This window comes from Pseudomonas sp. RC4D1 (assembly GCF_018390395.1).
In the GTDB taxonomy this organism is placed as follows: Bacteria; Pseudomonadota; Gammaproteobacteria; order Pseudomonadales; family Pseudomonadaceae; genus Aquipseudomonas; species Aquipseudomonas danubii.
The window spans coordinates 218,455-1,047,500 of record NZ_JAHBAW010000002.1; the positions used below are offsets into that span (position 1 = coordinate 218,455).

The 829,046-nt window shown below is 61.7% G+C and carries 670 protein-coding genes, 7 tRNA genes, 3 rRNA genes, 10 pseudogenes and 2 riboswitches (2 of these 692 only partly in view); of the genes and pseudogenes, 345 read left to right on the forward strand and 345 right to left on the reverse strand.

Annotation, left to right across the window (positions count from 1 at the left end; genetic code table 11):
* From KHO49_RS16900 to KHO49_RS16910, 3 genes are all read left to right on the forward strand, one after another.
* Window positions 1-186 carry the 3' portion of a DUF4880 domain-containing protein gene (locus tag KHO49_RS16900; protein ID WP_213665406.1) on the forward strand. Its footprint begins 795 nt before the window's first position, so 186 of the gene's 981 nt are visible here — the last part of the coding sequence; its start codon lies beyond the left edge, outside the window; the stop codon is at window positions 184-186.
* Window positions 187-291: 105 nt separating this feature from the next.
* A complete protein-coding gene (locus KHO49_RS16905; RefSeq protein ID WP_170004672.1) occupies window positions 292-2,709 on the forward strand; it encodes a TonB-dependent siderophore receptor in 2,418 nt (805 codons plus the stop codon).
* 173 nt (window positions 2,710-2,882) lie between these two features.
* A complete protein-coding gene (locus KHO49_RS16910; protein WP_213665407.1) occupies window positions 2,883-3,824 on the forward strand; it encodes an alpha/beta hydrolase in 942 nt (313 codons plus the stop codon).
* Between the two features lie 202 nt (window positions 3,825-4,026).
* Here the strand turns inward: KHO49_RS16910 and KHO49_RS16915 are convergent, their stop codons facing one another.
* Window positions 4,027-4,497, reverse strand: a complete 471-nt coding sequence (locus tag KHO49_RS16915; protein WP_213665408.1) for an Imm30 family immunity protein — start codon at window positions 4,495-4,497, stop codon at window positions 4,027-4,029.
* A 71-nt stretch (window positions 4,498-4,568) separates the two neighbouring features.
* Between KHO49_RS16915 and KHO49_RS16920 the strand changes: the two genes are divergently transcribed.
* On the forward strand, window positions 4,569-4,805 hold the full coding sequence (locus KHO49_RS16920; protein WP_372859291.1) for an alpha/beta hydrolase family protein: 237 nt from the start codon (window positions 4,569-4,571) through the stop codon (window positions 4,803-4,805).
* A 189-nt stretch (window positions 4,806-4,994) separates the two neighbouring features.
* On the opposite strand, the gene KHO49_RS16925 is transcribed toward KHO49_RS16920, so the two are convergent.
* From KHO49_RS16925 to KHO49_RS16965, 9 genes are read right to left on the reverse strand one after another with little or no spacing between them, the layout of a single operon-like run.
* A complete protein-coding gene (locus KHO49_RS16925) occupies window positions 4,995-6,428 on the reverse strand; it encodes an isochorismate synthase (protein ID WP_213665409.1) in 1,434 nt (477 codons plus the stop codon).
* Entirely contained in the window at window positions 6,421-6,744 is a 324-nt protein-coding gene (locus KHO49_RS16930; protein ID WP_102863566.1) for an isochorismate lyase, read from the reverse strand. Before KHO49_RS16930 ends, KHO49_RS16925 begins: the two co-directional genes overlap by 8 nt.
* Before the next feature lie 23 nt (window positions 6,745-6,767).
* Complete coding sequence (locus tag KHO49_RS16935; protein ID WP_102880212.1) at window positions 6,768-7,547, reverse strand: thioesterase II family protein; 780 nt, start codon at window positions 7,545-7,547, stop codon at window positions 6,768-6,770.
* A complete protein-coding gene (locus KHO49_RS16940) occupies window positions 7,544-8,659 on the reverse strand; it encodes a saccharopine dehydrogenase NADP-binding domain-containing protein (protein ID WP_249735666.1) in 1,116 nt (371 codons plus the stop codon). The genes KHO49_RS16935 and KHO49_RS16940 overlap by 4 nt, the downstream gene beginning before the upstream one ends.
* Window positions 8,656-14,076 (reverse strand): non-ribosomal peptide synthetase, encoded by a 5,421-nt coding sequence (locus tag KHO49_RS16945; RefSeq protein WP_213665410.1) that lies wholly within the window; start codon window positions 14,074-14,076, stop codon window positions 8,656-8,658. Before KHO49_RS16945 ends, KHO49_RS16940 begins: the two co-directional genes overlap by 4 nt.
* Window positions 14,073-17,555: a non-ribosomal peptide synthetase gene (locus KHO49_RS16950; RefSeq protein WP_213665411.1), complete on the reverse strand. Its 3,483-nt coding sequence runs from the start codon at window positions 17,553-17,555 to the stop codon at window positions 14,073-14,075. The genes KHO49_RS16945 and KHO49_RS16950 overlap by 4 nt, the downstream gene beginning before the upstream one ends.
* Window positions 17,548-19,311, reverse strand: coding sequence for an ABC transporter ATP-binding protein (locus KHO49_RS16955; RefSeq protein WP_213665412.1), 1,764 nt, complete (start codon window positions 19,309-19,311; stop codon window positions 17,548-17,550). Before KHO49_RS16955 ends, KHO49_RS16950 begins: the two co-directional genes overlap by 8 nt.
* Window positions 19,308-21,059, reverse strand: coding sequence for an ABC transporter ATP-binding protein (locus KHO49_RS16960; protein ID WP_249735667.1), 1,752 nt, complete (start codon window positions 21,057-21,059; stop codon window positions 19,308-19,310). The genes KHO49_RS16955 and KHO49_RS16960 overlap by 4 nt, the downstream gene beginning before the upstream one ends.
* Entirely contained in the window at window positions 21,046-22,713 is a 1,668-nt protein-coding gene (locus KHO49_RS16965; RefSeq protein WP_213665413.1) for a (2,3-dihydroxybenzoyl)adenylate synthase, read from the reverse strand. The genes KHO49_RS16960 and KHO49_RS16965 overlap by 14 nt, the downstream gene beginning before the upstream one ends.
* Before the next feature lie 375 nt (window positions 22,714-23,088).
* Here KHO49_RS16965 and KHO49_RS16970 point away from each other — a divergent pair, with 375 nt between their 5' ends.
* From KHO49_RS16970 to KHO49_RS17000, 7 genes are all read left to right on the forward strand, one after another.
* Window positions 23,089-23,991 (forward strand): helix-turn-helix domain-containing protein, encoded by a 903-nt coding sequence (locus KHO49_RS16970; protein WP_102863102.1) that lies wholly within the window; start codon window positions 23,089-23,091, stop codon window positions 23,989-23,991.
* Between the two features lie 143 nt (window positions 23,992-24,134).
* Window positions 24,135-26,366, forward strand: a complete 2,232-nt coding sequence (locus KHO49_RS16975) for a TonB-dependent siderophore receptor (protein WP_213665414.1) — start codon at window positions 24,135-24,137, stop codon at window positions 26,364-26,366.
* A 16-nt stretch (window positions 26,367-26,382) separates the two neighbouring features.
* The gene (locus tag KHO49_RS16980; protein ID WP_249735668.1) at window positions 26,383-27,255 is read left to right on the forward strand and encodes a PepSY domain-containing protein; all 873 of its coding nucleotides are present in this window, start codon (window positions 26,383-26,385) and stop codon (window positions 27,253-27,255) included.
* Window positions 27,242-28,375 (forward strand): ABC transporter substrate-binding protein, encoded by a 1,134-nt coding sequence (locus KHO49_RS16985; RefSeq protein ID WP_213665416.1) that lies wholly within the window; start codon window positions 27,242-27,244, stop codon window positions 28,373-28,375. Before KHO49_RS16980 ends, KHO49_RS16985 begins: the two co-directional genes overlap by 14 nt.
* Window positions 28,372-29,439, forward strand: coding sequence for a FecCD family ABC transporter permease (locus KHO49_RS16990; RefSeq protein ID WP_110652749.1), 1,068 nt, complete (start codon window positions 28,372-28,374; stop codon window positions 29,437-29,439). Before KHO49_RS16985 ends, KHO49_RS16990 begins: the two co-directional genes overlap by 4 nt.
* Window positions 29,436-30,266, forward strand: coding sequence for an ABC transporter ATP-binding protein (locus tag KHO49_RS16995; protein WP_258379482.1), 831 nt, complete (start codon window positions 29,436-29,438; stop codon window positions 30,264-30,266). Before KHO49_RS16990 ends, KHO49_RS16995 begins: the two co-directional genes overlap by 4 nt.
* Before the next feature lie 3 nt (window positions 30,267-30,269).
* Window positions 30,270-31,484: an MFS transporter gene (locus KHO49_RS17000; protein ID WP_213665417.1), complete on the forward strand. Its 1,215-nt coding sequence runs from the start codon at window positions 30,270-30,272 to the stop codon at window positions 31,482-31,484.
* 307 nt (window positions 31,485-31,791) lie between these two features.
* Here the strand turns inward: KHO49_RS17000 and KHO49_RS17005 are convergent, their stop codons facing one another.
* The 4 genes from KHO49_RS17005 to KHO49_RS17020 form a co-directional block, all read right to left on the reverse strand.
* Window positions 31,792-32,970: a sugar transporter gene (locus KHO49_RS17005; RefSeq protein WP_102863094.1), complete on the reverse strand. Its 1,179-nt coding sequence runs from the start codon at window positions 32,968-32,970 to the stop codon at window positions 31,792-31,794.
* A gap of 160 nt (window positions 32,971-33,130) precedes the next feature.
* A complete protein-coding gene (locus KHO49_RS17010) occupies window positions 33,131-33,727 on the reverse strand; it encodes a TetR/AcrR family transcriptional regulator (protein WP_102880200.1) in 597 nt (198 codons plus the stop codon).
* 142 nt (window positions 33,728-33,869) lie between these two features.
* Window positions 33,870-34,757 (reverse strand): alpha/beta fold hydrolase, encoded by an 888-nt coding sequence (locus KHO49_RS17015; protein WP_213665418.1) that lies wholly within the window; start codon window positions 34,755-34,757, stop codon window positions 33,870-33,872.
* 22 nt (window positions 34,758-34,779) lie between these two features.
* Window positions 34,780-35,835 carry a sugar phosphate isomerase/epimerase family protein gene (locus tag KHO49_RS17020; protein ID WP_213665419.1) on the reverse strand — a complete coding sequence of 352 codons (1,056 nt, stop codon included), beginning with the start codon at window positions 35,833-35,835 and terminating at the stop codon, window positions 34,780-34,782.
* 467 nt (window positions 35,836-36,302) lie between these two features.
* Between KHO49_RS17020 and KHO49_RS17025 the strand changes: the two genes are divergently transcribed.
* The 3 genes from KHO49_RS17025 to KHO49_RS17035 all read left to right on the forward strand — a co-directional run bounded on the left by KHO49_RS17025 (window position 36,303) and on the right by KHO49_RS17035 (window position 38,971).
* Window positions 36,303-37,286, forward strand: a complete 984-nt coding sequence (locus tag KHO49_RS17025; RefSeq protein ID WP_213665420.1) for a DUF1852 domain-containing protein — start codon at window positions 36,303-36,305, stop codon at window positions 37,284-37,286.
* A 27-nt stretch (window positions 37,287-37,313) separates the two neighbouring features.
* On the forward strand, window positions 37,314-38,348 hold the full coding sequence (locus KHO49_RS17030) for a methionine synthase (RefSeq protein ID WP_170004818.1): 1,035 nt from the start codon (window positions 37,314-37,316) through the stop codon (window positions 38,346-38,348).
* Window positions 38,349-38,461: 113 nt separating this feature from the next.
* Window positions 38,462-38,971 carry a flavin reductase family protein gene (locus KHO49_RS17035; RefSeq protein ID WP_110596527.1) on the forward strand — a complete coding sequence of 170 codons (510 nt, stop codon included), beginning with the start codon at window positions 38,462-38,464 and terminating at the stop codon, window positions 38,969-38,971.
* A 151-nt stretch (window positions 38,972-39,122) separates the two neighbouring features.
* Here KHO49_RS17035 and KHO49_RS17040 read toward each other — a convergent pair whose 3' ends face one another.
* Window positions 39,123-39,593, reverse strand: a complete 471-nt coding sequence (locus KHO49_RS17040) for an Lrp/AsnC family transcriptional regulator (protein ID WP_102863087.1) — start codon at window positions 39,591-39,593, stop codon at window positions 39,123-39,125.
* 124 nt (window positions 39,594-39,717) lie between these two features.
* Between KHO49_RS17040 and KHO49_RS17045 the strand changes: the two genes are divergently transcribed.
* From KHO49_RS17045 to KHO49_RS17075, 7 genes are all read left to right on the forward strand, one after another.
* Window positions 39,718-40,977, forward strand: coding sequence for a methionine gamma-lyase (locus KHO49_RS17045; protein ID WP_213665421.1), 1,260 nt, complete (start codon window positions 39,718-39,720; stop codon window positions 40,975-40,977).
* A 135-nt stretch (window positions 40,978-41,112) separates the two neighbouring features.
* Complete coding sequence (locus KHO49_RS17050; RefSeq protein ID WP_123394434.1) at window positions 41,113-42,246, forward strand: branched-chain amino acid ABC transporter substrate-binding protein; 1,134 nt, start codon at window positions 41,113-41,115, stop codon at window positions 42,244-42,246.
* Between the two features lie 601 nt (window positions 42,247-42,847).
* Window positions 42,848-43,393, forward strand: a complete 546-nt coding sequence (locus tag KHO49_RS17055; RefSeq protein WP_102880193.1) for a phage tail protein — start codon at window positions 42,848-42,850, stop codon at window positions 43,391-43,393.
* A gap of 35 nt (window positions 43,394-43,428) precedes the next feature.
* Window positions 43,429-44,004: a phage tail protein gene (locus KHO49_RS17060; protein WP_102880192.1), complete on the forward strand. Its 576-nt coding sequence runs from the start codon at window positions 43,429-43,431 to the stop codon at window positions 44,002-44,004.
* A 29-nt stretch (window positions 44,005-44,033) separates the two neighbouring features.
* Complete coding sequence (locus tag KHO49_RS17065) at window positions 44,034-44,585, forward strand: phage tail protein (RefSeq protein ID WP_102880191.1); 552 nt, start codon at window positions 44,034-44,036, stop codon at window positions 44,583-44,585.
* Window positions 44,582-45,118: a GNAT family N-acetyltransferase gene (locus KHO49_RS17070; protein WP_102880190.1), complete on the forward strand. Its 537-nt coding sequence runs from the start codon at window positions 44,582-44,584 to the stop codon at window positions 45,116-45,118. The genes KHO49_RS17065 and KHO49_RS17070 overlap by 4 nt, the downstream gene beginning before the upstream one ends.
* A 118-nt stretch (window positions 45,119-45,236) precedes the next feature.
* A complete protein-coding gene (locus tag KHO49_RS17075; protein ID WP_213665422.1) occupies window positions 45,237-49,415 on the forward strand; it encodes a putative Ig domain-containing protein in 4,179 nt (1,392 codons plus the stop codon).
* A gap of 155 nt (window positions 49,416-49,570) precedes the next feature.
* Here the strand turns inward: KHO49_RS17075 and KHO49_RS17080 are convergent, their stop codons facing one another.
* From KHO49_RS17080 to KHO49_RS17110, 7 genes are all read right to left on the reverse strand, one after another.
* Window positions 49,571-50,983, reverse strand: coding sequence for an aspartate aminotransferase family protein (locus tag KHO49_RS17080; protein WP_102863080.1), 1,413 nt, complete (start codon window positions 50,981-50,983; stop codon window positions 49,571-49,573).
* Between the two features lie 2 nt (window positions 50,984-50,985).
* Complete coding sequence (locus KHO49_RS17085) at window positions 50,986-52,434, reverse strand: APC family permease (protein ID WP_102880187.1); 1,449 nt, start codon at window positions 52,432-52,434, stop codon at window positions 50,986-50,988.
* A gap of 108 nt (window positions 52,435-52,542) precedes the next feature.
* Window positions 52,543-54,033, reverse strand: a complete 1,491-nt coding sequence (locus KHO49_RS17090; RefSeq protein ID WP_213665423.1) for an aldehyde dehydrogenase — start codon at window positions 54,031-54,033, stop codon at window positions 52,543-52,545.
* A gap of 221 nt (window positions 54,034-54,254) precedes the next feature.
* A complete protein-coding gene (argE, locus tag KHO49_RS17095) occupies window positions 54,255-55,418 on the reverse strand; it encodes an acetylornithine deacetylase (protein WP_102880185.1) in 1,164 nt (387 codons plus the stop codon).
* Window positions 55,411-56,088, reverse strand: a complete 678-nt coding sequence (locus KHO49_RS17100) for a DUF1028 domain-containing protein (protein ID WP_102863076.1) — start codon at window positions 56,086-56,088, stop codon at window positions 55,411-55,413. Before KHO49_RS17100 ends, argE begins: the two co-directional genes overlap by 8 nt.
* Before the next feature lie 70 nt (window positions 56,089-56,158).
* A complete protein-coding gene (locus tag KHO49_RS17105; protein WP_011061806.1) occupies window positions 56,159-56,569 on the reverse strand; it encodes a RidA family protein in 411 nt (136 codons plus the stop codon).
* Complete coding sequence (locus KHO49_RS17110) at window positions 56,569-57,894, reverse strand: flavin-containing monooxygenase (RefSeq protein WP_110596523.1); 1,326 nt, start codon at window positions 57,892-57,894, stop codon at window positions 56,569-56,571. The genes KHO49_RS17105 and KHO49_RS17110 overlap by 1 nt, the downstream gene beginning before the upstream one ends.
* A gap of 352 nt (window positions 57,895-58,246) precedes the next feature.
* Between KHO49_RS17110 and KHO49_RS17115 the strand changes: the two genes are divergently transcribed.
* The 4 genes from KHO49_RS17115 (at window position 58,247) to KHO49_RS17130 (ending at window position 64,368) form a co-directional block, all read left to right on the forward strand.
* The gene (locus KHO49_RS17115) at window positions 58,247-59,344 is read left to right on the forward strand and encodes a carboxynorspermidine decarboxylase (RefSeq protein WP_213665424.1); all 1,098 of its coding nucleotides are present in this window, start codon (window positions 58,247-58,249) and stop codon (window positions 59,342-59,344) included.
* 29 nt (window positions 59,345-59,373) lie between these two features.
* Window positions 59,374-60,618 (forward strand): saccharopine dehydrogenase family protein, encoded by a 1,245-nt coding sequence (locus KHO49_RS17120; protein ID WP_102863073.1) that lies wholly within the window; start codon window positions 59,374-59,376, stop codon window positions 60,616-60,618.
* 211 nt (window positions 60,619-60,829) lie between these two features.
* Window positions 60,830-62,569 carry a dipeptidase gene (locus KHO49_RS17125; protein WP_213665425.1) on the forward strand — a complete coding sequence of 580 codons (1,740 nt, stop codon included), beginning with the start codon at window positions 60,830-60,832 and terminating at the stop codon, window positions 62,567-62,569.
* A 176-nt stretch (window positions 62,570-62,745) separates the two neighbouring features.
* Window positions 62,746-64,368: an EAL domain-containing protein gene (locus tag KHO49_RS17130; protein ID WP_110653758.1), complete on the forward strand. Its 1,623-nt coding sequence runs from the start codon at window positions 62,746-62,748 to the stop codon at window positions 64,366-64,368.
* On the opposite strand, the gene KHO49_RS17135 is transcribed toward KHO49_RS17130, so the two are convergent.
* Genes KHO49_RS17135 through KHO49_RS17160 form a run of 6 tightly spaced genes read right to left on the reverse strand, consistent with a single transcriptional unit; the run spans window position 64,338 to window position 69,936 of the window.
* A complete protein-coding gene (locus KHO49_RS17135) occupies window positions 64,338-65,303 on the reverse strand; it encodes a fatty acid desaturase family protein (RefSeq protein ID WP_213665426.1) in 966 nt (321 codons plus the stop codon). The genes KHO49_RS17130 and KHO49_RS17135 overlap by 31 nt on opposite strands.
* The gene (locus KHO49_RS17140) at window positions 65,290-65,913 is read right to left on the reverse strand and encodes a phosphatase PAP2 family protein (protein ID WP_213665427.1); all 624 of its coding nucleotides are present in this window, start codon (window positions 65,911-65,913) and stop codon (window positions 65,290-65,292) included. The genes KHO49_RS17135 and KHO49_RS17140 overlap by 14 nt, the downstream gene beginning before the upstream one ends.
* 51 nt (window positions 65,914-65,964) lie before the next feature.
* Window positions 65,965-67,059 (reverse strand): glycosyltransferase family protein, encoded by a 1,095-nt coding sequence (locus KHO49_RS17145; RefSeq protein ID WP_213665428.1) that lies wholly within the window; start codon window positions 67,057-67,059, stop codon window positions 65,965-65,967.
* A complete protein-coding gene (locus KHO49_RS17150) occupies window positions 67,056-67,790 on the reverse strand; it encodes a hypothetical protein (protein ID WP_213665429.1) in 735 nt (244 codons plus the stop codon). The genes KHO49_RS17145 and KHO49_RS17150 overlap by 4 nt, the downstream gene beginning before the upstream one ends.
* A complete protein-coding gene (locus KHO49_RS17155) occupies window positions 67,787-68,809 on the reverse strand; it encodes a hypothetical protein (protein ID WP_213665430.1) in 1,023 nt (340 codons plus the stop codon). The genes KHO49_RS17150 and KHO49_RS17155 overlap by 4 nt, the downstream gene beginning before the upstream one ends.
* A 53-nt stretch (window positions 68,810-68,862) precedes the next feature.
* Window positions 68,863-69,936: a glycosyltransferase family 2 protein gene (locus KHO49_RS17160; RefSeq protein ID WP_249735669.1), complete on the reverse strand. Its 1,074-nt coding sequence runs from the start codon at window positions 69,934-69,936 to the stop codon at window positions 68,863-68,865.
* A 299-nt stretch (window positions 69,937-70,235) separates the two neighbouring features.
* Between KHO49_RS17160 and KHO49_RS17165 the strand changes: the two genes are divergently transcribed.
* Window positions 70,236-70,754: a DUF4265 domain-containing protein gene (locus tag KHO49_RS17165; RefSeq protein WP_170004652.1), complete on the forward strand. Its 519-nt coding sequence runs from the start codon at window positions 70,236-70,238 to the stop codon at window positions 70,752-70,754.
* Window positions 70,755-70,879: 125 nt separating this feature from the next.
* Here KHO49_RS17165 and KHO49_RS17170 read toward each other — a convergent pair whose 3' ends face one another.
* The 47 genes from KHO49_RS17170 to KHO49_RS17400 all read right to left on the reverse strand — a co-directional run bounded on the left by KHO49_RS17170 (window position 70,880) and on the right by KHO49_RS17400 (window position 128,834).
* Complete coding sequence (locus tag KHO49_RS17170) at window positions 70,880-71,140, reverse strand: PAAR domain-containing protein (RefSeq protein WP_102880175.1); 261 nt, start codon at window positions 71,138-71,140, stop codon at window positions 70,880-70,882.
* Window positions 71,141-71,158: 18 nt separating this feature from the next.
* Complete coding sequence (locus KHO49_RS17175) at window positions 71,159-72,754, reverse strand: type VI lipase adapter Tla3 domain-containing protein (protein ID WP_213665431.1); 1,596 nt, start codon at window positions 72,752-72,754, stop codon at window positions 71,159-71,161.
* The gene (locus KHO49_RS17180) at window positions 72,754-74,922 is read right to left on the reverse strand and encodes a T6SS effector phospholipase Tle3 domain-containing protein (RefSeq protein ID WP_102880172.1); all 2,169 of its coding nucleotides are present in this window, start codon (window positions 74,920-74,922) and stop codon (window positions 72,754-72,756) included. Before KHO49_RS17180 ends, KHO49_RS17175 begins: the two co-directional genes overlap by 1 nt.
* Window positions 74,919-75,419, reverse strand: coding sequence for a hypothetical protein (locus KHO49_RS17185; protein WP_213665432.1), 501 nt, complete (start codon window positions 75,417-75,419; stop codon window positions 74,919-74,921). Before KHO49_RS17185 ends, KHO49_RS17180 begins: the two co-directional genes overlap by 4 nt.
* A 171-nt stretch (window positions 75,420-75,590) precedes the next feature.
* Window positions 75,591-76,085, reverse strand: coding sequence for a hypothetical protein (locus tag KHO49_RS17190; RefSeq protein ID WP_110596511.1), 495 nt, complete (start codon window positions 76,083-76,085; stop codon window positions 75,591-75,593).
* Window positions 76,086-76,088: 3 nt separating this feature from the next.
* The gene (locus tag KHO49_RS31530; RefSeq protein ID WP_180988415.1) at window positions 76,089-76,244 is read right to left on the reverse strand and encodes a hypothetical protein; all 156 of its coding nucleotides are present in this window, start codon (window positions 76,242-76,244) and stop codon (window positions 76,089-76,091) included.
* 14 nt (window positions 76,245-76,258) lie between these two features.
* A complete protein-coding gene (locus tag KHO49_RS17200; RefSeq protein ID WP_213665433.1) occupies window positions 76,259-78,772 on the reverse strand; it encodes a type VI secretion system tip protein VgrG in 2,514 nt (837 codons plus the stop codon).
* Between the two features lie 76 nt (window positions 78,773-78,848).
* Entirely contained in the window at window positions 78,849-79,910 is a 1,062-nt protein-coding gene (locus KHO49_RS17205; RefSeq protein ID WP_213665434.1) for a serine/threonine-protein kinase, read from the reverse strand.
* Complete coding sequence (locus KHO49_RS17210; RefSeq protein ID WP_110653595.1) at window positions 79,907-80,635, reverse strand: PP2C family protein-serine/threonine phosphatase; 729 nt, start codon at window positions 80,633-80,635, stop codon at window positions 79,907-79,909. The genes KHO49_RS17205 and KHO49_RS17210 overlap by 4 nt, the downstream gene beginning before the upstream one ends.
* Window positions 80,635-84,162, reverse strand: coding sequence for a type VI secretion system membrane subunit TssM (tssM, locus tag KHO49_RS17215; RefSeq protein ID WP_213665435.1), 3,528 nt, complete (start codon window positions 84,160-84,162; stop codon window positions 80,635-80,637). The genes KHO49_RS17210 and tssM overlap by 1 nt, the downstream gene beginning before the upstream one ends.
* 14 nt (window positions 84,163-84,176) lie before the next feature.
* Entirely contained in the window at window positions 84,177-85,046 is an 870-nt protein-coding gene (gene icmH / locus KHO49_RS17220; RefSeq protein ID WP_102881486.1) for a type IVB secretion system protein IcmH/DotU, read from the reverse strand.
* Window positions 85,047-85,051: 5 nt separating this feature from the next.
* Window positions 85,052-86,383 carry a type VI secretion system baseplate subunit TssK gene (gene tssK, locus KHO49_RS17225; protein WP_102864956.1) on the reverse strand — a complete coding sequence of 444 codons (1,332 nt, stop codon included), beginning with the start codon at window positions 86,381-86,383 and terminating at the stop codon, window positions 85,052-85,054.
* Window positions 86,383-86,886 carry a type VI secretion system lipoprotein TssJ gene (tssJ, locus tag KHO49_RS17230; protein WP_102864955.1) on the reverse strand — a complete coding sequence of 168 codons (504 nt, stop codon included), beginning with the start codon at window positions 86,884-86,886 and terminating at the stop codon, window positions 86,383-86,385. The genes tssK and tssJ overlap by 1 nt, the downstream gene beginning before the upstream one ends.
* A 5-nt stretch (window positions 86,887-86,891) precedes the next feature.
* Window positions 86,892-88,088, reverse strand: a complete 1,197-nt coding sequence (gene tagH, locus KHO49_RS17235; protein ID WP_213665436.1) for a type VI secretion system-associated FHA domain protein TagH — start codon at window positions 88,086-88,088, stop codon at window positions 86,892-86,894.
* Window positions 88,089-88,105: 17 nt separating this feature from the next.
* Window positions 88,106-88,246, reverse strand: coding sequence for a type VI secretion protein (locus tag KHO49_RS17240; RefSeq protein ID WP_102864953.1), 141 nt, complete (start codon window positions 88,244-88,246; stop codon window positions 88,106-88,108).
* A gap of 92 nt (window positions 88,247-88,338) precedes the next feature.
* Window positions 88,339-89,856, reverse strand: coding sequence for a sigma 54-interacting transcriptional regulator (locus KHO49_RS17245; protein ID WP_213665437.1), 1,518 nt, complete (start codon window positions 89,854-89,856; stop codon window positions 88,339-88,341).
* Between the two features lie 10 nt (window positions 89,857-89,866).
* Complete coding sequence (gene tssH, locus KHO49_RS17250; RefSeq protein ID WP_213665438.1) at window positions 89,867-92,509, reverse strand: type VI secretion system ATPase TssH; 2,643 nt, start codon at window positions 92,507-92,509, stop codon at window positions 89,867-89,869.
* Between the two features lie 13 nt (window positions 92,510-92,522).
* Entirely contained in the window at window positions 92,523-93,530 is a 1,008-nt protein-coding gene (gene tssG / locus KHO49_RS17255; protein ID WP_110596733.1) for a type VI secretion system baseplate subunit TssG, read from the reverse strand.
* The gene (gene tssF / locus KHO49_RS17260; protein ID WP_110653589.1) at window positions 93,494-95,281 is read right to left on the reverse strand and encodes a type VI secretion system baseplate subunit TssF; all 1,788 of its coding nucleotides are present in this window, start codon (window positions 95,279-95,281) and stop codon (window positions 93,494-93,496) included. Before tssF (KHO49_RS17260) ends, tssG begins: the two co-directional genes overlap by 37 nt.
* Before the next feature lie 196 nt (window positions 95,282-95,477).
* A complete protein-coding gene (tssE, locus tag KHO49_RS17265; RefSeq protein WP_102881492.1) occupies window positions 95,478-95,885 on the reverse strand; it encodes a type VI secretion system baseplate subunit TssE in 408 nt (135 codons plus the stop codon).
* A 14-nt stretch (window positions 95,886-95,899) separates the two neighbouring features.
* Window positions 95,900-97,375 (reverse strand): type VI secretion system contractile sheath large subunit, encoded by a 1,476-nt coding sequence (gene tssC / locus KHO49_RS17270; RefSeq protein ID WP_213665439.1) that lies wholly within the window; start codon window positions 97,373-97,375, stop codon window positions 95,900-95,902.
* A gap of 26 nt (window positions 97,376-97,401) precedes the next feature.
* Entirely contained in the window at window positions 97,402-97,905 is a 504-nt protein-coding gene (gene tssB, locus KHO49_RS17275; RefSeq protein WP_102864948.1) for a type VI secretion system contractile sheath small subunit, read from the reverse strand.
* 32 nt (window positions 97,906-97,937) lie between these two features.
* Window positions 97,938-99,494 (reverse strand): type VI secretion system protein TssA, encoded by a 1,557-nt coding sequence (gene tssA / locus KHO49_RS17280; protein WP_213665440.1) that lies wholly within the window; start codon window positions 99,492-99,494, stop codon window positions 97,938-97,940.
* Between the two features lie 1,839 nt (window positions 99,495-101,333).
* A complete protein-coding gene (locus tag KHO49_RS17285; protein ID WP_213665441.1) occupies window positions 101,334-101,930 on the reverse strand; it encodes a nucleotidyltransferase family protein in 597 nt (198 codons plus the stop codon).
* Entirely contained in the window at window positions 101,927-102,922 is a 996-nt protein-coding gene (locus KHO49_RS17290) for an XdhC family protein (protein ID WP_102863919.1), read from the reverse strand. Before KHO49_RS17290 ends, KHO49_RS17285 begins: the two co-directional genes overlap by 4 nt.
* Window positions 102,922-105,237, reverse strand: coding sequence for a xanthine dehydrogenase family protein molybdopterin-binding subunit (locus KHO49_RS17295; RefSeq protein WP_213665442.1), 2,316 nt, complete (start codon window positions 105,235-105,237; stop codon window positions 102,922-102,924). Before KHO49_RS17295 ends, KHO49_RS17290 begins: the two co-directional genes overlap by 1 nt.
* Complete coding sequence (locus KHO49_RS17300) at window positions 105,234-105,704, reverse strand: (2Fe-2S)-binding protein (protein ID WP_213665443.1); 471 nt, start codon at window positions 105,702-105,704, stop codon at window positions 105,234-105,236. Before KHO49_RS17300 ends, KHO49_RS17295 begins: the two co-directional genes overlap by 4 nt.
* Before the next feature lie 224 nt (window positions 105,705-105,928).
* On the reverse strand, window positions 105,929-106,633 hold the full coding sequence (locus tag KHO49_RS17305) for a fimbrial biogenesis chaperone (RefSeq protein ID WP_213665444.1): 705 nt from the start codon (window positions 106,631-106,633) through the stop codon (window positions 105,929-105,931).
* Between the two features lie 17 nt (window positions 106,634-106,650).
* Complete coding sequence (locus KHO49_RS17310) at window positions 106,651-109,062, reverse strand: fimbria/pilus outer membrane usher protein (RefSeq protein ID WP_283777122.1); 2,412 nt, start codon at window positions 109,060-109,062, stop codon at window positions 106,651-106,653.
* A 158-nt stretch (window positions 109,063-109,220) separates the two neighbouring features.
* Entirely contained in the window at window positions 109,221-109,685 is a 465-nt protein-coding gene (locus tag KHO49_RS17315; RefSeq protein WP_213665446.1) for a hypothetical protein, read from the reverse strand.
* Between the two features lie 312 nt (window positions 109,686-109,997).
* The gene (locus KHO49_RS17320) at window positions 109,998-110,525 is read right to left on the reverse strand and encodes a hypothetical protein (protein ID WP_213665447.1); all 528 of its coding nucleotides are present in this window, start codon (window positions 110,523-110,525) and stop codon (window positions 109,998-110,000) included.
* A gap of 465 nt (window positions 110,526-110,990) precedes the next feature.
* A complete protein-coding gene (locus KHO49_RS17325) occupies window positions 110,991-111,761 on the reverse strand; it encodes a hypothetical protein (protein ID WP_213665448.1) in 771 nt (256 codons plus the stop codon).
* Window positions 111,762-112,725: 964 nt separating this feature from the next.
* Window positions 112,726-113,451 (reverse strand): SDR family oxidoreductase, encoded by a 726-nt coding sequence (locus KHO49_RS17330; RefSeq protein ID WP_213665449.1) that lies wholly within the window; start codon window positions 113,449-113,451, stop codon window positions 112,726-112,728.
* 65 nt (window positions 113,452-113,516) lie between these two features.
* Window positions 113,517-114,401 (reverse strand): NAD(P)-dependent oxidoreductase, encoded by an 885-nt coding sequence (locus KHO49_RS17335; RefSeq protein WP_213665450.1) that lies wholly within the window; start codon window positions 114,399-114,401, stop codon window positions 113,517-113,519.
* Between the two features lie 40 nt (window positions 114,402-114,441).
* Window positions 114,442-114,867 (reverse strand): EamA family transporter, encoded by a 426-nt coding sequence (locus KHO49_RS17340; protein WP_213665451.1) that lies wholly within the window; start codon window positions 114,865-114,867, stop codon window positions 114,442-114,444.
* Window positions 114,868-115,518: 651 nt separating this feature from the next.
* Window positions 115,519-116,376, reverse strand: a complete 858-nt coding sequence (locus tag KHO49_RS17345; RefSeq protein WP_213665452.1) for a winged helix-turn-helix domain-containing protein — start codon at window positions 116,374-116,376, stop codon at window positions 115,519-115,521.
* Window positions 116,377-116,418: 42 nt separating this feature from the next.
* Window positions 116,419-117,276 carry an EAL domain-containing protein gene (locus KHO49_RS17350; protein WP_349628967.1) on the reverse strand — a complete coding sequence of 286 codons (858 nt, stop codon included), beginning with the start codon at window positions 117,274-117,276 and terminating at the stop codon, window positions 116,419-116,421.
* Window positions 117,277-117,450: 174 nt separating this feature from the next.
* Window positions 117,451-118,506 (reverse strand): fimbrial protein, encoded by a 1,056-nt coding sequence (locus KHO49_RS17355; RefSeq protein ID WP_213665454.1) that lies wholly within the window; start codon window positions 118,504-118,506, stop codon window positions 117,451-117,453.
* A gap of 2 nt (window positions 118,507-118,508) precedes the next feature.
* A complete protein-coding gene (locus KHO49_RS17360; protein ID WP_213665455.1) occupies window positions 118,509-119,021 on the reverse strand; it encodes a fimbrial protein in 513 nt (170 codons plus the stop codon).
* On the reverse strand, window positions 119,021-121,648 hold the full coding sequence (locus KHO49_RS17365; protein ID WP_213665456.1) for a fimbria/pilus outer membrane usher protein: 2,628 nt from the start codon (window positions 121,646-121,648) through the stop codon (window positions 119,021-119,023). The genes KHO49_RS17360 and KHO49_RS17365 overlap by 1 nt, the downstream gene beginning before the upstream one ends.
* 128 nt (window positions 121,649-121,776) lie before the next feature.
* Window positions 121,777-122,469: a fimbria/pilus periplasmic chaperone gene (locus KHO49_RS17370; protein ID WP_213665457.1), complete on the reverse strand. Its 693-nt coding sequence runs from the start codon at window positions 122,467-122,469 to the stop codon at window positions 121,777-121,779.
* Window positions 122,470-122,513: 44 nt separating this feature from the next.
* Complete coding sequence (locus KHO49_RS17375; protein WP_213665458.1) at window positions 122,514-123,080, reverse strand: fimbrial protein; 567 nt, start codon at window positions 123,078-123,080, stop codon at window positions 122,514-122,516.
* An 81-nt stretch (window positions 123,081-123,161) separates the two neighbouring features.
* Window positions 123,162-123,725 (reverse strand): fimbrial protein, encoded by a 564-nt coding sequence (locus KHO49_RS17380; RefSeq protein WP_213665459.1) that lies wholly within the window; start codon window positions 123,723-123,725, stop codon window positions 123,162-123,164.
* 262 nt (window positions 123,726-123,987) lie between these two features.
* Complete coding sequence (locus KHO49_RS17385) at window positions 123,988-126,465, reverse strand: fimbria/pilus outer membrane usher protein (protein ID WP_213665460.1); 2,478 nt, start codon at window positions 126,463-126,465, stop codon at window positions 123,988-123,990.
* Between the two features lie 57 nt (window positions 126,466-126,522).
* Window positions 126,523-127,263 (reverse strand): fimbrial biogenesis chaperone, encoded by a 741-nt coding sequence (locus KHO49_RS17390; protein ID WP_213665461.1) that lies wholly within the window; start codon window positions 127,261-127,263, stop codon window positions 126,523-126,525.
* 75 nt (window positions 127,264-127,338) lie between these two features.
* Window positions 127,339-127,887 (reverse strand): fimbrial protein, encoded by a 549-nt coding sequence (locus KHO49_RS17395; protein ID WP_213665462.1) that lies wholly within the window; start codon window positions 127,885-127,887, stop codon window positions 127,339-127,341.
* 314 nt (window positions 127,888-128,201) lie between these two features.
* Complete coding sequence (locus KHO49_RS17400) at window positions 128,202-128,834, reverse strand: response regulator transcription factor (protein WP_213665463.1); 633 nt, start codon at window positions 128,832-128,834, stop codon at window positions 128,202-128,204.
* Window positions 128,835-129,066: 232 nt separating this feature from the next.
* Between KHO49_RS17400 and KHO49_RS31535 the strand changes: the two genes are divergently transcribed.
* Window positions 129,067-129,240 carry a carbon storage regulator gene (locus tag KHO49_RS31535; RefSeq protein ID WP_502937904.1) on the forward strand — a complete coding sequence of 58 codons (174 nt, stop codon included), beginning with the start codon at window positions 129,067-129,069 and terminating at the stop codon, window positions 129,238-129,240.
* Between the two features lie 765 nt (window positions 129,241-130,005).
* Here the strand turns inward: KHO49_RS31535 and KHO49_RS17410 are convergent.
* A complete protein-coding gene (locus KHO49_RS17410) occupies window positions 130,006-131,295 on the reverse strand; it encodes an OmpP1/FadL family transporter (RefSeq protein ID WP_213665464.1) in 1,290 nt (429 codons plus the stop codon).
* Between the two features lie 761 nt (window positions 131,296-132,056).
* Here KHO49_RS17410 and KHO49_RS17415 point away from each other — a divergent pair.
* The 38 genes and pseudogenes from KHO49_RS17415 (at window position 132,057) to KHO49_RS17595 (ending at window position 178,019) form a co-directional block, all read left to right on the forward strand.
* Complete coding sequence (locus KHO49_RS17415; RefSeq protein ID WP_213665465.1) at window positions 132,057-132,821, forward strand: hypothetical protein; 765 nt, start codon at window positions 132,057-132,059, stop codon at window positions 132,819-132,821.
* 729 nt (window positions 132,822-133,550) lie between these two features.
* On the forward strand, window positions 133,551-134,450 hold the full coding sequence (locus KHO49_RS17420) for a LysR family transcriptional regulator (RefSeq protein ID WP_213665466.1): 900 nt from the start codon (window positions 133,551-133,553) through the stop codon (window positions 134,448-134,450).
* A gap of 449 nt (window positions 134,451-134,899) precedes the next feature.
* A complete protein-coding gene (locus KHO49_RS17425) occupies window positions 134,900-135,112 on the forward strand; it encodes an AlpA family transcriptional regulator (protein WP_213665467.1) in 213 nt (70 codons plus the stop codon).
* A gap of 34 nt (window positions 135,113-135,146) precedes the next feature.
* A complete protein-coding gene (locus KHO49_RS17430; RefSeq protein ID WP_213665468.1) occupies window positions 135,147-136,010 on the forward strand; it encodes a ParA family protein in 864 nt (287 codons plus the stop codon).
* Entirely contained in the window at window positions 135,994-136,224 is a 231-nt protein-coding gene (locus tag KHO49_RS17435; protein WP_213665469.1) for a type II toxin-antitoxin system HicA family toxin, read from the forward strand. Before KHO49_RS17430 ends, KHO49_RS17435 begins: the two co-directional genes overlap by 17 nt.
* On the forward strand, window positions 136,217-137,932 hold the full coding sequence (locus KHO49_RS17440; protein WP_213665470.1) for a ParB family protein: 1,716 nt from the start codon (window positions 136,217-136,219) through the stop codon (window positions 137,930-137,932). The genes KHO49_RS17435 and KHO49_RS17440 overlap by 8 nt, the downstream gene beginning before the upstream one ends.
* A 1-nt stretch (window position 137,933) precedes the next feature.
* A complete protein-coding gene (locus tag KHO49_RS17445) occupies window positions 137,934-138,494 on the forward strand; it encodes a DUF2857 domain-containing protein (protein WP_213665471.1) in 561 nt (186 codons plus the stop codon).
* A gap of 2 nt (window positions 138,495-138,496) precedes the next feature.
* Window positions 138,497-139,684 (forward strand): STY4528 family pathogenicity island replication protein, encoded by a 1,188-nt coding sequence (locus tag KHO49_RS17450; RefSeq protein WP_213665472.1) that lies wholly within the window; start codon window positions 138,497-138,499, stop codon window positions 139,682-139,684.
* Window positions 139,685-140,480: 796 nt separating this feature from the next.
* Entirely contained in the window at window positions 140,481-140,909 is a 429-nt protein-coding gene (locus tag KHO49_RS17455; RefSeq protein ID WP_213665473.1) for a hypothetical protein, read from the forward strand.
* 336 nt (window positions 140,910-141,245) lie between these two features.
* Window positions 141,246-143,357, forward strand: coding sequence for a ZirU family protein (locus tag KHO49_RS17460; RefSeq protein ID WP_213665474.1), 2,112 nt, complete (start codon window positions 141,246-141,248; stop codon window positions 143,355-143,357).
* A 352-nt stretch (window positions 143,358-143,709) separates the two neighbouring features.
* Window positions 143,710-146,496 carry a hypothetical protein gene (locus KHO49_RS17465; RefSeq protein WP_213665475.1) on the forward strand — a complete coding sequence of 929 codons (2,787 nt, stop codon included), beginning with the start codon at window positions 143,710-143,712 and terminating at the stop codon, window positions 146,494-146,496.
* A 488-nt stretch (window positions 146,497-146,984) separates the two neighbouring features.
* Window positions 146,985-147,776, forward strand: a complete 792-nt coding sequence (locus tag KHO49_RS17470) for a PFL_4669 family integrating conjugative element protein (protein WP_213665476.1) — start codon at window positions 146,985-146,987, stop codon at window positions 147,774-147,776.
* On the forward strand, window positions 147,776-148,285 hold the full coding sequence (locus tag KHO49_RS17475; RefSeq protein ID WP_213665477.1) for a DUF3158 family protein: 510 nt from the start codon (window positions 147,776-147,778) through the stop codon (window positions 148,283-148,285). Before KHO49_RS17470 ends, KHO49_RS17475 begins: the two co-directional genes overlap by 1 nt.
* Window positions 148,285-148,680: a single-stranded DNA-binding protein gene (locus KHO49_RS17480; RefSeq protein ID WP_213665478.1), complete on the forward strand. Its 396-nt coding sequence runs from the start codon at window positions 148,285-148,287 to the stop codon at window positions 148,678-148,680. The genes KHO49_RS17475 and KHO49_RS17480 overlap by 1 nt, the downstream gene beginning before the upstream one ends.
* A gap of 611 nt (window positions 148,681-149,291) precedes the next feature.
* Window positions 149,292-150,782: pseudogene (locus tag KHO49_RS17485) on the forward strand (DNA cytosine methyltransferase).
* A 288-nt stretch (window positions 150,783-151,070) separates the two neighbouring features.
* Window positions 151,071-151,787 (forward strand): DUF5983 family protein, encoded by a 717-nt coding sequence (locus tag KHO49_RS17490; RefSeq protein ID WP_213665479.1) that lies wholly within the window; start codon window positions 151,071-151,073, stop codon window positions 151,785-151,787.
* Between the two features lie 307 nt (window positions 151,788-152,094).
* Entirely contained in the window at window positions 152,095-152,898 is an 804-nt protein-coding gene (locus KHO49_RS17495) for a GTPase (protein ID WP_213665480.1), read from the forward strand.
* An 84-nt stretch (window positions 152,899-152,982) separates the two neighbouring features.
* Complete coding sequence (locus KHO49_RS17500) at window positions 152,983-153,345, forward strand: DUF3085 domain-containing protein (protein ID WP_213665481.1); 363 nt, start codon at window positions 152,983-152,985, stop codon at window positions 153,343-153,345.
* Window positions 153,346-153,487: 142 nt separating this feature from the next.
* Window positions 153,488-154,330 (forward strand): phosphoadenosine phosphosulfate reductase domain-containing protein, encoded by an 843-nt coding sequence (locus KHO49_RS17505; protein ID WP_213665482.1) that lies wholly within the window; start codon window positions 153,488-153,490, stop codon window positions 154,328-154,330.
* A 325-nt stretch (window positions 154,331-154,655) separates the two neighbouring features.
* Window positions 154,656-155,516, forward strand: coding sequence for a DUF3577 domain-containing protein (locus KHO49_RS17510; protein ID WP_213665483.1), 861 nt, complete (start codon window positions 154,656-154,658; stop codon window positions 155,514-155,516).
* Between the two features lie 95 nt (window positions 155,517-155,611).
* Entirely contained in the window at window positions 155,612-155,878 is a 267-nt protein-coding gene (locus KHO49_RS17515) for a hypothetical protein (protein WP_213665484.1), read from the forward strand.
* A gap of 76 nt (window positions 155,879-155,954) precedes the next feature.
* Window positions 155,955-156,257, forward strand: coding sequence for a hypothetical protein (locus tag KHO49_RS17520; RefSeq protein ID WP_213665485.1), 303 nt, complete (start codon window positions 155,955-155,957; stop codon window positions 156,255-156,257).
* Window positions 156,258-157,717: 1,460 nt separating this feature from the next.
* Complete coding sequence (locus KHO49_RS17525) at window positions 157,718-159,703, forward strand: type VI secretion system Vgr family protein (protein ID WP_213665486.1); 1,986 nt, start codon at window positions 157,718-157,720, stop codon at window positions 159,701-159,703.
* Window positions 159,704-159,729: 26 nt separating this feature from the next.
* Window positions 159,730-160,179: a DcrB-related protein gene (locus KHO49_RS17530; RefSeq protein ID WP_213665487.1), complete on the forward strand. Its 450-nt coding sequence runs from the start codon at window positions 159,730-159,732 to the stop codon at window positions 160,177-160,179.
* A gap of 43 nt (window positions 160,180-160,222) precedes the next feature.
* Complete coding sequence (locus KHO49_RS17535) at window positions 160,223-164,452, forward strand: RHS repeat-associated core domain-containing protein (protein ID WP_213665488.1); 4,230 nt, start codon at window positions 160,223-160,225, stop codon at window positions 164,450-164,452.
* Between the two features lie 16 nt (window positions 164,453-164,468).
* Window positions 164,469-164,906 carry a hypothetical protein gene (locus KHO49_RS17540; RefSeq protein ID WP_213665489.1) on the forward strand — a complete coding sequence of 146 codons (438 nt, stop codon included), beginning with the start codon at window positions 164,469-164,471 and terminating at the stop codon, window positions 164,904-164,906.
* A 363-nt stretch (window positions 164,907-165,269) separates the two neighbouring features.
* Window positions 165,270-165,524, forward strand: coding sequence for an AHH domain-containing protein (locus tag KHO49_RS31540; RefSeq protein WP_213665490.1), 255 nt, complete (start codon window positions 165,270-165,272; stop codon window positions 165,522-165,524).
* A gap of 1,002 nt (window positions 165,525-166,526) precedes the next feature.
* Window positions 166,527-166,661 (forward strand): hypothetical protein, encoded by a 135-nt coding sequence (locus KHO49_RS31545; protein WP_502937905.1) that lies wholly within the window; start codon window positions 166,527-166,529, stop codon window positions 166,659-166,661.
* 88 nt (window positions 166,662-166,749) lie between these two features.
* Complete coding sequence (gene pilL2 / locus KHO49_RS17550; RefSeq protein ID WP_213665491.1) at window positions 166,750-167,328, forward strand: PFGI-1 class ICE element type IV pilus protein PilL2; 579 nt, start codon at window positions 166,750-166,752, stop codon at window positions 167,326-167,328.
* Window positions 167,325-167,975, forward strand: a complete 651-nt coding sequence (locus KHO49_RS17555; RefSeq protein ID WP_213665492.1) for a hypothetical protein — start codon at window positions 167,325-167,327, stop codon at window positions 167,973-167,975. The genes pilL2 and KHO49_RS17555 overlap by 4 nt, the downstream gene beginning before the upstream one ends.
* 9 nt (window positions 167,976-167,984) lie before the next feature.
* Window positions 167,985-168,725, forward strand: coding sequence for a TIGR03759 family integrating conjugative element protein (locus KHO49_RS17560; protein ID WP_213665493.1), 741 nt, complete (start codon window positions 167,985-167,987; stop codon window positions 168,723-168,725).
* Window positions 168,710-169,294: a transglycosylase SLT domain-containing protein gene (locus KHO49_RS17565; RefSeq protein ID WP_213665494.1), complete on the forward strand. Its 585-nt coding sequence runs from the start codon at window positions 168,710-168,712 to the stop codon at window positions 169,292-169,294. Before KHO49_RS17560 ends, KHO49_RS17565 begins: the two co-directional genes overlap by 16 nt.
* Window positions 169,291-169,848, forward strand: coding sequence for an integrating conjugative element protein (locus KHO49_RS17570; protein WP_213665495.1), 558 nt, complete (start codon window positions 169,291-169,293; stop codon window positions 169,846-169,848). The genes KHO49_RS17565 and KHO49_RS17570 overlap by 4 nt, the downstream gene beginning before the upstream one ends.
* A 9-nt stretch (window positions 169,849-169,857) precedes the next feature.
* On the forward strand, window positions 169,858-172,029 hold the full coding sequence (gene traD, locus KHO49_RS17575; protein WP_213665496.1) for a type IV conjugative transfer system coupling protein TraD: 2,172 nt from the start codon (window positions 169,858-169,860) through the stop codon (window positions 172,027-172,029).
* Entirely contained in the window at window positions 172,026-172,772 is a 747-nt protein-coding gene (locus KHO49_RS17580) for a TIGR03747 family integrating conjugative element membrane protein (RefSeq protein WP_213665497.1), read from the forward strand. The genes traD and KHO49_RS17580 overlap by 4 nt, the downstream gene beginning before the upstream one ends.
* A 141-nt stretch (window positions 172,773-172,913) precedes the next feature.
* Entirely contained in the window at window positions 172,914-173,117 is a 204-nt protein-coding gene (locus KHO49_RS17585; RefSeq protein ID WP_213665498.1) for a hypothetical protein, read from the forward strand.
* 170 nt (window positions 173,118-173,287) lie between these two features.
* Window positions 173,288-175,012 (forward strand): ShlB/FhaC/HecB family hemolysin secretion/activation protein, encoded by a 1,725-nt coding sequence (locus KHO49_RS17590; RefSeq protein WP_213665499.1) that lies wholly within the window; start codon window positions 173,288-173,290, stop codon window positions 175,010-175,012.
* A 34-nt stretch (window positions 175,013-175,046) separates the two neighbouring features.
* Complete coding sequence (locus tag KHO49_RS17595; RefSeq protein WP_213665500.1) at window positions 175,047-178,019, forward strand: two-partner secretion domain-containing protein; 2,973 nt, start codon at window positions 175,047-175,049, stop codon at window positions 178,017-178,019.
* 350 nt (window positions 178,020-178,369) lie between these two features.
* On the opposite strand, the gene KHO49_RS17600 is transcribed toward KHO49_RS17595, so the two are convergent.
* Window positions 178,370-178,741, reverse strand: coding sequence for a histone-like nucleoid-structuring protein, MvaT/MvaU family (locus tag KHO49_RS17600; protein WP_213665501.1), 372 nt, complete (start codon window positions 178,739-178,741; stop codon window positions 178,370-178,372).
* Between the two features lie 274 nt (window positions 178,742-179,015).
* Here KHO49_RS17600 and KHO49_RS17605 point away from each other — a divergent pair, with 274 nt between their 5' ends.
* From KHO49_RS17605 to KHO49_RS17685, 17 genes are all read left to right on the forward strand, one after another.
* The gene (locus KHO49_RS17605; RefSeq protein ID WP_213665502.1) at window positions 179,016-179,372 is read left to right on the forward strand and encodes an integrative conjugative element protein, RAQPRD family; all 357 of its coding nucleotides are present in this window, start codon (window positions 179,016-179,018) and stop codon (window positions 179,370-179,372) included.
* Window positions 179,369-179,602, forward strand: coding sequence for a TIGR03758 family integrating conjugative element protein (locus tag KHO49_RS17610; protein ID WP_213665503.1), 234 nt, complete (start codon window positions 179,369-179,371; stop codon window positions 179,600-179,602). The genes KHO49_RS17605 and KHO49_RS17610 overlap by 4 nt, the downstream gene beginning before the upstream one ends.
* Window positions 179,603-179,631: 29 nt before the next feature.
* The gene (locus KHO49_RS17615; RefSeq protein ID WP_213665975.1) at window positions 179,632-179,985 is read left to right on the forward strand and encodes a TIGR03745 family integrating conjugative element membrane protein; all 354 of its coding nucleotides are present in this window, start codon (window positions 179,632-179,634) and stop codon (window positions 179,983-179,985) included.
* Window positions 179,986-179,995: 10 nt separating this feature from the next.
* A complete protein-coding gene (locus KHO49_RS17620; protein WP_213665504.1) occupies window positions 179,996-180,394 on the forward strand; it encodes a TIGR03750 family conjugal transfer protein in 399 nt (132 codons plus the stop codon).
* The gene (locus KHO49_RS17625; RefSeq protein WP_213665505.1) at window positions 180,391-181,080 is read left to right on the forward strand and encodes a PFL_4703 family integrating conjugative element protein; all 690 of its coding nucleotides are present in this window, start codon (window positions 180,391-180,393) and stop codon (window positions 181,078-181,080) included. The genes KHO49_RS17620 and KHO49_RS17625 overlap by 4 nt, the downstream gene beginning before the upstream one ends.
* Complete coding sequence (locus KHO49_RS17630; protein WP_213665506.1) at window positions 181,077-181,964, forward strand: TIGR03749 family integrating conjugative element protein; 888 nt, start codon at window positions 181,077-181,079, stop codon at window positions 181,962-181,964. The genes KHO49_RS17625 and KHO49_RS17630 overlap by 4 nt, the downstream gene beginning before the upstream one ends.
* Complete coding sequence (locus KHO49_RS17635) at window positions 181,954-183,390, forward strand: TIGR03752 family integrating conjugative element protein (protein WP_213665507.1); 1,437 nt, start codon at window positions 181,954-181,956, stop codon at window positions 183,388-183,390. Before KHO49_RS17630 ends, KHO49_RS17635 begins: the two co-directional genes overlap by 11 nt.
* Complete coding sequence (locus KHO49_RS17640) at window positions 183,371-183,805, forward strand: TIGR03751 family conjugal transfer lipoprotein (protein WP_213665508.1); 435 nt, start codon at window positions 183,371-183,373, stop codon at window positions 183,803-183,805. The genes KHO49_RS17635 and KHO49_RS17640 overlap by 20 nt, the downstream gene beginning before the upstream one ends.
* Complete coding sequence (locus tag KHO49_RS17645) at window positions 183,805-186,654, forward strand: conjugative transfer ATPase (protein ID WP_213665509.1); 2,850 nt, start codon at window positions 183,805-183,807, stop codon at window positions 186,652-186,654. The genes KHO49_RS17640 and KHO49_RS17645 overlap by 1 nt, the downstream gene beginning before the upstream one ends.
* Window positions 186,655-186,866: 212 nt before the next feature.
* Entirely contained in the window at window positions 186,867-187,364 is a 498-nt protein-coding gene (gene radC, locus KHO49_RS17650) for a RadC family protein (RefSeq protein ID WP_213665510.1), read from the forward strand.
* A 110-nt stretch (window positions 187,365-187,474) separates the two neighbouring features.
* Window positions 187,475-188,044 (forward strand): hypothetical protein, encoded by a 570-nt coding sequence (locus tag KHO49_RS17655; RefSeq protein ID WP_213665511.1) that lies wholly within the window; start codon window positions 187,475-187,477, stop codon window positions 188,042-188,044.
* Window positions 188,045-188,148: 104 nt separating this feature from the next.
* Entirely contained in the window at window positions 188,149-188,535 is a 387-nt protein-coding gene (locus KHO49_RS17660) for a histidine phosphatase family protein (RefSeq protein ID WP_213665512.1), read from the forward strand.
* Window positions 188,536-188,776: 241 nt separating this feature from the next.
* Window positions 188,777-189,220 carry a TIGR03757 family integrating conjugative element protein gene (locus KHO49_RS17665; protein WP_213665513.1) on the forward strand — a complete coding sequence of 148 codons (444 nt, stop codon included), beginning with the start codon at window positions 188,777-188,779 and terminating at the stop codon, window positions 189,218-189,220.
* A complete protein-coding gene (locus tag KHO49_RS17670) occupies window positions 189,220-190,167 on the forward strand; it encodes a TIGR03756 family integrating conjugative element protein (protein ID WP_213665976.1) in 948 nt (315 codons plus the stop codon). The genes KHO49_RS17665 and KHO49_RS17670 overlap by 1 nt, the downstream gene beginning before the upstream one ends.
* Window positions 190,168-190,235: 68 nt before the next feature.
* Window positions 190,236-191,579: an integrating conjugative element protein gene (locus tag KHO49_RS17675; protein WP_249735671.1), complete on the forward strand. Its 1,344-nt coding sequence runs from the start codon at window positions 190,236-190,238 to the stop codon at window positions 191,577-191,579.
* A complete protein-coding gene (locus KHO49_RS17680) occupies window positions 191,576-191,914 on the forward strand; it encodes a hypothetical protein (RefSeq protein WP_213665515.1) in 339 nt (112 codons plus the stop codon). Before KHO49_RS17675 ends, KHO49_RS17680 begins: the two co-directional genes overlap by 4 nt.
* Before the next feature lie 13 nt (window positions 191,915-191,927).
* Window positions 191,928-193,445 (forward strand): conjugal transfer protein TraG N-terminal domain-containing protein, encoded by a 1,518-nt coding sequence (locus tag KHO49_RS17685; RefSeq protein WP_213665516.1) that lies wholly within the window; start codon window positions 191,928-191,930, stop codon window positions 193,443-193,445.
* A 17-nt stretch (window positions 193,446-193,462) separates the two neighbouring features.
* On the opposite strand, the gene KHO49_RS17690 is transcribed toward KHO49_RS17685, so the two are convergent.
* From KHO49_RS17690 to KHO49_RS17700, 3 genes are read right to left on the reverse strand one after another with little or no spacing between them, the layout of a single operon-like run.
* A complete protein-coding gene (locus KHO49_RS17690) occupies window positions 193,463-193,837 on the reverse strand; it encodes a DUF3742 family protein (RefSeq protein ID WP_213665517.1) in 375 nt (124 codons plus the stop codon).
* 24 nt (window positions 193,838-193,861) lie between these two features.
* Window positions 193,862-194,323: a type II toxin-antitoxin system YhaV family toxin gene (locus KHO49_RS17695; protein WP_213665518.1), complete on the reverse strand. Its 462-nt coding sequence runs from the start codon at window positions 194,321-194,323 to the stop codon at window positions 193,862-193,864.
* On the reverse strand, window positions 194,323-194,637 hold the full coding sequence (locus KHO49_RS17700; RefSeq protein ID WP_213665519.1) for a type II toxin-antitoxin system PrlF family antitoxin: 315 nt from the start codon (window positions 194,635-194,637) through the stop codon (window positions 194,323-194,325). Before KHO49_RS17700 ends, KHO49_RS17695 begins: the two co-directional genes overlap by 1 nt.
* A gap of 362 nt (window positions 194,638-194,999) precedes the next feature.
* Between KHO49_RS17700 and KHO49_RS17705 the strand changes: the two are divergent.
* Window positions 195,000-195,206 (forward strand): annotated as a pseudogene (locus KHO49_RS17705) (TetR/AcrR family transcriptional regulator); the annotation flags it as partial.
* A gap of 126 nt (window positions 195,207-195,332) precedes the next feature.
* Here KHO49_RS17705 and KHO49_RS17710 read toward each other — a convergent pair.
* From KHO49_RS17710 to KHO49_RS17770, 13 genes are all read right to left on the reverse strand, one after another.
* Window positions 195,333-196,268 (reverse strand): LysR family transcriptional regulator, encoded by a 936-nt coding sequence (locus KHO49_RS17710; protein WP_213665520.1) that lies wholly within the window; start codon window positions 196,266-196,268, stop codon window positions 195,333-195,335.
* 67 nt (window positions 196,269-196,335) lie between these two features.
* Entirely contained in the window at window positions 196,336-197,061 is a 726-nt protein-coding gene (locus KHO49_RS17715) for an SDR family NAD(P)-dependent oxidoreductase (RefSeq protein ID WP_213665521.1), read from the reverse strand.
* 14 nt (window positions 197,062-197,075) lie between these two features.
* Window positions 197,076-197,999, reverse strand: coding sequence for an NAD-dependent epimerase/dehydratase family protein (locus KHO49_RS17720; protein ID WP_213665522.1), 924 nt, complete (start codon window positions 197,997-197,999; stop codon window positions 197,076-197,078).
* 11 nt (window positions 198,000-198,010) lie between these two features.
* Window positions 198,011-198,841, reverse strand: coding sequence for a polysaccharide deacetylase family protein (locus KHO49_RS17725; protein ID WP_213665523.1), 831 nt, complete (start codon window positions 198,839-198,841; stop codon window positions 198,011-198,013).
* A complete protein-coding gene (locus KHO49_RS17730; protein WP_213665524.1) occupies window positions 198,838-200,262 on the reverse strand; it encodes an APC family permease in 1,425 nt (474 codons plus the stop codon). Before KHO49_RS17730 ends, KHO49_RS17725 begins: the two co-directional genes overlap by 4 nt.
* 17 nt (window positions 200,263-200,279) lie before the next feature.
* The gene (gene speB, locus KHO49_RS17735; RefSeq protein ID WP_213665525.1) at window positions 200,280-201,236 is read right to left on the reverse strand and encodes an agmatinase; all 957 of its coding nucleotides are present in this window, start codon (window positions 201,234-201,236) and stop codon (window positions 200,280-200,282) included.
* 307 nt (window positions 201,237-201,543) lie between these two features.
* Complete coding sequence (locus KHO49_RS17740) at window positions 201,544-202,956, reverse strand: purine-cytosine permease family protein (RefSeq protein ID WP_213665526.1); 1,413 nt, start codon at window positions 202,954-202,956, stop codon at window positions 201,544-201,546.
* A 593-nt stretch (window positions 202,957-203,549) separates the two neighbouring features.
* Complete coding sequence (locus KHO49_RS17745) at window positions 203,550-204,365, reverse strand: SIR2 family NAD-dependent protein deacylase (protein WP_349628968.1); 816 nt, start codon at window positions 204,363-204,365, stop codon at window positions 203,550-203,552.
* Between the two features lie 224 nt (window positions 204,366-204,589).
* A complete protein-coding gene (gene lhpI / locus KHO49_RS17750; RefSeq protein WP_213665527.1) occupies window positions 204,590-206,317 on the reverse strand; it encodes a cis-3-hydroxy-L-proline dehydratase in 1,728 nt (575 codons plus the stop codon).
* Between the two features lie 39 nt (window positions 206,318-206,356).
* Window positions 206,357-207,082 (reverse strand): amino acid ABC transporter ATP-binding protein, encoded by a 726-nt coding sequence (locus KHO49_RS17755; protein ID WP_213665528.1) that lies wholly within the window; start codon window positions 207,080-207,082, stop codon window positions 206,357-206,359.
* Window positions 207,075-207,734, reverse strand: a complete 660-nt coding sequence (locus KHO49_RS17760; RefSeq protein WP_213665529.1) for an amino acid ABC transporter permease — start codon at window positions 207,732-207,734, stop codon at window positions 207,075-207,077. Before KHO49_RS17760 ends, KHO49_RS17755 begins: the two co-directional genes overlap by 8 nt.
* Before the next feature lie 4 nt (window positions 207,735-207,738).
* Complete coding sequence (locus KHO49_RS17765) at window positions 207,739-208,401, reverse strand: amino acid ABC transporter permease (protein ID WP_213665978.1); 663 nt, start codon at window positions 208,399-208,401, stop codon at window positions 207,739-207,741.
* 64 nt (window positions 208,402-208,465) lie between these two features.
* Window positions 208,466-209,296, reverse strand: a complete 831-nt coding sequence (locus KHO49_RS17770; RefSeq protein ID WP_213665530.1) for an ABC transporter substrate-binding protein — start codon at window positions 209,294-209,296, stop codon at window positions 208,466-208,468.
* A gap of 61 nt (window positions 209,297-209,357) precedes the next feature.
* On the opposite strand from KHO49_RS17770, the gene KHO49_RS17775 reads away from it, so the two are divergent.
* Together KHO49_RS17775 and lhpI (KHO49_RS17780) are read left to right on the forward strand one after the other, a co-directional pair.
* Entirely contained in the window at window positions 209,358-210,341 is a 984-nt protein-coding gene (locus KHO49_RS17775) for a FadR/GntR family transcriptional regulator (RefSeq protein ID WP_349628969.1), read from the forward strand.
* A 259-nt stretch (window positions 210,342-210,600) separates the two neighbouring features.
* Window positions 210,601-211,539 carry a bifunctional Delta(1)-pyrroline-2-carboxylate/Delta(1)-piperideine-2-carboxylate reductase gene (gene lhpI / locus KHO49_RS17780; protein ID WP_213665531.1) on the forward strand — a complete coding sequence of 313 codons (939 nt, stop codon included), beginning with the start codon at window positions 210,601-210,603 and terminating at the stop codon, window positions 211,537-211,539.
* 88 nt (window positions 211,540-211,627) lie between these two features.
* Here the strand turns inward: lhpI (KHO49_RS17780) and KHO49_RS17785 are convergent, their stop codons facing one another.
* Together KHO49_RS17785 and KHO49_RS17790 are read right to left on the reverse strand one after the other, a co-directional pair.
* Complete coding sequence (locus KHO49_RS17785; RefSeq protein WP_213665532.1) at window positions 211,628-213,094, reverse strand: aldehyde dehydrogenase family protein; 1,467 nt, start codon at window positions 213,092-213,094, stop codon at window positions 211,628-211,630.
* A gap of 197 nt (window positions 213,095-213,291) precedes the next feature.
* Window positions 213,292-214,197 carry a LysR family transcriptional regulator gene (locus tag KHO49_RS17790; RefSeq protein WP_213665533.1) on the reverse strand — a complete coding sequence of 302 codons (906 nt, stop codon included), beginning with the start codon at window positions 214,195-214,197 and terminating at the stop codon, window positions 213,292-213,294.
* A 251-nt stretch (window positions 214,198-214,448) separates the two neighbouring features.
* On the opposite strand from KHO49_RS17790, the gene KHO49_RS17795 reads away from it, so the two are divergent.
* A complete protein-coding gene (locus tag KHO49_RS17795; protein ID WP_213665534.1) occupies window positions 214,449-215,570 on the forward strand; it encodes a branched-chain amino acid ABC transporter substrate-binding protein in 1,122 nt (373 codons plus the stop codon).
* A 197-nt stretch (window positions 215,571-215,767) separates the two neighbouring features.
* Here KHO49_RS17795 and KHO49_RS17800 read toward each other — a convergent pair.
* A pseudogene (locus tag KHO49_RS17800) lies at window positions 215,768-216,577 on the reverse strand (Ldh family oxidoreductase); the annotation flags it as partial.
* Window positions 216,578-216,670: 93 nt separating this feature from the next.
* A pseudogene (locus KHO49_RS17805) lies at window positions 216,671-216,877 on the reverse strand (hypothetical protein); the annotation flags it as partial.
* A gap of 392 nt (window positions 216,878-217,269) precedes the next feature.
* On the opposite strand from KHO49_RS17805, the pseudogene mobH reads away from it, so the two are divergent.
* A pseudogene (mobH, locus tag KHO49_RS17810) lies at window positions 217,270-219,133 on the forward strand (MobH family relaxase).
* A 313-nt stretch (window positions 219,134-219,446) separates the two neighbouring features.
* On the opposite strand, the gene KHO49_RS17815 reads toward mobH, so the two are convergent.
* The 5 genes and pseudogenes from KHO49_RS17815 to KHO49_RS17835 form a co-directional block, all read right to left on the reverse strand.
* On the reverse strand, window positions 219,447-222,419 hold the full coding sequence (locus KHO49_RS17815) for a two-partner secretion domain-containing protein (RefSeq protein WP_213665500.1): 2,973 nt from the start codon (window positions 222,417-222,419) through the stop codon (window positions 219,447-219,449).
* Between the two features lie 34 nt (window positions 222,420-222,453).
* On the reverse strand, window positions 222,454-224,178 hold the full coding sequence (locus KHO49_RS17820) for a ShlB/FhaC/HecB family hemolysin secretion/activation protein (protein ID WP_213665499.1): 1,725 nt from the start codon (window positions 224,176-224,178) through the stop codon (window positions 222,454-222,456).
* A 170-nt stretch (window positions 224,179-224,348) separates the two neighbouring features.
* Window positions 224,349-224,552 (reverse strand): hypothetical protein, encoded by a 204-nt coding sequence (locus tag KHO49_RS17825; protein WP_213665498.1) that lies wholly within the window; start codon window positions 224,550-224,552, stop codon window positions 224,349-224,351.
* Between the two features lie 345 nt (window positions 224,553-224,897).
* On the reverse strand, window positions 224,898-225,353 hold the full coding sequence (locus tag KHO49_RS17830; RefSeq protein ID WP_213665536.1) for a hypothetical protein: 456 nt from the start codon (window positions 225,351-225,353) through the stop codon (window positions 224,898-224,900).
* Between the two features lie 405 nt (window positions 225,354-225,758).
* A pseudogene (locus tag KHO49_RS17835) lies at window positions 225,759-226,664 on the reverse strand (ABC transporter substrate-binding protein); the annotation flags it as partial.
* Between the two features lie 356 nt (window positions 226,665-227,020).
* Between KHO49_RS17835 and KHO49_RS17840 the strand changes: the two are divergent.
* A complete protein-coding gene (locus tag KHO49_RS17840; RefSeq protein ID WP_213665537.1) occupies window positions 227,021-227,830 on the forward strand; it encodes a LysR family transcriptional regulator in 810 nt (269 codons plus the stop codon).
* Window positions 227,831-228,008: 178 nt separating this feature from the next.
* On the opposite strand, the gene KHO49_RS17845 is transcribed toward KHO49_RS17840, so the two are convergent.
* The 7 genes from KHO49_RS17845 to KHO49_RS17875 all read right to left on the reverse strand — a co-directional run bounded on the left by KHO49_RS17845 (window position 228,009) and on the right by KHO49_RS17875 (window position 234,936).
* Window positions 228,009-229,838 carry a tyrosine-type recombinase/integrase gene (locus KHO49_RS17845; RefSeq protein WP_213665538.1) on the reverse strand — a complete coding sequence of 610 codons (1,830 nt, stop codon included), beginning with the start codon at window positions 229,836-229,838 and terminating at the stop codon, window positions 228,009-228,011.
* 236 nt (window positions 229,839-230,074) lie between these two features.
* Window positions 230,075-230,150 (reverse strand) — tRNA-Gly (locus tag KHO49_RS17850).
* A 65-nt stretch (window positions 230,151-230,215) separates the two neighbouring features.
* Window positions 230,216-230,776, reverse strand: coding sequence for a CDP-diacylglycerol--glycerol-3-phosphate 3-phosphatidyltransferase (gene pgsA / locus KHO49_RS17855; protein ID WP_060839891.1), 561 nt, complete (start codon window positions 230,774-230,776; stop codon window positions 230,216-230,218).
* Window positions 230,777-230,808: 32 nt separating this feature from the next.
* Window positions 230,809-232,632: an excinuclease ABC subunit UvrC gene (gene uvrC / locus KHO49_RS17860; protein WP_102864946.1), complete on the reverse strand. Its 1,824-nt coding sequence runs from the start codon at window positions 232,630-232,632 to the stop codon at window positions 230,809-230,811.
* 1 nt (window position 232,633) lies between these two features.
* Window positions 232,634-233,275, reverse strand: a complete 642-nt coding sequence (gene gacA / locus KHO49_RS17865) for a response regulator transcription factor GacA (RefSeq protein WP_011061841.1) — start codon at window positions 233,273-233,275, stop codon at window positions 232,634-232,636.
* A 441-nt stretch (window positions 233,276-233,716) separates the two neighbouring features.
* Window positions 233,717-234,181 (reverse strand): GNAT family N-acetyltransferase, encoded by a 465-nt coding sequence (locus KHO49_RS17870; protein WP_213665539.1) that lies wholly within the window; start codon window positions 234,179-234,181, stop codon window positions 233,717-233,719.
* The gene (locus KHO49_RS17875) at window positions 234,181-234,936 is read right to left on the reverse strand and encodes a carbon-nitrogen hydrolase family protein (RefSeq protein ID WP_213665540.1); all 756 of its coding nucleotides are present in this window, start codon (window positions 234,934-234,936) and stop codon (window positions 234,181-234,183) included. The genes KHO49_RS17870 and KHO49_RS17875 overlap by 1 nt, the downstream gene beginning before the upstream one ends.
* 639 nt (window positions 234,937-235,575) lie before the next feature.
* Here KHO49_RS17875 and KHO49_RS17880 point away from each other — a divergent pair.
* The 12 genes from KHO49_RS17880 to KHO49_RS17935 all read left to right on the forward strand — a co-directional run bounded on the left by KHO49_RS17880 (window position 235,576) and on the right by KHO49_RS17935 (window position 252,214).
* A complete protein-coding gene (locus KHO49_RS17880) occupies window positions 235,576-236,667 on the forward strand; it encodes a 3-deoxy-7-phosphoheptulonate synthase (protein WP_213665541.1) in 1,092 nt (363 codons plus the stop codon).
* 212 nt (window positions 236,668-236,879) lie between these two features.
* Window positions 236,880-237,161, forward strand: coding sequence for a peptidylprolyl isomerase (locus tag KHO49_RS17885; RefSeq protein ID WP_007924449.1), 282 nt, complete (start codon window positions 236,880-236,882; stop codon window positions 237,159-237,161).
* Window positions 237,162-237,292: 131 nt separating this feature from the next.
* Window positions 237,293-239,155: an extracellular solute-binding protein gene (locus tag KHO49_RS17890; protein WP_213665542.1), complete on the forward strand. Its 1,863-nt coding sequence runs from the start codon at window positions 237,293-237,295 to the stop codon at window positions 239,153-239,155.
* On the forward strand, window positions 239,155-240,219 hold the full coding sequence (locus KHO49_RS17895; protein ID WP_102864941.1) for a microcin C ABC transporter permease YejB: 1,065 nt from the start codon (window positions 239,155-239,157) through the stop codon (window positions 240,217-240,219). The genes KHO49_RS17890 and KHO49_RS17895 overlap by 1 nt, the downstream gene beginning before the upstream one ends.
* Window positions 240,219-241,241 (forward strand): ABC transporter permease, encoded by a 1,023-nt coding sequence (locus tag KHO49_RS17900; protein WP_102881500.1) that lies wholly within the window; start codon window positions 240,219-240,221, stop codon window positions 241,239-241,241. Before KHO49_RS17895 ends, KHO49_RS17900 begins: the two co-directional genes overlap by 1 nt.
* A 14-nt stretch (window positions 241,242-241,255) precedes the next feature.
* Window positions 241,256-242,830, forward strand: coding sequence for an ABC transporter ATP-binding protein (locus tag KHO49_RS17905; RefSeq protein ID WP_110653575.1), 1,575 nt, complete (start codon window positions 241,256-241,258; stop codon window positions 242,828-242,830).
* A gap of 240 nt (window positions 242,831-243,070) precedes the next feature.
* Complete coding sequence (locus KHO49_RS17910) at window positions 243,071-244,489, forward strand: sigma-54 interaction domain-containing protein (protein WP_213665543.1); 1,419 nt, start codon at window positions 243,071-243,073, stop codon at window positions 244,487-244,489.
* Between the two features lie 320 nt (window positions 244,490-244,809).
* The gene (locus KHO49_RS17915; RefSeq protein ID WP_102881503.1) at window positions 244,810-246,201 is read left to right on the forward strand and encodes a GntP family permease; all 1,392 of its coding nucleotides are present in this window, start codon (window positions 244,810-244,812) and stop codon (window positions 246,199-246,201) included.
* 7 nt (window positions 246,202-246,208) lie between these two features.
* Window positions 246,209-246,982, forward strand: coding sequence for a 3-hydroxybutyrate dehydrogenase (gene hbdH, locus KHO49_RS17920; RefSeq protein ID WP_123394467.1), 774 nt, complete (start codon window positions 246,209-246,211; stop codon window positions 246,980-246,982).
* Window positions 246,983-247,048: 66 nt separating this feature from the next.
* The gene (locus KHO49_RS17925) at window positions 247,049-249,004 is read left to right on the forward strand and encodes an acetoacetate--CoA ligase (protein ID WP_213665544.1); all 1,956 of its coding nucleotides are present in this window, start codon (window positions 247,049-247,051) and stop codon (window positions 249,002-249,004) included.
* 342 nt (window positions 249,005-249,346) lie between these two features.
* Window positions 249,347-251,887, forward strand: coding sequence for a PAS domain-containing hybrid sensor histidine kinase/response regulator (locus KHO49_RS17930; RefSeq protein WP_110596722.1), 2,541 nt, complete (start codon window positions 249,347-249,349; stop codon window positions 251,885-251,887).
* Between the two features lie 51 nt (window positions 251,888-251,938).
* On the forward strand, window positions 251,939-252,214 hold the full coding sequence (locus tag KHO49_RS17935) for a peptidylprolyl isomerase (RefSeq protein WP_011061856.1): 276 nt from the start codon (window positions 251,939-251,941) through the stop codon (window positions 252,212-252,214).
* Window positions 252,215-252,299: 85 nt separating this feature from the next.
* On the opposite strand, the gene KHO49_RS17940 is transcribed toward KHO49_RS17935, so the two are convergent.
* The 4 genes from KHO49_RS17940 to KHO49_RS17955 all read right to left on the reverse strand — a co-directional run bounded on the left by KHO49_RS17940 (window position 252,300) and on the right by KHO49_RS17955 (window position 255,918).
* Window positions 252,300-253,217, reverse strand: coding sequence for a sugar kinase (locus tag KHO49_RS17940; protein ID WP_213665545.1), 918 nt, complete (start codon window positions 253,215-253,217; stop codon window positions 252,300-252,302).
* A gap of 117 nt (window positions 253,218-253,334) precedes the next feature.
* Window positions 253,335-254,552, reverse strand: a complete 1,218-nt coding sequence (locus KHO49_RS17945) for an amino acid deaminase (RefSeq protein WP_213665546.1) — start codon at window positions 254,550-254,552, stop codon at window positions 253,335-253,337.
* Window positions 254,553-254,599: 47 nt separating this feature from the next.
* Window positions 254,600-255,364, reverse strand: coding sequence for an IclR family transcriptional regulator (locus KHO49_RS17950; protein ID WP_213665547.1), 765 nt, complete (start codon window positions 255,362-255,364; stop codon window positions 254,600-254,602).
* Window positions 255,365-255,528: 164 nt separating this feature from the next.
* A complete protein-coding gene (locus tag KHO49_RS17955) occupies window positions 255,529-255,918 on the reverse strand; it encodes a RidA family protein (RefSeq protein WP_102881511.1) in 390 nt (129 codons plus the stop codon).
* Window positions 255,919-255,949: 31 nt separating this feature from the next.
* On the opposite strand from KHO49_RS17955, the gene KHO49_RS17960 reads away from it, so the two are divergent.
* The gene (locus KHO49_RS17960; RefSeq protein WP_213665548.1) at window positions 255,950-256,183 is read left to right on the forward strand and encodes a hypothetical protein; all 234 of its coding nucleotides are present in this window, start codon (window positions 255,950-255,952) and stop codon (window positions 256,181-256,183) included.
* An 814-nt stretch (window positions 256,184-256,997) separates the two neighbouring features.
* On the opposite strand, the gene KHO49_RS17965 is transcribed toward KHO49_RS17960, so the two are convergent.
* The 3 genes from KHO49_RS17965 to KHO49_RS17975 form a co-directional block, all read right to left on the reverse strand.
* Window positions 256,998-257,543, reverse strand: coding sequence for a hypothetical protein (locus KHO49_RS17965; protein WP_213665549.1), 546 nt, complete (start codon window positions 257,541-257,543; stop codon window positions 256,998-257,000).
* A gap of 46 nt (window positions 257,544-257,589) precedes the next feature.
* Window positions 257,590-257,769: a hypothetical protein gene (locus KHO49_RS17970; protein WP_134928841.1), complete on the reverse strand. Its 180-nt coding sequence runs from the start codon at window positions 257,767-257,769 to the stop codon at window positions 257,590-257,592.
* A 136-nt stretch (window positions 257,770-257,905) separates the two neighbouring features.
* Complete coding sequence (locus KHO49_RS17975) at window positions 257,906-259,339, reverse strand: RtcB family protein (RefSeq protein ID WP_102881514.1); 1,434 nt, start codon at window positions 259,337-259,339, stop codon at window positions 257,906-257,908.
* A 436-nt stretch (window positions 259,340-259,775) separates the two neighbouring features.
* On the opposite strand from KHO49_RS17975, the gene KHO49_RS17980 reads away from it, so the two are divergent.
* Entirely contained in the window at window positions 259,776-260,348 is a 573-nt protein-coding gene (locus KHO49_RS17980) for a type 1 glutamine amidotransferase family protein (RefSeq protein ID WP_110653748.1), read from the forward strand.
* A 118-nt stretch (window positions 260,349-260,466) separates the two neighbouring features.
* Here the strand turns inward: KHO49_RS17980 and KHO49_RS17985 are convergent, their stop codons facing one another.
* Window positions 260,467-260,934, reverse strand: coding sequence for a DUF6368 family protein (locus tag KHO49_RS17985; protein ID WP_213665550.1), 468 nt, complete (start codon window positions 260,932-260,934; stop codon window positions 260,467-260,469).
* Between the two features lie 293 nt (window positions 260,935-261,227).
* Between KHO49_RS17985 and wecB the strand changes: the two genes are divergently transcribed.
* A complete protein-coding gene (gene wecB / locus KHO49_RS17990) occupies window positions 261,228-262,379 on the forward strand; it encodes a non-hydrolyzing UDP-N-acetylglucosamine 2-epimerase (protein WP_213665551.1) in 1,152 nt (383 codons plus the stop codon).
* Between the two features lie 76 nt (window positions 262,380-262,455).
* Here the strand turns inward: wecB and KHO49_RS17995 are convergent, their stop codons facing one another.
* The 3 genes from KHO49_RS17995 to KHO49_RS18005 form a co-directional block, all read right to left on the reverse strand.
* Complete coding sequence (locus tag KHO49_RS17995; RefSeq protein ID WP_102864919.1) at window positions 262,456-264,018, reverse strand: TerC family protein; 1,563 nt, start codon at window positions 264,016-264,018, stop codon at window positions 262,456-262,458.
* A gap of 346 nt (window positions 264,019-264,364) precedes the next feature.
* Window positions 264,365-264,742, reverse strand: a complete 378-nt coding sequence (locus KHO49_RS18000) for a VOC family protein (RefSeq protein ID WP_102881519.1) — start codon at window positions 264,740-264,742, stop codon at window positions 264,365-264,367.
* A 76-nt stretch (window positions 264,743-264,818) separates the two neighbouring features.
* On the reverse strand, window positions 264,819-265,700 hold the full coding sequence (locus KHO49_RS18005; protein WP_170004105.1) for a LysR family transcriptional regulator: 882 nt from the start codon (window positions 265,698-265,700) through the stop codon (window positions 264,819-264,821).
* Window positions 265,701-265,804: 104 nt separating this feature from the next.
* Between KHO49_RS18005 and KHO49_RS18010 the strand changes: the two genes are divergently transcribed.
* From KHO49_RS18010 to KHO49_RS18045, 8 genes are all read left to right on the forward strand, one after another.
* Window positions 265,805-266,065: a hypothetical protein gene (locus KHO49_RS18010; RefSeq protein WP_213665552.1), complete on the forward strand. Its 261-nt coding sequence runs from the start codon at window positions 265,805-265,807 to the stop codon at window positions 266,063-266,065.
* Window positions 266,062-267,603: an MFS transporter gene (locus KHO49_RS18015; protein WP_170004101.1), complete on the forward strand. Its 1,542-nt coding sequence runs from the start codon at window positions 266,062-266,064 to the stop codon at window positions 267,601-267,603. Before KHO49_RS18010 ends, KHO49_RS18015 begins: the two co-directional genes overlap by 4 nt.
* Window positions 267,604-267,741: 138 nt before the next feature.
* On the forward strand, window positions 267,742-268,806 hold the full coding sequence (locus tag KHO49_RS18020) for an NAD(P)/FAD-dependent oxidoreductase (protein WP_300245726.1): 1,065 nt from the start codon (window positions 267,742-267,744) through the stop codon (window positions 268,804-268,806).
* Window positions 268,807-269,065: 259 nt separating this feature from the next.
* Window positions 269,066-271,261, forward strand: coding sequence for a type VI secretion system Vgr family protein (locus KHO49_RS18025; RefSeq protein WP_213665554.1), 2,196 nt, complete (start codon window positions 269,066-269,068; stop codon window positions 271,259-271,261).
* Window positions 271,261-272,370, forward strand: coding sequence for a DUF2169 family type VI secretion system accessory protein (locus KHO49_RS18030; protein ID WP_213665555.1), 1,110 nt, complete (start codon window positions 271,261-271,263; stop codon window positions 272,368-272,370). The genes KHO49_RS18025 and KHO49_RS18030 overlap by 1 nt, the downstream gene beginning before the upstream one ends.
* A 2-nt stretch (window positions 272,371-272,372) precedes the next feature.
* Window positions 272,373-277,292: an RHS repeat-associated core domain-containing protein gene (locus KHO49_RS18035; protein WP_213665556.1), complete on the forward strand. Its 4,920-nt coding sequence runs from the start codon at window positions 272,373-272,375 to the stop codon at window positions 277,290-277,292.
* Window positions 277,293-277,305: 13 nt separating this feature from the next.
* On the forward strand, window positions 277,306-277,797 hold the full coding sequence (locus KHO49_RS18040) for a hypothetical protein (protein ID WP_213665557.1): 492 nt from the start codon (window positions 277,306-277,308) through the stop codon (window positions 277,795-277,797).
* A 438-nt stretch (window positions 277,798-278,235) separates the two neighbouring features.
* Window positions 278,236-278,685: a PTS sugar transporter subunit IIA gene (locus tag KHO49_RS18045; protein WP_123394483.1), complete on the forward strand. Its 450-nt coding sequence runs from the start codon at window positions 278,236-278,238 to the stop codon at window positions 278,683-278,685.
* A gap of 119 nt (window positions 278,686-278,804) precedes the next feature.
* On the opposite strand, the gene KHO49_RS18050 is transcribed toward KHO49_RS18045, so the two are convergent.
* Window positions 278,805-280,424, reverse strand: a complete 1,620-nt coding sequence (locus KHO49_RS18050; protein ID WP_213665558.1) for a serine hydrolase domain-containing protein — start codon at window positions 280,422-280,424, stop codon at window positions 278,805-278,807.
* A 251-nt stretch (window positions 280,425-280,675) separates the two neighbouring features.
* Between KHO49_RS18050 and KHO49_RS18055 the strand changes: the two genes are divergently transcribed.
* Window positions 280,676-281,458: an ATP-grasp domain-containing protein gene (locus KHO49_RS18055; protein WP_213665559.1), complete on the forward strand. Its 783-nt coding sequence runs from the start codon at window positions 280,676-280,678 to the stop codon at window positions 281,456-281,458.
* Window positions 281,430-281,702 carry a hypothetical protein gene (locus tag KHO49_RS18060; RefSeq protein WP_249735673.1) on the forward strand — a complete coding sequence of 91 codons (273 nt, stop codon included), beginning with the start codon at window positions 281,430-281,432 and terminating at the stop codon, window positions 281,700-281,702. Before KHO49_RS18055 ends, KHO49_RS18060 begins: the two co-directional genes overlap by 29 nt.
* 57 nt (window positions 281,703-281,759) lie before the next feature.
* On the opposite strand, the gene KHO49_RS18065 is transcribed toward KHO49_RS18060, so the two are convergent.
* Window positions 281,760-282,248, reverse strand: coding sequence for an Lrp/AsnC family transcriptional regulator (locus tag KHO49_RS18065; protein ID WP_170004083.1), 489 nt, complete (start codon window positions 282,246-282,248; stop codon window positions 281,760-281,762).
* A 133-nt stretch (window positions 282,249-282,381) separates the two neighbouring features.
* On the opposite strand from KHO49_RS18065, the gene KHO49_RS18070 reads away from it, so the two are divergent.
* The 4 genes from KHO49_RS18070 to KHO49_RS18085 all read left to right on the forward strand — a co-directional run bounded on the left by KHO49_RS18070 (window position 282,382) and on the right by KHO49_RS18085 (window position 287,399).
* Window positions 282,382-283,410, forward strand: coding sequence for a histone deacetylase family protein (locus tag KHO49_RS18070; protein WP_213665560.1), 1,029 nt, complete (start codon window positions 282,382-282,384; stop codon window positions 283,408-283,410).
* A 57-nt stretch (window positions 283,411-283,467) separates the two neighbouring features.
* The gene (gene ocd, locus KHO49_RS18075) at window positions 283,468-284,529 is read left to right on the forward strand and encodes an ornithine cyclodeaminase (RefSeq protein ID WP_102881528.1); all 1,062 of its coding nucleotides are present in this window, start codon (window positions 283,468-283,470) and stop codon (window positions 284,527-284,529) included.
* 155 nt (window positions 284,530-284,684) lie between these two features.
* Window positions 284,685-286,100: an amino acid permease gene (locus KHO49_RS18080; RefSeq protein WP_213665561.1), complete on the forward strand. Its 1,416-nt coding sequence runs from the start codon at window positions 284,685-284,687 to the stop codon at window positions 286,098-286,100.
* 129 nt (window positions 286,101-286,229) lie between these two features.
* The gene (locus tag KHO49_RS18085) at window positions 286,230-287,399 is read left to right on the forward strand and encodes a hypothetical protein (protein ID WP_213665562.1); all 1,170 of its coding nucleotides are present in this window, start codon (window positions 286,230-286,232) and stop codon (window positions 287,397-287,399) included.
* Window positions 287,400-287,443: 44 nt separating this feature from the next.
* Here the strand turns inward: KHO49_RS18085 and KHO49_RS18090 are convergent, their stop codons facing one another.
* The 3 genes from KHO49_RS18090 to KHO49_RS18100 are packed head-to-tail and all read right to left on the reverse strand — an operon-like array spanning window position 287,444 to window position 291,550.
* Window positions 287,444-288,784 carry an MFS transporter gene (locus KHO49_RS18090; RefSeq protein ID WP_213665563.1) on the reverse strand — a complete coding sequence of 447 codons (1,341 nt, stop codon included), beginning with the start codon at window positions 288,782-288,784 and terminating at the stop codon, window positions 287,444-287,446.
* A 43-nt stretch (window positions 288,785-288,827) separates the two neighbouring features.
* Window positions 288,828-290,369, reverse strand: a complete 1,542-nt coding sequence (locus KHO49_RS18095; RefSeq protein WP_213665564.1) for a class I adenylate-forming enzyme family protein — start codon at window positions 290,367-290,369, stop codon at window positions 288,828-288,830.
* Between the two features lie 2 nt (window positions 290,370-290,371).
* Window positions 290,372-291,550, reverse strand: coding sequence for an acetyl-CoA acetyltransferase (locus tag KHO49_RS18100; protein ID WP_213665565.1), 1,179 nt, complete (start codon window positions 291,548-291,550; stop codon window positions 290,372-290,374).
* 145 nt (window positions 291,551-291,695) lie between these two features.
* On the opposite strand from KHO49_RS18100, the gene KHO49_RS18105 reads away from it, so the two are divergent.
* A complete protein-coding gene (locus tag KHO49_RS18105; protein WP_102881534.1) occupies window positions 291,696-292,268 on the forward strand; it encodes a LuxR C-terminal-related transcriptional regulator in 573 nt (190 codons plus the stop codon).
* 24 nt (window positions 292,269-292,292) lie between these two features.
* On the opposite strand, the gene KHO49_RS18110 is transcribed toward KHO49_RS18105, so the two are convergent.
* From KHO49_RS18110 to KHO49_RS18135, 6 genes are all read right to left on the reverse strand, one after another.
* Window positions 292,293-292,805 carry a hypothetical protein gene (locus tag KHO49_RS18110; RefSeq protein WP_213665566.1) on the reverse strand — a complete coding sequence of 171 codons (513 nt, stop codon included), beginning with the start codon at window positions 292,803-292,805 and terminating at the stop codon, window positions 292,293-292,295.
* A gap of 81 nt (window positions 292,806-292,886) precedes the next feature.
* Window positions 292,887-293,861 carry a cyclase family protein gene (locus KHO49_RS18115; protein ID WP_110653276.1) on the reverse strand — a complete coding sequence of 325 codons (975 nt, stop codon included), beginning with the start codon at window positions 293,859-293,861 and terminating at the stop codon, window positions 292,887-292,889.
* A gap of 494 nt (window positions 293,862-294,355) precedes the next feature.
* A complete protein-coding gene (locus KHO49_RS18120; protein ID WP_213665567.1) occupies window positions 294,356-295,114 on the reverse strand; it encodes an SDR family oxidoreductase in 759 nt (252 codons plus the stop codon).
* Between the two features lie 48 nt (window positions 295,115-295,162).
* Window positions 295,163-296,641: an aldehyde dehydrogenase family protein gene (locus KHO49_RS18125; RefSeq protein WP_249735674.1), complete on the reverse strand. Its 1,479-nt coding sequence runs from the start codon at window positions 296,639-296,641 to the stop codon at window positions 295,163-295,165.
* Window positions 296,617-297,729 carry a tartrate dehydrogenase gene (locus KHO49_RS18130; RefSeq protein ID WP_213665568.1) on the reverse strand — a complete coding sequence of 371 codons (1,113 nt, stop codon included), beginning with the start codon at window positions 297,727-297,729 and terminating at the stop codon, window positions 296,617-296,619. The genes KHO49_RS18125 and KHO49_RS18130 overlap by 25 nt, the downstream gene beginning before the upstream one ends.
* A gap of 161 nt (window positions 297,730-297,890) precedes the next feature.
* Complete coding sequence (locus KHO49_RS18135) at window positions 297,891-298,793, reverse strand: LysR family transcriptional regulator (protein ID WP_123394493.1); 903 nt, start codon at window positions 298,791-298,793, stop codon at window positions 297,891-297,893.
* 250 nt (window positions 298,794-299,043) lie between these two features.
* Between KHO49_RS18135 and KHO49_RS18140 the strand changes: the two genes are divergently transcribed.
* The 3 genes from KHO49_RS18140 to KHO49_RS18150 all read left to right on the forward strand — a co-directional run bounded on the left by KHO49_RS18140 (window position 299,044) and on the right by KHO49_RS18150 (window position 304,641).
* Window positions 299,044-300,801 carry a flavin monoamine oxidase family protein gene (locus tag KHO49_RS18140; protein WP_170003501.1) on the forward strand — a complete coding sequence of 586 codons (1,758 nt, stop codon included), beginning with the start codon at window positions 299,044-299,046 and terminating at the stop codon, window positions 300,799-300,801.
* Complete coding sequence (locus KHO49_RS18145) at window positions 300,788-302,530, forward strand: thiamine pyrophosphate-binding protein (RefSeq protein WP_213665569.1); 1,743 nt, start codon at window positions 300,788-300,790, stop codon at window positions 302,528-302,530. The genes KHO49_RS18140 and KHO49_RS18145 overlap by 14 nt, the downstream gene beginning before the upstream one ends.
* 86 nt (window positions 302,531-302,616) lie before the next feature.
* Window positions 302,617-304,641 carry a hypothetical protein gene (locus KHO49_RS18150; RefSeq protein ID WP_213665570.1) on the forward strand — a complete coding sequence of 675 codons (2,025 nt, stop codon included), beginning with the start codon at window positions 302,617-302,619 and terminating at the stop codon, window positions 304,639-304,641.
* A gap of 74 nt (window positions 304,642-304,715) precedes the next feature.
* On the opposite strand, the gene KHO49_RS18155 is transcribed toward KHO49_RS18150, so the two are convergent.
* The 7 genes from KHO49_RS18155 to cobW form a co-directional block, all read right to left on the reverse strand.
* Window positions 304,716-305,453, reverse strand: a complete 738-nt coding sequence (locus KHO49_RS18155) for a copper chaperone (RefSeq protein ID WP_213665571.1) — start codon at window positions 305,451-305,453, stop codon at window positions 304,716-304,718.
* A gap of 5 nt (window positions 305,454-305,458) precedes the next feature.
* The gene (locus KHO49_RS18160) at window positions 305,459-307,033 is read right to left on the reverse strand and encodes a tyrosinase family protein (protein WP_110596698.1); all 1,575 of its coding nucleotides are present in this window, start codon (window positions 307,031-307,033) and stop codon (window positions 305,459-305,461) included.
* 133 nt (window positions 307,034-307,166) lie between these two features.
* Entirely contained in the window at window positions 307,167-308,813 is a 1,647-nt protein-coding gene (locus KHO49_RS18165; RefSeq protein ID WP_213665572.1) for a phospholipase D-like domain-containing protein, read from the reverse strand.
* Window positions 308,814-309,044: 231 nt separating this feature from the next.
* On the reverse strand, window positions 309,045-309,644 hold the full coding sequence (locus KHO49_RS18170) for a vWA domain-containing protein (RefSeq protein ID WP_110596696.1): 600 nt from the start codon (window positions 309,642-309,644) through the stop codon (window positions 309,045-309,047).
* A gap of 53 nt (window positions 309,645-309,697) precedes the next feature.
* Window positions 309,698-310,705: a magnesium chelatase ATPase subunit I gene (locus KHO49_RS18175; RefSeq protein WP_213665573.1), complete on the reverse strand. Its 1,008-nt coding sequence runs from the start codon at window positions 310,703-310,705 to the stop codon at window positions 309,698-309,700.
* Window positions 310,706-310,859: 154 nt separating this feature from the next.
* On the reverse strand, window positions 310,860-314,633 hold the full coding sequence (cobN, locus tag KHO49_RS18180) for a cobaltochelatase subunit CobN (RefSeq protein ID WP_213665574.1): 3,774 nt from the start codon (window positions 314,631-314,633) through the stop codon (window positions 310,860-310,862).
* Window positions 314,634-314,636: 3 nt separating this feature from the next.
* Window positions 314,637-315,707 (reverse strand): cobalamin biosynthesis protein CobW, encoded by a 1,071-nt coding sequence (gene cobW, locus KHO49_RS18185; RefSeq protein WP_102881550.1) that lies wholly within the window; start codon window positions 315,705-315,707, stop codon window positions 314,637-314,639.
* Window positions 315,708-315,805: 98 nt separating this feature from the next.
* Window positions 315,806-316,017, reverse strand: a riboswitch (cobalamin riboswitch).
* Window positions 316,018-316,090: 73 nt separating this feature from the next.
* Window positions 316,091-316,317: riboswitch (cobalamin riboswitch) on the forward strand.
* Between the two features lie 97 nt (window positions 316,318-316,414).
* Between cobW and KHO49_RS18190 the strand changes: the two genes are divergently transcribed.
* The 4 genes from KHO49_RS18190 (at window position 316,415) to cobM (ending at window position 318,554) form a co-directional block, all read left to right on the forward strand.
* Window positions 316,415-316,603 carry a CbtB domain-containing protein gene (locus KHO49_RS18190; protein WP_060839964.1) on the forward strand — a complete coding sequence of 63 codons (189 nt, stop codon included), beginning with the start codon at window positions 316,415-316,417 and terminating at the stop codon, window positions 316,601-316,603.
* An 11-nt stretch (window positions 316,604-316,614) separates the two neighbouring features.
* Window positions 316,615-317,316, forward strand: coding sequence for a CbtA family protein (locus KHO49_RS18195; protein ID WP_102881551.1), 702 nt, complete (start codon window positions 316,615-316,617; stop codon window positions 317,314-317,316).
* A complete protein-coding gene (locus KHO49_RS18200) occupies window positions 317,313-317,726 on the forward strand; it encodes a cobalamin biosynthesis protein (protein WP_102881552.1) in 414 nt (137 codons plus the stop codon). The genes KHO49_RS18195 and KHO49_RS18200 overlap by 4 nt, the downstream gene beginning before the upstream one ends.
* An 81-nt stretch (window positions 317,727-317,807) precedes the next feature.
* The gene (gene cobM, locus KHO49_RS18205) at window positions 317,808-318,554 is read left to right on the forward strand and encodes a precorrin-4 C(11)-methyltransferase (protein WP_102864881.1); all 747 of its coding nucleotides are present in this window, start codon (window positions 317,808-317,810) and stop codon (window positions 318,552-318,554) included.
* Between the two features lie 296 nt (window positions 318,555-318,850).
* Here cobM and nfuA read toward each other — a convergent pair whose 3' ends face one another.
* Complete coding sequence (nfuA, locus tag KHO49_RS18210) at window positions 318,851-319,435, reverse strand: Fe-S biogenesis protein NfuA (RefSeq protein WP_102864880.1); 585 nt, start codon at window positions 319,433-319,435, stop codon at window positions 318,851-318,853.
* Window positions 319,436-319,578: 143 nt separating this feature from the next.
* Window positions 319,579-321,870 carry a fatty acid cis/trans isomerase gene (locus KHO49_RS18215; RefSeq protein ID WP_213665575.1) on the reverse strand — a complete coding sequence of 764 codons (2,292 nt, stop codon included), beginning with the start codon at window positions 321,868-321,870 and terminating at the stop codon, window positions 319,579-319,581.
* A gap of 153 nt (window positions 321,871-322,023) precedes the next feature.
* Here KHO49_RS18215 and metH point away from each other — a divergent pair, with 153 nt between their 5' ends.
* Window positions 322,024-325,734 (forward strand): methionine synthase, encoded by a 3,711-nt coding sequence (gene metH / locus KHO49_RS18220; protein WP_213665576.1) that lies wholly within the window; start codon window positions 322,024-322,026, stop codon window positions 325,732-325,734.
* 101 nt (window positions 325,735-325,835) lie between these two features.
* On the forward strand, window positions 325,836-326,057 hold the full coding sequence (locus KHO49_RS18225) for a DUF2970 domain-containing protein (protein WP_102864877.1): 222 nt from the start codon (window positions 325,836-325,838) through the stop codon (window positions 326,055-326,057).
* A gap of 7 nt (window positions 326,058-326,064) precedes the next feature.
* On the opposite strand, the gene KHO49_RS18230 is transcribed toward KHO49_RS18225, so the two are convergent.
* Complete coding sequence (locus KHO49_RS18230; protein WP_170003515.1) at window positions 326,065-327,150, reverse strand: ABC transporter substrate-binding protein; 1,086 nt, start codon at window positions 327,148-327,150, stop codon at window positions 326,065-326,067.
* A gap of 596 nt (window positions 327,151-327,746) precedes the next feature.
* On the opposite strand from KHO49_RS18230, the gene KHO49_RS18235 reads away from it, so the two are divergent.
* On the forward strand, window positions 327,747-329,405 hold the full coding sequence (locus KHO49_RS18235) for a nitrite/sulfite reductase (protein ID WP_213665577.1): 1,659 nt from the start codon (window positions 327,747-327,749) through the stop codon (window positions 329,403-329,405).
* Window positions 329,389-329,883, forward strand: a complete 495-nt coding sequence (locus tag KHO49_RS18240) for a DUF934 domain-containing protein (RefSeq protein WP_016966421.1) — start codon at window positions 329,389-329,391, stop codon at window positions 329,881-329,883. Before KHO49_RS18235 ends, KHO49_RS18240 begins: the two co-directional genes overlap by 17 nt.
* Window positions 329,884-329,986: 103 nt before the next feature.
* Here the strand turns inward: KHO49_RS18240 and sohB are convergent, their stop codons facing one another.
* Window positions 329,987-331,012: a protease SohB gene (gene sohB / locus KHO49_RS18245; RefSeq protein ID WP_102864875.1), complete on the reverse strand. Its 1,026-nt coding sequence runs from the start codon at window positions 331,010-331,012 to the stop codon at window positions 329,987-329,989.
* Window positions 331,013-331,215: 203 nt separating this feature from the next.
* Between sohB and KHO49_RS18250 the strand changes: the two genes are divergently transcribed.
* The 9 genes from KHO49_RS18250 to KHO49_RS18290 all read left to right on the forward strand — a co-directional run bounded on the left by KHO49_RS18250 (window position 331,216) and on the right by KHO49_RS18290 (window position 341,289).
* A complete protein-coding gene (locus tag KHO49_RS18250) occupies window positions 331,216-331,926 on the forward strand; it encodes a histidine phosphatase family protein (RefSeq protein ID WP_213665578.1) in 711 nt (236 codons plus the stop codon).
* A 50-nt stretch (window positions 331,927-331,976) separates the two neighbouring features.
* Complete coding sequence (locus tag KHO49_RS18255; protein ID WP_011061945.1) at window positions 331,977-332,291, forward strand: SCP2 sterol-binding domain-containing protein; 315 nt, start codon at window positions 331,977-331,979, stop codon at window positions 332,289-332,291.
* A 259-nt stretch (window positions 332,292-332,550) separates the two neighbouring features.
* Window positions 332,551-334,269, forward strand: a complete 1,719-nt coding sequence (locus KHO49_RS18260; protein WP_213665579.1) for a hydrogenase maturation protein — start codon at window positions 332,551-332,553, stop codon at window positions 334,267-334,269.
* Between the two features lie 105 nt (window positions 334,270-334,374).
* Window positions 334,375-335,265 carry an aminoglycoside phosphotransferase family protein gene (locus KHO49_RS18265; protein WP_110596686.1) on the forward strand — a complete coding sequence of 297 codons (891 nt, stop codon included), beginning with the start codon at window positions 334,375-334,377 and terminating at the stop codon, window positions 335,263-335,265.
* Window positions 335,266-335,400: 135 nt separating this feature from the next.
* A complete protein-coding gene (locus tag KHO49_RS18270) occupies window positions 335,401-336,162 on the forward strand; it encodes a hypothetical protein (RefSeq protein ID WP_110596685.1) in 762 nt (253 codons plus the stop codon).
* A gap of 388 nt (window positions 336,163-336,550) precedes the next feature.
* Complete coding sequence (locus KHO49_RS18275) at window positions 336,551-336,820, forward strand: hypothetical protein (protein WP_102881562.1); 270 nt, start codon at window positions 336,551-336,553, stop codon at window positions 336,818-336,820.
* Window positions 336,821-336,982: 162 nt separating this feature from the next.
* The gene (locus KHO49_RS18280) at window positions 336,983-338,377 is read left to right on the forward strand and encodes an amidase (RefSeq protein WP_213665580.1); all 1,395 of its coding nucleotides are present in this window, start codon (window positions 336,983-336,985) and stop codon (window positions 338,375-338,377) included.
* Between the two features lie 87 nt (window positions 338,378-338,464).
* Window positions 338,465-339,814, forward strand: coding sequence for a citrate-proton symporter (locus KHO49_RS18285; RefSeq protein ID WP_213665581.1), 1,350 nt, complete (start codon window positions 338,465-338,467; stop codon window positions 339,812-339,814).
* Between the two features lie 116 nt (window positions 339,815-339,930).
* A complete protein-coding gene (locus tag KHO49_RS18290) occupies window positions 339,931-341,289 on the forward strand; it encodes an OprD family outer membrane porin (RefSeq protein WP_110596683.1) in 1,359 nt (452 codons plus the stop codon).
* Window positions 341,290-341,559: 270 nt separating this feature from the next.
* On the opposite strand, the gene KHO49_RS18295 is transcribed toward KHO49_RS18290, so the two are convergent.
* Window positions 341,560-342,465: a LysR family transcriptional regulator gene (locus KHO49_RS18295; RefSeq protein WP_102881566.1), complete on the reverse strand. Its 906-nt coding sequence runs from the start codon at window positions 342,463-342,465 to the stop codon at window positions 341,560-341,562.
* A gap of 194 nt (window positions 342,466-342,659) precedes the next feature.
* Here KHO49_RS18295 and KHO49_RS18300 point away from each other — a divergent pair, with 194 nt between their 5' ends.
* Entirely contained in the window at window positions 342,660-343,133 is a 474-nt protein-coding gene (locus KHO49_RS18300; protein ID WP_102881567.1) for a hypothetical protein, read from the forward strand.
* A 379-nt stretch (window positions 343,134-343,512) separates the two neighbouring features.
* On the forward strand, window positions 343,513-344,139 hold the full coding sequence (locus KHO49_RS18305; RefSeq protein ID WP_102881568.1) for a response regulator transcription factor: 627 nt from the start codon (window positions 343,513-343,515) through the stop codon (window positions 344,137-344,139).
* A gap of 22 nt (window positions 344,140-344,161) precedes the next feature.
* Here KHO49_RS18305 and KHO49_RS18310 read toward each other — a convergent pair whose 3' ends face one another.
* From KHO49_RS18310 to KHO49_RS18330, 5 genes are all read right to left on the reverse strand, one after another.
* The gene (locus KHO49_RS18310; protein ID WP_123394509.1) at window positions 344,162-345,400 is read right to left on the reverse strand and encodes an EAL domain-containing protein; all 1,239 of its coding nucleotides are present in this window, start codon (window positions 345,398-345,400) and stop codon (window positions 344,162-344,164) included.
* A 151-nt stretch (window positions 345,401-345,551) separates the two neighbouring features.
* The gene (locus KHO49_RS18315; protein ID WP_213665582.1) at window positions 345,552-345,803 is read right to left on the reverse strand and encodes a fimbrial protein; all 252 of its coding nucleotides are present in this window, start codon (window positions 345,801-345,803) and stop codon (window positions 345,552-345,554) included.
* 443 nt (window positions 345,804-346,246) lie between these two features.
* Window positions 346,247-346,369: a hypothetical protein gene (locus KHO49_RS31295; RefSeq protein WP_273906224.1), complete on the reverse strand. Its 123-nt coding sequence runs from the start codon at window positions 346,367-346,369 to the stop codon at window positions 346,247-346,249.
* 93 nt (window positions 346,370-346,462) lie between these two features.
* The gene (locus KHO49_RS18325; RefSeq protein WP_213665583.1) at window positions 346,463-346,813 is read right to left on the reverse strand and encodes a DUF3969 family protein; all 351 of its coding nucleotides are present in this window, start codon (window positions 346,811-346,813) and stop codon (window positions 346,463-346,465) included.
* Window positions 346,814-346,827: 14 nt separating this feature from the next.
* Window positions 346,828-357,894, reverse strand: a complete 11,067-nt coding sequence (locus KHO49_RS18330; protein WP_249735682.1) for a two-partner secretion domain-containing protein — start codon at window positions 357,892-357,894, stop codon at window positions 346,828-346,830.
* A gap of 368 nt (window positions 357,895-358,262) precedes the next feature.
* Here KHO49_RS18330 and KHO49_RS18335 point away from each other — a divergent pair, with 368 nt between their 5' ends.
* From KHO49_RS18335 to KHO49_RS18375, 9 genes are all read left to right on the forward strand, one after another.
* Window positions 358,263-359,435 carry an SRPBCC family protein gene (locus KHO49_RS18335; protein ID WP_213665584.1) on the forward strand — a complete coding sequence of 391 codons (1,173 nt, stop codon included), beginning with the start codon at window positions 358,263-358,265 and terminating at the stop codon, window positions 359,433-359,435.
* A 25-nt stretch (window positions 359,436-359,460) separates the two neighbouring features.
* On the forward strand, window positions 359,461-360,564 hold the full coding sequence (locus KHO49_RS18340) for an SMP-30/gluconolactonase/LRE family protein (protein ID WP_213665585.1): 1,104 nt from the start codon (window positions 359,461-359,463) through the stop codon (window positions 360,562-360,564).
* A gap of 450 nt (window positions 360,565-361,014) precedes the next feature.
* Window positions 361,015-362,775 (forward strand): type VI secretion system baseplate subunit TssF, encoded by a 1,761-nt coding sequence (gene tssF, locus KHO49_RS18345; protein ID WP_349628970.1) that lies wholly within the window; start codon window positions 361,015-361,017, stop codon window positions 362,773-362,775.
* A gap of 15 nt (window positions 362,776-362,790) precedes the next feature.
* Window positions 362,791-365,763 (forward strand): type VI secretion system Vgr family protein, encoded by a 2,973-nt coding sequence (locus KHO49_RS18350; protein ID WP_213665587.1) that lies wholly within the window; start codon window positions 362,791-362,793, stop codon window positions 365,761-365,763.
* On the forward strand, window positions 365,760-366,203 hold the full coding sequence (locus KHO49_RS18355; protein ID WP_213665588.1) for a hypothetical protein: 444 nt from the start codon (window positions 365,760-365,762) through the stop codon (window positions 366,201-366,203). Before KHO49_RS18350 ends, KHO49_RS18355 begins: the two co-directional genes overlap by 4 nt.
* An 88-nt stretch (window positions 366,204-366,291) precedes the next feature.
* Window positions 366,292-371,013 (forward strand): RHS repeat-associated core domain-containing protein, encoded by a 4,722-nt coding sequence (locus KHO49_RS18360; protein ID WP_213665589.1) that lies wholly within the window; start codon window positions 366,292-366,294, stop codon window positions 371,011-371,013.
* Complete coding sequence (locus tag KHO49_RS18365; protein WP_213665590.1) at window positions 371,001-371,324, forward strand: hypothetical protein; 324 nt, start codon at window positions 371,001-371,003, stop codon at window positions 371,322-371,324. Before KHO49_RS18360 ends, KHO49_RS18365 begins: the two co-directional genes overlap by 13 nt.
* Window positions 371,325-372,122: 798 nt before the next feature.
* Window positions 372,123-372,401 carry a hypothetical protein gene (locus KHO49_RS18370; RefSeq protein WP_134928834.1) on the forward strand — a complete coding sequence of 93 codons (279 nt, stop codon included), beginning with the start codon at window positions 372,123-372,125 and terminating at the stop codon, window positions 372,399-372,401.
* 80 nt (window positions 372,402-372,481) lie between these two features.
* Window positions 372,482-372,745 carry a PAAR domain-containing protein gene (locus tag KHO49_RS18375; RefSeq protein WP_102881580.1) on the forward strand — a complete coding sequence of 88 codons (264 nt, stop codon included), beginning with the start codon at window positions 372,482-372,484 and terminating at the stop codon, window positions 372,743-372,745.
* 547 nt (window positions 372,746-373,292) lie between these two features.
* Here the strand turns inward: KHO49_RS18375 and KHO49_RS18380 are convergent.
* The 10 genes from KHO49_RS18380 to lexA all read right to left on the reverse strand — a co-directional run bounded on the left by KHO49_RS18380 (window position 373,293) and on the right by lexA (window position 386,520).
* Window positions 373,293-373,526 (reverse strand): DUF465 domain-containing protein, encoded by a 234-nt coding sequence (locus tag KHO49_RS18380; RefSeq protein ID WP_102864849.1) that lies wholly within the window; start codon window positions 373,524-373,526, stop codon window positions 373,293-373,295.
* 135 nt (window positions 373,527-373,661) lie between these two features.
* Window positions 373,662-376,328, reverse strand: a complete 2,667-nt coding sequence (locus KHO49_RS18385) for an ATP-binding cassette domain-containing protein (RefSeq protein WP_213665591.1) — start codon at window positions 376,326-376,328, stop codon at window positions 373,662-373,664.
* Between the two features lie 110 nt (window positions 376,329-376,438).
* Entirely contained in the window at window positions 376,439-378,157 is a 1,719-nt protein-coding gene (locus tag KHO49_RS18390) for an ATP-binding protein (protein ID WP_213665592.1), read from the reverse strand.
* 238 nt (window positions 378,158-378,395) lie between these two features.
* Window positions 378,396-379,055, reverse strand: a complete 660-nt coding sequence (locus KHO49_RS18395) for a DUF799 domain-containing protein (protein WP_102864846.1) — start codon at window positions 379,053-379,055, stop codon at window positions 378,396-378,398.
* On the reverse strand, window positions 379,052-379,423 hold the full coding sequence (locus KHO49_RS18400; protein WP_102881584.1) for a DUF4810 domain-containing protein: 372 nt from the start codon (window positions 379,421-379,423) through the stop codon (window positions 379,052-379,054). Before KHO49_RS18400 ends, KHO49_RS18395 begins: the two co-directional genes overlap by 4 nt.
* A 28-nt stretch (window positions 379,424-379,451) precedes the next feature.
* Window positions 379,452-380,111 carry a CsgG/HfaB family protein gene (locus KHO49_RS18405; protein WP_110596672.1) on the reverse strand — a complete coding sequence of 220 codons (660 nt, stop codon included), beginning with the start codon at window positions 380,109-380,111 and terminating at the stop codon, window positions 379,452-379,454.
* Between the two features lie 650 nt (window positions 380,112-380,761).
* Window positions 380,762-383,866, reverse strand: coding sequence for an error-prone DNA polymerase (locus tag KHO49_RS18410; protein WP_213665593.1), 3,105 nt, complete (start codon window positions 383,864-383,866; stop codon window positions 380,762-380,764).
* Window positions 383,863-385,278, reverse strand: coding sequence for a Y-family DNA polymerase (locus tag KHO49_RS18415; RefSeq protein ID WP_213665594.1), 1,416 nt, complete (start codon window positions 385,276-385,278; stop codon window positions 383,863-383,865). The genes KHO49_RS18410 and KHO49_RS18415 overlap by 4 nt, the downstream gene beginning before the upstream one ends.
* A gap of 7 nt (window positions 385,279-385,285) precedes the next feature.
* Window positions 385,286-385,903, reverse strand: coding sequence for a translesion DNA synthesis-associated protein ImuA (gene imuA, locus KHO49_RS18420; protein WP_110596669.1), 618 nt, complete (start codon window positions 385,901-385,903; stop codon window positions 385,286-385,288).
* Entirely contained in the window at window positions 385,903-386,520 is a 618-nt protein-coding gene (lexA, locus tag KHO49_RS18425) for a transcriptional repressor LexA (protein WP_102881589.1), read from the reverse strand. The genes imuA and lexA overlap by 1 nt, the downstream gene beginning before the upstream one ends.
* 166 nt (window positions 386,521-386,686) lie before the next feature.
* Here lexA and KHO49_RS18430 point away from each other — a divergent pair, with 166 nt between their 5' ends.
* Window positions 386,687-386,977, forward strand: coding sequence for a type II toxin-antitoxin system ParD family antitoxin (locus KHO49_RS18430; RefSeq protein ID WP_213665595.1), 291 nt, complete (start codon window positions 386,687-386,689; stop codon window positions 386,975-386,977).
* Window positions 386,978-386,993: 16 nt separating this feature from the next.
* Window positions 386,994-387,334, forward strand: a pseudogene (locus KHO49_RS18435) (type II toxin-antitoxin system RelE/ParE family toxin).
* 61 nt (window positions 387,335-387,395) lie between these two features.
* On the opposite strand, the gene KHO49_RS18440 reads toward KHO49_RS18435, so the two are convergent.
* The 3 genes from KHO49_RS18440 to KHO49_RS18450 all read right to left on the reverse strand — a co-directional run bounded on the left by KHO49_RS18440 (window position 387,396) and on the right by KHO49_RS18450 (window position 390,571).
* Window positions 387,396-388,364: a Gfo/Idh/MocA family protein gene (locus KHO49_RS18440; RefSeq protein ID WP_213665981.1), complete on the reverse strand. Its 969-nt coding sequence runs from the start codon at window positions 388,362-388,364 to the stop codon at window positions 387,396-387,398.
* 17 nt (window positions 388,365-388,381) lie between these two features.
* On the reverse strand, window positions 388,382-389,269 hold the full coding sequence (locus KHO49_RS18445; RefSeq protein WP_213665596.1) for a Dyp-type peroxidase: 888 nt from the start codon (window positions 389,267-389,269) through the stop codon (window positions 388,382-388,384).
* A 264-nt stretch (window positions 389,270-389,533) separates the two neighbouring features.
* Window positions 389,534-390,571: an AraC family transcriptional regulator gene (locus KHO49_RS18450; RefSeq protein ID WP_102881593.1), complete on the reverse strand. Its 1,038-nt coding sequence runs from the start codon at window positions 390,569-390,571 to the stop codon at window positions 389,534-389,536.
* 260 nt (window positions 390,572-390,831) lie between these two features.
* Here KHO49_RS18450 and KHO49_RS18455 point away from each other — a divergent pair, with 260 nt between their 5' ends.
* Window positions 390,832-391,782, forward strand: a complete 951-nt coding sequence (locus tag KHO49_RS18455; protein WP_213665597.1) for a SphA family protein — start codon at window positions 390,832-390,834, stop codon at window positions 391,780-391,782.
* A gap of 112 nt (window positions 391,783-391,894) precedes the next feature.
* Here KHO49_RS18455 and KHO49_RS18460 read toward each other — a convergent pair whose 3' ends face one another.
* The 8 genes from KHO49_RS18460 to KHO49_RS18495 all read right to left on the reverse strand — a co-directional run bounded on the left by KHO49_RS18460 (window position 391,895) and on the right by KHO49_RS18495 (window position 401,799).
* On the reverse strand, window positions 391,895-393,100 hold the full coding sequence (locus tag KHO49_RS18460) for a DSD1 family PLP-dependent enzyme (protein ID WP_213665982.1): 1,206 nt from the start codon (window positions 393,098-393,100) through the stop codon (window positions 391,895-391,897).
* A gap of 85 nt (window positions 393,101-393,185) precedes the next feature.
* Window positions 393,186-394,514 carry a D-arabinono-1,4-lactone oxidase gene (locus KHO49_RS18465; RefSeq protein WP_213665983.1) on the reverse strand — a complete coding sequence of 443 codons (1,329 nt, stop codon included), beginning with the start codon at window positions 394,512-394,514 and terminating at the stop codon, window positions 393,186-393,188.
* Between the two features lie 85 nt (window positions 394,515-394,599).
* The gene (locus tag KHO49_RS18470) at window positions 394,600-395,022 is read right to left on the reverse strand and encodes a c-type cytochrome (protein ID WP_249735683.1); all 423 of its coding nucleotides are present in this window, start codon (window positions 395,020-395,022) and stop codon (window positions 394,600-394,602) included.
* A 201-nt stretch (window positions 395,023-395,223) separates the two neighbouring features.
* Window positions 395,224-396,045: an energy transducer TonB gene (locus KHO49_RS18475; protein ID WP_102881596.1), complete on the reverse strand. Its 822-nt coding sequence runs from the start codon at window positions 396,043-396,045 to the stop codon at window positions 395,224-395,226.
* Complete coding sequence (gene tolR, locus KHO49_RS18480; RefSeq protein WP_102881597.1) at window positions 396,042-396,488, reverse strand: protein TolR; 447 nt, start codon at window positions 396,486-396,488, stop codon at window positions 396,042-396,044. Before tolR ends, KHO49_RS18475 begins: the two co-directional genes overlap by 4 nt.
* Before the next feature lie 16 nt (window positions 396,489-396,504).
* Window positions 396,505-397,215: a protein TolQ gene (tolQ, locus tag KHO49_RS18485; protein WP_102881598.1), complete on the reverse strand. Its 711-nt coding sequence runs from the start codon at window positions 397,213-397,215 to the stop codon at window positions 396,505-396,507.
* 81 nt (window positions 397,216-397,296) lie between these two features.
* Window positions 397,297-399,237, reverse strand: coding sequence for a phytase (locus KHO49_RS18490; RefSeq protein ID WP_110596663.1), 1,941 nt, complete (start codon window positions 399,235-399,237; stop codon window positions 397,297-397,299).
* Between the two features lie 39 nt (window positions 399,238-399,276).
* Complete coding sequence (locus tag KHO49_RS18495; RefSeq protein WP_110596662.1) at window positions 399,277-401,799, reverse strand: TonB-dependent receptor; 2,523 nt, start codon at window positions 401,797-401,799, stop codon at window positions 399,277-399,279.
* A 464-nt stretch (window positions 401,800-402,263) separates the two neighbouring features.
* On the opposite strand from KHO49_RS18495, the gene KHO49_RS18500 reads away from it, so the two are divergent.
* The 4 genes from KHO49_RS18500 (at window position 402,264) to KHO49_RS18515 (ending at window position 407,154) form a co-directional block, all read left to right on the forward strand.
* Window positions 402,264-403,178 carry a GGDEF domain-containing protein gene (locus tag KHO49_RS18500; RefSeq protein ID WP_110596661.1) on the forward strand — a complete coding sequence of 305 codons (915 nt, stop codon included), beginning with the start codon at window positions 402,264-402,266 and terminating at the stop codon, window positions 403,176-403,178.
* A gap of 9 nt (window positions 403,179-403,187) precedes the next feature.
* Window positions 403,188-404,225 carry an AraC family transcriptional regulator gene (locus KHO49_RS18505; protein WP_110596660.1) on the forward strand — a complete coding sequence of 346 codons (1,038 nt, stop codon included), beginning with the start codon at window positions 403,188-403,190 and terminating at the stop codon, window positions 404,223-404,225.
* Window positions 404,226-404,365: 140 nt separating this feature from the next.
* Window positions 404,366-405,991 (forward strand): NADP-dependent glyceraldehyde-3-phosphate dehydrogenase, encoded by a 1,626-nt coding sequence (locus tag KHO49_RS18510; protein ID WP_123394537.1) that lies wholly within the window; start codon window positions 404,366-404,368, stop codon window positions 405,989-405,991.
* A gap of 122 nt (window positions 405,992-406,113) precedes the next feature.
* Entirely contained in the window at window positions 406,114-407,154 is a 1,041-nt protein-coding gene (locus KHO49_RS18515; protein WP_180988475.1) for an FUSC family protein, read from the forward strand.
* Here KHO49_RS18515 and KHO49_RS18520 read toward each other — a convergent pair.
* A complete protein-coding gene (locus KHO49_RS18520) occupies window positions 407,151-408,356 on the reverse strand; it encodes a molybdopterin molybdotransferase MoeA (protein WP_213665598.1) in 1,206 nt (401 codons plus the stop codon). The genes KHO49_RS18515 and KHO49_RS18520 overlap by 4 nt on opposite strands.
* Window positions 408,353-408,892: a molybdenum cofactor biosynthesis protein B gene (gene moaB, locus KHO49_RS18525; protein WP_102881605.1), complete on the reverse strand. Its 540-nt coding sequence runs from the start codon at window positions 408,890-408,892 to the stop codon at window positions 408,353-408,355. The genes KHO49_RS18520 and moaB overlap by 4 nt, the downstream gene beginning before the upstream one ends.
* A gap of 226 nt (window positions 408,893-409,118) precedes the next feature.
* On the opposite strand from moaB, the gene mobA reads away from it, so the two are divergent.
* The 3 genes from mobA to fdhD all read left to right on the forward strand — a co-directional run bounded on the left by mobA (window position 409,119) and on the right by fdhD (window position 411,620).
* Window positions 409,119-409,736 carry a molybdenum cofactor guanylyltransferase MobA gene (mobA, locus tag KHO49_RS18530; RefSeq protein ID WP_213665984.1) on the forward strand — a complete coding sequence of 206 codons (618 nt, stop codon included), beginning with the start codon at window positions 409,119-409,121 and terminating at the stop codon, window positions 409,734-409,736.
* Between the two features lie 108 nt (window positions 409,737-409,844).
* Window positions 409,845-410,738, forward strand: coding sequence for a LysR family transcriptional regulator (locus KHO49_RS18535; protein WP_102864827.1), 894 nt, complete (start codon window positions 409,845-409,847; stop codon window positions 410,736-410,738).
* Between the two features lie 54 nt (window positions 410,739-410,792).
* Entirely contained in the window at window positions 410,793-411,620 is an 828-nt protein-coding gene (gene fdhD / locus KHO49_RS18540) for a formate dehydrogenase accessory sulfurtransferase FdhD (RefSeq protein WP_213665599.1), read from the forward strand.
* A gap of 88 nt (window positions 411,621-411,708) precedes the next feature.
* Here the strand turns inward: fdhD and moaE are convergent, their stop codons facing one another.
* From moaE to moaA, 5 genes are read right to left on the reverse strand one after another with little or no spacing between them, the layout of a single operon-like run.
* Entirely contained in the window at window positions 411,709-412,167 is a 459-nt protein-coding gene (gene moaE, locus KHO49_RS18545; protein ID WP_213665600.1) for a molybdopterin synthase catalytic subunit MoaE, read from the reverse strand.
* Window positions 412,168-412,170: 3 nt separating this feature from the next.
* Window positions 412,171-412,422 carry a MoaD/ThiS family protein gene (locus KHO49_RS18550; protein ID WP_102864824.1) on the reverse strand — a complete coding sequence of 84 codons (252 nt, stop codon included), beginning with the start codon at window positions 412,420-412,422 and terminating at the stop codon, window positions 412,171-412,173.
* Complete coding sequence (gene moaC / locus KHO49_RS18555; protein WP_213665601.1) at window positions 412,419-412,901, reverse strand: cyclic pyranopterin monophosphate synthase MoaC; 483 nt, start codon at window positions 412,899-412,901, stop codon at window positions 412,419-412,421. The genes KHO49_RS18550 and moaC overlap by 4 nt, the downstream gene beginning before the upstream one ends.
* A 26-nt stretch (window positions 412,902-412,927) precedes the next feature.
* Window positions 412,928-413,827: a bestrophin family protein gene (locus tag KHO49_RS18560; RefSeq protein ID WP_102881610.1), complete on the reverse strand. Its 900-nt coding sequence runs from the start codon at window positions 413,825-413,827 to the stop codon at window positions 412,928-412,930.
* A 45-nt stretch (window positions 413,828-413,872) separates the two neighbouring features.
* Window positions 413,873-414,871 carry a GTP 3',8-cyclase MoaA gene (gene moaA / locus KHO49_RS18565; RefSeq protein ID WP_102881611.1) on the reverse strand — a complete coding sequence of 333 codons (999 nt, stop codon included), beginning with the start codon at window positions 414,869-414,871 and terminating at the stop codon, window positions 413,873-413,875.
* Between the two features lie 457 nt (window positions 414,872-415,328).
* On the opposite strand from moaA, the gene KHO49_RS18570 reads away from it, so the two are divergent.
* The 5 genes from KHO49_RS18570 (at window position 415,329) to KHO49_RS18590 (ending at window position 420,515) form a co-directional block, all read left to right on the forward strand.
* On the forward strand, window positions 415,329-417,653 hold the full coding sequence (locus tag KHO49_RS18570; RefSeq protein ID WP_213665602.1) for an FdhF/YdeP family oxidoreductase: 2,325 nt from the start codon (window positions 415,329-415,331) through the stop codon (window positions 417,651-417,653).
* Between the two features lie 132 nt (window positions 417,654-417,785).
* Window positions 417,786-419,207, forward strand: coding sequence for a cytochrome ubiquinol oxidase subunit I (locus KHO49_RS18575; RefSeq protein WP_110596652.1), 1,422 nt, complete (start codon window positions 417,786-417,788; stop codon window positions 419,205-419,207).
* 16 nt (window positions 419,208-419,223) lie between these two features.
* On the forward strand, window positions 419,224-420,240 hold the full coding sequence (gene cydB, locus KHO49_RS18580) for a cytochrome d ubiquinol oxidase subunit II (RefSeq protein WP_102881614.1): 1,017 nt from the start codon (window positions 419,224-419,226) through the stop codon (window positions 420,238-420,240).
* Window positions 420,227-420,367 carry a hypothetical protein gene (locus tag KHO49_RS18585; protein WP_170003137.1) on the forward strand — a complete coding sequence of 47 codons (141 nt, stop codon included), beginning with the start codon at window positions 420,227-420,229 and terminating at the stop codon, window positions 420,365-420,367. The genes cydB and KHO49_RS18585 overlap by 14 nt, the downstream gene beginning before the upstream one ends.
* Window positions 420,360-420,515, forward strand: coding sequence for a DUF2474 domain-containing protein (locus tag KHO49_RS18590; protein WP_102881615.1), 156 nt, complete (start codon window positions 420,360-420,362; stop codon window positions 420,513-420,515). The genes KHO49_RS18585 and KHO49_RS18590 overlap by 8 nt, the downstream gene beginning before the upstream one ends.
* Window positions 420,516-420,571: 56 nt before the next feature.
* Here the strand turns inward: KHO49_RS18590 and KHO49_RS18595 are convergent, their stop codons facing one another.
* Both KHO49_RS18595 and KHO49_RS18600 read right to left on the reverse strand, forming a co-directional pair.
* Complete coding sequence (locus tag KHO49_RS18595) at window positions 420,572-421,546, reverse strand: Dyp-type peroxidase (RefSeq protein ID WP_110596651.1); 975 nt, start codon at window positions 421,544-421,546, stop codon at window positions 420,572-420,574.
* A 135-nt stretch (window positions 421,547-421,681) separates the two neighbouring features.
* On the reverse strand, window positions 421,682-422,575 hold the full coding sequence (locus KHO49_RS18600; protein ID WP_213665603.1) for a DMT family transporter: 894 nt from the start codon (window positions 422,573-422,575) through the stop codon (window positions 421,682-421,684).
* A gap of 132 nt (window positions 422,576-422,707) precedes the next feature.
* Here KHO49_RS18600 and KHO49_RS18605 point away from each other — a divergent pair, with 132 nt between their 5' ends.
* The 16 genes from KHO49_RS18605 (at window position 422,708) to KHO49_RS18680 (ending at window position 441,167) form a co-directional block, all read left to right on the forward strand.
* Window positions 422,708-423,145 (forward strand): Lrp/AsnC family transcriptional regulator, encoded by a 438-nt coding sequence (locus KHO49_RS18605; RefSeq protein ID WP_213665604.1) that lies wholly within the window; start codon window positions 422,708-422,710, stop codon window positions 423,143-423,145.
* 302 nt (window positions 423,146-423,447) lie between these two features.
* Window positions 423,448-424,089, forward strand: a complete 642-nt coding sequence (locus tag KHO49_RS18610; RefSeq protein WP_102881619.1) for a response regulator — start codon at window positions 423,448-423,450, stop codon at window positions 424,087-424,089.
* A 32-nt stretch (window positions 424,090-424,121) separates the two neighbouring features.
* Complete coding sequence (locus KHO49_RS18615) at window positions 424,122-427,757, forward strand: ATP-binding protein (RefSeq protein WP_170003129.1); 3,636 nt, start codon at window positions 424,122-424,124, stop codon at window positions 427,755-427,757.
* Between the two features lie 215 nt (window positions 427,758-427,972).
* Entirely contained in the window at window positions 427,973-429,529 is a 1,557-nt protein-coding gene (gbpA, locus tag KHO49_RS18620) for an N-acetylglucosamine-binding protein GbpA (protein ID WP_102881621.1), read from the forward strand.
* Window positions 429,530-429,846: 317 nt separating this feature from the next.
* The gene (gene gbpA / locus KHO49_RS18625; RefSeq protein ID WP_213665605.1) at window positions 429,847-431,400 is read left to right on the forward strand and encodes an N-acetylglucosamine-binding protein GbpA; all 1,554 of its coding nucleotides are present in this window, start codon (window positions 429,847-429,849) and stop codon (window positions 431,398-431,400) included.
* A 147-nt stretch (window positions 431,401-431,547) separates the two neighbouring features.
* Window positions 431,548-432,096, forward strand: coding sequence for a type II secretion system protein N (locus KHO49_RS18630; RefSeq protein ID WP_110652776.1), 549 nt, complete (start codon window positions 431,548-431,550; stop codon window positions 432,094-432,096).
* Window positions 432,093-434,012: a type II secretion system secretin GspD gene (gspD, locus tag KHO49_RS18635; RefSeq protein WP_170003125.1), complete on the forward strand. Its 1,920-nt coding sequence runs from the start codon at window positions 432,093-432,095 to the stop codon at window positions 434,010-434,012. The genes KHO49_RS18630 and gspD overlap by 4 nt, the downstream gene beginning before the upstream one ends.
* The gene (gene gspE / locus KHO49_RS18640; RefSeq protein WP_102881625.1) at window positions 434,009-435,502 is read left to right on the forward strand and encodes a type II secretion system ATPase GspE; all 1,494 of its coding nucleotides are present in this window, start codon (window positions 434,009-434,011) and stop codon (window positions 435,500-435,502) included. The genes gspD and gspE overlap by 4 nt, the downstream gene beginning before the upstream one ends.
* 2 nt (window positions 435,503-435,504) lie before the next feature.
* The gene (gene gspF, locus KHO49_RS18645; protein WP_213665606.1) at window positions 435,505-436,722 is read left to right on the forward strand and encodes a type II secretion system inner membrane protein GspF; all 1,218 of its coding nucleotides are present in this window, start codon (window positions 435,505-435,507) and stop codon (window positions 436,720-436,722) included.
* 16 nt (window positions 436,723-436,738) lie between these two features.
* Entirely contained in the window at window positions 436,739-437,173 is a 435-nt protein-coding gene (gene gspG, locus KHO49_RS18650) for a type II secretion system major pseudopilin GspG (RefSeq protein ID WP_102864804.1), read from the forward strand.
* 3 nt (window positions 437,174-437,176) lie between these two features.
* The gene (gene gspH / locus KHO49_RS18655; RefSeq protein ID WP_181433952.1) at window positions 437,177-437,671 is read left to right on the forward strand and encodes a type II secretion system minor pseudopilin GspH; all 495 of its coding nucleotides are present in this window, start codon (window positions 437,177-437,179) and stop codon (window positions 437,669-437,671) included.
* Window positions 437,655-438,041: a type II secretion system minor pseudopilin GspI gene (gene gspI / locus KHO49_RS18660; protein ID WP_249735684.1), complete on the forward strand. Its 387-nt coding sequence runs from the start codon at window positions 437,655-437,657 to the stop codon at window positions 438,039-438,041. The genes gspH and gspI overlap by 17 nt, the downstream gene beginning before the upstream one ends.
* Entirely contained in the window at window positions 438,038-438,637 is a 600-nt protein-coding gene (gene gspJ, locus KHO49_RS18665; RefSeq protein WP_102881628.1) for a type II secretion system minor pseudopilin GspJ, read from the forward strand. Before gspI ends, gspJ begins: the two co-directional genes overlap by 4 nt.
* Entirely contained in the window at window positions 438,630-439,517 is an 888-nt protein-coding gene (gspK, locus tag KHO49_RS18670; protein ID WP_213665607.1) for a type II secretion system minor pseudopilin GspK, read from the forward strand. The genes gspJ and gspK overlap by 8 nt, the downstream gene beginning before the upstream one ends.
* Before the next feature lie 6 nt (window positions 439,518-439,523).
* Entirely contained in the window at window positions 439,524-440,663 is a 1,140-nt protein-coding gene (gene gspL, locus KHO49_RS18675; protein ID WP_110652780.1) for a type II secretion system protein GspL, read from the forward strand.
* 3 nt (window positions 440,664-440,666) lie between these two features.
* Window positions 440,667-441,167: a type II secretion system protein M gene (locus KHO49_RS18680; RefSeq protein WP_242553876.1), complete on the forward strand. Its 501-nt coding sequence runs from the start codon at window positions 440,667-440,669 to the stop codon at window positions 441,165-441,167.
* 73 nt (window positions 441,168-441,240) lie between these two features.
* Here KHO49_RS18680 and KHO49_RS18685 read toward each other — a convergent pair whose 3' ends face one another.
* Window positions 441,241-441,912, reverse strand: a complete 672-nt coding sequence (locus tag KHO49_RS18685) for a Bax inhibitor-1/YccA family protein (RefSeq protein ID WP_011062013.1) — start codon at window positions 441,910-441,912, stop codon at window positions 441,241-441,243.
* Window positions 441,913-442,035: 123 nt separating this feature from the next.
* Between KHO49_RS18685 and KHO49_RS18690 the strand changes: the two genes are divergently transcribed.
* Window positions 442,036-442,123 (forward strand) — tRNA-Ser (locus KHO49_RS18690).
* Between the two features lie 205 nt (window positions 442,124-442,328).
* Here the strand turns inward: KHO49_RS18690 and KHO49_RS18695 are convergent.
* Entirely contained in the window at window positions 442,329-443,114 is a 786-nt protein-coding gene (locus KHO49_RS18695; protein WP_110596065.1) for a CHAD domain-containing protein, read from the reverse strand.
* Window positions 443,115-443,303: 189 nt separating this feature from the next.
* Window positions 443,304-443,753 carry a tautomerase family protein gene (locus KHO49_RS18700; protein WP_102881713.1) on the reverse strand — a complete coding sequence of 150 codons (450 nt, stop codon included), beginning with the start codon at window positions 443,751-443,753 and terminating at the stop codon, window positions 443,304-443,306.
* A 96-nt stretch (window positions 443,754-443,849) separates the two neighbouring features.
* On the opposite strand from KHO49_RS18700, the gene KHO49_RS18705 reads away from it, so the two are divergent.
* A complete protein-coding gene (locus KHO49_RS18705) occupies window positions 443,850-444,809 on the forward strand; it encodes a GlxA family transcriptional regulator (RefSeq protein ID WP_110596066.1) in 960 nt (319 codons plus the stop codon).
* 409 nt (window positions 444,810-445,218) lie between these two features.
* A complete protein-coding gene (locus KHO49_RS18710) occupies window positions 445,219-446,151 on the forward strand; it encodes a GGDEF domain-containing protein (protein ID WP_213665608.1) in 933 nt (310 codons plus the stop codon).
* A gap of 73 nt (window positions 446,152-446,224) precedes the next feature.
* Here KHO49_RS18710 and KHO49_RS18715 read toward each other — a convergent pair whose 3' ends face one another.
* Window positions 446,225-446,857, reverse strand: coding sequence for a hypothetical protein (locus tag KHO49_RS18715; protein ID WP_249735685.1), 633 nt, complete (start codon window positions 446,855-446,857; stop codon window positions 446,225-446,227).
* Window positions 446,858-447,245: 388 nt separating this feature from the next.
* Here KHO49_RS18715 and KHO49_RS18720 point away from each other — a divergent pair, with 388 nt between their 5' ends.
* A complete protein-coding gene (locus KHO49_RS18720; protein WP_102881716.1) occupies window positions 447,246-447,506 on the forward strand; it encodes a hypothetical protein in 261 nt (86 codons plus the stop codon).
* Between the two features lie 280 nt (window positions 447,507-447,786).
* Here KHO49_RS18720 and KHO49_RS18725 read toward each other — a convergent pair whose 3' ends face one another.
* Together KHO49_RS18725 and KHO49_RS18730 are read right to left on the reverse strand one after the other, a co-directional pair.
* On the reverse strand, window positions 447,787-448,623 hold the full coding sequence (locus KHO49_RS18725) for a bifunctional allantoicase/(S)-ureidoglycine aminohydrolase (RefSeq protein WP_102881717.1): 837 nt from the start codon (window positions 448,621-448,623) through the stop codon (window positions 447,787-447,789).
* A gap of 185 nt (window positions 448,624-448,808) precedes the next feature.
* Entirely contained in the window at window positions 448,809-449,693 is an 885-nt protein-coding gene (locus KHO49_RS18730) for a LysR family transcriptional regulator (RefSeq protein ID WP_110652785.1), read from the reverse strand.
* 129 nt (window positions 449,694-449,822) lie between these two features.
* Between KHO49_RS18730 and pseH the strand changes: the two genes are divergently transcribed.
* Window positions 449,823-450,371, forward strand: a complete 549-nt coding sequence (gene pseH / locus KHO49_RS18735; RefSeq protein ID WP_213665609.1) for a UDP-4-amino-4,6-dideoxy-N-acetyl-beta-L-altrosamine N-acetyltransferase — start codon at window positions 449,823-449,825, stop codon at window positions 450,369-450,371.
* Between the two features lie 69 nt (window positions 450,372-450,440).
* Here the strand turns inward: pseH and ykgO are convergent, their stop codons facing one another.
* Window positions 450,441-450,590, reverse strand: coding sequence for a type B 50S ribosomal protein L36 (ykgO, locus tag KHO49_RS18740; protein WP_011062095.1), 150 nt, complete (start codon window positions 450,588-450,590; stop codon window positions 450,441-450,443).
* Between the two features lie 186 nt (window positions 450,591-450,776).
* Between ykgO and KHO49_RS18745 the strand changes: the two genes are divergently transcribed.
* Window positions 450,777-450,992: a hypothetical protein gene (locus tag KHO49_RS18745; protein ID WP_060844058.1), complete on the forward strand. Its 216-nt coding sequence runs from the start codon at window positions 450,777-450,779 to the stop codon at window positions 450,990-450,992.
* 111 nt (window positions 450,993-451,103) lie between these two features.
* Here the strand turns inward: KHO49_RS18745 and KHO49_RS18750 are convergent, their stop codons facing one another.
* The 7 genes from KHO49_RS18750 to KHO49_RS18780 all read right to left on the reverse strand — a co-directional run bounded on the left by KHO49_RS18750 (window position 451,104) and on the right by KHO49_RS18780 (window position 459,713).
* Entirely contained in the window at window positions 451,104-452,510 is a 1,407-nt protein-coding gene (locus KHO49_RS18750) for an aldehyde dehydrogenase family protein (RefSeq protein WP_213665610.1), read from the reverse strand.
* Window positions 452,511-452,520: 10 nt separating this feature from the next.
* Window positions 452,521-453,564, reverse strand: coding sequence for a homoserine dehydrogenase (locus KHO49_RS18755; protein ID WP_213665611.1), 1,044 nt, complete (start codon window positions 453,562-453,564; stop codon window positions 452,521-452,523).
* Between the two features lie 500 nt (window positions 453,565-454,064).
* Window positions 454,065-454,502 carry an Lrp/AsnC family transcriptional regulator gene (locus KHO49_RS18760; RefSeq protein WP_102881724.1) on the reverse strand — a complete coding sequence of 146 codons (438 nt, stop codon included), beginning with the start codon at window positions 454,500-454,502 and terminating at the stop codon, window positions 454,065-454,067.
* Between the two features lie 22 nt (window positions 454,503-454,524).
* Window positions 454,525-455,901: a threonine synthase gene (thrC, locus tag KHO49_RS18765; RefSeq protein WP_213665612.1), complete on the reverse strand. Its 1,377-nt coding sequence runs from the start codon at window positions 455,899-455,901 to the stop codon at window positions 454,525-454,527.
* Window positions 455,902-455,917: 16 nt separating this feature from the next.
* Window positions 455,918-456,808 carry a LysR substrate-binding domain-containing protein gene (locus tag KHO49_RS18770; protein ID WP_102881726.1) on the reverse strand — a complete coding sequence of 297 codons (891 nt, stop codon included), beginning with the start codon at window positions 456,806-456,808 and terminating at the stop codon, window positions 455,918-455,920.
* A gap of 41 nt (window positions 456,809-456,849) precedes the next feature.
* Window positions 456,850-458,286: an amino acid permease gene (locus KHO49_RS18775; protein ID WP_102881727.1), complete on the reverse strand. Its 1,437-nt coding sequence runs from the start codon at window positions 458,284-458,286 to the stop codon at window positions 456,850-456,852.
* Window positions 458,287-458,438: 152 nt separating this feature from the next.
* A complete protein-coding gene (locus KHO49_RS18780; protein WP_102881728.1) occupies window positions 458,439-459,713 on the reverse strand; it encodes a cystathionine gamma-synthase family protein in 1,275 nt (424 codons plus the stop codon).
* Window positions 459,714-459,960: 247 nt separating this feature from the next.
* Here KHO49_RS18780 and KHO49_RS18785 point away from each other — a divergent pair, with 247 nt between their 5' ends.
* From KHO49_RS18785 to KHO49_RS18795, 3 genes are all read left to right on the forward strand, one after another.
* A complete protein-coding gene (locus KHO49_RS18785; RefSeq protein ID WP_213665613.1) occupies window positions 459,961-460,497 on the forward strand; it encodes a DinB family protein in 537 nt (178 codons plus the stop codon).
* Window positions 460,498-460,554: 57 nt separating this feature from the next.
* A complete protein-coding gene (locus KHO49_RS18790; RefSeq protein WP_110596082.1) occupies window positions 460,555-460,875 on the forward strand; it encodes a YceK/YidQ family lipoprotein in 321 nt (106 codons plus the stop codon).
* A gap of 63 nt (window positions 460,876-460,938) precedes the next feature.
* Entirely contained in the window at window positions 460,939-461,328 is a 390-nt protein-coding gene (locus KHO49_RS18795; protein ID WP_249735689.1) for a YceK/YidQ family lipoprotein, read from the forward strand.
* 42 nt (window positions 461,329-461,370) lie between these two features.
* On the opposite strand, the gene KHO49_RS18800 is transcribed toward KHO49_RS18795, so the two are convergent.
* Complete coding sequence (locus KHO49_RS18800) at window positions 461,371-462,144, reverse strand: EAL domain-containing protein (protein WP_102881731.1); 774 nt, start codon at window positions 462,142-462,144, stop codon at window positions 461,371-461,373.
* A 248-nt stretch (window positions 462,145-462,392) separates the two neighbouring features.
* Here KHO49_RS18800 and KHO49_RS18805 point away from each other — a divergent pair, with 248 nt between their 5' ends.
* Window positions 462,393-463,394 (forward strand): AraC family transcriptional regulator, encoded by a 1,002-nt coding sequence (locus tag KHO49_RS18805; RefSeq protein WP_102881732.1) that lies wholly within the window; start codon window positions 462,393-462,395, stop codon window positions 463,392-463,394.
* A gap of 57 nt (window positions 463,395-463,451) precedes the next feature.
* Here KHO49_RS18805 and KHO49_RS18810 read toward each other — a convergent pair whose 3' ends face one another.
* Window positions 463,452-463,970 (reverse strand): SgcJ/EcaC family oxidoreductase, encoded by a 519-nt coding sequence (locus KHO49_RS18810; RefSeq protein ID WP_102881733.1) that lies wholly within the window; start codon window positions 463,968-463,970, stop codon window positions 463,452-463,454.
* Between the two features lie 172 nt (window positions 463,971-464,142).
* Here KHO49_RS18810 and KHO49_RS18815 point away from each other — a divergent pair, with 172 nt between their 5' ends.
* From KHO49_RS18815 to KHO49_RS18830, 4 genes are read left to right on the forward strand one after another with little or no spacing between them, the layout of a single operon-like run.
* A complete protein-coding gene (locus KHO49_RS18815; RefSeq protein WP_123394560.1) occupies window positions 464,143-465,306 on the forward strand; it encodes a sensor histidine kinase in 1,164 nt (387 codons plus the stop codon).
* On the forward strand, window positions 465,303-465,971 hold the full coding sequence (locus KHO49_RS18820; RefSeq protein WP_102881735.1) for a response regulator: 669 nt from the start codon (window positions 465,303-465,305) through the stop codon (window positions 465,969-465,971). The genes KHO49_RS18815 and KHO49_RS18820 overlap by 4 nt, the downstream gene beginning before the upstream one ends.
* Complete coding sequence (locus KHO49_RS18825; RefSeq protein ID WP_110652792.1) at window positions 465,968-468,295, forward strand: ATP-binding protein; 2,328 nt, start codon at window positions 465,968-465,970, stop codon at window positions 468,293-468,295. The genes KHO49_RS18820 and KHO49_RS18825 overlap by 4 nt, the downstream gene beginning before the upstream one ends.
* On the forward strand, window positions 468,292-468,744 hold the full coding sequence (locus KHO49_RS18830; RefSeq protein WP_102881737.1) for a response regulator: 453 nt from the start codon (window positions 468,292-468,294) through the stop codon (window positions 468,742-468,744). Before KHO49_RS18825 ends, KHO49_RS18830 begins: the two co-directional genes overlap by 4 nt.
* Window positions 468,745-468,905: 161 nt before the next feature.
* On the opposite strand, the gene KHO49_RS18835 is transcribed toward KHO49_RS18830, so the two are convergent.
* Entirely contained in the window at window positions 468,906-469,703 is a 798-nt protein-coding gene (locus tag KHO49_RS18835) for an AraC family transcriptional regulator (RefSeq protein WP_213665614.1), read from the reverse strand.
* Window positions 469,704-469,788: 85 nt separating this feature from the next.
* Here KHO49_RS18835 and KHO49_RS18840 point away from each other — a divergent pair, with 85 nt between their 5' ends.
* The 6 genes from KHO49_RS18840 to KHO49_RS18860 all read left to right on the forward strand — a co-directional run bounded on the left by KHO49_RS18840 (window position 469,789) and on the right by KHO49_RS18860 (window position 474,340).
* Window positions 469,789-470,787, forward strand: coding sequence for a bile acid:sodium symporter family protein (locus KHO49_RS18840; RefSeq protein ID WP_110652794.1), 999 nt, complete (start codon window positions 469,789-469,791; stop codon window positions 470,785-470,787).
* A gap of 104 nt (window positions 470,788-470,891) precedes the next feature.
* On the forward strand, window positions 470,892-471,920 hold the full coding sequence (locus tag KHO49_RS18845; RefSeq protein ID WP_213665615.1) for a hypothetical protein: 1,029 nt from the start codon (window positions 470,892-470,894) through the stop codon (window positions 471,918-471,920).
* 164 nt (window positions 471,921-472,084) lie between these two features.
* Window positions 472,085-472,768, forward strand: a complete 684-nt coding sequence (locus KHO49_RS18850) for a hypothetical protein (RefSeq protein WP_213665616.1) — start codon at window positions 472,085-472,087, stop codon at window positions 472,766-472,768.
* A gap of 189 nt (window positions 472,769-472,957) precedes the next feature.
* Complete coding sequence (locus KHO49_RS31090; protein ID WP_249735690.1) at window positions 472,958-473,362, forward strand: hypothetical protein; 405 nt, start codon at window positions 472,958-472,960, stop codon at window positions 473,360-473,362.
* A gap of 15 nt (window positions 473,363-473,377) precedes the next feature.
* On the forward strand, window positions 473,378-473,584 hold the full coding sequence (locus tag KHO49_RS31095) for a CPBP family glutamic-type intramembrane protease (protein ID WP_349628981.1): 207 nt from the start codon (window positions 473,378-473,380) through the stop codon (window positions 473,582-473,584).
* 135 nt (window positions 473,585-473,719) lie between these two features.
* Entirely contained in the window at window positions 473,720-474,340 is a 621-nt protein-coding gene (locus tag KHO49_RS18860) for a LysE family translocator (protein WP_213665617.1), read from the forward strand.
* Between the two features lie 12 nt (window positions 474,341-474,352).
* On the opposite strand, the gene ptrR is transcribed toward KHO49_RS18860, so the two are convergent.
* A complete protein-coding gene (ptrR, locus tag KHO49_RS18865; protein WP_102881744.1) occupies window positions 474,353-475,231 on the reverse strand; it encodes a putrescine utilization regulator PtrR in 879 nt (292 codons plus the stop codon).
* Between the two features lie 100 nt (window positions 475,232-475,331).
* On the opposite strand from ptrR, the gene KHO49_RS18870 reads away from it, so the two are divergent.
* From KHO49_RS18870 to KHO49_RS18880, 3 genes are all read left to right on the forward strand, one after another.
* Window positions 475,332-476,723, forward strand: a complete 1,392-nt coding sequence (locus KHO49_RS18870) for an aldehyde dehydrogenase family protein (RefSeq protein ID WP_213665618.1) — start codon at window positions 475,332-475,334, stop codon at window positions 476,721-476,723.
* Between the two features lie 263 nt (window positions 476,724-476,986).
* Complete coding sequence (locus KHO49_RS18875) at window positions 476,987-477,235, forward strand: Arc family DNA-binding protein (protein WP_102881746.1); 249 nt, start codon at window positions 476,987-476,989, stop codon at window positions 477,233-477,235.
* Window positions 477,236-477,491: 256 nt separating this feature from the next.
* Entirely contained in the window at window positions 477,492-479,675 is a 2,184-nt protein-coding gene (locus tag KHO49_RS18880; RefSeq protein ID WP_213665619.1) for a TonB-dependent siderophore receptor, read from the forward strand.
* A gap of 295 nt (window positions 479,676-479,970) precedes the next feature.
* Here the strand turns inward: KHO49_RS18880 and KHO49_RS18885 are convergent, their stop codons facing one another.
* The 8 genes from KHO49_RS18885 to KHO49_RS18920 form a co-directional block, all read right to left on the reverse strand.
* A complete protein-coding gene (locus KHO49_RS18885; protein ID WP_110652801.1) occupies window positions 479,971-480,453 on the reverse strand; it encodes a DUF4265 domain-containing protein in 483 nt (160 codons plus the stop codon).
* Between the two features lie 70 nt (window positions 480,454-480,523).
* Window positions 480,524-481,210 carry a hypothetical protein gene (locus KHO49_RS18890; RefSeq protein ID WP_213665620.1) on the reverse strand — a complete coding sequence of 229 codons (687 nt, stop codon included), beginning with the start codon at window positions 481,208-481,210 and terminating at the stop codon, window positions 480,524-480,526.
* Window positions 481,210-482,178 (reverse strand): hypothetical protein, encoded by a 969-nt coding sequence (locus KHO49_RS18895; protein WP_213665621.1) that lies wholly within the window; start codon window positions 482,176-482,178, stop codon window positions 481,210-481,212. Before KHO49_RS18895 ends, KHO49_RS18890 begins: the two co-directional genes overlap by 1 nt.
* 91 nt (window positions 482,179-482,269) lie before the next feature.
* Complete coding sequence (locus KHO49_RS18900) at window positions 482,270-485,392, reverse strand: type I restriction endonuclease subunit R (protein WP_213665622.1); 3,123 nt, start codon at window positions 485,390-485,392, stop codon at window positions 482,270-482,272.
* An 89-nt stretch (window positions 485,393-485,481) separates the two neighbouring features.
* Window positions 485,482-486,495, reverse strand: a complete 1,014-nt coding sequence (locus KHO49_RS18905; RefSeq protein ID WP_213665623.1) for a Fic family protein — start codon at window positions 486,493-486,495, stop codon at window positions 485,482-485,484.
* A 37-nt stretch (window positions 486,496-486,532) separates the two neighbouring features.
* Window positions 486,533-487,474, reverse strand: coding sequence for a COG2958 family protein (locus tag KHO49_RS18910; protein ID WP_213665624.1), 942 nt, complete (start codon window positions 487,472-487,474; stop codon window positions 486,533-486,535).
* A 1-nt stretch (window position 487,475) separates the two neighbouring features.
* Entirely contained in the window at window positions 487,476-488,774 is a 1,299-nt protein-coding gene (locus KHO49_RS18915; RefSeq protein ID WP_213665625.1) for a restriction endonuclease subunit S, read from the reverse strand.
* Window positions 488,764-490,503 carry a class I SAM-dependent DNA methyltransferase gene (locus tag KHO49_RS18920; protein ID WP_213665626.1) on the reverse strand — a complete coding sequence of 580 codons (1,740 nt, stop codon included), beginning with the start codon at window positions 490,501-490,503 and terminating at the stop codon, window positions 488,764-488,766. The genes KHO49_RS18915 and KHO49_RS18920 overlap by 11 nt, the downstream gene beginning before the upstream one ends.
* Window positions 490,504-490,844: 341 nt before the next feature.
* Between KHO49_RS18920 and KHO49_RS18925 the strand changes: the two genes are divergently transcribed.
* On the forward strand, window positions 490,845-491,237 hold the full coding sequence (locus KHO49_RS18925; protein ID WP_213665627.1) for a DUF6124 family protein: 393 nt from the start codon (window positions 490,845-490,847) through the stop codon (window positions 491,235-491,237).
* A 77-nt stretch (window positions 491,238-491,314) separates the two neighbouring features.
* Here KHO49_RS18925 and KHO49_RS18930 read toward each other — a convergent pair whose 3' ends face one another.
* The 7 genes from KHO49_RS18930 to KHO49_RS18960 all read right to left on the reverse strand — a co-directional run bounded on the left by KHO49_RS18930 (window position 491,315) and on the right by KHO49_RS18960 (window position 497,076).
* Window positions 491,315-491,608, reverse strand: a complete 294-nt coding sequence (locus KHO49_RS18930; protein ID WP_213665628.1) for a type II toxin-antitoxin system RelE/ParE family toxin — start codon at window positions 491,606-491,608, stop codon at window positions 491,315-491,317.
* Window positions 491,596-491,868, reverse strand: a complete 273-nt coding sequence (locus KHO49_RS18935; RefSeq protein WP_213665629.1) for a CopG family ribbon-helix-helix protein — start codon at window positions 491,866-491,868, stop codon at window positions 491,596-491,598. Before KHO49_RS18935 ends, KHO49_RS18930 begins: the two co-directional genes overlap by 13 nt.
* Window positions 491,869-492,228: 360 nt before the next feature.
* A complete protein-coding gene (locus tag KHO49_RS18940) occupies window positions 492,229-494,262 on the reverse strand; it encodes an LTA synthase family protein (RefSeq protein ID WP_213665630.1) in 2,034 nt (677 codons plus the stop codon).
* Window positions 494,263-494,311: 49 nt separating this feature from the next.
* Window positions 494,312-494,923, reverse strand: coding sequence for a hypothetical protein (locus KHO49_RS18945; protein ID WP_213665631.1), 612 nt, complete (start codon window positions 494,921-494,923; stop codon window positions 494,312-494,314).
* Entirely contained in the window at window positions 494,923-496,218 is a 1,296-nt protein-coding gene (locus KHO49_RS18950) for a sialidase family protein (protein ID WP_110596104.1), read from the reverse strand. Before KHO49_RS18950 ends, KHO49_RS18945 begins: the two co-directional genes overlap by 1 nt.
* A 46-nt stretch (window positions 496,219-496,264) precedes the next feature.
* Window positions 496,265-496,810, reverse strand: coding sequence for a cytochrome b/b6 domain-containing protein (locus KHO49_RS18955; protein ID WP_213665632.1), 546 nt, complete (start codon window positions 496,808-496,810; stop codon window positions 496,265-496,267).
* Window positions 496,810-497,076, reverse strand: a complete 267-nt coding sequence (locus KHO49_RS18960; RefSeq protein WP_110596106.1) for a PepSY domain-containing protein — start codon at window positions 497,074-497,076, stop codon at window positions 496,810-496,812. Before KHO49_RS18960 ends, KHO49_RS18955 begins: the two co-directional genes overlap by 1 nt.
* Before the next feature lie 172 nt (window positions 497,077-497,248).
* On the opposite strand from KHO49_RS18960, the gene KHO49_RS18965 reads away from it, so the two are divergent.
* From KHO49_RS18965 to KHO49_RS18975, 3 genes are all read left to right on the forward strand, one after another.
* The gene (locus KHO49_RS18965) at window positions 497,249-497,911 is read left to right on the forward strand and encodes a response regulator (protein ID WP_019092959.1); all 663 of its coding nucleotides are present in this window, start codon (window positions 497,249-497,251) and stop codon (window positions 497,909-497,911) included.
* Window positions 497,908-499,290 carry an ATP-binding protein gene (locus KHO49_RS18970; RefSeq protein ID WP_102881759.1) on the forward strand — a complete coding sequence of 461 codons (1,383 nt, stop codon included), beginning with the start codon at window positions 497,908-497,910 and terminating at the stop codon, window positions 499,288-499,290. The genes KHO49_RS18965 and KHO49_RS18970 overlap by 4 nt, the downstream gene beginning before the upstream one ends.
* Window positions 499,291-499,475: 185 nt before the next feature.
* Window positions 499,476-500,021 (forward strand): hypothetical protein, encoded by a 546-nt coding sequence (locus KHO49_RS18975; RefSeq protein WP_213665633.1) that lies wholly within the window; start codon window positions 499,476-499,478, stop codon window positions 500,019-500,021.
* A 66-nt stretch (window positions 500,022-500,087) separates the two neighbouring features.
* Here the strand turns inward: KHO49_RS18975 and KHO49_RS18980 are convergent, their stop codons facing one another.
* The 10 genes from KHO49_RS18980 to KHO49_RS19025 all read right to left on the reverse strand — a co-directional run bounded on the left by KHO49_RS18980 (window position 500,088) and on the right by KHO49_RS19025 (window position 509,860).
* Window positions 500,088-501,023 carry a hypothetical protein gene (locus tag KHO49_RS18980; protein WP_213665634.1) on the reverse strand — a complete coding sequence of 312 codons (936 nt, stop codon included), beginning with the start codon at window positions 501,021-501,023 and terminating at the stop codon, window positions 500,088-500,090.
* Window positions 501,024-501,755: an alanyl-tRNA editing protein gene (locus tag KHO49_RS18985; protein ID WP_213665635.1), complete on the reverse strand. Its 732-nt coding sequence runs from the start codon at window positions 501,753-501,755 to the stop codon at window positions 501,024-501,026. It lies immediately after the preceding gene.
* 289 nt (window positions 501,756-502,044) lie between these two features.
* On the reverse strand, window positions 502,045-502,818 hold the full coding sequence (locus KHO49_RS18990; protein ID WP_102881761.1) for a 1,6-dihydroxycyclohexa-2,4-diene-1-carboxylate dehydrogenase: 774 nt from the start codon (window positions 502,816-502,818) through the stop codon (window positions 502,045-502,047).
* 254 nt (window positions 502,819-503,072) lie between these two features.
* Window positions 503,073-504,086: a benzoate 1,2-dioxygenase electron transfer component BenC gene (benC, locus tag KHO49_RS18995; RefSeq protein ID WP_213665636.1), complete on the reverse strand. Its 1,014-nt coding sequence runs from the start codon at window positions 504,084-504,086 to the stop codon at window positions 503,073-503,075.
* Window positions 504,087-504,096: 10 nt separating this feature from the next.
* A complete protein-coding gene (gene benB / locus KHO49_RS19000) occupies window positions 504,097-504,585 on the reverse strand; it encodes a benzoate 1,2-dioxygenase small subunit (RefSeq protein ID WP_213665637.1) in 489 nt (162 codons plus the stop codon).
* Entirely contained in the window at window positions 504,582-505,946 is a 1,365-nt protein-coding gene (benA, locus tag KHO49_RS19005; RefSeq protein WP_213665638.1) for a benzoate 1,2-dioxygenase large subunit, read from the reverse strand. The genes benB and benA overlap by 4 nt, the downstream gene beginning before the upstream one ends.
* Before the next feature lie 371 nt (window positions 505,947-506,317).
* The gene (locus KHO49_RS19010; RefSeq protein ID WP_213665639.1) at window positions 506,318-507,274 is read right to left on the reverse strand and encodes an AraC family transcriptional regulator; all 957 of its coding nucleotides are present in this window, start codon (window positions 507,272-507,274) and stop codon (window positions 506,318-506,320) included.
* Window positions 507,275-507,429: 155 nt separating this feature from the next.
* Window positions 507,430-508,359: a catechol 1,2-dioxygenase gene (gene catA / locus KHO49_RS19015; RefSeq protein WP_213665640.1), complete on the reverse strand. Its 930-nt coding sequence runs from the start codon at window positions 508,357-508,359 to the stop codon at window positions 507,430-507,432.
* 51 nt (window positions 508,360-508,410) lie between these two features.
* Window positions 508,411-508,701: a muconolactone Delta-isomerase gene (gene catC, locus KHO49_RS19020; protein ID WP_016966965.1), complete on the reverse strand. Its 291-nt coding sequence runs from the start codon at window positions 508,699-508,701 to the stop codon at window positions 508,411-508,413.
* A 10-nt stretch (window positions 508,702-508,711) separates the two neighbouring features.
* Window positions 508,712-509,860, reverse strand: a complete 1,149-nt coding sequence (locus KHO49_RS19025; protein ID WP_213665641.1) for a muconate cycloisomerase family protein — start codon at window positions 509,858-509,860, stop codon at window positions 508,712-508,714.
* Between the two features lie 125 nt (window positions 509,861-509,985).
* On the opposite strand from KHO49_RS19025, the gene KHO49_RS19030 reads away from it, so the two are divergent.
* The 4 genes from KHO49_RS19030 to KHO49_RS19045 all read left to right on the forward strand — a co-directional run bounded on the left by KHO49_RS19030 (window position 509,986) and on the right by KHO49_RS19045 (window position 512,616).
* Entirely contained in the window at window positions 509,986-510,894 is a 909-nt protein-coding gene (locus KHO49_RS19030) for a LysR family transcriptional regulator (protein WP_102881767.1), read from the forward strand.
* 102 nt (window positions 510,895-510,996) lie between these two features.
* Complete coding sequence (locus KHO49_RS19035) at window positions 510,997-511,497, forward strand: RDD family protein (RefSeq protein ID WP_102881768.1); 501 nt, start codon at window positions 510,997-510,999, stop codon at window positions 511,495-511,497.
* Window positions 511,498-511,533: 36 nt separating this feature from the next.
* Complete coding sequence (locus KHO49_RS19040; protein ID WP_110596116.1) at window positions 511,534-511,869, forward strand: DUF6388 family protein; 336 nt, start codon at window positions 511,534-511,536, stop codon at window positions 511,867-511,869.
* A 42-nt stretch (window positions 511,870-511,911) separates the two neighbouring features.
* A complete protein-coding gene (locus tag KHO49_RS19045; RefSeq protein ID WP_102881770.1) occupies window positions 511,912-512,616 on the forward strand; it encodes a YoaK family protein in 705 nt (234 codons plus the stop codon).
* Window positions 512,617-512,628: 12 nt separating this feature from the next.
* Here KHO49_RS19045 and KHO49_RS19050 read toward each other — a convergent pair whose 3' ends face one another.
* Entirely contained in the window at window positions 512,629-513,378 is a 750-nt protein-coding gene (locus tag KHO49_RS19050) for an SDR family oxidoreductase (protein WP_213665642.1), read from the reverse strand.
* A 186-nt stretch (window positions 513,379-513,564) separates the two neighbouring features.
* On the opposite strand from KHO49_RS19050, the gene tusD reads away from it, so the two are divergent.
* The 6 genes from tusD (at window position 513,565) to KHO49_RS19080 (ending at window position 517,037) form a co-directional block, all read left to right on the forward strand.
* A complete protein-coding gene (gene tusD, locus KHO49_RS19055) occupies window positions 513,565-513,957 on the forward strand; it encodes a sulfurtransferase complex subunit TusD (RefSeq protein ID WP_213665985.1) in 393 nt (130 codons plus the stop codon).
* A 1-nt stretch (window position 513,958) separates the two neighbouring features.
* Complete coding sequence (tusC, locus tag KHO49_RS19060) at window positions 513,959-514,321, forward strand: sulfurtransferase complex subunit TusC (protein ID WP_102864741.1); 363 nt, start codon at window positions 513,959-513,961, stop codon at window positions 514,319-514,321.
* Window positions 514,321-514,617, forward strand: coding sequence for a sulfurtransferase complex subunit TusB (gene tusB / locus KHO49_RS19065; RefSeq protein ID WP_115580489.1), 297 nt, complete (start codon window positions 514,321-514,323; stop codon window positions 514,615-514,617). The genes tusC and tusB overlap by 1 nt, the downstream gene beginning before the upstream one ends.
* Entirely contained in the window at window positions 514,614-514,949 is a 336-nt protein-coding gene (locus tag KHO49_RS19070; RefSeq protein WP_016966956.1) for a TusE/DsrC/DsvC family sulfur relay protein, read from the forward strand. Before tusB ends, KHO49_RS19070 begins: the two co-directional genes overlap by 4 nt.
* Window positions 514,946-515,947 carry a glycosyl transferase family protein gene (locus tag KHO49_RS19075; protein ID WP_213665643.1) on the forward strand — a complete coding sequence of 334 codons (1,002 nt, stop codon included), beginning with the start codon at window positions 514,946-514,948 and terminating at the stop codon, window positions 515,945-515,947. The genes KHO49_RS19070 and KHO49_RS19075 overlap by 4 nt, the downstream gene beginning before the upstream one ends.
* Window positions 515,948-516,035: 88 nt before the next feature.
* Window positions 516,036-517,037 (forward strand): glutathione S-transferase family protein, encoded by a 1,002-nt coding sequence (locus tag KHO49_RS19080; RefSeq protein WP_213665644.1) that lies wholly within the window; start codon window positions 516,036-516,038, stop codon window positions 517,035-517,037.
* A 67-nt stretch (window positions 517,038-517,104) separates the two neighbouring features.
* Here KHO49_RS19080 and cysG read toward each other — a convergent pair whose 3' ends face one another.
* From cysG to KHO49_RS19110, 6 genes are all read right to left on the reverse strand, one after another.
* Complete coding sequence (gene cysG, locus KHO49_RS19085; protein ID WP_213665645.1) at window positions 517,105-518,499, reverse strand: siroheme synthase CysG; 1,395 nt, start codon at window positions 518,497-518,499, stop codon at window positions 517,105-517,107.
* Window positions 518,500-519,780 (reverse strand): serine--tRNA ligase, encoded by a 1,281-nt coding sequence (gene serS / locus KHO49_RS19090; RefSeq protein ID WP_102881778.1) that lies wholly within the window; start codon window positions 519,778-519,780, stop codon window positions 518,500-518,502.
* Window positions 519,781-519,796: 16 nt separating this feature from the next.
* Window positions 519,797-520,171: a fluoride efflux transporter CrcB gene (crcB, locus tag KHO49_RS19095; RefSeq protein WP_041119048.1), complete on the reverse strand. Its 375-nt coding sequence runs from the start codon at window positions 520,169-520,171 to the stop codon at window positions 519,797-519,799.
* Window positions 520,168-521,493, reverse strand: coding sequence for a replication-associated recombination protein A (locus tag KHO49_RS19100; RefSeq protein WP_110596121.1), 1,326 nt, complete (start codon window positions 521,491-521,493; stop codon window positions 520,168-520,170). Before KHO49_RS19100 ends, crcB begins: the two co-directional genes overlap by 4 nt.
* Window positions 521,494-521,526: 33 nt before the next feature.
* Complete coding sequence (gene lolA / locus KHO49_RS19105; protein ID WP_102881780.1) at window positions 521,527-522,150, reverse strand: outer membrane lipoprotein periplasmic chaperone LolA; 624 nt, start codon at window positions 522,148-522,150, stop codon at window positions 521,527-521,529.
* Window positions 522,151-522,218: 68 nt separating this feature from the next.
* Window positions 522,219-524,627 (reverse strand): DNA translocase FtsK, encoded by a 2,409-nt coding sequence (locus tag KHO49_RS19110; RefSeq protein ID WP_102881781.1) that lies wholly within the window; start codon window positions 524,625-524,627, stop codon window positions 522,219-522,221.
* Window positions 524,628-524,922: 295 nt separating this feature from the next.
* Between KHO49_RS19110 and trxB the strand changes: the two genes are divergently transcribed.
* The 4 genes from trxB (at window position 524,923) to infA (ending at window position 527,711) form a co-directional block, all read left to right on the forward strand.
* Window positions 524,923-525,873 (forward strand): thioredoxin-disulfide reductase, encoded by a 951-nt coding sequence (gene trxB / locus KHO49_RS19115; RefSeq protein WP_102881782.1) that lies wholly within the window; start codon window positions 524,923-524,925, stop codon window positions 525,871-525,873.
* Between the two features lie 72 nt (window positions 525,874-525,945).
* Window positions 525,946-526,626: a leucyl/phenylalanyl-tRNA--protein transferase gene (gene aat, locus KHO49_RS19120; protein WP_110652830.1), complete on the forward strand. Its 681-nt coding sequence runs from the start codon at window positions 525,946-525,948 to the stop codon at window positions 526,624-526,626.
* Between the two features lie 58 nt (window positions 526,627-526,684).
* Window positions 526,685-527,392, forward strand: a complete 708-nt coding sequence (locus KHO49_RS19125; protein WP_102864730.1) for an arginyltransferase — start codon at window positions 526,685-526,687, stop codon at window positions 527,390-527,392.
* A 100-nt stretch (window positions 527,393-527,492) separates the two neighbouring features.
* Entirely contained in the window at window positions 527,493-527,711 is a 219-nt protein-coding gene (infA, locus tag KHO49_RS19130; RefSeq protein WP_002553999.1) for a translation initiation factor IF-1, read from the forward strand.
* 126 nt (window positions 527,712-527,837) lie between these two features.
* Here infA and clpA read toward each other — a convergent pair whose 3' ends face one another.
* A complete protein-coding gene (gene clpA, locus KHO49_RS19135; protein WP_102864729.1) occupies window positions 527,838-530,108 on the reverse strand; it encodes an ATP-dependent Clp protease ATP-binding subunit ClpA in 2,271 nt (756 codons plus the stop codon).
* Window positions 530,109-530,137: 29 nt separating this feature from the next.
* Window positions 530,138-530,500, reverse strand: a complete 363-nt coding sequence (clpS, locus tag KHO49_RS19140; protein WP_011062173.1) for an ATP-dependent Clp protease adapter ClpS — start codon at window positions 530,498-530,500, stop codon at window positions 530,138-530,140.
* Between the two features lie 224 nt (window positions 530,501-530,724).
* Between clpS and cspD the strand changes: the two genes are divergently transcribed.
* Entirely contained in the window at window positions 530,725-530,982 is a 258-nt protein-coding gene (gene cspD, locus KHO49_RS19145; protein WP_102864728.1) for a cold shock domain-containing protein CspD, read from the forward strand.
* Window positions 530,983-531,061: 79 nt separating this feature from the next.
* Here cspD and icd read toward each other — a convergent pair whose 3' ends face one another.
* A complete protein-coding gene (icd, locus tag KHO49_RS19150; protein WP_102864727.1) occupies window positions 531,062-532,318 on the reverse strand; it encodes an NADP-dependent isocitrate dehydrogenase in 1,257 nt (418 codons plus the stop codon).
* Between the two features lie 505 nt (window positions 532,319-532,823).
* Between icd and KHO49_RS19155 the strand changes: the two genes are divergently transcribed.
* From KHO49_RS19155 to KHO49_RS19270, 24 genes are all read left to right on the forward strand, one after another.
* Window positions 532,824-535,049 (forward strand): NADP-dependent isocitrate dehydrogenase, encoded by a 2,226-nt coding sequence (locus tag KHO49_RS19155; RefSeq protein ID WP_213665646.1) that lies wholly within the window; start codon window positions 532,824-532,826, stop codon window positions 535,047-535,049.
* Window positions 535,050-535,210: 161 nt separating this feature from the next.
* A complete protein-coding gene (locus KHO49_RS19160) occupies window positions 535,211-535,657 on the forward strand; it encodes an NUDIX hydrolase (RefSeq protein WP_213665647.1) in 447 nt (148 codons plus the stop codon).
* A 71-nt stretch (window positions 535,658-535,728) separates the two neighbouring features.
* Window positions 535,729-536,862 carry a tRNA 2-thiouridine(34) synthase MnmA gene (mnmA, locus tag KHO49_RS19165; RefSeq protein WP_102864724.1) on the forward strand — a complete coding sequence of 378 codons (1,134 nt, stop codon included), beginning with the start codon at window positions 535,729-535,731 and terminating at the stop codon, window positions 536,860-536,862.
* Complete coding sequence (gene hflD, locus KHO49_RS19170) at window positions 536,859-537,482, forward strand: high frequency lysogenization protein HflD (RefSeq protein ID WP_025126594.1); 624 nt, start codon at window positions 536,859-536,861, stop codon at window positions 537,480-537,482. Before mnmA ends, hflD begins: the two co-directional genes overlap by 4 nt.
* A 119-nt stretch (window positions 537,483-537,601) precedes the next feature.
* Window positions 537,602-538,972: an adenylosuccinate lyase gene (gene purB / locus KHO49_RS19175; RefSeq protein WP_102881787.1), complete on the forward strand. Its 1,371-nt coding sequence runs from the start codon at window positions 537,602-537,604 to the stop codon at window positions 538,970-538,972.
* Between the two features lie 83 nt (window positions 538,973-539,055).
* Window positions 539,056-540,222 (forward strand): ribosomal protein uL16 3-hydroxylase, encoded by a 1,167-nt coding sequence (locus KHO49_RS19180; RefSeq protein ID WP_102864722.1) that lies wholly within the window; start codon window positions 539,056-539,058, stop codon window positions 540,220-540,222.
* Window positions 540,215-540,637 carry a GNAT family N-acetyltransferase gene (locus KHO49_RS19185; protein WP_102864721.1) on the forward strand — a complete coding sequence of 141 codons (423 nt, stop codon included), beginning with the start codon at window positions 540,215-540,217 and terminating at the stop codon, window positions 540,635-540,637. Before KHO49_RS19180 ends, KHO49_RS19185 begins: the two co-directional genes overlap by 8 nt.
* 176 nt (window positions 540,638-540,813) lie before the next feature.
* Window positions 540,814-541,569: a secretin N-terminal domain-containing protein gene (locus tag KHO49_RS19190; protein ID WP_213665648.1), complete on the forward strand. Its 756-nt coding sequence runs from the start codon at window positions 540,814-540,816 to the stop codon at window positions 541,567-541,569.
* A 514-nt stretch (window positions 541,570-542,083) separates the two neighbouring features.
* Window positions 542,084-543,409: an isocitrate lyase gene (aceA, locus tag KHO49_RS19195; RefSeq protein ID WP_025126589.1), complete on the forward strand. Its 1,326-nt coding sequence runs from the start codon at window positions 542,084-542,086 to the stop codon at window positions 543,407-543,409.
* Window positions 543,410-544,012: 603 nt separating this feature from the next.
* On the forward strand, window positions 544,013-544,426 hold the full coding sequence (locus tag KHO49_RS19200) for an NADH-quinone oxidoreductase subunit A (protein WP_011062185.1): 414 nt from the start codon (window positions 544,013-544,015) through the stop codon (window positions 544,424-544,426).
* Window positions 544,427-544,436: 10 nt separating this feature from the next.
* Window positions 544,437-545,111, forward strand: a complete 675-nt coding sequence (locus KHO49_RS19205) for a NuoB/complex I 20 kDa subunit family protein (protein ID WP_011062186.1) — start codon at window positions 544,437-544,439, stop codon at window positions 545,109-545,111.
* Window positions 545,112-545,181: 70 nt separating this feature from the next.
* A complete protein-coding gene (gene nuoC, locus KHO49_RS19210) occupies window positions 545,182-546,963 on the forward strand; it encodes an NADH-quinone oxidoreductase subunit C/D (protein ID WP_102864719.1) in 1,782 nt (593 codons plus the stop codon).
* Between the two features lie 2 nt (window positions 546,964-546,965).
* On the forward strand, window positions 546,966-547,463 hold the full coding sequence (gene nuoE / locus KHO49_RS19215; RefSeq protein WP_011062188.1) for an NADH-quinone oxidoreductase subunit NuoE: 498 nt from the start codon (window positions 546,966-546,968) through the stop codon (window positions 547,461-547,463).
* A complete protein-coding gene (gene nuoF, locus KHO49_RS19220; protein ID WP_102864718.1) occupies window positions 547,460-548,815 on the forward strand; it encodes an NADH-quinone oxidoreductase subunit NuoF in 1,356 nt (451 codons plus the stop codon). Before nuoE ends, nuoF begins: the two co-directional genes overlap by 4 nt.
* Before the next feature lie 137 nt (window positions 548,816-548,952).
* Window positions 548,953-551,667, forward strand: a complete 2,715-nt coding sequence (nuoG, locus tag KHO49_RS19225) for an NADH-quinone oxidoreductase subunit NuoG (protein WP_213665649.1) — start codon at window positions 548,953-548,955, stop codon at window positions 551,665-551,667.
* The gene (nuoH, locus tag KHO49_RS19230; protein WP_102864716.1) at window positions 551,664-552,671 is read left to right on the forward strand and encodes an NADH-quinone oxidoreductase subunit NuoH; all 1,008 of its coding nucleotides are present in this window, start codon (window positions 551,664-551,666) and stop codon (window positions 552,669-552,671) included. Before nuoG ends, nuoH begins: the two co-directional genes overlap by 4 nt.
* An 11-nt stretch (window positions 552,672-552,682) precedes the next feature.
* Window positions 552,683-553,231: an NADH-quinone oxidoreductase subunit NuoI gene (gene nuoI / locus KHO49_RS19235; RefSeq protein WP_003223795.1), complete on the forward strand. Its 549-nt coding sequence runs from the start codon at window positions 552,683-552,685 to the stop codon at window positions 553,229-553,231.
* A 9-nt stretch (window positions 553,232-553,240) separates the two neighbouring features.
* On the forward strand, window positions 553,241-553,741 hold the full coding sequence (gene nuoJ / locus KHO49_RS19240; RefSeq protein ID WP_102864715.1) for an NADH-quinone oxidoreductase subunit J: 501 nt from the start codon (window positions 553,241-553,243) through the stop codon (window positions 553,739-553,741).
* Window positions 553,742-553,745: 4 nt separating this feature from the next.
* Window positions 553,746-554,069, forward strand: coding sequence for an NADH-quinone oxidoreductase subunit NuoK (nuoK, locus tag KHO49_RS19245; protein ID WP_016964784.1), 324 nt, complete (start codon window positions 553,746-553,748; stop codon window positions 554,067-554,069).
* Window positions 554,066-555,919 carry an NADH-quinone oxidoreductase subunit L gene (nuoL, locus tag KHO49_RS19250; protein ID WP_110652833.1) on the forward strand — a complete coding sequence of 618 codons (1,854 nt, stop codon included), beginning with the start codon at window positions 554,066-554,068 and terminating at the stop codon, window positions 555,917-555,919. The genes nuoK and nuoL overlap by 4 nt, the downstream gene beginning before the upstream one ends.
* 39 nt (window positions 555,920-555,958) lie before the next feature.
* The gene (gene nuoM, locus KHO49_RS19255) at window positions 555,959-557,491 is read left to right on the forward strand and encodes an NADH-quinone oxidoreductase subunit M (protein ID WP_011062195.1); all 1,533 of its coding nucleotides are present in this window, start codon (window positions 555,959-555,961) and stop codon (window positions 557,489-557,491) included.
* A 7-nt stretch (window positions 557,492-557,498) separates the two neighbouring features.
* Window positions 557,499-558,962 carry an NADH-quinone oxidoreductase subunit NuoN gene (gene nuoN / locus KHO49_RS19260; protein WP_015636299.1) on the forward strand — a complete coding sequence of 488 codons (1,464 nt, stop codon included), beginning with the start codon at window positions 557,499-557,501 and terminating at the stop codon, window positions 558,960-558,962.
* A 237-nt stretch (window positions 558,963-559,199) separates the two neighbouring features.
* Window positions 559,200-559,550, forward strand: coding sequence for a toxin (locus KHO49_RS19265; RefSeq protein ID WP_213665650.1), 351 nt, complete (start codon window positions 559,200-559,202; stop codon window positions 559,548-559,550).
* Window positions 559,537-559,854, forward strand: a complete 318-nt coding sequence (locus KHO49_RS19270) for a helix-turn-helix domain-containing protein (protein ID WP_102864712.1) — start codon at window positions 559,537-559,539, stop codon at window positions 559,852-559,854. Before KHO49_RS19265 ends, KHO49_RS19270 begins: the two co-directional genes overlap by 14 nt.
* A 68-nt stretch (window positions 559,855-559,922) precedes the next feature.
* Here KHO49_RS19270 and cysS read toward each other — a convergent pair whose 3' ends face one another.
* Together cysS and KHO49_RS19280 are read right to left on the reverse strand one after the other, a co-directional pair.
* Window positions 559,923-561,305 (reverse strand): cysteine--tRNA ligase, encoded by a 1,383-nt coding sequence (gene cysS / locus KHO49_RS19275; protein WP_102881792.1) that lies wholly within the window; start codon window positions 561,303-561,305, stop codon window positions 559,923-559,925.
* Between the two features lie 18 nt (window positions 561,306-561,323).
* The gene (locus KHO49_RS19280) at window positions 561,324-563,024 is read right to left on the reverse strand and encodes a glutamine--tRNA ligase/YqeY domain fusion protein (protein ID WP_213665651.1); all 1,701 of its coding nucleotides are present in this window, start codon (window positions 563,022-563,024) and stop codon (window positions 561,324-561,326) included.
* 270 nt (window positions 563,025-563,294) lie between these two features.
* Between KHO49_RS19280 and KHO49_RS19285 the strand changes: the two genes are divergently transcribed.
* Together KHO49_RS19285 and lpxH are read left to right on the forward strand one after the other, a co-directional pair.
* The gene (locus KHO49_RS19285) at window positions 563,295-563,798 is read left to right on the forward strand and encodes a peptidylprolyl isomerase (RefSeq protein ID WP_016965727.1); all 504 of its coding nucleotides are present in this window, start codon (window positions 563,295-563,297) and stop codon (window positions 563,796-563,798) included.
* Window positions 563,795-564,547 carry a UDP-2,3-diacylglucosamine diphosphatase gene (gene lpxH, locus KHO49_RS19290; protein ID WP_102864709.1) on the forward strand — a complete coding sequence of 251 codons (753 nt, stop codon included), beginning with the start codon at window positions 563,795-563,797 and terminating at the stop codon, window positions 564,545-564,547. Before KHO49_RS19285 ends, lpxH begins: the two co-directional genes overlap by 4 nt.
* Window positions 564,548-564,783: 236 nt before the next feature.
* Here lpxH and KHO49_RS19295 read toward each other — a convergent pair whose 3' ends face one another.
* From KHO49_RS19295 to KHO49_RS19325, 7 genes are all read right to left on the reverse strand, one after another.
* A complete protein-coding gene (locus KHO49_RS19295) occupies window positions 564,784-566,313 on the reverse strand; it encodes a DHA2 family efflux MFS transporter permease subunit (RefSeq protein ID WP_102864707.1) in 1,530 nt (509 codons plus the stop codon).
* Between the two features lie 68 nt (window positions 566,314-566,381).
* Window positions 566,382-567,581 carry an HlyD family secretion protein gene (locus tag KHO49_RS19300; protein WP_213665652.1) on the reverse strand — a complete coding sequence of 400 codons (1,200 nt, stop codon included), beginning with the start codon at window positions 567,579-567,581 and terminating at the stop codon, window positions 566,382-566,384.
* A gap of 15 nt (window positions 567,582-567,596) precedes the next feature.
* Window positions 567,597-569,066, reverse strand: coding sequence for an efflux transporter outer membrane subunit (locus tag KHO49_RS19305; protein ID WP_213665653.1), 1,470 nt, complete (start codon window positions 569,064-569,066; stop codon window positions 567,597-567,599).
* A complete protein-coding gene (locus KHO49_RS19310) occupies window positions 569,063-569,536 on the reverse strand; it encodes a MarR family winged helix-turn-helix transcriptional regulator (protein WP_102864704.1) in 474 nt (157 codons plus the stop codon). Before KHO49_RS19310 ends, KHO49_RS19305 begins: the two co-directional genes overlap by 4 nt.
* Before the next feature lie 206 nt (window positions 569,537-569,742).
* The gene (locus KHO49_RS19315) at window positions 569,743-573,420 is read right to left on the reverse strand and encodes a translocation/assembly module TamB domain-containing protein (RefSeq protein WP_213665654.1); all 3,678 of its coding nucleotides are present in this window, start codon (window positions 573,418-573,420) and stop codon (window positions 569,743-569,745) included.
* Window positions 573,417-575,144 (reverse strand): autotransporter assembly complex protein TamA, encoded by a 1,728-nt coding sequence (locus tag KHO49_RS19320; protein WP_213665655.1) that lies wholly within the window; start codon window positions 575,142-575,144, stop codon window positions 573,417-573,419. Before KHO49_RS19320 ends, KHO49_RS19315 begins: the two co-directional genes overlap by 4 nt.
* Window positions 575,145-575,209: 65 nt before the next feature.
* Complete coding sequence (locus tag KHO49_RS19325) at window positions 575,210-575,860, reverse strand: GNAT family N-acetyltransferase (RefSeq protein ID WP_213665656.1); 651 nt, start codon at window positions 575,858-575,860, stop codon at window positions 575,210-575,212.
* Window positions 575,861-576,035: 175 nt separating this feature from the next.
* On the opposite strand from KHO49_RS19325, the gene xthA reads away from it, so the two are divergent.
* Window positions 576,036-576,848, forward strand: a complete 813-nt coding sequence (gene xthA / locus KHO49_RS19330) for an exodeoxyribonuclease III (protein ID WP_213665657.1) — start codon at window positions 576,036-576,038, stop codon at window positions 576,846-576,848.
* A gap of 48 nt (window positions 576,849-576,896) precedes the next feature.
* On the opposite strand, the gene KHO49_RS19335 is transcribed toward xthA, so the two are convergent.
* Window positions 576,897-577,229 (reverse strand): DUF1508 domain-containing protein, encoded by a 333-nt coding sequence (locus KHO49_RS19335; protein WP_102881799.1) that lies wholly within the window; start codon window positions 577,227-577,229, stop codon window positions 576,897-576,899.
* Window positions 577,230-577,521: 292 nt separating this feature from the next.
* Here KHO49_RS19335 and KHO49_RS19340 point away from each other — a divergent pair, with 292 nt between their 5' ends.
* Entirely contained in the window at window positions 577,522-578,904 is a 1,383-nt protein-coding gene (locus KHO49_RS19340) for a substrate-binding domain-containing protein (RefSeq protein WP_213665658.1), read from the forward strand.
* A gap of 55 nt (window positions 578,905-578,959) precedes the next feature.
* Here KHO49_RS19340 and KHO49_RS19345 read toward each other — a convergent pair whose 3' ends face one another.
* Window positions 578,960-580,189, reverse strand: coding sequence for an acyl-CoA dehydrogenase (locus KHO49_RS19345; protein WP_102881801.1), 1,230 nt, complete (start codon window positions 580,187-580,189; stop codon window positions 578,960-578,962).
* Between the two features lie 180 nt (window positions 580,190-580,369).
* Between KHO49_RS19345 and KHO49_RS19350 the strand changes: the two genes are divergently transcribed.
* The 3 genes from KHO49_RS19350 to KHO49_RS19360 all read left to right on the forward strand — a co-directional run bounded on the left by KHO49_RS19350 (window position 580,370) and on the right by KHO49_RS19360 (window position 582,796).
* Entirely contained in the window at window positions 580,370-581,305 is a 936-nt protein-coding gene (locus tag KHO49_RS19350; protein WP_102864697.1) for a LysR family transcriptional regulator, read from the forward strand.
* A 124-nt stretch (window positions 581,306-581,429) separates the two neighbouring features.
* Window positions 581,430-581,834, forward strand: a complete 405-nt coding sequence (locus KHO49_RS19355) for a MerR family transcriptional regulator (RefSeq protein WP_110652839.1) — start codon at window positions 581,430-581,432, stop codon at window positions 581,832-581,834.
* A gap of 62 nt (window positions 581,835-581,896) precedes the next feature.
* Window positions 581,897-582,796: a hydroxymethylglutaryl-CoA lyase gene (locus tag KHO49_RS19360; RefSeq protein ID WP_110652840.1), complete on the forward strand. Its 900-nt coding sequence runs from the start codon at window positions 581,897-581,899 to the stop codon at window positions 582,794-582,796.
* Window positions 582,797-583,417: 621 nt separating this feature from the next.
* On the opposite strand, the gene KHO49_RS19365 is transcribed toward KHO49_RS19360, so the two are convergent.
* The gene (locus KHO49_RS19365) at window positions 583,418-585,121 is read right to left on the reverse strand and encodes an AMP-binding protein (protein ID WP_102881803.1); all 1,704 of its coding nucleotides are present in this window, start codon (window positions 585,119-585,121) and stop codon (window positions 583,418-583,420) included.
* A 228-nt stretch (window positions 585,122-585,349) separates the two neighbouring features.
* Between KHO49_RS19365 and KHO49_RS19370 the strand changes: the two genes are divergently transcribed.
* From KHO49_RS19370 to KHO49_RS19385, 4 genes are all read left to right on the forward strand, one after another.
* Window positions 585,350-586,513, forward strand: coding sequence for an isovaleryl-CoA dehydrogenase (locus KHO49_RS19370; RefSeq protein ID WP_102864693.1), 1,164 nt, complete (start codon window positions 585,350-585,352; stop codon window positions 586,511-586,513).
* A gap of 106 nt (window positions 586,514-586,619) precedes the next feature.
* Window positions 586,620-588,224 carry a carboxyl transferase domain-containing protein gene (locus KHO49_RS19375; protein ID WP_110596134.1) on the forward strand — a complete coding sequence of 535 codons (1,605 nt, stop codon included), beginning with the start codon at window positions 586,620-586,622 and terminating at the stop codon, window positions 588,222-588,224.
* A gap of 17 nt (window positions 588,225-588,241) precedes the next feature.
* Window positions 588,242-589,057 (forward strand): gamma-carboxygeranoyl-CoA hydratase, encoded by an 816-nt coding sequence (locus KHO49_RS19380; protein ID WP_123394617.1) that lies wholly within the window; start codon window positions 588,242-588,244, stop codon window positions 589,055-589,057.
* Complete coding sequence (locus KHO49_RS19385; protein ID WP_213665659.1) at window positions 589,057-591,003, forward strand: acetyl/propionyl/methylcrotonyl-CoA carboxylase subunit alpha; 1,947 nt, start codon at window positions 589,057-589,059, stop codon at window positions 591,001-591,003. The genes KHO49_RS19380 and KHO49_RS19385 overlap by 1 nt, the downstream gene beginning before the upstream one ends.
* Before the next feature lie 54 nt (window positions 591,004-591,057).
* On the opposite strand, the gene KHO49_RS19390 is transcribed toward KHO49_RS19385, so the two are convergent.
* The gene (locus KHO49_RS19390; RefSeq protein ID WP_102881807.1) at window positions 591,058-591,723 is read right to left on the reverse strand and encodes a LexA family protein; all 666 of its coding nucleotides are present in this window, start codon (window positions 591,721-591,723) and stop codon (window positions 591,058-591,060) included.
* Window positions 591,724-591,856: 133 nt separating this feature from the next.
* Here KHO49_RS19390 and KHO49_RS19395 point away from each other — a divergent pair, with 133 nt between their 5' ends.
* Both KHO49_RS19395 and KHO49_RS19400 read left to right on the forward strand, forming a co-directional pair.
* A complete protein-coding gene (locus KHO49_RS19395; protein ID WP_102864688.1) occupies window positions 591,857-592,204 on the forward strand; it encodes a DUF6124 family protein in 348 nt (115 codons plus the stop codon).
* A gap of 473 nt (window positions 592,205-592,677) precedes the next feature.
* Window positions 592,678-593,832 (forward strand): M14 family metallopeptidase, encoded by a 1,155-nt coding sequence (locus KHO49_RS19400; protein ID WP_110596137.1) that lies wholly within the window; start codon window positions 592,678-592,680, stop codon window positions 593,830-593,832.
* A gap of 36 nt (window positions 593,833-593,868) precedes the next feature.
* On the opposite strand, the gene KHO49_RS19405 is transcribed toward KHO49_RS19400, so the two are convergent.
* Window positions 593,869-594,324, reverse strand: a complete 456-nt coding sequence (locus KHO49_RS19405; RefSeq protein ID WP_213665660.1) for a winged helix-turn-helix transcriptional regulator — start codon at window positions 594,322-594,324, stop codon at window positions 593,869-593,871.
* Between the two features lie 103 nt (window positions 594,325-594,427).
* On the opposite strand from KHO49_RS19405, the gene KHO49_RS19410 reads away from it, so the two are divergent.
* On the forward strand, window positions 594,428-595,648 hold the full coding sequence (locus KHO49_RS19410; protein WP_213665661.1) for an MFS transporter: 1,221 nt from the start codon (window positions 594,428-594,430) through the stop codon (window positions 595,646-595,648).
* Between the two features lie 29 nt (window positions 595,649-595,677).
* Here the strand turns inward: KHO49_RS19410 and KHO49_RS19415 are convergent, their stop codons facing one another.
* Both KHO49_RS19415 and KHO49_RS19420 read right to left on the reverse strand, forming a co-directional pair.
* Window positions 595,678-596,217 (reverse strand): cytochrome b, encoded by a 540-nt coding sequence (locus tag KHO49_RS19415; protein ID WP_110652845.1) that lies wholly within the window; start codon window positions 596,215-596,217, stop codon window positions 595,678-595,680.
* Window positions 596,214-597,299 carry a catalase family peroxidase gene (locus KHO49_RS19420; RefSeq protein ID WP_213665662.1) on the reverse strand — a complete coding sequence of 362 codons (1,086 nt, stop codon included), beginning with the start codon at window positions 597,297-597,299 and terminating at the stop codon, window positions 596,214-596,216. The genes KHO49_RS19415 and KHO49_RS19420 overlap by 4 nt, the downstream gene beginning before the upstream one ends.
* A 167-nt stretch (window positions 597,300-597,466) precedes the next feature.
* Between KHO49_RS19420 and KHO49_RS19425 the strand changes: the two genes are divergently transcribed.
* A complete protein-coding gene (locus KHO49_RS19425) occupies window positions 597,467-597,973 on the forward strand; it encodes an RNA polymerase sigma factor (RefSeq protein ID WP_102864682.1) in 507 nt (168 codons plus the stop codon).
* Window positions 597,970-598,695 (forward strand): anti-sigma factor family protein, encoded by a 726-nt coding sequence (locus KHO49_RS19430; protein ID WP_110652847.1) that lies wholly within the window; start codon window positions 597,970-597,972, stop codon window positions 598,693-598,695. The genes KHO49_RS19425 and KHO49_RS19430 overlap by 4 nt, the downstream gene beginning before the upstream one ends.
* 4 nt (window positions 598,696-598,699) lie before the next feature.
* Here the strand turns inward: KHO49_RS19430 and KHO49_RS19435 are convergent, their stop codons facing one another.
* The 7 genes from KHO49_RS19435 to KHO49_RS19465 all read right to left on the reverse strand — a co-directional run bounded on the left by KHO49_RS19435 (window position 598,700) and on the right by KHO49_RS19465 (window position 605,242).
* Window positions 598,700-599,689 carry a Csu type fimbrial protein gene (locus KHO49_RS19435; RefSeq protein ID WP_213665663.1) on the reverse strand — a complete coding sequence of 330 codons (990 nt, stop codon included), beginning with the start codon at window positions 599,687-599,689 and terminating at the stop codon, window positions 598,700-598,702.
* 32 nt (window positions 599,690-599,721) lie between these two features.
* Window positions 599,722-602,079, reverse strand: coding sequence for a fimbria/pilus outer membrane usher protein (locus KHO49_RS19440; protein ID WP_110652849.1), 2,358 nt, complete (start codon window positions 602,077-602,079; stop codon window positions 599,722-599,724).
* Between the two features lie 118 nt (window positions 602,080-602,197).
* On the reverse strand, window positions 602,198-602,989 hold the full coding sequence (locus KHO49_RS19445; RefSeq protein WP_213665664.1) for a fimbrial biogenesis chaperone: 792 nt from the start codon (window positions 602,987-602,989) through the stop codon (window positions 602,198-602,200).
* A 46-nt stretch (window positions 602,990-603,035) separates the two neighbouring features.
* Window positions 603,036-603,536 carry a Csu type fimbrial protein gene (locus KHO49_RS19450; protein ID WP_102864677.1) on the reverse strand — a complete coding sequence of 167 codons (501 nt, stop codon included), beginning with the start codon at window positions 603,534-603,536 and terminating at the stop codon, window positions 603,036-603,038.
* A gap of 4 nt (window positions 603,537-603,540) precedes the next feature.
* Window positions 603,541-604,077 carry a Csu type fimbrial protein gene (locus KHO49_RS19455; protein WP_102864676.1) on the reverse strand — a complete coding sequence of 179 codons (537 nt, stop codon included), beginning with the start codon at window positions 604,075-604,077 and terminating at the stop codon, window positions 603,541-603,543.
* 20 nt (window positions 604,078-604,097) lie between these two features.
* Entirely contained in the window at window positions 604,098-604,637 is a 540-nt protein-coding gene (locus KHO49_RS19460; protein ID WP_213665665.1) for a Csu type fimbrial protein, read from the reverse strand.
* Window positions 604,638-604,741: 104 nt separating this feature from the next.
* Window positions 604,742-605,242, reverse strand: coding sequence for a Csu type fimbrial protein (locus KHO49_RS19465; RefSeq protein WP_213665666.1), 501 nt, complete (start codon window positions 605,240-605,242; stop codon window positions 604,742-604,744).
* 237 nt (window positions 605,243-605,479) lie between these two features.
* On the opposite strand from KHO49_RS19465, the gene zapE reads away from it, so the two are divergent.
* The 4 genes from zapE (at window position 605,480) to KHO49_RS19485 (ending at window position 608,997) form a co-directional block, all read left to right on the forward strand.
* A complete protein-coding gene (zapE, locus tag KHO49_RS19470; protein ID WP_213665667.1) occupies window positions 605,480-606,598 on the forward strand; it encodes a cell division protein ZapE in 1,119 nt (372 codons plus the stop codon).
* Window positions 606,591-607,223, forward strand: coding sequence for a hypothetical protein (locus KHO49_RS19475; protein ID WP_213665668.1), 633 nt, complete (start codon window positions 606,591-606,593; stop codon window positions 607,221-607,223). Before zapE ends, KHO49_RS19475 begins: the two co-directional genes overlap by 8 nt.
* Window positions 607,207-607,584 (forward strand): hypothetical protein, encoded by a 378-nt coding sequence (locus KHO49_RS19480; protein WP_249735691.1) that lies wholly within the window; start codon window positions 607,207-607,209, stop codon window positions 607,582-607,584. Before KHO49_RS19475 ends, KHO49_RS19480 begins: the two co-directional genes overlap by 17 nt.
* 99 nt (window positions 607,585-607,683) lie before the next feature.
* Entirely contained in the window at window positions 607,684-608,997 is a 1,314-nt protein-coding gene (locus KHO49_RS19485) for a leucine-rich repeat-containing protein kinase family protein (protein WP_213665669.1), read from the forward strand.
* A 68-nt stretch (window positions 608,998-609,065) separates the two neighbouring features.
* On the opposite strand, the gene KHO49_RS19490 is transcribed toward KHO49_RS19485, so the two are convergent.
* The 3 genes from KHO49_RS19490 to KHO49_RS19500 form a co-directional block, all read right to left on the reverse strand.
* Window positions 609,066-609,770 carry a YebC/PmpR family DNA-binding transcriptional regulator gene (locus KHO49_RS19490; protein ID WP_011062247.1) on the reverse strand — a complete coding sequence of 235 codons (705 nt, stop codon included), beginning with the start codon at window positions 609,768-609,770 and terminating at the stop codon, window positions 609,066-609,068.
* A 119-nt stretch (window positions 609,771-609,889) separates the two neighbouring features.
* Window positions 609,890-611,281, reverse strand: coding sequence for an FAD-dependent oxidoreductase (locus tag KHO49_RS19495; protein ID WP_102881822.1), 1,392 nt, complete (start codon window positions 611,279-611,281; stop codon window positions 609,890-609,892).
* A gap of 100 nt (window positions 611,282-611,381) precedes the next feature.
* The gene (locus KHO49_RS19500; protein WP_349628971.1) at window positions 611,382-612,806 is read right to left on the reverse strand and encodes an MFS transporter; all 1,425 of its coding nucleotides are present in this window, start codon (window positions 612,804-612,806) and stop codon (window positions 611,382-611,384) included.
* A 188-nt stretch (window positions 612,807-612,994) separates the two neighbouring features.
* Here KHO49_RS19500 and KHO49_RS19505 point away from each other — a divergent pair, with 188 nt between their 5' ends.
* On the forward strand, window positions 612,995-613,882 hold the full coding sequence (locus KHO49_RS19505) for a LysR substrate-binding domain-containing protein (RefSeq protein WP_102864667.1): 888 nt from the start codon (window positions 612,995-612,997) through the stop codon (window positions 613,880-613,882).
* 161 nt (window positions 613,883-614,043) lie between these two features.
* Here the strand turns inward: KHO49_RS19505 and KHO49_RS19510 are convergent, their stop codons facing one another.
* A complete protein-coding gene (locus KHO49_RS19510; RefSeq protein ID WP_213665670.1) occupies window positions 614,044-614,901 on the reverse strand; it encodes a LysR substrate-binding domain-containing protein in 858 nt (285 codons plus the stop codon).
* A gap of 110 nt (window positions 614,902-615,011) precedes the next feature.
* Between KHO49_RS19510 and KHO49_RS19515 the strand changes: the two genes are divergently transcribed.
* Together KHO49_RS19515 and phnX are read left to right on the forward strand one after the other, a co-directional pair.
* Window positions 615,012-616,121, forward strand: a complete 1,110-nt coding sequence (locus KHO49_RS19515; RefSeq protein ID WP_110596147.1) for a 2-aminoethylphosphonate--pyruvate transaminase — start codon at window positions 615,012-615,014, stop codon at window positions 616,119-616,121.
* Between the two features lie 102 nt (window positions 616,122-616,223).
* On the forward strand, window positions 616,224-617,051 hold the full coding sequence (gene phnX / locus KHO49_RS19520) for a phosphonoacetaldehyde hydrolase (protein ID WP_110652855.1): 828 nt from the start codon (window positions 616,224-616,226) through the stop codon (window positions 617,049-617,051).
* Between the two features lie 272 nt (window positions 617,052-617,323).
* Here phnX and KHO49_RS19530 read toward each other — a convergent pair whose 3' ends face one another.
* Together KHO49_RS19530 and KHO49_RS19535 are read right to left on the reverse strand one after the other, a co-directional pair.
* On the reverse strand, window positions 617,324-618,253 hold the full coding sequence (locus KHO49_RS19530; protein ID WP_213665987.1) for a 1-aminocyclopropane-1-carboxylate deaminase/D-cysteine desulfhydrase: 930 nt from the start codon (window positions 618,251-618,253) through the stop codon (window positions 617,324-617,326).
* Between the two features lie 75 nt (window positions 618,254-618,328).
* On the reverse strand, window positions 618,329-620,368 hold the full coding sequence (locus KHO49_RS19535; RefSeq protein ID WP_213665671.1) for an NADPH-dependent 2,4-dienoyl-CoA reductase: 2,040 nt from the start codon (window positions 620,366-620,368) through the stop codon (window positions 618,329-618,331).
* A 209-nt stretch (window positions 620,369-620,577) separates the two neighbouring features.
* On the opposite strand from KHO49_RS19535, the gene KHO49_RS19540 reads away from it, so the two are divergent.
* Together KHO49_RS19540 and KHO49_RS19545 are read left to right on the forward strand one after the other, a co-directional pair.
* Complete coding sequence (locus KHO49_RS19540; RefSeq protein WP_110596150.1) at window positions 620,578-621,708, forward strand: carbon-nitrogen hydrolase family protein; 1,131 nt, start codon at window positions 620,578-620,580, stop codon at window positions 621,706-621,708.
* A gap of 3 nt (window positions 621,709-621,711) precedes the next feature.
* Window positions 621,712-622,752 carry an AraC family transcriptional regulator gene (locus tag KHO49_RS19545; RefSeq protein WP_102864660.1) on the forward strand — a complete coding sequence of 347 codons (1,041 nt, stop codon included), beginning with the start codon at window positions 621,712-621,714 and terminating at the stop codon, window positions 622,750-622,752.
* Window positions 622,753-623,101: 349 nt separating this feature from the next.
* Here the strand turns inward: KHO49_RS19545 and KHO49_RS19550 are convergent, their stop codons facing one another.
* Together KHO49_RS19550 and KHO49_RS19555 are read right to left on the reverse strand one after the other, a co-directional pair.
* On the reverse strand, window positions 623,102-623,953 hold the full coding sequence (locus tag KHO49_RS19550; RefSeq protein ID WP_110596152.1) for a DUF2242 domain-containing protein: 852 nt from the start codon (window positions 623,951-623,953) through the stop codon (window positions 623,102-623,104).
* Window positions 623,954-624,045: 92 nt separating this feature from the next.
* The gene (locus KHO49_RS19555; RefSeq protein ID WP_102864657.1) at window positions 624,046-624,945 is read right to left on the reverse strand and encodes a LysR family transcriptional regulator; all 900 of its coding nucleotides are present in this window, start codon (window positions 624,943-624,945) and stop codon (window positions 624,046-624,048) included.
* A gap of 123 nt (window positions 624,946-625,068) precedes the next feature.
* Here KHO49_RS19555 and KHO49_RS19560 point away from each other — a divergent pair, with 123 nt between their 5' ends.
* Window positions 625,069-626,274 (forward strand): MFS transporter, encoded by a 1,206-nt coding sequence (locus KHO49_RS19560; RefSeq protein WP_213665672.1) that lies wholly within the window; start codon window positions 625,069-625,071, stop codon window positions 626,272-626,274.
* Window positions 626,275-626,332: 58 nt separating this feature from the next.
* Here KHO49_RS19560 and KHO49_RS19565 read toward each other — a convergent pair whose 3' ends face one another.
* Complete coding sequence (locus KHO49_RS19565) at window positions 626,333-627,211, reverse strand: sterol desaturase family protein (protein WP_213665673.1); 879 nt, start codon at window positions 627,209-627,211, stop codon at window positions 626,333-626,335.
* 66 nt (window positions 627,212-627,277) lie between these two features.
* On the opposite strand from KHO49_RS19565, the gene KHO49_RS19570 reads away from it, so the two are divergent.
* The gene (locus KHO49_RS19570; RefSeq protein WP_213665674.1) at window positions 627,278-628,243 is read left to right on the forward strand and encodes an AraC family transcriptional regulator ligand-binding domain-containing protein; all 966 of its coding nucleotides are present in this window, start codon (window positions 627,278-627,280) and stop codon (window positions 628,241-628,243) included.
* Between the two features lie 70 nt (window positions 628,244-628,313).
* Here the strand turns inward: KHO49_RS19570 and KHO49_RS19575 are convergent, their stop codons facing one another.
* From KHO49_RS19575 to KHO49_RS19615, 9 genes and pseudogenes are all read right to left on the reverse strand, one after another.
* Window positions 628,314-630,185, reverse strand: a complete 1,872-nt coding sequence (locus KHO49_RS19575; protein WP_102864653.1) for a SurA N-terminal domain-containing protein — start codon at window positions 630,183-630,185, stop codon at window positions 628,314-628,316.
* Between the two features lie 226 nt (window positions 630,186-630,411).
* A pseudogene (locus KHO49_RS19580) lies at window positions 630,412-630,693 on the reverse strand (HU family DNA-binding protein); the annotation flags it as partial.
* 139 nt (window positions 630,694-630,832) lie between these two features.
* A complete protein-coding gene (gene lon / locus KHO49_RS19585; protein ID WP_102864652.1) occupies window positions 630,833-633,229 on the reverse strand; it encodes an endopeptidase La in 2,397 nt (798 codons plus the stop codon).
* 162 nt (window positions 633,230-633,391) lie between these two features.
* The gene (gene clpX, locus KHO49_RS19590) at window positions 633,392-634,675 is read right to left on the reverse strand and encodes an ATP-dependent Clp protease ATP-binding subunit ClpX (RefSeq protein WP_102864651.1); all 1,284 of its coding nucleotides are present in this window, start codon (window positions 634,673-634,675) and stop codon (window positions 633,392-633,394) included.
* Between the two features lie 112 nt (window positions 634,676-634,787).
* On the reverse strand, window positions 634,788-635,423 hold the full coding sequence (clpP, locus tag KHO49_RS19595) for an ATP-dependent Clp endopeptidase proteolytic subunit ClpP (protein WP_011062274.1): 636 nt from the start codon (window positions 635,421-635,423) through the stop codon (window positions 634,788-634,790).
* A 92-nt stretch (window positions 635,424-635,515) separates the two neighbouring features.
* On the reverse strand, window positions 635,516-636,826 hold the full coding sequence (gene tig / locus KHO49_RS19600) for a trigger factor (protein WP_102864650.1): 1,311 nt from the start codon (window positions 636,824-636,826) through the stop codon (window positions 635,516-635,518).
* A gap of 412 nt (window positions 636,827-637,238) precedes the next feature.
* Window positions 637,239-637,323, reverse strand: a tRNA-Leu gene (locus tag KHO49_RS19605).
* 57 nt (window positions 637,324-637,380) lie between these two features.
* Window positions 637,381-637,456, reverse strand: a tRNA-His gene (locus KHO49_RS19610).
* Window positions 637,457-637,488: 32 nt separating this feature from the next.
* Window positions 637,489-637,565, reverse strand: a tRNA-Arg gene (locus KHO49_RS19615).
* 280 nt (window positions 637,566-637,845) lie between these two features.
* Between KHO49_RS19615 and folD the strand changes: the two genes are divergently transcribed.
* Complete coding sequence (folD, locus tag KHO49_RS19620; protein ID WP_102864649.1) at window positions 637,846-638,700, forward strand: bifunctional methylenetetrahydrofolate dehydrogenase/methenyltetrahydrofolate cyclohydrolase FolD; 855 nt, start codon at window positions 637,846-637,848, stop codon at window positions 638,698-638,700.
* Window positions 638,701-638,992: 292 nt separating this feature from the next.
* Window positions 638,993-639,931, forward strand: coding sequence for a D-alanyl-D-alanine endopeptidase (gene pbpG, locus KHO49_RS19625; RefSeq protein ID WP_102881833.1), 939 nt, complete (start codon window positions 638,993-638,995; stop codon window positions 639,929-639,931).
* A 50-nt stretch (window positions 639,932-639,981) separates the two neighbouring features.
* On the opposite strand, the gene KHO49_RS19630 is transcribed toward pbpG, so the two are convergent.
* A complete protein-coding gene (locus KHO49_RS19630) occupies window positions 639,982-640,656 on the reverse strand; it encodes a PA2778 family cysteine peptidase (protein ID WP_213665988.1) in 675 nt (224 codons plus the stop codon).
* Window positions 640,657-640,880: 224 nt separating this feature from the next.
* Between KHO49_RS19630 and KHO49_RS19635 the strand changes: the two genes are divergently transcribed.
* On the forward strand, window positions 640,881-641,051 hold the full coding sequence (locus KHO49_RS19635) for a hypothetical protein (RefSeq protein ID WP_162884075.1): 171 nt from the start codon (window positions 640,881-640,883) through the stop codon (window positions 641,049-641,051).
* Window positions 641,052-641,130: 79 nt separating this feature from the next.
* On the opposite strand, the gene KHO49_RS19640 is transcribed toward KHO49_RS19635, so the two are convergent.
* Both KHO49_RS19640 and KHO49_RS19645 read right to left on the reverse strand, forming a co-directional pair.
* Window positions 641,131-641,886 carry a TerC family protein gene (locus KHO49_RS19640; protein WP_102881835.1) on the reverse strand — a complete coding sequence of 252 codons (756 nt, stop codon included), beginning with the start codon at window positions 641,884-641,886 and terminating at the stop codon, window positions 641,131-641,133.
* A 30-nt stretch (window positions 641,887-641,916) separates the two neighbouring features.
* A complete protein-coding gene (locus tag KHO49_RS19645; RefSeq protein ID WP_102881836.1) occupies window positions 641,917-642,165 on the reverse strand; it encodes a hypothetical protein in 249 nt (82 codons plus the stop codon).
* Between the two features lie 134 nt (window positions 642,166-642,299).
* Here KHO49_RS19645 and nhaR point away from each other — a divergent pair, with 134 nt between their 5' ends.
* Window positions 642,300-643,205 carry a transcriptional activator NhaR gene (gene nhaR, locus KHO49_RS19650; protein ID WP_102881837.1) on the forward strand — a complete coding sequence of 302 codons (906 nt, stop codon included), beginning with the start codon at window positions 642,300-642,302 and terminating at the stop codon, window positions 643,203-643,205.
* Here nhaR and KHO49_RS19655 read toward each other — a convergent pair whose 3' ends face one another.
* Window positions 643,206-644,363 carry an MFS transporter gene (locus KHO49_RS19655; protein WP_110596159.1) on the reverse strand — a complete coding sequence of 386 codons (1,158 nt, stop codon included), beginning with the start codon at window positions 644,361-644,363 and terminating at the stop codon, window positions 643,206-643,208.
* A gap of 350 nt (window positions 644,364-644,713) precedes the next feature.
* On the opposite strand from KHO49_RS19655, the gene sstT reads away from it, so the two are divergent.
* Window positions 644,714-645,946: a serine/threonine transporter SstT gene (gene sstT / locus KHO49_RS19660; RefSeq protein ID WP_102881839.1), complete on the forward strand. Its 1,233-nt coding sequence runs from the start codon at window positions 644,714-644,716 to the stop codon at window positions 645,944-645,946.
* A 91-nt stretch (window positions 645,947-646,037) separates the two neighbouring features.
* Here sstT and KHO49_RS19665 read toward each other — a convergent pair whose 3' ends face one another.
* Window positions 646,038-646,547 carry a DUF1993 domain-containing protein gene (locus KHO49_RS19665; RefSeq protein ID WP_102864642.1) on the reverse strand — a complete coding sequence of 170 codons (510 nt, stop codon included), beginning with the start codon at window positions 646,545-646,547 and terminating at the stop codon, window positions 646,038-646,040.
* Between the two features lie 71 nt (window positions 646,548-646,618).
* Window positions 646,619-647,647: an AraC family transcriptional regulator gene (locus tag KHO49_RS19670; RefSeq protein WP_213665675.1), complete on the reverse strand. Its 1,029-nt coding sequence runs from the start codon at window positions 647,645-647,647 to the stop codon at window positions 646,619-646,621.
* A 177-nt stretch (window positions 647,648-647,824) separates the two neighbouring features.
* On the opposite strand from KHO49_RS19670, the gene KHO49_RS19675 reads away from it, so the two are divergent.
* Complete coding sequence (locus KHO49_RS19675; protein ID WP_213665676.1) at window positions 647,825-650,344, forward strand: flavin-containing monooxygenase; 2,520 nt, start codon at window positions 647,825-647,827, stop codon at window positions 650,342-650,344.
* A gap of 221 nt (window positions 650,345-650,565) precedes the next feature.
* Entirely contained in the window at window positions 650,566-651,216 is a 651-nt protein-coding gene (locus KHO49_RS19680; protein ID WP_213665677.1) for a YceH family protein, read from the forward strand.
* Between the two features lie 39 nt (window positions 651,217-651,255).
* Here the strand turns inward: KHO49_RS19680 and KHO49_RS19685 are convergent, their stop codons facing one another.
* On the reverse strand, window positions 651,256-652,074 hold the full coding sequence (locus KHO49_RS19685) for a shikimate 5-dehydrogenase (RefSeq protein WP_123394630.1): 819 nt from the start codon (window positions 652,072-652,074) through the stop codon (window positions 651,256-651,258).
* 255 nt (window positions 652,075-652,329) lie between these two features.
* On the opposite strand from KHO49_RS19685, the gene KHO49_RS19690 reads away from it, so the two are divergent.
* The 3 genes from KHO49_RS19690 to KHO49_RS19700 all read left to right on the forward strand — a co-directional run bounded on the left by KHO49_RS19690 (window position 652,330) and on the right by KHO49_RS19700 (window position 653,422).
* Window positions 652,330-652,689: a hypothetical protein gene (locus KHO49_RS19690; protein ID WP_102864638.1), complete on the forward strand. Its 360-nt coding sequence runs from the start codon at window positions 652,330-652,332 to the stop codon at window positions 652,687-652,689.
* A 247-nt stretch (window positions 652,690-652,936) separates the two neighbouring features.
* Complete coding sequence (locus KHO49_RS19695; RefSeq protein WP_102864963.1) at window positions 652,937-653,131, forward strand: hypothetical protein; 195 nt, start codon at window positions 652,937-652,939, stop codon at window positions 653,129-653,131.
* Window positions 653,132-653,239: 108 nt separating this feature from the next.
* Window positions 653,240-653,422, forward strand: a complete 183-nt coding sequence (locus KHO49_RS19700; protein WP_213665678.1) for a hypothetical protein — start codon at window positions 653,240-653,242, stop codon at window positions 653,420-653,422.
* On the opposite strand, the gene KHO49_RS19705 is transcribed toward KHO49_RS19700, so the two are convergent.
* Entirely contained in the window at window positions 653,419-654,480 is a 1,062-nt protein-coding gene (locus KHO49_RS19705; protein WP_102881844.1) for an AI-2E family transporter, read from the reverse strand. The genes KHO49_RS19700 and KHO49_RS19705 overlap by 4 nt on opposite strands.
* Before the next feature lie 158 nt (window positions 654,481-654,638).
* Here KHO49_RS19705 and trhP point away from each other — a divergent pair, with 158 nt between their 5' ends.
* Window positions 654,639-655,964: a prephenate-dependent tRNA uridine(34) hydroxylase TrhP gene (gene trhP, locus KHO49_RS19710; RefSeq protein ID WP_102881845.1), complete on the forward strand. Its 1,326-nt coding sequence runs from the start codon at window positions 654,639-654,641 to the stop codon at window positions 655,962-655,964.
* A 48-nt stretch (window positions 655,965-656,012) separates the two neighbouring features.
* Here the strand turns inward: trhP and ctpM are convergent, their stop codons facing one another.
* Both ctpM and KHO49_RS19720 read right to left on the reverse strand, forming a co-directional pair.
* A complete protein-coding gene (gene ctpM, locus KHO49_RS19715; RefSeq protein WP_213665679.1) occupies window positions 656,013-657,692 on the reverse strand; it encodes a methyl-accepting chemotaxis protein CtpM in 1,680 nt (559 codons plus the stop codon).
* Between the two features lie 192 nt (window positions 657,693-657,884).
* On the reverse strand, window positions 657,885-659,201 hold the full coding sequence (locus tag KHO49_RS19720; RefSeq protein WP_170003402.1) for a Na+/H+ antiporter family protein: 1,317 nt from the start codon (window positions 659,199-659,201) through the stop codon (window positions 657,885-657,887).
* 1,487 nt (window positions 659,202-660,688) lie between these two features.
* Here KHO49_RS19720 and KHO49_RS31550 point away from each other — a divergent pair.
* Together KHO49_RS31550 and KHO49_RS31555 are read left to right on the forward strand one after the other, a co-directional pair.
* Window positions 660,689-660,835, forward strand: a pseudogene (locus KHO49_RS31550) (HAMP domain-containing protein); the annotation flags it as partial.
* A 102-nt stretch (window positions 660,836-660,937) separates the two neighbouring features.
* Complete coding sequence (locus KHO49_RS31555; protein ID WP_372342512.1) at window positions 660,938-661,693, forward strand: methyl-accepting chemotaxis protein; 756 nt, start codon at window positions 660,938-660,940, stop codon at window positions 661,691-661,693.
* A gap of 326 nt (window positions 661,694-662,019) precedes the next feature.
* Here KHO49_RS31555 and KHO49_RS19730 read toward each other — a convergent pair whose 3' ends face one another.
* From KHO49_RS19730 to KHO49_RS19745, 4 genes are read right to left on the reverse strand one after another with little or no spacing between them, the layout of a single operon-like run.
* Window positions 662,020-663,333 (reverse strand): sensor histidine kinase, encoded by a 1,314-nt coding sequence (locus KHO49_RS19730; protein WP_110596166.1) that lies wholly within the window; start codon window positions 663,331-663,333, stop codon window positions 662,020-662,022.
* Window positions 663,330-663,998, reverse strand: coding sequence for a response regulator transcription factor (locus KHO49_RS19735; RefSeq protein WP_102864630.1), 669 nt, complete (start codon window positions 663,996-663,998; stop codon window positions 663,330-663,332). The genes KHO49_RS19730 and KHO49_RS19735 overlap by 4 nt, the downstream gene beginning before the upstream one ends.
* Window positions 663,998-664,312, reverse strand: coding sequence for a PepSY domain-containing protein (locus KHO49_RS19740; RefSeq protein WP_102864629.1), 315 nt, complete (start codon window positions 664,310-664,312; stop codon window positions 663,998-664,000). Before KHO49_RS19740 ends, KHO49_RS19735 begins: the two co-directional genes overlap by 1 nt.
* On the reverse strand, window positions 664,312-664,620 hold the full coding sequence (locus tag KHO49_RS19745) for a PepSY domain-containing protein (protein WP_213665681.1): 309 nt from the start codon (window positions 664,618-664,620) through the stop codon (window positions 664,312-664,314). The genes KHO49_RS19740 and KHO49_RS19745 overlap by 1 nt, the downstream gene beginning before the upstream one ends.
* 161 nt (window positions 664,621-664,781) lie before the next feature.
* Here KHO49_RS19745 and KHO49_RS19750 point away from each other — a divergent pair, with 161 nt between their 5' ends.
* The 13 genes from KHO49_RS19750 (at window position 664,782) to codA (ending at window position 677,811) form a co-directional block, all read left to right on the forward strand.
* On the forward strand, window positions 664,782-665,861 hold the full coding sequence (locus tag KHO49_RS19750; RefSeq protein ID WP_110596167.1) for a patatin-like phospholipase family protein: 1,080 nt from the start codon (window positions 664,782-664,784) through the stop codon (window positions 665,859-665,861).
* Window positions 665,862-665,991: 130 nt separating this feature from the next.
* Window positions 665,992-666,348 (forward strand): 6-carboxytetrahydropterin synthase QueD, encoded by a 357-nt coding sequence (queD, locus tag KHO49_RS19755; RefSeq protein ID WP_011062303.1) that lies wholly within the window; start codon window positions 665,992-665,994, stop codon window positions 666,346-666,348.
* Window positions 666,349-666,383: 35 nt separating this feature from the next.
* Window positions 666,384-666,890, forward strand: coding sequence for a nucleoside 2-deoxyribosyltransferase (locus tag KHO49_RS19760; RefSeq protein ID WP_213665682.1), 507 nt, complete (start codon window positions 666,384-666,386; stop codon window positions 666,888-666,890).
* Between the two features lie 141 nt (window positions 666,891-667,031).
* Window positions 667,032-667,892 carry a MurR/RpiR family transcriptional regulator gene (locus tag KHO49_RS19765; RefSeq protein ID WP_102864625.1) on the forward strand — a complete coding sequence of 287 codons (861 nt, stop codon included), beginning with the start codon at window positions 667,032-667,034 and terminating at the stop codon, window positions 667,890-667,892.
* A 32-nt stretch (window positions 667,893-667,924) separates the two neighbouring features.
* On the forward strand, window positions 667,925-668,482 hold the full coding sequence (gene ddpX / locus KHO49_RS19770) for a D-alanyl-D-alanine dipeptidase (protein ID WP_102881853.1): 558 nt from the start codon (window positions 667,925-667,927) through the stop codon (window positions 668,480-668,482).
* Between the two features lie 149 nt (window positions 668,483-668,631).
* Entirely contained in the window at window positions 668,632-670,209 is a 1,578-nt protein-coding gene (locus tag KHO49_RS19775) for an ABC transporter substrate-binding protein (RefSeq protein WP_102881854.1), read from the forward strand.
* 118 nt (window positions 670,210-670,327) lie between these two features.
* Complete coding sequence (locus KHO49_RS19780; RefSeq protein ID WP_102881855.1) at window positions 670,328-671,344, forward strand: ABC transporter permease; 1,017 nt, start codon at window positions 670,328-670,330, stop codon at window positions 671,342-671,344.
* A gap of 1 nt (window position 671,345) precedes the next feature.
* Window positions 671,346-672,245: a D,D-dipeptide ABC transporter permease gene (gene ddpC, locus KHO49_RS19785; RefSeq protein ID WP_102881856.1), complete on the forward strand. Its 900-nt coding sequence runs from the start codon at window positions 671,346-671,348 to the stop codon at window positions 672,243-672,245.
* The gene (locus KHO49_RS19790; protein ID WP_110651309.1) at window positions 672,242-673,237 is read left to right on the forward strand and encodes an ABC transporter ATP-binding protein; all 996 of its coding nucleotides are present in this window, start codon (window positions 672,242-672,244) and stop codon (window positions 673,235-673,237) included. Before ddpC ends, KHO49_RS19790 begins: the two co-directional genes overlap by 4 nt.
* Window positions 673,234-674,205, forward strand: a complete 972-nt coding sequence (locus tag KHO49_RS19795) for an oligopeptide/dipeptide ABC transporter ATP-binding protein (protein ID WP_123394640.1) — start codon at window positions 673,234-673,236, stop codon at window positions 674,203-674,205. The genes KHO49_RS19790 and KHO49_RS19795 overlap by 4 nt, the downstream gene beginning before the upstream one ends.
* Before the next feature lie 101 nt (window positions 674,206-674,306).
* Entirely contained in the window at window positions 674,307-674,930 is a 624-nt protein-coding gene (locus KHO49_RS19800) for an NUDIX hydrolase (protein WP_213665683.1), read from the forward strand.
* 181 nt (window positions 674,931-675,111) lie between these two features.
* Window positions 675,112-676,383, forward strand: a complete 1,272-nt coding sequence (gene codB / locus KHO49_RS19805) for a cytosine permease (RefSeq protein WP_102881860.1) — start codon at window positions 675,112-675,114, stop codon at window positions 676,381-676,383.
* Between the two features lie 171 nt (window positions 676,384-676,554).
* Window positions 676,555-677,811, forward strand: a complete 1,257-nt coding sequence (gene codA / locus KHO49_RS19810) for a cytosine deaminase (RefSeq protein WP_213665684.1) — start codon at window positions 676,555-676,557, stop codon at window positions 677,809-677,811.
* A gap of 12 nt (window positions 677,812-677,823) precedes the next feature.
* On the opposite strand, the gene KHO49_RS19815 is transcribed toward codA, so the two are convergent.
* From KHO49_RS19815 to KHO49_RS19825, 3 genes are all read right to left on the reverse strand, one after another.
* A complete protein-coding gene (locus KHO49_RS19815) occupies window positions 677,824-678,483 on the reverse strand; it encodes a hypothetical protein (protein ID WP_213665685.1) in 660 nt (219 codons plus the stop codon).
* A gap of 112 nt (window positions 678,484-678,595) precedes the next feature.
* The gene (locus KHO49_RS19820; protein ID WP_213665686.1) at window positions 678,596-679,591 is read right to left on the reverse strand and encodes a diaminopimelate epimerase; all 996 of its coding nucleotides are present in this window, start codon (window positions 679,589-679,591) and stop codon (window positions 678,596-678,598) included.
* A 121-nt stretch (window positions 679,592-679,712) separates the two neighbouring features.
* A complete protein-coding gene (locus tag KHO49_RS19825) occupies window positions 679,713-680,711 on the reverse strand; it encodes a cyclase family protein (RefSeq protein ID WP_102881864.1) in 999 nt (332 codons plus the stop codon).
* Window positions 680,712-680,809: 98 nt separating this feature from the next.
* Between KHO49_RS19825 and KHO49_RS19830 the strand changes: the two genes are divergently transcribed.
* On the forward strand, window positions 680,810-681,700 hold the full coding sequence (locus KHO49_RS19830; RefSeq protein WP_213665687.1) for a LysR family transcriptional regulator: 891 nt from the start codon (window positions 680,810-680,812) through the stop codon (window positions 681,698-681,700).
* A 3-nt stretch (window positions 681,701-681,703) separates the two neighbouring features.
* On the opposite strand, the gene KHO49_RS19835 is transcribed toward KHO49_RS19830, so the two are convergent.
* On the reverse strand, window positions 681,704-682,174 hold the full coding sequence (locus KHO49_RS19835; RefSeq protein ID WP_102864614.1) for an Lrp/AsnC family transcriptional regulator: 471 nt from the start codon (window positions 682,172-682,174) through the stop codon (window positions 681,704-681,706).
* 347 nt (window positions 682,175-682,521) lie between these two features.
* Here KHO49_RS19835 and KHO49_RS19840 point away from each other — a divergent pair, with 347 nt between their 5' ends.
* On the forward strand, window positions 682,522-683,673 hold the full coding sequence (locus KHO49_RS19840) for an MFS transporter (RefSeq protein WP_102881866.1): 1,152 nt from the start codon (window positions 682,522-682,524) through the stop codon (window positions 683,671-683,673).
* A 143-nt stretch (window positions 683,674-683,816) separates the two neighbouring features.
* Here the strand turns inward: KHO49_RS19840 and KHO49_RS19845 are convergent, their stop codons facing one another.
* Window positions 683,817-684,206 carry a hypothetical protein gene (locus tag KHO49_RS19845; RefSeq protein WP_170004525.1) on the reverse strand — a complete coding sequence of 130 codons (390 nt, stop codon included), beginning with the start codon at window positions 684,204-684,206 and terminating at the stop codon, window positions 683,817-683,819.
* Window positions 684,207-684,697: 491 nt separating this feature from the next.
* Here KHO49_RS19845 and KHO49_RS19850 point away from each other — a divergent pair, with 491 nt between their 5' ends.
* On the forward strand, window positions 684,698-685,141 hold the full coding sequence (locus tag KHO49_RS19850; protein WP_102881868.1) for a hypothetical protein: 444 nt from the start codon (window positions 684,698-684,700) through the stop codon (window positions 685,139-685,141).
* A 53-nt stretch (window positions 685,142-685,194) separates the two neighbouring features.
* Complete coding sequence (locus KHO49_RS19855) at window positions 685,195-685,641, forward strand: GNAT family acetyltransferase (RefSeq protein WP_213665688.1); 447 nt, start codon at window positions 685,195-685,197, stop codon at window positions 685,639-685,641.
* A gap of 17 nt (window positions 685,642-685,658) precedes the next feature.
* Here KHO49_RS19855 and KHO49_RS19860 read toward each other — a convergent pair whose 3' ends face one another.
* The 3 genes from KHO49_RS19860 to KHO49_RS19870 all read right to left on the reverse strand — a co-directional run bounded on the left by KHO49_RS19860 (window position 685,659) and on the right by KHO49_RS19870 (window position 688,154).
* A complete protein-coding gene (locus KHO49_RS19860) occupies window positions 685,659-686,075 on the reverse strand; it encodes a hypothetical protein (protein WP_213665689.1) in 417 nt (138 codons plus the stop codon).
* Window positions 686,076-686,311: 236 nt separating this feature from the next.
* Window positions 686,312-687,118, reverse strand: coding sequence for an AraC family transcriptional regulator (locus KHO49_RS19865; protein WP_102881871.1), 807 nt, complete (start codon window positions 687,116-687,118; stop codon window positions 686,312-686,314).
* A 148-nt stretch (window positions 687,119-687,266) separates the two neighbouring features.
* The gene (locus KHO49_RS19870; RefSeq protein ID WP_102864608.1) at window positions 687,267-688,154 is read right to left on the reverse strand and encodes a LysR family transcriptional regulator; all 888 of its coding nucleotides are present in this window, start codon (window positions 688,152-688,154) and stop codon (window positions 687,267-687,269) included.
* 224 nt (window positions 688,155-688,378) lie between these two features.
* Here KHO49_RS19870 and ampC point away from each other — a divergent pair, with 224 nt between their 5' ends.
* Entirely contained in the window at window positions 688,379-689,551 is a 1,173-nt protein-coding gene (ampC, locus tag KHO49_RS19875; RefSeq protein ID WP_110596181.1) for a class C beta-lactamase, read from the forward strand.
* 310 nt (window positions 689,552-689,861) lie between these two features.
* Window positions 689,862-690,584: a phosphatidylcholine synthase gene (gene pcsA / locus KHO49_RS19880; RefSeq protein WP_102864606.1), complete on the forward strand. Its 723-nt coding sequence runs from the start codon at window positions 689,862-689,864 to the stop codon at window positions 690,582-690,584.
* A 16-nt stretch (window positions 690,585-690,600) separates the two neighbouring features.
* Here pcsA and KHO49_RS19885 read toward each other — a convergent pair whose 3' ends face one another.
* Both KHO49_RS19885 and KHO49_RS19890 read right to left on the reverse strand, forming a co-directional pair.
* Window positions 690,601-693,048, reverse strand: coding sequence for a PAS domain-containing hybrid sensor histidine kinase/response regulator family protein (locus KHO49_RS19885; RefSeq protein WP_110651511.1), 2,448 nt, complete (start codon window positions 693,046-693,048; stop codon window positions 690,601-690,603).
* Window positions 693,049-693,169: 121 nt separating this feature from the next.
* Complete coding sequence (locus KHO49_RS19890) at window positions 693,170-693,952, reverse strand: sulfite exporter TauE/SafE family protein (protein WP_213665690.1); 783 nt, start codon at window positions 693,950-693,952, stop codon at window positions 693,170-693,172.
* 297 nt (window positions 693,953-694,249) lie between these two features.
* Here KHO49_RS19890 and KHO49_RS19895 point away from each other — a divergent pair, with 297 nt between their 5' ends.
* Complete coding sequence (locus KHO49_RS19895; RefSeq protein ID WP_213665691.1) at window positions 694,250-696,880, forward strand: patatin-like phospholipase domain-containing protein; 2,631 nt, start codon at window positions 694,250-694,252, stop codon at window positions 696,878-696,880.
* Window positions 696,881-696,907: 27 nt separating this feature from the next.
* Here KHO49_RS19895 and KHO49_RS19900 read toward each other — a convergent pair whose 3' ends face one another.
* From KHO49_RS19900 to KHO49_RS19915, 4 genes are all read right to left on the reverse strand, one after another.
* Window positions 696,908-697,438 (reverse strand): DUF3087 domain-containing protein, encoded by a 531-nt coding sequence (locus tag KHO49_RS19900; RefSeq protein ID WP_102881875.1) that lies wholly within the window; start codon window positions 697,436-697,438, stop codon window positions 696,908-696,910.
* A gap of 147 nt (window positions 697,439-697,585) precedes the next feature.
* Window positions 697,586-699,070 (reverse strand): PepSY domain-containing protein, encoded by a 1,485-nt coding sequence (locus KHO49_RS19905; RefSeq protein WP_213665692.1) that lies wholly within the window; start codon window positions 699,068-699,070, stop codon window positions 697,586-697,588.
* A 53-nt stretch (window positions 699,071-699,123) separates the two neighbouring features.
* A complete protein-coding gene (locus KHO49_RS19910) occupies window positions 699,124-701,292 on the reverse strand; it encodes a TonB-dependent receptor (RefSeq protein ID WP_213665693.1) in 2,169 nt (722 codons plus the stop codon).
* A gap of 114 nt (window positions 701,293-701,406) precedes the next feature.
* On the reverse strand, window positions 701,407-701,793 hold the full coding sequence (locus tag KHO49_RS19915) for a DUF2946 domain-containing protein (RefSeq protein WP_110596184.1): 387 nt from the start codon (window positions 701,791-701,793) through the stop codon (window positions 701,407-701,409).
* A 499-nt stretch (window positions 701,794-702,292) separates the two neighbouring features.
* Here KHO49_RS19915 and KHO49_RS19920 point away from each other — a divergent pair, with 499 nt between their 5' ends.
* The 5 genes from KHO49_RS19920 (at window position 702,293) to KHO49_RS19940 (ending at window position 709,518) form a co-directional block, all read left to right on the forward strand.
* Complete coding sequence (locus tag KHO49_RS19920) at window positions 702,293-702,811, forward strand: Hcp family type VI secretion system effector (protein WP_025129830.1); 519 nt, start codon at window positions 702,293-702,295, stop codon at window positions 702,809-702,811.
* Window positions 702,812-703,006: 195 nt separating this feature from the next.
* The gene (locus tag KHO49_RS19925; protein WP_213665694.1) at window positions 703,007-705,538 is read left to right on the forward strand and encodes a type VI secretion system Vgr family protein; all 2,532 of its coding nucleotides are present in this window, start codon (window positions 703,007-703,009) and stop codon (window positions 705,536-705,538) included.
* Entirely contained in the window at window positions 705,535-707,250 is a 1,716-nt protein-coding gene (locus KHO49_RS19930; RefSeq protein ID WP_213665695.1) for an esterase/lipase family protein, read from the forward strand. The genes KHO49_RS19925 and KHO49_RS19930 overlap by 4 nt, the downstream gene beginning before the upstream one ends.
* 92 nt (window positions 707,251-707,342) lie before the next feature.
* Window positions 707,343-708,395 (forward strand): T6SS immunity protein Tli4 family protein, encoded by a 1,053-nt coding sequence (locus KHO49_RS19935; RefSeq protein ID WP_502937892.1) that lies wholly within the window; start codon window positions 707,343-707,345, stop codon window positions 708,393-708,395.
* A 208-nt stretch (window positions 708,396-708,603) separates the two neighbouring features.
* The gene (locus KHO49_RS19940) at window positions 708,604-709,518 is read left to right on the forward strand and encodes a T6SS immunity protein Tli4 family protein (protein WP_213665697.1); all 915 of its coding nucleotides are present in this window, start codon (window positions 708,604-708,606) and stop codon (window positions 709,516-709,518) included.
* A 196-nt stretch (window positions 709,519-709,714) separates the two neighbouring features.
* On the opposite strand, the gene KHO49_RS19945 is transcribed toward KHO49_RS19940, so the two are convergent.
* A complete protein-coding gene (locus KHO49_RS19945; protein ID WP_102880165.1) occupies window positions 709,715-710,101 on the reverse strand; it encodes a DUF6124 family protein in 387 nt (128 codons plus the stop codon).
* 1,187 nt (window positions 710,102-711,288) lie between these two features.
* On the opposite strand from KHO49_RS19945, the gene KHO49_RS19950 reads away from it, so the two are divergent.
* Together KHO49_RS19950 and KHO49_RS19955 are read left to right on the forward strand one after the other, a co-directional pair.
* Window positions 711,289-719,979 (forward strand): glycoside hydrolase family 94 protein, encoded by an 8,691-nt coding sequence (locus KHO49_RS19950; RefSeq protein WP_213665698.1) that lies wholly within the window; start codon window positions 711,289-711,291, stop codon window positions 719,977-719,979.
* A 68-nt stretch (window positions 719,980-720,047) separates the two neighbouring features.
* Window positions 720,048-720,785, forward strand: a complete 738-nt coding sequence (locus KHO49_RS19955; protein ID WP_102880162.1) for a Crp/Fnr family transcriptional regulator — start codon at window positions 720,048-720,050, stop codon at window positions 720,783-720,785.
* A 32-nt stretch (window positions 720,786-720,817) separates the two neighbouring features.
* On the opposite strand, the gene KHO49_RS19960 is transcribed toward KHO49_RS19955, so the two are convergent.
* The 3 genes from KHO49_RS19960 to KHO49_RS19970 form a co-directional block, all read right to left on the reverse strand.
* The gene (locus tag KHO49_RS19960; RefSeq protein WP_102880161.1) at window positions 720,818-721,729 is read right to left on the reverse strand and encodes a universal stress protein; all 912 of its coding nucleotides are present in this window, start codon (window positions 721,727-721,729) and stop codon (window positions 720,818-720,820) included.
* A 90-nt stretch (window positions 721,730-721,819) separates the two neighbouring features.
* Window positions 721,820-722,893: an NAD(P)-dependent alcohol dehydrogenase gene (locus tag KHO49_RS19965; protein ID WP_102861803.1), complete on the reverse strand. Its 1,074-nt coding sequence runs from the start codon at window positions 722,891-722,893 to the stop codon at window positions 721,820-721,822.
* Between the two features lie 148 nt (window positions 722,894-723,041).
* Entirely contained in the window at window positions 723,042-724,172 is a 1,131-nt protein-coding gene (locus tag KHO49_RS19970) for an MFS transporter (protein ID WP_213665699.1), read from the reverse strand.
* Between the two features lie 100 nt (window positions 724,173-724,272).
* On the opposite strand from KHO49_RS19970, the gene KHO49_RS19975 reads away from it, so the two are divergent.
* Window positions 724,273-725,037 carry an AraC family transcriptional regulator gene (locus KHO49_RS19975; protein ID WP_213665700.1) on the forward strand — a complete coding sequence of 255 codons (765 nt, stop codon included), beginning with the start codon at window positions 724,273-724,275 and terminating at the stop codon, window positions 725,035-725,037.
* A 19-nt stretch (window positions 725,038-725,056) separates the two neighbouring features.
* Here KHO49_RS19975 and KHO49_RS19980 read toward each other — a convergent pair whose 3' ends face one another.
* The 3 genes from KHO49_RS19980 to KHO49_RS19990 all read right to left on the reverse strand — a co-directional run bounded on the left by KHO49_RS19980 (window position 725,057) and on the right by KHO49_RS19990 (window position 728,366).
* On the reverse strand, window positions 725,057-726,499 hold the full coding sequence (locus tag KHO49_RS19980) for a mechanosensitive ion channel family protein (RefSeq protein WP_102880159.1): 1,443 nt from the start codon (window positions 726,497-726,499) through the stop codon (window positions 725,057-725,059).
* Between the two features lie 219 nt (window positions 726,500-726,718).
* Window positions 726,719-727,345: an isochorismate family cysteine hydrolase YcaC gene (ycaC, locus tag KHO49_RS19985; RefSeq protein WP_060840265.1), complete on the reverse strand. Its 627-nt coding sequence runs from the start codon at window positions 727,343-727,345 to the stop codon at window positions 726,719-726,721.
* 145 nt (window positions 727,346-727,490) lie between these two features.
* Complete coding sequence (locus tag KHO49_RS19990; protein ID WP_102880158.1) at window positions 727,491-728,366, reverse strand: pirin family protein; 876 nt, start codon at window positions 728,364-728,366, stop codon at window positions 727,491-727,493.
* A gap of 97 nt (window positions 728,367-728,463) precedes the next feature.
* Between KHO49_RS19990 and KHO49_RS19995 the strand changes: the two genes are divergently transcribed.
* Window positions 728,464-729,372, forward strand: coding sequence for a LysR family transcriptional regulator (locus KHO49_RS19995; RefSeq protein WP_102880157.1), 909 nt, complete (start codon window positions 728,464-728,466; stop codon window positions 729,370-729,372).
* 92 nt (window positions 729,373-729,464) lie between these two features.
* On the opposite strand, the gene KHO49_RS20000 is transcribed toward KHO49_RS19995, so the two are convergent.
* The 4 genes from KHO49_RS20000 to KHO49_RS20015 all read right to left on the reverse strand — a co-directional run bounded on the left by KHO49_RS20000 (window position 729,465) and on the right by KHO49_RS20015 (window position 733,267).
* Window positions 729,465-729,917, reverse strand: coding sequence for an ANTAR domain-containing protein (locus KHO49_RS20000; protein WP_213665701.1), 453 nt, complete (start codon window positions 729,915-729,917; stop codon window positions 729,465-729,467).
* Between the two features lie 337 nt (window positions 729,918-730,254).
* On the reverse strand, window positions 730,255-730,971 hold the full coding sequence (locus KHO49_RS20005; protein WP_102880155.1) for an MgtC/SapB family protein: 717 nt from the start codon (window positions 730,969-730,971) through the stop codon (window positions 730,255-730,257).
* 278 nt (window positions 730,972-731,249) lie between these two features.
* Entirely contained in the window at window positions 731,250-732,587 is a 1,338-nt protein-coding gene (locus KHO49_RS20010; protein WP_102880154.1) for a lysine N(6)-hydroxylase/L-ornithine N(5)-oxygenase family protein, read from the reverse strand.
* Between the two features lie 197 nt (window positions 732,588-732,784).
* Entirely contained in the window at window positions 732,785-733,267 is a 483-nt protein-coding gene (locus tag KHO49_RS20015) for a sigma-70 family RNA polymerase sigma factor (RefSeq protein WP_102880153.1), read from the reverse strand.
* Between the two features lie 322 nt (window positions 733,268-733,589).
* Here KHO49_RS20015 and KHO49_RS20020 point away from each other — a divergent pair, with 322 nt between their 5' ends.
* The 5 genes from KHO49_RS20020 (at window position 733,590) to KHO49_RS20040 (ending at window position 739,018) form a co-directional block, all read left to right on the forward strand.
* Window positions 733,590-734,762 (forward strand): efflux RND transporter periplasmic adaptor subunit, encoded by a 1,173-nt coding sequence (locus KHO49_RS20020; protein WP_102880152.1) that lies wholly within the window; start codon window positions 733,590-733,592, stop codon window positions 734,760-734,762.
* On the forward strand, window positions 734,763-736,736 hold the full coding sequence (locus tag KHO49_RS20025; RefSeq protein WP_170004334.1) for a MacB family efflux pump subunit: 1,974 nt from the start codon (window positions 734,763-734,765) through the stop codon (window positions 736,734-736,736).
* A 7-nt stretch (window positions 736,737-736,743) separates the two neighbouring features.
* Complete coding sequence (locus KHO49_RS20030) at window positions 736,744-738,135, forward strand: efflux transporter outer membrane subunit (RefSeq protein WP_213665702.1); 1,392 nt, start codon at window positions 736,744-736,746, stop codon at window positions 738,133-738,135.
* A gap of 117 nt (window positions 738,136-738,252) precedes the next feature.
* Window positions 738,253-738,552, forward strand: a complete 300-nt coding sequence (locus KHO49_RS20035; protein WP_213665703.1) for a DUF3349 domain-containing protein — start codon at window positions 738,253-738,255, stop codon at window positions 738,550-738,552.
* A gap of 28 nt (window positions 738,553-738,580) precedes the next feature.
* A complete protein-coding gene (locus tag KHO49_RS20040; RefSeq protein WP_213665704.1) occupies window positions 738,581-739,018 on the forward strand; it encodes an SMI1/KNR4 family protein in 438 nt (145 codons plus the stop codon).
* A 52-nt stretch (window positions 739,019-739,070) separates the two neighbouring features.
* Here the strand turns inward: KHO49_RS20040 and pvdP are convergent, their stop codons facing one another.
* Complete coding sequence (gene pvdP / locus KHO49_RS20045; RefSeq protein WP_170004330.1) at window positions 739,071-740,699, reverse strand: pyoverdine maturation tyrosinase PvdP; 1,629 nt, start codon at window positions 740,697-740,699, stop codon at window positions 739,071-739,073.
* 173 nt (window positions 740,700-740,872) lie between these two features.
* On the opposite strand from pvdP, the gene pvdM reads away from it, so the two are divergent.
* From pvdM to KHO49_RS20075, 6 genes are all read left to right on the forward strand, one after another.
* Window positions 740,873-742,222 (forward strand): pyoverdine-tailoring dipeptidase-like protein PvdM, encoded by a 1,350-nt coding sequence (pvdM, locus tag KHO49_RS20050; RefSeq protein ID WP_213665705.1) that lies wholly within the window; start codon window positions 740,873-740,875, stop codon window positions 742,220-742,222.
* Window positions 742,223-742,254: 32 nt separating this feature from the next.
* On the forward strand, window positions 742,255-743,541 hold the full coding sequence (gene pvdN / locus KHO49_RS20055; RefSeq protein WP_213665706.1) for a pyoverdine-tailoring periplasmic protein PvdN: 1,287 nt from the start codon (window positions 742,255-742,257) through the stop codon (window positions 743,539-743,541).
* Between the two features lie 47 nt (window positions 743,542-743,588).
* Window positions 743,589-744,479, forward strand: coding sequence for a dihydropyoverdine dehydrogenase (gene pvdO, locus KHO49_RS20060; RefSeq protein ID WP_213665707.1), 891 nt, complete (start codon window positions 743,589-743,591; stop codon window positions 744,477-744,479).
* Window positions 744,480-744,511: 32 nt separating this feature from the next.
* Window positions 744,512-745,531 carry a GNAT family N-acetyltransferase gene (locus KHO49_RS20065; protein WP_102880143.1) on the forward strand — a complete coding sequence of 340 codons (1,020 nt, stop codon included), beginning with the start codon at window positions 744,512-744,514 and terminating at the stop codon, window positions 745,529-745,531.
* A gap of 329 nt (window positions 745,532-745,860) precedes the next feature.
* On the forward strand, window positions 745,861-747,516 hold the full coding sequence (locus KHO49_RS20070; RefSeq protein ID WP_213665708.1) for a cyclic peptide export ABC transporter: 1,656 nt from the start codon (window positions 745,861-745,863) through the stop codon (window positions 747,514-747,516).
* A gap of 113 nt (window positions 747,517-747,629) precedes the next feature.
* A complete protein-coding gene (locus KHO49_RS20075; protein ID WP_181433978.1) occupies window positions 747,630-750,107 on the forward strand; it encodes a TonB-dependent siderophore receptor in 2,478 nt (825 codons plus the stop codon).
* 676 nt (window positions 750,108-750,783) lie between these two features.
* On the opposite strand, the gene KHO49_RS20080 is transcribed toward KHO49_RS20075, so the two are convergent.
* From KHO49_RS20080 to KHO49_RS20095, 4 genes are all read right to left on the reverse strand, one after another.
* Entirely contained in the window at window positions 750,784-761,346 is a 10,563-nt protein-coding gene (locus KHO49_RS20080; RefSeq protein WP_213665709.1) for a non-ribosomal peptide synthetase, read from the reverse strand.
* Window positions 761,346-764,417, reverse strand: coding sequence for a non-ribosomal peptide synthetase (locus KHO49_RS20085; RefSeq protein ID WP_213665710.1), 3,072 nt, complete (start codon window positions 764,415-764,417; stop codon window positions 761,346-761,348). Before KHO49_RS20085 ends, KHO49_RS20080 begins: the two co-directional genes overlap by 1 nt.
* A gap of 10 nt (window positions 764,418-764,427) precedes the next feature.
* Window positions 764,428-765,486, reverse strand: coding sequence for a TauD/TfdA family dioxygenase (locus tag KHO49_RS20090; RefSeq protein WP_060840287.1), 1,059 nt, complete (start codon window positions 765,484-765,486; stop codon window positions 764,428-764,430).
* A gap of 68 nt (window positions 765,487-765,554) precedes the next feature.
* Window positions 765,555-774,857, reverse strand: coding sequence for a non-ribosomal peptide synthetase (locus KHO49_RS20095; protein ID WP_213665711.1), 9,303 nt, complete (start codon window positions 774,855-774,857; stop codon window positions 765,555-765,557).
* Window positions 774,858-775,031: 174 nt separating this feature from the next.
* Between KHO49_RS20095 and KHO49_RS20100 the strand changes: the two genes are divergently transcribed.
* On the forward strand, window positions 775,032-776,000 hold the full coding sequence (locus KHO49_RS20100; RefSeq protein WP_102880136.1) for a siderophore-interacting protein: 969 nt from the start codon (window positions 775,032-775,034) through the stop codon (window positions 775,998-776,000).
* Between the two features lie 179 nt (window positions 776,001-776,179).
* On the opposite strand, the gene KHO49_RS20105 is transcribed toward KHO49_RS20100, so the two are convergent.
* The 3 genes from KHO49_RS20105 to KHO49_RS20115 all read right to left on the reverse strand — a co-directional run bounded on the left by KHO49_RS20105 (window position 776,180) and on the right by KHO49_RS20115 (window position 780,092).
* Window positions 776,180-776,920 carry a thioesterase II family protein gene (locus tag KHO49_RS20105; RefSeq protein WP_102880135.1) on the reverse strand — a complete coding sequence of 247 codons (741 nt, stop codon included), beginning with the start codon at window positions 776,918-776,920 and terminating at the stop codon, window positions 776,180-776,182.
* Between the two features lie 155 nt (window positions 776,921-777,075).
* Window positions 777,076-778,692 carry a methyl-accepting chemotaxis protein gene (locus KHO49_RS20110; RefSeq protein WP_110653489.1) on the reverse strand — a complete coding sequence of 539 codons (1,617 nt, stop codon included), beginning with the start codon at window positions 778,690-778,692 and terminating at the stop codon, window positions 777,076-777,078.
* A gap of 200 nt (window positions 778,693-778,892) precedes the next feature.
* Window positions 778,893-780,092, reverse strand: a complete 1,200-nt coding sequence (locus KHO49_RS20115) for an MFS transporter (protein ID WP_123393821.1) — start codon at window positions 780,090-780,092, stop codon at window positions 778,893-778,895.
* A 135-nt stretch (window positions 780,093-780,227) separates the two neighbouring features.
* On the opposite strand from KHO49_RS20115, the gene KHO49_RS20120 reads away from it, so the two are divergent.
* The 8 genes from KHO49_RS20120 (at window position 780,228) to KHO49_RS20155 (ending at window position 787,565) form a co-directional block, all read left to right on the forward strand.
* Entirely contained in the window at window positions 780,228-780,824 is a 597-nt protein-coding gene (locus tag KHO49_RS20120; protein WP_123393822.1) for a TetR/AcrR family transcriptional regulator, read from the forward strand.
* Window positions 780,825-780,905: 81 nt separating this feature from the next.
* A complete protein-coding gene (locus KHO49_RS31100; RefSeq protein WP_249735695.1) occupies window positions 780,906-781,130 on the forward strand; it encodes a hypothetical protein in 225 nt (74 codons plus the stop codon).
* Window positions 781,112-781,573, forward strand: a complete 462-nt coding sequence (locus KHO49_RS20130; RefSeq protein ID WP_102861767.1) for a cysteine hydrolase family protein — start codon at window positions 781,112-781,114, stop codon at window positions 781,571-781,573. Before KHO49_RS31100 ends, KHO49_RS20130 begins: the two co-directional genes overlap by 19 nt.
* 115 nt (window positions 781,574-781,688) lie before the next feature.
* A complete protein-coding gene (locus tag KHO49_RS20135) occupies window positions 781,689-782,141 on the forward strand; it encodes a hypothetical protein (RefSeq protein WP_102880131.1) in 453 nt (150 codons plus the stop codon).
* A gap of 57 nt (window positions 782,142-782,198) precedes the next feature.
* A complete protein-coding gene (locus KHO49_RS20140; protein ID WP_213665712.1) occupies window positions 782,199-783,104 on the forward strand; it encodes an alpha/beta fold hydrolase in 906 nt (301 codons plus the stop codon).
* Between the two features lie 76 nt (window positions 783,105-783,180).
* On the forward strand, window positions 783,181-783,654 hold the full coding sequence (locus tag KHO49_RS20145; protein ID WP_213665713.1) for a hypothetical protein: 474 nt from the start codon (window positions 783,181-783,183) through the stop codon (window positions 783,652-783,654).
* A gap of 15 nt (window positions 783,655-783,669) precedes the next feature.
* Window positions 783,670-785,112 carry a TIGR01777 family oxidoreductase gene (locus KHO49_RS20150; protein ID WP_110597160.1) on the forward strand — a complete coding sequence of 481 codons (1,443 nt, stop codon included), beginning with the start codon at window positions 783,670-783,672 and terminating at the stop codon, window positions 785,110-785,112.
* 14 nt (window positions 785,113-785,126) lie between these two features.
* Window positions 785,127-787,565 (forward strand): alpha/beta hydrolase, encoded by a 2,439-nt coding sequence (locus KHO49_RS20155; protein ID WP_213665714.1) that lies wholly within the window; start codon window positions 785,127-785,129, stop codon window positions 787,563-787,565.
* 16 nt (window positions 787,566-787,581) lie between these two features.
* Here KHO49_RS20155 and KHO49_RS20160 read toward each other — a convergent pair whose 3' ends face one another.
* Window positions 787,582-788,565, reverse strand: a complete 984-nt coding sequence (locus KHO49_RS20160) for a GlxA family transcriptional regulator (protein ID WP_102880126.1) — start codon at window positions 788,563-788,565, stop codon at window positions 787,582-787,584.
* Window positions 788,566-788,657: 92 nt separating this feature from the next.
* On the opposite strand from KHO49_RS20160, the gene inhA reads away from it, so the two are divergent.
* On the forward strand, window positions 788,658-789,344 hold the full coding sequence (inhA, locus tag KHO49_RS20165) for an isonitrile hydratase (RefSeq protein ID WP_170003224.1): 687 nt from the start codon (window positions 788,658-788,660) through the stop codon (window positions 789,342-789,344).
* Window positions 789,345-789,365: 21 nt separating this feature from the next.
* Here inhA and KHO49_RS20170 read toward each other — a convergent pair whose 3' ends face one another.
* Together KHO49_RS20170 and KHO49_RS20175 are read right to left on the reverse strand one after the other, a co-directional pair.
* Window positions 789,366-789,710, reverse strand: a complete 345-nt coding sequence (locus KHO49_RS20170; protein ID WP_102861775.1) for an antibiotic biosynthesis monooxygenase family protein — start codon at window positions 789,708-789,710, stop codon at window positions 789,366-789,368.
* A gap of 25 nt (window positions 789,711-789,735) precedes the next feature.
* Window positions 789,736-790,368 (reverse strand): LysE family translocator, encoded by a 633-nt coding sequence (locus tag KHO49_RS20175; RefSeq protein ID WP_213665715.1) that lies wholly within the window; start codon window positions 790,366-790,368, stop codon window positions 789,736-789,738.
* An 87-nt stretch (window positions 790,369-790,455) separates the two neighbouring features.
* On the opposite strand from KHO49_RS20175, the gene KHO49_RS20180 reads away from it, so the two are divergent.
* Window positions 790,456-791,781 (forward strand): aminotransferase-like domain-containing protein, encoded by a 1,326-nt coding sequence (locus tag KHO49_RS20180; RefSeq protein WP_213665716.1) that lies wholly within the window; start codon window positions 790,456-790,458, stop codon window positions 791,779-791,781.
* Between the two features lie 369 nt (window positions 791,782-792,150).
* Here KHO49_RS20180 and KHO49_RS20185 read toward each other — a convergent pair whose 3' ends face one another.
* Window positions 792,151-792,954 (reverse strand): aminoglycoside phosphotransferase family protein, encoded by an 804-nt coding sequence (locus tag KHO49_RS20185; protein WP_102880121.1) that lies wholly within the window; start codon window positions 792,952-792,954, stop codon window positions 792,151-792,153.
* 79 nt (window positions 792,955-793,033) lie between these two features.
* Complete coding sequence (locus KHO49_RS20190) at window positions 793,034-793,492, reverse strand: SRPBCC family protein (protein WP_102880120.1); 459 nt, start codon at window positions 793,490-793,492, stop codon at window positions 793,034-793,036.
* 194 nt (window positions 793,493-793,686) lie between these two features.
* Here KHO49_RS20190 and KHO49_RS20195 point away from each other — a divergent pair.
* The 3 genes and pseudogenes from KHO49_RS20195 to KHO49_RS20200 form a co-directional block, all read left to right on the forward strand.
* A pseudogene (locus KHO49_RS20195) lies at window positions 793,687-794,589 on the forward strand (ADP-ribosylglycohydrolase family protein); the annotation flags it as partial.
* Window positions 794,572-795,009 (forward strand): GFA family protein, encoded by a 438-nt coding sequence (locus KHO49_RS31105; protein WP_262379693.1) that lies wholly within the window; start codon window positions 794,572-794,574, stop codon window positions 795,007-795,009. The pseudogene KHO49_RS20195 and the gene KHO49_RS31105, both read left to right, overlap by 18 nt.
* A 36-nt stretch (window positions 795,010-795,045) precedes the next feature.
* Window positions 795,046-795,444, forward strand: coding sequence for a lysozyme inhibitor LprI family protein (locus KHO49_RS20200; RefSeq protein WP_213665718.1), 399 nt, complete (start codon window positions 795,046-795,048; stop codon window positions 795,442-795,444).
* Between the two features lie 104 nt (window positions 795,445-795,548).
* Here the strand turns inward: KHO49_RS20200 and peaD are convergent, their stop codons facing one another.
* The 4 genes from peaD to peaA form a co-directional block, all read right to left on the reverse strand.
* Window positions 795,549-796,667, reverse strand: coding sequence for a quinohemoprotein amine dehydrogenase subunit beta (gene peaD, locus KHO49_RS20205; RefSeq protein ID WP_213665719.1), 1,119 nt, complete (start codon window positions 796,665-796,667; stop codon window positions 795,549-795,551).
* 23 nt (window positions 796,668-796,690) lie between these two features.
* On the reverse strand, window positions 796,691-797,014 hold the full coding sequence (gene qhpC / locus KHO49_RS20210) for a quinohemoprotein amine dehydrogenase subunit gamma (protein WP_102861784.1): 324 nt from the start codon (window positions 797,012-797,014) through the stop codon (window positions 796,691-796,693).
* A gap of 1 nt (window position 797,015) precedes the next feature.
* Window positions 797,016-798,449: a quinohemoprotein amine dehydrogenase maturation protein gene (gene peaB, locus KHO49_RS20215; RefSeq protein WP_213665721.1), complete on the reverse strand. Its 1,434-nt coding sequence runs from the start codon at window positions 798,447-798,449 to the stop codon at window positions 797,016-797,018.
* Between the two features lie 79 nt (window positions 798,450-798,528).
* The gene (gene peaA, locus KHO49_RS20220; RefSeq protein ID WP_213665722.1) at window positions 798,529-800,109 is read right to left on the reverse strand and encodes a quinohemoprotein amine dehydrogenase subunit alpha; all 1,581 of its coding nucleotides are present in this window, start codon (window positions 800,107-800,109) and stop codon (window positions 798,529-798,531) included.
* Window positions 800,110-800,489: 380 nt separating this feature from the next.
* Between peaA and KHO49_RS20225 the strand changes: the two genes are divergently transcribed.
* Window positions 800,490-802,145 carry a WG repeat-containing protein gene (locus KHO49_RS20225; RefSeq protein WP_213665723.1) on the forward strand — a complete coding sequence of 552 codons (1,656 nt, stop codon included), beginning with the start codon at window positions 800,490-800,492 and terminating at the stop codon, window positions 802,143-802,145.
* Window positions 802,146-802,238: 93 nt separating this feature from the next.
* Entirely contained in the window at window positions 802,239-802,904 is a 666-nt protein-coding gene (locus KHO49_RS20230) for an HAD family hydrolase (RefSeq protein WP_213665724.1), read from the forward strand.
* A 517-nt stretch (window positions 802,905-803,421) separates the two neighbouring features.
* On the opposite strand, the gene KHO49_RS20235 is transcribed toward KHO49_RS20230, so the two are convergent.
* A complete protein-coding gene (locus tag KHO49_RS20235) occupies window positions 803,422-805,137 on the reverse strand; it encodes a 2-isopropylmalate synthase (RefSeq protein WP_213665725.1) in 1,716 nt (571 codons plus the stop codon).
* Between the two features lie 338 nt (window positions 805,138-805,475).
* Between KHO49_RS20235 and KHO49_RS20240 the strand changes: the two genes are divergently transcribed.
* A complete protein-coding gene (locus KHO49_RS20240; protein WP_102861806.1) occupies window positions 805,476-806,243 on the forward strand; it encodes an AraC family transcriptional regulator in 768 nt (255 codons plus the stop codon).
* A gap of 4 nt (window positions 806,244-806,247) precedes the next feature.
* Here the strand turns inward: KHO49_RS20240 and KHO49_RS20245 are convergent, their stop codons facing one another.
* Genes KHO49_RS20245 through KHO49_RS20255 form a run of 3 tightly spaced genes read right to left on the reverse strand, consistent with a single transcriptional unit; the run spans window position 806,248 to window position 810,414 of the window.
* Window positions 806,248-807,837, reverse strand: a complete 1,590-nt coding sequence (locus tag KHO49_RS20245; protein ID WP_110597147.1) for a DHA2 family efflux MFS transporter permease subunit — start codon at window positions 807,835-807,837, stop codon at window positions 806,248-806,250.
* Entirely contained in the window at window positions 807,830-808,939 is a 1,110-nt protein-coding gene (locus KHO49_RS20250) for an HlyD family secretion protein (RefSeq protein ID WP_213665726.1), read from the reverse strand. Before KHO49_RS20250 ends, KHO49_RS20245 begins: the two co-directional genes overlap by 8 nt.
* Complete coding sequence (locus tag KHO49_RS20255; protein ID WP_213665727.1) at window positions 808,936-810,414, reverse strand: efflux transporter outer membrane subunit; 1,479 nt, start codon at window positions 810,412-810,414, stop codon at window positions 808,936-808,938. The genes KHO49_RS20250 and KHO49_RS20255 overlap by 4 nt, the downstream gene beginning before the upstream one ends.
* Before the next feature lie 320 nt (window positions 810,415-810,734).
* On the opposite strand from KHO49_RS20255, the gene KHO49_RS20260 reads away from it, so the two are divergent.
* Window positions 810,735-812,225, forward strand: coding sequence for an aldehyde dehydrogenase family protein (locus KHO49_RS20260; protein WP_102880108.1), 1,491 nt, complete (start codon window positions 810,735-810,737; stop codon window positions 812,223-812,225).
* Between the two features lie 152 nt (window positions 812,226-812,377).
* Here KHO49_RS20260 and qhpG read toward each other — a convergent pair whose 3' ends face one another.
* The 7 genes from qhpG to KHO49_RS20295 form a co-directional block, all read right to left on the reverse strand.
* Window positions 812,378-813,697: a flavin-dependent monooxygenase QhpG gene (qhpG, locus tag KHO49_RS20265; protein WP_213665728.1), complete on the reverse strand. Its 1,320-nt coding sequence runs from the start codon at window positions 813,695-813,697 to the stop codon at window positions 812,378-812,380.
* A complete protein-coding gene (gene qhpE / locus KHO49_RS20270; RefSeq protein WP_213665729.1) occupies window positions 813,682-814,365 on the reverse strand; it encodes a subtilisin-like serine protease QhpE in 684 nt (227 codons plus the stop codon). The genes qhpG and qhpE overlap by 16 nt, the downstream gene beginning before the upstream one ends.
* Window positions 814,355-816,073 (reverse strand): ABC transporter ATP-binding protein, encoded by a 1,719-nt coding sequence (locus KHO49_RS20275; RefSeq protein WP_110653474.1) that lies wholly within the window; start codon window positions 816,071-816,073, stop codon window positions 814,355-814,357. Before KHO49_RS20275 ends, qhpE begins: the two co-directional genes overlap by 11 nt.
* The gene (locus tag KHO49_RS20280) at window positions 816,073-817,977 is read right to left on the reverse strand and encodes a sigma-54-dependent Fis family transcriptional regulator (protein WP_213665730.1); all 1,905 of its coding nucleotides are present in this window, start codon (window positions 817,975-817,977) and stop codon (window positions 816,073-816,075) included. Before KHO49_RS20280 ends, KHO49_RS20275 begins: the two co-directional genes overlap by 1 nt.
* Before the next feature lie 315 nt (window positions 817,978-818,292).
* Window positions 818,293-819,318: a histone deacetylase family protein gene (locus tag KHO49_RS20285; RefSeq protein ID WP_213665731.1), complete on the reverse strand. Its 1,026-nt coding sequence runs from the start codon at window positions 819,316-819,318 to the stop codon at window positions 818,293-818,295.
* 10 nt (window positions 819,319-819,328) lie between these two features.
* The gene (locus KHO49_RS20290) at window positions 819,329-820,558 is read right to left on the reverse strand and encodes a Zn-dependent hydrolase (protein ID WP_213665732.1); all 1,230 of its coding nucleotides are present in this window, start codon (window positions 820,556-820,558) and stop codon (window positions 819,329-819,331) included.
* A gap of 19 nt (window positions 820,559-820,577) precedes the next feature.
* Window positions 820,578-821,891, reverse strand: a complete 1,314-nt coding sequence (locus KHO49_RS20295; protein ID WP_170003185.1) for an MFS transporter — start codon at window positions 821,889-821,891, stop codon at window positions 820,578-820,580.
* A 177-nt stretch (window positions 821,892-822,068) separates the two neighbouring features.
* Here KHO49_RS20295 and KHO49_RS20300 point away from each other — a divergent pair, with 177 nt between their 5' ends.
* Window positions 822,069-823,004 carry a LysR family transcriptional regulator gene (locus KHO49_RS20300; RefSeq protein WP_102880101.1) on the forward strand — a complete coding sequence of 312 codons (936 nt, stop codon included), beginning with the start codon at window positions 822,069-822,071 and terminating at the stop codon, window positions 823,002-823,004.
* A gap of 57 nt (window positions 823,005-823,061) precedes the next feature.
* Here KHO49_RS20300 and mrdA read toward each other — a convergent pair whose 3' ends face one another.
* The 6 genes from mrdA to KHO49_RS20330 form a co-directional block, all read right to left on the reverse strand.
* Entirely contained in the window at window positions 823,062-824,954 is a 1,893-nt protein-coding gene (gene mrdA / locus KHO49_RS20305) for a penicillin-binding protein 2 (RefSeq protein WP_213665733.1), read from the reverse strand.
* A gap of 260 nt (window positions 824,955-825,214) precedes the next feature.
* Window positions 825,215-825,330: ribosomal RNA gene (rrf, locus tag KHO49_RS20310) — 5S ribosomal RNA — on the reverse strand.
* 146 nt (window positions 825,331-825,476) lie between these two features.
* Window positions 825,477-828,368, reverse strand: a 23S ribosomal RNA gene (locus KHO49_RS20315).
* 221 nt (window positions 828,369-828,589) lie between these two features.
* Window positions 828,590-828,665 (reverse strand) — tRNA-Ala (locus KHO49_RS20320).
* Window positions 828,666-828,675: 10 nt separating this feature from the next.
* Window positions 828,676-828,752 (reverse strand) — tRNA-Ile (locus tag KHO49_RS20325).
* A 123-nt stretch (window positions 828,753-828,875) separates the two neighbouring features.
* Window positions 828,876-829,046, reverse strand: a 16S ribosomal RNA gene (locus KHO49_RS20330) (it continues 1,368 nt past the right edge of the window).
* The 16S, 23S and 5S rRNA genes sit together here with 2 tRNA genes alongside, the layout of an rRNA operon.

Below are 829,046 nucleotides of genomic sequence, written 5' to 3' on the forward strand. Positions count from 1 at the left end.
GTGATCGCCGAACTCGACCGCTATCGTCCGGGCCTGCTGCGCTGCGCCGCCGAGGTCGCCGGGCTGCGGGTGTCCGGTTCGTTCTCCCTCGACCAGCCGGACGCCAGCCTCGACTTGCTGGCCCGAACCCTGCCCATTCGCATTCAGCGGGTCATGGGCTATTGGGCCTCAGTGACGGCGGCCTGATTTTTTTCCAGGAAGGCGGCAGTTTTTCCAATCTCACGCATCAAGACCAGGGAAGAAGCTGGAAAACAGCTCAGCGCCAACCCTTCCCAACCCATGGACTTTCTTATGCACATCCGCCTCACGCCCCTTGCCGCGGCCCTGCGCCCGTTCCTCATCGGCCTGTCGATCGCCAGCACCAGCCTGCCGCTGCTGGCCGCCGAGGCCAACGCCGAAGTGGCTGACAGCCAGCGCCACGACTACGCAATCGCCCCAGGCAACCTGGATCAGGTACTGGGCGCCTTCGGCCAGCAATCCGGGGCCATGATCGCCGTCGATGCCAGCCTCAGCGCCGGCAAGCACAGCCCAGGCCTGAGCGGCCGCTTCGCCATCGGTGAAGGCCTGCAACGCCTGCTGGCGCCCCTGGGCCTGCAAGCGGTGGCCGAAGGGGCGGGCTATCGAGTGCTCAGGGCCGGCGGCGAACGCGTGGAACTCGGCACCACCACCGTCAGCACCAACCAGTTGGGAACCATCACCGAAGGCTCCGGCTCCTACACCCCCGGCACCATCGCCACCGCCACCCGGTTGGTGCTGACACCCCGGGAAACCCCGCAGTCGATCTCGGTGGTCACCCGCCAGGCCATGGACGATTTCGGCCTCAATTCCATCGACGACGTGATGCGCCATACCCCGGGCATCACCGTGGCCACCTACGACAGTGACCGCACCAGCTACTTCTCTCGCGGCTTTGCCATTCAGAACTTCCAGTACGACGGAATTCCGATCCTGCAGGACGCGCAGTACTCCTCGGGCCACACCCTCACCGACACGGTGATCTACGACCGCGTGGAAATACTCAAGGGCGCCACCGGCCTGCTCACCGGTGCCGGTGGCCCCGGCGGCACCATCAACATGGTGCGCAAGAAACCCACCGCCGAATTCGCCGGGCATATCGACCTGGGGGCCGGTTCCTGGGACAACTACCGCTCGCAGGTCGATGTCAGTGGCCCCCTGACCGACAGCGGCAATGTCCGCGGACGGATGGTCGCCGCCTATCAGGACAAGAAATCCTTCCTTGACCACTACCAGCGCCAGACCAGCGTCTACTACGGCATCCTGGAGTTCGACCTGTCACCGGACACCCTGCTGACCGTCGGCGCCGACTATCAGGACAACGACCCCAAGGGTTCCAGCTGGTCGGGCAGCAGCTCGCTGTACGACTCCAAGGGCAATGCCATCAGCACCTCGCGCTCCTACAACAACGGCGCGAGCTGGAGCCGCTGGTCGCAATACACCCGTACCGCGTTCACCACCCTTGAGCACAGCTTTGCCAACGGCTGGGTGGCCAAGGCCCAGTACAACCACCAGATCAATGGCTACAACGCCCCCTTGGGTTCGTTGATGTCGCCCAATGCCGAGACCGGCATCGCCTCGCTGCTGACCCGCAAGTACACCGGCGAGACCGTCAGCGACAGCGGCGACCTCTACGCCACGGGCCCCTTCGACCTGCTGGGGCGCGAGCATCAGCTGGTGGTCGGGGCCTCGATCTCCAACTCGCACTGGAAAGGCCGGGACTTCACCAGCGCCACCAATCACAACAATTTCTACGACTACTTCAACTGGGACGGGCACAGCCCCAAGCCCGATTGGGGCCGCATCACCAAAAAGAACGACGAGACCACTCGCCAGAGTGCCGGCTACATGACCGCGCGCTTTAGCCTCAACGATGATCTTTCGTTGCTGCTGGGCAGCCGGGTCAACAACTACGAGGTCAGCGGCACCAGCCGGACCAAGGACACCGGCAAGGTCATTCCCTACGCCGGGGTGGTCTACGACCTCGACCAGAACTTCTCCGTCTATGCCAGCTATACCGAGATCTATCTGCCCCAGGACGACTACCGCGACCGCAACGACAAGGTGCTCAAGCCCGACGAAGGCACCAACTACGAGGTGGGCCTCAAGGGCGAGTTCTTCGACGGTCGCCTGAACTCCAGCCTGGCCTACTTCGAGGTGCATGAAGAAAACCGGCCAGTGGATGACCTGGCCTATAACGCCAACCCCACCACCCCCGGGCTGGACTATGCCTCCAAGGGCATCAAGTCCAAGGCCAAGGGTTATGAAGCGGAAATCTCCGGAGAGCTCGCCCCCGGCTGGCAGCTGCAGGCCGGTTACACCCACAAGATCATTCGCGACCAGAGCGGGGCCAAGGTCTCCACCTGGGAACCGGAAGATCAGGTCAACCTCTACACCAGCTACAAACTGACCGGCAGCCTGGACAAGCTGACCCTGGGCAGCGGCGTCCGCTGGCAGGGCACCGGCTGGAAGATACTCAGCAACTACGGCAAGGGCACCGAGGAAAAATTCGCCCAGGACCCTTACTGGCTGGTGGATCTGATGGCCCGCTACCAGATCACCGAGAACGTCTCGGCCACCCTCAACGTCAACAACCTGTTCGACAAGAAGTACTTCACCAACATCGGCTTCTACAACTCGTCTTACTACGGCGACCCGCGGAATGTGATGCTCAGCACTCGCTGGAACTTCTAAAGCAGCCCCCTCGTCGTGGCCCGTCCCACCAGCGGCTGGCCACGACGTCTGTTACCCCTCCCCCCGTAGCATTTTCTAACCTTTGCCGCCGACCGCTGCGCTGAAAATGAGTGCCGTCATCCCGGCACATCTGTTAAAAACGCGCTGTCGTCCGTCCTGTGGTGAAGCCCTGCATGTCCCCATCCCTGTCCCAGCGCCTGCGCCGTCGCTGGTTTGCGCTGCTGTGCCTGGCCACACTGATCGTCGGCCTGCCGGTGAGCTGTGCGGTGCTCGAACACAAGGAGCGCCAACTGGTGTTTCGCATCGAGCCGGGCAACGCCGGCTGGTATCGCGGTCTGCCCAGCACAGTGCAGGAACTGCAACTCACACCGCAAAGCTTCAAGCCCGGGCAGAACATCCACGCCTGGTGGTGGCCGGCCAAACGCGCCGATGCCCCGGCGATCCTCTACCTGCACGGCGTGCGCTGGAACCTCACCGGCCAGTTGTTTCGCATCGAGCAACTGCACGCCCTGGGCTACTCGGTGCTGGCCATCGATTACCGGGGGTTCGGCCAGAGCCATGGCGACCTGCCCTCGGAAAACAGCGTGTATGAAGACGCGCGCGTCGCCTGGGAGCGGCTCAAGGTGCTGCAACCCGATGCCAGCAAACGCCTGATCTACGGCCACTCCCTGGGAGGAGCGGTGGCCATCGACCTGGCTGCCGAACTGGGGCGCAATGCCGCCGCCGAAAAGACCCCGATTGCCGCTCGCGGGCTGATCGTCGAATCCACCTTCACCACCCTGGCCGATGCCGCTGCCGCAGCGACCAAGACCTCGCTGCCGGTACGCTGGCTGCTGTCACAGAAGTTCGACTCCATCGACAAGATCGGCGAGATCGGCATGCCCTTGCTGGTGGTCCACGGCCTCAAAGACGACTACGTACCGCCACGCCTGAGCCAGCAACTGTTCAAGGCCGCCCTGGAGCCGAAGAAACTGCTGCTGGTGCCCGGCGGCACCCACAACAACAGCATGCGCCTGGCGGGCAAGGACTACGGCCAGGCCATCAACGCTCTGCTGCGTGCCAAGCCCAGCCACAAATTCGCCGGCCCGCCCCCCACCGCCGCCCCCACCAGCTGAAGCGGGCATGTGTAGGAGCTGGCTTGCCAGCGAAGAGGCCCGCCAGACTGCCACATTCCCTCACCATGAACCGCGCCAACTGGCCGCTGCGCGGTTCGCCGGCAAGCCGGCTCCTACAGATGTACACCTGCTCATCCGTAGGAGCTGGCTTGCCAGCGAATGGGCCCGCGGCACCTGCAAAAAACCTGTCCCTAGACGTCCCTCACGCAGTCGGCTGAGCCGCCACCATGACCACCACGGTCTTGGCCAGGAACGCCGGAGACTGCTGATTGATCGAATCGGCCAACTCCAGGGCCGCCGCCTTGACCGCAGGCGCCGCTTCGCGCAAGGCACGGACCATCTCCAGGCGCGCGGGCTCGCTGTTGAGCACCCGCGTGAAAAGCGTCTGCGCCCACCTCGGGCTGTGTTCCTGCAAGCCGGGCAGCGCCGCCAGCAACGCCGGCACATACACAGCATCATCGAAATGCTCGGCGGCGTGAATCAGCGAAAACATCACCTCGTCATATTCGGCCTCATCGTCGAGCAACGACAACAGCGGGCCAATGCTGGCCGGGTCGGCCAACTGGGCCACCTCGGCGATGCAGGCGTCGATGCGCCGCGCAAGGTTCTCGCCAGGGTCGTTGAAGGCGTTTTCGAGCTTTAGCAGGGTGTCGGTCAACGCGTCGAATTTCATGGGTACTCGCCAGGGAGCTCGAAGGGAGGGAGGCGCAACGATACGCCATCGACACCATCCGCGAAATCGGCATGCCACTGCGGGTGGTCCATGGCCTGAAGGACGACTACGTACCGCCGCGCCTGAGCCAGCAACTGTTCAAGGCCGCCCTGGAGCCGAAGAAGCTGTTGCTGGTGCCCGGCGGCACCCACAACAACAGCATGCGCCTGGCGGGCAAGGACTACGGCCAGGCGATCAATGCCCTGCTGCGGACCAGGCCGGCGTCCAGCATCGCCGGCCCGGCAGCGGTCAAGGTGCCCACTGGCTGAACCTGCAGACCAGGGCTCCAAGCGCTCGCCAGGCAAGGCCCTGCGTACCGAACGCGGCCCGGCCTTTTCGCAGTTTCGCAGGCTCAGCAGCGGCTACAGGAAACCCTCTGTGTAGCCGCTGCCGCAGGCTGCGCAAGGCACCGAAGGGGCCTCGGCGCCCTCAGGATCGCTGCGAGCCTGCGCCAGCGTCTACAAGGCGCTTTGTCCAGCGCTCACTGCCACGCTCGGCAAGGCCGCTGGCGGACACAACGCGTCGCCAATGGTGCGCAACTTCAGGCAGGTTTCCTGGTACTCACTCGCTGGGTCCGACTCGCCCACAATCCCGCAGCCGGCAAACAGGTGCGCCTGGTTGCCGCGAATCAAGGCCGAGCGCAGGGCCACGGCAAACTCGCCATCACCCTCGGCGTTGAGCCAGCCCACCGGGGCGGCGTACCAGCCACGGTCCAGTTGCTCATGCTCGCGGATGTACTCCAGGGCCTTGGCCCGGGGCAGGCCGCCCACCGCCGGGGTCGGGTGCAGGGCGTCGACCAGTTGCAGCAGGTCCACCTGGGGCCGCAAGCGCCCCAACACCGGGGTCAGCAGGTGCTGGACGTGGGCCAGGCGGTGCAGTTGCGGCTGCGCAGGAATCTCCAGCATGGCGCAATAGGGCTGCAGAGCTTCGCGCAGGGTCTGCACCACCAGGGCGTGCTCGTGGCGATCCTTGGCGCTGTCCATCAGGCCCTGGCCCAGTTCGGCGTCCTGTTGCTCGTGCTGACCGCGGGCGCAGGTGCCGGCCAGGGCCACGGTGCTCAAGGTGCCCCGGGCCACGCGCACCAGACGTTCGGGGGTGGCGCCGAGGAAGCAGCTGTCGCCGCGGCTGAAGGCAAACAGAAAGGCCTGGGGATAGGCCGCCCTGAGGTTGTCCAGCAAGGGGCCGCAGGGAATGCTGCGCGGGGCCCGCAGGCAGACTTCCCGGGCCAGCACCACTTTGCTCAGTTCACCGGCGTTGATCCGGCCGATGGCGCCGGCGACCGTGGCCTGCCACTGCTCGGCGCCCAGGGCGTCGTCGTCCTGCCGGGTGCCCACCGGCACCTGCAGTGACGGTGCATGGGCATAGCGGACCTGCAGCAGGTTCCATTCCGCCGCAAGGCCGGCAGCGCAATGGGCCACATCGGCGCCCGGCTCGATCCACAGGCTGAACAGCCAGTGCTGCTGTTCGCCTTCGCGCAACAACAGAATCCGTGGCAGCACCAGGGAGGTGGCGGCGAACGACTGCCACTGAGTACTGCGCGGCGCCTGGGGATCGAAGGCGAAGCCGCCGCACAGATAAGCCTTGCGCGGGCCGACCTGATGGGCCTGCTCCAGCAGTTGGCGCCAGGCCTGGGTACTGGCGGCAAAGCGCTCGGCGGCCGGCGGGCTGATTTCTTCGGTGCAGCCGAACCCGGCCAGGGCCAGAGCGCCCTGGTCGCTGGACCAGAACAGGCTCTGGCCGAACACCTGGCGGTTGGCGGCAAACAGCCGCAGTGGCTCCAGGCGCTCGGCGGCCAGGCTGAACACCACCAGTACCGCGCGACTCTTGCGCCGAGCCTGGGCCTCGCCTTCGCGCAGGGCCTGGGTCAGCCCGGACAGGCACGACTCATTCATTGCCGACTCCTTGCTCAAGCCCACGCTGAACGCGCCAGTGGCGCACTTGCTGGGCGATGTTCCAGTGGATGATCTGGGCAAACAGCGGCACCACGAACATCGGGTCCAGGCCTGCCTGCTCGGCCCATTGCTGACGCTGCGGGAGCATCGCCGCGACCCGCTCCGGCGCGGCGATGCTGTCCTGGGTCGGCTTGAATTGCGCGGCCGCCTTGACGTAGGCCAGGCGCTGGCCGAGGGCCTGGATGATCTGCTGGTCCAGGGTGTCGATCGCCCAGCGGATGTCTTCCAGGGCGCTGCATTGCTCGGGGGTTTTCATGTTGATGACTACCAAGGGAAAATTCACGGGGTCGAGGGCCAGCACTGCCACGGCTGCTCGCCGTGGCCGGCCAGCAGCCGGGTCAGGTGCCGCAGCACTTCGGCCTGCTGCTCGCGCAGATAGAAGTGAGCACCGGGGAAACTCTGGAAGTCGGTGACCTGGGCGCTGACCTCGGCCCAGGCATAGGCTTCGTCCGCATCGACTTCAGGGTCCTGCCCCCCCAGGCACACGCTCAGGGGCAGGTCCAGGGCGCGGCCGATGTCGCCGCGATAGGACTCGATCAGCCGATAGTCGTTACGCAGTGCCGGCAGGTACAGGTCCCGCAGCGTCGGGTCGTCCAACAGGGACGGCGCACCATCGGACAGGCGCCGTACATCCGCCAGCAACGCCTCGTCCGACCCCAGGTGCAGCTCGCTGTGGCGCTGGCGATGGGGCGCCGGGTGTGCCGACACAATCAGGCGCTGAGGGGCCGAGCCTTGCTGCTGCATGCGCCCCGCCACTTCATAGGCTAGGGCCGCGCCCATGCTGTGGCCGAACAGCACCAGGGGCCGGTCCACCAGGTCCGACAGGGCCCGGGTGATAGTGCCCGCCATCCACTCCAGGCTGCCGGGCCAGGTCTCGTTGAGGCGCTCTTCACGCCCCGGGTACTGCACGCTGATCAACTCGATATCGGCGGGCAACCCCGCCCGCCAGTCATTGAAAAAACTCGCGCTGCCCCCGGCATGGGGCAGGCACACCAGCCGGCAGCGCGGCGGTTGGGGCTGCGGGTAACGGCGCAGCCAGGCACTGGGAGCCTTTCTCACAGCACACCCTCCTCTAGCTCGGCCAGCGGAGTACCGGCGCCCAGGCCCAGGCTGACCCGGGTGTCCGGCAACCACTGACAGACCTGCTCCAGGCAGGCTTGGGCATCCAGCACCTGGGCCGCGTAATGCAGGCCGGGCGGCAACTGCCGCCAATGCAGCGCGCAAAACGCCGCGACGCTGCCGGTCAACCGCGAACCGTCGCCGGCCCGCAACCAGGCACAGGCCTGCTGCGGGCGGCCATCACGCAGGCCGTCGACCTCCACCGCCAGCAGTTGGTACGGCCGCCGTCCGGCGACATCCAGGGCACTGGCCTGGACCAGCGCGGCGATGTTCTGCGGCGTGTTGCGCGCCTCTGGCGCCGAGCCCTGGATACGCTGCAAAGTCGCCGCCAGTTGCCCGCCCTCGAACAGGTTGAAGCCCTGGCCGTGAGGCACTTGCAGGTCACTGAACAAGCGCTGCTGCTCGGTGCTCAGGTAGGGATAGGCCTGTACCCCGGCCACCGGCAGCCAGTCCCGTTGCAGAGGCTGCCGGGCGCTGCCCGTGCTGCGCACCACCTGTCCCTCGCGCCAGCCGCACTGGGCCTGGCCGAAGCCATTGCCCAGGCTCAGCAGGAAGTCCTCGGCGGCCGTGACGGACAGCCGTCCCAGGCCGCCGGCATAGCAGCGCATCTCATCGACTCGCTGGAAAGACTGCGCCAGCAACCGCGGAAACACCCCCGACAGCCCCGGCAGCATGCCCGCCGACAACAGCACCCGGCGCCCTGCGGGCACTTGACCGGCCAGACGCTCGTGCACCGGGTCGTCACCGCCCACATCCAGGTAATCGGCGCCCGCCGCCAGCGCGGCCCGGGCTACCCGATCGAGAATCCGGTAGCTGGGCCCGGCGCAATTGATCACCAGGGTGCAGCCGGCGCAAAAGCTGGCCAGGCTTTGCTCATCCCACAGGTCCAGGGCGCGCACGTCGGCGCACGCCCCCAACTGCTGGTTCAACTGCTCGGCCTGCTGCCGGTCGCGTCCGCCCAGGCGCAGGGCAACCCTGGGTGCCAGCAGTTGCGCCACCTGACGGCCGACGCTGCCATACGCGCCGACCAGACCAATGAGCGCCCCACTCATGCCGCCACCTCGGCGGCGTCGAAGGCCCGGGCCACGGCTTGCACCTGAGGCTGCTGCATGCAACTGAAGTGATCCCCAGGCACATCCACCACCCGCAGTTCGCCCAGGCACAGGGCCTGCCAGTAAGCGCTCATGTCGCGGTGCATGCCCGGCAGTACCTGGACCTCGCCGCTCTGGCGAATGAACAGCAAGTCGCCCTGATACGGCGTGGCCTCATGCAGGGCCACCGCCGCCAGACTGTGACGCAACACCTGCAATTGCTCGCGCAGCCAGTCCAGGTCACTCAACTGCGAACCGGCGTGGCGCATGGCTTCGGCAATCGCCTGCAGGCGCTGCTCGGGGGTCTTCTCTGCCAGGCGCCGCAGACAGGCCAGGGCCGAGGTGCATTGGCCATCGTCGCTCAAGGCCAACAGCGAACCCTGGGGCACCCGTCCTGGGGTCTGGGCCAGGACCCGGGCGATGCTGCGCTCCATGGCCTGCTCGTCCTCGGGATACCCCAGCACCAGCGGATCGGCCTGCATCACCCGGGCGAATACGTACTCGGCCAAGAGGTCGTCCTCGATCATGAACGGCACCCGGTAGCTGCTGATCACGCTCAGCTGCAGCACCTCGATGGAACGCGCCGCCAGGCATGCCGCCAGTTCGGTGGCCAGCAACCCGCCCAGGCAGTAGCCGACGATGCTCACCTGGCGCCGGCCTTCGGCCTGCAGGGTGTCGGCATAGCGCTCGGCCAACCGGCGAATCGCCGTGGCCGGCTCCAGCGCCAGATACCCCGGCACGTCGTTGAGCACCAGCCCTTCCAGGGGCGCGTCTTCCCCCAGGGCAGCGAACAGCGCGCGATACGGCGCCAGGGTACCGCTGCCATCGTGGACGAAGATCCGCGTCGGGCCCTGCACCTTGTCGCTGATGCGCACCAGCGGTGAATCGCCTTGCCCACCCTGCCCGCGCAGGTAGTCGGCCAGGGCCGCCACGGTGGGCTGGTTGATCAACTGCCGCAGCAAGTCGCTCCAGGGCAACTGCCGGGCCTGGGGCAAGGCTTCGCGCAGTCGACCCACCACTTGCGCCACCAGCAACGAGTCGCCGCCCAGCTCGAAGAAGCCCTGCTCGCGGCCCACCGCCGGCACCCGCAACAGGGTCTGCCAGACCTCGGCGATGCTGCGTTCCAGATCGTCCACCGGCGCCGCGCCGCTGTTGACCTGTTGCTCGGGCCCGGCCACGCCGATCCGGGCCAGGGCCTGGCGGTCGACCTTGCCGTTGGCGGTCAGGGGCATCTCATCGAGGATCTGCCAGTCCGCCGGGATCATGTAGTCCGGCAGACGCTGGGCCAGATGGGCACGCAGTGGCTCGGGCTCCAGGGTCTGGCGCTCGCTCTTGAAGCGGGTGATGAACAGGTGCTGACCGATCTGCGACATGGCGTCATCGGCCTTGGGCAGGCACAGCGGGGTTTCGCCCCCGGCCTCCAGCAGCAACTGCTGCCACTGCTCGCGCCGGATGAAGGTGGTGTCCAGTTCCGCACGGAAGTCCTCGAACGCGGTCAGGCCTTCCTTGAACTCCATGGAGGCCATGATCTGGTAAGTGTCGCGGGTGGCCTCGATGAAGATCAGCCAGCCGCCCGGGGCCAGCATCTCCCGTAGCCGCGCCAGCACCCGGCTGGCATGCCGCGAGTTGTGCAGCACGTTGGCGCAGAGAATCACGTCCAGGGAGTTGGCGGCCACGCCCTGGGCCCAGTAGTCCTGGTTGAGGTCGAACAGACCGTAGCTGACCCAGGGATAGGCGGCGAAATGTTCCCGGGCCTCGTTGAGGAAGAACTGCGACAGGTCGGTGAACTGGTAGTCCACCGGCAGGCCGTCCAGGGCCGGGATCAAATCGGCGCTGGTGCCGCCGACCCCGGCGCCGATTTCCAGCAGGCGCAGGCGCTGACCGGCAGGACGCTGGCGGATGATCTCCTGCACCGCGGCGCACACCGCCTGGTTCAGGTACTGGCTGATCAGGTTCTTGCGGTAGGCGCCCTCGGCGGTATCGGTGCGGCCCTCGGGGAACAGCAGGTGCAGCGGGTCCAGCTGATCGCTCATCAGCGCCGGCAGTTGCTCCTGGCTCTCGCGCAGATAACGCAGGACCTCGGCGCCCCAGCCTACGCAAGGCTCCAAGGCTTCGATGCGCTGCCACAGCTGAAGGTATTCCTCGCGCTGCACCCGCAGGTCCGAGTAGCCACCGGACTGCCGGTCATGCTGCACCAGCCCTTCTTGGGCCAGGGCCTGCAACCAGCGCCGGATCAAGCGCTGGTTGCGCGGCGCGACCTCGCTCAAGGCCCACACCTCTTCCAGGGAGTGACGCTGCCCCGCCTGCTGGAACAGCCCGGGACGCTGCAGGGCCAGGCCCATGGACAGCAGCGCGGCGCGCTCGACACAGGCCGACATCTCGCTGACCAGGGCATCGCTCAGGTCACCGCGCACGGCCTGGGCCGCGGCCTGGGTACGCGCCTCCAACTGCTCCGGCCAGGCCAGCGGCATGTCCCGCAAACTGGCCCGCAGGCAGGCCTGCAGCCGCCGTTCGAAGGCCCCTTCGCCAGCGGCCACCACCACCGCGGACTCCACATGGGGATGGCTGAGCAGTGCACTTTCCACCTCCGCCAGCTCGATGCGATGACCGCGCACCTTGACCTGGAAATCCTCGCGACCAAGGAACTCGATCAGGCCATCTTCCAGGTAGCGGCCCAGGTCGCCGGTGCGGTACAGGCGCTCGCCGCTGCGAGGGTGATCGACAAAGCGCTCGGCGGTTTTCTCGGCGTCCCCCAGGTAACCCAGGGCCAGGCCGCTACCGGCGATGTACAGCTCGCCGGCCACCCCTTGAGGACGGTCGCGGCCCTGCTCGTCGAGGACCATGAAGCGCTGGTTGGCCAGGGGCGCGCCGTAGGGAATGCTGCGCCACTGCGGATCGACCTGGGTGATCGGATAGTAGATCGACCAGATGGCCGCTTCCGTGGCCCCCCCGAGGCTGATCAGCCGCAACTGCGGCAACAGCTGGGCAGCCTCCGCCGGCAGGTTCAGGGGAATCCAGTCCCCCGACAGCAGCGCCAGGCGCAGGGTTCCGGGGGCCATGGACGGCACCGCCTGCAGGTAGTGGGTGAGCATCTGCAATTGCGCCGGCACCGAGTTCCACAGCGTGACCCCATGCTCCCGGGCACACGCCGCCCAGTGCGAAGGATCGGCGCGGCGTTGCGGGTCGGGCAGCACCAGGGCGCCGCCCACGGCCAGCAGGCCGAAGAGGTCATACACCGACAGGTCGAAGCCCAGGCTGGCCAGGGCCAGGACCCGATCCTCGGCGCCGATGGCAAAGCGCTGGTTGATGTCGACGATGGTATTGAGCGCCGCCTGATGGCTGATCATCACGCCCTTGGGCACCCCGGTGGAGCCGGAGGTATAGATCACGTAGGCCAGCTGCTGCGGATCGATGTCCAGCACCGGCAACGGAGCTTGCGCCGCCAGCGGGCCCTGATCGACCTGGATCACCTGGGTCACCCGCGCCGGCCAGCACAACTCATCGCTCAACCAGGACTGACTGAGCACCCGGCCAACCTCGGCGTTATCCAGGATCAACTGGCGCCGGGCCTCGGGCTGGTTGGTGTCCAGGGGCAGATAGGCCGCCCCGGCTCGCAGAATGCCCAGCACCGCGATCACCTGCTCCAGGCCCTTGTCCATGCACACCGCGACCCGCTCTCCCGGCTGGCAGCCGGCGTTCAGCAGGGCCTCGGCCACGGCTTCGGCGCGTCCGGCCAGCTCGCCGTAGCTCAGTTGCCCAGCACCCTGGATCAAGGCCACACGCTGGGGCGCAGCAGCTGCCTGACGCCAGAACGGCTCATGCAACCCGCCGGCGGGCAACGGCGCCGCTGTCTGGTTCACCAGCTCGCGTTGCAGGCGCTGGGCCGCCGGCAATTCCAGGCAATTGTCCAGGGTCCAGGCCGAGGGTTCCCGGGCCAGGCGCTTGAGCAGCCGTTCAAAGGTATCGAACAAGTCGTCGAGCAGCGCCTCGCTGAATACCCCTTCGCGAATGTCCCAGTTGATCGCCAGGCCGTTGTCCCGTTCGCTGACCTGGCAATCGATCAGCACCTGGGGCGTCTGGCTGATGCCGAACACCAGCTCGGCCCCTGGCATGAAGGCCCCGCCGCCGCTTTCGCCACCTGCGCCCAGGGTGCTGGTGAAGGCGTACGGCATCAGCGCCGCATCCTGGCCCTTGCGCCGCGCCAGCTCGCGCAGCACTTCGATGCCCGAGCACAGGCGATGGTCCATGTCCTGCCACAGCCGTTCCTGCAACTGCTGGCTGCGCTGGCCGAAACTGCCCCCTTGCAGGGTCTGCACTTCCAGCAGTTCCACCGAGCTGAAATCCCCCACCAAGCGGTCGACCTGAGGGTGCAGGGACAGGCGATTGAGCAGGGTCAGGCTCAGGCAGAAGTGTCCGCGCCGACTCCAGCGGCCCAGGGTTTCGGCATAGGCCGAGAGAATCGCCGCCGACACGCCGACCCCGGCGGCGGCCGCATTCAGGCGCAGGGCGTTGCAGTCCCGCGCTTCCAGGCTCATGGCCCGGCGCTGGAAGCGTGGCCCGGTGGGTGCCCCCAGCAACGGCAACTCCGGTGCCCCCGGCAGGCTGTCGACCCGCGCCCACCAGTAGTCACGGTCGCGCTGGTAGCGCGGTTGCTCGCGCAGGCGCCGCTCGCCCAGCACGTAGTCGCGGAAGCTGATCTGCGCCGGGGCCGGCAGGGCCTCACCGCGGTACAGCTGCTGCAACTCGGCCAGCAGCATGCGCACGCTCTGGTAGTCGCACACCAGCAGGTCCACCGACAGGTGCAGGCGCGAGGTGTCGCGGCCCTGGCTCACGCACAATTCGATCAAGGGCCATTGCTGAGGCGTGGCGCGGCGCAGTTCCATGCGCTCGCGCAGGGCCTGCAAGGCACTGCCGTCGTCCTGGCTCAGGTCGTGGTTCGCAATGGCGTAATGGGGCACCTGGGGCAGGATGCGCTGGTAGCCCTCCTCCAGCACCACGGCGCGGAGCATCTCGTGACGGGCGATCAGCTGGTTCCAGGCCTGTTCCAGACGCAGCGGGTCGAGGTCCTGCTGGGCGAACTCCAGATAACCGTGACAGGCCACGCCGCCAAAGCTGAAGGCCGTGGTGCGGCCCAGCAGATAGGCCGCCTGCACATCGGTCAGCGGGAAGGGTTCTTCCCGGGCCGGCAGGTCGGCCTCCAGGGTCGGCATCTGCGCCGCCTGCAGCTGTTGCAGCAGCGCGTCCTTGTGTTGCCGAAGTTGCTGCAGGCGTGCGTCGTCCATGACCCCGGCCGGGGCCCGATAACGCAGGCGGCCCTGTTCTTCCCAGAGCTCCACGCCCAGTTGTTGCAGATCCTGTTGCAGTTGCTGCAGCGTCATAACACGCCCTCCACCATTGCGTTCTGAGTGACGGGCCGCTGTTCCCGGCGCGAGGCGAGCAACTGCCCCTGCAGGGCCACGGTGGCCGCGTTGAAAAAGTCCTTGAGCGACAGTTCCAGCTGGAACTGCCGAGCGATGCGTTCGATCAAGCGGGCGGCCAGCAGGCTGTTGCCACCCAGGGCGAAAAAGCCCTGGTGCCGGCCCACCTGTGGCACCTCCAGCAACTCCTGCCAAAGGGCGGCCACGGCCTCTTCCCACTCCCCTTGAGGAGGCTCGGCGCTGTGCGGCGCGATGCCGCGTCGCTGCTCCTGCAGCAGCCACAGCAAGGCCGCACGATCGACCTTGCCGTTGCTGCTCAGCGGCAGCTCGGCCAGGGTCAGCCAGCTGTCCGGGAGCATGTGTTCGGGCAGCCATTGGCCCAGCCACTGCCGCAGGGCCTGGGTCGAGGGCAGCGGCTCATGGGCCACCAGCACCACCGCCAGTTGCGGCTCGCTGCCGGGCAGCACCAGGCTCAGGGCACGGCTGATGGCCGGGTGGCGCTCCAGGGCCAGGTCGATTTCCGCCAGTTCGATGCGAAAGCCGCGGACCTTGACCTGATGGTCCAGGCGTCCGAGGAACTCCAGGGTGCCGTCGGCCCAGTAACGTCCCTGGTCGCCGGTGCGGTACCAGCGCCCGCCGTCATGCTCGACAAAGCGCTGGGCACTCAGGCTGGGCAGGCCGCGATAGCCCGCGGCAACCCCGGCGCCGCCGATCCACAGCTCGCCGGGCACCCAGTCCGGGCAATCCCGGCCCTGGCTGTCCACCACCCGGAAGCACTGGTTGTCCAGGGGCCGGCCATAGGGGATCGAACGCCAGTGCCCGGGCACCGCGTCCACGTCCTGGCAGTTCGACCAGATCGCCGCCTCGGTGGCGCCGCCCAGGGCCACGAACTGCAGGTCACGCCCCGCCGCCTCTCGCAAACGGCGTGGCAGGTCGAGGCCGACCCAGTCCCCGGAAACCATGGCCAGGCGCAACGCCGCCAGGCCGCCAGCGTCCCTTACCTGCAAGGTCAGCATGTCCAGCAGCGCCGGCACCGAGTTCCACAGAGTGACCCGCTGTTCGCGGATCAGGCGCAGCCATTCCTGAGGCTCCTTGCGCAAAGCGTCGGCCGGCAGTACCAGGGCGCCACCGACACTCAAGAGGCCGAACAGGTCGTACACCGACAGGTCGAAATCCAGGGCCGAGACGCCCAGCATCCGATCCTCGGCGCTGACCCGATAACGCCGGTTGAGCGCCTCGATGGTGTTCATCGCCGCCTGGTGCGACAGCTCCACCCCCTTGGGTTCACCGGTGGTGCCAGAGGTGAAGATCACATACGCCAGAGCATCGGCCGCAAGCGGCAAAGGCTGCGCCAGGGCGGCTGCCGGGCGCGCCTGGGCCAGGGTCACCACCCGCAGTGCGGCCAGCCAGATGCCGCCGTCGCGGTGAGCCGTGTCGGTGAGTACCACACGCACCCCGGCACGCTGATAGATCATGTCGCGTCGGGCCGGCGGCTGCTCGATGCCCACCGGCACGTAGACCGCACCAGCGGCGAGAATCCCCAGCACCGCGATCACTTGTTCGCGGCCCTTGGGCAGGGTGATCGCCACCGCCTCGCCGGGTTGCACGCCCCACTCCACCAGGGCGCCCGCCAGTTGCAGGGCTTGCCGGGCCAGCTCGGCATAACTCAACTGGCCCTGGTCGCAGATCAGCGCCAGCCGCTCGGGATGGGCCTGGGCCTGTTGGAAGAAGCCCTGGTGCAACAGCTGGGCCGGGGTCGCGTGCCGGCAGTCGTTGACCGCGCTGCGCACCCGCTGCTGGTCGGCCGGCAGGGGCAACGGCGCCACCTGTTGCCAGTCATGCTCGCAAAGCCACAGCAGCAGATTGCGATAGGCCTCGAACATCTGCTCCAGCAGGCCCTCGGGGAACAGCCCCTGCACCGCGTCCCAGTTCAGCAGCAGGCCGTCGGCCATGGGGTAGCTCTGGTGATCCAGCCACACCTGGGGCGTCTGCGACAGCGCCCAGCCAGGCTCGCCCAGTTGCTGGCGGCAGGTGTCATCGACAAAGGCCGGGCCCAGGTTGCAGGCAAACACCACCGGCGCCCCCTGACCGCCACCCTGACGCAGGCGCGCACGCTCGCGCAGCACCTCGACCCCGGGCCAGGCGCTGTGGGCGATATCCCGGTGCAACTGAGCCTGCAGCGCCAGGGCCTGCTGGCAGAAATCCAGGGGCTGGCGCTGATCCACTTCCAGCAGCACCAGATTGGAGAAGTCCGCCAGCAGGTGGGGCACGCAAGGGTGCAATTCCTGACGGTTGAACAGCGGCACGTTGAGCAGGAAATGCTGACTGGCACTCCAGCGCCCCAGCACCTGGGCATAGGCGCAGGCCAGCACGCTGGCCAGGGTCAGGCCGTGCTGCCGGCCCTTGTGCTCCAGGGCCTGCAACTGGGCTGTATCCAGGCGCATGGCCAGACGCTGGAAGCGTGGCCTACCCAGTTGCTGCGGCTCCCGGGCCAGGGGCAATTGCGGGCCGTCGGGCAACTCCTCCAGGCGCGGCAGCCAGTAGTCCCGGGCCGCCGCCAGTTGCGGCGCCCGGGCCGCCTGCTCGGCTTTCAGGTAGTGGGCAAAGTCCCACTCCAGCACCGGCAGTTGCTGTTCGAGACCGGCATGGATCAGGGCCAGATCCCGCAGCAGGATGCCAATGCTCAGGACATCCGCCACCAGCAGGTCGATGTTCAGGTGCAGACGGCTACGGCCTTCGGGCAGCAGGCTCAGTTGCACATCGAAGACTTCCCCGCTGCTGACCTCCAGGCAGCGGTGCGACAGTTGCTCACGGATCTGCTCAAGGGCCTCGGCGACGCCCACACGGGGCGCCTGGCGCAGGTCGTGGACGGTCAGCCCGGGCCAGGGGCTGTGGGGCAGGATGCGCTGGCAGGTTTCATTGATGAAACAGGCCCGCAGCATCGGGTGGCGCTGGCACAGGCGGCGCACGGCCTGCTCCAAGCGCTGGGGTTCCAGGCCCTGGCCATCCAGTTCCTGATACAGGTGGCAACCCACGCCCCCCAGGGGCATGCCCGGATCGCGACCGAACCAGTAGGCCTGCTGCAACGGAGTCAGGGCAAAATCGCCGCTCTCCGGGGCGCTGGGAGGGGCGCTGGCCACAGCCTGCAGACGCGGCGCCGCAAGGCCGCGACGGGCCTCGATCAGCGCCCACCAGGCGTCCAGGGTCGGCTGCTGGATGAGTTCGGCAAAACTCAGGGTCACGCCCTCGGCGGCCAGCAACGCCGGCAGGCGCATGATGCTCACCGAATCGAGACCCTGCTCGATCAGCGAAACATCCGCCTCAAGCTCCTCGGGCGCGTAGTCGAGCAGCCGGGCTATGCCCGCGCAGAGGCCTTGGGGTGAATGACTCAGGCCGGCGTGCGCTGGATGAGCGCGTGCCAGTGCTGGGTTATCAGTCATGGTGGACGGTCCTATGGGGTACGGAAGGGGTAGGTCGCAAGCGCCAGCGATTGATCGCCTCGCGCTCGTGGAACAGTTCGCGATAACGGCCGGTAGCCGCCATCAGTTGGGCATGGGTGCCGCGCTGGCCCAGGCGGCCCTGGTCCAACAGGAGGATCTGCGCGGCGTGGGGGGCCAGGGTCGGCTTGTGGGTCACCAGCAGCACCGTGTGCTTGCGCGCCAGTTGCAGCAGGCTGCGGTTGACCCGCGCCTCGCTGATGGCGTCCAGGGCGGCGGTGGGTTCATCCAGCAGGATCAGCGTGGCGTCCTTGAGCATGACCCGGGCCAGGGCCAGGCACTGGCGTTCGCCACCGGAAAGGCTGACGCCGCCCTCGCCCACCCGGGTCTGCCAGCCCTGGGGCAGGCGCTGGGCCAGGCGATCAAGGCCGGTGGCGTGGGCCGCGCTCATCAGTTGCGCCTCACTGGCCTCGGGGCGGCCCAGGCGCAGGTTGTCCAGCAGGCTGGCGGCCAGCGGCGGACAGTCCTGGAACATCAGGGCAATGTCCTGGTCGCGCTGCCGGGCCGAGAGCTGGCGCAGGTCCACGCCCCCCAGGAGGATGGCGCCGCTGCTGACATCGCAAAAGCGCGCCAGCAAGCGCAACAGGCTCGACTTGCCGGAGCCCGAGGCCCCCACCAGCAGGTTCAGGGAGCCCGGTTCCAGCTCGAAGCTGATGTCCTGCAGCAGCGCTCGGCCCTGGCGCACCAGCCCCAGCTCCCGCACCTCGACCCGTTGCCCCTGCGGCGTCTGGGGCTCGCTCGGCTCCGGCAGGGGCGGCAGGTTCAGCAACTGGCACAGGCTGTCCACGCCGTGGCGGGTCTGGCGCAAAGTGGTGCCCAGGTTGACCAGGGCGCCCATGGGCTCCACCAGGCAAGTGGCGAGCACCGCCAGGGCCAGGTACTGCACGGCCCCCAGGCTGCCACCGAGGACCGCGTAGAGCCCGCACAGCAACACGGCGGTGTAGCCGGCCTGGAGCACCACCACCAGCCCCAGGGCCGCCGGAAAAGTGCGCCAATGGGCCCGGCGCTGGGCCTGACGCTGTTGCTGCAAAGCCTCGCCCAGCAGGCTGAAGCCTTCACCGTTGCGCCCGCTGGAGCGCAGCAGCGGCTGCTGCCGCAGGAACTCCAGGACCCGCGCCGCCGCTTCGCCGGCCGCCGCTTCGCTGAGGCGCTCGGCCTGCCCGCCCCAACGCACGCCCCAGTGATAGAACAACAGCAACAGGGGCACACTGGCCAAGGCAGCCAGGGCCATGGAGCGGTCGTAGAAAAACAGCGCCAGCAGCAACGCCAGGGGTGTGAGCAAGGCGTTGGCCATGGGCTGCAGCAGGTGCGCCGGGGCACTCATGATCTGCGCCACGGTGTGGGTCACCAGACGGTTGAGTTCGGCGCCGCGCCGCTCGACGAACCACTCCAGGGGCAGGCGCGCCAACTGCTGGCCGATGCGCAGGTTCAGCGACTGCGCGGCCGCAGCACCGGCCCTGTAGCCGGCCAGCTGGGCATGGCGGCGCAACCCCAGGCACAGCCCGGCGAACCCGGTAAAAGCCCCAGCCCAGATCCAGGGCGCCTTGCCCGACGCGGCGTCGAAGACCCCGGCAAACGCCATGGGCAGCAAGGCCAGCGCCAGGCCCTGGGCCAAGGCACTGGCCGCCATGGCCAGCAGCGCCCGGCGCAGCAGGCCGGCTTCCTTGGGCTGCAAGCTGCGTAACAGGGCAGCGATCATGACAGCGCCCTCGTCAACGGGGCCGCGCCAAACTGCTCCGCCGCCCACAGCCCGGCATACACCCCCTGCTGATCCAGCAGGGCCTGGTGCCGACCGCACTCGCGCAATTGCCCGCCCTGGAGCACGGCGATCTGGTCGGCGTCCTGAATGCTGCTCAAGCGATGGGCGATCACCAGCACCGTGCGCCCCGCCGCCAACCGCGACAGCGCCTGCTGGATCGCCGCTTCCGATTGCGGATCGCTGGCCGCGGTGGCCTCGTCGAGCACCAGGATCGGTGCCTGGCTGAGCATGGCCCGGGCAATGCCCAGGCGCTGGACCTCGCCGCCGGACAACTGCACGCCGCTCCCCAGCAGGGTGTGATAACCCTCGGGCAAGGCGCAGATGCGTTCGTGGATCTGCGCGGCCCGAGCCGCCTCTTCGACCTCTGCGAGGCTGGCCTCGGGGCGCCCCAGGCGCAGGTTATCGAGGACGCTGGCGCGCAGCAGACGCACCTCTTGAAAGACAAAGGCCACCTGGCGATACAGGGTCGCGCTGTCCATGTCCCGCAGGTCGACACCGCCGATGCGGATCGCCCCGGCGCTGACATCGGCAAAGCGCGCAAGCAGGGTGGCCAGGGTGGATTTGCCGGCCCCGGAATCCCCCACCAGGGCGGTCAGGGTGCCGGGCTGCAGGCACAGATCGATGCCCCGCAGCACCTGAGTGCCGTCGGGGTAGCTGAAGTTCACGGAATCGAAGGTCACCAGGGCGCCTTCGGGCTCTCGGGAGAACGCCGGCTGCGCCAGCACCGGCGTGCTCAGCACCGCGCTGATGCGCTGCGCCGCCGCCCGGCCCTGGACCAGGGAATCGGCGCCATGCCCCAGGGCCGCCACCGGCGCCGCCAGGGCCGGGCCCAGCAAGGCAAACGCCAGCAACTGCGCCGGCTGCAGCCCGCCGCCGGCAATCAGCGCCACCCCGCCCACCAGCACCAGGGCCAGCACCAGCAGAGGCGAAAGCAGCACTTCGACACTGGTCCCCAGGCCGGCCCAGCGCTCGACCCACTGGGAGAAGAAACGGCCGAAATCCTCTACGGCCTTGAAAAAGTCGTCCTGCACCCGCTCCACCCGGCCAAAGGATTTGACCATGGCAATGCTCTGCACAAAGTTCAGGGTCGCCGTCGACAGCGCGCCCATGGCCGCGCCCAAGCGCTGGCGCTCGGCGTGGTACGCCGGGGTACGCATCACCCGCAGGCGCCACAGCGCAACCAGCGGCGGCGCCAGCACCACCAGGGTCATGGGCAGGCTCACGGTCAGCAGGTAGATCAGGCTGGCCAAGGGCACCACCAGGGCCGCCACCAGATTGTTGGGCAGGTGCGCCACCAATTGATGCAGGGCGCCGACATCCTCCAGCAACACCCGCTCGGCGGTTTGTCGCTGCCCATCCAGCCAGGCCAGGGGCACCCGCGCCAGATGGGCAGCGATGCGCTGGCGCAGATGGCGCTGCAGGTCACTGTCGGCCAGATGGGTAATTTGCAACCCCGCCGCCAGCCCCAACAGACGCAGGAGCAAGGCCCCGCCCCCGGCCAGCAGCCAGAAGCCCGCGCGGTCCACGTCCAGCTCACCCGCCAGCAGCAACGGCGCCAGTTCGGCCACGGCGATCAGCGGCAGCAGGCCCACCAGCGCCGCCAGCACCTGCAGCAGCATCGCCGCCAGCAGACGCCCGCGCACCGGTTGCAACAGTTCAGTCAATCCTGGTTGTTCAGCCACGGGCATCAGTTCCCACCCGGGTTTGGGCCTCAGCACCGAAGTACAAGGCCTGAATGGCCTCACGCAGGTGCTTGCGGCTGACCTTGCCGACCCCGGTCTGGGGAAAGGCCGGGATGAACTCGAAGCGATCCGGCAACTTGAAGGCCGCCAGGCCCTGGGCCCGCAGATGGCGCAGCAGTTCCACAGCCCGGGGCGCCTGGCCACGGGCAATGACGAAGGCGCAGGTGCGCTCGCCGAGGAAGGCATCGGGCATCGCCACCAGGGCGATGTCGGCCACCGCCGGATGGCTCAGCAACAGGTTCTCCACTTCTTCGGCGGCGATCTTTTCGCCGCCGCGGTTGATCAGGTCCTTGTCCCGCCCTTCCACCATCAGGTAGCCGTCGGCGGTGAGCTGCACCCGGTCACCGGTGCGATAGAAGCCGTCGGCGGTGAAGGCCTGGGCGTTGTGCTCGGGATAGCGGTAATAGCCGCGGATGGTGTAGGGGCCACGGGTCAGCAACTGGCCCACCTGCCCCACCGGGACGGGCTGGTCCTGCTCGTCCACCACGCGGATTTCGTCCGCCGGCGACAGGGGCCGGCCCTGGGTGTGCAGCACCCGCTGGGGCGGGTCTTGCGGGTCGGTGTAGCAGATCAGCCCTTCGGCCATGCCGAACACTTGCTGCAGGCGGCAACCGAGCACCGGTTCGATACGCCGCGCGGCCTCGAAACTGAGCTTGGCCCCGCCCACCTGCAGCAGCTGCAACGACGAAAGACCCCGTCCGCGAGCCTGGGCCGCCTCCATCCAGACCAGGGCCAGGGGCGGCACCAGGGCGGTATGGGTCACGGCTTCGCGCTCGATCAGTTCGAAACAGACCTCCGGGCTTGGCGAGTGGCCGAGCACCACGCGCCCGCCGACCGACAAGGTGCCCATGAACCCAGGGCAGCACATGGGAAAGTTGTGGGCCATGGGCAGCACCGCCAGGTACACGCTGGCACTGGACAAACCGCAGCGCTCGACGCTGGCCCGCAGGTTGTAGAGGTATTCGTTGTGCCGACGCGGAATCAGCTTGGGAATCCCGGTGGAGCCACCGGACAACTGGAAGCAGGCCACGGCATCGGCACTCGGCACCGGGAAAGCCGGCGACGGGGCCGGGTCATACAGGCCATCAAGGGCGGTGAATTCCTCGGCCTCGCCGGCCACTATCACCCACTCCAGGTGCGGATGACCGGCCTTGAGATCCCGGGCCATGGCCCGGTAATCGAAGCCGGCGTCACAGTCGGTGCACAGATAGGCCCGGGCCTGGGCGAATTCGCAGAAACGACCGATCTCCAGATGCCGGTGCGCCGGCAAAGCGAAGATCGGCCGCACGCCGAGGCGGTACAGGGCAAAGCAGGTTTCGACGAAAGCGCTGCGATTGGGCAATTGCAGGACCACATTGTCCCCGGCCCGCAAGCCCAGGCGGTACAGGCCGGCGGCCAGTTGATCGACCCGCAGGTCCAACTGCCGATAGCTCAGGCGCTGTTCGCCATCGGTCAGCGCCTCGCGCTCGGCAAAAGCCTGGGCCGCCACCCGCAGCAGGTCGCCAAAGGTTTCCTCGCGCCAGTAACCGGCCTGGCGATAGCGCTGGGCAAATGCCTCGGGCCAAGAGGGGCAATCCTGCAGATCATCGAAAGTGGACATGCTGTCTCCTGAGTTTTTTGACGCAAAAAGCGGCCCCGGACCTGAGGTGCCAGGCCCTTGGAATGAACGGAAAAATGTCGTCAGCGCGGAAGGAAATGAAGGTCCACAGGCGCTCCTGCGGTGCTGTTGCGTGGGGTGTCGTCCATGAAGGGCTGCCGTGCTTGCAAATGAGAGTGATTATTAACCGGCAATTTCCAAGCCCCGGCAATCGGCAGGACATTCGTTTGCGCGGCTTTTTCTTTTGATTGCGCGGCGCGGCCCCGGCAGGCCCTGACAGGACGGGGCTGGAAAGCTAAAGGATAATCATTCTTAATTACAGAGGCGGATTTTCCTGATAGCTTATGGCCTCTTTTTCGGGTTCACAGGGAGTTCGCCATGCTCAGCCCCCACGCTGCGCCGCAGCCTGTCCAAAGGGATTTCACCCTGCAGTTTCCCAATCCGCAGCACGCCGGCACGGCGGCGGTGGTGCCGGAAATCACCTTGTCCACCGGGACTGTGCTGATGGACAGCCAGATGTGGATGCAAGAGCCGCTCTGGCAAGGTTTGAAAATCATCCTGGTGCTCAGCGGCCAGCTCAATTGCCGGGTCGAGGGCCAGCCGGAAGTGGAAATTCGCGGCCCGACCCTGTGCGCCGTGGCCAACCAGGGCGAGCACTGCGGCGACCACCTGTTCGCCCGTGGCGTACCGGTGCGCTACACCACGGTGCAGCTGGACTTCCCGTCGATCCGCAATGCCGGCCTGGAACCCGAGCGCCTGCTGGACCCGCGGGGCGGCGGGCCGATGCTGTTCTGCCAGCCGGCCAGCAAGCCACTGCTGGCCCTGGCCCAGCAAATCTTCACCTGCCCACTGCAAGGCCCGACCCGCTCCTTCTACCTGGGAGGCAAGGCCCTGGAGCTCACCGCCCTGGGGGTCGAGGGCATCCTCGCCCATGCCGAGTCCCGACCACTGCAGGACAGCCCCGGCAGCGCGGCGGACATCGAACGTATCCACGCCGCCCGGGACCTGCTGCTCAACTCATTGCAGGACTCGCCGTCGCTGTCGGAGCTGTCGCGTCAGGTAGGTCTGAATCCACGCAAGCTCACCGCCGGCTTTCGCCAGGTGTTCGGCACCAGCGTCTATGCCTACCTGCAGGAGCAGCGCCTGGGCGAGGCTTACCGTTTGCTGGCCAGCGGCGAGACCAATGTCTCCAGCGCGGCCTATCGGGTCGGCTACAGCCCGGCGCATTTCTCCACCGCCTTTCGCAAGCGCTTCGGGGTTTCGCCCAAGTCCCTGCGCTGAGTCCGGCGCGCTTGCCCTTGACCTTGCCCCGCCGTACCGCAAACGAAAGAAATGATCGCTCAAGCCAAAGTTTTAGGCCCTAACCCATGCTCACAAATGAGATACGTTTGCATTCTCATTTAATCCCCATCACGGAGTGAAGCATGGGCACCAGCGTTGCGCACCGAAACACCTCAGGTTGGCCAGTCGATTCTGCAGTTCCTCGCCCGCCCCTGCGCCGCAGTCCGCTGGCGTGCCTGATCCACGGCCTGGCCCTGGGCCTGTCGTTAACCCAGGCCGGTAGCGCGCTGGCCGCGGACGCCGAGCGCGAGCCGCAGCAGCCGCTGACCCTGGACACCAGCGTGATCAGCGCCACCCAGGTCGACTCCCCTACTGGCCAGCAAAGCGGCTACGTGGCCAAGCGCAGCCTCAGCGGGACCAAGACCGATGCCTCGTTGAGTGAGATTCCCCAGTCGATTTCCGTGATCACCCGCGACCAGATGGATGCCCAGCAGGTGCAGTCGGTGAACGAGGCGCTGCGCTACACCGCCGGGGTGCAGGCCAATACCACCGCCGCCAGCCAGCGCTTCGACACCATCTCGATCCGCGGTTTCGACGTCACCACCGGCATGCTCCGCGATGGCCTCAAGGGCAACACCGCCCAGGCCTGGCCCAAGGTCGAAGCCTATGGCCTGGAACGCATCGATGTGCTCAAGGGCCCGGCCTCGGTGCTGTTCGGCCAGAACTCGCCCGGAGGCGTGGTCAACCAGATCAGCAAGCGCCCGCTGGAGCAGCCCTTCCATGAAGTGCAGATCCAGGGCGGCAGTTTCGACCGGGCCCAGGGCCAGTTCGACTTCAGCGGCCCGCTGGACGATGAAGGGCAGTTTCTCTACCGCCTGGTGGGCCTGGAACGTGACAGCGGCACCCAGTTCGAGCACATCAAGGACGACAAGCAGTACTTCGCGCCCTCCTTCACCTGGAAGCCCAACGACGACACCCGCCTGACCCTGCTGGCCGACTACACCCAGGATGCGTTCGGCGCGCCCAGGGTGTCCCTGCCGGCCCAAGGCACCCTGCTCGGCAACCCCAATGGCAAGCTCAAGCACAACGTCTTCCTCGATGAACCGGGGCTGGACAACGACCGCACCCAGTACTCACTGGGCTACTTGCTGGAGCAGCGTCTGAACGATGTCTGGAGCCTCAATTCCAGCGCCCGCTACGGCCACGTCAACCTGCTGACCAACACCGCCAGCGGCATGTCCCTGGCCCCTGACCTGCGCACCTTGAACCGCGCCGCCTATCGCTTCCGCATCGTCGGCGACACCTACTCCCTGGACAACAACCTCCAGGCCCGCTGGAACCTGGGCAATACGCACATGGTGTCGCTTTTGGGGGTCGACTACCGGCGCACCCGCGAGGACTACTACCTGCGCGGCGGCGCTGCCTCGTCCATCGACATCTACAACCCGGTGCATGGCGGCGTGTTCAACCCCAACACGCCGTTCACCAACACCGTGCAGCGCGCCGATCAGGTCGGGGTCTACGCCCAGCAGCAGTTCACCTTCGACGAGCATTGGGTGCTCAGCGTCGGTGGCCGCCAGGACCGCTCCAGCGCCCGTACCGATAACCGCATGAACGACAGCGGCAGCAAGCAGAACGACGAGAAGTTCACCTACCGCACCGGCCTGGTGTACCTGGCGGACAACGGCCTGGCGCCGTACATCAGCTACTCCACGTCCTTCGACCCGGTACTGGGCACCAACTTCTACGGCACGCCGTACAAGCCCACCAGCGCCAAGCAATCGGAAGTGGGGGTCAAGTACCAGCCACCGGGGATCGACAGCTACATCACCCTGTCGCTGTTTGACCTGACCCAGGAAAACGTCAAGACCGCCGACCCGGCCCAACGCCTGAACACCCTGCAGACCGGCGAGGTGAACGTGCGCGGCATCGAGCTTGAAGGCAAGGCCAGCCTGGCCCGGGGCCTGGACCTGCTGGCGGCGCTGACCTACAACGACGCCGAGGTGAGCAAGAGCAACAACCCGCTGGAGAAAGGCCAGCGCCCCACCGACACCCCGGAAAAGATGGCCTCGCTGTGGGCCGACTACACCCTGCCCGAAGGCCCGCTCGGCGGCCTCGGCTTTGGCGCCGGCGTGCGCTACATCGGGTCTACCCAAGCCGATGCCGCCAACACCGTCAGCGTGCCCTCCTACACCCTGCTGGATGCGGCGGTGCACTACGACTTCGACAAGCTGATCCCGGCGGCCAAGGGCCTGCGCCTGGCGGTGAACGCCACCAACCTCACCGACAAGCGCTACTACGAAGGCTGCTCGCTGACCAATTGCAGCGCCGGTTATGACCGCAGCGTCATCGCCAGCCTGCGCTACCGCTGGTAAGCCGCCGATGCTGCCCATGCGTGAACTCTGGCTGCGGCTGCATCGCTGGCTGGCCCTGAGCCTGGGGCTGCTCCTGGCGCTACTGGGCCTGAGCGGCGCCTTGCTGGAGCTCAAGGGACCGATACTGCGCTGGGAGGTCGGTGCAACGATGCTGCAACTGGCCCCCGGCGAGCGCGGCACGCGGCTGGAACAGGACGCCTGGATCAGGGCCGCCTCCGACGCCTATCCGCAGTTGCACAAAGTCTTCGGCGCGGCCCCTCCGCGCCAGGGCTTTCTCGAATCGGACAACGTGATCGTCTTCGGTGCCCTCAAGGAGCGTCCCGGCACCGGCATCGCCATGATCGATCCCTACAACGGCGCGCCCCGGGGCTTCTTCGTCTTCGAGGACCTGTGGCTGGCCAAGCTGGTGGCTCTGCACCGCAGCCTGCTGTTGCCGCAGGCCTGGGGCTCGACCCTGGTGCTGGTGTGCGGCCTGGTGCTGCTGGGCTCCCTGGGCAGCGGCCTGTACCTGTGGTGGCCGGGCCGCCGCAGCTGGTGGAAAGCCGCCAGCCTGCGTCCCGGCAGCCAGGGCACCCGGCGCCTGCGCGAATGGCACAACCTCGCCGCCGCGTGGCTGAGCCTGCCCCTGCTGCTGATCGCCGCCAGCGGTGCCTGGCTCGCGCGCCCGGAGCTGTTTGGCTGGCTCACAGCCACGCCGATGGCGGTCAAGCCGCTGTTTTCCGCCGCCCACGGGCATTTGCTGCTGGGCACACCCGGCGCCTGGCTGGCTTTTCTCTGCGGTATTTCGTTACCCCTGCTGTACATCACCGGCCTGTTGTTGTGGTGGCGCAAGCGCGTCGCTCGCCGGGCCGTTCAATCGTTCAAGGAAACCTTACATGACACACCGTGATTTCTTGCGCCGCGCCCAGCGCGGGCTCTTGCTCGGCCTGCTGCCCCTGGGCCTGCTGTGGGCCGCCACGGCCAGCGCCGCGACCCTCACCGATCTGGCCGGACGCCAGGTCCAGGTGCCGGACAAGGTCGAACACATCCTCCTGGGGGAAGGCCGGATGATCTATTCCCTGTCGCTGCTCGAAGGCCGGAATCCCTTCGCCCGTCTCGCCGGTTGGCAAGGGGACTTTCGCGGCCTCGACGTGCAGGGCTACGAGGCCTACCACAAGGCTTTCCCCGAGGCGGACAAGGTGCCGCTGGTAGGAGGAACGTCCGCCGAAACCTTCAGCGTCGAAAAGGCCCTGGCGGTGCACCCGGACCTGGCGATCATGGCCCTGAGCGGCGGCCACGGGCCGAGCCCCGACAGCGAAGCGGTGAAGCAGCTGGAAGCGGCTGGGGTGGCGGTGATCTTCGTCGACTTCAGCGACCATCCCCTGAGCAACACCGTGCCCAGCATGCGCCTGCTGGGCCAAGCCCTGGGCCGTGAACAGCAGGCCGAGGCGTTCATCGCCTTCTACCAGCAGTCCCTGGCCCGGGTCAGCGACACCCTGGCCAAGGCAGGCAAGGTCCAGCAGCCGAAGATCTTCGTCGACATGCTCGCCGGCTTGCAGGATTGCTGCGGCTCCCCGGGCACCGGCAACTTCGGCGAAATGATCAAGCTGGCGGGCGGGCGCAACATCGCCGACGGGCGCATTCCCGGGCCCATTGGCGTGCTCAACGTGGAGTACATCCTCTCCAGCGATCCGGATCTGTACGTGGCCACCGGGGTGTTCGCTGCCGGCCAGGGCGGCGTGACCCTGGGTTATTCCGCCACCCTGCAACAGGCTCGGGACAGCCTGCGCCAGGCCGCCCAGCGCCCACCGCTGAACGAGTTGCGGGCGGTGCGCGAGGGCAATGTGCATGGCCTGTGGCACATTTTCTATGACTCGCCGGAGCACCTGATCGCGGTCCAGGCCCTGGCCAAGTGGCTGCACCCGGAGCTGTTCAAGGACCTGGACCCGGACCAGACCCGCCGCGAGCTGTACCAGCGCTTCATGCCGATTCCCGCCAGCGGCGTGTTCGCTACGAGCCTGCAACCATGACCCAGGCTGCCACCGACGTGCAGGAGCGCGTTGCCTCAGGGCATTACCAAAGACGCCATGGCCGCCGGGTGCTGCTGTTGTCCGCTCTGGCCCTGGCCTTGCTGCTGTCCCTGGCCCTGGACATCACCACCGGGCCTTCGGGCATGAGCCTCTCGCGCCTGCTGCAGGTGCTCTGGGACCCGGGCTCGATGCCCCGGGTCGAAGCGGTGATCGTGTGGAACGTGCGCCTGCCCTACGCCCTGATGGCGGTGCTGGTGGGGGCCGCCCTGGCCCTGGCCGGAGCGGAGATGCAGACCGTGCTCGACAACCCGCTGGCCAGCCCCTTCACCCTCGGCGTGTCCGCCGCCGCAGCCTTTGGCGCGGCCCTGGCCATTGTCCTGGGCCTGGGCCTTCCCGGGGTGCCGGCACAGTACCTGATCTCGGCCAATGCCTTCCTGTTTGCCCTGGCCTCGGTGGCCTTGCTCTACCTGCTGGCGCGCTGGCGTGGCTTCGGCGTGGAAAGCCTGGTGCTGTTCGGCATCGCCCTGGTGTTCGCCTTCAACGCCCTGGTGGCCCTGCTGCAGTTCGTCGCCACCCAGGACAGCCTGCAGCAACTGGTGTTCTGGACCCTGGGCAGCCTGGCCCGCGCCTCTTGGGAAAAACTTGCGGTACTGGCCCTGGCACTGCTGCTGTGCCTGCCGTTTTCCCTGCGCCAGAGCTGGGCCCTGACCGCCCTGACCCTGGGCGAGGAACGGGCCCGCAGCTTCGGTATCGACGTCGGCCGCCTGCGCCTGCTGGCGCTGCTGCGCATCAGCCTGCTGTCGGCCCTGGCGGTGTCCTTTGTCGGCACCATCGGTTTTATCGGCCTGATCGCCCCGCACATCGCCCGGCTGCTGGTGGGCGAGGACCATCGGCTGTTCCTGCCGGCCAGCGTGCTCAGCGGCGGGCTGATCCTGTCCATGGCCTCCATCGCCAGCAAGGCCCTGATCCCCGGGGTGCTGGTGCCGGTGGGCATCGTCACCGCCCTGGTGGGCATTCCGTTTTTCATGGCCATCGTCATGCGCAACCGTCGAGGTGTCCTGTGAGCCTTAACGCCCCCTCCACGCCCGGGCTGTGCACAGCCGGCCTGAACATGCATTACGGCAGCCACCAGGTACTGCGCGACGTGAGCCTGCCGCCCCTGGCCCCCGGCACCCTGACCGCGCTGATCGGCCCCAACGCGGCGGGCAAATCGACCCTGCTGCGGGGCATCGCCGGGCTGCAGAAAACCACCGGGCAGGTGCTGCTCGATGGCGTCGACCTCAACCGCCTGCCCCAGGTCGAGCGCGCGCAGCACATCGTCTACCTGCCCCAGAGCCTGCCGGAACGCACGCGCCTGTGCGCCTTCGAAGCGGTGCTCAGCGCGGCCATGGCCGGGCATCGCGGTGCCGGCTTCGCCCCCGGCCGACCCAGCGCCGCGGTGCTGCACGGGGTCGAACAGGTGCTCCGGGACCTGGACCTCACCGCCCTGGCCGACCGTCCCATCGATGCCCTCTCCGGCGGCCAGCGCCAGTTGGTGGGGCTGGCCCAGGCCCTGGTGCGCCAGCCTCGGGTACTGCTGCTGGACGAACCCACCAGCGCCCTGGACCTGTACCACCAGTGCCAGGTGGTGGAGGCCATTACCCGGGCCACCCGCGAACGCCAGTTGATCACCCTGGTGGTGGTCCACGACATCAACCTGGCCCTGGGTTTCAGCCAGCAGGTGGTGGTCCTGCACAACGGCCGTCTGGCCGCCGCCGGACCGGCCCTGGAGGTGATCAACCAACAGCTGCTGCGCGACGTCTATGGCGTCGACGGGCGGCTGGAACAGGTGCGCGGTCGACCGCTGGTGATGGTCGACGGCCGCCTGCCCTTTCACTCAGCCCTGGGATAAACCATGACCCACTCACAACAGTTGCCCCTCGACACCCTGGACACGCCCCAGGCCGCCCCGGCCTTCGACCTGCGTCCGCTGTTGGTGGCCAACCTGGCCTGCACCATGGCGATGATGGCCTTTGTCTCGCTGATCGGTCCCATCGCACGAATTCTCGGCCTGGCCACCTGGCAAGCAGGCATGGCTGTGACCGTCTCCGGGGTGATCTGGATGCTCCTGGCCCGGCCCTGGGGCCGGGCCAGTGACCGCCTGGGCCGACGGCAGATCCTGCTGCTGGGCACCGGCGGCTTCACCCTGGCCTTTCTCGCCCTGAGCCTCTTCATCGACCTGGCGATGCACGCCCTGCCCTCGGCCATCCTGGCCTTTGCCGGGCTGCTGTTGGGACGCGGCCTGATCGGGGTGTTCTACGCGGCGATCCCGGTGGGTGGCTACGCGCTGATCGCCGACAACATCGAGCCCGAGCACCGGGCCCGGGCCATGGCTTCCCTGGGGGCGGCCAACGCTTGCGGCCTGGTCCTGGGCCCGGCGATTGCCGCGCTGCTGGCACGCCACAGCCTGAGCCTGCCGTTCTATGTGCTGGCGCTGTTGCCGCTGCTGGGCTTCGCCTTCCTCAAGGCGCGGCTGCCACGCCAGGAACTGCACCTCAAGCAACCGCCCAAGTCGGTGAGCCTGACGGACCCGCGCCTGCGCCGGCCGCTGGTGGTGGCGTTCATCTCGATGCTGTGCGTGGCCATGGCGCAGATCACCGTCGGCTTCTTCGCCCTCGACCGCCTGGGCATGGGCCCAGCGGACGCGGCGCAGACCGCCGGTGTCGCCCTGACCCTGGTGGGGGTGGCGTTGATTGCCTCGCAACTGCTGGTGCGCAAGTTGGAGTGGCCGCCATTGCGGATGATCCGCGTCGGCGCCCTGGTGGCCGCAATGGGCTTTGCCGCGAGCATCCTCGCCGCTCACGCCTGGGTGCTGTGGCTGGGGTTCTTTGTCTCGGCCGCCGGCATGGGCTGGATCTTCCCCTCCTTTGCCGCCCTGGCCAGCAACGCGGTGGACGCTGCCGAGCAAGGCGCCACCGCCGGTTCAGTCGGTGCCGCCCAGGGCCTGGGGGTGGTGGTCGGGCCCTTGGCGGGCACCCTGATCTACGCGGTGGAGCCGCGCCTGCCCTACCTGCTGGCGGCGTTGCTGTTGTTGCTGGTGGCCTGCTGGCCCGAGGCCCGACGCCGCTGACCCTGGCGGGCGAACGGCTTGGGCGGCATTCCGACATAGCGCTCGCAAATATCTGCAAGACAAAACAGGTTCGGTGGTCGATCGCCAAGCAAGGCCCGCAGGGCCTTTTCGCAGCTTCGCCGGGGCTCAGCAGCGGCTACACATGACAAAGGCAGCGCGGTCCCTGTAGCCGCTGCCGAGCCTGTGGCGAGGCTGCGAAAAGGTCCGCAGGACCTTGCCTGGCAATCTCCCGCCGAACCTCTATCGGCCTCAAGATCGCCGCGTCTGCCAGGTCACAATGCCATCCGTTCGCAGCCTGCGGCAGCGGCTACACGTTGCTGCGGGCCATGCGCCGCAGGGCCAGGCTGTAGAGCAGCAAGGCCAGGCCCGCCAGAGCGCCGCCCGCCAGCCCGACATAGGCAAAACCCAACTGTCCGCCGACCCAGCTGCCGAGCAACGCACCACCACCGATGCCGATGTTGTAGATCCCGGAGAACATCGCCATCGCCACGTCGGTGGCGTCCGACGCCAGCACCAGCACCTTGGATTGCAGGGCCAGGCCGAAGCCCATGATCGCCATGCCCCAGACCACGCTCAGCGCCACCAGGGACCAGACATGGCCGTTGAGGGGCAGCAGCAGGCTCAGGCACAGCGCCAGCAGGGTCACCGCCGTCAGCAGGAAGCCCTGGGGACTGTGGCGGTGCAACCAGCTGAACAGCAGCGAGCCGATGATCCCGGCACCGCCAAACACCAGCAGGATCAGGGTCACCACATCGCCCCCCAGGCCCGCCGCTACCTTGATGAACGGCTCGATGTAGCTGTAGGCGGTGAACTGCGCGGTGACCACCAGGGCCGTCAGCCCGTAGATCGCCACCAGCGCCGGGCGTTTGAACAGCAGCGGCAGGCTGCGCAGGGAGCCGGAGTTCTGGCTGGGCAGCAGCGGCAAGGTGCGGATCAACCACAGCACCAGCAAGCCGGCCATGGCCGCGATCACGCCGAAGGTGGTACGCCAGCCCAGGGCCTCGCCCAGCAGGCGCCCCAGGGGAATGCCCAGGACCATGGCCAGGGAAGTGCCGGTGGCCAGCAGGCCCAGGGCCTGCACTTGCTTGCCCGGCGGCGCCAGGCGCACCGCCAGTGACGCGGTGATGGACCAGAACAGGGCATGGGCCAGGGCCACGCCGATGCGGCTGAGCATCAACAGGCCGAAGCTGTTGGCCAGGCTGGACAGCACATGGCTGACGATGAACAGCCCGAACAGCACCGTGAGCAACCGGCGCCGCTCGACGTTGCGGGTCAGCAGCATCACCGGCAGCGAGGTCAGGGACACGATCCAGGCGTAGATGGTCAGCATCAGCCCGACCCGCGCGGTAGGCAGGTCGAAGCTGGCGCCGATGGCGCTGAGCAGCCCCACCGGCACGAATTCCGTCGTGTTGAAGACAAAGGCCGCCAGCGCCAACGCGATGACCGGCTGCCAGTTACCTTGAGGTGTAGCCGCGGAGTTGCTCATGGGCGGGTCGTAATACTCTATCGATGATCGAACAGGTCCAGGACCCGATAAAAATGCACAACCCGGGCCAGGAACCATGACCGGGGGCTGCCCGCTTGCGCAGCTGGCGCGCGGTGTCGCTGCCTGTTTTTTTGCGCGACACAGGCTGGCAGGCGCCTGGTCAGTTGCCCTGCGCCGCCTCGAAGACCGTCATGGCCAGCGCCACCCCTTTGAGCAGGCGCGCCTGGGGGACCCCGTCCCGGGCCTGTACCGACAGCCCGTGCAGCACCGTAGAGTAATAATCCCCCAGGGAAGTTGCATCGGTGTGTGCCGGCAGTTCGCCGGACTGCACCGCCGCTTCCAGGCGCTGGATGATGCTCGCGGTACGGGCCCGGCGATGCTCGGCCAGCCACTCACGCACGCCGTCGTTGTCGCTGGAGCAGTTCACCGCCGAGGACACCACCATGCAGCCCTGGGGATGACCGGCCCGGGTGTAGAGCGCCACCGCCTCCTTGAGCATGCGCTCGATGGCGACATAGGCGCTGGCTTCGCCCAGGGCCTGGTCGGCAAAACCGCCCTCGTGGCTTTCATAGAGTTCGATGGCCTCGCGAAACAGCGCCTCCTTGGAACCGAAGGCGGCGTAGATCCGCGCCGAGGCGATCCCCAGGGCCGCCACCAGATCGGCCATGGAGGTGGTTTCAAATCCACGGGCCCAGAACAGCTCAAGCGCTTGGCGCAACGCCTGGTTGCGATCGAATTCGCGGGGTCTTCCAGCCATGGGGGTCGGGTATCTCGTCAGGACAAGGAAACTGACCGGCAGGGGCCGGTCAGTGGGTTGGCGCAAGGCGCCGCGACGAAATGATATTAGATTTGCACCAGCCCCGGCCATTTTCCATGGCCCGGGACCGCCTGCCCTTTCTTCAGTCGGCGCCCTCCTGAAGAAAGGGCAGCAGGTGAGCGAGGAACTCCTCCGGCGCCTCTTCCATGATGAAGTGCCCGCAGTCGGGCACGATGGCGCCGCGCAGATCCGTGGCGTGGCCCTGCAGGGTCAGCAAGGGCGCATCGTTGGTGGCGTGCTCGGCGCCAATGGCCAGCACCGGCATTGCCAGCGGCCGCTGCGCGCGCAACTGATTCTGGCGCACGGTCTCGGGAATCGCCCGGTAGTAGGCAAAACCCGCACGCAGGCCGCCCGGCGCCGCGTAGGCCTCGATATAGACCTCGGCGGCCACCGCCTCGCGGCGATGGGACCAGTGATCGAAGATGTAATTCAGGTAGGCCCGCTCGCGTCCGGCGATCAAGGCTTCCGGCAAATCCCGCAGCTGGTTGAACATGAAGTGCCAGAGAAAGATGTTCTGCTCTGGCACGACGAAGATCGGCGGCGCCGCCGCCAGCCCCGGGATCACTGCTTCGGTCAGCGCCAGACGCTCCACCGCCTGCGGATGATCGCTGGCCAGGGCGTAGGCGATCCACATGCCGACGTCGTGGCCAACCACGCTGTAGCGCTCGAAGCCCAACTGCCCCATCACCTGGTGCAGCACCCCGGCCACATGGCCGGTGTCGTAGCCCTGCTCCGGGCGGTCGGACTGGCCGCTGCCCAGCGGGTCCACGGCAATGGCCTGGAAGCCCCGGGCAGCCAGGGCCTGGATCACTTCGCGCCAGGCGTACCAGGTCTGCGGCCAGCCGGGAATCAGCAGCACCGGCCGGCCCGTGCCGGCGCTGACACAGTGGATGCGCTGGCCGTCGATGCGCACATAGCGATGGGTCAGGCCGCCAGTGTCGGCCTGGGTGTTGTCGGTGAATGCTGTCATGGGGGTTCTCTTGATGAAGGGTTCAGGCAATGCCGAGCATGCGGTTGATCTGTTGGCGGTCGATCCAGGCCCCGGCGAAGTCGTCGAAGATCCGCTCGGTGACCTGGATCATGTGGCGGTTGATGAACTCGACACCTTCCCGGGCGCCGTCCTCCTGATCCTTGAGGCAGCACTCCCACTCCAGGGTCGCCCAGCCCGGGTAGTCGTATTGCGCCAGCTTGGCAAAGATCCCCTTGAAGTCGACCTGGCCGTCGCCCAGGGAACGGAAGCGCCCGGCCCGCTCGACCCAGGAGCTGTAGCCGCCGTAGATGCCCTGGCGGCCGCTGGGATTGAACTCGGCATCCTTGACGTGAAACATGCGGATGCGCTCGTGGTAGATGTCCAGGTAACTCAGGTAGTCCAACTGCTGCAGCACGAAATGGCTGGGGTCGAAGAGGATGTTGCAGCGTGGGTGACGGTCGACCAATTCATAGAAGCGCTCGAAGCTGGTGCCATCGTGCAGGTCTTCGCTGGGATGGATCTCGTAGCACAGGTTGACCCCCTGCTCGTCGCACACATCGAGGATCGGCCGCCAGCGTCGCGCCAGCTCCTCGAAAGCGGCTTCGATCAAACCCTCTGGACGTTGCGGAAAGGGAAACAGATAAGGCCAGGCCAGGGACCCGGAAAAGGTGCCCATGTCACCGAGCCCCAGGCGGCGCGAGGCCTTGGCCGCCAGCTTCATCTGCTCTATGGCCCAGGCCGTTCTGGCTTGGGGATTGCCCCGCAGCGCCTGGGGCGCGAAGTTGTCGCACATTGCGTCGTAGGCCGGATGCACCGCCACCAGCTGGCCGAAGATATGGCTGGTCAGCTCACTGATCACCAGACCCTTTTGCGCCAACTGACCCTTGAGGTCATCGCAGTAATCCTGGCTGTCCGCCGCGGTGGCGACGTCGAACAGACGCGCATCCCAGGCAGGAATCTGCAGTGCCTTGAAACCCAGATCAGCAGCCCACTGGGCAATGCCCGACAGGCTGTTGAAGGGGGCGGTATCGGCACTGAACTGTGCCAGGTGCAGGCTGGGGCCCTTGAGGGTTTTCATCGAATTGCTCCCTATTCTTTGTTGGTCGACAAAGAATAGGGAGCCGCTGTTGCCACGTCAATCATCGGTGTGCGGAAAATGCTTTGGGGGCGGGCTGATCACCGGTAGCAGCTGGCTTGCCAGGGATGGCGCCGTTCTGCAAACGCGAACGCGCCGGGTACATGAACGGGAAGCGCATGGCGCTTCTCCACACACTCGCCAGCTCGCACACGTTCAGTTGTTGGTTTCGCCTATCAATGAGTCCTGCGGGCAATAGCCTTCTACAACTGAATGAACAGCACATCATGAATGTGACTAAAGACTCAGTGAAATCAATTCATTACCCCTCAATTAATAGCCCAGCATAAAATGCAGCTCAATGATCGATAGCTTAGAAACACCACTAAGCAAAAGAACCTAGCAATAACATTGGAAAGTACAGAGAACCGATAAATAAACTCAGGTTCCATCTCGGAAACCAGGACGCCATGAACAAAGAGCTTACATTTACCATCAAAAGCATTTGCTTCGACGAAAATTATCACCCCTCCGAAAACACCCGTATCACTACCAATTTCGCTAACTTGGCCCGTGGCAAAAGCCGCCAAGACAACTTGCGCAACACGTTGAAAATGATTGACAACCGCTTCAATGCCTTGGCGCATTGGGACAACCCCAAAGGCGATCGTTACGCTGTCGAACTTGAAATCGTTTCCGTTGAAATGGACATTGATACTGAAAACAGTGGCAACGCCATCCCTTTGATTGAAATACTGAAAACGAACATTTTCGACCGAAAGACCAATGAACGCCTGGAAGGCATTGTCGGAAACAACTTCTCCTCCTACGTACGAGATTATGACTTTAGCGTTCTGTTATTGAACCACAACAAGGACCAGCCAGAATTCAGCACTCCCGACAACTTTGGAGAGCTGCATGGAAAGCTGTTCAAGCACTTCATCCACTCAAGCGCCTACAAAGAAAACTTTAGCAAACCACCGGTTATTTGCCTCAGTGTTTCCAGCAGCCGAACCTATCATCGGACTGAGAACCAGCACCCTGTCTTGGGCTTTGAATACCAGCAGGATGAATATTCTTTAACCGATGAGTACTTCAAGAAGATGGGATTGAAGGTTCGCTACTTCATGCCTGCAAACAGCGTTGCGCCTTTGGCTTTCTATTTCGTCGGCGACTTGCTCAGTGACTACACCAATCTTGAGTTGATCAGCACCATCAGCACGATGGACACCTTCCAGAAGATTTACCGCCCTGAAATCTACAATGCCAATTCTGCGGCAGGAAAATCCTATCAACCAAGTCTGAAACACCAGGATTACTCACTGACTCGTATCGTCTATGACCGAGAGGAACGTAGCCGCCTGGCTATTGAGCAGGGGCAGTTTGTTGAGGAGAACTTCATCAAGCCGTACCAGGCCATCCTTGAGCAGTGGTCCGCCCATTGCGCTCTTTGACTCATTGAAATCACAAGGCCATTGATGATGAAAAAACTGTTACCCACCTCAACTGCCGGCAGCTTGCCTAAACCCTCCTGGCTTGCACAACCTGAAACACTGTGGTCGCCCTGGAAGTTGCAAGGCGAGGAATTGGTCGAGGGCAAACACGATGCTTTACGTTTGTCACTGCAGGAACAACAACAGGCCGGTATTGATATCGTCAGTGATGGCGAACAAACGCGCCAACACTTTGTCACTACCTTTATTGAACACCTCAGCGGCGTTGATTTTGCAAAACGTGAAACCGTTAGAATTCGTGATCGCTATGATGCGAGCGTGCCAACGGTGGTGGGTGCTGTTGCTCGGCAAAAACCGGTATTTGTTGAAGATGCCAAGTTTTTACGTCAGCAAACCAAACAACCCATAAAATGGGCGCTGCCAGGCCCCATGACCATGATCGACACGCTTTATGACAGCCATTATAAAAGTCGCGAAAAACTGGCTTGGGAATTCGCCAAGATCCTCAATCAGGAAGCCCGAGAGTTAGAGGCTGCCGGTGTGGACATCATCCAGTTTGATGAGCCCGCCTTTAACGTCTTCTTTGATGAGGTGAATGATTGGGGAGTGGCCACCCTGGAAAGGGCCATTGAAGGCCTCAAGTGTGAAACGGCGGTCCATATTTGCTATGGCTACGGCATCAAGGCCAACACAGATTGGAAAAAGACTCTGGGATCAGAGTGGCGACAATATGAAGAGGCTTTCCCCAAGCTGCAAAAATCCAGTATCGATATAGTCTCGCTGGAATGTCACAACTCTCATGTCCCAATGGATCTCATTGAACTCATCAGAGGCAAAAAAGTGATGGTCGGGGCCATTGACGTGGCCTCCAACACCATTGAAACACCAGAGGAAGTGGCCAATACCCTACGCAAAGCACTGCAGTTCGTAGAGGCCGACAAACTCTATCCATGCACCAACTGTGGCATGGCGCCATTAGCTCGTGGAGTGGCAAGAGGCAAGCTAAAGGCGTTAAGCGCTGGTGCAGACATTATCCGAAGAGAACTCTCGAACCCGTGCTGAGCTGAAGCCGGAAATGCTGTGCGGGAGGATTGAAGCAGTGGATTAAAAAGTTACCGGGCTGCTTCAGGCCCTCCTCGACACTTTCGAGCAGCACCCGATATTTAGGACCCTCCATGTCACTTCCCAGAACGGCTATCGAGCCATTGAGCTTTCGCGAAGCGCTCGGGCACTACGCATCCGGTATCACGGTGATTACCTCGCAGGTTGCTGGCGAGCCGATCGGCTTTACCTGCCAGTCGTTTTATAGCGTGTCGATGAGCCCGCCACTGGTGTCATTCAGCGTCATGTCCGGCTCGGCCAGCTATCCCAAGATTCGCCAGGCGGGTCGATTCGCGGTCAATATCCTGTCCGGTGAGCAGGTCAGGATCTCCAACCAGTTCGCTCGCAAAGGCACGGACAAGTGGCATGGCGTCCAATGGCAGGAATCGCCGCTGGGTAATCCGATCATTGCCGGCAGCCTGCATTGGCTGGATTGTGAAATTCACGCCGAACACGCCGCAGGTGATCACCTGATCGTGATTGGTGAAGTGAAAGCGTTGAACCTGCAACAAGCGGCGGCTGCGCAGCCATTGCTGTATTTCAAAGGGCAGTATTGCAACCTCGCAGCCCATGGCTCGGTTTGAAGCCTTGAGCTGCGCGGTGCTCTTTCGCTGAGGGCCTGTTGCAGGCCACTGGCTTGCTTGCGAATCAGACAGACGCGGTTGCCGCGGCCTCTTGGCGATAGTGCCGAACCACGACGCCGCCGATAGCCGCCAAACGGCCGCACCTCCCTCCTTACTCTTGTACCGGAATCTGCCGCAACGGCTTCACCGACTTGAAGGAAAAGCTCGAGTAGATTTCCTTTACCGCCGGCAGGGTCTGCAGCACCTCTCGGGCAAATTCGCCGAAGGACTCCAGGTCCTTGGCCAGCACTTCGAGAAGAAAGTCATAGCGCCCGGAGACGTTGTGGCAGGCGATGATTTCCGGGATTTCCAGCAGCCGCTGCTCGAAAGCCCGAGCCGTCTCCCGGGAATGGGATTCCATCATCACGCTGACAAAGGCAGTGACCCCATAGCCCAGCGCCTTGGGCGAGAGGATCGCCTGGTAGCCGGTGATCACCCCGCTCTCTTCCAGCAACTTGACCCGACGCCAGCACGGCGAGGTGGTGAGGGCCACGCTGTCCGCCAGTTCGGCATTGGTCAGCCGGGCATTGTCTTGCAGGGCAATCAGCAGGGCTTTGTCCGTACGATCCAGGCTCTGGGGCATGTTTTGCCTCTTTATCTTGTTTTTATGATGATTTATTCCAATCAAGTGCTTTTTTTGGAGCCAGATTAGAATTTATTGCGCCGGATTTGAGCATAGCATTAGGGAAAATCCGAGAGTGTTCACCATGAACAATAAAAACAGTGACCTTGGTTTTTCCACCCGAGCCATCCACCACGGCTATAACCCTCAGGAGCATCAGGGCGCGCTGATTCCGCCGATCTACCTGACCTCCACCTTTACCTTCGCCACCACCGAATATGGCGCTGGCTGCTTTGCCGGCGAAGAACCCGGCTACTTCTACACCCGCATCGGCAACCCGACCCTGGCGTTGCTGGAAGCGCGCATGGCGGCCCTGGAAAATGGCGAGGCCGCAGTGGCCTTCGGCTCCGGCATGGGCGCCATTGCCGCCACCTTGTGGACCCTGCTGCGCCCCACCGACGAAATCATCGTCTGCCGGACCTTGTATGGCTGCACCTTCGCGCTCCTGCACCACGGCCTGGCCGAGTTCGGGGTCAAGGTGCGCCATGTGGACATGAGCGATCTGGGCAACCTGCGGGCCGCCATCTGCCCGGCCACACGCATGATCTATTGCGAGTCCCCGGCCAATCCCAACATGCAACTGGTGGACATTGCCGCCGTGGCCGAAATCGCCCGCCAGCATCCGCGCATCACCTTTGCCGTGGACAACACCTATTGCACCCCTTACCTGCAGCGTCCACTGGAGCTGGGGGCCGATCTGGTGGTGCATTCGGCGACCAAATACCTCAACGGCCACGGTGACATCACTGCCGGTATCGTGGTCACCCGCCAGAGCCTGGCGGAGCGCATTCGCCTGCAGGGCCTGAAGGACCTCACCGGCGCCGTGCTTTCGCCGCAGGACGCCTTTCTCCTGATGCGCGGCCTCAAGACCCTGGCCCTGCGCATGGAGCGCCACTGTAGCAACGCCCAGATCATCGCCGAGTACCTGCAAGAGCATCCGCGGGTGCAGTGGGTCGCCTACCCCGGCCTGCCGTCCTTCGCGCAATACAGCCTGGCGCAACAGCAGATGAAATTGCCCGGCGGCATGCTCGCCTTTGAACTCAAGGGCGGCCTGGCCACCGGCAGCCGCTTCATGAACGCCCTGCAACTGTTCAGTCGCGCAGTGAGCCTGGGGGACGCCGAGTCCCTGGCCCAGCACCCGGCGAGCATGACCCATTCCACCTACACCCCGGAAGAACGGGCCGAACACGGCATTGCCGAAGGCCTGGTGCGCCTGTCGGTGGGCCTGGAAGACATCGCCGACCTGCTGGCCGATCTCGCCCAGGCCCTGGATGCCTGTGTCGAACCTGCGGCGCCGCTACCGGCCGTCGAGGCCGCGGCCAGGATCGGCAAGGCCCTTCCTTGAGCCGGGTCAACGCCGTTCCGGGCTGTCCGGTCTACAACCCCGAGTTGCCGATGCGCCGCTGCCTGCGGCGCATCATGCATCCAAGCAACACCCGCAACACCCTTTGAATCGTTACCCACAGGAGTGGAACAACATATGAGTCGTATCAATAACAAAGCCACCCAACTGCTCAGCGCCATGATCCTTGCCGGTCTCGCCTGCCATTCCCTGGCAGCCGACAGCATCCGGATCGGCATCGCCGGGGCCAAGACCGGCCCGGTGGCGCAATACGGTGACATGCAGTTCAGCGGCGCGCGCATGGCCATCGAGCAGATCAACGCCAAAGGTGGCGTCGACGGCAAGCAACTGGTGGCCGTGGAATACGACGATGCCTGCGACCCCAAGCAAGCGGTGGCCGTGGCCAACAAAGTGGTGAATGACGGCGTCAAGTTCGTGGTCGGGCACCTGTGCTCCAGCTCCACTCAGCCGGCGTCCGACATCTACGAAGATGAAGGCATCGTGATGATCACCCCGGCGGCCACCAGCCCGGAGCTGACGGCCCGGGGCTACAAGATGGTGTTCCGCACCATCGGCCTGGACAACGCACAGGGCCCGGCGGCGGCACGCTACATCGCCCAGCTGAAACCGACCAATGTGGCAGTGCTGCACGACAAGCAGCAGTACGGTGAAGGCATCGCCAGCTCGGTCAAGGACATCCTCGGCAAGGAAGGCATCAAGGTCGCGATGTTCGAAGGCATCAACGTCGGCGAGCGCGACTACTCATCGATCCTGGCCAAGCTCAAGCAGGCCAATGTCGATTTCGTGTACTTCGGCGGCTACCACCCGGAAATGGGCCTGCTGCTGCGCCAGGCCAAGGAAAAGGGCCTGACCGCGCGCTTCATGGGCCCTGAAGGCGTAGGCAACGACTCGATCTCGCAGATCGCCAAGGACGCTTCCGAAGGCATGCTGGTGACCCTGCCCAAGTCCTTCGACCAGGACCCGGCCAACAAGTCCCTGGTGGAAGCCTTCGAAGCCAAGAAGGAAAACCCCAGCGGCCCGTTCGTGCTGCCGTCCTACTCGGCCGTGGAAGTGATTGCCGGGGGCATCGCCGCGGCCAAGAGCGAAGACCCGGAGAAAGTCGCCGAGGCGATCCACAAAGGCACCTTCAAGACCCCCACCGGCGACCTGAGCTTCGACGAGAAAGGCGACCTCAAGGACTTCAAGTTCGTGGTCTATGAATGGCATTACGGCAAGCCCAAGAGCGTAGCGGCAGAAAGCGCCGGGCTGTAAGCCGGTAACGGCGCGCCGCTCCTCCCCGGGGAGCGGCGTCCCGCTGGCGTCAAAAAAAAACAATAACCTCAAACAAAACAGGGTCTTAGAGCAAAAAACTTTACTACTCCGCCCCCCCGCAAAAATAATACCCTACTTATCAACTTGGGAATAACCACCCCACAACAGCAACTAAGACCTGTTACCGCAACACTTCAAGCATGCTGTAAATCCGCCAAAACCCAGACTAGACAACCAATACTTTCGGCGTAGATCGTTAGCACGCTTAGTTACTTGACAATGAACTTACGATTCCGAAAATCCGAACTCAAAAGCCTGCACCCAGCCTGGACATCCCGCCCTCACCCCCGTCCCCGTTGGACATAACGCCCTGAACCGAGCGACAACCAGCAACACTGTGAAAGACTTCCCTCTTGAAATCTCTTAGCCGGAGCGTCAACTACCTGCTAATAGACGAGCCCTCCGTTAATTACCACCAAACAACTTGAAATAACATTTGCACACTAAATTCACTTTTGTTTATTGTGCGCCTACGCACTTGCTAGCCTATTAGTAAGAGACGGATTCCCGGCGTCAAAAACTTGTTCAAGGAGAAAAGAACGTGGATCCTTTTATCGGAGAAATTCGCTTGTTCCCCTGGGGCTGGGCACCTGAGGGTTGGCTCCCTTGCGAGGGCCAGGTTCTACCCATCAACACCCACGTGGCGCTGGCTTCCCTACTGGGCAGAACCTATGGCGGTGACGGCAGTACGACGTTCGGCCTGCCGGATCTGCGTGGCCGGGTCGCTCTGGGGCAGAACTACAGGGCCTCCACTGTCGATCCGATCATGGATGTGCACGCGCTGGGCACCAAAGGCGGTAGCGAAACCGTGACGATGCCGCAAAACTCGGTGGCAAAGCATAACCACGCCACGCACGTCTCCAACGATCCGGGCAACGATGACCCGGGCGGCAATATTCCCGCTGTCAGCTCGAACACCAAGGGGGTCCCGGCAAAACCGACCTATACCCCGGCAACCGGCACTCTGATCGCCCTCAACAGCGCGACCGTCACCCCAACGCCAGGCATGCCCATGCCGAATGTGCAGCCCTCCATCGTGGGCTATTTCTGCATCGCTACGACGGGCATCTACCCGCCGCGCCAGTAACGGCTGTCTACAGACCCTCAAGCAAGGAAACTGACATGTCTGAAGCTTTCGTCGGAGAAATCCGCATGTTCGCCGGCAACTATGCGCCAGAGAATTGGGCGTTCTGTGACGGTTCGCTGATGCCCATCAGCAACTTCCAGGTCCTCTACTCGTTACTGGGCACCCTGTACGGCGGCAACGGCAGCACCAACTTCGGTCTCCCGGACTACCGTGGCCGGCTCCCCGTGGGCCAAGGCGCCGGCACCGGACTGACCCCAAGGACACTAACGCAGAAGTTTGGCGTGGAAACCGTGACCATGAGGCCGGAAAACACTGCCCCCCACACCCATGGCTTTATGGTGAGCGCCCAAGATGCCACGTCGCCGATCCCATCCCCAGCCGCAACGGCCAATAGCATGACCTTTGGCAAATTCCCGGGCGCGGGGATCATCACCGGACTGTACAGCGCAGGAACCGGAACATCCGTCACCGTTGCGATGAACCCGCAGTTTCTCGACTCGGCACTGACCCCGAGCGGTGGCGCCACGACCCCCCACAGCAACCTGATGGGTTCGTTGGCGATCAACTACATCATTTGCCTGGTCGGCCTCTATCCGACCCGACAGCAGTGACCCCCTCACTCAATCTGGAATGACCGATCATGGACGCTTTTACCGGTGAAATCAGACTGTTCCCCTACAACTTCGTCCCGCAAAACTGGGCGTACTGCGATGGCTCGCTCATCACCGTCCAGCAGAATCCAGCCCTCTATTCGGTGATTGGCAACCTGTATGGCGGCACCCCCGGACAGAACTTCAATCTGCCCAATCTCAACGGGCGCGTGGCCATGGGGGCCGGGCCCGGCCCCGGGCTGACCGACAGGCCCGTTGGCACGGCCGTGGGAGCCGACCGGATAACCATGGTGGCCAGCAACTTCGCCCCGCATACCCATCAGGTGTTGGCCAAGGACGGCAGCGAATCGGCGGCCGCTCTGGATATTCCCAACAACACCGCCTACCTGGCACAACCGCGCAACGTCCGCCTGTACAACAACACCGCACCAACGGCGACAAACCAGACACTGGCGGCCACCACGGTGGGCGACACCGGTAGCGGCGCAACGTCGACGGCCTTGCGCAACACCATGCAACCCTTCCAGACACTGTCCTACTGCATCTGCCTGGATGGCGAGTACCCGATCAGAAGCTCATGACTCACATCACCGCTCTCCATTTGCCGGCAGGCAACGTGGCTGTACTGCGCAAGCAGAACAGCCATGACCTGGGATTTCTCCAGGCGCTGTACGCCTCACGCCGCTGGGCCGAAGTCAGTGCAGTGCCTGGCTGGAACGACGCCCAGCGCCGGGCTTTCCTGCACTCCCAGGCCGAGCTGCAACGCCAGCATTATGAAAAACACTTTCCCGCCGCGGACTTTCTGATCGTCGAACAGGCCGGCAGCCCGATCGGGCGCCTGTGTGTGCAGTACGCGGCCGACGATGTGCGCATTGTCGATATTGCCCTGCTACCGGACTGGCATGGCCGGGGCATCGGCACCCAGTTGCTGCGCACGGTACTGGCCAAGGCCGACGCCCAGCGTCAGAGCTGCAGCCTGAGCGTCGAACAGGGCAGCCGTGCCCGCCGGCTGTATGAGCGGCTGGGCTTCCGGGCCGGTGCCGACAGTGGCCTGTACACCCAAATGCAGCGTCCCGCGCGGATGGCCGCCCGGGAAGAGATCGACAGTCCCTGAGCATCAAGTAATACCTGCCCCCCAAGGGGCCGGCTGTAGCCGTGCTGTAACCGCTGGACCTTTATCAACACTTACGCTGGACACGACCCTCAAACCGGTCGCAAGGCAGGAAGCCCTCATGAGAACACCGCTGACCGCGCCAGGTAACTGGCTGACACGCCCGCTGATTTCACTGTTTCTGTTGCTGGTCATGCTGAGCATGAGCAGCCAGGCCATGGCGGTTGCCCCCGTGATCACCAACCCGGCCTCCGGCAGCACCTTGCCCACCATCGCGGTGGGTCAGAGCATGAGCATCACCATCAGCTCTGTCGGCGGCACCATGCCCCTGGACCGCTGGGTGGAGTGCGACGCCAACGATCCTGACTACGATGGTGTGACCCCCTGCCTGCCACCGGGCCTGATCCTCGATGCGTCCCCCGGCAGCGCGACCACGGTGTTGCACGGCACCCCGACCACCGCCGGTAACTACACCTTCAGCATCACCCTCAATGACGGCAACAACGATGGCGGGGTCGCCACCTACAACCTGCTGGTCACCAGCTCCGCGACTCCGACCCTGACCTCGGTCACCCCGAACACCGGCAGCACCGCAGGCGCCACCTCCGTCACCCTTACCGGCACCAATTTTACCGGCGCCACAGCGGTGAGCTTTGGCGGGACAGCCGCCACCGGTTACATCGTCAACAACGCCACCACCATCACCGCCACCACCCCGGCCCATGCTGCAGGGGCGGTCAACGTTGCAGTCACCACACCGGGGGGCAGCGCCACCCTGACCAATGGCTATACCTACGCCGTGCCGGCCCCTACCGTCGGCCCGGTCAGCGCCACGGTGGCGGCCAACAGCAGCGCCAACCCGATCACCCTGAGCCTCAGCGGCGGCGCGGCCACCAGCGTCGCCGTGGCCAGCGCGGCCAGCCATGGCACCGCCACCGCCAGCGGCACCAGCATCACCTACACCCCGACCGCCGGTTTCTCCGGTTCCGACAGTTTTACCTACACCGCCACCAACACCAGCGGCACTTCCAGCCCGGCCACGGTGACCATCACCGTCACCCCGCCGACCCTGGCGATAACGCCGACGACGCTGCCCGACGGCACCCAGGGCGCAGCCTACAGCCAGACCCTGAGCGCCACCGGCGGTACCGCGCCGTACACCTACGCGATCAGCGCCGGCAGCTTGCCGGCCGGCCTGAGCCTGAACACCAGCACAGGCGTGATCAGCGGCACGCCGAGCGCCAGTGGTACCAGCAACCTGACCGTCACCGCCACTGACGCCAACAGCGCCACCGGTTCCCGCGCCTACAGCCTGGTGATCAACGGCCTGGCGCCGGTTGCCAACGCCGTCAGCGCCACCGTCGCGGCCAACAGCAGCGCCAACCCGATCACTTTGAACATCACCGGCGGCGCTGCCACCAGCGTCGCCGTGGCCAGTGCAGCCAGCCATGGCACCGCCACCGCCAGCGGCACCAGCATCACCTACACCCCGACCGCCGGTTTCTCCGGTTCCGACAGTTTTACCTACACCGCCACCAACGCCAGCGGCACTTCCAGCCCGGCCACGGTGACCATCACCGTCAGCGCGCCGAGCATCGTCCTCAGCCCCGGCTCCCTGAGCAACGGCACCGTCGGCACGGCCTACAGCGCCAGCCTCAGTGCTTCCGGCGGCGCCGCGCCCTACAGCTACGCCATCACCGCCGGCACTCTGCCAACCGGCCTGAGCCTGAACACGAGCACCGGTGCAATCAGCGGTACGCCGAGCGCCAGCGGCACCTTCAACCTGACCATCACCGCCACTGACGCCAACAGCGCCACCGGCTCCCAGGCCTACTCCATCACCATCGGCGCCCAGGCACCGGTGGCAGGCGCCGTCAGCGCCACGGTGGCGGCCAACAGCAGCGCCAACCCGATCACTCTCAACCTCAGCGGTGGCGCTGCCACCAGTGTCGCCGTGGCCAGTGCAGCCAGCCATGGCACCGCCACCGCCAGCGGCACCAGCATCACCTACACCCCGACCGCCGGTTTCTCCGGTTCCGACAGTTTCACCTACACCGCCACCAACGCCAGCGGCACTTCCAGCCCGGCCACGGTGACCATCACCGTCAGCGCGCCGAGCATCGTCCTCAGCCCCGGCTCCCTGAGCAACGGCACTGTCGGCACGGCCTACAACGCCAGTCTCAGTGCTTCCGGCGGCGCCGCGCCCTACAGCTACGCCATCACCGCCGGCACTCTGCCAACCGGTCTGAGCCTGAACACCAGCACCGGTGCAATCAGCGGTACGCCGAGCGCCAGCGGCACCTTCAACCTGACCATCACCGCCACTGACGCCAACAGCGCCACCGGCTCCCAGGCCTATTCCATCACCATCGGCGCCCAGGCACCGGTGGCAGGCGCCGTCAGCGCCACGGTGGCGGCCAACAGCAGCGCCAACCCGATCACCCTCAACCTCAGCGGTGGCGCGGCCACCAGCGTGGCCGTCGCCAGTGCGGCCAGCCATGGCACCGCCAGCGCCAGCGGCACCAGCATCACCTACACCCCGACCGCCGGCTTCTCCGGCGCCGACAGCTTCACCTACACCGCCACCAACGCCAGTGGCACTTCCAGCCCGGCTACGGTGACCATCACCGTCAGCGCGCCGACCCTGGTGCTGACCCCAGCCTCCCTCGGCGCCGGTACCGCGGGCAGTGCCTACAGCGCGACTCTTAGCGTCTCCGGCGGCACGGCGCCCTACAGCTACAGCATCAGCAGCGGCAGCCTGCCGGCGGGCCTGAGCCTGAACACCGCCAGCGGCTTGATCAGCGGTACGCCCAGCACCAGCGGCACTGCCAACCTGACCATCACCGCCACCGATGCCAACGGCGCTACAGGCTCCCAGGCCTACTCGATCACCATCGCCGCGGTGGCAATCAGCGTGCCCGCCTCCAGCCAGGTCCTCGCTGCGGGCCAGTCGGCCACCGTCGACCTGACCCAAGGCGCCACCGGCGGTCCATTCACCCAGGCCGTCCTGGGCTCGGTCACCCCGGCCTCGGCCGGCCAGGCGAGGATGATGGGCCCGTTCTCGATGCGCTTCGTACCGTCGGCCGCTTTCGCCGGCACCGCGATCGTCAGCTTCAGCCTGCAAAACGGCAGCGGCTCCAGCGCCTCGAGCACCATCACCTTCACCATCCAGGAACGTTCGGACCCCACCAAGGACGCCGAAGTGATTGGCCTGCTCAACGCCCAGACCCGGGCCGCGGAACGCTTTGCCAGCACCCAGATGGACAACTTCAACCGGCGTCTGGAGCAACTGCACCAGATCAGTTGCGACCGCAATTCGTTCAACGCCAGCCTGCGCAAGGAAGGCCGCGAAGTGCCGCTGGGCGAGATCGCCAAGGCCGTCCAGGACCAACTGGGGGCCTCGGCCAACCAGACCGAGCAGGAAAAACGCGAAGCCGCTGCCGCCCTCAAAGACAATTGCCAACAGGATGCCCTGGCGTTCTGGAGCGACGGCTTCGTCAACGTCGGCTCGACCCACGCACGGGGCGCCCGGGACAACAGCTTTACCACCCTGGGCCTGAGCGCCGGGGTCGACTATCGCCTGTCGCCCACGGCCGTTGCCGGGATCGGCTTCGGCTACGGCAACGACCGCAGTGACATCGGCAAGAACCACACCCGCAGCGACGCGGACGCTATCGGCATCGCCACCTACCTGAGCCTGAACCTGGCCCCGCAGGTGTATGTCGACGGCCTGCTGGGCTACAACCGCATCAGCTTCGACTCACGCCGCTACATCACCGGCAGTGCCGATGACTATGCCCGTGGCTCGCGGGATGCCGACCAGCTGTTCGCCTCCCTGACCGCCAGCTACGAGTACCGCCAGGGTCCGCTGTCGCTGACCCCTTACAGCCGCCTGAATGCCAGCACCACCCGCCTGGACGCCTACCGTGAAAGTGGCGGCGGCATTTATGGCCTGTCCTACGACGAGCAGCGCCAGCAGAACTTCACCTCCTACCTCGGCGTGCGCTCGGGCTACGACCTGATGACCCCTATCGGTGTGGTCACGCCCAAGGTCGGCCTGGCCTGGGGCCACAACTTCAGTAACAGCAGTGACTACAAGATGCGCTACACCGACCAGGGCGACGAAGGCACCCTGTACCGGCTCAAACCCGATGCCCTGGACAGCGATTTCGCCAGCCTGGACATGGGGGTGGACTTCAACCTAGGACGCGCCTGGCAACTGGGCGTCTCGTACAAGACCGCCCTGGGCTCGGACGAACGCAACGACACCTTCCGCCTGGGTCTCAACGGTAAGTTCTGAACCCTGGCCACAGATTAGTGGCCCAGGGCTGAACCCCACAGATGGAAATGGCTCCCCTTGAGCCACGGCAACAAAACAACACCCCGCCAGAGTCCGACTCTGGCGGGGTGTTGTGTTTTAACAGCGCCGACAAGCGCTCGATCCAGCAGCAGTCCTCAGGCCGTCGGCAGTTGCCCGGCCTCGATTTCCTGGGTCGTGCGCTCCACCGCGCGCCGGGTCTTGTCGATCAACTCATCGATATCACCGCGGGTGGCCACCAAGGCCGGAGCCATGATCATGCGCCCGAAGGTCGAGCGAATGATCACGCCTTCTTCGAAGCCCAGGGTGCGACAGCGCCAGGCGATGTCGTTCTCGTTGGCAAAGCGTTTGCGCGTGGCCTTGTCCTCGGCGAACTGCAGGGCCGCCACCAGCCCGGTGCCCTGGATCTCGCCGATCAGCGGATGCTTGCCGAACACTTCGCGCAGGCATTGCTGCAGGTAGGGACCGGTGTCGTTCTTGACCTGGCTCACCACGCCTTCATCGCGCAGGGCCTTGAGGTTGGCGATGGCCACGGCGGCCGCCACCGGGTGCCCGGAATAGGTCAGGCCGTGGGCGAACACCCCGCCCTGCTCCACCAGCACCTGGGCGATGCGTTTGCTCAGCACCAGGCCGCCCATGGGGATGTAGCCCGAGGTCAGGCCCTTGGCGATGGACAGGGTATCGGGCTCGAAACCGAAGTGCTGGTGGGCGAACCACTCCCCGGTACGGCCGAAACCACCGATCACTTCGTCGGCACACAGCAGCACGTCGTACTGGCGACAGATGCGCTGGATCTCCGGCCAGTAGCTGTCCGGCGGGAAGATCATGCCGCCCGCGCCCTGGAACGGCTCGGCGATGAAACCAGCGACGTTCTCGGCCCCCAGTTCGAGGATCTTCTCCTCCAGCTGGCGGGCGCAGCGCAGACCGAATTCGGCGGGCGTCAGGTTGCCTTCGTGGGCGAACCAGTAAGGCTCGTCGATATGCGCCACGTCAGGGATCAAGCCACCCATGTCGTGCATGAACTTCATCCCGCCCAGGGCGGTGGCCGCCAGGGTCGAGCCGTGATAGCCGTTCCAGCGGCCGATCATCACCTTCTTCTGTGGCTGGCCGAGGATCTGCCAGTAGCGGCGCACGCTGCGGATCAGCACCTCGTTGGCCTCGGAACCGGAGTTGGTGTAGATGGCGTGGCTGTAGTGCCCCGGCAGCAGGCTGAACAGCAACTCCGACAGCTCCACCACCGCCGGGTGGGTGGTGTGGAAGAACATGTTGTAGTACGGCAGCTGTTCCAGCTGGGCGCTGGCGGCGGCCGCCAGGTCCTTGCGGCCGTAGCCCAGGTTGGTGCACCACAGGCCGGACATGCCGTCCAGGTAGCGCTTGCCGTCGTTGTCCCACAGGTGCAGGCCCTGGCCACGGACGATGACCCGCGGGCCTTCGGCGTTCAGCGCCTTCTGGTCGAGAAAGGCATGGATATGGTGCGCGGCGTCGGCAGCCTGGTAGTCCTGGGTACTGCGTTGCGGGGCGTTGTCTGGCTGAGGGTTGGAAGCGCTCATGGTCATTCTCCTGCACGGCAAGTGGGTTCAAGGGAAGAGGTTGCAGCGGGCCCCGGTTCGAGGGGCAACAGCGGCTCGGGAACAAACAGTGGCTTGCGCATCACCAGCTTGATCCAGAGCACGGCAATCACCGAGATCACCCCGAGCACCACCCCGGCGCTGCCGAAGATCCGCGCGGTCATCTGCGGCGACGGTGAGACGTGATAGATCGCAAACAGCATGCCGACGATGCCCAGCACCTGGGGCCAGGGGTAGAAGGGTGAGCGGAACGGCCGTGGCGCCTCGGGGTAGCGACGCCGCAGGGCGATCACGTCGATGTGCACGATGATGTAGGCCAAGAGCCAGGCCAGGGCCGCGGCCAACAGCAGCAGGCTGATGGAATCCGGGTCCTGGCCCAGCAGCAGGATCGGCAGGCCCGTGAGGGCGGCAATGAACAGCACCGCCACCCAGGGCGTACGGGTGCGCGGACTCAGGCGCTTGAACTGGGGAAAGGCCTGGCCGTTCTGCGCCATGCCGTAGAGCATGCGCGGCAGCGCCGCCAGGGACGAATTGACCGTGCTGCAGGTCGCGGTGATCACTGCGCCCACCAGGAACAGCTTGCCGGCCTCACCGAACACCGAGGTGGCGAAAAGAAAATGCGGCAGCGGGTTGCTCGCCAGTTGCTCCCGGGGAATGCACAGCAGTGCGCCGAGGCAATACAGAGTGATCACCAGGAAAATGATGCTCAGGCCAATGATCATCGAGCGCGGGATATTGCGTTCCGGGTTGCGGGTTTCCTCCACCAGCGGGCAGACGAACTCGGCACCGACAAAGCCCCAGATGGCCATCGCGGCCAACGCCAGCGCCCCCACTTCCATGGGGTTCCAGCCCTGATCCAGCGGCAGTTGCAGATCCGCCTGCGCGCTGCCGATGGCGCCCAGGCCCAGGGTCAGCAGAATCACCACCATCACCACCGCCAGGACCGTCTGCAGCTTGGCGAAGACGTCAATGCCCAGCAGATTGAGCAAGGTGAAGGTGCCCAGCACGCCATAGGCCACCAGCATCGGCGGCAGCGCGCCGGGGTAGACCTTGCCGATGATCAGGTCCAGGAGCAGCAGTTCGGCGGACAGGGCGAACATCGCCACCACCATGTAGCCGGAGAAGGTGGCGAGGATCGCCGGGAAGTGCCCGATGGCCACTTCGGTGTAGCTGCTCAAGCTGCCGGCCCGAGGCACCATCAGCGCCAGCTCGGAAAAGGACAGCGCGTAGGTCAGGGCCATCAGATAGGCCAGCAGCAGGGGCATGAAGAAGCCCAGCCCGGCCATCCCCGCCCCTTGCAGCATCAGCACCATCACCCCCTGGGACACCACCAGGCCGACGGCCACCGAGACCAGCGAACCCAGGCCCAGGACCCGGCGCAAACCGCCGCGTTGCAAGGGGCTTGCGGCCCCGATGGAGACACTTGCAGTCATGGCACACACTCCGCTTTTTATTGTTGTGGGCCTGCCGCCGAAGCGGCAGGTAAAGACGCGCTTTGACGGCGCGGCACTGGACCTGGCGAGCAGGTCGCAAGGCATGGCTCAGCGCAACTGGAACCAGGTGGTTTTCAGTTGGGTGTACTTGTCGAAAGCGTGCAGCGACAGGTCGCGACCAAAACCCGATTGCCGACCGCCGCCAAAGGGCACGGTGACGTCCAGGGCGTCCACGGTGTTCACCGACACCGTGCCGGCCCGCAGTTGCCGGGCCACCCGGTGGGCACGGTTGAGGTCATCGCTCCACAGCGACGCCGCCAGGCCATAGACGCTGTCGTTGGCCAACGCTACAGCCTGTTCCTCGTGGTCAAAGGCGGTCACCGCCAGCACTGGGCCAAACAGTTCTTCGCGGAACAGGGTCATCTGGCGATCCACACCAGTGAAAATGGTCGGTTCGATGTAGTTGTCGCTGCCATCGATGATCAGTTGCCGGCCGCCGCACGCCAGCTCGGCGCCCTGCTCCCGGGCGCCCTTGATATAGCCCATGACGCTGGCGGTCTGGCGGGCATCGACCATGGCCCCGGCACGGCTGGCCGGGTCCAGGGGATTGCCCGGCCGCCAGTCCCGAGCCTTGGCCTGCAGGCGCTCGACGAACTGGTCATGAATGCTGCGTTCGACCAGTAGCCGCGAATTGGCCGAACACACCTCGCCCTGGTTGAAGAAGATGCCAAAGGCGGCTTTTTCAGCGGCCAGGTCCAGGTCCTGGCAGTCGGCGAACACCAGGTTCGGGCTCTTGCCGCCACATTCCAACCAGACCTGCTTGAGGTTGGATTGGGCCGAGTACTGCATGAAATACTTGCCCACTTCGGTGGAGCCGGTGAACACCAGGCAATCCACATCCGGGTGCAGGCCCAGGGCGCGACCGGCCTCGACGCCCAGGCCCGGCACCACGTTGAGCACCCCTTCCGGCACCCCAGCCTCCAGGGCCAATTCGGCCAGGCGCAGGGCCGAGAACGGCGACTGCTCGGCGGGCTTGAGCACCACCGAGTTGCCCACCGCCAGGGCCGGTGCCAGCTTCCAGGCCGCCATGTCCAGGGGGAAGTTCCAGGGCACCACGGCGCCGATCACCCCCAAGGCTTCACGGCTGATGCTGGCGTGGCTGTTGCGGGCGCCGGGGGCCACCTGATCGTAGAGCTTGTCGACGCTTTCGGCGTACCAGGCGAAGACGTTGGCGGCGCCGGGCACGTCAATGTTCCAGGCATCCATCACCGGTTTGCCCATGTTCAGGGATTCCAGCAGGGCCAGTTCCTCGCGGTGGGCGAGCATCAGCTCGGCCAGACGCAGCAGCACCTTCTTGCGTTCCACCGGGGCCATGCGCGCCCAGGGCCCCTGGTCGAAGGCCCGGCGCGCGGCGGCCACCGCCAGGTCCACTTCGGCGGCGCCACAGGCGCTGACCCGGGCCAAGCGTTGATTGGTGGCGGGGTTGATGGCATCGAACGTGGAGCCGGACTGGGCGGACAACCGTTGGCCGCCGATCAGCGCCTGGTCAATGAATGTTTGCCGGGCAGCTCGCTGCTGCCAGTAACCGAGATCGAACACGCTGCACTCCCTCGTCGACCGTTGTAACGGCCTGGTTGTTAGGTAGGTAGGGAGGATGGTGCGTCACCGCGAGCGAGAGGAAAAATACTAAAAATATGCTCCGGCACCATGAAAAAGCTCTGTAGCCAAGGCCCTGGGCCGGGCCGCACAAACGCCAACGCCCAGGCCATCCGGGAGATGGCCTGGGGCGTGAAACGGAGCCCGTCAACCGCTGGGCAAGGTCAGGTCGGACGCTCCAGCCAATCCCCCAGGCGCCGCAGCATGGCGTCGCAGGCGTGCAACTGCTCAAGGCTGATGAACTCGTCCGGCTTGTGGCCCTGGTCCATGCTGCCCGGGCCACAGACCACCGTAGGGATACCGGCCTGATGAAACAGCCCGCCCTCGGTGCCGAACGCCACAGTGCCGAACGCCCGCGAACCACTGAGCAGCGCCAGCAGTTCGGCGGCCTCGCTGTCGGCGGCGGTGGCCAGCCCGGGGTAGGCGCTCAAGGGTTGCAGGGCGATCCCGGTGTCGGCCTGTACCGCCTGCATCTGCGGCAGCAATTGGTCTTGGGCATAACGCTGCAGTTCATCCACCACGGCCTGGGCATCGAACTCCGGCAGGGTGCGCACCTCGAAATCGAACTCGCAGTCCGCCGGCACGATGTTCAGTGCCCGGCCGCCCTTGATGGTGCCGGTCTGCACCGTGGAGAACGGCGGATCGAAGCGCGGGTCGTGGTGTTCGGGACGGGCCAGTTGGCCGCCGATCTCCCCCAGCTTGCCGATCAGCCGCGCCGCGTACTCGATGGCGTTGACCCCATACGGCGCATAGGCCGAATGACAGGCCGCGCCACGCACCTGGCAACGCATGGCCAGCTTGCCCTTGTGGCCCAGCACCGGGCGCAGTTCGGTGGGCTCGCCGATCAGGCACAGCAGCGGCTTGTGCGGGCGCTGCTGCAATCGTTCGAGCATCGGCCGCACGCCCAGGCAGCCCACCTCCTCGTCGTAGGAAAAGGCCAGGTGGATCGGTATGCGCAGCTCTCGCCGGACCAAGCCCGGCACCGCCGCCAGCACCGAGGCGATAAAGCCCTTCATGTCAGCGGTGCCACGGCCGTACAGGCGCCCTTCCCGCTCGCTCAAGACAAACGGCTCGACGCTCCAGGCCTGGCCATCCACCGGCACCACGTCGGTGTGCCCGGACAGCACCACACCGCTGCGATCGCTGGGGCCGATGCTGGCAAACAGATTGGCCTTGGTGCGCTGCGGGTTGTAGATCAGCTCGCTGTCCACCCCATGACTCATCAGGTAGTCGCGGATAAAACCGATCAGCTCCAGGTTGGAGTCGCGGCTGACTGTGGCAAACCCCACCAGCCGCGCCAGCAGCTCGCGGCTCGAATGCTCACTCATTGCCCGGCACTCCGTAGCTGGGCGCCGCCGTGGGGTCCAGGGCCCGGGTCAGGTAGTCCTGCATCTGCGGCCGATAGGCCTGCCAGAGACCGGCCAACTGACCGATGGGGTCTTCATCGGCCCAGTCCACCCGCAGGTCGACGATGGGCCAGGTCAGGTCGTCTACCACGCTCAGCGCCGCCGAGTGCACCGGCCCCGCTTCGCCCCCGGCAGCCATGGCCGCGTGCATGGCCGCCAGCAGGCGCTCGACGAGAATGCCCGGCGTCTGTTCGAACGCCTCGACCATGGCCTCGATCACTCCTGTGCCCGCCAGCAGGTTGCCGGCGGCCACACATTGTTCGCCGGCCAGCGCGTTGTGCAGACCGAGGGCTTGCTGGCCACTGAACAGCGCTGTGCGCCCCTGGCCGTCGATCACCGTCACCTGGCGGTACTGGCTCCAGCCGTTGCTGCCCAGGGCCTTGTCCAGGGCCGTGCCGGGATCGAGCTTGTGGTTCTCCAGCAGGTCGAGAATCTGCGGCCCCAGGGCCGGCAGGGTCACGTTCTGGGTGGCCACCGCCCCCACTCCCGCTCGCACCCAGGGGCAACGAGCGCCGACGGCGATGCTCGACGAACTGATGGCAATGCCCAACTGGCCGGTTTCGGCACAGCGGCCAACGATGGAAAAAGTCATGGCAACTCCTTGGCCCACTGGGCCTGCATGGACGCTCGACTCGGCGCCGCTGGAAACAACCGCACAGGGGTCACTCGGGAATGACCGCGATCACGTCGATTTCCATCAGCCACTGCGGCTGGCCGAGGGCCGAGACCACCAGGCCAGTGGAAATCGGGAATACGCCCTTGAGCCACTTGCCCACCTCCTGATAGACCGGCTCGCGGTAACGCGGGTCGGTGAGGTAGGTGGTGGTCTTGACGATATGGGACAGGTCGCTGCCGGCTTCTTCCAGCAGTTGCTTGACGTTTTTCATCGCCTGTTCGGCCTGGGCTCGCGGGTCGCCGAGGCCCACCAGCCGACCGTCGAAATCAGTGCCGACCTGACCGCGCACGTACACCGTGTTGCCGGCACGCACCGCCTGGCACAGGTCATTGTCCAGGGACTGGTTGGGATAGGTGTCCTTGGTGTTGAACATGCGAATACGGGTATGAGTAGGCATCAGTGGGCTCCCACGCTGTCGAGGTTGTGGATCGGTGTCTCTGGTTGCGCTGAAGTCTGCGTCGAGGACTGCCGGGCTTGGCTGTAGGCCAGGTATTTGCGCTGGGTCGCGATGTGATCGGCGACGTGCTTGGCATCGTGCCAGACGCCCCAGATAAAGGAGGAACCCCGACGCGACAGCCAGGGCAGGCCGAGGAAATAGACCCCGGGCTCGCGGGACACACCGCGCTGGTGCAGGGGCTTGCCCTGTTCGCTGAAGGTGTCCACCTGCAGCCAGGAAAAGTCCACGGCATAGCCGGTGGCCCAGATGATCGAGGTGATCCCCGCCTCCAGCAGGTCCAGCTCCAGGATCGGCTGCTTCACGCACTGCGGATCAGGGACACGCTGCCGAGCCTCGGGCTCCGGCGGCAGGTCGAGGCCGTTGCGGGCGATATAGGCATCGGCCGCGTCCAGCAGCGCCAGGTAGTTCTCGTCGCCTCGGGCCAGGTTGTCCACCAGGTCAGCCCGGAAGGTCACGCGTTCACCGTCGAAGGCCTGGGTCAGCCCCACCAGGGTGATGCCTTGATGGGCCAGGGCGCGGAAGTCGATGGTCTGGCCGCCGCGGGCACCACTGACAGCAATGGTCACGTGCTCCCGGCCCGGTTTGGCAATCTCCGCATCCCACTCCCCCAGCACCCCGAGCCACCAGCAGAAGTCCCGGCCACGGTAGGCCCGCGGCGGACGGTCATGGGCGCCCACCGACAGGTAGACCTGGCGCCCCGCTCGCTGCAGCTCATCGGCGATCTGCACGCCGGAGGAACCCGCCCCCACCACCAGCACCGCACCCGCCGGCAGTTGCTGCGGATTGCGGTAGGCGGCGGAATGGATCTGCTCAACCCGTGCATTCTTGGGCGCAATCGGCGGAATCACCGGGCGCTGGAAAGGTCCGGTGGCGGCCACCACGCGCTGGGCCTGGATCACCCCCTCGGAGGTCTCGACGGTGAAGCCGGGGCGTCCGACATTGCGCTGCACCTTGCGCACTTCCACACCGGTGCGGATCGGCGCATTGAACTGGCGGGCATAGGCCTCGAAGTAGTCCGCCACCTGATCCTTGGCCGGGAAGGCATCGGCAGGGGTATCGAATTCCAAGCCGGGAAAGCGGTCATGCCAGGCCGGCCCGTTGGCCACCAGCGAGTCCCAGCGTCCGGTGCGCCAGGCCTCGGCGATGCGGCTGCGCTCCAGCACCAGATGGGGCACCCCGAGCTTGCTCAGGTGTTCGCTCATGGCCACGCCGGCCTGGCCCGCGCCGACCACCAAGGTATCCACTTGTATTTGTTCTACGGTCATGTGTGTGTCCTTCTGCAAGACGAAGGGCGTCAGCGCAAGCGCTGGACACCTGGTTCAGAACCCGGGTGTGAGTCGGATGCAGCAGATGGTGCGACAGACGTCGGCGAAGGAAAATGACTAAAAATGTGCTCCCTGGATAAGAAAAAACGAGGCAGCACGAGGGCCTGCGGCCCAGGGTTGCACGAGGCCGGACTGTGATCGGGGACGTCCGGGCGTTAACCCGCGGCCATCAGACTGATCAGTTTGGCCGTTCAGATGATTACCCGGCGAAAATGCATTTCCGTGCTTTCGATCTGCAGGCACTGAGGGCACAATGCCTACCTTTTTGGCTGGCCCTGCCGGAGACCCTGAAATGATCAAGACGCCGTACTACCTCATCGACAAGCAGAAGCTTTTGAGCAACATGCAGAAGATCGCCTACGTGCGCGAGCAGTCCGGCGCCAAGGCCCTGCTGGCCCTCAAGTGCTTCGCCACCTGGTCGGTGTTCGACCTGATGCAGCAGTACATGGACGGCACCACCTCCTCGTCGCTGTACGAGCTCAAGCTCGGCCGGCAGAAGTTCGCAGGCGAAACCCATGCCTACAGCGTGGCCTGGGCCGACGACGAGATCGAGGACATGCTCGCCAACTGCGACAAGATCATCTTCAACTCCATCAGCCAGCTGCAGCGCTTTGCCGATGCCTCCAGCGGCAAGGTCCGCGGCCTGCGGGTCAACCCCCAGGTGAGCAGCTCGGACTACTTGCTGGCCGACCCGGCGCGCCCGTTCAGCCGCCTGGGCGAGTGGGACCCGGCGAAGATCGAAGGCGTGATCGAACAGATCTCCGGCTTCATGTTCCACAACAACTGCGAGAACGGCGACTTCGGCCTGTTCGACCAGATGTTGACCACCATCGAAGAGCGCTTCGGCCACCTGCTGCACAAGGTCGAATGGGTCAGCCTCGGCGGCGGCATTCACTTCACCGGCGAGGACTACGCCCTGGACGCCTTCTGCGCGCGCCTCAAGGCCTTCTCCCAGAAGTACGGCGTGCAGGTCTACCTGGAGCCGGGCGAAGCCGCCATCACCCAGAGCGCGTCCCTGGAAGTGACCGTGCTCGACACCCTGTACAACGGCAAGCACCTGGCAGTGGTGGACAGCTCCATCGAAGCCCACATGCTCGACCTGCTGATTTATCGCTTGAACGCCAAGCTGTCACCAAGCACGGGTGAACATACCTACATGGTGTGTGGCAAATCCTGCCTGGCCGGGGACATCTTCGGCGAATACCAATTTGATCGTCCGCTGGCCATCGGCGATCGACTGTCGTTCATCGACGCTGCGGGTTACACCATGGTCAAGAAAAACTGGTTCAACGGTCTGAAAATGCCGTCCATTGTCGTGAAACAACTCGATGGCAGCATCGACGTGGTGCGCGAGTTTGGTTTCGAAGACTACCTGTCCAGCCTTTCCTGAGCGGACAGACACGAGGAGAAGTAAATAAATTGAAGAAGAATGTTCTTATCATTGGTGCAGGAGGTGTCGCCAAGGTGGTGGCCCACAAGTGCGCGCAGCACAACGACGAACTCGGTCGTATTGCTATCGCGTCGCGCAACATCTCCAAATGCCAGGCCATCATCGACAGCGTCAAGGCCAAGGGCAGCCTCAAACAGCCCGCTGAAATAAAAGCCTTCGCCCTCAACGCGCTGGACATCGAAGCGACCAAGGCGCTGATCCGCGAGACTGAGTCGCAGATCGTCATCAACGTCGGCTCCGCGTTCCTCAACATGTCGGTGCTGCGTGCCTGCATCGATACCGGTGTGGCCTACCTGGACACCGCGATCCACGAAGAGCCGGGCAAGATCTGCGAGACCCCACCCTGGTACGGCAACTACGAGTGGAAGCACCTCGAGGAATGCCAGGAGAAGAAAGTCACCGCCATTCTCGGCGTGGGCTTCGATCCGGGCGTGGTCAACGCCTATGCCGCCCTGGCCAAGCAAGAACATTTCGACCGCATTGATTCCATCGACATTCTCGACGTCAATGCCGGTTCCCACGGCAAATACTTCGCCACCAATTTCGACCCGGAAATCAACTTCCGCGAATTCACCGGACAGGTGTGGAGCTGGCAGGACAGCCAGTGGACCAGCAACACCATGTTCGAAGTCAAGCGTACCGACGACCTGCCGGTGGTCGGCTCGCAGAACCTGTACCTGACCGGCCACGACGAAGTGCACTCGCTGTCGAAAAACCTCGACGTGCCCAACGTGCGCTTCTGGATGAGCTTCGGCGAGCACTACATCAACGTGTTTACCGTGCTGCGCAACCTCGGCCTGCTCTCCGAGCAACCGGTCAAGACCGCCGAAGGCCTGGAAGTGGTGCCGCTCAAAGTGGTCAAGGCCGTGCTGCCTGATCCGGCCTCCCTGGCCCCGGGCTACACCGGCAAGACCTGCATCGGTGACCTGGTCAAGGGCACCAAGGATGGCCAGCCGCGCGAAGTCTTCATCTACAACGTGGCTGACCACGAAGAAGCCTACGCCGAGACTGACAGCCAGGGCATTTCCTACACCGCCGGTGTACCGCCAGTGGCTGCCGCCCTGCTGGTCGCTCGTGGCGAGTGGGACGTGCAACGCATGGTCAACGTCGAGGAGCTGGCGGCCAAGCCGTTCCTCAAGGCGCTGGACGTGATGGGCCTGCCGACCCGTATCAAGGACGAGCATGGCGACCGTCCTTGGGACGCCGCCATCTGATCCTGCCCCACCCACAGCGGGCGCCGACCCCGGCGCCCGCTGTTCCTCGCCCTGCAACATCTTTCGTTTGTGCGCCGCTTTTGCATTTCTGTGCGACAGATCCCACATCCGGGACTCCCGTCGCCCTCCTTCGTAGTGTTAGCTTGGGAACGTTTCTGTCTGAAACATCAGACACTTCCCACTCATAACCTGCAAAGGAATGCCCTCAACAATGGATTTTTCTCTCAAGCACCTGGCCGCGGCCACCCTGATGCTCGCCAGCCTGTCCGCGTTTTCCAGCGCCGCCCAGGCCAATATCACCCCGCAACAGAGCGCGGCCATCCTCAAGTCCTTCAGTGACCACTCGGTCAGCGACTTCCGTCAGTTCCTCGGCAGCCTGGCCAAGAGCGAAGCGGGCAAGGACGCCAACCTGGGCCCGGCCATCAGCGCCTTTCTCGACAACAAGAGCCTGTCCGCCGAACAGCAGAACGAAATCCATCGCCTGCTGGGCCTCTACGCCCGGGTGAAGTACGGCAAGGCCGCCACCGAGACCCTGCGTGAACTGGTGGCCATTCCCACCTTCAACATCGACGGTGTGCCGCAGTACAAGAACCCCGAGTTTCTCAAGATCGCCGAGAAGATCCAGGGCCTGGCCAAGGCCTTCAACCTGAATTTTCGCAACATCGACAACCGGGTCTACGAGATCTCCCTGGACGGCACCGGCGACGAAGTGGTCGGCATCCACGCCCACGCCGACGTGGTGCCGGTGACCCCGGAAAACTGGGTCCTGGAAGACGGCACCCGCCTCGACCCGTTCAAGGTCACCCTGATCGGCGACCGCATGTACGGCCGCGGCACCGAGGACGACAAGAACGGCATCGTGGTCGCGCTCTACGCCATGAAGATCATCAAGGAAGAGAAGCTGCCCCTGGCGCGCAACTTCAAACTGCTGGTGGACACCACCGAGGAAACCAGCGGCGACGCCATCCCCTACTACTTCGAACGCAACCCGACGCCCAACTACAACCTGGCGCTGGATGGCGGCTACCCGGTGGTGATCGCCGAGAAAGGCTACGGCACGGTGATGGCGACCTTTGCCCGGCGTGCCGCCGAAGGCAAGGGCGCGGAAATGACCGGGCTGACCGGTGGCCTGGCCACCAACCAGATTCCTTCCACCTCGGTGGCCACCTTCAAGACCGACACACCCGCCGAACTGGTGGCCAGCCTGCAGCAAGCCGGTGCCGCCTATGCCAAGGCCAACGGCGGCAACTTCCAGGTCACCGCCAAGGTGGTGGGCAAGGAGGTGCAGTTGACCGTCACCGGCGTGTCCGCCCACTCCTCCGAACCCGAGTCCGGGGTCAACCCGGTGGCGCGGATGCTGGACTTCATCAACAGCCTCGACGGCAAGATCGCCCTCAAGCACAACGCGTTCACCGACGGTGCCCGCTACGCCGCCGACAACTGGGGCCTGGACTACCTGGGGAACAAGCTGGGCATCGGTTTCGCCGACGCCTTCATGGGCCCGCTGACCACCTCCCCGACCTTCGTCGGCGTGGATGACAAAGCCTTCAAGCTGGCGGTCAACCTGCGAGTGCCCAAGGGCAAGACCCCGGACGTGCTGAAGGCTGAAATCACCGACAAGCTGGCGGCCTGGAGCAAGAAGACCCAGGTGGCGGTGACGCTCGACACCTCCATCGCCGCACCGATGTACCGCAACCCCGAAGGCGAATGGGTCAAGGCCTTGCTGGCGGTGGCCAGCGAGAACCTGGGCATGGAACACCAGTTCGGCACCTCCGCCGGTGCCACCTCGGTGCATGAGCTGCCCAACGGCGTGCAATTCGGCCTGGCGCGGCCCGAAGTCAAGTACACCGGCCACACCGACAACGAGTTCAAGACCGTGGACCAGTTCCTCCTGGACTTGCAGATCGTCACCGAGATGGTCGGGCGTATCGGGCAACTGCCCAAGCTTTGACACACCTGTCGGACCCGCCGCAATGGCGGGTCCGATGACCTTGTTCCGATTGATTGCCCAGCGCCTTCTATACTCCCCTCCCATAAGCCATTCGGCATTTTCCTGTCCATTTTTCCGAACGTCATCAAGGCCCAGCCAAGCGTTTGCGAGGCCGTCAGTGGGTCACGGAGAGTTCAATGAACAAGCTGGGTGTCCTCCTGCTGGCCTGCACCGTCGGCCTACTGGCGCTGCTTGCGCCCCTGTCGCTGTCCCTCTACCTGGCCCAAAAACAGGGCCGTGAAGCGGTCATGTCCTCGTTGCACGAGGTGGCCAACGACGTTCTGGAGCGTGCCCGCCTGCAGCGCGCGCAGATCAATGCCGCCATCAGCCAGCTCAACCAGCAACCTCCTCAAGCCTTCTGTTCCAGCCAACAGCTCCAAGACATGCACAGACTGGTACTGGGCTATCGCTACATCGTGGGCATGGCCGGCATGGCCGGCTCGACGCTGCTGTGCAACACCCTGCAAGCCCAAACCGAACCCCTGGCGTTGGGCGCTTTTTCGGGCCCGGACCCCAGCGGCCTGCGCTTCTGGAACAAAGTACAACTGCCCGGTCTGCCGGATCAGGTGTTTGCCGTGGTGGCCCGGGACAACTACGCCGCCATCATTCACCCCGACTTTGCCCTGGACCTGCTGAATCAGCAGTCATCGGTGTCCAGCGCCTTCCTGCAAACCCGGCTGCGCAGCATCATCGGCCAGCGCGGCGTGGTGAAGGAGCAATGGGTACAGCGCTACAGCGGCGATGGCAAAGCGCTGGAATTCGAAGATGACGGCTACTTCGTCGTCATTGTGCCGGCGTCCAACAGCGAAACCGCGGCATTGGCCGCCCAATCCTCATCGGTGGTGGCCGAGCGGGTACGGCGCCTCGCGCTGATCATCGCGCCTTTGGGGCTGGTGCTGGGCCTGCTGTTGGCCGCTCTGGTCGCCTATCTGGCCCGGCGCCGCCTGTCCCTGAAGGGGGAGTTGCAAGCGGCCTTGGAACGCGACGAGTTTTTCATCGAGTACCAGCCCATCATCGACTTGCACAATGGCCGCTGCGTCGGTGCCGAGGCCCTGGCGCGCTGGCGCACCCAGGGCGGCAAGCTGATCAGCCCCAGTGTCTTCATTCCCATGGCCGAAGCCAACGGACTGATCCAGCGCATCACCGCCCGGGTCATGGAAATCGTGGTGCGCGATGCCGCGGAACTGCTGCGCGCCGATGAACGCCTGCACATCGCCATCAACCTTTCCAGCGAGGATCTGAAGACTCAGGACGCCGAACAGCGCTTGAAGAAACTCTCCGAAGAAGCCGGCATGGGACCGCGCAGCCTGATGGTGGAAATCACCGAGCGCGGCCTGATGGACCCCGACAAGTCCCGCGCCGTACTACTGGCAGTCAGGGCCAACGGTTTCCAGGTGGCCATCGACGACTTCGGCACCGGTCATTCCAGCCTGTCGTACCTGGCCACCTATGAGTTGGACTACCTGAAGATCGACAAGATGTTTGTCGACACCCTGGGCACCGACGCCCCCACCAGCCTGGTGACGATGCACATCATCGAACTGGCCCGCTCCCTGGGCCTGCAGATGATTGCCGAAGGCGTCGAAAATCCGCTCCAGCGCGACATTTTGCGCAAGCATGGCGTGCAGTATGCCCAAGGCTGGCTGTTCGGCCGCCCGATGAGCATTCAGCAACTGCGGGAGTTCATCGATCAGCATCCGGGGGATGGGACCGGGGACGTCGCAGAGAGTCAGGCCGCCGGCGGCTTCAACGCCGGGTAGCTGACATCCCGCAGTACCCCGATGTAGCCGCCATAGAGATTCGCCGCAGGCAGCAACTGCCGCGCTGCCAGTTGTTCATGCAGGCGGCGCAAATGGTAGAACGGCACGCGCACATAGAGGTGATGCTCGATGTGGTAGTGAATCCCATGGGGGCCGAAGAAGAAGGTCTGCCCGTTCGGACGCACGATGCTGCGGGCGTTCTGGCTCTGGTCAGCATGAGCGGGCAAGCCGGCGTGCTCCATCAGCGCCCGGACCCGGCCCATCAACGGCAGCAAAGTGATGGCCGGCAACAACCACAAACCCAGGTAGAGCCAGGGGTGCCCGAACGCACTCAGCAAGCCGAACAGCACGCCGTTGACCAGCAGCATTGAACAGATCTCCCAGGACACCTGCCCCGCAGACTTGTCGACCTTGGGCATGATGGCGCGGTAATCACCCCGGGCAAATTTGCAGGCACTGATGAAGTAGCCCACCCCGAACAGATCCGCCAGCAAGCGCCTGGCCAGCTTGCCCCTAGGCAGCGGGTAGTCCCCCATGCCAAACACCGCCATCACCGGGTCGTCATGCAGCATCGGCTGCCGGTGGTGCTTCAGATGGCCGGCGCGGTAGGTGGCCATGGAAAGAAACAGCGGGCCAGCCGCCAACAGCTGCCCCACGCCATCATTGAGTGCCTGCCGGCGCAGGAGCAGGCCGTGGGCACTCTCATGCATGATCACCGCCAGGGCCAACTGGCTGCGGGCAATGATCAGCGCCGCCAACAGGTAGGTGACCGGGTGCGGCCAGCGTGCGGCACAGACGAACGCGGCAGCGATCAGCAGCCAGTCGGCCAGCAGCGCCAGCATCCCGATCCAGGGCTTGAGGACAAACAGCTCGGCGGCCGGGACAAAGGCCTTGAGCGCCTGATTGTCGCCGGCGCGGGCATTAGGCTGGGACACGGGCATGGGTTCCTTGTCGTTGGGTGGCCAGGGCGCAGGCCAGGGCCAGCAGGAGGCCGCCTGCGACATCCAGCAACGTGTGTTGCTTGAGGGTCAGGGTCGACAGGCAGATCAACAGGCCGGTGATGCCGATCAGCCATTTGCCGGGGTGGGACCAGAGCGCACGGCAGGCCAGGCACGTTACCGCCACATGCAGGCTGGGACAGCCGTTGGACGCCAGGTCCAGTTGCCACATGCGGCTCAGGCGCTGATGCAAAAAGGCATTGTCGAGGTTGCCAAGATCGGGCCTGGGCAGGTGCTCGGGGAACAGCCAGAAACACAGGAGGGCAATGGCGAAAGCCATCCCCGTGGCGTTCTTGAACATCCTGAACGCTTCGGCACTGGCGTAGGTCGCCGCCAGCAGCACGAAGGGAAAGAACAGCACGTACAGCCACCAGGACTGGGCAATGAAAGGAATCCATTCATCCAGCGGCGTGACCCAGGTGTAGCGCGGCGTGATCAGTCGCTGCACGCCGATGAAAATGCTCAGGCCCAGCAACAGTCCCAGCAGCGCAACCAGCGTCTGTCGATAGCTGGCTCTCGGGGTCGGGCTGGGCAAGGGATTGCTCATGGCTGCTCGCTTAGTGGATGCAAGAGTGGATCACGGCCCACAGCGGCGTGTTCACAGGCTGAGCAGGCGGCTGACCCAGGCGTCGATCCGCCCCTGGGCCCGCGCCCGACCGGCAGCCGCTGTCGACTCGGCCCCCGCCGCTGCGGTCAATTGCTGCGCCGCTGCAGCCACCTGGCGGCGAAAATCCGCGGCATCGCCGCGCCAGGTCACCACCCGATGCAGCAGCTGTAGCTGGGCGGCACGCGCCGCATTGCTGGTCTGCTCGGGCTGATCGCTGAGCACCAGGATGATCGGCCGCTGATAGACCCGAGCGATGGACAGTGCCGCCATGCCCGGCGCTGACACTATCAGCCGGGCCTGGGCGGCGCGGCTGGCCCAGTGCGGGTCGACCCCGAGCCAGCCATGGCGTCCGGCATAGCCCTCGCCCACCCGATGCGTGTCCAGGCCGGCGTCCTCCAGGCCCGCACCCAAGGCATCGGCCAGGCTGGGCTCGCTGAAATGCGGATTGAGGTACACCGCAGCCCCGGGGGCCGCAGGTTCCGGCATCACCGCCGCCAGGGCCACCGGAGTCGGCAGGCGATACAGCAACGGCGCCTGGGCGTCGTCCACTTCATAGGCGAAATCATGCTCGATGCGGGCTCGCGCCGCGTTGATCTGGCGGTCGACAATCCAGCCGAACAACCGCCCGAACTGCCGCGGCCACATGCCCGCGAAATTGTTCAGCAGTGCCACCTTGAGGCTCGCGCCGTACACGTGCACGACCTTGCGTCGCCATCCCGGCAGCATGCCCATGTACAGCAGCGCCGGATGGAAGGAGTCGTTGATCACCAGATCCACACTGCGCAGCCTGCGCCCCAGACGCAGAATGTCCCGCAGCATCCGCCCGGGACGAAACAGGTAATGGGCGACATTGCGATTGGTGGCTTGGCGCAGCATGTTCTGCTCACTGTCGAACTGCACCGCATAGTGCCTGGACAGCAGCTCGGCCTCGATGCCGAAGCGTTGCAGAAAGTGCTGCCCCTGCTCCGAGGTCGTCAGCACCTCGACCTGGGCCCCCGCCTCACGCAGGGCATGCACCAGCAACTGCGCGCGCATCAGGTGGCCACGGGCATCGGCGGTCGCCAGATAAAGAATCCGTTTACTCATCGGGCCGCGCTGCCCACACCGCCCAGGACCCAACCGGCGATGTACATGGCCAGGGCACCGGTCACGCCGAAACTGGCATCCACTGCGCGAATGTCCTTGAGCAATAGGTCCAGGTGTACAGACTCATGGGGCGCGACGATGCGGCGCAAGGTGTTCTCGCACAAGCGCACGTGGGCCTTCTCGTCGGCCAGGACCCGCGACAGCAGCGGATACAGCTCATGCCCGGTGCCGATCACCGCACAGTGGCGGCTCAATACCCGCTGGGCCATCTGCTCGGCACAGAGCCCGGTGGCGTAGGCCGGCACCAGCAGGCCATGCTCGAAATGTGCCGCATAGCGATGGGCCAGGCGCTGCCAGCGGCGGATCTTGCGCCGGCTGAGCCAGTCCGGTTCCAGGCGCACCGAGCCGTCGTCGCCCAGGCCGCGCAAAGCGTCGGCAAACAGCGTCACATGGCGACGCTCATCGGCCAGGTGCTGTTGCACCTGGCGCTCGAGCCAGGGCGGCGACTGGGGGAGCAAGTCTTCCAGCAGCGTGCGCTCGGTGGCGTCTTCGCCGGCCAGGTACATGCGCAACAACAAGCGCTCCCCGCGGGGGCTACGGTGCAGACGCCGCAGCGCAGCGCGCTTGATGCGATCCACCAGGCCCGCCTGCACCGCCCCCAGGCCCTGGGCCTGAGGCATGCTCAGGCAGCTGAAGTCCGCCTCGGTGGCGACTGCTTCACCCCCACTCATTGCGCAGGCTGCGGGGCAGTGGCGGATACCGTGGCTACCTGCTGGCTGCGATGCCAGGCCAGGATCAGGCCGATAAAGCTGTCACGCATAAAGGCCGTTCCAGACGCCCCGGCATTGGCAAAGGGTTGTTCATGGCCGTTGTAACGCAGGTAGCCCTTGCCGTTGACCGCGCCCAATTCCAGAGTGTCGCGCTTGTTCAGGCCGCGTTGGCGCACCTCCTTGAGCAGAGGACTGTCCTCAAGGCCGAACACGAACAGTTGGCGCTGAACCACCCACAACGGAATCTGGCCGCTCAGGGCCTGCAGGTTAAGGTTCCAGGTGCCCGTTGCCAGCAACGCATCCAGTTCGCCAGTGCCCGATTGCGCCGCGGTGAAACTGGCACGCATCACTGACTTGGACAGCCGCCCGACACCCAGGCCGATGGTGATGTCGTTGGCCGCCGGGTTCTGGGCATCGCTGGGACGCACGACCACGAAGTAACTGGCCACTCGCGCGGCGATTGACGGCTGCGCCAGGACCTTGCGCGCCTGCTCGGCGGTGAACAGCACACGCTCGCCGGCGCCTTCGCGGACGCTGATCTGATAGGGGTCGAGGACGATGTCGCTGAACTTGCCGCGCACGGGCGAGTGCACATAGGTGTCGGACTTCCACTTCGTGCCCGAGCGCCGCAACAGCACCTGCAGGCTCAGCGGCACGCGCTGGCCATCGGCGGCGATGCCACTGCCGTGCAGCAGCACGTCGCCGATCACCGTCTTGCTGTCATGGTGGTCGTCAGCGCCAATCACGATGGCGTGGGTTTGCGGGTCGACGCTGGCCCGGGCATCTGCCACATCCAGGGCAATCCGGTTGCAGTCGCGGTCGGTGCTGCGGGTGACGGTCGCGCAGCCACTGTCCGAGGCGAAGTGAAACACCCCGCGACCACTGAACTCGGAAGGCGCGGCATTGGCCTGGCCGCTCAAAGCCAGCAATGCCAGGCAGGCCAGGGAGTAGCCGAATGAAGCGAGCGAAGGTGTTTTCATGGGGGAGTCCTGTGGGCACGCAGGCGGCGTGCGACGATACGGCGCGACGGGGATCAATCCAGGTTGCGGTGATACGACAAGGCTTCACTGTGAGCGGCGCTGCGGCGCCCGACACTGATGCCCATGCCACGCACCACAGCGCCGGCGGTGTCGAGCAACGACATGCCGATGACCACCAGCGTCGCCCCAAGACGTCGGAGCCCGCGCAAGGGCGGCAAGTCCTGATGGTTAAGGGCCCGCAGGCTGTAGCCGAGGCGCCCGAGCATCACGCACAGAGGGCCGATCGGACCACTGCGCCCAAGCCATTGCAGCCAGCCCGGCATATAGGCACGGACCAGATAGGGTGTCAGGCCGACGCTGTCACCGCCCCTGAGCCAGCGCAGCTTGAGCACTTCGCCCTGGCTGTCGGGCAGTCGATGCTCGGTATGGGCGCCTGGCGCATAGACCACCGCCACGCCCGCCGCTTGCAAGCGCAGGCCCATGACCTGGCAATGGGCGCGATAGATGCCATCGAGCGGCTCATAGCGATATTGCTCGAAGGTGTCACAGCGAAAGGCCACGTTGTTGGCGTAGAAATTACGCGTGGCGCCGCGGCGCAAGGGGCTGGGGAAGTACATGAAGTCGATGGCGGTCAGGGCACTGCCGGCGACGCTGGGCGCATAACTGGTACGCCCGGCAACCGCCAACGGCGCATCGTCCTCGGCGAAAGGCACGAGCAACTGCTCCAGCCAATGGCTACAGGGAATGCAATCGGCATCGGCAAAGACCACGTACTGGCAGCGCCCCTGGTCGACCGCGTCGAAACCGACATTCTTGGCATCGTAGTAACCGGTGAGGGTATCGATCTCGACAAAGTCCAGTTCCCGTCCGGCCAGTGCACACAGGGCCTGGCGCGCCACAGGATCAAGGCCATCGTGGGTGATGACCCACTGGGCAAAATTCTGGGGTGGCAGACTCTGCAGGGCAAGGCGTGCGATCAGCCGCTTGAGGCTGTTCAAGGCCTCCTGTGCATCCTTGCCGCCACGCAGGTTGTTGGTCTCCAACACCAGCGCGGTATGGGCTGCGATACCCACCAGGCGCTCGCGCCTATCGCTGCCGGGAGGCAGCTGCGACGTCCTGGTTGTCATTGCTTGGCTATCCATTTCACTGAATCTCTGAAAAAAGCGCGGCCACCCGGGGGCGCGACGGGCGCAATCACAGCATTATTCCCGAGATTATTCAAACGCCAAGTGCGCCCCGTGTGATGGCCAACGCAGTCGCTGGACCCCGCTGCGATTCGAGACCCCGGATTCTTCAGGAGCACCATTGAAGTGCCCCCACATAGCCGCTGGAATCTGTCCTGAGGGAGCGATTGGATAAGGTATTCTTCGGCACGAATCAGCTATCACTACTCTCGGACACGTTCGAGCGGGCGGAGCCCATGGGCATGAAACAGCATCACCCCGAAGTTTTTCACAAGATCACCATCCTCCTGAAACAGGACGATGACGGTTACCCACCCGTCGCTGCCGAATCCCTTTGGGGCATCAAACAAGGCGAAACGACCTACATCGTCGACAACACGCCCTATTACATTTATGGACTCAGCAAAGGCGACCTGATTGATACGCGGCAGGAAAACAACGAGCTGATCGCTACCGTCGTTATTCAACAAGGAGGCCACTCCACCCTCAGAGTCTTCGCTGAAAATGCACAGGACAAAGCCAACATCATCAAGACACTGCAACAGTTGGGTGCCCACTGTTCAGTGACTCATAGCCTGTCGCTCTTCTCGGTTGATATAGCGCCAGAGTGCCGCTTCGAACCTATAGACGCCTACCTTTGCTCGATCGCTGACGATGACCAGATTGCCTATGAAGACGCCTGCCTGCAGCATCACGGGATCGACTTCGCACGACAATCGCAATGCTCATCCCTGGCATCGTTACCACGCATGACCCATTGAGCGGTCAGCTCAGCAGAAGGCAAGCGCCACAGCACTCTATGGCCCGGCCTGAGAAGCCGTGACCGTGGCTCATCGATCAGCGCCAGCCCCCCTGCGCTCTTGAACACTTCGACGCCGTTACCCGGCTAACACGCAGCCCTTGCTTTGGGACCGCTCGCGATCAGGCTGGCGCCACACGCGGTCTTCATACCGTCAAGGGCCACTGCAATACCACCGACATCCAACAGGGCACTGCCTTCTGCAATAGGAAACACCCCTTTGCACAACGGGCACACAACCTTGTGCCCGACACCCGCCATGGGTTTACCGTTCAAGTCGGTCTGGCTGAATGCCTCAATGACAGAACCGCCATGACTGGTACTGTCCCCTAGTCGAATAATGTCCATGCCCACTCCTAAGCGACCTTAAAGGTCATCCATCCAATTGTCCTTGGGCCTCAGCTCGGCCAGAAACTCTTCCAGCGTGTAATCCTCTTCCACAACCGGCATCCGCGATGCGCCAGGAGCAGCCGGCGCAGGTTTTACCGAGGCGCCGTCATCACTGCTGGCGGTCTGCGGCATCAGGTTGATGCCAAATTTGTTGCCAACGGGCTTTTGTCCGGGTGTCGGCGAGGTGATGGTGATAAGGGTCGCTTGATCCTTGCGGCGCAGAGGCATGACCACGCTGGTGTCGGCATTCAGGTAACTGGCCATGGTCGCCAGCGCGATACCCACGAACGGCGAGGCGGCGCCGGTATCGCCCAAACGCTGGGTCAGGTCGTAGCCTTCGCGGGAATCGAGCAGGTCCAGGGAGCTGCGGGCAGCCGTCAACGCGGGCAGCAACTCGGCCAGTGGCGTGCTGTTCAGACCGCCGTCGTAGAATACCCGGGCCGGTGCTGGTGTAACGGCATCAGTGGCTTTGCTCCAGCCAGCGGCCAGTTGAGTGGTCAAGGCTTCGCGTTTGAGGCGCTCGCCGTTGTCCGGGCGCTGCAGGGAAACCGTGACCGGGCGATGAATCCGGGCCAGTACTGGCAAGGCGTCCCACTGTTCAAAAGCACGCTCGGTCCAAGGTTGCGGGATGAATTCCGAAGGTTGGAATTCGAAAGCAGGTTTACGCCAGCCCCAACCGGTGAATTCGGGGTCGATCTTGTTCTTGTTGACCTTGGTGAAGGGAGCGTAATAGCGCAGCCACTCGACACGTTCGGGGCGGCCGACGACTAGGGCGACCATGGCGTCGGTGAGTTTGTCAGGTTGGCGTGGGCCCGCGACAGCCCCGAGCGACTTTAAAGAAGTGTCCTTGCTTGATAGAGCACCAGCCATATTGATGCCTTCAACGCTATAAACCAGAACAGCAGGAAGATCAGGGTTGTGCTCGAAAAGTCGGAACAGGTTTTCTACCAATGCTTCAGGAGTGTCGTTGCAGACAATTCCATCCTGAACATTCCGGATGCGATGCCAATGTAAGCCCGAGTCTGTCCGGTAACTATTCACCATACTGGTGAGCATTACTTGGGTTCTTTCAGGCCTGAACCGCAGGTTCGGTGTTTGAGGACTCCAACCACGGACAACCGTAATGGTGGGAATTGGCCACTTTTCTAAAAAATTGCGTAATCCCAGTTCCAATGCATCGGCTTTGCGTTTTGTATAAGCCATATTTTTATCATCGGCAGTGACCGGGTATTTCTTCGGGTCCATGGGCAGGATACTGCCGACATGCAGAGCCTCCGGCTCTCTCGCATTCTGCTCTTGCAAAGTTCTCCAGATATCTCCCTGGCGAAAAACATCCAGACTCACGCCAATGCTGAGCACATCCAGGGTTTCAAGGCGAGGCGACATGGTTGGGGCGCGGTAACGAGTATTGGTGGGCATTGAAGCCGCCTCCTTAACAGGGATATTGGCAGTAACGGCCGTAGAAGGGCTGGCAAAACAGCGAACTGTTATCAATGAGATTTCGTCCGCTTCAGACTGATGACTGACCACCAGCACGCCGGCAATCAATAAACACTGGAATAGGCTGCGCATCAGGCTTTACCCCCAAAGCAGATGGGTTTGCCAAGTTTTTCTTCGCCCCATGTCTGGGCCCCTACTAAAGAGGGCATAGTGTCCCCGACCAAACCAGGTAGCGTCCCTGTAGTTCGATATTCAATCGTGGCATCGATTAATTTTCGGTTAGTGGCTTGCTCTTGTAGATAAAACGTTTCAACCGCTTCATCTGGTTGATCAGGAGCCTGATCATCTTGACCGGTTATGACCTCATCAGTCCTCTTCCAATCCAACCGCCAATCCGCCACCCGACACAAATACGCATAGAACGTCACATCATCCACGCTCTCCCCTGCTCCAATCGCCACGTCATAGGCCAGGACTCGTCGACTGTGCTCCGGGTTATTAGGAATCCCCGAATGAAACGACTGCGGCTCTTGATACGCCTCCCTTTGCAGGCGCAACCGAGCCTCGTAGGGAGTCTCTCCACGCGTCACCAGGACCTGCCCATCACCCATGGCCCGTACCGCAAACACGTGAGCGTGCTGGGACACCTCGTAGATCTCGTCGCGGGCCTTTTTAACGCTCGCGACATCACGGCCATGCTTGAAGGCAATGGCCTCCTCCATGGTCTCCTGACGGGCGTATTGCGTGTCCTTCGGGCGCCAGGCCGACTTGATACGCAGCGACTTGTCATTGCTCAGGCCAATAGCAGCATCGATGGGGTCCAGTGTGTCCATTATCTGGTACACGCCACTGTCCGAATCCTCACCAGGCGCAGTCATGACGCCATCAGTGGCGAAATCGGTTTCTGCCGGTATGGGCAATTGTGGAGCCGTCAACATCACCCGTGCCCCCGGTTTGAGATTGGCCCTTGCACTGCGGTCCAGCAGCCCTAAACCGGTGTCCTCCCAGGTCGCCTCCCCCTCAAGCAGCAGTGGGTAGATGTAGGGGGGAACCTGTTTGCCGACGGCTTCCTTTTCGTTGTTGCGCTTGCGCAAGGTAAAGATCCGCTGATGGAAACTCAGCGGCAGTTGCGTTCGCGCCGGCAGGCCATCCACGGTGTCGCCGACGCCCTGCCAACCGATACCCTGGACGTTGCCCAGGCCCACGGTCTGGTCCTGAGGAGTGAAGTAAAGGTAGCTGCAGCCACGGTTGTCACGTTCATTGAATGAGACGCGCTGACCATCGATTGTGGTGTGCGACGCAGTACCGCCGCTCCAGCCCGGCCCGCCAATGGCGCCATACCCCTGGCAGTTTCTCAGCGCGACGCTGGACAGCGCAGGAACCGGGTTCGGTCTCTGGGCAATGAACTGGAGAATGCCCTTGAGGGTGGCAATACGCGCCGGTGTGGTTTGTTGTTCGAGCCACTTCTGGGTCTTTTCAGTATTGGGCTGGAACAGGCTGTAAGGCGAGTTGAGCATGATGAAGCCATCAGCCGGTCGCTCGTCCTGATCCTTGAGAAAGGCATGGGCCAACAACCCGAGCAAGGTGCCCTGACTGTGGCCCACCACATTCACGGTGTCGTTCGGGTAGCGCTTGCGGATGATCCTGATCAGCATTGCCAGACGCATCGCCGCCAGCACCATGTAACGACGCCCCGCGGCGGCAAACAGCGGGTGAGTTCGCGTACCGCCGATCAAGTTGAGCGGTACGATGCCGAATGGATAACCGTTGAAGCCCTCGCCCCACATGTCCGGAAGGTTGGTGGTGGCATTGGCGAATTGTCCGCCTTCCTTGGTGCCCGCCTTGTCCAGGCGGTTTCTGTTGCGATCCATCCACTCGCCGTGGGGCGCATCCTTGATGATGTGCTTCTCTTCCTCGCGAAAGCCCCAGTAGAACGGAATGACCACGCTGCGGGCGTCGGTGCCATTGGCCGCGGCGGCGAATTTGCGCCGGTAGTACACCGCGTCGGGGTTGCGGGCCTTGCCCTCATCGTCCTCGGGCAGGCTGTAGCTGGCCGGACGCAGAAAGCCCGGATTGCTCACGCCATTGGGCAGGGTCGGCGCCATGTCCAGGCGCTCGTTGAGCCCCTCGCACAGGCCGCGCTCGATGCGCTCGTAGCAACCGGCCAGATCGTTGACGCCATGCACCACGATGGTCACGCAGGGCTTGGGGGGAGGCGCGATCAGGTGCACATCGCCACCGCCTGGCAGGGTGATCGCTTCAGCGGTGCAAATGGTCCTCATCCGTACGGCGTCATTCATCGTGCAGGTCCTCCTTGATGTTGCGCTGCGATCCTTCGAGCCCGACAGTCTGCGCGGGGCAGGACGCGCAAGGCGTCAGATTTTTCTTCCAGGCAAAACTCGGTAACGGTGTTGTCAACCGTCTGCTGGTGCAGTCGGCTCCGCTCGTTGAAATGAATGAACAGGTTGTAACTGCCTCCTGGTTGTAAAGCCTCATGTCTGAGAACCCTTACGGTTGCTCCCGGGTAGTTGCCAAACAAGGTGAGATCCGGCTGCTGCCAACCAGCGGGGAGCGCAATGTCCCATATCGTTTCATCGCAACGCTGAGCACCAAGGCGGCAGAGAAGCACATGCGTAATTTCTAGATTGTTGGTTTCAGCCAACAGGGGACGCAGATCAACGACAGGCTGGTTATCCCTGATCAAGACTGGGGTCGCTGACGGCATTCTGGAAACGGCCTGGACAGAGGTTGCGATCAGGGCGATCAACAAGAATAAAGGCGATATATCAGACTTCATGACTTGGTACCCTGACGCAGTTTTTTCAATGTGAATTCGATTTTTGCCAAGGACTCAGTTGCCCCTTTGGCCGACGTCGGCAGCCCTCATCTGCAGCTCATCTTTGATCGTGCTTATCCTCATTGAGGCATGAACAGCAAGCATCCAGATTACGGGCTACACCCCATCGATTCAGGGCAGTGATTGCCGCTCTTCGGCATTTCTTCGAGCCAGGCAAAGCGCCGATTCCTGGACTTTTACCCCCTCCCCTTCGTCTATCAGACAAAACTCCAAAAAGGTGCTGGAAACTGTTTGTTTATGCCAACGACCGCGCTCCTTGAAATGAATATTGAGGTTGTAACTACCCCCCGGCTGCAGCGCTTTGCGGTTCTGCGTTCTGACCAAAGCACCGGGGTAGTCGCCCAACAACTCTATTTGCGGCTGAATCCAGCCATCAGGAAGATCAATGTCCCAGAGCGTTTCGTAACACTTGCTGGCGGTCCGACGGCAGAGAAACACATGGGTGATCTCCAGGTTGTTGGTGTCCGCCAACAGAGGTCGAAGGTCCGCTATTGGACGACCGGAATTGATCGTCACTGGAGTTTCCGGAGGACGTTTGGACACGGCCCATGTTGGCCATGGCATCAGCAAAACCCCACAGAACACAGCAAACATCAGGCCTTTCATCGTTCAATACCCCGCCGGGAAGTTGCCCAATACAAGCTTGAGCTTCGTCAGGAGCTGAGTGTTTCCAGAATCCAGACCTCGGTAGTAATCACGCACAATGTCTCCTTGCTGCTCGATGTTGTAGTCCTTGAGCCTCTTCCTCGGCTGCACCTCATACATGTACTGGTCTCCTATCAGGAACCGCTTTGCTTGCTCGAACGCTTCATGCTCACCTTGGCAATACTCATGGCATCTTTCTGCAACAGCTGCGTTGCGCCTTGCGCATCGGTCACGCCTTCGACGATTTCACCATTGGCCAGGGTGATCGTGTAGGGCACGTTGGGCATGGCCGACTGACCATCAATCTGCTTGAGCTTGAAGCGCCGCTGGGTATCGCCCACGTTGAAGTTCGGCAACTGCGCCGCAAGACTGGCCCCGCCCAGCAGACTATGTTTGGCCGCCTTGACCGTAAAATTCCCCGGCATGCCCAGCTCGATATTGCCGCCCTTGAGCGTCAGGTAGGCCCCGCCGCACATCAGGGTGATGTGCTCCTTGGCAGACACCAGCACGTGCTGCTGGCCCGCGCTGACCTCCACACTCTGATCCGCCTCCAGGCGAATGCTGTTCTGTTGCGCCTGCAGCAACATCGGCCCCTGGTGGGTGATGTGGCGCATCTCGCCGCTCTGGGCGAACAGGCCCAGGTCGCTACCGGCATTGACCACGAATTTCTGTCCCGAGGTGAGCTGCTGATTCTGCTGGGCGACGCTGTCGATATGCTCGCCCGCCGCCAGGGTGACGCTCTGGGGTGATACCGCGGCGATGCCCGCCTGGCCACTCAGGGCAATGGCCGGGTTGCCGCCGTTGCTCTGCTGCGACTCGTCGTTGGCGCCATGCCCCAGGTCGCGCACCGCTTCGCTGAGGGTTTTCTGTGGCTCGGTGTCGTGCCCGACGCCTTGATGGTCTTCGGCATAGTCGCCCAGCCCCTTGGCCAGTTGCAGTGCGGCTTCCAGCACCTGGATGGCCACGCCACGCTGCAGCTGCCCGGCATTGGCCTGCAGTTGCGCTTCGGTACTGAGCAGCAGCCCCTTGGCCGCGCGCAAGGCGCCGCGCTCGTCGGTGCGCAGTTCAAAGCCTTCGCCACGGGGTGCGCCCCCTTCGGGCCGGGGATGGGTCAGGTACCCCAGGTGCAAGGCACTGCTGCCGTGGTCGCTCATCAAGGCCGCACTGATCTGCTGGGTGGTGTCATCGATGCGCAGTTCGTTGGCCCGGCTGCCCTTGTGTTCCTTGCTCTTGAGGGTGTTGAGCGTCTTGTGATCCGGCAGGCGGTAGGGCGGCATATGGCTGGCCCGATAGGTGCGTCCGGTGATGATTGGCTGGTCACAGTCGCCATCCAGGTAGTCGACTATGACTTCCTGGCCAATGCGCGGGATTGCCATATGGCCCCACTGCGCCCCCGCCCAGTTCTGTGAGACCCGCACCCAGCAGGAACTGAAGCCGTTGTGCTTGCCCTCGCGGTCCCAGGGGAACTGAATTTTCACCCGGCCATATTCGTCCGTGTGGATTTCCTCGCCTTCCGGGCCTACCACTGTGGCTATCTGCGGGCCATCAATGACCGGTTTGGGCAGTGGCCTCGGGCGCCATTCGCAGTCCTCGGCAATGATCTGGGCGCGGAAGTCGTAACTCACGCCCATCTCGGCGCCAGCGGCCTCTTCTTGCTGGCTGGCGTGCTGAATCCCTTTGTGGATGATGCGCACCGAGCGCCACCAGCGGTTGAAGTCACCCCGCGGGTGCCCGGTCAGTTGGAAGGAAAACCCCGGAATCAGCCGCGGATCATCCCCTTCCACCGTCGCCACCCGGGCATCGCGACGATGGCCCAGCAGGCGGTTTTGAGTGAAGGGTTGGCCGATGGCGCTGCTCTTGTAGCGGCCCGGGTAATCGTAGCGCTCATAGCGCTGGGCCTGATGCTCAAGGTCATCGCCGAGCATTCGCTGCTGCTGGTCGAAGGCCGGGCGCTTGAAGCTGTAGTCGCGCTGCGTCTGCTCGGCGGTACGCACGTTTTCCGTGTAGCTGAAGGCGTACAGCACCGGTTGCGGGGCATCCCCGGCCGGCTGGGTGCTGTACAGCACCGGCCCGCCCTGGATGCGCTCCTGGACGTACAACTTGTCACCCTGGACCAGGGTGTGGGCGTTGGCATCGTGTTTGAAGAAATAGAACAGGCCTTCCTCGGTGGACAGGCGGTCGAACAGGTAGAGGTCAGTGTCTCCAGCCTGGACGCAGTATTCACGCGGCGCATGCGGGGTGTGGATGTAGGGCTGGTAATCAAGAACGCCGTGCTCGTCCAACACCGACTTGAGGATCTCGGGCACCGTTTTCTGCTGAAAAATACGCCAGTCGGAGCTCAGGGCAAGGCGAGCCAGTTGCGGCTCCACCAGCAGGCGGTAACGGGTGCGACGAAACCCGGTTTTACCCTGGGTGAAGCTGCTGACCAATCCATGCACATGCCGCACCTGCAGGCCGCCCTGCCAGATCGTCAGCAAGGCCGGCTGGTCGAGGATCTGGCCAAAATCGATGGCACCGTTGTCGCTGGCCAGTTCGAGCGTCAGGCGAAAAGGCTCGGACAAGGCTTCTTCCAGGGTGAACTCGACAACCTCGAACGCCACCTGTGCGGTCAGCACGGAAAACGTGAACTGCAAATCCCTTTGACGCATGACACACATCTCCACTTAGAGAACCATTGGCCTTCCGAGCCCGACGAAAAAGACCGGAACCCTCCCCACTCACGGGCTATCTTCTGCATCGCGACATCCAGCGCGATATCCAGGACGGTTGCGCGCCCAGCGCCTCACGCAGTGCCTGAAGGCCGCCGCCACGCTCCTCCACATTGAAGGCCAGGGCCGCTCGCAGGGCGGGCCAGCAATGCCCCGGAAGATGCTTGGGCGCCTGCAGGGTAAGCTCCAGTCGCTGATCACGCGCCTGGGTCGACGGCAAGCCTCGGAAGGGATGCTTGCCAGAGGCCAGTTCAAAGATCACGCAAGCAACGGCATACAGATCGGCAGCGGCTGACAAGGCACCGCCCTCCAGCAATTCGGGGGCAGCGTAGCCCGGCGTCCAGGCATTGAAGCGACTGCGGCTCAAGTGAGGCAGGCCAGGCAAGACACCTGCCTCGGCCTGACCCAGGCCGAAGTCGAACAGGCGCACGCCCTCTTCACCGAGCATCACGTTGCTCGGTTTCAGATCCCCATGCAGCACGCCGCGCCCGTGGCTGTAAGCCAGGGCGTCAAGCAGCGGCACGGCCACCTCCTGCAAGGCTGTCCACGGCAGGCCCGTCGGGTGCTCGCAGAGCAGCTTGTCCAGGGTCAGCCCGCGCATCAGCTCCATGGTGATGAACGCACACTGACATTGGGCATCCACTTCAAAGCTGTGCAAACGCACGATGTTCGGATGGCGCAAGCGGCGCGTCAGGGCGAACTCGCTATACAGCACCAGGCCCGCATCCGGCGACTCGGAAAACTCCTCGCTCAACACCTTGAGGGCGATGTAGGGGTCGGGGTCGCCAAACTGTTCATGCAGCAGGTCGCGCGCGCGATAAACCGTGCCCATGCCTCCAGCACCGAGCAGCCGTTCAAGACGATAGCGACCCGCCAGCAATCGCGGCAGCGTACCTACCGGCGCAGTTTGTGCAGGTTTGGCTTTGCCACGCTTTCGCGCCCGGCTGCGGCCCTTGCCCCTGGGACGCGCCACGGCAGGCGCAGCAGGTGGGGGTTTGACGAAGGCGAAATAGGTCAGGTCGCCGGCCTCAGCCTCACCGGCCAGGATGCGCTGCATATCGGGCTTCATATCCGTCATTGGCGGATCACCACGGCCGTCAGGTTGTCTCTGGCTGCGCCGCGCAATGCCCCTTCAAACAGGCGCTCCAGGGCAATCCGTGGCGACGCAAGGCTCAGCGCCCGGCCCAAGGCATCTCCGCTAAGTCCTTGGTAAAGACCATCGCTGCACAGCAGAAAAACATCGCCCGCATGGACCTCGAACTCCAGCACATCCAGGGCCAACCGCTCGCTGGCGCCCACCGCACGAGTCAGGGCATTGGCGTCGGGATGAGCACTGGCCTGCTCCGGGCTCATCCGCTGCTCGTCCACCAATTGCTGCCTCAGCGAGTGATCCTTGGACAGTTGATACAGGCACTGCCCACGCCACAGATAACAGCGGCTGTCGCCCGCCCAGATACAGGCCGCGCGGTTGCCTTGCAGCAACAGCGCCACCACGGTGCTGCCAACAATGCTGTCTTGGCGCCCCACACTGACCGTCAACTCCTGGCCAAGGCGCCGGTTGAGCCAGTGCAGGCATTGGCGCAAGTCATTGAGCCGCCCCTCGAAACTGTCATGCAGCGACAACTCCGCCAGGCTGGCGACAATCAGCTGGCTGGCAACATCTCCGCACTGGTGACCGCCCATGCCATCGGCGACCACCCAGAGCCCCTGCTCCGGGCAATCGAGAAAGGCATCTTCATTGCGCAGCCGCACCTTGCCCGGGTCGGTCCGTGCGGCGCTGCGCCAGGTGCCGGCAACCGACATCAGAGCTGCGCCGGCATACGGAATGAGCGCAGCACGCCCATATCGAACGGGTTCGGCGTGCGCTGGCTCAGCAGCAGATAGTTGGCACGCAAGCCACCCAGTTCGGCCTTGAGTACCAGCACATCACGACCGGTCAGGTATTCGGTCTGCATCAGGTCGAGCAGACGGAACAACGACCAGGGCCCGGTGTTCTTCTCGATACCGATGGGCCGGCCGACCATCTTGTCCAACACCAGGCTGGCACGCCCTTCTTCAGCATCGGTGGGCCACTTGAAGGACATCGGCACAATAGGGCCATGCCGGTATTCCAGTTGCCGGTTGCCAAAACGGAACTCGGCACGACTCACCGCCGGGTCGAGGGTGTAGGGCTCAAGCCTGAACTGCACCTGGGGCTCGGCCGGGTTCTCGGCGAAGAATCCCTGGCGAATCACTTGCGCGGCGACCATCTGCTCAAGGTACGCCTTGTTGATCGGCAGGCTTTGGCCGTCGATGCTGCGCAAGCGGTAGCTACCCGGATCACCACTGACGAAAGGTCGTATGTAGGTGTCGAAGAAGCGCTCGGCGATGCCCTGAGCCTTGAAGAACTCGCGAAAATCGTTGATGGCCACATCGCTGGTGCTATGGGCATTGAACGGATAGCGCTTGCGGATCGCCTTACCGTAGAAACTGTACAGCTCGCTCTGGTATCGCTGGTTGAGGTACTGGTACGAATCATTGAGCACCAGGCGCCAGGCGTCCTCGGCCAGCGTGTTGAACCACAGGCTCACCGGACGCGGCAGGCGCACCGAGGCATTGCGCAGGCTGCTCAAGGCATCGCGCTGGCCGCTCATGCGCGCCTTGGCCATTTCAAAGGCAGCCTGATCAGGCTGGCTGGCCCGCGCCAGGCTGGACAACTGCAGCTGCAGGTCGTTGATTGCCAGCAACGCCGGGGTCAGGTCCGCCGCCGGGCCGTTGTTGTCGTCCAGCAAGCGGTGCAGCGGCTCGAAGCGACGTTGCAGCGCCTTCTTCGCCGTATCCGGCAGACTCTTGGCCAAAGCCTGTCGGGCCTTCCCTGCGACAGCAGCCAGCCCCTCGCCCTGCGCACCCGGCGCTGCATCCCCGGTCTTGCCAGCCTGCGCCGTCTCGTCGGCAGGCTCCAGCACGCTCTGGAAGCGGGTGTTCTCCCGGATCTCCACCAGCAATTGCAAGAGCGGCGAGTTGGCCGCGGTCAGACTGGCCAGTTGTTCGGCCCCATCGCCAGCATCGTTGAACGGCGGCAGGCTGACCCGGCCCAGGGCTTCGCTCCAGTGGTTGGCGTAGTCGCGAAAGTACAGTTGCTCCAGCTCCACCATCAGCCGACGCAGATCCATGCCACTGATTCCCGAACCTTCGCCCAGCACCCAGTTGTCACGCAGGATATCGGTGACCAGCGCCGTGCCCTGGATCGAAAAATACTGCTGATAACCCTGCTGGGTATAAAAACCCGGGATCACATAGTCAGTGCCGACAAACAGATTGCCTTGTGGCCCCAGGTGCTGGCTCAGACGGTATTGCGGCAAGCTGCGAGCCTGCTCGCGCAGCACTCGGTAGACCACGTTAGCCAACGATTCGCTGCGCAACACCTGACGGGCCTGGCTCACCAGAGCCTCGTTGAGCGGATAGCTGAATGGCAATTGGAGCAGGCGTTCGAAGTGTCCATTCAGACCATTCTGCAAGGCGCTGTTGCCGGCGTAGCGGCTCGACCATTCTCGCGCCACCCAGTCCTTGAGCAAGGACGGATCACGGCGATCCTGCAGGTTCAGCATCAGATACGCGCGCAAGCTGTTGAGCAGGCGTTCGCGATCGCGCATGTTGGCGCGAACTTGCCCTTCGAGCATCTGCGCAACCCTTGGCAACAGTTGCTCCTGCAACTCACGCTCATAGGCACGCAAGAGCACCGGACGACTGGCATCGCCTTGATACAGCCCGACACGCTCATGCAGCGCCACCTCGCCCCCGGGCGCAAAGACCTGGGTGGCCGCATAACGAGTGTCGAGGGGTTTGAGCAGGGCCTGCGCGTCATCCCGCGCACTCAAGGCCGCGCGTTGCTCACTCCAGCTCTGCGCCAGTGAACGCAGTTGCTCCAAGCGCCCGTGGTTGGCCGAGAAGCTCCCGGCCCACAGCATGCCAAACACCGCCAGGGCCGCCAGGGCGCCCACGTACAGGGCGCGCTGGCCCCAGTGAATGCGTCGGCGCTCGCGCTGGTCCAGGCCGGCAAGGTCGGCCTCGGGAAAAATCACCCGGCTCAACAGGTGATGAATAAAGCGCGAGCGACCGCCGCGCAGGGTCGGCAGGACGGCAGCCGACATGCCCAGGGTCGCGCCGATACTGGCCGTGTCTTGATCGAGCTGTTCGATCAGGTGCGGCGCACTGGTCAGGTAGAAGCCCCGCAGCTGGCTGGGCCGCTGATAGCGGTTGCCGGTGAATGCCATGTCGACGAACAGGCACAAGCGCTCTCCGATCTGTCCCAATTGGTGTGGGAAGTCGAGAATGCGCCCACGCCGCTGGGTGTCTCGCTCCTGATGCATGCGCATGATCACCTGGCTGTTCAAGCGCCGCAGCAACTCCTCGAACTCCTGGCGAAGTACTGCCACATCGGTGCCGCTTTGTTCCTTGCCAAAGCTGGCGCCGAGTACCTGATCGCTTTCCTCACGGCTCATGTGATCAAAGAACTCGTCAAACCCCGCCAGTTGGTCGGCCTTGCTGAGCACCAGGTAGACCGGGACATCGACATGCAACTTCTGATGAACATCCTGCAAGCGCATACGCACCTGCTGCGCCAGGGTCTCCAGTTCCTGCTCGTCGGCGCTCAGCAGTGCCGCTACCGGAACCGTCACCAGCACACCATTGAGCGGGCGGCCACGACGTCGCTTGCGCAACAGACCCAGCAAGGTGTTCCAGGCACTGGCGTCGACGTCGGCGGCGCCTTGGCTCAGGTAGCGGCCGGCCGTGTCGATCAGCACGCCATGTTCGGCGAAGTACCAGTCGCAGTGCCGGGTGCCGCTGGTGTCGCGGGTCAGCTTGCGGCCCATTTTGTTGAGTGGAAACTCCAGGCCCGAAAAGTCCAGCAGGCTGGTCTTGCCGCTGCCTTGTGGACCGAGCAGCAGGTACCAGGGCAGGTCACTGCGCCAACGCTCGCTGCGACCGCGGTACAGGCTTGAGGTCTTGAGGGTGCGCAGCGCGTCCTTGAAGCGCTCATGGAGCTCTTTGTGCTCCTGGTCGATCAACTCGTCGCGCTGCATGCGCTGCTGTCCGGCCTCGCTGTCTTCGACGGCTTTCTTGCGGACACCGGCGCGCCAACTGACAAAGACCATCGCCAGGCCCCAGATCAGGAACAACGCACTGATGGTCAGCAGGCGCGAGGTTGCGCTGGCCCAGAACTTGTTGTCGTTGACGGCCAGTAGCGGCCCGACGAACCACACCAGCAATGCCACACTCAGCACCAACAGCAGCGTCCAGACCCAGGTCTGACGCAGCAAGGCGCCGGCTTTCTTGAAGAAGTTTTTCATCACACGTCCCTGTCTTACTGCTGGGGCTGGACCACCACCGGGTCAAGCGGTTGATACGTCTGCAACAGGCTTTCGCGCTGCTGGCCCAGCACCCAGGCAAACCCCGAGTACATCACCAGCAGGCAAACCACGGTGAACAGCGCAACCATCCACCCCGGCACGATGCGCACCAGGCTGCGACGCTGATCGCCGAGCCCTTCCCAATGTGGCGACAGCTCACGAGGCACATCGCCACGCAGCTGGCGGATCTGCCGGTACAAGGCGTCGCGAATCCCCTCAAGCTCGAGCACGCCGCGGGGAATGACCCGGTACTTGCCCTCGAACCCCAACGACAGGCACAGGTACATCAGCTCCAGCATCGGCAGATGCTTGACCGGGTTCTTCGACAGCCGATCCAGCAGTTGGAAGAACTTTTCGCCGCCGAAGGTTTCGTTGTGAAAGCTGCTGAGCAGACTCATTTGCGACCACTGGCTTTCATTGCCCCAAGAGGTGCTCACCACCGCCTCGTCGACCACGGTGCACAGCACATAGCGGGCGGCCATCACCTGGCTGCTCAGCGCACCGTCCTGCAGGGCTCGCGCGTCGAACTGCCTGAGGCCGGCACTCAGGCGCGTATTGAGTGCACGCAAGTCTTCAGCCGCCTCGCTGTGCTTGAGGCGAACCACTTCCGACAGCAGGTCGGACGCCGCCGCCACGAGCGGGTTGAGGCTGACGCTGAAGGATTGCGCAGGGCCCAGGCGTGCGGCATAGATCATCCGTTCCTCTAACTGCTCGAAACGCGGGGGATCGGCGAAGTCGGTCAGCGGGTTGCGCGCCGGGCCATGCCCAAGGCGGTCAAGCAAAACGGTTTTATCGTCCTGAGGGTGTTCCAGATCCTTGATCATGTCGTTCAGTTCCTGATGGCCCAGAATTTCAGTTCAAGCTCGGCGAACTCACCGGAGACGTGGAAGGCGAAACCGCCCGAACGCTCCAGTTGCGCCAAGTCCTCGGGACTGAGGTCGAGGATGAAATAGGTCTTGTTGGAGTGGAATGCGATCTGTCGCGGCGCCACCGGCAAGGGCCGGACCTTGATCCCCGGCAGATGCAGGTTGACCAGTTGCCGAATGCTTTCCACCGGCCCGACCTTGAGGTGCGACGGCAAGCGATGACGCAGTTCTTCAGAGTCGCAGTTGGCACTGGCCGCAAGCACGAACGAGGCCGACTCCAACAGCTTGTGATCATGCAGCGGCGACACCAGCACCCCGTACTGACGGGCCTGCAGCACCAGCTCGATGGCGTGCTGCTCAAGCACCATCGACAGCACCTGGCGAATGGCGTCCATCAGTTTGCGAAAGCTCGCCCCCTGGTCGCTGTGCTGATAGCGGCTGTCCAGCCGAGGGCGCTTGCTGTCACTGGCGAAAGTCGCCAGCTCCCCGAGCATGACCAGCAGCGAGCGATAGAGCTCCTCCGGATGGACATGTTCAAGATCCAGGTAATGGCGCAACAGCAGTTCGGTGCGGTTGATCAGTTGCAGCATCATGAAGTCGCCCACCTCGGCACCACCGACCTTGCCGTTGGAGCGAATCCGCTCGGCGATGGTGTCCCCCCGATGACTGAGCATGCTGATGATCTCTTTCAGGCACGAAAGCAGATAGGTGCTGGCATGGGTGTGCAGGAAGGTCGGCACGAAATCCGGATCGAGGCTGATCACGCCATCGGAGGTGGCATCCAGCACTTCACAGACTTTCAACTTCACATAGGCCTGCCCGCTCTGCTGCTCGCCCAGGAGCAGACGGAAGTCCGGACGGGCACAGCTGAGCTGGCTGCTGGAATCATCACCGGCGTTGGAGTCGGCGATTTCCGCCTCGTAGACGATGTAGCGCGCCAGCACATCGGATTGCTCTGCGCGCCGCGCTTCGATGTGGTTGCCCGTGACCAGCGGCAAAGCCAGGTAGACCGGCGTGCTCCCCGTGTTGGGCGGTACATCCAGGGCCAGTGGCTCGGTATCGTCCCCCAGCTCGAACAGGCTGCCGTCCGGCAAGATACCGGAGGCCCGGCTGATCACCAGCTTGCCCATGTTGAGAAACTGCAGATCGATCTCCAGCGCCAGAAATCCCCAACTGTAACTACCCAGCAGTTGGGTACGGGTTTTCATCTGGTAATCGTAGTAACGATCGTTGTGCTGGAAATGCTGAGGCCGCAGCAACATGCCTTCCTGCCAAATGATTTTATGCACGTTCATCAATTGTCATCCGCTTGGGTGGACACATCGTTGCTGTTGCGGATGCCGGACTGGTCGAGGATCAGGCCGACCTCGGTCACCTCCTGCGGGGTGAGCTGCACCACATAACGCCACTGGCTTTCCGGCAAATCACGATAAGCCGCAAGCACGCCGACGAAACGGCTCCCGTCCTCGACCCGCAACTTGAATTCGAGGCTTTCCCCCGGGCGCAACTCCAGCTCTTCACTGGCCACCAGATCCGGTGCCAGGGACTCCCTGGCGCGCTCGTAGAGACTGAAAAAGTCGGCGTTCTCGAACGCGACGGGATGCTTGAGTTCCATCAACCGCACCACGATCGGCGACGCACGCCCATTGAGGTCGGGGTTGAGCCGGTCGCTGGCACTGAGCTTCAGGTTCAGCTTGGTCAGGGTCGAATACGGCGACATCGATGCGCAGCCGGTCAACAGCGCCAAGGCCATGAGCAGCGTCAGGGCCTTGAGTAATGGGTGGGTACGGCGAGACATGCAGGTCATCCTTGATCATCGAGGTGGAGGGTGGAGATCAGGCGGATCTGCTCTTCATAGGCCTGAGCAAAATCCCGCGCCAGCAGGCGCTCGTTCCAGTCGTCGTCCTGGCACAGCGCCTGGTGATAGCGGCGGTACGCTCGCCAGCGGCTACCGGAAGTCGCCAGCAACGGTTGCTGGCCATCGCGCTCGAAACGTAGCGTCAGCTGTTGCGGCGAAAAGTGTTCGAGGGTGCTACGCACTGCGGCGCGGCTGGCGCTGAGCAGCGCCACCTGGTGCGCCTGCAGGTCGCGAAAAGCGCGGGAAATCGCCTGCTCGGCAGACAATTGCCCTGGCTTGTGGTCCAGCAGCAGGATGCCCAGTAGCGCTTCGCAATCCACGGCGAACTTGAGCGGGTTCTGACTGTTGCCCTGGGCCGAGGTGAGGGCCAGGCGCAGCTCGTTTTTCAGCTCGCTACGGGTTCGCAAGCTCTGCTGCAAGCCCCCCATGCTCTGCTTGAACAGCCCCGCGACATTGACTGCCAGGGCCTCGCGCTGATCGTTATCGAGCGCCTGCAGATCCACCCCCAGGACCGCGCCAAAACGCGCCCAGAAAGCCTCACTTTGGCAGGCCGGCGCCTTGGGCTCGGGTAGCGCCTGCGGCTCGGGGGGGGCCACCAGTTCCGGGACCAACAGGCATTCCCTATCGATGCGGGCATAGTCAGCTCGCTGCCCAGGCTCCTGGTGTGGCACATCAAGCGCGCTCAGCTCGTCAAGCTCTGCCCCACTGTGTTCCTGCTGGTCCAATGCGTTGAGCGGGTCGAGGTCTATGAATGCGTTATCCGGAATGATGCTGCCGGCCGCTTGTGGCCGACCGGCTTCAACGGCGAAGGCCTCCGAGGCTTGCACCAGGCGTGCACGGATCTCGAAATCCCCCAGCAGGTAGACACTGCCCTGCTCGATACGCTGGGCTTGGCCCTTGCGCAGACGCGCGCCACTGCCAAGGTCCTGAATACCGTTGCTGCTGGTATCGGTGAGGAAAAACTGGCCATCGCGATAGCTGACCAGCGCATGATGGTTGGACAGATGACGGTTGCTATCCGGAATCTGCCACTCGCAATCCCCTGCCCGGCCGATGGTGCCACCCGCCCGCCTGAAAGTTTTGCTGCTCAAGTCCGCCGGCACGAATTGCTTGGCATTGAGCACTTCAAAAACCAGTTCCATGATGCTGCTCCTTGCGCTCACTTGCCGCGATTGACCGCCTGCGGATCACCCAGCGGGCGATAGGTGTCATCGTTGAATTTGTAATTGCCGCTGCAGGCGCCGAGGCCGACCACAACAACCAGGGTCAAGAGGACGGCTTGCCAGTGACGAACAGACATCAGAAGGTCTCCATAGGTAGACAGTGCACAAAACGCCCTCCCTTGCAGGCGCGCCCAGAAGTACGAAAAACCAGCCAAGGCTGCATGCCTCGCTAGACCACAAAGTCGTCAAGATTGATGTTCAGGCGCCCCAGGCGGTACAGCAGCGTGCGACGGGGCAATCCCAGCTCCCGGGCCGCCAGGGTCTGATTGCCGTCGTTCTTGCGCAGGCAATCGAGCAACAGGTGGCGTTCGACTTTTTCCAACTGCTCGCGCAGGTTCAGACCCGGCTCTTCGGGCATGACTTCAACGTTCAGGGAGAAATGCTCGGCCATCAGTTCACCGTCTTCACAGAGCAGCACTGCACGCTCCACCAGCCCCTTGAGCTCGCGCACGTTGCCTGGAAAGGCGTAACCGGACAGATGATTGAGGGCCGTCGGCGACCAGCTCACCGGGTCCTTTTGCAGGAAGGCACAGGCCTTGTCGGCGAAATGCCGGGCCAGGTCGAGAATGTCGCCTTCACGCTGTCGCAAAGCCGGCAACTCGATCGGGAACTGAGCCAGGCGGTAATACAGGTCCTCACGGAACTTGCCTTCGCCCACCAGCGCAGCCAGATCGCGGTGGGTGGCGGCGATGATGCGCACGTCGATGGTGTGCGTGTCGTTGGAGCCCAACGGGCGGATCTCGCCGTCCTGTAGGACCCGAAGCAGTTTGGCTTGCAGGGACAGCGGCATGTCGCCGATTTCGTCCAGCAACAAAGTGCCGCCATTGGCCGCATCAAACAGTCCAGGGCGATCGCGGTCAGCGCCCGTGAACGCCCCCTTGCGATAACCGAACAACTCGCTTTCCAGCAGGTTTTCCGGAAACGCCGCGCAGTTCTGCACCACAAATGCCTGGGAACGACGCGGGCCGTAATCATGAATGGCACGCGCCACCACTTCCTTGCCGGTACCGGTTTCGCCACGCAGCAACACGGTGTAAGGGCTGTGCAGGACCTTGCTGATCAACTGATAGGCCTGGCGCATCGCCGGACTGGTGCCGATCAGGCCATAACCACTGGTGATGACCTCGGGGGGCAGAAGCGGCGCAGGCTCGCCCGCGGGCAGACGCAAACGCTGGAGCAACGCCCATTGTCCAAGGGCAAACGCCCCCAGTTGGCCCAACGACTGGGCAAAGGCTTGCAGGTCTTGCTGTTGCGGGCTGGCACACAACAGCAAGCCTTCGACAGCCTTGCGCGCGTTGACCAGCGGTACGCATAACAGTGACTGCCACGCAGCGCTGTGCACGGGCAGGAAGCTGGTGTCGTGGAGGCTGTGGTTCAGACCCACCAGGCTCACCACCCGGTTCTGGCACAGGGCAAACTGCAGTAGCTGCTCACCGCTGTAATCGCTCGGCAGGCTGATCACTTCCCGCGGTTGTAAAAGGCCGCCGAGGCATTCAGCGCGCAGTTGCAGGCAGCTATGGGTGGCATCGAGCAGATACAGCTGACTCAGTTCACAGCCAGTGAGCTGAGCTGCGCCTCGCACAAAGTCTTCAAGCAGCACAGCGCCTTCCACCGCCCGGGACAAAGCGGAAAATTGCGCCAGCAGTGCCTCTGCATAGGCCAGCGGCTGCGGCACCCGAGTGAACATGACGCCCACCTCAGGTGAACTCGCAGGCCACGCCACCGCTGCTATCGAGCGTTGCGTACACACGTTTGAGGTTCTCGCCGGTGGCCATGGCCGCCAGCAGGCGGTCGGCCACCAACGGCAGGACGTGCAGGTCGAGCAAGTAGTCGATCAGGCGTGCACCGCTTTCGCTCTGAGTACAACGCTCGGCCAAGTGATCGACCAACGCCTGGCAGTGGCTGAACTCCAGCTGCCGAGCGTTCAGCCGCTCACCCAGTCGCGCCAGCTTGATTTCGATCAGTTCACGCAGCACCGGGCCACTCACCGGGTAGTAAGGCACCACGCGCATACGTGCCAGCAGCGCCGGTTTGAAATGCTTGCTCAATACCGGACGGATCGTCTGCTCCAGGGTGTCGACACTCGGGCGCTCGCCGTTCTCGCACAGCGCGCTGATCCGCTCGCTGCCCAGGTTCGAGGTCATCAGTATCAGCGTGTTGCGAAAATCGATCTCGCGCCCTTCGCCATCGTTGGCCACGCCCTTGTCGAAGATCTGATAGAACAGGTTGAGCACATCCGGATCGGCTTTCTCGACTTCATCGAGCAGCACCACGGAGTAGGGTTTTTGCCGCACCGTTTCGGTGAGCATGCCGCCTTCGCCATAGCCGACATAACCCGGCGGAGCGCCAATCAAGCGTGAAACGGTATGTTTCTCCTGGAACTCGGACATGTTGATGGTGGTGATGAAACGCTCACCGCCATACAGCAGGTCTGCCAGGGCCAGGGCGGTTTCGGTCTTGCCCACACCGCTGGGGCCCACCAGGAGAAATACGCCGACTGGTGCGTCTGGTTTATTCAGGCCTGCGGCCACGGCACGCATCGAACGATCCAGAACCTGTACCGCCTGGTCCTGACCGCGAATACGGGCACTCAGGTCAGTGGCGAAACTCGCCACCTTGGCGTTGTGCTCACGGGCCAGTTGCGCCAGCGGTACGCCGGTCCAGGCGCTGATGACTTCAGCCACCAGGCGTGGACACACCTCGAAGCTGACCAGCCGCTCCCGGGTTTGCGCATCGCTCAGGGCGCGATGGGTGTCGTTGAGTGCCGACTCCAGCTCCACCACGCCAGGCCCGGCTTGTACATCAGTCTCCCGGCCGGCATCCGGCAAGCCTTCGCTGTCTTGTGTCGAGCGCAGGGGGCTGGCGTCGCGGGCCCTGGCCAATTGCACACGTAACTGCAGCAGGCGCTCGGCCAATGTGCGTTGCTCATGCCAGAGTGTTTCCAGGGCCTGCTGTTGCTCCGCGGCATCGGCCAGCCGCGCTTCCAGGCTGTCCAGGACCTCCTGGTCGATCTTCAGTCCGGCTTCGGCGTCGCGCCGCAGAGCCTGGCACTGACGCCGTCCCTCAGCACATTCACCACGCAGACGCTCCAGACGCTCAGGTGCCGCTGCAAGGCTGATGCGAACCCGGGCACAGGCAGTGTCGAGGACATCGACGGCCTTGTCCGGCAATTGGCGCCCGGCGAGGTAGCGGGCCGAGAGCTCGGCGGCGGCCACCACTGCGTCATCACGCAGGTAGATACCGTGGCTCTTCTCATAGACCTGGGCCAGGCCTCGCAGAATAGTCACCGCCTCGGCAACGGTGGGTTCGTGCAATTGCACGGGTTGGAAACGCCGGGCCAGGGCCGGATCTTTCTCGAAGTATTTTTTGTATTCGCTCCAGGTGGTGGCCGCAATGGTCCGTAGCTCACCGCGGGCCAGGGCCGGCTTGAGCAGGTTGGCCGCATCGGAGCCTCCGGCATTGCCGCCCGCGCCGATCAGGGTATGAGCCTCATCGATGAACAGGATGATCGGTTTGGGCGAGGCTTTGACCTCGTCAATCACCCCTTTGAGGCGCCGCTCGAATTCACCTTTGACGCTGGCGCCCGCTTGCAGCAGCCCCATGTCCAGCGAGAGCAGCTCAATGTCCTTGAGCACGGGCGGTACTTCTCCGGCGGCGATGCGCGAGGCCAGGCCTTCGACGACCGCGGTTTTACCGACACCGGCCTCACCGACCACAATCGGGTTGTTCTTGCGGCGACGGGCGAGGATGTCGACCATCTGCCGGATCGCATCGTCGCGGCACAGCACCGGGTCGAGCTGGCCGTCTCGCGCCTGTTGGGTGAGGTTATGAGTGAAACGCTGCAACAGCGACTCCCCCGCTGCCGCCGGCCCGCCGCCGGAGGTTCGTTGCTGTTGTGACAGGGCAAAATCCTTCAGGCGTTCGATGTCCAGCTTCGCCAGCAACGGCTGGTAGCGACTGCCGGCATAACGCATCGGGTTGCGCAGCAAGGCCAGAATCAAGGCCGCCTGCTCGACCTGGCTTTGACCCAGTTCAAGATTGGCCACCAGTAATGCGTCCTGCAGCCACTGCACCAGTTCCGGAGCGAACACCGGGCTGCGCGAGCCGCTATCGCCGACTTGCGATTGCAGTGCCTCAATCAACTCGCCGGCCTCGACTTGCGCGTCCTGCAACGCCCGGGCAAGCAGCCCCTGGGGACGCTCCAGCAAACCCAGCAGCAGGTCTTCGACCAGCACCTTGTTGCCGCCACGGGCGACACAGCGCTCAGCGGAACGCTCCAGGTCGCGGCGGGTTTCAGCGTCCAGTGCCTGGATAAGTTGTTGCAGGTCTAGATTGATCATGGGTCATCTGTCCTTAATGAATTTTGCTGCCCAAGGTCACCACGCCGTCGGCCTTTTCATGACCGAGCCAACTGGTCCACCCCAGACGACAGGTGTTCTGTTCACCGATGCACAGTTCGCGGATTTCCTCCTGGCGCAGCACCAGGCGAATGTCGTAGTCCAGCGGATCGCGCAGGGTGAACCGCACCAGCGCGCACAAGGGCTGGTAACCGAATCCGATCGGCAGGAACTCGTGGAAGCGTTGCCAGTCGAGCTGGCTGATATGAATGCGGAACTTGCCGCTGCGGTCGCGTACCCGCTCCCCCAGCACCAGGTCCTCAGCGAGCAGGCTGTTGGCCTGCCCCAGGCAATTGCGCTGCTCGTCGAGAATCTCTACCCGGCGCTCGATGCACTGCTCGATCACCAGGTCTGCGTGCTTGAAGTAGTAGCGCAGCACCGCCTCGATCAGCGCCGCCGAATGGGCGCGCAAGCTGAGCAATCCCAGGTATGGCAGCAAGCGTTTCCAGTTCAGTTCCTTGGCCTTGCGGATCTCTTCGCCACCCAGGCCGATCAAGGCAAACAAATGAGCTGAAAACGGGTCCAGGGCACCACTCTTGAAGCTGGCGCGGTAGCGGTATTTACTCCAGATCGGCAGCATCAGGCGTTGCAGGCGGTGATGGAACAGATCGAGGAAGTTGCGTGTCGGGTTGCCCTCCTCGCCATCGCCCAGGGCCTGCTCGCCATAGAAGGCCGGCAAGGGCGAACCCGCGCCAAACAACCCGATCAGGTTGAAACGCAAACGTGCACGCATCTGGCCGCGCTCTTCAAAAAACTCCACGCGATCAACATCGCTGCCAGGGAAACCCAGGCTCGGATTGGCCTGGAACTCCAACTGATCGTAGAGTTCCTCTTCACTCAGGTACGGATGGGCATCACGCAAGCGATCGACGACCAACAGTACGGCCTGAAACAGCGAATACTCTCGTATTACCGTGCTCAGTCTGCTTAAAGCAGGGGCTGCAGCCCCATGCGTGGAGCCCATTTGTACACCTCTCCCTGTGTACTTTTTACCCGCAGCTCATGGTAGGAATTGAGACTGGCGTAAAGAGCAAAAAACTCGTTAAGAACCGACGCGAAAACGAACAGGTCGCCTTCACCGATATAGCCTTGGGGATCGATACTCAGCTCGGTGCGCAATCCACGCAGCGGCAAGCCTCGGTGCAGGCGGTCGACGTGCTCGTGACGTATCGACTTGAGCCCGCCCAGCAAACGCTTGCTGACCTTCTCCAGGTGCTGGTCGTAGTAGCGTGGCAAATCGTAGGTTTCGAGGATCACCTTCAACGCATCGACGTTGGCCAGCGACAGATAGTTGAGCGACATGTTGCTGATGAGCTTCCACAGAAAATCGCGGTTCAGCGGCGGCGCGTAGCTCGACGTGACCGGTGTGATATTGCGGAAGCTGAGAAACTCCGGGGTTTCCTCGCACAACTGATTGATGTCGCCGAGCTTGAGCCGACGCGGCAGGTTCTGGTTGGTGCACATCAGCTCGATCGACAGGGTTTCCTGAGCGTCGGTGTGACGGATACCGAAGCTCAGGTAGGTGTCGAGGCCGTCGTGCAGCAACGATGATCGCTGGCGAATGCTGTAGTGCGGACGGCTGTGGGGCACGTCGAAACTCGGATCATGCTCGAACGACTCGAAGGGTACATACGCCTGATACCCCAGGCCGCCCGGCTTCCAGCCGGTGACGCTTTCAATGGAAAACACGCCGCAATGTTCCAGTTCGTACTTGGCCGGCAGCAGCAGGTACTCGTCCTGCTTGCCGTCGAGACGAATCGGCAAGGCATCGTGCTTGAACAGGTTGACGATAGGCGTGCAGTAGAGCTTCACGTTGTCCAGTGTCGGACGCAGACGTTGCACCCCACTGTTGCGAATATCGAAGCGCAACTCCAAACCGTGCATGCGCTGAAGGATGTCTTGCGCCAACCTCTGCAGCAGATCCAGACCACTGAGATCGACAAACAGGAATTTGTCCTGGAGCGCAAAATACTCCTGCAAATAGCGATAACCGCGGAAGGTATTCAGCGGGTACGGGATCAAGGCCTCTTCTTCAGCAAAGCCCACAGGCTGTACACGATTGCCCGGTATCTTGAAGGACATCCCAACGCCGTTGACTCCGGCCAGCGGCTCGCCGTCCACCCCCAACGGCACCAGCTCGATGCCTTCAAGGTTGCGCAGCAGGCTGAGGTAAAGCATCTGACTGATGTAGCGCTCACCGGCCAGGTGCAGGCGCAGACGCTCCAGGTTCAGTTCACCAATATGACCGTCGCAACTCATTTCCAGACGCAGGCTCAACAGTGCACCGTCACCCTTGACCGAGTAACTCAATGCCGTCAGGTCCAGAGGCAGCACATCGGTCGGATAGCAGGTGCGAAAACGGCAGCAGACATCATCGATGGGCTTGCTCTCTACCGGCGTATCTCGCGGTATGCGCTGGGCGGGTCCGGACTGCTGCAGGGGATCGAACTGCAAGATGCTGAACGCCGGCAATGGCCGCATGTAGTTCGGCCACAGCAGGTGCATCAGCGAGTGGCTCAGCTCGGGCAGTTCGTCGTCGAGCTTCTGGCGCAGACGTCCCGTCAGAAACGCAAACCCTTCGAGCAGGCGCTCCACATCCGGGTCTCGTCCGGCCTCCCCCAGAAAAGGTGCCAAGGCCGGACTGCGCTCGGCGAAACGACGGCCCAGCTGGCGCAGCGCGGTAAGCTCACTTTGGTAGTAGTGGTTAAAGGACATGGGCTCAGTGCCTGGTAGTAAGAGTCATGGATCACTGCGGTGGAACACGTTGCCAGTAGCCGCGCCGCGTTACCCCACTCTCCAAAGATCCTTGCCGTGTTCGCGACGCGTACCGGATAGCCAACAAAGGTCGTGGCCTGGGCAGCCAACAACCCGGCTGGCGCAGACTGCGTGGTTTGCTGTCATCGTCGTCTCCTTAACTGACCTTGACTTGCCCGCTGCCATCCAGGCAGGCGGAAAAACTGACCTGACGCTTGATCCCTTCCACCTCAAGCAAGCCTTCAATGCTGAACGCCAGCTTGAGCGGGTCATGATCACGCGGCAGAGAAACGACACGCACCTGACTGAGCCGCGGCTCGTAGGCTTCGATGAAGTGCTCGATGGCCAAACGGGCCTGGCTCAGGGCATCGTGCAAGCTCAAGCGCATGTCGTTGAGATCGGGCAACCCGTAGTCGGAAAGCGTTTGCACGCTCCCCGCACGGGTGCTGAGCATCTTGCCCAGATGGGCAGCCACCGATGCCATCGCGCCGACCTCGCGGCTCCAACCGACACGCTGGTCGGCCTCTGCGCTCAGGCGTTCAAACAGGCTGCCGTATCCGCTCATGACCTGGCTCCCGGTTACTCTTTATCCAGTTTGCCAACCAGAGAAAGCGTGAAGTCGGCCCCCATGTACTTGAAGTGCGGGCGCACGTTCAGGCTCACGCGATACCAGCCCGGCTCGCCTTCCACATCGCTGACGATGATCTGCGCAGCGCGCAGCGGACGACGACCACGGACTTCGGCACTGGGGTTTTCCTGGTCAGCCACGTACTGACGGATCCATTTATTGAGCTCCAGCTCGAGATCGGTACGCTCCTTCCATGAGCCGAGCTGTTCACGCTGCAGCACCTTCAGGTAGTGAGCCAGGCGGTTGACGATCATCATGTAGGGCAGTTGGGTGCCAAGCTTGTAGTTCAGCTCCGCCGTCTTGCCTTCAGCGCTGATGCCAAAGAACTTCGGCTTCTGTACCGAGTTGGCAGAGAAGAACGCGGCGTTGTCACTGCCCTTGCGCATGGTCAGGGAGATGAAGCCCTCCTCGGCCAATTCGTACTCACGACGATCTGAAACCAGCACTTCAGTCGGGATCTTGGTTTCGATTTCACCCATGCTTTCGAAATGGTGCAGCGGCAAGTCTTCCACCGCGCCACCGCTCTGCGGACCGATGATGTTCGGGCACCAGCGGAACTTGGCGAAGCTGTCGGTCAACTTGGTGCCGAACGCATATGCGGTATTGCCCCACAGGTAGTGCTCGTGGTTGTTGGCAACGGTTTCCTTGTAGACGAAGGACTTGACCGGGTTTTCTTCCGGATCATAGGGATTGCGCAACAGGAACCGCGGCAAGGTCAGGGCAATGTAGCGAGAGTCTTCCGATTGCCGGAAGCTCTGCCACTTGGCAAATTGCGGGCCTTCGAAATGATCCTTCAGATCCTTCAGGTCCGGCAGGCCGGTGAAGCTTTCCAGGCCAAAGAAGTTCGGGCCTGCGGCGGCAATGAACGGCGCATGTGACATGCAGGCAACGCTGGAGACGTACTGCATCAACTTCACGTCGGGAGAACTGGGCGACATGAAGTAGTTGGCGATGATCGCGCCGACTGGCTGGCCACCAAACTGACCGTACTCCGCGGTGTAGATGTGTTTGTAAAGGCCGGCCTGCATCACTTCCGGCGAATCTTCGAAGTCGTCCAGCAGGTCCTGCTTGGAGACGTTGAGGATTTCTATCTTGATGTTTTCACGGAAATTGGTGCGCTCCACCAGTAACTGCAGCCCCCGCCAGGCGGACTCCAGCGACTGAAAGTCTTCGTGGTGGAGAATCTCATCCATCTGCTGGCTGAGCTTGGCATCGATCTCGGCGATCATGCGATCGACCATGGCCTTCTTGACCGGCTCGCCGCTGTTCTGCGGCTTGAGCAGCTCCTCGATGAAGGCTGACACTCCGCGCTTGGCGATATCGTAGGCTTCGTCGTTCGGAGTCAGACGGGTTTCGGCGATGATGCCGTCGAGAATGCTGTAATCGCTGCTCTCGTTGCTTTGGTGTTGCGCGGCACGGGTAGTCATGTGTTGTGGCTTCCTTGTCTGATGGGTCAGGCGTCTGGGGCGGCGGCGTTCAGGCCCAGCTCACCGAGCACGCGAACGCGGGATTCGTCGTCGGCGAGAACGCCTTCGATGGCTTTGCGAAACGCAGGGGCATTACCCAGAGGCCCCTTGAGTGCCACCAAGGCATCGCGCAGCTCCATCAGCTTTTTCAACTCGGGCACCTGCTCTACCAAGCTGGCCGGGTTGAAGTCCTTCATCGAGCTGACCCGCAGACTGACCGCCAGCTCATCAGCGTCACTGTCCTCCTGAAGACGGTTAGGCACGCTGAGCGTCAGACTCAGATCCTGCTTGGCCAAGACTTCGTCGAAGGTCATTTTGTCGATACTGATCGGCTTGCGATCTTCCACCTTGCGTTCATCCGGACGCTGGGTGTAATCGCCGATCGCCAGCAGTTTCAGCGGTAGCTCAATCTCCTCCTGAGCTCCGCCGGTCGCGGGTTTGAAGGTGACGTTGATGCGTTCCTTAGGGGCTACAGAGCCTTCTTTGGCCATGGTCCTTTCCTTGCGATTGTCGGCCCGTGGGCCTATTCGAGTACCACCTCGAGGTCGAGATGGCACAGCCTGCGATAAATCTCTTCCTTGCGTTCTCGCACTGCGTGGTTCTGCGGCAACAACTCACAGCAGCTATGCAGGAGGTGCAGCACTTCCAACGCAAGATCCGGCTCCCAGGCGTGCAAGCCTGAGTTCTGCAATTCTTGATCAAGGGTTTCCAGCTGGGTCTTGGCCAGCTCGTACTTCTTGGCGATGAAACACAGCCGCGCCAGGCTGAAATGCCAGAAGAACCTCACGCGACCGCCACGCGCACTCTGCAGGCCTGGCTTGAGTACTTGCACCGCCGCCTTGAGGCCATCCTTGCGCAGGATCGGCAAGACCTCTTCCAGGGCCTCCTCCCAAATCGGCTGGCTGGTGCTGGCGTCGACCTGACGCGGTGCGCTGGTGGCGGATAGGTGAGGCATGACATGGGCGCTGATCCAGCTTCGAGTGGCCGGATCGGCGAAGGGAGTGCCGTCGTGAAAGCGCAACTCCACCACTCCCGGCAGACGCTGCAGCAAGAGCGCAAAGTGAAATTCGACTTCACGCATGGCCTGATCGGCGTTCAACGCTTGCAAGCACTCCCAAACCATGCGCTGCCCGTCGAACCAAAAGGGTGCCCTGGACAGGCTGGCTTCGAGCTCCAGCAACAAATCAGCGAACTGACCACCGGCAAAGCGTTCCTGGTAAGCCTTGAGTTTGTCCCCAGGCAGCCCTCGCAATGCCGTGACCTGTTCAGCGTTACGCTCCGGGACACTATCGATGGGCAACCACAGCATGGTGCGGTTCAGGCGCAGGGAGCGCACGTCGGTAGCCTTCTGCTTGAGCCACCAGGCGCACAGAGGTCGGGCATGCTCCTGCAGCGCACGCAGGACCCTCTGAGCATCCTTTTCGTTATCGATCGACGAGGCCGATGAGAAGAGCTGGGTCGCTGCCTGCTTGACCTGTGCTACCACCGTGCCGACGGCGCCGGGCTCTGGCTGATGCTCGACGGCACGCTGGATCATGCTCGACAGCCGCCGACAGATGGGCAGCAACAAAGGAGCGTCATCGCCAAGATGCTGGGTCAGTACTGCATCAAGCTTTTCCAGATTCAGCACCAATCGACGAAACAGCGGTAACTGTTCCTTGATCGCGATGTTTTCGCTTAACGCCTGCTCCAGTCGAGGCACCAGCCAACTGATGGCGGCACCACGGGTACGCAGTTTATTGGGGTGGACCTCGACCCAATGCTGTTCACACAGGTACTGCAAGAGGCTGGAACCCGCCAGCAATCCTGCGAAGGACTCGCGCTGATACAGCGCCCAAGTGAGCCAGGCGGCCACCCGCAGATCCTTGGACTGCACACGTAGCAGGTTTTCACTGTTTTCAAGAACTTTCAGCCAGTCGATCTGACCGCTTTCATGCATGGACTGGGCTTTGGCCAACTCGTTTTCAAGGGCTTCGTATTCACTCGAAAAGCGAACATCCGCGCCCGCAAAACTCTCTTTGGAAATAGAGACTTTGGCGATCTCAAGATAATGAGCAGACAGTTTATTTGAGTAGTTCATCCATGACCTGTTTAAAGCTTTGCCGCAGAACAAATGGCTAGTGCTTTAAAAATATACCCCCTAACCCATAAATATTAATTTAAGAAAAATCCTAAACTTACGAGAATAATTCCCTTAACGTTTCAATTTTTCCTACAAGCGCACTCCGCGCTAGCACCTTTGTTACCGGCCTTTTCGCTCATGCAGTGCCGTCACGATGCATTGCCACAGATATATACCTCCATTAACCATGCTGTATCAAAAAGTAAAATCGGGGCGAGACAACCTTATTCAGCTAACGGCGCACCGAGAGAAAAATATAATTAGTTCATGTTTATCAACAACATAAGAAAATTACTTAGAAACCAAAACACAACCTCTTTTCAAGGTCGCGTCCAACAAGAGGAACACTCGGCTCAAGGTGTAACTCCCTGAAATAGCGGTACAACAGCTTCCAAAAAAATGGAAACTGCTCGGCGATTCATTATGAGAGTGCTGGCTTTGCGTTGTTGTAGCACCGGACATGGGCCATGTTTTTACTTACCCAAAATGGTCCTGATGTGTTGTTTGATCATGGCGTTTGAATGTTGGGCGGAGCCCTAGGCCTAAACATCACCGTTCTTAATTGAGGGCAGCTTTTAGACTCAGAAGTTTCAACTGACTTTACAGACCGGTCTCATCTTAGCGTTTGCGCACGCTTTGCCAGGTTGAGCGCCATCTTGCATCCGAGCCAGGCAAGATACGGGTCTGGCCTCTCTAAAGCTTAAGAATGAGTCTATGTTCGCGTCAGTCGACACTGCACATTTTGTGCTGTCCATCCCTGCCGTTCGCCACGACTTCAAGGGGCTGGTCTTCAAGGGTTGCGAAGCCATCTGCGAGCTGTATGCGATCCGTATCGAGCTGATTTCGGACAACCCTAGGCTTTGTACGAAAACCCTTGATACTCGGTGATGCTGCGTTGAAAACGGTCTCGTGCGCGAGTCCGATCGGAATGCTCATTTACACCCAGTAAAGTCGAACGCGACCCCGGCCGTTCCTCGGCCATTTTCGCCTTGCCTGACCTTCGTTCGGACAGAGCCTAATGTCGAGCTGAAAAGCCTACTCAACCAACCGGCGTCCTTGCAGTTCGGCCTGGACGGTGAAGGCATCCACGGCCTGATCGACGATCATCGAAATCGGCGACTGCGGTAAATGCATGACCCGCTATGCCAGCGAGAGACTTGGCCATGAGGCGATCTGATCAGCCGCGCATCGAAAACGCCCTCGGCCTTCCCAGCCAGGCCTACAACTTCCATACCAACCAGATCGGCACACCGCAGGAAATGACCGATGTCGGAGGGCTCGAGGTGTCGCGCGTACTACAAAGCATGAGGAGAACGCTATCGCAGAATCGGATGGAGCAGAATCTGTGTTTTCAGGGGGGATCACGTTTGGGAAAGAGGACTGAACTACAGAACCTTCAGTAAGACGATCCCGCGGTGGGGCGATTTCCCACGCAAGGTCCGATTGAGTTGATGGGCGGGGATAACCTAAATCGGTATGCGCCGACAACAAACCGTGTTCAGCACTTGACCAGATTTGAGCGTTTGAAACGTACTCAATTCTGGACTTAAACGCACTGGATAATGCTGGATTTGAGTGAAAACCACAGAAACGAAAAAAGGACCCTTAGGTCCTTTTTTCGATCGCAGTAGAAATCGACTGAATTCTACAACGCTATATTTGGAGCGGGAAACGAGACTCGCATCTAGCGTCCGACCCATTGAAATCTAAGGGTTTTCTTCTATTCCCTAAGTAGGAATGGACTTGATTATGGACTCACCCTCCACACGTATCAAGAGCCAACGTCCAGCAAGAAGCCTAACAATCCCGATAGATCAACGCCTCTGGCAGATCCACATCCCATACCACTCCCGGGTCGGTCACTGCCACCTCGACCACCTTGCCCGAGGTAAACAGGCACTTGGCACCGCGATCACCGGACAAGCCTTGCAATGCAGCGCCATAAGCCCGACCAAACCCCACCGGATGCCCCAGATCGTCACCCAGCCGAGGCACGCTGATGCCCTCCTCGGTCAACGCCTCGATTACCCGCGTTATGGTGCCAGGCAAGATAAAGGGCATATCCCCCAGCAAAATCACCCAACCACCGGCATCGGCACTAGCAGCCACTGCCGCCGCCAGACTCTGGCCCATGCCAAGGGAATCCAGCAACAGCACCTGGCAGCCATAAGCCTGCGCCAGTTCCGCCACCTGCGGCCGACCCGGCGTCGTGACCAGTACCCGCCTAGGCATTTCCACCGGCAGGTTGACCAGCACCTGTTCCAGCACCGGTCGCAATACACCATCGCGACCTCTGCAAGGTGCCAGCAACTTATCCTGATCGCTCCCTGCCACCTCTCGATAACGACTGCCCTGCCCCGCCGCCAGGATGACGGCGCAAGGCGGGGCAATCATGTGGTCGCCTCGGCCACTCGGGCCAACGGCTTCTTCTGCAAGGGCTCAATGCCATTCTTGATCGCCACGATCTCCGCCATCAGCGACAGGGCAATCTCCGCCGGCGTATGACTGCCGATGTGCAACCCCACCGGGCCATGCAAACGCTCGATGGCCGGCGCTGACAATCCCAAGAGCGCCAGATTGTCCCGACGTTTCTGGCTGTTGACCCGAGACCCCAGGGCTCCGACATAAAACGCCGGGGAATCGAGCGCCGTCAGCAGGGCCATGTCATCCAGACGCGGATCGTGAGTCAGCGCCACCACCGCCGTGCGCTCATCGGGCTTAATACTCAGCACCGCATCGTCGGGCATGCCGGCGACAAAGCGCCCATCCTGATCCTCCCACCCTTGCACGAACTCCTGGCGCGGATCACAGACCAGCACCTCGAAGTCCAGCAGACGGGCCATTTGCGCCACATAACGGGAAAGCTGCCCGGCACCGATCAGCAACAGACGCCAGCGCGGCCCATAGATCGCCCGCAGAGTGAGCCCGTCGAACGCCAGCTCATCCGTCTTGCTCGCCGCCTTGAGCAGCACCTGGCCGCTACTCAGGTTCAATTCCCGAGCCACGATCTGGTGCGCTTCGCAGCGCTCCAGCAACTCGGCGACCCAGGAAGGATCGCCAACCCGCTCCTCGGTGAGGCGCAAGGTGCCGCCACAAGGCAGGCCAAAACGTGCCGCCTCCTCCAGGGTCACACCATAGGTCAGCAACTGCACCGGCGGCCCGGACAGGGACAAGCGCCCATCCGCCAGGCGCGTGATCAAGTCGTCCTCGATACAACCGCCGGATACCGAGCCAATCACCACCCCATCGTCGCGCAAGGCCAACATGGCACCCGGCAACCGGGGCGCACTGCCCCAAGTCTGCACCACGCTATAGAGCACCACCGTGCGCCCGGCGCGGCGCCACTCCAGAACACTGCGCAGGACATTCAGGTCGACGCTGTCCATCAGGCACCCGCCTGCTGCCAACCCTGCAGCTGGTAGCGCACGGGCAGATTGCGGATGCGCTTGCCGGTGGCGGCGAAGATGGCGTTGCACAGGGCCGGCGCAATGGGCGGTACACCCGGTTCACCAACGCCCCCAAGCGGCACCTCGCCCGGCGGAGTCAGCAAATGCACCTGCACCTCTTTCGGCGCCAGGGACATGCGTGCCACCTCATACATATGGAAATTGTCCTGCTGCACCTTACCGTCCTTGAAGCTGATCTCCCCCAGCACCGCATTGCCCAGGCCCATGACACAAGCCCCCTCGAACTGCGAACGAATGCGCTCGGGGTTGATCTGCGGACCGCAATCCACGGCGATATCGGCCTTGTGCACAATCAGCGTGCCATCCTCCTTCACCTCCACTTCGATCACCGCTGCCACGTAGGTCACGAAGCTGTAGTGCACCGCCAACCCCAGGCCACGCCCCTTGGGCAGCGAGCGCCCCCACCCGGCGGCCTTGGCCGCGGTTTCCAGCACCGCGCGCATGCGCCCGGTATCGATCGGGTAACGCTCAGGGGACTCGCCGTAATTCCATTCTTCGCTCAGGGTTCGCGGATCGATCTGACGGTCCGGCCCCAACAGCTTGAGCTGGTACTTCAGTGGGTCCTGGCCCGCCTTGTGGGCCAGTTCGTCGACAAAACTCTGAATGGCAAAACCGTGGGGAATGTTCGAGACCGAGCGATACCAACCCACCCGGGTATGGGCCGCCGCTTCGGGGTTTTCCAGGCGCACATTGGGAATCGCATAGGCCATGTTGGTGAAGCCCATGCCCAGCTCGAAGGCGCCTTCATGGTTCATCCCCGGGGCAAACAACGCGGTAATGCTCGGCGCCACGGTGCGATGCAGCCAGGCGGCGGGCATGCCGTCCTCGCTTAACCCGGCCTTGAGGTACTCCGCCGACACCGTATGGAAGTAGGAGTGGTGGATATCATCCTCCCGGGTCCACTGCACCCGCACCGCCTTACCGGGAAATGCCTTGGCCAGGATGGCCGCTTCCAGAATGAAGTCCGGCTTGGATTTGCGTCCGAAGCCGCCGCCCAGCAGGGTGACGTTGACCGTGACCTGGTCAAAGCCGATGCCCAGGCGCTCGGCAATCCGCTCACGGGTCACCTGAGGCGCCTGACTCGGCGCCCAGGCCTCGCAACGGCCATCCACGAAGCGCGCCACGGCCACCATCGGCTCCATGGGTGCCTGGGCCAGGTGCGGCAGGTAATAGGTGGCTTCCAGGCTGCTCTGCGCACCACTCAGGGCTTCATCCAGGTTGCCGGTGCTGCGCACCACCTTGCCCGGCTTTTGCGCCGCCGCCTCCAACTCCTTGCGATATTCGATGGAGTTGTACCCGGCATTGACTCCATCCTCCCACTCGATCTTCAAGGCATCGCGGCCCTTGATCGCGGCCCAGGTGTTGCTCGCCACCACCGCCACACCGCCCAGGGGCTGGAACTCGGAAGGCAACGGACGGCCATCGATGGGCATGACCTTGATCACCCCAGGCACCTTCAGCGCTGCACTGTCATCCACGGACTTGACCTTGCCGCCATAGACTCGAGGCCGCGCCACCGCCGCAAACAACATGCCTTCAAAGTGCACATCGGCGCCGTACACCGCACGACCATTGACGATGTCCTCGCCGTCGATGGCCCGGGTCGCCTCTTTACCGATATAGCGAAACTCCGACGCCTGCTTCAGCCGCAGGCTGTCCCGGGCCGGCACCGCCAGAGCCCCCGCCGCTGCGGCCAGAGCGCCATAGCCCAGTTCGCGCCCGCTGGGTTGGTGAACCACTTTGTGCAACTGCGCCCGGCACTCGCTCAGCGGTACTTGCCATTGCTCGGCGGCGGCCTGTTCCAGCATGGTTCGCGCAGCGGCGCCGCAACGACGCATGGGCTCGTACCAATGGCGCATGCTGCGCGAACCGTCGGTGTCCTGGTTGCCAAAGCGCGCCTCGTCCCCGGGCGCCTGCTTGACCTTGACCTGAGCCCAATCGGCCTCCAGCTCATCAGCCACCACCATGCTCAGGCTGGTCCGCACCCCCTGGCCCATCTCCGAACGGTTGCAGATCACCGTCACGCTGCCGTCACTGGCGATGCTCACATAGACCTTGGGATCGTCGACCCAGCCATGGGGCATGCCGTCGGCACCGAACTTCTGGTCTTCGGCAAACGCCTGCTGCCAGCCCCAACTGGCCGCCAGCACCAGGGCTCCGGTTGCACCCACGCCCTTGAGAAAACTCCGGCGGCTGAGGTTGCTCAGGGCAAAATCACTGGGTAGGTGGTTCATGCCTTGACCTCCTGCAGATGGTTGGCTGCCTGGCGAATCGCGGTCTTGATACGGTTGTAGGTACCGCAGCGACAGATATTGCCGAGCATCGCCTCCTCGATCTGCTCGTCGCTGGGATTGGGATGGGTCTTGAGCAATGCAGTGGCGGACATGATCTGTCCGCCCTGGCAATAACCGCACTGGGCCACCGCTGTATCCAGCCAGGCCTGCTGCACCACCTGCCCGACCGGATCGTTGTGCAGGTTATCGATGGTGCTGATGTTCTTGCCCAGCACCGAGCCGGCCGGGGTGATGCAACTGCGCGCCGGATCACCGTCGATATGAACGGTGCAGGCGCCGCACAGGCCCATGCCGCAGCCGAATTTGGTGCCGCTGTAACCCGCCACATCGCGGATGGCCCACAACAGTGGCATGTCCTCGGTGACGTCCAGTGGATGATCTTGACCGTTGAGCTTCAGGGTAATCATGGGCACGCCCGCATTCTATGAGGTGATGGGGTCGAGCCATCTGCCACGCAGCAGCGCGGCTGCGGTGCGCGCAGATCGGCTCAGGCTAATCGGGCTGACTGTTATGTCTCCAAGACTTTTAACTAGTTAGCCCTACTTGAATAATAATCTTCATTTTTACAACAGCATCTATCTTTGATGAAAAGTCAATTTGCAACTGCGAACTGGTTACTATCTAAAATGGCTCAATCCAGCTTGCTGGTATAGTGTTCCGCCTCTCCAAAATCGTTCAACAAACTCCAGAGAACATCTGACTTCGAAATGGGGTCAGCAAGAACTATCTTTTTTTCCTCGAACGGAGGCACATAGAAAACTTCGGACACCTTAACTCCAGATATTTCCAGTGCTGAAAAATTCAAATAATAAGGTGAATTATTCTTTATTAAGACACCATCATTTACTCTACTCCAGCTGACTTTTTCAAAAAGATTTTTAGTTTTCATACCAACCAATGCTTGGGGTCTGTAAAAAACCTTAACACATCTACTAACACTAAACTTAACACCCACCTGTAAAGAGTCCGCCTGCTCTTCCTCGCCCAAAGTTGGTGGAATTGCTTTGACACAGAGCCAATACATCGACTCTCTATCAACAGCGCTTATTTCAGAGACCTTAATAACTCTTAAGATACTTGTATCAAGCGCATCCAACTTAAACAATGGAGGAACAACCTTAAAAGGTGCTGGTGCAACTTTATCCTCACTGTAAACCCTAGACTGTATAAGTACAGGCCTAGGTGTTGGATTGGTGACTCTAAGCTCAGACTCTTTCTTATTGTTAATTACCAATCTGCTTTTTTCGAGGGTCACTGAGTATGTATCAGAAGCTACAGCCTGCAACGCTGAGAGCCCAACAATCGTAAAAATGGAAATTCGCAAAAAAAATTTCATGATAGCTATCCGATTATTCATTCACAAAGAGCTTCGGTAGAAGATACACCCGCCGCGGCTAATCTACCCACATCTAGTTTTGCGGTACATGTGCTCCCTTTACCCCACTTTACGGCAAGTGTTACTTCAGCTTCCGGCAGTCCCTCAAGATAAACAACGGCCCCCTCATCCGCAATACCACTTACCAAACCATCAACAGTTGACACAATAGCTCCAAAAGGAACCTTTGAACCATCATGCTTATGAAGATTTACAAACAACCCATATCCAAATTTCGCAGAAAAATCAACCTTAATAAAAGACTCCTTAACAGGAACCACACTCTGTAATGGTTTATCAACGTACAATCCCTCAGGAAAAGTAGTTGAATCTAAAAAAATCTTGTTCTCCCTATATGGCTGCAAGCCCGAGACAATGGCATTACCACGAGAATCAGTTACCACTCCCGGTGAATAGCCAGCCTTTACGTCTTTGACCTTACTTACAGAAACGATAGCTGAGGGCCTAGTAATAGTCTGAGAGAAAATCAATCCATCATCATAAATAAGAACCCCACCCGCCGCCCTGTAATTATAACGATCGACACTATCACTACTGCCATAACCTGCCGCCAGCTGCCCGTAAGCACCTTTGTAGGACAGATTTAAATGACGATTATCGCCCCCCATCTGGTCGTGTGAGTTCTGAGCCCCCCAACTCAAACGTTGCTCAAAGGCGCTACCGCTAATATTGGTATTCTGAGCGACTCGTCCACTTCCCAGATCGTTAATACTATGACTGACATAGGTAGGTATATTATACAAAGACAGTGGCATTGAAACAGAAAAACTGAAAAGTCTGTCACTGCTGTAGTTGCTAGTGTAATTGGTAGCACTCAAAGAAAAATTGATGTTCCGCCAAGATTGACTATAACCAAGGCTATATTCAGCCCTATTGCCTCTGGAGCGTTTGTAGAACTCATTATTCGAGGAAACATAAATCCGTCCCCATCGACCAAGCGGTTGACTTATATTGGATCTGATTTTGTAATCCCGCGCACTCAGCACATCAAATGTATAACACCCCTCAAGAGAGCAATTAACTTTTTGTGCATCTGCCATGGCCCGATAGCCTTCATTGTATTTATAAATAGAAAGACTGAAATCTGTGCGCGAGCTACCCAAAAACTTGTGATACCTGACACGACCATAAGAGCCAGATAATGCAGCTCCATCCAAACTTTTGTAATCAGCCCGAGTAACGTCGAGGGACACAGCTCCAAACCTCCCGAGAGTTTTCCCTAAGCCTAATGCATAAGCACTATATTCAGGTGAAACCTGCCCTCCGCCATAAGTCGTTAAACCATAGGTTAAACCATGTTTATATTCGGCCTGTAAGAATTCCATTTTTTTATCACTATAACTTACCTCCGCTAATTGACCAGCGACAACTGAATACTTGAATAGCCCGGGATTCAAAAATACGGGCAAGAAAGAATACGGAACCACAAATGCCTGACTACTCCCGTCTGACTCCTTGATGACAACATCAATATCACCACCCCGAGAGAGCGGATTTATTCCTTCAAGAGAAAAAGCACCAGGTGATACCGCCTCACTATATATCAAATCTCCTGCCTGCCTGACCTCAACAACTGCGTTGGTTCTAGCTATTCCAGTTATAAGTGGCGCAAAACCAGAGCTATTGACATCAGCGACATAATCATCAGACTCCAACTGAACGCCACGATAAGAAATACTGTCAAATATATCAGCCTGCGTATTCGATGCGCCCAACGTCAGCTCACTAGCTATAGAGTACAATGTCCGCTTTAGATAAGTAGAATTTGAGCGCCAACGAGCTTCACTTTTATCACTATAACTACCCGTGGAGAAATTCCTTAGTCGCCAATCGCCCACATTGACGCCGGACTGCAGAGATAAAAAATTAGACGACACATTTTCAGCGTCACCTTTTTTCACCACATATTCACTACCACTGAGATTATAATTAGAATAAAATGCCGAGATACTCTTTTGCCATGTTTTTTCATGTGCCAAGTTTGAACGTCTTTCTTTATTTACAAAGACCTGAGGGACTTGCACATACAACCGAAGAAGATTGAAGTCAAACTTAAAGCTTGCCCCAGGAATAGAAAAAAGATCCACGCAACTGTCTGCGGAAAACTGTACCACCTTAACAAATTCGCGCTTAACCCCAAATAAATAAAAGTCTTTACCGGAAAGGCATGGCTCCAAACGTTTGTTGTTTTTTGAAAAATAAAAATTCACATCTAAATTATCAAAAAAAATATTATTCATATAGACAGACACTCTATAAAAGCCTGCCGGCTGAATTCCAAAGTTTTCAATTAAAGAAATATCAAAATCTTCTTCACCCTCCATGCCTAACAGCCTACTATCAAACTTATATGCCTCACAGAACGCCATGGTTGAATACAAAAAGAGAAAAATACTGCCAACGAGCCACCTGAACACATTGCTCCTCCCGAACTTAAAAATTAAAGTCCAGCAATAAAATATCCAGAAAATATTAAATAACTTTTAATTTAAAACCCCTAAACAATATATCAAAGAGCATATTCAAACTAACCAAACTTATCGGTACATAAATATTTTTCATACATATACGAGTCACGTGCAGCCTCTCCTTCTAGACCAATAGCAGCTCCATCAACAACATAAAAAAAACTTGAGTTACCGAACGCAAATAGATTTCCGTCGACCAGTCTATCAAATACACATCCTTGACTAACCCCCTCGACCGCTCCAGACATGAGATGAGAAACAGGTCTCTCATCCGCCAACAAAGCTGGAGCTAGGCACTGTTTGCCATTTTCGAGCCGTATATAAATCCGCTCTATATAGATACTCTTCTCCAAGCTTCTATTTAAAAGCTCATATAGCTCAGCGGAACAGACTTCGGTGAAAGCAATATTACTTTCTTTGAGAGCAACCTCACTGTTTGAATAATTTTTACCAAGCGCTTGCATTGAGGTTTTCTGATAAGTGCTCAGTTCGGAAACTTTAAAGACGTACAGGTTTGCAAGCATGCTGCTACACAAATAACAGAGCACCGCCAAAGTAAAGTACTTTATTGTATAATAACCCATAACTCTAATACCAAAAACCGAACATATATCTTAAAACTCTGAATGGATGCACATTAAACAGATACATCCCATATATTATATTCATGAACACTCGCCACTCTCCAACATTGAAAAAGCAATTCTTCAAAACACAACACAACTCGCTTACTCTTGCGGCCATAAAATATTGTACTAACAGCATACTGCGCCGCATAAACAAGGATATGAAATTGGCGCCTTTGCAATAAGCAAAAGCGCCAATTTACTTAGATACTATTGCGTATAAACAACAACAGTTAAGGTGTCATTAAATTCACCAGAGCTCAGATAAGGAGCTGCATTTGCACTTGCAATGATATTTAATCCACTATGACGCCCTGTAACTTCCCCCTCAAAAATTGCAACTGCGTTATCATTACTACAAATTTGTTGACTATTACTACCATCCTGATCAGCGATGCAGTAATCGATTTTCTGCGAAGATTCAGCATTCAAGAGTTTGTAGTCATTCACAGTAGTTATCTTCACAGCTGAAATACTCCCCGAATCGACATCTAACTCAATAGTCCCCATAATCTTGCCTTCTGTTAGCTCAGCAGCACTAATAGCCAAGCCTGGAATATACCTTGCTGTCAAATTAACTGGATTTTGAATGGTTTGAGCCACACTGATTGTGGAGGTTGCAGACCCGCTATATACTTGAGGCGGTGTTGAAGAAATGGTAAAGCTCGCACTCGCATAAGATGAAAACACTAGTGCAAACGGAATACTAATTGCTACGGTCCGATATAAATTTTGCATATAGAGCTCCTGCTGATTTTAAATTTATTTTTTGCGAAAAAATTCGCGCATGCATCATCCCCCAACTCAATGGACACCCAAAGTGAAAAGTCATGAAAGATACAGAGTAACGACTCTTGTCACGCCTCTCCCCCATTCTTGAAGCACTACCAAAAGACGCAAAAGACAAAAAAGTGTTACGTGAAGGATAAATTTCATATCGTCTTATATACTCTTCAGAGAAATAGACGACAACAGCTCCAGATAGATTGCTAGGGTTACTAGAAATCGGGTTGTCGTTTGCCTAGTGCTCGCCTCGATTAGCAACCTCTAAATGAGAGAGACTAGCCCCTAGCATGGATAAAACTAACATTTAAAAAACAACCGCTACATATGAAATTAAATTATTATTCGACAACGTAACAGGTAACAGCAATATGAAAGAAAAATTAACTTTTTAATAAAAAAACCGCAAACCAACACTCACTACAAATAGTTAGCCGGGGCAACCAGATCATAGTTATACACCCCCCCTTTAAAAAATATAAAAGGCAACGCTCTAGCAAAATCATTACAAACTAAACTATCAACTTCGGCGGCAATAAACTTTACCTTATTACTTTCAATCTCGGCACACATTCGCTCATGCAATAGTTCAAAATTTATTCCACGCGCTTTTTGGGTTGATATCAAAGATAATGACCTCATTGAAATCAGCACGAAATCGCAGAGATTAAGTGCCTCCATTACCCCACCATCAAACTCACAAAAATTTATGCTGCGCTCACAACAAAATTTCACTCCGGCATATTTAGCTTCATACAGATGCTTTACAATCTTAACTTTCCCCATCAAACTCATAGACACATATACTTCATCTTTAAGCACGAGCACCAATACCAGTACCAGTCCCGCCTCAGCTAAAGCCTCGCCACAACGAATAATATTATTTAATAGGGTTATATCCAGTAAATCAGATCGCCTGATACTGATAAAGCGCTTCCGTGCGCTTTTCTTTCCAACATAATTAACATTAGTAGCAGAGTATATTGCAAGACTGGTACGCGCCAGTAACTCGCAGCACATACGCTTATATTCCATGTCTGAAAGAACTGTACTTTCACTCAAATCCCATATGCCTTTAGAGTTTATGAGTCGCATATCGAATCCAACAACTCCATAATCCCTATCTACAAGTGGCTGCTGAGTTATCAGATGCTGCCCCGGCCTAGTTTCCTCGTGTGTATTTTTCTTCACAAGTCATTACCTTCGTTCGCTTCGCTTACTTTAGTTTTTTGAATCTACGCATGTACACGTTTACTCATACATAAAGCTAAGAGATACAATTCTGTACCAAGCATTTAGCAAAGATATAACCCATACCAATGGGTGAAAAAACTAAATTCTTATGATTGATTGATTCACGAAGCACTCTTTCTCAACTGCCTCCCCATCAGTCTCGCCAGCTGATTTCTTGGTAGACCTAATAACGTGCATTAGCGATATACGCACGCTTTCACCACTAACAGAAATGCAGAGCACTTAGAGAAACATCGAAAAGGCGCTAAAAAGCTGATTTTCCTTGAACGGTCGATCCATGGAGAAAGCGTTATTTGAAATTACACCCAAGCGCCAATTAGTGCATATGACATTGATGCACCGAACTAGTCTAAAAACGAGGACGGAAATGTAGTTTTCAGATGTATCAGACCAGGAAAAGTAACCTGTATTTATTTGCGATGAAGTGCATATCGGGACAGATATGGAAGAGGAACTAGTCCACCACACTCACTATACGGAGAGAAATGAGTCGATCTCAGCCAGGTTGCCAAACTGTTGCGTGGCGAAAAGACGCGGTCTACCCCGATGCGGGCGACACTGGCATGAAAGGCATGAATTAGTTTGGCAGATCGCAGCTTGGCTGCAGCTGCAGCACTTATACCAAACTACATAAAGGAGACATAGGCCAAAAAGCCCGAGAGGTCAGTACGCCCGGAACGCTTCGCGAGAAATAGCTCCGACCGTCAAGCGAGATTTCAAATCTTGCTGGGTTGAATACCCTTAGCTCACCACAGAAACCATAACCAGATACGCAGGGACCATTGAGTCCCTGTTTACAGAGCAAGGGCCATTTTATTGAAACCCCTTGCCCCCTGAGGCTCAGGTACCAAGACGATAATGTTTTAGACCATTTTCCTGAACTGTAGGAACTAAGGCCGGATCACGCCTGCTGACGAGTGGCCGCGATCACAATTTCGCGAATGCACACATTTTGAGGCTGCTGATACGCATAGACTATCGCCGAAGCAACGTCATTTGCGTTCAGCACGGTGCCTCCCATGTCCTGCTTCCAAGCACGGTAACCAGTCTTAATCTCTTCGTCAGTCGTATGACTGAGCAGCTCTGTATCGACGGCCCCAGGGGCGATGGTAACTACCCGCACGTTGTGCGGTGAAAGCTCTTCACGCAAGTTTTCTGACAGTCCATGCACAGCAAATTTGCTGCCGACATAGGCAACATGATTTGAGAAAGTCTTACGCCCGGCCACCGAGCTGACATTAATAATAGTCCCATGCTTACGCTCAACCATTCCAGCAACAACAGCGTGAACACCGTTGAGCAAACCCTTCACGTTGACATCAATCATCTGATCCCACTGAGCAGGATCCTGATTGATCATCTCACCCAACAGCATCACACCAGCGTTATTAATAAGAGCATCAACCGGACCATATAGCGCTTCAGCATCGGCGACTGCGGCCAACAGAGCGGTACGATTAGTTATATCCACACACTGACTCAACGTGTTGGGCAACCCCATCGCTTCCAAGAGTTCAACTCTACGCGCCAACAACAGAAGTGGGTGACCGGCAGCACTAAATAGACGAGCAGCGGCTTCACCAATACCTGAGCTAGCTCCGGTAATAACGATCAAAGGCTTATTCATGACTGTATACCTAGCTATTAAAAAACGTACGAATTAACATTTCTTTTTTATAATTTAGAAAAAATCTATCTAACCTCAGAGACAGCTCTTAGTACCTTAATCAAGGCTGCAACTTCTTCAGAACCATAACCGGCATCCACGCCCAAACGAAAAAGCGCCGATGCAAAAGCAGGAAACTCATGATTGATTTTTACAGCTTTAGCGTGGCGCTCAAGACGGCTGATAGCCGCCGCCCACGTTTTCAACGAAGCCTGTGGGGTGGAATAGCTCTCGGAGTGAATCATCGCGCCCATATGCTGAATATCTCCACCGAGCACCGGTGAAATATCCGCTAAGAGGCTGCAATACTCGTCTACAGGTAAGCCCTCAACTTCACAGATGCGAGCACCATGTAACGCCCCCAACAGAGCACCAGAAAAATAAGCAGCTACAGCACAATCTTGCGCCGATGCTGCACCTACACGATCACCTAAATAACTCAGATTAGGTGCCAGTAGTTTTAATATGCTTGCACCACGCTCAAATGACGCCAAGGCACCGGAAACGATGATAGTTGCCTCTTGTGTTCCCATCTGAGCGGGAAAAGCCAAAATCGCAGCATCCAAATAGTCAGCCCCACGTGACAACGCCCACTCCTCACTATCACGCGCCTCTTGCGGGTCGCCTGTAGATAGCTGCACTAATAGCTTACCACTGAGAACACCCTCAATATCATTAGCGGTTAAGAGGGCATTGGTTACAGCGTAATTATCAACACAAAAGAGACACACAGGGCTAGCGGATATTGCAGATATAAAGGTTTCACTGACGTGAGCACCAGCACCAGCGGCGCTCTCAGTTCTAGATAAACTACGGTTCCAAACGGTGACACGCTTACCTGCACGCAATAAAACATGTGCCAATGCAGAACCCATAGCACCTAGCCCAATTACTGTGACTTCACTCTGCATATTTTACGCCCTTTGAGTTAGCTGATCTTAAATAATAATATTAATTTTTTTTTGCAACTACAAAAACCCCAATTACGATGAGTATCAAACCAGAAATCATACGTAAAGTTATATGTTCCTTAAGGAATAGCCAAGCAAGAAACATGGCGACAACTACACTTCCCTTGTCAATTAAAGCCACAGTCACAACATCACCACCTTTTAGTGCCTTATAATAAAAGACCCATGAAAAAGCCGTCGTTACGCTGGACAAACCCAACCAAGCCAAGTTTTTAACGGTCACGTTAATCAGTTCCTGGGCTGGCACCGAAAGAATAGCGAATAACAAAACAAAAAAACAAACGAATATACTACGTATTGCAAGCCCTAATTCACCCGAAATGCCTAAAAGCCCGAGCTTGGCGATAACGGATGTAAAACCGGCAAAAAACATTGATAAAAAAGCATATCCGACCCATCTATCCATAGCGCAGTCCATGTCGTTATACGACATAAGTCCAAAGGTTTTTTAGAACATATAAAATATTCAGCACGAAATTCGCCACATTACCGGCTATATTTAATGGGCTTTTTAGGTTGCGTTACACAGAAAATCTACTAACCAAATCATTAATCGAATATCTTAGTCGAGAAGAAATCTAGAAAGCATAAGCATCGCGACTTCGCTCCGAACCTAGACACTGAACATAATTTAGTTCTTTAATATAAAAGCAAGGTGTTTTTGAAGAGTAGCGCAACCTATACAAGGTTAATCTCGAATCTAACCCAGAGTAATACTCATAGTTAAATAAAATATCCCTATCGATAATAGATGCATCAGTCAGTATTTTTTTATCAGCGACAGGACGAGTCGAAAAAACTCCGCTACCGAAAAAGCTATACAACAACTCATATGAAAACTTCTGACTGTTATTGTCAATCTGTTCAAAGTCATGGATTTTATTATCGTGGGATTGGAGCCTTCCATTAACTACGTGAGCAACCCCATCGCTTGTTATGATCAGACCTGTAGAGAAATATGCTCCGCTAATAACCTCTTTTTTTGAGAACGAAAAATATAGTAGATGTAATAAAGTTAAAAAAATAGCGACTATAATGAGTACAACCTTTCGCCTTATCACTTTAGACACCTGACTAACTGCTCATCCGTCACAGAAGACAGCCTTGATTTATAAACCCCAATAAACTCAACAGTACTGCCGCTAACGCAAAGAATTTCATAAAACCCGTGCATTGTATTAAAAATAACCGTACCAGGCGCTTCCAACAAGTTCATAATTCTTTTTTGAATAGCGGATGTATTTTTCTTAAGCTCATTAAGCTCATCATCATTAGCACCTGTATACCACGTCGTCAGCAAGCCTTGTGTCTCCACTTCTTGGACAAAATCTGGTTGAATCCAAAGTCCCCAATCAATCCGAACTAAAAAGGCGACTACCAATAAAATCACCAATGTGGATAATCCACTCTCCTTCAGCCAGGAAAGCATCAGGTCTTGAAAACCTATACGGGCATCCTCAATAACGGGACGATCGACACCATTTTCTGGCTCTGTTAGGTTATCAGGGAGAATAAACTCCGAAGAAACGATAAATTCAGAATTGAATTGATATCCCCTCCTTGGTACGGTTTGAATTATCGACCTGTTGTCTTCATCAGATAATAATTCTCGAAGAGTAGAAACAGCTTGATTCAAGCTGTTCTGCCCAACGATTCGATCAGGCCAGGCATACGCAAAAATTTCATCACGAGCGACGACAGAGTCAACTTTATCGATTAACAGCTCTAAGATTCGACTTGAACTAAAACCCAACTCAATTTTTTTTTCAACTCCACTTTCATGAACAATCAAGAAACTCTGCGATGGTAAAAAAACAACATTTCTATTTGCTGCCGGACAACGTATGGTTATTTTCCTGGTTTCAACTTTATGGTCACTAGTTTCAATCTTGGCCAACTCTTCAATGATTTGCACTATATTTTCTTCTCTTAGACTGTCGCTGCCGAGCAAAACCGCTTAAATAATTCGATTGAGATTGGGATGCGCTAAAGAAAAATAGCCTCTCACCAATTCCTCGACAGTTAAATCCTTGGAATAAAACCAGCCTTGAACAGTAGAGGCACCCAAAGCAGTAAGTCGTTCAACTTGATCGACATTTTCCACCCCCTCAAATATAACTTTGAGCCGTAAATGCAGGGACAGTTTCAAAATATGAGTTAAAACAACAGTAGAAGAACTTGCATCAAGCTTGACGACAAAGGAGCGATCTACCTTAATCATATCTAGAGGAAGATTGTCTAAATATGACAAATTGGAATAACCTGTTCCAAAATCGTCTAAAGCGATCTTATGCCCTTTCCTACGTAGCAGGTCTAACTGCTGCACCGCTACCTGCTGATCAAGCAGAACACCTTCTGTCACCTCAAACATAATCCGTGAAGCGGGAATATTATGCAGGCATAGGAGCTGCTCGATAAAGCTGGGAAACGATAGATCTAAAACATCTTGTGCAGAAAGATTGATACTAATATAAAAATCATCACAGGCCCAAACAGAATGCGAATGATCCTCAATGACTTTTCTACAGACCCATCTAGTGGTTGACTTTATCAGTTTCCCCCTCTCAATAACAGGAATAAATAGCTCGGGGCTGGCTTTACCCCAGCGTATCAACGCCTCGGCTCCCACCCACATTCCTGTTGCCACATCAACTATTGGCTGATAAGACACGCTCAATTCATTGTTCGCTAGAGCCCTGGCAAAGCTTGATTCCGTCGAGAAGTTATTTACGTAAAAAAACTTAACAAATTTGCAGACAGCCAGAACAAGTAGCACTGGTAAAAAATAGATGAGTACAAGAATACCAAAAAGCACAGCTCCATGACTCCCATTCAATAACTTGAACCAACGTTCGAAACTGCCAGTTAAATGATATTAACCTTTCACGACCATCTCAAAAGGAATTTCCATTTCTACCGACCACAAAAATAGACACACAAAAAGCAGTCCCCAAACACTACCCAAAAATTTGATATGCTTATAAACCAATCATTCGTATGCAAAAGTAATACTTGCCATAGCATTTGCATCACCAGGAGTAACGTCGCTAGCAGTACCTGTCATGACATACTGCGGATAAAGTTTAAATGACACTTCATTTGGATCTGACGAACTCTTCACTTTCCATTGATTGAGCGAGCCAACAAAAGCAGAGGGAGGCCCGTAAGATATAGCGTTTTGATTCTCATCAAGGAAACGTACAGCCACTCCTTTTGCGGTGTTTGTGCTAGGAATTAAAGTTAAATTTTCCTTACTATTCCCAGGATCGCTTAAATCCGTCATGCTTGCATAAACACCTATACCCGAATCACATTTAAGACTTACCGTGACTGGAAGTAATGCAGCTACAGAACGACTATTGGTTAACTGAGCAACCGATACAACCCCCATATTAATACTAGAGGGATAAGCACTTGCGACGCATCCTGTTTTTGTATAATTAATATTAAAACCTCTCATCACAACAACCCTATTAGCACTCTGCGTACCCCAGAAAGATAACACGCCAATTTGCCAATCAGGAACAGAGTAACTAGATTTAATCTCGGCCCCGGTAGCAATTAGCTTTACACTATAAATTACTTGTGCAAAATCAAAATCTTTCGTAGGAGAAATTTCAAGTTCAGTATTACCTACTGCAATATCACCATTAGAACCCCAGCAGCCCCCGAATAAACAAAGGTAACTACTAACTCTCAGAATAAACCCGACACCAGACGACACACCCGAGTCGTCTTTTATATCAAAAACCATATAATTTTTTCCTTCCTCCGAGTAACTCCCTACAGCGTTCGACATAGCACTCAAGTTTAAATACAAAGTATTGGAAATACCGGGGGAATTGGCAACTGTGACTGTATTACTCTTCCAGCCACTCAACGCCTCGCCAGCGATTGTGGCAGCCATAAGTGGTTTAGTTACTTTTAAGTTATCAACATCAATAAGTAGTCCACGAGTGACTGCGAATGCTAACTGATTAAATATCATAAGCACTGAGAACAGCACACACTTTGAATTACATTTTAGAACATTAGGTAAAATCATTATCATTGATACTCCATGACAAACTTAACTACCGCATTGGCCATTCCTACGGTCACTGGGCCTGTAGAGCGATACTGAGCATAAAATTCAAAATCGATTTTCGGACTTTTCGCAATAATAAACGGAGTAGAAAAACTGTTAACAGTCAGCGTAGTGCTATCCTTATCCATTATCTCAATCGCCAGTCCCGAGGCAACACCATCACCTCCGGTAAGCGCTAATAATTCTTGATTATGTAAATCAGGAGCACCTTCAAATTTTACTTTCACGGTTTTAGCGTCAGCACCGCAATTTTCAAGACTGATAACAAACTTTTTCTTTCCAAAAGGAGTTCCATTCGTATAAAACTGTTTTATTGCAACATTGTGAAAATCAACCAGCATATTTTGTGATTGCGCAGACACCATGCAACCATTAGCCGCAATGGTCCCATTTACATTGAGTAGCAGATCATAAGCTACCGCGTTACAAGCCAACGTAGACCCTAATAGAACACTTATATAGCGCCAACCCATTAGAGACACTCCGCAGTTAACTTGTTAATTTCCTTCAGTTCACCACCCTCATCAATTCGATAGTTGACAGCGCAACTTCCGCCAGGGCCATTTTTCCACCAAACTTTAAGCTGTCCTTCCAAAGGTAACCCAGATAAGAATACTTGGCCGTTATTGCCTACAATGCTATCAGTGGCACTCGATACCTGAGTCACGCTCGCACCAAAGGGTACAGCACGTCCCAAGTATTTAACGCTCATCAGTGCTCGTACGCCAATGCGCACATCAAACACACTTCGTACAAGAGCACCTTGGGTTGGAACGACATAACTAACAGAATCAACCAGTTCTATGTTTGCAGCTGCCGACGAAGAATCCAATGCCACCCTGTTTTGTCGATAAGTGGAAGCTGAAGGCAATACAGCATATCCCTTTTGATCTGTTTTTATACCGACACCATTTTCAATTTTCACACCGCCCGCTCCTGGGGCTTTGATGAGAATATTTGTATCACCTAGTGGTTGACCGAAGGTCATACCATCTTCATGTGCGACCAATCCACCGCTCATACCATAATTAAGGCGACTGATATCCCTACTGTAGTAGTAACCAGCATTAACATTACCTCTAGCACCGCGATAATTCAGTGAAAGATCATTTGTGGCAATATGATCAGCATCACTATAGCTTTGATGAGCGCCATAACTTAAATTGTTATCGGCAAGCGCTGCCCCTGACAAACTAGTATTGTATCGCGTGTGTCCATCATTGCTTCGAGTCTGTCCATAAGAAGCGAAAGCACTGTTAACAAGTCGACTTTTAGATCTAAAACCGAAAAGATCATCCAAAGGCATCGACAGACGCAATGAGAAAACTTTTTCAGGTTTATCAAACCAAGCACTTCTATTGTGGTTATAGGATAATGAGTAATTCACGCCTGCCAGGGATGTATTATATCCAGCCTGCAATAAATCGGTTACTTCCTTGGTATTCCAGAAAGTTTGGCGATTACCACTCACGTATATAGATCCAAATTTGTCCAGCGGCTGTGAAATATTCAGCTGCATACTACTGCGTTTAGGATGATTCAGGTTCAAGTAATCGTAAAATATCGGCTTCGCCTCTATCTCACCATCTTGAGTAAAAATCGACGTCCTCCTTTCCATCATTTTACTAGCCGTGTCGCTGAAATTATAGAACCCACGCGTAGAGTATTGATAACCTGCTAATTTGAAATTGGTCCCCGCTGTAGAAAACGTCTTGGCGTATAAAGCCCGTAAAGAATATCCCGTATGTCGACTGTCATCCGGCAATATACTATTAGCAGTAGTCATATCCATGGACATTGCGCCCCAATGTCCTAGATTTTGTCCAAGCCCCAAAGCGTATGCTTGATACCTCTGAGCGTTTTGAACACCACCGTAAACCGTTGACCCTCCTCCTAATCCCCAAGCAAGCGTTCCCTGAATGATACCTGGGGAGGTTTGATAACTTGTATTGCGTAACGAACCTGCAACCAAGTCATATTTAAGCTGACCTTCTCTTTGTAACATTGGCAGAGATGAATATGGAACACTATATTCGTTAACTCGACCGTCAACTTCCTTGATGATGACCTGCAAGTCACCATTTGATGAGGTAGGATAAAGGTCATTAATTACAAAGGGGCCTGCGGACACATATGTCTGATAAATTGTATTGCCACCTTGCCGAATAATAACCTCGGCATTGTCATTGGCTATGCCTCTGATTACAGGTGCAAAACCTCTTTCGCTATCCGCCAACATACTATCATCTGATGATAGACGCGCCCCTTGAAATCCAAAGCTATTGAATATAGTACTCGATGTCGCTGCCTGGCCTAACAATATAGAGCTTTTAATCCCGGCTAAAGAACGCTGTGCATAGCTGTTAATTGTTTTCCACGTAAGAGCACCTCCAGAGCCATATCTACTGCCATTACTGACAGTTGAGTAGTTTCTTAACCTCCAAGCATCGACATTAAGTCCACTATTCAGATTCAAAAAATAGCTATCATCAGAATGCCCGTAAGAGCTTTTGTTATGCGCTCCAGTGAAATTATAGTTAACCAGAAGCGCGTTTATACCATTATCCCATTCCTCAACAGGTACTAGGCCTCTGGCATTTTTTTTCAAATAAGCCTGAGGCACACTCAGATCTAGCCTTAATCGCTCCAAGTCAAAATTGCTATTTGCTTGGTCGATAATAGACTCTAGATATATACAAGTCCCTGGTGGGTCTTCATCTAGACTCCTAATGGATGCCTTGTTAATTTCCAGATCATAGATATCTTGTACGGAAAAACATGGAAAAAGTTTTGCAGGAGATAATCCCTTGAGCTCGCGCTGATTAAACGCTACCTCTCGACTTTTCACGAACGCATCATTCAAGTACACATCAACATGATATACTCCAGGAAGTAATGCCTCCTCAGTTTCAAACCGGGATAAATCTATATCTTTAGAGTTAGCATCTGACAAAAAAGCCGGATCAAAGTACTGCTGCGCATAGGCAAAGTTAAAAAAAGCCAGTGCAAGTAAACCAAGACCAATCTTAGTACAGCGGCGACATTGGTGATTATGCAACACTTGCAAGCCGCATGCATTTTTTCTTAACAAGTAACGCATATTACTACTCCATCTGCAATATTACCTACGCACAGCAACGGCAATTAGCGCACTGTAGAATCAAGCCAAAGATACTTGAAAAATAAGAATGATTAAGCTGAATACTACAGAATTAAAACTCGATCTAGTTATTTCAACTTTGTCACTCCACCATAATCATTTATCGAAGAATACGTTATTTGACCGACCTCACTCTCAGGAACCGATATCTTTGCTTCCGAGTAAGGAGCGACCATTGTATTTTCTAGGGAGTATTTGCCAATGGCAATATTAACAAGACTGGCAAAATATGGTGTTGGGTTATTAATTACTAAATGATTTCCCTTACGCTCCGCCTGAATTTTCTTATCAGCTTCCAGTTTATTCTCCGCTAATGCCTTCGGACGATAAAAAAGTTTGATCCGACTGACAACCGCTAGTTTCAGCATATTCTGTTCCTCTCCTACAGAAGGCTTATCAGTAGAGGGGATAGCTTTAACGTTTACCCAGAATAATGACTCACGATCCTCAGCCAAAGGAGCACCGCCGTATATCAACCGAAGAATATTTTCTGATTTTCTTTTGATCACAAACAGAGGGGGGGTGATCATAAAGTCTTGCGCGACCTCTTTGTCGTTGCCCTCAACCCAGGACTGAACCAGGTAAACATTATCCTGATCAGTATTGGTAACAGACAATGTAGCTTGATTGTTATCGGAAAAATAAACTACACGGGTTGCCCCGAGACCAACTCCACCCGCATGAGAAAACTTTGACATCAGCAACAATGATGACGCCAAGCTAACAACAAGAACCTTTTTCCAGCACGAAATAATACTCAAAATAAATCCACCCTATAGCCCTGAAGAGACTTTGTCATACGCAATTATTCATAAGTCAGTGTAAAATCAACAAAAGAGTTAGCATACCCAGGCGCAAACTTTTCGCTTGTCTTCCGATATTTAGCCAAGAAGTTCAAAGTATTCATGCCATTATTCAAAACCGCGTAGTATCCTGAAGAGGCATTGACTTCCAATAAATTATTATCTTTATCAAATAGTGCCACACCTATGCCTTGGGCCGAGCCGTCACTTGACTCGATAGCCAGAACCCGAGAATCGTTTCTATCAGCAATACCACTAAAACTGACAACGACAGACTGACTAACGTTACTTGAACAATCATCTAGCTGAATAGAAAATGGTACAGCCTGACCATCGCTGCCAACCCCTGAAAATTGATTACTGCTAATTTTACCAATCGATACTTTTTTATCGGAGTTACTCATGCTGAGCAGACAGCCGCTACTAGTAACCGCACCTATCAAAGTCAACTTTCCACCAGGTAACGTAACCTTAGTGTTGTGCCCTCCTGCACCGTAAGCAGCGTTATAAAAGCACTCCAAAAATAATAAAAAAAATACAGGCAACATAGAGAATTTTGATATGTTCAATTCAGCAGTGCCTCACTATCAATCTATAGAAGCATATTATGAAGGTCCCAAGAAGACGCTTCACAATATGCGCTTTACTTATCAGAAATAGTTTACATCAAAGTTAACAGCTGTACTTGCATCACCCGGTGTGATTTCTCCTTGACTTACGGTCGATACAAATCCCGCCTGAAACATCAATTGATTCGTTTGTGTAGTCAAAGCAGTAGATGCAGTCCTTGCATTGAAAGTTACGGGTTTCCCGGTAATATCAAATATTTGCAATCCGACACCATACGCAACGCCGTTGCCAATACCTGCTTTGGCTGCGGTATTATCAGTTATGCGCGTATCAAGTGTAGCGTTAAAGGTTGCAGATGCATTTTTAGAAACGAGCGTATCGCAATCGGTCAACGTAATTTGGAACGGCGTCCTTGATACAGACTGCGTACCAATTCCCTTGTCAAGGGATGCGACTCTGACCTGCCCCATCACAACATTCATCTGTGTTGAGGAGGCACTAACAGCACAAGCCGCATTCACCACGGTCCCTGCAAAATGAATAGTACCGCCATTGACGGTGATTGGATCAGCAGCCTCAACATTCGCTACGATGAATGGCATCACAGCTACAGCACCAAAGAGAGCAATAAAATTCTTTCTCATAATATAAACCTGCTACATATTTTGGTTGATTATATGCCCACCAAGAATCTTTAAGATAAGACCTTAGAACGACTAATCTAGACTTTACCTTGGGAGTACAAGCACGCAACCAATTCATTAGTGATTTCACAACAATTCATAAAAATCACTTTTATTCCTCCGGCGGACACCGCGAATTATGTATCGGTAACCAGTTACTCATAATATTTTATATGTGTCACAGGGGGGGGATAACCATAACGGTAGAGTAAAATCGTTTACTTTACGGAGTATGGTTTCTATTTTTTATAAGATGGCAGACTACATCATGCGCTTGTAGGATTGGTGCGAGGATTTCCTTTTCAGAAACCTGCAGTATGCACTGCCGATGAACACCATCTCCCCAGGTAATAATTAACTCATTTATATTTCCTGGCACTCTAGTATAGAGCTGCCCTCCTTGAGCTACAACGCCTAAGGGTTGTCCATCTGGCAAGCTAACATCTGCACCGTAGGGTAAAAGGGTACCGTCTTCCAAACTGACGTTGAATAAAAGTGCGCGACCGGTACTTGTGGAAAGATCTATGTTCAACACAGCTCCTGCGGTAGGCGCTACCCTGCGACTGAACTCGTTAATCTCGACATCCATAGATGCGCCGTGAGGATCAATACCCACTTCATTTATCTCATATGGGCGTAGATATGGGATAACGGCGCTTCCATATCTGTCCAATTTTACACCTGGAAACCCCATAACCTGAGCACCTTGCGCTCCAGCCGCGCTGACTACCGCGATGGTATCGCTCCGAAATGGTGAGAGGGTTAATCCACTAGGGTGAGCAATAGCACTGCCACTAAAATTCCCCCCCAAAGCAGAGTTGCCATCGCGCTGGGTCAATGAAGCACTAACGTTGCTTTTAGTGCCTTGATACTGCCCAAAAATAGATGAGTCGATACTACCAGTAGCAGCGGAATGCTGAACACCGAGGCCGTAGTTATATTCGCCAGCACTGCCGCTGAGATGAATATCCTCTTCTAACTGTCCTAGTGCATCACGCCTAACCTGACTAGAAAGTCGAACTATGCGATTCTTCGAACCAAACTCAAAAGGTAGGCCCATGCTTAGTAAGTAACTGATATCCATACCGCTAAAATTTGCGCTCAGGCTTATAGAAACCTTATCAAGGTTAGCACTATAACTAAACTGGTATTGAATATCGCGCCCGGAAGTCCCCCAATAACTTTGGGAAAGCATACTAAACCCTAGCTGCCCCCAGCGCCCTAAACGCTGATTCGAAGAAAGCGACAATCTGTTGCGTACTTTTGAATACTCTACACCTGAGATCGAATTACTCTCAATCTCTACCTGTTGTGCAGCCTCATATAAACTTCGGTGGCCCAATAGTGAATTCCAATTTGACGCCAAAATAAAACTATTGCCGAACCGCACGGAGTTAATAGCATATAACAACCGTAAAGACTCACCTTGTTCAGAGCCACTGACTAACTTAGTGTTCGTTTTTTTTAAACTAACTGCTACGGCACCCAATGAGGTATTCATTGCTAGCCCCGCAAGCAGAGCCGCGTAATTTTCGCTTATCAGTGCACCACTTTCTCCAGTAAAAATATTACTCAATCCATACTGAAAGGTGGATTGGATAAAATTAGGAGGAGCGTTAAGGTATGTCGAGTTCAACTGTCCAACAGTCAAACTATACTTGGATATGCCCGGGCGTAGTAGTTGACTAGACGATGTATATGGCACAACAAATACTTGCTGGCTACCGTCTGCCTCAATTACGGTGACTACTAGGTCGCCGTTATTTCCGTTGGAGTAGAGGTCATCAATTACGAAGTCACCAGGTGCCACTATAGACTCTTGTACAATGTTCCCGCCTTGGCGGACTATCACTCTAGCATTACTACGAGCAATCCCGCGAATGACTGGTGCGTAGCCTCGTAGAGACCGGGGAAACATTCGATCATCCGTCGAAAGTTGTGCTCCTTTGTAGAACAAAGTATCGAAAAGATCACCAGTTGTGTGGGTTTCACCTAAAGTTAACTGGCTTTCAAGCGACGATAGATCACGCTGTATAAAAGTATTCTGGTTTTTATATTCAGCACCGTACGGAGGCATCCAGTTCGCAGAGCCATTGTTGCGAATACGCCACCGCCCTAGATTAAATCCTGAATCAAGGCTTAGATAAGCAGCATCCGGAGTGTCTCCCTTAAGGTTATGGGTAGTATTTAGATTGTATTTTAGAAAGGCTGCAGTACTACCTGGATCCCATGTGTCAGGATCAACATAACCTCGCGGAACTCGGCGCATAGCTACCTGTGGAACGCTCAACAGTAACTCTTGACTCTGCATATTAAACACTACGCTGCTGCCACTCACAGTGTCAGGCAACACCAGACAGCCGTCGTCATTATGCGTCGCACTTAATATACTTTCTACATTAATACCAAAGACATCCAGTAAGCTACGGGTAAAACAAGCAACTGTATCGCCATCTGGGAGTGATATAAACTTGATATTCTTGCGCCCCACAACCAGGCCGTTTACAAAAATGTCCGCTAGATAATCCCCAGGTAAAATTGCTGTACCTTTTTGAAATTTTTCAAGATCAAGACTGTCTTCGCCCTGAGGAAAAAATGCATTACTGAAGAGAACATCTTCTGCCCATAGTTGTTCCGAAAAAATCGAAAAACACCATGAAAACAAAAAAAAAGACCGCTTTTTCATCATCCATAATCGCATCGTAATTGATCCGAAAACAAAAATTATCGACCATGAATTATATTTTTATGGTGAGCACTATAGCGAGAGCTGTCGTGTAGTTATAACATCCAAACCAAAGTCATTAAGTGTATTGAACTCAACCTTTGCTTCACTCCCAGGTTCTTCCTTTAATGAAGGCAAGACAAATTCATGAGTCATGCCCGGTCCTATCATTTCTCCTTCAGAGCTATAACTCCGCCCCCCCTCTAGCAAACGCAGACTAGTTACCGTTATATAGAATGCACTAGAATTATGTGCTTCTAGTATGAATTCCTTAGCCCGAGGTACAATACGCCATTTAACCTGTTCAGGAGCACTAGAAGAAAATCCGTCTAATGACTTAGGTCTATAGAACAGTTTGATTCTTGAACGAAATGCCATTTGCAACATATTAGTCGTGACGCTCGTAGAGTTTGACTGCGCAGGAATCTCTAGTAAGTTAAACCAGTAGATAGACTCCTTATCTTGGGGAAGTTCTTTTCCAGTAAATATCACTCGTAGATTCTGAATTACTTTAGAGTCCATCCTAAAGACTGGAGGCGATATGATAAATGGCGCTTTCGATAGCATAGGCGTTGACTTAGGATCACCATCATCTATCCAGGTCTGCACTAGCGCTGGAGAATCACCGTTATTATTTAGCTTTACGGTAACTTCTCGCTCGCCCCCCGAGTATATCAAGCGCGTCCCATTAATTACTACACTCGCAACGGCTTCAAAGCAGACTATCATCATCAATGAGACTATCGTAACTTTTAAAAGGTCTCGGCTATACATAACTCACCTCTAAGCTAGCCAAGTTCGCGACACCACAATTAGAACCTAGGCATCGCGAGACTTTAAACTACAAGATTACAGATAGTTTATCGAGTAGGTTACAGCACCACTTACAGTACCCGGAACCACTGGAACTGTTGTTGCAATATACTGAACGGCATACTTGAGAGTTGCGGCGCCCGATACAATAGGAGCCGTGACCGGTGATGTAGTCTGTGTAGAACTCCCAATAATAACTGGTCTGCTATTGCCATCAATGATCTGCAGAGCGACATTTTTCGCTGCTGTTGCACCTGTAGCAGAGTTTGCAATAGTGCCATCAGGATTGATTCCTGTCCCGGCGCCAAAATAAACTGATGCTTTCACCGCGGTGCCAACACAGTTAGTCAGAGCAAAGTCGATATTAGTCGCCCCTTGCGTAACACCAACCGATGTGAAGTTTGATCCGCTAACATCAGGTAGAGCAACGCTAGGTGAGGCACCACCACCATTAACACCAATAGTACAGGTCTGACCCGTGACAGCGCCTTTGAAATTAATAGTGCCATCACCAGCAGCAGCATAAACTGCTGGTGTAATACCTACAGCTGTGAGGACAGCCAAAGCAAACAATTGCTTTTTCATTTCCTTCATTCCTTAAGTTTCTTTTGTTTGTGGTTGTAGTGATCACTGCTACTACCTAGGAATAGTCCCATGTGACAGCGAAATCACACAACTCAAAAATAGCAATTCACAAAATCACGACGCAAATCAAAATTGAATCTCACATGTTAACAACTTAAGTCTCCACGTTGTGCCTCGGAATGGCCTGCGCGAATAGCCTTAGGAGCTTGCTACCAGTTGCAGACAAGTATTTATATGAGGTTTCCACATAGCTAATATGCATCGACTTTACGACGAATTTCTTTATTTAGAAATTGAACTCTATCCGCCAGAGTTCATGAGAGCTTATTACGTACTACCAGCTCTCCAAGTTCTGAGATCGAGTCTAACTGTAGCTTTTCAAAAATGCTGCTTTTATAGAAGCTTACCGACCTACTACCAATATTCATTTTTTCTGCAATTTCTTGATTTGAAAAACCAAAGGCCAATGCCTGCAAAACCACTAACTCCCTATCGGTGAGAGTGGCTATCAAATCACTTTCCGTACTATAGGACTTCTCATTTGATTTTATCGGCGCGAATATGAAATCAAAGTAACCATATCCAGAGCGCAATGCCCTGAGTATAAAAGTTAAACCTCCAGTGCTATATGCAGCGCCCAATACCACAGCGGCCCCCGCGCGCCTATAGCGCGCAGAAAAATGTTGGAGGTTTTGCATTGTCAGAACAATGACCCGTATACACCTGTCGACTCTACTTAATTCTCTGACCAAATTGAAAGCTTCAAAACATAAACCAGAGACACTCAGCACTACAATATCAGCAGATCGAGAGTGAACTTTTTCAAGAGTCTCCAAGAAACTTCCTGTGTGCAGCAATACAGAAACTGATTCCTTGATCAAGACATCTGCTATTTCGGTGAGCATTCGTGGGTTTCTGCCAAGCAGCAATGCTGTTCCTATTTCCATTGAACCACCCTTTATTACCTACTTTCACATTGTCAGTCATATAGCGCCATCACTAAACAACTCTTGTATGTTGCTCTTAACAACCTCACAGATAACGAATCCGCGCAACACACGTTAAATCGCTCGAACTACTACATTCAACTGATTTATTGAGGGACTGGAATTATTATTAGCACACACAATTATTATTTAGAACAAAACGAAAGAATATATATCAACAACAGGTCAAGCTATCAAGATTGACCGTAGCATTAAAATATTATTCATGTTTGTAAAAGGCGATATAGTCCATTTGGGACTAAAAGCACCTCGTGAAGTGCACATTCTCCGCTCTGAACTTATCACTGAAAACGAGAAGCATACTGCGCCCTATTATAAGCATCACTGGATAACGAATCGTGAGTAGTCAATACGCACTTAACACTTAATAAAAAACCAAAACAAAATCAAAGACTCACAAAAAAATCAATATACGTAAATTCTCTACAAGGCCCCCCCCCAAAAAAACGTCCGATCGAGATGCTAGAATTACTACTTGCAACACAAACACGAGAATATATGCATAGATAAGATACACATCTGTTTCCTCGTCATCGGATTTCATACCCACAAACCCTCACAATTTTGAAAAAAACCAACACTATACTTGCAACGAACAATAGATCTAACAAAAGATTTATGCTTCTGTTGCTGCATGCACTGATAATCACGCCGATTTTTTGATGAAAAATTAAATCTCATGAATTCATGTACACTCTCAGAGATTTAGCTACATAAACCTCTGCATTGTATCAATACCACACAAAACCTTTAACAATCCGATACTCCACATCAATATAACTTCTACTTTCCAGTTTTAGCACCTAGTGATGCTCCAGTTAATAACTTTAGGAAAAACAAGTATTCACCTAACAGATCACCCACGTAAAAATCAAGACAGAAACCTTAAGGTCAATTAATCAACGCTTATACTCAGTTGCTAAAAAACAGAATCTAGAACCGAGTTACTCTATTGATCGATGTAAGCCTGCGGAATAGCAGCTGTAAAAACGAAACTCGCGCGCACTACAATGGTGACCATTAAAATTTCAAGAAAGGTGTAAAAACCAGCAGAAGTGCTACTCTTGCTGGGTATGCCATCTTAATTCTATTAATTAGCTTTCGTACTTATTCAGAAGCGGTAAGTTGCACCCAAGCCAAAACCATTGGCGCTATTCTCATACTTCGCGCTGTAGGACTGACCTAACGCATTAGAGCGGTTAACCTTCACAGATTCTTCTTTAAGATAAGCGAAGGCTACATCGATAGTCATGTTTGGCATCACATCATATCCCACACCCAAACTGAAAATAATGCGGTCACCGGTCGGAATACGGGGTGAACGATCAAAGTTGTTAGTTGGTGCTTGGTCAAAAGTCAAGCCTGTGCGAAGCACCAAGTGCTTGTTGGCACGATATGAAGCCCCTACAGCGTAAGCCCAAGTATCATGCCAGTTCTGATTTTCTTTGATCGTACCGACAATTTTTTGTGCAAGTACTCCACTAGTAGGGTAAGTAATCCCCTCGTTATTGACCGTAATATCTTTCAGACGACTCCAGCGAGTCCAAGTAGATCCCCCATATAACTTCCAGTCACCTAGATCTTGGGTAATAGAGAGGTCCCAAGACTCAGGCGTGTCGATCCTGAGCGAGGCGTCATAACTGCCATTATTGAGATCTGCCATAGGCACACCTTTGCCTTTTATGACTTCAGTATGGCCAGTGAGCTTATAGCTTACTTTAGAGTGGTAAGTAAGGCCAACACGCGTCGTGTCAGTAGCGCTCACCAAAAGACCCGCATTATAACCAAGCGCGCTACCGTCACCTTTGATTTCTATTTTATTAGAACCACTACCCGCGTAGGGTAACGTAACATCAGACTCCAGTACCCCTGTAATCCTGTTAATCGTCGGGCCGAAGCCCAGAGAGACTCTTTCGTTAAACGAATAACTAAAAGTTGGCTGCAAAGTAACAACCTTAACTTCACTCTTGCTCCCAAATGCTTTTCCTTGAAAGTCTCTCTCATAATCGGCCGTCAAACCAAAGGGTGCGTAAATACCAAAACCAACAGCCCACCGTTCGTTAATTTTTTGAGCATAGAAACCAAATGGAACTGCGGTAAATGGAACCATGTTTCCTTTGTTACTACCGCTTGAATGGCCACCAACTTGGCTTATCTCGCTAGATGCATCAATGAACGCCCCCCCTCCCGTCACTTGCCGTCCCTCCAGCAGAGCCATACCTGCAGGATTCCCATAAACGGTACTTGCATCCTCGGCAGATGAAGATCTTCCCGCAAACCCTGTCCCCATTCCGCTGACGCTTTGCTCATTAACAGCAAATCCGCTCGCACAAAGTTGAGAGGATGCAATTGCGACAGCAATACCAAACGTGCCTTTACATAAAAAAAACTTAGATAACATAATTACAATAATCCCCTATTAAGATTCATCACCAACACTATCAACACACCAAATCCCTAGCAGATCGACATTAGTTGAATTCTAACCAAAGCCCTGTTAAATCGGCATCCTAAATTCAAGCCATAACCTCGTATGACACTATGTAGCATTCGTGAAAATATAATCATGCGGGCAAAAGCATGATAATCAATAATCGTGATTTCACCGACAATCACAAAAAACATGCAGGCATCTTCAACCATTGAGAGGTCACATCGCCCTTAGGGGCTGACACACAACCACCCAAATCTAAGCTCTGTTCATGCAGGGCAACCAGCCTTACCAAACTCGTGAAATGCATGATTTCACAAATAAAAACTCCCGCACGCCTTGACCATTTGTCATTTTACAGGCGCAAACTATAAAAACTAGAGATCATTTATTAATTACTCACTGCGCTCGACATTTAGCCTACTAATGTTAAAAGCATTTTCATGCCATCTCACTAAAGCGCTAGCGACTTTAAGTATCAATGGGAATAAAATTTAGCTCTAGGCTCTAGCTAGTGATGTATATGACAACATTCCTGCCGCCAGATAATAATCGATAGCGGCGTATTAAAGTGACTTTTGCACTGTAGCGTTCATAAATCCAGGTATAGCTTTCTGGAGAACTAGTGACCGATACAGGACAGTGAGCTTTTGATAACCACCTCCTACAACTCAGAGCGTGCTTCTCGGTTTTTTCTTTTGAATTTCAAATTTCAGGTTTAGATAACGATCATGCAGTTATTTCGGAATAAAATTACTGTTGGAATATTTATTGCGTCACAATTTTTATATGGCGTGCCAGCCTACGCTTCCGAACCAAACCATGTGGTCCATGGACGAGCGCCGGTGGCCAGTAACTTGGTGCTAGACAAACCCGTCCCCGCCATTGGCGATACCGTTAGGCTGAGCTATTCCTTTCAAGATCTGGATGGTGATGCGGAGCAAGGAACTATCGTGCAATGGCTGCGCGATACTCTGCCTATCCAGGGCGCAACGTCATTCAGCTACACACTGAATGAAGCCGAGGGTGATCGTCCCGGTCAAGTTCTGCGCGTAGAGGTCACCCCCAAGACCGATCCAAATGTCTCTGAGCCCTCAGTTGGACAGATGATGTATCTGGAGACCTTCGTTGCTGGAGATCGGACGGCCAAGCCGCAGGTGAAGGTCACTGACATAAAAGGCGTCTTGAACGTGGGTAGCACACTGGCTGGCGAGTATAACTACGATGATGGTGGCAGCGGTTCGGGTGATGCGTCGATCAAGTCATGGTTGAACGGTGGTCATCAGAGCAGCGAGGCTGAGTATTTATTGACTCAAGAAGATGTAGGGCTGGTACTGACCTTCCGAGTACAAGCACAGAACTTGCAAGGTACCACGGGTAATACGGACAGTATGAATACCACTGCGGCAGCTGGAGTGAGCGGTGGTAATGGCAACGGTGGCGTGGTTGACTTGGTTGCAGGCCAGGACCATGAGTCGCCGGGTCATCAGCGGTAAGCGGCATATCGGTGAAACCCTCAAGGCAACTTATGCCTTCAGGCTCGAGGTGATTTCTTAACCTATCTGTGGGGCCCGAGCGGCATCACAAGGAATATCTCAACGACAACGGTGCTGTTCCGCCGCACCGCACCCTGGCGAAAGATTCCGGCAGCACTGAAAATTTCGGTACTGGCGAGGAACAATGCGACCAGACGGGTGCTGAACAACAGCCTGACCAGAACAACGACAGACACAACCAGCAACTCGACCAGCGCTGTTACTGCTGACGGGTAGGTGACTGCAGATACCCGTACAGTAAATGCAACAGCGAGTGCAACTCGACTGCGCTCCCGCCGCCGACAAGGCAACAAACACAGTAACGGTGATCATCAAGTACACCCAGGTTAGCTAAAAACTCATTGCGACGCTCAATACGAACTCACTAAAGAACACACCTCGAAAGGCACTCGCCAGAAAAGTTCTGGCACCTCATTCAGACATTTCTTATAACCTCGCTAGATAACAAATCTTCGATAAATACCGAGTACTATCCAAGGTTCAATTGATTGAGAGCGGAAGCACTAAGGTGTTCAAGCAAGGTAGGTCATTGCTCTAGCGCACCCGCACGAACAAAAAGGATTTTTGGGAAGTTATTTAGAGCTCAGTTTTCTGTGGGTCACATGACTACAAATCCAACAATAATACAATTTGTACTCAACCAGTATTCTGAAAAAAGGGTCCCCAACCATGAGAATGCGCCATCTGCGCTATTTCCTGATTGTTGCCGAAGAACTGAGCTTTGTCCGAGCGGCAGCCAAAGTCCATATCGAACCCTCCCCTCTTTCTCGAGCCATCAAAGAACTTGAAATTCAACTCGGCGTACGTCTACTGGATCGCAGCAAGGGACGTATTCAACTCACTTGTTCAGGGAAGGCTTTCCGCGAAGAAGCGCATCGCATGCTGGCGTTCATGGAAGCAGCAAGGATGCGTGTACTGGCAACATCAAATGGTGCCTGTAGCTACCTCCGTATTGGTTTGGAGGACGGATTGGCCCAACCACGCATTGCACAGTTGCTAGCTCGATGCCGCGAGGAAGAGCCCCGCACTAACATTCGAGTAGTACAGTTGAAGCCAAGCGATCTGTTCCAAGCCCTGCGATACGATCAAATTGACGTCGGTCTCACCCTAACCGAGCTGGACTCTGATGAATTCATCCAAAGACTCGCTTGGGAAGAGCGCCCTGCGGCTGCAATACCTATTCGCCATCCGTTGCTTTCTCTCGAGGAGATCCCACTCAGTGAATTACTGCGATACCCCCTAATCCTGTCCAACCCAGAGCAAGACGCCAAGAATCAGAAGGTCGTTCCTCAATGGCTGCAAGAGCAGCAGTTGCCCAAACTAAAGATCGCCGAGTATGCAACATCACATGAAGCGATGATGATGCTGGTGTCTGCTGGATATGGCGTCACAATAGGCCTGGAATCGCAACTTGCGCTGTATCGGCACCCAGATGTCATCGTTCGGCCACTGTCGAGCGAAACGCCTGATGTACCTACCTTTGCTTCAGTACTGAATAGACCCTTCTCGGACGAACTTCAGCGGTTTCTCATACGAATGGACGCGATGGGCAATAAAATTACTATATAGGCAAACTTTGTTGTCAGAACTGGCTCGACAGAATAGTTGAAATCCGTACTTTTTGAGCCTGTACCACGATGATAAATGTCATTTAGAGCATGGGGACTTTGGTTTGAGTTTTACGTTATCACCTCTAGAACCCTCTATAACGGGTATTGAAAATACTCCTGCGTAAACAATGACATTTTTTGTCTATCAAGAGACAAATTATATCGTCTCCATCCTTGTATCAACGAAAGAGCAGTACGACACATAGTTTTCGTCCTACCATCTCCTCGCCAGCCCTTCAGACTCAACACTCGTAGCAGTGGCTGCATTGAACTGTGTTGTATTTAACCGCAAGACTATGAATACGGTAGTTCCTTTCGACTCATTGATTGATGTGCACCAAAGGCAGTGCTCATTTAATCCCAGGTCATCCGCCACTGAGTGCCATCAAGCATCAAGGAGTGACCGTCATGCTTTCTCAGAACACCACCCCATCGGCGGAGCACCGCATCCTGCGACGCCCTGAGGTCGAGGCCAAGACCGGGTTCAAGCGCGCCCATATCTACAGTCTGATGAAACAGGGCAAGTTTCCAAAAGCTCTACGCGTTGGAGTTCGCGCGGTCGGCTGGGACTCGAACGAGATCAATCAGTGGATCGCTGAACGCCTCCAGGAACGTAGCTGAGGCCACTCCTTTTCTTGCTAAACAGGAGCAAGCCATGCACGTCATTTCAATCATCTCGACCAAGGGCGGCGTTGGCAAAACCACCATCGCTGCGAACCTCGGCGGATTCATGGCCGACGCGGGTTTGCGAGTTCTGCTGCTGGACTTGGATATGCAACCTACGCTGTCTTCCTACTATGAGATTGCCCATCGCGCTGGCGGTGGGGTCTACGAACTTCTGGCCTTCAATGAGCGCGATGTTTCACAACTGATGTCACACACTGCCGTTAAGGGGTTGGATGTCATTCTTTCGAACGACGAGCATCGGCAACTCAACACCTTGCTGTTGCACGCCGCGGATGGTCGTCTGCGCTTGCGCAACCTAATGCACGTGTTCGAGAAGCACTACGACTTGGTGATTATCGACACCCAAGGGGCTCGTAATGTACTGCTGGAGATGGCTGTACTGGCTTCCAACGCAGCCATCTCACCCGTGACGCCAGAGATCCTCGCCGCCCGTGAAATGCGGCGCGGAACGTTACGACTAATTGAAGATCTTGCACCTTACCGCCATCTGGGCATTGAGCCCCCCCAGTTACATCTGCTGATCAACCGCATACCCGCTGTTTCGAAAAACGCCAGGCTGATCCGCCAGACACTACGGCTGATATTTCGAGAATATGCAGGCATTCACGTCTTACGGACCGAGGTGCCGGCAAACGAAACATTCCCAAAGGCAGCCACTCAGGGAATACCGGCCCATCGTGCCGAATACCGGCGTCCAAGCGGTCGATTGGCCCCCGCAGCACTGGAGATCATGCGGGCTTTGGCCATAGAGCTTTGTCCGCAGTGGCGTGAGCATTTCGATCAAGTCACTGGCAAGGTCGGTCGGAGGCAGAAGCATGTCGAATGCACATGAACTGGCTCAAGGTAATGAGCGGCTTCTGCCGCTAATCGAACATGCACTAACTCAAGGTTGGAGCATTTCACGATCGCCCAATGGTTGCCTCACGTTTTTAAAACCTGGACTACCAGCGATTTATACGCGCCCGACCAAGGATGAGGTGCGTATCGAAAGCAATCAAAAAATACAGGCCGTGCGTTCGGATAATGGGAGTAACAACCATGGCTGAGCTGTCACCACAAGACATGGCGTCGAAGCTACTGAACGACGGTTTTTCACGCTCAGGTCCAATAGCGGAAGCCTTGACCGATCCAATAGTCGACACCGCCATGGTGGTGACACTGGACGAACTGCGCTCCTATGAACTGAACCCTCGTGTGACGCGCAACCCGCTCTTTGATGAGATCAAGGCGTCCATTCGCGAACGTGGACTGGACGCACCGCCAGCCATCACCCGACGTCCTGGAGAACCCCACTTTGTTATTCGTAACGGGGGCAACACTCGCCTGGCGATCCTTCGTGAGCTTTGGACCGAAACCAAAGACGAACAATACTTTCGCATCCTCTGCCTGTTCCGCCCTTGGCCCCAGGAGCGCGGAGAAATCATGGCCCTAACTGGGCATCTAGCCGAAAACGAACTGCATGGCGGACTGTCGTTCATTGAGCGTGCGTTGGGAGTGGAGAAGGCCCGCGAATTCTATGAACTGGAGGACGGAAAACCACTGTCGCAATCCGAGCTTGCCCGGCGCCTGAAGATTGATGGCTATCCCATTGCGCAACCACACATCAGCAGGATGCAAGATGCCGTGCAGCACCTCCTGCCTGCGATCCCGAATATCCTCTACGGTGGTTTGGGTCGACCGATGATCGAACAGCTCACTGGACTGCGTCGAGCCGCGGCCCGCACCTGGGAAAACCATGCCTTGGAAAAACCGCCTGCCATCGACTTCCCTACATTGTTTCAGGACGTTCTGACAGCCTTTGACACTTCACCATCAGCTTTCTCGCTGCAGCGAGTTCAAGATGAACTTATTGGTCAAATGGCTGACCTGCTCGGCGTGAGCTACGACATGCTAGCCCTGCAGATCAGCGACTCGGGCAAACGCTGGAATGCGCTCAGTAGTGACCTCTCCAACACAGCAGCGTCATCGACAGCGCCGCCTACGGAACCACACTCTTGTCCCCCATCGACACCATTGTCAGATGGCCACACCTCGCCAACAAAAAAACGAAGCGACAAAACGTCAGACTCTTCAGCCCCAACGACAGATACTGGCCAGCAGCATAAACAGACAAAACAGCAAGATACCCCACCTCAAGGACACATCATCTCCCCCATTGCCACTACCGAACGCCTGCAGTCTATTCAGCGTCTGGTGGACGAGCATATAGGGGAAGCAGCACCTGACTTGGAGAACCGTGCACCACAGGCCATTCCGATACAAGTCGATGGCCTGTATCCAATCGCCGACATCTGGTACATCGCACCCTGTTTGCAAACACCTGATCACCTGCGGGCTCACATTGCGCAGTTTGCTCGAGAAATCGCCGCCGAAGCCGGAGCAGCCGACAGGATTTCCCCCAGCGCTCAGGGTATAGGCTTCACCTGTACCAGCAGTTTCTCCAGAGTCAATACATCCACTCACGAACCGTTCGTGGACGCCGTTCTGGCGCTGCTGTATGCATTGAGCGCTCCTTATCAGCAAGACCTTCCACCTGCCTCAGTTGATCACTCACAACACGTCGAAAAACTTGGGGTCTTGCTGCAGGGGTTGGCACAAGCCAACGTCATTACTCAGGAACAAACCGTTCGTCTGAGTGACGCCGGGCTGGTCAAGCTATTCAGGTTGCTGCGCCTGGCACGTTGCCTTCTGGATCTGGAGGCAGGGCGCACGGGCGGCGCAAGCTCCCCTTCCGACTCGTCAAACGGAGAGTGAAATGTCCGGTCCTCATCCTCTCAATCAAGCGGTGATCGCGCAGGCACTTCACGACCTGCGCAACGGCCAACTACGCCGAGCCAAGGCGATGGGGTTCGACGACGAGGACCTGGAAGCGCTCAAGCATCCTGCCCTGGTCAGCTTGCTTATCAACTCCTCGGTCTCCTGGTGTTCGGTACGCGTCAACAGTGACGTCCTTAATTACCTCCTGAATCAGGTAAAGAACGTTGCCGAGGAGATTGAAGAAGTCGATCGGCTGTTGCGACTAGGAGCCAGTACCGAGCTGATCAGCAAGTTCTTTGGCCTGACGCATCAGGAGATTGCCCTGCGTCGATCCGTGATCAGGCTCCCCAAGCGCAAAGGTCGTTACCCGGTGCTGACCGAGGAGCAAGACACTGATCTGTGGCATCACTGGTCAGCCCGCGTGAAAGCACAAAAGATCGATCTGGATGATGACACCGCCATGCTCGCCCTCAGTGCGGATCTCGCGGAGTCCACCACCCTCCCCCTTTCAGTCGTCTGGAGCTCCGTTCGTGGATGGATCGACGAAGGGCTTGGTTAACCATGGGCCACCTGAATCAAGTCGGTGCTCCAGTAGCGCTGAACAAACTGTTCGATAAAGCACTGAGTCGTCTTCAAGCACAAACTGCCGCCACTGCACCTGTGGCAGTGAAACCGCAAACCGATGGTTTTCTCTTCAGTGGTAACCACCACGACAGCGTGCCGCGCGCGCTCTTGCTGGACAGACGGCTGACTCCCCTGGAGCGCAACGCCTGGCAGGTGTTTCGCTTTCTGCTCAACGACGATGGCATCACCACGTTTCCCACCTACGACCAGCTAAGCACATACCTCGCCTCCACCCCCTGTTCGGATCGCGCATCCCACGAGACAGTGGCCAAGACGCTGATAGCATTGCGCCTGACCCGCTGGATAAGCCTCGTACGACGTCAGCGTAATCCAAAGAGCGGCCGCATGTTAGGCAATCTATACGTGTTGCACGACTCTCCACTGACGCCCTATGAGGCCATGCAGCTCGATCCGGAATATCTCAGCCTGGTCAGTCAGGCGCTGGAACATGCGAGCAAGTCGGTCCGGCGTGTCGGCGTACATGTCTTGGGGGAGATGGGGGATGATCCGTTGCTCAGCGGACGGGTGCTGCCCACACGACTGCAGGTTCTCTTCCAACAACTGGCAAGACGGGGGCTGAAGGAAACAGCCAGTACTTCACAAACCGCAACCGCCCAGAATTCCGAAGACGGTCAAAATACCCTTCTTCGGAATTCGGCCGCCCAGTCTCTGGAATCCGAAGTGGGTGACAACGGCAGTAAAACCGACACACTTCGGATTCCGAAGGAGGACCGTACAGTACGTATAAAAGACTTAAAAAAAGTACGTACTGTACCGCACGAGCAAGAAGAACTTCGGTTGTGTGAACGCTTCAGAACCCTGAAAGCAGAGCAGCAAAATGGGGCGTTGGTTGCTTTGCAGTCGGTCGAATGGAGGTTACATCAGGCTATCCTGGATGAATGGGATGCACGCTGCCAAACCACCACCGTGCGCAACCCTGCCGGCTATCTGTTCGGGCTGATCCAAAAGGCGGTACATGGTGACTTTCGATCCTGGGAGGCACAGAAGACCAGGCCACCGCGAACAGTGACGTCGGTCGAGGCAACCCCCGCATCGACGCCAACGGATCCCAAGGTGGCACACGCACACATTGCGCAACTCCGGGTATTGATGGGGGTGAAATGAGATTGAATAGTGTCCACAGAAGACTATGGAAACCTATACCACTGGTATAGCTGTACGCATGGTGCACTTCACTTGACCAATTAGTCGCACAAGATCTGACTGCCATACTTCGTGCATCATGACCCGATTCACACCGCCCATTATTGTATATGAGACTTGGCAGCAACTATGTGATGCATATCCGGTTACTGCGGACAGCCATTTTTTTGGTTGAGAGCAGGACGCTGGGAAAGGGCCTATGGCACATCCGTTGCTCTAACTCAGAAACTGGCGCGAAGGAATAAGCTCCCACAGGGGCCAATGCACTGCATCGGTTCGCTCACTGTTGAGTGACTATCTCGCGGCGTTGCAAGATTTCGACGATCGCTTTCTCCAAATGAAATGGAGCACTGACCGTAGCGTTAACGTCAAGACGATTCATATTCGTGATCGTGGGAGCGCTTCTTGCGTGACTTGCTAATTTGCCAATAGGCAATAGTAAAAAAAAGGCGCTTAGACTGTGGCTCAGTTTCTCACTCTGACGATGCCCACCCCCCAAGATAACAACAGTTGCCCCGCGCTGTTCGAGGCAAGTGTGTCGTCTTTTAAGTTGACGGACTTTTCACATGTGCTGACTTTCACAAAATTTAGGGCGTGAATGAGCGGTACTGGCTTGGTACCTAGCGAGATCTTTTTCCTTAATGCTTATGATAAATTGTGAATCACCAATTATTAATAAGCGATTTAATGACGTTCAAATATTTGTCTTCTATGATTTACAACTTATTAATTTTTGATACCAGTGGTTGATAACCTAATGAAAAAACTTTGTTTGCACGGTGTGGTGGCCATCACTGCGCTGTACTTGAGCGGACAGGCATGGGCCACTCCAGAGCTGCTGGTTAAGTTTCACATGGGCATCGGCAACGGCACGACCCAGGAAGTGGGCGGCACCCTGGTTAACTCGGGGGATGCACCGATTACTCGAGGTTATCTGGTCGTGACACCGATTGATGCCCAATGTCATCCGGGGGCCAGCGTGCTCTATCCAATTGGCCCAGTGCCGCCTGGCGAGGAACAGCCATTTCTCGTACCGGTGACCGAACGCTTTTCCAGTTATCGCTTGCAGATGGGCGCCTTTGATGAACAGGGTTTTGCTGTTTCAGCCAAGGATGCCAATCAAGCCATTCTGGATGGGCGAGTTAACGAAGATCGCGAGAAGTGTAACGCGGCCCGATCTCATTAAACTGCTTTAAGCCCCTTAAAGATTTTTTTGGTTACTGTGCCGCTGACTTAAAGGCAGTGCGTTGATTGTCTGTGTGACTCTATTAATTACGTACGACTGAACTTTACTGAGCCGTCTTAGAGACGCCTTACAATAGGTTATTTATTTCAAGACTTTAATACCTTTAACGCAGTATGTGCCAGTGGCGCGTGCTTATTAGATTTTCGTAGGTGAAGTTTAGTTATGTTATTTCCAAAGAAACAAGCGCTTACCTATTTAAGCCTATTGTGTTTTACCGGGCATATAACCTCATCAGTAGCCGCCCCGTTACAATCAACGATGGCCGCCGTCGAGAAGTTGCAAAAATACATTATCTATCAGCCGGTTCAGGGCGAGACGCTGGAGGCGGTGGCCGAGCGCTTTTCGCTGCCGGTCAGCGCCTTAACCGCACTGCGCGAGCAATTTCAGGCCTACGGCTGGTCGTCCACCGTGGTGCTGGTGCCCTACAGTCCGCGGGGCGAAGCGCGGCTGTATAACCACTATGTCACCTACCAGCTCAAACCCGGTGAAACCCTGGCCGCGGTAGCGGGCAAGTTCAACCGCTCCACCCGTGAACTCTCGACCTTGAACGGGCAGCTCATGCAGGCCAGCAAACTGGCCACGCTCAAGACCGGCGACATCATTTTGGTGCCCGGCCCGCTGGGCTTGGCCGACAATGGCCAGCCGTCGGCCGAACAGCGCAAGGAACAAGACTCGCTGACCAACTCCGTGGTGCAGGAAGTGGTCGGCGCGGCGCAGATTCTAGGGGCGAACCAGAAAAAAGGCGCCGCCCCATCCGGCATGCTGGCTCAGCGGGCAGTGGGTGGACTGACCGACGGGGCCTCTCGCGAGATAGAGAAGTTTCTCGGCGCCAACGGCACTGCCAAGGTCGGTATCCAAGCTAACGTCAATGGCGGTCAGGTCGCTTACTCGCTGGATTACCTGCAACCGCTGTACGAGCGTGAGCACGACATCGTGTTCGCTCAAATCGGTGGCCGGACCTTCGGCGAGCGAAAGCTGGCTAACGTCGGGATAGGGTATCGCAACCAGATCAATGAACAGTGGGTCCTGGGGGTCAACGGCTTTCTCGACCAGGACATGTCACGTAACCACACCCGTGGTGGACTCGGTGGCGAGGCCTGGACCGATCAGGCGCGGTTTTCAGCCAACTACTACACCCCGCTCAGCGGTTGGAAAACCTCCAAGGACCATCGCCTGAACAGCGACCCGGACAGCCGCATCCTGCAAGAACGGGCCGCCAAGGGCTGGGACACCAATGTGGAGGCCGGGGTTCCTGGTGTGAAACAACTGGCCGTCACCGGTAAATTCTTCGAGTGGAAGGGTGACCGGGTCGACGTGTCGGGCAGTCGCAGCCAGACCGAAAAAAATCCGAAGGGCTATACCCTCGGCACCAAGTATCAACCCATTCCCCTGCTGACCCTGAACGCGCAACACACCCAGGTCACCGGCGGTTCGGGGGGTTGGGAGTTGGGCATGGGGCTGAACTGGGACTTTGATAAGTCACTCAACGAACTGCTCGACCCGAAAAAGGCCGTGGCCCTGAGTCCGCTGGCGCAAGCCAAGACCGATATCGTCAATCGTAACTACAACATCGTTCTGGAATACCAGGAAAAGGACAAATACGCCCCGCTGACCTTTGCCCTGAACAGCATGAGCATGATGGCCGGCACTAACGATCCGGGCTTGCGGGTTCAAGGCGGGCGTCAAGGCCTCGTCACCTACTCCTCCTCCGATCCGTTGGTACTGACCGTTGACTCGGCCACTGGTGTGTTAAGCGCCCTGGTGATCGGCACGGTGACCATTACCGCCGTGGAGCACAATGGCGCCGGCAAAGTGTTCGGTTCGGCCAGCTACACCGTCACCATCACCCCCAATACTTCCGTGCCGACGGTGAACGTAACCGGCATTACCGGCAGCCTCAGCGTGGGTTCCGTGTTAACCGGTGCCTACCTCTTTGAACCTAACGGCGGTGATGCGACCGACAAGTCGAGCATGGCCTGGCTCAACGGTGGTCATGCCGATACCACGGCCCAGTATTTGCTCGACAGCGCCGACATCGGCCAGGTGCTGACGTTCGAAGTGACCGCAAAAAACGGGGCTGGCCTGATCGGCAATACTTCCAGCATGAACACGAGTGGCGTGATTGGGGCACAGATCCCCGTGGTGACCATTCAGGATGCGGCCGGTAACGCCTTGAATGGCGTGACCTTTGTGGGTGAAGTCCTCAATGCGGTGGTGGTGTGTGCCAGCACCTGCAGCGCCAGCAGCTTCACTTACCAGTGGGAAGAAGAAACCACCCCGGGCAGTGGCGTGTTTGTCGATGTGGCAGGGGCGACGGCACAAACCTTCACCATCCAACCGGGCCATCAACTCAAACAGGTTCGAGTGACTGCCGAACCAAAAAAATAATGCCTAGGTGAAGCCTCCACTACACCAGTCGCGATCTCCACGGCGGTACTGACGGTCGGCGAGGGCTGTGTATGAGGCTTCACACCGTCCTCCCTGTCCATCTATGCCGTGGCGGTCATCCTGCAAATGATCTTGTGGGAGGTTGCCGCGCAAATGACCGCTCATTACCTGATGTCGGGGTGGTCGTGCGTATTGTTTTTAACCCAGGTGTGAGTGGCCAGACGCTTAAGCCGCGGATGCGGTGCAGAACAGTGGACTCTGGATAACAGTTTTCTGCCACGCAGAGCGAGCTTCTTGGTTTCTTGGTTTCTTGGTTTTTTTGAATTTTTTATTTCAGGTTTAGATAACGCTCATGAAGCTACTCAGAAACAACATCACCGTCGGGATATTGATAGCGTCGCAATTGATGTATGGCGTGCCAGCCTATGCGGAAAAGTACACCTCGGAGCCCAGCCCTCAGATCCACGGACGTGCTCCGGTGGCCAGTGGTCTGGCGTTTGATAATCAGATGCCGGCCCTTGGCGACACCGTCAAATTGTTCTATGTCTTTAGTGACCTGGACGGTGATGCGGAACACGGCACCGCCGTACAATGGCTGCGCGACGGTCAGCCTATTCAGGGGGCCACGGCCTTCAGCTACACCTTGAGTGAGGCCCGCGGCGATCGTCCAGGCCAACGCCTGAGCGCAGAGGTCACGCCCAAGACTGACCCGACGCTCTCCGAGCCGTCCATCGGCCAAGTCGCAAGCCTGGAGATCATGGTCGCCGGTGATCCAGCGGCCCCTCCGGTGGTGACGGTCACTGAAATCACCGGCAAGCTGACGGTGGGCAGTACCCTGACCGGCGTTTACGAATATAAAGATGGCGGCAGTGGCTCCAGTGATGCGTCGACCAAGTTGTGGCTGAACGGCGGTCACACCGACACGGATAACGACGACACCTATGTGCTGGCCGATGACGATGCTGGTCTGGTACTGACCTTTCAGGTTCAAGCGAAGAATCTGCTGGGCGTCGTGGGTAACACGGACAGTATGGACACTGCGACAGCAGCGGGTGTGACCGATGGTAACGGTGCAGGGGGTGTGGTTAACCTGAACGTTAAGCCGGTCATCAGTGACCTTAAGATCAACGGCACACTGAAGGTGGGTGAAAAACTGGTCGGTGAGTACAGCTACGATGCCAACGGCAGTGGTTCGGGTGATGCATCGACCTATAAGTGGGCTCTGCTCAATCAGTCGGCTGCTGGTGTAGGTGATGGCAATACCGTGACCAACAGTGGCGAGGTACCGGCTTACACCATTAAAGATATCGATGCCGGCAAGGTGTTGGAAGTATCGGTGCAGGCCAAGAACCAGGCCAATGTAGTCGGTAATCAGCTGACCATGACCACGTCGAACCCCGGCAGTACGATTGATGGCGGTAGCCCAGGCGGACTGGTGGTTAACCTGAACGTTAAGCCGGTCATCAGTGACCTTAAGATCAACGGCACACTGAAGGTGGGTGAAAAACTGGTCGGTGAGTACAGCTACGATGCCAACGGCAGTGGTTCGGGTGATGCATCGACCTATAAGTGGGCTCTGCTCAATCAGTCGGCTGCTGGTGTAGGTGATGGCAATACCGTGACCAACAGTGGCGAGGTACCGGCTTACACCATTAAAGATATCGATGCCGGCAAGGTGTTGGAAGTATCGGTGCAGGCCAAGAACCAGGCCAATGTAGTCGGTAATCAGCTGACCATGACCACGTCGAACCCCGGCAGTACGATTGATGGCGGTAGCCCAGGCGGACTGGTGGTTAACCTGAACGTTAAGCCGGTCATCAGTGACCTTAAGATCAACGGCACACTGAAGGTGGGTGAAAAACTGGTCGGTGAGTACAGCTACGATGCCAACGGCAGTGGTTCGGGTGATGCATCGACCTATAAGTGGGCTCTGCTCAATCAGTCGGCTGCTGGTGTAGGTGATGGCAATACCGTGACCAACAGTGGCGAGGTACCGGCTTACACCATTAAAGATATCGATGCCGGCAAGGTGTTGGAAGTATCGGTGCAGGCCAAGAACCAGGCCAATGTAGTCGGTAATCAGCTGACCATGACCACGTCGAACCCCGGCAGTACGATTGATGGCGGTACCGATGACGGTAAGGTGATTAATCCAGAGGCCAAGCCGTCGATCAAGGATCTGAAGGTTTCCGGCAAGCTGAATCCGGGCGAAAAGCTGAAGGCCACCTACACCTTCGAAACCAATCACGGTAACCAAGAGGACATGTCGTTCTATCTGTGGGGTTGGAAGGACGATACGGGCATAAAAGTCGCTAATGAGGGCAGCGCAGTGAAGGAGGGCGGCAATGTACCGGAGCATCTCATTGGCAACGACGACGTCGGCAAAACGCTGGAAGTGTCAGTACAGCCGAAGAACGGCGCGGGTAAAATCGGTGAAGTGAAGACCTCCGATCCCACTACAGCTGTTCTAGGCGTTGTCCCTGTGGCCAGAAACGTCAAAATCACCCCTTCTCTTACTAATAAATTCTTGTCCAGTGCGGGTCAGATTCTAAGGGGCAGCTACGATTACGAGCACAGCATCGCTCAAGGCAATTCGACGTTCCAGTGGTATCGCAGCGACCAGCCCATTACCGGTAACGGTGCCAATACCAAAGAATACCGGTCAAGCAAAGCTGATATAGGTACGATAGTTAGCTTTGGTGTGACACCCGTATCAATAGCACTTACCAACAATATCGGCGCTGAGGTTAAATCTGAGCAATACCGTCTTGTCAATCCTATTACCCTCTTCTATAAGCCGGATACAGCGCCTAAGAATTTGAATGATGCAGATTCTTATTGTCGCTACGTTAAGGGAACTCGTTTGGGAACAAGAGACGAGTTAGTTGCTTTATTTTATGGTGCGACATCTGGCCAGATCCCCGTTTTTGATATATTCAACCAGCCTCACGGCTGGCCGGGTGGTAGCGGCGGCGAGATCTACCCGTACTTCTACTGGTCCAGCGACAGGCCCAGCGGCGGCCGGGTCATACAATTCCCGACCTTCGTCGACACCTTCATCGGCGTAAACCTGAGCAGCGGCAACGACCGCAGCAGCTTCGAGCTTTCCAAACTACTCCAGGTGGCTTGTGTTCGTTGAGGGTTTAACGTTTAGCTTTTAATTTGTAAATTTGCTTTTGTTTTTGCTTGGGAGAGGTCGGTATATGGAAATTGGCGAGCGTTTGCGGTTGAGTAAATCCAGCGATTGGTTGGCGTGTTTTCGTGAAGGGATTTTTATCCGTTTTTACGACACGCGTCTGGGTTGGTTTTGTCAGCAGGGTAAGCCGCTCAAAGTGTTGCAGCGTTCATTCAAATAGCTCCAGGGCCGGGTAGTGCTGTATGGAGGCTTGCCGTAAGCAAGCCTCCAAGCTCCCCGCCCTGGCACGGTGCGGGAGCAATCCTGGGGTTAACTGCCACTGAAAGCCATGCTTGCCTATACCACTGGTATAGCTCGACAGACGACCCGCCTCCCACCCAAACATCTGAACCAGCCCATAAAGACGCGCTGATCAGTTGCGGATTCACAACTGACGCCCTTCCGACAACTGTTGATGCTGACGACTGGTAATAACCCCACGAGTCATCATCATGACCAACGACACCGAAACCCTGCAGTTAAACCTTGGGGCGCTGCGCAGCACCATGTCGCTGACCCTGCACACCCACCACGCTTCGCGCATCTGGCACGGCAGAGCGCCGACTGAGGGGAAGTCCGGAATCATCGGGCTCAATGGCTTCGTCTCCACCATGAACAAGCTCAAGCGAGGCGCTGAACAGGACGATCCCTACAGCGACTGGTGGATGCTGCGTATCGAGGACAAGCTCAACTCGACCAAGCAGCAGTTACAGAATCTGTGTGAGCAGGTTGACCAGGCCCTGGCCAATGTTCCGCCAGCACTCAGCCTGGGTGAAAACCTCAACGTCCAGCCGGTCAAACTGCCGCTATTTGTCGCCTCACAACTGGGCTTTATGGCGGTCTATCTGTTGGCCGACTACGACAATCTGGCTCGCCGCCTGATCCTGGCGCACCACACTGCCTTGATTGATCGCAGCACACTGGAGCGCTGGCTTAGCGAGGGTGCGCATGCACTGCGCAGTCTATTCAGCATGGCCCAGCAGTATCGCTATTCAGGAACAACTCGGGATGACTTCACCGCGAACAATGCTGCTGCACGCGCAGCCTTGGAGAAGTACGGTGAACTGCCCCAGGACGTTTTGGAGGGCACACGGCGCTCGCGTTTCGCGCCGCCCCTGACCCGCAGCATTGGCTCGCGAGCCGTTGCGCCAGAAGATGAAGCCGACATAGCGCCAGCCATCGATAACGCAGCTGAGCCAAAAAATACTCTGCTCGGCGTGAACAACGATGAGGAGGATCTGTAATGCGCCAATCTCATCAATTTGTCGCGCTGGAACAGTCTGCCTTCCTGAGTCTGGAACATGCGGCCTACCTAAAAGGCCTTTTAAAGCCTTTTAAAGGTAATGGACTTGAGACTTGGGCCAACCAGTGCATCGCGTTGCGTGACGGCATGATTGCGTTGGCGCAACGGCACCTGTTACCCCAAGCCCGCAGCTATCCCTTCAATCTTCTGCCCGTACAACTGACGCTGCAAACGACTGGCGCAGGCACTACCTTTCTGCGCTGGCGCAACATCGATCGATCTCGAATGGGCGTGGAGTTATGGGAGGGACTGCTACACGATTCAGCGACACCGGAGTCACTGATCGATGACCTGTACGCAATGGAGCAACAGCGCATCGTATTCAACATGCAAATGAGCGGCATCCACTCCATTGCACGCCAGGCCCAGGATTGCGCCAACAAAGCCAGCCGCGCCAAGGCGGTGTACCAACGGCGCATCGGCGCCACCAATGCTCGAGGAGGCATCTGATGAGTACGTTCTTTTATGGCGAGGGCAATATTGGTTCTGCGCCGGAGTATCGCGAGTTTGCCAATGGCAACGAAGAGCCGCACCGACTGGTACGCCTGAACGTTTACTTCGATAACCCGGTTCCGACCAGGGACGGGTTTGAAGATCGGGGTGGATTTTGGGCACCGGTCGAGATCTGGCATCGCGATGCAGAACATTGGGCCAGCATTTATCAAAAAAGGATGCGGGTTCTGGTGGCAGGACGGCAAGAGCGGGATGACTGGGAGGACGCCGACGAAAAACCACGCACGACTTACAAGATCAACGCGCGCTGCGTTGGCATACTGCCCTATCGCATCGAACAGGTTGTACTCAGCTCAAAGCCGACATCGAACGAGTCAGAGGACGAAGAGTGAAAGCGGTGGATCAGTATTCAGCATGTTTGCTGCCTACCTGCAGCGTCGCCGAGATGATTGGTTCAACTGTATTTAGCGTTTTTGATTTTCAACATACCCTGTGTCCAGAGTGATCTCCAGCTCCTGGCAGGAATCGCCCCACTATTGGGTGGGGCTCCGAAGCGTGTCCACGCCTTCTGCAATGGCATGTCCCTTCAGCGTAGAGCTAATGGGCGAAGGTTATTTATCTACCGTTACCCCTTTCGTATAGCCCATTGATCGATAGGCTCCGACTGCTATGGGTCTCCTGGCCGCTTTTGACCGAGCGACCAGGAGACCCATAGGGTCGGTCGTGTTCAGTGCCGGTACCCACCGGCGAAAAATGGGTTCCTTTTGTGCGCGGATGTGCGCCAGTAGTTGCCGGCCCTAACCACGAAGCGGGCCGGGTGCGCTGTGGCAACGGCAGATTTCGACGACAGCTATGCCTTTGCGGCAGACCACGGTGGTATCGCCCTCTCCCGCTGGAGGATCAACCTCCAGCGTCTTGTTCCTCTCCTACACGCCCCCAAACGGCCCTCTTGCCCACTGAGTGCAGGCACGGGCTCTGAGTTCAAAAGATCAGGAGAAGGCACATGAATGACCTCCCCTTGCAGTACGGCAGTGTTTGTAGCGGCATCGAAGCTGCTAGCCTAGCTTGGCTGCCACTTGGATTGCAGCCAGCATGATTCTCGGAAATCGCCCCCTTCCCCAATGCCGTGCTTGCCCACCACTACCCGACCATCCCCAATCTTGGCGACATGACACAGATTGCCCACAAGGTGCTGGCCGGGTTGGTTTCTGCGCCAGACCTTTTGGTGGGCGGCACGCCCTGCCAGTCCTTCAGCACAGCCGGCGCACGTCGGGGACTGTCGGATCCGCGCGGAGCAATCACTCTCAAGTACACGGAGCTCGCAAATGCCATCGACCAAACTCGTGAACAGCACTGCCAGGCACCATCAGTTATTGTCTGGGAGAACGTCCCCGGCGTGCTCTATGACAAATCCAATGCTTTTGGATGCCTGCTTGGAGCACTGGCCGGCGAAAGCACTGAACTGCAACCTCCAGGGCCAAGATGGGCAAACGCAGGTTGGGTGTCTGGCCCCCGTCGTCGCATCGCGTGGCGGGTGCTCGATGCTCAACATTTCGGCCTCGCCCAACGACGCCGTCGCGTGTTTCTTGTGGCAAGTGGTCGAACGGGATTCGATCCCGGCGAAGTACTTTTTGAGCGCACGAGCTTGCCTGGGCATCCTGCGTCGAGCGAACAACAGAGGCAAGAAAATGCCACCCGCCCTACAGGCAGTGTTGTCGATTCAGGCTGGCATGATCGACTGAAAGCAGATGCTGGCAAGCCTGCTTCAACGACTTTCTATGGCGGCGGTAATCAGCATTCAATTGATGTCGCCACAAGCTTGACCACCCGGGGTCACCGAGGTGACTTCTCGGTAGAAACCTTCATAGCTCATTCAATGACTCAATCCTGTACCGGCCAGCAAACCCATGCACTGACCACCGCCAATGGCGGCAAAGGCAGCAGTGAAGACGGCACCGGACGTGGAGTTCCTATCTTTACGATGCCGAGCACGGAATTCGCATTCGCTCAAAATGCTCGTGGAGAGCTGCGCCTGGAGTCGGGTCATGGCCAAATGAGCGGAACACTGATGCGTCTGGGAAAACCTGCCGAGGGCTTGCCGGCGATCGCTACAGCTCCAACACAAAGTCCTTCCGAAAGAATCCTCACCGAGTCTTGTGCGGGAGTATCAGCGACACTGCGTAGCAGCAATCAGGGAGGAGAGTTTGCTCATGTGGTGGTTCCCGACATTACAGCGAGTTTCTTGTATACCCTCGCGCCTCGGCCCGAGAACGCCGGATATGACTGGTCACTTTGGCGTGTACGACGCCTGATGCCAGTGGAGTGTGAACGTCTGCAAGGCATACCTGACGACTACACGTTGGTGCCTTATCGTGGCAAGCCAGCAGCAGACACCCCGCGCTATCAAGCGATCGGTAACAGCATGGCTGTACCGTGCATTAGCTGGCTGGGACAGCGCATTCTTGAGCAGCTCAACGAAGGTGGGAGCGTTTGAACACCGATTGCATCAGGACACCCATCATCCAGCACCTTGATCCTTATCCAGCCTTCGTAGCATCGGTCTTTCAGCTACATCGTGGATTCACCGCGACGACCGACCCAGTCCGTTCCGCCCCTCTGACGGACAGCGCCATCACTTAGCGCCGTGGGCATGCTCCTCATCGTCCAGGCAGAAAATTCCATTCCAGCCTGGACACCTTCTTAACCGCCACTCACCACTCACACCGCGGGGAACAAATCCCCGCAGGGATCTGTTGCGCCTCGCTCTAGCAGGAGAATCACCATGTATCCCAACAACAATCCCTTTGTCCGAGGCTTCCAGAACCTACGAGTTAACCGAATGCTTTTCATCACCTATGAGGATGACAGTCTGCCCGCATGGCGACCGCTTCACCCCAGCCAAGCTCATCTCACCGATGATCAGATTGCTCGCTTTCCTTGCATCCTGTGCAAAGACTTCGCGCTGATCACCGAGGGCCAGGAAATTCCTCAAGCACTGGAAGATCAATGTCAAACCGACGGAATAGTCAGAACCGTGGTGTACGAGATAGTCGGCGATGTTCGTGGCAAACCAGTTCACATCAGCGATACCTACTCGGAAGAAGCTGCACGCGAACTTGCGCAGTGCCTGAGTTTCGAGACAGGCTTCTACAGTCGCTGCTGGGAGATCAGCGCTGCTCATATCACCGAAGACGCCGCTCTTTACTTAGGCGAGTTGGCGGATACCAGCACTCCAGGTGCTCTGCTCTTCATCGCTTTTCGCATTCCAGACTGTGAGGCCGTTGGAGTGAAACTGATTGCGACTCCCTGGTCGGATGCGAACCTGCAATATATCGAAGGCCACACCGCCGAAGACCTTCGACAGGAGCATCTAGCCAAAGGAGTACCAAAGTGCTTGACCGATGTTTTGTACATAGCGGCCCTGGCTGACGTTCGTATGTTGATCTTCGATCCGGACGCACCTGTGCTCGATGCATTGACGCTGTATGACAACAGATAGCGTGCTCCTTACATCCCTCCACAGCCCCTCCATTGAGGGGCTTTCTCATGGTTCTGAATCGTCAAATGCGGTACATGGCTCATGTCGATTGGGCGCTCAACTTGCAGCCGCCGAAATGCCATTCTGCATCCATGTCCGCTGACGCTGTCAGCAACATGCCAAGGTGGCCCAGACCTTCAAGGCTACGACGTGGATTGTCCACGTTGGTTGTTGTTCTCTTCGACGCATTCCGCGTCCTCGTGTTCACCCCTCAAGGGATACCCTCCCTTGCAGGCGGGAGTCCCTTGTATTTCTCAAGGAGTCTCCCATGGATCGTTCAGCCATTCGTGCACAGATGCAGGGCCTGGTAACTGGCCACGTACCCAGCAATGTTCGACGCTTCAAGTTCCGTATCTACGACGAACAGCCCCAAGAGTCGGCATTTGGATTTCGCATAGATCCCAAGCCGTTCGAGGGGAAGGTGATTGCAAAAACGGACGAGGCCATTGTCATCAAAGTCGGACGTGCTGAGTTCGCAGTTCTGGATCGACGCCTGGTCACACTTGAACCAGACGTCGGCGTCAAGGTACAGGTCCAGCCCTATGCGAGGCGGCGCTTCGATGGACTACGTGCAGATACGCCGGAGGAGCGAACCGAGTTCACTTCGGACGGCACAGCCTTCCTTGTGAAGTCCCATGTACTCGGCTCAGCACCTGCAAAACTTCCAGTCCCGGAACCTGATTGTCCGGAGTTACGGGATCTCATTCATCAGTTGGAAAACCTGCCGGCTCCCGACGGTTTTCGCTGCATCACTCATCTGTTGGTGGATGCTGGTGCACGCGACTTTACCCTGGCCGATCCCAAACCCGATGACAGCATCGTCAAAACACCGCCCGCGATCACTTTCACCGTCGCAACGGAGAAGTTTCAAGGGCAGGTTTCTGTGATCTACGAATACGGAGCAGACCTGTATGCCGTGGAATTACGCCGCGATCTGGAATTGGTTAAGCGAGTCGATGAAGTGTTCTTCGACGCACTTGGCGAAACCCTGGAGTACCTGATCGATGACGGCAAATGGCGATTGATTCAGGTCGCCATCGTCTCGAATGGGCGCAGGTCAAAGCTGCACTGATCCCGTCCAGGCCCTGAATGGCTGCTCGTCTTGTGACGGCCAGCCATGCCTTCATCAACCCTTCTCTACACATTGGAGAGAGCCATGCTGCTATTCAAAGGTGATGACCTGCGCCCTGTACTGGCCGAAGCAATTGCCAACAAATGCCAAGTCATTCTTGCCAAAGATGATGGGGTGTATTTCATGTCCGAAAAATGCGAGCGAACTGCGGAAGGGAACCCAAAGCATATTGCTTATGCCGTCGGCTGCAACCCAACAATCGATGCGTTTGATGACTGGTGGGATCTGGCAGGTGCCGAACTTGGTGGCAGTGACTTCGGTGAGTGCTTCGATCCTCAAGAAAGCGTGTTTGCCCGCATCGTTAAGGGTGGCTGCGACCTAAAACTGGCCGCAACTGCAACGCATCTGTGCATCGAGCCCGTCTCACTAGGCACGAGCAACAGCTAGTTAACCCTCTGATCCAACAGCCCCCAAACTGGGGGCTGCCTTTTCTACAGCGACCGTTAGGTTGCGCTCTCGTCTCCAGCTCCCCGGCCTGGGGTGCCTCTGCCACCGGCGTGCATCCGCACGCCAGCCTGGAGACAGCCCGATGCGCGATCCGTTCAAGATTACCCAGCCAACCTGCATCAGCTTCAGCGGCGGCCGTACCAGCGCTTATATGCTGTGGCGGGTATTACAAGCCAATCACGGCCTTCCCGAGCACACGCTGATCTGCTTCGCCAACACAGGCAAAGAGGCTGAGGCGACATTACGCTTCGTTCGCGAATGCGCAGAACGCTGGTGTGTGCCGATTCACTGGCTCGAATACTGCGACACCCCCTTGGGATTCACGCCAGTCAACTTCGAAACCGTCAGCCGGTGCGGCGAACCCTTCGAGGCGCTCATTCGCAAACGTCGGTCTCTACCCAATCCGGTAAGCCGATTCTGCACCATCGAGTTGAAAATACGCCCCATGCATAAATTTATCCGTCAACACGGCTGGCAGGATTGGGACCAGCTCATCGGAATACGGGCTGAGGAGCAACGTCGCGCGGCAAAAATCAGAGCCCGCGGACACTCCACCGAGTCCGCCCACGAAACCATGTGCATGCCCCTGATTGATGCCGGCGTCACGGTTCACGACGTAAACCGCTTCTGGCAAACCCAAGCGTTCAACCTGGAGTTGCTCACAGTCAACGGCCGGCCCCTCGAAGGCAACTGTGATTTGTGTTTTCTCAAGCCTCAACGACAGCGCCTGGCATTAATTCGAGCCAACCCCAAGTCAGCCGATTGGTGGATTGCAATGGAGGCACTCGAGCTGGCCTCCAGGCCCAGCGGCGCGCGCTTTCGCAACGATAGCCCGACTTACGCAGAGATGGCCAGCTTCCTGGTCAACCAGGGCGATCTGTTCGATTCGGGCGAAGCTGCGACTTCCTGCTTTTGCGGCGACTGAATCAACAAGCTGGCAACAAGGGGACTGCCCAGTGCCGATTTCCGACAGCGCTGCGCAACATGCTGTGCAACGCTTGCGCCATGTTCAGCTGACCCCAGTCGGCGACATGCCCAGGTAGCCAAGGTCCTCAAGGCTATGACGTGGCTCAGTCCACATGACCTGCCCAGTTCGCCCGCGCCCGCTTCTGCGAACGCTCATCAGCCGGCTGATGATGGGTGCACAACCTGTTCCAACCGGATCGAACGATCCTCAACCCGCGCGGGGTATCCCACACCTCCCGTTGGGTCGGTGTGTCTGCGCATTTTCCTAAGCCTGGAGATTGATCATGACCACTTCGTCCAACGCCCAAACCACCGCCAAGCGCTACTTCGATCTGCACACTTGCGGTATCGGCTATCTCAATCGCATCCGCGAAGTCCGACCCAAGAAAGGTGAGCCCTTCCTGGCCTGCTCGATCAACGCTTTTACAGGTCCGGTCACCGAGCCTGCCTATCGCTACTTTGATGTCAGGGTTTCTGGCGCAAAGGCCCAGGATCTGGTCCGCAATTGCAAAGCGGATGTCGATGCCGGTCGTCCAGTGTTGATCGAATTCCGGATCAGCGATCTATGGGTTTCCCCTTACATTGCCACACAGGGTCGGAATGAAGGCCAACCGGTTGCGACGCTAAAAGCACGATTGCTGACAGCGTCATTGGTTGGCCAATCAGTCCTCGCAGGCATCGAGCACTACAACCTGACAACCTACGGCATTGGTTATCTGAACCGCGTTCGCGACCTCCATCCGAATGAAGGCGACTCGCTTCTCACGTGCACCATCGCATCGCTTAACGGTCCCATTGATGAGCCCGAGTACAAGTATTTCAACACCACTGTTTTGGGTGACGATGTTCAGGACCTGGTACGTAATTGCAGTGCCGCCGTCAACGCGAAACAGAGCGTTCTGATCTCCTTTCGCATGAGCGACATGCAAGCCACTCCGTACTTGCGCACCAAAGGTGATCGGGTTGGCGAGTTGGCCGCGAGTTTTTCATCGAATCTGGTCCACATCGGCATGATCAAAATCGATGGCCAGAGCATCTCCCCCGCCAAGCCAGTGCTCGAAGAGGCTACGGGGGAATCTATCACCTCTCAAAGCACCGCTGATGATGCTCATTCTGATACGCCAGTCCTGGCCGAATCGGTCTAACTCAAACGGCCCCGCTGTCGGGGCCCTCACCTATTCCACTGCCACAGTTTTGTAGTTGTGCCAAACCGCGACATACCCATCACCAGGAGACTTTTATGCTGAACGCATTCTCGCCTCTGACTCAATCACAACTCATCTACGTCGAAGATCAGTTATCAAACAACGAAGCGTCCTCAGACGAGGAGTTGATCCAGAGTTTTATCGCCGAAGGTCTCAGCGAGGAGCAGGCAAAGTCTGCACTCACCTACCGGCTCAGATACCTGAGCAACATCTACCGACATGATCGCACCCCGATCAGAAGTCCGAAGTCAGTACTCCGGTTCAATCCGCACAGCGGTCTGTTTGAACCAGAGCAAGAGTAAACATCTATCAACCACCCAGCCGGGGCCAAGTCGCCCCGCTGGGTGCTTGGCTCCCTCTCTCAGCAAGGAGCCCTCAATGAAAACGGGTACTCGTAAAACCAAGTCTGGGACTCTGTTCCCTATTGGCGCATTGGTTTTCAGCAAAGGGGTTGATCAACTGGTGCGTGAGGGCCGTCTCGACCCTATGCCATACGTTCGTCGACACGCGTGCGGTGATTGGGGAGCTGGCGATGATTTCGTCTGGCAAGCCAATAATGCTGCCGTCAGAACAGGCGAACGCCTTGACTCGTTTTATTTAGTCGCTAGTGGCCTGCAGATATTGATTATCACCAACGCTGAACGCAGTTCGACTCGTGTGCAGCTTCACGGTGAGGATTAAGCAAGTTGCGATTTATCGATCAGATGCATGACGCATTGTAAAAACAAAAGTTGAAACGCACGGCCTCTTTTTGAGGCCGTTCTTAGTTAAAATACAGCTGCCATAAACATCGACCATGCCGAGCCCATCAACGCTTAGTGCCCTGATTCCTGACGCGCCTTAAGAACTATACTGACGCAGAACCATTCACACTCATGAGGTGCCTCACCCCGAGCAAAGACCATCTGTTCAAGTCATTATTGGCTCTGTCCTCGCCCCTCGGCACTCCGGCTGTCCCCATGCTTCAACTCCTCAAATACTTTCGGCGTTTCTGCTCATTGCGACATTTGGCCAGATAAGAACACTCCGGGCACCAGCGACCTTGGGTAATGGAGTGTGGGATCGCATACCAGGTATGTCCGATACTGCACTGCCATTGCAATTTGGTTGCTGAGTCAACGTACTCTTTCGAGAGGCAGTCGCCGCCACGAGCCCGGGCCATATTTTTCATGGCTTTAATGTTGCTGCGCATGCTGTCGTAATAGCATTGACGGCACCAAGCACCTTGCAGAACTCCAGCAGCGGGGGCCTCCCAAGCATGGCCTTTGGCGCAACGCCAAGTTAACGGGGTGGTGCCATTGATGTATTCAGTGGACAAGCATTCCCCCCCACGCGCTCGGGCGGCGGCCTGAACGTCTTCCAAGGTGCGACACCTCTTTTTTACAACGCACACAGGGCACCAACTACGGTGTTTGACACTGGCGGGCACCGCTTTCCAGCGATGCCCTTGCTCACACTCCCAGAGCAAGGCATGGGCGCTATCGATATAGGAATCGGATAAACAGCGTCCCCCACGCTGAGTAGCGATTTCCTGCATCTCTTCCAAGGTGTCGCGCTTTCTCATGCGAAAACAGCTCGGGCACCAACTGCGTTGCTTGATGCTGCCGAATGTCGCCAGCCAACGATGCCCCAAGTGGCATTGCCACTCCATGGGTACCCGACGTGACTCGTAGTGCGTTGAAAGACATCGCCCACCCCGCTCCGCAGCGACCTGCTGCGCAGTTTCCAAGGTGTCACGACGTTGCAGGCGAGCACACACCGGGCACCAACTTCCCCGAATGATTCGATAAGGATCAGCCAGCCACTCATGACCCACTGCGCAGCGCCAGGACAGCCGAGTAGCCAGGTTGTGATAGGTCTCCGACAGGCACACGCCTCCTCGGGCCAGGGCCAGTTGTTGCATACCCTCGATAGTCTTGACGTGTTTTTCGGTCATGGCATTTAAACGTTGGGCGGGGCACGAAGCTTAAACACCACTGTTCTTGATTGGAGGCAGCATTTTTAATGCTCAGAAACTTCAAGCGACTTTCCAGACTCATCCCATATTAGTTTTTGCGCACCCTTTGCTAGGTTGAGCGCCACTTTGCACCCGGGCCAGGTAAGGCGCGGGTCTGGCCTCTCTCAAGCTTAAGGATGAGCCTATGTTCGCGCCGGCCGACACTGCGCATTTCGTGCTGTCCATCCCTGCCGTTCGCCACGACTTCAAGGTGCTGGCCTTCAAGGGTCGCGAAGCCATCAGCGAGCTGTATGCGATCCACATCGAGCTGGTTTCGGACAACCCCAATGTCGATCTGGAAAGCCTGCTCAACCAGCCGGCGTTCCTGCAGTTCGGCCTCAAGGGTGAAGGCATCCACGGCCTGATCGACGACATCGAAATCGGCGACAGCGGCAAGCGCATGACCCGCTATCACCTGATCCTGCGTCCTCACCTTTATCAGTTGCAGCACCGCCACAACCAACGGGTCTATCAGAACCTGACGGTGCCGCAGATCATTGCCAAGGTGCTCAAGGAACACGGCATCCTCGCCGACCAATACCGCTTCAACATTGCTCCCAAGCCTTCGGTGCCCAGGGTGTATTGCGTGCAATACGGGGAGACGGATTTCCAGTTTGTGCAACGCCTGTGCTTCGAAGACGGCATTCACTGGCACCACGAACACAGCCTCGACCAGCACCTGCTGGTATTTTCCGACAACCAGACCGACTACCCGATCCTCGCCACCGCGCGCTATCAGCAAGGCAGTGGCCTGGCCGCCGAAGACCCGGTGGTCAGCCATTTCGCGGTGCGTTTCAGCACCCGCACCAGCCAGGTGGTGCGCCGCGACTACAACCTGAAAAAGCCCGACCCGCGCAGCGCCTCCAGCGGCGCCCCGCTCGATCCGGTGCCCAGCACCCTGCACAGCTGCGCACAGAGCGAGGCGCTACCAATCCTTGAGGACTATCGCTACCCCGGCCGCTACAGCACTGGCGCGGTGGGCCAGCAACTGAGCCAGATCGCCCTTGAAGGCCATCGCGCCGATTACCAGTTGGCCAAGGGGCAGAGTGATCTGTCGAGCTTTCGCTGCGGCCATCTGGTCACCCTCAGCGAGCATCCGCGCGGCGAATACAACCAGATGTGGCTGCTGGTCAGCGTTGAGCATGAGGGTCGACAACCGCAGGTGCTGGAAGAGTCGGTCACCAGCGACGATCGCCACGGCGGCTTTACCCAGGGTTACCGTAACCGCTTCAGCGCCATCCCCTGGGACACCTTCTTTCGGCCGCAAGAGCCCGCCCCCAAGCCTCGCCTGAGCAGCCAGACCGCGCTGGTGACCGGTCCTGCCGGTGAGGAAATCTGGTGTGACGAATTCTCACGGATAAAGATTCAGTTTCATTGGGACCGCGAAGGCGAGCGCAACGAGTTCTCCAGCTGCTGGGTGCGGGTGGCCACCAGTTGGGCCGGTGAAGGCTTTGGCCACGTGATCATCCCGCGGATCGGCATGGAAGTGCTGGTCAGCTTTATCGGCGGTGATCCCGAACAGCCCTTGGTGACCGGCTGCGTACCGAACCAGCACACGCCCGTGCCTTATCCGTTGCCTGCAAACAAGACCCGCAGCGTGTTCAAGACCCGCAGCAGCCTGGGCGGCAATGGCTCCAACGAGTTGCGCATCGAGGATCGCGCCGGCCAGGAGCAAATCTACATCCATGCCCAGCGCGATCAGGACTGCACCGTCAGGAACAATGAAAGCCATTGGGTGGGCGTCAATCGCATGCACTCGGTCGGCCAGAACGAAAGCATCACCATCGGCCAGAACAGCCTGAGAACGGTCAAGGTCGACGACACCCTGCAAGTAGGCGCCACCAAAAAGGACAGCATTGGCACCCAGTACCTGATCGAAGCCGGGGAAAAAATACGCCTGGTCTGCGGCCAGAGCGTGATCGAAATGCTGGCCACGGGGGAAATCAATCTCTACGGCAGCGCCTTCAACTTCTCGGTGACCGGCGACGCGCAAATCAACACCGGCGGCCAGCTCGACATGAATATGCCCGGCGGCGCCGCCGCCACAAGCCCCGAAGCGGATGGCGTCAAAGGCAGCATCGAGGCCGAAGTGGAGGCCGCCTTCGCGCCAGCACCGGCCCCCGCTTCCTGATGTTCACCTCTTAAGAGCAAGCACCTATGGACTACCTGATCCAGGAAGGAAAACTCACGCTGCCCAGTGGTTTTCAAGATCGCAGCGTCAATATGTTCATCCCGGGGGTAACCCTGCCCGCGCCTTTCAGCCTGACCCTGTCCCGGGACATCACGCTCCCTGGGGAAAGCCTGGCGGAGTATGTCGAGCGCCAAGTCAGCCTGATCGCCGCCAAGTTGCGCAAATACAAACGTCAGGACCTGCAAGAAGTCTGGCTTTCGACGCAATCCCCGGTGCCGGGTCTGCAAGTCGACGCCCATTACCAGAGCGACGGACGCCCGGTGTACCAGCGTCAGGCCGGCTTTATCGTCTCGCCCCAGCGCGTGCTGGTGTTTTCGGCCACGAGCCAGCAGCCCTTTGATGATTCGTTGAATCAGCTGTGGACGGACGTCCTGGCGAGCTTCGAGGCCCATCCTCCGCCCCCATCCAAGCCATAAGGCGCCTGCGGACTCAAGGAACGAGAGGCCTGGGAGGCCAAGCATGTTTGAAGCGGCACGGTTAAACGACGAACTGGCCCACAGCAACGCGCTGGTGGGGTTTCTAGTGGGAGCGGCGTTGGGGATCGCCTTGATTGCGGCTGTGGCCATAATTACCGTTGCCACCTGCGGATTTGGCACCGCCTTGCTGGCCGGGGTGCTTGCGGGTGTGGGAGGTATGGCACTGACCTCAGCGGGCGAAGCCATCGGACGAATGTCCAAGGCTCCCGCCGGGGGCATTACCAGTGGTTCACCGGACGTCCTCATCAATGGCCTGAATGCTGCACAAGTTCAGGACAGCCTGGGTATCTGCACCAAGCATCCGGCTCCTCCGATGGTGGCGGAGGGCTCGGCCAAGGTGTTTATCAACGGCTTACCGGCGGCGCGCAAGGGCGACAAGCTGACCTGCGGCAGCGTCATCGACAGCGGCTCGGACAGCGTGTTCATCGGGGCCGAAAAAGAGCAGTACCTGGAGATCGAAGACGAGATTCCAGAGTGGCTGCGCACCACGGTCGATATCCTCATGGCCGTGGCCGGCGCCGCTGGCGGGCTGCTGAAACTGGCGCTGACCGCCGGCAAGATTGGCCTGAAGGCCGTCGCCCCTTGTGCATTGAAGTTTGCTGCCGGGTTTGTCGCGGGTGAACTGGCGGGACGCTTCGTCATTGGCCCGGCCATTGGCCGTGTGGCCGGCGGCCTGATCGGCAACCCGGTGGACGCCATCAGCGGGCGCAAACTGCTGCTGGAAGAGAGTGAAACCGACTTCAGCCTGCCGGGATTGATGCCCATCACCTGGGCGCGTTTCTATGCCAGCGACATTACTCACGAAGGTTTGCTCGGGCGCGGCTGGGTGCTGCCCTGGGAGCAGAGCCTGCGCCTGGAAGATCAACAGTTGTACCTGCGCGACAACCAGGGGCGTGACCTGCCCTTGCCGCAACTGGAGCCCGGCGAGCGCGCCTACCTGACGGACGAGCAACTGTTCGTGGTGCGCTCCGAAGGTGGGCACTACCTGCTGCAAAGCCTGGACAACACCTTCTTCTATTTCGGCGAACTGCCCGATGACGGTCAGCCATCTCCCCTGCGGCGTATCGAAAACGCCCTCGGCCATTTCCTTAATTTCAGCTATGACAGTCAGCAGCGTCTGAGCGACTTGTGCGCCACGGGCGGCATTCGCCTGCACCTGTGTTACGAGCAGCACGAACGGCGCCTGAGCCGAGTCGAACGGGTCGTCGATAACCAGCCTGTCGAAACCCTGGTGCATTACCAGTACGACGCCAACGGCCAACTGCGCCAAGTCATCAACCGCAACGGCGAACGGGTGCGAGGTTTTGCCTACGACCTGGGCCTGATGATCGCCCATGAAAATGCCCTGGGCCTGCGCTGTCACTACCGCTGGGCAACCCTGAACGACGGTCAGCCCAGGGTCACCGAGCACTGGACCAGTGACGGTGAGCGCTACTTGTTCAGCTATGACCTGGCACAACGTCAGACTCATATCAAAGACGTGCTCGGTCGCACCGCGCGGATCGACTACAACGAAGGTCAGCGGGTTATCGCCAGCCGCGACTTTGGTGGCGAGCAGTACCGCTTCCAGCTCGATGAATCCGGCAACATGACCGGTCTGGAGTTGCCCGACGGCAGCACCCTGAACTTCACCTACGACAAGCTCTCGCGACTGGAGGAGGAAACCGATCCCCTGGGCCGCTCCATCCGCTACAGCTATCACCAGGACACCGACCTGATCACCGCCATCGAGCGTGCCGATGGCAGTTGTCAGCGCTGGAGCTATGACCGTCACGGTAACCTGCTCGACAGCACCGACCCTTTGGGTCAGGTGACCCAATTCTTCAACACCGACGCCGGCTTGCCCCACACCCGCATCGACCCCCTGGGCAACCACACCCGGCTATGGTGGAACGAACTGGGGCAGATCGAGCAATACCAGGACTGCTCCGGACAGCTGACGCGCTATAGCTACGACAGCCACCTGCACCTGGCGAGCATCACCGATGCCCTGAAGTGCACCACGCGCCTGACCCGCAAAGCCGATGGCGAAGTGCTGCGCGTCGACCACCCAGACGGTAGCCATGACCAGTACCGTTACAACGCCCTTGGCCAGTTGCTCAGCCACACCAATGCCGACGGTCACACCACCAGCCTGACCCGCACGCCACGGGGCCTACCCAGCCAGCGCAGGGACGCCCGTGGCCAGCAGGTTCATTATCAATACGACAAAGCCCAGCGCCTGATAGCCCTGCTCAACGAAAACAAGGCCGCCTACCGCTTCAGCTACGACGCCAGCGATCGCCTGCAGGAAGAAGTACGCCTCGATGGCCTGCGCCGCCGCTTCAGCTACAGCGTCAACGGCCAACTGAGCCAGTTGGAAGAAATCGCCACCAGCCCGACCCTGGTCCAGGTCACTCGTCAGCAACAATTCGAACACGACGCTGCGGGGCGTCTGCTCAGCCGGGTCACAAGCGATGCCCGCCTGGATTATCACTACGACGATGCAGACCGTCTGATCGCCGTCGAGCGCCTGCCAAGCAAGGTGGGCGAAGCCCTGGGCATCCGCCCCGATCGCCTGGCCTTCAGCTACGACGCGGCCGACCAACTGCTGAGCGAAAGCAGCAGCACCGGCGATCTTGCCTACCACTACGACGCCCTGGGCAACCTCAGCGGGCTGGCCCTGCCCGACGGCCGTCAGCTGAACCAGCTCTATTACGGCAGCGGGCACCTGCACCAGATCAACCTCGACGGCCACCTGATCAGCGACTTCGAGCGCGACGCCCTGCATCGCGAAACCCTGCGCACCCAAGGCTCCCTCACCAGTCGCTACGGCTACGACAGCCAGGGGCGCAAAATGTGGCAAGCCGCGATCCGCCTGCCCCACGAGCAACTGAGCCAACTGCAGGAAAAGACCGACAGCCTGCTCGGCCTCCCACAACATCCCGCCACCGCCCTGCACCGCCGCTATCACTACAGCGACGGCGGTGAAGTACAACGGATCGTCGACAAACAGCGCGGTATCACCGACTTCCATTACGACGCCAGCGGCCAACTACGCAGCCGCCAGCCGAACCACCCGCAACTGCACACCGAAGACTTTTCCTACGACCCGGCCGGCAATCTTTGCGGCAGCGGCAGTTGGCAATTCGATCGCATCCAGAACAACCGTCTGGTCGCCTTCAAAGACCTGCGTTTTACCTACGACGACTGGGGCAACCTCAGCGAAAAGAGCAGCACCAACGGCGCAATGCAACGCTTCACCTACGATTGCGAAAACCGCCTGATCCATGCCCAGACCTGGCACGGCGCAACCCTGCACAGCGAAGCGCGTTACCACTACGATGCCCTCGGGCGCCGCATTGCTAAAGAGGTCACGCAAAGCGGCCAGACCCAAGACACAACCTTTCTCTGGCAAGGCCTGCGCCTGCTTCAAGAACAACAACCCCAGCGCCACAGCACCTACGTCTACGAGCCAGACAGCTATGCTCCATTAGCGCGCATCGACACGGATCCGACGCTGCCCGGACAGCCTGGCCAGATCTACTACTTCCATACCGACCAGATCGGCACGCCGCAAGAAATGACCAACGCCCAAGGGCACGTGGTGTGGCGCGCGTACTACAAAGCCTGGGGCGGATTGGAAGCGTTATCACCGAATACGGTGGAGCAGAATCTGCGCTTTCAGGGGCAGTATCACGACCGGGAAAGCGGGCTGTACTACAACACGTTCCGATACTACGATCCGGCGGTGGGACGGTTTACCACGCAAGACCCGATTGGGTTGGCGGGTGGGGATAACCTGTATCGGTATGCGCCGAATGCGTTGGGATGGGTTGACCCTTGGGGACTATCCTGTCGTCTCAATTATATGGGAAGAACCCCAGGAAAAAATAGTAAGACCGGCCGCGCTGTTATTGAAAGAATGCGTGGGGAAGGTCGCATTCGTGGTACTGGCGACAGGATGCAATTTAAGAGTTCAACAGATAACCAATGGTATCGTGTTCAGGATGCTGATATGGCTCACCTAACAGATGCTGTTAAATATTGGAATCAGAAAGGTGGTTATTACGGCCCTAAATCCAAAGAAGTTAGAGCCTTTATGCGAGACTCCAAAAATTATGAACTAGAGTATTTTGGCCATAATCGTTCCCAAGGCGCAAACTTGCCTGACAGGTATATAAACCCAAGTGAATTTATTGGACCTGCAGAGAAATCACAATACTTTCCATAATTTAAGGAAATAACTAATGAAAACTCTTTCCGAAGCAAACAAAAAGCTAGAGGAGCTAATCGTCTCCACTGTCGAGAAAGGCAATGAGTCTCATGATAACAAGTCTTATGAAGACGCACTAAAAGAATATTTCCGAGCTTGGGCACTACTTCCTGAGCCCAAACTTGAGTGGGAAATTGCCAGTTGGATTTCGGCCTGTATGTATAGTGCATATTTTGATATGGCAGCCTTTGCCAAGGCTAAAGAATGGGCTGAAATAGCATTGAAGACAAGAGGGTCAGATATAGACACAGCTCCATTGGTTGATCTTGGAATGGTTTGCTTTGAACTAAACAGCCTTGATGAATCATACAACTACTTTGATGCTGCTTATAATTATGGCAAGGCTCGCTCCTTTAAAGAAAGGCCTAAAAAATATCTAGACTTCTATTTGTCCGAAAAGAAAAAACGTTAACCTCGGGTTTCCTGGTGAAAACCCGATTAAAAACCAATACAGTGTCCAATACTAATTATTGGGGCGTTACATTTAGCTTTGCGCCCCCTTCTTTTATATCTACGAAAAATAAATTCTTGCACTAGGGTCGAACAAAGTGGCCGAAACCATAAAACGAAGCTTCTCTGGCAACACCTGAGCCTGCAACATGAACAACAACCAGGGCTACAGCACCTACGTCTACGAGGCCCTCAGCTAGGTACCCCTGGCACACATCGACACGGATCTCACACTGCCCGAACACCTCGTTCAAGCCTAATACTTCTACACTAACCAGATAGGCACACCGCAGGAATTGTTCTGTCGAATGCAAAAGACGTTAGGATGCGTTGGCTTCGTAGAAGGATGGATAGGCTGGGAATAGATGTAAACTCCACCGAGAATGGAATATTTTTGCCTTCGAGCACTAAGGTTAAACAGGCTGCCGAAAGCACTTTACCTGCCCACTCAAACATTCACACCGAAGCATATAAACAAAATATGTTCGACCGATTGAGAACAGTTACGGATCAGATCAGCTTTGAAAAAGGGCCAAACAAAATCGCTTCTAAAACATCCAAAGGAAACCTATCATTTTAATTGCAACCAAATAAAAAACAACAAAATCAATTAAACCAAAGACACCAAACTACGTTAATAATGCTATTTCAGCTGCCTCCCAACATATACAGCACAACTATAACCAGCAAACATAATGCTTTCACAGCTTTGATTCTAAAAACCTGCCCCCTAACTCACCAACAATGAAAAATCAGAAACCCATATCAAATAACGTAGATCTTTATGAAAACCGGACTTCAAGAATTTAACAAAAGAGTTTTACGAAACCCAATCAAAGCCTGATGTACTTCTTAATTCACTCTTAAAAACTACCAAAGAGAAAGCAGCACGAAAACCATAAGCAAGGAGCTTTATTTAATTTGAGGCCATTTGAAATTCAGAGAGCCGAATTTAAGATAGAAAAATAACTAAAAACCCTCCCAAAAACCATTAAAAACACCCATACTTACTACTTTAATAAACGCGACAGAGTAGTGATGATAGATATCTACGAACAATCCGAATCCATTACAAATAAGAAATTTTCTCATGACAAAGAAAATACAAAAAATATACACATATACAGCAAAAAAACAATAATAAACATAATCATTAGCTCTATAGCCGATGGGGGAATTTTGCGCGACGCTAATTTCGGAAAATATGGCAGCAGCACTTCAGACTATCTATACGATGGCGAAAGACTAAGCTCGATATCGGTTATGCAAAAACAGCATGACCAAGAGATTTTTTTCAACATATCAAGTCCTGCTCTATTATTTGGATGGCGCAGCAAGTAAAATTGTTAATTAATTCCCTAATGACTATTAGGATATCCGCTACCCATGGGAAATTAAGTCACGACAAAAACCACAAGTAAAATCTCACCCAGAACCAATTACGACTTCTTGAGCCCTTTAGATAAAAATACTGACCGGGATGCCAAGCTAGTCTTACAAAACCCCATTAAACCTTCATAGATTTTGGAGCACTGGCTATAAAAATAAACATCCCTCCGCCCCCTAAAGACAAACTGACAAAATAGGTAAACACCTACTTAAGAAAAACCACCAGACCACTAAAAACCAGGATCTTTCAGGGTGTACATCAGATGATCTAGACCTAATTGTACAGATATTCGAAATCCAGTTTCCCCTCCCACTCCAGTGGCAATAACCCGGATCATCAGAAATACCCATTGTTTACTGAGGACTAACACATAGAGAGCGATGGTGGCACATCACCGAACCCGGGGATTTGCCGCATGTGCACCTTCACCTTTCGCTCACTCACCTCACTGCTCAGCTTGTGGTTGCTGTACGGATGCGTGGCACCTCAGCTCCCATCACCTTCAGCCGACATTATTCCATTTGAAACAGTCAAGGAAGCGATCCCGAGTACCGTGCCCGTGCTCCGCTACGGACGTTACACCCTCGTCGAGCTGGTTCCAGAGTCTCACCAGCGCGACTTACTGCAGCAAGTGGTCGAAGTCGCTATTCCTCCCAGACTGGATGCCACCGTAGGTGATGCGCTGCAGCATATTTTGTTGCGATCCGGCTATCAGCTCTGCGACCTGAGTGGAATAAGTTCACTCGCCACCTTGCCCCTGCCAGCGGCTCACTATCGATTAGGGCCATTGTCATTGCGCGATGGATTGCTGACCTTGTCAGGAGCTTCTTGGGAGCTTCAGGTTGATGACGTCTTACGCCAGATCTGCTTTGTCCGCGCAATACCTCCAAGAATCGATGTCGGCGGACCAACAGCGTCTCCGCTCGTGTTTCCGGCTTTTGATAGCCAGTCCCAGATGGAAACACCACAGGCAGCACTGGAGGATCGGTCATGATTCTGATGACAGGCCCTACACGTGCGTGTCGTGTACGCAGACTGCTGAGCATTGGTGTCATCGTTTGTGCGCTTTTGCTCAGCACCTTGGTTCTACTCAATCAGGCCGAGATATCTCGACTTGCAGGCCAGGATGAAGCCAGCACGCAGGATGCAAAAATTGCCCTTATGGAGACTCAAATCGCAAACCTGAGTCAAGCCATCCAAGACAACCGCCAGCAAGCGACCGAGCAGCTGAAAACGCACGCCGATAGAGCGCACCTGGATTTGAAACAGAAACTGGCAACCATCGAATCAGCACTGAATGAACGCTTGGCTCCTTCCAGTTTGCTTCCACTGCAGGCACATATCGAAGCGCTGGCGGCTCGTGTAAATGCCCCACGCGAAGCCGCCTCCATCACTCCACCGCGGCACATTGCCCAGACCAAGAAGATCAAGCCCCAGGTTCCGCCTTTCACCATCAATGGAGTTGAATTGCGTGGTAGCGAACGCTTCCTGGTCATTCTGCCGAGCGGTTCATCGACACTTGGCGAAGCCACATTACTGCGCCAAGGCGAGAGCACTGCCGGGTGGCAACTGGATGCCATCGATGGCGCAACCGCAGTGTTCCTCCGTGAAGGTCAGGCACTACGCCTGGCCATACCCTAGGAGGGCAGGATGAAACCTACAGTCCTTTCCACCTTATTGGTGCTCACCCTGTCCAGTTGGGGTACTTCTCCGGCCATTGCCCGCAATACCGAAGTAATCTCCTCCCACACTCGCTCAAGCCAGGAGTTTCAGAGCCGGTCCACTGGCGACGATGAGTATCAGGCGCAGGCATGGGGTCTGAAGCAGGATGAGTGGGCACGCTATCGTCAGCTGATGCAGGGCCCGTTGGGCGTGTACTCCCCCAACATCGATCCGCTGACCGCCCTGGGAATCGAGGCACGGAACGATGACGAGCTCCGTCACTACGCCCAGTTGCAGGTGCAAGCCGAAGCCATACGTGTCGAAAAGTTGTTGGTGTACCAGCGAGCCTACGATGAAGCCTGGAGGCTCCTCTACCCGGACCTGCAGCGGGTCAGCCTGAGCGACGAAAGTCCGACCCTCGGTTCCCCCTCGATGCCAACAGGGTCTGGGCGGCTCGCAGTTTTCGTAAAGGAAAACTGCAACGACTGCGAGCACCTCATCAGTCGGCTGACAGTCACGGGGGCTGAGTTCGACCTCTACATGGTTGGCGACTCACAAGATGATGCAAAAATCCGCGAGTGGGCACGTCGCGCCAAGATTGCCCCGAACAAAGTGAATGGCGGACAGATCACCCTGAACCATGATGCCGGTCGTTGGCTGTCGCTCAATCTGCCGGGAGACCTGCCCGCAGTGGTGCGCTGGGTGGACAGCCAATGGCAACGCCAATAACCCTCTATGTGGCCGGCGCATTGCTGCTGATCACCACATCAATCGATCACGCGACGGCTCAGCCTTTGCTTGTGCCTCCGCCGGCCTACCAGATGGCAGCCCAACAGGCTGGCATTTCATCCACCGTGCTCTATGCCATTGCCCTGCAGGAAAGCGGGTTGAAACGCGGTTCGCGACTGGTCCCATGGCCCTGGACCTTGAACGTAGCGGGAGCGCCCCAGCGTTACAAGAACCACCAGGAAGCCTGCCAAGGCTTGCTCAGAGCCCTTCGCAAGACAACGCCGACCCGCATTGACGCGGGGCTGGGTCAGATCAACCTGGGCTACCAAAAACATCGCTACCTGCATCCCTGCGAGTTGCTGGATCCCTACCGCAACCTTGCGATCGCAGCGCAGATTCTGCGCGAACAGTACAAACCCGGTGAGGATGTTTTGCTCGCCATCGGCCGCTATCACCGACCTGCAGGCGGACAACCCGCCGCGCGCTATCGACGCAGTGTCATCCACCACCTGTCGCGATTGCAGGATGAACCCGCCGCAAAACAGACACCGAACAGGAGGTCCCCATGAGACTCCATCGTCAAGTATTGGCCTCAAACATCACGCTGGTGGTGATTACCCTGCTGACTCACCCAGTGGTAACCGCGGCGCCACCCTCCTCCCTGATCGTTGTTGAAGACCGAGGCGGTATTTCCGCGCTGCCTTACTACCATGCGCTGGATCCCGAACAGGAAGATGCCAATGGCTTCCGATCACCGTCAGTCAATCCGCAGGTGGTTACCATCGACCCCGTTAGCGAAGCGAGCATGCTGCCGGTTCGCTCTATGTTGCTGTCGCCTGGTCAGGTAGTACGCAAAGCCATCAAGGCGCCTGGGCTGATGTCGTTGTTTCTTGTAGGCGACGATGAGCACTCCCGAGCCTGGCTGCGCCAGCGCGGCACAACGTTGCAGGAGTTGGGCGCAGTAGGGCTGGTCGTCAACGTTGCAACCCCACAAGCATTGGCCGAACTGCGTAGCGAAGTGCCGGAGCTGAAGCTGATTCCTACCGCGGCTGACGACATGGCTGAACGCTTGGGACTTAAACACTACCCGGTCTTGATTACGCCGACCGGCATTGAGCAGTGAGCGGGGGCCTTGGCACAGCCTCACGCTGTCGAGGTCCTTCTCAGGCCTGCGGTCGAACTCTATAGCGTCGCTGTCTGCCTCAGCGCTGCGGTCCTGTGCTTGATCGCCCCCTGGTCCGTTGCGTTGAATCCGTCCATGGGCCTGGGATCGGCCCTGGGCTTTCTTGGCTTTGGCGTTATGCGCATGCGTGATGCCTTAATCATCCTGCGTTACCGTCGCAACATCCGGCGCCTGCCCCGCTATGTGATGACCAGCCGCAATGTGCCGGTCAGCCAAAAGCGTCTGTTCATCGGTCGAGGCTTTCTATGGGATCAGCGCCACACCCATCGACTGATGCAGACCTACCGCCCGGAGTTTCGTGCCTATGTTGAACCCACACGGTTGTATCGCATGGCCCGACGCCTGGAGGAGCGTCTGGAATTCGCGTCGCCCCCATGGTCCGGACTCGCGCGCCTTACCGCCTGGGATCATCCGTTGAACCCTGCCCAGCCGCTTCCACCCGTCGGCGGCCAAGCTCGCCTGCATGGTATCGAACCGAATGAAGTGGACGTGACATTACCCCTGGGCGAACGGGTCGGGCACTCCTTGGTGCTGGGAACGACTCGCGTCGGAAAGACTCGGCTCGCCGAACTGTTGATCACCCAGGACATCCGGCGACGCAACGCCCAGGGCGAGTTCGAAGTGGTGATCATCTTCGACCCCAAGGGCGATGCCGACCTATTGAAAAGAGCCTATGTCGAAGCCAAGCGCGCCGGACGTGAAGGCGAGTTCTACGTTTTCCACTTGGGTTGGCCGGATATCTCGGCGCGCTACAACGCTGTTGGTCGCTTTGGCCGGATATCCGAGGTCGCATCCCGTATCGCCGGGCAGCTATCCGGCGAAGGCAACTCTGCCGCCTTTCGCGAGTTCGCCTGGCGCTTCGTCAACATCATCGCCCGTGCACTCGTGGAACTGGGACAGCGCCCGGACTACCAACTGATTCAGCGTCATGTGGTCAACATCGATGCATTGTTCATGGAGTACGCCGCACAGTTCTTTGCCAGGACCGACACCAAGGCATGGCAGGTCATCGTTCAGATCGAGGCCAGACTCAACGAGAAGAATACCCCTCGCAACATGATCGGACGCGACAAACGGGTCGTCGCGATAGAACAGTACCTGTCCCAAGTGCGAGTCTACGACCCGGTACTCGATGGCCTGCGCAGCGCGGTTCGCTATGACCGGACCTACTTCGACAAAATCGTCGCGTCTCTCCTGCCACTTCTGGAAAAACTCACCACCGGCAAGATCGCTCAGTTGTTGGCACCAAATTACTCCGACCTTGAGGATTCGCGGCCTATCTTCGACTGGATGCAGGTCATCCGTAAACGCGCGGTGGTCTACGTCGGCCTTGACGCTCTGTCAGATCCCGAGGTTGCTGCTGCGGTCGGAAACTCGATGTTCAGCGATCTGGTATCAGTTGCCGGGCACATCTACAAATTCGGTATTGATGATGGTTTGCCGGGCGCCACAGCGGATACAAGGGTGCCGATCAACGTGCACGCCGATGAAGTCAACGAACTGATGGGCGATGAGTTTGTACCGATGGTGAACAAGGGAGGTGGCGCCGGATTGCAAGTCACCGCGTATACCCAGACGCTAAGCGATATCGAAGCGAAAATCGGCAATCGGGCAAAAGCTGGCCAGGTAATCGGCAACTTCAACAACCTGTTCATGCTCCGCGTACGTGAGACGGCGACAGCCGAGCTATTGACCAAGCAGGTACCAAAAGTCGAGGTCTACACCACATCATTGATGAGCGGCGCCACCGACAGCTCGGACATTCGTGGACGCACCGATTTCACATCCAACACCCATGACCGCATTACCACATCCAGCGTTCCGTTGATCGAGCCAGCACACATTGTCGCCCTGCCCAAAGGACAGGCCTTTGCCCTGCTCGAAGGTGGGCGCCTGTGGAAAGTCCGCATGCCACTTCCTGCCCCCGATCCGGACGAAGTGATGCCCAAAGACCTGCAACAGTTGGCAGACTACATGCGTCAGCACTACGTGGACGCAGGGGATTGGTGGGAAAGCGCAGGTTTGCCTGGATTGCAGAACGCCCCTCTTCCCGATGACCTGATCGATGACTTCAGGCAGATGGCCGCAGGTGAGCTTGCCCAGGACGTTGTCTCGACATGAGTTCATACTCTTCGACGGCACCCCCTCAGCAAAACCAGAATCGCGGGTTGATTTCAACGCTCATCGCCCTGCCCTTTCATCTGTTCGGTGTCCTGTCTGGCTCATTACTTTTGAGCATCACAATCGAATGCCTGGGCATGCATTTTTTCTGGCCAGAGGAAGGCTGGCAGCATGCCTCCAACATGCTGAGCTTTGAGCTGGCCCAGCTTTCCGAACACTTCACACGCAGCGCTGTGGTGCAGGAACCCGGGCGGACGGCGCATCAACTGGTCCAACAGGCCTATGAATGGATCTTCGTGAAAAGCCATTTGGCCGACTGGATACGTGAGAAGTCAGCCAAGGCCGCAGCGGCAGCCAGTAGTGCCAAGGACTTTAGATACTTCGTCAGCCAGGCCTACATCTGGCTGGAGAAATATTTGATCGCCACGGCCTTCATCACACTGGTGGTGATGGTGCGCGTGCTCATCCTGGTGCTTGCCGCGCCGCTGTTTCTGCTCAGTGCCTTTGTCGGCCTGGTCGATGGACTGGTGCGGCGAGACATTCGACGCTTTGGTGCAGGGCGCGAATCGGGGTTTGTCTACCACCGCGCCAAGGCGTCGGTACTGCCGCTGGCCATGCTCCCGTGGGTTGTGTACCTCGCCTTGCCAGTCAGCGTGAATCCGCTACTTATTCTGCTGCCCAGCGCGATCATGCTGGGGATTGCGGTAAATATAATGGCTGGGAGCTTTAAGAAGTACTTGTAGGTGCCCTCTACGGCCGTGAGGGCGAGCTGACCTTTGGCGATGCGATCCAGGTGAACACGGAACGAATGTCCAAATGCCCCTGGGCTGGTTTGTCCAGGTGCCGTGGAGTCCGCAATCAAGCGTGCAGGAAAAACGCGGTCTATGCAGACGCAGATTACAGTCAGCTATCTGTTCAGGCTGATCCAGAAGGCGGTGCATGGTGACTTTCCAAACCAGGCGGCACAGAAGACCAAGCCACCGCGGACAGTGCCGCCGGTCGAGGTTCCCTCCGCATCGACACCAGCTGATCCCAAGGTGGCAAACGAACACATTGCGCAACGCTGTACATTCAAGGGGTTGGCCTGAAACTCATTAAGACATGCACAAAAATAGAAGCCGTACAGCAATACTTATTTTTACGCAACCAAATAACAGGCAATAATCATATTTCACAGCTATTCACCAGCCGTCCGTAGCCTTGCCCACCCCATACCTTGATATTCGCATCCTTCTTTTTTAACGGATGTGCATCTTATATGACATTTCACAAGCTGAGGCGCCTGACCATACTGGCCGCCTCTCTGGGTTTTGGGCTTCCTATGGCCGTTCAGGCGGCCCAATTGCCGTCTGCTGGCAGCTTGGGCAATCAATTGCAACAAGATCCAGTCAAACCCGAAGATCGATCACTACCTATCGAGTTCGACATGTTCGCGCCTTCAACGCCTCCTGATGGCGAAGATGTTGCCCCATCGAGCAAGACAGTACGCATCACGCACGTTGTCTTTGAGGGGGCTCAAGGCCTGCCTAAACTCTCGTTGGACGCCGCCGTTGCGCCTTGGCTCAATCAAGAGGTCAGCATCGCCGATCTTCGCAAAATGACCGTGGCGGTTGAACGGCTTTATGCCCAGCGCGGTTTCATGGCGGTTCGCGTTTTGATCCCCAAGCAACGTATGCAAAACGACACACTGACCTTACAGGTCATCGAAGGCCGTTATGCAGCACCCAAGGTGAGAGCATCATCCCCTAGAGAGCTCGAAACCGCACAGCGCATTATCGAACATGCAACCTGCCTAGCACCTTGCTCCACTCCTCCTTATGTCATGAGTGCGGACATCGATCGCGCCATGTACTTGCTCAACGATCTGCCTGGCATTTCCGCAGCAGCAACCTTAAAGGCTGGCGCTTTGCCAGGGACGACCTTGCTCGATGTCGAGGTGGCGCCCATTAAACACCTCAGTGGTTACGCCGGGGCGAACAATCATGGCAACGCCTATACAGGACGCAATCAGCTCAATGCCGGGGTGGCGCTCAATAGCACACTGCTTATTGGCGACCAGGTAACGCTGGATGGTGTGACCAGTACCGAAGCCTTGGAGCATCATACCGGCCTGCAGCAGTATGGCGTCTCCTACAGCCTACCGGTTGGCCCGTATGGCACTCGCGTGGGGGGTGGGTATAGCCACCTTGATTATGTGCTGAACGGCGCCTTCGATCCTCTGGATGCCGAAGGCGACTCTGATGCCTACTCGGCTTGGATCAGTCATCCGCTTTGGCTATCTCATCTTGGCCGTTTAGAGGCACGGGCTGTTTATGAGTACAGTGATTTCAGTGACCGCCTGTTGCACGTTGTGGACCGTAGTCGCAACACTCAAACAACAACCGCCCAACTGTCGGGCTATCGTTTCTGGGACAACAGCGTGGCTGGCTTTAGCCTCGCATCAACAGTGGGTCGCCTGCATTTTGGCGACCCACTCGATCAGGCCATCGACAGACAAACGCGTCAGAGCCAGGGCAGCTTCTTCAAACAACGTATCGACGGCTATTGGCAACAAACACTGGCCCCGCAATGGTCTGCCTTTGCTGCATTACGCACTCAGTTGACCAACAGTAACCTGGATAGCTCCCAATCACTGGTGTTAGGCGGTCCTGGCGGTGTGCGTGCGTTTGTTGCGGATAGCACCCTGGTCAACCAGGGCGCGCAAGGAACCTTTGAGTTGCGTCATACCCCCTCGCTCTTGAATCAGAGTTTGACCGCTGCAGTGTTTTACGACCGAGCCGAAGGCCGCGTTAATCGCCATAGCTGGGGTACCAATCCAGACAGCAATAGCCGTATGCGCCTGGAAGGTGCCGGGGCCTACTTCAATGTAAATGTCGCTCAAAAATACAACGCCCGCCTGACCTATGCCCAACGCCTGTCCGACAACCTGTCGACATCCCAGGATGCCAACCGCATCTGGCTGGACGTAAGCACATCGTTTTAGTCATTCATCATTTGTTCATCCATAGGTGCTTACCATGAACTCGAATCGTTTTAGAGTGATCTTTAGCCGCGCCCTGAACCAGCCCGTTGTAGTCTCTGAACTGCAAAGCAGTCAGGGTAAGGCCTCTGCCTCTGCGCGCCCTGGCGCGCAACCCCAGCGTCTGTATCTACAACCAACACGCCTAGCTGTTGCAATGTTATGGGCCCTGGGGTTCATGACGTCAGTTGAGGCCGCCTCAATCCTGCCAACCGGAGGAGTTGTCGCTGCCGGCAATGCTGCGATCGCCACCCAAGACGCAGGCATGACCGTCACTCAGCAACCCGGCAACGCGGTCATTAACTGGAATACGTTCAATATTGGCAATGCAAACACCGTGACGTTCCAGCACGCCAATGCCACCGATGTAACCCTGAACCGTGTCACAGGCGCCAAGAGTCAGATTGATGGCTCGCTGAATGCCAATGGCCAAGTATTCCTGCTCAACCCCAACGGGGTTGTATTTGGTAAAACAGCACAGGTCAATGTGGGTGGCTTGGTGGTATCAACGCAGGAGATTAGTAACGACGCATTCATGGATAAAAACTATACGTTTGCCCCGGCAACCGACGTTACTACCGCAGGTGACATCATCAATAACGGCCAACTGCTTGCAAACGGCCTGGGCGGATTTGTAGTGTTGTCAGGGGCAGGCAATGTCACTAATACCGGCACACTCAGCGCGACCAAGGGCACCGTGCAAATGGCTTCCGGTAAAAACTTCACGCTCACCATGCCTAGTGGCACCAATCCGTTTCTCAGCGTTGAGCTAACCGGGGTTGCCCATCCAGAACCCGCTGTTGGCGTACACAATAATGCCGGTACCCTCAAGGCCGCCCATGTAGAGCTCAGAGCTCATGAAGGTTGGGTCAAAAATAGCGTTGGCACCATTGAGGCCACCGCTATTTCCGACCTGATGGATTCGTCCGCGCAAAACAAGAACGGCTCGGCCAAATTGGTAGCGGATAACGGCAGAGTAGAGGTAATCGGCACTAATGCAGTTTCATCGACCATCAAAGCCGACAAAGACATTGTCGTTGCCGGCAATGGTGACGGCGTTAAACTCAACGTCAATGCTAAGCTAAACGCCGGCAACAACATAGAACTAACAGGTAGCTCCAAAAAAATAGATGGTGTAGCGATAACTTCGTCATCGAGCTTGGTTGCAGGCAACGACATTACGATCACTGGCGCTTCTGAAGATTTAGGTGGGGTTTATATTAGCCAGGGTGATATTACAGCTAAAAACAACATCAATATCACGGGCTCCTCGCAGAAAAATAGAGGCGTCAACACTACATCAACGCTCTCTGCAGAAGGGGATATAAATATCACTGGCAAATCGACCAGTCACACAGGGAGCGGTATTTCTGGAACAATGAATTCAGGCAATAATATCAATGTTACAGGGCTGTCTGATGCAGGCCACGGGATAGAAGATTCAGGTCGACTAAACGCCAAAAACAATATCAACTTTATCGGGCGTTCTAATAAAGGCTCCGGCGTAATCTCAGGAGGACAAACAAAAGCCCAAAACGATATCAGTGTTACAGGCAGTTCTAATGACGGCAGAGGCACAAACCAGCCTTATTATGGCGTCTTCAATGCAGGAAGAAATTTAAATATTACTGGCACTTCGCAGAAGAGTTATGGCGCATATATTAGAGGAGTAAATTTTGTTAAAGGCGATGTGAATGTTTCGGGCTCCTCAACGGACCTAATCGGCGCCTATGTTGTATCAGGGCTCACTACCGGAAGTAATATAAATATCACGGGCTCCTCGGAAAAAAGTAACGGCGTTTATGATCAATCAACGCACACTGCCGAAAAAAATATCAATATCACTGGCTCCTCAACGGACGGAATCGGCGCCTATGTTGTATCAAGGCTCACTACCGGAAGTAATATAAATATCACGGGCTCCTCGGAAAAAAGTAACGGCGTTTATGATCAATCAACGCACACTGCCGAAAAAAATATCAATATCACTGGCTCCTCAACGGACGGATTCGGCGTCGGTATTGCATCAACGCACACTGCCGGAAGTGATATAAATATCACGGGCACCTCGGAAAAAAGTAACGGCATTTATGATCAATCAACGCACACTGCCGGAAGTGATATAAATATCACGGGCACCTCGGAAAAAAGTAACGGCGTCTATACTAGGGTAAAACTTACTGCCGAAAACAATATCAATATCACTGGCTCCTCAACCGATGGCGCAGGAGTGCTAGTAGCCGTTATTGATAACACCACACTAAATATACCCAAGAACACCAATATTCACGGCGCATCAAAAAATGGCAATGGGATTTCATCCGGGAATTTCGATGTAAATACCACTTTAAATTTTGCAGGAACTATGCATGGCGAAAGTACCAATGGTAATGGTGCAGTATTTAACTCCAATATGGTTCTATTGCCTGGTGCGGTCGTACAAGGAAATAGCATCGCTGGTAGCGGTTTAGTAATCACTGGACAACCTGTTCAGATGACAGACGGTGCCACCTTGACCGGGACAAGTCAGCTAGGCGCAGGCATTGTTGCAAGCAACCAGTTGATATTGGATCAGGGTGGTACGGTGAACGGCACCAGCCAATCTGGAAATGGCGTAGAGCTCACCAGTGATTTTGTAGTTCCCGCAGGTGCAACTTTAGAAGGCACAAGTATTTCGGCGGACGGCATACTGGCCGAGCACGATCTGACCGTCGGCAAGGGCGGTACTATCATTGGGAACACCACAACCGGTGATGACATCGTAGGTAATATCATCGTGGCTGAGGGGGGGACAGTGATTCGGCACAAGCCTCTGAAGCAGGCTCCGGCAGCGAATATTGATATTGATTCCCCACGAAATGTTTCCGCAAGCTTGAAGCATGTAAAAATGCAAGAAGCAAATAAGCATTCCCCTTATGGGTTAGCCATAGAGCCTAACGAAGAGCAAGATATACAAATTCTCCTGCCCTAACTTCGATTCAGGTCACATAGAACCGACCACAGGCACTTTCAACCAACAGACTAGAGCCACGCAAATGCAGCTCTAGCCTGTTGGTCTGTGTGTAAAATCGATTCCATCAACGCAAGAGTCCGGCAAACAGACTTTCCGAACTCCAGTATTAAGGATAAGGCTGTTTGATGCATTCGCTGAGTCTATTTTCCCGCGCATGCACTATCGACGAAGAGAGTATTCAATGAAGGGTATTTTTCCTTCGAGTAAGCCACTGCGTCACCCACTGCGTCGCGATCCTGCACATAGCGATGTGCGTCGGAGGGTTTTCGACTTACCACAATCTTGCGGCAAGTTGATCGGAGCATCCTTTACTGAATTCGCCAAGACTCGACAACGTCCGCACCAAACTCTGCTTTCCATTCTTTCAACTGACGGTGATTACCACCCTTGGTCTCGATCAGCTCGCCCGAATTAGGATTCTTGTAAATCTTCACATCCCTCGCCTTACGGACTGTTTTTACAGCTGCTGATTTTGACGTCAAGGTACGGCTACCAACCTCTGGATCCAGAATATTAATAATGTTCTTCAAGCTGAATCCATACTCACCCAGTAACGCACGCAGCTTGCTTTCAAATTCCATCTCTTTCTTCAGACCGGAATCGCTTTTCATCGACTCGAGCTCTGCGAGTTGGGTGGCGAGCTGCTGCTCCAGTTTACGAAACTCGGCTAGGCGGGACATTCTATAAATTCCTCAGTGGGTTAATTCAAAATTCAACTCGACCATATTAAGACTTATAAACCGCCAAGTCATCACTTGCAGTGGCTTAAACTTTATTTTTTTATGCATAGGAACGAAGAGTAGAGCGGAAGCCCAACTATTCTCCTAAAATCCCCCCGCACCTCCCCCTTAACTAGTCACCTAAATACGGTGAACCCTCGTTATCCATTCATTGCAGTAAGAAGTCTCACACCCTTTCACCATTGTGCCGTTCACGTCAAACGAGCACGACGCAATGAAGTTGATCAGCAAACACTCCCTGTTCTCGAACCAAGTGCTGCCGATGTTCGTCGTCATGGCAATACTGATGGCTCAGCCTGTACACGCCAGCGAAATCCCATCCGAACCGGAGCTGCTCGCAGCCCTGCTACGCCAGCTCGCTCTGGTGGATCGAATGGCCAAGCAGTCGGCTGACTCCGCCCCGCAAGAAAGATCCCGCTATCACTTCGACTACAAGCGACTGAGCGCTGACTTGCAACGCATTCAGGTGGGTGTTCACGACTACCTGACGCCGCAACGAGCCCAACCAAGAGACACCAACGCTCTGCTCGGTAACTACCGCCAGGAAGCAAAGCCGGAGGTCATCAAATGACAGCGATGCAGCTCGCTGCCTTTCAAGCCAACAGTGGCTTCACGCCCTTTGCCACCGCGTCGGTGCTGATCGGATTGGTCTTCGCCGTTCTGTTGCTGTGGGGTGTCTGGGCACTTAGAACCGCTTACGTCGGCTGGTCCGAGCAACGTATCTCGCAGCGTCAGTTTCTCGGTGTCGCTGTGCGTTTTTTTGCGCTGTACCTCGTTCTGACGTTCTTCCTCCTCTCTTGATGAAAAGGGTTCCAACCATGATGCAGACAATGCACTCCATCTTGACCGCCCAACGCCCGCGCCGGGCTTTTGCCCTTGCTGTGACCTGGATGTCTTCACTGGCCCAGGCTCAGGGTCTGCCCACACTGGAAGACCCTTCCCGGGGTTCTGGGAAAGGGATCATGGACACCCTGCGCAACTACGGATACGACATCGTAATGCTCGTCGCGCTGCTGGTTGTCGCATCGATGTTCATCGGCGTTTGCTACCACGCCTATGGCACCTACGCCGAGATCCATACCGGACGTAAAACCTGGGGCCAGTTCGGTCTGACCGTGGCCATTGGCGCGGTTTTACTGGTGGTTGGCATTTGGCTGCTTACCGAAGCCACTGGGGTTCTTTAAGGAGATCGTCATGGGTCAATCTCACGATGTCCGGCCAGACGGTACCGTCAGCTTCCTGCCTAACCGTCTCAACCACCACCCTGTTGTGGTGCGGGGGCTGACCGCAGACGAGTTGTGGATCTGCTCCGGACTGTCTGCCGTCGTCGGCTTGGCTGTAGGCATTGCCCTTGCCCTCACCTTTTCGACCATCGCCATGGTACCTACCGCCATCGTCCTCGCCATCAGCATCGGCGTGTTTGCCGGAGGGGGATTGCTTCGTCGCCAGAAACGAGGTCGACCCGATACCTGGCTGTACCGCCAGATACAGTGGTGGGTATCACTGCGACATCCAAGCCTGGCCAGGTATGTCGGCGGCCAAGTACTGGTCCTGCGCTCTGGTTTTTGGAGCACAAGGAGAACGCAGCCGTGAGCCGGTTCAAGAATGAGATCACCCACCTGCAGTCGCACATCAAGACGTTGCGCGGCGGATCAGGAGCATTGCTACTCGTTGCGTTGATCATGGGGGGCGGTTGGTGGAGTGCCCCGCGCGATCTGACCATTCATGTGCCACCCGACCTGCGCTCCGGGAGCGTCAGAAAGTGGTGGGAAGTGCCGCCGGAAAGCGTCTACGCCTTCACCTTCTACATCTGGCAGCAGCTCCAGCGCTGGCCCACCAATGGCGATGAGGACTATGCCCGCAATATCCAGGCGCTATCGGCCTACCTCACGCCCTCCTGCCAGACCTCGTTGCGTACCGAGTATGAGCAGCGTCGTGCCGCTGGAGAGCTGCGCCAGCGTGTACGGGGGGTTTATGAAATTCCGGGGCGTGGCTATGGCGACGATCCAGCTGGACGCGTTGAAGTGGTCTCGGACCGGGACTGGATCGTGACCCTGGACCTGACGGCCGATGAGTACTTCGGCTCGGAGCAAGTCAAGCGGGCCCTGGTGCGCTACCCGATCAAAGTGTCGCGGGCCGACCTCGATCCCGAGCGCAACCCATTCGGCCTCATGCTCGACTGCTACAACGGCGCACCTCAGCGTATCGCTCACCCCGATTCCGTCACGCCTGTCGCCCCTGCGTCGGGGCTGGGTAGCGTCATGGGAGAAACACAATGAAGCGCCTCCACATTTCTTTTTTTCTTCTAACTGCGGCCCTCTCAAGCGGCGCCCAGGCGCTGGAAATCCTGCGCTGGGAGCGGCTGCCGCTGGCGGTTCCATTGCTGGTAGATCAGGAGCGCGTGGTGTTTATCGATCGTAATGTGCGTGTCGGTGTACCACCCGCCATCAGCGACAAGCTGCGGGTGCAAAGTGCTGGTGGCGCGGTCTACCTACGCGCCAGCGCACCGATAAAACCAACCCGTCTGCAACTTCAAGATGCCGACACCGGCACGTTGATCCTGCTGGATATCGCCGCCGAAGCTTCCGAACCTGGACAAGCAGCTCTGGAACCCGTTCGCATTGTCGAGGCCAAGGGCCCTGCCCCGCGCTACGGAGGGTCACCGGCTGATGAAGATACCGATCAAGCGGGATTGGCTGCCGATCTCGTCCCCCATGAAACACCAGTGCCCGTGGTACTGACACGGTATGCGGCGCAAAGCCTCTATGCGCCACTGCGCACCCTTGAGCCTGTCCCCGGGATCACCCAGGTCAACCTTCGCCGCTCACAGCCTCTGGACACTCTGCTGCCTACGCTACCGATAAAAGCAGTGGGCCTCTCGGCCTGGCGCCTGGGCAATCTGTGGGTGACCGCAGCACGCCTGAAAAACACCTCTGTTCGCTGGCAAGAGCTGGACCCGAGGGCCCTGCAGGGCAATTTCGTCAGCGCAACCTTCCAGCACGCCGCTCTGGGACCCGTCGGCACGCCGGAGGACACGACAGTCGTCTATTTGGTGACCCGATCGGGCGGACTGGATAAAGCACTGTTACCGGCCATCAACCAGATCGACGCCACACTGACCCTGCCGGCCGCTAGCGACCAAGGAGACGGCCATGAAAGGTAACGGTCTGTTGAAGTGGCTGATGATCCCAATGGCATTGCTGCTGGTTTTCGTCGGCATCAAAGTGTTTTCGGGCAGTGGCAGCCCCCGGGATCACGCCGCCACTCCCAAGCTCACCGCTGAGGAAGCTAAGGCCCTGGGTATCGAGGGTGACACGGCCCAGGACACGGTTGCGACACTGGTCGGTCATGTGAAGCAACTGCGCCTTGACCTGCAGGGTGCAATGTCGGAAACCAAGGAGCAGCGTGCGGAAAACGAAAGACTGCGCCTGCGCGAGGGCACCATCGAACGACGTATCGATAGCGCGCTTGAAGCGGAGAAAAAGAAGCTCCAGAACGATCACGAGCAGATGCTCAATGAACGAGAAAAGACTCAGAAGCTGCTGCAGGATCTGCAACGTCAGTTGGAGGGGCTGGGTGGCCAAAATGGTCACGCTGACTTGCCCGTGGGTCTAGGGCTTGAGGCCGGCGACGCCGAGGGCATCGACTCAGGCGTCAGGTGGATCGAGCCCGAGGACGCCCGCTCTGAAGGCAAGACACGCTCAAACAAAGCTGACAGTTTCAGTTTCCCCACCAGCTTCAGCCCTGCACAAAAGACCCTCGACAACACTCGGGAAGCGCTGGCTGAGCCGGGCCGTCAGATCGCCAGGGAACCTGTAAGCGGCAGCAAGTCTCGCGCCAAACCGGTTTACACCGTGCCGAGCAACTCGACCTTGATAGGCGCCATCTCAATGACGGCACTGATCGGTCGCGTGCCCATCGATGGGACCGTTAATGACCCCTACCCCTTCAAGGTACTTGTCGGTCCGGACAACCTGACCGCCAACGGCATCGACATTCCCGACGTGGCAGGCGCCGTGGTCAGCGGCACAGCCTCCGGCGACTGGACCCTCTCCTGCGTACGCGGCCAGATCCGTTCGATCACCTTCGTTTTTCATGACGGTACGATCCGCACCCTGCCGGAAGACAACGAGCGAGGCAGTAGCCGCCAGAACAGCTCCAATCTCCAGGATGGTCTGGGCTGGATCAGCGACCCCCATGGCATTCCGTGCGTCAGCGGTGACCGCCGGAGTAACGCGCAACAGTACCTCGGTACCCAGGCGCTGATCACTGCTGCAGGTGCCGGCGCTGCCTCCCTGATTAAATCGGACAACGGCAACGTGGCCGTTGTCGCCAGCAACAACGGCTCACTCGGCACCGTCGGCATCAGTGGCAATGAGGCCATGGGGCGCATTCTGGCCGGTGGCGTTCAGGAAATGTCGCAATGGGTGAACCGCCTATATGGGCAGGCCTTTGCCGCCATCTACGTCAAACCCGGCGCTCCGGTCGCCGTGCACATCGAACAGTCTCTCACCCTCGATTACGACCCGCAGGGGCGCAAAGTCGATCACCGCCTTGGAGGTGCCCAATATGCTCCGGACCTGGACTAAGCCCCTGTGGATTTTGGTTGTACTCGTAGCGTTGGCCGGCTGTTCAACCAGCAAGGAGGAGCTGCTGCCCCACGACAAGCGGACCATGCTGAATATCTGGCATGAAGAGACCGGGGGTAGTACTCAGGGTGGGCAAACATCCCGGCAATTGCTGGATGCTCGGCAATCACTGCGCCGCCCATTCGATCACGAGGTCCAGAATGCGGCTCCGGCTCATAACGCCATCTACACACGCACAGCGCAAACGGAAATTCATCGCCAATTCCACCGGCTTCCGAATCCCGACCTGCTGATGTACGTGTTTCCGCACTTGGCCGGCACCGATCCGGTCCCCGTCCCTGGCTATACCACCGTCTTCCCGCTGTACCAGCGAGTGCAATACGCCATGCCCGGCGAGCGACTGGAGGACTACTGATGATTCAGCCATTCTGGAGGCGTCGTGCCGCCGCAACCCTCGAAGAAACCTCACACACTGGGGCCTGGGAGCAACACGTCGCGGACCTGAGGCCCCATGGCATTGCCATGCCTGACGGCAACAGTCAGCAGCGCACACGCCCCGCCACGCTGGCGGACGAGCAAGCCCTTTATCGGGTTGCGCCTTCATTCGCCGACTTGCTGCCCTGGGTCGAGTTCCTGCCTGAATCGCAATGCATGTTGCTCGATGACGGCGTCTCGGTCGCGGCGTTCTTTGAGCTGTTGCCAATCGGCACCGAAGGACGTGAGGACAGCTGGCTTGCCCAGGCCCGCGATGCCCTGGAAAACGCCATTCAAGACAGTTTCGATGAACTGGATAACGCCCCATGGATCATCCAGTTTTACGCACAGGACGACACTGACTGCAGCCCTTACCTGACGGGGCTGCACTCCTACATCCAGCCTCGCGCACGCGCAACCGCGTTCACCGATTACTACCTTCGTTTTATGGGGCACCACCTGCAATCGGTGGCAAAGCCCGGCGGGCTGTTTGAGGACAACACCGTGACCCGCCTTCCATGGCGCGGGCAGACCCGGCGCACTCGACTGGTCGTCTATCGTCGAGCCCAGGGGCTGGCCCGCCGCGGTCAATCCTGCGAACAAACGCTAAATATCATCTGTGAGCGCCTGGCGGGTGGCCTGGCCAACGCAGGTGTAAAAGCGCAGCGCCTGGACGCTGGGGCCATTCACGCCTGGTTGTTGCCCTGGTTCAACCCGCACCCAACGCACCTGGGACCCGATGCGCCAGACCGCGAGCGCTTCTACCAAGTCACCCGCTACCCCGACAATCTCGACGCTGGCGAACTGGAGCTAGCCTCCGGTACCGACTTCTCTCAGCGGCTGTTCTTCGGCCAGCCCCGTTCCGAGGTCGAGAGTGGCCTGTGGTTTTTCGATGGCCTGCCTCACCGCACCATGGTGGTGGACCGATTGCGTCTGCCCCCCACAACGGGCCACCTAACGGGCGAAACCCGCAAAAGCGGTGACGCCATCAACGCCCTGTTCGATCAGATGCCGGAAGACACCGTGATGTGTCTGACCATCGTCATCACGCCACAAGACACCCTTGAAGCCCACCTGAATCACCTGGCCAAGAAAGCGGTCGGTGAAACCCTAGCCTCGGAGCAGACGCTGAACGACGTCAAGCAGGTGCGTGGCCTGATTGGTAGTGCACACAAGCTCTATCGCGCGTCGCTGTGTTTCTACCTGCGCGGTCGTGATCAGGCAGAACTTGATGCGCGAGAGCTGCGCCTCGGCAACGTATTGTTGAACGCCGGCCTGCAACCTGTGCGAGAGGAAGATGAGGTAGCGCCACTCAACAGCTACCTGCGCTGGCTGCCGTGTGTATACGACCCCACCAAGGACAAGCGACAGTGGTACACCCAACTGATGTTTGCCCAGCATGCCGCAAACCTCGCCCCGGTGTGGGGCCGGAGCCAGGGCACGGGAAACCCTGGAATCACCTTTTTCAACCGCGGCGGCGGTACCGTCACCTTCGACCCGTTGAACCGGCTGGATAGGCAGATGAACGCGCACCTCTTCCTGTTCGGCCCCACCGGCTCAGGCAAGAGTGCAACCCTGAACAACATCCTCAACCAGATCACCGCCATTTATCGGCCACGCCTGTTTATCGTCGAAGCCGGCAACTCCTTCGGCCTGTTCGGCGATCTTGCAGCTCGCTTAGGCATGAGCGTCAACCGCGTCAGATTGGCCCCGGGCGCTGGAGTCAGTCTGGCACCCTTTGCGGATGCCCTGCGCCTGGTCGAAACGCCAGCAGAAGTTCAAACCCTCGATGCCGACGCACTGGACGACAAGGAGAGCACTGCCATCGAAGGCGATGAACAGCGTGATGTACTCGGTGAGCTGGAGATCACTGCACGGCTGATGATCACCGGCGGCGAAGACAAAGAAGAAGCACGGATGACCCGCGCTGATCGAAGCCTCATCCGTCAGTGCATTCTCGATGCAGCGCACCGCTGCAAAAACGAAACCCGTAGCGTGCTGCCCAGTGATGTGCGTGATGCCTTGCGTGACCGGGGCCGAGATGCCGCGCTGCCGGAGATCCGCAGCGCCAGATTGCTGGAAATGGCCGACGCCATGGACATGTTCTGTCAGGGTGCTGATGGCGAGATGTTCAACCGACCAGGAACCCCCTGGCCCGAAGCCGATATCACCATCGTCGACCTCGCGACCTTTGCCCGCGAGGGCTACAACGCTCAGCTGTCGATCGCCTACATCACCCTGATCAACACCGTGAACAACATCGCCGAACGAGACCAGTTTCTCGGGCGCCCGATCATCAACGTCACGGACGAAGGGCACATCATCACCAAGAACCCGTTGCTCGCCCCCTACATCGTCAAGATCACCAAGATGTGGCGCAAGCTCGGCGCCTGGTTCTGGCTCGCGACCCAGAACCTGGACGATTTGCCCAAAGCAGCAGAATCCATGTTGAACATGATCGAGTGGTGGATATGCCTGTCGATGCCACCGGATGAGGTCGAGAAGATTGCGCGCTTTCGCGAACTCAATGCTTCGCAGAAGGCGCTGATGCTCTCCGCACGCAAAGAGGCCGGCAAGTTTACCGAAGGCGTGATCCTCTCGAAGTCGATGGAAGTACTGTTCCGTGCCGTCCCTCCAAGCCTGCACTTGGCCCTGGCCATGACCGAGCCCGAGGAAAAGGCCGAGCGCTTCCAACTGATGCAAACGCTGGGCATCAGCGAGCTGGAGGCGGCGTTCAAGGTTGCAGAAGGGATTGATCGGGCACGAGGCATTGAACCTCTGCCCCAGTAGAAATGCCTGCTGACGTAGTCAGCGACATGCCCAGATAGCCACGATCTTCAAGGCTATGACACGCGTTGTTGGTGTTGATCGACAGCGTTCGCTTCGCATCTGTTGCGCGAACAGCCGTCACGAGCGTGACGGTAGATGCACAATGTTCACATCCTTGGAGGGTTCGCCCCTCCGGGAGCGCTCGCCTCCAGTTATGCCTATGGAGGCCCCTCATGAAGGCACCACTCCTCACTCAGTTGAAACGCTACGTACCAACGAGCCTCACCATCACCCCGGACGACTGGATCGTCGCCTACGCGTTGCAGATATTGGAGCAACGTACCTTCCAACGTGGGCCTGAGCTGACAAGCCCACAGGAGGTCAGTCAGTTTTTACGACTCAAACTCATGAAAGAGCTGCGCGAAGTCTTCATGGTGACTTTTCTCGACAGCAAGCATCGCGTTATTGCCTGCGAAGCACTTTTCCATGGGACGATCGACTCAAGCACGGTCCACCCAAGAATCGTGTTTCAGAAGGCCATGGAGCACAACGCTGCCGCTGTGATCCTCTGCCACAACCACCCTTCTGGTGATACCGAGGCAAGCAACGCCGACAAGATCATCACCGCACGACTGAAGTCGGTGTTGTCGGAGATCGACGTTCGCCTGCTTGACCACTTCATCGTGGGTCAGGGACAACCGTTCTCCTTTGCCGAAGCGGGTCTGATCTAGCTCCGGCGCCTCATTTTTCCAGATTGACGATCTGGCTGACATCACCTCCCCTGCGGACTCCTTTGCCCGCCAGGGACTATTGGAGTCCGATTTCTCAAGAGGAACTCCACATGCAACCCAAGATCCTTTTCTTTAATGGCGAGCCTTTTGTAATCAACCCTTATCGACCCAGTTCCTACGTCCGCCAAGACGTTTTCCACAAGCGACTCTCCGTCACCTGCGTGGGTGAAGTGGAGTACCGGGAGGACGATCCCATCTACGGGACCTGGTGGAGTTCAAGTACCCTCCACATAGGACAATGTGGTCTCGTCGAACAGGCGATAGCCCTTGCTGAAACAGCGCTGGCTAACGACTTGTTTGATCTCAGTGAGGATGCACTAGCGTTGTGTTTTGCTCCTCAGCTCTTCTACGTAAAAGACCCTGCCCATCACTTGGTACTCTGTGGAGAGTCGACAGGTCACCGCATCAGGTGGATCAGGCCGGTCGACTCCGATGATCAGGCCACGTCTGTCATGCAAGAGGTCGAAAAGCTATACAGACAAGCCTCATTCGAGTCAGGCTGGGACAACTACGATTCGGCCAAGCAGCTGCGGAAAACAGCAAGCATACTGGCTGGCCGCCTCGTCCACTCGAACTGGCGGGAGCATTCTCGCGCAGCCATTGAAGCACTAGCGAACTAATCCACTCGGGAGCTTATAGCTCCCGATTTTTTTGCAGCTTCCGATGAAGAGAGATAACTGAACCATCGGGCACAAGACTGCGCTATCGATCATACAGGCATGCAATGCATCCATCGCCGGCACAGCCTGTTCATGCTTTCTTTAGCGTCATTGCGGTGCCGCTACGCAGCGAGCGAGTGAAATCGATCAGCTACTGCCGCATAAGTGGCGACCGAATTAACTACGAAAGACAGATTGATGCACTCATCGTTTCACCACGCCTGAGGGCCACAGAAGCTGCGTACATCCTTAACGAAGGGCTAAAACTCCCGGTCAAGATAATGGACTGCTTCCAAGAGCGGAACGTTGGCGTTTTTGAAGGATTGACTCAAGCTGACGCAAGAGCACGATATCCAGAGCTGTGGTCGCAAAATATCACTCGTCGCTGGGATAACGGGCCAACCGGTGGTGAGTCAGTATCAAGGAAAACAGCGAGTCGAGCATTTCGATAATATTCCGTCCACTCCATCGCTAAGCTGTCCATCATCACCAGGAACATCTATCGCATGAAGGCCGACAGTCATCCAACCTCTATAAGGCTCCGTCTCGCTAAAAAGTGTGAGTAGGTCGTGGTAGCGATGGGGTCATCCATAAAGCGGTTTTCACGAGATGCTCATTCTCGGCAGCTGTTATCTCCGATCCCCGATCAAATCCGGTACTCCTTCGAGATGAGCTGCCTACCGGGGATCTCACATGCCGCACTTACGCTTTCCTTGCTCAAATCTATGCGGCCTAAAATTGCTGCGCGTTTGTGCGCTGTGCATCGGACTCTGGATTGCCGAAGCCAACGCTTCGCAGGTACGTGTCTACAGCGACAGCAATATCCAACTTGAGGCACTCGGCGACGTGCAAGTGGTGCAACTCGATCGCGCCCAACAGATCGAGACAAAGCTGGAGGAGAACCTACCGACTGATCCACAACGCGCCGCCGTTATCGTTCGCCACCGGCTAGAGCAAGGCGGTCCTGATTTACAGCATGAAATCGATCGCGCCTATCAGGGCATCACTGATGCCTGGCAACAAGGTATTACCAGCTTGCCCGCTGTCGTTGTCGATCGCCGCTACGTCGTCTACGGCGAGCCGAATGTACAGCGAGCCTTGCAAACCATCGAGGCGTTTCGGAGCAGTGAAAGATGATGCGTCATAGGTCATTTCTCTGCAGACAAAGTCGACGGTTGCTCAGCGCATTATTATTGATCACGTGCCTGCCGGCCGTTGCACTGACCACCGCCACCCTCCTCCCTTCCACCCTATCGCCGGACTGCCTGGACTACCGCGTGGTAGGCGTCTGCTACTGGCTGCAATGCACCCCGTTTGGATGTCGGGTGCGGACGTCAGTGAAGGTCCGTCACTACATTCCGGATGCCGTAGTCTCGGCCTACTCAAACACTGGCCAAAATCCCTGGTTAGAGGTCCGCCCCATGGGCACGCCGAATCCTGCAGCCAAGGCCGGCGGAGACGGCACCACAAACCAGGAACATGAAAACAACCTAGCGAAATTCAAAAACGCCGATGTGATAGGCCACCCCGGTGGCACCGTGTTCAGTCAATTCGCCAGCGCTTCAGGCTATAGCTGTAAAGGTGCCGGTTCGGCCTTTGCTCCATACTTCCTGAGTACGCTTGACGCTCTCGCCTGGCGCAACAACGTGCCTGAGATGGTGTATCCGGAGTCGCTTGCTCCAGGGCAACGCGAGATCGGCCACCGAGGCTCGTTAAACCTCTGGGGCACGGTCTACCCTCGCGGAGGGTTCCTGCACCAGGCCGACGACTACAAGGCCGCTGCAGTGGTCGCCCAGCGCGCCGGCGACATCGTTACACGCCGGGGGCAACCCCACGTCTATCAACCACTGCTAGCCCGTGCCAGCGCCGGTTACTGGCCTGCCGGGACACTGCTCGAGAGCGATGCAAAAACCGGCAAGTGGCAAGCACTGACTCCACGCCTCTCCCCCTCATGCGCCGTTTTCCCCCACACAACCCCCTTGGTACAAGCCAAGCAGGGAGATTACGCGTGGGCGTTATGGCGTCCCTACAGCTGCTGCCGCAAGCGCGGCCAAGTGCTCCTGAGCAGCACGGATCTCAACTGAGGCCAAACACCATGAGTCGTCCCCCAAGATTCCTCCGCATCTGCCGCCCCATTGGGGTTGGCTTGTTGATGCTGGGCCTGGCATCGGCAAGTCTTGCAAAACCCAATGACTACGGCTTGCAACACCACGGCAGCGTGATTGGCGATGACGTGCTCTACAGCATCGGCGGCGGTCGGGCGGTGACGATGACCGGTGCTCCGCGCATGCGCTCGATCGGCGTTGGCGCAGGTTGGAACAGCAACCTGATTTGTGGCGATATGAGCCTGACCACCACGCTGCAAAATCAGTTGAACGGCATGACCAATGGCTTTCAGAACATCATGTCGTCGGTGATCCAGAGCGCGACCAGCGCGGTTGCCTCGCTACCGGCGCTGATCATCCAGCGTGCGGACCCTGGCCTGTACAACCTGCTGACCAATGGCGTGCTGCAAGCCAGGATCGACTTTGACCGTTCGAAAATGACCTGCCGGGCCATGGCGGAGCGTATGGCCGACGCCGCAGGTGGCCAGCTTGGATGGGGGCAATTGGCCGAAGGGATGGCGCTCAAACAGTCACTGGCCAGCAAAGACGCGGTGTCGGCCATTGAGAAGGCCGAGTCCAGCCGGGGCAATCAGGGGGTGCCATGGGTCGGCGGCAACAACTCCGGTGGTTCCGGACAGCCCTCGATCAAGGTCATCAGCGACGTGACCAAGGCCGGCTATAACCTGGTTAATGGCCGCAGCGTCACCGACACCTCGACTATCGATCCGACCTCCTGCGACAACCGACTGGCGTGCCAGACCTGGAGCTCTCCGCAAGCCGCCGCCGACTGGGCCGTGAGGGTGCTGGGTGAACAACAGCAACGCACCTGCGAGAACTGCACCAAGACCCAGACCACTCCAGGCGTTGGCCTGACACCTCTGATCCAAGAAGAGTACGAACACAAGCTTGAAGCCTTGCAGGAGCTGATCACGGGCAGCCGCCCTACGAGTTTCGGCAACCTGGAAGCGGCCAGCAGCGCTTCGCTACCGATCACTCGCGGCGTTATAGAGGCACTGCGCGACGAACCGGATCAGGACATTCTGGCCCGTCGCCTGGCGTCAGAAGTCGCACTGGCCAGCGTGATGGAGAAGGCCCTGCTGCTCCAGCGGACCCTGCTCACCGGTCGCCTGGAACCCAACGTGGCCGCAAACGAGCTGGCACTGGCGGCGGTCACGCAGGAAAGCAACATCCTCGATCGTGAAATCCGCAACCTCAAAACGGAGCTGGAGCTTCGCCGCGAGCTGGCGAACAACTCGCCCATGGCCATTATCCAGCGGCATAGCACTCGCGCAGCCGCCTCGCGGGCGATCTATCAAGGTGATCCGGCCCGTGATCGCCTCAACCAGCTACAGAGCCCACAGAAACGTCCAGGGATGGAGGACTTGAAATGACCGTCGGTTGGCAGCGCCTGATTCGTTCATCGGCGCGCGCCTTGCTCTGGGGCTTGGTGGCGCTGACTTTTGCGGTCTTGGCCAACGTGCTGGGCATCCAAATGTTGGGGAGTATCCCTGCCTGGAAACTCTGGCTCGACCAACAGGCCCCGTGGTTAGTGGCCTGGCGTCTAATCCTTTACATCGGCACTGCCTATGGCTGGTGCTGGATGCGCCGACGACTTCTGGCCCGGGAACACGGAGCAGCGTCCTCTCGCCGACTGATGCGTGCCGAGATCGCCATCGCAGTGACCGTAATTGCACTCGAAGGCAGCCAACTGCTGTCACTTGGATAGGACGGAGGAAGCCATGACACTCCACACCAGTGATTACCTGGAGTACTACCTGACGCTGGTTGGCTGGATTGTGCACAACGGCATCTGGAACGTGCTCGTCGCCAGCGGCGTATTCGCCATCCCCTTCCTCGCCATTGTTGTCCAGGAGTGGCTCAAGGCACGTACCGAAGGCGCCGACGAGGGCAACAAGGGCGTGCTCTCGGCAATGCGCATCGAGAACCGTATCTGGGTGGCCATTGTGGTAATCATGTTCGCCGGGATTCCCATGATCGACATCGATCTGCACACCATCGAGTTCGACCGCGGACGCTCTGAACAATGTCAGGTCAAAGTCCCCAATCCCTCGGAGACGGGGTGGTCGCAGTCGTTTTCAATGATCAACCATCAAAGTGCCAAAGTACCTGTGTGGTGGTTCCTTACCCATGCACTTTCAAGAGCAATTTCCGGCTCCGCCGTGGCCGCTATTCCCTGCGGCACGGACCTGCGCCAGATGCGGATGGAAATCGACAGCACACGAATCGACGATCCGATCCTGGCCCAGGAAATCGCCGACTTCACTCATGATTGCTATGGTCCGGCACGTGCCAAACTCTTTATGAGCCGCCCAGTTCTGACTGAAGAGCAGATGCTCGACGTAACCTGGATCGGCTCGAACGTATTCCTCAACAGCCCCGGTTACTACGACACCTATCGCTCCAGCACGCCCCGTGATGCCTGGGCGTACAACACCAGCAGAGATGCGGGCCTGACGCAGGTACCCAGCGGTGGAGGTTATCCCGTCTGCCAAGACTGGTGGACATCCGGCAGCAATGGGCTGCGCGCCCGCGTGCTTCAGCAAGTTGATCCGGATCTGCATATGCGCTTGGCGTTCTGGGCCGGCTTCATGCCCCGTCAGGATCTCGATGACTCGGTGATCCGAACCCTGGTATCACCCCGACAACAGAAGTTGAACCAGGGCGAGGTATATACCGATTACGGCGGACAAATCGAAAAAACCGTCCCCAACATCATCGCTCGTGGCGCCGGGGATCTGGGCCTGGCCATTGGTTCGTTGGGCGCATTCCCGGCGATGGATGTTGTCCGCCAGGCCGTGCCCATGGTGCTGTCCTTGCTGAAGATGGCGTTGGTGGTGTGCATCCCGTTGATACTGATACTCGGTACCTATGATCTGAAAACCGCCGTCACCATGAGCTGCGTTCAGTTCGGACTGTTCTTCGTGGACTTCTGGTTTCAGTTGGCGCGGTGGATCGACAGCACGATTCTTGATGCGCTCTACGGTTGGGGCTGGGGCTGGAACCGACCAGTGACGAACTTTGACCCGATCATGGGGTTGAACAATGCCTTCGGCGACATGCTGCTCAACTTCGTGATGGGGACGATGTTTATTGTGTTGCCCTCATTCTGGATCGCAGCAATAGGGTGGGCTGGATATCGACTGGGTGGTGTTGTGCATGGACTGTCTGCAGGTAGCAAACAGGCAGAGCAGGCAGGTACGAAAGCGTCTGATATGGCAGGACGAACATTGCGATAGTAACGGAGCACCACCCGCTAATCGGGGAAGCGTGAATCTGTGTGGTCAGTGAATTCGTTGTGGGGATTGATCGGATCGTAGGAAACACAGTCTCTGGGATCTTCCAATCTGTCTGGTGCACCCTTGCTCCAGCGGACTGAGGAGTTTCCAACAACCCAAGCGGCCGCCAGAGCAAACACAACGATGAGCGAAAGCCAGAGAGCGACGTAAAACAAGAGACCAAAAAACGCCAGGCGTAGAAGCCAAATCAGGGTCTTGGTTGCCACAATAGACAGGCCTTTGTCGTTAAGCCAAACAGCAAGCCTAGCATCACGACGAACCAGACCTCGCCATGCCCCGCCGAACCACCGTCCCAATCGCTCGGCCTTGGTGGGATGCTTGATCTTGCTCATCGCCATCACCTCAAACGTTGAACACTATTCCTCAGTGTTGATCCAGTCGGTTTGGCTGGCCGCAATCAAGGCAGCCCAGTCATCTGGTGGATGACCTTTGCCAAGCATCTTCTCGAATACCGCATAGGGGTCGGACCTGCTGCCTGACGAGCGCAGCGTCTGCTCATCGTTGACCCAAGCGAACACGATCACCCTGGCTATGGAGTCATAGCGGAAAAACAGCCTGAAGCGCCGACCTATTTTAGCCCGCCTCCAGTGGCGGTACGCAGGCCCCAATGTGTTGCCTTGTCTGTACTCATCACGCGCTGGATTTCCCGGAACCACCTCGATGATGAGCTGGCTCAACGCTCGGAACAGCTTGACGTTGGCATTGGAAGCAAAGCCCTCGGGGTCACTCCGCTCGGCTCGCTGCGCCGCTGCATGCAGCTTTTGCAACTGCTGCACCACGCACTCATGAAACAGCAGCGTCCATCCGTGGCTTTGCATCAAAGCTCCACATCGCCATCAATTGGCGCATCCAAGTCAGCGTGATGCTCAGCGTTCATCAACAAGGCTCGAGCAAGATCTTCCGGCAATACCTGCACATGCCGGCCGGCCTCGATATCCGCCGTCAGCAGACTCAGAAAGGCCCCAATCGCCGGGTCTTCATGTTCGTCATCAGCCCGCGACACCACGATCTCGCCGTCGCGCAGATCAAACGCAACCTTGCCACCGGTATCGACGCCCAGAAGCTGGCGGACCGATTTCGGCAACGTGATCTGGCCTTTGGAGGTCAGGGTCGCAAGTTCGTGGATGGGCATGGCAGGCTCCTGTGTGGGTTACGCTCAAACAGTAAGGAAGTATTCTTACACCGTCAAGCAAGCCAAATACCGGGGCTCGGGACACGCCATGATTCCTTCGAGGCGAGTCCTGCTACACACCCCCATCAAAGAAAAAGCGCTTGTGACGCTGCTCCTATACCGCCAGGGTAGATGGCAGGCAACCCAGATTCAGCAAAGGGTCAGGCAAAGGGATAAATGGACTGAGTCTCAAGGGAAAGGATTCAAGGGGAAAGGCCCTACCCGGAAAGGAAACGCATCCACGCGCTCCCTTGGCTGCGGCTGCATGGAGAACGGTCTAGTATTGAGACCGACACTCCACGCCCCATACAAGGCCCTGCCCCTTGAGCAAAACAACCGGCATTCGTGCCCAGCAAGCCAGACAGACTCGCGCACGCATTCTCAAGGCAGCCATCAAGGTCTTCACTCGGGACGGCTACTCCGGCGGCCGGATCAAGAGCATCTCCCGTGAAGCAGACTCCAACGACCGCATGCTCTACTACTACTTCAGCAGCAAGGAACACCTGTTCACCTGTGTACTGGAACGGACACCTCCGGCCTGCCCTGAAAGACTTTGCGGCACATGCTAGGGCCTGTGGTTCCCGACCACTGCAACCCAGCCAGGAGGTTCTCGCAGGATCAATGGTTGATGCCGCAACTGCCCCCCCATTTATCGCTCAGGTGCTTGCCGGCATCGGAGGCTCACATACCGATGGCCGATTGCCGCTTATGAGTATGCTGAGGAAGCTGGCTAGACCTATCTGCAAGTCCATTCCTTGCCGAGTAATGCAGTGAAACGCTGAAGTGTAGGCGAGCCGATCCGGAAGAATGGCCCTCAGCCGACCTTCTTCGACCCAGTTTTTTGCATAGTGGGTGGGTAAGTAGCCGATGTATGTCCCTGAGAAAACCAGCAGTGCGATGGCCTCCATCGAGAAGGCGCTGATCATGTTGTTGAAGCGCAGTTCGTAAGGCCGGCGGTTTTCTGCGACGTAGCCGCGATCCACGTAGTCCGAAGCACTGATTTCTTCGATGGATAGTGTTTCATCTGCTCGATCAAAGAACGGATGATCACTGCTGCAGTAGAGGTTCTGCTCCTCGTTGAACAGCGATCTGTAGTCCAGGCCTGAGAGCCGATGGTGAAAGGCTCCGATCGCCAGATGCAGGCGTTCTTCCAGGACTGCTTGCTCCAATTCATCGGGACGCATCACATGCAGTTGCAGGCGAATCCTTGGGTGTTCTTTACGAAAGCGAGCAAGTGCATGCGGCAGGGGGCTCTTCGGCATCGTAGCCAGGCTGTCTACAGTACCCAACTGAAGGTGTTCCTGGCTTCGGCCGTTCATCTCCACTGTTTTTTGTCGAAAGCGTTCGATGTCGGCAAAGAGTTCCTGGGCAGCGCTGTAGGTGGCCAAACCTTCTTCTGTGAGCTGAAAGCCGGACTTGCCTCGCTTGCACAACGAATAGCCCACACGAATCTCTAGGTCGCGGATCACGACACTCAGCCGCGGCAGACTCATGTTCAAACGGGTCTGGGCTGCGGTGAACCCCCCAGCCTCAACAATCGTGCAGAACGTGCGGAGCATCCGCAGATCCACGTCATTCAGATTTCCAAGCATGACCACCTCTAGTCGCGTGGGCTTTCTGAAGCCCTGCTACCGAGATAGCAGGACTGAAGGGCTGGCCTTACCCGTTCATCACGCCGCCACCGTTCACGCCCAGTACCTGGCCTGTCGTGAAACTGGCTTTCTCGGAGGAAAGGAACACCACAGTATGAGCGATCTCGTCTGCAGTCCCGAGGCGCTGGAGTGGATACCGAGCCGCCTCTTCTTTCACGTAAGCCGGCCCAAGTCGCTTGACCATTGGCGTAAGTGTGCCACCCGGTGCCACCGCATTTACCCTCACCGCATGAGGCGCGAGCTCTCTGGCTAGCGATTTGGTGAAAGCGATAATCCCACCTTTGGCGGCGGAGTAGTGACACAGATTGGCGCAGCCCAACTGACCGAGGTCAGAGGCAATGTTAATGATCGAGCCGCTGCCTTGTCGGGTCATGAGTCGAGCTGCTTCCTGGGCAAACATGAAGGTGCCGTACAGATGCACGCGTATCATCAGATCCCATTGCTCGAATGCCATCCGAGTGATCGGCGCTTCGTTCAGGATGCCAGCATTGTTCACCAGCACATCCAGCCGTTCCAATCCGCTGAAGGCATGCCTCACCGTCTCCGGCGATGAAACGTCACCCAGCGCTATACGAGCTGTGACACCTTTGGATTCCAGTTCCTGGACCAGAGATTCAAGCTCATGGCTGAAGCTCAAGTCATTCAGCACTGCCGTGTCGCCAGTTTCGCCCAAAGCGAGGGCAATAGCGCGGCCAATGCCATAGGCGGCGCCTGTCACAAGATAGGTTTTCATAGGGCGGTTCCAGATCAGTAGGGATGATTTTCGAGCCAGCGTGCGTAGGTCACTAAACCATCAGTTAACAGAAACTCTGGGTGATAACCGAGCTGTTCACGTGCTGCGCAGATGTCGAATCGTGCGTTCTCATCGAGGACCTTAATCGTGCCTGGGCCGATGGTAATGTCCGCGGACGGATACAGAGAGCGCACGCGCTCGGCAACCGAGGAGTAGCTCTCTTGCTCGCCGGCGGTGACGTTGAACACACGCTGAGTTAATCGCCCATCCTCTACGGTTGCTGCCAGTAGGCAGGCCGCTGCGACGTCCGAAACGTGCACGTATTGCAGGCTGTAATCGCCACCTGCGGCTTCATCGAGTGGCTTTGCGTCGATGGCTGCACGCAGTAAGTCCTTGAGATAGCACTGCATGAATTGGCCTGGCCCGTAGATCCAGCCCGGGCGCAGTGAAACAACACTGACCTGGTAGAGGTCGGTGTAGACCTGGCCAAGCTTTTCGGTGAACACCTTGGTGCAGCCGTAGGGGGTGGTCGGTTGCAACGACGCCGACTCGTCGATCACCCCGAGTGCTTGGTTATTGCCGTAGGCACACTCAGAGCTCAGGTTCACCACTCGAGGTGTTCCGTTCAGGCGTGCTGCTTCCAGCACGTGAGTAGTGCCCAGCGCGTTGCTCAAAACGGTTTGAAGTGGAATGCGACGCGAATCAACGGGGTGGGAGATTGCTGCCGTGTGGATGACAGCATCAAACTTCTGGGTCTGAAAGGTTTCCAGCAGGCTGGCCAGGTCGATCAGATCGCCTTGTCGATACTGGTAGTCAGCAGCTTCGATAGCACAGATCAGGCTGCGATCATAGCCGGTCACGCGGTGACCTTGCTTTAGAAGCTGGCTCACGACTTCTTGTCCAAGGAATCCATTGGACCCTGTCACGAGAACATTCATGGAGAACCCTCTCAGTAGGGATGAATGGGCAAATCCAGCGCGCCCTTGCGCACCTGTTCGTACACGTCGTCAGGCGTGCACCACCAGGCATCATCATTCTGTTGAATACGTTGAATCAGGCGCTCCAACATCAGGAGTCTTGAGGGTCTGCCAATCAGCTGTGGATGCATGGTTAGAATGAAATGACCTCCATACGCGCGCATGCCTTCCATTTCTGCGGTCCAGAGACTCAAGACCTTGTCAGGCGCCTCGATCACGCCCCCCATGGCAGGCTCCGCGGAGTAGGCAAATTGCTCCCAGTCATCCAGTGCCCAACTGACCGGCAACTCCAGAAGTTGCCCTGGTTCACCGCCTACCAGGTAAGGATGGTCACCCCCCATCAGACTGCTGTCAGATCTGAACCCGAGCTCGATCAGTGAACTGATGACATCCGGCGTGATCTCCCAAACCGGAGCACGATAGTGGTTGACTTCGCGCCCAATGGTCCGTTCCAGCACTGCTTTGCTGTCGCGCAGGATGCGCAGATTCTGTTCCGGTGTTTGTTCGTCGACACGTTCGTGGAAATAGCCATGACAGCCAATGCCATGACCGGCTTCTGCGATTCCGCGAACGACGTTCGGGTCCCTCTCGGCGATCAAGGCCGGGATGTAGAACTGGGCGCGGACGTCGTACTTCGCAAGTAGCTCAAGAATGCGGGGCACACCTACACGACGGCCATAGGCGCCCATCGAGAGTAAAGTCAGTCGGCGGCCGTCCAGGCTGGACGATTCCCACGCAGTTTCAGCATCCAGGTCAAAGCTCAGGGTGACAGCGAAACGCTTTCGATCAGGCCACATAGTCATGGGGAAACAATCCTTTGCGTAGGCGCCTTGCGGCGCAGTCGGTTGTAAGTGAGCACGACTGCACCACTGGCTATGATGACGATGCCGCAGTACCAGACGTGATAGAGATAGGCAGGGTCCGCAGGTTGGGCACCTGCGGTGTAGGCAATGTAGGCCAGAGTTAGTAGCGCCAAGGCAGGCAAGCCAGACATTGCGAAGGCTTTATGAAGCGGCTGTTCGCGCAAGACCGCGAAGATGAAGCAGAGGATCATCGTGCCGTAGGAGATCATCATGGTGATCGACACCACATCGTAGTACCACTGCAAGTCACTCACTGGCTTAGCCCAGATCATCGCCAGTCCACAGACAGTGCCAATCACGGTCAGTCGAGCAGGAACTCGCCTCGGGTTCAGTTTCTCCAGCGCCGCTGGCAACTCGCCTTCGCGACTCATCCGATAGCCTGCACGAACCCCAGCATTCAGCGAGATGTTCAAGCAGTTGCAAGCTGACGTGATGATTATCAGGGACGGTAACCAGAGCAGCCAGGAAGGCAGGTAAAGCTGTGCAATGCTGCCGATTGCTTGTGCGCTGTCTGAGAACATGCCGGCGAGCGTGCTGGTAGGGACTGCCATTTTCCAGCCGACGGCTGCGATCGAGTAGATCACCAGCATTGCAGTCAGGGTCAGTAGGAATGACCGCAGGATGGTTCTTACGGGTGTTCTGGCCTCTTCAATGAAATTGATCGAAGAGTCGAACTGCGCGAGCATCCACATTCCAAACAACATGCCTGGACCAATGGCCGTCCAGAAACTGTCCAGTGACGAGGGCAGGTAGGAGCTCAGCACACCTGCACTGGGTACTTGTGGGTCGATGATGCCTGCCAAGCCCAGCCCCAAGAGCACCGCGAGCTCGAGAGCCAGCAGGCAGATGGCGACTTTGGCAGTAGCCTCAACCCCCCTCAGGTTCAGCACCATGAATACGAGGAGCATCGTGCTGGCCACGACCTGCCCGGTGTGAGTTGAGCCATCAAGGCCGAGGAGGCCTTGTGCGTATTGCGCCCCGACCAGCGCGCACATTGCGGTCACGCTGAAGCACATGATCACGTACGTCCAGCCAAGAATGGTGGCCGCTCCTGGTGTCAGATAACGCTTACTGAACACAAAAACGCCACCGGCCGCAGGAGCCCTGCGGACCAGGTACACAAGGCTGAAGGCAATCACCATCATTGGGAAAAAATACGCAGCGAGAATCGATAGCGGTGCGAGTTCTCCAGACAGGGTGTAAAGCAGGGGCATCGACGATACTCCGACCCACGCTGGGCCATTGAAGGCCAGTGTATTGGCACAGACGTTGAGCGTACTCAGCCGTCCCTTGGAGAGGGTGGTGTTGATCTCTCGAACCTCACCCTTTCGGTCGTAGCCTATGAAGTCACTGAAGCTCATGATGGCTTCTCCTCGACTTAGGCCTGTTCAGCCAGAGCATCGGCGAGGATGCAGAGCAGTTCGAACATCATCGTTGCGCCGACAAGCGCTGTCGCGCCTCCCAGGTCAAACGGGGGCGAAACTTCAACGACATCGGCACCGACCAAGTTCAAACCGCGCAGACCGCGGATCATTTGTTGGGCCTGCAGCGTGGTCATCCCGCCAATTTCTGGTGTGCCAGTTCCAGGAGCGAAGGCCGGATCCAACACATCGACGTCGAAGCTGATGTAGGTCGGGTCGTCGCCAATCACTCGGCGAATCTCTGCTAGGGTGCCTTCCACGCCAAGATCGCAGAACTCCTCCATGTGGATCACTCGGATCCCACACTCTTCGGCAAAGGCTTCATCTTCGGCTGAGTAGATAGAGCCGCGAATGCCGATCTGCACGGTGCGCCGCGGGTCCAGCAGACCTTCTTCAATCGCTCGACGGAAGGGCGTGCCATGGGTGTAGGGGTTGTTGCCGAAGTAGCGATCATTGGTGTCGGAGTGAGCATCGAAATGCACCATACCGATTGGGCGATGCCTGGCGAGAGCGCGGAAGATCGGCAGGGTAACCAGATGGTCGCCGCCTACAGACAAGGGGATGACGCCCGCCTGATGCAGTTTGCTGAAGAATCCTTCGATCTGCTTCAGCGAGTCCAGAAGGTCGATCGGATTGACCGGGGCATCGCCTAGGTCGCCGACGCGGACCAGGTCGTAGGGCGCAATGCGGCTCACATGATGAACCTTGCGCATGAGGCTGGACATGTTCCGTACTTCACGAGGACCGTGGCGTGCACCGGCGCGGTTGGTCGTGCCGCCATCCCAAGGTACACCTACCAAGCCAATACGAACCTGAGACGGGTCTTCGAAGGCGGGTAGCCGCATGAACGTGGGGATGCCTGCGAAGCGTGGCACCAGGGCCGCGTCAATAGGCTGTGGGTTCTTGTTAGCCATGATGGTCTCCATATCGACGCATATTGGTCGACTTTTTATGTTTGTCATTAAGGAGCGAGTTACAGGTGAAACCGTTTGAGTAATAACAGCAGGCAAGGCAATAGCCCGAGAGGATGGGGCAATAAAGTATGCTTTTTTGTTGTTACTCTTTACCCAGGTCAGAGTATGAACAGCTTGCGCTCAAATAAATCGCCAATTACGAAAGCTGGCTTATTCAAAAGTGAAACTGATCCATGGGTGCTTATTTATGTCGCTGATGGACTGAGTGATGTGCCAACAGGCACTAGCGGCCTGCTTTGGCATGCTGTTAGTTGGTGGGGTGTGTTTGGGCAGGCATGAGCGAAGTGTTTCGTTTCGCAAAGATGTAATACACAACGCCGGGAATGATAAGCCCAATGATCCAGGAGATATCTACTCCTCCCATTTTCTCGACAACGGGGCCGGTGTACAGGCTGGTCGAAATAAAGGGCATCTGGATTAAAACGCCGAAGATGTAAGTGCCAATACCCACGCTGTTCCAGCGGCCATACTGTCCGTTGGGGTCGAATAAGGCGTTGAGATTATATTGCTCCTTGTTGATGAAGTAGAAGTCAACAAGGTTAATCGCGCTCCATGGGGTGAAGAAGGCAAGCAGGAACAAAATGAATGATTTGAAGGTTCCGATAAACGAATCCTCTCCGAGCAGTGCAACCGTCGTGGACGCGCCGACGATGCACAACACAAAGAAAATCCTTTGCGCCGCGCTGATTGCCACATCGCCACGCAAACCACTGATGACCGTGGCGGCGCACATGAAGCTGCCGTAGGCGTTGAGTGTCGAGATCGTGAGTTTGCCGAATGCAATGCTGAAGTAGATCAGCGCTGCTGTCAGGCCCGTGCTACCGAGCCCCACAATGACGGATACCTCATGACCGGCGAAGCTGGCTCCGGACAGAGCGGCTGCGAACACTCCAAGTACCATAGAAACTTGCGCGCCAATCACCGAGCCCAGTCCAACAGCCAGGATGGTTTTGAGAGGTGAAGTTTTGCTCGGAAGGTAGCGAGAGTAGTCCGCGACGTATGGGCCATACGCGATTTGCCATGAAGCTGAAAGCGACACAGCGAGCAGGAAGCCACCCCAGTCAAAGTGACGAATTGCCAAGAGCTGGCCGATATCTTTGGTCATCGTCAAGCGGACAAACAGATAGCAAAACGCGATGACACCCACCACGCTCGCTGCGCGACCTGCGATGTGAATGAAGCGGTAGCCCATGATTGTCATGAGCATTGTCAGCCCGGCAAAAATCAGAATACCGACACTGTTGCTTACCCCAGCCAATTGCGCCACGGCCTGGCCGGAGAGAATAGCGCCTGTGGCGTTGAAGCCCAGGTACATAAGGGCGACCAGGACGATAGGAATCGTTGCCCCGTACACGCCAAACTGGACACGACTTGAGATCATCTGGGGCAAGCCGAGCTTCGGCCCTTGAGCGGCATGCAGGGCCATGACGGTGCCACCAAATATCTGGCCGACCAACAGCCCGATCAGTGACCAGAACACGTCACCACCCAGAACTACGGCAAGGGAGCCGGTCAACAGTGCAGTAATTTGCAGGTTGCAGCCGAGCCATAGCGTGAACTGGCTATAGAGGCTGCCATGTCGTTCTGATTCTGGAATATGGTCGATAGAGCGTTTTTCGAGCAAGGCGGGTTGATGCAGTTCAACCGAAGAGCTGGGCATTTGCTATCTCCACGGGACATTTAACTGTCCTCGTAATTATTGTTGGCGTAAGAGATGGGCAGTAGCAAACTTAACGAAAAATACGTTGTACTTGTTTTTTGTGGATACCAGTCAAGACTACCTTCGTAAAAGACAGCTGTATACGCTCAGTTGGTTAAGCCAGCTTTATGGTTCCGTTAACTGAAGGGACAAATCGGAGGAAGACCGGCTACGCCATAGTTGGCCAGCTTTTGTAGTTATCGCAAGGAGCTTGTGGTATTTGAGTTGTCGTGGCCTTCGCTGACTTTGAAAACAGCGACTGGACTACGGCCCGGCTATCCATGTCATATAGACAGCGACTCCACACTTACGGAACTTTATACTTTCTTCGACACTCAGCGACGGACTTGACGATTGAGAGATTGAGCATTAACCCAGCTTGCGCGGTCATCGATGGTGTCCAGAGCACCGCCTGACTCAACAGCAGATCAACAAACTCCACGCGACCCTGGAGATCATCTTCAATAACCTGCCGGAAGACTGATGACCACTGAGAGCACAGGCTTGCGGTGAAGGGCTATAAATCCGCGCGGAGCGGCTCAGTTTGGAAAGCCTCATGCTCGTCTCGTGCCTGGTTTCCTAGATAGATCCATCAAGCTGTGACGTTGTCGCCCCCCCCCGACCGCCAGGAGCAGCTCGGGCAATACCACACCAGCACTTCCTTTCAGCATTATCTCGTCCGCGCCAACCCATCCAACCTCCTCAAGGTTGACATGGATCAACGCAGCCCCGGCTGCGAGCGCCATTTCCGGAATGCCAGCTGCCGGCATGACTACGCCGGAAGTCCCCACTGAAATCAGCACATCACAATCTCTCACGAGCCGTACTGCGGACCGCCAGGCGTCCTCGGGCATATTCTCCTTGAACCAGACCACCCCTGGCCGAAGCCTTTCGTTGCAATGCTCACACCGAGGAGGCTCGATCCACTGTCCTTCCTCAGAAACCCTCAGCTGGTCAGGTGTTAATTCGCCTGGCCGGTGACACGCAAAGCATTTCGCGCCCATCAAGCTACCGTGAACGTGAACCACGTCCAATGAACCTGCCCGCTCATGCAGGTCATCGATATTTTGGGTAATGACGGACACCTCCCAGCCGGCATGTTGAAACCGGGGAATGCACAGGTGGGCCGCGTTTGGCTTTGCCCCGCTGACCTGGTGCCGCCGCCACAAGTACCAGCCCCATACGAGAGCCGGGTTCTCCCGAAAGGCGTCCGCTGTTTCCAGGCGTTGAGGGTCGTGCTTCGCCCATAACCCAGTTAGTTTGTCGCGAAACGTCGGTATTCCGCTCTCAGCCGAGATACCAGCGCCCGAGAAAAAAACGATTGTCTTGGACCTACGTAAAACATCAGCAGCTCTTTGCATTTGGCTCACGAAACACCCCTCGGCTCTGCAGCGACGAATACTGTTGAGTAAACACGGGAAAGACCTATGACCCTAGTTTAGGCACTCGCGGCTGAGCGGAAAATGAAACGCATTGACCCAGGCGAATACGATCATCCTGGCGCAGCACAACCCTCTGGGTCGCTGCGACCCTGCGATCGGGCCTGCGTGACGATGGCCGCATCCCAACGAATACGGCCACGGACTGCATCAACTTACGGACGAATCCAGGCGGGAGCTGCAGCCGGCGCCAGACCGGTACGTGCGGTCTCGGCACAGGTCGCCAGCCCCGCATAGTGAATGCCCAAGCCGGAAATTCCGGGACCGTAATGCGCGTACTTGCCGGAGTTGGTCATCAGTGAGCGGGCGTTGGGCTTGAGCAGCGGTTTTTCGATCATGCACCAGCAAGTGTCGGTCATGAACGCCACGCCGAAGGCTGCCAGGACATCGATCGCACCGGCCGCCTCGGCCTGCTCGAACACCGTCCTGCCGCAGGTAACCATGATCGAGACCTGCGGGTGCTTGCGCTGACCGGCGCACAGTTGTGCCAGGCGCTTGAATTCGTCGAGGGAAAAATGCGGGTTGCCCAGGGAGATGATGTTCACCTGTCGATCATCGGCCGAGTTCAGTTCCTGCCAGCTGCGGTACAGGTCGTCACGGCTGACCCTGATGGTTTCCAGGGGGTGGGCAAGAACCTGTAGCGTCGCCAGGGACAGCGCTTCGGGGGTGACCCCGAAAATGTGGAACATGGGCGCCGCAGAGGTGGTTGCAAAGGCAGCACCAAAGCCTTTCAGATCGTCCGCCGTGACACTGTGCCCATCCAACCCCATCACCAGTGGTATGCGCTGCCCCGCGATCAGGCCGACATGGTAGCCGAGCAGCGGATACAGCGACTCGTCGAAATCCGCCAGCTGCGGCACCTCGATCACCACCGCCGCCTGGCGATTCTTGTCGATATGGCAGCCGCTCAAGGGTGCGCGCCCGGTCAGTGCAATACAGATATCCAGGTAGTCCGGATACTTCATGGTGCGAGCGCCCAATACGCTGTTGGCGTAAACCACGGCATTGGATTCAGCCCAGACAATCTGCTCGCCCAAGGTCGGCGCGGTGTCGAGCAAGTACGGCGCACAGGTGAATGTCGGTCGACAACCCATGTTGACGTAGGCGTCCGCCAACGCACTGGCCGGCTCGCCCAGTTCGGACCTGACGCCCTGGCTGCGCCAGCGTCGCTGGTCCACCGATACCGAGTTGAGGCTGGTGGGCACCACGACTCTGGCGCCCCATTCACACAACTGCTGGGCAAAACGCAGGCTGGCCGGACCGGTGTAGATGCAGCCATCGATATGCGCCTGGGTCACGTCGATGAGTTCACTCGCGCCTTGAATTCTGGCCATTTGCAGGATGATCTGCATGGCCACTTGGCAGGCCTTGCCGGACTGACCGTCGAGCATCGCCCGATCACTGGCCGAGAGCTGCACGGCCCCGACCGCCACCACCGCGGCATCGATGGGCTGCTCATCGCCGCCGCCATCAATCTCCACCAGCGCGCCAGTTATTCGGACCGATCGGGCATTGGCAAACCGCCCAAAGCCCTCCTCTGCGACACTCACTACAGGAATCGACACCTGGAAGATTTCCTGGGCGACCAGGGCCCCCAAGGTGAGAATATCTTCGTCTTCGGCAAACACCAAGGCCGCTGGCGCCTTGCCGTTCAACAACAACTCCATGATCACCGCGCTGCCGGAACACGAACCACGCCCGCTGGGAATCACCAGCACCTTGCCGGCAAGATGCTCACCAGACAGCGGATGGTGCCGATCAATCACCTCACTGGTGTAAGGATCGACACCTCCCCACAGGCTCAATGGAACGCTGGAAAACAGCACCTCTCCCTGGGCAACCCCATGCACCAACGACTTTGCCTGCAGACGTGAACCGCTCATATCATCTCATCCTCAAAAAATAAACCTGGAAACGGCTACTCAATTGAGCGCGCGTTGCAAAAACTGCTGGGTTCGCTCTTGTTGCGGATGATTGATCACCTGCCTGGCCTCTCCTACTTCACAGATGTTGCCATCGTCAAAAAAGGCCACTCGATCAGCCGACTCTCGAGCAAAGGCAATGTCGTGAGTCACCATGACCAACGTCATGCCCGTCTCCTTGAGCTTGCGAATGGTGTCCAGCACCTCGCCCACCAATTCGGGATCGAGCGCCGAGGTGACTTCGTCGAACAGCATGTAACTGGGCTCCATGGCCAATGCCCGGGCGATGGCCAGGCGTTGCTGCTGGCCACCCGACAGATTGCTGGGACGCATATCGGCCCGATTGCCCAAGCCGACATATTCGAGGTGCTTGCGTGCCAGCTCCAGAGCTTCGCGCCTGGGCAGTTTCTTGACCAGACGCGGGGCCAGGGCAACGTTTTCCAACGCGCTCATATGAGGGAATGCGTTGTACTGCTGGAACACGATGCCCAACTTTTGCCGAAGCTGGTTCAGATCAGTCGCGGGATCGTGAACACGGATGTTGTCGACCAGTATCTCGCCGCTCTGAATCGGCTCCAGCCCATTGATGCACTGCAACAAAGTCGACTTCCCCGAGCCACTGCCACCAATCAGGCAAAGTACCTCGCCTTTGGCGATCGTCAGGTTGATGCCCTTGATCACTTCCAACTCGCCATAGCTTTTACGAATATTCTTGATTTCAATCATATTTCAGTACCTTTTCCAGGCTGCGGCTATAACGGGAAATCGGGTAGCAGATAAGGAAGTAGAAAAGACCGGTTCCGGCGAGCACCAGAAGCGCTTCATTGGACCTGTTGATGAGGATTTGCGAAGCACGCAACAGCTCCACATAACCCACCACGCTGACCAGGGCCGTATCCTTGGTGACCCCGATGACCGTACCAATCCAACCCGGCAAAAGGGTTCTGAACGCCAAAGGCCCTGAGATATGAAACAGCTCCTGCCAATACGTCAGGCCCAGGGATCGACTGGCCTTGCGCAACTGCGGTCGAACCGATTGCAAACCGGACCGAACCAGCTCGGATGTCAGCACGCCCATGTAGATACTCAGTACCACCGCACCGACTGCCAGCGGCGGCATGGGATATCCGGCCATGGCAAAGAAGCTGTTCACCAGAATGAACTGAATGATCAGCGGTATGCTTCTGACCACGTCCACCAGTGGCCAGAACAGCGCCTTGGCAAACCGGGAGTTCTCCCTGGCCCAGCCGATCAGAACACCCAACAGTGTGCCGAAGACCACGGTGATCAGGGTCAGCAGCAGGGTGTGGTAGATGCCCGTGAACAGGAACGGAATATCGCTCCACTGCAAACCTGAATAAGGAAGCTGGAATTGCATGGGGTTACTCCTTCACCAGTTGCCAAAAGGAGAGTCGCGCTCCACCCTGAATGAGCTTCGACAAGACGTAGTACATGACGGCAGCAACGATGAAAAACTCAAAGGTGCGGAACGACTCCGATTGCGCCGCCTGAGTGGCACCGGTCAGCTCACGCAGACCAATCACCATACCCAACGAACTGTTCAGCAACGCCCAGTTCAACTGGTTGATGTAGGGGAAATAGACCACCCGGAACAACTGTGGAAATACCACATGGGTGTAGGCCTTGAAGGCCCCCATGCCCAGTGACCTGGCTGCCACATATTGTTGCTTGGGAATACTCTGCAGACCGCCACGGAATATCTCTGCCAGGAAGCCGGCATTGTTGAAGGACAGAGCAATCAACATCGCCATATAGCTGGAAAGATGCAGGCCAATGGCGCCCAAACCGAAATAGATCATGTAGATCTGAAACAGCGCTGGCGTATTGCGCGCCACTTCAATCCAACTGGCGGATACCCGCAGACCAATACCCGAAGACTGGCGACGCAGAATAGAAAGGACCAGGGCCAGGAGCGTGCCGATGATCATCGACAACACCGTCAGTTCCAGCGTGGTCTTGGCCCCAGCAATCAGGTCCGGGAGCTTTTCCCAGACCATTGACCAATAGAACGTATATCCGAACATATCGTGGCCCATTCGTTTAAACGGCCACACCTGGAAAGCGTGGCCTGATTAGAGTGCATGGTGTTCAGAAATCGCTGTTCTGCACGGTTAATGTCGGGGCTTCTCCAGCTCCGAAGTACTGGGCGTAAAGCTCCGCGTACCGACCGGTTCTGGCCTGGGTCCAGACGAAGACCTTGAGCCAGCCCAGAAAATCGGCATCATCCTTGCGCACCGCGATGCCACACAGGTCGGCGGGCGTCGGCGCCTCCCCCTTGACCACCAGCGAAGGAAACTGGCCGCTTTGTATCAGCGCGGCCGCCGACGCCACGTTCAGGATCATGCCGTCGATCTTGCCCTGGTTCAGCGCCAGGTAACTTTCCGACTCGGTTCCAAAGCCCGTGTAAGTCCCCTTGGTGTCATTCCACTGCTTGCGCGCCGAGAGCATTTCCCTTTCGGCAGTGGTGCCGGTTACGCCCCCGACATTGCGCCCTTTGAGATCCTCGAAATTTTCAATACTGGTGTTCTTTCGAGTCAGGACGATATGCGAGTAGTTGACATAGGGTTGAGTAAAACTCACCGTCAGAGCCCGCTGCGGATTGATCGTCGTGGAGGCAACCAGTACATCGACTCGCTTGGAGACCAGGGCCGGAACCCGCTCACCTGCAGTGGTTTCCACAATCTCCGCCTTTACGTTCAGCGCCTGGGCCATGTCCTTGCAATACTGGACGTCGTAGCCATCAGGTTCATTGGCCTGGTTACGAAAACCGGCCGGAGGAAAGTCCAGTTGCACACCACAGCGCAGGGTTTTCGATGAGATGATTTTTTCCAATGTCGTCGCAGCATTGGCCTGATACAGAGGCGCTGTTGCGGCAAGCGCAACAAAAAGCGAGCTGTAAGCGTATCGAGCGATACTCATGGGCTTTCTCCAGTTCATAGCTATTGGTTTTTATTAGGCCGATTGATTGCTGGATAGATCAGTGATCGCGCTGACTGCCGAACCTCTCCCTTCACAACTTGTGAGTAAAACAGGCGTAGCGCTGCTCGCCCGATTGGTTATTACTCTTTTCCAGTTCAGGCGCATTTGGTCGATTTACGTACAACTTTATGCGATTCTGAGCGGCATGGCCGACTCTATCCGCAAAGAGGTTAGCCAGCAACCAATACCAAGGAACAGGTCATTTTTTCAGACAAGTCCTAAACTATTGGTCTTTTTTTTGATCTCTGGAGGGGACATGACAGTAGTGAATTCAGGCTTTCAGGCCAAACAGATCTATGAGCAGGTGGCCGATACGATCCGCGCGAAGATCCTCGATGGCACGTTTCTGCCGGGCAGCCGCTTACCCTCCGAACGCGACCTAGCAGGGCAGCTGGGGGTCAGCCGCCCCGCTGTTCGCGAGGCCATCGGCGCCCTGCAGAATGAAGGCCTGGTCGCCACACGCCATGGCTCAGGAACCTACGTGACACAACCTTCGACAGCCAGCCAGCAGGCACCGGCACAGGCTGCGACAGCAGTCGCCTCAGCTGCCGATCTAAGTCCGGTGTCGACACTTGAGGTCAGGATGATCCTCGAGCCGGCGATTGCCAGGCTGGCTGCCAAACACGCAAAACGCGACCCTCTGGCAGAACGCTATCTGTCGGCGATGGCTGATGTTCACGACATCGCAGACCCGCTGCAGCAGGCCCTGTGGAAGGAAAGCGATCGGCTGTTTCATCGGCAACTGGCAGCCATGACCGAAGATCCGCTGATCATGAGGATGGCTGATGTCATCGCTCAGACCATGGAACAGCCACTATGGAACCGTCTACGCGACGACGGGATTTTCGATCCCGAAAGAATCAAGCTGTACGCCGCCGAACACCGCCTGATCTACGAAGCCATCATCTCCGGAGACGCAGACGCGGCCGCCTTCTACGTGGAAGGCCATATCAAACGGGTCCGGCGCGACATCGCTCCGCAATAAACCGCAAGCACAATGAAATCGCCCTGCGCCAACGTACCCTTGCGACTGACGAGCCACGACCCCTTGCGCTGCCTGAACAGCCACCTGATCAACCACTTTTTTAAATTGGTTGTAATTAAACCTCTAACCGTCTAGCTTTGGTTTCGAATGAGACCAGAAAGCCCTTGACTCTGGTAATTTCTGCCAGAGTCACGCCCCGCGCCATCCTGGCCATCTCAACCTCAGTTCCAAGACCAATAACGACAATATGAGGCTCAGAATGACTCTTTCTTTAGCTCAAGACTCTCGTGACGAATTCATTGTCTGCGACAGAGCGAACACCGCCGCTGCGCTGGATTTCCACGCCTTGGTCGAGGGCGTCAGACAAGCGATGCTGCAATACGAAAACGGAGAAATCATCAGCCCGGAACGGATGGTAGTGCTCTTGGGCCGGGATGCCGTGCTGCTGAGCATGCCCGCTACTGCCGCGGACATTGCGGTACACAAGCTGGTCAACGTCTGCCCTGGTAATCAGAAACTCGGCCTGCCCACCATTCATGGCCAAGTGACGGCCTACAACGCCGAGACCGGGAACCCGCTGTTCACGCTTGACGGCCCCGAAGTGACGGGACGCCGCACCGCCGCCGTGTCGATACTGGGTATTCGCACATTCCTCGCGACAGCTCCTGTCGAGATCCTGATTATCGGCACGGGCACCCAGGCTCACTACCATCTCCAGGCGCTGAGCACGGTTTATCCAGAAGCCCGCATCTGGGTACGCGGCGTCACTTTCGACGATGCTCAAGCGTTTTGTATCCGTAACGCCGAGCTGCACCAGAAGTTGTCACCTTGCGCGCCCGACGTGGTTCCCGACGTTCAAGTGGTGATCACTGTCACCACCAGCAAGAGTGCCTTCTATGAAGAAACTGCGATGGCTGGCCGTCTGATTATCGGAGTGGGTGCGTTCAAACCCGAGATGGCAGAAATTAGTAAGCACACGCTGCAAGGCAGTCAGATCTTTATCGATGACCTGCATGGTGGAAAACATGAAGCCGGCGATCTGATCCAGGCCGATGTCGACTGGACCACAGTACGCTCCTTTACCTCGGCCTTGCAGAACACACCCGATCTGTCCCGCCCCATCGTTCTTAAAAGCGTGGGGACTGCTGCGTGGGACCTAGCCGCGTGCCGGATTGCACGCAAAGCCTTGAACCGTTGAGCCCCCCATAAACCTCTGACGTGACCCGACAGCTTGCGTTGTCGGGTCCAGCAGCCTGAGTTGCGTGATCGCCAACACGCTGACGGGGTCAGCACTGCCACTCTCGAGCAGGATGGTTGATGAACACGGTCTTTGATCGGCGAAAGGCGTTGAGCCCGCACAGACCTACGTCGCTTCCGAGCCCCGACAACGTCCATCCATCAACCGTCAACGCCTCGTTGTAAATCAAAGGGTTGTTGACCCAGATCAGACCTGCCTCAAGCCGATCTGCGGCCGTGATTGCTTCGGCCAAATCGCCGGAAAACAATACAGCTCCCTGCTTGCAGGGTGAACTATTAGCCAGCTCCAGGGCTTCATCAAAGTGCCGCACACGGCGAACGGCGGCTACTGGGCCAAAACATTCCTCATGGTAAATATCCATGTCATCGCTGAGCTCGGTAAGAAGGGTTGGTTCATAAAACCAGCCAATAGGGTGATCGGCGGGTATCTGTCCACCACAGACTCGTGTCGCCCCTTTGGCCAATGCATCCTCCACAAGGCTTATCACTTTTTTTCGTGCTTCCTCGCTTACCAACGGTCCAATCTCCGAGTAACCACGGCTGTAACCAGTACGCAGCGCACGAACACCTTCTGCAAACCTCTCGACAAATAGGTCGTGTACTTCATCCACGACAAAGAATCGTTTTGCCGAGGTACAGGTCTGTCCACCCAGACGAAACGCGGCAGTGACCGCACAGGCTGCTGCAACATCCAGCAATGCGTGTCGCGAAACGATCACCGGAGCACTGCATCCGGTCTCGATCACACAAGGTTTCATCAGCTCCGCACAAGTCACGGCTACGGCGCTAGCTGCTGCGGCACCGCCACTAAAGGCGACAACGTGAGTAGCAGCAGACTGCACCAGCAATTGTGCCGTTAAGCCATCCCCTGGAAGACAGGAAACCAAACCCGAAGGCAATCCTCTGAAGTACTCCATGAACTTCAAAGTACAGAGTGCAGCGGTCTCTGCAGGTTTCACTATGCAGCTGTTACCTGCGGCCAATGACGCCGCTACGGTTCGGCACATCAATAGCAGCGGCTGACTGACTCCGAGAATATGCACACTGATTCCATAAGGCTCATAGTGCCTGTGTTGCAGCGTCAGAGACCGCAAACTACTGAGGACGTCATTGGACCCTTCACTGGCCAGTTCGGCGTAGTGTCGAAAAACCCGTGCACAACCGGCCAGCTCAGCCATAGCGTCAGAAAATGACCTTCCCGTCTCCGCCCCCATCAGGCAAGCAACCTCAAGGCCATGCTCAACTGACTGCTCGATGGTCTCGGCGACTTCATGCAGTAACCGGCCACGCGCCCTGCCGTCGAATGCTCGCCACTCGATGCGTGCAGCGTCGGCGACGGCGATAGCCGCGTCGACGTCGGCTTTATCACATAACGGGATGACTCCAATGCGCTCCAGCGTCGCCGGATCGAAAACTTCCCGTGTGCGACGACTAGCAGAAGGCAAATACCCAGGATTGACGAAATACAGAACCGCGTCAGCGTGAGCAGTGTTCATCGAAGCATCCTTGTTCAAGTCATTAAGGGTATCCGTCAACATCAAGAAAAGCGGACCACCCAGACATGTTCTCCATAGGGACCCACCGGCCACAGCCGGACCAGTCAGTAAGGACGGACGCTACCAAGCTCCAGCTGACAATTCGATTTCACAGAGCTTACCTTCAGGTAACCAGATAATTGACCGTGACTAGAACGCTAGGAGGCAATGCTTTCCAAGGCTTGCAGGTAGTGATCCAACAGCAGGTTTCCTGCTTGGTCGGGGCGAGTGATCACCGAAAGCTGAGTACAGTATCGGTAGTGCTCCGGACACAAAGCACGCATGCGTTCAGCATCGACCCAACGCTGAGCGTAATGGCTGGGCAGATAGCCAATGTATTCACCACTCAGAATCAAGAACGCCACCCCCTCGCGATCGCTGGACGTCGCCATTACCTTCAGCTTCTTGGAGTACTTGATGACCTCCGGTTCCTGGGATTGAGCGATGGTGACCGCGTCACAAAGGGGTAAGCGTTCGAGGATCGAGCTTTCATCCTCAACCCCGAACAGAGGGTGTTCATGGCTGCAATAAAGCTGCGACTCCTCGGCATACAAGGGTCGATAGTCCAAGCCATTCACTCTGTGAGTAGTGGGTATCGCGCCAATGTGGAAATGACCATCGAATACGCCGCGGGCCACGCTGCTTGGCGTCGTCATATGCACATTGACCTGAATATCGGGCCCTTTGGCCCTGAGAATCTTGAGTGCCTCAGTCATTCGCATGTGAGGCGATGTCACCAGATTGTCAGTAATTCCAATGTTGAGCTCCCCCCGCAGTTGAGTGGTGGCGGAGTTCACCTGGGTGCGAAAATTGCCTATGGCCGCGAACAACTGGAGTGACGCGTCGTAGATGCTCTGCCCGGCAACCGTCAAAGCGAAACCACTGCGCCCACGTTTGCAAAGACAAACACCCAGACGGCTTTCCAGATTGGCCATGCTCAAACTGATAGCCGCACGACTGATATTCAGCTCTATCTCGGCAGCGGAAAATCCGCCGCACTCAACCACCGCGCGAAACACCCGCAGCAACCGAATATCGATGTCACTTACCTGACCCACTCTCATAAGAGACCTCCGCAGCCAAGCCACAAGGTTCAGAACATCCAGCGAGCCGGCACTATAGAGGTGCCACCGCCCTTGTCGCCATGCTTCAGCAGACAGATCAGAAACGGCTTAGATAGGTAAGCCTCTGGTTACCTGAAGGTAAGACAAGAGCCATTCTTTAATTCCTTCGAGTTACGTAGCTTGGTCCTCCTGATCCGGCCGACAAATGTCGGCTTGGATTGCGTATTGAGTTCATACATCAAGCAAGGAGCATGACGATGAAATCGATGGCAGGAGCAACGGCTCTGGTAATGATGCTCAGTTCATCACTGGCGGCTTATGCCGATCAGGAGATCCGCATAGGTGTAGCCGGCCCCTTCACCGGCAGCTACTCCAGGCTGGGCGCGCAGGTCTGGAACGGCACCAACGCAGCGGCCAAACAGATAAACGCCGCGGGCGGCATTAACGGCAAATTGATTGTCCTGGTCAAAGGAGACGATGCCTGCGAACCCAAGCAAGCGGTGGCGGTAGCCAACCGGATGATCGATACCGACCATGTACAGGCCGTCATCGGCCACGTCTGTTCCTCCTCCACCCTACCCGCCTCGGAGATCTACTCGGACGCCAACATCCTGATGATGACTCCTGCGTCTACTGCCAACACCATCACTGAACGTGGCCTGGACACTGTGACCCGAATGGTCGGACGCGACAGCCAGCAAGGTGAGGTTGCTGCCAATTATCTACATGAACAACTCCAGGCCAAACGCATCGCCATCGTGCATGACAAGGACTCCTACGGCATGGGAGTAGCCCTGGCCGTACAACAGCGCCTGGGAGAAATGGGGATCAAACCTGTCCTGTTCGAAGGCCTCACACGCGGCGAGAAGGATTTCAATGCCCTGGCCACCAAGATCAAGGGCTTGCAAGTGGACGCGGTCTTTTATGGTGGTGTCGCCGTGGAGGCTGGCACCCTGGTCCGACAGATACGCGAGTCGGGGGTCGACGCTCCCTTTGTGGCTGGCGATGGCATCGCCTCCGATGACTTTCCGGTTGCGGCCGGTGGTGGGCAGTTCATCAAGGGGGTCTTGATGGTCTTCGGCCAAGACGCACGACAAAATAGTGAAAGCCAGATGGCAGTAGCCGCGTTGCGCAAGGAGGGATTCGAACCTCTGGGATACACGCTGTATGCCTACGCGGCGCTTGAAGCCATTGCTCAGACCATGCAAGCCACCCAATCCCATGACGGCGCGGTACTGGGACAGTGGCTAAGGGACAACAGTGTAAAAACCGTTGCTGGCAATAAGCGCTGGGACGCCAAGGGAGACCTGGCGACGCCTGACTTCGTGATGTATCGCTGGGATGATCAGGGCGAATACAGCGTCTTGCGCTGATTTTTTTTGTGGGGCGCCAAGATCAGGCGCCCCAAACAGAATGCCGCGCATTCAGCCAATGTCTCCCACAGCCTTTACTCGGGCGGTGCTCAGGGGTAAGGGCAAGAAATACACAATCCCTAAACTCCACCCGACAGGCTGTTACTACCCGAACATATCGGCCGCCCGCCACATTCGTTGTCAGAAGGACGCTGCCGTTAAACCCAAATCGCCCCCCCTAGCTGCTGATACAACGCCATGGGCAAGCTGATCCCCTCTTTCTGCGCCCGGACCCAGGCTTGCTGCTTGGCTTGCCCAGGTGGATGGACGCCCAAACCTTCCAGACGCTGCATCTGCTGTGCCAGGCGGCTCTCGAACTGCTCGTCGAGCAGGTGCGGGGCGATAGCGATCACCAGCAGCCCCGCACCCGGCGATTGCCCGCCGCGGCGAAAATCCGGCGCATCCAGCGACCAGTTGGCACCGCTGACGCCGCCGGCGAGCACTTCGACCAGCAAGGCGATATTGGCCCCGCGACTGCCGCCGAATGCCAGCAAGGCACCGTGCATGGCCTCCCGGGCACTCAGGGTGGCAGCGCCCTGGGCATCCACCGCCCAGCCTGCGGGGATCGTCTCCCCGGCCTCGGCCGCCTTGAGCAGGTTGACGAAGGCCGTGGCGCTGCTGGCCTGGTCGATCAGCAGCAGGCGCCCGTCGCCGCAAGGGGCGGCGAACGCCAGGGGGTTGGTCGAATACATCGGCTGGCGCTGACCGGCCACGGTCAACAACGGCGGGCCATTGCAAAAGGCCAGTGCCACCAGGCCTTCGCTGGCCAGACGCCGGGGGTAGTAGCCCAGCTCGCCACAGGTAAAGCCGCTGTGCTGGGCAAACAGGCTGATCCCCAGCTGCCTGGTGTTGTCGCACAAGGCGCCAAAGGCCCGCTCGAAACCCACACTGGCCAAGCCATGGCCATGGGCCGATACCGTGGCTTAGGCCAGGGCTTGGGCCACTTCCTGACTGCTGCCGGCGTCGAGCCCCTGCCCCGGGAAGCTGGAGCGCTTCTTTCAGCGCAACGGTTTTTCAGCGGCCGAACTTCAACATTGAAACGGGCCGGATCAGGGGCTCGACTATCGAGAGGCATCCTCAAGAATCAGGTCGGCGCCCTTCTCCGCCACCATCAGTACCGCCGCGTGGGTGTTGCCGGAAGTAAGCGCCGGGGCCTGCATGATCTTGCGCAGCTGCCAGCAGTCCTGGATCACCTGGACAATGTCCTTGTCGGTGCTCAGGTAGTTGAGGTCTATCAGCGCTGCATACCGAGGGTTGTTCGAGGCGATTGGCTTCCGGGACTCGGACTACTTCTTCCTGAAAATCAAGGCCGCCTTCCCCGGGAAGGCACGATGAACCAAACATGAAGCCGGCAATCTGATCCAGGCGGATAATGTCCGTCTGCGCTGACGAGAAATGATGGCTCATAATTACGCCGCACAGATCAATCCGCTACAGAAAATCTCCATAAATTAAGCCACCCCCAGACCAGAAGAACAAAAACGCAAGTCTTGGGAACCTATTTTCAGCTGCTCTGATAGCGTGGATTTGAGAGTGTTCGCTCGCTTTGACATGAGGACGCTCATGAACCTGCGGTGCCCCACTCGTACCACGCTAACCCTAAGTTTTTGCCTCACAGTCATGACGGGGTTGCTGACCCACAAACATTGTAGGTACCCACATGCTTGGGTTGTTCAAGCGCAAAAACATGGCCTTGAGTGTTGAACCACCAGAATCAAAAATCTCCCGCGACCTACCCAATGGAATGAGACTGGCAGAACCAGCCGAATCGCTGCTGGCAACCTCGCGCCGACAGAAAATGCTGGCACATATCTGGCAACGCACCTCGCTTTCACGTGAACAGTTCGCCTTGCTGTATTTGCAGCCGCTGCAGCGCTACGCGGAACTGGTCCAGCACTTCCCCGCCTCAGAAAGTCATCATCACGCCTATCCAGGCGGCATGCTGGACCATGGACTGGAAATCGTCGCCTACGCGCTAAAGTTACGGCAATCGCACTTACTGCCCGCAGGTGTAACACCTGAGGACCAAGCAGCCCAGGCGGAAGCCTGGACCGCCGCCATCGCCTATGCAGCTCTACTGCATGACCTTGGCAAGGTCGCCGTTGATATCCATGTCGAACAGGAAGAAGGGCGAGTCTGGCACCCGTGGCACGGACCACTACAAGGCCCCTACCGCTTCCGCTATCGCAAAGATCGCGAATACCGGCTACATGGAGCTGCTACCGGACTGCTCTACCGCCAAGTGCTCGACGAGCGTATCCTGGATTGGCTAAGCCAATACCCCAATCTTTGGACACCACTGCTCTATCTATTGGCTGGCCAGTACGAACATGCAGGTGTTCTGGGCGAACTGGTAATCCAGGCCGATCAGGCATCCGTCGCTCAGGAGCTGGGAGGTGATCCAGGTAAAGCACTGGCAGCTCCACGCAAAGCGCTGCAGCGCAAACTGCTCGAAGGCCTGCGCTATCTGATCAAGGAAGAACTGAAGCTGAACCAAGCCAAAGCGTCAGATGGCTGGCTGACAGCAGACTCACTGTGGCTAGTGAGCAAGACCGTCTCGGACAAGCTGCGTGCACACCTATTGGGCCAGGGTGTCGAAGGTATTCCTACTAGCAACACCGATGTGTTCAACATATTGCAGGACCACGGCATTCTCCAGGCCACTCAAGACAACAAAGCCATCTGGAAAGCGACTGTCACCCATGGTGATTGGTCACATACCCTGACGTTACTGCGACTGACTCCAGCACTGTTCTGGGAAAAGGACGAACGTCCCGATCCTTATACCGGCACGATCAAAGTTGTAGAGGAAGAAACCACTGCCTCGACTCCCGCTGTAAAGGCAATTGACGAGCGATTCGCAGTCGATAATCAGCCACCGATCGACCTTCCTTACGGCATCAATGACCTACCAGAGTTTTTTGCTCCCATCGACTATACGTCGGATGCTCCAGATCTAGACAGTAAAGATCTAGCGCTTCAAAGATACTTTCCGCCGGACCACTCGCCAGCATCCCCGAAGCACAACGCCCTTCCTTCAGGCGAACACTTCATCAACTGGCTGAGCCAACATATCGCGTCGCACAAACTCATCATCAACGACACAAAAGCCCTGGTGCACACCGTCGTCGATACTGCCTACCTGGTAAGTCCAGGCGTGTTTCAGCGTTACGCGCAGGAACATCCCCAAACAGCTCACTTGGCCAAACAAGATAAGATTTCAGACTGGCACTGGGTGCAAAAGCGCTTCGAGCAGTTACAGCTACATCGTAAACAGTCCAACGGTTTGAACATCTGGACCTGTGAGGTGACAGGACCGCGCAAGTCCAGGCGACTGCATGGCTACTTGCTCAAAGATCCAGGTCTACTGTTCATCCAATTACCATTGAACAATCCCTATCTGACGCTGGCATAACGAACTGCTGCCGCTCACAACTCAGCAGCGCACCGGGGAGGAACCTCCCCGCGCAAGGTGTTTTTCTACTGAGGTTCCAAACGAGGTTGCACTTTATTTGGTGAGCTGATCGCACTCAAATTATCTGAGTGTTTGTAATGCTAATCACCGACCTCACAGACTTGACCAATGCGTTTCGAGACCATAGGCGGCAGGAGCCAGCCAAATGTGATCTGGACTGCCCCCGCCCTCATAGACATCTCCAACCTATGAAAGCGTCCTGCCTTATCCTTAATGCTGGAGTTCGGAAAGTCTGTTTGCCGGACTCTTGCGTTGATGGAATCGATTTTACACACAGACCAACAGGCTAGAGCTGCATTTGCGTGGCTCTAGTCTGTTGGTTGAAAGTGCCTGTGGTCGGTTCTATGTGACCTGAATCGAAGTTAGGGCAGGAGAATTTGTATATCTTGCTCTTCGTTAGGCTCTATGGCTAACCCATAAGGGGAATGCTTATTTGCTTCTTGCATTTTTACATGCTTCAAGCTTGCGGAAACATTTCGTGGGGAATCAATATCAATATTCGCTGCCGGAGCCTGCTTCAGAGGCTTGTGCCGAATCACTGTCCCCCCCTCAGCCACGATGATATTACCTACGATGTCATCACCGGTTGTGGTGTTCCCAATGATAGTACCGCCCTTGCCGACGGTCAGATCGTGCTCGGCCAGTATGCCGTCCGCCGAAATACTTGTGCCTTCTAAAGTTGCACCTGCGGGAACTACAAAATCACTGGTGAGCTCTACGCCATTTCCAGATTGGCTGGTGCCGTTCACCGTACCACCCTGATCCAATATCAACTGGTTGCTTGCAACAATGCCTGCGCCTAGCTGACTTGTCCCGGTCAAGGTGGCACCGTCTGTCATCTGAACAGGTTGTCCAGTGATTACTAAACCGCTACCAGCGATGCTATTTCCTTGTACGACCGCACCAGGCAATAGAACCATATTGGAGTTAAATACTGCACCATTACCATTGGTACTTTCGCCATGCATAGTTCCTGCAAAATTTAAAGTGGTATTTACATCGAAATTCCCGGATGAAATCCCATTGCCATTTTTTGATGCGCCGTGAATATTGGTGTTCTTGGGTATATTTAGTGTGGTGTTATCAATAACGGCTACTAGCACTCCTGCGCCATCGGTTGAGGAGCCAGTGATATTGATATTGTTTTCGGCAGTAAGTTTTACCCTAGTATAGACGCCGTTACTTTTTTCCGAGGTGCCCGTGATATTTATATCACTTCCGGCAGTGTGCGTTGATTGATCATAAATGCCGTTACTTTTTTCCGAGGTGCCCGTGATATTTATATCACTTCCGGCAGTGTGCGTTGATGCAATACCGACGCCGAATCCGTCCGTTGAGGAGCCAGTGATATTGATATTTTTTTCGGCAGTGTGCGTTGATTGATCATAAACGCCGTTACTTTTTTCCGAGGAGCCCGTGATATTTATATTACTTCCGGTAGTGAGCCTTGATACAACATAGGCGCCGATTCCGTCCGTTGAGGAGCCAGTGATATTGATATTTTTTTCGGCAGTGTGCGTTGATTGATCATAAACGCCGTTACTTTTTTCCGAGGAGCCCGTGATATTTATATTACTTCCGGTAGTGAGCCCTGATACAACATAGGCGCCGATTAGGTCCGTTGAGGAGCCCGAAACATTCACATCGCCTTTAACAAAATTTACTCCTCTAATATATGCGCCATAACTCTTCTGCGAAGTGCCAGTAATATTTAAATTTCTTCCTGCATTGAAGACGCCATAATAAGGCTGGTTTGTGCCTCTGCCGTCATTAGAACTGCCTGTAACACTGATATCGTTTTGGGCTTTTGTTTGTCCTCCTGAGATTACGCCGGAGCCTTTATTAGAACGCCCGATAAAGTTGATATTGTTTTTGGCGTTTAGTCGACCTGAATCTTCTATCCCGTGGCCTGCATCAGACAGCCCTGTAACATTGATATTATTGCCTGAATTCATTGTTCCAGAAATACCGCTCCCTGTGTGACTGGTCGATTTGCCAGTGATATTTATATCCCCTTCTGCAGAGAGCGTTGATGTAGTGTTGACGCCTCTATTTTTCTGCGAGGAGCCCGTGATATTGATGTTGTTTTTAGCTGTAATATCACCCTGGCTAATATAAACCCCACCTAAATCTTCAGAAGCGCCAGTGATCGTAATGTCGTTGCCTGCAACCAAGCTCGATGACGAAGTTATCGCTACACCATCTATTTTTTTGGAGCTACCTGTTAGTTCTATGTTGTTGCCGGCGTTTAGCTTAGCATTGACGTTGAGTTTAACGCCGTCACCATTGCCGGCAACGACAATGTCTTTGTCGGCTTTGATGGTCGATGAAACTGCATTAGTGCCGATTACCTCTACTCTGCCGTTATCCGCTACCAATTTGGCCGAGCCGTTCTTGTTTTGCGCGGACGAATCCATCAGGTCGGAAATAGCGGTGGCCTCAATGGTGCCAACGCTATTTTTGACCCAACCTTCATGAGCTCTGAGCTCTACATGGGCGGCCTTGAGGGTACCGGCATTATTGTGTACGCCAACAGCGGGTTCTGGATGGGCAACCCCGGTTAGCTCAACGCTGAGAAACGGATTGGTGCCACTAGGCATGGTGAGCGTGAAGTTTTTACCGGAAGCCATTTGCACGGTGCCCTTGGTCGCGCTGAGTGTGCCGGTATTAGTGACATTGCCTGCCCCTGACAACACTACAAATCCGCCCAGGCCGTTTGCAAGCAGTTGGCCGTTATTGATGATGTCACCTGCGGTAGTAACGTCGGTTGCCGGGGCAAACGTATAGTTTTTATCCATGAATGCGTCGTTACTAATCTCCTGCGTTGATACCACCAAGCCACCCACATTGACCTGTGCTGTTTTACCAAATACAACCCCGTTGGGGTTGAGCAGGAATACTTGGCCATTGGCATTCAGCGAGCCATCAATCTGACTCTTGGCGCCTGTGACACGGTTCAGGGTTACATCGGTGGCATTGGCGTGCTGGAACGTCACGGTGTTTGCATTGCCAATATTGAACGTATTCCAGTTAATGACCGCGTTGCCGGGTTGCTGAGTGACGGTCATGCCTGCGTCTTGGGTGGCGATCGCAGCATTGCCGGCAGCGACAACTCCTCCGGTTGGCAGGATTGAGGCGGCCTCAACTGACGTCATGAACCCCAGGGCCCATAACATTGCAACAGCTAGGCGTGTTGGTTGTAGATACAGACGCTGGGGTTGCGCGCCAGGGCGCGCAGAGGCAGAGGCCTTACCCTGACTGCTTTGCAGTTCAGAGACTACAACGGGCTGGTTCAGGGCGCGGCTAAAGATCACTCTAAAACGATTCGAGTTCATGGTAAGCACCTATGGATGAACAAATGATGAATGACTAAAACGATGTGCTTACGTCCAGCCAGATGCGGTTGGCATCCTGGGATGTCGACAGGTTGTCGGACAGGCGTTGGGCATAGGTCAGGCGGGCGTTGTATTTTTGAGCGACATTTACATTGAAGTAGGCCCCGGCACCTTCCAGGCGCATACGGCTATTGCTGTCTGGATTGGTACCCCAGCTATGGCGATTAACGCGGCCTTCGGCTCGGTCGTAAAACACTGCAGCGGTCAAACTCTGATTCAAGAGCGAGGGGGTATGACGCAACTCAAAGGTTCCTTGCGCGCCCTGGTTGACCAGGGTGCTATCCGCAACAAACGCACGCACACCGCCAGGACCGCCTAACACCAGTGATTGGGAGCTATCCAGGTTACTGTTGGTCAACTGAGTGCGTAATGCAGCAAAGGCAGACCATTGCGGGGCCAGTGTTTGTTGCCAATAGCCGTCGATACGTTGTTTGAAGAAGCTGCCCTGGCTCTGACGCGTTTGTCTGTCGATGGCCTGATCGAGTGGGTCGCCAAAATGCAGGCGACCCACTGTTGATGCGAGGCTAAAGCCAGCCACGCTGTTGTCCCAGAAACGATAGCCCGACAGTTGGGCGGTTGTTGTTTGAGTGTTGCGACTACGGTCCACAACGTGCAACAGGCGGTCACTGAAATCACTGTACTCATAAACAGCCCGTGCCTCTAAACGGCCAAGATGAGATAGCCAAAGCGGATGACTGATCCAAGCCGAGTAGGCATCAGAGTCGCCTTCGGCATCCAGAGGATCGAAGGCGCCGTTCAGCACATAATCAAGGTGGCTATACCCACCCCCCACGCGAGTGCCATACGGGCCAACCGGTAGGCTGTAGGAGACGCCATACTGCTGCAGGCCGGTATGATGCTCCAAGGCTTCGGTACTGGTCACACCATCCAGCGTTACCTGGTCGCCAATAAGCAGTGTGCTATTGAGCGCCACCCCGGCATTGAGCTGATTGCGTCCTGTATAGGCGTTGCCATGATTGTTCGCCCCGGCGTAACCACTGAGGTGTTTAATGGGCGCCACCTCGACATCGAGCAAGGTCGTCCCTGGCAAAGCGCCAGCCTTTAAGGTTGCTGCTGCGGAAATGCCAGGCAGATCGTTGAGCAAGTACATGGCGCGATCGATGTCCGCACTCATGACATAAGGAGGAGTGGAGCAAGGTGCTAGGCAGGTTGCATGTTCGATAATGCGCTGTGCGGTTTCGAGCTCTCTAGGGGATGATGCTCTCACCTTGGGTGCTGCATAACGGCCTTCGATGACCTGTAAGGTCAGTGTGTCGTTTTGCATACGTTGCTTGGGGATCAAAACGCGAACCGCCATGAAACCGCGCTGGGCATAAAGCCGTTCAACCGCCACGGTCATTTTGCGAAGATCGGCGATGCTGACCTCTTGATTGAGCCAAGGCGCAACGGCGGCGTCCAACGAGAGTTTAGGCAGGCCTTGAGCCCCCTCAAAGACAACGTGCGTGATGCGTACTGTCTTGCTCGATGGGGCAACATCTTCGCCATCAGGAGGCGTTGAAGGCGCGAACATGTCGAACTCGATAGGTAGTGATCGATCTTCGGGTTTGACTGGATCTTGTTGCAATTGATTGCCCAAGCTGCCAGCAGACGGCAATTGGGCCGCCTGAACGGCCATAGGAAGCCCAAAACCCAGAGAGGCGGCCAGTATGGTCAGGCGCCTCAGCTTGTGAAATGTCATATAAGATGCACATCCGTTAAAAAAGAAGGATGCGAATATCAAGGTATGGGGTGGGCAAGGCTACGGACGGCTGGTGAATAGCTGTGAAATATGATTATTGCCTGTTATTTGGTTGCGTAAAAATAAGTATTGCTGTACGGCTTCTATTTTTGTGCATGTCTTAATGAGTTTCAGGCCAACCCCTTGAATGTACAGCGTTGCGCAATGTGTTCGTTTGCCACCTTGGGATCAGCTGGTGTCGATGCGGAGGGAACCTCGACCGGCGGCACTGTCCGCGGTGGCTTGGTCTTCTGTGCCGCCTGGTTTGGAAAGTCACCATGCACCGCCTTCTGGATCAGCCTGAACAGATAGCTGACTGTAATCTGCGTCTGCATAGACCGCGTTTTTCCTGCACGCTTGATTGCGGACTCCACGACACCTGGACAAACCAGCCCAGGGGCATTTGGACATTCGTTCCGTGTTCACCTGGATCGCATCGCCAAAGGTCAGTTCTGTCAAAATCAAAGTACCGTTCGCTTAGAATCTCTATTACGTCATCAATTACTTGGTCTCAAATGCCAGTTGCCAACTCGAGGACTTCGCGTGTCGGAGAGCCCTCCCGATCCCACTCGTAGGTTGACTCTTTGTCCCGCAGCAACCGGAGTTGCCAGTCGTCGAGATCAGGTGCTGTTCGAGTGTAGTGCTCGGCAAATGCTCGCTCGATGTGATCCGCAAGCATATCAATTGACCAAGTACGCCAGCTCACTTTCGGTACAGGCGTGCTTTCGATCGTTGAGCTCGAATGTGAGTTTGTATAAAAGAAGACCTATATGCTCTAAGTGATCGGGTTCTTCAGGGGAGAGGAGAAGATGAAGATTGATTCCCTTCGTTTTTTCGATTTTGATGTCGAGTCTCATTTCCACGCTGGGAAAGATCAACCCCACTTCTGACAGTCGACCCAGCCATTTCCATCGCCGGATCGTCCGATAACTTTCGATAGAGAAATAGTCCGTTATGCCTAAGGCTTGGGTAGTAGGAGCGGCGGCCTCTAGCGCGGTTAGGTATAGATTCCAATCACCATCAAATTGGTCCTTGAGCAAGGTGCCAGGGGTGTGGATGTGTGGACCCCAACGTTTCCAAGAAAAACCAGTAAAGCTAAAGGGTTGTCTTGAGGGCGCATACGCGATCCATTGCAAATTCTAGGGAATCATTCAAAAGCAATGTGCCACTAGGCAAGCGAAATTGTAAGCCCTATATGGCTGCCATCTACCGGCAAGAATCGGCCAGTTCAAACTGCAGGTGCAATAAGATAATTATTAGTTCGATTGGGACGACCACCGTGCGATATATGAGAATCAGAAGTGAAAATTTTTATCCGGAAATATGAATGTCCTGTAACAGAAACTCAGTTACATGCGGTCTCATCCAACATCTATTGGGACTAAAGGGGTGTCACAGTAAATATGATTACCTTTTTCAAGGAAAAGCTGTGAGCATGGAAATCCCCTCTGGAACTCAGCTCTCGGGCATGAGCTGTCCGCACCGTTTACTGTTCTGTGTGCGTATCCTCTGCCCGACACTTCAGTGCCGGGCAGTCTGCTTTACCGCGCAGCCCAAGCGTTAAAGCGCTCTTCAAGCTCTGTTCCGTGATCAATCCAGAAGTCGCTATCAACCTTCAGGGCCTGAGCCATGTTCTGCTCAGAGCTCGGAAAACTATTGTGCGTTTCGGGAGCGATCAGTTCCATGGTCTGCTTATGAGTGGGACCGTTGAACATCTTTTCGGCGAATATCTTTTGCTGCTGCGGCAAACTCGCGAAGGCTATGAATTTCAGCGCTGCTTCCTGGTTCCGGCTGCCTTTGACTATGGCCCAGCTATCTATGTCATAGAGACTGCCATTCCACACTAACGGGAAGTCGTATCCCTCTTTTTGGGCACTTATTGCCCGGGTGATGTACACAGACGTCATGCTGACATCTCCAGCCGCCAGCCATTGCATCGGCTGAGCGCCTGACTCCCACCACTGTATCTGTGTTTTGATCTGGTCCAGTTTGCGAAAGGCCCGGTCTACGCCACCGGGTTGTCGCAGCACCTGATAAACCTGATCACGTGGTACGCCGTCGGCCATCAGGGCGATTTCCAGAGTCAGCTTCGCGCCTTTGCGCAGAGCCCGCTTGCCAGGAAAGCTCTCCAGATCCCAGAGGTCCGCCCATTCTTTTGGGGATTTCGACACCGCTTTAGGGTCATAGACCAGAGCCGTAGACCAGATAAAAATACCGACCCCACATTCGCTTACCCCGTCTTCGACGAAGTCCTCCTTGCGCACTCCGGGAATCGCCGGCAAGCGCTCGAACAATCCTTCCTCGCATCCGCGCTGCAACTCCGCATGGTCAACTTCAACGACATCCCAGGTAACGCTTCGGGTATCCACCTGAGCTTTGATCATGCCGATTTCGCCGTTGTATTGCGCTGCTCGCACGACCACAGAATGCTGCTTCTCAAAAGGCGTGTAGAACGCCTCCTGCTGAGATTATTTGTTTATTCCACCCACGGAGACGACCGTCAGTGCCTCGGCTTGGGCGCAAGTACCTAGGGCGACCAGGGTCAGGCTGGCTATCGCAGTTTTAAACATGGCAGATCATCCTTTTTCTGGTTTAAAAAACCTCGAAGAGGATGCTAACCAAGGTGACAAGCTGCTATCGGGAATAAAAGGCTCAAGCGGCGGGAATCTTTTTCCTCCGCCGCTGTGCGGATAGAACGACTCAACTCACTCAGGGGCCGTAAGATCGAAACCCGAATAGACCTTAAACAAAGCTAGAAAACCGAACCATCGTTCGAGCTCTGGTCGTTAGGAGGCCATGAAGAATGAAGAGCTGCAACGACTATCGACTCCCCTCTCTCGATGCACTGCTGGCCTTTCAGACTGCCGCGCAGTTGAAGAGTTTTGAGCGTGCAGCCGAAGCCCTGTCGCTGACCGCAAGCGCACTACGAAAACGTATAGCGGGTCTTGAGCAACTGCTTGGCTTGGTGTTGTTTGATCGTCAAGGCGGAACCCTCGCGCTGACGGCGCAGGGGCAAATGTACCTGGAACAACTCACCCCCGTACTGACTCAACTGATCGCCATACCGGTGCATCAACGCCCGGCACAACGCAGGCAGCGCCTGACACTCAGTTGTCCACCCACGTTTGCCCGTCAGATCCTCATCCCCCGCCTTGCAGAACATAGCCAACATTACCCGGACATCGATCTGGAAATTCAACTAAGCGCTCCCATGTCTGGTACAGAAGCACCGCTGCGAGACATCCAGGTATCTGGAGAAAGCGCCACCGTGGAGCCTCAACACAGGCTACTCGACGAGCTCTTGCAGCCCTTGGCTGCACCAGAACTGCTAAGCCGTTACCCAGACATACAGCTACCGCAGGAGTTCGCCTGCCTGCCGCTGATGCGCTCACTGCTAGAGCCCTGGCAACCCTGGTTTCAACAAGCGCACCTGGCCTTGAACGAGCCAGACCAGGGACCGTCCTTACTGGATCTGGGGATGATGCTAGAGGCTGCGGCCAACGCTCAGGGGGTCGTCCTCGCGCGCCCCTCGCTGGCTCGTGATTGGCTGGAAAGTGGGCGACTGGTCGCGGTCGGCAATGTTCGTAGTGTTCCTTCCTATCCGAAGCCTTGATGAGGCTGGTACTCAATAACCTGCAAGGGTCTTATGTCCGGATTGTTGTAGTTGAGATGCCCCCTGCCAAAAACAACTAACTTGCTCTGATAGAAGATTTCAGGCGCCTGTTGATTTGCTGGGTGCATACCCACCTCCGGAGCAGAGGTTGGAGATGTATAAGATGCGGGGTAGTCCATTACTGACCTACCATGCTGCTCACAATGCCAACAGCCATACTAACGTTGTTTGGCGTGAGCACATCAATAGGCGAACGTCCATTTAACTGCTCATGAGGCTCACTGAGCGCCCTATACAGTCTCCACACATCGACACCAGGTGACTGCTCCAGCACCGTAACTACCAGCTCGTGACACAAAGGATCGAGCTGCCAGTCAGGTATGCGCTGACCACGATTACCAAGACTGAGTGCTAGTAAGCGCCGGTTCTTGATGTCCCGACCGACTTGATCACGAGATTTTCCAGCCAACTTGGCGAATGTCAGAAGCGGCAAATTACACGGAGCTTCGTAGGTGGCAAGCATCTCAGCACGTTCACGTTGTATCGCAGACATCGGGGATTTGTTGAGTTTTCCAACCTGCGCCGGAGCGAGTACTACTGGCGGAGTATAGGAGGCGACAAAGTCAGGTTTTACACTGACATGTCCAGGTTCGGTATCACGAGCGAATTTTTCGCCGTACAAGACAGGACTGGGATCAGAACCTTCAGACCCACCTAATGAAGCGGCCCCCTCGAGGCGGATCGTCAGTGGAGAACTGGCTGCCTTCACCCGACCCAGCCTGCAAAGATCCAGTCGATTCGCCCAATCCTGCATCATCGTCCGCCGCTGCTCGATGTACTCTGCGTGGTTATAGGCCGCACTCACCTGGTCTTTATCTGCATGAGAAAGCTGGGCCTCCACCCAGACCTTCGGGTACCCGATCTCGTTGAGCGCTGTAGAGATCGTTGCCCGCATGCCATGACCTGTCAAGCGGTCCGCATACCCCATCCGCCGCAATGCATTGTTCAGAGTATTCTCACTGATACGTTTGCTGAGGTCGCTGTAATGCGCTAGCAGATAACGTTGAGCGGGCACAACGTTGCTCAGCAGTTGATGCACTATTTCCAGCGCCTGAACTGATAAGGGAACGATGTAAGGAGGAATATTTGCGGCCTGCCGCCCAGACTTTCGCATCTCGCTCTGCAGCTGTTTCACGATCTCAGGCGGTATGACCCACAAACGATTCTCCAGATCAAACTGATCAGGTGTCGCCAGGCGCAGTTCACCTGTACGGACACCGGTCAGCAGCAACAACTGAAGGCCGAGCCGAGTTTGATTAGCCCCACCGTAGCCTTGGATTGCCGCCAATAACGCTGGCAGCTGGTGCATACGCAAGAATGGATTATTCGCAACAGGCGGTTTGGGCAACGCGACAACATCAAGATCCGAGGCTGGGTTCTGCTCAAGCCCCTCAACCTTAACCAGTGCATATCGGAACAGTTGATTAAACCAGGTGCGACATTTTTCGGCAGTGGTTAGCGCCTTACGACGCTCAATTCTGCCTAGCACATCCAACAGATCATGACGGTTGATGTCGAAGATCGAGCGCAAACCCAGAGTCGGCAGGATGTCTTTATTAAAAGTCCTCAAAATCTGAGAGAGCGTGCTCTGTCGGCCCTCCTTCAGGCTAAGCCTGCGGAACTCAATCCACTGTTCAAACACTACCTCAAAGGTATGTTCTTGCGCACCCAGCACAGCACGTCGTCGTTGCTTACGGTCTTCAAGGGGATTGACGCCATGGGCAACCAAAGCACGTGCCTCATCACGCTGCGCGCGGGCTTCCTTCAGGCTGATTTGCGGATAGCCGCCCAAGGACATGCGCTTCTGCTTGCCCGCCCAGTAATACCTGAAATGCCAGATCTTGCTGCCACGGGCTGTTACGTTGAGCGCAAGCCCATCAGTGTCGCCGAGAGAATAATCATGACCGGTGATCCGGGCTTGCCGAACGGCCATATCCGAGAGTGCCATCGTGAGCTCCTGAACAGAGTCAGTGGCCGGATGCTCATCTCGATGCTCGCACCGCTCCAGCAACAAACCGATTCAGCGCTTGCCCGGATTCAAGCCTTTAAAGAAGGACTCATTTCTGGACTTAAAAGCACTGGATGGTGCTGGATTTCAGTGGAACCCGCCGGAACGAAAAAAGGACCCGAAGGTCCTGATTTCAATGACTTACAGAATTCAGTGGAACTCTGCAGCACTATATTTGGAGCGGGAAACGAGACTCGAACTCGCGACCCCGACCTTGGCAAGGTCGTGCTCTACCAACTGAGCTATTCCCGCATCGTCTTGGTGTTGCGCATTCTATAGAAATCCGAATGCGCGTCAAGCCCTTGATTCAAAAATACTTATTTTTTCTCGTTGTCGATTTTCAGATGCGGCCAGGCGGCCCGCAGATACTGCAGCATCGACCACAAGGTTAGCCCCGCCGCTACCAGCAGCAAGGCATAGCCCACCAAGACCCAGAAGCTGAAGTCCGAAGGGTTGGCCAGGAGGATCACCAGCGCCAGCATCTGCGCTGCTGTTTTCCATTTGCCCATATTGGACACTGCCACCTGGGCCCGGGCGCCAAGTTCGGCCATCCATTCGCGCAGTGCCGAAACAACAATCTCGCGACCGATGATCACGGCTGCCGGCAAGGTCAGCCACAGGTTGCCGTGCTCTTGCACCAGCAGCACCAGGGCCACCGCCACCATCAGCTTGTCGGCTACAGGGTCGAGGAACGCGCCAAACGGCGTGCTCTGCTGCAGGCGTCGCGCCAGGTAGCCATCCAACCAGTCAGTGGCAGCCGCGAAGGCAAAGACTGAACTGGCCGCCATGTAGCTCCAGCTATAGGGCAAATAGAACAGCAATATGAAAATCGGGATGAGCAGGACGCGTAGAACGGTGATCAGATTAGGGATATTCATCGGCACAACTGGCTACGAGGTGATTGGGCATTCTACTCGCTGTGCAGGTTTGCATAAATCAACTCTGCGAGCTTTTTACTGATTCCCGGTGCTTTGGCTATCTCGTCGATGCTGGCACGAGACAGTTCTTGCAATCCACCAAAATGTTTAAGAAGGTCCCGCCGACGCTTCGGGCCAACGCCCGCCACCCCTTCCAGGGTCGAGGTACGCCGGGTTTTGCCACGTCGAGCACGGTGACCGGTGATCGCGAAGCGGTGAGCCTCATCGCGGATTTGCTGAATCAGGTGTAACGCCGGTGAGTCGCCTTTGAGGGTGAATTCGTGAGCGGCGTCATTCAGGTACAAGGTCTCGAAACCCGCCTTGCGGGTCGCCCCCTTGGCTACGCCGAGGAGGATCAGGTCCGGTACCGCCAGTTCATTGAGCACGTCGCGAGCCATGGACAACTGCCCCTTGCCGCCATCCACCAGAAGGATATCCGGCAGCTTGCCTTCGCCTTCCTTGAGCTTGCTGAAGCGCCGGGTAAGAGCCTGATGCATAGCCGCATAGTCGTCTCCGGCGGTGACACCCTCAATGTTGTAACGGCGGTAATCGGATTTCAGCGGCCCTTCCGGACCGAAAACCACACAGGAAGCCACAGTCGCCTCGCCGCTGGAATGGCTGATGTCGTAGCACTCCAGGCGCTGGGGCGGCTCGTCCAGATTCAGAACTTCAGCCAGGGCTTCAAAGCGCGCGGCTACGTGCTGGCGGTTGGCCAAGCGTGCACTCAGAGCCTGTTCGGCATTGGTCACCGCCAGTTGCTGCCAGCGGGCACGGGTGCCACGGACCCGGTGACTGATGGTCAGCTCGCGGCCCCGCAGTTCGTAAATGGCGGCGACCAGCGTCGGGAAGTCTTCGTGCACCACGTTGACGATCAACTCCGCAGGCAGATCGCGCTCAGGACTGCTGACAAAATACTGACCCAGAAAGGCCGACATGACTTGCGCCACGTCTTCCTCGATGCCCACCTGGGGAAAGAAGTTCTTGCTACCCAGCACCCGACCGCCACGCACGCTGATCAGGTGCACGCAGGCGCCACCCGGGTTGACGAAGGCCGCGACCACATCCACATCACCGGTGCCACCTTCCATGCTTTGCTGGTCCTGGACTCGGCGCAGCAGGGAAATCTGGTCCCGCAACTCGGCGGCCTTTTCAAAATCCAGAGTGCCGGCGGCCGCCTCCATCGCACTGGAAAGTTCGTCGGTCAAGGCATTGCTACGCCCTTCCAGGAACATGACCGAGTGGCGCACGTCTTCGGCATAGATCTCGGGTTCCACCAGACCGACGCAAGGTGCCTTGCAGCGTTTGATCTGGTACTGCAGGCAGGGCCGCGTGCGGTTTTTGTAATAGCTGTCCTCGCACTGGCGGACCATGAAGGTCTTCTGCAACAGGCTGAGGCTTTCACGAATGGCACCGGCACTGGGGTATGGTCCAAAGTACTTGCCCTTGTGCTTCTTCGCCCCGCGATGAATGCTAAAACGCGGAAAATCGCCATCCGAAAGAAACACATAGGGATAGGACTTATCGTCGCGTAAGAGAATGTTGTAGGGCGGCCGCCACTCCTTGATCAGCGTCTGCTCCAGCAGCAGCGCTTCGGTCTCGTTGGCGGTAATGGTGGTTTCGATCTGCGCGATACGCGCCACCAGGGCTGCGGTCTTCGGTGCCTGGCCGGTCTTGCGAAAATAGCTGGACAGCCGGTTTTTCAGATTCTTGGCTTTGCCCACGTAAAGCAGGCGTGCATCGCTGTCGAACATGCGATACACGCCGGGACGGCCACTGCAGGTAGAAAGAAAAGCACTGGGATCAAACAGGTCAGTCATTTCAGAGGCTGGCATCAACCATGCCATGACGAACCGCCAGTAGCGTCAACTCGACATCACTACTGATCGACAGCTTCTCGAAAATACGATAGCGGTAGGTGTTCACGGTTTTCGGCGACAGACACAGCTTGTCGGAGATGATCTGCACCTTCTGGCAACCGACAATCATCAGCGCAATCTGAATTTCCCGCTCCGACAAGGCATCGAACGGGGAATCGCTGGAAGGCTGGAACGATTTGAACACCAGTTGCTGAGCGATCTGCGGGCTGATGTAACGCTGACCGGCAAAAACCAGGCGAATGGCCTGGACCATTTCATTGAGGCCCGCGCCCTTGGTCAGGTAGCCCGCCGCCCCGGCCTGCAGCAACCGAGTCGGAAACGGATCTTCCTCGCAGACAGTCACTGCCACGACCTTGATGTCCGGATGACTGCGCAGCAATTTGCGCGTGGCCTCAAGGCCGCCGATCCCGGGCATCTTTACGTCCATCAGGACCACGTCGGGCTTCAACTCCCGAGCCTTGAGCAGGGATTCTTCCCCTGACTCCGCCTGCCCGACTACTTGCAGGCCATCGATGTCAGCCAACATTCGTGTAATGCCCGTACGAACGAGATCATGGTCATCGACTACTAGCACCCTAATCAAGCAGACACCTCGCGATTTGGTCTTTATAGGTTGCCGGATACCTTAGCAAAAAGCGACGTACAAACCTAATCACAAGCGCTATATAAAAAACATCGGCAAGCGATAAGAGATGCCGCCAACCAGAAGCAAGAAAACGCTCTGGCTTCAGGGCTCGGCGATCAGGGGCTTTTTGCGCAGACTCTGGATCTACGACAACTCGCCAGGGTCCTGGTCAGACGAAAGATTGCCCTCTGATCGTCCTTGAACAGTAACCTCCAGCAATTTGAACGGTTTTGAACTATGCCCGGTATCCGCATTGCCGCACAAGCCAAGCCAGGCGCGAACTTCAAGGTAAATCGGTTCAACACTTTTCCCACTGGCAGAGGCTCGATCCCGCGCATACCTTCCCACCTCTGGCGGGCTGCAAGAACAGCAAATGGGATTGAACCCACAAGGTTGCGCTCAATTGCCGCAGGAGCCTTCCAGAGGATCTGAGGCGCATGAGCATTCCATCCGCAAAAAGCACTCCTCCTCACCCACCACCTTCAACCCCACCCGCTCGTATAGACGCTGTGCCGGGTTGCCCTTGAACACAGTCAGACGCAACAAGCCCCGCCGCTCCGAACGGGCCTTTTCCATCACCTGCAACAGCGTCCAGGCTCCGGCGCCCCGCCCCCGCCACGCCTCCAGTACGTGCAACTCACGGATGTAGACGGCGCGCAGGTCCCTGCTCAGGCTGACAAACCCCAATACCTCGGTTCCCGAGCAAATCAAAAGATTCTCGCGACCGCCCCACGCCACATCAAACGCCTCATCAAGCCACAACAGATCGTTGCGAATGTAATAGCGCAGCATTGTGGAACGCGTCAGATCCCGGGCGAAGGCCAAATCCGCCTCAGCCGCCGGACGCAATTGAAAGGCGCTCATCAACCCGCAACCGCCCGCACTTCGACCCGCCATTGCCCCCCATCGCGCTGGGCGATCAGCAGCGCTTCGCCGACACCTTCCACAGCACCCAGCAATTGTCCCTGGGCGCCCCAGATTACGCTGCGCCCGGCACAGGACCAGCCGCCGCTGGGGCCGCCATGGTTGGCCATCAGCACCAGAATCCCGTGGTCCCGGGCATATCCTTGCAACAGAGCACTGTCGACGGCATACCCGCCTTCACTGATCAACACCCCGGCGGCGTAGATGCCGGCGCCAGCGTCCACCGCAGCCTGCACATGGCTGGCATGACAGAAATCCGCGCATACCGCCAAGGCCAGGACCTCATTCCCCAACTGCAACGGCGCGCCACCGCTACCCGGAGCAAAAACCCGCTCCTCTCCAGGGTGCAGATGCTGCTTGCTATAAACCGCCAGCGAGCCGTCCGCCCCCAGCACCAGCGCGCCAATCAGCACCGGTCCATCGACGGACAAGCGAATCGGCATGCCCACCACCGTCGTCAGCTTCAACTCGCGGGCCAGATTGCGCAGTGGCTGCAGCCGCGGGGAGTCGGGCGGCAGCGCCAGTTCAGCGACCAACTGCGGTTCATAACCAGTCAGGGACAGCTCAGGAAACACCAGCAACTGCACCCCCTGCTGCGCTGCCAACCCCATCAAATGCTGATGTCGGGCCAGATTCGCCGGCAAGTCTCCAGCAATGGACACCGATTGGGCGACAGCGAGGGTCAGCATGGTCATGGACATTCCTTGGCGAGACAACGAAAGGCAGCGGCGAGTGTGGCATAAATCCTTTCACGGCTTAATCCATGGCTCATTGCATCAGCTTCCATAGAAATTACTGATTGAATCGCGGCCCCGGCCTCTAGTAAGCTCGCCCCACTTCACGGAGAAACTCATGTTGTCCCAGACCCTTTCCCTGCATCGCCACACTGCCAGCGCACTGCGTTCGGTTGCGGCTGCTCGGGTCAACGGCACCAGCGCTCCGGCGAGCTTTTATTTTGGGTATTGGTTTAGCCACTGGCGCGCCTGATACCCAACCGGCGCCCACTTTAACGGGTCGCCTACCAGAGAATTCTCAACCCCCGGTCGGCCTCCCGACCGGGGGTTTTGTTTTTTCAGGCTCGACGTTTTTAACCACGACTTTCAGCAACACACCGAACTTACCGAGGATTTGCCCCATGAACTACGCCACCTATTACCGCTACGACATGTTCTCCACCTGGCGATTTAGCAGCCTCCGCTCGGGACAGCCTGCCGCCTCCGATCGGTCACCTACCGGTGGCAATTGCACACTTGTGGCCAGTACGGCCAACTGTCGAACACCCCAGTAGGGCCGCGCGCGGGACATCACCCGCCGCCCGCCCAGGAAGACCGAACATGAACTCGTCCGTATCCGCTCTGCCCCTGTCCGCCCACGTCAGCGCCAACGAAACCCTGACCCAGCGCCTGCCCAGCTCTCTGGAGCTCAAGCAGCAATTGCCCCTGTCACTGGCCCTGAGCCAGCAGGTCGCCAACCACCGCCTGGCGATACGCGCCATTCTCGAAGGACAAGACCACCGCCTGCTGGTAGTAGTCGGTCCCTGCTCCATCCATGACCCGCAATCAGCCCTGGAATACGCAGCCAACCTGGCCCGCCTGGCCGAAGAGGTGAGCGACCAGATGCTCCTGGTGATGCGCGCCTACGTCGAAAAGCCCCGCACCACCGTGGGGTGGAAAGGCCTGGCCTACGACCCGGACCTGGATGGCAGCGACGACATGGCCGGCGGCCTGACCCTGTCCCGGGAGCTGATGCGCGAAATGCTGCGCCTGGGCCTGCCGATTGCCACCGAATTGCTGCAGCCCATGGCCGCCGGCTACTTCGACGACCTGTTGAGCTGGGTCGCCATTGGCGCCCGCACCACCGAATCGCAGATCCACCGCGAGATGGCCAGCGGCCTGGAGATGCCCGTAGGCTTCAAGAACGGCACCGACGGCGGCGTCGCCATCGCCTGTGATGCCATGCGTTCGGCTGCCCACCCCCACCGTCATTTCGGCGTCGACAGCCAGGGCCATCCGGCGATCATCCAGACTCCGGGCAACCCCGACACTCATCTGGTATTGCGCGGCGGCCACAGCGGCCCGAACTACGACCGCCAGAGCGTGGCCCAGGTCCAGCGCGACCTGCACAAGCTGAAGATACCGGCGCGGATCATGGTGGACTGCAGCCACGCCAACAGCGGCAAGGACCCACTGCGCCAACCGGCCGTATTCAACGACGTACTGGAGCAACGCCTGCAGGGCGACACTTCGCTGATGGGGGTGATGCTGGAAAGCCACCTGTTCGAAGGCTGCCAGCCCCTGAGCGGCCAGCTGCGCTACGGCGTCTCCGTGACCGACGGCTGCCTGGGCTGGAGCGCGACCGAGCAATTGCTGCGCAATGCCGCGCAACAACTGCAGCACGCACACAAGGTCGCTGCCGTCCCCGCCTGACCGCCCCTGCTACAGGCACTGGCTTGCCAGCGAAGACGTCCCCAAGAGCAGCGACTTCTTCGCCAGCAAGCCGGTTTCTGTAACACCCACCGCGCCCGCAGGAGCGTGGCAGCCCGCGAAGGCGCCAGACGGCAACGCCTTGAAGGAACTTTGAGAAGAAATAGCCACCTGAATCCGGTAGGCTCTCAACTTTCTTGAAAGGAGCAACATCCATGGCCAAAGCCACTGCCCGTCACATCCTGGTTGCCAGCGAAGCCAAGTGCAACGAACTCAAAGCCGAGATCGAAGCCGGCGCCGACTTCGCCGAAGTCGCGAAAAAGAACTCCACCTGCCCGTCCAGCCGTGACGGCGGCAACCTGGGCTCCTTCGGCCCGGGCCAGATGGTCAAGGAATTCGACACCGTAGTGTTCAGCGCTCCCGTGAACGTCGTGCAAGGTCCGGTGAAAACCCAGTTCGGCTACCACCTGCTGGAAGTCACCAGCCGCCAGGACTGATCCCCTCGCGACTGCGTCTGCTCAACGGCCCGCCTCCTGGTGGGCCGTTGTGTTTGTGAAAGCGGCTGGCCAGTCACGCGCCGCTAGCGTACAAATCGTGGTCATCGATCACCCGGCTCGTAAGGCTGACAATGCGACTGCTTTTCCCCACCGTGCTTTTCACCGTCCTGTTGCTGGGGGCCACGGGTGCCCAGGCGGCCCCGCAACACGCCATGACCGTCTACGGCGAACCAGCCAAGTACCCCCAGGGCTTCAGCCACTTCAACTACGTCAATCCCCAAGCCCCCAAAGGCGGGACCCTGCGCCGCTCGGCCATCGAGATCGGGCGCTTTGACCACGTGCTGCCTTATATAGACAAAGGCATCGGTGTGTCCCAGCTCGACGGCCTGGTCTATTCGCCCCTGGCCCTGCGTTCCCTGGATGAGCCCTACACCGTCTACGGTCTGGTGGCCGAAAAGATGGAACGTGCCGAAGACGGTCTGTGGCTGCGTTTCTACCTCAACCCCAAGGCACGTTTCGCCGACGGCACCGCGATCACCGCCGAGGACGTGCGCTACAGCTACGACCTGCTGATGACCCAGGGCAGCATGCGCTACCGCACCCAGTTCGAAGACGTCAAAGGCGTCACCGTGGAATCGCCACGAGTGGTGCGCTTCGACTTCAAAAGCAATGAAAACCGCACCCTGCCCCTGGATATCGCGACCCTGCCGGTGTTCCCCGAACACTGGTGGAAGAGTCGCGACTTCGCGGGTGGCGGCGGTTACGAAGCCCCCCTGGGCAGTGGCCCCTATCGCGTGGCCAAAGTGGATTCGGGCAACAGCATCACCTTCGCCCGCAACCCCGACTGGTGGGGCAAGGACCTGCCGGTGAGCCGCGGCTTGTACAACTTCGATCATTTCAGCGTCGAGTACTTCGGCGACATCGACGTCGCCCGTCAGGTGCTGCGCGGCGGCGCCTACGACTACAACCGCGAGTTCTCCGCCACCGGCTATTCCATCGGCTACGACAGTCCGGCCCTGAACGACGGCCGCCTGCAAAAGGCCCACCTGGCTCAGTCGGCGCCGCAACCGGCCCAGGGCTATGTGTTCAATCTCGACCGGCCGGTGTTCCAGGACCGCCGGGTGCGCCAGGCCCTGGCCCTGCTCTGGGACTTCGAATGGAGCAACCGGCAGATGATGCGCAACCTCTACATCCGCCAGCAGAGCTTCTTCTCCAACACGCCCCTGGCCGCCCGCAGCCTGCCGGACGCCGAGGAGCTGAAGATCCTCGAACCCCTGCGCGGACAGATCCCCGACGAAGTCTTCACCCAGGTTTTCCAAGCGCCAAAAACCGACGGCAGCGGCGTGATCCGCGACAAGCAACTGCAAGCCCTGGCCCTGTTGGAACAGGCCGGCTGGAAAGCCGAAGGCGACAAACTGGTCAACGCCGAAGGCGAGCCCCTGAGTTTCACCTTCCTCATCACCCAAGGTTCCATCGAGCGCCTGCTGCTGCCCTACAAGCGCAACCTGGCGCAGATCGGCATCAGCCTGAACATCCGTCGCATCGACTCCTCGCAGTACGTCAACCGCCTGATGGCCCGGGATTACGACATGATCGTCACTGGCTACCCGGTGACCACTTCGCCGGGCATGGAGCTGTACAACTACTTCGGTTCGGCGGCGGCCAACGATCCGGGCTCCAACAACTACATGGTGCTCAAGAACCCGGCAGTGGACCGCCTGCTCAACGGCCTGGTGAAGGCCACCAGCCAGCCGGAGATGCTGCGCTACGCCCACGCCCTGGACCGGGTGCTGCAGTGGAACTACTACTGGATCGCCAACTACTACCCGCCCGGCACCTCCACGGTGTGGTGGAACCGCTTCGGCATGCCCAAGGTGCCGGCGAGCAACGACGAAGCCATCGAAAGCTGGTGGGAAGTCAGCAGCACCGCGCTGACCAATGAACAAATGGCCGCCGAGCTGATCCGCCGTGGCAAACCCGGAGGACGCCACTGATGCTGGCCTACATTCTGCGGCGCCTGCTGCTGATCATTCCGACCCTGCTGATCATCCTTCTGGTCAACTTCGTCATCGTCCAGGCGGCCCCCGGCGGCCCGGTGGAACAGGCCATCGCCCGCCTGCAAGGCATTGGTGGTGGCGGCAGCGTCGGCGGCTCCGCCGATGCCATGAGCAGCAGCGGCTCCCGGGCCAGCCGCGGGCTCGATCCCAAGCTGATCCAGGACATCGAAAAACAGTACGGCTTCGACAAGCCGGCCCATGAACGCCTGTGGCTGATGCTCAAGAACTACGCCCAACTGGACTTCGGCAAGAGCTTCTTCCGCGGCGCCACGGTCACCGACCTGATCCTGGAGAAAATGCCGGTGACCATTTCCCTCGGTCTCTGGGCGACCTTGATCACCTACCTGGTGTCGATCCCCCTGGGGATTCGCAAGGCCGTGCACCACGGCAGCCATTTCGACATCTGGAGCAGCACCGCGATCATCATCGGCTACGCCATGCCGGCCTTTCTGTTCGCCATGTTCCTGATCGTGCTGTTCGCCGGCGGCACCTCGCTGAACTGGTTCCCGGTACGCGGCCTGGTCTCGGACAACTTCGAACAGCTAAGTACCCTGGGCAAGATCGCCGACTACTTCTGGCACCTGGTATTGCCGGTCAGCTCCCTGGTGATCGGTGGCTTCGCCACCCTGACCATCCTCACCAAGAACTCCTTCCTCAACGAGATCACCCGCCAGTACGTGGTCACCGCTCGAGCCAAGGGCCTGAGCGAGCGCCGCGTGCTCTATGGCCACGTGTTCCGCAACGCCATGCTGCTGGTGGTCTCGGGGATTCCCCAGGCCTTTATCAGCGTGTTTTTCGCCGGTTCCTTGCTGATCGAGGTGATCTTCTCCCTCGACGGCCTGGGGCGCATGAGCTACGAAGCCGCGGTGTCGCGAGATTATCCGGTGGTGTTCGGTTCGCTGTTCATCTTCACCCTGTTTGGCCTCCTGATAAAACTCATCGGCGACCTGTGCTACACCCTGGTCGACCCGCGTATCGACTTCGCCGCGAGGAATGCCTGATGCTCAAGCTTTCTCCCGTCGCCCGCCGACGCTTGGACCGCTTCAAGAAAAACCGCCGCGGCTGGTGGTCGCTGTGGCTGTTCATCGGCCTGTTCATCCTGACCCTGGGCGGCGAGCTGATCGCCAACGACAAACCCCTGGTGGTCAGTTACCAGGGCTCGCTGTACTTCCCGGTGTTCAAGCGCTACACCGAGCAGGAATTCGGCGGCCAGCTGCCGTTCCAGGCCGACTATCGCAGCGATTACGTGCAGCAACTGATCCGCAAGGACGGTGGCTGGCTGCTGTTCCCGCCGATCCCCTTCAGCGAAGACACGCCCAACTACGACCTGACCCAGCCGGCCCCCAGCCCACCGAGCCAGGTCAACTGGCTGGGCACCGACGACCAGGCCCGGGATGTGGCCGCGCGGGTGATCTACGGCGCCCGGGTATCGATCCTGTTCGCCCTGGCGCTGACCGCCATCAGCGCCCTGATCGGCATCGCCGCCGGCGCCCTGCAAGGCTATTACGGCGGCTGGGTCGACCTCTTGGGCCAGCGCCTGCTGGAAGTCTGGTCCGGGCTGCCGGTGCTCTACCTGCTGATCATCCTCTCGGGCTTCGTCGAGCCGAACTTCTGGTGGCTGCTGGGAATCATGGCGCTGTTTTCCTGGCTGGCCCTGGTGGACGTGGTACGCGCCGAGTTCCTCCGAGGGCGCAACCTGGAATACGTCAAGGCCGCCCGGGCCCTGGGCCTGAGCGACCGCAAGGTGATCCTGCGGCACATCCTGCCCAATGCCATGAACGCCACCCTGAGCTACCTGCCGTTCATCCTCACCGGCGCCATCTCGACCCTCACCGCCCTGGACTTCCTCGGCTTCGGCATGCCCGCGGGCAGCGCTTCCCTGGGCGAACTGATCGGCCAGGGCAAGCAGAACCTGCAGGCGCCATGGCTGGGGCTGACGGCGTTTTTCACCCTGGCGCTGATCCTTTCGCTGCTGGTGTTTATCGGCGAAGCGTTGCGCGATGCCTTTGATCCACGATCTTGAAGCGGACTGTAGAAATGCCTGACAACCTTATCGAAATCCGCCAGCTCAAGGTCACCTTCGGCGAGCAGACCGTGGTCCGCGACCTGAGCCTGGACATCCGCCCCGGCGAATGCCTGGCCCTGGTGGGCGAGTCCGGCTCGGGCAAGTCGGTGACCGCCCACTCGATCCTGCAACTGCTGCCGCAGACCGGCTGTAGCAGCTCCGGCAGCGTGCGCTACCGCGGCCAGGAGCTGATGGGCTGCGATCCGGCAACCCTGCAAAAACTGCGGGGCAACCGCATCGCCATGATCTTCCAAGAGCCCATGACCTCCCTCAACCCGCTGCACAGCGTGGAGAAGCAGATCGGCGAAACCCTGCTCCTGCATCGCGGCCTGGGGGGCAAGGAGGCCCAGGCGCGAATTCTCGAACTGCTGGAACTGGTGGGCATCCAGAAACCCAAGGAGCGACTCAAGGCCTACCCGCACCAGCTTTCCGGCGGCCAGCGCCAGCGGGTGATGATCGCCATGGCCCTGGCCTGCGAGCCGGAGCTGCTGATTGCCGACGAACCCACCACCGCCCTGGACGTGACCGTGCAGCGCAAGATCCTGCTGCTGCTCAAATCCCTGCAACAGCGCCTGGGCATGTCCCTGCTGCTGATCAGCCACGACCTCAACCTGGTGCGGCGCATCGCCCAGCGGGTGTGCGTGATGAAGGCCGGGGAAATCGTCGAGCAGGCCGATTGCGACACCCTGTTCAACGCCCCACAACATCCCTACAGCTGCGAACTGCTGCACGCCGAGCCCGAGGGCCGACCGTTGTGCCGCGACAGCCGCGAAACCGTGCTGGAAGTGAACAATCTCAGCGTTGACTTCCAGATAGGCGGCGGCCTGTTCCGGCGCAAGGAATACCTGCGGGCAGTGGACGACATCAGCCTCAGCGTGGAACAAGGCAAGACCCTGGGCATCGTCGGCGAGTCCGGCTCGGGCAAGTCCACCCTGGGCCAGGCGATCCTGCGGCTGCTGGATTCCCAAGGCAGCATCCGCTTCCAGGGCCAGGCCCTGGACGGCCTCAACCAGAAGCAACTGCGGCCCTGGCGCAAGCAGATGCAGGTGGTGTTCCAGGACCCCTTTGGCAGCCTCAGCCCGCGCATGTCGGTGGCGCAGATCATCAGCGAAGGCCTGGAAGTGCACAGCCAGTACGACGCCCGCCAATGCGACGAACAGGTGATCCGCGCCCTGGAGGAAGTCGGCCTCGACCCCGGCAGCCGCCACCGCTACCCCCACGAGTTCTCCGGCGGCCAGCGCCAGCGCATCGCCATTGCCCGGGCCCTGGTGCTCAAACCGGCGCTGATCCTGCTGGACGAACCGACCTCGGCCCTGGACCGCACCGTGCAGAAACAGGTGGTGGCCCTGCTGCGCCAGTTGCAGGAAAAGTACGGCCTGACCTACCTGTTCATCAGCCATGATTTGGCGGTGGTGCGGGCCCTGGCCCACGACATGATCGTGATCAAGGACGGCCAGGTGGTGGAGCGCGGCGCCAGCCATGAAGTATTCGCCAACCCGCAACACCCCTACACCCAGGAACTGCTGGCCGCCGCCCACCCCGGCTGACCCGTCGCCGACGTCCCTTTTTCGCAGCCTCGCCAAGGCTCGACAGCGGCTACAGAAGGCGCGCTGTTCTTTGTAGCCGCTGCCGCAGGCTGCGAACGGCTGCGCAGCAGGCGCTGCCCTCAAGGCCGCCGAAGGTCCTGCGGCCCTTTGCGCAGCCTCGCTGGCGCTCGGCAGCGGCTACAGCGCAACAACCGGGGCAGACTGCGGCATAATCGCCGCGCCCATTTTCAGGATGCCGCCATGAACGACAGCGAAAGCCTCAAGGATTACCAGCGTGTGCGCCAACTGGCGATCCGTTCGCTGTTCGAGATCATCGAGCAGTCCAGCGAAGGCACGGTGATCGTCGATCGCGACGCCAATATCGTCTGGATGAACGAGCGCTACGCCCGGCGCTTCGGCCTGGAATCGGCGGCCTTCGCCATCGGCAAGCCCTGCGAAAGCGTGATCCCCGGCAGCCTGCTGCGGGAAGTGGTACGCACCGGCCGCCCGATCCTGCTGGACATGCAGGACACCCCCAAGGAACCGCTGGTGGTGATGCGCCTGCCGATCCACGACGCCGCCGGCACGGTGATCGGCGCCATCGGCTTTGCCCTGTTCGACGAATTGCGCAGCCTGTCGCCGATGCTCAAGCGCTACCTGAGCATGCAGGAAGAATTGGCCTCCACCCGCTCTCTGTTGCGGGCCCGGCAGACCAAGTACAACTTCGCCCATTTCATCGGCACCAGCGCCGCCAGCCTGGAAGTCAAACGCCGGGCCCGACGCAGCGCCAGCGCCGAATCCCCGGTACTGCTGCAAGGCGAGACCGGCACCGGCAAGGAGCTGCTGGCCCAGGCCATCCACGCCGCGTCGCCCCGTGCCCACAAGCCCTTTGTCAGCATCAACAGCGCGGCGATTCCCGAGGCGCTGCTGGAGGCGGAGTTCTTCGGCACCGCCCCTGGGGCCTTCACCGGCGCCGACCGCAAGGGCCGCGCCGGCAAGTTGCAGATCGCCCAGGGCGGCACCCTGTTCCTCGATGAAATCGGCGACATGCCCCTGCCCCTGCAAAGCAAGTTGCTGCGAGTGCTGCAGGAAAAAGAGTTCGAGCCGGTGGGCTCCAACGAAGTGATTCATAGCGATGTGCGGGTGATCGCCGCCACCTCCTCCGACCTGGAAGCGGCGATCAAGCGCGGCGAGTTCCGGGCCGACCTGTACTACCGGCTCAACGTGCTGCCCATCCAGGTGCCGGCCCTGCGCGAACGCCTGGACGATCTGCCGGCCCTGAGCGAAGGGATTCTCGAAGAGCTGCGCAGCCAGCATGAACTGGATCGCGAAGCCCTAGCCCTGCTGGCGCAACATGCCTGGCCGGGGAATATCCGCGAACTGCGCAACGTGCTGGAGCGCGCGGCGCTGCTCAGCGACGACCTGATACTCAATGCTGCGGACATTCGCGCGGCGATTGGCAGCTTCAGCCCGGTGCAACGCAATGCGGCCCCGGTGCCGGCCGAGTCGTCGAACCAGGACACCTTCGCTGCGGCCCGGGAGCGATTCGATCGGCAATTGATCAGCACCACCCTGGCGCAATGCGCCGGCAAGGTGGATGAAGCGGCCCGACGCCTGGGGCTGGGGCGCTCGACGCTGTACAAGAAGATGGCGGCGCTGGGAATCGCCGAGTCTCAATAACGAGACATAGATCCCGATTTAGAGACAGCTGCTTTTGTCGCGAGGGGTTTACTCCCACTGGGCCGGACAGTGCCCCCAAACCCTTTGATTGCGGACTTTCTGATACAACCCGACGGCCAGCCTGGGGAGTGCCGCGCACTCCAGCGGGAGCCTGCACCTTCGACTTACTGTCTCCATTTGGAGAATAAAATCTGGACAACACTTAAAAAAAATAAAAAATACTCATATATTTCAATGACTTATCCATTTGGCACAGTTCTCGCTATAACGCTCTCCACACGCAACACCCGACAAAAATAACAATCCTGGAGAGACACACCATGAGTGTGATCATTGCCTTGGCAGCCCTGGCGCTGCTGATGCTGGCTGCCTACCGTGGCTACAGCGTTATCCTCTTTGCCCCCATCGCCGCCCTCGGCGCGGTGCTGCTCACCGATCCCTCTGCCGTGGCGCCCGCCTTTACCGGGGTGTTCATGGAGAAGATGGTCGGCTTCATCAAACTGTATTTCCCGGTATTCCTGCTGGGCGCGGTGTTCGGCAAGCTGATCGAGCTGTCGGGCTTTTCCCGCTCCATCGTCGCCGCCGCGATCCGCCTGCTGGGCACCCGCCAGGCGATACTGGTGATCGTTTTGGTCTGCGCCCTGCTGACCTACGGCGGGGTTTCGCTGTTCGTGGTGGTGTTCGCGGTCTACCCGTTCGCCGCCGAGATGTTCCGCCAGAGCAATATCCCCAAGCGCCTGATCCCGGCCACCATCGCCTTGGGTGCATTCTCCTTCACCATGGATGCGCTACCCGGCACCCCGCAGATCCAGAACATCATCCCCAGCACCTTCTTCAACACCACCGCCTGGGCCGCGCCCTGGCTGGGAGTGATCGGTACCATTTTCGTGTTCTGCGCCGGCATGCTGTTCCTCCAGCGCCAGCGCAACAAGGCGCAGAAGGCCGGTGAAGGCTACGGCACCGAGCTGCGCAACGAGCCGGAAACCGCCGAAGACCTGAAGCTACCCAACCCCTGGCTGGCGCTGTCGCCGCTGCTGCTGGTGGGCATCATGAACCTGCTGTTCACCCACTGGATTCCCCAGTGGTACGGCAAGACCCACAGCCTCAGCCTGCCGGGCATGGCGGCGCCGGTCACCAGTGAAATCGCCAAGCTGACCGCCATCTGGGCGGTGCAGGCTGCGTTGCTGGTGGGCATTGTGATGGTGCTGGTGTGCGGCTACTCGGCGATTCGCAGCAAGCTCGCCGAAGGCAGCAAAAGCGCGGTCAGCGGCGCCTTGCTGGCCGCCATGAACACCGCCTCTGAATACGGTTTCGGTGCGGTAATCGCCTCCCTGCCAGGGTTTCTGGTGCTGGCGGACTGGCTGAAAAACATTCCCAACCCACTGGTCAACGAAGCCATTACCGTGACCCTGCTGGCGGGCATCACCGGCTCGGCCTCGGGAGGCATGAGCATCGCCCTGGCGGCCATGTCCGAAAGCTTCATCAGCGCCGCCCATGCCGCCAACATCCCCCTGGAAGTGCTGCATCGGGTGGCCTCCATGGCCAGCGGCGGCATGGACACCCTGCCCCACAACGGCGCGGTGATCACCCTGCTGGCAGTCACCGGGCTGACCCACCGCGAAGCCTACAAGGACATTTTCTGCATCACCCTGATCAAGACCCTGGCGGTCTTCGTCGTCATCGCCACTTTCTACGCCACCGGCATTGTGTGAGGTATTCATGACCACTCTTTCTGGCAAGACCGCCCTGGTCACCGGCTCCACCAGCGGCATTGGCCTGGGCATCGCCCTGGTCCTGGCCAAGGCCGGGGCCAAGCTGATTCTCAACGGCTTTGGCGATGCCTCGAAGGCCATCGCCGAGGTCGCACAAGTCGGCGGCCAGGTCGGCCATCACCCGGCGGACGTCAGCGACCCGGCACAGATCGCCGAACTGTTCGCCTACGCCGAACGGGAGTTTGGCGGCGTCGATATCCTGGTGAACAACGCCGGCATCCAGCACGTGGCGGCGGTGGAGGAATTCCCCGTGGAGCGCTGGGATTCGATCATCGCCATCAACCTGTCCTCAGTGTTCCACAGCACCCGCCTGGGGCTGCCGGGGATGCGTGCCAAGGGCTGGGGACGGATCGTCAATATCGCCTCGGTGCACGGCCAGGTGGGTTCGGTGGGCAAGGCCGCCTACGTCGCGGCCAAGCACGGGGTGATCGGCCTGACCAAGGTGGTGGGCCTGGAAACCGCCACCAGCAACGTCACCTGCAACGCCATCTGCCCCGGCTGGGTGCTGACCCCGCTGGTGCAGAAGCAGATCGACGACCGGGTAGCGGCCGGGGCTGACCCGCAACAGGCCCAGCATGATCTGCTGGCGGAAAAGCAGCCGTCCCTGGAATTCGTCACCCCGTCGCAACTGGGCGAGCTGGTGCTATTTTTGTGCAGCGAAGCCGGCGCCCAGGTGCGTGGCGCAGCGTGGAATATCGATGGCGGGTGGTTGGCGCAATAACCCCACGCCCTGCATCCGGCATTAAAATCGGTTTGCGTGCAATTCAAGAAAAATAAGAGGCATCCCATGTCCGAAATACTCTGGCAACCCAGCGCCGAGCGTATCAGCAAGACCCGTATGGAAGCCTTCCGGCGCCTGGTCAACCACCGTCACGACCTCAACCTGGCCGACTTTCCCGCCCTGCACCAGTGGAGCATCGACCAGCGAGAAAGCTTCTGGCAGGCCATCGTCGACTTCTTCGAGGTCAGCTTTCACCAGCCCGCTGAATCTGTGCTGCGCGAAGGCCCGCAAATGCCCAGCGCCCAATGGTTTCCAGGGGCCACGCTGAACTTCGCCGAGCACCTGCTCAAGCGCCGGGACGACGCCGTGGCGGTGGTGGCAATTAACGAGAACGGCCAGCGCGAACCACTGACCTACGCCGAACTGGCGGCCCAGGTCGCCGGCCTGCAGCGCAGCCTGCGGGCTGCCGGGGTCGGCCTCGGCGACCGAGTTGCCGCCTGCATGCCCAACACCTGGCAGACCCTGGTGGGCATGCTGGCCAGCACCAGCCTCGGCGCGGTGTGGTCCAGCTGTTCGCCGGATTTCGGCACCCAGGGGGTGATCGACCGTTTTGGCCAGATCGAACCCAAGGTGCTGATCACCTGCGCCGGCTATCGCTACGCCGGCAAGGACATCGACCAGACCGCCAAGGTCAACGAGATCCTTGAGCGCCTGCCGTCCCTGGAGCAGTTGCTCATCGTGCCCTACGCCCGTCCGCAGACGCGGGTCGAGGACTACCGTACCCAGGCCCGGATCAGCCTCTGGGACAACTTCTATCAGCCCGGCGGCGAACCCGAATTCGTCCCGGTGCCCTTCGCCCATCCGCTGTACATCCTCTATTCCAGCGGCACCACCGGGGTGCCCAAGTGCATCGTCCACGGCGCTGGCGGGGTCTTGCTGCAGCACCTCAAGGAACACGGCCTGCACGCTGATCTCGGGCCCGGCGAGCGATTGTTCTACTACACCACCTGCGGCTGGATGATGTGGAACTGGCTGGTCTCGGCCCTGGCCACCGGCGCCAGCCTGGTGCTCTACGACGGATCGCCCTTCCATCCCACCAACGAGCGCCTGATCGACCTGATCGATAGCGAAGGCATCAGCGTCTTCGGCACCAGCCCCAAGTACCTGGCCGCCCTGGAAAAGGCCGGCAGCCGACCGCGCCTCAGCCACCGCCTGGACAGCCTCAAGACCCTACTCTGCACCGGCTCGCCGCTGTCGCCACAGAGCTACGACTACGTGTACCGCGAGATCAAAAGCGACCTGTGCCTGGCCTCGATGTCCGGCGGCACCGACATCGTCGCCTGCTTCCTCGCCGGCAACCCGATCCAGCCGGTGCGCCGAGGCGAGATGCAGGGCAAGAGCCTGGGCATGGCCATCGAAGTGTGGAACGACCAGGGCCAGCCGGTGACCGGCGAAAAAGGCGAACTGGTGTGCACCCGGCACTTTCCGAGCATTCCGGTGAGCCTGTGGCACGACCCGGACCAGAGCAAGCTCAAGGCCTCGTACTTCAGCCTGTTTCCCGGGGTCTGGGCCCAGGGCGACTACGCCGAACAGCTGCCCCATGGCGGCTGGCTGATTCACGGACGCTCGGATGCGGTGCTCAACCCGGGTGGAGTGCGAATTGGCACCGCGGAAATCTACCGCCAAGTGGAGAAGCTGGAACCGGTGCTGGAAAGCCTGGCCATCGGCCAGAGCTGGGAACATGACGTGCGGGTGGTGCTGTTCGTACGCCTGCAGGATGGCGTGGTGCTCGATGAGCCGTTGCAGGAGCGGATTCGCCAGGTGATCCGCAGCAACACCACGCCGCGCCATGTGCCGGCGAAGATCCTCGCAGTGACCGACATTCCCCGGACCATCAGCGGCAAGATTGTGGAGTTGGCGGTGCGCAATGTGGTGCATGGCCTGCCGGTGAAGAATACCGACGCCCTGGCCAACCCCGAAGCCCTGGAGCAGTTCCGCGACCGCGAGGAATTGCGCCACTGACGACGGCCAACCACCGCCGGCGCAGCCCTTCGCGACGCAGGACCTGTAGCCGCTGCCGAGCCTGCGAGGCTGCGCAAAGGGCCGCAGGACCTTCAGCGATCTCAAGAGCAGCGCTTCCTGCAACGCAGTGCCGCCCAGAGCGTTCGCAGCCTGCGGCAGCGGCTACAGAGACCGTTCAGCCCCTCTAGACTGGTCATCTGCCGCAAAAGCAGGTGAAAATAACCCCGCCAAAAACACCTACAATCCATCCGTTTGAATATGCACGGCATGTCCATGCGACTTTTCCAGTACGCGAGCCATGACCTTGCCGCGTAACACCGCTGCGCCCAGGACACACCCGAGATGAATGCCCCCCACTCCGGCAGCGAAGCCGCCCACCTGATAGCCCGTCTGGACTGGTCCGCCACGGCCCTCGGTGAATCCGGCCACTGGCCCCAGAGCCTGCGCACCGCCGTGGACATCGTGATCCATTCGCCGATGCCGATGTTGCTGCTGTGGGGCTCCGAGCTGACCCAGATCTACAACGACGGCTTCGCCCTGCTGGCAGGCAACAAGCACCCCCAGGCCTTCGGCCAGCCGGCGCACCTGATCTGGCCAGAGCTGATGGACTTCACCGACCCGGTCTACCGCGCGGTGCTCAACGGCCAGGTGCGCAGCTTCAGCGAGCAGCGCTTCAGCCTGCAACGCAGCGACGGCACTGCACACGACCTGTGGCTGGACCTGACCTACAGCCCGATCCGCGATGAACGCGGCGACGTTGCCGGAATCCTGGTGACCGCCATCGAGACCAACGAGCGCCGGCGCATCGCCCTTGAACTGCAGCAGCGCTCCGACGACAGCCTGCGGGCCCAGCACGAGACCGAGGAGCGCCTGCAACTGGCCCTGGCGGCCACCGATGCGGTGGGCACCTGGGATTGGGACATTGGCGAAGATCGCTTTATCGCCGATACCCATTTTGCCCAGCTGCACAGCGTCGACCCGCAGCTATCCCGACAACTGCCCATCAGTGAGTACCTCAAAGGCGTGCACCCGGAAGACCGGGCCATGGTGGCCCGGAGCATCAAGCACTGCATCACCCAGGGCAGCGAATACGCCGAGGAATACCGCCTGCAACTGGCCGACGGCCAGGTGCGCTGGGTGTTCGCCCGGGGTCGCTGCTACAAGGATCACCACGGCCGACCGACGCGCTTTCTCGGCGCCGCCCTGGACCTGACCGAGCGCAAGCAGATGGAGCAAGCACTGCGCCAGAGCCAGACCGAACTGCAACTGATCATCAACGCCATGCCAGTGCTGATCGGTTATGTCGACCACGAAGAGCGCTTTCGCCTGAACAACAGCGCTTATCTGGACTGGTACGGCCTGACCCCGCAGGAGCTGTACGGCAAGACCATCCGCGAAGTGGTGGGCGACGAGATCTACGCCACCCGCGCCGAGAACATTGCCGCCGCATTGGCGGGCAAGCCTTGCAGCTTCGAAGCCAACTCGCCCCACCGCGACGGCCGCCCGCGCCACGCCCTGATGAAGTACCTGCCCCGCCATGGCGCCGACGGTGCCATCAACGGTTTCTACATTTTCGTCATCGATGAAACCGAACGCAGACAGACCGAGGAGGCTCTGCGCAACCTCAACGAAACCCTGGAAGAACGGGTCAACCGCCGCACCGAGGCGCTGGCCGCCGTCAACCAGCGCCTGCAGAACGAAATGTTCGAGCGCGAGCGCGCCGAGGATGCCCTGCGCCACGCGCAGAAGATGGAGGCTGTGGGCCAGCTCACTGGCGGCATCGCTCACGACTTCAACAACATGCTCACCGGCATCATCGGCAGCCTGGACCTGATGCAGCGCTACATCGACAACGGCCGCAGCGATGAGATCGGTCGTTTCACCGAAGCCGCCATGTCCTCGGCCAAACGTGCCGCGTCCCTGACCCACCGCCTGCTGGCCTTCTCCCGGCGCCAGTCCCTGGACCGCCAGCCCCTGGACCCGAACCAGCTGGTGCGCTCGCTGCAGGAGCTGTTCAACCACACCAAGGGCGAACACATCCAGCTGCAGATGCAACTGGCGGACGAGGTGTGGCCGGTAAACACCGATGCCAGCCAGCTGGAAAACGCCTTGCTCAATCTGGTGATCAACGCCCGCGACGCCATGCCCGACGGCGGCCGACTGCTGATCGAAACCGCCAACAGTTACCTCGACGGCAGCGACATCAGCACCCTGGAGCCGGTCAAGGCCGGCGACTACGTGATGCTGGGGGTCAGCGACAACGGCGCTGGCATGAGCCCACGGATTCTGGCCAAGGCCTTCGACCCCTTCTTCACCACCAAGCCCATCGGCCAGGGCACGGGCCTCGGGCTGTCGATGATCTATGGTTTTGCCCAGCAGTCCGGCGGACACGTGACCATCAGCAGCGAGCCGGGCCAGGGCACCTGTGTGCGCCTGTACCTGCCGCGCCTGCACAGCGCGCCCCTGGAACCGCTGCAACCCACGGGCAGCAGCGAGGCGCCCCAGGCCATGGCCGGGGAAAGCGTGATGGTGGTGGAGGACGACCCGGCGGTGCGCATGCTGGTGCTCAACGTCCTCAGCGAACTGGGCTACCGCGCCATTGAGGCCGAGGATGCACGCAGCGCCCTGCCGTTGCTGGAATCGCCACTGCGCGTCGACCTGCTGGTGACCGACGTCGGCCTGCCGGGCATGAACGGCCGACAGCTGGCGGAAATCGCCCGCCAACAGCGCCCGGGGCTCAAGGTACTGTTCATGACCGGCTACGCGGAAAAGGCCGCCGAGCGCCAGGGCTTTCTGGAGCCGGGCATGGACCTGATGGCCAAGCCGTTTTCCATCGAAGAACTGGCGCAGAAGATTCGCCAGATGATCGGCCGCGAGTCCTGAATTCAGGCATAATCCGCGGCCGCCGATTTCCCGCTACAAGGTCACGCCATCATGAAAGCCCAAGCCCGCCACATCCTGGTGAAAACCGCCGAAGAAGCCGAGCAGCTCAAGCAGCGCATCGCCAAGGGCGAAGCCTTCGACGTGCTGGCCAAGAAATACTCCACCTGCCCGTCCGGCAAGCGCGGCGGCGACCTGGGGGAAGTGCGTCCGGGGCAGATGGTCGGCGCCATTGATCAGGTGATTTTCAAGAAGCCCCTGCGCACCGTGCACGGCCCGATCAAGAGCAAATTCGGCTATCACCTGGTGCAGGTGTTCTTCCGCGACTGACCACTCAAGCCCCGCTCTGTGGGAGCTGGCGTGCCAGCCGAAGCGCCCGCAACCGGCAAAGGCCTGTTCGTCGGCCAGCCGGCTCCTACAACGCGGGCTCCCGGGGAAGCAACGCCCCGGGATGCTGAATCACCCGACTCGCCAATCGATGCCCGGCCTCTGCGGCCTGCACCGGGCTGCCGCCGCGCAAACGACAGGCCAGATAAGCCGCGCTGAAGGAGTCTCCCGCCGCCGTGGTGTCCACCACCTGCGCCACTGGCAGCGCCGGTATCTCATGACTCTCGCCGCCGCAACGCACCAGGCACGAATCCGCCCCGCGCTTGACCACCACCTCGGCAATGTTCGGGTAGGCCGCGAACACGCCATGGGCATAGTCATGGCCAAACAGTGCATGCTCGTCCTCCAGGGTCAACAGCGCCAGGTCCACATGCTCCAGTACCTGCAGATAGGCCGCTCGCGCCTGCTCCACCGAGGCCCAGAGCCTTGGCCGATAATTGTTGTCAAACACGATCTGCGCCCGACGGATGCGCGCTTCCACCAGCAGGTCAATCAGCTTTTTGCGTCCCACCTCCCCGAGCACCGCCAGGGTGATGCCGCTGAAATACAACACATCGTAATCGCACAAGTCCGCCAGGATCGGCCCCGCCGCCGCGGTGTTGAAGCAGTCTCGTACCGCCGCCTCATTGCGCCAATACAGAAAACGCCGCTCCCCCCGGGCATCGGTCTGAATGCAATACAACCCCGGCAAACGCCCGGGCAGGCGCTGAACCTTTCCCAGGCCGATACCCTCCTGCGCCCAGCTCTGGCACATGGCATCGCTGAAGCTGTCGTAGCCCAGGGCAGTCACGTAATCCACCTGCGCCTGCTGCCCGAGCTCCCGGCACAGATACACCGCAGTGTTCAAGGTATCGCCACCAAAGCTCTGTTGCAGACTGCCGTCGTGACGCTGTTGCAGCTCGATCATGCATTCGCCAATGGCGGCAATGCGCTGCTTCCCGTTCATATTCTTGACCTCTCCTCAAAGCACACACCACCTTGTAGAACCTGGCTTGCCAACGAAAGCGTCCTCAGAGTTGCGCCCTAACCCAGGGTCTGTTCGTCGGCGGGCCGGCTGCTACGTTCAGAAGCAGGTTTCCAGACTCTCGATCACCTGCAGGCGCTCATCCACCAGCAAACCGGTGCGCCACTTGTCGAAGGTCAGGCACGGGTGCGATGTACCAAAGGAAATGATGTCGCCAATACGCAGCTCCACTCCCGGCGCCACGGTGAGAAACGCGTGCTGATCCATCACCGCCGTCACCTTGCACGCCGCGACATCATCACCGGCACCAGCCTCGGCTCCCGCGCGGTAACGCCGCAGCGGCACCGGCAAGCCAGCGTCATAGGCGACATCGCGCTTGCCCAGGGCCACCACCGCAAACCCCGGCTCCGGCAGCGACTGCACATGGGCCCAGACCTCCATCGCCGGACGCAGGCCTTCGTGCAGATCACTGCGTCGATCCAACACACAGCACTGAGCCTCTTTGTAGATGCCGTGGTCATGGGCGACATAACTGCCCGGACGCAGCACGCTGAGGAAACGCCCCTTGGCGTTATGGGTCTCGAAGGACTCGGCGATCAGGTCGTACCAGGCCGAACCCGAAGCGGTGATGATCGGCCGCTCGATGGCAAACAAACCATCGTTGTGCAGATCCACCGCCAGACGCACCAGGGAATCGGCAAACTGGCGAATGCCACTGATGGCCTGGTCGCCGTGGATCACCCCTTCGTAACCTTCGATACCGCACAACGCCAAAGCTGGCTGCGCCTGGATCGCCTTGGCCAGGGCCAGTACTTCCTGCTCGCTGCGGCAACCGCAACGACCGCCCACCACGCCGTACTCGATCATCACCTTGAGGGTGACGCCACGCTGGGCAAAAAACGCCCCCAGATCGGCCACGTTGTCCGGGTGATCCACCATGCAATAGAAATCGAAATCCGCGTCCGCCAACAGCTCGGCGATCAGCGCCATGTTCGGCGCCCCCACCAGTTGGTTGGCCATCAACACCCGGCGCGCGCCATGGGCGTAGGCGGCGCGAGTCTGTACTGCCGTGGCCAGGGTGATGCCCCAGGCGCCGGCGTCCAACTGCCGCTGAAACAGCGCGGGCATCATGCTGGTCTTGCCGTGGGGCGCCAGCTCGGCGCCGCTGTCACTGACAAACTTCTGCATCCAGCGAATGTTGTGTTCCAGCGCCTCGCGGTGCAGCACCAGGGCCGGCAGGCTGACGTCGCTCAGCAGACTCGCGCCGATAGCAGCGGCGCCCTTTTCCACCAGGGTCAGATTCAAAGCAGAAGACATGTTGGCACTCCTTATCAAGGCGGCTGCGCACAGCCGCGACAAAGTCATCAATCGTTGATACGCCGGGCCAGGCGGTTGGCGCTGTCGATCAGCACCCGGCGATAGTCCTGGTAATGGCTCTGTGCATCGGCCCTTGGCGCGACGATGCACAGGGTGCAGATGCACACCCCGTGCTCATCGCGCACCGGCGCGGCAAAACAATGGGTGAAGGTGTCGGCGACGCTGTCGAAGGAAAAGAACCCCTCCTCGGTGGCCTGACGGATTTCCTTGAGGAAGGTCTCCAGCGGCAGCCGCTCACCATTAGGCAGCATGAAGTCCTGGTCATCGACCATCTCGACGATCTGCTCATCGCTCATATGCCCCAACAGCAACCGCCCGGAAGCGGTCCAGGGGATCGGCGCGTTCTCGCCAATGTCCGAGGTAATGCGGAAATTCCGCTCGCCCTCCTTCATCAGCGCCACGGTGTATTTGCGCCCGTTGAGCAGGCACATCTGCGCGGTTTCCCGGGTCTGACTGACAATTTCCTGCAACGCCTGATCAGCCTCGCGGCTCAGATCGAAATGGCGCAAATGAGCCTGCCCGAGAAAATACAGCTGGCGGCCCAGATACACATGACCGTCCTTGCCCACCGGCTCCAGAACCCGCCGCTCCAGCAAGGACGCCACCAACTCATAAACCGTGGACTTGGGACTGCCAATGCCCTTGGCGATATCGTTGGGCCGCAGCGGCTGACCGATCTCCTTGAGGAAATCGAGAATATCGAACGCCCGATCCAGGCCCTTGGCCCGGCGCTTGATGCTGTCTTCAGTCATCTACCCACCCCTATGCAAAACACAATTCCTGTAGCCGCTGCCGCAGGCTGCGAACGCCCTGAGCGACACGCCGTCGCAGGGGCCGCAGCGATCTCATCACCCTGCGCCCGCGTTGCGGTCGATCGCAGCCTCGCCCAGGCTCGGCAGCGGCTACAGAAGCGCACTCAAGGCTTCTTCTTGTAGGCCACACAATCGATCTCGACCTTGCAGTCCACCATCATGCTGGCCTGCACACAGGCCCGGGCCGGCGCGTGTTCGGGCTTGAAGTACTCGCCGAACACCTTGTTGAAACTCCAGAAATCCCGCGGGTCTTCCAGCCACACGCCAACTCGCACCACATCCTCCAGGCCGTACCCGGCCTCTTCGAGAATGGCCAGCAGATTGCGCATCGTCTGATGCGTCTGCTCGACGATCCCACCGTGAATGATCTCGCCATCCAGCGCCGGCACCTGGCCGGATACATGCAGCCAGCCATCGGCTTCGACGGCGCGAGCGAAAGGACGCGGCTGGCCACCGCCTGCGGTGCTGCCGGTGCCGTAACGGGTGATGCTCATGAGAGATTCTCCTGGTTGAAGGTTGGCCATCTTGACGGCCATGCCCAAGAACGCTGTCCCACTCACCGTGCGTTGCTGCGCAGTCAATACCGCAGCAAACAACGATGGCCTGGAAAACGCCAAGGCTCTAAACAAAGAAACTCCGCCTAAAATATTCCGCTACAGCGGAATAAAATATGAAATAACGGAATTCGTGCCCGAGTGTGCCATGGAGAACAAAGGAGATAACAGAGGGAATGGCAAAACTTTCCGCAACGAGGAATGAGAGAGTATTAGAAACAGTCGTCAGCCTATGTCAGGCATTTCTGTATTTGCGGAGAACACGCTCAAGTGACCTGTGACGACGCTCGCCACCTTCTACATCCCGTTGCGTCGCGACAGCCCGCGACCGGGTTTGGTCGTTCGAATATCCATGTGTTGCACGTGGCGGAACAACAAGCGCTGCAACTGCCGGAGCAGTAACCCAAGGCACAGCAACGGCTCCTGCTTTGCTCTGCTCAGATTTACTCTGCTTTGGCTTTTGATCCTAAGTGCCCCGTTAACCACGATGGCCGAACGCAGGCATTGATCCGTGGGCAACCCGGCAGGACGCCGGGTTAGCCGCCATCCGGCCAGGGACGGCCGGTGGCGGCGGCCCACGGATCAATGCCGGAGAGAGGGAATGCCGAGCCTCGGCGAGGCACCGAGTGGAGGGGCAAGACTTTTTGGTTCCTTTTGTGTCGTTTGACAAAAGGGACTCGCCGTAAGGGCGAAACCGCCAGTGGCCACACCCAAAGCAACGGATATGTACACCTGCCAAATCGGAGACTCAGGTTTACACGCGCCGAAACGCCAGCCGATCGACCGAGGGCAAGCTCCCTCGCCACAGAGCTTGTGTTGCCATGGCTGACAACTGGGTGACAGCGCAGCAACCGCTACCTACAACACCCAATCCACCGGTGTCCTCGATGCCGCTTTCGCTGGCAAGCCAGCGCCTACACAAGAAGCCCCATCGTGGGTGTCACCCCCGTGCCTGACCCAGACTGTTACCCATGTGGGCAAACGACTTCCCCCATGGAAAGCCTGGCGCCCACAAGCCATCAATCAAACTCAGCAACGCACAACACCCACCAAAGATTCCGCGCCCCCTGGCAGGCGACATAGGCAGAAGAAATAGTCGAATCCCTGGTCAACTCACACCAATCGGAACTATTGAACCGATACACCACCAGCTCGGAAAACGGAGCCGGAAACACCGCCTCCAGCGCCTCATCCACCAACTTCCGAGCGTTGGCCAGGCTTAATCCACGGGTCGAGTGATGACACCCGCCCCGCAGCACCACCGCCAGCAACGAGCCCTCGAACTCGTATCGATTCAGCATGGAAAAGGGCCCGAATTCAGGCTCAATCTGCCCAATAGCCGTCGACCTGGCGAGGTTGCTGAAACGCTCCAGAAACTCGGCCAGTCGTTGCCTCTCATCCAACGCCTTGATTGAAGGATCTGGCTTGAAGAAGCTGGACACCACCTCGCCACACTGAGCAAGCACGGCAAGCAGTTCGACAAGGGGGGACTTGTCGACGACGAACTCGCTGGCTCCGGTAAATGGCGCTACAGCATCGCGCTTCAGACTTTCATCTTGATTCATGATCGAGCACCCGACTTTGGCCACAAACAGGCAATCACCAGAGCGACTACCGTGCCCTGGGCTTTTGCGGCCGCAGATAAAAACCAGAAATAAGCGCAATCAGCACCAGCATCAACGCCAGGCTGGGATCACCTTTAGGCAGCATGAATTGATAAAGGCCAGCGCCCATCGAGAGCATCGACCCCATGCACAACACAAACCAAACAGCTTTTTTAACCCGCTTCACGATCTGATGACGTCCCTTCCACAGATAACTTCAACGGCACCACTCAGAACGACCAGGCCGGGGGGACGACAATGTATCGGCCGCACTGTTGCACGGCAAACCCGAAAGCCATCCCCGCCCCACAGCTCCTTCGTACTTACGCCTTGAAGGTCAAGATCGGCGAAAACCGCGCCATCACCGATACCGTCCCTTCTTCCACCTGGGAACGAATCACCTGGCCAATTTCCTTGTAGGCCCCTGGCGCCTCTTCGATCATCCGCTCTTCCTTGGTGGTGATGCACTCAACGCCCTGCAAGCCGAGGAAAGCCTTGTCCTTCTTGGCCTTGAACACGATCTCGCTGCGCGACATCGAGCGCCCGGCGCCATGACTGGCCGAACGCAGCCAGCGCTCATTGCCCAGCCCGGTGAGCAAGTAGGAGTCATGCCCCATGCTTCCCGGAATCAGCAGCGGCTGCCCGGCATAGGCCGGTGTCGCGCCTTTGCGATGCACATTGCCGCCCTCTTCGCGCAGCACGATGTTGTGCGGCACATCGACAATCAGCGGCGCTTCGATGCCCGCGCCAAACACTTGCCGGGTGCGCTGGCGGACCATTTCCGCGATCAGCGCGCGGTTGGCGTCGGCGTAATGGGCGGCGCTGTGCATGGCCAGCAGGTACTCGTCGGCCATCTCGCCGAACAGGGCGAAGATCTTCGAGTCGGGATGCTTGATACCTTCTGGCCACAGGGCCTTGGCCTTGTCCATCCAGCGCCGCCCCACATAGAAGCCCACGTCCCGGGAGCCGGTGTGAATCATCATCACCACCTGCCCCACGGACAGGCCCTGAGCAAAGCAGGCCTGACGATCCACCAACTCGGTGACCACCTGGATCTCGACAAAGTGGTTGCCGCCGCCCAGGGAGCCCAGGCCCGGGTCGCGAAGGATTTTCCGCGAGCGGTCCTGCAAGGCTTCCGGCGCATAGTCGGCGCTGCCGCGGGCGAACGACGACTCATGCAGGCCCGACAGCTCTCGCTGCAATTGGGCGAAATCCGCCCCGGCGAACAGACCGATGGGGTCCTGCTGCTGCACCTGGGCCCAGAAGTCACCCAGTCCCGCTTGAAACAGCGCGGTCATGGCCGTTGGGCTGGTGGGAATGTTGCGCGTACCCTCCAGCAAATCACCACGTACCAGGGCGGTCCACTTGGCTTTCTGGGCCATGAACTGTTCGTAGTTCAGCCCCAGCTTGTGCAGGCGCATGCCGCAATTGATGTCGGTGCCGATGGCTTGCGGCACCACCATGTCGTGGCTGGTGACAATCACACTGCCCACCGGAATCGGGCTGCCGGTGTGAAAGTCCGGCGTGGCGCAGGCGCACTTCACTTCGCCGCCATGGGGGTGGGCGACCTTGGCGAAATCCATCAGTTGGAGGATGGCTTTCTCTTCGATGGCAAAGCTATCGGGCAGCAGCAGATCCACCTTGAGCCCGGCGTCATTGATCGAAGAGATAGAGAGGGAATTGGAATTCAGGCGTTCGATGGCCACCCCGGAACGGGCGAGCTTGTGCTGAATTCTTTTCAGAGGAGTCTTGGTCATTTTCAACTGCTTTTCTTGGACGCAACAAAACAACCACCCTTTTGGTGGCTGGAATTGTCTGGTCAGCAGCGAAACTTAGACGGCGCGGATAATGGGGAATGACGGCGTGGATGTAAAGAGCCGGGGAGCAATTATTTGACGAGGCGCCTGCCTGGCGACGTGACGTCAGTGTGGCTTCGGCCCGCCTTTCCACGGCGTGTAAAACACGCTGGCATGGATCGGCGGCACCTTGCCCTGCTCGAGCGCAAAACCCGGTATCTGCCCTGGATCCTAAGGCCGCTCGCAGGTTGAAAGCCAACGACAATTGCCGGCGATGACCATCGCTCCTCCAAGCCGGCGATTGTCGCCAAAGCTGTAAAAGCTTCTCCAGGTGCCCGGCAAAAACGGGTTACCCTGGCGCTCCCCACCCGCTCATCGCCCCAAGCAAGGAAGCTCCATGACCCGCGCCATCACTATCATCTGCGACAACTTCGCCGACTGGGAAACCGCCCTGATCAACGCCACCGGCCGTGGCTACTATGGCTTCGACTGCCGTTACGCTTCCCCCAAGGGCGCTATCGTGACCTCCATGGGCGGCCTGCGGGTGACCCCGGACCTGGCGTTGGAAGACATTCGTCTGGACGAAGTGGATCTGCTGATGGTTTGCGGCGGGAGCGTCTGGCAAAGCGACAAGGCGCCGGACATCGGCGACCTGCTGCGCGCCGCCCAGGCACGCCACCTTGTGATCGCCGGCATTTGCGACGGCACCCGCGAATTGGCTCGGGCCGGGGTGCTGGACGCGGTGAAGCACACCTCCAATTCGGCGGCCAACCTGCTGGCAGTCGGTTATGCCGGCGCCGCGCACTACCAGGATGTGCCCCACGCGGTAGCGGACCAGCGCGTGATCACCGCTCCAGGCAGCGCGCCGGTGAGTTTCATGGCGCAGATTCTCGGCACCCTGGGCATCAACGACGACAACCTTCGCGCCTACCTCGGCATGCATGCCGCCGAGCACCAGCAGAAGATCTGACCTCTCCCTTGTAGGAGCCGGCTTGCCGGCGAAAACGATCTCACGGCCGCCTTCGCTGGCAAGCCAGCTCCTACGGAAGATGGTGGGTGGGGCGACAGTGCGGGCATGTAGCCGTGGACTATTTCACCAGTCGGAAATCCCGGTGGCCCAACCAAGCCGCAAAGTCCGCGGCGCTGAAAATGCTCTCACCCTCATGCTCGATGATCGCCAGCCCCGCCAGAAATTCGGCATCCCGAGTGTAGGTATGGATACTGGCGCAGAAGGCCACCACGCCATCCAGACGACGGACCAACGCCAGCGCCGCCTGTCCTAGTCGTTGGTGATCCAACTGATCTTTATCCATGGCCGCCAGGCTCAGGATGCCTTCAGGGAGCCATCCAAGCTCCCCGGCCAGCCCGGCATATTCCGCCAGTTCCTCCGGATAATCGGCCCCCAGCGCGCAAAGCATGGGACTGCCTTCAATAAAGAACGCCCCCCTACCCGCCCAGGGCTGATCTGCAAGCTCGGCCAAGCAGGCGCGCACCAGGCTTTCGACCAAGCCATCGATCTTGCGCGGCAACAGCACCCTGACAGTTGGCCCGGACATTGATTGATTTTCTCCAGCGGACCGCCTCCGCATGATAGGGAGCGGCAAGACATAGTGGATTGCATCCGCTCCGATGCCCCGGAGCAGATCACTTCATTCACCGGACCGAGAGCATACAGACAGCAACAGACGTGTACAAAAACCTGTGCCACATTGATGCGACTCAACGCCTGGAGCCATTGACCGCCAACCAGCTCCAGGCATTTGTCCCAAACGCCCTGGCTGGACAAGAGCAGTTCCCGCTGCTTTGATTCAACCTTCGTTCCGATCGCATCGCACCCAAGGAGGGGAACATGCCTTTTAAAGTCGTGATGGTTTTCGGTACACGCCCTGAAGCCATCAAGATGGCGCCACTGGCCAGGGTGCTAAAACACTGGCCAGGTCTGCAACTGCACATTTGCTCCACCGGTCAGCACCGGGACATGCTCAAGCAGGTACTGGACTCCTTCGAGCTGCAAGTCGACAAAGACCTGGAAGTGATGACCCAGGGCCAGTCCCTCAACGGCCTCTCGCAGCAACTGCTGATCCATCTGGATACCATCTTCGAACGCCTGCAACCGGACATCGTCCTGGTGCATGGCGATACCACCACCAGCTTTATCGCCGCCCTCGCCGCTTTCCACCGCCAGTTGCCCATCGGCCATGTCGAAGCCGGGCTGCGTACCGGCAACCTCAGGGCGCCCTGGCCCGAGGAAGCCAACCGGCGCCTGACCGGGATTATCGCCGACCTGCACTTCGCTCCGACCGCCGAGGCCCGGACCAACCTGCTGCGGGAAAACGTGCCCGCCGACACCATCGAGGTCACCGGCAACACGGGGGTCGATGCGCTGCTGTGGATGCGGCATCACCAGCAACAGACCCAGTGGCGCCCCGCCGCCGATTCGCCCCTGGCGGTGCTGGAACGCCAGCGGCGCATGGTGCTGATTACCGGCCATCGCCGGGAGAATTTCGGCGACGGTTTGCGCAACATCTGCGAAGCCGTGGCGACCTTGGCCCGGCGCTACCCGGACGTGCAATTCGTGTACCCCGTGCACCTCAATCCGCAGGTGCAGAGTGCGGTCTATGGCGTGCTCTCGGACACGCCCAACATCTACCTGATAGCGCCTCAGGACTATCAGCATTTCGTCTGGCTGATGGGGCGCTCGCACCTCATCCTCAGCGACTCCGGCGGCATCCAGGAAGAAGCACCGGCCATCGGCAAGCCGCTACTGGTACTGCGGGACGTTACCGAACGGCCACCGGAACCAGAGGGCGGCACCGTGTTGCTGGTGGGCACCGACCGCGAACGCATCGTGCACCATGCCAGCGAACTGCTGGACGATGCCGAGCTCTATGCCCGCATGAGCCGAGCACACAGCCCCTATGGCGACGGCCATGCCAGTGAACGCATCGCTCGCCGCCTGTACACCTGGCTGGAGGCAAAAGCCCTGCGTGGCAGGGCATGAATCTGGGCCTGAACCTCTGCGCTCAAGCCACGCAACGGCATAGCACCTTACAGCGCCAACTCCAGGACTTCTCCCGTCAGGCAGGCACCTGCCGAGACAGCTGGACCTGGGTCACGCGGCGCTCTTCCACCGCCATCACCTGAATGTTCCAGCCCTCCCATTCCAGGCGGTCGCCCTTGACCGGCAGACGGTCCAGCAGGCTCATCACCAGCCCGGCCAGGGTCTGGTAGTCCTCGGTAGGCTCGGCGCCAAAGCCGGTACGCTGGCGCACCTGGGGCAGGTTCAGGGCGCCATTGACCAGGAACCTACCCTCGTCTTCCACCACATCCGGCCCTTCGACCTCGCTGGCATCCGGCAGCTCGCCGGCAATGGATTCGAGAATGTCGGTCATGGTCAGGATGCCCATGAAGTCGCCAAACTCGTTGATCACGAAGGCGATGTGGGTCGACGCCTTGCGCATCTGTTCCAGGGCGTTGAGGATCGAAAAACTGTCCAGCAGGTTGATGGTCTTGCGCGCCAGGTGCTCAAGGTTCGGCTCGTTGCCGGCCAGGTATTCCTTGAGCAACTCCTTCTTGTGCACGAAGCCCAGCGGCTCATCCACCGCACCATCGCGAATCAGCGGCAGGCGCGAATAGGACGAGTGCATCAACTTGGTCCGGATGCTTTCCGGGCTGTCCGTGAGGTCGATGGAGTCGACCTCGGCGCGCACCGTCATCAGCGTACGGATCGGCCGCTCCGCCAACTGCAGTACGCCGCTGATCATCACCCGTTCGCGGCGGTCGAACAGCTCGCTGCTCGGTGCATCACCGTCTTCCAGCAAATCGGCAATTTCCTCACCCACCTCTTCCGCTGCCAGCTTGCGGCCACCCAGCAGGCGCATCACCGCATAGGCCGTGCGCTCACGCATCGGGCGCAGGCCCTGCATGGACTTCTTGCGGCGGGCCCGGGCGATCTGGTTGAACACCTCGATCAGAATCGAGAAGCCGATGGCCGCGTACAGGTAGCCCTTGGGAATATGGAAGCCCAGGCCTTCGGCGGTCAGGCTGAAGCCGATCATCATCAAGAAGCCCAGACACAGCATGATCACTGTCGGGTGTTCGTTGACGAAACGGGTCAGCGGCTTGCTGGCGACGATCATCACACCGATGGAAACCACCACCGCGATCATCATCACCGACAGATGCTCCACCATGCCCACAGCGGTAATCACCGCGTCCAGGGAGAACACCGCATCGAGCACCACAATCTGCGCCACGATCGGCCAGAACAAGGCGTAGGTGGCACTGCCGGCCCGCTGGCTGACATGCCCTTCCAGGCGTTCGTGCAACTCCATGGTGGCCTTGAACAACAGGAACACACCACCGAACAGCATGATCAGGTCGCGGCCGGAAAAGCTCTTGTCGAACACCTCGAACAGCGGCTGGGTCAGGGTCACCATCCAGGAGATGCTGGCCAGTAGGCCCAGGCGCATCAGCAATGCCAGGGACAGCCCGATCAAGCGGGCGCGGTCACGCTGCTCCGGCGGCAGCTTGTCGGCGAGGATGGCGATAAACACCAGGTTGTCGATGCCCAGCACCAGCTCCAGGACAATCAGGGTCAAAAGGCCAAGCCAGGCCGTGGGGTCTGCGATCCATTCCATAACGACGACTCAAGTTCTCCAGAAAATTCAAACGGCCAGGCGCGACGAAGCACCAAGGTGCAGGACAGGTGCAACCTGGGTGACGGGCTGGTCAGTGCGGGAAGTGGCAAAGGCCGGGGACGTGCGGCCGGGAGAATGACTGCCTGAGCGTCTGCGTCTCAATGGGGCCGGATGGCGCGAGAAGTCATGGGGCAAAGCGAAGAAAGAGCGCCGACTGGGGGGCTCCGAGAGCGTGTTCATGCAAGTCCTGAGTGAAAAAACGGACTTGGAGGTTACAGGGGCAGCGGCACTTTTCCCCAGCGGGAAATCATTACAAAAGTTTATCCGGGACACCCCCTCAAACCGCCTACACCCGCTCGGCAATCTCGATGAGGTTCAAGTCCGGGTCCCGCAGGTACACCGAGCGGATCGGTCCCGTGGCTCCGGTGCGCGCCACCGGGCCTTCGATGATCGGCCAGTTGACTTGCAGCAGATGGGCAATCACCTGCTCCAGGGGCACGCTGGCGATAAAGCACAGGTCCAGCGCCCCCGGTACCGGCAGGTGGGCCTTGGGTTCGAATTCCTGGCCACGCACATGCAGGTTGATCTTCTGCTGGCCGTACTTGAAGGCCTTGCGCCCGCCGGCAAAGGTTTGCAGTTGCATACCTAGCACCCGAACGTAAAAGTCCTCGGCGGCCACAGGATCGATGGTGGTCAGTACCAGGTGGTCAAGGTGGTCGATCATCGAGGACGCAGCTCCTGAAGGAAGAGAAATAGCCCGGCGGATTATGCTCGCCGGGCGCAGTGCTGAACATGCCGTATCAGGCCGAACGCCGGTACTCGCGCTTGACCTGGTCGATGTAGCGCACCACCGCCGGCGCCTGCTCGAAACGCCGGTAAATCAGCGACAGCCAGGACGACGCCGAACTGCCGCCGATCGGCCGGTACACCACATGGGGCAGGCTCAAATGCCCCACCACCGATTCGGGCACCACCGCCACGCCCTGCCCCAGGGAAACCAGGGCCAGCACCGCCACCAGGCCGCCGGGCTGGGCACCGAGCTTGGGGGCATAGGCCCCCTGGGCCGCCACTTGCAAGGTGCCGCTGATCTGCTCAGGAAGGATGAAGGTTTCATTGAGCAGGTGCTCGGAGGCGATCTGCGGCAGCCGGCACAGCCAGGACTCGGCGGACAGCGCCAGGACAAACCCCTCGGCGTCCAGGCGAATGGCCTCCACGCCGTCGGGCAAGGTCATGGGCGAACGAATGTAGCCGACGTCCAGGCGTCCGTCGGCAATTCGCGCCGGCAGGGTTGCCATCGGACACTCGCGCACATTCAGGCTGACGTCCGGACAGTCACGACTGAAGCTCTGCACCTGCTTCTGCAACAACCCGGAATACACCGCCGAGGCCACATAGCCCAGCTCGATGTGGCCGATCTCTCCGCGCCCGGCGCGCTGGGCGTTGCGCTGGGCGAACTCGAACTGGCGCACCGTGGCTTCGGCTTCCAGGAGCAAAGTGGCACCGGCCTCGGTGAGACTGACCTCGCGCTGCTGGCGCAAAAACAGCCGCGTACCGAGGGTCTTCTCCATGTCCTGGATCTGTCGGCTCAAGGTCGGCGGGGCAATCCCCAGTTGCTCGGCCGCGCGGGTAAAATTGCGCTGCCGGGCCACCGCCAGGAAGTAACGAAAGTGACGAATTTCCATAAAAGGCATTAGCTCAAAGGTAACGAACTGACCGCCAGCAGCTAACAAAGACCCACAAAGGCCAGGATAAGCTGAGCGGACCTTCACAGTAGAGAGCCTTTGCCATGCGCGTCAAACCCCTGATTCTGGCAATGATCGCCTGCTGCTACCTGCAGAGCGCCGTGGCCGCAGAGATCCAAGCCAACGTTGCCCACAAAGCAATCCTGCCTTTGAACAGCCCCCCAATCCCGCTCAAGGCCGGCCAGCAAACCACCCTGGCCAAAGGCTGCCCCTGTGCAGTGGTCATCCTCGATGACGGGGTACCGGTGGTGGCGAGCATCGAACTGACAGCACTGTCCATCCTCAGTCGGCGGACAGCGCCATGAGCCGCCTCATCAATCCCCGCCTGACCCTGCTGACTGCTTCCGGGGTCTGCTCGCTGATCGTCCTGGACACCAACATCGTCGCCGTGGCCCTGCCGAGCATCGCCCGCGACCTGGGGGCCAACTTCGCCGATATCGAATGGGTGGTCAGTGCCTACATGCTGGCCTTCGCCGCCCTGCTGCTGCCGGCGGGCAGCCTGGCGGACCGCTTCGGACGCAAGAGGACCCTGCTCTGCGGCCTCGGCCTGTTCATCCTTGCCTCCCTGGGTTGCGGCGCAGCCCCCAACGCCCTGCTGCTGGACCTCGCTCGGGCCCTCAAAGGCGTGGGCGCGGCGCTGCTTCTAACCTCGGCCCTGGCCTCCATCGGCCATACCTTCCATGACGAAGTGGAGCGGGCCAAGGCCTGGGCCTTCTGGGGGGCCTGCATGGGCATGGCCATGACCGCCGCGCCCACGGTCGGCGGCTTGATCACCGAATACTTCGGCTGGCGCTGGATCTTCTACTTCAACCTGCCGGTAGGCGCCCTGCTGCTGTGGAGCGTGCTGCGCAACGTGCCGGAATCCCGGGATACCCAGGCGGCGCGCCTGGACCCCTGGGGCAGCCTGGCCTTCAGCGCCAGCCTGCTGTGCCTGATCTGGGGCCTGATCGAAGCCAACCGCATCGGCTGGAGCCACCCAGCCACCTCCACCCGCCTGTTGGCCGGAGTGGCGCTGCTGGGGCTGTTCGTGCTGATCGAGCGCCTGCAACGCCGGCCCATGGTCGATCTGCAACTGTTTCGCCATCCGCGGTTCATCGGCGCCCTGCTGGGCATGTTCGCCTACGCCGGCTGTGCCCAGGTGATGATGACCCTGCTGCCCTTCTACTTGCAGAACGGTCTGGGCTTCTCCGCCATTGCCTCAGGCCTGGGCATGCTGCCCTTTGCCCTGACCATGCTGATCTGCCCACGCATCGGTGCCCGCCTTGCCGGGCGCTACAGCCCCGCCGCCCTGATGGCCGCCGGGCTGACCCTGGTGGGCTGCGGCAACCTGCTCAGTGCCTGGGCGGTGCATGCCGGGGGCTACCTGAGCTTCGCGGCGGCGATTGCCGTGACCGGTGCCGGGGCCGGCCTGCTCAACGGCGACACGCAGAAAAACATCATGGCCTGCGTGCCCCGGGAACGCACCGGCATGGCCTCGGGCATGAGCACCACCATGCGCTTCAGCGCCATCATGCTGGCCATCGGCGTGTTCGGTGCGCTATTGGCCAGCCATACCCTGCAACGGCTGCAAGGCAGCCTCAGCCAGGTGCCCGGGCCTTGGCTGGCCCAGGCGCCGGACATCGCCTCGCGGGTGGTGGCCGGGGATATGCAGGGCGCCTTGGCGAGCCTGCCGGAAAGCACCCGCGCCCTGATTGAACCCCTGGCCCAGCAAGCCTTTGTCGGCGGCTTCGGGTTGGTACTGACGGTGGCAGGCATTCTCGCCCTGCTTGGGGCCCTGGTGGTGGGCCGGTTGATGCGCAACCCCCTGCCCCAGGCCCAAGGCCTGGTGCTGAAAACCCAATGAAGCATGGGGATGCCGATTGGCTCTCGGGCCGCCGCCCAGATGGGCAGCGGCCCGCTGCTTGCAATTTCAGAACAATAAACAAATGGCTTGAACAACAAATGGCCGGCTAAGGTACGGCCTTCAGTAGACGAGGTCAGTGTGAAACCTACAAACGTGATTGTGGTCGGTGCCGGCATCGTCGGTGCATCCATCGCCTACCACCTGGCCAGACAGGGCGCGCAGGTCACGGTGGTCGAGCAAGCCAGTCCCGGCTCCGGGGTCACCCGCCATTCCTTTGCCTGGATCAACCCCCACGGCGAGTTCCCGGCAGCCGCTCGGCCGCTGCGCTCCCTGGCGCTGGCGGACTATCGACGCCTGCAGCAGGAGTTGCCCCAGTTGCAGATTCAATGGACCGGAGCACTGACTTATGCCGAAACCGGCCCGGACTCGACAGACACCGATACCCAGGGGCCGATGTCGTCCGCCCATTGGATCGACCGTGACCGGATCGGTGAACTTGAACCCAATCTGCAGGAACTACCGCAACGAGCCCGGTACGCCCCCGGCGAAGGCAGCCTCGACCCGGTAGCCACCACCCAGACGCTGCTCGAAGGGGCCCGGGCCCACGGCGCCCGGGTGCTTACCCAGACGCCGGTACAGGGGTTGCTGGTGGAGGGCCGGCGCGTGCTCGGCATCACCACTGCGGCCGGGCCTTACCTAGCCGAGCACATCGTCCTGGCAGCGGGCTGCGCCACCCCTGCCCTGTTGGCGCCCCTGGGAATCCAGCTGCCGGTGCAGGCCTCGCCGTCGATCCTGATCCGCTTCGATGCCCCGCGCGGCCTGGTCAAGACCCTGGTTTCCAACAGCCTGCTGGAGATTCGCGAAGCGGCGGACGGCAGCCTGCTGGCGGCGGAAGACTACATCGACGACAGCGGTCCTCAAGGGCCCGAGGCCATAGCGCAGCAAGCCATGGCCTCGATCCGCCGCCTGTTCCGCGGCGCCGAGAAGATAGCCCTGCGCAGCGTTGAGGTCGGTCAACGCCCAATGCCCTGTGATCAGTTGCCGATCATTGGCCCGAGCCAGCAGTACCTGGGCCTGTACCTGGCGGTGATGCATGCCGGGGTGACCCTGGCGCCCACCGTCGGCCGCCTGGTCAGCCAGGAGTTGCTGCTGGGCCAATGCTCTGCCGAGCTTGCCTCGTGCCGCCCGGCACGTCTGGGCTGACGGGGTTCAGCGAGCTCGTCATCGGGCGTCCGTTCTTCGAATCAAGCCACCCGTGAGCTTGAGCCGGGTCATGACCTGAGTGGCTCAGCCATCCCTGGCTCCTGGTTGCGGACAGCAAAGTCAGGTCCGGAAATTTCAAGCGACTTTCCAGACTCATCCCATATTAGTTTTTGCGCACCCTTTGCTAGGTTGAGCGCCACTTTGCACCCGGGCCAGGTACGGCGCGGGTCTGGCCTCTCTCACGCTTAAGGATGAGCCTATGTTCGCGCCGGCCGACACTGCGCATTTCGTGCTGTCCATCCCTTCTGTTCGCCACGACTTCAAGGTGCTGGCCTTCAAGGGTCGCGAAGCCATCAGCGAGCTGTATGCGATCCACATCGAGCTAGTTTCGGACAACCCCAACGTCGATCTGGAAAGCCTGCTCAACCAGCCGGCGTTCCTGCAGTTCGGCCTCAAGGGTGAAGGCATCCACGGCCTGATCGACGACATCGAAATCGGCGACAGCGGCAAGCGCATGACCCGCTATCACCTGATCCTGCGTCCTCACCTTTATCAGTTGCAGCACCGCCACAACCAACGGGTCTATCAGAACCTGACGGTGCCGCAGATCATTGCCAAGGTGCTCAAGGAACACGGCATCCTCGCCGACCAATACCGCTTCAACATTGCTCCCAAGCCTTCAGTACCCAGGGTGTATTGCGTGCAATACGGGGAGACGGATTTCCAGTTTGTGCAACGCCTGTGCTTTGAAGACGGCATTCACTGGCACCACGAACACAGCCTCGACCAGCACCTGCTGGTATTTTCCGACAACCAGACCGACTACCCGATCCTCGCCACCGCGCGCTATCAGCAAGGCAGTGGCCTGGCCGCCGAAGACCCGGTGGTCAGCCATTTCGCGGTGCGTTTCAGCACCCGCACCAGCCAGGTGGTGCGCCGCGACTACAACCTGAAAAAGCCCGACCCGCGCAGCGCCTCCAGCGGCGCCCCGCTCGATCCGGTGCCCAGCACCCTGCACAGTTCCGCACAGAGCGAGGCGCTACCAATCCTTGAGGACTATCGCTACCCGGGCCGCTACAGCACCGGCGCGGTGGGCCAGCAACTGAGCCAGATCGCCCTTGAAGGCCATCGCGCCGATTACCAGTTGGCCAAGGGGCAGAGCGATCTGTCGAGCTTTCGCTGCGGCCATCTGGTCACCCTGACCGAGCATCCGCGCGGCGAATACAACCAGATGTGGCTGCTGGTCAGCGTTGAGCATGAAGGTCGACAACCGCAGGTGCTGGAAGAGTCGGTCACCAGCGACGACCGCCACGGCGGCTTTACCCAGGGTTACCGCAACCGCTTCAGCGCCATCCCCTGGGACACCTTCTTTCGGCCGCAAGAGCCCGCCCCCAAGCCCCGCCTGAGCAGCCAGACCGCGCTGGTGACCGGTCCTGCCGGTGAGGAAATCTGGTGTGACGAATGCTCACGGATAAAGATTCAATTTCATTGGGACCGCGAAGGCGAGCGCAACGAGTTCTCCAGCTGCTGGGTACGGGTGGCCACCAGTTGGGCCGGTGAAGGCTTTGGCCACGTGATCATCCCGCGGATCGGCATGGAAGTGCTGGTCAGCTTTATCGGCGGTGATCCCGAACAGCCCTTGGTGACCGGCTGCGTACCGAACCAGCACACGCCCGTGCCTTATCCGTTGCCGGCGAACAAGACCCGCAGCGTGTTCAAGACCCGCAGCAGCCTGGGCGGCAATGGCTCCAACGAGTTGCGCATCGAGGACAAAAAGGGCGCCGAAGAGATCTACGTCCACGCGGAGAGGGATCAGAACATCGAAGTCGAACACGACGAAACCCACTGGGTGGGACGTGATCGCACCAAGACCATCGACCGCCACGAACGTGATCGCATCAAGCGCAACTGGTCGATCAATGTCGACTGCTTCAAGACCGAGACCATCAACCTGGCCTCTCTGCAAAACGTCGGGCTGGCCAAGATGATGAACATCGGCACGGTCTACAGCCAGAACGTCGGCCTGCACATGAACACCCTGGTGGGAATCAACCAGAGCACCCAGGTGGGCCGTAGCCAGAGCACGGTGGTGGGCACGTCCTACAGCCTCAAGGTCGGCGATGGCAGCGTGCAAAGTGCCGCACCACCTGCGGGTGAGGAGCCTGCGCCGGAGGCCAGCGGACCAGGATCGAGCATCAAGCTGGACGGTGAAAGCATCACCTTGCAGGTCGGACGCTCGAAAGTGGTGATCACCGATGCCGGGATCTACCTCGACGGACCGGACATTCATCTGGTGGCAGGCAACACGGTCAACGCCGATGCCCCCGCAGACGTGCACCTCAACAGCGGCACCGCACAACCGGCGCCGAACCTGCCGGTGGACGCCGAAACCACCCAGCTCAAAGGCCTGGATGTGACCGATGCCATGCCGCTCTTGATCGACGGTAGCTGGTGATGGGCGTCATCCACATCGAGAACCACACCGGGCTGCCACACCTGCTGTATGAAAAAACCACCCCGGCGGGCGTGCCCATGGACATCCTGGTGATTCGCGGCACCTTTGACTTTGCCCAGGGCTTGGCCATGCCCTTGAGTGCAGATCAGAGCGCGATTGTCCTCGGCGATCGCTTCGATGGACCGATAGCCACTTTTCCCTTGCAGGCGGTGATCGCCGAAGAAGGCGATCTGCTGTTGGGCAAGCCCGGCACCGATGTGTTGCTGCAAGGCAGCGTGCACAGTGCTGAAGGGCAGTGGCGCACGAACTGGCCGGTCGAGGTGCAGGTCGGAGCGGTGCGCAAGAGCTTGCAGGTCCATGGCCCGCGCACCGTGCACAAGGGGCTGATGGGCTGGACGCTGAGTGCCCCCGATAAAGTGGAAAAGGTCACGCTGGATTACCGCCTGGCGTTTGGCGGCTGCTTCTACGACCCCGAGCCGTCACCCGGGCAGACGCCGATTCCCAGCGTCAGCTACCCCAGCAACACCGCCGGTTGCGGCTGGCTGCCGGGCGCGGCTGAACTGAACACCCTGGAGGCTTCGGTGCGCCAACGCATCGAAGCACAGATCGCGCAGTTGGACAGCCTGCCCGCCCCTCAGATTGAAGACCCAGCACATCCCTACAAAGCCCCTTCGCAGCGTTTGCCGCCCGTGGGCCTGACCGCGCTGGCGCGCTGGTGGCAGCCGCGCGTGGGCTTGCAAGGCACGCTGGACGCGCAATGGCTCGCTGAACGCTATCCACTGCTGCCGGACGACTTCGACCCACGCTTTTACCAGAGCGCCCCGGCCGACCAGGTGGCCGTGCCCTATCTGACCGGTGATGAGAGCGTGCGGCTCAAGGGCTGTCTGAGCGAGGGCGACTACCTCATGCAGTTGCCCGGAGTTGCACCGCTGGTGGTGTGTGAAAGCACGGACGCTGAGCCCTTCGTCAGCGTGCCGGTGCTCGACACCCTGCGCCTTGACCTGGACCAGCGCCAGGCCGTGCTGCTCTGGCGCCTGCCCGTAACGGCGGGTATCAGCCAGATAACCATGGCGCTGGTAGGCACCGCCGCGTTGCCAGGGAAGGCTTGAACATGACGGACAGATTGACGATCTCCGACAGCGCCGATGATGCGGCAGCGGAACAACGCTTGATGGATGAGCGCAGGCTCAGTGAGTTGCAGCAGCTGAAAGCTGAGCTGGACGCGCAAAAAGCCGCCGCCACTCAAGCGGTAGCCGCCGAGTCGGCGCCGGTGGATAGGGACGCGGCCGCCACCGCCAAAGGGGGCAGCAAGCGCCACGTCGCCCATGACAGCAGTGAATGGCAAGCCGTGTGCAGTGTGCCGGACTTCTGCTGGGTCGGACCGGTGGTGGTGGCTTTCGACTCGTTCGCGACATTGGACAAACCGGTGCTGGCTTCCAGCGACGTCAAGGCCCGTGGCACCAAGGTCTATCGGCTGGGGGACCTCTTCAATCAGGTCCAGGCCGATGCCGGCGCCCATGTGGTGGCCGGCACCTCGCTGGGCGCGGGCAACGTCAAACTGCTGGAGGGCCACAGCAACGTCAAGGTCAATGGCCTGCCGCTGGCCCGGCATGACAGCGCCTGCCTGATCAACTGCAACGCCGCCGGTGTAGGCGGCACCCTGGGCAAGATTGTGACGACGGCCCAGTCGGCCACTGCGGTTGCCAGCGAGACGAGTGACCTGGCCCCTCCCGGAGAACGCACCAGCGAACGCCTGCAAGCATTGGAGGCCGAGCGCGAAGCCCTGAAACAGCAGCAACTCGACATCGATGGGCTGGATAAGTACATCGATTTTGACGGCTGGAACAAAAGCGCCGATGAAGGCATCGCCAGCATCAAGCAAGGGGCGGTGCTGAGCTCGACGCCCATGGGTCCGCTGATTGCCCATTACTTTCCGGCGGTGGCGGACGCCGATGCGCAAGTCACTCGTGGCGTGACCGGGTTTGCCAAAGACACAGTCATGGGAATCGGCGAACTGGCCTACACCGGGGCCAAGCATCAAGCCAAGAGCCTGCAGAGCAACTACACCGCAGACGGTCTGCGCGGCCGTGCCTTGGATGCGCAGATCCTCGCGGAGAACATGCGCCTGGGCAACATCACCCCGGGGACTGTCGGAACAAGCATCAGCAACGGAGCCAAGGCCGTGGGTTCTGCCTTGGTCAAACCAGTCACCGATGCCTGGTCCAAGGGCAATCACATCGAGGCCGCGACCCGGGCGGGCGTGGAGATCCTGACCTTGCCCTGGACGCTGTTCAAGGCAGGCAAGGCTGCGGAAGCGGCCAAAGCCGCCAATGCCTTGAAAAACGCCAACCGCACTGAAACCGTCGCCCATGGCGGCGACGGCGTTCACGTCAGACCCCAAGGTGCCGCCCACGGCAGCGCAGAAGACGTGAAAACCGGGAGGACCTCCGACAGCGGCAAAAACTGCGAAACCAGCAAATGCAGTCTTGAAGGCGAACCGGTGGACGTCGCTACCGGTGACTACCTGCAAACCTGGCCAGTGCTGGAGATCCCCGGCAGCCTCCCGCTGAAACTCTCGCGCCTGTATCGCTCGCGGGCAGACTTTCGCGGGCTATTTGGGTGGAAATGGGCGGACGATTGGTCCCAGCACTTGGTGCTCGATCACCAGCGCATTACCTATCACACGGTCGACGGCAGCACCCTGGACTACGAGGCGCCGGACGACGAAGTCCAGGCCCATAACCGACGTAACGGGCGCTACCTGCTCAGCGGCCAACGTTCGGGCACCTTGCGCCTGTATGACCGCGCGACCCAGCAAACCCTGAGCTTTGCCCACAGCCCGAACCACACTCGCCCCCTGACCGCGATCGAAGACAGCAACGGCAACCGCATCCGCTTTATCTACGGTCCACAGCAGCGGTTGCAGCGCGTCGAACACAGCGACGGCTATCAGCTGCACATTGAGCTCAGCAGCACGGGCCTGCTGACCGGCGTCGCCCTGCACGACGGCGAACAACGCCCGCGCCGCTTGCTCAGTTGCCGCTATGAGCAACACAGCATGCTGACCGACTGCGCCAGTCACCAATTCGGCACCCTGTACCACGCTTATAACAACGCCGGCCACATGACCCAGTGGCACGACACCGACAAGACCCATTTCCACATTGCCTACGACGCCAAAGGGCGAGTCATTCGCACCCATGCCGACAGTGGTCATTACACCGACCGCTTCGAATACCACGATGCCAACCGCTGCACCGACTACCACGACGCTGAAGGCGGTAGCAGCCGGCACTACTACAACAGCGACTTCCTGGTGGTGCGCAAAATCGATGCGCTGGGCCACGAATGGCTGACCGAGTGGGACGAATACACCAACAAGGTCGCCACCACCGACCCTCTGGGTCGCACCACCACCTACCGCTACAGCGACTTCGGCGAGCTGCTGACTCAGATCAACCCGGACGGCACCCGGCACACCTTTGACTACAACACCCAAGGCCTGCTGACACGCTACGTCGCCGCCGACGGTGTCACCTGGCAAATGGCGTACGACGCCCAGGGCAACCTCAGCAGCGTCAAAGACCCCGATGGGCGTACCACCACTTACCAACACGGGGCCCATGGCGAGTTGCTGAGCCAGACCTGGCCGGAGGGCACCCAGACCCTTTACCGCTACGACCGCAAACAACGCCTGAGCGAAATCCAGCAACCGGACGGCCAGATCAGCCGAGTGCAACTGGACACCCTAGGCCGCCCTCTCCAACAGCAAGACGCGCTGGGCCAGATCACCCGTTATGCCTACCACAGCCAGCACGCCCATCCCCGAGGTTCCCTCAGCGGCGTGACCCTGGCTGATGGCACTCAACAACACTGGGCTTACGACAGCGAACACCGATTGGCCAGCTTCATCGATGGCGAAGGCCATCGCACCCGCTACGCCTACGGCGCCTTCGACCTGCTGGAAAAGCTCACCTACCCCGGCGGGCAAAGCCTGACCCTGGGCTACGACAGACTCACCCGCTTGACCCGCCTGACCAATGGCGTCGGCGACGTGTATCAATACGCCTACGACAAGGCCGGGCGCTTGATCGCCGAACGCGACTTCGCCGGCACCCTCACCCGCTATTGCTACAACGCCGTCGGTTGGCTCAGCGAAAAACACTGTGCCGACGGCGCCCGCGTGGCCTACCACTACGACATCGCCAGTGCGCGCCTGCTGAACATCGCTCACTACCGGGCCAACGGCGAACTGAGCGAACAGACCGAGTTCAACTACAACGACGTCGGACACCTGATCCGCGTCAACAGCCCGGGCGCCCATATCGAATACCAACGCGACGCCGTGGGCCGCTTGCTCAGCGAACGCATCAATGGCCGCCTGATCGAACACCAGTACGACCCCGCCAGTGGCCTGCCCATCGGCCAGCAAGCCGGTGCCATCGCCGAACAGGCCAACGCCCAGGAAGCCTTCGCCGCCCTGCCCCAGGTGCAGTGGCAGCACGACCGCAATGGCGGCCTGGCACAACTGCTGATCGCCGGCCATGCACCGCTGCAGATCAGCCGCGACGCCCTGGGCCGCGACATCCAGCGCAGCAGCGCCGCCGGCTTCAACCTGCACCAGCACTACAACAGTCTCAGCTTGCTGACCGAGCAAAAGGCCGGCGCAGCAACAACCTCTTTTGTCGAGCGCCATTACCGCTACGACAAAGCCTTCAACCCGATCCAGATCGACGACAACCGCTGGGGCCAGAGCCACTACCGCTACAACGCCAACCAGCAACTGATCGCCGCCCACCTGGGCCAGGGCCAGCCACAGCAATGGCTCTACGACAACGCCCTCAACCTGCTCAGCGAAGGGCAGATCCACAGCGCAAAAGGCATGGGCGTCAAGGCTGAGCAAAAAGGCGGGCGCGTGGTCAAATCCGGAGCCAACCGCTACCGCTACGACCCCTGCGGCCGCCTGGCCGAAAAAATCGTCGACCGCCACGGCTTCCGACCCCAGCGCTGGCAATACCGCTGGAACAGCGACAACCGCCTCACCGACCTCTACACCCCCAACAACGAACACTGGCGCTACGAGTACGACGCCTTTGGCCGCCGCACGCGCAAGTTCAACTTCAGCCGCAGCAACAAACGCAACTCGATCTACGCCCACAGCGAACAACACATCATCGGCGAGGAATACCTGTGGAGCGGTGAACAACTGCTCGAAGCCGCGCCCATCTACGCCGACGGCACCGTCGCCTTCGAACACGCCACCCGCTGGAGCTACGCCCCGGGCGGCATCACCCCGCTGGCGCAGCAGCAAGGCGAAAAACTCTGGTACATCGTCACCGACCACCTTGGCACGCCCCGGGAGTTACTGGACGAAAGCGGCCAACTGGGCTGGAGCAACAGCCCCAACGTCTGGGGCCAGGCACGGCTATGGCAAGCCGCGAATGACGAGTTCGCCAGCAGCAACGTGGTGCCGATCAACAAGACCACCTGCCCGATTCGCTTTCCGGGTCAGTACTACGACGAAGAGAGTGGCCTGCACTACAATCGGCATCGGTACTACGATCCGGAGACGGCGCAGTATTTGAGTCCGGATCCGCTGGGGTTGGGTGGTGGGACTCGGCCGCAGGGGTATGTGGATAATCCGTTGAGTTGGGTTGATCCGTTGGGTTTGGCAAGCTATGACGGATTAAGACCTGAGCCCGGATATGAAAGAGGGAAAGTACATGGAATAAAGTGGCAAGAGTCAGATGCAATAAAACGAGCTCAGGAAACAGGAAACCCTCAAGGCAAATGGGGAAATAGAGATGACTTAAAGTATGCTGGACAACAAGCATCAGAGTTGCCGACTGGACCAAACGGTAAGAAGGGTCCATTTTTTGACATCCCAATAAACCCTGATCACAAATCGGTAGTATATAATCCCGATGGTTCTAAAAGCATTCCCGACATGATTAGAATCAGGAATAATGGCAATGGCACGTTCCATGGATTTCCTATTGACTCTAAAACTGCCGGTCCAATCTTCAACTAGAGACACATCCAACATGTTTAAACTGGAAGTAATCAGGGACACACTTCTCGGGACAAAAGACAGTGAAGACACCTCTGTTTCAGAGGCCATATTCTCCACCTACCTAGAATACAGTCCAGACATATTACTACATTGGAATGACTTAACCTTATGCCTTAGCAGAAGGGGCGACATTAGTGATATTTATGATGACATAATCGACATACTAACTCAGCTAGAGCATAGAATTGAATCTTTTTTTATGGCATTCTTATCAAGCTCATTTACAGCTCACTGGGACTTTAAAATCATTGATTCCAACTTAATTAAAGTGGATGCCAAATGGATTGACGTTGTTTATCTCGATAAAAGCAAATCCAACATTAAGAGATCAAGCATGGTGATTTCCATATCTGACTTTACAGAGCAATGGAAGAAAATACTTAGATCAATAAAAAAAGACCTTCTTTCCTTAGGATATGACAACACCCTTGATGGCTTTGTTTTTTTAGATACTCTGCAATAAAAAAACCTCAGCCAAAACCAATTTTAGTAACAAAAAAACAGAACAGAACAACCCTATCAAAGCACTTCACTATCTACCGCGCGACAATGCTACTGGGCTTATAGAATACATACAGCGTTTGAAATGACGCGAGATCAAATCCGGAGCCAACCGCTACCGCTACGACCCCTGCGGCCGCCTGACCGAAAAAATCGTCTACCGCCACGGCTTTCGCCCTCAGCGCTGGCAATACCGCTGGAACAGCAACAACCGCCTCACCAACCTCTACCCCCCACCGAAGAACACTGGCGCTATGAGTACGACGACTTCGCTCTCTCCCTTGCCATCCGCCAGCCCCCACCTAAAGAGTTCGTAAAGACTGCCCGGCCGCCACTGACCCAGCCAGGCAAATGCGCTTCAATTCTCCTTGAGCAAAGCCTGAAACGCCCGGAGAAGCCCATGAGCAAGCTTGCCCGCTATCTGCAGGTCGAGGACATCCTCCTCGACGTCAATATCTCGAACAAACAGCGCCTGTTCGATCAGGTTGGCCAACATCTTCAAGAGACGCGGCAACTGCCCGGCGATTGGGTCACGGCCAGTCTGTGGCGCCGGGAACTGGCCGCAAGTACCGCCATCGGCGATGGTGTGGCTGTGCCCCATGCGCGGCTCGCCGAGCTCGACAGCATCCATGCGCTGTACCTGCGGCCGCAGACCGCCATGGCCTTTGCCGCACCCGACCAGCAGCCGGTGAGCGATATCCTCGTGCTGCTGGTGCCCGCCCCCGCCGATCAGCAACACCTGGAACTGCTGGCGGACACTGCCCGGCTGTTCTCCAATCCACGCTTTCGTCAGGCGCTGCTGCGGTGCCACGATGCGTCGCAGGTCAAGCAACTGGTTGACCACTGGTAGTCCCCCAAAGGTCCTGGTCCGAGGTGCTGGCCAGGTGGTGGGGCTTCCAGATCTAAAATGCTCGCCTCAAAAGGCTGCAAGAAGGCCCCGACTGTCCGTTACCAACATGCGGCCCGAGGCTATTGCCCCGTCACCTTCCTGAAGCGCAGATTGCGCGCCACGCTGCTGGTCAACACGGCACCCTCCTCGGCAAAGCTGATCACCCCCAGTTCACCGGCGCGAAAGCGCTCCGTCGTCAGCGGCTGCAAAGGGTAGCTGTGCTGGCCGATACGTACGTAGAGCTTGCCTTGCCGGGGGTAGACCTTGAGCTGTCCGGGGCTGGTTTGCAGCGCGTAGAGGCCGACATAACGACGAATATCCTCGGGTTTCCAAGCCGGGGCCAGGACGTAGGTCGAGGCCGGGTTGTTGCTGACGATCCGTGCCCCCGGTGCCGCCGCGAGATAGATCGGGATGCCGTCGTTGTCCGCCACCATCAGTTGATCGCTCTGGCGGAGCAACGGCAGGACCTCATGAAAGGTGTCCAGGACAAACCCCTTGCCGGTGCGTTGCAGCTGGAACTGATGACCGAGGTCATCCAGGTAGGTGCCGGCCACCAAGGTATTCAAGAACGCCTTGGGCACCGCCTTGATGCTCGGCGGCGGCGCCGGAATGCCCGTGTCCCGGGGCAACCAGGACGGGCCCAGCAGGACATCCAGCAAGCGATGCCCGCGCTCCGACGCCTCCCCTTCCGTGCTGTTGCACAGGACCACAGTGGCCACATCCAGCTTCGGGTACCAGGCCACATCGGTGCTGAAACCGGCCCAACTGCCGCTGTGGGACACCTCTTGCAGGCCCCGATAACTGCGATTGGCCAGGCCCATGCCGTAATAGCCCGGGTCACCGTCGTTGAAGGGCTCGGTCTGGCGCATCTTCTCCACCAGCGCCGTGCCCCCGACCCGCCCCGTGGACAGGTTGCGCAACCACAGCATCAGGTCCGCCACAGTGCTGTGCACCTGACCGTCGCCGGTCTGTTCCCAGCGGGCGTCCACGGCTTCGGGGCCCTTGGACGGTTCGTCCTGTTCATAGCCCTGGGCCAGGTTCGGCAACTGCACCGGGTACTGATCGACAATGCTCGAGCGACTCATGCCCAGGGGCTCGAACAGATGGGCTCGACTGTAGTCCTTGAGGGGCATGCCGGCGGCTCGCTCGGCGATGCTCGACAACAGTACATAACCGCTGTTGCTGTAGCTGAATTCGCTGCCAGGGGGAAACATCAGGGCGTTCTGCTTGAACAGCAGATCCAGGGCCTGTTGCTGGGTGAAGCGCTGGGTCAGGGGAATCCCCGCCAACTCCGCCAGCAGCATGTAGTCCTGCAGGCCCGAGGTGTGGTGCAGCAGATGACGGATCTGGATGCCCTCGGCATAGGCCGGCAGCTCCGGCACAAAGCGCCGGATCGAGTCATCCAGATCCAGGCGGCCTTGGGCTTCTAGCTCAAGGATGACAAAACCGGTGAACTGCTTGGACACCGAGGCCAGGTTGAACAGGGTATCGGCCTGGATCGCCCGGCCCGTGGCCAGGTCGGCAGCGCCGTACCCTGCGCTCCAGATCGTTTTGGCGCCGCGCATCACCCCGGCGGCGCAACCGGGCTGGTCAGGCTTGATGTCGTCGAACACCTCGTGAAACGCCAGAGGCTCGGTGGCATGAGCCAGGGGCATCGCGCCCAAGGTGCTGATCAGCAAGGTTGCAAGCATGGAACGCATGGGGGTTTTCCTCTGGTCACGTCGATCCTTCAGGCTCCCTGGGAGGCTCCTCGGAAGGCGCACCAGTATCACCATCGCAAACATTGGAATCTGTCTGCAGTCAGTGATTTTCTGTGAATAAACGTGCAGGGATATGAGGCGCTGCAGGCCCATGAACAAAGCCTGCAAAAATGCCGTTATCATCCACCGCTCGAACGCCATCCTCACCGCGTCCCTCGACCCGGCCCCACTTTCACTCGATGGAACCTGCCATGCACCTGCTGTATCCCAGCGACCCGTTCGACCCCAAACGCCCGGACGAGCACTACCTGGACGAGTACGAGGCGGTGCTGGCCGCTGGCCTGAACGCCTCGCTGTTCTCTTTCGAGGATTTCGAAAGCGGCCGTTTCAAGGCTTCCCCGGCCCTGCCAGACGACGAGCCGGTGCTCTACCGCGGCTGGATGTTGACGCCCGAGAGCTACGGCGCACTGCTCGAGCACTTGCACGCCAAGGACGCCAAGGAGTTCACCTCCCTGGCCCACTACCGGCACTGCCATCACCTGCCAGAGTGGTATCCGCTGCTGGCCCGGTACACCAGCGAGACCCGGGTACTGGCGCCCGACACCGACTTTATCCAGGCACTGGCAGACCTGAACTGGCCGGGTTATTTCATCAAGGACTACGTCAAGTCGCTGAACACCGGCAGCGGCAGTCTGGTGGATTCGCCGGCAGACATAGCCCCATTGGTAGAGCGCATGCGTCAGTATCGCGGCCAGATCGAGGGAGGCATCTGTGTCCGGCGCCGGGAGGACTACCTGGAGGACAGCGAACGGCGCTACTTCGTGCTCAACGGCAAGGCCCATGCTGCACAAGGCGAGGTGCCGGCACTGGTGAGCGAGTGCGCTGCGCTGATCGACAGCCGGTTTTTTTCGGTGGATGTGGTCTTGCGGGCCGACGGCGTGCTGCGTCTGGTGGAACTGGGAGACGGTCAGGTATCGGACCGCAAGGAGTGGTCGGCGCAGCGCTTTGCCGCCATGCTCGGCGCTGCCGACTGAGCACTGCGCAGCGCAGCAAGCACCGCAGCCCCGCTTCAAAAGCGCCCTCAAGCCCCTGCTGCGCCTGCTGGGGCTGTTCGATCCGCTGCTGCGGGAGATGGTGGAGATGCACTACCTGATCAGCTCGCCGCTGATCCTCGATGACTCGGCCCTGCAAGGCTTGATCGGGCCCATCGCCAAGACGTCCTATGCCGAAGGCGTGCGCCGGGCCTTGCAGGCGGCGCACAACGCCCGACAGCCGTGAAGTCGCCTAGAAGACGGCCACCTGGTCAGCGGAGAATTCCAGTAACCGGGGTTCGACTCAACGGGCCGGTGCCGGGGCAATCGCCAGGCGACTGGTGGCCTTGATCTCCCGCAGCGCCAGGCTCGACTGGATCGAGGCGATGCCCGGCTGGCGCCTGAGCACCTGCTCGACAAAATCGCTGTAGCTGTCCAGGTCCTGGGCCAGCACCTGCAACAGGTAGTCGGCGTCACCGGTGATCTTGTGGCAGGCCTGGACCTCGGGCAAACGCATGATCACCGCCTCGAAGTCATCCGGAGTCTGGTCGGAGTGGGTGGCAAAACGCACATGCACGAAGGCCATGATGTCCAGCCCCAGCAGGCGCCGGTCGAGGTTGGCCTGGTAATCCTTGATCACCCCCTCCTCTTCCATGCGTTTGCGCCGGCGCCAGCAGGGGGTGAGGCTCAGGGACAGGCGCTCGCTGAGTTCGGCGTTGGAAATGCTCGCGTCCTGCTGCAACAGGGCGAGGATTGCCAGGTCGGTTTCGTCCAGGGATACCCTTCGAGTCATTTTTTTCACAAGCAGCCACTCAATGGAAAAATATTACCCAAAACTCTAATTCCATCAGAACAAAAAGCAAAGAAGTCGCAGCCATGCCGGAACAAACTATTTGCACCGGACAACAACAATGGATGCGTTCAGCATGCTTACCGTCTTCAGCGAATCCCACCGCCTGCACCACGGCACCGAGTTGAAGGATGGGGTGCTCAAGCCCTCCTTCGAGCAACCCAGCCGGGCCGATACGGTCCGCGACCGGGTCAGGCACGTGGGGCTTGGCGACATCATCGTCCCCCGCCGTTTCGACCGCTCCTGCTACGTCGCCGCCCACAGCGAACGCTACGTGACCTTCCTGGAAAGCGCCTGGAGCGAATGGCGCGCCACCGGCCGCAGCCACGACGCCTTGCCCCTGGTGTGGCCGGTACGCGACCTGGCCAACCAGCAGGTGCCGGAGTTCATCGACGGCAAACTGGGCTTCTTCGCCATGGATGCCGGCTCGCCCATCACCGCCACCACCTGGAATGCCGTGCGCACCAGCGCCGATATCGCCCTCACCGGCCTGGCGCTGATCGACGAAGGCCAGGACAGTGCCTTTGCCCTGTGCCGTCCGCCGGGCCATCACGCGGCACGGGAATACATGGGGGGCTACTGCTACCTGAACAACGCCGCCATTGCCGCGCAACACGCCGTGACCCGGGGCGCGAAACGCGTAGCGGTGCTGGACGTGGACTTCCACCACGGCAACGGCACCCAGAACATTTTCTACCAGCGTGATGACGTCCTGTTCGTCTCGCTGCACGGCGATCCGGCGGTCTCCTACCCCTACTACTCGGGGTTCGCCGCGGAGCGTGGGGCCGGCGCCGGCGAAGGCTGCAACCTGAACTTCCCCCTGCCCCGAGGCACCACCTGGCAGCGTTACCGGGAAGCACTGATCCAGGCCTGCGCCCGGCTTCGCGAGTTCTCCCCGGAGCTGCTGGTGGTGTCCCTGGGCGTCGACACCTTCAAGGACGATCCCATCAGCCACTTCCTTCTGGAAAGCGAGGATTTCCTCGGCATGGGCCAAGTCATCGCCGGCGTTGGCGTACCCACGTTGTTCGTCATGGAGGGCGGCTACATGGTGGATGAGATCGGCATCAACGCGGTCAATGTGCTCCACGGCCATGCCAACCGCTAATGCACCAGCGTCGCACTGCCCAGCAGTTTTCAACGTTCTGACCGAGAGGGAAAAGACATGACCTTGTTCATCGATGTGGATCACGCAGCGGACCTGTATTCGCGCCTGGGCATAGGCCGGGCGATCCGGGAAATGGCCGGCTACATCCAGGCCGACTACCAGCGCTGGCAAGCCTTCGAGAAATCCCCGCGCACCGCCAACCACTCCGCCACCGGCGTCATCGAGCTGATGCCCGCCGACGATGGCCAGCAGTACGCGTTCAAGTACGTCAATGGCCACCCCGGCAATCCCGCCAGGCACCTGCTGACGGTGATGGCTTTCGGCGTGCTGGCCCAGGTCGACAGCGGCTACCCGGTGCTGCTCAGCGAGCTGACCCTGACCACCGCGGTGCGCACCGCCGCCACTTCAGCCCTGGTGGCGCAATCCCTGGCCCGCAAGGACGCCCGCCGCATGGCGCTCATCGGCAACGGCGCCCAGAGTGAATTCCAGGCCATCGCCTTTCATGAAATGCTCGGCATCAGCGAGCTGCGGATCTTCGACATCGACGTCGAAGCGTCCCACAAGCTCAAGCACAACCTGCAGGCCTGGCCGGGGCTCGAGGTGCGCATCGCCGACTCGGTGGCCGATGCGGTCAAGGGCGCGGACATCGTGACCACGGTCACCGCGGACAAGGCCTACGCCACCATCCTCACCCCCGAACTGATCGAGCCAGGCATGCACCTCAACGCCGTGGGCGGCGATTGCCCGGGCAAGACCGAGCTGCACGCGGACATCCTGCGCAACGCCCGGGTGATCGTCGAGTTCGAACCCCAGACCCGCATCGAAGGCGATATCCAGCAGATGCCGGCGCACTTCCCGGTCACCGAGTACTTCCGCATTGCCCAGGGCCTGGCGCCGGGCCGCGAGCATGAGGCCCAGGTCACAGTGTTCGACTCGGTGGGTTTCGCCCTGGAAGACTTCGCGTCCCTGCGCTACCTGCATGACCTGGCACGCCAGCACGGCATCGGCGAGCAGATTCAGCTGGTGCCCACGCCGGCCAATATCAAGGACCTGTACCAGTTGCTGCAACAGCGCCCCGCCCCCCTGGCGACGGCACCACGACGGATCACCGCCGGCTGAAAGAACGCTCCTGTGGCCCATGAACAGGGAACCGGCCTGGTGCCCCTGTTCACGGGCAATACCTGACCCGGCTGCACCACAACAATCACAGACTGCAGCCCCCAACGACCTTCCACTGCCAAAACTCGACAACTATAAAATCAAGAGGTTTTGTGATGAATCCAGATACCTTCGGGGCCTGCGAGCACCCGACGCTGCAACGCACCCTGCATAACCGTCATATCCAGCTCATGGCCATGGGCGGCGCCATCGGCACCGGGCTGTTCATGGGCTCGGGCAAGATCATCGCCATGTCCGGCACCTCGATCATCCTGATCTACATGATCATCGGCCTGTTCGTGTACCTGGTGATGCGCGCCATGGGCGAGCTGCTGCTGTCGAACCTGAACTTCAAGAGCTTTGCCGATTTCGCCGGTGCCTACCTGGGCCCCCAGGCGGCGTTCTTCCTCGGCTGGTCCTACTGGCTGAGCTGGAGTGTCGCGGTGGTGGGCGATGCCGTGGTGGTGGGCGGCTTCTTCCAGTACTGGTTCCCCGATGTACCGGCCTGGGTTCCCGCCATCGCCATGATGCTGACCCTGTTCGCCCTCAACGTGCTGACGGTGAAACTGTTCGGCGAGGTGGAGTTCTGGTTCGCCATCATCAAGATCATCGCCGTGGTCACCCTGATCGCGGTGAGCCTGGTGCTGATCGCCACCGCCTTTGTCTCGCCGTCCGGGGTGAGCGCCTCCCTGAACCACCTGCTGGACCGCCAGGCCGCCTTTCCCAACGGACTGCTGGGCTTCTTCGCCGGTTTCCAAATGGCGATCTTCTCCTTTGCCGGCACCGAGCTGATCGGCACCGCCGCGGCGGAGACCCGCGACCCGCGCCGGACCCTGCCCAAGGCCATCAACGCGATTCCGCTGCGCATCATCCTGTTTTATGTGCTGGCCCTGGCATGCATCATCGCCGTGACCTCCTGGCAGCAGGTGTCGCCGAGCAAGAGCCCGTTCGTGGAGTTGTTCCTGATCGCCGGCTTCCCGGCTGCGGCGGGCATCGTCAATTTCGTGGTGCTGACCTCCGCGGCTTCCTCGGCCAACAGCGGCGTGTTCTCCGCCAGTCGCATGCTCTTCGGCCTGGCGGACCAGGGCAACGCACCACGCGTGTTCAAACGCCTGTCAGGCCATAGCGTGCCGGTGATCAGCCTGGCCTTCACCAGCCTGCTGATGCTGCTGGGGGTGCTGTTGCTGTACGTGGTTCCGGAGGTGATGACCGCCTTCACCCTGGTGTCGACGGTGTCGGCGATCCTGGTGATCTTCACCTGGTCGACCATCCTCGCGTCCTACATCGCCTACCGCAAAAAGCACCCTGAACTGCACGCCGGCTCCCAGTACAAGATGCCGGGCGGCGTGCCCATGGCCTGGTTCGCCCTAGCGTTCCTGCTGTTCGTCCTGGCCTTGCTGGCCCTGCGCCCGGATACCCGCCTGGCCCTGTGCGTGATGCCGGCGTGGTTCGTCTGGCTGGCCATTGCCTATCGCCTGACGGCCGGGCGCAAGGGGCGGACACCAGTGCAAGCGGCGGCGCAATACCGCTGAGGCGCGAGCCTGAAAGACTGGGCCAGGGAGCGGCCCTGTCGGAGCCCGGTCCTGCGTGCAAAAGCATCGACAGAGCCCCCTCGTCTTGTTCTACTCCCGCCGCCATCGCCGTTGCCAGGGAGTGCCCACATGCAAGTCGCAGGACCCACCTTTGAAGAGGTGTTCAGGAAAAACCTCAAACGCGTCCTCAACTACTGGAGCCAGATCGGCACCGTCATCGGCCTAAGCGCCGCCGCGCTGGGGCTGTTCAGCCTGTACATGTACACCCGGGCCATCGGCCGCACCGACCTGTTCATGGCCTCCATCGATGCCAGATCGGCGCTGGTGGTCTGGCTGGTCATGGTGCTGTTTCTCATGCTGATCTACTTGCTGCTGCTTACGGTCACCACCCTGCTGTTCGGGCTGGCAAACGATGTGTTTCGCAACACTCCAGAACACATGAACGATGTGGTGGTATGGCTGACCTTGCCGGTCCTGGCAGGCTTCCTGACCCTGATCGTGCTCAGCTACTACGTGCATCCGGGTGAGGCACTGGCGTCGCTGATACTGGTGGCGGTGGTGGTACTGGTGACAGGGCTGGTGATGTCACGCCCCGCGTTCAAACGCGTGATCCACAGCAGTCTGGAGAAACACCCCGCTGCGGGCAGGGGCACCTGGGGTGGCCTGTTCGTGACCCTGACACTCTGCCTGCTGGGCACGGTGATCTCGGGGATCTTCACCAGCCTGCTGATCATCAATGCCTACAGCAACGAAGCGTCCAATGACTCGCCACACTTACCGGCCTTGTTGAACTTCCTGGGGCTGCTCTTCTCCTTGCTGCCCATCGTGTTCTTCTACTGCAAGGCCGGTAGTCCCTACAAACGGGTCTTCTATGCCCTGATGTGCACCCTGCTCCTGACCGCAGCCTTTCTTCTGGTGCTGCCCGGAGCCATGAGCCAGATCACCTACAAGGCCGCCGGCAGCCTGGATGTGCGTCAGGACGGAATCGAACGATTCGTGCTGCACGATGACCTCGAACTGCATGACCTGGACCCACTGATGTGGAACACCCGCCTGACCTCTGAGCGGCGCCTGGAAGTTCAGGGCTTTCAACTCTTCTCTTTCGGCGAGGCCCTGTTGATCTGCCCCAAGGGGCTGCGCAACCTGGCGCTGAACCAGATGCACCGCTATACCCGCACCTGCATCAGGACCCGCAACAGCGCGGTAACCCGCAAGCCGGCAAAACCGCTGTATGGCCAAAACCGCGCCTGTGCCGGTGCCACGCCACCGGCGGCATGCTGGAAACCCCAAGGCTCCTGAATCCCCCACCTGCTGAACCCCCAGACCGCAGCCGGCCTGCTGGCTCAGGGCGCCGGATTGACCATCAACGAGGGTGCCAGGCTGTCTGGGGTGTGCAAGCCAGGAGCGCAGGCGACAAAGTCCTCCTTGCGCAGCACCACCAGGGCAATCAACGACACCACCCCGGTGGCCACGTAGAAGTACCAGGGCGAGGTGATGTCGCCGGTGAGCTTGATCAGCCAGGTGGAGATCAGCGGTGCACTGCCACCGAACACCGCCACGGGAATGTTGTAGGCCACGGCAATCCCGGTGGAGCGGATGCGGGTCGGCAGCAGTTCGCTCATCAGGGCATAGGTCGAGGAGGCGTAGAGTCCGAACAGGATCGCCACCGCCATCAGCGGCCAGAACAGCGTGGCCGGGGTGGCGTTGGGCGCCGACTTGAAGAACCAGTACATGGCCAGGGTGGCCAGGGTGCCGATCACCATCAGGAACGGCTTGCGTCCGTAGCGGTCGGTGAAGGCGCCGCCCAGGGGCATGACCAACGCCGCCGAGAGGCTGGCGACGAACACATAGAGCAAGGTAGTGCCGCTGTCGAACTTGAGGGTGTTGGACATGTAGGTCGAAGCGAAGGTCAGCACCAGGTAAAAGATCGAGCTGTGCAGGGTGATGATGAAGAACACCAGGGCAATCGAGCGCTTCCACTGCCAGACCTCCCGCAGCGGTGCCTTGGAGGTCTCTCCGGCGTGCACCAGGGCCAGGAACTCCGGGCTGTCTTCGAGCTTAAGGCGGATGTACAGCGAGATGAACCCCAGGGGTCCGGCGATCAGGAACGGAATTCGCCAGCCCCAGTCCTGCATCAACTCGGCCCCCAGGGCCCAGGTCATGCCATTGGCCACGGCGCCGCCCAGCAACAGGCCGAGCACCGCGGTGACCATCAGCCAGCAGGTGGCAAAGCCCCGGCGCCCGGGCCCGGCGTACTCGGAAATGAAGCTGGTGATGGTGCCGATCTCGCCTCCGGCGGAAAACCCCTGCACGCAGCGGATCAGCACCAGGAGGATCGGCGCGGCGATGCCGATGCTGGCGTAGGTCGGCAGCAGGCCCAGCAGGCAGGTGGAACCGGCCATCAGCATCAGTACGGTGATCAGGGTCTTGCGCCGACCGATCTTGTCCGCCAGGGGGCCGAAGAACAGCCCGCCCAGGGGACGGATGAAAAAGCTCAGGGCAAAGGCCGCAAAGCTCGCCAAGAGGCTGCTGGTGGGGTCATCGGAGACGAAGAACGCCTTGCCGATGTACAGCGCCAGGAACCCATAGACGCCGTAGTCGTACCACTCGATCAAGTGGCCCGAGGTCGCGCCGATAAAGGCCCGGCGCCGCTGGCGCTGGGGATTGCAAGAGGTCATGTCCATGTTGGGAGACTCCTGTCGTATTGCTGTCCATGGAAAAAATCTTTCAGAGGTCGGCGATGGACCCTGTGGGGTCCTGCAACCACTGGCGCAAGCGGGTCTTGAGAATCTTGCCGTAGCTGTTCTTGGGCAGCTCGCGGCAAAACAGGTATTTCCTGGGCTTCTTGAACGAGGCCATGCGGGTCACGAACCATTGGTTGAGTGCCTGAGCATCGAGGCCGCCTGGGCAGCGCAGCACCACGAAAGCCACCACCGACTCGCCCCACTCGGCATCCGCCTGCCCCACCACGCAGACCTCGAACACCCCGGGATGCTGCATCAGCACCTCTTCCACCTCCCGTGGGTAGATATTGCTGCCGCCGGAAATGATCACGTCCTTGGAGCGGTCCGTGAGGGTCAGCAACCCGCGACTGTCGAGAAAGCCGATATCGCCGGTGAGCAACCAGCCATCCACCAGGGTCGCCTGAGTAGCTGATGGGTTGTCCCAGTAGCCGTGCATCACCGGGGCCCCGCGCACAGCGATTTCCCCGGGTTCGCCGGGGCCCAGGCGCTGTCCATCGGCATCGACTATCCGCACCTCCACACAGGACTGCGGCCGCCCCACCGAGGCCGCGATTGCGGGCCAGTCGGGATGCTCGCGGTCGGCGATCAGCTCCCGGGACAGGGCGCTGATGGTCATCGGGCACTCGCCCTGGCCGTAGATCTGCACCAACCGCGGGCCGAAGGTATCCAGGGCCTGGCCCAGGTCCGCCAGGTACATGGGGGCCCCACCGTAGACAAGGGTCTTGATCCCCGCGCCGGCATAGCCTTGCTGCCGGGCCTGCTCGACCATGCGCTTGACCATGGTCGGGGCGGCAAACAGGCTGACCTGCCCCAGTTCCTGCGCCAACCCGAACAGCTCCTGCGCATCGAACCCCCGTGACTCCGGCACCACATGCCGGGCCCCGCAGCGCACGTGAATGAAGTTGTAGAGCCCGGCCCCGTGAGACATCGGCGCGGCATAGACCACCGCATCAGTGGCCTGCACCGGGTCCACATCCAGCGGGTAGCACAGCGACATGGCCATCAGGTTGCCGTGAGACAGCATCACCCCCTTGGAACGGCCGGTGGTGCCTGAGGTGTAGAACAGCCAGGCCAGATCATCGTCCCTGCGCGGACAGGGTTCCAGCAGCTCTTGGTCCGGGGCTACCGTCGGCGCGGGGCTGGCGTAACCGGGCAACTCGCGGCAGTTGTCCGGCAAGTCCTTAAGCTCGAAAGTCCGCCCGCTGTCGGTATAGATCGCCCGAGCCCCGGCGTTGCCGACAATCCAGGCCGCCTCCCGCGGATGCAGCTTGCTGTTGACCGGCACCGCCACCGCCCCGCTCCACCAGATGGCGTAGAGCAGTTCCAGGTAGTGGCAACTGTTCTTCATCAGCAACGCAACCCGCTCCCCCGGGGCGATGCCATGGCCGTGGCGCAACTGCAGGGCCCGAGCCCGGACCCGGGTTGCGAAGTCCTGATAGTCGGCCACCTGGCGGCAGCCCTCGAACAACGCTGGACGCTGAGGCCAGCGTTGAGCCGCATCCAGCAGCCAATGAGCGATGTTCATGCTCAGGTCCTGACCGCTTGCAGGACCGAGGCGTAGTTGGCCACCGCCATCCCGCCCATGTTGAACAGCAAGCCGAACTCGGCACGGGGCACGCCCAGGCCAATGGGCTCGCCGATCAATTGGCGAAAGCCCAGGGCATGCATCGAGACCCCGGTGGCGCCCACCGGGTGGCCCTTGGCCTTGAGCCCACCGGACAGGTTGACCGGCAAACGACCGCCCTGGCGCACGATGCCCTCGTCCAGCGCCCGATGGCCTTCGCCCTTGGGCGCCAGACCCATGGCCTCGTAGATCAACAGCTCGGCGATGGTGAAGCAGTCATGGACCTCGGCGAAGTTCATGTCCCCCAGGCTCACCCCGGCCTCGCGCAAGGCGACGTGGATGGCCCGCTGCGGGCCGTCGAAGGCGAGGATGTCGCGACTGGCCATCGGCAGCAGGTCATTGACCTGGCTCAGGGAGCGGATCGCCACCTCGCGCCGGAACGAGCGGGCGCGCTGCGGTGACGCCAGGACAATGGCCGCCGCGCCGTCACTGATCAGCGAGCAGTCGGTGAGGCGCAGCGACGGCGCGATCAGCGGATTGCTCTGGGACACATTGTTGCAATGCTCGAAGTCCATCGGCCGATGCATCTGCGCCAGCGGGTTGGCCATGGCATTGGCGTGGTTCTTCACCGCAATCGCCGCCATCGAGGCCAGCGGGCTGTGGTAGCGCTCGGTGTACTGCTGCGCGACCCGGGCAAACAGCTGCGCAAAGCTCAGGCCGGCCTCCTGCGGATCATTCTGGTAACCGGCTCCGGCCAGGGCTTGGGTGACCTCGGCGGTGGAGTTGCCGGTCATCTTTTCCGCCCCCACCACCAGCACCAGTTCAGCGGCGCCGCTGCGGATCGCGTTGACCCCGGCCTGAATCGCCGCCGAGCCCGAGGCGCAGGCGTTCTCGCAGCGGGTGGCCGGTTTGAAGCGCAATTGCGGGTCGGCCTGCAGCATCAGCGAAGCCGGGAAACCGTCCGGCACCAGGCCTGAGTTGAAGTGTCCGAGGAACAGGGCGTCGATCTCGGCGGCGTTAATCGCAGCATCCGCCAGGGCTTCACGAGTGACCTGGACAATCAGGTCCTCGAGGGTCGAGCCCTGCAGACGGCCGAAAGACGTGTGGGCAGCAGCAACAATGGATACGGAAGCATGGGTCATGGTGATTTTCTTCTGTGCTTGAAGCGGGCATTCCATACAATGGCGAGCGCCGAAATCAGACGCTAGTTGGGGCAACTACGTACAGCAGTAAGTAGTACCCCGCTCGCCAGAGCGGCGCACCGACTTCCACGAGGCAGGATGCCCCATGACCGTATATGCCCAGCAGCTCCAGGACCTCGAGCGCCTGGCCTTTCAGGTTTCACCCGCACCGCAGTTGATCACCGGGCATCGGCGCATGCTCGATTGCAACCAAGCCTTCCTGCGCCTGTTCGGCTATGAGCGCGAACAGCTGCTGGATCACCTGACCCTGTTGCTGTATCCCTCCCAGGCCGATTACCAGAGCATTGGCGAACGCAGCGAACACTGGCTGCGCAACGGCCAAGGCGCGTCCTATACCGACGAACGCTTTATGCAGCACCGCAATGGCGAGGTGTTCTGGGCCCGGGCCCACGGCTTTTCCCTGACCCCGGACGACCCGTTCGGGCTGATGATCTGGCACTTCGAACGCCTGGATCGGCCGTTGGCGCCGACCGTGCGCCTGACCCCTCGCGAGCGGGAAATTTCCCTGCACATCGTCAACGGCCTGACCTGCAAGGAAGTGGCGCGCAAACTGGCGATTTCCCACCGCACGGTGGAGGTGCACCGCGCCCGCCTGATGAAGAAGCTGCAGGCCAAGAACAGCGCCGAGCTGGTGTCGAAGATCATCTACATCCGTTGAAGCGCCACCCAGCGGCGCCTGCCGCTAAGCCAGCAGCTCGCTGGCGCTCATGCGCAGCAGACGCGAAGCCCCCAGCGTGGTGCCCTGCAGTGATTCACCCGCAAACAGCAGCTGATTGGCAGCGGCCATTTCGGCGCTTCTGTTGGCGACGAGCTCGTAGGTCTTGCGCGGCAGCACCTCGCTCCAGCCGTTTTCGAAGGTGTTGTATGCCAGGGTCAGCGCGGCGGTGAAGTAGTGCTGGCCGGCCACCGGAACCCGGACCTCTTCACCCTTCTCATCCAGGGCGATGAAGTGGTTGGGCAGGTGTTTCACCCCCAGGCGCTTGAGCACGATCCAGGCCAGGGCCGATGGCACGAAGGCGTTGAGTTTTTCCGCGGCGATGGCCGAGTAGCCACGCGCCTGCAGCAGTTGGACGATGTCGTCCTCGCTGGCCTCGGGGTGGTCGGCCATCAACCCCAGGGTATCGAGTACGCCCTGATGGGCATTGGCGTGATCCAGGCAGCAGCTGCAGTCCGGCGAGTGCGAATCGTCATGCATGATCGGTCGATGATCCCTATCGGTCTTGGTGAGGGGGCGCAGGATAAACCCTGCGCCCGCCTCTCCACCAGCAAGCGCCGGTTACTTGATGACGATGGGGTTCACCGGTGCCCCGCTGCCGCCGACGATCTTCAACGGCGCGGCGGTGTAGAGGAAGGTCCACTGGCCGTCGGCGGCGCAATCCTCGGCCAGGTCTTCGAGCAGCACGATCTCGGTGAAGGCGATCCCCAGGTTGCGCATCAACGCGCAGTGCAGCGGAATCTGCACCCCGGACACCGGGTCGGTGATCACTTCGTTGGCGATGGTGTCGGTCACCAGATTGGGGATTTCCATCTGGTTGAACCAGTCCACCAGTTCGCGACTGTAGGTCAGCCCCGGCTCCACCAGGTCCTTGAAGAACTCGGTCTTGCCGTATTCGTAGAAGGCGCCCATGGAACCGGTGCGGATGATCAGGATGTCGCGCTTCTCGATGGCCACGCCCTGGGCCTTGGCGGCGGCCAGCAGGTCCAGGTGATTGAAGGTTTCGCCGCGGCCCAGGTACTTCTTGCCGCGGTGCCGGGCCATGTCGATCAGCACCGCGCGGCCCACCACGCCGCGCTCGGCAATCGGCAGCACGCTGGCCTTGGCCATGCCGCCGACGGTGCTGCTGGCGTCGTAGCCGTTCCACAGCTGGTTGTCGTACCAGGCGTGGCCCAGGGCGTCGTACTGGGTCGAGCCCTGCAGTTGCATGAAGATCACGTCGTCGCAGTACTCGGCACCCCCGGTCATGGACGGCTGCTTGCCGGCCTGATAGTGGCTGCGGTCCAGGGTGTTGAAGCGCATCGAGGGGTTGCGCGCCGGCCACATCGGGTCGCCGCCGGGGTGGCCGATCTGCACCTGCAGGGTGAAGGTCTTGCCCTGGCGCACCGCAGCAACACCGCGCAGCACCTCGGCCTGTTGCAGGTAGTTGAGGGCGCCGACCTCGTCGTCCGGGCCCCACTTGCCCCAGTTCTTTGGCAGGCCTTCAAGCAGCTGCTTGGTATTGGGGTGGCTGGTGTTGTTATCGATCCCACACATGTCGAATGCACTCCATTGATTGGGTTGAAACGGGCGAAAATGCCCGCAGGGCCTTGCTTGGGTGATCAACCGTCAAGCCCCGGCGCCCTCTGGAACTTTGCGGCCCTGCGGGCCGTTCGCAGCCTGCGGCAGCGGCTACACCAGCCCGGATTGACACTGGCTGTAGCCGCTGCCGAGCCACGGCGAGGCTGCGAAAAGGCCCGCAGGGCCTTGCCCGGCGATCAACCGTCAGCCCAGGCGCCCGCTGGAACTTTGCGGCCCTGCGGGCCGTTCGCAGCCTGCGGCAGCGGCTACACCAGCCCGGATTGACATTGGCTGTAGCCGCTGCCGAGCCACGGCGAGGCTGCGAAAAGGCCCGCAGGGCCTTGCCTGGCGATCAACCGTCAAGCCCCGGCGCCCGCTGGAACTTTGCGGCCCTGCGGGCCGTTCGCAGCCTGCGGCAGCGGCTACACAAAGCACGGATTACCCGCGGGCCTGGAGGGTTTTACAGATCATCACACGCAACGTCCACCATCCACTTCCAGGCAGGTGCCGGTGATGAACGCGGCTTCGTCGGAGGCCAGGTACAGGCAGGCGTTGGCCACGTCCTGGGGGGTGGAGAAGCGCCCCAGGGGAATGCTCGCCATGAATTTCTGGCGGTTCTCCGGGGTGTCCGGCACGCCCATGAACTCACTGAGCAGGGCCGTGGCGCCGACCACCGGGTTGACGCAGTTGACACGGATGTTGTCCGGCCCGAGCTCGGCGGCCATGGTCTTGCTCATCACTACCACCGCGCCCTTGCTGCCGTTGTACCAGACCAGCCCCGGGCGCGGCCGGATCGCCGCGGTGGAGGCAATATTGATGAACACCCCACCGCCCTGGCCGCGAAAATGCGGCACGAAGTGCTTGGCGCTGAGGTAGATGCTTTTCACGTTGACCGCAAACACCCGGTCGAACTCGGCCTCGTCCACTTCCAGCATCGGCCGGTTGCGGTGGGTGGTGCCGGCATTGTTGACCACGATGTCCAGGCCGCCGTATTGCTCCAGGGTATTGCGCAGCAAGGCGCCAACGCTGGCGTCCTGGGCCACGTTGACCTCGATGAAGTGGGCCTGGCCGCCGGCGGCGCGGATCTCGTCCACCACCCGCTGGCCGCCCGTGGCGTTCATGTCGGCGACGATGACGTTGGCGCCCTGCTGGGCGAAGGTCTTGGCGATGCCCTCACCAAAGCCGGAACCGGCGCCGGTGACGATGGCAGTCTTGTTGGCTAGACGCATGGGAGTGACTCCTGTTTTTGTTGTTATGGGCCGCCGTCGTGGCGGCCATCAGTCGTGACGAATGGCGATGGTCTTCAAGGTGGTGAAACCCAGCAGCGCCTCGAAGCCCTTCTCCCGGCCATACCCGCTGGCCTTGACCCCGCCGAAGGGCAGTTCGACACCGCCACCGGCGCCGTAGTTGTTGATGAACACCTGGCCGCAGCGCAGCTTGTGGGCCATGCGCAACTGCCGCGCGCCGTCCCGGGTCCAGACCCCGGCCACCAGGCCGAAGGCGCTGTCGTTGGCCAGGCGAATGGCTTCGGCCTCGTCCTCGAAGGGCAGCACCGCCAGCACCGGGCCGAACACTTCCTCCCGGGCCAGACGGCTGTCTGGCGGCACATCGCGAAACAGCACCGCCTCCTGGAAATAGCCGCCGTTGCCGGCCTCGGGCACCACCTGCCCGCGCGCCGCCACCGGGATACCGGCGGCCTCGGCTTCGCGGACGAATTCGCGCACCTGGCGCAGCTGCTTCTGGTTGATCAGCGGGCCCATGTCCAGGTCCAGCTCCGAGGGCCCGGCGCGCAGTTGGCCAAAGCACTGGGCCAGGCGTTCCAGCAGCGGTTCATAGAGGCTGCGCTGCACCAGCAGGCGGCTGCCGGCGGAACAGGTCTGGCCGCAGTTCTGCACGATGGCGTTGATCAGCACCGGCAGCGCCCGCTCCACATCGGCGTCGGCAAACACGATCTGCGGCGACTTGCCCCCCAGCTCCAGGGTTACCGGGCAATGGCGTTCGGCGGCGGCCTTGGCCACCCGGGCGCCGGTGCCGGTGGAACCGGTAAAGGAGATATGTGCGACGCCGGGATGGGCGCACAACGCCGCGCCGGCTTCGTGGCCATAGCCGCTGACCACGTTGATCGTACCCGCCGGAAAACCCACCTTGGCCGCCAGTTCCGCCAGCCGCAGCAGCGACAGGCTGGCGTCCTCGGCGGGCTTGACCACACAGGCGTTGCCCGCCGCCAGGGCGGCGCCGATGCTGCGGCCGAAGATCTGCATCGGGTAGTTCCAGGGAATGATGTGCCCGGTGACGCCGTGGGGCTCGCGCACCGTGAGCACGGTGTAACCGGCCTGATAGGGCAAGGTGTCGCCGTGGAGTTTGTCGGCGGCCCCGGCGTAGTACTCGAAGTAGCGCGCCAGGGCGGTGGCGTCGGCCCGGGCCACCTTCAGCGCCTTGCCGGTGTCCCGGGCCTCGATCTGCGCCAGCTCTTCATGGTGCTCCAGCACCGCCTGGCCCAGGCGCGCCAGCAGGCGCCCGCGTTCCAGGGCGCAAAGGCTGCCCCAGGGCCCGTCGAAGTTGTCCCCCAGGGCCCGTTGCGCGGCCTGCACCGCCAGGTCGATGTCCTCGGCGGTGCCCCGGGCGATACGCGCATAGGCGATGCCGGTGCTGGGGTCGAGTACCGGAATGTCCTCGGCCCAGGACGAGGCTTGCCATTGGTTGTCGATGTAGTGTTCGAGGCTCATGTTCATCAGTTCCTGTTTCCAGCCAGACATTCGGCTATGGCCCGCCCGACTTCCACGGTACTGGCATTGCCGCCCATTTCCCGGGTGCGCGGGCCTTCGGCGAGCACCGTCTCGATGCTTTCGACCATCGCTGCCGCGGCCCGCTGGTAGAGCTCATCCCCCTGCCCCAGGTGCTCGATCATCAGCGCCGCCGACCAGATCTGACCAATCGGATTGGCCACGCCCAGCCCGGCGATATCCGGCGCCGAGCCATGCACCGGCTCGAACAGCGAAGGGTACAGGCGCTCGGGGTTGAGGTTGGCCGAGGGCGCGATGCCGATGGTGCCGGTGCAGGCCGGGCCCAGGTCGGAGAGGATGTCGCCGAACAGATTGGAAGCCACCACCACATCGAACCAGTCCGGATGCTGGACGAAGTGCGCGCAGAGAATGTCGATGTGGAACTTGCGCGTCTCGACCTGGGGATAGGCCTTGGCCAGCGCCTCCACCCGCTCGTCCCAGAACGGCATGGTGATGGCGATGCCATTGGACTTGGTGGCCGCCACCAGGTTGCGCCGGGGACGGCGGCTGGCCAGCTCGAAGGCGTACTTCACCACCCGGTCCACGCCGTGACGGGAGAACACCGACTCCTGCAAGGCAATCTCCCGCGGGGTGCCCTGCCACATCCGCCCGCCGACGCTGGAGTATTCGCCTTCGGTGTTTTCCCGCACCACGATGAAATCGATGTCCCCCGGCACCCGCCCGGCCAGGGGGCACGGCACCCCGGGCATCAGGCGCACCGGACGGATATTCACGTATTGGTCGAACTGGCGGCGGATCTTCAGCAGCGAATCCCAGACCGCAATATGGTCGGGGACGATGTCCGGGGCGCCGACGGCGCCGAAGAAGATCGCCTCGTGGTCGCCGATCTGCTCGGCCCAGTCCTCGGGCATCATGCTGCCGTGGGCCTGGTAGTGCTCGCTGCACCAGTTGAAATGATCGAACTGAAGATCGATGCCGAAACGCCGGCTGACGGCTTCCAGCACGCGCAGGCCTTCGGGAACCACTTCGCGGCCGATGCCGTCACCAGCGATCACCGCGATGCGATGGGGAGGTTTTACAGCGGGATTGATCCTGGACAAGCCGTATCTCCTGGTCTGACGTGTTGTTGTTATCGAGGCAGGTCAAGCGCACGGGCGAGCCCATTCTGGGCACGGGGAAGCGCCCAGGGGAATTGCTCATTGTGGAAACCGCCTTCGCAAAATTCGAAGGCTCGCGGCGCCAAGCAGCCAGGGGCCCGCGACTAGGGCGGCGGCGCCGCGCTGCGATCGCAGTCAGCCAGGTAGTCGAACAGCTCGCGGCTGGCCAGGGAAGGTTGCTCCCGGCGTCGGCACAGGAACATCTGGCGATCGGCCCAGGGGTCGTCGATTTCGATAAAACGCAAGGCCATCTCCTTGCGAAAGATCTGCACCGCGCCCTGGGGCAACACCCCCACGCCCTGCCCGGCGGCGATCAGCCGGCACACCGCCTCGAAGCTGCGCACCTGCACTCGCAGGCGCAGGGGCATGCTCACCGCAGCCGCAGCCTCGGTGATCAACGGGGTGATGGCGGCGTTGTCTTCCAGGCCGACGAAGTCGTAGCCCAGCAAGTCCTGGAAACGCGCATGGCTCATCTTGAACGGATGAGCCTGGGGCACGATCAGGCACAGACGGTCACGGCAATAGGGCTTGAAGTACAGGTCCCGGGCCTGGGGCAAGGTGGTGACGATGCCCACATCGGCGATGCCGTCGCGCACCGCCAGGAGAATCTCGCGGCTGCGCTCTTCGCGGATGTCCACGCGAATCCCCGGGTGCAGGTCGCTCCACTGGGTCAATTGCCGGGGCAGTTCCTGGCTCATCGCCGAGCTGTTGGCGTACAGGCTGACCCGGCCGGTGGCGCCCTTGGCAAAGTCGGCCAGGTCAGCGTGCATCACATCCACCGCCCGCAGGAGGCTGCGGGCATGTTCGGCCAGGGCCTGCCCCGCCGCCGTCGGCTGCACCCCAGTGGAGGTGCGGGTCAGCAGCGCCACCTTGAAGTGTTGCTCCAGCAGCGACAGACGCCGGCTGGCGGCCGACAGCGACAGGTGCGACTGCTCGGCGGCCCGGGACAGGTTGCCCAAGGTCAGGGCCTTGAGAAACAGCTCGATGGAAGTCAGGTCCGGAGACATGGCGGAGTCCTTGTGCGCAGTGCGTGAAAACTACGCAGTTGGCGCCGCCCTGTCCAACGCTGCTGCGACGCTTCAAGCCCCTCGCAGAGCACCCCGCCAGCAGGCCCGTATATTGTCCGACAATAATCGTAAAAGCCCCGTATACACAGGCCGAAACATGCACTAATGGCAAACTGGCATTTCGCCAAAACTGGACAATACTGGTCGCGACGGACCTCCCTGTCCGCCTCCCAGCGAAAAGGACTTCAGCATGAAACCTCAAGAACTCGAACTCGATGTCGCGGTGGTCGGTGGGGGTGTGTCCGGCACCTACAGCGCCTGGCGCCTGCAGCATGAACAAGGTGAAAAACTGCGTATCGGCCTGTTCGAATACGGCGACCGGATCGGCGGCCGGCTGTTCAGCATCAACCTGCCGGGGCTGCCCAACGTGGTCGCGGAAGTCGGCGGCATGCGCTATATCCCCGGCCCCACCGGCCATGTGCTGGTAGACAGCCTGGTCAAGCAGTTGCGCCTGCCAAGCCAGAAATTCCCCATGGGCGCGCCGCCCCCGGTGGGCTCGCTGAACAACCTGTTCTACCTGCGGGGCAAGCGCTTTCGTTATCGCGACTTCAAGGAGGCGCCGCACAAGATCCCCTACGACCTGGCCTGGTCCGAACGTGGCTTCGGCCCCGAGGACCTGCAAGTCAAGGTGATGAACTACGTCTACCCGGGCTTCGACCAGCTCAGCCTGTGCCAGCAGATGCAGGTCAAGGTGTTCGGCAAAGAAATCTGGCGCTACGGCTTCTGGGACCTGCTGTACCGGGTCATGAGCAATGAGGGCTACCAGTTCATGAAGGACGCCGGCGGCTACGACGCCAACGTCGCCAACGCCAGCGCGGTCACCCAGCTGCCCGCCACCGAATACAGCGACGACACCGAGTTCCTCACCCTGACCAAGGGTTTCCAGAGCCTGCCCCTGACCCTGGAGGCCAAGTTCCGCAAGCTGCCGGGAATCTTGCCCGGCGCCCAACGGGTGCAGATGAACCAGCGCCTGGTGCAGATCAGCTACGCCAAGGACCGCGACTTCCCCTATCGCCTGCATTTCCAGAGCACCATCACCGAACAGGGCAGCACCCGGGACATCGACGGCAGCCAGGTGGTCAAGGCGAAGCAGATCATCCTGGCCATGCCCCGTCGTGCCCTGGAGCTGATCGATGCGCCGCTGTTCGACGATCCCTGGCTCAAGGAGAACCTCGGCTCGGTGCTGATGCAGTCGGCGTTCAAGCTGTTTCTGGCCTACGAACAGCCCTGGTGGCGTAGCCTCGGGCTGGTGGCCGGGCGCTCGGTCACCGACCTGCCGGTGCGCCAGGTCTACTACATGGGCACCGAGTGCGAACAGCCCGGCGGCCAGCCGAATCTCAACTCGCTGTTGATGGCCTCCTACAACGACATCGGCACCGTGCCCTTCTGGAAAGGCCTCGAAGGCGGTGCGCCCTTTGTCGGCCATGTCCCGGCCAGCCTCGCCGGGCAGTTGCAAGCCGCAGCAGTGGTGCCCAAAAGCGAGTTCCAGGTCAGCGACGAAATGGTCCGGGTGGCGCAGATGCAAGTCACTCAACTGCATGACCAGGTGGAGCTGCCACGTCCCTATTCGGCGGTCTACCACGCCTGGGATGCCGATCCCTATGGCGGCGGCTGGCACGAATGGAAGGCCAACTACCGGATCGACCAGATCCTGTGCCGCATGCGCAAGCCGGTGGCCGACCAGCAGATCCATATCGTCGGCGAGGCCTACTCCATGGGCCAGGGCTGGGTGGAAGGCGCGCTGACCGTGGCCGAGTCGACCCTGCAGGATTTCTTTGGCCTCAAGCGCCCCAACTGGCTGCCCAAGGACTATGCCCTGCTGCCGGTGCCGACCCCGGACGGCTGCACCCTGCCCGGCGACCAGCCGCTGCCCTGCCAGAACTGCGCCAAGACCCTGGACGGCGTCACCCAGTTCGCCTACGAGGGGATCGCCCATGGCCAGCAATGACCCCTTCAGCGTCGCCGACTACCTGCTGACCCGCCTGCAGCAACTAGGCCTGACCAAGGTGTTCCAGGTGCCGGGGGACTACGTCTCGCACTTCATGTCGGCCCTGGACGACTTCGACGGCATCGACGCGGTGGGCGAAGTCAACGAGATGGCCGCCGCCTACGCGGCCGACGGCTATGCCCGTTACACCGGGATCGGCGCGGTATCGCTGCAATACAGCGTCGGCACCTTCAGTGCCCTGAATGCCATTGCCGGCGCCTATGTCGAACGCAATCCGCTGGTGCTGATCAGCGCCAGCCCGTCGGCGCAGAACCGCGACCTGATCTGGTCACAGGATGTGCTGTTCCACCACTCCACCGGTGATCTGGATGTGGGCCGCAAGGTCTTCGAGCCGGTGACCGTGGCCAGCCTGATTCTTGACGACAGCCTGCGCGCCCCGGCGCTGATCGACGAGGCGCTGGTCAAGGCCATCAGCGAGCGCCGGCCGATCTACCTGGAAGCCTGGCAGAACGTCTGGGGCGAACCTTGCCCACGCCCTCAGGGCGAACTGCAACCGCTGCCCGCCCGCTGCGACGAGGCCTCGATGCGCGCCGCCATCGAGGCCAGCCTGCTGCGCCTGGGCAGCGCCCGCTCGCCGCTGATCATGCTCGGCATCGAGGTGGCCCGCTACGGCCTGCAGGAGCAGGTAATGCGCCTGATCGAGGCCAGCGGCCTGCCCTTCACCACCAGCCTGGAAGCCAAGACCGTGGTCGACGAAAGTCACCCGCAGTTCATCGGCACCTATGCCGGCACCGCTTCGCGCCTGTGGACCCAGGCCTTCATGCAGGACGTGGACTGCATCCTCGCCCTGGGGGTGATCTTCACCGACGACTACCTGCAACTGCTGAACCAGGACTTCAGCCGGATCATCCTGGTCAACAGCCAACTGGCCCGCACCGGCCTGCAGTACTACCCCCACGTACCGCTGCCGGAGTACGTGCAACGGCTGCTGGGGGCCCTGGGCCTGGACAGCGATTACCCCCTGCGCAACCACGTTCCGGAACCCGCGCGCCCGCCGCTGCTGCAACAGGGCGCACCCGACGATGCACTGGGTTATGACCTGTTCCTGGAGATCCTCGACGGTTTTGCCCGGCAACAGAACCTGTGGCCGGGCAGCAGCCTGATCCTCGGTGAAAGCTCGGCCCTGTATGCCGCCAGCAACATCAACGGCCTGCCTCGGGACAGCTTTGTCGCCGATGCCATCTGGGGTTCCCTGGGCCACGAAACCGGCTGCGCCCTGGGGGTGGCCATGGGCAGCGGTCGGCGGCCGATCGTGGTGGCCGGCGATGGCGGCTTCATGATGATCTGCCAGTCGCTGTCGACCCTGGCACGCAACCGGATCAACGCCCTGGTGTTCGTCATGAGCAACGAGGTCTACGCCATCGAACAGGCGTTCGTCGATATCGATGCCTTCGAACCCGGCGGCCAGTTCGCCCCGTTCGACACCCTGCCGACCTGGGACTACCTGGCCCTGGCCAAGGGGTTTGGCGCCGAGGGTTTCAAGGTCTCGACCCGGGCCGGGCTGGAGCAGTTGCTGCCCCAGCTGCTGCAGATCAAGGACCGCCCGGCGCTGATCCAGGTGGTGATTCCCCGGCAGGACCTGGCGCCGCAGATCAAGCGCCTGGCCAAGCCGGACGGCCCGTCGTTCGTCGCCCGTCACAGCCACGACAACGACAACGACAACGACTGAACCCTCGCGCTGCAGGAGCCGGCTTGCCAGCCCACACCTCGGCAAGCCGGCTCCAACCCAGCGTTTCCTGCAAGGAGCAACACAGCATGGACGTCCCCTTCCTGCGCTCGACCCTGGCCGCCGGCCTGCTGCTGGCCAGCGCCAGCGCCCTGGCCCACACCATGAACCACGGCAGCGATGAACACAGTGGCGGCTTCACCCCGGTGCCGCCGGACACGCCCTACCTGCAAGTGCTGCACAAGTGCGTCAGCCCCCAGGACACCGAGGGCGACCAACTGCTCTCGGGCCTGGGCGGCACCCGTTACCCCCTGGTCAGCCTCAAGCAGCCGGAGCAGGTCCAGGCCTTCTACAGCCAGGGCATGGCCCTGCAATACGGTTTCAATTTCTCCGCGGCGATCCGCGCCTTCTACCAGGCCAGCCGCTTCGACGAAGGCTCGGCCATGCCCTATTGGGGCATCGCGCTGTCGGCCAACTCCAACATCAACAGTGTCGCCACCACCGGTTGCAACCAGTTGGCCTACCGCTCGGTTCAGATCGCCCTGGAGCACGCCAGCGCCCGGCTCAAGGACAGCGCCGCACAAGCCACCTTCAGCCAGCGTCAGCTGCAGCGCGAGGTGGACTACGCCAAGGCGCTGCTGAGCCTGTATAGCGAAAAGGACGGCCAGGTCAGCCTCAGCGATGAGGGCAACAAGCGCTACGCCGACGCCATGAAAAAACTGTCGGAAGACTACTTTGACGACCTGGATGCCGCGACCCTGTACGCCGACGCCCTGCTGAGCCGCGACCCGTGGAAATGGTGGGACGGCACCGAGGCCGTATCCAATCAGGTCAAGCCGACCGACGCCGCCTACGAGGCCCTGCAAGTGCTCAACCGGGTACTGGTCCAGGACCAGCAGCACACCGGGGCCAATCACTTCTACATCCACGCCATCGAGGAATCACCCTTCCCCGACAGCGGCCTGCCCATGGCCAATCGCTTCCGCGACCAGAACCCGGCCATCGGCCATCTGGTGCACATGGCCTCGCACATCTACCAGCGCACCGGCAACAACAACCTGGCCAGCGTGGCCAACTACACCGCGGTCTCGGTGGACCGCGCCTACGCCCATCAGGTCCAGCCGCAAAGCCCCTATGCCTTGCACTACCTGGGGCACAACATCCACTTCCTGACCTGGACCCTGTCCATCGAAGGCCGGCAGAACGAATCCATGAACATGGCCGAGGAACTGGTGGAAAACACCACCCGCTACGCGGCCGTGCCCTTCCTTTGCCAGCAGTACCCCGAAGAGCTCAAGACCAAGAGCGACTACTTCTACGCGGTGCCCTACTACTTCGCCGTGCGCTTCGAGGACTGGGACGCCCTGGCACGGATCGAACCGAAGATCGACGCCGGCCTGGCCACCCTCAACCAGACCTGCCGCGAGGCCAACCAGGGAACGGACAAGCCCTGGCAGGACTTGACCAAGCCCTACACCCAACTGATGAAGGCCTATGCCCTGGCGTACCGGCAACTGAGCGCCCAGAACCTGAACCAGGACCAGGCCCGTGATGCCCTCAAGGGTTTCTGGCAGGCCGTCGCCACCTCGCCCCAGCCCCTGACCGGCAAGGACGCCCTGCAATATGGCAACAATCCCGCGCTGCAGCTGCTGCGCATCGCCAACCTGACCCTGCTCGACCGCGCCCTGACCCGTGCCGCCGGCCCACTGGATCTCGCAGCCTTCAAAAACCTGGGCAACCAGGTATTCAACAACGCCAAAGAGGGCCTCAACGCTGACCTGCAGGCCCTGACCGGCGATGCCGGCCAGCAGCAGATTGCCGCCTGGCGCAAGGCGGTGGAGGTGCAAGACGCCCTGGCCTACAACGAGCCGCCGGACTGGTACTACACCCTGCGCGAGTCCCTGGGTTATGCCTTGCTGGCGCAGAAGCGCTATACCGAGGCGGAACAGGTGTTTCGTGAGGATCTGGCGGGCAACCGCCTCAGCGGCCGCTCCCTCAACGGCCTGAAGCTGAGCCTGGAAAACCAGCCCGGCAAACAGGTCCCGGCGTTGCTCGAGGAGCAACTGCAAACCGCCTGGCGCAATGCCACGGTGAGCCCGGCGCCGCGGTTGTAGGCCTGAGGCAAAGGCTACCAGGGGCGGGATCGCAACCGCGGGCGATCCTGCCCCTGGGCAACCTCAGACAACGACTAGGACAAACCCCGCGGATGACGAGGCCAGGGCCAGTACCAGCGCAAGCCCCGAGGCCGCAACAGGCGTTCGTAGAGCATCCACAGCATGCCCAGCAGCATCAGCGCCACATGCCCCTGCTCCAGCAGCACCGGCAACAGCATCAGCGGCCAGCAGGAACCTACGCACCAAGCCCCGGCGGACAGGCCAAAACCCAGGCAGTCCCTCAGATAGCCCAGGCCAAAGGCACAGATCCGCGGCTGCCGGTGGCACTGGTTCAGGCAATGTTGCTTGAACGGCGAGGCCTGCCAGACCAGGCACAACAGCAACACGGCGAAAAAACCCTGCCACGCACTCAGGCCGAACCACACCCGGACCGCCACCACCAGCCCCATCAGCACCACGCCTGCCAGGCTCCAGACCGCGCCGAAGCCCAGCACGAACAGGGCAACGCCCTGCCAACGCTTGCGCCGCAAGCTACGGTGCCAGACGTAGAGCAAGGGCTGCACCAACAGCAGTGGCAGCATGGCAAGCAGCATCAGCCACCAGCCCTGCAACAATTGCTGCGGTGGATTGAACAGCAACGCCTGCTCGATGCCCCGCCAGCCCAAGGCATAACCGGACAACGGCAGGCTGCCGCAGAACGCCGGAATCGACAGCATCGCCGTCGACCCCAGCAACCACCCCCACCCCACCAGGCTGATCAGCAGCAACCACGTCCGCGGGTTCTGGCCCAAGGGTCGCAGGCCACGTAGCACGCCCCTCAACCGCCCAGCCGGGTGAGGCTGACCCGCGCTACCGTGATCTGGTCCTCGGCAGGCACCGCCGCCCTGGACACCAGGCGGATATTCAACTGATCCGCCGAGGTGATGCCCCCCAGGTGCAGGGCATCGATGATATCGGTGATCTCGAACACCTCGGTGATGCCGTGCCCACCATGCTCGTGGTCGGTACGACTGGCATCGCTCACGCCGAACAACGACAAGACCCCGGCCCGCAGCTCCGGATGCTGAGCCGGATCGGCATCGGCCGGCAGGTTGACATAGACCTCCAGCAACACCGCATCGCTGTTGCCGCGAATATTCTCCAGGTTGAGAAATACCCGGTCCGGCGGCGTAAGGCTGGCCGCGAACAGGTTCGACTTCAGGCTGCTGAACACCTGTTGCGCGCCCTGCTTGTCCAGTTGCACTGAGGTCTGCACCGAGTGCCCGACGATTTCCAGCGGTGCGCGATTGGCGCCTATCACTTCTGTTTCCGGTTCCTTGGCCATCAATGCTCCGCTGGCGCTGAAGTTCTGCAATTGATCGGTTGCCAGCCCCAGGCGCTGCAAGCGCTGGTGCAGACGGTTGCCCTGGCTCTTGGCGGGAGCCGTGGTGTCGTATCGATAGTTGAGCCTGGGCGCCAGGGTATCGAGCACCTCCGCCACCTTGAATTTCCATGGTTCGCCATCGACCTGGGGCACGATAAAGGGCCGGCTCAGTTTGTCGGGGCCGTTGTACCAGTTGGACTTGTCGGGGTTGCTGTGCTCCTCGGGGCTGTCCAGCCAGACCTGCCACAAGCGGTCGATATTGGCATGATGCAGCCAGAAGATCGGGTCCAGCGCGGCGGTATTGGGATAGCTCATCAGGCCACGAACCGTATACCGAGAACCGTCGGGAGCGGTTCGCACCTGATCGCGGCCACCGACTTCGGTATGCACGACGTTGTGCGGGCACGACTCCAGGCCGCCTGTGACACCGCTTCTAAGCAGGGTTTTCGGGGTACCGCCAAAGCCGGGCGGGCTGCCTTCGCTGCCGCCCTCGTACCTCGGGTCGTCCAGACAGCCGAGACCGATCAGGCTGCCATCGAGCACGACGTTGCCGTCGCCCAAAAGGCCAAAGCGCTTTTCAACATACAGCGGGTTGGGCCCCTCATTGTTTGGCAGGGTCTTGGCGGCAAAGCATGCGGGCAGGTGCAGGGACTGCTGCCCCTCGTTGTAATTCCAGTAAGGCAGCGCCCAATCCTTGGGACCACCCAGCTGGACGACCACATCGCGGACGATCTGTTCGAAGGACGCCAGGTAACCGCGGTGCCAGGGCAGGAAGAACCAGTTGCCATGCTGGCACTGGTCCCAGTACAGCAGCTGTTCCGCTTCGTTGGGCAGTGCCTCACCGGCCTTGAGGTAGCCGTCCATCCTCCACCACGACTCGGAGAATCCGTGAATCGCCGCGAGGAATCGCCAACTGGTGCGATCGGTGATCGGGCGCTGGAGCAGGACGCCAACCGCCCTGGCATACCACAACAGGGTCGGGTCCCAATCGCCGCTCAATTTCCCTACATCACGCCGTATATAAACCATGATTTATCTCCCTGAAAAGGCTCCGTTGCGGAGGGAGCGCTCGCTCCGCTGGCAACGCTAGATCAGGTGATATCAATCTGCCTGCCCGCCCCCGGTAAAAGCGGACCGATGGCAGGCCGTTCGGCGGCTCGGTTCAGCGCCCGGAAAAACGCAGGCGCGACAGCTGGCGCAGGTCGCCTTCCAGGTAATAGTCATCGCTCCAGTGGTCGTCCACCGCCAGAGGCCGGACCTGCTTGAGGGCCAACTGCCTGGCGAAGTAGCGAAACCGGTAATGCTCATAGAAGCGCAGCAGTTCCAGGCCGTAGCGATCCGCCAGATCGGTGTCGCCACGGATGATCAGGTAGTTCTCGTCATTGCTCTGGCTGGCGCCGACGCTGAGGTTGTGGCTGCCGCTGATGATCACCGGAGCCTCGCTGGTGAAGTCGGTCACCAGCGCCTTGGTGTGCACCAGCAGGTTACCCCTCTGGCCCTTCAGCCCCTCCTTGAGCCAGCCTTCCAGGCCCTTGTTGAGCAAGGCGGTGGCGGCAAACTCAGCGGTGCGATCGGCGTGGAAGCCGGTGATGCGACTGGCCGTGTTTTGCAGGCCATAACGCAGCACATCGTCGTGGGGCTGGCCGAGCAAGGCGTCGAGAATCCTGTCGGGCAAGGCGAAGGCGGTGACGAACAGCAGGTCGCGGCGGGCGCCGTTGATGATGTCGACGAACTCACTGAGATCGCCCTGCCCCCTGCGCGGGGAAAAACCGGCGAACAGCGGTGCATCCGGCTGCATGGGATTGTCCTGGGTCAACCATTTGCGGGTGGCCCCCACGTCCGTCGGCGCCTGCCAGATCTGCTCGAACACCTGTAGATAGCGCCCGGCAATGTCCGGGTGATCGAGGCTGTGCAGCACATTGGCCTGGCGGTAGACCCCGTTGGCGGTGAAGTTGGTGCTGCCGCAGAGCACCGCTTCGGGCTGACGCTGGCCGGCGGCGTCGAGGCGGCTGAGGACGATGAACTTGTCATGGAAGATCCCGTGGGTCACCCGCCCACGTTTGCTGTGCTCGGGCAGGTGCTGCAGGCTGGCCTGATTCTGCGTGGTGTCGTCGTCCCCGGGGCCGGCGTGGTACAGCACCCGCACTTGCACGCCACGGTCGAAGGCGGCGTTGACCGCGTCAACAACGGCCTGCAACTGGTACTCGTAGATGGCGATGTCCAGGCTCCAGCTGGCATCCGTGGCGCGCTGGATAAACCCCAGAAGCGCCTCCAGCAGACCGTTTTCCAGCCATTGCCGCGGGGCGTCGGGCCAGGACTCGATGGGCAGTTTCTTGTTGTTGCTGAGCAACGCATCCAGTTCCGGAAACTTGCGCGAGAAGGCCTGGCTGGCGGCCACGGCACGGTTGAAGATCACCTGCTGCCCCGGCGGCTGGCCGTTGTCGGCGGTGATGCTCAGTTCCAGAGCCTCCCCCAGTTGCGGCGCATCGGGGCTGCCGTAGGCCAGATGCACCCGATAGTTGAGGGTGGTGCCGGGGCGGACCGCGTAGTCGGCCCAGCGAAACTTCTGCAGCGGCGCCTGATCGCTGGGGGTGGCGTTGAATTGGGGGAAGGTATGGGTCTTGCCGGGGAAGGTCAGGCTATTGAACAGAAACAGCCAGGGCTTGCTGCCGACCTGCTTCTCGATGGCGAAGCCCAGCAGCCCCTTGCGCCGTGACGCATCCAGATCCATGGCCAGCAACACCCCATTGGTCCCGGCATAGGCCTTGACCCGGAAATCGTCCTTATCGTTACGCACCAGTACCCGCATCGCTTCACTCCTGTGTTGGCGCTGGCAGTGTAGCCGCTGCCGCAGGCTGCGAACGGGCCCGAAGGGCTCGCAGGGGCAGACTCCGCGTTGTTTCTGGGAAGGATTGGGGGCCTTTGCGCCGACTGCGTCGGCGGTCGCAGCTTCGCAGGCTCAGCAGCGGCTACAGGGTTAGAGGGTTAGAGGGTTAGAGGGTTAGAGGGTTAGAGGGTTAGAGGGTTAGAGGGTTAAAGGCTACAGATCGAGGTGGTGGTAGGCGGCGTTGAGACGTGTCGCCAGTTCGCGGGCGCGGCCCAGGCGGATCGGGCCGCGTTCAATGTCGAGCAATAGGGTCGGGCAGTTCAGGGGCTGCAACAGCGGCAGGGTTTTCAGGCGGCCGTCGGTGATCAGCAGTACGCGCTGCTGTTCCGCCGGCAGGCGCCGCTGGCGCTGTTCCAGCCACTGGGCCGCTTCGCTCAGGGCTTGTGGCAAGGGCGTGCCGCCAGCAGCACCGAGGCCATCGAGCCAGTGCCGCAGGTCCTTGGAGGCTTTCAGGCCCTGGACCTGCCAGCTCGGTGCGCGGCCACTGGCGGTAAGCAGGGCCAGGCGCGCGCGCTGGCGGTAGGCGTCGTCGAACAGTTGTGCCAGCAAACCCTTGGCGTCACTCAGCGCGCTGTGGCGGCGGGTCGAGGCCGAGGCGTCGACGATCACCAGCCACAGTTCATGGGGCGCGCGGCTGCGCAGGCGAAACAGCAGGTCTTGGCGCAAGCGCGGCCGGCCCTTGAGCAAGGTGCCGGGCCAGTTGATGGAACCGGCGCGGGCCTCGCGGCCTTTGCCTTGCCGGCCATGATCCAGGTGCCCCGCCCGGGGCTTGGCATCCGCCCCCCGATCAGTGCGGGGACGAATGCCTAGGGCTTTTTTGGCCAGCTGGGCACTTCACGCCGGGCGCCGGTGGGCAACGCCTGGGCCGGCATTTCGCCCCATTGGCCCTGGCCTTCACTGGGGTTGGCGTTGGCTGACGCCGGCGTCTGGGGGCTGGACTCCGATTGCGGCGCACTGGGCGCCGTCTCTCGGCGGCGGTGGCGCAAGGCAAACTCGGCGACCGCGTCGATGTCTTGCTCGGTGATGGCGCTGGCACCGCGCCAGGCGGCGTGGGCCCGGGCGGCTCGCAACCACACCAGGTCGGCGCGCAGGCCGTCGACGCCTGCAGCGAAGCAACGCTCGGTGATCAGCTCCAGGGACAGGTCATCGAGGGCGATGGCCGGCAGCAGTGCTCGGGCCTGTTGGCAACGCTCGCGCAACGCCGTTTGCGCCTCGCCCCATTGGCCGCAGAAGCCCTGGGGATCGCTGTCGAAATCCAGGCGCCGGCGGATGATCTGCCCGCGCTCCTGCGGCGCGGGCTGGCCGCTCAAGGCGACGTTGAGGCCGAAGCGGTCCAGCAGTTGCGGACGCAGTTCGCCCTCTTCCGGGTTCATGGTGCCGATCAGTACGAACTTCGCCGAATGGCGATGGGAAATACCGTCGCGCTCGATCAGGTTGGTGCCGCTGGCGGCCACGTCCAGCAGCAGGTCCACCAGGTGATCGGGCAGCAGGTTGACTTCATCGACATAGAGCACACCACCGTCGGCCTTGGCCAGAACCCCCGGTGAGAACTGCGCCCGGCCTTCGCCCAGGGCGGCGTCCAGATCCAGGGTGCCCACCAGGCGCTCTTCGGTGGCGCCCAGGGGCAAGGTGACGAACTGGCCGCTGGCCAAGAGATCGGCCAGGCCCCGCGCCAGGGTCGACTTGGCCATGCCCCGCGGACCCTCGATCAGCACACCGCCGATCTTCGGGTCGATGGCGGTCAGGCACAGGGCCAGTTTCAGGCTTTCGGCGCCGACCACGGCGGACAGCGGAAAATGGGGGGTGTCGCTCATGTCGGGGTCTCGCTCAAGGGTTGTGCAAACATCAGGGGGTGGCCGCTGCTACAAGTTGCGATCGGCACCGCAGAGCCGTCGCGAAGAGGTTCGGGGCGGTCGCACGTGACGTCGACGTCGGCGGCGTTCGCAGCCTGCAGCAGCGGCTACAGGCTCAGCTGTCTTCTTCAATATCCAGCAACAGGTGCTCCAGGGCTTCACGATAATCGCCGGGCTCTTGCCACAGGCCGCGCTGCTGGGCTTCCAGCAGGCGCTCGGTCATGTCGCGCAGGGCGTGGGGATTATGCTGGCGGACGAACTCGCGGGTCGAGTCGTCCAGCAGGTAGGCGTCTGCCAGCAAGGCGTACTGGTGATCGTCGATCAGCTCGGTGGTGGCGTCGAAGGCGAACAGGTTGTCCAGGGTCGCGGCCATTTCAAAGGCGCCCTTGTAGCCATGGCGCTTGACCCCTTCGATCCACTTCGGATTGGCCGCCCGGGAGCGGATCACCCGGTTCAGTTCTTCCTTGAGGGTGCGGATCTTCGGCAGGTCCGGCTGGCTGTGGTCGCCGTGGTAGCTGGCAGCCTTGGCCCCGCTGAGGCTTTCCACCGCGGCCAACATGCCACCCTGGAACTGGTAGTAGTCGTTGGAATCCAGCAGGTCGTGCTCGCGGTTGTCCTGGTTCTGCAACACCGCCTGCACCTGGCTCAGGCGGGTGGCGAACTGCTCGCGGGCGGCGGTGCCTTCGTCGTTGCCGCCATAGGCATAGCCGCCCCAGTTCAGGTAGACCTCGGCCAGGTCCTCGCGGCTCTGCCACAGGCGACCGTCGATGGCACCCTGGACCCCGGCGCCATAGGCCCCGGGCTTGGCGCCGAAGATCCGCCAGCCGGCCTGACGCGCGGCCGCGTCCTGCTCCAGGCCGGAGGCGATCAAGGCCTCGCGCTCGGCGCGAACCCTGGCCGCCAGGGGGTTCATGTCCTCAGGCTCATCGAGGGCCGCCACCGCTTGCACCGCTGCGTCGAACAGGCGGATCAGGTTGGCGAAGGCGTCGCGGAAGAACCCGGACACCCGCAGGGTCACGTCGACCCGAGGCCGGTCCAGCAGGCTAAGGGGCAGGATCTCGAAATCGTCCACCCGCTGGCTGCCGGTGGCCCACACCGGGCGCACGCCCATCAGGGCCATGGCCTGGGCAATGTCGTCGCCGCCGGTGCGCATGGTGGCCGTGCCCCAGACCGACAGGCCCAGTTGCAACAGGTGATCGCCGTGGTCCTGCAGGTGGCGTTCGAGAATCAGGTTCGCCGACTGGAAACCGATGCGCCAGGCGGTGGTGGTGGGCAGGTTACGCACGTCCACCGAATAAAAGTTGCGCCCGGTGGGCAGCACGTCCAGACGCCCGCGGCTGGGTGCACCGCTGGGTCCGGCGGGGACGAAACGGCCGTTCAAGGCGTCCAGCAGACCACGCATTTCCGCCGGGCCGCATGCGTCCAGGCGCGGCGCGACCACTTCGCGCAAGGCGTCGATGATGACCCGTACCGGCTCCCAGCCCGGCTCATCCAACTGCGCCACCGAGCCCTGGAGCGCGGCTTCGATCAGTGCTGCGGCGTACAGTTCCAGGCGTTCGCGCACATCGCCCGCCGTGCGCCACAAGGCATCGCTGAGCTGTCGCAACGGCTGCGGGCGGCGCCCGGTCCAGGGTTCGGCCAGGGCGCAGTCCAGCGGATCGAAGCCCAGGTCGAAGGCCTTGGCCAAGGCCCGCAGCAGACTGGCATGGGCGCCCTTGCCATCGCCCCGGGGAATGCGCAGCAGGGCCAGCAGGGTGTCGATGCGCAGTCGGCCGTCGGGGGATTCGCCGAACACGTGCAGGCCATCGCGGATCTGCGATTCCTTGAGGTCGCACAGGTAAGTGTCCAGGCGCGGCAGCCAGATCGCCGCGTCGGCGTCGCTGTCCAGCTGTTCGCCCAGTTGCAACTCACGGTCGATGTGGGTCTCGCGCACCAGTTGCAGGATGTCCCGTTGCAGCTCGCGGGCACGACGTGGGTCCAGCAGCTGGGCTTCGTAGTACTCGTCCGCCAGCAGCTCCAGGTTACGCAGCGGACCGTAGGTTTCGGCACGGGTCAGGGGCGGCATCAGGTGGTCGATGATCACTGCCTGGGTGCGGCGCTTGGCCTGGGCGCCCTCCCCCGGGTCGTTGACGATGAACGGGTAGATGTTCGGCAGCGGCCCCAGCAACGCATCCGGCCAGCAGTTCTCCGAGAGGCCGACACCCTTGCCCGGCAGCCATTCCAGGTTGCCATGCTTGCCGACGTGGATCAGCGCATGGGCGCCGTAGGTCTGGCGCAGCCAGAAGTAGAACGCCAGGTAGCCGTGGGGCGGCACCAGGTCCGGGTCGTGGTAGACCGCGCTGGGGTCCACCTGATAACCCCGGGCCGGCTGGATGCCGACAAAGGTCAGGCCAAAGCGCAGGCCGGCGATCATCATCCGCCCGTCGCGGAACATCGGGTCTTGCTGCGGTGCGCCCCAGCGCTGCAGCACCGCCTCGCGGTTGGCGGCGGGCAGGGCCTGGAACATCAGCGCGTAGTCGTCCAGGGCCAGGCTTTGCTGACACGGGCGTTGGTCGAGGCTGTCCAGGTCATTGCTGACCCCGCCCAGCAGTTGCCGGATCAGCTCGCTGCCACTGGCGGGCAACTCGGCCGGCAGCGGGTAGCCTTCGGCGTGCAGGGCCTTGAGGATGTTCAGCGCCGCAGCCGGAGTGTCCAGGCCGACGCCGTTGCCGATGCGCCCGTCGCGGGTCGGGTAGTTGGCCAGCACCAGGGCGATGCGCTTGTGGCCGTTGTCCAGGCGCCTCAGCTCGACCCAGCGCCGGGCCAGTTCGGCAACAAAGTCCATGCGCTCGGGCTGGCCGCGATAGCAGACCACGTCCGACTGGCTGCGCTCGCTGCGCCAGGCCAGGTCCTTGAAGCTGATGGGCCGGCTGATGATGCGCCCGTCCAGTTCCGGCAAGGCGATGTGCATGGCCAGGTCCCGCGGGCCCAGGCCTTGCTCGCTGTCGCGCCAGCCGGGTTCGTTGTCCTGGGCGCAGATGGCCTGGATCACCGGAATGTTGCGGCGGAACGGCCGCAGGTGCGGGGCTTCGGGGCTGGACTGGGCAAAGCCGGTGGTGTTGAGGATCACCCCGGCCGCGGTTGCCTCCAGCCACTCTTCCACCTGGCTCAGGCAGCCGGGCTCCTTGAGGCTGGCCACGGCGATCGGCAAGGGGTTGAGCCCCGCCGCCTGCAAGCGCTGGCAGAACAGGTCGATAAAGCCGGTGTTGGCCGCCTGCAGGTGGGAGCGGTAGAACAACAGCGCCGCCACTGCTTGCCCTTGCTGCCAATCGGCCTGCCAGTCGCTGAGAGTGGCCTGGCTCTTGTGCGGGTGGTAAATCGCCGTGCGTGGCAGGGTCTGCGGCTCGCTCCAGGGATAGTCGCGCCCCAGCAGGCCGCTGGCCAGGCAGCGGTAGAAATTCAGCGCGTTGTCGCGCCCGCCCTGGCGCAGGAACTGCCACAGGCGATCGCGCTCGACGGGGCCCACGGTGCTCAGGTCGCTGAGCTCCGGGTCCGGACGATCGTCCCCCGGCACCAGAATCAGCTGCACCCCGCGCTGGGACAGCTCCACCAGCCGCTCGACGCCGTAACGCCAGTAGCCGATGCCGCCGTGCAGGGAAATCAGGATCACCTTGGCGTGGCGCAGCACCTGGTCCACATACAGATCCACCGAAGCGTGGTTCTGCACCTGCATCGGGTTGGCCAGGCGAAAGCTGGGGTAATCCTCGGGCAACTGCTCGGCGGCATCCGCCAGCAGCGCCAGGCTGGAGTCGCCGCTGCACAGGATCACCAGCTCGGCGGGGGTTTGTCCAAGGTCGGCAATGTTGTCATCCGACACGAAACCGCCGGGCTGGGTCCTGAGCAGGTGCATGGCTTACACGCTGAGGGCGGCGCGCAGTTGCGCTTCGAGTTGGGCGGCGTCCAGTTCCTGGCCGATCAGTACCAGGCGCGTGGTCCGGGCTTCGTCAGCGCCCCACTTGCGGTCGAAGTGCTTGTCGAAGCGCGTGCCCACGCCCTGGATCAGCAAACGCATCGGCTTGTTGGGGATCGCGGCAAAGCCCTTGACCCGCAGGATGCCGTGCTTGACCACCAGCTGGGTCAGGGCGTCCAGCAGCAGGCTTTCGTCGGCCTGGGGCAGTTCGATGGAGATGGAGTCGAAGGCGTCGTGATCGTGATCGTCGTGGTCGTCGTCACCGTCGTGGTGGTGATCGTGGTGGCTGTGGCGACCGTCGATGTGTTCCTCGGAGCCGGCACCCAGGCCCAGCAATACGTCCAGGGGCAGGCGGCCGCTGCTGGCTTCGATGACCTTGACCGCCGGCGGCAGCTCTTCGGCCACTTCCAGGCGGACCTTGGCCAGGTCTTCGGGGTTGATCAGGTCGGTCTTGTTGAGGATTACCAGGTCGGCGCTGGACAGCTGGTCGGCGAACAGCTCGTGCAGCGGCGATTCGTGGTCCAGGTTGGGGTCGAGCTTGCGCTGGGCGTCCACTTGATCGGGGAACGCGGCAAAGGTGCCGGCGGCCACGGCCGGGCTGTCGACCACGGTGATCACCGCGTCGACGGTGCAGGCGCTGCGGATTTCCGGCCACTGGAAGGCCTGGACCAGGGGCTTGGGCAAGGCCAGGCCGGAGGTTTCGATAAGGATGTGGTCCAGGTCGCCACGGCGCGCCACCAGTTCGCGCATCACCGGGAAGAACTCTTCCTGCACGGTGCAGCACAGGCAGCCGTTGGCCAGCTCATAGACCCGGCCGCTGGCCTCTTCCTCGGTGCAGCCGATGGAGCATTGCTTGAGGATCTCGCCGTCGATGCCCAACTCGCCGAACTCGTTGACGATCACCGCGATGCGCCGGCCCTGGGCGTTGTCCAGCATGTGCCGCAGCAAGGTGGTCTTACCCGAGCCAAGGAAGCCGGTGACGATGGTGACGGGAAGTTTGGCCAGTGTTTTCATCGGATGCCCCTTGGCAAAGGTGGCGGGCATACGGGACGAGAGCCGCAGCGCAGAGGCGCGCGGAGATTTCGCCACCGGATCACCCCGCCCGGTTGTAGTGAGAATCTGGGATCGAGGCAGGTCTCCTGGCTGGGGGCTTGCCAGTCATTGGACTGGCGGTTTCTGCGCCTTCCCGCAGGCGTTACGAACGCCAATGCAGTGGCCTTGCAGAAATGAAACCCTTCACAGTTGCGGGGGCAGCCGCGGCATCGACCGCGTTCCCTTCTTAGCTTCGACCGCTGGCCGAAGAACCTCGAAGGCGCAAGGCTACGCAGAGCGCGGGGGACGGTCAATCGGCAATACACCGGCATCCGCAATTGACGACGTTACCCCGCCCATGATTTGCTACGCGCCTTGTTACGGGTGCCCTTCACAGGGTGAAACGGGAAACCGGTGAATCACGTGCTTTACTAAAAAGTCGTGACCAGTCCGGTGCTGCCCCCGCAACGGTAAGCGAGCGAAGTGTCAGATCCACTGTGCCAAGGCATGGGAAGGCGACACTTGTCGGCACGGCATGACACATGCCCTGCCCCTCGCAAGCCCGGAGACCGGCCCGCAACACACACATAACAAACCCGCGGTGGGCGGGCGCTGTTGCAAACCCTGCGTGCTCCTCACGCGGGGTTTTCCTGCGCTCCTCCCCCGCCGACACTCCAAAGGGAAGCGCCATGTCGATCATCAGCAGCACCAGCCACTCCGCCAGCAGCACCTCCACCCTGAGCCAGCGCCTGGTGGCCGCCATCGGCGCTTCGCTGCTGGGCGCCTGCCTGGTGTACTTCGCCGGTTTCTCCCATATCGAAGCGGTGCACAACGCCGCCCACGACACTCGTCACAGCGCTGCTTTCCCTTGCCACTGAGACCTGCCGACATGATCAAGCGTATTGCACAAACCGCAGGCTTCAGCGGATTGCTGGCGGCCTTGCTGCTGACCCTGCTGCAGAGCTTCTGGGTGGCCCCGCTGATTCTGCAGGCGGAAACCTATGAACAGGCCCCGGCCGTGGAGGCTCATGAACACGCCGCAGGCGCCATGGCCGGCCACAGCCACGACGCCGAAGCCTGGGAACCGGAAGATGGCTGGCAGCGGGTGCTGTCCACCACCGGTGGCAACCTGGTGGTGGCCGTCGGCTTCGCCCTGATGCTGGCCGGGCTCTATACCCTGCGGGCGCCCAGCCGCACTTCCCAGGGCCTGCTCTGGGGCCTGGCCGGTTATGCGACTTTCTGCCTGGCGCCGACCCTGGGCCTGCCGCCGGAGTTGCCGGGCACCGCTGCCGCCGATCTGGTGCAGCGCCAGGTCTGGTGGATCGGCGCTGCCGCTTCCACCGCCGTGGGCCTTGCCCTGATCGTGTTCGCAGGCAACTGGCTGCTGAAACTGCTGGGCGCCGCCATCATCGCCGTGCCTCACGTGATCGGCGCACCACAACCGGAAGTGCATTCGATGCTGGCCCCGCAAGCACTGGAGACCCAGTTCAAAATCGCTTCACAGTTGACCAACGCCGCCTTCTGGCTGGCCCTCGGGCTGATCAGCGCCTGGCTGTTCCGGCGCAAGAACACGGATCCGTACTCGGCATGATCGAGGTGCGCGCAGCGTCGACCCTGGTGGTCGGCCTGGGCTGCCAGAAAGGCTGCCCGGCGACCACGCTGCGCGCGCTGCTGGATCAGGTGCTGGAAGCCCATCGCATCGATACGCAGCAGGTTTTCGCCCTGGCGAGCATCGACCTGAAACGGGCCGAGCCCGGACTGCTGGAGTTGGCCGAACAACTGGCATTGCCGCTGACCTGTTTCAGCAGCACGCAGTTGGCGCCTTATGCTTTGCGCCTGAGCCACCGTTCACAGATCGCCTTTGAACGCACCGGCTGCTACGGCGTTGCCGAAAGTGCGGCCCTGGCCATGGCTGAACAGCTGCATCCCGGCCCGGCCAAACTGCTGATCCCTCGTCAGAAATTTGCCCAGGCCACCCTGGCAATGGCCGCTTGCCGGTAAAATCCTCGATAATCCGCCGCCTTGATCATGAGCAATCTTCATTTGAAGCTGGCTCCAGCCCCTTTTTCACAGGACACAGCCATGACTGTCTATTTCATCGGTGCCGGTCCCGGCGATCCGGAACTGATCACGGTCAAGGGCCAGCGCCTGATCCATCGCTGCCCGGTGATCATCTACGCCGGCTCGCTGGTGCCCGAGGCTGTCCTCGAAGGCCACAGCGCGATACGAGTGATCAACAGCGCCGAGCTGCATCTGGAACAGATCATCGAGGCGATCAAGCACGCGCACGACCAGGGTCAGGATGTAGCCCGGGTACATTCCGGTGATCCGAGCCTGTATGGCGCCATTGGCGAGCAGATTCGCTGCCTGCGGGAGCTGGGTATTCCCTTCGAGATCATCCCTGGCGTCACCGCCACCGCCGCCTGTGCCGCCCTGCTGGGAGCCGAATTGACCCTGCCGGATGTGTCCCAAAGCGTGATCCTGACCCGCTATGCGGACAAGACCGCCATGCCGGCCGGCGAAGAATTCGCTAGCCTCGCGGCCCACGGCGCCACCATGGCGATTCACCTGGGGGTCAACCACCTGGAGAAGATAGTCACAGAGCTGCTGCCGCACTACGGCGCCGACTGCCCGATTGCCGTGGTACACCGAGCCACCTGGCCGGACCAGGACTGGGTCCTGGGCACCCTGGCGGACATTGCCGATAAAGTCGCGGCCAAGGGTTTCCGGCGCACGGCGCTAATCCTGGTGGGCCGGGTGCTGGCCACGGACGCGTTCAGCGAATCATCGCTGTACCGCGCCGGGCACGCGCACCTCTATCGCCCCTGACACACACCCTATGTAGGGGCTGGCTTGCCAGCGAAGGCGGTCTTGGCATCGTGCAAGGCTTGAGGGCCCATTCGCCGGCAAGCCAGCTCCTACGTGGTTGAACCCCCTATGTTGGCGCGCTGGACGCCTTGTAGGAGCTGGCTTGCCAGCGAAGGCGATCTCGGGATTGGCGCAAGGCTCAAGGGCCCTTTCGCCGGCAAGCCGGCTCCTGCGGAGGCTTATTTCGGGAGGCGCTGGTTTGCGGGCATAAAAAAACGGCGCTCACGCGGCGCCGTTTTTTGTTCGCAGCGAACGCCTTAGTAGTAGGCGTTTTCTTTCTGCGTGTGGTCGGTGACGTCGCGCACGCCCTTAAGCTCGGGGATGCGCTCGAGCAGGGTGCGCTCGATACCTTCCTTCAAGGTCACGTCGGCCTGGCCGCAACCCTGGCAACCGCCACCGAATTGCAGCACGGCGATGCCGTCGTCAACGACGTCGATCAGGCTGACCTGACCGCCGTGGCTGGCCAGCCCCGGGTTGATCTCGGTTTGCAGGTAGTAGTTGATGCGTTCGTTGACCGGACTGTCGGCATTGACCATCGGCACCTTGGCGTTGGGCGCCTTGATGGTCAGCTGGCCGCCCATGCGGTCGGTGGCGTAGTCGACCACCGCGTCATCGAGGAAACCTTCGCTGAAGGCGTCGATGTAGGCGGTGAAGCTCTTCAGGCCAAGGGCCTTGTCTTCGGGTTTCTCTTCGCCCGGCTTGCAATAGGCGATGCAGGTCTCGGCGTACTGAGTCCCTGGCTGGGTAATGAAGATGCGGATGCCAATCCCCGGGGTGTTCTGCTTGGATAGCAGATCAGCCAGATAATCGTGGGCGGCGTCGGTAATGGTTATGGCGCTCATGGTGGTTCCTCGCAGACGTGGGCGCAGTTTACGCCAATCGACGCCGCTGACAAAGTCCTAGTATTTTTGTCGGGATAGACCTTGGTATAGGGCTTCCCCGGGGCCCGCCAGCGGGCGCCCCGAGGACAGATAGCGGCCCTGTATCAGAGGTTTTCGTAACGGTTCATGTCCATGACTCCGGCCTCGACCGGGTCGACTTCCTGCAGATAACGGGTCTGGTCGTGGAAGTACTGCCAGAACTGCGGATGACTGCGGCGAATCCCCCAGCGATCGACGATCTTCTCGAAGCCGGCGGCGTCCCTGGCCGCTTGCATGGCCTGGACAAATGCCGGCACCTGCTCGCTCGGAACGTTGAACATGAAGTTCGGATAACTGCTGAGAATGCCCGGAAAAATGGTCAGGGTGTCCAGGCCCGGCTGATAGCGTAGCGACTCGCCCAGCATGAAGGCCACGTTACTGTGGGCGCGATTGCGCAGCATGCTGTAGAACTCGCGCTTGCCGCTCGGGGCCTGGACCCGCAGCAAGGTGGCTTCCGGCAACTGTTCGATGACCTTGAGTCCCGCTGCCGGACGCGACGCCAGGCGGCTCAGGGCCTGATCGGCATCCTGCAACGCCGGGTCGATATTGGGCCGCGAGCAATAGGCACTGTCACAGCGATTGATTGGGTCCGGCTTGGCGTTGAGCTCGCCATAGCGCGTCAGCAACTGATGGGCGAAGTCTTTCTTCGGGTCCTTGGGGTCCAGTTTCAGGGCGCTGCGCTTGTCGTCGTCGATGGACTCGTAATCCAGCCACATCTTGAACTTGCCGCTGTTCTGGTACCAATCGTCGAGGAAATCCTCACGGCTGCCAGCGGGCATCAGGCGCAGGAAGTTCTGCTCGGCACCGTTGCGGATCAGGTCGAAGTACAACCGGGTCTGGGCCTGGTGGGAGACGTTGCCGAACACGTCAAAATTCACCGCCAGCTGATAATAGGTGCGCTCCAGCAGCGGGTAATCGAACAGCCACATCGTCTGCGGCACCTCGCCGATCAGGCCCTTGCTCACCGAAGCACTGTCGAAGTGGCGGAAGATGCTCAGCAGCGCGTTGTCGTTGCCGGCCCACAGGGTCGACCAGCTGGGGGCCGGAGAGTCGGCATAGAAGTCGCGGCGCAGGGCTTCGTACTCGTTGCGCTTGTCGCGATAGGACAGCCACAGGCTGAGCACGCTGCCGACATCGTCGTTCTGCCCGGGCATGGCCAACAGCGGTGTGGCTTGGCCGCGATAGGCCGGATCGGTGATGTACAGATCGTGTTCCGGGGCCTGGAACAGCGCCCAGAAGTTGTCGCGGATCACATCGGTGGCGATCTGCCCGCGGCACACCGGGCCACGAATGAAGGTGCGCACGAAGTATTCGGCGTTATCGAGCATAAACTGGTAGCGGGCCTTGGCCGGAATCGCTTCGAAGGTTTCAAACGGGTTGGCCCGGCGCCCTGGTCCGTAGCCCGGCAAGGCGCTGACCTGCCAGTCGCCGCTGTAGAACAGGGTCTTGACCCGGGCCATCTTCGCCGCGCTCAGCGGGTAGGTGATGTGGGTCTTGTGCACGATCACCCCTTGCACCGGCCACAGGCGGTAATACACCTGGGTGCCCGGGTCGTCGTTGGGGCGCCGGGTGTTGATCAGGTCAATGGGCTGGCCGCTGGGGGTCCGCGAGCGCACCCACTGGAAGAAGTGCCCCGGCTCGCCGCCTTCGAAATAGATGTGGGCCAGGAACCAGTGTTCGTAGAGCCAGCGCGCCACCAGGCTTTCCCGAGCGCCGGGGGCGTTGAGCAGGTTCTCCCACTGGGCCACTTGCAGGCTTTCCCGGGCACTGGGGGCCAGGCCCTGCTCGTCGATGGGCGCACCGGAGGCCAACCAGCGTTGCAGGGTCTGGTATTGCTGCTCGGTGAGACCGGTGACCGCCAGGGGCATGCCCTCTTTCGGGTGCGCACCGGCATAGGCGTCGAACTCCGCCGGCTGCGGGCACATGTTCTCCCGGCTCAGGCCCAGGACGATCTCGCTGGGCAACTTGGCATTAGGCTGCAGCGGGGTGCGATGACCGAGTTCGAGCATGCGCGCCATCAGTGCGGCCTGGCTGCCCTGGGCGTCGAGCACCGAAAAAAACCCATGGCGCTGCCAGGCCGCCTTGCCGCTGGCGTCATAGAACAGCCGGGTAGGCGCCTGCGCCTGACTCCGCTCGCCGTCGTACACCGGAATCTTCGAGGCACCGCGACCGGCCCCTTCGCCGCTGCCCAGGTTGAGCTGACAGGCGGAGTCGTAGCAGGCATGACAGGCCACGCACTTCTCGGTGAAGATCGGCTGGATGTCGCGGGTGTAGGAAATCGCCGGAGCCGGACCTTGGGCCATACACACTGAACTGAGAAGCAGCAGCGCGCTGCTGACGATAAAACGAAACGGCATGTCCCTGGTCCCGAAAGAAAAAACGCCGCAATTCTACCGATCTCGCCCCACGACCAACATGAGCGATATTCATGTAAAACCCGTACATGCCGCAAATCCATGCAGGTTTGCTATGATCCACGCCCTTCGTTATGGCCCTACCAGGTAGTTCTCATGTCTGATCGCAGTGCTCGCCTCCACGCTCTCCAGCAAGCCCTCAAAGAGCGCATTCTGATTCTCGATGGCGGCATGGGCACCATGATCCAGAGCTACAAGCTCGAAGAACAGGACTACCGTGGCAAGCGTTTCGCCGACTGGCCCAGCGACGTCAAGGGTAACAACGACCTGCTGGTGATCACCCGTCCGGACGTGATCGGTGGCATCGAAAAAGCCTATCTGGATGCCGGCGCCGACATCCTGGAAACCAACACCTTCAACGCCACGCGCATTTCCATGGCCGATTACGGCATGGAAGAACTGGCCTACGAATTAAACGTAGAGGGCGCACGCCTGGCCCGCAAGGTGGCCGACGCCAAGACCCAGGAGAACCCGGACAAGCCGCGCTTCGTCGCCGGCGTCCTGGGCCCGACCAGCCGTACCTGCTCGCTGTCGCCCGACGTCAACAACCCCGGCTACCGCAACGTCACCTTCGATGAACTGGTGGAGAACTACACCGAGTCCACCAAGGGCCTGATCGAAGGCGGCGCCGACCTGATCCTGATCGAGACCATCTTCGACACCTTGAACGCCAAGGCGGCGATCTTCGCCGTGCAGGGCGTGTTCGAGGAGTTGGGCGTCGAGCTGCCGATCATGATTTCCGGGACCATCACCGATGCCTCCGGCCGTACCCTGTCGGGCCAGACCACCGAGGCCTTCTGGAACTCCGTGGCCCACGCCAAGCCGATCTCGGTGGGCCTGAACTGCGCCCTGGGCGCCAGCGAGCTGCGTCCGTACCTGGAAGAGCTGTCGAACAAGGCCAGCACCCACGTCTCGGCGCACCCCAACGCCGGCCTGCCCAACGAATTCGGCGAATACGACGAACTGCCGGAGCAAACCGCCAAGGTCATCGAGGAATTCGCCCAGAGCGGCTTCCTGAATATCGTCGGCGGCTGCTGCGGCACCACCCCGGGGCACATTGCCGCCATCGCCAAAGCCGTGGCCGGTTATGCCCCGCGACAGATCCCGGACATTCCCAAGGCCTGCCGCCTGTCGGGCCTGGAGCCCTTCACCATCGATCGCAACTCGCTGTTCGTGAACGTTGGTGAGCGCACCAACATCACCGGTTCGGCCAAGTTCGCCCGGCTGATCCGCGAGGACAACTACACCGAGGCCCTGGAAGTCGCCCTGCAGCAGGTGGAAGCCGGCGCCCAGGTGATCGACATCAACATGGACGAAGGGATGCTGGATTCGAAGAAGGCCATGGTCACCTTCCTCAATCTGATCGCCGGCGAGCCGGACATCTCCCGCGTACCGATCATGATCGACTCCTCCAAGTGGGAAGTGATCGAAGCCGGCCTCAAGTGCATCCAGGGCAAGGGCATCGTCAACTCCATCAGCATGAAAGAAGGCGTCGAGCAGTTCATTCACCACGCCAAGTTGTGCAAGCGCTACGGCGCCGCCGTTGTGGTGATGGCCTTCGACGAGGTCGGCCAGGCCGACACCGAGGCGCGCAAGAAGGAAATCTGCAAGCGCTCCTACGACATCCTGGTCAATGAAGTGGGCTTCCCGCCGGAAGACATCATCTTCGACCCGAACATCTTCGCCGTGGCCACCGGCATCGAGGAACACAACAACTACGCGGTGGACTTCATCAACGCCTGCGCCTACATCCGCGATGAACTGCCCTACGCCCTGAGCTCCGGCGGCGTGTCCAACGTGTCGTTCTCGTTCCGCGGCAACAACCCGGTGCGTGAGGCGATCCACTCGGTGTTCCTGCTGTACGCGATCCGCAACGGCCTGACCATGGGCATCGTCAACGCCGGCCAGTTGGAGATCTACGACCAGATCCCACAGCAGCTGCGCGATGCCGTAGAAGACGTGGTGCTCAACCGCACGCCAAACGGCACCGACGCGCTGCTGGCCATCGCCGACCAGTTCAAGGGCGATGGCAGCGTCAAGGAAGCGGAAACCGAGGAATGGCGCAACTGGGACGTCAACAAGCGCCTGGAGCACGCCCTGGTCAAGGGCATCACCAGCCATATCGTCGAAGACACCGAAGAGTCGCGCCTGAGTTTCAGCCGCCCGATCGAAGTGATCGAAGGCCCGCTGATGTCCGGCATGAACGTGGTCGGCGACCTGTTTGGCGCCGGCAAGATGTTCCTGCCCCAGGTGGTGAAATCCGCCCGAGTGATGAAACAGGCAGTAGCCCACCTGATTCCGTTCATCGAACTGGAGAAAGGCGACAAGCCGGAGGCCAAGGGCAAGATCCTCATGGCCACGGTAAAAGGCGATGTGCACGACATCGGCAAGAACATCGTCGGCGTGGTCCTGGGCTGCAACGGCTACGACATCGTCGACCTCGGGGTGATGGTGCCGGCGGAGAAGATCCTCCAGGTGGCCAAGGAGCAGAAGTGCGACATCATCGGCCTGTCCGGGCTGATCACTCCGTCCCTGGACGAGATGGTCCACGTCGCCCGCGAGATGCAGCGCCAGGACTTCCACCTGCCGCTGATGATCGGTGGCGCCACCACCTCCAAGGCCCACACCGCAGTGAAGATCGAGCCCAAGTACAGCAATGACGCGGTGGTCTACGTCACCGACGCCTCCCGCGCCGTGGGCGTGGCCACCCAGTTGCTGTCCAAGGAGCTCAAGGCTGGCTTCGTCGAGAAGACCCGGGAGGAGTACGTGGAGGTGCGCGAGCGTACCGCCAACCGCAGCGCCCGTACCGAGCGCCTGAGCTACGCCGCAGCCATCGCCAAGAAGCCACAGTTCGACTGGGCCAACTACCAGCCGGTCAAGCCAACCTTCACCGGCGCCCGGGTGCTGGACAACATCGACCTCAAGGTGCTGGCCGAGTACATCGACTGGACGCCGTTCTTCATCTCCTGGGACCTGGCCGGCAAGTACCCGCGCATCCTCGAAGACGAAGTGGTCGGTGAAGCCGCCACCGCCCTGTATAAGGACGCCCGGGAGATGCTCGACAAGCTGATCAATGAAAAACTGATCAGCGCCCGGGCGGTATTCGGCTTCTGGCCGGCCAACCAGGTGCAGGACGACGACCTGGAAGTCTACGGCGAAGACGGCCAGCCCCTGGCCCGCCTGCATCACCTGCGCCAGCAGATCATCAAGACTGACGGCAAGCCGAACTTCTCTCTGGCCGACTTCGTCGCGCCCAAGGACAGCGGCATCACTGACTATGTCGGCGGCTTCATTACCACCGCCGGGATCGGCGCCGAGGAAGTGGCCAAGGCCTACCAGGATGCCGGCGACGACTACAACTCGATCATGGTCAAGGCCCTGGCCGATCGCCTGGCCGAAGCCTGCGCCGAGTGGCTGCACCAGCAGGTGCGTAAAGACTACTGGGGTTATGCCCAGGATGAGCAGCTGGACAACGAGGCGCTGATCAAGGAGCAGTACAGCGGTATCCGCCCTGCCCCGGGTTATCCGGCCTGCCCGGATCACACCGAGAAGAGCACCCTGTTCGCCCTGCTCGATCCCGAGGCCAGCGAAGGCCGCGCCGGCCGCAGTGGCGTGTTCCTCACCGAACACTTCGCCATGTTCCCGGCGGCTGCAGTCAGCGGCTGGTACTTCGCCCACCCGCAGGCGCAGTACTTTGCGGTGGGCAAGGTCGACAAGGACCAGGTGCAGAGCTACACCGAGCGCAAGGGCCAGGACCTGGCCGTAAGCGAACGCTGGCTGGCGCCGAACCTGGGCTACGACAACTGACTCAGACTCTGTAGGAGCCGGCCCGCCGGCTCCTACACCAGCCCGCCATCACAGGCGACATTGTCTATGCTCTGTTGACACCCAACCGTGTCGAGGGATTTATGGACGATCCAAGCAGCGACAATCAGCCCCCAACCTTCCTGCAGATGCTGCAAAGCGTGCTGGCGGCCGCCTTCGGCGTACAAAGCGGGAAAAATCGCGCCCGGGACTTCAGTCACGGCAAACCCAGTCACTTCATCGTGCTGGGCATTCTCTTTACCACCCTGTTCGTGCTGGTGCTGCTGGGTATCGCCAACCTGGCGATGCACCTGGCGGGAGTCTGAAACGGCGTCAGTGCAGCAGCAGCTGCAAACTGAAGGGATAGCGGTAGCTGTCCGGCTTGCCTTGGGCGGACAGCCCGCGAAAATCGACCCGGGCACCGACCTGATCGCCCAGGCGCATTAGTTGCCGGGCCTGGTCACGGGTCAATGACTGGAACAGCGACAAATGCCAGTCCGGCCCTCCCAGACGTCGGGCATCGAGCCCCAGCGCATCATCATGCAGGGCCACCAGGGCCCAGCCGCCGCTGGTGAAATGTCCGGCCATCAGCACCGACAACTCCCCGTCGATCAATGCCTGCAAGGCTTCGGGCGAACTGTTGAGTCCACTGAACAGCAGATCGCGCCCCGGCTTGCGGCCCAACTCCCGGGCCGCCTGCATGGCCCCCAGAGCCATTTCGTCGTTAGCCGACCAGATCAGTTGCGTCTGTGGATAGCGCTGCAGCAGCTGTTGTGCTTGTTCGTGCGCCCGCTGCCGGTTCCATTCGCCATACACGAGCTGGCGCAGACGCACCTGAGGATTTTCCGCCAGGGCCCGGTGCAGCCCTTGCTCGCGCAACTGCGCCGCCGGTGTGACTTTCACCCCGGAAAAGGCCAGCAAATCGATTGTTTGCCCGGCAGGCAAAGGGCCATGCTGGCGCAACAACTCCTTGAGCATCCGATAACCGGCCTCTTCATCGTTGCTCATCATGCTGCCGATCCAATCGGAGTAACTGCTGCGACTTTGGCGGATCAACGCCCGCTGATCCTCGGTCAGTGGGCTGTTGACGATAAACAGCTTGACCCCGGAACCCTGAGACATGCGCAGGATCTGCGGAGCGACATACTGTTCGTTGACCAATATCAGGTAATCGGGCTTTTGCGCTCGCTGAAACAGCTCCCGAGCCTGATCGAGAGAGTTCTGGGGATTGCGTTCGCCATAGAGAATTTGCAGGTCCATGCCCAGATCCCGGGCGGCTGCCTGCATGAACCGCGAATAACTGACCCAGAAGGTTTCCGTTGAATTACCGGGGTTGAGAAACACCACCGACGTTGCTTGAGCCACCGCCCAGAACGGCAAACTCAGACATATCACCCACTTGCACAGAACCTTGAACATTGTGAAAAGAGCCCCTGGATTATCCCAGGCAGTATAACTGGCAAATTGCTGGCCAACGGCGGCAAATTGTCCTGATTGTCCGACAATTCGGGCTCTTCTTTTACGCTCGACTACTGGTGGCTGACCCAAAACACGGCCGTACCCACGACCAGTATGATCAGAAAGAGAATGGCCCAAGCATCAACGCTACTGTCACTTTTCCTTACTTTGGTTGGATGGCTCATAGCATCGCCTCTAGTAGATTTTGTCGGTGACTGCTCAAAGACACGACCACAGTTAAGACCAGGATTGTCCCCACCTCAAATGTGGATACTCATATACCCCTACCGTTAGTCGTTTTGGTTCTTTGCATATACTCAAACATCACTTTTGCGCATAACCACAAACTGGTATCGTTCGGCGGCTCCGACCGGAGTGCGCGGCCGTGCGCGCAGATTTGCTTACATGGGTGGGGTTGAGCGAGAACGAAGGCAGGACGAGGTGAAACCGGCGACAAGCCCCGGTCGACGCCAGTCGAAGCAACGTACCGAAGCCGTTCACCGCAGTATTTGCCAAGTGCGCTTTGGCGCCACCTGTAGCCTGAGAACTGGACCTATATGTACGTATACGACGAGTACGATCAGCGGATCATCGAGGACCGCGTCAAGCAGTTCCGTGATCAGACCCGACGCTATCTGGCAGGCGAGCTGAGCGAAGAGGAATTCCGTCCCCTGCGCCTGCAGAATGGCCTTTATATCCAACGTTTTGCCCCAATGCTGCGGGTAGCCGTGCCTTACGGCCAATTGACCTCGCGCCAGGCGCGGATGATGGCCAAGATCGCCCGCGACTACGACAAGGGCTATGCGCACATCAGCACCCGGCAAAACGTGCAGTTCAACTGGCCAGCCCTGGAAGACGTGCCGGACATCCTGGCCGAGCTGGCCACCGTGCAGATGCACGCCATCCAGACCAGCGGCAACTGCCTGCGTAACGTCACCACCGACCAGTTTGCCGGTGTCGCCGCCGACGAGTTGATCGACCCGCGCCCCTGGTGCGAGATCGTCCGTCAATGGACCACCTTCCACCCCGAATTCGCCTATCTGCCGCGCAAGTTCAAGATCGCCATCAACGGCTCGACTTCCGACCGCGCAGCCATCGAGGTCCACGACATTGGCCTGGAGCCGGTGTACAACGCTGCCGGCGAGCTGGGTTTCCGCGTGCTGGTCGGTGGCGGTCTGGGCCGTACCCCGGTGGTCGGCGCCTTCATCAACGAGTTCCTGCCCTGGCAGGACCTGTTGAGCTACCTCGACGCCATCCTGCGGGTCTACAACCGCTATGGCCGTCGTGACAATAAGTACAAGGCGCGGATCAAGATCCTGGTCAAGGCCCTGACGCCGGAAGTGTTCGCCGAGAAGGTCGAGGCGGAAATGGTCCACCTGCGCGGCGGCCAGACCACCCTGACCGAAGCCGAAGTGCACCGTGTGGCCAAGCACTTCGTCGACCCTGACTACAAGAGCCTGAGCAACCAGGACAGCGAACTGGCTGCCCTGGACAAAGAGCACCCCGGTTTCGCCCGCTGGCGCGCACGCAATACCCTGGCCCATAAGAAGCCGGGTTATGTCGCCGTCACCCTGTCGCTCAAACCCACCGGCGTAGCGCCTGGGGATGTCACCGACAAGCAGTTCGACGCCATCGCCGATCTGGCCGACCGCTACAGCTTCGGCCAACTGCGCACGTCCCACGAGCAAAACGTGATTCTGGCGGACGTCGAGCAAAGCCAACTGTTCACCCTGTGGGGCGAGCTGCGTGAAAACGGCTTTGCCACGCCGAACATCGGCCTTTTGACCGACATCATCTGCTGCCCGGGCGGCGACTTCTGCTCCCTGGCCAACGCCAAGTCGATCCCGATCGCCGAATCCATCCAGCGCCGCTTCGACGACCTGGACTACCTGTTCGACATCGGCGAGCTGGACCTGAACATCTCCGGCTGCATGAACGCCTGTGGTCACCACCACGTGGGCCACATCGGCATCCTCGGTGTGGACAAGAAAGGCGAGGAGTTCTACCAGGTGTCCCTGGGCGGCAGCGCCAGCCGCGACGCCAGCCTGGGCAAGATCCTCGGCCCGTCCTTCGCCCAGGACGACATGCCCGACGTGATCTCGAAGCTGATCGACGTGTACGTGGAACAACGTACCGAAGACGAACGCTTCATCGACACCTATCAACGTATTGGCATCGACCTCTTCAAGGAGCGCGTCTATGCAGCGAATCATTAAGAACAACGAGGTCATCGACGAAACCTGGCACCTGCTGCCCAAGGACGCGACCCTCGACGGCATCTCCAACTGCGACGACCTGATCGTGCCGCTGGCCCTGTGGCGCGATCACGCCCATGCCCTCAAGGCTCGCGATGGCGGCCTGGGCGTGTGGCTGGATGCGGACGAAGAAGCCGAGGAAATCGGTGACGACGTCGAGCATTTCCAGGTGATTGCCCTGAACTTCCCGGCCTTTACCGATGGCCGCAACTACTCCAACGCCCGCCTGCTGCGTGACCGTTATGGCTACAAAGGCGAACTGCGAGCGATTGGCGACGTGTTGCGCGACCAGCTGTTTTACCTGCACCGCTGCGGCTTCGACGCCTACGCGCTGCGGGCCGACAAGGACCCCTACGAAGCCCTGGAAAGTCTCAAGGACTTCTCGGTGACCTACCAGGCCGCCACTGACGAACCGCTGCCGCTGTTCCGTCGCCGCTAAGCCCTGGCGCCAACAAAAAGCCCTGAACCGGTTTCCCGGTTCAGGGCTTTTTTTGTGCCGCCTACCACTTCCACCGTAGGAGCCGGTGCCTGCAATTCGGGGCTTACCAGAAACGCTGCTGGGTCAGGCGGCTCCACCAGGTCAGCAGCACGCGGTCGATGGAACCGCTGGCCGCCAGCCCGACACGCTCCTGCAAGCTCTTGCGCTCGGCATAGTGCAGGTGGAACACCTCGGCATTCTTGGCCTTGTCGGCCAGGTACTCATCGCTGGTTTTCAGCTCGTCCACCAGCAGCTTCTCCTGCGCTGCCACGCCCAGCCAGACTTCACCGGTGGCCACTTCATCAATGGCCAATTGCGGGCGATAGCGGGACACGAAGTTCTTGAACAACTGATGGGTCACGTCCAGGTCTTCCTGGAACTTCTCCCGGCCCTTCTCGGTGTTTTCGCCAAACACCGTCAGGGTGCGCTTGTACTCGCCGGCGGTGAGCACTTCAAAATCGATGTCGTGTTTCTTCAGCAGTCGATTGACGTTGGGCAACTGCGCCACCACGCCAATGGAACCGAGGATGGCGAACGGCGCACTGATAATCTTCTCGCCGATGCACGCCATCATGTAGCCGCCGCTGGCCGCGACCTTGTCGATGCACACGGTCAGCGGCACCCCGGCCTGGCGAATACGCGCCAGTTGCGACGAAGCCAGACCATAGCTGTGCACCATGCCGCCACCACTTTCCAGACGCAGCACCACTTCATCCTTGGGCGTGGCCAGGCTCAGCAAGGCGGTGATTTCATGGCGCAGGCCTTCGGTCGCCGAGGCCTTGATATCACCATTGAAATCCAGCACGAACACCCGGGGCTTGGCCTCGGCCGGTTGTTTCTTCTGTTTCTTCTCGGTCTTGCCCTGGGCCTTGCGCAGGGCCTTGAGCTGATCCTTGTCCAGCAGGCTCTGCTCCAGGCGCTCGCGCAGGTCCTTGTAGAAATCATTCAGCTTGCTGACCTGCAACTGCCCGGTGCCTTTGCGGCGGCCCTTGCTGCGCAGCGCAGCGGCAGTGATCAGCACCACCAGGATGGCGACCACCAGGGTCACGGTCTTGGCCAGAAAACTGGCGTATTCGGCGAAAAACTCCACAGGGACTCCTCAAACATGAACCGCTGCCAACCAGCAGCGCAATGGGCTCAAGCATACCGGCGCGACCGGTCGGCCACCAGTCGCGAAACCTCGTGTTACGAGGCTCCAACAAGCATTTCAAACAAGCGTATGTTTTTTCATTGACAGCTCACTGGCATCCTCATAACCTCGCAAAACTTTCAACGTACCGGGACGACACGGACGTGGGCAGCATCTATTTGATTCGACATGGTCAAGCCTCTTTCGGTGCAGACGACTACGACGTGCTGTCTGCCACCGGCGTGCGCCAGGCTGCCGTGCTCGGCGAGCATCTGGCGGCGCTGGGCGTCAGCTTTGATCGCTGCCTGTCCGGCGACCTGCGGCGCCAGCAGCACACCGCGCAGGCCGCGATGGAACAGATGAGCGCCGCCGGGTTTGACCACCCGCCATTGGAAATCGATTCAGCCTTCAACGAGTTCGACGCCGATGCCATCATCCGCGCCCTGCTCCCAGACCTGTTGCCCCAGGAACCCGAAGCCCTGAACATCCTGCGTAACGCCGCGCAGAACCGCGCCGAGTTCCAACGCATCTTCGCCCTGATCATCCAACGCTGGCTGGCCGGCACCTACGATCCTCCCGGGCTGGAAAGCTGGCTGGGATTCGTCGAGCGCGTCCAGGGCGGTCTGCAGCGGATTCTCGAAGCAGCGGACAACCAGCACAAGATTGCCGTGTTCACCTCCGGCGGCACCATCACTGCCCTGCTGCACCTGATCACCCAGATACCTGCCCAGCAGGCGTTCGAACTGAATTGGCAAATCGTCAACACCTCGCTCAACCAGCTGAAGTTCCGCGGGCGCGAGGTGTCTTTGGCTTCCTTCAACGGTCATGCCCATCTGCAACTGTTGAAGGCTCCGGAGCTCATCACTTTCCGTTGAGCCCGGCTTACTGTGACCATTGCTGTAACCACCCATAAAAGGATCGAACCATGACCTCCGTAGCTGACGCCGTACAAGCCATGCAAGCCAAGTTCAACCCAGCTGCCGCTGCCGGCCTGGACCTGGTTTTCGGTTTCCGCATCGATGATTCCAAGCATTTCTCGCTGGTCGTCAAGGACAGCACCTGTGAACTCAAGGAAGGCGAGAACCCAGACGCACAAGTCACCCTGGTGATGGACGGTGAAACCCTGGACGGTATCGTCAGCGGCGAAACCGACGGCATGCAAGCCTTCATGGGCGGCAAACTGCGCGCCGAAGGCGACATGATGCTGGCCATGAAACTGAGCGAGCTGTTCCCAGCCTAAGACCCCGCAAGGTCCGGCTGTAGACAAATCCCGCCCCTGAGGCGGGATTTGTCGTTTCTGCACCACGCAACGCCTCTAGCCCGCCGCTTTGCCCTGGATCAATACCACTGGGCGGCTCAGTCTTCCGGCCGCACGCTTGATTGATCTCGGTCAGTTTGTGCCTCGCCCCCCCCCTCTACTCTTGCGCCTCCATCGCGGCCAGGGACGGCACAGCCGGAGCCCTTTGCCACACCGCTATCACTCACGGAAGAGTCTGCTTATGCGATCACTGAAGATCATCCTGCTGTCCACCGCCTTCAACGGTCTGACCCAACGGGCCTGGCTCGACCTGCGCCAGGCCGGGCACCGCCCCAGCGTGGTGCTGTTCACCGGTGAAGAAGAGGTCTGCCGGCAGATCGAAGAAGCCGAGGCCGACCTGGTGATCTGCCCGTTCCTCAAGGACCGGGTACCGCAGCAGCTGTGGAGCAACGCCAAGCGTCCGGTGGTGATCATCCACCCAGGCATCGTCGGCGACCGTGGTGCCAGCGCCCTGGACTGGGCCATCAGCAAGGAGCTCAAGCGCTGGGGCGTCACCGCGTTGCAGGCGGTGGAAGAAATGGACGCCGGGCCAATCTGGTCGACCCATGAATTCAACCTGCCCAGCGGACTGCGCAAATCCGAGCTGTACAACGGCCTGGTCAGCGACGCCGCCATCCATTGCATCCGCGACGTGGTGGAAAAATTCCGCAACGGCTTCCGTCCTGAGCCCCTGGACTACGACAACCCCGCGGTGCTTGGCCGCCTGCAACCGAACATGAAGCAGTGCGACCGCACCTTCAGCTGGCACGACAGCGCGCAGTTCATCAAGCGCAGCATCGACGCCGCTGATGGCCAGCCCGGCGTCCTGGCCAGCCTCGCCGGCGGCCAGTACTACGTCTACGACGCCCACCTGGATTCACGCACCGGCATGCCCGGGCAACTGCTGGCGGTGCACGACGATGCGGTGCTGGTGGCCTGCGGTGATCACAGCCTGTGGATCGGCTCCCTGCGCCTCAAGCCCCAGCCCGGCGAGGAAACCTTCAAGCGCCCGGCGCGCCACGTACTCGGCGAACGCCTGGCCGATGTACCGGTGCTGGACTGGTCGGTATCCAGCAGCCCGTTCAGCACCGAAGCCTACCAACCGATCCGCTACCGCGAGTCCGGCCGAGTCGGTGAGCTGACCTTCGAGTTCTACAACGGCGCCATGAGCACTGAGCAATGCCAGCGCCTGGTCAGCGCCCTGCGTTGGGCCAAGGCCCGAGACACCCAGGTGCTGCTGGTACGCGGCGGCCGCGGTGCCTTCAGCAACGGCGTGCACCTGAATGTGATCCAGGCCGCTGAAGTGCCGGGCCTGGAAGCCTGGGCCAACATCCAGGCCATCGACGACGTCTGCCTGGAACTGCTCACCGCCCGCCAACTGGTGGTCAGCGGCCTGACCGGCAATGCCGGCGCTGGCGGCCTGATGCTGGCCCTGGCCGCGGACGTGGTCCTGGCCCGCGCCGACACCGTGTACAACCCGCACTACAAGAGCATGGGCCTGTACGGCTCCGAATACTGGACCTACAGCCTGCCTCGCGCCGTCGGCCAGGCCATGGCCAAGCAACTGACCGAAGCCTGCCTGCCCATCAGCGCCCTCCAGGCCCTGCAGATGGGCATGGTCCAGGAGATCGGCCCGCGCTGCCCGGACGAGTTCGGCCTGTGGCTGCTGCAACGGGCCAATGGCGTCCTCACTGACCCGCGCTACCAGCACCTGCGCCAACGCAAGCTGGACGCCGACCCACAGTTGATGCAGCACTGCCGCAACGTCGAGCTGGAAGAGATGCACATGGACATGGTGCAAAACCGCAAGGGCTTCGCCGAGAAGTGCAGCAACTTCGTCTACAAGCGCAAGACCTGCTGCACACCAGAGCGACTGATCGAAGCCTGGGCCAAACCCCAGGACATCGCCCTGGTGGGCTGATTCACCGCCTGAGCGGCAGGCTTTCAAAGCACCGCCAGGCCACGTACCATTCGCCGCCTTTTGTTGCCGCCCCCAGGGGCGGCAATCGTTTGCAAGGAGGCGAGCATGCAAGACATTCCAGGCCACGCCACGTGGCGCAGCATCGAAGCACAAACCCAGGGCTGGTCCAGCGATCGAATCTTTCATATCGTCGACGAACAAGGCCAACACCTGCTGTTGCGCACCAACGATTCATCCCAATACGTCAACAAACGCGACGAGTTCCAGTGGACCCAGCATCTGGCGGCAAAGGGCATCGCCATGTCCCAACCCTTGGACTTCGGTCTGTTTGATTCAGGACGCCAGGTTTACTCGTTGTTGTCGTGGATCGAAGGCAAGGATGGCGCGCAATGGGTTGCCGAGCAGCCCGCCGCCGCTTGTTATGAGCTTGGCCTGCAAGCCGGTCAAATACTCCAGCAGATCCACAGCGTTGCTGCGCCTGAAGGCACTGAAAACGCCGAACAGCAGATGCGTACCGTCTACCGTAAAAAGCTCGAACAGTACCGGAGCTGTGGCCACAAGGTGGCCCATGAGCAAGACTTCCTGCAGTTTCTCGAACAGCACTTTCATCTGCTGGCGGACACGCCGCTGGTGTTTCTCCACGGTGACTATCACCTGAACAACATGATCGTGGGCGCCGATGACCAGTTGTCGATCATCGACTTCAACCGCTGCCGTTTCGGAGATCCGGCGCGGGACTTCAATCGGCTGGCGCTGTTTTCCTGCAACCTCAGCAGCGACTTCGCCCGCGGCCAGATCGACGGCTACTGTGCAGGCCATCCCGAGCCGGTTTTTCTCACCCGCATGGCCTTCTACGCCGCGTTTGACAGCTTCTTCAGCGTGCTCTGGGCCATGGCCTTCGGCGAGCAGGAAATCCACGCCAGCCTGCAACGCACACAAAAGGTCTGGGAAGACTTCGCCGGTTTTTCCCGGGATGTGCCTCATTGGTATTGCTGATAGGCGACGCATCCCAGCCTGCTGCCCCAGCTTCCCCCCGTTTGCCTGATAGCAAGAAAGAAAGCCGCTGCCACGATTTCGCCCCGCGCGGATCGCAGAGTTGAAGACACCATTGGAAAAATCTAAGGAAAGACGATGAACGCCAAGGTCAAGAACACAGAAGAAGCCCAGGAAAAGACCGGTAAAAGCCCGATTGCCTGGGGCATGATCGGCTCGGTGATTCTGGCAATCACCACTCCGTTCTTCTATTTGAACGGCAAGGCCTACCACGATGGTTACCTCGGCTACTTTCAGCTGGAAACCTCGATGTTTCCCATGGACACCTCCACCACCTTCGTCAACGCAGTTCTGGCCTGGTATCACGCCATGACCAACGGTTTGAAAGGCGGGTTGGAGTTCATCGGACAACACTGGCTATGGGCCGCAATCGTCTGCGTACTGAGCATTCTGGTGTTCGGCGGCCTCAACTATCTGATCGCCTTGTTCAACAAAAAAATCACTGACAAGAAGCAGTCCGCCAAGCCACCGCAGGCCACCGTTGCCGCCCCCTCCTTCTTCAAGGAGATAGGCAAATGTGCGTTGTACATCTTCATCCCCAGCTACGGCCTGTTTGTGGCGATGTTTTTCATCTCCTTTATCTTGATGATCACCATCACCCCCTTTGTACTGATCGGCAAAGACTCGGCGGCCGAGGATCTGAAAAACGGCTTCAAAGACTCACCCCAAGTGACCGTCAACGACCCAGATGGGCATAAGGGCACTTACCGGGTCATGCAGTGCTCGGCATCCTTCTGTGCGCTCTACGCCGATGGCAAGGCGATCACGGTTCCGATCGCCACGCTGAATTGGGTGGTGTCCGATGTCGCGGAAAAACTGAAGGCGCAACCAGGGAACTGAAACCCGCCACAGCGCAAGCCTCGGCTTCGACTGAGGCCCGCATTGAACCTGTGGCGCGCTTGATCCACACTCGCGCTCCTGAGTCCTACAGCAAACTCAGAAAGTCCTGTCCTGCCAGTGCCTTGTCCCGTTCTGGAGCGCATGCCTATAGTCCCGGGTCGTCCTGATGACGAACGGGTTTGGCGACCCGGTGAATGGAACGAAGCAAGGTTCTGACAGATGAGTCAGGGACTTTGTTAGCGCATGACCGCTTGATGGCGGCTGTGCGTGGGAGACCTTAGGGTCTGTCGGTTCATCCATTCCCGGCTCGCCAACCCGCGTACAGCTGCCACCCTTTTGTTTGGCGACGAATGAGTAGCGGCGCTCACCCCTGAATGGAGTTGGACTCATGAATCGCTACATGCCGATCACCGGCCACGACTGCACCATCCCTTCCCTGCTGATCGATACCCAGGCCCCTGCCGATGTGCTGTACGAAGCGGCCGCCTATCGCATCCGCGCCGTCACTCAACTGCTGGAAAACTTCGCCGCCCGCCCCGACATCCCCGGCGATGCCGTGGTGCTGCAAGAGCTGGCATTGGTTTGCGCCATTCCGCTGCGCGATGGATGCGATGTACTGGATGTGCTGGGCCGCCAGTTGCAAGCACAGCGTCCTTGACCCCGCGCCGGCTTGCCGGCGAAGAGGCAAGGAAACACGCCGCCCCAGTGCTCACAAAAACGCAACACCACACTGCGTCCTTTGTGATGGTTGGGCTAAGGTGCAAGCGCTACAGTCGGGTCATCAGCAACCCGACTGACGCCCGACACAAGGATGCGTTCGATGACTGATTTGCACGATCTATCCACCACCCAGCTGCTGGCGCAATTCGCCAGCCGCACCCTCTCGCCCCTGGACTATTACGAGCACCTGCTGGCCCATATCGGGCGCTGGGAGCCGCATATCCGTGCGCTCTACGCCTTCGATCCGGAGCAGGTACGCCAGCAGGCCCGGGCCGCCACCGAGCGCTGGAACAAGGGCACCCCCAACGGTCCGCTGGACGGGATTCCGGTGACGATCAAGGAGCTGATCGCCACCCAAGGCACGCCGATTCCCCTGGGCAGCGCGGCCACCACATTGAAACCAGCCCTGCAAGACGCGCCACCGGCCGCGCGGATGCGTGAAGCCGGAGCGATCATCCTGGCCAAGACCACGGTGCCGGACTTCGGCATGTTGTCCTCGGGGCTGTCGAGCTTCCACGGCATTACCCGCAACCCCTGGAACACCGCCTGCAATACCGGCGGCTCCAGTTCCGGCGCCGCTGCGGCCGCCGCGGCCGGTTACGGGCCGCTGCACATCGGCACCGACATCGGCGGCTCGGTGCGCCTGCCGGCCGCCTGGTGCGGGCTGGTGGGGTTCAAGCCGACCCTGGGGCGGATTCCCATCGACCCGTATTACACCGGGCGTTGCGCAGGCCCCATGACCCGCAGCGTCGACGACGCGGTGCTGATGATGCGCTACCTGGCCAAGCCCGATGCCCGGGACGCCACCAGCCTGCCGCCCTTGACCAGCGACTGGAGCGATGCGCCGGTGTCGGTCAACGGTTTGAAGATCGGCCTGATGCTGGAACCCGGCGCGGGGCTGCAACCGGAAGGCTTTGTCTGCGCAGCAGTGGAACAGGCCGCGCGGTTGTTCGAAAGCCACGGCGCCCAGGTCCGCAGCCTGGCGCCGATCATGGATCGCGCCCAACTGGACGGCCTGGACCGTTTCTGGCGTGCCCGGCAATGGGCTGAACTCTCGGCCCTGGGTGCCGAGCAGTTCGCCAAGGTGCTGCCCTATATCCGCGACTGGGCAGCGCCGGGGGCCGACCTGTCCGGGGTCGAGGCGGTGCTGGGTTTCAACCAGACCTTCGAGATGCGTCGCCGCGCCGCCCAGGTGTTCAGCGAGTTCGACCTGGTGCTGTCGCCGACCAACCAGGTCAACAGTTTTCCCGCCGAGTGGCCGTCGCCGAGCAACGACCCGCAGCAACCATTCGAGCACATCGTCTTCACCCTGCCCTGGAACATGGGCGAACAACCGGCGCTGTCGATCAACTGCGGTTTCGCCGCCGATGGCCTGCCCATCGGCCTGCAGATGATCGCCCCGCGCTTTGCCGATCAATGGCTGCTGCAAGTGGCCAAGACCTATGAGAGCTGGCGCGGAGCAATCCACAGCTGGCCGAATCCGCCGTCCCACTGACACACCGAAACTGCCACCTTCACCCCAGCCCCGGGCCCCGCCGCCCGGGGCCTGGGCAACCTATGAATAAAAATTCGAGGGGCCAGTATGCACAGCCAAGCGTCCAATCCATCCGCCACACCCGAGCCCGAAACGCCCAACGCGGCGGGGGGCAAGCGCAGCGTGTTCGCGGTGATCCTCGGCAATGCCGTGGAGTTCTTCGATTTCGGGGTCTACGCCACCTTCGCGGTGATGATCGGCCACACCTTCTTTCCCTCCGACAGCGCCTTTGTCAGCCTGATGCTGTCGGTCACCGCCTTCGGCGTCGGCTTTATCGTGCGGCCCCTGGGGGCCGTGCTGATCGGCGCCTACGCCGACCGCGTCGGGCGCAAGCCGGCGATGCTCCTGACCCTGGTGATGATGGCCGTGGGCACCGGCAGCATCGCCATCCTGCCCAGCTACGAGAGCATTGGCATCGCCGCGCCGATCCTGCTGGTAATCACCCGGCTGATCCAGGGCCTGGCCTGGGGCGGCGAGGCCGGCCCCGCCACCACCTACATCCTTGAAGCCGCGCCGCCGCACAAGCGCGGCACCTATGCCTGCTGGCAGGTGGTGGCCCAGGGCGTGGCCGCCATGGCCGCCGGCACCGTGGGCTACACCCTGACCCAGGTGCTGTCGCCCGAAGACCTCAACAGCTGGGGCTGGCGCGTGCCCTTCGTGTTCGGCCTGCTGGTGCTGCCAATCGGCATCTACATTCGCCGCAACCTGGCGGAAACCTTCCACGGCCAGGGCGAAGAGGCCAGCACCGGCAGCCTGGTGCGCCAGGTGTTCGGCGAGCATCGCCGGGCCCTGGTGCTGGGGCTGCTGATTCTGTCGGGCAGCACCATCACCCAGTACTTCATCAACTACATGACCACCTTCGCCCTCACCGAACTGAAACTGCCCACCAGCATCTCCATGCTCTCGACCCTGGTGGCCGGCGCGGCGATGGCGGTGTGCGCGATTGCCGGCGGCATGCTCTGCGACCGCTTCGGCCGCCGCACCATCCTCATGGCGCCAAGAGTGGTGCTGTTGCTGGTGCTGTTCCCGGCCTTGCAATTGATGACCGAGCATCCCAGCCCGGCGACGTTCCTGCTGACCCTGGCGGTGCTCTCCGGCCTGCACGGCATGAGCGGCGCGGCGCTGATCGTGCTGCTGGTGGAGAGTTTTCCCAAGGCGGTGCGCTCCACCGGTTTCTCCATCGTCTACGCCTTTGGCGTGGCGGCCTTCGGCGGCACCGCGCAGATCATCATCACCTGGCTGATCGGCACCACCGGCAACCCGATGTCGCCAGTGGGCTACCTACTGGTGGCCAACCTGGTGTGCCTGACCGCGGCCTGGTTCGCCAAGGAAACCCGCCCGCAAACACCCGGGCGCAGCCACCCCGGCCAACGGCTCGCAGAAGCCCGCGCCCGCTGATCCCGCTTGGCACTGCCCAGCACTCTTTTGCGCCACCGCGTTTTTCTCTACCCTGCCGGCCGCGCACAGCCGCGGTCGGGCGGTGGCTTGACGCCTTTGATTTGTGGGGAAGCAATATGAAACAGCTCGCACTTTGCCTCCTGGCCATGAGCGCCAGCAGCACCCTCCTGGCCCAGGACAACCCGCGCCCGAGCCAGCAGGAACTGGCGCCGGGATTCATCGAGGGCAGCCACCTGGACCTCAACCTGCGCCACTACTATTCCAACCAGCACACCCAGCGCGACACCTACCTGAGCATCAAGAAGCCCGACGGCATCGAGCGCACCCGGGTACGGGAAACCTGGGTACAGACCGGCATGCTCAAGTACAGCTCCGGCTACACCCAGGGCCTGATCGGCTTTGGCGTGGATGCGGCGCTGTTCAGCGCAGTCAACCTGGAACGCGGTCACGGCCGGGTGGCCAACGGTGGCGACCGGGTGCTGGTGGACAGCGACGGCGACGCCCTGCCCACCTGGAGCCGCCTGGGCATCGGCGATGTGCGCCTGCGCCTGTCCAACACCGAGCTCAAGGCCGGGCGCCTGATGACTGACAACCCGGTGCTGCGCTACAAGGACAACCGCGCCCTGCCCTCAAGCTTTCAGGGCGTGGGTCTGTACAGCAATGAAACCGACTGGTTGTCGGTGCAGGCCGGCAGTTTCGACCGGGCCATCCCGCGCACCGGCACCGGCAGCGAGCGCCTGACCACCACCTTCGGCAACCGCGCCTACAGCGGTGAGCGCATCAGCTACCTGGGGGCGACCGTCAAACCCGGCCTGGGCCTGGAAGGCAGCCTCTACGCCTCGCGCTTCGAGAACATGTGGGACCAGTACTACCTGGGCCTGACCCACCGCGCCGGAGACAAAAGCCAGCTGGCGCTGAAGACCGCGTTCAACTACTACCACACCCGGGACCAGGGCCAGCAGCGCCTGGGCTACATCGACAACGACGCCTTGAGTCTGGCGCTGACCGGCAGCCATCAGGCCCACAGCCTGACCCTGGCCTGGCAGCAAGTGTTCGGCAACGAGTACTTCGACTATGTCTGGGAGTCCACCGGCAACTACATGGCCAACTCCCTGTACTCGGACTACAACGGCCCCAATGAAAAGTCCTGGCAGCTGCGCTATGACCTGGATTTTGCCGCCTATGGCGTGCCGGGGCTGAGCGCCAGCCTGTGGCACGCCAAGGGCTGGGGCATCGACGGCACGCACTATGATGGTGATCGCGATGGCCGCAACCGCGGCTACAACGTGCGCGGCCTGGACGGCGCCAAGCACAACGAAAACGGCCTGATGCTGGCGTATGTGGTGCAGTCCGGGCGACTCAAGGACGCGGTGCTGCGCACCATCGTCTACAACCATCGCGCCAGCGGCGGGCAGATCGACGGCAGCTACGACGAATTCCGCCTGGTGGGGAATTTCCCGTTCAACCTGTTCTGAAACACGCTGCAGCGCGAGCCCCCGTGGCCGCTGCCGCGGACGCGGCGTTCTCAAGGCCGCCAGAGGTCATTGACGGGAGATCGCCAAGCAAGGCCCTGCGGGCCTTTGCGCAGCCTCGCCGCAGGCTCGGCAGCGGCTACAGCAACCCCTGGCAACCCTGTAGCCGCTGCCGCAGGCTGCGTACGGCTGCGCAGCAGACGCGGCGATCTCAAGGCCGCCAGCGGCAGCCGGCAGGCGGCCCCCAGGCAACGCGGCCCCTCCTCCAGGCCGTCAATCGACCAGGGCGTAGTGCTGCATCGCACGGGCAAGCATTTCCTGGCATTTCAGGGTGGCCACCGACAAGGGGCGGTTGCGCACCACGCACAGATCCACGCGGATCCGCTCCAGGTGTTCGTCATCGATCGGCACAGCCACCAAGCCATCCCCCAGGTCCCGCGCCTCGGCATCCACCTGGGGCAGGATCAGTACCGCCGCGCGCTGGCGAGCCAGGCTTTTCTGTACCTCCAGGGAACTGGTGGTAAACACTGGCAGGATATTCACCCCACGTTTCTTCGCCGCGCCCTCCAGGGCCTGGCGCACGCCGTAGGCCGAATCGGGAATGGCCAGGGGCTGGCCCTGCAGGTCCTCCAGGCGAATGCTCGGGCACTGGGCAAACGGGTGCTCGGCACTCACCAGCACCCGGTGCCACAGTTGGCAATGGGCGGTCACTTCGACCTCGGCGCGCTCTTGCAGGTAGAAGGCCAGGCCCAGATCGGCCTCGCCGCTGCACAGGGCATCCAGGGTGGCGCCGGCACTGGCGATGACAATGTTGAAGGTGACTTTGGGGTGGGCCCGGTTGAACGCCGCCAGTACCGGCGCCAACACGCTGGAAACGATACTTTCCGACACATGGATGCTGACGTTACCCGCTACCTGGCTCTGCCGGCTGGCGATCACGTCGCGCACCTGATCGAAGCCGCGCAAGGTGGAACTGACCTGCTCGGCCAGGCACTCGCCTTCCACCGTCAGGCGGATGCCCCGAGGGCCGCGCTCGATCAGCGCGGTGCCGAAGAAGTGCTCCAACTGCTCGATCTGCCGGCTCACGGCGGTGGGGGTCACGTACAGCCGCTCCGCCGCCTGGCGCAGGGAGGCACAACGGGCCACCTCGTGAAAATAACGCAACGCTCGTAACTGCATGGTCGCTCGCCCCCATCGCTGAACTGATCCGTGAAACACGCAATTACTGCGCCAGAGCACTTGGAATGCCCCGGCGCCCGCCTACAAAATATTGATCTGCGCGCCCGCCATGCCTACCCTGCTAAACAGCCGATTGCGCAATGGCACACGAACCACTTCCGGCGCCCCTGCCGACCTGTTGCCAAGGATTTTCCATGACTACGCTGCCCCACACTGCACCGCTAGCCCTGCTGCTCGCAGCCCTGACGCTGCTGAGCGCCTGCTCCAGTGTCACCCGCAAGATCGACCCTGAACCCACCATCACCTCCGCCGGCATCCTGGCCTTTCGCGATATCTGCCTGAAGTCCGCTCCGTCTTTCGCCGGTGCTGAAACCGCCGCCCGGTCCTATGGCATCGTTGAGCTTACCGACGCCGGTTTCGCCAAGATGGGCATGGACCAGGATCAAACCCTGGGGGTCCAGGTCCAGGCCAACAAGGAATGTGCGATCACCACCCCGAGCCAGAACGACAGCTCGCTGACCCAGCAGTTCTTGAGCAGCGTCGGCAAGTTTTCCAGCACACCGGTGGCGCAGAGCGTGCCAGCGCGGATCACCCTCGAGGGCCAGACGTTCATCATCATGCACGATCGCCGTGGTGGTGAAGCCTATGTGATGCTCAAGGCGCCGTAATAGCCTGAACGGCGCCCAGGACCTGTCGCCCCGCCATCCTCAGCCCCGAGCGGCTGAGGACACTGCGCAAACTTCCCACTTGAGTACAGCCCTCATAGACTGCGCGCGCGCCCTGGCAAGAAGCGTCTTGGATATTTACCAGTCGCTTCTTGCGCCAATCTTTTGCCCGTTTTTCTGAACTAACATGCTTGCGCTGTTTACCAAGCCTTCACTCTCTTGGGGTTATGCCGCGCTCTTCGCGGACCTGCAAAACATCGTTGACCCCATGCAAAAGAGTCATTGGGCCTATGACTTCCACAATAAAAGCAGTGACTGCCGAGTGACCCATTTTACGCAACGAGCCCTAACAGCTCTGACCAGGGTTTCTTCCGAGGACCCCATGAAAAAAAGACGCGTGCTTATCGTCGACGACCATCCCATCATCTGCGCCGCGGTCAGCGAGCTGCTTGAAGAGAACGGCTACAAGCCCATCGGTGAATCCTCCGACGGCTTCGACGCACTGGACAAGATTCACAAGCTGCGCCCGGACTACATGCTGCTGGACATTTCCCTGGACAACCTGGATGGGCTGTCGGTCCTGCAACGCATTGCAGTGGACCAACTGGAGGTCAAGACCCTGGTATTCACCGCCAGCCGCGCCAGTACCTATGGCGTGCGCTGCATGCAAGCCGGGGCCATGGGCTTCATCAACAAGAGCGCCGGACTGAAGGAACTGGTCAAGGGCCTCGATGCCCTGGCCGACGGCTACTTGTACTTTCCCAAGGAAGTGCTGGAGATGTACCGGGGAACCGGCCACGACCCGAGCGATGCGCTGAGCAACCTGACCAACAAGGAGTTGGTGGTCCTGCAGTTGCTTGCCAACGGCCACACCAACCTGGAGATCGCCACCAAGCTCAACCTGAGCAACAAGACCATCAGCGGTCACAAAATCAACGTGCTGAAAAAGCTTGGGGTGCGGACCACCATCGAACTGGCCACCATCGCCAGGCAATTGAACCTGATATGAGGAGCGCCGGCCCGCTGCGCAGCTAGCCCTGACGAATCAGCCGCAGCGGCGCGTGGCTCGCGTTCAGTACCTGGAGCAGCGCCTGACCCCGCATCGGCTTGTGGAACAGATAGCCCTGGGCCGCATCGACCCCCAGGCGCTGTAAATGCGCGCGTTGTTTCTCCGTCTCGACGCCCTCAGCCACCAGTTCCAGATTGAGCGAACGCGCCAGCCCCACCACCGCCTCGATGATCCGGGTTTCCTTGAGCCCCAGGGCGTTGGCGACAAAACCCGAGTCGAGCTTGATCTGGCCGAAGGGAATACCCGCCAGGCGCATGATCGACGAGTGACCGGTACCGAAATCGTCAAGGGACAGGCGCACACCGCCTTTGACCAGAACGCTGATGTTTTCGATGCTCTGCATGTCCAGAACCAGAGCCTGGCGCTCGGTGATTTCCAGGGTGACCTGCTTCTTGGGCACACCCGCCTCCTCGACCTGCAGCAGCATCTGGGCGGCAAACTCGGGATCAGTCAGCTGGCTGGCCTCAATGTTGTAGGAGAACACCAGGGCATCACCCTGGGTGTGGGCCTGCAGTTGCCGCTGCAGCATCAGGCCCTGTTGCAACAGGCAGTCGAACAGCTGTCGATGGCGCTCCGGGCTGTCGACCAGATCGAGGAACGACTGCGGTCCCAGCACGCCCCTGTGCGGATGCTGCCAACGGGCCAGGACCTCGGCGCCGGTGATACGCCGGGTCTTCAGGCACACCTGGGGCTGGAAATAGGCAACGATCTGTTGCTGTTCCAGCGCCTGGGCAACATCCAGCTGCGCCCTCCAGTCATTGCTGGCAGGGGCGCGCCGATCGGCCGCCAGCCTGCTGCGCGAGTGATTTTTTACCGTGCGCTTGACGGTCAGCGCCTTGAGCAACAAGCCACTGATCTGCACCGTGTCCAGATCGCTGTAGCTGCCGACGCAATACTTGCCGGAACGCACGCGAAAGTTCGCCAGCCCCCAGCGAATGGGCGCTTCCAGGGCTTCGCACTCGATCATCGAGAAGAAACCGTAGTGTTCGCAGAGCCGGCGCAGGTAATAAATGGCCGTCACGGAATGCAGCGAATCGCAGATCACCAGGTCCAGTTCACCCAGTTCCGGTGGGAATTGGGTCCAGTCATTTTCCTGGCTGACTACCTGCACCCGGGCAAAGCCCGAAGCTGCCAATATTCTGGAAAACCGTCGAACGCGAAAAGCGTTCGAACACAGCAGCAGTACGCTCAGCGTCGACATCAAAGCGGCTCCGGAGAAAAAAGCATCCTATCCAAAACAGCTTCAACTGAACTCAGGACACTTCTTAAATTTAGATTGGATATTTCCGATGGTGACCAGTTACTTGCTAAAAGCGGGCAATCGCAGGGGTTAGCGGTAATTGAATATTAAATCAGCACGGACACTTGCCTTGCCCAATAAGGAGAGAGGGAGCATTGGGCGCTGCTGCGCCAATTTTCAGCGACAGGGACGGCGCATTGCCCAAGGACACATTCGTGCCAGCAGCGCCATTGAGATCGCCGACACTCACCAAGCAGGTGCTGGCGGTGATCGAGCCGGTGAAGTTGATTTCGCCGTCTGCCGCCATGGCCTGGGCAGCGATACAGCACACAGCGACAGTCAGGGCGGACTTGATCAATTGCATTGGTTTTTACCTATCTCGAGTTTGACGTTTGCCTTGTTCCTCAAGGCCGGGAAAGCCTACAAACGTTAGCTTGTAAATGAGATAGGACGGCCCTTGGCCTTGACCGAGAAGGCTCTTGATTGCAAACCGCAGGCCCATCAAGACGTTCGGCCTCGAGCCCCCCGAAAGCCTTGGTCCGAGTGGCCTGCAACAACTAAGAAGCCCGCGCCAGTGGCTTTTTTCGGGGCCGAGCCTGTGCTCTTCATACCCGCGCCGCAGGGGCAATCGCGCTGATATTTCCGTGCAACCACTGCCCCCCGACGCCAGCTGTTACTGGCGATGCCAGATCAGGTTGAGACGCCGGACCTTGGCCGCGCCCAGGACAATCTCCAGCGGCGATCCGAGCGCTGGATACTTCGTGGCGCCCCCCCGGCTGTCAGTAACGGCAACCGGGGGCACGTGAATCACTTGGCCACGGCGGGATCAGGATCCTGCTGCGGCAGGAACAAACGCGCGGTCAGCCAGCAGGTCATGGCGGCGGCCAGGAAGATCAGCAACAGCGTCACTAGCGGCGCCAACACGGGCATCAGCAACAGCTCCCCCTCCCCTGACTTCGCCGAGCAAGCGCGGATTGCTGATCAGATGAGCAAGCAGCAACACGAAGTTCAGCAGGCCGAGGGCTAACGGATGACATACAAGTCTTCCCGACGGATCTTTTCACTGGCTCTCCGGGCATAACTGGGATCGCTTTGCAGGATCGATGCAAAACGTTCGGTCAGTTGTTGCACATTGGCCTCCAGGCGATCCGGCCTCAGGCTCTGCACATCCTCCAGTTCGCATGCCTCCATGATCAGACTACAGAGCTCGGGCGATAGCCCCTTGTTCTGCAAAATGCTTGCGGTACGCGGCGTGAACAGGATCCACTCGGCCTCCTCCAGGGAGATGGCCTCGGTGCGTAACGACGTCAACAAGCCAATCGCCAGCGTGCACACCAGCCGGGTGGCCTGTTCAGAGCCCAGAGCTTCAACCATCAACGATATTTCCTTCACCGGGTATTACTCCAACCGTTCTTGGTCTTCACGTTGAAGACCTTGCCACTTTCACTCTGGAAATAGTGCACCGAGACACGTGCACCCGCGTTATCGAAACCATCCTTGTACACCTTGCTCCACTTGCCGGGCTCCACCTTGCGCAAGTCAGCCAGCGCCTCCACGTTCTTGACCGCATTGCGGGTGGTTCCTCCGGCGCGCTCCTTGAAGCCCACGGGGTACTCCGGCGCTTTGCGCAGCGAATCATAGACATGCTTGATGCCGCCGTTCTGGCCGGCCCCGCCGCCAACGATACCGCGCTTGATCCCATCCGCCAGCCCCTTGGCGCCACCGCCCGGAGTGAAGAGTTTTGACCTGGGGTCCGCGGCCTCGAGGATGTAGTCGGCAGCCACCACCCCCAGGGTTCCATACTTGTCCCGCTGAGCGTTGGCAATGTAGCGATTGAGCGCGACCTGATTGTTGCCCATGACAAGATACAGATCGGTCAACTGAGCAAACAGGTCGGGCCGGTCCGATTTGCGCAGGTCGCTCATCCATTGCTGATTGGTCCCTTCCTCGGACCTGAGGCGCTCGAATACCGCCTGGCACAGTGCCGGGTTCTGCTGGCAAAGCTGCGGAAACTCCTTGTTCCGGGTCTCATCCAGATTGCGGTAGTAGTCGCGAATGCCGTCGCATTCGGTTTTCGTCGTACAAGCACTCAGCTTGCGGTCTTTCTCGAGTATTTCCTCGTGGAACAGATAGTTGTAGGCCGTGGCCATCTGGGCAATCTGCGCCCCTTTGTCCAGGTCCTTGCCCACTGCCGCAGCTGCCACCAGACCGGTCAATTGTGACAGCGCCAACTGCAGGTCCTTGTTGCCGTCGGCCACGCTCGCCAGTTGGTTGATCAGGGCCTCGTTCAAACCGGCTGCCGCGGCGCCGGTCTTGAAATCGCCGCCCGTGGCTTCCGCCAGCAGACCGCCCATCAGGGCATGGGCGACGATCTTCTCGAGACCGCCATTGGGGAAGCGGACGTTGTCGCCGACCCAGTTGAACCCCGTCGCCATGGCCACGTTGCCCGCCTCGCCGAGCAAGGCCGCACCAAAGTTGTCGCCAAAACTGCCGCCCCCGATCGCCGTGGAGATGCCGCTGGAGATCAGCGCCCGGCCCGTGGTGCGGGTCACGGTGTCGGCCGCCGTGCTCCAGCGGAAGATGTCCTTGGACGGGTTGGCATTCTGCAAGGTCGAGGCCGTGCTGCCCTCGGTGCCCGGGACTGCGGCACCCGCTCCGGCGCTGTCCGCACCGCCGAACCAGTTGGCATCGGCGTACTCGAAGGCACCGGCGGTGAACCCGGCTATGGCGGCGTTTTTCAGGCTGTCGGCGCTGAAGGTTTCCTTGAGTGCCAAGCCCAGGTTGCCCTTGTTGCTGATGGTGCTGCTGACCCCGGTGGTGGCCAGGCTGCCGGCCACCGCCGCCTGGGGCGCTGCCAGGCCAAGGCCCGCCGGGCCCATGGCCAGGGACATCAGAATCGCGACCACCAGCTTGGCCCCCGCGCCGAGGCCCGAGGAGTCGTATTTGAAGCTTTCGTGGATTTCCTTGACCTGGCGCCAGTCGATATCCCCACGCGCCTGGGCGTCCTTCATCCACGCCAGGCCCGGATCGGCCTGAACCATGGCATCGATGGTCTGGCTGACCGTCTGCTGGTCGACCTGGCGGATATCGATGCGCATGCCATCGGCCGCCTTGATCAGCAGATTGCCCTGGGCCACCAGGGTGCTCTGGCGCAGGGTTTCATCGGTGCGGCCCTTGCCCTTCATCGAGTACCAGGAGAGATCGCTCTTGCTCTTGGTATGGGTCTCGTCATGCAGGTCCTTGACCCCCTCGAAGGTGATCGCGCCGCCACTGTCCAGGGTCAGGTCCTTGGCGCTTTCCAGCTTGGCCACCTGGTACTTCTGGTCGCCGCCGCTCTTGAGGGTCAGGTCGCCGCCAGTGCTGATCTGGCTGCCAACGTGGGTGACCTGGGTCACCTCGTCGTGGCGCGCTTTCTTGCGCCCCCAACTGCCCTTCTTCTTCATGTCGTACAGCGAGTAGTCGCTGTCCTGGGCGGCCAGCAGTTCCAGGTCGTCACCGGCCACCAGGTAGGCTTCGTTGCCGGCGCTGATGCGACTGGAGATCAGGCTCAGGTCCTTGCCCGCACTGAGCACCACATCGGCCCCGGCAGTGAGAGAAGTGCCGACCTGACGCTCATGATCTTCCTGGCGGGTGACCTTCTTGGTCTTGGAGTAGCTGTGCTGCTCATCCGCGGCCGAGGCCAGGGTCATGTCCCCCACGGCATCCATGGCGATGGTCCGCTTGGCCTCGATCTGGCTGGCGACTGCCGTCAGGTCGCGTCCGGCGCTGACTGCGATGTCACGCCCGGCACTGACGCTGGAACCATGCTGAGTGACGCTTTCGTTCAAGTAACGATCGCGGGTGATTTTGTCGTGCTCCCGGGCCGACGTCAGGTTGACGTCGCGCCCCGCCACCAGGGCGATGTCGGCACCACTGCTGAGCACCCCGCCGACGTTATTGATATCGCGGCCCGCCTGCACACTCAGGTTATTGCCGGCCTCGATCCGCGCCGCGTTGTTGGCGTAGTCCAGGCGCTGGGTGGTGCTCCCAGGGTTACTCTGGAACGTGCTGATGCTGCGCTCGTTGATCACGTCCCCGCCCAGGGCGCGGACCGTCACATCGCGCCCGGCAATGATGCCGCCCGCGCGGTTGACCAGATTGTCCCCGGCCAGCAGGTTGAGGCGCTCGCCGGCCTCGATCAGGCCACCATTGACCAGGTTGTTGCCGGTGGTCGCACTCAGGTTCTCACTGGCACGCAAAGTCCCGGAGTTGACCAGGTCCTTGCCGGCGATCAGGGTCACGTCCCGGCCCTGGACCAGGGCGCCGTTGGCCGCCAGGCGGTTGTTGGCGTTGGCCAGGTACAGCACCGGCACCAGCACCTTCTCGCCGTTCACCTCCTGCTCTTCGAGCCAGACGATGTCGTGGGTCAGGGCCGCCACTTGCTGGGAGGTCAGGGTCACGCCCACCGCGAGGTTGAGCGAGTCCTTGCTGGCGATGGCGTTGTTCATCAGGTACTTGAACATGCCCTCGTCGCTGTTCTGGCCATCGAGGAACCGCTGGCCGGTGCGCGCCGTCACTGCCTGCTGGATCAGCCGCTGCTCATAGAAGCCGTCACCCAGGCGCTTGGCACTCTGGTCCGGGTCATACCCGAGGTTGGACAGCAGATAGTCGGAGCTCATGAACTGCTTGAGGTCGGTGAGCAGCGGGTTGGTTTCGATCAGGTATTTGTGGGGATTGCTGCGCACGCTGCTGTCCGGCAGGCCCTGGACCCGGCTGACGCTCTGGTTGCCGGTGCCGCCCACGGGCAGCACGCCCAGCGGCGAGTCCGCCGCCGTCGCGCTGACCTGGACCGCTGCGGTGCGGCCATCGACGCCGGTGGCCTGGTGATCCTGCAGATTCAGCTCACGGGCGCCCAGGGCCACCTGCGGCAGCGGTTGACTGCTCAGGTCCCGAGGGCGGATCGGCTCCGGCCCGGCCTGACGCGAGGTCAGTTCCAGGCTGGCGCCGCCCATGTTCCAGCTTTGCGCCGGGCCCGCAGGCTGCGCGGTGCCCCCCTGCCCACTCAAGCGAAACAGCCCGTTCTGCCCCGAAGGCAGGCTGAAGTTCGGCAGGCTCAGGGGATTGACCTGCTGCTGCGCCAGGTCCGGCGGCAGCTGGGAGTTGAGCACCACCATCAGCGGCTTGCTCGCCGCCCCCACGCCGGTGTCCCGGGCGCGATCGCCCACGGAAATGGCGCTCTTGATCACGCTGATGTTGCTGATGTCGTTGGCCGCCGTGAGCCGGGCCTTGCCGCCGGCCTGGATGATGGCCGGCGCGGAGGATGAACTCAGGGTCGAGGTCTCTACCGGCCGGTCGATGCCATAGAAGATCCCCGGGTTGAACTTGGCCACCAGGGCCGCGAAATCCTGCTGGTTGAAGGCACTGCCCTGGGGATGCGCCCGATCATAGGCCTGCACGTCACGGGCCAGCTGGAAGAACAGCCCGCGCTTGATCTTGACCCCAGCACCGACTTCATAGCCGGAAGAACCGGATGCCACCAAGGAGGCCTGGTTGGTGATAGAGCCGCTGGTGATGGTCAGGTCATTGCCTGCCGAGACGGTGCTGTAGCGGTTGAGGAAACTGCTGCTGTTGACCGTCAGGTTACCCCCCGCATTCAGGGTCGACTGCGGCGAGTCGCTTGTCACCACGCCTTCCACCGTCCGGTAGATAAACACCGGCCCCCGGACCCAACTGGCGCCGCCGCCACAGTGCTGGGCGCAGCGGATGGTCATGCGGCCATCGGTGATCTGCTGGCTGGCCTCGTATTTTTCACGATCGTTGACCAGATCCAGGGCAGCAATATTGATATCGCCACCGCTCTGGATGTTGCCGGAGATGTTCTTCAGGCTTTGGGCCGAGGTGCCGGCCGCCATGCCGGCCACGGTCAGGCCGCCCAGGCTGTAGAACTCGCCATAGCTGTTGGTCAGGGTGTTGACGTTGAGGCTGGCGTTCTGGCCGCTGAAGACAAATCCATGGTCGTTGACCAGGGTCGGGGTGGTCAGGCTCAGGCCCTGGGCGCCGCCCAGGGTGCCGGTGTTGAGCACGCCGCCGGCATTCACCGTGAGTGTGGCGTTGGAAGTCAGGCGCCCGGCATTAACCAGTTGCCCGCCGATGTTGACCCGGGTATCAGCGCCGCCGGCGATGCTGCCGGCACTGCCCAGGTTCACCTGGGCAGCAGCGAAGGTCATGTCGCCCAGGCTGGACACCCGGCCATTGCCGGAATAGGTGCCGCCGATCTGCAGGTCCAGGCTGCCATCGCTGGCCAGCAACCCGTCGTTGCTCCAGTTGCCGCCCCGGGCCTGCAAGTGCTGGCTGGCCAGCAGTTGGCCGCTGGCGGTCTGGGCGAATTGGTTGACGTTGAGGTTCAGGCGTCCGGCCTGGATCACGCTGCTGTTGGTCCAGCTGTCGGCAGTGAGGGTCAGGCCGCCACGGGTGATCAGGCTGCCGCCGGCATTGATCACATTGCCGGTGGCGATATCGAAGTTGCCTTCTCCCAGGTGCAGCAGGCTGCCGCCCTGATTGAGGAAACCCGACGCCGCCAGGGTCAGGTCGGTGTTGGCGGTTTCCAGCAGGCCGTTGCGGTTGTCGAACTGGCCACCGATCTGCAGTTCGGTCTTGCCCCCGGTCGCCAGGGCCCGCAGCTTGCCGCCCTGGTTGTCGAGGCTGGCGCCCCGCAGGGCCAGGCTCTCGCGGCTTTCAATCAGGCCGCCACGGTTGTTCACTGGCCCCTTGAAGTCCAGGTCGATGTGCTGGCCGTTGATCTGCCCCACACCGTTGTTCAACGAGTGGCCGCTGGCCTTGACTCGCCCGCTGGCGTACAGCCCGCCGTTGCTGTTATCCACCCCCGCGCCACCGGTATCGAGCAGCAGGTCGCCGCCCTTGGCCGCCATGCGCCCGCCACCGTTATCGATCCCGGCCAGGGCCTGCAGGTCCAGGCTCCGAGCCTCGACCTGGCCGCCATGGTTATTCAGTTGCCCCCTGACACGTGCCTCAAGCAGCCCCTTGAGGCTCGACAGCACCCCGCCGCGGCTGTCCAGGTTGGCGCCCTGGATACGCAGGTCGCCGTCTTCGGCGATCAGCTTGCCGCCCTGGTTGTCGATGGCCCCGGTCATGGCCAGGGTCTGGGCCTTGGCGCTCTGGATCGCTCCCTGGGCATTGTTCAGGCTGCCGGCATTGAGACTCAAACCGGCATCGCGGCTATAGATCAGGCCATCACCCTGGTTGCTCAATTGGCCAGTGGTGGTGACTTGCAGCGCACCGTTGGCGGCCAGGGTGCCGCGATTGCTGTTGTCCAGGCTGGCGCTGAACAGGGTCATCAGGTTCTGGCTGATCAGTTGCCCGCCCTGGTTGTCGATCCGGCTCGAACGCTTGAGCAGCAGCGGACCACTGGCAGCCAGCTGGCCCTGGGCATTGACCAGGGCGCCCAGCAGGTCGAGGGTCACCGCGCCTTCGCTGCGCAGGTTGCCACCCTGGTTGTTCAGGCTGTTGCCGGTGAAGCTCAGGGCACCCGCGGCGCTGAGGCGGCCGCCCTGGTTGTCCAGGTCGCCGGCGGCGATGTCGAGGCTGGCGCTGCTTTCAATCAGCCCACCCCGGGCGTTGTTCAAACCGCCACTGCCGAGGATCAGTTGCTGCTCGCCCTTGCTGGTGACGATGCCCTTGTCGCTGTTGTCCAGGCTGGCGGCCTTGAGGGTCAGCCGACCCTGGCTGGCCAGCCCGCCTTGCGCACTGTTGAGCAAGGCGCCACTGAGGTCGATATTCAGCTCCCCCAGCAGGCTCGACAGGGTGCCCTGCTGGCGGTTGTCCAGGCTGCCACCGCTGAGGTTGAGCCCCTGCCAGCCGGAGACCAGCCCCTGCTGGTTGGTCAGCTGCGCAGCCTCGACCCCTAGCTGCTGCTGGCTGATCAGCGTGCCGGCGCTGTTGTCCAGGTTGCGCCCGGCCAGGTTGAAGCCCTGGGCGCTGGAGATTTCACCTTCGCGGTTCTGCAGGTCCCGCAGGTGGGCGATGCTCAGCACGCCCTGGGTGTTGATCAGGCCCTGGCGGTTGTCCAGGTCCGAGGTCTGTGGTCCGAGGTCGATGCTCAATCCCGTGCCACCCAACAGCTTGCCGCCCTGATTGCCCAGGCCCTTGGCGCTGAGTTGCAAGTGCCCGGCGGACTGGATCAGCCCTTGGTTGTGCAGCGGACCGGCGACCCTCAGGCCCAGGTCGTGGTCGCTGAGTAGCGAGCCGCTGTTGTCCAGGCTGCCAGCATCGATCTGCAGGGCGGCAGCGGCAATCTTGCCCTTGAGCGCGGTCAGTGCGCCGTCGATACGCAGGGTCAGCACCTGATGGCTGAGCAGTTGCCCGGCGCTGTTGTCCAGGCTTTGCGCCGCCAGCTCGAAGGCCTGCTCGCTGGAGATTTCACCCTGGCGGTTGTTCACCGTGCCCAGGTTGCTCAGCACCAGTGGACCGGGGGCGTTGATGAAGCCGCCCTGGTTGTTCAGCGTGCCGTGATTGAGGTCCAGGCTCAGGGCGGTCTTGCTGAACAGCTTGCCGCCTTGCTGCTGCAGGCCACTGACCGAGGCCTGCAAGGCCTTGGCGCTGCCGATGCTGCCCTGGTCGTTGTTGACCTGGGTCGCGGTCAGGTTCAGTGCATCACCGCTGTTGAGATTGCCGCCCTGGCTGTTGTCCAGTTCGCCCGTCTCCAGTGCCAGCTTGGCCTTGCTGCTGATAACGCCCTGCTGCTGGTTGTCCAGGCGCGCGCTGGACAGGGTCAGCGCAGCGTCGCTCAGCAGCTTGCCGCCGCGGTTGTCCAGGGCCTCCCGGGCGCTGATCTGCAGGGCGCCCGCGCTGGACAGACTGCCCTGGCGATTGCCGAGGTTGCGCACCTGGATGTCCAGGCCGCCTTCGCTGCTGATGCGGCCTTGATGGTTGTCGAGGTCGCCGGCAAGCGCCAGGTCCAGGCGCTGCAGCCCCACCAGATCCCCGCCCTGGTTGTCCAGGCTCGTGCCGTTGAGGCTCAGGCCCTGGTCCGCGCTAATCAGCCCCAGGCTCTGGTTGATGACCTGGGCCACGGTCAGCGTCAGGTCGCCGCTGGCCAGTACCCGCCCGGCAGCACTGTTGTCCAGGCGCTCGCCGACCAGGCCGATCTGCTGGCTGGACAGCTCACCGCCACGGTTGTCCAGTTGCCCGATGTTCAGGTCAAGCTGCCGGGTCGCCCCCAGCAGGCCGTCCTGGCGGTTATCCAGGGTGCCGGCCTTGAGAGTCAGTTGGGTGTCGGCCAGGATCACTCCGCCCTGGTTGTCGGCCGCCTCGGTGACCTGCAACTGCAGGTCGCCACGGCTGTGCAGCTCACCCTCACGGTTGTCCAGGCGGGTGCTGCGGCTGTCCAGCGCCGCTGCCGCCATCAGGCCCTTGACGTTGACCAGGGCCTGTTCAATGCGCAGGGTCAGCGCCTGGTTGCTCAGGACCTTGCCGCCACTGTTGTCCAGTTGCCGCGCGTTCAGGTTGAAGGCCTTGGCCCCGGAGATCTCGCCACCGCGGTTGTCCACCTGATCGAGGTTGCGCAACAGCAGTTGCCCGGGGGTGTGAAGATTGCCGCCCTGGTTGTTCAACTGTCCGTGATTGAGGTCCAGGGTCAGGTCAGCATTGCTGAACAGCTCGCCGCCCTGCTGATCCAGACCGCTGACACTGGCGCTCAGTACCTGATCGCTGCCGATCCGACCCTGGTGGTTCGTCAGTTGTGCGGTGGTCAGGCGCAACTGCCCGGCGCTGGTGAAGCTGCCGCCCTGGCTGTTGTCGAAGTCCCCGGTGCTCAGGCGCGCGTCGGCCTTGGCGCTGATCACACCCTTGGCGCTGTTGTTCAGGCTGGCGCTGTCCAGGGCCAGGCCTTGCTCGGCGACGATGGCGCCAGCCTGGTTGAGCAGCGCCCCGCTGCTGTCGATGCTCAGGGCCTGGGCGCCGGTCAGGCGGCCGCCCCGGTTGTCCAGGCTGCCCACCTTGAGGGTTAGCAGGTCTTCGCCGCTGATCAGGCCTCGCTGGTTGTCCAGGGCTGCGCTCAGGGTCAGCAGCAAGGGCTGCTGACTCACCAGCTGGCCGCCGCTGTTGTCCAGGCTACTGCCGCTGAGATTCAGACCCTGCTTGCTGAACAGTAGCCCCTGGTTCTGGTTGATCACCCGGGCCACCTTGAGCAACAGGCGATCATCGGCCAGGACCTTGCCGCCGTCGCTGTTGTTCAGCCCCTGGCCGTTGATCTGCAGCTCGCCCCGGCCCGACAGCGCACCGCCACGGTTGTCCACCTCAGCGACGTCCAGGGTCAGGGACTTGAGGGACGCCACCAGGCCTTTGTCGCGGTTGTCCAGGTGCTGGCCTGTAAGGTGCAGGTCACCTTCGGCCACCAGTTCGCCGCCCTGCTGGCGCAGGCTGTCGACCTGGGCCTGCAGGTCGCTCTTGCTGGCTATCCGGCCGCCGTTGTTAAGCACTTCCCGGGTCTTGAGCTCCAGGCCGGAGGTGGCACTGAGCAGGCCGCCGCTGTTGTCCAGCCGGCGACCTTCTACCGTCACCGCGGCCTGGCTTTCCAGGCGGCCCTTGTCCCGGTTGTCCAGCTCGCGGCTCAGCAGGTTCAGGGCCTGGTCCGCCCGCATCACCCCGCCGCGGTTGTCCGCCGTCTCGCCACTGACCTGCAAGGTGTCGCCGGTGGAAATCCTGCCCTTGCGGTTATCCAGATGCCCGGCCTGTACCTCAACGACTCCGGTGGCCTGGATCAGTCCCTTGTCCTGATTGTCGAGACGCCCGGCGACCTCGGCACTGAGGCGCCCCTCGCTGCGCAGATTGCCGGCCTTGCTGTTGTCCAGGGCCCCCGCACGCACCTTTAGCTGGTGCTCCGCCCCCAGGGCCCCGCCCTGGTTGCTGATCTTCCCGCTGGCGCTGATGTCCAGGGTGTCGCCCGCCATCACCAGCCCGGCGACGTTGTCCAGCGAGGTCACTTGCAGGGTGAGTTGGGTCAGGCTGCTCAGCTCACCCTGGTCATTGCCCAGGTGGCCGACATGGGCCTTGAGCTCGCCATCACTGGTGATCAAGGCGTTGTGATTCAGCAGTTGCCCGGCTTGCAGCACCAACGCATCGCTACTGAGCACCCGGCCCTGATTCTGGTTGTCCAGGGTGCCGGCACCGAGCGTCACCTGACGTTGCCCGCTCAAGGTCCCGCCCCGATTGTCCAGGGTCTGGGCGGTAGTGATCGTCAGATCGCGGCTGGCGACGATGCTCTTGCCGCGGTTGTCCAGATTCTGGGCAGTAAGGGTGATGTCCGCGTCGGGGTTGCGGCTGTTGTCGGCATTGACCCCGGCCTCGATGATGCCCTGGTTGGTCAACTGGCCACCGCTGTCGAGGCTGATGCGGTCCCGGGCGGCGAGGGTTTTCTGGCTGCTCAGGTCGCCCCGGGTCTGCACCTTGAGCTCGCTGCCGGCGTAGACCGCGCCCTGGGCATCGAGGCTGCCGGCCTTGATCGCCACCGCGCCCTTTTCGGCGGTGGCGTCAGCCATGCGCAACTGGCCGTCGGCATCCAGCTGAATATCGCCGCCGCTGGCGATCAATTTGCCGTCGAGCTTGACCCCGACCCCGGCCTCGGTGCCCACCAGCTTGATGGCCCCGGCGTACATGCCGCCCAGGGCGGATGAGTCGATGGCCAGTTGCGGTGCACCCGCCGGGTTGGCGGTACGGGCCGTGGCGTTCAAGGTCTTGGCGTCAACGTCGTTGGCCCCGGCGATCACCGCCAGGTGCTGGGCCTGGATCTCGGCGTTGATTTTCGCGCTGCGGGTGATGATTTCGAACTGGTCGATATTGCTCGCGTTGAGCCCCGCGCCTTCAATGGCGACGCTGCCCTGGTCCACCTGGTAACGCTGGAGCTGGCCGTTCTCGATCACCGGCTTGCCGGTGGTCAGGGTGGCTTTCGGGGTGTTGATGAAGCCGCAGCCGTTGCAGCTGACGCCGTAGGGGTTGGCAACGATGACATGGGCCGATTGCCCGGCCACTTCGGTGTAGCCCTTGAGCTGGCTGGGGCTGCCGCCATTGACCTCATTGAGGATCACATTGGCCGCGCGGCCCCCCAAATTGGCGTTGCCGAGGATGATCCCCCCCAGTTGGGTGGCCTGGGTACGGTTGGTGGCGTTGTTGAGGATCACGCCCTGCTGGCCGACGTTGTAATCGCTGAACGTGTTATGGGACAGACCGCTGCCATTGGGCGCGGCAATGTTGACGATGGGCACGCCATTGCCGGCCTGACCCAGTGTGGTGCCGCTGCCGTTGACCACGATGCCGTCGGCCATCACCACCAGCGGCTGCCAGAACATCATGTTGGCGAGAATGAATGCCAGGCTGCGCTTGGAAAAGCCGCAGAAAGAGTCACGCGATTGCAGGGCAGCCGAAGGCTGGCGGGCCATAAAGGCGAGTTGGCGAACGTCCATGTCAGTCTCTCAACAATGCAGGAGCAAAAAACCCCAAAGGCCTTCATCCCGAAGGCCCACGGCGAGCGATAATTGATTTCGCGAGGCAAGATCGAACTGGTAATCCATCGATCCGCAGCAGAGAAAAGCGGGTCAAAAGAAACAGAACATCAGCAAAAGTGATATCAATTTGATGGCAAAATACTAAATAGCCACTATTCTGGCGTCAATCTTTCATTCACCCCGCTACCGCCTCGCCCCCCTTTCCCGCGCCGCTTTTCACCGCCGGTTCGGCTTGATGAATACCGCTCAATCCCACTGTCCATTGGCTGGATAAAGGGTCGACGGCTACGCTGCTGCCCACAAGAACAACAACGGGAAACAGCGCTGTGCGAACCACCACCCAACACTTTCGCGAGCAGTATCGAGCCGCGGTCAGTCCGCGCTACAACCCCTGGCTGCATGGCGGCTTCGTCCTCGCCTACGGCGCGCTGTGCATTGCGGTGCTGTGCAGCACCCTGGAGCGGGTGCAGCCCCTGGAATGGCTGGCGGTGCCGGTGTCGCTGCTGTTCTTCAACCTGTGCATCTACGTGGTGCATCGCTGGCTGGGGCATCACAAGCAGCCTTTCGCACGGCTGTTCTATGCCCGGCATACCGGCGACCACCACAGTTTCTTCACCCCGGGACTGATGACCTATGAAGGCCGCAAAGACTGGCGGGTGATCCTGTTTCCGGCCTGGCTGATCGTGGTTCACAGCCTGCTGTTCGCCCTGCCGCTGTGGGCGCTGCTGCGCCTGTGGAACGGCAACATCGCGGCGCTGTTCGCCACTTGCACCTTGGTCGGCTACCTGGCCTATGAAGTTTTCCATGCTTGTGAGCACTTGCCCGCCAGCCATCCCCTGGCGCGCCTGCCCTGGGTGCGGCAGATGCGCCGCCTGCACGAACTGCATCACCGCCGAGAACTGATGCAAGAGCGCAACTTCAACATCGTCCTGCCGCTGATGGACTGGCTGTTCGGCACCTTGCACTGGCAACCGGAAGAAGTACCGGCACCCGCTCCCTTTCCAGACGAGTCCACGCCCATGACCCGCATGCAGCATCAGATCGAGATCCCCCGCAGTGCTGTCGCCACCCTGGCCTACGCCGCCAGCCCACGCTGCTGGCCACAATGGCATCCATCCTCTCTCAAAGTGTTGGGTGACGATGGCCCCCTGTTCGCCGGGCAGGGTTTCGAGGAAGACATCCATGCCGGCGGACGCAGCGGCCACCTGAGCTGGCAGGTCCGGGAGTACCTGCCGGGGCACCGCTGGCGTGCCACCGCCCGGGGCGATCATGGCCTGGAGCTGCAAGTGACCTATGAGTGCCAAGCGCTGACGGGCGAACGCACGCGCTTTGTGCGGACCCTGGAATACCGCTTCGACAACCTGCTGATGCGCCTGGGCAATCAGCTGTTATTCAAACGACGGATAGAGCGAGAATCCGCCGCGTCATTGCTGGCATTGTGCGAGACGGCCCAACAGGCCATCCCGCTGACAACCACCCCGGCCAGCAGCCCATCCTGAAGCCGACCCTGACAGGAGTCCTTGCATGAATCAGATTGCCCCCCGACGTTTTTCCCCCGGCCGCCTCCTCCTGCTGCTGGTGGTCGCGATCCTGGCGTTCCTGCTACTGGCACCGACCCGGGTCCAGCCGGTGGCCTGGACCCCGGCCCCCGCCCCCTCACTGAGCCAGGGCACCTATGCCGAGAACCACAAGCTCAAGGCGGTGCAGCCCGTGGGCGCCCGGGACATCGACGGGCCCGAGGCCCTGCTTCTGGAGAAGGACCAACTGATCACCGGCCTGCATGACGGTCGGGTGATCCAAACCAGCCTCGACGGCAGCGCCCTCAAGGTGCTGGCCAACACCGGCGGCCGGCCGCTGGGCCTGGCCCGGCATCCGGATGGACGCCTGATCATCGCTGATGCCATCAAGGGCCTGCTGGCCCTGGACCCGCAAGGCCAGTTGCAGACCCTGAGCACCGAAGCCAATGGCCTGAAATTCGGTTTCACCGACGACGTGGCGGTGGACGCCGCCGGGCGCTATGCCTATTTCAGCGACGCCAGCAGCCGCTGGGGTTATGGCCACGACGGCGAGGCGGTGATCGAGCATGGCGGCGACGGCCGCCTGTTGCGCTACGACTTCCAGAGCGGCACCACCGAGGTGCTGCTGGAAGGCCTGGAATTTGCCAACGGCATTGCCCTGGGACCGGACGAGGCGTTTGTCCTGGTCAATGAAACCGGGGCCTACCGCATCAGTCGTTACTGGCTCAAGGGCGACAAGGCCGGCAGCCATGACCTGTTCATCGACAACCTGCCGGGGCTGCCGGACAACCTCAGTTTCAATGGCCGGGAGCGCTTCTGGGTGGCCCTGTATGCGCCGCGCAATGCCCTGCTCGATGGCACCGCGGCCTATCCCCTGGTGCGCAAGATGCTGGTACGGGCCATGACCGTGCTACCCAAGCCGGTGGAAAAGCGCGGCTTTGTCCTGGGACTGGATACCCAGGGCCGGGTGATTGCCAACCTGCAGGATGGCAGCAGCGGCAACTACTCGCCGATCACCACGGTGCGCGAATATGGAGACGACTTGTACCTGGGCTCCTTGAGTGCCAGCCATATGGCGCGGCTGCCATTGAAGGAGGCGCTGGCGCCTTGAGGGGATGAGAGCGGTGCGCTGTAGCGTGCAATGGGGACAGCGCGGCGGACGTCAGGGCGGCTATGCCGTCCAGCGGGAGCAAGCTCCCTTGCCACAACAAGCCTCCTTGCTACAGCGAACAGCCGCTGCTCACTATCCAAATCCATGAAATTTCACGGAACGCGTTGCCAGTGGAGACCTGAATAAGTGCGCTTTTTTGTAGGAGGTGAAACCTGTTCCCTATCACAGGGCCAGAGGCCTTACATGGTGACTTTTAGACGAGTGCAGTTTCACCCTCCCGCATAGAAATCAAACCAGAACCCACCTAAGTAAGTTTCGGATTTCTCCTATATCGACCAACCGTGGGTTAAGTACAGCCTGTCTTCGATTACGCAGCTTTTTGATTCTGGGTCCACAACTCATTCAGATCGATAGACGTATCCAGGTATAGGTCCCAGGGAGGGGCAGTCAGTGCCGCTAAAGGATTCATTCCTCAAGGAAATGGACAGCCTGCGTCGATTCGGCCGGACGTTGGTCGCCAGGAATCCAGCGCTTGCTCCCTTCCTCAGCACCAGGGGCGTCGACACAGATGTCGAGCGCCTGATTGAAGGTTTCTCCTTTCTCGCTGCACGCCTGCACCTGACCCTTGATGCCCCTCTCCCGGAGCTGACCCACCCGCTGCTACAGCGGATATGGCCTCACTATCTGCGCCCTTTCCCCAGCACAACCCTGGTGCGCTTTAACCCGGTCGAGGGGGCGCTCGACCAACGACACATCATTCCCAAAGGGACACGCCTGATGTCCCGACCGATCCGTGACGTTCAGTGCGAATTTCGTACCTGCAAGGACTTGATTCTGTATCCACTGCGCATTGATCAGGTCAGGGAGACTCACTCACACGATCACTCACTCTTGCATATTGACCTGGTACCAAACGGCAAGCTGAGCCTGGGCGATTTCAACTGCGATCAACTGGAGTTCCAGTTTACGGGGGACAAGGCCACGGCACTGCAGGTGTATTTGTGGCTGGCCAGGTATCTGAGCGAGATTCGCGTGGAATTCAACGGCAGGGCCACCAGCGTCACAGCACAGCATGTCGAGTTTCCCGGCTTTGCTCCTGACGACGCCCTGTTGCCCGCACCAGACGCAAGCCTCGACGGCTATCGCATCCTCCAGGACTACTTCACCTTTCCCGAACGCTTCCTCTGTTTTCGGTTGATCAACCTGAAAAACCTATGGCCTGCCGAACAGACCGAGCAAGTTCGCTTTGAGTTTCGTTTCAATCGACCGATGCCGACTGATCTGAATCTGAACATTGATGACCTGGCCCTGTACTGCGTACCCGCCATCAATTTATTCCAGCACGATGCTATCCCCCTGGCATTAGGCGAATTGGATCGGGAGCAACTCGTCCAACCAGCGGATCTGCCGGAGGATGCATGCGAAATTTTCAGTATCGATCAAGCCCAGGGGATGCAGCGCGAACACGACGCCGAGGACGATATGCCGGTCTACCTGTTCCAGGCTTTTCACGATATTTCCCGCGATGAAAAGCGTGACAAGGTCGATCTTTACTACCAGGAACGTATCGAGTCCGATCTGGTCTCCCAGCAGGCACTGCACTACGTGGCTTTCGTTCATGGCGACGGTCGTCCTTACCACGCCGAGACTGAAATTGCCTCGCTGACACTGACTTGCACCAACAACAACCTGCCAGCGGCACTGGGTATTGGCGACATCTGTTTGCCCACCAGCGAAACGCCGGTGATCGCAAACTTCAGCAACATCACTGCGCCCACCCCCACCTACAGGCCAGTGCTCGATGGTCAGCAGCAGTGGCAACTGATCTCCAATTTCGCCCTCAATCAGCAGTCACTGGCCGACAGTGCTCCGATGCGCGAAGTCCTCGAAGCCTACGACCTTTGCTCTGGGCACAACATTGAACACGCCCGTCAGCTCAAAGGGCGGCTGCACAGCATTGGCCCCGTCAACACCCAGACCATCGACCGGTTGATTCGCGGAAACCCTGTGCGGGGCTACAAGACTGTGTTGCACATGGACCCGACAGGCTTTGCCGGGGACGGCGACCTTTTTCTGTTCGCCACGGTGCTCAGCCACTTCTTCGCCATGTACGCCAGCAAACACTCCTTTCACCTATTGAAAGTCATCAATAGCCGTAGCAAGGAAGCTTACGAATGGCCAATGCGCACCGGCAAACAGCCGACGCTCTAGCCAGGGAGGAATCTCGTGTCACATCAAATCGATCTGCGCTTTACCTTCGACATCAACGGCATGGAGCTTGATGTCGTCGAGTTCAGGTTGGAAGAAGGGCTTTGCGACCTGTATCGCCTGGACCTTGAGCTGGCCAGCAGCAATCCGGCCATCGACTTTGCCAAGGTTCTGGATCAGACAGCGCTGCTGACCATCTGGCAGGGGACACAACCGGTGCGCTACGTTCACGGACTGGTGAGCGAATTCAGCCAGGGCACCACGGGCTTTCGACGCACCCGCTACCGTGCAGCCGTCGAACCCCAGTTGGCACGAACGGCCCTGTGCTCGGATTGGCGGGTTTTCCAGCAGAAGTCAGTGCCGGAAATCATACAGTTCATACTCAAGACCCACGGCATTACCGACTACGACAAAGTCATCACCCAATCGCACCACGTGCCCCGCGAGTACTGTGTCCAGGCTGATGAAACCGACCTGACGTTTCTTGATCGGTTGGCCGCAGAAGAGGGTTTTTTCTATGCCTTCAGTCACTCGCCCCAAGGCCACCGGCTGATCCATGGCGATCGCCTTTACGTACATGGAGCCATCACCGGCGGTGCTGTGTTGTACAACCACCAGCCAGGAGGTGCCCAGCAGGAACCCGCGCTACGGCGCTTCGAATACCAGGAAAAAGTCCGCACCTCGCGCCAGGTGCAGCGTGATTACACCTTCAAGCAGCCCCGCTACGAGCAGCACCAAGAGCGTGAAGCCAGCGAGCTGGAGCACCAGGACGAATATGAACGCTACGACTATCCCGGGCGTTACAAAACCGACCAAAGCGGCAAGCCGTTTACCAACACCCGGCTTTTGGCTCTGCGTCGTGATGCCAGAACCGCAAGGGTCGAAGGCGACGACCCTCGTTTGCTGCCGGGCCTGGCCTTTGACCTGAGCGGACACCCACGCGCAGACATGAACCGTGGCTGGCGCACCGTGAGCATGGTCCATAGCGGCAAGCAGTACACCAGCCAGCAGGAAGAAAGCGCCGACGCCCAGCAGAGCACTCACTACAGCTATGTAGCGGAACTCATCCCTGACCATATCGAGTGGCGGCCCGCCTCCCCTCCCAAGCCCAGAATCGATGGCCCGCTGATTGCCACCGTGGTAGGCCCGGCCGGAGAGGAAATTTTCTGTGATGAATTCAGCAGGGTCAAAATTCAATATCCGTGGGACCGCGAAGGCAAGCACGACGACCACAGTTCCTGCTGGGTTCGCGTATCCCAGAACTGGGCGGGACAAAACTGGGGGCATATGGCGATCCCCCGGATTGGCCATGAGGTCATCGTCAGCCACCTCAATGGCGACCCGGACCAACCTATCATTACCGGACGCGCCTACCCGGCGACTCACCCCACGCCCTACAAACTGCCCCACTTCAAAACCCTGACCACCATCAAGAGCCATGAGCACAAAGGGGCTCGGGCCAACGAACTGCGGATCGACGACACCACCGGCGAGATCAGCGCGGCGCTGATGAGCGATCACGCGGCCAGCGCCTTGAACCTGGGCTACCTGACCCATCCGCGCCCCAGTGGCGGCAAACCCCGGGGCGAAGGCTTTGAGCTGCGCACCGACAGACACGGCGCGGTACGTGCCGCAGCCGGCCTGCTGCTGACCACCGAGCCTCGGCATCATGCTTCGCAGCACCACAAGGACCTCAAGGAAACCGCCCTGCGTCTGGACGTGGCAGAGAACCAGCAGGACGGTTTCGGCATCATGGCCCGCGAGGTACAAGCCCAGGAATCAGGGGATCAGGACACCGTCGCCAAAGCCCTCAAAGCGCAAAACAAAGGCATCCTCAGGGATGCTCCAGGACGAGCTGAAGCCAACGACTACCCTGAGTTCGAGGACCCTCACCTGGTGCTCGCCAGCCCGGCGGGAATCGCTTCATCCACCCCAGGCTCCACGCACATTGCCAGTGGCAAGCACCTGGCACTGAGCAGCACCGAACACACCAGCCTGTCCATCGGCAACCGGCTGCTGGCCAGCGCCAGTCGGGGCATGCGGTTGTTTGTGCAGAACATGGGCTGGCGACTGGTAGCCGCGGCAGGAAACATCGACATTCGCGCACTCAAGGACAGCATCAACCTGCTGGCCAAGCTCGATATCACTCAAACCGCCGACCGCATCACCATCACCGCCAAGACCGAGCTGGTCATCAACGGCGGCGGCAGTGCCACCGTTTACAACGCAGGAGGCATCACCCACCAGACCACTGGCCAGTACAAAGCCCATGCCGCCGACTTCAGCTATAGCGGCCCTAAAAGTCGGGCTGCGCGTTTCCCTGCACCACCCAAACCCGGCAAGGGCGAGCTTGAGCTGTTCAACAACTACACGGCCAACAGAAGAGCGGTTCAGGGCGGTAGCTTTCAGGTCGAAGATGCATTGGGAAAAATTTTCAAAGGTAACCTGAACGCCAGTGGGCACGCGCTGGTAGCGGGCGCCGCGCCAGGGCCTGCACGCGTCACATTCGGCGTGGACCCCGCAGACACATGGTCCGAAGGGAGCTTCATCGGCACCCAGGACTGGCCACACACACCGCCGAACGCGGCTTCGGAACAGACCAAGACACTGATAGCACAGGCCCTGCAAGCAGCCCCCAAAGAAGGGCCGGGACAATGGGTCACCATCGACAATGACGATCATGGCACCCAGAACCTCGGCGTCATGCTGATCAACCGACTCACCTCAATGGGTGATGAAGGTCGTTTATTCGGCTCCGATGGCAAGGACTACATGAACACCACACGGGACAAAATCCAGGAGTGGCAACCACTTCCTGGGGATGCAAACAAGTGGGCCACCGACAATTCGGCCACTCATACCTATGGCGAAACCCGGAAGATCAAGCAACGTTACCTTGAAGGTGACGATCCATTGCGCGTCGAAGGCCGCTCGTGGCACTGGCAACCGGTGACCGCCGACCAAGTGTTCGAGCCCAAGGAGAAACCGTGAGCAAGCGAACAGCAACTTTCGTCTTCTGGGGATGCATGGACCTGCTTTACGTAGCTCACCATGTCTGGGCCAACCTAGCCAAGGGCCGAATCCCGATCTACGACGATGTTCTGGCATTTCAACAAGTTCAGTTGAGCGATCCCGGCCCGCTGGCCCTGCCACTGTTCAGCCTTGGACTTCTGACGATGGTTTCGATAATCGTCTCGGCCTGGCTGTTTCTCAGTGGCAGTCGTTTTGCTCGTGCACTGGCCTATGTCCAAGTGCCATTTCGACTGATTTTCGTCATGCCGTCATTGCCCTTCATCCCCTGGATTGTGCCGCTAGCGGCTACGAGCAATCCGGTGTTCGGCATCAGCCTTCTGATCCTCTGCGAAGCGGCCAAGGTCGGCACTTTGCTCTGGAGCAAAGGTGTGCAACAGCGTCAGACAGCACCGCCATAATCCTGCCCCCTCTCCTTTTTGAAACTCAGCAAGGCCGCCATCGCCAGATGGATGCGGCCAAGCCCTTTTCATCCCTTGAGTAAGCAGCATGGACAGCACCGATCAAGAACAAGCCCCTCGCGAACCCCAGATTGCCGTCGCGCCATTGAACACCATTGACGCCGCCGATGTGGGCCAAGGCGCCGCCCAATTCGACGCCTGGCTACGCGCCATGAGCAATGACACTGTCACCCTGGAGCGCATCCGCAGCGTTGCCGGTGCGCTGCCTGTGGTGGGCAACATCATTGCGCTGGTCGATGCATTGGGTGACATCGTCACCCTCAGCCGGGCCAGCAAGCGCGAGATGCTCGACTGGGTCAGCCTGGGGATCAACCTGATCGGCGTGCTCCCTGCACCACCGACCATGGCGGCGGCTCGCATGAGCCTGCGTCCCAGCCTGTTTCTGGTGCGTCAGGAACTCAAGGCCACCGGCAAGAGCCTGGTGGGCGATGCATTGATTAGCGTGATCCTGGCTCACCTCAACGCGACCATCGTCGGTGAAATCGACGACTTCGTGCAGCAAGCCGAGGGCAAGATCAGCGGCATCCTCAGTGATGCCGGTGAGCTCGGGCAAAATACCGTTGTCGAAATTGCCAGCGGACTCGACGCTCTGATTCAGGGAAAACTTGATGCCAAAGGAGATGCCGAGGCTGCCGCGCAGCAAATGCGTGATGCCGGCGACCAGTTGGTGCATGACCCCAAGGCCTGCATCAGCAACTTCTTCGGCGCAGTCTGGAGCGCTTACAAGGCCGTCGGCAAAGCTGCAGCAAACACCGCTGCGAAAAACCTGCTCGACGAAAAACAACGACAACTGGCACTGAGCAAAACCAGGGCACTGCGGGAGTTCGCTCCTGAATTGCGCGAGCAGGTGGCCAGCCTGGGTGACCCCGAGACAGTCAATAGCATCGGCAATCTACTGAAGATTCTCTCCGCATCCGTGACCGCCTGGCGTAGCCGGGGCGCCCATGGACACAGCACCAACATCAAGCCCAAGGGAACCAACGAGGCTCGGGATCAGCGCAGTGGCAACCAGCTGGAAAGCCAATCCCGGCAAGGGCCGGCCACCCAGGACCCATCCCCTCAAAAGGCCGGCACCTGCACCGGCACCTGCGGCAGCATCAGTTTTGCCATGGGCAGCGAGATCATTTCCCATACCGATTTCACCTTGCCCGGCCCCTTCCCCATCGACTGGACCCGGACATACCGCTCCAGCCTGAGCGCCTACGACGACGATGAACTGGGCGCACGCTGGATCACCCCCTTCACCACACGCCTGGACCTGATTGGTGATGGTTTGCGCTACCACGCGGCCGATGGGCGCAGTTTCGACTACCCACTGCCCAAGGTGGGTGAGGCCCACGATGATCGAGTGGAAAACCTCACGCTGATTCGCGTCAGCGATGTGCAAATTGCCCTATGTCGCGGCTTCGACCGGCGGGAAACCTATCGCCGCGATGGCGAGCGTTTTTTGCTCGTGCAAATCGAACTGCGTGGCGGTGCCGGCATGCTGCTGGGCTATGAACACCGCATGGGTAAAAAGGCTGTGCTGTCCGACTTGATGACCTATCAGGACGAACCCGGTCAGGTTCATACCCACCTCGGCACACTGGTGGATGAAGACGGGCGCATTACTGGCTTGTGGCTGATGGGTGAAAAAGAATCCCAGCGTCGCCTGAGTCTTTATCAATACGATGTCGCCGGGGACCTGATTCTCGCCCAGGACGAGAACGCCGCGACCTGGACCTACCAGTACCAGCACCACCTCATTACCCGCTACACGGACCGTAGCGGCCGCGGGATGAACTTGCGCTGGCAAGGCGAAGGCCCCGATGCTCGCGCCGTCCATGAATGGGCCGACGATGGCAGTTTCGAAACGCGCCTGGAGTGGGACCGCAATATCCGTCTGACCTACGTCACAGACGCCAATGGCCACGAAACCTGGCACTACTACGACAGCCTCGGCTACCCCTATCGTGTTCTACACCCCGATGGCCTCTCGGAATGGTTCTTCCGCGACGATGCCAAGAACGTCGTACGTCACGTTCACACCGACGGTAGCGAGGATCGCTATGCCTATGACGAGCGAGGGGTCAACCTGCTTGAACACATCCGTCCCGATGGCAACACCGTGCATTACGCCTGGGATGCCCAGGACCAACTGATCAAGATCAGCGACGCTGAAGGGGGTCAATGGAGCCGTGACTACGACTTGCGCGGCAACCTCACCGAGGCCGTCGATCCCCTCGGCAACAAGACCGAATACAAGTACAACCAGATGGGCCTGCCCACTGCCATTACCGATGCCAATGGCAATGAAAAAAAGCTGAAGTACAACGACAGCGGGCAGCTCACCGACTATGTCGACTGCTCCGGCAAAGCCAGCGCCTGGGAATACGATGCCCGTGGTCAACTGATCTGTTTCACCGACGCCCTGGGTCAAAAAACCAGCTACCACTATGACGCCGGCCAGTTGGCCGTCATTGTTCATCCCGACAAGACCGAGGAACGCTTTGAGCGCGATGCCGAGGGCCGGCTACTCGGTCATATCGACGCCCTGGGTCAAGCCACTTCCTGGTCCTACAGCGAAGCGGGACTGCTGACCGAACGCATCGATGCCGCCGGACAAACCCTGCGTTATCAATGGGACCGGCTCGGGCGACTGCAGCGCCTGCAAAACGAAAACGAGCAATACGCCACTTTCGTTTATGACCCGGTCGGTCGCCTGCTTAAAGAAGCAGGTTTCGACGGGCACAACACCCGCTATGAATACGCCCCTGAAACAGGCCGACTTGCCCGGACAATTGATGGCCAGCGTGTCATCAGCCTCGAGTTTGACCCCATGGGCCGACTGACCGAACGCCGGGCGAGCCTAAGCATTGACGGCGCCGTCTCTTCGAAAGCCAAGGAGCAGCTTGAACGCTATGCCTACGATGGCAATGGCAACCTGCTGCTGGCCAGCAACAACGACAGCAAGTTGCAGTTCTTCCACGATGCCGCCGGCAACCTGACACGTGAGCATCAACACTACAGCTGCCTGAAACAACCTCAGGTCGCGGTCTGGCAACACCAGTACGACGCCCTCAACCAGCGCATCGCCACCGTACGCCCTGATGGCCACAAGGTCAGTTGGTTGACCTATGGCAGCGGGCACCTGCTCGGCATGCGTCTGGACGCGCATGAACTACTGGTCTACGAACGCGACGACCTGCACCGCGAAGTCGCCCGACACCAGGGCAACCAACTGCTACAGACGCAAAAGTGGGACACGCTCGGACGTCTCCAGGAACAATGGCTGGGCAGCGGCGACGGCAAGAGCACATTGATCAAGCGTGGTTATCAATACGACGCTATCGGCCAACTGCTGCAAATCGACGACAGCCGCCGCGGCTCGCTGAGCTACCAATACGACCCAGTGGGTCGCCTGCTCAGCGCAACCTCGCGCCTTGGGCAAGAGACCTTTGCCTTCGACCCCGCCAGCAACCTCCTCAACCCCAAAACAGCGGATCTTCCACAACGCGGCCTGCCACGCAGCCGCTTGCTGGACAACCTGCTGCGCGAGTACGCCGGCACCCATTACCAGTACGACGATCGTGGCAACCTCGCCCAACGCCTGCGTGACGGCCAGCGCAGCCACTTCACCTGGGACCTGTTCGACCGCCTGGTGAGCTACCGCGACGACCGTCTACAAGCGAACTATGCCTACGACGCTCTGGGCCGACGTTTGTACAAACAGACCGAGGCTCACTACCAGGACCGGCCGGAGGATGGTTCCGAACTGAACCGGCTCGAGCGCCTGAAACGCAATCGCCAGTTCGATTGCGGCGTGACGCTGTACGGTTGGGATGGCGATACCCTCGCCTGGGAAAGCCGGGCACCGGACAAGGCCGGAGAAGGCGCACGTACCACCCATTACCTCTATGAACCGGGCAGTTTTGTGCCAGTGGCCCAGGCAGTGCACAAGCGATTTATTCCGCTGATCCCGGAGCCCGAATACGGAGCGTTTTACCAACAGGAAAACGACCCGCTTTGGGCCGATGCGCCAAAACCCAAGGAGATCGATGCACTGGCCTGGTATCAGTGCGACCACCTGGGAACACCGCAAGAGCTGACTGATCAGACGGGTGAAGTGGTCTGGAGTGCACAGTACAAGGCTTGGGGTGGGATCAAAGAAGAGCGATCAAGCAACGCTTTGCAGCAAGGGATTGCCAACCCGCTCAGGTTCCAGGGGCAGTATCACGATCCAGAGACTGGGCTGCATTACAACCGGTATAGGTACTATGATCCGGAGGTGGGGCGGTTTGTTAGTAAGGATCCGATTGGGTACGCAGGTGGGTTGAACATTTTTCAGTTCGCCCCAAATCCAGTCGTTTGGGCTGACGCGCTAGGCCTTGCAGGGAAACCTCTGCCAGGTTCCACCAGAGTTAACCGAATTGGAGGAAACTCGGTTGAAAATCTACAACTTAAACCGGCAGAAGCCGCGCTATCTCCTCCCGGAATATCAGTTCTTCACAGTTGCTGTCCTTGTAGTGCGGCGCAACAGATGAGAGACGCGTTCCCGAAAGCTACAGGGCTACACAAAGCATCTGAAACCGTTTCATCAGGAAGCGCAGATGCGATTCGTTCCGCAGGGTTTGATGTTATTGAAGATCCAACAAGTAGATTCCCTAATCATGCTCGAATAATTCATCCTAATGGAGCCGATGGATTCAACAATCAAAATCTCGAACAGCTTTCCGTAGCTCTAGGGGAGAAAAGCAAATGTACAAAATAGAAGAACTTCATTTAAAAGATAAAAATGACAATACGTGCGGAAAAATAAAAATTTCAAAAATATTCGACAACCTTATCGAAGGAGAGTTAATCCCAACGAGCAATTTCGAACAATACACCTCACTTTTTTGCGAGCATGAACATGCAGCCAACCATCAGTTACTAATCGAGACAGACAGACTTGAAAGAGATATTGAGGCATTGGGATTTTATGTTGAGGCAACATATAACTTATCAACCTTACAATTTCGAGCTGTCGATTTACAGATAATGTCTAGTGGAGTGACCCTGAAGATAGAACCGAAGACTTAGCCTACTGAGCTGAAAAACAATGAGTTCTACGGGGACAGCAGCAACCAAGACCTAGTGTCCTGCATCAAAAATAAGTATCCCAGTAGAGCCACGTGGACTTCAAAAGACGGCTGCTGGAGGGGTATGCAGTTGTAGCGTCACTCAGAAATTTTCGAATGATGCTCATAGTGAGCTGGACCCAATGGCACAGAGACGAACGCCTACTAATGCTGGAACATTTGAAGATAAAACTATGGGAATCGCATCAAGTGACAAGACAGCTCCAAAAACACGGCTCCAACTTGTGGAGGATAATGGTCTTAAAGTGATAAATGGCCAGGAGCATGCAGAGGGGGCACTTATGAATGCTGGTGCCAAGCATGTTGATACTAATCGCCCTGCGTGCTTGGATTGCCAAAACAAAATGAAAGAAAATGGGGTAACCACAGACACATCATTTTCTGGAAAGAAGAGCCGAAACAGGCTTTGAGACCTACGAGAGATGAAAAAATTAAAAAACTCAATCAAAATTCGAAAATTCAGTTTTGCGCACTTGCCACTGAACGGTTAAATTTAATTTTTGGGAAATTTTCCACTAAATACAAACTCCCATAAAGCGATTATAAGAAGCTTATAGAGTTTTGCTTTGAAGCGTCCTTATGGCAGGCTGATAACGTTATGACTGACAGGCTACTAGAGAGTTTTGAGGTCTTAATTCCAGACACCGAAGATTACAGTGATATTTTAGTGGACTAGGCTCAGTGTGCTTTTATTTGCACATACTATTGCCTTAGCTACATAAAGAGTCCCGAGCAAAAATTGGCCGACTATGCTCTTCAAAAAGTATCGGAGGCGATTGATATATTGGGCTATGAAGGTGGAGACTCAGAAGCTATTGCACTTGAGGAAAAGAAGTGGAATGAAGAGCTTCTTGAGTACTTTAGAAAGCATGCCCCTTTGTCGGCTGGCGATCTAAGTGCGTTAAGAAACCTCAATCAAAACCATTTAATTCCGGTACTTTTACCCCTTAGAATTTCAAGTTTTCGTTGGATTGGATCGCCTGTTAGTGCGCAGCTACTGCTACGACGCCAGCTCTGACGTTCGTTACTATGACGATAATGTCCAGGAGCTTATTCCCCCTCGATCCATGTCTCCCACCTTTTGAAGGAGTGTATGTAGTGAAAGACATCATTCGTTTAGGCGACTCCACCACCCACGGTGGAACGGTACTTGGAGCCTTCTCCCAAACCAACCTCAATGGGAAGCCCATAGCGGGCGTTGGTCACATGGTGAGCTGCCCGTTATGCAAGGGCGTATTCCCCATAGCAGAAGGCAGTAGTACCTACAGCGTGGACGGTACACCTGTAGCTCTGGACGGCATGAAAACCGCTTGTGGCGCCAGCTTGATTGCGAGTGGCCCCAAGGGTTCCGTAATCAGCTAGTGCTCGTACGCCCCCTCCAGCCCCGTGGCAATAATCCGGATCATCAGAAATACCCATTGTTTACTGATGACTAACACATAGAGAGCGATGGTGGCACATCACCGATCCCGGGTATTTGCCGCATGTGCACCTTCGCCTTTCGCTCACTCATCCCATTACTCCGCTTGTGCTTGCTGTCCGGATGCGTGGCACCTCAGTTCCCATCATCTTCAGCCGACATTGTTCCATTCGAAACAGTCAAGGAAGCGATCCAGAGTACCGTGCCCGTGGTCCGTTACGGACGTTACACCCTCGTCGAGCTGGTTCCAGAGCATCACCAGCGCGACCTACTGCAGCAAGTGGTGGAAGTCACTATCCCTCCCAGACTGGATGCCACCGTAGGTGATGCGCTGCAGCATATTTTGTTGTGATCCGGCTATCAGCTCTGCAACCTGAGAGGTACAAGTCCACTCGCTACCTTGCCCCTGCCAGCGGCTCACTATCGATTAGGGCCGCTGTCATTGCGCGAAGGATTGCTGACGTTGTCAGGCCCTTGTCACAGGGGGGCTCAGGAACGGGCGGTGAGTTTCTCGGAGATCTCATCCTTGATCAGCAGGCGCTTTTCCTTGAGTTTCTTCAGTTCGTCGTCTGCGGCGGCGGCTGCTTCGGCCTTGAGCACCTGGTTGTCGATGCTGGTGTACTTGTCGAACAGCGCATTCAGGTGGGGGTCACTGGCCCGACGCTGTTGAATGTCCTCTTTGCTGCAGCTCAGGTCCTGGTAAAGGTCGTGGATCACCGGCATGGAACACCTCCGTGGTTGATGGCAACAAGGGCTTCATTACGCCCCTGCCAGTGATCAGAATGGGCTTGGCGCCCCGGGTCTGTCGACCGCCAATCAGACCAGCGGTAACCGTTCGTCACGGGCCCCTGTTCTGGATCAATTTCCGGCCAGGGCCTGGGCCAGAAACGCCGCGGTACGGCTGTTGCGCTGCGTGGCCACATGCGCCGGCGTGCCGCAGGCCACCAGGGTGCCGCCCTGGTCGCCCGCGCCCGGGCCGATGTCCATGACCCAGTCGGCCTGGGCCACCAGGCGCATGTCATGCTCGACCACCACCACGCTGTGGCCCGCCTCCACCAGTTTGTCCAACTGTTCCAGCAGACGGTCCACATCCCGTGGGTGCAGGCCGGTGGTGGGTTCGTCCAGCACGTACAGGGTGGCGCCCCGGGCATTGCGCTGCAGCTCGGTGGCCAGCTTGATGCGCTGGGCCTCGCCGCCGGAAAGCTCGGTGGCCGGCTGGCCCAGGCGCAGGTAGTCCAGGCCGATGTCGCGCAGCACTTGCAAAGCGCGACGGATGCCGGGCTGTTGCGCGAACACCGGCAAGGCCTGCTCGACACTCAGTTGCAGTACCTGGGCGATGTTCAGGCCCTGCCAGGTCACGGCCAGAGTCTCGGGGTGGTAACGGGCCCCATGGCAAGTGGGGCACGGGGCGAAGACGCTGGGCATGAACAGCAACTCGACGCTGACAAAGCCTTCGCCCTCGCAGGCCGAGCAACGGCCCTTGGCCACGTTGAAGGAAAACTGCCCGGCGTCAAAGCCGCGCTCCCGGGCGGCGGGGGTGGCGGCAAACAACTTGCGCACCTGATCGAACAACCCGGTGTAGGTCGCCAGATTGGAGCGCGGGGTACGGCCGATGGGTTTCTGGTCCACCTGCACCAGGCGCTTGATCTGCTCCAGGCCGGCACTGACCCGGCCGCCGCTGCTCTGAGGTTCATCGTCTTCCAGGTCCAGCTGCGGCGCCTCCTCGCCGCCGGCCACCTTACCCAGGTGGGCCCCCACCAGTTCCAGCAGGGCCTGACTCACCAGGCTGGATTTACCGGAACCGGAAACCCCGGTCACGGCGGTGAAACAGCCCAGGGGAAACGCCGCGTCCAGGTCCTTGAGGTTATTGCGGGTGATGCCCTCCAGGCGCAGCCAGCCCCGGGGCTGGCGCGGAGTACGCCGGGCCGGGGCCTGTTCGGCAAACAGATAGGCCCGGGTCTGGGAGGCTTCGACGGCTGCCAACCCGGCTGGCGGCCCGCTATACAGCACCTGGCCGCCGCGCTCCCCCGCCGCCGGGCCAACGTCCACCAGCCAGTCGGCGCGGCGCATGGTCTGCACATCGTGCTCCACCACAAACACTGAGTTGCCCGCGGCCTTGAGTCGCTGCAAGGCCTCGAACAGGGCCTGCGCGTCCGCCGGGTGCAGGCCCGCCGAAGGCTCATCCAGCACATAGATCACCCCGAACAACTGCGACCCCAATTGCGTGGCCAGGCGCAGGCGCTGCAACTCGCCGGACGACAGGGTCGGGGTGCTGCGCTCCAGGGCCAGGTAACCCAGCCCCAGGTCAGTCAGGGTGCTGACCCGTTCCAGCAGATCCTGGGCGATGCGTTGCGCGGCCAGGCGCTTCTCCAGGGACAGGTTGGGGGTATGCCGCACATCCGGCGCGCCACGGTGCTCCGGGGCACCCTGGGCATGGCGCTGCTGGCGCGCAGCCCGGGTCTGCGCCTGGCTCAGCACCTCATCACCGGCCGCCGCCAGCTCCAGGTAGTCGGCCGCCGCCACAGGCCGGAGCACCTCGGCCAGTTGCAGCAACGGCAGGCGCGACAGTTCGCCAATATCCAGCCCGGCAAAGGTCACCGCCAGCGCCTCGCGCTTGAGGCGCTTGCCTGCGCACAGCGGGCACGGGCTGCCGCGCATGAATTGCGACACGCGCTTTTTCATCAGCGCACTCTGGGTGTGGGTGAAGGTGTGCAACACGTAGCGCCGGGCACCACTGAAGGTGCCCATGTAGCTGGGCTCCTGTTTACGCTTGAGGGCTTCACGGGTCTGCTCCGGGGTCAGCCCGGCGTACACCGGCACCGTGGGGGTTTCCTCGGTGAAGAGAATCCAGTCGCGCTGCTTTTTCGGCAGGTCGCGCCAGGGAATGTCCACGTCGTAGCCCAGGGTCACCAGGATGTCCCGCAGGTTCTGCCCCTGCCAGGCCAGGGGCCAGGAAGCCACGGCGCGCTGGCGGATGGTCAGCGAAGGGTCCGGGACCATGGTCGCTTCGTTGACCTCATACACCCGGCCCAGGCCGTGACACTCGGGGCAGGCACCCTGGGGTGTGTTCGGCGAGAAGTCCTCGGCATACAGCATCGCCTGCCCCGGCGGGTAACTGCCGGCCCGGGAATAGAGCATGCGCACCAGGCTGGACAAGGTGGTTACGCTGCCCACCGAAGAACGCGTGCTCGGCGTACCGCGCTGCTGTTGCAGGGCCACCGCCGGCGGCAGGCCGTCGATCCGGTCCACATCCGGCACCCCCACCTGATCGATCAGCCGTCGGGCATAGGGCGCCACCGATTCGAAGTAGCGGCGCTGGGCCTCGGCATACAGGGTCGAGAAGGCCAGGGACGACTTGCCCGAGCCGGACACCCCACTGAACACCACCAGGGCATCCCGGGGAATGTCCACGTCGACATTCTTCAGGTTGTGTTCGCGGGCGCCGCGCACCCGGACAAAGCCGGAACTGTGGGTGGGCAGCGTGCTCGTCAGGGGATCACGGGGGGCGTTGCGCGAAGAAGTCATGGACCTGCCTGGAGTCGAAATTCGGGAAGTGTCGCAAACGGCGCGAGCGGCGATCATCACACAACCTGCAGGTGCCGGGGCAAGCCCTGAAGCGGCGGCGCGGAAAGGACTCAGGCCCCCAGCAAGGAGCGCACCATGGCGCTCAGGTCCTCGGGGCCGTAAGGCTTGCTCAACAGATGAGTGTCCGGGCTGAGCTGATGATTGCGCGAAATCATGTCCCGGGTGTGCCCCGAGGTGAACAGCACCGCAATCGGCGGTGCCTGGGTCCTGGCCCAGGTGGCCAGGTCGGTGCTCTTGATCCGGCCGGGCATCACCACGTCGGTGAAGATCAGATCGACCTTGAGCCCTGCCATCAGCAATTGCATGGCGGCATCGCCATTGGCCGCGGTACGCACCCAGTAGCCCTCGTGCTTGAGCATTTCCACCGCCGCGCTGCGCACATCGGCGTTGTCCTCCACCACCAGGATGCGTTCCTGCCCTGTTGGCCCACGCGCCGGGCAGGCCGATGCACGCTGGGCCTCCTGAGCGACACTGCGGGCGAAATACATCTGCACCCGGGTGCCTTGCCCGGGAAAGCTGAGGATGTCGATATGGCCGCCGCTCTGCTTGACGAACCCAAACACCATGCTCAGGCCCAGGCCAGTGCCATGGCCGTCGGACTTGGTGGTGAAAAACGGCTCGAAAGCCTGCTTGAGCACTTCAGGGGACATGCCGCTGCCGCTGTCGGCCACGGTCAGGCGCAGGTACTCGCCGGGGTTGATGTCCTTGCCGGTACAGAAGCTGCGGTCCAGCAGCAGATTCTCCGCGCTTATGCTGATGGTGCCCTCGCCACCCATGGCGTCCCGGGCATTGATTGCCAGGTTGAGCACGGCGTTTTCCAACTGATTGCGGTCCACATGGATGCACCAGGGTTGGTCGGGCAGTTGCACCTTGATAGCAATGGTTTCACCCAGGGCGCGCTGCAGCAGTTCACCCAGCCCCTCGTACAGATGGCGCGGGTTGTAGATCGCCGGCGACAACGGCTGGCGCCGGGCAAAGGCCAACAGTTGGGCCGACAGCTTGGCCCCGCGCTCCACCGCCGCCAGTGCGGCTCCGGTACGGCGCTGCACATTGGCGTTGTCCGGCTCATGGCGGGCAAGCAGGTGCAGGTTGCCGGAAATCACTTGCAGCAGGTTATTGAAGTCATGGGCCACGCCACCGGTGAGGCCGCCAATGGCTTCAAGCTTCTGCGCTTGACGCAACTGCTCCTCGGCGCTCAGCCGTGCATTGACCTCCTCCAGCACACGCTGCTCAAGGTTGCGGGTCATTTGCCGCAGATCATCTTCGGCGGCCTGCCGGCGCTGCTCGGAAATCACATGGGCGGTGGTTTCCACGACGATGGCAATGACCCCGGCGGGTGCCTGGTCGTCACCGGCCACCGGGCTGTAGTAGAGGTCCAGCCAGACGTTTTCCGGTTCGCCGTTGCGCAGCAGCACCAGTTCCTTGTTGCGGTAGGACAAGGTGCCGCCACTGAGGCAGGTGTTCATCACGCCGCGATTGAACTCGGCCACTTCCGGCCAGCCCAGCTCCACCGCGCAGCCCAGCAGATAAGGGTGGCGCCCGCCAGCGAACACCGCGTAGGCATCGTTGTAGATCATGTAGCCCAGCGGCCCCCAGAGCATCACCATCGGCACCGGCGAGCCGAGCATCAGTTGCACCGTGCTGCGCAGGCTATGGCTCCAGTGCTGCAATGAACCCAGGCTGGTGACGGACCAGTCGAAGGCACGGATGCGTTCGGCCATCTCGCCTTTCCACCCCTGGCACCCGTGATGATCTGATAAGAACGGCATGAACGGACTCTACGAAAAACGTGATACAGCATGGGTTTTCAAGAGGTTGCGCACAGCCTCCAGAGCCTTTGAGCACGGCCCGGGCGGATGGTTTCACGGTTTTCAGCCCTGGACCGGAAAACCTGGACACGCCCGGTTCAACAGCACTGAAGAGACAGGATAGGCGATCCCGGCCAGTCCAGGAGGACGCCAGCAAGCGCCTCCCAGACAATGGGCGGATTGCCCGCCCGCAAGGACCTCAGTCGGTGCCGTATTTCGGCGAGCGCGGACCGTACAGCAGACCGGTGCGTTGCCCGGCCGACAGCAGGCGCTGGCTGGTGATGCCGGCGATCGGGTGCCCGGCGTCGGTGGAGGTGTTGATGATCTGCTTCACCGCGGCAGTGATCAGCATGCCCACCAGGCCGCCGCTGTTGCCGCTGTTGCCTTCCTCGCTGGAGGCGCGAGCGCTGCCGGTCCATAGGGTGGTGCCGGTCTTGAGGTCCACCAGGGTGGCGCTGGCGGTGACCACGGTCTCGCTGCTGATCAGCATGTAGCTGGTGCCGTATTCCTTGACCGTGATGTACAGCCCGGCGTCGGCACCGAAGATCTGGTTGAGCTTGGCCGGCGACAGGCCATGGATGTCCGCCGGGTTGGTCAGGCCGTTGTGGCGGAAGGTTTCATCAACCACGGCAATCGGCATCACGTAGTAACCGGCTTCGGCCAGGGGAAAGGTCACCTGGGACAGCATGCTGTAGGTGGCCTTGACGTCCGGCGACTCATTGAGCGGCGGCAGCACCAGGATCGACTTCGGCCGGGCCTGCTTGTAGGCCGAATAGTCCACGGTCTTGGGCGCGGCGCAGCCCACCAGCAGGCTGACGCTCAACAGGCCCAGGAGGTTGCGCAAGGTGGTGAAGTTCATTGGGCGGCTCCCTGCTTGGCGTTCTTCAACAGAAAGTCCATGTACGAGGCGGACTCGGGGAACAGCGCCTTCTCGGTATTGAACTGCTGCACCATCTGGTCATCCTTGCCCAGGCCCGCGTAGAGCATGCCCAGGTGAGCGTGGTAACCCGGCGGCACCGCCTTGCCGGTGGACTTGATCTTCTGCAGGTCGCGCTCCAGCGCCTCGACCTGGGCCTCGCGGGCTTCCTCGCCCTTGAAGTATTCGTAGGTCTGGGCCTGATAGGTTTCCCACTGGTACAGCGTCTTCGGCCCGCTGCAACCGGCCAGCAAAACGCTGCCCAGCAAGGCGCCGGCCAGCAGTGGCCGCGCGGTGATGGTCTTGAACATGCTTACGTCTCCCTGTCAGCAATATTGATCAGCGGCCGGGTTTCCAGGCCCCGGTATCGATGGCTTCGACCATGCGGTTGACCGCCTCGCGCATGGCCAGGTCCAGCACCTTGCCGTTGAGGGTCGAGTCGTAGGAAGCGGTGCCGCCAAAGCCGATCACTTCACGGTTGGACAGGGCGTACTCGCCGGCGCCCTGGGTCGAATACACCACTTCGGAAGTGCTGATATTGACGATGTTCAACGCCACCTTGGCGTAGGCCACCTGGGTCTTGCCGCGGCCGAGAATACCGAACAGCTGGTGGTCGCCGGTTTCCTTGCGACCGAACTCGGTGACGTCGCCGGTGACCACGAAATCTGCGCCCTTGAGTTTCTGCGCCTGGCCCTTGATCGCCGCTTCCTGCTGGATCTCGCCCATGTTGTCGCGGTCCAGCACGTTGAAACGGTTGGTCTGCTGCAGATGGGTGATGAGGATGGTCTTGGCCTGACCGCCGAGGCGGTCGACGCCGTCGGAGAAAATCCCGCGCATGTAGCTGGAACGGTTATCGAACTTGCCCACCGCCATCGGCACCCGGGCCCCGGTCCACACCTGGCTGGCGCTCTGGACCTTTTCCACCGGCAAGGCGCGGGAGCTTTCAGTGGCGCAACCGCTCATGCCCGTCAGCACCGCCAGTGCTGCAGCGGACAACATCAACTTCGAGATCACTCTCACTCTAGGTTCCTTTTTGAGTATCCATTTGGGTGCACCGTGTAGATGCACTTTCGCCCTGCCGTAAGTCTCTGGCCCCAGTCTGTGCGGGCTCGAAAAGCATCGGCGGGACGTTCTGAAACTTGATGCAGGGGGCATCATCGGCGGCGATTATGCCAAAGCGCCATCAGGCCGAAAAGGAATAAAAAATCATTAGCGTCCACCTGTGATCGCTCGCAAAACCTCGGGCCGGGATCTGTGTCGCCGCTGCCGCAGACTGCGAACGGCTCCGCAGGAGACGCAAAGTCCTGAGATCGCTAGAGGCCCGGCGGCAGATCGCCAAGCAAGGCCCTACGGGCCTTTGCGCAGCCTCGCCAAAGCTCGGCAGCGGCTACAGGTCAGTGCCGAGCCAGGCTTTTGTAGCCGCTGCCGCAGGCTGCGAACGGCTCCGTAGGAGACGCAAAGTCCTGAGATCGCTAGAGGCTCGGCGGCAGATTGCCAAGCAAGGCCCTGCGGGCCTTTGCGCAGCCTCGCCAAAGCTCGGCAGCGGCTACAGGTCAGTGCCGAGCCAGGCTTTTGTAGCCGCTGCCGCAGGCTGCGAACGGCTCCATAGGAGACGCAAAGTCTTGAGACCGCTAGAGGCTCGGCGGCAGTCAGCGAAAGTCCCGACTGCGCACGCTGATGCCATCCAGCAACGGGCTCAGATCCGTCAGGCGCCCGGCAATCAGGTGGCGCACTTCACCCACGGTTTCCAGGGTGCCGTCGACCTTAAGCAACTGCGAACCCACCAGCACCCGACGCTGGCGTTCGGCCAGGTCGCGCCAGACCACTACATTGACGTTGCCGAACTCATCTTCCAGGGTGACGAAGGTCACCCCGCTGGCAGTGCCCGGGCGCTGGCGTCCGGTGACCAGCCCGGCCACGCTCACCGAACGCCCGTGCTCCACCTCCAGCAGTTCCCGGGAACTGCGGCAGCGCCGGGCCTTGAGCTGCGCGCGCAGCAGCGCCAAAGGATGGGGCCCCAGGGTGGTGCCGAGGCTGTGGTAATCGGCCTGCAAGTCTTCGCCGACGCTGGGCCGGGGCAGGTTCACCGGGGCTTCCTCCTGGCGTGGCAGCTCGGCAAACAGCCCCAGTTGCTTCTCCACCCCGGCCACTTCCCAGCGTGCCCGGTAGCGATCCCCGGCCAGCGCCCGCAAGGCGCCGGCATCCGCCAGCAGCTCCTGGGCGCGGACATCGAGCCGGGCGCGCTCGGCCAGGTCGGCAATATCGACAAAGCCCCGCTGCCGGCGTGCGCTCTCGATGCGTTGGCCGTCCTCCTGGCGAAAGCCCTTGATCATGCGCAGCCCCAGGCGCACGGCCGGCTGCCCGGACAGGCCCTTTTCAGCGCGTCCGGGTTGGACAGAAAGCGGCTCCAGGCTGCAGTCCCAGTCACTGGCGCTCACATCCACCGGCAGGATCTGCAGACCGTGGCGCCGGGCGTCCTGGAGGATTTGATCCGGACTGTAGAAACCCATCGGCCAGCTGTTGATCAGGGCGCAGGCGAAGGCCGCCGGTTCGTGGCACTTGAGCCAGCAACTGGCGTAGGTCAGCAAGGCAAAACTGGCGGCATGGGATTCGGGAAAGCCGTAGCTGCCAAAGCCCTTGATCTGCTCGAAGATCTGCGCCGCGAACTCGTCGCTGTAACCGTTCTTGCGCATGCCTTTGCGCAACCGCTCGCGGTGCGGCTCCAGGCCGCCATGGCGCTTCCAGGCGGCCATGGAACGGCGCAACTGGTCGGCCTCCCCCGGGGTGTAGTCGGCAGCGACAATGGCGATCTGCATCACCTGCTCCTGAAACAGCGGCACGCCCAGAGTTCGCTTGAGCACCGCTTCCAACTTCGGCGACGGATACGTCTCCGGCTCTTCACGGTTACGCCGACGCAGGTAGGGATGCACCATGCCACCCTGGATCGGCCCGGGGCGGACGATGGCCACCTCGATCACCAGGTCATAGAAGTTCTGCGGCTTGAGCCGGGGCAACATCGACATCTGCGCCCGGGACTCGATCTGGAACACGCCAATGGTGTCGGCGCGGCCGATCATCTGGTAAGTGGCCGGGTCTTCGGCCGGAATGCTGGTGAGGCTGTAGCGCTGGCCACGGTAGCCGTGGATCAGGTCGAAGCAACGGCGGATGGCGCTGAGCATGCCCAGGGCCAGGATGTCCACCTTGAGCAGGCCGACCATGTCCAGGTCGTCCTTGTCCCACTGGATCACCGTGCGCTCGGCCATCGTCGCGTTTTCCACTGGCACCAGATGGTCCAGGGGCTGCTCGGAAATCACGAAGCCGCCGGGGTGCTGGGACAGGTGCCGGGGAAAGCCGATCAATTGCCCAGTCAGGCTCAGGACCCGGCGCAGCACCGGGCTCTCGGGGTCGAACCCGGCCTCCTGCAGGCGCTCGACACTGGGCGGCGTATCGCTCCAATGGCCGCAGCAGTCGGCCAGGGCATTGACCTGATCCGGCGGCAGGCCCAGGGCCTTGGCCACATCGCGCACCGCCCCGGCACCGTGGTAGGTGCTGACCACCGCGGTCAGCGCCGCGCGGTGCCGGCCGTAACGCTGGAACACGTACTGCAGCACCTCTTCGCGGCGCTCGTGCTCGAAATCGACGTCGATGTCCGGCGGCTCGTTGCGTTCCCTGGACAGGAAGCGCTCGAACAACAGGGTCGAGCGGTCCGGATCGATCTCGGTGATACCGAGGGCGAAACACACCACCGAGTTGGCCGCCGAACCCCGGCCCTGGCAGAGAATGTGCTGGCGCCGGGCAAAATCGACGATGTCGTGCACGGTGAGGAAATAACTCTCGTAGCCCAGGTCGCAAATCAGCGTGAGCTCCTTGTCGATCTGCTTCAGCACCTCGGCCCGAGCCCCGGCCGGCCAGCGGCGCAGAATGCCGCGCTGGGTCAGCACCCGCAGCCAGGACCCGGCGTCATGCCCCTCGGGCACCAGCTCCCGGGGGTATTGGTAGCGCAGTTGGCCGAGGTCGAAAGCGCAACGCCCGGCGATGGTCAGCGACTCGTCGAGCAGGGTTTGGGGATACAGCCCTTGCAGCACTTCGATGGGCCGCAGGTGACGCTCGCCATTGGCGAACAGCCGCTGCCCGGCCTCGGCCACCGGCAGGTGATGGCGGATCGCGGTCATGGTGTCCTGCAGCGCCCGGCGCCCACGCACATGCATGTGCACATCGCCACAGGCCACGGCCGGCAGCCCCCATTGCGCAGCCAGGGCCAGCCGCTGTTGCAGGCGCTGGGCATCGTCCTGGCCGCAATGCAGTTCCAGCGCCAGCCACAGGCGCTCGGGGAATATCTGGCGCAGCCAGTGGCCGTGGTCCGGCGCCGGGCCATCGTCCGCCAGCCACAGGGCCAGTAGCCCCGGCAGCGGTTCGGCAAAGTCTTCGCGCAGCAGGCGATAGCTGCCCTTCTCGGCCCGGCGCCGGGCCCGGGTGATCAACCGGCACAGGCCCTGGTAGCCCGCCAGATCCTCCACCAGCAGCACCAGCCGCGGGCCGTCCTCGACCTGCATTTCGCTGCCGATGATCAGCTTGAGGCCGGTATCGCGTGAGGCCTGCCAGGCCCGGACAATCCCCGCCAGGGTGCATTCATCGGTGATCGCCAGGGCCTGATAGTCCAGGGCCTTGGCGCGCTGGAACAGTTCCTGGGCGCTGGAAGCTCCGCGCTGGAAACTGAAGTTGGACAGGCAGTGCAGCTCGGCGTAAGCCCTCATGCGAACCAGCCTTGCAGGAGCAAGGGCCCGGGCTCGCCGACCTGACGATAGGCCCAGCCCTGCTGGCCGGCGCAGGTTTCGATCAGGTAATAGTCGCGGCGCACATCGGCGCCGTCCCACCAGCCGGACTCGATGCGCTCCGGGCCCATGAGAATCCGCACGCTGCCTTCGTTCAGGGCCTGGGGTTCAGTGAACAGCCAGCCAGGACGGCGCAACCCGGGGCTGGCCGGACAGGGGCGCGGATCAGTCTGGGGCTGCCAACTGCGCTCCGGCCGGTGATCGGCGCGATGCCCCAGGCCCTGCACCGCGTCATCCCCCAGGCGCGCCCGCAGGCGTTCGCGCAACTGCTCCCAGGGCAGGTTCTGCTGCGGACGCGGATCGAACAGTTCAGTGTGCTGGGGCACGAACAGCGGCAAGTCCTCGGCCACCAGCCGCAGGTTGCGCACCGGCGCCGGCACCTGGATCTGCTCCAGGCGTCCGCGGGCCAGTTCAAACAGCATCGCCGGATCGCGCTCGGCACTGAGCAACCCCACCGGGATCAGGGTGTCGGCACCTTCGGCATGTTCCAGGTGCAGGGCGAAACGCTGCACCCCGCTGTCGCGGCCACAGAGAAAGGCCGCCAGATCGGCGGTCAGCCGACGCAAGGGGAACAGCAGCGCCTGATGAGACAGCACATCGAAATTCAGCTCGATGCGCAGGTCGAAACGATCCGGCGGCTGATAGAACGCCAGCCCCAGCGGACGCTCGCCGAGCAAGGTGTCCAGGTGCTTGAGCAAGCGGCCGTCAAAACGCCGGGCCAGACTGGACCGGGGCAGCTCGCGCAGTTGCTCGAAGCTGCGCACCCCCATGCGCGACAGGGCCGTGGCCTGCTCCGGGGCCAGGCCCAGGCGCTCGATGGGCATGGCCCCCAGGGCCTGGACCAGGGCCGCGCAGTCGGCCACCGCCAAGCCGTCATAGGCATTGGCCAGGACCCGGGCCGCCGCCGGGTTGGGCGCGGCGACGATGCGATGACGAAAGCCCAGGGCCTGCAACTCCCGGCGCAGGCGCGCCTCCAACTGCGGCCAGGGGCCGAACAGGCCCAGGCTGGACTCGATCTCCAGCACCAGGGTACGGGGGTAGGCAACGCTGACCTGGGAGCTGAAACCGTAGGCCCAGGCGGCCAGAAACTGCTGCCAGTGCTCGATCTGCTGCGGGTCGTATTCGGCGCTGGCAAAAGCCTTGGTCAGGGCCTGGGCAGCGGTCAGCGATTGCCCGGGGCGCAGGCCCAGCTCGCGGGCGGCGCCATTCACCGCCTGGATCACTCGACGCTGCGGGGTGCCACTGAGCAGCGCCAGGGGCGCCTCGGGTTCGGCGCGCTGACGCAACACCGCGTCCAGCGCCAATTGCGGGAACAGAATGCACACCCAACGCATGCCAACCTCAGTGCCCGGCGGGCCAGGCAATAGGCGCCGGATGGGCCAGTCCGCCCCGGCACTTGAGCACCCGCAACTGCACAGGGCGGCCCTGCACGCTGATCCTCAAGGCCGCCGGCGACGGGTTGTGCGCGGCGTCCAGGGGCCGGTAGGCGAAGGCCAGGGTCTGGCCGCTTTCCGCCGCCACCTGCAAGCGCCGCAGGGCGCGGTCGTCGACTTGTTGCGGCCAGCACAGCACCGCGCCGCAACTGCCGGAACGCAGGCATTGCTCGGCGGCCCACAGGGCATCGCGCTCCCCGGCCTGGATGATCGACAGCTGGCGCACATCCACCCCGGCGTTCTGCCAGGCCTGGGGATAGGGCACGAACGGTGGCGCCACCAGCACCACCCGCTCCCCCGCCATGGTCAGCCGCGCCAGGCTCGGCCACAGCAACTGCAGCTCGCCCAGGCCCTGGGCGGCAATGAGAATTTCCGTCAGCGCCGCCTCCGGCCAGCCGCCCGTGGGCAGCACCGCATCCAAAGCAGCATGCCCCGTCGGGTGCAGGCTGACCGGCGCAGCCGCCGGGCGGCCTTTCCATACCCGTCCGCCATTGAACAGGGTATCCAGTGCGACCACGGCGCCCATCAGCCTGGCCTCACCAGACCGCAGAACACACCTTCGATAAACAGTTCGTGGTCGTCGGTAACCTCGATCGGCTGATAGGCCGGGTTGCGCGGCAACAGGCGAATGCCCTGCCCCTTGCGCTCGAAACGCTTGATGGTGACCTCGCCGTCCAGGCGGGCGATCACCGTCTGGCCGTTGCGCACCTCACTGCTGCGGCGCACCGCCACCAGATCGCCGTCGAGGATGCCGTCATCGATCATCGAATCGCCCTGGACCCGCAGCAGGTAATCCGGAGTGCGGGAGAACATCCCCGGGTCCAGCCACAACTGACCGTGTATTTCGGCATCGACGCCAATCGGCGCACCGGCGGCCACCCGCCCCAGCACCGGGATCTCCAGCAGCTCCGGGCGCCGCGGCTGATTGAGCAGGCGAATGCCCCGGGCCTGATGGGGGTTGACCTCGATAAACCCGGCCTCGGTCAGCGCCAGCACATGCTTGCGCGCCACGCTGCGCGAGGCAAAACCGAACGCCTCGCTGATTTCAGCGAGGCTCGGGGGCTGGCCGTGATCGGCGATGCGTTCGCGGATAAAGGTCAGGATGGCACTGCGGCGGGGAGATAAAGTCGTCATGGAGTACATTTGTACTCCTCTCGGATTTATCTGACAAGAACCGCCAATCAGTCCCGCGAGAAACCAGCGTAGAAGTCGATGAACGCCCGCAGCCAGCGGTCGTCAAACACCCTTCACGGCTGAATCCGGCCGCCAGCCAACGTCCTTCCTCACACGCCCAGCCCAGGAGCACGACATGCCAACGCGAAACGTTGTCCTCACCGCCCACCAAGAGCAGCTCATCAACAACCTGGTCAAATCCGGTCGCTATCAGAACGCCAGCGAGGTCATGCGCGAAGGTTTGCGTCTGCTGGAACAACGGGTTGCCGAGGACGCGGCGAAAATCGAGGCATTGCGCCAAGCCACTGCGATCGGTATCGCGGACCTGCAACAAGGACGCTTCAGCCAGGTGCGGGAAGAAAACCTGCAGCAATACCTGGATGAGCTGGGACGGGAAGCGGTCGCCACGGATCAAGAGCAACACTGAGAGGGTCCAGTAGCGGATCTCCAATGCAGCCCGAACCGACATCGTCGACGCACTGCGGTTTTCCCAAAGACACTTTGGCGAAGCGGCCCAGGTCCGCTATCAGGCCTTGATCCTGCGAGCCCTGCACGATCTCGCCAGCAACCCACAGCACGTTGGCAACCATGAGCGTGACGACATCGCAACGGGCCTTCGCAGCTACCACCTGTTTATCCCCGCCAACACTCCCGGCACCCTCAAGCCCAGGTCAAGAAACCACGACATGTCCTGTTTTATCGAGTGATCGATGAGAGCCTGATCGAAGTGGTCAGGTTGCTGCATGACGCCATGGACGTTCAGTTGCACCTGCCTGCCCAATGATCGGCGCCTGCGCAGGAGCCGGCTTGCCGGCGAAGAGGCCCGAAAGGCGGACGCCCCGGGATCAGCCGCGCTGCAGAATCTGGTCCATCACCCAATCGGTCTTCAGGGCTTCGCTGGCCAGGGCCGGGTGCCGGGTCTGGCCGCGAATATGGGCGTTCATGCCCTGCACGTGATGCCACTGGATGTGCACGGGGTTGTCGATGACCAGGCTCAGGGTCTCTTCGGCTTCAAGTTGCAACGGATGCTCGTCGAACACGGAAAAGCTGATGCGCCCCTGGCTGCCGATGATCTCCACGCGGTCCACCCGGCGGTCGGCGACGAAGTTCCATGCGCCGCTGCCCAGGGCCCCGCAAGCGAAGCGCCAGCTGGCGCTGACTGCATCCTCGGCGGCATACAGCCCGGCCTGGCGAGAGCTGATGCCGGCCACCTCGACGATGTCCCCCAGCAGGTACTGGAACAGGTCCAAGCCATGGCTGGCCAAATCGGCGAAATAACCGCCACCGGCAATCTGTGGGTCGGTCCGCCAGTTGGCCGCGCCGCTGCGGTCGGCCTCGGAAGCGGCCTTGCTCAGGCTCCAGTGCAGGTGCCGGACCTCACCGATGCGCCCGTCCGCCAGCCATTGCCGCACCTGCCGGAAACGCGGCAGGGAACGCCGGTAATAGGCCACGAACAAGTGCAGTCCGGCCTGCTCGAAGGCCTGCTGCATGGCCAGGCTTTGCCCGGCATGCAGGGCCATGGGCTTTTCCACGCAGCAATGCTTGCCGGCGGCGGCCACTTGCAGGCTGTAGGCGTAATGGCTGTCGGGGGGCGTGGCGATGTACACCGCGTCCACCTCGGGGTCGTCGATCAGGGCCTGTGCATCGGTGTACCAGCGGGCAATGCCGTGGCGCTGCGCATAGTCGCGCACCGCCTCGGGGCGGCGGCCCATCACCGCCACCAGCGTCGAACCCGGAACCTTGTAGAAGGCCGGGCCGCTCTTGCGCTCGGTGACACTGCCGCAACCGATCATGCCCCAGCGTACGGTGGGCAGCGACCCGACCTCGGTGTTCATTTCGGCGCTTGCAGCGCGCGCAGATCGAGCTGACCGTTGTGCAGCGGCGGGCACCAGTAGTAGCCACCGGTGATCGGCCGGCTCATGCGGTACAGGCCGTCGACGATGCCGTCTTCCAGGCCGCTCATGCGCCGCAGCTGGACTTCGAAGGCGTTCAGGCTGTGACCGAAGGCGAGGAACATCAGGCCGCCCTTGCCACCTTCGATCCAGGGCATCGAACGGCGCACCATGAAGGCCTCCGGGGTGAAGCTTTCCTGGGCAGTGCGCTTGACGTGGGCCGATTCCGGGGCATCGTCCAGTTCTTCGTTATCGCTCAGGCGCCGGCCGATGATGTGGTCGCGCTCTTGCTGGTGCATCGCGGCAAAGCCCTTGAAGTCGTGCTGCCACTGCTGGATCGCGGCAAAACTGCCACCGCGCAGGCCGTCTTCACCCTCGGCCAGCGCCGCGGCCACGGCGGCCTCTTCATGAGGGTTCTCGGTGCCATCTTCATAACCGGTCAGGTCGTGACCGCTCTTGTGGCGGAAGGCTTCCTGCATGCCGACCAGACGAAAGGCCGGGGCCAGCGCGGCCTCCAGCTCGTTGCTGCGGTGCAGCAGCTCGCCGCGATCATCTCCGTGCAGCCAGACCCACAGCGCGTGCTGGGTCGAAGGGTTGTCGACGCCCACGCCGGTCAGCGCCGGAAACGCCTTGAGCCCTTGCACCCGAGCGCCCAGGGCCTTGACCAGCGAGGCGCCAAAGCCTGCCACCGCCGTTGCGCCGTCCACCCGTGCCAGCAACTGGTCAAGGGCCTGGGGCAACGCCTCGATGGACTCAAGGGCAAAGAACAGGTGACGGGCCTGGGACGGAACGGGTGCAGCGAGGATGCCGGGCTGGTAGTAACTCATGGGAACTCCTGAATAAAGGCCGCGAGTTTACCGCCCTGAGCTGTCGGCGTCAGCGTCGATACAGACAGGCGCGCAGCGGCGATGCAAGGCCGTGGTGAAAATGCCGGGCCGGGATCTGTGTAGCCGCTGCCGCAGGCTGCGAACGGCTCGAAGGGCCGCCAGCCTCTCAAGGCCGCTGGAGGCTCGACGGGCGATCGCCAAGCAAGGCCCTGCGGGCCTTTGCGCAGCCTCGCCGAGGCTCGGCAGCGGTTACAGGGGCGCTCTTCAATGCAGTGCCGCTTCTTCGCGAAAGGCGCTGGGGCTCAGCCCGGTCCAGCGCTTGAAGGCCCGGCGGAAACTGCGCACGTCGCTGTAACCCACCTCTTCGGTGATGCGTTCGATGGACAGCTCCGGGTTGCCCAAGAGGTTCAGGGTCCGCGCCTGGCGCACCCGCTCCAGCAGGGCTTCGAAGGTCAGGCCGTGTTCGGTCAGGCGCCGGCGCAGGGTGCGCCCGCTCATGTTCAGGTCCCCCGCCACCTGCTCGATATGGCTGCCGGCCCGCAGGTCACGGCTCAGGGCGCGCTCCACCGCCTGGATCAGGTCCATCTTCTGGTGCACCTGGGCGCTTTCCAGCTCCAGCAGCTTGAGGGCCTGGCGCAGGGCCACCGGGTGATGATTGGGCAAGGGCATCTGCAGCCAGCGGGCCTCGATCACCATGCGCGCGTGCAGGCAGCCGAAGCGGACGTGGGGGCCCAGCAACTGCCCGTAGAGCTCGGCGTAGGCCGGCGCGGCATGCATGAACTCAACCCGCAGGGCCTGGAAATCCCTGCTCAGCAGGGCCCGGCCATAGATCAGCAGGCTGGCGAAGAACTCTTCCGCAGCAAAGATCTGCACCTCGCCGTAGGGCAGGCGGCATTGCAACTCGACAAAGAACTCCTGGCCCTGACGCCCGAGATCGGCGCTGACGATGGTCCCAGAGGTGTGCTGATGACGGATGCCCAGCTCGAAGGCGTCCCCCAGGGTCCGGCACAGGGACAGGGCATGCCCCAGCAAGCCCAGGGTGCCCAGCACATTGCGACTGCCGACCCAGAGCCCCAGGCCTTGCTGGGGCAGCGCCGCCAGAGCGCGCTCGATCATCGCCACCGCCTGGCGGTAGGAGATGCGCAGGGTCGGGTCCTGCAGGTCTTCCAGGGTGAAGCCCAGGCCGCGACACAGGCGTTCGGCGCTGATCCCTTTGTCAGTGGCGACGTCCGCCAGGGTCTGCAACAGGAAGGGTGAAACCAGGGCCAACTGGTCGTGGGGATCGACGGCTTTGATGTGCATGGGTATCGGCTTCCGGGCCGCTTGAGCGGCTGTTTTTATTGTCTGCTACGGCCGGTGCCAAGGCATCACCGACCGCTGCAGCATATCCCGTCCCACGGGGTTTTACGGAGGAATGTAACAAAGCATTGCGGCCTGTCCGACAAAGTTCCCCTCCCTGTCCGCCAATACCCTGCCCCACGCCCGGCCCAAGGCTTATTTCTATGGGGCCTGCGGCGCGCCTGCCGCCGCGTTCCTCACTAACAATAAGAATGAGCCCAACCATGCACCCGACCCGCCTCACTCGCTCTCTGCCCCTGCACCTGGGCATAGCCCTGGCCGCCTGCGCCAGCCTGAATGCCCTGGCCAGCGAATCCGGGGTCGACAACATCGGCCCCGGCACCGACGGCTTCTACGTGCTGCCCCTGAGCCCCGACCAGCTCCCGGAACACATGTTCGCCTTCAACCTCTACTACAACCACTACCAGGCCAAGAAGCTCGACATCAGCGCCTTTGGCGGCAAGGTGCAGGAAGTCAAGATCACCTCCGACGCGATCATCCCGCGCCTGGATTACCTGAGCCCGCTGCGGGTCTTCGGCGGCCGCCTGGGGGGCTACGTGGCCCAGCCCTACCTGCGCCAACAGGTGTCGCTGTACGGCCAGAGCGACCGCCGCGAAAGCATGGGCGACACCACCTTCGCGCCGATCATTCTCTGGGACCTGGGGCCCAGCCTGACCCTGGGCGCGGCCGTGGAAGTGACCCTGCCCACGGGCCAATACGATGCCGAGCGGCTGGCCAACACCAGCAACAACTTCACCACCTACAAGCCGCTGTTCTCCATGACCTGGCTGCCCAGCGAACGCACCGAGCTGTCGTTCAAGACCACCTACAGCTTCAACCGGGAAAACCACGCCACCGACTACCGTTCCGGGCAGATCTTGCACTTCGACTACTCGGCCAGCTACCGCCTGACCGACAACCTGAGCCTGGGGCTCAACGGCTACTACCTGAAGCAGACCAGCGACGACAAGCAATACGGCAAGACCGTGACCTTCATGGGCGAGGACGTGAGTGACGGGGTGCGCGGGCAAGTGTTCGCCATCGGCCCGGCGCTGCACCTGCGCTTTCTTGAATACGCCAGCGCGGAAATTCGCTGGGCCAAGGAATTCGACGTGGAAAACCGCCCCGAGGGCGACATGCTCTGGGCCAAGCTGAGCATTCCTTTTGCCCTGTGAAACCCGCGGCAGACTTGAAGCCGCTACGGGTTCGGCGGGAGATCGCCAAGCAAGGCCCTGCGGGCCTTTGCGCAGCCTCGCCAAAGCTCGGCAGCGGCTACAGGGCGTGGGATCAGTACACCGGCCAGCGTTCGACGATGCGCCCGCCGCGCAGCGCCAGCAGGTCGCCAAATTGCAGGAGCACCGCTTCGCTCTGCTGCGGACGCAGGAAGACCTGGTCGTCCACCTGCAGGCCCACGGCGCGGGAGCCGTTGACCATCTCCTGGTTGGAGCTGCGACCGAACAGCTGGTTGCTCTGCAAGCCCGCCGGCGATTCGAAATCCGCCAGCCAGTGGCCGCCATAGATGAAGAAGGTCTGGCGCTGGTTGCGGTCCCACCAGGACAACAGCCGCGACTGGTCGTCCAGGGCCGGAATCCGCACCGGCCCGGTGCTCTTGAGCACCGGGGTGGCGATAAAGGCAGCCGGCACATGCTGCTCCAGGGAGGGCAGGTCGTAGTGACTGGGCTTGAGCAGCGCAGTGCCCACCGAGACCTCGCTGCTCAGGCGTTCCTGCTCGTGCCGGCGATAGCTGGGGCTGCCGGCGGTGTTCAGGGTCAGCTCGGCCTGCCACAGCGCCGGGTACTGCTGACGGGTGAAATCGGCAAAGCCGTTGTAGCGCTGCATGACCTTATCGAACAGGCTTTGCGGCGACCCGAGAATCCCCGGTACGCCCATGTCGACAAAGGGGTCGTAGCCCATGAACCCGGCAAACTCCAGGTGCCGGGGGTTGGCGCTGATCAGCGCCAGCATCCGCCCGAGCACGGCGTGGTCCGCCACGCCGCCACGGTGCAGCCCCACATCCAGCTCGATGTTGATGCGCATCCGCGTGCCCAGGCCTTGGGCCAGCCCCAGGTATTGCTGCAGGCGTTCGGGGGTATCGAGCAGCCATTGCAGTTGCCGGCGCGGGTCGAACGGGCCCTTGAGCTGCTGGTAGAAGCGCTCGGCGGCGCGGATCGGCAAGGGTTTGCCCAGGAGGATATCGGCGTCGGCAAACACCTCGGCGTCATGGTTGAGAAACGGCTGGTGGAAGGACATCAGGCGCCGGGTGCCGGCACGCTGGGCGATATAGGCCAGGAGCCCCGGCGACGGCAGGGATTTTTCCACCAGGCGCAGGTGCTTGCCGCCGCGCTGCACCGATTGCATGACCACATCGATGTTGTGGTCCAGGCGATCCAGGTCGATCAGCATCACCGGCTGCATCGGCCCGTTGGCCTTGAGCTCGCGATTGAGTTCGGCGAAATACGGGCTGTAGGGCGCTCCCCGGTCGCCGGGCCGCAGCCAGGCACCGACACCGGCCAGCAACACACCGGCCCCCAGGGTGCCGGCCATGAAATGACGACGGTTCATGGGTCTGATCTCCTGTTCACGCCACACCCAGCACCGAGGCCAGGTGGGCGTTGATGAATTTGCCTTGCGGGTCCAGCGCCTGACGCACCTTGGCGAAGGCCGACCATTGCGGGTACAGCCCCTGCAGGGTGCGGGCATTGAGGCTGTGGTGCTTGCCCCAGTGCGGACGCCCCTGGTACTTCCAGAAGATCGGCTCCACCGCGGCGAAGAAGTTGTGGTGATCCATGCTGTAGTGCTGATGCACCGAGATCGAGCAACTGTCGCGCCCCTCGAACATGCTCAGGGGAATGTCGTCGGCCTTGACGTAGCGGTACTCGATGGGAAACCAGGTGCGCAGGTCCTTGTCGCGGATCAGCGCCAGGATCTCCCGCAGGCACTGCGGCCCCAGGTGCGCCGGCACCGAGTACTCCATCTCGTTGAAACGCACGCTGCGCACATTGGCGTAGACCTGATAGGAATCCCCCACCCGCTCATCGAACCGGGCCAGCCAGCGCAGGCTGTTGAGCAGGTGGCGGCGAGTGTCGGGGAAGTCGCTGACGTACTTGTCGAGGTTCTCGATCAGGCTGACGAACTCGTTGCCGCCCTCCTCGGCCGGGTCCCTGGGTGGGGTCGCCGGGTCGTCGGTCTCATTCAGGGCCACCGCCAGGGCGTAGTCGGAATGGGTGACCACGAGCATTTCCCAGTGCTGGTTGTCGCGAAGGTTGTTGGCCATGTCTTCCAGCAGTTCATCGGTCCTGGCGATCCATTGTTTTTCCCGCAGGCGATAGGCGGCGCGGTTCTGCAGGCGCACCCGGGTCGCCACCCCCAGTGCCCCGAGGGACACCCGGGCGACGTGGAACACCTCGGCGTTGCGCTGGGGATCGCAGTCCAGCACCTCGCCGCTGGCGGTCACTAGTTGCAGCCCGCAGACCTGGGACGAATAGGAGCCAAAGCCGATCCCGGTGCCGTGGGTCGAAGTGGAAATCGCCCCGGCCAGGGTCTGGTAGTCGATATCCGCCATGTTCCACAACGCCTGCCCCACCTCCTTGAGGGCCGGGCCCATCAGCGACATCGGCGTGCCGGCGGCGAACTCGGCTTGCAGGGTCTGCGGATCGTGGGCCAGCAGGCCATTGAAATAGGCCAGGGACAGCAAGGTGCCGTCGGTGGGCACCAGGGCGCTGAAGGAGTGGCCGGAGCCCACTGGGCGGATCTTGCCCGGGGCCTGGCGGATCGACTGGCGCAACTCATCCAGGTCCTTGGGCGCCAGCCGCGCTGCGGGCAGGCAGCTTTGCGCGCCGGACCAATTGCGCCAAGGGATCAGCCGCGGGGGCCGGGCCAGCTCGGCCAGCAGCGGGTTGCTGCACAGCGCGCCGAAGGCGCCGAGGGCGCCGGCGCCTTGCAGCAGCCGGCGTCGAGAGAGGTGCATGTGCATAAACGAAGACCTTGTCTTTTTATTGGAATGAATGGCCGGACATGAAGCTGATCAGGGCCAGGAACTGCGCTTCGCTGCACTGCATGCACAGGCCCATGGGGGGCATGCCCTGGTAGCCGTTGATGCTGTGATCGAGCAGGGTATCGGCGCCCTGGGCCAGGCGCGGGGCCCAGGCCTTGGCGTCGCCGGCCAGGGGCGCACCGGAGGCCGGGTTGGCGTGGCACAGCTGGCAGCTGCTGGCGTAGACCTGGGCCAGGGCCGGGTCGGCCGGGCTCAGACGCGCAGCGTCGAGTGGCGCAGCGTCGAGGCGCACGGCGGCAGGCGGTTCAGCCTCGCCGCAAGCGCTCAGCAGCAGGCCCAGAAACAGGCCCAGGGCGCTGCGAATCAGCAGGCAAGAGGGACGCCGCAACGGGCGCGAACAGGCGGGGGTGACAGTGGGCATCGGTGGTCCTCAGTGCGGCCAGGGCAAAGGGCCCGCCCCGACAACAGAGGCGGCCCCTATTGAGCAACACTAAGACACCCGCCCCCTGGGGTTGAGGGCATTGGCGGCCAGCCAAGGGTGCAGGGTCGGCCAGCCAAGGGAGCTGAGTCGGTCCGCCAGGAGGCTGCCTGGACGGTAACGGACGCACGCCGCCCCCGCGCCTTACTGGATCCGATAGTGGAAGGTGTTGCGCACCGCCGGCACCGTCACCGCCTGGCCATCGATCAGCCGTGGCTGGTAACGGAAAGTCGCCACCGCCGCCAGGGACGGGCGCATGAACAGCGGATGGCAACCGTCGATGACCCTGGGGTTCTCCACCCGCCCCTGGGGATTGACGCTGTATTCCACGGTGCAGTCGCCTTCCAGGTTCTTGTCCAGGGCCCGTTGCGGGTAGTCCGGGGCCTCCTTGCTCAGGGGCTGGTACTGGCGACTGTCGGCCGCCGCCTGGGCCGCCTGCCGGCGCGCGCGCTCGGCGGCCAGCCGCGACTGTTCGGCGCGCTGGGCCTGTGCTTGTTCCTGGGCCACACGTTGCTCGGTATCGCGCTGGCGCTGCTCGGCCTCCAGGCGCTCGCGCTGCTGGCGCTGCTGCTCTTGCAGCTGCTCACGTTTCTTGTCTTCCACCCGCTTGCGCGCCAGGGCCGCCTGCTCCAGCTTCTGCGCCTGCACCTGGGGGTCTACCCGGGGCCTGACCGGCTCCGGCGCAGCCGCGGGCAGTGGCAGTGGCGGTGGCGGCGGCGCCACCTCGGCCAGCGCCGGCAGCGGTTCCGCGGGGGCGGCAGGCGGCGCCAGCATCACCAGTTGGGTGGTCAGTACCGCCGGCGCCTCGACCTGCGGTTTGTCCACCGACCAGCCCAGCACCAGCGCCACCAGCACTCCGGCGTGCAGGGCCAGGGCCAGGCTGGCCGCCAGGCTGTTGCGCCAGAAGCCGGATGCCTCGGGCCGCAGGGGCATCGCGGTGGGGTTGTGCATGATCATCGCCGTCATTGCGGGGCCTCGGTCACCAGCCCCAGGTTGTGCACCCCGCCCTGCTGCAACGCCGCCATGGCCGCCACCACGCTGGAATAGGCGGCGTCCTGATCGGCGCGGATGTACACCTGGGTATCGCCGCGCTGGGCAATCACCTGGGCCACCTTGGCGCGCATCTGCTCCAGGTCCACGGCGCTGTCGGTCTGGTGCCGAGTGTCCAGTTCGCTGCCCAGGTTCCAGTAGTAACCACCCTCGGCTTTCACCGACAGAGTGAGGATCTGCTGGCGGCTGTCGGTGGCCAGGGCCTCGCTGGCGACCTTGGGCAATTCGATCTTCACCCCCTGGGTGAGCATCGGCGCGGTGACCATGAAGATCACCAGCAGCACCAGCATCACATCGATGTAGGGCACCACGTTCATTTCCGCCTTGGGTCCGTGCTTGCGTTGCGGCCTGACTAACATCGGCTTGCTCCTTCTCTCAGGCCGCCACGGCCAAGTGGCTCGGGGTGCCCTGCAAGGTGCGGTGCAGGCGCACCTGCAGTTCGTTGCCAAAGGCGTAGTAGCGGGTCAGCAGGGTCTGGCTGCGGGCCGAGAAGCGGTTGTAGGCGATCACCGCGGGAATCGCCGCGAACAGGCCGATGGCGGTGGCGATCAGCGCCTCGGCGATGCCCGGGGCCACGGTGGACAGGGTCGCCTGTTGCACCTGGGACAAGCCGAGGAAGGAATTCATGATCCCCCATACGGTGCCGAACAGGCCGATATAGGGGCTCACCGAACCCACCGTGGCGAGAAACTGCAGGCCTTGTTCCAAGCGGGTTTCCTGTTCGCTGATGGCCACGTACAGGGCCCGCTCCACGCCTTCCAGCACGCCTTCGCCGTTACCGCCGGACTGGCCGCGCAGGTGGCCAAATTCCTGGTAGCCGGCGACGAAGATCGGCTCCACGCCGCCTTCGCCATCAGCCTGCGGGGCCACTTCGCGGTACAGCGGCAGCAGCTCGGGCGCGGCGCGAAAGCGTTGGACGAAGGTGTTGCAGCGGCGTTCACAGGCGCGCAGCACGGCGCCGCGCTGGATGATCAGGTACCAGCTGAGCAGGGACGCCAGGAGCAAGGTCAGCATGACCGCCTTGACCAACAAACTGGCATCGCTGATCAGCCCCCAGATGCTCATGTGTTCGAGTGTGGCCTGCATGGTGAAACTCCTTCTCGGCTGCCCGCCAGGGCTGGCGGGGCTATTCGATGACATTCAAATGACCGGGTGATGACAACCGGCTCAGGGCAGTTTCAGGGCCTGGGTAACCTCGGCCCAGGGCACGAACTTGAAGTTCTGGGTCTGCTCGGGCATGCGCTTTCGCCCGTCCTGGACCACCAGCAAACCCTGGCTCCAAGGCCCGCCGAGGTTGGCCGAGGTGACTTCCAGGCCATCGGTTTCCGAGGCGCCGTCGATCCCCGCCTGGGCGTTGAGGCTGACCCGGAACGCGCCATGGGAGGCGTACGGTGGCTCGGCGTCCAGCACCAGGTAGCTGTCGTTGCCCTGGCTGGAAATCACCAGATAATCCCGAGCGCTGCTCTGATACAGCGCCAGGCCCTCGACATCGGCCTGCAACAGGCCGCCGACCTTGATCACGCTGTGCAGGGTCGCCGGCTGCTCGGGCCGGGCGTCCAGGGCCCAGACGCCAACATCCTCCTCACCGAGGAACAGCCGCTGGCGCTGGTCATCGGCGACACAGCCCTCGGGCTGGCTGGCCACCTTGAACTGGCGCACCAGCTCGCCCTGGGCAATGCCGGACGGTGCACTCAGGCGGTACTGGAGGAAGGTGCCGTCCTTGTCGTTGGCAATGGCATAGAGCTCGCCGCTGGCGGGCTGGAACAGGCAAATGCCGTAGATGTCCTTGAGCGGCGTGGCGATCTCCCCGGCTTCGCGCAACTCGCCGCTGGCGCGGTCAATGGCGAACAGGCTGAGGCTGTTGTGATCGCGATTGCTGGCCACGGCCAGGTCCACGGCCTGCTCGCCGAGCTTGAAGTTGGGGCGCACGTCGACGTTGTTCAAACGCCCCACTGCCAGTTCCTGCAGCAGCTTGCCCTGCAGGTCGTAGGCCAGCAGGCCCTGCTTCTTGTTGGTGCCCAGCACTCGGCTCAGGGACGGCTGCTGCGGGTGGACCCAGATCGCCGGATCATCAGCGGCATCGCCCTGGCGCCCCACCGGCTCGCTCTGCACCGCCGCCTGCACGATGGGCAGTACCGGCGGCAAGGCCATCGGGGTGGCCCGCCAGTTCAACTGGCCCTGGTACAGGCGCCCGTCTTCATCGTCACGCAGAAGCACCTGCAGGCCCTTGGCGCTGGTACGCAGGGCAATGTTTTCCGGCTCCTTGAGGCCGCTCAGGGGCAGCGTGGCCTGGGCGGCCCAGCCCTTTTCCTGTTGCTGATAAAGGTGCAGTTGCGCGGCTTTCGGGTCCAGGCCCAGCACCCCACCCGGCACCAGGGCCATGGCCCCGGCGCTTTTCTTGATCTCGCCGAAAGGCGCGCGTAGGGCCACCGGCTGACGCAGGGTGTCGGCTTCGGCATGGGCCGGGTAGGCCCACCAGCCGACATTCTGTTCATTGACCAGCAGTTGCTGGGCGGCGTCGTCCACCTGGCAGAACTTGGCCTCTGGCGGCAGTGGCAAGCCACGCACCCGCTGCGGCTCGGTGCTCAGTTGTGCGCCATGGCCCACCAGCCATTGCTCGCCCTTGCCCTCCTCGCCCACCAGGAACAGGAACAGGTTGCTGGCCTCGTCGCGGTACAGACACAGGCCGTTGACCGGGTAGTCCCGGGTGGGCAGGTACAGCGGCTGGCCCCAGGTGCGGGTGGCCGGGTCAAGGCTCACCAGCAGCGCTTGCTGACGCTGGTTGTCGAGGCTGGCCACCAGCATTTGCTGGCCGGCGGCGCGGCTGTCCAGGCCGTTGAACGAGCCCTTGAAGCGGGCCAGCTGACGGCCCTGTTCATCCAGCAGCAACAGGCCTTCGCGTTCACTGGCCAGCAACCGGTCGGTGCCCGTGCCCGCAGGCACAAAGCCCAGGCCGGTGACGCCCGAGGTCTGCTCGGCCCAGGGTTTGAGGTTCAGGCCCGGCACGCTGGGGGCGGCCAGGGCCATGCTGCTGGCCAAGGCGACGCCACCGGTCAAGCCAATGCACAGGCCCAGCAGGCGGTTTCTTGCGGTCAATACAGTGCTCATCACAATCCTTGAGTGTGCTGTCGGGCAAGGGCCCGCTACTTAGAAATGGGTGAAGGTCAGGCCGAGCTTGTAGGTCGGGCCGTATTCCTCGTACTGGGCGTTGTAGGAGCGGTTGCCGGTGTAGACGAAGTACGGCTGGTCGGTGAGGTTCTGCGCCTCGAAACTCAGTTGCAGGTGCTTGGTCAGGGCGTACTTGGCGCTGAAGTCGACGAAGGTCTGGGCGTCCACGTGCAGGTCGTGGGCCTTGTCGCTGATGGAGGCCAGTTCATAGAGGTAGGCCGACTTGTAGTTGGCCGACAGGCGCAGGCTGAGCTTGTCGTCTTCCCAGCCGAGCATCAGGTTGCCCACGGTGTCCGACTGGTTGGGCAGGTCGATGTCGCGCTTGCGGTTGACCCCGGCCTTCTGGTCGAAGCCCTCGATGCTCGCGCTGGAGCGGCTGAAGGTGCTGTTGGCGCCCAGCAGCAGGCCGTTCCACGGCGCCGGCAGCCAGTCGAATTTCTGCGAATAGGCCAGTTCCAGGCCGTACAGCTTGGCGCTGTCGCCGTTGGCGAAGGTGTGCGCCTCGGAGAACCCGCTCCAGGCGCCGGTGCCGGCCAGGTCGGTGTTGTAGACGAAGTTCTGGATGTCCTTGTAGAACACGAAGGCCGAGACGCTGCCGGCGCGGCCCATGTAGTGCTCGATGCCCAGGTCCAGGTTGCTCGACTCCAGGGGCTTGAGGTCGGGGTTGCCGAAGGTCGCCTCGTCGCCGTCGATGACAAAGCCCGGGGCCAGTTGGCCGAAGGTCGGGCGCACCACGCTCTTGGTCCAGGCCGCGCGCAGCTGGGTGTTCTTGTCCAGCTGGTAGCGCGCATGCAGCCCCGGCAGCCAGTGCTGGTAGCGGCGTTGGGTGTCGGTGGCGGTGAAGGCGCCGTCGGTGACCCCGGTGCCCTTGGCCTCGAACTCGGTGCCCTCGTAGCGCAGGCCGGCGATGAAGCGCCAGTCGTCGATGTCCAGGGTGTTCATGAAGTAGCCGGCGTTGATGTCTTCGCGGATCTTGAAGTCGTTGACCCGGGATTCTTCCTCGTCGTAGAAGGCCGCCTGATTCAGGCCGCCGATCAGTTGCTTGATGGCGCCGCCGCTGATGCCCGGGCCGAAGCGGCCGAGGGAATAGTCCACGCTGCCTTTCTGGAACTGCCCGAGGTTGAGCTGCTGGTCGGTAAAGCCCAGGGTGTCGAAGTCCTTGTAGACCCAGGCTTCCAGGTCGTTGTCCTTGTTGCGCCGGCTGAGCTTGCCACCGAACTTGAACTGCGCGGCGTAGCCACTCAAGTCATAGTCCCGGGCCAGGTCCAGGCGCAGGTTCTTCTCGGTGTCGGTGGTCTTCTGCTGTTCCCAGTCGACCTTGTCCAGGGTGAAGTTGGCCGGGTCATAGAAACCGGCGCCGATCACCGGGCGCGGCTTGCCGTTGTCGTAGAAGCCGCTGTCGGAAAAATCGCTGTTGCCCTTGAAGGTGGCTCCGGCGATATGCGCCGGGCTGTCTTCGCTGGAGCGGCTGTAGCCGGTCTGGCCGCTGAGGGTCCACAGGCCCAGCTGGCGCTCGCCGCCGAACACGTAGGACTGGATCTCCTGGGTTTCCTCGCGCTGCTTGAGCTTGCGCTTGGCCTCGGCGTCGCCGCGCTCCCCGGCGGCCAGGGGGTCGGCGAACTCGATGCTGGTGGAGTTGCGGGTTTCGCTGTCCTTGTAGCGGCTGTACAGGGTACGCAAGTAGTAGCTGCTGCTGTCGTCGGGCTTGTAGTCGAAGTTCAGGCCGCCACCGGCACGCTCGCGGCTGATGGCGTAGTCGCGCTGCTCGAATTCCTGCAGCTTGGCGCCTTGTTCGAAGTCCCAGGCGCCGCCGGTCTCGACGTTGTCGGAGCCGAAATCGCGTTTCTGCCAGCTCAGGGCCGCGGCCACGCCGAAGTTGTCGACGCCGTCGCCGAGGCTGAAGCGGTTGCTCGCCGCGCCGGAGAATTTCGGGCTGGTCTGGCGGGTGTTCTGGTCGTAGCTGGCCTCGCTGCTGCCGCTGTAGAACAGGCCCTTGTGGTCGAAGGCCGAGAGGCTTTTCACGTCCACGGTGCCGCCCAGGGAGTTGGCGTCCATGTCCGGGGTCAGGGTCTTGATCACCGACAGCGACTGCACCAGCTCCGAGGGCAGTACATCCAGGGCCACGGCGCGGCGCGCGCTTTCCGGCGAGGGCACCAGGGTGCCGTTGATGGTCACGCTGTTGAGGTCCGGGCCCAGGCCGCGGACGCTGACAAAGCGCCCTTCGCCCTGGTCGCGCTCGATGCTGATGCCCGGCAGGCGCTGCGCCGCCTCGGCAACGTTCTGGTCCGGCAACTGGGCCACGCCGTCGGCGTGCACCACGCTTTCGATGCTGTCCGAACGTCGTTGCTCCTTGAGCGCCTGATCGATGCTGGCCGCCTGGCCTACCACTTGCACGTGCTCGGTGGCGGCCGTTTCGGCGGCGCTCAAGCGTTCACTGGCGATGGCCATGGCCAGCGCGGTCAAGGTAAAGCTGACAAGCCCGGGACTGCTGCGCTTGTACATGATGGTCCTCCCCCAAGAGTCCGCTAACGCCGGGCAAGGGGCCCGGCAACTGGGAGGGCACGCTAGGGATGACGAATGACGGTTCTGTGACAGGGTCGAGCGACGGGTAACGTAAACACCCTTTTGCCCGCAGATCGGTCGGCACAATGAGCTGAAATGACCTGTGATTCAGCGTCTGATAGCAGACTGGGACTGGGCTCGCGACCGTTTGCGCCGCGGCGGCTGCCGGGCAATTGCGGTGGCTGGCTGGAGCAGTCGCGGGCAGGCTTTAGGTGCGCTGCGCACGCCAGTATGAGCAGGCATCCTCGCCACCTAAGGCGAATTCAGCGAGGCTTGTGTCGGCAAAAAAAACGCCACCGGCGTGAGCTGATTCGACCTCTCAGCGGTTTCTCCCGACGTCACCGCACTGTCACAAACATCTGCTGTGCTGGCGCCCTCTCACTCCCGGCAAAAGGATCGCGGCCATGTTCTGCGTGCTCAACCCCCACCGTTGGAAACTGGCCGCGCTGTTGCTGGCGGCCAACGCCGGGCTGCTGTTGCATCTGGCTTGCGGCACGCTGAAACCGGTCAGCGAGTGGCAATGGCTGGACATCATCGGCGAAGGCGGTTCGGCGCTGCTGGCCCTGGTCTGGCTCGCGCTGGTGCTCAAGAGCCGCCCTGCCGGGCGGGTCACCCACTACCTGGCCCTGGGCCTGAGCTGCATTTTCTTTTCCTGGTGGATCGACAGCCTCGACGAGTTCATCCGCCTGCCTCCCAGCATCACCTGGGACCACTGGCTGGAATCGGCGCCGATGCCCATCGGCATGATCCTGCTGACCATCGGCATCTACCATTGGCACCGCGAACAGCTGGCCATCAGCGCGCAGATGGAAAAGAAGGAACGGCTGTTTCGCGAGCACCGCCAGTTCGACAAGCTCACCCCGCTAGCCGGCGCCGACTACCTCAAGCGCGAGCTGGCCGCCAGCCTGCAAGACAGTCGCCGCCAACAGCAGCCCTTGTCGCTGCTGGCCCTGGACCTGGACCACTTCGCCGCGATCAACCAGGACTACGGCCACGCCGAAGGGGATGCGGTGCTGCAAGCCCTGAGCCATGTGCTGCTGCTCAACCTGCGACGCCAGGACCTGCTGTGCCGGCTGGCCGGCGACCGCTTCGTGGTGCTGCTGCCCAACACCGGCGAGAGCCAGGCGCGACTGCTGGCCCTGGAACTGCAACAGGCGGTTCAGGGACTGGCGCACAAGACCCGGCAACACGGCGAGCGCCTGCACCTGGCGGCCAGCACCGCGGTGGTGATGGCCCTGGAGGAGACCCCGGAGGTCCTGCTCAAACGCCTCAATCTGGCCCTGGCCCGAGCCAAGCAGCCCCTGGCGAAAACCGCCTGAGGCGCCATCATGACCGTGAAGACCCACTGGTACGAAGCCGATACCCGCTTCATCCCCGGGCACTATCAACCGGCGGCGCTGATCGACCTGGCGCTGTCGCGGGACATCGACAGCCATCGCCTGCTGCGCGGCACCGGGCTGTTCCACGAGGACATCCTCGCCGGCCAGACCCGTCTCAGCCCGCAGCAGTTCCTGGCGCTGATCGGCAACAGCCGGCGCCTGCTGGACGCCGACGACAGCAGTTTCCTGTTTGGCCAGCGCCTGCTGCCCGGGCACTACGGCGCCGCCAGCCATGCCTTGCGCCATGCCCAGAACCTGCATCAGGCCCTGGACACCCTGGTGCAGCAGCAGGCCCTGCTCAGCCCCCTGCTGAGCCCACGCCTGGTGCTGGATGAGCAGCATGCCTATTGCTACTGGCTGGACAGCTGCGGCGCCGGCGAGCACGGGCGCTTCCTGCTGGAAGCCAGCATGACTTCGCTGGTGGCCATGAGTCAGTGGCTGGCCGGCCAGCGCCTGCCCTGGGAATGCAGCTTCAGCCATGCCGAGCCGCGCTACGTCGAGCAGTACTGGGTGCACCTGGGGGAACAGACCCAGTTCCAGCGCCCCCTGGACCTGATGCGCATTCCTCGGGAATACCTGACCCGGCCCTGGCCCGGCACCTCGGCCACCGCCGGCCAAGTGGCGCGCCAGGAAGCCGCCGAGCACCTGCGGCAGTTGGGGTTTTCCACGAGCTTCCTCGACGCCCTGTACCGCTACCTGCAAGCCAATGTGCGCAGTGCGCCAAGCCTGGAACAGGCGGCCCAGGCCTTTGTAATGAGCCCGGCGACCCTCAAGCGCAAGCTGAGCAAGCACCACAGCGGCTACCAGCAGCAAGTGGATCGGGTGCGCAAACACGTGGCCCTGTACCTGTACCAGATCAAGGGCTGGAGCAACGAGGCAGTGGCCGAGTACCTGAACTTCAATGACCCGGCCAACTTCCGCCGCTCCTTCAAGCGCTGGACCGGCAGCACCCCGACCCTGATCCGGCAGTTGCTGGGCGACAGCTGAAACGTTTAACCTCGAACCATGACCGCGGGTGTGCCAACTGCACAAAGCGCTAAAGCCGCAGGCCATTCAGGCGTATAAACCTTGGAGCGATGGCGCCACTGTCATCCGCGCCGCAGCCATTTCCAACACGGGGTAGAGTCATGACCACAGCCAATGTCCTCAACAACCTGTTTCCTGCTGCCGCCGACATCCCCGAAGCCTATCGCCTGCCCGATCCGGTGGAGCAGCGCGACTACCTGGTAGACGGTGAACTGCGCACCTGGAACGGCCCCCTGGCCCAGGTCCGCAGCCCGATCTACTTGAGCGGCGCCGACGGCGACCAGCAAGTGATTCTCGGCAGCACGCCGCTGCTGGACGCTGATACCGCCCTCACCGCCCTGGACGCCGCCGTGCGCGCCTACGACCGCGGCCAGGGCGCCTGGCCAACGATGCGCGTGGCTGAGCGCATCCAGCACGTGGAAGCCTTCCTGGCGCGCATGCGCGAACAGCGCACAGCAGTGGTCAAGTTGCTGATGTGGGAAATCGGCAAGAACCTCAAGGACTCGGAAAAGGAGTTCGACCGCACCTGCGACTACATCGTCGACACCATCGGCGCGCTCAAGGAACTGGACCGGCGCTCCAGCCGCTTCGAACTGGAACAGGACACCCTCGGCCAGATCCGCCGCGTGCCCCTGGGCGTGGCCCTGTGCATGGGCCCCTACAACTACCCGCTGAACGAAACCTTCACCACCCTGATCCCGGCGCTGATCATGGGCAACACCGTGGTGTTCAAGCCGGCCAAGCTCGGCGTGCTGCTGATCCGGCCGTTGCTCGAAGCCTTCCGCGACAGCTTCCCGGCCGGGGTGATCAACGTCATCTACGGCAGCGGCCGCGAGACCGTCAGCGCGCTGATGGCCAGCGGCAAGATCGACATCTTCGCCTTCATCGGCACCAACAAGGCCGCCAGCGACCTGAAGAAACTCCACCCCAAGCCGCACCGCCTGCGCGCGGCCCTGGGCCTGGACGCGAAGAACCCGGGAATCGTGCTGCCCGATGCCGACCTGGACAACGCAGTCAGCGAGGCCGTTACCGGCGCGCTGTCGTTCAACGGCCAGCGCTGCACCGCGCTGAAGATCCTGTTCGTCCATGAAAGCGTGGTGGAGCGCTTTATCCAGCAGTTCAACGCCAAGCTGCAAGGCCTCAAGCCGGGCATGCCCTGGGAGCCGGGCGTGGCCCTGACGCCACTGCCGGAAAACACCAAGGTCGATTACCTGCACGCCCTGGTGGCCGATGCCCAGGCCCACGGCGCCCAGGTGGTGAACCCCCATGGCGGCGAGTCCCGGGCGTCGTTCTTCTACCCGGCGGTGCTGTACCCGGTGAACCCGCAGATGCGCGTCTACCACGAGGAACAGTTCGGCCCGGTGGTGCCCATCGTGCCCTACCGCGACCTGGACACGGTGATCGACTACGTCCTGGAATCGGACTTCGGCCAGCAACTGAGCCTGTTCGGCAGCGACCCGGCAGTGATCGGCCGGCTGGTGGACACCTTCGCCAACCAGGTCGGGCGGATCAACATCAACGCCCAGTGCCAGCGCGGCCCGGACACCTTCCCCTTCAACGGTCGCAAGAACTCCGCCGAGGGCACGTTGTCGGTGCATGATGCGTTGCGCACCTTCTCGATCCGCACCCTGGTGGCCACCAAGTTCCAGGAGCGCAACAAACAGCTGATCAGCGACATCATCCGCAATCGCGACTCCAGCTTCCTGACCACCGACTACATTTTCTGAAGCGCCTGGCCGGGGCTCGCCACGCGGCGAGTCACGGCTACTGATTCAGCCACTCATCAGCTATTGGAGAAACCGGTCTGGGCCCGTTCAAACACCTGCGGGGCATCCACCTGCCGCCCTTGCTGCAGCGCCTGCTGCGTCCCCTGCTGGACCCGTACCGGCGCTACCGTCACGCCCGCCTGATCCACGCGGTGCGGGTCGCCCTCGGCCTGATCGCCACCATTCTCCTGACCACCGGCCTCAACCTGCCCCACGGCGAGTGGGCGTCGGTGACCATGCTAGTGGTGATCGGCGGCCTGCAGCACCACGGCAACATCGGCAAGAAGGCCGCCGAGCGGGCCATCGGCACCCTGGTGGGCGCCGGGGTCGGCCTGGTGCTGGTGGTGCAGCAGGCGTACTTCGGCCATCCCTGGCTGACCTACCTGGGCATGTCGGCGGTGTGCGGCTACTTTTCCTACCACGCCATCGGCAAGGGCGGGTATACCGCGCTGCTGGCAGCGATCACCGTGTTCATCGTCGCCGGCCATGGCGACAACCAGATCAGCGACGGCCTGTGGCGCGCGGTGGACATTCTCATCGGCATTGCCCTGGCCCTGGCGTTTTCCTTCGCCATTCCGCTGTACGCGGTGTATTCCTGGCGCTACACCCTGGCCAGCGCCCTGCGCGACTGCGCCCAGTTGTACGGACGGATCATCCAGGGCCAGTCGGTGACCGACGACGAACACCTCAAGCTCCTGGGCCGGGTCAACGCCGCCATGCTGCAACTGCGTTCGCTGATGCCTTCGGTGTCCAAGGAAGTGCGGATTTCCATGACCGAGCTGGACGCCATCCAGCGCAATCTGCGGATGTGCATCAGCACCCTGGAGATCCTCGGCAACACCCGCCCCGATGCCAGCGACCGGCAAGCCATGGCGCAGATGCAACTGGCACTCAAGGCCGAACACCGGCAGATCCGCGTGCAGTTGATCGGCATGGCCCGGGCCCTGCAAACGGGGGGCACCCAGCGCCTGGACAAACCCCTGGAAGGCCATGCCGACAAGGCCCTGGAGGCGCCGGTGTATTCGCCCCTTGACGGTTACCGGCTGCTCACCCGGCAGTTGGCCGCGACCCTGGGCGAAATGCGCCAGCGACTGGCCAAAAGCGCCCGGCACTGGAAGATTTAAAACAACTCGCTAAAAGGAATGAAACGCGCCGCGTCACCCACCTGCAGGGTGTGGCCTTCAAGGATCTCCACCAGGCCATCGGCCCAGGAGGCTCCCAGCAATACCCCCGAGCTCTGGTTCGGATAGAGCACGGCGCGGCCGTTTTCCAGGCGCGCCCGCAGGTATTCCCGGCGGCTGCCGGCCTTGGGCCAGTTGAAGGCCACGCTGACCGGCACACTCAAGGGCGCAACCTGCTCCACTCCCTGAATCCGCAACAGGTAGGCCCGGGCCAGCAGGCCGAAGGTCACCAGGGCCGAGGCCGGATTGCCCGGCAGGCCGATCACCGGCACCTGGCCGAAGTGGCCCACCGTCAGCGGTTTTCCGGGTTTGATGGCGAGCTTCCAGAACAGCGGTCGACCATCGCTCCTCAGCACCTGGCCCAGGCAGTCGGCATCCCCCGCCGAGACCCCGCCGGTGGTCAGGATCAGGTCCGCGCCGTGCTGCAACTGTTCCAGCCTGAACCGGGTCTGCTGTGGCTGGTCGGGAAGAATCCCGGCGTCGATGACCTCGCAGCCCAGGCTGTCGAGCCAGTGGCGGAGCAAGGTGCGGTTGCTGTTGTAGATGCAACCCGGGCGCATGGGCATGCCCGGTTCCAGCAGTTCATCGCCGGTGGACAGCAACGCCACTCGCGGACGGCGCACCACTTGCAGCTCGGTGCAGCCCTGAGCGGCGGCCACCGCCAGTTCGAAAGGCCCCAGGCGCTTGCCGGCTTGCAACAGCACATCACCGGCCCGGTTCTCCTGGCCTTGGGGACGGATGTTCTGTCCCGGTTTCAGCGCCTGGGTGAAGCGCGCCCGGCCATCCTCCAGCAACTCGACGTTCTCCTGCATCTCCACGCAGTCAGCGCCGGCAGGCACCGGGGCGCCGGTGAAGATCCGCGCACAGGTGCCCGGCTGCAAGGGGTCGCCGGGCTGACCGGCAAAGATCGTCTGTGACACCACCAGTGGCTGGCCGTCCCAGTGCTGCAGGTTGAGGGCATAACCGTCCATGGCGCTGTTGGCCCAGGGCGGCAGGTCCAGGGTCGCCAACAGATCGCTGGCCAGCACCCGTTGCCGGGCATGCTCCAGGGCCAGGGTTTCGCTTTGCGTCAGACGTTGGGTATCGGCCATGGCCAGCAGGCTGGCCAGTGCTTCTTCCAGCGGCATCAAGTGGCCCTGGCTCATCCCCGGGACTCGCAGGCCTGCACCGGCTTGAGGTGCGGCACGAAATTGCACGGCCGATGGCGGGCATCCAGCTGCTCGGCGAGGATGCCTTCCCAGGCGGTGCGGCAGGCCCCGGTGGAGCCCGGCAGGCAACACACCAGGGTGCCGTTGGCCAGCCCGGCCAGGGCCCGGCTCTGTACCGTGGAGGTGCCGATATCGAGGATCGAGATGGCGCGGAACAGCTCGCCAAAACCGTCGATATGCTTGTCCAGCAGGCAACTCACGGCTTCGGGGGTGCTGTCGCGGCCGGTGAAGCCGGTGCCGCCGGTGATCAACACCACCTGGATGCGCTCGTCGGCGATCCAGGCCGCCACCTGGGCGCGGATCTTGTACAGATCGTCCTTGAGCAGGTTGCGTTCGCTCAGGGTGTGGCCGGCTTCCAGCAGGCGACTGACCAGCAGTTGCCCGGAGGTGTCCGTGGCGTATTCCCGGGTATCGCTGACCGTCAGCACGGCCATGTTCAAGGGTACAAACAACGCATCCGACTTCACGCTCATGTCATTCTCCGACCGGCAAGATAAAAACCATGGATGCAGGCTAAAGGCCCGAAACCGCGGCTGTCTAATCGTTCTGGCTGACCGGATTATCGAGGCGCTCTATCGTCAACCGCGGTTTGGCGTGGCGGTTGATAAAGCCCATCAATCGGCCATTCAACACTTCCGATTGGACGTGCCCGAAGGACAATGCCATCGTTTGCGCCACCGACCTGATATGCGTCCCGCCATGACCCCGATCCAGCCTGCACCCGCCTGTTCCCTGCCCTGCTCGATCCTGCTGCTGGCCGGTGGCCGCGGCTCGCGCATGGGCGGCCAGGACAAGGGCCTGGTGACCTGGCACGGCCAGCCGCTGATTGCCCATGTGCAGAAGGTGGTGCGGCCCTTCAGCGATGACCTGATCATTTCCTGCAACCGCAACGCCGAGCAGTACCGGCCCTATGCCGATCGTTTGGTGGCGGATGAGCAGGAGGACTTTCCCGGCCCTCTGGCGGGCGTGCTGGCAGGCCTGGCAGTGGCCCGGCATCCCTGGCTGCTGGTGCTGGCCTGCGACGCGCCGCGGATCGACAGCGCGCTGATCCAGGCCCTGCTGGATGCCCGCGCAGCGCACGCCCCTCATCCGCTGATGGTGCAGCAGGCCGGGTACTGGCAACCTATGTTCAGCCTGATTCCCACGGCGCTGGCAGCGAGCTTGCGCCAAGCCTGGAACCTGGGTGAACGCAGCCTGCTGCGGGCCCTGGCGCCCCATGGACTGAGCGCCCTGCCCTGCGCCGCGGACGACCCGCGACTGAGCAATTTCAACACCCCTGAACTACTGTCTGAAACAGACTCCGGGCCCTTGGCCTGAACGCCGAAGGTGTGCCCCGAGGGTCTGGCTCGGGAAGACTGAACGTCTTTCCACAGACCGGACACCTGCGTTACTACTGACTCCGATTTCCTCACCACAGGTGCCATTGTGGACATCAAGCAACTCAAGTTTCTCATCGCCCTGGAACAGACCCGACACTTCGGCCAGGCCGCCGCGCGCTGCCACATCACCCAGCCGACCCTGTCCATGCGCCTGCGCAACCTGGAGGACGAACTGGACCTGATCCTGGTGACCCGGGGCCAGCGCTTCGAAGGCTTCACCGAGGCCGGTGAACGGGTGCTGGCCTGGGCCAAGACCCTGCTGGCGGCCCATGACGGGCTGTTCGCCGAAGCCGCTGCTTGTCGCGGGCAATTGGTGGGCAACCTGCGCCTGGGCCTGGTGCCGCTGAGCGGCTTCAACCCCATCAGCTATGTACAGAAGCTGTCGGCGAGCTTTCCCGAACTCAAGTTCAGCCTGTCGTCCGCCAGCTCCGACCGGATCATCGAGGACATAGGCAACAACCAGCTGGACCTGGGGGTCTGCTACCTGGACCACGTCAACCCCAACTACCTGGACTTCTTCGAGATCGGCGAGACCCGGGTCGGCCTGCTCTATGACACCCGGCACTTTCATTTCGAAGGCAGCGAGATGAGCTGGGAGGACGCCGCCGAGCTGCCCCTGGGGATGCTCAGCACCGGCATGCACTATCGCAAGTCCATCGACCTGAGCTTTCGCAGCCGTGGCCTCAACCCGACGCCGATCCTGGAGAGCGATTCCACCTACCAGCTGTTCCAGGCCATTCACGAAGGCTTCTGCTGCTCGATCATGCCGTTGGACAGCGGCCTGGATTCGCCCATCGACAACCTGGCCTTTATCCAGCTGCCGGATGCCAGCGTGCTGGCGCCCCTGGGCCTGGTGATGCGCAAGACCGAGCCGCGCTCGGCGATTGCCGAAAAGTGCTTTGCCGAAGCCAGGAAACTCTTTGCCATCAAGGGCGAATGAACGCCCCCGGAGCCAGCGTGCCCCGGAGTGAATCGACTGTATTGAGGTGTCGTCATGGTTTGCCGTATCGAACAAACGGAGCAACAGCCCGAGGCCAATGCTCCGGCGCCCGCGCCGCAGCGCGTGACCTATCGCGAATACAGCCCCGAGGGCGGGGTGGCCGAGGCGCCGCTGGCCGCGGAGATTGCCCTGGCCATCACCTACAACGGCCTGAGCCAGGCGGTGATGATGGTGTCTCCCGGCAACCTGGAGGATTTCATTCGCGGCTTCAGCATCACCAACGACATCGTCAGCGACCTCAGCGAAATCTACGACATCCGCCTGAGCCACTTTCCCCAGGCCTGCCAGGCCGATGTGCAGATTTCCAGCCGAGCCTTCTGGGCCCTCAAGGACCATCGCCGGCAAATGGCCGGAACCAGCGGCTGCGGGTTATGCGGCGTGGAAGCCCTGGAACAGGCGCTGCCGCAACTGCAGAGCCTCGAACCTTCATCGCTGCCCCCCGCCGAGCATCTGCAGGGCCTGCGCGAGCGCATCGAACAGGCCCAGCACATGGCCCGCAGCAGCGGCGCCCTGCACGCGGCGCTGTACGTCGATGAACAGGGTGAAGTGCGCCTGTGCCAGGAAGACATCGGCCGCCACAACGCCCTGGACAAGCTGATCGGCGCCCTGCTGAACGCCGGGATCGATGGCCGCCAGGGGTTCACCGTGGTCACCAGCCGCTGCAGCCTGGAGTTGATCCACAAGGCCGTGCGCGCCCGCCTCGGCACCCTGGTCAGCCTTTCCGCGCCTACCGCGCTGACCGTGCAATGGGCCAACAAGCACCACCTGAACCTGATTCACGTGCCCCACCGCAACGCCCCGCGGATCTACAGCCCGGTGTAAATGCACAACGCCGGATGACAGGCATCCGGCGTTGTTCCCCACCTTCCCTCAAGCCTCACTCACCGGCATAAGCTCAACGTTCTCCCGCTCAACGTTCTGCAACCCAACGTTCGGCAGCCCGCCGGTCGCTCTCGCGTCCGTCGATCCAGCGTTCGCCGCCGGGGGTGACTTCGCGCTTCCAGAACGGGGCGCGGGTCTTGAGGTAATCCATGATGAAGGCGCAGGCCTCGAAGGCGGCTTGCCGGTGGGCACTGGCCACGCCGACAAAGACGATGGGCTCGCCCACCTGCAGCAACCCTACCCGATGCACCAGGCTCACCCGGTTCAGCGGCCAACGCTCCCGGGCCTGTTGCACGATGCCCTGCAGCGAGCGCTCGGTCATGCCCGGGTAGTGTTCCAGGTACAAGCTCTGTACCGCCTCCCCCAGGTTGAGGTCGCGCACATAACCGACAAAGGTCACCACCGCGCCGACACGGCTATCGCCGGCCTGCAGGCCGACGCTGAGTTGATCAAGGTTGAAGGCCTGGGTCTGCACCTGAACGCTCATGCCTCAGCCCCCGGTCACTTGAGGAAAGAAGGCGATTTCATCGAAGTCCTCGATGACCGCATCGAGCTTGCACAGGTCCTGGTTCAGCGCGCACATCAGGCTGCTTTCCCCCAGCACCGTGGCCCAGGTTTCACCCCGGGCCATCAGCAACTGGCGCACGTCATCGACGGTGTGCAGGTCGGCGTCCAGGGGCAGTTTCTCGCCGCCGCTGCCCAGCTGTTCGCGGTAGCGGGCAAAGTAATTGACCAGAATCATTGCGTTTCTCCAGCGATGAACAGCCCTGATTTGCCGCCCTGCTTCTTCAGCAGTTGCAGGCCCTCGATGACCATGCTCCGGTCCACCGCCTTGCACATGTCGTAGATCGTCAGCGCCGCCACGCTGGCGGCGGTCATGGCTTCCAGCTCGACCCCGGTGGCGCCGTTGAGCCGGCAGCAGGTGGTGATCCGTACCCGGTCCGGCGGCAGCGCTTGCAGTTCGACGCGGATGCCGCTGAGCAGCAGCGGATGACACAGGGGAATCAGTTCGTGGGTCTTCTTCGCCGCCATGATCCCGGCGATGCGCGCCACGGCGAACACGTCGCCCTTGGGATGGCCGTTGTCCTGGATCAGTTGCAGGGTCGCCGGGAGCATGCGCACCCAGGCCTGGGCCTGGGCTTCGCGCTCGGTTGCGGCCTTGCAGGTGACATCCACCATGCTGGCCCGGCCCTGGGCGTCCAGGTGAGTGAGTTCGTTCATGTGCAACCTCGGATAAAGACAGTGGATCAGCTCAGGACATAGTCCACCGGCACCAGGGCCGGCGGCAGTTCAGTGGCCCCCAGGGCGTCGAGAATCTCGCGTTCGAGGGTGCGCACCAGGGCGTCCATCGGCAGGTCGTTCTCGTCGTGGCCAAAGGGGTCTTCCAGCTCGTCGCCAATGGCGTCCAGGCCAAAGAAGGTGTAACTGACGATGGCGGTGAAGATCGGCGTCAGCCAGCCCAGGGGCTCGGCCATGGCAAAGGGCAAGAGGATGCAGAACATGTAGCTGGTGCGGTGCAGCAGCAAGGTGTAGGGGAACGGCAGCGGCGTGCCCTTGATCCGCTCGCAGGTGGTTTGCGCGGCGGTGATCCCGGACAGCAGATTGGCGATCAGCAGGTAGCGCCACTCGCTGATCACGCCCGAAGTCGCCAGGGCCGAGCACTGGCGCGACACCTGGCGCAGGATGCTGTCCGGCAGGTTCGGCGTCCGGGCCGCCGGCCAATGGCTGAGCCAGGTGCCTGCCGCGCTGAGCTCGTCTTCCTGGCGCAGCCGGGCCTTGAGGGCGTGGGCGAAACCGCACAGGTCCCGCAGGATGCTGCTGCGGGCCTGGGCATCGCCGAGCACCTGGGTTTCGCGGATCAGCGAGCGCACCTCGGTGAGCACCGCGCCCAGGGCCTTGCGCCCTTCGTACCAGCGGTCGTAACAGGCGTTGTTGCGAAAGCTCATGAAGATCGACAGCGACAGGCCGAGCAAGGTGAAGGGCGTGGCGTTGACCTTGGAAAAGTATGCCGGGTGCAGGGTTTCGATCAGCACGATGGCCGAGGCCAGCAGGGTCACCAGCAGACTGCGCAGGGCGATGCGCTTGGCAATCGAGCCCTTGAGGGAGATCAGCACGCTGATCAGGTTGGGTTTGGATCTGACGATCATCGGGGCACGGCCTGTAAAGCAAAGAAGGCGGAGATGGCGGACCGATCAGCCGCCGGTCATGTTCATGAAACGCACCACCTGGACCTCGTCGTTGAGCTCGAAATGGTGGCGATAGGGCTTGAGCTTCATCGCCTCGACAATGGCCCGCTGCAGGCGCTCGGCGTCGCCGGGATGGGCGCGCAGCACGGCCTTGAGGTCCACCGAGTGTTCGTTGCCCAGGCACAGCAGCAAGCGCCCTTCCACTGTCAGCCGTACGCGGTTGCAGGTGCCGCAGAAGTTGTGGCTGTGGGGCGAGATGAAGCCCAGGCGGATCTGCGGCGCCTCGGCCAGGCGCCAGTAGCGCGACGGCCCCTGGGTCGACTCGGCGGACTCCATCAGGGTGTAGCGCTCGGCGATCCGCTCACGGACCTGGGCGCTGGAAAAGAACGCATCGCTGCGGCTGTGCTCGCTGATGCTGCCCAGGGGCATCTCCTCGATAAACGAGAGGTCCAGGCTGCGGTCGATGGCGAACGCCACCAGTTCGTTGATCTCCTGGTCGTTGCGCCCTTTCATCACCACGCAGTTGAGCTTGGTGCGCGCAAAACCCGCAGCGTTGGCCGCATCGATGCCGGCGATGACCTGGGCCAGGTCTCCGGTGCGGGTCAGTTGGCGAAACAGCTTCGGGTCCAGGCTGTCGAGGCTGATGTTCAGGCGCTTGACCCCGGCCTCGAACAGCGGCGCTGCCAGCTTGCCCAGTTGCGAGCCATTGGTGGTCATGCACAGCTCCCGCAGCCCCGGCAATTGCCCGATGCGCTCGCACAGTTGCACCACCCCGGGACGGATCAGCGGCTCGCCACCGGTGAGGCGGATCTTGCGCGTACCCAGGGCGACGAAACGCTGCGCCAGCTGGTACAGCTCTTCCAGGGTCAGGATGCGTTGGCGCGGCAGAAACTGCATGTCCTCGGCCATGCAATACACGCAACGAAAATCGCAACGATCGGTCACCGACATACGTAAATAGTCGACCCGTCGAGCAAAGCCATCCACCAATACTTGATCTGACATCACAGCCTCTGTCGACGCTTGCGACCTATAGGTCTTAGTTGTAATTCGCGGCCACAAACGACCGTTAAGGAGTTGTTGGCGGCAAGACTAAGAGCAATTAAAAGTTGCGTCCAATCGCTATTTGCAACTGATTGATCAATGCACTCTATCAACGAAAAAACCGCCCGCAATCAGCAACAGCAATTCAACTCAAACCATTGATTATCATGACTTTTAATTCGTGATAGAGGCTTTCGATCAGCCGGTCATTAATTGCGATTAGACAGCCCATACAGGCGCCGAATAGGCTTTATTCGTGGCCCATGAAACGGGCCCTATAAGTGACTCCGTTGCCCCAAACAGATCCGAACTTAAACGGCTTCACCACAAAACCGCATTTAGCCTGTGCAGTAAAACAATCACTGACATTGATTCAACGTCGGGCGGTTGCCTGCGTGCGCTGTATTGGAGAAATATCATGAGCGAAGTTGATCGATATAAACCCTACAAGGGGGCGGCCGCCGGTTGGGGGGCACTGATCGCGGTGACCAGGAACTGGCTGGGCAGTGAAAACGCCTTCAAGAACATCCGTGCCATGCTCAAGACCAACCAGAACGGCGGCTTCGACTGCCCGGGCTGCGCCTGGGGCGAGTCGCCGGAAAACGGCATGGTCAAGTTCTGCGAGAACGGCGCCAAGGCGGTCAACTGGGAAGCCACCGGGCGCCTGGTGAACCCGGCCTTCTTCAACAAATACACGGTCTCGGCCCTGGCCGCGCAGAGCGACTACTGGCTCGAATACCAGGGCCGCCTGACCCACCCGATGCGCTACGACGCGTCCCAGGACCGCTATGTGGAAACCACCTGGGACGAGGCCTTCGAGCTGATCGCCAGCCACCTCAAGGGCCTGGACTCGCCGAACCAGGCGGAGTTCTACACCTCGGGCCGGGCCAGCAACGAGGCGGCCTATCTGTATCAGCTGTTCGTGCGCGCCTATGGCACCAACAACTTTCCCGACTGCTCGAACATGTGCCACGAGGCCAGTGCCGTGGGCATGTTCGAAAGCGTTGGCGTGGGCAAGGGCACGGTAGTGTTCCATGACCTTGAAGAAGCCGACGCGATCTTCGTCATCGGCCAGAACCCCGGCACCAACCACCCACGGATGCTGGAGCCGCTGCGCGAGGCGGTGAAACGCGGTGCCCAGGTGATCTGCTTCAACCCGCTCAAGGAGCGCGGCCTGGAACGCTTCCAGCATCCGCAGCACCCGCTGGAGATGCTCAGCAACGGCTCCGAGCCCACCTCCTCGGCCTACTTCCGCCCGGCCCTGGGCGGCGACATGGCGGCCTTTCGCGGCATCGCCAAGTTCCTCCTGCGCTGGGAGCGCGAGGCCCTGGCCAACAATGGCGAAGCGGTGTTCGACCGGGCCTTTATCGCCGAGCACACCTCGGGCCTGGACAGCTACCTGGCCGAGGTCGATGCCACGTCCTGGAACCACATCGTCGAGCAGTCCGGGCTGACGCTGGCCGACATCGAGCTGGCGGCGCGCATGTACCGCAAGGCCAAGCGCGCAATCATGTGCTGGGCCATGGGCCTGACCCAGCACACCCATTCGGTGCCGACCATCCAGGAAGTGATCAACGTGCTGTTGCTGCGGGGCAATATCGGCCGCCCCGGCGCCGGCCTGTCGCCGGTGCGCGGCCACAGCAACGTGCAGGGCGACCGCACCATGGGCATCAACGAACTGGCGCCCACCGAGCTGCTGGATGCCCTGGAAACGCGCTTTGGCTTCAAGCCGCCACGGGAGCACGGGCACAACACAGTGATGGCGATCTCGGCCATGGAACAGGGCCGGGCCAAGGTGTTCATCGGCCTGGGGGGCAACTTCGCCCAGGCCACCCCGGACACCCCGCGCACCCACGCCGCCCTGCGCAACTGCGAGCTCACTGTGCACATTGCCACCAAGCTCAACCGCAGCCATCTGGTGACCGGTCGCGAGGCGCTGATCCTGCCGTGCCTGGGCCGCACCGATATCGATATCCAGGCCAATGGCCCCCAAGGCATCACCGTGGAAGACACCTTCAGCATGGTGCACATCTCCCATGGCCAACTGAAACCCAAGTCGCCGCACCTGCGCTCGGAACCGGCGATCATCGCCGGGATCGCCAACGCCACCCTGGGCCAGCACCCCATCGACTGGCTGTGGACCATCGAAGACTACGGACGCATCCGCGACCTGATCGCCGACACCATCCCGGGGTTCGAGGACTTCAATCTCAAGCTGCTGCACCCCGGCGGTTTCCACCTGGGCAACGACGCCACCCAGCGGCGCTGGAACACCGCCACCGGCAAGGCGCGCTTCATCCCCAGCGTGCTGCCCGAGCACCTGATCAGTGCCGGGGTGCGCAAGCTCAAGGTCAAGCCGGACCTGATCCTGCAGACCATGCGTTCCCACGACCAGTACAACACCACCCTGTATGGCCTGGATGACCGCTATCGCGGGGTCTACGGCATGCGCGAGGTGCTGTTCGCCAACGAACAGGACATTCGCCAGCTGGGTTTCGAGCCGGGACAGAAGGTCGACATCGTCTCGCTGTGGGACGACGGTCGGGAGCGTCGGGTCAGCGGTTTCACCCTGATCGCCTACGACATTCCCACCGGCCAGTCCGCCGCCTACTACCCGGAAACCAACCCCCTGGTGCCCCTGGAAAGCTATGGCGACCGCACCTACACGCCGACCTCCAAGTTCATCGCCATCCGCCTGGAGCCGGCTGCGGCCAGCAACCTGATCCAGTCCGTCGGCGTGTGACCCAGCCTGGGGCGGTGCGATCGCCACCCCAGCCTTTACCTGTGCAGTACCCCTGCCCCCGCCACGAGCCCACGGGTTCGCGACGGCCGCGCAGTGCCTGCTCGGGCATCAAGCCATTACGAGGGTATCGTCATGTTTCATCTACAGGCGCTCGACCTTGCACGCATCCAGTTCGCGTTCACGGTCTCGTTCCACATCATCTTTCCCGCCATCACCATCGGCCTGGCCAGTTTCCTGGCGGTGCTCGAAGGGCTGTGGCTCAAGACCCACAACAGCACTTACAAGGACCTGTATCACTTCTGGTCGAAGATCTTCGCCGTCAACTTCGGTATGGGCGTGGTCTCCGGGCTGGTCATGGCTTATGAGTTCGGCACCAACTGGAGCCGCTTCTCGGACTTTGCCGGGAGCATCACCGGGCCGCTGCTGACCTATGAGGTGCTGACCGCGTTCTTCCTTGAAGCGGGCTTTCTCGGGGTCATGCTGTTCGGCTGGAACCGGGTCGGCCGCGGGCTGCACTTCTTCGCCACGATGATGGTGGCCATCGGCACCCTGATCTCGACCTTCTGGATTCTCGCCTCCAACAGCTGGATGCAGACGCCCCAGGGCTTCTCCATCGTCGATGGGCGGATCATGCCCATGGACTGGCTGGCGATCGTCTTCAACCCGTCGTTCCCCTTCCGCCTGGCGCACATGGCGATTGCTGCGTTCGTCGCCACGGCGTTCTTCGTCGGATCAAGCGCCGCCTGGCACCTGCTGCGGGGCAACAACACGCCGCCAGTACGCAAGATGTTGTCCATGGCGCTGTGGATGGCGCTGATCGTGGCGCCGATCCAGGCGGTGGTCGGTGACGCCCACGGCCTCAACACCCTGGAACATCAACCGGCAAAAATCGCCGCCATCGAAGGCCACTGGGAAAACCACGGCAGCGAACCCTCGCCCCTGGTGCTGTTCGGCATTCCCAACATGGACGGCGAAAAAACCGACTACGCCGTGGAAGTGCCCTACCTGGGCAGCCTGATCCTGACCCACAGCCTGGACAAACAGATCCCTGCACTCAAGAGCTTCCCCAAGGGGGACCGTCCCAACTCGGCCATCGTGTTCTTCAGCTTCCGCATCATGGCCGGGCTGGGCATGTTGATGATCCTCACCGGGGTGCTGGGCCTGCTGTTGCGGCGTAACGACGCGCTGTACCGCAACCGCCTGTTCCTGCGCCTGGTGCTGTGGATGGGCCCCACCGGCCTGATCGCCATGCTGGCGGGCTGGATCACCACCGAAGTCGGGCGCCAGCCCTGGGTGGTGTACGGCCTGCTGCGCACCAGCGACGCCGCGTCCAACCACAGCGTGACCCAACTGAGCATCTCCCTGGCGCTGTTCGTGGTGATCTACTTCTCGGTGTTCGCGGTGGGCATCGGCTACATGATGAAGCTGGTGCGCAAGGGCCCGCAGCCCCACCACGAGCACCCGCCGACCCACCCTGTCGGCCAGGAGCCAACGCCGCGCCGTCCACTGTCCGCCATCGCCGAGACCTTTGCGTCCAGCGACCACCACCATTGAAACAAGGGATATCGACATGACGATTCAAGGCATAGACCTGTCGTTGATCTGGGGCGTGATCATTGCCTTCGGGGTGATGATGTACGTGATCATGGACGGCTTCGACCTGGGGCTGGGGATTCTCTTCCCGCTGATCCCCGATGCCCGGGAACGGGACGTGATGATGAACACCGTGGCCCCGGTCTGGGACGGTAACGAGACCTGGCTGATCCTCGGTGGCGCAGCGCTGTACGGTGCCTTTCCCCTGGCCTACTCGGTGATTCTCGAAGCCCTGTACCTGCCGCTGATCTTCATGCTGGCGGGGCTGATCTTCCGCGGCGTGGCCTTCGAGTTCCGCTTCAAGGCCAGCCCGCAAAAACGCCACATCTGGGACTGGGCCTTTATCGGCGGCTCGCTGCTGGCGACCCTGTGCCAGGGCATCGTGATCGGCACTTACATTTCCGGCATCCCGGTGGTCAATCGCCAGTTCGCCGGCGGTTCCCTGGACTGGCTGGCGCCCTTCCCGCTGTTCTGCGGCCTGGGTCTGATCGTGGCCTATGCGCTGCTGGGCAGCACCTGGCTGCTGGTCAAGACCGAAGGCATGCTCGAAGCGCGCATGCGCCACTACACCCGGCCTCTGGCGTTCGCGCTGATGGCCGTGGTGGCGGTGTTGTGCGTCTGGACCCCGCTGCTGCACCCGGAGATTGCCACCCGCTGGTTCAGCCATGCCCATATCGTGATCTTCAGTGCGCTGCTGGTGCTGGGCCTGCTGGCGTTGTGCGGACTGCTGGGCACCTTGCGCCAGCATCATTCCCACTGGCCCTTCGTGTTCACCCTGGTGCTGGTGTTCCTCGGCTACATCGGCCTGGCGTTCAGCATCTGGCCGAACATCGTGCCGCCGTCCATCAGCCTGTGGGACGCGGCATCGCCCCTGTCCAGCCAGTTGTTCATCCTGATCGGCACCCTGTTCATCCTGCCGATCATCCTGATGTACACCTGCTGGAGCTACTACGTGTTCCGCGGCAAAGTGAGGATTGGCGATGGCTACCATTGATCGAGCAAAGTCCCTGACCAGCCAGCCCTGGCACCGGCAAGTGGCGCAGTTGAGTCTGCTGTTCTTTGGCCTGGTGCTGATGCTCGCCTGCAGCGGTGCACTGATGCTGGAGCTGGCTCATGGATAAGGTCACGACCCAACCTGCGCAACCGGCACCCGGCTGGCAGCGCCTGCTGTGGATGCTCGGCATCTGGCTGGCCAGTGTGATCGGCCTGGGGCTGGTGGCCGGCCTGTTGCGGCTGCTGATGCAGGCCGCCGGAATGCACAGCCACTGAGGATGGGTATAACGCCTGGAACCCCGACCCGCAGCAGCGTGCCGGGGTTTTGCCGTTTACTGGCCGGCTGCAGCGCGCTCGGCCAGGTCTTCCAGCAGATCGGCAGATGGCACGAAGAACAGCCCGCCGGTGACCGCCGTACTGAAATCCAGCAGGCGATCGTAGTTGCCCGCCGGGCGACCGACGAACATGTTCTCCAGCATCTGCTCCACCGGCCGTGGCGAGCGGGCGTAGCCGATGAAGTAGGTGCCGAATTCCCCGGCGCCCGGACGGCCAAAGGGCATGTTGTCGCGCAGGATCTTCACTTCCTCGCCGTTCTCTTCCAGGGTGGTCAGGGAACTGTGGGAACAGCTGGGTTTGACTGAATCATCCAGCTCGATATCCGCCAGCTTGGTGCGGCCGATGATGCGTTCCTGAGCCTCCACCGTCAGCTCGTTCCAGGCCGCCATGTTGTGCAGGTACTTCTGCACCAGCACGTAGCTGCCATTGCAGAACGGCGGGTCCTCATCGCCGATCAGGGTGAAATCCACGGCCTCGCGGCCTTCCGGGTTCTCGGTGCCGTCGACGAAGCCGACCATGCTGCGCATGTCGAAATAACGAAAGCCCTGGACCTCGTCCACCACCTTGACTGCATCCCCCAGAGGCTTGAGCAGTTGCGTGGCCAGTTCGAAGCACAGGTCCATCTGCTCGGCGCGGATGTGCAGCAGCAGGTCGCCCGGGGTGGATGGCGCGCGGCGCCCTTCCACGCCCACTTCACGGAAAGCGTGCAACGCAGCCGGACGCGGGCCGCCGAACAACCGGTCCCAGGCACTGGAGCCAAAACCGCAGACACAGGACAGATTGCCCCCCGGCACGCGCTTGCCCACCGAACGGGTCAGGGCGGCGACATCGGCGCACCACTCACGCACGGTTTTCGCCGCGCTGGCGCCGGGGGCCAGGGTGGCGACGATAAAGATGGCGCTACGGGTGATGGGGTTGCAGATGGCTTGCGGCTCGGGCTTGCGCTCGGCCAGGGAGTAAGGCTGGGTCATTATGGCTTCCACAGGCTGCGGTCGGAAAAATCACCGACAGGAAAATAGCAGATTGTGGCCGTGGCGAGGGCGCTTGCTGCCGCTGGAAGGCTGGCGTGAAACCCTTTGCAGGCCCCCGCCCAGCGCCCCCCGCGCTCATTGCAAAACGCTGCGCTGACGCTTGAGGGTCCAGCCCTGCTGCATGCCGGCGGCGGCCAGCAGAATCGCGCCGACGCCCACCCATTGCAGCAGGCCCAGGCGATGACCGAAGGCCAGCCAGTCGACGAAGATCGCCGCAATCGGATAGATGAAGGACAAGGCCCCGGTCAACGCCGTCGGCAGCTTCTGGATCGCCCCATACAACAGCACGTACATCACCCCGGTATGCACGATGCCCAGGGTCAGCAGGCTGGCCCAGGCCGTGGCCTGCTGGGGCGGCGTAGCGAGGTTGGCCCAGGGCGCCAACAACAGCACCCCGGTGCACACCTGGATCAGCGCGATCAGGTGTGGCGGCGTGCCGCTCAGGCGCTTGATCAGCAGCGCGGCAAAGGCGTACAGCAAGGCGGCGCCCAGGGCCAGGGCGATGCCCAGCAGGTAGTCGTTGCCGGTTTCGCCCTGGGTGCCGTGGGCGCTGACGATGGCCAGCATTCCGGCAAAGGACAGGCACAGCCAGAACAGCTTCTGCGGGGTGATCTTCTCCCCCAGGACCAGCGCCCCCAGGGCCACCAGGATAAAAGGCTGGACGTTGTACACCGCGGTGCCGATGGCGATCGAGGCTCGGGAATAGGAGCCGAACAACAGCACCCAGTTACCGACAATGGCCACGCCGCTGAGCACCGCCAGGATCAGCGCACGCTTGGTCAGAATGTTCTTACGAAGAAAACCGAAAGCGCCACAAATAAGTAGCAAAGTCCCGGCGCCGAACAGGCAACGCCAGAACACCACGTCCAGCACCGGTTGCCCGGACACCAGGACGAACCAGCCGATGGTTCCGGAAATCAGCATGGCGGCGGTCATTTCCAGCGAGCCGCGGCGCATCAGTGCATCCATCATCAATCTCCTCTAACAGTGGCCAAATTATGCCCAGCGCAACCTGCCCGTCGCCAGTTCAAAACCTAGGCTAGACTCAATCAAGGCCTTTTTTATCAAGGCAAAACAGCCATCCCACCTAACGAGATCGCCATGCTTGATGCCATCGACCAGGCACTGATCAGTGCCCTGATGCAGGACTCCCGCCGCTCCCTCAAGGCCCTGGCGCAGATCAGTGGGCTGTCCGCCCCCAGCGTTGCCGAGCGCTTGAAAAGATTGGAAGAACGCGGCGTGATCCGCGCTTATACCCTGGAGATCGATCCAAAACTTCTTGGCTACCAGTTGCAGGCCATCGTCCGCATTCGCCCCTTGCCGGGCAAACTGCAGGAAGTGGAACGGCAGATCCTGGCGATTGCCGAGTTCACCGAATGCGACAAGGTCACCGGTGACGACTGCTTTATCGCCCGCCTTCAAGTGCGCTCCATGGAACAGCTGGACAGCCTGCTGGACCGCCTCAACCATTTCGCCGAAACCAACACCGCGATCATCAAGAAATCGCCGATCAAGCGGCGTTTGCCACCCCTGGATTAAGACCGTGAATTGGGCGTCTTCACCCCAGAAAAAGCCCCTGGAACAAGCAAGAAATTTCCCTCTGGAGCGGCCGTTCTAGAGGCGTTTCTTACAAAAACTTACCCGACTTCTAGGCCGCTTTTCAGAAAGCTTCCCATCAGACATAAGACGATTCTTAAAATCCCCCAGACGTCTTTTTGGCGTCAATTTCAGTGATACCCTGCGAATCCTCTGACGACCCCACTAGCAAAATGCCTGCTCCTTTGCGGAAGCTGCGCATTGTTGTGGGCTCATGCCTGTCGAAAAGCCGAGTACAAGAACCCATGCCGATCCGCGTCCAGATAGCCGATGACCATCCCTTGACCCTGATTGGGATTCATACCCTGCTGGAAAACCGCGCCGAACTGGAAATCGTTGCCCAGGCCCACAGCGTGGAAGCCTTGTTGGAAAACCTGCAGCGCCAGCCCTGCGACCTGCTGCTGACCGACCTGATGATGCCCGGCGGCGATCAGGTGGATGGGATTCGTCTGATCAGGCGACTGCGTTCACGCTACCCGGAGTTGGCCATCGTGGTGATCACCATGCTCGACAACCCGGCGCTGATCAGCAGCCTGCTCAAGCTCGGAATCCAAGGCTTGGTGAGCAAGCGCGGTTTGCTCAACGACCTGCCCAAGGCGATTGCCGCCCACCCGCGGGCACCTTTCGTGTCGCCGTCGATCCAGCATCTGCTGGACACCAGCACCGCCTTGCATGGCAAGCCGCTGCTGCAGCCCGAGCAGTTGTCGGCCAGAGAGATCGAGGTGCTGCGTCTGTACGGCACCGGCATGAGCATCGGCGCCATCGCCCAACACTTGTGCCGCAGCAAACAGACCATCAGCACGCAAAAGAGCAGCGCCATGCGCAAGCTAGGCCTGGACACCTCGGCCAGCCTGTTTCTGTACATCCAGGAACACGGCCTGAGCTGAGCTGTCCTGAAAAATTCTGGAGCTTCCCCCCTATGCCCCTGATTTCCCGCCCCCCCCAGTTCTGGAGGCTGATACGTGTCTGCCTGCTGTTCAGCTTCATGGTGCTGGTCAGCCTGTTTTTCAGCCTGCCCGCGCACTGCGCCACGTCGCAAGAGCCTGGCAATCCGTCGTTGACCCGACTGCTGGACATGCGCAGCGCCCTGCCCCACAAGGTGCTGCGGGTAGCAACCATCGTGCCCCCTGAGCGGCCTCTGGAAAGCGCCGGCAACCAGGTGCTCAAAGTGATCTCCGACGAGTACCTCAAGCTCATCGGCAAGCAGCTTGACCTGCGCTTTGAGTACGTCGAACTGGCCTCGCCCCAGGACGCGATCCGAGCCCTGCTCGAACACCGTATCGACCTGCTGCCACGGGCCACCGCGCTTGAAGCACGAACCCCCGGCCTGTCCCTCAGCCGTGCGTACCTGAACAACCAGCCGATCATTGTCGGGCGCATCAACGACAAGAGCCTGCCACCGGATCTGGAAGACAAGCGGGTGCTGGTACTGGACAACTACCTGGACCTCAAGACCGTCAGAAAGACCTATCCACGGGCCGACGTCAGCGGCGTGCACACCACCGCCCTGGCCCTTGAGCAACTGGCGGGCAAACAGGCCGACGCCTTTATCAGCGACCGTTTCCGCACCACCCTGTACATGCAGGCCCGCCCGGATCTGCGGCTGCACAGCAAGTTTTCTGCGCAATTGCCCGACGCCGGCTTCGCCTTCGCCGTGCGACGCGAGGATGCCACCCTGCGGGCACTGATCGACTACGTGCTCAACGCCATTCCCGAGGAGCACAAGCGCCAGATCCAGAACCAGTCGAGCCAGGAGCCCTTTCCCTTCGCGCCGACCGAGTCGTTTTCCCTGACCCCCAGCGAACTGAGCTGGCTCACCGCGCACCGGCAGATCAATCTGTTGGTGGAAGAAGCGCCGCCCTACATCTACCGCAATGCCGAGGGCCAATGGGCCGGACTGAGCATCGATATCCTGCGCACCCTGGCCGACTCGTTTCGCCTGCAACTCAACATCCTGCCCAGTCGCTCCAGGACCGATGACCTGGAACAACTGGCCGCCGGCAACGCCGACCTGACCACCCGCGACCTGGGTCTGCCCGACAATGCCCGGGGCATCGGCCTGAGCCAGAGCTACGGCACTCGCAACTGGGCCTTTGTGGTGCGCCATGGCGACAGCTCCCCCAGTTCCCTGGACGCCATGCTGGGGCGACACCTGGCGCTGCCGCGCAACCACCCGCTGCTCGAACACCTGAAACAGCGCTACCCGGATATCCATCTGGTGCTCACCGACGATCATCGCCAGGCCCTGAACCTGGTGCTGCAACGTGAGGTCGACGCCACCCTGGATACCCCGGTGGGCACCGAGGCGTTGTCCGGTTCCGGGCTGCAGTTCGGCCTGGCCTTCGACGCCCTGCCCGCCCCCCATCGCTTTGCCGTGGCCCCAGGTTCCAGAGAGTTGCTGAGCGTGCTCGACAAGCTGCTCGATTCCATGGCCAGGAATCCGCAAAGCGACATCCAACTGATCGCCGAACAACACTCCAGCACCGCGCTCTGGAGCTGGGTCGTCGAGCAGGCCTGGCATGTGGGTGTGGTGATCCTGATCATCTTCGTGCTGTCGCTGATCTGGAACTGGCGCCTGAAGATCCAGGTGCGGGAAACCATCTGCGCGCAGACCCGCCTGCAGGACAAGCTGGCGTTTCAGTTCTCCCTGCTCAATGGCCTGCCGACACCGCTGTATGTCTGCGACCTGGACGGTCGGTTGAGCACCTGCAACCGCGCCTATGAAGAGTTCTTCGCCACCTCCCAGGAACAGGTCGAGGGCTGCCTGCCCACCGAGCAGCCGAACATGCCGCGCGAGTTCGCCGAGGTGCTGCAAGAGGAGCATCAACTGCTGCTGGCCAATCACCGGCCCCGCTTTCTCGACACCAGCCTGTGGATCAACGAGCAGCAATTCTGCCTGTACCAATGGCTGGTGCCGTTCTACAACGCGCGCGGAGTCCTGCAAGGGTTGCTGGGGGGCTGGCTGGACATCTCCGAGCGCAAGAACCTGGAACTCAAATTGCGCGAGGCCAAGCAGGTTGCGCAAAAAGCCAGTGCCGCCAAAAGCGAGTTCCTCGCCTCCATGAGCCACGAACTGCGCACCCCGCTCAATGCCCTGGTCGGTCTGCTGGAACTGGAGACCAGCGCCAGCCAGGCGCCCTCGCACAATCTGCGGGTTGCCCAGCAATCGGCGACCTCGATGATCGACCTGATCGGCAACATCCTGGATCTGGACAAAATAGAGAGTGGCCTGATGCAACTAGCGCCCCACCCCACCGCCCTGGAACCCCTCTTGGCCAACGGTCTCGGGCTGTTTGCCGTGCAGGCCCGGGAGAAACGCCTGCAACTGAACTTCGACTATCAGGCCAGCCCCAACCGGCTGTACTGGGTCGACTCGCTACGCCTGCAGCAGATTCTGCACAACCTCTTGAGCAATGCCTTGAAGTTCACCGACCGCGGCCACATCCAGGTCACCCTGCGCGAAACCCATGTACAGGACAGCAACAGCCTGCTGACCCTAAGTGTGCGCGATACCGGCATCGGCATTCCCCTGGCCAATCAGGCGGGGATTTTCGAGCCCTACCGCCAGGCCACCGCGCGCACGGCACACCTGTACGGCGGCTCGGGACTGGGCCTGAGCATCTGCCATCAGCTGGTGCAATTGATGGGGGGCCGCATCTGGCTGGAAAGCGAACCCGGACAAGGCTGCTGCATTCACGTCGAACTGCCGGTGAGCTGGCAGACGGCGAACGCGGAAGTGGCGGAACAACCGGAGGTGAAACCGATCACCGGCAAAGCCTTGCGGGTGCTGGTGGTGGACGACGTCTCCACCAATGGCCTGGTGCTGACCTTGCAGCTGGAGCGCATCGGCCACGTTGCAGAACACGTCAGCAGTGGCGAAGAAGCCCTGCAGTTACTGCGCCACCGCCACTACGACGTGTTGATCAGTGACTGCAACATGCCGGGCATGGACGGCTACAGCCTGGCCCGTGCGGTGCGTGAAGCCGAACAACAGAGCGGTGCCCCGCCGCGCCTGATCGTCGGCTACACCGCCAGCGCCCTGAGCAACGAAGCGACCCAGTGCTCCAACGCCGGGATGAACGATCTGATGATCAAGCCCGTGACCCTGGCCCGGCTGCAGGAAGTACTGGGCAGCCACACCGGCGCTGGCGAAGAGCGGGTGCGCGCCTTCGACATCGACCACCTCAGGGACCTGGGGGAAAACAGTCCGACCCTGCACCGGCGCATCCTCAACGAACTGACCAAGAACCTGCAGCAGGAAATCGCCGAACTGCGCACCTGCGTCCTGGCCAATACCCCGCACCTGATCAACGACCTGACCCATCGCCTGAGCGGCGTGGCCTGCCTGATCAACGCGCAGGACATGGCCAGAACCTGCGACGCCCTGAGAAAGGTCGACGTGACCCATCTGCCGTCCGTGCGCAACTGCCAGCAAGCGCTGCTCAACGCCATGGAGCAGGTTTACGAAGAGGCCCGCAAGCAGCTGGCCAGCCTGCGCGAAGCGCCCGACGCCGACAGCCCGCCTCTGCCCCAGACACCCCAGGTCCAGGGCTAGCCTCCCTGAGGCGGACGCCGGGGCGCCGGGCTACGCGCCCCGGCCCGGCACTGCCGCCATTCTCGTACTTGTCTCATTCAACCGCCGGCCCCGCCTGCCTAACCTTGCGCCGGCTTTCGAGTACTGACAGTCAATGGCGCCAGACTCCCGGTGAGTCGCTACGCCAGCTCTCAATTGCTTGTTGAATCCAATAACGTCCAATCAGGGAACAATCGATGATCACGCGGCATACCCTCCATTCATTCCTCAAGCTTCCGCTGGCGATGGCCATCGGCCTGGCGGCACTCAGCGCGCAACAGGCGGCGGCGCACGGTTACATCGAAAAACCGAAATCCCGCGCCTTCATGTGCAGCAACCTGGGTGGCAACCTGAACAGCAACTGCGGCGGCGTGACCTACGAGCCGCAGAGCGTCGAATACCTGGCCAACGGCAGCCGCGACGGCTACCCGAGCACCGCCCAGGCCTGCCACGGCGAGTTCACCAAGTGCGGCCCTGCAGACGGCACCATTGCCGCCGGTGGCCTGCGCAACTTCGCCGGCCTCAACGAACAGACCGCCAACCGCTGGACCAAGGTCAATATCAAGCCTGGACTGAACACCTTCGACTGGCGCTACACCGCGGTGCACGCCACCCGTAACTGGCAGTTCTACATCACCAAGAAAGACTGGAATCCCAACCAGCCGCTGACCCGCGACTCGTTCGAACCGGTGCCACTGCTGACCGACAACTGGAACAACACCCTGCCGACCAAGACCGGCGGCACCACCAGCCACAAGGTCAACATTCCGGCCGACCGCAGCGGCTACCACATCGTCCTCGGCACCTGGATGGTGGGCGACAACACCAACACCTTCTATCAGGTGGTGGACGTGAACATCGAGAACAGCGAAGTCGCGCCTTCGAACTGGAAGAACATCGGTGCCGTTCAACCCCAGGCCCTGAGCATCGGCGACAAGGTCATGACCCGAGTGTTCAACGACCAGGGCGAACTGTCGGCCAAGCAGGTCACCCTGAACATCGACAGCGCCGAACTGGCCAAGGACAGCATCTGGCCCAAAGCCCTGGCCGAGAAGGTCAACCGGGCCAAGCTCGGCTATCAGATCGGTGAGCTCAACGACAAAGACCAGGTGGTGCCGCAGTTCGGCAAGAACAGCATCTTTGTCGACAAGAACAGTGACATCAACAGCGTGCTGATCGCCAAGGAACAAGCCGCCAAGCCGGGTGAACTCAAGGTCACCGGCATGCAGTCCGAGTACAGCCTCAAGGACGGCAAGGTCGACCTGCACTTCAACGCCATCGCCCTGAACGGCGACTTCACCATCACCGCCAGCGTGCTCAATGCCAAGGGTGAAACCGTCGCTCACCAGCAAGCCGACAGTGGCAACAATGCGCCGCACTTCAGCCTCGCGCTCAAAGGCCTGACAGCGGGCCAGTACGATCTGGTGGTGCTGGCCACGTCGAAGAAAGGCGAGCTGCTGCAACAGACCATCAGCTTCAACCTCAAGGCCGAGCCGGTGGTCGAGGAAACCCCGGGCGGTGGCGGCAATGATGGCGGCACCACCCCCGAGACCCCGGCCAAGTACGACCACGTGTTCCCTGAGGGCTTGAAGGCCTACAAGGCCGGCACACGGGTATTGCAACCCAAGGACGGCAAGACCTACCAGTGCAAGCCGTTCCCTTATAGCGGCTACTGCGTGCAGTGGAAGGCCGGCGCGACTCACTACGAGCCGGGCATCGGTTCTCACTGGGAAATGGCCTGGACCCGCCAGTAATCCTGCAACTCCCCAGTTGCTCCTTGGGGCGTGACGCGCAAGCGTCACGCTCATTTTTTTTCCCGTCGGCTCGCGTGCGCAAGGCCGCAAAGGCTCACTCGACGTGCCGCGCCAGCCCTCGCCAGATCCGGCAAAAAACCTGTTCTAGAGCCTTCCGACTCTCGTACTCGTCCCATGTGAACACCCTGGAGCAGCACGTAGCCTGTGCTCGCTGGCAAGGCTGCCGGAGCAGCGGACATCACGGGTGTCCCTGTGCCCCATCACCGGCCCCTCGCAGCGCTTCAACACTCATTTTTTAATTGCTCAAGGCATACACCATGATCAACTCCAACCGGACTCGCTCCTTCCTCAAGCTGCCAATCGTCATCGCCATGGCGACGGCGGGACTGGCCGCACAGCAAGCTTCCGCCCACGGTTATATCGAGAGCCCCAAGTCCCGCGCCTTCATGTGCCATTCCGATGGCGGCAGACTGAACGTCAACTGCGGCCCGGTGATGTACGAGCCACAAAGCACCGAGTACATCGGCGTGCCTGGCCGTAACGATCTCGAGCACTTTCCAAGCAACGCCCAGGCCTGCACCGGCGACTTCAAGGTATGCGGCCCGGCCGACGGTACCATCGCCGCCGGCGGCCTGGTGCGCTTCTCCCCGATCAACGAGCAGAGTGCTACCCGCTGGGCCAAGACCACCATCAAGCCGGGCCCGCAGAAATTCACCTGGCACTACAAAGCCGGTCACGCCACCCGCTACTGGCAGTTCTACATCACCAAAAAAGACTGGAATCCGAACCAGCCGCTGACCCGCGACTCGTTCGAAATGACACCACTGCTGGATCAGCCATGGCCGTCTGGCACCGTCCCGGCCCCGGCCAACGGCGAAACCCATCACACCGTGAACATCCCGTCTGACCGCTCCGGTTACCACGTGCTGCTGGCCACCTGGAAAGTCAACGACACCGACGCCACCTTCTACAGCGTGGTCGACCTGAACATCGACAATGGCGAGGTCATCCCGTCGAACTGGAACACCGTGGGCGCGGTACAACCTGAAGCCCTGAGCATCGGCGACAAGGTCAAGACTCGCGTCTTCAACGCACAGGGCGAGCTCAACGCCAAGCAAGTGGTGCTGAACATCGACAGCGCCGAACTGGCCAAGGCCGACGTCTGGCCGCACGCGCTGGCGAAGAAGGTCAATGCCGCCAAGCAGGGCTACCAGATGGGCCTGCTCAACGACAAGGACGAAGTGGTGCCGAATTTCGGCAGGAACGAAATCCTGGTCAAGAAAGGCAGCGACATCGTCAACGTGATGATCGACAAGGAACAGGCCGCCAAACCGGGCCAGCTGTCCATCACCGGCATGCAGACCGAATACACCCTGAAAGACGGCAAGACCGAACTGCACTTCAACGCCATCGCCAAGGGCGGCGACTACACCGTGAAGGCCACCGTGCTCAACGCCAAAGGCGAAAGCGTGACCTTCCAGCAAGCGCCGGCCGGCAACACCCCGCACTTCTCCATCCCGCTGAACAATGTCAGCCCCGGGGTCTACGACCTGGTGGTCGTGGCCACCTCGAAGAAAGGTGAAGTGCTGCAAGATGGCGCCCGCTTCACCCTCAAGGCCGAAGCCGGCGGTGGTGAAGGTGGCAACGAAGGCGGCAACGGCGGTGAAGGCGGCGCCAAGTACGACTACGTGTTCCCCAATGGCCTGAAATCCTACAAGGCCGGCACCGTGGTCCTGCAACCCAAGGACGGCAAGACCTATGAGTGCAAGCCAGGCGCCGTCGCCGGCTGGTGCACCCAGTGGACCAGCAGCGCCAATGCCTACGAGCCGGGCGTAGGTTTCGCCTGGCAGTCGGCCTGGAACGTCAAGTAACTCAATCGCGTCAACCACCCGAGCGTGGCGCCCCGGCGCCACGCTCCTTGTTAGCGGTCAAGCCCCCCCCATGAGCTCAACCCCCTATTCAAGAACCCATGTGCTGCTGCACTGGCAGGGTGAAAACCTGCCCAGGCGCATGTGCTTATGAGCGCCCTTCGCCTCTCACTTCGCGCTGGCCTGCTGGTCGGCGCCTTGTCGTTTCTGGCGGCCTGGCTGACTTGGCTGGCCTACAGCAGCTGGCAGTTCCGGCAAAGCCTGAACCCGGCGAGCCTGCAGGCGCCCTCCGTCGCGCCGCCAACGCCCCGGGCCCAGCCCGACCCGCAAGCCATCGCCCGGCTGTTCGGCGTGCAGTTGCCGGAGCATTCCAGCGACCTGCCCCGGGTGCCGCTGAACCTGGTGGCCAGCCTGGTGGCCGGGCAACCGGAACAGTCCCGGGCCCTGATCGAATCGCCCGAAGGCCGCCGCTTCTATGGCATCGGCGAGCCCCTGCCCGGCGGTGGCAGCCTGCGCCAGATCGGCACCGACCAAGTGCGGGTGCAACGCTTTGGCGAGGAACTGATCCTGAGCCTGCCCCAGCACGAAACGCCGTTGCTGACCCCGCAGGACCAGGACGCCGCCGCGGCCCAACCCCATCCACAGCCAGGCAGCGGGAGCCTGCTGCAACCGTCTCTGCAACCCCCTGGAGCATCATGAATCGAGCATTTATCGCCGGGTCCCTGCTGACCCTGGGCACCCTGATCAATCCCGTGTACGCCACGGAAAAAACCACCGCGGCCCAGCAATGGACCCTGAACATGAAGGACGCCGAGCTGCGCGACCTGGTCAACGAAGTGGGCCAGATCACCGGCAAGACGATGATTCTGGACCCGCGCCTGAACGGCAAGGTCACGGTGCAGTCCAGCACCGCCATGGATCAGCAAGGCATCTACTCGCTGTTTCTCACCGCCCTGCGCAGCCAGGGTTTTGTCGCCATGGACCAGGGCGACCGGGTGCTGATCCTGCCGGTGGCCGAAGCCAAGACCAAGGCCCACGCCGAGCCCAGCGGCGCCAGCGAAGAGTTCGTGACCCAGGTCATCGAACTGAACAACGCCAACGCCAGCGAAGTGGCCAGCGCGGTGCGCCCGCTGGTGGCCGCGGACGCCTACATGGCACCTTCCACCACCTCCAACGCCCTGGTGATTTCCGACAGCGCCAACAACGTCGAGCGGGTGCGTATGGTGATCAACGAGCTGGATAACGCCGGTGGCCGGCAGTTCAGCATCGTGCAGCTCAAGCACGCCTGGGCCACCGAAGTGGCCAAGACCCTGACCGACAGCCTGGCCGACAGCAACAGTGCGATGACCAGCGCCAAGGCGATTGGCGACTCGCGCAGCAACCGCCTGATCCTGGTGGGCCCGGCGCCGATCCGCCAGCAGATGCAGCGTCTGGCGCAAAGCCTGGATGTGCCGACCAATGTCGGCGACACCGCGCGGGTGCGCCGCCTCAACCACAGCGATGCGAAGAAGCTCGAAGAACTGCTCAGCGGCATTGGCAAGCGCATGGAATCCGGCAACCGTAGCGGCGACAGCCAGAAGCCCGACAGCCCGGTGCTGGTCAGCGCCGACACCAGCCAGAACGCCCTGGTGCTGATGGCCTCGCCGGCCCAGCTGGCGACCTTCGAAAGCATCATCAACGAGCTGGACCGGCCCCGGGCCCAGGTGCTGGTAGAAGCGGCAATCGTCGAAGTCAGCGGCGACATCAACCAGGCCCTGGGCGTGCAATGGGCCGGCAACCGCGGCAAGCTGTCCGCCGCCGCCAACTTCAACAGCGCCGGCCTGTCCATCGGTACCCTGCTCAACAGCCTGCAGGACGAAAAGCGCCCGAACCTGCCCGATGGCGCGATCATCGGCATCGGCGGCAGCAACTTCGGCGCGCTGATCACCGCACTGTCCAGCGACTCCAACAACAACCTGCTGTCCACCCCGAGCCTGCTGACCCTGGACAACGAAGCGGCGGAAATCCTCGTCGGCCAGAACGTGCCGTTCCAGACCGGCTCCTACACCACCGACACCGCCGGTGCCAGCAACCCCTTCACCACGGTGGAGCGCAAGGATGTGGGGATCACCCTCAAGGTCACGCCGCATATCAATGAAGGCAACTTCCTGCGCCTGAATGTCGAGCAGGAAAGCTCCGAACTGGCCGCCGCGCCGCCAGGCATCAACACCAGCGACGTGATCACCAACAAGCGCTCGGTCAAGAGCACCATCCTGGCCAACGACGGGCAGATCATCGTCCTCGGCGGGCTGATCAAGGACAACGTCAAGGTCCAGGTCAGCAAGGTGCCGCTGCTGGGGGACATTCCCTGGGTCGGCCGTCTGTTCAGCAGCAGCAAGGAAGTCAACGAGAAGACCAACCTGATGGTGTTCCTGCGTCCGACCCTGCTGCGCAACGCCGCCAGCACCGAGCAGATGAGCCAGCACAAGTACAACAACATGCGCTCGCTGCGCAGCCCGGACGGCAAGACCGGCGGCCAGTTGCCTGCTGACGCCAACCGCCTGTTCGACGCCAACCGCCAGGGCGATGCGGGCCTGATCGACATGCGCGCCCCCGGCGCCCAGCGGCAACCATGATCGCCACTGCCGAAGACGCGCGTCTGGCCTTTGCCTACGCGCGCCGCCACGGTGTGGTGCTGGACCATCAGCCGGACGGCGCGGTGCTGTATTGCCGCGCCAGTACGCCGTTGTCGGTGGTGGCCGAAGTCCGGCGCTTCAACGGTGCGCTGCTGCGCAGCGAGGTGCTGGACGACGAGGCCTTCGCCCAGCGCCTGGCCGCTCACTACCGCGACGGGCAGAACGGCGCCAAGCAGGTGGCCGACGGCCTGGGCGAACAGTTCGACGAAGAGTTCGATCTCAACAGCCTGGCCGAGCAACTGCCCAAGACCACCGACCTGCTGGAACAGGAAGATGACGCGCCGATCATCCGCCTGATCAACGCGATCCTCAGCGAGGCGGTCAAGAGCAAGGCCTCCGACGTGCACCTGGAAGCCTTCGAAGAACACCTGTCGGTGCGCCTGCGGGTCGACGGCCTGCTGCGTGAAGTGCTGCGCCCGCGCCGCGAGCTGGCGACCCTGCTGGTGTCGCGGATCAAGGTCATGGCCAAGCTGGACATCGCCGAGAAGCGTATTCCCCAGGACGGTCGGATCGCCTTGCGCATCGCCGGCCACGAGGTGGATGTGCGGGTTTCGACCCTGCCCTCCAGTCATGGCGAACGGGTGGTGATGCGCCTCCTGGACAAACAGGCCGGGCGCCTCAATCTGAGCCACCTGGGGATGAACGAGACGGTGCGCCAGCGCCTGGAAATCGCCCTGCACAAACCCCACGGCATTCTCCTGGTCACCGGCCCCACCGGCTCCGGCAAGACCACCACGCTGTATGCCGGGCTGGCCAGCCTCAACAGCCTGGAGCGCAACATCCTGACCATCGAGGACCCGGTGGAGTATCACCTCACCGGGATCGGCCAGACCCAGGTCAACGCCAAGGTCGACATGACTTTCGCCCGGGGCTTGCGGGCCATCCTGCGTCAGGACCCGGACGTGGTGATGGTGGGCGAGATCCGCGACCGCGAAACCGCGGAAATTGCCGTGCAGGCTTCCCTCACCGGACACCTGGTGCTCTCGACCCTGCACACCAACAGCGCCATCGGCGCGGTGACCCGGTTGGTGGACATGGGCATCGAACCCTTCCTGCTCTGCACCTCGCTGCTGGGGGTATTGTCCCAGCGCCTGGTGCGCCTGCTGTGCCCGGAGTGCAAGGAGCCCCACAGCGCCGATGCCGCCGCCTGCGAACGCCTGGGACTGAGCGCCGACGCAGCGCCGCAGTTGTACCGACCCAAAGGCTGCAGCGCCTGCCAGCACTCGGGGTATCGCGGGCGCCGGGGCATCTATGAACTGGTGCTGTTCGACGACACCTTGCGTCAGTTGATCCACACCGGCGCCGGCGAGTACGAACTGCTGGAGCATGCACGCAAGCACAGCGCCAGCCTGTTCGACGACGGCCAGGCCATGGTGTTGCAAGGGCAGACCAGCCTGGAAGAACTGCTACGCGTGACCCAGAGGGACTGATCATGGCCGCTTACGAATACCTGGCCATGTGCGCCGCCGGCAAAAAATCCACCGGCGTGGTGGAAGCCGACAGCCCGCGCCATGCCCGGCAACTGTTGCGCGAGCGCCAGCTGGTGATCCTCAAGGTCAGCGTCGCGCAGAGCAAGCGCGTGCGTGGCAAAGGCTTGCTGCAGGTGTCCGGCGGCGGCTTGAGCAGCGCCGAACTGGCCTTGCTCACCCGCCAGTTGTCGACCCTGGTCCAAGCCGCCCTGCCCCTGGAGGAGGTGCTGGCCGCTGTCGCCGCGCAGTGCGAGAAACAGCGGATCAAGAGCATGCTCCTGGCCATCCGCTCCCGGGTCCTGGAGGGCTATAGCCTGGCGGTGGCCCTGGCGGCCTACCCGCGGGCCTTCCCGGATCTGTACCGGGCCACGGTGGCCGCCGGCGAACGCTCCGGACACCTGGGTCAGGTGCTGATGAACCTGGCCGACTACACCGAGGCCCAGCAAGCGGCCCGCCAACAGATCCAGCTGGCCATGCTCTACCCGAGCATCCTGATGCTGGCGGCCGTCAGCATCGTCGGCTTCCTGCTGGGCTTCGTGGTGCCCGATGTGGTCAAGGTGTTTATCGACAGTGGCCAGGAACTGCCGCTGCTGACCCGGGGCCTGATCGCCAGCAGCGCCTTCCTGCAGGACTATGGCCTGCTCATGCTGCTGGTGATAGCGGGCCTGGTCCTGGCCGCCCGCGGCGCCGTCCGCAACCCGGCCACCCGCGAGCGCTGGCATGCCCTGGTGCTGCAACTGCCGCTGCTGGGCCGGCTGATCCGGGCCAGCAACTGCACGCGTTTTGTCAGCACCCTGGCGATTCTCGGACGCAGTGGCGTGCCACTGCTGGACGCCCTGTCCATCGCCAGCGAAGTGGTGGCCAATCAGAAAATTCGTACCGGTCTGAAAGACATTGTCCGGGGGGTACGCGAAGGTATCAGCCTGACCCGGGCCCTGGAACTCAACGGCAGTTTCCCACCGATGATGCTCTACATGATCGCCAGCGGTGAACGCTCCGGCGAGCTGGACAGCATGCTCGAACGCGCCGCCAAGCAGCAGGAAGAACAACTGGCCAACCGCATTGCCTTGCTGGTGGGCCTGTTCGAACCGGCCATGCTGGTGTTCATGGGCGCCTCGGTGCTGATCATCGTGCTGGCGATCCTGATGCCGATCCTCAGCCTGAACCAATTGATTACCTGAATGCGGAACCCCCTACGTGCAGACTCAGAACAAACAACGCGGTTTTACCCTGATTGAAATCATGGTGGTGGTGGTCATTCTCGGGGTCCTCGCGGCCCTGGTGGTGCCCCAGATCATGAGCCGTCCCGACCAGGCCAAGGGCGCCGCCGCCCAGAGCGATATCAAGGCCATTGCCATGGCCCTGGACATCTACAAGCTCGACAACCACCAGTACCCCAGCAGCCAGCAAGGGCTCGAAGCCCTGGTCAGCAAGCCCAGCGGCAACCCGCCGGCACGCAACTGGAACCCCGACGGTTACCTCAAGCGCCTGCCCATCGATCCCTGGGGCAATGCCTATCAATACCGCGTGCCAGGCGCCCGCGGCACGGGCTATGACCTGTTCTCCTTTGGCGCCGACGGCAAGCTCGGCGGTGACGGCCTGAACGCCGAGATCGGCAACTGGGACCGCTGAGCGGTGCAACGCTCCCACGCCAAGGGCTTCACTCTGGTCGAAGTACTGGTGGTGGTGCTGATCATCGCCCTGTCTGCGGGCATGATCGGCCTGATCAACCCCGACTCCGCCAGCCGTCAGGCGCGCCGTGAAGGCGATCGCCTGCTGGCGCTGCTGCAACTGCTGCGCCAGCAGGCGGTGTTGAGCAACAGCGACTACGGCCTGCGCATCGAACCCGACGCCTACTCCGTATTGCGCCTGGATGAACAGGGGCAGTGGCTGGCCGACCGCGACTGGCGGGCCCAGAGCCTGCCCGACAACCTGCGCCTGCGCCTTGAGGTTGCCGAAGCCGGCCCGGCCCTGGGCCAGGCGGTGAGTCGCAGCGCCCTGCCCCAACTGCTGGTGCTGTCCAGCGATGAAACCAGTGCCTTCACCCTGTGGATCGAGCACCGCAACTCTCCGTTGCTGACCCTGTCCAGCGACGGCATACAGGAGCCTCGACTTGAAACCTCGAACTGAGCAGGGTTTTACCTTGCTGGAAGTCATGGTGGCGCTGGCGATTTTCGCCACGGTGTCGATTGCGCTGTTCAGTGCTATTCAGCATGTGGCCATCAACAGCGGCAATCTGGCCGAACGCACCCAAGCCACTTGGATTGCCGACAACTACCTGAATGAACTGCGCAGCGGCATGCAGCCGCGCACCCTTGGGCGCCAGCAACGGCAGGTCGAGTTTGGCGGGCGCAACTGGTGGCTGTTCAGCGAGATCGAAGCGGCCCCGGACTCGCGGTTGCTCAAGGTCAACCTGCGGGTCTCGGCCGAGCAGGACCCGCAACGGGCCCGGCAATACAGCCGCGCGCAACTGCTGGGTTACATCGAGGCCAACCCATGAACCAGCGCGGCTTCACCTTGCTGGAAGTGGTGGTGGCCATCGCCATCTTCAGCCTCCTGGGGTTGGCGACCTATCAGTTGCTGGATCGGGTGATGCGCAGCGACCAGCGCATCCAGACCCAGGAACAGCAGTTGCGCCACCTGCAACGGGCCCTGAGTCTGCTGGAGCGTGATCTGGTGCAAGTGCAGCGTCACGCCCTCAAGGACGACCACAGCCATAGCCAGGCGCTGATCAGCCAGCATCAGGGGCTGCGCCTGCTGCGCGGCGGCTGGCGCAACCCCCTGGACGCTCCGCGCAGCGATCTGTTGCAGGTCAATCATCGCTTGAGCGACGGCGCGTGGATTCGCGAAACCCAGGGCCTGGAACGAGACAGCCTCAGCCAGGTGCAACCCTTGCTCAGTGGGGTCGAGTTGGTCCACTTGCGCTTCATCGACGCCCAGGGCCAGCCCCATGACAGCTGGCCCATCGGCAGCGAGGCCCTGAGCCTGCCGGCCGCCGTGGACATTGAGCTGAGCGCGCCCGGCTTCCCGCATATCCGCCGGGTCATTCTGCTGCCCGGCGGCGCCGAAGTGGACGAGGACGCACCCCGTGAATAAGCCTCGTGCACAGCGCGGCGTTGCCTTGCTCAGCGTGTTGCTGATCACCGCGCTGGTGACCCTGGTGGTGAGCAATATGCTCGCCCGCCAGCGACTCAGCCTCGCCAGCAGCAGCCACCTGGTGCAACACCAGCAGCTCTGGCAACTGGCCCTGAGTGGCGAAAGCTGGGCCCGTAGCCAGTTGCAGGAAGATGCCCGCAGCGAAGGCGGCCTGCTGGTGACCCATCTGGGCCAGCATTGGGCCCGACCGGCCCCGGCGTTCCCGATCGAGGGTGGCAGGATTGCGATCCAGATCGTCGATCTGGGCGCGCGCCTCAACCTCAACAGCGCGCTGGTGCAGGACGATATCATCCCCCGTGCCCGCTACCAGCGGCTGCTGGCCCTGGCCCAGATCAAGCCCCACGACCCGGCGGCGCTGTCGCGCCCTCTTGATCGCCTGGGCCGCCCTTTGCCCCTGAGCGACATCAGCGAGCTGCGACAATTGCCGGAAGTCGACCGCGCCACCCTGCAACGCCTGTCGCCACTGGTCGCGGCCTATGAACAAGCCCACATCAACCTCAATACCGCCAGCGCCCTGGTGCTGGCCAGCATCGAAGGCATCGACCTGCCGACCGCCCAGACCCTGGCCCAATCGCGCCCGAGCAAGGGCTATCCCACGGTCGCCGCGTTCCTCGCCAACCCCATGCTCCAGGGCCGGGACATTACCCCTCGCGGGCTGAGCGTCAACAGTCGCCAGTTCCGCGCCACCATCGACGTTGAACTGCATGGCCGACGCCTGCGCCTGGTCAGCGACCTGCGCGTCATGAACGCTGAACAGGTCCGGGTGCAACAGCGCACGCTGCTCCCCGGACCGTCCAACGCCCATCTGCTTACCGAGTAACCATTGATGAGCCATTGGCTTTACCTTTCGCCCCATACCACCGGCGACACACCGTGGCGTTGCCACTGGTGGTCAGCCGGCAGCACGCCCCAGCAAGGCAGCCTGGAACAGGCCGCCGAACACCTTCGCGAGCATGGATTTGTCCTGCTGCTGCCGATGGAAATGGCCAGTTTTCATCAAGTCAGCGTCCCGGCACGCAGCGGTCGCTGGTTGCGCCAGGCGCTGCACAGTGCCCTGGAAGAACACTTGATCGACGACGTCGAGCACTTGCACATGGCCCATGGCCCGTTGCGCGAGCGACGTCACTGCTCGGTGCTGGTCATCAATCGCGAGCGCCTGCAGCGTTGCCTCAAGCGCCTGGCCGAACACGGACTGCAACCGTCGCGCATGCACATCGATGCCGACTGCCTGCCCCAGGACCGGCCACGAGCCCTGGCCTGGGACGGCCGCTGGCTGTTGGGCGGCAGCGCCCCACTGCGCCTGACCCTCAGCGACCAGGAGCTCGGTGACCTGAATCGGTTGGTGCCGGATGGGCTGCTGTGGCAAGGCGCCCAGGCCCCAGGCATCGACGGCCTGGAACCGCAGCACTGGCAGGCCGAGGAGCAGCCTTGGCAAGTGCTCAGCCAGGGCAGCCTGCAGGCAATCGACCTGTGCCAGGGCCAATTCCAGCGCCGCACCCGCAAAGCGAGGCCCTGGCGCCTGGCGCTACTGGTGCTGGCGATTGCCGGCGGCGCCCATCTGCTGCAGAACATCGGGCACCGGTTGTACCTGGAGCAACGCAGCGACCAGTTGCACGCCGCCAGCCAGAGTCTGTGGCAAGAGCGCTTTGCCGATGAACCGGTTACCGCCGACCTGGCGCGTCAGGTGCGGCTCAAGCAACGCCAACAGGTGCAGGAAACACCGGGCGTAGCCCTGCGTCTGTCGCAACTGGCGGAGCAATGGGTCGCCAGTGGCGGCGCGCTGTCGATGATCCAGCGTCTGGATTACCAGGCCGAGGAAGGCTGGAGCCTGCAAGTGAGCGCCCCGGCCTTTGCCGATCTGCAAATGCTGCGCGAGGGCCTGATCAACCAGGGCCTGAGCGTCAGCACCGACTCATCCGTGCGGGACGCTCAAGGCGTCTCCGCGCGTTTTCAAATCAAGGAGTAAGACGTGAATCCATCCAGCGCCACGACTCCGACCAGGACCGCCCTGGCGAACCCACTCCGACAACGCTGGCAGCGTCTGGCAAAGCGCGAACAACGGGCAGTACAAGCCCTGGTGGTCTTCGCTGGCCTGACCAGCCTCTATCTACTCTGGCAACCGCAACAACAGGCTCTGGCCCTGGCCGAGCAACGCTATACCGAGGAAACGCAATTGCTTTTAGATCTACAACGGCTGCCCGTCAGCACCTCCGCACTTCGTGGCCCAGTCATTTCCGGTGATGCCCTGCCGGGCATGCTGGCACGCTCCAGCAGCCAGGCCGGGCTCAACCTGGAACGCATGGACCAGGAGGATGAAGGACGGGTCAACCTCAGTCTGGAGGGGCCTCTCAACGGCCTGATCACCTGGATCGACCAGTTGGAGCAGCAGCAAGTCGCCGTGCTGTCGTTCTCCATCGAGGTCAACAAGGACGCCATGGCCAGCGCACGCTTGCAGCTGCACAGCCCTTGAAACCTTGTCACGCTTGAAACCTGGACAACAAAAAGCCCGCCGAAGCGGGCTTTTTTAGGCTCAACAACCGGATTCAGTCATCGCGGCCCATGATGCCGAACAGCTGCAGCAGGCTGACGAACAGGTTGTAGATCGATACATACAGGCTGATGGTGGCCATGATGTAGTTGCGTTCGCCGCCATGGATGATGGCGCTGGTCTGGAACAGGATGCACACCGAGGAGAACAGCACGAAACCGGCGCTGATCGCCAACTGCAGACCGCTGATCTGGAAGAACAGGCTGGCCAGCACGGCGCCCATCAACACGAAGAAACCAGCGGTGATGAAACCACCGAGGAAGCTCATGTCCTTGCGGGTGATCAGCACGTAGGCCGACAGACCGCCAAACACCAGCGCCGTCATGGCGAAGGCCGAACTGACCACTTCAGCGCCGCCCTGCATACCCAGGTAACGGTTGAGGATCGGGCCGAGCAAAAAGCCCATGAAACCGGTCAGGGCGAAAGCCGACACCAGGCCCCAGGCCGAGTCACGGAGTTTGTTGGTGAGGAAGAACAGACCGTAGAAACCGATCAGCACCACGAAGATGTTCGGGTAGCCGACGCGCATCTGCTGCGCCACATAAGCCATGACACCACTGAACGCGAGGGTCAGAGCCAGCAAGCCATAAGTGTTGCGCAGGACGCGGCTAACCTCTAGCTGCTCGGCCTGCACGCCGTTGTTAACTGCGTAATCCTGTTCGCGCATGGCGACACTCCTGTTGGGGGAAACATTTAGTGGCAAGGATGATAACAGAGGCTCTGTAACTCGCGATGCAGAGAGTTTGACAGTGTGTTTCATTCGGGTATCATGGCGCCCGCAATGCGATCTGGAGGTGTGGCCGAGTGGTTTAAGGCAGCGGTCTTGAAAACCGCCGACTGTAACAGGTCCTAGAGTTCGAATCTCTACGCCTCCGCCAAATCTCAACGAGAAAGCCCTGATTTATCAGGGCTTTTTTGTGTCTGGCGTTTGGCATTCCTGGCGCAGTGATGCATGGCGTTTCCGCATCTTTTCGCTGATTTCCGCAACTCAACACTCTTCTAAGGCGTTCTGCCTGACATCATTTTGTAAAAATTCAGCTGCAATACTCCGCATACAAAGCGTGCTTTTTTTCCGGCTGCCACCTAGGGCAGCTTTTTTTTGCCCGCTGGTTTTGGGAGCCGCTTTGCCAGATTGACCAATTGGACCTCAGCCTTTTGCAGTGCTGTAGCGGCAGCAGACAACCAGACCTGCTTCAGAGGCCGCAGGTCGGTTTCAATCTGAGCTTTTTGACACCACTGGTAATGGTCATGCCAGGCGCCCAATGCCGACTGCAATTCCTTGAGAGCCCTGGCTGACTTTTTTGACAGTGGAGACAGTTCGGGGAAGGCCTCCGTCAGATAACGGGTCCGCTTGACCAGTATTCTCAGCTCGTGGCGATCATATTGGGAGTCATCCACGGCAGCATGCAATCGGTCGATCTGCTTGCAAAGCGCCGTCTTAATTTGCGTCTCAATACCTTTCAATTCGCCATTGGCTTCAATCAAGCGAAAGCTTGATGGCCATTTATCCAGCCGAACCAACAGGCTCTTGATGGACTGCCCATTGAGAATGCTTTCGTAGCTTGAATCCAATCGAGACGCCCTGGTTTGCGCCAGCCCGGCAAACCCCCTCTCCTGAAGCTCCAGGATCATCACTTCCAGATCCCGGGCCGGGGTCGTTTCTCTGCCGACCTCTGCCGCCGCGTCGTTTAACGCAGCCACTTCATTCAATAAACGAAATGGCTTCAGCAGGCTTCTAATCTTCCTGACGGCTATTCTGAGATCGTGCAAAGCCTCATTGTCGGTACGACACTCCAGGCGCGCCTGCGCGTGATAAAGCGCAACCTGGAGGGTCAATATCTCGGCCACAAACTTGTTCACAAATGACATTCAGAGCAGCCTCGTCGAGAGATTGCTGGGTTAGATCAAGCAACGACCTTAAGCACGTCCTTCATGTGCGAACGACAACGGGATAGGCCAAGTGCAACGAACATTTACCTTAGCCTACTATTTGATTTCATTTTCATGACGGGTCGCTGCGCCCCATAACTGCCACAAGCCCAGTGCGCTGTCTTTCTCCTATGCCGGTCCTTGCAGGTGTCGGTATCCAGCCGCTTGAATGAAATCAGCCAAGTGCCAAATCTCTCCATTCGCAGCCCATAAACCATCTTTGACTTCATCAAGGATGATAGAAGTCATGATGATCCGTTGATCGCCGGCTGCTCGCGCCTGGCTGACAGCCTGATGCAAACGCTTCACATAGTCGCTTCGCATCGCCTCATTCAACACGCCATCAGGAACCTTGACCTGCACGATGCAGGGAATGGCCTGAGCGCTGATATCCATCGCGCCGCATGTCCAGGCGCCTGCAGACACTTCATCAATGAGCGTCCAACACAGCCCCTGTTGACGAGGATCATCGCCGATTTGTTCGACTGCCACGGCCACTTTTGTAACCTCTTCGCAAAGCCGTGCCCGTTGCTCGGGAGAAAAAGAACCTTGGGGCACTTTGATCAGAATATTTGGCATACCGGTTAACGCTCGATGAAATGGAGGCGTCATTAAGCCTGTCATGCAACACTGCAACCAGAGACCGATTTGACATCTTTCATGCATAATCAGCCAATGAACGACTTCACGATTTTGGTCGCCAATGGCGCCTTCGCCTCCAGTGTCGCCCTGACTCTGGACATCCTTTCGACGGCAGCCGTAATCGCCCAGCGACAAGGCACTGCCGTGCCACGCTGGGAGATCTGCGGGGTGGACACCGATTGCGTGACACTCGGCCACGGCATGCAAATTGCCGTTCAGCCCTTGACCACTCGATTCGATGACCGCTCTTGCTGGATTATCCCCGGCATCGGAGTCGCCGATGCCCTTTCACTCGAACACCGATTAAAACAGGCGGATATTGCGCTGTTGATTCCGGCACTACTCTCCCACGTGCAATCAGGGGGCGACGTAGCCGCATCCTGTTCTGGGGTATTCGTCCTGCAGGCTGCGAACCTGCTCGCCGGGCACTGTGTGACCACTTCCTGGTGGCTGGCCCCCTTGCTCCGGCAGTGGGCACCTGAGTGCCAGGTAGATGCCGATCGCATGGTCATCATCGACCCGCCGTTGATCACTGCGGGCGCAGCGCTGGGTCATAGTGATCTGATGTTGCATCTTCTGCGAAGCCGCTTCTCACCTGCTTTGGCAGATGCCGTTGCAAGGGCGCTACTGATAGATGGCAGGCAATTACAATCGCCCTTCATGGTTCCGGCAATGATGGCTCAGGGGAACGAATTGATCGCACAGTTGACGGCCCATATTGAAGACTCGCTACCAGCGACTATCAGTGTCAGCGCACTCGCCTCCAGCTTTGGTTTGTCAGAACGGACCTTGTCTCGACACGTCCACAAGGCAACCGGTTATAGCCCGTTACGGCTGATCCAACGAGTCCAGGCCAATAAAGCCCGAGAACTGCTGGCAAACAGTAAATATTCAATCGACACCATTGCCGAACACGTCGGATACAAAGACGCCACCTCCCTGCGGCGACTGATGAAAAAGATGCTGAACGCAACACCACGGCAATTGCGCTAGCGGCCATGGCGAACTGTTTTCAATCCAACTGTCCGATCTGGAGTGCGACTCGAACAGCTCGCTTGTTCATAACCACCAACGAGAGGACGGAAAATGTTCACGCAATGGCCAAAATCTACCGACTACCAATCGGTCGCACGAAAAAAAACGATACGTTAAGTCGCTGGCAAAGATAGTGCCCTTCCCCCAAAAAATTCGTCACTTTTGAAGAGATTCAGCGCAGCTGTCGGCATTTCAGCAGCGCTTTTTTACTGAACTCAATCGTAATTACTATAGAGCGCATAGAAAAACAGGCTTTGAGTTCTTCAGCGACTACAATGAAAAAATAGAACACTCACCACTTGTCACGCCTCGGCATTACAGCACTTAAAAACAATCCTTATCCTTCGCTCCTATTAATGGATCATGTATGAAGATTGAAATACTTAAACAAGCAGTTATGGATTCGCGAGACGGGATCACCATCTCCGACAACTGCATTGACGACAATCCGTTGATATTTGTAAACCCTGCTTTTGAGCGGATGACCGGCTACTCATCCGAAGAAATCACCAACATCAACTGTCGATATCTACAAAGAAACGACAGAGATCAACCTGAACTGGAGCTTATTCACGACGCTGTAAAAAAAGGCGAGTACTGCCTTGTAACCTTGCGAAACTACCGCAAGGATGGAACCATGTTTTGGAATGAGTTAAGCATATCGCCAATCCATGATGAGAACGGGACTGTCACTAACTTTATCGGCATCCAAAAAGATGTAACATCGAGGGTGATAATACAGCAGCAACTTCGCGACGAGCATCAGTCTCTCGAGGAAATGAAAATACACTTCGAGCAACTGTCCATAAAAGACGGGCTCACGGGGATATACAATCGCCGTTTTTTTGATACGCAGTTCGAAATCCAATGGAAAATTGCCTGCCGCAATGGCGACTCATTGACGCTTGCCATGATTGATATTGATCACTTCAAATCCTTCAATGATATTTATGGGCATCAAGCGGGTGATGAAGCGCTCATACGCGTCGCTGACAGTTTGAATAAATCCTTTCAGCGTGGCTCTGACTTTGCAGCCAGGTATGGCGGCGAAGAATTTGTAATCCTGTCCAATGGCATGACCAAAGAGCAAGCCTCTCTGTACGTCAAAACACTATGCCAACGAGTTCGGGATCTAAAAATACCGCACTCCGCCTCCAGCACGGGATACTTAACCGTAAGCATCGGTTTTTCAGTTCATACATTTGGTCCGCTGCACCCGTCTAACGTATTACTGGCTCAAGCCGATAAAGCGCTCTATGCAGCTAAAAAACGCGGCAGAGACCAATCATTTAGTCTCTAGGCTCTGTAGCAAAAACTGGCATTTGCATCACCCGCCTGTCGATAACCCATCGAAACGCCTGGACGCGCTTCCTTCATTTGTCCAGATTCAGTAGTTCCTGCATCCGTGAGCCAATGATTCCTCGCAACCACGCAGCATGAAACTCCATTTCTTCCAGAGAAGTACCCTCAGCCAATCGATATACGAACTCCTTGTCCCTCGGTCCCTGACACACGACACTCAAATGGCCATCGCGGTCATAACTGGCGAGCACGTAAGGGCAGATACAAATAATGTCGCTAAATGGCACCTGCACTTCGGTGGGCTTACGACCGCGACGGGTGACAGTGAGGGTCAGCAGTTGCTGGTTTTCGTCGAACGTGAAGGCCAGCACTCTAGGCGCAGAGAAGATCCACGCAAAGACCAGCCCCATGAGCACAACAGAACCACACAGGAACTGGATGAGCAACGACGTTGTGAGGCTAGACCCATCGCTGCTCGGTTCACCTGGCATCGCTTCGAAACCGAGAAGGAGCAGTATCGTCAGCACTAAACCCGGCAACAACCCAAGCACCACAAAACAGAAACCCAAAATGGCCGCACCCGTGCTTCCAATGCTCAGTAAGTCCGGGCCGCGATGCCAGATAGGTGAGTGGACGGCAGGGTTTTCAGTACTTGGCGCGGCTAGAGGCGTTGCGACAAGCTGAGGTGGGCTTTGACGATGCATCTAGCAGACTCCAGGTTTTGCAGCGCAGACGGTACCACTACAACCAGATGGCCAGGTCCAGGATCATCGGATTTTTTCACTGCGGTTATTGATCGATGCTCTCCCCAGAACCCAGCCCTTTCATATCCCATATGACCGCAGACACGCTATGAATAGCGTCATTCCTCTCTTCAAGGCTCGGGACGCAAGTAGTCAAATCAAGGACCGACTCAAGAAAGTTGTTGAGCACTGCCTTGCTGATAGCAAAATAGTATCTAGACTTCAGGGCGCTTCACCTGCATTGACTGGCAGTTCTAGTTAGGTTGTATGGAACAACATAACGACTGTAAGCATTGGATAGCAGTCAATAGCCAGATCAACTAAACCTCAATCTAAAAGGAATATAGAGATGGGTATTACCGTTACCAACAAATCATCGAAAAAGATTGAAGTCTCGATCAACAAATGGGGCAGCGACGGCGACACCACCTTCTTTGGAGTCGACAGCGGCAAGCAGGAAAGCTGGGACCGATCGGACGACCGTGGCTTTGTGCTGTCCCTGAAAAGAAACGGCACCCAGGCGCCTTACTATGTACAGGCCACGAGCAAGATCGAAGTTGATAGCAGCACCGTGAAAGACCACGGTGAGACTATTCACCCGGTTGCCTAAGGCACTAACAGCAGCCAAGGCTGCCGTCGGCGGCCTTGGCTCAACGTTGATAAGTTGCAACTCCCCTGAATAACCCTTTACTTGTCCGAGCCCACTTTCGGCACTCAGTTCGACAGGCCGTGCTAATCATCAATCGCTAAGTGAACCTCGACGCGAAACAACCTGGCGCGACCATCCGGCGCCTGCCTTGCTGCGAAGCAAAAAAAAAACCGGCGAATATTCGCCGGTTTTCATCCCTCGCCGCTGCAGAGGCCTTGAGCGCCCCTGCCCGGCGACCGGATCAGTGCGGTGCGTTGAGGGTCAGGCGCATCTGGCGGTTCACATCCTTGTACAGCAAGTAGCGGAAGCGACCCGGACCACCGGAGTAGCAGGCCTGCGGGCAGAACGCGCGCAGCCACATGAAGTCGCCGGCCTCAACCTCGACCCAATCCTGGTTCAAGCGATACACCGCCTTGCCTTCCAGAACATACAGGCCGTGCTCCATGACGTGGGTTTCGGCAAAGGGAATAACACCGCCCGGCTCGAAGTTGACGATGTTGACGTGCATGTCGTGACGCATGTCGCTCATGTCGACGAAACGGGTGGTGCTCCAGCGACCTTCGGTGTCAGGCATTACCCGCGGCTCGATGTCCTGCTCGTTGGTGACGAACGCGTCCGGGTAAGGCACGCCGTCGACTTTCTGGTAGTGCTTGCGGATCCAGTGGAAACGCGCTTCGGTGCCGCTGGTATTGCGCAGCTTCCAGTCGGCGCCCGGTGGGATAAAGGCATAGCCGCCGGGCTTGAGGACGTGCACCTGGCCTTGCAGGGTCAGGTTGACTTCGCCTTCGACGACAAACAGCACGGCTTCGGCGTTGGGGTCCTGCTCGGGCTTGTCGCTGCCGCCATTGGCGCCCACTTCAACGATGTACTGGGAAAAGGTTTCGGCGAAACCCGACAGCGGACGGGCAATGACCCACATGCGCATGTTGTCCCAGTGCGGCAGGTGGCTGGTGACGATGTCACGCATCACGCCCTTGGGGATCACCGCGTAGGCTTCGGTGAACATGGCGCGGTCGGTGAGCATTTCGGTCTGCGCCGGGTGCCCGCCGTGGGGTGCGTAATAAGTGGTTTTGGACATGGAGACTCTCCTCATTGTTGTTTTGCTGCCCCGCGCAGCAACGCCGCCGGGGTGAACAAATCTGCGGAGCGACGCGCCAGGCAATGCTGCGGATCGCTGCTGACCATCACGATATCCAGCGTCGCTTCCATGCACAAATTAAATACCGAACTACGGCACATTCATTTATCGAATGCCAAGCGGATTCAGCCACGGGTGTCCTGGGCCAGCACCCGTGACAATACCCGCGCCAGCTCCTTGACCATGGGATCGGCAGCCGGACGGTGCAGCAGCGCCACCTCGAACACATCCACCGATGGCAGCCCGATGCTTTTGGGCAGCACCTCATGCCCCGCCGTCACCGCCCGCAGCGGCAGCAGGCCGATGCCCATGCCATCGGCAATGGCCGACTGCAAACCACTGAGGCTGGAGCTGGTGAAACTGATGTGCCAGCGCCGGCCGATGGTTTCCAGGGCGCTGATCATTTCATCGCGATACACCCCGCGAGGCGGGAAGGTGACGATGGGCAACGGGTCGAGGTCGATGCAGGGGTTTTTCGCACTGTCCACCCAGCGGGTCTTCTCGGGCCAGCACGCCACGGCCTCACGGCTGTTGCGCAATTGCTTGAGCACCACCAGGTCCAGTTCGCCACGGTCATAACTGCCACTCAGGTCGCGGCTCATGCCGCTGGTGACTTCCAACTTGACCTGGGGGTAGCGCCGGTTGAATGCCGCCAGTTGCTCTGTGGTGCGCCCCGCGGCGAAGTCGTCCGGTACGCCGATACGCACCGTCAGCGCCACCGTGGCCCCGGACAGTGCCTCGAGCATCTCGTCGTTCAGCGCCAACAGCCGCCGGGCATAGCCCAGCAAGGTCTCGCCGGCATCGGTGGGCAGCACGTCGCGGTTGCCGCGTTCCAGGAGCCGATGCCCGGCCATGTCTTCCAGGCGGCGAATCTTCTGGCTGACGGTGGACTGGGTCGAGTGCAGGCGACTGGCGGCCGTGGTGAAGCTGCCGCAATCGGCCACCGTGACCATGGCGCGCAGCAAATCGAGGTCGAACAGGCGGCTATTGGGTTTCTCAATGTCGCTCATGCAGGTATCTGTTTTCTGAATGCGAGGGTTCTTTCTACCGGTTCTTGTCCCGGGAGACAATTCCATGCGACAGCAGTGGATATGCCATCATGCGCCACCACCGCTCCCCCATCCGAGAAGGAGATCAGGATGCAGTTCATCCCGCTAGTCGATGCCGATCCCGCCACTCAGGCCCATGTACGCAAGCTGCGCAACCAGGAACAGGTGCGCAAGTACATGTACACCTCCCATGAAATCAGTGAACAGGAACACCAGCGCTGGCTGAGTTCCTTGCAGGGCAATCCGGCCCAGGCAGTGTTTGTCGTCATGGACGAAGGCCAGGCCCTGGGCATCGTTTCGCTGAATGCCATCAATGCCCGACAGAAGACCGCCGACTGGGCGTTCTACCTGGACGCCAAGCAGCAAGGCAAGGGCCTGGGCAGCCTGATCGAGTTCTGGATGCTGGACTACGCCTTCACCGAAGCCGGTCTTGAAAAACTCAACTGCGAGGTACTGGCCAGCAACCCTGCGGTGATCAACATGCACCTGAAATTCGGTTTCCAACAGGAGGGGTTGCGGCGCCAGAACATTCTCAAGGATGGCCAACGCATGGACGTGGTCCTGCTGGGCATCACCAAAGCGGAGTGGCAGAGCAAACGCCCGGCGCTTGAGCCCCTGATCGCCCGCCTCGGCAGATAAGCCGCCAAGGCGCCCGACGGTGCTTGCCACGTATCGGACGCCCTGTCCTGGACAGGAGCAAGCGGCGGATCAGCCCTTGTTGCGGTTTTTCGCCCCGCCCTGGCGCGCCTTGAAGCGAGGGTTGGATTTGCAGATCACGTAGATCCGCCCGCGACGCTTGACGATCTGGCAGTCGCGGTGACGGTTCTTGGCTTCTTTGAGGGAGGACAGGACTTTCATGGGAGAGACTCCTTGGGGCGATTTCAAAACGTAATAACATATCTTATTTGCAAACAAGAATAATTATCAACATCAAATCAAGCCCCCCTCGAGAGAAGGTTCAGCTGGCGGCCTAGAGCATTGGCTCTAAAGATCAGCGCAAAGCGGTCGTTATCTTTTATTCACCCCACTCAAGGATGCAGTGACATGGAAATAAACAACCGTCCCCTTCCACCACTGACCGCAGGCGGCTCCCAGCCCGGCATCAAGCTGCCTGACTCGGGCAAGGTGCTGACCCCTCCGCCACTGACGGCGGAACAGAAAGAGGCGCTGGAAAAACTCAGAGACAAGGCCAAGGAACAGCCTCAGCCACCGGTCACGGTCACGGCGCCAAAAACCTCATTGATCGACGAAGTGGTCTGATCCGCGCCCCCCGGATGGCCACAGCCGTGCCTTGGCCACAGGCAAAAAACACCGGGCAGGTGACCAAACCTGCCCGGTACCCGACGACCTGTCGTGTTGCTGCAATCGGCCTCAGCCCAGACTGTTGAGGCACACCACCTTGGGCTGGGTCATTTCCTCATAGGCGAAACGCACCCCCTCGCGGCCCAGGCTGCCGTACTTGAAGCCGCCAAACGGCATGGCATCGAAACGGTAATCGGACGAATCGTTGATCATCACCCCGCCCGCCTCGATCCGCCGCGCGGCGTCCATGGCGGTGCGCAGATCGTTGGTGAAGATCCCCGCATGCAGGCTGTATTCAGGCTGGTTGGCCAGGGCGATGGCCTGATCCAGATCATCGAACGGCTGCAAGACCACCACTGGCGCAAAGACTTCGTCCTGCCACAGGCGACTGCCATGGTCGACATGCTCCAGCACCGTGGCGGCGTAGCAGGAACCCCGGCGCTGATGCCCACAGAGCAGCCGCGCGCCCTGCTGTAGCGCTTCATCCACGACCTTCTGCGCGTTCTGTGCCGCCTGCAGGCTGATCATCGGCCCGATATCCGTGCTGTCGGCCAATGGGTCGCCACTGACCTGCTCCCGGGCCAGGCGCACAAAGGCCTCGCGAAACGCCTCATAGATCGAGGCCTGGACCAGCAGGCGCTGGGTGCCGATGCAGTTCTGCCCCGCCGCCCAGAACGCCCCCGACACGCAGCTCTGTACCGTGGCCTGCAGATCACAATCGGCCATGACGATCACCGGCGCGTTGCCCCCCAGGTCCATGGCCAGTTTCTTCAGGCCGGCGCTGCGGGCGATCTGCTCACCGGTGACAAAGCCGCCGGTGAAGGAAATCATCCGCACCTCGCGCGCCGCCACCAGGGCCTTGCCCAGCTCCGCGCCGCCGGTGGCCAGGGTCACCACCGAAGCCGGCAGCCCGGCATCGCGCAAGTAGTCCACCAGCTTGATCGCCGACAGCGGCGCCAGCTCCGACGGTTTGAGAATCACCCCGTTGCCCCCGGCGATGGCCGGGCCCAGCTTGTGCGCCACCAGGTTCAGTGGATCGTTGTAAGGGGTGATCGCCAGGATCAGCCCCAGAGGCTCGCGAGAGAACCAGCCCTGGCGGTTTTCCGAGCCTTCATAGGCATCGAACGGCAGCACCTCGCCGGCATTGCGCTTGGCCTCTTCCGCCGACAGCTTGAGGGTATTGACGCAACGTTTGACCTCCTTCTGCGCCTGCTTCAGGGTCTTGCCCGCTTCGTCGACGATCAGCCGGGCAAAATGCTCGGCGTCGCGCTCGATGTTCAAGGCCGCCCGCTCCAGAATCCTCGCCCGCTGATAACGCGGCAGCGCAGCGCAGTCCTTTACGCCCTCGCGGGCCTGCTGCAACAGGTACGGCACGGCACCGGCCTCAAGGCGTGGCACCGCACCAATGACGCGGCCATCGAAAGGGCTGCAGACGTCAATCGAATCGGCGACCGGCGCCAGGCGTGACAGATTCATGGGCAGGCTCCTAGCGGCTCGAGCGCGACTGGTGGATGTGGATGATGTCCGAGAGCAAGGCAAAGGCGGTCTCGATACGCCCGGCGCCCGGCCCGGACACCGTCACCGCGCCCAGCAGTTCGGTGTTGAACGACACCGCGTTGATCGCCCCGGAAATACCCGCCAGCGGATGGGCCAGCGGCAACAACCGCGGCTCGACGCTGGCCTGCAGCGAGCCATCGGCCAGGCGTTGGGCCGAACCGATCAGCTTCCAGCGCGCACCCTCGGCCCGAGCCTGCTCCAGATCGGCCGCCGTCAGGCCGGAGATGCCCCGGCAGCTGACATCGCTGACGGTCAACTGTGCACCGAGCAGCTCATTGGCCAGGATCACCACCTTCAAGCGCACATCAAAGCCTTCGACATCCGCCGTCGGATCAGCCTCGGCATACCCCAGTGCCTGAGCCTCGGCCACCGCCTCGGCAAAGCCCAGTCCGCCTTCCATGCGGGTCAGGACGAAATTCGAGGTGCCGTTGAGAATGCCCTCGAACCCCAGCAGCTCGCTGCCGGCCAGGGACTGCTGGGCCAGGCGGATCACCGGAGTGCCGCTCATCACCGCGCCTTCGTACTCGAACGCCGCCTGATTACGCTGGGCCAAAGCCTTGAGCTCGGCGCCGTGCAGGGCAATCGGCCCCTTGTTGGTAGTCACCACATGCTTGCCCTGCTCCAGGGCCCAGCGGCAGAAAGTCGTGGCCGGCTCGCCGTCCACCGGATTGGTGAAAGTGGCCTCGGCAATGATGTCGGCGCCAGAGTCCTTGATCACCTGCTCGTTGAGCGCCTCCACCTGGCCGCCGGGCAGTTGCGCCAAAGCGCCTTTGGTCGCTGGCAGCTGGCTCAGCAAGCCGGCGTCCAGTCCCTGCGGAGCAACGATAGAGCCGAGGAACAGATCGCTGATGCCGACGATTTTCAAACTGAAATCCAGCTGTTTTTTCCATGCCTGATTGCGCTCGGCAATCAATTGCGCCAGGGCCCGATTGACCCCGCCGAAGCCCACCAGGGCGATGTTGTATTCAGTCATTTTTGTTGTGTTCCATCCGGGTTGAGAAGCTGATGGACACAAGGTTAGGGGGCTGGCCCGGGCAGTGAAATATGCCGTTTTGCTGTATTTGCTGAGCATTTTGCCCAGCGCCCGTGACAGCTGCCGAAGGCTGCGCTCACAGGCGCTGGCTACGCAAAACCCGCAACCAAGACTGCCCCTGTAGCCGCTGCCGAAGGCTGCGATCGGCTCCGCAGGAGACGCCAAACCTGGCGGTGCGGCCCATCAGGACAACACACAGGGTTCCATTCATCGCAACATGCTGATTGACGGCGCAGGAAGGCCCTTCGGCCCTTTTCGCAGCCTCGCCAAAGGCTCGGCAGCGGCTACAGGGATTGCTGGGGCTATAGATCGTGTAGCCGCTGCCGAAGGCTGCGAACGGGCCTTGGGCCCGCAGCGCCCCCACCAACGCTGAAGCCCCTTCGGGCCTTTTCGCAGGCTGCGCCAGCGGCTACAGGAGGCCAGAAGATCCGGCTCTGCGCTCAGGCCACAGACGACAAAACAAAGGACGTCACGGTATTTTCCACCCCAGGCAAGGCGGCGATGTCATTCCACACCCGGTGCACCCGCTCCGCACTGGCGGCGCTGACCCGCACCAGTACATCGAACTCGCCGCTGAGCACTTCGCACTGGACGATCTCCGGCATCGCCCGCAAGGCCTGCAATACCTCGGCGCCGCGCATGCGGTCGTAGCGGTAGACAAAGATCAGCGCATTGATCCGGGTCTCCGCCCCGCGCCCCTCGCCCAGGCGAATGGTGTAGCCCTGGATCGCGCCGTCGCGCTCCAGGCGTTCGATGCGCTGGCGCACGGCGTTGCGCGACAGGTTGACCTTGGCCGCCAGCTCGGCGTGGGCGGCCCGGGCATTGAGGGTCAGTTCGGCCAGGATGCGCTCGTCCAGAGGATCAAGAATCCGCTTCATGGGCTCACCTTGCACCGGCCCATCACCAGGACTCCAGGCAGTGCAGCAGCGCGCCAAAGTCATCCGCGGCCAGCGTCTGCCACTGCAGCGTCGAAGGCGGTGCCACCGGCTCTTGCGGCAACCCGGGGATGCCCAGCGAGCTCAGCAGGCGCGCCGACTTGGCCGGTGCAATCTCCCCCAGGGTGACCATCGGCGCCACCAGGCTGCGGCGGTACAGGCGCGCCGCCAGGACGCCGGTGGCGGCATGGGGATCAATGACGTAGCCGGTGTCCCGGTACAGGCTGACGATCTCCTTGCCGGTCTCTTCATCACTGACCGAATAGGAGTCGATGATCATCCGCGCCTGCAGCCAGGCCTCGTTGTCCAGGGTCATCTCGCCGCTGTCCTCGAAGCCCTGCATCAGCGCCGCCACCGCCTGCGGGTCCTGGCCATACAGTTCCCAGACCAGGCGCTCCAGGTTGGCGAACAGCGACAGGTCCATGGCCGGCGACAGGCTCTGGCTGGCCTGCCCCCGGGAATACTGGTTCTTCAGGAACAGTTGGTGCAGGGCGTCATTGCGGTTGGTGGCCACGATCATCTGGGTGATGGGCAGGCCCATTTTCTGCACGATGTAGCCGGCATAGACCTCGGCGAAACTGGCCGCCGGTACGCTGAAGCCGATGGGCCGCTGGCCCCCGCCCAGTTGCAGCACGGCATGGAAGTACAGCACCAGCTGGGCCATGACCCCGACCCAGTTGCTGGAGTTGAAGCCGATCACCTCATGCTCGGCCAACGGCCACTGGCGCAGCAAGCGGCTGACCAGGGTCTGGCAATCATCGAAGCTGCCCTCCACGGCGAAGCGCCACAGGCCCGGGTGGTGCGCCGCCTGCAACTGCCGCCCCTGCTGTTCCGGCACCCCGTGCTGCGGATAGAACACCAGCACTCGCGTCTGCGGGCAGTCCTTGAAGGCCTCGATGGTCGCCAGCCCGGTGTCGCCATTGGTGGCTCCCACCAACACCCCGGGGCGCTGCCGGCGCTGGAGAAAGTAGCCCACCAGTTGGGCCTGCAGGCGTGCGGCAAAGTCCTTGGCCGAACCGCTGGGGCCATGAAACAGCTCCAGCAGCCATTCGTTGCGATCGATCTGGCGCAGCGGCGCCACCGCGCGATGGCCAAAACCGCTGTAGGCCTGGCCAAGCAGATGCTTGAAGTCGGCCTCGGGCAGGCTGTTGCCGACAAAGGGACTGAGCACGCGAAAGGCCAGTTCGGGGTAATCCAGGGTCGACCAGTTAGCGATTTCCTGGGGGCTGAAACTCGGCAGCTGCTGCGGCACATAAAGCCCGCCATCGACAGCCACGCCAGACAGGACCACGGTTGCAAAATCCACCTGCTCGGTGGCACTGCGGGTACTCACATAACGCATGCTTGGCTCCGGCCAGTCATTTGTAGCGATGGGCCTGCTCCACCAGCCAGGTGGAAAACTTCAGCGCATCGGGGTGTTGCTCGGCGTCAGCGCCGCGCACCAGATAAAAGGATTCGCTGGCCTCGATACGCTGCTCGAAGGGCTCCACCAGACGCCCGTCGGCCAGCATTTCAGCGACCATCGAGGAACGGGCCAGGGCCACGCCCTGGCCCAGTTCGGCCATGCGCAGGGTCGAGATCAGGGTGTCGAACTGCATGCCCCGGGACGAGTCCACGCGGCTGGCGCCAGCGCGCTTGAGCCAGTAGCCCCAGCCCTCCTCATAGCCCAGTACATGCAGCAGTTGATGCCGGGCCAGATCGTCCGGCACCTGCAGCGGCAAGCGCGCCAGCAAGGCCGGGGCGCAGACCGGGAACAGGCTGTCCCAGGTCAGGCGCTGGGCCACCAGCCCCGGCCAATGACCGCGGCCCCAGCGGATCTCCATGTCGTCCTCACCGTCCAGTTCCTTGACCCAGATATTGCTGATGTAGCGCAGGTCCACCTGGGGCTGGGCCTGCTGGAAGGTCACCAGCTTGGGCGCCAGCCAGTGGACGAAGAACGCCAGGCTGCCGCGCACCTTGATCGGCCGGTGCTGGTGCTGGCCGAAGATCTCGTTGGTGCCCACCGCCAGCCGGGTGATGGCGTCCTGCACCACCGGCAGGTAGGAGCGCCCCTCCTCGGTCAGGTCCAGGCCCCGGGGCAGGCGCTTGAACAGCGCCACCCCGAGGTGGCTTTCCAGTTGGCGGATCTGCTGGCTCACCGCACCCTGGGTGAGGAACAGTTCCTCGGCGGCGTGGGTGAAGTTCAGGCAGCGGGCGGACACTTCGAAGGCGCGCAGCCAGTTCAGCGGGGGCAAGCTTTTCTGCTTCATGGCCTGACTCTCATGGACACCCTGGAGACCGCTCCCGTTCTTCAGCCCTGAAGGGCATCGGACGAGCGTGCCAGAGGTGCCAGGGCCAGGCGCCGCTGGCGGCTACTGCGGGTAATGTAATACACGAAGTAGCACCAGGCGATGAAGGGCACACCGAAGTACAAGGCCACCCGCTGCTCGGGGTCGAAGCCGATGCCGACACAGGCCAGGGCGCAGCAGAACAAGGCCCCCAGCGGCACCCAGGGGTAGCCGCGGACACGGAACTTGAGCTCGCGCACATCACCGCCATTGGCCACGTAGTGACGGCGGAAAGCGATCTGGCTGGCGGCGATGCTCATCCACACCACTACTACCGCCAGCCCGGAAATCGACACCAGGGCCAGGTAGATGGTGTCCGGGGCGAACACACTGCTGAGCAACGAGGCCGCGCCGCCGGCCATGCTCACGATGATCGCGTTGAGCGGCGTGCCCATGCGGGTCAGGGCCGAGAACTGCTTGGGCAGGTGGCCCTGGTCGCTCAGGGTCCAGAGCATCCGCGAGGCGGCGTACAGCCCGGAGTTGGCGGCGGACAGCAGCGCGCTGATGATCACGAAGTTCATGATGTCCGCCGAGTACGGAATGCCGATGTAGGTGAACACCGTGACGAACGGGCTTTCCACCAAACCGGCCTGCTCCCGGGGCAACAGGGTGGCGAGGACGAAGATGGTGCCGACGAAGAAGATCGCCAGGCGCAGCACCGTGGTGCGGATCGCCCGTGGCACGTTGCGTTGCGGGTCGCGGGTTTCACCGGCGGCAATGCCGATCAGCTCAGTGCCGGAGAAGGCGAAGGACACCGCCAGCAGGGTCATGGCAATCGGCATGAAGCCGGTGGGGAACAGCCCCTCGCGGGTGAAGTTGCTCAAGCCGATGCTGTGGGCCTGATCGATGTTCAACAGGCCCAGGATTGCCCCGCCACCCACCACCAAGAACACCAGCACGGTGATCACCTTGACCAGCGACAGCCAGAACTCGGTCTCGGCGAACAGCCGCACCGAGACCACGTTGGACAAAAACACCACCAGGGCGAACAGCGCGCTCCAGATCCACACCGGGGTGTCGGGAAACCAGCGGGTCATGAGGATACCGGCAGCGGTGAATTCCGAGCCGATGGCCACGGTCCAGGTCAGCCAGTACAGCCAGGCCACGGTGTAGCCGGTGCCGGGGCCGAGAAAGCGCGTGGCGTAGGTGCTGAAGGAGCCGGTCTCGGGCATCTGCACCGCCAGCTCGCCGAGGCACATCATCACCATGTACACCATCAGCGCGCCGATGATGTAGGCGATCACCGCGCCCAGCGGGCCGGCCTGGTTCACCGTGTAGCCGGAGGTGAGGAACAGCCCGGTGCCGATCACCCCGCCGAGGGCGAGCATGACGATGTGCCGGGTCTGCATTTCTTGCTTGAAGCCGCCGCGCAAGTCGGCCTGTTGTTCTTGTAGGGACATGATGGTTCTCATGAAAGTTGTCAGGGCAAGTCTCAATTTCTGCGACTGTGGAAATGGGCAGAAAACAAATCGGATGCCACCAGGTTTTTATTGTTATTCCTCTTCATGAAGCCCCCACGGGCTGCCTTGCTGTGGGGGTGTTGCGCGCTCTTTCAGTGGGCAACCTCGGCCCGGGCATTCAGGGAAGGGACGGCGCCGGGCGCCGGGTTGTGCTTGAGGGATTGGCGCAGCCAGGCGAAGGCCTGTTGCAGGTCGGCCAGCAGGTCGTCGGTGTCTTCGATGCCCACCGAGATCCGCACCAGGCCTTCGGAGATGCCCAGGGCCTGGCGCTCTTCAAGGGTGTTCTCCACATGGCTGGTGGTGCGCGCCGGGCCGTAGATGGTTTCCACCGCCCCCAGGTTGCCGGCGCAGTGGGCATAGCGCAGGCGCGGTAACAGCAGCTTGACGCTGTCCATGCCGCCCACCAGGACAAAACTGACGATGGCGCCGAAACCGCGCATCTGTGCACAGGCCACGGCGTGGTTCGGGTGGCTGGGCAACCCTGGGTAATTCACCGCTTCCACCAGCGGCTCGTTGAGCAGGAACTGCGCCAGTTGCGCCGCGCTGTGCTGTTGCTGACGCATGCGCAGGGCCAGGGTCTTGATCCCGCGGATGATCAGGTAGGCCGAAAACGGATCGAGGCTGGCGCCGTTGATTTCCCGGTAATGGCGCACCTGACTCATCAGCGCTTCGCTGCCGCAGGCCACGCCACCGAGCACGTCGCCGTGACCGCTGAGGAACTTGGTGGCGCTGTGAATCACCACATCCACGCCCAGGGCCAGGGGGTTCTGGTTCAGCGGCGTGGCAAAGGTGTTGTCCGCTACCACCAGGGCGCCGACCTTCTTCGCCGCACTCACCAGACGCTGGATGTCGACGATCTTCAGGGTCGGGTTGGTCGGGGTCTCCAGGTACAGCAGGTCGCAACCCTGGGCGATCTCGGCTTCGATCTGCTGCTGGTCGAAGGTTTCGCAGAGGGTCACGGCCACGCCCATGCGCGGCAGGAACTCTTCGAAAATCTTGTTGGTACCGCCGTAGCTGTCCTTGGTCGACACCACCCGCTGGCCGTGGCGCAGAAAGCTGTAGAGCACGCCGCTGATGGCCGCCATGCCGCTGCTGAAAGCCACCGCCGACTCGGCGTTTTCCAGGTCCCGCAGCTTGGCTTCCAGGGTTTCCACCGTGGGGTTGCTCATGCGGCTGTAGATAAAGCCAGGGGCCTTGCCCAGGGCCACGTCGTACCACTGGTCGATGTCGTCGTAGCCATAGGCGGCGCTGGCGACAATCGGCGTTTGCGTGGCGTTGTAGGGATGACGGATCTGCTCCCCGCCCCAGACCACGCGAGTGGCGGTTCCAGGATTTTCCAGCCCTGTGCGTTCAGGTTTTTTATTCATTGCAACGGCTCACCATAGAGGGCGCGCGGCCTGTTGCCGCGCTGGATCTGGTGGCCAATATAGAGAAAAGCCCAAGCCCCGAGAAACGATGTTATCGGGGCCAAAGGGGCGGTTTTTTTAATGCCTCGTCGGCCGGAAAAACGCCCATCGCACGGAGATTTTCAAGCCGCCCTTGCGCGCTGGCCATGCACCTTGCGAAGCTGACGACCGCCTGATCGAGCGCCCCACACCACCACCAGGAACGGCCATGAACCGCACCGAGCACCTGGGCCTGATGGCCCGCTACAACCAATGGATGAACGCCAAGCTGTACAACGCCGCCATGAGCCTGCCCGAGGCGCAGATCGTCCTCGACCGCCAGGCGTTTTTCGGCTCGATCCTCGGCACCCTCAATCACCTGCTGGCCGGTGACACGATCTGGCTCAAGCGCTTTGCCCAACACCCGACGCAGCATCCGGCGCTGGCCCCGCTGCAGCAGGTGGCCCTGCCCCAGGACCTCAAGACCCTGCTGTTCCCAAACCTCGGCGGGCTCTGGCAGCAGCGCCAATGGCTGGACCAGTTGATCCTGGATTTCAGCCAGTCCCTGAGCGACGCCGACCTGGACACCAGCCTGCATTACGCCAACACCCTGGGCGTGGTCGCCGAGCGCAATGTGTATGCCCTGCTGGTGCATTTTTTCAATCATCAGACCCATCACCGGGGCCAGGCCAGCACCCTGCTGACCCAAGCCGGCGTGGATATCGGCGATACCGATCTGTTGCTGTTGATTCCATCAGCGCTCTGATCGGGCGCCGATTATTTGTTTGAGCCTATCTAGCGTGCGCCCCAGGCTTCTGCGACGATGCGCGCGGCAAAAATCTGCTCGCTAAGGAATGGCATCATCAAAGCCCTCAACGCTGTACTTCTGTTATCCGCAATATCCCTGACGGGCTGCGGCACTCTGATCGCCCGCACGCCCAACGCCCATAGCGGCTACGACTACTACAAAGGCACCCAGGCCAATATCGAGCTGCTGACCATGCGTGGCTCCAGTGGCTACGACGGCTACGCCACGGTCTTCTGCTGGGTCAGCATCGTCTGCCCGGTGGTGGCCATCGTCAGCCTGCCGGTGGATGCCGTGGCCGACACCGCGCTGCTGCCCTATGACGCGATGAATCACTGATTCGCGCCCGACCCTGTTTCGCCCCTGCGTGGAAGCCCGATCATCCGAATCCTCCATTACCTGTTGTTGCTCAACACCCTGCTGCTGTCCGGCTGCGGCACCTACATGACTCGCGGCAATGCCCTGGACTTTCGCGACGACCGCTACTACCGCAGCGTCAAGACCAACGCCCAAGTGCTCACCGGCTATGACATGGGCTACGCACGCATGATCACCGGCGGCTGCTGGGTGACGGTGGTGTGCCCGATCCTGCTGGTGGCCAGCCTGCCCCTGGATGCGGCGCTCGACACCGTGCTGCTGCCCTACGACGCGTTCCAGCCGGAGCGGCCCAAGCGCAACAGGCACGTGAAGAAGAAGGAGATTCCCGAGGAAGAGCTGCCGGCGTTGCCCATCAGTGCCGAGGTGCAAGACCCAACGGCCCACACCCCGCCCATCACCCCGCAGGCTGATTGACCCCCTTCAGGCGGGCATGCGCCGTGCCTTGGCGCAACCGGGCTACGCCTGATCCGACGCGCACAGCGCTGCCCTGCGCTGCTCCAGGCAGCAGCGCCGCCCCAGCCGATCCACCTGCGGGCGACCGAACAGATAGCCCTGCCCCCACTCGCCACCACAGGCAGTGGCCAGGTTCTGGTCGCTGCCCGTCTCCACCCCTTCGATGATCACGCACGGCGCCAGGGTCTTGCACAGCTGCACCAGGTGGCTGAGGGTCTGGGCGCTGTTGAGTTCGCCACGGGCACGCTGGATGTAGCCCTTGTCGATCTTGACGATGTCCGGCCGGGTCTGGCGAATGAACTCCAGGGTGCCCAGGCCCGCGCCGAAATCGTCGATGGCCACCCGGCAGCCCATTTCGCGCAGGCACAGGACGAATTCGCTGGCCGCCTCGATGCTCGGCGGCGTGGCGCTTTCGGTGATCTCGATCACCAGTCGCGCGGCCACTGAAGGTGAGTCGCGCAGCACCTGCAGAATCGGCAACCAGAAGCCGTCGATGATCGCGCTCTGGGCGGAAATGTTGCAGCCCAGGCGCAGGCGTTCATCACGGTGCAGCGCCTCGATCACGCAGCGCACCACGCTGTGATCGAGCTCGCGCATCAGTTGGTGTTTTTCCAGCAGCGCCAGAGGATAGACTTCGCCGCCCTGGGCATCGATGTGGCGCAGCAAGCCTTCGTGGTACAGCACCCGGCTGCTGTCGGGCAGCCACACCACCGGTTGGAACGCCAGCATCAGGCGGCCCTGGGCCAGTTCACGATAAAAGTCTCTGACGCTTTGCATGACAACTCCCCGGGCAAGACAACGGCACCCTCGCGGCGAACCGGATGCGACGCGCTGGCCGTCACCCTTCCCAAGGGCCCTGGCCGAGCATGATCGACCCTGGCACAGGCCTTGAGGAAGTGTTCCTGGATACCTTTCGCTTGTCCTCGGAAACGCGCGGCACTGCCGAATCGTCTGTGGCCCCGTGTTTATTGCAATCATGCCAATGGCCTCTCCGATATCACTTAGCCATCAGTCCAGGAAGACCTATGCATAGAATGACCAGCGCCAGCTTTCGGGTGCTTGCCGATGTCATGAATGAGGGCGGCGCCCACGTCGAAACCTTGCTCAAGCAATTGGGCAGCAGCCTGCGGGATGTGTATGAAAACCCCAAGGGCGTGAGGCTGGAACTGGTCTATCAGGTGATACAGGAAGCCGTGCGCCGCACCGGCAAGCCGGACCTGGGCCTGCTGGCCTACAGCAAGGCCCATCCGGCCAACCTGGAGGCATTGGGCTATGCGGTGATGTCCTGCGCTACCCTGGGCATCGCGCTGCAACGCCTGGTGGATTACCACGCGCTGATCAGCAACGGCTTCTGCATGTGCCTGGAACGCAAACCGCAGATGCTGACCCTGATCGGCTTCGACGTGGCCAGCGAACCCTCGATGATGCCCCGGGCCTTTATCGACGCCGGCGCGGCCCAGACCCTGGGCCTGCTGCACTGGCTGTTGCCGCAGCACAAACTGCGGCCCCTGGCGGCCACCTTCACCTACGAGGAGCCGCTGGACACCGGGTCACTGCGCCAACTGCTGGGAGACAACCTGCAGTTTTGCGCGCCCTACAACAGCCTGTCCTTCAGCAGCCAGGATTGCGCCATTGCCCTGCCCACCGCCGACCCGGCCCTGGATGTGCTGCACCTGGAGTACGCGCGCAATCGCCTCAACCTGCTGCACAACGGTTCGATGACCGCCCGGGTCCGCCGAGCGCTGTCCGAACGCCTGGCCCAGGGCGCGCCGAGCGACCTGCCGAACATTGCCCAGATCGTCGGGGTCAGCACCCGCAGCCTGCAACGCCGCCTGGGCCATGAAGACGTGCATTTCTCCGCCTTGCTGGACGAAGCCCGCTTGATGCTGGCCCACAGCTTCCTGCGCAACTCCATGCGCAGCGTCAAGTACATCGGCGCGCTATTGGGCTTTCGCGACCAGAGCAGTTTTCACAAGGCCTGCCTGCGCTGGTTCGGCATGACCCCGGGGCGCTACCGCGAGCAGTGAGCCGCGGGAAACGACAACGCCGAGCGAAAGCTCGGCGTGAAGGGAACGCAAGGTGGATCAGTGAGCGGCCAGCTGCGGCTGGACTTGCGGCATGGCCGAGGAGTGATGGTTGAGGATCTTCCACTGGCCATCGATACGCTCGTACAGGAAAGTGTAGCGCGCCTGGACCTTCTCGGCCTTGCCCGACGCATCGGTCAGGGTGAAGGTGTAGACGCCGCTGTCCAGGGCGGCATCGGGGCCCAGGTGACGGATTTCACGGTAGTTGATCTGACCTACCGGCTTGGACGCCAGGAAGTGCTCGAAGTAGTCCTGGATCTGTGCGTGAGTGCTGCGCACCTGGTTCGACACGGTCGGCTGCAACACTGCGTTCGGCGCATACAGGCTCACCACCGACTGCGGGTTGCCGGTCTGCAGGGCGCTGTTCCAGCGGTCGAACAGGCCGGCGATCTCACGGTCCTGGGCCGCTTGCGGCTGCTCGGCAACGGCGCTATAGACATAGGGCTTGACCTCGGCGGCCACCGCCAATGGAGCGGTGAAGGCAAAAAACAGGGCCAGGGCAGTGGTTTTCAGTTTCATACGATTTCTCCAGTGGGTTTCAATGAGCCACACTTTGCCCATCGCCGTCGCCCGCGCCATCGGCCAACTGGAGCTTTTGGCCTATGCCATTTGGCAGATAGGCGTGACGTGCAGCAGCGGGTCTAATGCCCGCTTTTGTTCAACAGCAGCGCCGCCACACTGGAGCCCCGCCATGTCCACCCCATCCTTCGACCCCGCCAGCGCCCTGGCCCTGCGCAGCCAGTATCGACAGTCCCAGAGCCGCGCCGCGCGCCTGCGACTGCTGGTGGACACCGGCCAGGAGCTGCTGCAACTGCCCCCCGAGCAGATGCGCCAACGGGTGGTGCAACGGGCCTGTGCCTTTGCCGCCATGGACCACGGGCTGCTGCTGGAATGGGCCGAAGACGGTGTGATCCACACCCGCGCCGCCCAGGGTCATGAAGAACGCCTGCAAGGCCTGCGCGCCCTGGCCGATCACCCGCAGTGGCCGGAGCCGCCGCCGACCCCGGACAGCGCCGTGCTGCGCGTGCTGTTGCACCGCGCCGACGGCCGGGCCTTCGGCGCCCTGCTGCTGGCCAACAGCGTGCCCATCAGCCCCCCGGACAGCGAAGACCTGGAATCCCTGCAACTGCTGGCCACTCTGCTGGCCGCGCACCTGGAAAACCAGCGCCTGCTGCGCGACCTGCAAGCCCGGGAGCGCAGCATGTCGGAACTGGTGCAGCGACTGTTCAGCGCCCAGGAAGACGAACGCAAGCGGGTCGCCTATGACCTGCACGACGGCCTGGCGCAAACCCTGGCCGGACTCCATCAGCGCCTGCAGGGCTTCGCCGGGCGCTGTCCGCCGTTGTCCGCCGAGCTGCAGCAGGACCTGCAGACCATCCTGCAACTGGCCCAGGGCTGCGTCGGCGAAGGCCGGCAGTTGATCGGCGGCTTGCGCCCTCACGTGCTCGACGACTTCGGCCTGCTGCGGGCCATCGACCGCGAGGCCGACCGCCTGCGCGACGCCGGCCTGCTGGTGTACTGGGGACAGCGCGCGCCGCAGCGCCTGCCCGACGCGGTGGAAATCGCCCTGTTCCGCATCGCCCAGGAAGCCATCAACAATATTCTCAAACACGCCCGGGCCTCGCAGGTGCACCTGAGCCTGGCCCTGGAGGACGGCCAGGCGCTGCTCGGGGTCAGCGACGACGGTTGCGGCTTCATCAGCTCGCCGGCCCCGGTGGCCGAACAGTTGGGTCAGGTCGCCATGCACGAACGCGCCCATCTGCTGGGCGGCTACTTCAGCTGCGACAGCCGGCCCGGCAATGGCACCCGGCTACTGGCCCGGGTTCCCGTCCAGCCCTTGGAGCCAGCGCTATGAGTACGCTGATACGCCTGGTCCTGGCGGATGATCATGAAGTGACCCGCACCGGTTTCGTCGCCCTGCTGGCGGGCAATCCGGAGTTCGAAGTGGTGGGCCAGGCCAGGGACGGCGAAGAAGCCCTGGCCCTGTGCGAGCAACTGCGCCCGGACATCGCCATCCTCGACATCCGCATGCCGCGGCTCAATGGCCTGGGAGCCGCGCGCCTTCTGCAGCAGCGCCAGCCCGAGGTCAAGGTGGTGATCTTCACCATGGACGACAGCCCCGATCACCTGGAAGCGGCCATGACCGCCGGCGCCGTGGGCTACCTGCTCAAGGACGCCAGTCGCGACGAAGTGATCGGCGCCCTGCAACGGGTGGCCCAGGGCGAGGAAGCCCTCAACAGCGCGGTCAGCGCGCGCCTGCTGCGGCGCATGACCGAACGCGGCAACGGCCAGGCGCCTCAGGTCCAGGCCCTGACCGCCCGCGAGCGCCAGGTGCTGGGGCTGGTGGCCGGCGGCTTCAGCAACCGCGAGATCGGCGAAAAGCTCGGCATCACCACCGGCACCGCCAAGGCCCACGTCGAGCGGGTGATCGGCAAGCTCGGCGCCTCCGACCGTACCCAGGCGGCGGTGCGCGGCATTGCCCTGGGGCTGGTGACCCAGCCCAGCGGGCAGTGGCCATGAACCTGCGCAGCGCCCGGCGCTGGGCCGACCTGCCGCTGCGGGGCAAGGCGCTGGTGGTGATCTCCCTGCCCCTGGTGATCCTGCTGCTGTCGCTGGTGCTGATCTACAGCGCCGAACGCCAGACCGCCCGCGCCGAAGAAGACGTACGCCGGGTGCTGCTGGTGCAGGGCGACATCCAGACCGTGCACACCCTGCTGGCCGAGGCCGCGGCCAGCGTGCGCGGTTACCTGCTGACCCGCAGCGAGGACTTCCTGCCCGCCTACCTCCAGGCCCGCCCGCAGATTGAAGCCGCCTTGCAACGCCTGGACCGCAACGTGCGCGACACGCGCATGCGCGAGTACCTGCACACCATCACCCCGTTGATCCAGACCAAGCTCGAAGGCCTGGTGGCCCTGCGCAACGGCAGCCGCGACGACAGCGCCACCGTGACCGCGATCCTCATCGACAACAAACAGGTGCTGGACGTGCTGCGTGAACAGATCAGCGCCATGCGCATCCACGAGGACGCGCTGCTGGCCGAACGCACCGCGGCCGCGGCGGCAACCCGCATGCGCCTGCTGTTCGCCACCCTGCTGGCCGCCGGTTGCGGGCTGTTTGGCGCCATCGTTGCGGTGCTGCTGCTGTCCCGGGGCATCGTCACTCGGGTGCAGCAGGTCCAGGGCAACGCCCAGCGCCTGGCCCTGGGTCAGCCCCTGCTGCCGCAAGCCCCGGAGCTGGATGAGATCGGCCAGTTGGGCACGCGCCTGGTGGAAGCAGGGCAACTGCTGGCCGAGCGCGAGCGCGCCCTGCGCGACAACGAAGAACGCCTGCGCCTGATCATCGACGGGGTCAAGGACTACGGGATCTTTGCCCTGGACACCGCCGGCATGGTCACCACCTGGAACTTCGGTGCCGAACGGATCAAGGGCTACCGCGACCAGGAAATCATCGGCCGCCATTTCTCCCTGTTCTACCTGCCGGAAGAATGCCCGCAGCACCCGGACATGGCCCTGCGCGAAGCCACCGCCCACGGCCACTACATGGAAGAAGGCTGGCGCTGCCGCAAGGACGGCAGCCGCTTCTGGGCCAGCGTGGTGATCACTGCGCAATACGACGCCAGCGGCGCCCTGCGGGGGTTTTCCAAGATCACCCGGGACATCACCGACCGCCGCGCCGCGGAAATCGCCCTGGGCACCGCCCGCGAAGAAGCCGAAAGCGCCAGCCGTGCCAAGAGCGAGTTCCTCTCGCGCATGAGCCACGAACTGCGCACCCCGCTCAATGCCATCCTCGGCTTCGCGCAACTGCTGGACATGGATTCCAGCGCCGGCCAGCGGCCCCAGGTCGGGCATATCCTGCGGGCCGGACAGCACCTGCTGGCGCTGATCAACGAGGTGCTGGACATCGCTCGCATTGAAGCCGGGCGCCTGCCGCTGAACGTCGAGCCCATGCCCCTGGCGGCGGTGCTGCATGAAGCCCTGACCCTGGTGTCGCCGATGGCCGCCGACGCCGGCATTCACCTGGCACCGCTGCCGGAACTGCCGGTGGACAGCGGAGTGATCGCCGACCGCCAGCGGCTGATCCAGGTGCTGCTCAACCTGCTGTCCAATGCCATCAAGTACAACCGCAGCGCCGGCCAGGTGAGCATCGAGGTGGCGATCGACGGACCGCGCCTGCGTATCAGCGTCATCGACACCGGCGGTGGCATTGCCCCTGATCATCTGGAGCGCCTGTTCAAGCCGTTCGAACGCCTGGATGCCGACCCCAAGGTCGAAGGCACCGGCCTGGGCCTGGCCCTGAGCAAGAGCCTGCTGGAAATGATGGACGGCGACCTCAGCGTGCAGAGCACCCTGGGCAGCGGCTGTCGCTTCAGCCTGGAGCTGCCCTTCGTGCGCCTGCCCGATGCCCCCGCCGCAACGCCTTTTGCCGCTCCGGCACTGAGCCTGCCGACGCCCCAGGCGCCGGCCCGGCACCAGGGCAAGATCCTCTGCATCGAAGACAACCTGCAAAGCCTGGCGCTGATCGAAACCCTGCTGCAGCGCCGGCCGGGCATTCAGTTGCTCTCGAGCATGCAGGGGCAGATGGGCCTGGATCTGGCCCGCCAGCACGCACCGCAGATGATCCTGCTGGACGTCAACCTGCCGGACCTGCAGGGCCTGGAAGTACTGCAACGCCTGCGAGCCTCCGCCATCACCGCCACCACACCGATCCTGATGATTACTGCCGACGCCAGCGAGCTGACCCAGCGCACCCTGCGAGAAGCCGGGGCGACGGCGATCCTCACCAAGCCGATCCATGTACCGGCGTTCCTTGCCCACCTCCAAGCCTGCCTAGCGGAGCCCGTATGACTGCCGATATGCGCATCCTGATTGTCGACGACCAACGTCCCAACCTCGACCTGATGGAACAACTGCTGGCCCGTGAAGGGTTGCACAACGTCCTGAGCAGCACCCAGCCGCTGCGCACCCTGGAACTGTTCAACAGCTTCGAACCGGACCTGGTGATTCTCGATCTGCACATGCCCGAGTTCGACGGCTTTGCGGTGTTGGAGCAACTGAACCGGCGAATTCCGGCCAACGACTACCTGCCCATTCTGGTGCTCACCGCCGACGCCACCCGCGACACCCGCCTGCGGGCCCTGGCCCTGGGCGCCCGGGACTTCATCAGCAAGCCGCTGGACGCCCTGGAAACCCTGCTGCGGATCTGGAACCTGCTGGAAACCCGGGCCCTGTACAAGACCCTGCGCACCCTGGTGCCGCCAGAGCGCATCGAACTGCTGCGCCCATCCAGGGCCTGACCTGCCGCGCCGCCGCACCTGCCGCATCGTCGCCCCCTGTAGCCGCTGCCGCAGGCTGCGATGGGCTGCGCAGCAGACCCAAACCGGCTTGCTGATATAACGCAGCGGCCGCTTCGCGACCGTTCGCAGCCTGCGGCAGCGGCTACAGGAATCGCGGGGTTTCAGAGGTCGCGGAAGAACTCGCCGGGGGTGGCGTCGAACTGCTGGCGAAACGCGGCGATAAACGCCGAGGTCGAGTCATAGCCACAGGCCAGCGCAACATCGGTGACCCGCTCGCCCTGCTCCAGCGGGGTCAGCGCGCCGAGCAGGCGCAAGCGTTGGCGCCAGGCGCGGAAGGTCAGCCCGGTGTCCTTGAGAAACAGGCGGCTGAGGGTTTTCTCCGTGACCCCGAGCTTCTGGCTCCATTGCCCCAGGGTGGTCGGCTGTTCCGGGTGTGCCTGCAAGCTGCGGTAGACCGCCCGCAAACGCGGGTCCAGGGGCAGCGGCAGCATCAGGTCCAGTTGCGGCGCGGCGGCCAGCTGGTCCAGCAGCACCTGGGCCAGGCGCCCGTCGGCGCTGTCCTCGACATACTCCACCGGCAATTCGCTGAAGGCGCGGATCAGCTCCCGCAGCAGGCTGCTGACCGCCAGCACCTGGCAGCTGTCTGGCGCCGCCCAGGTGGTAACGCTGCAATCGAGGTACAGGCTGCGCATCTCGGTGCGCGGCGAGCTGAACACCCGGTGCGGCACCCCGGCGGGAATCCACACCGCGCGCTGCGGCGGTGCGACAAAGCGCCCGGCGCTGGTCTGGATCTCCAGCACCCCGGCAATCGCGTAGGACAACTGCACCCAGGGGTGGCTGTGGCGCCGGGTCAAGGCGCGGTTGGGCAAGGATTCGGTGCGCCCGTACACCGGTCGCGGCAGACTCGGCAGCCCGGGAATACTGCGGCGGACGATTTTCTCATGTCCTTTAGACGGCATTAATGGGCTCCTTGGCGTTAGTCGGTAAATTCCAGCCACGTTAGAGTCGCCCCACCGCACTTGGCAACCCCCGGATGATCCCGCTATGACTCGCTCGCGTCTTTTGCCCGACAACTTCACCCTGACCCTGATCGGCGTGGTGCTGCTGGCCAGCTTCCTGCCCGCCAGCGGCCAGGTGGCAGTCGGCTTCGGCTGGCTGACCAACCTCGCCATCGGCCTGCTGTTCTTCCTCCACGGCGCCAAGCTGTCGCGCGAGGCGATCATCGCCGGAGCCGGCCACTGGCGCCTGCACCTGCTGGTGTTCAGCCTGACCTTCGTGCTCTTCCCGCTGCTGGGGCTGGCGCTCAAGCCGCTGCTGTCGCCGCTGGTGGGCAACGACCTGTACCTGGGCATGCTGTATCTGTGCGCCCTGCCCGCCACAGTGCAATCGGCCATCGCCTTCACCTCCCTGGCCCGGGGCAATATCCCGGCGGCCATCTGCAGCGCCGCCGCGTCGAGCTTGTTCGGGATCTTCCTCACCCCGCTCTTGGTGACCCTGCTGCTGAACGTGCACGGCGACAGCGGCTCGACCCTGGATGCGATCCTCAAGATCAGCGTGCAGTTGTTGCTGCCCTTTATCGCCGGGCAGATTGCCCGGCGCTGGATCGGCGCCTGGGTCGGGCGCAACAAGAACTGGCTGCGCTTCGTCGACCAGGGCTCGATCCTGCTGGTGGTCTACGGCGCCTTCAGCGAGGCGGTGAACGAAGGCATCTGGCAGCAGATCCCGCTGTGGGAACTGGGCGGGCTGGTGGTGGCCTGCTGCATCCTCCTGGCCCTGGTGCTGCTGGCCTCGAGCTTTCTCGGCAAGCTGTTCGGCTTCGACCAGGAAGACCGCATCACCATCCTCTTCTGCGGTTCGAAAAAGAGCCTGGCCACCGGCGTGCCCATGGCCCAGGTGCTGTTCGCCGGCAGCACCATGGGCGTGCTGATTCTGCCCTTGATGCTGTTCCACCAGATCCAGCTGATGGTCTGCGCGGTGCTGGCCCAGCGCTACGCCAAGCGCCCGGAATCGGTGGCCGAGCTGATGGGCCAGGTCGACCCGTAACCTTTCCTGCAAGGCGGCCCGGGAGCTGGCCGGGCCTGCGCGCAGATGGCGATGAAGAGTGCTCAATGGCATGATGCCGCGGCGAAAATCATCAAGGACCGCTGATGTTTCCCCATCGAATTCAAGCCCCCAGCCAGGCCGACCTGGAACTGCAGGTTAGCGCCCGCCTGGAGGCCGATGACCAGGCCCAGGTCATCGTCCAGTTCGCCAAGGCCGAACAGTACGACGGCCAACTGCTGAGTCAGCTCGACACGCTCTGCGCCCGTTTCGGTGAACGCCTCACCGTGCGCTTCTATAGCCATTACCCGGGCAGCGCGTTCGATGCCCGGGTGTTGCTGGCCCTGCCCCATGTGCAGTCCCTGAGCCTGGACTGCCTCGACACCCTGGATCACTACGAGGCCATCGGCCGCCTGCCCCTGCTTCGGGAGTTTGCCCTGCAGGTGATCAGCGCCGACCTGCCCGGGCTGCTGGCCCTGCCCAACCTCAAGCACCTGCAACAACTGCGGCTCTCCCTGGACAAGGGCCCCGCCATCGACCTCGCGCCCATCGACCAGATGCCCGACCTGCACCAGCTATCCATCAGTGTGCAAAGCCACAACCTGGACGTCCTGAGCCAGTGCCCGAACATCGCCACCCTGAACTTGCACCGCATGCCGGCCAAGACGCCCCTGGGCATGGTGGCCCGTATGTCCGGCCTGCACAGCCTGTCGGTGAGCTTCGGCAGCCGCGAGGGCATGCCGGAACTGCGCAACCCGTACGTTAAGGAACTGGATATCCTGCGGGTCCGTGGCCTCAACCGCCTGGACCTGGAAGGGTTTCCACAGCTGCAAGTGCTGCAGATCGAGGATCAGGCGCAATTGAGCCGGCTGGCGCTGGGCGACACTGCGCATCTGCGCAGGCTGCGCTTGGCCAATCTCAAGGCCTTGAAGGAACTCAGCGGCCTGAACACCTCGAACATCGCCGACCTGCGCATCATCAAGGCCCCACAGATGGATCTGCTGACACTGATCGACAGCCAGCTACCGCCCAGCGTGCAGCACCTCAAGCTGCTCAGTGGCAAACGCGCCGTGGACAAACAGCTCGAAGCCCGGCAACAGCAACTGGGCATCCCTGAACCCCGCGGCCCGTTCTAACCGCCGCCCTGTCGTAGGAGCGCGCTTGCTCGCCGAGGACGTCAACGATAACCCGCACTCACCGGGAATAGGCGGCGCTTTGGAAAGCATCGCGAGCAAGCTCGCTCCTACAGATGGGCATTAATCTGACCGTTCCACCTATTCGGACCTGATAAGGAGATCCCATGTCCTTTGTTCCCCGCTTTACCGAAATGCTGCTGACGCACCTGCAACAGGAAGAACGCCAGCGCATTCTCAAATCGATTGTTGTCAGTGTCGCTCCGGAACTGTGGCTGAGCCTGGAATCGGCGGCATTGCTGGACATCAATCGCGAGCATTTCGGCCTCGGCGGCCAGTTGGATGAACGCGACGACTACCGCCCCAGCCACATCAGCGTTCCTCGCTGCAACGTCCCGCGCTGGCTGATCGCCGCCGAGCGGCGCAAGGTGGATATCTGGGTCGAGGACAGCTACGGCGAAGAGGCCTCGACCGCCATCGAGTTCAAGGTGGTGCACAACAACAAGAACGCCCATTCCAAGATCCGGGAGATCCGCAATGACCTGGTCAAGCAGATACCCCGCACCACGCCCGACGAACATGTCGAACGCTGGGGCATCGTGCTGCTGACTTACTCACAGTTCTACGGGGACCAGAAAGGCGGCTACACCTACGGCAACTTCACCAGTTGCGAGGCCTTTCACCGAGCCTTCAAGCACGGTCTGAGCAGTGGAGAGGAGCGCTACAAGGGCGCACCCGAACTGGAACTGGTGATGGAGCCGACCCAGGTTGCCGATCTGGAAGGCGCCCATTACATCGAACCGGGGAAAGAAGCCGGCGTGTATCTGGCACTGGTCAGGTGCAAAGGCTGAAGGCTCTTTGCAAGGGCCACCTGAAAGCAGTTCCTGATGGTCGCCAATGGCGGCACTATGCCGCCTCGCTTATCGCACATTCATGGAGTGACTGTGACTCATCGGTTTTCCCCACCTGGGGCATGCGCCCCTGAGCGTTCTACCTACCGGTTCTTTCCTCGGCTCGGACTATTCATTCTGGCTGCCCTGATGTTCTTCCTGGCTGGAATACCCGGCATCCTGCTGGTGCCGGCAGAGATGCAGAACCACCTGATGATCGCCATCAGCAGTGGCTCCGCTGCACTCGTCCTGTCCATCCTGTTCGTCATCCAGTACCGCTCTGACCCGGCCGCTATGCTGCGCGGGCGAACATTCAGCCAGCCATTAAAAGTTGGCGCGCTGGCCCTCATCGCACTCTATGCACTGTTTGGCATCGTCATCGCCTTTTTGCATCTGCCTCAAGAAGCCTTCATGAGCGACTTGCTGACCGGGCTCAGCCCTTGGCAAACCTTGATCAAAGTCGCCTCACTGCTGGTGCTGCCGCCGATTGCCGAGGAACTGTTTTTCCGCCACTACCTGCTGCGGCTATTTCCATATGAGAACAGCCAGCTCTGAAAATGGATTGCCATCATCGTGACCTCGGCCATTTTCGCCGGGCTCCACCTGCAGTACGGCAACTGGACGTCCGTTGCCCTGATCTTCTTGAGTGGCTGTGTGTTCGCTGTCACGCGAATTGTCAGTGGAGGACTATTGGTCCCCATGCTGCTGCACCTGCTGTTGGAAATCATCGGGTTGAGCACCGACTGGGCATTCAAACTGGCTGGTCTCTACGGCTGATCGACGGTTCAATCAGGGCGAACACACGGGTTCGCCCAGCAGGCTCGGCCACTGCGCAAAAACTGTTGAACATGCGTAACGGGTCGAGCTCGTGGCCTGTTAACCTGCCTGCGCCCTCAACTCGAAGCCTGCCCCATGTCGATCACTGAGAATCTCTTGGCCTTCACCCTGGCCGCCACCCTGCTTACCCTGACCCCGGGCCTGGACACCGCCCTGGTGCTGCGCACCGCCACCGTGGAAGGCAAGCAACAGGCGCTACGCGCCGCGCTGGGGATCAACGCCGGTTGCCTGCTTTGGGGCGCGGCCGTGGCTTTCGGCCTGGGGGCCTTGATTGCGGTGTCGGAACTGGCCTTCAACCTGCTGAAATACTGCGGCGCGGCCTACCTGGCCTGGCTGGGGCTGAACATGCTGTTGCGCCCACGCCGCTCGTTTGCTCCGGCAGACGCAGACGGCAATCCCGGGGCCAACTGGTTTCTCAAGGGCATGCTGGGCAACGTGCTCAACCCCAAGGTGGGGGTTTTCTACGTGTCCTTTCTGCCGCAGTTCATTCCCCAGGGACAGCCGCTGGTGCTCTGGACCTTCGGTCTGGTGAGCATCCACGTGGTGCTGGGGCTGATCTGGTCCCTGCTGCTGATTGGCGCCACCCGCTCCCTGAGCGGGGTGCTGCAGCGGGAAAAGGTGATCCAGTGGATGGACCGCACCACAGGGATGATCTTCGTGCTGTTCGCGGCTCGCCTGGCCTTGAGCAGGCGTTGAACATCGCTCCCCTCAAACCTCAGCCAGCACCGCCCCACGCTCTTCCAGCAACTTCACAAAACTGCTCAAACTCTGGGACACGGTGCCGCGCCGCCAGACCAGCCAAGTGCGCAGGAAGCGAAAGCGCGGCGACAGCGGCCAGACGCTGACCGTGGCGCAGCCGGGCATGCTTTCCAGCATGCTGCGGGGCATCAGCGCCAGCCCGGCACCGGCGCTGACGCAAGCCAGCATGCCGTGGTAGGACTCCATTTCGTGGATCTTGCCCGGCACCGCGGCGTCCTGGGTGAACCAGCTTTCGAAGTGATGACGGTAGGAACAGTTGGCGCGAAAGGCGTAGATGCTTTCGCCGTTGACCTCCCGCGCTCGGGTAATCGGCGCGTGCCCCAGGGGCGCAATCAGCACCATTTCTTCCTCGAACACCGGCAGCCCTTCCAGGGCCGGATGGCGCACCGGGCCGTCGACAAAGGCCGCCACCAGACGTCCGGACAACACGCCTTCGATCATGGTCCCCGAGGGACCGGTGGACAGGTCCAGTTCGACCTTGGCGTATTGTTGGTTGTAGGCCGCCAGCAAGGCCGGAATACGCACCGCCGCCGTGCTTTCCAGGGAACCCAGGGCAAACGGGCCCTGGGGTTCCTCGCCGGCCACGGTCAAGCGCGCTTCGGCCACCAAGTCGAGAATGCGCCGGGCGTAGTCGAGGAAGTTCCACCCGGCGGGCGACAGGCGCAGGCGGCTCTTCTCGCGGATAAACAACTCCACCCCCAGGTCCTGCTCCAGTTGCTTGATCCGCGTGGTCAGGTTCGACGGCACCCGGTGGATCAATTGCGCGGCGGCGCTGATGCTGCCCTGCTCGGCAACGGCCTTGAAAATTTCCAGCTGGACCAGATCCACTTCATTCTCCAAACGTGAACGACTCGCTTAATATTATTCAGTTTTCAGCAAAGATCCAGCACCGTAACCTGCCGTCATTCCCACCCTGCAGGACGGTGCCATGAGCCTTGTTTCCAGTCACACCCACGCCTTGTCGATCAACCCCGCCAGCGGCGAGCAGATCGGCGCCTACCCCTACCAGTCCGAGGCTGAAACCGACGCCACCCTGGAGCGCGCCGCCCGCGGTTTCGCCCAGTGGAAACGCCAGAGCGTCGCCGCCCGCGCCGCGCACCTGACGGCACTGGCCCAGGCCCTGCGGGACAACAGCGAGGCCATGGCACGGATGATCAGCCTGGAAATGGGCAAGCCCCTGCCCCAGGCCCGCGGCGAAATCGAAAAGTGCGCCCAGCTGTGCCTGTGGTACGCCGAGCACGGCCCAGCCATGCTGGCCCCGGAAGCGACCCTGGTGGAAAACAACAAGGCGCGCATCGAGTACCGCCCCCTGGGCCCGCTGCTGGCGGTGATGCCGTGGAACTTCCCGATCTGGCAGGTGCTGCGCGGCGCGGTGCCGGCGCTGCTGGCGGGCAACACCTACGTGCTCAAGCACGCGCCGAACGTCATGGGCAGCGCTTACCTGCTGCTGGACGTCATGCAGCGCGCCGGTTTCCCTGAAGGCGTCTTCGAGCTGCTCAACGTCACCCCGGACGGCGTGTCCCGCGCTATCGCCGACCGCCGCATCGCCGCCGTGACCCTGACCGGCAGCGTGCGCGCCGGCAGCGCCATCGGCGCCCAGGCCGGCGCCGCGCTGAAAAAATGCGTGCTGGAACTGGGCGGCTCCGATCCCTTTATCGTGCTCAACGACGCCGATCTGGACGAAGCGGTCAAGGCTGCGGTGATCGGCCGCTACCAGAACACCGGCCAGGTCTGCGCCGCCGCCAAGCGCCTGATCATCGAACAAGGGGTGGTCGCGGAGTTCACGCGCAAATTCGTCGAAGCCACCCGCGCCCTGGTAATGGGCGACCCGCTGGCCAGCGACACCTACCTCGGCCCCATGGCCCGCTTCGACCTGCGCGACGAGCTGCACCAGCAAGTCCAGGCGACCCTGGCCGAAGGCGCCACCCTGCTGCTGGGGGGCGACAAGGTCGAAGGCGCCGGCAACTATTACCAGCCTACGGTGCTGGCGGACGTCACCGAGCAAATGACCGCCTTCAAGCAGGAACTGTTCGGCCCAGTGGCCGCCATCATCAGCGCCCGGGATGCCGAGCACGCCCTGGCACTGGCCAACGACAGCGAGTTCGGCCTCACCGCGACAATCTTCACCCAGGACCTGGAACGGGCCCGGCAGATGACCGACGAACTGGAAACCGGCGGCGTGTTCATCAACGGCTACAGCGCCAGCGACCCTCGGGTGACCTTCGGCGGGGTGAAGAAAAGCGGCTTCGGTCGCGAGCTGTCGCACTTCGGCGTGCGCGAGTTCTGCAATGCGCAGACGGTGTGGCTGGATCGGCGTTAAGGCCGGGCACGGGGCTTGAGCCGCCGGCCAGGCCCTGATGCCAACGGACATTCAGCACTGGCGAGGGGGCTGACACCCTCTGCGTCAGTTCTTGATTGAGCGGCCTGGCTTTAGGCAGCGCAATGCCCTGATTCGCTCAGCGAGTCGCCCACCCTGCTCAGCGAAACTAAGCCCGATCTTGCTGTTTTTTCAGAATTTTCTTGAAGCCCTGCCTGCCCCGACCTTTCTATGATGTTTCTTTTTGATATCACCCGAGGTCCGGCATGTGCGCACCCGCTCAAAAATTCATCGTTCGCCTGCCTGGTGAGCTTCACACCCAAGTCAAGCGCATCGCCAAGCAGGAAAACCGCAGCATGAACAATGAAATCGTCGACCGACTGGAAAAGTCGCTGGTCGCCACCGAAGTCCGTAGCCACGACAAGAAACTCATCAACATCCTGCTGGGCAAGATTGCAACCCTGGAACAACAGATCGAATCCCTGCAAATGAACACCCCTGAACCTGACCGGTAACGCCGTTTCTTTTCATGCATCAGGGCCGCCCCCCTCGGTAACCTGAGCCAATCCCTCTCCCGCCTTTACCCCCGCGCCGCAGCTTGTATGATGGCGCCTGCCCGACAGCACCCAGCGGCAACCGCCAGGCCCTTGCCTGATGCCCGCAGGGCTCCCGCGCTGTTCCTCACTACACACTCAGGTCGACGATCGTAGCCTTCTCAGGAACCTCCCCCGGCTTCTGCCATGGGGACCGCGTCGCCTTCTAGGATTGTTCATGAGCCGGACTCACCCGACGCCCCCCACACGCGCCAGCTCCACAGGATTGCCTTTCAATCGCCTGACCCTGGGCCTGCTGCTGGCCGGTAGCCACGCGGTGGCCAACGCCAGCGGCACCCAGTTACCGACCCAGACCGTCAGTGGCGAAGAGCAATACGGCTATCGCGCCGACAGCGCCTCGGTGGGCGGCTTCAGCGAAACACCGCTGCTGGACACCCCGGCGTCCATCAGCGTGATCAACGAAGAGCTGATCAAGGACCAGCAGGCCCGGCTGCTCAGCGACGTGCTGAAGAACGACGCCTCGGTGGGCCAGAGCTACGCGCCGGTGGGCTACTACGAAAACTTCGAGGTGCGCGGCTTCTCCCTGAACGCCGCCAGCAGCTACAAGATCAACAACCGCACCATCACCGGCGAGCAGAACGTCGCCCTGGAAAACAAACAGCGGGTGGAACTGCTCAAGGGCCTCTCCGGCCTGCAAAGCGGGGTCAGCGAACCGGGTGGCTTGATCAACTACGTGACCAAGCGGCCCACGGATATCCGCTCGGTGACCGTCTCCACCGACGATCGCGGCAGCGGTTATCTGGCCACCGACGTCGGCGGCTGGTTCGGCAGCGAACAGCAGTTCGGCCTGCGCGCCAACCTGGCCCATGAAGACCTGCACTCCTACGTCGAGCACACCAACGGCCAGCGCGACTTTGCCTCCCTGGCCTTCGACTGGAACATCAGCCCCGATGCCCTGCTGCAACTGGATATCGAATACCAGAACAAGCAACAGCGCTCGGCCCCGGGCTATCAACTGCTGGGCGGCTCCAGCCTGCCCCACCACGCCTCACCGAAAAAGCTCCTGGGGCACCAGAGCGGCTCAAAGCCTGTGACCAATGAATCGCTGAACATCGGCGGCAACTTCGAGTACCGCTTCAACGACGACTGGAAGGGCAACCTCAGTGCGTCCCGCAGCCGGGTGGTGATCGATGACTACAGCTCGTTTGCCTGGGGCGGCTGCACCACCGGCTGCATCAATGCCAACGGCAACTACTTCAGCCCGGAAGGCAACTACGACATCTACGACTTCCGCAGCCCCGACGACACCCGGCGCAACGATGAAGTGCAGGCGGTGCTCAATGGCCGCTTCGACGCAGCTGGCCTGGGCCATGAGTTGAGCGTGGGGACCAGTGCATTTCGCCGCGTGGTGGACCGGCGCGAGTCCATCAATCAATGGATTGGCACGGGCAATATCCAGAGCGAGCCGGAAAACTTCGACCGCTACAACGGCGCCCTCAACGACTCCCACAAACGCCTCGACAGCCGCCAATACGGCCTGTTCCTAAGCGATCGCATCAGCTTCAACGAACAGTGGCAGACCGTCCTTGGCGGACGCGAAGTACGCCTCGACGAAGAGAGCTTCGACAAGGACGGCGTGCGCGATCGCCACACCCAGCGCTATGTATTCCTGCCCCAGGCCGCGTTGATCTACAAACCGATCAGCGAACTGTCGCTGTACACCCAATACAGCAAGGGCCTGAGCCTGGGTGGCCAGGCCCCCTGGTTCGCCAGCAACAGTGGCGACACCCTGGCCCCCACCGTCTCGCGCCAAATCGAAGCCGGGATCAAGTACGACTGGCAGCGCATGAGCTTTGCCGCCGCGCTGTTCCAGATGCGCCAGGCCTACCAGTACTCGCGCCCGGACGCTGCAGGCGGTTTCACCTACGTCCAGCAGGGCCAGCAAAAGAACACCGGCCTGGAGCTCTCCGCCAACGGCTGGGCCACCCAGCGCCTGCAGATTGCCGCCAGCGTCGCGGCGATTCGCTCCCGGGTCGAGGGCACCGGCACCCCGGCCTACGAAGGCCATCAAACCCTCAACGTCCCCCGCCTGCGGGCCAGCCTCCAAGGCGACTACGCCCTGCCCTGGCTCGACGGCCTGGCCCTGCTGGGCGGCATGCAATACAGCGGCAGCAAATACGCCGACCGCCAGGGCAACGTCGCCACCGGCGCCTACGCCATCTTCAACATCGGCAGCCGCTACAGCACGCGCATTGATGGCTACGAAACCGTGTTCCGCCTGACCGTGGACAACCTGTTCGACAAACGCTACTGGCGCGATGCAGGGGAATACATGGGCGACGACTACCTGTTTCAGGGCGCGCCGCTGACGGCGCGGTTGAGTGCTTCGGTGAATTTCTGATGCAGACGGCCCCTTCCTACCTCTACCGTAGGAGCCGGCTTGCCGGCGAAGGCGTCCTCAAGCACGCCCTCGCCGGTAAAAAGCACACCCAACGATTGAGCAAACAAAAGGTCGGCCCGCCTCTTTCCAATGCCAGTACAAAAGTCTCAATCGTCCAACACGCTGTTGGACGATTAGCGCTCCCCCACGCCCATGCAGGCCCACACCACAGAACGGCCGCTGGAGCACTACCGGGTGCTTACTTGGTCGCTACTTGGTCGGTTTGTTGGGTGGCATGCCCAGGCCCCGGAGAAGATCAGCAGTCCAACCACCAGTTCAACAGCGTCTCGTCCTCATCGTCGTCGAGGTTTTTATAGACATTGGCGTAGTACCACTCGATCCCGGTTTGCTCGCGGAAGCGATCGAACACCGCATTGATACGGTCCATGCCATTCCTGGCAGGAACAGCAAATGACAGGTTCCCTTCGAACAGCCCATCCAGGGTTCCGCCCAGCTCACCAGCGACCTCGTTTTCAAGCGCACTGATCACCGTCGGATCAATGTAATCGGCATAGATCTGAATGCAGAAATTCCCGCCCCGCTTAAGCACTTGCGCCGGAGCATCGGGATTGCGGATGGAAACGATATCGCCCCGCGCCAGGTTTTGCGCCAGCCCCGGTGAGGACAGCAACTCGTAGGTATGCTCATCGATCTGCCGCGCCAGCAACTCCTCGCGAACGGCGCCATCGTCATCGGCCATGTACACCTGGATCAGCACAGGGGATTGCTTGTCATCCATACGAGGCTCCACAGTTTCCAGGTTCAACACCTGATCCTTGTTCTATTACCCAAGGCTTCCATCCCCTGCCTCAAGGCAACGGCTCAAACCGCCCACTGCCCGCATTCCACGCAAACCCCGGCAGCTTGCAGTCCTGAAATCCAATCCGCAGTTGCTCCCCCTCAGCCTGCACCTGCAAGGTATCCACCCCCAGGTTGCGACACCCCGGCGCTTCAACCGCGAGCGTCTGCAGCAACTTGCCACTGGCCTTGTCCATCACCTCCACCGTCGTGATCCGCTGATCATTGCCCGGCATCGGCACCTGGAAATACCAGCGTTTGGTGGAAGCACTCTGCAACAGCGTGGTGACCGGCTGCGGCCACGAGCGATCCGAATCCACCAGGCCCACCAGCTTCAGCGCAATGGGCAAGGACTTGCCCGTGCGATAACTGGTCCAGGTGCCGCGCACCTGCTCCTGCTGGCGGGAGTTCAGCAAGTCATTGAACTGCAGACGCGCCACCGGCAAGCCCTGCTCGTCCAGCTCATCCATGGCCAGCGTCTTGTTGCTGTAGCTGAAGGTCGGCTTGAGGCGGATCGGCGTGCGATAGCGCTGATAGGCATAGGTGCCCTGGTAGACCGCATTCTGGCTACCCAGGGTCAAGACAATCGCCTGCTTGCCCAAGGTCCCCTCATACACCCCATGGGACGCCTGCGCCGGCAACAGCAACAGCGCCAACACCAGCACCACCAGCCCCCGAGCAACATCAAACCCGCGCATCAGAAACGCTCCTCGCCCGACGACAGATATTCCAAACGCTCAGGGGTGATCACCCGGTAATAATCCCAACGCCGAGTGCGCTGGTCGTAATTGATAAAGTCCTGCTTGCTGAACTCCATCTGCCCACTGGGGGAAAAGCGCAGATCACCCTCCACCGCGAACTGCTCCAACTGCGGATGACGCCGATAGGTCCGCAGATCCCGGCTGTACAGGTAGTACTGCGTGGGCGAGCACCACACCCGGCCATCCGCCTCCCCCACGCGATAGCCCTGGACCTGAAAGTCCATCCGCGCCTCGGCATGAAAATGCCCGAAGGTCAGCGTCCTGGTGCCCACGGACGACAGACACCACTGCCCGCTAATCTCCTGCACCCGCTTACCGGTGGCCCGGCTGATCACCCGGATACTGTCCACCTGCGCCACTTCCTCCCCGGCCTTGCGCGCGGCATGCACACTGAAATAGAAATCCCGATCGAACACCGGCTGCAACAACTCCCCCTCAAACGCCTCCCGCTGACTGTCGCCAAAGCGCGTCACCCGCTGCAACTGCAACGGCTGCTGCGTGCCCGTGCGCAAATCCACCAGACTGCCCTGCAGCGCCTCTGCCCCCTCGGCGAACGGCTGCAACGACACCGCCGTCGCCGGCAGGGTCGGGTTGTCCATGATGTTGATCAAGAGCGCGGAGCCAGGGTGGAAAGGGGTGGATTCCAACACCATGGGCAAGCGCTCGGATTCGGAAAACCAATAGCCGGACATACCGCCGCCGTATTGAGAGTCGTAGGTGAGCGCCAGTTCAACCGGGGTGTCGCCGAGGGTGCCGCGGTAGGTGGTGGTGGGGTTGGCTTGGGCGGTTGGGGTGATTAGCCCGAGGCCGAGCAGCAGCGCTGGGATCAGGCGGAACAGGAGGTGTTGCAGGTGACGCTGTTGGCCAGCCCTTGTTTGCGTACTGCTGCCAGTGGGCTGGGTCATACCTGCGTTCCTTGCGGTGGAGAAAAGGGGGCGCAGGATAGCAAAGTCCCCTCCCCTGAAGATCGTTAGATAGCAACTAACTCCAACAACCTTAGAACCACCCCTCGCAGAGCTTTTCCGTTTGATCAAGAATCATCTGCGCGGCATCCTCAGCCTTGTCGGGCGGGTACTTGTAATGACGTAAAATCCGCCGCACCAAAATCCGCAACTTAGCCCGCACACTCTCGCGCCGGCTCCAATCGACACTGACATTGGCGCGCAAGCTCGCCGTCAGCTCATGAGCAATTTTCGCCAAAATCTCATCGCCCAGTTCACGCACCGAGGCTTCATTGGTAGCCAGGGCATCGTAAAACGCTAACTCATCCTCATTGAGCCCAAGCTTCTCGCCACGCTTGCTGGCAGCGGCAAATTTCTTGGCCATCTCGATCAACTCTTCGATCACCTGAGCCGTTTCGATCGAGCGGTTTTGGTAGCGCTTGATGACATTGGCGAGCAGCTCGGAGAACTTCTTTTCTTGGACCAAGTTGGAGCTGTAGCGGCTCTTAATTTCACCTTCGAGCAAGCGTTCCAGCAGTTCTACCGCAAGGTTCTTCTCCGGCAGGTTGCGTACATCGGCAAGAAAAGCATCATCGAGCAGGCCGATATTAGGCTTGTCCAGCCCCACTGCTTCGAAGATGTCCACCACATCCCCAGAGACCACGGCATTACCGATGATCTGGCGAATCGCCAACTCACGCTCTTCATCGGTTTTCTTCTGCTGACTGACATCGCGCTTGATCAAAATCACCTTGATCGCTTGGAAAAAAGCCACCTCCTCACGCACTGCCTTGGCTTCATCCAAGGTGCAGCACAAGGTGAACGCCTTACTCATGGCCAACGCGTTGTCAGCAAAACGCTTCTTACCGTCCTCCAAACCCAACACATGGTTGGCGGCTCCCGCCAATAGCTTGTGGCCTCCGGTTAGAAAATCGCTGTAATCAAAACCGTGCAACAAGCTGCGCAGGACATCGAGCCGCTCCTCCAACACCGCGTAGGCTTCATGAGCATCCACCGTTGGGCGCCCTTTGCCCTTGCTGCCGGTGTATTCCTTGAGCGCCGCTTTCAACTCGTTGGCGATACCGATGTAGTCCACCACCAGGCCGCCCTGCTTGTCCTTGAATACTCGGTTAACCCGGGCGATGGCCTGCATCAGGTTGTGGCCCTTCATCGGCTTGTCGACATACAGCGTATGAACACAAGGCGCATCGAATCCGGTCAGCCACATATCCCGGACGATCACCAACTTGAGCGGATCGAGGGGATCTTTGAAGCGTTTTTCCAGGCGCTTTTTGACCTGGCCAGAGTAGATATGCGGCTGCAACAAGGCCTTGTCCGAAGCACTGCCGGTCATCACGATCTTGATCGCGCCTTTCTCCGGATCTTCGTGGTGCCAGTCAGGGCGCAGGGCAACAATTTCGTTGTACAGATGCACACAGATTTCGCGACTCATGGCGACCACCATGGCTTTGCCGGGCATCTGTCCCATGCCTACCAGCCCCAGATTACGCGCCTCAAAATGCGTGACCATATCCGCCGCCACGCTATGAATGCGCGGCGAGGCGCCGACCACCTTTTCCAACGCAGCCCAGCGACTTTTCAAGCGTGACTGTTGCTCGTCTTCTTCATCTTCGGCCAGTTCATCTACCTGATCGTCGATGTGCGGCAGTTCGCTTTCTTTCAAGGACAGCTTGGCCAGACGTGACTCGTAGTAGATGGCGACGGTGGCGCCGTCTTCTGTGGCCTGCTGCATGTCGTAAACATGGATGTACTCACCGAACACCGAACGGGTATCGCGGTCTTCGCTGGACACCGGAGTGCCGGTAAAGGCCACGAATGTAGCGTTCGGCAGTGCATCGCGCAGGTGCTGGGCATAGCCCACTTCATAGCGCGCCCGGCTGTCTGCCGCCTGCAGGCCAGCGGGGGCTTTGAGCTCGGCATTAAAGCCGTATTGAGTGCGATGAGCCTCGTCGGCGATCACCACGATATTGGAGCGCAGGGACAGCACCGGAAAGCTGTCTTCATCCACGCCTGGCATAAACTTTTGAATGGTGGCGAACACAATGCCGCCACTGGGCCGGTTGGCCAGCTTGGTCCGCAGATCACCACGGGACTCCACCTGAACCGGCTGTTCCCGAAGCAAATCCTGAGACAGGGAGAACACCCCAAACAGCTGGCCGTCCAGATCGTTGCGGTCGGTGATGACCACAATGGTGGGGTTCTCCATCGCCGTTTCCTGCATCACCCGAGCGGCGAAGCAGGTCATGGTGATGCTCTTGCCCGAGCCCTGGGTGTGCCAAACCACACCGCCCTTATGGCTACCGCCAGGACGCGAAGCCACGACCACCTGCTGGATGGCGGCGCGCACGGCATGGAACTGGTGATAACCAGCAATCTTTTTCACTAAACGGCCGTCATCTTCGAACAACACGAAATAGCGCAGGTAATCGATCAACATCTCCGGCGCCAGCGCACCACGGACCAAGGTTTCAAGTTCGTTGAATGGCCCCAGCGGATCGAGGGTTTCACCGTCGATGGTGCGCCAGTTCATAAAGCGCTCGATATCCGCCGACAGCGACCCCATTCGAGCTTCAGTACCATCGGAAATCACCAGGATTTCGTTGTACTGGAACACGTCCGGAATCTGCTCCTTGTAGGTCTGAAGCTGCTCAAAGGCTTTACCGAGATCTGCGTTTACGTCAGCCGGGTTTTTCAACTCCAACAAGACCAGCGGCAACCCGTTAATGAACAAGATGATGTCCGGCCGACGAAGCTTTTTCGGCCCTTGGATACGGAACTGATTGATGGCCAGCCAATCATTGGCTTTGACTTCGGCCCAATCAATCAAGCGCACGAAATCGCCGCGGGTTTCGCCGTCTTTCTGGTACTGCACCGGCACGCCACTGACCAGTAGGCGATGGAACAAGCGGTTGGCCGAAAGCTGCACCGGCAAACCCAATTCCAGCACCTGCTTAAGGGCATCTTCACGGGCTGCCAATGGCACCTTGGGATTGAGCTTGGCCATCGCACTGCGTAAGCGCTCGACCAACACCACTTGCCGGTAATTATCACGCTCGGGGTGTTCTCCGTCGTGGGCGATGTCTGGCCCATACAAACGGGTGTAACCCACCTCTTCCAGCCAGCCGAGGGTTTCCTGCTCCAGTTGGTCTTCGGTCATTACGGCATTAGTCCCTTATCAATCCTCGACATTGGCCAGCACCAGGCTGCCCAATCAAGTCGCTTCCCCAGCCTCACAGACGGGGTCATCTAGTTATTGGCCACCCACGTCGCCCCTTGTGCAGTCAATCGGTACTTCTGTGCCGGGCTGCGTGGCGAATCGGGGTGAGTCATTTCGATCAACCCGGCCACTAATGCCGGGTTCAAATAGTTGTTACGGAAACTCGGGCGATGGGCCAATTGCAGCTGCTGCATCAGCTCTCCCGCTTTCAGGGCAACACCGCCACCCAGCACGTGGAGCAGGCGGGCTACTTGGTCGCTTACTTGATCGGTTACTTGGTCGCTTTGGCCACCATCGAGCAAGGCCTGGTGCAAGGCTTGCAACATGAACTCCACAAAAGGCGTGGCCTCGCTGCGTTGATCTGCCGCACTCAGCGCGGCGTAGTAAGCCTGTTGCTGCTCGCGAATCACCGTCTCTACGGGCAACCAGGCCAGAACGGGACGCCATAAACTGAGAATCAGCGTTTGCCACAAGCGCCCCATCCGCCCATTGCCATCGGCGAACGGGTGGATGAACTCGAATTCGTAGTGAAAGACACAGCTGGCCAGCAGTGGGTGCAGATCCGTGCTGGACAGCCAACCGAGCAGGTCGTCCACCAAGGTCGGTACACGGCTAGCCGGCGGGGCCATATGCACCAGTTTGTGCTCGCGATAGATACCGACCCCGGCACGGCGAAACCGCCCGGCATCGTCGATAAGCCCGCGCATCAACAGGGCATGGGCTTCCAGCAAATGCTCACGCAACGCCGGGCGCCAGCCAGGCATGGCCTCATAAGCGGCAAAAGCATTGCGCACTTCCTGGATCTCACGGGGCAGGCCTAATACCCGCCTACCCTCCAGAACGGCCGTCACCTGCTCCAGGCTCAGCGTGTTGTTCTCGATGGCCAGCGAAGCCTGGATAGTGCGAATGCGATTACCCCGTCGCAGCTGCGGCGTCAGGGTCGCCTCATGCCGCGCCGACAACCGCCCCACCTGCTCGCTGATCTGCGCAACAAGCGCGAGCATGGTTGGGGTCAGGGTCAACGGCGGCTGGTAGCGGCTCATGGGCTAGGCCACCGCTCGGTGAGAAGCTGGGGATGGCTCACGCAGAGGCCTCCCATTCCTTGGCGGTTAACTCGCCGGTTTGGTGGAAGCGCCGGACACGTCCGAGGAACTCGGCAAAATCGCTATTTTCTTCGCTTAGGCGGTTGCACATGTCCCAGTCGATATCGCTGCGTTCTCGCGCAGGAATCAAAATCTGGCTTTCCGTGGGGTTCTCCACATCCAATTGAATCACCCCTATGCCATGGGCAGCAGCGAGCATACGCAGCTCTTTGAGCGTGCCATCGCCTTCCACCGTAGCAGCCACCAAGTAGCCAAAATGCGCCCAGGAGGAATTGGACACCGTCTGGAAGAAACACTTGCGGGCATTGGAGCGGTTGAGCAGCAGCTTGACCTCAAATGACCACAACCGGGCACGAGGCCCTCCTAGCTCGCGAACACAATCACGCACATTGAGCGTCCAGTCAGCGGTCAGGTTTTCCAGACCGACCAGATCCGGGTGCAGCCATTCATTGCCACCGCTGCCGGCGCGGTTGGAAGAGCGCTTTTCGTTGATACGCATGGCGTTCACGCACTGCTCTTCCGACAACAGATACTGCGCCAGCAAAGGATAGAGCGCGTGCTCACGTAACCGCGAGGACTCAGGCAGCTCTGTGACTTCAGGTGACAGGCCTTCCGCCGCCGCGACCTCGGCATTGGCGTCCAACTCCGACCAGTAATAGTGACGTGGCCGGCCTTCAGTGGTTTTCAATTGCGGTTGCTGCTTCTGCCAGCGAGGACGCGAGCCTGCGATTTCGGCCGCCAGTTGCTGCACAAGGTCAGCGTCGGTCTGAATATGGCTGCCGCTACCGGCTTTCTTGACCGCACATTCGGCGGGGAACTGCTCGAATACCCATTGCGCCAATTCGCGGGCGGTGTGTTGGCTGTCGGGCTGGCTTTGCAGGCGATCGATAACACGTTCGCGCAGGTTAAGAGAAGCCATATTAGATAGCCTCCGACAGGATCTTTTCGGTGGCGGCTGCCGCTTCTGGTAGGCGCAGTTGGCCGGAGATTAGGCGGGGTAATAGAGTGTCGCGGAGTTGGGTGAGAGTTTGGGCAAGCTGGTTATTTGAGAATATTTTTTCTCGCAGTGAGAAAACAATCTCATCAAAAGACTCAAGAACAGACTTCGGCGCCACCACCACAGGCAATCTGTAGACATTATTTCGATTCAAGCCAGGTACAGCACCATCGGTATTCATACCCTCAAGACCGAGTGTTTTTAAAAGGTAATAACAGTAAGTCAAAGGCTTATCTGTTCTGACATAAAAAACGGTGTCGATAGGAAAGAAAGGCCTATCTTCCCAAAACAAACTACCAACAGTCCCTTTACGTCCAACAATGACTGATGGCCCATTGACCAATGATTCGTTATGGCTGCCCGTAATTCCGCCTGAGCCATATACAGGAACAGGACCATCAACCCGATCAGTTGCTTTCAGTGCTTTTCCGTAGGACAACTCGATTAGGTCTTCGACTTTTTGTAGTTTCCATCCTACTGGCACCGCGCCCTGCTCAAACTCTTCAAAACTGTTAGGAAACAATTCGGCGGTACTTGTATCCATACCTTCAGGCTCAAGCCCCTGAGCCTTGGCACGCACAGGGTCGAAATCGACGAACCAGGATTTGAACAGCGCTTGGGCGATGGTTTCCAGAGTGGCGTTGGTTTCACGGAGCAAAGTAACACGATCACTCACAACATCAGAAAAACTAGAAACCGCTTCAATAACCTGCTTAGGCGGCATCGGAATAGGAAGAAGGCGAATATCTTTAAGATTTAGTGTTTTCTGAACAGTAGTATTGAGTACAGCATCAATTAGATGCCTACAAGCTCTACTCTCTAACACAGCCTTCAAGTATATCCGAAGACTAGAATCCGCTAAACGAACTACCGCAATTGCTCGTGCCGCATTCCAACCAGACATATGTTGCTGCACCACAACACATTCGCCGGGATTACCAACCAGGGTAATCAACAGCTCATCACCAACCAACTGCGTACGCTTATATTCTTCGTTTACATCAGGCGATATGCAGTATTTGGGTACCGAAGAAAAAAACCCGCCACTAACATCACCAACCTTTATTAAGGGGACGCCTCCAACCGTATTGGGACCGGGGTACATCACGCCTACGGCGATACTCTTGCTGTCACGCAATAATTCTTCAAATGAAACAAACTTCCAACTTTCCGGAAAGTCCACTCCGGCCTGCACCCAGCGTTTTCGAAGTTCAGAACTCATAACCCAGCCCCCCAAGCTTCTGGCGAATTAACTGATCAAGCTCCGCCCCCTTGGCCATTTGCTCACCCAACAAAGCTGTAAGGTTCTGCACCTTTTCAGCAAAGGATTCGCCATCCTCCTCAATCGCCTCAGCCCCAACATAACGCCCCGGCGTGAGTACATACCGATGCTCAGAAATCTCGTCCAAGGACACGCTGCGGCAAAAGCCTGGAATATCAATGTACTCCGCGATATCGCCACCAACATCCAACGGCTCACCGCGCCAATTAGCCACGGTTTGAGCAATACGTTCGATATCACTATCGAGTAGTTCGATCTGCACTCGACTGATATTAGTGCCAAGCTTGCGCGCATCGATAAACAACACTTCGCCAGGGCGAGCAGCTTTTTGCTTGGTAAGGAACCACAAACAAGCTGGGATCTGTGTGTTGAAGAACAACTGGCCGGGCAGCGCGATCATCACTTCCACCACATCCGCCTCGACCATGGCCTTGCGAATATCGCCTTCACCGCTCTGGGTGGAGCTCATCGAGCCGTTGGCCAGAACAATACCGGCCCGCCCATTGGACTTGAGGTGAAACAGCATATGTTGCAACCACGCGTAGTTAGCGTTGCCTTGCGGCGGTGTGCCATATACCCAACGCGGGTCACCTTCCAAACTGCCATGCCACCAGTCGCTGATATTGAATGGTGGATTGGCCAGTACAAAGTCTGCGCGCAGATCGCTGTGTTGGTTACGGATAAAGGTGTCAGCCGGTTCTTTACCGAGATTGAAGTCAATGCCGCGAATGGCCAGGTTCATTGCCGCCAAACGCCAGGTGGTTGGATTGGACTCCTGACCATAGATGGAAACATCACCCAGTTTGCCGCCATGGGCCTCGATGAACTTTTCCGACTGAACAAACATGCCGCCCGAGCCGCAGCAAGGGTCGTAGACCTTGCCATGGTGTGGGTTAAGCACAGCAACCAGGGTTTTAACGATGCTGGCAGGCGTGTAGAACTGCCCGCCCTTCTTACCTTCCGCACTGGCGAATTGACCAAGGAAGTATTCATACACCTGGCCCAGCAGATCGCGGGCTTGGTTAGCATCGCCACCGAAGCCGATGGTCGATATCAAGTCAACCAACTCACCAAGCTTGCCGTCCGGCAACTGGGCACGGGCGTAACGCTTGTCGAGGATATTTTTCAGGCTAGCGTTTTCCGCTTCGATGGCGGCCAATGCTTCATCAATACGTTTGCCAATATCGACCTGCTTAGCAGCGGCGCGCAGTGACTCCCAACGCGCCACTTCCGGCACCCAGAACACGTTGACTTCTGTGTAGTAGTCGCGCTCCTCCAGCTCTTGGGCCAGCAGTTCGGCGTCGTCGCTGCCGAGGTAGTAATCATCGTTGGCATCGGTAAAACGACGCTTCAGCTCGTCACTGCGGCCAGCGAAGCTGTCGGAGATGTACTTGAGAAAAATCAAACCGAGGACGATGTGTTTGTACTCGGCGGCGTCCATATTGGCGCGCATCTTGTCGGCAGTGGCCCACAGGGTTTTCTGTAGGTCTTGCAGCGTGTTGTTGGTGGTCTTGACCGCTGCCTTGGCTTTACGTCCTGGCTTTTTCTTGGCCGGCTCAACTTCCAGACCTTCGGGGGATTCGTTTGGCGCATAACGCGCTCGGGCTTCGTTCAACACTTGCTCGGCGAGGCTACTAGCAGCCTGTTTGCCAGCCTTTTGATCCTTCATGGACAAATTCCTACCTTCAACGCAGATGAATTGCGCAATAAAAAATGAAAAACCAACCCAAGGGGCCGGTCAAAGATGGGCTGCATGATACCGGGCTGATGGCTTTTCGTCAGAACCCTGGCTTAGGTCGGCGAAAAATCCCCAAACGCGCAAAAACCACTGCACTTCACTACTCAATGTAAGGCTTGTCTCTTTCTATTGAACGACCTGTCCTAGAGAGTTCAAACGCCTTGCACCTACAAAAAGCACCGCCTAGGCTTGCTCCATCGCTGCACATCAGTGATCGGGTTTAGCAGCTCGAAATAGCACATTGGCGCACCCACCAATATTGGAGATGCACCATGAAAAAGCTCGTTCCCGATCCGCCCCTGCCCTTACCCGGACAATTCAGAACCCCCGAACACGATATCGACACCCAGCGAATTCGCTTGGCCTTGGCCGCGCATAGCGCCGAAACCTCGATCCTCAATAGCCTGAAAGACACCGTGCCTACATCCGTAGGTCATCACTCCATGTTCAGTGTCCGCCCCGGCATCAATGCCGAAGAAGCCTTGGTGCATGTGTCGTTGCTACTGGACTGTGCGGTACAGGTCAGCGATGAAATCACCGAGCGCGCCAGCGGTGTGGAGCGTGGGTTGATTTGGTCGATGATCCATTCGGTGGAAATGGCTAGAGCGGTGGTGGATTCGTTGCTGGATGCCAATAGACCGGCAGAAAACATTCAGCAAATCTGAGGAAGGAGAAAACGGGGTAAGACGTGACTTACCCCGTTGCCATCTGACTGAAGCGCTAAACAGCTTGCGACCAAAACTCAGTAACCGGCTTCTTTCTGATGCCGAAAGGCAAGTATGTAAACAGCATCATCCGCACGCTCATGCCGATAAAGTGCGACATAACCCGAATCACCGAACTCGATGATCAGCTCGCGCAGCTCCGGCAGTTCTGGAAAGGGACGACCGATTTCTGGGTCTTCCTCCAGTCGAGCGATTTGACGCTCAATCACTTGGGCAGCCCGTTGAGCGATCAGCGGGCCTTTCTCGACTAGAAACTGGCGACAACGCTCCAACCCTTGCGCAGCACCTTCGGTGAGAATCAATCGTGGCACTTAGGCAGCTCCGCCTCAGCCTCGGTACCCCAGGTATTGAGCCAGGCCCGAGTTTCTTCGCCGGTCAGATGCCGACCCGTTTCCTGATACGCCGCCCAAGACGCCAAGGCTTCTTGTTTGAAGCTCTCACGGGCTTCCTCGCGCTCGACGTACTGCGCTATTGCTTCGCGCATAATCCAGTGGGACGAACGTTGACGCAGCCCCGCCAGATGCTGAATGCGTTTTTTCAGCTCGTCATCAATCTTGATAGAAGTGGCCATTGCCGAACCCTTGTTATCTAAAGGTATTACCTTTCGATAAGGTATCAGGCACCCAACGCAGCTGTCCATGCGCCGAAGGCGCGGATAATGTCACTCAGCACTGGCCTGGGAGGACACGAGGGGAGACAGATATGTACTTTAAAAAAAACCTGATTGACCCCGTCTCCCTCTAACTTCTGCTGCTCGCAAGAACAGGCTGTTCGATGATCAGGCGCTTGATAAAGCGCTCAATCGCCTAACCACCAGCAGCTTCAGCCTTGAACTGGTTACCTATTAAATAGAGCTCAGGCGGTCTTGCGGCCGCCTTCGCTGGCAAGCCAGCTCCTACACGGGCTGGCGTCAACCGATGACTACGCGGTGTCACCGCACATTCCGATACAACATCAACCGCGCCCCCTCATACATCCCCCGCGTCAACTCCAGCAACCGTTCAAACTCCTGCGGATGCTCCTGCGCCACATCCTCACGCGGGGTGCTCGACGCCAAATCATGCAACGTCGCGCCACTGCCGTCGTGTTGCATCTGCAACAAAAAGTCCTTGGTCACGCCGCCAATCACCGGAAAGGTCCCTTCCCTCAATACCAGCGGCACCACCCGCTCCCCCTCCGGAGCAGGCTGTTGAATGTCCCGCCCCATGGCGCCATTGGTGAAGGGCATCCCGGCCATGCCGGCTACGGTGGGCAGCAGATCGGCGAGGCCGACGGCTTCTTCGATCACTCTGGGCTGCAACATCCCCGGGGCATGGATCAGCAGCGGTACGTTGTTGCTTTCCAGCCCAAGCTGTTCAAACGCGGGGGCCATGTGGGGGATCTGGCTGATGCGGGTGTTGTGGTCGCCGAAGAACACGAAAATCGTGTTGTCGTAGTAGCCCCCCGCTTTGGCGATCTCCATTAGGCGGCCGATGTTGAAGTCCAGCAGGCGCACGGCGTTGTATTGCTCCAGGCTGCGGGAACCGGCGGCCTGGACTTGTTCCAGGGGCAGGTCCTGGGCTTGGAAGCCGTCGTTGTCCTTGGGGATGGTGAAGGGGCGGTGGTTGCCGGAGGTTTGCAGGTAGGCGAAGAACGGCTGGTCCTGGGGGATGGCGCGCAGCAGGCGGTCGCTTTCCTTGAACAGGTCGAGGTCGGAGATGCCCCAGACGTCCACCTGGGGCGATTGCCAGTGGCTTTCGTCGTACAGGCGCACGTTGTCGATGCTCTGGCGGATCAGGCCGTTGATGTTTGCCCAGCCGGCGTTGCCGCCGATCAGGTAGAGCTTGTGGTAGTCGCTGAAGGCGTTGATCAGGCTGTGTTGGCGGGTAATCAGCGGCTGGCGGGTGGCGGTCTCTTGGCGGGTGACGTCGGGCACGCCGGTGATGCTGGCCCACACGGTTTTGGCGGTGCCGGTGACCGGGACGTAGAAGTGTTTGAAGAACCAGCTCTGGCTGGCCAGGCGGTCGAGGTTGGGGGTGGGGTTGAGCGGGTTGCCGTAGGCGCCCACGGCGCTGGTGCCGAGGGATTCGAGCATGACGAAGATGACGTTGGGCGGCCGGGGGCGGTCGATGCGGTACGGCTGCACGCCTTGTTGGCGGGTGAAGCTCAGGCGCTGCGGGTCCGGATGGTCGACGCCGAGATAGCGGGCCAGGGCCGGGTAGTGTTGGCGCACTTGGGCTTCGTCGTACTGGGCCTGGCCGGCCTTGAGGGTGTCGTAGAAGAACAGCACGGGGTTCAGGCCCAGGGCGGCGATCTGGCTGTTGCCGGAGAAGTAGGCGTCGCTCCAGCGCAGGGGCACGGGGTTTTCCAGGTTGAGGTTTTCTACCCGGCCCAGCAGACCGAGGAACACGGCGGCGATGCCCAGGGCGCTGACGCTGGCCAGGGACCAGCGGCCAAGGGTTTGCGCCGGGCGGTCGAGGGTCAGGCGTTCCAGGCGCAGCAAGGCGTAGCACCACAGGCTCAGGGCGCTGCCCCAGGCGAGGACGATCCACAGCACCGGGTAGCTTTCCCAGAGCATTTGCTGGGAGATCTGTGCGTCGTCCAGGTAGCGCAGCACCGTGGCGTTGATGCGTACGCCCAGGTAGGCGTAGTGGCCGAAGTCGATGATGTACAGCAGCCCTACCCCGCCCAGCACCAGCAGCAAGTAGACCCGGGCCAGCCAGCGCAAAGTTGGCAGGCGCAGCAGGTTCCAGCGCGGCAGCCAGGCCAGCAGGGCCAGGGGCAGCAGTAGCAGCAGGGTCAGGCGCAGGTCGAAGCGCAGGCCGATGCCGAGGGTCTGCAGAATGGCCTCGCGCTGGTTGGCGGCGCTCAGGTCCACCCCGGAAAAACCCACGGCGAACAGCAGCCGCAGCAGTGCCAGCAAGCCGAATACCAGCCCGATTGCGCCCACGCCGTAGCGCAGGCGGCGTGATTGCAACCCGCCCATCATTGACCTCTGTGTGGTGTTGTCGAAGGCCGCGGCGCGGCCGGTTGGTTTACCCGGCAAGGGGCTGCCCGCGGCTGCGCTGGGTGACGCGGCGCCACAGCCACAGCAGCAGCCCGCCGCTGGCGGCGATCAGGCAGTAGCCCGCCAGCAGCGGGTCCAGCAGGTAGTCCCAGTAGTTTTCCGAAGGCTTGAGGCGCAGGGCAAAGGCCAGGGTCCCGGCTACCAGCATCAGTACCCCCAGCAGGTTGCGTTGCCACAGCAGCACCAGCGCCGCCAGGCCAATCAGCACAATCATCGGCCGTGGGTTGTAGCCCCAGCGGTAGGGGTCGAGGTAAGTCAAGCCCAGGGTCGCGGGGTACAGGCTCAGGGTCAGGCCGATAAACAGCAGCAAAACCTGCACCCGGTGTTTGGCTGGCAAGGGCGCAATCACCCCCAAGTGCCGCAGGCTGACCCAGCCCAGCAGCACCAGGGTGCTGATGGCCAGATCATCGGTGAAGCTGCGTACATAGGCCGCCAGCGGCAGCTGGTTCAGCGGAATAAAGCTGACCAGCGCCAGCACGGGCAGCAGCCAGGGCCGCCAGGGTGCGGTCAGGCGCAGGCTGCCAAGCAGCACAAAGCCCAGGAGGATAAAACTCAGGTGGGCTTGCCATAGCGACATCATCACAAGCGCTCCGCCAGCCACGCCGCGTTGAAGCTGACGTGCTTGATAAAGGTGTTGTTCCAGGAATAGACCAGGTGGTACAGGCCGTCCGCCCCGCGGCTGAAGTAGGGGTATTCGTACTCGAAGTCGCAGCCCTGAGGCTTGCACACCCGATAGTCGAGGTTGCTCAAGAAGCGCTGTTCCAGGGGCAGGCGCCGGGCGCCGCTGGAGGCGCGGAAGCCTTCACCGATGATGTCCTTGTAGGCCTCGTGGGAAAACGGCTGGCCCAGGGGGTCGGGGGACTGGTCCAGTTCCACCAGAGGGCGCCATTGGCTGAGGCCGGCGTCAGTGCCGTACAGGCTGAGTTTGAAGCGCCCGTCCTGCAGGTCATTGAGGGCCACCAGCAGGCCCTGGTCGTCGGTGCCCACCGCCGCCAGGGACGAGTTGGGGTTGGACGGTTGCAGCGGATAGGGCTCGCTCCAGGTCTGCCCGGCGTCTTCGGTGCGGCTGGCCAGGACCTTGTGGTGGGTGTCGCCGGCGTAGCGCAGCATGGCTATGGCGCGGCGTTCGTCCAGGGGCACGATGGTCGGTTGCAGGGAGTGCTTGCCACGGCTGATGCGGAATTTGTCGATCACCGCGCCATCGGCGCTCAGGTACAGGTACTCGGCGAACTTGCCCATGAACTCGTGGTACACCGGCAGGCCGATCGAGCCGTCGGCATGGAACACCGGCGCGGCGCGCACCAGGGTGCTGATGTTGAAGAACGGCGAGGTCACCAGCTGTCGCGGCGCCGACCAGCTGCGCCCCAGGTCGTCGGAAACCATCAGGTTGATGGCGCTGGTGGCCCAGCCGCCCACCGACACCGAGACGTAGAACATCCATAGGCGCTGGTCCGGGCCCAGGGCGATCACCGGGTTGCCGAGCTTGCGGATATAGCGCCCGGTGCCGTCACGGGTCGATTCGCGGGTGGCCAGCACCTGCTCGGCGCCCCACTCGCCAGTCTTGGCGTCAAAGCGTGCGCTGCGCACCTGGACGTCGGCGGCGCCTTCCCGGGAGCCGGCGAACCACACGGCCATCAGGTCGCCGCCGGGCAAGGCGGTCACCGAGGACGAATGCACGAAGTCATCCAGGTCCGAGGAGACGAAGCGGCTGTTGTATTGCGGCGTACTGTTGGTCGTAGCCGTCTCGCTGCTGACCGCGGCCTGGGCAAACGGCGCCAGCTGATGGGGAGGATGGCTGCGCCAGGCGGCGATAAAGACGGCGGCCAAGAGCAGGCTGCTGCAGATGAAGCTCAGGCGAAAGGACAGCGCACGCATACAGGAGCCCGTGGCAAATTCTGGGTGGGGTACAAGGGAAAAAACATTAGTGCCGATCACTGTCCGGCAAGGGTCGGCGGCGGCCGGTGAGCATCGACAACGGCAAGTTGTCGCGCACTTGGAAGCTTTCAAAAATCGCCGCGCACACATGCAGCAGCACCAGGCCCAGCAGCACATCGGCGCTGGTTTCGTGCACCTGCAGCGGCCAGTCGGCGCCCCACAGGGCATCGACCTCTTCCATCAGGAAACCGCTGATGCCGATCAGCAACAGGGCCAGCAGCATCAGCAGCATCACTAAGGCACCGAGGGGTGAATGCCCCAGGCGATGCTCGGGGCGCCCGGCCAGCAGCGAGCGTAGATGCCGCGCCAGCCGGGCCCGGGTCGGCCAGAAGTCGGACCAGCGCGCACTGCGCGGCCCGACAAATCCCCACAGCGTGCGCAGCAGCAGCCAGGCCATGGCGTAGTAGCCGAGCCAGACATGCCAGTCGTCACCGGCTTCATTGAAGAAGTAGTTGCCGATAAAGACCCCGGCGATGGACAGGTGAAACAGTCGCACCAGCGGGTCCCACAGCTGCAGGGAAGCGTGCGGCATCAGCCTTTGATCTCGGTCTTCACCGCTTTGCCGGTGACCGGGTCGTGGTAGATCTCGACCTTGCGCTGGTCCTTGTCGAAGCCGTAGATCTCGTAGCAGTTGCCGTCAGTGACCTTGAACTTGTTGATCTGATAGCCCTGGGCCTTGAGCTGGTCCTGGAAGGCTTGCGGGTCTTGCCATTGCGAACGTTCGGCGGTGGTGCATTGCGGGCCGGCGATGGCCAGGGGGCTGGCGAGAACCAGGGACAGCAGCAGGACTTTGCGCATAGAGAAACGCTCCGGTAATGGGGGAGATTGCACTGTGCAAAACCAAGCTTAGTGAAAGCTTAGTTGGCAACGCGCGGTAACATTTTCCCCGCTAAAAACCCCTGCCGATGGACCCTGGCCGGCGTCATCATGCGCCCCTTCCCTGCCCCCTCGCCCTACCGAGAACCGCCCCATGCGCCTGCTGCTTGTCGAAGATGATCGTGCCCTCGGCCAGGGCATCCGCGTGGCGCTGAGCGCCGAAGGCTACACCCTGGACTGGCTGCAGGACGGCGCCAGCGCCCTGCACGCCCTGCGCACGGAAAGCTTCGACCTGTTGCTGTTGGACCTGGGCCTGCCGCGGCTCGACGGCCTGGAATTGTTGCAGCAATTGCGCGCCGCCCAGCAGGACCTGCCGGTGCTGATCCTCACCGCCCGCGACGGCACCGCCGAGCGCATCGCCGGGCTGGATGCCGGGGCCGACGACTACCTGGTCAAGCCCTTCGATGTCGAGGAATTCAAGGCCCGGGTCCGCGCCCTGCTGCGCCGCAGCCAGGGCCGTGCCCAGCCGCTGCTGGAACACGCCGGTATCCGCCTCGACCCGGCCAACCAGCAGGTGCACTACCAAGACAACGAAGTGGTGCTGACGCCTATGGAATACCAGTTGCTGCACCAGCTGATGGTACGCCCGGGCAAAGTGGTGACCCGTGAGCGCCTGTCCCGGGCGCTTTACGGCTGGCAGGACCGGGTCGAGAGCAACACCCTGGAAGTGCTGATCCACAACCTGCGCAAGAAGCTCTGCAGCGAGCTGATCCGCACCGTGCGCGGCGTCGGTTACGTGCTGGCGCTCAAGCCATGAACTCGGTGCGCACGCGGATTCTGCTACCGGTCCTGGTCCTGGTGCTGCTGGGGGATTTGCTGATCAGCTGGCTGGTGCTGCGCGACAGCCACCATGAGATCGAAGAGGTCTACGACGCCCAGCTGGCCCAGAGCGCGCGCCTTCTGCAAGGAGTGCTGCGCCAGCGCGACCCGGCTCAAAAGCCGGACGCGGCGGACTGGGAGCGCCTGCACCAGGCCTTCGACCAGGCCATGAGCCGGGTCGGCGTGGACGGCGCCGCCCACCCCTATGAAACCCGCCTGACCTTCCAGGTCTGGCGCGACGACGGCCAGTTGCTGATGCGCTCCGCCGAGGCCCCGCTGCTGGAGGCGCCGCCCACAACACTGGGCGCCCACGACATCCTGGAAAACGGCAAGGACTGGTGCGCCTTTCTGCTGGCCGACCCGCAGCAGGGCTTGCTGATCTGGGTTGGCGAGCGCGATGACATCCGCCAGGACCTGATCCAGCGCATCGTGCGCCATACCCTGTGGCCGACCCTGATCGGCGTGCCGCTGCTGGCGCTGCTGATCTGGCTGACCATCGGCTGGGGCCTGGCGCCACTGCGGGCCATGGCCCGGGCCATTCGCGGGCGCAGCAGCGACACCTTGCAGCCGCTCGGGCTCAAGCCCCTGCCCCAGGACCTGGAACCGATGCAGACCGCCCTCAACCAGTTACTGGCCCAGATCGACAGCCTGCTGGAGCGCGAGCGGCGCTTTATCGCCGACGCCGCCCATGAACTGCGCACGCCCCTGGCGATCCTGCGGATTCACGCGCAGAACGCCCAGAGCGCCGGCAGCCCGGAGCAACGCCAGGAAGCCCTGGACTTTTTGCTGAGCGGCGTCGACCGCGCCACCCGCATCGGCAGTCAGCTGCTGACCATGGCGCGCATCGAGCCGCAGCTGAGCAACCCGCGCCTGAGCCGCATCGACCTCAGCGCCCTGGTGCGCGAAGAGCTGGCGGAGCTGACGCCTTTGGCCCTGGAGAAGGATGTTGAACTGGTGCTGGAAGGCGACGAAGGCTGCCTGATCGACACCGACCCGGTGGCTTTGGCCATTGCCCTGCAGAACCTGGTGACCAACGCCCTGAACTTTGCCCCCGCGGGCAGCGAAGTGCGGGTCGGCCTGCGGCCCCAGGCCGATGGCGCGATGCACCTGTGCGTGGAAGATGCCGGGCCCGGCATCAACGAGGAGGAACGCGGGCGTTTGCTGGAGCGTTTCTACAGCCAGGGCAATGCCCATGGCGCCGGGCTGGGGCTGGCGATTGTGCAGATGATCGTCAGCAAGATCGGTGGCCGTCTGGAACTGCACAATCGGCCTGAGGGCGGGTTATGTGCGTTGTTGTTGCTGGGGCCAGCGCTTTAGTCGGCGGCGCGAAGGGCCTATCCTGTGCGCCGCTCGGGAATGGGGGTGGTCTGGCGGGCGTCTTCGCTGGCAAGCCAGCTCCTACACAAGCACGCACCATCCCCCCGTAGGAGCCGGCTTGCAGGCGAAGGCGATCTCGCGCCCCCCTCCACCAGCCGTATGAAATGACAATCAGGGAGACACCCATGGCCATGCCGGAACGGCTGAAACCAACACCCGCGACGCCGAAAATACGGGCGTTGATGAAAGACTTGCTCAAGCAGATCCTCGACCAGATCTGGGACAACCAGGAACGGGAAAGCCCCGAGATCAGTGCGCTGATCCAGCAGTGGAACAGCCACGCCGGCCGGCCTTTCGAGTTCCACGAATTTCGCGATATGCACAGCCATACCAGCGCGGCGAACTTTCTGCGCACGGCCTTTCATCAACAGCGCTACGTTGACGACCTGAGCTTCGACGAAGCGTGCGCCGTGGCGGATTTCATCTGCCAAGGCGAGGGCACGGAGTCTGATACGGACTACGCCCTGAACCTGCTGGAAACCAACTTCCCCGAGGCCAATGCCTCGGACCTGATCTTCTGGCCCAACGCGTGGTTTGACGATGAAGACCTGTTGCATATCGAGCTCAGCTCGGCGCAGATCATCGGTTATCTGATGGCAAAGTCTTCGCGGCCTTTGCAGGACGCGCCGCCCATCACCCTGCCCTATGCCATTCCCCAGAACAGGTCATAGCGCCGCCGAGGCCGTCTCCACCCGCTGCTCGACTGTGGCCATGGGTGGCAGCGGTCTGCGCCTGCTTCATCCCCTGCTGTTTTTTTTCGATCGCCCCGCGCGCCCGTCATATTCCGGGCGGCCCGACACCACCAGCCCGAAGAAGTAGGGATCAGCCCCTGGGTCTTCCAGTTGTCCGGAAGATTTGTTGTGCACTTCGATCACTGAAAACAGATCGACAAGACGGTCCTGGATCTCTTCGATTTCCGCCGCTTTGAGCGTGACCATCGCGCTGTACTTGAATGATCCGGACACATTGAAATATTCGCTTTGCTCGGGCTTGGTCAACGATCGGTCGATCTCGTGACGCAGGAACCGGTCCTTGAGCGCCAGGGCTTCTGCGGTTCTGGGCATTCTCAAGGTCGGGGCATGGCGCACGAAGGGTGACTGCGGGGTGCTGCGCTCCTTGGCCACAAGGCTCAGGAAGGCTTCGGTGCGCGCATCGTAGGCCAGGCCGAGCTGCTGGCACACCGCATGGATTTCGGCCACCGAGGCGCTGTCCACCATGTACAGATAGGTCATCAACGGCAGCAGTTCGAAGTGTTCCTTGAAGGCTGCAATGATCTCTTCGGTGACGATGAACTCACGTTCGTAGCGGCTCAAGCTCAAGGCGCGGCGCAGTAGCTTGGAGTCGTGCTCGCGCACCTCGAGCATGGCGGAAAGATCCTTGACCTCCACCCCTTTGCCAAACAGCATTTCGTGCACGGGGGCCGGCAACAAATCACGAAAGTAATGCCAGTAGTAATCGAAGCTCGACTTGCTGGAGGGAGCGATGCCCAGTTGGTCATGCAGTTCGACGGCTGACTCAAGGCTGAGGTGCTTGCGCCCTGCCTCGACGTCCCGGTAGTGGTTGGCGGAAAACGGAATGTTCACGGTTTCCAGAAAGGTTGAAATCTTCAGGTGGCCGCTTTCGAGGCGCAACTGGGTGAGAAACGCGCCAAAGGCCTGCTGGTTCTCCGACATTTATTCAGCCTCTACCGCGAACGAGACAGCAACCCGGGTGGTGTTTTTCCTGTTTTTCATGCTGGCAGTGACGGCCCCTATCTCTCGCGTATTGCCGACATGCACGCCGCCACAGGGGATTGACCATTCGCCGCATTGCCACCAGCGATAGCCTGGACCTTTGCCGGTATCGGCCTGGGTTCTGACGGCATGACCGGCCGCGCAAAAGCGATTCAACTCTTGTGTCGCACGCTCAAGGCTCTGCTCATCGAACTCGCCCATGAACTCATAGTGGTTTTCCCCGCCCTGGTCATTCAACGGCGAGCGGACCGGGTGTGGAATCGAGCGCCCCTGCGTCTGCTCCAGCAGGCAGTGCATCAGGTGCATGGCCGAATGAATGCGCATCTGCTGATAGCGCAGGGACCAGTCCAGGGTCGCCGTCACCCTCTGCCCCGGCACGAGTGATTGCAACTGCCCGAACCCGGCGTCATCCAGCTTCAGGTAATGCCTGATCTCGTCGTCCTTCCTTTTGGTGGTGGTGATCTCGATCACCTGCGGCACATCACCGGCCTCAGGATCGCTGAGGGTCAGCAGCCCCCGATCCCCCAGTTGGCCACCGCCCTGGGGATAGAACACCGTCTCGCTCAATAGAGCGAAGGGCGCACCCGAATCGTCCCGTTCAAGCCGGTGGATCTGGCATTGCACGGTTTGCAGGTAGGGTTGCTGGTGAAACAAAGGAAGGGTTGGGTTCATGTATGCCTCGCGTCCTTGAGCATTCACGGCCGGCCGGGGATTCCCATGAATAGCCGTTGCCTGTGTGGCGCATTAAGAACCATCTGCCGACAAATATTCAACCCTTGGATTAATAATAAATCCCCAGGATTAATTTCCGGCACACACAATCCCCAGCCTACCTCTCGTGCGCAAGCCAACCCAATACGCAATTACCGTAAGAGCCGGCTTGCCGGCGAAAGCGATCTCGCGGACGCATTCGTCGGCAAGCCGGCTCCTACAGGTCGCTCATTCAGCAGGAGGTTGCTCCTCAGCCCTGGTCGCCGCCGCCCACCGGCAACACTGTGCCGGTGATGTAGGAGGCTTCGGCGGAGGCCAGAAACAGGATGGCTGCGGCTTGTTCGTCGACATTGCCGTAGCGTTTCATCAGGCTGCTGTCGAGGGTCTGATCGACGATCTGCTGGTACCAGACTTGCTCCTCGGGACTTTGTTCAGCGCTGTTGCGCGGAATGCGCCGCGGCGGGGCTTCGGTGCCACCCGGAGCGGTGGCGTTGACCCGCACGCCACGGCCGGCGGTTTCGAAGGCCAGGCAGGCGGTGAGTGCGTTGATCCCACCCTTGGCCGCACCGTAAGGCACGCGATTGAGGCTGCGGGTAGCGATGGACGAGACGTTGACGATGGCGCCGCTGCCCTGCTCCAGCATCTGCGGCAAGGCGGCGTGGCAGCACCACAGGGTGGGGAACAATGAGCGCCGGACTTCGGCTTCGATTTGCGCCGGTTCGTAGTGTTCGAAGGGCTTGGCCCAGATGGTGCCGCCGACGTTGTTGATGAGGATGTCGAGGCGGCCGAAGTGGGCGATGGCCGCCGCCATGATCCGGCTGCATTCGCTGTACTGCTCCAGGTCGGCGGTCAGGGCCAGGACCGGGTAGCGGGGGCTCAGTTCGGCGGCCAGTTCGAAGACCAGTTCGGAGCGGTCCACCAGCACCACGCGAGCGCCCTCTTCGGCCAGGCGTTCGGCAACGCGACGGCCGATGCCTTGGGCGGCGCCGGTGACCAGGGCGACTTGGTTGTGGAAACGGTTCATGGAAACCTCGTGAGTGCAAAAAGATGGAGAGAACGCCACCCGACGTAGGAGCCGGCTTGCCGGCGAAGAGGCCCTTGAGCCTAGCAGCGCTCTTGTGGACGCCTTCGCTGGCAAGCCAGCTCCTACAAGGCCATGGCTTGCCGTGTGGGATTGCGTAGGAGCCGGCTTGCCGGCGAAAGGGCCCTTGAGCCTAGCAGCGCCCTTGTGGACGCCTTCGCTGGCAAGCCAGCTCCTACACAAGAGTGCAATGCCCTTCAGGCGGCGCTGGCGGCGAACTTCTCGTAGTAGAAATTCGCCGGGGCGATGCCCTGCTCGCGGATGAACTGGCTCACCGCCTCGACCATCGGCGGCGGGCCGCACAGGTACACGTCCACATCACCCTGGTTGAGGTGCGCCGGTTCGATGTGCTGGGTCACGTAGCCCTTGCGCGGGTAGTGGCTTTCAGGGTTGGCCACGCAGGCGCTGAAGCTGAAGTGGGGGATGCGCGCGGCAAAGTCTTCCAGGCGCTCCAGTTCCACCAGGTCGAAATCGTTGGTCACGCCGTAGATCAAATGCAGCGGATGTTCGCTGCCCTGCTCGGCAATCTTCTCCAGCATGGCAGTGAACGGCGCCAGCCCGGTGCCGCCGGCCAGCAACAGCAGGGGCCGGCGGATGTCCCGCAGGTAGAAGCTGCCCAGGGGCCCGGCCAGGGTCATGCTGTCACCGGCTTTGGCGAGACCGGTGAGGAAGCTGCTCATCAGGCCGCCGGGCACATTGCGGATCAGGAAGCTGACCTCGCCGTCGCGCTGCAGCGAGCTGAAGGAATAGGCCCGGGTTTGTTCGCTGCCGGGCACCCCGAGGTTGACGTATTGCCCCGGCAGGAACGCCAACTGGCTCAGGGCTTCACCCTTGATCGACAGGGCAATGGTGCTGTCGGACAGCTGGCGCACCGCGCTGATGTTGGCCTGAAAGATGGCCTGCCCGGCGCGGCAGACCTGGGACGAAGCCGGCACCCGCACCACGCAATCACCGAGGGCGCGCATCTGGCAGGTGAGGACAAAACCCTGCTCGGCCTCGTCGGCGCTCAGAGCGTCTTCGATGTAGTCCTCGCCCAGCTCGTAGCGCCCCGCCTCGGCAAAACACTTGCAGGTGCCACAGGCGCCGTCGCGGCAGTCCAGGGGGATGTTGATACCCTGGCGGTAGGCGGCGTCGGCTACGCTTTCGCCAGGGTTGGCGTTGACGAAACGGGTAACGCCGTCTTCGAAGTTGAGTGCGATTTGATGGCTCATGGCGGTCGCCTCAGAGGTGGTAGATATCGACGACCTGGCGAACGTAGTCGTTCTTCAGGATGACTTTCTTGGCCAGGATCAGCGGGTTTTCGCCGCGCACATCCAGGGTGTAGAAGCTGCAGCCGAAGTAGCTGTCCACGGTCTTGTAGCGAAAGCTCAGGGTGTGCCAGTTGAAGCGCAGCTTGCACTGGCCGTCGCCGTGCTCCAGCAGCTCGATATTGCTCAGGTTGTGGGAGGTGCGGGTGTCGGGAATGCTGGCGCTGGAGCGCTCGGTCTTGATGCGGAACACCCGGTCTTCCAGGCCGCTGCGGTTGCCGTACCAGATCAGCGAGATTTCCCGCTGCGGGTCTTCGGTCAACTGGTCGCTGTCATCCCAGGAGGGCATCCAGAAGGTCGCGTCCGGAGCGTAGAGCTCCAGCCAGCTGTCCCAGTCCTTGTCGTCCAGGTAGCGGGCCTCGCGGTACAGGAAATCGCGCACGGCATCGTAGGAAATATTCATTGCACGGCCTCCACATCGATCTGCCGTGAGGCTTCACGCTCCAGGGCCGCGAGCAGGGTCTGCTGCCAGTACTTGTGCTGCATCACGAACAGGCCTTCATCCTCGGTGCGCACGCCGCTGAGGATCGGCTGCAGGTCAATTTCTTTCGCTGCGTCGTCCGCGCCCTGGACCCAATGCTCGGCGCCACGGGACATGTCGTTCCAAGCCGTGGTGCTGCCCTGGTAGCCGAGTTGGCAGGAGCGGAATTCCTCCAGGTCGTCCGGGGTGGCCATGCCGCTGACGTTGAAGAAGTCTTCGTACTGGCGGATGCGCCGGGCCCGGGCTTCGTCGCTCTCGCCCTTGGGCGCAATGCAGTAGATGGTGATTTCGGTGCGGTCCACGGAGATCGGCCGAGCGATGCGGATCTGCGAGCTGAACTGGTCCATCAGGTAGACGTTGGGATACAGGCACAGGTTGCGCGAGTTCTCGATCATCCAGTCGGCCCGGGCCTGGCCGAAGTCCCGGGCCAGCTCGTCGCGGCGTTCGTACAACGGGCGGTCCTCGGGGTTGGACCAGCGGGTCCAGAGCAGCATGTGGCCCTTGTCGAAGGAGTAGAAGCCACCGCCCTGCTTGGCCCAGGTGCCGGCGCTCATGGTGCGGATGTCTTCCCCGGCCTCGCGCTGCTTGCGCTGGTTCTGGGTGGCGGCGTAGTTCCAGTGCACCGAGCTGACGTGGTAGCCGTCGGCGCCGTTCTCGGCGGTGAGCTTCCAGTTGCCTTCGTAGATGTAGCTGGAGGAGCCGCGCAGCACTTCCAGGCCGTCGGCGGACTGGTCGACGATCATGTCGATGATCTTCGCCGACTCCCCCAGGTGCTCCACCAGGGGCAACACGTCGGGGTTGAGGCTGCCGAACAGAAAGCCGCGATAGGACTCGAAGCGCGCGACGCGGGTCAGGTCGTGGGAGCCTTCGCAGTTGAAGCTGGCCGGGTAGCCGGCGGCGGCCGGGTCCTTGACCTTGAGCAGCTTGCCGGTGTTGTTGAAGGTCCAGCCGTGGAACGGGCAGGTGAAGGACGCCTTGTTGCCGGTCTTGTGCCGGCAGAGCATGGCGCCGCGATGGCTGCAGGCGTTGATGAAGGCGTTGAGCTCACCGTTCTTGTTGCGCGCGATGAACACCGGCTGCCGGCCCATGGTGGTGCTGTAGTAGTCGTTGGGATTGGGGATCTGGCTGTCGTGGGCCAGGTACAGCCAGTTGCCTTCGAAGATGTGCTGCATCTCCAGGTCGAACAGCCGGGGGTCGGTGAACATCTCCCGCTTGCAGCGGTAGACGCCCTGGTCGGGGTCTTCTTCAAGCAGGGAATGCAGGTATTCGGGTCGCAGGGACATGGCCGCCGCCTCCATTGTTTTTATTCAGGCAGGGCCATGCTAGGGCGGGCTTGGAACGGGCAATAGCCAATGCGTGCAGACCTGTATCCGTTTTCTGCAGATTGCTCTGTAGCCGCTGCCGCAGGCTGCGAACGGCCCGAAGGGACGCAAGGATCTCAAGGCCGCAGGAGGTTCGACTGGCCATCGCCAGGCAAGGTCCTGCGGACCTTTTCGCAGCCTCGCAGGCTCGGCAGCGGCTACAGGGGCGTGTAGCCGCTGCCGCAGGCTGCGAACGGCTCCGCAGGAGACGCAGGGATCCCAAGGACGCCGAAGGTCTGCCGGGTGATCGCCAGGCACAGGTCGGAACGAATGCCCATAGCGGGGCGGGCCGGTCAGTGGCGACGCTTGAGGGTGTCGGAGGGCAGTTCGCCATATTGCTGGCGGTAGCTTTGGGCAAAACGCCCAAGGTGCAGGAAGCCGAAATCCAGGGCCAGTTCGGTGACGTTGCGCACCGGGCTGTACGGGTCGCTGAGGCAGGCGTGCACCCGTTGCAGTTTCTGCTGGCGGATGTAGTTCTTCGGCGTGGTGCGGGCATTGCGTTCGAACAGCGCGTACAGCGAGCGCAGGCTCATGCGCGCCTGTTGCGCCAGTTCTTCGCAGCCGATGTCGTGCTTGAGGTTGCGTTCGATGTAGTCGGCAATCCGTTCGAAGGTCGCCGCCGAGGCGCCCAAGGCACCGCGCTGCACGTTGGTCTGCATCAGCCCCAGCAGTTTGCCCACCAGGATGTGCGCATAGTGCTCCTGGACCTTGGGCATGCTTTCCGGGGCTTCGGCTTCCTGGCATAGCAGGCTCAGCAAGGGGATGAAGCCTTCCAGTTCCTGCAGTTGATAGCGCTGGCGCAGAAAGCGCACGCCCTGCCCCGGGTACTGCCAGCGCTGTTCCTGGCAGGCAGTTTCCAGCAGGCGGGTGGGAATCTTGATGATGAATTTTTCGCAGTCGTCGGAATAGGTCAGGTCCACCGGGTCGTCGGGGTTGATCAGCAGCAGTTCCCCCGGGGTGAAGTAGTGTTCCTGGCCACGGCCGCGCCACAGGCAGTGACCCCGCAGCAGCACTTGCAGGTGGTAGATGCTTTCCAGCGCCGGCGAGGTGACGCGCACGCTGCCGCCGTAGCTGATGCTGCACAAATCCAGGCTGGCCAGGGCCCGGTGCTGCAGGCTGGCCTGGGGCTGGCCGGCCCGGGGCAGGCGGATGCAGTGGCTGCCCACGTGCTGATTGACGTAACCGGACACGGCATGGGGATCGGCTTGAACAAACACGCGGCTGCGTTCACTCAACAGATGCATTTGCATAATCGGGTCACTCTGATTGTTCTTGTTGGGGCTGCACCGCGCGGTGGCAGGCCGCGCAGGCAGGCAATCACGCAAGGTCAAAAAGCCCGGGCCGACAACGACAAAAGCCACGGGCCGCACAAGGCGTCCGTGGCTCGGTCTTGCCGTGCTGGGGGTCAGGCCTCCAGGGCACGCACCCGTTCGTGGCGCTGCTGCTCTTGCGGCTGGGCCGAAGACTGCAGGGTGAAGTCGAAGTGAATTTCCGCGAAGCGGCCACTCACGCCCAGTTCCTTGGCCCGGACCTGGTCTTCGCTGAAGGTGATCTTGGCGATCAGTTCGTCGCGGGTGGCGTAGGCGAAGTCGTCGTGCAGGTACGGATCGCCGTCCAGGTTGATCTGGGTGGTCAGGTGGCGATGGTCATCGGCCGAGATGAAGAAGTGGATGTGCGCCGGGCGCTGGCCGTGGCGGCCCAGTTGGTCCAGCAGTTGCTGGGTCGGGCCTTCCGGCGGGCAGCCGTAGCCGGACGGCACGATGCTGCGAAAACGGTAGCGGCCCTCGGCGTCGGTGACGATGCGCCGGCGCAGGTTGAATTCCGACTGGCTGCCGTCGAAGTAGGAATAGGTGCCGCCGGTGTTGGCGTGCCAGACATCGACGATGGCGCCGGCCAGGGGCTGGCCGGCGGTGTTGGTCACCTGCCCTTGCATGAACAGCACCACGCCCGGATCGAGGCCGTCGTCCAGGCGCGCTTCACCCTGGCTAAGGGGCGCGCCGGCCACGTACAGCGGGCCTTCGATGGTGCGCGGGGTGCCGCCGGTCTTGCCGGCCTGTTCGTCGGCGGCGTCCATCAGCAGGTCCAGGTAGTGCTCCAGGCCCAGGCCCGCGGCCAGCAGGCCGGCTTCCTGGCGGGCGCCGAGGACGTTGAGGTAGTTGACGGCTTTCCAGAATTCTTCCGGGGTGACGTTCAGGTCTTCGATGATGTTCACGGTGTCCCGCAGGATGCGGTAGACGATGGCCTTGGTCCGGGGGTTGCCGCCTTCGGTGAACTGGCCGCTGGCTTCTTCAAGAAAGCGTTGGGCGCTGGCAGTCTGGGAAATTCTGACGTTCATGATTAATCCTCATCTTGTATTTATTAGAGTGGTGAACGGGCTGATGCGAACTCAGCGGTCATCCTCATGAATGGACGAAGGATGCCTGCACAGGGCGTTAACTTCGATGGCCATGTACGGGTACAGCGGCAATTGCATCAGGGTGTCGTGCAGTTCCTGCACGCTGTCGACGTCGAACACGCTGTAGTTGGCGTACAGCCCGGCGATGCGCCACAGGTGACGCCACTTGCCTTCGGCCTGCAGGCGCTGGGCCAGGGCCTTTTCCTCGGCTTTCAGTTGCGCGGCGCGCTCGGGGTTCATGTCGACCGGCAGGTTCACGGTCATTTTCACGTGGAATAGCATGCAGCCCTCCTCAGGTGTGATGCAGCACGGGGGTGGTTTTGTCGCGACGGAAGAACGCCAGGCGCTCTTCGTCCAGGCTCAGGCCAAGGCCCGGTGCCCGTGAGACATGCAGGTGGAAATCCCGGTACACCGGCGCCTCGGCGAGGATGTCCTCGGTCAGCAGCAGCGGGCCGAACAGCTCGGTGTCCCAGCTCAGTTTGTTCAAGGTCAGGAAGGCGTGGGCCGAGGCCAGGGTGCCGATGCCGCCTTCGAGCATGGTGCCGCCGTACAGGCCGATGCCCGCTGCCTCGGCAATCGCCGCGGTGCGCAGGGTGGCGCGGGGGCCGCCGTTCTTGGCGATCTTCAGGGCGAACACCGACGCCGCGCCTTCCCGGGCCAGGTTGAAGGCGTCTTCCACGCATTCGATGGATTCGTCGGCCATGATCGGCGCCGGGCTGCTGGCATTCAGGCGCACCATGCCGGCGCGGTTGTTGCGGGAAATCGGTTGTTCAATCAGGTCGATGCCGTTGCCGCCGAGGATGCGGCAGGCGCGCAGGGCCACGGCTTCGTCCCAGGCCTGGTTGACGTCGACCCGCACGCTGGCGCGATCGCCCAGGGCCTTCTTGATGGCGATCACGTGAGCCAGGTCGCGGTCCACTTCACCGGCGCCGATCTTCAGCTTGAAGATCCGGTGGCGGCGCAGGTCGAGCATCTTCTCGGCTTCGGCGATGTCCTTGGCGGTGTCGCCGCTGGCCAGGGTCCAGGCCACCGGCAGCGCATCGCGTACGCGGCCGCCCAGCAGTTCGCTGACCGGCAGGCCGAGGCGCTTGCCCTGGGCGTCGAGCAAGGCGCTTTCGATGCCGGACTTGGCGAAGGTGTTGCCGCGGATGCTCTGCTCCAGGCGCAGCATGGCGGCGTTGATGTTGCTAGCGTCCTGGCAGATCAGCAGCGGGGTGAAGAAGCGGTCGATGTTGGTCTTGATGCTGTCCGGGCTTTCGTTGCCATAGGCCAGGCCGCCGATGGTGGTGGATTCCCCCAGGCCTTCGATGCCGTCGGCGCAGCGCAGGCGGATCAGCACCAGGGTCTGGTTCTGCATGGTGTGCATGGCCAGCTTGTGGGGGCGAATGGTCGGCAGATCGACGATGATCGTTTCGATCGATTCAATGGCAGAAGCGTGCATGTCCATACCCGTGAGGTTCTTGAAGTTCTGCGCTCGATTCTGTACCGGCTTTTTCCGGGGTTCCAATATAGAATTGGTCTGGCTTGATACCTTAAAGGTATGTATGTCTCTACAGGGGAGCTGTCATGGAATTGCGTCATCTGCGCTACTTCCAGGTGCTGGGGGAAACCCTCAATTTCACCCGCGCCGCCGAACGCCTGCACATCGCCCAACCGCCTTTGAGCCGGCAGATCCAGCAGTTGGAGGACGAGTTGGGGGTGCTGTTGCTGGAACGCAGCCGACCGCTGCGCCTGACCGCCGCCGGGCGGTTTTTCTATGAGCATTCCAACCGGGTACTGGAGCAGTTGGGCAAGGTCTGCGACAACACCCGGCGCATTGGCCTGGGGCACAAGACCTGGCTGGGCATCGGTTTTGCCCCCTCGACCCTGTACGGCGTGCTGCCGCAACTGATCCGCCGCCTGCGCAGCAACGAAACCCTGGAGCTGGAACTGGGATTGTCGGAAATGACCACCCTGCAACAGGTGGAAGCCTTGAAGGCGGGACGCATCGACATCGGCTTCGGGCGGATCCATATCGACGACCCGGCCATCGTGCAGAGGGTGCTGACCGAGGATCGGCTGGTGGTCGCCCTGCCCGCCGGCCATCCCTTGCTGGGACAAGAGGTGAGCCTTGAGCAACTGGCCAACGAGCCCTTTGTGCTGTATCCGGCCAACCCGCGCCCGAGCTACGCCGACCATGTGATCGCGCTGTTCAGTGCCCGCGGCCTGAACCTGAAGATCGCCCAGTGGACCAACGAATTGCAGACCGCCATCGGCCTGGTGGGCGCCGGCATCGGCATCACCCTGGTGCCGGCCTCGGTGCAGGTGCTGCATCGCGACGACATCGGTTTCTGCCCGCTGCAGGAACCCGAGGCCACCTCGCCGATCATCCTCAGCCGCCGGGTCGGCGAGCCGTCGCCGGGGCTCACCCACTGCCTGCACCTGATTGCCCAGTTGCGCAGCGAGATCGGTCGCGAACAGCCCGTGGTCAGCTGACTCGGTGCGGGTGCAGTAGGCCCCCGTCAAAACCACTGCTACACCCCGCCCTGCGGGGATTACACTGCGCCCGATGTGATGGAAAAAACTCTGGAATCGACCATGGAAGTCTCAAGAACCCAACTAATCCTGCGCCGCGCCGCCGCCTTCATGCTCGACCAGGTGCTGGCGCTGGCGGTGTATGTGCTCCTGTCGCTGAGCCTGCACGGGGTGCTGGCGTTGCAGCCGGTCAGACGCTTGCTCGACCTCGAGCAACAGACGGGGCTGGAGCCCTACCTGCACTCAATGCTGTTCATGCTGGTCTGGCCCTTGTACTTCGTGGCCTGGGAGTATTTCTTCAAGGGCCGCACGCCCGGCAAGTGCGCCCTGGGCCTGGTGGTGATCAACGCCGCCGGGACGCCGCCGACGCTGATCCAGGTACTGATCAGAAGCGCCACCCGCCATCTGGAGGCCGCGTTCGCCTTTGTCCCGCTGATGGCCTGTGCGGAATCAAGCCGCTGCCAGCGAATAGGCGATATGCTCGCCCGCACCTACGTGATCCCGCACAAGGATCTGCAGCAGATACGCAGTGAAATGCCAGCACATCCCCTGTCCCGGGCTTGATGCCTGAAGACTGCCCGTTCCCCTCAAGGAGCCCCGATGCCCGCCGATGCCCTGCACCACGAAATAGCCTTGGAAAGATTTCTCGCCGCCCGCCCCGAACTGCGCGAAGCCCTGGACAAGCTCAATCCGCTGGAGGCCCAGGTCAAGGGCGAGACGCCCGAGCAGTACCGCAACGAACGCCTGCATGAAGCCTTTGAAGCCGAAGCCGAGCGCCTGGGGCTGTTCGCCTGGGAGTTGAGCCTGCAACTGACCGCCGCCAGCCCCGAGGAATTCCACGCCCAGCGCCTTGAAGTGCACAGGGAAGTGGCGGAAATGGCCGGCATGCCGTGGGATGAATACTGCGCCCTGCATCCTCTCGATCCACAACCTTGACCCGCACGCGTCCCCCGTAGTCCCTGTTCAGGAGAACCGACGATGTTGCCTTCGACTTCCACCCAATCGGCCAGCGCCGCCCTGCAGCACACGCAGAAATGGCGTGGGCGGGTCGGCCTCGGGCTGGTGGCTTGCCTTTCGGTGCTGGCTGGCATGACCGACGCCATCGGCTTCATGGCCACTGGCGATTTCGTGTCTTTCATGAGCGGCAACACCACGCGCATGGCGGTGGCCATCAGCGATGGCGAGCTGGGCCTGGTGCTGCGCCTGCTGCTATTGGTGGCGACCTTTATCGTCGGTAACGCCCTGGGCGTGGTGGTCAGCCGCCTGGCCGGGCACCGCGCCCTGCCCTTGCTGCTGAGCATCGGCGCATTGCTCTGCGCGTCCGCTGCCTGGCCCTTCGAGCAGCAACTGCCGGCCCTGCTGGCGGCCATTATCGCCATGGGCATGCTCAATGCGGCAGTGGAGGAAGTGAACGGCCTGCCCATTGGCCTGACCTATGTCACCGGGGCCCTGTCGCGCTTTGGCCGTGGGCTGGGGCGTTGGATGCTCGGTGATCGGCGCAACGGCTGGCGAGTGCAACTGGTGCCTTGGAGCGGGATGTTCGCCGGAGCGGTGCTGGGTGCCCTGCTGGAACAACACCTGGGGCTCAAGGCGCTGTATGTCAGCGGGTTGTTTGCAGCGTTGCTAGGGGTGGCGTCATTGAAGATTCCGCGCCGCTGGCAACTGGGCTACAAGACCCGCTGACCTGTACTTCCATCAGTCGAACAGACCGCCGCTGTCGGTATCGATGACGATCGATGACAGGCTGATGTGCCGCGGCCGGGTCAGGGCGAAGACCACCGCTTCCACCACGTCGCGGTTGGTGCCCTGCTCGCCCTTCTGTCGTGCCGGAACCTGCTGCCAGGCCGGGTCCAGCGGCGAAATGTCCTCCAGATACGGCGGATGCACACACAGCGAGCGCACCGGCGTGCCCTTGAGCACCTGGCGCAGACCGTCGGCCAGGGCCAGTTGCCCGTGCTTGGCCGCGTAGAACGGCAGCGACACGCTGTGCAGGGGTGCATTGGGCAAGCCGCTGATGGAGCCGATGGTGACGATGTCCGGACGCGTGGAGGCCTTGAGCGCCGGCATCAGGCCCTGGGTCAGGAGGAAGGTGCCCGTCAGGGCCGCATCGATCACTCCGGTGACTTCGGCCGCGCTGTGGGGCTGCTCGCTGGCCTCCAACCACATGGCGCCGTTATTGATCAGAATGTCCACCTGGGGCTGGCGCACATGAATCTCCGCCAGGGCCGCCTTGACGCTGTCGCTGCTGGCCAGATCCACCACCACGCAATCGGCAGCCTGGCCGGTGCGCGTCTCGATGGCCGCACTCACCTGCGCCAGGGCCTCGGCATTGCGCCCACAGAGAATCAGCTTGCAGCCCAGGTCCGCCAGACTGATGGCCAGTGCCGCGCCCAAACCACGACCGGCACCGGTGACCACCACCACCGCCGAATTCAAATCCATCATCCCTTGCTCCTTGTCCCAGGTTGATTGAAGGCGCGAGTCTATCCCTGGTTGCTGCTTCAGGGCCCGGGCAAAGCTTTACCCGATATGTCCTGGGCTCCCGGAGCCAGAGCCTTCGGGGCGAAAGGGGTTTAGCCGATCCAAGGAGAAAGCTTTATCATGGCCGCAGTTTTATCCATCGAGTCCGTCATGAAGTTCGCCATCGCCCTGTTCTCCGCCGCTCACGCGCCGTCCTCGCGCCGCGCCCTGCTGTTCGCCCAGGCGGCGCTGGCAGGCGGGCATGAGATTGTCCGGCTGTTTTTCTACCAGGACGGCGTCTACAACGCCGCCAACAGCATCGTCACGCCCCAGGACGAACAGGACCTACCCCGGGAATGGCGCGAATTTATCGAGCAGCATCAGCTCGATGGCGTGGTGTGCATCGCCGCCGCCCTGCGCCGCGGTGTGTTGAATACTGACGAAGCCCAGCGCTATCAGCGCACGGCGGTGAGCGTCGAGGCGCCGTGGGAGCTGTCGGGGCTCGGGCAATTGCATGACGCGGTACAGGCCGCCGACCGCCTGATCTGTTTTGGAGGGGCGTGAGATGGCCAAATCTCTGTTGTTGATCAGCCGTCAGGCGCCCTGGTCCGGCCCTGGGGCCCGCGAGGCCCTGGATATCGTCCTGGCCGGCGGCGCCTTCGACCTGCCGATCGGCCTGCTGTTTCTCGACGATGGCGTGCTGCAACTGGCGCCGGGGCAACAGGCGTCGCTGCTGCGCCAGAAAGACCTGAGCGCCAACCTGCAGGCGTTGTCGCTGTTCGGCGTCGACGAACTGTTTGCCTGCAGCGCCAGCCTCGCTGCTCGTGGTCTGGACCCGGCAACCTTGAGCCTTGACGCGGTACAGCTGCTCAACGCCCCGGAACTGGCCGGGATCATCGACCGTTTTGACCAGGTGATTACCCTCTGATGTCGACCTTGCACGTGTTGTCCCACTCGCCCTTCACCGACACCCGCCTGAGCAGTTGCCTGCGTCTGCTGGGCAGCGCCGATGGCCTGCTGCTGTGCGGCGATGCCGCCTATGCCCTGCAGCCGGGCACCACTCTTTACGGCGAACTGGGCGCCCGCAGCGGCTTGAAGCTGTATGTGCTGGAAGAGGACTTGCAAGCCCGGGGCCTGGAGCTGCCGACCTGGGCCCGTGCGGTGGATTACCCGGGCTTCGTCGAGCTGTCGATTGAGCATGACAAGGTCAACACCTGGCTATGAGTACCCTGACTGTGGGCGCTCGCGCCATCGAACTGGACAAGGACGGTTACCTGGTCAATCTCGACGACTGGTCCGCCGACGTGGCCCAAGCCCTGGCCGCCAACGAAGAGCTGGAACTGAGCGCGGAACACTGGGAAATCCTCGAACTGCTGCAGGGCTTCTATAAAGAGTTCCAGTTGTCGCCGGCCACCCGCCCGCTGATCAAGTACACCGCCCTCAAGCTGGGCCCGGACAAGGGCAACAGCCTGCACCTGAACCGTCTGTTCAAAGGCACTCCCGCCAAACTTGCCGCCAAGCTGGCGGGCCTGCCGAAGCCGACCAATTGCCTATGAACGATTTCGCCCCCCTGCTCACCCAGACCCCGCAAGAGCACCCGTTCGCCCAGTTCGTGCGCATCCTTGGCAAAGGCAAGCGCGGCGCGCGCAACCTGACCCGCGAAGAAGCCCGGGAAGCCATGGGCATGCTGCTGGACGGCAAGGTCGAGGACACTCAGCTGGGCGCCTTCCTCATGCTGCTGCGGCACAAGGAAGAAAGCCCGGAAGAGCTGGCGGGCTTCACCGAGGCCTTGCGCGAACGCCTCAACACCCCGGCCATTGCCCTGGACCTCGACTGGCCGACCTACGCCGGCAAGAAGCGCCACCTGCCCTGGTACCTGCTGGCGGCCAAGTGCCTGGCGCAGAACGGCGTGCGCATCCTGCTGCACGGCGGCGGCGCCCATACCGTCGGGCGCCTGTACACCGAACAGTTGCTGGAGCCCCTGGGGATTCCCCTGTGCCGTGACTGGTCATCGGTCAGCCAGGCACTGGACCAGGGCAACCTGGCCTTCATGCCACTAGGCGACTGGGCGCCCCAGCTGCAACGGATGATCGATTTGCGCAACATCCTCGGCCTGCGCTCACCGATCCACTCCCTGGCGCGCATTCTCAATCCCCTGGGCGCCCGTTGCGGCCTGCAGAGCATCTTCCACCCCGGCTATCAGGCGGTGCACCGCGATGCCAGCGGCCTGCTGGGGGACAACGTCATCGTGATCAAGGGTGACGGCGGCGAGATCGAGATCAACCCGGACACCACCAGCCATCTGTACGGCAGCACCGGTGGCGTCAGCTGGGACGAGGAATGGCCGGCATTGTCGGCACAACGCCATGTGAAGCCGGCCAGCCTGGAACCCGAGCACCTCCTGGCGCTGTGGCGCGGTGATGTTGAGGACAGCTACCCGCAACTGGCCCTGCTGGCGACCATGGCCCTGGCCTTGCGCGGTTTGGGCACGCCGCGGGAGCAGGCCTTCGCGCTGGCCCAGCAGTATTGGGATGCCCGGGACAGATCGATTTAATCGATCAAAACCGCCCATGCTTTGCGCTTTTTGTTCGAACCCAGCGGCATAGACTGCACTCCAACGCGAAATAGCTGAGGAGCATTCAATGGGACTGCTGATCGATGGGCGCTGGCATGACCAGTGGTACGAAAGCGGCAAGGACGGCGCCTTCCAACGGGAACAGGCGCAACGCCGCCACTGGGTCACCGCCGATGGCAGTCCGGGACCCAGCGGCGAAGGCGGCTTTGCCGCCGAGGCCGGGCGCTATCACCTTTATGTATCGTTGGCCTGCCCCTGGGCCCACCGCACGCTGATCCTGCGCAAGCTCAAGGGCCTGGAACAGCTGATCGACGTCTCGGTGGTCAGTTGGCTGATGCGCGAGCACGGCTGGACCTTCGACAGCGCCTTCGGCTCCAGCGGTGATGCGCTGGATCACTTTGATTTCATGCACCAGCGTTATACCGCCGACAGCGCCGACTACACCGGCCGCGTCACCGTGCCGGTGCTGTGGGACAAGCAGCAACAGCGCATCGTCAGCAACGAGTCGGCGGAGATCATCCGCATGTTCAACAGCGCCTTTGACGGCCTGACCGGCAATGACCTGGATTTTTATCCGCAGCCATTGCGCGCACGCATCGATGAACTCAACGCACGCATCTACCCTGCGCTGAACAATGGCGTGTACCGCGCCGGGTTTGCCACTTCACAACAGGCCTATGAGACGGCGTTCGATGATGTCTTTGCCGAGCTGGACGCTTTGGAAGCGTTGCTGGGTAAACAGCGCTACTTGATCGGCGAGTACCTGACCGAAGCCGATGTGCGGCTGTTCACCACGCTGATCCGCTTCGATGCGGTGTACTACGGCCACTTCAAGTGCAACCTGCGGCGGATTGCCGATTATCCCAACCTGTCGAACTGGCTGCGGGAGTTGTACCAGTGGCCGGGGATTGCCGAGACGGTGGATTTTGCCCATATCAAGGGGCACTACTACGCCAGCCATAGCACCATCAATCCGACCGGGATTGTGCCAAAGGGGCCGCAGCAGGACTTCAGCCGCGCCCATGATCGGCAACGGTTGAGCGGGCAAGGGGTTTGGTGCAGGGGTTGAGAACGCTTTCGCTGGCAAGCCAGCTCCTACATCGATCCTGTAGGAGCCGGCTTGCCGGCGAAGCTTTTCAGACCTCGGACTGAGCGCCTTCGAACCAGGCCAGCTTCTCGCGTAGCTGGACCACTTCGCCAACGATCACCAGGGTCGGCGCGTGCACTTCGTGCTCCGCCACCAGCGTCGGCAGGTTGGCCAGGGTGCCGGTGAAGACTCGCTGGTTGCTGGTGGTGCCCTGCTGAACCAGGGCCGCCGGCGTGTCGGCGCTGCGACCGTGCTTGATCAGTTGCTCGCAGATGGTCGGCAAGCCCACCAGGCCCATGTAGAACACCAGGGTCTGCGCTGGCGCCACCAGGTCGCTCCAGGGCAGGTTGCTGGTGCCGTCCTTGAGGTGACCGGTGACAAAGCGCACCGACTGGGCGTAGTCGCGGTGAGTCAGGGGAATCCCGGCATAGGCCGAGCAACCACTGGCCGCGGTAATCCCCGGCACCACCTGGAATGGAATGCCGTGGGCCGCCAGTTCTTCGATCTCTTCGCCGCCACGGCCAAAGATGAACGGATCGCCACCCTTGAGCCGCACCACGCGCTTGCCTTGCCGGGCCAGGTTCACCAGTTGCTGGTTGATCTGCTCCTGAGGCACGGCATGATTGGCGCGGCGCTTGCCAACGTAGATGCGCTCGGCATCGCGGCGGCACAGGTCGAGAATCGCCGGTGCCACCAGACGGTCGTAGAGCACCACGTCGGCCTGTTGCATCAGGCGCAAGGCGCGAAAGGTCAGCAGGTCCGGATCACCCGGGCCCGCACCCACCAGATACACCTCGCCCGGCGCATGGGGCGCCTTGCCGGCAATCTTGGCCTGCAACAGACGTTCGGCTTCCGCACCCTGCCCCGCCAGTTGGCGATCGGCGATAGGACCCTGGAATACGTCCTCCCAGAACGCCCGGCGCTGCTGCACATCCGGAAACAGGCCTTTGACCTGAGCGCGGAAACGCGCCGCCAACCCGGCCAATTGGCCGTAGCTGGAAGGAATCCAGGTCTCCAGCTTGGCCCGGATCAGCCGCGCCAGCACCGGCGCATCGCCGCCACTGGAGACTGCGATGACCAGCGGCGAACGGTCGACGATAGCGGGAAAGATCACGCTGCACAGGGCCGGCGCGTCCACCACATTGACCGGGACGCAACGCCGATGGGCATCGGCGGAAACCTGGGCATTGAGGGATTCGTCGTCGGTGGCGGCGATGATCAGGGTGCAGCCGTCGAGGTCGGCCTCGACATACCCGCGCAGCAGGGACTCACCGCCGCTGGCGACGATCAGTTCCTGCAATTGCGCTTCTATTTCAGGTGCGACCACTCGCAGCTGCGCACCGGCATCGGCCAGCAGACGGGATTTGCGCAAGGCAATCTCCCCTCCACCGACCACCAACACACGACTGCCGCGAAGGTTGTGAAACAGCGGCAGATATTCCATTTAGCCGATGACCTCAAGACCACCCATGTAAGGCTTCAGCACGTCCGGCACACGGATCGAACCGTCGGCCTGCTGGTAGTTCTCCAGCACCGCCACCAGGGTGCGGCCCACGGCCAGGCCGGAACCGTTGAGGGTGTGCACCAGCTCCGGCTTGCCGGTTTCCGGGTTGCGGAAGCGTGCCTGCATGCGCCGGGCCTGGAAGTCGCCGCAGTTGGAGCACGAGGAGATCTCGCGGTACTTGTCCTGGCTCGGCACCCAGACTTCCAGGTCGTAGGTCTTGACCGCGCTGAAGCCCATGTCGCCGGTGCACAGGGCCAGTACGCGGTACGGCAGTTGCAGCAGTTGCAGGACCTTTTCGGCGTTGGCGGTCAGGCCTTCCAGGGCTTCCATCGAAGTCGACGGCTCGACCACCTGGACCATCTCGACCTTGTCGAACTGGTGCTGGCGGATCATGCCGCGGGTGTCGCGGCCCGAAGCACCGGCTTCACTGCGAAAGCACGGCGTGTGGGCGACGAACTTCAGCGGCAGTTGCTTCGGATCGAGGATCTCGCCGGCCACGATGTTGGTCAGGGACACTTCGGCGGTCGGGATCAGGTACAGATCGGCTTCGCCTTCGCGAGTGATCTTGAACAGGTCTTCCTCGAACTTCGGCAGCTGGCTGGTGCCCACCAGGGCCGGAGCCTGCACCAGATACGGAGTGTAGGCCTCTTCGTAGCCGTGCTCGCCGGTGTGCAGGTTGATCATGAACTGCGCCAGGGCGCGGTGCAGACGGGCGATAGGGCCGCGCAACAGGGCGAAGCGCGCGCCGGACAGCTTGGCCGCGGTTTCAAAATCCAGCCAGCCGTGGGTTTCGCCCAGGGCCACGTGGTCCTTGATCGGGAAGTCGAAGGTGGTCGGGGTGCCCCAGCGGCGCACTTCAACGTTGCCGTCTTCGTCTTCGCCGACCGGCACCGATTCGTGAGGCAGGTTGGGAATGCCGAACAGGATCGAATCCAGTTCGCTCTGGATGTTTTCCAGCTCCACCTTGCCGGTGCTCAGCTCGTTCCCCATGCGCTCAACGTCGGCCATCAGCGGGGCGATGTCTTCGCCGCGTTGCTTGGCCTGGCCGATGGACTTGGAGCGCGCGTTACGTTCAGCCTGCAGTTGCTCGGTGCGGGTCTGCACGGTCTTGCGCTGTTCTTCCAGCGCTTCGATGCGTGCCACATCCAGGGCAAAGCCGCGGGATGCCAGACGATCCGCTACGTCCTGGAGGTTGCTACGTAACAGTTTGGAATCGAGCATGTCGTTCTCTCGTTTATCAAAGTTTGGTCAAGGACAGGCCGGCCCAGGTAGCAAGCAGCCCGCCGAATACGCTCAGTGCCGCATAGCCCAGGGCCAGCGCCACTTGTCCGCTTTCCAGCAGACGCACGGTATCCAGTGAAAAGGATGAAAAAGTCGTCAGGCCGCCGAGGAAGCCCACTATCAAACCGGCACGCACTTCGATCGGCACTTCCGGACGGACCAGGAACAGTCCGTACAACACGCCGATCAGCAAGCAGCCCACGATATTAACGGCCAGCGTCGCGGTATAGAAGTGCCGCGGCCAATTGGCGTTGATCCAGTTGCCCGTGGTGAAGCGCAACAGGGTACCGGCCACGCCGCCGGCGGAAACTGCGAGGATCAGGGGGATCAAGGTTTTCTCCGCTGTAGGGGGCTGGCCCGGTCCAGGGCGGCCAGGTGCTTGAGCTTCTCGCCGATCTTCAGTTCCAGGCCACGGGGCACCGGCTGGTAGAGCGGCAAGGGTTCGAGTTCTTCGGGAAAGTAATCTTCACCGGCGGCGTAGGCATCCGGCTCGTCGTGGGCGTAGCGGTACTCGTCGCCGTAACCCAACTGCTTCATCAGCTTGGTCGGGGCGTTGCGCAGATGGATCGGCACTTCCAGGGAACCGTGCTCGGCAGCGGCGCGCATGGCGGCCTTGAAGCCCATGTACACGGCGTTGCTTTTCGGCGCACAGGCCAGGTAGGTAATGGCCTGGGCCACCGCCAGCTCGCCTTCAGGGCTGCCCAGGCGCTCCTGTACATCCCAAGCCGCCAGGCACAGGCTCAGCGCCCGCGGGTCGGCGTTGCCGATGTCTTCGCTGGCCATGCGCACCACGCGCCGGGCCAGGTACAGCGGGTCGCAACCGCCATCAAGCATGCGTGCAAACCAATACAGGGCGCCGTCGGGGTTGGAGCCGCGCACTGATTTGTGCAAGGCGGAAATCTGGTCATAGAACGCCTCGCCGCCCTTGTCGAAACGGCGGCGGGTATCCCCTAACAGGCTTTGCAACAGATCGACACTGATCTCGCCGCCGTCTTCGGCCAGGTCCGAGGCGTTCTCCAGCAGATTGAGCATGCGCCGGCCATCGCCATCGGCCGCCGACAGCAGCATCTGGAAACCTTCGTCGCTGAGGCGCAACTGGCGCTTGCCCAGACCGCGCTCCTCGGTCAGGGCGCGCTGTACCAGGGTGCCCAGGGCCGCTTCATCCAGGCTCTTGAGCACATAGACCCGGGCCCGGGAGAGCAAGGCGTTGTTGAGTTCGAAGGACGGGTTTTCCGTGGTGGCACCGATAAAGATCAGCGTGCCGTCTTCCACGTAGGGCAGGAAGGCATCCTGCTGGGACTTGTTGAAACGGTGCACTTCATCGACGAAAAGGATGGTCCGCCGCCCGTATTGCCCGGCCTGCTGCTTGGCGATTTCCACCGCCTGGCGGATCTCCTTGACCCCGGCCAGCACCGCCGAGACGGTTTCGAAGTGAGCATCCGAGACTTCCGCCAGCAGCCGCGCCAGGGTGGTCTTACCCACTCCCGGAGGGCCCCAGAAGATCATCGAATGCAGGGCACCCTGCTCCAAGGCCTCACGCAGCGGCTTGCCCCGAGCCAGCAGGTGCTGCTGACCGACGTACTCGTCCAGGTTGGTCGCACGCAAGCGTGCGGCCAGTGGCTGGGCGATCGGGGCACTACGAAACAGGTCCATGGACTACCTTCGAAACCTTGCGGTTGCGGCTGCTTACTCTTGGATCACATCGGCACCCTTGGGGATGTCGAACTTGAACTTGGACGCCGGGATCGCTTCGTTGGCCTTGACCCCGGTGAACAGGATATTGGTGCGCTGGCCGACGCTGTCGATCAACTGCATGTCGTTGATCATGCCGTTGCGAAACGACAGGCGCAGGCTGTCGAACAGGGTGTCGCGGGTTTTCGGCTTGAGGGTGAAGTCCATCACGCCACCGGCCTCCTTGGAGGTGATGTCGAAGCTTTCGCTGATCTTCGACACGTCACCGGACAGCAGCAAGGCTGGGGTCTGGGTCAGGCGCTGGTCGAGCTTCTTGATGGTCACCTGCTCCAGGTCCGGGTCCCACAGGGAAACTTTCTGGCCATCGGAAACCATCAACTGTTCTTGTGGCGCATCGGTGTGCCAGTAGAACAGGCCTGGGCGCTGCAGGGACATCTCGCCGGCGGTTTCCTGCAACTGGGTGCCGCTGCCGTCCAGGGTCAGCTGGGAAAAACGCGCGGTCAGGGTCTGGGACTTTTCCAGCAACTGGGTCAGGCGGGCCACGTCTTTGGGGTCGGCGTGGGCCGACAGGGAGGTCACAGCCAGTACCGGCAGCAGCAACATGCGAATCAGGCGCATGGAATTCCTCATAAATTGGATGGGTATGCGAGCGGCGTGGCATCACGCCGCTGAAAACGAAACAGGGATCAGTCGCGCATCGGGCCCGGCGCCAGCACTTCGCGGGAGCCGTTGGTGTTCATCGCCGTCACCACCCCGGCCATTTCCATGGCCTCGATCATTCGGGCAGCGCGGTTGTAGCCAATCTTCAGCTTGCGCTGTACCGCCGAGATCGAGGCCCGGCGGCTTTCCAGGACGAACTGCACGGCTTCGTCGTAGAGCGCGTCGGCTTCCGGATCATCGCCGTCGCCACCGCCGCTACTGCCTTCGAAACCGCTGCCCGCCTCTTCGACACCGTTGAGGATGTCGTCGTTGTATTCCGGCGCGCCCCGCAGTTTCCAGGCCTCCACCACGCGGTGCACTTCATCGTCGGAGACGAAGGCGCCGTGGACGCGAATCGGCAGGCTGGTGCCCGGCGGCATGTAGAGCATGTCACCGTGGCCCAGCAGTTGTTCGGCGCCGCCCTGGTCGATGATGGTCCGCGAGTCGATCTTGCTCGACACCTGGAACGCCATGCGGGTCGGGATGTTGGCCTTGATCAGGCCGGTGATCACGTCCACCGACGGCCGCTGGGTCGCGAGAATCAAGTGGATACCGGCGGCCCGGGCCTTCTGGGCGATACGGGCGATCAGTTCTTCAACCTTCTTGCCGACAATCATCATCATGTCGGCGAATTCGTCCACCACCACCACGATGGTCGGCAACTTGGTCAGCAGCGGCGCTTCGTCGTGGATGCTTTCGCGGTTGTACAGCGGGTCAGCCAGCGGCGTACCGGCTTCAATGGCTTCCTTGACCTTGGCGTTGAAGCCCGAAAGGTTGCGCACGCCCATCTTGGCCATGAGTTTGTAGCGCCGCTCCATCTCCGCCACGCTCCAACGCAGGGCGTTGGCCGCGTCCTTCATGTCGGTGACCACCGGGCACAGCAGGTGCGGAATGCCTTCGTAGATCGACAGTTCGAGCATCTTCGGGTCGATCATGATCAGCTTGGCGTCTTCCGGGCCGGACTTGAACAGGATCGACAGGATCATCGCGTTGACCCCCACCGACTTACCGGAACCGGTGGTACCGGCCACCAGCAGGTGAGGCATTTTCGCCAGGTCGGTGATGATCGGCTTGCCGCCGATGTCGTGACCCAGGGCCAGGGTGACCGGGGATTTGAAGTTGTCGTATTCCGGGGTCGAGAGCACTTCGGAGAAGCGCACGATCTGCCGGTCTTCGTTGGGGATCTCGATGCCCACGGTGGTCTTGCCGGGAATCACTTCCACTACGCGCACACTGGTCACCGCCAGGGAACGCGCCAGGTCCTTGGCCAGGTTGGCGATACGGCTGACTTTCACCCCCGCCGCCGGTTGGATTTCGTAACGGGTAATCACTGGGCCGGGATGGATGGAATCCACCGCAACTTCGACGCCGAACTCCTTGAGCTTGATTTCCAGCAGATGGCCGACGGCCGCCAGGGATTCGGGGGAGTAATTGAGCTGTTTCTTTTCCGCCGGATCGAGGATCGAGATCGGCGGCAAGGTTCCTTCCACCGCGCTGTCGACGAACAGCGGTGCCTGCTTCTCTTTCTGCACGCGCTTGCTCGGTTCCGGCGCCTTGGTGACCACCGGAGTGATCACCGGCGGCACCTGCTTCTCGCGCTCGGACATGTGCTTGCTCAAGGCCTGTTCGCGCTCGATAAGACGCTCCTTGACCTTGGCCTGCTCGCGCTTGTCGGCAATGCTCGGGGACACCACCTCATCGACCCGGGCATCCACTTCGCGCAATTGCGCCACCAGTTGCTTGCGCTCGACGCGAGCATCCCACCAACGATTGGCAGCGCTCTGGAACAGTTCGAACAGGTCAAGTGTGATCTTGCCTGTGACGTCCATCACCTTGAACCACGACAGGTCGGTGAACACCGTCAGGCCGAACAGGAACAGGGCAATGAACATCAGGGTACTGCCCTGCACGTTCAGTGCATTCTTGGCCAGGTCGCCCAGGCTCTCGCCCAGAGCACCACCGGCACCGGCCGGCAGGCCAGTGGCAGCATGGAAGTGAATATGTGCCAAGGCAGCGCCGGACAGCACCAGGAACACCAGGCCAATCAGCCGCCAGGAAAACAGCCAGCCGCTCCACTGCCAGGGTTCATGGCGCTGGCGGAAGATCTGGTAAGTCTTGATCGCCAACAGCAACGGGAAGATATAGGCGAAGTAACCCAACACCATAAACAGGATATCGGCGCTGTAAGAGCCTGCCGGACCGCCGAAGTTCTGCACATCTTCGATCTTGCTGTTATGACTCCAACCCGGATCATCTTTACCGTAGGTCAGAAGTGCCATCATCAAGAACAGGCACAGGGCTCCAATGGCGATCAATGCACCTTCCTTGAGCCGGTAGTGCAATTGCTGACGCCAGAGCGGAACAACAGGTTTAGGTGCTGCGGTGGATTTCTTCAAAACGCGTCTTTTCCTGCGCCATAAGCGCGTCCAACGGGTGATTGACTACAAGATACTGCTCAATCCGAGCAGGTAAATAAAGTTGACCGGCGTAACTGGGGCTACTTTTAACACTCTGCCCCTTGCTTCTGAAACGGTGCAATTCTGAATAAGCCTGGTACATCGTCGTATTGTACGGGTTTGTTCACACCATGCCACGTCAGAACAGTCTGTTAAGCATAGCCAATTGCGTAATACGCACTGTTCAATTGGAGCATGCATTCTCTTTTGTGACAAAGGCTTATGAGGTGTTTTTATGAACCAAGCGAAGCATTCACGCCTGATCATTCTGGGCTCTGGCCCTGCCGGTTACAGCGCCGCCGTTTATGCCGCGCGTGCCAACCTCAAACCGACAGTGATCACCGGCTTGCAAGCCGGTGGCCAACTGACAACCACCACCGACGTCGACAACTGGCCTGGTGACGTCGAAGGCCTGACCGGCCCGGTGCTGATGGAGCGCATGCAGAAACATGCGGAGCGCTTCGACACCCAGATCGTCTATGACCACATCCACACCGCTCAGTTGCAGCAACGGCCGTTTATCCTCATCGGCGACAGCGGCACCTACAGTTGCGACGCGCTGATCATCGCCACCGGCGCGTCGGCGCAGTACTTGGGCCTGCCATCGGAAGAAGCGTTTGCCGGCAAAGGGGTTTCCGCCTGCGCCACCTGCGACGGCTTTTTCTATCGCAATCAGGTGGTGGCCGTGGTGGGTGGTGGCAATACCGCCGTTGAAGAGGCCCTGTACCTGTCCAACATCGCCAAGGAAGTGCACTTGGTGCACCGCCGCGACAAGCTCCGCGCAGAGAAAATCCTCCAGGACAAACTGTTCGACAAGGCCACCAACGGCAATATCCGCCTGCATTGGAACCAGCATCTGGACGAGGTGCTGGGTGATGCCAGCGGCGTGACCGGCGCCCGCCTCAAGGACAGCCACAGCGGAGAAACCAAGGATCTGGCACTGGCTGGGGTGTTTATCGCCATCGGCCACAAGCCCAATACAGAGCTGTTCCAGGGACAACTGGAGATGCGCGACGGCTACCTGCTGATCAAGGGTGGCAGCGAAGGCAATGCCACCGCCACCGGCATCCCGGGAGTATTCGCCGCCGGGGATGTGGCCGATCACGTCTACCGCCAGGCCATTACGTCCGCCGGTGCCGGCTGCATGGCAGCTCTGGATGCAGAAAAATTCCTCGACGACAACTAAGCCCTCGCCCTACGCTTGTGGCGGGCCATCATCGGCCTGCCACCGCCCTCCCCTGCCGTAAGTCTGGATGCCATGCTGACCTGGTTACAACGCAACAAGCTTGATTTCCCCCCATTGGAAAAGGCCATGCGCGAGCCCAACGGGCTGCTGGCTGCGGGCGGTGATCTGTCCGCCGATCGCCTGATTCAGGCCTATCGTCACGGCTGCTTCCCTTGGTTTTCCGAGGGTCAACCGATCCTCTGGTGGTCCCCCGACCCACGCACCGTGCTACTGCCGGACGAACTGCATGTCTCCCGCAGCCTGGGCAAGCTGCTGCGCAAAGAGCGCTATCAAGTGACTTTCGACCAGGACTTCGCCGCGGTCATCAGCGCCTGCGCAGCACCTCGGGCTTATGCCGACGGCACCTGGATCAGCGAGGCGATGCAGCAGGCCTATTTGCAACTGCATCAGCGCGGCTATGCCCATTCGGTGGAAGTCTGGGATCAAGGCATGTTGGTGGGAGGGCTGTACGGCCTGGCCATGGGCCAACTGTTTTTTGGCGAATCGATGTTCAGCCGTGCCGACAACGCCTCGAAATTCGGATTCGCCACTCTGGTACAGCATCTGAAGGAGTGGGGATTTGTATTGATCGACTGCCAGATGCCTACCGAGCATCTGCACAGCCTGGGTGCGCGCTCCATTTCCCGACCCGAGTTCGCCGACTACCTCGCGCGTCACCTGGATCAGCCGAGCCGCGCCATATGGGTTTCCTAGGCGGGTTTGACGGCTGTGGCTTACACTTAATTTCAAAGCTTATTCCGAGGGTTGACTCATGACCGAGTTGGCGCGCCTGAAGTTTTATGCCACTCAACCCCATTCTTGCAGCTACCTGCCCGACGAACAGGCCACCACCTTGTTCCTCGATCCCAGCCAGCCCATGGACGTGCATGTCTACGCAGATCTGTCGGAAATGGGGTTTCGTCGCAGCGGCGATCACCTGTACCGCCCCCACTGCCAAAACTGCAACGCTTGCGTCCCGGCGCGCATTCCAGTGGCGCAGTTCCTACCCAATCGTCAGCAAAAACGCATTCTCAAACGCAACAGCGACCTGAGCGTACAAGCGGCCAAACCTGGCTTCAGCGAAGAGTACTTCGACCTTTACCAACGCTACATCGAGCAACGCCACGCCGACGGCGACATGTTCCCCCCCAGCCGCGACCAGTTCTCGACCTTCCTGGTGCGTGACCTGCCGTTTTCCCGCTTCTATGAGTTCCGCCTGGAGGGGCGCCTGCTGGCGGTGGCCGTTACCGACCTATTGCCCAACGGGCTTTCGGCGGTCTACACCTTCTATGAACCCGATGAAGAGCGCCGCAGCCTGGGGCGCTACGCGATCCTCTGGCAAATCGGCGAAACCCTGCGCCTGGGGCTGGACGCGGTGTACCTCGGCTACTGGATCAAAAACTGCAAAAAGATGAACTACAAGACCCAATATCGCCCCATAGAGCTGCTGGTTAACCAGAGATGGGTGATCCTCAACTAGAAGGTCTTGGCTTAAACCCCACTTTTCGGGCACAATGCACGCCGCTTTTGCCTGGCGCAGTTGCACCGGGCCATTCATTGGACACCGAGGGCTTTACTGCATGTCGAAAGAAGACAGCTTCGAAATGGAAGGCACTGTCGTCGACACCCTGCCCAACACCATGTTTCGTGTGGAGTTGGAAAATGGGCACGTCGTAACCGCGCATATTTCCGGCAAGATGCGCAAGAACTACATTCGTATTCTTACCGGTGACAAAGTGCGCGTCGAGCTGACGCCCTATGACTTGAGCAAAGGGCGCATCACTTACCGCGCTCGCTAAGCAAGTCAATACAAGACGCCCGGTTATGCCGGGCGTTTTTGTTCGTCTGCAAAAAACTGTTCAAATCCCAGATAGCACAAAGGCACCTCCCGGTGCCTTTGGCGGTACTGCTGCGTTACGCGGCCATCAAGCCATTTCCGCCGTGGTCTCGAAATCGAAGGTCAACTCGCCATCCTTGATGTCGATGTGTACCACACCGCCATGATCGGACAATTCGCCAAACAGGATCTCCTCGGCCAGGGGACGCTTGATCTTGTCCTGGATCAAACGCGCCATCGGGCGCGCACCCATGGCCACGTCGTAACCACCGGCGGCCAGCCAGCTGCGAGCGGCATCGGTCACTTCCAACTGTACGCGCTTGTCTTCCAACTGCGCTTGAAGCTCGGTAAGGAACTTGTCCACCACGCTCTTGATCACTTCGTGGCTCAGGCGACCGAACTGGATGATGGTGTCCAGACGGTTGCGGAACTCTGGCGTAAAGCTCTTCTTGATCACTTCCATGGCATCGGAAGAGTGATCCTGATGAGTGAAGCCGATAGAGGCTCGCGCCGCGGTTTCAGCACCGGCGTTGGTGGTCATGATGACGATCACATTGCGGAAATCCGCCTTGCGCCCGTTGTTGTCGGTCAGGGTGCCGTGATCCATCACCTGCAGCAGCAGGTTGAAGACTTCCGGATGCGCCTTCTCGATTTCATCGAGCAGCAATACGCAATGCGGCTGCTTGGTGATCGCTTCGGTCAGCAAGCCACCCTGGTCGAAACCGACATAGCCGGGAGGCGCACCAATCAAGCGCGATACGGTGTGCCGCTCCATGTACTCCGACATGTCGAAGCGCACCAACTCAATCCCCATGGCCTTGGCCAACTGCCGAGCCGCTTCGGTCTTGCCGACACCGGTAGGACCGGCGAACAGGAACGAACCCACCGGCTTGTCCGGAGACTTCAGACCCGCACGGGACAACTTGATGGCGGTAGACAGCGAATCGATCGCCGCATCCTGGCCAAACACCGTCAACTTGAGATCGCGCTCAAGGTTGCGCAGCAGCTCTTTATCAGAACTGGTGACATGTTTTGGCGGAATACGGGCAATTTTCGCCACGATATCCTCGACCTGAGCCACCTCGATGCGCTTCACGCGCTTCTCGGCCGGCTGCAGACGCTGGTAGGCGCCCGCCTCGTCGATGACGTCGATGGCCTTGTCCGGCATATGCCGGTCATTGATGTAGCGCGAGGCCAGTTCAGCCGCGGCACGCAGGGCTTCATCACTGTATTCGATGCTGTGATGCTGCTCGAAGCGACCTTTGAGACCGCGCAGGATGCCAATGGTGTCCTCGACCGAAGGCTCGGACACATCGACCTTCTGGAAGCGCCGAGCCAGGGCCCGGTCCTTCTCGAAGATGCCACGGAATTCCTGGAAGGTGGTCGAACCGATGCAACGGATATCACCTGAGGACAGCAGCGGCTTGAGCAGGTTCGAGGCATCCATTACCCCACCGGAGGCCGCACCGGCACCGATGATGGTATGAATCTCGTCAATGAACAAAATCGCCTGGGGACGCTTCTTCAGTTCGCCCAGCAACGCCTTGAAGCGCTTCTCGAAATCGCCACGGTATTTGGTACCCGCCAGCAACGCCCCGAGATCCAGGGAGTAGACAACGCTGTTGGCCAACAGGTCTGGAACCTGATTGTCGACAATGCGCTTGGCCAAGCCTTCGGCAATGGCGGTTTTGCCCACACCCGCCTCACCCACCAATAACGGATTGTTCTTGCGTCGACGAGCGAGGATCTGCGCAACGCGCTCGACCTCTTGCTCGCGACCCACCAACGGATCAATCCGCCCTTGACGGGCCAATTCGTTGAGGTTGCTGGCATAGGCATCCAGAGGATTGCCCGAAGAAGACGACTCACCACCCTCTTCGTCCTGCATATCCTGTTCACCTTCAGAATGATCACCATGCCCAGGCACCTTGGAAATGCCATGGGCGATGTAATTGACCACATCGATACGGGCAACGCTCTGCTGTTTCAGCAGAAACACGGCCTGACTCTCTTGCTCACTGAAGATTGCCACCAGCACATTGGCGCCGGTGACTTCACGCTTGCCCGAGCTCTGTACATGAAAGACAGCACGTTGCAGCACACGCTGGAAACCCAGGGTCGGCTGAGTCTCGCGATCCTCGTCGTGCACAGGAATCAGCGGCGTGGTGGAGTCGATGAACTCCTGCAGGTCGTGCTTGAGTTTGTCGAGGTTTGCTCCGCAGGCACGTAAAACGGTGGCGGCGGCCTCATTATCCAAAAGAGCCAACAGAAGGTGCTCGACGGTCATGAATTCATGACGCTTCGAACGAGCCTCCTTGAAGGCGAGATTGAGGGTGACTTCGAGCTCGCGGTTTAACATAGCTTCACCTCATACCCAAGTGGTCGGCGTTAACCGTCCTTCTCGATTTCACAGAGTAGCGGATGCTGGCTTTCCCGGGCGTACTGGTTGACCTGCATGGCCTTGGTCTCGGCGATGTCGCGGGTAAACAATCCACACACTGCCCGCCCTTCGGTATGGACGGCCAGCATGACCTTGGTCGCCAGCTCGCGATTCAGGTTAAAAAACATCTCGAGCACTTCGACGACGAAATCCATCGGGGTGTAGTCATCGTTGAACAAAACCACCTTGTACATCGGCGGCGCCTGTAACGCAGGCTTAGCTTCCTGTACAGCCAAGCCAGCGGAATCGTCGTCGTGCAAGTCCGGGCGATCCTGATTGAATGTTAGTCGAATCTGGCTGATTGCATGCATGGAAAGAAAGGTTCGTCAGTTGTGCAAATACAGTGGTGGGGGCGCCCTGGACGGAATTCAACTCCGACTGCCGGGTCACCTTGACTATCGGCAAAACGGTGTTACAACCAATAGGGCCCACATTGGGTAATAAACGTCCGCGGCGTCAACCTTTTTACCAAGTTTGGCGGCGGATGAACTGGATGATACTCCAGTGATGGAGTCTGTTGCAGAGGGATATGAGTATGGCTAGCGGTAAGGTCAAGTGGTTCAACAATGCCAAGGGCTATGGCTTTATTAATGAGGAGGGCAAGACTGACGATCTGTTTGCCCATTACTCGGCCATCGATATGGATGGCTACAAGACCTTGAAAGCCGGGCAGGCAGTGAGCTTCGAGATCATCCAAGGCCCCAAGGGGCTGCATGCAATCAAAATCAGCGCCTTGAAGGTACCCGGCGAAATCGTCACCGCCGAGGTCCAGACCGAAAGCGCCCTGAGCTGATTCATCCAACATCCAGTCATAAAAAAACCGGCCGACTCAAGGGATTGAGTCGGCCGGTTTGCTTTCAGCCCAAATTCGCTTACATATGCGAGATCAGTGCATCACCGAATGCCGACGAAGACAGCAGGGTCGCTCCCTCCATCAGACGCTCGAAGTCATAAGTCACGGTCTTGGCCGAGATGGCGCCGTTGGTGCCCTTGATGATCAGGTCGGCCGCTTCGGTCCAGCCCATGTGGCGCAGCATCATCTCCGCGGAGAGAATCAGCGAACCCGGATTGACCTGGTCCTTGCCGGCATACTTGGGCGCGGTACCGTGGGTCGCTTCGAACATGGCCACGGTGTCAGAAAGGTTGGCACCCGGAGCGATACCGATACCACCCACTTCCGCCGCCAGGGCGTCGGACAGATAGTCACCGTTGAGGTTGAGGGTGGCGATCACATCGTATTCGGCCGGGCGCAGCAGGATCTGCTGGAGCATGGCGTCAGCGATAGCATCCTTGACGATGACGTTCTTGCCGGTTTTCGGGTTCTTGAACTGCATCCAAGGACCGCCGTCCAGCAGGGTTGCGCCGAACTCTTCAGCCGCCACTTCATAGGCCCACTCTTTGAAGGCACCTTCGGTGAACTTCATGATGTTGCCTTTGTGGACGATGGTCAGCGAGTCGCGGTCGTTATCCACTACATATTGCAGCGCCTTGCGCGCCAGACGCTTGGTGCCCTGCAGGGAAACCGGCTTGACGCCGATGCCGCAGTTTTCGTCGAAACGAATCTTGGTAACGCCCATTTCTTCTTTAAGGAACTTGATGACCTTGGTGGCTTCTGCCGTACCGGCCTTCCATTCGATACCGGCGTAAATGTCTTCGGAGTTTTCACGGAAGATGGTCATGTCCACATCGCCAGGCTTTTTCACCGGGCTGGGCACGCCTTCGAACCAGCGCACCGGGCGCAGGCACACATACAGGTCCAACTGTTGACGCAGGGCCACGTTCAGGGAACGGATGCCACCACCGACCGGAGTGGTCAGCGGGCCCTTGATGGAAACCACGTAGTCCTTTACCGCGTCCAGGGTTTCCTGAGGCAGCCAGGTATCCTGGTCGTACACTTGAGTCGCTTTTTCCCCGGCATACACTTCCATCCAGGAAATCTTGCGTTCGCCGCCGTAAGCCTTCTTAACCGCAGCATCGACAACCTTGATCATGACCGGGCTGATATCAACACCAATACCGTCGCCTTCGATGAAAGGAATAATCGGGTTGTTAGGAACATTGAGAGAATGGTCTGCGTTGACGGTGATTTTGTCGCCGACTGCTGGAACCTGAATCTTCTTGTATCCCATGCTGAACTCCGTTGTGTGGATTGAACATCTGGCTGCGTTCGAGCGTAACCCAGTTGAATCTGGACGGGAACCTCATGTTCCACCCATATGCCGTGAAAGCTGTACAGTCCGCGGCCTACAAGCCTGAAAGCAAAGGGAAAAGTGCCAAAATCGAGCACCTCGAGCGACTCTACGCCTACCCCCCGCCTGCGACCTTTAGACCAATGGACGAGAACGGGCTCCTATGAAGCATCGGCGTTTTGCTAGCTACCTATGTATAATGCCGCCGCTGACCACAGAGTCACGACGGCCGAACGCTCTGCTACCGAAAAAAACAAGCCGAGAATGGCCGCCCAAAGCCGGGTTGTTACCGCAGCCCACCCGCTTGACGCTCGACTGATGCACCCAACATCACCGCGAAGAAACCTCGACATTCGGCTCATGGATGACCTTTGAACGAAAGCGCTTACCCGGCGCACCTCGAGTTTCTGCGCACGCTTTAGCAAAGAAGAGAGTTAATCCGAATATGCCCACCCGCTCGAAGATCATCTACACCTTCACCGACGAAGCCCCGGCCCTCGCCACCTATTCCCTGCTGCCTATCGTAGAAGCCTTCACCGCTTCGGCTGATATCGCCGTGGAAACCCGCGACATCTCCCTGGCCGGCCGCATCCTCGCCAGCTTCCCTGAGCAGTTGGGTGCCAAAGCGGTACCGGACCACCTCGCCGAACTGGGCGAACTGGCCGTTACCCCGGAAGCCAACATCATCAAGCTGCCGAACATCAGCGCCTCGGTACCGCAACTGCAAGCCGCGATCAAGGAACTGCAGGCCCAGGGCTACGCCCTGCCGGACTACCCAGAAACCGTGACCTGCGACGCCGACAAAGACGCCAAGGCGCGTTACGACAAGGTCAAGGGCAGCGCCGTGAACCCGGTTCTGCGTGAAGGCAACTCCGACCGCCGCGCTCCGCTGTCGGTGAAGAACTACGCGCGCAAGCACCCGCACAAGATGGGCGCCTGGGCCAAGGACTCCAAGTCCCACGTTGCCCACATGAGCAACGGCGACTTCTACGACAGCGAAAAAGCCGCCCTGATCGAAGCCGCAGACAGCGTCAAGATCGAACTGATCGCCCAAGACGGCACAGCCACCGTCCTGAAAGAAAAAACCACCGTGCAAGCCGGTGAAATCCTCGACTGCGCCGTGATGAGCAAAAAGGCCCTGCGCGCCTTCATCGCCGCTGAAATCGAAGACGCGAAGAAACAAGGCGTACTGCTGTCAGTGCACCTCAAGGCCACCATGATGAAAGTCTCCGACCCGATCATGTTCGGCCAGATCGTTGCCGAGTTCTATCAGGACGCCCTGAGCAAGCACGCCGCCGTCCTGCAGGAAATCGGCTTCAACCTGAACAACGGTATCGGCGACCTGTACGCCCGCATCAAGGCCCTGCCGGCCGAGCAGCAAGCTGCGATCGAAGCCGACATCCAGGCCGTCTACGCAGCCCGCCCTGCCCTGGCGATGGTCAACTCTGACAAAGGCATCACCAACCTGCACGTGCCGAGCGACGTGATCGTCGACGCCTCGATGCCGGCCATGATCCGTGACTCCGGCAAGATGTGGGGCACCGACGGCCAGCTGCACGACACCAAGGCCGTGATCCCGGATCGTTGCTACGCCACCATCTACCAGGCCGTGATCGAAGACTGCAAAGCCAACGGCGCGTTCGATCCGACCACCATGGGCAGCGTACCGAACGTTGGCCTGATGGCGAAAAAAGCCGAAGAGTACGGCTCCCACGACAAGACCTTCGAAATCAAGGCTGACGGCGTGGTTCGCGTGACCGACAGCAAAGGCAGCCTGCTGCTGGAGCAGAAAGTCGAAGCTGGCGACATCTTCCGTATGTGCCAGACCAAAGACGCGCCGATCCAGGACTGGGTCAAGCTGGCAGTCAACCGTGCTCGCGCCAGCAGCACCCCAGCGATCTTCTGGCTGGACCCGATGCGCGCCCACGACGGCGTGATGATCGAAAAAGTTCAGGCCTACCTGAAAGATCACGACACCAGCGACCTGGACATCCGCATCATGTCCCCGGTTGAAGCCATGAAGTTCACCCTGGCCCGCACCCGCGACGGCAAGGACACCATCTCGGTGACCGGCAACGTACTGCGCGACTACCTCACCGACCTGTTCCCGATCATGGAACTGGGCACCAGCGCCAAGATGCTGTCGATCGTGCCACTGATGAACGGTGGCGGCCTGTTCGAAACCGGCGCCGGCGGTTCGGCCCCGAAGCACGTGCAACAGCTGCTGGAAGAGAACTTCCTGCGCTGGGATTCCCTGGGTGAGTTCCTGGCCCTGGCCGCTTCCCTGGAGCACCTGGGCAACACCTACAACAACCCGAAAGCCCTGGTACTGGCCAAGACCCTGGACCAGGCTACCGGTCAGTTCCTCGACAACAACAAGTCGCCATCGCGCAAAGTCGGCAACATCGACAACCGCGGCAGCCACTTCTACCTGGCGCTGTACTGGGCACAAGCCCTGGCCGCCCAGACCGAGGACACTGCCCTGCAAGCACAGTTCAGCACCCTGGCCAAGACCCTGACCGAGAACGAAGCGACCATCGTCGCCGAGCTCAACGCCGTACAGGGCAAGCCTGTGGACATCGGTGGCTACTACAGCGCCAACCCTGAGCTGGTGAGCCAGGCCATGCGCCCGAGCGCCACCCTCAACGCGGCCATCGCTGCGCTGGTGTAAGCACGAGCGAACACACAAACCCCGGCCCCGCGCCGGGGTTTGTGCTTCTGGAGTCCGCAGGAGCCGGCCTGCCGGCGACTGCCCTCACGCGAACATGAGGCGCTCGCTTCGCCGGCAAGCCGGCTCCTACAATGCTTCCCCCCTTATAAAGGAGTGCCTTTATGGAATGGCAACCCCATATCACAGTCGCCACCATCGTCGAGGATCAGGGCCGCTTCCTGTTCGTCGAGGAGTACTCGGGCGAACAGGCCGTGCTCAATCAGCCCGCCGGGCACCTGGATGCCAATGAAAGCCTGCTCCAGGCGGCCATCCGCGAAACCCTGGAGGAAACCGGCTGGGACGTGGAGTTGACCGGCGTGGTCGGCATCTACCTGTACACTGCCCCCAGCAACGGCGTGACCTACCAGCGCGTGTGCTTTGCCGCCAAGCCGCTGCGCCATCATCCGGACTATCAACTGGACGACGGCATCATCGGCCCACGCTGGCTGAGCCGCGAGCAACTGCTGGAGCAACGGGCCAACTGGCGCAGTGAGCTGATCCTGCAGTGCCTGGACGATTACCTGGACGGCCAACTGCACAGCCTGGCGCTGATCCGTCCGTCGCTTTAACCGCAGTTTTAGCCTTGCAGGCCTCAGCCTGTTAGAATCGCGTCCTTTTTCAAGACACCCATTGAATTCCTATGCGTGATCCAGCCCCTTCTGACACCCAAAAGAAGCGCGTCATTGTCGGCATGTCCGGCGGCGTGGATTCTTCCGTTTCCGCCCTCCTGCTGATGGAGCAGGGATACCAGGTGGAAGGCCTGTTCATGAAGAACTGGGAGGAAGACGACGGAACCGAGTACTGCACCGCCATGGACGACCTGGCGGATGCCCAGGCCGTGTGCGACAAGCTTGGCATCAAGCTGCACACCGCCAACTTCGCCGCCGAGTACTGGGACAACGTGTTCGAGCACTTTCTGGCCGAGTACAAGGCCGGTCGCACGCCGAACCCGGACATCCTCTGCAACCGCGAAATCAAGTTCAAGGCGTTCCTCGACTACGCCATGATGCTCGGCGCCGACCTGATCGCCACCGGCCACTATGTGCGCCGCCGCGACATCGACGGCCGCACCGAACTGCTCAAGGGCCTGGACCCGAACAAGGACCAGAGCTATTTCCTGCATGCCGTTGGCGGCGAGCAGATCGCCAAGACCCTGTTCCCGGTGGGCGAGCTGGAAAAACCCGAAGTACGCGCCATCGCCGAGAAACACGACCTGGCTACTGCAAAGAAGAAAGACTCCACCGGCATCTGCTTTATCGGTGAGCGGCGCTTCAGCGACTTCCTCAAGCAATACCTGCCGGCCCAGCCCGGCGAGATCAAGACCACCGAAGGTGAAGTCATCGGCCGCCATCACGGCCTGATGTACCACACCATTGGCCAACGCCAGGGCCTGGGCATCGGCGGCCTGAAAGACGCCGGTGAAGAGCCGTGGTACGTGCTGATCAAGGACCTGGAGCACAACGAGCTGATCGTTGGCCAGGGCAACGATCACCCATGGCTGTTCTCCCGCGCCTTGCTGGCCTCCGACATCTATTGGGTCAACCCCATCGACCTGAGCCAGCCACGGCGCCTGACCGCCAAGGTGCGCTACCGCCAGAGCGACCAGCCCTGCACCCTGGAAAAGACCGCCAACGGCTACCGCGCCACCTTCGACGACCCGCAGCGCGCCGTAACCCCCGGCCAGTCCGTGGTGTTCTACGACGGTGAAATCTGCCTTGGCGGCGGCGTCATCGAAGTCGCCGAACCCTGGAGCAGCAAGGACGTCCGTCCATGAGCCCGATTCAGGAGCAACTGACGGCGCTGGGTGGGGTATTCCTCGCAGCAGTGCTGGTGGACCGCATCGCCAAGACAGGCCAGGTCAGCGAAGCTGCCTTGAGCTGCATGCTCGGCAGCCTGCTGATTCGCGACCCGAAAGACACCCTGGAAGTCTACGGCGGCGACGACATCAACCTACGCGAAGGCTACCGCGCCCTGATCGGCGCCCTGGAGCGCGATCCCAGCACGCTGCAACGCGAGCCGCTGCGCTACGCCTTGTCAATGCTTGGCCTGGAACGTCAGCTGGCCAAGCGCGAAGACCTGCTGGAAACCATCGGCAAGCGCCTGCCGCAGATCCAGTCCCAGGTCGAACACTTCGGCCCGGCCCACGAAAACGTCATTGCCGCGTGCGGCGGGCTGTATCAGGACACCCTGAGCACCCTGCGCCAGCGCATTCAGGTACATGGCGACATGCGCAACCTGCAGCAACCGAGCAATGCCTCGAAAATTCGCGCCCTGCTGCTGGCCGGCATTCGTTCCGCACGCCTGTGGCGCCAGTTGGGCGGCCATCGCTGGCAACTGGTGATCAGCCGGCGCAAATTGCTCAAAGAGCTTTATCCATTGATGCGCAGCAGCTGAGCTGCGCCTGATTTTTCAAGAGCTGCGCGTAAGACGCTGGTCAGTTGGCAACGGACCTGCGGATATTTTCATGTATGATACGCGCCCCATTTCGTTGCCCGACTGTCCGAGAACACCCCATGCAGCTCTCTTCGCTCACTGCGGTTTCCCCTGTTGACGGCCGCTACGCCGGCAAAACCCAGGCCCTGCGCCCCATTTTCAGCGAATACGGCCTGATCCGTGCTCGCGTCCTCGTTGAAGTGCGCTGGCTCCAGCGCCTGGCCGCCCACAGCGCCATCAGCGAAGTGCCGGCGTTCTCCGCCGAAGCCAACGCCGTCCTCAATGCCCTGGCAGAGAACTTCTCCCTGGAGCACGCCGAGCGTGTCAAAGAGATCGAGCGCACCACCAACCACGACGTCAAGGCCATCGAGTACCTGCTCAAGGAACAAGCCGCCAAGCTGCCTGAGCTGGCCAACGTCAGTGAATTCATCCACTTCGCCTGCACCAGCGAGGACATCAACAACCTGTCCCACGCCCTGATGCTGCGCGAAGGCCGTGATGAAGTGATGCTGCCGCTGATGCGCCAGACCGCCAACGCCATCCGCGAACTGGCGATCCGTTTCGCCGAAGTGCCGATGCTGTCGCGTACCCACGGTCAGCCGGCCTCGCCGACCACCCTGGGCAAAGAACTGGCCAACGTCGTGTACCGCCTGGAGCGTCAGATCGCTCAGGTCGCCGCCGTGCCACTGCTGGGCAAGATCAACGGCGCCGTGGGCAACTACAACGCCCATCTGTCGGCCTACCCGGACATCGACTGGGAAGCCAACGCCCGCGCCTTCATCGAAGACGAACTGGGCCTGGCCTTCAACCCCTACACCACGCAGATCGAGCCGCACGACTACATCGCCGAGCTGTTCGACGCCATCGCCCGCTTCAACACCATCCTGATCGACTTCGATCGCGATATCTGGGGCTACATCTCCCTGGGCTACTTCAAGCAGCGCACCATTGCCGGCGAAATCGGTTCCTCGACCATGCCGCACAAGGTCAACCCGATCGACTTCGAAAACTCCGAAGGCAACCTCGGGATCGCCAACGCCCTGTTCCAGCACCTGGCGAGCAAGCTGCCGATTTCCCGCTGGCAGCGCGACCTGACTGACTCCACCGTATTGCGCAACCTGGGCGTGGGCTTTGCTCACAGCGTGATTGCCTACGAAGCCAGCCTCAAGGGCATCAGCAAACTGGAGCTCAACGCCCAGAAGATCGCTGAAGACCTGGACGCTTGCTGGGAAGTCCTGGCCGAGCCGATTCAGACCGTGATGCGTCGCTACAACATCGAAAATCCGTACGAAAAGCTCAAGGAACTGACCCGCGGCAAGGGCATCAGCCCTGAAGCGCTGCAGACTTTCATCGACGGGCTGGACATGCCGGCCGCGGCCAAGGCCGAGCTGAAGCAGCTCACCCCGGCCAGTTACATCGGCAATGCCGTGGCCCAGGCCAAGCGCATCTGACCGACTGCTCGACCTTTTGACGCCCGGCCGCGCCGGGCGTTTTTATTCCTGCTAGAAAAGTAAACTTTTTCAATAGGTTACAAATGAATCCTGACATTCCACTTCAACTTCTGGGCGGCATCACTGCACGGGAATTTCTGCGTGACTACTGGCAGAAAAAGCCCCTGCTGATTCGTCAGGCCCTGCCTGACTTCGAAAGCCCGATCGAACCTGACGAACTGGCCGGCCTGGCCCTGGAAGAAGAAGTCGAATCGCGCCTGGTGATCGAGAAAGGCGAACGCCCCTGGGAGCTGCGTCGCGGCCCGTTCGCCGAAGACGAGTTCAGCAAACTGCCGGAGCGCGACTGGACCCTGCTGGTCCAGGCCGTGGACCAGTTCGTCCCGGAAGTCGCCGAGCTGCTGGAGCACTTCCGCTTCCTGCCGAGCTGGCGCATCGATGACGTGATGATCAGCTTCGCCGCACCGGGCGGTAACGTCGGCCCGCACTTTGACAACTACGACGTGTTCCTGCTGCAAGGCCACGGCAAGCGCAACTGGAAGATCGGCCAGATGTGCGACTCCGAGAGCCCGCTGCTGCAGCACGCGGACCTGCGCATCCTCGCCGAATTCGAAGAGACCGAAAGCTGGGTCCTGGAGCCGGGCGATATGCTCTACCTGCCCCCACGCCTGGCCCACTACGGCGTCGCGCTGAACGACTGCATGACCTACTCGGTAGGCTTCCGCGCCCCGAGCGCCGCTGAAGTGCTGACTCACTTCACCGACTTCCTCGGCCAGTTCCTGCCGGACGAAGAGCGCTACACCGACGCCGACGTGCAGCCGGCCAGCGACCCGCACCAGATCCAGCAGGACGCCCTTGATCGCCTCAAAGGCCTGCTGGCCGAGCACATGAGCGACGAACGCCTGCTGCTGACCTGGTTCGGCCAGTTCATGACCGAGCCACGCTACCCGGAACTGGTGGTCGGCCCGGAGCTGGAAGAAGACGACCTGCTGGGCAGCCTGGAACAGGGCGCTATCCTGATCCGTAATCCAAGCGCGCGCCTGGCCTGGTCGGAGGTCGATGAAGACCTGCTGCTGTTCGCCAGCGGCCAAAGTCGCCTGCTTCCCGGTAAACTGCGCGAGCTGCTGAAAATGATTTGCGCCGCCGACGCCCTGCATATCGACAACCTCGGCCCTTGGCTGGCGGATGAAGATGGGCGCGGCCTGCTGTGTGAACTGGTCAAGCAAGGGAGCCTGGGGTTTGCCGATGAATAAGATTCACGTACGTGTCGCAGACTGGCAAAAGGATAACGCCGAGATCCGGCGCATTCGTGAAGCAGTGTTCATTGCCGAGCAATCGGTTCCGCCCGAGCTGGAGTGGGACGCCGACGACGACAGCGCGGTGCACTTTCTGGCCTGCGAGGGCGATTTCCCTATCGGTACCGCGCGCCTGCTGCCGGACGGCCATGTCGGCCGGGTTTCGGTACTCAAGGACTGGCGCGGCCTCAAGGTCGGCGATGCGCTGATGCGTGCAGTGATCGACGAAGCCGAGAAGCGCGGCCTGAAGCAACAGATGCTCAGCGCCCAGGTCCAGGCCACGCCGTTCTACGAGCGCCTGGGCTTCTCGATTGTCAGCGAGGAATTCCTCGAAGCGGGAATCCCCCACGTCGACATGGTTCGCGGCGCCTGACCGACAAGCCCCAGCGGCAATGGCCAGAGCGAACGCCCCGCCATCCCCCTGCGCCCACTAGGCGCAAGACCAGGATGCCGGGGCGTTTTGCCGTCTAGGATTCAACTTGCCCCACCCAAAGCCGACAAAGTGTCAAACTCAAGGCTTTACGCCAGCTACTCGCGGAGATAACGGATATGTCCCTACGCACCTTGCTCACGACGCTGCTGCTGACCTTCAGCTGCTCGGTCATGGCCGCCACCGAGATCGTGCCCCTCAACAACCGCACCAGCGCTGACCTGCTGCCGGTGGCGCAGAATTTTCTGGGCAAGGACGGCAAGGTCAGCGCCTATGGCAACCAACTGATCGTCAACGCCGAGCCGGGCAAGATCGCCGAGCTGCGGGCCTTCATTGCGCAACTGGATACCGCGGCCAAGCGTCTGCTGATCACCGTCGACACCAACGAGAACAACTTCCAGGACAACCAGGGTTATTCGGTCAATGGTGCACCGCAAACGCGCATCATCAATCGCAGCACCGAGAGCCGCGATGGCGGCATCCAACAGATCCAGGCCAGCGAAGGCGTGCCGGCGCTGATCCAGGTTGGCCAGAGCGTGCCCCTGACCACCACCCAGACCGATCCCTACGGTCGCCTGCAAAACCAGACTCAATACCGCAACGTCACCCAGGGCTTCTACGTGACAGCCAGCGTCACCGGCGAGACCGTGCACCTGAGTATCAGCACCAACCGCGACCGCATGAGCCAGGAACGCCCTGATGTAGTGAACGTGCAAAGTACCGACACAACTGTCAGTGGGCGCCTCGGCGAGTGGATCACCCTGGCCGGGGTCAATCGCCAGACCCAGGCCGACAAGCAGGCCCTGGGCCGCAGCTACTCGACTCAAGGACGGGATGACATGACCTTGCGCGTCAAGGTCGACGCCTTGGACTAAAGCACCAAAAACTGACTGATTAGTCGTATTAGACCAAAGATGTAGTGCCATAAAAAAAGCACTACAAAACATTTGACGAGCCAAAAAACCGCGGGCATGATGGCCTCGCTCCCGCTAATCAGGGGCCCTGGCAAGGGCCTTCGGATCGCCGCTCTAACCTACCCACCTGAGCCGATTCGTGTCTGTACTGCCCACAAGGCGTGTTTGACGAGATTGCGACTGGAACGAAGTTGTCCCGAGGGACGGAAGCGTATTTAGGTCGATCGGCAACACACTGATGGAACGCACCAAGGCCCACGACGCCCGCATGCGCACCGCAGCTCGCCTTCACCTGCTCACTCTCCCCTCGAGCCCATCGTTCACCCGTCGCCATCCCCGCCAGACCCGACTGGACCGCCTAAGCTTCCTGGTCAGCGAGCAGCCTTCCACGCAACGTTACGACGCGTGATCGGCGGAGCCGGAATTCTCCAACCAAGAACGACTTTTTACACAAGACGCGACGAGGTTTATCTCCATGGCACTGACACGCGAACAGCAAATTGCAGCCCTTGAAAAAGACTGGGCTGAAAACCCGCGCTGGAAAGGCGTGACTCGCACTTATTCCGCTGCCGACGTGGTCCGTCTGCGTGGTTCGGTCCAACCCGAGCACACCCTGGCACGCATGGGCGCCGAGAAGCTCTGGAACCTGGTCACCCAAGGTGCCAAGCCGTCCTTCCGTCCTGAGAAAGATTTCGTCAACTGCATGGGCGCCCTGACCGGCGGCCAGGCTGTTCAACAGGTCAAAGCCGGCATCCAGGCAATCTACCTGTCCGGCTGGCAAGTGGCTGCGGACAACAACTCCGCCGAATCCATGTACCCCGACCAGTCGCTGTACCCGGTGGATTCGGTTCCGACCGTGGTCAAGCGCATCAACAACTCGTTCCGTCGTGCCGACCAGATCCAGTGGAAAGCCGGCAAGAATCCGGGCGACGACGGCTACATCGACTACTTCGCACCTATCGTAGCTGACGCTGAAGCCGGTTTCGGCGGCGTACTGAACGCCTACGAGCTGATGAAGAGCATGATCGAAGCGGGCGCCGCCGGCGTTCACTTCGAAGACCAGCTGGCTTCCGTGAAGAAGTGCGGCCACATGGGCGGCAAGGTGCTGGTTCCAACCCAGGAAGCCGTACAGAAGCTGACCGCTGCCCGCCTGGCGGCCGACGTTGCCGGTGTACCGACCATCATCCTGGCCCGTACCGACGCCAACGCTGCTGACCTGCTGACTTCGGACTGCGACCCGTACGACCAGCCGTTCGTGACCGGCACCCGCACCCAGGAAGGCTTCTACAAAGTAAAAGCCGGTCTGGATCAAGCGATCGCCCGCGGCCTGGCCTACGCTCCGTACGCCGACCTGATCTGGTGCGAAACCGCCAAGCCGGACCTGGACGAAGCTCGTCGCTTCGCCGAAGCAATCAAGAAGGAATACCCGGACCAAATCCTGTCGTACAACTGCTCGCCTTCCTTCAACTGGAAGAAAAACCTGGATGACGCGACTATCGCCAAGTTCCAGCGCGAACTGTCCGCCATGGGTTACAAGCACCAGTTCATCACCCTGGCCGGCATCCACAACATGTGGCACAGCATGTTCAACCTGGCGCACGACTACGCCCGCAACGACATGACTGCCTACGTGAAGCTGCAAGAGCAGGAGTTCGCTGACGCCGCCAAAGGCTACACCTTCGTGGCTCACCAGCAGGAAGTGGGCACCGGCTACTTCGACGACATGACTACCGTGATCCAGGGTGGTTCGTCCTCGGTAACCGCTCTGACCGGTTCCACCGAAGAAGAGCAGTTCCACTGATTCCAGGCCTCGCGCCTTGATCGAGCGGCCAATGCAGGCCCGGTAAAAACAACTGCATTGCTGTACAACTGACGCCCCGACTGGTTCGGGGCGTTTTTTTTGCCCGCCAAACCTGCAGCAGCCAGCTTGCCGGCGAACCGCTCCCCTGCAGCCCCCTCAAAAACCTCGAGACGCCCGACCCCTGCAAAAAAGCTCGCCAAACATTGATCCAGAGCGGTGTTACCCAGAGCGAAACAGGTTAAAAGGTGCGCCCCTGCTACTTGCAGTAACAGGGATATAACAAGCAACTTTCCCACTCCCCGAAGGAAAGCAGATTAAAACAACACCTAAACAATATTGATTATCATTTAGCCGCTATAACTTTCGTTGCAGCAGCAACAAAACATAATTAACAAAACCTCCCCTAATGCCCACAGGCCGCGGCTTACGGGGCTACAGAGGTGAGCTATGTCCTTATTACGATAAACAATTTCGCTTTAGAAATTTTACTTGCCCGGTGTTTAGCCATAAAATCAGCGCGATTGATTGCGCTGCGACATATCGTCACTGCTTTATTTCTTTATCAAGCTCAGAGACTCTTGCTCTCTGTTAAGGATTACCAGCATGCCCGAAGCGACAGGACTCATGGCCCACAACTGGGGCTTTGCCATTTTCCTTCTGGGTGTTGTCGGCCTTTGCGCCTTCATGCTCGGCGTCTCCAGCCTCCTCGGGTCAAAAGCCTGGGGCCGCAGCAAAAACGAACCGTTCGAGTCCGGCATGCTACCTACCGGTGGCGCCCGCTTGCGGCTCTCAGCCAAATTCTATCTGGTCGCGATGCTCTTCGTGATCTTCGATATCGAAGCCCTCTTTCTCTTTGCCTGGTCTGTGTCCGTCCGCGAAAGCGGCTGGACCGGATTCGTCGAAGCTCTCGTTTTCATAGCAATTCTGTTGGCAGGTCTTGTCTACCTTTGGCGAGTGGGGGCTCTTGACTGGGCTCCGGAAGGTCGTCGTAAGCGGCAGGCGAAGCTAAAACAATGAGGCTTTGGCGATGCAATACAATCTCACCAGGATCGACCCCGATGCTCCTAACGATCAGTACCCGATCGGCGAACGGGAAACCGTTTCCGATCCGTTAGAGGATCAGGTCCACAAAAACATCTTCATGGGCAAGCTGGAAGACGTGCTGAGCGGCGCGGTCAACTGGGGGCGTAAGAACTCCCTGTGGCCGTACAACTTCGGTCTGTCCTGCTGCTACGTGGAAATGACCACTGCCTTCACGGCGCCCCACGACATCGCGCGCTTTGGCGCCGAGGTTATCCGGGCATCGCCGCGTCAGGCGGATTTCATGGTTATTGCCGGCACCTGCTTCATCAAGATGGCGCCGATCATCCAGCGTCTCTATGAGCAAATGCTCGAGCCTAAATGGGTTATCTCCATGGGTTCGTGCGCCAACTCCGGTGGCATGTACGATATCTACTCCGTAGTTCAGGGGGTGGACAAGTTCCTGCCCGTGGACGTCTACGTACCTGGCTGCCCGCCCCGCCCTGAAGCATTCCTGCAAGGCTTGATGCTCTTGCAAGAATCCATTGGCCAGGAGCGTCGCCCACTTTCCTGGGTCGTCGGTGATCAAGGCGTATACCGCGCCGAAATGCCGTCGCAAAAGGAGCAGCGCCGCGAACAGCGTATTCAGGTCACCAACCTGCGCAGCCCTGACGAAGTCTGATCCAGATCTGTTCTGACAAAGAAACGACACTGGCTTCACTCTTTACGTTGACCGAAAGCGATAAAAAACCATGACTACAGGCAGTGCTCTGTACATCCCGCCTTATAAGGCTGACGACCAGGATGTGGTCGTCGAACTCAATAACCGTTTTGGCCCTGAGGCGTTCACCGCCCAGGCCACCCGCACCGGCATGCCGGTGCTGTGGGTTACCCGCTCCAAACTCGTTGAAATCCTGACCTTCCTGCGCAACCTGCCCAAGCCGTACGTCATGCTCTATGACCTGCATGGCGTGGACGAGCGCCTGCGCACCAAGCGTCAAGGCCTGCCGAGTGCCGATTTCAGCGTGTTCTACCACTTGCTGTCGATCGAACGTAACAGCGACGTGATGATCAAGGTGGCCCTGTCCGAAGGCGACCTCAGCCTGCCGACCGTGACCGGTATCTGGCCCAACGCCAACTGGTACGAGCGTGAAGTCTGGGACATGTTCGGCATCGACTTTGCCGGTCACCCTCACCTTTCGCGGATCATGATGCCTCCCACCTGGGAAGGTCACCCGCTGCGCAAGGACTTCCCGGCCCGCGCCACCGAGTTCGACCCGTTCAGCCTGACCCTGGCCAAGCAGCAGCTGGAAGAAGAAGCCGCACGCTTCCGTCCGGAAGACTGGGGCATGAAGCGTTCCGGTGCCAACGAGGACTACATGTTCCTCAACCTGGGCCCGAACCACCCATCGGCCCACGGTGCCTTCCGCATCATCCTGCAGTTGGACGGTGAAGAGATCGTCGACTGCGTTCCGGACATCGGCTACCACCACCGTGGTGCCGAGAAAATGGCCGAGCGTCAGTCTTGGCACAGCTTCATCCCTTACACCGACCGTATCGACTACCTCGGCGGGGTGATGAACAACCTGCCGTACGTGCTCTCGGTCGAGAAGCTGGCCGGCATCAAGGTACCGGAGAAGGTCGACGTCATCCGCATCATGATGGCCGAGTTCTTCCGCATCACCAGCCACCTGCTATTCCTGGGTACCTACATCCAGGACGTCGGTGCCATGACCCCGGTGTTCTTCACCTTCACCGACCGCCAGCGTGCCTACACCGTGATCGAAGCCATCACTGGCTTCCGCCTGCACCCGGCCTGGTACCGCATCGGCGGCGTCGCCCACGACCTGCCCCGCGGCTGGGAAAAGCTGGTCAAGGACTTCGTTGAATGGCTGCCCAAGCGCCTCGACGAATACACCAAGGCCGCCCTGCAGAACAGCATCCTCAAGGGTCGGACCATCGGCGTTGCCGCCTACAACACCAAGGAAGCCCTGGAATGGGGCGTCACCGGTGCCGGCCTGCGTTCCACCGGCTGCGATTTCGACCTGCGCAAGGCTCGTCCGTACTCCGGCTACGAGAACTTCGAGTTCGAAGTTCCACTGGCGGCCAACGGTGACGCCTACGACCGCTGCATGGTTCGCGTCGAGGAGATGCGCCAGAGCATCAAGATCATCGACCAGTGCCTGCGCAATATGCCGGAAGGCCCGTACAAGGCGGATCACCCGCTGACCACGCCGCCGCCGAAAGAGCGCACCCTGCAGCACATCGAAACCTTGATCACGCACTTCCTGCAGGTTTCGTGGGGCCCGGTGATGCCGGCCAACGAATCCTTCCAGATGATCGAAGCGACCAAGGGCATCAACAGTTATTACCTGACGAGCGATGGCGGCACCATGAGCTACCGCACCCGGATTCGCACCCCAAGCTTCGCCCACCTGCAGCAGATCCCTTCGGTGATCCGCGGCAGCATGGTCGCGGACTTGATCGCGTACCTGGGTAGTATCGACTTCGTTATGGCCGACGTGGACCGCTAAGCATGAACAGCACGCTTATCCAGACAGACCGTTTCGCCCTGAGCGAAACCGAGCGCTCGGCCATCGAGCACGAGATGCATCACTACGAAGACCCGCGCGCGGCGTCGATCGAAGCCCTGAAGATCGTCCAGAAGGAACGTGGCTGGGTGCCGGACGGCGCCGTCTACGCCATCGGCGAGATCCTTGGCATTCCCGCCAGCGACGTTGAAGGCGTGGCGACGTTCTACAGCCAGATCTTCCGTCAGCCAGTGGGCCGCCACATCATTCGCGTCTGCGACAGCATGGTCTGCTACATCGGCGGCCACGAGTCCGTGGTCAGCCAGATTCAGAGCGAGCTGGGCATCGGCCTCGGCCAGACTACCGCCGACGGCCGCTTCACCCTGCTGCCGGTGTGCTGCCTGGGCAACTGCGACAAGGCCCCGGCGCTGATGATCGACGACGACACTTTCGGCGACGTACAGCCTGCTGGCGTGGCCAAACTGTTGGAGGGCTACGTATGACCCTGACCTCTTTCGGCCCTGCGAACCGCATTGCGCGTACCGCAGAAACCCACCCCCTGACCTGGCGTCTGCGTGACGACGGCGAGCCTGTATGGTTCGACGAGTACCAGGCCAAGAACGGCTACGCGGCGGCCCGCAAGGCTTTCGCTGACCTGTCCCAGGACGACATCGTCCAGACCGTCAAGGATGCCGGCCTCAAGGGCCGCGGCGGTGCGGGCTTCCCCACCGGCGTGAAGTGGGGCCTGATGCCCAAAGACGAGTCCATGAACATCCGCTACCTGCTGTGCAACGCGGACGAAATGGAACCCAACACCTGGAAGGACCGCATGCTGATGGAGCAACTGCCCCATCTGCTGATCGAAGGCATGCTGATCAGTGCCCGTGCACTGAAGACCTACCGCGGCTACATCTTCCTGCGCGGCGAATACACCACCGCCGCCAAGCACCTGCGGCGTGCCGTGGAAGAAGCCAAGGCCGCAGGCCTGTTGGGCAAGAACATCCTGGGCAGCGGTTTCGATTTCGAGCTGTTCGTCCACACCGGCGCCGGGCGTTACATCTGCGGTGAAGAAACCGCACTGATCAACTCCCTGGAAGGCCGTCGCGCCAACCCACGCTCCAAGCCGCCCTTCCCTGCGGCCGTAGGCGTGTGGGGCAAGCCGACGTGCGTGAACAACGTCGAGACCCTGTGCAACGTGCCGGCGATCATCGGCGACGGTGTGGAGTGGTACAAATCCCTGGCCCGCGAAGGCAGCGAAGACCACGGCACCAAGCTGATGGGCTTCTCCGGCAAAGTGAAGAACCCTGGCCTGTGGGAGCTGCCCTTCGGCGTGACCGCACGCGAGCTGTTCGAAGACTACGCCGGCGGCATGCGCGACGGCTTCAAGCTCAAGTGCTGGCAGCCAGGCGGCGCCGGTACCGGCTTCCTGTTGCCAGAACACCTGGATGCGCAAATGTATGCCGGCGGCATCGCCAAAGTGGGCACCCGCATGGGTACCGGCCTGGCCATGGCGGTGGACGACAGCATCAACATGGTGTCGCTGTTGCGCAACATGGAGCAGTTCTTCGCCCGTGAATCCTGCGGCTTCTGCACCCCTTGCCGTGATGGCCTGCCATGGAGCGTCAAACTGCTGATGGCTCTGGAGAACGGCCAGGGCCAGCAAGGCGACATCGAGACCCTGCTGGGTCTGGTGGGGTTCCTCGGCCCAGGCAAGACCTTCTGTGCTCACGCACCGGGTGCCGTGGAGCCGTTGGGCAGTGCCATCAAGTATTTCCGTCCAGAGTTCGAAGCCGGCATCGCGCCCACCAGCGCCGCCGTCCCGCCTCTGGCCCGACCGATCGTAGTCGGCGCGTAACGCTTAGATGAGGGCGCAGGGTCCATGCCCTGCGCTCGACGTGCGATGACGCCGTGAACGGCTGTGTTGATTCGCACGCATAACAAGATTCCATTAGCCACGCCCGCTGACACCGGGCCAACGAAGAACTTTGAACCATGGCCACTATCCACGTAGACGGCAAAGCGCTCGAAGTCGATGGGGCGGACAACCTGTTACAGGCTTGTCTGTCACTAGGCCTCGACATCCCTTATTTCTGCTGGCACCCCGCTCTCGGTAGCGTCGGTGCCTGTCGCCAGTGCGCGGTCAAGCAGTACACCGACGAGAACGACACCCGTGGTCGTATCGTCATGTCCTGCATGACCCCAGCCACTGACAACACCTGGATCTCCATCGACGATGAAGAATCCAAGGCCTTCCGCGCCAGTGTTGTCGAGTGGCTGATGACCAACCACCCCCACGACTGCCCGGTCTGTGAGGAAGGCGGTCACTGCCACCTGCAAGACATGACGGTGATGACCGGCCACAACGAGCGCCGTTATCGCTTCACCAAGCGCACCCACCAGAACCAGGACCTCGGCCCGTTCATTTCCCACGAAATGAACCGCTGCATCGCCTGCTATCGCTGCGTGCGCTTCTACAAGGACTACGCCGGCGGCACCGACCTGGGCGTCTACGGCGCCCACGACAACGTGTACTTCGGTCGCGTTGAAGACGGCACCCTGGAAAGCGAGTTCTCCGGCAACCTCACCGAGGTCTGCCCGACCGGTGTGTTCACCGACAAGACTCACTCCGAGCGCTACAACCGCAAATGGGACATGCAGTTCTCGCCGAGCATCTGCCATGGCTGCTCCAGCGGTTGCAACATCTCCCCGGGCGAGCGCTACGGCGAGCTGCGGCGCATCGAGAACCGCTACAACGGTTCGGTGAACCAGTATTTCCTCTGCGACCGTGGCCGTTTTGGCTACGGCTACGTCAACCGCAAGGACCGTCCGCGCCAGCCACGCCTGGCCGATGGCACCCAGCTGACTCTGGACCAGGCGCTGGACCAGGCGGCCGACCTGCTGCGCGGTCGCAACATCGTCGGTATCGGCTCGCCTCGCGCCAGCCTGGAAAGCAACTACGCCCTGCGTGAGCTGGTCGGTGCCGAGCACTTCTACAGCGGTATCGAAGCTTCCGAACTGGAGCGCATCCGCCTGGTTCTGCAGGTTCTGAACGACAGTCCGCTGCCGGTTCCGAACATGCGCGAGATCGAAGACCACGATGCCATCTTCGTCCTTGGCGAAGACCTGACCCAAACCGCCGCACGCATGGCCCTGGCCCTGCGCCAGTCGGTCAAGGGCAAGGCCGAGGAAATGGCCGACGCCATGCGCGTCCAGCCTTGGCTCGACGCCGCCGTGAAGAACATCGGTCAGCACGCGCTGAACCCGCTGTTCATCGCCAGCCTGGCTGAAACCAAGCTCGACGACGTGGCCGAGGAGTGTGTACACGCCGCTCCAGACGACCTGGCGCGCATCGGTTTCGCCGTGGCCCACGCCATCGACGCCAGCGCCCCTGCCGTGGAAGGCCTGGACAGCGAAGCCCTGGAGCTGGCCAAGCGCATTGCCGACGCTCTGCTGGCGGCCAAGCGTCCACTGATCATTTCCGGTACCTCCCTGGGCTCCAAGGCACTGATCGAAGCTGCGGCGAACATCGCCAAAGCCTTGAAGCTGCGCGAGAAAGCCGGCTCCATCAGCCTGATCGTGCCAGAGGCCAACAGCCTCGGCCTGGCCATGCTCGGTGGCGAATCCGTGGACGCGGCCCTGCAGACGGTGATCGACGGTAAGGCCGACGCCATCGTGGTGCTGGAAAACGACCTGTACACCCGCACCGACGCAGCCAAAGTGGATGCCGCACTGAACGCGGCGAAGGTGGTGATCGTTGCCGATCATCAACAGACCGCCACCCTTGAGCGTGCACACTTGGTGCTGTCGGCGGCCAGCTTCGCCGAAGGCGATGGCACCCTGGTCAGCCAGGAAGGCCGCGCCCAGCGCTTCTTCCAGGTCTTCGATCCGACCTACCTGGACGCCAGCATCATGGTCCACGAAGGCTGGCGCTGGCTGCATGCCCTGCGCAGCACTCTGCTGAACAAGCCGGTGGACTGGACCCAGCTGGACCACGTGACCGCTGCCTGCGCCGCGAGCACCCCGCAACTGGCTTCCATCATCGACGCGGCACCTTCCGCAGCGTTCCGTATCAAAGGCCTGAAACTGGCCCGCGAACCGCTGCGCTACAGCGGCCGTACCGCCATGCGCGCCAACCAGAGCGTGCATGAACCGCGCACCCCGCAAGACCCGGATACCGCCTTCGCCTACTCCATGGAAGGTTACTCGGGCTCCGCCGAACCGCGCTCGCAAGTGCCGTTCGCCTGGTCGCCGGGCTGGAACTCGCCGCAAGCCTGGAACAAGTTCCAGGACGAAGTCGGCGGCCATCTGCGTGCGGGTGATCCGGGTACTCGCCTGATCGAAAGCCAGGGCGACCGTCTCAACTGGTTCTCCAGCGTACCGCGGGCCTTCTCTCCGGCTCAGGGCACCTGGCAAGCGGTGCCGTTCTATCACCTGTTCGGCAGCGAAGAGAACTCTTCGAAAGCCGCTCCAGTACAGGAACGCATTCCGGCGGCCTACGTGGCCCTGGCCAAGTCCGAAGCCGATCGCCTTGGTGTCAACGACGGTGCCCTGCTCGCAGTGAACGTAGCCGGCCAGACCCTGCGTCTGCCACTGCGCATCAACGAAGAGCTGGGTGCTGGCCTGGTGGGCCTGCCTGCCGGTCTGGCGGGGATTCCTCCGGCGTTCTTTGGCAAATCCGTTGACGGTCTGCAGGAGGCGGCGCAATGAGTTGGTTTACCCCTGAAGTGATCGACGTGATCCTGACGGTCGTCAAGGCCGTCGTGATCCTGCTGGCGGTGGTAATCGCCGGTGCGCTGCTGAGCTTCGTCGAACGTCGCCTGCTGGGCTGGTGGCAGGACCGTTACGGTCCGAACCGCGTTGGCCCGTTCGGCATGTTCCAGATCGCCGCCGACATGCTGAAGATGTTCTTCAAGGAAGACTGGACCCCGCCGTTTGCCGACAAGGTGATCTTCACCCTGGCACCGGTGGTCGCCATGTCCGCCCTGCTGATCGCCTTCGCGATCATCCCGATCACCCCGACCTGGGGCGTCGCGGACCTGAACATCGGCCTGCTGTTCTTCTTCGCCATGGCGGGCCTGTCGGTCTACGCGGTGCTGTTCGCCGGCTGGTCGAGTAACAACAAGTTCGCCCTGCTGGGCAGCTTGCGGGCTTCGGCCCAGACCGTGTCCTACGAAGTGTTCATGGGCCTGGCGCTGATGGGCATCGTGGCTCAGGTCGGTTCCTTCAACATGCGCGACATCGTCGAGTACCAGGCGCAGAACCTGTGGTTCATCATTCCGCAGTTCTTCGGCTTCTGTACCTTCTTCATCGCTGGCGTGGCCGTGACTCACCGTCACCCCTTCGACCAGCCGGAAGCGGAGCAGGAACTGGCCGACGGTTACCACATTGAATACGCCGGCATGAAATGGGGCATGTTCTTCGTTGGTGAGTACATCGGCATCATCTTGATCTCGGCACTGTTGGTCACCCTGTTCTTCGGTGGCTGGCACGGTCCGTTCGGCATCCTGCCGCAACTGTCCTTCGTCTGGTTCGCCTTGAAGACCGCGTTCTTCATCATGCTGTTCATCCTGCTGCGCGCCTCTATCCCGCGCCCGCGTTATGACCAGGTGATGGACTTCAGCTGGAAATTCTGCCTGCCGCTGACCCTGATCAATTTGCTGGTGACCGCTGCGCTTGTGTTGTTGAACACGCCTGCGGGCGCGGTTCAGTGAGGATTTGACCCATGTTCAAATATATTGGCGACATCGTTAAGGGTACTGGTACCCAGTTGCGCAGCCTGGTGATGGTGTTCGGTCACGGCTTTCGCAAACGCGACACCCTGCAATACCCCGAAGAGCCGGTGTACCTGCCGCCACGCTACCGTGGCCGTATCGTCCTGACTCGCGACCCCGATGGCGAAGAGCGTTGCGTAGCCTGCAACCTGTGCGCCGTGGCCTGCCCTGTGGGTTGCATCTCGCTGCAGAAAGCTGAAACCGAAGACGGTCGCTGGTACCCGGACTTCTTCCGCATCAACTTCTCGCGCTGCATTTTCTGCGGCCTCTGCGAGGAAGCCTGTCCGACCACCGCAATCCAGCTGACACCGGATTTCGAGATGGCCGAGTTCAAACGTCAGGACCTGGTTTACGAGAAAGAGGATCTCTTGATCTCCGGTCCCGGAAAGAACCCTGACTACAACTTCTATCGTGTTGCAGGTATGGCCATTGCCGGTAAGCCAAAAGGCTCCGCGCAGAATGAAGCCGAGCCGATCAACGTGAAGAGCTTGCTGCCTTAAGGAAGAACGATGGAATTCGCTTTCTATTTCGCATCAGGTGTTGCCGTTGTTTCCACGCTGCGCGTGGTCACCAACACCAACCCTGTGCACGCCCTGCTCTACCTGATCATTTCGTTGATCGCCGTGGCCATGACCTTCTTCAGCCTCGGCGCACCGTTCGCTGGTGCCCTGGAAGTGATCGCCTACGCCGGCGCCATCATGGTGCTGTTCGTGTTCGTGGTGATGATGCTCAACCTCGGCCCGGCCGCGGCTCAGCAGGAGCGCATCTGGCTCACGCCCGGCATCTGGATCGGCCCGGTGATTCTCGCCGCCCTGCTGCTGGCTGAACTGCTGTACGTATTGTTCAGCCACCAGAGCGGTGCCGGTATCGGTCAAACCACCGTCGACGCCAAGGCCGTGGGCATCAGCCTGTTCGGCCCTTACCTGCTGGTGGTCGAACTCGCCTCGATGCTGCTGCTCGCCGCAGCCGTCACGGCGTTCCACTTGGGCCGCAACGAGGCGAAGGAGTAACACGATGCCTACTATCCCTCTCGGTACTATCCCGATGGAACATGGCCTGGCAGTTGCCGGCATCCTGTTCTGCCTCGGTCTGGTCGGCCTGATGGTCCGCCGTAACATCCTCTTCGTGTTGATGAGCCTGGAAGTGATGATGAACGCCTCGGCACTGGCCTTCATCGTTGCGGGCGCCCGCTGGGCGCAACCGGATGGACAAGTGATGTTCATCCTGGTGATCAGCCTGGCAGCCGCCGAGGCCAGTATTGGCCTGGCGATCCTGCTGCAGCTGTACCGCCGCTTCCACACTCTCGATATCGATGCAGCCAGCGAGATGCGCGGATGAACCTTCTCTTTCTGACTTTCGTATTCCCCCTGATCGGTTTCCTGTTGCTGTCGTTCTCCCGGGGACGCCTCTCGGAAAACCTCTCGGCCCTGATCGGCGTCGGCTCCATTGGCCTTTCGGCCATCGTGGCCGCCTACGTGATCTGGCAATTCAACGTCGCGCCGCCCGAGGGTGGTCACTACACCCAGGTGCTGTGGCAGTGGATGTCGGTGGACGGTTTCGCGCCGAACTTCGCCCTGTACCTGGATGGTCTGTCCGTGACCATGCTGGGTGTGGTGGTGGGCGTGGGCTTTTTGATCCACCTGTTCGCGTCCTGGTACATGCGCGGTGAAGCCGGCTACTCGCGCTTCTTCGCCTACACCAACCTGTTTATCGCCAGCATGCTGTTCCTGGTGCTGGGCGATAACCTGTTGTTCCTGTACTTCGGCTGGGAAGGCGTGGGCCTGTGCTCCTACCTGTTGATCGGTTTCTACTACAGCAACCGCAACAACGGTAACGCCGCACTCAAGGCCTTTATCGTCACCCGTATCGGCGACGTGTTCATGGCCATCGGCCTGTTCATTCTGTTCCAACAGGTGGGCACGCTGAACGTCCAGGAACTGCTGGTGCTGGCACCGCAGAAATTCCAGGCCGGCGACTTCTGGATCACCCTGGCGACCCTGATGCTGCTGGGCGGCGCCGTGGGTAAATCCGCGCAACTGCCGCTGCAGACCTGGCTGGCGGACGCGATGGCCGGCCCGACCCCGGTTTCGGCACTGATCCACGCCGCGACCATGGTCACCGCCGGCGTCTACCTGATCGCCCGTACCCACGGTCTGTTCACCCTGGCGCCGGAAGTCCTGCACCTGGTAGGCCTGGTGGGCGGCGTGACCCTGGTACTGGCCGGCTTCGCCGCGCTGGTGCAGACCGACATCAAGCGGATCCTCGCCTACTCCACCATGAGCCAGATCGGCTACATGTTCCTGGCCCTGGGCGTTGGCGCCTGGGACGGCGCGATCTTCCACCTGATGACCCACGCCTTCTTCAAGGCCCTGCTGTTCCTTGCTTCCGGTGCGGTGATCGTTGCCTGCCACCACGAGCAGAACATCTTCAAGATGGGCGGCCTGTGGAAGAAACTGCCTCTGGCCTACGCCAGCTTCATCGTCGGTGGCGCCGCCCTGGCGGCCCTGCCTCTGGTGACCGCGGGCTTCTACTCCAAGGACGAGATCCTCTGGGAAGCCTTCGCCAGTGGCAACCATGGCCTGCTGTACGCCGGTCTGGTGGGTGCGTTCATGACCTCGCTGTACACCTTCCGCCTGATCTTCATCACCTTCCACGGTGAGGCCAAGACCGAAGCCCACGCCGGCCACGGTATCTCCCACTGGCTGCCGCTGGTGGTGCTGATCGTGCTGTCCACCGGGATCGGCGCGATGATCACTCCGCCCCTGCATGGTGTACTGCCGCTGAGCGCCGGTCATGCCGGTGGCGAAGCCAAGCACAGCCTGGAAATCGCCTCGGGCGCCATCGCCCTGGCCGGTATCCTGCTGGCCGCCCTGTTGTTCCTTGGCAAGCGTCGCGTTGTGACCGCCATCGCCAACAGCGGCATCGGGCGTCTGCTCTCGGCCTGGTGGTTCGCCGCCTGGGGCTTCGACTGGATCTACGACAAACTGTTCGTCAAGCCATACCTGGCCATCAGCCATGTACTGCGCAAGGACCCGCTCGATCAAACCATCGGTTTGATCCCGCGTATGGCCAAAGGGGGTCACAACTCCCTGAGCCGTACCGAGACCGGTCAACTGCGTTGGTACGCCGCCTCGATGGCAGCCGGTGCCGTGCTGGTCATCGGCGCCATTGTGCTGGTAGCGGTCTGATATGAACCTTGCGAACTTGCGAAAGGAATTGAGCCCGTCATGATTCTGCCTTGGCTAATCCTGATCCCCTTCATCGGCGGCCTGCTGTGCTGGCTGGGTGAGCGCTTCGGCGCCACCCTCCCCCGCTGGATTGCGCTGTTGACCATGACCCTGGAACTCGCTCTCGGCCTCTGGCTGTGGGCCCACGGTAACTATTCATTTGCTCCGGCGCCTGGCGCCGATCCAACTTGGGCCATCGAGTTCAAGCATGTGTGGATCGAGCGCTTCGGCATCAACGTGCACCTGGCGCTGGACGGCCTGTCGCTGTTGATGATCCTGCTGACCGGCCTGCTGGGTATCCTCTCGGTACTCTGCTCCTGGAAAGAGATTCAGCGTCACGTGGGCTTCTTCCACCTGAACCTGATGTGGATCCTGGGCGGTGTGGTCGGCGTGTTCCTGGCGCTGGACCTGTTCATGTTCTTCTTCTTCTGGGAAATGATGCTGGTGCCGATGTACTTCCTCATCGCGCTCTGGGGTCACAGCTCGGCAGACGGCAAGAAAACCCGGATTTACGCAGCAACCAAGTTCTTCATCTTCACTCAGGCTTCCGGCCTGATCATGCTGGTGGCGATCCTGGGTCTGGTGCTGGTCAACTTCAACAACACCGGGGTGATCACCTTCGATTACGCCCAGTTGCTGAAGACCAAGATGTCCACCGCCACCGAGTACATCCTGATGCTCGGCTTCTTCATCGCCTTCGCGGTGAAGCTGCCGGTGGTGCCGTTCCACTCCTGGCTGCCTGACGCTCACGCCCAGGCACCGACCGCCGGTTCCGTGGACCTGGCGGGCATCCTGTTGAAGACGGCGGCCTACGGCCTGCTGCGTTTCGCCCTGCCACTGTTCCCCAACGCCTCGGCAGAGTTCGCACCGATCGCCATGACCCTGGGTCTGATCGGCATCTTCTACGGCGCCTTCCTGGCCTTCGCCCAGACCGACATCAAGCGTCTGATCGCTTTCTCCAGCGTTTCCCACATGGGCTTCGTGCTGATCGGGATCTACTCCGGCAGCCAGCAGGCCCTGCAGGGCGCGGTGATCCAGATGCTGGCCCACGGTGTTTCGGCAGCCGCGCTGTTTATCCTCAGCGGCCAGCTGTACGAGCGCACCCATACCCGCGACATGCGTGAAATGGGCGGCCTGTGGTCGCGTATCGCCTACCTGCCGGCCATCAGCCTGTTCTTTGCAGCCGCTTCTCTGGGCCTGCCGGGCACCGGTAACTTCGTCGGCGAGTTCCTGATCCTGATCGGCACCTTCGTCAGTGCGCCATGGATCACCGCGATCGCGACGTCCGGCCTGGTGTTCGGCTCGGTCTACTCGCTAATCATGATCCACCGTGCCTACTTCGGCCCGTCCAAATCGGACGCGGTGCTGCACGGCATGGATGCTCGCGAACTGATCATGGTGCTGGGACTGGCGGTCCTGCTGATCTACATCGGCGTGTACCCGCAACCGTTCCTCGATACCTCTGCCGCCACCATGCATGGCGTGCAGCAATGGCTCAGCACCGCCTTCACTCAACTCGCTTCGGCCCGGTAAGAGCGCTATGGACTTTACGATTCAACACTTTATAGCCCTGGCGCCGCTGCTGATCACCAGCGCCACCCTTGTGGTGGTGATGTTGGCGATCGCCTGGCGGCGCAACCACGCCCAGACCTTCCTGCTGTCGGTGGCCGGTCTGAACCTGGCATTGCTGTCGATCTTCCCGGTGCTGAAAGTGGCACCCCTGGCGGTCACCCCGCTGTTGCAGATCGACCAGTTCGCCTGCCTCTACATGGCCCTGATCCTGGTGGCCACCTTGGCCTGCGTCACCCTGGCCCACGCCTACCTGGGCGACGGCAGCAGCGGCTACCCGGGCAACCGTGAAGAGCTGTACCTGCTGATCCTGCTGGCCGCCGCCGGTGGCCTGGTACTGGTCAGCGCGCAGAACCTGGCCGGCCTGTTCATCGGCCTGGAGCTGCTCTCGGTACCGGTCTACGGCCTGGTGGCCTATGCCTTCTTCAACAAGCGCTCCCTGGAAGCCGGCATCAAGTACATGGTGCTGTCGGCCGCCGGTTCGGGCTTCCTGTTGTTCGGCATGGCCTTGCTCTACGCAGAAGCCGGCAGCCTGAGCTTCAGCGGCATCGGTCAAGCCCTGGCCGCCACTGGGCTGCCAAGCCCGCTGGCGCAACTGGGCCTGGGCATGATGCTGATCGGCCTGGCCTTCAAACTGTCGCTGGTGCCTTTCCACCTGTGGACTCCGGACGTCTACGAAGGCGCCCCGGCCCCGGTCGCCGCCTTCCTGGCCACCGCCAGCAAGGTGGCGGTGTTCGCGGTACTGGTGCGTCTGTTCCAGCTCTCGCCAGTGGCCAGCAGCGGTGTCCTGAGCAACGTGCTGACCGTGATCGCCATCGCCTCGATCCTGGTGGGCAACCTGTTGGCGCTGACCCAGAGCAACCTCAAGCGTCTGCTGGGTTACTCGTCCATCGCCCACTTCGGTTACCTGCTGATCGCCCTGGTGGCGAGCAAGGGCCTGGCCATGGAAGCCATCGGCGTGTACCTGGTCACCTACGTGATCACCAGCCTCGGTGCCTTCGGTGTGATCACCCTGATGTCCTCGCCGTACAAAGGCCGTGATGCCGACGCCCTGTACGAGTACCGTGGCCTGTTCTGGCGCCGTCCGTACCTGACCGCCGTCCTCACCGTGATGATGCTGTCCCTGGCCGGTATCCCGCTGACCGCGGGCTTCATCGGCAAGTTCTACATCATCGCTACCGGTGTCGAAGCGCACCAATGGTGGCTGGTCGGTTCCCTGGTCATGGGCAGCGCCATCGGCGTCTTCTACTACCTGCGAGTGATGGTCACCCTGTACCTGATCGAGCCGAACCTGCGTCGCGTAGATGCCCAACTGCACTGGGAACAGAAAGCCGGTGGCGTCATGCTGCTGGCCATCGCGGTCCTGGCGTTCTTCCTCGGCGTATACCCACAGCCGCTGCTGACCCTGGTCCAGCACTCCGGCCTGGCGGGTTGATCGCTTAGGTTTCAACGCAACAAACAGAACGGCACCTTCGGGTGCCGTTTTGCATTTCAGGGCCCTGCCCTCCCCTATTCCCAGCGAAACTCGGAATCGCCCTTCCTGTCACGTCGGCTCGCTCCGACATTCAGCCCAATGCCGCAGGCATAGACTGTTGCCAGATCAAACGCGGCGCTCAGCGGGCCTTGACCAAAGCTGCAGCGTCATCCAGTCTATACGCAGGAAGCGTATGAAATGAATGCTCTGTTTATTGAACTACCGGCATTTGCACGATACCGAAAGGACTTCCTTGACGACGAGTTGTTCTGCGAACTGCAGATCGAGTTGCTGCGCCACCCGCACGCGGGGGTTCTGATTCAGTGCACTGGCGGCTTGCGCAAGATGCGTTTCGTCGATGAGCGAGGCAACAAGGGCAGGCGTGGCGGGCTGAGAGTGATTTATTACTGGTGGTCCGGAGGGGCGCAGTTCTGGCTCTTCACCCTGTTCGACAAGGAGCAGATGGACGACCTGCTACCGCAGCAGCGACAACAGCTCAAACAACTGCTGGAACGTGAAATCGAGGCCAGAAGACATGACCAAACGTGACATCTTTTCCGAACTGGTAGAAGGCATCGACGCCCTCACCCAGGAGCGCCAGGGCAAGATCACCCTGCGCAGCCATAAAGTGAAGCTGGACAAACTGCCCCCCATCACTGCTACCGAGGTGATGAACATCCGCCAGCAACTCAACCTCTCGCGTTCAGTATTCGCCATGTACCTGCGCACCAACACCCGTACCCTGGAAAACTGGGAACAAGGCCGCGCCACCCCCAACGCCCAGGCCACGACCTTGATGCGCCTGGTGGAACGCTACCCGGACACAGTGGAGCGCCTCGCCTCGCTGGCCTGATCCGGCACTGTTCGAAGGGCAACAAAAAACCCGCACCAGGCGGGTTTCTTGTTGCAGCAAACGCCAGCTTAGTCAGCCAGGCGCCAGGTCGTACCGCCCTTGCCGTCTTCCAGAATCACGCCCATGGCGGTGATCTGATCGCGAATACGGTCGGACTCAGCCCAATCCTTGTTGGCACGGGCTGCCAGACGGGCCTGGATCAGCGCCTCGACCTGTGCCCCATCGACCCGACCTTCGGCACCGGCCTGCAGGAAGTCATCGGCTTCCAGTTGCAGCACGCCCAGCACGCTGGCCAGCTCTTTCAGACGCGCTGCCAGACCCGCCGCCGCATCGATATCGCTCTCACGCAGGCGGTTGATCTCACGCACCATCTCGAACAGTACGGCACAGGCTTCCGGAGTACCGAAGTCGTCGTTCATCACCTGGGTGAAACGTTCGACGAAGGCTTCGCCACCGGCCGGAGCGACCTTTGGCAGGCCCTTGAGCGCGTGATAGAAACGCTCCAGCGCGCCCTTGGCGTCCTTGAGATTGTCTTCCGAGTAGTTGATGGCGCTGCGGTAGTGGCTGGCCACCAGCAGGTAACGCACCACTTCCGGATGGTACTTGTCGAGCACGTCGCGAATGGTGAAGAAGTTGTTCAAGGACTTGGACATCTTCTCGCCATTGATGCGGATCATGCCGCAGTGCATCCAGGCATTGGCGTAGGTCTTGCCGGTCGCCGCCTCGCTCTGGGCAATCTCGTTCTCGTGGTGCGGGAACTCCAGATCGCTGCCACCGCCATGAATGTCGAAGGTCTCACCCAGGCAGCAGGTGGACATCACCGAGCACTCGATATGCCAGCCCGGACGACCAGCCCCCCACGGCGACTCCCAGCTCGGCTCGCCCGGCTTGGCGGCTTTCCACAGCACGAAGTCCAGCGGATCCTGCTTCGACTCATCCACTTCGATCCGCGCACCGATGCGCAGGTCTTCGATCTTCTTGCGCGACAGCTTGCCATAACCCATGAACTTACCGACGCGGTAGTACACGTCGCCATTGCCCGGAGCGTAGGCATAACCCTTGTCGATCAGGGTCTGGATCATCGCGTGCATGCCAGGGATATGGTCGGTGGCCCGCGGCTCCATGTCCGGCTTGCGGATATTCAGCCGCGCCTCGTCCTCGTGCATCGCCGCGATCATACGCTCGGTCAAGGCCTCGAAGGACTCACCGTTCTCATTGGCACGATTGATGATCTTGTCATCGATATCGGTGATGTTGCGCACGTACGTCAGGTCATAACCGCTGAAACGCAGCCAGCGGGTAATCAGGTCGAAGGCCACCATGCTGCGGCCGTGCCCAAGGTGGCAGTAGTCGTACACGGTCATGCCGCACACGTACATGCGCACCTTGTTGCCATCCAAAGGCTTGAAGACTTCTTTGCTCTTGGTGAGCGTGTTGTAGATCGTTAGCACGTTAGTTCCTTGACTGAATCACTGACCCCAGGAGTCGCGCAGGGTCACGGTACGGTTGAATACCGGAGCACCAGGTTTCGAGTCCTTGATATCCGCGCAGAAGTAGCCTTCGCGCTCGAACTGGAAACGGTCTTCCGGCTGTGCGTTGCCCAGCGAGGGTTCGGCACGACAACCAGTGAGCACTTGCAGGGAGTCAGGGTTGATGTTGTCCAGGAAACTCGCGCTGTCCTCGGCCTTCTCCGGGTTCGGAGAACGGAACAGACGATCGTACAGGCGCACTTCGCACTCGACGCTGGCGGCAGCCGGCACCCAGTGGATCACGCCCTTGACCTTACGGCCTTCAGGGTTCTTGCCCAGGGTGTCCGGATCGTAGGAGCAACGCAGCTCGACGATATTGCCCTCGGCATCCTTGATCGCTTCGTCAGCACGGATCACGTAGCTGCCGCGCAGCCGCACTTCGCCGGCCGGCTCCAGGCGCTTGTAGCCCTTCGGCGGCTCTTCCATGAAGTCATCACGGTCGATGTAGATTTCACGGGCGAACGGCAGCTTGCGCACGCCCAGTTCTTCTTTCTGCGGATGACGCGGCAGTTCGAGGTTCTCGATCTGGTCTTCCGGGTAGTTGGTGATCACGACTTTCAACGGACGCAGCACGCACATGGCGCGCGGGGCATTCGCGTCGAGGTCCTGGCGGATGCTGAATTCCAGCATGCCGTAGTCGACCACGCCGTCAGAGCGGTTGGTGCCAACCATCTCGCAGAAATTGCGGATCGATGCCGGGGTGTAGCCACGGCGGCGGAAGCCCGACAGGGTCGACATGCGCGGGTCGTCCCAACCATTCACGTGCTGCTCGTCCACCAGTTGCTTGAGCTTGCGCTTGCTGGTGATGGTGTAGTTCAGGTTCAGGCGGCTGAATTCGTACTGACGCGGGTGCGCCGGCACCGGCAAGTGCTCGAGGAACCATTCGTACAGCGGACGGTGGCTTTCGAATTCCAGGGTGCAGATCGAATGGGTGATGCCTTCGATGGCGTCCGACTGACCGTGGGTGAAGTCGTAGTTGGGGTAGATGCACCACTTGTCACCGGTCTGGTGGTGATGGGCATGGCGGATGCGATACATGATCGGGTCGCGCAGGTTCATGTTCGGCGAGGCCATGTCGATCTTGGCCCGCAGCACCCGTGCACCGTCTGGGAATTCGCCGGCACGCATGCGGGCGAACCAGTCCAGGTTCTCTTCAACCGAACGCTCGCGGAACGGGCTGTTCTTGCCCGCTTCGGTGAGGCTACCGCGGTACTCCCTGGCTTGCTCGGGAGTCAGGTCGCAGACGTAGGCCTTGCCTGCCTTGATCAGTTCCACGGCCCAGTCGTGCAATTGGTCGAAATATTGCGAGGCATAGCGCACTTCACCGGACCACTCAAAGCCCAGCCACTTGACGTCGCTTTCGATGGCGTCGATGTACTCCTGGTCTTCCTTGGCCGGGTTGGTGTCGTCAAAGCGCAGGTGGGTGACACCACCGAACTCCTGAGCCAGGCCGAAATTCACGCAGATCGACTTGGCGTGACCGATGTGCAGGTAACCGTTGGGCTCCGGAGGGAAGCGGGTCACGATCTGTGTGTGCTTACCCGAGTCCAGGTCCGCCTGGATGATCGGGCGCAGGAAGTTGACCGGTACGGCCGGTCCAGTCTTGGAATTCGAGGTAGGGTCGACAGTGGGCTTGCTCATAGGATCCTTGAACGTACAAGTGCGCGGCCGGGTGCGGCCTGATAAATCAAAACGAGTATCATAGCCGATGCTGTCAAGTGCCTGACAGAGCGCAGCTTTAAAACTGCGGCTATTAATAGCGTGCAAGTGAAAAAACAGCCTCGAAATTCATGGCGGTCACGCTAAACTGCGCTCCTTGGCTGCAGGATGGCCAAATCGGTGCGGACCGCATGCGTGCCCCGCTACCCAGGATTTTCTTGAAAACGCTTCTCCTTATAAAGAGTACCGACCATGACCCAAGTCAAACTGACCACCAACCACGGCGAGATCGTGCTGGAATTGAACGCCGAGAAAGCCCCGTTGACCGTGGCCAACTTCGTCGAATACGTGAAAGCCGGGCACTACGAGAACACCGTGTTTCACCGCGTCATCGGTAACTTCATGATCCAGGGCGGCGGCTTCGAACCTGGCATGAAAGAAAAGAAAGACAAGCGTCCAAGCATCCAGAACGAAGCGGACAACGGCCTTTCCAACGACAAGTACACCGTCGCCATGGCCCGTACCATGGAGCCGCATTCGGCCTCCGCGCAGTTCTTCATCAACGTCGCCGACAACAGCTTCCTCAACCACAGCGGCAAGACCGTTCAAGGCTGGGGCTACGCAGTATTCGGCAAAGTGATCGCCGGCACTGAAGTGGTCGACAAGATCAAAGGCGTGGCCACCACCATGAAATCCGGCCACCAGGACGTACCCGCAGAAGACGTGATCATCGAGAAAGCCGAGATCATTGAGTGATACTGCTGATTTCAGATTTGCATCTGGAAGAGGAACGCCCGGACATTACCCGGGCGTTTCTGGATTTACTCGGTGGGCGCGCCCGCGCCGCCGAGGCGCTGTACATCCTCGGTGACTTCTTCGAGGTATGGATCGGCGACGATGCCATGACCCCCTACCAGCTTTCCATTTGCCAGGCACTGCGCGAGCTCAGCGACAGCGGCACGCAGGTCTTCCTGATGCATGGCAATCGCGACTTCATGCTCGGCCAGGCCTTTTGCAAGGCAGCCGGCGCCACCCTGCTCAAGGACCCCAGCGTCGTCGACTTCTACGGTGAGCCGGTACTGCTGATGCACGGCGACAGCCTGTGCACCCGCGACGAAGCCTACATGCGCATGCGTCGTTACCTGCGCAACCCGTTGAGCCTGTGGATTCTGCGGCATCTGCCCTTGCGCACCCGGCGCAAGCTGGCGCGCAAGCTGCGCAACGAAAGCCGCGCCCAGACGCGCATGAAAGCCAACGACATTGTCGATGTGACCCCGGACGAAATACCGCGGGTCATGCGCGAACATGGAGTGGGTACCCTGGTTCATGGCCATACCCACCGCCCGGCGATTCACAAGTTGCAGATTGGCCAACAGGCCGCCAAACGCATCGTGCTGGGGGATTGGGATCGACAGGGCTGGGCATTGCAGGTGGACGAGCAGGGTTTCCAACTGGCTGCGTTCGATTTCGTACCCACGCAGCTGGCGTTGCCCGGTTCGTCCTGAACAGACGCCTTCGCTGGCAAGTAGCCCCTACAACAAATGCCCCACCGTAGGAACCGGCTTGCCGACGAAGTGGCCAGCAAGCCTTGCATCGCCCTTACGGACGCCTTCGCTGGCAAGCCAGCTCCTACAACAAATGCCCCACCGTAGGAGCCGGCTTGCCGGCGAAGTGGCCAGCAAGCCTTGCATCGCCCTTACGGACGCCTTCGCTGGCAAGCCAGCTCATACGACAATGGGCATCAATGCCCCGCCGACGCCGGGCCGGCCTTGGCGGCAAACGGTGGCTTGGCCAACCACACCAACAGAATCAGGCCCATGAAGCCCCAGCCCAGCAAGGTGAAATAGTCCACGGTCGAGAGCATGTACGCCTGGCTGGTGAGCACTTGGTCCAACTGCGCGTAGGCTTGGGTGCTGGCACCGCCGAGGTTGTTCAACGCATCCCGGGTGACCGGATCGAAGATGCTCATGCTTTCGCTCATGTAGGCATGGTGCTGATCCGCCCGACGAATCCAGATCCAGGTCGTCAGCGACGCCGCAAAGCTCCCCCCCAGCGTCCGCAGGAAGGTCGCCAGGCCGGCGCCGTCGGCGATCTGGTGCGGCGGCAGGTCGGACATCAGGATGCTCAGGGTCGGCATGAAGAACAGCGCCACACCAATCCCCATGAACAGCTGCACCAGGGCGATGTGCTGGAAGTCCACCTCATTGGTGAATCCGGCACGCATGAAGCAGCTCAGGCCAATGGCCAGGAACGCCAGGCCAGCCAGCAGGCGCAGGTCGAACTTGTGGGCGTACTTGCCGACAAAGGGCGACATCAGCACCGGCAAAATGCCAATCGGTGCCACGGCCAGACCGGCCCAAGTGGCGGTGTAGCCCATCTGGGTCTGCAACCATTGCGGCAGGATCAGGTTGATCCCGAAGAACCCGGCGTAACCGCCCACCAGCACGATGGTGCCGATGCGGAAGTTGCGATGGGCGAACAGCCGCAAGTTGACCACCGGATGCCGATCCGTCATTTCCCAGATCACGAACACCGCCAGGGCAATCACCGAGATCAGCGTGCCGGCGATGATGAAGTTGGACTCGAACCAGTCCAGGTCGTTGCCCTTGTCGAGAACGATCTGCAAGGCACCGACCCCGACGATCAGGCTCAGCAGGCCGATATAGTCCATCGGCTGGCGACTGGTCACCACCGGTCGCGCCTTCAATTGCTGCTGAACCACCCAGGCAGCAAACAGGCCGATCGGCACATTGATAAAGAAGATCCACGGCCAGCTGTAGCTGTCGGTGATCCAGCCACCGAGTATCGGCCCGGCAATCGGCGCCACCACCGTGACCATGGCCAGCAGCGCCAGGGCCATCCCCCTCTTCGCGGGCGGGTAGACGGCAATCAGCAGGGTCTGGGTCATGGGATACAGGGGACCTGCTACCACCCCTTGCAACACCCGAAAGCCAACGAGCTCGGGCATCGAGGTGGAAATACCGCAGAGAAACGAGGCCAGCACAAACAGCAGGGTGGCCCAGATAAACAGCTTCACTTCACCGAAACGCCGGCTCAGCCAGCCGGTCAGTGGCAAGGCAATGGCGTTGCTCACGGCGAACGAGGTAATGACCCAGGTGCCCTGCTCCGAACTCACCCCGAGGTTGCCAGAGATGGTCGGCAACGCCACGTTGGCGATGGTGGTATCGAGCACCTGCATGAAGGTCGCCAGTGACAGGCCGATGGTGCTCAGCAGCAGGCTGGGAGGCGTGAAAGACGCGTTATTGCTCATCGCGAATCCTTAGGAACTGGGCTGGCACCCTGGTCTCTAGACGAAACCAGGGTTGACGGATTGGCGAATCAGCGCTGGGCCGTCTTGCCGATGGTCGCGCTGTTGTCGTGGATCAGACGGGCGATCAGGGCATCGGCCTCGCCCAACTGACGGTCATAGACGTTGGTGCTGAAGGAAGCCTTTTGCGGTGGTTGCTGGGCCAGTACCGGGCCGCTCTGATCCCGCAGGTTGACGTTCACCAGGGTCGACAGGCCGACCCGCAGCGGATGCTTGGCCAGCTCATCGGCATTGATGTGGATACGCACCGGCACACGCTGCACGATCTTGATCCAGTTACCGGTGGCGTTCTGCGCCGGCAACAGGGCAAAGGCGCTACCGGTGCCGGCGCCGAGGCTATCGATGGTGCCGCTGTACTTCACATCGCTGCCATAGATGTCGGCCTCGATGTCTACCGGCTGGCCAATGCGCATGTCACGCAGCTGGGTTTCCTTGAAGTTGGCATCGATCCACAGCTGGTCCAGGGGAATCACCGCCATCAGTGCAGTGCCCGGCTGGACCCGCTGGCCCAGTTGCACGGTGCGTTTAGCCACATAACCGGTCACTGGCGCAATCAGCGTGCTGCGGGCGTTGTTCAGGTAGGCCTGGCGCAACTGTGCGGCCGCGGCCTGCACATCTGGGTGATTGGAGACTACGGTGTCGTCCACCAGGGCATTGGTGGTGTTGAGCTGCTGCTGGGCGTTGGCCAGGGCATTTTGCGCCGAGGTCAGGTCATCACGAGCGTGGGACAGTTCCTCCTGGGAAATCGCTCCGCTGGCCGCGAGGTTCTTGCGGCGATTGAAGTTGTCCTGGGCTTTCTGCACTTCGGCCTTCTGCGCCGCCACTTGGGCCCGCATGCCATCAACGTTGCTGTACAAGCCGCGCACCTGGCGTACGGTGCGGGCCAGATTGGCCTCGGCACTTTGCAGGCCGACCTGGGCATCGTTGGGGTCGAAGTTGATCAGCACCTGGCCCTCATGCACCAGATCGCCATCGTCGGCGCCGATGCTGACCACCGTGCCGGTGACCAGCGGGGTGATCTCCACGACGTTGCCGTTGACATAGGCATCGTCGGTGCTTTCATTCCAGCGCCCATAAAGTTCGTGCCAGGCGAACACGCCCAGACCGCCGAGAATGACGATGGCCGTCAGCCCCAGGAGCATGACTTTGCGCTTGCGGGAGTTACCGGCGTCCGGGGTGTTTTCGGTTGCTTGAGTGTCGACAGTGGCCATGACAAATACCTCGAATTATTTAGTCTGAGGAGCTGGGGCTGGGTCGGCCGAAGCCAGGTTCTCGGCACCGAAGCCGCCCCCCAACGCCTGCATCAATTGAATCGACAGATCGATCTGCTGAGCATTCAGCGTGGCCAGCTGGCGCTGGGCCTGCAGCAGTTGCTGCTCAATGCTCAGCACGTCCAGGTAGTTGCCGATCCCAGAGCCGAAACGCTGGACCACGGTGTTGTAAGAGTCCTGAGCGATGTCGGTGGCGTGCTGCTGGGCGACGATCTGCCGTCCGATTTCCCGCAGTTGGGAGATGCTGTCGCTGACATCCCCCAGGGCAGCCACCAGGGTCTTGTTGTATTGCGCGACTGCCAGGTCGTAGTCGGCATCCCGGGCGTCCAGGTCAGCCCGCAGCCGCCCGCCGTCGAAAATCGGCAGCGAGACGGTCGGCGCGATACTGAAGAAGCGACTGGCGGAACCGAACAGCGCATCCCCCAGCAACGCCTCGGTGCCCGCTCGCGCACTGAGGTTGAGGTTGGGGTAGAAACGGGTCTTGCTGGCATCGATGTTCTTGCTCGCCGCTTCCACCCGCCAGCGAGCCGCCACCAGATCAGGCCGGCGCCCCAGCAGTTCAGCGGGCAGCGTCGAAGGCAGGGCTACGGCGCTGGCTTGCAGGACCTTGGGCCGGGAGATGTCATCGGCCCGATCCGGCCCCTTGCCGAGCAACACGGCCAAGGCGATCTTCGCGCTCTGCAATTGCTTCTCGGCGTCGATCAGGCTGGCCTGGGAGCTGGCCTCCAGACTTTCGGTCTGCTGGTACTGGTACTGACTGTCGATCCCGGAGTCCAGGCGACGGCGACTCAGGTCGAGCATCTGCCGGGTACGCTTGAGGTCCTCGTTCGCCAGGTCGTACACGATATGCGCACGCCCCAGGTCGCTGTAGGCACGCGCTACATCGGCGGCCAGGGTTAGACTCGCTGCCTGGCGGTCGACTTCAGCGGCTCGGGCCTGCCCCAGCGCTGCTTCCCAGGCCGCGCGCTGGCCCCCCCAGAGATCGAAGTTGTAATTGAAGCTGGCGCCAACATTGCGCACCGTGGAATAGGCCCCGCCCTGCCCCAGCGGGTCCTGGTCACGGGCCAGGCGCGAGCGGCTGATACCGGCACTAGCATCCAGGGTCGGCATCCGCTCGGCATCCGCGGCATAGGCCGCAGCATTGGCCTGATGGGCACGGGCACTGGCGATCTGCATGTCCGGACTGTCCCGCAGGGCTTCCTGGATCAGCCCGTCAAGCTGGGTATCGCCCAGGCTTTTCCACCAGTCACTTTGTGGCCAGGCTGCCGGCGACAAAGTCACACCGTTGAGAGACTGTCCCGCTGCTAGGCTTTTCGCCTCAAGGCTTACGCCGGAGGTATCCAGGCCGCTGTAATTGGCACAGCCGGCCAGACTCATGGCCAACAGCACCAGGCTGAGGCGGGTACGCGAGGTTTTACTGCTCATTTTTCACCTAAACGCAGGATGGTGATCGGGTCACCGGCAGCCAGCAAAATTTTCTTGAGAATCTGCTCAAGGGTGCGCAACTCCTCAGGAGAGATGGCACCCGCCAACTGGTTCATTGCATTGGCACCGATGTAAGGCAGCCGATCAGCAAGCTTGCGACCTTCCTCGGTCAGCACCAGGCGCACCTGGCGCCGGTCGTCCTCCGAGCGTTGACGCGCCAGGAAGTCCTTCTGCTGCAGGCGGTCGAGCATGCGGGTCATCGAACCGCTGTCCAGGGACAGGTGGCGGCACAATTCGGCCGGGGTATCGACGCCGAACTGGGCCATGATGATCAGCACCTTGAACTGCGCGGCTGTGATGCCGTGGGGCTCCATGTGGGTGTCGATGATCCGGTCCTTGAGCAAGGCAGCACGCCCCAGCAGCAGGCCGAGATGGCAATTGTGAAAGTCGTCGGGTTTGAAATGCTTCATCTGACCACCAGTTAGCTGCCTAGGCAGAGAGTGTGTGTCGAGATATTACTGCCTAGGCAGCCAATGTCAACGCAATGATTAGCTTGCTTTTTATTTGCTTGATCAACGGCGCAGCGCCGCCGGTTTGAAAACCAGCGGGCGCCTTGTTCGATCAGGGAGAGGTGGTGTGGACAAGAAGGGGGCCATGCCCCCTTTGGCGACGAGCCTTAGAAGTCGCGCTTGTAGAAGATGTCCAGGGAGCTGGCAAAGCCGCTGGCCGCTTCCAGGTAGACCTTCTTGCTCAGTTTGTAGCGCAAGGCAATGGTGCTGGCAGGTTCGAACACCCCGACGCCATAACGCAGGCTGAGCTTCTCGGAGATATTGCCGCTGGCCACCACGCTGGTGCTGTTGCCACTGCCCTGGGTATCGAGCTGGAAGTCCTGGATGCCCAGGTTCTTGGCAATGCCGCCGGTAAGCTCGGAACTGCCCATCAACCCCAGGCCCAGGGCGGCCTGGGCCAGCATGTTGTTGTCTTCACCGGTGGAGCTCAGCGGCCGCCCCAGTACCAGGTAGGACAAGGCCTGTTCCTGACTCATGGCCGGTTCGGAGAAGATCTGCGTCGCCGGTTGCTCGGCGCTGCCACTGAGGCGGATGCCGGCAATCACGTCGTCGGTCTGGCGCACTGCCTCGATATCCAGGTACGGCTGGTCGATGGGGCCGGCAAACAGCAACCGTGCACGACGCACCGTCAGGCGCTGGCCATAGGCCCGGTAACGACCGTCGTTGAGCCACAGCTCGCCGCGGGTATCCATGTTGTCGCCAATGTGCACATGCCCCCGCAGGTTGGCGGTAAGGCCGAACCCGGCAAAGCTGAGCTTGTCCTGGCCCACTTCCACATCGATGTTCATCGCCATGGCCATGGGCTTCTTACCCTCGTCGGTCTGCTGGCCGACGATGACCGTGTCATCGGAAACCTTGACCGTCGAGGGCGGCAATTCGCGTACGGTGATCTGCCCCTTGGGGATCAGCACCTTGCCGTCGATTGCCAGCTTGTCGTTTTGCAGTGAGATCTTCAGGTCCGGAGCCATTTCCAGCGCGGCGTAGGGCTCGACAGTGACGGGCAACTGCGTGCCCTTGAGGCTCAGGTCCACCGCCAAGGCTCGCCCCCAGGCGATATTGCCATTGAGGTTGCCCTGCCCGGCCTTGCCGCTTTTCCAGCCGCCGTTGAGTTGCACGCTCTCGCCCATGATCTGCGCGCTCAATTGCAAGTCTTCAAGGCTGATGGGCAGCTCGGAACCAGAGACCTCACCGCCACTGAGTTGCAGATTGCCGTTGACCTGAGGCGCCAACAGCCCGCCAGACAAGCGTCCACTGCCGTTCAGGTTGCCACTGAGTTTCTCCACCATGGGCACAAACGGCCGTGCCACGGACAGATCCAGACCACTGAGGCGGAACTCCCCGGACAACGGTTTGCTTTTGGGCAACGGATTGATCTGTGCCTGGACCATCAGTTCGCCCAACTTGCCGCCGTCGAACTGCAGTTGGGTATCGATGCGCCGCGGGTTGAGGCGGGTATCGAGCTTCAACGCCTGATAGGGGAAGTCCAGCCATTGGCCCTTATCCTTGACCCGCAGGGTGCCACCACTGGCATCCAGCAGGATCTGGCCTTTGGGACCGCTAGCCGGCAGGTCCAACTGTACCTCGGCATTGAGCATGCCCTTCCAGGCGAAATCCTTGGGCAGCCATTGAGCCAGGCTGTCGATGGGGAAACGCTTGAGGTGATAACGCAGCTTCGGATCGGGCATCAATCGCTGGTCTTCGCCACACAGACTGGCATCGCCGCTGGTCCAGCAATGGGCGCCAAAGTTGAGGGTGCCATTGGCCAAACGCTCCAGCTTCGCCGGGTTCTGCAGTTTCCAGTCCTGGCCGCCGGTCTGTACATCGCCACTGGCCAGGCGCCCCCGCCAGTTGCCCTGATCCAGCGCGCCATCCAGCCCCAGGGCCAGTTTCAACAGTGGGCCTTGCAGGTCCAGTTGCAGTTTCTGTTTCTTGATATCGCCCTGGCCGGCCAGGGTCAGGGTGCCAAGCTGGGTGTCTCCGGCCTGAATTCCACTGCCCTTGAGATCCACCTGGGCCTGTTGTGCGCCGTCGAGAGTCGCCCCCAGCTTGAGGCTTTGCAGGCGGTTGTCGGCAAAGGCCAGTTGCTGCCCCGAGAGGTCCACCTTGCCCTGTGGCGCCTTGAGCGTGCCTGCCAGATCTACCCGGCCATTGAGTTGCCCGCGCAACTGCGGCCATAGCTGGCCCAGACGCGGCAGCTTGATGTCCAGCTGGCCGGCGATTTTCTGCTGCAGGCTACCGGAGCCATTGATGCGGTTGTCCCCCAGGCGGATATCCAGGGCACTCAGGTTCCACTGCTCCCCTGCTCCGTCGGCCTTGGCCAGCAGCACGGCCGGCTGCCCCCGCAGGCGCCCCTTGAGGTCGAGGTCGGCTGTGACCTTGAGCTGTTCGTTCTTCATTTCCCCCTGGCTGCGCAAGGGGCCGGCCAGGGTACCGGGCAACTCGGCCAGCCAATACGCCGGGTTGATGGCCGACAGTTCCAGCGCCGTATCCCAGGCCACACCGTCGGCAAATTGCAGGTTCAGGTGCCCCTGGGCCTTGCCTTGTCCGGCCGTGAGCTGGAATTGCGGCAGGAAGATCTTGCTCAGGTCGCCGCTGAAGGGACTGCTCAAGCTGAAGGCGCCTGCCGGGCCATCCAGATCACCCTTGAAATTGCCCAGGTAGTTGCCATCCCGGTAGGCCACTTCTGCATTGAAGCTGCGCAGCGCCACGGCCGGTTCTTCGATCAATGGGTAAAGGCGATGCCAGGGAAAATCCAGCCAGGCAAGCTTGGCCTCGGCCGAAAAGCCTTGGCTCCAATCAAGCTGACCGCTGAGATTGAGGCTCTGCTTGTCGTTGGCTCGCAGGTCCAGCGTGGCGATCTGCGCGCCCTTGGCGTCGACCTTGCCTTGCAACAGCAGAGCCACCGGCCCTTGCTCCGCCGGCAGACTGGCCTTGCCGTCGAGCTGATAGCCGTTTTTCAAGTCCCCCTTGCCGGTCAGTTCCAACTGATCCAGTTGCAGGGTGTCCGGCAAGTCGGCGCTGGCCTTGAAGCCACTGGCAATGATCCGCACTTGCGCCGGCAGGTTCTCCACCAGAGGTTGCAGCTCACCGCTCAACTGCCCTTGCAGATAGCCACTGCTGTCGGCCTTGAGTTTCAGGGTCTTGAGCAGATCGCCTTCGACCTGCATAGCCAGGGCCCAGGGACCACCGCCAGGAGCGGGCAAGCCGAGGGTGCCCTGAGCCGTCAGGGGCCAGTCGCCACTGGGTTGCAACAGGCCGGACAGGTCGAGGCTCAGGTCATCGCGCTGCAGGTGCACCGAGTCGATCTGCAAGCCCTGAGCGGTCCAGTGCGCCGCCAGTTGCAGCCCCTTGAGTTCTTCACTGCCGTTGAACAACAAGCGGCCGACCCGTACCTGTCCCAGCTCGATGGCCACGGGCAGACGCAGTTCCGGCAGGCTGATGGACCCTGTGCTTTCTTCGGTATCGTTGCTGGGAGCGAACTGCAGGCTGACCTGATCGGCCTCCAACTGCTCAATGCAGAGGGTCATGCGCAACAGGCAGGCAGGAGACCAGGCAAATTTCACCGAATCGAGCTCGACCCGACTGCCGTCCTGCTGCCAGAGCAGATGGTCTGTGCTCCATTGGCCACCCAGATGGCCCTGGAAATTGTCCAGGGTCAGCCCCGGCACCAGGCCCAAGGCCCAGCGGCTGCCGGCCTGGGTCCCCAGCACCGTGGTCAAGGCCAGAAGGGTCAGGATCACCAGCGCAAGAATCGCCAGCAGCGTTATCTTCAAGGTGCGCTTCAAAGCTCTGGCCCCATGGAAAAGTGCAAGCGAATCCCACCGTCGTCATTCATCGCGTGGGCCAGGTCGACCCGGATCGGACCTACCGGCGACACCCAGCGCAGCCCCACACCGACCCCGGTCTTGAGGTTCGGTAGCTCCAGTTTGTTGAACGAGTTGCCCTGATCGACAAAGGTCGCGATCCGCCATTTCTCGGCAATGGAGTACTGATACTCGACACTGCCAGCCACCATGTAACGCCCGCCGATGCGATCCCCTTCGGAGTTCTTCGGGGACAGGGTCTGGTAGTCGTAACCACGCACGCTCTGGTCGCCACCGGCGAAGAAGCGCAAGGACGGCGGAATGGACTTGTAACCGTTGGTGGCGCTGCCTCCAAACTGCACACGCCCCAGAAAGCGGTGATTGTCCCAGGCCGTGGTCAGGCCTTTGAGCAGGACCGTTCCGTACAACAGGTTGGTGTCGGAGCCCACGCCTTCCTTGGCCAGCTTGGTATCGAATTGAATGCGATAACCATTGTGCGGATCGATACGATTGTCGCTGCGCAGGTAGGAATAGGTCAGGCCAGGCATCAGCAGATTACTCAGGCCCGAGTCGTCCCCAAGGCGATACTCCTCACGTTGATACTTCAGCGAGACCACGCGCTGCCAGCCGCTGGGCAACTTGCTGTGCCACTCGGGGCCCACTGTGAGCAACTTACTCAGGGTATCGGTGCCGGAGATTTCTTCATTCTGATAACCACCGGCGAAGCGCAGCTTGTCGGTCAGCGGCGGGTCCAGGGGAATGTCATACCACAGGCCGACGTTCTGCCGGGGCGCCGAAACTTCGGCCTCCCAGCCATAACTGTGACCCTGTGGATTGACCCAGTGCCGGGTCCAGTTGGCCTTGACCCGGGGGCCTACGTCGGTGGAGTAGCCCAGGCCAAGCCCCATGGTCCGGGGCTTGCGGGTTTCCAGCAGGACCGCCACTGGAATCACCTCGTGCTCGGCAGCCGTGGGCGCGGCATCGACCCGCACGCCCTCGAAATAGCCGCTGGACTGTAGCGCCTGGTTGAGTTCGGCAATCAGCTCGGAGTCGTAGGGGGCGCCGCTCTTGAAGGGCACCATGCGCCGCAACAGGTCTTCGTCGAACAAAGAATCCCCGGTGAAGCTGACCTTGCCCAGGGCATAACGCGGACCGCTGTCATACACCAGTTCGATGTCCGCCACCCCGGCCAGGGGGTCTACGGACAATTGCTGACGGGTAAAACGTCCGCTGAAAAAACCGTAGCGCGAGGCCTGGTTCTGGATCAGGCGCTTGGCATCTTCATAACGGCCATGATTGAGCACAGCGCCAGGCTTGAGCTGGTCACTGTCAGGGGTGCGGAAGGACTTGAGGGACGCTGCCGGGCCTTCGACCCGGATCGTCACGTTGCGCAGATGCACCGGCTCGCCGGGGTCGATACGCAACAACAGGCGGGGTTTCTCGCCGCCGCGCACTTCGCTTTCGATACGCGGCTGGTAGTAGCCCAATGCCTGGGCGGCTTTCTTCGCCTGCTCCTCGGCGCCCCGGCTGAATCGCAGCAGGGCTTCTTCATCGCGATCACCGACACCGCCAATGTAACCTTCCACATTGGCTTTCAGCTCGTCATTGGCGGGCTTTACCCTGACATCCAATTCGCTCTGCGCCAGCGCCGCAAAGCTTGTGAACAACAGCAAAAAGCCGCTGGTAAATCTTCCTGGAAACTTCATAGGCGCGGATGCTATCACGAGCTTGGGGGGGCGATAGAGCGCTCAAGTGCTGGGAAAGTTCTATATCAGGCTGTTGCTCTTTGTAAGAGTTGCGGGTTCGGATGAAAGAATACGTGCTCGCGGACCGGCCCTACCGCGATCTCTCCGATCTCTTCATAACCCTGACGTTTATAGAACTCCAGATAGCGCGGATTACCCGTATCCAGCACCACGCCCTGGGAATGCTCATCCACAGCACACCAATTGTGCACCGCCTCCAGCAACTGTTCGCCGAAATGCTGCCCCTGGAATTGCGGGTGCACGCCTAGCAACGGCAACACATGGACCGCATCGCCGGGCAGGCAGGCCTGCACCGACTCGTGGTACTCCAGATAGCGCCGCGTGCAACGAAACCCGGTACTCAGCACCATGCGCAGCCGCCAGGCCCAGCTTTCGGTAATGCCCAGGCGGCGTTGCGGTGGGGCGATCAGGGCAATGCCGATCAAGCGGTCGTTGACGAGCAGGCCGATGGCCGGAAGGTCTTGCAGAAAATGCTGTTTCACCAGCTCACGCACCGTGGCCCGCACCCGCTGTTCATAACCGGCGCGTTCGGATTCGAAAATGAAACCGAAGGTCGGCTCATGGCGATAGGCCTGGTACAGCAGCGACCGCGCTTCACGGGAATAGCCGCTGTCGAGCATATGGATATCGGCGATGGCGTTGGCGGTATCAGGCATGTCGGTCACTCTCCCCTGGGCCCGGCTCGAATGGCCGCACTCTTGTTATTACGAACCTGGCGCGGCGCTGATCGTTCCCACGCTCAAGGACATTAGCAGCGCATTCGCGGGGCTGCCATGCTGGTCGACCCGGGCGTAGTCAGCTAGCATCGCTGTTTTGCCAGGACCGCCGACCATGAAGATCGTCTCGTTCAATATCAACGGGCTGCGCGCCCGCCCCCATCAGCTGGCGGCGCTGATCGACAAACACCAGCCGGACGTGATCGGCCTGCAGGAAACCAAGGTCGCCGACGAGCAGTTTCCCCTCGCCGACGTCCAGGCCCTGGGCTACCACGTGCACTACCACGGCCAGAAGGGCCATTACGGTGTCGCCCTGCTCTCGCGCCAGGCACCACTGGCCGTGCATAGAGGTTTCGAGGGCGATGACGAAGACGCCCAGCGGCGTTTTATCTGGGGTACTTTCGCCGATGCCAACGGCACGCCGGTGACCATCATGAACGGCTACTTCCCCCAAGGTGAAAGCCGCGACCATCCCACCAAGTTCCCGGCCAAGGAACGCTTCTACAGCGACCTGCAGCACCTGCTGGAAAATCGCTTTAGCAACGACCAGCCCCTGGTGGTCATGGGTGACGTGAATATTTCCCCGGAAGACTGCGACATCGGCATCGGCGCCGAAAATGCCAAGCGCTGGCTCAAGACCGGCAAATGCAGCTTCCTGCCGGAAGAGCGCGAGTGGATGGCACGCTTGAAGAACTGGGGTCTAGTAGACAGCTTCCGTCACCTGAACCCCGAGGTGAACGATCGCTTCAGCTGGTTCGACTACCGCAGTCGCGGCTTCGAGGACGAACCCAAGCGTGGCCTGCGCATCGATCTGATCATGGCATCCCAGGGGCTGCTGCCCCGGGTCAAGGACGCCGGCGTCGACTATGAACTGCGGGGCATGGAAAAGCCCTCTGACCATGCGCCGATCTGGCTCGAGTTGAGCTGATTCACAGGCACAAAAAAGCCCATCGCAAGATGGGCTTTTTACTACCGCTTACATGTGGACCACTTCAACCCGTTCAGTGGTGCCAGCAGCTGCGATGGCGTTGATGGCGCTCTCGAGTGTGGGCTCCGAATCGTACAAATGACTGACCAGAATCACTTCCTTGCCGGCCTTGAGCTTGAAATAAGGTTTACCGCCCGATGAAATTTTCTTGACGTAGCGCTCAGGAGAAGCGCAGTGTGCGCGGAACAGGCCGAGAGCCGCCTCGGCACTGTCCCGGCAAGGGAATCGGTCGCTTTGAAGCATGGTCTGCGCCTCCTTTGTCTTCAGCAAGAATCTGCATGCACCACTGCCATACTGCTTCAGCTCGAACCAGGCACTCATTTGTAACTCCTTTGCTTACTACGAAATAGCAGCACAACACTGCCGAGGCATCTGCGGGGGGATGACGCGTTGGCAGTCGCCCCAATCCCCGCCAGACAAAGTTGCCAACTCTACGCAGCCTCCGAAGACTGGTCTTTAGGACAAGTCTCAAAAAATCTAGAGAAAACAGCTATTTACGATGTAGGACTTTCGCCATTTATCGCCAGAAAGTGCCGCCCGTCACATACCTGTCACCTCCCTGACTTAATCTCGCCAGCACTCTCCTCTTTCTCAATAGAAGGCCAGTGCCGCCATGCCCCGCGCTTCCACCGTCAGTGAACGAGATATCTGGTGCCGGACCATCAGCCTGTTTCTGATCGGCTTTGTTTGCTATGCCCTGCCTTGGTCGGTGTTCGCCGCCTTGCCCCTGGCGCCCGACAATGCCGCCGTGCTGCGTATCCAGGGCTCCAACACCATCGGCGCCCAGCTTGGCCCGGCGCTGGTCAAGGGCTTGCTTGAACAACAGGGTCTGCACAACGTCAGGATTGAGGGCGGTGGCAAGGACAATGAGAAACGCGTTCTAGGACAGAGCGCCCAAGGTCGGACAGTCAGAGTGGACGTTGCCGCCCACGGTTCGAGCACCGGCTTTAGCGCACTGAAAAACGCCCAGGCCGATATTGCGGCCGCCTCCCGACCGATCAGGGACAGCGAACTGGTGGAGCTGGAAAGCCTGGGGGACCTGAAAAGCCCTGGCGCCGAACAGGTCATCGCCATCGACGGGCTGGCAATCATCCTTCATCCGCGCAATCCGCTGAGCCAGCTAAGCACCGAGCAACTGGCCCGCCTGTTCAGTGGCGAGATCAAGACCTGGGAAGAGCTGGGAAGCACGGGCGGGCCGGTCCACCTGTATGCCCGGGATGATCAGTCCGGCACCTACGACACCTTCAAGGAGCTGGTCCTCAGCCGTCGCGGCAAGGCGTTGAACCCAGCGGCCAAGCGTTTCGAGTCCAGCGAACAGCTGTCGGACGCGGTGAGCCGGGACCCTCAAGGCATCGGCTTCATCGGCTTGCCCTACGTACGCCAGGCCAAGGCCGTGGCGATTATCGACGGTGACTCCCAACCTATGCCGCCCCTCAACAGCCTGATCGCCACTGAGGACTACCCACTGTCGCGGCGTCTGTACCTGTACTTGCCGCCCAATGGGCAGAACCCCTGGGCGGACGCCCTGGTGAGTTTTTCCCAGAGCGCCAAAGGCCAGGCCATCGTCGCCGCCAACGGCTTTGTCGCCCAGACCGTGCAAGCCATGCGGGTAACGCCCAGCCCACAGATGCCCAAGACCTACCAGCAACTGAGCCGAGACGCGCAACGCCTGAGCGTGAACTTTCGCTTCGAGGAGGGCAGCGCCAATCTGGACAACAAGGCACGCCAGGACCTGAATCGCGTCCTGGATTACCTGCGCCAACACGGCAAGATGAACCGGCACGTCACTCTGGCCGGATTCGGGGATGCCAAGAGCGACCCGGCACGCGCTGCACTGCTGTCCAAGCTGCGGGCCATGACAGTGCGCAGGGAACTGGTAAAAAGCGGCGTGGTGTTTCGCGAGATCCGCGGTTTCGGCGCTGAGCTGCCAGTGGCGGCCAACAACGCCGACGAGGGCCGGATCAAGAACCGGCGCGTAGAAGTCTGGGTGTACTGAATACACAGCAACCGGCCTGCCACAGGCGTCGCCCGGCAGGCCGGCTGCATGATCATCAATGGCTGCTGCGCAGCATTTCCTTCGGCACATACTTGCCGATTTCGTACTTGCCAATGGCCGCGCGGTGTACTTCATCCGGGCCATCGGCCAGGCGCAAGGTGCGCTGCATGGCGTACATGTAGGCCAATGGGAAGTCATTGGATACCCCGGCCCCACCGTGTATCTGGATCGCCCGGTCGATCACCCGCAGGGCCACATTCGGCGCCACCACCTTGATCTGGGCAATCTCGCTCTTGGCCACTTTGTTACCCACGGTGTCCATCATGTAGGCCGCCTTGAGGGTCAGCAGCCGAGCCATGTCGATCTCCATCCGCGAGTCGGCGATCTTGTCGATATTGCCCCCCAGGCGAGCCAGCGGTTTGCCGAACGCGGTGCGATTCACCGCACGCTTGCACATCAATTCCAGCGCCCGCTCGGCCATGCCAATGGAACGCATGCAGTGGTGAATGCGGCCCGGGCCGAGGCGGCCCTGGGCAATCTCGAAACCACGCCCCTCTCCCAGCAGCACGTTCTCATAAGGTACGCGGACGTTGTCGAACAACACTTCGGCGTGACCATGCGGCGCATCGTCGTAGCCAAACACCGGCAGTGGACGGACGATCTTCACCCCGGGGGTATCCACCGGCACCAGGATCATCGAGTGCTGCTGATGACGCGGCGCATCCGGATTGCTCAGGCCCATGAAGATCAGAATCTTGCAACGCGGATCACAGGCGCCCGAGGTCCACCACTTCTTGCCGTTGATGACCCACTGATCGCCGTCACGCACCGCGCGGGCCGCCATGTTGGTGGCGTCGGAGGAAGCCACATCCGGCTCGGTCATGGCGAACGCGGAGCGGATCTCGCCACGCAGCAGCGGCTCCAGCCAGCGCTGCTTCTGTTCTTCGCTGGCATAACGCACCAGCACTTCCATGTTGCCGGTATCCGGCGCCGAGCAGTTGAACGGCTCGGGACCCAGCAGCGATCGGCCCATGATCTCCGCCAGTGGCGCATATTCAAGGTTGGTCAGGCCGGCCCCCAGTTCCGACTCAGGCAGAAACAAATTCCACAGACCTTCAGCCTTGGCCTTGAGTTTGAGCTCTTCCATGATGGCGGTCGGCTGCCAACGATCACCTTCGGCAACCTGACGCTCGAAGACCGCTTCAGCCGGATAAACATAGGCATCCATGAACGCGGTGACGCGCTCACGCAGCTCTTGAACCTTGGGGGAATAGGCGAATTCCATGGGCAGTTCTACCTTTGTGAAGAACGGGTGTTGGGGGACTGAAATCGATGCTAGATCAGCTACGAAAATTTACCTAGCCTATTCTCGGCGTGTATTAACATTCATCACCGATATATGATCGGCTGATCCGAAAGGCCTCCGAGCCTCCCTCACAGGCCCTAACAATAAGAGTGCAGCGCCATGAATCTGAGCAAGGTCGACCTCAACCTCTTCATCGTTTTCGACGCGATCTACACCGAAGCCAACCTGACCCGCGCCGGGCAGATCGTCGGCATCACCCAACCGGCGGTGTCCAACGCACTGGCACGTCTGCGCGAGACCTTCAATGATCCGCTGTTCGTCAGGACCGCCCAGGGCATGGTGCCCACCCCCATGGCACAGAACATCATCGGCCCGGTGCGCAATGCATTGTCACTGCTGCGGGTTTCAGTCCAGGAAAGTCGGATTTTCAACCCTCTGCAAGCGGTCAAGACCTACCGCATCAGCATGACCGACCTGACCGAGGCAGTGATCCTGCCCCCCCTGTTCCAACGCCTGCGCCGCCTGGCACCGGCGGTGATCATCGAGAGTTTCCTCTCCAAGCGCCGGGAGACCACCAAGGAACTGGCAGCCGGGCGCCTGGACTTTGCCGTGGACGCCCCCCTCAACACCGACCCCCAGGTGCGCCACGTCAAGCTCATGGAAGACCGTTACGTGTGCGCCATGCGCAAGGGGCACCCCCTGGCCGGCAAGGAAAAGTTCACCCTGGACGACTACCTGTCCCTGACCCACATCCATATTTCCAGCCGTCGCAGCGGCCTGGGCCATGTCGACCTGGCGCTGGGCAAGATGGGCATCCAGCGCAAGATCACCCTGCGCTCCCAGCACTACCTGATGGCTTCACAAGTGTTGCAACAAACCGACATGGTCATGACCGTCCCGGAACGTTTTGCCCGACGCCATGACCTGCAGGCCTTCAATCTGCCGGTCAATGATGTACCACCGGTGGAAACCCACCTCTATTGGCACGAAAGCACCGACCAGGACCCGGCTAACCGTTGGATGCGCGAACAGATGATCGAGTTGTGCCAACAGGTGACCGCCCACGAAAAGAAACTCGACCAGCAGACAGCCTGACCCCTTCGCCGGCAAGCCCTCACTGGAGGAGCCGGCTTGCCGGCGAACGGGATCGACGCGGATTGCTTGACGTATACGTAAACCTGCCTTTAGCTTAGCGCCAAGTCCCACCTTGAGCGCCTCCATGAGCAGCCAGACCTACAGCATCTCCGACCTCGCCCGCGAGCTCGACATCACCACCCGGGCCATACGCTTCTATGAAGAGCAGGGCCTGCTGGCCCCTGAGCGTCGCGGTCAGGAACGCATCTACTCCCCCCGGGACAAAGTCAGCCTGAAGCTGATCCTGCGGGGCAAGCGCATCGGCTTTTCCCTGGCCGAATGCCGTGAACTCATCGAGCTCTACGACCCCAGCAGCGGCAACCTGAAGCAGTTGCACAGCATGCTGGCGAAAATCGGCGAGCGCCGTGAGCAGCTCGAACAGCAGTTGCTCGACATCGAACAGATGAAGCTGGAACTGGACACCGCCGAGGAGCGCTGTACCCAGGCGCTGGAACAAACCATCCAGAACCAGAAAACCACCGCACAATAATCCTTGGGACACCTGCGCCGCTCGCGCCGGCATCCGCCCTCCCTCATAGAAGGTGAACCTGAATGTCACTCCCCAGCCATGTACGCCTGATCGAAGTGGGCCCCCGCGACGGTCTGCAGAACGAAGCCCAGCCCATCAGCGTCGAGGACAAGGTGCAATTGGTCGATGCCCTGACGGCGGCAGGCCTGGGCTATATAGAAGTCGGCAGTTTCGTCTCGCCCAAGTGGGTACCGCAGATGGCCGGTTCGGCCGAGGTCTTCGCCCGCATCCAGCGCAAGCCGGGGGTGGTCTACGGCGCGCTGGCGCCGAACCTGCGGGGCTTCGAAGACGCCCTGGCGGCGGGGGTCAAGGAAGTCGCGGTGTTCGCCGCCGCATCGGAGTCCTTCTCCCAGCGCAACATCAACTGTTCCATCAGCGAAAGCCTGCAGCGCTTCGTGCCGATCATGGAGGCCGCCAAGCAGCATGGCGTCAGCGTGCGCGGGTATGTGTCCTGTGTGCTGGGCTGCCCTTACGAAGGTGAGGTAGCCCCGGAGCAAGTGGCCCTGGTGGCCCGTGAGCTGTACGCCATGGGCTGCTACGAAGTGTCCTTGGGCGACACCATCGGCACCGGCACCGCCGGCGCCACCCGCAGAATGTTCGAAGTGGTGAGCGCCCAGGTGCCACGGGAGAAGCTCGCCGGCCACTTCCACGACACTTATGGCCAAGCCCTGGCCAACGTCTACGCCAGTCTGCTGGAGGGCATCGCGGTGTTCGACAGTTCGATCGCCGGCCTCGGCGGCTGCCCCTATGCCAAGGGCGCTAGCGGTAACGTTGCTACCGAGGATGTGCTGTACCTGCTCAACGGCCTGGGCATACACAGCGGTATCGACATGGATCGCCTGATCGATGCTGGCCGGCAGATCTGCACGGTGCTGGGCCGCCCCAGCGGTTCTCGTGTGGCCAAGGCACGTAGCGCCGGGTGAGCCAATGTGCGGCCGGGTGTTACCGGCCGCTCTAAACGGTGGCGGGAACGAGTAACACGGAAACAGTTTGTCGATTTTATTGCGATGCAGATTGTCCTACAAAAACATTAAGCTGTTGATTTTAAAGGACTTTAAAAAGTTGGCACGGCTCCTGCTATCTCTATGGCATAACAAGAATAAAAAGCAGCAAACCTAATAAAAATAAGACGTAACGACTCTGACATAACAAAAACAACACGGCAGAGACGCAGCTAACAGATTTTTTTGGAGAGGATGTGATGTGCAGGAGGGCTTGCAAGAGCCACCCGCAACCGGTCAGAGAACAATAAAACTACCCTGAGGTAGCTCCCGAACTGGTTGGATCGCCCTGGCGACACGTTAGATCAGCGCTCAAAAAAATACGTTTGCTCTTGATCCCGGATGGGGATCGCCAAAAACAGCGGTAAAGGGCCACGGTTGCCAAAAACAACAATAGACCGCCCCTCAATAATAAAAAAAGAGCACGCAACGACAAATTAAAGGGGAGCTTCGGCTCCCCTTTGTGCTTTCTGCGATTTAGCTTTTGCCTGCCCTTCTCGCCCATAAAGCGTGCACCCGTCCAGATGCACGCTCCAGCAATGCTCACACCCTGCTCACCTGCTCGCGCAACTCCTCGATGCTGATTTCGCGCATGCGGAATTTCTGGATCTTGCCGGTTACCGTCATCGGAAACTCCTCGACGAACTTGAAGTAACGCGGCGTCTTGAAGTGGGCGATGCGCTCCTTGCACCAGGCCTGCAGCTCGACTTCATTGGCGCAATGCCCGGGATGAAACTTGATCCAGGCGACGATTTCCTCACCGTACCTGGCGCAGGGAATGCCGATCACCTGTACATCGGCCACGGCAGGATGGGTGAAGAAAAACTCTTCCAGCTCCCGCGGGTAAATATTCTCGCCACCGCGGATGATCATGTCCTTGTTGCGCCCGGCAATGCACACATAACCCTGCTCGTTCATGGTGGCCAGGTCGCCGGTGTGCATCCAGCCTGCCTGATCAATGGATTCACTGGTGCCCTGGGGATTGTTCCAGTAACCGAGCATGACGCTGTAACCCCGGGTGCAGAGTTCACCGATGGTGCCTCGGGGCACCAGATTGCCGGCCTCGTCGATGATCTTGCTCTCCAGGTGCGGCTGGGTACGGCCCACGGTGGTGACCCGCAACTCCAGATCGTCGGCAGGACCGGTCTGCAACGACACCGGACTGGTCTCCGTCATGCCGTAGGCGATCTGCACCTCGCTCATGTGCATCTCGCTGATGACCCGGCGCATCACCTCGATCGGACAAGTGGCACCAGCCATGATCCCGGTACGCAGGCTCGACAGGTCGAACTCACCACGCCTGGGCTGGTCGAGCATGGCGATGAACATGGTGGGCACCCCATATAAGCCGGTAGCCCGCTCCTCGGCCACGGTACTGAGGGTCAGCAACGGGTCGAAGGCATCGTTGGGGTAGATCATGGTGGTGCCGTGGGTGATACAGCCCAGGTTGCCCATGACCATGCCGAAGCAGTGATACAGCGGCACCGGGATCACCAGCCGATCTGCCGCGGTCAGGCCCAGGCTCTCCCCCACCATGTAACCGTTATTGAGGATGTTGTAATGACTCAGGGTCGCACCCTTGGGGAAACCGGTGGTGCCGGAGGTGTACTGGATATTCACCGGCTGATCGAAATCCAGGCTGTCCTGGCGCGCCTGCAATTGCTCGGCGGTGGCTCCAGCGGCCAGGGCCGTCAGTTGCGACCAGGGCAGAAAGCCGGAGGGCGGCTGGGCATCCAGGCTGATCACTCCACGCAACTCCGGCAGGCGCTCACAGTGCAATTGACCGATGGATTGCTCCGCCAATTCGGGGATCAGCCCCTGCAGCATGCCGTGGTAGTCAGAGGTCTTGAAGGCTCCGGCGCAGATCAGCCACTGGCAGCCGGACTGCTTGAGCACATATTCCAGCTCGGAACTGCGATAGGCCGGGTTGATGTTCACCAGGATCGCGCCGATCTTGGCACTGGCAAATTGGGCGATGCACCACTGGGCGCAGTTGGGGGCCCAGATCCCCAGTCGATCCCCCGTCTTCAGCCCCAAGGCCAGCAGCGCCCTGGCATGCAGGTCGACTGCCTCGCGCAGTTGCTGCCAGCTGTAGCGCAACTGCTGATGACGCACCACCAGGGCTTCCCCCTGGGGATAGGCAGCGACGGTGTTGTCGAAGGCCTGACCGATGGTCAGCGCCAGCAATGGCTTGTCTTGCGTACCACGGGTGTAACTGCGATCCGGCTGGAAACCCGAGTGTTCCATGACGACCCCTATTGTCTTTATTAGTGGGTGTTCAGGAGCCTGGCCGATGGTGCGAAAAAGCCTGGCTCCAATCGAAAGCCCTGCTACTCTGGCGCAAGTTGACGTTTACGTAAAGGGCGGTTGACAGCCTTCGGTCGCAGGTTTACGTTAACGTAAAGGTGAGAGCTAGACAGTGCCGCTCTCTGCAGCCCATTCCCTCAATAAAAACAAGTTTGAAGGTGCCCCGCCATGAGTTACCCGACCCTGAACTTCGCCCTCGGTGAAACCATTGACATGCTGCGCCAACAGGTCCAGGCCTTCGTCAAGGCGGAACTGGCTCCTCGGGCGGCACAGATCGATGTCGACAACCTGTTCCCCGCCGACATGTGGCGCAAGTTCGGCGACATGGGTCTCTTGGGCATTACCGTAGCGGAAGAATACGGCGGCGCCGGGCTGGGTTACCTGGCCCACGTGGTGGCCATGGAAGAGATCAGCCGCGGCTCCGCCTCGGTGGCACTGTCCTACGGTGCCCACTCCAACCTCTGCGTGAACCAGATCAACCGCAACGGCAACCATGAGCAAAAGAGCAAATACCTGCCCAAGCTGATCAGCGGCGAACACATTGGCGCCCTGGCCATGAGCGAACCCAACGCCGGCTCCGACGTGGTGTCGATGAAGCTGCGCGCCGACAAGCGCGGTGACCACTTCGTCCTCAACGGCAGCAAGACCTGGATCACCAACGGCCCCGACGCCAACACCTACGTGATCTACGCCAAGACCGACCTGGAAAAGGGCCCCCACGGCATCACCGCCTTCATCGTCGAGCGTGACTGGAAAGGCTTCAGCCGCAGCAACAAGTTCGACAAGCTGGGCATGCGCGGCTCCAACACTTGCGAGCTGTTCTTCGATGACGTGGAAGTGCCGGAGGAAAACATCCTCGGCGTGCTCAACGGCGGGGTCAAAGTGCTGATGAGCGGCCTGGACTACGAGCGCGTAGTGCTCTCCGGCGGCCCGACCGGGATCATGCAAGCCTGCATGGACCTGGTGGTGCCCTACATCCACGACCGCAAGCAGTTCGGTCAGAGCATCGGCGAGTTCCAGTTGATCCAGGGCAAGATCGCCGACATGTACACCCAGCTCAACGCCAGCCGCGCCTACCTGTACGCCGTGGCCCAGGCCTGTGAGCGTGGCGAAACCACCCGCAAGGACGCCGCCGGGGTGATTCTCTACAGCGCCGAACGTGCCACCCAGATGGCCCTGGATGCGATCCAGATCCTTGGCGGCAACGGCTACATCAACGAATTTCCCGCGGGCCGCCTGCTGCGTGACGCCAAGCTCTACGAAATCGGCGCCGGCACCAGCGAAATCCGCCGCATGCTGATCGGTCGCGAACTGTTCAACGAAACCAAGTAAGAGCAGCCGCAAGTTGCGAGCTACGAGCGGCAAGCCAAAGCTGCCGTAATACCGACTTACTTTTGCAGCTTGAAGCGTGTCGCTTGAAGCTGCCGTAGGCCCTCCCATGATTCTGAAGTCTCAGCTCAACCCGAAATCCCCCGAGTTCGCGCAGAACGCGGCCAGCATGCTGGCCCAAGTCGACGCCCTGCATACCCTGCTCGCCCAGGTCCAGCAAGGCGGTGGTGCCAAGGCCCAGGAGCGCCACACTTCCCGGGGCAAACTGCTGCCGCGCGAGCGTATCAACCGCCTGCTCGACCCTGGCTCGCCGTTTCTTGAAGTCAGCCCCCTGGCCGCCTACGAGGTCTATGGCGAAGACGTGCCCGCCGCCGGCGTGATTGCCGGCATCGGTCGGGTAGAAGGCATCGAATGCATGATCGTGGCCAACGACGCCACGGTGAAAGGTGGCTCCTACTACCCGCTGACGGTAAAAAAACACCTGCGGGCCCAGACCATCGCCCAACAGAACCGCCTGCCCTGCATCTACCTGGTGGACTCCGGCGGCGCCAACCTGCCGCGCCAGGACGAAGTATTCCCGGACCGCGAGCACTTCGGCCGGATCTTCTTCAACCAGGCCAACATGAGCGCCCAGGGCATCCCGCAGATCGCCGTGGTCATGGGTTCCTGCACCGCCGGCGGCGCCTACGTGCCGGCCATGGCCGACGAAGCCATCATGGTTCGTGAACAGGCCACCATCTTCCTCGCCGGCCCGCCCCTGGTAAAAGCCGCCACCGGCGAGGTGGTGAGTGCCGAAGAGTTGGGCGGCGCCGACGTGCACTGCAAGATTTCCGGGGTTGCCGACCACTACGCCGACAGCGATGAACACGCCCTGGCCCTGGCCCGGCGCAGCGTGGCCAACCTCAACTGGCACAAGCAGGGCCAGTTGCAGCAACGCACGCCGATTGCTCCGCTGTATGCCCGTGAAGAGCTTTACGGCGTGGTGCCGGCCGATCCCAAGCAGCCCTTCGATGTACGCGAAGTCATCAGCAGGCTGGTGGACGGCTCGTTGTTCGATGAGTTCAAGGCCCTGTTCGGCACCACCCTGGTCTGCGGTTTCGCTCACCTGCATGGCTACCCTATCGCCATCCTCGCCAACAACGGCATCCTCTTCGCCGAAGCCGCGCAAAAAGGCGCGCACTTCATCGAACTGGCCTGCCAGCGCGGGATTCCCCTGCTGTTCCTGCAGAACATCACCGGCTTCATGGTGGGCCAGAAATACGAGGCTGGCGGCATCGCCAAGCACGGCGCCAAGCTGGTCACTGCGGTGGCCTGCGCCAAGGTGCCGAAATTTACCGTGATCATCGGCGGCAGCTTCGGTGCCGGTAACTACGGCATGTGCGGTCGCGCCTACGATCCACGCTTTCTGTGGATGTGGCCCAACGCGCGGATTGGCGTGATGGGTGCCGAACAGGCGGCCGGGGTGCTGGTACAGGTCAAGCGCGAGCAGGCGGAACGCGGCGGACACCCTTTCGACGCCGCCCAGGAAGCCGAGATCAAACAGCCGATCCTCGATCAATACGAGCACCAGGGGCACCCTTACTACTCCAGCGCCCGGCTGTGGGACGACGGCGTCATCGACCCGGCACAGACCCGTGACGTCCTGGCCCTGGCCCTGTCTGCGGCCCTTAATGCCCCCATCGAACAGAGCCGCTTCGGCGTGTTCCGCATGTAATCCTGCGCGAGAAGAACATGAGCGACTTCAATACCCTGGAACTGCTGCGTGACCCTCGTGGCTTCGCCACCCTGTGGCTCAGCCGCGAAACCAAGAACAACGCCTTCAACGCCGAGATGATCCGCGAGCTGATCCTGGCCCTGGATCAGGTGCAGGGCGACCCGAGCCTGCGCTTCTTGCTGCTGCGCGGACGCGGTAAGCACTTCAGTGCCGGCGCCGACCTGGCCTGGATGCAGCAGTCCGCCGAACTCGACTACCAGACCAACCTCGACGACGCCCGGGAACTGGCGGAGTTGATGTACAACCTGGCCAAGCTGAAGATCCCGACCCTGGCCGTGGTGCAAGGCGCAGCATTTGGTGGGGCCCTGGGCCTGATCAGTTGCTGCGACATGGCAATCGGTACCGACGATGCGCAGTTCTGCTTGTCGGAAGTCCGCATTGGCCTGGCACCAGCGGTCATCAGTCCCTTTGTGGTCCAGGCCATTGGCGAGCGCGCCGCCCGACGTTATGCCCTCACCGCCGAGCGCTTTGGCGGCCAACGGGCACGGGAAATCGGCTTGCTGGCGGAGAGTTACCCGGCTACCGAACTGGAACAGCAAGTCGCCCAATGGATCGACAACCTGCTGCTCAACAGTCCCCAGGCCATGCGTGCCAGCAAGGACCTGCTGCGAGAAGTGGGCAACGGCGCCCTCACCACAGCCCTGCGCCGCTACTGCGAAAATGCCATCGCGCGGATTCGGGTCAGCACCGAAGGCCAGGAAGGCCTGCGGGCCTTCCTGGAAAAACGCCCGCCCAGCTGGCAGTCCGAGACCACGACCAAGGAGTCCCGCTGATGAGCGCCCCTGTTCTAGATACTTTGCTGGTGGCCAACCGTGGCGAGATCGCCTGCCGCGTGATGCGCACCGCCAAGGCCTTGGGCCTGACCACCGTAGCCGTGCACAGCGCCACCGACCGCGATGCCCGGCACAGCCGCGAGGCAGATATCCGCGTCGACCTGGGGGGCAGCAAGGCCGCCGACAGTTACTTGCAGATCGACAAGCTGATCGCCGCGGCCAAGGCCAGCGGCGCCCAGGCCATCCACCCCGGTTACGGCTTTCTCTCGGAAAACGCCGGTTTTGCCCGAGCCATCGAAGCGGCGGGCCTGATCTTTCTCGGCCCGCCCGCCTCGGCCATTGACGCCATGGGCAGCAAGTCGGCGGCGAAGGCACTGATGGAAACCGCTGGCGTACCTCTGGTGCCGGGTTATCACGGCGAAGCCCAGGACCTGGAAACCTTCCGCAGTGCCGCCGAGCGCATCGGTTACCCGGTACTGCTCAAGGCCACCGCTGGCGGCGGCGGCAAGGGCATGAAAGTGGTCGAGGACGTCAGCCAGTTGGCCGAAGCCCTGGCCTCAGCCCAACGTGAAGCCCAATCGTCCTTTGGCGATTCGCGGATGCTGGTGGAAAAGTACCTGCTCAAGCCCCGCCACGTGGAGATCCAGGTGTTCGCCGACCAACACGGCAACTGCCTGTACCTCAACGAGCGCGACTGCTCGATCCAGCGGCGTCACCAGAAAGTGGTCGAAGAAGCCCCCGCTACCGGCCTCAGCCCCGAGTTGCGCAAGGCCATGGGCGAAGCCGCCGTGCGCGCGGCCCAGGCCATCGGCTACGTCGGCGCCGGCACCGTGGAATTTCTCCTGGATGCTCGCGGCGAATTCTTCTTCATGGAAATGAATACCCGGCTGCAGGTGGAACACCCGGTTACCGAAGCCATTACCGGCCTCGATCTGGTGGCCTGGCAAATACGCGTGGCCCAGGGTGAAGCCCTGCCCATCAGCCAGGAACAGGTCCCGCTGCTGGGGCACGCCATTGAAGTGCGCTTGTATGCCGAAGATCCGGGCAACGACTTCCTTCCCGCGACCGGGCGCCTGGAGTTGTATCGCGAATCCGCCGCTGGCCCGGGCCGTCGGGTAGACAGCGGGGTCGAGGAAGGCGATAGCGTGTCGCCCTTCTACGATCCGATGCTGGGCAAGCTGATCGCCTGGGGCGAAAACCGCGAGCAGGCTCGTCTGCGCCTGCTAAGCATGCTGAACGAGTTCGCCATCGGTGGCCTGAAAACCAACCTGGCGTTCCTGCGGCGCATCATTGCCCATCCGGCGTTCGCCGAGGCGCAACTGGATACCGGATTTATCCCACGCTATCAGGAACAATTACTGCCGGCGCCCAGCGAACTCGGCGCGGACTTCTGGCAAGCGGCCGCACAGGCGTTTACACAAAGCCAGCCGGAACGGGTGCGTAGCGACGACCTGCAGTCCCCATGGTCGGCAGTCAATGGCTGGCGCAGCGCGTTACCGGCCCAGACCAGCCTGCACCTGAGCTGTGCCGGACAGGATCAGGCCATCAGCCTGGGCGCTCGCTCGCCAGCCTTCCAGTTGCAAGGTGAACACCTATGGGTAGAGCAACAAGGGCTGCGTCGTGAACATCGCGCCATTCGCCGTGGTGACACTCTGTACCTGCACTGGCAGGGCGAGATGCACAGCGTCACGGCTTACGATCCGATTGCTGCAGCCGATGCCAGTCACAGCCACCAGGGCGGACTTACTGCGCCCATGAACGGCAGCATCGTGCGGGTGCTGGTCAGCGCCGGGCAAAGCGTCGAAGCCGGTGCGCAACTGGTGGTGCTGGAGGCGATGAAGATGGAACACAGCATCCGCGCGCCCCAGGCAGGCGTCATCAAGGCACTGTATTGCCAGGAAGGCGAAATGGTTAGTGAAGGCAGTGCGTTGGTAGAGTTGGAGTAAACCCACTAATAAGAAAGCCCCTTCCTAGCTGTAGGAAGGGGCCTTTCAAGCAAGTTAAAACTTCGCAGTAGCTTGTACGACTACACCAATAACCCGGCACTCGTCGCTGTAGAGCATCTTCGGATAGGTGGGATTGAGGGGAACCAGATAATGCTGACTGCCCTCTTTCACCCACTTACGAAAGATCGCCTCGGCATTACCGGGACACTGTACGACCACCAACTTCCCAGGTTCGGCGGTAATAGCCGGGTCCACCAGAATCAGCATATCCTGACTGATGCTCAAGCCGCTGGGCGCAATCATTGCGTCACCGACTACCACCAGCCAGAACGCCGCGCCTTGAGCCTGATAATCGGAAAGCTCATAGCGCTCCGGTACATAGGCTGACTTGCCATCTTCACGAACTTCCCCAGCAGCTCGCCAATCGCTCACCGGATAACGGAAATACGGATTGTACTTGTGCAACAGTGAAGGCTCGTTCACCAGGGGTTCGCCATCGTCACCGAGCATGGGTTTCTCGCGGACCACCAGGGCAACTTCCAGAAAGCCCATGCCGATCTCTTCAAGCACCCGATTCATGTCTTCGATCTTTGGCTGACGGCGTTTGCTCAACCAATGACCGATACCACCTTGAGACATGCCCAGACGCTCGGCGAGTTTTTCCTGTGTGACCTTGCGGCCTTTCATGTTGGCTTTGACCAACTCGATCCATTTGTCCATGGACTGAACAATACGTTGTGTATTTCCCGCCTCAACACACAACTTGTAGTATTTGAAATCTCGTCACAATTACAATACGTATTAATCTAGTTCATACCCCTCTTTCCTTTTCTCAAACAGGACGGAACACTTTATGAACGCAAGCAGCAAGGACGTGCCAGAGCTCGATACAGAGACCACATTGAATTCACTCAAGGGCAGCCACGCAGCACGACGGGCGATGGACTACTACTTGAAGCCCGCGCTGACCGGATCGGACAAGGAAGAGAAGTTTTTCGAGGTCAGGCGCAACCTCAGCAGCGAGGAAGCCATGATCCATGCATCCGATCTGCTGCGCTGTGCAGCAGCCACCGCCTATGACGCGGCCGACAATCTGCGGGGGGCCAAGCGTGACCTGGCTTTTTCCGTGGTGCACATGATCGACCTGGCCAAAGCCCTGGTGGACAAGTCCCTGGAAAGTCAGCGCTTTGAGTCCAGCTGAGGCGCCGGCAAGGAATAAACAGCGGAAACAGGAGAAATGGAAAAATATTTTCCGAAGGGCAGGGAAAAACATTTGACTTGCAAATGATAATGATTATTATTGCAAGCAACTGATCGCGAGATCAGTCGATAGCCCAAAGGACCTTAGGTCGGACCTTTGGATTATCTCCTCATCAGGCTAATCACGGTTTTTGACCCGGCTTTTTGCCGGGTCTTTTTTTTGCCAGTTTTCTGGCTTGGCTTCAGGCTAATGAAGACGTGGATGCAGCTAAAATAATGGCGGCGATGATAGCAAAAGAATGTCCTTTTGCAAGATAGCAGCCGTGCTAAATGGCCAGGAAAGACAAAAGTAGCGCTTGAGAATCAATCGCATAGCCACTAAGCTGCTTCTGCGTCAAGGACGACGCCCCCCCTTCTATTACCCCCCTCAGTGTGTAGAGTAGCGGTCATAACAATCCTATACAGGGACCGACCATGACCGTGGGTAATCACACTTCGTTTCAAATTACTGCCGACTTCGACAGCGGCAATATCAACGTGCTGGACATCAGCAATCCGCTGCAGGCACTGCTGGCCATCCGTCCGGATACCCAGAGTCCGCACTTCCAATGGTTTCACTTCAAGGTCAGCGGCCTGCATGTCGGCCAGGAACATTGGTTCCGCCTGACCAACGCCAGCCAGTCCTCCTACAACAAAGCCTGGACCGGCTACCAGGCCGTCGCTTCCTATGACCATGTGAACTGGTTTCGCGTACCGACGATCTTCGAAGGTGACGCCCTGCGTTTCAATCTGGAGGCCACCCAGACTCACGCCTGGTTCGCTTACTTCGAGCCCTACAGTCGCGGGCGCCACGACTGGCTGATCGATCAAGCCCTGAGCAAGGCCGACACCGAACTGCTGGCAGTGGGCAAAAGCGTCGAAGGCCGGGATATCCAGCTTCTGCGCAAGGGCAGCGGCAAGGAAGGGCAGCGCAAGATCTGGATCATTGCCCAACAGCATCCCGGCGAGCACATGGCCGAATGGTTCATGGAAGGCGTGATCGAGCGCCTGCAACACCGGGATGACCCGGAGCTCAACTCGCTGCTGGCCAAGGCCGATCTGTACCTGGTGCCCAACATGAACCCGGACGGCGCGTTCCACGGCCACCTGCGCACCAACGCCAAGGGCCAGGACCTGAATCGCGCCTGGCAGAACGCCAGCCAGGAACTGAGCCCGGAGGTGCTGTTCGTCCAGCAGCAGATGGAAAAGTACGGCGTCGACCTGTTTCTTGATGTGCACGGCGATGAAGAAATTCCTCACGTCTTCACCGCCGGCTGCGAGGGCAACCCGGGCTACACGCCACGCCTGGCGGGACTCGAAGAGCATTTTCGCAGCCACTTGAAGCGCCAGACCCGAGACTTCCAGACTACCCACGGCTACGCCCGGGACAATCCCGGAGAGGCCAACATGACCCTGGCCTGCAATGCCGTCGGGGAGAAATACGACTGCCTGGCGCTGACCCTGGAGATGCCTTTCAAGGACCACGACGATAACCCCAACCCCGTCACCGGCTGGTCCGGCAAGCGCTCCATGCAGCTGGGCAAGGATGTCATGAGCACCCTCGCCGACCTAGTGGATCACCTGCGCTGAACCCGACTGACGGCTGCGCGAGCCTGTGCGCAGTCGTCACTCATCGGCGCCAGCCGGCACCCGTCGGCAATCCTCCGGCCCCAGCAAGCGCCCATCCGCCGCACGCAGTTCCAGCGCACGTAACGGTTGCCCGGTTTCCCGGTCGACCATTCGCGAATACGCCTCGCCCTCCTCGTAGAAAAACGCCTCGCCCCATTGGCGCAAGCCGATGATCAGGGGAAACAGCCCCTTGCCCTTTGGCGTCAGCACGTACTCCTGGTAGGCACTGCCATCCGAGGCCGGCACCACTTCAAAAACCCCGTGTTCCACCAGGGTGCGCAAACGTGCGGCAAGAATGTTCTTGGCCATGCCGAGGTTGCGCTGGAACTCGCCAAAGCGACGGATGCCGTCAAAGGCATCCCGCACAATCAGCAACGACCACCAATCACCGATGGCGTCCAGTGAGCGGGCCACCGGGCACTCGGCATCTTGCAGGCTGGTGCGTTTAACCATGCTGGGCAGTCTCCGTTCGGGCCACAGAAAAGTGGTTGCAATATAAAACCACGACCTCTACCGTACAACTGGTTTTATAACGAAACCAGATACGGAGCCCGACATGTCAAGCGATCCTTCCCCTCCTGCCCCCTCGACTCTTTCACCACGGGTGGTGCTGCTGTTCGCCATCGCCTGTGGCCTGGCGGTGGGCAACGTCTACTACGCCCAGCCGCTTCTGGACGCCATGGCCCGAACCTTCGACCTGCCGCCGGCCACGGTGGGCATCATCATCACCCTGACCCAGGTGGGCTACGGCCTGGGGCTGCTGTTGCTGGTGCCTTTGGGCGACCTGCTCAACCGCCGGCGACTGATCGTCACCCAGACTCTGCTGTCAGTGCTGGCCTTGCTAATGGTGGCCCTGGCCCCCAGCAGCGCCTGGCTGCTGTTGGGCATGGCCAGCACCGGCCTGCTGGCGGTGGTGACCCAAACTCTGGTGGCCTATGCCGCGAACCTGGCACCCACAGCCCAGCGTGGACAGGTGGTCGGCATAGTGACCAGCGGCATCGTGGTGGGCATTCTGCTGGCCCGCACCGTGGCCGGAACCATGGCCGATCTGGCCGGCTGGCGTTCGGTCTATCTGTTGTCGGCCGGCTTGACCCTGCTGGTGGCCCTGACCCTGTGGAGAGTGCTGCCCAGAGTTGAACAGCCACCCGCGGTGCAACGCTACGGGCAATTGCTCGGCTCACTGTTGCAGCTGTTCAGGGAAGAAAAAGTACTGCGCGACCGTGCGGTGCTGGCGATGTTGATCTTCGCCGCGGGCACCGTCTTGTGGACCCCGCTGGTACTGCCTCTGAGCGCCCCGCCGCTGTCGCTGTCTCACACCGAAATCGGCCTGTTTGGCCTGGCCGGGGCCGCCGGCGCCCTGGGCGCAGCAAGGGCCGGGCACTGGGCGGATCGCGGCCTGGCGCAGTGGACCAGCGGCCTGGCTCTGGCGTTGATGTTGCTGTCCTGGCTGCCCATCGCCTTTACCCAATCGTCCCTGTGGGCACTGCTACTGGGAGTCATCACCTTCGACCTGGGCTTGCAGGCCGTCCACGTCACCAGCCAGAGCCTGATCTACAGCGTGCGCCCACAAGCCCAGAGCCGCTTGGCCGCCGGTTACATGCTGTTCTACTCCCTGGGCAGCGCCGGCGGCTCGATTGCCGCCACCGCCACCTACGCCTGGGCTGGCTGGATCGGTGTCTGCCTGCTGGGAGCCGCTATCAACAGCCTGGCACTGGTCTATTGGCTGTGGAGCCTGAACCCCGGAAAAGCTCGGACCGAGGCTCGCTGCGCCATTTGAACGACACAGCAGGCTTGCTCAAGGGGGACTCAACCACGCCCCCGCAGCATGCTCTGCAATACCCCGTCTCGGCGGACCCAGCCATGGAACAGTGCCGCCGCCAGATGCAGCAACACCGTCAGGAACAGCAGATAAGCCAGGTAGCCATGGGCCTTGCGCAAGAGAGCGAACACCTGGGCATTGGCCGGCAGGATCGCCGGCAACTGCAACGAACCGCTCAGCATCACCGGGTCCCCGGCCGCCGAAATCATGGCCCAACCCAGTACCGGCAAGCCCAGCATCAGGGCGTACAGCAGCACATGGGAGGCTTTGGCCGCCAACACCTGCCAGCCCGGCAAGTCTGCCGGCAGCGGCGGTTGTCGAGTGGAAAAACGCACAAACAGGCGCACCGCCGCCAACAGCAGAATGGCGATGCCCAACGGCTTGTGCAGGTGGATCAGCCACTCATGACGGGCGGACACCGTGGTCACCATGCCGGCACCGATAAACAGCATGGCAATGATCATCAGCGCCATCAGCCAGTGCAGCAGACGCGCCAGCGGGGCGAAGTGTTGAGGTTGGCTATTCATGGACGCGGTTCCTGGGCGGAGGGCAATTGACTGACTTCACTGGTGCGACGCAGGTAGGAACTGGCGTAGGCGGCAGAACGTGCCGCCAGCAGTGGATCATCGGAGGCCTGGATGCCATTGGGCAGGATCAGCGGGTCGTAATTGATGTCCCGGCACTGGCCACTGTTCTGCGGCTGGGTGCCTTGCAGCACCAGGGTCCCGGCATTGATCACCGGACGCTCTGCGGGCCAGGCCTTGCTGGCGTCATTGGTGGGGTCATCGGGCGCCGCCAGGGTGATCTGCAAACGCCAGCGCAACGGCCCTTGAGCCAAGCGCTGCGTCAGGTCCTGTTCCAGGTAGTCCGCGCCTTGCGGAGCACTGCCCGGAGCTGGCGCCTCACCGGTCTCGGGGACCACACCCCAACGCACCGCCTGGCGCTGGCCACTGGCATTGACCAGGTAGAAGGCATTGATCCCGTTGTAGCTTTCACTGGCGTAGCTGGCTGAAGGCTTGGCGCTCTTGACCCATTGCAGGAAGGGCCCAGCCTCGGGGTGAGCGGCAAAGAACGCCGGCACCCTGGTCGGGTCCGGCTTGCCCGTGGCCGGATCAGGGGAGCTGGCCTGCTGCAGTTGATAGAACGCCTCGGGAGTGCCCACCGGAAACACCGGCATGCTGTTCATTCCCGTGCGCCACTGCTGGCCGTTGGCCTGGAGGAAACGCAACGCCAGGCTGCGGATCGGCACGCTGCTGTCCGGCGCATAGGGGTTGCCGCTGGGCAAGGCAAAACGCCCCACGACCGGCGTTTGCGCCTCGCTGAACACCTGTGCCGTGGAATAGGCCCGGGCCTCGCCACTGCTCTGGAAGTAACCGATGACACACACGCCCTTGGCGTGGTTGCGGCGAAACCCCGGATGCACGCCGTTATTGGTCTCCAGCACATCCACCAGGGCCTTGGGGGTCAGGCGTTGCGGGTCGAAACTGCCGTGCACGTAGGCCAGCGCCGCGGCAGCGGCGGCCACCACCCAGGCAATGGCCCCCAGGCGCAAGGTCAGGCTGACAGCACTCAAGGGCGGACGATCGGGTGGCGAGGATGGGGCAACCATGGACATCTCCAGTACGCGGGGCCACAGGGGCAAGGACCTGTCAGACGCAACCCGGTACCGGTTATTCCAGACGCCGATATTTATTTTTCCGCGACTGGAATAACCTGCAGCACGGCGCGTCTTCCTAGTCCCAAGCCTAGTGACTGGCCCAGCACCTGCAGGACTTCATGAACGATTTCGACGAACAGCTACGCCTGCTGCTCCCCCGCCTCAGGCGCTTTGCCCTGTCCCTGACGCGCCAGCCCAGCAGCGCCGACGATCTGGTGCAGTCCTGCCTGGAGCGCGCCTTGTCGAGTCGGGCCCATAAACGCCCCGAAGGCGATTTGCGAGCCTGGCTGTTTTCCATCCTCTACCGGCAGTTTCTTGATGCCCACCGACGCTCCCGGCGTTACGCACGCATGCTCGAATTCTTTACCGGCCGTGACGACGCCCAGCCTTCGGTGGAGCGCACCGTAGTCGCCCAGTCGACCCTGGCAGCCTTCGACCGCCTGAACGCCGAGCAACGCGCCCTGCTGCTCTGGGTCTCGGTGGAGGGCTTGAGCTACAAGGAAGTGGCAGAGATCCTCCAGGTCCCCGTCGGCACCGTGATGTCGCGCCTGTCCAGGGCCCGCCAGGCGCTGCGCCAACTCAGCGACGGCGAAATCAGCAGCCCCTCTCTACGGATACTCAAATGATCAGCCTGCCCCCCAGCGACAGCGACCTGCACGCCTACGTCGATCACCAACTCAGCGAAGCGGACCGCCGGGTGCTGGACAGTTACCTGGCCAACCATCCGCAAACGGCAGCCCAGGTCCAGGCCTGGCAGCAGGATGCCCAGCACCTGCGGGCCGCCCTCGGTGGCGCCCTGCTGCAAGCGCCCAACCCGGCGCTGGAGCCGACGCTGATCCGTGCGCGCCACCAGCAGCGGGGCTTGCGGCGCCTGGCCAGTGCCGCGGCACTGCTCGTGGCGGTCGGGGTTGGCGGTCTGAGCGGCTGGCAGGCCCGGGAGCTGACCCTGGCCGGCAACAGCGTGCTGCCGATGACCGATGCCCTCCAGGCGTATCGCCTGTTCGCCGAGCAAGGCATCCTGCCGGCGGACTTCAAGGTCCAGGACAACGGCGCCATGCAAGCCTGGCTGGATCGCTACTTCACCCAGGCCAGCCCGCTGCCGGACCTGCACGACGCTGGCTTCAAAGCGGTCAGCGGGCGCCTGCTCAGTACCGAACAAGGACCGGCGGCAATGGTCCTGTACCAGGATCGCGAGGGGCGCAAAGTCAGCTTCTACATCCGCCCGCCAGGACCGCAAAACACCCTGCTACCCCGTGGCAGCCGCCGTGACGGCCCGTTGCAGGCACAGTACTGGTCCGGCGGGGGCTACAACTACGCCATGGTCGGCCCGGTGGAAATTCCCCTGTAGGCCTTCAGAACCCCACGTCCAGGACCACGTTGTCGATGTAGGTGCCGGCTGGGGGAGTGTTCTGGTCGGTGTAGATCCTGGCGTTGTAGTTGAAGATCTGGCTGCCGGTACCCAGGCCATTGCCCGGGTTCACTTCGGCATCGGTGCTGGAGCGCCGGGCACTGCCGACGCTGCCCCAACGGGTGTTGCCGGCACTTTTGAAAATGTCGTAGGCCAGGTAGTTGCTGCCGGAAATCATCCGCCGTCGCCCTCCCGCGCTCACGGGTTGCTGGCCGTCGCTCAAGCCCACGGTATAGGCACTGCCCTTGGTGCAGGACAGGTTGATGGTCTGCCCGGTGACCGTGGCGAACGCACTGACCACCGGCGCACTGCCGAAACTGATGTTCGGCGCGGTGATCACGCAATCGTTGGACACCGTCATGTTCACCGTAAGGGCCTGGGTGCCGCTGCCGATGTCCCGTCCCAGACAGATCCCCAGCGCGCCGATCCCGGCGCAATAGTTCCAGCTCCAGAAGATGCTCAGGTTCTCGGTGTAAACCCCTGCCGCTACGTTGCTGCCGGTGATGGTCCCCATGTAGATGGGCACGGTCTTGGCCACGGTGGCGCTGCCCAGCAAGCCCAGGAGGTCGATGATCGAGTTGCGCGCGAAGTCGAACTGCACGCCCCGAGTGATCGGATAGCTGGTGCTGTTGTTGGCGTACAGGGTGTAGCCGATGACATCGCCCGTGGGGCCGACCATACCGCTGGTGCTGGAAGTGATGGTGGCGTAGAAGTGGTCGTTGCTGGCCAGCAGGCTCAACAGCGAGCCGGTACAGCTCAAGCCCGCATTGGTGGTGGAAGCCGGCTGCGAAGTGGTACGCACCAGGATCGAGCTGACGCTGCCGAACCCCGCCGGTGCGGTGCTGACGGTGTTGCACAGCGCCTGGGCCTGCAGCGTCAGCAGACTCGCCAGCAGCCCCACTATTGTCTGTTGCCATCCCTTGAACCTGTCCACCCTCAGCACTCCCTTGCCTCGTGACGCCACAACTACTGGCAGACCAGCGGGCCGATCAACGGCACCTGCTGCTGTTGCAGATCCATGTCGAACTGCGCACGGCAGCTCTGGCCATCAGCCAGGCTGACTTGCAGGCTGTTGTGTTGCGAAAGATTCTCCAGATACACCAGCCCATCCCAGCCGACCACCGCCCGAGCCCCACTCTGCTCATGGGTCACGGTGCTGCCCAGGGGCAGTTCCCGTTGCTGGGCGTCCACCAGCACCACGCTGGCGGCGATGATCCGGGTCAGTGGAAACTCCAGCAAATAACCGCTGCCACGACGCACCGCCACTCGCTGCTCCACATTCGGCGTCTGGACGTTGGCCGGCAGGTTCAACGGATCGATCTCGTACTTGCCCCGGTAATAGGCACTGCTCCAGGGCACCAGCAAGTGTCCGTTCTTGTCGGTCTGCCCCACCAACTGGTTTTCATAGCGCACCGGGATGTCCTGGTAACCATCGGTGCTGACCACCACAAAGGCATCGTCGATCTGGTTGGCGGCGAACACCTGACGGTCCATCCACACCAGCGAGCCACTGGCATCGGCCCAGCGGGTCTCGGCATCGCGGGTGCCATAGACCCCCGCCTGCAGGCGCACCGACTGCAGGCGCCAGGTGACATCCGCCTGGCGATAGTCGGCGCTGCTGCCCGTGGCATAACCCAGGTTGTAGCCAACCCCGCCCTCCAGGGGCACCGAACGACTGAAATTGACCCGCTGGCGGTTTTCCCCCGTCTTGCTGCGTTCGTTGCTCAGGCTCAGGCTGCCGTGCAAGTCGAAGGGAATCACCAGCTGCGCCTGCATCGCCCACTGGCTGTCGCCGATCTCCCGGTTGGCCGACAGGTAGAAGCTGCTGTTGTGCCACAGCGGCTTGCTCCAGGTCAGGTTCAACAATCGGGTGCGGCTCGAATCGGCGGCCCGCACATCGAAGTAGCCGGCCCCCAGGCTGCCGTAGCGATCCAGGTTGAGGCTCAGGGTCAGTTGCTCGCTGCGCTGGCTGAGGCTGATGTAGGGGCTGTCGACCACCGTCAGGTCGGCATACTGGTCACGACGTTGCATGCGCTGGTACGCCAGGCTGAAACGCTGGTTGTTGTACTGGTAGCCGAAGCTGAACTGCTGACCGCCGCTGCCGTCAAAACGGCTCTGGCTGAGCGCCGTGTTGAGCACGCCGAAGTTGCCCAGGCGCAGATTGCCGCCCACCCCGCCCAGCGTCAGGGAGTCCGAGGCCTCGGCATGCGCTTCCAGGGTCAGGCTGTCGCTCAGGCCATGGCGCAGGCTGCCGGAGGTGACACCCGGGCCATAGCCAAAATCACGCAGGGTGTAGTCCCGGCGCAGGTTCCCTGCGGCCACCGAGAAATCCGTCAGGCCCTTCTGCAGCAGGCTGCTGGTGACGTAGAACGGCACCGTGGTCGACACTTGCCGCCCCAGGGCGTCCGTGGTCACCACCACCGCCTCCCCCGCCCCGTTGATAAAGGGAATGTTGGTCAGGGTGTAGGGCCCCGGCTGCACCTCGCTGCTGCTGGACTTGTAGCCATTGATGAACAGGTCCAGGGAGGATGGCACCGCCGCTTCACCGGCAAACTGCGGCAAGGGATAGGTCACCAGGTCCGGGCGCACGGCGAAATCCCGAGACAGCTGGACCCCACCCAGACGCACCGAACTGCTCCAGGGCAAGGCGCTGCTCACCACGTCACCCGCCTCATAGGTCAGCAGGCGTTCTTCATCGGAAAAACGCCAGGTGGTGTCATAACGCCGATACCCATTGTTCAACGAGCTGCTGGCAACGCCGGACAAGGTCCGCCGGTACTGCCCGGTATTGGACAAGGTGCCCCAGGTGTCGAACAGCCGCACTTCATTCCAGGCCGCCAGGTAGGTGCCGCCTTCATCGGTGTCATTGAGGTACAGATCGTAGTTGAGTAGCGCGCCGAAGCTGCTCAGGGCCGGTGTCCGCGGATAGGCCTGGCGACTGCCGATGAACTGCTCCGGCAGCCAATCCGGCGGCACATCAATCAGCAGGCGCTGGCCCTGACTGTCGTAATCGCTGTGCAGGCCCGGCAGGCTGTCTAGATCGACTTCGCTGCCCAGCCCCTCCGGCAGCTTGATGCCGGTTTCCCGCAGTGTCTGCACCGGCATGAACAATCGTCCGGCACGCTGCTCCACCGCCACCACCTTCCCTGTGTTCATCTGATTGATCACCAGTTCCAGAAACAACTGTGCATCGGCCAGCGACTCCAGGCTGCTGGGCGGTGGCGGCAGCTCGCCAGCTTGGCAAAAAGGCGCCAGCATCAGACCGCACAGGCCAGCCATCAGTCCTTTCCAGCAGCGCAAACAACGAGCAGCGTCCTGGCTCATGGCGGGTTCAAGTCCATCTATGGACATCTCCATCCCAAGGCGGATGCGTCACCGCGCTCACATCCGTCCGTACCTCTTCCTACCGCCACCTGGCAGGCGCTTGCATGACTGCAGTGGATCAGTGCGCAGGCGCCAGACTCTGCACCTGCGGCGCGCCATTGACCCGCAGTTGCAGGGTCGAATCCATTGTCAGGGGGTCCGTCACCGGCCAGCGCATGACCGCCCCGGGCAGCACGTAACCGAGCAAGCCCGGCGCCAGCGGCCGGGTCTGCCCGCCCTGCTTGAACGCCACATCGGTCAGGCGTGCGTGCACTGCCCCCTGGTTACGCAGCTCGAAAAACGTCTTGCCGTCCACCGCCACTTTGCGCCAGCTCAGGTCCGGCACCCCGGCGCCCTTGGGATCGCGAGGGCGGGAAGTGTCTTCCTTGCTCCAGAGCCCGGCACCATAGGCAAACAACGGCACCGAGTAACGCATCTGGAAGCGGATCGCCGCCGCACTCTTGGCCCCCTCTTCCGGGGTGATGGGCTTGGCCGAAGGAATCTCGTCGATGATGATCCGGTACGCCAGCTCCTGCCCCGGCGGCACCTCACGGGTTCGGGTCAGGCGCACCAGTTGCTTCTGCCCGGGTTCGATCTTCGCCACCGGCGGGCTGCCGATGACGTCGCGCTGGTTCTGATACTGGTCGGCAAAACCGCTCTGGCTCCAGGCAAACACCCGGATCTGCAGGTTGGCGGTTTCAGTACCGCGGTTTTCCAGCCACAGTGCACTGGCTTGCTGATCCGCCTCCAGAACCGGATCGATCGGCCAGATCAGCACCGAGCTGGCGGCCTGGACCCTGGGCACGCCGGACAACACGCCGGCCAGTATCAGGTAACCGGTGGCCCGAAGGCACCGCAAAGGTAAATGCATACTGCTACTCCTTGTCCGCCTGCCGACTGGTTGTCGACTCGCCCCATCACCACGACAGCTGCACCTGCAGCACATCGCTGTAAGTCCCCCCAGGCTGATTGCCCGGCAACTGCACCTGCCCGTAAATCGGCAGGCTGATGTTATTGGCATCGCTGTAAGCCACGGCCACGCTCTGGCCTATGCCCAGGCTCTGGCTGTACGCCGCATCGCGAAACAACTGATAGGCCACCCGGGCACTGCCGCTATTGAGCTGCATATGTCGCCCGCTGCTGTTGTACTGACCGCCGTCCACGGTCATGTTCAGGGCCACTCCCGGTGTGCACTGCAATTGCACGCCCCCGATCAACGCCACTCGCACGGTGCTGGTGGACAGCGCCGACTGGCTGCCGAAGGACAGGCTGCCGTAGTTGCTGACACCGCCTACCACCAGACAACCGGCGGTGATGGTGGCACTGACCTGGAAGTTCTGGCTGGTGGCCGCCCAGATCCACGCCGGCCAGGCACTGGCGCAGATCAGGGCAAACAGCGCAAGACCTTGGCTGGCCATGGCATCAGAAGGTCAGCTGCACGGACACCGTATCGGTGTAGGTGCCGGCCGGCAGCCCGGCCTTGCCCACGGCCTGACCATAGAGGTTCACGGTCTGCGCGACCCCGGTGCTCGGCGCCAGGTTGATCACCCCATTGATCGCCACGATCTGCGAGTGGCCGGAGTCGGTGTACAGGTCGTAGGGCACATAGTTGGCCACCCCGTCGTACAAGGCCCGGGTGCCACCCGAGGACATACCGTCATTGTTGCCGCCCTGGATGGTCAGGCTGGGTGTGGTGCCGCTGGAGCAGAGAATCGACAGAGCCCCGCCACCGCCCCCCAGCACCTGGCCAGTGGCCGTCGTAAACAGGCTGTTGGTGGTGCCGAAGTTCAAGGCGCCGAAGTTCAGACCGGTGCTGCCGCCCACCCCGTTGACCTGGCAACTGCTGGTGAGGATCAGGGTCGAGCTGATCTGACCGGTGACCGTAGTGGCGGCGTTGGCCGTGGAAACCATGACCAGTCCCAACAAGGGCCAGCCAATCCTGGATACAAGCGCGTGCATGATGTGCGTCCTCTCGTGAGTTACCAATCCAGCGTGATGGTCAGGGTGTCGGTGTAGACCCCTGCCGGAACCGCGCGGGTATTCGCGACCACAGAGCCGAACACCGGAATGGGAATCCGCCTGCCGCTGCTCACTGCGAAATTGCGCTGCTGGCCGATGCTGTAGCTGTCGCTACCGGATGCATCGACAAACAATCGATAGGGAATGGTCTGGCGTCCGTTGCTCAAACGCCGGGTTGTACCGTCGCCGTTGAGGCCGCCATTGATGGTCACGGTGAAACCGGTGACCGAGGAATTGCAGGCCACCTGCAACTGGCCTTCGGCACTGTCGGTGAGGCTGGCCTTGATGGGATTGCCCCAGGTCGGCCCCTGCTGCCCGAAGTCGAGCATGCCCAGGTTGCTGATGGGGTTCGTGGAGGGCGCGCTGCCGCCACTGCTCACCTGACAACTGGCAGTGATCACCAGGCGCGCCTGGATCTGCCCGCTGATCGCCGCCTGGGCATCATCAACCAGCAGACACAGCGAGCCCAGGGCGACGATCGTCCAGGTCCTGCCTTTCATTGCACCCATCCCGGTTCCATCAGGACTCCCACGTGAGCCGTTCAACCTGAACGGCTGTCCCTGCTCTGCCCGGGTCCCCCGTGGCAGCTGTCATACCCCCGACCTCACCAGGTCAGGGTCACCTTCAATACATCGGAATAGCCCCCGGCCCAGGGAATCTCGGCCAGAGGTTCAATGCGCCCGTACAGGGGCAGATCCACAGTGCCGGAGTCAGGCACCCGTCCACTGACCGGGACATTCACCGGCAACGCAATGCGCCGGGCCGAGTCCTGGTAGAGGCGATAAGGAATGGGTTTGCCCAACGCACGGTTGCTGGCCAGGTAACGCACCTCGCCGACACCGCCATGCAGGCCGCCGTCGATGCGCATCTGATAAGGGGTATCGGGATTGCACTCCAGGCGTGGCAGACGACCACTGACCAATGCCGCAGCCAAAGGCCCCGCCGGATCGTTCAGGCGCGCAGTACTGCCAAAGTCCAAGGTGCCGAGTTGCTCGACACCCGCCTCCCGCTGCTGACCCACCAACTGGCAGCCACGCTGCACATCGACCCGGACCTGCACCTGCAAATCCGCGGCCCCTGCCGTCGCGCTGAGCAACGCGCTCATGAGTGCCAAACCCTTATATCCATTCAAGGCCTCAATCCTTATGAGGAGCATTCGCTGAAATCAGGTTAGCAACCGCGGGCGAAACTGCCAGTTAGCGTATTAATCGGCCTGCCCGGTGTGAATGACCGTCTATCGCCGCCATGCCTTTTCGAGATCACTGGCTGTTGGGTTTTCTATTGGTTAAATTGTCGCGCCGCTTTTAAGGTAGGCGGCCTGGAATCATCGGGGTAACCACCATTGGCCGCTTTACCGCCAACACCTGCACAGACTCAATCACCCTGGCGACGCCTGTTCGCCCGAGCCTTGCGCCGCCCGAACGGTGCCGGTGGCGTGATCCATGACTACTTTCGCCACAAGGCCCTGGACCTGGGATACACCCTCAGCCACAGCCAATTGCGGGTGATCGACTGCATGGCCCGGCAGGCCGACGACCTGACGCAATCCCCCGGCAAGGCCCAGAGCCTGTACCTGTACGGCGCCGTCGGCCGGGGCAAGAGCTGGTTGCTGGACGGCTTCTTCCGCGCCTTGCCCATCGCCGAAAAACAGCGCCTGCACTTCCACGACTTCTTCGCCCAGTTGCACCAGGGCATGTTCCGCCATCAGCAGCAGGCCGACGCTCTGGAAGCCACCCTGGATGAACTGCTCAACCAGTGCCGAGTGCTGTGCTTCGATGAGTTCCATGTCCATGACATTGGCGATGCGATGCTGATCACCCGGCTGTTCAAGGCCCTGTTCAACCGCGGCATCACGCTGTTACTGACCTCCAACTACGCCCCCGAGGGCCTGCTGCCCAACCCGCTGTACCACGCCCGCTTCAAGCCGGTGATCGAACTGATCAACGGGCGCATGCAGGTGATGGAGGTGGGAGGCCCCCACGACTACCGGAGCCAGGCCCGCTCCCACGATCAGCAGCTCTTCACCCAGGGTCACTATGTGTGGCCCGGCACCCCGGCCCAGCGCCAGGCCCTGGAACTGCCCGAGCGCCATGCCGCGGCGGCGCAACTGACAGTAGGCGCCCGGCAATTGACCGTGCGCCAGATCCAGCAGCGCAGCATCCGTTTTGAATTCAACGATGTGTGCGAACAGCCCACGGCCGTCATGGACTACCTGGAACTGAGTCGCCACTTCGACACCTGGATCATCGACGAACTGCCGGAGCTGGGAGAATGCTCGATCGCCGCCCAGCAACGCTTCATCAACCTGATCGACGTGCTCTACGACCAGGACAAACGCCTGCTGCTGATCGGCCAGCGCCCGCTGCACGAGTGTCTCGGCGGCCACGCCATCGACCTGGCGCGCACCCGCAGCCGCCTCGGGCAGTTGCAGGAAATCGGTCCCGGGCCGGCCCATGGCTGAGCCAGCGCACACCTGCATGCACAGGCTGCCGCTGACTTTTTTCCAGCTGCTTGACCTGCACCTGAGCAACTTGACGCTCGAACATCCGTGCCGGTTTGGCCTGCTGGCGTTCTCCCCCGCCGAATTCGCGGCAAAGGGCTACGAACTGATCGGCGAGCCCACGGACTTTCACTTCTACGAAAAGAGCCACTTGACGGATTACCACCAGCGAACGCTGGAGGTGATTTTCAAGTGCTACTTCTTAGGCCAGCAACGGATTGACAGTGGCTTCAATCTGGTGTGCGGCGTCCGCCTTACAACCTTGCTCAAGTACCTCAAAGGTTGGACCGAGCCGGGCCACAGCCTGGCCTTTTACTTCTCGCACGACAAGAAAGAAGGCGCAGTGATTCTGGATGACCGGCATGTGATGCGTTTCAACCAATGGAGCGCCAGAGGCGCCTATCTGATTGCCACCCTGGAAAGCGACTTTGACTCAAGCAACCCCTCGGGCAGAATGGCCACCGAGTCAGTCAAAAAGACCTTTGAACACTACAGCCTGGCGTTGATCTTGCGCGACGCCAGAAATACCAAGCAACCCGCCGCGTTCCGCAGGCTGGCTAGAGAAATGAATGATGCAATCATTTGATCGCGATGAAATCTATCGACTCATAGCCGCTCTGCTCAAAGCCATTCAAAACGGCGAGCGACCCGCGTTATCGGCATTTGCAGTGAGCCCGGCCATTCATGAGGAAATCATCGAGGAGCTGGATTACTCGGGGGAGCAGGTTACGAACCTGACGGTCCCGCCTTATCACCTGGCCTTCAAGCCCGACAGCAGCGGCCGAGTTCCTCTGGACGTTTACCCGACAGAGGACGATCCACAATCGAGGCGAGTGGCGTGCCAGCTATGGTCCGCAGGCCAGAGGACGGATCTCACCCTGATGGCCGACTACTCGGAAAAACAGGAGGCAGCGGCCCTGACGTTCAGGCTATTGGAAACACAGTAACCCTCGGCCCCGGCGGCAAATGGCCTATCCAGCAGCAAAACCCACCGATCTCCTTTATTCTGCAGCCCCTTTTCCTTCTTTCGAGTACTGACGCTGTTCATGGATACCCTTGCTCAACTGCGGGCCGGCCAGCTGGCCGGAATCAAGCGCCTGGACCTGTCCTGTGGACTGACCGAGTTCCCCCGGGAGATCTTCGATCTCGCCGACTCCCTGGAGATCCTCAACCTCAGCGGCAACGCCCTGAGCAGCCTGCCCGACGACCTGCATCGCCTGACCCGCCTGCGCATCCTGTTCTGCTCGGACAACCAGTTCAGTGAAGTACCAGCCTGCCTCGGCCAATGTGCGCAGCTGAGCATGATCGGCTTCAAGGCCAACCGCATCGAACGGGTCCCGGCCGCCGCCCTGCCGCCGCAGTTGCGCTGGCTGATCCTCACCGACAACTGCATCAGTGAACTGCCCGAAGAGCTGGGTAAGCGCCCGCTGTTGCAAAAGCTCATGCTGGCCGGCAACCGCCTGACCACCCTGCCCCAGAGCCTGGGCCAGTGCCACAACCTGGAGCTGCTGCGGATCGCCGCCAACCGCCTGACCGAGCTGCCGCCGTTCCTCCTGGCCCTGCCACGCCTGACCTGGCTGGCCTACGCCGGCAATCCGCTGGAGTCGGAAGCCGACGCCACGGCGCTGGCATCCACGCCAAGCATTCCCTGGAGCGAACTGACCCTGGAGCAGCGCCTGGGCGAAGGCGCCTCGGGAGTGATTCACCAGGCCCAGTGGCAACCCGCCGGGCAGCCGCCGCGCGCGGTGGCGGTCAAGCTGTACAAGGGCGAGATGACCAGCGACGGCTCGCCGCTGCATGAAATGAACGCCTGTATCAGTGCCGGGTTGCATCCGAACCTGATCCGGGTCGAGGGCCGCATCGTCGAGCATCCCCAGGGCCAGAACGGGCTGGTGATGCAACTGATCGACCCCAGCTACCGCAACCTTGCGGCGCTGCCGAGCCTGGATTCCTGCTCCCGGGATATCTACCCGGATAACGCGCACTACCGTGCCGGCGTGATTCTGCAAATCGCCCGCGGCATCGCTTCGGTGGGCGCCCACCTGCATGCCCAGGGCATTACCCACGGCGACCTCTACGGCCACAACACCCTGTGGAATGAACAAGGCGACTGCCTGCTGGGGGATTTTGGCGCGGCGTCCTTCCATGCCAAGGACGACACCCCAGAGAGCCGGGCGCTGCAACGCCTGGAAGTGCGGGCCTTCGGTGTCTTGCTGGAAGAATTGCTGGAGCGCGGGGATGGCTCGCTGAGCCTGGAACAGCGGCAGAAACTGGCGGCGCTGGTGCAGCGCTGCTGTCGGCCAGAGGTGCTGGCACGACCGGACTTTGCCCAGGTCTGTGAGGAATTGGCGGAGCTTTAAAACAGCTTCGCCGGCCAGCCGGCTCCTACAGAGGTATGCAGGAGCCGGCTGGCCGGCGAATCACGGTCTTAGCCCGCCAGGCCGACGAACATGTCCTGCACGTCGTCATGGTTGTCCAGGCCTTCGAGGAAGGCCTCGACTTCAGCCATCTGCTCATCGCTCAGGCCGCTCACCGGGTTCTTCGGCTGATAGCCCAGCTTGGCCGACAACACGGTGAAACCTTGCTCGGGCAGGGCTTTCTGTACCGCGTCCAGGTCCGCAGGCTCGGTCAGGAACAGGGTCGCGCCCTCTTCGCCCGGCTCGAAATCCTGGGCACCGGCCTCGATGGCCGCCAGTTCCGGATCGGCGTCCGGGCTGTCCGGCGAGGCTTCGATCATGCCCACGTGGTTGAAGTCCCAGGACACCGAGCCCGAAGCGCCCAGTTGGCCCTTGCGGAAGGCCACACGGATTTCCGCCACGGTGCGGTTGATGTTATCGGTCACGCATTCAACGATCAGCGGCACCTGGTGCGGGGCAAAACCTTCGTAGGTCACGCGGTGGTACTGCACGGTCTCGCCCAGTTGGCCCGAACCTTTCTTGATGGCGCGCTCAAGGGTCTCGCGGGGCATCGAGGCCTTCTTGGCCTGTTCGACCACCAGCCGCAGGTGGGCGTTGGTGGCGGTGTCAGCGCCGTTACGTGCGGCAATGGTGATCTCTTTCACCAGCTTGCCGAAAATCTTGCCCTTGGCGTTGGCTGCCGCTTCTTTGTGTTTAACCTTCCACTGTGCGCCCATTACTCACTCTCTTGATCTATGGCGTCGAGTTGGATTTGGCCGACGCGATGGGCAAGTTTATACGTCCTCAGGGCCCTGATCGACCAAAAAGTCAGCGACCGGCCCTACCCCGCCAGGCTTCAGCCCTTGTCGGCCTTGCCGGCGGCCGCAGCGAAACGCGCCAGACGCACATCCAGATGCCGCGGCCGACGCCCATGATCCTCGGCACGCTCCTTGCGGCGAATGGCGTTGCGCACCATGAGCGAGCCCAGGTAGCGGATCGGCTCCGGGGGGAAGTAACCCAAGGGACCGTTGACCAGGGGCGAACGGGTCCAGGGATTGTCCAGGCCCTGGACCAGGGATGCGAGAATCTGCCCTCCCATATGACAGGGGCCCACGCCGCTGCCGGAATAGCCGAACCCATAGAAGAGATTGCCAGCGCGGCTCATCTGGCCGAAGAACGGCAACCCGGTGACCGAGCGATCCGACGGACCGTTCCAGGTCGCAGCCACCGGCACCTCGGCAAAGGCCGGGAAGAACTGCCCCAGGCTCTTGTGCAACAAACCGGCATAGGGCGACGGCTGGTCGAATACCGGCAGCATGCGCCCACCGTAGGCAAAGGTGTTGCCGCCCTTGCCGAGCATGATCCGGCCGTCCGGGGTGTTGTGGTAGTAGTGCACGAAGATTCGCGAATCCAGCACCGTCACCCCGCTGGTCAAGCCGATCTGCTGCAGCAACTGCGGACGCGGCTCGGTGATCAGCATGTCACTGGAAACAATCGCCACACTGCGTTCGAACTGCGGGAAGGCCCGGGCCATCCAGGCGTTCATCGCCAACACCACGCGCTGGGCACGGATCTGTCCCAAAGGGGTGCGCAACAGCGCCGGGCGCCCTTCTTCCAATCCGGTCATGGCGCTGTGCTCATGGATTCTGACCCCCAATTGCAAGGCCACCCGACGCAAGCCACGCACCAGCAACCCCGGCTGCACACTGGCGGCGGCCGGCGAGTACCAGCCTTCCAGGTGCTGGCTGGAACCGGCCATGCGCTGCACATCGGCCAAGGGACGCTTCTCGAAGGAATTGATGCCCCGGCGTTCCAGGGCCGCGATCACCCCGTCGGTGGAACCGACCTGGGCCTGGTTGGTGGCGGTGTACAAGGTACCGTCGAGGCGATAGTGAGCCTCCACTCCATAGCGCTCGCAGAATGCGCCGATGGCATGGATGCTGCGCTCCGACTCCTTGACCAGGCGCACCGCCTCCTCGATGCCGAACAGACGCTCCAGGGTGAAGTACTTGGCCGACCAGGACAGCGCACAGCCGCCATTGCGCCCACTGGCACCGGCGCCGCAGATATCCGCCTCGATCAGCAGCACATCCAGCCCGGGGTTCTGCTCCTTGAGCATGATGGCTGTCCACAAACCGGTGTAGCCGCCGCCGACAATGGCCACCTCGCAGGTGGTATCGCCTTGCAGAGGCGGACAGGGGTCCAGGGTTTCCTGTTGCAGGGCCTGTTCCAGCCAGAAAGGTCGCATCGGTAAGTCTCCAGGAAAAAAAACGGCAAGTGGGTGCGCTGGCAAGCCAGCGCCTACAACACTTCGTAGGAGCCGGCTTGCCGGCGAAGAGGCAGAAAAGTCAGGAACGCAACGGCTTGATCAACAAAGGTCCATTGGGAACGAGCCCGCGCACCGGCTCGACCCCTTGGGGCCGGCTGTTCCAGAACGGTATGAGCAACAGCGCAGAGACCAGGGCACAGCCGGCAAACACGATGAACACCGTCACCGTGTCGAAATAGCCCGGCAACAAGCCCCCCAGTACCGCCCCCACCGAGCCACAGCCATTGACGAAGCCTGCCGCCGTGGCCCCGGCCTTGGCCGAACCGAAATCAATGGCCGCCGCGCCGCTGATCATCGAGTCCGGCCCGTACAGGGTCAGCCCCATGAAAAACAGCAGCAGCATCACCAGCAGCACGCTGCCGGTGTGCAGCGCCCCCATGAACAGCGCCAGGGACACCGTCAGCGCCAAGAGGCTGAGGACACAGGCCGGCATGCGCCGGGCACCGAACAGCTTGTCCGAGGCCAGGCCGATCATGATCGGCCCCAGCAGCCCGGCCAGCTCGAAGGTGGTGGGCACGATCGCCGCCCCCACCTTGCCCACCGACGGCATCTGCTCATAAACAATCACCGGTCCCCACAGCAGAATCGCGTAGCGCGCCGGTTTGAGCAGGAAGTACGACAGGCCGAGAACCAGCACCGTGCGATTGCGCAGGATCTCCCGCAACGGCTCCCAGACACTCAGGCGGCGCTCGGCGGCCTCCTCCTCGGCACTCTGTGGCGCCAATGGCTCCACCGCCGGCAAACCCACATCCTGCGGGGTGTTGCGCTGGAAGATAAAAAACAGCACCGCCGTCAGCCCCACCACCACGGCACTGGAGATGAACGCCGCATGCCAGGTGCCGATCAGGGTATAGGCCCACCAGCCGGCAAAGGGCGACGCCACCAGCCCGCCAAAGGCGTAGCAGGAACTCCATAGCCCCAGGACCCGGCCACGCTCCCGGGCAGGAAAGAAACTGCCCATGTTCTTGCACAGCCCGGACCAGCCGGTGGACTGCGCCAGGCCCTGGATCAGCATGCACGTGGCGAACACCGGCAAGGTGGCGAAGCTGCCCATGACCAGGGCCGCGGCCGCGGAGATCAGCAGGCCGCCCAGCACTACCACCCGCGGGCCGAAACGGTCGGCGAAGATTCCCCAGGTGAACTGGCCCACGGCGTAGGCCGCCAGGTAGATGGCGTCGAGGTTGGCCATGGCCATCTTGTCGAGGGTGAAGTCGGGATCGTCGGCGATCCCCAGTTTGGCGACGGAAAAGGCTTTGCGGGTGAAGTAGAACGCCGCGTAGGCGATCCAGGTGATGGCGAAAATCTGCACGCGCCAACGTTTGATGGTGCCGTTGTGCTTATTCATTGTGGTTCTGACCTCAGGGTGAGTGTGCCGGCAGAATGAGGAGCAAACGCCTGTGTTTTTTATTGTTGAGCACTGCAGCAGAGCCCTTGAGGCAGGCACTGCTGGTCAGATGAGTCCTGTTGCTTTCCCTGTTTCGGGACTTGGGGGTGCACGCACAGGCATCAGGGCCGGGTACGGGTCGACTGACGGGTCACCCGGCCTTGAAAGATGGAAGCAATTACCAACTAATAAGTGAAATCGATTTATCGTATTTCAAATATAAGTCCAGCTTGTAAGAGGATCTGCCTATGTCGGTTTCCCACGCACAGTTGAAGGCCTTTCATGCGGTGGCCGTGCACGGCAACTTCACCAAGGCCGCCGAACGCCTGTTCCTCACCCAGCCGGCGATTTCCGATCAGGTGCGCAAGCTCGAAGAGCGCTTCGGCGTCATCCTGTTCCATCGCAACAAACGCTCGGTACGCCTCACGGATCTGGGAGAACGCCTGTTGGCCATCACTCAGCGCCTGTTCGTGGTGGAGGCCGAAGCCAAGGAACTGTTGCAGGATTCCCAGGCCTTGCAGACCGGCAGCCTGGTACTGGCGGTGGATGCACCGGTGCATGTGCTGCCGCAGATCGCCCGGTTCTGCGAGCTGTACCCCGGGATCAATGTGAAGATCGAGACCGGCAACACCGACGAATCCCTGCTGCGCCTGTTCAACTACCAGGCCGACCTGGCCCTGCTGGGACGCGAGGTGGACGACGAGCGCCTGCTGTCCTTGACCCTGCGCAACGACCCGATGGTGGCCTTTGTCTCGCGCAATCATCCCTGGGCCGATCGCCAGTCCATCTGCCTGGCCGACCTGGATGACACGCCCCTGGTGCTGCGGGAAGTCGGCTCGGTGACCCGGCAGACCCTGGAAGAGGAAATGAACCGGGCCGGCCTGCGGATACGCCCGACCATCCAGGTGGAGGGCCGGGAAGCGGCGCGGGAGGCGGTAGTGGTGGGGATTGGCGTGGGGGTGGTCTCGGCCGCGGAGTTCGGTGCCGACTCCCGGGTCTGCGCCCTGCCGATCATCGACTGTCAGCGGCGCATGACCGAAACCCTGGTGTGCCTGCGCGAGCAGAGTTCACGGCGGATCGTCGCGACCTTTCTCGACCTGGTACGCGAAAGCCTGGCCTCCCCCACCGCTCCGTAGGCGCCGGCTTGCCGGCGAAAGCGATCTCCAGGCACCACTACCGTAGGAGCCGGCTTGCCGGCGAAGGCAATCTCCCAGGCACCGCTACCGTAGGAGTCTGGCTTGCCGGCGAAGGCGATCCCTGGGGCCTCTTCGCTGGCAAGCCAGCTCCTACGGGGCGGTCAAGGAGCCAGGGCGAAAAACGCCTGGATCAAACGCAGGTCACGGCGCCGTTCCATGCAACCGAGCATGTGCCGGTTGATCAGGCCAGCACCACGAATCGGCACCGTGTACACCCGCGGGTCGTGCCCCACCTCCACCGAACTGACGATCCCGACCCCCAACTGCGCCGCCACCGCTTCGGTCACCGCCTCGCGGCTGTCCAGTTCCAGCAGCACCCGGGGCTGGACCCTGGCCAGCACGCAAGCCTCATCGAAGGTGCGCCGGGTAATGGAACTGGGCTCGCGCAGCACCATGATCACCTGATCCAGTTGTTCGATGGCAATGCCTTCGGGCAGCTCCAGCCAGGGATGCCCCTGGGGCACTAGGGCACACATCCGCGACTCACCCAGGCTTTGCAGGTGCAGGCCCTTGCGCGGCTCGACTTCGGTCAGCACCGCCACGTCGGCGTGTTCCGACAGCAGCGCCGCCAGGGTTTCCTGGGCATTGCCCAGGCGCAGGTTGACCGTCACCCCCGGATACTTCGCCCGCAGGCTGGCCAGCATCGGCATCACCATGTGCGGGCCGTCCGCCGCCACTTCCAGGCGCCCGGTCAGCAATTGCCGGTTGGCCTCGAGCATGGCCTGGGCCTCTTCCGCCAAGCCGAACATGGCCCGGGTGATGGCCGCCAGCTTGATGCCTTCCTCGGTCAGTTCCACCCGGCGCGCAGTGCGCCGCAGCAGGGTGATCTGGTAATGCTCTTCCAGGGCCTTGATATGCCCGGTCACCGCCGGCTGGCTGATAAACAGCCGCCCGGCGGCCCGGGTGAAGCTGCCTTCACGGGCCACGGCGTCGAATGCGCGGAGTTGAAACAGGTTCATAGCTATCGGCCTCACTGATGGCTGGCATAACAACAAACAATTTGATTGATGACAAGGCAAACTGCAATTTAGTCCCCGTAGCTTCATCCCATCACTTTCGAGGACACAGCATGAGCATCGCCGAGCCAATCCTGCTTACCCCCGGGCCCCTGACCACATCCGCCCGCACCCGCCAGGCGATGCTGGTGGACTGGGGTTCATGGGATGACCGCTTCAACCAACTGACAGCCAGCCTGTGCCAGCAACTGCTGGCCATCGTCAACGGCGCCGACAGCCACCACTGCGTCCCCCTGCAAGGCAGCGGCACCTTTGCCGTGGAAGCCGCCATCGGCACCCTGGTGCCCCGCAACGGCAAGGTCCTGGTGCTGATCAACGGTGCCTACGGCAAGCGCCTGGCGAAAATCTGCGAAGTGCTCGGCCGCGACTTCAGCACCTTTGAAACCGCCGAGGACGAACCCACCACCGCCGCCGACGTCGAGCGCCTGCTCCAGGCCGACCACCGCATCAGCCACGTGGCCCTGATCCACTGCGAAACCAGCACCGGCATCCTCAACCCGCTGCCGGAGATCGCCCAGGTGGTGGCCCGCCACGGCAAACGCCTGATCATCGACGCCATGAGCTCCTTCGGCGCCCTGCCCATCGATGCCCGGGAAATCCCCTTCGACGCATTGATCGCCGCCTCCGGCAAATGCCTGGAAGGCGTGCCCGGCATGGGTTTTGTCTTCACCCGCAAGGAGTCCCTGGCCCAGGCGGCGGGCAACGCCCATTCCCTGGCCATGGACTTGCACGACCAGCACAGCTACATGGCCAAGACCGGCCAGTGGCGCTTCACCCCGCCGACCCACGTGGTTGCTGCGTTACATGAAGCCCTGCTGCAGTACAACGAGGAAGGCGGCCTGCCGGCACGCCATGCGCGCTACGCCGACAACTGTCGGACACTGCTGGAAGGCATGGGGAACTTGGGCTTGCGCAGCTTTCTGCCGGAAGCGATCCAGGCGCCGATCATCGTCACCTTCCATGCCCCGCAAGACCCGCGTTACCAGTTCAAGGATTTCTATGAACGGGTCAAGGCCAAGGGCTACATCCTCTACCCGGGCAAGCTGACCCAAGTCGAAACCTTCCGCGTGGGCTGCATCGGTCACGTCGACCGCCGCGGCATGCAGGCCGCCGTCGCCGCCATCGCCGAGGTACTGCAGGAAATGGAAGTCCAGAACATCTGACTCCCCGCCGTGCCTGCAGGAGCGAGCTTGCTCGCGAAACAGGCGATGCGATCCCGAACCTTTTTTCGCGAGCAAGCTCGCTCCTACACAGGCATTGAAACCATGAACTACAGCAACCCTTCTCAGCTGCAAGCGGCGATCCTCGACTGGGCCGGCACCGTGGTGGACTTCGGCTCCTTCGCTCCGACGCAGATCTTTGTCGAAGCCTTTGCCGAATTCGATGTGCAGGTGTCTATCGAAGAAGCCCGCGGCCCCATGGGCATGGGTAAGTGGGACCATATCCGCACCCTGTGCGACCTGCCGGAGGTGGCCGAGCGCTACCGCAAAGTCTTCGGCCGTACGCCCACCGATGCCGACGTCACAGCCATCTACGAGCGCTTCATGCCATTGCAGATCGAGAAAATCGCCGAGCATTCGGCACTGATTCCTGGCGCCCTGGAAGTGATTGCCAAGCTGCGCGAGCAAGGCATCAAGATCGGCTCCTGCTCCGGCTACCCCAAGCAGGTGATGGACAAGGTGGTGGCCCTGGCCGCCAGCAACGGCTACGTCGCCGACCATGTAGTGGCCACCGACGAAGTGCCCAACGGTCGCCCCTGGCCGGCCCAGGCCCTGGCCAATGTGATTGCCCTGGGCATCGATGATGTTGCCGCCTGCGTGAAGATCGACGACACCGTGCCAGGGATTCTCGAAGGCCGGCGCGCCGGCATGTGGACCGTGGCCCTGATCTGCTCGGGCAACGCCCTGGGCCTGAGCTATGACGGCTTCCGTGCCCTGGCCAGCGACACCCTGGCCAGCGAGCGCAAGCGCATCCATAAACTGTTCGAGGCTTCGCGCCCGCACTACATGATCGACACCATTGCCGATCTGCCTCAGGTCATCGCCGACATCAACCAGCGCCTGGCCCGAGGAGAGATGCCCCAGAGCCACTGATTCAGGCCCCAGCTCCACAACTAAACGGCGGCGCTCCTGGCACCGCCGTTTTTTTATCGGGCATTGCCCCGCCAGGGCCCTGGCAAGGGCGATAAAAGCCCCTGTCGACGCAGGCAAACCCTCGGATAGCGGATTACAGTTACAGCACTCCGTCATGCAAGAACGGAGGCTTCAGACCTGATGACCGAGGATGTCCCGTATGCCCTGGCCGGGCTCTATCACCACTACGTGATGCGCGATAACACCCTGCAACGCATGTGGCGCAAAGCGGATCAGGCCTGATCGGCGAATCCACGGCGGCCTTGCAAGCCGCCGGTATGCACGAAGATCAACCGGCTACCCGCGGCAAAGCGCCCGGCCAGGACCTGCGCCTGCAAGGCCAGCAGGGCCTTGCCGGTGTACAGCGGTTCCAATGGCAAGCCGCTGTATCGCTCACTCAGTTGGATGAACTCCCGCAGCTCTGCGTCGACCTTGGCAAAACCGCCACGACTGCTGTCCAGCAGCTCATAACGGCCACTGTTCAGCCCGGCCTCCTGCAAAATATCCGCAACCTGCTGCGCCACCCCGTGATCCGCAGGCACCGCCAGTGCGCCATACACCGGGTGCGCGCCAGCCTCCGCCAGCACCAGCCCGGCCAGGGTGGTGCCAGTACCGACGGCCAGCCACCAACCGTGATAGTCGCTCCAGCCCAAGGCCGGCAACTGTTGCTGCACCTGTTGTAGCAACGGCCGGCAGCCTGAAGCCCCCGCCAGGCCACCGCCCCCTTCGGGCACCGGATACAGCTCGGGGTACTGCGCCTGCCAAGGCGCCCAGAAACCGGGGGAATGGCGCTCCCGGTAACCGGCGTAACCCAGCCAGTGCACCTGCATGCCGAAACGCTGCAGGTCGCGCACGGTCGGGGTGTCTTGTGGATGGCCGCGCAACAGCCCGACCGTGGGGAAGGCAAAACGCCGACCGGCAGCGGCCAGGGCGTGCAAATGATTGGAATGGGCACCGCCCAGGCTGATGATGCCGGTGGCACCACACTGGCGTGCGGTTGCCAGGTGTTCGGTCAGCTTGAACCACTTGTTGCCGCTGATCAGCGGATCGATCAGGTCCAGGCGCAGCACCGCCACCTCGACCCCGGCTTGAGACAGCCAGTCCAGGTCCAGCCGTTGCAGCGGTGCCTGGGGCAGCCAATCGAAGGAATCGGGAAAGGACATCGGCGTCAGGTTCAACATGCAAAGAGGCGCAGTCTACCAGTGCGCCTCTTTGCCCGCTGCGTGTCGCTGACGCCGTTACAGCTGTGCCGCCAGGCGCGAGCCCTGATTGATGGCACGCTTGGCGTCGAGCTCCGCGGCCACATCGGCGCCGCCGATCAAGTGCACATTCTGCCCGGCGGCCAGCAGGCCGTCCTGCAGCTCACGCAGCGGGTCCTGACCGGCGCAGATGACGATGTTGTCGACCGGCAGCACCTGGGGTTCTCCTGCCTCGCCAATGCGGATATGCAGACCGGCGTCGTCGATCTTCAGGTACTCGACGCTGTTGAGCATCTGTACCTGCTTGTTCTTCAACCCGGTGCGGTGAATCCAGCCGGTGGTCTTGCCCAGGCCGTCGCCAACCTTGGTTTTCTTGCGCTGCAGCAGGAACACTTGGCGGGCCGGTGCATGGGGCTCAGCCTTGATTCCCGCTACGCCGCCACGGGCTTCGAGCTGGGTGTCGATGCCCCATTCCTTCCAGAACGCTTCACGGTCCTGGCTGGTGGCCACACCCTGGTGCACCAGGAACTCGGAGACGTCGAAGCCAATGCCACCGGCACCGATCACTGCCACGCTCTTGCCGACCGGCTTGCGCTCCAGCAACACATCCAGGTAGCTCAGGACCTTGGAGTGCTCCACCCCGGGAATCGCCGGCACACGCGGGGCGATACCGGTGGCCAGGATGATTTCGTCAAAACCGCCGGCCACCAGTTGCTCCACATCCACCCGGGTGTTCAGGCACAGCTCGACATGGCTGGTCTGCAGCTTGCGCTTGAAGTAACGCAGGGTTTCATAGAACTCCTCCTTGCCCGGCACCCGTTTGGCGATGTTGAACTGGCCACCGATCTCGCTGGCGGAGTCGAACAGGGTCACCTGGTGGCCACGTTCAGCGGCCACGGTCGCGGCGGACAGGCCTGCCGGGCCGGCCCCCACTACGGCAATCTTCTTGATCTGCGTGACCGGCAGGTAGTTCAGCTCGGTCTCGTGGCAGGCACGGGGGTTGACCAGGCAACTGGTGAGCTTGCCGCCGAAGGTATGGTCCAGGCACGCCTGGTTACAGCCGATGCAGGTGTTGATCTCGTCGGCGCGACCAGCGGCGGCTTTATTGACGAAGTCTGGATCGGCGAGGAACGGCCGAGCCATGGAAACCATGTCGGCATCGCCCTCGGCGAGGATCTGCTCAGCGATTTCCGGGGTGTTGATGCGGTTGGTGGTGATCAGCGGAATACTCACCGAACCGCGCAGCTTGGCCGTGACTTTGCTGAATGCGGCGCGAGGCACCTTGGTGGCGATGGTGGGAATTCGTGCTTCGTGCCAGCCGATCCCGGTATTGATGATGGTGGCGCCGGCCTGTTCGATGGCCTGGGCCAGTTGCACGATTTCTTCCCAGGTGCTGCCGCCTTCCACCAGGTCGAGCATCGACAGGCGGAAGATGATGATGAAGTTCGGACCGACCGCCTCACGCACCCGGCGAACGATTTCCACCGGCAGGCGCATGCGGTTTTCGTAGCTGCCACCCCAGCGGTCGGTACGGTGGTTGGTGTGGGCCGCCAGGAACTGGTTAATGAAATAACCTTCCGAGCCCATGATTTCGACGCCGTCGTACTCGGCTTTCTGGGCCAGGGTCGAGCAGGTGACGAAGTCGCGGATCTGCTTCTCGATGCCTTCCTCGTCCAGCTCCTTGGGCTTGAACGGGTTGATCGGCGCCTGGATCGCGCTGGGGGCGACCTGCTTGGGGCTATAGGCATAACGCCCGGCGTGGAGAATCTGCATGCAGATCTTGCCACCCGCCTCGTGCACCGCACGAGTGACGATCTGGTGCTTGAGGGCCTCTTCCTCGGTGGTCAGCTTGGCGGCGCCGGAATACACCCCGCCCTCGTCGTTGGGACCGATACCGCCGGTGACCATCAGGCCCACACCGCCGCGGGCACGCTCGGCAAAATACGCCGCCATGCGCTCGAAACCGCCGGGCTTCTCTTCCAGACCGGTGTGCATGGACCCCATCAGGGTACGGTTGCGCAGGGTGGTGAACCCCAGGTCGAGGGGGGCCAGCAAGTGCGGGTAAGGTGCGGCAGCCATGGTGTCACTCCAGATCGGGCAATCACGGAAAATGTGGAAGCTCTGCGTCTTCCATCGGTAGTGCTCCACAGACTAAGAGCACAGTACCCGGTGCTCAATGACCGTAACTGACAACTTATTGATCCAAACGCACAGCGCCCCTTGGCAAGCGTCGGCCCGGGCCCTACCCTAGTCGACGACTCCTGCACACGGCCGCTGACTGTTTCCCCATGCGCAAACTTCTCTACATCACCCTCACTCTGGCCCTGCTTGCAGCCGCCACCCGCTACGCAATCTGGACTCGCGACCGTCCAGAGGCGCACTACCTGTCGGACCTGCGCATCCAGCTCGCGGTGGATCAAGGCGTGCCAGCCGATCATGGCAACCTGCTGGCGATTCAGCCTGAGCTGTTCCCCACCGACTACCAGAACATCGAACGCCTGCATCGCAAGCTGGCGGCCTACTTGCAGCAAGCCACTGACAAAGGCCTGGTCAACGCCAAGACCATCGTCGTGCTACCGGAGCATATCGGCACCTGGCTGATGGTCAGTGGTGAAAAGAACGAGCTGTACCAGGCCGCCTCCTTGAAAGAAGCGATGAACTGGCTGGCCGTGAGCAACCCCTTGCCGTTTCTCAAGGCGCTGATCAGCGCCAGGGGCGACAGTCGCCTGGACGATGCGTATCTGCGCATGAAGGCGAAGAAAATGGCCAAGGACTATCAGTGGCTGTTCGGCGGCCTGGCCAAGGAGTTCCAGGTGACCCTGGTGGCCGGCACCATCATTCTGCCGGAGCCCAGTGTCAGTCAGGGCACCCTGCAGATTGGCAGCGGCGCCCTGTACAACAGCAGCCTGGTGTTCGGCAGCGATGGCCTGCCCATGGGCCAGCCCCAGCGGCAGATCTACCCGACCTATGCCGAAAGCGGCTACCTAAAGGGCGATACCGATACAGCGCTACGGGTGATCGATACCCCCGCCGGACGGCTCGGCGTATTGATCGGCAGCGACAGCTGGTACCCGGAAAACTATCGCAAGCTCAATGAGCAGAGCACTCAATTGGTGGCAGTTCCGGCCTTTGTCATGGGCCGCGACGGCTGGGACAAACCCTGGCGCGGTTACAAGAGCATCGCCACCCCCAGTGAAGTCAGCCTCAAGCCCGAGGAAGCCAGCGAAGGCGAGGCCTGGCATCGCCTGACCCTCACTGCCCGCCCGCCCAGCAGCCTGGCCAGTGCCGGGGTCAGCGTGTTCCTGCGTGGCCAGTTCTGGGACCAGCGCAGCAGCGGCCAGAGCTTTATCAACAGCAATGGCCAGACCTTTGCCGACGAGGGCACCCGGGGTGCTCGCTTGCTGAACATCTGGTTGTAGTCGATGAAGACGCCGCCGATGCGCCTGGGAGACCTCTCGGTGGGGTTCGTCCACAGCCTGGTGGACGCGGTACGCAGTCATGGGCTGGACCCGACACCGTTGCTGGAACAATACGCACTGGACGCCGCCAGGCTGGGGGAAGCCGGGGCACGCTTGTCGATCCCCCGCTACATGCGCCTGGGCCACGGGGCGATCCAGCTGACCGGTGACCCGGCACTGGGTCTGCGCATGGGCCGCCTGAGTCGCCTGAGCCAGATGGGCCTTGCTGGGGTGACTGCCGCGCAAGCCCCTACCGTGCGCGAAGCGGCTCGCTGCCTGACCCGTTTCGAGGCCTTGTACGGCTCCAACTATCGTGGCCAGTCGAGCTTTCACGAAGACGCCAACGGTGCCTGGCTGCGCTTTTATTCCATCAGCCCCTACAACGCCTACAACCGTTTCGTCGTGGACTCGATCATGTCCGGCTGGCTTCAGCAGCTGTCGAGCCTTTGCGGCCAGGCCATTCATGCCGAGCAGATCGACATCGAGTTCGAGCGCCCGGACTATCACGACGCCTATGCCCTGCTCGGCCCAACGCCCATCCAGTTCGGTGCTGAACAGAACCAGCTGCGCTTGAGCCAGGCCAACCTGGCCCTGCGCAATCCGGAGCATTGCCCCAGCACCTGGCGGCATCTGGTGCAGCTATGTGAAAGAGAACTGGAACAGTTGACCCGGACCCGCAGCCTGCGCGAACGCATCATTCAGCTGTTGGGCCCTCTGCTCAACGGTGGCCGTGAGCCGGACCTGGAAGAAGTGGCGATGCGCCTGAAGCTGCCGACCTGGACCCTGCGGCGCAAGCTGGCGGAAGAAGGGACGCAGTTTCGAGCGATTCTCAACGACACTCGCCGCGACCTGGCCATGACCTATATCCGCGATACCGAACTGGCATTCGGCGAGATCGCCTATCTGTTGGGCTTTGCCTCAGCCGAGGCATTTCAACGGGCTTTCAAGCGTTGGAACGGGCAGACCCCGGGGGAATTCCGGCGCAGCCACCGACAATTCGGCTAAAAAAAAACGCCACCGGCGTTACAGCTCGGTGGCGTCTTCTGCTGGTTCCAGGGGATCGAGCTCGAAAGCTTGATACTCCAGCAGTTCCTCTTGGTATTCGTCCATGGCGGACTCCTTTTCCGTTGATTGAATAACCCTGTGCCTAATGACTGTCGGGACCAGCATAAAGTGCCGGGATGACAGAAAAAATACTACCCCCCCGGTCAAGATTTATATCGTTAAAACGTAACAGCCCGTGAGAAATTTAAGCTGTGGATACCTATGCAACGGCAATGATTGCAGTCGAAGGCGAGCGCGATGTAAACATCGGGCCGACTTTAAAGAGTCGGCCCGAGCACCCTAGAACCGATCAGTGCCCGCTGCCCGGCAGAGCGGGAATCGGCTCGGTCGGCGGCGGCAGACTGCTGGCGGGGGGCGCAGTGACGGCTTGATTGGCAGGCGCCGGCTCGCTGCTGGCAGCCGGCACAATCGGCGCGACTTCCGCTGGTGGAGCCACGGGCTGGGAGAGCGTTGGCTCAGGCTCATTGGCGGGCACCAGCGGCGCGACCACAGCACTCGGCTCGATCACTGGGCTCTGTGGCTTGGACTCAGGCTTGGGTTCCGCCTCGGGCTTGTTTTCAGGAACCCCCAGATCAGCCTTGGGCTTCTCTTCGATATGTGCAGCCTTCTTCACTTCCTGGGGCAAAAACAGCTCGACCAGGGCGAAGTAGCGCTCATAGAACTTGGCGGACGACACCGTCTCACTGGCCACCTTGACCATGGAATCGTCGGTGGAACCGATCGGCATAGACACCGAACCCAGCACTCCGACGCCCAGGCTCGCCGAGTTGTTCACCTTCTTGAGTGCATAACGGTCCTGCAAGGCGTTGGCAAACACCGTCGAACGTTGGTCGCCGCTGCCATCCTGGGCACAGACCACATTGAAGCTGATCTCCAGATGGGTCTCACCGGTCTGCTGGAAGCTCTTGTGGCCACTGACCAGCTTCGGGTCGTTGCTGGTGATGATGTAGCCCTGGCTCAGCAGAGCCCGGCGTGCGGCTTCACAGGAAGCGGTATCGCTGACCGGGTAATTGCGCGAAAAAGTGCCGGAATCATCGAAGCTTTCATGCTCGTAGATGGCGGTCTTGTGCGTCGAACAACCGGCGACAGCGGACAGCAGCAATGCCGTGGCTGCGGCGCGCAGATGAAATGATCTAAACATCGAAAATCCTGAGGAAAACGCTCCGGCGCGTATTGTGCAACAGATCAATGCCACACCGCGCAGGTAATTGGTGTCTTAAATTTCACACAAGTTTACTGACCGTTGTTTGCCGGAAAAAGTCGCTCGCTCAAGTGCTCGATCAACACCCTCAGCTTGGCCGCCGCATGTCGGCTCGATGGCCACAGCACCCAAAACGTGCCGCTGTGTTCCAGGTACTCGTCGAGCACTGTCTGCAACGCTCCCCGGCGGACCGCCGCCTGCACCATGAAATCCGGCAAACAGGCGATACCCAAACCGCTGCGGGCAGCGTGTTCCACAGCCTCGATGGAGCTGCTGGTCAAGCGGGTCGGCAGCAGCGGTTCCGGTAAGTGGGCCTGGGGCTTGAACGGCCACGGCTCAAGTTTGCCGGTGTGGTGAAAGGTGTGCCGCAGGCAGGCGTGCTCGCGCAGTTGCTGGGGACATTGCGGCAAGCCGCGCTGCTTGAAATAGTCGGGACTGCCCACCAGCACCATATGAAAGCGCCCCAATTGTCGGGCCAGGAGCCGGGAGTCCTTGGGATTGCCTGTGCGCACTACCAGGTCAAACCCCTCCTCCACCACATCCACCATGCGATCGGAAAGGTCCACGTCCAGCTCGATCTGTGGATAGAGCTGCATGAACTCCGCCAGTACCGGCATCAACAGCCCGTGAACTTGGGGAGCACTGATCCGCAACTTACCTACAGGCGCACTGGAGGAATCGCACAGCTGGAACTCCGCAGCCTCCGCTTCGGTAGCTATCCGGCGGCAGCGCTCGAGGAACCCGGCCCCCTCGGCGGTCAGGCTGATACTGCGGGTGGTGCGATGGAACAGGCGCGTCTCCAGACGCTCCTCAAGCCGCGCGATGCTCTTGCCCACGGCTGAAGAGGACACTCCCAATAGCCGCCCCGCTTCGGTAAAGCTACGTGTCTCGGCCACCTGCATGAACACCGGAATACTGCCCAGCCAGTCCATTCTGCCTCCTGCGATTAAGGACTTCTGTGTCCGATAAGTTCGGAACCTTAGCCTATTTTTCCGCCATGCACAGAACCCTACCCTGTGAGCTTCATTTCTGCCCCTGCACAACGGTGCCCGACCATGAGCAACTCCGCCAATGCCTGTGAACTGCTACAAGCACCCGCCGAGACCCGCGAACGCCTGCCTGTCGGCGGCCTGCTGGCTCTCGCCAGCGCCGGTTTCATTACCCTGATGACCGAGACCCTGCCGGCTGGGCTGCTGCCACAAATGAGTGCCAACCTTGGCGTCTCACCTTCACTGATTGGCCAACTGGTGACCTTCTATGCCCTGGGTTCGCTACTGGCCGCCATCCCGCTGATCATCCTCACCCAGGGCTGGCGGCGGCGCCCCTTACTGTTGCTGGCCATCGCCGGCTTTGCCCTGGTCAACAGTGTTACCGCTCTCTCCAGTGACTACAGCCTGATTCTGGTGGCACGCTTTTTCGCCGGGGTCTTCGCCGGCCTGCTCTGGGCCTTGCTGGCCGGGTATGCCAGCCGTATGGTGGCGCCCCACTTGCAAGGACGGGCAATCACACTGGCCATGCTCGGCGCGCCGGTGGCTCTGTCGGTGGGAATGCCCGCTGGAACCTGGCTGGGCAACCTGGTGGGCTGGCGCATGAGCTTTGCTGTCATGACCTTGCTGACCCTGGGGCTAATTGGCTGGGTACTGGTTCAGGTGCCGGACTTCCCGGGGCTGCGCGCACAGAAGCGCTTGTCGCTGGCTCGAGTCCTGGCCTTGCCGGGGATCCGACCAGTGCTGTTGGTGACTTTTGCCTATGTGCTGGGACACAACATTCTCTACACCTACATCGCGCCCTTTCTTGAGCCGGTCGGGCTTGGTGAGCAGATCGAGCGGGTGTTGCTGGTGTTTGGCCTGGCTGCATTGTTGAGCATCTGGCTGGTGGGCCTGCTGATCGATCGCTGGCTGCGTCAACTGGTGCTGGTCAGTTGCCTGCTGTTCATCGGCTCGACCCTGATGCTGGGGCTGCTGAGTGACTGGCCAGTGGCGATCTATGGGGCGACCGCTATCTGGGGGCTGTCCTTCGGCGGCATGGCCACCCTGCTGCAAACCGCACTGGCCAAGGCCGCAGGCGAGCACGCTGACACCGCGCAGTCGATGCTGGTCACCCTATGGAACCTGGCGATCGCCGGTGGCGGCCTGGGTGGCGCCTTGCTGCTGCAAGGGCCGGGAGTGGCGATCTTCCCCTGGGTGATCGCCGCGCTGTTGCTGATCAGCCTGGTGGTGGCGGTGAACGCCCGGCACCAGGGCTTTCCAGTCAGACGCTGATCCTCGACCCAAGCCTTGGCAACCGGGCGTTCTCGCGGCTACGGAGCCTGCCAGGTCGCTAGCCTTCAGCCGAAGCGCCAGTCTGCAAAGCAGTATCCACTTTTGCGTGCGCAGCGGATCGGGCTTTGCGACTGCGTACCAACGGCCAGAACAGCTCCTCCTTCCAGCTCACCGGCGCCAAGTGCTCGATACCGAAGGTAACGGGCCGGCGGCGGGTGATCTTCGCGGTGCCAAACAGCACATCCCAGAGGAACAGCAAGTTACCGAAGTTGCCCTTGTAGTGGGTCACGCCATCCTCGGCGCTCAGGCCATGGTGAGCCGAATGGGTCGAAGGCGTTGAAAAGACTCGCTCCACCAGCCACATCAGTGGCCGGAGAAAACCGATGCGGTACAGCTTGTCGTCCCAGGCCACGCTGCTGTGTGCGGCGAAGATCACCGTCATCTTGAGAATCAGGTAACCGTAATAGACCGGCGCCAGCCCCAGGTAGATCAGCACCCCGGAGAACCAGATTCCGGGCATCAGCAGGTAATAGAAGCTGTTGTTGCGATAAACGATGCGAATGCTCATGTAGGGCGCTGAATGGTGAGCCCGGTGCAGGGCATACAGCGCGGGGAGACGATGGGTCAGGCGGTGCCACCAGTATTGGGTCATGTCATCGAAGATCAGGAACAACAGCAGACCAAGCACCCAGGGCGTATCCGCCAGCATGCCCTTGGCTTGTGGCAGTGCCAGACCCATGAGCGCACCGCTGGCCCACATCACCAGGGGAAAGGTCACGCCGAGCAACAGGCTTGAGCCCACCGCCTCGATCAGCACGTCGCGGCGATGGCCACGGGGTTGGCGAAAGGCTGAACAAGCTATTTCCAGGAGGATGAAAAACACAAAGATTGCCGAAACGATCAACAGGGGGTTGTTGGTCATCAGATCGTGGTTCATGGCATTCTCGCTCTTATCCTTATGGGCAACGCCCGACCATTAGAGATCAGCAAGGCAGCCCTCTCTATGCGCGAAATGGACAGAATCCAGCGAGATCCGGCCAACCGAGCGGCCCCGCGCTTTCATCGAGGACGCCTCGGTGAAGTCTTGCAACGCTTCCTCAATGACCAGAGCGCCGCCACGCACCAGGACTACAACCTGCTGCACCTGGAACAGCTATGGCGCGCGGCGGCGGCGTTGGAGCCGGCCATAGGTCTCAAACTGTTCGAACGCTTCACGCCCCAGGACTGGCACGTTATTGCCCACGCCAGTCTCTACTGCCCGGATGTTGCCGCGTCCATGGCATTCTGGGTTCGCTATGCGCCGTTGGGCTCGGACACCGATCGCGTGCAACGGGTGACGGATGCCCGAGGTTCTGGTGTTGAAATCCATATCGACACCTCGGCGGAGTTGAGCCGTTACCTGATCGAACACTATGGAGTCATGTCCATCACTCAACTGCGGCGTGGCACTGGTCTTGCGGTTCGGCCCGTGCTGGCCTGCTTCAGCCATTCGCGTCCCGACTATCACGCGCAATACCAGCATTGGTTTGGCGACCGTATCGAATTCGATTGCCGGGCCAACCGTTTCTACTTCGACCCGCACAGCCTGCAACTGCCACTGCAGACCCGCCACGCCGGCATGCTCGACCTGTTGAGCGAAGAGCTGGATCGACGGGTGGCCCTGCACCAACGGCTGAGCGGTTGGGCAGCCAAGGTGGTCAGGGCCTGTCGTCAGGCCCTGGCGGCGGGCCATCCCGTAACCCTGGAAAGCCTTTGTGCCCATCTGCATCAAACCCCACGCACGCTGCGGCGACGTCTCGCGGAACAGGGGCTGAGTTTTCGCCAGTTGCTGGACCAGACCCGCGCCGAGCTGGAAATGCATCTGGAATTGCAAGGCGAATCCCGGACGCAGATTGCGCTACAGCTGGGCTACAACGATCAGGCGGCCTATCTGCATGCGCGCAAGCGCTGGCACACCACCGGCACCTGAGGTTTATCCGAGCTCAAAAAAAAGACCCCGGCATTGCGGCCGGGGTCTTTTCAACACTGCGGTTCAGGCATTAGTAACGCTTGATGTCCGCCTGGTTTTCCAGCTGCTTGCGGTAGGCGGCAAAATCTTGCTGCCCTACCCGCGAGGCCAGGAAGCGACGGTATTGAGCCTTCTCTTCCTCAGTCGGCGCAGCGGCTTCATTGACGGCATTGAGCTGCAGCACCAGCAGATTGCCGTTAGGCAGGGTCACGCTAGTGAAGGTCGGTTTGTCCTTGGACTCAGGCTTGCTCATGCGGAACAACGCCTGCAGAACAGTTGGATCGATACCATCCTGACCACGGGTCACCGCTTGTGCGACTTTCCAGTTCTGGCCATCAACCGGCTTGTTCAGCGCTGTCTTGCCATCACGCAAGCTGGCAATCAGCTCTTCAGCCTTGGTCTTGGCCGCAGCACTGGCGTGCTCCTTGGCCAATTGCGTGCGAATGGCACTGGCGACGCTTTCCAGAGGCAGTTGCTCAGGTTTGCGATGCTCTTTGGCTCGCAGCACCACGACAGTTTCCGGATCCAGTTCGATGGCGGTGCTGTTGGAACCCTCGTCGAGGACTTCGGTACTGAACGCTGCTTGCACCACTGCACGGTTGGCAGCGATACCGTCGCCACCGTCACGGCCGAATGGCGCGGAGGTGTGAACAGTCAGCTTCAGCTCCTGAGCCGGTTGTGCCAGATCGGAGGCTTCGAACGAAGAGTCCTCCAGCTGCTTGGTCGCCTCAACGAAACGCTGCTCGACCTGCTGAGTTTTCAAGTCGCGGGTCAGCTTGTCCTTGAGACTGGCGAAGCTCGGCACTTCCGGTGCTTCGATGCCCAACAGCTTGATCAGGTGGAAACCGAAGTCCGTACGCACCGGAGCCGAGACCTGATCCTTATTCAGCGCATACAGCGCCTTCTCGAAGGTTGGGTCATAAACACCTGGACCGGCGTAGCCCAAGTCGCCACCGTTATTAGCCGAGCCTGGATCCTGGGAGAATTCCTTGGCCAGTGCCTCGAAGCTTTCGCCTTTGGCCAGACGCGCCTGGATCTCTTCGACCTTGGCCTTGGCCTGAGCCTCGTTCACCTTGTCGTTGACTTCGATCAGGATGTGCGCGGCACGACGTTGCTCGGACAGGTTGGCGATTTCCTTCTGATACAGCGCCTGCAGGTCCTCGTCCTTGACACTGACCTGATCAAAGAAGGCAGCCTTCTTCAGCTCGATGTAATCAATCACCACTTGGTCGGGAGTCATGAACTCCTTGGCGTGCTGATCGTAATAGGCCTTGACCTCGTCATCGGTCAGCTTGATCGCTGCCGGATCAGCCTTGATGCTCAGAGAAGCGAAATCTCGGGTCTGTTTTTCCAGACGAGCGAACGCCAGTACCTGAGCATCGGTCACGAAACCACTGCCCGCCAGACCGGCACGCACCTGACCGATCAGCATTTCCTGAGCCAGCATCTGGCGGAATTGCAGACGGGTGTAGCCCAACTGACGAATCACCTGATCGAAACGCTCAGGGCTGAATTTGCCTTCAACCTGGAATTCCGGCGTTTGCAGGATCACCTGATCCAGCGCGCCCTCGGAGAAGGCAAACTTGGAATCCTGTGCACCTTGCAGCAACAGTTTGCGGTCGATCAGCCCTTTCAAAGCGGCTTCGCGCAGCATCTTCTCATCCAGCAGGGAGGCATCGAAATCTTTGCCCAACTGTTGCATCAGTTGACGACGTTGCATGTCGACGGCCTGGCTCAACTCGTTCTGAGTGATTTCCTCGCCGTTGACCTTGGCCGCGTCCTGGTTATGGGTAGTGGCCTGGAAAATGGCATCGAAACCGGTCAACGCCAGCAATGCGACGATGACCCCGATGATGGTTTTGGCAATCCAGCCTTGTGAGTTGTCCCTGATATTCTGCAGCATGCGTCCCCCAGAAACGGCTGTACTTCAATTTAAGCAACCGTGGAGTGTGGGTAGAGTCCGGATAGAAGAAAGGCGCATCCGAGGATGCGCCTTCTCGTAACTGGCGGAGCGGACGAGAGCTGAACCTGCGACCCTCGGCATTGGCCGGTGATGCACCGGCCTACTGGCGCCCCGCTGCCAGATCAGGCATGACCCCGACCCGGATGGGCAAAGACCCTGAAGAAACTTAGTTTACGGCTTCTTTCAGTGCTTTACCGGCTTTGAAACCTGGCTTTTTAGCAGCAGCGATTTCCAGAGTCTTACCGGTCTGTGGGTTGCGACCGATACGAGCTGGACGATCCGTTACGGAGAAAGTACCGAAACCAACCAGAACAACAGAGTCACCGGCCTTCAGAGCGCCAGTAACGGATTCGATTACTGCGTCCAGCGCACGGCCAGCAGCAGCTTTCGGGAGATCAGCAGATGCAGCGATAGCATCAATCAGTTCCGACTTGTTCACTCTAAGTCCCCTTACATATCTATGAGTATGATTCTAAGTTTTTTGGTGAAAGCAAAAACGAGTGCTGAATGGCCTACAGACACTTAAGAGCCGCTTTATAACAAGGGCTCTAAAAAGCTGTCAAGGAAGCCCCCCAGGCTAATGCGTACTAATGCGTGCTAATTCTTTCCTTAGAGTCAGACTCGCGTTTTTCGTCCTTTGCAACTATCTCGGGAGCCACATCCGGCAAGGGCTCCGGCGCGTATTGCAGCGCAATTTGCAGGACTTCGTCAATCCATTTAACTGGTTTAATCTGCAGATCCTGCTTGATATTGTCAGGAATTTCTTTCAAATCGCGAACATTCTCTTCAGGAATGATCACCGTCTTGATTCCACCCCGATGAGCTGCAAGTAATTTCTCTTTCAGCCCGCCGATGGCCAATACCTGACCGCGTAGGGTGATCTCCCCTGTCATCGCTACATCAGCCCGCACCGGAATGCCGGTCAGCGCCGAAACCAACGCCGTGCACATGCCTATGCCCGCGCTAGGGCCGTCTTTAGGGGTAGCCCCTTCCGGCATGTGGATGTGGGTGTCGCGCTTCTCGTGGAAGTCCAAGGGAATACCCAGGCTCTTGGCACGACTGCGTACCACAGTCAGCGCGGCAGTGATCGACTCGACCATGACATCGCCCAGGGAGCCGGTCTTGATCAACTGACCCTTGCCTGGAACCACAGCGGCTTCGATCGTCAGCAACTCACCGCCTACCTGAGTCCAGGCCAGGCCGGTCACTTGGCCGATCTGATCCTGCTGCTCGGCCAGGCCGTAGCGGAATTTACGCACGCCCAGGAAGTGTTCCAGCAGATCGGAAGTGACCTTAACAGAGAAGCGTTTTTCCATCGCATGCTCTTTCACCGCCTTGCGGCAGACCTTGGCGATCTGACGCTCCAGGCCCCGCACACCGGCTTCGCGGGTGTAGTAGCGGATGATGTCGCGAATCGCATCGGGGTCGAATTCCAGCTCGCCTTTCTTCAGTCCATTGGCCTGAATCTGCTTGGGCGACAGGTACTTGACCGCGATGTTGATCTTCTCGTCCTCGGTGTAGCCAGGCAGACGAATCACCTCCATCCGATCCAGCAATGCTGGGGGAATATTCATCGAGTTGGAGGTGCAAAGGAACATCACATCGGACAAGTCGTAATCAACTTCCAGATAATGATCGTTGAAGTTGTGGTTCTGCTCAGGGTCCAGAACCTCCAGCAACGCCGACGCCGGATCACCACGCATATCACTGCCCATCTTGTCGATTTCGTCGAGCAGGAACAGCGGGTTGCGAACGCCAACCTTTGTCATCTTTTGAATCAATCTTCCTGGCATCGAACCGATGTAAGTTCGACGATGTCCACGGATTTCCGCTTCATCACGTACGCCACCCAGCGCCATACGCACAAACTTACGGTTGGTCGCATTGGCGATCGACTCCGCAAGAGAGGTCTTACCTACCCCAGGAGGACCGACGAGGCACAGCACCGGACCACGAATCTTCTTCACGCGCTTTTGTACGGCGAGATATTCGAGAATCCGCTCTTTGACCTCTTCCAAACCATAGTGATCGGCGTCGAGAATATCCTCGGCACGCGCCAGGTCGAGACGCACCTTGCTCTGGGCCTTCCAAGGCACTTGAACCAGCCAATCGATATAGGAGCGAACCACCGTAGCCTCGGCAGACATCGGCGACATCTGCTTGAGCTTGTTGAGCTCGGCCTGAGCTTTGGTCATCGCATCTTTTGGCAGGCCGGCGGCATCGATGCGCTTTTTCAGCTCTTCGATTTCATTGTGACCCTCGTCACCATCGCCCAGCTCCTTCTGAATGGCCTTCATCTGCTCATTCAGGTAGTACTCGCGCTGGCTGCGTTCCATTTGCTTTTTGACGCGGCCACGAATGCGCTTTTCAACTTGCAGCAGGTCGATCTCAGCGTCCAGCAATGCCAGGACGTGCTCGACCCGAGCAGACAGATCAATGATCTCGAGGATTTCCTGTTTCTGCTCGATCTTCAACGCCATATGCGCGGCCATGGTATCCACCAGGCGGCTTGGCTCGTCGATACTGTTGAGGGAGGACAACACCTCGGCAGGAACTTTCTTGCCCAGTTGCACATATTGCTCGAACTGGGACAGCAGACTGCGAACGAACACCTCTGACTCACGATCAGGAGCATCTACTTCGTCAATCAGGGAGACTTCGGCACGGCAATGACCATCAACTTCACTGAAGCGTTCGACAGCGCCGCGTTGCTCGCCTTCAACCAACACCTTGACGGTGCCATCAGGCAACTTGAGCAACTGCAAGACAGTTGCAATGGTACCTACGCGATAGAGTGCATCTTCACCGGGATCGTCATCAGCAGGGTTTCTCTGTGCCAGCAAGAGAATCTGCTTGTCGCCCGTCATCGCTGCCTCGAGGGCTTCGATCGACTTCTCGCGCCCCACGAACAGCGGGATAACCATGTGCGGATAAACCACAACATCACGCAATGGCAGGAGAGGCAATTCGATGGTTGTCTTCATGATTTCGCCTCTACGGCGGCCGTACGGCCGTAAACAGATGGAAGTAAGCTTGAAACCAAGATGGGGGCTGCCTGTAAAAAAAACAAGCTTAAAGACAGCACTTTAAGACGCTAAAAGCAAAGGGGCCCGAAGGCCCCTTCTTTCAATCCAACAGCGCGACGCTTACGCGTCTGGCGCCGCCTTGGCCGTCGGCTCACTGTTTTCATAGATGTACAGTGGCTGGGACTTGCCTTCAATGACGCTTTCATCGATCACTACTTTACTCACCTCGGATTGCGAGGGGATCTCGTACATAGTGTCGAGCAGAACACCTTCGAGAATCGAACGCAGGCCACGAGCACCTGTCTTGCGTTCAAGTGCACGCTTGGCGACTGACTTCAAGGCGTCAGTGCGGAACTCCAGATCAACACCTTCCATCTCGAACAACTTGGCGTACTGCTTGGTCAAGGCATTCTTCGGTTCAGTGAGGATCTGAATCAATGCAGCTTCATCCAACTCATCCAGGGTCGCCAGGACTGGCAGACGGCCAACGAACTCCGGGATCAGACCGAACTTGACCAAATCGTCAGGCTCGACTTCACGCAGGGACTCACCAACCTTCTTGCCCTCTTCCTTGCTACGCACTTCAGCATTGAAACCAATGCCGCCACGGGTAGAGCGGTTTTGAATAACCTTTTCCAGCCCGGAGAACGCGCCACCACAGATGAACAGGATGTTACGAGTATCGACTTGCAGGAATTCCTGCTGCGGGTGCTTGCGACCACCTTGTGGCGGAACGGAAGCAACCGTGCCTTCAATCAACTTCAACAGGGCTTGCTGAACACCTTCACCGGAAACATCCCGAGTAATCGAAGGGTTGTCAGACTTGCGGGAAATCTTATCGATTTCATCGATGTAGACGATGCCCATTTGAGCTTTTTCTACGTCGTAATCGCACTTCTGCAGCAACTTCTGAATGATGTTCTCGACGTCCTCACCCACATAACCAGCTTCGGTCAGGGTGGTTGCATCGGCGATCGTGAACGGTACATTCAACAGACGGGCCAGGGTTTCCGCCAGCAGCGTCTTACCCGAACCTGTAGGGCCGATCAGCAAGATGTTGCTCTTGCCAAGCTCGACGTCGTCACTTTTCTTGTCACGCTGATTCAGACGCTTGTAGTGGTTGTACACCGCTACAGCTAGAACCTTTTTTGCACGTTCCTGACCAATCACGTATTGATCAAGGATGCCGCTGATCTCTTTAGGCGAAGGCAGTTTATGCGCGCTGCTCTCGGCCTGTGCTTCCTGCACCTCCTCACGGATGATGTCATTGCACAAGTCGACGCACTCGTCGCAGATAAAGACCGAGGGGCCGGCAATCAATTTGCGTACTTCATGCTGGCTTTTGCCACAGAAGGAGCAATAAAGCAGTTTGCCGTTGTCCTCGCCGTTGCGGGTGTCAGTCATTCGTTCGATCCAAATCCGATAGGCTTGCAACACAAGATGAAGGCTATTGCGGGCTTTTTCAAGCCCGCCACTGATCAGAACAACTGACCAAGCCTATTTTGAGCTGCTTATTTTAAGCGGGGCGTTGGTTGATTACTTCATCGATCAACCCGTACTCACGCGCTGCTTCGGCGCTCATGAAGTTATCACGATTGGTATCGCGCTCGATTTCTTCCAGAGTGCGCCCGCTATGCTTGGCCATCAGCGTGTTGAGACGCTCACGGATGAAGAGGATTTCCTTGGCATGGATTTCGATATCCGACGCTTGGCCTTGGAAACCGCCCAGGGGCTGGTGAATCATCACTCGGGAGTTTGGCAGGCAGAAACGCTTGCCAGGGGCACCGGCCGTCAGCAAGAAGGCGCCCATGCTGCATGCCTGACCAATACAGGTGGTTGAAACGTTAGGCTTGATGAACTGCATGGTGTCGTAGATCGACATGCCAGCCGTTACCGAGCCGCCCGGGGAGTTGATATAGAGATGGATGTCCTTGTCCGGGTTTTCCGCTTCAAGGAATAGCAGTTGCGCACAAATCAGGTTGGCCATGTAGTCTTCTACAGGACCTACGAGAAAGATCACTCGCTCCTTGAGGAGGCGCGAGTAGATGTCGTAGGCGCGCTCGCCACGAGCGGACTGCTCGACAACCATCGGGACCAGGCCGCCTGCGGCCTGGATATCAGAGTTCTGCTGAATATAAGAATTACGGAACATGCTCTGCAGTCACTCCCAAATAGTCACGTCTTGAATACGCATAAGCCAGCGCGAAGGCTGGCTTATGGTGTGTGCTTCGAACGAGAAGAAAATCAGTCGGCTTGAGGTGCTTCTACCGGCTTGACCGCTTCTTCGTAAGAGACCGATTTGTCGGTCACGCTAGCTTTCTGCAGAACAGTATCCACAACTTGTTCTTCCAGCACAACCGAACGGACTTCGTTCAATTGCTGCTCGTTCTTGTAGTACCAGGACACGACCTGCTCAGGCTCCTGGTAAGCCGAAGCCATTTCCTGGATCAGCTCGCGAACGCGGTCTTCATCAGGCTTCAGATCGAATTGCTTAACAACTTCAGCAACGATCAGGCCCAGCACTACACGGCGCTTGGCTTGCTCTTCGAACAGCTCGGCAGGCAGCTGATCCGGCTTGATGTTGCCACCGAATTGCTGGACAGCCTGAACGCGCAGACGATTAACTTCGTTGTCCAGCAGCGCCTTTGGCACTTCGATCGGGTTGGAGGCCAGCAGACCGTCCATTACCTGATTCTTCACTTTGGACTTGATGGCCTGACGCAGCTCACGCTCCATGTTCTTGCGAACTTCGGCACGGAAACCTTCCAGGCCGGCTTCCTTGATACCGAATTGAGCAAAGAACTCTTCAGTCAGCTCAGGCAGCTTAGGCTCGGAAACGCTGTTAACAGTCACGGTGAACTCGGCAGCCTTGTTGGCCAGATCCAGGTTCTGATAGTTCTCAGGGAAGGTCAGGTTCAGGACACGCTCTTCACCAGCCTTGGCGCCAACCAGACCGTCTTCGAAGCCAGGGATCATGCGGCCGGAGCCCAGTACCAACTGAGTGCCTTTAGCCGAACCGCCTGCAAAAGCTTCACCATCAACCTTACCCACGAAGTCGATGTTCAGTTGATCATCGTTCTGCGCAGCGCGATCAACAACTTCAAAGCGAACATTCTGCTTACGCAGGATCTCCAGCATGTTGTCCAGATCGGCATCAGCTACGTCAGCGCTCAGACGCTCAACAGCGATGTTTTCGAAACCGGCAACCGTGAACTCTGGGAAGACTTCGAAAGTGGCAACGTATTCCAGATCCTTGCCCTTCTCCAGCACTTTAGGCTCGACCGAAGGAGCGCCAGCTGGGTTCAGCTTCTGCTCAACAACTGCCTCATAGAAGGAAGCCTGGATCACATCACCCACTGCTTCTTGACGCGCATCAGCCTCATAACGCTGACGAATCACGCTCATTGGAACCTTGCCAGGACGGAAGCCCGCAATTTTGGCCTTTTGGGCAGTCTGCTGCAGACGCTTGTTGACCTGGCTCTCGATGCGCTCAGCCGGCACGGTGATGCTCATGCGGCGCTCAAGAGCAGAAGTATTTTCAACAGAAACTTGCATGGATATTCCTCGTTGCACAGACGTTAGCCGGCCGTTTTCCGACCCCAGAATCAAGGGCATGCATTCTAGTGGGTCAAACTCAAGAAGTCACCCTACTGAAAACGGGTAAAAAACGGCCGACAATGTGAAGGCGAGGACAAAGGGTTGAGCCTCGCCATGAGAGCAAATACTACGAATCCAACCAGAGCCTCTACACCAACCCTTCTATATATAGAAGGAGCCGGCCAGAGCTTCCCTGACAAACACCAACCAATAGCCAAGATCCCAGCACCCAGCGACCAAAGGCCAACCATTGCCCAACCCAGCCGCCCCACTGTGCGTGGAAACACCAGACATATCGGACCCAGAAACGAAAACGGCGCAGCCCTTTTCAGGTGCTGCGCCGTAATCTGCTATTAACTAGCTACTTTATTGGTGCGGACGAAGAGACTCGAACTCTTACACCTTGCGGCGCTGGAACCTAAATCCAGTGTGTCTACCAATTCCACCACGTCCGCTTAACAATCTTTTAAAGCAAAGGCGCCAGACTATTAATCTGGCGCCTTCTTCGAATATGGGGTGGACGATGGGGATCGAACCCACGACAACAGGAGTCACAATCCTGTGCTCTACCAACTGAGCTACGCCCACCATATTGCGTTACTTGTGCCAAAGCTGCCTAATGGCGCACCCGGCAGGACTCGAACCTGCGACCATCCGCTTAGAAGGCGGATGCTCTATCCAGCTGAGCTACGGGCGCCTTATTAATCTGTATTCTTTAACGATTACAAACTAATTGCTTTCAGTCGTTATGAGCTAAACATCAACTCCGCCCGACTTTCTTAACCAGTGCTAGGCTGTGCCCGACAAGTGCGACGAATGTTATAGGCGAGCCTTTAGGTCGTCAACTCTTTTTTAAAAAAAATTCATTTAATTAAAGGAGTTAGGGGAATTTGCAGACCAAGCGCCTTTGCCCTCACGTTCCGACATGCGAGAATACGTTCTCTTTTTCTCTCCCTCTCGATGGTTAATCACGCGTCATGACTGCACAACTAATCGACGGCAAAGCGATCGCCGCTAGCCTGCGCCAGCAGATCGCCAAACGTGTCGCCGAGCGTCGCCAGCAAGGCCTGCGTACTCCGGGCCTCGCGGTGATTCTGGTCGGCAGCGACCCGGCCTCTCAGGTTTATGTCTCGCACAAGCGTAAAGACTGCGAAGAGGTCGGCTTCCTTTCACAAGCCTATGACTTGCCCGCCGACACCACTCAAGAAGCACTGGCGGGCTTGATTGATCGCCTCAATGATGACCCGAACATCGACGGTGTCCTGCTACAGCTGCCACTCCCTGAGCACCTGGATGCCTCTCTACTACTAGAACGCATTCGTCCGGACAAAGACGTGGATGGCTTCCATCCTTATAACGTTGGTCGTTTGGCCCAACGCATTCCCCTGCTGCGCCCCTGCACTCCCAAAGGCATCATGACCCTGCTGGAAAGCACCGGTGCCGACCTGTATGGCATGGATGCAGTAGTGGTCGGCGCATCCAACATCGTTGGGCGCCCGATGGCCATGGAGTTGCTGCTGGCTGGCTGCACCGTGACCGTCACTCACCGCTTCACCAAGGATCTGGCTGGCCATGTCGGCCGTGCCGACCTGGTTGTCGTTGCTGCTGGCAAGCCAGGCCTGGTCAAGGGCGAGTGGATCAAGGAAGGCGCTATCGTCATCGACGTCGGCATCAATCGCCAGGAAGACGGCAAGCTGGTGGGCGACGTGGTTTATGAAACCGCCCTGCCCCGCGCGGGCTGGATCACTCCAGTGCCTGGTGGCGTAGGCCCCATGACCCGCGCCTGCCTGCTGGAAAACACCCTGTACGCCGCAGAATCGCTGCACAGCTGAGTTTTCGACAGCGCACAAAAACCCGCCAATGGCGGGTTTTTTTATGCGCCAACGTTACAACACCACAGCGCTCTTTATCGCCCCTGAATCTTAGCGTTCAGGATCGCACTCAGCCTATTCTGAAACCGCAGTAGCGCTCAGGAAAAAACGGTGTTTTTTCTTGGTTTTTAAGGGTTTTCGACTGACCACTGAAGAACAATCGACAGTTCTTCAGCCATACTCATAAAATGTAACGCTTTTCCGAAAAAGCCCGTTGCCAAACGGCATATCCATTATTATCGAGTCCGCCCGCGTGAAAATTCGTCTCTCCATCCTCAGCTTATTGTTTGCTGTGTCCGGCACCTTGATCGCGCACAGCGTCGACGCCAGCGAAACCACCGCGGCGCCAAGAGACACTTCACAATTGCATATTGCATCCGGCAGCGCCCTGCTGCTGGACCTGCAAACCAACAAAGTCATCTATTCCAGTAATCCGGACGTTGTGGTGCCCATCGCTTCGGTGACCAAACTGATGACCGCCATGGTGGTTCTGGACGCCAAGCTGCCGCTGGACGAACACATCTCCATGAACATCAGCGACACCCCGGAAATGAAGGGTGTGTTCTCCCGGGTCAAGCTCAAAAGCGAACTAAGCCGTCGAGACACCCTACTGATTGCCCTGATGTCCTCGGAAAACCGCGCCGCGGCCAGCCTGGCCCATTATTACCCGGGAGGCTATCCGGCCTTCATCGCCGCCATGAACGCCAAGGCCAAGTCACTGGGAATGACCCACACCCGCTATGTGGAACCCACCGGCCTGTCGATCCATAACGTTTCCACGGCTCGCGACCTGAGCAAATTGCTGGTGGCTGCCCGCAAGTACCCTCTACTGAGCGAGCTGAGTACCACCAAGGAAAAGACCGTGGCATTCCGCAAGCCCAACTACACCCTGGGCTTTCGCAACACCAACCACCTGGTCAACAAGGAGAAATGGGACATCAAGATCACCAAGACCGGCTTCACCAATCAGGCCGGTCACTGCCTGGTGCTGGTCACCAGCATGGGCAATCGCCCGGTAGCCCTGGTGATTCTCGATGCCTTCGGCAAGTACACCCACTTTGCCGACGCCAGCCGCATCCGCAACTGGGTAGAAACCGGCAAGAGCGGCTCGGTACCGGACGTTGCCTTGCGCTACAAGGCCGATAAGAACCTCAAGAACCGCCAGACTGCAGCCCCTCAGGCCTCGCACTGATACTCAAGCACAACAACGGCGCCCAATGGCGCCGTTGTTGTCTGCAGGCTTCAGTGGCTGTCGAGCGCTTTAGCGGCCCTGGCCGCCGCCTGTTCCTGACCGGCCTGCCCCAGTTCATCGACGGCTTTCAACCAGCGCTGGCGATCGACCTTGGCTGGCAACTGGTTGGGCGCCTGAATCAATACCGCAAAGCTCCCGGCGCTCTTCCAGGACGACTCGAACTCACGAAAGCTCATCAGTTGCCGACGGCTTTTCGCTCCACGCAGCAACACGGTTTGCTTGTCCCGGTTGTAGCCGGCCAACACCGCATAACGCGGCTCAGCCCAGAACGTCGAACCTTCGGTAAAGCGCACCAGCACCGGATAACCTGCCGCCACCTGGGTCAGCAGGGACGCTAGATGATCGTCCAGGGGATAGACCACCATGCCGTACTCACGCGCCAGGCTTAGCATGTTCTGCTGCAATTGCGCCTCGGCGCCAGGCAGGTGCAAGGGTTTGTCCAGCAACCCCGGAGTAATCACGACGCCCTGTTGCGACAGCATGCCGGCCAAGGCTCCGGGGCCACTTTGGTACATCTCTCCACGGAAAAACGGCACGCTGTTGAGCTCTACCCGCTCCGGCAGGCGCTGGATCTCGGGTTGCACGCTGCCGGCACAACCGACCAGGCTCAAGACACAGGCGCTGACCAGCAACGCCGCTCGAAATCGAGGAAATACCCGCACCATCATCGCTCTCTATATTCAAACGCCGGACGACCCGGTCCCGGCTGGGGCCTTGATCATAGGGCGCTCACGGGCGAGGGTATAGCGTTAGGCAGCAGTTAATTGAAAACCATAGAGCGAAGTGTTCGAAGACTCTCGACTATTGGTCAATAGCCTGAAACACAGAGACTACTAGACTAACCATTGGTAAGAGTGTGTGCCCTGGACAGGGCATCAAGGAGGCACTTATGAGCCTGACAACGACGATAGTGATGCTGATCCTGAGCTGGCTGGCCGTAGCCGCCGCAATGCTCTGGGGCGTGCTACGCATCACCCGCCGTCACCATCATCGGCCCCAGCAGTCCACCCCTGACATCAAGACTGGAAAAGCCGCCCGGCGCCCAGCCACTGCTCACTGATCAACATTCCCGCCCTGCCGAAAACAACACGGCCGCCTGACTCCAAGGAGTACAGACGGCCGTTCGTCATGGTTGCGAATCAGCCCTCGGCCTGCGCCGCCTGACGCTTCTGGCGGACCCGACGGGCCAGTATGTTCAGGCTTTCAATGGCAGCCGAGAACGCCATCGCCGCATACACATACCCTTTGGGTACATGGGCGCCGAAACCTTCGGCGATCAGGGTCATGCCGATCATGATCAGGAAGCCCAGGGCCAGCATCACCACGGTCGGGTTGTCATTGATGAACTTGGCCAACGGCTCGGCAGCCAGCAGCATCACCAGTACCGACGCCACCACGGCAATGATCATGATCGGCAAGTGCTCGGTCATGCCCACGGCAGTAATGATGCTGTCGATGGAAAACACCATGTCCAGCAACAGGATCTGGCCAATCGCAGCAGCAAAGCCGATCGCCACGCCCGATGTCTGGGTTTTGTCCGCCTCAGGCTCCGGAGTCATGCTGTGGTGAATCTCCGTGGTGGCTTTCCACACCAGGAACAGGCCACCGGCAATCAGGATCATGTCCTTCCAGGAGAAGCTCTGCCCCATGACGTCGATCACCGGCTCGGTGAGCTGGACGATGAAGGCGATGGTGCTGAGCAGCGCCAGACGCAAGAACAACGCCATGCCAATACCAATGCGTCGCGCCTTGGCCCGATGCTTTTCCGGCAACTTGTTGGTGAGGATGGAAATAAAGATCAGGTTATCGATGCCGAGCACGATTTCCATCACCACCAGGGTGGCCAGGGCGACCCAAGCAGTGGGGCTAGCAGCGAGTTGTAAGAGGTAATCCATGGGTCAATCCTGAATCGGTTGTATGAAAGATCAGATTTCCTGGGACGACTCCGGCTTCTTCGCCGCGTCTTCCTGTGGTTTTTCCTTGCCGGTCACACTTTGCGTGGCGTCACTCAACGCTTGCTCTGCGGCCTTGTGAGTATCGTCGATGGCTTGCTTGGCAGTCTCGGCCGCCTTGTCCAGCACCTGTTGCGCGCTTTTTTCCGCCTGATCGCAAGCTGCCAGGGTCAGCATAGACAGTGCCAGCAGCGACGCTACACCCAGTTTTTTGAATGACATACCGTATTCCTCGATAGAACGGGCGTGGCCAAGTGGGGCCCCGTCGATAGCGGGGCATTCTAAGGAGAGTAATACTTCAGGAAAATTCGTATTTTTAGCAGTTATACTTCGATTTTCACGAACTGATAGTCGCCATGCTCAACTACCGACAACTGCATTATTTCTGGGTTGTAGCCAAGACCGGCAGCATCGTCCGCGCCTGCGAGCAGCTCAACCTGACTCCACAAACCATCAGCGGCCAGATCAGCCTGCTGGAGCAGACCTATGGCATCGAACTGTTTCACCGGGTCGGACGCCAACTGGAACTGAGCGAAGCCGGGCGCCAGGCCCTGCCCTACGCCGAACAGATGTTCCAGCTCGGTGGTGAACTGGAAGCCATGCTTCGGGCCAGACCCGACGAGCAACAGATCCAATTCCGTGTAGGCGTGGCAGACGTGGTGCCCAAGTCCATCGTCTATCGCCTGATCGCGCCCACCATGGAACTCAGCGACCCGATTCGCCTGACCTGCCGCGAAGACAAACTAGAGCGCCTGCTGGCAGACCTGGCCATCCAGCGCCTGGACCTGGTGATCTCCGACAGCCCCATGCCCTCGCATCTGGACATCAAGGGCTACAGCCAGAAACTCGGAGAATGTGGCGTCAGTTTCTTCGCCACCGAGGAACTGGCGCGATTGCACGGCGCGGACTTTCCCCGGGGCCTGCACGGCGCCCCGCTGCTGATCCCGGGCCAGGAAACCGTGGTCCGAAGCCGCCTACTGCGCTGGTTCGCCGAACAGCAATTGCAACCGCGCATCATCGGCGAATTCGATGACAGCGCTCTGATGCAGGCCTTCGGCCAGTCCGGCAGTGGGATCTTTATCGCCCCCAGCGTGATTGCCGATGAGGTCCGACAACAGTACGGCGTGCATCTGATTGGCCAGACCGATGCCGTGACCGAATCGTTCTACGCCATTTCCGTGGAGCGCAAGGTCAAGCACCCCGGCATTGTCGCCATTACCGAAGGGGCCCGACGGGAACTGTTCACCTCCATCAACCACTGATCAGGAAGGACAGGCGTGCGGCGCCTTGAGCTTCATCAGCAGCAACGCCAGGGCAATGGACAGCACAATGAAGCAGGACGCTGCAAATCCCAGGCTACCCAGCCCCAAGGTGTCGATCACCCGACCGCCGACCATAGCCCCCAGGCCGATCCCCAGGTTGGCCCCGGCGATGTTCAGCGACGCAGCGAACGCCGGCGCTTGCGGCGCCGCCTTGATCAGCCGCACATGGCTGACCAGGAACAGGGCTGCCTGGGTCACGCCCCAGACACCCATGGCTGCCGCCAACCCCAGGGTCGAATGAATGCTCGGCACCAAGGCCAGCATGCCGCCGATCATCAACCCACAGAACACCATGGAAGCGATCAGCGGATGCCGGTCCACAGCCCGGCCGCCCAGGGAATTGCCGATCAACCCCACCGCGCCAAAGCCCATCAGGCACCAGCCCACCACGGTGCCGTTGAAGCCCGCCAGGCGCTCGAGAATATCCGCCAGGTAGGTATAGGCAGTGAACATGCCGCTGAACACCAGAATCGACAGCAGCACATGCCCCTGCATCAGCGGGCTGCGCAGGATGCGAAACTGCGAACGCAGGCTTGCCTGTTGGTTATGCGGCTTGGTTGTCGGCAGGTAGACCCACAGCAGCAAGGCCTTGCCGAAGGCCACCACAGCGAGGAGGCCAAAGGCGCTGCGCCAGCCAAAGGCATCGGCAATCAGGGTGCCCACGGGAATCCCGAACACCGTGGCGCAAACAATGCCGAAGCCGATCTTGGCAATGGCGCGCCCGGCGTAGTCTGGGCCGACGATATCCACTGCCGTTTCGCTGGCCAGGGCCCAGAACACTGGCAACCCCAGGGCCGGTACCAGTCGCGCCAGGGACATCACCCAGATATTCGGTGCGAGCGCCGCCAGGGTATTGGCCAGGCCAAACATCAACAGCACGCTGATAAACAGCTGCTTGCGCGGAAAACGCGCGAAGTAGGCGGTCAGGAAGGGCCCGAAAGCGGCGACGGTGAATGCGAACAGGGTCACCAGCAAGCCGGCCTGGGACACGCTGACCTGCAAGTCCCGGGCAATCGACGGCAACAGGCCGACGATGATGAATTCCGTGGTCAGCACGGTAAAACCCGCGGCCGACAACAGCAGGATGGGCAACAACATCAAGAACTCCAGAAACGGCGACAGCAGCGATAGCCCGAAGGGCCCGCTGACTGGATAGGAAAAGGGGGTGACGAATGTTAACAGAGTGAGTACGGGTCAGGGCAACCGCCACGTCGCCGCTTTTCTTGCTGCGCCAAGTGGCAGATCGTCACATCGACGCGGGAAGCACTGGCTGCTGTGATAAAGTCCGCCCCCTGCCAAAAACAGGCCTGATCGCGCACTGCCACTCAAGTCGCCCGATCGCCAGTTGCCATTGACCACCGCAGCCATGGGTGCCGCTGCAGCCCGGGCCACTTTAGGCCCTGGGTACCCGGCATGCACTGCACATTAAAATAAACAGAGATACCGCTATGAGCGCTTCCCCCCCTTCCTTTCTGCAATCCCTCAAACGCCTCAGCCTGGTCACGCAGATCGTTATCGGCCTGATTGCCGGTATCGCCCTGGCCCTGCTGGCTCCAGAGGCCGCGAAGTCCACCACCTTTATCGGCAAGGTCTTCGTCTCGGCGCTCAAGGCCGTGGCGCCGATCCTGGTGTTCGTGCTGGTGATGGCCTCAATCGCCAACCACAAGCACGGCCAGGAAACCCATATCCGGCCGATCCTGGTGCTCTACCTGCTGGGCACCTTCGCTGCCGCCGTGGTAGCCGTAATCGCCAGCAGCCTGTTCCCTTCCGCCCTGGTGCTGTCGACCCAGGACGTCGCCATCACCGCTCCCGGCGGCATCAGCGAAGTGCTGCAAAGCCTGCTGCTGAGTGTGGTGGACAACCCGGTCAGCGCCCTGATGAACGCCAACTTCATCGGTATCCTGGCCTGGGCCATCGGCATGGGCGTGGCCATCCGCCACGCCGGCCAGACCACCCGCACGGTGCTCGACGACCTGTCCAACGGGGTCACCGTCATCGTGCGTGTGGTGATCCGCTTCGCACCCCTGGGGATTTTCGGCCTGGTGGCCTCGACCCTGGCCACTTCAGGCTTCGATGCGCTGCTGGGCTACCTGCACCTGCTGGCGGTACTGATCGGCTGCATGCTGTTCGTGGCCCTGGTGATGAACCCGCTGATCGTGTTCTGGAAGATCCGCCGCAACCCCTTCCCACTGGTACTGACCTGCCTGCGCGAGAGCGGCATCACCGCGTTCTTCACCCGCAGTTCGGCGGCCAACATTCCAGTCAACCTGGAGCTGAGCAAGCGCCTGGGCCTGCATGAAGACACCTATTCGGTGTCCATCCCCCTGGGCGCCACCATCAACATGGCCGGCGCGGCGATCACCATCACCGTGCTGACCCTGGCCGCCGTGCACACCCTGGGCATCGCCGTCGACCTGCCGACCGCCGTGCTCCTCAGTGTGGTGGCAGCGATCTGCGCCTGCGGCGCTTCCGGTGTCGCCGGTGGCTCGCTGCTGCTGATTCCACTGGCCTGCAGCCTGTTCGGCATCCCTAGCGAAATCGCCATGCAGGTGGTGGCCGTGGGCTTCATCATCGGCGTGCTGCAGGACTCGGCGGAAACTGCGCTGAACTCCTCCACCGACGTGCTCTTCACCGCCGCCGCGTGCATGGCCCAGGAAGACAAGGCGCAAGCCTCAGCCTGATTCACGGCCACTAAAAAGCCCGGCCAGGGTAAACCTGGCCGGGCTTTTTTATGCGTGCTGAAAGGCTCGTGCCGCTCTTCAGCAGGACGCCTTAGAACGCGCCCATGTAGTCGCGCTTGCCCACTTCCACACCGTTGTGACGCAGGATCGCGTAGGTGGTGGTGACGTGGAAGAAGAACTGCGGCAGGCCGTAGGTCAGCAGGTAGGACTGGCCACTGAAGCGCTTCTCTTTCGGAGTGCCCGGACGGGTGACGATCTCGATGCCTTCCTTGCCATCGATCTGCGAAGGCTGGATGCCTTCGATAAAGGCCAGGACCTTGGCGATCAGCGCCTGCAGGTCGGCGAAGGTGACTTCAGTGTCGTCGTACTTGGGCAGTTCGACCTCGGCCAGGCGAGCCGACACGCCCTTGGCGAAGTCCACGGCGATCTGCACCTGACGCACCAGCGGGAACATGTCCGGATACAGGCGCGCCTGGAGCAGGGCATTGGGTTCGATATTCTTCGCCGTGGCGTGAGCTTCGGCCTTGTGCAGTACATCGCTCAAGGCGTTGAGCATTTGCTTGAAGACAGGAACGGAAGCGGCGTACAGGGAAATAGTCATGACAGTCTCGACATGGATGGCGGAAATACAACGAGCAGCGATTATAGCCACAGCGGCCGACCCCGGGGCCTTTATCCCGGCGGCCCTTGGCGATAGGCGCTGGGCGCGACGCCAAACCAGCGCTTGAAGCTCTGGGAAAAACTCGACAGGTCGCTGAAGCCCAGCCGCTCGGCGATCTGCGTCAGGCTCAAGGCCGGGTTGCCCAATAGCTCCAAGGCCCGGGCGCTGCGGTGCTGGCTCTGTAATTGCCGGTACGACGTGCCCTCCTCCTGCAAACGACGCTTGAGGGTGCGCACGCTGGTCCGACTCAACCGCGCCATGCTCGGCAGGTCCGGTACGCTGCCGGAGGGGGCGGCCTCAAGATACTGGCGCACCAGGGCCGTAGCCCCCTGAGGCGCTGAACGACGCTCCAGCAACTGTGCACACATCTGCTCGCACATCGACACCGTCAGTGGATTGGCCTGGGGCAAGGCCCGGGTCAGGAAGCGCCGGTCGAAGGCCAGGCCATGCTGCTCGGCCCGATAGGCGGGACTCAGGCCAAGGATCTGCTCCACCTCCCCCGTGCTGCGCGCCACAGGACGGCCATTGCACCGGGTAAACCGCGTCAGGCGAAAGTCCGGGCCCACAATCTCCTTCATCAATACCGCCGCAGCGGCCATGTCCCGCTGCAGCAGAAACTCCCGTACCGCCGGGTCCGCCACCGCAGGCTCAGCAAACGTCAGCACTCCCAGCTCCTGCTCCAATCGATAGCCGATCGTGGCAAAGGCATAAGTCAGGGGTAAAAAGCGCAAAGCCAGGTTCAAGGCATCCGCCGCAGTCGCACTGCTGATCAGGCCATAGCCAAACAGGCCGTAGCTGGAGAAGTGATAGCGCGCGCCCACGGCGTAACCCAAGCCCCGGGGATTGCCCAACAAACCCAGCAGATTGCTCACCAGTTGCAGTTCCTGAGCCACCGTCAACAGGCTGTTGGGGTCCTGCAACTGCTCCAGGGACAACCCCGAACCGGCCAGCAAACTCGCCACTGGCAAGCCCTTTTCGCGGCCGAAGCTCACCAGCAGCAAGGCGCTGGAAGGTCCTCGGGTGTAGGTCTGGATACTCATGGGCCGGACTCATGAACCGCTGATTTGGCCCAAATACTAAAGCACTTGTCCCGTTACAGCATGGGGCCTGCACTTTATTCCCTGCATGCTTCACTGATCGGGGCTGCACCACAGAAACAAGGACGTGGCCTCGGGAGGATCAACCCAGTGCCGCACAACAATAACAACGAGGTCGTCATGCCCCAATCAGCACCTGCCTGTACCCCACCCTCCAGCTCAACCGCGCCCCTTGAGGCCCTGATCATCGGCAGCGGCTTCGGCGGCCTGGGCATGGCCATCGCCCTGCGCAAGGCCGGGGTCGATCAGTTCATCCTTCTTGAGAAAGGCCAGGACGTCGGTGGCGTCTGGCGCGACAACACCTACCCCGGCGCCGCCTGCGACGTGCCTTCGCACCTGTACTCGTTTTCCTTCGAGCCCAACCCGAACTGGTCCCGGGTGTTCGCCCCCCAGGCAGAGATCCACGATTACCTGCAGCATTGCGCCCAGCGCTACGACCTGCTGCGCCACATCCACTTTGGCAGCGAAGTGCGCCACGCCCGGTTCGATGAAGCCAGCAGTTGCTGGCAGGTCATCTGCCGCGATGGCCAGGCGCACTTCAGCCGCCTGCTGATCAGCGCCACTGGCCAACTGAGCCGCCCCGCCCTGCCCAATCTGCCGGGCCTGGACAGTTTCCAGGGGCATGTATTCCACTCCGCAGCCTGGGACCATCACTACCCTCTGGCCAACAAGCGGGTAGCGGTGATCGGCACCGGCGCCTCGGCCATCCAGTTCGTTCCGCAGATCGCCGATCAGGTGGCCGCGCTCAAGGTCTTCCAGCGCTCCCCGGCCTACATCATGCCCAAGGCCGACCGCGCCTACCGCCCGGAGGAAAAACAGCGATTCGCCCGCCATCCGCTATGGGCCAAACTGGTGCGCGCCGCCCACTACCTGCATTTCGAATCCCGGGCCCTGGGCTTTACCCGCCTCAAGAGCCTGACCCAATGGGTGGTCGGTATTCCTTTTCACAAGCTGCTGAATGCCTCGGTGCCCAACCCCGAACTGCGCCAGCGCATGACCCCGAACTATCCCATCGGCTGCAAACGCATCCTGCTGTCCAACGACTACCTGAAAACCTTCGCCAGCCCCCATGTCGAGCTGTTGACCCAGGGCATCGAGCGTATTACCGAGCACGGCATCACAACCCTCGACGGCCAGCAGCATCCGGTGGATGCCATCATCTATGGCACCGGCTTCGCCGCCACCGAATTCCTTTCGCCGATGCGCATCAGCGGCCGCGGCGGGGTCGACCTGAACCAGGCCTGGCAACATGGCGCGGCAGCCTACCTGGGGCTCAGCGTGCCCGGCTTCCCCAACTTCTTCATGCTCTACGGGCCCAACACCAACCTGGGCCACAACTCCATCATCCACATGCTGGAAAGCCAGATATCCCATGTGATCAAGGCCCGCCGGGCGTTGCTCAAAAGCGCGGCGAAAACCCTGGAGGTGGACGAGTCGCCCTACCAGCGTTTTCAGTGGCGCATCCAGCGCCGCCTGGCCACCTCGGTGTGGAGCGGCTGCCAGAGCTGGTATGTCGACGCACAGGGGCACAACAGCACCAACTGGCCCGGTTTCACCTGGAGCTACAGATGGCTGACCCGCTATGGCGGACTGTCCGCCTACCGATTTGCCAGCCCCCTGGACGCGCCGTTTTCGCCCAGCGATGGACAGCGAGTGGCCCCACCCGGGGATTGGCTGGAACGGTGCAACGCGGCTTTCTTGCGGCTTTTCCTGAGAGCCAGTTTCAGGACCCTGATCGGCCCGCCGCGGCAGCTGGTGAGCCAGCGCAAGCTCGTCAACGCTCTCTCCTGGCTGATGCCCGGCGGCCTGGGCGTAACCCGCAAGCGCACGAGCCTGGGTCAGTTGGCGGTGCAGTGCGTCGAGCCCAAGGCCCGGACCTCGAACGCGGTCATCCTCTACCTGCACGGCGGCGCCTTCTGCCTGGGCAACCCGGACACCCACTACAGCGTCACCAGCCGCCTGGCCAGGGAGACTGGCTGCCGCGTCTGGGCGCCCGACTACCGACTGGCACCGGAGCATCCCTACCCGGCCGCGCTGGACGACTGCCTGGCCTGTTATGACGCCATTCGTGCCCAGGGCTGTCCGGCGCAACAGCTGCTGATTGCCGGTGACTCTGCCGGGGGCGCCCTGGCGCTGGCACTGGCGCTGACCTTGAAGCAACGCGGCGAGCCGTTCGCGGCTGGGCTGATACTGCTCTCGCCGGTTACCGATCCCGACCTGGGCGCAGACCGCCTTCAATCCCGATCCGCCGTCGACCCGATGATCCGCCGCGACTGGCTGGAACAAGCCCTCAAGGCCTACGCCGTCCCTGCGCAGACGCTTTCACATCGCCCCCTGGAAGCGGACCTGCGCGGCCTACCGCCGATGCTGATCCAGGTCGGCGACCAGGAACTGCTGCTGTCCGACTCCCTCCGCCTAGCCGAACGGGCACGGGCGTCCGGCGTACCCTGCCAGCTGGAAATTCACGACGGGCGCTGGCATGTCTTCCAGTTGCAGGCCTTCTATCTGCGCTCTGCCAGGAACGCCCTGCGCAGCATCGCCCGGTTTGCCCAGCGGTGCCTGGAACCCGTCGCCAGTCCCCCAACGCCGTCCACGCCGCGGACCGCAGCCGAACCGGCACAAGCTGCGCAATCCAGCTGAAACCTGCCGCCGCGCCGACTGCGCGGCGGCCTTGCCTTGCTTGAACGCCACAACCCGATCCCCGCCCCACCAAGTTCTGATGGTCAGAACCGGCTTGTGAAGGTAAAACAGAGCCCCTCGAAGAAGGCCGACTCGGCCACGGAAAACTCAAGACCGCCCTAGCGCGCCATGCACCGGGTTTTCCACGACCTCATCCATCAGTGACCAAGGGACCAGCACTTATGAGCAACGAGCACGACACCCCCAACGAAGCACTGCGCCTGAGCAGTACCGACATCCGCGTTCTGGGTTCGTTGATCGAAAAGCAGGCCACCAGCCCGGAAACCTATCCCCTGACCCTCAACGCCCTGGTGATCGCCTGCAATCAGAAAACCAGCCGCGAACCGGTGATGAACCTGACCCAGGGCCAGGTCGGCCAGAGCCTGCGCGCCCTTGAGGCCCGGGGCTTCACTCGGTTGGTCATGGGCAGCCGCGCCGACCGCTGGGAACAGCGCCTGGACAAGGCCCTGGAACTGGTGCCGGCGCAGTTGATCCTGTGCGGCCTGATGTTTCTGCGCGGTCCGCAGACGGTCAACGAACTGCTGACTCGCAGCGGGCGCATGCACGATTTCGAAGACAGCGAGCAAGTCCTGCACCAGCTCGAACGCCTGATCGCCCGGGGCCTGGCCCTGCACATCCCGCGTCAGGCCGGCCAGCGCGAGGACCGCTACACCCACGCCCTGGGCGACCCGGCGGATATCGAAGCGATCCTCGCCGCCCGCGGCAACCCGGTGGAGCGCAGCACCGGCGGGGCGGTTTCAGTGGAACGCATCGAAGAACTGGAAGCGCGGATCGCCGCCCTGGAAGAACGTCTGGCCCAGCTCGAAGGCTGAGCTGATGCGTCCCCATGGGCCGCTGACGACAATGCCGGCTCAAGCCCGAGCGAAGGCCACCGCCTTGTGGAACTGCTCCTCGCTCGGGCGCACGCCGGTATACAGCACAAACTGCTCCAGGGCCTGAATCGCAATCACCTCCAGCCCGGTGATGACCTGCTTGCCCTCGGCCCTGGCCCGCAGGATCAACGGTGTCTCCGACGGCACGGCCACCACATCGAACACCCGGTCCGCCGCAGCAATCGCCTCGGCCTCGAACGCCAGCTGCTGCGCTTGCGGGCCACCGCTCATGCCGATCGGGGTCACGTTGATCAGCATCTGCGGCCGCAGGCTGCCCAACTCCGCCTGCCACTCATATCCCAAGGCACTGGCCAGGGCGCGCCCGGTGACTTCATTGCGTGCGACGATCACGCCCTGGGTGTAACCGCCATCACGCAAGGCACTGGCCACCGCCTTGGCCATGCCGCCGCTGCCGCGCAGGGCGAAAGTCGATTCCCGTGGCACGTCGTGCTCGGCCAGCAACTGAGCCACGGCAATGTAATCGGTGTTGTAGGCCTTCAGATGGCCATCGGTGTTGACGATGGTGTTGATCGAAGCGATGGCCCTGGCCGAGGCATCCAGCTCATCCACCAGGGCGATGCAGTCCTCCTTGAACGGCATGGACACGCCGCAGCCGCGAATCCCCAACGCACGTATCCCCCGCACCGCACCAGGCAGATCCTGACTGCTGAAGGCCTTGTAGTAGAAATTGAGCCCCAACTGCTCATACAGATGATTGTGAAAACGCAGGCCGAAGTTCCCCGGACGCCCGGACAGCGACATGCACAACTGGGTGTCTTTGTTGGGGTTCATTTGCATATTCATCTCCTCGCTGGGCACTTTCGGATAGACGGGCTTGGTCAGCCAAGCCCCTTGTGCCTGATCATATCGGCGCTGGTTTGCAGGCCCCTGCAGCGCCCAGGGATGACGGTAAAGAGGCCGGTACAGACCTTACACAATATTTACTCAGCGGCTGTGCAGATTTTCCAGAAACCGCTGTCTTAGCAGTATCCCCGCGTCAGTTCTTGAGTCTGGTGCAGACCATAAACGCAGGGGTTGAACCGAGGACCAATCATGATTTCCAAAATCCCCAAGATTGCCCTGCTCATAGGTGCACTGGCTGTCGCCGGCCAGGCATCGGCCCACGGTGGTGGCTGGGCCGGCCCCGCAGCGCTGGGCGCAGTTGTCGGTGCAGCCGTTGTGGGCTCGGTGATCGCCAACCAGGATCGTCCGGTCTACGTGCAGCAGGCGCCGGTGTATGTGCAACCCCAGCCGGTGTATGCCGCGCCACCACCGCCGGTCTACTACCAGCCGGCACCGGTCTATGTCCAACAACCGGTCTACTACCGCCCGGCGCCGGTGTACTACGGCCCGCCACGGGGCTACTACGGCCACCCTCATTACTACTACGGCCCACGTCCCGGCCGCTGGTAACCGTCCACTGAAACAGCCACAGGCCCCGCCCTCGAAGCGGGGCCTGTTGCATTTTGCCATCACCCGGATGTCTGAATAATCCCGAACAATGTCGCGACTGGAACAGTATTTGCCTGCAAATCCGGGAATAGTGTGCTGATCCCACGACGGCCCTGAGCAACGCGGGACTGTCATGTTTGTGTCATTCAAGGACTGCAAGATCGACCCAGTCCGCTCGCCACAGGCCCATAACAACAAGGACGACCCCATGCCCACGCAAAACCCCCACCGCGTCGAAGGCCTCTGCACCTCCAGCCGGGTGTACGACGCCCTGACCGAACTCAAGCATCTGGAAGGCCATCGCTGCGCCAAGTTTCTCTCGCTGCTGGCCCAGAACCTGGTGCGCAAGGGCCTGCTCAATGAGCAGGAAGTGCTGCACATGCTCGATCAGGTGGTGGACTGAACCACCGCAACCGCTAGCACCGGCATCAATGTCCACTATCAGACTGGGTGATTTTTCGTAGCACTTGAGGCTTTGTAAGGTAACTCCTCGCCCATCGAGGAGGTTGTCATGCCCAAGGTTCAGATCATGTCCGTTATCGGCAGTGCCGTCCCCGCGTCGCTCAGGGAACTGGGCTTGCTGGCCTGCTGGTACCTGGTACGCGACGGCGAAGCCGTCAGCGGCCCGCTGACCTCCCTGCCCGCCGCCCAGGCCCTGTCCAGGCAACTCGATCTGCACAGGGTCCACTACTAAGGCAACTGCACCCGAGGCCGGGTTTCGACGAACAGCGCCCAACTGGACATGAACAGCGCGGCGATCAAGGGCCCGATGACAAAGCCGTTGAGGCCGAAAATCGCCAGCCCGCCCAGGGTCGAGATCAGGATCAGGTAGTCCGGCATCTTGGTGTCCTTGCCCACCAGGATGGGTCGCAGCAGGTTGTCCACCAGGCCGATCACGAACACTCCGAACACCCCCAGCACTACCCCTTGCCAGATCGCTCCGCTGATCAGGAAGTACGCCGCCACCGGCCCCCAGACAATCCCCGCCCCCACCGCCGGCAGCAACGACAGAAACGCCATCAGCACCGCCCACAACAGGGCACTGGGAATATCCAGGAACCAGAAGATCATTCCCCCCAGGGCGCCCTGGGTCACCGCCACCAGCACATTGCCCTTGACCGTAGCCCTTACCACCCGATTGAACTTCAGTTGCAGCCGGCGTTTCTGGTACTCGGCCAGGGGCACGGCGGTGCGGATCTTGCGCGCCAGTTCGGCGCCATCACGCAAAAAGAAGAACAGCAGGTAGAGCATGATGAAGAAGCTCACCACGAACTCGAAGGTGCCCTGACCGAAGCTGAACGCCTGGGTCGCCAGGTACTGACTGCCCTGCATCGCGCTCTTGACCGTTTTCTCCTGCAAGCCCTTGAGCTCGCCAAGGCCCAAGCGATCCAGCAGGTGCTGAAAGTAGGGTGGCAGGCTGTGCTTGAACTGGGCCAGGTAGCCGGCGATGTCCAACTGACCGCTTTCGATCTTCTTGTACAGCTCGGCCCCTTCCTGGACCAGCAACACACTGGTGATGATCACCGGCAAGATGGCGATCACCAGGCAGATCAGCAGGGTGCACAAGGCCGTGAGATTGCGCGGCCAGCCGAACTTCAATTGCAGGCGGCGCTGCAAGGGAGCAAAGACGATGCCCAGGATCACCGCCCAGAACAGTGCTCCGTAGAACGGCAGCAAAATCCAGATGAACGCCACCGTCACCAGGACCAGTAACAGCAGCAGGCTTTTGTTTTGCAGGTTGTTTTGATTCATGTCCGATCCAGATCAGTCAACGCCCCATCACGGCGTCCTGAGGTTAGTCCGCAGCCGTGATGCCGAGTGCGTTTTTTTCTGCATCAGACATAGATCCAGATCAATGAATGGCCGCCAGCACTGGCTTACCCTCGCGACCTTTTGCGACCGACAGCCCCATGACGCTCCTCGCCAAGCCCGAACTCCTGGCCCCCGCCGGCACCCTGAAAAACATGCGCTACGCCTTCGCCTACGGCGCCGATGCGGTGTACGCCGGCCAACCGCGCTACAGCCTGCGGGTGCGCAACAACGAATTCGACCACGCCAACCTGGCCCTCGGTATCCGCGAGGCCCAGGCCCAGGGCAAGCGTTTCTACGTGGTGGTCAACATCGCCCCGCACAACGCCAAGCTCAAGACCTTTCTCAAGGACCTGGAGCCTGTCATCGAGATGGCCCCGGATGCGCTGATCATGTCCGACCCGGGGCTGATCATGCTGGTGCGCCGGCACTTCCCGGCCATGCCGATCCACCTCTCGGTGCAGGCCAACACGGTGAACTGGGCCAGCGTCGAATTCTGGCAACTGCAAGGGCTGACCCGGATCATCCTGTCCCGGGAACTGTCCCTGGAAGAAATCGAGGAAATCCGCCAGAAAGTGCCGGCCATGGAGCTGGAAGTCTTCGTCCACGGCGCCCTGTGCATGGCCTATTCCGGACGCTGCCTGCTCTCGGGCTACATGAACAAGCGCGACGCCAACCAGGGCACCTGCACCAATGCCTGCCGCTGGAAATACAAGGCCGAAGCAGCCACCGAGAACAACCTCGGGGACATCGTCCAGACCTTCCAGCCGGAGCCGACCCTGGGCCTGGGGGCACCCACCGACCAGGTGTTCCTGCTCCAGGAAGCCAATCGCCCGGACGAGCTGATGCCGGCCTTCGAGGACGAGCACGGCACCTACATCATGAATGCCAAGGACCTGCGGGCAGTGCAGCACGTGGAGCGCCTGACCCGCATGGGCGTGCACTCGCTGAAGATCGAGGGCCGGACCAAATCCCACTTCTACTGCGCGCGCACCACCCAGGTGTACCGCCGGGCCATCGACGACGCGGCGGCCGGGCGCGAGTTCGACCGCAGCCTGATGAACGACCTGGAGTCCCTGGCCCAGCGCGGCTACACCGAAGGCTTCCTGCGGCGCCATGTACATGACGAGTACCAGAACTACCAGAACGGCAGCTCGGTGTCGGAACGCCAGCAGTTCGTCGGCGAACTCACCGGCGAACGCCGTGACCGTCTGGCAGAAGTGAAGGTGAAGAACCGTTTCGCCCTGGGCGATCACATGGAACTGATGACCCCCAAGGGCAACTTCCATTTCGATCTGCACGAACTGCAGAACGCCAAGGGCGAAACCATCGAAGTCGCCCCGGGGGATGGCCATACCGTGTACCTGCCGATCCCCGATCAGGTGGACCTGCGCTTTGGCCTGTTGATGCGCGACATCAGCGCCTGAAGCGCAGCGCTCTTGCCAGCCGCCCCAGGCGGCTGGCTGAGCACAACATCAGATCCGGAACTGCCCCACCAACCGACCCAGGCGCTGCCCCAGGTCCGCCAGACTGCGTGACGTCTGGGCCCCGCGCTGGGTTTCATCGGCCACGCTGTCCACCGCCACGGCAATCTGGTGCACGCTGCGGTTGATCTCTTCAGCCACCGCGGTCTGCTCCTCTGCCGCACTGGCGATTTGTGCGTTCATCGAATTGATGGTGCCAATCAGCTGGGCCATGGTGTCCAGCGAAGCACCGGCCTCGTTGGCTTTCACCGAGGTGCCATCGCCGGCATCGCTGGAGCGGCGCATGGCGTCCACCGCCACCCGAGTACCCTGCTGCAGACGATCAATCATGCCCTGGATTTCCTGGGTGCTTTGCTGGGTACGGCTGGCCAGGGCCCGCACTTCGTCGGCGACCACGGCAAAACCACGCCCGGCCTCCCCGGCCCGGGCCGCTTCGATGGCCGCGTTCAAGGCCAGCAGGTTGGTCTGCTCGGCGATTGAGCGGATCACATCCAACACGCTGACGATCGACGCCACGTCCTGCTGCAAGCTGTCCAGGGAAGTGCCGCTGTTGCGAATATCGCTGACCAGGGCATGGATCTGCTGGATGCTGCCATCCACCACGCGCTTGGCCGCCTGGCCTTCCTCATCGGTCTGTTGCGCCGCCACCGCCGCCCCCTGGGCACTGCGCGCCACTTCCTGGGCAGCCGAAGACATTTCATTGATCGCCGTGGCCACCTGATCGGTCTCGTGACGCTGACGCTCCATGGCCTGTTCCGAACGTTGGGCCTGATCCGAAACCTGGGTCACCAGCTCGGTGAGCTGCCCGGTCATCTCGGTGATCTGGCGCACCAGACCGTGGATCTTGTCGACAAAACGGTTGAACGAACCGGCCAGTTCCCCCAGTTCGTCCTGGCTGGTGATCGCCAGACGCCGGGTCAGGTCGCCTTCGCCGGCGGCGATGTCATCCAGGTTGGCCTTCATCAGGTTCAGCGGCCGCAGCATGGTGTTGGCCACCAGCAGGCCCAGGGCCGCAATCACCAGCAGCACCACCGCGGCGATCCCGAGGATGCTCAGGACCATGCCTTCCATGCGTTGGTTGACGCTGTCCTGGACTGCCGCCACCTGGGCGTCGATGCCGTCGAGATTGACCGAGGTGCCCAGCACCATGTCCCACTTGGGCAAGTACTCGGTGTAACCCAGCTTGGGCACCAGCACGTCGCTGCCCGGCTGGGTCGAGCTGTATTGCACGTAATGGCTGCCGTCCTTGCCCACGCGCACCAGCTCGCGGTTGACATAAACGCCGTTGGGGTCGCGATTGTCCTTGAAGCTCTTGCCCACGCCGTCCGGGCTGTTGCCCTTGAACAGACGCACGGTTTCGGAGTCGTAGCCGAAGAAGTAGCCGTCCTTGCCGTAAGTGATGTTGGACAGCAGCTTGACCACCTCGGCCCGGGCCGCCTGATCCCCGGGCGCCGCCGCGTCATACAGGGGCTTGATCGTGTTCAGGGCGACTTCGACATAGCTCTGCAGCGTGGTCTTGGCCTCGACCAGCAGACGACTACGGGTTTCCTCAACCTCTTTCTGGGCCTGCTGGCGCAACATGAACACCGTGCTCAGGCTGATCACCAGCGCGAACAGTAGTACCGGGAGTACCGCCAGGGACAGGACTTTGGCCTTCAGGCTCAAGCGCATAGTGGGCTCACTCTTGGTTTTTTATTGGCGTGATAACCGCGTTAACGGCACGCCAAAACAAAAGTTGAGCCTGAACCCGTAGGAGCCGGCTTGCCGGCGAAGAGGCCCTTGAGCCTGGCACCGACCTTGTCGACGCCTTCGCTGGCAAGCCATCTCCTACAACAACCCCCGGCTTCTAGGAGAGCGAGATAATCAGAGGACCATGGCCGCGACCCAGCCGAAGGCCAGCAGCGGCAGGTTGTAATGCAGGAAGGTCGGGACCACGGTGTCCCAGATGTGATGGTGCTGGCCGTCGATGTTCAGCCCCGAGGTCGGGCCCAGGGTCGAATCCGAGGCCGGCGAGCCTGCGTCCCCCAGCGCCCCGGCGGTGCCCACGATGCAGACAATCGCCAACGGGCTGAAACCCAGCTGCACGCACAAGGGCACGAAGATCGCCGCCAGGATCGGCACCGTGGAAAACGACGAGCCGATGCCCATGGTCACCAACAGCCCCACCAGCAACATCAGCAAGGCGCCCACGCCCTTGCTGTGGCCGATCCACGCCGCCGAGGCTTGCACCAGGGAATTGACCTCGCCGGTGGCCTTCATCACTTCGGCGAACCCGGAGGCGGCGATCATGATGAAGCCGATCATGGCCATCATCTTCATGCCTTCGGTGAACAGGTCGTCAGTCTCGCGCCAGCGCACGATGCCCGACACCGAGAAAATCAGGAAGCCGCACAAAGCCCCGATAATCATCGAGTCCAGCAGCAACTGGATCACGAACGCAGCGACGATAGCCGCCCCCGCCACCAGCAGGGTCCGCGGGTTGTACTGCACCGCCACCTGCTCGACTTTCTCGATCCGATCCAGGTTATACACGCGCTTCTTGCGGTAGCTGACAAAGGCCAGCAGCAAGCCGCAGAGCATGCCCAGGGCGGGAATGCCCATGGCGTGGGTGACGTTGACCTGGCTGATATCCACCCCGCTGCGGGCCACGTTGGCCAGGAGGATCTCATTGAGGAAGATGTTGCCGAAGCCCACCGGCAGGAACATGTAGGGGGTGATCAGGCCGAAGGTGATGACGCAGGCGATCAACCGCCGGTCCAGTTGCAACTTGGTCAGTACATAGAGCAGCGGCGGCACCAGCAGTGGGATGAAGGCAATGTGGATCGGCAGAATGTTCTGCGAAGCAATCGCCACCACCCACAACAGGCCGATCAGCAGCCATTTGACCTGGCCGCCGCCGTGGGCGTCCTGGCGATCCACCAATATCAGGATCTTGTCCGCCAGGGCATGGGCCAGGCCGGACTTGGCGATGGCCACGGCGAAGGCGCCAAGCAAGGCGTAGGACAGGGCCACGGTGGCACCGCCACCCAGACCACTGTTGAACGCCTTGAGGGTAGCCTCGATCCCCAGGCCACCCGTCAAACCGCCCACCAGGGCACCAATGATCAGGGCGATCACTACATGCACGCGGGACAGGCTTAGCACCAGCATCACGCCAACCGCGGCAATTACTGCGTTAATCATCGTTACCTCATTACTGCGCCGCTAAAAAAGGCGCAAAAGCCTGTGACCGACCGGAAGGCAGCGGGCTGCCGACATCGAGATGAAAGAGGTTCTTATTAGAGGGCGCGCACTTTGCAGCAGCGCAACCAGCTTGTCAAAACCCGCACCCCGCCGCCCGCAGGAGCAAGCTTGCTCGCGAAGCACCCAAGCCCCCCGTGCCCGTGGCGAGGGCGCTCGTTCCCGACGGGCTGCACAGCAGCCCCAGAGCCTCACGGCTTATTTCGAACAAGCGTTTAAAGAACGCCGTTCGTCGGCCGTTACAGTGCAAAGTCTCAGATATTTATCGAATAAAGGACGCCTCCATGTCGCTCAGACAACTTTCCATCCAATGGAAGATCACCCTGCTGGCCGGACTCTGCCTGTTGGGCATCGTGTCGCTGTTGGTGGGGCTTTCGCTGTATCGCATGGAGCACAGCTCCGAGCTGGTGAAAGCGTCGAGCATGGAGATGCTCAACGAAGCAGCCCAGGCGCGGATCGAAGCCCAGGGTGAAGTCCAGGCACTGGGCATTCGCCAACAGTTCATGGACGCCTATCAATACGGCCACGGCTTTTCCCGCCAGGTGCTGTTCCTGCGGGAACAGGCCGAGAAACGCTTCCTCGACGCCTTCGACCTGCGTGAAGACCTGACCCGCCAGGTCAAGTCGGCGCTGCAGGCCAACCCCGACTTGCTGGGCCTGTCCCTGGTGTTCGAAGCCAACGCCCTGGATGGCAAGGACGAGTTGTTCAGCGGCCAGAGCGAATTGGGCAGCAACGAAAAAGGCCGCTTCGCCCTGTACTGGTCCCAGCCCACCCCGGGCCAGCTGACCTCCATGGCGCTGCCGGAAAGCGACATGAGCGACACCCGCAGCGGACCCAGCGGCCAACCGGCCAATGCCTGGTTCACCTGCCCGCGCAGCACCCTCAAGCCCTGCGTGATCGAGCCCTACTTCTATGACATCGACGGCCAGAAGGTGCTGATGACCAGCATCGTCTTCCCGCTGCTGGTCAACGGCAAAGTCATCGCCTCGCTGTCGGTGGACATCAACCTCAACAGCCTGCAGGCCATCAGCCGAGATGCCAGCCAGAAGCTCTACGCCGGCCAGACCAGCGTCAGTATCCTCAGCCCCGCAGGCCTGCTGGCCGGCTATAGCCCGGATGCCAGCAAGCTCAGCCAGCGCCTGGACAGTGTCGACAGCGTCAACGGCGCCGAACTGATCCGCCAACTGGCCGATAGCACCCAGACCCACAGCCTGCACAGCCAGGAGAAACTCAAGGTCCTCGCCCCCTTCACCCCGATCCCTGGCGGCAAGCCCTGGGGCGTGCTGCTGGATGTGCCGGAAAAGGTCCTGGTGGGTCCGGCCGAAGCCTTGAAAAGCGAACTGGACGCCAGCAACAACAGCGGCACCCTGATGGAGCTGGGCCTGGGCCTGCTGGCTGCCGTGGTGGGCCTGCTGCTGGTGTGGCTGATGGCGCGCAGCGTGACCCGGCCGATTCTCGGCGTGGCCCACATGCTCGAAGACATTGCCAGCGGTGAAGGCGACCTGACCCGGCGCCTGGCGTACAACAACAAGGACGAGCTGGGGCAACTGGCCGGCTGGTTCAACCGTTTCCTCGACAAGCTGCAGCCGATCATTGCCGAAGTGAAACGCTCGGTGCAGGACGCCCGCGGCACCGCCGACCAGTCATCGGCCATCGCTACCCAGACCAGCGCCGGCATGGAACAGCAGTATCGTCAGGTGGACCAAGTGGCCACTGCTTCCCACGAGATGAGCGCCACCGCCCAGGACGTGGCCCGCAGCGCGGCCCAGGCGGCCCAGGCGGCGCGGGATGCCGACCAGGCCACGCAACAGGGCCTGACCGTGATCGACCGCACCACCCGCAGCATCGATCAACTGGCCGCCGACATGAGCGCCGCCATGACCCAGGTCGAAGGTCTGGCCGCCAACAGCGAACAGATCGGCACGGTACTGGAAGTGATTCGTTCGATTGCCGAACAGACCAACCTGCTGGCCCTCAACGCTGCCATCGAAGCGGCCCGCGCCGGAGAGGCCGGGCGCGGTTTTGCCGTGGTCGCCGACGAGGTGCGCAACCTGGCCCAGCGCACCCAGGAATCGGTGGAGGAAACCCGCCAAGTGATCGAGCAACTGCAAACCGGCACCCGGGACGTGGTGGGTTCCATGAACAGCAGCCACCGCCAGGCCCAGGGCAGCGTCGAACAAGTGGGTCAAGCCGTGACCGCCCTGCGCCAGATCGGCGACGCGGTGACGGTGATCAGCGACATGAACCTGCAGATCGCCAGCGCCGCCGAGCAGCAGAGCGCAGTGGCCGAGGAGATCAACAGCAACGTGGCGACCATCCGAGACGTCACCGAATCGCTGTCGGAACAAGCCAATGAATCGGCGCGGGTCAGCCAGTCCCTCAACAGCCTGGCCAATCAGCAACAGAGCCTGATGGACCAGTTCCGCGTCTGACCTGTAGCCGCTGCCGCAGGCTGCGATAGCCCCCAAGAGGGCGCCGCCCTTGAGGACGCCGAAGGCCCTTCGGGCCTTGTCGCAGCCTCGCTGTTGCTCGGCAGCGGCTACAGGTCTACAGATCTACAGATCGGGGCCGAACCGGGTTGGTGTAGCCGCTGCCGCAGGCTGCGATGGCCCCCAAGAGGGCACCGCCCTTGAGGACGCCGAAGGCCCTTCGGGCCTTGTCGCAGCCTCGCTGTTGCTCGGCAGCGGCTACAGAGGGCGCCAAGGTTCGACGGTTGATCGACAGCCGTCACGGGCGCCGAACCTCGCGCCCGGCGAGTTCAGCGCTTGGGCAGCTCGACCTCCACCCGCAAGCCGCCCCACTCGCTGTCCCCCAGGCTCAGCGTGCCGCCGCAGGCGTCGACTATGTCGCGCACGATGCCCAGGCCCAGCCCGTGGCCATCGGTTTGTTCATCCAGCCGTGCGCCGCGGCTGAACACCTCGTTACGCCGCGCTTCGGGAATGCCCGGGCCGTCGTCCTCCACCCGCAGGCAAAAGCCCTGCGGCCGCTCCTCGACGCTCAGGCGCACCTGGGCATCGGCCCATTTGCAGGCGTTGTCCAGCAGATTGCCCAGCAGCTCCAGCAGGTCTTCCCGGTCCCAGGGCAGGCGCAGCCCCGGTGGCGCCTGGTAACTCAAGTCCAGGTGCTCGCCATGGATCATGTTCAAGGTCGCCAGCAAGCCCGGCAGTTCGGCATCGCATTCGAACAGCACCCCGGGCAGTGCATCCCCCGCCAGCCGCGCGCGGTTGAGTTCGCGATTGAGGCGTTGCTGCACTTGCTGCAATTGCTCCAGCAGCACCCTGCGCACCTCGGGGTGGCCCTCGAGCTTGGGCCCCGAAGCCAGACTCAGGAGTACCGCCAGTGGGGTTTTCAAGGCGTGGCCAAGGTTGCCCAGGGCGTTGCGCGAGCGGTTCAGGCTGTCTTCGGTGTGGGCCAGCAAATGGTTGATCTGCGCCACCAGCGGCTCCAGCTCAACCGGCACCTGGGCGTCCAACTGCGAGCGCTGGCCCTGCTGCAACTGGGCGATCTGCTCCCGTGCGGTCTCCAGGGGACGCAAGGCCCGGCGCACGGTAATCCGCTGCAGCAGCAGAATCAGCAGCAACCCGGCCAGCCCCAGGCCAAGACCGACCTGACGCATGCGCTGGAAGCTCTCGCGCACCGGGGTGTAATCCTGGGCCACGCTGATGGAGATCGATTGCCCGAGGCGCTTGTAGTCGCTGCGCAGCACCAGCAGTTGCTGGCCTTCCGGCCCCAGTTGCAGGTCGCTTTGCAGGCCGGCGCGCTGCAGCTGCGGCAGCTCCTGATCCCACAGGGAACGGGAACGCCAATGCACATCAGCGAAATCGATACGGAAGTAATGCCCGGAAAAGGGCCGTTGATAGGCAGGCGACAGGCGACGCTCGTCCAGTTGCAAACCTTGAGGGCCCCGGACCAGCGCCAGCAGCAGGCTTTCGCTGTCTTCCTGAAGTCCCGCCTCCAGGTAACGCTGCAGGCCCACCTCAAACAGCCAGAGGCTGGTCTGCGCCAACACCAGACCGACCACCAGCATCACCGTGATCAGGCCCAGGCTCAGGCGCCGCTGGATCGACCTCACGAATCACTCCCGCCGAACAGGTAGCCCTGGCCGCGGCGGGTTTCGATCACGCTGCGCCCCAACTTGCGCCGCAGGTGATTGACGTGGACTTCAAGGACATTGGAGTCGCGTTCGGTTTCACCGTCGTACAGGTGCTCGGCCAGATGGCTTTTGGACAGGATCTGCTGCGGGTGCAGCATGAAATAGCGCAACAGGCGAAATTCCGCGGCGGTCAGCAACACGTCCTGGCCATCACGGACCACGCATTGGCGACCTTCATCCAGGTGCAGCCCGGCGGCCTGCAAGGTCTGCTGATTGGCCTGGCCGTGGGAGCGACGCAACAGCGCCTGCACCCGCAGGTGCAACTCCTCGGGATGGAAAGGCTTGCTCAGGTAATCGTCGGCGCCGGCCTTCAGGCCCTCAATGCGCTCGGCCCAGGAGCCGCGGGCGGTGAGGATCAGCACCGGGGTCGCCAGGCCACCGGCGCGCCATTGACGCAGCACCTCAAGCCCCGGGACCCCGGGCAGGCCAAGGTCGAGAATGATCAGGTCATAGGGTTCACTGGCACCCTGGTACAGGGCATCGCGGCCGTCGGCCAGCCAGTCCACCGCGTAGCCCTGGAGTTTCAGGCCCTCCAGCAGTTCATCGGCCAGGGATACGTGATCTTCCACCACAAGCAGGCGCATCAGTCGTCTTCCTCATCTTTCAACAGGCGCCCAGTGGCGGCATCCAGGTCCAGCTCGCGGACCACGCCGTCCAGGGTCAACAGCTCAACCTCATAAATGTACACATCATGTTTTTCTTCCAGTTCGGCTTCCAGCAACTTGGCGCCGGGATAGCGGTCCATGGCTTGCTGCAAGAGTTGCTCCAGGGGCAGGATCACCCCCCGCTGGCGCAGGCGCAGGGCCTCGTCCTGGTCTAGGTCACGGGCCACTGCCAGGGAGCAGAATAGCAACAGCGCCAGGGCCACCCGGCTGCCGGCGCGCATCGTCGAGTTCATTAAGTGTCCTGATGATCCTTGAGTACCTGGCCGGTCACGGCGTCCAGCTCCAGGTCCCACTCCAGCCCTTGCGGGTCACACAGTTCAACCTGGTAGATGTACTTGCCGTACTCCTCTTCCAGCTCGGTTTCACTGATGCTCGCCCCAGGATGCCGGGACAGGGCCGTGGCATTGAGTTTTTCAAAGGACACAATGGTACCAGCGTCGCGCAGCCGCAGGGCTTCGTCGGGACCCAGGTCGCGGGCATGGGCCAGGCTGGTGGTCAGAGCGATGAGGCTGGCGCTGAACAGCGCGGTCAGGGTTTTCATGACAGGTCTCCAAGGTCAGTGGCCAAAGGCCGATGGCGCCGACGATACCCAAGGCAACTTAATTGAAACTGAATCGCCATCATGGCCCTGACACAAGTTTCACTCGGCCCGAAGCGCCCGGGTTCTCTATACTCGGCGGCTGATTCAAGAGTGAGCCCGGTATGACCGCCATCCATATCAAGTTTCCCGCCCTGACCCTCAAGGCCGGCCCCCGCGCCCTGGCCCGCATCCGCCGCCAAGGCCTGCACGCCGGCGAAGTCGGCACCTTGCCGGGCGCCGCCGGCGGCCCCAAGGCTTTGGGCATTCAGGGCCTGGACCTGGCGCTGTTCGGTGAATGGCTGCCGGCGGTGCCCCGTGAGCGTTCGCTGATTGGCGCCTCGGTGGGTTCCTGGCGCTTTGCCAGTGCCTGCCTGCCGGACGCCGCCGAAGGCATCCGCCGCCTGGGCCAGCTGTACAACGCCCAGAGTTTCGCCAAGGGCGTGACCATGGCGCAGATCAGCCAAAGCTCCCAGCGCATGCTCGATGAGCTGCTCGATGGCCGCGACGCCTCGATCCTCGACAACCCTCACTACCGACTGAACATCATGGTGGTCAAAAGCCACGGCCTGCTGGCAGACGATCACCGCGGGCGCCTCGGCCTGGGCCTGTCTTCGGTGATCGCCGACAACCTGCGCGGCCGTGCGCGCCTGTCGCGGCACTTCGAACGCCTGGTGCTGCATGACCCGCGCCTGGCTCCGCCGCTGCACGCCCTGGAAGACTTCCCTTCGCGCTTCGTGCCCCTGGACCGCAGCAACCTGCGCCAGGCGCTGCTGGCCTCGGGCTCGATCCCCATGGTCATGCAGGGCGTGCGCGAACTGCCCGGCGCCGGGGCCGGCACCTTCCGCGACGGCGGCCTGCTGGACTACCACCTGGACCTGCCCTACAGCGGCAGCGACATCGTGCTCTACCCGCACTTCACCGACCGGGTGATCCCCGGCTGGTTCGACAAGACCCTGCCCTGGCGCCGGGCCAGCCCGGAGCGCCTGCGCGACGTCCTGCTGCTGGCGCCGTCGAAGGAATACCTGGCGCGCCTGCCCTACGGCAAGCTGCCGGACCGCAACGACTTCAAGCGCTTCATGGGCGATGACGCCGGCCGGCAAAAATACTGGCGCAGCGCCATGGACGAAAGCCGGCGCCTGGGCGATGAATTCCTCGAACTGGCGGCGCAGAACCGCCTGGGCGAGCGCCTGCAAAGCCTGTGAGGCTGTCCCTGGCCGCGCACTGACCCTTTAGTCAGGGTTTTTCCGCAGCCCGGGAGCCAAGCTGATAAACTCGCCGCCTGCCTCAACTCGCCCCCCCGGGCGACGCCACCTGACAGAGCTGACCGACACTGTGGAAATCTTCAAAGAATTTACCTTCGAATCCGCCCATCGCCTGCCTTTCGTGCCCGAGGGCCACAAGTGCGGCCGCCTGCATGGCCACTCGTTCAAGGTGGCGATCCACCTCAGCGGCGAGGTCGACGCGCACACCGGCTGGATTCGCGACTTCTCGGAAATCAAGGCCATCTTCAAGCCGCTCTACGAGCGCCTGGACCACAACTACCTGAACGACATCCCCGGCCTGGAAAACCCCACCAGCGAAGTCCTGGCCAAGTGGATCTGGAACGAACTCAAGCCGCTGCTGCCGGAGCTTTCGGCGATTCGCATCCACGAAACCTGCACCAGCGGCTGCATCTACCGCGGCGAATAAGCCGAGCCATCTACAGGTCGCAAGGAAGCTGCCCCATGAGCCCACGTATCTACCTCGCCGGTTTCGATGTGTTTCGCGCCGACGCCCAGGCCCATGGCCAATACCTCAAGCAACTGTGCAGCGCCCAGGGCCTGCACGGTCTGTTCCCCCTGGATAACCAGGCCCCGCAGAAGCTCTCGCCAGAAGCCACCGCGCAGTGGATCTGCCAGCAGAACCTGGCCATGATCCGCGCCTGCGACGCCCTGCTGGCCAACCTCAACGACTTTCGCGGCCTGGAGCCGGATTCCGGCACCGCCTTCGAAGTGGGCGCGGCCATCGCCCTGGGCAAGCCGGTGTGGGCCTACTTCAGCGGCCCCGCGACCCTGCGCCAGCAAGTACCCCACGACGCCCAGGGCCGCGATGCCCAGGGCTTTGCGGTGGAAGATTTCAACCTGCCGCGCAACCTGATGCTGGCCTGCACCTGGAGCGGCCGTAGCACCTGTGTGGAAACAGCCATCCGTGACCTCGGGCACTGGTTGAACGCAGCCCCTGCGGCCCACTGAAGATAACCAGCAGCGTCACTTTCTGCCGAAAACGACCCCGTCGGACAAAAGCCTTGTTTTGTCGCGAAAGCCGATGTTATGTTTCTAACACGAATTGCAAAAATGAAACTTCAATAACATTTTCCGCGAACGCCTGGCGAGATGGTCATGGACAAGAACAGTTTCCAAATCACCCTGGAACAGCAGTTTGCAAGCCTGACGCCCACCGGCAAGCGCATCGCCACCTACCTGCTGGCCAACCTCCAGCAGTTGCCTTTCGAAACCGCCGACAGCATCGCCCAGCAAGCCGGCACCACCGGCATTTCCGTGGGGCGCTTCCTGCGCTCCCTGGGCTACCGCAACCTGGATGACGTCAAGCAAGGCCTGCGCGGCGATGCCCCGGCCTCCTGGCTGATCACCGACCGGCTCGGCGCGTTTCGCAGCGAAGCCCATCAGGACGACGCCCTTGAGCGCTCGATGCACCGCGAGATCGAGGCCATCCAGCACGTCTACGGCCTGGCCCGCAGCCAGGTGTTCGCCGACATCGTGCGGCAGATCGTCGAGGCCGACGCGGTGTTCATCATCGGCATCCAGTCGACCCGGGGCATCCTCAACGCCTTCCACAGCCACCTGGAATACATCCGGCCCAAGGTCTACTACGTCGATGGCCTGTCGGGCATCTATGCGGAAACCCTGAACTCGGGCTTCGCCAAGCCCTACGCGATCATTTCCGATTTTCGCGCCTACTCCGCCGTCACCCAGACCTTCTGTGAAGTAGCCAACGCCAACGCCCTGCCCCTGGCCCTGGTCACCGACCTGCAATGCCCCTGGGCCCGGGACTACCCGCTGGACCTGCTGCAACTGAAAACCGATGTCGGCCAGTTCTGGGATTCCCTGGCCCCGCTGACCTGCCTGTTCAACCTGATGGTGTCCGCGGTGGCCGAGGGCTACGGCGAGCGCCTGGATGAGCGCCTGGCGAAGAACCGAGCGTTGCAGGAAGCCTTCGGCCAGTTCGAATCCTGACCTTCAAGCGTGCCCCAAGATGGAGTGAGTGAGTGAACAACAGCCCCCTTGTCGAAATCGACGCCCAGCGCCACCAACTGGAAATCGACCTGGTCTACGCCAGCGCCGACAACCTGGCCGGCCAGGTGATCTACCGCAACGCCCGCTGCCTGCTGCACAAGGACGCCGCGGCCTGCCTGTACAAGGCCAGCCAGCTGGCGCGCATGGCCGGCCTGGGCCTGCGCATCTACGACGCCTATCGCCCGGCCTACGCCCAGCAACTGCTGTGGCAGGCCCTGCCCAACCCGGACTACGTGCGCGATCCGCGCCTGGGCTCGCACCACACCCGGGGCGTGGCCGTGGACCTGACCCTGGTGGATGAAAGCGGCCAACCGCTGGACATGGGCACCGCCTTCGATGCCATGGAGCCCAAGTCGCACCAGTTCTACAGCGACCTGCCGCCCCAGGTGCAGCGCAATCGCCTGATGCTGCTGGGGATCATGCTCAGCGCCGGCTTCGAGGCGATCCCCACCGAGTGGTGGCACTACGAGTTGCCCAACGCCGAAGACTTCCCCCTGATCCAGGAGCACGACCAGCCCTTCGAACATTGATCTCCCGTTCCCCAGCCGGCCACAACAACAGGCAGCTCACTGCCCCAAGCCGGTCGTACTGCAACACCGCTTCAGCTCCAACTGCCCGGTTATAGCTTTTATAAAAAACCTGACGAACTTCCCAACATCGAATGATCAAGGAAACCGGCATGACCCCCAATCTGCGCAATAACCCTGATGTGCGTCTGTCCACCCGTGTCGCCCTGTCGCTGCTGTGCGCCGCCCTGAGCCTGGGCACGTGGCAGGCGGCCAGCGCCGCCGCGCCCAAGGACACCCTGATGATCGGCAAGGCCGCCGACCCGCAGACCCTCGACCCGGCCGTGACCATCGACAACAACGACTGGGCCGTGACCTACCCGGCCTACCAGAAGCTGGTGACCTACAAGGTCGAGAACGGCAAGGGCAGCACCGAAGTCCAGGGCGACCTGGCCGAGAGCTGGAGCACCTCCGCCGACAACCTGACCTGGGACTTCAAGCTCAAGCCCGGCAACAAGTTCGACGACGGCAAGCCGGTGGACGCCGCCGCAGTGAAGTTCTCCTTCGACCGGCTGATGCAGCTCAAGCAAGGCCCGTCCGGAGCCTTCCCGGATGACATGAGCGTGGCCGTGGTCGACCCGCTGACCGTGCGCTTCACCCTGAAGAAGCCCTACGCGCCCTTCCTCTACACCCTGGCCCACAACGGCGGCGGCATCATCAACCCGGACGTGGCCAACAAGGGCGAGGACGTCAACGCCTACCTCTCGACCCACACCGCCGGCTCCGGGGCCTTCCGCCTGAGCAACTGGCAGAAGGGCCAGTCGCTGACGCTGGAGCCCAACAGCTATTACGCCGGGCCCAAGCCGAGCCTGAACAAGGTGGTGATCAAGATCATCAGCGAGGCCTCGGTGCGCCGCCTGCAACTGGAACGCGGCGACCTGGACATCATCGAGGACATGCCCGAAGACCAGCTCGGCACCCTGGCCGGCAAGTCCGGGGTGGTGATCCAGACCTTCCCCTCGCTGCGGGTCAACTACCTCTACCTGAACAACCAGCGTGCGCCTCTGGACAACGTCGAAGCGCGCCAGGCACTGGTCCAGGCCATCGACTACAAAGGCATCGTCGACGGCATCCTCAAGGGCCAGGCCAAGCTGATGAACGGGCCGATCCCCGACGGCATGTGGGCCCACGACCCAAGCCTGCCGCTAATGCAGCAGAACCTCGACGGCGCCAAGGCCAGCCTGGCCAAGGTCCCGCAGAAGATCAGCAACCTGACCTACCTGTACTCGGACAAGGACGCCAACTGGGAGTCCATCGGCCTGACCCTGCAAGCGGGCCTGGCGCCGCTGGGCATCAACCTGAAGATGGAAAAACTGGCCAACGCCACCATGCGCGAACGGGTCGGCAAGGGTGACTATGACGTGGCCATCGGCTCCTGGAGCCCGGACTTCGCCGACCCCTACATGTTCATGAACTTCTGGTTCGACTCCAGCCTGCAGGGCCTGCCGGGCAACCGCTCGTTCTACAGCAACCCGGAAGTGGACAGCCTGATCCGTGAAGCGGCGGCCACCAACGACACCGCCCAGCGCATCGAGCTGTACCAGAAGGCGCAGAAGATCGTCCTCAAGGACAACGTCTACGCCTACCTGTACCAGAAGAACTACAGCCTGCCGATGCGCGATTCGGTGAAGGGCTACGTGTTCCATCCGATGCTGGAACAGGTGTTCAACATCGCCGAAATCAGCAAGTAGGACCGGCCCTGCGATCCCCGTCGCCAGCCCCTGAACCGGGCCGGCGCCGGGTTGCCGTGTCCCCGCTGCGGGGCCGTTATTGCCCCTGCCGTTCGTCAAGCGTTAACGAGGTTGCCTCATGGCCTTCCTGAATATGTTGCGCAAACGCCTGCTCGGCCTGTTGCTGGTCGTGATCGGGGTTTCGCTGATTACCTTCACCATCTCGCACCTGATTCCCGGTGACCCGGCGCGGCTGATCGCCGGCGACCGGGCCAGCGATGCCATCGTGCAGAACATCCGCCACCAGCTGGGCCTGGACCTGCCGCTGTACCAGCAATATGGGCGCTACATGCTCGACCTGCTGCACGGCGACCTGGGCACCTCGATCCGCACCAGCCGCCCGGTGCTGGAGGACCTGCAGACCTTCTTCCCGGCCACCCTGGAGCTGGCCCTGGCGGCGCTGCTGCTGTCGGTGCTGGTGGGCGTGCCGCTGGGGGTGTTGTCGGCGGTCTATCACAACCGCTTTATCGACCAGATCGCCCGCACCCTGGCGGTCACCGGGATTTCCACCCCGGCGTTCTGGCTGGGCTTGGGGCTGATCCTGCTGTTCTACGGCAACCTGGGCTGGCTGCCCGGCAGCGGGCGCCTGGACGAAGGCCTGGAGCCGCCGCCAACCATCAGCGGCTTCTACCTGATCGACTCGCTGCTGGCCGGGGATATTCCGCTGTTCCTCAATGCCCTGCAGCACCTGATCCTGCCGGCGGTGACCCTGGGCTTCGTCAACCTCGGGGTGGTGGCACGGCAGATCCGCTCGGCGATGCTCGACCAGCTCGGCGAGGACTACATCCGCACCGCCCGGGCCTACGGCCTGTCGCGCTGGGCGGTGATCCTGCGCCACGCCCTGCCCAATGCGCTGATCCCCTCGGTGACGGTGCTCGGCCTGACCCTGGGCGATCTGCTGTACGGCGCGGTGCTGACCGAGACGGTGTTCGCCTGGCCGGGCATGGGCGCCTACGTGGTGAAGTCGATCCAGGCCCTGGATTTCCCGGCGGTGATGGGCTTCGCCATCCTGGTGTCGTTCATTTATGTGCTGCTGAACATGGCGATCGACCTGTTGTACCGGGTGATCGACCCGCGCATTGGCGAGGTAAATTGAGATGTCCGCTCCCTTGATCGTTCCCCTGCCAGTCCCTGCGGCCCAAGCCAGCGGCTGGCGCGCGCGCCTGGCCTACCTGGGCTACCGCGTGCGGCAGAGCCCGCTGACCATCGCCGGGCTGTGCATGACCCTGCTGGTGCTGCTGTGCATGGCCTTCGCCCCCTGGCTGTCGAGCCATGATCCCAATGCCCTGAACCTGGCCCAGCGCCTGGCCGCCCCCAGCGCCGCCCACTGGTTCGGCACCGACGAAGTCGGCCGCGACCTGTTCAGCCGGGTGCTCCACGGCAGCCGCCAGTCGGTGGGCGTGGGCCTGTTTGTGGCCTTCGCTTCGTGCCTGGCCGGGGGCCTGCTGGGCTGCCTGTCGGGAATCATCGGCGGGCGCTTCGACAGCCTGATCATGCGCCTGATGGACATCATGCTCTCGGTGCCGTCCCTGGTGCTGATCATGGCCCTGGCCGCCGCCCTGGGCCCGAGCCTGTTCAACGCCATGCTGGCGATCACCCTGGTGCGCATTCCGTTCTACGTGCGCCTGGCCCGGGGCCAGGCCCTGAGCATCCGCCAGATGGGCTACGTCAAGGCGGCCCAGACCTACGGCGCCGGGCGCTGGCACATCGTCAGCTGGCATGTGGGGCGCAACGCCATGCCGCCGTTGCTGGTGCAACTGAGCCTGGACATCGGCAGCGCCATCCTCATGGCCTCGGCCCTGGGCTTCATTGGCCTGGGGGCGCAACAGCCCACCGCCGAATGGGGGGCGATGGTGGCCACCGGGCGCAACTTCATCCTCGACAACTGGTGGTACTCGACCTTTCCCGGGCTGGCGATCCTGTTCACCGCCACCGGCTTCAACCTGCTGGGTGACGGCATCCGTGACCTGCTCGATCCACGGCAACAGGGGAAATGACCATGAGCTCATCCGCCGTTCTCAACATCGACAACCTGAGCCTGGAATTCCCCGCCTATCGCAGCAACGTGCAGGCCCTCAACGGCGTGTCGCTGCACGTCAACCCGGGGGAAATCGTCGGCGTGGTCGGCGAGTCCGGTTCGGGCAAGTCGGTGACCGCCATGCTCAGCCTGCGCCTGCTGCCCGAGCGCAGCTACCGCATCACCTCCGGCAGCCTCAGCCTGCTGGGCCGCGACATGCTCACCACCCCGGAAAAACAGCTGCTGCAGATCCGTGGCCGCGACGCGGCGATGATCTTCCAGGAACCGATGACCGCCCTCAACCCGACCCGGCGCATCGGCCGGCAGATGCTCGACGTGATCATCCATCACCAGCGCCTGAGTCAGGACGAGGCCCGGGCCAAGGCCATCGCCCTGCTGCGGGACATGCACATCGCCGACCCCGAGCAGGTGCTCCAGGCCTACCCCTTCGAGCTGTCCGGCGGCATGCGCCAGCGGGTGATGATCGCCCTGGCATTTTCCTGCGATCCGCAACTGCTGATTGCCGACGAGCCGACCACCGCCCTGGACGTCACGGTGCAGCGCCAGGTGCTGCTGTTGCTGCGCGAGAAGGCCCGGCAACGGGGCACCGCGATCCTGTTGATCACCCACGACATGGCGGTGGTCTCGCAGTTCTGCGACCGGGTCTATGTGATGTACACCGGCGCCGTGGTGGAGCAAGGCAGCACCGCCCAGGTCATGCTCGACCCGCAGCATCCCTACACCCGCGGCCTGCTCAGCGGCCTGCCGGAACAGGTGCCCCCCGGCGCGCCACTGCTGACCATTCCCGGGCAGGTGCCGAACCTCGCCCACCTGCCCGCTGGCTGCACCTTTCGCGAGCGCTGCCCGCAGGCCATGGCGGTGTGTGCCCAACGGCCACCGCTGCATTCGATCAACGCCGGCGAGCAGCGCAAGAGCGCCTGCTGGCTGGCCGCCCCGGAGTCCGCCCAATGACCGCCCCTCAATCCCACACTGGCAACGCGCCGCTGCTGCGGCTCAACGACGTACAGGTGCGCTTCCCCCTGAGCAATGACTGGCTGGGCCGGCCCCGGGCCTTCGCCCACGCGCTGAACGGCATCGACCTGGAACTGCGCCCCGGGGAAACCCTGGGCATCGTCGGCGAGTCCGGCTGCGGTAAAAGCACCCTGGCGCAACTGCTCATGGGCCTGGTCCAGCCCAGCAGCGGCGACCTGCGCTGGGCCTACGCCAGCGACCGCGAGCGCCACAGCCACGTGCAGATCGTGTTCCAGGACCCGCAATCGTCCCTCGACCCGCGCCTGCCGATCTGGAAGATCATCACCGAGCCGCTGTTCGCCCTGGGCACCACCCCGGCCGCACAGATGCGCGAGATCGCCGCCAAGGTGGCGCAACAGGTGGGCATTCGCGGCGAATACCTGGAGCGCTACCCGCACCAGTTTTCCGGCGGCCAGCGCCAGCGCATCGCCATTGCCCGGGCCCTGGCGTCGAACCCGGACATCATCGTCCTCGACGAACCGACCTCGGCCCTGGACATCTCGGTGCAGGCGCAGATCCTCAACCTGCTGGCAGACCTGCAACGCAGCCGCGGCCTGACCTTTGTGCTGATATCCCACAACGTTTCGGTGGTGCGACACATGGCCGACCGGGTGGCGGTGATGTACCTGGGGCAGATCGTCGAACTGGGCAGCGCCGAGCAAGTGCTGGAGCGACCGCGCCATCCCTACACCCAACTGCTGCTGGATGCGGTGCCACGCCTGGGCGCGCCCCTGGCGGACAGCCAGGTCTCGGCCCCCACCGAACTGCCGGGCAACCGCAAGCTGCCCGCCGGCTGCTTCTTCTTCGACCGCTGCAGCCGGCGCGGTCCGGGCTGCGAACAGCCGCAACAGCTGCTGGGCGATGCGACGCAGCAAGTGCGTTGCCATCTGCAACACCTCACCGGGTGATCCAAGCGCACCACGCCGCCGGCCGCGGCGTGGTGCTTGCCCCCTGCTCGCCAAGGGCTTAAAACAAGCGCCTTCTCTCTGACGTTGCAGGAACCCCACCCATGGAAAGCCATTGGCTGACCCACGCCAAACGCTTGCAAGCCATCGCCTCCACCGGCCTGCACTTCTGTAAGGACGTGCACGACCGCGAGCGCTACCAGGAAATCGCCGACATCGCCCACAGCATGCTGGCGCAGCTGGGCAACGTGCCTCTGGAGCGCATCACCGATCTGGTCTCGGACTTTGCCCAACGCTATTCGACGCCGATGGTGGAAGTGCGCGGCGCGCTGATCGAGGACGGCAAGATCCTCCTGGTGCGCGAACAGCACGACGGCCTCTGGGCCCTGCCCGGTGGCTATGCCGATGTCGGCCTGTCGGCCAGCGAAAACGTGATCAAGGAAATCCACGAAGAAGCCGGGCTTGAGGTGTCGGTACGCGCCTTGTACGGCGTCCGGCACAAGGCCAAGGGCCCCTACAAGGCTGATCACCGCGACTTCTACAAGCTGTACTTTCTCTGTGAACGCCAGGGAACCCAGCCCCCTTTGGCCGGCAGTGAAGCCACCGAGGCCGGCTTCTTCGCCCCCGACCAGTTACCGCCCCTGTCCCAGGGCCGCACCGTGGAACGGGATATCCACGAAGCCTTCGATTTTCATCAGGGCCGGACCACCCAGGTCATGTTCGACTGATCCGCACCCCGCGTGGCGTGACTCAAGATGACGCCGCTTGCACCGCTTTCGTGCCGGTGCCGGCGCTTACCTGTGGCTGAATACCTGTCATCGTCTATACCTGCCGGGCAGCCCCCGGTTGTCAGGCCGCTTGGCACGCTGGCTGCAACAACCGGCTATCACTCCGACCAGGGACAGGCCCATGACCCAGCACGAACCCGGCAACGACTACCCCTTGAGCGAAGTTCCAGCGCACGCCCGCAAGGGCCTGGCCTCCATGGCCATGGTGCTGCTGGGCTTCACCTTCTTCACCGCCACCATGTTCGCCGGCGGCAAGCTGGGGGTGGCGTTCGACTTCCCGACCCTGCTGGCGGTCATCGTCCTGGGTAATCTGTTGCTCGGGGTCTATGCCGCAAGCCTGGGCTACATCGCCTTCAAGAGCGGGCTGAATACGGTGCTGATGGGGCGCTTCTGCTTTGGTGAACGGGGCAGCAAGCTCAGCGACCTGATCCTCGGCCTGACCCAGGTGGGCTGGTACGCCTGGGGCACCGCCACCGCGGCGGTGGTGCTGGGCAAGTATTTCCAGCTGGATCAGGGGGCGGTGCTGGGGCTGATGCTGCTGTTCGGCATGGCCTTTTGCGCCACGGCCTACGTCGGTTATCGCGGCCTGGAGATCCTGTCGTGGATCGCGGTGCCGGCCATGGGCCTGTTGCTGGTACTGTCGATGGGAGTGGCAAGCATTCAGGTCGGCGGTCTCGACGGCCTGCTGGCCCTCAGCCCCAGCGCCACCATGGACCTGTCCACCGCCCTGACCCTGGTGTTCGGCACCTTTGTCAGCGGTGCGACCCAGGCCACCAACTGGACCCGTTTCTCCCGCTCGGCGCGGGTGGCGGTGAGCGCCAGCCTGATCGGTTTCTTCATCGGCAACGGCCTGATGGTGCTGATCGGTGCCTACGGCGCCATCGTCTACCAGCAGCCGGACGTGGTGGAAGTCTTGCTGCTGCAAGGCTTCGCCATGGCGGCCATGGCCATGCTGCTGTTGAACATCTGGAGCACCCAGGACAACACCATCTACAACTTCGCCGTGGCCGGCTGCAACCTGCTGCGCACCCAGCGGCGCAAGACCGTGACCCTGGTGGGCGCACTGATCGGCACCCTACTGGCGATGCTCGGCATGTACGACTTGCTGGTGCCCTACCTGGTGCTGCTGGGCACGGTGATTCCGCCGATTGGCGGGGTGATCATGGCCGACTTTTTCTATCGCTGGCGCGGCCGCTACCCGCGCCTGGCCGACAGCCAGTTGCCGGCCTGGAACTGGCCAGGGCTGTGCGCCTATGGCCTGGGCACCCTGGCGGCTTTCTGCTCGCCCTGGGTCGCGCCGCTGGTGGGCATCGCGGCTGCCGGCCTGAGCTACATCCTGTTGAGCGCGATGCTGGGCGCACGCGCCCCCCAGGCCGCCGACATCCAGGCCTGATTTGCTCACCCGGCACCTTCCGGGTCTATCATGGCCCGGTCACGCAACACCCTGCCCCCTGCCGCACCGCGCATTGACGCCTGACCGGGGGCCGTCCAACGACCGTGGGACAAGGACCTGCCCTGATCCGACGGCTGAACCACTGATTGCCCGACCCGAGGAACTGCTCCGATGCTGATCACCAACGCCCGCCTGCGCCACCGTGAAGGTCTGTACCAACTGCACCTGGAAAACGGCCGCATCGCCCGCATTGTCCTGCAAGGCGCCGACACCTCCGGCGCCGTCCCGGCCTTCGGCCCCGAACACCTGGATGCCGGCGGCAATCTGGTGGTGCCGCCCTTCGTCGAACCACACATTCACCTGGACGCCACCCTGACCGCCGGCGAGCCGCGCTGGAACATGAGCGGCACCCTGTTCGAAGGCATCGAGTGTTGGGGCGAACGCAAGGCCACCATCACCGCCGAAGACACGCGCACCCGCGCCCACAAGACCATCCGCGCCCTGGCGGCCCACGGCATCCAGCACGTGCGCACCCACGTCGACGTTACCGACCCGGACCTCACTGCCCTCAAGGCCATGCTGGAAGTGCGCGAGCAAAGCGCGCACCTGATCGACCTGCAGATCGTCGCCTTCCCCCAGGAGGGCATCGAATCGTTCCGCAACGGTCGCGAGCTGATGGAAGAAGCCATCCGCCTGGGCGCCGATGTGGTGGGCGGCATTCCGCATTTCGAATACACCCGGGACCAGGGCGTGAGCTCGGTGAAATTCCTCATGGACCTGGCCGAACGCACAGGCTGCCTGGTGGACGTGCACTGCGACGAAACCGACGACCCGCACTCGCGCTTTCTCGAAGTGCTGGCCGAAGAAGCCCGCAGCCGCGGCATGGGCTCGCGGGTCAGCGCCAGCCACACCACCGCCATGGGTTCCTACGACAACGCCTACTGCGCCAAGCTGTTTCGCCTGCTGGGGCATTCCGGCATCAGCTTTGTCTCCTGCCCCACCGAAAGCATCCACCTGCAGGGGCGCTTCGACAGCTTCCCGAAACGCCGCGGCGTGACCCGGGTCAAGGAGCTGCTGGATGCCGGGATGAACGTCTGCTTCGGCCAGGACTCGATCGTCGACCCCTGGTATCCCCTGGGCAATGGCAACATCCTGCGGGTGCTCGAAGCCGGCCTGCACATCTGCCACATGCTCGGCTACAGCAACCTGCAAAGCGCCCTGGACCTGGTCACCGACAACAGCGCCAAGGCCCTGGCCCTGGGCGAGGGTTACGGCCTTGAAGAAGGTCGCCCGGCAAACCTGCTGATCCTGTCTGCCGACAGCGACTACGAAATGCTCCGCAGCCAGGGCTTGGCGCTGTATTCGATCCGCCACGGCAAGGTGCTGATGCAACGGCAGATGGCCCAGGTGCAACTGGCCGGCGACTGACGGTGGCGACGCTTACTTGACCCGAAACGGCTGGGCCGCCATGAACGCCACCGGCAACAGCGGCAGGGCGAGGATCGTCAACACCCCGTCTGCGGTGAGGGTCACCGGCGTCAACAGCACCTGGCCGACCTTGCTCTTCTCCCGGTACGCCGAGAACTGCAAGGTATAGGTGCTGTTCAACGGGTTGGCCTGATAGGCGCTGATATCCCGCTTGGACTTAAAGCGGCTGCCGCGAATGGCATAGCGGTGCAACAGGGCGTTCTGCGACCTCGCCACCACGAAACCCAAGGCCTTGGCTGCCTCGATCTGCTGGGCGTCGAGCTGGTCCAACCCGGGAATTCTCAGGAGCAGTTTACCGTCCAGGTTCTGCCCCGCATTGACGAGGATCTGCGAAAACTCGGCCTGCATTTTTCCGTGCAGGTCCGACTTGATGGCCTTGAGCAACTCAGGATCGACTATCACGAAGTAGTGGTACTTCTTGCCCAGGATGACAAAGCTCTGCGCGTCCGCCGTGATGTAGAACTGGCTGACGGTTTCCGTATAGACCTCATTGCTGGCGCGGCTTTCGTACAGCTGGCTGGTCAGGCAACCGCCAAGGCTGCCAGCGACTAAAGCCCCCAGAGCCATAACCGAGCCTTTGAGCAAGGCGCGGCGGGGCATTCCTTTTTGCATGTCGAATCCCTTCCATGAATGCGGGCGGTATCGGGAGATAGGCCACGACTGCCGTCACGCTACATAAACCCCAGCCGTTTTGCACCCGGCCAGCGCCACGGCGGCGCCCTGCTCAGTCAGCCAGGGCCCGCGCCGTGCCAAACAGGCTCACCCGGGTTAACACCCCATCGGTCTCTTGCAACAGCAACGGCGCGGTGCCGCCCGGCATCAGCACTTCGACCCGTCCGGCCTGGACCCAGCCCACCCGCCAGGCCGCACAAGCCACAGCGCTGGCGCTGGTGCCGGACGACGCGGTGGGACCTTCGCCACGCTCGAAGACCCGGGCCGCGATGCGCCCTTCACCTGCGCGCATGGCCCATTGCAGGTTGACCCCGGCCGGGCAGGGCTCGCCGTTGCCGATGGGCCGGGCGAACGCGATACGGGTCAGGCCCTCGAACAGCGGCGGTTCGAGCATCTGCGGGTTGCTCGGCAACGCATCGGCCGCCTCCACCAGGGTCACGCAATGGGGATTGCCGATACGCACGAACTGGCTGTGCTGCCACTGAGCATTCAACGCTTGCAAGGGCGCGACCCGGCTCAGTTGGCAGCCATTGAAGGTCAGGCTTTGCACCCCATCAGCTGCCACCGCCTCAGGTCCGAAGCTCGGCTGCCCGAGGTCCAGCCAGAACCCCGACACCCCCGCCACCCGCGCCGGCTCCACCGCCGTGATCACCGGCGAGTCGCCACCGGGCTGGTCATGATGCACCCGCAATAGCGTCTCGCCTTCGACCGCCATCAGCCCTTGTTCGGTGAGGGCTTGGGAAAAAATCGTCAGGCCATTGCCGCTGCGCTCGGCCAGGGTGCCGTCGGTATTGACGATCAGCAGATCGAAAGGCGCACCGGCCTGGAACGGCCCCACCAACAAGCCGTCACAGCGATGAGCCTTGGCCCCTTGCGGCCGAGCTCCCGGCGCCCAGTCACACAGCGCGGCGATGGCCTGCACAGCCCACCGTCGCCGCTCCAGGGCCGCCTGCGCCGCCGTGTCGGGCAAGGCAATGCCCAGGCTGCGCAGCGCCTCGGGCGACACCACGCCATAGATATTGCCCCGGGCATCGTAGAACGCCGCCATCACACCGCCTCCAGAAAAAAACCGAGCCGCTGACATTACGGGCAATCCAGCGGCTCGACCAGAGGGGACTAAGCAACCTGGTTGGACATCGCGCGCTGCTGAAGAACAACCATCCGCCAGGCTAGCGAATGGGCAAGGCCATGGGCCGGATCGGCGCCGCGTCGGCACCCCGCAGTTTGAGTGAGGCACCGATAAAGGCGAACTGATAGACCTTGTCCCGGGACAAGCCTTCCAGGTTCACCAGCTCCAGGATCGGCGCGCCCTGCATCGCCAGCAGGTAAGTGTGCAACGGCAGGTAATTGCCCTCGACCTCGGAAGGGAAGGTTTCAAAGCTGAGGTTGTCCGCCCCCACCACCATGGCGCCGCCCTCTTCCACCAGGAACTTCGCCGCATCCAGGCTCAGCCCCGGCGGGTTGGCCATATAGCGCTGGGCATTGTCGTAGTCACGCATGCGCCCGGTGCGGATCAGCACCACGTCGCCCTTCTCCAGCGCCACCTTCTGTTTGGCCAGGGCCTGTTGCAGGTCGGCGCGGGTCACCCGGTAGCTGTCCGCCAGCTGTTCCAGCCCCTTGGCCGCAGCCACATCGATCAGCACTCCGCGGGCAATGATCGGCGGCAGTTTTTCCGCCCCGGTGACGTTCCAGCCCCGATCCCCCAGATGCTGATCGGCGCGGTAGCCGTTCCAGATCTTGCCGTTGAGGCCAAAGTGGTTGAGGGCGTCGATATGGGTGCCCATATGGGCGTACATCGACACCGCCGAACCGCTGTAACTGACGTGCTGGTTCATCGGTTCGCCGACCTGCATCGGATCGGCGACCACATTGCCGTGGGGCGTGTGGGTCATCCACATCTGATAGGGCGGATCTCCAGCGGCCTGCCAGCTGGGCATGCCGACAAAATAATCCACGGCCAGGTCGTAGGCCTGCTCGCCGCTGACCCGGGCCATGATCGCCGCCCGGGACTCGGGGGTGATCAGGTTCAAGCGACCGATCTCATCCTTGGGCCCCCAAGGGCTGATCCCCACCTCGGCACGGGCCGCAGTGGCGGCACTGCAACCACCGCTGAAAAGGGCCAGGGCGAGCACCCCGGGAAGGATCTTCGACATTGCGTGATGAGCCATGACAACACTCCTGTGAAATGAAGTGCCCATGGTATTGAGGGATCAATCAGAGATAATCAGCCGATTCGTGGATAGATATTCAACCCAGGGGAAACAATATGGACGTACTGATGGCCATGCGCACCTTTCGCCGGGTGGTGGAACGGGCCAGCTTCAGCCAGGCCGCCGCCGACCTCGGGCAATCCACCGCCGCCGTCAGCAAGCAGGTGCGGCAACTGGAAGAGCGCCTGGGCAGCCTGCTGATCCTGCGCACCACCCGACGCATGAGCCTCTCGGAAGCCGGGCAGAGTTACTTCAATGAATGCTGTCACCTGCTGGATGAGCTGGACGCCCTGGAGCGCGCCACCCAGGCCGGCAGCCACGAACCCGGTGGCCGCCTGCGGATCAATGCGCCGCTGTCCTTCGGGCTCAAGGTGCTGTCGCCGATCCTGGTGGCCTTCATGCAGCGCTACCCGCAATTGCAGGTGGACCTGACCCTCAACGATCAGGTGCTGGATGTGGTGGGCGAAGGCTTCGACGTGTCCCTGCGGATTCGCCGGCAACTGGAGGATTCGACCTTGATCGCGCGTCACCTGGGTCAGGTTGAGCAGGTGATCTGCGCCGCGCCGGCCTACCTCCAGGCCCAGGGCACGCCCAGCGCCATTGCCGACCTGCATCGCCACCGCTGCCTGGCCTACCGGCTGGCGGAGCATCCCGGGCGCTGGCAACTGGAGGGCCCGGAAGGCCAGACCCGGCTGGAGCTGCCGGTGCACTTTGCCGTGGACAACAGCCTGCTGCTCGGCGACATGCTGGTGGCCGGCCTGGGCATTGGCGCCCTGCCCGGCTTTGTCGCCCAACCGCTCCTGGACAGCGGCCAACTGCTGCGCGTGTTACCGGAACAACGCCTGCCCAGCCGCCAGATCTACGCGCTGTATCCCAGCCAGCGCCACCTGTCACAGAAAGTCCGGGTGTTCATCGATTTTCTGGTGGAGGCGCTGCAGACCCCTTGAGCCTCAACCGTCGGTGGGCACCTGGAGCCCGACCTTGACCCGGTTCATCGCCACCAGGGTCTTGAAGCGCTTGACGTTGTCATTGCCAAAGAACAGCTCACGGGTCAGCTGGGTGTACTGGGCCATGTTGCGCACGCAGAAAATCAGCACGAAATCGCATTCACCGGCCACGTAGTAGCACTGCTGGACCTGGGGGCAGGCCTGGAAGCTGCGCTTGAGCGCATCGATCTGGTCGATGCGCTCACTTTCCACTTCCACCTCGACGATGATGCTCAGCTCATGGCCGAGGGCATCCGGGGCGACTTGCGCGGTGTAGCGCTCGATCACACCCTCGTCCATCAGGCGCTTGAGCCGCCGATTGACCGCCGCCGTGGACAGGTTGACCCGCAGGCCCAGTTCGCTCTGTGCGGTACTGGCATCGCGTTGCAGCTCGGCGAGCAGCTTCAGGTCATAGGCATCGAGACTGGTGTTCATGAACGGCGCAACTCCGGAAAACAACGGCGCACAGTGGAATGATTTTGTGCAAAAGCCGCCGATTATGCGCAATAGATGCGCCCCCTGCGCACTAATATTTCCGCCAACAGCAGCGGCCGTGGAATGCCTCAAGCATTGCCGAGGCGGCGACGAATGTTCCGTTCATGGGCCCGGATGGGTTTTTCTGCAACCTTCAACCGTTAGTTTTGTCACAATCCCCCCGGCCACCCTCGAAGCCCTCTGAAGGCGCCACCGATACCAGGCTGCACGAACAAGGGATCGGTGCGACAGCACAACCGGTCAGCCAGCGTTGCCCCCTCGCTGGCACCTGACCGCCAAGGATTTTTATGACTGCCAGCAACACTCACCTGCAGGCCACCCCCGGCCGCCTCGAACAGATGTCCACGCGCATCGCCTTTTTCATCGCCGGTTTCGGCATCGCCGCCTGGGCCCCGCTGGTGCCCTACGCCAAGGCCCGGGCCGGGCTCGACGAAGGCACCCTGGGCCTGCTGCTGTTGTGCCTGGGCGTGGGTTCGATCCTGGCGATGCCGATCGCCGGGGCCCTGGCCGGGCGCTTTGGCTGCCGTCGGGTGATGGCCGGTGGCACCTTGCTGATCTGCCTGGCCTTGCCGCTGCTGGCGACCCTCACCTCGATTCCGCTGCTGATGGCCGCGCTGTTCCTGTTCGGTGCCGGCCTGGGTGGTGTGGATTCCACGGTCAACCTGCAAGCGGTGATCGTCGAGCGCGCCAGCGGCAAGACCATGATGTCGGGCTTCCACGGGCTGTTCAGCCTCGGCGGGATTGTCGGCGCCGCCGGCGTCAGCGCCCTGCTGGGCCTGGGCCTGTCGCCTCTGGGGGCAACCCTGGTGGTGATTGCCCTGATGCTGGTGGCCCTGCTCAAGGCCGCGCCGCACATGCTGCCCTACGGCAGCCAGAGTTCGGGCCCGGCCTTTGCCGTGCCCCACGGTGTGGTGCTGTTCATTGGCTGCCTGTGCTTTGTGGTGTTCCTCGCCGAAGGCGCGGTGCTGGACTGGAGCGCAGTGTTTCTCAGCGCCGAGCGCAACCTGGATGCGGCCTACGCCGGCCTCGGTTACGCCGCCTTCGCCCTGACCATGACCCTGGGCCGGCTGACCGGCGATGCCATCGTCCACCGCCTGGGCGCCCGGCGGGTGATCATCATCGGCGGCAGTACCGCGGCCGCCGGCCTGCTGCTGGCGACCCTGGCCCCGGCCTGGGAAGCGGCGCTGCTGGGCTATGCCCTGGTGGGCGCGGGTTGCTCGAACATCGTGCCGGTGCTCTACACCGCCGTGGGCAAGCAGAAGGTCATGCCCGAAAGCATCGCCGTGCCAGCCATCACCACCCTGGGTTATGCCGGCATCCTGGCCGGCCCGGCGGTGATCGGCTTCATCGCCCATGGCAGCAGCCTGAGCGCGGCCTTCGGCCTCATCGCCGTGCTGCTCTTGGCAGTGGCCGCCAGCGGCAGAGTGCTCAAGCTCTAGCAAGCTCCAAGCTTGCGGCTTGAGGCTTGCAGCTGTGACTGTGGCTTTTGATCTTACTGCCCCTTCAGGAGGCCGAGTGCAGGCATTGCGCAGGGGGCAGCTCGGCATGGATGCCGAGCTAGCCCCCCATCAACAACCTACCCCTACTCCAACAACGCCGGAGAACCTAGGCCAACAGCATCTCTCGGAGCACCATCGAGCAACGCCTCCACCACCGCCCGCGCCATCTCCACCGAATGCACCATGGACCAGATCAACCCTGTCTCCAGGCCACTACCCTGCCGGGTGATTTCATCACTGACCTCCTCCGCGCATTTAAGCAGCAACGCCACATGCACCAGCGCCTCCTCGACGCCCACCCCCGGGCGCACGCTGAACAGCGAGTCGGGAGCAACGGCCTGGGCCGTGGTCTTGAACTGGAACATCGCAGGGTCCAATGGATGCCGGGGCAGCGCTTCACGCAACGAAGCATTGGCGGCCTTGAGCTGGGGATCGCGATAGGAAGTCGGTGGATCGGGAACGATCTTTTTCATGGTCAAACTCCTAGCTAAGAATAGGAGCCGACACCGTTCGCTTGCACACGAATAAGGGTGGCAGCCGTACGCAGGTGTGCAAGACCGAGTTTGCTAGGACACCCGGCAGATCCGAAGATCTCCCGCGCACGGCCGCCATAACGCAGCGGACATGAAAAACGCCCAAGCATGGCTGAGCGTTTCTACGCCTTAGCAAAATTCGGACTTGCACATCCGAGCCATCGATTTGGCGATGGCCCAGGCACCCTAGCCCGCCCACCAGGCGCATTCAAGCGGCCCGCAGTTTCTCGGATTTGCCTTACAAAAGAAAGCGACCAAACCCCGCCCCAACAACCTTTAAGCCCGCCTCAGCCGCAAGCTCCAAGCTTGCCGCTAAGCCTCATTTGCCGTGCACCGTGGAACACCTACCGAACATCGCTAACCGCCCAGGCATTTATCTGCCACGCCAAGTCTGGAATCATGGCCCCCCGCCTCAACAGGAGTGAGCACCGATGCCGCCGTTCTCCCGCGCCCCCCTTCTCGGCCTGCTGCTGGCCAGCCTCGCGGCCCAGGCCGCGCCAAAGCAGGACCAGGAACCGCACATCTACTACAGCATGGTGCCCGGCCAGTTCATGTTGATCGGCAAACAGCCGGACGGCGGCCCGACCTACTCCGGCACTGCGCAGATCCGCTACGAGAACCAGGCCCTGACCCTGGTCAAGACCGTCAACGGCAAGACCACCACCGCCATCGGCAAAGTGGAACGTGCCCGCATGGCCGAGGCCGATGTCTTGCGTTTCAACTGGCCGGGGCACGCCGCCACCTGCCTGGTGCGCGGTGACCTGGACAACTACTCGCGCTTGTCTTGCTACTGGACCAAGGACGGGGTGGACCACCGGGAGCCCGGGCTGGAGGCCTACTTTCCCACCGAAACCTGGCCCGGCCATCAGGACTGAAACCTGCCGGCCGCCACCGCCCATCGCTGCCCCCCCCTTGCCGAGCCCACGCCATGATCCAACTGATCGAGTACGACAACACCCAGCACCGCCAGTCCGTGATCGAGCTGTGGGAGCGGGTCTTCGGTTACGCCACCGCCCACAACTCCCCGGAGCTGGCCATCGACCGCAAGCTCGCCGTGGATGATGGGCTGTTCTTCGTCGCCCTGGCCTCAGGGCAGGTCGTAGGCACCCTGATGGCCGGCTACGACGGCCACCGCGGCTGGCTGTACTCCCTGGCGGTAGACCCGCAACAGCGCAGGCTCGGCACCGGCCGGGCCCTGGTGCGCCACGGCGAACAGGCCCTGGGCGCCCGCGGCTGCCTGAAGATCAACCTGCAGATCCTCAGCAGCAACGCCGCGGTTAAGGGCTTCTACCAGGCGCTGGGTTACCAGGTCGAACCCCGGGTCAGCATGGGCAAGGTGATCACCGCCAACCTCCCCGAGCACCGGAGCGGCTGACGGCAACTTCGCCGCCTTCACCAGTTGTGCAGGTTGCTGCGCGGCGGCGCCAGCAGTTGCTGGGCCAGACTGACGGCGGCCAGCGGCGAGGCACTGTGCAGCAGTGGGTAGCCCCAGAACTGCTCATAGGTCCTGGCAAAAGCCTCGACCTGCGCCTGGTTCTCCGGCTGCGGGGCGATGACGATCAGCGCCTTGATCCAGCGGCGGATCGCCGCCTTGTTGCACTTGGTCCACATCGAGCCCTGCTTGAGCAACGCCTTGCCCTGAGCGCTGTTGCGCTGCTCGGGCTCAGGTATCAGATCGCTCATCAGGACAAAAGCCTGGGCACGCTGCGTCAGCGCCTCCAACTGCTGGTAAGGGTCGACTACCGGCTGTCCTGCGCCTTCGGCGCGACGCATCCAGACCAGGGGAAAATGCTGATGATCGAAGTACATGGGAACACCTCCAGAAGCTGACAAACAAGAATGCTTATCATCTTCCCGCCAACCATTGTCCGCATCAGCCGAGATCGACAAGAGATTGATTAATCCAGCCAAATGTCACCACCGCCTGGGCCGCGAACGGGTTGGGCGGTACTCCGACGTCGCGGCCACAGCGATCTTGAGTTTGACGAGGCATCGCCAGGCAAGGCCCTGCGGGCCTTTTCGCAGCCTCGCGGGCTCGGCAGCGGCTACAGGGCGTGGTTTTCCAGGGCTTGGCGACGCTCGGCAAAAAATCGCCCCGGCGGCTGGCCCACGGCTTTCTTGAACATGCGGATAAAGGCGCTGGCGCTGTCATAGCCCAGGGTCAGCGCCACACACTCCACCGAGTCGCCCCGGCCCAATTGCTTGAGTCCCAGGAGGATGTGCAACTGGCGCTGCCAGCGGCCGAAACTCAGGCCGGTCTCGGCCACGATCAAGCGGCTCAGGCTGCGTTCGCTGAGGCCGATCTGCTCGCCCCATTGCCCAAGGCTCAGGCGCCGTTCCGGCTGTTCAAGGATCTGCTGGGCCAGACGCCGCAGCTGTGCGTGCCGGGGCATGGGCAGGTGGATCTGCTCACGGGGCGCGACCGCCAGCTCATCCAGGGTCACCGCGACCAGGCGCCCGGCGGCGCCGTCCTGGTCATACAGGAACGGCAGTTGCGCACAGCGCTTGAGCAACTCCTGCAACAGCGGCGACATCACCAGGGTGCAGCAGGCCTGCGGCAACGACCGGGCGTGCTCGGGCTCGACCAACAGGCAATAACCCTGGGCGTTCTCCAGCCCCTGGACCCGATGCTCGATCGCGCTGGGAATCCACACCGCGCACTGCGGCGGCGCCAGCCACAGGCCCTCGGCGCTCTCGCAACTGAGCACACCGCCCGCGGGAAACAGCAACTGGGCCTTGCGATGGCTGTGCCACGGCCGTTCCCAGCGCTCTTCTTGCATCGAGATGCGCAGGGCACATACCGGACGTGCAATCGCGTCCGGGTCCTGGTCCTGCTGTTTCAAGACGGGCATCCACCTTCCTCCACACTTCCGGGGCATGCCGGCCATCGGCACGATGCCGGCGCCTGCCCTGCAAGGTCGAGGATTGTGCCGGGCCCACGGGGCTGAGCCAAGCCACTGGCCACACCGGCCAGTGGCTCTGGACGCCGGGGCATTGGCGCTATTGATGAGGGCCTGCGGCCACCGCCTCCAGCAGCCAGGCCTTGAAGGCGCTCATGGCCGGGGTTTGCGCCCGCGACTGCAAGCGCGTCAGCCAATAGCTGCCGGTGACGATGCCGATGTCGAACGGCTGCACCACCGCCCCGCTGGCCAGTTGCCGCTCGAACATCAGCGGCGGCGCCAGGGCCACTCCCAGGCCTTGCAGGGCCGCTTCGAGCATGCCCAGGGAGGAGTCGAAGACAATGCTCTGGGGCAAGGGGCTGCCGCCGCCCAGTCCCGCCTCCTGGAACCATTGCGGCCATTCATCGGTGCGATAGGAGCGCAACAGGGTCTGGCCCAACAGGTCCGCCGGGCTGTGCAACTGGTGGGCGATCTGCGGTATGCACAAGACCGACAGCGGCGCCTGCAACAGCTCCAGGGCCTCGATGCCGTGCCAGGCTCCCGTGCCAAAACGGATGGCGTAGTCCAGGCCTTCGGCGGCCACGTCGACACGGTTGTTGTTGGTGCTCAGGCGCAAGTCGACAAAGGGATAGCGCGCCTGGAAATCCCCCAGGCGCGGCAACAGCCAGCCCACGGCAAAGGTGCCTACGGCCCCCACCGTCAGCACTTCGCGGTAGTGCCCGCCCTCGAAACGCCCCAGGGTCTGGGCGATGCGATCAAAGCACTCACGCAGCACCGGCAGCAGGGTCTCGCCTTCGCTGGTCAGCATCAGCCCCCGGGGCAAGCGCTTGAACAGGGTGACGTTGAGCTGGGCCTCCAGGCTCTTGACCTGATGGCTGACCGCCGCCTGGGTCACACAGAGTTCGATGGCGGCGCGGGTGAAACTCAAATGACGGGCCGAGGCTTCGAAAGCCCGCAGCGCGTTCAAGGGCAGGTGTGGACGGAGCATGGGCATTCCCTAGTTTTTCTAATGGCTCCTGCGAAATATCGTCGTTTGCCGATCCTGCGCAGACTGCCTACATTGGCCTCGCTCGCGCAGCGCTGACCACGTTCTCCCTTCCCGGGAAGACTCCGCGAGCACTGCGCCCCAGGGTTCCCGCAAAGAACCCCGAAGCCGGAAAGTCGCTGGGAATAGGCGGCAAAAAAATCAGAACCCATGGAAAACAGCCCATCATGCGCCATAAAACCTCAACCGGATTAGGCATCATCAGCGCCTGCGTACTGCTCCTCGGCAGCGTCGACGCCCTGGCCGAGAACCCCCAGGACAGCCATCTGAAAACCACCGTGGATGCCACCATCCGTCCGCTGATGCAGCAGCAGGGCATTCCCGGCATGGCAGTGGCGATCATCGCCAACGGCAAGCGACATTACTTTAACTACGGCCTTGCCTCCAAGGACAATCAACAGCCGGTGGACAACGACACCCTGTTCGAAGTGGGTTCGGTGAGCAAGACCTTCAGCGCGACCCTGGCCGGCTACGCCCAGGCCAGCGGCAAGCTGGCCCTTGAGGACCACGCCAGCCAGTACTGGCCGGCCCTGCGCGGCAGCGCCTTCGACGGCATCAGCCTGTTGCAGTTGGGCACCTACAGTGCCGGTGGCCTGCCGCTGCAGTTCCCCGATGAGGTCCAGGGCGAAGACAAGATCCTGGATTACTACAACACCTGGAAGCCCACCTTCAGCCCGGGCACCCAGCGCCTGTACTCCAACCCCAGCATCGGCCTGCTCGGCTACCTCGCCGCCCGCAGCCTGGGCCAGCCCTACGATCAACTGCTGGAAAAGAGCCTGTTCCCCAAACTGGGGCTCAAGCACAGCTACATCAAGGTGCCCAAGGACCAGCAGGCCCACTACGCCCAGGGCTATGACAAGCAGAACAAGCCGATCCGGGTCAGCCCAGGTCCCTTGGACGCCGAGGCCTACGGGGTCAAGACCAGTGCCCCGGACCTGCTGCAGTTCATTGCCGACAACCTGCAACCGCAGCCGTTGGACGACACGCTGCAAAAAGCCATCGCCAGTACCCAGAGCGGCTATTACCGGGTCGGCGACCTGACCCAGGGCCTGGGCTGGGAGCGCTACGCCTACCCGGTGCCGCTGGCGCGGCTGGTGGCGGGCAACTCGACGCCAATGGCCCTCGAACCGCACCCGGTAGAGTGGCTGACTCCGGCCCAACCGCCCCAGGCCGACGCCTTGTACAACAAGACCGGTTCCACCAGCGGCTTCGGCGCCTATGTAGTGTTTGTCCCCAGCCAGCAGATCGGCATTGTCATGCTGGCCAACAAGAACTACCCCAACGAGGAACGGATCAAGGCCGCCCATGCGCTGCTCAGCGCCCTGGAGGCGGCAAAGTAACCGAGCTGCACAGCAGCGTGTCCCCAGGGGCGCCCGATAAAAAACGCCACCGGCCTGCAACGCCAGGTGGCGTTTTTCTTGTTGCTTGGGCGATGGCGCCTAGACTCAGGAAATCCCCTTCGACCGTTGACCTCAGCCAGCTGTGCAACACCCGATTCCCTGGAGGGCGACAAGGCCCGCATTGAGCCTGATTCAGGGGTGGGGCTGAACCTTCTGCCGGGCTTTCCGGTCGATAACTGCAACCTGGACCAACGCCGCCGCTTGCACACCGCGGGGTGTCCGGGAACCACAGCCGCCGGAGAAATGCCCCGTGATATCGACCCTGCAAATCGCCAGAATCAAAGCCTGGGGCGCCCATGGCTTCACCGCCACCGGAGTGGTCAGCGCCCTGCTCGCCACCCTGGCACTGTTTGAAAACCAGCCCAAGGCCTGCCTGCTGTGGCTGGGGGTGGCGCTGCTGGTGGATGGCGTCGACGGCTCCCTGGCGCGCAAGGTCAACACCCGCTCGGTGCTGCCCAACATCGACGGCTCGGTGCTGGATCTGGTGATCGACTACCTGACCTATGTGTTCATCCCGGCGCTGTTCATCTACCGCTACATTCCCCTGCCGGAGTACAGCGCGCTGCTGGCCACCTCGCTGATCCTGCTGTCGTCGCTGCTGTGCTTCTGCAACGTCAACATGAAGAGCCACGACAACTACTTCCAGGGTTTTCCCGCCGCCTGGAACGTGGTCGCCCTGTGCTTCTACCTGATCGAGCCCGGCCCCTGGCTGAGCTTGCTGAGCATCTTCGCCCTGGCCCTGCTGACCGCCACTCGGGTGCAGTTCCTGCATCCGTTCCGGGTGCGCAAGTGGATGGGGCTGAACATCATCGTGACCTTCGTCTGGCTGCTCAGTGGCGCGCTGCTGATCCTCAGCCACCCATTGCACAGCCCGTCGATCATGGGCCTGTGGCTGGCGGCTTCCGCCTATTTTCTGGGGATCTGCCTGTGGCGCTCGGCCCAGGAGTGGATGAAGGGCAGCCACCAGCCATAGACGGCGGCGGCCCGCATCACAGCGGCGGGTCGTTGCCGATTGCGGCACTCAAGGCCTGGGCCAGGGCCGCCACCGAGTAGGGTTTCTGCAGGAACACGAACTCCCGGGTCTGGCCCTGGGCCAGGGCCGGGCTGTAGCCGCTGGTGAGGATCACCGGCAGCCCGGGGTAATCGCTGCGGATGCGAGTGGCCAGTTCGATGCCGCTCATGCCGGGCATCACCACATCGGAAAACACCGCCTGGAACACCCCCGGCTCCTGGCTCAGGCGACGCAGCGCCTCGATAGCGCTGGTGGCCCATTCGGTCTGGTAGCCCAGCTCGTTCAAGGCCTGGGCCAACAGCACGCCCACCTCGGGATTGTCTTCCACCACCAGCAGCGTGGCCCCCTGGCCATCCACCTGCAGCGGCCCCGGGCGAGGGGCCGCTACCGGGCTGACCACAGCTTCGGAGCGCGGCAGGTACAAGGTAAAGCGCGTGCCCTGCCCCGGCTGACTGTGGACCACCAGGCCACCGCCAGACTGCTTGGCAAAACCGAACACCTGGGACAGGCCCAGCCCAGTGCCCTTGCCCACCTCCTTGGTGGTGAAGAAGGGCTCGAAGATCCGCTCGATCTGCTGCGGGTCGATGCCGGCACCGGTGTCGGTCAGGGACACCGCGACAAAGTCGCCGTTCTGGGCGCCCTGGCTGGCGCTGGCGGGAATCTGCGCCACCCGCTCCACGGCAATCACCAGCAGGCCCTCGCCCTGCATGGCGTCCCGGGCATTGACCGCCATGTTGATCAGCGCGGTATCGAACTGGCCGGCGTCGGCATGGATGCAGCACGCTTGCTGCGGCAGTTCGATACGCAGCTCGATGCAGGCGCCGATCAGCGGATTGATCATCTGTGCCAGCAGTTGCACGCTGACGCCGACGTCGAAGGTTTCCGGGCGCAGATTCTGCTGGCGGGCATAGGCCAGGAGCTGGGCGGTGAGCTTGCTGGCGCGGTCCACGGTGTCGGAAATCGCATCGATGTACAGCTGCCGGCGCTCCTCGCTGAGGTTGCGTCGCAGCAGGTCGGTGGACGAGCGGATCACCGTCAGCAGGTTATTGAAGTCGTGGGCGACCCCACCCGTCAGTTGCCCCACCGCCTCCATCTTCTGTGCCTGACGCAAGATGTCTTCGGTCTTGCGCAGCGCCTGCGCGGCTTCACGCTCGGCCTGAATGTCACGCCCCACGGCGTGCAGATGCTGGGGGTCGGGCACGGCACTCCAGGACACCCAGCGATAGCTGCCGTCCTTGTGCCGAAAGCGGTTTTCCACCCGTGAAAAACTCTGACCCAGCGCCAGTTCGGTGCAGGCGTTGACCGCCGCCACACTGTCCTGGGGGTGGATGAAATCGTAGAAGCTGCTGCCTTCGAGTTCGTGCCGCTGCCAGCCCAGCAATCGGGTCCAGGCCGGGTTCACGGCGACGATGCGCCCGTTGAAATCCGCCACCAGCATCAGGTCGGTGGACAGTTGCCAGATCCGGTCGCGCTCCTGGGTGCGCTCCTGGACCCGCTGCTCCAGGGACTCGTTGAGGCGGCGTAATTGCTCCTCGGCCTCGCGGGTGGCGGTAATGTCCCGGGAGATGCAGAGGATCTTCTCCGGCTGACCGGCCTCATCGAGCATCGGCGTGACCTGCACATCCCACCACTTGGCGTTGCCGGCCAGGGTGTTGGCGGCGCCCTGGAACCGCGCCGATTCCCCGGCCTGGGCAGCGGCGATGGCGGCCTGGGCGTCAAGGTTGCCCTGGCCCTGCCAGAAGTCCGGCCAGGGGCAGCCGGCAATGGCGTTGAAGTCGCTGACCTCCATGACCCGTAGGCCACCCTCGCTCATGAACGACAACTGACCATCGAGATCCAGCACCTTGATGCAGTCATTGCTGCTGGCCAGCACCCGGGTATTGAGCTCGCGGGTCTCGCGCAGGCGCGACTCGGTGAGCCGGGCGTGCAGCCCCAGGCGCACCCGCGCGGTGGTTTCCACTGTGTGACAAAGCACCCCCAGCACCTGCTCCTGGCGCTCGTCGAATATCGGGCTCATGGAAAACGACCACCAGGTCAGTTCCTCTCCGGGATAGCGCTGCATGTTCACCGGCAGGTCTTCATGACGGCAGGCCTGGCCGCGAAACGCCTGCTCGACCATGGGCTGCACATCCGGCCAGGCATCGGCCCAGAGCGTCTCGATGGTCTGCCCCAGGGCATGGGCCAGGCGCGGCCCCAGCACCGGACGATAGGCGTCATTGAAGAAGAACTGCTTCTGCGGGCCCCATAGCAGGTACAGGCTTTCAGGGGATTCGAGCACCAGGCTCAAGGTGCTGTGCAGCAGGCTGGGCCAGTGCTCCCGGGGGCCCACCGAGGTCTGCGACCAATCGAACTGGCGGATGGCGGCACCGGTCTCGCCGCCGCGCCAGGTTTGGGGGGCGGCACCATCAGCAGAGGAAATAGTCATGGACTGCATCACACAAGGGGAAAAGGGGCTGCGCCGCCCATCAAAGGCCTGCGCAGGATAACTGACCCCTGGAATCCACGGAAGTTAGCAGGTGACGGCGAGCATGGCCCGGCTGTGGGCCTCAGAAGGCCAGCTTGTAGCCGATGGAGAACAGCATGACCGCCAGGCATGGGCGCAGGATCTCGTCGGAGATCCGCCCGGTCATGTGGCTGCCGATCCAGATCCCCGGCAGTGAGCCCATCAACAGGAACCCCAGCAGGTGCCAGTCCATGTTGCCCATGCTGGCATGACCCAGGCCGGCCACCAAGGTCAGGGGCACGGCGTGGGCGATTTCGGTGCCCACCAGGCGCTTGGTGGCCAGGAACGGATAGAGGATGAACAGCGCCACAGTGCCCAGGGCGCCGGCGCCGATGGAGGTCAGCGCGACCATGGTGCCGAGGATCAGCCCGGTGATCACGGTCAGGCCGTTGAGACCGCGGGGGCTTGGCTGATAATCGCTGCCGTGACGCTGGGCGAAGGCCATGAGCTTCTTCTTGAAGACGATGGCCAGGGCCGTGAGCAGCAGGACGAAGCCCAGCCCTTGCTTGATCACCGAGTTCAAGGCTTGGGGATCGGAGTCCAGGTTGTTCAAGAACCCTAGGGTGGCCAGTACCGCCGGCACGCTGCCCAGGGTCAGCCAGCCGGTGATGCGCCAGTCGATATTGCGGTTCTTCTGATGCACCAGCACCCCACCGGACTTGGTGATGGCGGCGTACAGCAGGTCAGTGCCCACGGCGGTGGCCGGGTTGATGCCGAACCAGAGCAGGATCGGGGTCATCAGCGAGCCGCCGCCCACCCCCGTCATGCCCACGATGAATCCCACTACCAGGCCTGCGATGACAAAACCGAAATTACCCACATCCATCAATAAAACCCTACAAATCACACGGCCAGGTAAAAAACTGGCGGCAGCATAGCGGCTAAAGCTTATGTCCATTTATATGAATAAAATCTAACGTTATAACCAGGGCCATTTTTTCCATGCGCCAGACGCATCCAGCGCCCACTGCCCTTGCATCCGCCACATACCCATCCAGCCCTCCCTGAACCTCCAGCGACATACACCGCAACCTGCGCATCCGGTATTCTGCTGGGCGCTCGCCGGGGCAACCGATCCTGAGCTCACTCAGGTCCCGCCCCTTTCGTTTTCCAAGGAAGGCCCATGACACCCGACTCGACCCTCTACCAGATCGAGCAACAGCGCATCCGTTTCAGACGCCTGAGCCTGCATCAGCAAGCCCCCGGACCCAGCACACCGCAGCGTGGCAACTGGGGCCTGGCGTTGTCCGGGGGCGGCATCCGCAGCGCCACCTTCTGCCTCGGCGTCCTGCAAGCCATGGCCCGGGCGCCGGCACCGGCGACGGCCTCCACCGCCCCACTCCAGCCCGCGCCTGAAACCGCCACCGAGCACAGTCTGCTGTCACGCATCGACTACCTGTCCACGGTCAGTGGCGGCGGCTATATCGGCAGCTTCTTCTCCAGCCTGTTCCTTCCCGGCCGCCTGCGCGAGCCCGATCCCCAGGACCCGGTGGGCCAGGCCGCCCGCGATGCCTACCAGGCGCTGCGCTTCGAGCCGCCGGGACGTATCAGCACCGGCGTCGACTACGCCCAGCAGCCCGTGGGCCAGGGCCCGGGCGCCTGGCTGCGGGAAAACGGCCGCTACCTGACGCCCACCGGCTCCGGCGACATGCTCTATGCCCTGGCCATGACCTGGCGCAACTGGCTGTCGCTGCACGCCATGATCGGCATGCCGATCCTGTTGATGCTCAGCCTGCTGACCCTGTTCCAGGTGCTGAGTCAGGCCAGCCTGCTGTTGTGGCCGCTGATGGCCGCCCTGCTGTTCGCCCTGCCCTGCGCCGTGGCGTACTGGTTGGTGATCCCCCAAGGCGATCTGGACCAGCCGCCAAACCTTGGCAACCCGGCCTTGCGCTTCATGCTGGCGATCGTCACCGGCCTGTGGATCGGCGGCGCCCTGGCCTATGACGTGGCCCAATGGCAGGTGGTGGGCACCCTGGCCCTTGGGGCCGCCCTGGTCGGCAGCAACGCGCTGCTGATCACCCACCGGCTGGTCCGTCGGCTGGCGGATCACCGAGACCCGGCCAAGGACAGCACCTGCAACAACTGCGTGCGCAACTACCGGGTGCAGATCACCCGCGCCCTGGGGCGAGCCATGGCGGCAGTGGCCATTCTCGCTTTCCTGGCCCTGCTGGTGACCGGTGCCGAAGCGTTGTATCGCTACCTGCTGGACTATCAGGCCCTGGCCACGCCCCTGCTGCTGGCACTGCTGATGTGGCTGGTGCGCCGCCTGGTGCTGCTCAAGGATGAAAAGCCGCTGCCCGACTGGATGCGCAAACTGCCCCTGGATGTCCTGGCGCTGGTTGCCGGATGCCTGCTGATGAGCCTGCTGTGCCTGTGCTGGGCGCTGCTGGTGCAATGGGTCGCCCATGACGCTGGCGCCATCAGCTACAGCGCCGCCGCTGCCTGGCGCCTGCTGGCCCTGAGCCTGGTGACCGCCTTGCTGGTCTGCGTCAGCGGGCGCTTCATCGGCTTTCTCAACACCTCGTCGCTCCAGGCCTTCTACAGCGCCCGGCTGACCCGCGCCTACCTCGGCGCGTCCAATGGCCGGCGCTTCAACGGCCCGCCACAGCAGCGCCGCACCTACCTCAGCGTGGCCGAGCCGATGTCCAGCGACGACCTGTCGCTGCAGCAGTACTACGCCACCCCCAGTGCCGGGCCGGTGCACCTGATCAACGTCACCATGAACCTGACGGTGGACCCCGCCGAGCAACTGGTGCAGCGCGACCGCAAGGGCAAGCCGTTGTGCATCGCGCCGAACTGGGCCCCGTCAACCGAAGGCAGCGTCGCCAGCGACGGTCCGGCGGAACGCTACACCCTCGATGGCAAGCCCTACCGCCGTGACCTGAGTCAGGGCCCGGCCTCGGAAATCATGAGCCCCCTGAGCCTGGGCCAGTGGATCGGCGTCTCCGGCGCCGCCTTCAGCACCGGCCTGGGGCGAGCCAACAGCCTGGGCATGTCGCTGATCCTGGGGCTGGCCAACATACGCCTGGGCATCTGGTGGCCCAGCCACTTCCTCGATCCCGGGCAACAGCACTGGAAGCCCCGTGACCTGAAGCCCTGGACCTACTTCGGCACCCAGGCCTACCTGTTCTATGAGCTGACCTCGCGGTTTCATGGACATCGACGCGACTACCAGTACCTGTCCGACGGCGGGCATTTCGAAAACACCGCCACCTACGAGTTGCTGCGTGAGGGGCGCGGGGTGGAACTGATCGTCACCTGCGACAGCGGCTGCGACCCGGATTACCAGTTCGACGACCTGGCCAATCTGGTGCGCCTGGCGCGCATCGACCAGGCCCTGGAGATCCGCGAAGACCCGGGGGTACTGGCCCATCCCCAACTCAAGGCGCTGTTCGGCAGTCTGCAAGAGTTTCGCCAGCCACCGAGCGCCGACAGTCACAAGTGCGCCTTGCTGCTGAACGTCTACGCCCATAGCCCCGACACCCAGGCGGACATCGCGGCCACGCCCCACTGCCGGATCCTGGTGCTCAAGCCGCGGCTGATCGCCGGGCTGACACCGGACGTCGTCAACTACGCCCGAGCCAACCCGGGCTTTCCCAACCAGAGCACGGTGGATCAGTTCTTCGACGAGGCGCAGTTCGAGAGTTATCGCCAGTTGGGGCTGCATATCGGCCAGCAGCTGTTTGGCCGCAGTGGCCAGTCCAACGAAATGGCCGAGGCCTTGTGGCGTTACCTGGATGATCCGCAGCCTTGAGGAAGGGCCAGCGGATCAACCTGAACCTCAGCGCGGCTGGTGCACCTTGACCGCTTCCAGCCACTGCGCCTCCAGGCGCTCCTGCTGTGGGTCGATGCCCTGCTCGGCCAGCAACGCCAGGTGGCGCTCCACTTCACCCAGCATCTGTCCGTGGGCACTGGAGTTGGCGTCCAGCTGATGCATCTGGGTCAACCCCAGGTGATAGAAACGCAGCAGCTTGAGGGCCGCCGGATCGCCCGCCGCCACCCCGGCGGTGACATGATGCATGACATTGGTCACCCGCATCAGGCTGCGCTTGAGGCGCCAGCCATAGACCGCCGAGGCCATCCACGGCTGGGTCCAGAACACCGTGCGCAACAGCACGGCGCTGATCACCAGCCCGGTGAACACGCCGCCGGCATTCCACACCAGGTTATCGCCGCCGGGCTGGCCGAACACCGCCACCGCGGCGCTGGAAAACAGCATGGCCAGGGCGATGAACACCAGGGCGATGATCAGGGTGCTGCGGCGGGTTTGCCGACGGTAGAGTTCGGGGTCCTGCGGGGTGATGACGAACATGGGTGCGATGGGCTCCGGAAGCAGTAGGGAAATGAGCAGGCGGGCATTATCACCGCTGGGACCGGGAGCGGTGGCTTAAATCGTCGGCGAAGGGCAGAAATACTGCATAACCCTGATCCAGGTCGCGGTATTGCGCCCTTCCCCGCCTCAACGCCGACGCGCACGCAATGCTCGCCCCAGGCGGCGCCAGCCCAGCACCACACCGCTGACGCTGATCAGCAAGCCTCCGGCGCTGAACAGGATCATCCACAGGTCCCACAAGGGGCGGTTGGCCAGCAGCGGCAGCCAGTCCCAGCTGTGCAGCAGGCCGAACAGCCAGCGCGAGGCGCGGCGCGGCTGGTCCAGTTGCCCGACGATGGCGCCGGTGTGCAGGTCCAGGTGCAGCCAGGTCTGGGCCGGGTCGTCGAAGCGCACCCGCAGCACCGGCAGGCGCTGCTGCAAGTGGCCCATCATGCTGTGGGGCTCACGGGCGTAGTAATAGAAATCGTAGGCAGCCAATTGCTGGACAACCATCGGCCGCTCGGGGCGAATGGCCCAGGCCGCTTGGCGCAAGGTGTCGGGGTTGAACTGGCGCAGCACCTGCTGATCGTCCATGGCCAGAATCCGCGTGCGTCCGGCACCGTCGTAGCCGATCACATAACCCTTGCCGCCGATCATCCGCCACTCCAGTTCCCGGGGCTGCAGGCCGTCATCGGCAAAGCGTTGCAGGGCCTGGGCCGCGCTCAGGGGAAAGGCCGCAGCGTGCAGCGGTGCGCCTTGATAGGCCGCCACCGACAGGGGCTGGGAGCTGCTGAAGATTTTCCACGGGTTCATCGACATCAGGCCGCTGAAGATCCAGGTGATCAGCAGCACGCCGAACAACATGCCGCCCACATGATGCCAGCGGGCAAAGCCCTGGTACGGCGAGTGTGAACCGTTGCGATAGGTGCGCTTGAAACGCCAGCGCAGCACGCCCACCGCCAGGCCGAGCACGGCCATCAGGGTCGCGGCCAGGGACAGGTAAGTGACGATCGGCCCCCAGGCGCCATCGATGCCGATGCCCCGCAGCGGGTACAGCCAGTGCAGCCAGGCACCGATCCAGTTCCAGCCACGCTCGGTGGCAGTGGCATCGCGCACCACCTCGCCCGTGGTGCCGGAGACATACAGCAGACGTCGTTCGGCATCGGCGGTGGCCACCCGCAGCAAGGGTCGGTCGGCGTCCAGGGCCCGGGACTGGCTCCACATGTCGCCATTCACTGTCCCGCGATCACGCACCGCCACACCGGGGGCAAACTGCCGGGCCGCGGCCAGGGCCTCGACCCGGTCAGTGGGCAGCGCCCGCAGGCCGCTATCGGCCTCGATCGCCACCTTGCGCGGTCCTGGGTATTCGAGGATATAGCGCGGGGCGCCGGCCACCGTGGTCAAGCGAATGCTTGACGGCGCCAGCTCGGGATCAGCAGCGTGCAGCACCTGCTTCAGCTCAATGGGTGCGTCGTCCAGTTGCAGCACAGGCAAGCGTGACCAGTGTTCGGCGGGGGTCAGTTTGGGGTAGCCGACATACAGCATCACCACCCCGGAGATAAACCACAGGGCCATGAACAGGCAGGCAACAATGCCCAACCAGCGGTGCCAGAGGTACAGATAACGCTTCATCACAGGCTGCTCGCAAATGCGCGGGGCGCCATCGGACGCCCCGCGGTCTCAGGTTAAAAGCGCGTTTGCAGCGCCAGCTCGAAGGTCCGCGGCGCCCCCAGGTAGAGCTGGGTGGGTGCGGTAGTACGGGCGTAGACCTGATCGGTCAGGTTGCGCACCCGGCCGGTGATCCGCGTATCGGCATTCAACTGGTAGCCGACGAACGCGCCGAAGATCGTGTAGGCCGGCGCATAGCGGGTGTTGGCCGCATTGGCGTACATCGACGACACGTAGCGTGCATCGCCACCGACCTGCCAGGACGGCGCAATGTCATAGCTCAGCCACAGGTTGCCTACCTTGTCCGGGGTGTTGGTGGGGCTGTTGCCCTTGCGCGACACCGGCCGGCCGCCGACGTTTTCATAGAACTCGTCGTACTGGGCGTCGACATAAGCGAAGTTGCCTTCGGCCAACAGCTTGGGCGTGACCTGCAACGAGCCCGCCAGCTCCACACCCCGGGACGATTGCTGGCCCACCGGCTGGCTGCTGCCGGGGTTGCTCGGATCGGCGGTGGACAGGTTCTTGCGTTCGATGCGGTAGGCGGCCAGGGTCGCCGAACCACGGCCGTCGAGGAAATCAAACTTGCTGCCAATCTCCCACTGGTTGCCGGTGCTGAGATCAAAGTCGCGCACCTGACCGTAGCTGGCGGTGGTCAGGATGCCTGCCGGTGGATCGGCAGCGGTGCTGTATTGCACATAGACGTTGGCCGCCGGGGTCAACTCATAGACCAGCCCCAGGCGCCCGGTGGTGGGCCGATATTTACGCTGGAAGAACGCCGGATTGGCCTCGGTGGCGGCGCGGTAATTGGTCACTTGCAGGTCGATCTGATCGTGGCGCAGGCCGCTGAGCAGGGACAGGCGATCGGTCAGTTGCAGGCGGTTTTCCAGGAACAGGGCCCAGGTGTCCACCTGGTTGCGGCGGTTCTTCTCGAAGCCGCGCTGCATGTCTGGCAAGTCCCAGAAGCTGCCCGGAGCAAAAGCGTCCGGATCGACCCCAGGCAGCGAGCCCGACACCGAGCGCGGGTAGTTGCTCATCACGTTGTGGCTGTAATCGATACCCGCCGACCACTGGCTGTCGAGGCCGAACAGACTGTTGTGGTGCAGCAGTTCGAAACGGTTGCCGTTGAGTTCCTGGGCGTGGCGCTGGAGCAGAATGCCAGAGCGCACCACCTGGCTGTTGTCACTCTTGTAGGCGTAGTTTTCCAGGTTGCGGTATTCGCGATCGGCGTTGTAGTGGTACAGGGTGTTGCGCACGGAAGTGCGGTCATTGACCTGATAGTCGATGATCGAACGCAGCCATTGCACCCGCTGTTCATAGCGACCGTCGCTGACGTTGTAGTTCTCGAAGCGCCGGCTCTTGTCCACCTCCATCTTGCCCCCCAGCGGGTTCAGCGCCGGCGTGCCCCAGTAAGGGCTGTCGACGCTTTCGTTCTGGTACTCGTAGGCCAGGGTGTGGGACAGCTGGTCGTTGAAATCCGTCAGCAGGGAAAACGCCGTGGTCCAGGCATCGCGCTGTTCGCGGTCGACATAACCGTTGCTGGTGGTGTGGCTAACATCGAAACGCGCGTAGTGGCGCGGCCCGGCGCCATCGTTCAGCGCATGGTTGAAACCGAAGGAGGTTTCGCGGCTGTCGAAGGAGCCATAGCTGACCCGCCCTTCATTGAACGACTCGGTGCGCGAAGGCAGCTTGGTGATGTAGTTGATGGAACCGCCCACCGCGCCAGTGCCGTAGAGAAAGCTCGACGGCCCGCCGACCGCCTCGACCCGGTCGTAGATCCAGCTGTCCACGGGACGGGCGGCGATGGAGTCGTATTGCACGCTGATGCCGTTGAACAGCTGGGTGATCTGCGGCCCGGAGAACCCGCGATAGGAAACGAACCCCGGAATGCCCGGGGATGCCGCGGCGTTCATTCCCGGCACGCTGGCCAGTATGTCCTGGGTGTTGGCGGCGCCGCGCTGCTCGATCTGCTGGCGGTTGACCACATTGACCGTGGCCGGGGTTTCCCGCGGGGTCAGGCCCAGGCGCGAGCCGGTGGTGGTCTGGGTATCCAGTTGCAGACCTGTGGGTTGCACTTCATCGGCGCTGATGCGCGTCTGCGGCAATTGCAGCGTGCCCTCGGCCAGGGCATTGAACGACAGGGCACAGCACAGCGCCGCGCAACTGGGGGAGCGATACAGGAACTTCATGGACTCGGACTCGAAAAAATCATCAAACACCCCGGCCGCCGTCGCCATCGCGACCGCAGACTTAAGTACCGGGAGATGAAAAAGACGCGACGCCAGGGCAATCGCGAAGCAGCGCTAGGCGCTCAGAGGGGGAGCCCGAGGATTGAGTGACGGCCAGGAGTAACGCGGCGGCGCCTTGCTGCCCCGCTCGACCTTGACCCGCGCCGAGTGCCGTACCAGCAGCAGCCAGGCCAGACAGAACAGCAGCCCCAGGCCCAGGCTCACCGCCGAGCACAGGGGGCAGACAAAAGCCCCCATGGTGCTGGGGCCAGTCTTGTCGCTGGAGCTGTCATCCAGAGTCGATGCAGATTCGCCCATGGCGTGACAGAACTGCCCACCCACGCCGGTGATTTCCAGTGCAGCCATCTGTCCATGACCCAGACCGCAGACGAACACGTTGAACAGCACGCAGAAATACAGCGTCCAGGCAATGTGAGGGCGATGTGCGGAAGAATGGGTCATGGCGGCAAGGTTAACAGTGAAAAACGCACTGGAAAATCACCCATGCATGGCGAGCGAAACTCATGGGCCCGCATGCGGTGAGGTTGTGGCGAGCTTTATAGCCGACTCGCGAAGCGCGAAGGATCGGACCAGAACTAAAGTCGCCAGGTGAGCCCGCGCCTGGGCGGAACAATGCCGCCTATGCCCATGATGGCTTTTAGCCTTGATGCGCAAGAAGTTGCGCACTCAAATGTGAGTAAGCCTGTGGGCACATCGCTGTAAGCATGACGGTCAGGGCTCTACAGAGGAGTGCGCAAGAAGTTGCGCAGTACTGCGCAACTTCTTGCGCACTTTCTATAGGAATTCTGGCTGGAAACAGCCTGTTGAACCTTGAATTTCCATCAAGTGATTGATTGGCAAGGGGTATTGGCAAGTTGGCATGACTCTTGAGATATCCCTGGAGCCCGGCCGGCCATTCAGGCCTCCGGGTTTTCCGTATATCCAAGCAAGGAGAGCAACAATGGCAACCCCAGCGTACATGTCCGTCACCGGTACCAAACAAGGTCTGATCACCGCCGGTGCCTTCACCGCTGACTCCGTTGGCAACACCTACCAGGAAGGTCACGAAGATCAAGTCATGGTCCAGGGCTTCAGCCATGAAGTGATCATCCCCCGCGATCCGCAGTCCGGTCAGCCCACCGGCCAGCGGGTACACAAACCGGTGAAGATCACCAAGGTTTTCGACAAGGCTTCACCGCTGCTGCTCGCGGCCCTGACCTCCGGTGAGCGTCTGAGCAAGATCGAAATCCAGTGGTTCCGCACCTCCGCCGCCGGCACCCAGGAACACTACTTCACCACCACCCTGGAAGACGCGATCATCGTCGACATCAAGGACTACATGCACAACTGCCAGGATCCGTCGAACGCGCATTTCACCCACCTGGAGGACGTCGAGTTCACCTACCGCAAGATCACCTGGACCCATGAAGTGTCGGGCACTTCCGGCTCCGATGACTGGCGTACCCCGGTCGCCGGCTAAATCCAGCGGCAGGTTCCAACCCATCGGTCAGCCGGGCTGATCGATGGGGTTCGCGCTCCCAGGCACGCCTGAGGAGGCACACCGGTCATCCGTTGGATGGGATGAGGCTCGGGAAAACCGAGCACCGACTGCACACTCCCTGATCGCTCGTGCTGTCAGGGGGGATGAGCACTTCACGAAGTGGAGGTGTGTGTCATGCGTCAAAGGGATTTGCAGTTCACGTTTTCCGTGCTGACCGCACAGGTGGCGTTCGAGGTCGTCGAGTTCACCCTGGAAGAAGCCTTGTCCGAGCCTTTTCGCCTGACGCTCGAACTGGCCAGCGACAACGGTGCCATCGATTTTGGCCAGATCCTCGACCAGCCGGCCTTGCTGACGATCTGGCAAGGCGGCCTGCAGGTGCGGCATGTGCATGGCTTGGTCAGCAGCTTCACCCAGGGTAAAACCGGGTTTCGCCGCACCCGTTACCGCCTGCTGGTGGAGCCGCAACTGGCACGGCTGGCCCTGAGTTCCGACTGGCGTATTTTTCAGCAGAAAACGGTGCCCGAGATCCTCAAGTCGGTGTTGGATGAGCACGGCGTCCTTGATTACCAGCCCTACATCCACACCCCGCATGCGCCGTGTGAATACTGCGTCCAGGCCGGTGATACCGACCTCTATCTGTTCGACCGCCTGTCCACCGAGGAAGGCCTGTTCTATTTCTTCAAACACGATGCCAACGCCCACACCCTGGTCCAGGGTGACAAGTTGTACGTCCAGGAGCGCATCCAGGGCGGGCCGGTGCTGTACACCACCCAGCCGGCCGGGGATGCCCCGCAACCAGTGCTGTACGCCTTCAGCTACACGGAAAACGTGCGTACCGCCGAGCAGACGCAGCGCGACTACAGCTTCAAGCGCCCGGCCTTCGACCAGCAGCAGCGACAGCTCGGCGATGACCTTGAGCATCAGGCCCAGCGCTATGAGCGTTACGATTACCCAGGCCGCTACAAGAGCAGCGCCGTCGGCCAACCCTTCACCCAAAACCGCCTGCTGGGCCGTCGTCACGATGCACGGGTGGCGACGGTGGAAGGGGATGATCCGCGGCTGATTCCGGGGTTTTCCTTCCAACTGACCGGGCACCCCCGGGGCGACTTCAACCGCTGGTGGCGCTCGGTGCGCATCACCCACAAAGGGATACAGCACGCCAGCCAGCAAGAAGAGGCTGCCGGTGCCGAGATGGGCGTGAGTTACGACTTCCGCGCCCAGATCATTGCCGAGGACTGCGAATGGCGCCCTAGGCCACTGCCCAAGCCGGTCATTGACGGCCCGCAGATAGCCACGGTGGTGGGCCCGGAAGGCGAGGAAATCCACACTGACGAATATGGCCGGGTGAAAATTCAGTTCCCCTGGGACCGCGAGGGCAAGCACAACGGCTTCAGCTCCTGCTGGGTGCGGGTTTCACAGAACTGGGCGGGGGCGGACTGGGGCCATATGGCGATCCCGCGCATTGGCCAGGAAGTCATAGTCGACTACCTGGATGGCGACTGTGACCAGCCGATCATCACCGGACGCACCTACCGGGCCAGCCATATGCCGCCCTACTGCCTGCCGGATCACAAGACGCTCAACACCCTCAAGAGCAAGGAACACAAGGGCAGCCGGGCCAACGAACTGCGCATCGATGACACCACCCAGCAGATAAGCGCCGCCTTGATGAGCGACCACGGCAGCAGCGCCTTGCACCTGGGGTACCTGACCCATCCCCGGCCCGAAGGGGGCGCACCCCGTGGCGAGGGCTTTGAACTGCGCACCGACGAGCGCGGCGCCTTGCGCGCGGCCAAGGGGCTGCTGCTCAGTACCGAAGCGCAACTGCAGGCCAATGCCGGGCAACTGCAGCGTGGCGTGGCCATCCAGGTGCTGGAAGCCGCACTGCAACTGGCCAAGGGGCTGGGCGACTATGCCGAAGACCATCAAGGCGTCGGGCACGACACCCAACCGCAGCAAACCCTCAGCGAAGCGGTGCGCGACCTGGGGCATGGCGCCAACGACGAGTCGCAGCAGAGCAACGGCGGCAACCCGGCCATTGCCCTGAGTGGCCAGGCGGGCATCGCCGCGGTATCACCCCAGAGCGTCACCCTGGCGGCGGGCGAGCATATCGACAGCATCGCCCAGCAGAATCAGCAGCTCACCTCGGGACAGAAATTCGTGGTCAATGCCGGTAGCGACCTGGGCCTGTTCGCCCAGAGCGGCGAGATGCGCCACATCACCCACCAGGGGCCGATGCTGCTGCAGGCGCAACAGAACAGCATTCGCCTGGAGGCGGATCAGAGTGTGGAGGTCAGCGCGGGCCAGCAGCACGTGCTGGTGTCTGCCAAGGAACACATCACCCTGATGTGCGGCGGGGCCTACCTGACGCTCAAGGGCGGCAATATCGAGTTGGGCATGCCGGGGAATTTCACGGTCAAGGCGGCCAAGCACTCCTCTATCGGTCCCGCACATGCCTCGACCACGTTCAACTCATGGGAGTCGACCCCGTTCAATGACGCCTATGTGCTGCGTGATGAAATCACCCTTGAGCCTCTGGCAAACACCACCGTAGAACTGCGGCGCGGCGACGGTGGGGTCACCACCCTCACGACCGATGGACAAGGCCGTCTGCCCAGGCAGCAGGACCTGGCCATGGATCAAGTCCAGATGCGCATTCTGGCCAAGGGAAATAGCTCCAACGACGACAGGGAGTCCACTGCATGAGCAGCCAAGCAGCCGATAACACTGAGGACGTCATCATTCCTCGCTCGCGCGACAATCTGGGGCGACCGGTCTACAAGACCCAACTGACCCGCACCGAGGACCAGCGTGAAAAGGTCCTGCTGGCGAGGCAGGCCGCGCCGATTCCGGTGATCTTCATTCCAGGCATCATGGGCAGCAACCTGCGTAACAAGGAGGACCAGAGCAAGGTCTGGAGTCCGCCGAATGCCAGCTTTTGGCCCACTGATATCTTCCCCGCTCTCGCAGCCTTGGCTGTCTGGTGGGGCCGAGGCCCCAAGGATCGACAGATACTGCTAATGCCGGAAAACGTCGAGGTGGATGATCGAGGCTCGATTGATACGTGCTCATCCGGCCTGAGCAAAGAGGCGGCGCGCATTCGTGGCTGGGGGACGGTGATGCGCAGCGCCTACAACCCGTTCATGGCCCTGATGGAGGGCCGCTTGGACAGCATCGTCAGCCGACAACAAATCCAGCCATGGTGGAACACTGAAAGCCTGCATGAACCCGCAGCCTATGGCGAAGAACTGGGGCAGGCGACGCCCCTCAGCGAAGACGAACTGAAACAGGCGGGCAAGTATCAATTCGACGTCTGGTGCGCCGGTTACAACTGGCTGCAATCCAACCGGCAGTCCGCCCTGGATGTGCGTGACTACATCGAGAACACCGTCCTCGCCCACTACCGCGAACACGCAAGCGTCAGCCCTGAGCAGGCGGATCAGATGAAGGTCATCCTGGTCACCCACTCAATGGGCGGGCTGGTTGCACGCTCCCTGACCCAATTGCACGGTTACAAACGAGTGCTTGGCGTGGTCCATGGCGTGCAACCGTCAATCGGTTCATCGGCCATCTACCACCACATGCGCTGCGGCTATGAAGGTATTGCCAGCATCATCCTTGGCTACAACGCAGGCGAAGTGACCGCAGTGGTGGCCAATGCCCCAGGGGCGCTGGAACTGACACCTAGCAACGAGTATCGGGAAGGTCGCCCCTGGTTGTTCCTGTGCGATGCCCAGGGGCAGGTCATCAAGGATATGGACGGTAAACCCCGCGCCTATCCGCAGAACCAGGACCCCTACGAGGAAATCTATAAGAGCACCGCCTGGTATGGGTTGGTGCCGGAGCAGAACACTCAGTATTTGGATATGTCGAGAGAGGGAAGTACTGACGGAAGGATAAACCTGCGGTCAGATTTCGATGAGCGAATAGATTTTGTAGCCAAATTCCATCGCCAAATGTCCACGTCAGGCTATCACTCTGAAACCTATGCCCACTATGCGGCAGATGACGGACGCCATAGCTGGCGGGACATGATCTGGCAAGGCGATCCAGCTCCTTTGGAGGCGCCTGGCTCTAAGCTCAAGGATAACGAGACCGGCAGCTACAGCAGTTGGTTTCGCCGAGGCCTGCCCGTCATCGTACCTACGCTTGAAAACTGGACTGTCAAGGAAGAGGACCAGTCTGGCAGTGGTGGCGATGGCACGGTGCCAACCGACTCCGGGCAGGCCCACAAGAAGGCGGGTATCAAGGCCAGTTTCCGCCAGGGCGGCAAGGGCGCGGGGCAGTACAACACCGACAAGGGTTACGAACACCAAGAAAGCTACAACGACAGGCGAGCCCAGTGGGCCGCGCTTTATGGCGTGATCAAGATCGCTCAGTTGGCTGACTGGCACCCTAATGACAAGGGGGGCTTATGACACTCACTCGTCGCTTGTTTACCGTTCTTGGCCTGGTCGCTTTAACCAGTGTGGCCAGTTGTACTTCGCTTTCATCTTCTCGGAGTCCCACCATGGACAAAACCGGATGGATCACTCATTGCTACGGACGTTTTTTGATTGATTTACCGCCTCAGGCAGAGATCAATGCTGGGTACTACCTGTGGGGCGACAACATCGAAGCGCTCGACGATACCCCTGAGGCCCTTGCTAGTCAGATTGATCGACGCGAACAAAAATTGAGAGGTCAGCAACATGATACGAAAGGCAGTATGTTTCTTCGTCGAATAGATTTTGGTGGAGGCTCAGTAGGGCTAATGTCTTGGTCATCTGAAGTTGCCTCCAAGGTATATCTGCTTGATACCTATATTGCCTCGAAGCCAACGTGGCGTGCTTATCGCTGGACAGGGAAAATATCAGAGGATAGAGAGCGTCGAGCTATGGAGATATCTAACTCTCTGGCCCGCAACCTACGCTCGCGCGCGCCCAACGAAATCCCCACCGAACCAGGATTCTGTATCGACCGGGCTTACATCGCGGGTGACAGCTTTCAAAGTGAGAACTTCGGAATTGGCGTGACCTTCCCGGAACACCCGAGAACCTTTTTGGCATTCAGATCCAGCACTGGAGCCGAACGAGATCGGTTACTGGATCGAGTAAGTGGCTTTCTGATGGGTGCGGCAAAGATGGTTGCAGGCATCGAGACCCTGCGCAAAAGAGAGCGTGGCGGCGCCATTCCCGCCGATGAGTACCTGCTGGCAGGTAGCGCAAAGGGCCAGCGTACCTACACCTTCCTCTGGGAAGCCCAGGGCAAGGACGTGTCGGTCTACGAGCCCCACCTCAAGGCGGAACTGAGCGTGGAGGAAGCTGACGTCGATGACGATGCCCCCCCACCAGTTCCCGCTTTCAAGTCAGATAAAGCAGCACTGGAACTGTGGGATGCCATCATCGATTCGATTCGCCTGCGCCCGGTATCGACTACTGGACGCGACGACCATGCTGGCACGCCCTCCCCGCCTAAAAGTCCGCAACAGATGGCCAACAGCCCAGCGGTAGATGATGACTACGCACTGGGAGAGTTCCTCGCTGAGCTGAAGCCTAAAGATAACTGGATGGATGATTTGTGAGTTTCCTAAGGAAGCGTGCGCGACCACAGCACACTCGCCAATGGGCCGCATTATCTGACGTGATCAATATCACTCAACTGGCTGACTGCCAGCTGGATGCCAAGGAGGGTTTATGAAGCGCACTCATTACCTAATAACGATCCTTGGTTTAATCGCTATGACTAGCGTTATCAGCTGCACATCGATTTTTTCCTCTCGGAGCCCCGCCATGGACAAGAGCGGATGGATTACTCATTGCTACGGACGCTTCCTGATTGATCTGCCACCACAGGCAAAGATCAACGCTGGGTATTACCTGTGGGACGACGACATCGAAGCACTCGACGATAGCCCTGAGGCTCTAGTAACCAGAATCGACCAGCGTGAGAAGGAATTGAAGAGTGAACGGCATAAAAAAATACAGGGAAGTATGTTTCTTCGTCGATTGGACCTTAGAAATGGCTCAACAGGGCTACTTTCCTGGAAGTCCAATGCCAGTGTAGAGATGTACTTGCTGGATACTTACGCTATTTCCAAGCCGACATGGCGCGCTTACCGCTGGAAAGGTGGCGTCACACAAGATCGTGAAGCAGCAGGCATTGAAAGTGCTACTTCCCTAGCCCACAACCTACGCTCTCGTGAAATCAATGAGATCCCCACCGAACCAGGATTCTGTATCGACCGGGCCTACATCGCGGGTGACAGCTTTCAAAGTGAAGACTTCGGGGTTGGCGTGACCTTCCCGGAACACCCTAGAACCTTTTTGTCATTCAGATCCAGCACCGGAGCCGAAGAAGATCGGTTACTGGATCGAATGAGTGGCTTTTTGATGGGCGCGCTGAAGATGGTTGCGGGCATCGAGACCCTGCGCAAAAGAGAGCGTGGCGGTGCCATTCCCGCCGATGAGTACCTGCTGGCGGGCAGCGCAAAGGGGCAACGCAACTACACCTTCCTCTGGGAAGCCCAGGGCAAGGACGAGTCGGTCTACGAGCCCCACCTCAAGGCGGAACTGAGCGTGGAGGAAGCTGACGTCGATGACGATGGCACCCCACCAGATCCGGCTTTCAAGTCTGATAAAGCAGCACTTGCGCTGTGGGATGCCATCATCGATTCAATTCGCCTGCGTCCGGTATCGACGCCTTAAAGCGATGGCAATGACCGGACGCTCAAGGCTGCAAAACTGGAGAAGCAGCCTTGAGCAAAGACCCTGAAAGGGCTGGCCTTAGCGGCGAAATCCTAAGCCGGCGTTACCGCAGCAACGGGTATGTCTCCCCATCCTTGTCGCCACTTCGCCGACGGCCACCACACTCTAAGTTCAAGAAGACCGGGGGACTCGGGCTTTACGAGCGCGGCTCGTCCGAGCATGAGCAGACACCTCGCGGGCTAGCGTCCAGCAACGCCTCCACCACCGCCCGGGCCATCTCCACGGAATGCACCATGGACCAGATCAGCCCGCGCTCGATGCCGCTGCCCTGCTGGGTGATTTCATCGCAGACCTCCTCGGCGCATTTGAGCAACAGCGACACATGCACCAGCGCCTCTTCAGCACTGACGCCTGGGCGCACGCTGAACAGCGAGTCGGCAGAAACAGGTTTGGCTTGGGTGTTGCGCTGGAACAGCGCGGGGTCCTGCGGTTGTCGAGCCAGAGCCACGCGCAAGGTGGCGTTGGCGGCCTTGAGTTCGGGATCGCGATAGGACGTGGGGGGATCGGGGACGAGCTTTTTCATGGTCTAACTCCTTGCAGATAAAAGGAGCCAACACCGTTCGCTTGCACACGAATAAGGTGGCAGCCGTACGCAGGTGTGCAAGACCGAGTCTGCAAGGACACCCGGCAGATCCGAAGATCTCCCACGCACGGCCGCCATAACGCAGCGGACATGAAAACGACCAATCAGTGCTGATCGTTTGTGCGCCTTTGCAGAGTTCGGACTTGCACATCCGAGCCATCGATTTGGCGATGGCTCCAGCACCCTAGCCCGCCCACCAGGCGCATTCAAGCGGCCGGCAGTTTCTCGGATTTGCCTTACAAAAGAAAGCGAATCGGCGTAGTTCCAACCAGCTTTCAGCACTCTCTGAAACAGCCACGGCTCTGTGGCGAGGGTGTTTGTTCCCACGGATTGGTTTGTCAGCGACCAGGCCGAAAACAGTTCTGTCGCCCTGTTTTCGTATCGGCGCTGTACCTGATATACCGCGCCGACTGGCCGGGCGATTCTCGCCCGTTCGCAGCCCTCGGCAGCGCCTACAAGGGAAGGTGCCCCCCCCATTCCCGCTCCAGGCCGGCCGCAAGGCCGCCGTCTGGCTCTTGATCTTGATCTGAACGCCCCGTTAACCACGATGGCCGAACGCAGGCATTGAGCCGTGGGTAACCCGGCAGGGATGCCGGGTTAGCCGCCACCCGGCCAGGGATGGCCGGTGGCGGCGGCCCACGGATCAATGCCGGAGTGAGGGCATGCCGAGCCTAGGCGAGGCACCGAGTGGAGGGGCAGAAGCGTTTTGCTTACTTTTGCGCTTTTCAAAAGTGAGTCGCTGTAAGAGCGAAACCATAAGTGGTCGTTACCGCAGCAACGGATATGTACACAGCCCACCGCTGCAAGAGCGAAACCGCCAGCAACCACACCCGCAGCAACGGACATGCCCACCAACAAGACCGCCCCCTCATGCTCCACGACCACCACGCCCCCAAACAGGAACAACCCCCCTCACCAAAACAAGCCCCCCCACCCAACAGAAATGCCTATCGCCCGCCTATGTGCCCCAACGCACAGACACCCTCACCCACGCCCGCCACCGTCAAGGTTGCAGCTTTTTGCCTGAAACGTTCGTCGCGACGGTGCATCGATTTGACCGCACGCCCCGCTCCCGGCCCTCCCTCGCACCCCGTGCCGAGGGACGGCTCTGTTATGCCAAGGAAAACATGGACAGTCATTGGACCCACACATTCCTGAGGTTCTGCCGTCTGCCCGCCGCCAGATACGGCCAATGGAAGGCCTCGCGCAACAGCGTCGAATACGAAGCGCCGCTGCGCTCGGAATTGTTCAGCAGTGAACAGATGGCCAGCCACGGCACCCTGCTGGCGCACCAGCACCGCCTGAGCCAAAGCCGCAACCCCGACTGGCTGCTGGCACGCCTGTCGGACAACGCCAGCGCCCTGGCCAGTTGCTGCAAAAGCCTGACGGCAGCCACCGGCAGCTCGCCCCGGGCCACCCCCGCCGCCGAATGGCTGCTGGACAACTACTACCTGCTGGAAGAACAGATCCGCATCACCCGCACTCACCTGCCCCGGGGCTACAGCCGGCAATTGCCGCGCCTGGCCAACGGCCAGTCGGCGGGCCTGCCACGGGTCTACGACATCGCCCTGGAAACCATTTCCCACGGCGACGGCCGGGTCGACAGCGAAAGCCTGGGGCGTTTCGTCGACAGCTACCAGAGCGTCACCCCGCTCAAGCTCGGCGAGCTGTGGGCGATTCCGATCATGCTGCGCCTGGCCTTGATCGAGAACCTGCGGCGCGTGGCCTTCCGGGTCATGGCCAACTGGAGCGAGCGCAATCTGGCCAACGACTGGGCCGACCGCCTGATGGAAACCGCCGAGCAGGACGCCAAGAGCGTGGTGCTGGCGGTGGCCGACATGGCCCGCTCGGCACCGCCCATGAGTGCCGCCTTCGTCGCTGAACTGGCGCGGCGTCTGCAGGGCCAGAACGCCGCCCTGGTGCTGCCCCTGGCCTGGATCGAGCAACTGCTGGGGGAAACCGGGCTGAACATCGAGCGCCTGGTGCAGCTCGACGCCCAACAGCAAGCCGCCGATCAGGTGTCCATCAGCAACAGCATTTCCAGCCTGCGCCTGCTCTCGGCCAGCAACTGGCGCGAGTTCGTCGAACTGATGAGCCGGGTCGAACAGGTGCTCCAGGACGACCCGGCCAAGGTCTACCGGCGCATGGATTTCGCCACCCGTGACCATTACCGGCATGTGCTCGAACGCCTGGCCCGCCACTGCCCCCTGAGTGAAGACCAGGTGGCCCGCCAGTGCATCGAACTGGCCCGGGCCCACTACCGCGCCGAGGCCCCGGAAGCCGTGGCCGGCCATGTCGGGCATTACCTGATCGGCGCCGGACGCCGCACCCTGGAACAACAGATCGGCGCCCGAGTGCCCCTGGCCGAACGCGGCCGGCGCCTGCTGACCCAGGCGCCCCTGGGCTTTTTCCTGGGGCCGGTGATGCTGCTCTCGGCGCTGTTCGCCTGGCCGTTTCTCGATGCCCTGTATCAGGAAGCCAGCCCCGGCCATTACTGGCTGGCACTGTGGGCGGTGCCGGCGCTGCTGCTGGCCAGCCGCCTGGCCATCGGCCTGATCAACGGCCTGGTGACCCTGACTGTGGCCCCGGGCATTCTGCCGCGCCTGGACTACAGCGAAGGCATTGCGCCCCGGGCCCGGACCCTGGTGGCGGTGCCCTGCCTGTTCGGCAACGCGGCGGATGTCGAAGAGCTGGTGGAAGGCCTGGAAGTGCGCTTTCTGGCCAACCGCGATGCCCAGCTGTACTTCGCCCTGCTCAGCGACTTTCTCGACGCCCCCAGCGAAACCCAGGACGGCGACACCGCCCTGCTGGCGCTGGCCCGACAAGGCATTGAGGCGCTGAACCTGAAGTACCCCGAAGAGGCGGTGGATCGCTTCTACCTGCTGCACCGGCCACGGCTGTGGAACGCCGCCGAACATTGCTGGATGGGCCACGAGCGCAAGCGCGGCAAACTCGAAGACCTCAACGCCCTGCTGCGCGGCCGGGGCCAGGAGCGCTTCTCGCTGATCGTCGGCGATATCCAGGCCCTGCCCGAGATCACCTACGTCATCACCCTGGACAGCGACACCCAACTGCCCCGGGACGTGGCCCAGCAATGCGTGGGCGCCATGGACCACCCGCTGAACCGCCCACAGACCGACCCGCTCAGCGGGCGCATCGTCAGCGGCTACGGAATTCTCCAGCCGCGGGTCGGCATCAGCCTGTCGAGCACCGCGCGCAGCGCCTATTCCCGACTGTTCGCCAGCGATGCCGGGATCGATCCCTATACCCGCGCGGTGTCGGACGTCTATCAGGACCTGTTCCAGGAAGGCTCCTTCGTCGGCAAGGGCATCTATGCCCTGGACACCTTCGAGCAGACCCTGGGCGGGCGCTTTGCCGACAACCGGATTCTCAGCCACGACCTGATCGAGGGCTGCTACGCCCGTTCCGGGCTGCTCAGTGATGTGCAGCTGTTCGAGGAATACCCAGCGCGCTACAGCGCCGACGTCAAGCGCCGCCAGCGCTGGATTCGCGGCGACTGGCAACTGCTGCCCTGGCTCCTGCCCTGGTCGCCCAAGGCCGCCGGCGGCCTGGAAAGCAATCGCCTGAGCCCGCTGGCACGCTGGAAAATCCTCGACAACCTGCGTCGCAGCCTCGAACCCCTGGCCTTGCTGAGCATGCTGCTGTGGGGCTGGCTGGGCTCCACCCAGCCCCTGGCCTGGACCCTGGCGGTGCTGATTGTGCTGCTGGTGCTGCCCCTGTCCGCCGCCTTGCGCGAGCTGGTGCACAACACCCCGGAAGTGCCGTTGCTGCAACAACTGAACGCCGCCCTGGGCAGCGCCGGCCAGCACCTGTCCCGGGCCCTGTTGCCCCTGGCCTGGCTGCCCTATGAGGTCGCCTACAGCCTGGACGCCATGGCCCGCGCGTTGTGGCGCATGGGCATCAGCAAAGCTCATCGCCTGCAGTGGCAACCGTCCCGGGAAGCCGAGCGCGGCCCGGATGACAACCTGCTGCAGCTGTACCGGCGGATGTGGATCGGCCCGTTGCTGGCCCTGCTGCTGACGGCGCTACTGTGGCCGAGCCCGCAACTGCTGATGGCCGCGCCCCTGCTCCTGGCCTGGCTGGCCGGCCCGGCCCTGGCCTGGTGGCTCAGCCGCCCGGCAAGCCAGGTGGCGTTCGAGCCTTCCAGCGGCCAACGGCGTTTCCTGCAGAGCCTGGCCCGCCGCACCTGGGGCTTTTTCGACCAGTACGTCGGCCCCGATGACAACTGGCTGGCCCCGGACAATCTGCAGGAACAGCCCCAGCAGCGCATCGCCCATCGCACCTCGCCGACCAACCTCGGGTTGGCCCTGCTGGCCCATCTGGCGGCCCACGACTTCGGCTACCTGAGCAGCCGCCGGCTGATGCACCGCCTGGAGCAGATGCTGGCCAGCATGGGCCGGCTGGAACGCTATCGCGGGCACTTCTACAACTGGTACGACACCCAGAGCCTGCAACCCTTGCCGCCGCGCTATGTGTCCACCGTGGACAGCGGCAACCTGGTGGGCATGCTGCTGACCCTGCGCCCCGGCCTGCAGGCCCTGGTGGACAGTCCTCCGGCGCTGCTGCAGATCGCCAACGGCCTGCTGGACAGCCTCGATGTGTTCCAGGACGCCCTCACGGCGGCCGGCCAGGACACCGCCCCAGTGCTGCGCTGGCGCCTGGAAACCCGCGCCGTGCATGAGCACCTGAGCCTGCATGCCGACGTGGCTCCGGATGCCTTGCTGGGGCTGCTGCAACGGATTGCCGACAGCGTCGAGCAGGCGCAGACCGGCACAACGGACGATGTGGACTTCTGGCGCCAGGCACTGGCCGCGCAATGCCGTGACCTGCATGACGAACTGCAATGGCGCTGCCTGCCGCCCATGGCCGATGGCCGCCGCTTCGGCACCCTGAGCTGGCGCCAGTTGGCCCAGTTGGACGCCGGGTATTGGTTGCCGATGCACCACGAGCGGATCGCCGCCGTGCGCGAGCTGGCCCTGGAGCGCATCAGTTGCCTCAGTCGATTGCTGGAAGCGGTAGCCAGCATGGCGCAGATGGACTTCGGCTTTCTCTACGACACCCGTCGTCACTTGCTGGTAATCGGCTACAACGCCGATGAGCACCGCCTGGATGCCGGTTACTACGACCTCTTGGCCTCGGAAGTGCGCCTGACCCACTTTGTCGCCATCGCCCAGGGACAGTTGCCCCAGGAAAGCTGGTTCGCCCTGGGCCGCCTGCTCACCAGCAGCGCCGGCACCCCGGTGCTGCTGTCCTGGACCGGTTCGATGTTCGAGTACCTGATGCCGATGCTGGTAATGCCCAGCTACCAGGGCACCCTGCTGGACCAGACCTGTCGCGCCGCGGTGGCCCTGCAGATCGAGCACGGCCAGCAACTGGGCCTGCCTTGGGGCGTGTCCGAGTCGGGCTACAACACCCTCGACAGTCAGTTCAACTACCAGTACCGGGCGTTCGGCGTACCGGGCCTGGGGCTCAAGCGTGGCCTCGGCGCGGAACGGGTGGTGGCGCCCTACGCCAGTGTCCTGGCGCTGATGGTGGCGCCCCAGGCCGCCTGCCAGAACCTGCAGCGCCTGGCACAGCTGGGGCTGGGTGGACGCTTCGGCCTCTATGAAGCCGTGGACTACACCGAGTCGCGCCTGCCCCGGGGCCAGGACCATGCCGTGGTGCGGTCGTTCATGGCTCACCACCAGGGCATGAGCCTGCTGGCCCTGGCCTGGTTGCTGCTGGATCAACCCATGCAACGGCGCTTCGAATCCGATCCGCAGTTCCAGGCCATCGCCCTGCTGCTGCAGGAACGGGTGCCGAAAACCGCCGCCCAGTACCTGCACGCCGCCGGTGCTCCGGAAGCCGACGAAGCGGCCCGGGCCCATGAAAACAAACTGCGGGTATTCGCCGACCCGGACCGCAAGCGCCCGGCCGTGCAACTGCTGTCCAACGGTCACTACCACCTGATGCTCAGCAGTGCCGGTGGCGGCTACAGCCGCTGCAACGAACTGGCAGTGACCCGCTGGCACGAAGACCCGACCCGCGATCACTGGGGGCAGTTCTGCTACCTGCGGGACGTGGCCAGCGGCGACTTTTGGTCCGCGGCCTACCAGCCAACCCGCCACCGCCCAGAGCATTTCGAGGCGATCTTCACCGATGCCCGGGCCGAATTCCGGGTACGTGAACGGGACTTCGACAGCCACCTGGAAATCGTCGTATCCCCCGAGGACCCCATCGAACTGCGCCGCCTGCACCTGTGCAACCGGGCCCGGGGGCGCCGCAGCATCGAGCTCACCAGCTACGCCGAGGTGGTCCTGGCCCCGGCCCAGAGCGATGCGGCCCACCCGGCCTTCAGCAACCTGTTCATCGAAACCGAACTGCTGCCCCGCCTGCAGGCCATCGTCTGCAGCCGCCGGCCACGGGCCCAGGAGCAGCCAGTGCCGTGGCTGTGCCACCTGCTGGCGGCCCACGGCGTGGACATCGACGCCATCTCCTATGAAACCGACCGCGCACGCTTTATCGGCCGCGGCCGGGATCTGGCCGCGCCCCAGGCCCTGGACCCGCAGGTCGAACGGCTCTCGGGGAGCGATGGACCGGTGCTCGACCCGATCGTGGCGATCCGCTGCCGGATCACCCTCGACCCCGGCCAGAGCGCCACCATCGACCTGGTGACCGGGGTCGCCGAGAGCCGCGAACACTGCCTGCAACTGATCCACAAATACCGTGACCGGCACCTGGCGGACCGGGTCTTCGACCTGGCCTGGACCCACAGCCAGGTGCTGTTGCGCCAGCTCAACGCCTCACTGGCCGAAGCCCGGCTGTTCCAACAGATGGCCGCCTCGCTGCTCTACGCCAACGCCAGCCTGCGGGCCGACACCAGCCTGCTGCTGGCCAACCGCCGCAGCCAGTCCGGGCTCTGGGGCCAGGGCATTTCCGGCGACCTGCCGATCGTCCTTTTGCAAGTGGGCGACCTGGCCAACATCACCCTGGTGCAGCAACTGATCAAGGCCCACGCCTACTGGCGACAGAAAGGCCTGGCGGTGGACCTGGTGATCTGGAACGAGGATCAGGTCGGCTACCGCCAGCAGCTCCAGGACCTGATCATGGGCCTGGTGACCTCCGGCAGCGAAGCCAGCCTGATCGACCGTCCCGGGGGCATCTTCGTGCGTCCGGCCCAGCAACTGTCGGGCGAAGACCGCGTGCTGATGCTGGCGGTGGCGCGCCTGGTGATCAGCGACAGCCGCGGCAGCCTCGCCGAGCAGGTCCACCGGCGCCGCGCCGATCCGTCGCTGCCGCGCCTGGAAGCGCCCCTGGTGCGCCTGCCACAAACGGCCAGCAGTGCCCCGCCAGCCCCGCTGCCGGAACTGATCCTGGAAACGCCCTACGGCGGCTTCAGCAGCGACGGCCGCGAATACCTGATTACCCTCAACCCCGGGCAACCGACCCCGGCGCCCTGGGCCAACGTGCTCGCCAACCCGCTGTTCGGCACGGTGATCTCGGAAAGCGGCGGCGCCTACAGCTGGCGCGAAAACGCCCACGAGTACCGCCTCAGCCCCTGGCACGACGACCCGGTCAGCGACCCCAGCGGCGAGGCCCTGTACCTGCGTGACGAAGACAGCGGCCAGGTCTGGTCGCCCACTCCCCAGCCCTGCCCGGGCAACGGCAGCTATCGCACCCGCCATGGCTTCGGCTACAGCGTGTTCGAACATGAGGAGAACGGCATTCACAGCGAGCTGACGATCTATGTGGCGCTGCAGGCGCCGATCAAGTTCTCGCGGTTGAAGATCCGCAACCGCAGCGGCCGGCCACGGCGCCTCACAGTGACCTGCTACGTGGAATGGGTGCTGGGGGAATTGCGCGGCCGCTCGGCCATGCATGTGGTCACTGAAAGCGATCCGGTCAGTGGCGCGCTGTTCGCCCGCAACCCCTACAACATGGAGTTTTCCGGGCATGTGGCGTTTCTCGACACCGACTCGGCGGTGCGCAGTTTCACCGGCGACCGCAGTGAGTTCATTGGCCGCAACGGCAGTCTCGCGGCGCCGGCCGCGTTGACTCGGGGGCGTCTGTCCGGGCGTTCCGGCGCCGGTTTCGATCCGTGCGCGGCGATGCAGGTGGCGCTGGAGCTGGCGGACGGCCAGAGCCAGGAAGTGCTGTTCCGCCTGGGGGCCGAGGTGGATGCCAAGGCCGCAACCCGGCGGGTCCTGCAGTACCGCGGCACGCAGATGGCGCAGAGCGAACTGGCCGCCGTGCACCAGCACTGGCAGCAGAGTCTGGGCACACTGCAAGTGCATACCCCCGACCCGGCCGTCGATGTCATGGCCAACGGCTGGCTGATGTACCAGACCATCGCCTGCCGCTTCTGGGCTCGCAGCGGTTTCTACCAGTCCGGTGGCGCCATCGGTTTTCGCGACCAGTTGCAGGACAGCATGGCAATGATCCACGCCGAGCCGGCCCTGGCCCGCGAGCACCTGCTGCTCTGCGCCGCCCACCAGTACCCCGAGGGCGACGTCCAGCACTGGTGGCACCCGCCACAGAATCGCGGGGTGCGCACCGGCTGTTCCGATGACTTCCTCTGGCTGCCCCTGGCCACCAGCCGCTATGTGCAGATCACCGGCGACCGCAGTGTGCTGGAGGTTGAAGTGGGTTACCTGGAAGGTCGCCAGCTCAATCCCGGGGAAGAGTCCTACTACGACCTGCCCCAGGCCAGCGGACTGCGGGAGAGCCTCTACCGCCACTGCCAACGGGCCATCGAGCACGGCAGCCGGCGCGGCGTCCATGGCTTGCCGCTGATGGGCACCGGGGACTGGAATGACGGCATGAACCGGGTCGGCGAGCGGGGCCTGGGGGAAAGCGTGTGGCTGGGGTTCTTCAGCCACGAGGTGCTGCAGCGGTTCGCCGTCACCGCCGAACAGCACGACGACCCGGCCTTCGCCCGGACCTGTCGCGAGCAGGCCCTGGCCTTGCGCGCCGCCCTCGACAGCCAGGCCTGGGACGGACAGTGGTATCGCCGGGCCTGGTTCGACGACGGCCAGATCCTGGGCTCCGCCGACAACCAGGAATGCCGCATCGACTCCATCGCCCAGAGCTGGTCGGTGCTCTCCGCTGCCGCCAGTGACGTCCGCCAGCATCAGGCCATGGAGTCCCTGGACCGGCATCTGGTGCGCCGCGACAGCGGCGTGGTGCTGCTGCTGGACCCGCCGTTCGCCCACAGCCCCCTGGACCCGGGCTACATCAAGGGCTATGTGCCCGGGGTGCGGGAGAACGGCGGCCAATACACCCACGCGGCGATCTGGGCCAGCATGGCCTTCGCCCGCCTGGGGGACAGCGCCCGGGCCTGGGAGCTGCTGCACATGATCAACCCGGTGAGCCGACGCAGCGCCGAGCAGGTGGCCACCTACCGGGTCGAGCCCTATGTGATGGCCGCCGACGTCTATGGCGTGGCGCCCCACACCGGGCGCGGCGGCTGGAGCTGGTACACCGGCTCGGCGGGCTGGATGTACCGGCTGATCATCGAGTCGTTGCTGGGGCTGCGCCGCGAAGGCGAGCAGCTGTTCATCGAACCGGTGATCCCGGCTCATTGGCCGGGCTACAGCCTGGATTACCGCTTTGGCGAAACGCTCTACCACATCGACGTGCGCCAGAGCCCCGGCGCGCCCCTCAGCCTGAGCCTGGACGGCCAGCCGCTACCGGATCTGGCCATACCACTGCTGGACGATGGCATTACGCGCCAGGTGCTACTGACCTGGCCCATCAGCGCCGCGCCGCCGCAGACCGGGCATTCCCCGACAGCGGCCATCACCGAGTCGGCGCCATGACAGACACCGGGCAACGCCCTGGACTACCCTGAGTGAGCGCTGACGCCTTGCCATCCGGTGGTTCTGAGATGTTCGACAACCTTGGGCTCGGGCCCAATCACTTGCTCAACGCACTGCCGGCCGAGGTGCAGGAGCGCCTGCTGCCCCACCTCAAGCCGGTGCCCCTGGCCCTGGGCCAGGTGCTCTACGAGTCCGGGGATATCCCGCGCCACGTGTATTTCCCCACGGACGCGGTGGTGTCGCTGCTGTACCTGATGGAGAACGGCGCCTCGGCGGAAATCGCCGTGGTGGGCAACGAAGGGCTGGTGGGCGTGTCCCTGGTGATGGGCGGCGAGAGCACCACCAGCCGGGCCATCGTGCAAAGCGCCGGGCATGCCTTGCGCCTGCCCGGGCAGCGTCTCAAGGACGAATTCAACCGCCACGGCGAGATGCTCCTGCTGATGCTGCGCTACACCCAGTCGCTGATCACCCAGATGGCCCAGACCGCGGTGTGCAACCGGCACCACTCCATCGACCAGCAACTGTGCCGCTGGCTGCTGCTGTCCCTGGACCGCCTGCCGGGCAACCAACTGGTGATGACCCAGGAGTTGATCGCCAACATGCTCGGGGTGCGCCGTGAAGGGGTCACCGAGGCCGCTGGCAAACTGCAGCGCCAGGGCATCATCGAGTACAGCCGGGGACGCATCAACGTCCTCGACCGGCCGCGCCTGGAACAGCACAGCTGCGAGTGCTACGCGGTGGTGCGCAAGGAGACCGCGCGGCTGCTGCCGTACCTGCCGGGCAGCCAGCGCGACGAGCCGGGCTGAGGCTCGCCGCTGGCGGGGTCAGAGCGAGGGTTTCAGTTCGGGCTCAGCGCCTTCACCGCCAGGATGCTGCCCGGCATCGAGTACAGGGCGCGCTCGGTGGTGCTGCCGATCAAGCGGCCAAAACCGGTGCGGTGCACGGTGCCCATGACCACCACGTCCACCAGGTACTCGTCGACGAACTGGGCGATGCCCGGCACCGGCGGCCCCATGATGAAATGGCGAAACTCCTGGGGCACGTTGTGTTCATCGCCCAGGCGCTCGAACTCCTTGTGCAGGGAGTCGCGCAACTCGTCCAGGCAGTTGACGCTCCAAGCGGTGGACGCCACCGGCGCGACGCCGTCGAGCATCGGCATCAGGTCGTAGGCATACAGCAGGTGCAATTGCGCATCGCATTGCAGGGCCAGGGCGTTGGCGGTCTGGATGATCAGGCCGTTGAGGCCGCTGATCTGGGTGTCGGACTGGGCCGGGTCGACGGCGGCGACGATGCGCCGGGGCAGTTTGTGCGGGGCGTCGTTGACCAGATGCACCGGCACCGGGGCTTCACGCAGCAGGTGGCAATCCAGGGGGGTGACGAAAACGCGCTTGAGGGCCGATTCCAGGGTCACGTCCTTGATCAGCAGGTCAGGCTGGAATTCGTTGATGTAGGCCAGCATGTCCTTGAGCACCTGGGTGCTCCAGATCACCTGGGTGGTGACTTCCACGCCCTGCTCGCGCATCCATTCGGCTTCCACCTGCAGCCAGCGCTCATGGCGTTGCAGGTAGGCCTGGCGTTCACTTTCTTCCAGGTGCTCTTCCCACAGGTAGGTACGCGCCGGTGGTTCGACGAACACCAGGGCATGCAAGGCCGCTCCGCTGGCCTTGGCCAGGGCGGCAGCGCGACGCGCCGCGGGAGACTGATGCTGTTGGGGATCGGCAATCAGCAACAGACGCTGGTACTGGCTCATGGTTGACCTCCTTGGACGTTGATGGGCCTGAGTGTCTAGGCAGACGGCCCCGGGCGCCTTGATATGCATCAAGGCCACCCGGTGCTCGGATCATGGCGTCACGGCAATCTTCATCACCCCGTCACGCTGGCTGGCGAACAGTTCGTAGGCGGCTTCGATGTCATCGAGCTTGAAGCGGTGGGTAACCAGGGGCTTGAGGTCCACCTGGCCACTGGCGACCACCTCCATCAGCCGGCGCATGCGCTCCTTGCCGCCGGGGCACAGGGTACTGAGGATGCTCAGGTCGCCGAGGCCGGCGGCGTAGGCATCCAGCGGGATGCGCAGGTCGGAGGAATAGACCCCCAGGCTCGACAGCTTGCCCCCCGGGCGCAGCACCCGCAGCGCCGACTCGAAGGTGCCCTGGGTGCCCAGGGCCTCGATCGACACATCGACCCCGCGGCCGTCGGTGAGCTCCATGATCTGCTTCACCACGTCGCCCTGCTTGAAGTCCACCACGTGGGTCGCTCCCAACCCGCGCGCCACGCTCATGCGCGCGGCCACGGTGTCGACGCCGATGATGGTGGTGGCGCCCTTGAGCCGGGCCCCGGCCACCGCGCACAGGCCGATGGGCCCCAGGGCAAACACCGCGACGCTGTCGCCGATGTTGACTTCGGCGCGCTCGGCGCCGGAGAAGCCGGTGGACATGATGTCCGGGCACATCAGTACTTCTTCGTCACTCAGACCGTCGGGAATCGGGCACAGGTTGGCCAGGGCGTCCGGCACTCGCACGTACTCGGCCTGGCAGCCGTCGATGGTGTTGCCGAACTTCCAGCCGCCCGTGGCGCGAAAGCCATGGCGGGTGTCGGGCCCATCCTGGGAGCCGCAGCCACAGAGGCAGGCGTAGCTCTGGCCGCTGGGGGTGATGGCCCCGGCGATCACCCGCTGGCCCTCATGAAAACCGCGGACCTGGGAGCCGAGGCGCTCGATCACGCCCACCGGTTCGTGGCCGATGGTCAGGCCCTTGGCCACCGGGTATTCGCCGCGCAGGATGTGCACGTCGGTGCCGCAGATCGTCGTGGTGGTGATGCGCACCAGGGCGTCCAGCGGACCGATTTCGGGGATGTCCTTGTCTTCCAGGACGATGCGGTTCTTTTCCACGAATACCGCAGCTTTCATCTTGGCCATGTTGCCGATCTCCATTTCCGGGAAGGGGCTGCGCCGTTGCACAGATCTGCCAACAGGCTGCGCGGATGCGCCTGGCAACGGCTTGATCATGGTCAAACAATGGACCCTTCAGGGACGGTGCGGCGACCGCGTGTCGCAAACCCGGCTTTCATGTGCGGTGGCGCGCCCCCAGGCACAGCAACAAGGCCGCCGCGCCGCACAGGCAAAGGCTCGGGCCCAGGGCCTGCCCCCAACCCACCAGCAGCAGGCCGGCGCCGATCAGCAGGTAATAGAACAAACCGAACCAGGCCCCGGCGCTGCCCAGCCGGTCGCTGTAGGCCGCCAGGGCCGAGCCGAGAATGTTCGGGATCGCCAGGCCAAAGCCCAGCACCACCCCGAGCATCGGCAGCACCAACCACAGGCTGTGCTGCAAGGCCAAGACCCCGCCACCTCCGGCCAACACCGCCAGGGCTGCCAATACCAGTAGCCGCTCGCTGCACCAGCCCCGGCCCAACAGCCGGCGATTGAGCCAGGCGCCCAGGCCGGAGCCCAGGGCCAGCAACGCGCCGCTGTAACCGAACCATTGCGCGCCCTGCCCCAGGCTACGGAACACAAAGGGCCCGAGGCTGTAATAGCTGAGCAAGGCCAGGTTGAACACCGCTACCAGCAGCGCCGAGCGCCAGATCGCGGGGTCCCGCAGCATCTGCCACAAGGTGCCGGCCAGGGGCGCCAGAGGCTGCGCAGGCGGACGGGTTTCCGGCAAGGCCCGGGCGCACCAGCCGAACAACGCCAGGGCCAGCACCAGCAACCCCGTCAGTGCGCCCTGATAGCCAAAAGCGCGGCTCAGGGCCGCTCCCGCGAACAGGCCGATAGCGGGACTGGCCGCCAGCACCATGCCCATCAGCGAGAACACCCGGATCAGTTCGCGGCCCTGGAACAGATCCCGCAGCAGGGTCTGGGTCACCACCGAACCGGCAGCCACGCCCAGGGCCGCCAGGCCCTGGCACAGCAACAGCTGGGCAAAGCTGCGGGCCTGCAACTCCAGGACCAGCGCCAGGGCATACAGCGCCAGCCCGCCAAGCAAGGCCGGGCGCCGCCCCCAGCGATCGCTCAGGCGTCCCCAGAGCACCACCCCCGGCGCGAACCCCAGGATAAACACCGACAGGCTCTGGGCCGCCTGCTGCGCCGGGACGCCAAAGGCCCGACCGATATCGGTCAGGGCCGGGCTGAAGAGGGTCTGGGCGATCTGCGGGAACATCAGCAGGGCCATGGCCAGGGGCAACAGGGAACGGGGATTCATCAGGTGGGTGCTCGGCAAAAAAAACATGCCGGCGATTCTAGGCAGGCGCGGCTGGCGTATTATCGCAATCCGGCCAACAAACAGTGGAAATCGGACAAAGATGGCATGGCTCGATCCCCAGGCACGCTTCGACCCGGACCCCTTCAGCGCACCGGTGATCGGCGTTGCCGCCACCCTCGGCGATCATGACTCCGGCCTGCACCGGCATCGTCGCGGGCAACTGCTGTACACCCGCCAGGGCTGCACCCGAATCACCCTCGCCGACCGCCTGTGCCTGCTGCCCCCCTCGCGGGCGGCCTGGATTCCCGGTGGGGTGCAGCACCGGGCGCAAATGCAACAGAGCGTGGATTACCGCTCGCTGTATTTCAGTGTCGAACTCAGTCCGCGCCTGCCGGCGGACGTGGCGGTGATCGATGTCAGTCCCCTGCTGCGCGCCGTGCTGGAACCCATGGCCCTGGCGGCGTTCGATTGCGACTGGAGCCAGGGCCGCTACCCGCACCTGCTGGGCCTGTGCCTGGAGGAAATCGGCGCTGCGCTGCATCAGCCGCTGTCCTTGCCGCTGCCCCGGGACAAGCGCCTGCAGCCGCTGCTGGAAGACCTGCAGCGCCTGCCACCGGAGCTAAAGGTGCTGGCCACCCGGGTCGGCGCCAGCAGCCGCACCATCGGCCGCATCTTTCAGCGCGAGACCGGCCTGGGTTACCAGCAATGGCGCCAGCAATGGCGGCTGATGCGCGCCATCGAGTTGCTGGCCACCGGCCGCAGCATCGGCTACACGGCCTTCGAACTGGGCTTTGCCAGTGACAGCATCTTTATCGCCTTCTTCAAGGCCATGACCGGCACCACGCCCCGGGCCTACTTCAAATGAGAAACCGTGACGGGGCACCTCAGGTGCGGCTGCGCAACCACTGCAGAAAGCCCTTCTTGGCCACAGGCTTGGGCGGCGACTGGGCCAGGCTCTGGGCAATGTGCTGGCGGAAGTCCAGCAGGGTCTTCATGGCGTCGCCGATGTCGTGACGGGCATCCAGGCAGGGTTTGAGGAACTCGTTGTCGATGCGGTACAGGCTGCAGAAGGTCTTGGCTGAAAACTCCGCGATCGTGGCCTGCTCGGCCACCACGCCCGCCTCGCCGATCACTTCACCCGGGCCCATGCGCCCGGCTTCAAAGGGCTTGCCGTCACGCTGCATGGTCACCGACACCACGCCGGACTCGATGATGAACAGGTGATCGCTGACCGCCCCCGCCGGCAGGATGGTTTCGCCGGCACGGAAGGTCTGCAACTGCATGTTCTGGCTGAAGGTGTCCTTCTCTTCCTGGCGCAGGGTGGAAAAGATACTGGAGGCGTCCAGCAGCGCCCGAGGTCGGGACAGCGCCGGGTTCTGCACCGGCTCGTCACTGGACAGCAGGCTGATGCCGCTGGCCTGCAAATGACGGAATGCCAGGTCGAACAGCTGGTTTCGCACTTCGCGCTTCTGCCCCATGGTGGCGACGAAGCCGCTGATCTCGTATTCCGCGCCGCTGCTGCCGGAGCTTTTCAGGGCCACGCTGGGGGCCGGGGTGCCGAGCAGGAAACGGCAGCCGAGCATGGCCCGCTCCAGGGCCTCGATGACCTTCTGCGGGCGAGCGTGGGGGCTGACCTGCACGCTGATGGATAAACCATAGATATCGCTGGGGCGGCTGAAGTTGGTGATCTTGGCCTTGGACGCCAGGGAGTTGGGGATCACCACCATGCTGCCCTGGGAGGTCTGCAGCCGGGTCGCCCGCCAATCGATGTCCACTACCCGGCCTTCGGTGCCGTCGATGGCGATCCAGTCATCGATCTGGTAGGGCTTGGTGGTATTGAGGACCAGGCCGGAAAACAGGTCGCTGAGGGTGCTTTGCAGGGCCAGGCCGACGATGATTGCCAGCGCCCCGGAGGTGGCCAGTACGCCCTTGACCGGCAGGTCCAGCACGTAGGCCAGGGCGGCGATGATGGCGATCAGGAAGATCACCGCGCCCATCAAGTCCTGCAACAGCCGCCCGGTGTGACCGACCCGCTGCATCATCAGGGTGCCCAGCAACACCGTCAGGGTCCGGGCGCCGAACAGCCACCAGCCGATCTGCAAACCGGTGGCCGCCAGGTGCAACGGCACATCGTCCGGCCAGGGCGCCGTCTGCATGGGGCTCAGGCCCTGGTTGAACAGCATCAGGCTGTACAGGCAAAAGATCAGCACCCGCACCGCCAGCTTCCAGCGATCGCCCTGGGTACCGATCAGGTGCCACAGGGCAAGGTCCAGCAGCAACAGCGTCATCGCGGCCAACAGCAGGTGATCGGCGAATGGGGCAAGCATCGAGCAACTCCAGCAGGACAATGGCGGCAAGATCGCACGAAAGGTACAGGAGCAGGTATAGCCGGAAAGGCCCAGGGCGCGGAGCGCGGAGCCCGCCGCCAGCGCCAGACTGTGCCGCGCATGGCCAACACACAACCGACGGTGAGGGCATGCACGCCCTCACCGCCGGTTAGTTTTCGCAGGCTCCGGCGCTGGGCGGCCATCCGCCGCGCCAGGAGCTTATTTGCCCTGGGTCAGGGTGTTGTAGCTGGTCATCAGGTTGCGGTAGTCCGGGATGTGGTTGGAGAACAGGGTCGCCAGGCCTTCCACGTCGTTGCGCCAGTCGCGATGCAGCTCGCAGGCCAGGCCAAACCAGGTCATCAATTGCGCGCCAGCGTTGGACATGCGGTTCCAGGCCGAGTCGCGGGTCAGTGCATTGAAGGTGCCGGAGGCATCGGTGACCACAAAGACTTCAAAGCCTTCTTCCAGGGCCGAGAGCGCCGGGAACGCCACGCAGACTTCGGTGACCACCCCAGCAATGATCAGTTGTTTCTTGCCGGTGGCCTTGATCGCCTTGACGAAGTCTTCGTTGTCCCAGGCGTTGATCTGGCCGGGACGGGCAATGTACGGCGCGTCGGGAAACAGTGCCTTGAGCTCCGGCACCAGCGGGCCGTTGGGGCCGGTTTCGAAACTGGTGGTGAGGATGGTCGGCAGCTTGAAGTACTTGGCCAGGTCGGCCAGGGCCAGCACGTTGTTCTTGAAGCGATCAGGCTCGATATCGCGGACCAGCGACAGCAGGCCGGCCTGGTGATCAACCAGCAGAACAGCGGCATTTTCCTTGTCGAGACGTTTGTAGGCGTTAGTCATGGTGAGTCCTCGTTAATGATCGATGCCGGATAACCCGGCTGGGGTTAAACCCATGGTCGCGCCTGCTGCGTGAGGGCGGACATTGGGGGGTAGCGCGCGACTCGCAGAGCCTAGTCGGCCAAGCGCGCCGCGCCAGCGCTGCCGGTCAGTGACCGGTAGCGTCCATCTGGCCGAAGCGTCCCGATTGAAAATCGACGAAGGCCTGATGAATCTCCTCTTCGCTGTTCATCACGAACGGGCCGTGACCGACGATGGGTTCGTCGATGGGCTCGCCGCTGAGCAACAGCACAATCGCGTCGCTGTCGGCTTGCAGGCTGATCAGGTCGCCCTCGCGTTCCAACAGTGCCAACTGTCCTTGCGCGACCCGCTCCTGGCCATTGACCTGCAGCGTGCCACGCAGCACTACCAAAGCGGTGTTGCGCCCCGGGTGCAGGGGCAGCTCCAGGTGTTTGCCGGCCAGCAGGCGCATGTCCCAGACGTCAATGGGGGTGAAGGTCCGCGCCGGGCCGCGCTGGCCGGCGAACTCACCAGCGATCAGGCGCAGGCTGCCGGCATGGCCGGGCAGCGGGAGCTGCGCAATATCCGCCGCGACGAGGGTCTGGTAACCGGGGGCTGCGAGCTTGTCCTTCGCCGGCAGGTTGACCCACAGCTGGACCATTTCCAGATTGCCGCCACGCCGGGCGAAATCGGCGGAGTGGAACTCCTCGTGGAGAATCCCCGAAGCGGCGGTCATCCACTGCACGTCGCCCGGACCGATCTTGCCGCCGCTGCCGGTGGAATCACGGTGTTCCACTTCGCCGTCGTAGACGATGGTCACTGTCTCGAAGCCGCGATGGGGATGTTCACCGACCCCACGGCGGGTGCTGGTGGGGCTGAACTGGGCGGGGCCGGCGTGATCCAGCAGCAGGAACGGGCTGATGTGCTGACCCAGGTTGTCGTAGGAAAACAGGGTGCGGACCGGGAAGCCGTCACCGACCCAATGAGGCCGGGGGCTGGTGTAGATGCCGATGATGTTTTTCATGTCGCCCTCCAGAACTATCTGATGGACACACCTTAAAACTCACACCTTTGCCGCGCTAGACTGCAAAAATCGCCCTTAGCGTTCTATTTGGAGAACGATCTTGGAAGACCTGAACACCCTCTACTACTTCACCCAAGTGGTGGAGCACCGAGGATTCGCCGCCGCCGGGCGCGCCCTGGACATGCCCAAGTCCAAGCTCAGCCGACGGATTGCCCAGCTGGAGGAGCGCCTCGGCGTGCGCCTGATCCAGCGCACCAGCCGCCACTGTTCGCTGACCGAGATCGGCCAGGAGTATTACCAGCGCTGCCTGGCCATGCGGGTGGAAGCCGAGGGTGCGGCGGAAGTCATCGAACGCAATCGCTCCGAACCTCAAGGCCTGGTGCGCGTGGCCTGCCCCACGGCCCTGCTCAACTCCTGGGTCGGGCCGATGCTCACCCGTTTCATGCTCAAGTACCCCCTGGTCGAGCTGTTCATCGAAAGCACCAACCGCCGGGTCGACCTGATCCACGAGGGCTTCGACATTGCCCTGCGGGTGCGCTTCCCGCCCCTGGAAAACACCGATCTGGTGATGAAGGTACTGGGCAACAGCACCCAGAGCCTGGTGGGCCATCCGGACTTTCTCCAGCGCCTGTCGAGCCCGGCCACACCGGCGGATCTCAGTGGCCTGCCGAGCCTGCACTGGGGAGCGGCGCAACGCGAATACCAATGGCAGTTGCTGGGGCCTGACGGCGCCGAAGCCTTGATCCGCCATCGGCCGCGGATGGTCACCGACGACTTGCTGGCCCTGCGCCATGCGGTACTGGCGGGCGTCGGCATCGCCCATCTGCCCAAGGTGGTGGTCCGCGAGGACCTGGACGCCGGGCGCCTGCTGGAACTGGTGCCCGGCTGGGCGCCGCGCTGCGGGATCGTCCACGCCATCTTCCCGTCACGCCGCGGTCTGCTGCCTTCGGTACGCAGCCTGATCGACTTTCTCGGCGAGGAGTTCAGCCACAGCGACATGGCCTGAACCCGGCCTCGCCTGCTCAGCGACGCCTTGCCCGAAGCGCAACGTAAAACGGCATCCCCTGGGGATGCCGTTTTGCATAGAGCGCGGTTCAATCAATTGGCACTGACGCGCCAGCCGCCGTGCTGCAGTTCCGGCAGCCACTGAATGCCTGATCTGGCGCCCCTGAACACTGGGGGATCGATCTGCAGCATCAAGCGGCGGATCACCTCGCTGTCGGGCAACTGGGCGCGGCTGGCCTGGATCCGGTGCCGCAGGCTGCTGGGGATGGGCGGAAAGCGCTGGCTGTCATAGATCAAGGCGTGACCGAGCTGAGGGTTGTCCAGGCAGAAGTCCAGCAGATCGAAACCGCTGTGGATGGCCAGGCTGCCGTTGATGATCAGCAGGTCGAACGGATCGCAGGCGTACTCCACCAGCGAAAGCAGCTCCTCCAGCGTGTGCACGGGGGCAATGCGGTAATAACTCAGTTGATTCAAGGTTCGTTCGATCTGCATCCGATGAAAATGTTGATCATCGGCAATCAGTATGCGCAGCGCTCTATTGGACATTTCTGGATCCTGCTTTTGAGACTACGACCGGCGGCTGCCGGCCTTTCCTCCTAGGTCGGTAGAAGGCTAGGGAAGTGCCTGTAGGTTTTCTCTAGGAGTATTCTGAAAACCATGTCCAGCGTGCTCTTGCCGTAGTTTTTTTCGGACAAGTCAGCTAGTGCACAAGCCCAACCGCTAGCTCTTTCTAAGTCGCTGACTACCTTAATCGCCGCCCGTTTTTTTTAGCAGAGGGGTAGGAGACTGAAAGGTCTTGTTGTTTTGTAAGGCTTTTCCCAGAACCCACTACAGGTCTCTGAGAACAGCAAAAGACAACAGGCTAGCCATCATCGAGCCCCTATCACTCGGTGGTGCTCGGGCTCCAGAATGCCTGCTGCACCAGGGCCGAAGTGGACAGCCGCGCCACCAGCGCATCCAGTTCTTCACCGTCCACCGAGGTGCTGGCCAGAGTCGCCTCGATTTCCACTTCATCGTTGCCAAAAGCATGCACATCGACATCGCTGGCCGGGTAATTGCTGCGCGTCAGCTCGGCTTCCAGCAAGGCGAACACGGCCTTCTGGTTCGAACGCTGGGCAATGACGTAGACGATGTTGGTGACCTCGGCGGAGATCACGTCCAGTGGCTGGCGGTTGATGTTGTTGACGATGGGCCGCAACAGGGTATTGGCGGCCAGCACGAACAGGGTGCCCAGCAGGGCTTCGAGAACCAGATCGGCACCGGCACAGGCGCCCACCGCCGCCGAAGCCCAAAGGGTGGCGGCGGTGTTCAGCCCGCGGACGTTGCCCTCCTCGCGCATGATCACCCCGGCGCCGAGAAAGCCGATGCCCGACACCACGTAGGCCACCACCCGCACCGCGCCGTCGGCACCGCCCAGGCGGTTGGCCATGTCGACGAAAATCGCCGCGCCCACCGCCACCAGCACGTTGGTGCGCAAGCCCGCGGTGCGCTGCCGGTACTGGCGTTCAAAGCCGATCAGGCCACCAAGGATAAAAGCCGCGCTGAGGCTGACCAGGGTATCGATCAGCGAGTCCAGGTTGATGTTGTGCAGGGCCTGCATGGCGAAAATCCTCTTGGCGACTAGCGGCAAGCTACAAGCAGCAAGTTACAAGCAGTACGCCGCAAACCCGAAACTTGCCGCGGGCCACCACGACGCGGCAAGAGGAATCGAAAAGTTCTCAAGCCAAGGTTCAGGAACGCCTTCGCCGGCAAGCCGGCTCCTGCAAAAAACACCCGGGATAACCCCGAACGGCAGGAGCCGGCTTGCCGGCGAAGAGCTCTGCAAGAATGCCTTGGCGCCCGTCCGCGCAGGCCACGCAAGAGCGGCCGTGGCGCCCCTCAGCTGGCGGTGGCCAGCAGCAGGTCGCGGACCGAGCGGCTGTGACCGCGGGTCTTGCCATGTTCGTACAGCGAATCGGCAATCTCCTGGGCACGAATCGGCAGCACCGACAGCAAGGTGTCGCTTAGGCCATGGCTGGCCTGGCTGAAGCCCTGCATGTAAATACCGGCCTTGCAGCGTTCGTCGGTGATCACCCGATAGTTGCGGTCCACTTCGAAGTCGCCCAGGTATTCCTGCAGAGGCGCCAGCAACTGCCGATGCATCTGGCGCTCATAACCGGTGGCCAGCACTACCGCGTCGTAGTGTTCAGTGGTGCAGGCGCCGGTGGCATTGTTGCGCAGCACCAACTCGATGCCTTGATCGGTAGCCACGGCTTTTTCCACCAGGGTCAGGGTGCGGAATGCGTGACGGGCGATCCCCGAGACTTTCTGGCGATAGAAGATCCCGTAGATGCGTTCGATCAGGTCGATGTCCACCACCGAATAGTTGGTGTTGTGGTACTCGTTGACCAGGCGCTCACGTTCACTGCTGGCTTGCTGGAACACCAGGTCGGTGAACTCGGGCGAGAACACTTCGTTGACAAAGGGACTGTCGTCGGCTGGCTTGAGTGCCGAGCCACGGATCATCATGTCCACCTGCACCGACGGGAAACTGTCATTCAGATCAATGAAGGCCTCCGCCGCACTCTGACCGCCACCAATGATGGCGATTTTCATCTTCTTGCCGGCGACACAAGGTTGTTCAGCCATGCGCTCCAGGTACTGAGAATGGTGGAACACCCGAGGGTCGCCCTTGAGCGCCTTGAAGGTCTCGGGAATCCGCGGTGTTCCACCGGCGCTGACCACCACCGAGCGAGTGCTGCGGATGAACTCTTCCCCCTGGGCATTGCGCGAGATGACCCGCAGCGCCTCGACGTGCTGGTTGTGCAGCAGCGGCTCGATGGCCAGAACCTCCTCGCCGTAGCGGCTCTGGTCCTTGAATTGAGCGGCGACCCAGCGCAGATAGTCGTTGAACTCCATGCGGCACGGATAAAAGGTCCCGAGGTTGATGAAGTCCACCAGGCGTCCATGGTGCTTGAGGTAGTTGACGAACGAGTAAGGGCTGGTGGGGTTGCGCAGGGTGACCAGGTCCTTGAGGAAGGAAATCTGCAGTTCACTCTGGGTCACCAGGGTATTGCCGTGCCAGCGATAATCGGCCTGTTTGTCGAGAAACAGCACGTCCAGAGGACCCTGAACCTGGCCGCGCTCCTCCAGCGCAATGGCCAGCGCCAGGTTCGAGGGACCAAAACCGATACCAATCAAATCGTGAACGATGGCCGATGCCATTGCCTGTGTCATGTCCAGTGTCCTCTGGAGAAGCCCCTCAACGCGGGGAATTACGCCGGTGACCTGGCCGGCCCCTGAGGGCCAACAGGTCGTCTGTTGAGTAGGAACGAGGACGATGAAAAAAAATTTAACCCACTGCCCCGGCGGTCCGGCAAACAAAAGTCAGCCGCCACTACACCAGGCTCAGTGCCGCCAGCGTGCGCCGCTGGTCACTGAGCTTCCCACTGACGCAGGCGCACCCGGCAATGCTTCATGGCATTGACGATGTGTTTTTCCACCAGGCTGCGGGAAATGCCCAGATGCTCGGCAATCTGCACATGGGACAGACCTTCAAGCTTGCGCAGCAGAAAACTCTCGCGGCACAGCCGGGGCAGTTCCGCCAGGGCTCGCTGGAGCATCTCCAGGCGCTGCCCCTGATCCAGGCTCGCCTGCGGTGACGGACTGAAGCAGTGCTCTTGCTGGTCGAGTGCTTCCAGGGGTTCGGATTGACGCAGCTGGTTACGCCGATGGTCGTCGATCACCAGATTCAGCGCCGTGCGATAAAGGAAGGCCCGCGGCTGCTCGATGGGAGGAGCGCTGGGGCGCTCCAGCACCCGCACAAAGGCGTCATGGGCAACGTCCTCGGCGACCTGGCGGTTGCCAAGCCTGGCGTTGAGGAAGCCCATCAGCTCGCGGTAGTAACTTTCCAACATGACTCCCGACCCAGGTGGGTGATTTCTGTCCTTGAACAAGATCCGTGGCAAGGGGACTGATCCAGTCATTCAATGATGGCAGTTTAGGAGCGACGTAATTTATAGTAATTCTCATATAGATTTAAAGTACTGCTGCTGCGATACGCTGATATTTCGTGTTCAAGCAGCTGTAACCCCATGTGTCGGGAGTTAAATTCCCCCACGCGCTTCTCGTTTACCTGACAGCTCCCCGTATCTGCCGCCCCGACGGCAGCGCCCGGCCTTGCCTCATGAAGCAGCAACGGCTGGATGACGGGCCGATTTCCCCTGGCCGGAACCCTGCATGAAACGTCCCCGACATACCCGACGCGCCCTGCTTGCAGCACTCTGCTTGATTCCCGTTGTAGCCATCACTGCCTGGACCTTCATTCCCCCTGGACGCGATCAGTTCGCGACGGTGCAAGTCAGCCGTGGCGATATCGAAAGCAGCGTCACCGCCCTGGGCACCCTGCAGCCCCGACGCTATGTCGACGTCGGCGCCCAGGCCTCCGGGCAGATCCGCAAGATCCACGTCGAGGCCGGCGACACCGTCAAGGAAGGACAATTGCTGGTGGAGATCGACCCCGCCACCCAGCAGGCCAAGCTCGACGCCAGCCGTTTCGCCATCGAGAACCTGCAGGCCCAGTTGCAGGAGCAGTACGCCCAGAACCAGCTGGCCCGGCAGAAATACCAGCGCCAGCAGAACCTGGCGGCCGGCGGCGCCACTCGCGAAGAGGACGTACAGACCGCACAGGCCGAACTCAAGGCCACCCAGGCACGCATCGACATGTACAAGGCGCAGATCCGCCAGGCCCAGGCCAGTTTGCGCAGCGACCAGGCGGAGCTGGGCTATACGCGCATCTACGCCCCCATGTCCGGCACCGTGGTGGCGGTGGATGCCCGCGAAGGCCAGACCCTCAACGCCCAGCAGCAGACGCCGCTGATCCTGCGCATCGCCAAACTCTCGCCCATGACCGTCTGGGCCGAAGTCTCGGAAGCCGATATCGGCCACGTCAAACCCGGCATGCAGGCCTACTTCACCACCCTGAGCGGTGGCAACCGGCGCTGGACCAGCACCGTGCGGCAGATCCTGCCCATTCCGCCCAAGCCGCTGAACGAAACCAGCCAGGGCAGCGGCAGCCCCACCAGCACCAGCAAGAGCGGCAGCGGCCGGGTAGTGCTCTACACCGTGCTGCTGGACGTGGACAACGCCGACAACGCGCTGATGGCGGAAATGACCACCCAGGTGTTTTTCGTCGCCAACCAGGCAAAAAATGTCCTCACCGCCCCCATCGCCGCCCTGCAGGGCAGTACTGAGCCGGACCTGCAGATTGCCCGGGTGGTGGCCAAGAACGGTTCGATCGACGAGCGCAAGGTCCGGGTCGGTATCAGTGACCGCCTGCGCATCCAGATCCTCGACGGCTTGAACGAAGGTGATCACCTGCTGATCGGCCCGGCCAACAGCAGCGAGGGTTGAATGCAGACTCCGCTGATCGACCTCAGAGACATCCGCAAATCCTATGGCGGCGGCGACAGCCCGCAAGTCGATGTCCTGCGCGGCATCGACCTGTCGATCCACGCTGGGGAATTCGTCGCCATCGTCGGCGCCTCGGGCTCCGGCAAGTCGACCCTGATGAACATCCTCGGCTGCCTGGACCGTCCGACGTCCGGCGAGTACCTGTTTGCCGGAGAGAACGTCGCCCAGCTCGACAGCGACGAACTGGCCTGGCTGCGCCGCGAAGCCTTTGGCTTCGTGTTCCAGGGCTACCACCTGATTCCCTCGGCCTCGGCCCAGGAAAACGTCGAGATGCCGGCCATCTACGCCGGCACCCCGACCGCCGAACGCCACGCCCGCGCCGCCGCCCTGCTGGAGCGCCTGGGCCTGGCCAGTCGCAGCGGTAACCGCCCGCATCAACTGTCCGGCGGTCAGCAGCAACGGGTGTCCATCGCCCGCGCCCTGATGAACGGCGGCCACATCATCCTCGCCGACGAACCCACCGGCGCCCTGGACAGCCACAGCGGCGCCGAAGTCATGGCCCTGCTGGACGAACTGGCCAGCCAGGGCCACGTGGTGATCCTCATCACCCATGACCGTGAAGTGGCGGCCCGAGCCAAGCGCATCATTGAGATCCGCGACGGCGAAATCATCAGCGACACTGCCCACCACGACCCGTCGGTGCAACTGAGCGCCAACGCCGGCGCCCTGCAAGCAGTGGACCTGCGCCAGCGCCTGGCCGACGGCAGCGAAGCCACCGGCGCCTGGAAAGGCGAGCTGCTGGAAGCGGTGCAGGCCGCCTGGCGGGTGATGTGGATCAACCGCTTCCGCACCGCCCTGACCCTGCTGGGGATCGTCATCGGCGTCGCTTCGGTGGTGGTGATGCTGGCCGTGGGCGAAGGCAGCAAACGCCAGGTGATGGCACAGATGGGCGCCTTCGGCTCGAACATCCTTTACCTCAGCGGACACGCGCCCAACCCGCGCGCACCGCAAGGCGTCATCAGCCTCGACGACGTCGCCGCCGTGGCCACCCTGCCCCAGGTCAAGCGCATCATGCCGGTCAATGGATCGGAAGCCGTGGTGCGTTTCGGCAATGCCGATCACATGAGCTACGTAGGGGGCAACGACACCAACTTCCCGCACATTTTCAACTGGCCGGTGGTCGAAGGCAGCTACTTCACCGAGGCCGACGAACGAGCCGGCGCCGCGGTCGCGGTGATCGGCAAGAAGGTCCGGGAAAAACTGCTCAAGGACGTTGCCAACCCCATCGGCCAGTACATCCTGATCGAAAACGCCCCCTTCCAGGTGGTCGGCGTACTGATGGGCAAAGGCGCCAGCTCCGGCGACCAGGACAGCGACGATCGCATCGCCGTGCCCTACTCCGCCGCCAGCACCCGCCTGTTCGGCAGTCGCAATCCGGAGTACGTGGCCATCGCCGCGGCGGACGCCAGCAAGGTCAAGGAAGCCGAGCAAGCCATCGACCAACTGATGCTGCGCCTGCACAACGGCAAGCGCGACTATGAGCTGACCAACAACGCGGCGATGATCCAGGCCGAGGCCCGCACCCAGAACACCCTGTCCCTGATGCTCGGCGCCATTGCCGCGATCTCGCTGCTGGTGGGCGGTATCGGGGTGATGAACATCATGCTCATGACCGTGCGCGAACGCACCCGGGAGATCGGCATCCGCATGGCCACCGGCGCTCGCCAGCGCGACATCCTGCGCCAGTTCCTCACCGAAGCGGTGATGCTCTCGGTGGTCGGCGGCCTGACCGGCATCGCCCTGGCACTGCTGATCGGTGGCGTACTGATCCTCAGTGAAGTGGCGATCGCCTTCTCCCTGGTCGCCGTCCTCGGCGCCTTCGGCTGCGCCCTGGTCACCGGCGTCATCTTCGGCTTCATGCCGGCCCGCAAAGCTGCCCGGCTCGACCCGGTCACGGCCCTTACCAGTGAATGATCGATCGATGAAAACACCCCTGAGCCTTCTGGCCGCCTGCATCCTGCTGGCCGCCTGCAGCAGCCCCGCACCGCGCCCGGACAGCGGCCTGCACGCACCCGCCACCTGGCAAACAGCCACCCCCCCCGCCGCCCAGGCCGACAACCGGCAATGGTGGAGCCAGTTCGCCAGCCCGGACCTGGACCGCCTGATCGCCCAGGCCCGCGATGGCAGCTTCGACCTCGCCGCGGCCATGGCGCGGGTACGCCAGGCCCAGGCCAGCGCCGTGATCGCCGGCGCGCCACTGCTGCCCGAGCTCAAGGGCGGGCTCAACGCCAACCGGCAGAAACTGCTGCGCGGCAAGGGCTACAGCAAGTTGGACGCCACCAGCGACAACCAGGCCGTGGACTATTTCGACGCCAGCCTCAGCGCCAGCTACGAGATCGACTTCTGGGGCGGCCGCCACGCCGCCCGCGACAGCGCCCTGCTGGGGGTCAAGGCCAGCGAGTTCGACCGGGCCACCGTGGAACTGACCCTGCTCAGCGGCGTCGCCAACAGCTACACCCAGGCCCTGGCGCTGAGCGAACAAAGCCGGATCGCCCAGCTGAATCTGGACAACGCCCTGAACGTGCTCAAGCTGGTGCAGACCCGCTACGACTCGGGCTCGGCCACCGCCCTGGAACTGGCCCAGCAACGCAGCCTGGTCGCCGCCCAGCAACGCCAGTTGCCCCTGGCGCAGCAACAGGCCGAGGAAGCCCGGATCACCCTCGCCGCCCTGCTCGGGCAACCGGTGCAGGCGCTCAACCTGGGTCACCAGGACTTCGCCCAACTGCAATGGCCGAGCATCAATGCCGGCGTCCCCAGCGACCTGCTGACCCGGCGCCCGGACATTGCCAGTGCTGAGGCCAAACTGGCCGCAGCCCAGGCCGACGTCAAAGTGGCGCGGGCGGCCATGTTGCCCAGCGTGACCCTGAGCGCCAGCCTCGGCTCCGGTGCCAGCCACGCCCCGGATCTGCTGCGCAGTCCCTTCTACAACCTCGGCGCCGGGCTGGTGGCGCCGATCTTCAACGCCGGACGCCTGAGCGCCGAACGGGACAAAGCCACGGCCCGCCAAGAAGAACTGCTGGAAAGCTATCGGGGGGCGATCATCAATGGTTTTGCCGATGTGGAAAAAGCCCTCAACAGCATTCGCGGCCTGGACCAGCAACGCCAGTGGCAGAGCGAGGAGTTGAATCAGGCGCAACGGGCCTTCGAGATTGCCCAGAGCCGCTACCAGGCAGGCGCCGAAGACCTGCTGACCGTGCTGGAAACCCAGCGCACCCTGTACGCCGCCCAGGATCAGAACGTGCAACTGCGGCTGTCACGGCTGCAGTCGAGCATTGCCCTGTACAAGGCCCTGGGCGGCGGCTGGAATCAATGAATCACCAAAGTCTCGCATGGCCGGCGGTATCACCACTGGCCATCGTCGCAGCGACGGCCAGGGCGCTGATGACCTAGAATCGTCCGACCACCAACAGACGCGAGCAACACCCCCACCATGCCCATCGGAACCGAGCTGGACGCCTCCCTGGCAGACGTACTGTCGATGCTGAAAAGAGCATTCCCGAACGGAGTCAGCCCAACCGATTACCGCCCTCTTCTGGCAGCGCTATATGAACATCTGTCAGATCGAAACCTGGCGAATGTCATCTCACAGCTCACCCACAAGGACCCGGATCTGGTCCTCAACGAGATCTACGAGGCCGTGACCAGCAACAAACCGAAAGCTCAGGAGATAGCATCGCTAACTCGGCTCCTGAACCATCACGGAGCGTCTGAAACACTGGCCGACACCTGATGCCTCGCCCCTCAAGAAGACCAGGACAATGAACTTCAGTGAATTTGAACAACTGCTGAATGCCAAGAAGAACCTCCATCCGATCTGGTTTGAGCTCCCTTCGGACAGCGCCGCCACCGAGGAGGACATCACCGAGACTCAAAATGACTTGGCGCTGCAACTTCCTGTCGAGTACAGCCAGTTCCTGCAGAAATATGGGGGCGGCTACTTTGCCTTGGGAATCGTCTACTCACTGGACAGAGACAGCGATTTCAACCTGGCCAGAATCAATCGACAACACCCACTGATTGGCAAGTGTCATCTGTTGTTTTCAGAGAACGGCTGCGGCGACTTCTACGGATTCCGGATTGAAAAAAACCAATGCCTGGCAGAGGTGTGCTTTTTTGATCATGAAACCCAAGCATGGCAGCAGACCGGATACCCAGAACTGTTCAGCTTCCTGGCGGAAGTGGCCCTTTCGATCTGAACACCCCTAGCAACGACCTCCAGACTCGAAGTTCGCGATCAGCCCGGCGCCACTACAGCAGCCGCTGCCTGACCTTCAAATGCCGCGCATACCAGGGCCGGCGCGGCACCTTGCGCAGCAGATCGGCCAACTGCTTTTCATCCTCGATAAAGGTGATGCGCAGGGCCAGCTTCATGGTTTCCGGGTCCATCTCCACGGTCTTGCCGGTCTGCAATCCAGGGATAGTGCTGCAACCGTGGGTCACCGGCCCCAGCCAGGGATCGCCGGCCTCGACCCAGCGCCCCGGGGCGAACCAGGGCACGCCATTGACTTCCAGACGCTTGAGCTCGCCGGGATGGAAACGCTCGTGGGCGCGGAACCAGTCCTCCAGGCGGTCGTCAATCCAGCCATGGAAACGCCAGAACACCGGGCTGACATGGGAGGAGAACGGGTCGCCGAGAAAGTCGTTTTCCGGCTGGTACCAGCGCGGGGAAAAGTCCGCCGGATCGCGGGCCATGGGCACCGGTGCACCGCTGGAAGGATCACGCGGCACCGAGGCCCAGCGCATGTGCAGCCAGTCGTGCAGGCCCAGTTCAATCTCCGAGCCGAACTGCCCCAGGGTCAGGTTCGCCAGGTAGCGCGGGTTGCGATACTGCGACTCCCAGACCTGGAAGTTGCTGTGGTAGGTCTCGCCGGCCTTGATGTCGCTGACCCACTGGCTGTAGTCGTCATCGTCATCAGCCAGCCACGCCGGCGGCAGGGAACCGCCGTCATGGTTGTCGAAATAGCGGGCGAAACCCAGGCGATCACGCAGCAGTTCCGGCTGCGGCAGGGGGAAATGCTGCCAGGACGGCAAATCCTGCATGGAACGCGCCGTGCCCAGCATGTGCCGGTGCATGAAGAAGAAATCGATGCCAGAGCCGTTGCGATCCTTCTTCGGACCGCGCGCATCGCGCTCCTGCCCCCGGGGACCGGGCTGCCAGCCGATGCCGCGCAGGGCGTCACGCTTCTCTTCGGACAGCCGGTGCCACTTGTCCCGGGTCGCGTGCCACAGCTGGTGGAACAACCGATGCTCGGGCGACACCAGCCAGGCCTGCAGCGTCGGGTTCAGGCCGATACGCTGGCGGGCTTCGGGAAACATCTGCTTGGTGGCGACAAAGCGGTTGTCCAAGGCGGGCAGCGCCAGGGGCCGGTCCAGGCGCTCGACCCGGCCGCTCAGGGTGCCGCTGCCGGCGTTGGCGAAATCGGCCCAGACTTCATCCAGGCTCATCTTGAACTCATAAGTGGCGGCACCGTCCACCGCCGTGGCAGGAATCAACCGCCAGTACATTTCACCCGGCTGTGGGCTCACCAGGTCGGCAACGATCCGGTAGCGCGGCTCGGCGGCGCCGCGCAGGCCCTCGGCGGTGTCCAGGTAACCGCGCAGGCCACGCCCGCGCTGGGCGATGTCGAGAAACACTTCCAAGTCCTGGCGCCCCAAGCCATCGAGCCCGGCATCGGCACCTTCAAAGCGAATGCTCCAGATGCCCCGCAACTGGTCCGCCAGGCGTTGCCCCGTGGTATCCGCCAGCTCCACTGTGGCCTCGCCCGGGGTGATCGGGAATTCCTCACGCGTCAACTCGCGATGCACATAAAACGCCGCCGGCACGGCAGCGCCAGTCAGCGCCAAGCCCGCCATGAACCCTCGTCGAGAAATCGTCATTGCCCTACCTGTGTCAGCCCTGATGCAGGCTTTATCCAAGCTAGAACGTTTATTGCCCACGGAAATTTACCGCCCGCGCAGGGGGCTTAAATTTCCTCGTCACTGGCTCGTTCTTCCCAGATAGCAAAGGCCCCTGTGCCTGCACCTTGACGGCGAAACCGACTGAGATGGCAATGACAAAACCACGTTCGAAGAAGGCTCTTTACATTGGCCTGCCGCTGGCCCTGGCGATTGGCGCCGGCGCCGGCTTCCTGGCCTGGGACTACTGGTTCAGGGACAACCCCGGCTATCCGGTCAAGGTGATGAAGCAGGCAGAAGAACTGCAGGAGCGCATCCTCTCCTTCGACAGCCACATTACCGTGCCCCTGGATTTCGGCAGTGCCGGCAACGAGGCCGACAAGGACGGCAGCGGCCAGTTCGACCTAGCCAAGGCCGGACGCGGGCGCCTGTCCGGCGCAGCCCTGACGATCTTTGGCTGGCCGGAAATCTGGAACGGCGCAAATGCCCCTCATCGTCCCACGGCGGGCTTTGTCGACGCCGCGCGCAACGAGCAGGAAGCGCGCTACAAGATCCTCACCGGCATGGTCCGCGACTTCCCCAACCAGGTGGCCATTGCCCACACCCCGGAAGAGTTCCGCCGCCTCAACGGCGAAGGAAAGTTCGCGGTGTTCCTCAGCATGCTCAACGCCTACCCCCTGGGCACCGACCTCAACCAGCTCGATCTCTGGGCGGCCCGAGGCATGCGCATGTTCGGTTTCAGCTACGTGGGCAACAACGCCTGGTCCGACTCCTCGCGCCCGCTGCCGTTCTTCAACGACACCCCGGACGCCCTGGGCGGGCTGTCCGACCTGGGCCGGCAGGCCGTGCGCCGGCTCAACGACCTGGGGGTGATCATCGATGTTTCGCAGATGTCGACCAAGGCCCTGGAGCAGGTCAGCCAGCTCAGCCGCGCGCCCTTCGTCGCTTCGCACTCGGCGCCCCGGGCCCTGGTGGATATCCCGCGCAACCTCAGCGACAAGGAAATGCAGCTGATCAAGGACAGCGGCGGCGTGGTGCAGATCGTCGGTTTCCCCACCTACCTGCGCCCCCTGAGCCAAGCGACCCGGGACAAGCTCAACGCCCTGCGCGCGCGTTTCGACCTGCAACCCTTGACCGGGCTGGAAATGGCCCTGATGCCCGGCGACGCCATCATCACCGTCTGGCCCGAACAGCGTTTCGGCGAATACGCCGGCGAGCTGTACAGCATTGTCGAAGCGGAACCCAAGGCCACCCTCAAGGACTTCGGCGACGCCATCGATTACGCCGTGAAGAAGATCGGCATCGACCACGTCGGCATCAGTTCGGACTTCAACGACGGCGGTGGCCTGGACGGCTGGAAGGATGTCAGCGAGGGCCGCAACGTCACCGCCGAACTGCTGCAGCGCGGCTACAGCGAAGCAGATATCGCCAAGCTCTGGGGCGGCAACTTCCTGCGGGTCTGGGAGCAGGTGCAGAAATCCGCCAAGCCCCTGGCCAATCGCTGATCCCCCCTTTTGCCAACCAGTGAAATGAGCTCATGACCGATCGCCGTACATTTCTCAAACAGGCCGGCATCCTCGCCGCCGGCCTGCCTCTGGGCGCCGGCGCCCTGGCCGCGTCCGGCACCAGCGCTAGCGCCCCGGCGCCCACGCCCAAGGACCCATGGGCGCAATTGCGCCTGCTGTTCGACCAGGACCCGGACTCCATTCACTTTTCCAACTTCCTGGTGACCTCGCACCCAAGGCCCGTGCGTGAAGCCATCGAACGGCATCGCGCCAATATCGACCGCAACCCCGGGCTGGCCATGGACTGGGACCTGCAGGAACCCTGGAAACGCGAGGCCGAGGTGCGTCGATGGGCGGGTCGCTACCTGCAAGCCAAGCCCGGCCAGATCGCCCTCACCGGCAGCACCAGCGAAGGCCTGGCGATGATCTATGGCGGCCTTCACGTGCGGCCCGATCAGGAGATCCTGACCACGGTGCACGAACACTACGCCACCGAGTACAGCCTGGAATATCGCGTGCGCAAGCAAGGCACCCAGGTGCGCAAGATCAGCCTGTTCAAGGACCCGCACCGGGTGTCCAAAGATGAAATCCTGGACTCGATCAAGCGCAGTATCCGCCCCAATACCCGAGTCCTGGGCATGACCTGGGTGCAGTCGGGCAGCGGCGTGAAACTGCCGATCGGCGAGATCGGCCAGTTGGTGGACGAGTTCAACCGCAACCGCAACGACAAAGACCGAATCATCTATGTGGTGGATGGGGTCCACGGGTTTGGCGTGGACAACCTGGACTTCCCCGACATGCACTGCGACTACTTCATTTCCGGCACCCACAAGTGGATGTTCGGCCCTCGCGGCACCGGGATCATCTGTGCCCGTTCCGAGGAGCTCAAGGACGTTACCCCCAGCGTGCCGACCTTTTCCGAGGACAACAATTTCGCCACCAGCATGACCCCCGGCGGCTACCACGCCTTTGAACACCGCTGGGCCCTGGATGAAGCCTTCAAGCTGCATTTGCAATTGGGCAAGGCCCAGGTCCAGGCGCGCATCCACGCCCTCAACAGCTACCTCAAGCAACGTCTGCAGGAGCTGCCCCAAGTGGAGCTGGTCACCCCCCTGAGCCCCGAGCTGTCAGCGGGCTTCACCTTCTTCCGGATCAAGAATCAGGACTGCGACAAATTCGCCGCCTACCTGATGGCCAATCGGGTGGTGGTCGATGCCGTGGACCGCGACGTCGGTCCGGTGATCCGTACCGCGCCTGGCCTGCTCAACGACGAACAACAGATCGATCGCTTCATGGACCTGCTGCGCAAAAAGGTCTGAAACCGCTCCTCCTTGCGCCCTGCGTCACTTTTAAAAAGAGAGTCATGATGAAACAGCATTCACTGAGCACCGCCCTCCGCCCGCCCCTGGCCAGTCTCTCCCTGGCCCTGCTGTTGAGCCTGTTCCTGCCGACCGCCGCCCAGGCCGCCGCCTCGCCCCAGCCGGGCAAGGTGTTCAAGGACTGCAAGGACTGTCCGGAAATGGTGGTGCTGCCCGCCGGCACCTTCACCATGGGCACCCCCGCTGACGAGGTCGGCCGCCAGGAGGACGAAGGTCCGATGCATGAAGTGACCTTCGCCAAGCCATTCGCCATCGGACGCTTCCAGGTCCTGGCCGGCGAATGGGCGACCTACCTGAAGGAAACCGGCTACCAGATGCCCGACGGCGACACGCGCCCTGGCCGCGAATGCAAGGCCGGCAAACCCCGCTACGAAGTCGGTCCGCGCCAACCGGCGGTATGCATGGACTTCAACGAAGCCCAGGCCTACACCGCCTGGCTGTCCAAGCGCACCGGCCAGCACTACTTCATCGTCAGCGAAGCCATGCGCGAATACGCGGCCCGCGCCGGCAGTACCGGCCCCTTCCCCTTCCCTTTCGACGAGGGCAAGGAGTACAGCATCGCCAAGTACGCCAACACCTACGGCCCGGAAGACGGCTTCAGCTTCACCTCACCAGCCGGCTCCTTCCCCGCCAACGCCTTCGGCGTCTACGACATGCACGGCAATGTCTACGAGTTCACCCCCGACTGCTGGCATGAAAACTATGTCGGCGCCCCCACCGACGGCAGCGCCTGGACCGAGCCCAACTGCAGCGTCCTGCAGATGCGCGGCAACGATTGGACCGAAGCGCCGATTTTTTCCCGCTCAGGCAACCGCAACAACATCTACCCCACCGATCGTGGTGACTGGCTGGGGTTCCGGGTTGCCCGCGACCTTTGACCTTCCCCCTCATCGACTGACGGAGACACACCATGAAAGCAGCTTTGTTCACCCTGTCGCTGAGCGACGGTTCCACCGCCAGCGTGCATGACGCCGAAGAGAACCAGGGCAGCCTGCACACCGAGGGCTTCGCGGCACTGACCTTTCGCAGCGATGGCGAACTGATCGAGATCGCCGGCGAGATTGCCCCCAACTACCCGGCCAGCGCACTGCTGGCCTTGCTCGGCGGGCATTTCTGCTACAAGAAAAAGTCCGCCCAGGTGCGGGTTCGCCTGCGTGCCAGCCGCGACTTTGCCGTGTCAGCCATCCGCCAGGGGGTCTTTGACACCTTGCTCGCCGCCGATGCCCACCAGGTGGAGCTACAGTGCCGACGCAGCACCTTCTGGCAGCACCCGCTGCCCTGGCTCAGCGCTCCGGCCAGCGCCCACACCGCGCCCTTCTACCAGTTCAGCGGCGAGAAACGTCACCCACAACGCCCGCCACTGCCCCAGGGCGAGGTGTACCGCCGTCGACTGCCGGGGCTCAACACCGAGTTCAGCCTGCGCACCATCGATCCGGACCGTGACCTGCAAGCCTTCAATCGCTGGATGAACCTGGAGCAGGTGGCGTTCTTCTGGGAGCAGGCCGGCAGCCTCGACGAGCACGCCGCCTATCTGCAAGACATGCTCGCCGACCCGCGGGTCCATCCGTTGATCGGCTGCTACGACGACGAGCCTTTCGCCTACTTCGAAGTCTACTGGTGCAAGGAAGACCGCATCGCCCCCTACTACGACGTGCAGGACCACGACCGCGGCTGGCACGTGGTGGTGGGCGAGAACAAGCACCAGGGCATCGGCAAGCTCAAGGGCTGGTTCAATTCGCTGATGCACTACATGTTCCTGGATGATCCACGCACCCAGCGCATCCTTGGCGAACCGCGCATCGACCATGACCGGCAGATCGACTTCCTCAAGTCCCAGGGCTTCGGTCACTTGAAGGACATTCAACTGGCCCACAAGAAAGCCGCCCTGCTGCGCCTGGAGCGCGAGTTCTTCTTCGATCGACCACTTTGAGCTGATCCAGCGGTCGCTGCAGCCTCCCTGCAGCGACCGACGCACGGCGCGACGCCAGGCCTGCGCTAAATCCCCCCAGCGCCACTTCGTCTTCTCTGCAACGGTCTTGAGTCAAGCCCCGTCCCGAACGCGACAGCCTCCTCAAGCCCGGCATTGAAGCGCACGGCACTGCACGCCGCGTCGCGCTGTGCACCCCGGCCCCTTGCCCGTATCTCGATCCATTCCAGAGGAAGCGCACCAGATGAACCCGACGGCTGCACCCCGGCCCCCATGCCCCAACGCAAACCGCCTCTCACCCGCCCTTATCCGTGCTTGAACCAGGAGTCATCATGAACAGCCCTCCGCGTAGCCGCAGCGCCATCCGTGACCTGCTGGGCCTGCTCAAACCTTTCTGGCCCACCGTGGCCGTATCGATCGTGCTGGGCATCATCGGCGGCCTGAGCATCACCGTCCTGTTGGCGACCATCAACCAGGCCCTGAACGGCGCCGACGGCCTCAGTCGCGGCGTGGTCCTGACCTTCGCCGGGCTGTGCCTGCTGGCGCTGCTGTGTTCGATTCTGTCGGACATCGGCAGCAACTACGTCGGCCAGCACATCATCAGCAAGCTGCGCAAAGACCTGGGGGAAAAAGTCCTCAGCGCGCCCATCGAGCAGATCGAACGCTATCGCAGCCATCGCCTGATCCCGGTACTGACCCACGACATCGACACCATCAGCGACTTCGCCTTCGCCTTTGCGCCACTGGCCATTTCCCTGACCGTGACCCTGGGCTGCCTGGGTTACCTGGCCCTGCTCTCATGGCCGATGTTCCTGCTGATGCTGGTGGCCATCGTGATTGGCTGCAGCGTGCAGTTTGTCGCGCAGACCAAGGGCATCAAGGGCTTCATGGACGCCCGGGATGAAGAGGACAACCTGCAAAAGCACTACAACGCCATTGCCGACGGCGCCAAGGAACTGCGCATCCACCGGCCGCGCCGCAACCGCATGTTCAACCAGCGGATCAAGCACAGCGCCGAGCACATCTGCAACAAACAGATCGAGTCGGTGAACATTTTCATCGTCGCCAAGACCTTCGGCTCCATGCTGTTTTTCGTGGTCATCGGCCTGGCCCTGGCCCTGCAGTCCTTCTGGCCCAACAACGACCGCGCAGTGATGAGCGGTTTCGTCCTGGTGCTGCTGTACATGAAGGGCCCCCTGGAGTTGCTGATCGGCAACCTGCCGATTGTCAGCCGCGCCCAGGTGGCCTTCCGCCGCATCGCCGAACTGTCCGAGCGCTTCTCCTCCCCCGAACCGCACCTGCTGCTCAGTGAAACCGCGAGCCAAGCCCAGACTGTGCACAGCCTGGAACTGCACGATGTGCGCTACGCCTTCCCGGCCGTCGAAGGCAGCGCGCCCTTTGCCCTGGGCCCGGTGAACCTGCGGATCAAGCAGGGCGACATCGTCTTCATCGTTGGCGAGAACGGCTGCGGCAAGACCACCCTGATCAAGCTGCTACTGGGCCTGTACCGACCCCAGGAAGGCGAGATCCGCCTCAACGGCCGCCCTGTCACCGCCGAGACCCGCGACGACTATCGACAACTGTTCACCACCATCTTTGCCGACTACTACCTGTTCGATGACCTGGTCCAGGGTGGCGAACAACTGCCCGAAGAGGCCGAACAGTATCTGCGCCGCCTGGAGATCGGGCACAAGGTGAGCATCCGCGACGGGGCCTTCACCACCACCGACCTGTCCACCGGGCAACGCAAGCGACTGGCGCTGGTCAACGCCTGGATCGAAGAACGCCCGGTGCTGGTGTTCGACGAATGGGCCGCCGACCAGGACCCGACCTTCCGGCGCATTTTCTACACCGAGCTGCTGCCGGACCTCAAACGCCTGGGCAAGACCATCATCGTCATCTCCCACGACGATCGCTATTTCGACATTGCCGACCAGTTGGTGCGCATGGAAGCGGGCAAGGTCAGTTGCGAACTCGAACCGGCTTGATTTTTTTCGTCTCGGCTTTCCGGTTTTCGGGAAGTCGAACGTCTCATAACAAGTTTGAGAAACATTCACATTTAAAACGAATTCCCATTGCCGCTTAATAAGAGCAAATGAACATGCCAGCACCTCTTGGACTCACCCCCCTGAAAACAGCCCTGCTCATGCGCCATGCGCTGCGGCCGAGCTTGCGTCCCTATCTGCTTGGGGCCGTATTGGCGCTGCCCTGTGCCGCCCAGGTACAGGCCCAGCAAGCCAATTTCGATATTCCTGCACAGTCACTGGGCAGCGCCTTGCAGACATTCGGCCAGCAAGCCGACCTGCAAGTGCTCTACAACCAGGACAGCGTCCAGGGCAAGCGCAGCACGGCGATCAAGGGCGCCTTGCAGCCCGACCAGGCCCTGTCGCAACTGCTGCGCGGGACCGGGGTGAGTTATCAGCGCCAAGGCAACACCGTGACCCTGGTGCAAAGCAGTGGGGCTGTGGAGCTGGGGACCATGAACATTTCCACTCAGGGGCTGGGGAGCACCACTGAGGGGACTGGTTCCTACACCACCGGGCAAAGCAACTCGGCCACGCGCATGGACCTGTCCCTGCGTGAAACGCCGCAGTCGGTGAGCGTCATCACCCGCCAGCAGATGGATGACCAAGGGTTGACCGAACTGGCGCACGTCATGCAGCAGACCCCCGGGATCACGGTCAACCGCGAGAGCTCCGAAGGCTACGTGTATTACTCGCGGGGCTTTGAAATCCAGAACTTCCAGTACGACGGCATTCCCAGCCTGGGCACCGACGGCGGCAACATCCGCGACAACTACAGCATCGGCAACACCCTGATCTACGACCGCATCGAAGTGCTCAAGGGCGCCACCGGCCTGGTCAACGGCATCGGCTATCCGTCCGGGGTGATCAACATGGTGCGCAAGCGCCCCACCCGGGAATTCCAGGGCCACGTCGCCGCTGGCGCCGGTTCCTGGGACCGCTACACCAGCGAAGTGGACGTTTCCGGCCCGCTGGTGGAAGGCGGTGCGATACGCGGACGGATGGTGGCCGGCACCGGCAAGCGCAACAGCTTCATCGACTATCAGAAAGGTGAACAGAATGTCTTCTACGGCATTCTCGAAGGCGACCTGAGCGACGCCACCACCCTCAGCGTCGGCTACGACTTCCAGAACAACAACAACGACGCCACGACCAACACCAGCTTGCCGGTGTTCTACAAGAACGGTAATCGGATCAAGTTCTCCCGTTCCACCAACCCGGCGGACAAGTTCGCCTACCGCAACCAGGAAACCCAGCACGCCTTTGTCGGCCTCGATCACCAGTTCGACAACGACTGGACCTTCAAGGCGACGGTCAACACACGCAAGTACACCTCGCGGGAAATCATCGCCGGCATGTCCAGCGAGCACGTCAACCTCGACAACAGCCAGGACTATGGCTACCTGCCGCCGGGCGGCGTGGCCAACTTCGGCTCCAACAGCGACGAGAAATCCTTCGATGCCTACGCCAAGGGTCCGTTCGCGCTGTTTGGGCGCACCCACGAACTGGTGCTGGGCTACAACTATTCCCACGCCACCACCCGCTCCAAGCGTATCGACGGCACCACCACTGGAGTCATCGACGACGTGCTGAACTGGAACAACAGCATGCCCTACCCGACCGACTGGGCCTGGTGGTCGACCTTCGACATCAAGAGCACCCAGAAAGTCTCCTACGCAGCGGTGATCCTCAAACCCACCGACGCCCTGAACTTCATACTCGGTGCCCGGGTCACCGACTACGACTGGCAGATCGATCGGGTCAACGCCCTGCGCCAACTGCCGCGCATCTCCACCACCAACTCCGGGGAAGTCATTCCCTATGCCGGCATCACCTATGACCTGGACGACTACCACACGGTCTACGCCAGCTACACCGACATCTTCAAGCCACAGCCCTACAGCCTGGACGTCAGCGGCAAGTCCCTGGAGCCGCTCACCGGGCAGAGCTACGAAGTGGGGGTCAAGGGTGAATACTTCGACCGTCGCCTGAACGCCAGCCTGGCGCTGTTCCAGCTCAAGCAGGACAACCTGGGCGAGAATACCGGCGTCATGGGCGTTGACGGCTTCGAGGCCATGCGCGCGATCAAGGGCGCCACCACCAACGGCATCGAACTGGAAATGGCCGGTGAAGTGCTGCCGGACTGGAACGTCAACGCCGGCTACGTCTACCAGGAATCCTACGACGCCAAGAACAAGCGCGTGGCCACCACCCAGCCACAGCACTTGTTCAAGGTAGCCACCACCTATCGCCTGCCTGCCGAACTGAACAAAGTCACCGTAGGCGGCAACATGCAATGGCAGAGCTCGACCTCCTTCGTCGACAACAGCTTCGTCGATGCCGCCTACAACCAACTGCCCAGCCACAAATTCACCCGTGCCAGCTACGCCGTGGTGGGCCTGATGAGCAGCTACGACTTCAACCAGAACCTCAAGGCCACGGTCAACCTGAACAACGTCTTCGACCGCAACTACTACAGCGGTATCGGCACCTACAACTCGGTCTACTACGGCGACCCGCGCAACGTCATGTTCAACGTCAAATACAGCTTCTGATTCCCCTTGGTTGAACCCCTCCCCGCCCCGGTCACCGGTGCGGGGATTTTTTTTGCCCGAGGCGCCAGCATCGACCTGATGTCTCGCCCTCAGTCTTCGGCATACGCATTGGTATTGGATTTTCGTAGGAGCCGGCTTGCCGGCGAAGAGGCCCGCAAGTCATGCGTCGCCTGGGCGGACGCCTTCGCTGGCAAGCCAGCTCCTACACAAACGCACCCCACCCTTAGCTTCAGGCCGGCCGGCAGGCCGCCGTCACGCTCTTGATCTTGATCTGAACGCCCCGTTAACCACGATGGCCGAACGCAGGCATTGAGCCGTGGGTAACCCGGCAGGGATGCCGGGTTAGCCGCCACCCGGCCAAGGATGGCCGGTGGCGGCGGCCCACGGATCAATGCCGGAGTTCGGGCATGCCGAGCCTAGGCGAGGCACCGAGTGGAGGGGCAAAGCCCTTTGGTTACTTTGGGGCCCCAAAGTGACTCGCCGTAAGGGCAAAACCGCCAGCCGCCGCACCCGCAGCAATGGATAAGCCCCCTAACCGCCAGCCAGCACCCCCGCAGCAATGGATCTGCACTCCAACCCCCGCCGCAAAAGCCCAACCACCACCAGATTTCCCCCATCCAAAAAAAACGGGAGAACAGTCACCTGCCCTCCCGCCCTTCACTCCAATGTCCTATACCTAAGCCCCCACCCGCACCTCCCGCTGAGACCGAGTCCCACCCAGCTGCGCCAACACCTGCGCCAGCGAGCGCGCCGGCGAACCATCTGCCAACACCCCAAGCAACTGCACCAGTTGCAGATTCACCCCCTGCACCGCCGCCTCGCTAAAGGCCTCAAGCCGATGGTCATAGTGGAACTGCAACTGCCCCTTGAGCTCGACATACAAGGTCAACGCCGAACTGGTCTGCTCGAAACTGTGCATGCTCTCCAGACGCAAATCACCGACATCACCACCGGCCGACGCCGCACTGACCGGATAGTTCTCGAACACGATCACCGTGTCGCTCAACTCCCCGCCCGGCAACCCGGCCCAGCGTTCGATATCGCTCAAGGCACTGTAGCCATGCTCACGCATCAGCAAGTTGCGTCCTTGCAGCGCTTGCAGCCAGTCACCCACGCTCTGCTCTGGCTCGATACGGGCCACCAGCGGCACATCGTTGATGTACAGCCCCAACTGCTGCTCAATGCCCTTGAGCTGTGGCGGGCGTCCGGCGATGGTGGCGCCGCAGGCCACCGTCGACTGACCGCAATGCACATGCAGGAGCAACAGCCAGGCCGCCTGCACCAGGGTGTTGGCGGTGATCTTCTGCTGCCGGGCGAAACGAGTCAGTTGCTCGGTCTGGGCCTCGTCGAATTCGAAGTAATGCTGGCGATGCCCACCCCGCTGCCGATCACCCTGGGCCATCGCGCAAGCACTGAGCAAGGTCGGCACCTTCAGTGGCTTGAGCTGTTCACGCCAGAAGCGTTCGTCGGCCTGCTGGTCACGGGCCTGCAGCCAGGCAATGTAGTCATGGTAGCCAGCCGGTCGGTGACTGATGGCCTGCCCGGTGTAGGCCGCCAGCACATCGTTGAACAACTGGAACCCGCTCCAGCCGTCCAACAGGATGTGATGGTTGGTACAGATCAGCCGGTAGCGTCCCTCCCCCAGCTTGATCGCCTGCAGACGCAGCAACGGCGCCTGGGCCAGGTCGAAGCCCTTTAGCCGGTCAGCCAGGGCCAGACGCTCCAGCGCATCGCTGCTCAACACAGTGCCGTCGAGCTCCTGGAACGGCACCTCGACCTGCTTGTGGACCACCTGCAGCGGCTGCACCAGGGACCCGCCCCAGACAAAACGGCTGCGCAGGATCTCATGGGTATCCATGGCCTGCTGCCAGGCCTGACGCAGTCGCTGCGGGTCGACGCCTTGCACATCCATGCACATCTGGTTGACGAAATCCCCCGCCTCATGCTCCTGCAACTCATGCTGCAACAAGGCCTGCTGCATCGGCGCCAATGGGTAGATGTCCTCGATCTGCGCCGGCACCAGCGTCAGGGCGTCGAGCTGTTCCTGAGTCAGCCGCGCCAGCGGGAAGTCCGATGGCGTGACGCCGCCGCGGGCCTGGCAGCAATGCTCCACCAGTGCCTGCAGCGCCTGGACATAGTCCTGGGCCAGTGACTCGATCTGCGCACTGTCGAACATGCGCTGACTGAAGCTCCAGTCCAGGCGCAATTGACCGTCGTACACCTTGCCGCTGATGGACAGCCAGTTGCCCAGGGGCGCATCGATACTGGCATCCGCGCCATGGGCCTCGGGCGCCGGAATGAACAGCGCCTGAGGATCATCGAAACTGCCGTCGAACTGCCCCAGGTAGTTGAAGGTGACCCGAGGCTGGGCAAGCCCCTGCAACGCCTCGCGACTGGCGGTATCCCCCAGGTAACGCAGGGCACCGTAGCCGATCCCCTTGTTGGGGATCGCCCGCAGCTGTTCCTTGATCCGCTTGATCGAAGACTCGGCGCTATCCCCGGCGCTCAGGCGCACCGGGAACACCGAGGTGAACCAGCCCACGGTGCGGCTCAGGTCCAGGTCCTCGAAGAGTTGCTCACGCCCGTGGCCTTCCAGCTGGATCAGGGTCGAAGGCTGTCCGGTCCACTGCCCCATGACCTGGGCCAGGGCCGCCAGCAACAGGTCGTTGACCTGGGTCCGGTAGGCGGCCGGAGCGCGTTGCAGCAAGCGTTGGGTGGTCGCGGCATCGAGCTGGACCTGCACGCTGCCGGCGTCGCGGCTCAAGGCCTGGGTGCCGGGTTCAACCCCAGGCAACGATGCCTGTGCACCCGAAAGTTGCGCGTGCCAGTAGGCCAGTTCGGCCCGGGCCTCGGGCCCATGGGCATACGCTTGCAGGCGTCGGCCAAAGGCCTGATAAGAACTGCTCTTGGCAGGCAACTGCACCGCTTGCCCGGCCAGCGCCTGGGTGTAGGCACTTTGCAGGTCTTCGAACAGCAGCCGCCAGGACACGCCATCCACCACCAGGTGATGGGCCACCAGCAACAAGCGCTGAGTGGAGTCCGCCAGGGTCACCAACAGCGCCCGCAACAAAGGCCCGCGCTGCAGGTCGAGGCTGCACTGGACCTTCTCGCAGAGTAGCTCCAGCTCGGCGGCGTTGGCGGCTTCGGCCTGCCACAACAGGTCCGGACCGGGCCCGGACTGATCCAGCGGACCATGGCTGGCACTCCAGCCTGCGCTCCCCTGCTGGAACTGCAGACGCAATCCGTCGTGATGCTCAAGCAAGGCCCGCAAGCCCTGCTTCAGGGCCAGCGGGTTCAAGGGCGTGGCCGGAATCAGCAGCACCGACTGATTGAAATGGTGCCGCTGGGGTATCGGCTCGGCAAAGAACAGACGCTGGATCGGCAGCAGCGGCATGTCGCCGGTCACCGGTCCCTGGTCGATGTCGTCCTGCACCCCGCACTGCGCCACCGCCGCCAGCCCTCCGATGGTCTGTTGCTCGAACAGGTCCTTGGGGGTAAAGCGGATCGAGGCCTGACGCGCTCGACTGACCAACTGCAGGGAGATGATCGAGTCCCCGCCCAGCTCAAAGAAGTTGTCGGTCAGACCGACCTGCGCCAGCTTCAGCACGTCCTGCCAGATCTGTGCAAGGCGCTTCTCCAGATCGCTGCGCGGTGCCACATAGGCGTGGCTGGCCTGGGCCATTTCCGGCATGGGCAGCGCCTTGCGATCCAGCTTGCCATTGGGCGACAGCGGCAAGCGTTCGAGGAACAGCCAATAGGACGGCACCATGTAATCGGGCAGGCAGGCATTCAACGTCTGGCGCAGGGTTTCACGCAACCTTTCCTGGTCTTGCTCGTCCTCAAGCGCGGTCGCGGCCGTCACCAGATAAGCCACCAGACGCCGGCCATGGGCGGTGTCCTGGGCCAGAACCACCGCCTCGCTGACCTGCTCATGGGCCATCAGCCGCGCTTCGATTTCACCCAGCTCGATGCGGAAGCCGCGGATCTTCACCTGGTTGTCGATACGCCCCAGGTACTCGAACACCCCGTCACTGCCCTGGCGCACCACGTCCCCGGTGCGATACAGGCGTCCCCCCAAGGGGCTGTAGGGATCGGGAACAAAGCGCTCGGCGGTCTGGGCGAAACGCTTCAGGTAGCCTCGCGCCAAGCCATTGCCGCCGATGTACAGCTCTCCGGCGACCCCCACTGGCAAGGGATTGAGATCGGCATCCAGGACATAGGCGCTGCGCTCGCCGACGCAATGGCCGATGGGCGCATAAGCAGCCTTGCAAGGCTCACCGGCAGCGGTTTTCCACACCAGCGGCGTGACCACGGTTTCGGTGGGCCCGTAACCGTTGATCATGTACTGGGGACGCAACACCTGCTGGACCAGCTCGAAGCTGGCCTGAGGCATGGCATCGCCGCCAAAGCTGTAGAGGCGCATGGGCGGCGGATTGCCGACCCGCTGCACATGCTCCGCCAACTGATGCAGGTACGCCGGCGGGAAGCCGGCCATGGTCACGCCATGGCTGCGAATCGCTTCACAGGTCTGCTCCGGGGTCCACAGGCTGTCGTCACGCAGCAGCAGGCTGGCACCGCAGACAAAGGCGGTCAGCCAGCGTTCATGGGCGCCGTCGAAGGAAAACGACAGGAAGTGCAGTTCACAGTCATCGGGCGTCATGCCATAGCGTTCGCCGGTGGTGCGACAGTGCATCGCCAGCGGACCATGGGCCACGGTCACGCCCTTGGGCTGCCCGGTGGAGCCCGAGGTGTAGATCACATACGCCAGGCTCTCTGGCGCCACCGTCACCGCAGGCGCGGTCAGCGAATGCTGCCCGACCTCCAGGCGCGACAGATCGAGCACCGCCAGACCGGCGGCCGAAGGCAGGCGCTGCAACGACTCGCTGTCACTGAGCAACAGGGCCATGCCGGAATCCGCCATGAGGTAGGCCAGGCGGTCGGCTGGGTAGCTCAGGTCCAGCGGCACGAAGGCACCGCCGGCCTTGAGCACCGCCAGCAAGGCCACCAGCAGCCCCTCGCCCCGGGGCAGGGCCACGCCGACCCGGACCTCCTGGCCGACCCCGCGGGCCACCAGTTCATGGGCCAGGCGGTTGGCCCGGCGATCCAGTTCACCGTAAGTGAAGCGCTGCCCGGCAAACAGCACCGCCTGACGCTCCGGCCAGCGTTGTGCGAGGGCACCGATGCTCTCGTGTACCGCCGGCTCGATCCCCGGCGCGACGGGCGCTACGCATTGGCTCGCCGTCTCGGCCGGGGTCAGCAGCTCGATGGCGCCCAGTTGCAACTGGGGGTTATCAATCAGCTGCGCCAGCAGGTGCAGCAGATGGCCGTTGAGGCGCTCGATCACCGCCGCGCTGAAGGCCTCCCGGGCATAGCCGTAGCTGATGCTCAGGCGCTGCTCCAGCGCCACCGCCACCGACAACGGATAGTTGGTGCGTTCACGACTGTGCACGGCACCGAAGCGCACGCTGGAAGCCTCCTCCTGCTCCAGGGCCTGGGCCACCGGGTAGTTGTCGAAAACCAGCAGGGTATCGAACAGCGCTTCACCGCTGCTGCCGGCCCAGCGCTGGATATCGTTGAGCGGCGTATGTTCGTATTCGCGCAGTTGCAGATTGTGCGCCTGCACCTGTTGCAGCCACTGTGCCACGCTCATCTGCGCATCGGGGGTGGCGATCACCGGCAAGGTATTGATGAACAGACCGATCTGCTGCTCGATCCCCGGCAGCTCCGAAGGACGCCCCGCCACCGTCGCGCCAAAGGCCACGGTGCTCTGTCCGGTATAGCGCTGCAACAGCAGGAGCCAGGCCGCCTGCAACAGGGTGTTGGCGGTGATTTTCTGCTGCCGGGCGAAGGCCACCAAGCGCTCGGTCCACGGCTGGGTCCAATCATGGTGGAACTCGCCATGGCCGGCATCCGCGCCCGGGTTCTCCAGGGCGATGCTGCCCGCCAGGCGGGTCGGGGTCGACAAACGCCCCAGTTGCTCGCGCCAGAAACTTTCACAGGCGCTCAGGTCCTGGCGTTGCAGCCACTGGATGTAGTCGCGATAACGCCCCGGAGCCTGTGGCGGCACCACCCCGGCGTAGCGTTGCAGGACCTCGCTCATCAACTGCGAACTGCTCCACCCATCCATCAGGATGTGGTGGTTGGTGTAGATCAGTTGGTAGTCCTGGGCCGTGGTCTGTACCAGGCACAGGCGCAACAGCGGTGCACGATCGAAATGCGCACACAGGCTGCGCTCTTCGCCGGCCAGAGCTTCAAGGGCCGGCTCGGTGGCCTGCCCGGCCGACCAGTCGAGCACCCGGAACGGCAGCGCCAGCTGACGCTGGACAATCTGCACCGGTTGCTCCAGCTCCGCTTGCCAGTGGAAAGAGGTACGCAGGATGTCATGGGCCTGCAGGGCATCTTCCCAGGCCCGGCGGAAACGCTGCGGGTCCAAGCCCTGCACCGACACCCGGACCTGATTGACGTAATCGTCGCTGGCCTGCTCGTAGAGGGTGTGGAACAGCATGCCCTGCTGCATCGGCGACAAGGGATACAGGTCGACGATGGTTCGTGGGGCCACCGGCAGCGCATCCAGCTGAGCCTGGTTCAACCCGGCCAGGGGGAAGTCCGACGGCGAGACACCAGCCGAGGTGTCCAGGGTGCAATGCTCGATCAGTGCCTGCAGTTCCAACAGGTAATCATCGGCCAGGCGCTGAACCGTCTGCGGCTTGAACAACTGATGGCTGAAGCTCCAGCTCAGGGACAGTTCGCCCCCATAGACCTGGCTGTTGACCGTCAACCAATTGCTCAGTGGCGCCTCGTGGTGACGTTCGTCACCGGCCGCTTCCGGCGCCGGAGCCAAAAGTGACTGCGAGTCGAAGCTCTGGTCGAACTGCCCCAGGTAGTTGAAGGTGATCCGCGGCTGCGCAAGCCCCTGCAGGCGTTCGCGGACCGCGTCCTGCCCCAGGTAACGCAACGCGCCATAACCCAGGCCATTGGCCGGGACCCGACGCAAGTCCTCCTTGACCGCCTTGATCGAATCCGAGAGTGACTGCGCCGGCGTCAGGCACAGCGGATAGAGGCTGGTGAACCAGCCCACCGAACGCGACAGGTCGACATCGGCAAACAGTTCCTCGCGCCCGTGACCTTCCAACTGCACCAGCATCTGCGAATGCCCGGTCCAACGGCAGATCACCCGCGCCAGGGCGGCCAGCAACAGATCGTTGATCTGTGTGCGATAGGCCTTGGGGGCCTCCTGCAACAGCTGGCTGGTCAGTTCCCGAGGCAGCCGGGCGTTGATCGCCGTGCCATGGCACGCCAGGTTCGCCCCGGCGGGATAGTCCAGGGGCAGGCCCTGAGGCGCCTGCTCCAGTTGCCGGCACCAGTAATCGAGTTCGTCGGTGTGCCCAAGGCGCTGCGCCCAGTCTTGCAGGTGCACGGCCCAATCCTGGAAAGCACTGGTCTTGGACGGCAGGACCGGCGCCGCCCCCTCGGCCAACTGCCGATAAAGGCTTTGCAGATCCTCCAGCAGAATCCGCCAGGACACGCCGTCCACCATCAGGTGATGAATGACCAGCAACAAACGCTGGCTGCCATCGTCCAGGTCCATCAGCACCGCGCGCAACAACGGTCCCTGTTCCAGGTCGAGACTGCTCTGGGCCTGTTGGCCCAGTGCCTGAATCGCTGCGGCATCCGCCACCCGCTGCCGCCAGAGGCTGACCGGCTCGGGATGCTCCTGGTGTTCGGCCTGCCAGAGGCCGGCGTGCTGCCGGTACCTCAGGCGCAAGGCATCGTGCTGCACCAGCAGTTGGTTCAGAGCGCGCTCCAGCAGCGGCACCTGCAGCGGCTCGCGTGGGGTCAGCAGCAGCGACTGGTTCCAGTGCTGGCGCTGGGGAATGTCACTGGCAAAAAACACCTGCTGGATCGGCGTCAGCGGCATCGGGCCACGCACCGGTCCCTGATCGATGAGCAAGGCCGTGCCTTGCTTGGCCACCGCTGCCAGTTCAAGAATGCTCTGGCAGCGGAACACGTCCCGGGAGGAAATCTGCAAGCCCGCCTGGCGTGCCCGGCTGACCATCTGGATGGCAATGATCGAGTCGCCACCCAGTTCGAAGAAGTTGTCGTTGATACCGATCCGCGGCTGGTTCAAGACCTCCTGCCAGATATCCACCAGTGTCTGTTGCACGGGGTTCTGTGCCGCACGGTAGAGGTCCTGCGGACGACCCTGCTCAGGGCGCGGCAGAGCCTGGCGATCGAGCTTGCCGTTGGGGCTCAGGGGCAGCGCCGGCAGCAACAGCAGGTGGCTGGGCACCTGATGGGCCGACAGCTGCGCATTCATGTGCTGCTTGAGCCCTTCCTTGCACTGATCCGGGTCGAGCCCGGGCTGGCACACCAGATAGGCCACCAACTGCTTGCCCTGGGGTCCATCCAGAGCCAGTACCGCACACTCGCGCACCCAGGGATGACTGTGCAGGCAAGCCTGGATCTCTCCCGGCTCGACCCGGAAGCCACGAATCTTGATCTGCTGGTCGATGCGCCCGCAGAACTCGATGCTGCCGTCGCGGCGGTAGCGCACCTGATCGCCGGTACGGTACAGACGGGCACCGCCCTGCGGGTCGAAAGGATCGGGGATGAAGCTGGCAGCGGTCAGCTCAGGACGCCGATGGTAATCACGGGCCAGTCCGGCACCGGCCAGATACAGTTCGCCCAGGCTGCCGACGGCAGCCGGCTGGCCTTCGCTGTCCAGCACATAGGCGCGGACATTGGTCAGTGGCCGGCCCAGGGGAATCGAGGCGGCCTGGGACCAGTCGCCCTCCACGGCCTGGGTCAGGGCGCCCACGGTGCTTTCGGTCGGCCCGTAGTGGTTGACGATCCGGCACTGCGGCGCCAGGCGTTGTATGCGCTCAACCAGGCTCACCGGGCAGGCTTCGCCACCCAGCACCAGGCACTGACGTGGCAGCACCGCGCCATTGTCGTCACCCAACAGCGCCGCCAGGTGCGAGGGGACAATTTTCAGCACATCGATCTGTTGCTGTTGCAGGTACTGGCCCAGGCCCGCACCGTCCACCGCCAGGTCGGCGCTGATCACATGCAGCGCCTGGCCGCCGCACAGGGCACCGAACAGCACCGTGTGCCCAAGGTCCGCCGCCGGCGTGGACACCAGCGCCATGCTGCGGGCCGACGCCAGCGGCAGACGCTGATGAATGGCCGCCACGTAGTTGGCCAGGGCGCCGTGGCTGATGGTCACGCCCTTGGCCCGACCCGTGGAGCCGGACGTGAAGATCACATACGCCAGGTGCCCGGGAGCCGTCAGGGGTTCGAGGTTGTCGCCACTCAGGGCCTGGCGTGCCGGCGAATCCTCAAGGGGCTCGATACAGAGCCCGGGCAGATCGGCAAAACGCTCGATCAGCTGCTGTTGGGCCAGCAACTGGGTAATCCCGCTGTCCTCGATCATGCCGTTTAGGCGTTCCTGGGGGTATTCGGGGTCCAGAGGCACGTAAGCGCCGCCGGCCTTGAGCACCGCCAGCAGGCCCACGATCATCTCGATCGAGCGTTGCGCGGCAATGCCCACCAGCACATCCGGCCCCACGCCGCGCTCGCGCAGCTGACGCGCCAGGCGGTTGGCCTGCGTATTGAGCTGTTGATACGTCAGTTGCTGACCGGCGCAGACCACGGCCGGCGCATCGGGGCTGCGCAGCGCATGTGCCTCGACACAGGCCGGTACCGACAGGGGTGGACGCTCAAAGGCGCTGCCGAGGTTCCACTGCTCCAGTATCTGCGTGCGCTCTGCAGCATCGAGCATGGGCAGTTCGCCCAGGCGACGCTGCGGTTCGCGCACCACCGCCTGCAACAGGTTGTGCCAATGCCGGGCCATCTGCTCGATGGTCTGCGGGTCGAACAGGTCGCTGGCGTAGACCAGCGCCCCCTGCAGGCGCCCGCCTTCTTCATGAGTGTTGAAGGTCAGGTCGAAGCGCACGGATTCGCTGTCGCTGGCCAGGGCCTCGATCTTCAGCCCGGGAATCTCCACCCGCGCGCCTTCATTGTCCCCCGCCAGGTGGTTGTAGAGCACCTGGAACAATGGGCTCTGGTTCAAGCTGCGCTCAGGCTGCAGGGCATCGACCAGTTGCTCGAACGGCAGGTCCTGATGCGCCTGGGCCTCCAGCACCCGGGTCTTGACCTGGGCCAGCAAGGCACTGAATGACTGCTGCGGGTCGATCTCGGCCTGCAGCACCTGGGTGTTGACGAAAAAGCCGATCAGCCCCTCGACTTCGGCCCGCGTGCGGTTGGCCACCGGCGTGCCCACGCGAATGCTGCGGGCACCGCTGTAGCGCTGCAGCAGCACCTGCAGGGACGCCAGCAGCACCATGAACAGGGTGCAACCGGTACTCGCGGCCAGTTCGCGCACACCGCGGTCCAGGTCCTGATCGAAGACCATGGCGTGGCGCCCGCCCCGGGCACTGCGCACCGGCGGGCGCGGCCGGTCCAGAGGCAGTTCCAGGGTCAAGGGTTCGCTGCCCAGGCGCTCGCGCCAGTACTGCAACTGCCGCTCGGCTTCACCGGCTTCCAGCCACAGGCGCTGCCAAACGGCGAAGTCGGCGTACTGCACCGCCAGCGGCGCCAGGTCCGGCGCGCGCTGGTATTGGCGCCAGTGCTCATAGGCGCTGGTCACCTCGCCCACCAGGATCGGCAGCGACCAGGCATCACTGATGATGTGATGGGTACAGAACAGCAGCACATGTTCCTGGGGCCCGAGCTTGATCAGGGTCGCCCGCAACAGCAGGTCGTGCTCCAGGTCGAAGGGGCGTTCGCCCTGCTCCGCCACCTGTTCGGCCACCTGTGGGCCGGCGTCCTCAAGGTGGCTGTAATCCAGGCGCTGCAGGAGGAATTCGCGCTGCGGATGAATCACCTGCATCACTTGCTGGCCGTGCAGGCTGAAGGTGCTGCGCAGCACTTCATGGCGGTCGATCAGGTACTGGATACTGCGTTGCAGATCGGCGTCCTGCAGGTCGCCCTGCAAGCGCAGCACCGCCAATTGGTTGTAGGCGCTGGAGGTCGGCTCCAGTTGCCAGAGAAACCACAGGCGCTGCTGGGCATAGGACGCGCACATCAGCGTCTGGTCCTCGCTGCGCCCAGGGATCGGCAACAGGTCCAGGGACAGCCCCTGCTCGATCATCTTGCGCTGCAAGGCGCTACGCTCCTGGGGGCTGAACGCGGCGAACCGCTTGGACAGCGCCAGCATGCGCTCGGGTAACGGATTCATCACTCCTGGGCCTCCGCAAACAGGGCTTCCAAGGCATCGACCTTGTCCCCTGTCACCCCGGAATCACGATGCAGCTCGACCTGTCGGGCCAGCAGCTCCACCGTTTCGCCCTCGAAGAACACACGCAGTGGCAAGGACAGGTTGAGCTCGCTTTGCACCTTGGAGCGAATGCGCGTGGCCAGCAGCGAGTGGCCGCCCAGGGCAAAGAAGTTGTCATGCACACCGACCCGCTCCAGTTGCAGCGCCTCTTGCCAGATGGCGGCCAGGGTGGCCTCCAGCTCGTTGCGCGGCGCCACATAGGCGCTGCCTTGCAACTCCAGGGCGCTCAGGGCATTCCGGTCCAGCTTGCCGTTGGGGGTCAGGGGGAAACGCTCCAGGACACTGAGGAACGACGGCACCATGTACTCGGGCAACTGCTCGCGCAGCTGGGCCAGCAGGGCCTGCTCCTGGGCCTCGCGGTCGTCGACCTGGGCCAGCACCACATAGGCCACCAACTGTTTGCCGGCCGCCGTGTCCCGGGCCACGACAGCGGCTTCGCGCACATTGGCAGCTTGCCCGAGCAGGCTCTCGATCTCGCCCAGCTCAATGCGAAAGCCACGGATCTTCAGCTGGAAGTCAATCCGGCCGAGGTAGTCCAGCGTGCCCTGGGGCAAGCTGCTGACCCGATCCCCGGTGCGATACAGGCGCGCGCCGGGGGTGCTGGCGAACGGGTCCGGGAGGAAGCGACTGGCGGTCAGGGCCGGACGCTTGAGGTAGCCACGGGCCAGGCCCGGACCGCCGATGAACAACTCGCCCTCGCGACCGATACCGGCCAGTTCGGCTTCTTCATCCAGCACCCGCAGGCGCGTACCGGCGATAGCGCCACCGATGGCCACCCGCTCATCCACAGGCGGCTGCTCCACCGCGAAGGCCGAACACCAGACCGCACTTTCCGAAGGGCCGTATTCATTGACCAGCAAGGTCTCGGGCAGCCGTTCCCGGTGCCGCAGGGCCAGCTCCACCGGACAGGCTTCGCCGGCCACGATCACACAGCGCAGTGATGGCTGCTGCAGGGCTTCGAGGATTTGCGCATAGAACGATGGCAGGGCCAGGAAGTGGGAAATCCGCTGCGCGTCGATGAGTTCGGCGACCTGCTGCGGGTCCTTGTGCTGCTCTTCGCTGGGCAGGTACAAGGTCGCGCCCTGGCTCAGGGTCCAGAAGATCCCCGCCACGGAGCTGTCGAAGGAGAACGAGGACAGCATCAGGAAACGGTCCAGGGGCGCCTGGTAGAACGCGCCGCGGGCCAGGGTCGAGGTGCTGGCATTGGTGTGGGACACCATCACGCCCTTGGGTTTGCCGGTGGAGCCCGAGGTGTAGATGACGTACGCCAGGTTATCGCCTGTGCTGCGGCTCGGCAGCGCTTGGGCGCTGCCGCTCAACAGCTGCGGGTCCAGGCTGATCTGGGGCAGCTCGGCCGGCAAGACGATGTCCGGGTGCAAGGGTTGCAGGCTGATCAGGCAGCGCACCGCTGCGTCCTCGAGCATGAAGGACAGGCGCTCGCTGGGATAGGCCGGGTCCAGCGGCAGGTAGGCGCCACCGGCCTTGAGAATCCCCAGCAGGGCCACCACGATTTCGATGGAACGCGCCCCATAGACCCCGACGATGGCATCGCTGGCAACCCCTTGCTGGCGCAAGGTGTGGGCCAGCTGATTGGCCTGACGGTCGAGCTCGGCGTAAGTGATTTCCCGGCCATCGACATGGATCGCGGCACGCTCGGGAAAGGCCCGGGCCGCCTCTTCGAACAGCTGGTGCAGCAGTGGTGCATCGGCGGCGCTCAGGTCCGTGCTGCGATCGAAATCCTGCAACAGGCGCTGCGCCTGATCAGCGCTGACCAACGGCAATTGCTCAAGGCTGAGACTGCTGTCCGCAGCGGCCGCTTTGAGCCACTGGGCGAATTGTTCGAGCCAGGCGGCTGGCAAGCCGTCGGGCAGCAGATGGGGCTGCCAGCTCAGTTGCAGCGACAGCTGGTCGGCCTCGGCCCGGGCCTGCAGGTGCAACTTCTCGAAGCACGCCTGATCGAGGAACAGCTCCTGCACCTCGGCGCCTTCGCTGTAGGAGCAACCCAGGTCCAGGGGACGGGGTTGCTCGGCGCCGAACGCTTCCAGCTCGTTCAGGCAATCCTGCCAGGAGCGGCTCAGGTCCAGCTGATGACGGAACGCCTGCAGGTTGTCCTGCAAGGTGGCTTGGGGCTGCAACGTGACGGCCACGGGCAGGCGCCGGCTGAAATGGCCCAGGGTCTGCTGCAACTGGTCGCTGCGACCGTCCACGGTCAGCGCCACCAACAGCGAGTCCTGCTGGCTCAGCCCGGCGAGGAAACCGGCCCAGAGGAACAACAGGCTGTCCTCGACACTCAGCTCGGCCGCACTGGCCAATTGGCGCAATGCCGGTGCCAGATCGGTGTCCAGGCGGCATTCCTGCAACTGCGGCGTAAAGTCCAGGCGGCGCTCGAACGGCAGGCGCACGCCCGGCTGCTGTCCGGCATACAGAGTGCGCCAGAACTGCAGGCCTTCGCGACCGATCGCCTCCTCCCCCAGCTCGCTCTGCCAGGCCGCGTAATCGGCGTACTGCAGGCTGTCGAACGCTGGCAACTGCCCTCCCGCGCACAGTTGCTGCAGTTCGGTCATCAGCAATGCCAAAGACTGGCGGTCACAGCTGGCCAGGGCCACGCTGACCAGCAACTGGCGATCCAGCAGCGAGGCCACCAGGGGCACCTCGGTCAGGGCCAGGCGATCCTCGGCACGGGCCTGTTGCAGGCTGCGCCCCGTTTCCAGCGACAGGCGCAGGCGCACCTGGGGGGTGATTTCCTGCACCGGTTGCTTGAAGCCGGGCACCTGCCGGTAGCGGGTGCGCAGGATTTCGTGGCGCTGGCACACCTCGTTCAGTGCGGCCTCCAGCACAGCACGCTCGGGCGGCGCGTCGAAGGACAGGAGCGCCTGCGCCGCCAGCGGCTGGCCCAGGTACTGCTGCTGGGAAAGAATCGCGGCCTGCTGGGCCGAAATCTGAAACGTCTCTGCTGGGGAAAAGTCGGTCATGCTGATGTCCTTAACCAATGGCCACGTCGGTGCTTTTCAGCGGGACGGCCATGGCTGTGAGTATTTTGCGCGGGCCTGAATATTCGTTGCGGGCGTGCAGGGTGAGGATGTTGTCGAGCATCACGACGTCGCCCTTCTCCCAGGGAAACTCCACCATCACTTCGCGATAGAGCTGTTGCAGATGGGTGATGTAGTCATCGGGGATCGGGCTGCCATCGCCAAAGAAGGTGTTTTGCGGCAGGTCCTCGGGCGCGAACTCCGCCAGCAGGCTGTCGCGGATGCTCTCCGGCAGGGTCAGGGCATTGAAGAACGTCGCATGGTTGAACCACACGCTCTCGCCGGTACGCGGATGCCGGACCATGGCCGGGCCCTGCTGCCGGGTGCGCAGGCGGTTGCCGGATTTCCACTCCGGGGTCACGCCGATTTTCGCGCAATAGGCCTCGACCTCGGCGCGATTGTCGGTCTGGAACACGGTCTGCCAGGGCAGCCCCATGCCGTCGCCATAGTTGCGCACATAGAGCACGCGTTTGCGTTGGAACTCCTCGCGCACCTGCGGATCGATCCGCGCCAGCAAATGCCGGGTGTCGCCAAATGGCGTCTCGCCGCCGGTGGTCGACGGCACGTCGCAGTAGAAATACAGGTGCAGCGGAAACACCGGGGAATAGGAGTGCTCGTTGTGGGGGAAGATCTTTTCCACGGCCGGGTAGTCGGTGGAGCTGTAGACGTTGAGTTTCTTGGTGATCTGGGTCCGCGGCGAGGCCCGGAACAGGTACTCCAGCGCCCCACCGGAAATCGAGTCGACGCACTGGTTGAATTCGTTGATGTCCTGCACCGCGAAGCCGCGGAACAACAACGTTGCGTGCCGGTCGAGCTTTTCCTGGAGCAGCTCGCGGTTTTCCCCGGCCCACTGCGCCAGCCCCACGCCAGGAACGTTCGGCGTACACAGCAGGGGAATCGAGCTGTTCTCGAACAGCGGCGTGAACGTCACCAGGCTGGATTGGTCCAGGCTCAAGCTCTTGCGCCGTCCTTTGCCCAATGCCGGTATGGCTTGAGACTCGAATTTCGACATTACCCACCTCCGATTCGCGGTATCAGGCGCGGCGATCGCACGCGCCTGCATGATTCTTCAATATGGCTTCACTCGACCGGCACCCGTCCTGGACGGCGCCGCTGAATCGGGTGCTGTTGCTTGAGCAGGGCCTGGCGCTGTTGCAGCTGGTCTCGCTCGTGCAGGTACTGGATATCCCGTGCCTTGTTCAGCAACGCCACCAGCGGCGCCTGGGTATCGATCACCATCAGCTCGAACACCGCCTGCAACTGCTCGAACAGGCACGCCATGTCCGCGGCGGTGTAGAGCCCTGCATCGCACTTCAGGCCGAGGTAGATGCCCTGTGGCGCATTGACGAACTCGGCCACCAGGTCCAGCTCCGCCGCGGCCCTGCCGGCAGCCACCGGCTGCACGTCCAGGCCGTCGATCGACAAGGGCTGATCGAGGCTTTCCTGGTAGATGAACTTGATGCTGAACAACGGCGAGCGACCCGCGCGCCGGACCACTCGGAGCGCCTCCACCAGGCGCTCGAAAGGCAGGTCCTGGTGATCCGAGGCACCGATGACCGTGCTCCGTGTCACCTGCAGCAGATCGCTGACGCACTGTTGTTCCTCGACACTTATCTGCAATACCAGTTGGTTAACGAAGAAGCCCACCAGATCTTCAACGCCGGCGTGATTGCGGTTGGCGATATCGGTCCCCAGACGCACCCGCGAACTGTCGCTGCGCTGCCCCACCACCAGGGCAAAACCTGCCAGCAGCAGCATGTACAAGGTCACCCCCTGGGCACTGGCAAAGGCGCGCAGCGCCTCGCTCTGGGCCGCCGAAAAATGGAATTCGTGGAGATCGCACAAGGGTGACGGCGCCTGCCCTGGCTGCACCGTGGCACTGGCGGGCAAGCGCGTGAGGTGATGGTCATCGCCCAGGACATCACGCCAGTAATCGAGCTGGCGCTGCAGTTCACCGCCTTCGAGCCATTGCCGCTGCCAGACAGCAAAGTCCACGTAGTGCAGGGCCGGCTCCGGCAACGGGCTGGCCGTGGCGGTCCGATGAGCGTGATACAGGCTTACGAACTCGGTCGGCAGAATGCCGAACGACCAATGGTCGGCGACGATGTGGTGCAGGGTCATGAGCAGCAGGTGCCGTTGCGGCTCCAGCCGCAGCAGGCGTACACGCATCGGCGGACCGGCGATCAGGTCGAAGGGCTCCGCGGCTTGTTGCTGCAACTGCCGCTGGGCCATGGCCTCGCGCTCGGCCAAAGGCAAGGCGCACAGGTCATCGAACACGAACGACAGCGGCAGGTGGCGATGGACGTGCTGCCAGCTCTCGCCTTCGACCTCGCTGTAGGTGGTACGCAATACCGAATGCCGCTGCATCAGCGATTCGAAGGCTTGCCGCACTGCCTCGATGTCCAGTTCGCCACGCAACTCCAGGGCCCGGGCGATGTTGTACATCGAGCTCTGCGGCTCCAACTGCCAGAGGAACCACAAGCGCTGCTGGGCAAAGGACAACGGCTGTGGCCGCGAGTCATCCACCCGACACAAGGCCGGGGCCGCCTCCGGAGCCTCAGTGGCGCCCAGGGCGGCGACAAAGGCCTGCAGGTCGGGCGCATCGAACAGGGTTCGCAGCGCCGCCTGCAAGCCCAGCTCATGCCGCACCCGGCTGATGACCTGGGTGGCCAGCAACGAGTGCCCGCCCAGGGCGAAGAAGTTGTCCTGCAGGCCGACCCGCTCGACTTCGAGCACGCCCTGCCAGATCGCCGCCACCTGCTGCTGCAGTTTGCTGTGCGGGGCCACATAGGCTTGTTGCAAGGCACTCAAGTCCAGCTTGGGCAGGGCCTTGCGGTCCAGCTTGCCGTTCGGGTTGAGGGGCAGGCGCGGCAACAGCAGCACGTGGCTGGGCAACATGTAATCCGGCAGCGTTTCCTTGAGCCCGGCCTTGATCAGCGCGCAACGCTCGGCCTGTGCCTGAGCATCGCCCAGGCCGTCGTCGGTATCCCCAGGCAACGCAGAGGGCACCACATAGGCCACCAGTTGCATGCCGTTGTTGGCCGGCACGGCCAGCACCACCGCCTCACGCACATCTGGCCGAGCCGACAGGCGCGCCTCGATTTCCCCCAGTTCGATGCGGAAGCCGCGGATCTTCACCTGATGATCGATGCGGCCGATGTACTCGATCGCCCCTTGCGGGTTGTAACGCGCCAGGTCGCCACTGCGATACAGCCGGGCGCCGGGCTGACCGGCAAAGGGGTCGGGAATGAAGCGTTCGGCAGTCAGTCCCGGCCGGTCAAAATAACCCTGGGCCAGACTCGATGCAGAGCCGATGCACAGCTCCCCGGTGCCGCCTTCGGGCAGCAGATTGAGGTCGCCGTCGATGATCCGCAGGGCGCGGCCGATGATCGGCTGGCCGATCGGGATGCCGTAGACCTCGCTGGCATCCTGCTCCCGGCAGTCGTGGACACTGGAGACCACGGTGGCCTCGGTCGGGCCATAGGTATTGAGCAGGCGTACACCCCCAAGCCCAGCGGCGTGCCACAGGCGCAAGCCCTCCACCGACATCGCCTCGCCACCGACATGCACCTGGCGCAGGCGCCCCAGGCTGCGGATACCGTCGGCCATGCACTGCTTGGCCAGCAAGTGCCAGTAAGCCGCCGGCAGGTCAGCCAGGGTCACGCCCTGGCTGACGATCACCGCCGCCAGTTGCTCGACGGCCCAGGGCTCGTCGCCGCGCATCACCAGGGCCGCGCCGAGGCACAGGGCTGGGTAACACTGCTCGACGAAACCGTCGAAGCTGAAGGTGGCGAATTGCAGCACCTTGTCGGTAGCGGTGAGCGCCGAATAATCAGCCGCCGCTTCGCAGAACGCCGACAAGGCCCGGTGATCGATGGCCACGCCCTTGGGGACCCCGGTGGAGCCCGAGGTGTAGATCACATAGGCCAGGTCTTGCGGGCTGGCGCGGTTCTGCGGATCGGCGCCGGAGCAATGGCTCAAGCGTTGCGCCAGGCTCGGTAGATCCCAATGCAGCACGCTGTCGGGCAGCAGCGGCGCGGCCCAGGTGCCGGTGTCGCTGAGCAGCAGGCTCAGGCGGCTGTCGGCAATCATGAACGCCAGACGCTCTTGCGGGTATTGCGGGTCCAGGGGCACATAGGCCGCGCCACTCTTGAGCACCGCCAGCAGGCTGACGATCAGTTGCGGGCCGCGCTTGAGTGCCAGGCCGACCCGATCCCCCGGGCCAATCCCCTGGGCTTGCAGACAATGGGCCAGGCGGTTGGCCTGGGCGTTCAACTGGCCATAGTCCAGTTGCTCGCCATCGACCACCAGCGCCAGCGCCTCGGGCGTGGCCGCCGCCTGCGCCGCGATCCGCTGGTGCACCAGCGGCGCCTGGGCGGGCACCACCTCGGCCAGCTGGCTGTGCTGCAGCAAGTCCTGGCGCGCCTGTTCGCTCAACAACTGCAAGCCCCCCAGGGCCGCGTCGGGATCGGCCATGAACTGCAGCAGCAAATGCCGCAGCTGGGCACAGAAGCCCTGGACCTGATCGGCACTGAAACGACTGCGGTCATAGCTGAAGTCCAGGCTCAGGTGCTCGCCCAACTCGATGCCCAGGGTCAGCGGATAGCTGGTCTGCTCGTGGTTGGCCAGGCCGGAGAACTGCAGCCCGGCCGGAGCCCCCTCCTTGAGGGCCTGGGCCACGGGGAAGTTCTCGAACACCAGCAGGCTGTCGAACAAGGGGGCGCCCTGGTGCCCGGCCCAACCCTGGATCTCGTAGAGCGGCACGTGCTCGTGTTCGCGCAGGCCCAGATTGAGCGCCTGCATCTGCTCCAGCCATTGCCCCACGCTGCACTGCGAACGTGGCTGGCAAATGATCGGCAAGGTGTTGATGAACAGCCCCAACTGCTGCTCGATACCCGGCAGCGGCGCCGAACGCCCCGCCACGGTGGCACCGAAGATTACGCACTGCTGCGCGCAGTACCGCTGCAGCAACAGCGCCCAGGCGGCTTGCAGCACGGTGTTGAGGGTGACCTTCTGCTGCCGGGCAAAGCTGCCCAGGCGCTGTGTCAGCGCCTGGTCGAACCCTTCCAGGTACTGCCCATGGCCGCTGCCCGACACCGGCCTGCGCACTCCGTCGGCGAGCAAGGTCGGCGAGTCCATGGCATGCAGGCGCTCGCTCCAGAACTGTTGTGCAGCCGGGGCCGACTGCTGCTGCAACCAGCCCAGGTAGTCGCGATAGCGGCCTTGGGGCGCCGGCAAGCGGGCCCCGCCGTACAACTGGATCACTTCGGCCAGCAGGCTGGCATTGCTCCAGCCATCGAGCAGCAGGTGGTGGCAGGTGTAGATCAGGTGCCAGTGGTTGTCGACGATGGGCACCAGCAGCAGGCGCAGCAAGGGCGCCCGGTCCAGCTCGAACCCCCGGGAACGCTCTTGCGCGGCCAATCGATCGAGATCCGCCGGGGCCGATGCCAAGACCTGCAACGGCACCTTGACCCGGTTCCTGACCAACTGATGGGCAGAGTCCAGCCCTTCCCAGTGCACGCTGCTACGCAGGATCGGGTGGCGATCCAGGGCACTCTGCCAGGCATCGGCAAAACGCTGGGGATCAAGGCCGTGGATGTCCAGGCGCAACTGGTTGATGTACGCCTGTTCCTGGGGCTCGTAGAGGGTATGGAACAGCATGCCCTGCTGCATCGGCGTCAGCGGATACAGGTCCTCGATGGCGGCCGCCGGCACCGGCAGCGCGTCGAGCTGTTGCTGGGAGATGCGTGCCAGCGGGAAGTCCGAAGGCGTAGCCTGAGCCTGGTCCAGCCCGCAGCAGTGCTCGATCAGCAGGCGCAGCTCGGCGAGGTAGTCATCGGCCAGCTGCTGGATGCTGGCGTCGCTGAACATTTCCTCGCTGTAGCCCCACTGCAACGCCAGTTCGCCGCCGTAGACCTGGCCCTCCAGGGTCAACCAGTTGGCCAAGGGGGCCTGTGGGTCCTGGGCCTGCCCGCTGCTCTGGCTGGCCGGCGTCCACAACGCCTGCTCATCGAACTGGCGGTCGAACTGGCCCAGGTAGTTGAAGGTGATGCGTGGCTGCGGCAATGCCGCCAGCGCCTGACGCTGGGCCGGGCTGCCCAGGTAGCGCAGCAAGCCGTAGCCCAGCCCCTTGCCGGGGATCGCGCGCAACTGCTCCTTGATCCCCTTGATCGCGGCCCCGGCTTGCTCGGCTGGCTGCAGGCGCACCGGGTACAGGCTGGTGAACCAGCCCAGGGTGCGGGTCAGGTCCAGATCGTCGAACAGGTCCTCGCGGCCATGCCCTTCCAACTGGATCAGGGCCGAAGCCTGCCCGGTCCAGCGGCACAGTACGCGAGCCAGGGCGGTCAACAGCAGGTCGTTGACCTGGGTGCGATAGGCGCTCGCAGCCTGCTGCAGCAGTTTGCGGGTCAATCCCACATCCAGTCGCGACTCGATCTTGCGGCCATGACGGTTCTGCAGGCCGCCCGCCGGGTTGTCGCAGGGCAAGTCGCCGGCTCCGCTCTGCTGCGCCAGCCAGTACGGCATTTCGGTCTCGCGCTGCGGCGCATGCTCCTGCAAACGCCGGGCCCAGGCCTGATAGGCGCTGGTCTTGGGCGGCAGTTGCACCGTCTGAGCCTCCGCCAACTGCCGGTAGGCCTGTTGCAGGTCCTCCAACAGCACCCGCCAGGACACCCCATCCACCACCAGGTGGTGGATCACCAGCAACAGTTGTTGGCGACCCGACTCGCGCTCCACCAGGACCGCGCGCACCAGCGGGCCGGCTTGCAGGTCCAGGCTGCGCTGGGCCTCGTCGCACACTGCCGCCAGGGCCTGGTCATGCTCGACCCGGCACTGCCACAGGTCGAAGTGGCTGGCAGGCTCGGCATAGGCCTGCTGCCAACCCTGCTGCGTGCCGACAAAGCGCAGGCGCAAGGCATCGTGATGATTGACCACCTGCAACAGCGCCGCCTGCAACAGCGCTGGCTGCAAGGGCTGGCGCGGGTCCAGCAGCAACGACTGGTTCCAGTGCCCCGGTCGAGGCACCTCCTGAGCCAGGAACCAGTGCTGTACCGGGGTCAACGGCACCTCACCGGTCACTGGTCCCTGGTCGATCTGCGGCTGATCGTCGAGGACCGCGACCTGGGCCAGGCTGCGCACGCTCTGGTACTGGAACAGGTCCCGGGGCGCCAGACGGACCCCGGCCTGACGGGCGCGACTGACCACCTGGATCGAGATGATCGAATCACCGCCAAGCTCGAAAAAGTTATCGTCCAGGCCTACCTGAGCGAGCCCCAGCACATCGCACCAGATGCCCGCCAGGGCCTTCTGCATGGGGCTTTCCGGGGCCACGTAGGCCAGTTGCGGCGCCGCCTCGGGCAGCGGCAAGGCCCTGCGATCGAGCTTGCCATTGGCGGTCACCGGCAAGCGATCCAGGGCCAGCAGGTGATGGGGCACCATGTACTCCGGCAGGCTGCTGGCCAGCCAGGCCTTGAGTTCGTCGGTTAACCCCTGGGCCTGGGCCTGGGCGCCCTCTTGCAACACCAGATACGCCACCAGGTGCTTGGCGTTCTGCACCAGCACCACGGCCTCACGCACGCTCGGGTGCTGCATCAGCCGGGCTTCGATTTCACCCAGCTCGATGCGCAGGCCCCGCAGCTTGACCTGATGGTCCAGGCGGCCCAGGTATTCGATCACCCCATCGGCCCGCTGGCGCACCCGGTCGCCGGTGCGATACAGCCGCGCCCCCTGATGGAAGGGGCAAGGTACAAAGCGCTCGGCGGTCAGGGCCGGGCGCCGGTGATAACAGCGAGCCAGCCCGAGGCCGCCCAGATAGAGCTCACCGGCAACACCCGCCGGTACCGGTTGCAACTGGGCATCCAGAACATGGGTGCGCAGGTTGGCGATCGGCTGGCCGATCGGCACGCTGCTTGCGCCTTCGTCGACACAGGTCCAGTGGGTGACGTCGATTGCCGCCTCGGTCGGGCCGTAGAGGTTGTACAGGCCAGCGCCCGGCAATCGGGCGAAGACCTGCTGCTGGGCATCCAGGGGCAAGGCCTCGCCACTGCAGACGATGCGTTTGAGGCTGGCGCAGGCCGACACGCCCTGCTCATGGATGAAGGCCTGGAGCATCGAGGGCACAAAGTGCAGGGTGCTGATGCCGTGGTCGATGATGGTGTCGATCAGGCGCGCCGGCTCACGGTGAGCCCCCGGGGCCGCCACCACCAGCCGGGCACCGGTCATCAGCGGCCAGAAAAATTCCCAGACCGAGACGTCGAAACTGAACGGGGTTTTCTGCAGCACCGCGTCACTGGCGTCCAGGCCATAGGCCTGCTGCATCCAGTACAGACGGTTGACCAGCGCCGCGTGGCTGTTGCCCGCCCCCTTGGGCTTGCCGGTGGAACCCGAGGTGTAGATCACATAGGCCAGGTTCAGCGGGTCGACCAGCGTCTCCAGCGGGCCGCTGTCATAAGCCAGCAGCGCGTCCTGATCCTGGTCCAGAAGGATGACCTTGAGCGCCTCTTCATCGGCTTGGAAATCCAGCAGCGGCAGCAGCGAGCGCTGGCTCAGCAAAAGGCGGATGCCGCTGTCCTCGATCATGTAGGCCAAGCGGTCCCGGGGGTATTCCGGGTCCAGGGGCACGTAGGCGCCACCGGCCTTGTGGATCGCCAGCAGGCCCACGACCATTTCGATGGAGCGTTCGATGCAGATGCCCACCAGCACATCCGCCGCCACACCCTGCTCACGCAGCAAGCAAGCCAGCCGATTGGCTCGGGCATCCAGTTCGGCGTAGCTCAGTTGCTGCTCGCCGAACACCAAGGCGCAGGCCTCGGGGGTACGCCGGACCTGGGCTTCGATCAGTTGCGGCATGCTCAACCCGGTGGGGTAAGCCTGCGCCGTAGCGTTCCAGTCGTGCACCAGGGTCTGGCGCTCCCTGGCATCGAGCATCGGCAACTCGCCGATGCGCTGCTCGGCATCCTCCAGCATGCCTTGCAGCAGCGCGGTCCAATGCCGCGCCATGCGCGCGATGGTGCCGGCGTCAAACAGATCATCGGCGTAGGTCAGGGCGGCGTGCAGCTTGCCGGACTTCTCGTAGGTGTCCAGGGTCAGGTCGAACTGGGTGGTGCGGCTCTGCCATTGCACCAGGCCCAGCTCCAGCCCGGACGCCGTCTGTACCGTGCTGATATCCGCCACCTGGGGCTGGTGGTTGTACATCACCTGGAACAGCGGTGTGTGGCTCAGGTTGCGCTCCAGCTTCAAGGCTTCAACCAGTTGCTCGAACGGCAGGTCCTGATGAGCCTGGGCACCCAGCGCCGCTTCTTTGACGGCCTGCAGCAGTTCGCTGACCCGGGTCTGGCCGGTGAGCTGGGTACGCAGCACCTGGGTGTTGACGAAAAAGCCGATCAGGCCTTCGACCTCGGCGCGGTTGCGGTTGGCGATGGGCACGCCGACGCGAATATCGCCCTGGCCGCTGTAACGGTGCAGCAGCACATTAAAGGCCCCGAGCAACAGCATGAACAGGGTGACGTTGTGCTGTTTGGCCAGGGCCCGCAGCTGCTCGGCCAGCTCCGGCGCCACGGCAAAGTCATAGCGGGTGCCACGGTAGCTGGGCATCGCCGGGCGTCCATGGTCAGTGGGCAGTTCCAGCACCGGATGCTCGCTCCCCAACTGCGCCTGCCAGTACTCCAGCTGCCGTGCCTGCTCCCCCGCCTCCAGCCAGCGCCGCTGCCACAGGGCATAGTCGCTGTACTGGATTGGCAACGCCGGCAGTTGCGGCTGATCGCCCCGTTCGAAGGCGTCGTAGCAACGGATGAACTCGTCGATCAGCACGTTCATCGACCAGCCGTCAGAGACGATATGGTGCAAGGTCAGGAGCAACACGTGCTCCTCGGCGGCCAGCCTGATCAGCTTGACCCGCAGCAACGGACCGGTTGCCAGGTCGAACGGCTGCAGCGACTGCTGCTGCGCCTGTGCCGCCACCGCCTGCTCCTGTTCCGATGCGTCGGTTGCACTCAGATCCAGGTATTGCACGGCCAGCTCGACCTCTGCCGCAGCCTGCTCCAGACGATCGTCGGCGTGGCGCTTGAACACCGTGCGCAGGGTCTCGTGGCGCGCCACCAGGGCGGCGAATGCCTGCTCCAGCGCCTGGTGATTCAGCGCCCCTGTCAGACGCACCGCCCCCGGTAGGTTGTAGGCGCCACTCTCGGGGTCCAGCTGCCACAGGAACCACATGCGCCGCTGCGCGTAGGACAGTTCCTGACGGTCCTCCACGGCCACATCGGCAGGGATTGGAAACAACGAAAAGTCGATATTTTCCGCCCGCAGACTATCGAGGAACAACCGGCGCTTCTCCAGCGGCAGCTCGATAAATCGGCGTGCAAGTTTCAGGGACTTTTCAGCGTTCATCTGGATTCATCCGTACATGTTGGGTATCGAGCGTTGGCTCGGCTATCCCTACGAAACGGATGGGCCTGGTGAAAAATTAACCCTCTGCGCGACAGGCAGATCAGGGCTTGCACGGTAAATTCCAGCGCTTGCGGCTCGTCAAATCAGGACCTTCCCCTTAATAAGGTCGCGATCATGTCCTCAGCCACTTCCCTGGCCAGCTCACTGGCAAATGGCTTGCGCAAGCTGGTAGGTGCCGGCGCCCAACAACCCCGGAGCTACCGGCTGATCAACGTCGAACTCAAGCAACGCATCGACCTCAGCCCCTCCATGACCCGCCTGGTGTTCGGCGGCGAGGACATCGCCCAGGCCCGCACCCTGGCCCCGGACCAGCGCATCAAGCTGCTGTTTCCCGGGGCCGACGGCACGCCTGCGCAATTGCCAGCGGACGGCGACTGGCAAGCGGCCCGGCGCCAGTTGCCGGCCGAGCAGCAGCCACCGATGCGCACTTACACCATTCGTGCCTTGCGCATGCAGCCGGCAGAGATGGATGTGGATTTCGTGCTGCACGGGGTCAACGGGCCGGCCTCCGCCTGGGCCACCCACGCCCGGCCCGGCGACCGCCTGCAGATGGTGGTGCCGAACAAGGCCTACAGCGGCGACCCCGGCGGTTATGAGTGGCTGCCGCCGGCGGGGATTGGCAAGGTGCTGCTGATGGGCGATGAAACCGCCCTGCCCGCCATCGCCGGGATTCTGGAGGAGTTGCAGGATTACCCGGATTACCCGGACGTGCAGGTGTTCATCGAGGTGCCCTACGAAAGCGACTGCATCGACCTGCGCTGCAATCCGCAGACCCGGGTCAACTGGCTGCCTCGGGACGTGCTCAATGCCCAACACGGTGAAACCCTGATCCACGCCGCCCGGGAGCTGGCCGAGCTGCCGCCGGCCAATAGCGGCCGACGGCCGCTCAAGGTCTCCGAGCGCCACGACGCGCAACGGCTTTGGGACACCGCAGCGCCGGCAGACAACCATTTCTATGCCTGGGTAGCCGGCGAGTCGGCGACGGTGATGAGCATCCGCCGCCACCTGATCAACGAGCGCGGCCAGGAGCGGCGCAACCTGACCCTGATGGGTTACTGGCGCCTGGGTATGTCCCTGGGTTGAGCCCCCAGCAACCGCCCACTCTTCCCTGTAGCCGCTGCCGAGCCCGCGAGGCTGCGCAAAGGCCCAAAGGGCCTTGCTTGGCGATCGCCAGTCGAACCTTTGGAGCCCTCAGGTTTTTTGCGTCCCTGCGGGCCGTGCGCAGCCTGCGGGAGCGGCTACAGGAAGCCTGTCTGTAGCCGCTAGGAAAGCGCGGCTACCGGTTGCAGGTGGCGCCGGCGGTGCACTTCCAGGTGGCCCTTGATCAGGCTCAGCACCTTGGTTTCCTGTTCGTGGATGAAGAAGTGCCCGCCCGCGAGCATGTCCACGGAGAAGCTGCCGCAGGTTTCCTGGCTCCAGCCAATCAGTTGTTCGGTGGTGGCGCGGTCGGTCGTGCCCCCTAGCACATGCACCGGGCAATTGAGCAACGGGCGCTGCAGCGGACGAAAACGCCCGCACAGCAGGAAGTCGGCCCGCAGGATTGGCAAGGTCAGGCTCATCAGTTCCTGGTTGGCCAGCACCTCTTCGCTGGTGCCATTGAGGGTGCGCAGCTGCTCGATCAGCTGTTGGTCAGTCTTGGCCTCGGCAAACCCTCGGTCGTATTCGCTGCGCAAGGTCGGTGCCGCCGTCCCGGAAGCGAACAGCGCCACCGGTTCCGGACACCCCAGGGCGCGCAGGGCGTGGGCCAGCTCACAGGCCAGCAAGGCCCCCAGGCTGTGGCCGAACAGGGCATAGGGCGCGCGCAACGTGCTCTGGATTTCCCGGGCAAGCTGCATCGCCAGCACCCGCATGTCGGTGTGCAGGGGCTCGGTGTAACGGGCGCCGCGCCCGGGCAGTTCCACGGGTGTCAGGTGCAGCCACTGGGGCAGCTTGCGCCGCCAGCGGCTGTAGACCATGGCGCTGGCGCCGGAATACGGCAGGCACAGCAGGTTCAATTGGGTCACGGTTTATCCCTCGACAGATGATCTGTTAAGGAAACGCAGTGCAAGGCGGACAAATTAGGGCGCGCTCGCCCCCGGCAAGCGGACGGCAACCCATGGGCCGGCGCTAACCGGTTGTCTGCGCCGCAGCGTAAGCGTGGCGAGCCGGCCCAAGGTGCTCATAGCTGGAATCGCTGGACCTGGCCATGCAGGTCTCCTGCCAGGCTCGCCAAGTGGTCGCTGACGCTGGAAGTCTGTGCCGCGCTGTCGACGTTGTGTGCCGCCACGTCGCGAATCGCCAGCAGATTCTGATCGACTTCCCGGGAAACCAGCGCCTGTTGCTCTGCGGTGCTGGCAATCGCCTGGTTCATTTCGTTGATCTGAACGATGCGCTCGGCAATCTGCGCCAGCACCCCGTCAGCCTCCAACGCCTTCGCGTTGCTGCGTTCGACGTACTCATTGTTCGCGACCATCGCCTGCACCGCCTCACGGCTGGTGGCCTGAACGGAGGTGATCATGCCTTCGATTTCCGCAGTGGAGCTCTGGGTGCGTTGCGCCAGCGCTCGGACTTCGTCGGCGACGACGGCAAACCCACGCCCCTGCTCGCCTGCCCGGGCGGCCTCGATGGCCGCATTGAGGGCCAGCAGGTTGATCTGCTCGGCAATGGCGCGAATCACTTCCAGCACTCGGCTGATGGACAACACTTCATCGGCCAGCCGCGTGATGGTGCCCGACGTCGTCTGCAGCCGCTGTCCCAGCTGTTCGATGGTGAGGCAGGTCTGCCCCACCTGTTCACGCCCTGAACGGGCCTCGCGCTGCGCATCACGGGTGGAGTCGAAGGTCAGGTTGGCGTTGCGAGCGACCTGATCCACCGCCAGGGACATCTGGTTGACCGCTTTAGCGGCCAGCTCGATTTCCTGATTCTGCTGGCTGATGCCCTGTTTGTTGCTGGTCGCGGTCACACGCAGCCCCTGGGCTTGCTTGTGCAATTGCGTAGCGGTGGCCTGAATCGCCTGCAAGGTATCGCGCAAGGTGTTCTGCATGCTCTGCAGCGACAGCTGGACCTGACTGATCTCGTCGCGACCGGCGACCTTCACCGGCTCACGCAAATCCCCAGAGGCGGTGCGGGCCACCGTCTTTTGCAGGCCGTCCAAGCGCTGGGTAATGCTGCGGCTGAGCAACCACGCAAAGCCGCCACCGCCACACAGGAGAATCAGCAGCAGTCCCCAGGTGAACAGCACATTGTTCTCGTAGACCCGCTTGCCCTGTTCGTAACTGCGAGACGACTCTTGCAGTTGCACGGCAATCAGTTGATTGAAGTCCTCTGACAGCGGATCAATCACCGGATACAGTTCCTGGGCGGTGAACAGCGCCAAGCCGGCCTTGTCTTCGCTGCCGAGCAAGGTCTTGAGCTTGTGCAATGGCTGCTTGGCCTGGGCCATCAAGGGCTCGATGCGCTCGATCAGGCGCACCTCTTCATCGATCAGCAACGTGGCCTTGTAGGCCTTCCAGATGTCCGCGATCTGCTGCTCGGCCTCCTCCACCCGCTGCAGAGCTTCCTTGAATGACAAGCTGCCATTGCGAGCCTTGTGACTGCTGTCCACGATATTCACCGCGTACAGATCAGCCACCTGCTTCAAGTCCCGCAAGGGCACCACACGATCCAGATAGACGCTGTTGAGCCGCCCCAGAACCCCCTCTACCCCCAGCAGACCCGAAACCCCTATCGCCAGGCTGCCCACCAGCATCAGAACGATAAGAACAATGAGCCGTGCTCGTATGCTGAAATAATTCATGTGCAATTCCCGGCCAGAAAAAACGCGGCCGCGACGCACAGGTCAGGCAACGTGGGGCAAGTATGGTCGGGAAATACCCACTTCGCCTGGCCGGATGAACGCACCGACCACGCTCAGGCGCACGCCAGCAGGAGGCGCCCACTCAGGCCGCACGCTTGCTGGTGGTTTTGAGGCGACGTCGGATTCAGCTGACGTCGGACTCAGGTGGCATCCAGCTCAGGGGCATCGCGCATCAGGCGTCGATAACTTTGCAACGCCGCCCCCAGCACCACCGCGCCACCGCCCAGGGCCAGCCAGAAGCCGCTGCGGGCGCCGAAATGGTCCACCAGAAGCCCGGAGCCCGCCGCCCCCAGGGCCACGCCAATGCTCAGGCCGGTGACCAGCCAGGTCAGGCCCTCGGTGAGCTTGGCCGGGGGCACGATGCGTTCCACCAGGGCCATGGCGACGATCAGGGTCGGGGAGAAAAACAGCCCCGCGACGAACACCGCCACGGACAGGCCAAAGATGTTGCTCGCCCAGAGCAGCGGCAAGGTGGCCAGGGCCGTGGCGATACCGCCGTACATGAACAGCCGGGGCAAGGGCGTGGCCAGTTTCAGCGCGCCGAAGGCAATGCCCGCCAGGCACGAGCCGATGGCGTACACCGAGAGCACGACACTCGCCGCCGCCGGCTGCCCCTGGTGCTGGGCGAAGGCCACGCTGACCACATCCACCACGCCGACTATGGTGCCCATGGCCACCATCAACAGGATCAACAGGCGGATTTCAGCGGAGCGAATGATCGAGCCTGTATGCCCCTCCTCGTGGGGGTGCACCGGCGGCTCGGTGCTTTTCTGCATGACGAACACACTGACCCCCAGGGCCAGCATCAACAGCGCGGCCAGGGGCCCGGCCTCGGGGAACAGCCCCACGCACAGGCCCACCGACACCGGGGGACCGATGATAAAGCAGACCTCATCGAGCACCGATTCCAGGGCGTAGGCGGTCTGCAACTGCGGTTGGCCACGGTACAGCTCGGTCCAGCGGGCGCGGACCATGGCCGACATGCTGGGCATGCAACCGGCCAGGGCGGCGCAGATGAACAGTGTCCAGTGCGGGGCCTGCAAACGCGTGCACAGCAGCAGGGCCAGCAAGGCGCCACCTCCAAGGCCCGCGGCCAGGGGCAGCACCCTGCCCTGGCCGAAGCGGTCCACCCAGCGTGACACCTGGGGCGCGCAGAAGGCCGTGGCCAAGGCGAAGGTGGCCGCCACGGAACCGGCCAGGGCATAACCGCCATGGAGCTGCGCGAGCATGGTGATCAGGCCGATGCCGGTCATGGAGATCGGCATGCGCGCGATCATTCCGGCCAGGACGAACGCCCGGCTACCGGGGGCCTTGAACAGTTCGCGATAGGGGTTTGCCATTTACAACGACTCCTTGGGGGGCTGCAACTTGCCACAAAGTGCTCGCGCAGTAGAAATACATACGCCGCGTATGTCAAAAATCATGTAAACATACGCCGCGTATGTCAACCCACCCTTTGTTGGAGAACTGTGATCATGAGCAGCCGCCCTCGCGCCGAGATGATCGAAGCCACCCGCGCCAGGCTGATTGCCAGCGCGCGCCAGGCCTTTGCCCGCCTGGGCTATGCCAAGACGTCCATGGACGACCTGACCGCCGAAGTCGGCCTGACCCGCGGCGCGCTGTATCACCACTTCGGTGACAAGCAGGGCCTGTTGGCGGCGGTGGTGGAGCAGATCGACGGGGAAATGGATCAACGCCTGGAGGCCATCTCCCGCGAGGTTGCCGATCCCTGGGAGGCTTTCTGCCAACGTTGCCAGGCCTATCTGGAGATGGCGCTGGAGCCGGAAATCCAACGCATCGTCCTGCAGGACGCACGGGCGGTGTTGGGGGACGTCACCCAGGCCGGCGAGGATCAGTGCATCGACACCCTTGGCGCCCTGCTGAGCCGGCTGATCCAGGAGCAGGTGATCGAACCGGCGTCGCCCCAGGCCCTGGCGCGATTGATCAACGGCAGCCTGGTGGAGGCAGCGCTGTGGATTGCCGCCGCCGAGCAGCCTGAGGCCCGCCTCGATGAGTCGCTGCAGGGGCTTGAGCTGCTGCTGCGCGGGCTGCGGCGGCAGCAACCGAACTGAACGCTCTGACACCCTGAGCCCGGCTCCGGTGCTGACCGAAGCGCTCAGCCCTTTGTGCCCGCCAGAAACGGAATTGGCCCCATGCCCGACTCTCCGATCATCGCCGTGATGATCCACGCCGCCGACTGGCGCGCCGCGACCCAGCGGTACGCCCAGGCCTTTCCCCAGGCCCGCCGGGTGCTGCACGAGCCGGATGATTTCGGCCATTTGCAGCTCGGACGCTCGCCTGACGCGTTAACTGGCGGCACACTGACGAGCTTTTCACCCGAGCCCCAAGGAGAAACGGCATGCATCAGGTGCTGCTGATCATTGATGTGCAACCCTGTTTCAACCCACCGCCATGGCTGGTGGAAGGCATCAACGCACTGCTGGGACAGATGCCCTCGGTGGCCACGGTGGAACGCCATGATGAAAGCCGCACGCCCTTCGCCCGGCAACTGGGCTGGCAACCGGCGGCGGACGACCAGAGCCTGGTGGCCGCCGATAAGGTTTTCATCAAGCACGGCTATGGGCCAACGGCAGAGATACTCGACTACCTGAAAAGCCTCTGTCCCGAACGCGTGCTGGTGTGTGGCATCCAGACCGACACCTGCGTGCTGGCCGCCGGCTTTGCCCTGTTCGATGCCGGATTGCAGCCGACCCTGCTCACCGACCTGACCGTGGGCTCATCCCTGGACCGCAGCGGCGGCCTGGGTATTGACCTGTGGCGGCATCACTTCAAGCACCTGATCCGCAGCGACGAACTGTAGAAGCCGGCGTGCCGGCAAAGGCAGTGTGAGGCCATCGATACGCCAGGTGCCAAGCAGCGCTAGACTCCGCGCCTTCGCGCCGTTCGCCTAGCAAAACGCAAGTGACTCCCCACCCATGAAAAAATTTGTCGCCCTGCTTGCTCTGTTGTTCTGCAACCCCGCCTTGTGCGCCTCGTTCAGCGATTCGCCCGAAGCGCTGGTCCGGCAATTCATCGCCGACTATCAACAGTGGAGCGACAGGGCCAGTGCACGCCAAGCGGACAACGCGCCCATGCAATCGATGGATCTGGCGCAGCAGGAGTACGCCCGGTTGCTGGCCAAGTTCTGCCTGCCGGGCTTTCAGGGCCAGCCCATTGCCTTCAGTTCCCCGGCCAGCCACGGCACGGCGTACGAGCAGATCCTCTCCAGCAGCCGAACCGCGGATCGTGCGCTAGTGAAAACCCGGGCGATCAGCCCCGGCGAGGGCTTTGCCGCCGATTACCACTACCACCTGATCTTCAGCGGTCAGCGCTGGTACCTCAGCGAGGTGTTCTACGTCGACCAGGACGGCCAGTACGAGTCGCTCTAGATCAGCTGTAACCGTTTTGAGCTAGGGTGTTTCAAGCCACCGAACCCCGGAGCCACCATGCCCAGCTCAGCCTCCCTGCATCGGGTCACGACCCCCAGCCTGCACCTTGCCTATGAAGAACACGGCCCGGCCAACGCCGAACCGGTGATCCTGCTCCACGGTTTTCCCTACGACGTGCGGGCCTACGACGAGATCGCCCCGCCGCTGGCCGAGCGCGGCTATCGGGTCATCGTTCCCTACCTGCGGGGCTACGGCCCGACGCGCTTTGTCAGCGAGCAGATCATGCGCTCCGGGCAGCAGGCCGCCCTGGCCCGGGACCTGCTGGAGCTGATGGACGCACTGCACCTGCCCCAAGCCACCCTCGCCGGCTACGACTGGGGCGGTCGCGCCGCCTGCATCGTCGCCGCTCTTTGGCCGCAGCGGGTCAAGGGCCTGATGAGCGCCGACGGCTACAACATCCAGGACATCCCCGGGGCCTGCGAACCCAGGGCGCCAGAGACCGAGCACCGGTTGTGGTACCAGTACTACTTCAACACCCAGCGCGGGGTGGATGGGCTGACGGCCAATCGCCGGGCGTTCTGCGAGCTGTTGTGGCGCCAGTGGTCGCCGACCTGGAACCTGGGACCGCAGTGCTATGGCCTGAGCGCGCCGTCCTTCGACAACCCGGACTTTGTCGAAGTGGTGATCCATTCCTACCGCCATCGCTTCGGCTACGTACCCGGCGACCCCAGCCTGGAAAGCATCGAGCAGGCGTTGCAGGCACAACCGCCGATCCAGGTGCCGACCATCGCCCTCTGTGGCGCCGATGACGGGGTCGGCCCGGCCACCGAGCCGGACCCCGATATCGGCCTGTTCAGCGGGCCCTATCAGCGCAGTATCCTGCCCGGCGTCGGCCATAACCTGCCCCAGGAAGCCCCGCAAGCCACCCTCGACGCGCTGCTGGAGTTGCTCCAGAACGCCTGAGAAGAGCCGCAGGCTGCACGCCATGCCGGGGAAAAATCGGTACACTTCGCGCCTTTGATCCCCCACAGGACATGGAATGTTACCCGCCGCGACCTCTCCCCGCCCCGGCCTGCGCCGGGCCCTGGTGCTTTGGCTGTACGCCGTAGGTGCCGGCCACCTGCTGGCCGGACTGCTGCTGACCTGGGCCGGCCACAGCGGCCTGTTCAACGACTACCTGGCCAGCATCGAACAGGCCTTCTGGGGCGCCGCCGCACCGGCGCCGGCCCGGGCCCAGCAGATCTGGTGGCTGGGCCTGTTCGGCGCCACCCTGCAAAGCTATTCGTTGTACCTGCTGGGCCTGGTGCACCTGGGCAATCGCCTGCGAGCCCCGGCGGCCTGGGCCTGGCTGATGGCCGGGATTGTGCTGTGGGCGCCCCAGGACATGTGGCTGTCGTGGCAGATGAACATGACCGCGCACCTGTGGATCGACAGCTTCGCCCTGCTGGTGCTGCTGCCACCGTTACTCTGGCTGCAGCGCCACGACCGCCGTACCTCTCGTCTTCCCTCGTAAAAGGACTTCACCATCGTGGCTGATTTGCCAATCCTGCAGTGGGCTATCGCCCTGTTGCTCGCCCAGGGCGTGCTCGGCGCCCTGGACACGATCTACCATCACGAACTCACCGTGGCCCTGCCGCAACGCCACGGCGCGCGCAAGGAGCTGGCGATCCATGCCCTGCGCTCGTGCTTCTACGGCGTGCTGTTCATGGGCATCGCCCACCTGGCGTTCCAGGGTATCTGGGCCCTGGTGATCGCCGTGCTGTTCGCCCTGGAAATCGGCCTGACCCTGTGGGACTTCGTCGTCGAGGACCGCAGCCGCAAGCTGCCGGCCATCGAACGCATCATGCACACCGTGCTGGCGATCAATGCCGGGGCCTTCTTCGCCTTGTATGGCCTGCAACTGTTGGAATGGTCGCGCCTGCCCAGCGCCTTGAACCCCATCGATCTGGGTTGGCAAGGCTGGGCCCTGAGCCTGTTTGCCGTCGGCGTGACAGCGTCGGGCATTCGTGACGGCCTGGCGGCGTTGCGCTTGCAACGCCAGGGCCAGGGCGCCAATCCCTTTGCCGGTGGCCGCGGCAAACGGGTGCTGGTCACCGGTGGCACCGGCTTTATCGGTGAAACCCTGGTCAACCAACTGCTGGATGCCGGGCACACCGTCAGTGTGCTGGCCCGTGATCCGCTGCGCGCCGCCTACCTGTTCGACGGTCGTGCCCGCTGCTTACGCTCGTTGAGCAAGCTGGGCCACGGCGAGGCCTTCGACGTGATCATCAATCTGGCCGGCGCCCCGGTGGCCGGGCCGCGCTGGTCGGCCAAGCGCCAGGCGCAACTGTTGGCCAGCCGGGTTGGCACCACCGAAGCCCTGCTCAACTGGCTGCAGCACGCCCAGCACAAGCCGGAGCTGTGGATCCAGGCGTCGGCCATCGGTTTCTACGGGGTGCGCGACGCCAGCCAGAGCCTGGATGAAAACGCCGAGCGCGGTGAAGGCTTCATGGCCGATCTGTGCGCGCGCTGGGAATCCTCGGCGGAACCGGCGACGCGCTTCGGCGTGCGCCAGGTGGTGCTGCGCTTAGGCATCGTGTTCGGTCCCGGCGGCGCCTTGAAACCCCTGCTGCTGCCCTTCCATTTCGGCTTTGGCGGACGCATGGGCGATGGCCAGCAGATCATGAGCTGGGTGCACCGCGACGACGTGTTGCAGGTGATGGCCCGGGCGATGAACGACGCGTCCCTGTCCGGCACCTACAACATGGTGGCGCCGGAAGCCGTGAGCCAGGGCACCTTCGCCACCACCGTCGGCAAGGTGCTCAAGCGTCCGGTGTGGCTGCATGTGCCGGCCGCGCCGGTGCGGGCCCTGGCCGGGGAAATGGCCGAGCTGTTCTTCGACGGCCAGAAGGTGGTGCCCGCGCGCCTGCTGCAGGCCGGCTACCGCTTCCGTTACCCGACCCTGGACGCCGCCCTGCGCGACCTGACCTGAGCTGAGGAATGCCCATGAGCAAGCCCCTGTTGTACCTGCTGGCGGGCAATGGCAGCGCCGCCGACTGGTGGGACGATGCCCTGCCGCACTTTCAGCGCTATCAGGTGCAGCCGCTGGAACTGCCGGGGTTTGGCGACAACCCGCTGCCTCCTTGCAATGACCTCGCTGAGTACGCCGAGGCCCTGCTGGGCATGACCGAGCCGGGCCAGGGGATTGTCGCGGTGGGAGTCAGCGCGTTGATCGTGCTGCACGCCTTGCAACGCCGCCCCGGGCATTTCTCGCGCAGTGTGCTGCTGTCGCCGGTAGGGGCCTTTCTCTGGCAACGGCGCCTGCCGGCGCTGATGTCGCCGCTGCCGGCGCGCCTGCTGATTCATGGCTTGCTCAGCCATAAACCGACTTTGTTCGCCGGTAAATTCTCGCGCCAGCCGTGGACGCCGCAGCAGTACCAGCGCATGGGTTCAGGCTATGCCCGCTGCCGGGCTTTCGTGCCCCTGTGGGAACAGCTGCGGGCCGACACCGCGCTGCCGCTGCTGGAGTGGATCAAGGACCCGGTGCAACTGGTCTGGGGCGACCAGGACCGGCTGCTGGGGATGGCCCAGGCTGCGGCCTGGTCGGCAATCCTGGCCCGGGCCGACCTGCGGATCAGCCTCAAGCCGGGCTGGGGCCATTACCCCTGGATCGATGCGCCGGCGGCGTTCGTCGACTGGCTGGAGTCCGGCGACCCGGGTTTTGTCGCCCACACCAAGGGCGGCCGCCTGCGTCTGGCGGAACTGGCCGGGCAGCCGGTGCCCAGCGCCCTGTCCCTGGACAGCGCCGGCGACCCGCGCTTGCCGACCCTGCTCGCCAGCCAGCCGGAGGCCTTATGGGCGGTGCGCTCTTCCAGCTACGGCGAGGATCAGGCCGACTCGGCCAATGCCGGGCTGAGCACCACTTACTTGCGGGTCCCCCGGGATCAGGTGGCAGCGCGCATCGGTGAGTTGCGGGACGCCGGCGTCGAGGAAGTGGTGGTGCAGCGCTTCATCCAGCCGACCCTGTCGGGGATCGCCTTCGTGCGTCATCTCGCGGTGGAGCTGGAGTGGGTCGAAGGCCATCTGGAAAGCCTCGCCGACGGTCAGGTCAGCCCCCAGCGGGCGGTGCTGTCGCGTCTGGGCAGTGCCTGGGAAAGTGGCCACTTCGCCAGCACCCAGGGACTCGACGCCAGTGCCTTGTGGGACTTCCTGCAAGGGGTGCTGAAGGTCTTCCACTATGTGCCCGGCGATGTGGAGTGGGCCTGGGACGGCCAGCAACTCTGGCTGCTGCAATACCGACCCATCAGCGACTACGGCTGGCGCCGGCACCTGACCGCGGCCAATATCGCCGAGATCCTGCCGCCGCAACCCAGCCGCTTCGTCGAGTACGGCCAGCGCCGGGCAGCGGCGAGCATCCCGGCGATCATGGCCCGCTGGGACAGCCGGGTGCTGCAGGACAACGAACCCTTCACCGCGGTGTTCGGCGGCGCCTCCTATATCAACAACGACCTGTTCCTGGCGCGCCTGGCCGATTGGGGCCTGCCCTCCTCCAGCTACGCCGGGGAAATCGGTGGCGCCACCCCTGAGCTGCCCCTGCGCCCGCTGCGGCTGCTGCGCTCGCTGCCGCGTTTCCTGCGCATGCAGCACGTCGCACGAGGCCATCTGCTGACCCTGGAACGCGGCCTGCGGCGTTTCGATGACGAGTTGGCGCAGTTGCACCAGAGCGCTGCCGATGGCCAACAACTGGCGGACTGGTTCAGCCGTTTCTATGTGTTCGTGGTGCAGGGCAACCTGTGCATCGCCACCGCCCTGGCCAGCAGCGGCGGCGCGCTGTTGGGGCGCCCGCCCACCGCCTACGACAACCTGGACAACAGCCCCCATCGCCTGCCCTGGGAAACCGACCCCGGCACCCCGCGCCCGCCCTGCACCGAATTGCCGTTGCAGGCTTTCCCGCACTGGAGCCCGGCCATCACCCTGGCCCACCGCCTGGGTTTGCCGGGCATGCGCGGCTACTACCTGCAAGTGCGCGAGTGGTACCGGGACAACCTGATGCGGATCTTTTTCCGCCTGCACCACGCCGTGCCCGAGGCCGATCGCGAATACTGGTTCGCCCCCCACGAGCATCCGCGCAGCCGCGGCGGCAGCTTCTGGCAGGACGGCCGCGAAGGCAGCGAGCAGGCCGCGGGCTTCATGATCTATCCGGGACAGGTCCAGGGCGTCTTGGGGGTCGATATCCTCCTGGAGGACACCCTCGATCCTGGGCGCCACGCTCACTACCAAGCGGCCCGGGCCGTGATCGCGCGCATGGGTGGGCGCCTGTCCCACGGCTCCACGCTACTGCGGGAACTGCGCAAGCCGTCGGCGGTGCTGCCGCAAGTGGACCCGGCCTGGCTCGGCCGCGAAGTGCTGTATAGCGACGGCCAGCTGAGCCTGGTCGAAGGCTGAACCCCGCGCCCCGGGCTCAGGCCTGCTCGGTGCTGGCAAAACGTTCGCGGTAGGCCTGGGGCGTCACCCCCAGGGCTCGCAGCAGGCTGCGGCGCAGGGTCTCTTCACTGCCAAAACCGCATTGGGCGGCGATGCGCTTGATCGGCAGGCCGGTATCGGCCAGCAGGCGCCGGGCGGTTTCCACGCGGATCAGTTCGATGGCTCGGGCCGGGGTCTGGCCGGTGTCGGCGCGGTAGTGACGGACGAAGCTGCGCTCGCTCATGCCCGCCTGCTGGGCCAGGATCGGCAGGGTCAGCTCGCGACTGAGATTCTCGGCAATCCAGGCGTGCAGCCCATCGAAACGCCCGCCCTTGTTTTGCAGCGACAGGGTCACGCTGAACTGCGACTGGCCGCCCGGGCGCTTGAGAAACACCACCAGTTGCCGGGCCACATCCAGCGCCGCCTCGCGCCCCAGGTCGGCCTCCACCAGGGCCAGGGCCAGGTCGATACCGGCGGTGACTCCGGCCGAGGTCCATACCGGGCCATCGTTGATGAAGATCGGATTGGGCTCCACCCGCAGTTGCGGGTATTGCTCGGCCAGTTGATCGCAGCGGGTCCAGTGGGTCACCACCCGGCGCCCGTCCAGCCAGCCACTGGCGGCCAGCAAAAAAGCGCCAGTGCAGACCGAGGCCACCCGCCGCGAGACCGTTGCGCGCCGGGCGACCCAGGCCACCAGCTGCGGGTCCCGAGCCGCCTCATAGACGCCCCAACCGCCGGCAATGATCAAGGTGTCGCAGGCCACCTCCGGCGCCGGCAGGGCCTCGGCCAGCAGCGCCAGCCCCGATGAGCTCAGGGTTGCCCCGCCCGGGTTGGCAATGACCCTGGGGTTGTAGGGCAAGGGCAAGCCCAGGCCACGGGCCCGGTCATTGGCCGAAGCGAACACCTGCAACGGGCCGGTGACGTCCAGCAACTGGGCATTGGCAAAGGCCAGGACAAACACGTTTTTCGCGGAGCTGGACATGATTGGCGTAAATCGAGGGCAGGTTGGCGTATGCGCCAAATCCTAGAACGCTAGAGTCAAGCCGTCCACCCCACCCACACAAGGAACAGGCCATGACAGTGCAGATAGGTTTTCTGTTGTTTCCAGAGGTTCAACAACTGGACCTGACCGGTCCCCACGATGTGCTGGCCTCGCTGCCGGATGTACAGGTGCACCTGATCTGGAAGGAAACGGGCCCGGTGATCGCCAGCTCCGGCCTGGCACTGCAGGCCACCACGAACTTTGCCGACTGCCCGCCCCTGGATGTGCTCTGCATTCCCGGGGGCGCCGGTGTCGGGCCCTTGATGGAAGATCCCCAGACCCTGGCGTTCATCCGTCGGCAAGCGGCCCGGGCGCGGTATGTGACGTCGGTGTGCACCGGCTCCCTGGTGCTTGGCGCCGCCGGCCTGCTGCAGGGCAAGCGCGCCACCACCCACTGGGCCTACCACGAACTGCTGGCGCCCCTGGGGGCGATCCCGGTGCGCGAGCGGGTGGTGCGTGACGGCAACCTGCTGACCGGCGGCGGCATTACCGCCGGCATCGACTTCGCCCTGACCCTGGCCGCCGAACTGTTCGACGCCGCCACTGCGCAGCGGGTGCAACTGCAACTGGAGTACGCCCCGGCGCCGCCGTTCGAGGCCGGCAGCCCGGACACCGCCCCGGCCAGCGTGGTGCAAGAGGCCCGCAGCCGAGCAGCGGACTCCCTGCACAAGCGCCGGGAGATCACCCTGCGGGCGGCTGCCCGACTGCAAACCGGCTGAGCCGCGCAACGCCTCCTCCCTTCAGGCGCGGCGTACCTGCCCATGGCGATCATTGCTCAGCAACTGAGCAATGGCGCCGTCACCATAAGTGCGTTCGACTTTGGAAATCACCACCTGATAACCGGCGTACCAGCGCCGGTACTGGCGCTTGGCTTCCAGGTGCCTGGGGTGACGGGCAAAGGCCTGGATCGAAGCCTCATCCTCCCAGTAGTAACTGGCATTGATCAGCGCCTGATCCGCGCTGGTCCAGGATTGGGCGCCGACAAAGCCCGGCAAGCTGATGGCAATTTCGTCGATCAGCGCGCTGAGGCGGTGGAACTCCTCGTCGCGCTGGCCCGGCTTATAGATAAAGGCGGCGATGTACATGCTTGAACTCCGTTGAGGTGATAAGTCAGACCGGCCGGGCCAACAGTGCCAGGCGCAAGGCCAGCGCCAGCAACACCGCCGCCAGCAGCCAGGATTGCAGCCGGGCAAAACGTGCCGTCGTGCCGGAAAAGCTCCGTGCCAGGAGCGCGCCGAAGATCCCCAGGCTGGTGTGAAAGATTCCGCTGACCAGGGTCAGCAACAGTCCCAGGACAACCAGCTGCAAGGCGATGCTGCCGTGATCCGGCCTGACGAATTGCGGCAGGAACACCATGAAGAACAACAACGCCTTGGGGTTCAACAGACTGTTGCACAGGGCCCGGACAAACACCGTGGACAGCGGCACCCGGACGGCATCGACAAGGTTCAAGGCGCCGTTACCCGCCAGGGCTTTCCAGGCCAGCCACAGCAGGTAGGCGACCCCGGCATAGCGGAGCAGGTCGAACGCCGGCGGCCAACTGGCCACCACGGCGGTGACGCCTGTGGCCGTGAGCAGGGTCAGGCCGATATCCGCTGCACCGATCCCCAACCCCGATGCCACCCCACCGCGCCAGCCATAGGCTGCGCCGTGGCTGATGACAAAGGCCATGTTGGGTCCCGGCGACAATAGCAACAGCAACACGGCGCCCAGGAAGATCGACAGAGTGGAAAGGTCCGGCATGTGCGCGCTCCTGCGCAAAAGCCGCTAGATTAGGCGCCCAATCTGATACAAACAAAAAAGTGTTCTAGATACACAAGGTGGCCAAGCATGCGCCGTACCCGCTACAAAACCATCGTCGATCACTTCGCCCAGCGCATCCGCGGCGGCCAGCTCTGCCCGGGCACCCAACTGCCCACGGTGCGGGCGCTGATGGCCAGCGAACAGGTGGCCCTGGCCACGGCGCTGCGGGTCTATCACGAGCTGGAAGCCATCGGCCTGGTGGTCGGCGAGCCCGGGCGCGGCACCTTTGTCCGCGACACCAGCCTGCCCCGGGGCATGGGTCTGGAACAGCACCCCGCCGGCGCCGCCTCGGTGGACTTGTCGTTCAACTACCCGTCCCTGCCCGGCCAGGCGGAAAGCCTGCGCGAGGGCCTGCGGGCGATTGCCGCCTCCGGCGACCTGGATGCACTGCTGCATTCCGCGCCCCAGGGTGGGCGCCCCCATGAGCGCCAGACCGCAGCGCGCCACCTGCGCAACCGCGAGATCCGCGTCGCCGCCGAGCAGGTGCTGATCGTCAACGGCGCCCAGCAGGGGCTGGCGGTGAGCCTGCTGGCGCTGCTCCAGCCCGGGGACATCCTGGCGGTGGACGCCCTGACCTACCCGGGCCTCAAGGCGCTGGCCCAGGTCCAGCGCCTGGACCTGGAATCACTGCCGCAACACAACGGCCAGATGGACCTCGACGCCCTGCAGGCCCTGTGCCGCCGGCGCCCGGTGCGGGCGCTGTACTGCATGCCGACCCTGCACAACCCGCTGGGCACGGTGATGCCCCTGGCCGAACGTCGACGCCTGGCGCAACTGGCCCGCGAGCATGACCTGCTGCTGATCGAGGACGGCGCCTACGCCTTCCTCGCCGAACCGGCTCCGCCGCCGCTGCAGACCCTGGCCCCGGAGCGCACGCTGTACATTTCCGGGCTGTCGAAAAGTGTCGCTTCGGGATTGCGCCTGGGGTTTATCGTCGCGCCGCCGGAGATGATCCCGGCCCTGGAGCGGGCCATTCGCGTTTCTACCTGGAGCACCCCGTCGCTGACCGTGACCCTGGGCTGTCGCTGGATCGAGTCGGGGCTGGTGGACAGCCTGGAAGAGCAGAAGCGCAACGATGCCCGCAGCCGCCAGCAACTGGCCAGGCGGGTACTCAAGGACTGCGATGTTCAGGCCTGGCCATCGTCGTATTTTCTCTGGCTGACATTGCCTGAAGGCTTGCGAGCCGAGGCCGTGGTGTCGGCCCTGGAGCATCAGGGGGTGACGGTGACTTCGGCAGAACCCTTCGCCACCACCGCTCACGTGCCCCAGGCTTTGCGGATAGCCCTGGGCTCCATTGGCCTGCCGCTGCTGGAACAGGCCCTGGTAAAAGTCCGCAACGAAGTCACCCGCTGAGCGTGAGCGCTCCGGGTTGCGGCCAGCACATCACCCGCCGAACTCAACCACTATTCGTAGGAGCCGGCTTGCCGGCGAAAGCGACCTGAACAGCCCCTTCGCCGGCAAGCCGGCTACAGGGTTTATCGAGGACTGCGGTACTGGAAAATGCAGACGAAAAAAAACCCGCCGAAGCGGGTTTTTTCCAAGACCATCATGACTTCCTGTCTGCAGCATCCGTGCTAATGGTCGATCTTCCTTGATCCTGAGCGCTTCCTGCGCTGCAGTTGTGGGAAAGAAGATTAAACACAAAGCCCGGTGCGCAGAAGGCGCATTGAATTACAGCGCGTGTAGGAAATTCGCTATAGCTCACTTACGCAAACCCCTAGCTCAACACGCCAGTGCCTGAATGGCCAAAGCCGCGACTTTGAGCTGGTGGCGGGCCCCGGCCTGGTGGTCGTCCTGGAGGAACCAGGCGGCGGACAGGCCACTGAATGCCAGCACCCATTGCACCAGGCGTCGAGGATCGAGCTGCGCCGCCGCGGCGATCACCTGCACCTGCCGGGCAAAGCGCAGTGGATCGGTGGCGCTGGGCAAGTCCGGATTGCAGATCAGGTTGGCAAAGTCGAAGGTGCGCTCGCCGTATACGCGCTTTGGGTCAATCACCCGCCAGCCGCGCTCGCCGAAGTCCAGCACATTGTCGTGGTGCACATCGCCGTGCAGTACCACGAGGTCCCGAGGCGCAGCCAACAGTTGCTCGGCCATGGCCAGGCTATTGAGCAACAAGCCACCCTGCTGTTGCGCTGCCTCGCGCAGATCCTTGAACCAATGATCCAGGGGCAGCAACGCCGGCCAGGGTTGCGCACGTGGCGCATGCAGGCGCGCCAGCGTGGCGCAGACAATGTGGCTGACGGCGTCGTGCTCGCCCGCCAGGGCCATGCGCATCAATGAACGCGAGCCCAGCGCGCGCTCCATCAACAGCGCCTCATCTTCCTGGGCATAAACCTGCGCCGCGCCCTCCCCGGCCCACCAGGCCATCAGGCGGTTACCGCCCTGCTCGTCCTCATCCAGGGCGAGTTTCAGCATCGCTGGCGCGCCGTCTTCCAGGCGTACGGGCAGCAAACGGCTGCCCAAGGTGATGATGGCCTCGCCATCGGGCAGCAGACGCCAACGTTCGAGATAGGTTGCGAACAAAAGAACAGCTCCAAGCGGTCAGCGGCAAGTTTCAAACACCACGACTCGATCCGCAACGTGCCGCTTGCCGCAAACGACTTCAGCGCAGCTGCAAGTAATTTTCTATGTTGCTCATCTGCTCGTCCCAACCACGGCTGTTCATGCGAAAAGCCTTGAGCCGGCGCTCGCTGGGAATACCATCGAAGCCCGATTCGACCACCCGCAGCAAGGTGCCGCCGCCATGCGGTTCCAGTTCGAACTGCACCAGGGTGGTGGGCTCCGCCGAGTAGTCATGGGCCGGGTCAACGGGGTAGGGATGCCAGCGAAAGGAAAACAGCTCTTCGGGCAGCATCTGCTCCACCTGAACATCCCAGGTCAGGTGTTCATAACCTGGGTAAGTGACCGCACCCCGGGTGCGTTGGCCGGGAGCGAAATGCTGGCCCTGCAGGGCCACGCCGAACCAACGACCGAAGGTCTCGGCTTCACTCAGTGCCGCCCATACCTGCGCCGGGCTGGCATGCAGCAGGATCTTGCGTTCGATGCGATCTGAAGAGTTCATGGATCACCTCCAGTGATGAGCACTAGCTCTGTACGGAAACTACCTGATCTTCGTTCGGCGGGTTTTCGTACAGACCTTAGACCTCTGTGAGTCCAGCGCAACCTTTATCTGGCCGAAGGCGCGACTGATCGTCCCCAACGAAAAATGCTACTGTCGCCGGCGCCACTGCACCTCTACTTTGCAAAGGATCTGCCATGCCCCTCTCCCTGATCGACCGCTACCGCGGCAGCCTGCTGGGCCTGGCCTGTGGCGACGCCGTCGGCACCAGCGTCGAATTCAAGCCCCGTGGCAGCTTCACGCCAGTCACCGATCTGCTGGGCGGCGGCCCCTTCAACCTCAAGCCCGGACAGTGGACCGACGACACCTCCATGGCCCTGTGCCTGGGGGAAAGCCTGTTGCGCAAGGACGGCTTCGACCCGGCCGACCAGATGGGTCGTTACCTCAACTGGTGGCAATGGGGCTATTTGAGCGCCACCGGCGAGTGCTTCGATATCGGCATGACCGTGCGCCAGGCCCTGAGCGACTTCCAGGAACACGGCCAGCCCTTCGCCGGCGCAACCGACCCGCAAACCGCCGGCAATGGTTCGTTGATGCGCCTGGCGCCCGTGGTGCTGTTTCACTACCCCAACCTGGCCCGGGTCCGTGAATTTGCCGGCGCCAGTTCCCGCACCACCCACGGCGCCGCCGAAGCCGTCGAATGCTGCCAGTTGTTCGCCGGGCTGATCGCCAAGGCCCTGGGTGGCGCCAGCAAGGTGGAACTGCAACAGCTCGATGATCAGGCTTTCAGCCAACCCAAGGTCACAGCCCTGGCCCAGGGCGGCTACCTGGAGAAAAGCCGCGAGCAGATTCGCGGCAGCGGCTACTGCGTCGACTCCCTGGAGGCCGCGCTGTGGTGCTTCCAGCACAGTGACAGCTACGCCGCAGCGGTGCTCGCCGCCACTAACCTGGGGGACGACGCCGACACCACTGCCGCCATCGTCGGTCAGCTGGCCGGAGCCTTTTATGGGGTACAGGGGATACCGCCGCACTGGCTGGCCCGGCTGCACATGGGCGATGAAATCCAGGCCATGGCCGACGACCTGCTACAAGCCTCGCAACGCCACGCATCTGCCCGACCACTCAACGGCAGCTGCCTGTGCCAGGGCGTGCAATATCAGGTGCAGCGCCTGGACATGCCCATCGGCCACTGCCATTGCCAGACCTGCCGCAAAGCCCATGCCGCGGCCTTTGCCTCCACCGCCGGAGTCATGCGCGAACACTTTCGCTGGACCCGGGGCCAGGAGCTGCTGAGGGCGTTCGAGTCCTCGCCGGGCAAGCTGCGGCACTTCTGCTCGGTCTGCGGCTCTCACTTGCTGGCGGAGCGGCCGGGCCAGCCCCACGTGATCCTGCGGGTGGCGACCCTGGACGATGATCCGGGGCAGACGCCACAGGTGCATATCTGGACCTCCCACGATGTGCCCTGGCTGGCCGACGAAGCGCTGGAGCGCTGGCCCGAGTGGCAACCCAGCCGCGGCTAGACTGTTTTTTCTCATTGACCGATTGCGAGACTTTCCATGCGTCCGATCCTGCTTCTGGCCATTGCGCCGCTGCTGCTGGCTCCATTGGCCCAGGCCTATGACTGCAACAGCAGCACCCAGACCGATATGACCCTGTGCGCCAACGCCCTGAACAAGGCCGCGGACAAGGAGCTGAATACCCTTTACCAACAGATCAACCAGCGCCTGAAAGACCAGCCACACAGCAAAAAGCTGCTGGTCAGCGCCCAACGCGCCTGGCTGGCGTTCCGCGATGCCGAGTGCCGTTTTTCCACCTCGGGGGTGGAAGGTGGCAGCCTGTATCCGGTGGCCTACAGCAACTGCATCACGGCCTTGACCAAGACTCGGGTGGAAAGCTTCAAGCAATACCTGAAGTGCGAGGAAGGGGATTTGAGCTGCCCGGTGCCTAGGCAGTAGGTGCGGGCTTACCCGCAAAGCATCGGTGAGGACGCCCCACAGCGTGCGGGCCTGTTCGCCGGCCCGCCGGCTCCTACCACAGGAGCCGGCGGCGGGAGACGCAGTCAGCGGATGAAGATCTGCGCGGTGGTGATCGCCATGTCGCCCCCGGGCAAGGTGATCTTGCCGATCTGCTGCATGCTCTGCACATCGAAGATCGCTACGTCGTTGAAGGTCCCCGACAGGTAGATCTTGGTCCCCGCCCGGTTGAACGAGATGCAGTAGTAGGAGTGTTCCAGGGTTGCGGCCTGGAGCAGCTTCTTCTGCTTGATGTCGTACTTGGCCAGGCGGTTGAGCACGCCGAACATCAGGTTCGGGTCCTTGGGCGAACGCATGCCGCTGAAGTAGATTTCGGTCAGGGGGCCGAAGTCGGTGGTCTCGGTCTTGCCGGTCGCAAGGTCGACGCTGAACAGTCCGTACAGCGGCTCGGCGGTGGCCGGGTCCTGCTGCTTGTCCTTGAACTTCGCGGCGGTGTAGAGCAGCGAGAAGTCATGCCGGTAGGTTTGCTGGTTCCACACGTAGAGCACGTCCGGAGCGCTGTAGTTGGGACGTTGCCAATGGCGGCTGGGGATCAGCACCTCGAACTTGCCGGTCTTGACGTCAACCTTGTACAGGTCCGGCCCGGCCACATACAGGGTGCCGTCATCGCCGCTCTGCATGATGGTCAGCTGGCGCGGCGCGGGGAAGCTGCGCACCGGCTTGGCATTGAGCCCAGCGTCGGTGGCGTAGACATCCAGCCGCGGTTCCTTGACCTCGTAGCGATCATTGAGCAGCAAGGTCGGGTTGGCCACGGTGTACAGCTCCTTGCCGTCGTGACTGACGGTGAAGGCGAACATCGAGCGCGCCTTCTCCCCAGGGTGCTGGGTGATGCTGGCGTGGAACACCTGCTTGCAGCTGTCGAGCTCGACGCCGTAGACATCCGCGTAGTGGTTGTTCAACACGTAGGCGATCTTGCGGTCCGGCGACAGTTGCACGGTGCCGGGGCCGAAGGCGTCGGGCATCTTGCAGGTCTTGTACAGGCTGTCGCTGGCCAGATCGATGACGTGCAGGTTGTTCGGGTAATTGGTGGTCACCATGTACTCGTGACCGCTGTTGAGGGCCAGGCCTTCATCGGCCAGAACGCTGAACGAGCAGGCGCCGAGAACCGCGAGTGCGACCAGGCCGTAGGCTTTGATGCTGTGCATGCTGGAATCCTTCTTCTTGTTCATCACTTGTCTTTGGGGAAGACAGTGCCGAGGTTGCGCCAGTTGTCGTTGGAGGCCTGGGCGTCCTTGTTCCAGTCGGGGTAGGTGCTCATCATGTCGGGCACCTGGGCCGGCCACCAGCACGGGTCGGAGCAACCATAGAGGTCGGCCTCCATCGGCTGGCACAGGGACGAGACGCCACCAAAGGCGTCGATTTCCCAGCCTGGGTCGGTGGTGGAAGCGCAGCCGGCCACGGAGTTCATCGCCAGCACGTCTTCGATCCGGTCCTGGGCCGCAGCCTCGGTCAGTTTCTGAGCTTTGTTATTGATCGGCTTGAGATGTTTCATGTCAGTGGGCCTTGCGCGGAGTGATGTAACTGCTGATGAACGCAGGGTTGTGCGCCATGATCCGGCTGTAGACTTCGATGCCGAAATCCACCCAGTCACGCATCAGTTCGCAATAGTGATACGTCGGGTGCGCCGGGTCGCCGTAGCGGGCGTAGCTCTCGTGGTAGCAGCCACCGGAACACAGGTTGCGGATGCGGCAGCTGTCGCAACCGGTGTGGGTCCGGTCCAGGCGCTGGGACAGAAAGTCGTTGAGTTGCACCTGCTTGACCCCGCCGTCATGCACGTTGCCGAAGGTCGGCAAGGATGAGCCGGTGAAGCGGTGGCACAGGTTCAATTCGCCCTTGTGGTCCACCGCCAGCATCTTCAACCCAGCGCCGCAGGGCAGCGCCTTCTTGTGGCCTTCATGGATGTCGGTGATCAGCTGGTGCAGGTTGGAGAAACCGATATTGCGGTGCTCCAGCGCCGCCTCCAGGTAACGCCGCCCCAGGCGCTTCATGCTGGCGAAGACTTCGATCAACTCCTCGCTGCTGAGGTTGAAGCTGCTGATGTCGCCCGAGGTCACCGGGGCGAATCCCACCTCGGCAAACCCCAGCTCGTTGAACAAGTGGTCCCAGATGGTCTCAAGGTCGGTGACCCCGGTGGTCAGGGTCACCCGCGCCCCCACCGGGCGGCTGTTGTAGCGTTGCAGGAGCATCTGCGCCTTGCGCCGCACCACGTCATAAGTGCCCTGCCCGCCCACGGTGATGCGGTTGCGATCGTGCACGGTCTTGGGCCCGTCGATGCTCACCGACAGCCCGAAACGATGAGCGTTGAGGTAGTCGACTACCTCCTCGGTCAGCAGCGTGGCGTTGGTGGTCATGACGAACTCGACGAACTTGCCGGCCGCGCGAAAACGCTGTTCGCAGTAGTCCACCATGGCCTCGATCAGCGGCCGGTTGCTCAGGGGCTCGCCGCCGAAGAACACCACGGTGTAGCGCTCTTCGTCCGGGGATTCCTGGAGCAGCATCTCCACCGAGGCGATGGCCGTGTCCAGGCCCATCTTCTTGCCCGCCGAGGGCTTGTCCAGGTCTTCCTTGTAGCAGTAGGTGCAGCTCAGGTTGCAGCCAGTGTTGACGTTGAGCACCACGGTATTGATCGCCGTGCGCTCGACCCGCTTGACGCCGATTTCCGGGGTCAGGGGCGAGCCGTCGCTGACCAGCTCCAGGGCGATCAGCTCACGCAGGGTGTCGCTGATATCCAAGCCGTCGTAAGCGCCAGCCAGCTGTTGGATCAAGTCTTCCGGGGTACAGCCGGGCCCGCGCAGGGCATCGATGATGCTGCAGGTCAAGGCATCGCTGGCGAACAGCGAACTGCTGGGGATATGGAACAGCATGCGGTCGGCGTCCACCTGCACTTCATGCAGGTTGCGCTCCACCAGATTCAGAATTGCGCCCATTACAACCTCCTGTGCAAGCCCCGCTTTCGGGGCCTGCGGTCATTGCCTGAAAGTGTCTGTCGGTAGCGTTCGACGGCCCTCAGGGAATGGGTGGATTGTTCCAGCGTTGCACGGTGACGATCAGTTGGCCCTCGCCGGTCAGGGCCTTGCCGGCGTCATCCACGGCGGCGATCACCTTAAGGTTGCCGGCGTTGTTGGTGGACATCTTGCGCTGCGGGTTGGGTCCCGCATCGCCGGGGGTGAACACCCCGCTGTCGGCCTGCATGCTGCCGGCGTACTTGACGTCTTCGTCCTTGGCCGCCTGCTCGTCGAAGGCCTCGACCTTCCATTGCGCCGGCATCACACCGATGCGATAGGCCTTGCCGTCGGCGCCCTGGCCCCAGGCCTCGGCATCGAAACGCCCCTGGACCTTGGGCGTCGAACCGCCGCCGTCACCCACTCGCGCCACGGCGAACGCCGGCACCACCTTGACCTCGGCGATGCGGTTGTACACCGCCAGCGTGGCGCCCTTGAGGCTGCCGACACTGACTTCGCGCAGCCCCGGCTGGGCGCTGGCTGCCGCCTTGAGCTTGAGGCGGATGCGCTCCGGGCTCTGCTCCAGCACCTGCACCACCTCGACGCCCTTGCCGAAGCTCGGAGTGCCCGCAAGACCGGCGCCCACCAGGGTCACTTCGGCCTCCTCGCCAGCCTTCAGGTAACCCGGCTGCACCGCCAGCAGCCGGCTGCTGCCCTGCTTGGCGGCGATGAAGTCCAGGCCGCGCTCGTCGTGCTCGGCCTCGAACATCCGCCCTTGCAGGGTGTTGCCCTGGGCCGCCAACACCTGGCGCATGACCACGCCGTCGACCGTGACGTTGCCGCGCCACTCATAACCGCTGTAGAGGATCGCGCTGCCCTGGCCATTGAACGGGCTGCCATCGGCGTACCGGCCCTTGACGCTGACCTTGAACTGATCGCCTGCCCCGGCGCTGACGCTCATCACCCCGGCCAGTTCGCCCTTGCCCGGCAGGTGGCCGCTGAAGCTCCAGTCGCCGGCCAGTGCCGCCGCTTGCGGGCGGGCCTGTTGCCAGGCCTTCCAGGCCGGGTTGTCGAGGGGGTAACGCTGGGCCAGCAAGGGCACCATTTCCTTGAGGGCGGTGGGCAACCACTCGCGGTCCCGGGACAGGGCCTGGTACTCCAGGGACGGCCACTGGCCGAGGTGGAAGTTCACCAGGCGCTCCCATTCCTGGGCCGGACGCCGTTGCAGGGCGATGCGCGCGCCAGAGTGACAACGGGCGCACATCTGGGTGGTCTGCTCGTCGAAATGCTCGACAGTGTTCAAGCGCCGCTCCAGGGCGTAGCGCACGCCGTCGGTCTCGCTGGGGGCCAGGCCCTGGGTATCGGCGAGGTACTTGACCAGGGTGCGGCGGTCGTCATCGCTGATTTGCAGACCGTGCATGACCTGCATGCGGGCAATGCTCATCAGCCAGCCTTCCGGGGTCTTGCGCTGATGGCTGATACGGCTCAGGGCGCCCCCTGCCTCGGGGGTGTGGCAGCCCTGGCAGGTTTCCTTGAGGATGCTCTGCGCATCCCGGGCGGCGAAACTCGAAGGGGCATGCAAGGCGCTACAGGTGGCAATGGCCAGCAGGCTGGCGCTCAGCCTCAGGCGGAGTTTTCTCTTCATCAGGGTCGAACCTCCCACGGTGCTTTCTTATTTTTAGCGAGTCGTTTTTTTGGTTTCTGCCATGTCCGGCGATACCGGCCATGGAGGCAAGAGAAACGTCTGAAGCTATGCAATACACGGAGCGTGCCAGCTTACAAACCAGCGCCCGATCAATGACTTAGACAGATGCCCGGGGCGCCATCGGGCTGCTGGGTGTTACTCGACGTACAATTTCGCGACAAACGTCTCAGTCTGAGACAGGGTTTAGCGCTGTACCTGTGGTTTTCTTTGCAATTGGATCTTGCATTTATCCGGCGCCACCGCAGAATCTCCCGCGCTTTGCCCGCCCCGAGTTTCGGGGCGCTCTGCACTACCCCTCATTTACAAGGAACCTGAAGTTCATGGATAGAAGCGCCTGTGCCCGTCTCGGCTCGCTGATCCTCTCGTTGTCTGCTCTGACCCTGGTCGGATGCAAGGAAGACTCCAGTCCCAAAACCACCACCCTCGCGCCGGCCCCGGCTCCGGCGGCCATGGTCATGCCGATCTGCGCCAATGGCGAATGCGCCGTACTGGACCAGAACGGTGCGGTACTGGTCAGCGCCGACAATGACTACGACGCCGTGGTCGCCATGCCCCTGGAAAAGAGCTTCCTGTTCGCCAAGGACGGCACCTGGAACCTGGCCAGCGCCGATGGCAAGCAAATCATCAAGGCCGACTTTACCGATGACCTGCGTCTGCTGACCCCCGGCCTCTTCGGCTTCGGCCAGGACGGCAAGCTGGGGATCATCGACCAGGCCGGCCAGCAGATTCAGCCACCGCGCTTCGACGATCTGTACGTGGGCGGCAACGACGATTTCATCGTCTACGAGATCGGTGGCAAGCGCGGCATTCTCAGCGCCACCGGCCAGGTGATCACCGAAGCCGTGTTCGACAGCAGCATGGTCCGCGACGATTTCGCCAAACGCGGCTGGTGGATGATCGCCGAGCGTGGCAGCGACAAGTGGGCGCTGAACCTCAAGACCGGCGAGCAGAAAAAGATCGACTTCGACAGCATCGACTACTTTGCCAACCAGCATCTGGTGGTCAGCACCGAACAGGGCAAGGCCCTGGCCGATGCCAAGGCCCAGTTGATCAGCGCCGCCACCTACAACTGGATGGGCGAGCCGGGTGACGGCCTGGTGGCCTTCCGCGAACAATACGACAGCCCCTGCGGCTACATGGACTTCCAGGGCAAGACCGTGATCCAGGCCCAGTTCGGCACCTGCCAGGTGTTCGGCAAACAGGGCGCGCTGGTCACCGCCAAGAATGCCGACGGCAGCTCCGGCAAGGCCGGGCTCATCGACCGCCAGGGCCAGTGGAAGGTACAACCGGTCTATGACTCGGCAGACCCGGCCGGCTTCAGCCCCCTGGGGATGTTCAAGCAGGTGCCGGGGCTGAACCAGGTCGCGGTGCTGCAGAACGTGTTCAGCGCCACCTTCGGCATCTTCGATGTGGACAAGGGCGTCGAGCTGTTCAAGCCCACCTACGCCCAGATCGGTGCGATCAACGCCGACCTGTTCGTCTTCAGCACCGCCAACAGCCCGACCAAGCAGGCCACCCTGTTCGGCCAGGCCACCCAAGTGCGCACCGTGGGCCTGATGGACGCCAGCGGCAAGGTGCTGGTGGAGCCGGGCCAGTACGTCGACATCCACCTGGATGCCAGCGGCCACTACCTGCTGGCCACCGACGACACCTCGCCCCTGGCCACCTCGGCCCTGTATGACCTCAAGGGCAAGCGCCTGATCGCCAGCAAGTGGCAGGAACTGGTGGTGGACCAAGCCCGCGGCGCGATCTTCGGCTATGCCGTGGAAGGCCTGGGCGACGACCAGACCCGCAGCCTCAAGGCCCTGTATCGCCTGGACGGCACCCCGAGCTTCCAGGTCAGCCAGGTAGAATGCGGCGCCGAGCAGGTGCGTGACGGCCAGGACAAGGTGCTGTGGCCGGCCAACCCGCAGGAGCACTGCCCGCAACCGGACGAGGAAGAAGACCAGGGCGAAGGCGACAACGCTCAGGGCTGAGGCCACCGGTCACGGTTGGGATCAAGCCTGCTAGGATGCGGGCTTGATCGATTCAGCCAACCGGCCCGGATGGGGCCCGACAGGAACTGTCCCATGCTCAACGCTCTGCTTTTCGACCTCGATGGCACCCTGACCGACACTGACGCCCTGCACCTGCTGGCCCTGCAACAGTTGTTGTGGGAAGAAGACCGCCGGGTGTTCACCGAGCAAGAGTTCGCCGCCCACGTCAGTGGCCAGGCCAACGCCAACATGTGCCGCTACCTGTTCCCCGAGCGCAGCGTGGCGGAACATGAAGCCTTCGCCGAACGCAAGGAAGTGCGTTTTCGTCAATTGTCCCCCCAACTCAAACCCATGCCCGGCCTGCTGCGCCTGCTGGACTTTGCCGCCGAGCACGGCATTGGCGTGTGTGTGGTGACCAACGCCCCGCGGGCCAACGCCGAGCACATGCTCAAGGTGCTGGGCCTTGAGGAGCGTTTCCAGACGGTCCTGGTGGCCGAGGAACTGCCCCGGGCCAAGCCCGATCCCCTGCCCTACCTCAGCGGCCTGGAATGCCTGCAAGCCAGGGCCGAGCATTCCCTGGCCTTCGAGGACTCGCTCCCCGGGCTGACCGCCGCGGTCAAGGCCGGCATCTGCACCTTCGGCCTGGCCACCAGCCAGCAACCACAGACCCTGCTGAATGCCGGCGCCCATCGGGTGATCCAGGACTTCGACGACCCGCAACTGTGGGCCGAGATTCATCGCCGCCTCAACCTGGCCTGAAGGACGGGCCGCCACGCAGCCGGGCACCCATAAAGGCACCGAGCATGGATCAGGTCTTGAAAGGAATGTCGCTGGAGCGTGCAGCGGGACGGTTGGCGCAGGCCAATAAGAGCGGAAACAACAGGTGAGGAGCGATAGCTGGGAAGCAAACAGGTGGGAAACAGCAGGTGGGAAACGAGAAGCAGGAAAAAGCAGGAAGGAAAAAGTGCTCGCCCATCACTTCGGCAGTGGCACCTAAGCCGAAGTACCCCCTTTGGCTGGGCGAGCAGGGAGGAATATACGCAGGTGCTGGGGACGGTCCTATCGGACAGATCCTAAAACGCCGTGCGATCTGGACAAATGACTTTAGGCTTTTTCCTCAGCACGACCTTTTTTTCACAGGACTTTCACCTCGCCTCCCTTAGATTGATGGCTACTCCTGAACGAATCCCATTTGGCCCGCCTCTATAGCGGGCTTTTTTTTGTCCGGGCATCCAGCGGCCGGCACAACAAAGGGCCGGCCACGGACCTGAGTCGCTCAGCGAGTCGCGGGCTCCAGGACGGATTCCGAGGCTGGGGTGAACCTCAGCACTCGTTCCGGATAAAACCGCGCCGCGGCATTGATCACCGCCTGCACCGAAGCGGTGACGGTGTTGGCATGGCACCCGGCGCCAAAGCGGGAACCGGCAACCCCTGGCCACGCCGCTTCAACAATGGCCAGCGCCTGGGCATCGGCCCCTGCTGCCAGGTTGCGCTCTTCAAAACTGTCGATGCGCAGCGGCAAGCCCAGGGCGGCCGAGGTCGCGGCGACAGGTCCGTTGCCCACTCCACGCAAGCACAGCGCCGGGTTTCCGGGGGTGGCGATCCGCAACTCGATGCCCTGCCCCTCGGGGGCATCGAACAATCGGTGACCGAGATACTGCAGGCCGGCCGTTGCCTCTGTGCAAGCCAGATAGGTGCGCTGGAACACCTCCCATAAAGCGTCACTGCTCAACTCGGCATCACTGGCATCGGCCAGCTTCTGCACGATGGCGCTGAATTCGATCTGCATGCGCCGAGGCATGACAATGCCGTGGTCGCGCTGCAGCAGGAAGGCGATTCCACCTTTGCCGGACTGGCTGTTGACGCGCACGATGCTGTCGTAGGTCCGCCCCAGGTCCTGCGGATCGATGGGCAGGTAGGGCACCTCCCAGAAACCGTCGGCCGCCTGGGCGGCAAAACCCTTGGCAATGGCGTCCTGGTGCGAGCCGGAAAAGGCGGTGAACACCAGATCGCCGACATAGGGATGGCGCGGGTGGATCGGCAGCGCCGTGCACGCCTCGGCGACCCGAGCCACCGCAGCGATATCGGAAAAATCCAGCCCGGGGCTGATGCCCTGGGTATAGAGATTCAGGGCCAGGGTCACCAGATCCAGGTTGCCACTGCGCTCGCCATTGCCGAACAGGCAACCCTCGACCCGCTGGGCCCCGGCCAGCAGCGCCTGCTCGGCACAGGCCACGCCGGTGCCCCGGTCGTTGTGCGGGTGCACCGACAACGTCACCTGATCACGGCGCTCCAGGCGCTTGTGCATCCATTCGATCTGGTCGGCAAAGACGTTGGCGGTCGCCACCTCGACGGTGGTCGGCAAGTTGATGATGATCGGGCGCCCGGGGCCGGCGTCCCAGGTGCGGATCGCGGTGTTGCACATGCGCAGCGACACCTCAAGCTCCGCCATGCAGAACGTTTCGGGGGAGTACTGCAACACCCATTGGGTTTCCGGCTGCTGGTCGGTCAACTCGCGCAACAGCCTTACATGGCGCTCCACCAGGGCCTCGACCTCGTCCACCGAAAGCCCGAACACCACCCGCCGCCAAACGGGGGCGATGGCGTTGTACAGGTGGACGATGACCCGGCGCGCGCCCTGCACACTGCGTACGGTTTCGCGGATCAGGTCCTCGCGCAGTTGGGTCATCACCATGGGCGTGACGTCGGCGGGAATCCGTTGCTGTTCCACAAGCTCACGAACCACCTCGAAATCGGTACGCGAAGCGGCGGGGAATCCCACTTCGATTTCCTTGAAGCCCAGGCGCACCAGCTCCTCGAACAGGCGCAACTTGCGCTCGCGGTTCATCGGCTCGAACAGCGCCTGGTTGCCATCGCGCAGGTCGGTGGACAGCCAGATCGGAGCCTGGGTGATGGTGCGTGACGGCCACTGGCGCGAGTCCAGGTCCACAGGGGCAAGGGCACGATATTTGGTATGGGGATGGGTGAGCATACTGACCTCGAAAGAAGCATGGAGAAGGCGATGGATCTCCCCCGCTTTCAGCATGAAAAGCGCTTCGAGGCCGGAGTCTGGGGGAGATCAGCCTGGGTGCCAGCTTCCTGGCAGTACCGGCAGACCCCGGCCGTAAGGCAGGGGTAGGGCTAGTAGCAGGGTCAGGAAGCGGGGATTCATGGGCGGTGGCAACCGTCTGGAAGAAAGGAGTGACTGGCAGTCTAGGGGGCTGCCATCTGAATGTACTGCGCTAAACAGCCTTTTATTGTCGCGAAATGGACATTTGAATTTATGATGGTCGCCCCATGATCCCTTCCGCTCCGGAGGCTCTGCGCTGCATGTCCGATCTGCTGGTTGTCTCGTCCATCGATAGCCTGGCGCTGCCGGTCACCAGCATCGCCGTGGATTACCCCAACGGCCATGCAATACCGGCCCACAGTCACCCTCGCTCACAACTGGCCTATGCCATCGAAGGCGTGCTGGTGATCGACACCGAATCCGGACGCTGGGTGGTACCGCCCAGTCGCGGGGTGTGGCTGCAGGCAGGCGTCGAACACCGGGTGCGGATGCGCGGCGCAGTGCGCATGCGCAGCCTGTTCATCAACGCTGATGCCATAGATGGCCTGCCCGAACATGACTGCGTGATCGAGGTCTCGCCTTTGTTGCGCGAGCTGATCCTGGCCGCCGCCCAGGTCGGCACCCAATATGCGCCGGACAGCCGCGACGGCCGCCTGATGCGCCTGATCCTCGATGAGATGCGCTCGCTGCCGGTGCTGCCGTTCAGCCTGCCCTGGCCCCATGAGCCGCGGATGCTGCGGGTGTGCCAGGCGCTGGCGGACGACCCGGCGGACAATCGCACCGCCGAGCAATGGAGCGACTGCCTGGCCATGAGCGCCAAGACCTTCCATCGCCAGTTCCAGCGCCACACCGGCATCACCTTTGGCCGCTGGCGCCAGCAGGCGCGCCTGCTGATGTCCCTGGAATGCCTGGCCGAGGGCATGCCGGTGGTGCAAGTGGCGCTGCAACACGGCTACGACAGCCAGAGCGCCTTCGCCGCCGCCTTCAAGCGCCAGTTCGGCACACCACCGTCGGAGTTCTACCGCTGAAGGCTCAGGCCCGGCGCAGCAGCAGGCCGGCCACCACGCACAACAGCATGGCCAGCCCCGCCAGCAGGAAGGCATCGCTGTAGGCCAGCAGCAAGGCGTCGCGGTGCAGCACCTTGTCCATCAGGCCCAGGGCTTGCTGACGCAACGGCGCCAGCGCCGCCGAGTGCAGGGCCCTGGCGGACTCCACCGGCGCCTGGGCCAGCAGCCGCACCAGCTCCAGCAAACGCTCCTGGGTGGCCTGGGCAAACAGGTTGATGGATTCGCCAATGCGCTGGGCATGGAGCTTCTCGCGCTCCACCACGATCTGGCTGGACAGCGCGATACCAATCGCCCCACCCACGTTGCGCACCATGGAGAACAGCCCGGAGGCCGAGCCCACCTGGTCCTTTTCCAGCCCCTGGATCGCCATCACCCCCAGCGCCACCACCACCAGCGACTGGCCGATACCGCGCACCACCAGCGACGGCACGATGACGTTGACCGAGGCATCGGGGTTGAGGTGGATGTTCATCAGGCAGCCGATGCCGGTGATGGCGAAGCCGGCAATGATGATGGTACGGGCGCTGGTCCAGCGCATCAGGCGCGGAGTGGCGAACGACATGACGAACTGGATCAGGCCATAGGGAATCATCATCAAACCGATCTGCCGGGCGTTGTAGCCGTGGATCTGGGCAAAGTAGTTGGGCACCAGGAACACCACGCCGAACACCACCGCACCGAAGGTGAATTGCATCAGGCTGGCGATGCCGAAGTTGTAGCGGCCCAAGAGGCGCAGGTTGATCAGCGGCTGCTCGCGGCGCAGTTCGATGGCCACGAAGGCCAGCAGGCCGACCGTGGCCAGGACCGCGCAATTGAGGATGAAGCCCGAGGCGAACCAGTCATGGCGGCCACCCTCCTCCAGCATGATCTGCAACGCCGAGAGGCCCACGGCCATGCTGGCGATCCCGCCCCAGTCACCGTGGCGCAACGTTGCCAGGACCATGGGCTGGGGCCGCACCGACCAGCCGATGGCCGCCAGCAGCAACAGCCCCGGCGGCACTTGCAGGTAGAAGATCCAGCGCCACGAATAGGCATCGGTGAGCCAGCCGCCCAGGGACGGCCCCGCCGCCTGGGCCACGTTGTTGGCCACGGCGAACAGGGCCATGCCCATGGGGTGCCGGGCCGCCGGCAGTTCGGTGACGATCAGCTGGAACGACAAGGGAATCAGCACCCCGCCAAAGGCCCCTTGCAGCACCCGGGCGAAGATCAGGCTGTGGATAGTCGGTGCCAGGGAGCAGGCAATCGAGAACAGCACGAAACCGGCGGTGCCCACCATCAGCACCCGGCGCATGGAAAACACCGAAACCAGCCAGCCGGTCATGGGAATGATGATGATCTCCGCCACCAGGTAGGCGGTGGTGATCCACGAGCCCTCCTCGAAGGTGGCGCCCAGGGAACCCCGCACGTCCGGCAATGAAGCGTTGGTCACGTGCACGTTCATCCCGGCCATGAAGCAGCCCACCACGCTGCCCAGCACCGCCACCCAGGTGCGCAGGGAAATCGCCTGCGCGCCCGCCTCGCCCGCGGTGTCCTGTACCGCCTGGGCACTAGTCATGACGGGTATCCACGCTCACCACCACCGACATTCCGGGGCGCAGTTCCGCCTGTCGCGCCTGCCCCGGATCAAGACGAATGCGCACCGGCATGCGCTGCACGATCTTGGTGAAGTTGCCGGTGGCGTTGTCCGCCGGCAGCAGGGCGAATTCGGCGCCGGAGGCCGGGGCAAAACTCTCCACCCGGCCCAGCAGCACGTGACCTCCCAGAGCGTCGACTTCGACCCGCGCCGGCTGCCCGGGGCGCATGCCGTCGACCTGGGTTTCCTTGTAGTTGGCCACCACATAGGCGTCCTCAGGCACCACCGCCAAGAGCGGCGCGCCGACTTCGACGTACTGCCCCAGGCGCAGGCGGCGCTGGCCGGCGATACCGTCCACCGGGCTGCGGATCAAGGTGCGCGCCAGATCGATACGGGCCAGCTGCCGCAGGGCACTGACCCGGGCCACGCCCGCTGCGAGCTTGTCCAGTTGCGCCCGGGCGCTTTGCTGCTCGGTATCGAGCACCTGCACCTGCTGGCGCCGCGCCGCCAGCGTAGCCCGGGCCGCACCCAGCGCGGCATCGGCCTGACGCGCCAAGGCCGCAGCGTTTTCCAGTTGCTGCACGCTGCTGACCTGCTGGCTGGCCAGGTGCTGCTGGCGCCGCCCTTCCTGGCCGGCCCGTTGCGCCTCGGCCTCGGCAGCGCCGACCCGGGCCTGGGCCTCGGCGATCAGGCTCTGCTGCTGTTGCTGACGGGCCTTGAGATTGGCCAGCCGCGCCTGCCCGGCACGCTGTTCGGCCAGGGCCTCACGCAGCGCCGCCTCGGCCTGTTCGACCCGGGCCTGATAGTCGCTGTCATCGATCCGTGCCAGCAGGTCGCCGGCCTTGAGCGGCTGGTTGTCCTGGACCTCGACCGCGGCCAGGTAACCGGCCACCCGTGGCGCGATGGTGACGATGTCCGCCCGCAGGTAAGCGTCGTCGGTCTCCACCAGGAAACGCCCGCTGAACCACCAGTTCAGGCACCAGGCCAGGATCAGCAACAACACCAGCACCAACCCGGCATAACCGAGCAAGCGACGGCGGGTGACGGCTTGCGCCGGAGAAGCGGGAACAGGATTGTGGGTCATTGCACAGGCTCGTCGGAAGTTCGCAGGAAAAGGTTGGCCGCCGCCCGGTTCGGCGGCGGCAGGACAATCGGCGGCGCGCTGCGCCAGCCACCGCCCAGCGCCTTGAACACCAGCACCTGGGTATCGATCACGGCCGCGTCGGCCTGCGCCGCCGCGGCCCGGGTGCGCACGGCGCTGCGCTGGGCGTCGAGGTAATCCAGGGCGCTGGAAGCACCGGCCGCGCGGGCCAGCCCGGCCAGGTGCAAGGCCTGATGGTCGCGCTCGGCCGCCAGGTGCAGGGCCTCCTGGCGCTGCAACGCGGCCTGGTAGTCGCTCAAGGCTTGCTGCTGTTCCTTCAAGGCCGCCAGGATGCTGCGGTCAAAATCCGCCAGTGCCGCGCTTTCCCGGGCGTCGGCCTGGGCGATGCGCGCGCGGGCGGCATTGAGGTTGGGCAAGCTCCAGGACAGCAGCGGCCCCAATTGCCAGACCGAGGCGTCGCGCTCGTCGAAACCCGAGGGCTGGTGCGCCGACGTGTAGACCCCGGCCCCCAGGCTGACCCGCGGATAGAGGTCGGCCCGGGCCACGCCGATGCGCGCCGTGGCCGCTGCCAGCCGGCGCTCGGCCTGGCTCACATCGGGACGCCGGCGCAGCATGGCCAGGGCATCGCTTTGGGGCATGGGCGAACCCAGGCGCGGGGCCTGGTGACAAGCCTTGGCCACCGCCGGTGCATCGCCCGGGGGACGCCCCAGCAGTACCGCAAGCTCAGCCAGGGCCCTCTGCCGCCCGGCCTGCAACGGCGGCAGGCTGGCCTGCACCTGGCCCACCAGGCCCTCGGCGCGCACCACATCCAGGGTTACTGCGGCGCCGGCCTGATACAGCTGGGCGCTCAGGGCCCGGCCCTGCTCCACCAGCGCCAGGGACTCGCCGGCCACCTGCAGGCGCTGGCCGTAGCTGCAAGCCTGCAACCAGGCGCGGGTGGTTTCCGCGGCCACCACCACCCGCAGGCCGTCCTCGGCGGCCCGCGCCGCCTCGGCATCGGCCCGGGCAGCATCCGCCAGACCGTGCAAACGACCGAACAAGTCAGCCTCCCACTGCACATCCAGGCCAACCCCATAGCGGCTGCCGGTGCGAATCCGCTCGCTGTCCTGCAAGGCGGCTTCCAGCTGGTCATCCGCGGTACTGCCGTAGCTGGCCTGGGCCGTCACCTGGGTGGCGGGCTGACGCAGGGTATCGGTCTCGCGCAGCAGCGCCCGGGCCTGCAGCAGGTTGGCCGCGGCCATCCGCAGATCGCGGTTCTGGCTCAGGGCCTCCTGCACTGCGGCGTTCAGATCCGGGTCACGGTAGAGCTGCCACCACTGGTCGAGCCCCTGCTCGGCGTGCATCTCCAGACCGCTCACAGGCAGGGGCACGGTGCTGCCGGGCGGCTGGTCCGGCCCCAGGGTGCAGCCGGCCAACAGGGCGCACAGGGCCCATGCAGGCCTTGGGTAAATGGGCATGGGAAGTACTCGCGGATTCAAAGCGGCTACTGTAGAAACCCTCACTTTCGACCGTCTAACGAGAACTTCCTTTCAATTATCGCGAAATGGTCAACTTTCATTCTGAGCCGCTTCGCTCCAGGCTTGCGGTCATGGGCCCAGACCGACGAACCGGTGCGTCTCTTGAATCTCACCGGGCTGTCGCAGTTTGCGAAAAGCCACCGCCGCGCCAACCTCGGCAGCGCGCCCAAGCCCCCGCAATCCCGAGGCCACGCCGCCACGACGGAACTGGCATAGCCATTGCGAAAGCCCCTGCCTCACCTACAACAAGAGGCTTCGCCATGGCTATTGCCCCACTGCTCGCCGCTACCACGGCGTTTATCCAGCGCGCCCCGCGCATGTTGATCGGCGCCCACTGGGTCGAGGCCGCCGATGGCCAGACCATGCCCCTGCGCAACCCCGCCACCGGCGAACAGCTGTGCCTGGTGCCCCGAGCCACGGTGGATGATGTCGATCGCGCAGTGCTGGCAGCGCGCCAGGCTTTCGACGACTCGCCCTGGACCCGCACCCGCCCCCGGGAGCGGCAGAACCTGCTGTGGAAACTCGCCGACCTGATGCAGCGCGACGCCGAACTGCTGGCCCAGCTGGAATGCCTGAACAATGGCAAGAGCGCGGCTGTGGCCCAGGCCATGGACGTGCAATTGTCCATCGACTTCTTGCGCTACATGGCCGGCTGGGCGACCAAGATCGAAGGCACCAGCGTCGAGGTTTCGCTGCCGCTGATGCCCGACGATCAGTTCCACAGTTTCATCCGCCGCGAAGCGCTGGGCGTGGTCGGCGCCATCGTCGCCTGGAACTTCCCCTTGCTGCTGGCCTGCTGGAAACTCGGCCCGGCCCTGGCCACCGGTTGCACCCTGGTGCTCAAGCCGGCGGACGAAACCCCGCTCAGTGCGTTGAAACTGGCAGAACTGGTGCAGGAAGCCGGCTACCCCGACGGCGTGTTCAACGTGGTCACCGGCACCGGCATCACCGCCGGCAGCGCCCTGACCCACAACCCTCTGGTGGACAAACTGACCTTCACCGGCTCCACCGCCGTGGGCAAGGAAATCGGCAAGATCGCCATGGACTCCATGACCCGGGTCACCCTGGAGCTGGGGGGCAAATCGCCGACCATCGTCATGGCCGACGCCGACCTGGGCAGTGCCGCCGCCGGGGCCGCCAGTGCGATCTTCTTCAACCAAGGCCAGGTCTGTTGCGCCGGTTCGCGGCTGTATGTGCAGCGCAAGCACTTCGACAACGTGGTGGCTGACATTGCCGGCATCGCCAATGCCATGAAGCTGGGCAACGGCCTGGACGCCAGCGTCGAGATGGGCCCGCTGATTTCCGCGCGCCAGCAGGAACGGGTCTACCGCTACATCGAGATGGGCCGGGACAGCGGCGCCACCATTGCCTGTGGCGGCGAGCAGTTCGGCCCGGGGTATTTCGTCAAACCGACAGTGATCGTCGATGTCGACCAGAAGCACTCGCTGGTCCAGGAAGAAATCTTCGGCCCGGTACTGGTGGCGATTCCCTTCGACGACGAGGCCGACGCTCTGCGCCTGGCCAACGACAGCCCCTATGGCCTGGGCGCAAGCATCTGGTCCAACGATCTGGCAGCGGTGCACCGGATGATTCCGAAGATCAAGTCCGGCTCGGTGTGGGTCAATTGCCACAGCGCCCTGGACCCGGCACTGCCGTTTGGCGGCTACAAGATGTCCGGGCTCGGCCGGGAAATGGGCCACGCGGCTATCGAGCACTACACCGAACTGAAATCGGTGCTGATCAAGCTCTGATCCACGGTCAGGGCGAATGCCCGTGGCCTGCCGGATGACGCCAGGGATGATTCCAGGAATGACGGCGCGGGATGGCCGCGGGGCGGTTCGCGAGCAAGCTCGCTCCTACGGGGTGGCATCTACGTAGGAGCCGGCTTGCCGGCGAATGGGCCCTAAGGTCGGTAGCCCTGGGCCAGCAACCAGCCCCGCACCACCCGTCCCTGCTCCGGGCTCAGCTCCGCCAGGGCCTGGCTCGGGGGCTGGTGCTGCAAGCGGCGCAACAACGGCGCCAGCTCCACGCCCTGCACATGCCAGATACCCAGGGGCTGGTCCGGGGTGATCACCACTTCGGCCTCATCCACCAGGCCATCGCGCAGTACCGGGGCGTGCTCGATACGCAGGGCTGCAAAGTCCACGGCCGCGTGCGCCGGCTGCTGGTCCGGCCAGTGCCGGCGGGCCTGCCAGAACGGTTGCTCGGGCCAGCGCTGCTCGTCGGCGTAGAAATCCCGGCCGATGCGGGCAAACCGCAGGAACAGCTGCTCCACCCGTTGTTGATGAAAGCGCCCGGCCAGGGCTCTGCGCTCCGGACGCTGCAACAGGGTGTTGATCACCGCCGGCGCCTGCAGGGCCGAGGACAGGGACTGGAAGATGCCATTGCCTGACAGCGGGTCCACCGCCATGGCCGCATCCCCGACCCGCAGCCAGTGAGCGCCGCACACCTGGGGGCAGAGAATCGCCGTGCTGCTACGGGCGTGCAGCTGCAGATCCTGTTCGGCACCCCCGGCAAAAAAATCCGCGGCCAGGGCTGACGCCTGACGGCGCTGACGGCAGTACTCCAGCAACTGCGCCTTGCCCGGCAGTGCGGCGCTGGCCACATCCAGGGTCAGTTGCCAGTAGCACTGGCCGTCGCTGCGCCGGGCCATCCAGGCCCAGCCGTCCTCCAGGCTGTGCACGGCACTGGCGGCAGTGCCAGACGGCCCTTGCCAGCGATTGAGCAGGCTGAGAGTTTCCGGGCCACGCCGGCCATTCCCGACGCCCTGCTGCAGTTCCTTGTCCAGCGCAGGCGCCTGACGCCCGCGGGCTTCGACCAGGAACTCGCCGAGCTGCTCCTCGTGCCCCTGCACCTGCACCCGGTGCCCGAGCGCCGTGGACTGCACACCCAGCACGCGGCCGTGGATCAGCGTCACCCCGGCCTGATGCAGGGCATCGCGCAGGCCACGGTCGAAGGTCGGGCGATCCAGCAGGTATTCGATGTTCTGCGCATGCTGCGCGCCGTTCCACGCCACTTGCCGCTGGGAAGGATGCAGGGCCTGGGCCAGTGCCGACTCCAGACCGGCGCCGCGCAAGGCTTCCAGCACCCGCAGCGAGACCCCTTCCAGCGCCGGAAAACGCCGCCAGTCGCTGATCAGGGTCACCGGGTAACCGAGGCGCCGCAGCCCCAGGGCCACCGCCGCGCCGGCCGGCCCTGCTCCCAGGATCAGGATCGGTTGCATGGCACGCTCCGGCGCTCGGGCCCCTGGTAGGCGGCCTGCTCCTGCAGCCACTGGCGCACCTGCAGATTGCTCGCGCCGGGCTGGGTCTTGAGGTAGGCGGCGATATGCCCGCTCAAGGCAGCACAGCCCAGGCTGGCACCGGATGGCCCCGGGCGGGCGGCGCGCACGCAGGCGGCGAAATCGGCCTGGGCCGTGTTCAGCCAGGACCACTGCTGCGCACTGCAACGCGCATCGCCGGTAACCCGCAACACGCCGGGATAGCGGGCCGGGAATACCGGCTCGCCCTGGGCCGGGCTGGACGCACAGAGCAGTACGCCGCGTGCCACCGCCTCGGCACAGGCGGCGCGCAGTGAATCGCGATCCTGGCGCAGCCCGAGGCTGAGGTTGATCAGGCGTACATCCTGTTCCAGCAGCCAATACAGGGCGGCACTGACTTGCGCGGCGCTGGTCACCCCGCGCTGATCGAACACCTGGGCCAGATACAGCTGGGCATCGGGCGCGCGCTGCTCGATGGCCTCGATGATCGCGCTGCCATGGCCGAGGGCGTCCTGCTGCAACTCGCCCTCGCCCAAGCCTTGCGCCAGCAGAAAGAAACGCCGGCCGGCCGCCATCCGTTGATGGGGGGCATGGCCGCTGTCGATCACGCCAATGCGCAGCTCAGGCTTCATGGGCCACCGCCACGCTGTGCAATACCCCGTCCAGCAACTCGAAGCGCAGGTCAGCGTCGGCCAGGGTCGAAGGCCGGTGGCTGATCAGGATGCGCGTGCGCCCGGCGAACAGGCGGTCGATGGCTTCGATCACCTCGCGCTCGGTGGCCTCGTCCACCGCCGAAGTGGCTTCGTCCAGTACCAGGATCATCGGGTCCTGGAGCAATGCACGGGCGATGGCGATGCGTTGTTTCTGCCCGCCGGACAGCTGCTGGCCACGCTCGCCCAGGGGGCTGTCCAGGCCCTCGGGCAGGGACTCGATCAGCCCCTGCAATTGCGCCAGCCGCGCCACTTCGGCCACGGCTTCGCGGCTGGCAGCGGGCACGCTGTAGGCCAGGTTGTCCGCCAGGCTGCCGCGAAACAGCACGATGTCCTGGCTGACCACCGCCACTTGGCGGCGCAGTTGCGCCAGGTCCAGTTGACGCAGGTCGATGCCCCCCAGCAGCACCTGCCCGGACTGGGGGTCATGGTGACGCTGCAAGAGGTCGATCAAGGTGCTTTTCCCGGCCCCCGAAGTGCCGCTCAGGGCCACCTTGAGGCCATAGGGAATCCGCGCTTCGATGCCCTTGAGGGTCGAGCCGCGCCCCGGATGACTGAAGTGCACATCCTTGAAGTGCAGCTCGCCATTGTCCGGCACCGGCAACGGCGCTACGGGGGCGCTGATGCCCGGCTCCTCACCGCGCAGTTCCATGACCCGGCCCAGGCTGACGGTCATGCGCTGGATCGCCACATACAGTCCCAGCAGGCTCTGCACCGGTCCCACCGCCATGCCCAGGTAGGTGGAGAAGGCAATCAGCGCCCCCAGTTGCCAGGTGCCCTGCACCACCCAGTAACCGCCAATCAGGAAGGCGCAGGCCCGGGACAATGAGGTCAGGGTGCCGGGCACCGCCTGGGTGAAGAACTCGGTGACCTGCAGCTTGAGCAACTGGTTCATGTAGCCCTGGCCGAGGCGGTCCAGGCGCTGAGCCTCTCGTTGCTGCTGGCCGGCGCTCTGGATGAATTTCATCACTGGCAGGGTTTCCACCATGAACGAGGACATGTCCGCGGAACGCTCGCGCAGCTGACGCACATCGCGCTCCACCTTGCGCCGCATCCAGCGCAGCCAGAGCACGTCCAGGGGAATCAACACCAGGGCCAACAGCGAGAGTTGCCAGGACAGGGTCAGGAGCATGGCCAGGGCGACGACAAGACCGATCACGCTGGACACTGCGGAAAACAATGAGTCGACGGCAAAGCGCTGGATCTCCGCCACATCGCCGTCCAGGCGCGACATCAGGTCGCCGATTCGCCGCTGCCCGTAGAAGCTCGGCGACAGCCGTTGCAGATGGCGATAGAGGTCGTCGCGCAGGGCGAACAGGATGCGTCCGGACAGGCGCGTATGCAGGTAGCGATTGACCCCGGACAGCAGCGTGCCCAGCAGACCGGCAAGGATCATCAAGCCGGCGATCAGCACCAGTTTGGAGAAGTCCCGGGCCAGCAAGCCGTCGTCGATCAGCAGCTTGGTCAGCCAGGGTTGCACCAGCACCAGCAACGAGGCGCACACCGACAGCCCCAGCAGGCCGCCGATGGCCAGCCGATGGGGCCGCACGAAACTGTAGAGCCAGCCCAGGGCGGCACTCAGGGCCTGGGGGTCGCGGCTGTCCACCAGCCGGGTGATCAGGCGCCGCATCAGGCGCGCAACTGCTTGAGCTTGCGGTACAGGGTCGCGCGGCTGATGCCCAGGGCGTCCGCAGCCGCCGAGACATTGCCCTGATGGTTGTCCAGGGCACTGCGGATCAGCTCCAGCTCGTTCTCGCGGATGCTCCCGGTCTGCGGCCGCTCGCTGGCCTGCAGATCGTCGAGCATGCTGTCGGGCAGATGTTCCAGGCCGATGTGGCACTCGCCTTCTTCGCGCAGGGCCAGGGCGGTGCGCAGGACCATCTCCAGCTGGCGGATATTGCCCGGCCAGTGGTAGTCCGTCAGCAGCCGGCGCAGTTCGTCGCTGAGGCTCACGTCGGCGCCGCCGAGCCTGGCCAGCAGGCTGTCCACCAGCGGCTGCAGGTCTTCGCGTTCACGCAGGGCCGGTAGCAGCACGCTGATGCCGTTGACCCGGTAGAACAGGTCTTCGCGAAAGGCCTGCTCCTGCACCTGCTGCTTGAGGTCGCGGTGGGTGGCACAGATCAGGGCAATGTCGATGTCCTGCTCCTCACCGGCTCCCAGGGGCGCGACCTTGCGGTCTTGCAGCACTCGCAGCAGGCGGGCTTGCAGGGCCAGGGGCATGTCGCCGATCTCATCGAGGAACAAGGTGCCACCGTGGGCCTGTTGCAGGCGTCCGATCATGCCGCCGCGGCGCGAGCCGGTGAAGGCGCCTTCGCGGTAGCCGAACAGCTCCGACTCGATCAGGCCTTCGGGAATCGCCGCGCAGTTGACCGCGACAAAGGGTTTCTCGGCGCGGCTGCCCGCACGATGCAGGGCCCGGGCCAGGACTTCCTTGCCGGTGCCGGTTTCTCCCAGCAACAGCACTGGCAAGCCGTTGGCCAAGCCCTGGCGGGCCATGCGCAGGGTGCGGGCGTAGCGGCTGTTGCCCCCGGCCAGGACTTCCAGGTCCTGGGGCATGGGCGTAGTTTTCTGCGCGCTGCGGGGCGCGCGATGCAGGTTCAGCGATGGCTGCGGCGCCCGCAGGGCCTTGTAGAACAGCTCGCCCTTGGCGGTCTGCAGGCTGCCCACGGCGCCTTGCTGCAGGCGGGCCAGCAGTTGCAGGCCGTCGAGCCCGAGGAACTCTTCGCAACGCCGCCCCACCAGGGCCGCGCGCGGGGTGTTAAGCAACTGGCAGGCCTGGCTGCTGACCGCAAGAATTTGCCCGCCCAGGCTCAGGGCCAGCAGGCCTTGCCAGGGCGATTCGAGGTATTGCCGACGACTGTGGAAGGCCAGGACGATCTGCTCCGGGTAGGACGCGTGGAACACTCGCGCCTCGATCTGGCTGACCGCCATGGACAACAGCGCGGTGCTGTCCTGGACACGGCCCAGGGGGCCTTCGCGGGTCAGGTCAAGAACGCCGAGGATCTCGCCCTGGGGGCATTGGATGGGCACCGATGTGCAGGAAAAATGGCTGAGGCGATCCAGGTAGTGTTCGCCGCAATCGATCAGGGTCGGTCGGGCTTCCACCAGGGCCGTGCCCAGGGCGTTGGTGCCACGGGTGGCCTCGCTCCAGCAGGCGCCGAGGGTGATGTCCTGCACGCCGCTGTCCTTGAGCCGGTCGGCCCGGCCTTCGATGGCCAGGATGGTGGCGTCGGCGTTAGCGAGGATGATCAGGCCATCCTGGCCCTGATGCTGGGTCAGGTAGTCGATGGCCGGGGTTGCCGCGTCCAGCAACAGGCGGTTGCTGGCCAGCAGCACCTCGAGGCTCGCGCTGGATTCCAGGGTCAGTTGATGCTGACTGCCAAAGTGCACGCCATGGCTGAGGCTGCGCCGCCATGAGGCATCGATTTCCGCACGCAGGACCCCATCGGGGATCTCGCCTTCCAGGTGCAGCCGCTCCCGGGCCAGCCGGGCTTCGTGTTGCTGCTCACCCTTTGTTGTTTTTATAAGAGTCATCAAGCGCTCCGAATCGGTCCGCCCGCTGCTTCCCGCTCCACTCCCTTGGATTGCGCGAGGCACGCAAGCCGTGGTCAATGTCTACACCGGGTTCAGAGGGCAGTAAAGGGGCTTGGCCCGGATCATCGGGCAGCCCTGCATTGCTTACCCTGTCATTCGAGATCAAGCAAAACCTGCGCCAGTGGAACGGGCGCCCGAGCATCTTGACGTTAACGTAAAGCAAATGGCAAGTACCCCACGCCTCCTCCCAGCCCCTGCTGCAGGAGCTGGCTTGCCAGCGAAAAGGGCATTGAGCGGAACACCGCCCGGCTGGTCCTAAAGGGCCCAGGCGGCGCTGTCGGCAAAGAAGGCGCGGGCGTTGTCTTCCAGGCTGTCCAGGTGGTAACCCCCTTCCTGGACAATCAGGCACGGCAGGCCAAGGCTGCGGATGCGCTGGCCAAGGATGGCGAAGCCGTCTCGGGTCACCGCGACCTTGCTTTGCGGATCGAGCTCGTAGATGTCGAAGCCCAGGGACAGCACCAGCACCTCGGCGCCAAAATCCTTCACTGCCGCCAGGGCCTGTTCCAGGCGGGCGAGGAAATCCGCTTCGCTGGCGCCATGCGCCATCGGCAGGTTGAGGTTATAGCCCTCCCCCGCGCCACTGCCACGCTCCTCGGTGAAGCCGGCCACCCCCGGGTAGAAGTTGGTCGGGTCGCCATGCACCGAGACATACAGGACGTCGGCACGTTCGTAGAAGATTTCCTGAATGCCCTGGCCGTGGTGCATGTCGGTATCGAGCACAGCCACCCGGGCAAACCGCTCCCGCAGTACCTGGGCGGCAATCGCCGCGTTGTTCAGGTAGCAGAAACCGCCGGCGGCTTCGGCCCGGGCATGGTGGCCGGGCGGGCGGCACAAGGCATAGGCCGCCGGCTCGCCATCCAGCAGGGCACGGGCCCCGGCAATGGCGCTCTGGGCCGACCAGTAGGCCGAGCGCCAGGTCTGCTCGCCCACCGGGCAACTGCCGTCCGCCAGGTAGCGTGCCGCCTGGGCGAGGATGCCGCGCAGGGCATTGGGCTCGCGGACGAAGATGTTGGACATGACTTCATCGCCCCAGTCCTCGGGGATTTCCTTCCAGCGTCGATGGGCCTCTTCAAGGAATGCCAGGTACGGCGCGCCGTGCACTGCCAGCAGCGGTTGCAGGCCGGCGTCCTCGGGTTGCCTGACCTCGAACCCGAGGGAGTGCGCGGCCTGCACCAGGCGTTGGGCACGCTCGGGAACTTCCTGGGGCGTGCGCATCTGGCCGCGGGAATAGTAGCTGCGGGGATGGTGAAGCAATTGTTCAGGGTGGAAAAAACTGCGCATCAAGGTCTCCTCAGGCCACCCGGCCGGCACGGGCCAGCACGGCGTTAAGCAATACATCGGCGCCCTGGCACACGTCCTCGGGCAACACATCTTCGGCTTCGTTATGACTCAAGCCTCCGACACAGGGAATGAACACCATGGCGGTGGGGCAATAGCGCGCCAGCAGGATGGCATCGTGGCCCGCGCCGCTGACGATGGACTGCTGAGGATAGCCAAGCCCATCCACCGCCTGCTGCACCGCCGCCACGCACTCGGCATCAAAGGGCGTGGCCGGGCTGAGCCAATGGCGGTCGATGCGGACCTTGAGCCCGCGCTCCCGAGCAATGCGCTCCAGGCGTTCCTCAACCTGCTGCTCCATGGCGGCGATCTGTTGATCATGGTGGTGGCGCAGGTCGACGGTGAAGGTCAGCCGCCCGGGAATGGTATTGCGCGATGACTTGGCAACGCTCAGCTCACCGACAGTGGTCAGGCCTTGCGGGGCAAAATCCGCTGCCACCTGCTCCACGGCGAGGATCATCTGCGCGGCGCCATACAGGGCATCCTTGCGCAGTGACATCGGCGTAGTGCCAGCGTGGGCGGCCATGCCTTCAACCTGAACGTCGAGCCAGCGGATCGCCTGACCGCCGCTGACCACGCCGATGCTCTTGGCGTTGTCTTCAAGGATCGGGCCCTGTTCGATATGGGCTTCGAAATAGGCATCCACTGCCCCGCCCAAAGGCCGATTGCCGGCGTAACCGGTGCGTTGCAGGGCCTCGGCGACGCTGATGCCATCGGCGTCGCGCACCGCCAGGGCGGCGTCCAGGGCCATGACCCCGGTGAACACCGCCGAGCCGAACATCGCCGGGGTGAAGCGCGCGCCCTCCTCGTTGGTCCACACCACTAGCTCCAGCGGCTTGCGAGTCTGGACTCCGAGATCATTGAGCGTGCGCAGCACTTCCAAGCCGGCCAGCACGCCGTAGACACCGTCGAAACGCCCGCCCTCGGGCTGGGTGTCGAGGTGGCTGCCCATCATCACTGGGGCTGCGTGCGGGTCACTGCCGGGACGCCGGGCAAACAGGTTGCCGATGGGGTCGACGCTCAGGGTCATGCCAGCTTCTGTACACCAGTGGGCGAAGAGTTCGCGTCCGGCCCGGTCCTCATCGCTCAGGGCCAGACGGCAGCTACCGCCGCGAGCGGTGGCGCCGATTTCGGCCATGGCCATCAGGCTCGCCCAGAGGCGTTGGCCATTGATTTTCAACATCGATCGTGTCTCCGGACAATCAAGCGTGGGACGCCATTTCCAGGCGATGGGCGTGGGCGTGACGGCGCGACAGGGCCAGCACGCAGATCAGCGATACCGCGGCGATCAGGCTGTAGAACAGCGCCATCGGCCACCATTGGCCGATGAACCTGTGGGCCAGCCAGGTGCCGATCAGCGGGGTCAGGCCACCGGCCAGGGCACCGCAGACTTGATAGGCCAGGGAGATGGCGGTGTAGCGCACCCGCGTCTCGAACATGCCGCTGACGTAACCGGCGATCACCGCGTAGAAGGAGGCCATGCACACCACTGCCAGGGCGATGCCGAGGATCATCAGCGGCGCCTGGCCGGAGCTCACCAGGACAAACATCGGATAGGGCGAGGCCATGGCCAGTACTGACACCAGGCATAGAAAGCGCGTGGCGCCGATTTTCTCGGCGCTCCAGGCCGCCAGGGGCTGGATGCAGAACTGGATGATCGCCACCACGAACAGGCATTCGAGAATCAGCGAACGGGGAATCTCCAGTTGCTGGGTGGTGTAGGCAATCATGAAGGTGTTGGTGAAATACACCCCGGCGATGCCCAGGGTATTGGCGCCGATGCACAGCAGCAGCGGACGCCAGGCCGTGCGCAGCACTTGCATCACCGGTGCCTGTTCCTTGCGCAGCGATTTGGCCGCCTGCTCGCGGCTGGCGAGAAACTCCGGCGACTCGTTGACCCCCAGGCGAATCGCCAGGCCTACCAGCAGCAACAACGCGCTGGCGAGGAACGGCAGGCGCCAGCCCCAGCTCATCAACGCGTCCTCGGGCAGGCGGGTCACGGCGCTGAAGGCCAGTAGCGAGAGAATCAAACCCGCCGGGCTGCCCAATTGGGCGAAGGAGGCGAAGAAGTTGCGCCGGCCCTTGGGCGCATGTTCGCCGGCCATCAGCACCGCCCCGCCCCACTCGCCTCCCACGGCAATGCCCTGGACGATGCGCAGCAGAACCAGCAGCACCGGGGCCAGGGCGCCGATCTGTGCATAAGTCGGCAACAGGCCGATGCCCACGGTGACCACGCCCATCATCAGCAAGGTGATGACCAGGGATTTCTTGCGGCCGATACGGTCGCCGATATGGCCGAAGATGATGCCCCCCAGGGGCCGGGCGAAGAAGCCCACGGCGAAGGTCCCGAACGCGGCCATGGTGCTGAACAGTTTGTCGTCGGAGGGGAAGAACAAGGCACCGAACACCAGCGCCGCAGCGGTGGCGTAGATGTAGAAGTCGTACCACTCGATCATGGTGCCGATAAAGGCGGCGGCCGCGGCCCGGCGTGGCTGCGGCGAAGCGGAAGGCTTCATGGTTGGCTCCTTTGGTTATTTTTGTGGCAGGAGAAAGGGTCAAGTGCAGGGGCTTCTGTGGGCGCCTGTCTGGGAGGGATTTATCCGTTTCGCCAGATAATTAGTCAATTTTCTATTGGTTATCTCGATTATTATCCTGGCTTATTATTCGCCTAGATCCCGATCCAGAGCCCTGCCATGTCCGACCGCGATGCCCGACGCCTGCTCAATGACCGCCTCGACTGGAACCTGCTGCGCACCTTCCGGGTGATCGGCCAGGAACTGAGCATCAGTCGCGCAGCGGCGCGCCTGCACCTGACCCAACCGGCAGTGAGCCAAGCCCTCAAGCGCCTGGAAGAACAGCTGGGACGGCAGTTGATCGCCCGACGCGGGCCGCGTTTTGCCCTGACCGAAGTGGGCGAACAGATCTTTGCCCTGGCCGGGGAAATCTACGGCCAGATGTCCCAGGTCAGCAGCGTGCTGGAGCAGCCCGCCGACGAGGTGATCGGCAAGGTGCGGCTGTTGATCATCAGCCGGATCTTCAATGAGCGTTTCGATGACTTTCTGGCCGACTTCCATCGCCAGCATCCGCGCGTCGACCTGGAGGTCGAGGTGATGCGCAGTTCGGATATCGTCAGTGCCCTGCAGGAGAAGACCGCGACCCTGGGCCTGAGCCTTAATCGGCGGCCACAGCCACGCTTGGAACAACGGCTGTTCCTGCGGCAACGCTACGCATTTTTTTGCGGCAAGCATCATCCATTGTTCGGGCGCCAGGATGTGGCCGAGGGCGATCTGCAACGGGAGAATTTCGTCAGTTTCACCAGCGACCAGATCGGCGGCATGCTCTCGCCACTGACCATCTTCCGTGACCAGCAAGGCTTCAGCGGGCGCATCGTCGCCTCCTCGCCAAGCCTGGAAGAAGTACGGCGCCTGGTGATTGCCGGGTTTGGCATCGGCTGCCTGCCGGAGCATGTGGTGGCCGCCGATGTCGACGCCGGGCTGCTGTGGCGCCTGCCGCCCCACGACGGCATCGCCGATGTCGACATCCATCTGCTGTGGAACCGTGAACAACGCATGAGCCGTGCCGAGGTGCTGTTCCTGGAGCTGCTGCAGGAACGCCTCACCGCTCAGTGACGCAAGGGACGCTCGGGCGGACTCACAAGATGCCGGGCAGCCCGGTGTTGCAACGACTCAGACGTGGGGATCGCCAGGGGCCTTGGCGGGTGTAGCGTATTGCGGCTTGAGGTGGCCGTTCTGGTCCAGCAGCCAGGCGTCCATGATCTGTCGCACCACGGGCCCTGCGACCCGGCCGCCGGCCTCACCGTTCTCGATCATGACCGCGATCACGATCTGTGGGTGCTCGGCGGGGGCAAAGCCGACGAACAGGGCGTTGTCGCGGTTGCGCTCGCGGGTCTTGAGGCGGTCATAGCGTTCGCCCTGCTTGATCGCCACCACCTGGGCGGTACCACTCTTGCCGGCGATGCGGTACTGCGCACCGGCGGCAGCAGCGCGGGCGATGCCCCGCGGGTCGTGCATCACCATCTGCATACCGTGGCTGACCTGATCCCAGTCCTGGGGATTCTTCAGCAGGATGTTGGGCATCGGGTGCTCATCCACCGGAGCCACGCCATCGATGGTCTTGGCCAGATGCGGGCGGTTCCACACGCCCTTGTTGGCGATCAGCGCTGTGGCCTGGGCCAGTTGCAGCGGCGTGACCTGCATGTAGCCCTGACCAATGCCGAGGATCACGGTTTCCCCCGGGAACCAGGGCTGGCGGCGGGTGGCGCGCTTCCAGTCTTGGGATGGCATTAACCCGGGGGATTCCTCGAACATGTCCAGGGAGACTTTCTGACCCAGGCCGAACATCGCCATGTAGTCGTGCAGGCGGTCGATGCCGAGCTTGTGGGCCAGATCGTAGAAGTAGGTGTCGTTGGAGCGCATGATCGCTGCGTCCATATCCACCCAACCATCGCCGCTGTGGTTCCAGTTGCGGTATTTGTGATCGAAGTCCGGCAATTGGTAGTAACCAGGGTCGAAGACTCGGGTCGAGGCGGTCACCACGCCGGTGTCGAGGCCGGCAATCGCCACCTCTGGCTTGATGGTGGAACCCGGTGCGTAGAGGCCGCGCAGCACCCGGTTGAATAGCGGGCGGTCGATGGAGTCGTGCAGCGCGGCGTATTCCTTGAAGCTGATGCCGGTGACGAACAGGTTGGGGTCAAAGCTTGGCTTGCTGACCATGGCCAATACTTCGCCCGTGGCAGGGTCGAGGGCCACCACTGAGCCGCGACGGTCCCCCAGGGCCTCTTCGGCAGCTTCCTGGAGCTTTATATCCAGGCTCAGGACGATGTTCTTCCCGGGGATAGGATCGGTGTGTTTGAGCACGCGCATGACCCGCCCTTGGGCGTTGGTCTCCACCTCTTCATAGCCGACGTGACCGTGCAACTCGGACTCATAGAACTTCTCGACGCCCGTCTTGCCAATGGACTGAGTGCCACGGTATTCCACCGAGTCCAGGGTCTTGGTTTCTTTCTCGTTGATCCGCCCAACGTAGCCAATGGAGTGGGCAAAGTGGGCGCCCATGGGGTAATGGCGGACGAACTGGGCTTGCACATCCAGTCCTGGCAGGCGGTACTCGTTGACCGCAAGGACGGCGATTTGCTCTTCGGTGAGCTCGTAGAACAGGGTCACGGGGACGAAGGGGTGGCGGGCCTGCTTCATTTCCTTGTCGAACAGGGTGCGATCCTCTGGCGGCAGGTGCAGCAGGTCGATCACCGTGTCCAACTCGCCTTTGAGATCGGTGGTGCGTTCGCGGGTGATGGTCAGGTTGAAGCTGGGGCGGTTGTCCGCCAGGACCACGCCATTGCGGTCATAGATCAGCCCTCGGGTCGGGGTGATCGGCAGCACGTGGACACGGTTGTTTTCCGAGACGGTGGAGTGATAGTCGAACTCCACCACTTGGAGGAAGTACATACGCCCTACCAAGGCGCAAGTAATGGCCACCACCAACATAGCGCAGGCGAGCAGGCGCTTGTTGACCAGGCGGTTCTCTTTTTCGTGGTCCTTGATCGGAATCGCTTCGGGCATTGCTACAACTTCTCGTTGAATAGAGGTCGACGCTGATCCGTGCGGGTGAACTCAAGTCCTTAAAAAGAGCTGCACCATAGCAAAAACCACTCACTGTTTTTGAGGGGATTTCCATCACGAGTGATCAATGGTGCTGGCTCTCACTGCGGTTGTGGGGCTATGCGTGGGCAATGTCCTTTCTGATCGCTGTAGGACTTGGCTTTTTCTCCGCGCAAAAACAAAACCCCAATTGCTTTCGCAATTGGGGTTTCGGAATTTAATCTTGACGATGACCTACTCTCACATGGGGAAACCCCACACTACCATCGGCGATGCATCGTTTCACTTCTGAGTTCGGGATGGGATCAGGTGGTTCCAACGCTCTATGGTCGTCAAGAAATTCGGTAGCCAGACCGTTGCTGATGCAACGTGCCAGCGAATGGGTATGTAATAGATTTGTGTGTTGTGCAAACTTTCGGTTTGTTTCGTCTTCACACACCGCAATCTGGTCTCTTTCGAGTTCGCAAATTGCTTGGGTGTTATATGGTCAAGCCTCACGGGCAATTAGTATTGGTTAGCTCAACGCCTCACAGCGCTTACACACCCAACCTATCAACGTCGTAGTCTTCGACGGCCCTTTAGGGGATTCAAGATCCCAGTGAGATCTCATCTTGAGGCAAGTTTCCCGCTTAGATGCTTTCAGCGGTTATCTTTTCCGAACATAGCTACCCGGCAATGCCACTGGCGTGACAACCGGAACACCAGAGGTTCGTCCACTCCGGTCCTCTCGTACTAGGAGCAGCCCCTCTCAAATCTCAAACGTCCACGGCAGATAGGGACCGAACTGTCTCACGACGTTCTAAACCCAGCTCGCGTACCACTTTAAATGGCGAACAGCCATACCCTTGGGACCGGCTTCAGCCCCAGGATGTGATGAGCCGACATCGAGGTGCCAAACACCGCCGTCGATATGAACTCTTGGGCGGTATCAGCCTGTTATCCCCGGAGTACCTTTTATCCGTTGAGCGATGGCCCTTCCATACAGAACCACCGGATCACTAAGACCTACTTTCGTACCTGCTCGACGTGTCTGTCTCGCAGTCAAGCGCGCTTTTGCCTTTATACTCTACGACCGATTTCCGACCGGTCTGAGCGCACCTTCGTACTCCTCCGTTACTCTTTAGGAGGAGACCGCCCCAGTCAAACTACCCACCATACACTGTCCTCGATCCGGATAACGGACCTGAGTTAGAACCTCAAAGTTGCCAGGGTGGTATTTCAAGGATGGCTCCACGCAAACTGGCGTTCACGCTTCAAAGCCTCCCACCTATCCTACACAAGCAAATTCAAAGTCCAGTGCAAAGCTATAGTAAAGGTTCACGGGGTCTTTCCGTCTAGCCGCGGATACACTGCATCTTCACAGCGATTTCAATTTCACTGAGTCTCGGGTGGAGACAGCGCCGCCATCGTTACGCCATTCGTGCAGGTCGGAACTTACCCGACAAGGAATTTCGCTACCTTAGGACCGTTATAGTTACGGCCGCCGTTTACCGGGGCTTCGATCAAGAGCTTCGCGTTAGCTAACCCCATCAATTAACCTTCCGGCACCGGGCAGGCGTCACACCCTATACGTCCACTTTCGTGTTTGCAGAGTGCTGTGTTTTTAATAAACAGTCGCAGCGGCCTGGTATCTTCGACCGGCATGAGCTTACGGAGCAAGTCCTTCACCCTCACCGGCGCACCTTCTCCCGAAGTTACGGTGCCATTTTGCCTAGTTCCTTCACCCGAGTTCTCTCAAGCGCCTTGGTATTCTCTACCCAACCACCTGTGTCGGTTTGGGGTACGGTTCCTAGTTATCTGAAGCTTAGAAGCTTTTCTTGGAAGCATGGCATCAACCACTTCGTCACCTAAAAGGTAACTCGTCATCAGCTCTCGGCCTTAGAACCCCGGATTTACCTAAGATTCCAGCCTACCACCTTAAACTTGGACAACCAACGCCAAGCTGGCCTAGCCTTCTCCGTCCCTCCATCGCAATAACTAGAAGTACAGGAATATTAACCTGTTTTCCATCGACTACGCTTTTCAGCCTCGCCTTAGGGACCGACTAACCCTGCGTCGATTAACGTTGCGCAGGAAACCTTGGTCTTTCGGCGTGGGTGTTTTTCACACCCATTGTCGTTACTCATGTCAGCATTCGCACTTCTGATACCTCCAGCAAGCTTCTCAACTCACCTTCACAGGCTTACAGAACGCTCCTCTACCGCATCACTTACGTGATACCCGTAGCTTCGGTGTATGGTTTGAGCCCCGTTACATCTTCCGCGCAGGCCGACTCGACTAGTGAGCTATTACGCTTTCTTTAAAGGGTGGCTGCTTCTAAGCCAACCTCCTAGCTGTCTAAGCCTTCCCACATCGTTTCCCACTTAACCATAACTTTGGGACCTTAGCTGACGGTCTGGGTTGTTTCCCTTTTCACGACGGACGTTAGCACCCGCCGTGTGTCTCCCATGCTCGGCACTTGTAGGTATTCGGAGTTTGCATCGGTTTGGTAAGTCGGGATGACCCCCTAGCCGAAACAGTGCTCTACCCCCTACAGTGATACATGAGGCGCTACCTAAATAGCTTTCGAGGAGAACCAGCTATCTCCGAGCTTGATTAGCCTTTCACTCCGATCCACAGGTCATCCGCTAACTTTTCAACGGTAGTCGGTTCGGTCCTCCAGTCAGTGTTACCTAACCTTCAACCTGCCCATGGATAGATCGCCCGGTTTCGGGTCTATTCCCAGCGACTAGACGCCCTATTAAGACTCGCTTTCGCTACGCCTCCCCTATTCGGTTAAGCTCGCCACTGAAAATAAGTCGCTGACCCATTATACAAAAGGTACGCAGTCACAGAACAAAGTCTGCTCCCACTGCTTGTACGCATACGGTTTCAGGATCTATTTCACTCCCCTCTCCGGGGTTCTTTTCGCCTTTCCCTCACGGTACTAGTTCACTATCGGTCAGTCAGTAGTATTTAGCCTTGGAGGATGGTCCCCCCATATTCAGACAAGGTTTCTCGTGCCCCGTCCTACTCGATTTCATGATTAAGAGATTTTCGCGTACAGGGCTATCACCCACTATGGCCGCACTTTCCAGAGCGTTCCGCTAATCTCAAAGCCACTTAAGGGCTAGTCCCCGTTCGCTCGCCACTACTAAGGGAATCTCGGTTGATTTCTTTTCCTCAGGGTACTTAGATGTTTCAGTTCCCCTGGTTCGCCTCTTGCACCTATGTATTCAGTACAAGATAACCATCTTATGATGGCTGGGTTCCCCCATTCAGAGATCTCCGGATCAAAGTCTGTTTGCCGACTCCCCGAAGCTTATCGCAGGCTACCACGTCTTTCATCGCCTCTGACTGCCAAGGCATCCACCGTATGCGCTTCTTCACTTGACCATATAACCCCAAGCAATCTGGTTATACTATGAAGACGACATTCGCCGAAAATTTGCAATTTAACTCACAAATTTTACCTTAGCCTGATCCGTTACCAGTGAAAGTAACGTTCAGTCTATCTTTCTATCACATACCCAAATTTTTAAAGAACGATCTAATCAAAAGACTAGAAATCAACATTCAAGCAGAATGCTCATTTCTAAGCTTTCAGAAGCAGTTTATGGTGGAGCCAAGCGGGATCGAACCGCTGACCTCCTGCGTGCAAGGCAGGCGCTCTCCCAGCTGAGCTATGGCCCCATAACAAAATTGGTGGGTCTGGGCAGATTCGAACTGCCGACCTCACCCTTATCAGGGGTGCGCTCTAACCAACTGAGCTACAGACCCAATTTCGAGCTTGTAACTGTTAGCTTGGAGCTATCAGCTTGGAGCTTAAAGCTGCTTCTATCGTCTTCTTCAATGAATCAAGCAATTCGTGTGGGAGCTTATGAAGCAGCTGATGTCGTCGATTAAGGAGGTGATCCAGCCGCAGGTTCCCCTACGGCTACCTTGTTACGACTTCACCCCAGTCATGAATCACACCGTGGTAACCGTCCTCCCGAAGGTTAGACTAGCTACTTCTGGTGCAACCCACTCCCATGGTGTGACGGGCGGTGTGTACAAGGCCCGGGAACGTATTCA

What these genes read in the sequence shown, in the direction of transcription:
- KHO49_RS16905 (WP_170004672.1), top strand. Translation starts at nt 292, where the DNA reads ATGCACATCCGCCTCACGCCCCTTGCCGCGGCCCTGCGCCCGTTCCTC.
- KHO49_RS16910 (WP_213665407.1), top strand. Translation starts at nt 2,883, where the DNA reads ATGTCCCCATCCCTGTCCCAGCGCCTGCGCCGTCGCTGGTTTGCGCTG.
- KHO49_RS16915 (WP_213665408.1), bottom strand. Translation starts at nt 4,497, where the DNA reads ATGAAATTCGACGCGTTGACCGACACCCTGCTAAAGCTCGAAAACGCC.
- KHO49_RS16920 (WP_372859291.1), top strand. Translation starts at nt 4,569, where the DNA reads ATGCCACTGCGGGTGGTCCATGGCCTGAAGGACGACTACGTACCGCCG.
- KHO49_RS16925 (WP_213665409.1), bottom strand. Translation starts at nt 6,428, where the DNA reads ATGAATGAGTCGTGCCTGTCCGGGCTGACCCAGGCCCTGCGCGAAGGC.
- KHO49_RS16930 (WP_102863566.1), bottom strand. Translation starts at nt 6,744, where the DNA reads ATGAAAACCCCCGAGCAATGCAGCGCCCTGGAAGACATCCGCTGGGCG.
- KHO49_RS16940 (WP_249735666.1), bottom strand. Translation starts at nt 8,659, where the DNA reads ATGAGTGGGGCGCTCATTGGTCTGGTCGGCGCGTATGGCAGCGTCGGC.
- KHO49_RS16945 (WP_213665410.1), bottom strand. Translation starts at nt 14,076, where the DNA reads ATGACGCTGCAGCAACTGCAACAGGATCTGCAACAACTGGGCGTGGAG.
- KHO49_RS16950 (WP_213665411.1), bottom strand. Translation starts at nt 17,555, where the DNA reads ATGACTGATAACCCAGCACTGGCACGCGCTCATCCAGCGCACGCCGGC.
- KHO49_RS16955 (WP_213665412.1), bottom strand. Translation starts at nt 19,311, where the DNA reads ATGATCGCTGCCCTGTTACGCAGCTTGCAGCCCAAGGAAGCCGGCCTG.
- KHO49_RS16960 (WP_249735667.1), bottom strand. Translation starts at nt 21,059, where the DNA reads ATGCCCGTGGCTGAACAACCAGGATTGACTGAACTGTTGCAACCGGTG.
- KHO49_RS16965 (WP_213665413.1), bottom strand. Translation starts at nt 22,713, where the DNA reads ATGTCCACTTTCGATGATCTGCAGGATTGCCCCTCTTGGCCCGAGGCA.
- KHO49_RS16970 (WP_102863102.1), top strand. Translation starts at nt 23,089, where the DNA reads ATGCTCAGCCCCCACGCTGCGCCGCAGCCTGTCCAAAGGGATTTCACC.
- KHO49_RS16975 (WP_213665414.1), top strand. Translation starts at nt 24,135, where the DNA reads ATGGGCACCAGCGTTGCGCACCGAAACACCTCAGGTTGGCCAGTCGAT.
- KHO49_RS16980 (WP_249735668.1), top strand. Translation starts at nt 26,383, where the DNA reads ATGCGTGAACTCTGGCTGCGGCTGCATCGCTGGCTGGCCCTGAGCCTG.
- KHO49_RS16985 (WP_213665416.1), top strand. Translation starts at nt 27,242, where the DNA reads ATGACACACCGTGATTTCTTGCGCCGCGCCCAGCGCGGGCTCTTGCTC.
- KHO49_RS16990 (WP_110652749.1), top strand. Translation starts at nt 28,372, where the DNA reads ATGACCCAGGCTGCCACCGACGTGCAGGAGCGCGTTGCCTCAGGGCAT.
- KHO49_RS17000 (WP_213665417.1), top strand. Translation starts at nt 30,270, where the DNA reads ATGACCCACTCACAACAGTTGCCCCTCGACACCCTGGACACGCCCCAG.
- KHO49_RS17005 (WP_102863094.1), bottom strand. Translation starts at nt 32,970, where the DNA reads ATGAGCAACTCCGCGGCTACACCTCAAGGTAACTGGCAGCCGGTCATC.
- KHO49_RS17010 (WP_102880200.1), bottom strand. Translation starts at nt 33,727, where the DNA reads ATGGCTGGAAGACCCCGCGAATTCGATCGCAACCAGGCGTTGCGCCAA.
- KHO49_RS17015 (WP_213665418.1), bottom strand. Translation starts at nt 34,757, where the DNA reads ATGACAGCATTCACCGACAACACCCAGGCCGACACTGGCGGCCTGACC.
- KHO49_RS17020 (WP_213665419.1), bottom strand. Translation starts at nt 35,835, where the DNA reads ATGAAAACCCTCAAGGGCCCCAGCCTGCACCTGGCACAGTTCAGTGCC.
- KHO49_RS17025 (WP_213665420.1), top strand. Translation starts at nt 36,303, where the DNA reads ATGAACAAAGAGCTTACATTTACCATCAAAAGCATTTGCTTCGACGAA.
- KHO49_RS17030 (WP_170004818.1), top strand. Translation starts at nt 37,314, where the DNA reads ATGAAAAAACTGTTACCCACCTCAACTGCCGGCAGCTTGCCTAAACCC.
- KHO49_RS17035 (WP_110596527.1), top strand. Translation starts at nt 38,462, where the DNA reads ATGTCACTTCCCAGAACGGCTATCGAGCCATTGAGCTTTCGCGAAGCG.
- KHO49_RS17040 (WP_102863087.1), bottom strand. Translation starts at nt 39,593, where the DNA reads ATGCCCCAGAGCCTGGATCGTACGGACAAAGCCCTGCTGATTGCCCTG.
- KHO49_RS17045 (WP_213665421.1), top strand. Translation starts at nt 39,718, where the DNA reads ATGAACAATAAAAACAGTGACCTTGGTTTTTCCACCCGAGCCATCCAC.
- KHO49_RS17050 (WP_123394434.1), top strand. Translation starts at nt 41,113, where the DNA reads ATGAGTCGTATCAATAACAAAGCCACCCAACTGCTCAGCGCCATGATC.
- KHO49_RS17060 (WP_102880192.1), top strand. Translation starts at nt 43,429, where the DNA reads ATGTCTGAAGCTTTCGTCGGAGAAATCCGCATGTTCGCCGGCAACTAT.
- KHO49_RS17065 (WP_102880191.1), top strand. Translation starts at nt 44,034, where the DNA reads ATGGACGCTTTTACCGGTGAAATCAGACTGTTCCCCTACAACTTCGTC.
- KHO49_RS17070 (WP_102880190.1), top strand. Translation starts at nt 44,582, where the DNA reads ATGACTCACATCACCGCTCTCCATTTGCCGGCAGGCAACGTGGCTGTA.
- KHO49_RS17075 (WP_213665422.1), top strand. Translation starts at nt 45,237, where the DNA reads ATGAGAACACCGCTGACCGCGCCAGGTAACTGGCTGACACGCCCGCTG.
- KHO49_RS17080 (WP_102863080.1), bottom strand. Translation starts at nt 50,983, where the DNA reads ATGAGCGCTTCCAACCCTCAGCCAGACAACGCCCCGCAACGCAGTACC.
- KHO49_RS17085 (WP_102880187.1), bottom strand. Translation starts at nt 52,434, where the DNA reads ATGACTGCAAGTGTCTCCATCGGGGCCGCAAGCCCCTTGCAACGCGGC.
- argE (WP_102880185.1), bottom strand. Translation starts at nt 55,418, where the DNA reads ATGAGTGAGCATTCGAGCCGCGAGCTGCTGGCGCGGCTGGTGGGGTTT.
- KHO49_RS17100 (WP_102863076.1), bottom strand. Translation starts at nt 56,088, where the DNA reads ATGACTTTTTCCATCGTTGGCCGCTGTGCCGAAACCGGCCAGTTGGGC.
- KHO49_RS17105 (WP_011061806.1), bottom strand. Translation starts at nt 56,569, where the DNA reads ATGCCTACTCATACCCGTATTCGCATGTTCAACACCAAGGACACCTAT.
- KHO49_RS17110 (WP_110596523.1), bottom strand. Translation starts at nt 57,894, where the DNA reads ATGACCGTAGAACAAATACAAGTGGATACCTTGGTGGTCGGCGCGGGC.
- KHO49_RS17115 (WP_213665424.1), top strand. Translation starts at nt 58,247, where the DNA reads ATGATCAAGACGCCGTACTACCTCATCGACAAGCAGAAGCTTTTGAGC.
- KHO49_RS17125 (WP_213665425.1), top strand. Translation starts at nt 60,830, where the DNA reads ATGGATTTTTCTCTCAAGCACCTGGCCGCGGCCACCCTGATGCTCGCC.
- KHO49_RS17130 (WP_110653758.1), top strand. Translation starts at nt 62,746, where the DNA reads ATGAACAAGCTGGGTGTCCTCCTGCTGGCCTGCACCGTCGGCCTACTG.
- KHO49_RS17140 (WP_213665427.1), bottom strand. Translation starts at nt 65,913, where the DNA reads ATGAGCAATCCCTTGCCCAGCCCGACCCCGAGAGCCAGCTATCGACAG.
- KHO49_RS17145 (WP_213665428.1), bottom strand. Translation starts at nt 67,059, where the DNA reads ATGAGTAAACGGATTCTTTATCTGGCGACCGCCGATGCCCGTGGCCAC.
- KHO49_RS17150 (WP_213665429.1), bottom strand. Translation starts at nt 67,790, where the DNA reads ATGAGTGGGGGTGAAGCAGTCGCCACCGAGGCGGACTTCAGCTGCCTG.
- KHO49_RS17155 (WP_213665430.1), bottom strand. Translation starts at nt 68,809, where the DNA reads ATGAAAACACCTTCGCTCGCTTCATTCGGCTACTCCCTGGCCTGCCTG.
- KHO49_RS17160 (WP_249735669.1), bottom strand. Translation starts at nt 69,936, where the DNA reads ATGACAACCAGGACGTCGCAGCTGCCTCCCGGCAGCGATAGGCGCGAG.
- KHO49_RS17165 (WP_170004652.1), top strand. Translation starts at nt 70,236, where the DNA reads ATGAAACAGCATCACCCCGAAGTTTTTCACAAGATCACCATCCTCCTG.
- KHO49_RS17170 (WP_102880175.1), bottom strand. Translation starts at nt 71,140, where the DNA reads ATGGACATTATTCGACTAGGGGACAGTACCAGTCATGGCGGTTCTGTC.
- KHO49_RS17175 (WP_213665431.1), bottom strand. Translation starts at nt 72,754, where the DNA reads ATGCGCAGCCTATTCCAGTGTTTATTGATTGCCGGCGTGCTGGTGGTC.
- KHO49_RS17180 (WP_102880172.1), bottom strand. Translation starts at nt 74,922, where the DNA reads ATGAATGACGCCGTACGGATGAGGACCATTTGCACCGCTGAAGCGATC.
- KHO49_RS17185 (WP_213665432.1), bottom strand. Translation starts at nt 75,419, where the DNA reads ATGAAGTCTGATATATCGCCTTTATTCTTGTTGATCGCCCTGATCGCA.
- KHO49_RS17190 (WP_110596511.1), bottom strand. Translation starts at nt 76,085, where the DNA reads ATGAAAGGCCTGATGTTTGCTGTGTTCTGTGGGGTTTTGCTGATGCCA.
- KHO49_RS31530 (WP_180988415.1), bottom strand. Translation starts at nt 76,244, where the DNA reads ATGTATGAGGTGCAGCCGAGGAAGAGGCTCAAGGACTACAACATCGAG.
- KHO49_RS17200 (WP_213665433.1), bottom strand. Translation starts at nt 78,772, where the DNA reads ATGCGTCAAAGGGATTTGCAGTTCACGTTTTCCGTGCTGACCGCACAG.
- KHO49_RS17205 (WP_213665434.1), bottom strand. Translation starts at nt 79,910, where the DNA reads ATGACGGATATGAAGCCCGATATGCAGCGCATCCTGGCCGGTGAGGCT.
- KHO49_RS17210 (WP_110653595.1), bottom strand. Translation starts at nt 80,635, where the DNA reads ATGTCGGTTGCCGGCACCTGGCGCAGCGCCGCACGGACCGACCCGGGC.
- tssM (WP_213665435.1), bottom strand. Translation starts at nt 84,162, where the DNA reads ATGAAAAACTTCTTCAAGAAAGCCGGCGCCTTGCTGCGTCAGACCTGG.
- icmH (WP_102881486.1), bottom strand. Translation starts at nt 85,046, where the DNA reads ATGATCAAGGATCTGGAACACCCTCAGGACGATAAAACCGTTTTGCTT.
- tssK (WP_102864956.1), bottom strand. Translation starts at nt 86,383, where the DNA reads ATGAACGTGCATAAAATCATTTGGCAGGAAGGCATGTTGCTGCGGCCT.
- tssJ (WP_102864955.1), bottom strand. Translation starts at nt 86,886, where the DNA reads ATGTCTCGCCGTACCCACCCATTACTCAAGGCCCTGACGCTGCTCATG.
- tagH (WP_213665436.1), bottom strand. Translation starts at nt 88,088, where the DNA reads ATGGAACTGGTTTTTGAAGTGCTCAATGCCAAGCAATTCGTGCCGGCG.
- KHO49_RS17240 (WP_102864953.1), bottom strand. Translation starts at nt 88,246, where the DNA reads ATGTCTGTTCGTCACTGGCAAGCCGTCCTCTTGACCCTGGTTGTTGTG.
- KHO49_RS17245 (WP_213665437.1), bottom strand. Translation starts at nt 89,856, where the DNA reads ATGTTCACTCGGGTGCCGCAGCCGCTGGCCTATGCAGAGGCACTGCTG.
- tssH (WP_213665438.1), bottom strand. Translation starts at nt 92,509, where the DNA reads ATGATCAATCTAGACCTGCAACAACTTATCCAGGCACTGGACGCTGAA.
- tssG (WP_110596733.1), bottom strand. Translation starts at nt 93,530, where the DNA reads ATGGGCTCCACGCATGGGGCTGCAGCCCCTGCTTTAAGCAGACTGAGC.
- tssF (WP_110653589.1), bottom strand. Translation starts at nt 95,281, where the DNA reads ATGTCCTTTAACCACTACTACCAAAGTGAGCTTACCGCGCTGCGCCAG.
- tssE (WP_102881492.1), bottom strand. Translation starts at nt 95,885, where the DNA reads ATGAGCGGATACGGCAGCCTGTTTGAACGCCTGAGCGCAGAGGCCGAC.
- tssC (WP_213665439.1), bottom strand. Translation starts at nt 97,375, where the DNA reads ATGACTACCCGTGCCGCGCAACACCAAAGCAACGAGAGCAGCGATTAC.
- tssB (WP_102864948.1), bottom strand. Translation starts at nt 97,905, where the DNA reads ATGGCCAAAGAAGGCTCTGTAGCCCCTAAGGAACGCATCAACGTCACC.
- tssA (WP_213665440.1), bottom strand. Translation starts at nt 99,494, where the DNA reads ATGAACTACTCAAATAAACTGTCTGCTCATTATCTTGAGATCGCCAAA.
- KHO49_RS17285 (WP_213665441.1), bottom strand. Translation starts at nt 101,930, where the DNA reads ATGATTGCCCCGCCTTGCGCCGTCATCCTGGCGGCGGGGCAGGGCAGT.
- KHO49_RS17290 (WP_102863919.1), bottom strand. Translation starts at nt 102,922, where the DNA reads ATGGACAGCGTCGACCTGAATGTCCTGCGCAGTGTTCTGGAGTGGCGC.
- KHO49_RS17295 (WP_213665442.1), bottom strand. Translation starts at nt 105,237, where the DNA reads ATGAACCACCTACCCAGTGATTTTGCCCTGAGCAACCTCAGCCGCCGG.
- KHO49_RS17300 (WP_213665443.1), bottom strand. Translation starts at nt 105,704, where the DNA reads ATGATTACCCTGAAGCTCAACGGTCAAGATCATCCACTGGACGTCACC.
- KHO49_RS17305 (WP_213665444.1), bottom strand. Translation starts at nt 106,633, where the DNA reads ATGAAATTTTTTTTGCGAATTTCCATTTTTACGATTGTTGGGCTCTCA.
- KHO49_RS17310 (WP_283777122.1), bottom strand. Translation starts at nt 109,062, where the DNA reads ATGGCGTTCTGTGAGGCATATAAGTTTGATAGTAGGCTGTTAGGCATG.
- KHO49_RS17315 (WP_213665446.1), bottom strand. Translation starts at nt 109,685, where the DNA reads ATGCTTGCAAACCTGTACGTCTTTAAAGTTTCCGAACTGAGCACTTAT.
- KHO49_RS17320 (WP_213665447.1), bottom strand. Translation starts at nt 110,525, where the DNA reads ATGCAAAATTTATATCGGACCGTAGCAATTAGTATTCCGTTTGCACTA.
- KHO49_RS17330 (WP_213665449.1), bottom strand. Translation starts at nt 113,451, where the DNA reads ATGAATAAGCCTTTGATCGTTATTACCGGAGCTAGCTCAGGTATTGGT.
- KHO49_RS17335 (WP_213665450.1), bottom strand. Translation starts at nt 114,401, where the DNA reads ATGCAGAGTGAAGTCACAGTAATTGGGCTAGGTGCTATGGGTTCTGCA.
- KHO49_RS17340 (WP_213665451.1), bottom strand. Translation starts at nt 114,867, where the DNA reads ATGGATAGATGGGTCGGATATGCTTTTTTATCAATGTTTTTTGCCGGT.
- KHO49_RS17355 (WP_213665454.1), bottom strand. Translation starts at nt 118,506, where the DNA reads ATGATTTTACCTAATGTTCTAAAATGTAATTCAAAGTGTGTGCTGTTC.
- KHO49_RS17360 (WP_213665455.1), bottom strand. Translation starts at nt 119,021, where the DNA reads ATGGGTTGGCGCTATATAAGTGTTCTATTAGGGTCTACGTTGGCTTGT.
- KHO49_RS17365 (WP_213665456.1), bottom strand. Translation starts at nt 121,648, where the DNA reads ATGCGTTACTTGTTAAGAAAAAATGCATGCGGCTTGCAAGTGTTGCAT.
- KHO49_RS17380 (WP_213665459.1), bottom strand. Translation starts at nt 123,725, where the DNA reads ATGAGAAAGAATTTTATTGCTCTCTTTGGTGCTGTAGCTGTGATGCCA.
- KHO49_RS17385 (WP_213665460.1), bottom strand. Translation starts at nt 126,465, where the DNA reads ATGCGATTATGGATGATGAAAAAGCGGTCTTTTTTTTTGTTTTCATGG.
- KHO49_RS17390 (WP_213665461.1), bottom strand. Translation starts at nt 127,263, where the DNA reads ATGTATAGCCGAGACCTTTTAAAAGTTACGATAGTCTCATTGATGATG.
- KHO49_RS17395 (WP_213665462.1), bottom strand. Translation starts at nt 127,887, where the DNA reads ATGAAAAAGCAATTGTTTGCTTTGGCTGTCCTCACAGCTGTAGGTATT.
- KHO49_RS17400 (WP_213665463.1), bottom strand. Translation starts at nt 128,834, where the DNA reads ATGGAAATAGGAACAGCATTGCTGCTTGGCAGAAACCCACGAATGCTC.
- KHO49_RS17410 (WP_213665464.1), bottom strand. Translation starts at nt 131,295, where the DNA reads ATGTTATCTAAGTTTTTTTTATGTAAAGGCACGTTTGGTATTGCTGTC.
- KHO49_RS17415 (WP_213665465.1), top strand. Translation starts at nt 132,057, where the DNA reads ATGCAGTTATTTCGGAATAAAATTACTGTTGGAATATTTATTGCGTCA.
- KHO49_RS17420 (WP_213665466.1), top strand. Translation starts at nt 133,551, where the DNA reads ATGAGAATGCGCCATCTGCGCTATTTCCTGATTGTTGCCGAAGAACTG.
- KHO49_RS17425 (WP_213665467.1), top strand. Translation starts at nt 134,900, where the DNA reads ATGCTTTCTCAGAACACCACCCCATCGGCGGAGCACCGCATCCTGCGA.
- KHO49_RS17430 (WP_213665468.1), top strand. Translation starts at nt 135,147, where the DNA reads ATGCACGTCATTTCAATCATCTCGACCAAGGGCGGCGTTGGCAAAACC.
- KHO49_RS17435 (WP_213665469.1), top strand. Translation starts at nt 135,994, where the DNA reads ATGTCGAATGCACATGAACTGGCTCAAGGTAATGAGCGGCTTCTGCCG.
- KHO49_RS17440 (WP_213665470.1), top strand. Translation starts at nt 136,217, where the DNA reads ATGGCTGAGCTGTCACCACAAGACATGGCGTCGAAGCTACTGAACGAC.
- KHO49_RS17445 (WP_213665471.1), top strand. Translation starts at nt 137,934, where the DNA reads ATGTCCGGTCCTCATCCTCTCAATCAAGCGGTGATCGCGCAGGCACTT.
- KHO49_RS17450 (WP_213665472.1), top strand. Translation starts at nt 138,497, where the DNA reads ATGGGCCACCTGAATCAAGTCGGTGCTCCAGTAGCGCTGAACAAACTG.
- KHO49_RS17455 (WP_213665473.1), top strand. Translation starts at nt 140,481, where the DNA reads ATGAAAAAACTTTGTTTGCACGGTGTGGTGGCCATCACTGCGCTGTAC.
- KHO49_RS17465 (WP_213665475.1), top strand. Translation starts at nt 143,710, where the DNA reads ATGAAGCTACTCAGAAACAACATCACCGTCGGGATATTGATAGCGTCG.
- KHO49_RS17470 (WP_213665476.1), top strand. Translation starts at nt 146,985, where the DNA reads ATGACCAACGACACCGAAACCCTGCAGTTAAACCTTGGGGCGCTGCGC.
- KHO49_RS17475 (WP_213665477.1), top strand. Translation starts at nt 147,776, where the DNA reads ATGCGCCAATCTCATCAATTTGTCGCGCTGGAACAGTCTGCCTTCCTG.
- KHO49_RS17480 (WP_213665478.1), top strand. Translation starts at nt 148,285, where the DNA reads ATGAGTACGTTCTTTTATGGCGAGGGCAATATTGGTTCTGCGCCGGAG.
- KHO49_RS17490 (WP_213665479.1), top strand. Translation starts at nt 151,071, where the DNA reads ATGTATCCCAACAACAATCCCTTTGTCCGAGGCTTCCAGAACCTACGA.
- KHO49_RS17495 (WP_213665480.1), top strand. Translation starts at nt 152,095, where the DNA reads ATGGATCGTTCAGCCATTCGTGCACAGATGCAGGGCCTGGTAACTGGC.
- KHO49_RS17500 (WP_213665481.1), top strand. Translation starts at nt 152,983, where the DNA reads ATGCTGCTATTCAAAGGTGATGACCTGCGCCCTGTACTGGCCGAAGCA.
- KHO49_RS17505 (WP_213665482.1), top strand. Translation starts at nt 153,488, where the DNA reads ATGCGCGATCCGTTCAAGATTACCCAGCCAACCTGCATCAGCTTCAGC.
- KHO49_RS17510 (WP_213665483.1), top strand. Translation starts at nt 154,656, where the DNA reads ATGACCACTTCGTCCAACGCCCAAACCACCGCCAAGCGCTACTTCGAT.
- KHO49_RS17515 (WP_213665484.1), top strand. Translation starts at nt 155,612, where the DNA reads ATGCTGAACGCATTCTCGCCTCTGACTCAATCACAACTCATCTACGTC.
- KHO49_RS17520 (WP_213665485.1), top strand. Translation starts at nt 155,955, where the DNA reads ATGAAAACGGGTACTCGTAAAACCAAGTCTGGGACTCTGTTCCCTATT.
- KHO49_RS17525 (WP_213665486.1), top strand. Translation starts at nt 157,718, where the DNA reads ATGTTCGCGCCGGCCGACACTGCGCATTTCGTGCTGTCCATCCCTGCC.
- KHO49_RS17530 (WP_213665487.1), top strand. Translation starts at nt 159,730, where the DNA reads ATGGACTACCTGATCCAGGAAGGAAAACTCACGCTGCCCAGTGGTTTT.
- KHO49_RS17535 (WP_213665488.1), top strand. Translation starts at nt 160,223, where the DNA reads ATGTTTGAAGCGGCACGGTTAAACGACGAACTGGCCCACAGCAACGCG.
- KHO49_RS17540 (WP_213665489.1), top strand. Translation starts at nt 164,469, where the DNA reads ATGAAAACTCTTTCCGAAGCAAACAAAAAGCTAGAGGAGCTAATCGTC.
- KHO49_RS31540 (WP_213665490.1), top strand. Translation starts at nt 165,270, where the DNA reads ATGCGTTGGCTTCGTAGAAGGATGGATAGGCTGGGAATAGATGTAAAC.
- pilL2 (WP_213665491.1), top strand. Translation starts at nt 166,750, where the DNA reads ATGTGCACCTTCACCTTTCGCTCACTCACCTCACTGCTCAGCTTGTGG.
- KHO49_RS17555 (WP_213665492.1), top strand. Translation starts at nt 167,325, where the DNA reads ATGATTCTGATGACAGGCCCTACACGTGCGTGTCGTGTACGCAGACTG.
- KHO49_RS17560 (WP_213665493.1), top strand. Translation starts at nt 167,985, where the DNA reads ATGAAACCTACAGTCCTTTCCACCTTATTGGTGCTCACCCTGTCCAGT.
- KHO49_RS17565 (WP_213665494.1), top strand. Translation starts at nt 168,710, where the DNA reads ATGGCAACGCCAATAACCCTCTATGTGGCCGGCGCATTGCTGCTGATC.
- KHO49_RS17570 (WP_213665495.1), top strand. Translation starts at nt 169,291, where the DNA reads ATGAGACTCCATCGTCAAGTATTGGCCTCAAACATCACGCTGGTGGTG.
- KHO49_RS17580 (WP_213665497.1), top strand. Translation starts at nt 172,026, where the DNA reads ATGAGTTCATACTCTTCGACGGCACCCCCTCAGCAAAACCAGAATCGC.
- KHO49_RS17585 (WP_213665498.1), top strand. Translation starts at nt 172,914, where the DNA reads ATGCAGACGCAGATTACAGTCAGCTATCTGTTCAGGCTGATCCAGAAG.
- KHO49_RS17590 (WP_213665499.1), top strand. Translation starts at nt 173,288, where the DNA reads ATGACATTTCACAAGCTGAGGCGCCTGACCATACTGGCCGCCTCTCTG.
- KHO49_RS17595 (WP_213665500.1), top strand. Translation starts at nt 175,047, where the DNA reads ATGAACTCGAATCGTTTTAGAGTGATCTTTAGCCGCGCCCTGAACCAG.
- KHO49_RS17600 (WP_213665501.1), bottom strand. Translation starts at nt 178,741, where the DNA reads ATGTCCCGCCTAGCCGAGTTTCGTAAACTGGAGCAGCAGCTCGCCACC.
- KHO49_RS17605 (WP_213665502.1), top strand. Translation starts at nt 179,016, where the DNA reads ATGAAGTTGATCAGCAAACACTCCCTGTTCTCGAACCAAGTGCTGCCG.
- KHO49_RS17610 (WP_213665503.1), top strand. Translation starts at nt 179,369, where the DNA reads ATGACAGCGATGCAGCTCGCTGCCTTTCAAGCCAACAGTGGCTTCACG.
- KHO49_RS17615 (WP_213665975.1), top strand. Translation starts at nt 179,632, where the DNA reads ATGCACTCCATCTTGACCGCCCAACGCCCGCGCCGGGCTTTTGCCCTT.
- KHO49_RS17620 (WP_213665504.1), top strand. Translation starts at nt 179,996, where the DNA reads ATGGGTCAATCTCACGATGTCCGGCCAGACGGTACCGTCAGCTTCCTG.
- KHO49_RS17630 (WP_213665506.1), top strand. Translation starts at nt 181,077, where the DNA reads ATGAAGCGCCTCCACATTTCTTTTTTTCTTCTAACTGCGGCCCTCTCA.
- KHO49_RS17635 (WP_213665507.1), top strand. Translation starts at nt 181,954, where the DNA reads ATGAAAGGTAACGGTCTGTTGAAGTGGCTGATGATCCCAATGGCATTG.
- KHO49_RS17640 (WP_213665508.1), top strand. Translation starts at nt 183,371, where the DNA reads ATGCTCCGGACCTGGACTAAGCCCCTGTGGATTTTGGTTGTACTCGTA.
- KHO49_RS17645 (WP_213665509.1), top strand. Translation starts at nt 183,805, where the DNA reads ATGATTCAGCCATTCTGGAGGCGTCGTGCCGCCGCAACCCTCGAAGAA.
- radC (WP_213665510.1), top strand. Translation starts at nt 186,867, where the DNA reads ATGAAGGCACCACTCCTCACTCAGTTGAAACGCTACGTACCAACGAGC.
- KHO49_RS17655 (WP_213665511.1), top strand. Translation starts at nt 187,475, where the DNA reads ATGCAACCCAAGATCCTTTTCTTTAATGGCGAGCCTTTTGTAATCAAC.
- KHO49_RS17660 (WP_213665512.1), top strand. Translation starts at nt 188,149, where the DNA reads ATGCATCCATCGCCGGCACAGCCTGTTCATGCTTTCTTTAGCGTCATT.
- KHO49_RS17665 (WP_213665513.1), top strand. Translation starts at nt 188,777, where the DNA reads ATGCCGCACTTACGCTTTCCTTGCTCAAATCTATGCGGCCTAAAATTG.
- KHO49_RS17670 (WP_213665976.1), top strand. Translation starts at nt 189,220, where the DNA reads ATGCGTCATAGGTCATTTCTCTGCAGACAAAGTCGACGGTTGCTCAGC.
- KHO49_RS17675 (WP_249735671.1), top strand. Translation starts at nt 190,236, where the DNA reads ATGCTGGGCCTGGCATCGGCAAGTCTTGCAAAACCCAATGACTACGGC.
- KHO49_RS17680 (WP_213665515.1), top strand. Translation starts at nt 191,576, where the DNA reads ATGACCGTCGGTTGGCAGCGCCTGATTCGTTCATCGGCGCGCGCCTTG.
- KHO49_RS17685 (WP_213665516.1), top strand. Translation starts at nt 191,928, where the DNA reads ATGACACTCCACACCAGTGATTACCTGGAGTACTACCTGACGCTGGTT.
- KHO49_RS17690 (WP_213665517.1), bottom strand. Translation starts at nt 193,837, where the DNA reads ATGAGCAAGATCAAGCATCCCACCAAGGCCGAGCGATTGGGACGGTGG.
- KHO49_RS17695 (WP_213665518.1), bottom strand. Translation starts at nt 194,323, where the DNA reads ATGCAAAGCCACGGATGGACGCTGCTGTTTCATGAGTGCGTGGTGCAG.
- KHO49_RS17700 (WP_213665519.1), bottom strand. Translation starts at nt 194,637, where the DNA reads ATGCCCATCCACGAACTTGCGACCCTGACCTCCAAAGGCCAGATCACG.
- KHO49_RS17710 (WP_213665520.1), bottom strand. Translation starts at nt 196,268, where the DNA reads ATGCTTGGAAATCTGAATGACGTGGATCTGCGGATGCTCCGCACGTTC.
- KHO49_RS17715 (WP_213665521.1), bottom strand. Translation starts at nt 197,061, where the DNA reads ATGAAAACCTATCTTGTGACAGGCGCCGCCTATGGCATTGGCCGCGCT.
- KHO49_RS17720 (WP_213665522.1), bottom strand. Translation starts at nt 197,999, where the DNA reads ATGAATGTTCTCGTGACAGGGTCCAATGGATTCCTTGGACAAGAAGTC.
- KHO49_RS17725 (WP_213665523.1), bottom strand. Translation starts at nt 198,841, where the DNA reads ATGACTATGTGGCCTGATCGAAAGCGTTTCGCTGTCACCCTGAGCTTT.
- KHO49_RS17730 (WP_213665524.1), bottom strand. Translation starts at nt 200,262, where the DNA reads ATGAGCTTCAGTGACTTCATAGGCTACGACCGAAAGGGTGAGGTTCGA.
- speB (WP_213665525.1), bottom strand. Translation starts at nt 201,236, where the DNA reads ATGGCTAACAAGAACCCACAGCCTATTGACGCGGCCCTGGTGCCACGC.
- KHO49_RS17740 (WP_213665526.1), bottom strand. Translation starts at nt 202,956, where the DNA reads ATGCCCAGCTCTTCGGTTGAACTGCATCAACCCGCCTTGCTCGAAAAA.
- lhpI (WP_213665527.1), bottom strand. Translation starts at nt 206,317, where the DNA reads ATGAGCGGTTCACGTCTGCAGGCAAAGTCGTTGGTGCATGGGGTTGCC.
- KHO49_RS17755 (WP_213665528.1), bottom strand. Translation starts at nt 207,082, where the DNA reads ATGATTGAAATCAAGAATATTCGTAAAAGCTATGGCGAGTTGGAAGTG.
- KHO49_RS17760 (WP_213665529.1), bottom strand. Translation starts at nt 207,734, where the DNA reads ATGCAATTCCAGCTTCCTTATTCAGGTTTGCAGTGGAGCGATATTCCG.
- KHO49_RS17765 (WP_213665978.1), bottom strand. Translation starts at nt 208,401, where the DNA reads ATGTTCGGATATACGTTCTATTGGTCAATGGTCTGGGAAAAGCTCCCG.
- KHO49_RS17770 (WP_213665530.1), bottom strand. Translation starts at nt 209,296, where the DNA reads ATGAGTATCGCTCGATACGCTTACAGCTCGCTTTTTGTTGCGCTTGCC.
- lhpI (WP_213665531.1), top strand. Translation starts at nt 210,601, where the DNA reads ATGACTCTTTCTTTAGCTCAAGACTCTCGTGACGAATTCATTGTCTGC.
- KHO49_RS17785 (WP_213665532.1), bottom strand. Translation starts at nt 213,094, where the DNA reads ATGAACACTGCTCACGCTGACGCGGTTCTGTATTTCGTCAATCCTGGG.
- KHO49_RS17790 (WP_213665533.1), bottom strand. Translation starts at nt 214,197, where the DNA reads ATGAGAGTGGGTCAGGTAAGTGACATCGATATTCGGTTGCTGCGGGTG.
- KHO49_RS17795 (WP_213665534.1), top strand. Translation starts at nt 214,449, where the DNA reads ATGACGATGAAATCGATGGCAGGAGCAACGGCTCTGGTAATGATGCTC.
- KHO49_RS17815 (WP_213665500.1), bottom strand. Translation starts at nt 222,419, where the DNA reads ATGAACTCGAATCGTTTTAGAGTGATCTTTAGCCGCGCCCTGAACCAG.
- KHO49_RS17820 (WP_213665499.1), bottom strand. Translation starts at nt 224,178, where the DNA reads ATGACATTTCACAAGCTGAGGCGCCTGACCATACTGGCCGCCTCTCTG.
- KHO49_RS17825 (WP_213665498.1), bottom strand. Translation starts at nt 224,552, where the DNA reads ATGCAGACGCAGATTACAGTCAGCTATCTGTTCAGGCTGATCCAGAAG.
- KHO49_RS17840 (WP_213665537.1), top strand. Translation starts at nt 227,021, where the DNA reads ATGAAGAGCTGCAACGACTATCGACTCCCCTCTCTCGATGCACTGCTG.
- KHO49_RS17845 (WP_213665538.1), bottom strand. Translation starts at nt 229,838, where the DNA reads ATGGCACTCTCGGATATGGCCGTTCGGCAAGCCCGGATCACCGGTCAT.
- pgsA (WP_060839891.1), bottom strand. Translation starts at nt 230,776, where the DNA reads ATGAATATCCCTAATCTGATCACCGTTCTACGCGTCCTGCTCATCCCG.
- uvrC (WP_102864946.1), bottom strand. Translation starts at nt 232,632, where the DNA reads ATGACTGACCTGTTTGATCCCAGTGCTTTTCTTTCTACCTGCAGTGGC.
- KHO49_RS17870 (WP_213665539.1), bottom strand. Translation starts at nt 234,181, where the DNA reads ATGAGCGCCTTTCAATTGCGTCCGGCGGCTGAGGCGGATTTGGCCTTC.
- KHO49_RS17875 (WP_213665540.1), bottom strand. Translation starts at nt 234,936, where the DNA reads ATGACCATGCTGACCCTCGCTGTCGCCCAATCGGTGTCCATTGCTGGA.
- KHO49_RS17880 (WP_213665541.1), top strand. Translation starts at nt 235,576, where the DNA reads ATGAACTCGTCCGTATCCGCTCTGCCCCTGTCCGCCCACGTCAGCGCC.
- KHO49_RS17885 (WP_007924449.1), top strand. Translation starts at nt 236,880, where the DNA reads ATGGCCAAAGCCACTGCCCGTCACATCCTGGTTGCCAGCGAAGCCAAG.
- KHO49_RS17890 (WP_213665542.1), top strand. Translation starts at nt 237,293, where the DNA reads ATGCGACTGCTTTTCCCCACCGTGCTTTTCACCGTCCTGTTGCTGGGG.
- KHO49_RS17895 (WP_102864941.1), top strand. Translation starts at nt 239,155, where the DNA reads ATGCTGGCCTACATTCTGCGGCGCCTGCTGCTGATCATTCCGACCCTG.
- KHO49_RS17900 (WP_102881500.1), top strand. Translation starts at nt 240,219, where the DNA reads ATGCTCAAGCTTTCTCCCGTCGCCCGCCGACGCTTGGACCGCTTCAAG.
- KHO49_RS17905 (WP_110653575.1), top strand. Translation starts at nt 241,256, where the DNA reads ATGCCTGACAACCTTATCGAAATCCGCCAGCTCAAGGTCACCTTCGGC.
- KHO49_RS17910 (WP_213665543.1), top strand. Translation starts at nt 243,071, where the DNA reads ATGAACGACAGCGAAAGCCTCAAGGATTACCAGCGTGTGCGCCAACTG.
- KHO49_RS17915 (WP_102881503.1), top strand. Translation starts at nt 244,810, where the DNA reads ATGAGTGTGATCATTGCCTTGGCAGCCCTGGCGCTGCTGATGCTGGCT.
- hbdH (WP_123394467.1), top strand. Translation starts at nt 246,209, where the DNA reads ATGACCACTCTTTCTGGCAAGACCGCCCTGGTCACCGGCTCCACCAGC.
- KHO49_RS17925 (WP_213665544.1), top strand. Translation starts at nt 247,049, where the DNA reads ATGTCCGAAATACTCTGGCAACCCAGCGCCGAGCGTATCAGCAAGACC.
- KHO49_RS17930 (WP_110596722.1), top strand. Translation starts at nt 249,347, where the DNA reads ATGAATGCCCCCCACTCCGGCAGCGAAGCCGCCCACCTGATAGCCCGT.
- KHO49_RS17935 (WP_011061856.1), top strand. Translation starts at nt 251,939, where the DNA reads ATGAAAGCCCAAGCCCGCCACATCCTGGTGAAAACCGCCGAAGAAGCC.
- KHO49_RS17940 (WP_213665545.1), bottom strand. Translation starts at nt 253,217, where the DNA reads ATGAACGGGAAGCAGCGCATTGCCGCCATTGGCGAATGCATGATCGAG.
- KHO49_RS17945 (WP_213665546.1), bottom strand. Translation starts at nt 254,552, where the DNA reads ATGTCTTCTGCTTTGAATCTGACCCTGGTGGAAAAGGGCGCCGCTGCT.
- KHO49_RS17950 (WP_213665547.1), bottom strand. Translation starts at nt 255,364, where the DNA reads ATGACTGAAGACAGCATCAAGCGCCGGGCCAAGGGCCTGGATCGGGCG.
- KHO49_RS17955 (WP_102881511.1), bottom strand. Translation starts at nt 255,918, where the DNA reads ATGAGCATCACCCGTTACGGCACCGGCAGCACCGCAGGCGGTGGCCAG.
- KHO49_RS17965 (WP_213665549.1), bottom strand. Translation starts at nt 257,543, where the DNA reads ATGAATCAAGATGAAAGTCTGAAGCGCGATGCTGTAGCGCCATTTACC.
- KHO49_RS17975 (WP_102881514.1), bottom strand. Translation starts at nt 259,339, where the DNA reads ATGACCAAGACTCCTCTGAAAAGAATTCAGCACAAGCTCGCCCGTTCC.
- KHO49_RS17980 (WP_110653748.1), top strand. Translation starts at nt 259,776, where the DNA reads ATGACCCGCGCCATCACTATCATCTGCGACAACTTCGCCGACTGGGAA.
- KHO49_RS17985 (WP_213665550.1), bottom strand. Translation starts at nt 260,934, where the DNA reads ATGTCCGGGCCAACTGTCAGGGTGCTGTTGCCGCGCAAGATCGATGGC.
- wecB (WP_213665551.1), top strand. Translation starts at nt 261,228, where the DNA reads ATGCCTTTTAAAGTCGTGATGGTTTTCGGTACACGCCCTGAAGCCATC.
- KHO49_RS17995 (WP_102864919.1), bottom strand. Translation starts at nt 264,018, where the DNA reads ATGGAATGGATCGCAGACCCCACGGCCTGGCTTGGCCTTTTGACCCTG.
- KHO49_RS18000 (WP_102881519.1), bottom strand. Translation starts at nt 264,742, where the DNA reads ATGATCGACCACCTTGACCACCTGGTACTGACCACCATCGATCCTGTG.
- KHO49_RS18005 (WP_170004105.1), bottom strand. Translation starts at nt 265,700, where the DNA reads ATGGAAATTCGTCACTTTCGTTACTTCCTGGCGGTGGCCCGGCAGCGC.
- KHO49_RS18010 (WP_213665552.1), top strand. Translation starts at nt 265,805, where the DNA reads ATGCGCGTCAAACCCCTGATTCTGGCAATGATCGCCTGCTGCTACCTG.
- KHO49_RS18015 (WP_170004101.1), top strand. Translation starts at nt 266,062, where the DNA reads ATGAGCCGCCTCATCAATCCCCGCCTGACCCTGCTGACTGCTTCCGGG.
- KHO49_RS18025 (WP_213665554.1), top strand. Translation starts at nt 269,066, where the DNA reads ATGTTCGCGCCGGCCGACACTGCGCATTTCGTGCTGTCCATCCCTTCT.
- KHO49_RS18030 (WP_213665555.1), top strand. Translation starts at nt 271,261, where the DNA reads ATGGGCGTCATCCACATCGAGAACCACACCGGGCTGCCACACCTGCTG.
- KHO49_RS18035 (WP_213665556.1), top strand. Translation starts at nt 272,373, where the DNA reads ATGACGGACAGATTGACGATCTCCGACAGCGCCGATGATGCGGCAGCG.
- KHO49_RS18040 (WP_213665557.1), top strand. Translation starts at nt 277,306, where the DNA reads ATGTTTAAACTGGAAGTAATCAGGGACACACTTCTCGGGACAAAAGAC.
- KHO49_RS18045 (WP_123394483.1), top strand. Translation starts at nt 278,236, where the DNA reads ATGAGCAAGCTTGCCCGCTATCTGCAGGTCGAGGACATCCTCCTCGAC.
- KHO49_RS18050 (WP_213665558.1), bottom strand. Translation starts at nt 280,424, where the DNA reads ATGCGTTCCATGCTTGCAACCTTGCTGATCAGCACCTTGGGCGCGATG.
- KHO49_RS18055 (WP_213665559.1), top strand. Translation starts at nt 280,676, where the DNA reads ATGCACCTGCTGTATCCCAGCGACCCGTTCGACCCCAAACGCCCGGAC.
- KHO49_RS18065 (WP_170004083.1), bottom strand. Translation starts at nt 282,248, where the DNA reads ATGACTCGAAGGGTATCCCTGGACGAAACCGACCTGGCAATCCTCGCC.
- KHO49_RS18070 (WP_213665560.1), top strand. Translation starts at nt 282,382, where the DNA reads ATGCTTACCGTCTTCAGCGAATCCCACCGCCTGCACCACGGCACCGAG.
- ocd (WP_102881528.1), top strand. Translation starts at nt 283,468, where the DNA reads ATGACCTTGTTCATCGATGTGGATCACGCAGCGGACCTGTATTCGCGC.
- KHO49_RS18080 (WP_213665561.1), top strand. Translation starts at nt 284,685, where the DNA reads ATGAATCCAGATACCTTCGGGGCCTGCGAGCACCCGACGCTGCAACGC.
- KHO49_RS18085 (WP_213665562.1), top strand. Translation starts at nt 286,230, where the DNA reads ATGCAAGTCGCAGGACCCACCTTTGAAGAGGTGTTCAGGAAAAACCTC.
- KHO49_RS18090 (WP_213665563.1), bottom strand. Translation starts at nt 288,784, where the DNA reads ATGGACATGACCTCTTGCAATCCCCAGCGCCAGCGGCGCCGGGCCTTT.
- KHO49_RS18095 (WP_213665564.1), bottom strand. Translation starts at nt 290,369, where the DNA reads ATGAACATCGCTCATTGGCTGCTGGATGCGGCTCAACGCTGGCCTCAG.
- KHO49_RS18100 (WP_213665565.1), bottom strand. Translation starts at nt 291,550, where the DNA reads ATGACCCATGCTTCCGTATCCATTGTTGCTGCTGCCCACACGTCTTTC.
- KHO49_RS18105 (WP_102881534.1), top strand. Translation starts at nt 291,696, where the DNA reads ATGACCGTATATGCCCAGCAGCTCCAGGACCTCGAGCGCCTGGCCTTT.
- KHO49_RS18110 (WP_213665566.1), bottom strand. Translation starts at nt 292,805, where the DNA reads ATGCATGACGATTCGCACTCGCCGGACTGCAGCTGCTGCCTGGATCAC.
- KHO49_RS18115 (WP_110653276.1), bottom strand. Translation starts at nt 293,861, where the DNA reads ATGTGTGGGATCGATAACAACACCAGCCACCCCAATACCAAGCAGCTG.
- KHO49_RS18120 (WP_213665567.1), bottom strand. Translation starts at nt 295,114, where the DNA reads ATGCGTCTAGCCAACAAGACTGCCATCGTCACCGGCGCCGGTTCCGGC.
- KHO49_RS18125 (WP_249735674.1), bottom strand. Translation starts at nt 296,641, where the DNA reads ATGTCTGGCTGGAAACAGGAACTGATGAACATGAGCCTCGAACACTAC.
- KHO49_RS18135 (WP_123394493.1), bottom strand. Translation starts at nt 298,793, where the DNA reads ATGTCTCCGGACCTGACTTCCATCGAGCTGTTTCTCAAGGCCCTGACC.
- KHO49_RS18140 (WP_170003501.1), top strand. Translation starts at nt 299,044, where the DNA reads ATGAAACCTCAAGAACTCGAACTCGATGTCGCGGTGGTCGGTGGGGGT.
- KHO49_RS18145 (WP_213665569.1), top strand. Translation starts at nt 300,788, where the DNA reads ATGGCCAGCAATGACCCCTTCAGCGTCGCCGACTACCTGCTGACCCGC.
- KHO49_RS18150 (WP_213665570.1), top strand. Translation starts at nt 302,617, where the DNA reads ATGGACGTCCCCTTCCTGCGCTCGACCCTGGCCGCCGGCCTGCTGCTG.
- KHO49_RS18160 (WP_110596698.1), bottom strand. Translation starts at nt 307,033, where the DNA reads ATGGTTTATATACGGCGTGATGTAGGGAAATTGAGCGGCGATTGGGAC.
- KHO49_RS18165 (WP_213665572.1), bottom strand. Translation starts at nt 308,813, where the DNA reads ATGCGGGTACTGGTGCGTAACGATAAGGACGATTTCCGGGTCAAGGCC.
- KHO49_RS18175 (WP_213665573.1), bottom strand. Translation starts at nt 310,705, where the DNA reads ATGAGCGACACCCCCCATTTTCCGCTGTCCGCCGTGGTCGGCGCCGAA.
- cobN (WP_213665574.1), bottom strand. Translation starts at nt 314,633, where the DNA reads ATGCACCTGCTCAGGACCCAGCCCGGCGGTTTCGTGTCGGATGACAAC.
- cobW (WP_102881550.1), bottom strand. Translation starts at nt 315,707, where the DNA reads ATGAAAACACTGGCCAAACTTCCCGTCACCATCGTCACCGGCTTCCTT.
- KHO49_RS18190 (WP_060839964.1), top strand. Translation starts at nt 316,415, where the DNA reads ATGTCGATCATCAGCAGCACCAGCCACTCCGCCAGCAGCACCTCCACC.
- KHO49_RS18195 (WP_102881551.1), top strand. Translation starts at nt 316,615, where the DNA reads ATGATCAAGCGTATTGCACAAACCGCAGGCTTCAGCGGATTGCTGGCG.
- KHO49_RS18200 (WP_102881552.1), top strand. Translation starts at nt 317,313, where the DNA reads ATGATCGAGGTGCGCGCAGCGTCGACCCTGGTGGTCGGCCTGGGCTGC.
- cobM (WP_102864881.1), top strand. Translation starts at nt 317,808, where the DNA reads ATGACTGTCTATTTCATCGGTGCCGGTCCCGGCGATCCGGAACTGATC.
- nfuA (WP_102864880.1), bottom strand. Translation starts at nt 319,435, where the DNA reads ATGAGCGCCATAACCATTACCGACGCCGCCCACGATTATCTGGCTGAT.
- KHO49_RS18215 (WP_213665575.1), bottom strand. Translation starts at nt 321,870, where the DNA reads ATGCCGTTTCGTTTTATCGTCAGCAGCGCGCTGCTGCTTCTCAGTTCA.
- metH (WP_213665576.1), top strand. Translation starts at nt 322,024, where the DNA reads ATGTCTGATCGCAGTGCTCGCCTCCACGCTCTCCAGCAAGCCCTCAAA.
- KHO49_RS18225 (WP_102864877.1), top strand. Translation starts at nt 325,836, where the DNA reads ATGGACGATCCAAGCAGCGACAATCAGCCCCCAACCTTCCTGCAGATG.
- KHO49_RS18230 (WP_170003515.1), bottom strand. Translation starts at nt 327,150, where the DNA reads ATGTTCAAGGTTCTGTGCAAGTGGGTGATATGTCTGAGTTTGCCGTTC.
- KHO49_RS18235 (WP_213665577.1), top strand. Translation starts at nt 327,747, where the DNA reads ATGTACGTATACGACGAGTACGATCAGCGGATCATCGAGGACCGCGTC.
- KHO49_RS18240 (WP_016966421.1), top strand. Translation starts at nt 329,389, where the DNA reads ATGCAGCGAATCATTAAGAACAACGAGGTCATCGACGAAACCTGGCAC.
- KHO49_RS18255 (WP_011061945.1), top strand. Translation starts at nt 331,977, where the DNA reads ATGACCTCCGTAGCTGACGCCGTACAAGCCATGCAAGCCAAGTTCAAC.
- KHO49_RS18260 (WP_213665579.1), top strand. Translation starts at nt 332,551, where the DNA reads ATGCGATCACTGAAGATCATCCTGCTGTCCACCGCCTTCAACGGTCTG.
- KHO49_RS18265 (WP_110596686.1), top strand. Translation starts at nt 334,375, where the DNA reads ATGCAAGACATTCCAGGCCACGCCACGTGGCGCAGCATCGAAGCACAA.
- KHO49_RS18270 (WP_110596685.1), top strand. Translation starts at nt 335,401, where the DNA reads ATGAACGCCAAGGTCAAGAACACAGAAGAAGCCCAGGAAAAGACCGGT.
- KHO49_RS18275 (WP_102881562.1), top strand. Translation starts at nt 336,551, where the DNA reads ATGAATCGCTACATGCCGATCACCGGCCACGACTGCACCATCCCTTCC.
- KHO49_RS18280 (WP_213665580.1), top strand. Translation starts at nt 336,983, where the DNA reads ATGACTGATTTGCACGATCTATCCACCACCCAGCTGCTGGCGCAATTC.
- KHO49_RS18285 (WP_213665581.1), top strand. Translation starts at nt 338,465, where the DNA reads ATGCACAGCCAAGCGTCCAATCCATCCGCCACACCCGAGCCCGAAACG.
- KHO49_RS18290 (WP_110596683.1), top strand. Translation starts at nt 339,931, where the DNA reads ATGAAACAGCTCGCACTTTGCCTCCTGGCCATGAGCGCCAGCAGCACC.
- KHO49_RS18295 (WP_102881566.1), bottom strand. Translation starts at nt 342,465, where the DNA reads ATGCAGTTACGAGCGTTGCGTTATTTTCACGAGGTGGCCCGTTGTGCC.
- KHO49_RS18300 (WP_102881567.1), top strand. Translation starts at nt 342,660, where the DNA reads ATGACTACGCTGCCCCACACTGCACCGCTAGCCCTGCTGCTCGCAGCC.
- KHO49_RS18305 (WP_102881568.1), top strand. Translation starts at nt 343,513, where the DNA reads ATGAAAAAAAGACGCGTGCTTATCGTCGACGACCATCCCATCATCTGC.
- KHO49_RS18310 (WP_123394509.1), bottom strand. Translation starts at nt 345,400, where the DNA reads ATGTCGACGCTGAGCGTACTGCTGCTGTGTTCGAACGCTTTTCGCGTT.
- KHO49_RS18315 (WP_213665582.1), bottom strand. Translation starts at nt 345,803, where the DNA reads ATGCAATTGATCAAGTCCGCCCTGACTGTCGCTGTGTGCTGTATCGCT.
- KHO49_RS31295 (WP_273906224.1), bottom strand. Translation starts at nt 346,369, where the DNA reads ATGCCCGTGTTGGCGCCGCTAGTGACGCTGTTGCTGATCTTCCTGGCC.
- KHO49_RS18325 (WP_213665583.1), bottom strand. Translation starts at nt 346,813, where the DNA reads ATGGTTGAAGCTCTGGGCTCTGAACAGGCCACCCGGCTGGTGTGCACG.
- KHO49_RS18330 (WP_249735682.1), bottom strand. Translation starts at nt 357,894, where the DNA reads ATGGACGTTCGCCAACTCGCCTTTATGGCCCGCCAGCCTTCGGCTGCC.
- KHO49_RS18340 (WP_213665585.1), top strand. Translation starts at nt 359,461, where the DNA reads ATGAATCAGATTGCCCCCCGACGTTTTTCCCCCGGCCGCCTCCTCCTG.
- KHO49_RS18360 (WP_213665589.1), top strand. Translation starts at nt 366,292, where the DNA reads ATGGACAGCACCGATCAAGAACAAGCCCCTCGCGAACCCCAGATTGCC.
- KHO49_RS18365 (WP_213665590.1), top strand. Translation starts at nt 371,001, where the DNA reads ATGTACAAAATAGAAGAACTTCATTTAAAAGATAAAAATGACAATACG.
- KHO49_RS18380 (WP_102864849.1), bottom strand. Translation starts at nt 373,526, where the DNA reads ATGCCGGTGATCCACGACCTTTACCAGGACCTGAGCTGCAGCAAAGAG.
- KHO49_RS18385 (WP_213665591.1), bottom strand. Translation starts at nt 376,328, where the DNA reads ATGACTTCTTCGCGCAACGCCCCCCGTGATCCCCTGACGAGCACGCTG.
- KHO49_RS18390 (WP_213665592.1), bottom strand. Translation starts at nt 378,157, where the DNA reads ATGCCGTTCTTATCAGATCATCACGGGTGCCAGGGGTGGAAAGGCGAG.
- KHO49_RS18395 (WP_102864846.1), bottom strand. Translation starts at nt 379,055, where the DNA reads ATGAACTTCACCACCTTGCGCAACCTCCTGGGCCTGTTGAGCGTCAGC.
- KHO49_RS18400 (WP_102881584.1), bottom strand. Translation starts at nt 379,423, where the DNA reads ATGTTCAAGACCATCACCGCGCGGCCACTGCTGGCCGGCGCCTTGCTG.
- KHO49_RS18405 (WP_110596672.1), bottom strand. Translation starts at nt 380,111, where the DNA reads ATGTTGTCCGCTGCAGCACTGGCGGTGCTGACGGGCATGAGCGGTTGC.
- KHO49_RS18410 (WP_213665593.1), bottom strand. Translation starts at nt 383,866, where the DNA reads ATGAGGGCTTACGCCGAGCTGCACTGCCTGTCCAACTTCAGTTTCCAG.
- KHO49_RS18415 (WP_213665594.1), bottom strand. Translation starts at nt 385,278, where the DNA reads ATGCGTTGGGTGTGCATTCTGTTCCCGCAATTGGCGCTGGACGCGGTG.
- imuA (WP_110596669.1), bottom strand. Translation starts at nt 385,903, where the DNA reads ATGGGCGCCGTGGTCGCACTGGATACCCTGTTCAATGGCGGACGGGTA.
- lexA (WP_102881589.1), bottom strand. Translation starts at nt 386,520, where the DNA reads ATGTACTCCATGACGACTTTATCTCCCCGCCGCAGTGCCATCCTGACC.
- KHO49_RS18430 (WP_213665595.1), top strand. Translation starts at nt 386,687, where the DNA reads ATGCCAACGCGAAACGTTGTCCTCACCGCCCACCAAGAGCAGCTCATC.
- KHO49_RS18445 (WP_213665596.1), bottom strand. Translation starts at nt 389,269, where the DNA reads ATGAGTTACTACCAGCCCGGCATCCTCGCTGCACCCGTTCCGTCCCAG.
- KHO49_RS18450 (WP_102881593.1), bottom strand. Translation starts at nt 390,571, where the DNA reads ATGCACATCAAAGCCGTCGATCCCCACGACCAGTTGGCCCTGGTTTCA.
- KHO49_RS18455 (WP_213665597.1), top strand. Translation starts at nt 390,832, where the DNA reads ATGCACCCGACCCGCCTCACTCGCTCTCTGCCCCTGCACCTGGGCATA.
- KHO49_RS18470 (WP_249735683.1), bottom strand. Translation starts at nt 395,022, where the DNA reads ATGCCCACTGTCACCCCCGCCTGTTCGCGCCCGTTGCGGCGTCCCTCT.
- KHO49_RS18475 (WP_102881596.1), bottom strand. Translation starts at nt 396,045, where the DNA reads ATGACGGCGATGATCATGCACAACCCCACCGCGATGCCCCTGCGGCCC.
- tolR (WP_102881597.1), bottom strand. Translation starts at nt 396,488, where the DNA reads ATGTTAGTCAGGCCGCAACGCAAGCACGGACCCAAGGCGGAAATGAAC.
- tolQ (WP_102881598.1), bottom strand. Translation starts at nt 397,215, where the DNA reads ATGCAGGCCACACTCGAACACATGAGCATCTGGGGGCTGATCAGCGAT.
- KHO49_RS18490 (WP_110596663.1), bottom strand. Translation starts at nt 399,237, where the DNA reads ATGAGCACTGTATTGACCGCAAGAAACCGCCTGCTGGGCCTGTGCATT.
- KHO49_RS18495 (WP_110596662.1), bottom strand. Translation starts at nt 401,799, where the DNA reads ATGTACAAGCGCAGCAGTCCCGGGCTTGTCAGCTTTACCTTGACCGCG.
- KHO49_RS18500 (WP_110596661.1), top strand. Translation starts at nt 402,264, where the DNA reads ATGTTCTGCGTGCTCAACCCCCACCGTTGGAAACTGGCCGCGCTGTTG.
- KHO49_RS18505 (WP_110596660.1), top strand. Translation starts at nt 403,188, where the DNA reads ATGACCGTGAAGACCCACTGGTACGAAGCCGATACCCGCTTCATCCCC.
- KHO49_RS18510 (WP_123394537.1), top strand. Translation starts at nt 404,366, where the DNA reads ATGACCACAGCCAATGTCCTCAACAACCTGTTTCCTGCTGCCGCCGAC.
- KHO49_RS18520 (WP_213665598.1), bottom strand. Translation starts at nt 408,356, where the DNA reads ATGAGCCAGGGCCACTTGATGCCGCTGGAAGAAGCACTGGCCAGCCTG.
- moaB (WP_102881605.1), bottom strand. Translation starts at nt 408,892, where the DNA reads ATGAGCGTGAAGTCGGATGCGTTGTTTGTACCCTTGAACATGGCCGTG.
- mobA (WP_213665984.1), top strand. Translation starts at nt 409,119, where the DNA reads ATGACCCCGATCCAGCCTGCACCCGCCTGTTCCCTGCCCTGCTCGATC.
- fdhD (WP_213665599.1), top strand. Translation starts at nt 410,793, where the DNA reads ATGGTTTGCCGTATCGAACAAACGGAGCAACAGCCCGAGGCCAATGCT.
- moaE (WP_213665600.1), bottom strand. Translation starts at nt 412,167, where the DNA reads ATGAGCGTTCAGGTGCAGACCCAGGCCTTCAACCTTGATCAACTCAGC.
- KHO49_RS18550 (WP_102864824.1), bottom strand. Translation starts at nt 412,422, where the DNA reads ATGATTCTGGTCAATTACTTTGCCCGCTACCGCGAACAGCTGGGCAGC.
- moaC (WP_213665601.1), bottom strand. Translation starts at nt 412,901, where the DNA reads ATGAACGAACTCACTCACCTGGACGCCCAGGGCCGGGCCAGCATGGTG.
- KHO49_RS18560 (WP_102881610.1), bottom strand. Translation starts at nt 413,827, where the DNA reads ATGATCGTCAGATCCAAACCCAACCTGATCAGCGTGCTGATCTCCCTC.
- moaA (WP_102881611.1), bottom strand. Translation starts at nt 414,871, where the DNA reads ATGTCAGATCAAGTATTGGTGGATGGCTTTGCTCGACGGGTCGACTAT.
- KHO49_RS18570 (WP_213665602.1), top strand. Translation starts at nt 415,329, where the DNA reads ATGAGCGAAGTTGATCGATATAAACCCTACAAGGGGGCGGCCGCCGGT.
- KHO49_RS18575 (WP_110596652.1), top strand. Translation starts at nt 417,786, where the DNA reads ATGTTTCATCTACAGGCGCTCGACCTTGCACGCATCCAGTTCGCGTTC.
- cydB (WP_102881614.1), top strand. Translation starts at nt 419,224, where the DNA reads ATGACGATTCAAGGCATAGACCTGTCGTTGATCTGGGGCGTGATCATT.
- KHO49_RS18585 (WP_170003137.1), top strand. Translation starts at nt 420,227, where the DNA reads ATGGCTACCATTGATCGAGCAAAGTCCCTGACCAGCCAGCCCTGGCAC.
- KHO49_RS18590 (WP_102881615.1), top strand. Translation starts at nt 420,360, where the DNA reads ATGGATAAGGTCACGACCCAACCTGCGCAACCGGCACCCGGCTGGCAG.
- KHO49_RS18595 (WP_110596651.1), bottom strand. Translation starts at nt 421,546, where the DNA reads ATGACCCAGCCTTACTCCCTGGCCGAGCGCAAGCCCGAGCCGCAAGCC.
- KHO49_RS18600 (WP_213665603.1), bottom strand. Translation starts at nt 422,575, where the DNA reads ATGGATGCACTGATGCGCCGCGGCTCGCTGGAAATGACCGCCGCCATG.
- KHO49_RS18605 (WP_213665604.1), top strand. Translation starts at nt 422,708, where the DNA reads ATGCTTGATGCCATCGACCAGGCACTGATCAGTGCCCTGATGCAGGAC.
- KHO49_RS18610 (WP_102881619.1), top strand. Translation starts at nt 423,448, where the DNA reads ATGCCGATCCGCGTCCAGATAGCCGATGACCATCCCTTGACCCTGATT.
- KHO49_RS18615 (WP_170003129.1), top strand. Translation starts at nt 424,122, where the DNA reads ATGCCCCTGATTTCCCGCCCCCCCCAGTTCTGGAGGCTGATACGTGTC.
- gbpA (WP_102881621.1), top strand. Translation starts at nt 427,973, where the DNA reads ATGATCACGCGGCATACCCTCCATTCATTCCTCAAGCTTCCGCTGGCG.
- gbpA (WP_213665605.1), top strand. Translation starts at nt 429,847, where the DNA reads ATGATCAACTCCAACCGGACTCGCTCCTTCCTCAAGCTGCCAATCGTC.
- KHO49_RS18630 (WP_110652776.1), top strand. Translation starts at nt 431,548, where the DNA reads ATGAGCGCCCTTCGCCTCTCACTTCGCGCTGGCCTGCTGGTCGGCGCC.
- gspD (WP_170003125.1), top strand. Translation starts at nt 432,093, where the DNA reads ATGAATCGAGCATTTATCGCCGGGTCCCTGCTGACCCTGGGCACCCTG.
- gspE (WP_102881625.1), top strand. Translation starts at nt 434,009, where the DNA reads ATGATCGCCACTGCCGAAGACGCGCGTCTGGCCTTTGCCTACGCGCGC.
- gspF (WP_213665606.1), top strand. Translation starts at nt 435,505, where the DNA reads ATGGCCGCTTACGAATACCTGGCCATGTGCGCCGCCGGCAAAAAATCC.
- gspJ (WP_102881628.1), top strand. Translation starts at nt 438,038, where the DNA reads ATGAACCAGCGCGGCTTCACCTTGCTGGAAGTGGTGGTGGCCATCGCC.
- gspL (WP_110652780.1), top strand. Translation starts at nt 439,524, where the DNA reads ATGAGCCATTGGCTTTACCTTTCGCCCCATACCACCGGCGACACACCG.
- KHO49_RS18685 (WP_011062013.1), bottom strand. Translation starts at nt 441,912, where the DNA reads ATGCGCGAACAGGATTACGCAGTTAACAACGGCGTGCAGGCCGAGCAG.
- KHO49_RS18695 (WP_110596065.1), bottom strand. Translation starts at nt 443,114, where the DNA reads ATGTCATTTGTGAACAAGTTTGTGGCCGAGATATTGACCCTCCAGGTT.
- KHO49_RS18700 (WP_102881713.1), bottom strand. Translation starts at nt 443,753, where the DNA reads ATGCCAAATATTCTGATCAAAGTGCCCCAAGGTTCTTTTTCTCCCGAG.
- KHO49_RS18705 (WP_110596066.1), top strand. Translation starts at nt 443,850, where the DNA reads ATGAACGACTTCACGATTTTGGTCGCCAATGGCGCCTTCGCCTCCAGT.
- KHO49_RS18710 (WP_213665608.1), top strand. Translation starts at nt 445,219, where the DNA reads ATGAAGATTGAAATACTTAAACAAGCAGTTATGGATTCGCGAGACGGG.
- KHO49_RS18715 (WP_249735685.1), bottom strand. Translation starts at nt 446,857, where the DNA reads ATGCATCGTCAAAGCCCACCTCAGCTTGTCGCAACGCCTCTAGCCGCG.
- KHO49_RS18720 (WP_102881716.1), top strand. Translation starts at nt 447,246, where the DNA reads ATGGGTATTACCGTTACCAACAAATCATCGAAAAAGATTGAAGTCTCG.
- KHO49_RS18725 (WP_102881717.1), bottom strand. Translation starts at nt 448,623, where the DNA reads ATGTCCAAAACCACTTATTACGCACCCCACGGCGGGCACCCGGCGCAG.
- KHO49_RS18730 (WP_110652785.1), bottom strand. Translation starts at nt 449,693, where the DNA reads ATGAGCGACATTGAGAAACCCAATAGCCGCCTGTTCGACCTCGATTTG.
- pseH (WP_213665609.1), top strand. Translation starts at nt 449,823, where the DNA reads ATGCAGTTCATCCCGCTAGTCGATGCCGATCCCGCCACTCAGGCCCAT.
- ykgO (WP_011062095.1), bottom strand. Translation starts at nt 450,590, where the DNA reads ATGAAAGTCCTGTCCTCCCTCAAAGAAGCCAAGAACCGTCACCGCGAC.
- KHO49_RS18745 (WP_060844058.1), top strand. Translation starts at nt 450,777, where the DNA reads ATGGAAATAAACAACCGTCCCCTTCCACCACTGACCGCAGGCGGCTCC.
- KHO49_RS18750 (WP_213665610.1), bottom strand. Translation starts at nt 452,510, where the DNA reads ATGAATCTGTCACGCCTGGCGCCGGTCGCCGATTCGATTGACGTCTGC.
- KHO49_RS18755 (WP_213665611.1), bottom strand. Translation starts at nt 453,564, where the DNA reads ATGACTGAATACAACATCGCCCTGGTGGGCTTCGGCGGGGTCAATCGG.
- KHO49_RS18760 (WP_102881724.1), bottom strand. Translation starts at nt 454,502, where the DNA reads ATGAAGCGGATTCTTGATCCTCTGGACGAGCGCATCCTGGCCGAACTG.
- thrC (WP_213665612.1), bottom strand. Translation starts at nt 455,901, where the DNA reads ATGCGTTATGTGAGTACCCGCAGTGCCACCGAGCAGGTGGATTTTGCA.
- KHO49_RS18770 (WP_102881726.1), bottom strand. Translation starts at nt 456,808, where the DNA reads ATGAAGCAGAAAAGCTTGCCCCCGCTGAACTGGCTGCGCGCCTTCGAA.
- KHO49_RS18775 (WP_102881727.1), bottom strand. Translation starts at nt 458,286, where the DNA reads ATGTCCCTACAAGAACAACAGGCCGACTTGCGCGGCGGCTTCAAGCAA.
- KHO49_RS18780 (WP_102881728.1), bottom strand. Translation starts at nt 459,713, where the DNA reads ATGAATAAAAAACCTGAACGCACAGGGCTGGAAAATCCTGGAACCGCC.
- KHO49_RS18785 (WP_213665613.1), top strand. Translation starts at nt 459,961, where the DNA reads ATGAACCGCACCGAGCACCTGGGCCTGATGGCCCGCTACAACCAATGG.
- KHO49_RS18790 (WP_110596082.1), top strand. Translation starts at nt 460,555, where the DNA reads ATGCGCGCGGCAAAAATCTGCTCGCTAAGGAATGGCATCATCAAAGCC.
- KHO49_RS18800 (WP_102881731.1), bottom strand. Translation starts at nt 462,144, where the DNA reads ATGCAAAGCGTCAGAGACTTTTATCGTGAACTGGCCCAGGGCCGCCTG.
- KHO49_RS18805 (WP_102881732.1), top strand. Translation starts at nt 462,393, where the DNA reads ATGCATAGAATGACCAGCGCCAGCTTTCGGGTGCTTGCCGATGTCATG.
- KHO49_RS18810 (WP_102881733.1), bottom strand. Translation starts at nt 463,970, where the DNA reads ATGAAACTGAAAACCACTGCCCTGGCCCTGTTTTTTGCCTTCACCGCT.
- KHO49_RS18815 (WP_123394560.1), top strand. Translation starts at nt 464,143, where the DNA reads ATGTCCACCCCATCCTTCGACCCCGCCAGCGCCCTGGCCCTGCGCAGC.
- KHO49_RS18820 (WP_102881735.1), top strand. Translation starts at nt 465,303, where the DNA reads ATGAGTACGCTGATACGCCTGGTCCTGGCGGATGATCATGAAGTGACC.
- KHO49_RS18825 (WP_110652792.1), top strand. Translation starts at nt 465,968, where the DNA reads ATGAACCTGCGCAGCGCCCGGCGCTGGGCCGACCTGCCGCTGCGGGGC.
- KHO49_RS18830 (WP_102881737.1), top strand. Translation starts at nt 468,292, where the DNA reads ATGACTGCCGATATGCGCATCCTGATTGTCGACGACCAACGTCCCAAC.
- KHO49_RS18835 (WP_213665614.1), bottom strand. Translation starts at nt 469,703, where the DNA reads ATGCCGTCTAAAGGACATGAGAAAATCGTCCGCCGCAGTATTCCCGGG.
- KHO49_RS18840 (WP_110652794.1), top strand. Translation starts at nt 469,789, where the DNA reads ATGACTCGCTCGCGTCTTTTGCCCGACAACTTCACCCTGACCCTGATC.
- KHO49_RS18845 (WP_213665615.1), top strand. Translation starts at nt 470,892, where the DNA reads ATGTTTCCCCATCGAATTCAAGCCCCCAGCCAGGCCGACCTGGAACTG.
- KHO49_RS18850 (WP_213665616.1), top strand. Translation starts at nt 472,085, where the DNA reads ATGTCCTTTGTTCCCCGCTTTACCGAAATGCTGCTGACGCACCTGCAA.
- KHO49_RS31090 (WP_249735690.1), top strand. Translation starts at nt 472,958, where the DNA reads ATGTTCTTCCTGGCTGGAATACCCGGCATCCTGCTGGTGCCGGCAGAG.
- KHO49_RS18860 (WP_213665617.1), top strand. Translation starts at nt 473,720, where the DNA reads ATGTCGATCACTGAGAATCTCTTGGCCTTCACCCTGGCCGCCACCCTG.
- KHO49_RS18870 (WP_213665618.1), top strand. Translation starts at nt 475,332, where the DNA reads ATGAGCCTTGTTTCCAGTCACACCCACGCCTTGTCGATCAACCCCGCC.
- KHO49_RS18875 (WP_102881746.1), top strand. Translation starts at nt 476,987, where the DNA reads ATGTGCGCACCCGCTCAAAAATTCATCGTTCGCCTGCCTGGTGAGCTT.
- KHO49_RS18880 (WP_213665619.1), top strand. Translation starts at nt 477,492, where the DNA reads ATGAGCCGGACTCACCCGACGCCCCCCACACGCGCCAGCTCCACAGGA.
- KHO49_RS18885 (WP_110652801.1), bottom strand. Translation starts at nt 480,453, where the DNA reads ATGGATGACAAGCAATCCCCTGTGCTGATCCAGGTGTACATGGCCGAT.
- KHO49_RS18890 (WP_213665620.1), bottom strand. Translation starts at nt 481,210, where the DNA reads ATGCGCGGGTTTGATGTTGCTCGGGGGCTGGTGGTGCTGGTGTTGGCG.
- KHO49_RS18895 (WP_213665621.1), bottom strand. Translation starts at nt 482,178, where the DNA reads ATGACCCAGCCCACTGGCAGCAGTACGCAAACAAGGGCTGGCCAACAG.
- KHO49_RS18900 (WP_213665622.1), bottom strand. Translation starts at nt 485,392, where the DNA reads ATGACCGAAGACCAACTGGAGCAGGAAACCCTCGGCTGGCTGGAAGAG.
- KHO49_RS18905 (WP_213665623.1), bottom strand. Translation starts at nt 486,495, where the DNA reads ATGAGCCGCTACCAGCCGCCGTTGACCCTGACCCCAACCATGCTCGCG.
- KHO49_RS18910 (WP_213665624.1), bottom strand. Translation starts at nt 487,474, where the DNA reads ATGGCTTCTCTTAACCTGCGCGAACGTGTTATCGATCGCCTGCAAAGC.
- KHO49_RS18915 (WP_213665625.1), bottom strand. Translation starts at nt 488,774, where the DNA reads ATGAGTTCTGAACTTCGAAAACGCTGGGTGCAGGCCGGAGTGGACTTT.
- KHO49_RS18920 (WP_213665626.1), bottom strand. Translation starts at nt 490,503, where the DNA reads ATGAAGGATCAAAAGGCTGGCAAACAGGCTGCTAGTAGCCTCGCCGAG.
- KHO49_RS18925 (WP_213665627.1), top strand. Translation starts at nt 490,845, where the DNA reads ATGAAAAAGCTCGTTCCCGATCCGCCCCTGCCCTTACCCGGACAATTC.
- KHO49_RS18935 (WP_213665629.1), bottom strand. Translation starts at nt 491,868, where the DNA reads ATGGCCACTTCTATCAAGATTGATGACGAGCTGAAAAAACGCATTCAG.
- KHO49_RS18940 (WP_213665630.1), bottom strand. Translation starts at nt 494,262, where the DNA reads ATGGGCGGGTTGCAATCACGCCGCCTGCGCTACGGCGTGGGCGCAATC.
- KHO49_RS18945 (WP_213665631.1), bottom strand. Translation starts at nt 494,923, where the DNA reads ATGATGTCGCTATGGCAAGCCCACCTGAGTTTTATCCTCCTGGGCTTT.
- KHO49_RS18950 (WP_110596104.1), bottom strand. Translation starts at nt 496,218, where the DNA reads ATGCGTGCGCTGTCCTTTCGCCTGAGCTTCATCTGCAGCAGCCTGCTC.
- KHO49_RS18955 (WP_213665632.1), bottom strand. Translation starts at nt 496,810, where the DNA reads ATGCCGCACGCTTCCCTGCAGCTGTGGGACCCGCTGGTGCGACTGTTT.
- KHO49_RS18960 (WP_110596106.1), bottom strand. Translation starts at nt 497,076, where the DNA reads ATGCGCAAAGTCCTGCTGCTGTCCCTGGTTCTCGCCAGCCCCCTGGCC.
- KHO49_RS18965 (WP_019092959.1), top strand. Translation starts at nt 497,249, where the DNA reads ATGCGCCTGCTGCTTGTCGAAGATGATCGTGCCCTCGGCCAGGGCATC.
- KHO49_RS18970 (WP_102881759.1), top strand. Translation starts at nt 497,908, where the DNA reads ATGAACTCGGTGCGCACGCGGATTCTGCTACCGGTCCTGGTCCTGGTG.
- KHO49_RS18975 (WP_213665633.1), top strand. Translation starts at nt 499,476, where the DNA reads ATGGCCATGCCGGAACGGCTGAAACCAACACCCGCGACGCCGAAAATA.
- KHO49_RS18980 (WP_213665634.1), bottom strand. Translation starts at nt 501,023, where the DNA reads ATGTCGGAGAACCAGCAGGCCTTTGGCGCGTTTCTCACCCAGTTGCGC.
- KHO49_RS18985 (WP_213665635.1), bottom strand. Translation starts at nt 501,755, where the DNA reads ATGAACCCAACCCTTCCTTTGTTTCACCAGCAACCCTACCTGCAAACC.
- KHO49_RS18990 (WP_102881761.1), bottom strand. Translation starts at nt 502,818, where the DNA reads ATGAACCGTTTCCACAACCAAGTCGCCCTGGTCACCGGCGCCGCCCAA.
- benC (WP_213665636.1), bottom strand. Translation starts at nt 504,086, where the DNA reads ATGAGCCATCAAATCGCACTCAACTTCGAAGACGGCGTTACCCGTTTC.
- benB (WP_213665637.1), bottom strand. Translation starts at nt 504,585, where the DNA reads ATGAATATTTCCTACGATGCCGTGCGCGATTTCCTGTACCGCGAGGCC.
- benA (WP_213665638.1), bottom strand. Translation starts at nt 505,946, where the DNA reads ATGTCCCTGCGACCCGAATACCTGCATTCCCTGCTTGAAGAAGACCCC.
- KHO49_RS19010 (WP_213665639.1), bottom strand. Translation starts at nt 507,274, where the DNA reads ATGCAAATGCATCTGTTGAGTGAACGCAGCCGCGTGTTTGTTCAAGCC.
- catA (WP_213665640.1), bottom strand. Translation starts at nt 508,359, where the DNA reads ATGAACGTCAGAATTTCCCAGACTGCCAGCGCCCAACGCTTTCTTGAA.
- catC (WP_016966965.1), bottom strand. Translation starts at nt 508,701, where the DNA reads ATGCTATTCCACGTGAAAATGACCGTGAACCTGCCGGTCGACATGAAC.
- KHO49_RS19025 (WP_213665641.1), bottom strand. Translation starts at nt 509,860, where the DNA reads ATGCACGCTTCTGCCATTGAATCGATCGAAACGATCATCGTCGATCTG.
- KHO49_RS19030 (WP_102881767.1), top strand. Translation starts at nt 509,986, where the DNA reads ATGGAATTGCGTCATCTGCGCTACTTCCAGGTGCTGGGGGAAACCCTC.
- KHO49_RS19035 (WP_102881768.1), top strand. Translation starts at nt 510,997, where the DNA reads ATGGAAGTCTCAAGAACCCAACTAATCCTGCGCCGCGCCGCCGCCTTC.
- KHO49_RS19040 (WP_110596116.1), top strand. Translation starts at nt 511,534, where the DNA reads ATGCCCGCCGATGCCCTGCACCACGAAATAGCCTTGGAAAGATTTCTC.
- KHO49_RS19045 (WP_102881770.1), top strand. Translation starts at nt 511,912, where the DNA reads ATGTTGCCTTCGACTTCCACCCAATCGGCCAGCGCCGCCCTGCAGCAC.
- KHO49_RS19050 (WP_213665642.1), bottom strand. Translation starts at nt 513,378, where the DNA reads ATGATGGATTTGAATTCGGCGGTGGTGGTGGTCACCGGTGCCGGTCGT.
- tusD (WP_213665985.1), top strand. Translation starts at nt 513,565, where the DNA reads ATGAAGTTCGCCATCGCCCTGTTCTCCGCCGCTCACGCGCCGTCCTCG.
- tusC (WP_102864741.1), top strand. Translation starts at nt 513,959, where the DNA reads ATGGCCAAATCTCTGTTGTTGATCAGCCGTCAGGCGCCCTGGTCCGGC.
- tusB (WP_115580489.1), top strand. Translation starts at nt 514,321, where the DNA reads ATGTCGACCTTGCACGTGTTGTCCCACTCGCCCTTCACCGACACCCGC.
- KHO49_RS19070 (WP_016966956.1), top strand. Translation starts at nt 514,614, where the DNA reads ATGAGTACCCTGACTGTGGGCGCTCGCGCCATCGAACTGGACAAGGAC.
- KHO49_RS19075 (WP_213665643.1), top strand. Translation starts at nt 514,946, where the DNA reads ATGAACGATTTCGCCCCCCTGCTCACCCAGACCCCGCAAGAGCACCCG.
- KHO49_RS19080 (WP_213665644.1), top strand. Translation starts at nt 516,036, where the DNA reads ATGGGACTGCTGATCGATGGGCGCTGGCATGACCAGTGGTACGAAAGC.
- cysG (WP_213665645.1), bottom strand. Translation starts at nt 518,499, where the DNA reads ATGGAATATCTGCCGCTGTTTCACAACCTTCGCGGCAGTCGTGTGTTG.
- serS (WP_102881778.1), bottom strand. Translation starts at nt 519,780, where the DNA reads ATGCTCGATTCCAAACTGTTACGTAGCAACCTCCAGGACGTAGCGGAT.
- KHO49_RS19100 (WP_110596121.1), bottom strand. Translation starts at nt 521,493, where the DNA reads ATGGACCTGTTTCGTAGTGCCCCGATCGCCCAGCCACTGGCCGCACGC.
- lolA (WP_102881780.1), bottom strand. Translation starts at nt 522,150, where the DNA reads ATGCGCCTGATTCGCATGTTGCTGCTGCCGGTACTGGCTGTGACCTCC.
- trxB (WP_102881782.1), top strand. Translation starts at nt 524,923, where the DNA reads ATGAACCAAGCGAAGCATTCACGCCTGATCATTCTGGGCTCTGGCCCT.
- aat (WP_110652830.1), top strand. Translation starts at nt 525,946, where the DNA reads ATGCTGACCTGGTTACAACGCAACAAGCTTGATTTCCCCCCATTGGAA.
- KHO49_RS19125 (WP_102864730.1), top strand. Translation starts at nt 526,685, where the DNA reads ATGACCGAGTTGGCGCGCCTGAAGTTTTATGCCACTCAACCCCATTCT.
- infA (WP_002553999.1), top strand. Translation starts at nt 527,493, where the DNA reads ATGTCGAAAGAAGACAGCTTCGAAATGGAAGGCACTGTCGTCGACACC.
- clpA (WP_102864729.1), bottom strand. Translation starts at nt 530,108, where the DNA reads ATGTTAAACCGCGAGCTCGAAGTCACCCTCAATCTCGCCTTCAAGGAG.
- clpS (WP_011062173.1), bottom strand. Translation starts at nt 530,500, where the DNA reads ATGCATGCAATCAGCCAGATTCGACTAACATTCAATCAGGATCGCCCG.
- cspD (WP_102864728.1), top strand. Translation starts at nt 530,725, where the DNA reads ATGGCTAGCGGTAAGGTCAAGTGGTTCAACAATGCCAAGGGCTATGGC.
- icd (WP_102864727.1), bottom strand. Translation starts at nt 532,318, where the DNA reads ATGGGATACAAGAAGATTCAGGTTCCAGCAGTCGGCGACAAAATCACC.
- KHO49_RS19155 (WP_213665646.1), top strand. Translation starts at nt 532,824, where the DNA reads ATGCCCACCCGCTCGAAGATCATCTACACCTTCACCGACGAAGCCCCG.
- KHO49_RS19160 (WP_213665647.1), top strand. Translation starts at nt 535,211, where the DNA reads ATGGAATGGCAACCCCATATCACAGTCGCCACCATCGTCGAGGATCAG.
- mnmA (WP_102864724.1), top strand. Translation starts at nt 535,729, where the DNA reads ATGCGTGATCCAGCCCCTTCTGACACCCAAAAGAAGCGCGTCATTGTC.
- hflD (WP_025126594.1), top strand. Translation starts at nt 536,859, where the DNA reads ATGAGCCCGATTCAGGAGCAACTGACGGCGCTGGGTGGGGTATTCCTC.
- purB (WP_102881787.1), top strand. Translation starts at nt 537,602, where the DNA reads ATGCAGCTCTCTTCGCTCACTGCGGTTTCCCCTGTTGACGGCCGCTAC.
- KHO49_RS19180 (WP_102864722.1), top strand. Translation starts at nt 539,056, where the DNA reads ATGAATCCTGACATTCCACTTCAACTTCTGGGCGGCATCACTGCACGG.
- KHO49_RS19185 (WP_102864721.1), top strand. Translation starts at nt 540,215, where the DNA reads ATGAATAAGATTCACGTACGTGTCGCAGACTGGCAAAAGGATAACGCC.
- KHO49_RS19190 (WP_213665648.1), top strand. Translation starts at nt 540,814, where the DNA reads ATGTCCCTACGCACCTTGCTCACGACGCTGCTGCTGACCTTCAGCTGC.
- aceA (WP_025126589.1), top strand. Translation starts at nt 542,084, where the DNA reads ATGGCACTGACACGCGAACAGCAAATTGCAGCCCTTGAAAAAGACTGG.
- KHO49_RS19200 (WP_011062185.1), top strand. Translation starts at nt 544,013, where the DNA reads ATGCCCGAAGCGACAGGACTCATGGCCCACAACTGGGGCTTTGCCATT.
- KHO49_RS19205 (WP_011062186.1), top strand. Translation starts at nt 544,437, where the DNA reads ATGCAATACAATCTCACCAGGATCGACCCCGATGCTCCTAACGATCAG.
- nuoC (WP_102864719.1), top strand. Translation starts at nt 545,182, where the DNA reads ATGACTACAGGCAGTGCTCTGTACATCCCGCCTTATAAGGCTGACGAC.
- nuoE (WP_011062188.1), top strand. Translation starts at nt 546,966, where the DNA reads ATGAACAGCACGCTTATCCAGACAGACCGTTTCGCCCTGAGCGAAACC.
- nuoF (WP_102864718.1), top strand. Translation starts at nt 547,460, where the DNA reads ATGACCCTGACCTCTTTCGGCCCTGCGAACCGCATTGCGCGTACCGCA.
- nuoG (WP_213665649.1), top strand. Translation starts at nt 548,953, where the DNA reads ATGGCCACTATCCACGTAGACGGCAAAGCGCTCGAAGTCGATGGGGCG.
- nuoH (WP_102864716.1), top strand. Translation starts at nt 551,664, where the DNA reads ATGAGTTGGTTTACCCCTGAAGTGATCGACGTGATCCTGACGGTCGTC.
- nuoI (WP_003223795.1), top strand. Translation starts at nt 552,683, where the DNA reads ATGTTCAAATATATTGGCGACATCGTTAAGGGTACTGGTACCCAGTTG.
- nuoJ (WP_102864715.1), top strand. Translation starts at nt 553,241, where the DNA reads ATGGAATTCGCTTTCTATTTCGCATCAGGTGTTGCCGTTGTTTCCACG.
- nuoK (WP_016964784.1), top strand. Translation starts at nt 553,746, where the DNA reads ATGCCTACTATCCCTCTCGGTACTATCCCGATGGAACATGGCCTGGCA.
- nuoL (WP_110652833.1), top strand. Translation starts at nt 554,066, where the DNA reads ATGAACCTTCTCTTTCTGACTTTCGTATTCCCCCTGATCGGTTTCCTG.
- nuoM (WP_011062195.1), top strand. Translation starts at nt 555,959, where the DNA reads ATGATTCTGCCTTGGCTAATCCTGATCCCCTTCATCGGCGGCCTGCTG.
- nuoN (WP_015636299.1), top strand. Translation starts at nt 557,499, where the DNA reads ATGGACTTTACGATTCAACACTTTATAGCCCTGGCGCCGCTGCTGATC.
- KHO49_RS19265 (WP_213665650.1), top strand. Translation starts at nt 559,200, where the DNA reads ATGAATGCTCTGTTTATTGAACTACCGGCATTTGCACGATACCGAAAG.
- KHO49_RS19270 (WP_102864712.1), top strand. Translation starts at nt 559,537, where the DNA reads ATGACCAAACGTGACATCTTTTCCGAACTGGTAGAAGGCATCGACGCC.
- KHO49_RS19280 (WP_213665651.1), bottom strand. Translation starts at nt 563,024, where the DNA reads ATGAGCAAGCCCACTGTCGACCCTACCTCGAATTCCAAGACTGGACCG.
- KHO49_RS19285 (WP_016965727.1), top strand. Translation starts at nt 563,295, where the DNA reads ATGACCCAAGTCAAACTGACCACCAACCACGGCGAGATCGTGCTGGAA.
- KHO49_RS19295 (WP_102864707.1), bottom strand. Translation starts at nt 566,313, where the DNA reads ATGAGCAATAACGCGTCTTTCACGCCTCCCAGCCTGCTGCTGAGCACC.
- KHO49_RS19300 (WP_213665652.1), bottom strand. Translation starts at nt 567,581, where the DNA reads ATGGCCACTGTCGACACTCAAGCAACCGAAAACACCCCGGACGCCGGT.
- KHO49_RS19305 (WP_213665653.1), bottom strand. Translation starts at nt 569,066, where the DNA reads ATGAGCAGTAAAACCTCGCGTACCCGCCTCAGCCTGGTGCTGTTGGCC.
- KHO49_RS19310 (WP_102864704.1), bottom strand. Translation starts at nt 569,536, where the DNA reads ATGAAGCATTTCAAACCCGACGACTTTCACAATTGCCATCTCGGCCTG.
- KHO49_RS19320 (WP_213665655.1), bottom strand. Translation starts at nt 575,144, where the DNA reads ATGAAGTTTCCAGGAAGATTTACCAGCGGCTTTTTGCTGTTGTTCACA.
- KHO49_RS19325 (WP_213665656.1), bottom strand. Translation starts at nt 575,860, where the DNA reads ATGCCTGATACCGCCAACGCCATCGCCGATATCCATATGCTCGACAGC.
- xthA (WP_213665657.1), top strand. Translation starts at nt 576,036, where the DNA reads ATGAAGATCGTCTCGTTCAATATCAACGGGCTGCGCGCCCGCCCCCAT.
- KHO49_RS19335 (WP_102881799.1), bottom strand. Translation starts at nt 577,229, where the DNA reads ATGAGTGCCTGGTTCGAGCTGAAGCAGTATGGCAGTGGTGCATGCAGA.
- KHO49_RS19340 (WP_213665658.1), top strand. Translation starts at nt 577,522, where the DNA reads ATGCCCCGCGCTTCCACCGTCAGTGAACGAGATATCTGGTGCCGGACC.
- KHO49_RS19345 (WP_102881801.1), bottom strand. Translation starts at nt 580,189, where the DNA reads ATGGAATTCGCCTATTCCCCCAAGGTTCAAGAGCTGCGTGAGCGCGTC.
- KHO49_RS19350 (WP_102864697.1), top strand. Translation starts at nt 580,370, where the DNA reads ATGAATCTGAGCAAGGTCGACCTCAACCTCTTCATCGTTTTCGACGCG.
- KHO49_RS19355 (WP_110652839.1), top strand. Translation starts at nt 581,430, where the DNA reads ATGAGCAGCCAGACCTACAGCATCTCCGACCTCGCCCGCGAGCTCGAC.
- KHO49_RS19360 (WP_110652840.1), top strand. Translation starts at nt 581,897, where the DNA reads ATGTCACTCCCCAGCCATGTACGCCTGATCGAAGTGGGCCCCCGCGAC.
- KHO49_RS19365 (WP_102881803.1), bottom strand. Translation starts at nt 585,121, where the DNA reads ATGGAACACTCGGGTTTCCAGCCGGATCGCAGTTACACCCGTGGTACG.
- KHO49_RS19370 (WP_102864693.1), top strand. Translation starts at nt 585,350, where the DNA reads ATGAGTTACCCGACCCTGAACTTCGCCCTCGGTGAAACCATTGACATG.
- KHO49_RS19375 (WP_110596134.1), top strand. Translation starts at nt 586,620, where the DNA reads ATGATTCTGAAGTCTCAGCTCAACCCGAAATCCCCCGAGTTCGCGCAG.
- KHO49_RS19380 (WP_123394617.1), top strand. Translation starts at nt 588,242, where the DNA reads ATGAGCGACTTCAATACCCTGGAACTGCTGCGTGACCCTCGTGGCTTC.
- KHO49_RS19385 (WP_213665659.1), top strand. Translation starts at nt 589,057, where the DNA reads ATGAGCGCCCCTGTTCTAGATACTTTGCTGGTGGCCAACCGTGGCGAG.
- KHO49_RS19390 (WP_102881807.1), bottom strand. Translation starts at nt 591,723, where the DNA reads ATGGACAAATGGATCGAGTTGGTCAAAGCCAACATGAAAGGCCGCAAG.
- KHO49_RS19395 (WP_102864688.1), top strand. Translation starts at nt 591,857, where the DNA reads ATGAACGCAAGCAGCAAGGACGTGCCAGAGCTCGATACAGAGACCACA.
- KHO49_RS19400 (WP_110596137.1), top strand. Translation starts at nt 592,678, where the DNA reads ATGACCGTGGGTAATCACACTTCGTTTCAAATTACTGCCGACTTCGAC.
- KHO49_RS19405 (WP_213665660.1), bottom strand. Translation starts at nt 594,324, where the DNA reads ATGGTTAAACGCACCAGCCTGCAAGATGCCGAGTGCCCGGTGGCCCGC.
- KHO49_RS19410 (WP_213665661.1), top strand. Translation starts at nt 594,428, where the DNA reads ATGTCAAGCGATCCTTCCCCTCCTGCCCCCTCGACTCTTTCACCACGG.
- KHO49_RS19415 (WP_110652845.1), bottom strand. Translation starts at nt 596,217, where the DNA reads ATGAATAGCCAACCTCAACACTTCGCCCCGCTGGCGCGTCTGCTGCAC.
- KHO49_RS19420 (WP_213665662.1), bottom strand. Translation starts at nt 597,299, where the DNA reads ATGGTTGCCCCATCCTCGCCACCCGATCGTCCGCCCTTGAGTGCTGTC.
- KHO49_RS19425 (WP_102864682.1), top strand. Translation starts at nt 597,467, where the DNA reads ATGAACGATTTCGACGAACAGCTACGCCTGCTGCTCCCCCGCCTCAGG.
- KHO49_RS19430 (WP_110652847.1), top strand. Translation starts at nt 597,970, where the DNA reads ATGATCAGCCTGCCCCCCAGCGACAGCGACCTGCACGCCTACGTCGAT.
- KHO49_RS19440 (WP_110652849.1), bottom strand. Translation starts at nt 602,079, where the DNA reads ATGAGCCAGGACGCTGCTCGTTGTTTGCGCTGCTGGAAAGGACTGATG.
- KHO49_RS19445 (WP_213665664.1), bottom strand. Translation starts at nt 602,989, where the DNA reads ATGCATTTACCTTTGCGGTGCCTTCGGGCCACCGGTTACCTGATACTG.
- KHO49_RS19450 (WP_102864677.1), bottom strand. Translation starts at nt 603,536, where the DNA reads ATGGCCAGCCAAGGTCTTGCGCTGTTTGCCCTGATCTGCGCCAGTGCC.
- KHO49_RS19455 (WP_102864676.1), bottom strand. Translation starts at nt 604,077, where the DNA reads ATGCACGCGCTTGTATCCAGGATTGGCTGGCCCTTGTTGGGACTGGTC.
- KHO49_RS19460 (WP_213665665.1), bottom strand. Translation starts at nt 604,637, where the DNA reads ATGAAAGGCAGGACCTGGACGATCGTCGCCCTGGGCTCGCTGTGTCTG.
- KHO49_RS19465 (WP_213665666.1), bottom strand. Translation starts at nt 605,242, where the DNA reads ATGAGCGCGTTGCTCAGCGCGACGGCAGGGGCCGCGGATTTGCAGGTG.
- KHO49_RS19475 (WP_213665668.1), top strand. Translation starts at nt 606,591, where the DNA reads ATGGCTGAGCCAGCGCACACCTGCATGCACAGGCTGCCGCTGACTTTT.
- KHO49_RS19480 (WP_249735691.1), top strand. Translation starts at nt 607,207, where the DNA reads ATGATGCAATCATTTGATCGCGATGAAATCTATCGACTCATAGCCGCT.
- KHO49_RS19485 (WP_213665669.1), top strand. Translation starts at nt 607,684, where the DNA reads ATGGATACCCTTGCTCAACTGCGGGCCGGCCAGCTGGCCGGAATCAAG.
- KHO49_RS19490 (WP_011062247.1), bottom strand. Translation starts at nt 609,770, where the DNA reads ATGGGCGCACAGTGGAAGGTTAAACACAAAGAAGCGGCAGCCAACGCC.
- KHO49_RS19495 (WP_102881822.1), bottom strand. Translation starts at nt 611,281, where the DNA reads ATGCGACCTTTCTGGCTGGAACAGGCCCTGCAACAGGAAACCCTGGAC.
- KHO49_RS19505 (WP_102864667.1), top strand. Translation starts at nt 612,995, where the DNA reads ATGTCGGTTTCCCACGCACAGTTGAAGGCCTTTCATGCGGTGGCCGTG.
- KHO49_RS19510 (WP_213665670.1), bottom strand. Translation starts at nt 614,901, where the DNA reads ATGAACCTGTTTCAACTCCGCGCATTCGACGCCGTGGCCCGTGAAGGC.
- KHO49_RS19515 (WP_110596147.1), top strand. Translation starts at nt 615,012, where the DNA reads ATGAGCATCGCCGAGCCAATCCTGCTTACCCCCGGGCCCCTGACCACA.
- phnX (WP_110652855.1), top strand. Translation starts at nt 616,224, where the DNA reads ATGAACTACAGCAACCCTTCTCAGCTGCAAGCGGCGATCCTCGACTGG.
- KHO49_RS19530 (WP_213665987.1), bottom strand. Translation starts at nt 618,253, where the DNA reads ATGTCCTTTCCCGATTCCTTCGATTGGCTGCCCCAGGCACCGCTGCAA.
- KHO49_RS19535 (WP_213665671.1), bottom strand. Translation starts at nt 620,368, where the DNA reads ATGGCTGCCGCACCTTACCCGCACTTGCTGGCCCCCCTCGACCTGGGG.
- KHO49_RS19540 (WP_110596150.1), top strand. Translation starts at nt 620,578, where the DNA reads ATGCGCAAACTTCTCTACATCACCCTCACTCTGGCCCTGCTTGCAGCC.
- KHO49_RS19545 (WP_102864660.1), top strand. Translation starts at nt 621,712, where the DNA reads ATGAAGACGCCGCCGATGCGCCTGGGAGACCTCTCGGTGGGGTTCGTC.
- KHO49_RS19550 (WP_110596152.1), bottom strand. Translation starts at nt 623,953, where the DNA reads ATGTTTAGATCATTTCATCTGCGCGCCGCAGCCACGGCATTGCTGCTG.
- KHO49_RS19555 (WP_102864657.1), bottom strand. Translation starts at nt 624,945, where the DNA reads ATGGACTGGCTGGGCAGTATTCCGGTGTTCATGCAGGTGGCCGAGACA.
- KHO49_RS19560 (WP_213665672.1), top strand. Translation starts at nt 625,069, where the DNA reads ATGAGCAACTCCGCCAATGCCTGTGAACTGCTACAAGCACCCGCCGAG.
- KHO49_RS19565 (WP_213665673.1), bottom strand. Translation starts at nt 627,211, where the DNA reads ATGAACCACGATCTGATGACCAACAACCCCCTGTTGATCGTTTCGGCA.
- KHO49_RS19570 (WP_213665674.1), top strand. Translation starts at nt 627,278, where the DNA reads ATGCGCGAAATGGACAGAATCCAGCGAGATCCGGCCAACCGAGCGGCC.
- KHO49_RS19575 (WP_102864653.1), bottom strand. Translation starts at nt 630,185, where the DNA reads ATGCTGCAGAATATCAGGGACAACTCACAAGGCTGGATTGCCAAAACC.
- lon (WP_102864652.1), bottom strand. Translation starts at nt 633,229, where the DNA reads ATGAAGACAACCATCGAATTGCCTCTCCTGCCATTGCGTGATGTTGTG.
- clpX (WP_102864651.1), bottom strand. Translation starts at nt 634,675, where the DNA reads ATGACTGACACCCGCAACGGCGAGGACAACGGCAAACTGCTTTATTGC.
- clpP (WP_011062274.1), bottom strand. Translation starts at nt 635,423, where the DNA reads ATGTTCCGTAATTCTTATATTCAGCAGAACTCTGATATCCAGGCCGCA.
- tig (WP_102864650.1), bottom strand. Translation starts at nt 636,826, where the DNA reads ATGCAAGTTTCTGTTGAAAATACTTCTGCTCTTGAGCGCCGCATGAGC.
- folD (WP_102864649.1), top strand. Translation starts at nt 637,846, where the DNA reads ATGACTGCACAACTAATCGACGGCAAAGCGATCGCCGCTAGCCTGCGC.
- KHO49_RS19630 (WP_213665988.1), bottom strand. Translation starts at nt 640,656, where the DNA reads ATGGTGCGGGTATTTCCTCGATTTCGAGCGGCGTTGCTGGTCAGCGCC.
- KHO49_RS19635 (WP_162884075.1), top strand. Translation starts at nt 640,881, where the DNA reads ATGAGCCTGACAACGACGATAGTGATGCTGATCCTGAGCTGGCTGGCC.
- KHO49_RS19640 (WP_102881835.1), bottom strand. Translation starts at nt 641,886, where the DNA reads ATGGATTACCTCTTACAACTCGCTGCTAGCCCCACTGCTTGGGTCGCC.
- KHO49_RS19645 (WP_102881836.1), bottom strand. Translation starts at nt 642,165, where the DNA reads ATGTCATTCAAAAAACTGGGTGTAGCGTCGCTGCTGGCACTGTCTATG.
- nhaR (WP_102881837.1), top strand. Translation starts at nt 642,300, where the DNA reads ATGCTCAACTACCGACAACTGCATTATTTCTGGGTTGTAGCCAAGACC.
- KHO49_RS19655 (WP_110596159.1), bottom strand. Translation starts at nt 644,363, where the DNA reads ATGTTGTTGCCCATCCTGCTGTTGTCGGCCGCGGGTTTTACCGTGCTG.
- sstT (WP_102881839.1), top strand. Translation starts at nt 644,714, where the DNA reads ATGAGCGCTTCCCCCCCTTCCTTTCTGCAATCCCTCAAACGCCTCAGC.
- KHO49_RS19665 (WP_102864642.1), bottom strand. Translation starts at nt 646,547, where the DNA reads ATGACTATTTCCCTGTACGCCGCTTCCGTTCCTGTCTTCAAGCAAATG.
- KHO49_RS19670 (WP_213665675.1), bottom strand. Translation starts at nt 647,647, where the DNA reads ATGAGTATCCAGACCTACACCCGAGGACCTTCCAGCGCCTTGCTGCTG.
- KHO49_RS19675 (WP_213665676.1), top strand. Translation starts at nt 647,825, where the DNA reads ATGCCCCAATCAGCACCTGCCTGTACCCCACCCTCCAGCTCAACCGCG.
- KHO49_RS19680 (WP_213665677.1), top strand. Translation starts at nt 650,566, where the DNA reads ATGAGCAACGAGCACGACACCCCCAACGAAGCACTGCGCCTGAGCAGT.
- KHO49_RS19685 (WP_123394630.1), bottom strand. Translation starts at nt 652,074, where the DNA reads ATGCAAATGAACCCCAACAAAGACACCCAGTTGTGCATGTCGCTGTCC.
- KHO49_RS19690 (WP_102864638.1), top strand. Translation starts at nt 652,330, where the DNA reads ATGATTTCCAAAATCCCCAAGATTGCCCTGCTCATAGGTGCACTGGCT.
- KHO49_RS19695 (WP_102864963.1), top strand. Translation starts at nt 652,937, where the DNA reads ATGCCCACGCAAAACCCCCACCGCGTCGAAGGCCTCTGCACCTCCAGC.
- KHO49_RS19700 (WP_213665678.1), top strand. Translation starts at nt 653,240, where the DNA reads ATGCCCAAGGTTCAGATCATGTCCGTTATCGGCAGTGCCGTCCCCGCG.
- KHO49_RS19705 (WP_102881844.1), bottom strand. Translation starts at nt 654,480, where the DNA reads ATGAATCAAAACAACCTGCAAAACAAAAGCCTGCTGCTGTTACTGGTC.
- trhP (WP_102881845.1), top strand. Translation starts at nt 654,639, where the DNA reads ATGACGCTCCTCGCCAAGCCCGAACTCCTGGCCCCCGCCGGCACCCTG.
- ctpM (WP_213665679.1), bottom strand. Translation starts at nt 657,692, where the DNA reads ATGCGCTTGAGCCTGAAGGCCAAAGTCCTGTCCCTGGCGGTACTCCCG.
- KHO49_RS31555 (WP_372342512.1), top strand. Translation starts at nt 660,938, where the DNA reads ATGGAACAGCAGTATCGTCAGGTGGACCAAGTGGCCACTGCTTCCCAC.
- KHO49_RS19735 (WP_102864630.1), bottom strand. Translation starts at nt 663,998, where the DNA reads ATGCGCCTGCTTGTGGTGGAAGATCACGTATCCCTGGCCGATGAACTG.
- KHO49_RS19740 (WP_102864629.1), bottom strand. Translation starts at nt 664,312, where the DNA reads ATGAACTCGACGATGCGCGCCGGCAGCCGGGTGGCCCTGGCGCTGTTG.
- KHO49_RS19745 (WP_213665681.1), bottom strand. Translation starts at nt 664,620, where the DNA reads ATGAAAACCCTGACCGCGCTGTTCAGCGCCAGCCTCATCGCTCTGACC.
- KHO49_RS19750 (WP_110596167.1), top strand. Translation starts at nt 664,782, where the DNA reads ATGACCGCCATCCATATCAAGTTTCCCGCCCTGACCCTCAAGGCCGGC.
- KHO49_RS19760 (WP_213665682.1), top strand. Translation starts at nt 666,384, where the DNA reads ATGAGCCCACGTATCTACCTCGCCGGTTTCGATGTGTTTCGCGCCGAC.
- KHO49_RS19765 (WP_102864625.1), top strand. Translation starts at nt 667,032, where the DNA reads ATGGTCATGGACAAGAACAGTTTCCAAATCACCCTGGAACAGCAGTTT.
- KHO49_RS19775 (WP_102881854.1), top strand. Translation starts at nt 668,632, where the DNA reads ATGACCCCCAATCTGCGCAATAACCCTGATGTGCGTCTGTCCACCCGT.
- KHO49_RS19780 (WP_102881855.1), top strand. Translation starts at nt 670,328, where the DNA reads ATGGCCTTCCTGAATATGTTGCGCAAACGCCTGCTCGGCCTGTTGCTG.
- ddpC (WP_102881856.1), top strand. Translation starts at nt 671,346, where the DNA reads ATGTCCGCTCCCTTGATCGTTCCCCTGCCAGTCCCTGCGGCCCAAGCC.
- KHO49_RS19790 (WP_110651309.1), top strand. Translation starts at nt 672,242, where the DNA reads ATGACCATGAGCTCATCCGCCGTTCTCAACATCGACAACCTGAGCCTG.
- KHO49_RS19795 (WP_123394640.1), top strand. Translation starts at nt 673,234, where the DNA reads ATGACCGCCCCTCAATCCCACACTGGCAACGCGCCGCTGCTGCGGCTC.
- KHO49_RS19800 (WP_213665683.1), top strand. Translation starts at nt 674,307, where the DNA reads ATGGAAAGCCATTGGCTGACCCACGCCAAACGCTTGCAAGCCATCGCC.
- codB (WP_102881860.1), top strand. Translation starts at nt 675,112, where the DNA reads ATGACCCAGCACGAACCCGGCAACGACTACCCCTTGAGCGAAGTTCCA.
- codA (WP_213665684.1), top strand. Translation starts at nt 676,555, where the DNA reads ATGCTGATCACCAACGCCCGCCTGCGCCACCGTGAAGGTCTGTACCAA.
- KHO49_RS19815 (WP_213665685.1), bottom strand. Translation starts at nt 678,483, where the DNA reads ATGCAAAAAGGAATGCCCCGCCGCGCCTTGCTCAAAGGCTCGGTTATG.
- KHO49_RS19820 (WP_213665686.1), bottom strand. Translation starts at nt 679,591, where the DNA reads ATGGCGGCGTTCTACGATGCCCGGGGCAATATCTATGGCGTGGTGTCG.
- KHO49_RS19825 (WP_102881864.1), bottom strand. Translation starts at nt 680,711, where the DNA reads ATGGCTCATCACGCAATGTCGAAGATCCTTCCCGGGGTGCTCGCCCTG.
- KHO49_RS19830 (WP_213665687.1), top strand. Translation starts at nt 680,810, where the DNA reads ATGGACGTACTGATGGCCATGCGCACCTTTCGCCGGGTGGTGGAACGG.
- KHO49_RS19835 (WP_102864614.1), bottom strand. Translation starts at nt 682,174, where the DNA reads ATGAACACCAGTCTCGATGCCTATGACCTGAAGCTGCTCGCCGAGCTG.
- KHO49_RS19840 (WP_102881866.1), top strand. Translation starts at nt 682,522, where the DNA reads ATGACTGCCAGCAACACTCACCTGCAGGCCACCCCCGGCCGCCTCGAA.
- KHO49_RS19845 (WP_170004525.1), bottom strand. Translation starts at nt 684,206, where the DNA reads ATGAAAAAGATCGTTCCCGATCCACCGACTTCCTATCGCGATCCCCAG.
- KHO49_RS19850 (WP_102881868.1), top strand. Translation starts at nt 684,698, where the DNA reads ATGCCGCCGTTCTCCCGCGCCCCCCTTCTCGGCCTGCTGCTGGCCAGC.
- KHO49_RS19855 (WP_213665688.1), top strand. Translation starts at nt 685,195, where the DNA reads ATGATCCAACTGATCGAGTACGACAACACCCAGCACCGCCAGTCCGTG.
- KHO49_RS19860 (WP_213665689.1), bottom strand. Translation starts at nt 686,075, where the DNA reads ATGTACTTCGATCATCAGCATTTTCCCCTGGTCTGGATGCGTCGCGCC.
- KHO49_RS19865 (WP_102881871.1), bottom strand. Translation starts at nt 687,118, where the DNA reads ATGCCCGTCTTGAAACAGCAGGACCAGGACCCGGACGCGATTGCACGT.
- KHO49_RS19870 (WP_102864608.1), bottom strand. Translation starts at nt 688,154, where the DNA reads ATGCTCCGTCCACACCTGCCCTTGAACGCGCTGCGGGCTTTCGAAGCC.
- ampC (WP_110596181.1), top strand. Translation starts at nt 688,379, where the DNA reads ATGCGCCATAAAACCTCAACCGGATTAGGCATCATCAGCGCCTGCGTA.
- KHO49_RS19885 (WP_110651511.1), bottom strand. Translation starts at nt 693,048, where the DNA reads ATGACTATTTCCTCTGCTGATGGTGCCGCCCCCCAAACCTGGCGCGGC.
- KHO49_RS19890 (WP_213665690.1), bottom strand. Translation starts at nt 693,952, where the DNA reads ATGGATGTGGGTAATTTCGGTTTTGTCATCGCAGGCCTGGTAGTGGGA.
- KHO49_RS19895 (WP_213665691.1), top strand. Translation starts at nt 694,250, where the DNA reads ATGACACCCGACTCGACCCTCTACCAGATCGAGCAACAGCGCATCCGT.
- KHO49_RS19900 (WP_102881875.1), bottom strand. Translation starts at nt 697,438, where the DNA reads ATGTTCGTCATCACCCCGCAGGACCCCGAACTCTACCGTCGGCAAACC.
- KHO49_RS19905 (WP_213665692.1), bottom strand. Translation starts at nt 699,070, where the DNA reads ATGAAGCGTTATCTGTACCTCTGGCACCGCTGGTTGGGCATTGTTGCC.
- KHO49_RS19910 (WP_213665693.1), bottom strand. Translation starts at nt 701,292, where the DNA reads ATGAAGTTCCTGTATCGCTCCCCCAGTTGCGCGGCGCTGTGCTGTGCC.
- KHO49_RS19915 (WP_110596184.1), bottom strand. Translation starts at nt 701,793, where the DNA reads ATGACCCATTCTTCCGCACATCGCCCTCACATTGCCTGGACGCTGTAT.
- KHO49_RS19920 (WP_025129830.1), top strand. Translation starts at nt 702,293, where the DNA reads ATGGCAACCCCAGCGTACATGTCCGTCACCGGTACCAAACAAGGTCTG.
- KHO49_RS19925 (WP_213665694.1), top strand. Translation starts at nt 703,007, where the DNA reads ATGCGTCAAAGGGATTTGCAGTTCACGTTTTCCGTGCTGACCGCACAG.
- KHO49_RS19930 (WP_213665695.1), top strand. Translation starts at nt 705,535, where the DNA reads ATGAGCAGCCAAGCAGCCGATAACACTGAGGACGTCATCATTCCTCGC.
- KHO49_RS19935 (WP_502937892.1), top strand. Translation starts at nt 707,343, where the DNA reads ATGGACAAAACCGGATGGATCACTCATTGCTACGGACGTTTTTTGATT.
- KHO49_RS19940 (WP_213665697.1), top strand. Translation starts at nt 708,604, where the DNA reads ATGGACAAGAGCGGATGGATTACTCATTGCTACGGACGCTTCCTGATT.
- KHO49_RS19945 (WP_102880165.1), bottom strand. Translation starts at nt 710,101, where the DNA reads ATGAAAAAGCTCGTCCCCGATCCCCCCACGTCCTATCGCGATCCCGAA.
- KHO49_RS19950 (WP_213665698.1), top strand. Translation starts at nt 711,289, where the DNA reads ATGGACAGTCATTGGACCCACACATTCCTGAGGTTCTGCCGTCTGCCC.
- KHO49_RS19955 (WP_102880162.1), top strand. Translation starts at nt 720,048, where the DNA reads ATGTTCGACAACCTTGGGCTCGGGCCCAATCACTTGCTCAACGCACTG.
- KHO49_RS19960 (WP_102880161.1), bottom strand. Translation starts at nt 721,729, where the DNA reads ATGAGCCAGTACCAGCGTCTGTTGCTGATTGCCGATCCCCAACAGCAT.
- KHO49_RS19965 (WP_102861803.1), bottom strand. Translation starts at nt 722,893, where the DNA reads ATGGCCAAGATGAAAGCTGCGGTATTCGTGGAAAAGAACCGCATCGTC.
- KHO49_RS19970 (WP_213665699.1), bottom strand. Translation starts at nt 724,172, where the DNA reads ATGAATCCCCGTTCCCTGTTGCCCCTGGCCATGGCCCTGCTGATGTTC.
- KHO49_RS19975 (WP_213665700.1), top strand. Translation starts at nt 724,273, where the DNA reads ATGGCATGGCTCGATCCCCAGGCACGCTTCGACCCGGACCCCTTCAGC.
- KHO49_RS19980 (WP_102880159.1), bottom strand. Translation starts at nt 726,499, where the DNA reads ATGCTTGCCCCATTCGCCGATCACCTGCTGTTGGCCGCGATGACGCTG.
- ycaC (WP_060840265.1), bottom strand. Translation starts at nt 727,345, where the DNA reads ATGACTAACGCCTACAAACGTCTCGACAAGGAAAATGCCGCTGTTCTG.
- KHO49_RS19990 (WP_102880158.1), bottom strand. Translation starts at nt 728,366, where the DNA reads ATGAAAAACATCATCGGCATCTACACCAGCCCCCGGCCTCATTGGGTC.
- KHO49_RS20000 (WP_213665701.1), bottom strand. Translation starts at nt 729,917, where the DNA reads ATGTCCAATAGAGCGCTGCGCATACTGATTGCCGATGATCAACATTTT.
- KHO49_RS20005 (WP_102880155.1), bottom strand. Translation starts at nt 730,971, where the DNA reads ATGCAGGCCCTGCACAACATCAACCTGGACTCGCTGATCGATACCCTG.
- KHO49_RS20010 (WP_102880154.1), bottom strand. Translation starts at nt 732,587, where the DNA reads ATGACACAGGCAATGGCATCGGCCATCGTTCACGATTTGATTGGTATC.
- KHO49_RS20015 (WP_102880153.1), bottom strand. Translation starts at nt 733,267, where the DNA reads ATGTTGGAAAGTTACTACCGCGAGCTGATGGGCTTCCTCAACGCCAGG.
- KHO49_RS20020 (WP_102880152.1), top strand. Translation starts at nt 733,590, where the DNA reads ATGAAACGTCCCCGACATACCCGACGCGCCCTGCTTGCAGCACTCTGC.
- KHO49_RS20025 (WP_170004334.1), top strand. Translation starts at nt 734,763, where the DNA reads ATGCAGACTCCGCTGATCGACCTCAGAGACATCCGCAAATCCTATGGC.
- KHO49_RS20030 (WP_213665702.1), top strand. Translation starts at nt 736,744, where the DNA reads ATGAAAACACCCCTGAGCCTTCTGGCCGCCTGCATCCTGCTGGCCGCC.
- KHO49_RS20035 (WP_213665703.1), top strand. Translation starts at nt 738,253, where the DNA reads ATGCCCATCGGAACCGAGCTGGACGCCTCCCTGGCAGACGTACTGTCG.
- KHO49_RS20040 (WP_213665704.1), top strand. Translation starts at nt 738,581, where the DNA reads ATGAACTTCAGTGAATTTGAACAACTGCTGAATGCCAAGAAGAACCTC.
- pvdP (WP_170004330.1), bottom strand. Translation starts at nt 740,699, where the DNA reads ATGACGATTTCTCGACGAGGGTTCATGGCGGGCTTGGCGCTGACTGGC.
- pvdM (WP_213665705.1), top strand. Translation starts at nt 740,873, where the DNA reads ATGACAAAACCACGTTCGAAGAAGGCTCTTTACATTGGCCTGCCGCTG.
- pvdN (WP_213665706.1), top strand. Translation starts at nt 742,255, where the DNA reads ATGACCGATCGCCGTACATTTCTCAAACAGGCCGGCATCCTCGCCGCC.
- pvdO (WP_213665707.1), top strand. Translation starts at nt 743,589, where the DNA reads ATGAAACAGCATTCACTGAGCACCGCCCTCCGCCCGCCCCTGGCCAGT.
- KHO49_RS20065 (WP_102880143.1), top strand. Translation starts at nt 744,512, where the DNA reads ATGAAAGCAGCTTTGTTCACCCTGTCGCTGAGCGACGGTTCCACCGCC.
- KHO49_RS20070 (WP_213665708.1), top strand. Translation starts at nt 745,861, where the DNA reads ATGAACAGCCCTCCGCGTAGCCGCAGCGCCATCCGTGACCTGCTGGGC.
- KHO49_RS20075 (WP_181433978.1), top strand. Translation starts at nt 747,630, where the DNA reads ATGCCAGCACCTCTTGGACTCACCCCCCTGAAAACAGCCCTGCTCATG.
- KHO49_RS20080 (WP_213665709.1), bottom strand. Translation starts at nt 761,346, where the DNA reads ATGAATCCGTTACCCGAGCGCATGCTGGCGCTGTCCAAGCGGTTCGCC.
- KHO49_RS20085 (WP_213665710.1), bottom strand. Translation starts at nt 764,417, where the DNA reads ATGACCGACTTTTCCCCAGCAGAGACGTTTCAGATTTCGGCCCAGCAG.
- KHO49_RS20090 (WP_060840287.1), bottom strand. Translation starts at nt 765,486, where the DNA reads ATGTCGAAATTCGAGTCTCAAGCCATACCGGCATTGGGCAAAGGACGG.
- KHO49_RS20095 (WP_213665711.1), bottom strand. Translation starts at nt 774,857, where the DNA reads ATGAACGCTGAAAAGTCCCTGAAACTTGCACGCCGATTTATCGAGCTG.
- KHO49_RS20100 (WP_102880136.1), top strand. Translation starts at nt 775,032, where the DNA reads ATGTCCTCAGCCACTTCCCTGGCCAGCTCACTGGCAAATGGCTTGCGC.
- KHO49_RS20110 (WP_110653489.1), bottom strand. Translation starts at nt 778,692, where the DNA reads ATGAATTATTTCAGCATACGAGCACGGCTCATTGTTCTTATCGTTCTG.
- KHO49_RS20115 (WP_123393821.1), bottom strand. Translation starts at nt 780,092, where the DNA reads ATGGCAAACCCCTATCGCGAACTGTTCAAGGCCCCCGGTAGCCGGGCG.
- KHO49_RS20120 (WP_123393822.1), top strand. Translation starts at nt 780,228, where the DNA reads ATGAGCAGCCGCCCTCGCGCCGAGATGATCGAAGCCACCCGCGCCAGG.
- KHO49_RS31100 (WP_249735695.1), top strand. Translation starts at nt 780,906, where the DNA reads ATGCCCGACTCTCCGATCATCGCCGTGATGATCCACGCCGCCGACTGG.
- KHO49_RS20130 (WP_102861767.1), top strand. Translation starts at nt 781,112, where the DNA reads ATGCATCAGGTGCTGCTGATCATTGATGTGCAACCCTGTTTCAACCCA.
- KHO49_RS20135 (WP_102880131.1), top strand. Translation starts at nt 781,689, where the DNA reads ATGAAAAAATTTGTCGCCCTGCTTGCTCTGTTGTTCTGCAACCCCGCC.
- KHO49_RS20140 (WP_213665712.1), top strand. Translation starts at nt 782,199, where the DNA reads ATGCCCAGCTCAGCCTCCCTGCATCGGGTCACGACCCCCAGCCTGCAC.
- KHO49_RS20145 (WP_213665713.1), top strand. Translation starts at nt 783,181, where the DNA reads ATGTTACCCGCCGCGACCTCTCCCCGCCCCGGCCTGCGCCGGGCCCTG.
- KHO49_RS20155 (WP_213665714.1), top strand. Translation starts at nt 785,127, where the DNA reads ATGAGCAAGCCCCTGTTGTACCTGCTGGCGGGCAATGGCAGCGCCGCC.
- KHO49_RS20160 (WP_102880126.1), bottom strand. Translation starts at nt 788,565, where the DNA reads ATGTCCAGCTCCGCGAAAAACGTGTTTGTCCTGGCCTTTGCCAATGCC.
- inhA (WP_170003224.1), top strand. Translation starts at nt 788,658, where the DNA reads ATGACAGTGCAGATAGGTTTTCTGTTGTTTCCAGAGGTTCAACAACTG.
- KHO49_RS20170 (WP_102861775.1), bottom strand. Translation starts at nt 789,710, where the DNA reads ATGTACATCGCCGCCTTTATCTATAAGCCGGGCCAGCGCGACGAGGAG.
- KHO49_RS20175 (WP_213665715.1), bottom strand. Translation starts at nt 790,368, where the DNA reads ATGCCGGACCTTTCCACTCTGTCGATCTTCCTGGGCGCCGTGTTGCTG.
- KHO49_RS20180 (WP_213665716.1), top strand. Translation starts at nt 790,456, where the DNA reads ATGCGCCGTACCCGCTACAAAACCATCGTCGATCACTTCGCCCAGCGC.
- KHO49_RS20190 (WP_102880120.1), bottom strand. Translation starts at nt 793,492, where the DNA reads ATGAACTCTTCAGATCGCATCGAACGCAAGATCCTGCTGCATGCCAGC.
- KHO49_RS20200 (WP_213665718.1), top strand. Translation starts at nt 795,046, where the DNA reads ATGCGTCCGATCCTGCTTCTGGCCATTGCGCCGCTGCTGCTGGCTCCA.
- peaD (WP_213665719.1), bottom strand. Translation starts at nt 796,667, where the DNA reads ATGCACAGCATCAAAGCCTACGGCCTGGTCGCACTCGCGGTTCTCGGC.
- qhpC (WP_102861784.1), bottom strand. Translation starts at nt 797,014, where the DNA reads ATGAAACATCTCAAGCCGATCAATAACAAAGCTCAGAAACTGACCGAG.
- peaB (WP_213665721.1), bottom strand. Translation starts at nt 798,449, where the DNA reads ATGGGCGCAATTCTGAATCTGGTGGAGCGCAACCTGCATGAAGTGCAG.
- peaA (WP_213665722.1), bottom strand. Translation starts at nt 800,109, where the DNA reads ATGAAGAGAAAACTCCGCCTGAGGCTGAGCGCCAGCCTGCTGGCCATT.
- KHO49_RS20225 (WP_213665723.1), top strand. Translation starts at nt 800,490, where the DNA reads ATGGATAGAAGCGCCTGTGCCCGTCTCGGCTCGCTGATCCTCTCGTTG.
- KHO49_RS20230 (WP_213665724.1), top strand. Translation starts at nt 802,239, where the DNA reads ATGCTCAACGCTCTGCTTTTCGACCTCGATGGCACCCTGACCGACACT.
- KHO49_RS20235 (WP_213665725.1), bottom strand. Translation starts at nt 805,137, where the DNA reads ATGCTCACCCATCCCCATACCAAATATCGTGCCCTTGCCCCTGTGGAC.
- KHO49_RS20240 (WP_102861806.1), top strand. Translation starts at nt 805,476, where the DNA reads ATGTCCGATCTGCTGGTTGTCTCGTCCATCGATAGCCTGGCGCTGCCG.
- KHO49_RS20245 (WP_110597147.1), bottom strand. Translation starts at nt 807,837, where the DNA reads ATGACTAGTGCCCAGGCGGTACAGGACACCGCGGGCGAGGCGGGCGCG.
- KHO49_RS20250 (WP_213665726.1), bottom strand. Translation starts at nt 808,939, where the DNA reads ATGACCCACAATCCTGTTCCCGCTTCTCCGGCGCAAGCCGTCACCCGC.
- KHO49_RS20255 (WP_213665727.1), bottom strand. Translation starts at nt 810,414, where the DNA reads ATGCCCATTTACCCAAGGCCTGCATGGGCCCTGTGCGCCCTGTTGGCC.
- KHO49_RS20260 (WP_102880108.1), top strand. Translation starts at nt 810,735, where the DNA reads ATGGCTATTGCCCCACTGCTCGCCGCTACCACGGCGTTTATCCAGCGC.
- qhpG (WP_213665728.1), bottom strand. Translation starts at nt 813,697, where the DNA reads ATGCAACCGATCCTGATCCTGGGAGCAGGGCCGGCCGGCGCGGCGGTG.
- qhpE (WP_213665729.1), bottom strand. Translation starts at nt 814,365, where the DNA reads ATGAAGCCTGAGCTGCGCATTGGCGTGATCGACAGCGGCCATGCCCCC.
- KHO49_RS20275 (WP_110653474.1), bottom strand. Translation starts at nt 816,073, where the DNA reads ATGCGGCGCCTGATCACCCGGCTGGTGGACAGCCGCGACCCCCAGGCC.
- KHO49_RS20280 (WP_213665730.1), bottom strand. Translation starts at nt 817,977, where the DNA reads ATGACTCTTATAAAAACAACAAAGGGTGAGCAGCAACACGAAGCCCGG.
- KHO49_RS20285 (WP_213665731.1), bottom strand. Translation starts at nt 819,318, where the DNA reads ATGCGCAGTTTTTTCCACCCTGAACAATTGCTTCACCATCCCCGCAGC.
- KHO49_RS20290 (WP_213665732.1), bottom strand. Translation starts at nt 820,558, where the DNA reads ATGTTGAAAATCAATGGCCAACGCCTCTGGGCGAGCCTGATGGCCATG.
- KHO49_RS20295 (WP_170003185.1), bottom strand. Translation starts at nt 821,891, where the DNA reads ATGAAGCCTTCCGCTTCGCCGCAGCCACGCCGGGCCGCGGCCGCCGCC.
- KHO49_RS20300 (WP_102880101.1), top strand. Translation starts at nt 822,069, where the DNA reads ATGTCCGACCGCGATGCCCGACGCCTGCTCAATGACCGCCTCGACTGG.
- mrdA (WP_213665733.1), bottom strand. Translation starts at nt 824,954, where the DNA reads ATGCCCGAAGCGATTCCGATCAAGGACCACGAAAAAGAGAACCGCCTG.